Consider the following 917,625-nt stretch of genomic DNA (forward strand, 5'->3'; position numbering starts at 1 on the left):
CACCCAGATGATCATTGCGCTGTTCTCGGGCATCGCACTGATGTACCTGATCCTGGTGATGCAGTTCGGGTCGTTCACGGCGCCGATCGGCGTGATGCTGTCGTTGCCGCTGTCGCTGATCGGCGTCGTGCTGGCCCTGATCATGACCGGCAACACGCTCAACCTGATGAGCATGATCGGCATCCTGATGCTGATGGGGCTGGTGGCCAAGAACGCAATCCTGCTGCTCGACGCGGCCAGGGCGCTCGAGGACGAAGGCATGGACCGCGAAGAAGCGCTGATGGCGGCCGGGCGCAAGCGCCTGCGACCGATCCTGATGACCACCTTCGCGCTGATCGCCGGCATGCTGCCGGTGGCGCTGGCCCTGGGTGACTCGGGCGAGTTCTACCAGCCACTGGCGATTGCGATCATCGGCGGCACGATTACCTCGACCATCCTGACGCTGCTGGTGGTGCCAACCTTCTATGACAGCATCGAGATTGCCCGCGATCGCATGGTGGCCAAGTACGGTCGCCGCGCCGAACACCGCAACGCGCTGGTGGCGTTCCTGATGACGTTTGTCGAAGCCATTCTGGCACTGACGCTGGTGCGCCTCGTCTATCGGGTGGTCATGCGCCTCGTGCAGATGGTGACGGGTCGCGGCCGTGCCAAGGTGGCGCCGCTCTGATCTGAGAGGGCAGGGCGCCGCACGCGCCTTGCCGGATTTTCCGGACACGGCCAGTGATTACTGGTCGTGTTTTTTTATGCGTGACTAATGGTTGCTTTATCGGGGTTGTAAAATAGCAGCCCGGCAACCAACGGACGGCGGCTTATGGTCTAATAGCGGCTGTTTTGCCATGCACTTTGCAATTGAGCAGCATGTGCAGCGGTGGTGTGCCTTCGCACGACGCCACACCGCACCTCTTTTTTCCTCCGTAAGGTTCAGCCCCATGCCCGCAGCCCAGCCCATCGCCATGTTCGTTAACGACGACCTGAACTGGCTCGCGGGTGGCGGCGAGATGGGTGAACTGATCCGCAGCATGGACTGGTCGGCCACGCCGCTCGGACCGCTGTCCGGCTGGCCGCAAAGCCTGCGCACATCGGTCAGCCTGTGCCTGTCCTCGACGTTCCCGATCCTGGTCTGCTGGGGCCCGGACGACATCCAGATCTACAACGACGCCTACCGCCCGATCTGTGGCGACCTGCATCCGGCGGCCATGGGCGCGCCATTCAAGGTGGTCTGGGCCTCGGCCCTGCCGGTCGTGGGCGACGCCTTCGAACTGGCGCACCAGGGCTCCGGTGCGTACATCCGCGACCAGCAGATGTTCCTCGACCGCAGCGGCTACCTCGAAGAAGCCAATATGACGTTCTCGTTCTCGCCGATCCGCGACGAGTCCGGCGCGATCGGCGGGATCTTCCACCCGATTACTGAAACCACGGCCCAGGTGCTCAGCGCGCGCCGCAGCAAGGGCTTGCGCGACCTGACCGCCAGCCTGGCGGGCGTGCGCGCGATCGGTGACATCGGCACGCAGCTGGCCAGCCACTGCGCGCAGATGACGGCGGACGTGCCGTTCGTGCTGTTCTACCAGATCGATGCCGAGACCGGCATGCTGGTGCTGCGCGGCAGCGCCGGCCTGGCGCCGGGCAGTGCGCTGGCGCCCGAGTCGAGCGCCGTCGATGACAGCATCTGGCCGTTTGCCCGCAGCAGCGCGTCGCACGGCGTCCATCAGGTCGATGACGTCGCGGCGCGCCTCGGGGGGATTGCCTGTGGACCGTACGACGACGCGCCGCGCTCGGCGCTGGTGCTGCCACTGACCTTGCCCGGCCAGCAGGCGTTGTTCGGCTTTGTCGTGGCCGGCGTCAGCGTGCGCCGCGCGCTCGACGCCGACTACCGCAACTTCTACGCCTTGCTTGGCGCGGCCGTCAATACCGCGGTGGGCAACGTCGTCGCCTACGAGCAGGAACAGCGCCGCGCCGAAGAACTGGCCCAGATCGACCGCGCCAAGACGGCGTTCTTCTCGAACGTCTCGCACGAATTTCGCACGCCGCTGACGCTGATCCTGGGCCCGCTCGACGATGCGCTGGCCGATGCGCCTGAGTCGATGAATGCGATCCAGCGCCAGCGCATCGAACTCACGCACCGCAATTCGCTGCGCCTGCTCAAGCTGGTCAATTCGCTGCTCGACTTTTCGCGGATCGAAGCGGGCCGCGTGCAGGCCAGCTACATGCCGGTCGACCTCGCGCGCCTGACGGTCGACCTGGCCGGCGTGTTCGAGTCGGCCATGGCCAAGGGTGGCCTGGATTACACCGTCGATCTGCAGCCACTGACCCAGCCGGTCTTCGTCGACCGTGACATGTGGGAAAAGATCGTCTTCAACCTGCTGTCGAACGCCTTCAAGTTCACGCTGCACGGCGGCGTGACGGTGCGCCTGCGCGAACATGCCGGCATGGCGCGGCTGTCGGTGCAGGACACCGGCACCGGGATTCCTGAGCACGAACTGCCGCGCATGTTCGAGCGCTTCCACCGCATCGAGGGCGCGCCAGGCCGGACCTATGAAGGCACCGGCATTGGCCTGGCGCTGATCCAGGAACTGGTGCGCCTGCACGGCGGGACGATCGCGGTGTCGAGCACCTTCGGCGAAGGCACACGCTTCGATGTCGATCTGCCGTTTGGCGACGCCCATCTGCCGGCGGACCGCATCGTGCAGGCGCCGGAGGCGCTGGGCGACCGCCAGCGCATGGGCGCGGCGTTCGTCGAGGAAGCACTGCGCTGGCTGCCCGACACGCAGGAAGGCGCTGGGCTGGTGCCGGATTCGGATTCGAACACGAGCGCACCCGCGCAGTCTGGCGTGAAGTCTGAAGCACGACCACGCATTCTGGTCGCCGACGACAACAACGACATGCGCGCCTACCTCAAGTCGCTGCTCGAACCGCACGCCGACGTGCGCGCGGTGGCCGACGGCCAGGCAGCTTATGAGATGGCGTTGCTGGACCCGCCCGACCTGTTGCTGTCGGATGTGATGATGCCGCGCCTGGACGGCTTCGGCCTGATCGCCAAGGTGCGCGCCAGCGAGTCGCTGCGTCATCTGCCCGTGATGCTGCTGTCGGCGCGCGCCGGCGAAGAAGCCAAGGTCGAGGGCTTGCAGGCCGGCGCCGACGACTATCTGGTCAAGCCGTTTTCGGCCAACGAGCTGCTGGCGCGCATCGGCACCCAGGTGGCGCTGGGCCGCGAGCGGCGCCAGAACGCACGCGATGCACAGGCGCGCGAAGCGCATGTGCGGGCGCTGATCGATGCCTCGCCCGCGATGCTCTGGACCACCGACAATGACAGCCTGTGCACCTATCTGAGCCGGCGCTGGTATGACTACACCGGCCGCACTCCCGAGCAGGACCTGGGCATGGGCTGGCTCGAGAACGTGCACCCCGATGATGCCGTGCGTTCGGGCGAGATCTTCCTGGCCGCCAGTGCGGCGCGCCAGCCGTTTTCGCTCGACTACCGCCTGCGCGGCCACGACGGCACCTACCGCTGGTTCATCGATGCCGGCCTGCCGCGCGTGGACGCCGCCGGGGAGCCGGACGGCTATGTCGGCACCGTGATCGACGTGCATGCGCGCAAGCTGTTACAGGAGCGCTTCGAGCGTGTGTCCGAGGCGGGCGATATCGGCGTATGGTACGCCGACGTGCCGTTCACGCATTTCCAGATCAATGCCGAGATGGCCCTGCATTTCGGTGTCGACATCGGGCGCCCCGCCTCGGTGAACGAGTTGCTGGCGGCAGTCGATCCGGAAGACCGCGAACGCCTGGCCGAGAGCGTTGAGCACGCGGTGCGCGCCGGTACGCCGCTGGACCTTGAATTTCGCACGCGCGTTGCCGCTCCCGACGGTGGCGACGGCGCGCCGCGCTGGTTGCGCGCCATCGGCTGGTGTGGCCTGGACGCGAATGGCCAGCCGGAGCGCTTCGACGGCGTTACGCTCGACATCGACAGCCAGAAGCACGCCGAGCAGGAACTGCACCGGCTGGCGCGCGAACTGGGCGCGAAGAACCGGGCGCAGAGCGACTTCCTGTTTACGCTCGCGCATGAACTGCGCAATCCGCTGGCGCCGATCCGATCTAGCCTGGAGCTGATGCGCATCGGCGCGGCCAGCGGCGACGTGCAGGCGATCATGCGGCGCCAGGTCGATCACATGGTGCACCTGGTGGACGATCTGCTCGACATGGCGCGCCTGGCCGAAGGCAAGGTCACGCTGCGCTGCGAGCGTGTGCTGCTGGCCGACGCAGTGCGCGAAGCCGTCGACATGAGCATGCCGCTGGTCGAACGCGGCCACCACGCGCTGGCCGTGCATCTGCCGGACGGGCATGTCGGCCTGCACGCCGATCGCCATCGCGTGGCCCAGATCCTGAGCAACCTGCTCAACAACGCGGCCAAGTACACGCCACCGGGCGGCGCGCTGGAAATCCGGGCGCAGATCGAGGGCGATGAAGTCGCGATCTCGGTGCTGGACAATGGCATCGGCATTGCCGCCGATGCGCTTCAGGGCGTGTTCGACATGTACGCACAGGCCCATGCCGGCGCCGAGATGGCGCAGGGCGGCCTGGGTGTTGGGTTGAACCTGGTGCAGCGCCTGGTGAAGCTGCATGGCGGCCGGGTGGCCGCCAGCAGTGCCGGAGTCGGTCAGGGCAGCCAGTTCACGGTCTGGCTGCCATTGCCGGCCGACAGCGCCACGCCCCCCGCGGCGGCCGTGGCCGCGTTGCCGGTAACGCGCAACGAGCCGGGCGTGCTGCGGATTCTGGTGGTGGACGATAACGTCGATGCGGCCGAAACGCTGCAGGCGCTGCTCGAGATGAACGGGCACGCGGTAACGGCCGTGCACGATGGCGCGTCGGCCCTGCTGCAGGCAGCCGCGCTGCTGCCGCACATCGTGTTCCTCGATATCGGGCTGCCCGACATGACCGGGTATGACGCAGCCGAAGCGCTGCGCCGCATACCCGGCATGGAAGGCGCGACGCTGATCGCTCTCACGGGCTGGGGCGCGGAGCAGGACCGGCGGCGCTCAAGCCAGGCGGGGTTCGATCATCATCTGACCAAGCCGGCCGATTTTCTCGTTGTTGAACAATTGATCCGCGACGTGGCAGAGGGGATGCCGGCATTGCCGCCGGCGCCGTCCCAAAACAAACAGCCCGACTGAGAAGCCGGGCTGCCATGCTGCACTGACGCTGCCCCAGCCTGCGGGGCAATGTTCAGTCGTTTGACCGCAATTACTTGCCGGTCGTGCCAGTTGGCGGCGTGGTGGTGCTGGTTGGATCGGTGGTCTGTGGGCTGGTGGCGCCTTCTGCGGTGCCGGTCATGCCCGTGGTGCCGGTGGCGCCGGTTGTACCGGTGGTGCCAGCTGCGCCCGACGTATCGGTGGTGGTGCCGGTGGTGCCAGCAGCAGCGCCCGTGCCCATGTCGCCCGTACCCGTAGTGCCGGTGCCGGTTGCGCCGGTGCCGGTGTCACCCATGGTGCCGGTGGCGCCCGAGGTGCCGCTAGGCATGGTAGCCGAGGTGTCGGCTGGAACGGTCGTGGTGGTCGCTGCTTCGTCTTTCTTGCATGCGCCCAGCAGGGTTGCCAGCACGGCAGCGGTCAGCAGGATTTTTGGTGCCTTGGTCATTGCATTCATTTTTGACTCCTCGATTGACGTCTATTTGTGTGCCGCAGGGTCCGAATCGATCTCGGGACATTGCGGCGCCAGGTCAGTTCCACCGACACGCGATCGGCGCTGGTGAAACGGTGAGGGTACCGACGCAATACGCGGCCCCGGTGCGTACTTCAGTAAATCTTGTTCCACTTCAATGTGTTTCAATGCATCTGTGTCGATTAGACCGCAAGCCCGACAGCTGGTTCGTTAGATACCGCACACTTACGGAAATTGGTAACATTATTTACACACTTCCGGTGACTGCCAGTGAGCTACGTTCCCAGGTGCACGTCGCCCGACGCCGGCTTTGCCGCCTGTGCCACTGACCCGTCCTGCCGACCGATCTGTTCCAGCAATGCTGGCACCTCGGCGGCGATTTCCCGTGCCAGATAGCCGAGCGTGCCCAGTCGCTGCGCCAGCCGGTCACCGGCGCGCGCATGCAGTGCCACGCCCCAGCACGCGGCCTGCGTTTCGGTCGCCCCGCGCGCCAGCAGACCGCCGATGATGCCGGCCAGGACGTCCCCCGAGCCGGAACTGGCCAATCCGATATTGCCGGCGCCTTCGTGCTGCCACAGCGTGCCGTCCGGTGCGGCGATGACGGTGCGTGCACCCTTGAGCGCGATCACGGCGTTCCAGTCGCGCGCCGCGGCCAGGGCCGGTGCATCGGGCAGGCCGATGATGCAATCCTTGTCAATGCCGGTCAAATGGGCCATTTCACCGCAGTGCGGCGTCATGATCACGGGGCGCTCGAAGCGCATCGGCTTGCCTTCGGGCCAGTGCTCTGGCGGATACAGCAGGACGTCCATTGCACAGGCGTCGAGTACCAGGCCAACATCCGCTTCGACCAGGCGCGGCAGTAGTGCCTGCACCAGGCGCGCCGTGCTTGCTTCGTCGCGCATGCCGGGACCGACCAGTACCGCATTCACGCGATCGGCCAGCGGGTCGAGGCTGGCCACGGCATCGAGGCTGAAGCCATCGGTATCGTGCTCGGTGAGGCCAATCACGCGTGCCTCGGGCATGGCCAGCGCCACCAGCTGGGCCACGCTGGCGCCGGTCGCGATCGTGAGCTTGCCGGCCCCCGCGCGCAGCGCCGCCGTGGCCGCCAGGATGATGGCGCCCGGCATCTCGCGCGAGCCGCCGATGATCAGGATGTGGCCGCGCATTTCCTTGTCACCGCCGGTGCCCGGCTGCGGCAGCGGCCAGGCGGCCAGCATGGCGGCGTCGACATCGTGTACCTGGTTCTTGTCCATGGCTGGTGCCCTTACGCGTTGGGGGCCGATGCGACGTCCTTCGCCGCCGTGACCGGCGTGCCGGTCTCTTCCAGCGGCGCGACGAAATTGACCAGGCGCAGCGACAGGTCGCCACGCTTGCCGGCCTCGGGATCGAATTCGTAGGACGTGACGGAGCAGTTCGGGACATCGCCGTTGCGGTCGAATTCGAGGATCTGCGCTTCGGTGAGGTGCTCGAACAGGTAGCGGAAGCAATTGACCGTGACCTGGTGCGCGACGATCAGCACGCGCTCGCCGGCAAATTCCCGTTCGATCGTATCCATGACACTGCGCAGGCGCAGGATGACGTCGCACCAGCTTTCGCCGCCGGGAGGGCGGAAATAGAACTTGCCGACGTGGTGACGCTGCTCGTACAGGTCGGGGAAGTCGTGCGCGATGCCGTGCGTCGTCAGGCGGTCGAGCACGCCAAATTCCTTCTCGCGCAGGCGCTCGTCTTCGCGCACGCACAGGTCATCACGGTCGAGGTGGCGCATCACGAGGTTGGCCGTTTCGGCGGCGCGCACGTACGGGGAATGCAAGACGACGGTGGGGCGCTGCGCTGCGGGGAGCGACGCGAACCAGGCGCCGAGGGCGTCGGACTGGCGCTCGCCAAGGTCGGACAATGGCACGTCGACGTCGCGCTCGGCGATGTCGATGCGGTGTCCTGCTGCTGCTTCAGCCAGATCGCGGGCGACGTTGCCGGCGCTTTGTCCGTGCCGGACGACCCAAATTTGCTGTGGCCATTTTTGTTCCATGAAGTCCGCCAAAAAGTTATCTTGGCGTCATCATAGAAGGTTTCATGACGGCTTCAGCGCACGATTGTTCCGTGCACGGAAACCATCAGGCGGCGTCAGACGGCCCGCGCCTCGCTGTCCAGGTTGATGTCGGCGTCGTCGTCGAACACCCGCATGTCGGTCTGTCCCATGACCCGGCTGGTCACGGTGCCGGCAGCGATCGAGCCGCTGACGTTCAGGGCCGTGCGGCCCATGTCGATCAGCGGTTCGACCGAGATCAACAGGCCCGCAAGTGCCACCGGCAGGTCCATCGCCGACAGCACGATCAGCGCCGCGAACGTGGCGCCACCGCCCACGCCGGCCACGCCGATCGAGCCGAACGCGATGATCGCCAGCAGCGGCAGCAGGAACGCGGCGGTGAACGGGTCGACGCCCACCGTCGGCGCGATCATCACCGCCAGCATGGCCGGGTAGATACCGGCGCAGCCGTTCTGGCCGATGGTGGCGCCGAACGAGGCGGCGAAGTTGGCCGTGCCTTCCGGCGTGCCCAGGCGCGCGGTCTGCGTGGCCACGCTCATCGGGATCGAACCCGCGCTGGTGCGCGAGGTGAACGCGAAGACCAGCACCGGGAAGATCTTCTTGACGTAGCGCCATGGCTTCAGGCCACTGGCTGCGACCATCGCCAGGTGAACGCAGAACATCAGCGCCAGTGCGGCATACGAGGCGACCACGAAGTTGAGCAGGCCAAGAATGTCTTGCCAGCTCGAGCTCGAGACCACCTTGGCCATCAGCGCGAACACGCCGTACGGGGTCAGGCGCAGTACCAGCGTGACCATGCGCATCACGATCACGTGCGCCACATGCACGAAGCTGCTGAACGACGTGAAGACTTCCGGCTTCTTGCCGGCGATGCCGGTGGCCGAGACGCCGATGAAGATCGAGAACACCACCACCGCGATGGTCGAGGTCTTGCGCGCGCCCGTCATGTCGAGGAACGGGTTGGCCGGGATGAAGGACAGCAGCAGTGACGGCAGCGACAGTTCCTTGGCCGCGGCCAAGTTGCCCTGCATGTACTCACCGCGTGCGACTTCGGCGGCGGTGGAGGTCAGGCCGACCGCCGTCAGGCCGAACAGCTTGGCCATCAGGATGCCGATGGAGGCCGCGACGATGGTCGTGATGAGCAGGATGCCGATCGTGAGCGTGCTGATCTTGCCAAGCGAGGAGGCGTCGCGCAGCTTCAGGATCGCCTGGATGATCGAGACCATGATCAGTGGAATGATGATCATCTGCAGCAGCTGGACGTAGCCGCTACCGATCACGTTCAGCCATTCATTGGTGGCCTTGATCTCGGGTTCACCCACGCCGTACATCACCTGCAGCGCGGCGCCGAGCACGACGCCAAGGCCAAGGCCGGCGAACACGCGCTTGGTGAACGAAACATGGTTGGCCTGCAACCGGTACAGGAAGACGCAGACGGCCAGGGCAATGGCCAGATTGAGCAGGACGGGAAGTGTCATGGGGGCTTCGATGGGACGGCGTGGACAATCATGTCATTTTATCGACAAAGTTGCCGGTTCACAGTGCGCTTGTCATTTTTGCCAAGGCGCAGCCTGGACCGCTGGCCATCGGGTTGTTGCGGACCAGCGACGCCCAGCCCTGGTTGTATAGGGAACCCGTCAATCTCCCGTTCAATAGTTCCCACGGGCAAGGTAAAGTTTCTATAATCCAATAGAACATCCCTATCCCTTCACACGTCAGCCCAGCGAACATGTTTAAACATCTCAGCATCAAGTCGCGCCTCATTTTCGTCATCGCGTTCCTCGCGGTCGAACTTATTGCCGGCGCCGTCATCGGCATCTATAACCTCGGTACGGCCAACGCCGAGCTCAAGCAGATGTACGACCGCCGTCTGGTCGGCTTGAGCCAGGCCGGGGAGGTCACGCAGCTGATCACGGCAAACCAGCTGGCCGTGGCCAAGGCGGTCAACCTGGAAGATGCCGGTCAGCGCAGCGCCGCGATGGACTCGGTCGACGCGAATATTGCAACGATCAGCAAGCTCTGGGGCCAGTACACGCAGATCCCGATGAGCGAGAAGGAGCGCACGCTCGTCGCGCAGATCACGGCGTCGCGCAAGGTGTTCGTCGACGGCGGCCTGTTGCCGGCAGTGGCAGCAATCCGCGCCAATGACAATGCGCAGGCGATCCAGCTGCTGAACGGGCCGATGACGCAGTTGTATGCATCGCTCAATGCGCTGGGCATCCGGCTGATCAACGAGCAGCAGACCGCGGCACTGGCCGAATACCAGGCCTCGCAGGCTACTTTTGAGCTGGTGCGCGCGGTATGCCTGGCCGGCCTGGCCTTTGGCCTCATCATGGCCGCGCTGGTTGGCTACCTGCTGGTGCGCGCGATCGTGCGTCCGATCGAGCAGGCCGTGAAGATCGCCGGCGCCGTGGCCCAGGGCGACCTGACCCAGACCATCGAGGTCACGTCGACCGACGAAACCGGCCGCCTGCTGCAGGCGCTCAAGGACATGAACGATTCACTGGTGCGCATCGTCGGCCAGGTCCGCACCGGCACTGACAATATCGCCACCGCTTCCAGCGAAATTGCGGCCGGCAACCTGGATCTGTCGTCGCGCACCGAGCAGCAGGCCGGCTCGCTGGAAGAAACCGCTTCGTCGATGGAAGAACTGACGTCGACCGTCAAGCAGAACGCCGACAATGCGCGCCAGGCCAATGCGCTGGCCACGTCGGCGTCGGAAGTGGCGGGCAAGGGCGGCGCCGTGGTGGCGCAGGTGGTGCAGACGATGGGCGCGATCAATACATCGGCCACGCGTATCGTCGACATCATCGCCGTGATCGACGGCATTGCGTTCCAGACCAATATCCTGGCCCTGAACGCGGCCGTCGAGGCAGCGCGCGCCGGTGAGCAGGGGCGCGGCTTTGCCGTGGTGGCGGGCGAGGTGCGCAGCCTGGCGCAGCGCAGCGCGGCAGCGGCCAAGGAAATCAAGGTCCTGATCGACGATTCGGTCGAGAAAGTGCACCACGGCTCGGAACTGGTGGACCGCGCCGGTACGACGATGGCCGAAATCGTGCAGAGCGTGAACCGCGTGACCGACATCATGGCCGAGATCACTGCGGCCAGCCAGGAGCAGACAGCCGGCATCGAGCAGATCAACGGCGCGGTCGCACAGATGGATCAGGTGACGACGCAGAATGCGGCGCTGGTCGAACAGGCGTCAGCGGCAGCGACGTCGCTGCAGGAAGAAGCGGCCAAGCTGGCGCAGACCGTGGGGGCGTTCAAGCTCGCGACGTCGCCGGGTGTGCGCGCAGTCGCGGCCAAGCCGCGCGTGGTGACCAGTGCGCCGAAGCTGGTGGCCAACGAGGTTGCCGAAGCGACGCCGCCTGTGGTGGCCAAACCTGCGCTGAAGCCGGTAGCGAAAGCGCCTGTAAAACCGGTTGTGACAAAAGCCCGCACCGAGGCCGCACCAGCCGCGAAGCCAGTGAAGCCGCTGAAGCCGGCGAAGGCAGAAGCCGCCAACGCCAGCACCGGCGACGGTTGGGAAGAGTTCTAACGCAGTCCGGGATTGGCGGCGCCGTCGCCAGTCCTACCTCACTGTGCGCAAGGTCCGTAGCCCCGCCGCCAGCAGCAGCAGGGCCAGCACGGCCAGCGCCAATAGCTGCCCCAGCGCCAGCGTTCCCTTCATCGCACGGCCGTCGTACACGGGCAGCTTCGCCGCATCGCCTGGTGTGAACGGCCGCTCGTCGAACAGATACGGATAGAAGAACTGCCGCAGCCGCGTGTGATACGCCCCGATCCGGTCGTGGTACGCCAGTTGCGAGGCCAGGTCGGTATCGGCCAGCCGGTGCAGCAGCACCTGCACGTTCACCGACGCCAGCAGCAGCCCCGCGCGCGCCGTCCAGTCTTCGCGCGCCATCATGCTGGCGCGGTACTGCGCCACGCTGGGCGCTACCGCATCGTCGCCCGCCTGGTGCATCGCGTAATACCACTTCCAGTGGAAGCGCCCGGTGACCGGCGCCGTGTCCTTCCATTCGGGATGCGTACGGAAGAATTTCTCGAACGTCTCGGGCTTGGGTACGTCCCACGCCGAGTGCACGGCCTGGCGCTGCGCCAGCGCCAGCTCGACCCCCTTCGACACCGGCGACAGGCGCGCGATGCCCGCGTCGGCCAGCGTCGGCAGGATCATCGTCAGTCCCACCAGGCTCGCCAGCAGGATCGCGGCGCTGCCCGCCGACGTGCGCGCACGCGCCGCCACCCAGGCCGCGAGGCCGAACCAGAACGCCAGGTACAGCGTCGCCACCAGCGCAATCCGGGCGAAGCCGGTCACGCCAGCCCCGGCGACAAACGTGCCTACCGCCAGCGGCAGCAGCGCGGCCAGCCACAGCAAACCGTAGCGCAAGCCGACGCGGCGGCGCCAGGTGTTGGCTGCGCCTTTCGGCAGTGATGCCAGCAGGCGCAGGCGGCCGGCTTCGCGCTCGCTCGAGACCAGATCGTGCATCAGCGCAATGACGAACAGTGGCGTCAGGTACACCAGCACGAATGCGAAATCGAAGCGCCCCGGCATCGCCAGTTCGGGATTGATCGACTCGGATTCGTACAGTTGCGACTGCAGACCAAGGATGCGCACGCGCAGCGCCGCCGGCTGCAGGTCGCGCCCGCCGATGGCGGCGAATGCCAGCGGCGACGGCGGATTGACGGTCAGGTGGGGCAGGTAGTAGCCGACCGCGCCGGCTTCGGCGCTCCCGGTGTTACTGCCAACCTGCAGCTGCGTGGCCAGGATGGCTGCGCGGTCGTGAGCATGGCTTGCAGCGATGCGTTCGAGCGTGGCGCGCTGCTGGCTCACGGTATGCAGGCCGGTCCAGACGGACAGGGCAGACAGCAGCATCAGCAGCACGACGGCACCGACAGCCAGGCGCGAATGTGCGATCTGGCGCAGTTCCAATAACAGTGTTTTCATGCCGGATTCCTTTCCAGACGTTTGGCAACCCAGCCGCCGATGGCGCATAACGCCAGCAGCCAGCCACCCAGCAGGGCGAATGCGGGCCAGGCGTGGCGCGCGGCGACTTCGCCGAACGGCGCGGGAGCGTAGCCAAAGCGCGGCGTGTCTTCCCAATGGTGCTTGTCGATGCGCTCGTCGCCGGCGCCGGTGGGCGTGACGACGTTGACGTGCAGGCCATTGAGGCGCTGGACGAACGCATAGCGGTAGCGTTCACCTTCGAGCAGGAAGCGCGCATGGCTGTCGAGGTTGGTGCCGGACAGCGCCGTCGACATGCGGCGCAGCGCGATCAGCGGACTGGCCACGCTGGCCGAATGGACGATCGCGCTTTCTTCAGTCTGGCGCGCATGATCGGCGCGCATGAATTCATCGAACAGGGCGCTCGTCATGCGCTCCCCCTCGGCCATCAACAGGCCGCTGTAGTTGACCGGCAGGTCTTCCACGCGCGCCACGCCATAGTGCGCCAGTGTACGCGCCCGGAACGCCTTGAAGTACGGGTCGTCCGGATTGTGACTGTCGCCAATTGCGGCCAGCCGCTCGTGGATGGCGACCTCGGTTTCGATACGGCTCGGGCGGCCCACGTCACCGGCCGCCACATCGGGCATCACGCGCGGCAGCAGAATCGCCGTGACGATCCAGCCGGCCACCAGCGCCAGCAGCGCGTCGCGCGCACGGGGCAGCGATGCCGACACCAGCACGGCCGCCACGACCCACACCAAGAGGTACAGCGCATACCCGCCCAGCAATGCGATCGCCTCGGCGGCGACGGCCGGGTGCATGACGGCGATCGCCACCAGCGCGATGAAGGCGGGCGCCCCCAGCAGCAGCGCCACGCCCGCGTGGGCCGCGAGCTTGCCGAGCAACAGGGTCGCGCCCCGCACACCCTGCACGATCTGCAGCCGCAACTGGCCACGTTCACGCTCGCGCGCGACGCTGCCGAAGGCAAGGAACACGATCAGCAGCGGCGTGAGCACCTGCAGCACGAATGCCGGCGTCAGCTGGCCAAAGCGCAGCAGCACCGACGACTGGGCGGCGTCGCTGAAGTTGGCGCTGTTCTGGCGGTGACCTTCCAGGAACAGCGTGCTGCCGGTGAACGGATCGACGCCGAAATCGAAGAAGGCGAGGGGACTCAGCGGGCGGAACACATAGTGCCCGTAGTGGACGACGCGGTGCGGGTGGCGGTCCGGCTGGTTGGCCCATTGGGCGTCGACCGTGCTCTGGAAGCGCGCCCGTTCGGCATTGACAGCGGTGACGCGCTCATGGCTGACGACGATGGCCACGAGCGTAAGTGCCAGCATCAGGATGCCGGCAGCGACGGCCACCTGGTTGCGCAGCATGGCGCGCCACTCGCCCACGGCAACCGCAGGCAGGGCTCGGGAAACGCTCATGCGGCCTCCGGTCTGGCGGCAGCGTTGGTGGCACCGGCGTAACGCCGGTACAGGTCGCGCACGTCATAGTGTTCGGCGCCGCTGGCAGCGACTTCGTGGCTGATGTGGCCGCGCTCCAGAAAGCCGATGCGGTCGGCCACTTCGGCCGCGCCCAGCAGATCGTGCGTGACCATGAAGATGGCGCTGCCCCGCGCGCGCAGGTCCTGCAGCAGCGTGTTGAATTCGCTGGTGGCCTGGGGATCCAGGCCCGTGGTCGGCTCGTCAAGCAGCAGCAGCGGCACCTGGCGCGCCACGGCCAGCGCGATCGCGACCTTCTGGCGCATGCCTTTCGAGTAACCGCCCAGGCGACGCGTCCATGCGGCCGGATGGAGCCGCACCGCGCGCAAGGCATCGTCGATGGTCGCGGCGATGGGGTCACTCCCGGCCAGGCGCAGGAAGTAATCGATGTTCTCGCGGGCGCTGAGGTGTTCGTAGAGGGCGACGTTTTCCGGCACGTAGGCAAGCTGGCCGCGCGCGGCCAGCGGGTCGGCGGCGACGTCGATGCCGCACACGCGCACGCTGCCGGTCTGCGGTGCGAGAAAGCCGAGGAACGCATTGAGCGTCGTCGATTTGCCGGCGCCATTACCGCCCAGCAGGGCATAGATTTCGCCGCGCGCGACACGCAGGTTCAGGTCGCGCAGCACGGTCGTGGCGCCGTAGGCGACGGTCACGCCGGTCGCTTCCATGGCAGGAGTGGTCATGGTCATCATGTTCTTTCAAGTAGATAAGGTATGCCGGCGCACGCACGCACGCAGCGTGCATGCTCGATGCAGACGCACGCACAGAAGCGGCGCCGGCAAACGGGCTGGAGATGACTCGCGCCGCTACGCCGTCAGGTCACGTTGATGACCGCGTCGGCGCAAGGGCGAATCAGTGGACGGACTGGTGGCGTGGTGGCGCCTGGGGGGAAGGGATCAGGTACTGGCGCCGGTAGAACGGCGCGGGGCGCGGCAGGCGCGCGAGAAGATAGGCGACCGCCAGGAAAACGGCCAGCAGTTGTGGCGACACGGCCGGCAGATCCGCCGTGGCATGGGCGGCAATCTGGCAGCTGACACAATCGGACAGCTGCTCGGCCAGGTCATGTTCGTGGTACGAGCTGCCCATGAGTTGCAGTGCCAGGATCAGCGCGCACGCACACATGAGCAACCGGCGCAGCGCCGTGCTGGTGTGGGTGACGCGTAAGGTGTGCAACAGCGACATGCAATCCTGGTTGAACGGGTGACGGGGCAGTATAGCCCGGTCATCGCGGCGCGGGCAAGGCGGTGCGTAATGCGCCGGCTTACTCGAACGCCACCAGCAGCGTGGCCAGGCCGATGCAGACGACGGCAACCACGCCGATGCGCTGGCGCAGGCGGCGGCTGTTCGAGACGATGTCTTGCGCGATGTGACGGCGCGGCTTCTTCGGATTGCTGCGGTCAACGGCGGTCGCCGTATGGATCGGCGTGCGGTGACGCTGGACTTGTTCGGTGTGCATAGATGGCTCCAGTTGCAGGCCCCGGCGGTGCACGGTCAGTACTGTGCTTCTGCTTGTGTTTGAGGCAATAAACAATCCTAGCATGCACGCATTGGGTTGTGGAAGGCTGGCTTGGCAACCGTGCGCGCGTACCGACAGCCGGCCTGCGCGCCTTGCAACCCCGTCCAAAAAGAGGCGCTGCGCAATCGTAGTGCACTGCGCGCGCCATGCTGCGGTGCACCGCAGCGGTGGCCATTTCCAAGCTCGCTCTGAGGCGGCCACTGGCACGAAGCTTGCGTAATGGTTAATGCGCAACGGAGCGCACGAGGTGCATGCCAACGCTGGCCCGCCTCCCCGGACAACGACGTCTACCAACGCATGAACACGTTCATGTGCGGTAGCCGTTTTTTTTTGCCTGATCACTTTTTGGGATTTGCGATGGAAAATCAACAGCGTCAAGCGCAGGGCAATTCGTCTACCGGCACGAACGTCGATGGGACACGCCGGCACATCATTCATGGCGCATCGCTGGCCGCGGCCGGTGGCCTCCTGGGGCTGGCCGGGGGCGGGGCATGGGCAGCGGGATCGGACAAGCCCGAAAAGACCGAGATCAAGATCGGCTTCATCCCGCTGACCGATTGCGCATCGGTCGTGATGGCGTCGGTGCTGGGCTTTGACAAGAAATACGGCGTCAAGTTCGTGCTGAGCAAAGAGGCTTCATGGGCCGGCGTGCGCGACAAGCTTGCCAACGGCGACCTAGATGCCGCCCACGTGCTGTACGGCCTGCTGTACGGCGTGCAGATGGGCATTGGCGGCCAGAAGAAGGACATGGCCGTACTGATGGGCTTGAACAACAACGGCCAGGCCATCACGCTGTCGAAGCAACTGGCCACCAAGGGCGCGGTCGACGGCGCTTCGCTCGCCAAACTGATGCGCACCGAAAAGCGCGACTACACGTTCGCGCAAACCTTCCCGACCGGCACCCACGCGATGTGGCTGTATTACTGGCTGGCGGCCAACGGCATCAATCCGATGAAGGATGCCAAAGTCATCACGGTGCCGCCGCCGCAGATGGTGGCCAATATGCGCATCGGGAACATGGACGGCTTCTGCGTCGGTGAGCCGTGGGGCCACCGCGCCATCATGGACGGCATCGGCATCACGGCCACGACGACCCAGGACATCTGGCGCGACCACCCGGAGAAAGTGCTGGGCTCGACGCTGGCGTTTGCCAAAGCCAATCCGAACACGTGCCGCGCGATGATGGCCGCCATCCTCGAGGCGGGCAAGTGGATCGACGCGTCGCTGGCCAACAAGAACAAGATGGCCGAAGTGATCGCCGCCAAGTCGTATGTCAACACCAGCAAGGACGCGATCGACCAGCGCATCATGGGCCGGTACCAGAACGGCATGGGCAAGACCTGGGACGACGCGAACCACATGAAGTTCTACAACGATGGCCTGGTCAACTTCCCGTACCTGTCCGATGGCATGTGGTTCATGACGCAGCACCGCCGCTGGGGCTTGCTCAAGACCGATCCGGATTACCTGGCCGTGGCCACCGCCGTCAACCAGGTTCAGTTGTACAAGGACGCGGCGACGATGACGAAGACGCCGGTCCCGGCGGGCTTGCTGCGCACATCAAAGCTGATGGACGGCACCGTGTGGGATGGCAAGAACCCACAGGCATATGCCGCGTCGTTCAAGGTCAAGGCTTGATCATTCACCCGTACTGCGAGGAGCCGTCATGAATGCCCTGTTGAAATCCGTTCCCAACGAGCCGGCGCCAGCGCCGGTGGCCGTCAGCGGCCCGGCGCGCACCGCCACACCGCGCAAGCCGGCTGCCGCTGTCGCTGCGCGCCGCGCGCAGCCGTTTGCCGCGCTGGTGCGGCGCGTGGCGCCGCCGCTGACCGGCATCGCGCTGGTGCTGCTGGTCTGGCAAGTGATCGCCGCGCAGAACGAGGCGTTTCCGTCTCCCCTGGTCACGTGGCAGGCGGCGCTCGAACTGTTTGCCGATCCGTTTTACCGCAACAGCCCCAACGACCAGGGCATCGGCTGGAACGTGCTGGCGTCGCTGCAGCGCGTGGCGATCGGCTTCGGCCTGGCGGCGCTGATCGGGATTCCGCTGGGCTTCGTGATCGGGCGCGTGCAGTTCGTCAGCCGCATGTTCGGCCCGATCATCAGCCTGCTCAAGCCGGTCTCGCCGCTGGCCTGGCTGCCGATTGGCCTCCTGGTCTTCAAGTCGGCCGATCCGGCGGCGATCTGGTCGATCTTCATCTGCTCGATCTGGCCGATGATCATCAATACGGCCGTCGGTGTGCAGCGCGTGCCGCAGGACTACATGAACGTGGCGCGCGTGCTGAATTTGTCGGAGTGGAAGATCCTCACCAAGATCCTGCTGCCATCGGCGCTGCCGTACATCCTGACCGGCGTGCGCCTGGCGATCGGCACTGCCTGGCTCGTCATCGTCGCGGCCGAAATGCTGACCGGCGGCGTGGGCATCGGCTTCTGGGTATGGGACGAATGGAACAACCTGAACGTGGCGCACATCATCATCGCGATTGCCATCATCGGCGTGGTCGGCCTGCTGCTCGAACTGGCGCTGGTGTCGCTGGCGCGCGCACTGACCCACGAACAAGTGGCTAACTGAAAGGGTTTCGATCATGGACGAACTGCAAAAGAAATTCATCGACATCACCGGCGTGGAGATGGCGTTTCACACGAAGAAGGGCGTGTTCCCGGCGTTGCAGGGGATCGATCTGACGGTCAGCAAGGGCGAATTCATCACGCTGATCGGCCACTCGGGCTGCGGCAAGTCGACGCTGCTGAACCTGGTCGCCGGTTTGCTCAAGCCCACCGCTGGGTTGCTGATCTGCGCGGGCCGCGAAATCGGCGGCCCGTCACCGGAGCGTGCGGTCGTGTTCCAGAACCATTCGTTATTGCCATGGCTGACGTGCTACGAGAACATTCATCTGGGCGTCGAGCGCGTCTTTGGTTCAACCGAATCCCGCGCGCAGTTGCGCGAGCGGACGATGGATGCGCTTGCGCTGGTGGGTTTGACGAGTGCCGAAACGAAGCGCCCGCATGAAATCTCGGGCGGCATGAAGCAGCGCGTCGGCATCGCGCGGGCGCTGGCGATGCAGCCGAAGGTGCTGTTGATGGACGAACCGTTCGGCGCACTCGACGCGCTCACGCGCGCGCACTTGCAGGACGAACTGCTCAAGATCGTGGCGGCGACGAAATCCACGGTAGTGATGGTGACGCACGATGTGGACGAGGCAGTGTTGCTGTCGGACCGGATCGTCATGCTGACCAATGGACCGGCGGCCGCGATCGGCGAAATCGTCGCCGTGGAACTCGAGCGGCCGCGCGACCGGGTGGCGCTGGCGCAGGATGCGCGCTATACCGAGCATCGCCGGCAGGTGCTGGAGTTCTTGTACCGCAAGCAAGCGCATCCGGCCGTGGCGGCCTGATACGCGTTCGAACCAATTTCGCACCGCGGCATGTCACATTGGCTTGAACGCTGATGCGCCGTAGGGTGGACGGCATAGCCGTCCACCCTACGGTTATTCACTGAGCGGCAATGCCTGCTTAAACGGCTTTTTTCTTCTGCACCTGACGCTGCTGCTGCTTGCGCTGCGTCTGGTTGCGGTTCTGCTTGCCTTCGTGGAGCGCGGTGGCGTCCAGCTTGGCTTGCTCGGCGGTGCGCAGTTCTTCCTTGTCGTCGTGCGCGACGAAGTAATCGTTGGCTTGCGCATCGACCACCAGCTTGATCGCCGCTTCGTCGGTGAGGTCATACATCTCCGTGAGGAGCGTGGTCACCTCGTCGAGAAAATCTTCATAAGTCATGGTGCGATCATCCTAATGTGAGCGGAACACAAAAAAGCCAACCCGGAGGTTGGCTTTTTTGCTGAATCTTTGGTAGGCCGTGCGGGATTCGAACCTGCGACCAACGGATTAAAAGTCCGCTGCTCTACCAGCTGAGCTAACGACCCGAAGAAGCAAGATTATAGGGGGCGACACCGGCGCTGTCAAATGCCGCGCCCGGTGTTTGTCTCAAGCGTGTGACTTGCTGTTGTCGTTACTTCAGTGACGCCAGGCGATCGCGCGCGGTCTGCGCGGCGCTCGACTCCGGGTACTTCGCTACCAGTGTCTGCAGCGACTTCTTCGCGTTCTTGTTGTCCTTGAGCAGGGTGTAGCTGCTGGCGATATTGAGCATCGCGTCCGGCACCTTCTGGCTCGTGGCGTAGGTGGTGGTGACGACCTGCTGCGCCGCGATGGCCTTCTTGTAGTCGCCCAGTGCGTAGAACGTATTGCCGAGCCAGTACTGCGCATTCGATGCGTACGGCGACTGCGGATACTGCCGGACGAATTCCTGCAACGCGACCGAGGCGCCCTTGTAGTCGCCGGCCTGGAACTGGGCGGTGGCGGCTTCGTACGCGGTCTTTTCGGTCGGCAGTACTTCAGCCGTCTGCCCGTCGATGACTTCAGCGCGCGGCTCGACTTTTTTCAGACGGGCGTCGAGGTCGGCGTACAGCTGCTTCTGGCTGTTCTGGGCCTTGGCGACCTCGTTGGCCAGCACTTCGATCTGGCCGCGCAGGCGGGCGATTTCCTGCATCGTCTGCTCGTGCTGGTTGAGCATCTCGATCTGCACCGTCTTGTCCGATTTGCTGTCGATGCGTGTGGTCAGGTCGCGCGTGATGTTGTCCACCTTGGTGCGCAGGTCCAGGATGGCCTTGCGCGCTTCTTCGTCGTCGAACGGGCCGGCGGCGGCGTGCAGCGGCAGCGACAGGGCCAGCACGAGGCATGCGAGGCGGGACTTGGACAGTTTGAGCATAAGCGTTGTGTTCTTTCTACTAAGCCGGTGACGTCGGCGGTTGCTGAGATAAAACAAGGGGCGGGTAGCAGTCTGCACTGCGTCCCGCCCCCTGTCAATCGAACCTGTCCGGCTTGTTCAGCCGAATCGATTATTGATAGACGATGTCTGCGCGGCGGTTTTCAGCCCACGATTCTTCGTTGCTGCCGGTGGCTTTTGGCTTTTCTTCGCCCAGCGACACGGCTTCGATCTGGCTTTCCGACACGCCCAGCGACGCCATCGAACGACGGACGGCTTCAGCACGCTTCTGGCCCAGGGCCAGGTTGTACTCGGTGCCGCCGCGTTCATCGGTATTGCCCTGGATCAGGACTTTACGCGACGTGTTCTTGGTCAGGAAACCCGAGTGGTTCTGGACCACTGGCTGGCCATCAGCGCGCACGACGAAGCTGTCGTAGTCGAAGTAGACGCTGCGGTTGGCCAGAACGCCTTGCGGGTCGTTCAGCGGATCGACGCTGCCGGTCTGGACCGGGTTGATGTCACGTGGGTCGGCAGCAGCTGGCGCTGCCGGCGTTGGCGATTTCTCGACGACCGGGGTTTCGTTCAGCTTGGTTGGCGACGAGCAAGCGGCCAGCAGGGCTGCGGTGGAAACGATGAAAGCTACACTCTTGAAGTTGCGCATGGATTTTCTCCTGTTATGTTGAGGTTTTACTTCTTACTTCATGAAGGGACCCCAGCTGGGCTCCCGAATGTTTCCCGCTTTGGTCGTCAAGCGTTGCTTGACTCGTCCATCCACAGACACCACGGCCAGCGAGGTGCGACCGCCACCCTTGGTTGCATACATGATGTACTTGCCGTTAGGCGAAAAACTCGGTTCGGTGGCCCCATCGGCCAGGCGCAGTTCCTGGCCGCTGGCCAGGTCCATCGCATATAAGGAGTAAGCGCCGCCGCGCTGCGAAATCCAGGCCAGCGTCTTGCCGTCGGACGACACGCGTGGGCTGATGTTGTAGCTGCCATTGAACGTCACGCGGGTGGCGTTGCCGCCGGCTGCGCTCATCTTGTAGATTTGCGGGCCACCGCTGCGGTCGCTCGTGAAATAAATGGTCCGGCCGTCGGCCGAGAACTGCGGTTCGGTATCGATCGCCGGATTGTTGGTCAGGCGCTTGTGGCCCGTACCGCCCGAATTGACCGAATAGATCTCGGTATTGCCGTCCTTCGACAGGGCCACGGCCAGCGTCGAGCCGTCCGGCGACCACGATGGCGCCGAGTTGTTGCCCTTCTGGTTCGAGATCACGTTGCGGCGACCCGTCATCAGGTCTTGCAGATACACGACCGGCTTGCGGTCTTCCATCGAGACGTAGGCGACTTTGGAGCCATCCGGCGACCAGGATGGCGAAATGATCGGCTCCTTGCCCTGAGTGGCGATAACTTCGTTCTCGCCATCGGCATCCGACACGGCCAGGATATAGCGCTTGGCGCTGCTGTCGGCCTTCACGTAGGCGATGCGGGTCGAGAAGATGCCGCGCACGCCGGTCAGCTTTTCATAGACGTCGTCGGCGATGCGGTGCGCCTGCAGGCGCGTGTAGCGAGGCTGGACTTCGCCACCCATCTGCGAGATTTCGCCGCCCTTGACCGTGTCCATCAGCTTGTAGCGGATGGCAAAACGGCCGTCAGGTTGTTTCGATACGCTGCCGACCACGAGCGCGTCGGCGCCGCTGGCCTTGAAGGCGGCCAGGTTGATGCTGCCGGCGTCGCGGTCGCTGATGACCTGGCCGGCGTCGATGATTTTGAACACACCGCTGCGCTCGAGGTCGGCGCGGATGACGGCCGACACTTTATCGGGGGCGACGGATTCGTCGGCGAAGGCCGCAATCGCGACCGGAATCTGGTTGCTGCCGACACCGGCGATTTCGATTTGCAGCTGCGCATTGGCTGCTGATCCCATGGCAAGGGACGCGCTAAACAGCAGGAAATGGATTTTTTTCATAGTTTCTCTTGTAAAACTGGTTCGAACCGAATCAATCGTAATCGCGCATCGAGAAATTCACGTCAAGCGTACGCTCCACGGTCCCGTCCTTCTTTTTGGGCAGTGGCGATGCCTTCTTGATACCATTTTCCACTGCCCTGTCAAATTCCGGCACACCGCTGCTTTTCACCAACCGCACCGACATGATTTCACCGGTCGGCAACTGGTCGACGCGGAACGTGGCGCGTGGATTGCCCGACACATCGGTGTTACCCGGATAGGCCGTGCTGCTCTTGATGGCTGCCGTGATCGCGGCGATATAACCGCCGTCCGACTTCGGTCCTGTCGATTTCGCGGCGCTGCCGCCGCTGCCCATGGCACCGGCCATGCGCTTGAGTTCGTCGGCGCGCATTTTCGCCAGCTTGGCGTCTTCGGCAGCGGCTGCCTTGGCTTTCGCGGCATCCGCTTTCTTCTTGTCGGCAGCCGCCGCCAGTTGATCGGCTTTCTTTTTCTCGTCCGCTTCTTTTTTCTTTTCAGCCGCCGCCAGGGCTGCCGCTTTCTTGTCGGCTTCCTTTTCGGCTTCTTTCTTCTTCTGGTCCGCTTCCTTCTTGGCGAGCAGCTCTTTTTCTTTCTCTTTCTGCTTGCGCTCGGCCTCGTCCTTCTTCTTCTGCTCGGCGAGCTTTTCTTCACGCTCGCGTTTTTCCGCGTCACGTTTCTCGGCCAGCGCTTTTTTCTTCGCTTCTTCGGCCTTGCGTTCCTTTTCGCGCTGCAGGGCAATGTCCGGCGCCGGCTTCGGTGCCGGCTCTTCGACCACCGGTGGCGGCGGCGGTGGCGGGGTGCGCACCGGCTCCGGCGTCGGCTCGGGCGCGGGTTCCGGCTCAGGCGTTGGCTCCGGGGTTGGCTCGGGCTCCGGGGCAGGCTCTGGTGGCAGCTCGGGGGCGGCGGCGGTCTGCACCGACATGTCCCATACTTCGGCCTCGACGGTGATCGGCGTCTTGGCCGTCCAGCTCACGCCGATCCACAGAAACGCCAGCAACGCGGCGTGCACGGCCACTGCCAACAGGAACGATGGCAGGCGGCTCGGTTCAGGCGGCACGTGGTACGGCACGCCGGCGTTGTCTGGCTTTATTTCGGGCATATTCTAGGCATCAATGCATCGACATCACTGGGTGGCCAGGCCAACCCGGTTGATACCCATCTTCTTGGCTTCCGAGATCAGTTGGATGACGTCGTCGTACTTGCTCTCGCGGTCGCCCGCGATCAGCACCGGATAATCGGGGTGTTCTTCGTGCAGCGCGCGCAGGCGCTGCAGCAGGGCGGAGCGGTCGGCCACGTCTTCCTGGGCCACGCGCCCCTTGCCCTGTACGCCGATCGACAGGCGATTCTCGGGCTCGATCGAGACCTGGATATAGGTGTCCGGCGGCAGTGCCGATTTTTCAGCGCGCGGCAGGTTGACCACGCTCGGCGCCTGGTTGGCCGGCACTGCCATGAAGATAATGAGCAGCACCAGCATCACGTCGATGTAAGGCACGACGTTGATCTCGGATTTGAACTTGCGGCGACGTCCGCCGCGCATGCTGCTGGAAAAGGCCATGGTCAGGCTCCCTCGATCAGCGCGACTGGCGCTGGAGAATGTTCGAGAATTCTTCGACGAAGCTCTCGAAGCGGTTGGCCAGGCGGTCGATATCGTGCGTGAAGCGGTTGTACGCCACCACGGCCGGGATCGCAGCAAACAGGCCGATCGCGGTGGCGATCAGTGCTTCGGCAATGCCGGGCGCGACGATCGCCAGCGTGGCTTGCTCGACGCTGGCCAGGCCGCGGAACGCGTTCATGATGCCCCAGACGGTACCCAGGAGGCCAATGTACGGCGAGACCGAGCCAACCGACGCCAGAAAGTTCAGGTGCGATTCCAGTGCATCGAGTTCGCGCTGGAACGATGCGCGCATGGCGCGGCGGGCGCCGTCGAGCACCGAATTCATGTCGAGCGTTTCGCGCGACGCTTGTTTGCCCTTGATGAATTCGCCCATGCCGGACTCGAAGATGCGGGCCAGGGCGCCGCTCTGGTCGCGCTGGCTGCTGGCACTCTGGTGCAACGTGTGCAGGTTGCCGCCGGCCCAGAAGCTGCGTTCGAACTGCTCGGTCTGCGCACGGGCAGCGCGGATTGCGAATACCTTGCGGAAGATGTAAGTCCAGCTCACGATCGACAGCAATAACAGCAAGGCCATGATCAATTGCACCAGCACGTGGGCATTGCCGATCAGGGCGACGAATGAAAGGTCTGGGGTGACGGTCATGGGCTATGTATTTAGGTATGTATTCAGGCGGCACGCATTTTAGCAGCCACGTGGTCAGGCAAGGGGCGCGGGCGCATTGTGGCAATATCGACACAACACACGGTCACGCCCGCCGTGTTGAGCAGGGTTTCACCGCACCAGGCCTGCTGCAGGAACTGGACCGATGCGCGATCCAGCCTGGCAATACTGGTCTGGATCGTCAACTGATCGTCGAGGCGCGCCGCAGCGTGGTAATCGAGCGTCACGTTCTTGACGACGAAGGCGGTGTTGTCCGTATCCAGAAGGGCTTGCTGCTGCACACCGAGTGACCGAAGCCATTCGGTGCGGGCGCGTTCGAAAAATTTCAGGTAGTTGGCATAGAAGACAATGCCGCCAGCGTCGGTATCTTCGTAATACACCCTGACTGGCCAGTTAAATACTGAAGACATTGTTACTGCCGATACATGAACATGAGAAACATTCTACGCGAGTTTCCTTCTCGATATCACCGTTTCAGGCGATCGATCGTGGAAATTACTTACGTACCCCTCGCACAAAATTGTGCTTTTGCGCGGTAGTAGACTTGATACTTGGCAAAAAGACCAATCACTGTAACATTTTCTCACAAATGGCGGGCATGCTATCGGTGGCCATCCAGCCTGTCCGCGCAGGTGCCTGCGCGGACGCGCGCCTGGTCAGGCGCGCTTGATCGTGAATGGCGAGAAGCCCTGGCAGGTCGGCATCAGTTCGATGCTGTTGACGTTGACGTGCGGCGGCAGCGTCGCGATCCAGTACGCGGTGTCGGCAATATCTTTTGCGCTCAGTGGCGTGGTGCCTTCATACACTTTGGCTGCGGCCGAATCGTCGCCCTTGAAGCGCACATTGGAGAATTCCGTGCCGCCGGACAGGCCCGGGGCCAGATTGGTGGCGCGCACGCCGGTGCCGACGAGATCGGCGCGCAGATTGAGCGTGAACTGCTCCACGAAGGCCTTGGTGGCGCCGTACACATTGCCGCCTGGATAAGGGTAGTGGCCGGCAGTCGAGCCGATATTGATCACCAGCCCGCTGCCGCGCGCGACCATGTCGGGCAGCACGAGACGGGTCATCGTCACCAGGCCTTTGCAATTGGTGGCGATCATGGTGTCCCAGTCGTCCAGCGGCACTTCGTGCGCCGGCACCGTGTTGAGCGCCAGGCCGGCATTGTTGATCAGCACATCGATCTGTTTCCAGTCAGCCGGCAAACCGGCCAGTGCTGCCTCGATCGAGGTGCGGCTGATGACGTCCAGCGTTACCGGCAGGGCGGCGTCACCCAGCTCGGCGGCCAGATCGGCGATGCGATCGGTGCGGCGGGCTGCCAGGATCACGCGGTGGCCGTTCGAAACGAAGGTGCGCGCCATTTCGGCGCCGAAGCCGGCCGATGCGCCGGTAATGAGGACGATCATGATGAATCCTTGAAAAGGAAGGTGGGGAAGATAGAAGTAGGCAAATGCAGGCTGGCAAAATTGTAGCCGAAATGATCAGGCCGCCGTGGCGGGCAGGCGATTACGTCCCGGCTGGTCACCAGAACGGCGCTTTCCTTGCCCTTCAATGGGGAGTTCAGTACAATTTGCGGACTTTACGTCTCACGTAACTGGCGAAACACCGCACAAGCGCCACCGATTGGTGCGCAGCGCGGCAAAGGTGGGTACCCACCGGGGAACGTGAGACGCCATACGCCGTTCGCCTGGGCAGCCATCAACCGGTACGCGTTCGATCGCGGCTGCCCGCGCCCTTTGGCTCCCGCACCCGCACACAGCGCCGCTCGTTGCCTGGAATACTATCGATTGGAGTTTTACATGTTTGCTAAAGACCATACGCTGGCCAATGTCGATCCGGATCTGTGGAATGCCATTCAGAAAGAAAACGTCCGTCAGCAAGACCACATCGAGCTGATTGCGTCCGAAAACTACACCTCGCCGGCCGTGATGGAAGCGCAGGGCTCGCAACTGACCAACAAGTACGCCGAAGGCTATCCGGGCAAGCGCTACTACGGCGGCTGCGAATACGTCGACGTCGTCGAGCAGTTGGCGATCGACCGTCTGAAGCAATTGTTCGGCGCAGAAGCCGCCAACGTGCAGCCAAACTCGGGCTCGCAGGCGAATCAGGGCGTGTTCTTCGCCGTGCTGAAACCAGGCGACACGATCATGGGCATGTCGCTGGCAGAAGGCGGCCACCTGACCCACGGCATGCCGCTGAACATGTCGGGCAAGTGGTTCAACGTCGTCTCGTACGGCCTGACCGCTGACGAAGACATCGACTACGAAGCGCTCGAGCGCCAGGCGCACGAGCACAAACCGAAGATGATCATCGCCGGCGCGTCGGCGTTCTCGCTGAAGATCGACTTCGAGCGCATCGCCAAGGTCGCCAAGGCCGTCGGCGCCTACTTCATGGTCGATATGGCCCACTACGCCGGCCTGATCGCTGCAGGCGAGTACCCGAACCCGGTGCCGTTCGCCGACTTCGTCACCTCGACCACGCACAAGTCGCTGCGCGGCCCGCGCGGCGGCATCATCCTGATGAAGGCCGAGCACGAGAAGATCATCAACTCCGCGATCTTCCCGGGCATCCAGGGTGGTCCGCTGATGCACGTGATCGCCGGCAAGGCCGTCGCGTTCAAGGAAGCGCTGACGCCTGAGTTCAAGACTTACCAGCAGCAGGTCGTCAAGAACGCCAAGGCACTGGCCGACACGCTGACCGCGCGTGGCCTGCGCATCGTGTCGGGTCGCACCGAATCGCACGTGATGCTGGTCGACCTGCGCGCCAAGAACCTGACCGGCAAGGAAGCCGAAGCAATCCTGGGCCAGGCGCACATGACCTGCAACAAGAACGGCATCCCGAACGACCCGCAAAAGCCGTTCGTCACCTCGGGCATCCGCCTGGGCAGCCCGGCCTTCACGACGCGTGGCTTTGTCGAAGAAGACGCCGTCACCGTGGGCAACCTGATCGCCGACGTGCTGGACAACCCGCATGACGCCGCGACCATCGAGCGCGTCAAGGGCGAAGTCAAGAAACTGACCAGCAAGTATCCGGTTTACGCCGCCTGAGCTGGCTGACCCTGTCTATCCGGGCCGGTTCGCTGGCCCGGTAGTCTCCACGTAGTATTGCAGCCCCGGCGCCATGAAATGTCCCTTTTGCCAGCATGAAGATACACAAGTCCTCGATACCCGCGTATCGGAGGAGGGGGACGCCATCCGGCGCCGGCGCCGCTGCGGCAAGTGCGACAAGCGCTTTACCACCTATGAGCGCATCGAACTGTCGATGCCGATCATCGTCAAGAAGAACGGCAGCCGTACCGAGTTTGCTTCATCCAAGCTGCGCGGCAGCCTCATGCTGGCGCTGCGCAAGCGCCCGGTGGCCGCCCAAGCCATCGACAAGGCCGTTGCTTCCATCGAAGAAAAGCTCCTCACCAGCGGCCTGCGTGAAGTCGACACCGGCCATGTGGGCGAGCTCGTAATGCAAGAGCTCAAGGGCCTCGACAAGATCGCGTATATCCGCTTCGCATCGGTCTACAAGAATTTCGAAGACCTGGATTCGTTCCAGGCAGCGCTGGCCGAAGTCGGGCACCAGCGCAAGCTCGACAACTAATCCATCCCCGAGGTTCCCCGAACGGCGCGGCGTACGCTTGCGCCGCCGCACGGGCGTGTAAAACCGGCCTGATAACGTCGTAGCTCGTTATCGGGAGGCTTGCGTGCGTATCCATTCACACCGCGGTTTTACGCTGATCGAAGTGCTGGTGGCGCTGTTCGTGCTCGCCATCGGTGTCGTCGGTGCGGGCGCGGCGCAACTGGCGGCCGACCGTACGCGCCAGCAGGCGGCTTTGACGGCCGAAGCGGGGCAATTGGCGGGTTCGCTGGCGGCGCGTATTACAGCGAACGGGCCGGTGGCGCGCCTGCCCGATGCGGACAATCCCTATCTTTCACTCGACTACGACGCCGTCGCCGACGGCCCGCCTGCTGCCGCCCCCACATGCTTCGGCACCGCTGCATGCGATCCGCTGGCGCTGGCGGCGTTCGACCTCGATGAAACACGCCTGCTCGTGCACGGCCGCTTTCCCGGCGGGCGCATCGCCGTCTGCCGCGATGCGGCGCCATGGGATGCCGGCAGCCGCCGCTATCGGTGGGCGTGCAGCGGCGGTGCGCATGCGGCGGTGGCGATCAAGATCGGCTGGCACGGCAATGACGACGCGCCGGCGTTCGTGCTGATGGTGGCGCAATGAGGCATCCCCGTCGTGCGGGCGTGCGCCAGCCTGGTTTTACCATCGCCGAATTCATGGTGGCGATGGTGCTCGGCCTGGCCGTGCTGTTGGCAGCAGGTTCGCTGCTGATCGGCGCCACGCGGGCGCATGCAGCGCTGCTCGACGCGGCCGAGATGGACGACGCCGGACGCTACGCGCTGGACGCGCTGGCACGCGCCGTGCGCCTGGCCGGTCACGTCGATTGGGCGGCGCATCCGGCGCTTGACCCGGCAGCACCGGCTGCGGTTGCCGGACTGGATGCGGCCTCGCTGACCTACGCCGGCGCCGGCATCGATGCGCCGCTTCCGGCCACAGTCAACGGCAGCGACGTGCTGGCGCTGCGCTTTGCCGGCACCGGTGCACCACCGGATGGTGATGGCGGCACGCTCGATTGCGCCGGCTTTCCAGTCCATCGCGACCAGGAAGGCTGGAGCATCTTCTATGTCGCGCGCAATGCGCAGGGCGACGCCGAATTGCGCTGCAAATACCGGGGCGCCGGCAACTGGTCGTCCGATGCCGTGGCAGGGCGTGTCGACAGTTTCCAGGTGCTCTACGGGCTCGACACCGATGGCGATGGCGCGCCCAACCGGTACGTGAATGCCAGCGCAATCCGGGCGCTGGATGCGGCGCTGGTACTGGCCGGGTCGACGCCGGATGAGCGTGATGCCGATCTGCGTACCCGCAGCCACTGGAAGCGCGTGGCAAGCGTGCGTGTCGGCTTGCTGCTGCATGGGCCGCGTCAGGCTGCCGGCAGCGGGGCCAACCTCGTGCACTGGCTGTTCGGGCCAGGGTACGACGGTGCACTGGCCGCTGCCGATCCGGGTGTCCGGCTGGCGGCGGCCGATCTTGACGGTGACAGCGAGGCGCGCCTGCGCAAGGTATATGGCGCAGTGATTGCGTTGCCCGTCGCGCTGTCCGTTTTACCTTCGGCGGCGCCGCCCGCTGCGCCGCCCGCTGCGCCGCCTGCTGCACCGCCTGCTGCACCGCCCGCGTCACCGCCCGCGTCACCGCCCACTGGGCCGCGCGCTGCGCTACCCACCGCGCCGCCGTTGGCCGCGCCTTGAGCCGCGCATGCGCAATCGACACTCTCCCATGCCACGGCGCCAGGCTGGCATCGCGCTCATCACTGCGCTCGTACTGATGCTGGCGGTGCTGATGACGGGCATTGCTTCGGCGCGTGGTGCGCTGCAAAGCGCGCGCGGCGCAGCGTACGAACGCGATCGCGTGCTGGCCATGCAAATGGCAAAGGCCGCTTTAACCGATGCCGAGCACGATATCGACGGCGGCGCGGCGCCGGGCTCGGCGCGCGCCAATGCGATCCTGGGCGGCAGTGCGGATGCGTTCATCGGTGGCTGTCTCGGCGCCCGGCCGTACAGCGGCCTGTGCGCGCACGACGCCGACCCCAACCGGCAACTGGCCCGGCTCGCCGTCGATGCCGGGCCTGCCATCGCCTTCGGCACGTTCACCGGCGCCACGCTGCCGACGGGCGAGGGCGGCTTGCCGCTCGCGCTGCCGCGCTACCTGATCGAGCTGATGCCGGCCTCCGGCGAAGGGCAGCTGTACCGCATTGCTGCGCGCGGCGCTGGCAGCATGACCGGCGCCCGGGTCGCGCTGCAGGCCTATTTCCGCAAACCACCCGGTGGCGCGCGCGGGCAGCGCGTTGGCTGGCGCGAGATCGGCAACTGGTCCGCACTGGTTGCGGCCGCAGCCGAATGAGCCATTAGCGCAAAACAGACGCAAACAGACGCAAACAGACGCAAACAGGAGCAAAACGCATGACACGACATCGCAACGGTTTCACACTGATCGAACTGCTGGCCGTGCTGGCGATCGTCGGCATCCTGACATCGGTCGCGTATCCGTCGTATGCGCACCAGATCGTCAAGGCGCGCCGGGTCGAGGCCCAGCTGGCGCTGCTCGACGTGATGCAGCGGCAGGAACAATACCGCGCCCAGCATCACACCTATATCGCGTTCTCCATCGCCACCAGCACCCCGGACACGCGTCAGTTCCGCACCTGGCTCGGCAACAGCGCCGCTGCCAGCGCCTACGAGCTCGACGGCGACGCCTGTCCGGGCCAGCCCATTGCCGCATGCATCCTGCTGCGCGCACGGCCCGGCACCGCCAGCGTCAACGCTGCATTTTCCGATCGTGAATGCGGCACGCTGACGCTGGACAGTACCGGTGCGCAGGGCGCCAGCGGCGCATCCTCGCGCTGCTGGCCATGACAGCGTCGGCCGTGAACCCGCCGATGCCCCGGACTACCCGGCGCGCCCGCTGCCGCGGCGTGTCCCTGGCCGAACTGGCCGTGGTGCTGGGCATGGTGGCCATCACGGCGGCGCTGGCGGCGCCCGGCCTGCACCGGATCGTGCAGGGCCAGGAACTGCGCGTGGCCGCCAGCGACTTGTACAGTGCGATCCAGCTGGCGCGTTCGCAGGCGATCGCCCGCAACGAGCCGGTGATCGTCACGGCCAACGACGCGGCCGGCATCGACTGGTCGCGCGGCTGGACCGTCTACGTCGATCGTGACAACGATCGCCGGGCAGGCGCGGGCGACGACATCCTGGCCGTGCGCGCCACGCTGGCGCAAGGGGTGCAGGTGGGCTATTCCTTTGCCAGCGCTGCAGCCCCACAATACATCGCCTACAATGGCGCGGGGCGCAGTTGCAGCACGACCAGCAGCGCCGCCGCGCGGCCGGGCACGCTGTCGTTGTTCCACGGCGGTCAGGTGCGCCGTATTAAAATCAACATGCTTGGCCGCCCGCGCCTGTGCAACCCGGCCCGCGACGCCGGCTGCGACGGCGCCGCCGCACCGCCCTGAAGCAGGCCTAAAAAACGCGCATCGATGAAAGACCACGTGACCCACGACAGCCAACCCATTCTCAACGACACCGAAGGCATGGCCGCGGCGCTGGCCTGGGCGGCGCGCGGCATGTTCATCACGGCGCCCAATCCGCGCATCGGCTGCGTGATCGTCAAGGACGACGTCGTGATCGGCGCCGGCCACACGCAGCCGGCCGGCCAGGCGCACGCTGAAATCCAGGCACTGCGCGACGCCGCCGAGCGCGGCAACGACGTGCGCGGCGCCACTGCCTATGTCACGCTCGAACCGTGCAGCCACCACGGCCGCACGCCGCCGTGCTCGGAGGCGCTGATCGCTGCTGGCCTGGGCCGCGTGGTGGCGGCGATGGTCGACCCCAATCCGCTCGTCGCCGGGCGCGGGCTGGCGCAGCTGGAAGCGGCGGGCATCGCCGTGCGCTCCGGGATCATGGCGCGCGAGGCGCAGGAACTGAACATTGGCTTCTTCTCGCGCATGGTGCGCGGCCTGCCGTGGGTGCGCCTGAAAGTGGCGGCCAGCCTGGACGGCGCCACGGCGCTGGCCGGCGGTGAAAGCCAGTGGATCACCGGCCCCGATGCACGCGCCGACGGCCATGCGTGGCGCGCGCGCGCCAGCGCCATCGTCACCGGCATCGGCACCGTCAAGGCCGACAACCCGCAACTCACCGTGCGCGGGCTTGCCACGCCGATGCAGCCGCGCCGCGTGATCGTCGACAGCCGCCTCGAGATCGACCTGAATGCACACATCCTGCAGGGCGAGCCGTGCTGGCTCGTCGCGGCGGTCGAGCAGCCGGGCGACCACAAGGCTGCCGCCCTGCGCGCCGCCGGCCACGAGGTGCTGTACCTGCCGAACGCCCACGGCAAGGTCGACCTGCCGGCGCTGATGCGCGAACTGGGCCGGCGCGAAGTCAATGAAGTCCACGTCGAAGCGGGCAGCAAACTCAATGCATCGCTCGTGCGCGAAGGCTGCGTCGACGAACTGCTGGTCTACCTGGCCCCGAGCCTGATCGGCCCGGGGCAGGGCATGTTCGACCTGCCGCCGCTCACACAACTGACCGAGCGGCGCCAGTTGCGCTTCCACGACGTCACGCGCGTGGGCGACGACCTGCGCATCCTGGCCCGCTTCGCCGAAGCTGCTTCCCCATCCTCTGCTACCCCCAACAAGGAATAACGTCGTATGTTTACTGGAATCGTCGCCGCTGTCGGCACCATCACTTCCGTCGCGCCGCTGGCCGGCGGCCTGGACGCCGGCGTGCGTCTCGCCATCGATGCCGGCCCGTTGCCGCTGGCCGACGTGGGCCTGGGCGACTCGATCGCCATCAACGGCGCCTGCATGACCGTCACCGAAAAGAGCGCCACCGGGTTCACGGTAGACGTCTCGCGCGAAAGCCTGAACAAGACCGTGGGCCTGGACGCGCCCGGTGAAGTCAACCTCGAGAAAGCCTTGACGCTGGCCGAGCGTCTGGGTGGCCACCTGGTATCGGGCCACGTCGATGGCCTGGGTGTCGTGCACAGCTTCGAGCCGGTCGGCGAATCGCGCGAACTGATCATCGATGCGCCGCACGAGCTGGGCAAGTTCCTGGCCTATAAAGGGTCGATCGTCGTCAATGGCGTGTCGCTCACCGTCAACCGGGTACACGACCTGGAAGAGGGCGGCCAGAAAGTCTGCCGCTTCTCGATCAACCTGATTCCGCACACGATCGAGGTCACCACGCTGCGCCACCTGGCGGCCGGCTCGCGTGTCAATCTCGAGATCGACCTGATCGCGCGCTACGTCGAGCGCATGCTCGCAGCGACCACCGCCAGGTAATCGAGTACCCGACTCGAGTCCACCGGCTTGGTGAAGTGCGCATCAAAGCCGGCGGCGCGCGAGCGCGCCAGGTCGTCCTGCGCGCCCCAGCCCGATACCGCGACGATGGCGCAGCGCTCGAGCCCGGCGATCTGGCGCAGGCGGCGCGCCACCTCGTGGCCCGACATGTCGGGCAGACCGATATCCAGAAACACCACGTCAGGCAGGCATTGCGCCGCGACCTGCAACGCCTGCTGCCCGTCATGGGCCACCGTGACGTCGTGACCTTCCATCTCGAGCAGCATTGACAGCGTCACCGCCGCATCGACATTGTCGTCCGTGACGAGAATGCGCAATGCTGGCGCTGCCGGGGTGCCCTGTCCAGCTGGCTCGTCGGCCGCCGCCGGCGCCGCTGTCGCTCCATCCAGCGCGAGCCTGACCACGAAGGTGCTGCCCTTGCCGATGCCGTCGCTGTGCGCGCTGACCGCGCCGTCGTGCAGGCCAATCAGCTGGCGTACCAGCGACAGGCCGATGCCCAGGCCGCCTTGCGCGTGCTGGCGGTTGCTGCCCACCTGACTGAACATCTCGAACACCGATTCCAGCGACGCGGCCGGAATGCCGACGCCGTTGTCGGTCACGGTGATGACGGCGTCGGCGCCATCCTGCGTCACGCGCAGCGAAATCGCGCCGCCCGGGGGCGTGTACTTGGCCGCATTGGTCAACAGGTTGCCGACCACCTGCGCGATGCGGGTGGCGTCGGCCTGGACCGGCAGCGGTGCAGCGTGCAGTTGCAGGTCGAGTACGTGCTGCTTCTGGTCGATCAGCGGCAGGCTTGTCTCGACCGCGTCGGCCACGATCGCGTTGAGGTCGACGCGGGTTTTTCGAATCTCTACCTTGCCATTGGTGACACGCGCGATGTCGAGCAGGTCGTCGATCAGGTGCGCCAGTTGCCGCACCTGGCGCTCCATCATCCCCCGGACGTTGGCGGCGGCGGCATCACCGGCACCGCTGGCCCCGCTGGCCCCGCTGGCCCCAATACGCATCAGTTCCAGGCCCGTCAGCAGCGGTGCCAGCGGATTGCGCAATTCATGCGCCAGCACGGCCAAAAATTCGCTCAGGTTGCGGTTCGCCCTGGCCACTTCGTCGAACAGGTCGCGCTGTTTGGCCTCGGCCAGGCGCAGCGCTGCCTCGGTACGTTTGAAGGCATCGATGTCGGTGACGATCGCGACATGGCCGCGCATCACATCGTCGCGACCCTTGAGCGGCACGGCGGCTACCTGCGTCCAGATCTCGACGCCGTCGTCGCCCAGGTAGCGCGCTTCGATGCCCGGCACGACGCGCTCGCCGCGTGACGCGCGCGCACCGGCGAAATCACGCCGCTCGAGGGGCTTGCCGTCGGCATCGAACGCGGTCCAGCGCATATAGCGCTCTTCGTCCAGCGACGGCAGCACGCCGGTGGGCAGGTAGCGATGCATGGCCTGGTTCGACAGCAACAGCTTGCCGTCCTGACCAGCCACGGCCACGCCGACCGGCAGGGCGTCGAACATCGTCACGAGCGTGTCGCGCGTTTCGTGCAGCGCCTGTTCGGTTCGCTTGCGGTCGCTGATGTCGAGCACGTTGCCGACAAAACCCAGGAAGTCGCCGTTCGCCGCAAAGCGCGGCTGTCCGGTCGCGATCACCCAGCGGTACCCATCGACGACATGCCGCAGCCGATGCTCCATGCTGAATGGCACGCGGCGTGCATTGGCATCGACGACCGCGTGCAGCGCTGCGTCGCGCTCATCCGGATGCACCGCCGCCGTCCAGCCGAACGCCAGGCTCGTGCCCCTGTCCTGGGCCGTGAATTCGTGCCAGGCGCGTGACAGGAACGAGAGCTTGCCATCGGGCTCGGTGACCCACAGCATGGCCGGCGCGGCGTCGGCCAGGTCCAGGAAGCGCGACTCGCTGCGCGCCAGCGCGCGTTCGGCCAGGCGGCGCTGCAGGATGGCAGCGGCCTGATTCGCAGCCACGCCCAGCAGCAGGCGCTCGTGTTCGGACGGAAAGCCGGCGCGCCGCGCGCCGATGAGCACGACGCCAAGCTCGCTGCCGATGCCGAAGCGGGCGCTGCTGAACTGCAGCGGCGCGTCGTCGTGCAGCGTGACGGGACGCATGCCATGCAGATCGGCCGGCTGCATGGCGGCGTCGAGCGCCGCGCGTGCGGCGGGCAGCATGCTGCCCGTGTCGTCGCGCCGCAGGCGAATGATTTCGAGTGGCTCGATCTCGCCCTTGCCCGGGAGGTGGATAGCGACCAGGTCCAGGTCCAGGGTGCGAAGCAGCACGCCGGCCAGGCTGTCGATCACGCCTTCCGGCGGCAGGTCGCCCCAGACGGCTGGCAGGGTGGTCATGGCCACCAGGTCGCGCGTGGTCTTGCGCAGGCGGTCGATCTCGGCGCGGTACTCGTCGGGTGAATGCATGCCGGTGCGCCTGTCTACCGGGCAGCGCTGGCCGGCGTGGCGCCTGCCAGGCGACGCGCGTCGAGTTCTTTGATCATCTCCGCCGGCGGGACGAAGAACGGATTTTCTTGCAGGATGCCGCCGATGATCACCATCGGGTGGGTGCGCAGGATGTCGATCACCAGGTCGGCGCTGAAATGCGTCAGGTCATACGTGCACACGATCGGATGATGGTATTCGGGAAGTGCCTGGTTCAGGCGCGCCTCGTATTCGACAATCTCGTAGGCCTCGGAGCGGGCGCCGGGCGACCAGGCCATGTCGGCGATATTGCGCGAGATTGTTCCGGGTGGTGCATTGGCCGGCGCAATCAGCGCCAGCAGCGTGGCGATCATGCGCTGCTGGTCGAACTTGCCATCCTGCAGATAAGTTTCGTCCCAGGTGCGCACATCAAGCTGCCCTTGCGCCTGGGCGGCATCGATGTCCACGCCCGCTTGCGCCATCCGGGTCAGGTGCGCGGCGCGCTGCGCCGGGTTGACGATATGGGCAGCCAGATCGCCGCGTTCGACGCCTTCCAGGATGAACGGCAGCAGTACGCGGTATTTTTCTTCGTCGGTATGAAAGAAGGCGCAGGCATGGCACGCCTGGGTGAGGGGCTTGCCGGCCAGGTGAACCGGGTTATCGGAAATGCGCATGGTCTTTCACCAGTAGAGCGCCGATGCTGCCGGGCGCCGGCGTTGATCTGTACGTGGGCTGAGGTCCGCTGCAGCGCAGCGGGCAGGCACAGTATAGACGAAGCCCGCCACCAAGCGACCGGCGGGGCGGACTGGCATCAGGTGCCGGGCGTTGCCGGCACGTCCGGTTGGCCCGTGGCCGGCGCCTTGGCCACGTTCGCGGCCTTGGTTACCAGCTCCGGATTGAGCACCACCTGTACGTAATTCTTGGTGTCGAAGTAACGCCGCGCCGCGGCCTGCACGTCCTGCGCCGTCAGCGCGCCGACCTGCTGCTCGACCTTCAGGATCGAGGCCGGATCGGTGCCTTCGGTCAGGCTCGATTGCAGGTTCGCTACCCAGTAGCCATTTTCGCGCAGCGAGCGGCGGTGGTTCTGGATCCAGCCGGATTTCACTTTCTCCAGCTCGGCAGCATCCGGTCCGTTCTCCTGCAGGCGCTTGATCTCGGCAAACGTCGCGGCCACGACCTTGTCGACGTTTTCCGGCCCGGTTGGCAGGTTGATGCCGATCGAGTAGTTTCCGTACGGGATCTTGCTGAGCGCGCCGCTGGCGCCGCCGCCGTAGATCATCGCCATCTTTTCGCGCAGCACCTCGATGATGCGCAGATTGGTGACCTCGATCAGCGCCGACAGGCGCAGCTGCTCGGCTTCGGAAAACTCGGCCGGGCCCGTGAAGTTGATCGAGATCGTGCTCTTCGGTTCAGTACCGCTGCGCACCTCGCGCTTGACCACGCCAGTTACCGGACGCAGGCCCACGTCGCGAAACGCCACCGGCACCGCAGGCGTCGGCAGCGTGCCCAGATAGCTCGTCAACAGCGGGCGGATCGCCTTGTCGTCGAAGCTGCCGACCAGGATGAACGTCATGTCCTTTGCGCTCGAGAAGCGCTGGCGGAAGATGGCGATGCTGCGATCGAGGTCGATCTTGGCATATTCGTCGGCCTCGAGCGAGCGTGGTGCGCGCGGGTGATTGCCAAACAGTGCCGACACCACGGCGTCGCCGAAGCGCCGGCCCGGCTGGCCGCTGGCATTGCGCGCGATCTCGGCCTGCTTGTCGATATATGCGTGGAACAGGTCTTCGTCGCGGCGCACGCCGGCGAACTTCAGCCACAACAGTTGCAGCATCGTTTCGATGTCGGTCGCGCCCGAGGCGCCAGCGATGACGTCGGTGTAGCTGCCCAGGCCCACGGTCACGCCGGCCGCCTTGCCGGCCAAAATCTTGCGCATGTCGAGCGGCGTGAAATCCTTCACGCCCATGCTGGCCACGATCGCGTTGGAAAAGCGCGCGTTGAGGATGTCCTGGTCGGGGAACAGGCTTTGCCCGCCCGGGCGCGCTGCGCTCAGCACCACCTGGTCGTTCAGGAAATCGGTGGGTTTCAGAATCACCTTCACGCCGTTGGAGAGCGTGAGGCGCGTCAGGCCCAGCGCCTTGTCGTGCTCTTCATGCGTGATCGTGCCGGGTTGCGCCGGCCGCTCCATCAGGCGCGCCGCCAGCAATTTCTCGTCATACGGCGCGACCGGCTGGCGCGCGGCGTCGCTGACCGCGGCCAGCAATTGCGGGCCGGTGGGCGTATCGGATTTGGCCACGCCCGTGTACAGCACCAGCTTGCCCGAGTCTTGCGGGATCGTGCTGCGCGCGTACGCGTTCATCTCGGCCTGCGTGATGCCGGGTACCAGGTTCTGCACGTAGCGGTACTCGGTCTCGATGCCGGGGATGGCTTCGTCCTGCAGGAAGTTGCGGATGTATTCGGCGGCGTAGGTGCCCGAATCGCTCTTGGCGCGCTCGTTCCAGGCCTGTTCGTAGGTGCGCATCAGGTTTTTCTTGGCACGCTCGATTTCCTGCACGCCGAAGCCGTGCTGGCGCGCGCGTTCGTTTTCCTGGACCAGCGCCGCGATGGCAGGCTGCGCGCCGCGCGGGCCGATGGCGGCCGACGCATTGTAGGCGCGGTAGCGCGGGGTCAGCTTGCCCAGCGAGCTGCTGGCGCCCAGCCACGGCGCATCGGGCAATTGCGAGATTTCAGCCAGGCGCGCGCTGAGCATCGACGCGAACAGACCCTGCACCAGCTCTTCGCGGTAGGCGCGCACGGTGCCCAGGTCGCGCACCGGCTGCACCGGATAGCGGATCAGCACCGCATTACCGTCGGCTTCGGGGTCGGTCACGACCAGCGCCTCGGTGTCGGCGCGCGCGGGAATTGCGGCGTACTCGCGCGGGCGCGGTGCGGCTGGATTCTTCAGGCGCGTGAAGTGCTGCTTGACGAGCTTTTCGGCCTGCGCCGGATCGATGTCGCCGACGACGACAACCGCCATCAGGTCGGGCCGGTACCAATCCTTGTAGAAGCGCTTGAGCGTCTCGGGCTTGAAATTGCGCAGCACGTCTTCGCGGCCGATCGGCAGGCGCTCGGCGTAGCGCGAGCCGTTGAACAGGCGCGGATAGATCTGCTTGCCCATGCGGTCGGCCGCGCCTTTGCCCAGGCGCGCTTCTTCGAGGATGATGCCGCGCTCCTTGTCGATGGCGTCGCTATCGAAGCTCACGCCATGGGCCCAGTCTTCCAGCACCTGGAAGGCCTTGGTAACATTTTGTGGTTGGTCGGTCGGGATCGGGAGGATGTAGACGGTTTCGTCGAACGACGTATAGGCATTCAGGTCGGCGCCAAAGCCCACGCCGATCGATTGCAGGTACGACACCAGCTCGTGCTTGCGGAAATGGGTGGAGCCATTGAACGCCATGTGCTCGACGAAGTGTGCGAGGCCGCGCTGGTCGTCGTCTTCGAGGATCGAGCCGGCCTTGACGACCAGGCGCAGTTCGAGCTTGCGTTCGGGGCGCGCATTGCGCTGGATGTAGTAGGTCAGGCCATTGGCCAGCTTGCCGACCTTGACTTGCGGGCCGACCGGGATCGCGGCATCGAGCTGCAGCGCATCCATTTTCGAGACGGCTGCCGTTGGCGCACTGACCTGCGGCGCACTGTGCGCCAGCGAGGACACGCACACCGCCACGGCCAGCCATGCGCCGCGTACAAATTTGTTGCTCATTGGGTGTTCCCGGTGACTTGATCCGTGCATTTTACAGGGCGCCCATCCGTGCACGGCTGGGCTTAAGGCTGCGCTAACGAACGCCGCACCAGGGGATGCGGCGTTGCAGGAGCACTTACAGTTTCACGCCGCCCAGCGCCAGCAAGCCGGCCATCTCGGACGCCGGGATGGGCCGCCCGTACAGATATCCCTGCATCACGTCGCAACCGAGCGAACCGAGAAAATCGCTCTGGCCGATCGTCTCGACGCCTTCGGCCACCACCGCCAGGGACAGGCCCTTGGCCAGCGCGATGGTGGCCTGGGCGATCGCCGCGCTGCGCTGCTCGCTGGTGATGTTGCGCACGAACGTCTGGTCGATCTTGAGCTTGTCGAGCGGGAAGCGCGACAGGTAGCCCAGCGATGAGTAACCGGTGCCGAAGTCGTCGAGCGAGAGCGACACGCCCAGCTCGCGCAGTTCGGCCATCTGGGCCTCGGCCGCGCTGCTGTCGCCCAGCATCACGCTTTCGGTCAGTTCGACTTCGAGCCAGCGCGGCGCCAGACCGCTGTCATGCAGCGCGGCGCGCACCACCGAGACGACGGCGCCGGCCTTGAACTGGTGGGCCGATACATTGACCGCCACGCGCACCGGCGCCAGGCCCGCATCCTGCCAGGCCTTGTTCTGGAAGCACGCCTGGCGCACGACCCATTCGCCGATTGGATGGATCAGGCCCGTGTCTTCGGCCAGCGGGATGAAGTCGGCCGGCGAGACGTTGCCGATCTCGGTGCTGTGCCAGCGCAGCAGGGCTTCCATGCCGACCAGCGTGCCATCCAGGCGCGAAACCTGCGGCTGGTAGTGCAGTGCCAGCTCGTTGCGTTCGATTGCGCGCCGCAGGCGCGTCTCGAGCGCCAGCCAGCGCAGCGCCTCGGCGTTCATCTCGCCCTTGAAGAAGCGAAAGCCATTGCGTCCCGATTCCTTGACGTGCGTGAGCGCCGCATCGGCCGCCTTGAGCAGGTCGCCCGGCGCGTCGCCATCACGTGGGTAAATGCTGATGCCCACGCTGCCGGTGACCACCAGGTCGTGGCCGCCCACGCCATGCGGCTCGGCGACCGCGTCGATCAGTTTCTGCGCGCAGTAGATGACGTCGTCGGTGTCGTCGAAGTCGGTCATCAAGAGCACGAATTCATCGCCCGACAGGCGCGCCACCGTATCGGTCGGGCCGGCCAGCACACTGACGCGGCGCGCGACTTCGCGCAGCACGGTGTCGCCGGCGGCGTGCCCGAGGCTGTCGTTGATGCGCGAGAGCCGGTCGACGTTGAACAGCAGCACGGCGACCTGGCTGGCATCCTGGCGCGCCGCGGCCAGCGCCTGGCCGACGCGGTCGTTGAACAGCGAGCGGTTCGGCAGTTGCGTCAACACGTCGTGGTTCGACAGGAAATCGAGCTGGTGGTGGGCCGCCTTCAGCGCCGACAGGTCGGTCGAGACCGACACATACGCCGTCAGGTTGCCGGCATCGTCGCGCACCGCGCTGATGCTCATGCTGGCCGGGTAGATTTCGCCGTTCTTGCGGCGGTTCCAGATTTCGCCGCGCCACTGGCCGTCTTTTTCGAGGCAGTTCCACATGCTGGCGTAGAACGCGGCGTCGTGCCGGCCCGAGCGCATGAAGCGCGGGTTGGTGCCCATGACGTCGGCTTCGAGATAGCCGGTGATGGTTTCGAAAGCCGGATTGGCGGCGACGATATTGGCGTCGGCGTCGGTCATCAGGATGGCTTCCTGCGTGCTGTCGAACACCTGGCGCGCCAGTTCCAGCCGGTGTTCGCTGTCGCGCAGGGCGGCGTCGGCATCGGCGCGCGCGATGGCTTCGAGCTGCAGCTGCGCCGCGTGGTGCTGCACCACTTCATACAGGTTCAGGTTCTCGTACGCGACCGCCAGTTGCGCCGCCAGCGCCGTGGCCCAGCGCTCTTCTTCGTCCGAGAACGGCGCAGCGCCGTCGGCGCGCGTGCAATACAGCCAGCCGAGCGGATGCTGCAGGTCGTGCACCTGCAGCCCCAGCAGATGCACGACGCGCGGATGGCCGGCGGGCAGCGTGGCCAGCAGCGCATCGTCTGCGTCAAGCCGCAGCGGGGCGCGGGCGCGCAGCAGCACGCCGGGCAGGTCGTGTTCGTCCAGTGCCGATGGCAGCAGCAGTGCGGCGTCGACACCATAGGTGCCCAGGTGGCGCACAGTGCTTTCCGAGCTGCCCAGCAGGCACAGCGCGACGCAGTCGGCATCGAGCACGCGGCGCACGGCGTCGACGAATGCTGCGGCCAGCGCCTCGACCCGGCGTTCGCCGACGAGCATCATGCACATGCGTTCGAGTTCGCCCAGGCGCGCGCCCAGGTCGAACGGCAACGCGCGTTCGTGTTCTTGTGCGGTGGGGCCGGGCACCGGTGCGCCGCCGGCCACGCCCAGTTCGGCCTCGACGGCTTCGAGAATCCGGTGCGGGTCGGCCGGCTTGCCCAGTACCGTGGTCACGCCGCACCTGGCCGCCATTGCCAGCGTTTCGCGCTCGGAGTAGACGGCCGAGAAGAAGATGACGCGCGTGGTTTCCAGCGCCGGTTCGGCGCGCAGCTGCTGGACGAACTCGTAGCCGTCCATCGTCGGCATCAGGATGTCGGTGATGATCAGGTCAGGTCGTTCGGTGCGCGTGATGGCCAGCGCGCAGACGCCGTTTTCGGCTTCGAGGATGCGGTACCCGGACAGGCCAAGCAGGGCGCTCAGATAACTGCGGTTGCTAGGCCGGTCGTCGACGATCAGGATGGTCGCCATCAGTCGTGCCTGCGGTTGGCGTTCGCGCGCTGGGAGCGATCGGGATGGACAACCGGCATGGCAACTCCGTCAAAAAGACTGCCGCTGTGGATGGGTAAATACGGCAATAATGTGTTAATCATAATCCAGTTGGTTGCAGTCGTGCCACGGGCATGCTAAGCGAATGGACTAGCTTAACAATTAACCGACACGCGGTCACCTGTGGTTGTCTATTGGCAACGCATGGTTGACGACACGGGCGCGCCGTGCTGGCAATTTGGCCCTCCGGCCATCGGGAATGCAGTTGGGTGTCGGTAAATCCTTTAAAATAGCGGATTACGCAAAACCCCTGTTTCAAGGAATCTGTATGTCCATTTCCAGCACCGAGGAAATCGTCGCCGAACTGCGCGCTGGCCGCATGGTTATTCTGGTTGACGAAGAAGATCGCGAAAACGAAGGCGACCTCGTGCTTGCAGCCGATTTCGTCACCCCCGAGGCGATCAATTTCATGATCCGCCACGCCCGTGGTCTGGTCTGCCTGACCCTGACCGAAGAACGCTGCGACGAGTTGGCCCTGCCGATGATGACGTCGAAAAACGGCACCTCGTTCGGCACCAATTTCACCGTGTCGATCGAAGCGGCCGAGGGCGTGACCACGGGCATCTCGGCGGCCGACCGCGCGCGCACCATCCAGGTCGCCGTCAACAAGGGCACCGTGCCGGACGATCTGGTCCAGCCGGGCCACATCTTCCCGCTGCGTGCCCAGAAGGGCGGCGTCCTGATGCGTGCCGGTCATACCGAAGCAGGTTGCGACCTGACGCAGATGGCGGGCCTGTCGCCCGCCTCGGTGATCTGCGAGATCATCAAGGAAGACGGCACGATGGCGCGCCTGCCCGACCTGATCGAGTTCGCCAAAGAGCACGATCTCAAGATCGGCACCATCGCCGACCTGATCCATTACCGCAGCCAGAACGAATGCCTGGTCGAGCGCATTGCCGAACGCGCGCTGTCGACCGAGGCGGGCGAGTTCAAGCTGGTGGCGTTTCGCGACGCGCCGAGCGGCTCGGCCCACCTGGCGCTCGTGCATGGCGAGCTGTCGCCAGAAAAAGAAGCGCTCGTGCGCGTGCACCAGCCGGTGTCGATCCTCGACCTGCTGGAAAACCGCGCCACCACCCACTCGTGGGACATGGCTTCGGCGATGCGCACGATCAAGGCCAGCGACGCCGGCGTGATCGTGCTGCTCAATTGCGGCGAGACGGCCGAACAACTGTTCGCGCAACTGGCGCCCCAGGACGCCAAGGGCAGCCGCGCCGGCGCCCGCGCCGCGTCGATGGACCTGCGCACCTACGGCATCGGCGCCCAGATCCTGCGCGCGCTGGGCGTGGGCAAGATGCAGCTGCTGGCCAATCCGCGCAAGATGCCGTCGATGACCGGGTTCGACCTGGAAGTGACCGGCTACGTGCCGCGTCCCGACGCCTCAACCATCCAATCCAACTAATACAAGAGGTCAGTCATGACGGTAGGAACTTTTGAAAGCAATATGCAGGGCGAAGACCTGCGCATCGGTATCGTGCAGGCCCGTTTCAACGAGACCGTGGGCAACGGCCTGCTGTCGTCGTGCCTGGCTGAGCTCAAACGCCTGGGCGTGGCCGACGAAGACATCCTGCACGTGACCGTGCCGGGTGCGCTCGAAGTGCCACTGGCGCTGCAGCGCATGGCCGTGACCGAACAGTTCGACGCGCTGATCGCGCTGGGCGCGGTGATCCGTGGTGAAACCTATCACTTCGAGCTGGTGTCGAACGAATCGGGCGCGGGCATCACCCGCATCGGCCTTGATTACGGCATCCCGGTCGCCAATGCGATCCTGACCACCGAGAACGATGCACAGGCAGAAGCGCGCATGGCCGAAAAAGGCGCCGACGCCGCACGTGTCGCCGTCGAAATGGCCAACCTCCTGATGGCGCTGGACGAGCTGGTGCCAGAGGACGAATAACAATAAAGGCAAGAGAACAATGACTGACAAGAATATGCACGCCAACCCGAGCAAGAACCGCACGCCGCGCCACCGCGCGCGCGAGTTCGCGCTCCAGGGTCTGTACCAGTGGCTGCTGAACAATGAGCCGGCGCGCATCGTCGCGGCCAATATCCGCAGCGCCCACGGTTTCGACAAGGCCGACAGTGATTTCTTTTCGGCGCTGCTCAATGGCGCGATCAGTACGTCGGTCGAGCTGCGCGAGTCGATCGCCCCGCTGATCGACCGTTCGATCGCCGAGCTGTCGCCGATCGAGCACGCGGTGCTGCTGCTGGGCGCGTACGAGCTGAAGAACCATCCCGAAGTGCCGTACCGCGTCGTGATCAACGAAGCAGTCGAGCTGACCAAGTCGTTTGGCGGTATCGACGGCCACAAGTATGTCAATGGCGTGCTGGACAAGCTGGCCCAGCGCCTGCGTCCGGACGAAGCGGCAGGCGATCAGCGCCGCTGATCGTACAGGTTGCGCAATCGAAAAAGCCACCGTGCGCGAGCCGGTGGCTTTTTTTATGTCTCATTTCGTAGGGTCGGCGGCTATGCCGTCCACCCTACATAAAAAAACCACCGTCGCAGCGGTGGTTTTCAATTGCGCCGTTGAATTTACAGACCGGCCAACGCGTCCGAGGCAACCACCGGTGCGGTAGCAGCCGTGGCTGCTTCCGGCACTGGCTTGGCATCCGGCTTGGCGCTCTCGCCGTCGCGCTGCTTGCTGACGACAACCGGTGCCGGCGTCGGCGCTGGCGTATTACGCTTCATTGCCGGCACGTTCTGGCCTTTCGCGACCTGGTTCAGCAGGCGGTACTCGTTGATGACCTTCGCGCCGTATCCCTGGTCGCTGTCCATGTCGGCAGCGCCCACATAGGTCTTCAGGCCGCCTTCGACCGAGCCAGTACGCTTGACGTAGTCTTTCAGGATCAGGGCGCCGACACGGATGTTGGCCACAGGATTCAGGGCTGCCTGCTGGCCGCCGACTTTCTCGAACTTGTCGTGGTGCACCTTGGCCATCACTTGCATCAGGCCCTTGGCGCCCATCGCGCTTTCGGCAAACGGGTTCAGGCCCGATTCGATGGCCATCACCGCCAGGATCAGGAGCGGATCGAGTTTCAGATCATGCGCCGTCAGGTAGGCGGTCGAGACCAGCATATTGGCAGCGTCGCTGGCGACGCGGTAACGCTTCGACAGCCATTTGGTCACGTACTGCTGCTGCTTGCTATTGCCAAGCGTGGCGGGCGACGAACCCATGTGGGTCGTTTCCACGGCAACTGTCTGGGCCGTGGCCTGCATTGCAGGCACGACGGTGGCGACTGGTGCTGCCGGCAGCATGGTGGCAACGACCGGTTGCGGATGCAGCATCTCGGAGACGCGCTTGGCAACGCTGTCGTTGGAGTAGATCAGGGCCATCAGGGCCACAGCACTAAGACCGAATACGGTCAGGGTAGAACGCGCAGTTTGTACCACACTGCGTGCCGTTTTCGTCACGGATGACACCGTGATGGGCTGGCTGGCCCTGGAATGCATGAACTTTGCGCTCATGATTAAACGATGAAACATCGAATTTCCCCTTGTCGCGGCAAAAAGAAGCCCGTCGTCGCGCCAAAGGCGTTACGTGGGGGTGCTCTGGACCGTGCATCAGAAAATCGTTTGTCGCCGCGACGCGGCCGACTAACGCCGTCATTGCCTTGCTTCAGCTGGCTGCCGTCCAACATGGGGACTGGTGCCAGTGGCTCAACAACTGTCTCGGGGGAGTGGGCAGACGCCCGTTGAAAACACTCCTACAATGTCATGTGGGGCCCCGACCCCGTGAATGCATGAGAACAGCTAAAATTGTGTCAAAAAAGGTATCGCCGTCTCATCAAGTAGGACGGATTGTATGGGCGAGCTTATATCAAGTCAACCCTAGCACGACTGTTCTATATTACTTCCAGTTATTAAGGGTGTACTGATGAGCGTGAAACACTTGTCGAATCAATCACTTGGCGGCGTCGCTTCACTAATGTTCTGCAACCGAAGAAAAGCTTAAAAACTTGATGAAATATACAGATTTGCGTGATTTTATGGCCCAATTGGAGCGCATGGGTGAACTCAAACGTGTCGATTTTCCCGTCTCGACGCACCTTGAAATGACCGAAGTGTGCGACCGCACGTTGCGCGCCGAGGGGCCCGCGCTGCTGTTTTCCAAGCCGACCGGGCACACGATTCCGGTGCTGGCCAATCTGTTCGGCACGCCGAAGCGGGTGGCGCTGGGGATGGGCGCGAGCGATGTGAGCGAGCTGCGCCGCATCGGCCACGTGCTGGCGCGCCTGAAGGAACCCGAGCCGCCCAAGGGGTTTGCCGACATCATGGGCATGGGTTCGCTGGTAAAAGCGGTGTGGGACATGGCGCCCAAGGAAGTCAAGGGCGCGTCCTGCCAGGAGATCGTCTGGGAGGGGCAGGACGTCGACCTGGCCCGCCTGCCGATCCAGCATTGCTGGCCCGGTGACGTCGCACCGTTGATTACCTGGGGCCTGGTGATTACCAAGGGGCCGAACAAGAAGCGCCAGAACCTGGGCATCTACCGCCAGCAGGTGCTGGGCCGGAACAAGGTCATCATGCGCTGGCTGGCGCACCGCGGCGGCGCGCTCGACTTTCGCGAGCACGCGCTGTCCAACCCGGGCAAGCCGTACCCGATCGCCGTGGCGCTGGGCGCCGATCCGGCCACCATTCTTGGCGCGGTGACGCCGGTGCCCGATTCGCTGTCCGAATACCAGTTTGCCGGCTTGCTGCGCGGCAGCCGCACGACGCTGACCAAGGCGATCGGCAGCGAGCTGCGCGTGCCGGCCTCCGCCGAGATCGTGCTGGAAGGCCATATTTATCCGGACGCGAACCACCCGACCGGTTTCGAGCATGCACTCGAGGGGCCGTATGGCGACCACACTGGCTACTATAATGAGCAGGACAGTTTCCCGGTGTTTACGATTGACCGGATCACGATGCGGCGCGACCCGATCTACCATTCGACCTATACGGGCAAACCGCCGGATGAGCCGGCCGTGCTGGGCGTGGCGCTCAATGAAGTGTTCATCCCGTTGCTGCAGAAACAGTTCACCGAAATCACTGACTTCTATCTGCCGCCGGAAGGCTGCAGCTATCGGATGGCGGTCGTGCAGATGAAGAAGCAGTACGCGGGCCACGCCAAGCGCGTGATGTTCGGCGTCTGGAGCTTCCTGCGCCAGTTCATGTATACCAAGTTCATCGTGGTGGTCGACGAAGACGTCAATGTGCGTGACTGGAAAGAAGTGATCTGGGCGATCACGACGCGCGTCGATCCAACCCGCGACACGGTGCTGGTCGACAACACGCCCATCGATTACCTGGACTTTGCGTCGCCGATCAGTGGCCTGGGCAGCAAGATGGGCATCGACGCGACCAATAAATGGCCGGGCGAGACCAACCGCGAATGGGGCACGCCGATCGTGATGGCGCCGGACGTGAAGGCGCGCGTGGATGCAATCTGGCAAGAGCTGGGGATCTGATGGCAGTGGCCGGCAACCGATGTTGCCGGCCATTTCCCTAAACCGCGTGCGTGCGGTATAATTCGCGCTGGCGGGCCCCTGCGCATTGCGGCATGGTTTACCTGGTCAGGTCGGGAACGAAGCAGCCAAAGCCGTTCACCGCAAGTGCCGCAGATCAGGCTCGCCTCTTTCGTTGTTCTTCGCTGTAGTTCGCGTCTGTAGTTCGCGTCTGTAGTTCGCGTCTGTCGTTCATCTTCGGTTTTCTGTTTGCCCCCCCTTTTTGCACCACGTTCGCCAGCACGGCGCCGTCACGCCTGTCGCCAGCACTGCATGCCGTCTTGTATGCCAGCGCATCTGCCGAATGTCCGCGGCGGGCGTCATCTGCGGTAAAATCGTGGCATGTCCTATCAAGTCCTCGCCCGCAAATACCGTCCCAAGAATTTCGATACGCTGGTTGGCCAGGAGCACGTCGTTCGTGCACTGAGCCACGCCCTGCGCACCGGGCGGCTGCACCATGCCTATCTGTTCACGGGTACCCGCGGGGTCGGCAAGACCACGCTGTCGCGCATCCTGGCCAAGTCGCTCAATTGCATCGGCCCGGACGGGCAGGGCGGCATCACCGAGCAACCCTGCGGCGTCTGCGAAGCCTGTGTCGCCATCGATGCTGGCCGCTTCGTCGATTACATCGAGATGGATGCGGCGTCCAACCGCGGCGTCGACGAGATGGCGCAGCTGCTCGAACAGGCGGTCTACGCGCCAAGCAATGCGCGCTTCAAGGTCTATATGATCGATGAGGTGCACATGCTGACGAACCACGCGTTCAATTCGATGCTCAAGACGCTCGAAGAACCGCCGCCGCACGTCAAGTTCATCCTCGCCACCACCGACCCGCAAAAGATCCCGGTGACGGTGCTGTCGCGCTGCCTGCAGTTCAACCTCAAGCAGATGCCGCCGGGGCATATCGTTGGCCACCTCGAAGACATCCTGGGGCAAGAAGGCGTCACGTTCGAGCAACCGGCACTGCGCCTGCTGGCGCAAGGCGCGCACGGCTCGATGCGCGATGCGCTGTCGCTGACCGACCAGGCCATCGCGTATGCCGCCGGCCAGGTCACGCTGGAAGCGGTGCAGGGCATGCTCGGCGCGCTCGACCAGTCGTACCTGGTGCGCCTGCTCGATGCGCTCGCTGCGCAGGATGGCGCCGACCTGATGGCGGTGGCCGATGAAATGGCCAGCCGCAGCCTGTCGTACAACGGCGCGCTGCAAGACCTGGGCACGCTGCTGCACCGCGTCGCGCTGGCGCAATCGGTGCCGGGCGCGGTGCCGCAGGATTTGCCCGAGCTGGCTGACATCATGCGTCTGGCCGGCCTGTTCGAGCCGCAAGAAGTACAGCTGTATTACCAGATCGCCGTGCATGGCCGTAACGAGATCGGTCTTGCGCCGGACGAATACGCGGGCTTCACGATGACGCTCTTGCGCATGCTGGCATTTCGCCCCGGGCAGGGCGGCGCCGAGGTCCAGGCCCCGCCTGCCGCCGCACCGATCAATGTGCCCGGTGCCCGCGCGGCAGCCGCCGCTGCCGCCAGCCATGCAGCGGTGACGCCGCGCGCGGCTGCATCGGCTACCGCGTCGGCTACCGCGTCGGCGAGCGCGCCGACGAGTGCACCGGCGAGCGCACCATCTGCCGTGACGCCCCCGGCACCGGCACCACGTCCGGCGCCGCCGCCGCCGCCGATGCCGACCGCGCCCACGGGCGCCTCGGCACCTGGCGCGCCGCCAATGACGTCGGCGCGGGCCGCGATCAATGCAGCGCTGGAAGCAGCGCGCGCCGGTTCCGGCATGCGCTCGGGTGGCAACAAGCGTCCCGAGTCCGCTCCTGCTCCTGCTTCTGCTCCCGCTGCCGATGTTGCACCGCCGCCGCAGCCACCGCGGCCTGCGGCACCCGGCGCGGGCGCGGGCGTCACCATGCGTGCGGCGCCAGCGGCGCCAGCGGCGCCGCAAAGCCGGTCCGCGCCGCCATGGGATGGCGGTGGCCAGCAGGCCGTCGCCCAGTCCATCGCACCGGCGCAGGCGCAAGCGATCGCGCCGCCGCAGCCGGCGATGCGCGCCCAGCAGCCGCCCGATGACGATGTGCCGTCCTGGGTCACCGAGTTTTCGGACGATACGGCCGTCGCCACCGTCGCCACCGTCACCACCGAGGCCGCGCCGGCCGTCGCAGTAGCCCCGGCCCCGGCTGCAGCCGTGCGTGCGCCGCGCGTGGCGCCGCATGCTTACGTGGTCACGCCGGTGCCCGAGATCGGCTGGGACGGCAACTGGCCGGCGCTGGCCGGCAGCCTGCCGCTGCGCGGCGTGGCCCAGCAACTGGCGCTGCAGACCGAGCTGGTTGCCTGCGAAGCACGCGACAACGCGGTGACGTTCCGTCTGCGCGTGCCGGTCGACACGCTGCGCGCCAGCGGCAACAGCGAAAAGCTGGCGGCCGCGCTGCAAGAACATTTCCCGAACCTGCGCGTGAGCGTGGAATCCGACATCGGCCCGGTGTGGTACACCGCCGGCGCCGAACAGAAAGCGGCGCGCGAGGCGCGCCAGCGCGAGGCCGAGGCCCTGGTCGCGGCCGACCCGTTCGTGCAGGAACTCGAGCAACGCTTCGATGCGTTCGTCGTGCCCGGCTCGGTCAAGATCGCCTGATCCAATCACTACAGACAACCCCTATTTGGAGAACCACACCATGATGAAGAACCAGCTCGCAGGCTTGATGAAACAGGCGCAAGCCATGCAGGACAACATGAAGAAGGCGCAGGAAGCGCTGGCCCTGGTCGAAGTCGAAGGCCAGTCGGGCGCCGGCCTCGTCAAGGTTGTCATGACCTGCAAGAATGACGTCAAGCGCGTCACCATCGACCCGTCGCTGCTCGGCGACGACCGCGACATGCTGGAAGACCTGGTGGCCGCCGCGTTCAACGACGCGTCGCGCAAGGCAGAAGCCACCGCTGCCGAAAAAATGAGCGGCGTGACCGCCGGCATGCCGGGCCTGCCGCCTGGCTTCAAGATGCCTTTCTGATCCAGGAATGATGCGGTCCTGCCGGCGCCATGCCGGCGGGCCGTCCTGTTCATCCACCCATGTCGACATCCCTCGAATTTCTCATCGAATCGCTCCGGCGCCTGCCTGGCGTGGGCCCCAAGTCCGCGCAGCGCATGGCGTTTCATTTGCTCCAGCATGACCGCGAAGGTGCTGCGCAACTGTCACGCGCGCTGTACCAGGCGGTCGACACGGTGCACCACTGCATCAAGTGCAATACCTTCTCCGACATCGAGATCTGCGACCTGTGCGCTGATCCCGAGCGCGACCACACGCTGCTGTGCGTGGTCGAGACGCCGGCTGACCAGTTGATGGTCGAGCAGACGCTGACCTGGCGCGGCTTGTACTTCGTGCTGATGGGGCGCCTGTCGCCGCTGGACGGCATCGGGCCGCGCGACCTGCACCTGGAAAAGCTGGTGACGCGCGCCACCGATGAGGTAGTGGGCGAAGTGGTGCTGGCCACGAATTTCACCAACGAGGGCGAAGCCACCGCGCACTACATCAGCGAAATGCTCAAGGCGCGCGGACTCAAGGTCAGCCGCCTTGCGCGTGGCGTGCCGGTTGGTGGCGAACTCGAATATGTCGACGCGGGCACGATCGCGCGCGCGATGCTTGATCGGCGCAGCACGTAGGCGTCATTGCCGGCTTGCGCGCCGGTATGTCCGAGACGAGGCCCGTTGACGCGGGCCTCCTTTCTTTCTGGCACAGTTTTCTGGCAACATATGCAGCACGCGGGTCGCACTCAGGAGACACCATGCAGGGATGGAAAAAATGGACGTTGCGCGGTTTTGCCGCGCTGCTGGGCCTCGTGCTGCTGGTGCTGCTGGGCGCCTGGCTGTTCCTGCGCGCCAGCCTGCCGCAGCTCGACGGCGAGCGTCAGGGCGCGGGCCTGTCGGCCGAGGTCCGCATCGAGCGTGACGCCACCGGCGTGCCCCTGATTACCGGCGCCACACGGCTCGACGTCGCCTATGCGACCGGTTTCGTGCACGCCCAGGAACGCTTCTTCCAGATGGACCTGCTGCGCCGCACGGCAAGCGGCGAGCTGGCCGAGCTGTTCGGGCCACGCGCCGTGCCTCTCGACCGCGCTAACCGGCTGCACCGTTTCGCCGCCCGCGCCCGGACCACGTTCGCACGCCTGGCCCCGGCCGAGCGTGCGCTGCTCGAACGCTATGCGGCCGGTGTCAATGCCGGTCTGGGGGCGCTGGACGCGCGACCGTTCGAATACGCGCTGACCGGCGCGGCGCAGCGTCCGTGGCACGGCGCCGATTCGCTGCTCGTCGTCTGGGCCATGTACATCGACCTGCAAGGCATGCAGGCGTCGCGCGAACTGGCGCGCGGCTGGCTGCGCGAGCACAGCGACGCTGACCAACTGGCGTTCCTGTTGCCCGAGGCAACCGCGTTCGACACCACGCTCGATGGCGGCGCACCGCCAGCGCTCGCCCCGATGCCCGCACGTGCGCCAGCCTGGTGGGGTGGGGCGCCCGCTGCACCAGACGCCCCCATCAAGCTGGCTGGCCTGGACGTGACGGATTCGGTCGGCAGCAACAACTACGCGCTTGCCGGCAGCCGCAGCACGAATGGCGCGGCAATCGTCGCCGATGACATGCATCTTGGCCTGCAATTGCCCAACATCTGGTACCGGCTGGCGCTGCGCTTTCCCGACCAGGCGGCGCCCGGTGGCCAGCGCCGCCTGGTGGGTGTGAGCCTGCCCGGTGCGCCGCCTTCGGTCATTGTCGGCAGCAACGGCCAGGTGGCGTGGGCCTTCACCAACAGCTACGCCGATGCACTCGATCTGGTCGAACTGCGCGTCGATGCCGCCCGTCCGGGCCAGCTGCAAGTGGCGGGCAAATGGGAAACGCCGCAGGAGCACGTCGAGTCGATCCTGGTAAAAGGCGCACCGGCCGAACGGCTGGTCGTGCGCGAGACGTCGCTCGGCCCGGTGCGCGAGGTTGCCGGCCGCAGTTACGCCGTGCACTGGATCGCGCATGATCCGGCGGCGCTGAACATGCATCACATCCAGCTCGAGTCCAGCGCCACGCTCGCTGCGGCGCTGGCGACGGCGGCCACCGATGGCATCCCGGCGCAGAACTTCGTGGCTGGCGACACGCAGGGGAACATTGGCTGGACGATTGCCGGTCTGCTGCCGCAGCGTGCCACCGCCCCTGGCGATACCACGTTTCCGCTGACGCCGGATGGCGCAACGGCCACCTGGACGGGCGCGCTGCCCTACGCCGCGCATCCGCGCGTGATCAACCCCGCCAACGGCCAGCTCACTACCGCCAACAGCCGCCAGTTGATGGGCGCCGGTTACGCGCTGCTGGGCGACGGCGGCTACGATCTGGGCATGCGCAACCGCCAGTTGCACGATGGGTTGGCGGCGCTGGGGCCGCAGACCGACGTACGGCGCGCGTTCGATGCGGCGCTGGACGACCGGGCGATCCTGATCGGCGCCTGGCGCGACCGTGCGCTGGCGGCGCTCGACGCCGGGGCGCTGGCAGGGCATCCGGCGCGCGCCGAGTTCCGGCGCCTGCTCGAGACCAGCTGGGATGGCCGCGCCAGTGTGAATTCGGTCGGCTACCGGCTCGCACGCGATTTTCTGTGGGCGCTGCACGACTTGCTGTACAGTGGCGCCAATCTGGCGCTGAAGGACCTCGACCCGAAGGCCAGCGCCGCTGGCGCCAGTGCGCGCTGGCCGGCGGTGGTGGCGCGCCTGCTCGACGCACGACCGGCCGGCTGGCTGCCGCCCGGTCACGCCGATTGGCAGGCGCTCCAGGTGGCCGCGGTGGACCGCGCGATCGCCGCACTGCAGGACGCCGGCACGCCGCTGGCGCAAGCCACCTGGGGCCAGCGCAACACGGCAGGCGTCGCGCATCCGATCAGCATGGCGGTGCCGGCGTTGCGGCCCTGGCTGGCCGCACCGGCCGACCAGCTGGCAGGCGACGCGCACATGCCGCGCGTGGCGGGGCCGAAGTTCGGCCAGTCCGAACGCCTGGTCGTCTCGCCGGGGCGGGAAGAAGAAGGTTTGTACAATATGCCGGGCGGGCAGAGCGGGCATCCGTTGTCGCCGTTCTTCCTGACCGGCCACCAGGCCTGGGTGGATGGCAAGCCGACGCCATTGCTGCCGGGGGCGGCGCGCTACACGCTGCGCCTGCGTCCCTGATACCGCCGATGCTGCCGGCCTTACCTGGCCGGCAGCATCAGCTGCACGACCTGCAGCAGCTCGGTAATCGTCTCGGCAGTGGAAGGGTGGCCAAGGTAGTACCCCTGCACCATATCGCAGCCATACTCCTCCAGCAGCAACAGCTGTTCGCCCGTCTCGACCCCTTCGGCTACCACCACCATTTTCAGGCCATGCGCCATCGCGATGATCGCGCGCGTGATGGCGGCGTTTTCGGAATCCTGCGGCAGGCCCGAGATGAAGCTGCGGTCGATTTTAAGTGCGCGCACGTCGAAGCGTTTCAGGTAATTCATCGATGAATATCCGGTGCCGAAATCGTCGATCGACAGGTGCACGCCGATGTTGCGCAGGCGTTCGAGCGTGACCATCGTGGCGCGCGCATCGTCCATCAGCGTGCCTTCGGTCAGCTCCAGCTCCAGCAGGCGCGGTTCGAGCCCCGTGTCGAGCAGCGCCGAGAGCACGATCTGCGACAGGTTCTCGTCCTTGAACTGCTTGGCTGACAGATTCACCGCGATGCGCAGCGTGCGCTGCGTCAGGCGTTGCCACGTGCGCGCCTGGCGGCAGGCGGTGCGCAGCACCCATTCGCCGATCGGCACGATCAGGCCCGTCTCTTCGGCCAGCGGAATGAACTCGGTCGGCGCAATCAGGCCCCGCTCCGGATGGCGCCAGCGCACCAGCGCCTCGACGCCGACGATCTCCGCGCTGGCCACGTCGCGCTGCGGCTGGTAGACCAGATACAGCTCGTCGTTCTGCAGTGCGCGGCGCAGGCCCACTTCGAGCTTCACGTGGCTCATGATCTGCATCGTCAGCGATGAGCTGTACAGCTTGGCGTTGTTCTTGCCGCAGCTCTTGGCGTGGTACATCGCGGTGTCGGCAAACTTGAGGAGCGAGCCGGAATCGTCGCCGTCTTCCGGGAACAGCGAGATGCCGATGCTGGCCGTGACGAAGATCTCGTTGCCTTCGATGAGAAAGGAGCGCCGCATCGCTTCCTTGACCCGGTGCGCGACATTGAGCGCATGTTCGACCCGTTCGAGATCCGGGATCAGGATCGTGAATTCGTCGCCGCCCAGGCGCGCCAGGTTGCTCGCGCCTTCGCCGTCGCCGTTATCGTTTGCTGCGCCGCTGTCGCCGCGCGAGACCAGATCGCTCGGGCGCGTGGTGTCGCGCAGGCGTTCGGACACCATCTTGAGCAGCTGGTCGCCGGCGTTGTGGCCCAGCGTGTCGTTGATGCGCTTGAACGCGTCGAGATCCATGAACAGCACCGCGAACTTCTTGTTGCCGATCCGCGAGCGGTGCAGCTCGCGTTCGAGCGTTTCCAGAAACGCCTGGCGGTTCGGGATGCCTGTCAGGCCGTCGCAATACGCCAGGCGCCGGATCTGCTCTTCGGCGCGTTTGCGCTCGCTGATGTCGCGCACGAGGCCCAGCACTTCGGATGAACTGGTGGCCACCAGCCGCGCCTCGAAATGCTGGGCCACGCCCGAGTCGGTCAGTTCATATTCGACCGAGCGCACCTGGTGGGTGGCCAGCACGGTCTTCATCTGGTCCAGCATGCGCCCGGCGATTTCCGGTGGCAGCGTATCGGTCAGGTGCTTGCCGATGAAGTGGATGCCGGCGCCATCGGCCGTTACCGCACCGGTGGGGCTGCCCTGACGCGCATGTCCCGCCTCATAGTCGAGATAAAAGCCGTCGGCATTCAGGCGAAAGAAGGTATCGGGAATCGCCGCCAGCACGGCGCGGTTCTGGGCATCGGCAATGCGCAGGCGCGCGATGGCGTCGCTGGCGCGCAGCACGTACAGCACGCGGTGCCCGAGGATCGGCCAGTTGATCGGCTTGGACACGAAATCGGTCGCGCCCACTTCATAGGCATGGGTCACGGCATCGATGTCGTCGCTGCCGGTCACCATGATGACAGGCACGCAGACGCCGTCGCGTTCGGCCGCGCGCAGTGCGCTGCAGGCAGCGAAACCATCCATGTGTGGCATGTCCACGTCCATCAGGATCAAATCGGGCCGGCTGCTGCGCGCCCGGGCCAGAGCCTCGATGCCGTCGCCGGCCTCGATGCCCTCCAGGCCGACCTGCGCCAGCATCTCGAGCATCAACAGCCGCATGACGGGATCGTCGTCGGCGACCAGGACAGTCACGCGCCGGGTGGGGGCGGAGGGCATATCAGGACTCCTTTTCAAGCGATGCGTGAAGCGCCTGGCGCACCGAGCGGAACTCGCGTTCCAGGTCGGACAGCAGCGGGCCGCCGCTGTCCACGTTGCCGCTGCGTCCCAATTGTTCGAGGTCGCGGCACAGGCCGGACAGGTGCGCCGCGCCGATATTCGCGCTGGCCGATTTCAGGCCGTGCGCGACGCGCCGCACGCTCTCCGCATCGCCTTCACCCAGCGCCTGACGCAGCGTATGCAACTGGCGCGGCGTGTCGCCGACATAGGCGGCGATCACCTTGTTCACGAGCGCGTCGCCGTTGTCGCGACTCAGCGCGCGGATGTTCTCCAGGGCCGCGCGGTTGATGGCAGCAGTGCCCGGGGCGCTGTGCGTGGCGGCAGGCGCGGTCGCGGGCCTGGCTGGCAGCAGCGGCGTCGCCGGCGCAATCTCGACCACCGGCTCGTCGCCGTGCTCGCGCGCCGACAGCAGCGGCATCGCGATCCAGCGACCGATGACGGCCGCCAGTTGCTGCTGGGTGAAAGGCTTGGACAGGTAGTCGTCCATGCCCGCCGCCAGGCACGCTTCGCGGTCGCCCTGCAGCGCGTTGGCGGTAATGGCGATCACGGGCAACCCGCGCTGGCGGCCCATTTCGCGTTCGTGGCGCCGGATCTCGCCGGTGGCCACGAAGCCGTCCATCACCGGCATCTGACAATCCATCAGCACCGCGTCCCAGCGGCCTTCGTGCACGGCGCGCAGCGCTTCCTGGCCGTTTTTCGCGCAGCCCGTTTCCAGGCCCAGGCTTTCCAGCATCGCGCGCGCGACTTCGACGTTGACGGGATTGTCCTCGGCCAGCAGCACGCGCCGCGCACGCCTGGCCGGTGGCAGTGCGGGCGCCGCGTCGCTGGCCGCAGCAGGCGGCAACGCCCGCCGGGGCAGGCGCGCCGCCAGGCACGCGTACAGATCGGCCGCGCGCGCCGGTTTGACGAGCTGGTAGGCCACGCCTGCCTCGCGCCGCTGCACCGGATCGGCGGCCAGCCGTTCGGGGCTGAGCAGCACCAGATGCATGCCCTGCGCCAGTGGTTCGGCGCGCACCGCAGCGGCCAGTGCCAGGCCGCTGGTCTCGCGCAGTTCCATGTCCAGCACCGCTGCGTCGTAGGGTTGCCCGGCGCGGGCCGCGTTGACCAGCCATTCGAATGCGAGCGCGCCACCGACGTCGTCGCAGCGCGCTTGCCACGCGTTCAGCTGCTGCACCAGCGCCTTGCGGCTGGCGTCCTGATCGTCGACGACCAGGACGCGCAGGCCGTCCAGTGTGTTGTGCTGATGGCCCGGGGCCTCCGGGTCGACCCGGTGCTTGTCGAAGCTGACCGTGAACCAGAATATCGAGCCACGCTGCTGCGCATTCTCGACGCCGATGGCGCCGTTCATCAGCTCCACGAGCTGCTTCGAAATCGCCAGCCCCAGGCCGGTGCCGCCGTACTTGCGGGTGGTGGAATCGTCCGCCTGCGAAAAGGCGTTGAACAGGCGCGCCCGCGCCTCGCGCGAGATCCCGATGCCGGTGTCGTGCACCTCGAAGCGCAGCACGACCTGCTGCGCGTCTTCGCCGGCCACGCGCACGCGCGCCAGGATGTGGCCATCGTCGGTGAACTTGAGCGCATTGCCCAGCAGGTTGGCCAGGATCTGGCGCAGCCGGTTCGGGTCACCGCAGATCGCTACCGGGATGTCGTTGGCGATGTCGAACTCGCAGCCCAGGCCCTTGGCCGCAGCCTGTGGCGTGTAGACGTTGTGGATGTCGTCGAGCAGATCCCACAGGTTGAAGTTGATGTATTCGATCGTGAGCTTGCCGGCTTCGATCTTGGAAAAATCGAGGATGTCGTTGATGATCACCAGGAGGTGCTCGCCCGAGCGTTTCACCAGTTGCGTGTAGTTGCGCTGGGTCTCGGTCAGGGGGGTGGCCAGCAACATGTCGGTCATGCCCAGCACACCGTTCATCGGCGTGCGGATCTCGTGGCTCATCGTGGCCAGAAAGCCGCTCTTGGCGCGGCTGGCCGCTTCGGCCGCGTTCTTGGCTTTCTCGAGCTGCTCGGTGCGCACGCCGACCTGGCGTTCGAGTTCGTCGCGGTGGTGCAGCAGGGCGGCGCCGCGCTCCTCGATCTGCGCCAGCATGCTGTTGAAGCTGTCGATCAGCACACCCAGTTCGTCGCTGCGCTGATGCGGCACGCGCAGGCCGTAGTTCTGGCTGGCCGAGACCTTTTGCGCGGCCTGGATCAGTTTGGTGATCGGCTCGGCGATGCTGTGTTTGAGCCGTCCGGCCAGGCCGAGCGAAACCAGCATCGCCGCGCCCATCGCCACCCCGATCACGCCCAGGCTGGCGGCGATATCGAGCCACATCGGCAGCAGGTCGGCTTCGATCATCACTGCGCCCACCACCAGCTCGCCGTGCTGGACGGCCTGCACCACGCGCATGTGGCGCCCCAGCAGTGCGCGGCCAGCGTTACTGACCTGTTCCAGCGTGGCGGCGTCGACGCCCTCCAGGGCAGGCAGGTCGGCGTCCTGGCGCGCCGGCGCGCGGTAGGTGGCGATGGGCTGGCCGAAACGGTCGTACAGCGCGGCTGCCGAAATGCTGCGCTGGGCGTCGAGCGCCGACAGCGTGGCGCCGGCCTGCTTGCGGTCGACCAGCAGCAGGTCGCCGGCACTGGCCGCGCCGATGATGCGCGCGAACGCCGCCAGCTGCACGGCTTCGTCCTTGCGGTGGTTGTGGATGGACGTGACGGCGAATGCGCCGAACACGAACAGCAATGCCATCGCCGTCGAGAGCAGCGAGATGATGGTCAGCTTCCGGTTCAGGCTCGAGCGCTCGAAGTTCGGCATCGCAATTCCCGCGGTGGGCACAGCGGCATGGACCTGCACGACGCGGATCCTCCGCGCGGGCAAGAGCCCGCAGGAAAAAAATATACGGGGTAGGGGCGTGCGCGGCTTTGCGAGAGCGCAAACAGGGCAGGCGAAGCGGGATCATGTTGCAAACACGCCCAAATCGAAAGGAACGCGCCTACATTGATCCCTGAACCCTGGATGGGCTGGTCCGGATGACCACTTTGTTGGCATGTCGCTCGAAAAGTAACTAACCAACTATGATGCTGGCGACCAGAAAAGAGCGGCCATCACGATCGACGCCTGCGCGAGACGTCTACACGAGACGCCTCACGGGCAAACGCGGAGGGCGCAAAAGTGATCCGTAGGGCGATACGCCGATGGTGCGTCGTTCGCTTGATCATGGTGGGGAAGGGCGGCGCATCGACGCCGCCCAGCAGCTTGCGGAGAAACGTGGATCAGTTAACTTCGCTGACGAACTGTTCCAGAGGGCGGCGCACTTTCGCCAGGCCTGCGAGCCAATCATCTTCGGTCTTGCGATAGCCCAGCGGCAGAATGACCACGCTACGCAGGTGACGCTCGCCCAGATTCAGGATATCGTCCACAGCGGCCGGATCGAAGCCTTCCATCGGCGTGCAATCGACTTCCTCGAAGGCGGCAGCGATCATCGCCGCAGTGAAACCGATGTAGGCCTGGCGCGCCGCGTGCTCGAAGTTCACCTGCGCATCGCGGCCCGGGTAGGTCGACAGCAGTTGCTGACGGTACGCTTCCCAGCCTTCGTTGCGGAAACCCCGCACTTCGTTGGTCAGGTCGAACATGTGGTTGATCCGCTCGGGCGTGTAGTCGTCCCAGGCAGCGAAGACCAGCAGGTGCGAGGCATCGACTACCTGCGCCTGGTTCCAGGCGACGTCCTTGATCTTGGCGCGCAGCGCCTGATTCTTCACGATCAGGATTTCATAGGGCTGCAGGCCGGACGACGTCGGCGCCAGGCGCGCGGCTTCAATGATGCGCTCGATCTTATCCTGCGCCACCTTGCGGGTTGGGTCCATTGCCTTGGTAGCATAGCGCCAGTTCAGTTTGTCGAGCAATTCCATGTGAGTCCTTTCGAATGAGAGACTCACCATTGTATTGTTTCTCAGAAGATAGATAAACTACGATTTCGGCAAATGATTTGTTCTTGAGGAAGCAAGATGGCGAGAAAGTTTGATCACCTGGCCGATGTCGAAGTGTTTTTGAGCGTCGTCGAGCACGGTTCGTTCAGCGCAGCGGCAGTGGTGCTGTCGACCACACCGTCGGTGCTGAGCCGGGCCCTGTCGCGGCTCGAAGCACGGCTCGCCACGCAATTATTGCGCCGGACCACGCGTAGCCTCAGCCTCACCGACGCCGGCCAGCGCTACGCCAACGAGGCACGCGACGCCTTTGCCCGCCTTGGGCAGGCAGAGCAGGCGATGCGCAGCACGACGGCGCAACTGAGCGGTAAGGTCCGCATGAGCGTGTCCACCGGCTACGGGCAGCAACGTTTGCCGCCCATCCTGGCCGCCTACGCACGCGCCTATCCGCTGGTCGAACTGGACGTCGACATCACCAACCGCAACGTCGATCTGGTGGCCGAGGGATTCGACCTGGCGATCCGCTCCGGCCCACTGCCCAGCAGCACGATGGCGTCGCGCCAGCTGGAAGCATCGCCACTATGCCTGCTGGCATCCCCGGCCTACCTCGAAACAGCCGGATCGCTCGAGACGCTCGACGACCTGGCGCGCCAGCAGTGCATCGCCTTTGTCCGGCCCAACACCGGACGGGTGTTCCCCTGGCAGTTGCGCGATGGCGGGCGCGACATCGACTGGATCCCGCCGGCGTCGGTGATGGTATCGACCGACGCGATGGGCGTCATCTGGCTGGCCGAGCAGGGGATGGGGATCGCACTGTGTCCGCGCCTGTTTGCGGAAGCCAGTCTGGCGGCGGGACAACTGGTGGAGATATTGCCGCAGCTAAGTGGCCGCACGCGCGCATTCTCGGTCGTCTACCCGGCCCACCGCGGCCTCTCAGCCGCATCGCGCGCACTGATCGACATGCTCGTCGCAGCACGGGCAAGTTCAAAAAGCCGGGGTCAGGTCTGACATTTGGACACGGACTCATCCTTTGGCCGTCCACAAGGGGTTTCACGAATAGACTTTTGTTGAGTTCGTGTCCGAATGTCAGACCTGACCCCGCTTTGTTTCTTGAGTTCGTGTCCGAATGTCAGACCTGACCCCCGCTTTGCTATTTGTAAATTGAAAGGGGACGCCTCGGCGTCCCCTACGGTGCTACCCAATCACAGGCTCAACAGCACGAAGCCCGACTTCCCCCATACCGCGCCTCCTGGCGCTCACGGAAGAACTCCTCGTACGTCATTGCCGGCTCATCCGGATGCGTACGCTCCATGTGCGCCAGGTACGTGTCGTACTCGGGCAGGCCGACCATCAGGCGCAGCGACTGCCCGAGGTAACTGCCGGCCTGCTTGAGGGTGCCGAACATCAGGCGACCTGCGACGCGGGCATGGCGACGTACGGTGACTCTTTCGCGGTCGGGCTGTTTGCCTTGCGCGCATCCATCACCGTGCGCAGACCGTAGAACAGCACCGCCAGCACGACGAAGATGAAGAAGCCGGCCAGGCTGGCGTTCACGTAGTCGTTGAAGATGATCCGCTCCATGTCGAGGATCGACTTGGCCGGCGCCAGGATCGTGCCGGCGTCGTGCGCGGCCTGGTACTTGTTGGCGTGCGCCACGAAGCCGATGCGTGGGTCGACGTGGAAGATCTTCTGGTAGCCGGCGGTCAGCGTGCAAGCCAGCAGCCACACGGTCGGCAGCGCCGTGACCCATGCGTATTTGCCGCGCTTCATCTTGAACAGTACACAGGTGCCCAGCATCAGCGCAATACCGGCCAGCATCTGGTTGGCGATACCGAACAGTGGCCACAAGGTGTTGATGCCACCCAGCGGATCGACCACGCCCTGGTACAGGAAGTAACCCCAGGCTGCGACGCACAGGCCGGTGGCCAGCAGATTGGCCGGCAGCGAATCGGTGCGCTTGAGCGATGGCGCGAACGCGCCCAGCAGGTCCTGCAGCATGAAGCGGCCGGCGCGGGTGCCCGCATCCACCGCGGTCAGGATGAACAGCGCCTCGAACAGGATCGCGAAGTGGTACCAGAACGCCATCATGGTCTGGCCACCGACCACGTTCGACAGGATGTGGGCCATGCCCACCGCCAGCGTCGGCGCGCCACCGGCGCGGGAGATGATCGTGTGCTCGCCGACGTCGCGGGCCATCTGTTCCAGTGCTTCCGGTGTGATCACGAAGCCCATCTGCGAGACGGCAGCGGCGGCAGATTGCGCCGTGGTGCCCAGCAGGGCAGCCGGGCTGTTCATGGCGAAGTAGACGCCCGGGTCGATGGTCGATGCAGCGATCAGCGCCATGATGGCAACAAAGCTTTCCATCAGCATGCCGCCATAGCCGATGAAGCGCGCTTGCGTTTCATTTTCCAGCATTTTCGGTGTAGTGCCCGAGGCGATCAGCGCGTGGAAGCCCGACACGGCGCCGCATGCGATGGTGATGAACAGGAACGGGAAGATGCCGCCCGACCAGACCGGGCCCGAACCATCGACGAACTTCGTCACGGCCGGCATGCGCAGGTCCGGTGCAACGACCAGGATACCGATCGCCAGCGCCAGGATGGTGCCGATCTTGAGGAAGGTCGACAGGTAGTCGCGCGGCGCCAGCAGCAGCCACACGGGAATCACGGCGGCGACGAAGCCGTAGCCGATCAGCATCCAGGTCAGTTCGGTGCCGGTGAAGGTGAACATCGGGCCCCAGACTGGCGAATCGTGCACCCACTGGCCGCCGATGATGGCGAGCATCAGCAACACGAAGCCGATCATCGAAATCTCGCCGATGCGCCCGACCCGCACATAACGCGAGTAGACGCCCATGAACAGCGCGATCGGGATCGTGGCCATCACGGTGAAGGTGCCCCATGGCGAACCGGTGAGCGCTTTCACGACGATCAGCGCCAGCACGGCCAGGATGATCACCATGATCATGAAGGTGCCGAGCAGCGCGATCATGCCGGGGATCTCGCCCATTTCGGATTTGATCAGGTCACCGAGCGAGCGGCCGTCGCGGCGCGTGGACATGAACAGCACGATGAAATCCTGCACCGCGCCGGCAAACACGACGCCGGCCAGAATCCACATCATGCCGGGCAGGTAGCCCATCTGCGCGGCAAGCACGGGGCCCACCAGCGGGCCGGCGCCAGCAATCGCGGCGAAGTGGTGACCGAACAAAACGTTCTTGTTGGTCGGCACGTAATCAAGGCCATCGTTGAACTTGTGGGCCGGTGTCTGGCGGGTGGCGTCGAGCCCCAGCACCTTGTTGGCGATGAACTTCGAGTAGAAGCGGTAGGCGATGAGATAGACGCAGCCGGCGGCCGCGACGATCCAGATGGCATTGATGGTTTCACCGCGTTTGAGCGCGATGTAGCCGAGCGAGAACGCGCCCAGGATGGACAAGGCGATCCATCCGAGCATGCTCGTCATTTTCTTCATGGGTGACTCCTCCGATATGGATTGATGCTTCGTACGCCAGTACATGCCGGCGCGATTCTTTACAGCATGGCAATGAGTATCTTGCACAATTATCAGGACTGCAAGCGCAACTATTACGCAGAAGCTACGTACCACTACGTAGGACGCATGCCCGTAACGCACGTAAAATGCCTTGCTTTCCCCATCAGAAGGCAGTCGGCCCATGCGGCTCAAGCAAAAAGTCATCATGCTGGCAGTGGCGCCCCTGGTCGTGGCGCTGTGCGCAATCACGCTCTACGTACGCCAGCAGGCTGTCACTCTGGCGCAACAACAACGCGACACGATCGGCAGCGCCTACCTGGCCAGCAAGGAAGCCGAGCTGCGCCACTACGTCGAACTGGCTACGCGCTCGATCGCGCATCTGACGCAAAGTGGGCGCAGCGACCCGGCCACGCAGGCCGAAGCGATCCGCATCCTGTCGTCGCTGAGCTACGGCGGCGATGGTTACTTTTTCGTGTATGACACGCGCGGCAAGAACCTCGCGCATCCGCGCCAGCCCGAACTGGTCGGCACCGACATGTGGAACTGGCGCGACTCGACCGGCTCGCTGACCATCCAGCGCCTGATCGGGCTGGCCCAGGGCGGTGGCGGCTTCCTGCGCTATACCTGGGCCAAGCCGTCGAGCAAGACGGCCGCGCCCAAGCTGGGCTACGTGGTCCCGGTCGCACACTGGGGCTGGGTCATGGGCACCGGCATCTACCTCGACGATGTCGAGGCGGCGCTCGAACTGGTCGAGGCCCAGCAGTCGCGCAACAGCGACCAGACGCTGCTGTGGATGGCGGTCCTGGCCACGCTGGCGACAATCGGCGTGGCCGGTGGTGGGCTGGCGCTGAATATCAGTGAAGGGCGCCTGGCCGACGCCAAGCTGCGCGCGCTGGCCCAGCGCGTGGTGGAGTCGCAGGAAGAAGAACGGGCGCGCCTGTCGCGCGACCTGCACGACGGGATCAGCCAGGCGCTGGTCTCGGTCAAGCTGCAGCTCGAGGCAGGCATCATCCGCCTCGACGGCGACGCCAACAGGCGCGAGCAGGCGCGCGCCGGCCTGGAGCGCACCGTCGACCAGGTCAACACGGTGCTGGGCGAAGTGCGCCGCATCTCGCACGACCTGCGCCCGACGCTGCTCGACGACCTGGGTCTTGCGCCGGCGCTGGAATACCTGGCCCGCGAATTCGGCGAAGACGCCGGCACGCCGGTGCGCTTTCGCGCGACCGGCGCGCTCGATGCGCTGCCCGAGATGGTCGGCACGGTGCTGTTTCGCATTGCGCAAGAGGCGCTGACCAATGTCGAGCGCCATGCCCAGGCCAGTACCATCGAGCTCTCGCTCGAGCGCGTGGCCAACCGCGTCAGCCTGTCGATTGCCGACGATGGCGTGGGCTTCGACACCGATGACGTGGCCGTGCACCCGAAGCGGGGCATCGGCTTGAGGAATATGATGGAACGGATGGAAGCGATCGGCGGGAGACTGTCGGTCAACTCGTCGTCCAGCGGCACCAGCGTGGTGGCCAGCATCGACTTGAAGGAGTAGGGCAGTGAACGAAGAGATCAAAGAAGTAAAGATTTTGCTGGTGGACGACCACCCGCTGGTGCGCGACGGCCTACGCGCGCGGCTCGAATCGGCGCCGCACCTGCACGTGGTGGCTGAAGCCGGCTCGAGCGCCGAAGCGCTGGAGCGCGCCGGCGAATACCACCCCGACCTGGTGCTGATGGACGTGAACATGCGCGGCGGCAGCGGCATCGAAGCCACCTTCCAGCTGACCGCCCGTTTTCCCGGCATCGCGGTTCTGATGTTGTCAATGCACGACAAACCGGAATACGTGAGCCAGGCCATCGGCGCCGGTGCGCGCGGTTACGTGCTCAAGGATGCGCCGGGCAAGGACATCGTGCTGGCCATCGACACCGTCATGGGCGGCGGCATCTATTACAGCGCCGCGCTGGCGCGCCAGCTGGCCAATCCGGCTGCCACGAGCGACCAGCTCACTGCGCGCGAGCACGAAGTACTGGGGCATATCGCTGCCGGCCAGTCGAACAAGCAGATCGCGCGCGACCTCGACCTGTCGGTGCGCACGGTCGAAACGCACCGCCTGAACATCAAGCGCAAGCTGGGCATCGAAGGCCAGGCTGAGCTGATCCGGTTCGCCGTGCAGCGCGCCGGCGGTAACTGATGGTTAATACGGCCTGTCCGGTAGGAAACTTCGATTTGCTTTATGGCATTCGGTGCAATAAGATTGCCTGGATACTACTTTGAAACTTTCCATGGCAGAGCAGGAAACATGTCCGCTGGTCGCAATCGAGCCAGTCGCCAACGCACAGAATGAATGGGTCGCACTCAGCGTGCGCCTTGCGCCGGGCACCGACTTGCCCCAGCGCCTGCAGACCGTGTTCGGCACGCCCGACCTGCTGGCCGCTGCCGCGCCGCTCGACTGCCTGTTGAACCTGGACGACCCCACCACCTTGACCCCACCGGTGCTGGCGCTGTTGCCCGCTAACCGCGTTGGCCTGGTGATCGACGCGAACGCGCTGGCGCTCGATGGCGTGGCGCGCAAGCTCCTCGAGCTGCACGCCTGTGGTTACCGCATCTGGCTCGACGGCGACGTTCCCGATGGCGTCACGGCGCCATCCGCGCTGCGCTCGGTCGCGCGCAACTGCCGCGTCGCCCCGATGCCACCGGGCCGCCTGGTGGCGCTGTTTGCCCCACACATCGCGTATGGCGTCGACAACGCGCGCCGCTTCTTCGGCTGCGAGATCGCAGGCTTTGACTGGTTCATCGGCGACTACGCGTACGATCCGGACATCGCGCCATCGCCCGATGACGACGGCAGTTCGCGCCGCCGCATCCTCACGCTTCTGGGTTTGCTTGCGCGCGATGCCGACTCGTGTGAGCTCGAAGAGCAGGTCAAGCAGGATCCGGCGCTGGCCTACCACCTGCTTAAGCTGGTCAATTCGGCCGCCTTCACGATATCGACCCAAGTGACCAGCTTCGGCCAGGCGATCACGGTGCTGGGCCGGCGCCAGTTGCAGCGCTGGTTGCAACTGCTGCTGTACGCGCGCCAGCAACCGGACGGCTTGCCGAATCTGCTGCTGCCGCTGGCCGCGCGCCGCGGCGCCCAGCTCGAAGCGCTCGCGCGCCTGCAGGGCGATGACCGCGATGCGCAGGACCTGGCTTTCATGACCGGCGTGTTCTCGTTGCTCGACCGGCTGCTGCACATGCCGATGACCGAGATCGCGGCCGAGCTGTACCTGCCCGACGACGTGGCGGGCGCGCTGATCGACCGCAGCGGCCAGCTCGGCGTGTGGCTGGCGCTGGTCGACGCCAATCCGACCGGGGCGGCGCTGCACGAGGCCGGCGTGAGTCTCGACGACTGGTGGCACAGTCAGCTGCACGCATACCACTGGGCAATCGAGGTGGGCCGCAATGTCTGACGTGCGCGAACTGGCCCCGACCGCCTTCGTCCAGGGCACGAGCGCCGTCTGCGACGCCGTCCTGCGTCTGCGCGGCGACGCGCTGGTGCAGGAGCTGAGCCGCCTGGCGCGCACGCTCACAGGCAGCGCGCACGGGCGCTTCGTGCCCGGCCCGGGCCTCGTCGATCCCGGCCTGCCCGGCCAGCCCGGCGGGCGTGTGCTGCGCCACGCGGTGGCCGTCGGCCTTGAACAATTCGGCTGGTATGAAGTGAGCGGTTTTGCCGACCACGCCGAGGCCAGCGCACACACGCTGGCCGCGCTGACCGCACTGGCGCAACTGACCGCGAGCCTGATGCAGATGCATTCGCTGGCGCAGCGCTCGACCCATGCCTACGCGCAGATGGAAGCGCAGCTGGCGCACCAGTCGCAGATCCTCGACCAGATCCACGAGTCGGTGCTGACGATGGACCAGATGGGCTACATCACCAGCTGGAACCGTGGCGCCGAACGCCTGTTCGGCTACACGGCGCTCGAAGCGGTCGGCCGCAACATCCTGTTCCTGTACGCCGACGAAGACCTGGGCGACGAGGAGGGCGGCGCGCCGCCCGACCTGTTCGCCGAGCACGGCGGACGCATGATGGAGGTGAAACGCCGCAAGAAGTCGGGCGACATCTTCTGGGCCAGCCTGTCGCTCTCGCCCCTGCGCGACCTGGCCGGCCGCCCGAGTGGCCTGATCGCCTACCTGACCGACATCACCGAACGCAAACACGCCGAAGAGCAGCTGCACCATCTGGCCTACTACGACGAACTGACCGGCCTGCCGAACCGCACGCTGTTTGCGCGCCTGGTCGACCAGGCCCTGATGGTCGCGCAGCGCAACGAGACGGCCGGCTGCATCCTGTTCATCGACCTGAACCGCTTCAAGCGCATCAACGACACGCTGGGCCGGCGCATCGGCGACGAACTGCTCAAGCAGGTCGGCCAGCGCTTCAAGGCCACGCTGCGCGACGAAGACCTGGTGGCCCGCCTGTCGGGCGACGAATACGCAGTCGGCCTGGCCGACGTGCGCCAGCACTTCGAAGCCACCACGGTGGCGCAAAAGCTGCAGGCCGCGCTCGACGCACCGTTCCTGATCGGCGGCCACGACCTGCGCGTGGGCGCCAGTATCGGCATCAGCGTCTATCCGCAGGACGGCAACGACGCCGAAACGCTGCTGGCGCTGGCTGACATCGCGATGGAACGGGCCAAGGGCGACGATGCCAACCCGGACCGCAGCGTCGCGTTCTACAGCCAGGACATGAACAAGGGCATGCAGGAACGCATGCGCATCGAATCCGGCCTGCGCCATGCACTGGGCAATGGCGAACTGGTGCTGTACTACCAGCCGAAGTTCGAAATCGCGAGTGGCCGCCTGGTCGGCGCGGAAGCGCTGGTGCGCTGGATGCATCCCGAGCGCGGCATCGTGCCCCCGGGCGAATTCATCCCGCTGGCCGAAACCACCGGCCTGATTGTGCAGGTGGGCGAGTGGGTGCTGGAAGAAGCCTGTGCGCAGGCGTCGATCTGGCAACGCTCGGGCATCGCCCCGTTCCGCGTCGCGGTCAACGTGTCGGCGCGCGAATTTACGCCATCGCTGCCGGAGCGCGTGGCCACCACGCTGCGCCGCTACCAGCTCGATCCGTCGTGGCTGGAGCTGGAGATCACGGAGAGCACGCTGATGCACGATGTGGATCGCGTGACGGCCATCATGGACCAGATCACGGCACTGGGCGTGTCGCTGTCGCTCGACGATTTCGGCACCGGGTTCTCGAGCCTGTCGTATCTGAAGCGGTTCCCGATTCATACGCTCAAGATCGACCGCTCGTTCACGATGGGGATACCGGCAGATGGCAGCGACTGTGCAATTGCCGGGACCATCATCAGCATGGCGCGGCAGTTGTGCCTGCGCGTGATTGCCGAGGGTGTCGAGACGCTGGACCAGTTGGCGTTCTTGCGCGGCGCCGGGTGTGATGAGGTGCAGGGGTATTTGTATGCAGCGCCGTTGCCGGCGTATGCATTCGAGAAGGCATTGCGGGAGAACTGGGCGTTGGTGGGGTAGGTGAGGGGATCGCGTGCGAGCGCGGCCGTGTTGCCCCGGTCAGAACTCCCTCATCCGGCCAATGATTATGTATAATGCCGTGCAACAGGAAGCGTGGCCGAGTGGTTGAAGGCAGCAGTCTTGAAAACTGCCGACGGTGTGAGCCGTTCGTGAGTTCGAATCTCACCGCTTCCGCCAGAATCCAGAAACAAGCCGTTGATTTTTCGACGGCTTTTTCGTTTCTACAGTCCGCAAGAATCGGCCGCGGGCTTCATACCTTATCCCCCTCACTGACTAGGTTACGCAAGCCATTTCCGTAACTCTTGCCTGGTTGCGTCGGTTTGACGACTTCTTCGACCTTCGAAACACGTTCTCAGCCTTGATATCGGCATCTGCGCGATTCGACCTGGCGCCTTGACGTCGGGGTATGTCAGCGAGCTCTCCGCCGCGCTTGCCTTGACGCGTTGGTCAGCTTTTCTGTAATGAGATGTTTCAGGCCGACATGATATTACCGGTTCAATATTGGTTCAAAAAAATTGGCTGTTCATCGATCTTGATCTTTTCATGCAAAATGATTTTAAAGGTTAAATAATGATTATGTTGAAGCCGATTGTTGACGATTGCGTTTGGAAGCGACTTAAAATTGACCTACCGTGCATATTCAAAGCAAAGCATTGCGATGAATCGCGTGTTTGCTTGGCGATTGTAAATGCCAGCAATAGATAAAAAGATAAATTTTTCCGCTAATTAACCCGCAGCGCATTAATTTTTATAAAACTAGTTCTTATCGGAAATTCGCTCTGTAAAAGTTCGACAGGACCATGATCGAAACTGGGTTACCATTGTGTTCGTTAATAAAATGAACAGATAACCAATTTAGATCATGTCGCAGACGCTTCCCCGAGCGCTTCTGATGTCAACATGGTGCAAGTCGTGTCATTTTTAGCCACGCTCCGAAACCAGTAATATCGGCGAGATCTGAGCGCGACAGGGTTCTGCTTCAAAAACACGTTCTCGAACAGGCTTCAGGCGTCGCACTGGACTGAAGACACTCTATCGGGGTACTCAGTGCTTGAAATTGACGCTGGCACAAGTTCGCCCTTTGGCCGATATTGCAATGCTGCAGTAATTAAATGTATTCCTGCCACCGAATCTGAGGATATTACCCAAGACACCGAACGCTCGTTTGTGAAGAGAAGGAGGCAGAGGATCCGTGAAGGATTCATTTTGAGAAGTAACAACAATAATTACCTTGTGAACTCAAAAGGATAGGAGAATCTATGGACATCATTTCACTAAACCAGTACGAACTGGTTTTCAATGCGTTTTCATTCGCCATCGCCGTCATGGGCGCTGCTACCGTGTTCTTTTTTCTGGGTCGTTCCCAGGTGGCACCAGTCTACAAGACTGCTATTACCATTACCGGAATCGTCACGCTGATAGCGGCCTATCACTATGTGCGTATTTTCGCCTCCTGGGAGGCGTCGTATACGGTGATGGCAGGGCAGGTAACAGCGACGGGTATCAAATTCAACGATGCTTACCGTTATGTCGACTGGCTATTAACGGTACCGCTACTGTTGATCGAACTGATCCTGGTAATGCGTTTGTCACCGGCCGAAACAGTGGCGAAAGGGACCAAGCTCGGTATCTTGGCAGCACTGATGGTGGTTCTCGGGTATCCCGGTGAAATTTCCAGCGTTCCAGGCACGCGCTGGCTCTGGTGGGCGCTGGCAATGATCCCCTTCCTGATCATTGTGTACGACTTGTTCGTCGGCTTGAAACGATCCATCGACTCACAACCGGAATCAGCGCGCGGCTTGATCAGTACGGCACGCTGGCTGACCGTCGTGTCGTGGTGCTTCTACCCGGTGGTTTTCGTGTTCCCGATGATCGGCTTCACCGGCGGCGCTGCGACCACGGCGGTCCAGGTGGGCTACACGGTCGCTGACATCGTCGCAAAAGCGGTCTTCGGCGTACTTATCTACATGATTGCGGTACGCAAATCTGCCGCGGACGGGTATGTTTCCGGAACGCTTGCCGAGCGAAACATGGCTGTCTAGGCGAACGGCCGGGACATGAACACAATATCCACCGGGGCCACTGGTCCCAGTGGAACTTTTCTGATCCCTGGGGATAAACATGCACCTGCATGCTGTCTTACGCGACTTGCGTGGTCGGACGGGGCATCGCTGTCCGCAGCCGGCCGAGTCGTCATCCTCACCACTGCCAGGCTCGCGGCCGAACCTATCGCTGTCAGCCACAATATTGACGAATCATCGACGTGAAGCAATTTGATCCAATGCCGCTCGGAACGTCGCAGCGCAAGAGCGTGTTTAACCGGGCAGTTATCGCTCGCACGGGTGCGTGTGCGCCATGACGGCGCTGCGTGCGCAGGGACTGTTGTTTTGCGCCATTGGTGCCAGCGTTGCGGCCGTCGTCATCGCCGGCGTCGCGCTTTCACCTGACGACGCCGCCGTGCTGTTTGTGCTCGCTGCATTGATCTTGCTGCTCGGCGTACCGCATGGCGCGCTCGACCCGGTGTTCGCCGAGGAGCTGTATGGCGTGCACGGGATGCTTGGATGGTGCGCATTCGTGCTGGCCTACCTGGGAACGGCGCTGTTGGTGGTGCTGTTGTGGCATGTCGTTCCGCAATTTTTCCTGTCAAGCTTCCTGCTGCTGTCAGCGTTGCATTTTTCGGGTGACCCGGCACGCGGTACCTCTGTTACGGCTCGCCTGTTGTTTGGCGGCGCCGTGATCGTGTTGCCGGCGTTGCGCCATGAAGAGGAGATGGGGCGCCTGTTCGCCTTCCTGGTGATGCCGCAGGCGGGTGCCGCGCAGGCTTCTGTGTTGCACGATCTGAGCTGGCCGTGGCTGCTGGCAACGGCACTGATGGCCGCCTGGCAGGCGCGCAGCAACTGGCTCACCTGTCTCGAAATGGCGGTTGCGGCGGCACTGGCGTTGTTTGCGCCGCCTCTACTCGGCTTTGCCGTGTTTTTTTGCGCCATGCACAGTGCTCGCCACATCGTGCGCACTTGGCACTATGTCGGCGCCAGTATGGGCCAGGTAGCGCGGCTCGGTCGAGCTGCGCTGCTCCCCACCGTCGGTACGCTCGTGCTTGGCGCCGCAGTGGCGTATTGCTGGCGGGCGCAGCCGTTCGAAGCGGGCCTGATCCAATGGCTATTTGTGGGATTGGCCGCGCTGACGGTGCCACATATGGCGCTGGTGGAGCCGGTGCGCTGGCGTGGCTGGGTCAAACGGCACGCGCGGACGCCGCTCGAAGCCGGGTGATGTCAGACGCGGGCTGTGCAGCACGGTAACCGGACCTTTTTTGCAACGTGAGCTGGCGTGGCGCGATGTTGATGTGATCAGCTTCAGTATCGCCCGAGATCGCAAGGTGAGCGCCGCCTCCTGCCTGGAATTGGCTCCCGTGGCACCTGGGTCCGATCCTGTGCGTTCGCTAATCCAACAGCATGCAAATCGATCCTGACTGTCCGCAATGCCGGCCTTGATCGAACAACAACTGTAAATATTGTCAGACGGAAAGCCATGTTTCTTGTTCGAAATCTGGCTGAAGTGCGTGGATAATCGAACCCCTCAGCGACATCGATCGCGCCCCACTTCCCATCCATCATGAAAAACTTCAGCATCAAGCACCTGATCGCCGCCGTCATCGGCGTGCTCATTCTTGCCGTGATCACTGTCGGCGCCCTTGGTTACCACGCCACGCAGCGCTCCGTTGACCTCCTCGAAAACCTTGCGCTCACCACGGCCAACCAGCAGATCGGCATGTCCGACCTGAAAATGCGCATGGAAACCAACCGCAGTCACATCCTGCAGGCGCTGCAGCACAATCCTGAAAACAAGCATGCGTCGCTGCACAACCATCCGCTGACATTCCACAGCGATTTCATCGCCAAGAACAGCGAAGAAATGCGCAAGGAGCAGCAGGAGCTGCAGGCGAGCCTGCGCTTTGCCGAAACGCGCGAGCGTTTCAGCGCGTGGATGACGGCCAGCGACAACCTGGGCATCGACATGATCGGCAATGCCATGCGCGCGATTCAATCGGGTCAGTGGGATGACGCCAACCTGATGCTTGGCAAGCAGATCAACCCGACGTACAACAAGTCGACCGAGGCGTTCGCTGCACTGCAGAAGCTGATGAGCGATCGCAATATCCGTCAAGGCAAAGAGCTGCACCAGGAACTCGCCATGCTCAACGCGGTCGTGATCGGCGCCATCGTTGTCGCCATCCTGCTCAGCGTTGGTGCTGCGTTCTATCTGGTCGGTGCGATCAATACGCCACTGATGCAAGCCGTGGCGGTTGCACGCCGTGTCGCCGATGGCGACCTGAGTCTCCAGGCGCCGGTCCAGTCGACCAACGAATTCGGTCAGTTGCTGGCGGCCCTGCGTGACATGACCGCATCGCTGGCCGGTATCGTCAAGGATGTGCGCAGCGAAAGTGAAGTGATCGCCACGGCATCGACGCAGATCGCCGCTGGCAATATGGACCTGTCGTCGCGTACCGAACAGCAGGCCAGTGCGATCGAAGAGACCGCCGCGTCTGTCGAAGAGCTGACCAGCACCGTGCGCCAGAACGCGGAAAATGCGCGCCAGGCCAATGAGCTGGCGGCATCGGCCACGCAGATCGCCACCCGTGGTGGTACGGTCGTGACCGAAGTCGTGGGCACGATGGGCGAGATCAATGCGTCGGCCCGCAAGATCGTCGACATCATCGGCGTCATCGATGGCATCGCGTTCCAGACCAATATCCTGGCGCTCAATGCGGCAGTGGAAGCGGCGCGTGCCGGTGAGCAGGGCCGTGGCTTTGCCGTCGTCGCGAGCGAAGTGCGCAATCTGGCGCAGCGCTCGGCCAGTGCGGCCAAGGAAATCAAGGAACTGATCGGCGACTCGGTCAGCAAGGTGGATGCGGGCACGCGCCTGGTTGACCAGGCTGGTGCAACGATGGAAGAAATCCTGCAGAGCGTGCGCCGGGTGGCGGGCATCATGGGTGAAATCAGCGTGGCCAGTGCCGAGCAGAGCTCGGGCATCGAGCAGATCCACCAGGCGATCAGCCAGATGGACCAGGTCACGCAGCAGAACGCCGCCCTCGTCGAGGAAGCCGCCAGCGCTGCCACGTCGCTGCAGGAAAGCGCTGCCGGTCTGGCCGATCGCGTCAGCGTGTTCAAGATCGCGCCGGCCGTCGTGTCAGCGCCGGCCAAGCCGGTCACGGCGCGCCACGCCAGCGCCAGCGCCATTCCTTACCAGGCGCAACTGGCCTGATGTAACGCCCGCCGTTGAAGAAGCGGCGGTTCAGCGACGCTCGCCAGACTTGGCGGGCGTCATTTGCGCCTTGTCGATGTCGGCGCCCCAGGCATCCTTGCCCATCACCGGGGTGCCGTCTGCGGTGAAGTCCATGATTTCATCGGCCGCACGCGCGTACGGTTCCCACACCGGCAACCCGGTCCCGTTCGGATCCCCGCGCTTCGCAAAATTCACCATATACGTACTCATCGCCTTGCCCACGCCAAGATCGCGGGGCGTGGTTTGCGCGCCGTACTTGATTGCCACCGTGTCGAAGAAGAACGGGATATCCGTTGCATGCCCGGCCCCGGCGTCGGGCTTGTCGCTCGCCTGGTGCACATAGGAAAAGCGGTACGCATACACGGGCGTGCCATGCCCGGCCAGCGTTCCGGCCAGACTGCGCGCGCCGGCAACCATGTACCCGGTCTTGCCGCCGATGTCCGCGCTGGTGGCGCCGATCATCACCGGCACCTTGTGCATGCGGCCCTTGGCAAACGCAGCGCGTGAATCGATGGCCAGCTTGCCGTCGACATACGGCCCGTGGTACGTCGGCTTGTCACGCTGCATGAAGTTGGCCAGGTTCAAGCCGTCGGCGATTGCGTCTGCCGGCAGCGCCCGCAGTTTCTCGAGTGCTTTCGGATCGTTCGCCGCGATGCCCTTGCCAGTCGCGAAATTCACGCCGATCCGTTCGACGTCCGCCAGCGGTGTCGGCGCTGCTGCGCCATCGCCGCCCGACATCACGACTGCCTTGGCGAACAAGCCCTTGCTCATTGGCGACGTCAGCAGCGTATTGACCGACATGCCGCCCGCCGATTCACCGGCAATGGTGACGTTCGCCGGATCGCCGCCAAATGCCGCCACATTGCGCTTGACCCATTCGAGCGCTGCGATCTGGTCCATGAAACCGTAGTTACCGACGATGCCGCTGGCGCCTGTTTCACGTGTTAGCTGCGGGTGCGCGAAGAAGCCGAAGCGCCCGATACGGTAATTGAAGCTGACCACGAGCGCGCCCTGTTTCGCCAGTTCGGCGCCGGAATAGGTCGGGGGCGATGCGCCGCCGTTAACGAAGCCGCCGCCATAGATCCAAACGATCACGGGAAGTAGACCCTTGGCATCGGCCGGCTTCCAGACGTTCAGGTACAGACAGTCTTCGCCGGGCGTGGTTCCCAAAGGCGCGGCGTCGCTGGGGAAGGGTACTTGCATGCAATCTGCGGCGTAGGCGTTGGCTTGCCGCACGCCTGGCCACGGCTTGGCAGGTGCTGGCGGGCGCCAGCGCAGCTTGCCCACCGGCGGGGCGGCGAACGGGATGCCTTTCCAGCTGGTGACGCCTGCATCGGTCGATCCTGCCACGTTGCCGGTGTCGATGGCGATCACGGGTGCCGTTGGCGACGCGGTTGCGCCAGAAGCAGCCACGGCGAGCGACATGGCAAAGAGGGACGGAAGGGAACGATGCAACATGAATGGGCCTCTTGATCGGATGGTTGAACGGTTGTCGGGCCATAGTACGCGACCAGCCGGCGCAACGGCAGTACCCGAGCGCAGCCAGGAGCCGGGTGCAATGGCAGCGTAAAGATGGTCAGGCCTGCCAATCTCCGTTACAGTGTTGCAATTCATCCAAAATAGCATCCTGGAAATTCATTTCCATGGCGCATCTACGGTAATCCGAATTCACTCCCGGTTTCGGCGCTATCATGATGAGCTATTACACGTTTGCCACGACCGCACATGCAAGGTTTGCTCTGTAGATTCCGACTGTCCACCCTGATGACCCTGGCCGTGTGTGCCACGGTGACACTGACGGTCGCTCTGCTGCTGGCGGTGGTCAACCATTTTGCGGTGCGTCAGGCCAATGCTGAAGCGCAGTTGCGGCTGCAACAGTTGTCATGGCAAATGCGCGATTCGCTGAACCGTGTGGTCGAGCAGGCCACGGGTGACGCGCGTCTCCTTGCCGCCTTGCCGCAAGTGCGCAATGCGCGCAGTCCGGCATCGGCGCGCGTCGCGCTGGAAAGCCTGCAGCAAACCTTCCCCGATTACGCCTGGATCGGCCTGGCCGATATCAACGGCAAAGTGACGTCCTCGACCAAGGGCCTGCTCGAAGGCGCGGACGTCAGCGCCCGGCCGTGGTTCAAGTCCGGCCAGTTGGGCGTGCGCGCCACCGATTACCATCCTGCGGTGATGCTCGAGAAGCTCATGCCGCACGGTACCGATCCGTGGCGCTTTGTCGATGTCTCCACCCCCGTGTTCAGTCAGGATGGTGAGATGTTCGCCGTGCTCGGCCTGCACCTGAGCTGGGACTGGGCACGCCGCCAGGCGCGCAAGCTCCTGACCCCGGCGCTGCGCGAATACGGCGCCGAAATCCTGGTCGTGCGCAACGATGGGACGGTGATGCTTGGGCCGGAAGAACTGATCGAGAAAAAGATTTCAACGGAAAGCCTGCGCCGCGCCAGGTTGGGCGACACGGGTGCGCTGCGCGAAGCGTGGCCGGATGGGCGAACCTATCTCACCGGCTATAGCCAGACCGGGCAGATCGGCAACGCGGCATCGCTGAACTGGGCAGTGCTGGTGCGCCAGGACGAAGACAAGGCCTTGCAGAGCGCCAAGCTGCTGCAGCACCGGATGCTGATGTGGAGCGGCTTGCTGGGTGTGGTGCTGGCCGTGGTCGCCGCGTTGCTGGCGCAGCGCCTGGCGCGGCCGATGACGCGGCTGGGCGAAGCGATCGAGCGGGTGACGGAGGCCACTGCGGGTGGCCATGAGTTGCCGGCGATCCCGCATATCCAGGGATTCTACGAAGCCAATATGCTGTCGCGCACGATGCGCAACCTGGTCGAGAGCGAAGCGGACTACCGGCGCGCGCTGCAGCAGATGAACGAGCACCTGGAGTCGAAGGTGGCGCAGCGCACGGCCGAACTGCAGGCGCTGCTGTTGCGCGACGTGCTCACGGGCTTGCCGAACCGGCGCGCGCTGCTCGAGACCTTGCCCGAGGCGATGGGCCGCGCCAGCCGGGGCGGGCGCCCGGCGGCGCTGCTGTTCATCGACATGGACGGCTTCAAGGCGGTCAATGACAACCATGGCCACGAAGAAGGTGACGAGCTGCTGCGCCAGTTCGGCGCGCGCCTGGCCGGCGCGATCCGCAAGACCGATATGGTGGCCCGCCTGGCCGGTGACGAATTCGTCGTCGTGCTTGAAATGCTGACGTCGCGCACCGATGCCGAGGAAACCGCCTGGAAACTCCTCGACCGGCTGCGCGAGCCGTATCTGCTCAGCACCACCGAAGTCACCGTGGGCGCCAGCATTGGCGTAGCGGTCTTCGCGCCGGGCGACAAGCCCGACCTCGATGCGTGGCTGGCACGCGCCGACCATGCGATGTATGCCGCCAAGCGCGGCGGCAAGAATGCGGTGGCTCTGGCTGCCGTACCCGTGTGAGGCACATACTGGCCCTCACGCCCCAAGTATTTCTTTGCGATTGCCAGTATTCCTCATGACCCAAATCAGCCAGATCATCGCCACCATCAAGCGTCAGTTGAAGCTGCAGGGGCTGACTTACCGTGACGTTGCTGTCGCACTCGGATTGTCCGAGCCGAGCGTCAAGCGCCTGTTCGCCAGCGAGCAATTTACTCTCGACCGGGTCGTTGAAATCTGCAGCCTGCTCGGCTTCACCCTGGCCGAGATCACGCAGGAAGCGCAGAACGGCCAACGCCGCCTGCGCACGCTCTGCGCCGCGCAGGAAGCTGAGCTGGTGTCGGACCCGAAACTGTTGCTGGTCGCCGTCTGCGCGCTGAATCACTGGCGCATGCTCGATATCCTCGGCGCCTATGCGTTGAGCGAAGCGCAATGCATCCAGCACTTGCTTCATCTCGACCGTCTGCAGTTGATCTCGCTGTTGCCGGGCAACCGTATCCGCGTGAACGTGGCGCGCGACTTCGACTGGTTGCCCGATGGGCCGATCCGGGCATATTTCCGCGAGCAGGGCTTGCCGGAATTCGTGGTCGGCGGCTTCGGCGGGGTGGGCGAGTCGCTCGATTTTGCCCATGGCATGCTGACTGAAAGCGCGCGCGCCAGGCTGCAGCAGGAACTGCGCCAGTTACGCAGCCGCTTTGCGCAATTGCACGAGGAAAGCCTGGCAGCGCCGCTCGCGCAGCGGCGTGGCACAGGTTTGTTGATCGCCCTGCGCGAGTGGGAACCGGCGGCCTTTGCGCGCCTGCGCCGGTAGCGTATGATGGATTGCATATACTGAGCCATGACGAGCGTAAGCGGTCAGTTATGTGAAGTAATAGACAGATAAGATTGCCGCATTTGTCGGATAGTAGGTGTCAGGGAGAGTGTGACGCCATGAAAATGTCTTTCATCGCTATGGCCGTGCTGGGATCAAGTGCGGTATGTGCTTCGGCGCAGGATTCGGCGGTCGCTGCAAGCGGCGCCGGCAGCGCCGCGATCCCGGAATCCGTGTGCGCACACGATTGCCTGGCCCAGCTCGCGCTGGGCGCGCGCGCCGATGGCGTGAATGCGCCAGCCGGCAACGTGGTCTTCACCCGCGAAACAGTGCTCCAATCCGACCAGCCCACCGAGCGCACTGGCGCCGGTGCAATCACTGTCGGCCGGCAATTCAACATCGACTACACGACGCTCAATGACGTCGGCGACCCGTTCCATGGTGGTCTGTCCGCCCAGGCGGCGCCGCGTGGTGCGCGCGCCGACGACAGCGTCGCTTACGAAGGCAGGTTTGCCGGGCTATCGACCGGCGCCAAGTGGGGCAAGGGCGACGTCGACGGCTCGCCTTCCGGCCGCGCCTGGGGCATGTCGGTCGGTGTCAATCTCGGGCCGCTGAACATCCGCGCGGCCCACCAGAATCGCAATGTGGCCAAGGTCACGCGCTACGACCAGATCGACATCACCATGGCCGCCAAGAATTCCATCGTCGCGGCCAATATGCGCTTCGACTGGGGCACCGCGTACGCCGCCTACAGTGCCAGCCGCGGCTGGGGCAACTCGCCGCTGTTCAATCCCGATAATCCCTACAGCGCCGGTGTGGCCGCCACCCGCTCCACCAACAGCCGCGACGTGCTGGCCGGCGTGGCCGTGCCGATGTCCCGCTCGACCACGCTGCTGGCCTCGTACATCCGCCGCAACGACCGCGATCTGGCCAATCGCGACGCGCGCCAGATCGCGGTTGGCGCCAGCTATGCGGTCTCGCGCCGCATGGATTTCTACGCAGCCTATTCACGCATTCAGCACCTGGCCGGCGTCCAGCTCGGCGTCAAGCCGGGCAATGGCTCGTCGCTCAATGTCGGGATGCGGCGCGCCTTCTGATGCCTGGCTGCTCGCAGGCGCGTCGTCCGTGCGTTGCGACAGGAATCGGCAAAATTCAGTAATGTGTCTCCATGGTTCATTAACTATTGAGGAGACCTTATGACTGGTACCAGCACACTTGATCCGGATAACTTCCCGGAAGCCCCAGACCGCAGCCTGGGCAAGGGCCATGGCGTTGACGCGCTCGGTCCGAGCGACTTGTCGGACACCGGCAGCGACGTCGTCGGTGGCCCGGGCTTTGCCACCAATATCGATCCCGAACAGACGCTCGACTTCGACGGCGGCACCACGTCCGACCTGGAAGCCGGTCACGCGGGCGAGACAGCCGGACCGGATGTCGGCGACGCTGATTTTTCGGGCGACAGCGATCGCAGCGGCACCGGTGAACGCGCCGCTGCCGGGCGTGATGCCGTCGTCAGGGATGGCGCCGACATCGATACCGACCATATCGAGTCGATCCCCGATCTGCCACTGACCGAGGATGACACCGACTTTTTAGCGAGTCCTCCGCCGGGTCAGGGCGAACGCCGTTAACAGGGCGCCGCCGCCCAGCAGGGCGGTGGTGATGTACTTCGAGCGCAGCGCTGCCGCCGTGTATTCGCTGTGCTCGATGACATCGTGCGGTGAGCCCTGGCGCTCGCGCAATTCACGCGTGTAATCGGGTTTGTGCAGGGCGTCGCGCCGGCTCGGATCGGTATCGATGTCGAGCTTTTGATTCTTGAACATTGTCGCTTGCAGGTATTTGTCGAACACGCGTGGCAACAGGCGCGCACCGGTGGCATTGAACTTCGATGCGCCGCCGACAAACACGTCGCGCTTCGGATGCTGGGCCGCGTACAGGATCGCATCCGCAACAATCTCCGGCGCATACACGGGCGCTGGCAGCTTCGGTTCCTTGTCCATATAGTTCTTCGCATGCACGGCAAACATCGTGTCGATCCCGGTTGGCTTGATCAGCGTGACCGACATCGGTGCGCCTTCTTTCTCCAGCTCCATGCGCAGCGAATCCGTGAAGCCCTTGACGGCGTGCTTGGACGCGGCGTACATGCCTTGCAGCGGGATCGCGTGGTCCGACAGTTCACTGCCCAGGTTGATCAGCGCGCCGCCACCGCGCAGCTTCATGCGCTTGACCGCTTCCAGTGAGCCATTGACCACACCCCAGAAATTGGTCTGGAACAAGCGGTGGTGGTCTTCCGGCGAGACATCTTCCAGGCGACCGAAGATCGAGATGCCAGCATTGTTGATCCAGGTGTCGATGCGGCCGAAACGCTCGATGGCGGCGTCGCCAATATGCGCCACGTCGTCGGCATTGCCGACGTCTGCCGTGACGGTGACCACCTCGGCGCCCAGTGTCCCGAGTTCTTCGGCCAGATGGGCGAGCGCGTCGTCGGCGCGTGCCGCCAGTACCAGCTTCGCGCCTTGCCCGGCCGCCATGCGCGCCGTGGACAGGCCGATGCCGCTGGTTGCGCCCGTAATGACGATGACTTGTTCCTTGATGTGTTTCAGCTTGACTGACATGGGTGATCCTTTTGCTCTGATGTTGGCGGGAAGGGCGTCCCCCGGGGCACGTCGTACCCCGGAGGCAAGCCATAAGTTAGTGAAATGATCACTTCGTATCCGATAGTGATATTTCAAGCGAAATCGTGGCGCGCGGGTGACGCGATCGTTCCGGCCTGTGCGCACAGGACAAAAAAACGCCGTGCCCACAGGATGCGGGAACGGCGTTGCATGCACACTGCGCGGGGGCAGGTGCGGTGTATCTGCAAATTACTTCGTCGCGTAGATCTGGTCGAACACGCCGCCATCGGCAAAGTGGGTTTTCTGCGCCGCGGTCCAGCCGCCAAACTCGCTGATCTGGAACAGCTTGATCTGCGGGAACTGCGACGCGTATTTTTTGGCGAACTTGTCGACCGCAGGACGGTAGTAGTTCTTGGCGATGATCTCCTGGCCCTGGTCGCCGTACAGGAATTCGAGATATGCCTGCGCCACCTTGCGGGTACCACGCTTGTCGACGTTCTTGTCGACCACGGCCACGGGCGGCTCGGCCAGGATGCTGACCGACGGGGCGACGATCTCGAACTTGTCCGGGCCCAGTTCGCGCAGCGCCAGCAGCGCTTCGTTTTCCCACGCCAGCAGCACGTCGCCGATGCCACGCTCGACGAACGTGGTGGTGGCGCCGCGGGCACCCGAGTCGAGCACCGGCACGTTCTTGTACAGGCGCGCCAGGTAGTCGCGTGCCTTGGCATCGGTGCCGCCCGGCTGGCGCAGTGCATAGCCGTAGGCCGCCAGGTGGTTCCAGCGGGCGCCACCCGAGGTCTTCGGATTCGGGGTGATCACCGCCACGCCCGGTTTGACGAGGTCGCCCCAGTCGCGGATCTGTTTCGGATTGCCTTTGCGCACCAGGAACACGATGGTCGACGTGTACGGCGCGCTGCGGTAGTTGAGTTTTTGTTCCCAGCCCGGATTGATCAGGCCCTTGTCGCGGATGGCGTCGATGTCATACGCCAGTGCGAGGGTGACGACGTCGGCCTGCAGGCCGTCGATCACCGAGCGCGCCTGCTTGCCCGAGCCGCCGTGCGACTGCTTGATCGTGACGTTGTCGCCGGTTTTTGCTTTCCAGTGCTTGGCAAATGCCGCGTCGAACTCGTGGTACAGCTCGCGCGTCGGATCATAAGATACGTTGAGCAGGCTGATGTCGGCAGCAAATGCAGGCGCGTGCGCCAGAAGGGTCAGGGCTGCCAGCGAGCTGATGAAGGTTTTGCGAAGCATTGTTATCTTTCTCTAGGTTGGAGATGGTAGCGTACGGTCTCTGCCTGTAGAAACAAAACGAATAAATTCAAGCAACCTTATGCGGTTTCTGCGCTGGCGCTGACGAAGCTCAGTGCGCCTTCGACAGGATGACCAGCCAGCGGCGGAAAAGCAGGATCTCGACATGGCCAGCTTCGACGCCGGTATCGCACTCCATGACCGGATTGACGGCATAGAAACGCTTGCGGAAGTCGCGGGTTACCAGGATTTCACGACGGCCAATGCGGACCATGAAAGGGGTCGGGGCGTGTTCCATACCAAAAGAGCTGTTGAGCGTGGTCATGTTCGTTTCCTCGTATTGAGTGGTTATGCAGTGAAGTAAGAATACCACAACCACTGTATGAATCAACAGTTACTGTTCGGGCATACAGTACTTTTTGCCGTGTGTGGTATTTTCGCCAAGTCAGTCATAATCGCGTCATCATGACCAAAACACTGCCCCGACTCCAGCGCTTTGCCGCCAACCGCTTCTCGCCCGAGGGTGAGTACGGGCTGCACCTGACCATCGGCGTGGCGCTGCTGCTCTCTGCCATGGCGGTATTCGCCCAGCTGGCCGGCGCCGTCGTGGCCGGTGCGCCGATCACGCAGCTCGACGCCGAAATCGCCAACTGGCTGCACCTGCATGCGCGTCAGGGCGGCCTGCTGCGCGATGCGCTGCTGCTTCTCACCAACCTGCACAGTACGCCCGGCATCCTCGTCATGGCCTTCTGCGCGGCGCTGTGGGTGTATCGCAGCGGCCATCGTTACTGGACGATGGCGGTGATCGCCAGCGTGCCGGGCGGCATGCTGCTCAATGTCGCGCTCAAGCACACGTTCGAGCGCGCGCGGCCCCATTTCGACGAGCCGATCGTCACCTTGACCACCTACAGCTTCCCCAGCGGGCATACGATGGCCGCCACCGTGCTGTACGGCGTGCTGGCCTGCTACTTCGCGCGCCACGCCCGCACCTGGCCGTGCAGGGTGCTGCCGTTCGTACTTGCGGCACTGATGATCGGCGCCGTCGCGTTCTCGCGCATGTATCTCGGCGCGCACTACCTCACCGATATCCTCGCCGCGCTGGTGGAAGGCTGCGGCTGGCTTGCGATCTGCATCAGCGGCACCGCCACCCTCAATCGTCGCCGCCGGGCCCGTGAGCGGCGTCAGTCCGGCGTGGCCTCACCCCAAGACATGTAAGGAGTTTTTCGATGCGCACTCTCATTCACCTGTCCGACCTGCACTTCGGCCGCGTCGACCAGGCCCTGCTGGGCCCGTTGCGCGAGCTCGTGCACGCGATCGCGGCCGACGTCGTCGTCATTTCGGGCGATCTGACCCAGCGTGCCAAGGTGGAAGAATTCGAAGAAGCGCGCGCGTTTCTCGATTCGCTGCCGGGGCCGCAGATCGTCGTGCCGGGAAACCACGATATCTCGCTGTACAACGTGCTGCGCCGTTTCGCCCGGCCGCTGTCGCGTTACCGCCGCTACATCACGGACGATCTCGAGCCGGTCTTCATCGACGACGAGATTGCTGTCGTGGGCGTCAACACGGCCCGGTCACTGACGATCAAGGACGGGCGCGTCAGCCATGAGCAGATCGCCGCGCTGCGCGAGCGTCTCAGTGGCCTCGCCCCGGACATCACGCGCATCGTCGTCACGCACCACCCGTTCGATTTGCCCGACCATTTCGAGAAACGCGACTTGGTCGTGCGCGCGCCGCTGGCGATGGAAGTGTTTGCCGAGACCGGCGTGGATATCCTGATGGCAGGGCACATGCACGCCAGCCACGCCGGCAGCACGGCGGCGCGCTACCAGATCGATGCGTATGCGGCCCTGGTGATCCAGGCCGGCACGGCCACGTCGACGCGCGGGCGCGGCGAAGTGAACTCGTTCAACGTGGTAAGAGTAGAGGCACACCGGGTCGAGATCGACCGCTATGGCTGGGATGCCGTCGGCGGCAAGTTTGAAGTGATCACGACCGAAAAGTTCATGCAGGCAGGCAGCGTCTGGTCCCCGCACACCGACGGCATGCTGGCAGCGGGGATCTGACGCGCCGCCCGGCGTTCAGATCCAGTATTCGGTCATGCGCGCCATCGCCTCGCGCAGGCGGTCCGACCATGGCCGCCGCTTCCACGCGTCGAGCTTGATTTCCTTCGAATGGACCACATCGTCCCGGAATGCGGCCTCCATGTCGCGCCCGAAGGCGGGGTCCAGCACGACCACATTGACTTCATAGTTGTGGATGAAGCTGCGGCGGTCGATATTGGCCGAACCGATCGACGACCACATGCCATCGATCACCGTGGTCTTGGCGTGCAACACGGCCACCTGCAACTGGTGGATGCGCACGCCGCCCTCGAGCAGCTCTTCGTAGAACGACTCGCCCGCATGCCGGATAAAGCCGTGATCCGACACGCCCGGCAGCACCAGCTGCACGTCCACGCCCCGTTTGGCTGCGGCGATCAGGCTGTCGACGATCTGGCGGTCCGGCACGAAATAGGCGGCCGTCAGATGGATCGATTTCTTCGATTCGCCAATGGCGATGACCAGCGATTTGTAGATCGTCGAATCATGGTCCGGCGACGTGGCCAGCACGCGCACGACCTTGTCGCCTGCCGGCGCCAGTTTCGGGAAGTAATCAATTTCCGGCAACTCACCCGCGTCCTGATGCACCCAGTTGTCAATGAACGCCCATTGCAGCGCGCCGACCGCCGGCCCTTCGACCTTGATGTGGGTATCGCGCCAGCCGACTTCGTCCTTGCTCACGTCGTCCGGCCGTTTCTTCGAGCGGAACAGCGAGCTGTTGGCATACGTGCTGCTGATGTTGATGCCGCCGGTGAAGGCCACAAGGCCATCGACAATCATGATCTTGCGGTGATCGCGGTTGTTCAGCGCCCATTTGCCGGGTCGCTTGGTCGGGTCCACCGGATTGAAGACCAGCACGTTCACGCCGCCCTGGCGCAGCCGGTCGAAGAATTCCTTCGGCGTGGACAGCGTCCCGACCCCATCGACCATGACATTGACGACCACGCCCTGGCGCCGTTTTTCCATCAGGATCTCGGCAAACTGGCCGCCGATCTCGTCGTGGTCGAAGATATAGGTTTCCAGGTTGATCGATGTGGTTGCGGCGCGCGCCGCTGCCATCATCGCGCGCATCGTCGCCGGGCCATCAAATAGCAGCGTGACGGCATTGCCGGCGATCATGGGCACCCCCGTGGCCTGTTCCTCCAGCACCGCCAGCCCCTTGAGGTCCGCCGACGCGCGTGCCCAGCGCCGCTTGAGCAGCGCCGCCGCCTGTTTCTGCTTGAGTTCGCCGTGCTGGTTCGTGACCGTCGGCGTGGATTGCGAAGGCGTGCCGGTCATGGTGCTCGCATCGGGCAATGTCTTGCATGCGCTCACCGCGCAGGCGAGAGCGGCGATGGCACACCAGGTGGCGAAGCGCTTCTTGATCATTTTGGTCCTCTTGCGGGGTCGGAGTCGGGGGGCGCCAGTTGGCGGTGCTTGGGGCCGAGGAAGAACTCGACCGGTGAATACGCGAAGCGGCGGCCCAGTGCCTGCACCAGCAGGATGCCGCGCTTGAAACGGATCTTGCGTGCGCGCAGGGCAACCCAGAGCGCCAGGCCGAAGCTGACCAAGAGGTTGATCGTGCCGATCAGCAGCACGCCAGCCGTCGCGTTGAGAATCTGCGGCAACGTCATCTGGTAGTCGAGCGCCACCAGCGCGGTCGCGAAGTTGGCGGCCGAGAACGTGATGTGACGGATATCGATCGGCAGGCCCAGCAGGAAGCCGACCGTGCCGGTGGTGCCAAGCAGGATACCGAAGAAGAAGTTACCCATCAGGCCACCGAGGTTGTTTTCGACATACGCGCCCAGGCGCGCCAGCCGCGCCGGACCCAGCAGCGTGCGCAAGCCGCGCAACTGCTGCACGCGCTGGCCCATGCGGGTGTACAGCGCCTTGTTGTCGTAGTAGCCCGAGACCAGACCGGCCACGAACAGCCAGACACCGGCCACTGCCGCATAGAACAGGGCAGGGCTGTTGACAGGGTCGATCTCGTTGAGCAGGTGCAGCGCCTTGATCGGGTCGACCAGATGCTCGCCCCGGTACCAGCGCACGCTTTCGGCAATGGCCCAGGCCACCGGGAACGCGACCAGCACGTTGCCGAGCACCGCCACCATCTGGGTGCGGAACACTTTATTGACGAGTTCTGCGAGCCGGTCGACGTCCAGGCCACGGCCTGTTGCCGAGCGGTGCAGCGAAGCAGCAATACGCTGGGCCGTCATGGCCGGCTGCTTGGTGGCGACGGTGAAGTGCAGCATGTGGATCAGCACGAAGCCGAACGAGTAATTCATGCTGAACAAGAATGCCTGGACCAGCGGCGGCGAATGCAGATAGCCCAGCAGGATCTTGAGCAGCGCCATGAAGCCGACGATGAAGCCGGCGCCGGACGACGACCACAGCATCTTGCGCAGGCCCTTGCGATCTTCGGCGATGTAGTGCTCGCCGGTGCGGCTGGCGTTTTCAGTGACATTGCGCGCCAGCAGGTCGACGTTGTCGCGCACCAGGTTCGTTACCTGGTACTTGGTGTTGTGCGCTTCGATCAGTTCCTCGGCCAGCTCGATCACGGCGCGCTCGCGCGGCCCCAGCTCAGGCGCCGGCTGGTCGGTGATGATGGCGACGCTGCCTTGCGCCGTGGGCGTTGTGGCTGTCGTCGCAGGCACCGTCGCAGCCTGTGGTGGCGTTGCCGTCGCGCTCATGGCGCTCAGCACTCCCTGGGTTGCGGCGGCCGGGTCGATCTGCGTGTCATCGGTCTCGGCGGTTTCTGGCACATCCACCAGGAACAGCAGTTTCTGCAGGCGGTCGATACTTTGCTGGAGCGCGACCAGCAGATAGGTCAGGGCGATGCTGGTACCGCTGCTCAGCGCCAGGCGCCGGATCTTGAGCACGACGTCTTCGCACTGGTCGAGCATCACGAGCAGGTGGCGCGCATCGTCCGGGCGCGCGATATCGCCGTTCAGGTAGCGTGCGTATTCATCGAGGTAACGGTTGACCTCGATATTCTGCATCAGGAACGGCGAATCGAAGTTCTCGATCTGGCTGTAGCTGTGCACGAGGCGCGGTTCCAGGCCCAGCGCGCAGACGCGGCACGACAGCGTGCGGATCGCATCGAGCAAGCCCTTGAGCGTGACCACGCGCGCGCGGCCGGGATTCCCGTCCGCCGGCACCGGCGCGCTTTCGATCACGTGGAACAGGGTCATCCAGTCGGTGTCGGGTACCGCGCGGATCCAGGCGTAATCGTCCTGGCGGTACAGCACCTGGTCGAGCGCATCGGACAGGTACAGGTCTTCCAGCGCAGGCGGCAGGAAGCGGTAGGTGATGCGGCTTTTCAGTTCAGTGACGAAACCGTCGTTCGACAGGATGCCGATGTCGCTGTACAGGCTGGTATGCCGGCGCTTTTCGAGCAGCGTGGTGATGTAGCGGCGCAGCGCCCATGCCTGGTCGGGATTTCCCTTGAGGAGCTGGGTCAGCGTACGCACTGCCTGCGCCGGGTCATCGGCCGTTTGCCATACCCAACGCTGGCGCGGGCGCAGATGGCAGACGAGCTCGACCAGCAGGTCGATCTTGTCGCTGTGGGGATCAATCCGTTCAAGTGTTGCGAGCATGAAAAAAAATCTGTACAGAAAAACGTCAGTGTACGCGAGGACCCGCGCCCATATGGTGTGGCAACGAACAGTAACCTCGTGGAAGTATCCCGCGGCAAGGTTCAGTGCCCCCATCCCGGCGCTGGCGACTGGACGCGGGCCGGACAGTCCCGCTACACTGGCCCCGATCTGCAATGTCCCAGTCATCAAGGAAACCATGTACCTCACCTATTTCAATGGCCAATGGGCCGAAGGCAATGTGCCGCTGTACGGCGCGATGGACCACAGCCTGTGGCTCGGCTCGTCCGTGTTCGATGGCGCGCGCTCGCTGGCCGGCAAGCTGCCTGACCTGCGACCGCACCTCGAGCGCGTCATCAGCTCGGCCGAGAAGCTGGGCCTGGCGTGTCCGTTGAGCGTGGACGAGATGGAAGCGCTGGTGCGCGAAGGCGTGGCGAAATTTGCGCCGGATGCCGAACTGTACGTGCGCCCGCTCGTGTTCGGCACGGAAGGCTTTCTGATTCCGGTGGCCGAAAAGAGCCAGTTCGCACTGACGCTGTTCGATGCACCGCTGCCGCCATTCGCCGGCTTTTCGGCTGGCCTGTCGACGATGCGTCGTCCGCAGCCGAGCATGGCGCCGACCGACGCCAAGGCATCGGCACTGTATGCCAATTCGACGCGCGCCATGCGCGAAGTGAAGGCGCGCGGTTTCGAGCAGGCGATCATGCTCGATGGCGAAGGCCACGTCGCCGAGTTTGCAGCCTCGAATTTGTTTTTGGTTACTGCGGACGGCAAGGTGGTCACGCCAAAGTTGAACGGCACCTTCCTGGCCGGGATCACCCGGGCGCGCGTGATGGCGCTGCTGGCTGGCGTGGGTATTGATGTCGAAGAACGCACGGTCGATGAGGCCGAACTGCGCACGGCGCGCGAGATCTTCAGCACCGGTAACTATGGCAAGGTCACGCCATGCACGCGCTATGAAGACCATGTGCTGGAAGCCGGGCCGGTGGCGCAGCAGGCACGTGAGCTGTACCTGGCGTTCACCCAGGCCGCGTAAGCGGATCTGACGTCCCAATACAAAAGGCCGGCAAATGCCGGCCTTTTGTATTACTGGCGAACGTGGCGATTAGCCGCGTGCTGGTTCTGCGACATAGATCTCGACGCGGCGGTTGCGCGCCTTGCCGGCGTTGTCGTTGTTCGATGCGATTGGCTCGCGCGAACCACGGCCTTCGATGGTGATGCGGTTCGGGTTCACACCGCGGCCGGCCAGGTAGTCGCGGGTGCGCGATGCGCGGTCGACCGACAGTGGCTGGTTGATGCTGTCGCTGCCGGTGCTGTCGGTGTGGCCGATGATCACGACATTGGTGTTCGGGTTTTCTTGCAGGGTCGAAGCGAAGCGCTGCAGCACTGGCTGGAAGTTGCCCTTGATGTCCGAGCGGCCCGTGTCGAACGAGATGTCACTTGGGATTTCCAGCTTCAGACGGTTGTCCGAGGTCTGGGTCACTTGCACGCCGGTGCCCTGGGTCGCTTGCTCCATGGCTTGTTTTTGCTGTTCCATGCGCTTGGACCAGATATTGCCGATCACGGCGCCGGCTGCTGCGCCAATGGCTGCGCCGCCTGCCACACGACCGCCGCCACCACCGCTGGTCGTGCCGCCGATCAGGCCGCCCAGGCCCGCGCCAATGCCGGCGCCGGTTGCGGTACCGCGCTGGGTGCCGGTCATGTCTGCGCAACCGGTTGCCGTCATGACGACGAGGGCAACTGCTGCGGTGGTTTTGATGAAGTTTTTGTTCATGGTGGAACTCCTTAAAAGTAAGAAATCCGTTTCGCTGTCACGCCAGAAATGGGCGCGACAGCGAAACGGATTGGATTTTACGACAAGCAGAGACTTGTCATAAAGATTCTATATACCGCGACCGCTGATCAGGCGAACCAGGATCATGATGACGGCGACGACGAGCAGAATGTGGATGAAGCCGCCGATGGTGTACGACGTGACCAAGCCAAGCAGCCAGAGGATAACGAGGACAACAGCAATTGTGTACAGCATGATGAATCTCCTAGAAGGGGTGCGCCCGTTGCGCTGTGAGACCAGTATGTTGTTTCCTGAGAGCGACTACCGTACGATGGCGTACATTAAACGCAACTTTTTTGTTTTTGCAGGCCGGGAATCCAGCCCATCATCCCGATCAGCCCGGTAAAGCCGATCAAGCAGCTCAGCAGGCCACCAGCAATCAGGAACACCACGTCATGGGCCTGTACCAGGCCCTGCGCGACAGGCGCCGGCCCGGCCGAGAGCAGGCCGAACAGAGTCAGTACGATTCCCCAAATGATGATACCGATCCAGGTCAAGGTATTCATGCGTGTCTCCCTGATTGATGCTGTATCGCCAATCGATTCAGCATGGGAACAATTGTCGCCTTAGCTCATCAATAATTCCGTGCGATGGCACACATTGCAATTAGGAAAAAATTTGACCGGGACGCTTGCGCGCTCCCGGTCATCTGTGTCGTTACAAAAAAGCTGATTTCTGGTTATGCCACCGAGCGCAGACGGCCCTTGACGATGCGCACGCGGTCGCCGTTGCCCCATTGCGGCTGGCTGGTCTGGCGGAAGGTGCGCAGCGTGCCGTCATCGAGGCGAACCCGGATCTCGTAGCTGGTCGTGGCCTTCACATTGCCCTCGACCTGGTTGCCGACGACGGCGCCACCGATGGCGCCGGCCGCAGTGGCCAGTGTCTTGCCATTGCCGCCACCGATCTGGTTGCCCAGCAGACCGCCCAGGACGGCGCCGCCTGCTGCGCCCAGACCGCTGCCTTCGGCGCGCTGCTTGATCGCCCGGACCGATTCGACGTTGCCGCAGTTTTCACACCAGTTGCTCTTCGCGGCCAACTGCGTTGGCTGGGTTTCCTTGATTTGCGTCACAGGTGCTGCTTGTTGCACTGGCGCTGGCGCAGGGGCTGGCGCGTACGCTTGTGCAGGGGCCTGTGCCGGCGCCGGTGCAGGATAAGCGCCTTGCGGTGCAGCCGCGTAATTCTGTGACGGCGCCCCTTGCGGCAACGTCGATGCCAGTGCCAGGCGATCCGCTTCGGTCAGCTGACGGTTGGCAGTGCCGCCCACCGATGAAGGCAGCCAGCCCATGATGGCGGCAGTACCGACCAGCGAGAACAGCACAACAGCGGCCGCTGCCAGCAGCAGCAGCGGGTGAGTGCGATTCCTCACAGGCATGTTTAGAGGGGTTGTCATCTTTTGTTCCTTTCGTATAGGCATTAAGCCGGATGTTCAATGATTGTCCTCAGGAACAACTAAAGCTTCCGTGCGTCACCGTACATACCTGCACACCTTGTACCGTTAGTCTCCATCACATTGCTTGTAAATGTAACTGGTCGTGGCGGTCCCGGCTGGCGCCACGCACCGATCTGTGAGGAAATAATGAATTCTGCCGTCCACCCGCCTGTCTGCGAGCCCAACAGTAACTTGTTGCTCGCAGCACTTCCCCCGCAAGACCTTGCTCAGATGCTGCCGCAGCTCGACGAGGTCAGGGTGGAAGCTGGCCAGGTCCTGTGCGAAGCGGGTGATCCCATTCTTCACATCTATTTTCCGCACGATTGTCTGGTGTCGCTGCTGGGTGTGGCCGAAGGGCGCATGACGCTCGAGGTTGGTCAGGTCGGGCGTGAAGGCATGCTTGGCGCCACCACGGCCCTGGGTCACGACACAACGCAAGTGCGCGCCGTCGTGCAGCGGGCGGGAAGCGCCAGCCGGATGGACGGCGGGCGTTTTCGCCTCGAAGTCTCGCGCAATCCGGCCCTGCAGCGTGTGCTGTACCGTTACACCGACTCGCTGCTGGCGCAGGCGATCCAGATTGCCGTCTGCAGTCGCTTCCACGTGCTCGAGGCACGTCTGGCACGTTCGCTGCTCATCACGCGTGACCGCCTGCAATCGGACAAATTTCATCTGACCCACGAATTCCTGGCGCACGCGCTGGGAGTGCGCCGGGTCGGGGTGACCAAGGCGGCCAGCGCGCTGCAGCAGCAGGGCTTGATCAACTACAGCCGGGGCAATATCGAGATCCTCGATCCTGAGCGCCTGGCGGCAGCCGCCTGCACCTGCTACCAGATCGTCCGCGAAGCCGGGGCTGCGCCAGCCACCGATACCGTCTGAGCCAGCGGCGCTGGAGCGCATCGCCCAATACAAAACGCCCGGCAAGCCGGGCGTTTTGTATTGGCTGTCATGTCACTGGCAAGTGTGCCAGTGAACAGTGATCAGTTGGTGGTCTTGACTTGATTGCCGACCACGCCGCCGACAGCTGCGCCGCCAACGGTGCCGACTGCGCTGCCGCCGGTCAGGACGCCACCGATCACTGCACCGGCGCCAGCGCCGACTGCCGTGTTACGGTCTTGCTTCGACATGTTCGAGCAGCCGACCATACCGAATGCGGCGGTCGCCAGGGTTGCCGTCACTACCAGGTTTTTGATGAGTTTCATGATGTTTTCCTTTGATGGGGTTATTTCAGGCGCAGGTCATTTCTGACCGATTTCACGCCGTTGACGGTTCGCGCGACCGAGGCCGCTGCGGCGACGCTGTCGGCAGAGGATACAAATCCACGCAGCCGGACAATGCCTTGATACGTATTGACATCCAGATCGGACACCTTCAGGTCCGGATCACGCCGGAGGGCGCTGTGCACTTCGGCCGTGATGACATCGTCCTGGACAGCTTCGATCTTGCCGAAGCCGGGTAATCCGGACGTACATCCCATCAGTGTCCCACCAGCCAGTGCGACCAGTAAAACCGGGATGCTGCCAAAACGTCTGATGCTCGATCCGTTCATGCGGGTGCGTCTTTTCTCGATGACTTGGACCGATCATAGTGAGGATTGCCAAATTGATCTGTTCGGCAACACACAAAGCCCGTGCCAGGTTGTTACAGGTTGTATCCACGAGGCTATTTCAACGGCTCTGGCGCCGGCCCGGTGGCGGCGCACTGGGTGCTTGCCGTGCCTGGGCCAGCAGGCGCGCGCAATCGCTGTCTTCACCCGGGCCTGTATTGATCAGCGGAAGAAGGGCAGCCAACGGGGCAGCCACGACGGCCAGTGCGGCTGCGCCACCTGCCTTCATTGCCAGCACGCCCTTGTCGATCGCCACGTCCGGCTTGCTGAACGAGCCACGCACATACAGTGGCGCGCGCAGCGAGAAGATGCGCAGCGCCTTCGTTTCGGGCCGGATGCGCAGTTCCATCTGCTCGCCCGCCAGGTTGATGGCGCCATCGACGGTGATGATGGCTTCTTCGGTGTCGACGATGAAGCTGCGCGTGCGCGCAACCCCGTCATTGACGGCAAAGTCGGCGGCCACGCAATTGAGGTCGACCTGCTTGTCGCCAAACAGCTTGGTCACGACGATGTTGGCCACGTTCAAGCCCGCCATTTCGAGCAGCATCTTGCTGACCGTGCCTTCGCTGACGAGCGCCTTGAGTTCGCCATTCGATTTGGCGAGCAGCGACGCAACCGAATTGCCGGTGGCCGACAGCTTCGCGTCGGCGTTGATCTGGCCAGCGGTCGCCTGCATCTGCTCGATTTTCGGGAACAGTTGCTTGATGCCGATCTTGCGCGCCCGCACGTCGGCGACCGCCTGGATGGCATTCTTGCCGCTGCGCCCGCTGCCATCGAGGCGGATGGTCGAGCGCACGGTGCCACCGGCCATGCCGAATTCAAGCGGGTCGAGCCTCAGCACGCCATTGTCCATCTTGACGTGGCTGCTGAGCTTACTGATGGGCAGAGCCTTGTCGCGCACAATATTGTCGGCGGCAAAGCGTACGTCGGCATCGAGCGCTGTCCAGCGTTCGGTGTGGAATTCTTCCACCGGCAACACCTTGCCGCCTGGCTGCTTGACCTCGACGCCGCGCGCCGCCTTGCTGGCATTCGAATCGGCGCCGACCAGGGGCGCCAGATCGGCGAACACGAGCTGGCGTGAACGCACATTGCCCGACAGGACAGGGCGTGCGCCACCGGTGGCATACGCAAGGCGCCCGCCGATATCGCTGGCGCCGACCTTGCCGGCAAAACCGTCGTATACCCAGCGGCTGGCGCCGTTGCCAAGCTGGCCGGTCAGGCGGCCAGCCGTGGAAAACGCCGGTGTTTCCGGCAGCAGAATGCCGGTGAAATTGTACAAACGGGCCATGCTGGCGCCCGCCAGTTCGAGTTGTACGTCCAGCGCGGCAAGCTGCGCCGGATTGGTGACGGTGCCTTCGATGGCGATCCGGGTCTTGCCCGACCTGAACTCACCCTGGATCGGGTAGGGCGTGGTCTCGTTCTTCAGCGAAAACACCGAGCCGAGTTTGCCACCGCCGCCAACCCTGGCGCCGTTGTAGCTGCCATCGAGCGTGAAGGCCACGCCATACACCGGGTCGCGCTCCAGCGTGCGCACCCGGGCCGTGACGTCGGCCTTCGTGACCGCATCCTTGAGGTGGAGCACGCCGTCAGTCAGCACGACGCGTTCGAGGTCGAGATTCCAGCGCGATGGCTGCTCGTTGCGCTTGAACGTCCAGTTATTGGTCGTTGCATTGGTACGCAGCAGCTCGACCCGCGGCGCGTCGAAGCGCAGCAGCGGAATGCCGATCCGCTGGTCCAGCAGTGCCAGCGGGTCGAGCGAGAACGAGAACTGGCCCACGCTGACCATGTCGCCGGCCGCCATGCCGGCCGGGTTGCCGATGGTGGTATTGCGTGCGACCAGATACGGCCACGGAATGTGATCGCGCCACGTGCGCTCGGCGGGTGCCATCCGCGCGGCGGGACGCTCCCATGAGACAGTCAGGTCGCCACCGATGGCGAACGGGCGGTCGATGGCGTCGCTGACCTTGTCGTTGATCCACGGCCGTGCGCGGTTCCAGTCGAAGGTGAGGATCACGATGACGGCAATGACGGGCAGCGCGATCATGACGGCGAGGACCCACAGGGCAATCCGTTTCTTCTTGTTGCGGCGTGGTCCCTGCGGGCGCTGCGCCGCCGGTGGTATTGGCATTGGCTCGGCCATGATCATCCTTTGTCGGTAGTCGGTAGTCGGTGCGGCGAGGGTACCCTATGAGGAACCGTGACAGCGTGCGATGCTGCACCCAGTGTCGGCAATGAGCCGCGTATGTGCTGCGGGTACGCGGCGCTGCAGGCAATGTGCGTCACCGAACTGAGCGCATCCGATAACAGGTTTATAACGTTATCTACACCACTTCCCAGGAGAAAATGTGATGAATAAACATCAATCGATGACCGGGTTTGCCCGCCTTGGCTGCGTTGCCGCTCTGCTGGCATTGACGGCCTGCGCAAGTCCTGACAAGGCGCCTGCAACGGCGGACGTGGCAGTCTCGCGCAACGCCATCGAGAACGCAGTGTCGGCAGGTGCAGCTGACCTGGCCCCAGCTGAAATTACAGCGGCACGCGAAAAAATGGGCCGTGCCAACCAGGCACTGGCCGCGCGTGACTACAAGATGGCACGCGAACTGGCGGTGCAGGCCCAGGCCGACGCCAAGCTGGCCCAGAGCAAGGCTGTGTCGAGCAAGGCAACGGCGGCTTCAACCCAGCTGAATGACGATCTGCGCGTGCTGCGTGAAGAAGTCGATCGCGCCAACACCAAGTAAGGCAACTGAGCTAACTGAGTCATTTGAGTCATTGCACTGTTTCCTGTCCCCGGACAGGAGTTCGCGCCGACGATCCGGCGCTTGGAAAATAAAAGGAATAACAACATGAAAAACCGCAAATCCGCCGTATCGATCCTGGCCGCCGCCGTGCTGGCGGCAGCCTGCGCCAGCGCGCCGATGACCACGCCAACGCTCGACCAGGCGCGTGCCGACTTCGTCAGCGCGAACAATAATTCGCAAATCTCCACCTACGCACCACTCGAATTCAAGCAGGCCAGCGAGGCACTCGACCAGGCCAACCAGGCTGCGGCCCGCCGCGAAAGCCTGAGCGACATCGACCGCCTGGCCTACGTGGCCAAGCAGCGCATCGCCACGGCGCAGGAAGTCGCCAAGGGCAAGGCTGCCGAAGCGAATATCGCCGATGCAACGCGTCAGCGCGACATGGTGCGCCTCGATGCGCGCACCGCCGAAGCCGATCGCGCCAAGCGCGACGCTGAAGCGGCGCAGGCTGCTGCTCAGCAGGCACAAGGCCAGGCACAGCAAGCCCAGATGCAGGCACAGGCAGCACAGGCTGAAACCGCCGCCATGGCCGAACGCACCGCCAAGCTCGAAGCACTGCTGGTCGATCTGCAAGCGGTGAAAACCGAGCGTGGTTTCGTGGTCACGATCGGCGATGTCCTGTTTGCTACCGATCAAGCCGTATTGAACCCGAATGGCATGTCGACCTTGCGCAAGCTGGCCGATGTGATGGCCCAGAACCCGAATCGCACCGTGCTGATCGAAGGCTTTACCGACAGCACCGGCAGCGAGAGCCACAACCAGCAACTGTCCGAACGCCGCGCCGCCGCTGTCGCGACCGCGCTGGCCGGCCAGGGCGTGCCGCGTGAACGTATCGCCATGCGCGCATACGGCGAAGCATTCCCTGTTGCATCGAACGACAGCGCAGCAAGCCGTCAGCAGAATCGTCGCGTCGAAATCGTTCTGTCGAACGAAGGCGCAGCCATTCCGCCACGCGCAGCAGCGCGTTGAACATATTTTTGAATTGACTCTGAATTAAGGAACGACAATGGAACAAACCAACAACCTCGGCCACGGCTTTGATGTCTCCGCAATCCGCAAGGCAGCCGCCAACCTCGATGACGGCGCCGTCACCGAGGGCTACCAGGCCGACCGTGAAGCGGTCATCGCCATGCTGAACGATGCACTGGCCACCGAACTGCTGTGCGTGATGCGCTACAAGCGTCATTACTACACGGTCAGCGGCCCGGGCACCGGCCAGATCAAGGCCGAGTTCCTCGAGCACGCGCAGCAGGAGCAGGAACACGCTGACCGCATCGCGGAACGCATTGTGCAACTGAACGGTTCGCCGGACTTCAACCCGGCCACGTTCGCTGCGCGCAGCCACGCCGAATACGATGCGTCGGAGAACGCGCAGGACATGGTCCGCGCCGATCTGATCGCCGAACGTGTGGCGATCGAATCGTATCGCCAGATGATCGTGGCGATCGGCGACAAGGATCCGACCACCCGCAACATGCTGGTGGAAATCATGGCTGTTGAAGAAGAGCACGCCGACGACATGCGCGACCTGATGGCCTGAGCTTGACCGTGACCCGCCTCGTGCGGGTCAGTTTCATTGATTGATTAGTGACAGGAGTAGAACATGCTAGACACTTCCCGCAACAGCCACGGCAGCATGCACCCGATCAGCGGCAGCACCTATGCCACCCAGTCCGACATGAAAGCACTGGTGCGCGATGCGCAATCCATGCTCACCGCTGCGGCGTCGCTCACCGGTGAAAAAGCCGAAGAGCTGCGCGAGCGCGGCATGGCAATGCTTGATAGCGTGCTGGGCGGTGCCAGCCTGATGCCCACGCAGGCCGTGGTCAAGGGCAAGGAGCTGGTGCATACCGCTGATGATTATGTGAAACATAATCCATGGCGTATCGTGGCAGCAGCGGCAGGTGTCGGTGTGCTCATCGGCCTGCTGATCAGCCGCAAACAATAAGGCTGGAGGCTACGTGGATAAACAAGAAGCAAACGTGCAGAACCCCGGGGTGTTTGCCGGCATTTCCAGTCTCTTCAAGAGTCTGTTCGGCCTGGCGGTCTCGCGCGTGGAACTCGCTGCGCTTGAGCTGGCCGAGATCCGCAACCATGTCATCGAGCTGGTGGCGATTTTTGCCGTCGCCGTGCTGGCAGTCTGGTTTGCCATTGCTTTCGGTGCCATGACAATCGTGGCGCTGGCATGGGAATCGATGGGCTGGACCATCCTGTTGATCATGTTCGCGGTGTTCACGCTGATCACGGCCATCCTGGTGGCCAAGGGCATGGCGCTGATCAAGCAGAACAAGCTGGGATTCCCGGCCACGATGAAAGAACTGAAAAACGACCGCGAGATGTTGCTGTGAGCGGCGTATCCAAGGAAGCCAACATGCACAAACACGACGAGACGACCGGGTTGGCCGGTCATCAACACAGCCTGGACCCGGCGGTGCGCAAGAAGGAACTCCTGCGTGAAGGCGAGTTCTTCCGCGCCGGCGTGGCCCATGCCAAGGCCAGTATCCAGCACGGCATCAAGCCGGAAGTGATGATGCGTACGGCCTTCGATCACACCACGGTAGCTCTGCGCACCAAGGCCGATGCGCTGCTCAAGCCGACCGGCGCGAATGTGGCGATGCTGATGCCGTATGCGATGAATGCGCTGAACTTCGTGCGCGAGCGTCGTCTTGGCAAGCCGGTCGCCGGCGCTGCAGTGGCGGCGGGTGTTCTGGGCTGGTACTTCAATCGCAAGCGTGCGCGCAAGGCAGCAAAAGAAGCCTGAGCGGCCTGGCTGGTGGTGAACCTTGGCCAGGCGTAACAAATGACGCCACAGTGCAGTGCGCTGTAGCGGCTATGGTGGGGCTTGAACGGCGTCCAATCGCAAATTGGACGCCGTCTTTTTTTGTCCTGTATTGGCGGCGTCACCGATCGGGTAGGCGCAGTCAACGTTAAATAGAGACTAGTTTTGAACTGACGAGCACTCCGATGGTCCAACCCCTGTCCCCAGCGTCAGGAGTCGATCATGAAAGCGCCACGTTTCAAGGACTGGTTCGCAAAACTGCCTTCGCTGAACGGGCCGCAGCGCTGGCAAGTACGCGACGCCCTGCATCCGGCAGCCGGGCTCGATCAGGTGGTTTCTCTCATCAGTGAGGTCAGAGCGCCAGGCCGCTGCTGCCCCAGATGCGGCAACGAGCAATGCTACCGGCACGGGTTCGCCAATGACTTGCAGCGCTTCCGCTGCTGTGCCTGCGGTCGCACCTTCAATGACCTGACCGGCACGCCACTGGCGCGGCTCAGGCTCAAGGCCAAATGGCTCGCGTATTCGCAGGTGCTGCTCGATTCACTTCCCGTACGCAAGGCAGCAAATCGAGTGGGGGTCCATCGCAACACGGCCTTTCGCTGGCGCCACCGCTTCCTGCATTGGGTCAAGCTCGACCGACCTGCAGCGCTCAACGGCATCGTCGAGGCTGACGAAACATTTCTGCTCGAGTCACAAAAAGGTTCGCGCAGGCTCGATCGGCCACCGCGCCGCCGTGGCGGGCGCGATGCCAAACGGGGCATTTCCAGCGAACTGGACTGTATCCTGGTCGCGCGTGACCGCGAGGGACGCACCATTGATGCCGTGACCGGCCGCGGGGCGCTCAGGGTTGCGCAACTCGAGCGTGACTTGCTGCCCAGGCTGAATCGGCAGGCGCTGCTGGTCAGCGACAGCCATGCCGCCTACCGCGCCTTTGCACGCAAGCACAGGATCGCGCATGAGACGGTCAATTTGCGTGCCCGAGTGCGTGTGAGACGACTGGGCAATCTTGCCATCCACGTCCAGAACGTGAACGCCTACCACCAGCGTTTCAAGAGCTGGCTACAGCGCTTTCGTGGTGTAGCGTCGCGCTACCTGCCCAATTATCTGGGCTGGCGCTGGGCGCTGGATGGCGAGCGGATTATTTTTCCAAAACAATTGCTTAGTATTGCTATCAGCGTCATCAACAGATAACGCTGACTGCGCCATCGGGTATGCTGGATGTACATCATTTACCACGAGATACACATGCATCCCTCGAATATCGTTCTGCTCGAATTCCATCCGGAACGCGATGACCTGAGTCCCGACAAGGAGCTGCGCAACGGCCTGTCCGTGGCGCTGCGCATGGGCAAAACGCTATGGCTCGCGAACGATGAGTCGGTCAGCATCGAGCGTCTGACACTGGTAGAGGAAGACAGCCGCGGCCAAAGCAGCTTTGCGCGCGAGCATCGCCAGTTCGCGCTACACGATTTCTTCGATTTGCCGCTGCCGGCGTTTGACGTCGAGAAGGAACGTATTAACGAAGCCGATGTCGAAGGCCTGGCCTGCGATGGCAAATACATGTGGGTGACCGGTTCGCACAGCCTGCGCCGCAAGAAACCCGACCCGGATGACGGCAACAAGCGCACGCACAAGCGCCTGGCCACGGTCAGCGCCGATGGTAACCGTTACCTGCTGGGTCGCATCCCGATGGGCGAGCAGGATGGGATGCCCACGCTGGTCAAGGAGATCGAACACAAGGGCAAGCGCCGCACCGCCGCCATGCTGCGTGGCGACGCGCATGGCAACGAACTCACGGCGCAGCTCAGGCTCGATGAACACATCGGCCCGTTCCTGGCCATTCCCGGCAAGGACAACGGTTTTGATATCGAGGGCATCGCGCTGGCGGGCAAGCGTGTCCTGCTTGGCCTGCGCGGGCCGGTGCTGCGGGGCTGGGCCACCATCATCGAAATGGCCCCGGTCGATGACGAGAATCCCGGTTCCCTGCGTCTGGCACCACTCGATGCCGATGGCAACCTGTACCGCAAGCACTTTCTTGATTTGGGCGGGCTGGGCATTCGCGACCTGTGCAAGCAGGGCCGGGACTTATTGATCCTGGCCGGACCGACGATGGATCTCGATGGACCCGTGACGTTGTTCAGGTGGGCTGGCGGTGCCGAACCGGACGGCGAAACGGTCGTGTCTGGCACGGTGCTGGAGCACGTGATGAATCTGCCGTTCGGGCAGGGCGTCGATCATCCGGAAGGCATTGCGCTGTTTGCCAGCCGCGACGGGACTGACGAAGGTTTGCTGGTGGTACACGACTCGGCATCGCCGAGCCGGCAAATTGGCGAGAGCACGCTGGTCGCGGATGTGTATCCGCTACCGTCACGCAAGAAAAAGCGCTGAACCGGCAGCGTGCGCCAAGCCGCTACGCGGATGGTGTTTTGGCCGGCGATGCCGAATCGCGCTGGAACGTTGCGCGTGCTTCAGCCACGCAGGCCTTCCGTTCGGCGACGGGCCGCTGGCGGCAGGCGTTCTGCGCTTCCTGCAGTGCCGCGCGCAGTTCCTTGCGCAGCGTCTGTTGCTCTGGGTCGTCACGGTACCAGCGTCCCGGATCGCCCTTGGCGATTTCCTGGGCTTGCTGGCGGGCAGCAGCCTGACTGACATTGGCGTCACCGCCGGTGGGCTGGATGGGTTGCGCGATAGCGCTCAGGCAGGCAAGCGAAGTTGCCAGAGCCAGCAGGGTAGTGCTGGCGGTGCGGATGACATGTCCCATGGGGTTCTCCGGAGGCGGTGCAGCAGACAGGAACAAGCTGGTCGAGGAGACGGGGCGCTACCCCATCAGGTCAACCGGCCGGGCGATGCGGCCGGGTAGCCGGATCAGTAGCGGTAGACGCGGCCGTCGACGATGCGCACGCGGTTGCCCACGCGCAGATCGTAGACGCTGTCCTGCATGACGGCGCGGTATTCGCCGTTGTCCATGCGCACATTGATCTGGTATTGCTCAGGACCCGGCGCGTTGCGGTTCTTTTCAACGCTGTTACCCAGTGCGGCACCTGCAACGCCGGCGGCCACGGTGGCTGCCGTGCGACCGCCGCCGCTACCAATCTGGTTGCCGGCCAATGCACCGACCACACCGCCAAGGATCGCGCCGGCGCCGCTGGTACGGTTTTCAGCCTGCGCCACCTGGATCGAATCGATCACGCCATAGCCGGCCGATGCACTGTTGCTGGCATTGTTGTAGCCCCCGCCGAACGGCTGGGAGCTGTTGGTGGCGCAGCCTGTGAGCAGGGCGCCAGTGGCCAGTACGATGGCGATAAGTTTACGGTTTGCATTCATGTTGTTCTCCTGACAAATGGTATGGTTCAGAATAATCATGCTGTCGCCAGAGGTCTGTGCGTTGCCACACTTACTCTGTTTTACAGCAAGAGGCCGCCGCTCGGCCAGTTGCCGATGAATAAGGCAGGCAATCTGGATGGTTTGTGTGAGAAGCACCAGCACTCTGCGTATTATGTTCGCCAGCGAACAGAGCGAGCGTGCTGCGCATGTAAAGATAGCGCCAGTGTTGACAAATGGTGAACAAAAATAATGAAAATTTCGCACGTGACGTTCCTGATTGCTGTTGCCATGGCCTGGACCCTTCCAGCCCTGGCGCAACAAGCAGGACAGGATGCGAAGGCCAGTTATCAATACGCAATGGACACTGCTGAAGCTGCCTATGATGCTGCCAAGAGCCAGTGTGATGCCATGGCGGGTGTGCCGCACGATATCTGCGTGGCCATTGCCCGCGCCGCGCGCATCCGGATCGAAGAAGAGGCGACGGCGGCCCACAAGAACACGCTGGCGGCTTATACCCAGGCGCGCATCGCGACCGCGTTCCACGAGCGCGACAAGACGCGCTGCGAAACGCTGGTGGGTAACGAGCGCGACGTGTGCCTGGCCCAGGCCAAGGCAACACTGGTCACGCTCCAGGCTGATGCCCGGGCCGATCGCAAGGCGATCGAGGCCCGGCTGGACGCCAATGATGCCAAGATCGAAGCTGAATACCGCGTCGCACTGCAGAAGTGCGATGCCTTCGCCGGCGCTGTCAAGGATGGATGCGTGAGCACCGCCCGGACGGCGTACGGCAAATAAACCTGCGGGCCGGCTTGCCGGCGCCGCGCAATCCGCCCGCAAGGGTAAGTTTTAACATGATCATTATTAGGAGCCATCATGAAAATCGCTAAAAGCATCATTTCCGCTGCCATCTTCGCTACCGTCGCCATCACCGCTGTCGGTTGCTCGTCGACCAACAAGCAAGCCAGCACCGGCGAATACGTCGACGACGCAGTGATCACCACCAAGGTCAAGGCTGCCCTGATCAACGACCCTAACGTGAAAGCACGTGAAGTCAACGTCGAAACCTTCAAGGGCGACGTTCAGCTGTCGGGCTTTGTTGCTGATGCACGCGATGCACAGCGCGCTGTCGAGATCGCACGTGGCGTCAAAGGCGTGACCGCTGTTAAGAACGACATCCGCGTGAAATAATAGTCGGATCGCCGGGGCGGCCCGGTCACTTGTTCAGGCACACATATGCAGCTAGCTCAATCTGATCCGGCCATGCCGGCAACCCCGCCTGATACTGCCGCCCCGGGGGCTTTGCCCCCCAGCAGCAACGGTGACGCCCTCCATCCCGAGGTGCGTTCCACCGGCGACGAGCTCGCGCTCCACATCGGTGGTCTGCGCGTTCCATTGCATGTCAACGCCCGCGGTCTCTCGCTTGGCGTCCTGGCTACCATCGCATTCGTCTTCGCGCTCCAATGGGCGCAAAAATTCTTCGTGCCGCTCCTGCTCGGCATTCTGATCGCTTACACCCTCAATCCTGTCGTACGCTGGCTCGAGCGCTGGCATATCCGCCGCATCGTCGGCGCCACACTGGTCACGGTCGTGATCGTGGGCGCGATGGCTGGCACCGTGTACCGGCTGCAGGGCGAATTCTTCAACATCATCGATGATCTCCCGACGCTGACGTCGAAGGTCACGCGCATCCTGTCCAATACGACCGGGCAGCGCTCGACACTGCAGCAGATGCAGGCAGCGGCCGCTGAAATCGAACGCGCCGCCAGCAATGTCGGCTCGGATGCGCGCCGCGTCACCCAGCAAAAGCGTCAGAACGCAGGTTATGCGTCGGGCAGCTCGCCGATTCGCGTGATGGACTGGGTACTGGCCGGCTCGATGAGCCTGGCCGCGTTCATGTCGCAGGCCACGATGGTGATCTTTCTCGTGTTCTTCCTGCTCCTGGCAGGGGACACCTTCAAGCGCAAGCTGGTCAAACTGACAGGCCCTTCGCTCTCGCGCAAGAAGGTCACGGTCCATATTCTGGACGACATCAATACCTCGATCCAGAGCTACATGTTCATGCTGCTGGTGACCAATGTCCTCTTGGCACTGCTGATGTGGGGCACATTGCGCGCGATTGGCCTGGAAAACGCTGGCGCCTGGGCGGCATTTGCCGGCGTCGCGCACCTGATGCCGTATTTCGGGCCGCTCGTGATCACCGTTGCGACCGGCATGGCGGCGTTCCTGCAATTTGAAACGGTGGGCATGGTGACGCTCGTTGCCGGCGCTTCGCTCGGCATCGCCACGCTGGTCGGCATGGTCGTCGCAACCTGGATGACTGGCAAGATCGCGCGCATGAATCCGGCCGCAGTGTTCGTCAGTCTGCTGTTCTGGGGCTGGCTGTGGGGCGTCTGGGGCTTGTTGCTGGGCGTGCCGCTCGTGATGGTGCTCAAGGTCGTGGCCGAGCGCGTCGAGGGGATGGAAGTGGTGTCGGAATTGCTGGGAGAGTAATCAGCGGTCAAGGTCGGCAGCCAGGCTGCCGACCGGTTGATACGGCTTATTCCTCTGCAGGTTTCGGGTCTACGCCCGTCACCGACTTCGGCTTGTTGCGCAAACTACCCATCTGCAACGCATACTGGCGCGCAAACTCTGCGCCCAGGAAAAAGATCTGCGCCGAGTAATACACCCACAGCAGCAAGGCGATCAGCGAGCCGGCGGCGCCGAAGCTGTCGGTGGTGCCGCTGTTGCCGATGTACAGGCCAATGCCGAACTTACCCAGCGTGAACATCGCCGCCGTGCCAAGCGCACCGATGGCCACGTCTTTCCACGACAGTTTCACGCGCGGCAGCAGCTTGTAGATCACGCCGAACAGCGTGGCGATGACGAGAAAACCAAGTCCCGACGCGATCCAGCCCATGACGATCGCGGCTTCCTGCCACATACCGCTGATAAATTTCTCAGCCACCGTGGTAGCGGCGCTGATTACCAGCGACACCATCAGCAGAAAACCCAGCACCAGGATCACACCAAACGACAGGAGGCGGGTGCGGATCAGGTTCCATATGCCGCCATTCGGTGGCGCCGGCAGGTTCCAGATTTCGTCCAGGCTGTCCTTGAGTTCTGAAAACACCGTCGTCGCGCCGACGATCAGCAGCAATGTGGCCACGATTGTGGCAAACATGCCTGTTTCCTTGTTTTGCGCACCGGCCAGGATGGCCTGGATGGTGTCAGCGCCCTGGGCACCGACGAGGCCGCGCAACTCATTAAGCAACTGCCCTTGAGCTGCTTCTGCACCGTAGAAAAAGCCCGCGACGGCAATCACGAGCACCAGGATCGGCGCCAGCGAAAACAGCGTATAGAACGCCAGGGCTGCGCCTTTGCTGGATGCCCGGTGATCGATCCAGTCCATGACTGCAGCGCGCAGCACCTTGTAAATCTGGTGCGTGTACGGGAACCATTTATTCACTGCCATAACCGCTTCTCCAAAAGAAAAGGGGGCCGAAGCCCCCTCGATCTCGCATTGTCACCGCCGGGATGCGGCAGTGACAGCTTCAGGTATTAACGCTGGACTGGGACTTCAACCGTGATCTGGTCGACTTCGACGCGACGGTTAGGTTCCAGGCAAGCGATCAGCTGAGCGCGGCCTTTCTGGTTGCACTCAACGACTGGGTTGGCTTCACCCTTGCCGACAGCGCGCAGACGGCTACCATCGATGCCCTTGCCGATCAGGTATTCACGCACGGCCATGGCTCGACGCTCCGACAGCTTCTGGTTGTACGTTTCCGAACCCAGACGGTCGGTGTAACCGGTGATTTCGACGTTGGTGACGCTGGTGTCAGCTTGCAGGGCAGCAGCGATTTCGTCCAGCTTAGGTGCTGGGGTGATCACGACAGCCTTGTCGAAAGCGAACATCTTGGTCGCTTCGAGGGTGACTTTCTGGAAGCGTGGTGCTGGTGGTGGTGGCGGTGCGACTGGCTCAGGTGCTGGAGCTGGTGCTTCGACCACTGGTGCCGGTGCTGGCATTGGTGCTGCTGGTGGCGGGTTGAACGCGTAGTTCACGCCGACGGTCAGCATTTTGTTGTTGCTGCGCTTGAAGCCGAACAGTTCGTCATCACGCAGGAAGCCACGCACGGTGCGCAGGTCAGCTTGCAGCGACCATTGCGGGGTCAGGCTTGCCTGGAAACCGATACCAACGGTAGCGTACGGCGAGTTTTTCTCGACGTTGCGCAGTGGGTTGTTGACCTTGTCGCGCTCAACGCCCAGACCGAACAGGACGAATGGACGGAAACGCTCACGGCTCAGCATCAGCAGAGCGTCCGCGCCCAGCAGGGTCTGGCGGTATTCGCTACGACCCTGTTCGAAACGGGTCTGGCTGGCGCCGACCTGGATGTCCCAGTTCTGATGGACCGCCTTACCGAACTTCAGGCCGCCACCCGTGTCGCGGTCGTCAACGCCGAAGTCTGCATCTGGCTTAACGTGGTTCACGCTAGGCTGGATGTACCACGATGGGTTGATCTCTTGAGCGAGGGTGGCGCCGGATGCGCACAGCAGTGCTGCAGCCAGGGCGATTTTCTTGGTGTTGTTCACAGGTAACTCCCGTTGGTTAAAATTGATGACAAAGCATGCGTCAGCAGCTAAGTTGGATAAAGCTTAACAGTGCTGGTTCAGAATCCTCGGTGCGCTACCGCACCTAATGGAAAAACGCTGTGCGATTTTACAACAGTGGTCAATTTCGCACATTTCTAAGGTGAAACGAAGTGTAACGACGCTGTCATGTAATGCATGAGAGGGGGCCGCACCGGAGAATGTCACATCGTCGTCATGCAGGTATAGTGCTGTTTGTGCAGATGACATGATGTCATATCGTCGTCATGTCGTAGAGAGTTTACAAGATTACAAAAAGTTCCACTAGTGGCGCAAAACCACGGTTTTGGTGCTTCGCACCATAGTGCTTTCAGGAATCTTGTCGAATGTTGGATGGCGCACAGACCATGGTGTCTGATGCAGGCAATCTTGAGGCTAGTTAAGCGGAACCGAGATGTTGTCAGGGTGTCACACGACACACAGCGACCCGGACCACACAGTCTCACTCTCTATTGGAGCTAATCAATATGCATGCAACGACACAGCACAACGCGGCTCACAGCGAAACCGGCGCAGTGCACACTTCCGGCAATTCGGCGCTGATCGAACGCGTCCCACCACAGCCAACTGAACGTGCACCGATTTCCCTGGCACCGATCGAACGCGTGCGTTCGACGTCCGCCACCCAGCGCCGCATTGAAAACATGCAAAAGCTGATCAATGAACTGTCGAGCCACGAGATGCTCGCCGATGAAATTGCCTGGTTCCTCAAGTTTTCGCCGTCCGGCGCGCGCAAGTATATCCGCGACCTGCGTGAAGCCGGCGTGATCGAACTGGCCCGCTATATCGAAGGCACCGCTACTTATCTGGGCAAGGCCGTGTACCAGATTTCGCCGGATCCGGACCGCGTCAAGGCGTTCCTGGCAGCGATCTGCCAGCCAAAGCGCGAAGGCGTCGCCCCACGCAAGGAGCGTCCGGGTCTGCGTGAGCAGAACATGGCTGGCAGCGGTCGTCACTTCCATATCCTGGCCGATGACACCCACTACGCTATTCGCGTCAATCGCAGCCCTGTGGCACGTGATCCACTCGTTGCGGCACTGTTCGGCCCACCACCAGGCCAACCTGCAGTCAAGTAAGGCGCTCCACATGCGCCCCCGTGGCTGATGCGGTCGAGACCCGCAATGGCCACGGTCTGACGAACGCTGTCGTCCTTTGCCGCGCATCTTGCGCGGTTTTGTTTTTTGCGCGCCATCTTTTGCACACCATGTGTTGAAAACAAGTCAATAGTCCTCATCTGCCTGCCATCTCGCCGTGCTTGCGCGGTGCACAATCAACCAGACAGGAGTATCGATGTTACCGAGTGCCGAATCGCTGGAAGGCAAACCCGTACCGAAGGTGACGTTCAAGGCGCGCCCCGATGATCAGTGGCGCGACGTGACGTCCGACGAATTGTTCAAGGGCCGCACGGTGGTGGTGTTCTCGCTGCCCGGTGCCTTCACCCCGACCTGTTCCTCGACCCATCTGCCGCGGTATAACGAGCTTGCACCAGTGCTGCGTTCGCACGGCGTCGATGAGGTGCTGTGTATTTCGGTCAATGACGCCTTCGTCATGAACCAGTGGAAAGCAGGGCAGGACGCCGGCAATATCACCGTCATTCCGGATGGTAATGGCGACTTCACCACTGGTATGGGCATGCTGGTCGACAAGCGCGACCTCGGCTTCGGCGCCCGTTCGTGGCGCTATTCCATGCTGGTGCGCGACGGTGTGATCGACAAGATTTTCATCGAGGCAGACAAGGAAGGTGATCCATTCGAGGTGTCCGACGCCGACACCATGCTCGGCTACGTGGCCCCGAAGGCCCAGGTGCCCGAGCCGGTGGTGATGTTTTCGCGGCCGGGCTGTCCGCACTGCGCGCGCGCCCGGGAGGCGTTGCGTGAGCACGACATCCAGTTCACCGACATTTCCGAAGACCAGACCATCAATTCGATTGTGCTGCGTGGCATCACGGGCAGCATGACCTGGCCGCAAGTCTTTGTGGGCGGCAAATTGATCGGCGGCGCCGACGACGTACAAGCCTGGCTCGCCAACCGGACTTGATGATGGAAGCGCTTGTTGTCGGGTTGCTGGGCGTCGCCATCCTGGCCGCCTGGCTGCTGCCCAAGTGGCGCTTGCACCGTGCGGTAGCGCGCCCGCTGCCGCCCGAACACGTCGCCATCCTGGCACGCAATGTCATGCAATACAACGGAATGGACGATCTGCAACGGCAACGGCTGGCGCGTATGGTTCAGCATTTCCTGCATCACAAGAAATTTGTCGGTTGTGCTGGGCTGGAAATAACCGACACGATGCGCGTGACGATTGCCGGGCAAGCGTGTTTGCTGCTGCTGGGGCGTATCGGCGACAGCGCGAAGCCGGTCAGCTATCCCACACTCGAGATGGTGTTAGTGTATCCGGGTGCCTTCCTGGCGCCACGCAAGCAGGTCGACGCGTCCGGCGTGGTGACCGAAGAGCGGCAGGATCTGCTGGGAGAATCGTGGGGCGATGGACGCGTGATCCTGTCATGGGACCATGTGCGGCGCGATGATACCGTCGACGTGCCTGGACACAATGTCGTCCTGCACGAGTTTGCACATCAGCTCGATAGCGAGTCGGGGACCACGAACGGTGCCCCTTACCTGGGCAGCAGCGAGCGTTACCGCCGTTGGTCCGAGGTGCTGTCACGCGATTATGCAAATTTGCGACATGAGGCCATGTGGGGCACGCAGGGTGTGCTTGACCATTACGGCGCTACCAATCCAGCCGAATTCTTTGCGGTTGCCACTGAAAGCTTCTTCGAGCAACCGCATCAGCTTGCCGCGCGCCATCCAGCCCTGTACGACGAATTCCTCAAGTATTACAAGATCGATCCGCGTCAATGGCAGGCAAGTACGCCCGTACCGGTCGAGGAACCACCGCAGTATGGCGTGGTCTATGGACAGTGGCGCTGACGGGTATGGAGTGCTGCTTGCCATCTTCCGGCTGCGACAGGGTGCGTGCGGCGCCGTACAGATGGGCAACTGCAGCGGGCGCATGCTGCTAGCTCTATCCAGGAGAACTTGCCCATGTCTATGATCATCGCAGGACGTTTCGAGCTTCAGGACGATGTCGACCGTGCGCGCAGCGCTCTGGTCGAGGCCGGCTTTGACGCCGATCGCATCAGTGGCTTTTATCTGAGCCAGCCAGGCCAGCACGACATCACCCCCATCGGTGGCGATCATCTGCAATCGCCGGGTGCGAAAGATACACCCGAGGGCGTTGTCCAGGGCGTTGCGACTGGCGGCGCGGTGGGCGTGGCCATCGGTGCGGCAACCTCACCCGTCACCGGGCCGATCGGCCCGATCGTCGGCGGGCTGGTAGGCGGCCATATCGGTTCGCTCTTCAGCTTTTCAAAGATGAAAGACCGGGGTGAGGCCGAAGAGGGCGGGGAGAATTCGGTGCCACCGCGCACAGCCGGCATGCTGGTTGCCGTCGCTTTCACTGATCCCGCGCAGGAAGTCCGGGCCGTCGAACTGCTGCGCCAGCTCGGGGCGCATCATCTTGAGCGCGCGCAAGGCAATATCGTCGCGGGCGACTGGGCTGATTTTGATCCGTCGAGCCGGCCGGACGTCATTGTCTGAGTGACTGCGGGCAGGGTCGGCGTCTTTTCGGCGCGTCGTGTTCGTCTGCGATCGATTGCCCACGGTTGAGTTCCTCGCTTCTGGTTCTGCTGCTGTGCTGACCTGCCATGCGACAGGTGCTGCTACGCGGACGTGTGGCGTGTCCAGGCCAGTCGGCAGAAGTTGCCGGCATCGCGGCGGATCAATTGTTCTTTGACATCGCATGTGTCATGCGTACGGCGATCGCGCTCATCGGCCGGCAAGCTATCTGTTCATTCAATTGCGCAGTATTCAGGTCTTGGCCTGGGGCGCCGGCTTGAGCGCCTTCATTGCGGTGTGATGAAGCTTGATGCTCTCCAGTGCTGCTTCCACCTGCGATAGCCGGCCGGTGACAATGCCGCCGACGAGTGACAGAATCTCGCCAACGAGTCCGGTGGTTTCAGCGATGACGCCGATGTGCCGGATTTGTTCTGCAGCCGCCGCTGTCAACGCCATCAAGTGTCGTTGTGGTTGATCGAGACCATGAATGACGTAGGTAGTTGCCTCGGCGTACAGTGCTTGCGCACGCTGACGCAGCAAAAGTTCATCGTCCATCAATGTATGCATGACGGCCTTCTGGCTATCCGGCATGATTCGATCCTGGTAGCAGGCAATCTCTTCCAAGATACGCTCGTGCAATTGATCCGCGATATGGACCACGCTGTCAGCCAGCTCGACCACATGCTCCATGGTCGACAGCGCATTGATGCGCGCTGCATTGGCGACATCAGGCGCGGGCATGGCAGGTGAATGTGAGGCGCCATGTGTCCCGGCCGTGGTTGCCGTCGCAGCCCGCTCCGCATCGGCTGCTTGCGTTGGCGCCGTAGCCCCCGCTCGCAGACGCGGTGTCATCAACGGTAGCGTCGGGCTTGGCTCGCTGTTTGCTTGCCTGGGCTTGCTATCGGAAGGTGTGGACATGATGTTTCCCTTTAATCGTCGCTGAGAGCATTGCGGATCAAATGCAAGTCGCGAACATAGCCCGCCAGCATGCTCCGCGTTTCCGCGCTGCCGAGATGGTCCATGTTCTCGCGCATTTTCTGGTGGCCAAGCGCCACCTTGGTCAAGCCCTGCTGAGCCAGCTTGTAGCGGCGGTCGATCAGCTTGTATTCAGCCGTCTTGTTCTGCAGATGCACCTTGGCCAGCATCACCAGCATGCGATCGGCATTACGGTTGGCCATCGGAATTTCTGCATTGAAGCTGCCCAGCACGGTTTTCTGTTCGTTCTCGTTGGCTTTTTCATAAATGCGGGTGAGAACAATCATGGCCTCAATCAGCGCTTGTACGTCAGCATCTCCATCACGCACCATCGTGTCGACGTGCTGATTCTGGTAATGGGACGTAATCACCCGCGTCAGCAGGCGCGTCATCCCGGCATAGGCAGCCACATGGCGCTGCGTCAGCCCGGAATCGGTCATGGCGCCGATCCCATGGCCCAACTCGTCGACGCGCCCGGATAAATCGTATCTCGCATCTCCTGCGAGCAAACCCAGCGTCTGCATATACAGGACAAGCGTCTTCTGGATCGCCACAAAATCATCGAACACCGCCTGTCGCCTGGCATCGGTATCGCGTGCGACGCGTTCGGCCTGTGGCGACAAATACGGCAGTTCCCGCTGATAGGTATCCCGATACCGCCGCGACAACTCCGCATAACCGCCCAGCTTGGCCGACGTATCCGCAAATTCCCGGACTTCCACCAGGCTGACCGTGCCTGGCGAAGCACATCCTGCCAATACCAACCCAAGCACGACCCCAACCCGCAACATCACCCTGTGCTCCATACCACCTCCTCACCACGCCCCTGGAAGTCCCATTCTTCCCACCCCGTGCTGATCCCCATTTGTTATTCATCAACACCAAGTCATTCCCCCATCCCAATAAACAATGAGGGTCAGAGTCGAATTGTTTGATAACTTTTTAAGTTGTCATTCAATTCGACTCTGACCCTATTTAATGCGTAATTGACTTTCAGGAACCCTGCGAGAGCAAAAGCTTCTGTTCAATTCTTCTGGGGATCATGCTCGATAATTCGACTCTGACCCTAATTAAATCAGGCGCGCAAATGAGCTTTGGAGAAACAAAAAGCGGCTGACCATGCCAGATCTTTCAGAGACGCAATGGCGATGCTGCGTATTCACGATGTCGGGTGCCGATTGGAGAAAAAAACAATGAGGGTCAGAGTCGAATTAAATGACAACTTTTAAAGTTGTCAAACAATTCGACTCTGACCCTCATTATTGGGTAAGAGCTTTTGCGACATTGACCTTTGGGTGAAGTCGAATTGGCGGGCGTTGTGACAATCTTTCCCGATAATTCGACTCTGACCCTAATTAAGCCCTAATCGGGTTAGCGGTCGCGGCGGACTGCTGAGGCGGGGCGGGGACCGCTGCGTTTTGCGGCTGCGGGGGCGCCGCCGGGCGCGCGGGGCTTGTTGCCGCCACCGCCACCGCCGCCGCCGCCGCCGCCGTTGCCACGGCCACCACCATTGCCACCGCCCGGACGGCCGCCGCGGCCGGTGTGGCCTGGGGCGCCGCTGCGCAGCTGGATCGGTTGTGGCTTGGCGTTCATGTCGGGCTCAAAGCCTTCGATGACTTCGCGCGGCAGCGTTTGCTTGATGAGCTTTTCGATGTCTTTCAACATCTGGTGTTCGTCCACGCACACCAGCGACACCGCTTCACCCGTTGCGCCGGCACGGCCCGTGCGGCCAATGCGGTGGACGTAGTCTTCCGGGATGTTCGGCAGGTCGTAGTTCACCACGTGTGGCAACTGGTCGATGTCAATCCCGCGCGCGGCGATGTCGGTAGCGACCAGCACCTGCAGGCTGCCGTCCTTGAACTCGGCCAGCGCCTTGGTACGTGCCGACTGGCTCTTGTTGCCGTGGATCGCCATCGCGCCGATGCTGTCCTTGCCCAGCTGCTCGACCAGCTTGTTGGCGCCGTGCTTGGTGCGCGTGAAGACCAGCACCTGCGTCCAGTTGTTCGCCTTGATCAGGTGCGACAGCAGCGGGTGCTTCTTGTCGCGGTCGACCGGGTGGATCTTTTGTGCGATGACTTCGACGGTCGAGTTGCGGCGCGCCACTTCGATCATCTGCGGGTTGTTCAGCAGGCGATCGGCCAGCGTCTTGATCTCTTCCGAGAACGTGGCCGAGAACAGCAGGTTCTGGCGCTTGGCCGGCAGCAGCGCCAGCACTTTGCGGATGTCGTGGATGAAGCCCATGTCCAGCATGCGGTCGGCTTCGTCCAGGATCAGGATTTCGACTTTCGACAGGTCAACGGTGCCCTGGCCAGCGTGGTCCAGCAGACGGCCCGGCGTGGCGACGAGGATGTCGACGCCATGCTTGAGCAGCTTGATCTGTGGATTGATGCCGACGCCGCCAAAGATGACGGCCGAGTTCAGGTTCGTGTACGTGCCATACAGGCGCACGCTTTCCTCGACCTGAGCCGCGAGTTCGCGGGTCGGGGTCAGGACCAGTGCGCGGATCACGCGTGGCGAAGTCTTGTTTTTCTGCGCTGCGCCGATCGTGTCGTTCGACAGGCGATGCAGGATCGGCAGCGTGAAGCCGGCGGTCTTGCCGGTACCGGTCTGGGCGCCGGCGAGCAGGTCGCCGCCGTTCAGCACGGTTGGAATGGCCTGGCTCTGGATCGGGGTCGGGGCGGTGTAGCCTTGTTCGGTTACCGCGCGCACGATCGCGTCAGAAAGACCAAGTGAAGAAAATGACATAGATTTTTTCAGTAAAAAAGCGGCCCGTCGCCATGCTTGGCGGCAGTCCTGGAATCGGATTGATCGATGCAGGCGCGCAAGCTAGCGGGCGCCCGGACGCTGCCGCAAAGGCGGCTGGCAGGGATTATAGTGAAGTGTATTTCACTGTAGAAAGTATTTGATGCAGAACTCTGTAACGTATTGTACAAAAACACAGGCCACTGGCAAGCACCGCCTGCGAGTGGCCTGATTGTTACAACGTGTATTTTACGCGAAAGGCGACAACAGCGGGACAAGCGCGCCGAAAACCTTCGGACCGGCGGCGATCACGTCGCCCTTGTTCAGGTAATCGGATTCGCCGCTGAACTCACCGACGATGCCGCCTGCTTCGGTGACCAGGAGGGCGCCGGCGGCGATGTCCCAGATCTTCAGGTTCTTTTCAAAGAAGCCGTCGATGCGGCCGGCGGCCACGTTGGCCAGTTCCAGTGCAGCCGAACCGCCGCTGCGCACGCCGTGGCTGCGCGAGGCAACGACTTCGTACATGCGCAGGTATTCGGCCAGTGCGCGTGGATCCGGACCGTGGCCCGACGACAGCAGGGCGCGGCCGATGCGCTCGGTGCTGCGCACGCGGATACGCTTGTCGTTCAGGTAGGCGCCGCCGCCCTTGGTGGCGGTGAACAGGTCGTTGCGGACCGGGTCGTAGACCAGGCCGTTCGTGATCACGCCGCGCTGCTTGAGCGCGATCGAGATGCAGTAGTTGGGGTAGCCGTGCAGGAAGTTGGTGGTGCCATCGATCGGGTCGATGATCCACACGTTTTCACTCTCGTCGTTCAGATTGGCTGATGCACCGCTTTCTTCGGCCAGAATGGCATGGCCCGGATACGCCTTGAGCAGCGTTTCGACGATTTCATGCTCCGCCGCCTGGTCGACGTCGGTAACGAAATCGTTATGTTGCTTTTCTGAAACGACGATGCGGTCGATGTCGAAGGACGCACGGTTGATGACGGTGGCGGCGCGGCGGGCGGCCTTGATGGCCGTGTTGAGCATTGGGTGCATGGAGGCTTTTCCGTAAGAACGCGAACGCCCACTCACGCACCGATGGGGCGCCGTGAACGATCAGCTATTGAAGAGTGATTAAAGAGCAGGGTGGTACTGGAACCCGTTACAATCCGGGGCTTGCCCCCGCTACCGTAAAACCGTCCGCACCACGCGATGGTCGCTATTGTAAATGAACCCGACCCAAACCGACACTTCTTCTTTGCCCTCGCCGCCGCTGTTCGGCCGTTTGCGTTTCGTCCTCGTCGAAACAAGCCGCGCCGGCAACATCGGCTCGGTCGCGCGTGCGATGAAAACAATGGGCTTTACCGATCTGGTGCTGGTCACGCCGAAATGCGCCGACTTCGTCAATGACCCGGAAGCCGTCGCCTTTGCCAGCGGCGCGGGCGACGTCCTGAACAACGCACGGGTCGTGCCCGATATCGGAGCTGCGCTCGACGGCTGCAACTTCGCCGCCGCCGTCTCGGCCAGATTGCGCGAATTCTCGCCCCCGGTGTGGACCCCGCGCGCGTTCGCCGAGCACGCCGGCGCCAGCCCCGAGCTGCGCGCGGCCATCGTGTTCGGCAACGAGCGCGTCGGGCTGCCGAACGATATCGTCGAGCGCTGTAATGTCTTGATCAACATCCCGGCCAATCCCGACTATTCGTCGCTGAACCTGTCGCAGGCGGCCCAGGTGCTGGCCTACGAGGCGCGCATGACTTGCGTCAGCGGCGCGCCCGATACGCGTGGCGTCGGCTTCCAGGGCGATGCCGCCACCGTGACCCAGATCGACGGCATGTACGCGCACCTCGAACAGGCCCTGATCGCGATCGGTTTTTTGAATGCCGACAACCCGAAAAAGCTGATGCCGCGCATCAAACGCATGTTTGCGCGCGGTGGCCTGGAGCTTGAAGAAGTCAACATCCTGCGCGGCATCGCCCGCGCGATCCTGAAGGACGTGCCACCCCGTTGATGTGCTTGGCACGCCAGGCCTATACTCGCATCATGGACACCGCCCGTACCGATCCGGCCCCACGCCGCGCCAGCGCCCCGAACAGGCGGCCGGCATGAGTTCGCGCCAGTTGCTGCGCCTGGTCCTGCTCGTGCAGGTGCTGGTCGCCTGCGCCATCGGCGCGGCTGTCGCCCGGGCCGGCGCCGCGCCGTGGCAAGCCGCCGCCATCGGTCTGGCGAGCGTGGTGCTGGTGCGCCTGGCGATCAACGCAAACAATTTCGTGATGAGCTGGCGCGTTGCCAGTCCCACGCCGCCGCAATATCGGATCGGCGTGGTGGCCGCGGTGCGGATGTTCGGCGAAGAGTTCGGCGCCAGCATGCTGACCAGTTCCTGGCACATGCCGCGCGCGCGAGCGCGTATATGCATCCATCCTGATGGCAGCACGCTCCCGGTCCTGCTGCTGCACGGCTACGGTTGCAACAGCGGCTACTGGGCGCACCTGACGCCGCGGCTCGATGCGGCCGGGATCAGCCACGCCGCGCTCGATCTGGAACCGCTGACGGGCGACATCGACGGCTTTGCCGATGCGATCGAAGAGGGCGCAACACGGTTGCGGCGCGAGGCCGGCGCGCAGCAGGTCATCGTCGTCGGCCACAGCATGGGCGGCCTGGCCGCGCGCGCCTGGCTGCGCCGCCATGGCAGCGCGCATGCGGCGCGCGTCATCACGCTCGGTACACCGCACCACGGCACCTGCATGGCGGCGTTCGGGATCGGCACCAACGCTTTGCAGATGCGGCGCGCGGGTGTCGACGGGCCCGCCTGCACATGGTTGGACGAGCTCGCCGCGCACGAAGATGCCGCCACGCGCGCGCGCATCACGTCGATCTACACGCACCACGACAATATCGTGGCGCCCCAGACGTCATCGCATCTGGCGGGCGCGCGCAACATCGAACTGGGCGGCGTCGGCCACGTTGCGCTGGGGCGTAACCGGCGCGTGCTGGCGGTCGTCATGGACGAGATCGGTCGCCTGCAAACGGCCTGTCCGGCACCGCCTGTTTTGCACGGCGCTGCGTGAATCCACCCCGCGCCCGAGCGTGGTACAGTGATGTCAATAACGCATCCTTCGGAGTATCCAGTGGCGCGCATCCTGATCATCGAAGACAACCCGGCCAACATCGAACTGATGTCGTTCCTGCTCAGCGCCTATGGTCACGCGCCACTGAGTGCGGCCGACGGCCCCCGCGGCGTGGCCGCTGCGCGCAGCGAGCGCCCCGACCTGATTGCCTGTGACGTGAACCTGCCTGGCATGGACGGGTTTGCCGTCCTGGCCGAACTGAAGGGTGACCCGGCGCTGGCTGGTGTGCCGATCCTGGCCGTAACCGCGCTGGCGATGACGGGGGATCGCGAAAAAGTCCTGGCCGCCGGCTTCGATGGCTATATCAGCAAGCCGATCGAACCCGAAAGTTTCGTGGCCGAGCTCGAGGCCTTCCTGACCACCGCACCAGCGGCTGCGCCCGCAGCGGCTGCAGCGCCGCCCCCAGTCACGACGATGGCGGCCAATGACACCATGGCCGCCGCTGCCACGCCCGACGCCGGCGGTCGCACGCTGCTGCTGGTCGACGACGACCGTTTCATGCTCGGCGTGCTCAACGACATGCTGATCGGCCAGCCGTACCGCGTCCTCAGCGCCTGCTCGGGCGAAGAGGCGCTCCAGGTGCTGTCGCACGAACCGGTCGAAGTCATCCTGTGCGACCAGGCCATGCCCGGCATGCGCGGTACCGAGGTGCTGGCCGAGGCGGCGGCGCGGTACCCGAACACGGTGCGCCTGATGCTGTCGGGCCAGCCAGACCTGACCGACATCGAAGCAGCCATCAAAAGTGGCGTGGCCGATGGCCATTACATCAAGCCACTCGGCGCGCGGGCGCTGCGCGAGCAGCTCGACGAAGCGTTTCGTCTGCAGAGCGCGCGCGGCATGGGGGTCAGTCAGGTCAGCCGGTAGATTGCTCGTTAGAACGACCGTTCGATGATATCCTTGCGGGAACAAACACGAACAGCGGCCTACATGCAACAAAAAGCACCGCGCCGGACCCGTGAACGCATCCTCGAGCTCTCGCTCAGGCTGTTCAACGAGTTTGGCGAGCCCAATATCACGACCACCGTCATTGCCGAGGAGATGAACATCTCGCCCGGCAATCTGTACTACCATTTCCGCAACAAGGATGATATCGTCAACTCGATTTTCGTCCAGTTCGAGGCGGAGATCGAGCGCATCCTGACGGTGCCGGCCGGGCGCCGCTCGAACATGGAAGACGTGTGGCTGTACCTGCACCATATGTTCAAGCTGATCTGGCGCTACCGTTTCTTCTACCGCGACCTGAACGATCTGCTGTCGCGCAACCGCAAGCTCGAACTGCACTTCAAGGCCATCCACGCGCACAAGATCAAGGTCGCGCGCCAGCTGTGCGAAGACTTGCGCAGCGAAGGTTCGCTCGACGCGTCCGACCAGCAGATCGGCGCGATGGCCACCAATATGGTGGTGGTGGCAACTTACTGGCTCTCGTTCGAATACGTGCGCAATCCCCGCAAATACAGCGAGCAGCAGGCGATTGCCGACGCGCTTGCGCGCGGCTGCTACCAGGTGCTGTCGATGATCGGCCCCTACCTGAATGGCGAGACGCGCGTGCTGTTCGAGAAGCTCTCTGACGATTACCTGAAAAAACTGTCGGCCGATGCCCGGCCCGGCGCTGATTTCCTCTGAAAATGTCTACGATGAAAACCCTTGCTGTCTACTGCGGCGCCGCGCATGGCGTCAACCCTGTCTACGCCGACGCCGCGCGCCTGCTGGCCCGCGCGATGGTCGACCACAACATCAGCCTCGTGTATGGCGGCGGCAAGGTCGGCTTGATGGGCGTGATCGCCGATGAAGTGCTGCGTTTGGGCGGGGAAGCCACCGGCGTCATCCCGCGCGCGCTGGTCGAACGCGAAGTCGGCCACGCGGGCCTGACGCGCCTGTTTGTCGTCAAGGACATGCACGAGCGCAAGGCGATGATGGCCGACCTGTCCGAAGGTTTTATTGCGATGCCCGGCGGGATGGGCACGCTGGAAGAATTGTTTGAAATGGTGACCTGGGCCCAGTTGGGTATTCACGCCAAGCCGATTGGCCTGTTGAACGTGAACGGCTTTTATGACGGCCTGCGCGCCTTCGTGGGCCACCAGGTGGCCGAAGGGTTCGTGCGGCCCGAGCACGAAAACCTGATGATCGCCGACAGCGATCCCGACCTGCTGATCCAGCGCCTGCGCGCGGCGGCGCCGCTGGCGTTGGCGTCCAGCCTGCCGGCGGCCGCCGCCGACGAATTGAAAGGCTAGTCGGCTTCGATCCGGTCGCGTCCCGCCGCCTTGGCCCGGTACAGAGCCTTGTCCGCGCGGCTGATCGCTTCCATGAACGGTTCGCCATTGCGGCGTTCGGCCAGGCCGGCCGAAAAGCTGATCCTGCGCGCCGGATCGAGGCCGTCGACCTGCAGCGCGTGCACGCGCGTGACGATGCGCTCGAGCACCTGGCGCGCCGCCTGCGCCGTGGCGTCGGGCAGCAGCAATAAAAATTCCTCTCCACCCCAGCGTGCCAGCGTGTCGTGTTCGCGCAGCGCGCCGTGGGCCGCGCCGGCAAACCCGCGCAGCACCGCGTCACCCACCGCGTGGCCATACTGGTCGTTGACCTGCTTGAAGAGGTCGAGGTCGAGCAGTGCCACGCAGCTGGCCGTCGGCGCCGAACGCCGTTCTTCTGCGCCCAGCAATTCGTTCATGTGGCGACGGTTCGCCAGCGACGTCAATTCGTCGACCGTGGCCAGCAGGCGGATGGTCTCGAGCGCCGCCAGCAGTTCCTGCCGGCTGGCCTTCATGCGCCGGCGCAGCTTGGTCATTTCGCTGGCGAGCAGCGTGGTTGCCAGCAAGGCGGCAGCCAGGTAGCCGAAGCTCATCGCTTCGACCGCGGGCGGGTGGCCCCGCGGATCGACTGCCTGCAGATACCACATGATGCAGGCCATGCCTGCCAGTGCGGCGCCGGCCAGCAGCAGTGCGCGGCGCGGGTGCATGGCAAAGGTGCAGAACGCGATCGCCACCACCAGCATGCTCAGCAGCGAGGCGCGCAGCGGGCCGGCAATCGCATAGCCGGCGATGGTGCAGCCGATGGCAAACAGCGACTGCAGCGCGGCGAGCATGTCGGGTGCGATCTTCAGCCGCGTGCTGAAGCGGATCAGCGCATAGAACGCAAGCGTGCCGCACGCGGCGATGATGCTGAGCACCAGTGCGGGGCCGCGCGGCGTGTAGCCGGCCCCGACCTGCGCCGCCAGCAGGCCCATGGTGGCCACGTACAGCATGGCGGTGGCGAACCAGTAGTTGCGCATGCGGCGCAGCATCAGCGCGTCCTGGGACGGCGCTGCATCCGTGCTGGTATTACTCGGGGCAGGGGGCATGCGCGTCTCCTGCGCCGTCTGCGAGCAGGCGGGCAATCTCGCCGGCCGGGAGCGGACGGCTGAACAGGTAACCCTGCATTTCGTCGCAGTCGTTGGCGCGCAGGAAGTCACGCTGCTGCTCGGTCTCGACGCCTTCGGCGATCACGCGCAGGTCGAGCTTGTGGCCCAGCGAGATCACGGCCATCGCAATCGCCTGGTCGTCCGGCGAATCGGCAAGATCGGCGACGAACGATTTGTCGATCTTGAGGCGGCTGATCGGGAATGACTTGAGCGCCGACAGGCTCGAGTAGCCGGTGCCGAAGTCGTCGATCGACAGCGCCACGCCCATCGCCTCGAGCTCGCGCATCTTGTCGACCGAGCGGCCCAGGTCGCGCATGATCAGGCTTTCGGTCACCTCGACTTCGAGGCCGTCGGCCGGCAGGCCGCTGGCGCGCAGGGCGTCAGCGACGCGTTCGACCAGACGCTTGTCTTCGAACTGGCGCGCCGAGACATTGACCGACACGCTCACTGGCGGCAGACCCTCCATGCGCCAGGCCTGGGCCTGGGCGCAGGCGGTGCGCAGCACCCAGTCGCCGATCGGCACGATCAGGCCACTCTCTTCGGCCAGACCGATGAAGCGCAGCGGCGAGACCAGGCCCTGCTCCGGATGGTGCCAGCGAATCAGCGCCTCGACGCCGAACAGGCAATTCGTGCGCAGGTCGATTTTCGGCTGGTACAGCAGCTGGAACTGGCACGGGCCCGGATAGTCTTCGGCGCAGGTGTCGATCGCCGCGCGCAGGCCTTCGAGCAGCACGAGTTTCTCGTCGACGCTCTCGTTCATTTCGCTGACGTAGTACTGCACGTTGTTGCTGCCCAATTCCTTGGCGCGGTACATGGCCACGTCGGCGTGCATCATCAGCGCATTGGCGCTGGCGCCGTCGCGCGGGTAGAACGTCACGCCAATGCTGCAGCTGACCTGGACTTCCTGGCCCTCGACCAGCACCGGCTCGGTGACCGCTTCGCGCACCCGTTCGAGCAATGGCGCGATCGCCATCGGGTCGCCCGCCAGTTCCGGCAGCAGGATCACGAATTCGTCGCCGCCGAAGCGCGCCAGCGTGTCGTCGCGGCGCAGGCAGCGGTGCATGCGCGCGCCGACCACCTTGAGCAGTTCGTCGCCGGCATTGTGGCCCAGCGTGTCGTTGACCAGCTTGAAGCCATCGAGGTCGATGAACGCCAGGCCAACCGCTTGTCCCGCCCCGGCGGCGGTAACGATCGCCTGGCCCAGGCGTTCGCGCAGCAGGCTGCGGTTGGGCAGGCCGGTCAGGTCATCGTGGTGGGCCAGGTGACGGATGCGCTGTTCGCCCATCTTGCGCTCGGTGATGTCGCGCACGATCACCACCACGCCGCCTTCGACGGCCACGGCCTGGCGGTGCAGCCAGACACCGGGCTGGGGCAGGGTCTGCGCCTGCCATTCCGTTTCGCGCGCAATGCCGTCGCGCGCCACCGCCGACAGATCGTCAAAGACGGATTGACTGATCGATGGCGGCAGCAGGCCCGAGATCGGCTTGGCGGCCATCTGGTGCTTGGTAAGGCTGGTGAAACGCTCGGCCCGGCTGTTGGTGGTAGCAACGACGAAATCGCGTACCTCGCCGCGTGGACCGAACACGGTGCGCAGCACGAAGAAGGCGTCAGGGCTGGCTTCGGATGCGGCGGCGTAGGTTTCCTGCGCCAGCCGTTCGCGCCGGCGCGCCTTGGCGAGCTGCCATGACCAGGCGCTGACCAGGATCACGACGGCGATCAAGAGCGCGCTGGCCGCACCCGCACCGAGCAACCAGGCGCGTCGTCCCTGGTAGAACCCGGCCATCTGTTCGGCTTCGGACAAACCGGCCACCGCGACCAGCGGGAAACTGTTCATCGAGCGGCTGGCGACGGTGCGGGCTTCGTCCCCGAGCACGGGGGCGCCGCGCGCGCGCGTGCCGGCTGCCACGCCGCCGTTCACGCCCAGTGCAAAGCGCTGGCCCCACGAGACGGTTTCGCCGATGCGCAGTGCGCGCAGCACGCCGTCCGTGCCCGCCATGCCGAGCAGGCCGCGATCGCCCTGGCGCGAGCGTTCGTAGCCGCTGGTGAAATAGGCCGGGTCGAGCGCCACGACGGCCACGCCGGCAAAGTGGCCGCTGGCATCGTTGATACGGCGCGAAAAATGGACGATCGGTTCGTGCGACGACTCGCTCAGGTTCGTCAGGCTGACGAATGGCACGTCGTCGCGCGTCTGGCGATGGAATTCGAACCACGCGCTACCGGCCAGGTTGCGGCCCTTCGATGCCGGATTGCTGGCGACGATGCGCCCGCTGGCATCGCTGATCTCCACCCGGAACACGAGGCCGGGCGGCAGCAGACCCTTGGCTTCGAGTGCGGGCAAGGCGCCGGTCGGGCCGTTCTGCTCGACGGCGTACTTCAGCACGCGCAGGGTCTGGTCGATTGCGCTCAGGCTGCGCGCCAGTTGCGCTTCATAGGTGTCGAGCAGTTCCTGGGTGGCGTCGCGGGTGGCCGCGATGGCGGTACGGCGCTCGGCGTCGATCACGTGCAGGGTGCCGAACCACATCGCGCCCAGCAGCGCCAGCGCAAACAGCGGCAACGAGATGTGCGTCTCGAGCGCCAGCGCAAGCCAGCGCGCCAGCCGGCCGCGCGCGCGCGGCGCGGCGGCCGACGGTTCGTCGCCGGCGGCCAGCGCCGGCCCGCTAGGACGCGCGAGCATGTTCACGGCGTGCTCACTGCAGCACCAGCACGGGGCGCACCGACGGGTCGAGCGCGGCGCGCTCGATGTAGCCGATCATCGACGGATTGTCGGCCACCATGCGGCGCACGGCGGCGTCGCTGGCGGCTTCGCGTGGCGGCTGGCCGCGGCCGGTGAACACCATCTTGGACCAGTGGGCCTTGAGCAGCGCCGGGCTCTTGCCGGTGAGCTGGCGATAGAACAGGTCGCGCTGCGCTGCGCCCAGCCCCTGGTCGATGGCGACAGCGGCCGCGCCATCCGGGAAGCTGCCGGTCTGGCCGAGGAAGATGGCGCTGACCTGCTCGGCGTTGAGCACCGGGTTCGGGTTGCGGCTGGAGACGATGACGACCAGTTCGGCCGACGCGCTCGTGGCGACGAAGCACAGCGTGCACAGGACCAGCATCTGGCGGGAGTAAGTACCGAGGCGTGTTTTCATCGGCGTCAAAAGACAAAGTCCAGCGCAATGCTGGTCACGTTGACCGTGCGATCCGAACGAAACGCAGGCGTGGAATTGATCAGGGTGCCGCGCGAGCCGCCGCGCGGGCGCACTTGCTCGAACTGCAGCTTGAGGGCGACGTCAGCGGCGACGTCCCAGCGCACGCCGGTGCTCCAGGTGGTCTGGATCGGAATCGTCGCCAGCAGCATGTTCAGCGCGCCGTTGATCTGGGCGGCGCCGGCGGCGACCGGCGGGGGCAGGCCTGCGAGTGACAGGCCGGGGTCGGACGTCGCCACGTCGGCGCGGATCTGCGCATAACCGACGTAGGGCGTAAATGCGCCCTGGCGCCAGCCGGCGCCGACATACACCGAGGTGCCGCCACCGAGCAGCGAGTCGGTGCGGGTGCGTCCCGTTTCAGCGGTCACGAACCAGGCGCCGGGGTCGTAGCTGGCGCCGGCGCTGATCATCGAGACGCGCTTATCGACGATGGCGTAACGCTCGGCCAGCATCTGGCCCTGCGGGCCGAACATGCGCAGGCCTGCGAACAGGTCCGCGGCGATGTCGGTGTTCAGGCGCGCGCGTGCTGCCGACAGGCGCACGGTCAGCGGGCCATAGTCGATGCTGTGCGACAGGCCCAGGATGTTCTTGGCGTCGATTTGCAGGCCGTAACCCAGATCCTGGTCGGTACTGCCCGAAAACACCTGGGTTGCATGGCGCACCGCGCCCGCATTCCAGCGCCAGGTCGCGTCGACCCCGTCGCTGCTTGAAATCGGCAGTGCGCCGTAGACTTCGACCGGCGTGCGCACCCAGGGAATGGTGTAGCCGACCTTGCGCGATTCGGCGCCGAGAAAGACCGGCAGTGCAATGCGGCCAACGCGCACGGCGAGATCGGGCGTCATCTGGTACTTGATATTGGCCCATTCGATCCGCGGATGGTAGCTGTGGTCGAGGCGCTGCTCGCTGATCACCTGCAGCACGCCCGACCAGGCGCCCTGGCTGACGTCGAGCTGGGCGCCGAGACGGCTGTCGACGTTCGGGCTCCACGAACCGGACAAGCCGGCGCCACTGGCACGCAGGATGGACGAGCTGAAATCGGCCTCACGGCTGTTCGAATGGACCACGCCGAGCGTGCCGAAGCCAGACAGCTTCCACGTGGGAGCTGCGGCCATGTCAGGCGCCGGGTTGGCGGCCTGTGCCTGTTCTGGTGTCTGCGCCTGTGCATATAGCGGCGTGCAGGCGAGCACACAAGTGGCAAATGCGGCAGGCAATAGCGTGCCGGGAAAATAGTGCGAAAGCATGTGATGAGATGTTGGCGCCAAGGGCCTGTATGGTGTCGGGTGACGCCGGGCCAGAACCTGACGACTCTAGCGAAGCACACGTTCAAAGTCGAGCGGAGCACGACAAGACAGACAATTGGCGAGGATTTTTGTTGCGCATGTGCAACGTTAGTTGCGCATGGTAGCATCAACGCGAAAGCACTGCTGGTTCGACTTCCCACAAGCGTGCGCCGGCCAGATCGAGCCAGGTCAGGTACAGCCGTACGTCGAACTCCAGCTGGTGATAGGCCGGTTCCATCCAGCTGCACAGCTTGTAGAACGCCTTGTCGTGTTCTTTTTCTTTCAGGTGCGCCAGTTCGTGCACGGCGATCATGCGCAAAAACGGCAGCGGCGCATCGCGAAACAGGCTGGCGATACGGATCTCGTGCTTGGCCTTGAGGCGCGCGCCCTGAACCCGCGAGATGGCCGTGTGCAAGCCGAGCGCATGCTGGACCACCTGGATCTTGCTGTCGAAGGCCACTTTTGACACTGGCGCGGCCTGGCGCAGGTACTCGTCTTTCAGGTCTTGTACATAGTCGTACAGCGCGCGGTCGGTGCGAATGCCGTGCGGCGCCGGATAGCGCTGGCGCAGCGTGTCGCCAAGGCGGTTCTGTGCGATCAGGTCGCTGACCTGCGTGCGCAGTTGCTCGGGGTAGGCGGTCAGGTATTTCAGCGTTTGCATAAGCCGGGCAATGTACCACAGGGGGTGGTGCCGTGCCCGAATGGTTGGCCAGGACGTGGGGTGACGGCCGTTGTCGGGAGCCGGCCGGCGCCGGGAGCGGGCCTGCGCAGGGAGCGGACCGGCGCAGGGAGCGGGCTGGCGCAGACATATTGCGCAAACGCGTCGCTCCCGCGCTGGCAGGAAACGACGCGGACAAGATCAGCTGTCCTTGCCCTGGCGATTGCCTTTGTCGGCCAGCGCCGCTGCCGCCGCGCGTTGGGCTGACTGCCGGCTCTCGCCACCCTTGCGGCCGATGTCGGCCATGTGCGCGCGGTTGCGGCTGACGGCTTCACCGCCTTTCTGGCCGGCGCGGCGCGCTTCTTCGGAATCGAATTCGTGCGCCGTGCCTTTCTGGTGCGCTGCCTGGCCGCCCTTGCTGGCGATTTCGCGCTGCTGGTTCTGGTCCATCGCTGCAAAACCCCGCTTTGCCGGTTGCCCGCTTTTCTGGGCAGTGCCGGTAGTCGTGCCCTTGCTGTTCTCTTTGCTGGTCGCCATGTCGATCTCCTTCTGCCCTTGGGCTGTCAGTGATAGAGGTCGTGCCCGAATGCCACGAGCGCGCACAGAGGATGCGCGCTCGTGTTTAGAGAGACGTGGTGAGCGTTAGTTCCACCGTTTTCGTGCAAGGGCAGGCCAGCGGCAACTGCGGTGTGCCTAGGCGTCGGCCACCTTCAACACCAGCTTGCCCAGGTTGCGGCCCTCGAACAGCATCAGGAGCGCCTGCGGGAATTGTTCGAAGCCGTCGACCACGTGCTCGTGGCTGGTGATTTCGCCCGCCGCCAGCCATGTGCCCAGTTCGGCCACAGCCTCGTGGTAGCGCGGGGCGTAGTCGAACACCACCATGCCTTCCATCCGCGCGCGGTTCACCAGCAGCGCCAGGTAGTTCGCCGGCCCCTTGACGGGCGCCGTGGCGTTGTATTGCGAGATCGCGCCGCAGATCACGATCCGCGCCTTCAGGTTGATGCGCGTGAGGACGGCGTCGAGGATGTCGCCGCCGACATTGTCGAAATAGACGTCCACACCTTGCGGGCAATGCTGCTTGAGCGCCGCGTGCAGGCCGCCCGCCTTGTAATCGATGCAGGCATCAAAACCCAAATGCTCGACGACGAAGCGGCACTTCTCGGCGCCGCCCGCAATGCCGACCACGCGGCACCCCATGCGTTTGGCGACCTGGCCCACGGTCATGCCGACGGCGCCGGCCGCGCCCGAAACAACGACCGTGTCGCCGGCCTTGGCCTGGCCGACCTCACGCAGGCCGAAGTACGCCGTCATGCCAGGCATGCCGAGCAGGTTCAGCCACGCAGTAAGGTTGCCAATGCGTGGATCAATTTTGACGAAACTGGCGTTCTTGTCATCGGCGGGGCCGGACCAGTAGCGCTGTACGCCAGTGCCGCCGGCCACATGGTCGCCCACCGCAAAGCGGGGCGAGCGCGACGCCACCACGACGCCCAGCCCGCCGGCGCGCATGACTTCGCCGATGGCAACCGGGCGGATATACGATTTGCCTTCGTTCATCCAGCCACGCATGGCCGGGTCGAGCGACAAATAAAGTACCTTGACCACGATCTCGCCCTCAGCGGGCGCCGGCACCGCCTGTTCGTGCAGTTGCCAGTCGTGGGCCTGCGGCAGCCCGACCGGGCGGGCAGCGAGCAGGAATTGCTGATTGGGTGGAAAGGTGTCGGTCATGCGGGTCTCCCTGGCTGGTTGGATGATCTGTGCCAGGAAGTCTATACCGCGCCGTCGCCCGGCGCGCGCTGCGCATGCGACAATAGCGGGTTCCTCTACCGATCAATCCGTTCAAAGCACCGCACCAATGGCTATCAAAGCGACCATCTACAAGGCTGACCTGTCGATTGCCGACATGGACCGCAACTATTACCAGGAACACAGCCTGACGATCGCCCGGCATCCGTCCGAGACCGAAGAGCGCGTGATGATCCGCGTGCTGGCCTACGCGCTGCACGCCGACCCGGCGCTGGCGTTCACGAAAGACCTGTTCGACGTCGATGAGCCGGCACTGTGGCTCAAGGACCTCACCGGCGCCATCGACCTGTGGATCGAAGTGGGCCAGCCCGATGAAAAGCGCCTGCTGAAGGCGGCCGGCCGCGCCGAGAAAGTGATCGTCTACAGCTACAGCGCGACGAGCAGTATCTGGTTCAAGGGCATCGCCAACAAGATCGAGCGCGCGAAAAACGTCAGCGTGATCAACATCCCGGCCGACATCAGCGCCCAGCTCGAGAAGATGGCGTCACGCTCGATGGCGCTGCAATGCACGATCCAGGATGGCCAGGTGTGGCTGACCGATGGTACCGACACCGTGCTGGTCGAGCGTGAAGCCTTGCGCGGCGCCGTGTAAGATTGTATTTTTCACTGACCTCAACTAGCCAAGGATTGCCATGACCCGTCACCTGATCGCCGCGCTTGCCGCGGGCCTGTTTTCCGTCTCCGCGCTGGCCCAGGTCACCGTGACCGAACCGTGGGTGCGCGCCACCGTGCCGGCCCAGAAAAGCACGGGCGCCTTCATGCAGCTGCAATCGGCCACGCCGGCGCGCCTGCTCGAGGTGCGCACGCCGGTCGCCGGCCGCGCCGAAATCCACGAGATGGCGATGGAAGGCCAGGTGATGCGCATGCGTCAGGTGAAAAGCATCGATCTGCCGGCCGGCAAGCCGGTCGTGCTGGCGTCGGGTGGCTACCACGTGATGCTGCTGGACCTGAAGCGCCAGCTGAAAGAAGGCGAGAACGTCGAGCTGACCCTGGTAGTACAGGACGCCGCCGCCAAGCGCCAGGAAGTCAAAGTGACGCTGCCGGTCATGCCGCTGACGCACAGCGGCAAGCCGGCAGCGCAGGATGCGCACGGTGCGCACGCGGGTCATTGAGCCACTGAGCCACTAAGTCGCTAAGCCGCTGAGTGCAGCGGCGCCTGCACCATCAGCGCGGCGCGTTGCCGATGCGCCGCACTTCTCCCGAACCCGCCACACTGCGGCTCACTTTCGGATCGCCGTAATAGCCGACATCGCCCGACCCGGCGATGCTCGCGCGCAGGTCATTCTTTGCCCACACCGTCGCGTCGCCCGATCCGGCGATGCTCACGCGCGCCGAATCGGCGGCGATCTTGCCCATGTCGACATCGCCTGAACCACCGATCGACACCGACAGTTCGCGTACCGCGCCGCCATCGGCGCGCAGGTCGCCGCTGCCGGCCACGCTGGCGGAGACCGTCTCGGCTTCCAGCCGCGCGATCTGGATCTTGCCCGAGCCGCCGACGTCCAGGTCCAGGCGCTTGCCGCGCAGGACATCCGCATCGATGGTGCCCGAGCCGCCCAGCGACAGGCGTTCGATCTGGCGCGCCGTCACGACGATCTTGAGGTTGCGGGTACGCAGATTCAGGTTGCGTTTGGCAGGACGGATGCGCAGCATGCCGTCTTCGACGCGTGTCTCGACCAGCGCCTGCAGATTGTCATCGGTCTCGACCGTGACGCTGTCGACGTTGCCACTACATAGTTCCAGCCGGCCCGGCAAACCCAGCGCGATACCATTGAACGACTCGACCTTGCGCGCCTGGCGCGTGACAGTGCCACTGCCCTCGACTTGTTCGCCGCCGAATGGCCAGGCCATGGCCGTCGGGGGCGCCAGGGTGCAGGCAAGGACGGCGGCCAGCATCAGGGCGCGCAGGGCAGGGGTGGAACAGACATGACGCGACATGGTGGGGCTCCTTGAAAGTCGGTGGGTATGCTGCACATCCTGGCAGGATGGCCCCGTTCCGCCGAGCCGTTTGCGACAGACTGCGCGCGGCGTGGTGTGAAATGCAACTGTGCGGATTAAGCCGCGTGCTCCGACGATCCAACACGCCCGCGCAAGATGCACTAAGATAGTGCGCTTTTTGCTACGGAGTAGTGCGATGAACGTGATTTTATTGGCGATGGCCTTCTGTGTGGGCATGGCCATGTCGGTGCAGGCGGCGATCAACAGCCAGCTGGCCCATTCGATCGGGGCCAATTCGGTGATGGCGGCGCTGGTGTCGTTCAGCTGCGGCACGGCGGTGTTGCTGGCGGTGGCGCTGGCCAAGAGCGGCGTCGGTGGCCTGGGCGCGACGCTGGCAGCCTTGCCATCGCAGCCGGCCTGGAAATTCCTGGGCGGCTTTCTCGGTGCGGCGTTCGTGTTCGGGACTGTGTTCCTGGCGCCTCGCATCGGGCTCCTCAGCCTGATCGTGCTGGTGATCGCCGGTCAGCTGCTCAGCTCGATGGCGATCGACCATTTTGGCCTGATCAATATGGCAACGCGCAAGGTGTCCGGCGTGCGCGTAATTGGTGCGCTGGTTGTGGTGGTCGGGGTGACGATCACGGTGTTCGGCGAGCGCATTGTTGCTAGTATGTCACGCTGAAGATTTTTTTCTTTTCTGCAATATTTGGGTTCTATAATGGTCGACACTTGATCTTTTACCAGCATCGGCCAGATGGAACATCACCAGTCCTCGCAGATTCCCACCCTGTCGTATATCGAGAACGAAGACCATCCGGTATTCGAAACGCTGGTCCAGCAGATCCTGCATCTGCTGAACTCGAAGCTGGTGTTTTCGGACATCATCATCCACCAGAACAGCCCCTTGATGCTGCGCCAGCCGAAGGGCCTGGTGGCGGTGACCGATTCGCCGATCACGAAGGAAGAGCTGGAAGAATTTTTTGATGTGATCGAGCCGAACTGGACGCAGCGCATCGCCTCGCGCGCGTTCGACCGCTCGATTGACCTGCACACGGCGCGCATCCGCGCCAACTGCTTCCGCTTCCAGGGCGGCAAGCGGATTGGCTGCGTGATCCGCCGCTTTCCAAAAGAGCCGATCCCGCTTGCCGACCTGGGCCTGTGGGACGACGAGCGCGAATTTGCCAGCCTGACCAGCGGCCTGGTCCTGATCATCGGCGACACCTGCCAGGGCAAGTCGACGACGATTGCGTCGATCCTCGACGAGATCAACCGCCACCGCTCGGGCCACATCATCACCATCGAAGACCCGGTCGAAACGCTGATCCCGCAGCGCAGGTGCATCATCACGCAGCGCGAAGTGGGCGAGGACGGCGACGTCGACAGTTATTACCTGGGCGCCTTGGATGCACTGCGCGAGCGGCCTGACGTGATCGTCATCGGCGAGATCCGCGATGCCGAGACGGCGCAGGAAGCGCTGGCGCTGGCCGAATCCGGCCCGCTGGTGCTGGCGTCGCTGCATGCGCGCTCGACCGAGCTGGGCCTGCAAAAAATGCTGCGCCTGCTGGGCAACACGGACGCCCAGGCACAAGCGCTGGCGCACGCGCTGCGCGGCGTGCTGTGCCAGGCGCTGCTGCCATCGGTGGAGGGCAACCGCTATCACCTGGCCACCGAATGCCTGACCCCGAGCCCGGCCGTCGTGCGCATGCTCGAAGCAGGGGACCTGGGCAGCATCCGCGCGCACATGAATCGCGGTATCGATGCCGGTTGCCACACGATGAATGCGTCGCTCGAAGGCTTGCTGGCGTCGCACAAGGTACGTCTGGAAGATGCACGCAACGCCACCACCGATCGGGTGGCGTTTGCCGATATGGTGTGAGTCCCTGGCGGCTCAGTCGAGCGACACCGCCCGATAGCGATTGACCTCGGTCGCCGTCACCGGCGCGCCGGCATTGCCCCAGCTGGCACGGATCCAGGTCAGCACGGCGGCCACCTGCGCATCATCGAGTTCATGCCCGAACGGCGGCATCCCGTACGGCCGTGGGTTGCCGCGCGTGCCGGGCGGGAAGCCGCCGTTGACCGTCATCCGGATCGCGTTCACGGCCGGCGTCATGGTCACCGCGCGGTTGCCGGCCAGCGGCGGGTAGGCCGGCATGCGTCCCTTGCCATCGTCGCCATGACATGCCGCGCACTGCGCCGCGTAGAGCCGGCCACCTTCGGCCAGTACCTGTTCCTCCGCTGGCGCCGCCGCCGATGCATGCTGCGCAGCCTCGGACGTGGCCGCGAGCGATTTCAGGTAACCCGCCATCGTGCCCAGATCGTCCGGCGTCAGGTACTGCAGGCTGCGCGCCACCACTTCGGCCATCGGCCCGGTCGCCGCGCCGCGCGGCGAGATGCCGGTGCCCAGCAGCGCCACGATATCCGCGTCGCTCCAGTCACCCAGGCCGGCCTCATGGTTGGCCGTCAGTGATGGCGCATACCAGCCGAGGGTCGGGATCATGCCGCCAGCCAGCGCGCCATCCGCCGCGCCCAGGCTGTTGCGGGTGCTGTGGCAGGCGCTGCAATGGCCCAATCCCTCGACCAGGTACGCGCCCCGGTTCCAGCTGGCGCTGCGCGCCGGTTGCGCGGCATATTCGGCGGGCCGGAAATACAGCAGGCGCCAGCCGGCCAGCAATGCCTGCTGGTCGTACGGGAAGCGGATGTCGTGCGGCCGGTTTGCCTGGCGCTGCGGCGGCAGGCTGCGAAAGTAGGCAAACAGCGCATCGGCATCGGCGCGCGTGACCTTCGTGTAGTTCGTGTAGGGGAAGGCCGGATACAGCAGGCGGCCGTTTGGTGCGATGCCATTGTGCAGCGCGTTCCAGAAGTCGTCGGCGCTCCAGGCGCCGATGCCGGTGTCGCGGTCGGGCGTGAGGTTCGGGCCGTAAAAGCGCCCGAACGGCGTATCGAGCGCGCGCCCGCCGGCAAATGCCACGCCGCCACGCGCCGTATGGCAGGCGATGCAGTCGCCTGCCCGCGCTAGATACGCGCCGCGCGCGACGTTGGCGGGCGTGGACGCCCAGGCGGCGGGCGAACTGGCCGGGACGAATTCGGCGCGCGGCCACGCCATTGCGATCGCGACGCCGACGGCGGCCACCACAGCCAGCAGAACAAGGCGGACGGTCTTCATCATGGCGCACTACCGCAGAGTATGGGCAGCGGCCGGGCGACCGCATCGGCCGGCCGCGGGTCGGGCGGCATGGGCTGCGCCGCCAGCCAGCCCGAGACGGCGGCGACATCGTCGGGCGACAGGCGCGCCGCCACCTGGCCCATGCAATCGGGCGCATGGGCGCGCCGCACGCCGTTCCGCCAGGCGCCGAACTGCGCGTTGATGTAATCGCGCGGCAGGCCAAAGAGGCCCGGGATGGCGGGCTGCACGCCGGTCAGGCGCGCGCCGTGGCAGGCGATGCAGGCGGGGACCCCGCGCCCCCGGTCGCCCTCGTGCACGAGCTGGCGCCCCCGGTCACGCTGCGCGGGCGACAGGTTCATGGGCATGGGCGGCAGCACGGTCGGCGCCTGCGCGGCAAAGTGCGCGGCGATTTCGCGCAGGTAGGCGTCTGGCAGGTGCCCGGTGAGGTACGTCATCACGGGATAGTGGCGCCGGCCATCCTGGAAATTGCGCAGCTGGTGATACAGGTAGCCGGCCGGCTTGCCGCCGATACGCGGATAGAAGCTGTCGTTGACGGGATTGCCGCGCGTATCGACGCGTGCGTGGCAGGTGGCGCAGGCGAGCAGGCGCTGGGTGAGGGTGTCGGGAACGGGCTGTGGCGCGGCGTTGGCCACGGACGTTGCAGCGCAAAGGAGTGCAGCAGCGGACCAACGGAAGCAGCGAGACATCATGGATTCACCGGCAGCATGGACGCTGACGATGATAGCGCGAATCTTGAACGCCGCGCGGGATTCAGACTGCCGGCGTTTCCGCTTTCCAGCGCCGGTAGATCCGCAGCGCCGCATGCGCGTCGTCTGCCGCATATTGCAACTGCTTGTCCGACAGGTGCGGCAGCGACCAGTTGGTGGTCGTGATGCGCTTGGATTTTTGCAGCCGCTGACCGAAGAAGCGCTCCACGGCGCTCTTGGCGCCCAGCGGATTCTTTTCGCCGCGCCGGCGCAGCGCCGTCGACAGATCGAGCACGTTGCGCAGTTCGATGCCGAACTTGGACTTCAGCCGCTTGACGTCGTCACCCAGGCCAAAACCCACCTTGAGGATGCTGCCGGAGGCTAGCACGGGTTCCAGCACGGTGAAGGCGAGCGCGTTGCCGGCCGGCGTGGCGGTCTGGAACAGGAAGGCGAACTCGTCGGTGGCAAGTTGCACCAGGTGCGGCCCGGTCGAGACTTCGCCCTTGGCGAACGTGGGCTTGGATTCGGTGTCGAAGCCGATGACGTCGGCCGCGAGCAGCGTTGCGAGCGCCTGCTGCGCGTCGGCGTCGGAGCGCACCAGCCGCACATGGGCAGGGTCGATGCCGATGTAGGCGGGCAGCTCGGGTTGCAGGTCGGTTTGCATGCCTTCTGCTGCCGCGTCCTTCAAGGCGTCGCCCGAATTCAAGTCTTCGAGAACTTGGACGCCAGCGCCTGCAGCTTTTCCTGGCGCTTGCGGTTGTTTTCTTCTTCGAGGGCGGCGTCGCGCTCGGCCTTCTTGCGGTCGGCTTCTTTCTTGAAGCGCTGCTGCAGCTGCTCTTTCGCGTGCAGGCGGTGCGCCTCAGGCACTTCGGCGCCAGCGGTGCCGTCGAGGTCGTAGCGGACCTTGGCTTTTTCCATCGCGCGCAGATAGCGCATCGAACCGGTGTGGATGCCGAGGGCGGCGCGCATCGTTTTCTTGTCCAGGCCCGGCATGCGTGCCTGCAGCTGCTTGTCGATACCGATCGACAGCGGCAGGCAATCACGGAAGGCGGGATACTCCTGCTGGAGTTGCTTGAGCAGCGAGCGCGCCGACTGGCCTGATGCCGGAGCCGCAGCAGGTGCGGCAGCCTGGGCTACTGGCGCTGTCGGCTCGACTGACTCAACTGACTCGGCTGGCGACTGCGTTGGCTGCTGTGCATCCGGGATGGCCGGCGCGGCGGTGGTGTCGACGGACTCTGCAGGGGTATTGGTATTCATTGACTTCATGGTAAGAACAGGATTGCGAAGGATAGCACGGCGCTAAAAGCCGCATTGTACTAGTTCCACTAATAAATGTTGAGAAAGACGCACTGCAATGAAGCATCGAAACGCGAAATCGTGTATGATCCGCCTCTTGCCTTGAGTCCGGCTTGCGCCGGCGCAGACCAGCAAGAAGGTCGTGATGCCGGGGCAATGCACTATGTGACTCGTGGAAATCCTTCGCCGGATCGAGCGACGATCATCAAAACTTGCATTGGGGCGTAATGGCCCCATCTCCTATTCTTCTAGAAAAATAGATGCAAGCCCGTGTTAGCGGGCTTTTTTTCGTTCCGACATGCACAGCACGATTTTGAACAGCGACCAACGCCACCTGCCCGCAGCCCCGATATTACGCCGGCGCGCGCACCGAAGGGCAGGTCGAGCTTGAAGTCTGGCATGTCCGCCCTAAGGTAGGGCCACTTCCGTTCCCCATTCCCAGGTCCCGTACGCGGGGCCCGCTGGATTATTGACTTCGCAGGCGCGCTACTCGCCTCGACTGGAGAGTTTTAAGCTATGAAAAACACCGCCAAGACATTGACACTGACAGCGAAAAAAGCCCCGGCCAAAGCATCGGCCCCGCTGGCAGTGCCTAAAACCGCCACTTCCTACTTCCTCGAAACGGAAGCGGCGGCCAAGGTCACGGTGGTCAAGACCCGTTCGCGCCTGGCGACGCTCAAAGCCCAGGCCGACGCGATCCTGGCCGCCGGTGGCCCCGCAGCCGAGCCGGTTGCCGCCCCGGCCGTCGCTGAAGCCGCCCCCGCAGCAGTGGAACCAGTGGCCGCCGCGCCAGTGGAAGCTGCCGCGCCGGTCGAGGTGAGCACGCCTGAACCTGTCACTGCTGCAGCAGACACCGCCGCCGACACCGCGCTTGACGCCCACGATCCCGCCGACGACTACATGCCAACGCAGGCCAAGCCGGCCGCGCCACCGGTCATCGTGCGCAAGCGCGGCCGTCTGGCGGCACTGAAAAACGCCGAGCCGGAAGCCGACGTCGCTGCCGAAGCTGCACCGGCCGAAGCCGTGGCCCCCGCCGTTGCCGAGCCTGCCCCAGTGGCCGAGGAAGCGCCGAAAGTCGTGCGCACCCGCACCGCGCGCCGCGTCGACGCCAGCCCGGCGTCAGTGCCAGTTGCCCAGACCAATGCCGTCGGCACCGTGAGCAAGACCACCGACGCTGCTGCGCTGGCGGCGATCGATACGTCGGGCTACCTGCTGCCGCAGGTGAAGGTGCCTGGCCGCCGCGGCCGCAAGCCAAGCGAATTCGTGCCTGAGAACGACGAAGTCGCGGCACTGAATGCTGTCGAGCGCGCCGAAATGAAGGCCGCGTCGAAAGTGCGTGAGCGCAAGGCCAAGGGCATTGCGCTGCTGAAGGAAGAAGGCTTCTCGGAGACCGAACTCGAGCGCCGTCGCCAGCAGCTGAAGAACCTGATCAATATGGGCAAGGAGCGTGGCTTCCTGACCCACGCCGAGATCAACGATCACCTGCCGGAAAACATCATCGATCCGGAAGCGATCGAAGGCATCATCGCGACCTTCAACGACATGGGCATCGCTGTCTACGAGCGCGCACCGGAAGCCGAAATGATGCTGTTGTCCGACCAGGCCGTGACGCCGACGAGCGAAGACGAAGTGGAAGCGGCCGCCGCGACCGCGCTGTCGACCGCCGACTCCGACTTTGGCCGCACGACCGACCCGGTGCGCATGTACATGCGTGAAATGGGCGCCGTGTCGCTGCTGACGCGCGAAGGCGAAATCGAAATCGCCAAGCGCATCGAGCAGGGCCTGAAGGACATGGTTCAGGCGATCTCGGCCTGCCCGACGACGATTTCGGAAATCATTGCGCTGTCGCACAAGATCGCCAATGATGAACTGAAGATCGACGATGTGGTCGATGGCTTCGTCGACATGAACGACACGCCGGCGCCTGCTGCCTCGGTCGCCCACGCCGCTGCGATCAACGAAGAGGACGACGACGAAGAAGAGGAAGAAGTCGAAGAAGAAGAGGGCGACGTGAACAGCGGCGCCGCTGCCGGCTACTCGCCCGAGCAGCTCGCGCAACTGAAGAAGAGCGCGCTCGAGAAATTCGCACTGATCGAGCAGCAGTTCGACCTGATGGGCCACGCGTTCAAGAACAAGGGCTATGGCTCGCCGGCGTACGAAGATGCACAAGCCGTCATCTCGTACGAGCTGCTGGGCATCCGCTTTACCGCCAAGGTCGTCGAGAAGCTGTGCGACACGCTGCGTGGCCAGATGGACGAAGTGCGTTCGATCGAGCGCGCCGTGCTGGACATCTGCGTGAACCGCTGCGGCATGCCGCGCGCCCACTTCATCAAGGTCTTCCCGGGCAATGAAACCGATCTGCAATGGGGCGACCGCGAAGTCGACTGCGCGTATCCGTACAGCGCGGTGCTGAGCCGCAACCTGCCTGCGATCAAGGAACTGCAACAGCGCATGATCGACCTGCAGGCGCGCGTAGCGCTGCCGCTGGCCGATCTGCGCAAGATCAACAAGCAGATGGCAGCGGGCGAGAAGCGTGCACGCCAGGCCAAGCGCGAAATGACCGTGGCCAACCTGCGCCTGGTGATTTCGATCGCCAAGAAATACATCAACCGCGGCCTGCAGTTCCTGGACCTGATCCAGGAAGGCAATATCGGCCTGCTGAAAGCGGTCGACAAGTTCGAATACCGTCGCGGCTACAAGTTCTCGACGTATGCGACGTGGTGGATCCGCCAGGCGATCACGCGTTCGATCGCCGACATGGCCCGCACGATCCGCGTGCCGGTGCACATGATCGAGACGATCAACAAGATGAACCGCATCTCGCGCCAGATCATGCAGGAAACGGGCAGCGAGCCGGATCTGCCGACGCTGGCCCTGAAGATGGAAATGCCAGAGAACAAGGTTCGCGAGATCATGAAGATCGCGAAAGAGCCGATTTCCATGGAAACGCCGATGGGCGAGGACGGCGATTCGCAGCTGGGCGATTTCATCGAAGACAACGCGACGCTGGCCCCGCTGGACGCCGCGCTGCACGCGTCGATGCGCAACGTGATCAAGGAAGTGCTGGATTCGCTGACGCCGCGCGAAGCAAAGGTGCTGCGCATGCGTTACGGCGTCGAGATGTCGAACGACCACACGCTGGAAGAAGTGGGCAAGCAGTTCGACGTGACCCGCGAGCGCATTCGCCAGATCGAAGCCAAGGCGATGAGCAAGCTGCGCCAGCCATCGCGCTCGGACAAGCTCAAGACGTTCTTGCACAATCAGTAATTTGCTCTAGAGCGTCGGTGGTCTCGACGTGACAAAGCCGCCCGGTTCGCACCGGGCGGCTTTTTTTGTGCTGCCCCGTCAGCGGCAGTCGACGCCGTGTGTGCGCCACCTTCCAGAATAAATCATCGACATGCCCCGAACACGATTCTTTGTCACTCTCCCAAGTAAACCGTGGTTGTCAACACACACGTTTTATTGAACACCAGAAATAAATTCGGACAGATGTTCTATGTTCCCCGATTTTTGCAATACTTGACCTGCACTCCAGGCCTTGATTTTTTTCCTTGAAAGACTGCAGCATGCCTACCATCACACTCCCGCGCCTTGCCCATACCTGTCTCGCCAGCCTCGCGCTGCTGGCCCCGCTGTCAGCCATTGCTGGCGATGACGGGATCGTCACCGACCGTCCCGATTTCGTCGAGTCCAGCAATGTGGTCGGCCGTGGCCGGTTCCAGATCGAGACCAGCGTGCTGGCCGAGCGGGACAAGACCGATGGCGTTCGCGCGCGGACCTACAGCATGCCGACGCTGCTGCGTTACGGCGTGGGCGACGTGCTCGAACTGCGGCTTGAAACCGACGGTCGTACGGTCCAGCATGCAGGCGGCGAGGGCACATCAGCCGGCTACGCCGACACGGCGCTCGGCGTGAAGTGGCACGTGCAGGACGAGGCGCCAGGGAGCCCGTCGGTGGGTGTGCTGCTGCATGCCGACCTGGACAGCGGGTCGCGCACCTGGCGCGGTCAGGGCGTGCGCCCGTCGCTGCGTGTGGCGGCCGAATGGGAATTGCCGGGCGACCTGTCGCTGGGCGTGATGCCCGGCATCGGCCGTGAGCGCAACGAGGACGGCAAGGGCTACGGCTACGGTATCTTCGGCGTGGTGCTTGGCAAGGAATTGACGCCGACCTGGCGCGCATTCGTCGAAGTGGCGGCGCCGCAGATCGCCCGCAGCGCTAACGGCGGCACCGTGGCCACCTTCGACACGGGCATGGCATGGCTGCTGTCGGACCGCTGCCAGCTCGACACCATGCTGTCGCTGGGCCTGAACCGGCGCACGCCCGATGCCGCGCTCACGGTCGGGGTATCGTTCAAACTGTAGGGAGAATTCACCATGAATCTGACCATCCGGCACCGGCTGTTTCTATCGAATCTGGCAGCAGTGTTTCTGGCCGCCGTGGTGGCCAGCATCGGCTACGGCGCGATGTTGTCGCTGGAGACGGCGATGAACGCGATCACCGACAATGGCAGCGCGCTGAAGCACCAGTTGCAGGCCGACATGGCGCACGACGCCTTGCGCGCCGACGTGCTGGCCGCGTTGATCGCCGGGCCGGATGACGCAGGCAAGCAGGCCGAGGTCCGGCGCGATCATGCGCAGCACGCCGCGACACTGGCCGGGTTGATCGATACGCTGGCCAGGGAAGATTCGGATGCGGCCCTGCAGAACGCCATTCCCGCCGTGCGCGCCGACGTCGATGCGTACCTCAAGAGCGTGGCGCGGATGATCGACCTGGCGTTCACGGATCCCGTTGCGGCGCGCCAGGCACAGGCAGACTTCATGGGGCATTTTCGCAAGCTGGAAACCAGCATGGGTGAACTGAGCGATACCATCGGGGCCAGCGCGGAGGCCACGCGCGTTGGTGGCCACGCACTCGTCGAGCGCTCGGAAACCATGCTGCTGCTCGCTGCCCTGATTGCCGTGATGCTGATGGTGGTGGTGGGCCAGCTGTCCGCACGCGCCATCCGGCGCCCGCTGGAGGAAGCGGTGGCGTTTGCAGGCCGCATCGCCGACGGCGACCTGGGCGTGACACTGGAATGCAACGCCGCCGACCAGACGGAAACCGGACGCCTGAAGGTGGCGCTGCAGCGGATGCGCGCCAACCTGCACGGGGTGGTGAGCCAGGTGCGCGGCAGCGCCGACGCGATCGAGACGGCGTCCGGTGAAATCGCCAGCGGCAACCTGGACCTGTCGCGCCGCACCGAGCAGCAGGCCGGCGCGCTGGAAGAAACGGCGGCATCGATCGAAGAACTGGCGGCGACGGTCAAGCAGAATGCCGACAGCGCCTTGCAGGCCAACACGCTGTCGGCATCGGCCTCCGAAGTGGCGGTCAAGGGCGGCGAGGCGGTGGCGCGCGTGGTCGACACGATGGGCGCGATCCACACGTCGTCGCGCCGCATCGTCGACATCACCGGCACGATCGAATCGATCGCGTTTCAAACCAACATCCTGGCGCTCAATGCGGCGGTGGAAGCGGCGCGCGCCGGCGAGCAGGGCCGCGGCTTTGCGGTCGTGGCATCCGAGGTGCGCAATCTGGCCCAGCGCGCCAATGCGGCAGCCGGTGAAATCAAGGTGCTGATCGACGAGTCGGTGCGCCACGCCGACAACGGGATTTCGCTCGTTGCGGCGGCCGGCGGCACGATGGACGAGATCGTGGCGAGCGTGCGGCGCGTCACCGATATCGTGGCCGAGATCGCCACTGCCAGTCATCGGCAGGGGCTGGGGATTGCACAGGTCAATAGTGCGATCGGGGACATCGACGCCGTCACGCAGCAGAACGCTGCGCTGGTGGAGCAGGCCGCAGCGGCAGCGGCGTCGATGCAGGAGCAAACGGCCAACCTCAGTGTGCTGGTCGGGAATTTCAAGCTGGGTCAGGCGGCACCAGCCCAGCCGGCGGCCGTGGACCGGCGCCGGCAGCCTGCCGCGCTGCAGTTGGCCTGAGCGGCTGCGCAGCGCGATTACCCGGGCCGCTGGCCCGGGTACGACGAACGGTCAGCCGGTATTGCGCAGACCGGCCGCCACGCCGTTGATCGACAGGTGGATGCCCCGGTGCACGCGCGCGTCGACCTGGCTTGCCGGATCGAGCGCCAGCGCCCGGTGCCGGCCGATCAACTCGACCTGCAAGTGGTTCAGCGGGTCCAGGTAGGCGAAGCGGTTCTGGATCGAACGGGCCAGCAGCGGATTGCCCTGCAGACGCTCGCCCGTGCCGGTGATCTCTTCCAGGATGGTCAGCGTGAGCGCGTGTTCGGCCGTGATGCGCTTGAAGATCCGCTCGCGCAGCTCCACGTCGGCCACCAGTTCGGCGTAGCGCCGGGCGATTGGCAGATCGGTCTTGGCCAGCACCATGTCCATGTTCGACAGCAGCGTGGCAAAGAACGGCCATTCCCGGAACATCGTGCGCAGCTCGGCCAGTCTGTCTTCACGCTCGCCCTCGACCTCCCCCAGCCAACCGTTGACGGCCGAGGCAAAGCCGAACCAGCCTGGCAGCAACAGGCGGCACTGGCCCCACGAGAAGCCCCACGGGATCGCGCGCAGGTCTTCGATGCGACGGGTCGACTTGCGCGAAGCAGGGCGCGAACCGAGGTTCAGCTCCGCGATCTCGGCGATCGGCGTGGCGGCAAAGAAGTAATCGGTAAAGCCGGGCGTGTCGTAGACCAGGTCGCGGTAGGCCTTGTAGGCGCGGTTGGACAACCCGGCCATCACGGATTCGAAGCGGTGCAGGCGGCCCGTCTGCGCTTCGCTCGCGGTGTTGGGCGTCAGGCTCGCTTCCAGCGTGGCCGAGACCAGCAGCTCCAGGTTGCGCCGGCCGATTTCGGCATTCGAGAACTTGGACGCGATGATCTCGCCCTGTTCGGTCAGGCGGATCTGGCCATTGACGGTGCCCGGCGGCTGGGCGCGGATCGCGTCGTAGCTCGGACCGCCGCCACGACCGACCGTGCCGCCCCGGCCGTGGAACAGGCGCAGCTTGACCTTCTGCTGCGCGAACACCTCGACCAGTTTCAGTTCGGCCTGGTACAGCTCCCAGTTGGATGTGAGGAAGCCTCCGTCCTTGTTCGAGTCGGAGTAGCCCAGCATGACTTCCTGCAGGTGGCCCTGTTTTGCGATCACGCTGGCGACGAACGGCAGCGCCATCCACGCATCCATGATCCCGGCCGCGCGCTGCAGGTCGGGGATGGTTTCGAACAGCGGGATCACCATCACTTCGCCCGTTGCGCTGCCGGCGCGCAGCAACCCGGTTTCCTTTTGCAGCAGCAGCACTTCGAGCAGGTCGGACACCGTCTCGGTGTGCGAGATGATGTAGTTGCGGATCGCGCGCGGGCCGTAGCGCAGACGGATCTCGCGCGCGCAGCGCAGGATTGCCAGCTCGGAGGTCGTCTCTTCGCCGTAGGTATCCCATGGCGAGATCAGGGGCCGGGCGCTGTCGAGTTCGCGCAGCAGCAGCGCGACCTTGGCGTCTTCGTCGAGTGCGGCGTAGTCAGCCTCGACCCCGGCGCGGGCCAGCAGTTCGGCCAGCACGCGCTCGTGGATGTCCGAGCTCTGGCGCATGTCGAGCGAGGCCAGATGGAAGCCGAAGATGCGCGCCGCGCGCAGCAGGCCGGCCAGGCGCGGCATGGTCAGCATGGCGCCGTGATTCCGGCGCAGCGAGTCGGCCAGCGTTTCGAGGTCGGCTGCAAACAGTTCGGGGTCGAGGTAGGGCGCGGCGTGGCCGACTTCCTTGCGCAGGATGTGGCCCACGCCCAGTTCGCGCGCAGTGGCGGCCAGGCGCGCGTAGATGCCGATCAGCGCGCGCCGGTAAGGCTCGTCGCTGCGGTGCGGCGACGCGTCGGGCGAGTTCTGGGCCAGCAGCTCCAGCGCCGGCGTGACGTCCACCAGCAGCGTGGAGGCCGACAGTTCGGCGCCGAGCGCATGGACTTCGTCGAGATAGAAGTCGAGGATCGTCGTCGACTGGCGCGTCAGCGCATGGCGCATCGTGTCGGCGTTGACGTTCGGGTTGCCGTCACGGTCGCCGCCGATCCAGCTGCCCATCTGCAGGTACGATGCGTGCGGTTTGGGGACATCATCCTGTGCACCGTCGTCAGGGCCATATTGTTCTTCGATCTCGAACTCGATATCGTCGTACAGCGCCGGCAGCTCGCGCAGGAACGTGATGCGGTAGTAGGACAGCGCGTTGTCGATTTCGTCGGCCACCGTCAGCTTCGAGTAGCGCAGCATGCGCGTCTGCCACAGCGTGGCGATGCGTGCATGCAGCATCTGCTCGTTGCGCTGGCGCTCGCGCGGCGTGAGCGGCGTGTCGCGTTCGGCCAGCAGGCGGGCGATATCGTGTTCGGCGTCCAGGATGCTCTTGCGCTGCACCTCGGTCGGGTGGGCCGTGAGCACGGGCGAGATCAGCGCATCGTTGAAGAATGCCCGGACTTCGTCGCGCCCGATGCCGGCGCCGGCCAGCTTGTCCAGCGCGTAACCGATGCTGCCCGCACGGGGCGTGGAGCCACCCAGCAGGTGCGCGCGGCGGCGGCGGTTGTGGTGCTGGTCCTCGGCGATATTGGCCAGGTGCGAAAAGTACGAAAACGCGCGCACGACCGAAATGGTCTGGTCGCGCGTGAGCCCGTGCAGCATCGTAGTGAGTTCTTTGCTGGCGTCGGGATCGTCGTCGCGCCGGAAGCGCACGGCGGTCTGGCGGATGGTTTCGACCAGGTCGAAGACCTTGGCGCCTTCCTGGTCGCGCAGCACGTCGCCGAGCAGGCGCCCGAGCAGGCGGATGTCTTCTTTGAGCGGCGCGTCCTTGTCGGCGCCGATGGATACGTCAGGGAGAGCAGGGTTGTTCATATCGACCACAAGTAAGCGTTGTGCGAGGGCGGTTGGCCACGGTCTGCAAGAGGCCCCCATGATAAAATTTGTGATCTTATGCAGGGAGCGGTTACCGGCACCGGCCGGATCGGCCCAATGACAGTGAAAGAATTCGTGTGTTAGCAGCTATAAATCAGGGAACTTCGCAAGGTACTTCGCAGGGTACTTCGGCGTCAGCGCCGTCAAAACTCATTATCGCATCCCGCGAGAGCCGCCTGGCCATGTGGCAGGCGGAGCACGTACGCGACCGGCTCGTCGCATTATATCCACAGTGCCGCGTCGAGATTCTCGGGATGACGACACGGGGCGACCAGATTCTCGACCGCACGCTGTCGGCCGTCGGCGGCAAGGGCCTGTTCGTCAAGGAACTCGAAGTCGCGATGGCCGAAGGCCGCGCCGACCTGGCCGTGCACTCGCTCAAGGACGTGCCGATGGAGCTGCCCGAAGGCTTCGAGCTGACCGCCGTGCTCGAACGCGAGGATCCGCGCGACGCGTTTGTCTCGAACGATTACGACAGCCTGGCCGCGCTGCCCCCCGGCGCGATCGTTGGCACCAGCAGCCTGCGTCGCCAGTCGCTGATCGCGGCGCGCTATCCGCACCTGGTCATCCTGCCGCTGCGCGGTAACCTGGATACGCGGCTGGGCAAGCTCGATCGCGGCGAATATGCCGCCATCATCCTAGCCGCGGCGGGCCTCAAGCGCCTCGGCCTGCCGCAGCGCATCCGCGCACTGCTCGAACCCGAAATGAGTTTGCCGGCGGCCGGGCAGGGCGCGATGGCGATCGAAATCCTGAGCAGCGCACGCAGCGACGGCGTCGACCTGCGCGCCGTGCTCGCCCCGCTGAACCACGACGACACGGCCAGCGCCGTGCTGGCCGAGCGCAAGGTGTCGCGCATCTTTGGCGGCAGCTGCCAGATCCCGCTGGCAGCGTTCGCCACCGTGCAGGACGGCCAGCTGCGCCTGCGCGCGATGGTTGCCACGCCCGACGGCAAGCGCAGCGCGCACGCCGAAGTGAGCGGCCCGGTCGAGCAGCCCGAGTACCTGGGCGAGCAGGTGTCCGAGTTGCTGGCCCAGCAGGATGCGAATGCGATCCTGGCGGCGTGCCGTCTCGATGCCGCGGCAAACCAGGATGCCTGACATGCCTGAGACGGCGCGCGTCGTCGTCGTCACGCGCCCGCGCGCGCAGGCCGATGCGCTGGCGCAGGCGGTGTCCGCCAGCGGCCGCACGGCCGTGCTGCTGCCGCTGCTCGAGATCAGCCCGGTCGAGGATGCCGCGCCGCTGCGCGCAGCGCTGGCTGAACTTGACCGCTTTGCGCTGGTGGCGTTCGTTTCGCCCAATGCCATTGACGCCGCGTTTGCGCACATCGACGCCTGGCCCGTGGCCGTGCCGGTGGCGATCGTCGGCGATGGCAGCCGCGCTGCGCTGGCGCGCCGCGGCGTCACCGGTGACGCGTATACGATCTTCAGTCCGGCCGACAGCGCGCACAGCGATTCCGAGCACCTGCTGCAGCGCCTCGACCTGGCAGCGTACGCCGGCAAGCGCGTGCTGATCGTGCGCGGCGACGGTGGCCGCGAGCTGCTGGCCGACGCCTTGCGCGCAGCCGGCGCCCGGGTTGAGCCGGTGGCCGCCTACCGCCGCGCGACGCCGGTATTGACGGCGGAACTGGCCACACGATTGCGCGCCTTGCTGGCGCAGCCAAACGACTGGATAATCACGAGCTCGGAAGCCCTGCGCGGACTAGCCGGGCTGGTGCAAGCCATCGACGACGATGGTAACGAAGCGTTGCTGCTCTGTCTGAGGCAGCAGCGCCTGATCGTGCCCCATGCGCGGATTGCACAGACGGCCCGCGATCTGGGCCTGGAACACGTGCTTCTCACCGGTTCCGGCGATGCACGCCTATTAGCAGCGTTACAATCACAAGAATGAACGAATTGCCGAACAACCCAGACCAGCCCCAGGCCAGTGTGCCCGCTCCCAGCCTTGCCAAGCCGGAGGAGGCGCAGGTGCCGCCTGCTGCGCCGCCGCGCATGAACGGTCCTGCCACGCGCGGCCTGTTTGAGCGCGTGGCGCGGCCCTTGCCGCTGGCCGTCATCGCGCTGGCCGTGCTGCTGGTGGTGCAGACGGTTTCGTCGCACAGCCGCATCAATTCGCTGCGCCAGGACATGGCGCGCAGCCTGCAGAAGGGCAATGCCGTCAATGCCGAAACGGCGGCGCTCGCGCGCGACGTGGCGGATCAGTCGAAAGAGCTGCAGATCAAGGTCGGCGTGCTGGAGAGCCGCCAGAGCGAAGCGCAGAGCCAGCAGGTCGCGCTCGAGCAGCTCTACAAGGATCTGTCGCAAAACCGCGACGAGTGGGCGTTGTCCGAAATCGAGCAGGTGCTCGCCACTGCAAGCCAGCAACTGCAACTGGCCGGCAATGTGCAGGGCGCCCTGATCGCGCTGCAGAACGCCGACCGCGCAGTCTCGAGCTCGAATGCACCGCAGTTTTTGACCATCCGCCGCGCGATCGCGGCCGACATCGACAAGCTCAAGGCCTTGCCGGCCGTCGACCTGGCCGGCGTCGCGCTGCGCCTGGATAATGTGATCGTTCAGGTCGAGACGCTGCCGATGCTGGCCGACGAAAAGCCGCTGCTGCCGGTGGCCCCGGTGCGCACGACGCGCCGGCTCGAGGCCGCCGCCGCGCCTGTCAAAACTGCCGCGCCGGCCGTCCCGCCCGAGTCGCTCGGCGTGGGCCAGCGCCTGCTGCAAACCTGGAGCATGTGGAGCCAGGAGATGTGGGACGACGTGCGCCAGCTGATCCGCGTGCGCAGCGTCGACGACCCCGAGGCGCTGATGCTCTCGCCAAGCGAATCGTTCTTTGTGCGCGAAAACCTCAAGCTGCGCCTGCTCAATGCACGGCTGGCGCTGTTGTCGCGTAACGAAGCCACGTTCCGCGACGACCTGGCCACCGCCCAGACCATGCTGGCCAAGTACTTCGACACGCGCGCCCGCACGACGCAATCAGCCCAGGCGGCACTGCGCCAGGTGCAGGCCAACGACCTGACGATCGAATTGCCGACGCTGGCCGAGAGCCTTGGCGCGGTGCGCAACTACAAAGCGAAGCAATAACCATGCGCTTACTCATCTGGCTGGTTACGCTGATGGCTGCGGCCATCGGCATCGCGGTGACGGCACGTTTCAATCCGGGCAATGTGGTGCTGTTCTATCCGCCGCACCGGATCGACATGTCGCTCAATCTGTTTGTCGTGGTGCTGATGCTGCTGTTTGCCACGCTGTACGTGCTGGTGCGCACCTTCTATGCAACGGCGCGCATGCCGCAGCGGGTGGCGGCGTACCGCCAGCGCCGCCGCGAGCGCGATGGCAACAAGGGCTTGCGCGACGCGCTCAAGGCACTGTTCGAAGGTCGCTTCGGCCACGCCGAAAAAGCCGCGATGCGCGCTGCCGACCTGCCCGAGAACACGGGCCTGGCAGCGCTGATCGGCGCGCGCGCCGCGCACCGCATGCGCGAACCGGCGCGCCGCGACGCCTGGCTGGCCGGCATCTCGCATGACACGACGCTCAAGACGGCGCGCCTGATGACGCTGACCGAACTGCTGGTGGACGACCACCGGCCCGAGGCAGCGCTCGAAGCGGTGGCCGAACTCAATGCCAGCGGTCAGCGCCACATCCACGCGCTGCAGTGGGCGATGAAGGCCAACCAGCAGGCGCGCAACTGGCCCGAGGTGCTGCGCCTGGTGCGCATCCTCGACAAGCGCAATGCGCTGCATCCGGCTCTGGCACGGCGCCTGCGCGAAATGGCCTACGAAGCGCTGCTGGGCGAAGAAGACCACGACGCCGAATCGATCCGCTGGACCTGGGCCACGGTGCCCCCGCAAGATCGCACGGTGCCTTACGTGGCGGCGCGCGCCGCCGGCGCCTTCAATGCGCGCGGCCTGCACGACGAAGCGCGCGCGATTGCCGAAGAGTCGCTCAGGGCCAACTGGGACGAGCGCGTCGTGCGCGCCTATCGCGACGCGGCCAGCCCGGCCGGCTCGCCATCGCTGCTGGCCCAGATCGAAGCCTGCGAAACCTGGCGCCGCGAACGGCCGCAGGATGCCGAACTGGCGCTCACCCTCGGCACGCTGTGCCTGAAACAGAAGCTGTGGGGCAAGGCCCAGCGCTATCTGGAGCAAGCCTTGTCGGACGCGACCGAAGCGGCGATGGTGCGCGAGGCGCATCTGAAACTGGCCCAGATGCATGAAGCGCTGGGGCAGGACGAGCTGGCGGCAAAGCATTACCGGCAGTGTGCACTCGCGACGGTGTTGTAACGCGTGCCTTTCGCTATAATGGCGGACTAATTTTGACTCTTTAGCAACCAAGGATCCCATCATGAGCCTGAACAACGTCCCAGCCGGCAAAGACGTGCCGAACGACTTCAACGTCATCATTGAAATCCCGATGAACTCCGATCCGGTCAAGTATGAAGTCGACAAGGACACCGGCGCGATCTTCGTCGACCGTTTCATGGGTACGGCCATGCACTACCCGTGCAACTACGGCTACGTGCCGCAGACCATCGCCGACGACGGCGATCCATGCGACGTGCTGGTCATCACCCCGTTCCCGCTGCCACCAGGCGTCGTGGTCCGTTGCCGCGCGCTGGGCGTGCTGAAGATGACCGATGACGGCGGCGGCGATGCCAAAGTCATTGCAGTGCCGATCGAAAAAGTGCTGCCGATGTACAAGAAAATCCAGTCGCTGGACGACGTGGAAGAGCTGCGCCTGAAGCAGATCCAGCACTTCTTCGAGCACTACAAGGATCTCGAAGCGGGCAAATGGGTCAAGATCGAAGGCTGGGCTGGTATCGACGAAGCCAAGGCCGAGATCGTTGCCGGCGTGGCAGCGTTCAACAAGGGCGCCCAGGCATAAGCCAGCGCGCATGCAGTATCCGAAAGCCGGCGGTCCGTGAGGACCGCCGGCTTTTTTACCTCAGCGGCGCTCGTGGCGCTCGTGGCGGCGCAGCAGGCCAAGCACGCCCAGGCCGTCGGCCAGCAGCAGCCGGCTGGTCGGTTCCGGCAGGCGCGTGACCACGCGCACCGTGTCGAGTCCGACATGGCTCAGTCTTGCGGCGTCGCCCAGGTAGCGAAACGCGAAGCGGCCTGCGCCGTCCACCGTCAGGTCGACGTGCGATGGCTGCCATTGTGCGGGGAAATCGTCGCCGCCGCCGATGCGGGCCAGCAGCGTGTCGAAGGACGCCGCAGTGGTCCCGCTGCCACTGCTGAAGCGGATTTCGAGCAGGTCGTCGAAGCCGTCGACCCGTTCGCGGCTGGTGAAGAACGACAATGTCGTCAAGCCGCTGAGCGTCAGCGTAGGCGTGATCAGCCAGTTGTCGACGAGGCCAATGCCGTCGGCGGCGCTGAGGCGGCTCGCGGCGGCATACGTGCCGGGTTGGCCAGCCTGGGCCGGGAAGACGTCGGGATTGCCCTGGTGCCACGAGACTCCAGGCGGATCGCTGCGGTTGATGCGGACCCAGTCGCTGGCATCGGCCAGGTTGCTGAAATCTTCGCTGAGCGCCTCGATCCCGGCTGCCTGAGTGGTGTGTGGCGTGCAGGCGGCCGGAGCCGCTGCTGCGGCGAGCATGTAGTTGAGTCGTTGCATGGTAAGCCGTCGCATCGTGGGTCGAGGCTTCATCATAGAAACGGCGGGCGCCGCGGTATTGCGGTGCGTTGGGGCTGTCGGGTCACGTGTCCGGCGTGACGCAAAGGGCGAGGGGGAACCAAAAAACGTCGCCAAGGTCGTAGGGTGGTCGGGTTTCCCGTCCACGCTACGTGATTGCGAATTGAATGTTCTTAGCGCAGAGAGCGCGCCGCCAGCCACGCGCGCAGCCGCAGCTTGCCAACGATCCCCACCGGGAACCAGTAAATCGACAGGATAAACAGCAGCCCCAGCCACAGCATCCAGCGATCCGGGTGCAGGGCGGCGGCCAGCACCGGCACGCCGTCCAGCGCGGCAGCGCCGTGCGCCATCCAGTCCTTCAGGTAGTTCTGGGCCAGGATGAACAGCGTCGCGCCCACCACCGCGCCATACATCGTGCCCATGCCGCCGATCACGACGATCAGCAGGATGTCGGTCATGACCTCGAAGCCGAGCGACGTCTTTGGGCCGACGTAGCGCAGCCACAGCGCCATCAGGGCGCCGGCCAGGCTTGCCGTCAGCGCCGCCAGGACATTGGCCCAGATCCGGTACACCATCGTGCGGTAGCCAAGCGCTTCGGCGCGAAACGCGTTTTCGCGGATCGCCTGCAGTACCCGCCCGAACGGCGAATTGACCAGCCGCAGCAGGAACAGAAACAGCAGCAGGCAGCCGAAGAACACGACGTAATAGGTCAGCACCCGGCCATCGAGATGACGGCCGAACACCTCGTGCTCGACCAGCCGATAGGCAGGAGAAAGCGCGTGCGGCACGCTGAACGTGACGCCATCCTCACCACCGGTGAAGTCGGACAGTTGCGAGGCCAGCACGGCAAACGACGAGGCCACGGCCAGCGTGATCATCGCGTAGAAGATCGCTTGCACGCGCAGCGCGAACAGGCCCACCACCAGCGCCAGCACGAACGAGAGCAGCAGCGCCAGGCCGAGTCCGGTCATGGCGACGCCCCAGGTCGGCTCGTCGACGCGCGCCAGCGCCAGCCCGATGCCATACGCCCCGATCCCGTAGAACATCGTGTGGGCGAATGAGACGATGCCGGTATAACCGAGCAGCAGGTCATAGGACGCCACCAGCACGATGTAGACGCAGATCGTGGCGGCCGTGTTGAGCGGCCGCGCACCGGAGGTCAGAAACGGCGCCAGCGCGAGCCCGAGCAGGATCACGACCAGCAGCGCCGTCAGGATGCGGCTGCGCGGCAGGTCGCCCGATAACAGTTGGCGCAGCATGGTCAGCCCCGTCCCGTCGCGTACAGCCCGGCGGGCCGCCACAGCAGCACCGAGATCATCAGAACGATGCTCGAGACCAGTGCGACACCGGGTGCCAGGAAGCCCGCGTAATTGGCTACCAGCGCGGTGAGCAGCGCGCCGATGAAGCAGCCGCCGACCGAGCCCAGGCCGCCGATGATGATGACGATGAACAGCATTACCATGATCTCACCGCCCATCGCGGCCGTCAGCGTTTCCTTGTACAGGCCCCACATCACGCCACCCAGGCCGGCCAGGCCCGCACCGGCCGCAAAGACCATCACGAACAGGCGCCGGATGCGGTAGCCGAGGGCTTCGACCATCTCGCCATGTTCGACGCCGGCGCGCACCAGCAGGCCGACCTTTGTACGGTTCAGGATCAGGGACATCGCGACAAACACCACCAGTCCGACCGCCACCGCCACCAGGCGGTACTTGTCGATGGCCGCGTCGCCCAGCAGGAACGCGCCGCGCAGTGCCGTGGGCAGCGGCACGGCGATCGTTTCGGCGCCCCAGACAACGTGGATCAGCTGTTCGGCCACGATCATGCCGCCCATCGTGACCAGGATCTGCTTGAGGTGCTGGCCGTACACGGGCTGGATGAGTAGCCGCTCGAAGGCCCAGCCGAGCAGTGTCGTAACGAGCATCGCCACCACGACGGCCAGCGCCAGCACGGCCAGATTGACGGGCAGGGAATCCATCTCGAGCCAGGCGCGCAGCGGCAGCAGCACGAGTGTGGCCGAAAACGCGCCCACCGCGATGAACGCGCCGTGGCCGAAATTGATCACGTTCATCAGCCCGAACACGAGTGTCAGGCCGCTGGCCATGATGAAGATCATCATGCCCATCGCGAGGCCCGCGATGGTGAGGGTGAGCCAGGTGGCGAGGTTGCCCACCAGCGGCAGCATGGCCAGCATCAGCGCCGGTATCAGCAGCAGCGGCGCGATGTCGCGGCGGGCGGACGGTAGCTGGATCTCGGCCGGCGGTGCGGTGGGAGCGAGAGACATGGGCATTCCTAGGGGTGGGTGTCGAGGGACAGGCCGAGCAGCCGTTGTTGCAGCGCGGCGTCGCCTGCCAGCACGGCCATCGGGCCGGCATGCACCACGCGGCCGTCGTCCATCACGCTGGCCGTGTCGCCCAGCGCGCGCACGACCTGCACGTTCTGCTCGACCAGCAGGATGGTCGCGCCTTGCGCTTTCAGTTCGCGAAACGCCGCCATCAGGCTGTGCACGATGGCGGGCGCCAGGCCCTTGGTCGGCTCATCGACCAGCAGCAGTGTGCGCGGTTCGACGATGGCGCGCGCAATGGCCACCATCTGCTTCTGGCCACCGGACAGGTTCCCTGCCGGGCGGTGCCAGAACGTGCGCAGCGCCGGGAAGAAACCGCAGATCCAGTCTACGCGCGCGGCGTCGGGCGGACCGTCGCGCGCGGCCAGCACCAGGTTTTCGCGTACCGTCAGGTCGGAAAAGACCGCCATGTTCTCGGGCACGTAGGCGATGCCGGCGCGCGCGATGGCGGGCGTGGCCAGGCGCGTGATGTCGTGGCCATCGAAGTGGATGCTGCCGCTGCTGGCGCGCCACAGGCCCATGATCGTGCGTAATGTCGTCGTCTTGCCGGCGCCGTTGCGGCCCAGCAGGACGGCCAGTTCGCCGCGCGCCACCTGCAGGTCGACGCCCTGCAGGATGTGGTACTGGCCAATATGCGTGTGCACGCCGGTCAGGCGCAGCAGCGGCTTGGCCGGCGCCGGATCAGGCGCGAGCATGTTCGGTGTCGGACGTTCCAAGATAAGCCTCTTGTACGATGGTGGATGCCATGACCTCGCCCGGCTTGCCATCGGCCACCAGCGCGCCGTTGTGCAGCACGACGATGCGGTCAGCAAGCTGGCGCACGACGTCCATCTTGTGCTCGACCAGCAGCACGGTGCGGGCGGCGTCGCCGTTCACGTCGCGGATCAGGTCGAGCACGACCGGCACGTCGTCCACACTCATGCCGGCGGTGGGCTCGTCGAACATCATCACGGACGGCTGCAGCGCGAGCAGGATCGCCACCTCCAGCTTGCGCTGGTCGCCATGCGACAGCGCGCCGACCAGCATGTCGCGCCGCGCGGCCAGCGCCACGCGATCGAGGTAATAATCAGCGCGTTCGATGAGTCCCTTGTGGTCGGCGCAGACCGAGAAGAAATCCAGGCCGATGCCGGCGCGGCTCTGCACCGCCAGCCGCACGTTCTCGATCACGGACAGCAGCGGGAACAGGTTGGTGAGCTGGAAGGCGCGCCCGATGCCAAGGCGCGTGCGGCGCGCCGCGCCCAGACGCGTGATGTCGTGGCCATGCAGATGCACGCTGCCGGCGCTCGCGCGCAACTGGCCCGAGATCAGGTTGAACCACGTGGTCTTGCCGGCGCCATTGGGCCCGACGATCACGGTTAGCGTGCCGGGATAAAAGTCGGCCGTGACGGCGTTGACCGCAACGTGGCCGCCAAAGCGGATCGTCAGGCCGCGCGTGGACAGGGATGGCGCAGTCCGATCAAGGTCGCGTTCGTCGGCCATGTCAGCGCTTGTTGCGCACCGGCAGCGGCATCGCGCCGGCTGGAATCTCGCGCACCAGTTCCAGCAGGTCCCATTCGTTCTGCTGGTGCTTCTTTATGCGGAAGTGGTACATCGGCTGGAGCGCCTGATGGTCCTGGTTGCGAAACACCATGGCACCCTTCGGTGTCTCGAAGCGCATGCCTTCCATCGCGGCGGCCATGCGGTCGCCATCGCCATCCGGCGCCTTGCCCAGCGCCGCGACAACCGCGCCGGCGGCGGCCATGCCCCCGGCGGTGAACATGTCGGGCGGGGTCTTGTAGCGCTTCGTGTGCTCTGCCACCAGCCAGTCGTTCATCGGATTTTTCGGAAAATCGTAGTAGTAATAGATGGTGCCTTCGGTGCCGGCATGGGCCTTCCACGTCTGCATCACGGGCAGGATATTGCCGCCCGGGGCCAGCGCGATGCCGTAGCGCTCCGGTTTCATGGCGGCGATCTTGTTCATCGGACTAGGGCCGGCCCACACGATTGCCAGCACGCGCGGCGGCGGCTTGTCTTTCAGGGCATCGAACAGGCGCTGCGCCGATGCGGTGAAGTCAGTCGTCGCCAGCGGCGCGTATTCTTCGTGGACGACGCTGGCCTTGCTGCCGGTGGCGATCAAGGCTTCCTTGCCGGCCTTGATCGCATCGCGCCCGAACGCGTAATCCTGGGTCAGGAAGCCCACGCTGCCGCTTTTCAGCGTGCTGGCGGCGGCCAGCGCATCCTGCATCGAACTGCGCGCCGTGCGAAAAATGTACTTGTTCCACTTGTCGCCCGTGATCGCATCGGCCACGGCCGGCTCGATGATCAGGATTTTTTTATACTCTTTTGCCACCGGCAGCATGGCCAGCGCCGACGCGGACGACGTGGTGCCGACCGCGATGTCGACGCGGTCGTCGCCATACGCCTCGGCCAGCAGCGTGCGGCCCAGATCGGGCTTGCCCTGGTCGTCCTTCACAAACACCTTGATGGCGCGGCCGTTGATGGCCATCGTACTCCTGGTCAGATACTCGAGGCCGAGCATGAAGCCGTTCTCGGTCTCGCGCGCATACGTCTCGAGCGCGCCCGTCTTGCCGGTAACGAGGGCGACCTTGAACTCCTTGCCCTGTGCGCCCGCGTGCGGCGCGGCGCACAGGGTGAACGCAGCCAGCAGGAGAAGGGAGATGGTGCGAATCGATTGGTGCATGCGGTCTCCTCGTGATGTCTTGTCAGGCGTGGCTGCTGCGTTCAGAAGCGCAGTTCGAGCGTCGCCGACACCGTGCGCGGGTTCCCGTAGAAGGCTGTCAAGGTGCCTTCGTTGCCCAGGGTCGGGAACAGGTAGCCGGCCGTTTTATAGTGTTCGTCGCCCAGGTTCTTGCCGTGCAGGCCGGCGCGTACCTTGCCGTCGGCGCGGGTCCAGACGATGCTGGCGTCCCAGATCCTGTAGGAGTCCTGGTCGAGGATCGATGCGGTCTCGAACTGGCTCGTGGCGCCCTTGAACGCATAGCTGCCGATCAGCGATACGCGCCCGTTGTGGCCCATGACCGGGAGCGGGATATCGTAGCTGGCGCGCAGATTGGACGAATTCTTCGGCGTGTTCTGGAACGTGCGCTGGCCGGCCACGTTGACGTTGGCCACGATGTACTCCTTGTACTTCGCGTCGATGTAGCTGTACATCCCGGCCACCATGAAGTTGGGCGTGAGGTTGGCGACGGCTTCGAGTTCAACGCCCTTGATCCGGGCCTTGCCGGCGTTGGTCGTCACGCCGGCAAAGCTGTCGTCGCGCCCGTCGCCATTGGTGTCGATGGCCACTGAACCCGGGATCTGCACGTCCTGGTAGTCGCTGTGGAACACGGCGAGGTTGGTGGTGATGCGTCCACCGTTGAAGGCGGACTTGAGCCCCAGCTCGGTCGTCTCGATCGTTTCCGGCGCATAGCCGGCGCGCGCGGTGGCGATCGGCAGCCGCGTGCCCACCACGTTCAGGCGCGGATCGAACCCGCCGCCCTTGAAGCCTTCGGCATACGACGCGTACAGGTTGTGGGCATCGTTCATCTTCCAGCTCAGTGCCACCCGCGGCGTGAATTTCTTGTCTTTGCGCTCGAGCAGGCCGCCGCGCAAGTCGGTGTCGGTGCGAAACAGGATGGCGTTCGGGTTGCCCATGGCGGGCGAGCCGGCCAGGCCAAAGTAAATCTGGCGCAGCACGTCGCCTTCGCGTTTGTCGACCGTGTAGCGCCCGCCCAGCGACAGGTTCACGCCATCGGCGATCGTGTAGCTGCCGTCGACGTAGGCGGCCCAGGCTTTCGTGTCGATGTCGCCCAGCGTGAAGGTCGACGTGGGCACGGCGCCGGCCAGCAGCGTGTCGAACTTGTTGTAGGCGTTGGCGTCCATGTAGTACACGCCCGCCACGCCCTGCAGGCGCGCGCCGGTATAAGTTACCTGCAGCTCCTGGCTGAACTGGCGGTTGGTGTACAGCGCCGGCACTTCCATGTCGACGACGGGCAGGGCATCGAAGTCGATCGGCGCCCACGATTTGTCGCGGCGCGCGGCAGTGATCGATTTCAGGCGCCACGCGCTGTCGACGGTGTAGTCGATCATCACCGAGCCGCCGTACGAGCGCACTTCCTGGTCGCGGCCCAGCACTTTGGTGAGGTTGCCGCGCGTGTCGAACACGTCGTCCAGGATGGGCGCGCGACTCGTGCGCCCGACGATCAGACGATGGCCATTCTTGGGGTTGGAATCGTCCTGCGTGACGTCGCCGGCAAGGCGGACGAACAGGTCCTGGTTCGGCACGAGTTCAATTGAGACCCTGCCGGCGGTGACGTCCTTGTCGTAGTTGCCCTTGCGGGTGGTCAGGTTGTCGCCAAAGCCGTCGCGCGTGAAGCGCGCGAACGTGCCGCCAATGCGCGCGGTGTCGGTCAGCGGCGTGCTGGCCGTGAGCACGCCGTCCCGCTGGCCGTAGTCGCCGAGCGTGGCGCGCACGCGCACGTCGCGCTGGGGGCCAAGCTTGCGGGTGACATACTTGAGCGCGCCGCCGATCGTGTTGCGGCCGTACAGCGTGCCCTGCGGCCCGCGCATCACCTCGATGCGCTCGACGTCGTAGATATCGGCCACGGCGGCCTGCGGCCGCGCCAGGTAGATGTCGTCGATGTAGATACCCACGCCCGACTCGAAGCCGGCCAGCGGGTCGGCCTGGCCGACGCCGCGGATGAACGCCGTGAGCGTGCTGTTGGTGGCGCGCGACGCCTTGAGCGTCGTGTTGGGCAGCGACAGCGCCAGGGCAGTCACATCGGGCAGCGCCTGCTTGGAGAGCTGGTCGGCCGAGAACGCGGTGACCGACACCGGCACGTCCTGCAGCGATTCTTCGCGCCGGCGCGCGGTGACGACCACCCGGGACATGTTCTCGTCGGCGTTGGCCGCTGCCGGAACGCCCGTCGCTTCCTGAGCCTGGACGGCGCCGATGGCGCCACTGCACGCGGCCAGCAAAGCGCACGTGGACGGATGCAGCAGCTTCATCGTTCTGATCGGACGCATGGATGTCTCCTTATTGTTCGTCGCCACGGTGGATGTGTCGCTCAAAGGGGGAATGTGCCCGAGCGCACCTTGCGTCACCTTGCGCATCAACAAGCGCTCCCATGAATACGCAGTTCGAATGGCGGCGTTGCAACAGATGGTCGAACTCATGCGCGTTGCATCACCAAGCGTGCCGGTGCCTGGCGATTGAGGCCTCGTATGGGCGGTTGATGTATCCTCGTCATGTATCCATTTCACGAGGGCCCCCATGCGCAGCCAGATCAGCGACGACATCACTTTCCGCAAACTCGAGATCCTGCTTGCATACATGGAAGGGGGCAACCTGAACGCCGCCGCCCGCATGCTCGACATCAGCGCCGTCAGCGTGCACCGCGCGCTGCACTCGCTGGAGGACGGGATGAGTTGTCAGCTGTTCAGCCTGCAGGGCCGCAACCTGATTCCCAACGACGCCGCGCAGGTGCTGGCGGACGTGAGCCGCGACGTGGTGCGGCTGATGGCGGACGGGATTGCGGCGACGCGCTCGGCGGCCGGTTATTCAGCCGATCACTTGAAGATCGGCTCGCTGTATTCGCTGACGACCGGCACGATCCCCGACGTCATCATAGGCATCAAGCTGCGCAAGCAGGAACTGGAAACCGAACTGGTGCTGGGTTCGAACGCGGACCTGCTGCACAAGCTCAAGCAGAACGCGATCGATGCGGCGCTGATGGCGGTGCCCGAACCCGATCCGGACATCGAATCGATCGCGCTGTTCGAGGACGAGATATTCTTTGCGGCGCCGGCCGGCTCGCCGTATGCAGGGATGGCCGAAGTCGATCTGCGCGCCTGTGCAGACGAGAAATTCGTCTGTCTGAAGGACGGTTTCGTGACCTTCAACGGGTTCCAGGAAGCGTTTCGCATCGCCGGGTATGCGCCGACCATCGTCACGCGCGTGGGCGATATCTTCTCGCTGATGAATCTGGTGGGGGCGGGGATTGGCTACACGCTGCTGCCGGGCCGCGTGCGCCATGCATTTGGCGACAAGGTTCAGCTGATCCCGTTGAAGGACGACTATCTGATGCGCCAGACGATAGGCCTGAGTTTTCTGCGGGTGCGTGAGCGGGATCCGAACCTGCTGGCGCTGGCGGCGGTGTGCCGGATGCTGAAACACCGCACGCCAGCGAATTAACTACGTTGACGCTGGTGCCGGTATGGATCAGCGCCCAGTCATTTTTACGAGCGCTTGAGCTGGTTGATCACGCTGGCGACCTTGGTGGTGATCATGTCCACCGCCGGATTGTTCGCCCCGTGCGGGATGATGACATCGGCATTGCGCTTGGTCGGCTCGATGAACTGCTTGTGCATCGGGCGCACGGTGTCGAGGTACTGGCTGATGACGCTTTCCACCGAGCGGCCCCGTTCCGTGATATCGCGCTGCATGCGGCGGATGAAGCGGATGTCGGACGCTGTATCGACGAAGATCTTCAGCGACATCATGTCGCACAAGGCCGGGTCATACAGGGCAAACAGGCCTTCGATGACGATGACTGGCGCGGGCTTGACCCGGATGGTGCGGTCGGAGCGGTTGTGCAGCGTAAAGTCGTACTCGGGCATGTCGATCGACTCGCCCCGGCGCAGCGCCTGGACGTGCTGCACCAGCAGCGACCACTCGAACGCCTGCGGATGGTCGTAATTCTGCTGGATGCGCACTTCGGGGCTGAGGTGCGTCTGGTCGCAGTAATAATCGTCCTGCATCACGACCGAGACCATCTCGGTACCGAATGTGGACAGCACTTGCCTGGACACCGTGGACTTGCCACTGCCGCTACCGCCCGCGACGCCAATAATAAACGGTTGAAAAGGAAAACTGAGCATGCCGAATGATACCGGAATCCGGACCTGACCGACAGGTCCGGGGCCCCTGGCGCCGCCGTTACCTCAGGCTGCGCAGCGCCGCTTCCAGCGCCGGATAGGTGAACTCGAACCCTTCGCGGGCGAACCGCAGCGGCACCACGCGCTGGCCTTCGAGCAGCAGATCGGCCTGCTCGCCCAGCGCCAGGCGCATCGGCCAACCGGGTGTCGGGATCACGCATGGTCGTCCCCAAACGCGCGCGGCCGCCTGGCTGAATTCCAGTTGCGACACCGCGATCGGCGCGGTGAAGTTGGTCGCGCCAAACGTCGGCGCAGAAGGATCGCTCAGCGCCTGCTTCCAGCGATGGGCGATGCCCGCGACCAGATCGTCGATGTGAATCCACGACAGCCACTGCCGGCCAGTGCCCAGCCGGCCGCCGATGCCCAGCCGGATCGGCAGCAGCATCATCGGCAGCGCGCCTTGCTCGCCCAGCACCAGGCCGAAGCGCATGCACTCGACCGGCACGCCGTGGCGCACGGCGCCGGCGGCAGCGGCTTCCCACTCGCGGCACAGGTCCGACATGAACATCGGCTGGGGGGGCGCTGCTTCGTCGAGTTTTGCGTCATCGCCAATGCGCTGGATGCCGTAGTAGCCGATCGCCGACGCCGACAGCAACAGCCGCGGCTTGTGGCTGGCGCGGCCGATCCAGTCGACCACTTTTTCCGTCAGTGCGACGCGGCTTTGGCGCAGCGTGGCCTTGCGTGCGTCGGTCCAGCGCTGGCCGAGGATCCGGGCGCCTGCCAGGTTGACAACGATGTCGACCTGGTGGTCGAGCGGCAGATCATCCATCGCGGCGATGGCGCGTACCCGGCCACCGAACAGCGTGGCAGCGCGCCCTACGTCGCGGGTCAGCGCGATTACCTGGTGGCCGTCCTGCAGCAGCGCGCGCACCAGGTGCTGGCCCACGAAGCCCGTGGCGCCGGTGACCAGCACGCAGCGGGCGACCGTGTCGAACACGCTCAGGGCTTTCTTGGATGTGGGTGTCGCACTCGTTGTCAACTTGTTCTCCGGTTCTTTGTTCTCAATTCTGCCAAGACAGGAATGTAACACTTCCGCTGACAGTAAACGTCGCCAACCGGGCGTAATTGATCTTGGCGGCAATCGGGTTTACCTTGGCCGCACAACCTGCATAACAAAAGAGCATGGCCGGCCCCGCAAAGCTCCCGAGACCACGGTCCGAGGAGGCGATGGCGACAGGCCATGCATTGGAGACGTATCACCAGCGACGCGCCGGGTGGAACCGGCCGCCGCACCACGTAGGAGCCACCCTGTGTCCTCTCATGTCATTGCAATCTGCGTTCTGGCGCTCATGTTCATCGTCGCCACCGCCATGCCCATCAATATGGGCGTCATCGCGTTTGTCGGCGCCTTCCTGGTCGGCACCATCGTCTTCAGCATGGAGACCAAGGCCATCATGTCCGGCTACCCGGCCGAGCTGTTTCTGACCCTGGTCGGCATCACGTTCCTGTTTGCCCAGGCCCAGAACAACGGCACCATCGACTGGCTCGTCAGACTGGCCGTGCGCGCCGTCGGCGGGCGCATCGCCGCCATCCCGTGGGTCATGTTCGCAGTCACCGCGCTCCTGACCTCCGTCGGCGCTGTCAGCCCGGCCGCGGTGGCGATCATCGCCCCGATCGCGCTGGGCTTTGCCGCCAAGTACAAGATCAATCCCCTGATGATGGGCCTCTTGGTCATCCACGGCGCGCAGGGCGGCGGCTTCTCGCCGATCAGCATCTATGGCGGCATCACCAACAAGGTCGTCATGGAAGCGGGCCTGCCGATTTCGCCGCTCACTACCGCGTTCACCAGCCTGGGCGTGAACCTGGCCGTGTCGATCATCCTGTTCTTCGTGTTCGGCGGCGCCAAACTGATGCGCCAGGAAATGCCGAAGGCCGGCGCCGGCATCCGTCCGATGACGCCGTTCACGCCACCCGTGGCGGTCGCAGCGCAAGGCCCGCAGATCTACGGCGACGCTGAAAATGAAACCGGCAGCGAAGAGCGCCTCACCGCGCAGCGTTCGACTGCTGCCGTCGGCGCAGTCGGCAACGGTGGCCCTGGTTCGGGCCTGGGCACCGGCGACATCGACCTGCATGCCGGTCCGACCTTCCACCAGATGTTCACGGTCGTCGGCCTGGTCGCGCTGGCCGTGCTCACGCTGCTGTACAAACTCGATATCGGCTTCGTTGCCCTCACCATCGGTTTGTTGATTTCGATCCTGTCGCCGCAGGTGCAAAAGCGCGCCATCGGCCAGGTGTCGTGGCCCGAGATCATGCTGATCGTCGGCGTGAGCACGTATGTCGGTGTGATGCAGAAGATGGGCACCATCACCTGGGTTGGCGAAAGCGTCGCCAGCCTGACCTCGCCGCTGACGGTGGCCTTGCTGCTGCTGTTCGTCGGCGCCATCGTTTCGGCCTTTGCCTCGTCGACTGCCGTACTGGGTTCGCTGATTCCGCTGGCCGTGCCATTCCTGGCGTCCGGCACCGGTGTCGACGCCATCGGCTTCATCGCCGCCATGGCTGTCGCCTCGACGATCGTCGACGTCAGCCCGTTCTCGACCAACGGCGCACTCGTGCTGGCCAGTGCCCAGGGCATCGACCGCGACGTGTTCCTGCGCCAGCTGATGATCTATGGCGGTATCGTGACGCTGGTGGCACCGATCGTCGTGTGGCTGCTGTTCGTGGTGTTGTAAGGCCACGCAAATTTTAGGAACTATCATGAATCATGCTGAAGGCCGCTGGACCGGCCAGCAACGTAACCGCAGCGAGCGCCTGGCCCGCGCCGGCGCCGCCCTTGGCGGGGCGCTCGACGGCAAGGTCGTCCAGGCCTCGCACATCGTCGAGCTGCTGCACGCGGTGCTCGAACCGGGCGACCGCGTCTGCCTCGAAGGCAACAACCAGAAGCAGGCCGACTTTCTCGGTAAAGCCCTGACGCGCGTCGATACGGCGCGCGTGCATGACCTGCACATGCTGCTGTCGGTACTCTCGCTGCCCGAACACCTGGATGTGTTCGAAAAAGGGATCGCGTCGAAACTCGACTTTTCGTTTTCGGGTCCGCAGGCCGGGCGCCTGGCCAAGCTGGCGCAGTCGGGCAAGCTCAATATCGGGGCAATTCATACTTACCTCGAGCTGTTCGCGCGCTACTTCATCGACCTGACGCCGCGCGTCGCGCTGGTGGCCGCCGAGATGGCTGACCGCGAAGGCAATCTGTACACCGGCCCGAACACCGAAGACACGCCGGCCATTGCCGAAGCGACGGCCTTCAAGAGCGGGATCGTGATCGCGCAGGTGAACCAGATCGTCGACAAGCTGCCCCGCATCGACATTCCCGGCGACTGGGTCGGCTATGTCGTGCAGTCGCCCACGCCGTACTACATCGAGCCGTTGTTCACGCGTGACCCGGCCCTGATTTCCGAGATCCAGGTGTTGATGGCGATGATGGCCATCAAGGGCATCTATGCCGAGTACGAGATCGAGCGCCTGAACCATGGCATCGGTTTCGACACGGCCGCCATTGAACTGCTGCTGCCAACCTACGCCGCGAGCCTGGGCTTGAAAGGCAAGATCGCCCGTCACTGGGCGCTGAACCCGCATCCGGCCCTGATCCCGGCCATCGAAGCGGGCTTCGTCGAGTCCGTGCACTCGTTCGGCTCCGAGCTGGGGATGGAAAACTATATCCGCGCGCGGCCCGACGTATTCTTCGTGGGGCCGGACGGTTCGATGCGCAGCAACCGCGCCTTTTCGCAGGCGGCCGGGCATTACGCGTGCGATCTGTTCATCGGCTCGACGCTGCAGATCGACTTGCAGGGCAATTCGTCGACCGCCACGCTGGGGCGCATCGCGGGCTTTGGCGGCGCGCCGAACATGGGCGCCGATGCGCGTGGCCGGCGCCATCCGAGCAAGGCATGGCTGAAAGCCGGCGAAGAGGCGCGCGCTGGCCGCAACGTGATCCCGCGCGGGCAGAAGCTGGTGGTGCAGATGGTCGAGACCTTCCGCGAACACATGGCGCCGGCCTTCGTCGACAAACTCGACGCGTGGCAACTGGCCGAGCAGGCCGGGATGGCGATTCCGCCGGTGATGATCTATGGTGACGACGTCAGCCACATCCTGACCGAGGAAGGCATCGCCAACCTGCTGCTGTGCCGCACGGACGAAGAGCGCGAACAGGCGATCCGCGGCGTGGCCGGCTACACGCCGGTGGGCATGGCGCGCGACAAGCGCATGGTCGAGAACCTGCGCGACCGGGGCATCATCCGCCGCCCGGAAGATCTCGGCATCGACAAACGCATGGCGACCCGCGACCTGCTGGCCGCCAAGAACATGAAGGGCCTGGTGCGCGCATCCGGCGGGCTGTACGACCCGCCGAAGCGCTTCAGGAACTGGTAAGGAACACATATCATGGAAACGCTGAACTATCGTTTCGAAGGCGGCCAGCGCCCGTTGAGCGGCATGCCGCAACTGGTGGGCGTGGTTGGCTCGGGCAACCTCGAAATCCTGATCGAACCGGCGCACCTGAAGGGCGCGTGCGAGATCGAAGTGCGCACTGCGGCCGTCGGTTTCGGCGCCACCTGGCAGGCCGTCATGGCCGATTTTCACGCGCGCTGGAGCCTGGCCGATGCACGCGTGAGCGTCAACGACATGGGCGCCACGCCGGCCGTCGTGAGCCTGCGCCTGGACCAGGCGGTCGAGTCGATCGCCGCTCTGCCTGGAGGCGCGCCATGAGCAGCTACCAGGAACTCACGGCGCGCCAGCGCATCCCGGCCATGTTCGACGCCGGCAGTTTCGAAGAATTCTTGCCGCCGTCCATGCGCATCGTCAGTCCGCACCTGGCGCAGCTCGATGCGGCGGTGTCGTTCGATGATGGCGTCGTCGTCGGGCGCGGCAAGGTCGGTGGCCAGGTCGTGTTCGGCGCGGCGCAGGAGGGCGGCTTCATGGGCGGCGCGGTGGGCGAAGTCCACGGCGCCAAGCTGGTGGGCATGCTGCAGCGCGCGATCGACGAGCGGGCGCACGCCGTCGTGCTGTTGCTCGAATCGGGCGGCGTGCGGCTGCATGAAGCCAATGCAGGCCTGATCGCCGTGTCGGAAGTCATGCGCGCGATGCTCGACGTGCGCGCCGCAGGCATCCCCGTGATCGCCATCGTCGGTGGCGCCAACGGGTGCTTTGGCGGCATGGGCATCGCGGCGCGCTGCGCCAATACCGTCATCATGTCCGAAGAAGGGCGCCTGGCGATGTCGGGCCCCGAAGTCATCGAGACCGCCAACGGCGTCGAAGAATTCGATTCACGCGACCGCGCGCTGGTGTGGCGCACGACGGGCGGCAAGCACCGCTATCTGCTGGGCGACTGCCAGGTGCTGGTGGAGGACGACACCGAGGCGCTGCGCGCTGCGGCGCTGGAGGCCATTGCCGCGATCCCGCCGGGGGAGGTGGAACTGACGCTCGATGGCCTGTTGGCCGAGCAGGCGATGCTCGAACGGCGCCTGCGTGACACGCAGGGCCTCACCGAACCGATGGATATCTGGAAGAGCCTGGGCATTGCTGACCCGGCGCGGGTGCCGATGCTGGAACCCGATGCCTTCCTCGAACTGGCTGCGCAGTACCGCGCCACGCCGACACTGGGAGAACGATGATGGATTGGCAGACGGTAGCAGCACAACTTTTCCCCGGTGGGCATACCATCACCGAAGCCGACAACTTTTTAAGCGGCAGCGCGCAGGTCGACGGCAAGCCGGTGGCCGTCATCGGTACCACCGACCACACGCCGATCGGCATCGAGATCGCGCTGGCCCAGGCGCAGGCGATCCTGCGGACGGTGCGCGAGCATCCGGGCCGGCCGATCCTGATCCTGGTCGACACGCAAGGGCAGCGCCTGCGCCACCGCGACGAGATGTTGGGCATCAACAGCTATATGGCCCATCTGGGCAAGTGCGTCGACCTGGCGCGGCGCGAAGGCCACACGGTGATTGGCCTCGTATACGACCAGGCGCTGTCGGGTGGCTTCATCACCAGTGGCCTGATTGCCAGCGCCTGTTACGCGCTGCCCGAGGCGACCATCCGCGTGATGGGCTTGCCGGCGATGGCGCGCATCACGAAGGTGCCCGAGGAACGCCTGACCGAACTGGCCAAGGACAATCCCGTGTTCGCGCCGGGCCCGGAAAACTACCTGCGCATGGGCGGCCTGCACGGCATCTGGAATGGCGATCTGGCGGGCGAATTGATCCGCGCGCTGGCCGATGCCAAGGCCGGGGATGGGCGCATGGCGCTGGGCCTGGCGCGCGGCGGCCGCCTCATGGCGCACCCGGTGGCGCAGGCGGTCAGGGTGGGCAGCGATGTTCGCCCGGCATGACTTGGTCTGGCTGACGAGCCGCGGCTGGCAGCGCGTGCGCGACGGCGCGCCGCAGGCCGCCCTGTCTGCGCTGGATCGCTGGCGTGACGGCGGCTGGCCGGCGGTCGTGCGGCGCACCGAAGCCGGCATGCTGCCGGGCGAGGTGGCGATCGGGTTCCCGTTGCCGCCGCGCCCTGAAGACGGCGGCAAACTCAAATTCGGCTGCGCCGTCGAGATGTCCGATATCGGCCGGCGCACGCGGGCCTTGCCGCTGGTCGGCGCACTCGACGCCGTGCCGGCGCAGTGGCGCGAAGGCCTGGAAGCGCTCGAGCGCCAGGCGGCCGATGCCGGCGTGAGCCTCTCCGTGTATGGTTCGGTGGCGCTGGCCGCGCTGACGGGCCAGTATTATCTGACACCGCTGTCCGATATCGACGTGCTGCTGCAACCGCAGACGCGGCGCCAGCTGATGATCGGCCTCGATCTGCTGTCGTGGCATGCGGGGATCCTGCCGCTCGATGGCGAAGTGGTGTTCCCCGATGGCCGCGCGGTCGCGTGGAAAGAATTGCGCGCGGCGTTTGCCGGTGCGCCGGGCACGCGCGTATTGACGAAAGGGCTGGACCGCATCGCGCTGGTCCTGCCCGAAGCCTTGATGGCCACGCTGGAGGAAGAACATGGATGACCTGAACAGCGTGCAGACAGTGCGCGCGTCTGGCCGCACTAAGCGCGGCGACGCCGGCGAGCGCGCCTTTTGCCAGCGTATCGCGCGCGTGGCCGTGCGCAGTCTGTATGCAGAACTGGTGCTGTACCCGAAGCCGGGCCTCGTATCAAAAGTCGACAACGGCAGCCATACCGACATGACGGCCGCCACTTTCGTACGCAGCCTGTTTGCGCTGCGCCGTTATTTTGGCGACATCACCCACGCCGGCATGCTGGATGCGCCGTTCCACGTTTTGAAGCAGCTGGGAATCGACGCCGAAGCACGGATGCTGCGCGCCACCGGCGGCATCAACACGCACCGCGGCGCGATCTTTTGCCTGGGCATGCTGTGCGCCGCCATCGGCCGCTGCCGGGCGCGTGGTGAAACCTTGACCCCGGCGCGCATCGGCGAACTGCTGCGCGCATGCTGGGGCCAGGCGCTGGGCGCGCACAGCGTTGTCAATGGCGAGCCTGTTTCGCACGGCGCCCGCGCGGTGCTGCGCTACGCAGCGAGCGGTGCACGCGAAGAAGGCGCGCTTGGCTTCCCATCGGTGTTCGACGTCGGCCTGCCGGCGCTACGCCGGGCATTGGCAGCGGGGCGCGGCATGCGCGAAGCCCGCATCGACGGGTTGTTCGCGCTGATGGCCCATATCAGCGACACCAATGTCTACCACCGTGGCGGTGTCGAAGGCGCGTTGACCGTGCGCCGCCAGGCACGCGCGTTTGTTGCGCGCGGTGCTACGGCGGCGCCGGGCTGGGAAGAACGGGCGCTGGCCAGCCACCGCAGCTTCGTCGCGGCGCGCCTGTCGCCGGGCGGCGCGGCCGATCTGCTGGGCGCCGTGTGCCTCGTGCACGCGGTGACGACGCGCTGATGGCGGGGCGCCTGGCCATCCTGTGCCCGGGGCAGGGCGCGCAGCATCCGGCGATGTTCGACATGGCGCGCGGCGATCTTGCCGCGAGCCGGCTGCTTGAGGAATGGAGCGCCGATCCGGCGCTGGGCGCGACGCTGCACGCCAGCCTTGGCGAAGAAAGCTTCACGAACCGGATCGCGCAACCGGCCATCGTCGCTGCCACGCTGGCGATGTGGCGCGCGTTGCAAGCCACGATCGCGACGCCGGCGCTGGTGGCCGGTTACAGCATCGGCGAGTTGTCGGCCTATGGCGTCGCCGGAGCGCTGGCACCGGAGGACGTGATCAAGCTGGCCATCGAGCGGGCGCGCCTGATGGATGCCTGCCTGGTCGATGGCGCGGCGCAGGGCATGGTCGCGCTGTCCGGCATGCCGGCCGGGACGGTTGATGCGTTGCTGGAAGACGCTGGCTTTTATCCTGCCATCGTGACCGGTGACGATGCGCTGGTGGCAGGCGGCCCGGCCGCGCAGCGTGACGCATTGGCCAGCGCCGCGATCGCTGCCGGTGGCCACGCCACGGTGCTGCCGGTCGCGGTCGCATCGCATACGCCGCTGCTGGCGGGCGCGGTCGCACCGTTCGCGGCTGTGCTGGCTGCCGCACACTGGTGCGCACCCGCATTCCCGGTGCTGTCCGGCATCTCGGCCGAACCGGTGTCCGACGCAGCCAAGGCGTTGGCGGAGCTGCCGCGCCAGATCGCCGAGCCGATCCGATGGCGCGATTGCATGGATGCAATGAGCGAAGCCGGCGTCACCGTGGCGCTCGAGCTGGGGCCGGGCGCTGCGCTGTCCCGTATGTTGCAGTCGCGCAACCCAAACATCGCCTGCCGCTCGGTCACGGAATTTCGCTCGCTCGACGGGATACGCGCCTGGATAGACAGGCAGCTCGACTGACATTCACGAAGCTGATGTCTGATATTGCAACTCAGAATTGGAAAACACGCTGAGTCGCCTATATAACAGTGATACACCAACTGAAACTATAGGCGTTGCCCATCTGGGCAATGCAATTGAAGGAGCTCCACGTGAAAAAGATTGTCCACGCACTGGTCGCCGCTGCTGGCAGCCGCGCCAAATATGCCCTGCGCAAGCGCGCTGAAGCCATCAAGCCATCGAAGGTCGATTATCGTCTGAACGCCGGCGGCTGGAACTAAGCAGTACTTACCGCCACCCCTGGCGGACTGATGAAAAGGCTGGGCCCGTACTGCGGGCCGGCCTTTTTTTACGTCTGGCAGTGGTGTTTTATGGCTGATTGCGGAATGGACTACGCTCGTTCAATTCGTCGAGATAGTCGTCGATCCCGCCAGCCTCGCGCTGCAGGAAATTTTCCACCGCATTGGCAAACGACGGATGCGCCAGCCAGTGCGCTGACCAGGTCTTGGTCGGCAGGAAGCCGCGCGCCATCTTGTGCTCGCCCTGCGCGCCGCCTTCGAACGTGGCGATGCCCTGTTCGATACAGAACTCCAGCGGCTGGTAATACGCGGCCTCGAAGTGCAGGCACGGCACGTGTTCCAGCGCGCCCCAGTAGCGCCCGTACAGCGTGTCGGCGTCGTGGATGACGAGCGACGCGGCAACCGCGCGGCCATCCAGTTCGGCGATCACGAGCAGGATATTGTCCGGCATCGTCGCACCGATGCGCAGGAAAAAGTCCAGGTTCAGGTACGGCGTGGAGTGGTGGTCTTTATAGGTGTTGCGGTAGCAGCGGTTGAACAGCACCCAGTCTTCGCGCGTGGCGTCCGCACCGCGTACGCGCCGCATCGTCACCCCAGCCTCGACCACCTTGCGCCGCTCGGCGCGGATGTTCTTGCGCTTTTTTGGTTCGAGCGTGGCCAGAAAGTCATCGAAACTTGCATAACCCCGGTTCAGCCAGTGAAACTGCACGCCGCTGCGCAGCAGGAAGCCGGCATCCTTGAGAGCCTGTGCTTCGTCTTCGGGCGGGAACAGGATGTGGGTGGACGAGACTTCGGTGGCCGACTGCGTGGCCGTCAGCACGTCGATCAGCGCAGCGCGCGCAGCGGCGTCGACCGCCAGCAGGCGTGAGCCGGCCACGGGCGTGAACGGAATCGCCGACAGCAGCTTCGGGTAATAGTCGAGGCCATTGCGCGCGTAGGCATCGGCCCAGGCCCAGTCGAACACGTACTCGCCATACGAGTGACCCTTGACGTACAGGGGCAGGGCGGCCGCCAGCACGTCGGCCGCGTCGTATAGCAGCAAAAACTGCGGCTGCCAGCCGCTTTCGGGCGCCGCGCTGCCCGACGCGTGCAGCGCGTGCAGGAACGCATACGAGAGAAACGGCGTTGGCGCCGCCTGGGCCTGGACCAGCGCGTCCCATGGCGCCTGCCCGACTTCGGACAGGCTCGAGACGATATGCGTGCGATAATCTGTCATTGCTTTCAACATTGCTTCCAATCCTACGAAGTAAGTGGCGACGGGCAGCGATTCGCCGCGTCGGCACTGCGAGAGACCCATTCATGAACAGCCGATTCTTCAATCTCTATTCGCACCATTTTGCACGCGTTGCCGTCGCGATCCCGCGTATCCGCGTGGCCGACCCGGCCTACAACGTCGAACAGACGATCAAACTGGCGCAGCAGGCAGCAAGCGAAGGCGCGGCACTGGTCGCGTTTCCCGAACTGGGTCTGTCCGCCTACACCTGCGACGACCTGTTCCACCAGAGTACGCTCCTTGACGCTTGCCTCGACGGCTTGCAGACCATCCTGGATGCCTCGCGCAGCCTGCCGCTGGCCATCGTCATCGGCATGCCGCTGCGTGTCAACCACATGCTGTTCAACTGCGCCGTCGCCATCGCGGGCGGACGCGTGCTGGGCGTGGTGCCGAAAAGTTATTTGCCTAATTATGGCGAGTTTTACGAATCCCGGCAGTTCACGCCCGCCGATTGCGCGCCGGTCGATCAGATCGACCTGTTTGGCGCGACCGTGCCGTTCGGCGTAAACCTGCTGTTCGAGGTCGCCAACCTGCCGCTGCTGCGCTTTCACCTCGAGATCTGCGAAGACGTCTGGGTGCCGGTACCGCCGTCATCGTTCGCGGCGCTGGCCGGGGCCACGGTGCTGGTCAACCTGTCGGCATCGAATGTCGTCGTCGGCAAGAGCGGCTACCGCCATCAGCTGGTCGCCCAGCAATCGGCGCGTTGCATGGCGGCCTATCTGTACACGTCGGCCGGGCGGGGCGAATCGACCACCGACATGGCGTGGGATGGCCAGTCGCTGATCTACGAAAAGGGCGAGCTGCTGGCCGAATCCGAACGCTTTTCCGACGAATCGCACATCATCTTCGCCGACGTCGACCTCGAGCGCCTGTCGCATGACCGCATGAAAGCGACCACGTTCGCGCAATCGGCGCGGCGCCATGCGACTGAAGTCGCGGCGTTTCGCGTGGTGCGCTTCGACCTCGCGCTGCCCGTGGAGCACACCTTGCCGCTGGCGCGCGGCATCGAGCGCTTCCCGTACGTGCCGGCCGACCGCGCCCGGCGCGACGAGCGTTGCACCGAGGTCTACAACATCCAGGTCCAGGCCCTGATCCAGCGCCTGGCCTCGAGCGGCATCCAGAAGGTGGTCATCGGCGTGTCCGGCGGCCTCGATTCCACCCACGCGCTGCTGGTGTGCGCGAAGGTGATGGACCGCCTGAAGCTGCCGCGCACGAACATCCTGGCCTACACGATGCCGGGCTTTGCCACCAGCGAGCGCACGCTCAAACAGGCGCGCGACCTGATGGCGGCCGTGGGCTGCAGCGCGCAAGAGATCGACATCCGCCCGAGCTGCATCCAGATGCTCAAGGATCTGGGGCACCCGTACAGCGAGGGCACGCCGGATTACGACATCACGTTTGAAAACGTGCAGGCCGGCGAGCGCACCAACCACCTGTTCCGGCTGGCGAACTTCCATAACGGGATCGTGATCGGCACGGGCGATCTGTCCGAGCTGGCGCTGGGCTGGTGCACCTATGGCGTGGGCGACCATATGTCGCACTACAACGTCAACGCCAGCGTGCCCAAGACGCTGATTTCGTACCTGGTGCGCTGGGTGGCCGAGACGGGCGCCGTGATTGCCGAAGGCCAGTCGCAAGTGCTGATCGATATTCTCGATACCGAGATCAGCCCCGAGCTTGTTCCAGGCGGTGCTGCAGATACCAAGCCCGCACAAAGCACGCAGGAGCGCATCGGCCCCTACGAACTACAGGATTTCAATCTGTTCTATACACTGCGCTACGGCTTCAAGCCCAGCAAGGTCGCGTTCATGGCGTACTCCGCGTGGCACGACAATGCGGCAGGCCGCTGGCCGGACGAGTCCGGCACGCGCAACCAATACGACCTGGACGCCATCAAGCGCAACCTGTCGATCTTTTTGTTCCGCTTCTTCAAGACCAGCCAGTTCAAGCGCTCGTGCGTACCGAACGGGCCGAAGGTCGGCAATGGCGGCTCGCTCTCGCCACGCGGCGACTGGCGCGCACCATCCGACTCCGAAGCCACCGTCTGGCTCGACGACCTGGCAAATATCCCCGACTCATCGAAAGGACTACCACCATGAAACAGATTACCTGTGTGATCAAACCGTTCAAGCTCGACGAAGTGCGTGAAGCGCTGGCTGAAGTGAACGTCACCGGCCTGACCGTCACTGAAGTGAAGGGTTTCGGCCGTCAGAAGGGGCATACCGAGCTGTACCGCGGCGCCGAGTACGTCGTGGACTTCCTGCCGAAAGTCAAAATCGAAGTGGTGGTCGACGATCCGATGGCCGACAGCGTCGTCGACGCCATCATCAAGGCGGCGCGCACTGGCAAGATCGGCGACGGCAAGATTTTTGTACAGAACATCGAGCAGGTCATCCGGATCCGTACCGGCGAGACCGGCCCGGACGCCGTCTAAGCAAGCCTGCCTGACCCCACCGGGGCGGTGCGTCGTTACCGCCCCATCCGCATATCGAACTTCCACGTCAGCAGCCGCAGGCCGCTGATGAACAGGCAGCTCGACCACAGCGCGAAATCGTCCGGCACGCCGTACTTGCCCATGAGCAGGAACAGCCAGTTGCCGATGAACGCGCAGATCGCATACGGTTTGCCGTCCCGGAACACCATCGGCACTTCGTTACAGACGATATCGCGCAGCACCCCCCCGAAAATCCCGGTAATCACGCCCATCATCGAGGCAATGAAGATCGGCATGTCCGCCGCCAGTGCAGCGGACACGCCCGCGATCGAGAACAGGCCCAGGCCGACCGCATCGGCAATCACGATCAGGCGTTCCGAGACGATCTGGCGCAGCGTGCGGATGAGGGGAGAAGCAACCAGTGCCAGCACAAAGATCGCGATCGCGTATTCCTGGTGGGTCACCCAGAACAGCGGACGCTTGTCGAGCAGGATGTCGCGCAGCGTGCCGCCGCCAAATGCCGTGATGAACGCCACGGTGAATACCCCGACCAGGTCCATGCGCTTGCGCCGCGCTTCGATGAAGCCGGAGAATGCGCCGACCAGGATCGCCATGATTTCGATGAACTTGATGAGCGTCATGCAACAGGGGGCTGGGAATGGTGTTGTGAGATTACCACGTGCTCGGCGCTTGCATAAGAGAATTATGCGTGGGTGGCACGGATCATGCGATGCCGCTTGCGCGTCGGAAGGAAACCGGAAGGTGAGCACGTCCGGATGTGCTTACAGTGGCCATGCCCCGAGCGGCGCGAACGCCGGGCAATCCCCGCAGGCCAACCAGATCAAGGAGCACACGATCGCGAATACGTTTGAATCCGTAAAGGTGGTCACGCTGACCGCCGGCAATCAGGGCATGCCGGGCGCCCCGATCCTGACGATGGCGCTGATGATCGACGGGGCCGATGGCACCGTGCAGGGCAAGGGAGAAATTACCCAGGCGCTGGCGCCACCGTACGGTGAGCTGCCGGTGTCCAATATCACGGGCCAGATCCGCGCGATGGGGTTCGGCCCGGCGACGCGCTCGCTGGCGCTCAAGGGCACCATCTTCACAACGCTCAAACCGCCCGCGATCGGTACCCTGGAAATTCCGTTCAGCGCGTTCTTCGTGACTGACAATGACTGGGTGGGCCGCGGCTACTTCAACTATCCGCCGAACGACGTGACCGATGTGCCGATCACGCCGGGACTCACCCTGCGAGCAGGGGCAACCGCAACGTAAAGATCACCCGCCCATCCGCATACCGGTAGGCCAGCTCGCCCTGGTGCTCGCGCACGATCTGCTGCGCGATGTACAGGCCAAGGCCCATGCCGGTGCGGTTGCGCGGATTGTTCATCGACGCGCGCTTGAACGGATTGAACAACGTGGCCACCGTCTCGGGCGCGATTGCCTGACCGGCATTGGCGACTTCGACCGATGCGTCGCGCTCGTTGGCGCGCAGGCACACGGTCACCGGCGTGCCCGGCTCACCATGGTGACGTGCATTGCTCATCAGGTTCGACAACACCTGGCCCAGCCGGCCACTGTCGGCCTTGACGGTGGCCTCGTCGTCGCAGATCAGGTCGAGCGGGATCGACGGGTACGCCATGCGCGCCTCGTCCATCAGGTCGATCAGCAATTCCTTCAGGTCGACCGGCACGAGCGAGACGCCCAGACCCATGCCGCTGTCGATGCGGCTCATGTCCAGCACCTGGCTGATCATGCGCTGCATGCGGTTGGTCGACGACTGGATGCGCTTGCCCAGCGTCGGCTGGCCGTTGCCGCCGCCGTTGCCGGTGCGTTCCAGCACCATGCCGGCCATATTGATCGAGTGCAGCGGATCGCGCAGGTCATGCCCGAGCATGGCCAGCAATTGCGCGCGGGTGGCCTCGGTTTGCGAGCGGTGCGAGTTCATCGCGCGCACCAGTTCGGCCAGCGTCAGGCGGGCATTGCCCAGCACGGTTGGTTCCCACGGGTGCGCGCAGCCGCGCACCGTTTCGTGCCAGGCGTCGAACGAGCCGCGTGGTGTCAGGCGTTCGCCCAGCGGACCGAAGATGGCGATTTTTTCGGGGCGACCGCCCCAGGCCACGGTTTCGATCTGCTCGACGCGCAGCAGCACGCACCAGCCCTGGCCCATCGGATCGAAGGGCAGGGCCAGCATGCCGACCCACTTTCCCAGTTGTTCCTGCAGCGACTCGGGCCATTCCTGTTTGCCTTCGCGCACCAGCAAATCGTGCTGGTTGTCGGGCAGCGACGCAATGATGGCCTTGGCCAGTTCCGGCGCCAGTTCGCCATGCACAGCCACCTTGCCGTGCTGCGCGACGATCATTGCCTGGGCGCCGGCGGCAGCCATCAGCGACTTGCTGTGCTCGCCCAGCGCATCGAGCGGATCGTCGTCCAGCAACAGCGATTCGACGATGCCCGTGCGCACGCGCGCCGACTGCTCGGCGAGCGTGGCGTCGGCGCGCGCTTCGATGCTGAGGATGGTCGAGGCCATCACCTGCGCCAGCACGTCGGCCGCCAGGCGCACCGCGTACGGCACCAGCTTCTTCGACATGTGATGGCAGGCGATCAGGCCCCACAGGCGCCCGTTGATGACGATCGACACGCTCATCGATGCCATCACGTGCATGTTCTTGAGGTATTCGATGTGCACCGGCGAGACGCTGCGCAGCACGGCAAAGCTCATGTCCAGCGGCAGCGCGCCCGGTGCGCCGCACAGCGGCACGGCGGTGTAATCCATGTCGCCGATCATGCGCAGCGTGTTGAGCGTGTACAGACGGCGCGCCTGGGCCGGGATGTCGCCGGCCGGATAGCGCTGGCCGATGTACGGGACCAGGTCGTCGCGCCGGCTTTCAGCCACCACGTCGCCGCTGTCATCGGCGCGGAAGCGGTACGCCATCACGCGGTCGAAGCCGGTGAAATCGCGCACCTGGGTCACGGCGACGCTGAGCAGTCCTTCGATGGTTTTCTGGCGGCGCAGCCGGTCGATCGAGCTGTGCGCCTTGACGGCGAACTGCGACACTTCTTCGGTCGACGCCTCGCGCAATTCGAATTCGGCGGTAACGCGCCCGTGGGCGGTGTGCACGACACAATCGTATTCGGCAGCGCCAATGGATACGCCGGCCACGATCGGCCCAGCATCGTCGTCATGCAGTGCGGCGATGCAGTCGGTGATGGCGTCGAAGGCGGCCACCGGCAGGGCCAGCGCATCCAGCGACAGGCCTAGTTGTGGGGTGACACCCAGCATGCCGGGTGCGTTTTCGCTCCAGCCGGCCAGACGTGCGTCTTCAGTGAAGAACAGGATTGCGCCATGGGGCTGGATCGAGCCCGGGATATGAATCGGCTCGGCGGCACAGGACGACAAATCGACCCGTTGCCCATGCTCCATGATGACCGCTTGCATTGCCTTCAAATCACACCACCCCTAGTCGAATAACCGGGAAAAGACCGGCCGAGAAGAATTCTACAATCAACCTGCAAAAGGCGTCGGCACTGCAAACACGAACATTGCAATTGTTACACAGCCATGTTGCATTACCCATACAGACGGGCATTATTCCAGCAGCGCAGCGCGCAATAGCGCGATTAGCGCGCCATGGCCGCCATCGGAACGGCCGGCCGCGCAAAAGGCAATCACTTCGTTCTTTTGCACCAGCCAGCTGTGCACGATCCCGCGCAGCACCGGGGCGCCGCCCGGGGAGCCGTAGCCGATCCCGTGGATGATGCGTACGCAGCGGACGCCGCGCCGGTTCGCGCGGTGCAAAAAGTCGGTGAGGGCGTCGCGCGCGGCGTCGCGGTTCAGGCCATGCAGGTCGAGTTCGTCCTGGATCGGCCAGTGGCGCTTGCGCAACTTGCGCACGACATCCGGGCCGACGCCATCGCGCGAATAACTGAGAGCCGGATCTTCGTCGAGCATGCCTTCGACGTCGAATTCATCCGACAGCGATTCACGCAGAACGGCCTCGGTTTCCTCGGCGGCAGACAGGACCGGTCCCTTGCGCAGGTCGCGGTTCGGGGCGACGTACACCGGGCGGTGCACGTAGCGGTCGGACTCAGGCAGCTTGCGCACGCCCTGCATCGAGCTGCGAAATTCAACGGCGCGCTCGCGTGCCAGGCGTTCGCGCTGTTCACGCTCGGCCTGTTCGATGGCGCGCACGCGCTCGGTTTCCTTGAGCTGGTCGCGCAAGCCCTTGAGCTCGGCGAAGTCTTTCATGAGCGCCATCGAATGCGGTTCCTGGTGAGGATTTACTGTGGATCGTCTTCCAGCGCTTCGAGGTAGCGCTGTGCGTCGAGCGCGGCCATGCAGCCGGTGCCCGAGCTGGTGATCGCCTGGCGATAGATGTGATCCTGAACGTCGCCGGCAGCGAACACGCCCGGCACGCTGGTGGCGGTCGCCATGCCTTCGAGGCCCGACTTGGTCACCAGGTAGCCGCCGCTGTGCATCTCGAGCTGGCCTTCGAAGATGCCCGTGTTTGGCTTGTGGCCGATGGCCACGAACAGGCCGTGCACGGTCAGGTCCTTCGATTCGCCCGTCTGGGTCGACTTCAGGCGCAGGCCGGTCACGCCGCTGTTGTCACCCAGGACTTCGTCGAGCGTCTGGTTGTATTCCAGCACGATCTTGCCTTCAGAGACCTTGTGCATCAGGCGGTCGACCAGGATCGGCTCGGCGCGGAACTTGTCGCGGCGGTGGATCAGCGTGACCTTCGACGCGATGCCGGCCAGGTACAGCGCTTCTTCGACGGCCGTATTGCCGCCGCCGATGACCGCGACTTCCTGGTTGCGGTAGAAGAAGCCGTCGCAGGTGGCGCAGGCCGACACGCCCTTGCCCATGAACGCCTGCTCGGATGGCAGGCCCAGGTACTGGGCCGATGCGCCGGTGGCGATGATCAGGGCGTCGCAGGTGAACGTGAAGCTGTCGCCCACCAGGCGGATCGGCTTTTCGTTCAGGTACGTGGTGTGGATCTGGTCGAACACGATCTCGGTATTGAAGCGCTCGGCGTGCTGCAGCAGGCGCTGCATCAGCTCCGGGCCCTGTACGCCCATCGGGTCGCCTGGCCAGTTCTCGACATCGGTGGTGGTCATCAGCTGGCCGCCTTGCTCGACACCGGTCACCAGCATCGGCTTGAGGTTGGCGCGCGCGGCGTACACGGCAGCGCTGTAGCCGGCAGGACCGGAACCGAGGATGAGGACTTTGGCGTGTTTAGTTGTAGTCATGGCGGCGCTTCAATGATTGTTAATAGACACACGGCAATTGGGGGCGGCTTGAGAAGAATCAAGGCCCACGCGGGCGCCGGTTGGGGTGTGCGAAAGAGGGCAGATTATAGACGATGCAGCGCGCGGACATGAATCGTGGGGCCGGCGCGAGCGTATATCGCTTAGAATGTCCGGATAGCCGATTCGTACTTACCACGTAGTTACCTAGTAGTGCCTGCAATGAGCAAGAATAGTCCAGCCGCCACCTCCGGATATACCCGCACCAAGCAAACGGCCCGCGCGCCGCTGCCAGGCCGTCTGTCGCGCCTGCTGTCCGAAGCGCGCTGGATCGCCGGCGCCGTTGCGTTCCTTTATTTCGTCCTGATCCTTCTCAGCTACAGCAAGGGCGATCCCGGCTGGTCGCACGCCAATTCGGTGCCCCGCATCGATAACCTGGGCGGACGCGCCGGTGCCTGGCTGTCCGACCTGCTGCTGTTCATTTTCGGCTTTTCCGCCTGGTGGTGGAGTGTCATCTTCCTGCGCCAGGTCTGGCGCGGCTGGCGCCGCCTGACCGACAAGCTCGGCACCGCCGCGGCGGCCGAACCCGTGCACCATGGTGAAATCTATGTCCGCTGGATCGGCTTTGCGCTGATGTTCGCCGGCAGCGTTGGCCTGGAATACCTGCGCATGTGGTCGTGGGACGTCGAACTTCCGCGCGCGCCGGGCGGCGTGCTGGGGCAACTGCTCGGGCACGCCAGCCAGGTCACGTTCGGCGCCACCGGCGCCACCTTGCTGCTGTTGCTGTTGTTCGGGCTGGGCTTCTCGCTGTTCTTCCAGGTGTCGTGGCTGGCCGTGGCCGAGCGCATCGGCGGCGTGTTCGACGACGCCTTCGACTGGTTCCGCCTGCGCATGGAAGACATCGAAGACCGCAAGCAGGGCGAAGTGGCGGCCGTCAAGCGCGACGAGGTTGTCGATCATGGTCGCGCCAAGTTCACCGAAAAGCATTCGAACGAGCCGATTCCCGTCGTCAAGGCCGAGCCGTCGCTCGACATGCCGTCGGCGCCGGCGCCGGTTTCCATGGCCAAGTCGACCGCGTCGACCGCGTCGTCGGCGCCAAGTGTTGCGCCGGGCGTCATGCCAAGTGTCGCACCAAGCACCCAACCTACGCTCCAGCCGATCAAGATCGAGCCGCAGATGGTCAGCGTGCCCAAGTCCGAGCGCGCCGAAAAAGAACGCCAGACGCCGTTGTTCTCCGATCACCGGGGCGATACCGACCTGCCGCCGCTGTCGCTGCTCGATGAAGCGCCGCCCGTCACGGAGACGGTCAGCGTCGAGACGCTGGAGTTCACCAGCCGCCTCATTGAAAAGAAACTGTCCGACTTCGGCGTCGATGCCAAGGTCGTCGCCGCCTATCCGGGCCCGGTCGTCACGCGCTACGAGATCGAACCGGCTACCGGTGTGAAGGGCAGCCAGATCGTCAACCTGGCGCGCGACCTGGCGCGTTCGCTGTCGCTGACCTCGATCCGCGTCGTGGAAACCATCCCCGGCAAGAACTACATGGCGCTCGAGTTGCCGAATCCGAAGCGCCAGATCGTGCGCCTGTCCGAGATCGTCGGCTCCAAAGTGTATGGCGACAGTGCGTCGAGCCTGACCGTGGCACTGGGCAAGGACATCGCCGGCAAGCCGGTGGTGGCCGACCTGGCCAAGATGCCGCACCTGCTGGTGGCGGGTACGACCGGCTCCGGTAAATCGGTTGGCATCAACGCGACCATCCTGTCGCTGCTGTACAAGTCCGACCCGGCCGATGTGCGCCTGATCCTGATCGACCCGAAGATGCTGGAAATGTCGGTGTACGAAGGCATTCCGCACCTGCTCGCGCCGGTCGTGACCGACATGCGTCAGGCGGGCCACGCACTGAACTGGGCCGTCAACGAGATGGAGCGCCGCTACAAGCTCATGAGCAAGCTCGGCGTGCGTAATCTGGCGGGCTACAACAACAAGATCCTCGAGGCGACCAAGCGCGAAGAACACATCCCGAATCCGTTCTCGATCATGCCCGACAACCCGGAGCCGCTCGAAAAGCTGCCGACCATCGTCATCATCATCGACGAATTGGCCGACCTGATGATGGTCGTGGGTAAAAAGGTCGAAGAGCTGATTGCCCGTATCGCGCAGAAGGCGCGTGCGGCAGGTATTCACCTGATCCTGGCGACGCAGCGCCCGTCGGTCGATGTCATCACGGGCCTGATCAAGGCGAACATCCCGACCCGGATTGCGTTCCAGGTGTCGTCGAAAATCGACTCGCGCACCATTCTTGACCAGATGGGCGCCGAAGCGCTGCTGGGCATGGGCGACATGCTGTACATGCCGCCGGGTACTGGCCTGCCGGTGCGCGTGCACGGCGCGTTCGTGTCCGACGAAGAAGTGCATCGAGTTGTAAAACATCTGCAATCGCTGGGCGAGCCGAACTATATTGAGGGCATCCTCGAAGGGGGCACGCTGGAAGAAGGCGGCGCCGCCGACGGGGCCGCACCGGGCGAGGGCGGCGGCGAGGCCGACGCACTGTACGACCAGGCGGTGCAGGTGGTGCTCAAGAACCGCCGCGCATCGATCTCGCTGGTCCAGCGTCACCTGCGCATCGGCTACAACCGCGCCGCACGCCTGCTGGAACAGATGGAAAACAGCGGCGTCGTCTCGCCGATGCAGTCGAACGGCAACCGCGACATCCTGGTGCCGGCAGCCAGCGCGGAATAACCTTCCTCGCGCACTTTACCCTTTCAGCGCTGTAGGGTGGACGCGGCCGGCGAGGCGGCTGTGCCGTCCACGCGTTCAACCTGCCAACGCAGGCCCAAAAACAAGAACAGGACCTCCGCATGCAAGCAACCAAATTCACCATCGCCGCATTCTTGGCCACGAGCGCCTTCGCGTTCTCGAGCATCGCCAGCGCCGCCGCTCTGGACCAGTTCAAATCCTTCGTCGCCAGCACCAAGTCGGCCAAGGGCGAATTCACCCAGCAACAGCTGGGCAAGTCCAAAAGCGGCAAGGCCAGCCCTGCATCGAGCGGCAGCTTCGTGTTCGCCCGTCCCGGCAAATTCATCTGGACCTACCAGAAGCCGTACGAACAAGTCCTGCAAGCCGATGGCGACCAGCTGTATATCTACGACAAGGACCTGAACCAGGTCACCGTGCGCAAACTCGGTAACGCGCTGGGTTCATCCCCGGCCGCGATCCTGTTCGGCAGCAACAAGCTCGAAGAAAACTTCACGCTCAGCGAAGCTGGCGAGCGCGACGGCATGGAATGGCTCAACGCCGTCCCGAAAGCCAAGGACACGTCGTTCGAGCAGATCAGCATCGGCCTGAAGGGCGGGGTGCCGCTGGCGATGGAACTGAAGGACACGTTTGGCCAGACCTCGCGCCTGACCTTCACCAACTTCCAGCGCAACCCGGCCCTGGGCGCGCAGCAATTCAAGTTCGAGACGCCCAAGGGCGCCGACGTCGTCAACCAGTAAGCCGTACGGAGAGCGCCGTGGATGACCTGTTCAAGACCGAACCGGCGGCGCCGCTGGCCGAAGCCCTGCGCCCGCGCACCATCGACGAGGTCGTGGGGCAGAGCCACCTGCTGGGCCCCGGCAAGCCGCTGAACCTGGTTTTCAAGTCGGGCAAGCCCCATTCGATGATCCTGTGGGGCCCGCCGGGCGTGGGCAAGACCACGCTGGCGCGCCTGACCGCATATGCGTTCGATTGCGAACTCATCGCGTTGTCGGCGGTGCTGTCGGGCGTGAAGGATATTCGCGCGTCGATCGACCAGGCCGAGCAGTATCTGGCGCGCGGCAAGCACACGATCCTGTTCATCGACGAAATCCACCGCTTCAACAAATCGCAGCAGGACGCGTTGCTGCCGTTCGTCGAAAGCGGGCTGGTCACGCTGATCGGCGCGACCACCGAGAACCCGTCGTTCGAAGTCAACTCGGCGCTGCTGTCGCGCTCGCAGGTGTACACGCTCAAGGCGCTCACCGATGACGAGCTGCGCCAGTTGCTCGCACGCGCCAAAGAATCGGTGCTGCAGCACCTCGAATTCGACGAGGTCGCCATCGATACGCTGATCGGCTACGCCGACGGCGACGCGCGCCGCTTCCTCAACCTGCTCGAGCAAACGAAGACGTCCAGCGACACGGCCGGCATCACGCACATCACCGCCGACTTCGTCGAGAATGCGCTGACGCTGAACGTGCGCCGCTTCGACAAGGGGGGCGACAATTTCTATGACCAGATCTCGGCGCTGCATAAATCGGTGCGCGGTTCGCACCCGGATGCTGCGCTGTACTGGCTGTGCCGGATGCTCGATGGCGGGGCGGACGCCAAATACCTGTCGCGCCGCATCGTGCGCATGGCCTGGGAAGACATCGGCATTGCCGATCCGCGTGCGATCCAGCTGGCCAACGACGCGGCCGCCACCTACGAGCGGCTGGGCTCGCCGGAGGGGGAGCTGGCCCTGGGCCAGGCAGTGATTTATCTGGCGATTGCCGCCAAGAGCAATGCCGGCTACAACGCGTTCAATGCGGCGATGGCATTCGTACGCAAGGACAAGTCGCGCGAAGTGCCGGTCCACTTGCGCAATGCGCCGACCAAGCTCATGAAAGAACTGGGCTACGGTCACGATTACCGGTATGCGCACGATGAGCCGAACGCGTATGCGGCAGGCGAGACCTATCTGCCGTACGACATGCCCGAGCCGGGCTGGTACCAGCCGGTGCCGCGCGGGATCGAAACCAAGATCGCCGAAAAGATGGCGTGGCTGCGCGGGCTGGACGACGAGGCGCGTCGCTAGCGACCCTCTGCCGCCTTCACCAGCAGGCCGGACAGTTCATCGAAATACGCCAGCGCCGCCGGCGTGAGATCGACCTGCTTGCGCCGGGTGTCTTCGGTGTCGGCAAGCGTGAGCCAGCCTTTCTTGCGCATTGCCGTGACCCGCGCATGGATGGTGGCGGGCGCCCCCAGATGTTCCTGCGCCATCAGGTCGCGTACGGAGAGGCGCTGATGCGCCTGCGCTGCGCGGGCGACAACGGTCAGCACGCGCTCTTCGCGCGCGTCCAGCGGACCCAGGGTGGGCAACGTGCGCAAGGCATCGACCAGATGCAGGAAGCGCAGGTAGATATCAGCCGGTCGCGTCAGTGGTTTTTCGTGACTCATCGAGTGTCCGTGCCCCAGTCGGGGATGTTTGTTGCATTGATGCTACGCCCGGTAAATTGTTGCACCTCAGATAACATCCGCGTGTTTATAATCCCGCGTCTGTCCGGTGTATGGACATTGTAACCAAAGCCTCCCGGTCATGCGTCACCTGCAGCTTGAATTCACGATGGTCGCGGGTACCGCGATCCTGTTCCTGGCCACGATCCTGCTGAACGAAGTCTTGTTTACGCACCTCGAGTTTGCGCCTGGCATCAACATGATCTATCTGCCTGCCGGAGTGCGCCTGCTGAGTGTACTGCTGTTTGCGGAGGCCGGCGCCATCGGCCTGCTGCTGGCGTCATGGGGCATCTGCTTCTTCTACATGTTTCCGGATGATCCGCTGCGCTCGTTCATCGGCGGCATCCTGTCGGCGCTGGCCCCATACCTTGCCTACCGCGCATTGCTTGCGTCAGGCATCGGCGCCTCGCTGCGCGGCATGAGCGGCCAGCGGTTGTTCTGCTTCGCGCTGCTGTTTTCCGTCATGAGTCCGGCCATGCACCATATCTGGTTCGCGCTGACGGGCGGGCAGGATCTGTGGCATGGCTTCGTGGTCATGTTCATCGGTGACCTGGCCGGCACGCTCATCGTGCTGTATGGCGCCAGGCTCGCGCTGCGGGTGTTCTGGCCAAAGCCTTCCTTTCGGTAAAAACAATTTCTTTACAGAAAATAAATACAGGTGTACCATATGTTCGCATAATTATAACGTTCTATTTTCTATAGCGATTGGGCCGGGGATGCCAACAAGATCAAGCTTGCTTTACGCTGGGGTGCTGGGGCTGTTGATCGCGACAACACTGATGGCTGGCTGCGATCGTGCACGTTACAGTGTGGCCGAAGCGATTCGTCCGGCCAGTCCGGCCGAGGTTGCAGGCGCGCTGCGTGAGCAGATTGCCAAGGGCGAATTCAGCCGGGCCAGTGCCGATGGCAGCGCCTGGCTGGCCAACCAGCGCGACCCGAGCGGCGGCGTGGCCTGGGAAACGGCAAAAGCGAGTGCGCAGGCAGGCCATGCCGATGCAGCGATCCGCTTCGCCGGAATGGCGGTGCAGGGCGGCGCGGTGGACGGGGTGCGGCTGATGACCGAGCCGATGCTCGAACCCGTGCGTCTCGACGAGCGCCTCGTCGCCCTGGCTGCCGGCGTCGCCGCAGGCCCGGTTGGTCAGACCAACACCCTGGCGCCTGGCGCCACGCCGGCCTTTGCGCCGGCGTCATCCAATACTGCAGCGGCGTCCATTGGCGCCGATGGCATCACGGCCAGCGCCGGCGATGTTTCGGTCCGGCTTCCCGACTAATCTTTTCTCCCCCCCACTTTTCCATGATGAAGAAACATTTGCTGCCAGCGCTGCTGGCACTGAGCATCGCTGCGCCGGTGACGGCCGAAACTTTCCAGGCCAACGGTACCAAGGAACTGAGTATCAAGGCCAATGGCGACTTGATCAACGCTCGTCGTATCGCGCGCGAACAGGCTGAGAAGGACGCCGTGGCCAGCGTACTCAAGATCAAGCTCAGCGCCGACCTGAACGACCCGAAAGTGCGCAATGCGTTACCCGATCTGCACAAGCAGCTGGCCGACAAGCTGCGCACATCGTTCAGCGCTGAAGGCGACGTGCTCAGTGCGCGCAGCGTGCTGCAGGTCGAATCGAGCGAGTTCCTGGACCTCGCACGTTCGCTGGGCATTGGTTCTGGCGTGGCGGTCGCGAATGCAAGGGTGCTATTTTTGATCGACGAGTACTTCGGTGTCGGCACCCGGCTTGATCCGTCGCTGCCGCTGGTCACTGAAATCGATTATTCGCACGACAAGAGCGCAATGTCGGACCAGAGTACGTCGGTGGCCTCGTCGCGCAGCGCCTCGAGTTCGTCCGCCAGCGCTGTCAAGGGCAGCTTCGCAGCGGCCTCGTCGGACAAGGCCGCGTTCGCCGCCAGCTCGGCGTCGTCCGTTGCTGCGCGTGACCGCCAGGCCCACAGCGGCTCTGCCAGCGGCGCGATGGCGCTGCGCGACGGTTACGGCAATGCCGGCGCCGCTTCGGGCAGCGCCTCGTCGTCCGGGGCGCGTGACACGCAGTTTGCCGGCGCCCAGAAATCGTCCGCCGCCGGCAGTGCATCGTCGCAGGCGGCCATGAGCGCCACGTACGCGAACGCCAGCGCCAGCAAGTCGGCCAGTGCGGTGGGCTACTCGGCGCAGAATAATGATGTCCGTCGCCAGAATGACGTGGTCAACCTCAAGGTGCGCCAGGTCTTTGCCGGCCTCGACAATGGCAGGCCGGTCGAGGCCAGCAGCGCTCTGATCACCCAGAAGTTGCAGCAGGTCGCGGGCGATTTTGGCCTGGCCTTTACCGACGAGCGCGATTTCCGCGTCGAAGGTGGGCAGCGCCTGACCGTCAGCGATATCGAGCGCCTGCAGAAGTTCGATGCCTATCTGGCGAAGGCAGCGACAGGCAGCTACCGCGCCAAGTACGTTGTCTACGGACGTGCCCGCATGCAGACCGAAGGAACGAGTCCGAGCGGCCAGACCGAATGTTCCGGACAACTGCAGCTGACGTCGTCGAACGTCGACACCGGCGCCGGTTTCGTGGCCGGCACGATCGTCAAGCGCGCTACCGGCAGCAGCGACCAGAACTGCCGTGGCAACCTCTCCGAATCGATGGCGCGTGCGCTTGCCGACACGATCGGCACCAAGGCCCAGCGCACCCTGCAGCAGGGCGCCGTCCAGGGCACGCCGTACTTTGTATCGATCTACAGCGCACTGCGCGTACCGGGCAAAGTGCGGCGCGACTTTTCCAGCCGCCTGAAGGCAATCGAAGGCGTGGTCGAAGTCGGCGACAGCGACAACGCGACCGACGAGCTGCGAACCTGGAACGTCATGGCCAAGGGTAACTTCAGCGAGCGGATCGAAGACATGGTCGATGCCTTCAAGGAATCGGGTGACGCAGCCTACAAGGACGCCCGCTTCGAACGGCGGGGCGACCGCCTCGTCATGTGTATCGAAGGCAAGTGCCCGGAGCGAATCTGATGGGGCGTTGCATGCGCATGACCGGCAAGGTTGCCCGTCTGGCGATCGGTCTGGCGATCGGTGTTGCCACCGTATTGCCGGCCGCGGCGGCCTCGTTCTATTTGTTTCCCGTGCAAGAAATTGAAGGCATGTCGCTGGAGGGCCAGAAAGCACGCCGCATGCTCGATCCCGGTGTGATGGCGCGCTTGTTCGGCGACAAGGCCGGACAGCAAGCGCAGGCTGCGCTGGTGACGCAGTTCGTCAATCAGTTGCACGGGGCCTATCCGGACTCACTCATCCATGCGCGCCAGGTTGCCGACAACAACATCGGTCAAGGCCACCGCTTCGTCAATGACGGCAGCCTGCAGTGCCGCGCGGCGCCGTCGTTCAAGGTAGCCGATACCTACGCCGTGGTGCTCGGCATCACGCGGGCATCGCTGTACAAGGTCGAGCGCGGCGACAACGTCGAGGTGCTGGTGCCGGTGACGCTCAGCCTGCAGTTCGTCCGGCCGAGTCTGGCCAAAGTTGTCTACACGATGAGCGAGACGGTCTATACGCCGTTTCGCTTCAGCCGAAGCGAGTATGCATCGGGCGCGATGGATGCGACGATCCGCGCCGAAGTTCTCAAGAGCATCAGCGAGCAGATCGGTACGCTGGTTACCGGTGCCCGCGCCGCCTTCGACCCCAGGTCGACGACGGTCAAGCTGGTGGACCGCGACGGCAAGTTCCTGGTCGCCGATCGTGGTGTCGAGGCCGGCTTCGTCAAGGGCGAGCAGGTCGAGGCGCGCTCTGCTGGCGGCGAGGCCAGTATCTTCGACGTGCTCTATGCTGACAGCGGCTACGCTGTACTGCGCAGTGCCATGGGTTCGGCAAGCGTGGGCGACAGCCTGCAGTTCACGTTCGACAGCACGGGCGACGACAGCCGCAAGCCGCGCCTGATGCCTGTGGTTGCCAGCAACGATGCTGAAGGCACGGCGGTCGCCGACATGTTCGGACGCGCGATCGGCTTCAAGGCAACCTTCCAGCTCAGCCCGGTCGACGTGCATTTCGACCAGACCAGGCAGCGCATCACCCGCGCTGCCAATTGCGTCGACTGGGCCAAATTGCCGAGCATGGCGCAGGCATCCGGCGAGCGTACCGATCCGCCCGACTTCTTCCTGCGCTTCACGCCGGTGACGACGCCGTCGGTTGTGCTGAGCGGCGTGCGCGGCGCCGTGACCGAGGAACGCTTTCATACCCTCGTGACCGCACAAGTCGTCGACCAATTCGGCAAGGTGGTGTTTTCGGAACTGGGCGACGATGACCACCGGATCGAACGCGTCGGCGGGAACGGCCTGGGCCTGCCCCAGGCGCGTGAAGTCGCCCTCAAGAATGCAACTGGCAAGCTGGCGGACAACTTCCTCGCCAATGTGCGCTTTGCCGCACGCGAACTGCGCGTGGCAAAGGTCGATGCAGAACGGCTCTGGGTCGAAGGCATGGATGGCGTACCGACCGAACTGCCGAGCTTTGGCGTGCTGCACCCGCTCTCGGCGAAAGCAGCGGGCAAGACAGCGCTGCTGGATCTGGATGTCAATCCCGGCAGCGTCGGTGCCATCGCCGATGGCGCTCTCGTTGGCCTGTCCTACTCGGCCGTCAACCCGGCACTGCCCCGTCCACAGCGTGGCGACATCGTGCGTCTGTATGGGCAGCAACTGGCGGGCGTGACGCGTGTGACGGATTGCGTGGAGCCGCTGTATGTCGGCCAGAACAATGTGGCCGAGGCGGCGTTTGCGGGGCCGCTGGTGCGCCACGCGGTCTACCGTTCGCGCAAATATGCCGGTCATGTGGGCGACCCCGCGTTCTACGACGCCGCCAACGCGCTGCTGCGCACCGGCCTGTTCGATCTGCGGCTGCAGGCGCCGACGATCGGCCTGTGCATCCAGCCCGGGTATGTCATGCGCGAAGAAACGGCCCAGTGCGCCGGCGCGGCATGCAGCGCTACGCTGATGCTGGGCCTGCAAGCACGCTTCAAGGCAGGGGGCGAGCTGAAGCATACGGCGGCCTCGGGTCTGCGTACCGAATTCAGTGGCGTGCCGCCGCAAAGCAGGGAGGCATTCTACGGATACAAAGGACTGGGCAACGGGCTGTCGATGCAGCCTGACCTGCTCAAGAAAATCGAGAACTGATCAACGTTACAACACAGGGATACAAAAAAAATGAACAAGATTGCACAAGCCGTCGTCGTTGCCGCATGCCTGATGGGCGCGGGCACAGCCCAGGCTCAGCTGGGTGGCCTTGGTGGCCTGCTGGGCGGCGCGAAGAGCAGCGGCGGTGATATCGGCGCAAGTGTCGGCACCTTCGTCAGCCAGAGCGCAGTACTGAGCGCGCTCACCAGCCAGTCGCTGGTGGCCATCAATTCGGCCTTCATGAGCAAGGAAGACAGCGCCGTCATCAAGGCCGAACTGAATGCCATCAACAAGCTGACCGATGCCGGCGAAAAAAACGTGCGCACGAAACAGCTGTATGAGTCGCAATCGGCCGAAACCAAGCGCCTGCTCGACTCGGGCGACATGAAGGGTCGCATGGCCACGCTCGACGCCGAAGGCCGCAAACAAATCGGTAGCGCATTGCTCAACTTCGGTATCGGCGGCCTGCAAGCGGTCGAGCTGAGCAAGACTGGCCAGGCGCTGGTAGGCCAGGCCGGCGCCAATCCGATGAACCTGACGAAGATCATGCCGGTCAAGGACACCTTGCCACTGCTGGGTAAAGTCGTCAGCGATTCGGGCGGCATCATCGCTGGCGTGGCGAAACTGGCGCAAGGCGCCAAAATCGACGTACCGAAGGTGACGGCCAGTTCCAAGCCGGTCGATCTGGCCTTCTGATCCGGCTTGATCAGCACTTCCCTGACTGACTTATCCAGCTGGTCAGGGTGGCGTTGCGGTCGGTCGCACGTCGGCGCATTCTGCGCCGCAGATCGTGCATTTGGTCGCATGTCGATGGCAGTTCAGGGAAGTGGTGGCTACAGTACCACCATACCGCATCACTTCTGCGGACCCTGAAATCACCACCGAGGAGCCATCATGAACATCCGTAAAAACTTCGAAGCCCTGTTCCTGGCCGTTGTTGCACTGGGCCTGGTCGGCAGCTACGTCACCGCCAGCGAACGGCCGATCATGATCGCTGCATCGGCCGCATCGACCGCGCCAGCGCTCGACATGGCCAGCATCCAGACCGTCGTCGTGAGCGCGCCGCGCCTGGCCGCCACGCTGTAACTCGCCGCTTGCCGGTGGGCAGGCGAGGGCCCGGCAGCATCACTGCCAAATCTCGCAAGGAATGCCAGTCGGCTTGGTACAATTGTGGTTTCGATACACACAGCCTGGTCCAACCCGACATGATTGACATCCAACTTCTCCGCAAAGACATCGACACCGCTGCCGCCCGCCTGGCGACCCGCAAGTACCAGCTCGATGTGTCCGCCTTCAGTGCGCTGGAGGCCGAACGCAAGGCCATCCAGACGCGCACCGAAGAACTGCAGGGCAAGCGCAATGCGCTGTCCAAGCAGATCGGCATGCTCAAGGGCAAAGGCGAAGACACGACGGCCGTGATGGCAGAAGTGGCGGGCCTGGCCGACGAGCTCAAGGCCAATGAAGCGGCGCTGGCGAAGGTGCAGGAGAGCATGGCACAGTTCATGGCGGCCGTGCCGAACCTGCCGCACGAGAGCGCCCCGCAGGGCCTGGATGAAAGCGGCAACGTCGAAGTGCGCAAGGTCGGCGATGTGCCGGCATTCGACTTCGCCGTGCGCGACCACGTCGACATCGGCGAGCGCCTGGGCATGGACTTCGAAACCGCCACCAAGATCACAGGCTCGCGCTTTTCGATGATGAAGGGCGGCATGGCGCGCCTGCACCGCGCGCTGGCGCAATTCATGCTCGACACGCACACCGAACGCCATGGCTACACCGAGTGCTACACGCCGTACATGGTCAACGCCGATTCGCTGCGCGGCACTGGCCAGCTGCCGAAATTCGAAGCCGACCTGTTCTCGGTGAAAAAGGGCGGCGTCGAAGGCGAGGGCGAAACCTTTTACCTGATCCCGACGTCCGAAGTGTCGCTGACGAATGTCGTGCGCGACGAGATCCTGGCGCTGGACACGCTGCCGCTGAAGATGACGGCGCACACGCCATGCTTCCGCTCCGAAGCCGGCAGCTACGGCCGCGACACGCGCGGCATGATCCGCCAGCACCAGTTCGACAAGGTCGAACTGGTCCAGGTGGTGCATCCCGAACAGTCGTACGTGGTGCTCGACGAGATGGTCGGCCATGCCGAATTCATCCTGACTTCGCTTGGCCTGCCATACCGCGTCATGCTGCTGTGCACGGGCGACATGGGCTTCTCGGCTGCCAAGACCTTCGATATCGAAGTCTGGCTGCCGGCGCAGAATACCTACCGCGAGATTTCGTCGCTGTCGAACTGCGAAGCGTTCCAGGCGCGTCGCATGCAGGCCCGCTTCCGCAATGCGCAGGGCAAGCCTGAGCTGGTGCATACGCTCAATGGCTCGGGTCTGGCCGTGGGCCGCACGCTGGTGGCCGTGCTCGAGAACTACCAGCAGGCCGACGGCAGCGTGATCGTGCCCGAGGTGCTGCGCCCGTACATGGGTGGCCTGGAGCGCTTGAGCCCGGCGGCTTGAAACGGGTGAGGGAAGGGGAAATGAGCCAGCGCGCATTTTCTCCCTTCCATTTTCCGGTCAATCCGCTATAATGGCGGTCTCTTGCAGCTCACAGCAAGAATCGACCGAATCAGGAGAGGTGGCAGAGTGGTCGAATGTACCTGACTCGAAATCAGGCGTACGCGCGAGCGTACCGTGGGTTCGAATCCCACCCTCTCCGCCAAGTAGCATGGAACAAGCCACCGCAAGGTGGCTTTTTTCATTCCCGAACGCTGCCAGGACCTCTGCATGCCATTTCGAATCCCATCCCGATTTCTGCCGGACCGAATGACCCTGATGCTGCTGGCCGTCGTGGCCGCCGCCAGCATCTTCCCGGCGCAGGGCGACGTCGCTGCCGTGCTGAAGATTGTCACGATGGTGATGATCGGCGTGCTGTTCTTTTTGCACGGCGCCAAGCTCTCGCGTGCTGCAATCATTGCCGGCGCGACCCACTGGCGGTTACACCTGCTGGTACTGCTGTGCACCTTCGCGTTGTTCCCCGTGCTGGCGCTGCTGTTCAAGCCCGGCATCCTGCTGCTGCTCACGCCCGAGCTGTATCTGGGCATCCTGTTCCTGTGTTTGCTGCCGTCGACGGTGCAGTCGTCGATTGCATTCACGGCCGCGGCGCGCGGCAATGTGCCGGCCGCGGTCTGCAGCGCCTCGGTATCGAGCCTGCTGGGTATTGTCCTCACGCCGTTGCTGGTCAATGTGGCGATGCCGGCCTCGTCCGGTGCGGGCGCGTCGCTCGATTCGGTCCTGATGATCGTCTATCAGCTGTTGCTGCCGTTCATTGCGGGCCAGATAGCGCGGCGCTGGATCGGTGGCTGGGTCGATCGCCACAAGAGCCTGGTCAGGGGCGTCGACCAGGGCTCGATTCTGCTGGTGGTGTTTTCCGCGTTCAGCGCAGCGGTGGTGGAAGGGTTGTGGTCACGGGTGCCGCCCGCCATGCTGGGCAACCTGATCCTGGTCTGCATCCTCCTGCTGGCGGTCGTCATGCTGGTGGTGACGTGGCTGGCGCGGCGCTTCGGGTTTTCGAAAGCCGATGAAATCACGATCGTGTTTTGCGGCTCCAAGAAAAGCCTGGCCACCGGCATCCCGCTGGCCCATGTGCTGATCCCTGCCGCCAGCATCAGCATGGTGGTGCTGCCGCTGATGCTGTTCCACCAGATCCAGCTGATCGTCTGCGCGGTGATCGCGGGCCGCTACGCACGGCGGCCGGTAGGGCCTGCGGAGCCCGTCTAGCCTGGCGCCAGACGCATCTGCCAGTACCCGACATCGAGCCACATCCCCAGCTTGAAGCCCACTTCTGAAAAGTGCGCGACCTTGGCAAAGCCCAGGCGTTCGTGCAGGCGAACACTGCGCTCGTTCGGCTGCGCGATGCCCGCAATGACCGTGTGCAGGCCGCGCGTGCGTAACGCGTCCAGCAAGCTGGCATACAGGCGCATGCCATGGCCCTGGCCGGCGAGAGCAGAGTCGAGATAGATGGTGCTCTCGACCGCGTGGCGGTAGGCAGGCCGGGCGCGCCACCTGGTGGCGTAGGCATAGCCAATGATGGCGTCGTTGTCTTCTGTCAGCACCAGCCAGGGCAGGCCGCCGTCGATGACGTCGGCGATGCGCGCAGCCATGTCGTCGGCACTCACCGGCGTTTCCTCGAACGAAATCGTCGTGCCGTCGACATAGGGGTTGTAGATCGCGCAGATGCGGGCGGCGTCAAGTCGGGTTGCGGGGCGGATCGTGGTCATCGTCGGGGCGACTCGGTGTAAAGACCCATCATAAGACAAGCCGGGCCATAACCACGACCTGCATGAATACCCGACCAAACCGCTCGATGATTGATGCGGTGCAATATATTCCTGTTACTATCAGACCAGTAGTCAATATTTTCGTTGGCTGGTCGGTTACGTAGAAGGAAGTTCATGTTGTTGCGCTTGCAGGCTGCGTTTCGTTATTTCAATCAGGCCGTGCCGTTTCGCCTGATCCCTGCACTGATCACCACCGCCGTACTGCTCACGCTGCTGGTTATTCCGCACCCTGCAGGCTTGACCTCTGGCGCCTGGACGCTGGTAGCGATTTTTCTCACCACCATCGTTGCCATCATCCTGAAAGTCATGCCGATTGGCGTCATGGCGCTCATGGCGATCGTGATCGTGGCGCTGTCGCAAGTGACGTCCGGGTCATCGAAGGGCGCGATGGCCGATGCACTGGGCAGCTTTTCCAGCCCGCTGATCTGGCTGATCGTCGTTGCCGTGCTGATTTCGCGCGGCCTGAAAAAGACGGGCCTGGGCAACCGCATCGGGCTCAATTTCATCGCGCTGCTGGGCAAGCGCACGATCGGCATCGGCTACGGGCTGGCCGTGTGCGAGCTGGTGCTGGCGCCGTTCACGCCCAGTAATACCGCGCGCGGCGGCGGGATCGTCCACCCGATCATGAAGTCGATCGCCGCGTCGTTCGATTCCGACCCGGCCAAGGGTACTGAGGGCAAGGTGGGCACGTACCTGGCACTGGTCAACTACCACGCCAATCCGATCACCTCGACGATGTTCGTCACCGCCACCGCGCCCAATCCGCTGGTGGTCGACTTCGTCGCGCGCGCCAGCGGCCAGACATTTCAGCTGAGCTGGACCACGTGGGCGCTGTGCATGGTGCTGCCGGGCCTCGTGTGCCTGTTCCTGATGCCCCTGATTATCTATCTGCTGGCGCCGCCAGAGCTCAAGCAGACACCGGATGCGATCGGTTTCGCGCGGGGCGAGCTCGCGCGCATGGGGCCGTTGTCGGCCAGCGAACGCGTGATGCTCGGCACCTTTGGCCTGCTGCTCGTGCTGTGGGCGAACGTGCCGGCCATGCTCTTTGGCAGCGCGTTCACGCTTGACCCGACCGTGGTCGCCTTTGTCGGCCTGTTCATCCTGATCATCACGGGCACGCTCGACTGGGACGATATCCTGTCCGAGAAAAGCGCGTGGGATACGCTAATCTGGTTCGGCGCGCTCGTCATGCTGGCCGAGCAGCTCAACAAGATGGGCGTGATCGCCTGGGCCTCGAACGGCATGCGCGACGCCATCGTCGCCAGCGGCATGGGCTGGGGCGCGGCAGCGAGCGTGCTGGTGCTGGCCTTCGTGTTCTCGCACTACCTGTTTGCCAGCACCACGGCCCACATCAGCGCGATGATGTTCGCGTTTCTGTCGGTCGGCGCCGCGCTGGTGCCAGGCCAGTACCTGGTGCTGTTCCTGCTGATGATGACGGCGGCGTCGGGCATCATGATGACGCTGACCCACTACGCCACCGGCACCTCGCCGATCATCTTCGGCAGCGGGTATGTCACCATGGGCCTGTGGTGGAAGGTCGGGTTCATCATGTGTCTGTTCGAGCTGGCGGTGTTTGCCGTCGTCGGCGGCCTGTGGTGGAAGTTGCTCGGGTACTGGTGATGTACCCACGTTCAAGGAGAGATTGATGACCGCAGTAACATCCGCACATCCATACTATGACCGCCTGATCGAGGCCGGCCGCGCCAACGGCCCGGTGACGGTGGCGGTGGCGCACCCGTGCGACCGCTACGCACTCGAAGCAGCGCTCGACGCGGCCCGCATCGGCCTGATCACGCCGATTTTGGTGGGGCCGGCCGCGCGCATTCACGCCGCGGCCGATGCGGCTGGCCTGGACATCGGCGCGCTGCGCCTCGTCGACACGGCGCACAGCCACGCCTCGGCCGCGCGCGCCGTCGAACTGGTGCGCGAAGGGCAGGCCGCCGCGCTGATGAAAGGCAGCCTGCACACCGATGAACTGATGGGGGCCGTGGTCGCCGCCACGACCGGCCTGCGCACGGCGCGGCGCCTCAGCCACTGCTTCGTGATGGACGTGCCGGGGCGCAGCGAACCGCTCATCATCACCGATGCCGCCATCAACATCATCCCGACGCTGGCCGAAAAGCGCGACATCGTGCAGAACGCGATCGACCTGGCGCATGTGCTGCGCTTCGAGGGCGTGCGCGTGGCGATCCTGGCCGCGGTGGAAACCGTCAGCGACAAGATGCCATCGACGATCGACGCCGCGGCGCTGTGCAAGATGGCCGATCGCGGCCAGATCACCGGTGCGATCCTCGATGGGCCGCTGGCGATGGACAATGCGATCGATCCGCAGGCCGCCGCCGTCAAGGGGCTCGATTCGCCCGTGGCCGGGCGCGCCAACGTGCTCGTCGCGCCCGATCTGGAAGCGGGCAATATGCTGGCCAAGAGCCTGACCTTCATGGCCGGGGCGGCGGCGGCCGGCATTGTCCTTGGCGCGCGCGTGCCGTTGATCCTGACCAGCCGCGCCGATTCGGTGGCCGCGCGCCTGGCGTCGTGCGCCGTGGCCGTGCTGCTGGCGCGGCATCAGCTGGCCAGCGCCAGCGCCGCCGCCAACGCCAGCGTGGCGGGGCGCTGATGGCGACGCAAGACTGTATCGCGGTCATCAATGCCGGCTCGTCGAGTATCAAGTTTTCGCTGCATGCGCTGCCTGATCTGGCGCCGCTCTTCACGGGCAAGATCGACGGGCTGTATCGGGGCGCCGCGCGCTTCATCGCCCGCGACGCCGCCGGCCACACAGTCGGCGAACATACCTGGACGACGCCGCTCGACCATCAGGCCGGGATGGTGTACCTGATCGATTTCGCCGAGGGCCATCTGGATGGCTACCGCGTGTGCGCGGTCGGTCACCGCATCGTGCATGGCGGCGTCGACTTCAGCGGACCGGTGCAGCTGGATGATGCCGTACTCGACCGGCTGGCCGGCCTGATTCCGCTGGCGCCGCTGCACCTGCCGCACAATCTGGCGCCGGTGCGCGCCTTGATGGCGCTGCGGCCCGGGCTGCTGCAGGTTGGCTGCTTCGACACGGCGTTCCATACGGCGCAGCCGGCGCTGGCGCAGGCGTTCGCGCTGCCAGAGGCGATTACCAGCCTGGGCATCCGCCGTTATGGCTTTCACGGGCTGTCTTACGAATACATCGCGGCCACGCTGCCGCTGTGCGATCCGGCGCTGGCCGGCGCGCGCGTGGTCGCTGCGCACCTGGGCAACGGCGCCAGCATGTGCGCGATGCAGGGCGGGCGCAGCATGGCCAGCACGATGGGCTTCACGGCCGTCGATGGCCTGCCGATGGGCACGCGCTGCGGCGCGCTCGACCCGGGCGTGGTCATCTACCTGATCGAAGAACTGGGCATGACGGTAGAGGGCGTGCAGCGCATGATGTACAACGAATCGGGCTTGCTGGGCGTGTCGGGCGTGTCGTCCGACATGCGCGTGCTGGAAGCGAGCAGCGACCCGCGCGCGCAACTGGCGATCGACCTGATGGTGTACCGGATCGGCCGCGAACTGGGTTCGCTGGCCGCCAGCCTGGGCGGACTCGATGCGCTGGTGTTCTCGGGCGGGATCGGCGAGAACAGCGCGCGGCTGCGCGCCGCCGTGTGTCGTGATGCGGCCTGGCTCGGGGTCGAACTCGACCCGGCCGCCAACGCGGCGCCGGCGGCCGGGCCTGCCCGCATCAGCCTCGCATCGAGCCGGATCGCGGTCTGGCTGGTGCCCGCCAATGAAGAACTGATGATCGCGCGCCATACGTGTGACCTGCGCGACCTGCTCGATCCACCACTGCCTGAATCTGGAGAACACCCATGAAAGTCATCCTGTCCGGCCTGCACGCCGATGCCAGCGAAAGCGCCATCATCGAGAGCTTCACCCCGTATTTTCACATCACGCAGGTGGACATGATCCGCGAAGGCTCGCCCGACAGCCCCTGGGCCGTGCTGCACATCGCCGACTCGTACGAGCACGCGTGGGCGGCCTGCAACAGCCTGCGCGGCGTCTTCCATCGCGGCAAGCGCCTGAGCGTCTACATCCCGACACACCAGCCCGACATCTATCACGAGTTCGCGCCGCACGAGCGCCTCGATATCGCCTAAGCCTGGCGGCGCGGCGCCGCATGCCACTGGCAGCCGGGCAGGCGCTGCAACAGCTGCGCCTGCAGTGCCGGGGCGGCGTCGCGCTCGACGCACAACAACGCGCGCACATTGCACCCGCTCGGGCAGGCGTCGATGCGCAGAAAACGCACCGCATCCAGGCCCGCGCGGATCACTGCCTGGCGCAGGCTCGTTGCTGATGCGGTGTCGACCTGCAGCCAGACGAGCATCGTGTGATCGGCGGGCGGCAGGCGTCGCAGGGCGGGGCTGTGAATAGTAAAGTGTTTCATCGTGATTTCTCCTAGGGTTGCAATGACATCCGGGGTGTCAAACAGTCCTGGCGACCCATCTGCGCCTGCACGGCGAATACCATCGGCGCCGCGGCCGGATACACCTCGTCGTACAGCGCGCGCAGTTCTGCGGCGGAATCGGGATCGCAGGTAGCGGCGTCCGACACGCAGCGGCCAGGCCCGTACTCGCGCGCGGCCATGGTATGCAGGACCGTCTCGGCCAGCGTGGCATCGTCGACCCGCGCCACGTGCGCGAGCACGGCGGCGCGCTCGCTGACGCCCGGACCGGCGGCCCCACTGACCGCGACGAACAGCACCCGCATGGCGGGATTGAACGTGCGCGCGCCATGCAGGCGCGCCAGCAGCCGGTATTGCAGGTCAAGCTCGAGCGCGCCGCTGCGCACCGGCACCACCACCAGCCGGCTCTCGGCCAGCACGCAGCGGCAGCCGTCGGTGTCACGCGTACCGGCGTCGATCAGGATGTCGTCGAACAGCGGTCGCAGCGCGGCCAGGCGCGTCTTGACCGCGCGGCTGCCCACCTGATGCGTTTCGATCCACGGCTGCACGCCGGCATGGCTACGTTCCTCGGACCAGTCGCTGTTGCCATTCCCGGCGGTAGTCATCAGGCACACCCGCCGACCGCTTTGCGCGCGCAGCACCGCCAGATTGCGCGCCACGACCGTGCGCTCCGGGCTGCTGTGTTGATTGACGATGGCAATGATCATGGCTGGCTTCCTGAACAGATTCGATTGGCCCAGCGTAGCGACCCGGCTGTAAAAACAGGGCAAAAGAGCAGGGCGCACCTGTCAATGGCGTGTAAACGTCGGCGTCGGCAAGACGTCGTGCTCTGGTGAATGGCAGGCCGTTGATGCTGCTTTTAAAAAGTTGCGACCCATTACTTGCAAGGTTCGCCAGGGTGCCGGTATAATGCGGCCTCTCGCAGCGATGCGAGACGACCGAATCTGGAGAGGTGGCAGAGTGGTCGAATGTACCTGACTCGAAATCAGGCGTACGCGCGAGCGTACCGTGGGTTCGAATCCCACCCTCTCCGCCAAGTAGCAAAAAAAAGCCACCGCAAGGTGGCTTTTTTCATTCCGCACTTGCAACGGCACAGCCGGGGTCAGGTCTGACATTCGGACACGACCTCAGCCTTACCCACCTTCAATCGAAGCCTGACCAGTATTAGCATGGCCCGGTGCCAGCTGGTTCCGACTGCCCGACTGCCGAGATCGTGTCCGAATGTCAGACCTGACCCCCGCTTTGCTCGGATAATTCCTGCCGGCTACACAACGGGCGTGTACAGACATTGTCCGTACAATCGCCCGAAACTGCTGGCTATCTCATGTCGACAACTCACTGGTTTTTCCTGGTCGGCATGCTGATGCTGGCGCGCGGCCTTGCGGCGTCCACTCTCGCGCGCTTGCCTGTCACGTCCGCGATCATCTATCTGGGCGTCGAGCTCGTCCTTGGGCCGGCGGGCTTTCATGTGTTTTCGTTCGATCCCATCGGCCAATCGCATCTGCTGGAAACGCTTACCTGATGTATGCGATCAACCACGACTTGCCGTCCGGCCTGGCAAGCCAGTTCAGCCAGATCACGATTGCCGTGATCATGCTGTCGATCCTGGCCCACGGCCTGAGCGTCAAACCGATCATGGACCGCTTCTGGCGCCGGCGCAGGAACAATCCCGGCTGACGGCACTGGCTTAGCGTTTGCGCGCCTGCAGCCACACTGCGGCAATCCGCTCGACCTCTTCGTAGCCTGCTTCGCCGAGCTGCCCGCCGAAGATGTCGGGGTCGAGTTCCTCATACGACCACGAGGCGCATTCTGCATCGAGCCGAGCACGGATGCTGTCCAGGAAGTGGTCATCGATTCCCGACAGCGCAACGCCGGTGTACAGCAGCAGCCGTCCGCCGGGGCGCAGGCGCACCAGGCCTTCCTCGACGATGCGCCGCGACAGCTCGGCGCCACGGTCGCCACCGCCGTGGCGGTAGCGGCGTTCATCCGGATCGACGACGAACGGTGGATTCGAGACGATCAGGTCGACCTCGCCCTCGACACCGGCAAACAGATCGCTTTCGCAGGCCGTGAACGTGGCCACATCGTTCAACCGGGCATTCACCCGCGACAGCGCCAGCGCAGCCGTGTTGACATCGGCGCCGATCACGTCCGCAGCCGGGAAAGCACGCGCGACCGTCAGCGCACCGGCGCCACTGCCGCAGCCGACATCGACCGCGCGCATGGGCGCGGGGTCGGCTGACGCGAATGCCCGCCGCATGGCCCCGACGAACCGGTAAGTGTCCGGCCCGAAGAACACGGCATCGTCGGCCTGCGTGGGGAAGGCCGAATGAAACAGCAGCAGGTCGTCCAGCGTCGAGGCGCGCACGGTCGAGCGCAGCGCGTTGCCTTCGCCAGCCAGCACCCCGGCTGCGGCCATCAATTCGAGCATGCCGGGCGGCAGTATCGCGGCGGCGAACGGCCGGCTCCAGCCGAACACGTCGCGCAGGTCGCGTGCCTGTTCGTTGCCGGGCCGGCCGTTGATGCGCCGGTGTGTCGATGGGGTAACGGTCATGAAGCGGTAACCGGCCTGGCGCAGGGTCGTGCCAAGGGTGAGCAGGGCGTTGGCTTGGAATGGTGTCATGGCGCAAGCATCGCACGAATAAGGCAGGATTGGCGCGCTTCAACCGCGCCGTATGCCGATGGAATTTGATGCAATATGTGATCATTCGAACATACCGGATGATGGCGACCGACCATACTCACCGACATAGTCGCGCATCGACCACGACACGAGAGAGAACAGACAACATGAAAACCTTTGACATGGATGACGTCCCGCGCGGACGCATGGACCGCGAAATCGCCCGCGAACGCCGCGAGCGCGCGTTGAACGACGAGCAGCGTGCAGGCCTCGCGCCCGCCGATGACCTGCGCGGCAAGGATGCGCGCGAGCGCGCCGATACTTCCAACCTCAAGCGCAACAGCCGCTGAATCAACAACTGAACGACCAGGAGAACGTATGCGTTGGGATGGTGACCGTGAAAGCAGCAATGTCGAAGACCGTCGGGGCGACAGTGGCGGGGGAGGTGGTGGTGGCTTCGGCATTGGCGGGCGCTCGATCGGCATCGGCACCATCGTCATCGCACTGGTGGGTTCCTACTTTTTGGGCGTCTCGCCGGCCACGATCCTGAGCCTGCTGTCAGGTGGCGGCGCGCCGCAGGTGCAGCAATCGTCGCAGCCACGCGCGGCGCCGGCCGACGACCGCGAGAGCAAGTTCGTGCGCACCACGCTGGCCTACACCGAAGACGCATGGACCCAGATCTTCACCGAACAGAATACGCAATACCAGCCGGCCAAGCTCGTGCTGTTCGACGGCCGCACGAACACCTCGTGCGGCGTCGGCCAGAGCGCGACCGGGCCGTTCTACTGCCCGGCCGACGCATCGGTGTACATCGACCTCGATTTCTTCCGCACGATGCAGCAGCGCTTCAACGCCGGCGGTGAATTTGCCCAGGCGTACGTGATCGCGCACGAAGTCGGTCACCACGTCCAGAACCTGCTCGGGATTTCCGACAAGGTGCATGCGGCCCAGCAGAACGCGTCGGAAAAGCAGGGCAATGTCCTGTCGGTCAAACTCGAACTGCAAGCCGACTGCTTTGCCGGTGTCTGGGCCAAGCGTACTGATCAGCGTGCCAAGATCCTGGAGCAGGGCGATGTCGAAGCCGCCCTGAACGCCGCCAGCGCGATCGGCGACGATGCGCTGCAAAAGCAGTCGCGCGGCGTGGTCGTGCCGGACTCGTTCACGCACGGGACATCGGCGCAGCGCGTGCGCTGGTTCGAGCGTGGCCTGGAAAGTGGCGAAGTAGCCTCGTGCAATACTTTTGATGCCAAAAATCTATAAAAGGCGTGAGAAAGTTTCCTGTTGGGTATAAAGGCGGACATTAATTCCGGGTAAGTGCATAAAAATGCGTGTTCGTTACCGTGCGCGTATGGCAATTCTTGGTAACTTGACATAAGTTGGTGCTAGATCAGCACGCTATTCAACGCGCGCCGACATCACCTTACAGAACTTGCCAAGGAGTGCTTATGCTTGCCATGAACTACCGCGGGCCATACCGTGTCCGCGCCGACCAGAAGCCCGAGCCCGTCATTGAACACCCCGGTGACGCCATTGTGCGCGTCACCCGCGCCTGCATCTGCGGTTCCGACCTGCACCTGTACCACGGCCTCGTGCCCGATACCCGCGTGGGCCATACCTTTGGCCATGAATTCATCGGCATCGTCGAAGAAATCGGGTCGGATGTCCACAAGCTCAAGGTGGGCGACAAGGTGCTGGTGCCGTTCAACGTCTTTTGCGGCTCCTGCTTCTTTTGCCAGCACGAGCTGTACGGCAATTGCCACAACACGAATGCGCAATCGACCGCCGTGGGCGCGATCTACGGTTACTCGCACACGGCCGGCGGCTACGACGGCGGCCAGGCCGAGTACGTGCGCGTGCCGATGGCCGACGTCGGCCCGATGATCATCCCGGAAGACATCCACGACGATGACGCCGTGCTGCTCACCGACGCGCTGCCCACCGGTTACCAGGCTGCCGAAATGGGTGACATCAAGGAAGGCGACACGGTCGTCGTGTTCGGCGCGGGCCCGGTTGGCATCTTTGCCGCCAAGTCGGCCTGGCTGATGGGCGCGGGCCGCGTGATCGTCGTCGACGAGATCGAATACCGCCTCGAATTCGTCAAGAACTACGCGCAGTGCGAAGTGGTCAACTTCAAGGAAGTGCGCGACATGGCACTGCACATCAAGAAGATGACCGACTGGATGGGCGCTGACGTCTGCATCGACGCGGTCGGCTGCGAAGCAGCGGGCAACACGATGCAGACCATCACGGGCGTCTATACGATGATGCAGGCTGGTGCCGCGACTGTGCTGCACTGGTGCATCAACTCGGTGCGCAAGGGCGGCAACGTGTCGATCGTCGGCGTGTACGGGCCGACCTTCAACGCGGTCCCGATCGGCAATGCGCTGAACAAGGGTTTGACGCTGCGCATGAACCAGGCCAGCGTGCGCCGCCATCTGCCGCGCTTGATCGAACACATCCGTGCCGGCCGCATCGATCCGAAAGCCATCATCACGCACCGCGTGCCGCTGGAAGAAGTGTCGGATGCGTATCACATCTTCTCGAGCAAGCTCGATAACTGCATCAAGACGATCCTGATTCCGCCGCGCGCGAACGAAGTACGCGCCGTCAAGGCCAGCATCGCAGCGTAACCGACATGCAGATCACCACGAGGACATATTATGCAGACACGTAACGACATCGTGAGCGCCAACGACCAGCACGACGGTGACCACGCACCGGGCGAACACGACAACGATGGCCACGTCGGCCACGTCCACGGCGCGATTGCGCCACGCCGGCCCACCCGCGCGCAACTGGCGCACATCCAGGGCTGGGGCGCCGACCTCGACCGCAAGGACCGGCCCGGCGTGCCGATGGAACGCACGCCGCCACGTTTCATCAACGTGCCGGACGGCGATCCTGCAGCGCAGAAAGAACAGGTCGAGGTGCTTGTCTCCACCGAGCGCCCGGGCCGCACGCCGCTGTTCGGCACGGTGCAGCCGCCGTCCGGGCTGTCCGGCATGATCCGGCGCCAGGCCTTCAAGCTGACCGAGAACGATGTGCGTCACTGGCTGCTGCTGCTGGTGGCCGACCGCGTCAACATGGTCGAGGGCATCGGCGAGGATCTGGCCAGTGGCAAGATTCCGAACGTGCTGGCCGAGATGGGCATCAAGGCCGAGTTCCAGCACAATAAGGCGGGCCTGGCGAAGAAGGTTGCGCTGGGCGTGGCCGTCGTTGGCACTGCGGTGTATCTGATGAAGCGCCGTAGGTAGGGGACATTGTTCTCAAGCAAATACTCGTTTATTTGCACGTCCATCATGGTCGATGACCGGCGCCACCTGGCCCGGCTTACCGGATGGAGCCGAGATGATTCCTCAACCGTTTTTCAGGGCAGTCGTGCTGGCTGCCGCGATCGTGCTGGCGCCTGGCGTGTCAGCTGCGCCGATGATGGGCGCTGCAGGCAAGCTTGACAGCAAAGCGCAGGCGCTGGTGCTGGATCAGCTCGATGCACGCCGGCCGGCGATTGGCCTTGATGCCGATCACAGCTACCGGGTCGTCTCGCAGCATCCTGGCGTGCAGGGCACGCACGTGATGCGCGTGGCGCACCTGTACAAGGGGCTGCGCATCTTTGGCGCCGAATCGGTGGTCGTGCTCGATGCACGTCAGCAGATCGTGTCCGAAAGCGCCTCGCCCCGGCGCCTGGCGCTGGGACGAGGCGCGACCAGTGGGATGACGTCGACCGCCACCGGTTTCGACACCATGCCCGTCATCAGGCGCAAGGCAGCCGTCAGCGCCGCGCTCAAGAACAGTCCGCCCCGCGCCGTCAACGTCAAGCTCCCCACTGCCGAACTGGTGATCTATCCGGTGATGCGCGACGAGCGTGCCCCGAGCGCCGTTGCCAAGCCCGATAGCGAACTGAACGCGGTCGACGTGGTCGAGACGGTCGACCACTACATGCTGGCCTGGCATGTGTGCGTGCGGCTGCGCAGCGGCGAGCAACCGATTTACTACGATGCCATTGTCGATGCGCGCACAGGTGCCATCATCGAGCGTTGGAACATGCTGCAAACCGTGGAAGGCATCGGCCTGAGTCAGTACAACGGCAATGTTCCGCTCAGCACGACTTTTGCCGGCAATATGTACCAGCTGCTCGACCCGCAGCGCGGCAAGGGTGGTTCGTTCGGCGCGATGGCCATCACCAACGCCAACCACGCCACCTCGAGCGGACGCGTGTATACCAACGGCAGCAACACCTGGGGCGACGGCAAGCAGTTCGTCGAAGGCGCCAGCACGACGGGCGCCAACGGCCAGACTGCAGCCGTGAACGCCATGTGGGGGCTGATGAATACTTACGACCTGCACCAGAACGTGCTGGGCTGGCGCGCGCTCGACGGCCACGACACCGCCACCCACATCGCCGTGCACGTCAACCGTGGCTACGACAATGCGTATTACAGCGATACCTGCCGTTGCATGTTCATCGGCGACGGCACGTTCTTCACCAACCTGGGGGCAATCGACGTGGTCGGCCACGAGATGGGCCACGGCGTCACGGCTGCCACGTCGAACCTGCTCTACAGGGGCGAATCGGGCGGGCTGAACGAGTCGAGTTCGGACATCACCGGCGAAGTGGTCGAGGCGTATGCCCGCGCTGGCGGCACCGGAAACATCGTGCCCGAGCTGGGTAACGACTGGATGCTGGGCAGCGAGATCGCCCGCGACGGCAAGCCGTTGCGCTGGATGATCAAGCCGAGCAAGGACGGGAGCAGCCGCGATGCCTGGAGCACGACTCTCAAGAACCTGGACGTGCATTACAGCAGTGGCCCCAACAACCGGATGTTTTATTTCCTGGCGCGGGGATCGGATGCCGACAAGACCGGCGATGGGTGGAGCAGCTACCTGACGCGGCAGCCAGCCGCGATGACGGGTATCGGCATCGACAAGGCGTTTCGCATCTGGTTCCGCGCGAACACGACCAAGTTCACGGCCAGCACCAACTACGCTGATGCGCGCACCAAGATGATTGAAGCGGCGGGGGAATTGTATGGGGTAGGAAGCCGCGAAGCGGTGGCGGTCACGCGCGCCTATGCTGCCATCAACGTCGGCGCCGACATCGACGAAACGACTGCGGACCCGGGGCCTGGGTCCGCATCGGCAGTAGTTACTAATCGCTCATCAGTGGAAACGGATTGATGGGCGTGCCTTTCCACCACTGCTTCTCGGCCGTCAGGGAGACGAGGGCGAAGTGCAGGTGCGGCGCATTGGGGTCGGAATTGCCGGTCACACCGACATACCCGATCACCGTGCCGCGCTTGACGTCCATGCCTTCGGCGAGGCCGTCGGCGTAGCGGTCCAGGTGGGCGTAATAATACGCAAACTGTTCGGTCGGATCGAACTGGTACACGGTCAGGCCGCCCGGTTTGCTCTGGAACAGTTTAACCACCTTGCCGTCGGCGACCGCGATCACCGGCGTGCCGGTCGGGGCCATGATGTCAAGCGCCTCGTGCTGGCGCTGCTCGCCGCGCGGCTGGTAGAAGGTATCGGTCAGTTGGGCCGACTTGATGCCCTGCACCGGCACCAGCAGCTTGCCCGGCATTGTTGTTGGCGCTGCTGCGCCGGCAGCCGCAGTGCCTTCAGGCGTCGGACGCAGCGGCAGGTCGGCATCTTCCAGGTTCGGCATCACCACCGGCGCCGGTGGCAACTGGCCGTCAATCTGCGATGCCGGGATGCCGGCTGCTGCGGGGGCAGCAGCCGTGACCGCCGGTGCCGGAGTCTCCGGCACGTCCTGCAGCGCGACGAACAGTATCGCGGCGCCGACCAGGGCGCCGATGATAAACGTGATCAACCATTTCATCGTGTTCTCCGTGCGGCGCCATCGGCGCCGCATATGTGCCTGTGGCGACCGTTATTTTTGCAGGATCACTTCGACCCCGGCCGAGACGGCCGCGCCCACTTCGGCCGCGCTCCAGTTCGTCAAGCGGATGCAGCCATGCGATTCGGTCTTGCCCACATGGCCCGGCACCGGCGTACCGTGGATGCCGTAGTGCGGCTTGGACAGGTCGATCCACATCACGCCGACCGGGTTGTTCGGACCTGGCTTGACCGGCGTTGCCTTGTCGCCGGGCTTGGCATCCCAGAACAGTTTCGGGTTGTAGTTGTAGACCGGATTGGCGTGCACGCCCTCGATCTTCCAGGTACCAATTGGCAACGGATCGCGACTGCTGCCGGTCGAGGCCGGATACTGCGCCAGCAGGCGACCCGATGCGTCAAACAGTTGCAGCGTCTTGGCACCATCGCGCACGACAACCTTGGTCGCCTGCGCCAGCGGTTCCTTGCCGCTCACGTTCGGCACCATGATGCGTTCGCCGGCGCGGGCAAAGGTCTTGCCTGGGTTCAGGCGTTGCAGCAGGGCCGGGCTGGCATGGAATTTTTCGCCCAGGCCTTCGAGCACGTTGGCATAGCCCAGCTTGTCGAGCTTGGCTTTTTCCATCATCGTGTCGGGGATTGGCTGGAACGGGCCTTCGACGTCTTCGGCGATCAGCGCGTACTCGGCCAGGGTCGGGGTGGTGTCGACAGCCAGGGCATTCCAGGTTGCGTCGTCGAGCTTGCCGGTGACCGGCAGCTTGCGCAAGGTCTGGAACGTGGTCAAGGCCTGGCGCAGGTTCGAGCCATAGGCGCCGTCCAGTTCGCCCGGCGACAGATAGATGCGCTCCAGCAGCACCTGGGCGCGCAGCAGCTTTTCGAATTCGGCCTGCTCGGCAAGCGCGGGATCCTGCACGGCGCCGGGCGCAGCGGCGACCGCCGTCGACATCGTCGTGTTCTGGGCTGTCGTTGCCGGTTGGGCGGCGGGTGGCAGCGGGGCAGGCTGTTGCGCGATGGCGTGGGTCAGCGTGCCTCCAAGGGCGGCGATCAGGGTCAGGGCGGTCATCTTGTTCATGCGGTCTCCGGGTTTGCTTCTGGAAAACTATAGACTAGTGCTCTGCAGGGTGCGGGTCTGTGCGTCAGCGTACTCACAGTCGGTCAACTGTTTCATTGAGGCTACAATTGCGCCATGGATAACCCTGTTTACACCATCACCGTTCTGCCGCTGGGCGCCAGCGTCACGGTTGACGGCGCCACGACGCTGCTGGCCGCGATCGAGGCAGCGGGCATCGACATCCCCAGTTCGTGCCGCAACGGCACGTGCCGCACCTGTCTGTGCCGTCTGCGCGCCGGCGCAGTGGCGTACACGATCGACTGGCCGGGATTGTCGTTGGAGGAACGGCGTGATGGCGACATCCTGCCCTGCGTGGCGCTGGCGCGCGATGACCTGGTGCTGGACGTCCCGCTGGCACGGCGAGCCGCTACCGGGCGGCGATAGCATGGTGGTACTATCCGCATGATGCCCGACGCGCTGTCCGGCACGTTCTCATGACATCCGCAGCAATCACCATGAATGGAGCACCACCATGAGCAAGAGTCAGGATGCAAAAAAGACGACCAAGAAGGAACCGGCCAAGACCATGAAGGAAAAGAAGGAAGCCAAGAAGGTCAAGAAAGAAGAAAAGTCGCGCCAGCAGTAATGCTGTAATCGCCGTTTTACCCTGCATGACCGCGTCGCCTCCCGGCGACGCGCGCCGTTTTCGTCTATGGCTTGCTCGGCGGCAGACCCAGCGCACCCTCGATCACCCTCAGCACGGTCGGCCACGCCGGCGAACTCGTTGCCACCTCATCGTAATGGCTTGCCTGCGGCAAGATCACGACCTCAGCCATATCCCCGGATTGTTTCGCCCGCGCCGCATAGTCATGCGCCACGCGCGGTGGCGAAATCGTGTCGAGCGCCCCGGTCACCAGCCACGTGCGGCTGCCATTGGGCATCAGGTCGGCAGCATTGGTGTCAAGCAGCACGTCCGGCCGCGTCGCGCTGGGCTCGCCTGCGAGCTGGGCGAGATCGCGGTCGCAGCTCGACTTGATCAGTGCCGCCTCATGGCGCAGGTCGGCCAGCCCGCCCAGGCTCACGATACGGTCGATCGGAAGCGGGTTGGCCTGGTGCAGCGGGCTGCTGGCAGGAATGCGCGCGCGGCCCGCGATCCATTGCACCAGCTGGCCACCGGCCGAATGGCCGACCGCCACGATGCGTTCGAGGTCGAGCTTGTGCGCGGGCGCATGCTGCCTCAGCAGGTCGAGCGCGGCGTGCATGTCGAGGTACATGCCAGGATAGCCGCCGCCCGGTTCGTCGATGCGCCGGTATTCGACGTTCCAGACGGCGATGCCGCGCGCGGCCAGCGCGCCAGCCATATTGCGAAACTGCGTGATGCCGCCGAATTTGCTGTTCCAGCATCCGCCGTGCACCAGCACCGCGACAGGAAACGGGCCGGCGCCCGCCGGCACGAACAGTTCCGCGTATTGGGACGGGGCGGGGCCGTAGGCCAGCGTGGTGGTCGGAGCAGGGCCGCGCAGGGCCAGGTAGTCGTCGAGTCTCATCGGGGCGGCGTGGACGCTGGTGGCAGCGCCAAGCACGAGGGCAAGCAGCAGGCTGGATAGGCGCATGGGGGCGGTGAGGGTGGTGAAAACATCACTATAGCCGAGTCGCTTGAGGGTGGCACCTGCGGGTGGCACCTGCCGCAGCGATGGCGGCACATTGCGGGGCAATCGTACGGCCCCGGCAAGGCTGGCATGCTAGTCTGCCATGACCCAATCACCCACCGAAAGGCGACCATGAATCAATTCCATGCCAACGACGCCTCGCGCGAACCGATCATCCAGCGCGCGCACACGACGCCCGATCCGGATGCACCGAACGATCCGCTGGTGCCGCCTGCGCAGCCGCCGGTGCCGGACGATGTCCCCGATCCGGTCAATGCACCGGTCGAAGAGCCAAGCATGCCCGAACCGCCGATCCGGGCACACTGATTACTGCATCTCCTTGAATCAGGCGCCGGGTTCCTGGCGCTTTTCTTCCTTGTCTTCTTTGTCTTCCTGCTTGTCGTCGGCGCCCGCTGGCGGCAGTGCCGGGATCTCGCGAATCATCTGTTCAGTGTCGTGCTGGCCGGGCGAGCGTTCGCCGCTGCCGATGTCGGCTTCATCGAAGATCGCGCGGCCCTTGTTTTCAGGATCCACCTGGGGTGTCGTGTCGGTCATGCTGTGCTCCAATAGCGTTGTCAATGTTGTACGATCCTAACAGCCCTCGTCAGCCCATGTCGCGCGCCAGACTATGGCGAAAAGTGTTGCTTTTTCGTCCCCGTAGAGTGGGCGTGTGCTGTCTGTCACTGAACCGCAACAAAGCGGTTTCTATAATGTGGGTGACATGTAAAACAGGAGACGATCATGGGTTCGACGTTGTACAACAAGATTTATCTGGGCCGCAGCCCGTTGCTGGCCTCGCGCAGCGTGCAGCTTGCGCTGGTGCTTGGCGTGCTGGCCAGTGTCGGCCTGGGCTGGGTGCTGCTGCGTTCGCTGCGCTGAAGGTTGCCCCGGCGCGCTGCGACGCGTACCATGCGCCCTTTGGTCAACGAAACGCGGTAATGAAAAACGAAAAGCTCACGACGGACGAATACGACGCACTCGAGATGGTGCGGCGCGGCGGTAAACAAGAGATGGCCAGTGCCTGTGTCGGGCGCAATTCGAAGCGCCTGTGTGGCATCAAGCTGATGTCCTACGGTCGTGACAAGCGGCTGACGCTGACCGACAAGGGTGAAGAGGTGCTGTTTCTGCGACGCTGCGTGACGGGCTTGCGCGCGCTGGCGGCCGATCCGCAAGTGGCGCTCGACGACGACGTGCTGCGTTTCCTGAACCGCAAATCGCACATCGTGCCGCTCGACGGTGGCGGCCATGGCCTGAGCGACAAGGGCCGCGAGTCGCTGGCCGACATCGCCCTGAACGAAGAGCGCCGCTGATCCGGCCGGCGGTCCGTCGCCGACGGCCGCCTTCGAACTTTTCTTCTATATCAGCTGCCTGAGGCAGCTGCCCGCCCGTTCAGTGTGCGCGGCGGCGGGCCGGGTACACGAGCACCCGCACCGCGACTTCGGCCGGCACGTTCATCGTCGCCAGGAACTCTGCCGCGCGCTGCAGGCCCAGCGTCGGAATTGACGCGATCGCCTGGTTGACCAGATCGGACGTGCGGCCGTCGACGCGCTGGTGGCGGGTCGTGGTCGTGTTGGCTTTGACGGCCATATCAGGCATGTCATTCATGTTCATTATCGTGTCCAGGTCTTGGGATTGCCATCGGCCCGCTGATTGTACGACCAATAATGTTTATTTAGCTATACAAATGTTTTTCCCGCCATGTAATGACATGGCTTTCTGCCAATCGCCGTGGTGTGACTGCAACTGGCAGTGCGTCAGGCCGGCTGCGTGTCGGGCGCAGGGGCGGGCATCGGCAGGCAGCGCCCCTCGATCAGCAATGCTTCGAAATCGGCAGCGGGCAGGGGTTTGCTGAAGTAGTAGCCCTGCATTTCATCGCAACCGTGGCTGCGCAGGTAGTCGAGCTGTGCGAGCGTTTCGACGCCTTCGGCGATTACGGCCAGCTTCAGGTTGTGGGCCAGTGCGATGATCGACGACACGATGGCTGCGTCGTTGGCGTCATGCGTGATGTCGGCCACGAACGAGCGGTCGATCTTGAGCACGTCGATCGGGAAGCGCGACAGGTACGAGAAACTCGAATACCCGGTGCCGAAGTCGTCGATGGACAGATTGACCCCCAGCGCCTTCATCCGGTGCAGCAACTCCACTGCCGGCGTGACGTCGCTCATGAACAGGCTCTCGGTCAGCTCGATCTCGAGGCAGGCGGCGTCGAGCCCGGTTTCTGCCAGCGTCGCCTCCAGGCTGGCCATCAGGTCGGCCGCACCGAACTGGCGCGCCGACAGGTTCACCGCCACCCGCAGGCGCTGGTAGCCGGCGAGCTGCCACGCCTTGTTCTGGGCGCAGGCGGTGCGCATGACCCAGGCGCCGATCGGCACGATCAGGCCGGTTTCTTCGGCGACGCCCACAAACCGCCCCGGGGGCACCATGCCCAGTTCGGGATGGTTCCAGCGGATCAGCGCTTCCATGCCCACGATCTGGCCGGTTTTCATGTCGACCTGCGGCTGGTAGTGCAGCACGAATTCATTGCGCTCGAGCGCATTGCGCAGCGCGCCTTCGATGCGCACGCGTTCCATCGCCTCGTCGTTCATGCTCGGCGTGAAGAACTGGAAGTTGTTGCGTCCCAGCTTCTTGGCGCGGTACATGGCGATGTCGGCGTGCTCGATCAGGTTCTCGCTCAGCGTGCCTTCGGTCGGGAACACGGCCACGCCCACCGAGCAGGTGACGAAGAACTCCTTGTTGCCCAGCATGACCGGCTGCGCTACCGCATCCATGATCCGCTGCACGACGGCCGGGCACAGGGGTTCGTCGGCATGCTCGTTGAGGATCACGACGAATTCGTCGCCCGACAGGCGCGCCACGGTGTCGGCATCGCGCAGCGCCGCACGCAGGCGCGCCGCGACGGTGACCAGCAACACGTCGCCGGCCTTGTGGCCCATGCTGTCGTTGACGAACTTGAAGCGGTCCAGGTCGATCAGCATGACCCATACCGGCCGGTCGCTGCGGCTGGCAAACGCAATCGACTGGCTCAGGCGGTCCTGCAGCAGCGAGCGGTTCGGCAGCCCGGTGAGCACGTCGTGCTGGGCCACGTGGTGCACGCGCTGCTCGGTCAGCTTGCGCTCGGTGATGTCGCTGCCGGTACCGCGGTAGCCGGTGAGGGCACCCGCCTCGTCGAACACGGGCTCGCCATTGACGCAGAACCAGCGCGCATTACCGTCGTCATCGAGGACCTGGTACTCAAGGTTATTGAACGCTTCGCGTGCCTGCATCTTGGCCAGGTGCGTGCGGCCGCTGTCGCTGTCGAGCAGGCCCGGCACGTATTCCCAGCGCGTCTTGCCGATCAGCCCTTCGACGGCGACACCCGACTTTTCGGTGAAGCCGCCGGTGATCATCGTGAAGCGCAGTTCGGCATCCTGTTCCCAGTACCAGTCGGACGACATCGAGACCAGCTGGCGGAAACGCTGTTCGCTGTGCAGCAGCGCTTTTTCGGCACGCTCGCGCGCGATCATGTCGTCGATCAGCTGGCGATTGCTGCGACGCAGCTCCGACGTGCGCTGGCGCACCAGTTGCTGCACCTTGCGCGCCCGCTCGCCAGCCGACTGCACAAAGGCAGCGCCCATCAGCGTGACGAGAATGCCGCCACACAGCAGCGACAGCGAGGCGAGATGGTCGGCCAGGAACGGGCGCTCAGCCGCGGCGATCTCCACGCGCCAGGGCCGCCCGCCCGCGTTCAGCACGGTGCTGTGCATGCCATGGTCGGGGCGCAGCCAGCCGGCAAATGCGCGGCGCGATGCGCCCGACGTCGGGCCGTTCGAAAACAGCAAGGTGGCCGGGTCGGCAAGCTCGCTCGCATACACCGACACGAAGATGTCGCCGCCACCGAGCAGGCCGCTAGCCGCAAGCGACTCGCGCACCAGTTCCTTGCCCCGCAGGACGACGGCGGTGTTACCGCGCAGGACACCATTCTTGTCGAACACCGGTTGCACCAGATCGAAGCTGGTCTGGCTCGCGGGCGCCTGGGCCAGTGCGAACAGGCCGCTGGCTGCCGGCTGACCGGTGCTGCGCGCCAGCTCGAGCGCGCCCATGACGGCGCCATTGTGGGACAGGTTCAGGCCGAAGGCCACCTCGTTGCCGGCCATCGGCTCGACATATTCGATCACGTGGTAGCGCGTGCGCAGCGGCGCCGGCATCAGGCCGGCGGGCGTCATTTCGGTGAGGATGGTGCCGGGCCGCACGCGCTGCAGTTCGGCCTCAATGGCGGCGCGTTCATGGCCCGGTACCACCCGATGGAAATTGAACGCCTGCACAAAGCGGTGGCGCTCCAGCAGGGCCGACGTGAAGTCGGCAAAGCGTTCGCGGCTGACCGGCTCGCCTTTGGAAAACAGCTGGTTGGTCACGGCCAGGACTTCGAATGCCTGGCCCATGCCCTGGCGCACTGCCGCCACGCGCTCATCGGCGCGCTGGCCGAACGACAGCGCCATATTGTCGTATTCGAGGTGGCTGACACCGATGAACAGGCCGAAGGAGGCAGCCAGGCCGCCCCCCAGCGTGAGGGCCGCCGCGAGGGTCAGCGAACGGGGCAGGCGGCGCGGCATGATGTCGGAAGGTCCAGGCAAATTCGTGCAAATCAGTCAGGGGCGCGCGCGCGGCAATCGGTGATTTCCGGCGGGCATTAATGCGCGCCAGTGTGTCATACAAGGGCCCGGCGCCGCAAACTTATCGTATTGTGAATGACAAGCTGCCCGCCGTGGGTAAAAGCATGTCAGCTACGCCGCCATGCCAGCCAGGCAACCACACCGCGTGCAAGCAGCCGGTTGCTCCAGCCAAAACCGATGCCGCCGTGGTCCCGGTCGGTCCGTGCGAGGCTTGCCAGCAGGCGTTGTCCGCGCGAGGGCGCTGTGGCGGGGTGGACGGCGAACAGGATCCGGTTGTTGCCGGCAATGCGCTGGAACCACAGAATGCGGCCGTCGAAAGCATCCCTCAACCGTTGTAAGAAAGACACATAACCGGGATCGTAGGTAAAAATATTGGTCACCAGTACGCCACCTGGTCGCAGCGCGCGCCGACAGGCCGTGTAGAACGCTGTGCTGGCCAGTGCCGGTGGCAGGCCGCGCCCGTCGAACCCATCCACCAGCAGCACATCGGCATCGCCCGGCATGCGCGCCAGGCAGTCGGCGGCGTCGCAATGGAGCACCCGCAGGCGCGCATCGTCCGGCGGCACGCAGAACAGGTCGCGCAGCGCGATCACATCGGCGCGGATCTCGAGCACCGTGATGCGGGCAGCGGGAAAGTGGCGGTAGCAGAATTTGGCGAGCGAGCCGCCACCGAGGCCCACCATCACGATATGGCGCGGGCGTGGCGCGAACAGCGCAAAGCACATCATGGCGCGGGTGTAATCGAGGACGAGGGCGTCGGGCCGCGCCAGCAGCATCTCGCTTTGCACGTCGTCGGGTGTGAATGCGAGGGTGCGGCGCTTTCCGTCGCTCACGACCAGGGGCGCGGCGACGGCGGGTGGTTCAGGAAGATCGTGGGGCGCGGGCATCCGGCAAGTATATGTCGCCGCGCCCGCCGCCCCGCCTTACTACGCGGCGCTGCCCATCAGCGGGACCACGCCGAACACCAGCGCCGCCACCAGCATGACCAGTGCAGCCGAGATCGACCAGATCAGCGTGAAGCGCTGGTGGTCGCCGAACTCCACCTTGCACATGCCGACCAGCAGATAGGTCGAGGCGACCAGTGGGCTGAGCAGGTGGACCGGCTGGCCGATCACCGAGGCGCGGCCGATTTCTGCCGCCGTGATGCCATACACCTCGGCCGCCTTGGCCAGCACCGGCACGATGCCGAAGTAGAACGCGTCGTTCGAGATGAAGAACGTGAACGGGATGCTGAGCAGACCCGTGACGACCGCCAAGTACGGACCCATCCAGTCGGGCACACCGGCGATGACGGACAGCGCAATCGCATCGACCATCTTGGTGCCTTGCAGGATGCCGACGAAGATGCCGGCGGCGAAGATCAGCGACACCACCGGCAGCACGTTCGCTGCATGGTGCGCAATGCGCTCCTTCTGCTCTTCGAGGCCCGGGTAGTTGATCATGATCGCAACGGCGAAGAAGATCATGAACAAGACGGGCAGTGGCAGCACGCCCTTGATCAGGAATACCATCAGCAGGGTTGTCATCGCGAAGTTGATCCAGATCAGCCGTGGGCGCTTGATCGCGGCGTTCGAGACGTCGTCGTCATCGCCACCGCCGTTACCACCACCAGCGACCAGCGCCGGTTCGCCCGGCGATGTTACGGTCGATTCGACCCGGCCGCCCGCCAGCTGGTGCACATTGCCATCGCGCGCTGCGGCAGCGGCGCTCGGACTCCAGTGGCCGGTGGTGCCGTTCATTTCGGCGGCCACCGCCGGCTGCAGCACGGCGACATTCTGCGCCGCCTGGGCAGCTTTTGCTGCTTTTTCAGCCTGTGTCGGCAGCGTCATGATGCCCAGGCGCTTGCGCTCCTTCATGCCCAGCACGCAGGCCACGAACACGACCCAGAGGGAGGTGACGGCCATCGGCAGGATCATCGGCACGAAGATGTCGCTGACGTCCACGCCCAGGGCGGTGGCGGCGCGCGCCGTCGGGCCACCCCACGGCAGGATGTTGAAGACGCCGCCCGCCAGCATGATCACGCAGGCGAGCACCAGGCGGCTCATGCCTAGGCGCACGTACAGCGGCAGCATGGCGGCCACGGTGATCATGTAGGTCGTGGCGCCGTCGCCGTCGAGCGAGATGAACATCGCCAGCACGGCAGTGCCGACGACGATCTTGAACGGGTCACCGCCGACGATCTTCAGGATCAGGCGCACGACCGGATCGAACAGGCCCGAATCGATCATGATGCCGAAGTACAGGATCGCGAACATCAGCATGACGCCGGTCGGGGCCAGGTTGCGGATCCCGTCGAGCATCATCGGGCCGAGCTGCGGGCCGAAGCCGCCGATCACGCCGAACCCGATGGGCACCACGATCAGGGCCACGAGCGCGGGCAGGCGCTTGGTCATGATCAGGTACATGAACACGACGACCATGGAATACGCCAGGATGGTCAACATCATCATCATTCTCCTTGCCGGTGCGCTTGCCGCACGCGGTGTGTGGGCCGCTGGGGCCCGTGGTGTTGGTGCAGGTGGCGCGTGGCGTTGTGGTGCACGGCTGCTTCATGCAGGCCGATGCACGCTTGATCGCGCGCCGTGTTTGTCAGGCGCGGTTCAAGGGCGGGAAAGCGCGGCCAGGGCGGCGTGCGCGTGGGCAGGGAAGTGCATGGTGTCTCCGATCGTTGTCGTTGGTGTGCTGCTGTTTGCACCAACTATAGGCGTGCGTGCCTTTCAATTGGCTTTCAGTGCACTTGACGCTTCAACGATTGCCGGCGCGGGAAATATCACGCGCACGCTCAAGCCATGACCATCGCCGGATTGGCCCAGCGTGATGTCGGCGCCGTGCAGGTTAGCGATATCGCGCACGATGGCCAGTCCCAGTCCGGTGCCGCCCGGATTGGCTTCGAGCGTCGCCTGGGCGCGGTAGAACGGCATGAACACCTTGTCCATGTCAGCTGCTGCGATGCCCGGCCCGCTGTCGCTGACGGCGAGCGTGACACCGTCGCCAGCGCGCCTGACCTGCAGCAGCACGCTGCCGCCGACGGGCGTATAGCGGATCGCATTGTCGACCAGGTTCGACACCATTTCGTGCAGCAGCAACCCCTGGCCGGGGACCGTGGTGAGGTCGTCAGCATCGGCTTCCAGCGCCAGGTCGATTCCTTTCTGTACTGCCGGCAGCGCCAGTTCGAGTCCGACCTGGCGCGCCACCTCTGCCAGCGCCACCGGCGCAGTAGCCGCAATGCCGCCGCCATGCTCGATGCGCGCGAGCGTCAGCAGGCGGTTGGCCAGGTGGATCGCCCCGTCGGTGGTGCCGGCAATCGAGCTGACAATCGACCGCATCGCGGCCGGATCGTTTTCACGCAGGGCCAGTTCCGCCTGCGTCTTGAGCACCGCCAGCGGGGTCCGCAACTGGTGCGAGGCGTCGGCGATGAAGCGGCGCTGGCTGGCGATCAGGTCCTGCGTGCGCGCCATCGCGCCGTTCATGGCCGCTACCAGCGGCCGCACTTCCTTGTGCACGAGCGCCGGGTCGATGTTCGACAGGTCGGACAGCGCGCGCGTTTCCACCTCGTTCTTCAGCAGCATCAGGGGCCGCAACACCAGGCGCACGGCAAACCACACCATCGCCGCCACCGCGAGCACGAGCAGGGCCTGGCGCAGCAGGGTACTGAATAGAATGTCGCGCGACAGGGCCTGGCGCGCGTCGAGCGTTTCGCCGACCTGGATCAGCGCGATGCCGCGCATCGAATCGTCGTAGACCGGTTGCAGCAGCGCGGCGATGCGTACGCGCTCGCCGTTGTAGGTGGCGTGATAGAACCGCACCAGCGCCGGATACAGGTCGGTGCGCGGCACGTTCTTCGGCACCGGCGGCAGGTCGTCGTAGCCCGACACGGTCTCGCCCTGCAGGCCCGTGACCTTGTAATAGATGCGGCCCAGCGTGTCGGTCTCAAAGCTGTCAAGCGCCACATACGGCACGTTGGCGACCACCTTGCCATCCTGGACCGAGACCCGCTCGGCCAGCGCGCGTGTGGATGACAGCAGCGAGCGGTCATAGGCCACATCGGCCGCCTCCAGAGCGTCGCGGTACAGCGAGACCGCATTGAGCGCGACGAGCAGCACCAGCGGCAGGATCAGCCAGCGCAGCAGCTGCCCGCGCAGGCTGCCCAGTGGCCGGCCGGCGGTGATCTGAAGCAGGGATGCGCGCAGGGTCATCGCGGGCGGCGTCTCACGCGGGCCGCTCCTGCATCAGGTAGCCGATGCCCCGCAGCGTGACGATCATCGCGCGGGCATCCGGGAACTTTTCGAGCTTCTTGCGGATGCGGTGGATATACAGCTCGATGGCGTCGAGGTTGACGTCGTCGGCCAGCGCGAATACTTCGTCGAACAGCTTTTCTTTCGACAGCGCGCGGCCGGGGCGCGCAATGAGCGCTTCGAGCACCGCGTGTTCGCGCGGCGTCAGTGCGAGCGCTTCCCCGCAGATGGTGAACATGCGCGACACGGTGTCGAACCGGAGGCCCCCGCATTCGTGCACCAGCGCTTCGTTGCCACTGCGGCGGCGCAGCAGCGCTTTGACGCGCGCTTCGAGTTCGGCCAGTTCGAATGGCTTTGGCAGGTAGTCGTCGGCGCCCAGGTTCAGGCCCTGCACGCGGTCTTCGAGGCCACCGCGCGCGGTCAGGATCAGCACCGGCGTGCCGCCACGCGTGCCCCCGCGCGCGCGCAGCCGGCGCAGCACGTCCAGGCCGTCCATCTTGGGCAGCGTCAGGTCCAGGATCACCAGGGCGTAGTCCTGGGTGTGGAGCAGCGCGTCGGCATCGGCGCCGGTGGCGGCGCATTCGACGGTCAGCTTGGCGTCGCGCAGGGCCTTGGACACCCAGTGCGACAGTTCGACGTGGTCTTCAACGAGCAGGATTCTCATCGCGCCAGTGTAAACGCAAAGCGGCTTTTCGGAAAAGCGCCACTGAAAGCGAACTGAAAGGCGCGCGCCCCTATAGTCGGCCCACAAGCAGCGACCCAGCTGCAGCAGATCACCATAACAACGTTCGGAGACACATGAAACAATCGGCCCTCGCGCTTGCCGTCCTGGCAGCGCTGTCCCTTTCCGCACCCGTCCTCGCCCAGAGCAACGTCCAGGTCTATGGCCTGATCGACGCCGGCGCGGAATTCGTCAACCATGCCGGCGAAGATGGCGGCAACGCAGTGCGCGTCATCTCGGGCGGCAAGAACACGTCGCGCTGGGGCTTTCGCGGCAGCGAAGATCTGGGCGGCGGCCTGAAAGCCGTCTTCAATCTCGAAGGCGGCATCCTGCTCGACACCGGCGCCAGCGACGGCGCAATCTTCAAGCGCCAGGCCTACGTGGGACTGGAGAACGATCTGGGCCGGATCGTCATCGGCCGCTCGTTTACCACCGTGTATGAACTGGTGATCAAGTTCGATCCACTGGGCTTTGCCCCCAACTATTCATGGGCGACGGGCGGCAGTGCCACCCAGCCATCGCGCTATGGCATGACGACCCAGTTCGATAACCTGATCAAGTACACGGGACGCACGGGCGGCTTCACCTACGGCGCGACGGTCGGCCTGGGCGAACGGTCGGGCAGCTCGCGAGAAGGCCGCAAGCTGGCGCTGGGCGGCTCGTGGTTCGGCGATGGATTGGGCGTGATGGCATCGTGGGAGCGGATCGACGGCACGCCGATCGAGGGCGTGGCCACGAATGCGCTCGACAAGACGACGGCGTACCACGTGGCGCTCGACTACCGCAGCGGCCCGTGGCGCTACACGGCCGGCAAGCGCGGCTACAAGCTGGCGCAGGGCCGTACCAACCTGGCCGACCTGCGCGGCGACACCTACTGGGGCGGCATCACGCGCACGATCGACGCGGTCACGCTGACGGGCGCCGTCTATCACATCAACACGAAGAACCTGCCTGCCAATCTGGACGCCGACCCGACGATGTTTGTCGCGCGCGCCATGCTGGCGCTGTCCAAGCGCACGGACCTGTACCTGTCGCTGGCGCACGCGAAGGCGGACAATGGCCAGTTGATTGGCCTCTCGCGCGACGATCCGGGCTTTGGCTCGACCCAGAGCGGCATCACGGCGGGCATGCAGCACCGCTTCTGATTCCACGCCTTACCGTGCGGCGGTATCATGGGCACCATGAAACCTTCGCACGTCCTCCTGTTGACCGTCCTGGCATTCGGCGGCCTGCCGCACGCCAGCGCTGCCGAATGCCTGATTCCGTCCAAACCCGGCGGCGGCATGGACCTCACCTGCAAGCTGGCGCAAAAAGCGCTGCACGATCAGCCGGGCGCGCCTGAACTCACGCTCAGCTACCTGCCGGGCGGTGTCGGCGCCGTGGCCTGGCACTCGGTCGTCTCGCAGCGCCGCAGCGAAGCCAATACGCTCGTCACGTTTTCGGGCGGCTCGGTCCTGAATCTCGCACTGGGCAAATTCGGCAAGGCCGACGTCGACGACGTGCGCTGGGTCGCAGCCTTCGGCGCCGACTACGGCATGGTCGCAGTGCGCGCCGATTCCCCCTACAAGACATTGTCGGATTTACTGGGTGCGATCAGGCGCAATCCGAAGCAGGTCCTGATCGGCATGTCCGGCACGGTCGGCAGCCAGGACTGGATCAAGATGGCGCTGCTCGCGCGCATGGCCGGCGTGGACCCGCGCAAGCTGCGCTTTGTCGCGCTTGAAGGCGGCGGCGAGCAATTCATCGCGATGGGGGCAGGACATGTGCAGGCGGTGTCGGGCGACACGTCCGAAGCGCTGCTGGCGGCGAGAGCCGGCAATGTGCGTGTGCTGGCGGTGCTGTCCGAACGGCGCCTGCCGGGCGCGCTGGCCGGTGTGCGCACGGCGCGCGAGCAGGGGTATGACGTGGTCTGGCCGGTGATCCGTGGCGTCTGGATGGGGCCGGACGTGCGCGAGGCGGATTACCGGCGCTGGGTCAAGGCATTCGATGGGGTCGAAAGTTCACCTGCGTTTGCGGAGATGCGCACGCAGGCCGGGTTGTATCCATTTGCGCTGACGGGCGATGCGCTCACGCGGTATGTCAAGCAGTCGGTGGATACGTATCACCGGCAGGCGAGGCAGTTCAAGTTGTTGCGGGAGCCGTAGGTCTGGCCGTCGCGCTTTCTTGCAGCGGGGCCCCTGACAATTCGTGACTTTTTCGCGGAAGCAACTTATCATATTGGCATGATCGACCAGTTGCCGCCACTTGCTGCCAGAAAAAGACAGAATGCGCAACACACAGCACAAGCCCTTCGAGCCAGCTGATTCATGATTTCTTCACCTGCACACCCTCCAGAGGTTGCCTGCGATGACCCGGGCGTGTACCGGACCCTGTTGGAGTCCACCAAGGCAATCCCGTGGCGCATCGACTGGGCTACGATGCAATTTACCTATATTGGTCCGCAGATCGAAGAGCTCCTTGGATGGAGCCCGGCAAGCTGGCTGACCGTCAACGACTGGGCCGACCGGATCCATGAGGAAGATCGCCAGAGCACGGTGGATTTCTGCGTGGCGCAATCGCAGCAAGGCATTGACCATGAGGCCGACTACCGGGCCATTACGCGTCAGGGCGACTATGTCTGGATCCGGGACGTGGTGCACGTCGTGCGCCGTCCGGACGGCGCTGTGGAGTCGCTGGTCGGCTTCATGTTTGACATCTCGGCGCGCAAAAAGGCGGAAGACAAGATCGTGCAGTTGCAGCGCGAACTCGAGCTTCTGTCGTACCGCGACAGCCTCACGGGTGTCGCCAACAGGCGGATGTTCGACACGGCTTACCCCGTGGAATGGGTAAAAGCACGCGAAAGCGGTCACCCGTTGTCTCTCGTGATCATCGATATCGATTACTTCAAGCAATACAACGATCACTACGGTCACGTGCAGGGTGACGAGTGCCTGCGACGCGTGGCCCGGGCGATCGACGCCGCGGCGTCCCATCCTGGCCAACTGTGCGCCCGTTTCGGTGGCGAGGAATTCGTCGTGCTGTTGCCTGGCACTGACCGAGAGGCGGCGCGGAGCGCGGCTGAGCGTTGCCGCAAGCTGCTCATGGCGGAAGAGATTCCGCACGCGCGGTCCGGCGTCGGCCGGCTCGTTACCGTGAGCATGGGCATCGGCACCATTATTCCAGATGCCCAGGATGATCCCAAGGTGTTCCTCGACCGGATCGATCGCCGTCTTTATCAGGCGAAGTCAGCAGGACGTGACCGGCTCTGCGACACCGAGGCATAGCGTCGATGCGATAACGCGCATGCTTCACCAACCGCAACTGAAAATCACACACAGACGGGGTAAAAGCCAATTTCCTTCAGTTGGCAGCATCAATTTCGGGTAACCAGGTCTCCATGCCGTAGACTGCATCACACACATGCAACCAGGCAATGCCCCATGACCGCCATCACCACGTTCTTCAGCCACCAGCCGATGTTTGCGCTGTTCTTCACCATCGCTGCCGGTTACCTGCTGGGGGCGGTCAGCGTGAAGGGCTTGTCGCTCGGCTCCGGTGCGGTATTGTTCGTCGGCCTGGCCGTCGGCGCGGCCGTACCTGACCTCGTCTTGCCGGGCATGCTTGGCAATCTCGGCCTGCTGCTGTTCCTGTACGGCGTCGGCATCGCCTATGGCGCCCAGTTCTTCCGCGGCTTGACGACGCCTGAGGGCATCAAGGCCAATCTGGCCGCGTTGCTGGCCGTCCTCACCGCGTTGGCGCTGGCGGTCGGCGCGGCCTTGCTGTTCCCCGTTTTTGCCTTGCCCGAAGCGCTGGGCGCTTTTGCCGGGGCGGGCACCAGCACGGCTGCGCTGCAAGCGGCGCTGGCCGTGTTTGGCACGTCCGCCGCAACCGGGTATTCGGTCGCTTACCCGATGGGCGTGGCCGTGCCGATTTTGCTGCTCGGGCTGTACAACGCCGTGTTCAAGCCGGCCAGCGCGGCGCCGGCATCGTCCGCGCTGCATCTGGAAGAGATCGATGTGGCTGAATTTTCCGTGCTGGGCATGACCCTGGCTGAAGCTGCAGCGCGCTTGCCCGACGGCGTTGCCATCGTGGCACTGCGCCGTGGCGAGCACAATCTGGTCGCTGACAACGCAATGCGCATCGAACCGGGCGATCGCTTGCTCGTCGCAGGCAATGACCAGACTGTGCTGCACGAGGTCGCCACGCGCTTCGGCCCGGCGCATCCGGGCGGCATGTTGCACGACCGGAGCGACCTGGACTACGACCGCTTCTTCATTTCCAGCGCCAGCATGGCCGGCCTGCAACTGAGCGCGCTGGCGCTGCCGGCCGCGCTCAATGCCCGCATCCTGCACCTGCGGCGTGGGGATGCCGATCTGGTCCTGACCCCGACGCGCCTGCTCGAACTGGGCGACCGCATCGGCGTGCTCGCGCCGCGCAGCAGCTTTCCAGCGCTGCGCAAGCTGTTCGGCGACTCGGTGCGCAGCACGGGGGAGGTGAGCTATATCGGGATCGGCGTCGGAGTGACGCTGGGGCTGGCGTTCGGCGCGATCGTCTGGCCGTTGCCGCTGATCGGGCAGTTTTCGTTCGGGTTCGCGGGGCTGCTGCTGGTCGCGCTGGTGCTTGGCTGGCGGCGCCGCAGCGGGATGTTCCAGTGGGCGATGCCGATTCCGGCCAACCTGGTCTTGCGCAATTTTGGCCTGACGCTGTTCCTGGCGGTCGTGGGCATCTCGTCGGGCGCGACGTTTGCCGCCGCGATCGCCAACGATGGCTTGCTGTACCTGCTGCTGGGCAGTGCGATTGCAGCCACGCTCGTCATCGTCACGATGGTCATTGCCCTGTTCGTGTTTCGCCTGCCGTTCGACAGCGTGGTCGGCATCGTGGCCGGCACCACGGGCAATCCCGCCATCCTTGCGTTCGCCAACCGGATCGCGCCGACGGACCGCCCCGACATCGGTTACGCGATGATTTTTCCGTCGATGACCGTGCTCAAGATCGTGCTGGTCCAGGTGATCGGTGTCGTGGGGCGGTGAAGTTTTCACGTGTGCCCAATGCGGGCACCGTAAAATAGCGGTTTGATCGATCAGGCACGGACTATTTTATGGAACCAGCAGAGCAGCGTTATCTCGTCCGCCAGGACAAACGGTCGGACGACGGCAAGAAACCCCCCGTCTTCGCCAAGGTCATGCGCAGCAAGGAAGGCAAGTTCGAAGGCGTCTCCTTCATCAAGAACAAGGAGAAAGCGACGATCATGACGATCGCGCAAGCGGACGAGGTCATTGCCTGGGCCACCACCAAGAAAGACAAGGCGGCCGAATACGAGACCCGGATCATTTGCGTTGGCCAGTAGCCACCCTGTTCGGGCATCCGGACGCACCACAAGAAAACACCATGCACAGTGAACCACCCGTTTCCCAGCGCCTGCGCGCGCTGGTCCGCTCGATGCCGCGCACCGGCATCACTCTCAGTGAACTGATCCGCAGCGTCGGCAACGACGGCCTGCTGATCCTGGTGGCGCTGCTCACGCTGGTGTTCCTGATCCCGATTTCGATTCCGGGCGTGAGCACCGTGTTCGGCGCCGCGATCCTGCTCATCAGCATCAGCCGTCTGTCCGGGCGCGAGCTGTGGATTCCATCGAAGCTCGCGCACCGTGTCATCGGTACGCGCAAGCTGCGTCCGCTGCTGCGCAAGGCGCTGTCGTGGCTCAAGAAGCTCGAGCGCGTCAGCAAGCCCAACCGCATCCAGTGGCTGGTCGCTGCCGGACCGGTCGCGTTCTTCAACAACGCGGCCCTGATCCTGGGCGCGGTGCTGCTCATGATGCCATTCGGCCTGATCCCGTTCAGCAATACGTTCCCGGCCGTGGCGATCCTGTTCCTGGCCATCGGCCTGCTGCAGCGCGACGGCGTCTGTATCCTGCTGGGCCACATCAGCAATGTCGTGACCATCGTCTATTTCAGCGTCCTGATTGGTGGCGGCGGCCTGGCCGTGCGCGAGGTCTTCAACCGCTTCGCCGGCTGACGGCTGCGTTGGCTTGTTGCAAGGCATCTCTTTCTGATAAGCTGGCCGCCAGCAGCCCGTGCGCCGTCTGCCGGCCCCGTGGCGCGAATCATTCACCCCGCATCCTGGCCAGCCAGCCTGGTGCCGGCACCCCGGAACGCCGAACATGAGTAATGACATGCCTATGCTGGACGCGTCGACGATGGTGCTGGTGCTCGCCCTGGGGAACCTGACCCTGTGTGCATTACTGACGTTTTTCAATCACGGCCCCGTGCGCGCGCCTGCGATGACGTTCTGGAGTCTGTCGAAACAGATCCAGGGCGGCGCCTGGCTGCTGCTGGCGCTGGGCGACTCGGGTGTGGTACCGGCCCCCATCGCGATCCCTGGTGGCTATGCGCTGCTGTTTGCCGGTGTGGCGGTCGAGGCGGGCGCCTCGTGGGAAGCGGCGCGCCGGCCGGCCTGGCGCACACCGACCCTGATCCTGGGCGGCGTGGCAGTCCTCGTGTTTTTCCTGTGCTATCTGATCGACGAAGAGGGTTTGCGCAGTGTGGCCGCATCCCTCCTGCTTGGGGCGTTCTATCTGTCAGGCGCAGTGGCGCTCGGCTGGCGCTGGCGTGATGCCAGCCTGCTGCAGCGTTTCCTGTCGCTGGCCACAGCGGCGCTGGCGCTGGTGGTCGCGGCGCGCGGCTTGTCGGTACTGCTGCTGCCACGTGGCTGGGGCTGGCTCTCGAACGACCTGCTGAGCCAATTTTCCAGCGGCGCCCTGTATCTGCTTCTGCTCGGCAATGCCTTCGGCGTGCTGTTGCTGAGCCGCGAACGCCTGCAAGATACGCTGGAGCGGCTCGAGACCATCGACCCGCTGACCGACGCCCCGAACCGGCGTGGTTTCTTCCAGCTGCTGGCGCCATGGCTGGCGCTGGCGCGCCGGCCCGGCCTGCCGACCGCGCTGATCGTGTTCGACCTGGATGGCTTCAAGCGCGTCAATGACAGCTATGGCCATCCGGCTGGCGACGTGGTGCTGCACCAGATGGTCGCGCTGTGCCGGCGCCAGTTGCGTGACAGCGACCAGCTGGGGCGCGTGGTGGGTGTGGAATTTGCCGTCCTGCTGCCCCGCACCAGTCTCGATGAAGCCGTGATGGTGGCCGAGCGCATCCGTGCGGCCATCGACACCACGCCGGTCAAGAGCGAGCGGGCGATGATCAAGCTCACGGCCAGCTTCGGCGTGACGACGATCCGGCCCGAGGACAGCACGACGTCGCTGTTCCAGCGCGCCGACGAGGCCATGCAGCAGGCCAAGCGAGCGGGCCGCAACCGCGTAGCGCCGGCCAGCGAAGCGGTCGCCGATATCTAGCCGCGGGTGCGCCTCGCAGCGTCCATGTAACGCGCCCGTCACGGTGGCCGCTTATGCTCATGCGCCATGCCGCCCATCGATCACGAATCCCCCATCTACGCCGCTGTCGAGCTTGGCTCGGACAGTTTTCGCCTGCACATCGGCCGTTTCAATGACGGCGTGCTCGAGCTCGTCGCGACCATGTGCGAGAAGGTCGAGCTGTCGGCGTCGCTCGACGAAGACGGCATGCTCGGCAGCGCCGCGCTGCGGGGTGCGCTGGCCTGCCTGGCGCAATTCCGGGGTGCACTCGACGCCTGGCGGCCGCACGCGGTGCGCGTCGTGGCCACGGCCGCGCTGCGCATGGCGCGCAATGCCTCCCTGTTCCTGTCGGCAGCCGGGCGCGCGCTCGGCCATCCGGTCGACATCATTGCGGGCGACGAAGCCGGGCGCCTGGTCTACCTGGGCGTCGTCAATACGCTGGGCGCAGCTGACTGTGCGCCACGGCTCGTGCTCGATATCGGCGGCGTGTCGACGGAACTGGTGATCGGGGAGGGCGCGGCGATCCGCCGCATCGAATCGTTCGCGCTCGGTGCGGTGCGCCAGAGCCTGACGTTTTTCGCAAGCGGCCGGATTGACGGGGCCGGCTTTGATGCCGCGGTGCGCTCGAGCCGTAGCCGTTTCGCCGAAGCAGGGTTGGGCGCGCGCGGCTGGGACATGGCTTACGGTGCGTGCGGCACGGTGCGCGCGCTGGCCGGTCACGCGCACCGGGGCCAGAACACGGGCACGCCGCTGACGCAGGGCGATCTCGCGGTCCTGCGTGACGTTTTCATCGCCACCCGCGAGGGGGCGCATCTGGCTGGCGGGCTGGCGCTGTTGTGGGGATTGATGGAAGAACTCGAGATCGCGGCAGTCACGCCGGTCACTGCCGGCCTGCGCGTCGGCGCGCTGTGGGACATGCACCAGCGCGCCGGGGCCGTCGGCGCGACGCTAGCGCATCCCGTGGGCGTCGTCTGATGTGTCGGGTGTCACCGGGGCAAGCACCAGCGGTGCGGCCGGCGTGCTGTCGCGCAGCCAGCCGAACAGGATCGCCATCATCAGCGGGCCGACGAACAGGCCGATGACGCCCAGCGTCGACACGCCGCCCAGCAGACCGAACAGCACCGCCAGGAACGGCAGGTTCACGCGCTTGCCGATCAGTTTCGGGCGGATGAATTTATCGACCAGGAACAGCTCGACCGCGCCCCACGTGAACAGGCCCAGTGCCTCGGCCGAATTGCCCTGACCAAACAGCAGCAGCGAGACCATCGTGAACGACAGCGGCGCGCCGCCCGGGATCAGGGCCAGGTAGCCAGTGATCACGCCCAGCAGCACCGGCGCCGGCGCGCCGGCGATCCAGTAGGCCACACCCAGCACGATGCCTTCCAGGATCGCGATCGAGCCCAGGCCCAGCGCCGTGCCACGCACCGACAGCGGCAGCACGCGACGCAATTTGGCGTACTGGACGGGCGCCAGGCGCTGGCCGGCGCCGTCGATGTAATGCATGACGGCCGTGCCGTGCAGGTACAGCACGAACAGCGTCAACAGCGTCAGGAACAGGTACAGGGCGTTGGCCAGGATGGTCGAGCCCCAGACGCGCGCCGTGTCGGTCAGGTGCGGCATGAAGTCGCCCAGCGTCGTGCGCACGAGGGCATTCAGCCCGCCCGGGACGGCCAGATGTTCGAGCCACCAGGTAACGGCCGGTTCGGCCACCAGCGGCAGATTGGTCAGCCAGGCCGGTACCGGCACGCCGGTCTGGTTGAAGCTGATGAGCAGGCGCTGCAGGCTGGCCAGTTCGCTGCTGAGCGTGTGGAACAGCAGGACGGACGGGCCGACGAAACTCACGATCAGCAGCACGAGCATGAAGGTGGCGCTGGCCAGCGGCGGCCAGCCGCGGCGCAGCATGCGCTGGTGCAGCGGCCATGTGATCACGGCCAGCAGGCCGGCCCACGCGATCGAGCCGAGGAAATGCTGGAGCAGCAGGGCCAGCGCGGCGGCAAACAGCACCGGCAGGATCCATTGAGTCTTGGTGCGCATACTGGCCTGGGTCGGGTTCATAAATTACTGGGGTGCGCAGGGGCCCGCGAGACGCAGCCCGCGGCGCCAACAAGTTTACAGCAGAGTCGTCGCCTTGGCAGGATAATTCAGGTTCATTTCCTGCAAAAGAGGAGTTTGTCGAAGCTTTACTTCGAAAAAACAGAAACTCCGCTCTATGACGCCTGTATTGTCGCGCGAATTGGCGTCGGCCGCTGGCATTTGGCTGCTACCCACCGTGCATTCCCGTCCGACAGCATACTGGCAAATCGTTTATATTGTTTGCCTTCTCAATGACGGAGCGGCTCATGCCCCGCACACCTGCCGCCAAATCAGCCTCCCGCGCCGCATCTGCGGCCGCAAACACTGCCCGACCCGCCAAGTCGGTAAAGGCCGTTACCAAACCCGCCAAGCCCGTCGCGCCGCCAGCGACGCCGACCCGGCCCGCCGCAAAGACCAGTGTCAAGGCGGTAGTCAAGTCGGCAGCGAAGGCGCTGGCCAGCAGTCCGGCAAGAAAGCCGGCCGCGCCGCGCGCCACTGCCAAGCCGCCGGTCGTCCCGATCGTGGAACGCACGCCTGCCCGCGAAGCACGCCCGGCGCTCGTGCGCGACAGCTTCACGATGCCGGAAGGGGAGTATGCGGTACTGCTGGAAGTAAAGCAGGCCTGCCTGCGCGCGGGCATCGACGTCAAGAAGAGCGAATTGCTGCGCATTGGCGTGGCCCTGCTGGGCCAGCTAGATGTGGCGACCTTGCAAGGTGTGCTGGCGGCGTTGCCGCAGCTCAGGACCGGGCGGCCACCAGCGCAGGCGTGACTTTGATGCCCTCGCGCGCCGTCAGTGCAGCGCCGAGTCGTTGGTCAGTTCCTTGAGCTCGCGGATCGGGATGTTCGATTTTTCGTGCATGCGCAGCAGGATCGTGGCACCGACATTGAGCTTGCGGTGACGGATCTTGCTGATGATCGGGGGCTGCACTTCGAGCACGCGGCACAGCTCGGCGTCATTTTTCAGTTGCATGCGCTCGATCAGCGTGTCGAGCAGCTTGTTGGGCACGAAGCTCGACGGCTCCAGTGCGCGCGCTCGTTGCATCGCATCGAGCAATTCCTGTTTTTTCTGCCGTACGGTCATGTCGGTTCTCCCTGATGTAAACATGATTCAAGACAGACCGCTGGTTCTGGATATTCCCTGCTTGTTCTGATGGCTATCTACGGCAGGTCGTTGCGATATTACTACGATTGCATCGCGCACGCGTTTGCACATTTAACTAATTTCGCGGTAAGCGAGCGTTTCCTCTGGGAATTTACGCTAATTTCAGGCCGGAATGGGTCAGTAGCAGGACCTTGTCGGCCATGGCGGCCGCGGCGTGGGAGTGGGTGACCATGATGGCGCCGGCGCCATGCGCGCGCGTTTCGTCACGCAGCAGTTGCAGGATGCTGCCGGCAGTTTCGGGGTCGAGGTTGCCGGTCGGTTCATCGGCCAGCAGCAGGGCCGGGCGGTGCACCAGCGCGCGGGCGATCGCGACGCGCTGCATTTCGCCGCCCGAGAGCTGGCGCGGAAAGTCGCCGCCGCGCCCGTGCAGCCCGACCGCATCGAGCATCGCATCGGCGCGCTCGAGCGGCGCCTTGTTCAGCAGCAGCGGCAGCGCGACGTTCTGGCGCAGCGTCAGGTGCGGCAGCACGTGAAAGGCCTGGAAGATGAAGCCCATGCGGGTACGGCGCAGGCGCGTGGCGGCGTCGTCGTCCAGGTTCGAGATCGGCGTGCCGTCGATGATCACGCGCCCGCCGTCGGGCGTATCGAGGCCCGCGATCAGGTTCAGCAGCGTCGACTTGCCGACGCCCGATTCGCCCATGATGGCGACGAATTCGCCCGCCTTGAACACGTGCGAGAGTTCGGCCAGCACGGTGCGGCCGCCATACGATTTGGTGAGCTGGTCGAGTTCGAGCATCGGGTGAGGTGTCCGCAAATAAAGTTAGGGCATCAGTTTTAGCGCATCAGCGCGCGGCGCAGCGCATAACTGGCGGCATCGACCAGCGCCACCAGCACCAGCATCGCAATCACGACCGTGGCGGCGCTGGGCATCTGGAACAGCGACAGGTGGTACTTGAGCATCTGGCCCAGGCCGCCGGCCCCGACCACACCGAGCACGGCTGCCGCGCGGATATTGTTTTCCCAGCGGTACAGTGTATATGACAGCATCTGCGGCAGCGCCTGGGGCAGCGTCGCGTACAGGAATGCTGCCAGCGGCCGCGCGCCGTTCGTGCGCAGGCTCTGCTCGGCGTGCGGCTCGATGTTTTCCAGCGCATCGGCAAACAGGCGTCCCAGCACGCCGGCCGTGTGCGCGGCCAGCGCCAGCGTGCCGGCCAGTGGCCCCAGGCCTGCCAGCACCAGCAGCACCGCCGCCCACACCAGCTCGGGGATCGAGCGCAGCACATTGAGCACCAGGCGCGTCACGGCGCGCGGCGCGCGGCCCATGCGTCCGGCGCCGGCCAGCGCCAGCGGCATGGCAACCAGCGCTGCCAGGATGGTGCCGATGGCCGACATGGCCAGCGTTTCCCAGAACGCGACGAGCGTCTTGGCCAGGAAGGCCGGCGCGGTATCGGGCGGCGCGAAGCCCGCCAGGAATTCGGATGCCGAATCGATCGCTTCCCGCGTGAAGAACGCACGCCATTGCAGCGGCAGCGAGGCAAAGCTGGCGACGATCAGCGCCAGCAGGCCGCCGAGAATGAGCCAGGTACCGATCTGGCGTGGTGGCGGGGCGGGGATCGCGGCGCGCTGAGTCATGTCTGCCTTCATCCGATCCTCCGGCGCAGCAGTTTCGAGACCAGGTCAGCGCCGGCCACCAGCAGCACGAACATGATGAGCATGGTGGCCACTTCACCGCCGGCCATCATCTTGGTCGATTCATCGAGCCGCTGGCCCAGGCCACCGGCGCCGACAAAGCCCATCACGGCCGAGCCGCGAATCGCGCATTCCCACCGATACACGGTGTATGACACGAGTTCGGCGCTGGCATCGGGCAGGGCGCCGTACAACAGCGCCGGCAACCGCCCGCTGCCATTGGCCAGCAGGACATCGGTGGCATGCGCGTCGGATGACTCGAGGATTTCGGCATACACCTTGGCCAGCATGCCCGAATAGGACAGCGCGATCGCCAGCACCCCGGCGGTCGGGCCCAGGCCGACGATGCGCACGAACAGCAGCGCCCACACCAGCTCGGGCACGGAGCGCAGCACCATCAGGATCCAGCGCAGCACCTGGCGCACGACGCCGGCGAGCGGGCGGATGCGGCCCGTGCCCAGGCGCGAGATCGACAGGCGCTCGCTGATGACGAAGGTGGCGGGAATGGCGACGATCAGCGCCAGCGTCAGGCCCGCGGTGGCAATCGCCACCGTCTGCCAGGTTTCGCGCAGCACCATCGCCAGGAATGCAGGATCGGTTTCGGGTGTGAGGAAATCGCGCAGGAAGCCACCGGCCGCGCGCAGGCTTTGCGCGTCGAACAGCAGCCACGGTTTGAATTCGGCCGCGACCAGCAGCGGGTACAGCAGCAATATGAAGACGATGGCCGCCATCAGGCGCGCGCGCCAGGCCGGATCGGGATGCAGCACGGTCTTGCTCGTCATGCCTAGAAACAGGCGCCGACGGCGATTTGGGCGGGCGTGTCGTGTGGCGGTGCCACGTGCGGCTCGACGTTTTCGTTGGCGTACAGGTCGGCGATCATGCTGTCGGTGACCTGCTCGCGCGGCGCGTCGAACACGATGCGTCCGTCGCGCAGACCCACCAGGCGGGCAAACTGCTCACGCGCCAGATCCACCTGGTGCAGGCTGCACACCAGTGTCGCGTTGCGCTGCGCGGCTTCCTGGCGCAGCGTGGCCAGTGTATGGCGGGCCAGGGCCGGGTCGAGCGCCGAGATCGGCTCATCGACCAGCAGGGCTTCGGCATCGGACAGCAGCAGACGCGCCAGGCCGCAGCGCTGGCGTTCGCCGCCGGAGAGGCGGTCGACGCGCGCATAGAGCTTGTCGCCCAGCGAAAAGCGGGACAGCGCAGCGTGGGCCGCGTCGGGATCGTCCGGCCGCACGAGCGAGGTCAAGGCTTGCCACAGCGTCCAGTGCGGCAAGCGCGCCGCCAGCACGGCCGTGACGACGCGCTGGCGCGCCGGCAGCGGGGGCGTCTGCGGCGCCAGAAACAGGCGCGCGCGCAGCCGGTGGCGCGCGGCGTGTGGCAGGTTCCACGGTTCCTGGCCCAGGATTTCCAGCGTACCTTCGCCCGGTTGGTGGGCGCAGGCGAGCGTCGCGAGCAACGTGGTCTTGCCGGCCCCGGACGGGCCGATCAGGGCAACCTGTTCGCCGGCGCCGATCGTGAGATCGAGCGCATGCAGGGCAGGCGCGCGGCTGCCTGCCAGGTGGCGCACGGTCACGCCGCGCAGGCGAAAGCTTGCCATGACCGTCTTACTTCAGCAGGCCGGCGTTTTTCGCCGCGGCTTCGATCGCACCGTAGTTGGCGGTCTTGGTCGTCACGAACTTGGTGGCGCGCTGCAGTTCGAGGATTTCCTTGCCCTGCGGGGTCGAATCGTCCAGTGCCAGGAAGGCATCGGTGATTTTCTTCTTCAGGGCCGGGTCCATGTCAGTGAGCACGGTCCAGTTGTAATCGAAGTAGCCCGGGGTCGTGTAGAACACGCGCACTTGCTTCGGATCGACTTTTTTCGCCTCGACCAGTTTTTCCCAGACCGAGATATTCAGCGCGCCAGCATCGACCTTGCCGCCTGCAACTGCGGCGACGGTGGCGTCATGCGCGCCCGAGAACGCGATGCGCTTCAGGTCGGTGTCCGGGTTGATCTTGGCTTGCAGCAGGAACGAGCGCGGCATCAGGTGACCCGAGGTCGACGATTCCGAACCGAAGGCCAGCGTCTTGCCCTTCAGGTCTTCCAGCTTGGTGATGGTCGGCATGGTGGTGATGAAGACCGAGCGGAATTTTTCGTCTTCCACGCGCTGCACCAGCGGGGTGACCTGGCCCTTGCTGCGCACGTTCGCCTGCACAAAGGTAAAGCCGCCAAACCAGACCATGTCGATCTTGCGGTTGACCAGGCCTTCCACCGACGCGGCGTAGTCGGTCACCGGGGTGAATTCCACCTTCAGACCCGTGGCCTTGGCCAGGTAATCGCCCAGCGGCTTGAACTTGCGCTGCAGTTCGGTCGGCGATTCGTCGGGAATGGCCGAAACACGCAGCACGCCGTTGCTCTGCGCGTGGGCAGCGCCCGCGATCAGCAGCGTGCCGGCAGCGGCGGCGCACAGGGTTTTGAGAACATTGCGGCGGAAGGACAGGGTCATGGTGGCTCTTGTCTGAAAAGTAATGAAACGGGGCTGACCCGAGGGGCAGCACGCTTGGCGTGAGGCAGACTAGGCGAATCCGGGGAATCCGCTATGATAGCTAAAACAGCAATACACTTAGAAATCAACAAAGAATTACCAGAACTACGCGAAGCAAAACTCACAGGCCATCTCGCATGGTGCGTCGTGGCGGCACGAATGATAAACCCTATGCTGACATCCTGTACACCTGAAGACGTCGCGGCGCCCCGTCACAGCGCGCACGAAGCCGACGAACTGCACACCGGTCTGCAGGCGCCAGCCGCCTGGATCTCCCCCAAATACCTGTATGACGCGCTTGGCTCGAAATTGTTCGAAGCGATCTGCGAACTGCCAGAGTATTACCCAACACGCACCGAAGCATCGATTTTCGAGCGCTACGGCGCCGAAATCGCCCGTTCCGCAGGCACCGGCGCCACCCTGATCGACCTGGGCGCCGGCAACTGCGCCAAGGCGGCGGCCCTGTTCCCGCTGCTGCAGCCGGCGCAGTACGTGGCGATCGATATTTCCACCGACTTCGTGCAAGACGCTCTGTCGCGCCTGCGCCAGCGCTTCCCGCAGATCGCGATGGAAGCGCTCGGCATGGATTTCTCATCGAGTTTCGAGTTGCCGCCGCAGGTCAATGCCGGCCGGCGCCTGTTCTTTTATCCGGGCTCGTCGATCGGCAACTTCACGCCGGACGAAGCGCAGGGCTTCCTCACGCGCCTGCGCGCACAGTGCGGCAACGATGGCGGCGTGCTGATCGGCATCGACCTGGCCAAGGATGCCGCCACGCTCGACGCTGCGTACGACGACGCGCTGGGCGTTACCTCGGCTTTTAACCTGAACCTGCTGCGCCACGTGAACCGCCTGATCGACGCCGACTTCGACATCAAGGGCTGGCAGCACCGGGGCGCCTACAACGCGGCCATGGGCCGCATCGAGATGCACCTGGAGGCGCGCAGCGCGCAGACCGTGCACTGGCGCGGGGGCGAACGCCGTTTCGAGGCGGGCGAACGCATCCACACCGAGAACAGCTACAAATACCAGCAGGCCGACGCGATCGGGCTGCTGGAACGCTCGGGTTTCGAGGCCACGCACGTCTGGACCGATCCCCAGAGCTGGTTTGCCGTGATTCACGCACAGGCGATCGCATCATGAACATGATGCGCGATGACAGCTTGCCACGCGCATTTGCGCAGGTACGTACCCGTTCGCTGGAACTGGCCGAGGGCTTGTCCGACGAAGACTGCGTCGCGCAGTCGATGCCGGATGCAAGCCCGATGAAATGGCATCTGGCGCACACGACATGGTTCTTTGAAACCTTTATCCTCGAGCCGCGCGAAGTCAACTTTGCGCCGTTTCATCCGGCGTTCCGGGTGTTCTTCAACTCGTACTACAACGGGGTGGGCAACAAGCATCCGCGCGCCCAGCGCGGGCTGTTGACGCGCCCTGGCATGCGTGTCGTCAGGGAATACCGCGCCGACGTCGACCGCCGCATCGCCGACCTGCTGGCCGGTGGCATCGACGAGACGCTGGCCACGTTGATCGAGCTGGGCCTGCAGCACGAACAGCAGCACCAGGAACTGATGCTCACCGACATCAAGCACCTGTTGGCGCAAAATCCGCTGTATCCGGCGTACGCGACCGATGCCATGACCCCGTCCGCACCGGCCGAGTCACTGGCCTGGCTCGATTTCGAAGGCGGTCTGGCCGAGGCAGGCTATGGTGGCAAGGGCTTTTGCTTCGATAACGAATTGCCGCGCCACAGCACCTACGTGGCGCCGTTCGCGCTGGCCTCGCGCCTGGTCACCAACGGCGAATACCGCGCGTTCATCGAGGCCGGTGGCTACCGCGATCCGGCGCTGTGGCTGGCCGAGGGCTGGGACCGCGTCAGCAGCGGCGAGATTACCCATCCGCTGTACTGGGTAGAAGAGGCCGATGGCTGGCATGAGTTCACGCTGCACGGCCTGCAGCCGCTCGACCCCGAGCGGCCTGTCACGCACGTCTCGATGTACGAGGCCGATGCGTTCGCGCGCTGGTCGGGCGCGCGGCTGCCGACCGAATTCGAATGGGAATTCGCGGCGCGTCAGGCCTGCCTGGGCAGCGGCCCGTCGCATCACCCGGACGCCGCCAGCGGCGCCGGCCTGCAACAGATGTTCGGCGCTTGCTGGCAGTGGACCAGCAGCAGCTACGCTCCGTATCCCGGCTTCGCACCGGCGCCGGGCGCCATCGGCGAATACAACGGCAAGTTCATGATCAACCAGTATGTGCTGCGCGGCTCGTCCTGCGCAACGCCGGGCGGTCACGCACGGCCCAGCTACCGCAACTTCTTTCCGACAGGCGCGCGCTGGCAGTTTTCCGGCATTCGCCTCGCCCGATGAGTCGTCGGCGTGACTGGACAGCGCGCCTGAAGGATCAGCGCGCCAATGTCTATATTCTGAATCATCCGCTCAGGTTCACGCTGCAGGTCCTGAAGGGGTTCCGCGCCAACCAGGGCTTGCTGCTGGCAGGGGCCGTGGCCTATTACGCGCTGCTGTCGATCGTGCCATTTCTGATGCTGGTGATGGTGGTGCTGTCGCATTTCATCGACCCGGCTGAATTGCTGGAAACGCTCAGCCGCTACCTGCAACTGCTGATGCCGGGACAGTCGGCGCCGATCGTGGCCGAGGTGGCGCATTTCCTGGACGACCGGCAACTCATCACCTGGGTGCTGGCGGTGACGATGCTGTTCTTCAGTTCGCTAGCCTTCACGGTGCTGGAAAACGCGATGAGCGTGATCTTCGTGCACCGTGTGGCCATCCGGCGCCGGCATTACCTGGTCTCGGCCGTGCTGCCGTACTGCTACATCCTGGCGCTGGGCGTGGGGATCATGGTGGTCACACTGGTGGCGGGCGCGCTGCAGGTCATGGGACGCGAAAGCGTGTGGCTGTTCAACTATCAGTGGTCGCTGAACGGCGTCTCGGGTGCGCTGCTGTATCTGCTCGGGCTGATCGGCGAGATTCTCGTGCTCACGTCGATCTACCTGGTCATGCCGGTGGGCCGGCTGTCGCTGTGGCATGCCGCCATCGGCGGCGTGACCGCGGCGTTGCTGTGGGAAGCGGCGCGCCATGTGCTGGTCTGGTATTTCTCGACGCTGTCGCAGGTGAACCTGGTGTACGGCTCGATGACGACGGCGATCGTCGTGATGTTTTCGCTCGAAATCGCCGCGACGCTGCTCCTGTTGGGCGCGCAGGTGATCGCCGAGTACGAGCGGGTGGGCAAGGAGCCGGACGACGAGGCGCCGGACGACAAGTCGCAAGACCCCATGACAACGGCGCCAGGCGCAGCCCGGTAATTTCCGGGTGCTCCTGGCGCCGCTCTGGGCGTTACCGGGAAGCGACGATCTTACTTGTCGTCCTTCTTGGTGATGAACACGCTGGCGATACAGCTACCGGCGATCAGCACAGCCACGACGGTCAGCGAAGCCTGCACTGGCACGTGGTACCACGGCATGATCAGCATCTTGACACCGATGAAGGTCAGGACCATCGCCAGGCCATACTTGAGCAGGTGGAAGCGGTCAGCCACGTCGACCAGCAGGAAGTACAGCGCACGCAGACCCAGGATCGCGAACATGTTCGACGTGAACACGATGAACGGATCGGTCGTGATCGCGAAAATCGCCGGGATCGAGTCGACCGCGAACACCAGATCGGTCACTTCGATCAGGATCAGCACCAGGAACAGCGGGGTGACAAAGCGCACACCGTTGATTCGCACGAAGAACTTCTCGCCATGGTCACCGTCGGACACTTTCAGGTGCTTGCGGGCGAACTTCAGGATCGGGTTGTTGACCACGTCCGGTTCTGCATCGACGGCCACCAGCATGCGGATACCCGTGAACAGCAGGAACGCACCGAACAGGTACAGCACCCAGCTGAATTCACTCACGACCCACGCACCGGCGCTGATCATGATGGCGCGCATGATGATCGCGCCGAGCACGCCGTAGATCAGGACGCGGCGCTGGTACTGCTGCGGCACCTGGAAGGCGGTAAAGATCAGCAGGAACACGAACACGTTATCGACCGACAGGGCTTTCTCGATCAGGTAGCCGGAGAAGAACTCGAGCGCTTTCTGGTCCGCGATTTCCGAACCGACGCTGCCTTTCAGATACCACCAGAGGCCGGCATTGAACAGCAGGGCCATGCTGACCCAGACCAGCGACCAGATACCCGCTTCCTTGACGCTGACCTTGTGCGCCTTGTTACCGCCGAAGACGAACAGGTCGAGCGCCAGCATCACCAGCACGAAGCCGACGAAGCCAGCCCACATCATGGGACTTGCAATTGTTTCCAGACCGTTCATGGCTTGCTCCCTTCATGGCGCATCGCATGCGGCCGGTTGCCCTGCGCCCGTGCGCAGGAATGGTGGACAGGATGTGTCATTGGTATGGCACCTATAGTTTGTGGTGAAGGCTCGACTATAGGGGACGGCGAAGCATCGTACAAATCGAATATAATTTCATATAACATCGAAATTAACGATGTATTGAACAGTCCGTCTGATTGGAGAGACCATGTCCGCGCTGAACTACAAGCACCTGCGTTACTTCTGGATGGTGGCCAAGACCGGCAGCATCGCCAAGGCGGCCTCGCAGCTGAACCTGACGCCCCATTCCATTTCGGGGCAATTGTCCGAATTCGCCGAGGCGCTCGGCGTGGCGCTGTTTCGCAAGTCCGGCCGCAGCCTCGAGCTGACCGACACGGGGCGCCGCATCGTCAGCTACGCCGAGACGATCTTCAGCACCGGCGACGAACTGCTCGAACTGGTGCGGGACAAAAGCTTCGCCACGATGTCGTTCAGGATTGGCTGCGCCGATTCAGTGTCGAAACTCATCGCCTGCCAGCTGGTGGAGCCGGCGCTGAAACTGAAAGAGCCGGTGCGGCTGATCTGCCGCGAAGGGCGGCTCGACAGCCTGATCGGCGACCTGGCCGTGCACCGGCTCGATCTGGTCATTGCCGACCGGCCGATTCCCGGGCATTTCAGCGTGCGCGCTTACAACCACCTGCTGGGCCAGAGTCCGATGACGGCGCTGTGCACGCAGGCGCTGGCGGCGACGTTCGAGCAGCCGTTTCCGGCCTGCCTGCACAATGCGCCGATGCTGTTGCCGGGAGAGGATTTTGCGATCCACCAGCGCCTGTTGCGCTGGCTGGAGCAGGCCGAGGTGCATCCGCACATCGTCGGCGAATTCGACGACAGCGCGATGATGAATGCGTTTGGCCAGTCAGGGGCAGGGGTGTTCTTCGTGCCGACGGTAATTGCGGCGCAGGTGAGCCAGCAATACCAGGTGGTGGCGCTGGGCCAGATCGATGGGGTGGTGGAGCAGGTGTATGCGATCACCACCGAGCGCCGGATGAGTCATCCGGCGACGGTGGCGATCAGTACGCTGGCGCGCGACAAGCTGTTCGTTTGATGCCTGCCATGCCTGCCGTTATGGCTTGACGCTGACGCCAGGCGTGCCGGCAGCCATGCGGCCAATGATGGCGGCGTCGGCAAAGCCTTCGCGTGCGAACAGCGCCAGCACCTCGTCGGCGGCCGCTGGGTCGCAGGCCACCAGCAGCCCGCCCGAAGTTTGCGGATCGGTCAGCAGCGCGCGCTGCTCGGGCAGGATCGCCGCGTCGAGCTGCACGTCCTTGCCATATGCTTCCCAGTTGCGCCCGGATGCACCGGTGAAGTAGCCATCCTGCGCCAGTTGCAGGACGCCCGGCAGCAGCGGGATGTTCGGCATGTCCAGCGTGGCATGCAGCTTCGCGCCACGCGACAGTTCCAGCAAGTGGCCCAGGAGGCCAAAGCCGGTGACGTCGGTCAGTGCGTGCACGCCCGGCATATCAGCCAGCAGGCGGCCGGGCTTGTTCAGTTTGGTCGTGTTGGCGATCATTGCCGCGTAGCCGTCGGCGCCCAGCTTGTCTTTCTTGAGCGCAGCCGACAGCACGCCCACGCCCAGCGGCTTGCCGAGGATGAGCACGTCGCCATCGCGGGCGTCGGCATTGCGTTTGACTTTCGATGGATGCACGAGGCCCAGCACGACCAGGCCATAGATCGGCTCGACCGAATCGATCGTGTGGCCGCCGGCAATCGGAATGCCCGCTTCGGCGCAGATCGATTCGCCACCGCGCAGGATCTGCCCGATCGTGTCGAGTGGCAGCTTGTTGATCGGCATGCCGACCAGCGCCAGCGCCATGATCGGCGTGCCGCCCATCGCATACACGTCCGAAATCGCATTGGTGGCGGCGATGCGGCCGAAGTCGAAAGGATCGTCGACAATCGGCATGAAGAAATCGGTGGTGGCGATCAGGGCCTGTTCATCGTTGAGCTTGTAGACCGCGGCATCATCGGCCGTCTCGATGCCAACCATCAGCTCCTTGGGCACGGGGAAGCCGTGCGACGACTTCAGGATCTCGGCCAGCACGCCAGGCGCGATCTTGCAGCCGCAGCCGCCGCCGTGCGAGAACGACGTGAGTTTGATGGGTTGGTCGCTGGTGCTCATGGGATGTCCGGTAATCGTTGATCGTCTTGGATTATCCACCATGTGGCGTGGACGTGCCAGGCGGGGTGCCAGTAATGAAAGTGGCGCCCATAAAAAAACGGCTGCCGAAGCAGCCGTTTCTTGATTCACGCAGGGTGATTACTCACCGAACGAACGACGCACGCCGTCCGCCGAACGTGGGTGGGCACCCTTGTAGCCGCCTTCGCGACGGGCCGGCTGGCCTTCACGCGGAGCGCTGAAGCGGTTGCCGTCACGTGGCGCGCTTGGTGCACGCGGTGCAGCGCCTGGTGCGCGGGCCGGGCCGGCTTCACGCGGACCGCGGTCAGCGTAACGGCTTTCCGACGGGGCGCCACGGGCGCCGCTCGGTGCGCGGTCGGCGTAGCCTTCACGCGCGCCGGATGGCTTCGAGAAACCGCGCGATGCCGGCTTGGCCGACGGGCTGCGGCCATCGCCTGGCTTCCAGCCGGCGCGCGCTGGTGCTGCGGCGCGCTTTGGCTCGAAACCTTCGACGACAGCGACCGGGATCGGCTGGCGCGTGAAGCGCTCGATGCGGCGCACGTTCATGCTTTCGGCGTGGTTCACCAGCGAGACGGCGACACCGTTACGGCCAGCGCGACCGGTACGGCCGATGCGGTGGACGTAGTCTTCCGGGAACTTCGGCAGGTCGTAGTTGACGACGTGCGTGATGCTCGGCACGTCAATGCCGCGGGCAGCGACGTCGGTCGCGACCAGCACCTTGATGCTGCCACGGCGCATGCTGTCCAGCGTGCGGTTACGGGCGCCCTGGTGCATGTCGCCATGCAGTGCGGCAGCAGCGAAACCGGCGATGTTCAGGCGGTCGGCGATCGTGTCGGCGTCACGCTTGGTGGCGGTGAAGACCACGGCCTGGTCCATCGATTCGTCGCGCAGCAGGTGGTCCAGCAGGCGATTCTTGTGCGACAGGTCGTCGACGAAGTGGACGCGCTGCGAGATGTTCTCGTGGCGGTTGGTCGCGCTGGCGATCTGGATCGTCATCGGATCGGTCGTGATGCGGCGCGCCATGTTGCCGACGACGCCATCCAGCGTAGCCGAGAACAGCATGGTTTGACGGGCCGACGGGGTCGCGGCAACGATTTTCTCGATGTCGTCGATGAAGCCCATGTCCAGCATGCGGTCGGCTTCGTCGAGCACGAGGATTTCGAGCTGCGAGAAATCGATCTTGCCCGATTCCATGTGGTCGATCAGGCGGCCTGGGGTAGCGACCAGGATTTCAGGATTCTTGGCCAGCAGTTGCATCTGTTTCGGGTACGGCATGCCGCCCAGGATCGAGACGCAGCGCAGACGACGCATGTGCGCCGTGTACTGTTCAGTGGCAGCCGAGACTTGCAGGGCCAGTTCGCGGGTTGGGGTCAGTACCAGCATTTTTGGCTGGGCAGCCTTGAAACGCACGCGCTCGCCTTTGGCGCGGGCAGCCTGCGCTTCTTGCGCAGCGGTCTTGCCGGCTGGCGTTTCTTCAGCGTTAGCCAGCTTGTTCAGTGCTGGCAGCATGAAGGCGGCAGTCTTGCCCGAACCGGTTTGCGACGAAACCAGCAGGTCGCGGCCGGCGATGGCGGCAGGAATGGCTTGCGCCTGGACTGGCGTAGGGGTGGTGTAACCGGTATCGGCAACAGCCTGGACGAGGGACGCGTGGAGGCCTAGGGCTTCAAAACTCATGTGATCTGTACTTTCGGAATAAATCAAATACGCTCGCACGGATGGCGCGAACGAAAAAATGCAACGCGAACCAACAAACGAAATGACTCAGAATGAAAGAAATTTCGGCACAAAAGCTTTGCGCCGGGACGGTGTCTGAAAGCGACACACAGGGCGGGAGGGCTTTAGAAAGGCGCTCTGACGAGCTGCCTGGGGTTTGCGGTGCTGCTTGGATGACTGCCTTGCTGCTGCCTGGCCTGGATGTTCTCAAGCAAGGGCGCGATGTCGCAGTGCACAAACCGAACTATACAGGTTTTTCGGCCTTCGTGCACGGACCCTTTGAAAATCGTATAACTGGAGCTGCCCTGCATCGCCGCCAGCACCCTCTGGCGAGGGCGCTGGTACGCGATCAGCGCTGCTTGCGCTTGGACGACGTGTTGCGTGCGATGCGCTTGGTGCTGGTGCTGGCACCAGCCTTGGTCTTGAAGCGCGCCGCAGTGCGCTTGACGATGCCGCGGTCCGCTTCGAACGCAACGACGGCGTTGTCGATGATGTTTTCGGCGATGTCGCTGTGGCTCGAGGTCGAGATTTTTGGTACCAGGATCGTCGAGCCCACTTTCAGCAGCGACTGCGCCGGAATATTGTTGGCCTGGCGGATGACTTCCGGTGTGGTGCCGAATTTCGACGCCAGCGAGGCAATGCTGACGCGCGCGCCGGTGATCTTGTGTGTGGTCCAAGTCGACAGGGCATGGCCCCATTGCGCCAGGTTCACATGGAACTTCTCGGCGTTTTCTTTCGGCAGCAGGATCTGGGTCTGGGCGCCGCCAATGATGACCGGCTTCTTGAACTGCGGATTGAGCGCCTTGAATTCTTCAAGCGACATTTCGGCCAGCTGGGCTGCAACTGCCAGATCAATGTCACTGGTCTTGTCGACCGTGGTGAAGTAGGGCTGGTTGTCGATGGCCGGCAGCACGACGCCATAATTGCCTGGATTGGCGATCACGTTCTTGACCGCCTGCAGCTTTGGCACGTAGTTGCGCGTTTCGGCCGGCATCAGATCGGCCAGACTCTCGAAATCGGTCGGCTTGCCTTCGGCCTGGTTTTTCTTGATGGCGCGCTGCACATTGCCTTCGCCCCAGTTATACGCAGCCAGGGCCAGCGGCCAGTCGCCGAACATGGTGTACAGGCGTTGCAGGTAATTCAGGGCAGCATCGGTGGATGCCACGACGCCGCGGCGCTCGTCCTTGAACATGTTCTGTTTGAGGTCGAAGTCCTTGCCCGTGCCCGGCACGAACTGCCACAGGCCGGCGGCGTTGGCGCTCGACATGGCTTGCGGATTGAACGCGGATTCGATCACTGGCAGCAACGCCAGCTCGGTCGGCATACCGCGCTTTTCGAGTTCGGACACCACGTGATACAGATACGGAGAAGCACGGCCGGAAATGCGGGACAGCGTGGCAGGATGATTGGCGTAGGCCTGGGTATGACGGGTGACGAGTGCGTTGCTCAGATCGGGAATCGCGTAGCCGCTGCGGATGCGGCCCCAGACATCGGTTTCGCGGTATTCATCGGGCTTGCTCTGGAGTTGCGATGGCGCTGGGACGGTGCGGCTGCCGACTGCGGCAGACTGGACGGTTGGCAGCGAGGCTGCGTCCATGGCAAAACTGAGGGGTGACGCGGCCAGGAAGGCCAATGCAGCCAGTGCGAAGGTAGGACGTTTCGTGTTGTGCATAGCTTTCCAGTGTTGCGTTCAGGAACGAACGGACCGAGGACAAGGAGGCAGTGTACGGAGGGATTGTTGAGCGAGTCAAGATGTATGACGCGTTCGTTACAATAAAAATGCCGCCTCGAATCGCGCACGTTAACATCATGAAAACAGAAGATGCCATCAGGATCATCGAAATTAATGAACTGGTGACGGGTTTGGTCAGCAGCAGGCGGGATTTTGTGCCGCTATCCAGAATGCATACCGACCGATTGGTCAACGTTACGCCCGGATCGGGGCCGATCTATGAGGGCACGCAAAGAGTGCGTACAATCCGGTGTTTGCTGTCTGCATTGCTATAGAAAGTCTTCCATGCGTACTCCCAACCTCAATGCCGACGACGACGCCATCGTCGCGGCAACCCGTCACTGGCTCGAGCAGGCCGTGATCGGCCTGAACCTGTGCCCGTTTGCCAAGGCCGTGTATGTGAAGGAGCAGGTCCGTTACGTCGTTGCGAACGCAACCACGCCCGAACAATTGCTTGAAACACTAATGGACGAGCTGCAGCACCTGTCCGATACCGCTGCCGAGAAGGTCGACACCACGCTGATCATTCACCCGTTTGTCTTGGGCGACTTCGAGGATTACAACGAGTTCCTGGATGTGGCCGACGCTGCGCTCGAGGACATGCAGCTCGACGGCGAGTTGCAGGTGGCCAGCTTCCATCCGCTGTATCAGTTCGCCGATACCGATATCAACGATATATCCAATTACACGAACCGCGCGCCGTATCCGATCCTGCACCTGCTGCGCGAGGACAGCATCGCGCGCGTCGTGGAAGCATTCCCGCAGGCGGAAGAGATTTTTGAAAAGAATATCGAGACGATGGAACAGCTCGGACACGACGGTTGGGACAAGCTCCATGTCGGACCGGCCTGAAGAAAACGGGGCGAGCCCCGCACCGGTAACCCCAGGCACCCCGGCCGGCCGGCCGGACACCCCTTGCGTGGCGGTATGCTCGACCACGTTCGACGAAGTCTGCCGCGGCTGCGGTCGCACGGTGGCCGAGGTTGCGCACTGGGTGTCAATGAGCGCTGACGCCAAGGAGCTGGTCTGGCAGCGCATCCTGGCGCAGGGTTACCCGCGCCGCAACAAATAATCGTTACTTATATTAATAGCTGCCGATAAAGTCGCGCTTGCCGATCGGCACCCCGTTGTGGCGCAGGATCGCGTAGGCGGTCGTCACGTGGAAGCAGAACTGCGGCATCGCGAAGTGGGTCAGATACACCGCGCCGTTGTCGAAGTGGCGTGCACGTTCGCCGCTGCCATGGGTGATCGGGCGGGTGGCGCCGGCGTCGATGTCGGCTTGCTCCAGCGTGTCGAGAAAGCCCACGGTGCGCGTGATGCGCTGCTGCAGTTCGGTAAAGGTGCGCTCGCCATCTTCATAGCGTGGCGATTCGATCCCGGCCAGGCGCGCGCCGGCGCCCTTGGCGAAGTCGGTGGCAAGCTGGATCTGGCGCGCCAGCGGGAACATGTCGGGGAACAGGCGGGCCTGGAGCAACGCGTCCGGTTCGATGCGGCGTTCGAGTGCATGGGCTTCGGCCTTTTCGAGCACGTCGGCCAGCGCGTCGAGCAGCTGGCGAAATACCGGCACCGAAGCGGCGTACAGGGAATGACTCATCAGATTCTCCTTGGTTAACAATGTGTTCATGACAACCCATCATAGCAAGTCCGCCCGCGTGCTGTCGGTATCAGCATCGTGCCGCGTCACGTTGTCGCGGTCACGGGCCGTTAGCTAGTGACGCTTAGCAACCGACGGCGCATAATCGCGACTTCCCTATTGTGTCAGTAAAGGCAGTGCCAGCGGCGAGCGCCGGCGGCGTCAACGTCATGTCCAAATCCGCATCCACCACCCCCACAATGTTGTCACGCCTGGGAAGCCTGTATGGCAGCTCGCTGTACCGCGCGCTGCTGCTGGTGGTATTCGTCGGGCTGGCAGGGCCGGCGGCGGTGGGCAGTTATCTTCTGATCGGTGTGCAGGAGCGCGCCGCGGTTGCCGCAGCGCTCGACGAATCCCTCAAGCGCAATGCCGAGATTCTCGCGCTGGGTGTGCAGGAGCCGCTCTGGAACCTCGATCCGGAAACGGCGCGGCCGCTGCTCGATGCGATGCTGCGCGACCCGGCCGTGGTGACGGTCGAGGTCCATGGTCCGGCAGGCGAAGTCGCGCTGCGGGTACGCTCGCCGGCGCGCCCGCTGGGGCGGGTGCTGGGTGCCGAACGGCCGGTCGTGGTGCGCGGCGAGACGATCGGCACCGTGCGCCTCGAGATGGACGACTACCGCAGCCAGCAGGAGCTGCGCCGCAAGCAGCGCAACTATGCGCTGGTGGTCGTGGGGCAGGTTGCCGTCTCGCTGCTGCTGATCGCGCTGCTGCTGCGCCGGCGCCTGCTCTCGCCGCTGCGCCGCCTGATGCGGTTTTCCGACCGGCTGGCGCGCGCCGACTTCGACACGCCGCTGGCACTGTCGGCATCCGACGAACTGGGGCGCCTGGGCCGGCAGATGGAGCGCATGCGCCTGGCCATTCGCGACCTGTTTGCCGACATCGCGCGGCGTGAAGAACAGTTTCGCAGCATCGTGCACCAGGTCCCCGGCGCGGTGTTTCGCGTGCGCGCCGGCGGGACCATCGAGTTTGTCAGCGATGCGATCGAAGACATCACCGGCCATACGGCAGAGCACCTGATGCGCGCCACGACCCATGACTGGACCGATATCGTGCATCCCGAGGACCGGCGCCGCTACAGCCACACGGTGCGCCACGCCGCGCGCGTCGGCGACGCGTATCAGCTGGAATACCGGATCATCGATGCCCACGGCATCGAGCGCTGGGTGCAGGAAAGCGGGCAGCCGCAGGGATTGTCGGGCGCGGCCGCGCTGGACGGCGCGGTGCGGATCGACGGCATCATCGCGGATATCAGCGAGCGCAAGCACAACGAGATGCGCATCGAAGCGCTGCTCACCGAGCAGGGGGCGATCCTCGACAACGTGATGTTCGGCGTGCTGTTCGTGCGCCAGCGCCGCATCGTCTCGAGCAACCGGCGCGGCGAAACGCTGTTCGGCTACGACGAGGGCCAGATGGTCGGCCAGTCGACCGAAATCCTGTACCCGACGCGCGAAGATTACGAGCAGACCGCCATGACGCAATACCCGCTGCTGGCACGGCGCATGGACCTGGGCGAAGAGCACCAGTTACGCCATCGTGACGGCAGCCTGTTCTGGTGTCTGGTGAGCGGCTCGGCGCTCGACCCGGCGCACCCGGACGAAGGCAGCATCTGGGTGTTCGCCGACATCACCGAGCGCAAGCTGGCCGAAGAAAGGCTGCGCCTGTCGGCGACGGTGCTCGAACACATTGCCGATGGCGTGATGGTGCTGGATGTGACGGGCCGGATCGTCGCCGTCAACCCGGCCTTTACCTGCATCACCGGTTACAGCGAAGAAGAAGCGGTGGGGCGCGAATCGAGCATGATGCGTGGCCGGCTCCAGGACGACGATTTTTATCACAAGCTGTGGCGCGAACTGGACGACACCGGCTTCTGGCGCGGCGAGATCTGGGACACGCGCCAGGACGGCGAGGCGTATCTGGAATCGCTGACCGTCACCGCAGTGCGGGGCGACGTTGGCGCGGTCACGCATTATGTGTCGGTCTTCAGCGACATCACCCGCGCGCGCGAATCGCAGAATCAGCTCGACCATCTGGCGCACCACGACCCCCTGACCGCGCTGCCCAACCGCCTGTTGTTCCACGACCGCCTGCGCCACGCGATGACGCGTGCGCAGCGCGACGGCCAGCAGCTGGCGGTGCTGTTCATCGACCTGGATCGCTTCAAGAACGTCAACGACACGCTGGGGCACCACGTCGGCGACGAACTGCTCAAGCAGGCTGCCTGCGCACTGGCCCGCTGCCTGCGCGAAGGCGACACGCTGGCGCGTCTGGGCGGCGACGAATTCATCGTGCTGCTCGAGGATATCGGCGGCATCGCCGGCGCGACCCGCGTGGCCGCCAAGCTGATCGCGATGTTCGAGCAGCCGTTCATGGTGTCCGGCTACGAGCTGTTCGTCACCGGTAGCGTCGGCATCAGCCTGTATCCGCAGGACGCGCAGGACATGCACATGCTGATCCGGAATGCCGACGTGGCGATGTACCAGGCCAAGGCCCGCGGGCGCAACGGCTACCAGTTCTATGCGGCGTCGATGAGCGGCGACGGCGTCGAGCGCCTGCGCATGGAAGGCCTGCTGCGACGCGCGATCGACAAGCGCGAAATCTACCTGGCGTATCAGCCGCAGGTTGAAATGGACAGCGGCCGCCTGACCGGCGTCGAAGCGCTGGTGCGCTGGAACAGCGCCGAGCTGGGTCAGATCGGCCCGGGGCAGTTCATCCCGCTGGCCGAAGACACCGGCTTCATCGGCCAGCTTGGTCAGTGGGTGCTGCAGGAAGCGTGCCGTCAGATGGTGGCGTGGGAAGCGCAGGGCTTGCGCATGCCGAAGATGGCGGTGAACCTGTCGGTGCGCCAGTTCGAGCGCGGCGGCATGGCGGCGATCGTGACCGAAGTGCTGGAATCGACCGGCCTCGCACCGCACCGCCTGCAGCTGGAAGTGACCGAGTCGATCATCATGAATACGGGCGACGCGCTGCAGTACGTGAAGGACCTGCACGCGATCGGCGTGGGGCTGGCGATCGACGATTTCGGCACCGGCTATTCATCGCTGGCGTATCTGAAGCAGTTGCCGGTGCAGACGCTCAAGATCGACCGCAGCTTCATCAAGGATATCTCGCAGGGGCCGGACGACGAGGCCATCGCGGTTGCCATCATCCAGCTTGGCAAGAGCATGAACCTGTCGGTGATTGCCGAAGGCGTCGAACGAGCGGATCAGGCAGCATTTTTGCTGCGCCACGGGTGCAATCTGGCGCAGGGGTATTTGTATGGCAAGCCCGTGGCCGGGGACGAAATCGTGGCGCGCTGGGGCGGGCAGGGTTAGTCCGCGCCGCCCAGCAGTTGCCGCAGATTGCAGTCGCGCTGCCATTCGCGGCGCTCTTCGCTCGACTGGGCCAGGCGCGCCAGTTCGGCCGGCGCGATGTCGGCCTGGGCCTGGATCAGGCGATCGGCCACGCCGCCATCGGGCACCATCGTGCCGAAGAACGCCACCGTATCGCCGCGCTGCAGCAGCAGCGTCGGGAAGTTGTCGACATCGAGGTCGCCGACCAGGGCGGCCTGGTCTTCGATGTCGATCCAGATGAAATGCTTGTCCGGGTGGCGCGCGGCCAGGTTCTCGAACGTCGCGCGGTAGGTCGCGCAGGTGCCGCACCAGGCGGCGCACAGGCAGGCGACCGTCCAGGCGTCGTCGTGGACGGCGGCGACAGCGGCGTCGAGGGTCGAAGAATCGAGGGTCAGGCTATGCATGGAGCGCATTTTACTCCGTGTTGCGCTGCAATGTGGCGGGGAAGGCCGGCCGGCATGGATCGCGCCCGGCCAAGCGGGTAAAATACGGGATGCCTACCATTCTTGCCATTGAAACCTCGGCCGAGCTGGCGTCTTGCGCGCTGCTGGTCAACGACGCCGTCATCGCCCGCGCCACCGCCGGCGTGCGTAGCCACTCGCAATCGATCCTGCCGATGGTGCAGGAACTGCTGCGCGAAGCCGGCATTGCGCTGGCGGACTGCGACGCGATTGCTTTCGGGGCCGGCCCCGGTTCGTTTACCGGCGTGCGCACGGCGTGCGGCGTGGCGCAGGGCCTGGCGTACGGCGCCAATCTTCCCGTGTTGCCGATGGTGACGCTGGCCGCGATGGCCGAGAGCTGCCGGGCGCGCTGCGGCGCGACCGAGGTGCTGGCGGTGCTCGACGCGCGCATGGGCGAAGTCTATTGGGCGCAGTACCGCTTCGATGGCGTCTGGCGTGAAGTCGTGGCGCCCACTCTGAGCGCGCCGCAAGCCGTGGCACCGCTGGCAGTGCCTGGTCTGCAGGCATGCGGCAACGGCTTCGAGGCGTATCCCGACGCCTTCGCCGACCAGGGATTTGCGGTCGGCGCCATGGCCGACATCGTGCCGCATGCGCGTGAGATGGCGCTCCTTGCCGTTGGCGCGCTGGCGGCCGGGGAGGGCGTACCGGCGGCGCAGGCGCAGCCGATTTACCTGCGCAACAAGATCGCGTTCACCACGGCCGAGCGCCTGGTGATCAATGCGGCCAAGGCCGGCGCATGAGCGACCTGCAAGATCTTGGCCTGCAACTGGCGCCGATGACGGCGGCCGACGTGGGCGAAGTGTGCGCGCTGGAGACGAGCGTGTTTCCGTTTCCCTGGAGTCGCGGGAACTTCCTCGACTCGCTCAACAGCGGCTACGATTGCTGGACCGTGCGCGATGCTGCCGGAGAGCTGGCCGGCTACTACCTGTTGATGTATGCGCTCGACGAAGCGCACCTGCTTGACGTTGCCGTGGCGGCGGATCGCCAGCGCCAAGGGCTGGGTCGGCGTCTGCTGGCCGTGCTCGCGGCGCGCGCGCGCAGCCAGGGCATGACGTCGATCCTGCTCGAGGTGCGGCCGTCGAACGAGCGCGCGCTGGATGTGTACCGGCGCCATGGCTATGTCCATATCGGGCGCCGCAAGGGCTATTATCCGGCCGGCGCTGCGGGCCGCGAGGATGCCATCGTGATGAGGCTGGATTTATGAAGACCGTGAGCGGGCGCGATGCGCTGTTTCTGAACGAGATGGGGATCGGGCCGTTGTGGCAGTTGCGTACTGCGCCCGGGCCGGTGGCGGATGCTGTTGGTGATGACGTTGTTGACAGCGATGCTGGTGGCGCGGTCGATGCTGCGCCGACGGTTGTGCCGGCTTCTGCGCCTGTTGCTGCTCCTGTTGCTGCACCTGCTCCTGCTCCTGCTTCTGCACCCGTGCCGGTGCCCGATCCTGCACCGGTGGCGCGCGGGATGACGCCGCTGTCGGCGCCGCCGTATCGCAATCCGCCGCCCGTCGCCACCGACGCTGCGTGGGACGACAGCAGTCATGCCGCGCCGGCCGCACCCGACGTGTCGACGCTCGACTGGGCGGGCTTGCGCCAGGCGATTGCCGGCTGCAAGGACTGCGCGTGCGGGGAAGGCCGCAAGCCCGTGTATGGCAACGGACCGCGCCAGGCGCGCTGGCTGATCGCCGCCGGTACGCCCAGCGCACTTGATGAGCAAGCGGGCCAGCCGCTGACAGGCGATCCGGGCAAGCTGCTGGACAATATGCTGCACGCGGTCGGCCTGTCGCGCGAGCGCGATGCGTATGTCACGCCGCTGGTGAAGTGTCGCCCGGTGAACGCCAGGGGCGGCGAGCGCGCGCCGACGCCTGAGGAAATCACGGCATGCCGGCCGTTCCTGGAGCGCGAACTGGGGTTGACGGGCGCAACGACCGTGCTGACGATGGGACAGGTGGCCGCGAACGGCCTGCTGGGCCGCGCGCTGAACGAGCCGCTCGCCGGTTTGCGCGGTCAGGTGCACGCGCTCGGCGAAGTGCCGCTGGTCGCCACGCTGCATCCGGGCGAATTACTGCTGCGCGGCGCCGACAAGGCGCTCGCCTGGGCGGACCTGTGCCGGGCACGTTCGCTTGCACCCCGCACCTGATTATCAGGCCGCGTTCCATGCGCGCTGGCGGCACCTGACGCAGCCGCATGCGCGCGCGCTGGCCTGGCTGCTCGATTCGCCCGACCTGCTCGATGGCGCCGCACTGGCATGGGCCGGCCGCGTGGCCACGCTGGGCCCGGTCACGGACGAGGTCGCCACTTGGCTGGCGCAGCTCGATGCCGACCCATCGACGCTGAACGCCGCGCTTGGCGAGAAACCGTACACCCGACTGGGCCTGTACGCCGAAAAGCTGATGGCGTTCTACTTCGCGCAGCAGGGGCGGCTGGTCGCGCACGGCCTGCAAATCCGCGCCAACCGCAACGACACGGTGGGCGAATTCGACTTCCTGCTCGACAATGGTCCAGACGCGCTGGAACACATCGAGTTCGCGACCAAGTTCTATCTGCAAGGCGAGAGCGGCGAGGGAGGCCTCGACACACTGGTCGGCCCCAACCTGGCCGATACGCTGGGCCTGAAGATGCGCAAGATCTTCGAACGTCAGCTCGCGCTGGGCCAGCACCCGGCCGCGCAAGCGCAACTGCCACGCCCCGTCAACAAAGCCGGCGCCCTGGTCAAAGGCTGGCTGTTCTACCCCGCCGGCAACTGGCCGGCAATGCAAGGCATCACCCAAGGCCATTGCCGCGGCTTCTGGTGCGCACTAAGCGAGCTGGACAATCTGCCCGACGACACCTACGTCATCCTGCCAAAACTCGAATGGCTGGCGCCACTGCGCACCGCTTCACCGACTTGGACAATGACGCGAGCACAACTGGCAGCCGAACTGACCGACCGCTTCGCAATATCGAACACCCCAGCGCTGATCGCGCGCGTCCGCCCACAAGACAACGCACTGGAAGAAGCCGACCGCGGCTTCATCGTCCCCAACGACTGGCGCACCCGCGCCCAAACCACCCACCCCTCACCACAATGAGGGTCAGAGTCGATTTATTGAGCAATTTCCCGAATTGCCCAATAAATAGCCCCCGACCCTGCCTCGAACCCCGCCGACGAGCCCGTCAAATAAAGTAGGGTCAGAGTAGATTTAATGGGCAATTCCTCAAAGTTGTCAAACAATTCGACTCTGACCCTAATTGTTTTTTTGCTTGCTGGACTCATTTTGCATGACCGCCAGCATCAAATTCAGCCGATGACTGAATCGGTTCGGAATGCGCTGACAAAGGCGTATTGCCCTCCAAGTTCAGGCCCGCCAAACAATGAGGGTCAGAGTCGAATTATTGAGCAATTTCTCGCGAATGCGGAGAAAGTGGGGACAGAGTGACTGTCGTGAGCTATTGCCTGCTGGGCATGCCGAGCAGGGGAAGCTTCAGAGAAAGAGGTCAGGCGAAACGTTGTCAAACAATTCGACACTGACCCTAGTTTTAGTGTTTGCCTTCGCCGATCAGGCCGAGGGAGTCGTGTTCGCGCTGGTTCAGCAGGTGGCGGCGTTGGATCAGCAGCATGATGCCGGCGACGGACAGGCCGAAGATGACGATGATGATGTTCAGATCGAGGTTCAGCGTGATCATCACGGCGTAGGCGGCGAGCATCGTCAGGATCGACAGGTTCTCGTTGAAGTTCTGTACGGCGATCGAGTGGCCGGCGCTCATCAGGACGTGGCCGCGGTGCTGCAGCAGCGCGTTCATCGGGACCACGAAGAAGCCCGACAGGAAGCCGATGAAGGCCAGCAGCGGGTAGGCCAGCGTGACTGATTTCACGAACACCATGCTCGTCACCACCAGGCCCATGATGATGCCCATCGGGATCACGGTGAGCGACTTGCGCAGCGGGATCATGCGGGCGGCCATCGCGGCGCCCAGTGCGACGCCGATCGCGACCACGCCGATCAGGTTCGTCGCCTGGTCCAGCGGCAAGCCAAGCGATGCTTCGGCCCACTTGAGCACGATGAATTGCAGCGTGGCGCCAGCGCCCCAGAACAAGGTTGTTACTGCCAGCGAAATCTGGCCCAGCTTGTCACGCCACAGCGTGGCCGAGCAATTGGCGAAGTCGGTGATGAGCTTGATCGGATTGCGTTCCTGGTGCTCGTAGCGCGCGCCGGTGTCCGGAATGCGCAGGTTGAAGATGGCGGCCAGGATATAGATTGCGACAACGACGGCCATCGCCGCCTCGGCCGGTGTGTCGATGCCGATGCGCGGCAGCAGGTCGAACGAGAGCAGGAAGCCCGAGCCTCGCGGGCTCACCAGCGTGCCGCCCAGCACCGTGCCGAGGATGATCGACATCACCGTCAAGCCCTCGATCCAGCCATTGGCCGGCACCAGTTTTTCCGGCGGCAGCAGTTCGGTCAGGATGCCGTACTTGGCGGGCGAATACACGGCCGCGCCGAAGCCGACAACGGCGTACGAAATCAATGGGTGCACCGTGAAGAACATCAGCGCGCAGCCGAACACCTTGATGATGTTCGCGATGAACATCACGCGGCCTTTGTTGAGCGCATCGGCGAAGGCGCCGACGAAGGCGGCCAGCAACACATAGAACAGGACGAACGACAGCTTCAGCAGCGGAGTGAGCGATGCCGGGGCGTCCATTGCGACGAGCAGGCTGATCGCGACAAACAGGAGCGCGTTATCTGCCAGCGACGAGAAGAACTGCGCCGCCATGATGGTATAAAAACCACGGTTCATTCTAAAATTCTAAAGTTCGGTCCGGGTTGCTTTATACCATGAATGGCTGGCGTGGCGAAGCCCGTACGATGCACCGTGACTGCACCGGCAACGCCTCGTGGCCTGCTCCGGTAGAATAGCCACTCCCACTTTTCGTACCGGTTTCATCCCGATCGCCGACCATGCCGCGCCCACTCTTTGCCACCATCCACCCGGACTCGATGCAGCACAATCTGTCGCAGGCCCGCACCTGCGCGCCTATGGCGAAGATCTGGGCGGTCGTCAAAGCCGACGCCTACGGCCACGGCCTGGAACGCGCGATGCACGGCTTCGCCACGGCCGATGGCCTGGCCCTGATCGAGCTCGAAAACGCCATCCGCCTGCGCGAACTTGGCTGGATCAAGCCGATCCTGTTATTAGAGGGATTCTTCGAAGCAGCCGACGTGCCCCTGCTGGCCGAACACAATATCGTCACGGCCGTGCACTCGGTCGAACAGATCAAGTTGCTCGAATATACCCAGCTCTACCGCCCGATCGATGTCTACCTGAAAATGAACACGGGCATGAACCGCCTGGGCCTGCGCCCGGACGAGTACGCGGCCGCCTACAAGCGGCTGCGCGGGATCCCCGACGTGCGCAACATCACGCACATGACGCACTTCGCCAACGCCGACGAACTCGAACATCCGCTCTTGACCATCGCCGAGCAGGTGCGCCGCTTCCAGATCGGCGCCGGCGATCTGCCCGGCGAGCGCAGCCTGTCCAATTCGGGCGGCGTGCTGCATCAGGCGATGATCAGCGAACACCTGCAGAACGACTGGGTCCGTCCCGGCATCATGCTGTACGGCGGCACGCCGGGTAGCCGCAGCGCGGGCGATTTCGGCCTGCGCCCGACCATGACGCTGCGCTCGGAAATCATCGGCATCCAGCACATCGAGCGCGGCGACACCGTCGGCTACGGCAGCCGCTTCGTCGCCGACGGCCCGATGACGATCGGCGTCGTCGCCTGCGGTTATGCGGACGGCTACCCGCGCAGCGCGCCGCACGGTACGCCGGTGATCGTCGACGGCGTGCGCACCGGGCTGATCGGCCGCGTCTCGATGGACATGATGACAGTCGACCTCTCACCCGTACCCAATGCGCGCATCGGCAGCAAGGTCACGCTGTGGGGCGATGGCCTGCCGATCGACGACGTGGCGCACGCCGCCGGCACGATCGGCTACGAGTTGATGTGCGCCGTCGCGCCGCGCGTGCGCATCGCCGAAGGCCGCCTTGGCACCGATGGATAACCGATAGAGAACATGGCAAAAGCAAAAACCAATTACACCTGCTCCGAATGCGGCGCGATCGCCACCCGCTGGATGGGTCAGTGCGCCGACTGCAAGGCCTGGAACACGATGGTCGAAACCGTCGTCGAAGCGCCTGGCGTAAACCGCATGTCGCAGACCCCGCACCGCGCGCTGGCGCAGACTGCACCGGTGCTGTCGCTGGCCGATATCGAGGCGATCGACGTGCCGCGCTTTGGCACCGGCATCGAGGAATTCGACCGCGTGCTGGGCGGCGGCCTGGTGGCCGGGGGCGTCGTGCTGATTGGCGGCGACCCTGGCATCGGCAAGTCCACGCTGCTGCTGCAGGCGCTGGCCAGCCTGTCGAAAACGCGCTCCACGTTATATGTCAGCGGTGAGGAATCCGGCGCCCAGATCGCGCTGCGTGCGCGCCGCCTCGCGGTCGACGCGCAAGACCTCAAATTACAGGCCGAAATCCAGCTCGAGAAAATCCTCGGCACGATCGCTGACCTGAAACCCGAAGTCGCAGTGATCGACTCGATCCAGACCGTGTATTCCGATGCGCTGACGTCGGCCCCCGGTTCGGTGGCCCAGGTGCGCGAATGCGCGGCGCAGCTGACGCGCGTGGCCAAGCAGACCGGCGTGACGATCATCCTGGTCGGCCACGTGACGAAAGAGGGCGCGCTGGCCGGTCCGCGCGTGCTCGAACACATCGTCGATACGGTCCTGTATTTCGAGGGTGATACGCAGTCGAGTTTCCGTTTGGTCCGGGCGATCAAGAACCGTTTTGGCGCCGTCAACGAGCTGGGCGTGTTCGCGATGACCGAGAAGGGTCTGAAAGGCGTGTCGAATCCGTCCGCGCTGTTCCTGTCGCAGCACGACACGCCCGTGCCGGGTTCATGCGTCATGGTCACGCAGGAGGGCACGCGTCCGCTGCTGGTCGAGATCCAGGCACTGGTCGACACGAGCCACCTGCCCAATGCGCGCCGCCTGTCGGTCGGCCTCGAGCAGAACCGCCTGGCGATGCTGCTGGCGGTGCTGCACCGCCATGCCGGTATTGCCGCGTTCGACCAGGACGTGTTCATCAACGCGGTCGGCGGCGTGAAGATCACCGAACCGGCGGCCGACCTGGCCGTGCTGCTGGCGATCAATTCATCGATGCGCAGCAAACCGTTGCCGCGCGGGCTCGTGGTGTTTGGTGAAGTGGGTCTGGCCGGCGAGATCCGCCCCGCGCCGCGCGGCCAGGAACGCCTGCGCGAAGCGGCCAAGCTGGGCTTCTCGATTGCCGTGATTCCGAAGGCGAATGCGCCGAAGCAGAAAATCGAGGGCATGACGATCATCGCCGTCGAACGCATCGAGGAAGCGTTCAACAAACTGCGCGAACTCGACTAGGCGCGCCGCTCACCGGCAATCCGGCTCAGCTCAACAATGGCGTGCCGGATGGCCGGGTTGTTCCTATAATAGTGCCTCTTTCAGGCATCATGGGAAACACGTGTTACAAGAGCAGAGGCAATCCCCGCGCAAAGTACTGCGCACCAAAGTCTTGCTGGCCATCGACGGCCGGACGCCGTTCAGCGGCAAAAGCGTCGATATCAGCGCCAACGGCATCAGTGTCAATATCCCCGACCCGGTCCCGGTCGGGTTGTCCAGTCAACTGCGCTTCGACCTGATGATCGACGGTCGCTTCACGACCATCGACACGCACGCAAAAGCGCTGCACTGCATTTTCAGCGGTGGCGAATACAAAGTGGGGTTCAAGTTCCAGAGCCTCGACCTGGCAGGCGTAACCGCGCTGGCGCGCTTCCTGCGCTGAGCCCGACCCTGTATATGACAAGCGGCGAGCGCCCTGGGGCCTCGCCGCTCGCTGCTGACCCGCTGAGCGGGTTTGTCGCTATTCGTGATAGCGGTCTTCAAGGTGCCTGGAACTGCCACGTACTTCCTGGTAGATCTCGAACGCGACCAGCGCTGCCAGCCCCCCAAGAATCCCCATGACCATCATGTCCAACATACATTGTTCAACGCCTTCGGGCATCCCCTCCATGTAGTGATGACACCATCAGGTTAGCAGCTGGCGCCGTATTTACAAGGCTGGCGCGAGCGGAACATTCTTTCGAAAGCCCAGCCGCGCGCCACGCCGGCCCCTGCAATGCCATGCTTGCGGCCGTGTCATGTTCGTGTCACATTTCAGAATATGTCATGAACTTGTCATATTCGCCCGCTAGACTGCGCTTCATCGTCAGCGGGATCGTCCCGTCGTTCTATTTTCAGAGGATCAGATATGCGCATGAAGCATCTCTTCGTTTCGATCGCCGTTGCCGCTTCGGCATTCACTGCAACCGCCCAGGCCGCCAACATCACCGGCGCAGGCGCGACGTTCCCTTATCCGATCTACGCCAAATGGGCCGAGCTGTACAAGGCAGCATCGGGCAATGGCCTGAATTACCAGTCGGTCGGTTCCGGCGCCGGCATCAAGCAGATCAAGGCCAAGACCGTCGACTTCGGCGCGTCCGACATGCCGCTGGCAGCTGCTGAACTCAACGCTGCCGGCCTGTTCCAGTTCCCGGCCGTGATGGGCGGCGTCGTGCCGATCGTCAACCTGGCGGGCATCGCCCCGGGTCAGATGAAACTGAGTGGCGCCGTCATCGCCGACATCTACATGGGCAAGATCGTCAAGTGGAACGCGCCGCAGATCGCCGCGCTGAACCCGGGCATCAAACTGCCGGACGCCGACATCACCGTCGTGCGCCGCGCCGACAGCTCGGGCACCTCGTTCCTGTGGACCGACTTCCTGTCGAAGTCGAGCCCGGAATGGAAGACGAAAGTCGGCGCCGGCACCACCGTCAAGTGGGCAGTGGGCGTGGGCGGCAAGGGCAACGAAGGCGTGGCCGCCAATGTGCAGCGCATCAAGGGCGGCATCGGCTACGTCGAGTGGGCCTACGCCAAGAAGAACAAGATGTCGCACACCCAGCTCCAGAACAAGGATGGCGTGTTCCTGCAGCCAAGCGACGACGCCTTCAAGGCCGCCGCTGCTGGCGCCAACTGGTCGGGCACCCCGGGCTTCGCCGTCATCCTGACCGACCAGCCAGGCAAGGACAGCTGGCCAGTCACGGGCGCGTCGTACATTCTCGTGCACAAGGCGCAAGACGCAGCCAAGGGCAAGGAAGTGCTGAAGTTCTTCGACTGGTCGTACAAGAACGGCGCCGCCTCGGCTGCTGAACTCGACTACGTGCCGATGCCTGCACCGGTCATCAAGCTCGTGCAGGATGCCTGGCGTACCAATCTGAAAGACACCACCGGCAAGGCGCTCTGGTAATCCACTAGTTTTCATCATCGAAGGACCGGCCCGACCGGTCCTTCTGCATGCCAGCAATATTGACAAAACGATATTGATTACGAGTCTTATAGCGAGTCTTCCACACATATGAGCGCCCACCCATCCTTGTCCGCGCAGGACCTGCCTGAACAGGCAGCAGCCGAAGACGCCCGTCGTTACGCCGCCTTGCGCACGACGATGCGCAACCAGCGCATCCAGGACTTCTTCTTCCACAAAATCACGCTGCTGTTTGCTGCCACAGTCCTGGCGGTGCTGATCGGGATCATCATCTCGCTGGCTATCGGCGCGGCGCCGGCGTTCTCGCAGTTTGGCCCGGGCTTCATCACCCGCGTCGAGTGGGATCCGGTGAACGACGAGTTCGGCGCCATGATCGCCATCTGGGGCACGCTGGCTACCTCGATCATCGCGCTGGCCGTAGCCTTTCCGATCAGCTTCGGCATCGCGCTGTTCCTGACCGAGATCTGCCCGGCCTGGCTGCGCCGCCCGCTGGGCACCGCTGTCGAGCTGCTCGCCGGCGTGCCGTCGATCATCTACGGCATGTGGGGCCTGTTCGTGTTCGCGCCGATGTTTGCTGACCACGTGCAGCCGCTGCTGAAGGAAACCATCGGTCAGTTGCCGGTGATCGGTGTCATCTTCCAGGGCCCGACGATGGGTATCGGCATCATGACCGCCGGCCTGATCCTGGCGATCATGATCATCCCTTTCATCGCTTCGGTGATGCGCGACGTGTTCGAGATCGTGCCGACCGTGCTGAAGGAATCGGCGTACGGCCTGGGTTGCACCCGCTGGGAAGTGGTGCGCAAGGTCGTGCTGCCATATACCCGCAACGGTGTGGTGGGCGGCGTCATGCTGGGCCTGGGCCGCGCGCTCGGCGAGACGATGGCCGTGACGTTCGTGATCGGTAACGCGCACTCGCTGTCGGCGTCGCTGTTCTCGCCGGGTAATTCGATTTCGTCGACACTGGCCAATGAATTTGCCGAAGCGGCCAGCACGCTGCACTCGTCGTCGCTGTTTGCGCTGGCACTGATCCTGTTTGGCATCACGTTCATCGTGCTGTCGGCGGCCAAGATCATGCTGCTCGGTATGTCCCGTAACGAAGGCACGAAATAAGATGGCAACTGAGATGAATACCCCTTCCAAGAACCCGGTGTACCGCCGGCGCCTGCTGGCGCACCGCATCGGCATCACGCTGTCGGTGTGCGCGATGGGCATCGGCCTGGCCTTCCTGGCCTGGATTCTGTTCACGCTGCTGTACAACGGCCTGGGCGGCTTGTCGGCCACGCTGTTCACGGCCGACACCCCAGCTCCGGGTACGCCAGGCGGTGGCTTGCGCAATGCCATCCTGGGCAGCGTGATGATGGTCGGTCTGTCGACGCTGATCAGCACGCCGGTCGGCATCCTGGCCGGTATCTATCTGGCCGAGTACGGCGAGAACAACAAGTTCGCGCAAGTCACGCGCTTCGTGACCGACATCATGCTGTCGGCCCCGTCGATCGTGATCGGCCTGTTCGTGTATGCCATCTACGTTGCCAAGGTCCAGCACTTTTCGGGCTACGCCGGCACGATCGCGCTGTCGCTGATCGCGATCCCGGTCGTTGTGCGCACCACCGACAACATGCTGCGCCTGGTACCGCCCAGCCTGCTCGAAGCGGCCTATGCGCTGGGCGCGCCGCACTGGAAAGTGGCCCTGACGGTGCGCCTGCGCGCCGTGAAGGCCGGCGTCGTCACCGGCGTGCTGCTGGCCGTGGCCCGCGTCACCGGTGAAACCGCGCCGCTGCTGTTCACCGCGCTGAACAACCAGTTCTACAGCCATGACATGAATGCGCCGCTGGCCAACCTGCCGGTGGTGATCTACACCTACGCCATGAGCCCGTATGACGACTGGCGCTCGCTGGCCTGGGCCGGTGCATTGCTGGTAACCACGACCGTGTTGTTGCTGAACATCCTGTCGCGTACGCTGTTCAGCCAAAAAACCCCGAATTAATTCACTCTGATAAACGATAAAGTGATGAACCAAGCCATGCTCAATACGACTCCGACCCCGGCTGCGGCCAAAGCCAAGACGATCGAAATCGAAGGCCTGAACTTCTTTTACGGTAAAACGCAGAGTCTGAAGAATGTCAGCCTCGACATCCACGCCAAGCAGGTGACGGCTTTCATCGGCCCGTCGGGCTGCGGCAAGTCGACGCTGCTGCGCACCCTGAACCGGATGTACGACCTGTACCCGGGCCAGCGCGCCGAAGGCAAGATCATGTACCGCGGCGGCAATATTCTCGACGCAGGCGTCGACGTGAACATGTTGCGCGCCAAGGTCGGCATGGTGTTCCAGAAGCCGACCCCGTTCCCGATGTCGATCTACGACAACATCGCGTTCGGCGTGCGCCTGTACGAAAACCTGTCGAAAGGCGAGATGGACGAGCGCGTCGAGTGGGCCTTGAAAAAGGCAGCGCTGTGGGAAGAAGCCAAGGACAAGCTGTCCAAGAGCGGCCTGTCGTTGTCGGGCGGCCAGCAGCAGCGCCTGTGCATCGCGCGCGGCGTGGCAGTCAAGCCCGACGTGCTGCTGCTCGATGAGCCGACCTCGGCGCTGGACCCGATTTCGACCGCCAAGATCGAAGAACTGATCAGCGAACTGAAGCAGGATTACACGATCACGATCGTGACCCACAATATGCAGCAGGCCGCGCGCTGCTCCGACTACACCGCCTATATGTACCTGGGCGAGCTGGTCGAATTCGGCGAGACGGACCAGATCTTCATGAAGCCGGCGCGCAAGGAAACACAGGACTACATTACGGGCCGCTTCGGCTGATCGAGCTGGCTGACCTTTTTCGGCCGTCCTTGCGGACGGCTTCACAAGAATATTAACGGAGAGTTTGTATGACAGGCGAGCATTCATCCAAGCAGTACGACCAGGAACTCGAAGGGATCCGTTCCCAGGTCTTGCTGATGGGCGGCATGGTGGAAACCCAGTTCGAAGAAGCGCTGGAATGCTTCCGCATCGGCGACATCGCGCGCGCCGAGCGCGTGATGGCCGAAGACCAGGCCGTCAACCAGCTTGAAGTCGCGCTGGACGACGCCTGCAGCCACCTGATCGTGAAACGTCAGCCGACCGCGAACGACCTGCGCACCGTGATGGCCACCATCAAGGTGATCACCGACCTCGAGCGCATCGGTGACGAAGCGACCAAGGTCGCCCGCACGGCGAAAAGCCTGCACGAGCGGGGCGCGACGGGCTTTGCCCATTTCGACATGATCCGCACGATCGCCAAGGCGACGTCCGAACTGCTGCATGATTCGCTCGACGCGTTCGCGCGCCTGGACGGCAAGCAGGCCTTGCAGATCATCGCGGGCGACGAAGTGGTCGACCATGAGTTCCGCGTGATCCTGCGCACGATGGTCACGTTCATGATGGAAGATCCGCGCACGATTTCGTCGGCGCTCGACACGCTGTGGGTGGCCAAGGCCATCGAGCGCATCGGCGACCATGCCAAGAACATCGCCGAATACGTGATCTACGTGGTCGAAGGCCGCGACATCCGCCACAGCAAGCCGACGCTCGGTGAGCCGCCGGTACTGTGAGCATGGCTGACACCACCTCCGTCCTCGTGGTCGAGGACGAGCCGGCGATCGTCGAACTGGTGACCTATTCGCTGCGCGAAGCGGGCTGGGAAATCCGCACGGCCGATACGGCGGCCGGCGCCTGGGACAGCATCAGCCGGGGCAAGCCCGACCTGCTGCTGCTGGACTGGATGCTGCCCGACCAGAGTGGCCTGCGTCTGTTGTCGCGTATTCGCGCCGACCGCGACTTCCAGGAGCTGCCGGTGATCATGCTGACCGCCAAGAGCATGGAAGAAGACAAGCTGGCAGGCCTGAACAGCGGCGCCGACGACTACATCACCAAGCCGTTCTCGCCGCGCGAACTGCTGGCCCGTTCGCGCGCGCTGCTGCGCCGCAAGAGCCCGCACCTGGCCGAAGCGCCACTGCGCGCGGGCAGCGTCACGCTCGATCCGAACAGCTGCACCGTGACGGTCGAGAACCAGCAGATCGATATCGGCAACGCCGAGTACAAGCTGCTCAAGTACCTGCTGGCGCACCGCGAGCGCGTGTTTTCGCGCGCCCAGTTGCTCGACAAGGTGTGGGGCGACCATGCGGTGATCGAAGAGCGCACGGTCGACGTGCACGTGCTGCGGCTGCGCAAGGCGCTGAAATCGGCCGATGGCCTGATCCGCACGGTGCGCAGCGTCGGCTACATGCTGTCCGAAAAATAGTCTGTGTCGAAGGACGCGATGAATCCCAAGTTGCTGTTCTGGGTCCCGGCGCTGTTGCGCCTGGGGCTGTTGTTTGCCTTTGCCGGCCTCGTCTGGTGGTGGATGGGGCTGGTGGCCGGGCTGTCGCTGGCGCTGGCCGCCACTGTCACGGCCATCATCGTGCAGCTGTCGTATCTGCAGAAGCTGGGCGAATGGCTCGAGCATCCACAAGAGACGCGCCTGCCTGACGGCTGGGGCGCCTGGACGGAAGCATTCGCGCGCCTGTACCACCTGCGGCGCGACGACAAGAAGCATCAGGCCGAGCTGACCGAGTGGCTGGCCCGTTTCCGCCAGGCGATGCACCTGCTGCCGGAAGGCGTCGCGATCATGGACGACGTGCTGTTCCTTGAATGGTGCAACCCGGCGCTCGAGCGCCATCTGGGCCTGACGATGGAGCGCGACAAGGGCCTGCGCGTGACCAATCTGGTGCGCCATCCCGACTTCATCGACTACATCATCCTGGGCCGCTACGAGCAGCCGCTCACGCTGGCGTTCAGGGGCCGCAAGATCGAATGCCGCATCATCCCGTTCGAGAACCGGCGCCAGATCCTGGTCACGCACGACGCGACCGACACCGAGCGGATCGAAGCGATGCGGCGCGACTTCATCGCCAACGCCTCGCACGAGCTGAGAACGCCGCTGACGGTGATCGTGGGCTTCCTCGAGATCGCGATGGGCGATCCGGGCCTGGACGTGACCACGCGCACGGCGCACCTGACCTTGATGACCGAGCAGGCGCAGCGCATGCAGCGGCTGATCCAGGACATGCTGACGCTGTCGCGGCTGGAATCGGACGAATTCCCGCTCAAGCGCGAGCGGGTGGATATCAAGCTTCTGGTCGAATCGATTGCGGCCGAAGCGCGTGCGCTGTCGGGTGGCCGGCACACGATCGAGGTGGCGGTGGATGGCCCGGACGTGATGGGCAGCATGGAAGAACTGCGCAGCGCCTTCGCCAACCTGGCATCGAACGCCGTGCGCTACTCGCCCAACGGCGGCACGATCCGCCTGGCCTGGTCACGCGGCCCGGATGCGCTGGCATTTGCCGTCACCGACTGCGGCATCGGCATCGACCCGGAGCACATCCCGCGCCTGACCGAGCGTTTCTACCGCGTGGACAAGAGCCGCTCACGCGAAACGCAGGGCACGGGCCTGGGCCTGGCCATCGTCAAGCACGTGCTGCTGCGCCACGGCGGCAAGTTGACGATCACCTCCCAACCCGGCAAAGGCAGCACCTTCGCCGCCACGCTCCCGAACACCTCCCTGCCGGCGTAACCTCCGACCCCAAAAGCAATTGCCCTACAATTGGGGTCAGAGTCGAATTGTTTGACAACTTTGTGACATGCCGGGGAGATCTTCCGGTTGATCACGAATTGTACGGAAACGTTTGTTTGGCACAATGAGGGTCAGAGTCGAATTAATGAGCAACTTCGAAAGTTGTCAAACAATTCGACTCTGACCCTCATTGTTTTTTTGGCGTTTTAGTTAGAAAAACAATTGATTTCGACTAGGACGATGGGCACGAGCAAGCAAAGCCATCGCTCAATATATTGAGGTACTTTTTTCGGCTTTTTTGACCCGAAAAACATGAGGGTCAGAGTCGAATTAATGAGCAACTTCGAAAGTTGTCAAACAATTCGACTCTGACCCTAATTGTCTTTTGGGCAAGCTGGGGCGAGGAAATTGAGGGTCGGTAAAACGTCGTGGTGCAAGTGGGAAATTGGCCAATAATTCGACTCTGACCCTAATTGTTCCGGATGTTAGGGTAGCAGGAGGAGGGCGGCAGTCAGGGCGGCGGCCGGGATGCCGATCCAGGCGCCTTGGGCGACTTTGCGGGGGGCGTATTGGAGCATGGCGGCGACGGTCCAGGCGGCGACCGACAGGACGCCGCACCACAGCACCGGGCCGACGTGCCAGCCGCGGGCAGCGATGCAGGCGGCGAAGGAGAGTGCCAGGCCCAGCCAGGCCAGTGTGCGCATGCGCATTCTCAGCGCAGGCGCTGGCTCTTTTCCGCGGCCGTGCAGGTCGGCGTAGTGGCGGTCCATCACGATGCCTTTGGCGGCGAATGCGCTGAAGGCGAGGGAAACGCTGCTGAGAAATAGCATGCTCATACGGGCTCCATGGTCGAGGTCGATCCGGCGTCAGCCGCCGTCTGCTTTTTCGCTGCTTTCTGTTTGGCCTTGTGACCCAGCCACCATGCGGCCCAGCCCAGCAATGCGCCCAGTATCAGGACGACGATGTCGAACGCCGCCACCGGTCGCAGGCCTGGGCCGCCGAACAGCGACACGCCCAGGTGCGAATTGGTCGTGAACACGTTCAGTACAGGGATGCCCGCCAGCAGCACCGCGCCCACCGTTAGCTGGAAGCGCCACATTGCCCGCGTCGGCCGGATCTGCGCGAGGAGGGCCGCGGCGCCCCAGGCAATGAAGAACCAGTTGGCTTCGGCGCTGGCGCGCTGCGCCATGTCCACCGGCAGCAGGCGGTTGGCCCAGAAGAACGCGGCAAATGCGATCGGCAGACCGGCAATGGCGCCGATGTTCAGTGCGTCGACGAGGCGCACGCCGAACCCGACGCGTCCGCCTTTGGCGACGATCTTGGCGTACGACTGGCGTTCGCGCACGCCCCATAACAGCGCGCCGGTGGCGACCATCGCGCTGCCGGCCAGGCCGCACACGAAGAACAGTGCGCGCAGCAGCGGATCGGCAAAGTGCGCCAGGTGCATGCCGTAGATCGCGGCGCGCGTGGCGAGCGCCGTGCTCACCGGCGGCGTTTCCGACAGCAGGGCGCCACTGACACCATCGAACGTCATCGCCGGCTCGAGGTTCGACAACTGCTGGCCCGACGGCCGGTACAGTTCCACGCGCGCCGCTGCATCGTTCGGATGGCTGATCGCCACACGCGACGGCGTCACGCCCCACGCCCGCCCGGCCTGTTGGAGCATCGGCCCGATGTCGGCCAGCGGCGCGGCAATGTCCGCCGGCTTGCCGCGCTCGAAGTTGCCGAATACGTCGCTGAACATCGTGTTCTGCTCGTCGCCGTACAGCGCCTTGGTGGGCGCGGGCATGTAGATGAACATCAGCGTCACGATGCCCGTGTACGTGATCATCAGGTGGAACGGCAGTGCCAGCACGGCGGTCGCGTTGTGCGCGTCCAGCCACGAACGCTGGCCTTTCTTCGGCCGGAACGTGAAGAAGTCCTTGAAGATGCGCTTGTGCGTGATCACGCCGCTGATGATCGCCACCAGCATGAACATCGCGCCAATGCCGACAATCCAGCGGCCCCAGATCGCCGGCATGTAGTGCAGGTCGAAGTGCAGGCGGTACAGGAAATCCCCGCCCCGGGTGTCGCGCGGTTTGGCCGTCTGCAGGGCACTTGACGGATCGAGCGTGACATTCTGGTCGCGCAGCGCATTGCGGCGTTCCGCGCGCGTCATGTCTTTTTTCGGCGGATTCTGCCAGGCGGCCTGGATTACCGGATTGCGCTCGTCGGGCAGGTCGATCGTCCAGCGCGTCGCGTTCGGCGCGCGCTCCTGCAGCACGCGCACGGCCAGTTGCGCCGACTGCGCCGGAGAGAGCGTGGCCGGCGCAGCAGCCGCCGCGTGCAGCTCGGGCTTCATCCAGAACGTGATCTCGTGCCGGTAATACGCGGCCGTGCCGCCCATGAACACCAAGAGCAGCAGCCAGCACACGAGCAGGCCAGCCCACGTATGCACCCACGCCATCGATTGCCGCAAGCCGTCCTTCATGCCGTTCCTCCGACCAGCCACAACACCATCCCCAGCACCGCGCACGTTGCAGCCACGCCGACGCAGGCGCGCCGCGCGCTGCTTGTGGCAAAGACCCACAGGATCACGCAGGGATAGATGACGAACGCCAGCAGCGTGGCGATGGTGACGGCGTCGGCGCGTGGCAGCGGCAGCGCCAGCGCAATCAGTGCGCCCCCAAGCGCGGCGAGCATGTAGCCGCCGCCGATCGCGGCCACCGCGCGGGCGGTGACGCCGCCACGGTAGCGCCAGGTGAGCGTGGTCATGAAGCGGGGCCTCTCGTCAGACGAATGATGGCGTCACTGGATACACGGTCAGCCGGATCAGTGTTCGGCGCTTGGCGCCATGGCCGGGCCAGCCGCGACGGCTGCGATGCCCTTTGGCTGTACGACGCTCAGCGACGTGGTGTAGCTGGACGTTGCGTATTGCAGGCCGGCGCGCTCGCCCGCCGTCTTGTCGGTGTGCTCGGTCTCGAGCACATACAGGCCTTTCCATGGCATGTCGAACTTGACGACGCCGCTGTCATCCGACTCCGCTTCTTTCGCCCAGCCACTCTGGACGATGGCATTGACCTTTGCTTTCGGCAGCGGCTGGCCCTTGTAGAACACCTTGAATTCGCCGGCCTTGCCGGTCGGGACGAGGTCGAGCGTCAGCTTCGGCTGCTGCGCAGCGAAGCTGGTGGCCATGCGCGCGGCCGGCACCCAGATGTGGTTGAGCTTCTTGCCGTTCTCATCTGTTTCCCAGCTCGGATAGGCGTTGTCTTCGGCGACGATCGCGTCACCCGCCGCCGGCGTGGCGCCGCTGACGAGGTAACCCTTGGCCGTCTTGTCCAGCTTGAGCGTGCGTTCGCCCTTGGCGCCCAGCAGCGTCGCACTTGGAGCGCCGAACTTGTCGAGCAGGCCCGGCGTGGTTTCACGCTGGTTCAGGGCAAACTCGCCGAACTGCAGCTTGACCACCTTGCCGTCCTGCTCGAACCAGATTTGGTGGGCCTGCGCGGCAGGCGCTGCGACCAGCATGGCGACGAGGGAGGAGAGCAGAATCTTGTTCATGGTGAGCGCTTTGTGGTTATTGATCGGATCAGACGGGCAGTAATGCGACAGGAATTATAATGCGAATCATTCTCATTTCAAAACATTTTTACGACCGTTTCCAGCGGGGCGATGAAGCGGCTTGCCGTCGTGCCCGCCAAGGCATGTCATCAAGAACGCGCCGATGTACAATCGTGCCTCGTTCTTAACGGCCCCCTCTATGCTCTCTCGACGTACTTCCCTCGTGGCCTGCGCCGCGCTGTTGCTGGCCGCCTGCGGCAGCACCCCGACCCCGGCTCCCGTCACTCCCGTTGCCGCTCCCAAGGCGGCGCCATTGCCTCCCAAGAAAATCCGTATCGGCCTGGCCCTCGGTGGTGGCGCCGCGCGTGGCTTCGCCCATATCGGCGTCATCAAGGCGCTCGAAGCCCAGGGCATCTACCCCGAAATCGTCGTTGGCACCAGTGCCGGCTCGGTCGTCGGCGCACTGTATGCGTCGGGCGTAAACGGCTTTGCGCTGCAAAAGACGGCAATGACCATGGACGAGGCCACCATCTCGGACTGGGCGCTGCCGCTGTTCAGCAAATCGACGGGCCTGCTGAAGGGCGAAGCGCTGCAGAGCTATGTGAACAAGGCCGTCAACAACGTACCGATCGAGAAGTTGAAACTGCGCTTCGGCGCCGTGGCCACCGACCTGAAAACGGGCCAGCCGATCCTGTTCAGTCGCGGTAACACGGGCATGGCGGTGCGTGCGTCGTCGTCAGTGCCGAGCGTGTTCCAGCCGGTCGTCATCGGCAACAAGAGCTATGTCGATGGCGGCCTGGTCGCGCCGGTGCCGGTGCGCTACGTGCGCGACATGGGCGCCGATTTCATTATCGCGGTCAATATCTCGAGCGCAACCGAAGGCGCGGCCACGGCCAGCTCGCTCGACGTACTGATGCAGACCTTCTCGATCATGGGCCAGCGCCTGAATCACTTCGAGCTCAAGGATGCCGACGTCGTCATTACGCCGGCACTGGGCAATATGGGCTCGAGCGATTTCGGTGGCCGCAACCTGGCCATCCTGGCGGGCGAGCAGGCCGCCGCCGCGGTCATGCCGCAAATCAAGGCCAAACTGAAACTCAAACAGCAAGTTCCCTGAGAAAGCCCACGATGAACACCAAACCTTACCTGACCCTGGCGGACGCGAAACAGATCGGCGCTGCCGCCGAAGCCGAAGCCCTCGCCAATGGCTGGGCCGTGTCGATCGCCATCGTCGACGATGGCGGCCACTTGCTGTGGCAGCAGCGCCTGGACGGCGCGCCGCCGATCTCGTCGCACATCGCACCCAGCAAGGCCAACACGGCCGCGCTCGGCCGCCGCGAGTCCAAGGTGTATGAAGACGTGATCAATGGCGGGCGCATGTCGTTCCTCAGTGCGCCGAAGCTCGAAGGCATGCTCGAGGGTGGCGTGCCCGTCATCGTCGATGGCCACGTGATCGGCGCGGTCGGCGTCTCGGGCGTGAAATCGAACGAGGATGTGCAGATCGCCAGGGCCGGTATCGCCGCCCTGGGCACGCCGTAAATCAAGGGTACGGGCACATGATTTGTGCCCGTATTTGCTGCAACGCCGCATTGCCGAATGCCGTTGTACGCGCTATAATTCGGAAGTTTATCTAATTCAAACTTCGCCGTAGCGCATACCCACCAACCCTCATTCAACATGACCTCCAACACCCGGCGCAAGCAGTGCAGCGGGGTTAGCTGGATGTCGGTCTGACGTGGCGCAGCTACGGCAACTTTTACGGGAGTTGCCCTTGCCGCCATTCTTTTCCGGCCCCTCAGTCCCGGCCATCCTGGCCCTTGCTGACGGGACCATCTTCAAAGGTTATTCCATCGGCGCCGTCGGTCACACGACCGGCGAAGTGGTGTTCAACACCGCCATGACCGGCTACCAGGAAATCCTTACCGACCCGAGCTATTCGCGTCAGATCGTCACGCTGACCTACCCGCACATCGGTAACTATGGCGTCAACACGAGCGACGTGGAAGCATCGAAAGTACACGCCGCAGGCCTGATCATTCGCGACCTGCCGCTGCTGGCCTCCAACTTCCGCTCGACGCAGTCGCTTGGCGACTACCTGAAGGCCGAGAACGTCGTGGCGATTGCCGGCATCGATACCCGCAAGCTCACCCGCATCCTGCGCGAGAAGGGCGCCCAGGCCGGCGCGATCCTCACGTCGTCGCAGGGCGCCGAGCCATCGGCAGCGCAGGCACTCGAACTGGCGCGCTCGTTCCCTGGCCTGGCCGGCATGGACCTGGCCAAGGTCGTCTCGGTCAAGGCACCGTACGAGTTCACCGAAACCGAATGGAAGCTGGGCGAAGGCTTCGGCAAGCAGACCAATCCCCAGTACCACGTGGTCGCTTTCGACTACGGCGTCAAGCGCAACATCCTGCGCATGCTGGCAGAGCGCGGTTGCAAGGTCACCGTGCTGCCGGCGCAGTCCACCGCCGCCGACGCGCTGGCGCTGAACCCGGACGGTATCTTCCTGGCCAACGGCCCGGGCGACCCGGAACCATGCGACTACGCCATCGCCGCCTCGCGCGAGCTGATCGAAAAAGGCGTCCCGACCTTCGGCATCTGCCTCGGTCACCAGATCATGGCGCTGGCCTCCGGCGCCAAGACCATGAAAATGAAGTTCGGCCACCACGGCGCGAATCACCCGGTGCAGGACCTCGATTCCAGAAAGGTGTTGATCACCTCGCAGAACCACGGCTTTGCGGTCGATCCGACCACCTTGCCCGCCAACTGCCGCGTCACGCACGTGTCGCTGTTCGACGGCTCGCTGCAGGGTTTCGAGCGTACCGACAAACCGGCGTTCTGCTTCCAGGGTCACCCGGAAGCCTCGCCTGGGCCGACCGACGTCGCCTACCTGTTTGACCGCTTCATCGGCCTGATGCAAGCAGCGGAGAAAAAATAATATGCCAAAACGTAGTGACATTAAAAGCATCCTGATCATCGGCGCTGGCCCGATCGTCATCGGCCAGGCCGTCGAATTCGACTACTCCGGCGCGCAAGCCTGCAAGGCCCTGCGCGAAGAGGGTTACAAGGTCATCCTGGTGAACTCGAACCCGGCCACGATCATGACCGACCCGGAAACGGCGGACGTGACCTACATCGAGCCGATTACCTGGAAGGTCGTCGAGCGCATCATCGAGAAAGAGCGTCCGGACGCAATCCTGCCGACGATGGGCGGCCAGACTGCGCTGAACTGCGCGCTCGACCTGCACCGTCATGGCGTGCTCGAAAAATACAATGTCGAGCTGATCGGCGCGACGCCGGAAGCGATCGACAAGGCCGAAGACCGCCTGAAGTTCAAGAACGCGATGACCAAGATCGGCCTGGGTTCGGCGCGTTCGGGCGTGGCGCACACGATGGAAGAATCGTGGGTCGTGCAGCGCGAGATGGGCTTCCCGACCATCATCCGTCCATCGTTCACGATGGGCGGCAGTGGCGGCGGCATCGCCTACAACGAAGAAGAATTCGAAGCGATCTGCAAGCGCGGCCTGGAAGCCTCGCCAACCTCGGAGCTGCTCATCGAAGAGTCGCTGCTCGGTTGGAAAGAGTACGAGATGGAAGTCGTGCGCGACAAGAACGACAATTGCATCATCATCTGCTCGATCGAGAACCTCGATCCGATGGGCGTGCACACGGGCGACTCGATCACCGTCGCACCGGCGCAGACCCTGACCGACAAGGAATACCAGATCCTGCGCAACGCGTCGATCGACGTGCTGCGTGAAATCGGCGTCGACACGGGCGGCTCCAACGTGCAGTTCGCGATCAACCCGAAAGACGGCCGCATGATCGTCATCGAGATGAACCCGCGCGTCTCGCGTTCGTCGGCGCTGGCCTCGAAAGCCACCGGCTTCCCGATCGCCAAGGTCGCGGCCAAGCTGGCCGTGGGCTACACGCTCGACGAGCTGCGCAACGACATCACGGGCGGCGCCACGCCGGCCTCGTTCGAACCGTCGATCGACTACGTCGTCGTCAAGATCCCGCGCTTCACGTTCGAAAAATTCCCGACCGCCGACAAGCACCTGACCACGCAGATGAAATCGGTGGGTGAAGTGATGGCCATGGGCCGCACCTTCCAGGAAGCGTTCCAGAAAGCCCTGCGCGGCCTCGAAGTGGGCGTCGATGGTCTGAACGAAAAAACACGCGACCGCGAAAAAATCGAAGAAGAGCTGGGCGAGCCTGGTCCGGACCGCATCTGGTACGTGGGCGATGCATTTGCCCAGGGCTTCACGCTCGAAGAAGTGCACGGCCTGACCAAGATCGATCCGTGGTTCCTCGTGCAGATCAAGGAAATCGTCGACATCGAACTGTGGCTCGAGACGCAGACGCTCGAAGGCCTCGACAAGCCTGTGCTGTACAAGCTTAAGCAAAAAGGTTTTGCTGACCGTCGCCTCGCGTTCCTGCTGAAGGTCAAGCCCGAAGAAGTGCGCGCGCGCCGTCATGCACTGAACATCCGTCCCGTCTACAAGCGCGTCGATACCTGCGCGGCCGAGTTCTCGACCGACACCGCGTACATGTACTCGACGTACGACGAAGAGTGCGAGTCGAACCCCACCGACAAGAAAAAGATCATGGTGCTGGGCGGCGGTCCGAACCGCATCGGGCAGGGCATCGAGTTCGACTACTGCTGCGTCCACGCCGCCCTCGCAATGCGCGAAGATGGCTACGAGACCATCATGGTCAACTGCAACCCAGAGACGGTTTCGACCGACTATGACACGTCCGACCGCCTGTACTTCGAATCGCTGACGCTGGAAGACGTGCTGGAAATCGTCGAGCTGGAAAAGCCGGTCGGCGTGATCGTCCAGTACGGCGGCCAGACGCCACTGAAACTGGCGCTGGACCTCGAAGCCAACGGCGTGCCGATCATCGGCACCTCGCCGGACATGATCGACGCCGCCGAAGACCGCGAGCGTTTCCAGCAACTGCTGCAAGAGCTGGGCCTGCGCCAGCCGCCGAACCGCACCGCCCGCACCGAAGCCGACGCACTGACGCTGGCCGAAGAAATCGGGTATCCGCTGGTCGTGCGTCCATCGTACGTGCTGGGTGGCCGCGCAATGGAAATCGTCCACGAGCAGCGTGACCTCGAGCGCTACATGCGCGAAGCGGTCAAGGTCTCGCACGATTCGCCGGTGCTGCTCGACCGCTTCCTGAACGACGCCATCGAAGTCGACGTCGACTGCATCTCGGATGGCGAAGCCACCTTCATCGGCGGCGTGATGGAACACATCGAACAGGCTGGCGTGCACTCGGGCGACTCGGCCTGCTCGCTGCCACCGTACTCGCTGACGCAGGCGACGATCGATGAGCTCAAGCGCCAGACCTCGCTGATGGCCAAGGCCCTGAACGTGGTCGGCCTGATGAACGTGCAGTTCGCGATTCAGCAGAAAGAAGAAAACGGTCAGACGGTTGATACTGTTTTTGTGCTGGAAGTGAACCCACGCGCTTCGCGTACCGTGCCGTTCGTGTCGAAAGCCACCGGCCTGCAGCTGGCGAAGATCGCCGCGCGCTGCATGGTTGGCCAGACGCTGGCGCAGCAGGGCATCACGAAGGAAGTGATCCCGCCATTCTTCAGCGTGAAAGAAGTCGTGTTCCCGTTCGTGAAATTCCCGGGTGTCGACACCATCCTGGGCCCCGAGATGAAATCGACCGGCGAAGTGATGGGCGTTGGCATGACCTTTGGCGAAGCCTTCGTCAAGTCGCAACTGGCTGCCGGCATCAAGCTGCCGCGTTCGGGCACCGTGTTCCTGTCGGTGAAGTCGTCCGACAAGCCGCGCGCAACGAGCGTGGCGCGTGACCTGGTGGCGATGGGCTTCGACCTGGTCGCGACCAAGGGCACGGCCGCCGTGATCGCCGCCGCCGGGATTCCGGTGCGCGCCGTGAACAAGGTGCTCGAAGGCCGTCCGCACGTCGTCGACATGATCAAGAACCGCGAAATCGTGATGGTCGTGAACACTGTTGAAGAAAAGCGCAGCGCCATCGTCGACTCGCGTGCAATCCGTACGTCGGCGCTCGCCGCCCACGTGGTGACCTACACGACGATCGCCGGCGCCGAAGCGGCCATCGAAGGCATGCCGCATATCGACGAACTGCGTGTGTATGATTTACAAGGTCTGCATAAAACCTTAAACTAAGCAGACGCAGTACCCGTCACACTGGAAGTCCAGTCAACCACAGAGCTCGCGCGGCCTTGGCGCCGCGTGCCTCTGTGGTTTTCGCTTTCTTGTCGCGTCGGTACGATCCGCCTCGGCGGGCCCGTCAACAAACCAAGCAGAGAACCATGACCACACCACTGACCAAATTCGGCGCAGAACTCCTGAAAGAAGAGCTGCACCAGCTCAAGACGAAGGAACGCCGCAGCGTGATCGACGCGATCGCCGAAGCGCGTTCGCATGGCGACCTGTCCGAGAACGCCGAATACGACGCCGCCAAGGAACGCCAGGCGTTCGTCGAAGGCCGCATCGCCGAGCTGGAAAGCAAGCTGAGCACCTCGCAGGTGATCGACCCGACCACGCTCGACGCCGAAGGCCGCGTGGTGTTTGCCGCCACCGTCGACCTGGAAGACCTCGACTCGAGCCAGAAGGTCACGTACCAGATCGTCGGCATGGATGAAGCCGACCTCAAGATGAACAAGGTCTCGATCACCTCGCCCATCGCGCGCGCGCTGATCGGCAAATACGCCGGCGACGTCGTTGAAGTGCAGGCGCCGTCCGGCCCGCGCGAATACGAAATCCTGGAAGTGCGCTACATCTGATGGACAGCGGCGCGCAGGGGCTCGCAGCAGGTCAGGCGCCGGGCCGGGCAGGGCGCTTGCCGGCGGCGCGCCTGCTGGTCGCGGCGCTGTGGACCGGCAGCCTGTGGGCGCTGGGCTATATCGCCGCGCCAGCAGCCTTCAAGGTGCTTGGCAGCGGGCAGGCCGGCGATCTGGTTGCCGTGCTGCTCACGCGCCAGGCGTGGCTGTCGATCGGCTGTGCGATCGTGCTGGCGCTGTTGCTGTGGCGCTCGGCCGATCTTGCCGCGCCGCGCCGGCGTTTTCTCGGCTGGCTCGTGATCGCGATGCTGGCGTGCGCGCTGGTGATTTTCGTGGGCTTGCAGCCAGGGATGGCGCATTTGCGCGTGCTGGCGGGTGAGGCGGGTGTGCGGGCGTCGCCGTACTGGACGCAGTTTGCCGTCATGCATGGCGTGTCGCAGGTGTTTCACATGATTCAGAGCGTGCTGGGCGCGTGGTTGCTCGTCAAGCTGCGGTAATTTAACCCTGGCTTCTGTTTGGGTGCAGCGCAGCGCCGTTACCGGTTGAACGCGTGGACGGCGCAGCCGTCCACCCTACGCTCATAAAAAAACCGGGTTGCCCCGGTCTTTTTTTTACTTGTTCAGCGAATTCTTCTTGGAGCTGGTCTGACGCGGTTTGGCGCGCTTGATATTGCCGCCTGCCGTGACACGCTCGTTACCCTTGAGCATGACCTTGGTGACGCTTGGCTTCTTGGTGCCACTGGCGCTGGCCTTGACGATCGTGACTTCGCGCATGCCCGGGCCGGCCTTGCTGCTGCGTTCCTTGGCCGTCTCGACCTTCGGACGGTACAGCACCAGCAGCTTGCCGATGTGCTGGACCTGGGCCGCTTCGAGGTCGGCGCTGATCTTGTCGTACATGGCAACGCGCGCTTCGCGGTCGTCACCGAATACGCGCACCTTGATCAAGCCGTGCGAGTCGAGGCTGTTGGCGACTTCCTTCATCACGGATTCGGTCAGGCCGTCGGCGCCGATCATGACAACAGGATTGAGCCCGTGGGCTTCTGCGCGCAGAGCACTGCGCTCGGCCGGAGTGAGTTTAAGCATAATAAATTTTTTTTGATGGACCTATAAAAGCAGTATTCTACGCGAATGGCCAAGAACAAATTAAACAAAAACTGGTTACACGACCATATTAACGATCCCTACGTCAAACTCGCGCAAAAAGAGGGCTACCGCGCCCGCGCCGCTTACAAGCTGAAAGAAATCGACGAAGCCGAAAAACTCATCAAGTCAGGCAATGTCGTGGTCGACCTTGGCTGCACCCCTGGCAGCTGGGCCCAGTACACGCGGCGCAAGCTGGCCGGCAAGGACGGCGGCGGTATCCACGGTACCATTATTGGCCTGGATATTTTACCAATGGAGCCAGTCGCTGATGTTCAATATATTCAGGGCGACTTCCGCGAAGAAGAGGTGCTGACGCAGCTCGACGCTGTACTGGCCGACCGCAAGGTCGACGTGGTGCTGTCCGATATGGCGCCGAATCTGTCGGGTATCGGCCATGCCGACGCCGCCCGCATGGAACATCTGATCGATCTGGCAATTGAATTCTCGCAGGCGCATCTGAAGCCGGGCGGCGCGCTGCTGGTGAAGTGTTTCAAGGACATGGGTTTTACCCAGATCCTGGAGAAATTCCGCCTTGAGTTTACGACCGTGAAGCAAATCAAACCCAAGGCCAGCCGCGATAAATCGTCCGAGATTTTCCTGCTGGGCCGGGGTCTGAAAAATCCGAGTGCGTAATTGGCAGGTGATCACAGATCGCCTCTTGAAATTTGGCTGCGCGGCCACCACATCTGCCGCGTGAACCCGCGTGTTGCGACTGCGTTTCAGGCAGTCGGCAACGACGGGAATGAATAAGACAGTCATTCGATGGTATTTCGACACTATGGCCGGAGTTGCGTGGCAGCGTTGGCTTATTGCGGGTAAAATCAGAATACTGAAATCGGTAGAGATGCGTACGCATCGGAGGAGTGCTCGTGAATAATATGTTTTCCAAATCCGCCATCTGGGTGGTCGTCGCGCTGCTGTTGTTCATGCTGTTCAAGCAGTTTGACACCCACAGCGTCGCTGGCGGCAGCAAGACCATCGCTTATTCCGAGTTGCTCGATGAGGTGAAGTCCCGCCGCATCAAGGAAGTCCTGATCGAGGGCACCAACATCACTGCCACGCGCGCTGATGACACCAAGGTGCGCGCCACCGCCACTGGTCTCGACCGTGGCCTGATCGGTGATCTGCGTGAGTATGGCGTGCGCTTCGACGTCAAGCCGCCTGAAGAGCCTTCGTTCCTGCAGCAGATTTTCATCTCGTGGTTCCCGATGCTGCTCCTGATCGGCGTGTGGGTGTTCTTCATGCGCCAGATGCAGGGCGGCGGCAAGGGCGGGGCGTTCTCCTTCGGCAAGTCGAAGGCCCGCATGCTCGACGAAACCAACAACACCGTGACGTTCACGGACGTCGCAGGTTGCGATGAAGCCAAAGAAGAAGTCTCCGAGATCGTCGACTTCCTGCGCGATCCAACCAAGTTCCAGAAGCTGGGCGGCCGTATCCCGCGCGGCGTGCTGATGGTCGGTCCTCCAGGTACCGGTAAGACGCTGCTGGCTCGCGCCATCGCCGGCGAAGCCAAAGTGCCGTTCTTCTCGATCTCGGGCTCGGACTTCGTCGAGATGTTTGTCGGTGTCGGCGCCAGCCGCGTCCGTGACATGTTCGAGAACGCCAAGAAGCACTCGCCGTGCATCATCTTCATCGACGAGATCGACGCTGTCGGTCGTCATCGCGGCGCCGGCATGGGCGGTGGTAACGACGAACGCGAACAGACGCTGAATCAGCTGCTGGTCGAGATGGATGGTTTTGAAGCGCAATCGGGCGTGATCGTCATTGCCGCCACCAACCGCGCCGATGTGCTGGACAAAGCACTGCTGCGTCCAGGCCGTTTCGACCGCCAGGTGATGGTGGGCCTGCCGGATATCCGCGGCCGCGAACAGATCCTGAACGTGCACATGCGCAAAGTGCCGATCGGCACCGACGTGAAAGCCGACATCCTGGCGCGCGGTACCCCTGGTTTCTCGGGCGCCGATCTGGCCAATCTGGTCAATGAAGCGGCACTGTTCGCCGCCCGCCGCAGCAAGCGTCTGGTCGAGATGATCGACTTCGAAGATGCGAAGGACAAGATCTTCATGGGTCCGGAGCGCAAGTCGATGGTCATCCGCGAAGAAGAACGTCGCAACACCGCGTATCACGAGTCGGGCCACGCGGTCATTGCCAAGCTGTTGCCAAAGGCTGATCCGGTGCACAAGGTCACGATCATGCCGCGTGGTTACGCGCTGGGCCTGACCTGGCAACTGCCTGAGCACGATGCGCTGTCTGGCTACAAGGACAAGATGCTTGAAGAAATCTCGATCCTGTTCGGTGGCCGTATCGCCGAAGAGATTTTTGTCGGCCAGATGTCCACCGGCGCGTCGAATGACTTCTCGCGTGCCACCAAGCTGGCCCGTTCGATGGTGACCCGCTTCGGTATGTCCGACAGCATGGGCGTGATGGTCTACGAAGACAGCGAGAACGAAGGCTTCTTCGGCGGCGCCACCAAAACGATCTCGGAAGCGACCCAGCAAAAGGTCGATGCCGAAATCCGCGCGATCCTCGACACGCAGTACGCCCTGGCGCGTCGCCTGCTGGAAGAGAACCGCGACAAGGTCGAGATGATGACCAAGGCGCTGCTCGACTGGGAAACCATCGATGCCGACCAGATCAACGACATCATGGCCGGCCAGGAGCCACGCAAGCCAACGACGGTGCTGACCAAGCGCACGCCGCCAGGCGATAGCGGCCCTGGTGGTGTGGCGCCAAACGCCACCGCACCAGCCTGACGCTCGCGCTACCCCACGAAGGCACCCGCAAGGGTGCCTTTTTTCATGATGGCGTCCGCTCGCTGCTTTGACTTGCTGAACAGCCCGCAACGCCCGTACGACTGACACCATGAACAACACACTGCAATGCGGCCAGTTCCGCTTCGCGCTCGATGGCGCCGCCTCGCTCGAACCCGTCGTGATGGGCATCCTGAACATCACGCCGGATTCGTTTTCGGATGGCGGCCGCTATCAGGGCCTGGAATTCGCGCTGACCCATGCCGAAGCCATGATTCGCGATGGCGCCACGATGATCGATATCGGTGGCGAGTCGACCCGCCCCGGTTCCCCTGGCGTACCCCTCGATGAAGAACTGCGCCGCGTGATGCCGACGCTGTACGCGCTGCGTACGCTGGACGTTGCGCTGTCGGTCGACACCATCAAACCAGAGGTCATGCGCGAGGCGCTGATTGCCGGCGCCGACATGATCAACGACGTCAACGGCTTTCGCGCACCAGGGGCGCTGGAGGCGGTGCAGGACAGCGACTGCGGCCTGTGCGTGATGCACATGCAAGCGACACCGGCCACCATGCAGCAGGCGCCCCGGTATGATGACGTGGTGGGGGAGGTGATTGCATTCCTGGCCGCGCGCATCGATGCGATGACAGCGGCTGGCATCGATCGCAGCCGCATCTGCGTCGACCCGGGCTTCGGCTTCGGCAAGACCTTCGAGCACAACTACGCGTTGCTACGCGGCCTGGGCCGCATCCGCGATGAACTTGGCTTGCCGGTGCTGGCCGGCATGTCGCGCAAGTCGATGATCGGGGCCGTCACCGGGCGTCCGGTCGAGCAGCGCACTGCAGGTAGTGTCGGCGCGGCATTGGCTGCGGTAGCACAGGGCGCTAGAATCGTGCGTGTGCATGATGTTGCGGAGACGGTCGATGCGCTGAAGGTGTGGCATGCGGCCATGCATCCATAAAAATTCGTTTCAATAAGAGAAAAGAGAACTAGATGGCACGGAAATATTTCGGCACCGATGGCATTCGCGGCCTCGTGGGCGCAGCACCAATCACCCCTGATTTCGTCATGCGCCTCGGCTACGCCGCCGGCACCGTGCTGGCAAAGGGCAAAAAATCGAGCAGCGGCCGGCCCGTCGTGTTGATCGGGAAGGACACGCGCATTTCGGGCTATATGCTCGAAGCAGCGCTGGAGTCGGGTTTCTCGGCGGCCGGCGTGGATGTGATGCTGGCCGGCCCGATGCCAACCCCGGCCATCGCCTACCTGACGCGCGCGCTGCGCCTGCAGGCGGGCGTCGTGATCTCGGCGTCGCACAACCCGTTCCAGGATAACGGCATCAAGTTCTTCTCCGGCCATGGCACCAAGCTGCCGGACTCGGTGGAGCTGGAAATTGAAGACGCGATCGACCAGCCGATGGGCTGCGTGTCATCCGACAAGCTGGGCCGTGTTTCGCGTCTGCGCGATGCCCAGGGCCGCTACATCGAATTCTGCAAGAGCACGTTCCCGAACGAGCTCGACCTGCGCGGCTTGAAAATCGTCGTCGACAGTGCCCATGGCGCTGCCTACAACATCGCTCCGCACGTGTTCCATGAACTGGGCGCCGAAGTCATTTCCATTGGCGCCCAGCCGGACGGCTTCAACATCAACGCCGGCTTTGGTGCCACCGCGCCGCAGGCGCTGTCCGAAGCCGTCGTGGCCAACAAGGCCGACCTGGGCATCGCGCTGGACGGCGATGCCGACCGCCTGATCATGGTCGACGCCACCGGCCGCGTCTACAACGGCGACGAGCTGCTGTACGTGATGGTGCGCGACCGCATGAGCACCGGCCCCGTGGCCGGCGCCGTGGGCACCCTGATGACGAATATGGCGCTCGAAGTGGCGTTCAAGGAAATGGGCATCGGCTTCGCGCGCGCCAAGGTGGGCGATCGCTACGTGCTCGAAGTCATGAGGGAGCGTGGCTGGCTGTTCGGTGGCGAAGGTTCGGGCCATCTGCTGGCACTGGACAAGCACACCACCGGCGACGGCATCGTCTCGGCCCTGCAAGTGCTGTCGGCGCTGGTGCGCGGCAACAAGTCGCTGGCCGAATGCTGTAATGAGCTCACACTGTTCCCGCAAACGCTGATCAACAAGAAAGTCGCGCCGGGCTTCGACTGGACCGCCGATGCGGCAATGGTCGCCGAGAAAGAAGCCGTCGAGCGCGAGCTGGGCGACAACGGCCGCGTGCTGATCCGCGCATCGGGCACTGAGCCGTTGATCCGGGTGATGGTCGAGGCGAAAGAGGCGGAACTTGCGGACAGCCTGGCACGTCGTATCGCGGCCAAATTGTCGGCATAAATGCGCTGAGCGAAGCGCGGGCGTTGGCATCGCATCAAGCGGCTGTCAGACACTGGTGTTTCGCGAACGATTGGCATATAATGTTGCCCACGGCGGAGTGTAGCGCAGCCCGGTAGCGCACCTGGTTTGGGACCAGGGGGTCCAAGGTTCGAATCCTTGTACTCCGACCAGCAAGATTCATCAGAACAGGCCGTCATCGACGGCCTGTTTTGTTTTCCGGTCTCATCGTTTTGCACCGCCCTTAGCTCAGTCGGATAGAGCAACAGCCTTCTAAGCTGTGGGTCGGGGGTTCGATTCCCTCAGGGCGGGCCAGATTTCCCAAACCAGACAAGTGCTTATCCGCATCGTGCGGCTACCTTTCCGTAGGCATTGCGTTATTTAAGTTTCCTTGCGCTATTGAATGCCATTTTCCCCGGCTTTCACACGCTCTGGCTGTCGGCAATATACGCGCTGCGTGAGCTGACATGTCCGCATGCGCGAGCAGCCGCGTTCCGGCGCCGGCGACTCTGGATCATTATGCAATTTGCGCGCAGATTGTGCTCGCTGATTCTTTCCTTGAAGTTAACTAGGTGCCCAGGACCTCGAGCGAAGACGATTCAGGCTAGCCGAAACAGCAACTCCATACGATAAACCTGTGGCTCATGGCTAGCAGATGGCTTGCACCGTGGTAATGAAATTATGTTTTTGTCCAACTTAGGGTGGGTTAGAAAGATGTCGTTCAACAAATTAGGGGAGATTTCAGTACGCATGTGTCCATCGGCGAAACAAACGCGCGACACGAAATGTGGTTTCTTTCGGGAAAATGCTGATTTAGTTATGCGTCCGCAACTTTGCAGTAGTCCCGCGATCATCCGATCGAAAACTGAATTTACCAATTTATCTGAATGAAATGAATAATAAATATGCACTCGAGTTGAAGAAGTTGTCGCACGCGGAGGAGCAAATTCACGTAAAGCATTCTGAGGCTTTACCGACCAAAGTCCGATCGTCGACGATCGACATTGCCAAGGGCATCGGCATCCTTTTGATCGTGTTAGGTCATGATGCGGGGTTCAGTGGATATTTCCCCCAGTTTGCGGATTTCTTGGGTGGAATACGAATGCCGTTCTTTTTCTTTATTTCAGGTGTTACTTTCTCACTAGGTCGGCGCGGGCTGACCGATATTGCAATCGCTAGGGCAGATGCATGGTTAAAGCCATTTGTCGTGGTGGTTACAATTTTTGGATGTCTGAATATTTTGCGTGGAACGGGAACGCTTGAAGGTTTGGTACTGGCGCTGACGTATGGTACAGGGTATACACTTTCACCACGCGCAGTATGGTTTTTGCCACATTTGTGGTTGTTGTATGTGTCATGCAGTGCGTTGTTGATGCATTGCAAGTATCTGTTTTCTACGAGTATCCGCCGCACTGCGTCGCTGACCATTTTGCTTGGGGTCGGATACGCGGTTCTCGATATGTTCAATAATCCCTATGAAAATAATGACTGCTTTAAAATTACGGAGTTCAGTACTGCGCTTTTCAGCTGCGGTTTGCCGATGAGCGCAGATTTTTTGCTGATTACGGCAGTCTTTTTTATCTTCGGTGTTTTCATGTCGGCAGCGGTTAAGAATTTCAAGTTTAGCTTATTGCATTTGGGTGTAGCTCTATCCATCGTCACGGTGGTCTGGTTTTCTTTCAATGATTCGATGAATTTAAATTATCGCCAATATGACCATCTATTTGGCACCACCGCTTTAGCATTTTCTGGAATATATTTGATGTTGGGCTTGAGCAGCCTGCTAGGGAAAATAGCATGGGTCGAGAAAGGTTTGATCTTTATCGGTCGCGGTTCGCTCTTTATCCTGTTGTTTCACATGCCAATTTTATATAATTTCCCAGCGATTCTGGACCGAATTCTGCCTTATAAGTTCGCTGTCGAAGCGACTGTCTTGCTATGTGCGATGTTTATTCCACTTGTAATTTGGCAGACTTGCAAGCGGTTTAAGATCACCAGAACATTGTTTTTTCCTATTTATAAAAGAGGTGATCCGACGATGCGATCAAGTTAAACACGATGGTGAGATCGCGGAACTGCGGCGCATGCCAGTCCGTGCAGTAATTGCTCACTAGAAGTATTTAATCATTGGTGCATCTGCAGGCGAAAATGACCTCGCCGGCGCTTTTATTACAGGCGTTGCATTCGCGGCTGGGTGTATATTCTATGTCACCGTCGAGAATCAGCTCAGTTGCATTTTTCATGAACGCGGGCGCGCGTTACCTGAAGCAATTCCTGTCCCGGAAGTCTGACCTACTGCAGAATCTACAGTCTTGCGCCACATAAGGCGGCGACACCAGGCCGCCCGATTATCGCTGCCAATCATTGGGGAGGCGGGCTAGGCGCGACTACGGGATCGCTATACACGCTAGTTACGCGAAGACAGTATTGGCTAGCCGGAAATGGCACTTCGCCTTGTTCTGCCTTCGATCAGCAAGCACCGTATAGACGTAGCTGTGTCATTTGCTCGTGAGTGCGTATGCCGGCATCTGGTCCAAAAGACGTCGTGACATTAAGGCGGCAATCACATGGCCGGTGTGGTCGTAGATGCGCAGCAGGAACGGGCCGTAATAGCTGCCGCTCTGGACCGTATAGCCTATGCCGGCCGTGGCGTGAAGATGAAGATATCGTCCTCGCTTGCGTATGGATCGACGGTGCTCTAGCGGGCAGTATGACCGTAGAACTGGCCGAGTTCCGGATGCCGGACCGGGTCGAGGTCACGGCGTTAGTCCCGGTTCATGGCCGACCACGTCAAGTCATCCACGTAGTCGAGCGTGGAATAGGCGGACATGGCAGGCCTCGGGCGGTGGGATGCCCTGGCGACAGGCCTGGCAATGTCGTCCGATGTGCCGACATGGTCACGCTTTGCAAGTGCAGCGTCTAGTCATCATGCGAGCGCGGGAAACGCCTCGTCCCCATCACCCCATGCCGCCAGTGCGCGGCGCAGCAGGCGACGTTCGCGGTGATCGATCTGCTGGTCGGCCCGCACAATCTCGAGCATGCCTTTGAGTACCAGTGCGCGCAGCGCCGGATCCTGTACTTCGTCCAGCAGCGCGTCGATCGTGGCCGGTTCGATTTCGACCATGCCGGCCGCGTGGTTGGTGCTGTGGGCCAGCAGATCCTGGGTGAGCTCGCCGGCGGCATCGTCGAACGTGTCTTCGCTCACGCCCAGTACCTCGAGCACACCGCTGTGGTGCAGCGTCTTGAGTTCCTGTGGCGCCAGGCGACCGTCGGCGATCATGGCCAGGGCCAGCAACCGGCTCATGGCCTTGGGACTGTCGGTCGGGTAATTTCTCATTGCTTCCTCGCTTCGTGTGAACTGAGTCACCAATATACGGCTGCGAAATCCTAAAGTAAAATCGAATTATCTTTAGCAATTCTCAATATTTCTGGTGGTGAGAGCGCATGAATTACAAGCATCTTCAGTACTTCCATACGGTTGCCACGGTCGGCAGCGTCGTTCGCGCGGCCGAGCAGTTGCACGTGTCGGCACAGGCGATCAGTACGCAGTTGCAGTTGTTGGAGGACCAGTTTGGCGAGGAACTGCTGCGCAAGAAGGGGCGCGGGCTGGTGCTGACTGAGGCTGGCAAGACCGTCCTGCGCTATACGGACCAGATCTTCAGTCTTGGTAATGAACTGGAGCAGGCGGTGCGACGCGGCTTGTTCACCGAGACGGAAACATTGCGGGTTGGCCTGTGCGACGCGATCGCCAAGACAATGGCGTTTCAGCTGTTGCAACCTGCGCGCGATGCGGGGCTGGCCATGCACCTGGTTTGTCGGGAAGGGCGCTTTGGCGACCTGATGGAGGATCTGAGCGCACACCGGCTCGATCTGCTGATCTCGGACCAGGGCTTGCCACCTGGCGGCGCGGTGCGTGGCCATAGTCACCTGCTGGGATCGAGCACCGTCACGGTTGTGGGGCATCCTGACGTCTGCCAGCACTGGGGCGGTGATTTTCCGCAGCGCCTGAAGGGGGCGCCGTTCCTGATGCCTGGTCAGGGTGCGGCGCTGCACAGCCAGTTGATGGCCTGGCTTGAAGCGCAGGGACTGCGCCCGATCGTGGTCGGCGAGTTCGACGATGGTGCACTGCTGGGCGCATTCGCCGGCGCCGGTGCGGGCTTCATGGCGGCGCCGACCGTGCTTGCGGCGTCATTGTGCGCGCAGTATGGACTCGAGCCGGTAGGGGTGATCGACGCCATTGTCGAGCAGGTCTATGCCGTGACCGTCGAGCGGCGGGTACACCATCCGGCGCTGCGGCGCATCCTGGAACGGGCGCCGCAGGTATTTGGCTGAGAAGCGGGGGCGTACGTCAGATGCGATCGCTTTCCTTGCGCACGACGCGCCCGATCACGATGCAATCGTCGCCCTGGCATCGTTTGCGGTGGTAGGTGCGCTGGTCGGGGTTGTCGGACGTGAGCCACCACTGGGCCGCATCGCGCGCCAGGCGCTTGACGACGGCTTCGCCCTCGACATTGAACGCGTACACGGCGCCGGCGACCGGCTTGGTGTCGAGCGTGTTGATGACGACGATGTCTCCAGCGTAGAGCGACGGCTCCATGCTTTCGCCCTTGACGTAGATCGCAATCAGATGCGACGGACTGTACTGGTTGCGTTCGAGCCAGGTGCGGCGCATGCCAAGCGTGCCGCCATCTCGGGCTTCGGGTTCGGTCTGGTATCCGGTAATGCCCGCCGACAAGCGCAACTTGACCATTGGAATCGGCACGAAGGCATCATCATCGCCTTCGGCCACCACCCGCAGCGCATTGGGTAACCCGATTGGCCCAGCCAGGCCGGACAGGGTGGCGCTGTCACCGGACGGGCTACCGGCAAGCGGCGCCAGGATATCCGGTGGCAGCCGGCAGCCGGTGACCCGGGAAATCGCCAGCAACTGCTTCAGGTTGGGGCTGTGCTTTTCATTTTCCCAGTGCGAGATATTGGCCTTGGTATGGCCACGGTCTGTACCGAGCTCGAGGGCGAGACGGGCGCCCAGTGCCGTGCCCGACAGGCCGGCCGAGGTCCGCGCTTCTTTCACCCAGTTAGCAATCATTGTTTGAAGGTCCATATGCGTATGGTAAAGGAAATCTATACATCAAAGTATAGCTTTTCTTTACTGCTGTGGTATAGTTTTCCTATACTTTCATCCATCGCATTGATGTGGCACAAGGTAAGCGTGGGCTTGCCGGAGCAGGTTCCGCCGCAAGCACAGGGGAGACACGATGATCATCGAAACATTGCAGCGTTTGATGGACGCCAACCTGGCCGGACTGGCCAGCGAGCTGACACTGGCCGATATCGGCGCACTGATCGGCATGTTCAGCGCCTTGCTGAGCACCGTCGGCAATCTGTTATATACATGGCGCAAGGATCGTCGTGAGCAGCGCGACAGCGATGCCGCCTGGGCCAGGCGCCAGAAGGAACCCTGAGGTTTGAGCTCGTCTGGCGCGGTAGAATAGCAAACCGCACGCACATCAATCCCGGAGCAGTTCGCACATGGTTTTTCTCACCGTCCCCTACGCCGAAAAAGACGCCGCCAAGGCGCTTGGCGCCCGCTGGAATCCGACCCGCCGCCGCTGGTACGTGGCCGATGGCGTCGCGACTGAACCCTTTGCCAAGTGGATCGATGCGGCATCCGCTTCTGCGTCGGCTTCAACCCCGGCTTCCGGTGGCGGCGCAGCCAAGCCTGGCGCCAGGGCGGGTTCGGGTCGCGTGGACAGCTATCAGGGCAAGACGGTGGTCGGCGTGAATTACGTGGCGCTCGAACACGATTGCAACCCGTTCGAAGAATGCCCGAGCTGCCGGCAGACACTGGAAGGCACCCCATGGTGGCAGGCACGCACCAGCCTGGCGGCGCTGGTCGGCGGCATGCCGGGCATGTCGAGCATTCGGACGCCCGGCAAGGCGTCGTGATCGCCATACGGTCGCGTTAACGCTAAGATGCAAGCCTGACAATAGATCCGAACCAACGCCATGCATCCTGCGACCGCCAGCACGCGACACGCCGGCCACGCCCGCAGCAACCGGCGCCTGGTCGGCGGCATCGCCATCTCGGTGCTGCTGCATGCGTTGCTGCTGTCACTGCAGTTTGGGGTGCCGGGCAGTAATGGCGGCGGTAGCGGACCGTTGAGCGTTGTGCTTGCGCCTGTGACCGCGCCGGTTCGCTCACTGGCTCCGGTACCCCCACCGTCACCCACGACCGCTGCGCTGCCGACGCCGGAGGTCCCGTTACCGGTTCTGCCGCCGCCCCCTTTACCACCATCGTCCGCTGCGCCTGCCCCTTCAGCACCCGAGCCTGCGCGAGGCTTGCGTCTGGTCGATCTGGCGCCGCCAACGCCGCCGGAAGCGAAGGTTGCGCCGGCGCCGAAGGCAAGCCGGCGTCGACCGACGCCAGTCGTGCCAGTGCGTCGTCTGCGTGACGTGGCAACGCCCGTGATTGCGATGGACGCCAACCCGGCGTCCGAATTTTCTGTTGCGGTGCCTCTACCCGAGGTCGATGCTGGTCCATCGACAGCAGTTGCCGATGTGCCCGTCGTTCCCGAGGCGGTTGTGGCGAGGGAGGTGCCTGCCGATCCTGAGCCCGTCGTGGATGTCGAAGCGGAACAAATCGCGCAAGAGGCGCTGGCCCGGCGCGTGGCCGATGCGGCGCAGGAAGCGGCGTTGCAGCAGGAGCTCGCTCTGCAGCAGGAGCAGGCGCAGGAGCAGGAGCAACGCGACGCTGCCGACGCACGCAGGCGCGCCGAGCTGCAGCAAGCCCAGGACGAGCAGGCGCAGCAACGAGCGCAACAGCAGGCCGTGCGCGATCAGGAAGCGCTTCAGCGGCAGCTTGAACAACAGGCGGAAGCGGCGCGTGAACTGGCTGCGCAGCGCGCGGTGCAGGATGCGCTGGTCCAGACGCAGTTGCAAGCACGCCAGCGTGCGGAGGAGGCTGCCAGGCGCCTGGCGCAGCAAGCAGTCGAACTCCAGCGGGTCGAGGAACTGGCGCAGCGTAGCCAGGCCGAGGAGCGCGCACGCCAGCAAGCCGCCGAGCGGCAACGTATCGACGAACAGGCGCAGCGCAGCTTGGCGGAAGAGCGGGCACGCGAGCAAGCGGCCGGGCAGGCGCGCCTGGACGCAGAGCGGCTGGCGCGGGGCGCTGCAGAAGAAGCGGCGCGTCAGGCGGCGCAGCGTTTGCAGGCGCAGGCATCCGGGCCAGTTGCAGGACGCGCTGCAGGGCCAGCCACTGGCAGCGGTCCAGCGGCCGCACGCGCGAACGGCGCCGGGGTTGGTGTCGGACTGGGCAGCGGTCCGGGTGCGCAGTCGGGCCCGGGCGCCATGGCTGGCCTGCCCGGCAACCGCGCCCGTGAATTGCTGCGCGGGGTGACCATCCCGAATGTGGACGCCGCCGGCTTGCCGCGCGAGCACTCGGCTGGCAACCGTCGCGTGCTGGCCGATGGCGGCGAGCGTGATGCGCCGCTGCGCTTGTACGTCGACAGCGTGCGCCAGAAACTCGAGCGCAACGCCGTGCTTGGTGGTGCGCGTCTGTCGCTGCGCGACGTCCGCATCGATCCCTTGGTGAGCGTGTCGCTGCGCAGCGATGGCAGTATCGACGAGATCACCATCGTGCGATCGAGCGGTCGCGCCGACGTGGATGACGCGGTGCGCCGCTTCGTACGCCTGAACGCCCGCTACGCCGCGTTCCCGCCGAATGTCGCCGCGAACTTCGATGTCATCGAGATCCGCCGTATCTGGCGCTTTGTCGATGGGCTCAAGCTTGTCGAAGAAATGCGCTGACGCCATCCGGCGCCCACGCACCGCCATTGGTGGCGACATCGGTGGCAGATGCTGTCACCCGTCCATCGGACCGCGTTCGGCCGTGCTTGCCAACGTTTTACCCCGGGAGTTCAACCGGCTCCACGCCTTGCAGCTGAAGCGGTCTGGTGGCATCGAGCAAGCGCTGTGCGACGTGACGGACCGCCGTCGCCGCCATATAGGATCCAATCGGCAAGCTCAGCACGGACGCAGCCATCGCGTCGGTGACGGGGCAAGACGCGCCGCCTGTCAGATGGATGTAGGCTGACTGGCGGTGCAACGGCACCGGGTAATGCACGACCGTCGGGATACCGGCTTGCTCCAGGATTGCGCGCACGCGCTCGCGGTCCTCGACCAGCACGGTGTACTGGGCATGGACGCTGGTCCGGTCGGGCCGGCCGCCAATGAGCGGCACATGCGGCTTGAGCATGTCGTCGTACGCGGCCGCGACCAGGCGGCGCTGCCTGATCTCCCAGTCGAAGCGTTCCAGCCTGGCCAGCACGATGGCGCATTGCAGTGTGTCCATGCGGGCGCCGGGGCCAAGGCGGACATGGACACCCGCGTGGCGACGCGCCCGGCCGTGCATGCGGATGTCGCGCATCGTCATCGCGAGCGCATGGTCGTTCGCCAACAGGGCGCCGCCATCGCCATAACAACCCAGCGGATGGCTCGGGAAAAAGCTGATGCAGCCGATCAGCGCCAGATTGCCGCTCTGGCGGCCGCGGTAGGTCGCGCCAAAACTCTGCGCACCGTTTTCGATCACGGCAAGGCCGTGGCGGGCGGCGACGCCGTTGATGGCGTCCATGTCGGACGGCTGGCCGTACAGAGAGACCGGGATGATGGCGCGCGTTGCCGGCGTGATCGCTGGTTCGATCAGGCCGGGATCGAGCGTGCAGGTGGCGCGCTCGATGTCGATGAACACCGGCCTGGCGCCGGTCAGCAGGATCGCCTCGGTCGTGGCGATGCCAGCGAACGGGGAGGTGATGACGTCGTCGCCGGGCCCGATGCCGACTGCCATCAGGGCGATTGCCAAAGCCGTGGTGCCGGACGATACAGTGATGCAATGGCGCGCGCCCGTGTAGCTGGCCAGGCGGTGCTCGAGCTCGGCCACTTCCGGGCCCATGACATAGTGGCCGTGATCGAGAACGGTCTGGATACGGCTGTTGATCAGCCTGCGCGACGCGTCGTATGACGATTGCAGGTCAGTAAATGTCATTCGATGTCCTCGTTCACCGATGTTGGGGTAGGCGGCCCTTGCGCAGCGGGTAGGCCACCAGCGCTGTGGTTGTCTCGCGGTTCAGGCCTGCACCACGTTGGGCGAGCGGTGCGGGAATACGCCGCGCGTGTCCACGATGAGGCTGGCGTTCTGATGCACGAGTTCGTAGTCGAACGCACTGTGGCCGGTCGCCAGCAACACCACGTCATAGGAGGCGAGCGACGATGGTGTGAGCTCGACACTGGCGAGGTCGAAATGGTGTTCGCGCATGCGCGGGAACACCGGCACATGGGGATCGGAATACGCAACCGTGGCGCCACGCGCGCGCAGCAGTTCCATCAGCGCCACCGACGGTGACTCGCGCATGTCGTCGACGTCCTTCTTGTAGGCGATCCCCAGCACAAGGATGCGGCTGCCCTTGACAGCGCGGCTGCGGCTGTTGAGCGCATCGACGACCTTGGCAATCACCCAGGCCGGCATGTCACTGTTGATTTCGCCAGCCAGCTCGATGAAGCGGGTGTGCAGGCCGAACTGCCGTGCTTTCCAGGTGAGATAGAACGGGTCGATCGGGATGCAGTGCCCGCCCAGGCCCGGGCCGGGATAATACGCCGTGAAGCCGAACGGCTTGGTGGCGGCGGCGCGGATGACTTCGTGGATATCGATGCCCATGCGGTCGGCGATGATCTTCATTTCGTTGACCAGCCCGATATTGACGGCGCGGTGAATGTTCTCGAGCAGCTTGGTCAGTTCGGCCGCGCGGGTCGAGCTGACCGGGACCACGGTATCGATCGCCTGCCGGTAAAGGGCCAGGCCTGCTTCGAGGCAGGCGTCGGTCGAGCCGCCGCAGATCTTGGGGATGGTGCGGGTGTGAAAGTCGGGGTTGCCGGGGTCTTCGCGTTCGGGCGAGAACACGAGAAAGACGTCGTGACCGACGCGCAGGCCGCGCGCTTCCAGACGGGGCCGCAATTCTTCTTCGGTGGTGCCGGGATACGTGGTGCTCTCGAGTGACAGCAATTGACCGGGCCGCATGTGGGGCAGCAGCGATTCGACGGTGCCGATCACGTACGACAGGTCGGGCTCGCGGTAGGCGGTGAGGGGCGTGGGGACACAGATGATCAACGCATCGGCTTCGACCACGCGTGAAAAATCGCTGGTGGCAGCCAGACCCGCCGCACGGGCCGCCGCGATCGTCGCCCCCTTGATATGCGCGATATAGCTCTCGCCGCGGTTGAGCTGGTCGACCTTGGCGGCGTCGATGTCGATTCCGAGGACATGGAAGCCTTCGGCCGCATAGCGCAGCGCGAGCGGCAGCCCGACGTAGCCAAGGCCGACGATGCCGATCACGGCGTGGCGCTCGCGCAGCCGGGTCAGCAGCTGTTCCAGGTGCACTGATTGGTTCTCGTCTCGCATGGTGTCCTCGACAGTGGTAGTGATCGTTACGGATGAGAGTGATGACAGCGACGCGTCAGGCCCGCGATCGTGCGGCGGCGCGCCGCTGCCGCTTTACTGACCGGATCATTGTGGGCAGGGCTGCGTCCACACAGGCACCACATCGCGGCCCTGGCCCGCCCGCGCGCGACACGACATGACACGAATGGGCGGCGAACGTGTCAATCGCCAGCGTGCGGCGCGCAAATACCTTGTTTCGGGAATGGCCGGGGTGGAACAAGCAAATAACAAATCGGAAGCGCATGGTAGGCCAATGGTTATCGGAGAATAGCGCTGGATGAATTGCAAGACGGCTTGGCGGTCAATGGCTTGCGGGAATGCAGCCAATTCCGCGGCGGTAGGCAGCAATTGATGTTTCGCGAGAATCAAGGAACTGCCGATACCAAATCGATGTGCTTGAAATAAATAGCTGCCGCAAAATATCGCGGCAAGTAACAACAACAGCACCAATGCAGCCGGGCCCATCACCATCATGAGGGCGGCGCTGGCCCTGCACGGTGCCGACTCGCTGTCCACAGAGGGCCGGCTTGCAGTGAGAACGCATTGGGTGGGCATGGCGACCGTTACCTGGTTAAACAAACGGGCTATTAGATTCGAAGAAATTTATTTGCAACATACCCGAATCACAGCAGGTTCAGCCTGTCGATTCGTGGATCGAATCACGCCAACATTGATTCCCGGTGATTCGCGAGTTGATTATCCGATCCTGCCTGCATGGCGGGATTGAGATCACTCAACCGCGCTCGGGGATATCGGCGACGATGGCGTCATTCAAACGGCTTGGCCAACCTGGAAATGAAAATGGAAATAGAATCAGGGAATTAAATTTCTAATTCCCTATTTCTTTATTGAAGATTCAAGCGGAGGCGGGTAACGTTCCCGGCCCGGCAAGCCGGGAACGCACTGCGGCGTACTACGCGCCCGGCCGGCCGGGGCGCGGCTGCGGCGCCATCGGCGGCACCGTGATCGTCTCGTTCAGGCGCAGGAACTTGAAGCCGGCCAGCATCTGGCCCGGCTTGCCGGCGCGTGCATTGTCCGCTTCGCGGCCGGCCACGCGGGCCATGTACGAAGCGAACGTTTCTTCGCGCACCTTGGGTGCCGACGAATGCAGGAAATGCCGCTCGCCATTCGGCCCCAGCACCACCAGGCCCACGTGCGACGCCCAGTATTCACCGTCGCGGGTCGAGATCACGTTGACGAAGTCGCCCTCTTGCAACTGATCGAGGATGGCCGCCACGCCGTCTTTCGGCACGTAGGTCTGGCGGCTTGTTTCGACGGGGATGTCGCGCACCGTGTTGTGGCGCGTGCGCAGGAAGCGGGCGCGGTCGACGCGCATGTCGTAGCCGGGGCCGTTCGGGCCGGCCAGGCTGGCGCTGATATCGGTGACCAGCCAGCGGTTGGCCACGTTCCAGTCGAGCTCGGTGTAATGGTTACGCGTGGCCACGCCGATCACGCCATCGCGGTAGCGGATCCGCTGCAGCATCCAGAAGAATTCTTCCCACGATTGCGACAGTGCCATCGCATAGGTGTGTTCCACAAAAACCACACAATCGCTTTGTTCGATGCTGTACATCGGCAGGCTGTCATGGATCTCGAACGGAAACTCGCCCAGCAGGTTCAGCGAATACGGCTGGCCGATGTTCTGGCGGCCGATCGCGGCGATGCGCTTGCGCAGGTCGGGCTGCGCGCCCTGCATGTGCGGGATGTACTGGCCGGCTTCGAACGGCGTCATCTTGTAGATCGGTTTGTCCAGCAGGGCGGCCATTGGCGTGGGTGGCGGTGGCGCACCCGGGATCGGCGGCGTGGCGGCGGGGGGACTGGCGCAGCCGGTCAGGACGGCGCTGGCAAGAAGCAGGCAGGCAAGGCGCATGGCGGTCATTTCGGGAGAAGGGAAAGTGTCACGCTAATCCGGTAAGCGCAATGGAGATAATGAATTCTGCGTAGTTGCCCATAACCAGAACGAGCCGTCGAAAACATGCATTCCTCCCAGTTATACGAAAGCAAACACAAGTGATTATTCATGATGGCAATCCATCATCAATACTCGCCACAAGCATTTAAAAATTTGCCTTACTTTACCAAGAATCGCACCCTTCCCAGGAGAGAGATGATGTTCAAGCAGAAGCCGCTTGCCGCGGCCGTATCGATGGCCGTCTGGAGCCTTGCCACGTTGCCGGTGCTGGCGCACGCGCAAGCGCAGGACCAGGAGGCCGCAGCCGCCGTGCCGATACAGACCGTGGAAGTGACGGGCATCCGCGCGTCGCTTGCCCGGTCGCTGGCGGTCAAGCGCGATGCGTCGGCCAACGTCGAGGTGATCACGGCCGAAGACGTCGGCAAGATGCCGGACAAGAACCTGGCCGATTCGCTGCAGCGCCTGGCCGGCGTGGCCGTGCGTACCGACTACGACGAGGCCGAGAAGGTCTCGATGCGCGGCACCAACCCGGACATGTCGCTGATCATCTTCAATGGCCACGCCGTCAGCAGCGCCGACTGGTACGTGGCCGACCAGGGCTCGAGCTCGCGCTCGACCAGCCTGTCCCTGATGCCATCGCACGTGCTGCAGCAGGCGGTCGTCTACAAGACGTCCCAGGCCAATATCGTCGATGGCGGCCTGGCCGGCACCATCAATGTCTCCACGCGTAAACCCTTGTCGGCCAAGGAGAACCTGTCGGGCGTGATCAGCGTCGGCGCCAGTTACGCCGACCTGCCGGGCCGCTACGCCCCGGACATGAACGGCTCGGTCAACTGGAAGAACGAGGCCGGCACCTTCGGCGTGCTGGCCGCGCTGTTTGCCGAAAAGCGCTACGTGCGGCGCGATTCGGTGTCGCGCTTCGCGTATGGCACCAACAGCGGCTGGGACGTGATCAACACCAGCACGATGAAAGGCATCACCGATGCATCGCTCGCCGGCACCGGCTACACGGCGGCAGACCTGAACGGCGTGCGCCTGCCGGGTTCGATGAGCTCGGAGTTCGTCGAATCGGTACGTGACCGCAAGGGCGGCATGCTGTCGCTGCAGTTCAAGCCGAACCGCGACCTTGACGTGACGCTCACGGGCTTTCATTCGTCGATGGATGCCGACAACCACGGCCGCCTGACATCGAGCGCCATCTACTCCATGCTGCTCGGGAAGAACGCGCCACTGGGCAGCACCGTCGCCAGCGCCGCCAACACCAGTTCGAACGGCCAGCAGGTATTTGCGCAGATCCGCAATCCGGTCATCGTCAACGAAACCACCGTCTACGGCAACCAGCTCAAGGTACTGAAGGCCGCCGACATCGTGTTCCCGAACGGGACCACGCCGCAGTACGTCGGCAACTCGGAAGGCTTCTACCGTGACGGCGCCAAGGCCGAGAGCTCGTTCCTCGACCTGGATGCCAAGTACCGCGTCAACGACGACCTGACGATCAAGACGCTGCTCTCGAGTACGCGCGGCGTGGGCACGACCGAACTCGATCAGGGCCTGACGCTGGCCCGCTACGGCACCGGTATCTCTTACGCGCTCGGCAGCCTGCATGACGCGCCGTTCGTGCAGTACCAGAACGCGGGCGGTAACCAGCCCGGCCTGAACGCCGATGGCAGCGGCTACACCATCGTCGACCGCGCCGCCTCGGGCGTACGCACCGTGGACAAGGAATGGAGCGCACAACTCGACGCCGAATACCGCGTCGACCGCGGCATCTTCCAGTCGCTGGAAAGCGGCGTGCGCTTCTCGGACCACAAGCGCACCAGTGCGCGCCGCGGCCCGGCCTTCCGCAACGGCATCACGCTCGATCCGGTCACGGGCCGCGTCACGTCCAATACGCCCACGCCAACCACTGGCTGGCAAGCGTTCCCGGGCGACTTCGGCAATGGCCTGGACGGTCCGGCCGGCTGGGACAACACCGGCTTCACGTACACGCCGGAAGCGATCAAGGACTACATCGCGGGCAATACCAAGGTCACGAGCGACGCGTTCGAGCGCCGCGTGAGTTCCGAGATCGACATGCAGGAACGCCAGAGCGCCGCCTACCTGATGGCCAACCTGGAACGCGATCGCTGGTCGGGTAACGTCGGCGTGCGTTTTTCGCGCACCGAAGTGAAAGCCAATATCGCCACGCCGATTCCCGCTGGCGCCTGCCAGCGCGTCGCGCCGGGCCAGGCGCCCGTGACCTGCGCCGCCTATCCGGGCGCGATCACCGATGCCGGCGACGCCACCGCTTTCTTCGATGGCACGCCGTTCAATCCACTGGCCGGTATCCTGTACTACAAGACGCCGACCAAGCGCACCTTCGACAACTGGCTGCCAAGCCTGAACGTGCGCTATGACATGGGCAACGACATGCTGGCGCGTTTTGGCGCGAGCCGCACGATCGGGCGTCAGAACTACAACCTGCTGGGCAGTGGTTTCGGCACGCCGGGTTGCGACGCCAACGGCTGCCGCGTGACGGGCCCGAATCCGGATCTCGAACCGCAGACGGCCGACAACGTCGACCTGTCGTGGTCGTGGTACTTCGCACCGCGCTCGATCATTGCGCTGAGCGTGTTCCATTCGTCGATCGACGGCTATCCGAGGACGGGCGCCGTGGGCAGCACCACGATCGATCTGCAGGATCCGCGCGACCAGACCGTCAAATCCTTCTTCATCAACACGGCCTCGCAGCAGGGCGCGAAGATCAACGGCATCGAGTTGCAGTACGAGCAGCCGTTCGGGCAGACCAACTTCGGCTTCACATCGAACGTCAGCCGCGCCAAGACGAAGGTCGATGATGGCCGGCCGATGGTGGGCGCATCCGAATGGACCGGCAACCTGGGCCTGTACTATGAAGACCGCAAGCTGTCGGCACGCCTGGTCGCAAACTACCGCGGCGAGTACGTCAACAGCACGACGGCGCCCGCGCCAACCGCCAACAGCCAGGGCCTGACCGTGATCAACGGCGTGGCGATGCCAACCGCGCCGACCTACGCCGATGCGGTGACGACGCTGGCGCTGTCGGCCAATTACTACTTCACCGACAACCTGGAGCTCGCATTCAGCGCGACCAACCTGACCAACGCCAAACGCGCGCAATATCGCTACAGCGAAGAAGAGCAGCAAAAGCTCGACGTCAGTGGTCGCCAGTATTATCTGAACCTGCGCTACAAGTTCTGATCTCGGCATACTGCAAAAGAGGAGGGGGCTGCGGCCCCCTTTTTACGGTGGTATATCTAGCTCAGCCGTATTGACGCCCAAAGTGTGCGGCATCTAACGGTGAATCTTGGATGCAGCCATTAAGATGCTCCTGTCTGAGTGAGGAACGCGCGAAGTAATTCGCAGCCATCCGACACCTCAACAGGTTAGCCGGTCGCCTCGAGGATCGGCACCAATTTCTACACCGGTGTTGGCCATGTGTCAGCCCCGGAGAGCAGGTAAGAGCAGGTAAGCGCAGGGTGCCGTGTACGATGTCAAAACTCGGCCCGCAGACGTCACTGGCGCCTGACCCGCGCCTGGCCTTTGCGTATGTTTTCGCGTCGACGTCCTGACAAGGACGCGGCGCATAGTTCAACCAAGGAGACCACATGACCAAAAGAATCGGAAGCAAGCATATCGCTCAACATCGCGGCAAGGCAGAACGCCTCGACATCAAGCGCACCAACATCGCACGCGAAGCCGTGCGCCAGGCAGAAGCCCGCGCCAAGTACCGCAACGTGCCAAAAGGCCTGGTCAAGCGCCAGGAAGCCGCCAGCGCAGCCTGATCGCGCGTTGGCTGCATAAAGAACCCGCCCTCACGGCGGGTTTTTTTTCGCCTGTACCTTTGGCGCGGACGTCGATTCGCCGTTCGCCGGTAAGGATTCGTCATTCGCCGAAAACCACTTCCGCCAACGTGCCCACCCTTGTTATCGTGATCCCTATTCGATCACAGGGAGGTCCGCATCATGCAATCCGAAGAATCCTATCGCTGGCGCAAGCAAATCGTCTGGGGCTTGCTGCTCATCGTCGTCGGCGCCGTCGTGCTGCTCGATCGCCTGTACTACATCAACGCCGAAGATTACTGGCACTACGCGCCGCTGCTGCTGGTCGCCGTCGGTATCAGCCAGACCATCGGCTACCCGAGTCCCAAGGAATTCGGCAACGGCCTGTGGACGGTGTTTACCGGCCTGTGGCTGTTTGCGGTGCTCGAGAATGCGTTCGGCCTGACGTTCCGTAACAGCTGGCCGCTGTTCATCCTGATGTGGGGGATCAAGCTGGTGCTCGATCCGTTCATTGCCCGCCGTTTCCTGAATAACCAAAAGGTGAGCCGCCATGAAAAATGATCGCCTGCCCAGGGGCGTGACGGGCCAGGTCGTGCTTGGCGTGCTGGTCATCGGCATGGGCTTCTTGTTCCTGCTCGATAACCTCGGCCTGATCGACATGCACCGCGTGGTCTCGTTCTGGCCGCTGCTGTTCGTGTTCGTCGGTACGGTCAAGCTGTGCGACACGCGCAGCCAGGGTGGCACGCTGCTCGGCGCGGCGCTGGTCGGGGTGGGCATCCTGATGATGCTCGACCGGCTCGACATCATTGACTTCAGTGTGCGCACCTTGTGGCCACTGATCCTGATTGGCCTGGGCGGTTTTCTCGTTGCCAAGGCGTTGCGCAGCCGCGGCATGCCGGGCAGCGTTGCCACCAGCCAGGGCGCCGGCATGCTCGACGACACGGGTAGCGGCGACGTGGTCGACATCACGGCGATCCTTGGCGGCTACGAGCGCCGCGTGACCACGCAGGATTTTCGCGGCGGTGAAATCACGGCGGTCATGGGCGGGTGCGAGCTCGATATGCGCGGCGCCTCGATCCGTGGCGAAGCGGTGATCAACGTGTTCGCGTTCTGGGGCGGCGTGACCATCAAGTGTCCGCCCGACTGGACCGTGATCCTGCTTGGCACGCCGATCCTGGGCGGCTTTGAAGAAAAGACCGTCGTACCACCGGATGGCAGCAAGCGCCTGGTCATTCGCGGCTACGCCATCATGGGCGGTGTGGAAATCCGCAACTGATGGGCCGGATGTTCTGGGCCGGGCGCAGCGCCGCACTGTACCTGGCGGCCTGGCTGATGCTGGGACTGATGCTCGCGGGTTTGCTGAACGCGGCCACCGGCGCCCGGATGCCGGCCAGCCTGCTGTTCGCGCTGCCGCTGATGCTGGTGTATGCAAGCGTGTGCGGCTTTTCAAGTTACTACCTGTGCCGCGCCTATCCGCTGGCCACCAAATCGCTGCGCTCGGTGCTGGTCGTGTTCTTTGTCACGGCCGCCAGCGCGGCCTTGCTGTGGTGCGCGGCGGCGCTGGCGTGGGCGGCACTGTGGCGCTGGCTGGCGCCGTCGATGGGCGGCGTGCTGCTCTCGCCACCCGTCGCCGCCGTGATGTTCGGTGTCGGCGTGCTGCTGTACGGGATGACGGCATGCGCGCATTATCTGGCGCTGGAGTTCGAACGCGCGCGCCGGCTGGAAACGCGTGAGCTCGAACTGAAGCTGCTGGCGCAGGACGCCGAACTGCGCATGCTGCGCACGCAGATCGACCCGCACTTTTTATTCAACAGCCTCAATTCGATCAGCGCGCTCACCAGCATCGATGCCGAGGCCGCGCGTGACATGACCTTGCAGCTGGCCGGCTTCTTTCGCCACACGCTGGGACTCGAGGCGCACCGCAAGGTCCTGCTGTCCGACGAAGTCGACCTGACGCGGCGCTTCCTGGCGATCGAGCAGGTGCGCTTCGGGCCGCGCCTGGTGTTTGCGTGCGAGATGGCGGATGACGCGGCGCGCTGCCTGCTGCCGCCGATGATCCTGCAGCCGCTGGTGGAGAACGCGGTCAAGCACGGCATTGGCCAGCTGCCGCAGGGCGGCGTGGTGCGCGTGCAGGCGGTGCGCGCCGGCTCGCAGCTGAAGCTGCGGGTCGAGAACGATGTCGATCCGGACGGCGGGCCGGCAAGCAAGGGTAGTGGCGTCGGCCTGGCGAACGTGCGCCAGCGCCTGAACACCGCGTATGGCATCGACGCGAGCGTGCACGCAACACGCGCCGGCGCGATTTTTCGGGTGGACCTGATCCTGCCCGCAGACATGGGAGAGTGAACGCATGCGGGTTCTGATCGTGGACGATGAACACCTGGCGCGCGCGGTGCTGCGCGAATACCTGACGACGCACGCCGACGTCGAGATCGTCGGCGAATGCGCCAACGGTTTCGAGGCGGTCAAGGCGATTGCGGAGCTGGATCCCGAGCTGGTCTTTCTGGATATCCAGATGCCGAAACTCGACGGCTTCGAGGTGGTCGAACTGGCCGGGAGCAAGCCGCACTACATCTTCGCCACCGCCTACGATCAGTTCGCGCTGCGCGCGTTCGAGGTGCATGCGATCGACTATCTGCTCAAGCCGTTTTCACGCGCGCGCCTTGGCGAAGCGCTGGCGCAGGCGCGCCTGCGAAACGCCCGGCCGGCGCAGATCGAGGCCGTGGTCAAGGAAGCAGCGGCGCGCCACACGCCCATCGAGCGCATCCTGATCCGCGACGGCGCGCGCGTGCACGTGGTGCCAACAGCGAGCGTGGATTACATCGAGGCGCAGGACGATTATGTGGCCGTCTGCGCGGACGGCAGGCAGTACCTCAAGCTTGGCAGCCTGGCCGAACTCGAGGCGCAGCTCGACCCCGCCATCTTCGTGCGCATCCACCGCTCGCACATCGTCAACCTTGGCGCGATCGCGCGCATCGAACCGGTCAGCAAGGACAATCACTGCGCCGTGCTGAAAAGCGGGGTGAAGCTGCCCATCAGCCGCAGCGGCTACCAGCGCATCCGCGGGCTGCTGGCGTAATCGCTCAGCGCGAATTGTGCGCGCCGAGTTCCCACCAGGCCGGCATCAGCGCGCGGATGCCCGGCTGGGCGAAGCGGTCGTCGATCAGCCACACCACGCCGCGATCCTGCTCGGTGCGGATTACGCGGCCGGCCGCCTGCACCACTTTCTGGATGCCCGGGTACAGATACGTGTAGTCATAGCCGGCGCCAAACAACGTCTGCATCCGCTCGCGCAGTTGTTCGTTGACGGGATTGACCTGTGGAAGGCCGAGCGTGGCGACAAACGCGCCGATCAGGCGCTCGCCCGGCAGGTCGACGCCTTCGCCGAATGCACCGCCCAGCACCGCAAAGCCGACGCCCGCGCCGCCGATGGCGAAGCGGTCGATGAAGCCCTGGCGGGCGGTCTCGCTCATGCGGCGTTCCTGGCGCCAGGCCGTCACGCCCGGATCCAGCTTCGCCAGCGCGCCCGCCACCTGGTCCATGTAGTCGAAGCTGCTGAAAAACGCCAGGTAGTTGCCGGGCCGTTCGTGGAACTGGCGGGCGATCAGTTCGGCGATCGGCTGGACCGACGCGGCGCGCGCCTGGTAGCGGGTCGAAATGCCTTTGGCCACATGCACGTCGAGCTGGCTGGCCGTGAACGGCGAATCGACCTCGACCCAGGCCGTGTCGGCCGGCAGGCCAAGCGTATCGGTGCAGTACTGCCAGGTGCCGAGCGTGCCGGAGAACAGCGTGCTTGAATGCGACGCGGCAAAACGCGGGCCGAGGAATGGCGCCGGCACCACGTTGCGGATGCAGATGGTCGAATCGCGCAAGGTCGGGCGGTCGGCGTCGCGCGACAGGTCCACCAGCGAGTGCGGGCCGAACGACTCGGCCAGGCGCGCAAACTGCAGCGCGTCGAAGTGGAAGCGCTGCAGGTCAGGGTCGAGCGGACCGGGGAAGGCGGCCAGGTGTTCGTTGATGGTGCTGGACGCGTCCTGCAGTGCATCGACCAGTTTTGCCGGCATCGACTCGAGCAACTGGTACGGCGCGGGCGCGCCCTTGTCGACATTGGTCCAGGCGCGCCCGACGCGCTCGAGCGCTTTCTTGACCGCCGGTGGCGCGACGGCGCGCGCGGCGCGCAGCAGCTCGCGGTCGATCTCGGCGCTGTACATCGAGCGCGCGCGGTTGACAAGGTTGTGGGCTTCGTCGACCAGGACGCTGGCCTTCCAGCCATTGGCCTGCGCCAGCGCGTACAGCATCGCGCCGCCGTCAAAGTAATAGTTGTAGTCGCCAACGATCATGTCGACCCAGCGCGTCATCTCGCTGCCCAGGTAGTACGGGCACACGTCGTGTTCGAGGGCGACCGTGCGCAGCGCCTCGCGGTCCAGCACCAGCACCTCGGCCGCAGCGGCGCGCGCGGCCGGCAGGCGGTCGTAGAAGCCGCGCGCCAGCGGGCACGCCTCGCCATGGCACGCTTTATCGGGATGCTCGCAGGCCTTGTCGCGCGCGGTCAGTTCCAGCACACGCAGTGGTGTAGCCGTGGCGCTGCATAGTTTGGCCGCGCCATCGAGCGCCAGGCGCCGGCCCGGCGTCTTCGCGGCCAGGAAGAACACCTTGTCGATGCCTTGCTGCGGCATGGCTTTGAGCGTCGGGAACAGGCTGCCGACCGTCTTGCCGATGCCGGTTGGCGCTTGCGCGAGCAGGCAGCGCCCGCTGGTGTTGGCGCGGTAGATGCTCTCGGCCAGGTGGCGCTGGCCCGGACGGAAGTCGGCATGCGGAAAGCGCAGGTGCGTCAGCGCGTCATTGCGCGCGGCGCGGTGTGCGCTTTCCTGCGCGGCCCAGCTGGAGAAGCGTTCGCACAGGCCCGCAAAATGGGTCTGCAGCCACGCGCGGTCACGCTGCTCGCGCAGCACGGTTTCGACGCCGCTGCCGATGTCGTAATAGACGAGGGCCAGGTTGACCGCGTCCAGGCCGCGCTCCTGGCACAGCAAATGGCCATACACGCGCACCTGCGCCCAGTGCAGGTGGCGGTGGTTGTCGGGGATGGACTCGGGGCGACCGCGGTGCGTCTTGATCTCTTCGATCAGGTTTTCGTTTTCGTCGTAGCCGTCCGCGCGGCCGCGTACGCGCAAGCCGTTCCATTCGCCGGACAGCGGCAGCTCGGCGCGGTAGCCATCGCCCCGGCGCGCGGCGACGACGGCGTGGCCGGCGATGCCTTCCTGCGCGCTGGGCGAGGGCGTGAAGCGCAGGTCAAGGTCACCCGCCTTGGCGGTGAACTCGCACAGTGCGCGCACGGCGATCGTGTAGACGGGTTGCGTGGCGCCGGTCAAATCAGGCCGCCATCCCGGGCGCCATCCCGGGCGCCAGATCCCAGACCAGGTAGCACACCGCCACCGGCATCGCGTGCGCGGCGCAGTACTCGATCCAGCGCTGCTGGTTGTCCTGCAGGCGGTCGCCCGGGCCCTTCACTTCGATCATCGTGTAGCGGTTTTCGAGGGGGAAGAACTGGATCAGGTCGGGAAAGCCCGTGCGGTTTTCGCGCACGTCGGCCAGGATCCGCTCGCACCACTTGCGCAGGTGCGCGGCCGGGATGCAGTCCAGCGCCAGTTCGACCAGCTCGAGGCTGATGCCGTCCCAGTGCACGAACGGGGACTGCAGGCCGGCCTTGTCGCGGTAGGTCGCGCGGATGGTGTCGCGGTAGGCGCCGGACTCGAGTTCGTCGAAGCACGCGGAAAATTCGGCCAGGCGGCGCGCGTAGAAGTCGGCGCTGTACAGATCGGCCGGCCCGCGGTGGAACGGGTGGAAGAAGGCGCCGGGGATGGCGGCAAAAATGGCGCGCCAGCACAGCAGGCCAAACAGCGTATTGGCCAGTGCGTTTTCGACGTAGAACACGGGCGCCTGTTCTTGTGCAAGATGGTCGCGCACCGCGCCCTCGACCCAGCGCTCGCCGTTCGGCGGCGCCAGGCACAGGTCGATGCGCTGCACCTCGGTCTTCGGTGGTCGCCCAAGGCGCGCGTGGCCCAGGCGGCGCGCCAGGCGCGGCGCGATGCGGGCCAGGTGCTGGCGCTCGGCGTCGTTCTCGGGGGTAGTCTGGGCTTCGGTCAGCAGGGCCCAGGCGTCGTCGAAGCGCTCGTGTTTTTCAAGGACGCGGATGGCGCGGCCCCGCGCGCCGGGGTAGCGGCACCGTGCGTAGGCGGCAAAAGCGCCATCCCAGTCCTTCTGCTTTTCGTAGTGCTGGCCGATCTGGAACACGAGCTTTTCGCGCCGGCTGGCCAGCCAGTCGTTGTCGAATGCATGTTCGGGCAGGTCGCGCACGACATCTTCAACCGCCTCACCGGCGGCGAAGCGCTCGCGGCATGCGTGCAGCAGGATGTAATGGTCGATGTCGGCGCGCTGGCGAAACCCGCGCGAGGCCGGCGAGATGTCGACCTGCTCGTAGCGGAACAGGCCCAGGTCGGACAGCACGAAGTCGGTCCAGCCCTGGCGCAGGTTGCCAAAGAAAACCAGGCGCAGGCGGTCGCACAGGGGCTTGACGTGGATGCGCCAGGCCACGTCGGCGCAGTCGCCGTACCAGCCGGAAAAACGGCGGGGATCGGCGCAGTCGGCCCGCAAGGCCTCGAGCAGGTCGCCCTTGCGCGCGCTTTTCTGGCGCAGGTGCGGGAAGGCCTCGGCAACTTCGGGCTTGGACAGCAGGTCGAACAGTTCGTCGAGCGAGAGTTCGGGATCGGCTTCGATCCAGCCGGTGCCCAGCAGGTGGCCAGCCGCCTCGACGGGGCAGCCGATCTCGGCGTAACGGAGTTTACTGGCGCGAAACAGCGTGCCTTTTCGCATGACCATGCGCACGAACAGCGCGCGCGCCGCATGTGGCAGCGCAGGGAAGGCGGCCAGGAACGCGTGCTCCTGCGCGTCGAGCAGGTCGGCATAGCGTTCGCCGATCCAGTCGAGAACGCGCTGAAAGTTGTCCAGATAATAAAACTCGTTTTCCAACAACCTGATCATGACCACCCGCGTTACTGTTCTTATGTACAGTATAAGCCCGGGTGGACAGGGAATCCAGCAGTTTCGGCGCGATCGTCTGGCGCGGTGTTAGCGCGTTGGCCGTGGACGACAGGCGTCGCCGGCGCAGCGATCCGGGTTCATCTCCGGGTCGGGCAGGGCGTGGCCATTGGCGTGATAGATGACGGCCGAGATCAGCGCGACATCGCTGTCGGGCGTCTCGGGGATGCGCGCCGGCGCGGCATATTTTGCTGACCGGGCTGCCTGGCGCGGCACGGGAACGCGCGTGCGCGCCGGAACCGGGACGGGCGCCGCGACCCGCGCCGTGGCCGTGCTGCGCTCCGCTGCAGCAAGCATGCGCGTTGGCTTGACTGGCGCCCGCGTCACGGCCGCCGGTTTCAACAGGCGCAGCGGTGGCACCGGATCGGGCGTCAGGTCCGCCGTGGCGAGCACGGTCGGAACGGGGACGGGCGGCGCCGCATCGACGATCTTGGCCGATGCTGCCAGCGCAACGGGTTCTTCGGTCGCCGCCATGCTGCGCGCAAGGTGACCCGCGTGGGCGACCTCGACCCTGGGCAATCCCTCCTGGCCCGCCGCCAGCCAGGCCAGCGTGCAGGTCAATGCCAGCGCGACGACGACGGCGCCGCCATACCAGGCCAGCCGGATGCCGCTGCCGCCCGCTGCAGCGCGGCGCGCCGGCTCACGTTCGAGCTTGGCGAGGATGCTGTCTTCGTTGCCGCCATGCCGCGTCGACGACATCAGATCGGGCCGCAGGTGCGGGTGCGTGGGGTTCGCTTGATTTTCGTCGGGTGGACGCACGGCAGCACTCCTAAGATGGGATTTTTCTTGTTCCGATTAGAAACAATCCCGGAGGTACCGATGCTGATTTTTATCGCGCTTCTGTACGTTTGTGGCGCATCCGGCCTGATCTGGCTCGCTGTGTTCCCGGCCGGTCGCGCGCTGGCAACGCGCAGCATCGGCAGCCTGCGCGCGCTGGCGCGGCGTGCCGGCGCCTGGCGTCACGCGGGCGGGCTGGCCCTGGATGCCGTGCGCAACAACGCCGCGCTCAGCGTCCGCGCGCGCATCGTGCGCACTGTGCTCCAGCATCGGGTGCTGCTGGCCATTGGCGCGCCGGTGATCCTGATTCCGTCGCTGCTTGCGCTGGCACTGAGCAACCCCGCCATGCTGCCCGTGTACGAAGGCAGCGCCGCCATGCCGGACGAGCAGGTGGCAGCGCTCTTGGCCGGTGAACAACTGGCGCCCCCCGTGGCGCTGCCACCCGACGTGTTTACCACCGCCGAAGTCGAACTGGTGCGGCCGATGCTGGTGGGCGCCAGCCGCAACTGGGGCCTGCTGCATCCCGATTTCAGTGCGCGGCTGCTGTTGGCATTCAAGATCATGAAAGAGCAGCACGGTTACGAGATGGCGCTGCTCGAAGGCTACCGCAGCCCGGCGCGCCAGGATGCACTGGCCGCCAGTGGCAGCAACGTCACCAATGCGCGCGCATTCCAGAGCTGGCACCAGTACGGCCTGGCCGGCGACTGCGCGTTCCTGCGCGACGGCAAGCTGGTGATTTCTGAAAAAGACCCGTGGGCGATGCGCGGCTACCAGGTCTACGGGCAGGTGGCCGAGTCGCTGGGGCTGACCTGGGGCGGGCGCTGGAAAATGATGGATTTTGGCCACACCGAGCTGCGCCTGCGCGGGGTGATGCGGCGGTGATGCAGCGGCGATGCAGTGATGACTGAGCGTTCCCCCAAGTCCGCCGTGTTGCGCCCGCTCAAGCGACGCCTTCGATGCGCATGCGAGCATTTCCTGTGAGACTCTTTTTTCAACGGACCTGGGCCCCGCCATGGCACGATTCTGGAAGTTCCTGTCCGACAGCCGCCTGCCGATCCTGATCGTGATCGGCTTGGCAGCCGTCGCGGCGCTCCTGGTGCTCGGCGCCGTGGCGCTGGACATCGGCCTCGTGTGGTCTGCCATCGTGGGCCTGGCCTTGCTGGGCATCTGGGGCGCGGGCTGGATGATCCGGCGCGCCTGGCGTGCGCGCGAAGGGCGCAGGCTGGCGTCGGCCATCGCCACGGAGGATGCCGGGGACGACGTCGCGAACGACGGCGCGGACGACGGCGGCAAGGGCGATGTTGCCGTGCTGCGCAAGAACCTGCTCGATGCGGTCAGCACCATCAAGACATCCAAACTGGGCCTGACGCGCGGGGCGGCCGCGCTGTACGAGCTGCCGTGGTATATGGTCATCGGCAACCCGGCGGCGGGCAAGAGCAGCGCCATCGTCCGCTCCGGGTTGACGTTTCCGATCCCCGGCAACAAGGCCCTGCAGGGCGTGGGCGGCACCCGCCATTGCGACTGGTTCTTCACCACCGACGGCATCCTGCTCGACACGGCCGGCCGCTATTCGGTGCAGGAAGACGATCGCGACGAATGGTTCGGCTTTCTCGACCTGCTGCGCCGCCATCGCCAGCGCGCACCGGTCAACGGCATCCTGATTGCCGTCAGCGTTGCCGAACTGATGGCCGGCCCGGCCACGGCATCGCATGAACTGGCCAAGAACCTGCGCACCCGGATGCAGGAGCTGACCGAGCGCCTGGGCGTGCATCCGCCCGTGTATGTCGTGTTCACCAAAGTCGACCTGGTGGCGGGGTTCCTGGATTTTTTCAGTGACAGCGAACAGGCCGAGCGCGAGCGCATCTGGGGCGCCACGCTGCGCTATAACCGCCGCAGCGCGCCGCAGGACGTGCTGGCGTTTTTTGACGCCCAGTTCGAAGAACTCGTCGATGGCCTGAAAGCGATGAGCCTGGCCGGGATGGGGGCCAACCGCAGCACGCTGATGCGCCCGGGCGTGTTTACCTTCCCGCTCGAATTCGCGGCAATCCGCACGCCGCTGCGCGCGTTTCTGGCCACGCTGTTCGACGAAAACACGTACCAGTTCAAGCCGGTGTTTCGCGGCTTTTACTTTACCAGCGCGCTGCAGGAAGGCAGCGTGCAAGACCTGTCGAGCCTGCGCGTGGCCAGCCGTTTCGACCTGGCGCTCGGCGCGCGCGAGGACGCCGTGGCCGCGCCGACGGGCGAGCAGTCGGGCTACTTTTTGCGCGACCTGTTTCGCAAGGTGATCTTCGCCGACCGCGACCTGGTCAAGCGCTACACGAAACCGGCGGCGGCGCGCTGGAAGCTGGGCCTGTTTTTCGGTGCCACGATCCTGCTCGGCTGCGCGATGGGTGGCTGGTCGTGGTCGTATCTGGGCAACCGCCAGCTGGTGGCCAATGTGCAGGCCGACCTCGATAAAGTCACCAGGCTGCAGGCCGGGCGCATCGACCTGCAGTCGCGGCTGGAGGCGCTCGACATCCTGCAGGACCGCATCGATCTGCTCGACGGCTACCACCAGGACAAGCCGTGGGCGCTGGGTTTTGGCCTGTACCAGGGCGGGCAGCTATCGCGCAAGCTGCGCGACGAATACTTCGCCGGCGTGCGCGCGGTGTTGGTCGAACCGGTGACGGCGGCGCTTGAAACCATGCTTGCCGACGTCAATACCAATGCCGCCAACCTCGATCCGACGCGCCAGGCCGCTACGCCGGCGCCCCGGCCCGGCCAGCCCTACCAGGATGCGTCACCCACCAGCGTTGGCGACGCCTATAACGCGCTCAAAACTTACCTGATGCTCGGCGATAAAAGTCATGCCGAGCCGGGACACCTGAACGACCAGCTGACGCGTTACTGGCGCGGCTGGCTGGAAGCGAACCGCGGCGCGATGCCACGCGAGCAGATGATCCGCAGCGCCGAGCGGTTGTTGAGCTTCCACCTGGCTAATATCGACGACCCCGCCTGGCCGCAGATGACGCTCAAGCTGGGTCTGCTCGACACCACCCGCGAGCATCTGCGCCGCGTGGTGCGCGGCACGCCGGCGCGCGAGCGCGTGTACGCCGACATCCGCACGCGCGCCGCCACGCGCTTCCCGGCGGTGACGGTGGCGCGCATCGCCGGCGAACAGGATGGCGCCCTGGTGGCCGGCAGCCACGCGGTCAGCGGCGCGTTCACCCGCGCGGCGTGGGACAAGTTCGTGCTGGGCGCGATCCGCGACGCCTCGAGCCGCGAACTCAATACGGTCGACTGGGTACTCAAGACCACGGCGCGCGACGACCTGACATTGGAGGGCAGCCCGGAGCAGATCCAGAAGGCGCTGGTCGACCTGTACAAGGCCGATTACGCACGCGAGTGGGTCAAGTTTTTGCAGGGCGTGACGATCACCGACCTGCGCGGCTTCGACGCCAGTGTGCAAGCGATGAACCGGCTGGGCGACCCGCAATCATCGCCCATCGCCCGGCTGCTGCGCACGATCCATGAAGAGACCGCGTGGGACAATCCGGGCGGGTTGCGCCTGCCGGCAAGCAAGACCGAACGCGGTGTCGCCGAGTGGATCAAGCAGAAAATCCTGCGCCGGGCGCCGTCTGATGCGCGCACGCTGGCCGACGCCATCGATCCCGTCGAATTGACGGGCGGGCCGCAAGGTGCGGGCCCGATTGGCCGCGAATTTGCCGGCGTGGCGCGCCTGGTCGGCGCCAGGGAAAAAGAAGCGTCCCTGATGACGGGCTACCTCGACGCGCTGTCGCGCCTGCGCACGCGCCTGAACACGCTGAAGAACCAGGGCGACCCGGGGCCGGGCGCCAAGCAGTTCATGCAGCAGACGCTCGAGGGCAGCGGCTCGGAACTGGCCGAGGCGCTGCGCTACGTCGACGAGCAGATGCTGACCGGGATGAGCGAGAGCCAGAAAAGCGCGCTGCGGCCACTGCTCGTACGCCCGCTGACGCAGACCTTCGCGATGATCGTGCTGCCATCCGAGGCCGAGATCAACAAGACCTGGCAGGCGCAGGTCGTCGAACCGTTTACGCGCACGCTGGCGACCAAGTACCCGTTCGCGCAGGGTTCCAGCGTCGAGGCCACACCGGGCGAGATCAGCCAGGTGTTCGGCCCCGACGGCGCCGTGGCCAAATTCGTGGGCACGGCCATGGGCCCGCTCGTCGTGCGGCGCGGCGACGTGCTGGCCGCGCGCACCTGGGCCGACATCGGCATCTCGCTCGCACCGCAGGCGGTGGCGGCGTTCCCGGCCTGGATCGCGCCGCTGTCGAACAACGGCGTGGCGGCCGGCACGGCGGCGCAGACCGTGTTCCAGATCCTGCCGCTGACGGCGCCCGGCACGCTCGAATACACGGTCGAAATCGACGGCCAGCAGCTCCGGTACCGCAACACCCCGCCCAGCTGGAGCAATATGGTGCATCCGGGGCCGCAGGGCGTGTCGGGCGCACGCGTGTCGGCCCTCACGTTCGATGGGCGCACCGTGGAACTGTTCAACCAGCCCGGCCAGTTTGGCCTGCAGCGCCTGTTCGAGTCGGCGCAGCGCACGAAGAAGGACGGCGGCGTGTTCGAGCTGCGCTGGAGCGCCAACAATGTGACGGTGGCAGTCGACCTGAAAATCGTCAGCAGTGCGCAGGCGGGCGGCGGCGGGCAGACGCAGGGCCAGGGTTTTCGCGGCATGCGGCTGCCGCCGGCGATCGTCGGCCACTTCGATGCGCCGCCGCTGGCGGCGCCGGCCCCGGCTCTGGCCAGCACGGGAGGCCAGTGATGCGCGCCGACCGGATCGGTTATTTTGGCAAGCTGCCGGCACGCGCCGACTTCGTCAAGCTGGCGCACGACCCTGCCGCGATCGGCATGCTCGATGCCTGGCTGGCGCAGGTGATGACGCTGCTGCCGTCCGACGCGCGCTGGCGTTTTCATTACGACGCCATGGCGCCGGTCAGTTTTGCCCTCGTCGGCCCGGCGCGCCACCACGCGGTGGCCGGGCATCTGCGGGCCAGCCATGACCAGTCGGGCCGTCGCTTTCCGTTCCTGGCAACGCGCACGCTGACGGTCGCCGACCCGGCCGCTTTCGTGGCGAGCTGTCCGGTCGCGTTCGCGCCGCTGTGGGAGTTTCTGCAAGCGATCTGCCCGAAGGTGCTGGCCGACGCCGATCCCACGGCATCGCTGCAGGCAATCGCCGACAGCGCAATCGGCCTGGGTGACGCGGATGCCTACCTGCGCTGGATCGACGCCGGCACGGTCGGCTCGCTCGACGCGCTGCTGGGCGGTTGCGGCGTCGAACGGCTGGTGCTGGCGCTTGGCCTGCTGCTGCAGCCGGTGATGCACAGCCAGCCCAGGGCCCTCGACAAGAGTCTCGTGCTGCCGCTGCCCCTTGATGCTGCGGCGCGCTATCCGGTGGCTGCGTTCTGGCTCGGGCTGATCGCGCCGTTCCTGCGGCGCGCCGGGTTCGACCTGGCGCTGTTCATCACGCACCAGGACGAGCGGCCGGTGCTGGTGGTGGGCTTTTGCGACGCGCTGGCCGACACGCTGCGCGCCATGATCGATCCACTGGTAGGCGCCGAGCTGCAAGTGCGCTTGCGTCACACCGGCTGGATCGACGCGCAGCTGCAGCTTGACCCCGACGTGCGCGCGCTGGCCAGCCAGCTGGCCCAGCCCGACCTGCCGCTGGCGCTGGCGCGCGAGCTGTTCATGACCACCTTCATCGGAGCCTGACATGACACTTCGCACACTGATCGTCATGCTGGGCGTCGCGGGCCTGGCAAGCCTGCCGCACGGCGCAGCCCAGGCCCAGGCCCAGGCCCAGGCCGAAGCACCGGTCCTGATCACCGGCACCGTGGCCGACGAAGCCACCCGGGCGGCGCTGCTCGAGCGCCTGCGCAGCGTGTACGGTCCGGCGCGCGTGGTCGACCAGCTGTCGGTCGGCACGGTATCGACGCCCGCCAACTGGAGCGCGTATGTCGGCCGCCTGATCGGGCCGAACCTGCGCCTGGTGAAAGGCGGTCAGCTGAAAGTCGACGGCAACAGCGTCAGCCTGCGCGGCGATGTGCTCAACGAGGGGCAGCGCCAGCAGATCGCGGGCGACATCGCGGCGAACCTGAATCCGACCTACACGGTCAACAATGGCCTGCGGGTGCAGGCGTCGCAGCAGAACGTTCTGGACGCGGCGCTGGCCGACCGCATCATCGAATTCGAGTCGGGCAAGGCGACCCTCACGCCGGCCGGCACCGCGGTGCTGGACGGGATGACGGCCGCGCTGCAAAAGATCAAGGGCGTGAAGGTGGAAGTGATCGGGCACACGGACAATGCCGGTTCGCGCGCGGGCAACCTGTCGCTGAGCCAGGCGCGCGCCGAAGCGGTCAAGGCCTACGTGGTGGCGCAGGGCATTGCGGCCGAGTCGATTGCAGTGTCGGGTGAGGGACCCGACCGGCCGGTGGCCGACAACCGCACGCCGGAGGGCAAGGCGCGCAACCGGCGCATCGAGTTCAAGGTGATCCAGTAAGGCATCCAGTAAGCCATCCAGTGAGCCACCCCGGCCCGCGATTTGCAGGCCGGGCGTGTCGACGCATCATGGCAGCGTGATCGTCACGTTCGCCGCTTTCGGCGGCAGTTTCACCAGATCGTTGTACTGCGCCAGCGCATGACGCGTGTCATTGCCCAGCACTGTCCGGAAGCCGACGTACGCGCCCAGGCCGGCCACCATGAACACCGCGCCCAGCACCCACAGCGACAGATCGCTGCGCACGCGGTTGATCACCTGGTCGGGGCGCTCGGCCTGCGGCGCGAAGCCGCGCGTGCGGCCGCGCATGCGGGCGATCTCGTCGCCCAGGCGCGCCACCAGGTAATCGAGCTTGTCCTTGCCGTCGAGCGCATAACGCCCCTGGAAACCCAGCAGCAGGCACATATGGAAGACCTCGAGCGCCTCGACGTGCTGCGCTCCGCGCGCGCGCAGGTCTTCGAGCCGGTTGAAGAAGTGTTCGCCCGCCAGCTGGTCGCCGAAGACCCGCAGTTGCAGCGGTCGTGTTTCCCACGCCTCGCGCACGTCGAAGGTCGAGCGCAGAATGATTTCATCGACCGCCGAGCAGAACGCGTACTTGGCAGCCTGAATATCGTCGGCGCTGATGCCGAGCGCCTTGGCGCTGCGGTCGACGTCGCCGAGAAAGCTCGTCATGTTGTCGGCGAACGCGCCCTTGTCCTGCGGCCCGCACCCGGTCTTGAGCAGGAACAGCGCATAGAACCCCTCGTACATGATGTCGCTGAGGCGTTGCGTGCGGATGGCGCGCTCGCCGGCATCGGCCTTGGGCGCGGCGCGGCGCTCGATGAACGCGCTCATGCCGATACCGCGATCAGTTCGAGCCGCAATTCGCGCAGCCCGTTGGGAACGTACACCGAGATCGTCTGCGCCTTGAGCATGGCGTCATACAGCAGCGCGCGCGCCTCGAGCACGAAGTACACCAGGTCGGGCCGTACGGGGATCGCGCTGGGCACCTGCGGCGCGTGCAGCAGCTTCACGCCCGGCAGCGCCGAGAGCACGCAGCGGTCGACGTCTTCGGGCGCGCCAACCTTGAACTGCAGCGGCACCGTCTCGACCAGGCGCAGCGCCGGCATGTCGGCGGCCACCGCCAGGTACAGCGTGGTCTGGGGCGTGATGCGGCCCGAATCGAGTGCGCCGTGGTAGTACGACGGCCGGTCGCGCTGCAGGGCGATGGTGAAATAGCGCGACGAAATCACGGTATCGAGAAGGTCGCGGATGATGCTGTCAAGGCGCGCAAACTGCGGCGCCGGATCGGCATGAACGTACGCCGGCAGGTCGCCCAGCCGGTAGCTGCGCGAATAGGTCATCAGGCCGCCGGCCAGGTGCAGCAGCGCGCCGTACAGGCGCTCGGGATGCAGTTCGCGGTGGTGCAGGTAATGGGCCAGCGCCGCATAGCCGGCGCTGGCCGTGTGCAGGAGCCAGAACGACGACACGTCGCCGCCGCGGATCTCGACCACGTTGCGGCTCGGTTCGCGCAGGTCGCCATACAGCGCGGCCACCTTGGCCTGCAGCTTTTCCATCAGCCGCACCAGGGCGCCGTACAGGCCCATCCCCGGGCCGGACACCGCATCGATCGACAGGCTGGGCGGGATGAAGCCGGGATCGGGCTCGAAGCCGCCGGTGGCCACGCGGCGCAGACGCAGCAGCGGAAAGCTGTCGTACGCATCGAGCGAATCGCCATCGGCCACCAGCCGCAGCGCCTTGCGCAGATAGGTGACCGGGGCTTCGGTAGCGCTGCTGTACAGGTCGTGCGTCTCGTGCGTGTCGCGCTGGTAGCGGGCAAAGCGCAGATCGCCTTCTGCACCATCCGATGCGCCATTGACATCGCCAGCCTCGCTGGCGCAGTTGTCGCCATGGGTGCGCAGCGCCGGCAGGGCGGCGTGGTAGGTCACGCTCTGCAGATCCGGCGGCAGGTCGGCCAGACGCACCTGGGGCGGCAGCAGGTCGCCGTCGGGCGCCCGGTACACCTCGCCCTCGGGAAACAGCAGCGAGAGTGCTTCGAGGCGCAGCACGTCGTTCCTGAGTGCGTCGAGATCGACCGTCAGCTTGCGTACGCCCCAGCAATACGGATGCAGCGCGCAGGCGGTCTGGTTCAGGCGCGCCTCGTGGTAGCGTTCCTGCTGCTGGAAATGCTGGGGCCGCAGGAACAATCCCTCGTCCCACAAGACCCTGGATGGCATGCTCACGTCGGCCTCGCTCGGTATCCAAAACGGTTTAGCTTGCAGGAAAGATTCTGACATTCATTGACAGGGCACAGATGCCAGCGTCGGCGCCGCACTGATCGGTCCACTCGCCAGGTTCAGCGCACACGCGTGCAGGCCAATGCTCACACCGTCGCGTTCGGCGTCCGCGCTGCTGAGCGTCGTGCGCCAGTGGCCGGCGGCGGGATGGTGGAACAGCGCCACGATGCCGATGTGGCGGGCTTCGCGCGCCACGGTTTCGGTCACCTCGTAACGCTGTCCTGGCACCAGCATGATCTCGCGCACATCGACCAGGTCGGCGCCGAAGCGGTCGCGCTCCTGCTGCGGGTCGAGAAAGGCGGCATAGGGCGCGCTTTCGAAAGCATCTTTCTGGCGCAGTTTGTACAGGCGCACGGCAAGTGCCAGCGGCTGGCCGCGCTGGTTGACATTCAGGCGCGTGGCCGCGTGCATGCGCAGCAGCACATTGCGCGGGGGTTTCTGCGATTCGGCCAGCGCAGTTGGCTTGCGCAGGCTCGCCAGCGGGCCGAGCGCGGTGCCGCCGCAGCCGGATAGCGCCGTAACGAAGGCAAGGGCCAGCAGCGCACAGCGGTAAGTTGCCGTCATTCCGTTCTCCTTGGAATTTTCCTGAGCACCAACGTTGGATTGAATCCGTTTCTCGCCGCGATACGCTGCGCCAGCGCAAGTCCAGGCAGGTTCGTACCGCGATCCCACACGCGTTTGCTGAATTCGCTTGCCGTTGACAGGGCACAACTTCGCATGGGTCTCGATGCGAATAATGGTGGCTTGTTTATTCACCGGAGCCGAACATGATTCGCCAACGACTGTTACCCATGCTGCTCGGCGTCGCCATCCTGGCAGGGTGCGCCACGGAAGGGACGGGCGGGAGCGCACCGCGCGCCGCCGTATCCGGCAACCTTTACGTGCAGGCCGATGCGGCACTGGCAGCGCGCCAGCCCGAACAGGCGATCCTGCTGCTTCAATCGGCCAGCGTGGCCCATCCCGTCGACAAGAAACCGTGGGTGCGCATGGCCCAGATCCGGTTCGACGCCAGCCAGTATGGCGAGGCGATCAGCAATGCGCAGCAAGCGCTGGCGCGCGATCCCAATGACACGCTGGCCTACAGCATCCTTGCCGTCAGCGGGCTGCGTGTGGCCAGCAAGGCGCTGGCTGACCTCACCCGCAAGAACAATCTGCAGGGTTCGGTGCGCAGCGAGGCACAGGATCTGGCCAGACTGCTGCGCACCAGCCTGGGCGAGGAAGTACTGGTCAACCCGCGCCCGGTGACGCGCGCACCGGTGCGCAAGCCCCCGACCCAGCCGGCGGTGGCGGCGCCATCGCGACCGGCGCCTGCTACTGCGGGCGGCAGTCCGTTCGATGTCCTCAAATAACGCCGCTGCCCTTACCAGGGGCCGGTTACGCCGGCCATCCCATCCCCCACTGGAGTCGATATGGCCAAGAACGAGAGCGTACAAAAACGGTTGCAGAAGGTGCGCGCGCCGCGCGTGCAGATGACGTATGACGTCGAGATTGGCGACGCGACGGAGAACAAGGAACTGCCGTTCGTGGTCGGCGTGGTCGGCGATTTCGGGACCGATCCGCAGCTTGAAAAAAAGCGTCTGAAGGACCGCAAGTTCGTCAACGTCGATGCCGCCACTTTCGACGAAGTACTGGGCGGCGTCGCGCCGGTGGCGAGCTTCCAGGTCGAGAACCACCTGTCACCGGACGGCGGCACGTTCGGCGTGCAGCTGCAGTTTCGCGAAATGGCCGACTTCCGGCCCGAATCGGTCGTACGCCAGGTGGCGCCGCTGGCCGGGCTGCTCGAGGCGCGTACCAAGCTGGCCGACCTGCGCAACAAGCTGGCCGGGAACGACAAGCTCGAAGACATCCTGACCGACGTGCTGGGCAATACCGAAAAGCTGGGCAGCCTGCGCAAGCAGCATGGCGACGTGGGCAGCGCGGGCGAGGAGGGTTGAGATGGCCGCGGTTCTCGACGCAATCAATGCACAGCCGGGCGCGCCCGAACTGAATGCGACGCTGCTCGACGAGATCGTCGAACAAAGCCGCGTGGCCACGTCCAGCAGCGAGCATGCACGGGCGCGCGACCTGATCTCGGAGCTGGTCAGCCAGGTCATGCAGGGCACGATGGTGATGTCATCGAACCTGTCGGCCACGATCGATGTCCGGCTGGCGGAGCTCGACCGGATGATCTCCGAGCAGCTCTCCGCCGTCATGCACGCGCCCGAATTCCAGAAGCTCGAGCGCAGCTGGACCGGGCTGCAATACCTGGTCAGGAACAGCACGACCGGCGCCAACCTGCAGATCCGCATGCTCAACGCGTCCAAGCGCGAGCTGGTGAAAGACTTCCAGTCGGCGATGGAATTCGACCAGAGCACGATGTTCAAGAAAATCTACGAAGAAGAATTCGGCACCTTCGGCGGCGCGCCGTATGGCACGCTGATCGGCGACTTCGAGATCTCGCGCCAGCCCGAAGACATGTACTTTCTGGAACAGATGTCGCACGTGGCCGCCGCCAGCCACGCGCCGTTCATCACGTCCTCCAGCCCCGAACTGTTCGGCGTCGAGAGCTTCGGTGACCTGGGCAAGCCGCGCGACCTGTCCAAGGTGTTTGACACTGCCGAATACGCGAAGTGGAAGGGGTTCAGGGAATCCGAGGACGCGCGCTACGTCGGTCTGACGCTGCCGCGCTTTCTGGGCCGGTTGCCGTATCACCCGGCCGACGGCGTGACCACCGAAGGCTTCAATTACGTCGAGGATGTCGACGGCAGCGACCATTCCCGCTACTTGTGGTGCAACGCCGCGTATGCGTTCGGCGCGCGCCTGACGCGCGCGTTCGAGGATTACGGCTGGTGCGCGGCGATCCGCGGTGTCGAGGGCGGCGGCCTGGTCGAGAATCTGCCGACCCACACGTTCAAGACCGACGAGGGCGAGGTGGCGCTGAAGTGCCCGACCGAAGTGGCGATCACGGACCGGCGCGAGAAAGAGCTGTCGGACCTGGGCTTCATCTCGCTCGTGCACTGCAAGAACACCTCGTACGCGGCGTTCTTGGGCGCGCAGTCGGCGCAGAAGGCGCGCAAGTACAACAATGAAGCGGCCAATGCGAATGCGGTGCTGTCGTCGCAACTTCAATACATCTTTGCCGTGTCGCGGATCGCGCACTACATGAAATCCATGATGCGCGACAAGATCGGCAGCTTCGCGGCAGCGTCCAATGTCGAGGATTACCTGAACCGCTGGCTCACGCAATACGTCCTGCTCGACGATAACGCGAGCCAGGACCAGAAAGCGCAGTTCCCGCTGCGCGAAGCGAGCGTGCAGGTCTCCGAGGTGCCGGGCCGGCCCGGCGTCTACCGCGCCGTGTCGTTCCTGCGACCGCATTTCCAGCTCGACGAGCTGTCCGTTTCGCTCCGTTTGGTCGCGGAGTTGCCGCAATCGACCAAGAACTGACTGCTGTAACCATCTTGTTATTCAACCGACGTTTCAATCACACTTGGAGTAGAACATGGCAATTGACGTGTACCTGCAGATCGACGGGATCAAAGGCGAGTCGCAGGATGACCGGCACAAGGACTGGATCGAGTGCACCTCGGTGAACTGGGGCGTGAGCCAGCCCCGTTCGGCCACGGCATCCACCGGCGGCGGCCACACCGCCGAGCGCTGCGAGCACCAGGAAATCGCGCTGACCAAGCTCGCCGACCTGGCCTCGCCCATCCTGTTGCAGACCTGCTCGGCAGGCAAGACCATCCCCAAGGCCAAGCTGGAATTCATGCGCGCCGATGGCCAGGGCGAGCGCATCAAGTACTTCGAGATCGAGCTTGAAAACGTGCTGATCGGCGGCGTCCAGCCGAGCGTCGCCGAAGGCAGCATCATCCATGAAGCAGTGGGCCTGAAGTTCTCGAAGATCAAGTGGAAATACACCCAGCAGAAGGTGACCGGCGGCGCCGGCGGCAACACCTCGGGCGGCTGGGACCTGGCGGCCAACAAGATCGTCTGAGCGGCGCCCGCCGCTTTCCACGCGGCGGCCGTGCGCCGCCGCGTATTCATCGTACCAACTCCCTGGGAGACACCATGCATGGCTGCACGCCCGGCCTGCTCGACCGGCTGATGGACGAACGTCGCGATGCTGTCCCTGACACCCCCGGCACCCGGATTGGCATCGAGGGTTTCAAGGACAGCGTCGCGCGCGACCTTGAAGCGCTGCTCAATACCCGCATCGCGCTCGATGCCGGCGATCTGGCCGGCTACCCGCATGCGCGCGCGTCGCTGCTGCAGTATGGCCTGGTCGATTTCGCTGGCTATTGCCTGACCAGCAGCATCGACCGCGCCGCCATCTGCGCCAGCATCGAAGCGGCGATCGCGGCGCACGAGCCGCGCTTGTCCGACGTACGGGCCGTGTTCGAGCCGGATGCGGGCGCCGTCAATCGGCTGCAGTTCGCCATCCAAGCCCGTCTGGCGCTGGGCGGCCAGCACGAGGCGATCAACTTCAACGCGGTGCTGCAACCGTCGTCGCTGCACTACGACATCCACCGCACCGTCCGGCCCGGCAAAGGCCGCGACGGCACCTGACCAGGAGGCACGATGGACATCAATCTCAAGACACTGATCTCGAAGCTCAACGACACCACCCGCGCGGCGGCCACGCGCGCTGCCGGCATCTGCGTCGGACTGGGCCAGTACGAAGTCGATGTCGAGCACCTGTTCCTTGGCCTGATTGAGCAGCCGGGCAGCGACCTGGCCGCGATCGCGCGCCACTGCGACATCAGTTTGACCGGGCTTGACGCCGACTTGCGACGCGAAGTGGCGCGCTTTGCCACCGGCAGCGCGCGCACGCCCGTGTTTTCACGCCATCTGCCGCTGCTGTTCGAGCATGCGTGGCTGATCGCCTCGCTCGGGGTCGGCGGGCCACCGCAGATTCGCAGCAGCCATCTGCTGCTGGCCCTGTTGACCGAGCCGTCGCTGGCGCAACTGGCACAGCGCGCGTCGCCGCTGTTCGCGCGCTTTCCGCTCGACCGCCTCAAGCACGACGTCGAACGCCTGACGCGCGGCTCGGTCGAGCAGCCGGGCATCGCGCCCGAGGTCGGCGAGCCCGGGCCGGACGCGGCGTCGGCGCTTGCGCAGTCCGCGAACCGCGCCACGCCGGCCCTCGATCAGTACACGACGTGCCTGACCGCGCGTGCGCGCGACGGCAAGCTCGATCCGGTCATTGGCCGCGACATGGAAATCCGCCAGGCAATCGACATCCTGATGCGCCGGCGCCAGAACAACCCGATCCTGACCGGCGAAGCGGGCGTCGGCAAAACCGCCGTCGTCGAAGGCCTGGCGCTGCGCATCGCGCATGGTGACGTGCCGGATGTGCTCAAGGGCGCCGAGATCCACACGCTCGACATGGGCCTGCTGCAGGCCGGCGCCAGCGTGAAGGGCGAATTCGAAAACCGTCTCAAGAACGTCATCCAGGAAATCAAGCAGAGCCCCCACGCGATCATCCTCTTCATCGACGAAGCGCACACGATGATCGGCGCCGGCGGCGCGGCCGGCCAGAACGATGCGGCCAACCTGCTCAAGCCTGCGCTCGCGCGGGGCGAGCTGCGCACGATCGCCGCGACCACCTGGGGCGAATACAAGAAATACTTCGAAAAGGATGCGGCGCTCGCACGGCGCTTCCAGGTGATCAAGGTCGAAGAGCCCGACGAAGACACGGCGGCTGCGATGCTGCGCGCGATGGCGCCGCTGATGGAGCAGCACTTCGGCGTGCGCATCTACGACGAGGCGGTCACCGAGGCAGTGCGCCTGTCGCACCGCTACATCAGCGGGCGCCAGTTGCCGGACAAGGCCATCAGCGTGCTGGACACGGCGTGCGCCAGGGTGGCGCTGGGCCAGAGCGCAACGCCGGCGTTGCTGGAAGATTGCGGGCGCCGCATCGAGCGCCTGGACGCCAGCGTCATAGCCCTGCGCCGCGACGCCAGCGCCGGCGAGGATCACGCGTCCGCGCTGGCGTCACTGGGCGAAGAGCGCGCCAGTGCGGCTGCCGAGCAGGTCGCGTTGCACAGTCGCTGGGCTGAGGAGCAGGTCCTGGCGGGCCAGATTGCCACGCTGCGCGCCGAACTCGAAGCGGCCGGATCGAATGCAGCAGGGTGTGGCAGCGCGCATCTGCGCGCGCTCGGCGAGCGCCTGCGCAGCCTGCAGGGCGACGCGCCACTGGTGCCGGTGCAGGTCGACGGGCACACGGTCGCCGCCATCGTCGCGGCCTGGACCGGCATCCCGCTCGGGCGCATGGTCAAGGATGAAATCCGCACCGTCGTCAATCTGCAGGCGATGCTCGACGAGCGCATCCTGGGCCAGCGCCACGCCAGCAGCGTCGTGGCCCAGCGTGTGCGCACGGCGCGCGCCAATCTGGACGAGCCGAACAAGCCGAAGGGCGTGTTCCTGTTTGTCGGCACCTCGGGCGTGGGCAAGACCGAAACGGCGCTGGCGCTGGCCGACATCCTGTACGGCGGCGAGCGCAAACTCATCACGATCAATATGAGCGAGTACCAGGAAGCGCACAGCGTCTCCGGCCTGAAAGGCTCGCCGCCGGGCTATGTCGGCTATGGCGAGGGCGGCGTGCTGACCGAAGCGGTGCGGCGCAATCCATACAGCGTCGTGCTGCTCGACGAAGCCGAGAAAGCGCACCCGGACGTGCTTGAACTGTTCTACCAGGTCTTCGACAAGGGGGTAATGGACGACGCCGAAGGGCGCGAAATCGACTTTCGCAACACCGTCATCATCCTGACGTCGAACGTCGGGGCCAGCCAGGTGATGGCCGCGTGTCTGAAGAAGCCGGCCGCCGACATGCCCACGCCCGATGGGCTGGCCGATCTGCTGCGTCCCAGCCTGATGAAGCATTTCAAGCCGGCGTTCCTGGGCCGCCTGACCGTAGTGCCGTTTTATCCGATCGGCGACGACGTGCTGGCCAATATCATCCGCCTGAAGCTCGCACGCATCGGCGCGCGCGTGCTGGACAACCACAAGGCCCTGTTCGAGTACGACGACGCGCTGGTGGCGGCGGTGCTCAGCCGCTGCACGGAAGTCGATTCCGGTGCGCGCAATGTCGACAACATCCTGGGCGGCACGCTGCTGCCCGAAATCGCCGACAGCGTGCTGGCGCGGATGATGGAAGGCGGCACGATCACGCGTGTGAAAGTCGGCGCGACCCGCGCCGGCAAGTTCAAATACTTGATCGAACCGGTGCAGGCTTGATCTCAAGGAGACATCATGCTCGATATCGCCGCTCTTCTCAAACCGATCACGCCGGACAATCCGTGCGGCGCCGACCTGGCGTTCGCGCCCGAAGTCGATGCCATCGCCCGCGCGCGCCTGGCCGACGATCCGTCGCTGGAGCAGGGCGCCTGGGTCACGACGCTCAAGGAGGCCGACTGGAAATTCGTCGGCAAACACTGCACCATCCTGCTCGAAACGCGCAGCAAGGATCTGCAACTGGCCGTCTGGCTGGCCGAGGCAAGCACAAAAACCGGCGGCATACGCGGTCTGGCCGATGGCCTGGGTCTGGTGGCGGCATTGTGCGAGCGTTACTGGGACGGCGTGCATCCACAGTCTGACGAAGATGGCGTCGAGCGACGCATCGGCATCCTGGCCTGGCTGGCCAGCCACGTGGCGCCACTGGCCAAGGGGGTGGCGCTGGACGAGAGCGGCGCGCTGACAATGCAGGCATGGGAAGTGGCGCGCACACGCGGGCCGGAAGCGGTGGCCGAACTGGATGCGCTGCGTGCACGCGCCAAGCCGGCGTTCGTGCAGATGGTGCTGACCGACTGCGAAGCGTGCGTTGTGGCGCTGGATGAACTGGAACGGGTCGTTGACGCGCGACTGGGCAACGACGGCCCCAGCTATCGCGTGGCCCGCACGGCGCTGCGCGACGTCATCGACCTGATGTCAGCGGGCTTGCCGGCAGCTGTGGCGGACAATGCGGCAACGAGCGCAGGCGAGGGCGGCCCCATCGCTGTGGCGCAACCTGTGCTTCGGGGCGCGCCGGTCCTGCAGCGCGATCAGGCGCTGGCGCAGCTGCGCCAGGTCGCCGCGTTTTTCCGGCGCACGGAGCCGCACAGTCCTGTTGCGTATCTGGCAGAGAAAGCGGCGCGTTGGGGCGAGCAGCCACTGCATGCCTGGCTGCGTTCGGTGATCAAGGACGAAGCGTCGCTGTCGCGACTCGAAGACTTGCTGGGAATTGACGGCCAGGTGGACCAGCCGGCGAAGCTCCCGGCGCCCTGAGGGGCCGGGTTGCTGAAGAACGGGCTTACCCGGGCTTACTCGGGTTTGTCCTGCTTGCCGCCACCGGGGGTGACGATGGTGCTGGCGCGTTCGAACTGCGCTTCGACCGTCTGCACGGCCTGGCGCGTGGCGGCCGTCACCTGTTCGTAGCCCTTGAAGGCATTGTCGATCGCCGCCTTCATGATCTGGACCGCATTCTCCGACCCAGGCTTGACGTTCTGGGTGACGTCATAGATCAGCGCCGACAGCGTGTTCTTCGCTTCGACCGCGTGCGCATCGGCCGCGCCGCGGAACTCGTTGTGCATGTCGTCGATGATGGCCTTCAACTGCGTCGTGTACTCGGCTGCGTTGGTCACGCCGGCGGCTGGCTGCATGCGCGCCGCGAGCGATTCGTACGCGGCCTTCGGATTACCGGCCTGGGCGACATCACGGCTCGCTTGCATCGTGCTGTCCATCGTGCTCTTGATGGCGTTCATGTTCAGGGCGACGACCTGCTCGACGCCCTTGACGGTCTTGCCGGCCAGCGCATTGAAGGTCTGCATCTGCAGGTCGAACAGGGTTTTCGTGGCGTTGGCAAACTGTTCCGGGCTGGTAAACATGGGGTGTCTCCTCAGTGGGTAAGCTATTTTTGAAAACTGAACAATGACAGACAAACGGCGTCTGCCGGGTTCATTATTTAGCAACGATGGGTTTTTCGCAACGCGCGTCACGATACGGGCCGTTCGCCTTGACCCAGCCTTCACCCAGCGGCGTCGGCGAACAGGCCAGCTCGCCCGTGAGCTTGCTGCGCCATTGGTAATAGGGCGCCGGCGCAGCCAGGCTGGAAGCGACGCCGACCATGAGCGCCGCCCCCAGGGCGGCAGAGCGAAGAATCTGCATGACGTCCATGCTCGACCGTTACGGCGTCCAAGTCAAGCGCGCACTTGTCCTTCCCATCGTGGCAAGGTGTAAGCTGGTGCCTGACCCACGACAGGAGCGTACCGTGCAAGCGAGCCCACCCAGCATGAACATCGGCGACGCCGCCCGCGCGTCGGGCATTACGGCCAAGATGATTCGCCACTACGAATCCATTGGCCTGGTGCCGGCGCCACGTCGCACGGATGCCGGTTATCGCCTCTACAGCGAGCGCGAGGTGCGCGTACTGCAATTCATTCACCGTGGCCGCGCACTGGGCTTTTCGCTGGACCAGATCAGGAATCTGCTGGCGCTGTGGGAAGACAAGGGCCGGGCCAGTGCCGACGTGCGCGCACTGGCGCAGACACATATCGAAGAACTGGACCGCAAGATCGCCGAGATGGCAGCGATGCGGCGCACGCTGGTGAGTTTGGCGGCGTCGTGCCACGGTGACGCGCGCTCGGCCTGCCCGATTCTGGACGATCTGGCGGCGCAGTGAGTCTGCGCCAAAAACGGGAGGCACAACGCAAAACGCCGTAACCCTGTTTGGAAGGCTACGGCGTTTTGCGGGACACGGGGTCCACAAACTCACTACATTTTTTGGTGCCCACGGAGGGACTCGAACCCCCACACCTTGCGGCACATGGACCTGAACCATGCGCGTCTACCAATTCCGCCACGTGGGCACTGCAACTGCTGACAACGATACTGCTGACTACTTATTACTTACTACTTACTGCGAGATAGACTTTTGGTGCCCACGGAGGGACTCGAACCCCCACACCTTGCGGCACATGGACCTGAACCATGCGCGTCTACCAATTCCGCCACGTGGGCACTGGGACTAGTTACAACGATACTGCGTGCTACCTGATACCCTGCTTGAAACCTTTGGTGCCCACGGAGGGACTCGAACCCCCACACCTTGCGGCACATGGACCTGAACCATGCGCGTCTACCAATTCCGCCACGTGGGCACTGCAACTACGGTAAAACAATACAACCGATGAACTTTTTGGTGCCCACGGAGGGACTCGAACCCCCACACCTTGCGGCACATGGACCTGAACCATGCGCGTCTACCAATTCCGCCACGTGGGCACTGCAAGAACATCTCTGCTACAATAGCAGGGTTTGTCATTTTCCGCCAGATCAACTATTCCTGAAAATAGCTGACTTCGCATCAAACATACTCTGTTACGCCTGCTTTTCATCGCCCCGGCGTTGTCGCCGTTGCTGAAGAGAGCGAGATTATAGCGGATCATTTTCAATAGTCAAAGACCCAAGGTGAAGTTCTCGACAAGGACTCACGTGCAAGTACCCCGCGCAAGCATTCCGCGCATGCATCCCGTGACGGGCGCAGGTCGTTGGCGCACATCATGTTAGGCGAATCGGATAGACCTCCGTTACACTACGCCTGTCATGGTGTCAATTAACCACGCTGCCGCCCTTATGTGATGTGCGGCGCTCTACTGGCCAAAAGAAAAAAGAATCGATTTGAAGCAACCTACTCATACCATTCCAAGCCGCGAGGAAATCCTCGCTGTCTTCCGCGACGCCGCTGAATCGCTCGATGCAGCCGCCCTGGCACATGCCCTTGATGTTCAGCCCGCAGCGCAGGAAGTCCTCGGCCGCCGCCTGAACGCCATGGAGCGTGACGGCCAGATCCGTTCCGACCGTAGCGGCAACTATATGCTGGCTGATCACTCCGCCTTCGTGGCCGGCAAAGTCAGCGCGCATCGCGACGGTTTTGGCTTCGTGATTCCCGACGAACCGGGTCCCGACCTGTTCCTGTCGGACCGTGAAATGCAGAAAGTGCTGCACGGCGACCGCGTCATGGCGCGCGTGACCGGCATGGACCGCCGCGGCCGTCCGGAAGGCTCGATCGTCGAAGTCGTCCAGCGTGCCAACACGCACATCATCGGTCGCCTGCTCAATGAAGAAGGCGCGTGGATCGTCTCGCCCGAAGACCAGCGTATCGCCCAGGACGTGATTGTTACCGGTCCGACCGGCAACGCGCGTGCAGGGCAGGTCGTCAGTGTCGAACTGCTCGAGCAGCCAGGCCGCTTCCAGAAGCCGACCGGCCGCATCGTCGAAGTGCTGGGCGAGCTCGATGACCCGGGCATGGAAATCGAAATCGCCGTGCGCAAGTTCGGCGTGCCGCACATCTTCTCGCCGGCCGCGCTCAAGCAGGCCGGGCGCCTGCCGAACGAAGTCATCGATGCCGATCTGGCCAACCGCGTGGACCTGCGCGACGTGCCGCTGGTGACGATCGACGGCGAAGACGCACGCGACTTCGACGATGCCGTGTACTGCGAACCGGTGACGATCAAGGGCGTGAACAGTTTCCGCCTGCTGGTCGCGATTGCCGACGTCAGCCATTACGTCAAGCCGAACGAGGCGCTCGACGCCGACGCGATCGAACGCTCGACGTCGGTCTACTTCCCGCGCCGCGTGATCCCGATGCTGCCCGAGAAGCTGTCGAACGGCCTGTGCTCGCTGAACCCGGCAGTGGACCGTTGCACGCTGGTGTGCGACATGGTGGTCTCGCAGGATGGCGAAGTCACTGCATACCAGTTCTACCCGGCCGTGATGCACTCGGCTGCGCGCATGACCTACAACGAAGTGGCCGATATCCTGGCTGACACCAATGGCGAACAGGCCCAGAAGCGTCCGGGCATCGTCCCGCATCTGCAACACCTGAACCAGGTGTTCCGCGCGCTGCTCAAGGCGCGCCAGGAGCGCGGTGCGATCGACTTCGAAACCACCGAAACCTATATCGTGTGCAATGCGCTGGGCAAGATCGAAAAGATCATCCCGCGCACCCGCAATGACGCACACCGCCTGATCGAAGAGTGCATGCTGTCGGCCAACGTCTGCGCTGCCGACTTCTTGTTGCGCCACAAGCACCCGGGCACGTTCCGCATCCACGCGACGCCGACCGAAGAAAAGCTGAACCAGCTGCGCACCTTCCTCAAGCAGGTGGGCCTGAACCTGGCCGGTGGCAACAAGCCGAGCGCGCGCGACTACGCCGCCGTGATGCAGCAGATCAAGGAGCGGCCGGATGCGCAACTGCTGCAGACGATGATGCTGCGTTCGATGCAGCAAGCCGTCTACAGCCCGGACAACGTCGGCCACTTCGGCCTGGCGTTCGAAGCGTACGCGCACTTCACCAGCCCGATTCGCCGCTATCCCGATCTGCTGACGCACCGTGCGATCAAGGCGATCCTGCTTGGCAAGAAGTACGAGCCGAAAGGCATCGACCTGGCCAAGCTGAACACGACGCAGTCGAATTCGGCCCGCAAGCAGGCCGCGAAAGACAAGGCCGACGGCAAGGCGCCGAAGAACGAAAAAGACCTGACCATCTGGGACGCCCTGGGTGTGCACTGCTCGGCCAACGAACGCCGCGCCGACGAAGCGTCGCGCGACGTCGAAAACTGGCTCAAGTGCTTCTTCATGCAGGACAAGATCGGCGAAGAGTACACCGGCACCATCGCTGGCGTGACCACCTTCGGCATCTTCGTCCAGTTGGACGAGCTGTTCGTCGAAGGCCTGGTGCACGTCACCGAGCTGGGCGCCGATTACTTCCAGTACGACGAAGCGCGCCACGTGCTGCGCGGCGAGCGTACCGGCCAGAGCTATGGCCTGACCGACAAGGTGACCGTCAAGGTCGCACGCGTCGATCTGGAATCGCGCAAGATCGACCTGACGCTGGCGTCCGCGCCGGGCGCCGAGTCGTCGGGCGACGACGCCGGGCGCGAGCGGAATCAGGGCGGCCGCAACAAGGAACAGCGCAGCAACGAGCCACGCACGAATGACGGTCGTCAGAACAACGGCGGCAATGGTGGTGGCGGCAACAACGGCAATCACAACGGTGGCAACGGTAACAATAACGGCGGTAACGGTAACAACAACGGCGGTAACGGCAAGCGTTCGCGCGGTGGTCGTTCGCGTGGTCCGAAGCCAGGTAATAACGGCGGCAACAACGGCGGTAACAACGATCAAGCTCGTCCACAGCAGTCGCCACTCGAGATTGCACGTCCGCTTGGTCAGGATGGCATCGAGCCGCAACAGGCGAAGCCGAAATCGCGCAAAGCCCGTCAGAAGGCCAAGGCGGCTGAGCGCGCTGCGGCAGCAGCAGCAGCGCCAATGACGACAGCGACGCCGCAGGCACCAGTGCAGGCAGCGAAGCCGGCACCAGCGCCAGTGCAGGCGCAGAAACCAGCACCAGCGCAGGCGCAGAAGCCAGCGCCAGCGCCGGCACCGGTTGCAGCACCAGCACCAGCACCAGCACCGGTTGCAGCAGCACCAGCACCGGTGGCGCAGCCAAAGCCTGCCGAAGCAGTCGCGGCCCCAGCGCCAGCGCGCAAGCCACGTGCAACCAAGGCCGTCGTCAACGACGTGGTCGCGGCTGCACCAGCCCCTGCGCCAGCGCCGGTTGCCGACGCCAAGCCAATGAAAGCCGCAGCAAAGAAAGCGGTCGCGAAAGCGCCAGCAGTTGCGGCGCCAGTTGCAGCTGCACCAGTCGTGGCAGCACCCGTCGCGGCAGCGCCAGCGGTCAATGCGCCAGCCAAAAAGGCTGCTGCCAAGACGGCTGCCGTGAAAGCGCCGGTCGCCGCAGCCCCAGTTGATGCACCGGCCAAAGCAGCAACGGTCAAGGCGCCAGCGAAGAAGGCAGCAGTCAAGGCGCCAGCCAAGTCAGTCGCAGTCAAGGCTTCGGCCGAGACCGTTGCTGCCAAAGCACCGGCCGAGGCAGCGGCAGTCAAAGCACCGGCCAAGGCAGCGGCAGTCAAGGCTCCGGCCAAGACAGCAGCGGTCAAAACGCCAGCCAAGGCAGCAGTCACCAAGGCGCCGGCCGAGCCAGTCGCGGCCAAAGCGCCAGCCAAAAAGGCGGCAGCTGCACCACGCAAAGCCGCAGCCAAGGCTGTCGCTGAGCCGGCCGCGCCGAAGGCTGTCAAGGCCCCGGCCAAGACCGCAGTGAAGACCGCGTCGAAGACTGCAGCAAAGACCGCAGCCAAAACCAGCAAGAAGTAAGTCCCTGAAAGTATTAGAAAAGTAGCAAATGAAAAATAAAATGATGTTCGGCTTCCACGCCGTGACCTCGCGACTGCGTCACGAGGCCCAGTCGGTGGAAGAAATTTTCGTCGATGCCGAGCGCAACGACGGCCGCATGAAGGACCTGATCGCCCACGCCAAGGCAGCCGGCGTGCGCGTGATGCCGGTCGAAGCCGCGCGTCTCGACAAGATCACTGGCACCCGCCGTCACCAGGGCGTGATCGCGTTTGCCAGCCAGCTCGCGCTGGCGCGCAATCTCGATGAGCTGCTCGACGCCATCGAAGGTCCGCCGCTGCTGCTGATCCTGGACGGCATCACCGATCCGCACAATCTGGGCGCCTGCTTGCGCGTGGCCGACGGTGTCGGCGCGCACGCGGTCATCGTGCCGAAGGACCGCGCGGTCGGCTTGAACGCCACCGCCGCCAAGGTCGCTAGCGGCGCCGCCGAGACGGTCCCGTACATCACGGTGACCAATCTGGCGCGCACGATGCGCGAGCTGAAGGAACGCGACATTCTCCTGATCGGCACCACGGACGACGCCGACAAGGGCCTGTACGAAGCCGACTTCTCGGGCCCTGCCGCACTTGTCATGGGTTCGGAAGGCGAGGGCATGCGCCGCCTGACGCGCGAGACCTGCGATGTGCTGGTCAGTATCCCGATGTTCGGTTCGGTCGAAAGCCTGAACGTGTCGGTGGCTTCGGGCGTCTGCCTGTACGAAGCACGCCGCCAGCGCATCGGTCGCGACAGCTGATTGTGCTTCATGCCCGGATTGCTGCGCTCGCGGCAATCCGGGCAGTTTCATCCCTCCGCAGTACCAAATCTCCCCCCAGCAAGGCTCTTCCCGAATCGGCGACAAAACACGCCAGGCCATCCCGCGCCAACGACGGTGGTAAACTCGCTTCGAACAACTGAACTGTTTGGCATAACAAGGAATCGCATGACGAATGAAATGGTGGCGGTACTCGATCCGGTCGAGCTGCGCGTGCTGGCCGTGCTGGCCGAAAAAGAAGGCCTGACGCCCGATAATTATCCGATGTCGCTCAACGCGATCGTCAATGGCTGCAACCAGTTGTCGAGCCGCGATCCGGTCATGCAGATCAGCGAAGCGGTCGTGCTCGATACGCTGCAGCGCCTGGCCGAGCGCAAGCTCGTGAACGCCATCTCGCAGGCCGGTGCGCGCGTCGTCAAGTACGAGCACCGCATGCGCATCAAGTGGACGCTGGAGCAGGACAAGCTGGCCGTGCTCACGATCCTGATGCTGCGTGGCCTGCAGACCGCCGGCGAAATCCGCACCCGCAGCGGGCGCCTGCACGAATTCAAGACCGTGGCCGATGTCGAAACGGCGCTGCAGTTTTTGATCGACAAATACCCGCCGCTGGTCGTGAAACTCGAGCGCGCGCCGGGCACGAAGGAATCGCGTTACGGCCAGTTGCTGGGCGGCGAGATTACCATCGTCGCCGGCAGCGAGCAGACGTCCAGCAGCGCGAGCAACCTGACGCAGGGCGGTCGCATCGCGCAGCTCGAAGAAGAAGTCGCCACGCTGCGCGGGGAGATGGAAGACCTCAAGGGCCAGTTCGAGGCGTTTCGCCAGCAGTTCCAGTAACCGGCTCGAACGCCAGTTCGATCAGCGCGTCGTCGCTCCAAGCCGGATCGTTCATGGCGGTGCGAAAGCTCTTCCCGTCGACCGGCAGGTCTTTCGTGCGATCCGCTTCACGCAAGGTGGCGCGCGAAAGGGTCGCTGGCGTGTCGAACTGAAAGCCATCGCGCTCGGCATTGAAGAAGTTGCACCAGTTGGGCGTCAGCAGCACGCTGTTGACGAACAGTGTACGCATCAGGCCAATCTCATCCTTGCCGATTGCGACCATCACGTGGCATTCAAGCCGCAGGTCGCCGAGGCGCCGCACGTTCTCTGGCAGGCCGGGCGAGCGCACCAGTGGCGTCACACGATACATGCGTCGCTTGCGATTGAGCACCAGTTCGCTGTTCGCCGCCAGCGCGGCGCTGCTGCGCGGCACGATGGTCTCGAACGCATCGTTGAGGGCCAGCGGCAGCACGAAGTCGTCCTTGCCTTCCAGACGCAGCGCCAGTGGCGCCTCGTCCAGCCTGGGCGTGTTGTCGGTCCAGGCGCGGCGCTCGACGCGGAAGCGTAAAGCCTCGGCTTTTGGTGCCATGCTGTGATGGCGCTCAAAGGCGTCCAGGCCCGCGACGATTGCCGTGTACTTGCGCACTTCCGGCTTGCGGATTGCGTTGATGTGGATGGATTCGGGGCTGTCCGGCGGCGTGTCGGCAGCGCTGGCGCTGACGTTGACACCGAACAGCATGGCGAGCATCAGGATGGAGAAAGCTCGCATCGCGCTCACCCCTCGTCACGCCAGCGGCGCAGGCGAATCGCGCCGTAGATCATCGCACAGCCAGCAGCGGCCGCGATCCAGACACCCGGCGTGAGCAGCGTGGCATACGACGTACCCAACAGCAGCGGCCCATCCAGACCGGCCTGTTGCTGCTGCGCCAGCGCCGCGCCATTGACTTCGCCGAACCAGATCCCGGGGAACACGCCCAGGAGAACCCGCGCCACGATCTCTTCACCGAACCACTTGACGTTCATCGACACGCCGGCAAAACGCCCGGCCAGGAAATCGAACCAGGCCAGGATGGCGAGTGCCACCAATGGCGCGCCGACGGCCCACAGGAACACGCGCGACTTCGCCCAGCTCGACACCAGCAGCAGCCAGCCGACCGTCGGCAGCGCCCACAGGATGTACAGCGGCAGGAAGCTGATCAGATACACGGGCGCCAGATAGAAGTCGACATTGGCCAGCACCGGCGCGATCAGGTTAATGCCCTTGATGGCGCCGCCCAGCAGGCCGATCACCAGCAGGATCAGCGAGGCCGCAATCCCGATCGCGATGGTCGCCAGTGGCGCGACCAGCAGCGCGGTTACTGCCTTCGACAGCACGGTCTGCGCATCGGACAATGGCAGCGATTTCCAGAACAGGATGCTGCGGTCGCGCCGGTCGTCGTACAGCGCCGCCATGCAGTAGAAGAACACGACCACTGGCAGCACGAAAAACAGCGGGGCCGTGATCACCAGGTAGCTCGACGCGGCGGCAGCGGCCAGCTTGGCCAGCATCGCGGGCGGCAAGCCATTGACCGTCATCACTTGTTCGCCGCTGACCTGCACGTGGAACGACGGGTTGGCGATGATGGCGTACAGGAAGCCGCCACCGAACAGCAGCACGAGCACGGCGGCCACTGCCAGCGGCGCCCAGAAGAAGGCGCCTTTGTGTTCCCACAGTTCGCGCCGGATCAGCCATTTCATGGTGCTCATTGGCGTAGTCATGCGTAGGTTCCTTTCATGGTGGCGACGAACAGGTCGGCCACGCTCGGGTTGCGTACCTCGCCGAGTGCAGCCAGCTGGGTGCGGGACAGGCCGCCGGCGCGCAGCGCGTCGAACAGCATCACGGATTTGCCGAACACGGTGCGCTCGTCGATCGGTTGCAGCGCTCTGGCCGCCGCCACCTTGTCGCTGCCCACCATGACTTCGACGTAGCGCTCGCCGATCTCTTCCATCGAGGCAGCCAGCGCAATCTTGCCGTCGCGGATGAACAGCAGGTCGGTCAGGATGTGCTCGACTTCCTCGACCTGGTGCGTGGTGATGACGATCGTCTTGTGTTCGTCAAAATAGTCTTCGAGCAGGTTCTGGTAGAACGTCTTGCGGTAGATGATGTCCAGGCCGAGCGTCGGCTCGTCCAGCACCAGCAGCTTCGCGTCGATTGCCATCACGAGCGCCAGGTGCAGTTGCACGATCATGCCCTTGGACATTTCCTTGACCTTCATGGTCGGCGTCAGCTTGGTGTTGGCGAGATAGCGCTCGGCCTTGCTGCGGTCGAAGCGCGGATGCACGCCGGCCACGAAGTCGACCGCATCCTTCACGCGCAGCCAGCGCGGCAGGATGGCGACGTCGGCGATGAAGCAGACGTCCTTCATCAGTTCATCGCGCTGGGTGCGCGGATCCAGGCCCAGCACCGACAGCTCGCCTTCGCAAGGGATCAGGCCCAGGGCCGCCTTGAGCGTCGTCGTCTTGCCCGAGCCGTTGGGGCCGATCAGGCCGACGATGCGGCCGGCGGCGATCTCGATGTCGATGCTGTCGACGGCGACCCGCTTGCCGTAGTGTTTGCTCAAACCCCTGGCTGAAATAACGGCGGTCATGCGGCACCGCCGTTGTCCACATTGCTCAGCAATTGTTTGATGTCCAGGCCCAGGCGACGGATGCGCTCGAGCATCGCCGGCCACTCTTCATTGATGAAACGTTCGCGCTCGCTGGCCAGCAGTTTCTCGCTGGCGCCTTCGGTGACATACATGCCAATTCCCCTTCGTTTTTCCACCAGTTGTTCGTCGACCAGTTCCTGATAGGCCTTCGACACGGTGATTGGGTTGAGTTGATAGTCGGCGGCGATCTGGCGCACCGAGGGCAGGGCGTCGCCAGCCTTGAGATCGCCGTCGAGCATCATGCCGACGACGCGCTCCTTGAGCTGGCGGTAAATCGGAGTTTTATCGTTCCAGCCGACGGTCATCGGGGGCCTCCGTGGTGGTTCGGTACGGCGTCAGGGTGATGCGCATGCCTGCCTCCTCATGGTGGTGTGTTGAAGTGGTGTTGTAGTTGAGTATAACAGTGGTCGCGCAAACGTCAACATGCAGACGCGAGATCATGCGGGGCGGATAGAACGCGGGAGGATGTTAGAGAATGGCGCCGTCGACGTCGTGACGCACGAGACTGCCGTCTGCGTGCAGCGCGATCCAGCCGCCACGGTGTGGCGCTTCGTCGAGTTCCCAGTCGGGCAGCACGTAGCGCAGCTTGTCGCCATGCGCATGTACGGCAGGCCGGTGCGTGTGTCCGTGGATGATGACGTCGGCATCGAGCGCCGCAAACACAGCGGTCACCGCTTCAGGCGTGACATCCATCGTCTCGTACGATTTGCCCGTGTGGGCTTCGCGCGAACCTTCACGCAGGCCGGCGATGATGCCCTTGCGCTGCGCCAGCGGCATGCCAAGGAATTGTGCCTGCCAGTCAGGCGCGCGTACCTGGGCGCGAAACGCCATGTACTTTGTGTCGAGCGTGCACTGCGCGTCGCCATGCACGAGCGCGATGCGGCGCGTGCTGGCTTCGATGACATGGGGTTCCTGCAACAGGGTCAGATGGGCGGCGTGCGCGAAGCCTTCCCCAACCAGGAAGTCGCGGTTGCCCGCGATCCAGAAGACCGCCACGCCGGCATCGGCGACGGCGCGGATCGCCGTGATGATGGTCTGGTGGAACGGATCGGCGACGTCATCGTCACCGGCCCAGTATTCGAAGATATCGCCGAGCAGATACAATTGCTCGGCATGCACCGCGCGCTCGGCCAGGAAGCGTAAAAACGCGTCCAGCGTGCGAGGGTGCGAGACCTGCAGGTGCAGGTCGGAAATGAACAGCGCGAACGGGCGCGCAGGCAGCGTCATAGCAGCGCTCAAGAGAGCGCTCATGCGACCCACTGATGCTGGTGCGCGCCGAACATTACAGGACTTCGATTTTCTCGATGATGACTGGGTCGACCGGCACGTCGGAGTGCATCCCGCCGCGGCTGGTCTTGACGTTGTTCAGCGTGTCGACGATGTCCTGGCCTTCGGTGACTTTACCGAACACGGCGTAACCCCAGCCGTCCTGGCCCGGGTAGTCGAGGAAGGCATTGTTCTTGGTGTTGATGAAGAACTGGGCCGATGCCGAATGCGGGTCCGACGTGCGGGCCATGGCCAGCGTGTACTTGTCGTTCTTCAGGCCGTTCTTGGCTTCGTTCTCGACGGTAGCCGGGGTTGGCTTTTGCTTCATGCCTGGCTCGAAACCGCCGCCCTGGATCATGAAGTCCTTGATCACGCGGTGGAAGATCGTGTTGCTGAAGTGACCCTTGTTGACGTAGTCGATGAAGTTGGCAACGGTCTTCGGTGCTTTTTCAGCGTCCAGTTCAGCGGTGATGTTGCCTTGATTGGTGGTGATGAGAATCGTCGTCATGTGGTGTCCTTGTTGTTGGTTGATGAGCGTGCGCGCCGGATGCAGGCGCGGCTGAGCCGTTATTTTACTAGCTTGTCGCCCTTGAGCAGCGTCACGGACGTAATCTTGATCGGCACGACCGGCACGTTCTGCATGCCGCGCACGTCGTCGACCACCACCGCCTTGATCTTGTCGACCGTTTCCTGGCCCTTGACCACCTTGCCGAACACGGTGTAACCGGAGCCGCCGACGAACGGAAAGTCGATGCCCGAATTGTCGGCCACGTTGATGAACCATTGCGACGTGGCGCTGTCAGGATTGTCTTCGCGCGCCATCGAAATTGTGTACGGCTGGTTGGACAGGCCGTTGTTCGATTCGTTCTTGATGGGCTTGACCGTCTTGCGGCCCTCGAACTTTTCGTTCATGCCGCCGCCCTGGATCATGAAGCCGTCGATCACGCGATGGAAGATCGTGCCGTTGTAGGCGCCCGACTTGGCATAGGCCGCAAAGTTGGCCACGGTCTTGGGGGCTTTCTCCTGGTCGAGCTCGACGACGATCTCGCCCATGCTGGTCTTGATTGCATATTGCGGCATGTCGGCCGCCAGCGCGCTGCCCGAGAACAGCACGCCGCAGGCGAGGGCGGCGGTGGCGCCGGCCATGCGCACGAGTGCGAGGCGGCGGGTGAATGACGATGACATCTGGCTTCCTCTGATGGACTGCGCACGTGGCGCTGTCAAGGGTTGTCCCGAAAATAAAGCTGGTCCGTATGGGGCCAGCCGGGTTTTTATCAATGCTATACTTTCCCGGAAGCGTTCAAGAGAAGCGTTTGCATCCGAACGTCCCATTCTATCAAATAAGAATAACACCGAGGACCCAGGCGAACCCCACGCTGCACCCGTCCGGCTGGCGCGCATGCAATGCTGCGCCGGGATGGTCGTTGCGGCGCCGGCGATCGTTTGCCAGCCTCGTGCGAACCGAAAATTCAATGAGCCAACTCAAGATTTACAACACGCTGGCGCGTGACAAGCAGGTCTTCGTCCCGAAGGTCGCCGGCAAGGTGGGCATGTATGTCTGCGGCATGACTGTCTACGATTACTGCCACGTTGGCCACGCACGCATGATGATGGCGTTCGATGTCGTTTACCGCTGGCTGCTCGCGTCCGGCTACGAGGTCGAGTACGTGCGCAACATCACCGACATCGACGACAAGATCATCAGGCGCGCCGTCGAGAACGGCGAGACCATCGGTGCACTGACGAGCCGCTTCGTCGGGTACATGGACGAAGACACGGCTGCGCTCGGCATCCTGCCGCCGACCGTCGTGCCACGCGCCACCGAGTACGTGCCGCAGATGCTGTCGATCATCGGCAAGCTCGAACAAAAAGGCCTGGCCTATCAAACCGCGGACGGCGACGTCAACTACGCCGTGCGCGGCTTCGACGGCTACGGCAAGCTGTCGGGCAAATCGCTCGACGACCTGCGCGCCGGCGAGCGCGTCGACGTCAACACCGGCAAGCGCGATCCGCTCGACTTCGTGCTGTGGAAAGCCGCGAAAGAATCCGAACCCGCCGAGGCCAAATGGGATTCGCAATGGGGCCAGGGCCGGCCGGGCTGGCACATCGAATGCTCGGCCATGTCGTGCGCGACGCTTGGCGAACACTTCGACATCCATGGCGGCGGCGCCGACCTGCAGTTTCCGCACCACGAAAACGAGATCGCCCAGTCCGAAGGCGCGTTCGGCGCGCCGATGGTCAATTACTGGATCCATAACGGGTTCGTACGCGTGGACAACGAAAAGATGTCCAAGTCGCTGGGCAACTTCTTCACGATCCGCGACGTGCTCAAGAAGTACGACGCCGAAGTCGTGCGCTTCTTCATCCTGCGCGCCCATTACCGCAGCCCGCTCAATTATTCCGACGTCCATATCGACGACGCGAAGGCAGCGCTGACCCGCCTGTACACGGCGCTGAACGGCATCGAGTTGGGTAACGAGCCGGTCGCGGTCGACTGGGACGAAGCCCACGCCCGGCGCGTGCGCGAGGCGATGGACGACGACTTCAACACGCCGCTGGCAGTGGCTGCACTGTTCGATCTGGCCGGTGAAGTCAACCGCACCCGGTCTGTCGATGCGGCGCGTCAGCTCAAGGCGCTTGCCGCCGTGCTGGGTCTGCTCGAACGGTCACCGCAGGCGTTCCTGCAGGCGGGTAGCCCCGATGCGGGCGAGGGTGGGCTGGACGAAGCGGCGATCGGGGATGCGATCGCACGCCGCGCAGCCGCCAAGGCCGCGCGCGACTTCGCTGGTGCTGACGCCATCCGCAAACAATTGACGGAGGCGGGCATCGTCCTGGAAGACAAGGCCGACGGAACGACCTGGCGCCGTACATAATGCCAGCGAACAAGGACAAGTCGGGCAGCGTGGCTGCATTGGCAGGCACGTCGCCGACGCACGATGCGCTCGCCGTGCCCATCTACTGGGCCGAGGCCAAGCGCGAACTGATGCAGCGCGACCGCATCATGAACAAGCTGATCCCGCAGTTCGGCGACCTGCACCTGCGCGGCCAGCCCGACCCGTTCACGACGCTCGCGCGCTCGATCGTCGGCCAGCAAGTCACGCCGAAAGCGGCCGACCTGGCCTGGGGCAAGCTGCTGGCCGTCTGCCCGACCCTGGGCCCGAGCCAGATTATCAAGCTGGGCGCAGTCCAGTTGTCCGGCTGCGGCCTGTCCAAGCGCAAGACCGAATACATCCTCGACCTGGCCGACCATTTCAAGGCCAAGCGTGTCCACGCCGACCTGTGGTCCGAAATGGATGATGAGGCGGTGATTGCCGAGCTGATCCGGATTCGCGGCATCAGCCGCTGGACAGCCGAGATGTTTTTGATATTTAATCTGTTGCGGCCGAACGTCCTGCCACTGGACGATCCCGGCCTGATCCAGGGCATCAGCCAAAACTATTTCTCGGGCGAACCTGTTTCGCGCAGCGATGCGCGCGAGGTGTCGGCCAACTGGGAACCCTGGCGCACGGTGGCAACATGGTATTTGTGGCGCAGCCTGGACCCGGTCGCCCCTGCGGCCTGAGCCCCGATCCGCCCGACACGCCACCGGCTTACGGTAGAATAGCGCCCTGATCCGCCGCGCAGCCTCAGAGCACGGCCAAGACATTACCCCGGAGTGACAATGACTAAATTAACTTTCCTCGATTTCGAGCAGCCGATCGCCGAGCTCGATTCCAAGATTGAAGAGCTGCGGTTCGTACAAGATGATTCCGCCGTCGATATCTCCGAGGAGATCGATCGCCTGGACAAGAAAAGCCAGCAGCTCACCAAAGACATCTACGCCAAGCTGACTCCGTGGCAAGTGTCGAAGATTTCGCGTCACCCGCAGCGTCCGTACACGATGGACTATGTGAATTCGATCTTCACCGATTTCCATGAACTGCACGGCGACCGCACGTTTGCCGACGACCAGTCGATCATTGGCGGCCTGGCCCGCTTCAATGGCCAGCCCTGCATGGTCATCGGCCACCAGAAGGGCCGCGATACCAAAGAGCGCGCGATGCGCAACTTCGGCATGCCGAAACCCGAAGGCTACCGCAAGGCCATGCGCCTGATGAAGCTGGCTGAAAAATTCGGTCTGCCGATCTTCACGTTCGTCGACACGCCGGGCGCATTCCCCGGCATCGAAGCGGAAGAGCGCGGCCAGTCCGAAGCCATCGGTCACAACCTGTACGTGATGGCCGAACTGAAGGTGCCGCTGATCGCCACCATCATCGGTGAAGGCGGTTCCGGCGGCGCGCTGGCCATCGCTGTTGGCGACGCCGTGCTGATCCTGCAATACGCGACCTACTCGGTGATTTCGCCGGAAGGCTGCGCGTCGATCCTGTGGAAGACGTCCGAACGCGCCGCCGATGCTGCCGATGCGCTGGGCCTGACCGCGCACCGCCTGAAGGCCATGGGCCTCGTCGACAAGATCGTCAATGAGCCACTGGGCGGCGCCCACCGCGACCCGAAACAGATGGCGCAATTGCTCAAGCGCGCACTGGCCGACACGCTGCGCCAGTTCCAGGGCATGAAGACCAAGGACCTGCTTGAAGCCCGTCATGCCAAGCTGATGGCGTATGGCAAGTTCAAGGAAACGCTGCCGCGTGAAGAGTAAGCAACAAAAGTAAGCGAGTCTCAACAGTGAGCAGAACCAATCGCGGGACCGATCCAGCCGGATCGGTCCCGTCAGCATGTAATGAGGCGCTCGCGCGCCTGTCCACCACCTACACGCCCACCTCGATCGCGATCGCCTGCAGTGGCGGCCTCGATTCGATGGTCTTGCTGCACCTGGCCCACCCCTGGTGCGCGCAGCAGGGGATCCCCTTATTTGCCTTCCACGTCCATCACGGCCTGAGCCCGAACGCCGATGCCTGGCTCGCGCATTGCGAACGCAGCTGCGCAGCGCTGGGTGTGCCGTTCGACCACCGTCGCGTGACGATCCCGGTCGACGGCTCCGGCGTGGAAGCAGCTGCACGCCGCCCAAGATATGCGGCGCTGGGCGCCATGTGCCGTGAGCATGGCGCGACGCTGCTGCTGACCGCCCATCACCTCGACGACCAGGCCGAAACCGTGCTGCTGCAATTGCTGCGCGGCTCGGGCCCAGCCGGCTTGTCCGGCATGGAAGCGGCCAACCGTTCGCCGAACCTGCTGGGCGACGACGTCACCGTGATGGCGCGCCCGCTGCTGACGCAAGCGCGCGCGGCGCTCGAGGCCTACGCCGCGACGCATGCTTTGCGCTGGGTCGAGGATGAATCCAACCAGGATGCGCGCTATGCACGCAACGCGCTACGCCATCAGGTGATGCCGGCGCTGGCCGCGAACTTTCCCGGCTTCCAGGCGCGCCTGGCGCGCGGCGCCGCGCACGTGGCGTCGGCCCAGCGCATGCTCGAAGAACTGGCGGCGCAGGACCTGGCCGCCTGCCTGGACGGCGATGCGGTTGATCTCGCGGTGCTCGGCGCGCTCAGCGCCGACCGCATCGACAATTGCCTGCGCCATCTGTTCGCCGTACGCGGGCTGGCGATGCCGTCGACGGCGTGGCTCGCCGAGATGGTCTGGCAATTGTTCTCGGCGCGCGACGATGCGCAGCTGAAGGTCACGCATCCTGACTGCCACATCCGCCGCCACCGCGGCAAGCTGTACCTGACGCCGCACTTGCCGGAACTGGAAGGCATGCGTGACCCGGACGACCTTGGCATCTTCGTCAAGGAAGGGCAGCGCTTCCGCTGGCAGGGCGAAGCGTCGATGGCATTTCCGGCCTACGGCGGCGTGCTGCACTTCGTGCCGGCCGCAAGGGGCTTCGACGCCGCGTGGTTGCGCGCGCTGCCGTTGATGATCGATTTCCGCAAGGGCGGCGAGCGCCTCAAGACGGCTTCCAACCGGCCCACGCGCGGCCTCAAGGCGCACTTCCAGGCGCTGGGCGTGCCGGCCTGGGAGCGCGAGCGCCTGCCCACCGTCAGCCGTGGCCGCGAGCTGTTGTTCGCCGCCGGCATCGGGATGGATTGCGCGCATGTGCTGGAAGACGGCGAGGAGAGGATCGAATTGCGCTGGGAAGCGAAGACGGCCTGAGGCAGAGAGGCAGGCGCGGCCAGTGGCGTTGCGAAAAGCATTAGGTTATGTTCTTTTCGTATAGCTTTTCCGCCAACGAGCCTTGTGATGCCGCGCTGCACCATGCTAGAGTAAGGGTCCCTTTTTGATCCTTACCCTAGCTGGAACCCTTCCTGATATGGCTTTAATTGTCCACAAATATGGCGGGACGTCGATGGGATCGACGGACCGTATCAAGAATGTCGCGGCCCGTGTGGCCAAGTGGCACGACGCAGGTCACCAGATCGTCGTCGTACCGTCCGCCATGTCGGGCGAAACCAATCGCCTGATCGGTCTGGCCAAGCAGATCATGGACCAGCCCGATCCACGCGAACTGGACATGATCGCCTCGACGGGCGAGCAGGTGTCCGTGGGCCTGTTGGCCATGGCGCTGCTGGCCATCGGGAAGGACGCGGTGTCGTACACCGGCTGGCAGGCGGGCATCCGCACCGATTCGTCGTTCACGAAAGCGCGCATCCAGTCGATCGACGACACGCGTGTCATGCGCGACCTGGCCAACGGCAAGATCGTCATCATCACGGGTTTCCAGGGCATGGACGAGGACGGCAATATCTCGACCCTTGGCCGCGGCGGTTCGGACACGTCGGCGGTGGCCATTGCGGCCGCGCTGAAGGCCGACGAATGCCTGATCTACACCGACGTCGACGGCGTCTACACGACCGACCCGCGCGTGGTCGACGAGGCGCGCCGCCTGTCGAAGATCACCTTCGAAGAAATGCTCGAGCTGGCGTCACTGGGCTCGAAAGTGCTGCAAACCCGCTCGGTCGAGTTCGCAGGCAACTACCAGATGCCGACGCGCGTGCTGTCGTCGCTGACCGATCCCCTGATGCCCCTGGCCGAAGAAGCCAGCTCCGGCACCCTGATTTCGTTTGAGGAAGAAAGCAATATGGAACAAGCCGTCATCTCCGGCATCGCCTTCAATCGCGATGAAGCAAAGATCACCGTCCTGGGCGTGCCGGACAAGCCGGGCGTCGCCTTCCACATCCTGGGCCCGATCGCCGAAGCCAATATCGAAGTCGACATGATCATCCAGAACCAGTCGGTGGAGGGCAAGACCGACTTCACCTTCACGGTCTCGCGCAATGACTATGTGCAGGCGATGAAGGTGCTGGAAGATCAGAAGGACATCCTGGGCGCGGCGAAGATCGTCGGCGACGCCAAGGTGTCGAAGGTCTCGGCAGTTGGCGTGGGCATGCGCAGCCACGTCGGCGTGGCCTCGGACATGTTCCGCACGCTGTCGGAGGAGGGCATCAACATCCAGATGATCTCGACGTCGGAGATCAAGATCTCGGTGCTGATCGACGAAAAATACATGGAACTGGCCGTGCGCGCCCTGCACAAGTCGTTTAATCTCGAACAAAGTTAAGCCAGTTTGCAATTTTTTGGGTGTGTTTTCTTGACCAAATGAGCACCAACCCTTAAGATGCTTGCACTCAGCGCTGACGGAAACGGTGGCACTGATTGGAGACGTGGCCGAGTGGCCGAAGGCACATCCCTGCTAAGGATGCATACGGCTTATACCTGTATCGTGGGTTCGAATCCCACCGTCTCCGCCAAGAACGATGAAAAAAGCCACCGCGAGGTGGCTTTTTTCTTTGGTGGCCCGTCTGCTTGCCACTTGGCACAGCCGGGGTCAGGTCTGACATTCGGACACGGCCTCAGCGTTAGCCCCTTCTAATGGTAGCTGGACAGCTGGACAGCTGGGGTCAGGTCTGACATTCAGACACGGCCTCAGCCTGAACGGCTTTCAATGGTGTCTTGCCCAGTGTATGGGTAGTCCGGCGCTTGCCATTCCCGATTAGCCGACGGTCGCGTTCGTGTCCGAATGTCAGACCTGACCCCCGCTTTTGACCCCCGCTTTCTGAACGTACGAGACATTCCCGACTACCCGACGGTCGCGCTCGTGTCCGAATGTCAGACCTGACCCCAGCTTTTCACTTTAGCCTGCTCCGCAGCAGGATCGGTGCACCCCCGTTAAAATGCTGGATGCCGCATTTGCTGGTCCAACAGTTTCAAGGGAGTCTCTCGCATGACCATTTCATCCACTCCCGCAGTGTCTGTGAAAAAAATCCGCGTCGGCATCGTCGGCGCCGGTACCTGGGCCGAGTATGGCCATATCCCGTCGCTGGCCTTGTTGCCCGAGTTCGAACTGACGGCCGTGTACAGCCGCAGCTTTGATAAGGCCCAGGCACTGGCCGCGCGCCATGGCATTGCGTATCCCGTCACGTCGCTGCAGGCGCTCGTCGAGCATCCTGAGGTCGATCTGGTGCTGGTGCTGAACCAGGCGCCGCAGCATGAGGCAGCCATCCGCGCCGCCATTGCCGCTGGCAAGGACGTGTATTCGGAATGGCCGCTGACTACCAGCACCGCCGTGTCGGCCGAGCTGGCAGCGCTGGCCGAGCAAGCCGGTGTGCGCCACGTTGTGGGCCTGCAGCGCCGCCTGTCGCCGAGCTACCGCTACATGTCGGATCTGCTGGCCGAGGGCTACATCGGCGCGTTGCGTTCGGTGCGCATGCATGTCAGCGTCGACGCGTTCGGCGCGCGCCGCATGGGCTATCTGGCCTATACGGTGCCGACCGAGAATTTCTCGGATCTGCTGCCGATCTTCGGCGGGCACTTTCTCGACATCCTGTTCAGGCACTTCGGTTTTCCGCGCACGCTGAGTGCGCTGACGGCCAACCAGATCAAGCAAGTGACGATCGTCGACACCGGCGCGACGCTGCCGCGCACCAATCCCGATCAGGTGCTGGTCACCGGTACTTTCGCCAACGGCGCCGTGCTGTCGGTGCAGCTCGAGGCGGGCAAGCGCAATAACGCCGGCGTGCAGATCGACCTGACGGGGACCGAAGGCGACCTGCGCATCATCAATGCGACCAGCTTCGGTCCATCGGTCAATCTGATCGAAGGCGCGCGCGGCGATGCCCAGCCGTTGCATGCGCTGCCTGTGCCGGCGCAGTACGACTGGCTGCCCGAACACGACCTGGGCGGCAGCGTGGCCGAGCTGGCCCATCTGTATGCGGCGTATGTGCGCGACGTGCGCGATGGCACGCAGTTGGCGCCAACCTTCGCCGACGCGGTCAGGATGCATGCGGTGATCGACGCGATCATCGCGTCCGACCGCAGCGGCAGCCGGGTCGATCTGGCCGTCTGATTCGCCAGGCCGCACTTTTTTCTTTCCTCAGCGTTCGCAGCGGCGGTGCATGGGTCAACCATGCGCCGCCGCTGCGGCGTTCGCCATGGCATTTCACATGACACCAGATACCTTGCAGCACCCCGACGAACTTCGTGATCAACCCGCCGTGCCGAAGCTGCCGCTGACATCACTGCTGGCGCTGACGATGGTCAGCTTCGTTGTTATCCTCACCGAAGTCTTGCCCGCCGGGCTGCTGCCGCAGCTTGCCGCCAGCCTGAACAGTTCGCAATCCGTGATGGGGCAGCTGATCAGCATTTACGCACTGGGCTCGGTGCTGGCCGCGATCCCATTAGCGGCCGCTACGCAAGGCGTCGGTCGCCGCACCTTGCTGCTCACCGCCATGGCGGGCTTCGTGATTGCCAACACGATCACCGCGCTGTCCACGAGCCTGACGCTGATCTTCGTCGCCCGTTTCCTGGGTGGCGTGGCGGCGGGGCTGGCCTGGGCCATGCTGGTCGGCTACGCTGCGCGCATGGTCGCGCCGCAGCACAAGGGCAGGGCGATTGCCATCGCGATGGCGGGCACGCCGCTGGCGCTGACGGTCGGCATTCCGCTCGGCACCTATGTCGGTAATCTGGTCGGCTGGCGCATCGCGTTCGGCGCGCTCAGTGCGCTGGCCGCGCTGCTGATGCTGTGGATCGTGCTGCGGCTGCCGGCGCTGCGCGCGATCCCCGGCCAGCAACGCCAGCGCGTGGCGCAGGTGTTTGCGCTCCCCGGCGTGCGGACCGTGCTGGCGGTGCTGCTGCTGTACGTCGTCACCCACAACCTGTTGTACACCTATATCGCGCCGCTCGTGACGCTGGCCGGACTGGCGCCGCGCGTGGACTTTTTGCTCGCGCTGTTCGGCGGTGCTGCGTTGCTGAGCCTGCTGCTGGTGGGTGCGCTGGTCGACCGCTGGCTGCGGCAGCTGGTCATGATGAGCACCGGCTTGTTCCTGCTGGCGAGCGTGACGCTGGCGCTGTGGCCAGGCGCGCCGGCCGCAGTGTATCTGGCGGTGGCCATCTGGGGACTGGCGTTCGGCGGCGCTGCAACCTTGTTCGTGACGTCGCTGTCCAATGCGTCGGGGCCGGCCCAGGACGTGGCGCAGTCGATGATGACGACCGTGTGGAATCTGGCAATCTTTGCCGGCAGCGTGGTCGGTGGCATGTTGCTGGGCCAGTTCGGTGCAGGGTCGTTTGCCTGGGTCGCCACGGCGACACTTTGCGTGACCCTGCTGATCATCTGGCGCAGTCGTGCGCAGTTCTATTGGCGCGGCGCCGCGTCGAACCTGGCCAGATGATCGCTGGCGGCTTTATTTGCCCACGCCGTTCTTGATTTCAGGATCCGTCGTGGCGATCAGCTCGACGACAGGTGCTGACGATTTGCCGGCAGCGCGCTTGCTGAACACGAGGATCACACACGCGTCGTGTGGGGTGCGACCGGCACGAGCATGAACCGGTTGCCGTCGAACTGGCAGGCGCTCGGAAGGATATCGTCGCTGACCGACAGGGTGCGCGCCACCCCCGCGTACAGGGTGACACTCCGGTCGAGGCGATCCACCGTCAGATGGGTGTGCTGCAGGATGGTGTCGACGTCCGGCTGGTACAGCATCACGCTATCGGCGTCGCTTCCGCCGTGTTTGGTGTTGAGCTCTTTCGGGGAGATCTTTTCCCACTCCTGCGCACCGTCCGCCTGGGCGTAATACAAAACACGTTCCACGCTGCCGTCGTCGGGGATGACGGGCACGACGAAAAAGACAGGGGCACTACCTGGCACGGATGTGATAGCGTTCGGGGCTGCTGTTGTCATGGTGCGTTCCTGATTGGTACTGCGTTGAGAAAGGCTGACGACTGCGGCCGGTAGCCGCCCATCGTCAGCGTTTGCACATCGGCGCCGGTGACGGCGCCTTCCCCTGCACATGCGCGTGCCACGAGCCACGCTTCACGTACGAAGCCTGCCTGGCCGGTGTCGATTGCCGGTTGCAATGCATTGCGCGTTGCCCGGCACAGGACGGTCGGGTACGACCCGTCGGCAGCACTGGCATCGGCCTGCAGCAGCAGCAGGCCGGCCCGTGCCTGCAGTTCGCGGCCCTGCCACAGAAACGGGTACTGCGCCATCAAGCTGCGCACGTCCTGCGCCACGCTGCTGGCCGCGGCGCGCGCAGCAGCCCGGTCGCGTGTCCGCATGGCCTGCGCGGCGACAGCAAGGCGCGTCTGCATCAAGCTCTGGCGCCACTCGCGGATGTCCTCGTTGCCCTTGCCAGCGCTTGCCAGGCGGCGCTGCAGCGCAGCGAGCTGCGCGTCGATGGGCCGGCCGGCGTCCGCCTGCGCCAGCAGCAGGGCGCTGTCGGCCAGCAGGCTTTCCGCCTGCCAGAAGGCGTTGCTGGCGCCATCGACCAGCGCCTGGTGCATCCAGGTCACGGCCGCCTGCCTGGCAGCGATCGCCTCGTCGCGCCGGCCCAGTGCCTGCAAGGCTTCGGCGCGCCGGCTTTCGATGACGGCCAGGTCGCGCAGTCGTACCGATTCGCCCGGGCGCGCCTGTTGCAGCTGTTGTTGCACCGCGCGCGCGGTGTCGTACAGCGCCAGCGCGTGCGCGCTGTTGCCTGTCAGGTGCGCCACCTGGCCCAGCCAGGCACGCGCGCTGGCCACCGCATCCTGGGCATCGACGTCGCCCGGATGGTCGGCCAGCACGGCCAGCTTGAGCGCCAGCGATGCGTCGAAGCCGCGCTGCGCGTCAACCCAGCGGCCCCTGCGCATCGCAATCGAACTCAGGCTCCCAAGCGCAAACCCGAGCTCGGCCCTGGCCTGGGGATGCGCCGGTGCGGCGGCCAGCCAGGCCTGGCTGGCGGCGCGATAGCGGGTCATCTGCGCGGTGGCCTCATCCAGGTGGCCGGCGTCGTAGGCCATCTGGCCGAGCCAGAATGCGCTGGCGCCCAGCGTCTTGTAGTACTCGCCAAGATCGATGCCTGGTGCCGGCCCCATCGCCGAGAGCAGGTTGTAGGCACGCGCCAGCGCCGTGCCGGCCATCGCGAGCTGGTGCGTTCCGCGACTGCTGTTGACTTCGCCGATCACGACCAGCGCCTTGGCACGCTGCAAGGTGTCAGCCGGCAGTTCGTCGCGGATGTCGTGAGGATTGAGCACCTGCAAACCATGTTCACCGATGCTGGCGAGCAGATCGAGCTTGCCGATCGGGCGCAGCTGGTCGGCAAGCTCGCCCAGCATGAAGGTGGCCAGGCGCCGGCTCTGCAGCTCGCGCGCCGTCACAGTCTCGGCCAGCTGCGCATTGCGCACGGCGGCCAGGCCGGCAGTTGCCGCCAGCGCCAGGGCGCCAGCCAGGGCGGCCACGCGCCAGCGCGTGTGCGCCTTGAGGCGTGCCAGGGAGCGCGCCACGAAGTCGTGTTCGTCGCGCCCGAACAGTTGCGGTGCGGCGCGCACCGCGCTGCTCGATTGCCACAACAGCGGCACCCGTGGCAGCAGACAGGCCTTGGCCCGTCCGCTGTCCAGCCAGCGCCGGACCCAGGGCGCCAGTTCGGCGCGTGCGGTCAGTGCGACGCGGTGCTGCGCGACCCACGCCGTCACGCGTGGCCAGCGGCGCAGCAAGGCTTCGTGCGCGACACGAAAACCGATCTCGCCACCGCCCAGGCGGTCGGCCACCAGCAGGCGCGCGTCGATCAGCGCCTCGGTCAGTGCGCGCTCGTGCAGGTCGGTGAGGCTGGCGCCGATCACAGAGCGGCTGGTGGGCGATGCATCCTCGGCCGACAGGGTTACCAGGCGCGGCAGCAGTCGCGCCAGCGCTGCCTGTTGCGGGTCCGGCAAGACTGCCAGGACCGCTTCGGCCCGGCTGCTGATCGCACCTTCCAGGCCACCCAGCGCATCGTACGCAGCCCAGGTCAGTTCGTCGCCGGGCGCGCGCGCCAGATACAGCGTCTGCAACGTGGTTTGCAGCAGCGGCAAGGCATCGCCGGCCTGCATCGCATCGGCGCACAAGCGGTCGTCCAGCCGGTTCAGGCTGCTCGCGTCGCTGCCATAGGTCAGGTTGGCCGCGCGTGCCGGCAGGCGGATCATCTGCATGATGGCTTGGGCGTCGGGTGGCGCCAGGTCCATGTGCGCCCCGTGCTCCTTGCCGTGCATCAGCAGACGGTGGCACGCCAGGCGGGGATAAAAGTCGTTGCGGCAGACGGCCAGCACCAGCACCATGCTGCTGCGGACCAGCCGTTCGATACAGTCGAGAAACGCCTGGCGGTCCGCGTCCCTGGCTGGCTCGAACAGGCCCTCCAGGCGATCCAGCACCAGCAGCGGCAAGCCTGCGTTATCAGTGCGCTGTGCCTGCAAACCGATCCGCAGCAAGCGCAGCATGTCATCTGGCTCGCCATGCAGCAACTCCGCCAGCGAGGCGATGCTGTGGCCCGACAACAGCGCGACATTGGCAAACTCCCAGTCGAGCAGCGCCCCGGCCAGCGCCTGCCATGGGCCGCTCGCGTCGAGCGCGCCCAGGTCGAGCACGGTCGCGGTGCAGGCCCGCAGGCGTTCATCGCCCGGCACCGGCGCGGCCAGCATGGCGGGGATGAGGCCGGCACGCACCAGCGATGTCTTGCCGGAACCGCTGGGCCCCAGCAGCACGACCAGCGCGTGGCCCCGCGCCTGCTGCTCGCCGAGGCGGCGGTGCAACTGCCGGATGGCGTCGTCGCGGCCGAAATAGACGGCGGCATGTTCCGTCCCGAACGGTTCCAGACCACGGAAGGGCGAGGTACCGCGCCATGCGCCGCTCAGGCTGCGCGGCCCGTTGTCGGACAGCACGCGGATCGGGGCGATCAGCCGGTAGCCCTGCTTGCGGATCGTTTCGATATAGCGTGGACTGGTGGCGGCGTCCTGCAGCGCCCGGCGCAGGCCGGCGATGACTTTGTGCACCTGGTTGTCGCCCTGGACCTGGCCCGGCCAGCAGGCATCAAGCAGGGCGTCGGCCGTGACCACCTCGCCGCAGCGCCGGCACAGTTCCGCCAGCACGGCCATCGGCCGCGGCTCCAGCGCCACCACGTTGTCACCACGCGCGATCCGGTGCGCCGCCAGGTCGACTGTCCAGTCGCCCAACAGAAAGCGACCGCCCGCGAGCAACGGATCGCCTTCTTGCAGTGCGCGTAATTCGGGTTGCGATGCGTGTGTCAAGATCACTCCCTGAGCATGGGCGAGGCGCATCCTCGTGTGCCGTGGCAAGCAAAAAACGCTTGCGATGATGGCAGGCTTTCAATATGGCACGTAAAAGATGGTTTTGTAAACCTGTCAATGTTTCAGTTGCTTTTGGCGGCTGGTTGGTCCGGCAACGCCCCCACTCGCGTTCGCGCCGGGGATTTGACAAATGAATCAATGACTTGACGTGCAGGGCAATGCGGGAAGGTATCCGGAAGGTGTCAATACAGTGTTCATCGTAGAGTGTTCGCGCAGGGATCGAGCAGCACGACTTACCGGAGAGCATGATGAACCAGCCTGCATTGTCACTGATCACCAGCGCATTGGCCGTGGGCAACGAACCGCGTCCCTGTTCGGACGACGCCATCCGCGAGGCATTACGACGTGTCCTGACCAGCAAGCAATTTGCCAAGGCACGCCGCTGCACGGCGTTGCTGGTTTATCTGGTCGAGCGCGTGCTGGTGTGCGACGACGCAGATGCGTCGCCACCGGAACACGAGATCGGCGTGGCCGTGTTCGGCCGCGATCCGGCAGCGTATTCCCCGGCAGACGATCCCATCGTCCGGGTCCAGGCAGGGCGTCTGCGTCTGCGCCTGACCGCGTATTACGCCGATGAAGGCGTCCTTGATGCCTTGCGCATCAGTGTGCCGCCAGGGCGTTATCACGCCCGCATCCTGCCCGCTGACGACCAGGGAGCAGGCGGGCCGGTGCCTGCCGGTGCGCCGCTATTGCTGTTCAGCCCGCTCATCTGCCTGTGCGCCGGTGCAGCGGCCAGTCACTTCACGGCAGGCCTGAATGACGAGTTGGGCTTCCGGCTGTACCGGGAACTGCGCTCGCTCAGCCTGCCCGGCGGAGACAGCCCGGCCCCGGCCGACAGCCAGTCGCGCGCGCGCTACCTGCTCGAGGGCACGGTGCGCCAGGACGCCGCGCTGCTGCGCGTGTCCTTGATCCTGCGGCACGGTGCCGGCGGCGCGGTGCTGTGGTACGCGCAGTTCGACCGCGCCAGCGGGATCGATGGCGCAATCGATGCCGCTATCGGCGATCAGGAACAGATGGCCGCGCGCTGCGTGGCCGCGCTGCAGCAGCATCTGCCGCGCGGTACGGCCCTGCGAGGCCGGTAAGGCAATGGCCCCGTATCGGCCTCTGGTGGCTATCGTGGTCAGCCACGAACATCCGGTGGGCATGGCCATGCACCTGCGTTTCATCCCCAGCCTCGACACGGCAGCGCTGATGCTGCGCGAAGGATTGCTGCTGCGTCATACGCCCGATGGCGCCGAACTGTGGCGCGGGGCGGCGTATCGGCACGCGGTCATGCTGCCACTGGTCTTCCAGGTCGTCACGCGCAACGCTCAGTTGCAGTCGTGCACGCAGTGGCCGGTCGAGCGGCCCCTTCGATACGTCAGCGTGACAGGCCAGGAGCAACTGCGGGCCGAGACCCTGGCCGGCTCGGGCGCCTCGCGCCGGCCCTTGCTGTCGGTCGGGATCGACCATCGTCCGGCGCCCGATGGCGCCTGCGCCACGTACCGCATCGCGCTGGCGTCCAACCGGCGCGACTGATCTCTGTACGCCCCGGCGTTGCCGGCAGCGTCACGCACATCGACCACCTTTGGCATGAGAGCGACGCGGGAGTCGCGCCGGATTCGCGCCGGATTCGTACCAGATTCGTGCCGGACTCAACGAGGCGACAGTCTCGCTGCATAGCCGCTATGATCTGCGTTATCAAAATTACCAATAAGGTCAACCCCATGTCTACTGTCACCACGGCCAGCGCAACGTACGTCCGCCCGCCAGGCGTACTCCATACGATCCTGCTCGCAGGCAGCGTGTCGCTGTTCCTCGGCGCATTGCTCAGCGATTACACCTACTACACCACCTACCAGATCCAGTGGAGCAATTTTGCTTCGTGGCTCAACGCCGGCGCCTTGCTGTTCGCCGGGCTGGCGCTCGTGTTCGCGCTGGTCAATCTGCTGCGCGCCAGGCCAATGGCCGGTCGGCCGTTGAACTACTTCGTGCTGCTGCTGCTGACCTTCGTGATCGGCCTGGTCAATGCTTTTCAGCATGCCAAGGATGCCTGGGCGCTCATGCCGACCGGCCTGTTGCTGTCGGCCATCGTCTTTATCCTGATTTGCATTACCGCTGTCATAGGCCTTAACCCACGTTCGGGAGGACTGAAATGAATCGCTCGAGCGCACTTGCCCTGTTCAGCATGACCCTGCTGGCCAGCGCCTGCAGCAACGAAGCCAATACCAACCTGGCCAGCGGCCCGGATCCGAAACTGCCGGCGCCCGAGCGCGGCCTGTTTCCAAGCATGAAAATTGCCGAGCCGACTGCATGGGGCGATCAGAAGCCGACCGTGCCGGAGGGTTACAGCATCACGGCCATCGCGACCGACCTGAAGATCCCGCGCCAGATGCTGGTGCTGCCGAACGGCGATATCCTGGTAGCGGAAGGGCGTGGCGGCAGCGCGGCCAAGCTCAAGCCGAAAGACGTCATTGCCGGCTACATCAAGGCGCAGGGCAATACCAAGGTGAAGGGCGGCAATCGCCTGACGCTGCTGCGCGATGCGGACGGTGATGGCCAGTACGAGCTCAAGACCGTGTTCGCCGAAAACCTGAACGCCCCATACGGCCTGGCGTTTGCCAACAACAAGCTGTACGTGGCGAACCAGGATGCGGTCGTCACCTTTGATTACCAGCCGGGTCAGACCAAGGCTGCCGCAGCGCCGGTCACGCTCACCCAACTGCCCGCCGAGATCAACCACCACTGGACGAAAGCGATGACCATCAGCCCCGATGGCCGCTATGTCTACGTCGGTATCGGTTCGAACAGCAACATCACCGAGCGCGGTATGGAAGCCGAAGTCGACCGCGCGATGGTCTGGCAGATCGATGTGACGACGGGCGCCCACAAGCCGTACGCCACGGGCCTGCGCAACCCGACGGCGCTGGCGATGAACCCGGAAACGGGCCAGCTGTGGTCGGTCGTGAACGAGCGCGACGAGCTGGGCCCGGACCTGGTGCCGGATTATCTGACGTCGGTGAAAGAGGGCGGTTTCTACGGCTGGCCGTACAGCTACTGGGGCCAGAACGTGGACCCGCGCGTGATGCCGCCGAACCCGAAAAAAGTGGCGGCAGCGATCAAGCCGGACTATGGCCTGGGCTCGCACGTCGCGGCGCTGGGTCTGCACTTCTCGCTGCCGACCATGGGCGCAAAATTCGCCAATGGCGCATTTGTCGGCGAACACGGCAGCTGGAACCGCGACAATCCGGTGGGCTACAAGGTGATCTTCGTGCCGTTCGCGAACGGTCGCCCAGCTGGCGCGGCAATCGACTTCGCCACCGGGTTCCGGGATGCCAACGGCAAGACGCGCGGTCGTCCGGTCGGCGTCACGGTCGATCCGCGCGGCGCGCTGATCATCGCTGACGATTTGGCGAACACCGTCTGGCGCGTGGTGCCGAACCGCTGATCAGCGTCTGGAGTAACCGCCGCAGCGGGGATGATGCCAAGCCTGGCGTCATCCCCGCTGCGGCTTTTTTTCGCCCGTTACTTTTTCCACTTGCAGCGTGATGTTTCCATTGCGCCGACGTCTTCCTCGAAGGTGAATGTCTTCTTGTCCCGGGCACGCTGATACGCAAATTGGTTAATGAGCGCACCCTGGGTCGCAACGGTGTACGTGCCGCCGTTCTTGCCCGGTTCCTGCCAGATTGTGGTGAACTCGAACGGTCTGCCCGGTGTCATCTCCACTGAACTCGTCTTGAGCGCCCGCAGCAGGATGGGCATGCTGCCGCGCTGATAGCGCACGGCGGCGTGTGCGTGTTCGGATTGTGGGAAGTCGAACTGAAGCCGGATGGGCGTCGCGGCGTCGACCGAGACCAGGCAGCGAAACTCGTTGGCTTGGGCCATCGCAGGGTTGGCCAGCAGAGCGGCGAACAGGAGGGTGGTGAGATGCTTCATATACAGAATTTTCATGGCAAGTTGGTTTGCCTTAATGGGGCGATGATTCAGCATACCGGATGCCCGGCAACATCTTGCATGTTGCCATCTCTACTGAGAATGGTTTATCATTATCGACTCAGCGCGCATCGCCGCGTGCGCCGTTCATGACAAGGTTTTTCTGATGACATTCAAGCTCCTTCCAATTGCCCATGCACTTACCCTGGCAACCCTCGGGTCCACGTTCGCCCACGCTGCCGAACCGGCGATCGTCATGGGCGAGGTGCGCGTGAGCGCCCAGCGCGACGCCGGCGCCTTGCGCTCGAGCCGCGTCCTGACATCGGTCGATGTGCTGGGTGCGGACAAGATCGAAGACAAGAACGTGACCAACAGCTGGGAACTGGTTGGCCAGTTGCCGGGCGTGCAACTGACCGAAACGCGGATGGGCGCCGAATCGGGCAAAGCGAGCTTTCGCGCGTTCAACGGCGAAGGCTATATCAACGGCATCAAGGTGCTGATCGACGGCATCCCGAGCAATGTCAACAGCGGCAACCAACGCTTTATCGACATGATCTTCCCGCTCGAGGTCGACTATATCGAAGTGGTACGCGGCACGAATGACCCACGCTATGGGCTGCACAATATCGGTGGCAACCTGAACATCGGCACGCGCCAGGGCGGCAATTACTTTGACAGCCGGTTCACCTACGGCAGCTTCAACACGCGCGAAGTGCAGGCGGCGTATGGCCGCGAAGCCGATGGCTTTGCACAAAATTATTTCGTGGCGAAACAACTGACCGACAGCTACCGCGCGAACGGCGACTCCAACAAATACTCGATCGGTGGCAAGTGGTTCGTTACGTCCAACGACAAGACGGTCACGGCCGGCCTGGTCGTGCGTACCTACGAGCACACGTCGGGCGAGCCGGGTTTTCTGACTGCCGCCGAACTCGCTGCCGACCGCCGCCAGTCGCCGCGCAAGAACGCCAACGACAAGACCGACCGCGACATGCACCACGCCAGCGCGCACCTTGACTGGCACATCACGCCGAACGCGTTCCTCAGCAACAAGCTGTACTACAACGAATACAAGGACGACCGCCGCGTCACCTTCACCAGCAATCCTGAAGGCAATGCGCCGCGTCAGCGCCGGCTGTGGGACGAAGAACAGCTTGGTTTCATGAGCACGCTGACATGGCGCGCGAACGAGCGCGTCACGGTTGACGGCGGTGTGAACACCGAGCGTCAGGACAATGGCTACCGCCGCCTGCGCTACAACTTTGCGATCCCGACGGACTTTTCGACGCCGGCCCGCACCCAGAACGACGACCGCTACAAGTTCAACAATGTCGGCGCCTATATGCAGGCGGTGATCAAGGCGACCGACACGATCCAGCTCGTGCCGGGCTACCGGGTCGACCGCTTCACCGGCAACCAGCCGCTGGCGGGTGGCACGAGCGTGGGGCTGCAGGAGTACGGCTGGATCAAGCAACCCAAGTTCAGCATGGTCTGGAGTCCGGCGACCGATATCAGCGTCTACGGCAACTGGGGCCGCACGTTCCAGATCCTGACGGGCTCCGTGGGGCCGGCCTATCTGGTGCCGGGCCAGGCGCCGTTCGACGCGTCGGTGAACACTGGCAAGGAAGTGGGCGTCAAGCTCAAGCCCACCACGCGCAGCGATTTGCGCCTGGCGCTCTGGCGTCAGGATGCCACGGGCGAAGTGGCGAATATGCCGGCCACCGGCACCACGGTGGGGCTGGGCGAGACGCGCCGTGAAGGCCTGGACTTCCAGCTCTCGGGCAAGGTCACTGACAAGCTGGAACTGTCGCTGTCGCACTCGCTGCAAATGGCCGAAGTGCGCAAGGCCACGGGCACGAATGGTGTTTCGCTGGCCGGCAAGGAGGTGTTCTCGACGCCGCGCCACATCACCAATGTGAGCCTGGATTACAGGCACTCGGACACCTGGCGCTTCGGTTTGCAGGGCCGCTCGCAGGGCAACTACTACATCGATACGCCCAACGAGCTGGGCAAGTTTGGCGGCTTCGTGCTGTTCGATGCGAACGTGCGCTATGCGATCTCGGCGCGCACCAGCATCGATGTGCAGGTCAAGAATATTGCGGACCGCAATTATGAGTACGCGTGGTACGACAACTTCTTCTGGCCGGCAAGCCAGGCGCAGCCGATGTACTCATCGGGCAATGGCCGGGCTGCCTATATCTCACTGAACGTGAAGCTGTAGTCCGCTTACACCAGTTGATCGGAGCTGACGATGTGCAGGCCAGGGCGCGCCTGCAGCGCAGCCTCGATCAAGGCGTGCGCGATGCGCGGGGCAGGGTTGATGCGCCAGCGGCGTGGCAGCACGGGCCCGAGCAGTTCCAGCACGATGCCGGACACGCGTTCGCCCAGGCGTCGCTCCTGGCGCTGTCCGCCGATCAGGCCGGGGCGCACATGGGTCAGCGACGCGAATCCCAGCGCCGCCAGGTCGCGTTCGAGCTCGCCCTTGACGCGGTTGTAGAAAAAGCGCGCGCGGGCATCGGCGCCGAGCGCAGAGTTCAGCACGTGACACGGTGTGCCATGCTGGCGCGCCAGCGTGGCCACGGCCAGCGGGTAATCATGGTCTACACGCCGGAACGCATCCTGCGAGCCAGCGCTGCGCATCGTGGTGCCAAGCGTACAGATGACGGCGTCGGCCTGCCACCAGGCGGCATCCTGCGGCAAGGCATCGAAATCGACGACGGGCGCTTGCAGCTTGGGGTGCGCCGGCAGCGCTCGCCGCGTGGGCGCTACCACCGACGTGACCTTCGGATCGGCCAGTGCCATCTCCAGCACGTGGCTTCCGACCAGTCCGCTTGATCCAACCAGCAGCAGTTTCATGGATGTCCTTCATTGCACGTGTATACGGCGCGAGGCCGGCATCATGGCCGGCCTCGCACTTGCAGACAGGCCTGCATGGCAGGCCCGAACACCGGCTTACTTGGCCAGCGCTTCTTCGTAGCGGCGTTCGACTTCCGCCCAGTTGATGATGTTGAAGAAGGCCGCGATGTAGTCAGGGCGCTTGTTCTGGTATTGCAGGTAGTACGCGTGTTCCCACACGTCCAGGCCCAGGATCGGCGTGCCGCCCGACATGCCGGCGAACTCGCCCATCAGCGGGCTGTCCTGGTTGGCGCTGCTTTCGACCAGCAGCTTGCCGTCCTTGCCGACGGTCAGCCAGGCCCAGCCGCTACCGAAGCGGGTTTGCGCGGCTTTGGTGAACGCATCCTTGAACTTCTCGTAGCCGCCGAGGTCGTTTTCGATTGCCTGGGCAACTTTGCCGCTTGGCTTGCCGCCTTCCGGGGTCAGCACGGTCCAGAACAGCGAGTGGTTGGCGTGACCACCGCCATTGTTGCGCACGGCACCTTGGACGGCTTGCGGCAGGCTGCCAATGTCGGCGATCAGCTGCTCGACCGGCATCTCGGCGACGCCAGCGTCGCCCAGCGCGTTGTTGACGTTGGTGATGTAAGCCTGGTGATGCTTCGTGTGGTGGATTTCCATCGTGCGCGAATCGAAATGCGGCTCGAGGGCATCGTAGGCGTAAGGCAGTGGTGGCAATGCGTATGGCATGATCATTCTCCGTTCAGATGGTTGGGAACGCTGTTCCGGTATGAAGCGAGGCACCAGGGCCGTGTTCGTCACGGCCCGGCGTCGTGCATGTGCTGGTCAATCCGGGATGGGCAACGCGCACCCCGGGGCATCCGCCGAAATGGTTTCCGCGTGCGCCCTGACTTGTCCAGAATACCAGCATCTGCAATAGGCTGGCGCGCCGGGTGAGCAAAGGCGATTCCCGGCCGCTGCCATGCACCCGATCGGGCGCTCAGCGCCCGGGCCGGATTTCGGTACTCTGCATCATCGTGTTGCGCCAGCCTTCTGCCTGCAGTTGCCAGACGCGGACATAGCGGCCGCGAAATTCGCGTGCCCGGCCCGATGCTGCCACATCCGCCTGAAAGTGACCCCGTACGATCGCCGTGCGGCCACTGTCGAGCAATTGAATTTCCATGCTGACGTTGGTGTACGAGCGAAACTCGTAGTCGTCGCGCGCCAGCAGTTGCAGAAATTCGCTGCGCGTACGCACGCGGCCATTGGTCTCGACGTGATAGTAATCGGTGGCAATGATGTCGCGCAACGTATCGACATCGCGCTCGGCGACGGCCTCGGCGCGCCGGCGTTCGGCATCGCGCAGGGCCGTCAGCGTTGCCGATTGCGTTGTCGTGACGGCCGTGCCGGGCAGGGCGCCGCGCAGCGGCACCTGCGCCGTCGCGGCAGTCGTGGCAAGCGTGATCGGGAACAGCAGAATAGGCAACAAGGATCGCATGATGCGTGCTCTAGGGAAACTGGGTGGGCATGGTCGACTTCCGGCGTGTCGCTTGTAACCGCTGGTTTCTGCATTGTGGCACGCGGCGCGGCATTTGCCGCTTTTGTCGGGATGACAATAGGACTACACTGGCGGTTCCGGCACCAGCGGTCGGCCACGCACCAGGAAAAACAGCATGAATACGGCAGGCAGCAGGGACCTTCGCGCGAACGACGAGATGGTGCGCGCGTCGATGGGCATCGATGCAGTGCGCGTCGCGCTGGCGACGGCAATGATCCTGCTCGGCCCTCTGGTAGCAATGCAGTTCACGCACGGCGTGCAATGGACCGGCCTGGATTTCGGCGTGGCCGCCGTGCTGCTGGCCAGCGCCGGCTGGACGTGTCTGCGCACGGGCCGCCGCGTGGCACGCCTGGCCGTCTGGCAGCGCATCGCCATCGTGGGCGCCCTGGCACTGGTGTTCGGCGTGCTGTGGGTCGAACTCGCGGTCGGCGTACTGTTCAACTTCGGCAGTTGAATCCGTGATCGCCAGATTGTCTTGACCTTGCCACGGTGGGAAGGTTTATCCTTGACGCATGGTTCATGACAAACTCTCTCCGGCAACACCACCCGTCACCCTCCTGATCGACGGCATGACCTGCGCGTCCTGCGTGGCACGTGTCGAAAAAGCCCTGGTCAATGTGGCCGGCGTCACCGGCGCCAGTGTCAATCTGGCCACCGAAAAGGCCCGCATCGACGGCGCTGCGCCGACGGCAGCGCTGGTGGCAGCGGTGCAGGCGGCCGGTTACACAGCCCGCCTCGAGACACCGGATGCTCCCGTCCCTGCTGCCAGAGCCGGTGCCGCCCCGTGGTGGCCCGTCGCCAGTGCCGCATTGCTGAGCGCGCCGCTGGTGATGCCGATGTTGCTGGCGCCGTTCGGCATCGATGCGATGTTGCCGGGCTGGCTGCAGTGGCTGCTTGCCACGCCGGTGCAGTTCTGGCTCGGCGCGCGTTTCTACCGCGCCGGCTGGGGCGCGCTGCGCGCCGGAGCGGGTAATATGGATTTGCTGGTTGCCATCGGCACGAGCGCCGCTTACGGCCTGTCGCTGTACCTGCTGCTGACGCCGGGCGGGCACGCAGTATCCCACCTGTATTTCGAATCGTCGGCCGTCGTCATCACGCTGGTGCTGCTCGGCAAATGGCTGGAAGGCCGCGCCCGGCGCCAGACGATCGAGGCGCTGGGCGCACTGGAGCGCCTGCAGCCGGCCGACGCTCTTGTGCGTCGCGACGGGCTTGACGTCCGCGTGCCGCTGGCGGCCTTGCGGGTGGGCGACGTGATCGTGGTCAAGCCTGGCGAACGGGTGCCGGCCGATGGCGTGGTGCTCGAGGGCCTGAGCCACGTCGACGAGTCGCTGCTGACCGGCGAGAGCCTGCCGCTGACCAAGGGGCCGTTTGATGCCGTGGCCGGCGGCGCCGTCAATGCCGACGGCTTGCTGCTGGTGCGGGCAACCGCCGTTGGCAGCGCGACGATGCTCGCGCAGATCATCCGCATGGTCGAAGACGCGCAGGCCGCGAAGGCGCCGATCCAGCGCCTGGTCGATCGGGTCAGCGCCGTGTTCGTGCCGGTGGTGCTGGCCATTTCCCTCGTCACGCTGCTGGCCTGGGGCGTGAGTACGGGCGACTGGCAGGGCGCGCTGCTCAATGCGGTGGCCGTGATGGTGATTGCCTGTCCGTGTGCGCTGGGCCTGGCCACGCCGACGGCGATCATGGTCGGCACCGGCGTGGCCGCGCGCCACGGGATCCTGATCAAGGACGCCGAGGCGCTGGAAACGGCGCATGCCGTCGACGTCGTCGTGTTCGACAAGACCGGCACCCTGACCGAAGGCCGCCCGCAGTTGCTGGCGCTCGACGGTCCGGATACGACGCGCCTGCTCACGCTGGCCGCTGCGGTCCAGCAAACCAGTGCGCATCCGCTGGCGCGCGCCGTGCTGGACGATGCGGCGCGACGCACGCTGACGGTGCCGCGCGCAAGCGATGCCAAAGCGCTGCCGGGGCGCGGTGTGCAGGCCGACGTCGATGGCGCAACGATCCTGCTTGGCAACCGGCGTCTGATGAACGACCTCGGTGTGCTGGCGGCCGGGGCCGAGGCGCACGAGGCAGCAGGGCGTACCGTGTCCTGGCTGGCCGAGCGGCGTGGCGACACCGTCACCGTGCTTGGCTTGCTCGCGTTCGGTGACGGGCTCAAGCCAGGTGCGAAGGACGCCGTCGCGCGCCTGGTCGCGTGCGGCATCACGCCGGTACTGCTGACCGGCGACAGCGCCGGCGCCGCGCAAGTCGTGGCAGATGCGCTCGGCATCACGCGCTTGCATGCCGAGGTGCTCCCGGCGGACAAGGCCGACGTCATCACGGCGCTGCGCCAGGCTGGCCACACGGTCGCCATGATTGGCGACGGCATCAACGACGCGCCGGCGCTGGCCGCGGCCGACGTCGGCATGGCAATGGCCACCGGGACCGACGTGGCGATGCACAGCGCCGGCATCACGCTGATGCGGGGCGATCCAATGCTGGTGGCCGACGCGCTCGACGTCTCGCAGCGTACCTGGCGCAAGATTCGCCAGAACCTGGGCTGGGCCTTCGTGTATAACCTGATCGGCGTGCCGCTGGCCGCTTTCGGGCTGCTCAATCCGGTGCTGGCCGGCGCCGCGATGGCGCTCAGTTCGGTCAGCGTCGTGGCCAACGCATTGCTGCTGCGCCGCTGGCGCGCGGCGTCCCGTTCCATTTCCACCACCACCGGGGCGCTCGCACCCGTGCCTGCGCCCCCAATCAAAGGAGAATCTCACATGATTGAACTGACTGTTGCCGACATGACCTGCAAACATTGCGTTGGCCGCGTGACCGCCGCTGTTCACGCCGTCGATCCGGCCGCCACGGTGAACATCGATCTGGCGAGCGGCAAGGTCCGCATCGACAGCACGGCCGCCGTGGCGCCGCTGGTGGCGGCCATCGACGACGCCGGCTATCCCGTGACGGCCGGCGCCTGAGGCCGCCTGGTGCCGCGGCCCAGTGTGTTTCCTGGACGATAAGCGGATAAATACACCCCCGAACAATATTCATATGAGCTATATTTTGTAGAAAGATCAATACCGAACCCTGTGCATCTCCGACCGACCCTGTCAGCGGAATCCTCATGAGAGATGGTGTGCTCGCAGAACCGATCGACCTGGTCAGGCATCCGCCCGGCAGTGCGCAGCTGCGCAGCGCCGTGCTGGTGCTGGCGGGGCTGGCGCTGGGGTTCGCCGTCCTGGTGCCAGCGGCCGGCGTGCCCTTGCCGCACGCGCCGGAATTCCTGCCGATCTATCTGTCGACACTGATCGCCAGCAACTTCGTCACCGGCATCCTGCTACTCGGTCATGTCCACACACGGCGTTCGCTGGCCCTGGGCATCCTTGCCCTGGGCTACCTGTTCACCGCGCTGATTGCCGGCGCCCACATGCTCACGTTCCACGGCCTGCTTGGCAACCAGGGCGTGCTCGGCGGTAATCCGCAGACTGCGGCCTGGCTGCACGCCACCTGGCATGCGCTGTATCCGCTGTTCGTGCTCGGCTACTCGCGCAGCGCGCGCGGGCGTCTGGCGGGCGCGCCGCTGCCGCCGCACTTCATGCGCATCGGCGCGCTGCTGACCGTGCTGTTCGTCTCGCTGCTGGTGCTGGTGGGCACGACCGGCGCGCCGTATCTGCCCAGGCTGATCGACGGCACGCGCACGCTGCCGCTCTACCATGGCATCTCGGCCGGCATACTGGTCCTGTCGATCTACGTGCTGTATGCCACGGTGCAAAAGCGCCCGCGCACCGTGCTCGATGTCTGGCTGACCGTGGCGATGGCGGCCTGGGTGTTCGAAGTGGGCCTGTCGTGTGTGTTCAATACCGGTTTGTTCGACCTGGGGTTCTACGCCGGGCGCCTGTACGGCCTGTCCACGTCGCTGTTCGTGCTGGGCGCCCTGGCGATCGACAATATCGCACTGCACGCGCGCCTGCATGCGACGTTCCAGGAAATGATCGAAACGCGCGCCCACGCCCAGTGGCAAAGCCTGCTTGGCACCGTTCTGCGCCAGTTGCCCGACGGCGTGCTGATCGTCGACGCCCAGGGTCGTTGCGTGATGGCCAACGACCAGGCCACGCAGATGGCGCGCCATTTTGCGGCCGATGGCGTCGGGGGCATGCTCGACCTGATCCGCGAACCGGTAGCGCGCGCGATCGGCGGCCGGGCCTTTCATGACGCGATGATCGAGAGCGTGCAGGGCGGCGCACGCCGCGTGTATGCGGTCAGCGGCGCGCCGCTGCGCGAGAGCGCTGCCGAACTGGCCTCCGCCGTGATCGTCATCGACGATATCTCCGAGCGCACCGAAGCCAGTGCGGCGCTGGCCCGGGCGCTGGACCAGACCCGCTACCTGATCGAGAACACGCCGCTGGCCGTGATCGAATGGAACCGCGACCTGGTCATCACGCTGTGGAACCGCCGCGCCGAAGAACTGTTTGGCTGGCCTGCGGCCGATGCGATCGGCCGGCGGATCGACCGCATCGGCATGATTCACGAGGGTGATGCCGGCCAGGTCGATGCAATGATCGCGCGCCTGGTCGATTCCGGCACGCGCTACGCCAAATCGGCCAACCGCAACCGCACCCGCGACGGGCGCGCGCTGTGCTGCGAATGGTACAACTCGGTGCTGGTCGACGAGGCCGGCGACATCCAGACCGTGTTTTCGCTGGTGCTGGACGTCTCCGAACGCGAGGCGGCAATGCAAAGCCTGCGCGAAGCCGACGGCCGCAAGGACGTCTACATCGCCACGCTCGCGCACGAATTGCGCAACCCGCTGGCGCCGATCGCCAACGCGGCCTCGCTCCTGCGCAGCAAGTCGCTGGCGCCGGAACGCATCGCATGGATTGCGGCCATGGTGGCGCGCCAGACCGACCAGATGGCGCGCCTGCTCGACGACCTGCTGGACGTCTCGCGCATCAGCCGCGGCAAGATCGAACTGCGCCGCGTGCGCGTGGACCTGGGCCGCCTGTTGCGCGAGACGCTGCAAACGAGCATGCCGCTGATCGAGGCCGGCCGCCACCAGGTGGCGCTGCGCGTGGCCGATGAACCGCTGTGGGTCGACGCCGATCCGCTGCGCCTGACGCAGGTCTTCGCCAACCTGATTACGAATGCGGCGAAATACACGCCGCCGGGCGGCGGCCTTGAGTTGGGCTTGCGGCGCGAAGATGATCAGGCCATTGCCTGGGTGGCCGACAGCGGCGTGGGGCTGGCGCCCGACATGCTCGAACGCGTGTTCGATCCGTTTGTCCAGGCCGGCAGCGCCAGTCACCTGGCGCAGGGCGGGCTGGGGATCGGGCTGTCGCTGGCCAAGGGCTTTGTCGAGCTGCATGGCGGCCGTATCTGGGCCGACAGCGACGGGCCGGGCCGCGGCGCGACCTTCCTCGTGCGCCTGCGCCTGTGCGAGGAGCCGGTCATGGCGCCGGGCGACGTGCTCCCCGTGCCTGACGGTGCTGCGCTGGGCAAGCATATCCTGGTCGCCGACGACAATGTGGATGCGGCGGAATCGCTGGCCTGGCTGCTCCGCTCGGAGGGCGCCACCGTGATGGTGGCGCACGATGGCGCCGAGGCGCTGCGCCTGCACCGCGAACGGCCGGCCCGGATCGCGGTGCTCGACCTGGGCATGCCGCACCTGGATGGGCTGGAGCTGGCGGGTATGCTGGCCCAGGACGCGCCGCGCCCCTACCTGGTGGCGGTGACGGGGCGCGGCCGCAAGGAAGACCGCGCCGCGTCGCTGGCGGCCGGCTTCGACGAGCACTTCACGAAACCGGTCGCGCCGCCGCAGCTCATTGCGCTGCTGCGCAAGGTACCCGAAGTGCCCGAGGCGCCCGAGACTCCTGCAGCGGGCTAGTGGTGCTCGTGCCCCGTCATGTCGTTCGCGCCGGGTTTGCGCGCATCCATCGCCTGGCCGGCCGGCGCCGGTGCCGGGCGCGCATCCGGCGCACGCGGCGCTGGCGGCAGCGCCCCGGCGCCGTCGCCCGTCCATTCGCGCGCGACCGTGCCGGCCGGATGCCGGTACCAGCCAGGGTCGCTGTAGTCGCCGCGCCTCAATCCTTCGCGCACTTTCAGCACCGTGAACATGCCGCCCATCTCCAGGTTGCCGAACGGGCCGTCGCCGCTCATCATCGGCAGCGTGTTGGCCGGCAGTGGCATCTTCATGTCGCCCATCGAGCCACCCTTGTCGCCCATGACCATATAGCCCGGCACCAGCTTGTTGATTTTTTCGGCCACGCCCCGATGGTCGACGCCGATCAGCGTCGGCACGTCGTGGCCCATTGCATTCATCGTGTGGTGCGATTTGTGGCAGTGGAAGGCCCAGTCGCCCGGCGCATCGGCCACGAACTCGATCGCGCGCATCTGGCCGACGGCGACGTCGGTCGTCACCTCGGGCCAGCGCGCCGACTTCGGCACCCAGCCGCCATCGGTGCCAGCGACTTCGAAGCGGTGTCCGTGCAGGTGGATCGGATGGTTCGTCATCGTCAGGTTGCCGACGCGGATGCGCACCTTGTCGCCCAGGCGCGCGACCATCGGATCCAGGCCCGGGAACACGCGGCTGTTGATGGTCCACAGGTTGAAGTCGAGCATCGTGTTGGTGCGCGGCGTATAGCTGCCCGGTTCGATGTCATACGACGACAGCAGCATCACGTAGTCGCGATCGACGGCGTGCTGGCGCGGATTCTTCGGGTGCGTGACCCAGAAGCCCATCATCCCCATCGCCATCTGCTGCATCTCGTCGGCGTGCGGGTGGTACATGAAAGTGCCCGCGTGGCGCGCGACGAATTCATAGACGAACGTCTTGCCGGGCTGGATGCCGGGCTGCGTCAGCCCCGTCACGCCATCCATCCCGCACGGCAGCAACTGGCCGTGCCAGTGCACGCTGGTGTGTTCGGGCAGCTTGTTGGTGACGAAGATACGCACGCGGTCACCCTCGACCACTTCGATGGTCGGGCCCGGGCTCTGGCCGTTGTAGCCCCATAAATTGACCTGCATGCCGGGCGCGAATTCGCGCACGACCGGTTCGGCCACCAGGTGGAATTCCTTGACGCCGTCCTTCATGCGCCATGGCAGCGTCCAGCCATTAAGCGTGACGACGGGGTTGTACGGGCGCCCGCCTGTCGGGGCCAGTGGCGCGGCGGTAGCGCTCGAGGTGTGGGTCGGGGCTTCCGGCAGCGACGCCGCGCCGGCACGGCTCACGAGCGAGGCGCCCAGTGCCGTGATACCGGCGCCGGCGCCGGTCAGGAACGTTCTGCGGTTGGTCATTGTGATACGTCCTTCTTGTCAGTGGTCGGTCGCGCCGGCAGGCGCGTGCCGATGGCGGTTTCCAGGTCGACCTGGGCCAGCCAGAAATCCTTCAGCGCTTCGATGGTGGCGTGGACCGCTGCGGCCTGTTCGCGCGCGTCGGCCAGCAGTTCGAACGGGCTGGCAAGCATGCCGTTGTAGCGCAGCAGCGTCTCGTCGGCGATCTGCTTGCGCAGCGGGATGACCTGGTCGCGGTAGTGGCGCGCCACGTCATAGCTCGCGCGGTAGCCGAGGTAGCCAGCGCGCGCTTCGCTGCGTGCGTTGACCGCGACCGCCGCGACCTGGCCGAGCGACTGCATGTACATCGCTTCGGCGCGCGCCACGCGGGCGCCGCCCCAGTCGAATAGCGGCAGTTCCAGGCCGATCTCGTAGCCGTCGCTTTTGGACTCACCCGTTTCATGCTTGCTCGCATAGCCCAGGTCGAGCACATTGACGAAGCGCGTGGTGCGCGTGAGACCCAGGTCGGCGGCGGTGCCGCTGGCGGCGGCGCGCGCGGCCTGCACGTCCAGGCGCTGGCGCAGCGCCGTGCGCTCGATGCCGGCCAGTTCGGCCGGCGCCGCAGGCAGATCGGGCAAGCGCTCGGGCAGCGTGTAGAGCGTCTGCGTCCCCCACAGACCGAGCTGGCGCGTCAGATGTTCGCGCGCGGCGCTCGCCAGGCGGTCGGCGCGCAACACACCGGCGCCGGCTTCGGCGTGGAAGGCCGACTCGCGCGCCAGGTCGAGTGCGCTGGCATTGCCGGCCTGGGTCATGCGCGCCATCAGGGAGCTCGATGCGTCGGTGGCGTCCGCCACCTGACGCGCATAGGCCACGGCCTGGCGCGCGGCCACGGCCTCGACCCACGCGCGCCGGGTGGCGTTGACGTGGCGCTCGATGGCAGCGGCCACGCGCAGCGTCGTTTCATCAAAGCGCCTCGCGGCCATGCGCTGGCGCAGCGGCATCGTGAGCAGGCCCGCCAGGTCGATCGAGACCGAGCGTTCGGTTTCCCGGTTGCCGCCACCGTCCATGCGCGAGAAGCCGAAACCGGGATTGCGCAGGCGCGCAGCCTGGGCCACGTCGGCCTGGGCAATGCCTGCCTCCCAGTAGGTGGCTTGCAGGCCAGGATGGTTCAGCACAGCGATGCGCACGGCGGCGTCCTGTGTCAGCGGCGCCTGCAGCAGTGCGTCGATGTCGGCCTGCAAAGCCTGGCGGTCGGCATCGCTGCGCAGCAGGCGGGCTTCCACGCCCGTGCGCGTCTGCGCCGCAGCGGCGCTGGCTTCGAAGGCGCGCTCGGGCGCGACGCTGACGCAGCCCGCCAGCAGCAGGCCGCATGCGAGGGATGATGTGGCGCGCCATGAGATCGGGTGGGCCATCAATGGTGCTCCTCGTGATTTGGCTGTGCAGGGGCAGGGGAATCGTTGTGGTGATGCGCGTGCTGATCCGGCGCCGGCTTGCCGTGGCCGGCATGGCCGGGCTGGCCTGCCACGATGCGGTTGTGTTCGTGCCACAGGCGATCGGGCGTGGCCGTCGTCGCGCGTTCTGCCGCGGGTGCGCGCAGGACGTGCGCCGGCTGGTAGCGGGTTTCCGGGACGGCGGCGTCCGGATCGGTGGCGCGGCTGGTCTGCGCTGCGGCAGGCGTCAAGGCGCTGCTGGCCAGCACACAGGCCAGCAGCAGCGACTGTCGTCGGGATAGAAGCGACATGATTCCTCGTTCGGTGAAATGCAGTGATGCCGCGCAGCGTGGCGCGGCGGCTTGCTGATTCAGGCGAGCGGGAAGCGGGGAGGTCGTTCGGGCAAGGCCAGGTCCACCGCTTCCAGTCGGCCGGTGGCGGTATCCATCAGCCGGGTCGACAGAGTCTGCGGTGCGGCGGGAATCGTCGGCGTGCCAGCCATGGCAGCGCCGAGACAGCAGGCGGCGCACGCGCTGCAGCGCTCCTGGTCGTGACTCGCGGACGCATGGTCGGTGGCCGCGGCAACCTGCGGCCCGGCCTCGTGACAGTGACCTGTCCCCCCGGCCATGTCGTGCATGGCGGCAGGAGGTGCAGCGACGCCATGCTGCATGGGCGCATGCGTGCACGTCAGCATGCCTGCCGACGCAATGCCCTGGAAGGGTATTGCCAGCAACAGCAGCCAGACGAATACGCGGCGCAGGCAGACAGGGACGGGATGGTTCACGGCCCGATTCTAGCATGGCGTCGGCGCAACACTGTCGTCACAATGGCGGTCGCAAGGCTTGCAGGGCCGGAGAGCGGCTGATAGCATGCCGGGTTGATTCAATGACAATTCAATGACAAGGGCAGGCATGGTGTTGATCGAGCGGCTGCTCGCTCTGCGGCGCAGGAAGAACCAGGAAGAAGTTGCGGGCAGGGTGGCCGAAGTCATTGCGCAGGTGCTGTTCGACGTCGGTGCCGACCGTTTCCTGAATGGCAGCATGCTGCTCGATCGCCAGTTTCGCGTGCGTTTCTACGCCGTGCTGCCGCCGGTGTCCGACGAGATGCTGGCCGCCATCGCGCTGTGCGACCTGCCGGAAGCGCAGCGCATGCGCAGCTGCATGGCCGAGGTTGCGTTCGATGCCGACGTCGTGTCGTACCATACACCGGGTCTGGCCGATGGCCTGATGCGCGAACTGCTGGCCCGCTCGGCCGAACTGCGCGCACTGCCCCAGCGGCGCATTGGCGCCGTATTCGCCTTTCGCTGACTGCTGCGCGGGATTTTGTGCGCGCTGCAGTGCGCGGTGGCGTTATGCTGGCGTTACTTGACGCCACTGACGCAAAGGTCCCATCCATGTCGCATGCCGCCCGTCTTCTTAACCGCCCGGCCATGCCGCGCACCGCCCCGGTGCTGTCATGAGCGTCCGTAACCTGCAGCACCTGTTTGCGCCCAAGTCAGTGGCACTGATCGGCGCCTCGGCGCGGCCCGGCAGCATGGGCGCCACGCTGCTGGCCAATCTGCAGGGCGGCGGCTTCAAGGGCAAGCTGTTTGCCGTCAATCCCAAATACACGCAGCTGGGCGACGTGCCGTGTTATGCCACCGTGGCCGACCTGCCCGAGGCGCCCGACCTGGCCGTCATCTGCACGCCAGCCGCCACCGTGCCGCAACTGGTGCGCCAGTTGGGCGAGCGCGGCACGCGCGCGGCCGTGGTGCTCACCAGCGGCCTGGCGCGCGGGCGCGATGCCCGCGGGCGCAGCCTGCGCCAGGCCACGCTCGACGCGGCGCACCCCTATCTGCTGCGTCTTCTTGGCGCCAACAGCGCGGGCCTGCTGGTACCTGGCCTGGGCCTGAACGCCAGCGTGGCCCACAGTGGCGCCTTGCCGGGGCGGATCGCCTTTGTCTCGCAGTCAGGCTCTTTGATGACGGGCGTGCTCGATTGGGCGCGCACGCGCGGCATCGGCTTTTCGCACTTCATCTCGCTGGGCGACTCGGCCGACGTCGACCTGGGCGACGTGCTCGATCACCTGGCCAGCGACGGCAACGCCGGCGCGATCCTGCTGTATGTCGACCAGCTGCGTTACGCGCGCAAGTTCATGTCGGCGGCGCGCGCCGCCGCGCGCAGCAAGCCGGTGATCGTGCTCAAGTCGCGCAGCGATACCGACGGCGCGCGGCCGGCCGCCAGCGAAAGCGGGGCGCTGGCCACCGAAGACGACGTGTTCGACGCCGCGATCCGGCGCGCCGGCATGCTGCGCGTGCACACCACCGAGCAGCTGTTCGCGGCGGTCGAGACGCTGGCCTATGCGCGCGTGCTGCATGGCGAGCGCCTGGCCATTGTCAGCAATGGCCTGGGGCCGGGCGTGCTGGCGCGCGACGCGCTGCGCTACGGCGGCGGCGTGGCGGCGACGCTGTCGCCCGAATCGATCGCGCGGCTCGATGCCGTGCTGCCGGCCGGCTGGAACGGCGCGCAGCCGGGCAATCCGGTGCGTGCCAGCCCCGTGAACCTGCTGGGCGGCGCGCCGCCCGAGCGCTACGCGGCGGCGCTCGACGTGCTGCTGGCCGACCCGCAGGTCGACGCCGTGCTGATCGTACATTCACCGACTGCGACCGTCGACAGCCGCGACGTGGCCAATGCGATTGCGCCGCTGGCGCGCGCCGCATCGCGTCCGATCCTGTCGTGCTGGCTGGGCGGCGCCTCGGTCGTGGCTGCGCGCGCGATCGCGGCCGAGGCGCGCATGCCCACGTACCGCACGCCCGAAGACGGTGTCAACGGCTTTCTGCAACTGGTGAACTACCGGCGCAACCAGAATCTGCTGATGGAAGTGCCACCGTCGATGGCGGGCCATATGGCGCCCGATCGCAGCGCCGCGCGCGCGCTGGTGCGCGAAGCGATCGCCGCCAAGCGCCTCTTGCTGTCCGATCCCGAGACCAAGGCGATCCTGCGCGCGTATGGCCTGGCGCTGGTCGAGACGCGCGCCGCCCTTGACGTCGACGCGGCCGTGGCGGCGGCGCGCGCGATCGGGTTCCCGGTGGCCGTCAAGATCCTCACGCCCGACGTGATGCACAAGTCCGATGTCGGCGGCGTGACGCTCGACCTCGATTCGGAAGACGCCGTGCGCGCCGCCGCGCTGCGCATGCGCGCCCGGCTGATTGAACTGTTCCCGCAGGCGCGCTTCGACGGCTTTTCGGTGCAGGCCATGTGCCGCCGCACGCATGGCCACGAACTGATCGTGGGCGCCGCGCTCGACCCGGTGTTCGGGCCGGTGCTGGTGTTCGGCCAGGGCGGCGTGGCGGTCGAGGTGCTCGATGATTACTCGGTCGGCCTGCCGCCGCTGAATCTGGTGCTGGCGCGCGACCTGGTCGACCGCACGCGCGTGGCGCGTTTGCTGGCCGGCTACCGCAACCGGCCTGCCGCCAATATCGACGCCGTGCTGGCGGTGCTGATCCAGGTCTCGCGCCTGATTTCCGATATTCCCGAAATCGTCGAGCTGGACATCAACCCGCTCGTGGTCGACAGCCGCGGCGCCATCGTGCTCGACGCGCGCATGCGGTTGGCGCTGGCCGACCGTTCGGGCAGCACGCTCGACCGGCTCGCGATCCGGCCCTATCCGCGCGAACTGGAAGAGACCATCGAGTGGCAGGGCGCACCGCTGCTGCTGCGCCCGATCCGGCCCGAAGACGGGCCGGCGCACCTGGCGTTCTTCGATGCGCTCACGCCCGACGACGTGCGCTACCGGATGTTCGTACGCATCCGCGAGCTGCAGCCGTCGCAGCTGGCGCGCTTCACGCAGATCGACTACGACCGCGAGATGGCCTTCATCGCCACCCGCAAGAACGCCGCCGGGGTATTCGAGACACTGGCGGTGGCCCGTGTCGTGGCCGATCCCGACAACACGAGCGCCGAATTTGCCGTCACCGTGCGCTCGGACCTGAAAGGGGTGGGGCTGGGACGCATCATGATGGAAAAGCTGATCCGGTATTGCCGCGCGCGCGGTACCGGCGAGATCGTGGGCGAAGCGCTGCCACAGAATTCGCGCATCGTCGCGATGGTGAAAAAGCTGGGCTTCGAGGTGACGATCGACCGCGAAGACGGCACCCGCAACATGCGCCTTGCATTACGTTAGCGTTTGCGGGCGCCCCGTGACATTCGGAGGATTTTGGGCTGTTTTGCGGTGATAAGGTGGCGGTGTCTGTCGCCCTGTCACGTCGTGACGATTCGTACCGCCTCTTGCCAACAGGGCCCGACCCTGGTTTCCCGATGTCCCGACTCGGTTTGTTGTTGTGCGCCCCGTATGCGATCTTCCTTCTCGTCTGCGTCGGCATCGTGTCGCTTGCCGGCGGCGACGGTGCGTCGCAGCTCGCCTTCCTGCAGTTGCCGATTGCCGGCCAACTGGGGCTGGCCCAGGCGTTCGGGCTTGGCCGCGTCATTCAATTTTTGTCGTGGCCCGAAGCGTACGGCCTGTTCGTGATGCCGGTGTTCCTGCTGCTGTATGCCGTTGGCGCGCTGTGCGAGCGCGGCCTGGCGCGCCGGCGCGGGCTGGCGCCTGCGCACAGCGGCGCTTGATCCGGGCGCGGCGCAACGCCGGCTTGGAACGTCTGACAAAACCTGTTGTTTGGTCTTGCGGCAACATTCTCGTGCCGTGAGCTGTACCGACCGTCCGCTTTCGGCCAGAAGCGGACCTTTGTAGTAAATAAACTCAGGTTGAACAATGAAAGAATCGAGTCAGCATGCGATGGTCACAGCTTAAAAAGCAGCTACAGGATCGTTTTGCTGGGAGCGTGGCGGCAAGCATTGATCTCAACCAGACACGATATCGTCATGCTCACGACCAAGAAGGGGAATTCTGGATCAGTTTGCGCGGTAGTCGAATCTTCAGCGCCGGGTCGCTAAGTTATTTGTCTTCGCTTGTAGCCTTGACCGCGAAGAACCGTGCCGCTGGGTCTACGCCTGCACAGGCATACGAACTAGCGTGGCCTGTCATGGATTCCAGCGGCCTGTTTCTACTTGAACAGATGAACAAGGATCTGTTCTGCAGTCTCAGCCTGACAGTCGAGGATATGTCGGAACACAACAATCCAGTTATTCGAGCGTTAGCGATCATCGATGCTCGATACGGCAAGCGTCGGCTAGCTGCCTTCGACCCGACTACCGAACATCCTCTTGTTCAGAAACTACACAACACGCGGTGTGAGGCAGAAGGAATTACGGCGCATATCTCATCGCAAACCTGTCTAAAGTGGGTGGCGAGGCAAACACAGGTGCGAACGCGCGCAGGTCTGCTTTGGGTCGACAGTTGCCTGTCGAGACAATCGGTGAATTTTCCAGTCGGGCAACCTGCTAAGCTGACGCGAACGGCAGAGTTCGGCCAGATGCGGACGGTCGCAGACACACCAAAGGTCACATCAACTATGTTATGAACGTCCCGATTTTGCGCACTTCCTGGACTGCCTTAAGCCAACGAACAAGCGGCCACTACGACGAGCATGCGACCGAATATGAGTCGATACGCTGTCGATGTCGGGGATGCGGTACTTCTTCTGTTTTTACAGCGGAAGCACAGCAGATGGCATACGAGGTAGACAGGAAGTACGTATGGTGGCTGCCTGCATATTGCGAGGTGTGTGTCGTTCTGCTTGAGGGCCTACAGGCTCGTAACCGAAGCTTCGAAGATCAGTGGGACGTAGCCCGACAGGCATTGAAGGAAGATACGAGACTTATGACTGAGTGGCTAAGCGTCTTACGAGAAATGTCCGCTTTAGGTAAGGGAAATCCGTCTATGGAAACCCATCTAGCAAAGCTCCTGTCGCCATGAGCACTCGGCAAGCAGTACGAGCAGTTTGAACGTCCACAATGGGTCGGTTCCGGCCTGTCGCGGCCACCGCTGGATTTCCGACCTGGCAACCTGCTGTGCTGCCATGAACGGCCGGGTTCGGCCAAGAGCGGTCCTTCGCAATCGCCGCAGATCGGCCAGTAGTCGACGGTCGGACCGGAATCGGGAATCGTCATGGCAGAGAAAATATGAGATATGACCTTGGATACGGCCTCGACACCGAAGACAGTAAACTACATCCCGCAATCAGTGAAGTTCTCCATTACATTTGGGACCCCATCGGGGTGGCAGGTGTTCCGGAAGCCAGGGATGAGTACGACGGATACGTGAACGGAGTTCTGTCGCTGCTCAGATCAGACGCCACTGAATCTGAGATCGTCGACCATCTCGTCGACATCGAGACTAACGGCATGGGTATTGAAAGACCTCGGGAAAATTCTGCCGAGACGGTTGAACTCTTACTGCGCTGGCGTGTACTCGTTTCGCGCTGACCCGTCAACAGGTTGAACCATATTTCCCAGCGCCAGTTTTTGGCCCCGCCAAGCCTTGAACGTCGCCTTTGGGTCGGGAGCAGCCTGTCGTGACACTTCGCGAGTTTTTCGCATTGGCAACCTGCTATGCTGGTTCGACCGGCCGCAGTCGGCCAAGAGCGGTCATTAGCACCCGTCAATGTCGACACAATCTGGTTGTCCAAAACTATACTGTGTAGTCAGCCATAACGAATACTGGGGATAAAATGTTGTCAAAATTGATGATGGTGGCAGGAGCTTTTTTGATGGGCCTTGGAGGTATTTACATTGGACAGCGAATTGAGGGTGCAATGTCTATGAGCGCGATTGTTGCATTCGCTATCGGCATTATTTGGTTGTCGCAGGCGCCTGTAGTTGCATTGCGCGAACGCGTACAGGAATTAGAGTCAAAATTGGGCGGCAGCTCGTCAGTTGACAATGCATAACGGTCCGCTTTGGGTCGGTTCCGGCCTGCCGCGGCCACCGCTGGATTTCCGGCCTGGCGACCTGCTATGCTGCCCTGAGCGGCCGGGTTCGGCCAAAAGCAGCCATACAGGCATAGTGAAAAACAGCATGAAAAAGGTTGCCAAGCCAAACTTTCATCAAAAATCCTACGTATGCATTCACGTCTTCGATCAGTCACGACCGGTGCTCTTGGTGAGCAGAGATGGTGGCAGTTGGTGCTTCCTCTGCGGTGATCTGCACCCCGACAGCGCCGACCACTATCGAGTCGTAGGGCTTGGACATGTGATTGAACGAGACGCATCACTTGGCTCGATTCTGGACCTATTACCCAATGAAGAAGCAGAACGAGCTGCAAGTGGAGAGCGATGGATAAGAACAAATATACAACCTGAGTGACCATCGAGCCATTGCCACATCAGCTGGTTGGAAGACCGCTTTGGGTCGATAGCAGACCGACGCAGTGTCAGTCCGGCACTAACATAGCGGCCGCGTTGGTAGACGAGCTAATGCCACAGCCCGAGTACTACTTCCTGAAGACCCGTGGTCGCTTATGGCAGATCATCTTCTGACCCATCACCGATTGCCGGAAGTCGGACGCTTATATATCAATGATCGCGGGGCCCTAGCGGGGATTCTGTTTAGTGCTCAAGACTGGAATGCCGTAGGGGTACCTGCTGCGCGAATTCGGCTGCGGCCTCGCCGCTCGCGTCAAACGCAGAAGCAAACACCATCTGCTGGTGGATGAGCGTGGGCTTGCGCCAGTCGCTCAGATCTCAGGCGGGCAAATACACGACGCGCGTTTCCTCATCCCGCTGGTAGGGTGCGTCCCTGCAGTGAAAGGATGAGCAAGCCGTGCCCAAAACGCCCAGGCAAGCTGCATGCCGATCGAGCGTATGCTTCGAGAGCCCATCCGTCCTGATTGCGCGATCGGGGCACTACAGCGCGAATTGCGCGCCATAGCGCAGAGTCGCGCGAACCGCTCGGCCGATGGTGATGGGGCATCGAGCGCGCCCTGGTTTGGCTACACCGCTTTCGCAGACTGTGCACACGACATCAGCGATGAGCAGACATCCACCAGGCATTTCTCTCACGTGCCTGCTCGCTCATCTGTTGGCAGTATGTCGAACGGTGTTTTCAGGCACTCTTAACGCCGGAAGCGCACGTCCTCGCTGACCACGGGTGCATTGCCCTTGGGCTTCTTGGGTTTTTTCGGCTTCTTGACGATCTGGCCCTTCGCATCGGTTACTGGTACCCGGTGCTCCGGTGCATACCCAGGCTCTTCCACGCGTTCGAGCGTCTGGCGCGTGAGCACCTCGATCGCTGCCAGTTGCTCGACTTCGTCGGCGCACACCAGCGACACCGCTTCGCCGCTCGCGCCCTTGCGGCCCGTGCGGCCGGTGCGGTGCACGTAATCCTCGGCCACGATCGGCAAATCCACATTGATCACGGCGGGCAGGTCATCGATGTCGATGCCGCGCGCGGCCACGTCGGTGGCGATCAGCACGCGCACCTCGCCGGCCTTGAACCGGTCCAGCGCGCGCAGCCGCGCCGGCTGTGGCTTGTCGCCGTGGATCGAGTCCACTGCGATGCCCTTGGATTCGAGCAGACCGACCAGTTCATCGACCCCTTTGCGGGTACGGGCGAACGCCAGTACCTGCGTCCAGTCGCGCCGTTCGAGCAGGTGCACGAACAGTGCGGCCTTGCGCTTCTTGTCGACCGGGATGATCCATTGGCGGATCGCGGCGACCGTCGTGTTGCGCGGCGACGCCTCGATGCGCACCGGTTCGCGCAGCATCTGGTTCGACAGCGCGCGGATCGGGTCCGAGAATGTCGCCGAGAACAGCAGCGTCTGACGTTTCTTTGGCAGCAATTTCAGGATGCTGTCGAGTTCGCGTGCAAAGCCCAGGTCGAGCATGCGGTCGGCTTCGTCCAGCACCAGCGTTTTCACTTCGTTGAAGTGCACCGCGTTCTGCCGGTGCAGGTCGAGCAGGCGGCCCGGCGTGGCGACGAGCACATCCACGCCCTTGCGCAGCGTCATCATCTGCGGATTGATGCTGACGCCGCCATAAGCGACCATCGAGCGTAGTGGCAAGCCTTCGCCATACGTGCGTACGCTCTCGTGCACCTGCTCGGCCAGTTCGCGGGTGGGCACCAGGATCAGTGCACGCGCCGCGTTGTTGCCGACCTTGCCGCCCATGACGAGCCGCTGCAGGATCGGCAGCGTGAAGCCGGCGGTCTTGCCGGTACCGGTCTGGGCTGCGGCCATCACGTCGTTGCCAGCCAGGATGGCGGGAATGGCCTGTTCCTGGACGGCGGTGGGCGTGTGGTAGGCGAGGGCGTCCAGGGTGCGGACGATCGGCTCGATCAGGCCGAGGGAGGCAAACGACATGGGCAGGAAACCTTGCAACAAAAATGGACAGGCCGCAGTTTAACCTGCCGGGGCCGGCATGGCGATCATCGTGATGCGGACCGGGCAGGGTGGAACGCCCGGCGCTGCGGGGTCAGGACGATGTTGCTGTGGTTGCTGTGGTTGCTGTGGTTGGAGATGGATGCGCGATCGGCTGGGCCGGCCCATTGTGTTCGCGGCAACCGCCGAGCAACAGGCAGGCCAGTGTCAGCACAGTGGCGGAAATGGTGCGTGGTTGCATGATAGACCTCCGGATGGCGAACAACCATCATACGCCGGCCGATGGCGCGCGGGCGCGCGCCATCACTTCAGGATATCCAGTTTCAAAGGGGCGTAGCGATAGGTTATGGCGTCGACAGACCCATCGCAGCGCGCACGCGTCGCCGAGGCATCGAGCAGGATCCAGTCGCGCCGGTGGGCCTCGCCAAGGACGCGTTGCTGCGACAGGTCGAAACACTGCAGCGCAAGGTGATCGGGAAGCAGCAGCACGCGCGTCGGGTCTGCGCGCATCCAGCGCCAGGCGCGCCGTTCCTGTACGGCCAGTGGCGCCAGGTAGCTGAAGTGGACCAGCGGCCGCGCGGCGAACAACAGGAACTGTTCCTTGAATTCGAGCAGGCCGACCTGCGTGTCGGGTCCGATGCGGTGTTCGAGTTGCTGCATGATGGCGCGGGGCGTGCGATGCGGGTTGAGCGCCGGCCACAGCCAGAAGCCGATGAACAGCCAGGCCAGCACGCTGGCCAGGGCAAGCTGTTCGAACAACGCGCGCCGGCGCAGCAGCACGACGATGCCGGCCAGCGCCAGTCCCAGAATCAGCAAGCCCGGCGCCAGTGCCACCACGGCATCCGTGTAATCATCCGCGCGCGATGGCAGCCGGTCCGGCGCAACGAGTGCCAACGCCGCCAGCAGCATCAACAGCAAGCCGATCAGTCCGAGCGCTGCGCGCAACACACGCGCCGTGGTGTGGCGGCCCGCGGCCGGCACCTGTTCCCAGACGCAGGCCAGTGCCAGCGCGAACATCGGCAGCGCCGGCAGAATGTAGACTTCGCGCTTGCCGGGACTGGCGGAAAAGAACAGCACCACGAGCCCGACCCAGCTCAACAAGATGCGCAGCGCCACGTTTGATCGCCACAGTTGCCTGATGGTGCGCAGTTGCAGCAGGAACAGCACGATCAGCGGAAACCACATGCTCGGCAGCGCGGTCGACAAGTAGTAGTGCCATGGCTTGATGTGATGCCATGCATTGGCATAGCGCTGGACGGTTTGCCGGAGCAGGATGTTGTCGCGGTATGCCAGCAAGTCGGGACTGTGGACGCGTTCAACCACGAGCCACATCGGTACCAGCCAGAGCGCAAGCGTGCCCAGCAGCAGGGCGGGGGCCCACCACGCACGCCGGCCCCAGACCGGTTGCCCGGATTCGTCGTCGCGGCGGCGCCAGAGCGCCAGCGGTAGCAGCATCAGCGCCGGCAGAAAGCCGACTCCCTTGGTCATGATGCCCAGCGCCATCGCCACCCAACTGACGGCGTACCAGCCCCAGGCGGGGCCGAGCAGGAAGTGGCGCACCAGTCCATAGCAGCCGAACGTGATCCAGAAACACACCACGGCATCGATTTGCGCGCCCTTGGCCTGCAACAGGAATTGCGGCGTGAACGCGAGGGCAAGCACGGCAGAACGTCCGACCTGCTCGCCCCACACGCGGCGACCCAGGTCCCAGACGAGCCACAGCGTGCCGAGGCCGGCCAGCGCACTGGGCAGCAGGAACGCGATCTTCAGTTGTCCGGTCAGCTGGTAGAAGAGGGCAATCAGCCACATGAACATGGGTGGCTTGTCGGGATAGAACTCGCCGCCGCGCGTGGGAAACAGCCACTGGCCCGATTCCACCATCTCGCGGGCCACCTGGGCGAAGCGCGGTTCGTCGGCCGGCCACGGGTCGCGCAGCCCGATGCCGGCGAACAGGGCCAGCATCGTCAGCGCAACGATCCACGGCCACCAGCCCGAGTGCTGCCTAAGAGTAGGGGCGTGCGGGTGTTGCATGCGGTTGTCCCCGGACTTCCTGCAAGCGCTGCTTGAAGCCATGGTGGTAGAGATAGAGCACCAGCACCGTGGACAGCGCCAGCATCAGCAGGCTGATCCAGAGTTGCTGCTTGTCGTGCAGGGCCAGGCCGGCGCCGGCAAAGCTGAACAGCAGCATTTGCGGCAGGTAGCCCAGCAGGCTGCCCCAGAACACTGCTGGCGTGCTCAGCCGCGCCAGGCCAACGGCAATATTGGTGGCCAGGTTGCTACCGACCGGCATCAGACGCACCGTGCAGATCCACAGCCACGTGTCCTCGGCCAATAGTTGACGGATGAAAGCGACCCGGTCGCCGTAACGCTTGTGCATCCATGCCATCCCGATGTGGCGCACGCAAAAGATCGCCAGCAGGGCGCCAAAACCGGTCAGGATGGTGCTCAGCAACGCACCCGGCAAACCACCCATCAGCAAGCCGCAGGAAAAAGCGAGCACCTGGCGCGGCCCACCAAGCGCGGTGTAGACGATGCTGATCAACGCGAACACGGGCCAGGCAATCGTCGGTTGCTGTTGAAACAGGCGGTTCAGCAGATCCAGTTCGGTGAACGCGCCCCACCACTGGAAATGCAGCGACACGAAGCCCAGCGTCAGCACCCCGGTCAGCAGCAGCGGCTTGAACAGCAATCGCAATGTGGATTTCACTGCAGAATTTCCATGCGTTCGATCAGCGGCACCTTGGTGCGGCGGATGAGCCAATTGACCCCCCACATGTCGACGATGCCGACCCACAGCCGGTTCCAGGCCGTGTATTTCGAGATGCCGGCGATACGATGGCGATGGTGCACCGGCACGATGGCAATCGCTCCGCCCAGACGCTTGACCAGCGCAGGCACGAAGCGGTGCATGTGGTCGAAATAGGGCAGGCACAGCCAGGTAGCGCGCGGCACCAGCTTGAGGCCGCAGCCGGTATCGGGCACGCCGTCGTCGAGGATGCGACGGCGCACCGCATTGGCAATGCGCGACTGGAATTTCTTCCAGCGCGTGTCGCGCCGGTCCTTGCGAAAGCCGGCAATGCAGAAATGCCGGTGCGTCTCGTTCAAGGTCAGCCCCTGTGCCACCAGCGCCGGGATGTCGGCCGGGTCGTTCTGGCGATCGCCATCGATCGTGACGATGAAACGCCCGGTGGCATGCCGCGCTGCGGTCCAGAGTGCGGTACTTTGCCCGGCACTGTGTGCGTGGCGGATCAGCCGCGCCGGCGTACCCGACCGCTGGCAATGCTGCAGGAACACAGCGCCGGTCGCGTCGCTGCTGCCGTCGTCCACCAGCACGACTTCGTACGTCAGATGGCCGGCGAGGGCGTGATGGAGTTCGTCCACCAGATGCCCGATGTTGCCGGCTTCGTCCTTTGCCGGAATCAGTACCGATACCAGGTACGCGTGCGTGTCGTTGGTCTGGTCAGCCATGTCACCCAATCTTGAAAGCGATCGAAGAAAACATCGTGTGAGTCAGTCGTGTCAGACAGCAGGATGCGTCTGCGCACGAGGAAATAGCCATTTGCTCTGCAGTGTAAGTACAGGCAAGTATAAGTGCGCGAGAACGCGATGAACAGTGAAACCTGCTGTCAGGCGCGCAGGCCGTGGTTCGTCACCCGGCGCAGGTAACAACGCTGTGCGATACCTGGACAATGCCGCCAGGGCCGGTTTCGTCGGCCCAGCCTCGGCTTCGTCGCATAATGCTGTTTTGCGACCCCTGGCTTGCCTAAGCTGGCGACATTCTTCAACGCTTGAAAGCCCCATCATGATGTCGAGTTTCTTCCACCACGGTCGCCTGGTCCTTGTCTGGAGCGCGGTGTACCTAGCGCTGAGTATTTTTGTCAGCGAAACCGTGCTGCACGAGATCGATCTGAACATCGAGGGGTATGTCGCGCTGTTCGGTTTTGCGCTGGCCGGCTGGGTACTCCTGATCGCGTTCTCGCACACCCGCCGCGTGCGGCTGGTGGCCGGCACGGTGAACGCGGCCACGCTGGCAAACCGCCAGCGGCGCCAGATCGAGATTCCGTTCGAGGCCGGCGAAGCCTTTGACATGATCGACGCCGCGATTCGCGAACTGCCTGGCGTCAACGCTGTCGACAGTGCCCGCGACAGCCTGCAGGTGCGCGCCAAGGTCGAGCGCACCGACCTGTATGGCGGCAATGCGTCGGCCGGCGCGGCGCTGGCCCGCCTGTCGACCTGGCGCAACCAGATCCGCGCCACGATCACGCCCAATGGCGACGCGGCCGGCAGCGTGACCTTGATCTGCGAACCGGAAGACCCGGCCTGGATCGACTGGTTCCTGGTCGACCAGGGCAGCAACCTGGAAAACGCCGACGCCATCGTGCGCGCCATCACGCGCCGCATCGCCGAACGGCGCCGCCTCGAAACGCAGGCCGTGCGCGAGAGCGCGACCGAGAAGGAGCTGACGGTGGCGCGCCTGAACCTGCTGCACGCGCAGGTCGAACCGCACTTTTTGTACAACACGCTGGCCAGCGCGCAGGTGCTCACGCGCACCGATCCGGCGCGCGCCGACGCCATGCTGGGCAACCTGATCCAGTACCTGCGCCATTCGCTGCCGCGCACCGAGGATGCGCCCTCGACGCTGGGCGAAGAACTGGAGCGGGCGCGCGCCTACCTCGACATCCTGGCCATCCGCATGGGGCCGCGCCTGGCCCTGCAGGTCGACGTGCCGGACGAACTGCGCCGGCTCGTGTTTCCGCCGATGATGCTGCAGACGCTGGTTGAGAATGCGATCAAGCACGGACTGGAACCCAAGCCGGGCGGGGGCACTGTCTGGATCCTGGCGCGCGCGATCGACAATGCGGCGGCCGTCACGGTGGCTGACGACGGCCGCGGTTTCTCGCTCGAGACCGCCGGCACCGGCATCGGGCTGCGCAATGTGCGCGAGCGCCTGCGCCTGGGCTACGGCAGCCTGGCGAGCTTTGCCATCGTCGCCAATTTCCCCAGTGGCGTGGCCGCCACGATCACGGTGCCGTTGGCGCTGCAGGGGGCGGGCGTGCGGCCCGGGGTACAGCCATGATCCGCTGCGTGATTGCCGAAGACGAACTCCTGCTGCAGGAAGAGTTGGTCAAGCTGCTGGGCGAGGTGTGGCCGGACCTCGAGATCGTGGCCGCCTGCGACGACGGCGGCAGCGCGCTCGACGCCATTGCCACCCACCAGCCGGAGGTCGCGTTCCTCGACATCCGCATGCCGGGGCTGTCGGGCCTGGAGGTCGCCTCGAGCGTGCTGGCGGCTGGGCTGCGCACCGAGATCGTGTTCGTGACCGCGTATGACCAGTACGCGCTCGACGCGTTCGACCGCGGCGCCGTCGACTACCTGCTCAAGCCGGTCGGGCGCGAGCGCCTGGCCGCGACCGTGGGCCGGTTGCGCGAGCGGCTGGCGCGCGGTGTGGCGGATACGACACAGCTGGCGGCGCTGCTGGCGCGCTTGCAGAGCGTCGCGCCGCCGGCCCCACGCGCCCAGCCGCTGGTCTGGCTGACGGTCAGCCGCGGCGTTGAGACGCGCCTGATCCTGGTCGACGACGTCGCCTATTTCCAGTCCGATTCGAAGTACACGGTGGTCATGACGGCCGAGGGAGAATCGCTGCTGCGCAAGCCCATCCGCGACCTGCTCGAGGTGCTCGATCCGGCCATGTTCCGGCAGGTGCACCGCTCGACGATCGTCAATCTGCGCGCCGTCGCGGGCGTCACGCGCGACGACAGCGGCAAGGGCATCATCCGGCTGCGCAACCGGCCCGAGACGCTGACAGTCAGTCAGCCGTTCATGGCGCTCTTTCGTCACATGTAGGGACAGGCCAGCGTGCGCGACGTTGCCGTAGTAAAATCTCAGATGGCCATCAGCCCGGCGTTGTTGCCGGACTTGGCATCAAGAAGGAGGCAAGCTTGCGTAGCGATATCGTGATCGTGGGTGGCGGCGCTGGCGGTCTGGAGCTGGCATGCAAACTGGGCCGTAAACTCGGCCCGACAAAGGTGACGCTGGTCGACAGCCGCCTGTACCATATCTGGAAACCGTCGCTGCATGAAGTTGCGGCGGGTACCCTGGACATCCACCAGGAAGGTCTGTCGTACGCGATGCTCGCGCACGACAATGGATTCAATTTCGTGCTCGGTCCGATGACCGGGCTGGACGAGGCCGGCCAGGCGATCGAGATCGGGGCCGTGTATTCGGCCACCGAACACGACGAAGTGCTGCCGGTGCGTCGCCTGGCCTACACGTCGCTGGTGATCGCGGTCGGCAGCACCTCGAACTATTTCGGTGTGCCGGGCGCGCAGGAACATTCGATTTCTCTGAATGCGACCGAGGACGCCGAACGCTTCCGCCTGCGCATGCTGCGCCTGATGCTGGCGGTCGAACAGCAGCGCGAAGAAGGGCGTGAAACGGGCCTGGACGTGGTCATCATCGGTGGCGGCGCGACCGGTGTCGAGCTGGCCGCCGAACTGCGCGAAGCGTCGGGCGCGTATGCCCGCTACGGTTTTGCGCGCATGGACGTCAAGCGCGACGTGCGCATCACGATCCTTGAAGGCGCGCCGCGCATCCTGGCGCCGCTTCCCGAGCGCGTGTCGAATGCGGCGCTGGGCCTGCTGAACAAGCGCGGCATTCGCGTCGTCAGCGATTGCCGCGTTACGGGCATCGAGAACGACAAGGTGCTCGATGCCAATGGCAACGTGTATCCGGCCGATCTGTGCGTGTGGGCGGCAGGCATCCGCGCGCCCGAGATGCTCGGCAAGCTCGGTCTGCAGACCGCGCGTGGCGGTGGACTGGACGTGGATTCCCATCTGCGCGTCAAGGGCGCCAAAGCGATCTGGTCGCTGGGCGACTGCGCGGTCTGCATCGACGGCAACGGCTTGCCGGTGCCACCACGTGCGCAGGCAGCGCACCAGCAGGCCGATTACCTGGTGACGACGTTCCTGCGCATGGACAAGGGCCAGCCAGCGTTGACTGCGCCGTACGAATACCGCGACTACGGCTCGCTGGTGTCGGTCGGCCAGAACACCAGTGTCGGCAGCCTGATGGGCTCGCTGCGTGGCGCGAGCTGGTTCGTGCAGGGCGGCATCGCGCGCCTGATGTATGCCAGCCTGCACCTGATGCACCACCGGGCCGTGATGGGCATCACCCGCACTGGACTGCTGGCGGTGGCGCGGTTCCTGATCCGGCGCAGCACGCCGCTGGTCAAGCTGCACTGACCGGGTAATTGTCAGAACGGAAATAGCAACGGCGGCCATTGGCCGCCGTTGTCATATTGTCCGACCCGGTTAGTGCCTAGGCCGGCAATTCACGCGGCAATGTCATCTGCAACATGGCGCCGCCGTTCTCGGCGCGCGCCAGGATCAGGTTACCGCCCAGCGTGCGGGCGCGTTCGCGCAGCAGGCGCAGGCCATGGCGGTCGCTGGCACCCATTGCATCGTCGCCCGGGCCGACGCCATCGTCGCGCACCGTCAGCATGGCCATCTCGCCATCGTCGTCCAGGATCACGTCCACGCGCGTGGCCTGCGCATGGGCGACCGCATTGCGCAAGCCTTCTTCGGCGCAGCGCAGCAGCAGCACGGCATGCTCGCGCGACCAGGCGCCGTCTTCCTCGGGCAGGCTGGCGTGCGCCTTGATGCCGTGCTCGGCCCCGAATTCCGGCACCAGCTCGGCCAAGGCCGTGCGCAAGCCCAAAAATTCGAGCTTGTCGTTCCACAGCGCGAGTTGCATCTGGCGGTTGGTTTCGATGACGCCGCCAAGAAGGGTTTTCATTTGCGCAGCGCGGTCCCGCAGCGCCTTGTCCTCGGCTGGCAGGCGCTGGGTAAGCAGGGCAAGGTGCATCGTCAGGGCCGTCATCGACGAACCCAGGCTGTCGTGCAGCTGGCGCGCAAGCTGGCGACGCTCCTGGTCCCAGCTGTTGGCCAGCCAGGACACCATGTCGGAGAGTTCAGCAGTGCGCGCCGCGACCAGGCGTTCGAGCTCCGGGTCGGGATGCGGTGGGACCGGTTCAGTCATCAGGGTCTCGATTAAATGTTTCCCAAATCATACAACAATTGTCATTTATCCGTCGCGCATTGGGTGCAGCAAGAGCGGTTCGTTCTGTTCTCGCCGAGTGTGAGGTTGCGAACAGTGTAGATCGAGCGTCAGGCGCAATCTGACAATGTGGCCAACGAGTCATCATTCAACCAACAATACGGGGGTAATACCATGACCAAAGCAACGACCAAAAAGAGCGGCCCGCAGGATGCGCTGGAACTTCTCAAGAGCCAGCACGACGAAGTGAAAGACATGTTCGACAAGTACGAAGAACTGGGCGATCGTGCCAATGTCAGCAAGAAAAAGCTGGCAACCGAGATCTGCGAAGCGCTGATCATGCACACGTCGATCGAGGAAGAAATTTTCTATCCGGCGCTGCGTGAAACGTCCAAGGAAATGGAAGACATGCTCGACGAAGCCTTTGTCGAGCACGCATCGGCCAAGGACCTGATCGCCCAGGTGCAAGAGGGCGAGCCGGACGACGACTACTACGACGCCAAAGTGAAGGTATTGGGCGAATACGTGTCGCACCACGTCGAAGAGGAAGAAGAAGAAATGTTCCCGAAAGTGCGCAAGCTCAAGCTCGACCTGGAGTCCATGGGCGCTGAGATGGCGGCCCGTCGCGATGAAATTCTCGCTGCCGTTTAACGTGTAGTTGCGGTGCTGGCCGGCCTTCCCGGGGCCGGCTTTTTTACGTCCGTACGCGAGCAGTGCCGTGCGGCGCTTCGTCGGTCAGGCGCATCGTTCATGTGACAAAAGTGCAATCTGGCAAAGAAATCAATCGTGTGGTTGCCAAGACGTTCGCTGCCGCACATACGTGCCGTTGCCACCATGCGATATTGAAAACAAGCCGGTTCCATCGAGGACGGGGGCGTTACATAAGAGAGGACACACCATGAATATTGATACCATCGTAAATGAGCAGTTCCGCGGCAAGTCGTTCCGTGAGCTGGCCGACGCACCATTGTCAGCATTGCGCGGCATCGGCGAGCAGCAGGCCAGTGCACTGGCCGATGCGCTGGGCGTCAAAACCATCGGCGACCTGGCAAGTCTGCAGGCAGTCACGTTCGCCGTCGCCATCAAGGCGCTTGCGGGCAGCGAGACATCGTCGAGCAAAGAAAATGCCGAGCAGACGCTGCTCGATGACGCGGTCGAAATGACGTTCCCGGCAAGCGATCCGATTTCGGTCGACGCCGGCATCACCCGCATCGAAGTGCCGCCCGAGATGGTTGACGCAGGGCGTGATCACCAGCACGCACGCTCGATCGAAGAGACCAGCACGATTCGGGACTGCCCGCCCGGCGAAAAGCGCTAAGCGGGCTTTGTTGAACAGTTGAGCAGGTCACGGAGCGCAGGTTCCGTGATCTGTTTTTGTTTGGGCCGTCAATATTTATTGAGCCGCAAAAGCACACCGGGGCGCTCGCTTGCACGAGCGCCCCGGTCGGTAGCCAGGTAACGAAACGGGTGGTTTCAGCGATGCGGCGTTGCCAGTTCTGGCACGGGCGCGACCACGGGCGCACCACTGGTCTTGGCCGCCGCCTGCCGGTTGGCCGCTGGCGAGCAGAAACGGTTCTTGCCAGCGCGCTTGGCTTCGTACAGCGCGTAGTCGGCAATATTGATCAGGGCATCGACCGATTCGGCATCGTCCGGGTAGATGCTGATGCCAATCGAGGTCGACAGGCGCAGCGTCAGGTCGTTGATGAAGAAGGGTTCGGACAGCGATTCGACCAGCTTGGCGGCCGGACCCTGTGCGTCGACCAGGCCGTGAATATCGCCCAGCACGACCATGAATTCGTCACCGCCCAGGCGGGCAACCGTATCTTCCTTGCGCGAACTGGCCAGCAGGCGCTGCGAGACGGCCTTGAGGATCTCGTCACCATAGGCATGGCCGTAGGTGTCGTTGATCGCCTTGAAACCATCCAGATCGAGATACATGATCGCGGCCTTGGCATGCGTGCGGTTGGCATGTTGCAGCGCTGTCTCGATACGGTCTTCCAGCAGGCGGCGGTTTGGCAGGCCGGTGAGCGCGTCGTGCAATGCGAGTTCCTGCTGGGCCTTCGAGTACTGGGCCAGCTCCTTGTAGAGCAGGCGCACTTCCAGCATATTGTGAATACGCTTGTGCACCTCAAGCAGGTCGAACGGCTTGCTGATGAAATCGCGTGCACCGGCTTCGAGTGCGGCAATCTTGAAGCTTGGCTGGGCCGTCAGGGCCAGGACCGGCAGATAGCCGCCCTGTTCGATTTCCTTGAGACCCTTCATGACCTGGAAACCATTCAGGCCCGGCATTTGCAGGTCGAGCAGGATCAGGTCGTAATTGTGTTCACGATGGAGCGGGCACACCTGCTCCGGCAGCATGGTCGAGCTGACGCAGGTGTAGCCTTCTTCGCGCAATATCTCTTCCATCAGCTCGATATTGTCGGGCGAATCGTCTACCACCAGAATTTTGGCGTTCAAAATGTCTTGTCTGCTCGGCATGCTTATCTCTTTATCGAAACTGGGCGGCGCCCCATTTCGGGGTGGAATCTAACGATACCTTACCTCTAATTAGTGTAGCAAGGACCATAAAATTTCTTGTAGGACAGCGCCGCGTCCGTAGGTAGGAACATCATCGACTATGGCCGCGTCCGTTTTCGGCCAGTAACGGTACGGCTGGCGGCATGCTGACCATGCCGATTGCCGTCATGAGTTCGCTTTGTTCGACCGGCTTCGATACATGGGCCGAAAAGCCGGCCTCCAGCGCGCGCAAGCGGTCTTCCGAACGCGCGAACGCGGTCAGGGCGATGGCCGGGACCAGGCCGCCGGCGTCGCGCGGCAGGGCGCGCACCCAGGCGAGAAACTCCAGGCCGTTCACATCGGGCATGCCCAGATCGCTGATCAGGAGGTCCGGCGGACTGGCGCGCAGCTGCGCCATGGCGTCCTGCGCGCTGCCGGCCAGGCGCACGTCGGCGTGGCAGTCGGACAGGATGCGGGCGATCAGCTCGCGCGCATCACGATCGTCATCCACGACCAGTACCGACATGCCGCGCATGTCGCGCACAACCGGTTCAGGCGCTGGCTGCGGACCGGCGGATGGTATGCCGATGTCGGCGCCGGTGTCGGCGCCGCGGGCAGGCCGCGGCATGCTCGACAGCGCCGCCGGCAGTTCGAGCGTGAAGCTGGCACCGTGGCCGGGCCCGGCGCTGTCGGCGCGCACCGTGCCGCCATGCTGTTCGATCAGGTGTTTCACGATCGACAAGCCCAGGCCCAGGCCACCATGGCTGCGCGTCATCGAGGCATCTCCCTGGCGGAAGCGCTCGAATACGTGGGTGATGAATTCAGGCGCGATGCCCGAGCCCGTGTCGCGGATCGTGATGGTCACTTGCCCGTCGAGGTAACCGAGTTCGATCGTGACCAGCCCGTCACGGGGCGTGAACTTGATGGCGTTCGACAGCAGGTTCCAGACCACTTGCTGGAGCCGCCCCGGGTCGCCGGCGACGGACGGGATGGCGACGCCTTCAGGGTAGCGCCGCTCGATGCGGATTCCCTTGGCGTCGGCTGCCGGGCGTACCGTTTCGATGGCCGCATCGATGAAGCTGCCCGGCGCCAGCGTCTGCATGTCGAGCAGCACCTTGCCCGACGTGATGCGGCTCATGTCGAGCAGGTCTTCGATCAGTTGCGCCTGGGCGCGCGCATTGCGCTCGATCGTCGACAGGCCGCGCTGCAGATCGGCGCCATCACGGCTGCCGCGGCGCAGCACCTGCGACCAGCCGAGAATGGCCGACAGCGGCGTGCGCAGTTCGTGCGACAGCGTGGCCAGGAACTCATCCTTCATCTGGCTGGTGCGCTCGGCTTCGGCGCGCGCTTCACGTTCGTTTTCGAGCAGCACCTTGCGCTCTTCGGCGGCGCGGCTGGCCACCTCATACAGGCGGATATTGTCGACCGCGATCGCGGCCTGGGCCGCGATGCCACTGACGATGCGTTCACTGCGCTCGGTGAAGACGTTCGGCTCCGGGTGCCCAAAGAACATCGTACCAAGCAACTCGCCGGAGCGCGCCATCACCGGCACGGTCAGGTAGCTGCGCACCGCCGGATGCGCGTCGCCCAGGCCGAATTGCAAGGCGCCTTCGGCCCTGACCGGATCGGCCGCCAGATCGGCCACGCGCTGCAGGCCTTTGGAGCGCAGGCCCGGGCCGAACAGTGCGCTGGCGCCCGGTTCGGCAAAATCCTGGAACTGGGCCGAGGAGGCGCCCGACAGCGTGTGGAGCGAATACAGCGTGCCGTCCCCATCCTGGCCGTAATGGACAAAAGCGGCATGGCGCGCGCCGCAGACGCCGCCGGCAACATCGGTGGCCGCCTGCATCACCGAGCGCAGATCGCGCGTCGAGGCCAGCATGCTGCCAGTGCTGTTGAGCAGTTCGAGGACGTGCGACTCGTCGCGCAGCGCCTGCTCGGCGCGCTTGACCTGGTCGACGTCGGTGTTCGTGCCAAACCAGCGCACTACGTTGCCGTCGCGGTCATGCACCGCCTCGACCCGGGTCAGGAACCAGCGGAAATTGCCGTCGACGCCACGAATTGGAAATTCCATCTCGAATGCGGTGCCGGTGCGTACCGATTCATCCCAATGTTCGAGCACAGCCGGCAGCACCGCCGGGTCGTACACCTTTTGCCAGCCCCAGCCGGTCGATTCTTCCGGCGTGATGCCCGTGTATTCGTACCAGCGCTCGTTGAACCAGACAATCGAGCCGTCGGGATCGGCCATCCACGCCAGCTGGGGGATGGTATTGGCCAGTGCGCGCAATTCTTCTTCGCTCTGACGCAGATGGTCGTCCGCCGCGCGCCGCGCGCTGATGTCCTGCGCCATGCCGGTCATGCCCAGCACGCCGCCGCCGTCGACGGCGCTGGCGTAATCGGGCCGGCCGACCAGCGCCACGCAGTGCGCCGTCCCGCCGGCCGGAGTGCCGCGCGCGAGCAGCCGACATTCGATGTCGAGGTCGGTGCCTTGCGAGAATGCGGTGAGCACGGCGCGCCGCACCACCTTGCGGTCTTCGGGTTGCAGCCGCCCGCGCAGGCTTGGCCAGGCCAGCGCGACGTCCGCCGGCAGGCCGAGGATCTGGGCGGCGCGCGCGCCGAACGTGACGCGATCGGTGGCCGCATCCCAGCGCCAGTCGCCCAGGCGCCCGGCGGCGATCGCCAGTTGCAGGCGGTTGTTGTTGTCGATGAGTGCCTGCTGGTCGAGCTTGCGCGCCGTGATGTCCTGGAAATACAGGGTCAGGCCTTCGGGGGACGGGTAGACCCGCATGTCGAGCCAGGCATTCAGGCGGCGGTAATAGAATTCGCGATTGACGGTAACGCGCTGCTCCATCGCGCGCACGCAGTCGAGGGCGACCGTCGTGCCGTGCAGGTCTTCGAACTCGTCCCACAGCCTGGCCCCGACCAGGTCGCCACGCCGCTTGTTGAGCGGCTCGACCATCTGCAGGGCGCGGCCGTTGATGTAGGTGATGTTCCAGTCGCGATCCACCGCGCAAAAGCCGTCGGTGAGGCTTTCGAGCATGTTTTCCATGCGCTCGGTGGCGCGCTGGAGCGCCTGTTGCGCGGCAACCAGGTCCTGGCCGGACACGTCGCGGGCAATGCTCATGCCTGCCTCCGGAGGTGGCGCGCGATGCGGCGGACGTGTTGTGATGAAGGGTTCATGCCGGGGTGCCATTCGCCCGAAGCCGGGCAGGATGCGTTTCATTGTAGACCAGCCGGGCGCGTTCGACCCACACTTTGTGAGTGCGGACCGTTGCGCCTTCGGGTCAGCGTCGGCCCGGCTGACGCACTACCTTGGCCAGCGCATCCTGCAACTGGTCGATTTCGTAGGGTTTTTGCAGTGACTGATACGGAAACTCGAGGTGACGCAGCAGTGTGTCGCCGTAGCCGGATGCAAAGATGATCGACAGTGCCGGATCGTCGTTGATGGCGCGCTGCACCAGCTCGACACCGGACATGCCTGGCAGGCTGACGTCGGAAAACAGCACGTCATAGCGTTGTTGCGAGAGAAGCGTCAGTGCATCGTCCGGATGCGCCACGCCATCGGCTTCGTGGCCGAAGGCCTTGAGCATTTCGCACACCAGGTACTGCGAGTCGACGTTGTCTTCGACGACGAGGATGCGCAGGCCAGCGTCGTCCACCACGTCCGGGACCGGCTGCGCGGTGGCCGGGGCCAGCACGATCTGCACGCCGCGCACGGCGCCGGTCTCGTCGCGTACCGGCGACAGGCGCAGGTCGAACCGGTTGTCCGCGCTGCCATCGAGGCGGCGGAAGGTCAGGGCGGTGTCGGCCAGCACGCCGGCTTCACCGCGCCAGGCCGCAGCCAGCGCCGGACCGGCCGCAGCCAGCGGTGGCGGCATCACCGGCGGTACCGAGCCACCCGGCACGCGGCCATAGGCAGGACCGGCCAGCGCGGCGTACGCCTCGTTGAACACCAGGACCGTTTCCGGTCCCCACACCAGCAGGGTGGGCAGCGGCGAATTGAGCAACAGATCGCTGCACAGCCGCAGTGGCAGAGGCCAGCGGGCGGCGTCGCCCAGAGCGGTCGCGCTCCAGTCGTAGGAGGCGGTGCTCCGGGCGGAAAGGTCGAAGTCTGGCATGGATTGTTGTAAAAACGAAAATATGGGCGGCATCCTACACCAAACGGCCTGCGCCTGCTCGGGCAAACGTGCGCCCATGCCCACTCAGGGTTGCCGTCAACAGGCCCTGCGGATTCATGGGGGGAAGGCACAAGACGACGCGCATCGCGCATCCGGCGCGGGCAAAAAAAAAGCCCACTTCGTGGGAAGTGGGCTAAATCTATTTCCGGGAAGGAGAATAGAGGAGACAGTGCAATCATGCTGCATTGCGTCAAATCAGTCCAATTTATATTACCAATAACTGTCATTGCTTTAATCAATATCCCCAGGTGTTGTCAAGCGCAGCGTTGTGGTGTGTGCGCACTTGGTGCGAGCGAGAAAATGTTCTACGATGGCAACTATGCCTTTTTCTCCGTTGTACGCCTGCGTCGTAGCTGCCCTGTTGTCGACCGCTTATTCCCCTGATGCGCGCGCGCATGACGAGCCGGGTGCATCCCCCTCGGCGCCGCTGTCCTGGGCTGACTACTCGCTCGAACAACTGTCCGATATCGCCGTGACATCCGTATCGCGCCAGAGCGAGCCGTTGGCGCGCGCAGCAGCATCGGTGTTCGTGATCAGCGCAGCGGATATTGCCCGCTCGGGGGCCACCACGTTGCCGGAGGTTCTGCGCCTGGCGCCGAATCTCCAGGTCGCCCGCATCAATACCCATGAGTACGCGATCAGCGCGCGCGGGTTCCTCTCGCCCCAAGCCAACAAGCTGCTCGTCATGATCGATGGCCGCAGCGTCTATTCGCCGTTGTTTTCCGGTGTCGTCTGGGAAATGCAGGATGTGGCACTGGAAGACGTCGCACGCATCGAGGTGGTCAGCGGGCCGGGTGGCACCGTGTGGGGAACGAATGCCGTCAATGGCGTGATCAATATCATCACACGCAGCGCGGCCGAGACCCATGGCGGGGTAGTCACCGCCCACGCCGGGCCGGATGAATACGGCGCCGGCGTGCGTTATGGCGGCCAGTTCGAGAACGGGCCGCACTGGCGCGTGTATGCCAGGCAGGCGCGGATCGAGGCCGACCGCAGCGCGCCGGGCTCGAGCGCCGACAACCGCATGGCGCGCGAACAGGCGGGCTTTCGTCTCGACTGGGAGGGCAGCCAGAACGATGTCACGCTCAGTGGCGACGTGTATGACGGGCGCCTGCGCAACACGTCCTTATTGTCGAGCGGAACGATGTCCGGCGCCAATCTGCGGGCTGAACTCCAGCGCGACCTCGCCGCTGCCGGCCAAGTCCGCCTGCATGCATGGCTTGACCACACGCGTCGCAACAAGCCGGGTGTGGGCATGCAGCAGATCGATACCGTCGACATCGAGGCCCAGCATCTGGTGCGCTTCGGTGCGCACGGCGTCACCTGGGGCGGCGGATATCGCAATAGCCGCGACCAGATCGACGGCGGTCCTGTCCTGCGTTTCACGCCGGCACACCGTGACCTGCGCTGGTCGCACCTGTTCGCGCAGGATGAGCTGACCCTGACCCCGAACCTGCGCGCCGTGGCCGGGATGCGTGTCGAGCACAATGTGTATACCGGCAGCGAGTTGCTGCCGAATCTGCGCCTGGCATGGGACGCCACTGACCGTGCGACGCTGTGGGCAGCGCTGTCGCGCACGGTGCGCGCGCCGTCGCGCATTGACCGCGACCTGTTTGTCATCAATCCGGCGTCGCCGCGCCAGTTCCTGATCGCCGGCGGCGCCGATACGGTGGCGGAAACCGCGCGCGTGGCCGAAGTGGGATTCCGTGCCCAGCCCATGCCGACGTTGTCGTATTCGGCCACACTGTTTTATACCGACTTCGAGCGGCTGCGCTCCCTTGAGCCGGCAACGCCCGGCATACGGTTGCCCTACGTCATCGAGAGCCTGGGCAAGGGCAATCTGCGCGGCTTCGAATTCTGGGCCAGCTGGCAAGCCGCCCGTGGCTGGCGCCTGCACGCCGGCGGCGTGCTGCAAGACGTGGACATGGGGCGCGAGCCGGCCAGTCGCGACACCACGGGGTTGTCCGGCCTGGGTGGCAATGACCCCAACCTGACCTGGACCCTGCGCAGCGCGCACGATCTGAGCGAGCGTGTATGGGCGGATTTTTCACTTCGTTACGTCGCGCGACTGCCGCAGCTGGCCGTGCCAAGTTATCATGAGCTCGACGCGCGTCTCGCGTGGCAAGTGCGTCCCGAGCTCGAGCTCGCCCTTGTCGGGCGCAACCTGTTGCACGCCCGCCACGCCGAATTCGTCGCGGCAGGCAGTCGCCAGTTGCTCGAGCGCACCGTGTTTGCCAGCGCCACGCTGCGATTTTGACGTGCGAATGGATTTCATGACTAACAACCAGCCAGATTGTCCGCAGCGCCGCAAGGTGTGCCGGGTCTTGATGCTGCCGCTGCTGGCAGGTCTCGGCATGCCTGTGCATGCCGTCGGCGTCGACACTGCGCCGGCGCTCGAACGACGCGTCAAGGCAGCGTTCCTGTACAAATTTCTCGGCTATGCCGATTTTCCGGCCGGCTCGTTCGCCGATGCGTCCACGCCCGTGAGCATTGGCGTGGTTGGCGCCGACGACATGGCCGCCGAACTGACGCGGATTGCCGCGGGTCGCCTGGTGACCGGCCGCATGATCACGGTGCGCGCGCTGCGCGAGCAGGATCTGGCGCAGCCGCTGCATGTATTGTTCGTCGCCGGCCAGGATGATGCGCGCGCCGCGCGCCTGCTGCGCGCAGCCAATGCGCAGCTGACCGTGACCGAATGCGACGGTGGGCTGCGCAGCGGCAGCGTCATCAATTTTACGATCATCGACGATCGGGTCCGTTTTGACGTGTCACTTGATGCGGCGGAGAAAAAGAATGTGAAGCTCAGTTCGCGCCTGTTGACGGTGGCGAACCGCGTGCAAAAAGGAGCCTCATGATGTCAATGCACGATACCGGCTCCGTGCGCAGCAAATTGATCCTCATGGCGGTGTCCACCACCGCAGTGGCGTTGCTGTGCGCGGGAATCGCCATGCTGTTGCTCGACCTGCGTACCTTCCAGCGCTACTGGATCGATGACCTGACTACCCAGGCCGATATCGTCGCCAGTGTCACCGCGCCTGCGGTCTCGTTCAACGATCCGGCCGACGTGGCACAAAGCCTGACCCTGCTGCGGGTGCGCCCGCAGATCGTGGCCGCCGCCGTCTTCACGGCCAACGGCACGCGCTTTGCCACGTATGTGCGCACCGGCGTCAAGGCCAACCTGCCCGAGCGGCCCGAGCCGGCCGGCTACCGCATCGAGCGCGGTGAAGTCGTCCTGTACCACGACATCGTCGAAAACGGCGAGCGGGTCGGCACCGTCTACCTGCGCTCGCGCTATGGCGTGCTGGACCGGGCTCTGAGCTATGGCGCCATTCTTGGCGGCGTGCTGCTGGGCGCGCTGGTGATTGCCGCCGTCGTGGCGTCACGCCTGCAGGCATCGATCACGCACCCGCTCGAAGCGGTGACCGACATCGCGCGCCAGGTCATGCTGCGCCGCGACTTCAGCCTGCGCGTGCCCGGCCACGAAAAAGGCGAGATCGGCGTGCTGGTCGAAGCCTTCAATGACATGCTGGCCGAGATCGGCCGGCGATCGGACGCGCTGCAGACGGCCAACCGCACGCTCGAGCACGAGATGGACGTGCGCCAGAAAGCCGAAGGCGCGCTGCTCCTGGCCGATCGTCGCAAGGACGAGTTCCTCGCGACGCTGGCGCACGAACTGCGCAATCCGCTGGCCCCGATCCGCACGGGTCTGGATATCCTGCGCATCCGCAGCGGCGACGCTCAGGCCACACAGCGCGCGACCGACATCATGGAACGCCAGCTGCGCCAGATGGTGCGTCTGGTGGACGACCTGCTGGACGTCTCGCGCATCAATACCGGCAAGTTTACGATCAAGATGGGCCGCGTGGAACTCAAGGCCGTCGTCAACGATGCCCTGGAAGTGGTGCGCTCGTACATCGAGCTGCACGGCCATGAGCTGGTGCTTGAATTGCCCGACCGCCCCGTGTTCCTGCACGGCGATGCGACGCGTCTGGCCCAGGTGCTGTCGAACCTGCTCAACAATGCGGCCAAGTACACCAACCGCGGCGGACGGGTCGTGCTCAAGGGCGAGGTGGACGAGAACACGCTGATCCTCGAAGTGGCCGATACCGGCATCGGGCTGGCGCCGGAGATGCTCGACTCGGTGTTCGACATGTTCGTGCAGGTCGACTCGACGCTCGAGCGCAGCAATGCCGGCCTGGGCGTGGGCCTGTCGCTGGCGCGCAAGCTCGTCGAACTGCATGGCGGCACGATCACCGCGCACAGCGAAGGCCTCGGCCACGGCAGCCGCTTCGTGGTGCGCCTGCCGATCGTGGTCGAGCCGGAGCCGCCCACCAAGCCAACGCCGGCGGCCTTCATCAGCGCCGAAAGCTACCGTATCCTGCTGGCCGACGACAACGTGGATTTCGTCAACAGCATCGGCGCGCTGCTCACGGCCATGGGCCACAGCGTGGTCATCACGCACAACGGGCCCGACGCGCTGGCAGCGGCTGCGCGCTTCTGTCCGGACTACGCGTTCCTGGATATCGGCCTGCCGCACATGTCGGGTTACGACCTGGCGCGCGGCATCCGCAAGCTGCCGACCGGTGCGCTGACCGTGCTGATTGCGGTCACAGGCTGGGGCCAGGAGAAAGACCGCCAACTGGCGTTCGAGTCCGGGTTCGACCATCACATGGTCAAGCCGGTGCGCTTCGAGCAGATCGAGGAAATCCTGGGTAGCCGCAGCATCATCAAAAAGCTGCGTACCTGAGCGCGCCGCATCGTCTGGAGGGCAGGGCAAGCCTGTCTTCCGGATGGCGTGGTGATGGCGGCGGCAGCGTGAAAAACCAGGGCGCAAAGAAAAATGGCTCAGAATTTCTTCTGAGCCATTCTCTTGAAACTTTGGTGCGGCTGGCAGGAATCGAACCCACGACCCCTTGGTTCGTAGCCAAGTACTCTATCCAGCTGAGCTACAGCCGCCCGAAGCACGCATTATAGCAGCATGTGCCGAATTGGCAAAGTCTGCCGTGTTTCAGTGTGGTCGCGTGCGTATAGTTGTGGCAACGGCTTCAAACACGCGATCAAACTCGTGCGCAAAAGAAAAATGGCTCAGAATTTCTTCTGAGCCATTCTCTTTGAAACTTTGGTGCGGCTGGCAGGAATCGAACCCACGACCCCTTGGTTCGTAGCCAAGTACTCTATCCAGCTGAGCTACAGCCGCCCGAGGCACGCATTATAGCGGGGTGAGGTGATCTTGGCAAACACCTGTGGGGAGATTATTTTGCCGACGCCGTCGTAGCCCCGGTTTCGCTGCCAGGCAAGCGGCGCAGAGCATCGATGATCACCCCATCGTTCGGGTGGTTCAGGACTGTCTCGAGCAGCGCCAGCGGCACCAGGTGCACGGCCTGGCTTTCCCAGCCCATCAGCGCCGGATTGCCGCCCAGGCGCCGCGCCAGGTAGTAGCGCGTCATCGTCTGCGTGCGCCGGCAGTCGACCAGGTGCCGGACGATCTGCACGCGCAGGCCGGATTCCTCGAACGCCTCGCGGATGGCCGTCGCCTGCAGGCTGATGTCGGGGTCGACACGACCTTTGGGAAAGGTTGCGTCATATCCGCCAAAACGGTTTGACGGCGCCACGGCCCACACGCGGCCATCGTCTTCCACGATCACCACGCCCGCAGCAGGCGCGAACGCCGCCGGCACGGCGAAGGGCGGCTCGTCGATGGCAGCCTGGCCGGCAACCGTCTGCCAGTCAGCGGTGCTGAGCGGGATATCGAGCCACGGCGCAAACGGCGTGTCATTCAAGGACGGCGGCAGGGCGCCGAGCGGGGTCACGGTGGCGATGCTGGAATGGTCATGCCAGGTGACGATCGCCGTTGGCGTCGATGGGTGCGCGAGACGCACCGGCGCACCGTGCTCATCAGGTTGGGGATGAAACGTGATCATCGTCGGGGAGCCTGTTGGGAATAGCGTGTGACACGAGCCCAAATGCAATAAGGGCACTTCTTGCGAAGTGCCCTTATCTTGAAAAGGTTTGGTGCGGCTGGCAGGAATCGAACCCACGACCCCTTGGTTCGTAGCCAAGTACTCTATCCAGCTGAGCTACAGCCGCCCAATGCGAGCATTATAGCGGGCCGTGAGCATCTTGCAAAGACTGATTATTCACGCGTCATTGTCAGTACCAAACGGCGCCCCGGAAAAAGGCGCAGTCAACGTTAAATAGAGGAGCGCTTTGAACTGAAGAGCAGCCTCGTGGTCCAACCCTGTCCCCAGCGTCAGGAGTCGATCATGAAAGCGCCGCGTTTCAAGAACTGGTTCGCCAGGTTGCCCTCGCTGAACGGACTGCAGCGCCGGCAAGTGCTCGACGCCCTGTATCCTGCAGCCGGGCTCGATCAGGTAGTGGCATTGATTGCTGAGGCCAGAGGACCAGGTCGCCGCTGTCCCCGCTGTCATAACGAACGTTGCCACCGGCACGGATTTGCCAACGATCTGCAGCGTTTTCGCTGCTGCGCTTGCGGTCGCACGTTTAACGACCTGAGCGGTACGCCGCTGGCACGGCTCAGGCTCAAAGCCAAATGGCTCGCGTATTCTCAGGTGTTGCTCGATACACTGTCGGTGCGCAAGGGGGCGGATCGCATCGGCGTGCACCGCAATACTGCCTTCCGCTGGCGTCATCGCTTCCTCGACTGGGTCAAGTTTGACCGACCGGCATCCCTGAATGGCATTGTCGAGGCCGACGAGACGTTCCTGCTGGAATCGCAAAAAGGGTCCCGCACGCTCGACCGGCCGCCGCGCCGGCGAGGTGGGCGCACCGCCATGCGTGGCATTTCGCGGCATCTGGATTGCATACTGGTCGCGCGCGACCGCAACGGCAACACCATCGACGCGGTCACTGGACGAGGGGCACTGACGGCTGCGCAACTTGAACGCGACTTGCTGCCCCGGCTCGACCCGCAGGCGCTGCTGGTCACCGACAGCCATGCCGGCTATCGCGCCTTTTCACGCAAGCACCAAATTGCGCATGAAGTGGTCAATCTGCGTGCCGGGGTGCGCACCAGGCACCTGGGTAGCCGCGCCATCCACGTACAGAACGTGAACGCGTATCAGGGGCGTTTCAAGGCGTGGCTTCTGGATTTTCGCGGCGTGGCTTCACGCTATCTGCGCAATTATCTGGGCTGGCGCTGGGCCCTGGATGGTGGCAGGGTAAGTACCGCAGAACAATTGTTCCGCATCGCCGTCGGCGTCATCAACAGATAACGTTGACTGCGCCAAGAAAAAAGGCCAGATCTCGCGATCTGGCCCTTCATATTTTCTGGTGCGGCTGGCAGGAATCGAACCCACGACCCCTTGGTTCGTAGCCAAGTACTCTATCCAGCTGAGCTACAGCCGCCCGAGGCACGCATTATAGCAGCGACATTTTATTTCTGGAAGACTCAAATTATTTCACGGCAACAAAGTCATCTGGTAGATTGGCTACAGCGCACATTGATCGGATGACCATGCCAGGTTTCACCTGGGCCGCCTGCCGCGGCCTGTTTCGTTTCACGTTCTTCCTGCTGCTGGCACTGGCGTTGCCGGCCGACGCCAGCCAGCGCAATCTGCGCTTCGAGCGCCTGTCGGTCGAGGAAGGTTTGTCGCAGCATTCGGTGATGAGCATCCTGCAGGATCGCCAGGGCTTCATCTGGTTCGGGACTCAGGCCGGCCTGCACCGCTACGATGGCTACCGGATCGTCATCTACCGCAATGACGCCAACGATCCCGACAGCATTCCCGATAACTTCATTTCGGCTTCGTACGAAGACCAGGCCGGTCGCCTGTGGTTCGGCACGAAGGGCGGACTGGCCCGGCATGATCCGGCGACCGGCCGTTTCGAGCGGTTTGCACTGACCCAGCCGGGCCGCACCGTGAAACGGTCGGTGGGCGCCATCGTGCCGGGACCCGATGGCGCGCTGTGGCTGGCAACCAATGACGGCGTGGTGCGCTTCGACCCGCACACGGGCCAGCAGCGCAACCACGTGGCCGACCCGGACAACGCGGCAAGCCTGCGCGACAACCGCGTCAATGCGCTCGCGTTCGACGGGCGCGGGGCGTTGTGGGTTGGCACCGCAGCGGGCCTGGACCGGCTCGACCCGGCAACTGGCCAGGTCGTGCACTTCGCGATGGCGCCGACTGCTGACGCCGAGCGCAATGCCGTGCTGGCGCTGTCAATGGGGCCGCGCCAGATGCTCTGGATCGGTACTGCGGGCGGCCTCGAAGCCTGGCGCATCGACGGCGATGTGCCGCAGCGGCGCCAGATCGGCGCGGCGGACGGCGTGCGCGGCGCGCGTATCCGCACGCTGTATCACGACAGCGGCGAGCAGCTGTGGGTAGGCACCTCGGCCGATGGCCTGAAGTGGCTCGATCCGGCCAGCGGCCGCTTCACCGGTTACCGCCATTTGCCACAGGACCGGCACAGCCTGTCCGATAACCAGGTCTCGTCAGTGTTGGTCGATCGCACCGGCACGCTGTGGGTCGGTACGTATTTTGGCGGGATCAACCGCACCGACCTGGCCAGCGGTGGCTTCGCGCGCTTTGGCGAAACGGAAGGCATGGGCCGCGCCAGGGTGCGCGCCATCGTCGACGATCCGGCCGGGCGCCTGTGGCTGGGCACCAGCGGTGATGGCCTGATGCTGCTTGATCCGGTCTCGCGCACGACGCGGCGCTTTGGCACCGATGCCGTCACCGGCAAGGTTGTTACTGCACTGACGCTGGCCGGGGGGCGGCTATGGATCGGCACACCCACAGGCCTCGCGTGGCGCGATGCGCGCGGGCGCATGGGACGCGTGGCGCTGGGCGTGAGCCCGGGCGCCAGCCATGTGCAGGCGCTGCGCGAGGGCCGCGACGGCACGCTGTGGGTCATGACGCGTGACGGCCTGTCGGCCGTCGCACCCGGTGCCACGAGCGCACGCAACTGGCGCAACGTGCCGGGCGACGCCACAAGCCTGGGCGACAACTATGGCTTCGCCCTGGTCGAGGACCGGCGCGGCGTACTGTGGATCGGCACCGAATCGGGCCTGGAGCGCTTCGACCCCGCCACCGGCACCTTCAGCCGCTTTCGCCACGATCCGCATGACAGCACCAGCTTGCGCCACAGCCGCGTGTACCACCTGCTCGAGTCCAGAACCGGCGACCTGTGGGTCGGCACCGCTGGCGGTCTGCACCGGATGGTGCAGACCGGTGCACGCACGTCGTTTCGCTACTACCCGTTCAGCAGCCTGGATGCGCAGTCGATCGGCGCCATCCTCGAAGACAACGACGGCATCATCTGGGTCAGCACGACCGCCGGCATCACGCGCGTCGATCCGGTCACCGGCCAGACCAAGAGTTATAACGCCAAGGATGGCCTGATCGACGGCGCGTATTTCGTGGGCTCCGGGCAGCGCGGCGCCGACGGACAGCTGCACTTCGGCGGCGTGAGCGGCGTCACGTCGTTCAACCCGGTCGACGTGCACGACAATCCGTTCCCGCCGACAGTGGCCATCACCGACCTGCAGGTCCTGAACCGCTCGCGCGGCATTCACAACCTGGCGGCGCAACGCGAGATCACACTGTCGCACCGCGATACCGTGATCTCCCTGGAATTCGCGGCGCTGCACTATGCCGACCCGATGGGCAACCTGTACGCCTACCAGCTCGAGGGCTTCGACGCCAACTGGGTCAATACCGGCGCTGGCCGGCGCTTCGCCACCTATACCAATCTCGATCCCGGCCATTACGTGTTCCGGGTCCGGGCCAGCAACAAGGACGGTGTCTGGAGCAAGGACGCGGCCACGCTCGCACTCACCATCACGCCGCCGTACTGGAAGACATGGTGGTTCCGTACGCTGGCCGTGGCGCTGGTGGTGACGCTGTCGTATTTTGCCTATCGGCTGCGCATCGGCGCACTCGTGACGCGCCAGGGATTGCTCGCGCGCGAGGTCGACGCCCGCACCGGCGAACTGCTGCTGCAGAAAGAAGCGGCTGAGCGGGGCAAGCGCGAGGTCGAACGGCAAAAGGAATCGGTCGAGCGCGCGCACCGCAATATCGCGCTGCTGTCGGAGATGGGGCGCATGCTGACCACGAACCTCGATCACGAGGCGATCATGCTGACGCTTTACCAGCACGTCAAGGCGCTGATGGATGCACCGCTGTTTGCCGTTGCGCTGCGCCAGGGCGAGCGCGGCGTGCTCGAGCTGCCGTTTGCGATGGCGTTCGGCCGGCGCGAGACCCCGCGCGAGCTGGCCGTCGATCCGGCCGGTCTTCTGCTGGCGCGCTGCGTGAACGAAAACCGGGCATTCCTGTTGGCGGATGTCGATGCCGAACTGCGGGCCTGCCTGCCGGACGCCCCTGACCTGGCTGCGGCGGTGGCGCTGGCCGCGCCGGCGACTGCGCTACCGATGCCGCGCTCGCTGCTGTGCGTGCCCGTCACGGCGGGCGAGCGCGTGCTGGGCGCACTGACCGTGCAAAGCCTGGAGACAAGCGCCTACGGTCAGGTCCACCTCGACATGCTCAGCACGCTTGCTGCCTACGTCGGCGTGGCCATGGACAATGCCGAAGCCTACGCGCGCCTGAAGGAAACCCAGGTGCAGCTGGCGGCGCAGGAACGCCTGGCCTCACTCGGATCACTCGTGGCCGGCGTGGCGCACGAACTCAATACGCCGATCGGCAACAGCCTTCTGATGGCGAGCACGCTGCAGGAACGCACGCACGCGGTGGCGGCGCAGTTCGAGGCGACCACGCTCAAACGGTCCGACCTGGCCGACTACATGGGCGCGGCGCGCGACGCCTCGCAACTGATCGTGCGCAGCCTGCACAATGCGGCCGAGCTGGTGAGCAGCTTCCGCCAGGTGTCGGTCGACCAGGCCAGTGCCCAGCGGCGCCGATTCGACCTGGCCCGGGCCTGCCAGGAAATCGGCGCGACCCTGATGAATACCGTGCGCCTGAGCGGACACCGGTTTGACATCGACGTGCCGCCCGGGATTGCGATGGACGGCTTCCCTGGCCCGCTGGGCCAGGTGATCATCAACTTCGTCAACAACGCGATGCTGCATGCGTTCGACGGTCCGGGCGGCGTCATGACGCTGACGGCGCTGGAAACCGATGGCCGCGTCGCGCTCACGTTCCGCGACGACGGCCGCGGCATCGACCCGGCCCACCTGGGCCGCATCTTCGATCCGTTCTTCACGACGCGCATGGGCCAGGGCGGCACCGGCCTGGGACTGAACATCGTCTACAACATCGTCACCACGCTGATGGGCGGGACGATCCGCGTCGTGAGCCAGCCGGACGCCGGCACCGCCTTTTTGCTCGAACTGCCGCAGAAGGCGCCCGAGGCCCTGGCGCCCACGGTCGGCGCTGCACCCTAGACGACGTTGGTCGGCGTGCCGGCGTGCCACGCTTCGATGTTATCGACCAGCATGTCGGCCAGCGTTTGCATTGCACCGAAGCTGGCCCACGCGATGTGCGGCGTGAGCAGGAAGTGCGGCAGGCGCAGGCGCAGTAGCGGATTGTTCGAGCCGGGCGGCTCTTCGCTCAGGACATCGAAGCCGGCGGCGATCCGGCCTTCCATCAGCACATTGGCCAGCGCGGCCTCGTCGACCAGGCCACCGCGCGCCGTGTTGATCAACAGCGCGCCAGGCTGCATCAGACCGAGTTCGCGCGCGCCGATCATGTGGCGCGTGGCGTCAGAGAGCGGCAAGTGCAGGCTCACGACCTGCGACGTGGCCAGCAATTCGTCCAGCGGCAGTTCCGTGACGTTCGCATCCGTGATCGGCGAGCGCGAGGTGGCGACGACGTCCATGCCGAAGGCGCGTGCGATGCTGGCCACTTGCCGGCCCAGCGCGCCGTAGCCGACGATGCCCAGGCGCGTGCCGGCCAGATCGCCGATCGGGTGGTCGAGCAGGCAGAAACGGCTCGAAGTTTCCCACTTGCCTGCCTCGACGTCGGCGGCGTAGGCGCGCAGGTTGCGGCGCAGCGCCAGGATCAGCGTGAAGCAGTGCTCGGGCACCGACACCAGCGAATAATTGCGGATATTTGCCACCACGATGCCGGCTGCGTGGCAGGCTGCCAGGTCGACATTGTCGGTGCCGGTCGCGGCGACGGCGACCATCTTCAGGTCGGGCAGGCGGGCAATGGCGTCAGCCCGCAACGGCACCTTGTTGGTGATGGCGACGGTGGCGCCGGCCAGGCGCGCCACGACGTCCTCGACGGCGGTGGCGGCATGGTCGTGCCATGTGTGTTCGAAGGCGGGCACGCGGACATTCGCGCGCAGGCTGTCACGGTCGAGAAAAACGATTCGCTGCATGGGGTCCTTTCGCGGTTGGCGGCTTGCGGTGATCATAGCAGCCCCTGCCAGCGTGAGTTGCCGTACAGTCTGCAGCGCGTCACCGGGCTACGCTGGCACCATCGAATTTCCCCTGGGGTTGCCATGACGGACGCGCTCAAAGCCTACAAAGCCAAACGCAATTTCGATATCACGTCCGAGCCGGCCGAGGGCGGAGAGGCGGGGCAGGACGTGCTGACCTTCGTGATCCAGAAGCACTGGGCCAGCCGCCTGCACTACGATTTCCGGCTCGAGCTCGACGGCACGATGAAAAGCTGGGCCGTGCCGAAAGGCCCCAGCTACGACACGCACGACAAGCGCATGGCCGTGGAGGTCGAAGACCATCCGATCTCGTACTCGGATTTTGAAGGCACGATTCCGGCCAAGCAGTACGGCGCCGGCAAGGTGATCATCTGGGACAAGGGCACCTGGGAGCCGCTGGAAGACCCGCGCGCGGGCTTTGCCAAGGGCAGCATCAAGTTCGCGCTGCACGGTCACAAGATGCACGGCCGTTGGACCCTGGTACGGATGAAGGGCCGTGGCGAAAAACAGCCGCCATGGTTGCTGATCAAGGAGAAGGACGATTACGCACGCCCGGCCGCCGAATTCTCGCTGGTCGACGAACTGCCCGACAGCGTGAAGGCATTGCCGATGCCGAAGCGGGTCGCGCAAAAGGTCGAAGCGTTGCGCGAAGAAGCAAAGGCGGGGCCAGCGAAGAAAGCCACAGCCAAAAAAGCACCCGCCAAAAAAGCGGCAGCAAACAAGGCGCCGGCAAAACGCACCAAGGCCGATGACGCCAGGGCGCCACTGCCGGCGAAATTCGCCCCTGAGCTGGCCACGCTCGTCGACGCACCGCCCCCCGACCCTGAAAACTGGCTGTTCGAAGTCAAGTTCGACGGCTACCGGATGCTCGCACGCATCGAGGACGGTGCCGTGCGCCTCATCACGCGCAACGCGAATGACTGGACCGACAAACTGACGCCGTTGAAGGAAGAGCTGGAACGCATGGCGCTGCCCGACGGCTGGTACGACGGCGAAATCGTCGTGCACGACGATGATGGCAAACCCGATTTCGGCCTGCTGCAGGCGGCGTTCGACGGCAACGGCGCCGTTGACATCGATTACTTCCTGTTTGATATCCCGTACTTCGACGGCCACGACCTGCGCGAGATGCCGCTGGTCGACCGCCGCACGGTGCTCGAACAGGTGCTCGAGAACGCCGGATCCGACAAGGTGCGGTTTTCCGCCGAGTTCGGCGCCAAACCGGATGAACTGATCGTCGCGGCCTGCAAGATCGGCCTCGAAGGCGTGATCGGCAAACGGCGCGACGCCCGTTACGTCTCGCGCCGCTCGCCCGACTGGATCAAGCTCAAATGCGGCCGGCGCCAGGAATTCGTCATCGGCGGCTTCACCGACCCGAAAGGCGCGCGCACCGGCATCGGTGCGCTGCTGCTCGGGGTCCATGACGAAGACGGTGTGCTGCGCTACGCCGGCAACGTCGGCTCGGGCTTCAACCACGCCACCCTGACCAGCATCGCCGAACAACTCGAGGCGCTGCGCACCGACACGAGCCCGTTCCCGCCGCGCGCCGTGCCGGGGCGCGCGCATCACTGGGTCAAGCCGGTGCTGGTGGCCGAGGTGAGTTTTTCGGACTGGACCAGCGGCGGCGCCGTGCGCCATCCGGTGTTCCAGGGGCTGCGCAAGGACAAGCCGGCCAAAAACATCACCCGTGAGCAGGCGCTCCCGGTGGAAGACGTTGCCGTGGATGACGAGCCGGTGGCCGCGCAGGGCAAGCTGCCCGCGACGCTCAAGGTCACCAACGGCGAACGCGTGATCGACAAGGCATCGGGCGCCACCAAGCTGGCGCTGGTGCGCTATTACGCCCTGGTGGGCGACTTGATGATGGAACACCTGAAAGGCCGCCCGGTGTCGCTCGTGCGCGCGCCCGAGGGCGTCGGCGGCGAGCTGTTTTTCCAGAAGCACGTCGACGTGCGCAAGATGCCCGGCCTGCGCGACCTGGACCAGGCGCTCGACACGGAGCACCCGCCGATGCTCGAATTGGCCACGCCGCTGGGCATCCTGTCGTCGGCGCAGTGGAACGTGGTGGAGATCCATACCCAGAATGCGTTCAAGGGCAGTTACCAGAAGCCGAACCGGATGGTGTTCGACCTCGATCCGGGCGACGGCATCAAGTGGCCCGAGATGCAGGAAGCAGCGCAGCTGATGCACGCCTTCCTGGACGAACTGGGTTTGCCGGCGTTCCTGAAAACCAGCGGCGGCAAGGGCCTGCACGTGGTGGTGCCGATCAAGGGCAACCATGACTGGGACACGGTCAAGCGCTTCTCGCAGGCGATCGTGCACCACATGGCGCAAACGCTGCCGGAGCGCTTTGCCTTCAAGAGCGGGCCGAAAAACCGCGTCGGTAAAATCTTCATTGATTACCTGCGCAACGGGCAGGGGGCGACGACGGTGGCCGCATGGTCGGCGCGCTCGCGTCCGGGGCTGGGGATTTCGGTGCCGCTGGGCTGGGATGAGCTGGACACGCTGACGTCGAGCGACCAGTGGACGGTCGCCAATGTGCACGAGCGGCTGGATGTCGGCAATACGCCGTGGCAGGACTATGCCACGGCGGCCAGGACACTGACCAAAGCGATGAAGCAGCTCGGGTTCGTGCCCTGAGGGTGAGGGCGGGCGCGGTGCGCTAGGCTTCGTTCCGGAAGATACCGCGCACGTTCATGGCCAGCAGCGCGACCTGCAGCGCGATGAGCGCCCACGCTTCGTCGTGCAGGCCCCAGACGATCCACAGCACATTGCTGAAGATGAAGGTCCAGAAGCCCAGGATGCGGCGCTCGGCGCGCTTGGCGCCGACCAGGTAGGCGGCAATCAGGCTGACGGCCATCGCAGGCCATTGGAGAAAGTCGATGAATCCGTCCATCCTCACGCCGCCTTCTTGCGCGCAGGCGCCTTGGTAACTGACTTGGCCGCCGCTTTCTTCGCTGCTGGCTTGGCTGCCGGTTTGGCCACTTTCCTGGTAGCAGTGGCACGGGCCCCTGACGTCGCCGTCGCCTTGCGCGAACGTGGCGGCGGCTGGTCATCCTCGCTGTCCTCGTCGTCGGCGGGTTTGCGCGACTTGCGTGGCGGCGGATCGTCGTCATCGTCATCGTCGTCAAGGGCGGCCAACGCCGCCTTGGCCGGCTTCTTGCCAAGACTGGCCTGAAGCAACGCGACCAGGTCGATGACCTTGCCGGTGGCGCGCTTTTCTTTTTCCGGCTCGGGCTGCGTAATGGTCTTGGTCTGCTTTGCCTTGATCTTTTTCTTGACCAGGGCCAGCACGTCTTCGCGGTAGCTGTCGTGGTACTGCGCCGGTGCCCAGTCTTCGCTCATGCCCTCGACCAGCGCCATTGCCATCTTGAGTTCCTTGACGGTGACGGACGCCGTTTTTGAATTAGGCGACGGGATCTTGAGTTCGCCCGCGTCGCGCATCTCGTCCGGGTAGCGCAGCGTATTGAGCACGATCGTGTCGCCCACGCAGATCAGCGCTGCCAGATGCTGCTTGACGCGGATGACCACGTGCGCGATCCCGATCTTGCCCGCTTCGCGCAGCGTCTCGCGCAGCAGCGCATAGACTTTCGCGCCGCCCTTGCCGGGTGCCAGGTAATAGGGCTGGTCGTAGTAGATCAGCGGCACATCGCCGGCGTCGACGAAGGCCTGGATATCGATCGTCTGCGTCGCTTCCGGGTTGGCCCGGCGCAGGTCTTCGTCCGACAGTACGACGTATTCGCCGTCCTCGTACTCGTAGCCCTTGACGATGTCGTCCCACACGACTTCCTTGCCATTGCCCTTGTTGTAGCGTTTAAACCCGACCGGCGAAAAATCGCGCCGGTCGAGCATCGTCAGGTCGAGTCCCTTGGTCTCGACCGCGGGGTACATATCGACCGGAATGTGGACCAGTCCGAAACTGATCGCGCCCTTCCACATGCTGCGTGCCATTGCCTGCTCCTCGCTGTGGGTCTGTTATTCGCCGACGACGCCTGTCACCGGCAACACGATGCCCGTGATGTAGCCCGAGCACACGGGCGAGGCCAGGAACACGTAGGCGGGCGAGAGTTCTTCAGGCTGGGCCGGGCGCCGGTAGTCGGTGCTGGCGCCGAACTCGGTGATGTCGTCCGGGCCCTTGTCGGCCGGGTTGAGCGGCGTCCAGACAGGGCCTGGCGCGACCGCGTTCACGCGGATGCCCTGGTCGAGCAGGCTGCCGGCCAGCGACATCGTGAACGCGTGGATCGCGCCCTTGGTCGACGAATAGTCGATCAGCTTGGACGAGCCTTTCAGGCCGGTGACCGAGCCCGTATTGATGATCGACGCGCCGCGCTTGAGGTGCGGTACGACCGCCTTGGCCATGTGGAAGTAGCCGAAAATATTGGTGCGGAAGGTCTCCTCGAACCGCTCCTCGGTGATGTCGAGAATCGAATCGGCGTGTTCCTGGAATGCGGCGTTATTGACCAGAACATCCAGTCGGCCAAACTCTTTGACGACCTGCTGCACGGCGTCGTTGCAGAATGCCGGATCCTTGACGTCGCCCGCGATCGTGATGCAGCGACGGCCTTCGGCCTCGATGCAGCGCTTGGTTTCTGCCGCATCGACGTCTTCGTTCAGATACATGACGGCGACATCGGCGCCTTCGCGTGCGAACAGCACTGCGACTGCGCGGCCGATGCCCGAATCGGCACCGGTGACGATGGCGGCCATGCCGTCCAGCTTGCCGCTGCCCTTGTAGCCTTCGGCCATGAACTTCGGCTTGCTTTCCATATCGGCTTCCAGGCCCGGCTTGGCCAGGTGCTGCGCCGGCATCGGCGGCGCCGGCTGGTCGACCCCGGTCTGGACGGCTTCCTTGCTCTCGGAGTCGTTCTTTTTGGCGTCGCGCGCGTCCTGCTCTTGCTGGATAGCGCGCTGCTTTGCTGCCACGTCGTCTTGGTGTGCCATGGTGTTTCTCCCGTGAGTGTGCGTTCGTTCGCAAGAGTATTCGGCCCACACCGTGGCACGACGGTGCGCTCCCACACACAGGGGTGACAATTGCTATGCTTGACACGCCAGCTTATGGCAAACTTGCCATGCAGCCATACCGGAACGGTGCGGCTGGACTCAATCTGGAGAATGAACATGCATCAAGAAGACGGCGCGCGTGATGACTTTACCTGCGTCTTCGTCAATCCCGTCGGCCAGCGCCGCGCCGACTTCCAGCACTGCTGCGACGGCATGTTTGCCAACCTGCGCGTGGCCGCCGGCGCCGAGCAGGCGCGCGGCCTGCTGGCACGCGAACCTGCCGACCTGCTCGTGCTGGACCTGGAGCGCTGCGATCAGGGCGTCGACTTGCCGGCGCTGGGCGCCCTGATCGGCGCGCGCGCCGGTGCGCCGGTGCTGGTGCTGTGCCCGTTTACGAATGCGCGCTGGCTGCCGGCGCTGATGGCGTTTGGCCCGCTCGACTACGCGATCGGTCCGCTGCGCGCGCAGCAAACGCGCGCGCTGCTGGCTGCGCGCATGCGCACCGGCTTTCCCGTCGCAACGCCAGGCGCGCCCACACCGGCCGAAGCCGAACTGCGCACGCTGCTCGCGCTGCGTACCGCCTGCCAGCAGGCGTTGAGCGACGCCGACGACAGCGCGCGCTTTGCCACGCACCTGTGCGCCGCGCTGACGGGCTGGCCGGGCGTCGTGCATGCGGCGCTGTTCCAGCATCGCGATGGCGCTCTGCACCTCGAGGCCGAGCAGGGCGCCGATGGCCTGCGCCTGGCGGCGCTTCTCGGGGACGAGGGCAAGTTGCTGCACGCGCCGCTGCGCCATGCGTTCCCGGGGCTGCTGGCGGCGACGACAGGCGAGTTGACGCTGGTCGATGCGCTCGACACGCTTGGCGACCCGGCGCTCGCCGCGCGCCTGGAAGCGGTTGGCACGCGCATGGTGGTCGGTGTGCCGATCCCGGGGCAGGGGCCGGGTGGGCCAATGGGCTCCCTGTGCCTGCTGTTTGGCGATACGCGGCCGTTCTCGCTGGCGCAGTTGCAGGCGCTGGACGACCTGGCCGGCCTGGCCGCCCATGGCCTGCGCATGGCCGAGGTCACGCGCGAAAACGAGGCGCTGCTGGCACGCGTCACGCACCTGGCTTCGACCGATGCCCTGACCGATCTGGCCAACCGGCGCCATGGCGAAGCCTTGCTGGAGCAAGAGATCAAGCGCGCACGCCGCTACCGGCTGCCGCTCGCGCTGATCGCTTTCGATATCGACCGCTTCAGCCATGTCAACGATACCTTCGGCCACCCGGTGGGCGACCTGGTGCTGCGCACGGTGGCCGATACGGCGCGCGCGCTGCTGCGTGCGAGCGACGTGCTGGTGCGCTCGGGCGGCGAGGAATTCCAGGTGATCGCGTCGCACACGAGCGCGATTGACGCGCTGAAGATGGCCGAGAAGCTGCGCGCGGCCATCGAACAGGTGGAAATACCGGGATGCGACCACGTGACGATCAGCCTCGGGGTGGCCCAGCTGGGCGAGAGCGAGAGCGGCGACTCGATGGCGGTGCGTACCCATGCCGCATTGGCGCGCGCCAAGCGGGCCGGCCGCAACTGCATCGAGCTGGCGATGTCCTGATGCGTTCGGGTGCAGCGCGCACCTTCGCGGTGCGCGTCGCGTGCAAAGCAGACGTCCCACGCCACGTAAGGACGCTGGCACGCATCGTGCTGTTTCATCAAGCATGCGCGATTGCACCTCCACCGATGCACCCACCATCTTTCCCGCCTGGCAAGCCAGTCTGGCGCTGGGCTTCGTGCGCGATGGCGCCACGACGCGCCTCGTGCGCCGCACGCACCGCGGGCCGCTGCGGGTCCAGAAGGCGCTGTATCCCGAAGGCCCTGGCGCCTGCCACGTAATCGTCGTGCACCCGCCGGGTGGCGTGGTCGGGGGCGACCGGCTCGAGATCGACGTCGACGCCGGCCCTGCTTGCAGCGTGCTCGCTACCAGCCCCGGCGCGGCCAAGTGGTACCGCGCCAACGGCCGCGTGTCGCAGCAGGCGGTGCGCCTGCGCATTGCTGCGGGCGCCGCCATCGAATGGCTGCCGCAGGAAACCATCTTCTATGACGCGGCCAGCGTCGACCTTGACCACGACGTCGATCTCGCCGCCGGCAGCGTCTACATTGGCAGCGAAGTGCTGTGCTTTGGCCGCGTGGCCGCCGGCGAAGCGTTTACGCGCGGACGGATCCGCCAGCGCACGCGGATTCGCCAGGACGGCCGCCTGCTATGGTGGGAGCAGGGCATCCTGACCCCCGACGGCATCGCCAGCCCCCTCGGCATGCGCGGCCATGCGGTGTGCGCGACCTTGCTTGCCGTCGGCCGGCCCGTGCCCGCCGCGCTGCAGGCGCGCGTGCGCGCGCTCGACCCGCAACTGGCGTCGAGCCAGGTGAAGTCGGTGTTCGTCGCGCGTTATCTGGGCGACGACGGCGAAGCGGCGCGCGCCGTCATGGCGCAGGTGTGGGCGTTGCTGCGGCCCCATCTGCTTGACCGTCCGGCATGCGCGCCGCGCATCTGGCTAACTTAGAACGGAATCGCCATGGACCTGACGCCCCGCGAAAAAGACAAGCTGCTGATCTTTACTGCCGCGCTGCTGGCCGAACGCCGGCGTGCGCGGGGTCTCAAGCTGAATTATCCGGAAGCCGTGGCCCTGATCACGGCCGCCATCATGGAAGGGGCGCGCGACGGCCGCAGCGTGGCCGAGCTGATGAGCGAAGGCACGACGATCCTCGCGCGCGGCGACGTGATGGAGGGCGTGCCCGAGATGATCCCCGATATCCAGGTTGAGGCCACGTTCCCGGACGGGACCAAGCTCGTGACCGTCCACCATCCGATTCCCTAGCAGGAGCCCAGCGTGATCCCAGGCGAATACTTTCTCGACGACGGCGATATCGAACTCAACGTCGGTCGGCGCACGCTGACTGTGGTCGTGGCCAATGCGGGCGACCGGCCAGTGCAGGTCGGCTCGCACTACCACTTTTATGAAGTCAATCCGGCGCTGCAGTTCGAGCGGGACAGCACGCTCGGCATGCGGCTGAATATCGCTGCCGGCACCGCTGTGCGCTTTGAGCCGGGCCAGCGCCGCACGGTGGAACTGGTCGACCTGGCGGGCGAGCGCATCGTGCATGGTTTCCAGGGCCGTGTGTCGGGACCACTGCCCACGCCTGCGTCACCGGGAGATGCATGATGGTCACGCTCAGCCGCCAGGCCTATGCCGACATGTATGGTCCGACCACGGGCGACCGCATCCGCCTGGCCGACACCGAGCTCATAATCGAGATTGAGCGCGACTTCGCGACCTATGGCGAAGAGGTCAAGTTTGGCGGCGGTAAAGTGATCCGCGACGGCATGGGCCAGTCGCAGCGCCTGCGCGAGGGCGTGATGGACACCGTCATCACCAACGCCGTCATCATTGACCACTGGGGCATCGTCAAGGCCGACATCGGCATCAAGGACGGCCTGATTGCCGCCATCGGCAAGGCGGGCAACCCGGATATCCAGCCGAATGTCACGATGGCCATCGGCGGGGCGACCGAGATCATCGCCGGGGAAGGCATGATTGTCACGGCCGGCGGCGTCGACACGCACATCCATTTCATCTGCCCGCAGCAGATCGACGAAGCGCTGTACTCGGGCATCACGACGATGCTGGGCGGCGGCACCGGGCCGGCCGTCGGCACCGCGGCGACAACCTGCACGCCGGGCGCCTGGCACATTCATTCGATGCTGCAGGCGGCCGATGCCTTCCCGATGAACCTCGGCTTTTTCGGCAAGGGCAATGTCAGCCAGCCCGGCCCGCTCGAAGAGCAGGTCCATGCCGGCGCCGTGGGCCTGAAGCTGCACGAGGACTGGGGCAGCACGCCCGCGGCGATCGACAACTGCCTGTCGGTGGCCGAACGGCTGGACGTGCAGGTGGCGCTGCACTCCGACACGCTCAACGAGGCGGGCTTTCTGGAGTCGACCGTGGCGGCGTTCAAGGGCCGCACGATCCACACCTTCCATACCGAGGGCGCGGGCGGTGGCCACGCCCCGGACATCATCGCGGCCGTGGGCTACGACAATGTACTGCCGTCGTCGACCAATCCCACGCGCCCGTTCACGGTCAACACGCTCGACGAGCACCTGGACATGCTGATGGTCTGCCACCACCTCGACCCGGCGATTGCCGAAGACGTGGCGTTTGCCGAGTCGCGCATCCGGCGCGAGACCATTGCAGCCGAGGACATCCTGCACGACCTGGGCGCGATCTCGATGATGTCGTCGGACTCGCAGGCGATGGGCCGCGTGGGCGAGACGATCATGCGTACCTGGCAGACGGCGCACAAGATGAAGACCCAGCGCGGCGCGTTGGCAGGCGACTCGTCACGCAACGACAACGCCCGCGTCAAGCGCTACATCGCCAAGTACACGATCAATCCCGCCATCACGCACGGCATCGCGCACGTCGTCGGCTCGCTGGAACCAGGCAAGATCGCCGACATCGTGCTGTGGCGGCCGGCCTTCTTTGGCGTCAAGCCGTCGATGGTGGTCAAGGGCGGCATGATCGCGGCAAGCCTGATGGGCGACCCGAATGCATCGATCCCGATACCGCAGCCGGTGCATTACCGGCCGATGTTCGGCGCGTTTGGCGGCGGTCTGCGCAAGTCGTTCACGTTTGTGTCGCAAAGCGCGTTCGAGGCCGGCATCGCAGGCACGCTGGGCTTGAGCAAGACGACGATCGCCGTGCGCGGCACGCGCGGCCTGCGCAAGCGCGACATGATCCTCAACGGCGCCACGCCGCACATGGAAGTCGATCCCGAAACCTATGAAGTGCGCGCCGACGGGCGCCTGCTGGTGTGCGAAGCGGCCAGCGTGCTGCCGCTGGCGCAGCGTTACTTCCTGTTCTAGAGGCCATCCATGATTTCACTGCATACCCGCATCCTTGTTGCCGAAGTCGTGCACGACACGCTGGTGCTGCCGTTCGAACAACGGGAGCGCTGCCGCCAGCGCGCGCGCCTGGCCTCGGGCGAAGAGGTCGCGCTGTTCCTCGTGCGCGGCACCGTGCTGCGCGATGGCGACCTGCTGCTGGGCGAAGGCGGGCGCGTGGTGCGCGTCGAGGCCGCGCTGGAGCTGACGTATGTCGTGCGTTGCGGCGACGCGACGTTGCTGGCACGCTGCGCATTCCACCTGGGGAACCGCCACACGCAGACCGAGGTGGGGATCGGCTGGCTGCGCATCCGTGTCGATCCGGTGCTGCGCGAAATGGTCGAAGGACTGGGTGCGGACGTGGGTGAAGAACTGGCCAAATTCGAGCCGGAGGCGGGGGCGTATGGCGGCGGTCATGGCCATCATCACGAGCAGGGGCCGGGCAGCTTGCTGGCGCCGGTGCCGCTGCGCCAGAAAATTCACCGGCCGTCGGACGCTGCGCCGTTTGAACCGGTCGAGCCGGGGCCGGCATGAACGCCGCCAGCCTGCTGCACCTGCTGCAGTTTGCCAGTCCGGCCTTGCCGATTGGCGGCTACAGCTATTCGCAGGGTCTCGAAGCGGCGCTCGAAGAAGGCCTCGTCACGGACGCCGACAGCGCCCGCGCGTGGATCGTGCGCTATCTGGATGACGTCGTGGCGCGCTGGGATGCGCCCGTGTTGTGGCGTCTTTTGACAGCGTTCGCCGCGCGAGACGGCGAGACGATCGCGCACTGGGGCGGGTGCTTCCTTGCGTCGCGCGACACGGCCGAACTGCGCGCCGAATCGGTCCAGATGGGTTATTCGCTGGGGCGCCTGATCGCAGAGCTGGGCGTGGCCGATACACGCGCGCTGGGCGAGGATGTCACGCTGCCACTGGCATTTGCCTGCGCCGTCGACGGACTGGCTATCCCGCATGAAGCAGCGCTGCTGGCGATGGTGTTCGCGTGGGTCGAGAACCAGGTGCTGGTGTGCGTCAAGTCGGTGCCGCTGGGGCAGGTGGCCGGACAGCGCCTGCTGCTGTCGCTGCGGCCCGAGATCGAGCGCGCCGTTGAACTGGCGCAGCGTTTGCCGGACGACGAGTTGTCGAACTGGGCGCCCGGCTTGTCGATGCTGTCGATGCGCCACGAAGTGCAGCATGGCCGTTTGTACCGGTCGTGATCATCCATCAAGAAGGAGCAAGCATGACAACCTCCAATCCGCTGCGGGTCGGCATTGGCGGGCCGGTAGGCTCGGGCAAGACCGCGCTGTGCGAACTGCTGTGCCGCCACATGCGCGACGATTACGACATGGCGGTGATCACCAACGACATTTACACGCGCGAAGACATGGACATCCTGTTGCGCGCCGGCGCGCTCGCGCCCGAGCGGCTGATGGGTGTCGAGACGGGGGGCTGTCCGCACACGGCGATCCGCGAAGACGCGTCGATCAATCTGGAAGCCATCGCGCGTTTGCAGGCCGACTTTCCCGACCTGGAACTGGTGCTGGTCGAATCGGGCGGCGACAACCTGGCGGCGACCTTCAGCCCGGAGCTGTCCGACCTGACGCTGTACGTGATCGACGTTGCCGGCGGCGAGAAAATTCCGCGCAAGGGCGGGCCGGGCATCACGCGCTCGGACCTCCTGATCATCAACAAGACCGACCTGGCGCCTCATGTCGGCGCCGATCTGTCGGTGATGGCAAGCGATGCACGGCGCCAGCGTGGCGAGCGGCCCTTCGTGTTTACCAATCTGCGCACGGGCGAGGGCGTGCAGGACGTGGTCGCGTTCATCCGCGAGCAGGGCTTGCTCGACGCAGTCCACCAATAAGACAAGGAGACGATCATGACGACACAGTTCATTTCACTGCGCCACGCCACCAGCAACCACCTGGCCCGCGCGGGCGTGGCCGTCACCGCCCTGACACTGGCGCTGCCGGCGGCCGCGCATCCCGGGCACGCGCCCGACAGCGGCTTCATGGCCGGCCTGCTGCACCCGGTGACGGGCATCGACCATTTGCTGGCGCTGCTCGCGGTCGGCCTGTGGAGCCGCCAGCAGCATGGCTACCTGCTCGCACCGACGTTCCTCGTGATGATGGCGCTGGGCGCGGCCAGCAGCGGCGGTGTCGCGTTGCCGGCGCTTGAGCTGTCGATCGCGGCGACCGTGTTGCTGCTGGGTGGATTGGCAGCGTATGCGCCGCACCTGCAGAAGCCGCAGATGGCCGTCCTCACCGTCGGCGCCTGCGCTTTTGTGCACGGACTCGCGCACGGCAATGAGCTGACCGGCGTGGCCAGTGGCACCGGCTTCATCCTGGCCAGCGCCGGGCTGATGCTGCTGGGCGCGATCCCGGGCGAGCGCCTGCGCCGGCCGCTGGCTGCGGCCATCGGCGCGGCGGGCATCTGGCTCGTGGCGCTGGCCGGTTGATGCCCGGCCGGTACGGGTAATTATGCTACGCTAGCGCTCTTTTTACCGTCGGCCGTCCCGGCCAGGACTTTCCATGCTTGAGTGGTTGCGCCCGTACCGGCGCGCCGCGCTGCCGGGCGATATCAGCGCTGGCATCGTGGTGGCGATGATGATGATCCCGCAGGGCATGGCCTACGCACTGGTGGCGGGCCTGCCGCCGGCGGTCGGCATCTACGCCAGCATCGTCCCGCCCTTGCTGTACGCGCTGTTCGGCACCAGCAGCACGCAATCGGTCGGACCGATGGCGATCATTTCCCTGATGACGGCGTCTACGCTGGCGCCCCTGGCCACGCCCGGCACCGCGCTGTATGGCGTGCTCGCCGCGCAACTAGCGCTGCTATCCGGCCTGGTGCTGCTGCTGTGCGGCCTGCTGCGCATCGGCTTTCTCGCCAATTTCTTTTCGCGGCCCGTGATGAGCGGGTTCACCATCGGCTCGGCGCTCATGATCGCGTGGGGGCAGCTGCGCACGCTAGTGGGCGGTCCGATCGAGATCGGCATGCGGCCGCACTGGCCAAGCATCCTGCTGGGCGTGGGCTCGCTCGTGCTGCTGCTGGCCGCGCGCAGCCACCTGGCGCCGCTGCTGCGCCGGTTGCGCGTGCCGGCAGCGGCGGCCGACGTCGGGTCCAAGCTGGCGCCGATCGCCGTCGTGCTGGGCGCGATGGCGCTCGTGCAGCAGCTGGGTCTTGCGCAGATGGGCGTGGCCACCACCGGCGCCGTGCCGACCGGCTTGCCGGGCCTGAACCTGGCGACGTCATCGCAGCACTGGCAAGCCTTGCTGCAACCGGCGCTTCTGATCGGCTTCATGGTGTTCTTGATCAGCATGTCGGGCGCGCAGGCGCTGGCGCTCAAGCGCGGCGGCGAGAAACTCGTCAGCAACCGCGAACTGGTCGGCCTGGGCGCGGCGAATGTCGGCAGCGCGCTGACGGGCGGTTTTCCCGTCACCGGCAGCCTGTCGCGATCGGCCGTCAATTTCGCGGCCGGCGCCAACACGCAGCTGGCCAGCTTGATCACGGCCGGCCTGCTGGCGCTGGCGCTCGTGCTGCCCACGGGCTGGCTTGCGCTGCTGCCGCTGCCGACACTGGCCGCGACGATCATCGTGGCCGTGCTCGGAATGCTCGACCTGTCGACGCTGCGCACCGCCTGGCACTACGACCGCGCCGATGCGCTGGCGCTGCTGGCCACCGCCGGCGGGGTACTGGTCCTGGGTGTCGAAGCCGGGGTGCTGGTAGGCGTGGCGCTGTCGATGGTCGTGCTGATCTGGCGCGCCAGCCGGCCGCATATCGCGGTGCTGGGCCGCATCCATGGCACCGAACACTTCCGCAATGTCGATCGCTACTCGGCCGAAACGACGCCGGGGTTGCTGATGCTGCGCGTGGATGCCGGCCTGTTTTTCGGCAATGTCGATGCGGTCAATGAGCGCATCGACGAAGAACTCGTCGCGCATGGCGGCACGCGCCATCTGGTGCTGGTGCTGTCGGCCGTGAATGCGATCGACACGTCGGCGCTGTTCGGCCTCGAGGAGTTGAACAGCTCGCTGAACCGGCGCGGTGTGCTGATGCACCTGGCCGAAGTGAAGGGGCCGGTGATGGACCGGCTCAAGGAAAGCGATCTGCTGGCTAAACTCAACGGTCAGATATTCCTGAGCGCTGCCATTGCGTGGGACCAGCTGGCCGGATCGCGTGCCGCCGGCACGCCGGCCGCGGCCACGCGGCCCACGGGTAAGCCGTAGCAGTGCGCGTGCGCTGCTGCGTTGAACGCCAGCATTACTTACAAGGCGGCTGACTTCGCTGCAATGAACTCTCTGAACCATTGTTGCGCCGGATTGCTGTCGCTACGGCGGTGCCATATCAGGTGAAACGTGATGTCCGGCAGTGCCAGCGGTGGTGGGAACATGACAAGCCGGTGGCTGGCCTGCGCATGCATTGCCACGCGCTTGAGGATGGTGGCCGCCATATTGGTGCGCGCAATCACCGCGGGCACGGCAAACAGTTGTGGCAAGGTCAGGGCAAGCTTGCGTTGCTTGCCCTGTTGCGCGAGGGTTTGATCGACAAGGCCATGCAACTGCCCTTCGGGTGACACGAGCACGTGCTGCAGGTCGAGATAAGTGCGCATGTCCATCGGGCGACTGGCTGCCGGATGGTCGGTCGATACGATCGTGACAAAGGTATCGCGCATCAAAGGGCGCGTGAGGATGCGGGCATCCATGACGGTCGGTGCGACGCCAATGGCGACATCGATCGATCCGGCATCGAGCAGGTCGACGGCAGTATCCCTGTCGTTGTATGCAAGCACATTCAACGATACGCCGGGTGTGGCCTGTTCGAGCGCTTCCACGAGCGCCGGTAACAGGACCAGCGTGGGATAGTCCTGCAGACCCAGTTTGAACGTCACCGTCGCCGTCCCGGGTTCGAACGCGGGCTGCGTCAGCATCGCCAGCTCGATCTGACGCAGGGCTGCGGCCACGGGTGCAGCCAGATCGCGTGCGCGTGCGGTGGGGACCAATCCGGCACTGCTGCGTTGGAACAGGGGATCGCCCAGCAAGGTTCGCAGGCGCGACAACGCAGCGCTCATTGCCGGCTGGCTGACGCCTACCTGCGTTGCAGCACGTGTGACATTGCGTTCGTTCATCAACGCATTGAACGCGACCAGCAAATTCAAATCCAGGCCATGAAAATCCATGAGCTGAATAATACGGTATATCGGTTATTTGTTGGACTGATTGAACTGCGGGCAGCACACTGGCGCCTCATTCAACTTCGAGCAGATCATTCCGATGACGACGTCAACCACCGCTTTATCGCACCAGCTGCGCACCGAACTCACCGTCGTGGAAACGCTGTACCGCGCGTTCAGCGAGCAGAACCCGGATCTTGTCGATGCGGTGCTTGCCCCCGCCTGGGAAGATATTCCGCTGGCCCCGGGCCAGGGCCCGGGGCCAGCTGGCATCAAGCCGATCATCCGCATGCTGGCAGCGGCATTGCCGGACGTACGCATTATGATCCACGACACGATTCAGGCGCCCGGTAAGGTCGCCGTACGCGCGGAGATCAGCGGGACGCATCTGGGCGAGTTGTTCGGGATTGCGCCTACTGGCAAGCAAGTCAGCTTCCGGTTGCACGAGTTTCACACGCTCGAAGGCGGTCTGATCACCACGACCTGGCACATGGAGGACTGGTTTGGTCTCTTCCTGCAGCTTGGCCAGTTCCCGCCACAAGGCTGAACCGTCAGGCGCGCTTGCGCTGCGCCGGCTGTTCGTCGCGCGGTGGCGCCAGCACGATCGGCGCGGCATTCTCCGGGTACAGCGCCTGGCTGTTGACGTATACGGCGCGGATGGCGTCCATGTCGCGCTCGACGTCGCCGGTCGGCGTCATCGTGTCGACGAGGCTCAGTTCTTTCTTGCCATAGTCAAAACGTACCAGCACCATCGGCACATTGGCCGTGACGGCCAGGTGGTAGAAGCCGCTCTTCCAGTTGGGACGGTAGGCGCGCGTGCCTTCGGGCGTGATGCCGATCCAGAACGATGGCGCGGCGAGCATGGTGTCGGCCAGCTGGCGCGTCGCGCCCATCGGTGCGCGGCGATCGACCGGAACACCGCCCCAGTGGCGCATCAGGCGCCCAATCGGGCCCCGGAACAGCGTGTCCTTGGCCAGCCACTTGAACTGCGTGCCCATGGCCCACGTGGCCAGCAGGCCGATCGGGAAATCCCAGTTCGACGTGTGCGGATAGATGACGCAGACGCCGTGCGGCCCTGGCAGCGGTTTGAAGAACACCTTCCAGCCGAAACACTGCAGTACGCGCAGCGCCGCGCGCTGGCGCAGGGTGGGCAGGGCTGCAGGGCGCAGCAGGTAGTCGGTCATCTGGTCTCCAGGGTGGCGTCAACACATCGCAAGGGTTGCAATTGGCTACGCGCAAGAAAATCAAGCGTGCGATTCTAGCCCGTGCGGGGAGGGGGGACAAGCGAAATAGTGATGACGGGTATGCGCTGTGGTTATCATGTACGTATCCCATCCACCACAAACTGACAGGAACAACCCCTTCGCTATGACCATGGCCATCACGATTTACCACAATACCCGCTGCGGAACATCGCGCAACACGCTGGCCGCCATCCGCGATGCCGGTCACGAACCGCAGATCATCGACTACCTGGCCAACCCGCCAACACGAGACACGCTGACCCGCTTGATTGCCGATGCGGGCATCACGGTGCGGGAGGCCGTGCGCAGCAAGGAAGCGGTCTTCACCGAATTGCGGCTGGACCAGCCGGGCTCAGGTGACGCTGCGCTGCTGGACGCGATGCTCGCGCATCCGATCCTGATCGAACGGCCATTTGTCGTGACACCCAACGGCGTGCGGCTATGCCGGCCGTTTACGCGCGTGCACGAGATTCTTTAGGCGGCCCGCCCACGATCACGGGCATGTACGTGTTCAGGAATTCGGCGGGCATGCGGCGCGGCCGGCCGCTCGAGAGTTCGATGCAGACCAGGTCCCAGCGGCCGCGCAGCACGGTGGCGCCATCGCTGTCGCGCACGAGCTGGAAGCGCCGTTCCATCGACAGCTTCCCATCGCCGCCAACAAGCCAGGTGGCCAGGCGCAGCGCTTCGCCAACGAATGTGGGCAGCAGGTAATCGTATTCGCCGCGCCGGATTGCCATCGCCCGGTCCAGGCGCTGGTAGTCGTCGAGTGACAGGCCAAGGCTGTCGGAGTGCGCCCAGCCGGCCTGCTCGCACCAGCGCACATACACGGCATTGTTGGTGTGGTTCAGGCCATCGATGTCACCGGCCTGCGGCGTCACCGCCAGGATGAACGGTTGCGGATAATCCCAGTCCAATATGCTGTCTCCGTGAGCGGCAGGGGGCCGCAAGTTCGGCCATTTTACGGCAGGGCAGCGTAACGGTGGATGGCGACTGTGCGGCCCGTCAGTGGTCAGTCGGGTTTGAAGTCCACCCGGGTCGGGCATCGGACCGTGCCAGCAAAGCCGCCGCCACCAGCCTTGTCGAACAGCGCCGCGCCGCCAGCCTGGGCGCCGAACGGGCTTGGCCTGATGTCGCCACCGGTGCGGCACCAGATGCGCCCGCCCAGGCGGAAGCGGTACACGATGACACCGTCCGGCGCCGTATAACTTTCGGATACCAGCGTGCGCGATATGTCCACGCGGGCGTTGCCGACGGCCTGCGCGAAGCGCTCCCATTTGTTGTCGCCGGGTTCAAGTGGCGCCAGCTTCCCCTTGCGCAGCTCGTGATCGACCGCGCCTGCCGTGCGTTTGCCGCGGCTGGCCAGGCTGTCGTCGCCTGTGGCAATGCCTTCTTGTGCTGATGCTGAAGGGGTGGGGAACGGATCTGCAGCCGGTTCGCTCGTGGCTGCAGGCGGCGCAGTGTCAGCTGGCGCTGGCGTGATCGGTTGTGGCGCCACTGGCGGTGCGGCAGGGGCGGCGCGCGCAGTGGTTGCCTGCGCCGCGCGCGGTCGTGATGACGATGCGGCAGCCGGCGCAGCGGAAGAACGAGAAGGCGCAGGCGCCAGCACCGCCACCACGATGAATTCGCGGGGCGCCGACACAATCGCCGGCAGCACCCGCACACCCGTCGCCTGCAACCACCACCAGCCCAGCAGCAGGTGCAGGCCAAGGGTGAGCGCAAGCGGCCAGTTGGGCCTGCGGCGTGGCATCAGGACCCCGGCAGCCAGCATGCGGCGATCAGCCTTTTGGTGCGCTCAGCTTTGCCTTGATCGCCACGCAGCGCTGATCGTCCTGCAGCGTGTCCAGCAGCGTGCGGCGCGTGAACGCCGACAGATCCGTCATCGTGGTTGCTGCGCGGCTCAGGCGCTCCACGCTTTGCGGCGTGCAGGTTGCCGGGATCATCGTGCCCGCGTACGCGCGCATGAAGACCGGGCCGCCCGTCTTGTCCACCTGCGGCAGACGCGCCAGGCGCGCATCGGCATCGCGCTCATTGAGCGCGCCCTGTTCGGCCGGGAAGATGCTGCCCATCGCGGTGCGGATGCGCGAGAACGGCAACGTCGTCTTCTGGTCTTCGATCTGCTTGACCCAGTCCGCCTTGACGGCGGCGTCGGGGCGGATGACGGTCGCTGCCACGGCCGCGATCTGGCCGGCGTCCGACTTGTCGCGCGCGGACTCCTGCGCGATCAGGTCGAACGCGCCCGGGTAGTTGTAGCGGTTCAGGCGCGCGATGATCGACCAGCGCTGCGGCTGGCCCACCGGCACGCCGGCCGCATCGACCTGGCCGCCCAGGATGCCGGCCAGGCGCGTCAGCGCATCCGGGCTGCTGGCAACGCTCACGTACTGGTTGAACCAGCGGCGCTGGAAGTCGGCATTGCCCTTGTTGGCCTGCACGCCGTCCCATGCCATTTTTTCCAGTGCCAGCGTGGTCTGGCGCGTGTAGGCGTTGTCCAGGTTCATCGCGTCGAGGTAAGCCTTCGACTCGCTGACCTTGCCCAGCACATCGCCCAGCAGCGTGTAATCCTTCTCGAGCGGCGCATTGTTCAGCGCCACGGTGATGAAGTCATTCAGTGGCATCTCGGCGTCGCGCACGCCATCCCACAGGCTCTGCCACAACATCGCGCGCAGCAGCGGATCGTCGACCTTGGCCAGGCTGGTGCGCGCGGTGGCGAACGAGCGCTTGTCCAGCTTGACCTTGGCATAGCCCCAGTCCTGGTAGTTCGGGTACACGAGGTCCGGGCAGGCCGTGCCGTTCATGTCCGGCACCGCGGTCGTGGCGCCCGTGTAGGTGACGGGGACGTTCTTCACGAGCGTCAGCTTGCCGCCGTCGATCTTGAAGGCGCCGATCTGTACGCGCTGTTCGCGCAGCGTCGGCAGGTCCTTCGATGGCGCGGTTTGCGCCAGCGTGAAGTTGCGGATCTTGCCGCCGCTGCAGCTGTAGTTCGCGGCGACGGTGTTCACGCCGGCGTTGTACAGCCACTGCTTGGTCCAGCCGGACAGGTCGCGGCCTGCCGCTTCACCCAGGCTGCCGATGAAATCGTCGAGCGTCGCGTTCTTCCACGAGTACTTGACCAGGTAGTTGTGCACGCCCTTTCGGAACACGTCTTCGCCCAGCAGGTGGCGCAGCTGCTTGAGTGTCGAGCCGCCTTTTGAATAGGTGATCGCATCGATATTGTCGAAGGCATTGCTCGATGACGGCACCGGCACTTCGATCGGGTGCGTGCTCGCCGTCTGGTCCTGAATGTAGGCGTGCTGCTTGCCGCTCTGGTAGAACTTCTGCCACGAATCCTTGAACTCGGTCGATTCGACCGTCGCCAGCACGCCCATGAAGGACGCGAAGCTTTCGTTCAGCCACAGGCCATTCCACCACTTCATGGTCACCAGATTGCCGAACCACTGGTGCGCCATCTCGTGCATGATCACCTCGGTCAGCGACTGCTTCTGCTCGGCCGTCATATTGGCCACGCCATAGCGCGCTTCGGCGAACGTGATCGCGCCGGCGTTTTCCATCGCGCCATACAGGAAGTCCGGGACGATCAGCTGGTCGTACTTTTCGAATGGATACGGGACGCCGAAGTATTCTTCGAAGAAGCCGAGGCCGGCCTTGGTCTGGCGGAACCAGTCTGCCGGGACCACCAGCTTGGCCAGCGACTGGCGCGCGAACAGGCGCATCGGGTACTTGCCGCTGTTGTCTTCCCAGACCTGGTACGGGCCGGCGTGCAGCGAGAAGTTGTACGGGCTAAGGCGCTTGGTGGTCTTGAAGGTCCAGTGGCGGTTCGCGCCACGCTCGTCGATCTTCGTTTCGCGGGTGGTCGTGACCACGTGCCAGTCGCGCGGGGCGGTGACCGATACCGTGTAGCTGGCTTTCAGGTCGGGCTGGTCGAACACGGCAAACATCTGCTGGGCGGCGACGGGCTCGAAGTGCGAATACGTGTAGACGCGGCCATCGGCCGGATCGACCATGCGGTGCAGGCCTTCGCCATTGGTGCTGTGCAGGCGCTCGTAATCGATGACGACCGTGTTGCGGCCCTTGGCCAGGCTGGGCGCGTCGAGCGTGACGAACCATTTGTTGTAGCGCGTGGCGACCGGCTTGCCGTTGACACTGACCGATTTGACGGTGGCGTCCTTCAGGTCGAGCGTGACCGGCGCGTCGACGTCCTTGAGGTCGAACGTGACGGTCGTGGTGCCGGCAAAGGTTTCCTTGCCGGTCAGCGTGAAGTCCAGCACATAGTCCACGTTCGATACGCGCGCGGAGCGGGCAAAGGCGTCGACCTGCGACAGGAACGGCGTCTCGGCGCGCGCGCCCTGAGCCGCCGGCGCAGCATTGACGGCGCCGCTGAAGGCGATGGCGGAAGCGATGGCAAGCGCCATGGCGCGGTGTGCTGGAACGTTCACTGAAAATCCTCTCTCGGTAGGCGCATCGAGATGTGCGCGCAGTAACAATCTAACAATCTAACAATCGCGCAAGAATATCACTAACGTTCGTGGCTGGACACCCATCACGACGATCCTTTTTCACCCATGCATATGGCATACATATGCTTCAATCCAGCGTCAATACGAAAAGAAAGGCGCAGTCAACCTTATCTGTTGATGACGCCGACTGCGATGCAGAACAACTGTTCTGCGGAACTGACCCGCCCACCATCCAGGGCCCAGCGCCATCCCAGGTAATTGGTCAGGTAGCGCGATGCCACTCCGCGAAAGCCTCGTAGCCAGTCCTTGAACCGCCCGTGATACGCGTTCACATTCTGTACGTGGATGGCGCGGCTACCCGAATGCCTGACGCGCACGCCGGCGCGCAGATTGACGGTCTGGTGCGCAATACTGTGCTTGCGTGCGAAGGCCCGGTACGCGGCATGGCTGTCAGTGACCAGGAGCGCCTGCGGATCAAGCCTGGGCAGCAAATCGCGTTCGAGTTGGGTGGCCGTCAGTGCGCCACGCCCAGTAACCGCATCGATGGTGCGGCCATTCCGGTCACGCGCCACCAGGATGCAATCGAGATGGCGGGAAAGACCAGGCTTGGGCGCGCTGCCGCCCCGCCGGCGTGGCGAGCGGTCGAGCGTGCGTGATCCTTTTTGCGATTCGAGGAGGAATGTCTCATCGGCCTCCACGATGCCGTTGAGCGATGCAGGCCGGTCGAATTTGACCCATTCGAGAAAGCGGTGACGCCACCGGAATGCCGTGTTGCGGTGCACGCCGACCCGTTGTGCGCCCTTGCGTACGGACAGTGAATCGAGCAGTACCTGCGAATACGCAAGCCATTTGGCTTTGTGCCTGAGTCGCGCCAGCGGCGTGCCGCTCAGGTCGTTGAACGTGCGGCCACAGGCGCAGCAGCGAAAGCGCTGCAGGTCGTTGGCGAATCCGTGCCGATTGCAGCGTTCGTTGCCACAACTGGGGCAGCAGCGCGCCGGCGCTCTGGCTTGCGCGATCAGTGCGACTACCTGGTCGAGGCCAGCTGCGGGATGCAGGGCGTCGAGCACTTGCCGGCGTTGTGGCTGATTCAGCGCTGGCAAGCTGGCAAACCAGTTCTTGAAACGGGGCGCTTTCATGATCGACTCCTGACACTGGGGACAGGCGTTGGACCATGGGACCGCTGATCAGTTCATAGCTCGGCTCTATTTAACGTTGACTGCGCCAAAAAAAACAGGACCCGCAGGTCCTGTTCGAAGTAGCGCCGCCCCTCGCCGGCGATAGCGGGCGAGGGCGCGGAGAAAGGGGTGCTTACACCGTGGCTGGCAGCGCCGGATAATCGGTGTAGCCGGTCGCGCCCGGATGGTAGAACGTGTCCGGGTTCGGCTTGTTGAGCGGTGCGTTCAGCTGCAGGCGTTCGACCAGGTCCGGGTTGGCGATGTACAGCTGGCCCCACGAGACGGCATCGGCCGTGCCGCTGGCAATCAGTTCCTCGGCCTTTTCCTTGCTCAGCTGCTGGTTCGCGATCCAGACGCCGCCGAATTCCTTCTTGATCATCGGGCCCAGTTCATCCGGGCTTTGGCCTTCGCGGGTGAAGATGAACGCGATCTTGCGTCGGCCCAGTTCACGCGCGACGTAGCCGAAGGTCTCGGCCGGCGTCGAGTCGCCCATGTCGTGCGAGTCGCGTGCCGGCGCCAGGTGCATGCCGACACGGTCAGCGCCCCAGACGTCGATGCAGGCATCGGTCACTTCCAGCAGCAGGCGCGCGCGGTTCTCGATCGAGCCGCCGTAGGCGTCGGTGCGCTGGTTGGTCGAGTCTTGCAGGAACTGGTCGAGCAGGTAGCCATTGGCGCCATGGATTTCCACGCCGTCGAAGCCGGCCAGCTTGGCATTCTCGGCGCCCTTGCGGTAGGCCGACACGATGCCCGGGATTTCTTCCAGGTCCAGCGCGCGCGGGGTGACGTATTCACGCTTCGGGCGCAGCAAGCTCACGTGGCCGTCCGGCTTGATCGCCGATGGGGCCACCGGCAGCTGGCCGTCCAGGAACGAAGGGTCCGAGATGCGGCCGACGTGCCACAGCTGCAAAAAGATGCGGCCACCGGCGGCGTGCACGGCGTCGGTGACCAGCTTCCAGCCTTCGACCTGCTCGTCGGACCAGATGCCCGGCGTGTCGGCGTAGCCCACGCCCATCGGGGTGACCGAGGTGGCTTCGGACAGGATCAGGCCTGCCGAAGCGCGCTGCACGTAGTATTCGGCCATCAGGGCATTGGGGACACGGCCGCTATCGGCGCGCGAGCGGGTCAGCGGTGCCATGACAATGCGGTTTGGCCATTCGAGGGCGCCGACCTTGATCGGATCAAACATGGTAGTCATCTTGTTTTCCTAGATTGCGTCGTTCAATTGGGCGAGGAAGGCCGCAATGGCTTCCTCGTTACGATGATAAAAAACCCACTGGCCGACCCGGCGCGTGCCCACCAGCCCCGCGCGCTGCAGCGTGGCCAGGTGCGCCGACACAGTCGATTGCGACAGGCCGGTGCGCTGATCGATCAGCTTGCAGCACACGCCCATCTCGAGCGGGTGTTCCTGCTCGCTGAAGTGCTGCTGCGGATCCTTCAGCCAGTGCAGGATCTGGCGCCGCACCGGGTTGGCCAGGGCCTTGTGGATCGCGTCAATATCCATCGGGTGGTTCCTTTATATCGGGATCTTTCGATCCGAATATCGTCATCTTACGATATTCAAAAAAAGTCTGCTGGCGACGGGCCGATTTTGGTCCAGGGGGCCGGTGGTATACTCGCCGCCTTTTGACGCGACAACGTGCAAGGAACCCCATGAGCTGGATCTATCTTGTCATCGCCGGCCTGCTCGAAGTGGCCTGGGCCGTCGGCCTGAAATACACGGTGGGCTTCACCCGGCTGTGGCCATCGGTGTTTACGGTGACGACGATGGCGGCCAGCGTCGGCATGCTGGGCCTGGCGCTGCGCCAGCTCCCGCTGGGCACCGCCTATGCCATCTGGACCGGCATCGGCACCGTTGGCACGGCGATCTTCGGCATGCTGATGCTGGGTGAACCGACCGGCGCGCTGCGCCTCCTGGCGATTGCGCTGATCATCAGCGGTATCGTGATGCTCAAGCTGCTGTCGCCGGCGTGACGTCGTGAAGTGACGCTCAGTTCTGTTCGCGTCCGAACACCGGATTCGGGCGGGTGAGGTAATACCACTCGGTGTTGGCAGCGGCGCTGGCGGCCGGGAACAGGATGCGGCCGCCAAATTCGGCGGTCACCGGCGTGCCGTCGGCGCGGGTGCCGATCAGTTCGCCTTCTTCAACCGGATCGAAGCTTTTCCACGGACGCGTGAACGTGTCATCCGCGTGCAGCTTGTCGTGCACGACCACCATCGACAGCGCTTCCATGGCATCAAAATCAACGGGCACCGGGTCGGGCGCGGCGGTCAAGCCCAGGTGCGCCAGCGTATTCATGATCGCGCGGTACGCCACATCGGGCGCGGCCGGATCGTCGTGCTGGCCGGCTTCGAGCGTCAGCGCGTAGCCTCCCGTGCTGCGCATGTATTCGGTCGTGCCCACGCCATAGCGCAACACCGTTTCCAGTTCGTCGGCACTGCGGCTGCGGCGCTGCACGCCGTCGCCATAGGTCGCCAGCCAGCCGTCGACAAAGCGGCGCACGCCCAGGCGGCGCGCCCACGCGCGTTCTTTTTCGGCGTGGCGGAACGGCTGCAGCGTGCCGTCATTGTCGAGCGGACCAACCATCACGAACGGCTCGCCCGTGGCGGCAAACGAGTGGATATCGAGCAGCACATCGTGCTGGCCGAGCAGGGGGCACAGCCAGTTCGCGATCTGGTCTTCGAAATCCTGCGGGTTCGCCTTCGGGAACAGGTCACGGTTCAGGTTGCGGTCGCCATTGCGCGTGACTTGCTGGTATGCCAGCGGATTGACGATCGGCACGAACGTCACGCTGCCGGCGGCGATGTGCAGCGCGCCGCTGTCGATCTCGTCCATCACGCGCCGGATGGCTTTGGTACCGCACACCTCGTTACCGTGGGTCGCGCCCATGATGATGACGCGCGGGCCTGGCTGCAGGCCGGTGTAGTTGATGGATTTGAACTGGAACTGGCGGGCGGAGGTCATGAGGTCTGGGCGGGAAGGGAAATGTGGCGATATTCTAGCGGGAAACCCTGGCCTGACAACAGGTTTGTGCAAGCGCAAGCGACGGGTATGTTCGGGGCACGCTTGCGCTGCGCGCGAGTCTGACAGGCAGACTACCCGAGCGATGCCCGGGGTCGCACCAGGAGCTGCCATGTTCCGCGTCCTCCTCATGCTTGCCGTTTTTTCTGCGTTAGCGGGTTGCGCCGCGACGGCGGGCACGTTCTTCAATCGTCCCGTGGTCGAGGACGACATCGGTCAAGTCGTTCGAACGGTGTCGTTGTCGGCCGACCGGCGCACGGTGATCGTTGCCGCGCCAGAGCATCCGCAACCGCGTTTTTGCGCCGAGCCGCCGCCGGACACTGCAGCGAGCGTCAAGGCAAGCATCGATACCGCCCTCACGGTGCCTGGCAAAAGCGTGACCCTCAAAGACGACTTCAGCACCGCCGTTACGGTCCTGGCATCGCGCAATGCACCGCTCGATGCGTTTCGCACGGGCATGTTCGCGCTGTGCCAGTTCTACCTGAACGGGGCGATCAAGCCGGAGAACGTCGAGCCACTGTTCAGGGTATTGCTCAAGACGTTCGAGACGACGCAGAACTTCGTCAATGCTGCGGTGTCGCCCCCCAAACCGCAGACGGACAAGCCGGCCGATGCTGCAGGTGCAGGTGCAGGTGCAGGTACAGGTACAGGGGCCAGGGCAGCGTCAGGCACCGCTGCAGGTGTCAGTGCAGGTGCGGCGGCGCAGCCGGCAAAAGGCTAGCGCATTCCGTGGCGCATCCGGTGGCGCGTTATCCGTGTGCGTCGATCACGCCAAAGCCGGCCGGCGCATCGCCCAGATACGCCAGCACCGCATGCGCCTGGATATTCGCATCGAACTGCGCGTTGGCCGCGATCGTCGCGCGCAGGCCCGGCACGATGTCCGGCGTGTGCGGCTGACGGTACGCCTTGATCAGCAGCGCCACCAGATCGGCCGGCGCGTCAGCACGGCGCAGGCGCGCTTCGATGATGGCCAGGAGCGCGCGCTGCATGCGGGGCGTGGGATTGCGGATCTCGCCGAACACATAGGGCGTGTTGGTGATGGCCGCGCAGACGATGGTTTCCATCCGCTCGGCCTTCAGGTCGGACGGGATGTCGAAGTACGCCTTGTTCCAGCGGGTGTATGGGGAAGCGTGTCCGCGCGGGAAGCGGTCGGCGTTTTCCAGCCCCAGCGCGTAGCTGGCGCGGGCGAGCAGGTCGCCCAGGGTGTCTAGCAGTGCCATGGCAGGCTGTGTTGCGCTTGTGTCATCCCGGAAGTGTAGCGCATGCCTGCCAGGTGCGCAGGATGGCCGCTGACCAAGCGCTTACGCGAAACGCCCGGCGCGAAAATCCTCGACCGCCTGGTGCAGCTCGGCCTGGGTATTCATCACGAACGGTCCGTACTGCGCGATCGGCTCGCTCAAAGGGCGCCCGGCCAGTACCAGCAGGCGTGTGGGTGCGATCGCCTTGATCCGAACGCCGTCGGCGCCGGCGGCATTGTCGAGGATCGCCATGCGCGTTTGCGGCACGCCTTTGCCGTCGATGACCGCTTCCCCGCGAAACACATACACGAACGCATTGTGCCCCGCTGGAATCGGTTGTTCGAACGTCACGCCGGCCGGGATCTCGAGGTCGAGATACAGCGGCTCGGTATGCGCCCGCTGCACTGCGCCGTCGATGCCGTGCGTGTGGCCGGCGATTACCTGCACGGTCACGCCGTCAGGCGTTGTCAGGCGCGGCACTTCTTCAAGCGGGATGTCGCGGTACCACGGCGCCGTCATCTTCTCGCTCGCGGGCAGATTGAGCCACAGCTGGAAGCCTTCCATCAGACCGGCATTCTGCTCCGGCATTTCGGAGTGGATCACGCCGCGCCCGGCCGTCATCCACTGCACGCCGCCATCGGTGACCAGGCCTTCGTTGCCGGCGCTGTCACGATGGCGCATGCGCCCGGCCAGCATGTAGGTAATGGTTTCGAAACCCCGGTGCGGGTGCTCGGGAAAGCCGGCGATGTAGTCGCCAGGCTTGTCGCTGCCGAAAGCGTCGAGCATCAGGAACGGGTCCAGGCGGCGCTGCAGGGGACCCGTCAGGATGCGGTTGATGCGTACGCCCGCGCCGTCCATCACGAACTGCCCGTTGATGATGCGCTCGACGCCGCGGCTTTTGACGAGAGGCGCCGTGGTGACCGGATGGGTGACAGTGCTGGTCAATCTGTTCTCCTGGTGGTTGCGCCACCTGACGGTGGCTTGGGTGTTACCGGTATTACGCCAGTGCCGCTTCGATGGCGGCGTTGGCCGCGGCCTGGCCCGCAGCCACAGCATCAGGGCCCATCGCCATGCCCGACGAGTAGATATAGGTCTGGTCGACCAGGCCCAGGAAGCCCAGCAGCGCGCGCATTTGCGGCACTTGCGGATCCTGCGTTTCTTCGTACACACCACCACGCGCTGCGGCCACGTAGACCTTCTTGTTCTTGAGCAGGCCTTCCGGACCAGTCTCGGTATAGCGGAACGTCACACCAGCGCGGGCAATGGCGTCGAACCAGCTTTTCAGCTGCACCGGCATCGAGAAGTTGTACATCGGTGCGCCCAGCACGATCACGTCGGCCGCCTGCGCTTCCAGGATCAACACGTCGTCCTGCTCCACACGCGCCAGTTGCGCAGCGGTGCGCTGCTCGCCTGGCGTGAACAGCGCGCCCAGGGCCGCGCCGTCGAGCAGCGGCACCGGGGCAGCGCCCAGGTCGCGGCGCACGATAGTCGCGCCCGGGTTGGCGGCGACCAGCTTGTCGACGATCTGCTGCGTGACGCGGGTCGATTCGGAGGCGTCGCCGCGGATGCTCGAGGTGATGTGCAGGATGTTCATGGTGGTGGTCCCTTCGTGGTTGGAGTTGCGATGGGTCTACTTTAGTCTTTCCAAAAACAATGCGAAAGCCCTTAAAATGGATAACATTATTCTGCTGATGGGACAATCATGGATGTCGAACCGAATGACCTGCTGCTGTTCGCCCGCATCGTCGAGGCAGGCAGCTTCACGCGCGCGGCCGAGCGCGTCAATTTGCCGAAGTCGACGGTCTCGCGCCGTCTGGCGCTGCTCGAAACGACGCTCGGTGAGCGCCTGCTGCAGCGCACGACGCGCAAGTTGGTGGTGACGGAATTCGGCGCCAGCCTGTATGAGCACGCGCGGCGCCTGGCCGACGAAGTGGAGGCGGCCGGCGCACTGGCCCAGCACCGCCAGGGCGAGCCAAGCGGCAAGCTGCGCATCTCGGCGCCGGGCGACTTTGCCAACAGCAGCCTGAACCACGTGATCGCGCGCTTTCTCGAACGTTATCCTTCCGTGACGCTCGAGATGGACCTGACGCCGCGCCGCGTCGACCTGGTGGCAGAGAATTTCGACATCGCCATCCGCATGGGCGACTTGCCGGACGACGCCACGCTCAGCGCGCGCCCCTTTATCCTTGAGCAGCCGGGCCTGTTCGCATCACCGGCCTACCTGGCGCGCCACGGGATTCCCGAACATCCGGACGACCTGGCGACGCACGACGTGCTGTGCATCCTGAGCCGTACTGGCGGCGCGATGCCATGGACGCTGATTCGCGGTAAGGTGCGCTGGCAGCGCGCGCTGCAGAGTCGGCTGACGGCCAATTCACCGGACCTGCTGGCGCGCATTGCCGTGCGCGGCGCCGGGATCGCGCGCAGCTCCACGCTGTTTGCCGAACCGTATGTGCAGACGGGTGAACTGGTGCGGGTGCTGCCCGAATGGGAAATGCCGACCGCGAATGGCTGGGCCGTGTTCCCGAGCCGCAAGCTGATGCCGGCCAAGACGCGCGCATTTCTGGCAATGATGGAAGAAACCTGTACGGCCCATGGTCACGGGCCGGAACAGATCGCTGCGGCCTTCAGGGCGAAGGCTGCATTGGAAGAGGGTGCGTCGGACGTTGCCTGAGACCGGTCAGCGCAGCGGCCGGTTGCCCATCACGTCGCCCAGGCGTACCTTGCCCTCGGGCGCCCAGGCCGGATTGAAGCGGATCGCGCCTTTCTGGAACAGCATCACGACGGTCGAACCCAGCAGGAAGCGGCCCATCTCGTCGCCTTTTTTCAACGTCACCTGGCCCGGCTCGTATTGCCAGTCGCAGATGCGCGCCATGCGCGGCGGATTGACGACGCCATGCCAGACGGTGGCCATGCTGCCGACGATGGTTGCGCCCACGAGCGTCATCACGAATGGGCCGAATTCGTCGCTGTCGAACACGCACACGACGCGCTCGTTGCGCGCGAACAGCCCCGGCACGCCGCGCGCCGTCGTCGGATTCACCGAAAACAACTTGCCCGGCACATAGATCATGCGCGTCAGGCGGCCATCGCATGGCATGTGGATGCGGTGGTAATCCTTCGGGCTCAGGTAGACGTTGGCGAAGTGGCCGTGCTGGAAGTGCGCCGCCAGCGCCTGGTCGCCGCCGACCAGCTCGGCCGTCGTGAACTTGTGGCCCTTGGCCTGGAAGATCTGGTGGTCATCGATGTCGCCGAACTGGCTGATCGCGCCGTCGACCGGGCACACGTAATCGGCCTGCGCCAGCGGGCGCACGCCATCGCGTAGGGCGCGCGTGAAGAACTCGTTGAAGCTCGGGTAGCTGGCAATGTCCGGATTGGCCGCTTCGCTCATGTCGACGCCATATTTGCCCACGAACCAACGGATCAGGCCAGTCGTCATCGACCCACCACGGTGGCCGGCGACGCGGCCGGCGAGGTTGGTCATTGCCTGCTTCGGCATCACATATTGGGGCAGGACTTTGAGTCGGGACACGGTCGATCGCCTTTCGTGGAAAAGTGCGCATTATAGCTGGGCATGTCAGACGGAAATTCTGTTGCCGCTTTTAACACTGTTGAGGCGAGTGTACCGCAGGTAGCCGGGGGATGGCGGACAGTGCAAGCATGCGCTTCCGTATTACTCCCAATTTCCATAAGGTAGCAATTGAGAGTGCGACTCTAGCGAATTATAAATTTCTATATTTACGTTTACATTTTGCTACGAAGTGGCATATTCTGAACCGGCCTGTTCAATAGCCTGGAGAAGCCGCCGTGATGAAACTGCCAACGCCCCGCACCGTGTCTTTGTTGTTCGCTGCAAGCCTGCCGCTACCGGCGGCTGCTCAGACCGAGCCTGGCATCCCGCAGGTGGACATCCGGGGCAGCGCTGCCGGCTACGATGCGCGTCGCGACGATACCGCGACCCGCATCGTCATCAAGCGCGACGAACTCACGCGCTACGGCGACCGCTCGATCCTGGATGCGTTGCGACGTGTACCCGGGGTGACGGTCGATGGCAGCAGCGGCCAGGGCGGAACGATCCAGTTGCGTGGCCTGGGCGCCGGCTACACGCAGGTACTGATCAACGGCGAGCGGACACCTGGCAACTTCAGCTTCGACACGCTGTCGCCCGAGGTGGTCGAGCGCATCGAAGTACTGCGCGCCGCGACGGCAGACCTGTCGACGCAGGCGGTGGCCGGCACGGTCAACATCGTCCTTCGCCACGTGGCCAAGACCAGGGAGCGCGAGCTCAAGCTGGGCGTGCTCGGTTCGGATGTGTTCAGGGGGCCGAACGCGTCCCTGCAACTGAGCGACCGGCGCGAGGGCTTCGCGTGGTCGCTGGCCGGCGATGGCGTGAGCGAACGGTTCGATCGCGTCAATGGCATGGTCCTGGAAAACACGGGAACCGACCGCGCGGTCGACCTGCTGCGCACGACGGCGACCGATGAACGTGGCCGCATGCGACGCCTGAACCTGACGCCGCGCCTGGAATGGACACTGGCTGGCGGCGACAAGATCACGTCCGAGACGTTTGTGAACGTGACCCGGTTTCGCAACCGTGGCCATGCCCTTGTCACCACGCTGATCGGCGGCCCGCCACCCGCACCCGACCTGGTCACGCACTACCGCGCCGATGACGAAACGGCGCGCACGGATCTTCGCTGGAGCAGGGGCTTTCCGTCCGGCGCCAGCATCGAAGCCAAGCTTGGCCTGACGGGTGAGCGTAGCGAGAACGTGAGTCTGCGCGCTGGGCGCGACGCGGCCGGCAATCCCGAGACCGATGGCCGTATCGACGGTGCGCGGCGCGACCGGGGCGTCAATTCGACCGGCAAGGCCATGCGCAAACTCGGCAGCGGTCACGCGCTTGCCACTGGCTGGGACGGCAGCGTCACGTGGCGCGACGAGACGCGCATCGAGCAGGATCGTGTGCGCACGTTCCCGTCCGGGCTGGCGCTGGACGAAACGTTTGACGCGCGCGTGACCCGGCTGGCCATGTATGCGCAGGACGAGTGGGACATCACGTCGCACTGGTCGATGTACCTGGGGCTGCGCTGGGAGGGCATCCGCACGCGCGCTTCCGGCAATTCGTTTGCCTCGACCCGCTCCGGTTCCGGGGTCTGGAGTCCGGTTATGCAGACCTTGTGGAAGATCCCGGGCCGCAAGGGCGACCAGGTGCGCTTTGCACTCACGCGCACTTACAAGGAGCCGGACTTGTGGAACCTGCTGCCGCGGCGCCAGGCGTTCGAAAACAACAGCGCCACCGAGGCCGACTTCCAGGGCAATCCGAACCTCAAGCCCGAACTGGCGTGGGGCGTCGACGCCGGGTACGAGCATTACTGGGCCGAGAACGCGATGGTGTCGCTCGCCACCTCGCTGCGCCGGATCGACGACTACACGAGCAACCGCATCTACTTTGACGGTTACCGCTGGATCTTCACGCCGGTCAACGACGGCCGCGCCGAGACCCGCTCAGTGGAGCTGGAAACGAAGTTTCCGCTCAAGTCCCTGTTTGCAGGTGCGCCGGAGATTGACGTGCGGGCGGGCGTGGCGCGTCACTGGTCGCGCGTCGAAGCGGTACCCGGCCCCGATAACCGTCTCGAACGGCAAACGCCGCTATCGGCCAACCTGGGAATCGACTACCGCCGCGGCGCACTGACGCTGGGCAGCAGCGTAGCGCACAAACGCAATGGTCTGGTGCGCGTGACCGCCAATCGCGGTTATTACACCGCGCCCCGCACCGACCTGGATGCGTACGCCGCCTGGCGCATCGATACAAAGCGCTTGCTGCGGCTGTCGCTAACCAATCTGCTGCGCGAGAATGAAGGCTTCGAGCCGTCGTACGCCGACCCGGTGACAGGACTGGAAAGACGCCGCTTCTACTTCGCCGGCCCGCTGCGCGCCACGCTCACGTATCAGCTGGCATTTTGATGGCGCTAAACATCGGGGTCATAAACATCGGGGTCAGGTCTGACATCCAGACACGACCTCAGCACTAAACATCGGGGTCAAAACATCGGGGTCAGGTCTGACATTCGGACACGACCTCATCACTACGTTCTCAAACAAAGGCAATAACTTCCGGACTGGTAACATTGGGGTCAGGTCTGACATTCGGACACGACCTCAGCACTAAACATCGAAACATCGGGGTCAGGAACATCGGGGTCAGGTCTGACATTCAGACACGACCTCAGCACTAAACATCGGGGTCAGGTCTGACATTCGGACACGACCTCATCACTACGTTCTCAAACAAAGGCAATAACTTCCGGGCTCGTATCTAAACCCACGTTGGAATTGCGAAACATCGGGGTCAGGTCTGACATTCAGACACGACCTCAGCACTAAACATCGGGGTCAGGTCTGACATTCGCACACGACCTCATCACTACGTTCTCAAACAAAGGCAATAACTTCCGGACTGGTATCTAAACCCACGTTGGAATTGCGCAATCATTATCCAGGCAAGTGCCTAATGCTGAGGTCGTGTCCAAATGTCAGACCTGACCCCGGCTTTGGGCTGGGCGCTGGTTTTCGTTCATTCTGTGGCTGCGGAAGTAGCGCCAGGCGACGATCAGTGCCAGGAACATTGGGGTCAGGTCTGACATTCAGACACGACCTCATCACTACGTTCTCAAACAAAGGCAATAACTTCCGGACTGGTATCTAAACCCACGTTGGAATCGCGCGATCATCATCCAGGCAAGTGCCTAATGCTGAGGTCGTGTCCGAATGTCAGACCTGACCCCGGCTTTGGATCTGGTCCCGGCTTTCTTCTTTTTTGTGGCTCTTGAAGTATCGCCAGGCGACGATCAGTGCCAGCAGTTGCATGAATGCGCACAGGTAGAAGCTGCTGCCGACGCGCCAGTCCGATTGCGGCAAGTGGCTCACGGCGCTGAGGATGCCGGTGCCGAGCAGCGGGGTGATGATGACGGCGAGGCTGCCGATCGCCTGCAGGGAGCCCATCAGTTCGCCCTGTTGCTCGGGCGGCGAGGATTTCGAGACGAGGCCCTGCAGCGCCGGGCCGGCGGCGTAGGCGAGCACATTGCACATGATGAAGACGTACATCATCCAGCCTTCGGTCGCCAGGCCGTAAGCGGCATACGCCATGGCGCCCGAGCCCAGGCCCAGCAGGGCCAGGCGCGGTTCGCCAAAGCGCCGGATCAGGATGCCCAGCAGCCCGGCCTGCACGATGACCGACGTCAGGCCCACGCAGAAGAGGGCGATGCCGTTGTCGCGCGGCGTCCAGTCGAAACGGAAGGTGGTGTACAGCACCCAGGTCGATTGCAGCATCATCTGGGCGAAGGTGGCCAGGAACACGGCGACCACGAGGCCGCGGATGTCCTGGCGCCGCACGAGGCGCATCAGCGCCGTGAACGGGTTCAGGCGCGCCCATGCGAATGGCGGGCGTGCGCCGGGTGCCAGCGACTCGGGCACGAAGAAGTAGCCATATATCAGGTTCGCGCCAGAGAGCGCGGCGGCGACGTAGAACGGCAGGTGCAGGTTGCTCTCGCCAAGCACGCCGCCGAGCATCGGGCCGCAGATGAAGCCCAGGCCGAAGGCGGCGCCGATCTTGCCGAAGCTCTTGGCGCGGTTCTCGCGGGTCGAGATGTCGGACGCGTAGGCCGAGGCCACTGACATGCTGGCCGACGACATGCCGCCGATCACGCGGCCGAGGAACAGCCAGGCGAGGCTTGGTGCCCAGGCAGTGACGAGAAAATTCATGCACATGCCGCCCATCGAATACAGCAGCACGGGGCGCCGGCCGACGCGGTCGCTCAGCGCGCCCAGCGCCGGCATGAACAGGAACTGCAGCAGGCCGAACACGGTGGCCAGCACGCCGTACCAGAGCGCGCGCATGTCGGCGCCTTCGACGAACTGCCCGACCAGCAGCGGCAGCACGGGCACGATCAGGCCAATGCCCAGCATGTCGATGAACACGCAGACCAGCACGAAATTGAGGTTGCCGCTGGACGCTTGCGGCACGGTGGTCGTACTGGTCATGGACACCTCGGCGGTTGGCGGTCGCCTATCTTAGCATTGCGGCAACGCCTGCATGCCGATAACAATTGATAGCAACCGCTAGACACCGCTCCATTCGGCTGCGAACTGCGCGCGGAACGTCATCAGCTGCTCAAGGCGTTCGCGGCCCACGGCGCGTGCGGCCTCGGTCTGCATCATGTCCGGCAGCTTGTCGAGCTTGACGACGATGTGGTCGAGCGCGTAGCGGCGATCGTCGTGCGCGCGGTCGTCGCCCAGCGGATCGGTCGGATGTGCCAGGCCGCTTTCCATCCGTCCCGCGATGTAGAACATGCGCGCCAGTCCCACCAGGCCCAGGCCGTCGAGGCGGTCGGCGTCCTGCACGATCTTTGCCTCGATCGTGGTGGCGGGGATCGCCGCAGAAAAGCTGTGCGCTTCGATGGCATGGGCGACCGCGTCGAGCTTCTCGGGCGGGAAGCCCAGCGGCGCGAGCAAGTCGCGCGCCAGTTCGGCCGAGCGGCGCGACGCCTGGTTGCGCGCGGGGTCGTTCTTCGGCAGGTTCACCAGGTCGTGCAGATAGCTGGCCGCCAGCACCACCAGGCGGTCGGCTTCCGGATGGTGCGCAAGCAGCGCCTGGGCGTTGCGCCAGACGCGGTCGAGGTGGGCGCCATCATGGGCGCCGTCGGTGCCGGCATCCTGCGCTGCCAGCGCGACGAGCTGCGTGCGCCAGACGGCGAAATCGGTGGGGTTAGCTTCTAGCATTCGGTTGTTTCCGGTAAGGGTAGCGCCGTGGCGCGCTGTGACAGCGCATCGGCTTGTGCATTTTTGTGACGCGGGATCCAGCGCAGCTGCGCCTGCGGCAGGCGCGCGAGCAGGGCGCAGGCGCGGTCGCGGTACTCACGCAGGCTCGGCGCACTTGCGCTGGCGGGACCATTCACGTCGTCGATCACGACCTGGCTGTCTCCGACCACCAGCACATCGTGCGCGCCGTGCGCCACCGCGGCGTCCAGTACGGCGATCAGCGCCAGGTATTCCGCTTCGCTGCTGCTGCCGTAGCCGGCATCGTGCGAGATCGCGACGCGCACGCCGGCCGGGCCTTCGAGCACGGCGCCGATGCCGCAGCGCCCGGGATTCGGGCGTGCCGAGCCGTCGAACCAGGCCCGCCACGCCGTCTTGCCGGCCCCTGCGCCCCGCGTGCGCGCTGCGCTGGCCAGCGCCGCGCGCCTTGCCGACTGCTGCGCCGCATGCAGGCGCAGCGCTTCGCGGTCGGCCAGCAGGTGCGCGAGGCCAGCCAGGCCGGCGCTGTGCGTGAGCGTGCGCGTGAGGGCCTCAAGTTCGCTCAGCCCGGCACGCGCCATCAGGCGCTGGCTGGCCGCCAGTTCGGTCTTGAATGCGGCGGCGCGCAGAAGGCTCAGGTCGTTCATGGCGAGAGCATAACCGATCTTGATTCGTTGACAGAAGTTAAGACTTTTGAAACACTGGACCGATGCTGTCCAACCTGAGGAGAAGCGATGCGTCCGTCCCGTCATGCAGTCCGATTGTCCCTGTTCGCCGTGTTCGTCGGCGCCGCGTCGATGCCGTTGCAGGCCAGCGCGCAGGTTGGAAAACCCGGCGAGCAGCCGCTGGCGAAAGCACCGCTGAAACAGGGCAAGCACGTCAAGCGCTACACGATCGAGCAGTTCATGGCGACGACCTCCGTGACCGGCGCCTCGTTCAGCAAGGACGAGCGGCAGATCCTGTTCAGCAGTAACGCGTCCGGCATCTTCAATGCATACACGCTGCCCGTCGGCGGCGGCACGCCGCGCGCGCTGACCACGTCCACCGGCGATTCGACCTACGCGGTGGGCTACTTCTACAACGACGACCGCATCCTGTTCACGCGCGACACGGGCGGCGACGAACAGAATCACCTGTATGTGCTCGAACCGGGCGGCAAGGAGCGCGACCTGACACCCGGCAAACTGAAGGCATCCTTCGCCGGCTGGAAGCACGATGGCAGCGGCTTCTACGTCGCCACCAACGAGCGCGATCCGAAATTCTTCGACATCTACCTGTACGACGCGGGCAGCTACGACCGCACGATGGTGTACCAGAACGACAGCGGCATGAATGTCTCGGACATCAGCCGCGATGGCGACTGGCTTGCGTTCGACAAGTCCAGCACCACGTCCGACAGCGACGTCTACGTGTATCACCTGCCCACGCGCACGATGAAGCACATCACGCCGCACACCGCGCCGGCCAGCCATTCGGCGGCGACGTTCGATCCGCAATCGAAGCGCCTGCTGTTGACGACCAATGCCGGCGGCGAGTTCACGCGCATCGCCGCGTATGACCTGGCCAGCGGCGCGACGAGCGATGTCGAGAAAGCCGACTGGGACCTCCTCGACACCAGCTACTCGCGCAATGGCGCGAACCGGGTCAGCATCGTCAACCGCGACGGCAGCATCGACGTGCGCGTGTTCGACGCCGCCGGCAAGCCAGTCACGCTACCAAAACTGCCGGGCGGCGAGATGCGCCAGGTGACGTTTTCGGCCAGTGGCCGCCTGATGGCGTTCTATCTGAATGGCGACCGCTCGCCGAACAATCTGTACGTGCACGACTTTGTCAGCAAGAAGACCACCCAGCTCACGCGCAGCCTGAACCCGGCCATCGATCCGAATGACCTTGTGGAGGCGGAGGTCGTCCGCTTCAAGTCCTTCGACGGCACGGTGATCCCGTCGATTTACTACAAGCCGAAAGGCGCGGCGCAGAACGCCAAGGTGCCGGCGGTGGTGTACGTGCACGGCGGACCAGGGGGACAGACGATGCGCGGCTACAGCGCGCAGATCCAGTACCTGGTCAATCACGGGTATGCGGTCCTGGGCATCAACAACCGCGGCAGCTCGGGCTATGGCAAGACGTTCTTCCGCGCGGACGATCGCAAGCACGGCATGGAGCCGTTGTGGGATTGCATCGAAGCGAAGACGTGGCTGGCGAGCCAGTCGTACATCGATGCCGAGCGTATCGGCATCATGGGCGGCAGCTACGGCGGCTACATGACGCTGGCGGCGCTGGCGTTCCGGCCCGAGGCGTTCAAGGTCGGCATCGACATTTTTGGCGTGAGCAACTGGGTACGCACGCTCGAGAGCATTCCGCCGTATTGGGAAGCGCAGCGCAAGGCGTTGTATGACGAGATCGGCGACCCGGTCAAGGACAAGGAATTTCTGGTCGAGACGTCGCCGCTGTTCCACGCGCACCGCATCATCAAGCCGCTGATGGTGATCCAGGGCGCGAACGATCCGCGTGTGATCCGGCCCGAGAGCGACGAGATCGTGGAAGCGGTCCGCAAGAACAAGGTCGACGTCGAGTACGTCGTATTCGACGACGAAGGGCATGGTTTCTCGAAGAAGAAAAACCAGACCGAAGCGAGCGCGAAGATCCTGGCGTTTCTGGACAAGCACCTGAAACGCCAGGCCGTGAATTAACAGCGTGGATCAACGACGATAAGGGTTGTCCGGACGGCTGTCATGGCGGTTGCGCACGCCGTCGCCATCGCGGTCCCGATCGTGGCGGTTGCCGATACCGTCATTGTCGCGATCGCGGTCGCGGTAATTCGGGACGCCGTCGCGGTCGAAGTCCGGTCCGCGTCCGCGGCCGTTGCCGTGATGCCGATCCCGATCACGGTCGCGGTGGTGGTCCCGGTAGCCGCGGTCGCGATCATAGCCGTCAGGGCCGCGCACATACACCGGTTGCGGGCCGTAGTGGTGGCCCGGGCCACGGTTCCAGCGCGACGGTTCCATCACCCACCGATTGCCGCGATGGTGCCAGCTCGGCGGCGCGTAGACGTAACCGGGGCGCGCCACGACGTAGTGCCCGGGCACCCAGTCATGGCGATGGCCGCGCCATTCCCAGTAGCCGGGCGCCCAGACGTGGCCGTGACGCGGACCGGGAATGCGCTCGTAGATGGGGGCGGGCGGGGCGTTGCTGATCACGACCGAGACATGTGGCTGGGCCTGTGCAGACAGCGGGATGGTGGCAGCTGCGCCAATGGCGATCAGGGCTGCAAGAATAAGCGGGGATTTCATGGTCGTCTCCAGATCCGTAAGCGGATAAGCGGAATATAGCAATCCGGGATCGGTGACGCGAAGCCTGAAGCAAGTTATTACATCTGACACAGTTTGGTGGCGTGATTGGTGGCGTGATCGGTCCACCTGGCCGCCGCGCGCCGCCTGTTGGCGGCGCTGCGACGACAAACCGAGGTCACAGCCGGCTCGCTGCGGTGACGGTGTCCAGTGCCAGCAGTTGCGACTTCTCGGCATTGCTCAGGCGCTTGGCGGTGACGGTCACGGTGGCGACCTTGGCGCCGCTGGCGATGGCCGCGCTGCTTGCAGTGAAGGCGTTGGCATTCGCGTCCGATACCTTGGCCAGATAGCCGACAGGAACAGCGATCAGGGCGGCGGCGATGAAGACGGCTTCCATGTGTTTGAGGACGTTCATTTTGCTTCTCCTTGGTGGTTAAGTGGTGTGTCGATGTGTGTACTGTAGGCGTGTCCCCGCAGGGCTTCCAGCAGCGTGCGACGAGCCGCAGAAAACGGGGGGTGAGCTGCATCAGGGCGGCCCTGACCATGCGCTTGCAGCGTTACTGCGCTCAGCGATTTCACCAGCCCTCCGCTAGTCCTGCGCAAGGGCGCATGGGCGCCACGCCAACGACTGGACTCGTGCATGACCGGCCCCTTCGCCACCCTGACCCGCAACATCGCTGCATCACGCACGGCGCGGCGGCGCGCCCGCAATCTGCGCCGGGGCTGGACCATCTCGCTTGGTCCCGCCTGGGCCTGGGCCGCGCTGGCGCTGGTAATGGGCGGCGCGGTCGCGCTGGCGCTGCACGCGCGCGCGTTGCCGAACGATGTGCAGGACGTCCCCGGCGCGCAGGCGCTGGCGGCGCTGCAGCCGCTGGCGCCGGGCCTGGAACTCATCGTGCCGACCGACAGCGGCGTGTCGCTGACGCAGCGCGGCGCACTGGCGCTCGTCATTGCCAGCGGCATGCAGGCCGGGCCGGCGGTCCGGGTCGACCTGTGCACACAGATGCTCGATCCGGCGAATGGACGGCTGCTGCCGCTGCGCGTTGGTTATCCATTCAGCGAAGCGGCCGCGCTCGCGCGCAGCATCAATGGACCAGCACGCAGCGTGCTGCTGGCACGCGACGGCTCCAGCATGCCGCGCATCGACATCACGGGCAATGCGGGCGCAGGTCTGGCCATCGCCTGGAATGCAGGGTTTGAAACCGCCAGCTGGATCAGCGATGCGACCGGCGGGGTGGCCACGCATGCGCGCCAGGGCCAGGCCGCGCTGGGCGGTACCGGTTGGCTGCTGTGGCGCGGCGAAGCGCTGCGGTTCACGCGCCAGCCAAGCGGCGCCTGCCCGCAGGCCGGTGAGCTGGTGCTGCAGCATTTTCAGCCAGGTCAACAGGCCGCAACGGCAGCGCTGGTGCAGGCCTTCCCGGCATCCGGCGCGCCGGTCTCGCTGCGCTTGCGTCCCGGTGTCTGGACCGTGCCGCTGGTCGCGGGCGCCGGCCTGGAAGACCAGGCGCTGTTCGAGGCGCTGCGGGCGCGCGGTCTGCTGCGCCTTGGCCGCGACGGCTTGATCGAACTGGCGCCGCGCGATTTGCTGGCCTGGCTCCAGGCCGACGAATCCGGACGAGCGCCGCTGCCCGGCTGGCAGCATTTTCAACTCGACGCCGGCGACCGGCGCCTGCTCGAACGCCTGCATCACCGGGCCGACGGCGCGTTCGTGCGCGAACAGGTGCGCGTGTTTAATAGCGAACGGCGGCTGGTGGCGTGGCGCGTGCGGCCCGGCGCAACGGCGATCTGGCAAGCAGCAGTGGCAGGCAGTCCGGCCGTGCGCGAGGCGGGCTTGCCACTGGCGGCGATGCGCCTGTTCGCGCAGTTGCCGCAAGACTGGGCGCCGTGGAATCGTGTCGGCGGCTGGGAGGGAGGGCGGCGTGACAGCCTCGTGATCCTCAATACAAGAGCCGAAGGCAAGCCGCTGGAGCTTCTGGTCGCCGGCCGCGTGCGCAGTGTGCTGGGCGCCACGGTGGCGGCCCGCGGCGTCTGCGACGGGCGCGCCTGTCCGGATGCGGGCGCCGTGGCGCACCTGCTGCTGTCGCCGCTGCCGGGCGCTACGTCGGTCAAGGTCGAGATCGAGCCGCTCGACCTGGCGAGATTGTCCGGCGGCGCCGACGCCGCCTACCGCCATCTGAAGGTCGAACGGGGCGCGCTCGCATGGCAGGCGCTGCCTGCTGGCCGCCGCAGCGTGAGACCCGCCGGCGCCGCGGTACGCCTGGTCGACCGTAACGGCGACCTCCTGTGGCAGGATGGCGTGCCGTCGGTCCAGGCCACACTGGCCGGCCTGGCGCCGCTGCTGGGCGTGCACCGCCAGCAAGACGGCAGCGTGGCCGGCATGCTGGCGCGCCTGGGCGGGAGCGACCATGCGGCGCGCCTGACGCTCGATCTGACGCTGCAAGCGCGCGCCCAGGTGCTGCTCGACTGCATCGGCCAGCAGGGCGGCCAGTGGGACGGGCGCGTTTGCCGTGGCGCCCAGCCCGCGCCCGCCGAGCGGCGCGCCGGCCTGGTGCTGCTCGACGCCGGCACCGGCGACATCCTGGCCGCTGCATCGAGTGGTGGAAATACTGCTGCGCCAGGCAACTGGCCTGAGGTGCGCGACTTCGACCGCGCCGACCCGGCGCGCAGCCCGTTGCGGATTGCCGCCTTCCAGCACGACGGCGGCGCTCACCGCGCGCCCGGCTCGACCTTCAAGGTCATCACCGCGCTCGGACTCGAGCAGGCCGCGCGCGGCGACAAGCAGCTCGACGCGCTGCTGGGCGGCTTGCCGTTGCCGCAGGTCGACCGTATCGCGGGCGATGGCGGTTATGACTTTCGCACCGATGCGCCCAGCTACCCGGCGGGTGGCACGCGCGCCCGCATCACCAATTTCCGCGACCAGATCACCGGCGCGCGCGCTGCGGACGGGCGCCTGGGTCTGGCCGGCGCGATGGCGCACAGCGTCAATACGTGGTTCGCCTGGACGAGTGAGCTGAGCGACCGCACGCTGCTCGGCCAGCCCGACGGCGGCATGCCTGGCGTTACCGCGCTGGAGCCGGGCGCGCTCGATGCAGTGCGGCCAGTGGCCGCGATGGCGGCGCGCCTGGGCTTTGGCCAGCCGATGCGGCTGGACGGCGGCTTGCTGCCGCCGGACTATCGGTGGAATGACTGGGATGCGCTGTCGGCGTCCGCGTCACAGCTCGATCCGGTCCACAGCCGCCATGAACTGCGCCAGATGGCGATTGGCCTGCGGATGCAGACGACGCCCCTGCAAATGGCACTGGTGGCGGCAAGCGTCGGCGAAGGGCGCAGCGTGACGCCGCGCCTGCTGCTCGCGCTCGACGGCCGCGATGCTGCGTCGAGCCAGGGCGCGCCCCTTGGTGTGCGGCTGGACCGCGTACGCGCCGGCATGAAGGGCGTGATCGACTACGGTACGGCAGCCGGTGCATTCCGCAGCCCGGCATTCGCTGCGCTGCGCCCCGGCCTGTATGGCAAGACAGGCACCGCGCCGGTCGGCAATGACGATCTGGCCACGGTCTGGTTCATCGGTTATCTGGAGCCGGGCAGCTTGCCGGGCCAGACCCGTCGGCTGGCATTTGCCGCCTTTGTCAGCCATTCGGCGTTGACGGGTGGCGGCCATGCGGCGCCGGTCGTGGCGGCCCTGCTGCAATCCATGGCTGGGCAGTCGTTGGAAAAGAGGCACAAATAGGGGTCTCCATCGCGCCTGAATGCTGTAGTTGTATGGCATGATCTATTTCACTGTGCAACACGTGCGCAGCGAAATCGAGGACGAGGAAGGTATGCGTTTACCGGGGACCCGGTATCAGGAGCACGGCTGGGAGCAGGTCCGCAAGTTGCTGGGTCAGTGTTCCCTGCAGGCGCTCGCCCGCATCGACCCCGCCAGTCTGCAGGGCGCCGATACGGACGCGTCGCTGGCCGCGTATGTCGAGGCGGTCGCGCCGATCCTGCATGCAGGCGGCACCCGCGCGCATGCCCCTGGCAACAGCTACGGCGAGACCACCGCCGAGCTGGCCCTGAGCCTCGTCTACGAATTGCAGGCGCGGCCCGCCGACTGGGCCGCACTGTGCACGGCCGTGGCCACCGAAGCTGCGCGCATCGGCCCGTTCTGGACGCAACCGGGCGGCGACGCGCTGCTGCGCAAGAAATTCAATGACCTGTATGCGGTGTTGCGCGACAAGGTCGACAGCGATCACTACCAGGTGGCATGCGGCCGGCCCTGCAGCCCGAACCGCATGTACGCCTACCGCATGCTCGACACGGCCTACCACGACATCGCGCGCCTGTTCGAGAACTGGCGCGAACATGCGCCGCAGGTCGGCGCGATCCTGGGCCGCAGTGTCGGGGCGATGCCAATCGAAGTGCGCCAGCTGCGCTCGATCGGCGACTGCAAGCCCGAATGGATCCTGCGCTGGAGCGAGAGCCTGGAAGCCCACACGGGCGCACCGGGGCCGTTGCACACGCGCTCGAAACGCTTCGCCAGCCTCAAATCGAATCCCGACAAGATCGGCGCAATGCTGCGCGAAATCGGTGAGTACGACGCGCTGTCGGCCAACCGCGACAGCGACTGGTTGCAGGACGCCGGCGCGGCCGATGCCTGGCTCGACGATTACTGGCGCGTGCTGAACGAGTCCGAGCAGGGCAGCACGCCGGGACCGGACCAGATCCTTGAAGCGCGCCAGGAAGCGCTGGACATCGATCTGGATGCAGAGCCGGATATCGACGCGCCAATGACTGCACCACTGACCTCCATTGCACCCTGCGTTTCACTTCCCCCCAACTACCTGGTAGTGGCAGCGACGGTCGAGGACCGCGCCAGCTGGGCGGCGCGCCGGATGGCGCAGGACAGCCTGCCGGTACGCCTGGCGGTGTACCTCAAGCTGCTCGGACCATTCGACGACTGTTACCCTTCCGAATGGTGCAACCCCGCCACGGGCGAATTGCCGACGATGGGCCAGTTGGCCCAGCTCGACGGCGTCTCGCTGCCAACCCTGCGCAAGCGGCGCGACGCCGCGATACTGCGCCTGAACGAGGTGGCTGGACTACAGGAGGAACAACGATGGGCATGACGAACCTGGATCGCAAACTGCAGGCCGGCGCGCTGCTGGCGCGCCGCGTGGAAGGCGATGGCCTGATGCTGGCCGACGCCATCCTGCTGCAGGCGCTTAACGGTAGCCGGCCGCTGACGCACGGCGAACGCGCGGTGCTGCAGGCGTCGCCCCTGACGCTGCACCGCCTGCGCCATCTGGCCGATGTGCGCCGCACGCAGCACATGACCTGGACCGGCAGCGCGGGGCTCCTGCGCGCGGCCGACAGCGGTGCTCCGCTGGACGTGCTGCGCACGGATGACCGGATGTGGCGCCTGCACTTCGTCGACCAGGGCGGGGTAGCCGGCGTGGTCGTGCAGCTCGATCTGGACGCGCCGGGCGCCGCGCTACTGCTGGCAGCGCGCGCGGCAATCGCCGTGCGCGACGGCGCCGGCAGCGTGATCGTACAGGGGAGCCTGGACGCGGACGGCGAGTGCGAAGGCCCGTGGCCGTTTGCAGCCTCACCTTCCTCACACTTTCAACGGCACGGGGCACGCTTCGATGTGATGCCCGTTCCTCCATCCACATAGTGCAGTTCCCGAATTCGCTCAAGGATAACGATGCTAGGTTCACTGTTCAGGAATCCCCTGCGACGCCCGCCACGGCAGGACGCGTTTGACGCGACCCTGCTTGGCAGCGCGGCAATCGCGTTGCCGGCGCCAGCCGGGATCACCATTCCTGCGCCGTGCGCCGCCGTGCTGGTCGACCGCGGTGGCCGCAGCCGGCGTCTGGCATCGGGCAGCCGCATCGCCGTCCTCGAAGGGGAAACCGCCTGGTGTGTCCATCCGGGTCCGTACAACTGTGATCTCGTCCCGTTTGCCGGCGCGCCCGAGATCGGCCTGCGCGTGAGTTTTGCGGTGGATGCCAGCGATCCGCGCGCCACGCACCAGCGTTTCGATCTGTTCCTGGCCAGCGAAGCGGGTAGCGTGGTCGACCTCGCGGGCTTTGGCGCGCTGGCGCAAACGGCGCTGCAGCGCGAGCTGGCCCAGGGCAACCTTGAACTGCCACCCTGCACGACGCTCGAAGAGTGGAACACGTTCCGGTCGGGCTTCAACCAGTTGATGTACACGCGCTTTGGCGTGACGGTCGACGATTGCGTGCCGGTCGACCTGGGCGCGGCGCACGATTATCCGGCGTTGCTCGAAGCACGGCTGGCGGCGCAGGTCGTGCCAATGACTGCGGCAGCATCGGCCGAACCAGCGGCTGCGATGCCGGCTGAAGCATTCGTGCCGGCCTGCGAAGATGCCCGCGCCTTGCGGCGCCTGTTCCTGGAACTGCCGTGCCTGATGTGTGCGGTGCGCATGGCCGTGCTGCCGGCGGATCAGGTGCGCTTTCGCCAGCACCAGGAGTTGCTGCGCCGGCTCGACCTGGTCAGCCTGTCGGTCGGCACGATGCCGGCGCTCGAACTGGCCGCGCCCGGCCAGCCACTGGCACCCGAGGAGCAACTGCGCCGCGCGCGCCACAGCCGCCGCGCCGCCGCCGCGCTCGACGAAGCCTGGGCGCTGCTGGCGCGCATGAAGGTCGCCGGCGAAGGGCCGCTCGACGTGCTGTTCGACGAAGCCGACCGCATCGTGGCCAATCTCGAGGTTGAAACTGGTGCGCGCCGTCTCACGCAGGTGCAGGACGAGGTGACGGCATGACGGCGCCGGTGCTTGAAGCGAGGTGCCGCAGCATCCTGCCTGACGGCAGCACTGTCACGATTACGGCGACACGCCGCCCGCGTGCGGGCCGCGCCGACGTCAAGTGCAGCGTGCCCGGTGCACCGGCGCAGGGCGATCGTATGCAGCAGGTGGTGCGCCTGGCGCGCCATACCGAGCCACGTTACGACAGCCGTGATCAGGTGGTGCTCAGCGCCGACCGCGCGCTGGATGCGGCCACGCGCGACTGGGAACTGGCTGCCGTGCTGGCCGACCGCATCGTGCGTGGCGTGTTTCAAGCGGCGCGACCCGTGGTGGCCAATGGCTGGTCCGACGCCTGGCACCTGGGGCGAATCGACGGCCGCGCGCTCGTCAATGTGCCCGACGGCGTGCTGGCGGGCGGCCCGGACGCCTTGCCCCACCTGGGCGCGCTGACCGGTCAGCCCGATCCTGGCGCAGCGACAGCCAGCGCGCGCACCTGGTTCCCGCTGCACAGCGGCGGCGAGCACGATGATCTTGGGTGGGTCGAGGTGAGCGTGCGGCCGCTGGCCAATGCGCTTGAGTCCGACGACGATGCCATCAGCGTGCCCGACCTGGATGCGCTGCGCCAGGGCCAGGTCCGGACCGTCCTGGCCGGCGCCCGGCATTTTGACGGTCGCGGTCAGGGTCAGTGGAAGACGACGGTGCGCTTTGGCGAGGCGGGCTTTTCGGGCGACTCGTACAGCCTGGCGCTGGTGATGGCCGACCGTATCGCGCGCGGCCGTGAATTCATGGCGCGTGGCAGGGTGATCGCCACCGGTACGTCGAGCGCCTGGCATGCGGGCAAGGTCGAGACCGTGGACGCGCTGGCGCCGAAGTGCGCGCTGATCCTGCGCGAAGCGGGGCCGGGCGACCGCATTTTGCTGCCCAAGGCGTGGGAAAGCGCGCTGCCGCAGGGCATGCGCGAAGCGCTGCGCGCGCGCGGCGCGAGCCTCGCCTGTGTCGAGCGCATCGGCATCATTTGAGATCACGGGTTTGACATCGCGGGCGTGCGCGAGCGCACCGCGGCCGCAGACAGTGCGCTGCTAGAATTGGCAGGTTCGACAGCGGGTTGGCAAGCAGAAAGCAAGAGAGAAAACGGAGTCAGCTATGTTGCACATGTTCGGAGTAAACGGCGCCAGCTGCCCGCGGTGCGAGCGCAAGAATGGGGCCGATGCGCGCTACTGCGCGGGCTGCGGCGTGATCCTGGGGGCGCCGCGCAGCAAGCCGGTGCTGGTCGAGAACCGCTGGGTGCCCGCGCCCGATGAACTGGCAGTGTTCTTTGGCCTGCGCGAATTGTCCGGGCTGTTCGTCAAGACGCTGCGCGTGCCGGCCACAGCGCGCGGCTTCATCCTGCAGGGCGACAAGGCGACCGAAGTGCCGCAGGGCGAATACGAACTCGAAGGCTTCTTCACGCGCCTGAACCATCTGCTGCGCGACCAGCACGCCGAAATCCTCGTCACGCGCACGACGGCGCTGCCGGTGCCATTCGAGTTCGACGACATCCCGACCTGCGAGCAGCTTGCGATTTCGGTGCGCTTCACGGTCAGCATCAAAATTGAAAACGTCCCGGCCTTTGCGCGCCACTTCATGACTACGCCCGGCACCATCGGCACGCCCGAGTTGCGCGAACTGCTGGCGCATCCGGTGCGCCAGCTGGCGCTCGAATTCATCGGCGCGCGCTCGATCCGCGAGATGGCGGCCGGCGGCGCGCTGCGCGAAGAACTCGACGAACGCCTGCAGGGTGGCCTCAAGCTCCTGCTGGCCGACTACGGCCTGGCCGTGACGAGCGTGCAGACGGTGGAGCTGCGCCACGACAAATACGACGCCAACCGCGCGCGCGTGGGCAGCATGTGGCTTGCGGCCGACGAGCAGCACGTGCAGCTGGCGCACAAGCGCCATCTGGACGAGCTGTACACGGCCGAAGAATGGCAGCGCATCAAGCGCAGCGAAGAAGAAGCGCGCCTGCGCATCCGCCGCGCCGAGCTGCGCCAGGACGACGCGATCGCACGCGCCGAGATGTCGCTGCAGGGCGCCGACCGCGCGCACGGCGTGCGTGCACGCCAGATCGAACTGTATGGCCGCATCCTCGAAGCGAACTCGCGCGAGCAGGCAATGGCGCAAGGCGCCGGTGAAGTGCTGGCCGAACTGCAGCACGAGGCCGCGCAAAAAGGGGCGCAGCGCGCCGACGAAGCGGCGCAGTGGCAGCACCTGCGCGCGCTGGCCGGCGTGCACATGCGCGCCGAAGTCGCCAGCGCGCAGCAGGAAGCGCAGCATGCGCGCCAGTCGGCGCAGCAGCGTTTCTCGCAGCAGTTGCTGCAGCAGCAGATCCGCCACAAGATCGATCAGGCGCGCCTGATCGAGGACGCGACGCGCCAGCGTGACGAACTGATTCGCCTGCGCGAGAGCGAAGCCGAAGCGGCGCGCCGCATGCGCGACATCGACGAAGCCGAGTACCAGGCGCGCTATCAGGCCCTGAAGCTGGCCAACGACGCGCGCCTGCGCGAGGCGGGCCGCACGCAGGAATGGGAAGACGAACAGGCGCGCCAGCGCATCGAGGGCGCCCGGCGCGGCGCCGGCAAGCTCGATGCCGAGGCCCAGCAGGACAAACTGCAACGCACGATCGAACTCGAAGCACTGCAGGCGCGCTCGCTGCAGGACGTGACACTGCACGCCGACGAACGCCGCGCCGGTCTGGGCGAGGCGGCGCGCGCGGGCGAGCGGGAACACGAGATCGCGCTTGCACGCCTGGCGCTGGAACGCGCTGCGGCGCTTGGCGCGATGGACGACACGGCCAAGCTGGCCCTGGCCGACGCCGCCAATGCCGTCGTGCTGGCCGATTACCTCAAAACACGCGTGCATGCCGACATGGATGCCGACCAGTTGACGGCGCTGGCCGGCGTGGCTGGCGCCGGCAAGGTCGACCTGGACCAGGCAGCGCGCGCTGCGGCGCAGCTGTTGCGCGACGAACAGGCGCGGCGCGAGCACGAAGTCGACAAGGACCGGCGCCACCAGCTCGACCTGTTGACGCTCCAGAATGACGTGAACAAAGCCGCACTGCATGCGCAGGCCGGCGTGGCGGGTGCGCGCCAGTGCGTGCGCGGCCACACCCTGCAACGCGACGATCGCGTGTGCGCCGCCTGCGGCGGGGCGCCGTCTGCCTGATCGATCAATGCAAACAGCCATCGACAAGATCCGCGAACTGCGCGCACTGCACGACGACGGCCTGCTGAGCCGGCAAGAGTTCGAGCTGCGCAAGAACGCGATCCTCGACGCGGCCTACCAGCCGGGCGAGCGGCCTGCGGATCCGGATGCGCTGTACGACGCTTCTTCGTCGGCATCTGCGCCTGCAGCGCGCCCGGGCACCGAAATCGGCCTGATGACGGGCCAGGAAATCGGCCCGCAAAACCGGCGCTACCGGCTCGAACGCCTGATCGCGCATGGCGGCATGGGCCAGGTATGGCAGGCGACCGACCTGGCCACGCATGCCGAGCTGGGGCACAGCGCCCAGGTCGCGCTCAAGATTCTGCCGGCCCATGCGACATCCGCCGCCAGCCACGCCAAGCTCCTGATCCAGGAAGCCACGCGCGCACGCCGCCTGGCGCACGAACACATCGTCCGGGTCTACGAATGGGCACAGGACCCGGCCACGTCGAGCTTTTTCCTGATCATGGAATACCTCGAAGGCGAAGACCTGGACGCCGTGCTGGCGCGCGAAGGCCGCCTGCCATTGGCGCGCGTGCTGGCCTTGCTCGACCCGGTCGCCGCTGCGCTGGACTATGCGTGGGACCGGCATCACCTGGTCCACCGCGACATCAAGCCCGGCAATGTGTTTGTCACGACGAAAGGCGACGTCAAGCTGCTCGACTTTGGCATCGCGGCGCGCGCGCGCGCCAGCGGCCCTGCGTCGAAGCTCGATGCACCGGCCACGTCCGGCACGGCCGGCTACCGCGCGCCGGAAGCCGTGATCGAAGGCCGCACACCAGAGCCCACGCTGGACGTGTATGCGGTTTCCGTCATGATCCACCAGTTGCTCACCGGCGTGCTGCCTGGCGAACCGGGCGGCACGGTGCCCGAGACGCTGGGCGCGCGCCAGTGGGAGGTGCTGCGCGGCGGTTTCGGACGCGATCCGGCGGCGCGCCCGGCCAGCGTGCACGCGCTCCTGGCGGCGATTCGCGCGGCGGCCGGGCCGTCCGCCGTCGAACAGGCGGCGCAGGATGCCCGCGAGCGCATCGAGCAGGAACGCGTGGCGCGCGAACTGGCGGCGCGGCGTGCGATCGAGGCGGAGGCGGCTGCCGTCATCAAGGCGCAGCAGGACGAACAGCGCCGCGTCCAGCTGCGCGAACAGCAGCGGCGCGAACGGCTCGAGGCCGAACAGGCACGCCTGGCGCGCAAGGAATCGCTGCGCCAGCAACTGCTGGCACGGCGCGACGAAGAAGTCGCCAAGACCCAGGCGGCCAAGGAAGAAGCCGCGCGCAAGGCCGCGCAACTCAAAGCGGCGGCAGCGTATCTGGCGCAGCAGAAAAAGGCGCGTGAGGACGCCGCTGCGGGCGCTGTGAGCGAGCCCGTCAGCCAGGAACGGGCGCCCGACGCAGCGGCGGCCGTGGCGGTGGCAGATGCGCCAGCGGCGGCGGCATCGGTAGCGGTAGCAGCACCGGTCGCCGACACCGGCATCCTGCGCGATGCCTTCATCGACGGCAGCGGCAGCGGCCCGGCGATGGTGCTGATCCAGACGGGCCGGTTCCAGATGGGCTCGCCCGAGCACGAGCGCCGCATCGCGATGGCGGCCGGCTCGCAAAAGAACTGGATCGCGCGTGAGACGCCGCAGCACTGGGTGGGCATCGAGCGTCCGTTTGCGATGGGCCGCTATCCGGTAACGGTGGGAGAGTGGCGCGCCTTCGCACAGGCCAGCGCCTGGCAGCCGGCCGGCGAGGTCGACTGGGCCGCGCCGGGGTTCCCGCAGACCGATGACCATCCGGTGGTTGGCGTAACGTGGTTCGACGCGCTGCAATACGTGGCGTGGCTGAGCGCAGCGACGGGCAAGCGCTATCGCCTGCCAAGCGAAGCCGAATGGGAATATGCGTGCCGCGCCGGCACCAGGACCGCCTTTAATACGGGCGACACGATTGCCACGACGCAAGCCAATTTCGATGGCACGTTCACCTACAACGGCGGGCCGCGCGGCAAGTTCCGGCATGGGACCACGAAGGTCGATACCTTTGCTCCGAACGCCTGGGGCCTGCACGATATGCACGGCAATGTCTGGGAATGGGTGCAGGACGTCGTGCACGAGAATTACGACGGCGCACCGGGCGATGGCAGCGCCTGGGAAACGGGGGGCGACCAGGTGCGCCGCATCCTGCGCGGCGGCTCGTGGCTGTACAACCCGCGCTATCTGCGCTCGGCGCTGCGCAATGGTTTCTCGGCCGTGCTGTCGAACGATATCGTCGGCCTGCGCGTGGTACGCGAACTGATGTAGACAGGACTGGAAAGCGCCGGGCGATCCGGTGTACAGTCAGGCATTCCCTTTCTTTTTTACGACACCTGCCATGGCCATCGCGCACCTGTTTCGATCCCACGATAAAGACCTGGGCGGCGGTTTCACCGTGCGCCGCATGTTGCCCGCTGCGGCCCGCCAATCCATCGGGCCGTTCCTGTTTTTCGACCACATGGGGCCGGTGGAAGCGCCGGCCGGCGCCCGCCACGATGTGCGGCCCCATCCGCATATCGGTCTGGCCACGGTCACGTACCTGTTCGAGGGAGCGATCATGCACCGCGACAGCTTGGGCACCGAGCAGCGCATCGAGCCGGGGGCGGTCAACTGGATGACGGCCGGCAGCGGCATCGTGCATTCCGAGCGCACGCCCGAGGATCTGCTCGAGCGCACGCGCCGCACGCACGGCCTGCAACTGTGGGCAGCGCTGCCGCGCGAGCACGAAGAAACGCCCGCTGCGTTCAGCCACACACCGGCCGACCAGATTCCCGAAATTACATTGCCGGGCGCCACGGTGCGGCTGCTGGTAGGCAGCGCGTTCGGTCAGACGTCGCCCGTGCCGACCTTCAGCCAGACGCTGTACCTCGATGTGCAACTGGCGCCCGGGGCGGCCATCGAACTGGATGACCTGCCCGATGAAACCGCGCTGTACGCGCCGTTCGGCACGATCGAGATCGACGGCGAGCCCGTTGCCGCCAACACGATGGCCATGCTCGAACCGGGAGCGGCGGTGCGGGTGAGCGCCGCTGCCGGCGCGCGCTTTGTCGTGATCGGCGGGGCGCCGCTCGACGGCAAGCGCTTCATTTTCTGGAACTTCGTCTCGAGCAGCCGTGAGCGCATCGAACAAGCGGCGCGCGACTGGGAAAACGACCGCTTCGTGCCGCTGGCTGGCGACAACGAACGCATTCCGCTGCCGCAGTGGCCGCCAACCTGGCGCCGCGACTGACCTTGCCGCGCGGCTAACGTGCGCCCGTCCGGTGCGGGCGGGCGTAATCTGGCATAACCCTGTACGTGTCAATACGAATGAGGTGATGCCATGAAAATTCCTGACCACCTGCGTGCGCCGGCGATCGTGTTCGCCCTACAGGCAGTGTTGCTGGCCGGTGCGGCGCTGGTGTTTCTGGTGCTGGTGCCGTCGTACGGCTGATCAGGCGCTGAGGGCGGCAGCAAGCAGGCTGCGGCGGTCGACGCTGCGGCGGTCGGCGCGCGCCTCGGGATAGGCCGTGGGGACAAAGCGCGCCGCGATGCCCATGCCGGGTTGTTGCACCCGATCGAGCGTGCCGCTGATGGCCAGCGGCGCGTCGCGGCCGCTTGCCCGGTCGCGCTGCCAAAAGCCGCCGTCACGGTGGAACAGCAGCGGCAGGGCGACGGCGCGCGGCATTGTCACTGGCTGGGCGCCAGCGCTGGCACCGTTGAGCGCAGTCTGGCCAACCGGCGGCACGGTGTCCGGCGCCATTAGATAAAAACACTCGGCGCGGGCGCCGGCGTCGAGCCGGTGCAGCACGACCGCATGTGCCAGCAGCGCTGTCACCTCAAGCGTGACGATGCCCTTGATGCTGGCCGTCAGTTCGATGCGCATGCCAACGCGCAGTTGGACAGGCATATGCTTGCCAGGCCAGACGCCATCGAGCAGCATGCCATAGCGCGATACGTCTTCGATCTCGAACCCGGCGCGGCTGCGGCGGATGATCGCATGGCGGCCCGACAGCCGGCGCGTCAGGCCGCCGGCTTCCATGCCGGTGTCGCCATGGTAGGCCAGCAGTACATCCGCATCGGGTGCGTCGTATTCAAAGCGGCCGAGCATGAATTCGTCGAGCGCGAACAGGCGCACGTGGCGCTGTGTGGCCGAATCGGCTTCGGCGTGCACGAAGCACGCGCTGTCGGTCAGGCACGGGTGCGCGGCGGGCTGGGCCGGCAGATCGATCTCGATCAGGTCTTCGTCCCAGGCAATGGTGGTCATGCCCATGTCGATCTTGCCGGTGCCGTTGCCGCCGTCCAGGTTCAGGTGGGCGATCGACGCATTGCGGGCCACGACATCGATATCGATCCGGCCGCCGCCAGGCGCATTGACGCGGGCGATGCCGGCGTCGTCGGCCGTGACGCGCACGTTCTTGTGCGTGGCGAGGAAGGTCTGGTGGATTTCACCCAGACTCGCATCCTGACGCGGCACAAGGATCACGGGCGAGCAGGTCCAGGTGCGGCTGGCGTCGGGCGCATGGGCATGGCGGCTGTGCAGTTCGATCTCGATGCGGTATTGGCCGTGTTCGAGGCCGCGCGACGAAAATTCGAGAAACAGCGGGCGCCAATCGCCGCGCGAGGTGCGCTGGAAGCAATAGCTTTCGCCGCCGTGCAGGCGCAGTGCCGAGTGCACGAGCATGCGCACGTCGGGCGCGCAATCCATCGGCATGCCACGCAGCTCAAGACGCAGGGCCTGGCGGCCACCGGCCGCGCGCGGGTCGAACCCGCTGATGTGCAGTTGCGGGCGCTGCAGGCTGGTCGACTCAGGTGCCGGTGCCGGGACGACCGTGTCACGGCGCGTGCGCACGGCACTGATCGTGTCGAAACTGGTTGGCAAACCATCGACCACCGCGTTTGCCGACGGCGGCAACGGCGCAGCGTGCGCCTGATACGCACCGGCCGCCGCCTCGGGCTGGGCATGCCCGTGCGCGCACCGCACCTCGCCGGGGGCGACCCAGACGGTGCAGTGCGGATGCGCGGGATTGCGGCAGCGATTCATGTCAGATTGATCAGTTTAGAAAGTTCGAAAACGGTATTGCAAGCTTACGCTGTTTTCAGCAGGCACGGCGCGCCGAGCTCGTTGCTTATCAACATTATTTACCTATAGCATCAAATTAATTTGCCATCTTTCCAACGTTCAATATCTGGCGCCGTCATCATGGAGCGGCAAGGCGGTTTCGTCGGCGTGGCGAGGCAGGGGGCGCAGCACGAGCGCCGTCAGATTATCGGGTTGCAGACCAGCAGGCGGCTCATGTTCCATCAGCCCGAACAGGCGCTCGACAAGCGTTGCCGCCGCCGGTGCATCGGCGAGCAGCGCCGGCCAGCGAGCGACAAACGCATCCGGTTGCGCGCATGACCAGAACCCGTCGGTGGCCAGCAAATACGCGGCGTCGGCCCGTATTTGCAGCGCGCGGCGGTCGGGCAGGTGGGCCAGCCAGCATGGCAGGTTAGCGGGCGTGAGGGCAAACAGCCCGTCGGAAAGACGCGACGGATCGGCAAACGCATTGCCAAGAATGAACGCCTGGGCAATCTGCGGCGCGTGGCGGCCATGGACTTCGCGCCACCAGTCGGCTTCGCCAAGCCGGCCAGCGAGTGCGGCGCCGGTGGCCGGTACGTGGTCGACCGTCAGCACCGTGGCCTGCTGCGCATCGAGTTCATACAGCCGCGAGTCGCCCACGTGATACAGCAGCGGCGCGGCGCCGGGCGGCAGTTCGAGCAGCGTGAGCGTGGTGCCGGGCCGGCCCGTCGCGCCGGTACCATCGGCAAACTGCGCCTGCAACATGGCGTGCAGGACATCGAGGTGGGCGGTCAACGCATCGGGTGTCGTGCAGGGCGGCATGGCGAGAAGGCCGGCGGCAAGTGCTTCGGCCGCTTCGCGCCCGTGGCCATGGCCACCCATCCCGTCGAGGACTGCCAGACGGCCATGTCCGGCGGGCCAGGCGGCGATTGTCGAGATGACCGGCAACTGGTCGTGCAGATGACAGGCACGGCCGTCGAAATCGATGACGACCAGATTGTCCTGGTTTTCGCTGCGGGTGGCGGGCCCCACACCCACGCGGCTCGCGACGGCGACATCGAAGGAGGGTGCAAAGCGAAAGTCGGCAAGCGTCGAAGGCATGGGCTGGGGGTGTGGTGGGATGATGACACTGTACTACTGTTTGTTGGCAAGTCATGCGCTGAACAGATGCCATTCTTCGCGCCACCCGAGGGCAATGAACCTGCAACCTGGAACATCGGGCATGGTATGTTGACGTTTCCATCACACCTTTCTCGAAACGCGCCATGGTCATCCGTCCCCTCGAGTCTGCCGACGTGCCGGTCCTGGCACCGGCCATGGCCGCGCTGCTGCGCAGCCTGGCGCTGGAATTCATCGTGCACGAATCAACGCCGCTCGGCGCCGCGACCTTCCTGGCCGAGAATGACGAGCATGCCATCCGCAGCTATCTGGCGCGCGGGTATGCCTGTCATGTGGCGCTCGATGGCGAGCGGCTGGCCGGCTTCGTCGCCATCCGCGACAACAGCCATCTGTTTCACCTGTTCGTTGGTACGGCCTGGCAGCGGCAGGGACTGGCGCGGCGCCTGTGGCACGCTGCGCGCGCCGCCGCCATTGCGCGCGGGGGAGACGGCAATTTCACGGTCAATGCATCGAACTACGCCGTCTCGGCCTATGAACGGCTTGGCTTCGTGCGGGTGGCGCCGACCCAGTGCATGAAGGGACTGTCGTTCAATCCGATGCACCTTGCCTGGGCGGGGGATTGACCCAGTCGGACCCGACCTGTGTCGCTGGCCATGTAACGTACTGTGCACTTTCAGTATATATTGCCTTGCGACAAAAGTTTTCGTTTTGGCAGCAGGTTACAATGGTGGTCGTCCGTATCGGTCGGACGTGAGCGGCGCATTGGCGCGCCGTGCTCGACAAGTTTTGATGATGATGATTCTGCATAACCTGATCCGCACACTTCCTGTAACCGTGCTGCCCAAGGCAGCACGGGAGACATGGGCATGAGCGCGACAGCGCCGTCGATGCCTTCCATTTCGCGCGCGTTCGGCAAAACCCTGATGACCACCATGGGCATGACCGTGGTGGGATTCATCTCCTCCGTCATTACCGCGCGCATCCTGGGTCCGGAAGGGCGCGGCTTGCTGTCGGCGGCCATCCTGGTCTGCTCGCTGTCCGCCGGAATCGCGCAGTGCGGCATGGGCAGCAGCTATCTGTATCACTTCGGCGCGGCGCGGCAGTTTCCGTATCTGCGCTTCTTTCTGCTGTCGCTGCTGAGCATCAGCATCTTTGCCACCGCGCTGGCTGCGGCTGGGCTGCAACTGAGCGATGCGGTGCAGCTACACCGGTTCATGTGGCTGATTCTGGCGTTTGCCGCATTCATGGCGAGCCAGATCTATGTGTTCTCACTCACGCAGCTGCATTCGGATCTTCACTTCTTCAACATCTTGCGGTTTACCCAGGTGTTCGGGAACCTGGTCCTGATGCTGCCCCTGGTGCTGTGGTTCGACGTGGTGACCTTCGAACAGATCCTCGCCACGCAATTGCTGATGCTGATTGGCGTCACGGTCATGGGCCTGTGGTGGGCGCGCAAGCACCGGATCTGGCACTTGAAAGTGGAGGTCAAGGACCCGGTACGGCCGTGGGACGTCGTGCGTTATGGTTTTCACCAGCAGGGCATCGGCTTGCTCAGCATTTTCCTTGTCAATTTCGACAAGCTGTTCCTGCTCAATCGCGGCACCATCCGCGAATACGGTTTTTATGCGCTGGCATTCACGACGTCACGGCTGATCGGCGCGGTGCAGGAATCGGCATCGGTCGCGTTGTTCTCGCGCTTTGCAGGCCGGGACGAGCAAGCGTTGAGCCAGGCGGTGCGCACGACGTTCCGGGTGACCTTCATGCCGCTGATGGTACTGGCCGCAATTGGCGGCGCGTTGTCGCCATGGCTGCTCAACCTCATCTATGGCAAGTCCTTCGCAGCGATGACGATGCCGTTTGCCATCCTGCTGTTCGAATGCGTGATCGGCGGGGCCAGCTGGACGCTGGCGCAACGTTTCACCGCCGCCGGGCAACCCGGGCTGGTGCTGGCGCGCCAGATCATCGCCGTGGTTCCCGTGCTGATCGCAATTCCGTTCCTGCCGCAGGAAAATAGCTATGTCTGGCTGGCCGGGTTGATGCTGGCGGGGGCCTGCTTGCGCCTGATCACGACGATCATTCTCGGGGTGCGCCGGCTGAGGGAGCCGATGCCCGACTTCATTCCGACCCGCAGCGACCTTGCCATCCTGCGCCGGCTAGTGACGCGCGCCAAGTAACTTGATTTTTCGGGAGTAGACTTGAGTAACCATCGTTTGATGATGCAGGATCTGCAAAACAAGCATGACACCATTCATGATTTGCTGAAGGGCAGAGACTTTCATTACATCGATATTCCGATGCACGACAATATCGGCGATCTGCTCATCATGCAGGGCACGCTGGCGTTTTTCAGATGGAAGCGCCTGTCGCCGCGCACGATATCGACCTCGTGGGCATTCGATCCGTCATGGGTCAAGCCGGGCGATATCCTGGTGTTTCACGGGGGTGGCAATTTCGGCGACCTGTACGCGAACATCAACGAGATACGCGAAGAGATCATCGCGCGCTTTCCGGCTAACCGCATCGTGATATTGCCGCAAACCGTGTTCTTTGCGAGTGAAGCGGCGCGTGACCGCTCGGTCGCCGTATTCCGGCGGCATGCCGATGTCCACATTTTTGTGCGAGATAAAGCGTCGCAGCAGATTGCGAATCGGTTTTCCGAGAACGTGTATCTGGCGCCCGATATGGCGCATCACCTGTATCCGATTGCCAGCGCCGGCAAGGCCAGTGGCGTGCTGCGCATCGAGCGCGTGGATACGGAAAAGCCGGTCGTGCCGGATTCGCTCAAGGATGCGCGATTCGACACGCGTACCGACTGGATCGAAGTCGTGGGCAAGGAACAGCGGCTGATCGCCTTCGCCTGGCGCATTCAGGCCGCCCTCATCAAGCGCGGCTGGCAAACCTGCAAGAAGCTGATCGGACCATGGTACTGGATACCGCTTGCGCAGCATTTTTCGTCCAGAGCCGTGGCCCTGTTCGCGCGCCATGACCACATCGTCACCGACCGCCTGCACGGCCACATCCTGGCGTGCCTGATGGACAAGCACCATACCGTGATCGACAACAGTTACGGCAAAAATTCCACGTACATCGACCAATGGACGGCGCACAGCGATCTGGTGCGACTGGTGAAGGTTTGACCGCATGCCCGCTTTTTTCCAAGGATCGTAACCCATGAGCACCTCCGCCCCGACCGTCCTGATCGTCGACGATGAAGCCAGGAGCCGCGATCGGCTGGCCGACCTGCTGGCGCCCGGAGGCTATGAAACGACCAGTGCCGCCAGCGGCGAAGAAGCGCTGTCCTCGGTCGCCTGCGAGGCGCCCGACCTGATCCTGATTGCGCAGACCATGACGGGCATCGACGGCTGCCAGGTGGCCAGCATCCTCAAGGCCGATCCGGCAACCGAGAACATCCCGATCATCATGGTCACCGGAGACGAGGACATCGGCACGCGCCAGGCCGGACTGGCGGCAGGGGCCGAGGAATTCCTGAGCAAGCCAGTCGATCCCACGGAACTCGGGCTGCGCGTGCGCAATCTGCTGCGCCTGAAGGACATGGGCGACCTGGAAGACCAGGTTGTCGTGCTCGAGCAGAAAATCGCCGCCCGCACCGCCGACCTGCTGCGCTTTCGCACGGCGATGAATGCGACGCCGGACGCCCTGATGCTGGTCAGCCGCGACACGATGCGCTTCGTCGAGGTCAACGACACCACCTGCGCGATGCTGGGCTACACGCGCGCCGAGATGCTGAGCCTGGGCCCGGTGGCCCTGGGCGCGGCGACGCATGATGAACTCGAAGCCATGTTCGAGCCCGCGCCGGGCGGCCGGATCAAGCCAAGGCTGAGCGAGGTCACGCTCCACTGCAAGGATGGCGGGTCAGTGGACGTTGAAATCCACCGCCAGGCCCTGTTGTCCGGCAACGACTGGATCATCGTCAGCGTGGTGCGCGACATCACCGAGCGCCGGGTCGCGCAGCAAATCCTGCAATATCAGGCCAGCCATGACGTGCTCACCGGCCTGCCCAACCGCGCCTGGTTCTACGAGGCGCTTCACGGCACGGTCCGGGCGACCCACAGCGCCAGTCCCAGCGTGGCGGTGGTGTTTCTGGACCTGGATCGCTTCAAGAACGTCAACGACACGCTCGGTCACGCCATGGGCGACGAATTGCTGGTGCAGTTCAGCGCGCGCCTGGTCACGTGCGTGGGCGAACGCGACACTGTCGCGCGCCTGGGCGGCGACGAATTCGGCCTGATCCTGATGCTCGACCAGGACCCGGCGCACGCGGCCACCGTGGCCAGCCGCATCGCCGAGGTGCTGTATCCGCCGTTTAATCTGCGCGGCTTCGAGGTGATCGTCACGGCCAGCGTGGGCATCACGGTCCATCCGCAGGATGGCGCCGACCCCGAGGTGCTGATCCAGTACGCCGACACCGCCATGTACGAGGCCAAGCAGGCCGGGCGCGACACTTACCGCTTCTTCACGGCCCAGATGAATGCCGATGCGCTGCAGCGCCAGGATCTCGAGCACGCGCTGCGCAAGGCGGTCGAGAACGAGGAATTCGAGCTGTATTACCAGCCCAAGCTGCTGCTCGGCGCGGACACCATCGTCGGTGTCGAGGCGCTGCTGCGCTGGGACCGGCCTGGCCACGGGCTGGTGTCGCCCGGCCTGTTCGTGCCGGTGCTCGAAGAGACGGGGCTGATCGTGCGCGTAGGCCGCTGGGTGATCGACACGGCCTGCCGCCAGATCAAGGCCTGGACGCGCCATGCAACGGGGGCGGTGCAGGTGTCGGTCAATATCGCGGGGCGCCAGTTCGCCGAGGGCGACCTGGAAGGCGATGTCCTGCGCGCGCTGTCAGAGTATGATGTGCCGGCTGCGCTGCTGGAACTGGAGCTGACCGAGACGTCGCTGATGATCAACACCGAGCGCACGATGCAATGCCTGAGCAATCTGCGCGCACACGGCATCCAGGTCTCGGTCGACGATTTCGGCACCGGTTATTCGAGCCTGGCCTATCTGCGCCGTTTTCCGATCGACAAGCTCAAGATCGATATCGCCTTCATCCGCGACGTGACTACCAATGCCGACGATGCCGCCATCGTCAACGCGATCATCACGATGGCGCACAGCCTGAACGTGCAGGTCGTCGCCGAAGGCGTCGAGACGCCGGCGCAGAAGGCCTTCCTGCTGGCGCACGGGTGCGACCAGATCCAGGGCTACCTGGTCAGCCGTCCGCTGCCGGCGCACCTGGTGACGTCGCTGATGGCGCTGCACGCTGCCAAGGTGCCGGTGTCTGCTGCCGCGTGACGGCAGGCGGCTGGCGGCGGTGAGAATTGTTGAGTAAGTGACGCCATCGGGGTGGCTATACTGCGGAGATGAACCGGGCCACCTGGCGTTACCGTTTGAATGAACCCCGCAGCGCGGGCCTGGCAGCCACGCTGCTCGTGCATGCGTTGTTGATCCTGGCGTGGCAGATGGCACGCACGTTGCCGGCGCCGGTCGCGGGGGACGATGCGGCGATGCTGTGGCTGCGTGTGCCGGCGCCAGCGCCAGCGCCGCGCATTGTCGCTGTCCCGCCGGTTCAACCGGAGGCTGCGCCAACCCGGAAGCCCGGTACGCCGCTGCGGCCTGTGCCTGCGGCACAGGCAGAGACGCCCGTGCAAATTCCGGTACCGGCACCAGTGCCGGATGCGCCGCCAACGCCGCTTGAACCGGCGACCCCCAGCACGGCCGCTATCATGGACAGCGCACGCCGCAGCATCGGCGACATCGATCGGGCATTACGCAAGGAGCGCCAGCCGACGATCGTGCTGCCGCCGGACAGCCCGCAACTGCGCCTGCGCCGCGGCATCGAGCATGCGCGTGAGATGGCGCCCCCGCGCCTGTGGGAGGCGCCGCGGGTCGTCGAACTGGTCAACAACACGGGCGATGGCGCGCGGCGCACCCGCGTGATCACCGGAGATCGCACCTACTGCCTGACGGACCGCGCGCCGACGACCAATGTCGAGATGATCGAAATGCACGGCAAGCAGCGCTTCACGACCTGCCCAAAGGATGAAGAGCCGGCCCGACAGCAGGAATGGCGGACTGCGCGTGATTGAGCCGGTCAGCGACAACGCTGCTGCCCGGCTCGTTGGCGACTAGGCGTCTTCCAGTACCGGCATATCAACGTCAGCGACCATCACCTGGTTGCGTCCGCCTTTCTTTGCCGCGTAGAGAGCACGGTCAGCGGCAGACAGCAGAGCCTGTTCGCCATTGCCATGACCGGGCCACTGCGCCACACCGAACGATGCTGAAATACCCGAAATGGTCTGCCCCGCGTGCTCGATGACGATCCCGCCAATCGACGAACGGATGCCCTCGGCGCACTTCTGCGCCTCCTCGGCACTGCAGTCCGGCCGCATCAGCACCAGTTCTTCTCCACCGTAGCGGCACACGACGTCGCTTGCGCGCACCCGTTGCAGGATGGCGTGACTGGCGGCCTTCAGGACCAGATCGCCGCCTTCATGGCCGTAGGTGTCATTGACGCGCTTGAAATGGTCCAGGTCGATCATCACCACCGAACAGGCGCTCTGGCTGCGCTGGGCGCGTGCCAGCTCGCGCTTGAGCGATTCGTCGAAGAAGCGCCGGTTGTACAGGCCGGTGAGCGGATCGACCGTTGACTGGTGGCGCAGCGTGTCGCGCAGCGAGACGTTGCTGATCGCCAGGCTCAGCTGTTCAGCCAGCGCGATGATGTGCATGCTGTCGCTCTGGTTGTCTTCGTGCCGGTCGTCCAGGACCATCAGAACACCCACGACATCGCCTTGCGAGATCATCGGGACGCACGTCTGGGATGCATACTTGCCGATCCAGAGCGTACCGTGATCGCAGAACAGGTCGTGCTGCGCCGTCGCGACATGCATTTTGCCCAGCCGCAGGCACCAGCACTCATCGCGGGCGATGGTAGGAGGCGCCGTATCGGTCAGATTCCACGACGCATTGAGTTCGAGTGCATCGCGCGAATTGCGGTAGAGATATACCGCGCCAGCCGTGTCCGGTAATAGCTTGCGCAGGAATACCGGCAACATGCGGGCAAGTTCGGACGGCGCCTTGACGCTGTCCAGCGCGTGCAGCATCTCCGCTGCCACCGACAGGCGCTCTGCGCGCACGGCGGACTGCTTCGCCAATAGCGCGTTGTTCTCGGCCAATAACTGCGACTGGTTAGCCACTTCCGCCTGCTTGTTCAAGCTCCTGGTCACGATGAGCACCGTTGCCACGATCACGACCAGGCTGGCCAAGGCGGCGCCGATACCAAGCGCGGAATTGTATCCCAGCGTTGACGTCAGTTCGTCCCGCAGCACCTTGCGCTGCTCGGCCAGGACATGAATCTGACGGCCGAACTGGGTGCGCAGCTCGTCCATCAGGAGCTTGCCTTTCTGGCTCGCCACGGCGTCGATGGCCGCCTGCGTCTTGCCCGCTCTTTTCAGGCGGATGCTGCTATCCATCTCGAGAACTTTGGCCTGGCTGAGACTGGCAATGCGTGCCACCAGGGTTCGCTCCTGGTCGGAATTGGCGAGTCGATGCAAATCCTCGAGCGCCGCGGGAATGCCTGCAACGCCAACGTTGTAGGGGTCGAGGAAGCTTTCGTCGCTGCCGATCAGAAAGCCGCGTTGGCCGGTTTCGGCATCCTTCAGCAAGCTGAGCGCGAGGTTGTATGCGCGCTCCTTTTTCGCGCCGTCCTGAAGCGCGCGCAAAGTCGTGTTCGCCTGGTAGCTGCTGATACAGGGCAGTGTGGCGAGGCAGGCAACGATGATGATGATCAGGGCGCCGAATACCTTAAGGCTGGGGTCGAGTCTGGAAAACATGCCTTAGGGAAATAATTGATAATGTGCAATCATAACCCCGCTATGCGCTGGCAATAAGTGAAGGAGCTGCTTGTTTCCACGTCTGTTTGGACGATGGGGCTACATCCCTGGTCTTGGGCGACTAGCGTTCGTCCGCCCGGCGCAGCCACAGGCTGCTGGCCCAGCCTTCGACATCCTTGCCATCGAGCGTGGCGCGCACCTGCCACCAGTCGCCATCGCGCTGGCCCGTCGCAATCACGCGCGCACCGCCCGGTACCACCAGCAGGCGCTCGGCGCCGATGCCGCCTGCGACGCGCAGATTGAGCGCATCGCGCACGCGGTAGGGCGCGCCTGCCACGGGCACGTCGGTTGCCGGCAGCGGCGTCTCGGCCAGTTCGACCGGCGCCGGCAGTGTGCCCGGTCCGCCGAACAATGCCAGCAGCAGCACGCCGCCGGCCGCGGTACCGGCGGCCAGCACGCCCAGTGCGCGGGCGTTGGGCCGTCGCCACCAGGCACGGGGCGTGAGCCACGCGCAGGCGCACAGCGTGAGCACGAGGGCCGCGCCGAACGCACCGATGTACGTGGCGAAATACGCCGCAATGTGGGTCGACGATAGCATGCTGGCCTCAGGCGTCGAAGCGCAGCACGTAGTGGCCCGCCACCAGGTGGTGGCTAGGGGGGATCAGGTACGGCGCATCCTGGGTGGCCGCGTCGATCTGCGCCACCAGGGCCAGGTCGGCGTCAAGGTGGTACAGCGCCTGGCTTGGAGACAGGCGCACGACGCGAAGGCCATCGCTTGACGCTTCCCAGCTGAAGGCGCTGCGCGACAGGCCGAGGCGATCGGCGCTGGCGGCGGCGCCGTCGGCCTGGCGCACGAATTGCGGCGCATCGAGCACGCGCAGCGCGGCCAGTGACGGCATGCCACGCCCGAACGTCAGGCGCGAGCCGCCTGCCGCCGGTTGGGACGGCCCCTGCGGCAGCACCAGGAGGGCGCTGTAGCGCTCTGCCATCGACTGCGGCGCGGCGAGCAGGCCGATGCTGGCCCCGTCCATCGGCGAAAACTGCGATGGCACGGCGATGCGCTGGCGACCAGCCGGGGTGATCGCGTGCAGTTCGTCGGCATCGTCGATGGCGAAGCGGATCACGTTGTCCTTGCCTGGCGCGGCTGGTACGAGTTGCGCGTCCAGGCCCACCTCGAGCGCCTGCGCACCCGTGTCACGGTAGCGGCTCAGGCGCGGCAAGGCCAGCGCGGCCAGCGTGATGCGATGGCGCGCGACGGGCGCGTAGGTTGCGTCGGCTTCCGGGGCGGGTGCGGGCGTCGCCAACGATACCGGCGTCGGGGCGGCCAGGGGCATCGCGGTCAGGTCGGCCGGCGGCGTGCTGCTGCGCGATTTCCAGACGGCGGGGCTGCGCTGCGACGCAGCGGCGGGCGTGGTCGCTGCTGCAGGCACGGAAGCCGGCGGCTTCAGGGTCGCGCCAGCGTGGCTGATCCTGAGCAGCAGGCGCTGGGCGCTCGCGCCCTTGCCGCGCAGGACGTAATAGCCATTGGCACCGTCAAAGACGCAGTCGAAACTGTCTTTCGGGCGCACCTGCAGTTCAAGGGGCGCTTCCGGCCCGTCGTTCACGAGCAGCAGGCCACCGTCCGGACCGAACGGCCAGCCCGGCACGGCAAACGTGGCATTGGCCGGGTCCATGCCCACCAGGGTCAGGCGCTGGTTCGGGTAGATCGCGCACACGGGCTGCCAGATGGCGCTGTCGCGCGAAGCGGTTACCGTGTACTGCACCTGCTCGCCCGGCGCCGGCAGGTAGACCGCGTGGCCGAATTTGACCTGCACTTCGCCCGGCGCGATGCGCTCGTCGCCGGAAATGAAGTAGCGCACTTCATCGCCACCGAGCAGGTCGCCGAAATCCTTCTGGTGCAGCGCGGCCAGCGACTGCGCCAGGTCGCGTACGCGCGCGCCGCGGGTCAGGTGGCGGTCGTCGTCGACGTCGTCCTGTGGCAGCACCAGTGTCACGTGCGAGAAGCAGCGGGTCGCGGCGCGGCCGCGCAGTTCGCGCGGCGAGCGTTCGAGCAGGTCGCGCAGCAGCGCGCGGCGCGAGAACAGCGACAGACCGGGCGCCTGCCACAGCGCGTCGGCGTTGAACACGTCTTCTACCTTGCCCAGGACTTCGTGTTGGACATAGACCGGCATGATTGAATCTCCTCGTTGAATGGGGTGCTTGCCATGCCAAACGCTAGCAGGGGGCAGATGAAAAACAGCAGGTGCGAGCCGCCGGCAGACAGAAAACTCATCGGCTGACCCATGATCGGGAACATCGCTAGATTGGTGCCCCACGACAGCAGCAGGTGGCCGGCGACGAACGCCGCGCCGCCGCACAGCGCAAAGCACTGGAAGCGGCCCAGCCAGGCGCGCCGGAAATCGTTGGCTGCCAGCGCGCGGCCCCAGGCGCCGGCGGCCACCCGCACCAGCGCCACCAAAAACAGCGCCTGCAGCGTCCACAGCGCGAGGCCGGCCGCCAGGCCGTGACGCTGCAACAGGAAGGCGGGCGCAAAGTCATCCTGAATCGCGGGGATCGCCAGCGCGTCGCCGGCCGCGCCGCCCAACGCTGCGAGACCGAACGCGTCGTCGGCCCCCAGCCAACCGCCCTGGGCGATGGCGCGTGCGCCCAGCAGCATCTGCTGGCCCGTGTGCGGGTGGACGGTCGGCGCGCTCCAGACCTGGAACCGTTCAGGGTAAAAGCCCAGCGCGCCGATGAATGCCCCACCGCTACGCAGCGCTGCGCCCCCTGCCACCAGCAGGCAGATGGCGCAGGCGGCCGTGATGAGGGCGGCGCGGCGGCCACGGCTCGCGCACCAGACCAGCGCCATCACGCTGCTCCAGACCAGCAGCAGTACCAGCGGTGAGTAGTCGTCGACCCGCACCAGCGCAACGCCCAGCAGGAACACGAACAGCAGCACGGGCGCGGCCATGCGCAGCCAGAAGCGCCAGTTGCGCTGCTGGTGCGTTGCGCCACCGGCCACCAGCGCCAGGCAGTGGGCGCTGAGCGCGGCCAGCGCGAACTTGGCGAATTCGAACGGCTGAATGTCGAACACACCCGTCTCGCTGCCAAAGCAGACTTGCAGCAGCACGCCGACCAGCGCGATCCCGGCCAGGGCCAGGAGCACGCGCTCGGTGACGGGGCGCGACAGGTTGTTGCGGCCGACGGAGGACAACAGCAGCAGCGTGCCGGGTAAGCCCAGGCCCAGCAGCGCGGTGGAGTTCTGGAAGTGGCGCAGCCAGGCAGTATCGCTCGCGCCCAGGCCCATCTCGAGCTGTACCAGCAGACCGGCGCCCAGCAGCAGTATGGCGGCGGCGGGCAGCAAACGGACGCGCGCCTGAAAGCGCAGCGTCAGCCACAGCGTGGCCCAGGCCAGCAGCAGCGAGATGCCGACACCGGGCGCGCCACTGCTGCGCTGGGCGATCAGCAGCAGCGTAGCGGTGGCCGCGACCAGCGCCGCAATCAGCGGCAGGGCGAGGCGTGCGCCGGCGACGCGCTGACGCAGCAGCGGCACGACGCTGAACGCACCCATCAGCAGCACGCCCAGCGCGGCGGCCCATGCCAGCGGCGTGGGCGCTGGCAGCGCAAACAGCGTGCGTTCCTGCCACTGCCATTGCACGGCGTCTGGCAGCTGGACCTGCGGCGCGTTCGACAGCGCGACCTGGCCCGATGGCGTCAAGTGCAGCATGTCGCCATTCGGCGTCAGCGTGAAGACGGTGCGGCCGACAGCGAAGGCATCGGTGGCGGCCAGCGACTGGTCGCGCTGCGCGGCATCTTCCCAGCCGTTGGCGGTCGAGACGAGCACCGGCTGGTCACCCCGTACCGACAGCGCGATACGGCCATCGGGCAGGCGCGCCAGCGATGCCGTGCCTGCCTCGAGCGTGCTGCTGGCCAGTCGGTTGCCGCAATACAGCAGGCCGCCCAGACTGACTGGCCGCGCCAGGCCGAAGGGGTGCGGCGTGATGCGGTTCCATAGGGCGAGCGCGCGACTGGCGAGGGGCGCATCTGGGCAGGCCGGCTGCAGTGCGCCCTCCTGCAGCAGCGTGGCGCCGTCGTAGCGCCAGGTGCGCTCGCCGTTCGACAGCGTCACGCTGCCGGCATCCTGCGCCAGCACGTCAAAGAGCGCGGCGCCGGCCTGGATCTGCTGGCCGCGGACCAGCGGCACGTCGCTGCTGCGCACGCGCGCGTCGCCACGGCGCAGCACGATCGGCTGAACCGGCTCCAGATTGCGCAGCCACCAGGCACCGCTTGCATCGCGCCGCAGGGTCAGCTGGCGCGCGGCGGCGCGCGGCGCACCCAGTTCCGCGCGGCCCAGCACGATCGATGTGCCCGGCTGCAGGCGCACCGCGAGCTCGCGCGGCAGCCACGCGGCAGGCGCGCGCAGGACGGCCAGCAATTGCACGGCGCACAGCAGCGCGAGCAGGATCGTGGCCGTCGCGGCGCCAAAGGACATGCGCGGGCGGCTGGGCGTCATGCTGCGCTCCTGGCTGGCGGCGCGCCAAGCAGGCTGGTTGCTTGCCCAAGCAGGCGGCTGATGTCCAGCGCGTGCTGCGGCCGCTCGGCGGGGCTGTCGGCCAGCAGTCGGCGCAGCAGCGCCAGGCCCGGCACGGCAGCCTGGCCCAGGTGGCTGGCAAACAGCGTCGCCTCATCGAGCTGCAGCACGGGCGGGCGCGCCTGGTGCGTGGCCAGCAGCGTGGCTGCGCCATCGCGGCCATGCGCTTGCCAGGCCTGGCCGCAGGTGCTGCTGTAACGCAGCAGGCGGCCGCAGACGAGGTAATAGAGGAGGGCCCCCAGGGCGAAATAATCGGTGCGCGCTTCGGTGGCGTAGCCGTCGGCGTCGGGGAAAAACTGTTCCGGCGCCTGCCAGTTGGCGGTACCGGCATAGGTATGGGCGCGCAGGTCGTCAAGGCGGCGATTGGTGCCGAAGTCGGCCAGCTTGAGCGTGTCGGCTGCACGGTCGAGCAGCAGGTTGCCGGGTTTCAGGTCGAGGTAGCGCCAGCCGTTGGCGTGCACCTTGGCCAGCGCCTGGTTGACCTGGCCGATCCAGACGAGGGCGCGGGCCGGTGCGATCGTGCGACCGGCAGTGGCTTCCTCCGCCAGATAGGCGGCGAGGTCGCCATCGAGCAATTCCAGGGCCAGTGCCGGCAGACCAAGATGCTCGCCGCTGTCGAGCAGACGCACGATGTGGCGGCCGTCCCATGGCGCCAGGCTCTGCAGGAACGCAATTTCGGTGCGCGCGCTCTCCACCCAGCGGCTGCGCAATGCGTCGGGCGCGCGCGCCATCTGGTCGAGATTGACAAGCTTGAGAGCAACGGCGCCAGTCGCATGCAGGCTGTCAGCACGCCAGACGACGCCATAGGCCGCGCCGGCCAGCGGTTCGCGCAGGCGATACTGCCCGCCGGTGAGCGAAATGACGGTGCCTGCGTCGTACATGGTATCCCCCGAGCATGGCGCAAGGCGCCGATGGGGAAGCAAAGCGGAGGGAAAGAGAAAAGAGCTTAAAAAGCCGGGGTCAGGTCTGACATTTGGACACGACCTCGACAGTCGCGGGAAAGAAAGCCGGGGTCAGGTCTGACATTCGGACACGATCTCGACAGTCGCGTAGCCTGACCTCGCTGGCTAAGGACCACGCTGATACTGGGCAAGACACCATTGGATGTCGCTAAGGCTGAGGTCGTGTCCGAATGTCAGACCTGACCCCGCCTGTGGTTATGACCCCGGCTGTGGTTAAGGCTAAGGCTGAGGTCGTGTCCGAATGTCAGACCTGACCCCGGCTGTGCCGGCTGTGGGCAAAGAAAAAGCCGCGCGGTGCGCGGCTTTCGGGGTTAGCGGCCGTAGCCGCGGCGGTCGTCGCGGTCCCAGCGGTCATGGCGATCATAACGGTCGCGGCGGTCATGACGGTCCCAGCCACGGCCACCGTCACGGTATTCGACGTAGACGGGACGCGGTTGGACGTACACCGGACGCGATTCCACGTACACCGGGCGTGGCTGGACATACACAGGGCGCTGCTGGACATAGACCGGGCGCTGCTGGACGTATGCCGGTTGCGACTGGTAATACCCGCCGCGATTGTCGTAATAGTTACCGCGATCGCCGTAGTGACGACGGTCGTCGCGCGAGTGGACGGAGTTGCCCACCGCCGCGCCGATCACACCACCTGCCACGGCGCCGCCGGTGCCGCCGACCGTGTGGCCAACGACTGCACCGAGCACGGCGCCGATGGCCGTATTCGTACCACGATCGCCGGCCATTGCCGCCGGCGATACGGCGACGGCGGCCAGCAGCACAGCACCAAAGGTCTTCGATTTCAACATGGCTTTTCCTTTTTACCCCGGCGGAGATCGGAATGATGTTCTCGCTCACCGGGTAAGAATCACTATATTCTTGGTTCTGAATAGTTCCATCTGCTAATACAGATTTTTACAAGTCATGCCCGGTCTGTAACATCCTCGCTTGCATCTCGGCCCATCTGCCCCATGTAGCTTCTATTGCTTTTAATCTATTCCCCTCATGCGCCCAAGCCGAAGCTTTCTCGTTGTTCTGTTCCTGATGGTCGCACTGCTGGTGTATATCGGCATGCGCCTGCTGCCTGACCTGGCCTTTGGCATGGTGGGCAATCTGATTGCCGGATTGCTGCTGTGCGTGCTGGGCATCCTGGTACCGGTAGGCCTGATGTCGGCCTCGATGCGCCGGCGCCGCTGGTCCGATGCGGTCGCCTGGATCGGCTTGTTGTCGATGGGCCTGTTCTCGTCGCTGCTGGTCGCGACGGTGCTGCGCGACCTGGTACTGCTGTTTCTGACGGTCGTTGGCACGGTAACGGCGCCGGTGCTGTACATCAGCGCGCTGGCGGTGCCGCTGGCCGCGCTGGCGGTAACGCTGATCGGCTATGCCAACGCACGCCGGGTTGCACGCATCGTCAAGGTGGACGTGCCGATCCGCGATTTGCCAACAGCGCTGCACGGCTACACAATCGCGCAGATTTCGGACGTGCACGTGGGCCCGACCATCAAGCGTGCGTATCTGAATGCCATTGTCGACAAGGTCAATGCACTCGAAGCGGACGCGATTGCCGTCACGGGCGACCTGGTCGACGGCAGCGTGCAGCGCCTGGCGCCGCATACTGAACCGCTGGGCCGCCTGCGCGCGGGCGATGGCGTGTACTTTGTGACCGGCAACCACGAGTACTACTCGGGCGCACTCGAGTGGATTGCCGAAGTGCGGCGCCTCGGTCTGAACGTGCTGATGAACCAGCACGTGATCGTGCACAAGGGCGACGCGCGCCTGATGATCGCGGGCGTGGCCGACTATCACGCCCACCACTTCCACCCCGAGCACAAGAGCGATCCGCAACGCGCCGCGGCGGGCGCGCCGGCCGGCATCGGCGTGCGCGTCCTGCTCGCGCACCAGCCGCGCAGCGCGACGGCGGCCGCGGCGGCAGGGTTCGATCTGCAGCTGTCGGGCCACACGCACGGCGGCCAGTTCTTCCCGTGGAACCTGTTCGTGCCACTGCAGCAGCCTTTCGTGGCTGGCCTGCACCGGGTGCGCGAGATGTGGGTGTACACCAGCCGTGGCACCGGCTACTGGGGGCCGCCCAAGCGCTTCGGGGCACCGTCGGAAATCACGCTGGTGCGCCTGGTGGCCGCCTGACGGCTGGCCCTCGACCAGGAAAGTCGGGGCACAACCTCGCCGGATGCGCTATTGTTTGAATCCTTCCAATACAGCAAGGATTCCCGCATGAACTTCCCCGTTCGCCATCTTCGCCGCCTGCCCATCCTGTGCGCCATCGCCGGCGCGGTGATCGTCACACCCGTCCTGGCCGCCAGTCCCGGTAACGATCCTGCTGCGCTGGTCAAGATCCGCGACGCGGCAATGGCGAGTGACTACGCCTGGCAACGCACGGAAGACATGACCGACCTGATCGGCCCCCGCCTGTCGGGTTCGCCCGGTGAGGCGGCAGCAGTGACCCAGGTTGCCGAGGCCATGCGCAAGCTGGGCGCGAAGGTGACGCTGCAGCCGGTGAAGGTGCCGCACTGGGTACGCGGGATCGAGACGGGTGAACTGGTCGATTACACGGGCCGGCCAGCCGGCATCACCCAGCGCATCGTGCTGACCGCGCTGGGCGGCTCGGGCGCCACCCCGGTCGAAGGCCTGCTCGCGCCGGTGCTCGTGCTCAATAGTTTCGAGGAACTCAAGGCGCGCTCAGCCGAAGTGAAGGGGAAGATCGTGTTGTTCGATGTCCCCTTTGACCAGCACATGGCCGATCGTGGCCTGGCCGGCCCGGCCTACGGCGCGGGTTCGAACTACCGTCGCAACGGCCCGCGCCTGGCGGCCGAACTGGGCGCCGTCGGCGCACTGGTGCGCTCGGTCGGTGGCGCTGCCTACCGTTTGCCGCACACGGGCTCGTCCGGCCTGTCTGACGACGCGCGCATCCCGTCGGCAGCCGTGACGGCGGAAGACGCCATGCTGATGGCGCGCCTGGCCAAGCGCGGCCCGGTCAAGCTCAAACTCGTGCTGACGCCGAAAAACCTGCCCGACGCCGATAGTTTCAATGTGATCGCCGATCTGCCGGGCACGGACAAGCCCGAAGAAATCGTCATCGTCTCGGGCCACCTCGATTCGTGGGATTTGTCGCCCGGCGCGCACGATGATGCCGCCGCCGTGGCCAGCGCGATGGCCGTGTTCGATGTGCTGAAAAAACTCGATTACCGGCCGCGCCGCACGATCCGCTTCATCGCCTGGATGAACGAAGAGAACGGCATGCGCGGCGCCAGCACCTATCTTGCCGCCGAACAGGCAAACGCCGCGAGGCACTTCGGCGCGATCGAAAGCGACAACGGGGTGGGCCGCCCGTTCGGCCTGCGTGCCAGCGTCACGCCGCAGTCGGTCAAGCTGTTCGCGCCGTTGCAAGCGGCCCTGCAGCCGATCGGTGCCGGCGTGTTCCAGCGGCAGGACGTCCTGGCGACAGGCGACCTGGCCGGCCTGGAACGCGCAGGCGTGCCAAGCTTTGCGCCGATCGTCGACACGGCGAACTATTTCGACATCCACCATACGCCGGCCGATACGCTGGACAAGATCGACCCCGACAGCCTGCGCCGCAACGTCGCGCTGATGGCAGCGACGGCCTGGTACCTGGCCAATATGGAGCAGCCAATTGGCCGCTCCAGCGTGCCGGCGCCGTGACGCAAGGCAGATTGCGGGTCAGGCAGCCGTACTGATTCGTCGTACCGCGCGCGCATGCCCGCGGTACGGCCGGCCGTAGATGGTCTGGATGCCGCTGGCAAAATTCTGGCCCCAGACCAGCTGGGCGCGCGTGGCATGCGGCTCGCTGGACCAGTACCAGTCGCGCTGGAACGATTCGCGCAGGTTGGCGAACAGCAGCGCCAGTTCGGCCGCGTGGGCAGCGCGCCCCCCTGGCTGGAGGCCCAGTCGGCTGCGGTCGGCCAGCTGACGTCCGCGCTGTCGCCTGGCAGCAACACGAGGTGATAGTCGGGATCGTCTTTGCCCAGGATGAGACCAGCGTATTCTTCACCCTCTTGCAGCAGGCCCCGGATTTGCATGTATTCGCCCATGGATTCACCTCACGTGTGGTAGCAATCCGTTAAGACTGCCGAACCCGACGTTTGGTTGCATTCCCGGTTCGATCCAGATCAACCAAGTGCCCGGTTCCACGACAGTGGTACCGTTCGGCGTTGCGGGTGAGCGGCTCAGGCGTTGCTGTCGATGGGTTGCGCGAGCCCGGCGCCGCCGGCGCCGGCGCGATTGACCTGCGTGCTGACTTCGTGCCAGGCGAAGGCGTCCGGGGGCAGGGCAGCCGAGCGTGCCAGCGCCAATGCTTCTTCGCTCGACAGCGCCGGATCGAGCCAGCGCTCGGCATCCTGCGCATCCAGCACGACCGGCCGCCGGTCGTGGATATCCAGCATGCCGCCCGAGGCGTCGTCGGTCACGATGACAAAACCCGCCTCAGCGCGATTTTCAGTAAAGCTGCCGAAGTTGGCCAGTGCCAGCATGAACAGCGGCGCGCCGTCCTTGCGGTGGATATGCCACGGCTGCTTGCTGCCTTTCTCGCCCGTCCATTCATACCAGCCAGAGGCCGGCACCAGCGCGCGCCCGGACTTCAGCAGCCCGCGCCAGTATCGGTTGTCCAGCTTGTCCAGGCGCGCGTTGATGGTCACCGGCACCTTGCCCTTGGCCCAGCGCGCCTGATAACTCCAGTACACGTCGTCGATTCGCCGTTCGCCGTCCTGCAGATGCAGCACAGGGCGATACGTGCCGGGCGGCACGTTATACGCCGGTTCGGATTCGCTGTCATACACGGCGTCGAGCCAGCCGATGACGCTGGCGTAATAACGGGCCGTTTGGCTTTGGTCAAGTCGTCCACACATGCGGGTCATGGTAGCGCAACGCGGGCGGATGCGTCGCACCGCGTCCTGCGGGCGCGCGGCGCGTGTGGCATTTGGCCGCAGCACGCCGCAATGGTATGCTCAGGAATACAACGATTGATTAGGAGCAGGTATGGCAGCAGGTTGGTGGACAGTATTAAGAACCGTTCCCTGGAGCGACGTGATCAGTGCGGCGCCGCAGGTAGCGAATGGCGCGCGGCGCCTTTGGGACACGGTCAACCGCAACCGGCAGGGCATGCCCGATGAGCCGATGGGTGTGGCGCCCGGGATGGCGGGGCAAGAAGAAGACGTGTTCGATATCCTGATCCGCAGCGTCGAGCGCAATGATGCCGAGATCACCGACCTGCGCAACCAGATGCGCTCGGCGTCCGAGATCATCGCCAACCTGGCCGACCAGAATGCGCAGCTCATCGCCAAGATGGATGCCCAGCGCCAGAAGATGACCTGGATGGGCGTCACCGCAGCGCTGTCCGGCCTGCTATCGGTCGTGGCGCTCGTGCTCGTGGCCGTGCGCACCTGATCAACCAAGGGCCGTCATGAAACTCGTCCTGATTTGCGCGACGCTGTTCATCTTCTTTTCGATGCTGATGAACAGCGCGCGCAAGCGTGGCAAGCTCGGCGATAACGCCAACCGCGCCGTCACCGGCCTGGCCACGTCGATGCGTATCTTCGTCTACGGCCTGCTGTGCTGCGTCGTGATCCTCTGCTGCGCGATGGCCTGGCACATGCTCGGCCAGCAAGCTTGAGTCGGTAGTGACGCCAACGCCCGGTCTGGCGCCCGGACTCGTATCCCGTGCGCTCGATCTGCTCGATTGCGGCGTGATCGTGCTCGATGCGCAAGCGTGCATCGTGCACTGGAACGCCTGGCTGGTCCCGCGCTGCGGCCGCGGCGCGGCGCGCGTCATCGGCCATCCGTTGCTCGAGGTGTTTTCCGGCCTGCGCGGCTCGCGCGTCGAAGCCGCAGTGCAGGCGGCACTGAGCGATGCGACAGCGACCGCGCACGTGCCAGACGCCAGCGCCCGCAACCCTTTCCCGCTACGGCCCGCCGGCAGTTTCGACGGCGACCTGATCGACCAGGCCGTGGCAGTCACGCCGTTCGACGTTGGCGGGGAACGTTTTTGTCTCATTGAAATCCGCGATATCAGCGACACGTCGGAGCGTGAACGGCGCCTGCTGGAACACGTCGAAGCCATGCGGGCGCGCTCGTTCATCGACGGCCTGACCGGCATTGCCAACCGCCGCCAGTTCGACGTCACGCTCACGCGTGAACTGCGCCGCGCCCAGCGGGCCGATGCGCCGCTGGCGCTGCTGATGTTCGATATCGACACATTCAAGGCCTATAACGATCACTTTGGCCACCAGGAAGGTGACGCTTGCCTGATCCGGGTGGCGCAGGAGATTGCCGGCATCCTGAAGCGACCCGCCGACCTGGCCGCGCGCTACGGCGGCGAAGAATTCGCGGCCATCCTGCCCGATACGACATGCGAGCAGGCGCGTGAGATGGCCGAGCGCGTCCGCGCCCACATCGCCGCATTGCACCTGCAGCAGGCCCCTGATGCGTGCCATCTCCACGTCACCATCAGCGTGGGTGTGGCCGCCTTCGACCGCGCCCGCCTGAATGACGAAGCGGCACTGATCGCCGCCGCGGACCAGGCACTGTACGCCGCCAAGGATGGCGGGCGCAACTGCGTCGTCGTCGACGGCGACTAGACCGGCGGCGGCATCTTTTCCAGCAGCTTGTCGAGCGTGACCGGATACTCGCGCACCCGCACGCCAGTGGCGTTGTAGACCGCATTGGCAATTGCTGCCGCCACGCCGCACAGGCCCAGTTCACCGACCCCCTTGGCCTTCATCGGCGACGAATACGCGTCTTCTTCATCCAGGAAAATCACGTCCTGGTGCGGGATGTCGGCATGCACCGGCACTTCGTAGGTCGCCATATCGTGGTTGGCAAAAAAGCCCAGGCGTTTGTCGACCACCAGGTGCTCCATCAGTGCGCCGCCCACACCCATCGTCATCGAGCCGATCACCTGGCTGCGCGCCGACTTCGGGTTCAGGATGCGGCCCGCCGCGCAGACGGCCAGCATGCGCCGCACGCGCGTTTCGCCCGTGACTGAATCGACCGCGACTTCGACGAAATGCGCGCCGAAGGTGGATAACTGGTTCTTTTTCGCCAGATCGCCGAATTCGATGACGTCCTCGGCCACCAATTCGCCGCCCTCGGCGGCCTTGGCCAACGGCTGGCTGGCGCTGCCAGCGCGCACGACGCCATCGGCAAATACCGGGTCCGTCATGTTCAACCTGGCGGCGATCTGTTCGCGCAGCTTGACGCAGGCCGCGTACACGCCGGCCGTCGCGCTGTTGGCGCCGAACTGGCCACCCGAGCCGGCGGAGACGGGAAAGTCCGAGTCGCCCAGGATGACTTTTACGCGCTCGAGCGGCAGGCCGAGCATCTCGGCGGCCGTCTGCGCAATGATCGTGTAGCTGCCGGTGCCGATGTCGGTCATGTCCGTTTCCACGGTCAAGACGCCATCCGTACCCAGGCGCACGCGGGCGGCCGACTTGACGACGGGACTGTTGCGAAAGGCTGCCGCGACACCATGACCGATTAGCCACTGGCCTTCACGGACCTGGGCCGGTTTCGCGTTGCGCGCCTTCCAGCCGAAGCGTTCGGCCCCGGTGCGCAGGCATTCGACCAGGCGCCGTTCGGAGAACGGGCGGTTCGGCTTTTCCGGGTCGACCTTCGTGTCGTTCAGGATGCGTAGCTGCACCGGGTCCATCCCGAGCTTCTCGGCCAGTTCGTCCATCGCGATTTCCAGCGCCATCATGCCCGGCGCCTCGCCTGGTGCACGCATCGAATTGCCCTCCGGCAGATCGAGCACGGCCACGCGTGTCGTCGTCATCCGGTGCGCGCCCGCGTACAGCAGGCGCGTTTGCTGGGTGGCGACCTCGGGCCGGCCGGCCGGCAGGTTGCCGTTCCATGTTTCATGGCCGATGGCCTGAATGCGGCCATCGCGCCCCACGCCAATGCGCAGGCGCTGGATGGTCTTGGGACGGTGCGTCGTGTTGTTGAAGATCTGGTGGCGCTGCAGGGCCATCTTGACGGGGCGGCCGGCGGCGCGGGCGCCCAGCGCGGCTAGCACGGCGTCGGTGCGCAGGAACAGCTTGCCACCAAAGCCACCGCCGATGTAGGGCGCGACGACGCGCACCCTGTCCTTGCCGATGTTCAGCGTTTTGGCCAGATCGGTGCGGCACCAGTCGACCATCTGGGTCGAGGTCCAGACCGTGAGCTTGTCGCCGTCCCAGCGCGCGGTGGTCGCGTGCGGCTCCATCATCGCGTGCGCCTGGTCGGGTGTCGTGTAGGTGGCGTCGAGCTTGACCGGGGCGCTGTCGAATGTGCGTTCGAAGTCGCCGACGCGGGTGTCGGGCGGCGCGTTGCGTTCGCCCTTGGGCGGGGTAGCGCTGTCCTTCACGCTGGCCAGATCGAAGCTGCCTTTGGCCTCGTTGTAGCTGACCTTGACCAGATGGGCGGCGGCGCGCGCCTGCTCGAATGTCTCGGCCACCACGAGGGCAACGGCCTGGTGGTAGTGCATGACCTCGGGTCCGGCCAGGAGCCGGGCCGTATTCTTCTGGCCCTTGCCCAGTGTCCCGGCGTTGGCGGCGGTGACGACGGCCAGCACGCCAGGCGCGCGGCGGGCTGCCGCGTCGTCGATGGCCAGGATCGTGCCTTTGGCAATCGTCGCACCGACCATCACGCCGTGGGCGGCATCCGGGACGGTCGCGTGGTGTTCATAGGCATACGGTGCCTGGCCGGTGCACTTGAGCGGGCCATCGACGCGGTCGTACGGCTTGCCGACGTGGCGCAGCGTGTCGATGGGATTGGTGGTGGCGGGGGTAGTAAATTTCATGGGCTCGGCCTTTATTCGCCTCCGCATGGCGCGGGGGAGGGGTTCGGTGCACCGGAAACAACAGAGGAGCGCCTCATGTCTGCCAGGGACGGCGAACATGAGGGCAGGGGAACTTCATGGCAAGCGGCGTGTTGCCGCTGCCATTGGCACTTCAATCGGGCATCAAGCCGACAGCGGCATCTTTTCGATCAGCTTGTCGAGCGTGATCGGGTATTCACGTACACGCACGCCGGTTGCGTTGTAGATCGCGTTGGCGACTGCCGCAGCGACACCGCACAGACCCAGCTCACCGATACCCTTGGCTTTCATTGGCGACGAGATTTCGTCTTCTTCCTTGAGGAAGATGACTTCCTGGTGCGGCACGTCGGCGTGCACCGGCACCTCGTAGGTTGCCATGTCGTGGTTGGCGAAGAAGCCCAGGCGCTTGTCGACCACCAGGTGCTCCATCAGCGCGCCGCCGATACCCATCGTCATGCCACCGATGACCTGGCTGCGTGCCTGCATCGGGTTCAGGATACGGCCTGCTGCGCACACGGCCAGCATGCGGCGCACGCGCGTTTCGCCCGTGACCGAATCGACCGCGACTTCGACGAAGTGCGCACCGAACGTCGACAGCTGGTTTTTCTTGTCCAGGCCGCCGGTGAATTCGATCGTGTCCTCGCCAACCAGCTCACCACCTGCCGCTGCTTTGGCCAGCGGCTGGCTGTTGCTGCCCACGCGCACGGTGCCATCGACGAATTCGGCCTCGGCTTCGTTCACGCCCAGCTTGGCGGCAACCTGCTCGCGCAGCTTGACGCAGGCCGCGTACACGCCCGACGTGGCGCTGTTGGCGCCCCATTGGCCACCCGAACCCGCCGATGCCGGGAATTCGGAGTCACCCAGGCGCACATCGATACGGTCGAGCGGCACGCCCAGCATTTCGGCCGTGGTCTGCGCGATGATCGTATAGCTGCCGGTACCGATATCGGTCATGTCGGTTTCCACCGTCACGCGGCCATCCGTGCCCAGCTTGACGCGGGCGCCCGATTTCATCACCGGGCTGTTACGGAAGGCGGACGCCACGCCGTGGCCGATCAGCCAGCGGCCTTCGCGGACCTGGCCCGGCTTCGGATTGCGCTTGGCCCAGCCGAACTTGTCGGCGCCCATGCGCATGCACTCGATGAGGCGGCGCTCCGAGAACTTGCGGATCGGCTTTTCCGGATCGACCTTGGTGTCGTTCAGGATGCGGAACTGGACCGGGTCCATGTTCAGCTTTTCGGCCATCTCGTCCATCGCCACTTCGAGCGCCATCATGCCCGGCGCTTCGCCCGGTGCACGCATCGCGTTGCCTTCCGGCAGATTGAGCTCGGCCACGCGGGTGGTGGTCATGCGGTCCGGACCGGCATACAGCAGGCGCGTTTGCCCGGTTGCCGTTTCGGCGCTGCCTTTTGGCAGGTTGCCGTTCCAGGTTTCGTGGCCGATGGCCATGATGCGGCCGTCACGGCCGGCGCCGATGCGGATGCGCTGGATCGTCGCCGGACGGTGCGTCGTGTTGTTGAAGATGAGGTGACGGTGCAGGGAGACCTTGACCGCACGCTTGGCTGCACGCGCGCCCAGGGCTGCCAGCAGCGCATCGGCGCGCAGGAACAGCTTTGAGCCGAAGCCGCCGCCAACGTATGGCGAGACCACGCGCACTTTGTCTTTCGATACGCCCAGCGTCTTGGCCAGGTCGCTGCGGCACCACGCCACCATCTGGTTCGACGTGTAGACCGTGACCTTGTCGCCTTCCCAGAAGGCGGTCGACGCATGCGGCTCCATCATCGCGTGCGACTGGTCCGGCGTGTGGTAGGTGGCGTCGAGCTTGACGGGTGACGTTTCGAAACCACGCGCGAAGTTGCCTGCCTTGGTGTCTGGCGGATCCTGTTCGCCGGTTGGCTTGACGGCATTGCCTTTTTCGGCGGCCAGGTCGAAGCGACCCTTCTGGACCGTGTAGTTGACCTTGACCAGGTGCGCAGCGGCGCGCGCCTGCTCGAACGTTTCGGCCACCACCAGCGCGACGGCCTGGTGATAGTGCTCGATGTTCGGGCCAGCCAGCAGGTGGGCGGTGTTCATGTCGCCCTTGCCCAGCTTGCCGGCGTTCTCGGCCGTGACAACGGCCAGTACGCCCGGTGCGCGGCGCGCCGCCTCGATGTCGATCGACGCGATGCGGCCCTTGGCGATGCCTGAGCCGACGACGAAGCCCTGCGCCGCGTTCGGCACTTCCTTGTGGTGCTCGTACGCGTACGGCGCAGTGCCGGTCGTCTTGAGCTTGCCATCGATACGGTTGGTTGGCTGACCGACATAGCGCATGCGGTCAATCGGATTGGTGGTTGCTGGAGTAATGAATTTCATGGCTTAGGCTTTCTTTGCATCTTGCATTGCGGCGGCCAAAATACGGTGGACCATCGGCACCTTGAAGGCATTTTCTTCGGTGGTCTTCGCGCCAGCCATCAGGCGATCGGCCACGGCCTTGGCACCGGCGCCCATCTGCTGCTCGGCGGCTTCGACACGCCATGGCTTGTGGGCCACGCCGCCAACGGCCACGCGGCCGCTGCCGTCCGGCATGATCACGGTGGCGACCGACACCAGCGCGAACGCATACGACGCGCGGTCACGCACTTTCTTGTACGCGTGCACGCCGCCCAACGGCTTTGGCAGCGTGACGTAGGTGATCAGTTCACCTGGCTCGAGCACCGTTTCGATGTGCGGGGTGTTGCCCGGCAGGCGATGAAAATCGGCGATCGGAATCGTGCGCTTGCTGCCATCGGCGCGCACGGTCTCGACTTCGGCGTCCAGCAGGCGCATGGCCACCGCCATGTCGCTCGGGTGCGTGGCGATGCAGGCGTCGCTGGTACCGACGACTGCCAGGTTGCGGGTGAAGCCGCCGATGGCGGCGCAACCGCTGCCCGGCTGACGCTTGTTGCACTTTTGCGCGGTGTCGTAGAAGTACGAGCAGCGGGTGCGCTGCAGCAGGTTGCCCGACGTCGTTGCCTTGTTGCGCAACTGGGTCGAGGCGCCCGACAGCAGGGCGCGCGACAGCACGGCGTAATCCTTGCGCACGCGCGGGTCGGATGCCAGATCGGTATTGCGCACGAAGGCGCCAATGCGCAGGCCGCCGTTGGCGGTCGGCTCGATCTTGTCGAAGCCCAGTTTATTGACGTCGACCAGGGCGCCCGGGGTTTCGATCTCGAGCTTCATCAGGTCGAGCAGGTTGGTGCCGCCGGCGATGAAACGTGCGCCTGGCGTGCGGGCGACGGTTTGCGCGGCCTGGGCAGGCGTGGTGGCGCGTTGGTAAGTAAAGACCTTCATGCTTTGACCCCTCCGACTTCCTTGATGGCGTCGATGATGTTGGAGTAGGCGCCGCATCGGCAGATATTGCCGCTCATGCGCTCACGGATTTCTTCCACGGTCATTTGTGGCTTGGCGTTGAGGTCGGCCGTGACGTGGCTTGGCATGCCGGCGCGAATTTCTTCGATCACCGACACGCTGGCACAGATCTGGCCCGGGGTACAGTACCCGCACTGGTAGCCGTCGTGCTTGACGAAGGCTGCCTGCATCGGGTGCATTTTGTCCGGCGTGCCGAGGCCTTCGATCGTCGTGATCTTGGCGCCGTCGTGCATGATCGCCAGCGACAGGCACGAGTTGATGCGGCGGCCATCCATGATGATGGTGCAGGCGCCGCACTGGCCCTGGTCGCAGCCTTTTTTCGAGCCGGTCAGGTGCAGGTGCTCACGCAGCGCGTCGAGCAGCGTCGTGCGCGTGTCGAGTTCGAGCGTGACGTCCTTGCCGTTGACATTGAAGGAGACGCCGACCTTGACCGGCTCCGGGTTGGCGGCCGGGGCGTTGGCGGCCGTTTGCGCATTTGCGCCCGGCATTGCCACGGCCGAGGCCGATACCGCGCCGGCGATCAATACATCGCGCCGGGACAGCTTGATTTCCCTGAATTGTTCCATGTTTGGAAGTTCCTTCTATACAGTACGTTGTTCACCACAGCGTTGGCGTCGATACGATGGCGCCGCCCAGGCGAAAAGAAATGACAAGATAATGAATTGATTTTATGTCAGCTCGCGTTAAGGCCGCGCTCCCTTGAAACCTGAAGCACTTTGGTGTAATAGCCATGTTGAATGTGCGTGTTTAAATCGGGCGGCCCAGCTCAGCCACTAACACCCGGGTTGCTCCACGTAGTACAATCCGGGCGGCGCGGGCATGGCGAAATTGGTAGACGCATCAGACTTAAAATCTGCCGCCGTGAGGCGTGCCGGTTCGATTCCGGCTGCCCGCACCACGAATTATCCTGGCGCTCCACGCCGATCATCGCGCGACAGCGCCGATGCACTCACTCTGGTGCGCAGCTGTCCATACATTCCGTTAGGGCAAGCGCAGCTCAGCGGCCTCGACCGGATGGTGTAGCATGCCATTCGGCACCTCAGTGCCGCCGCCGCACCACGACACTCCCCAGCACGACATGCAAGGACCCGAATTGAATATCACGATCAACGACGAATTGCGCTCTTTCGTCGATCCACTCAGCCCGATCGAACAAGCCGCGCTCGAGCGCAGCCTGCTTGCCGAAGGTTGCCGCGATGCATTGGTACTCTGGCGCGATACGCTGATTGATGGGCATAACCGGTATGAACTGTGCCAGAAGCACGGCATCCCGTTCCGCACCGTCCACAACAACACCTTCGAGTCGATCGAGGACGTCATGCTGTGGATGATCGATAACCACCTGGCGCGCCGCAGCGTATCGGACTTTCAGCGCGGCGTACTGGCGCTGAAGAAAAAAGAAATTGTCTCGGCCCGCGTGGCCGAGCGTCCTGCCGATGAGGACAGCGATGCCGACGCGGCGCTGGACCCTGCCTCGCCGCCATGGAACACGCGCGAAGATGTCGCGCGTGCGGCGCGCGTGTCGAGCAATACGATCAGCCAGATCGAGCGCATCCAGAAAGCGGCCACGCCCGAGCTGCGCGAAGCGGTGCGTACGGGCACCATCTCGATCAATGCCGCCGCCAACGTGGCGCAGTTGCCCGAGTCGGCGCAGCTGGCCGCCGTGGCCGGCGGGCGCAAGGAATTGCAGCAGGCCGCGCGCCAGGTGCGCGAACAGAAAAGTGCGGCCCGCCCGCGCAAAGAGAAAGAAGTGGTCGATCCGGCCGACGAGCTGGCCACGCTGCGCAGCGAACGCGCAGCGATGAAAGACCGCCTGGCCACGCTACTGACCGAAAACGAACGCCTCAAGCAACGCCTCGTCAACGCCGGTCTCGGCGCCGACTGAACCTCCCACGTCCCCAAGGAGCCAGCCCCCATGCCCACGTCACGTTCGTTCACGCCGGCATTGCTCGGCTTGCTCCTGATCGGCGCCGCCGCACCATCGCTCGCTGTCGCGCCCAAGAAGACACCGATCGCGGCCACCAGCGCGCAAGCTGCGCCGAGCGCGGCCACGGTCGCGCGCTGGAAAGCGACAGCCGAGCGGGTGACGATCCTGCGTGACAAATGGGGCATTCCGCATGTGTTCGGTCGCACCGATGCCGACACCGTGTTCGGCACGCTGTACGCGCAGGCCGAGGACGACTTCAACCGCATTGAGCTCAATTACATCAACGCGATGGGGCGCCTGGCCGAGGTCGAGGGCGAGGCCGAGATCTGGCGCGACCTGCGCATGAAGCTGTATGTCCAGCCGGCCGCCATGCAGGCGCAATATGCGGCCAGTCCCGCGTGGCTGCAGAACCTGATGAAGGCGTTTGCCGATGGCCTGAACTATTATCTGTACACGCATCCGGAGGTCACGCCCAAGCTCCTGACCCACTTCGAACCGTGGATGGCGTTGGCCTTCAGCGAGGGCAGCATTGGCGGCGACATCGAGTCGATCGAGCTGGCCGACCTGGCCGCGTTCTATGGCAAGCGCCCGGCAGTGGCGCAACTGACTGCGAAACTGGATGCGCAGCGCGATGACCCGCGCGGCTTCGCGCCGGAACCGCGCGGCTCGAACGGCTTTGCCATCGCGCCGAAACTGAGCGCCAATGGCCGCGCGCTGTTGATGATCAACCCGCACACGTCGTTCTACTTCCGCCCCGAAGTGCACATGGTCAGCGAAGAAGGCCTGAATGCCTACGGCGCCGTGACCTGGGGCCAGTTCTTCATCTATCAGGGCTTCAACGACAAGCTGGGCTGGATGCACACGTCCGGTGGCGGTGACGTCATCGACGAATACCTGGAAACGGTCGTCGACCGCAACGGCGAGTACTTCTATAAATACGGCAAGTACGAGGCGCCGATGCGCAAGGTCGCGATCGCGCTGCCGTACAAGACGCCCGATGGGACGATGGCCAGCCGCAGCGTCACCGCCTACTTTACGCACCACGGCCCGGTCGTGCGCGCCGAGGGCGGCAAGTGGGTGTCGGTCAAGCTGATGGACGACCCGCTCAATGCGCTGACCCAGTCGTACACCCGCACCAAGGCGCGTGACTACAGCGCGTTCTACAAGGCCATGGAGCTGCGCACCAATGCGTCCAACAACACCGTGTATGCCGATGCGAAGGGCAATATCGCCTACTTCCACGGTAACTTCATCCCGAAACGCGACCCGCGCGTGGACTGGACGCGCCCGGTGGACGGCAGCAATCCCGCCAACGAATGGCAGCGTCTGCACGAGATCGACGAGACTATCACGCTGTTCAACCCGGCCAGCGGCTACATCTTCAACACCAACAACTGGCCCTGCACGGCGGCCGGCCCAAGCAGCCCCAAGTGCGCGAACTACCCGGCCTATATGTGGTCGCTGCCCGAGAATGCGCGGGGCCGCAATGCCGCGCGCGTGTTCAAGGATGCCAAGGGGCTCGACATTGACAGCCTGATCGCGGCCTCGTACGACACGCGCCTGCAGGCGTTCGAGCCGCTGGTGCCGGCCGTCATTGCCGATTACGAGGCCTTGCCACCGGAAGACCCGCGCAAGGCGGCGCTGGCCGGGCAGATCGATGCACTGCGCAGCTGGAATATGCGCTACGCCATCGATTCCGTGCCCACGTCGCTGGCCGTCTACTGGGGCCAGGACCTGGTGGCCCAGCATGGCGCGCGTGCAAAAAGCGAGACGATCCCGCCCGTCGACTACATCGCCCAGCGCTTGACGCCGGCAGAACGGCTCGACGGCTTGCTGCGCGCGTCGGACAAGCTGACCGCCGACTTCGGCGACTGGCGCACGCCGTGGGGCGAGATCAATCGCTTCCAGCGTCTGTCGGGCGCCGTCGACCAGCAATACGAGGACAGCAAGCCGAGCATCCCGGTGGCGTTCCCGTCGGCCAATTGGGGTTCGCTGGCCTCGTTCGGCATGTCGGCCAAACAAACCACGAAGCGCATCTATGGCGACCGCGGCAACAGTTTTGTTGCTGCCGTCGAGTTCGGCCCGAAGGTGCGCGCCAAGAGCATTCTGGCGGGTGGCCAGAGCAGCGATCCCCGTTCGCCGCACTTCAACGATCAGGCCGCCATGTATGCGCGCGGCGAGTTCAAGGACGTGCTGTTCTACAAGGAAGATATCGAGCGCAATCTCGAGCGGAAATACCATCCTGGCAAGTGAGAATCCGGTGGCGATGAAGCTGGCGATGCAGGTTGCCGGCACGCTATAATCGCAGCCTTCGTCGCATCGGATAGACAGGCAGGACAGGGCAGTGGCCAAACTTTATTTCAGGTACTCGGCGATGAACGCCGGCAAATCGACCGCCCTGTTGCAGGTCGCGCACAACTACGAAGAGCAGGGCCAGCAGGTCAAGCTCTACACGGCGGCGATCGACAACCGCTACGGCGTCGGCGTGATCACGTCGCGCCTTGGCGCGCAGCGTTCGGCCGAAGTCTTCCACGCGGACACCAATTTCCTCGACCAGGTCGAGAACGTCGCGTGCCTGCTGGTAGATGAGTCGCAATTTCTCACGGCGGCCCAGGTCAGCCAGCTGCACCAGCTGGCCCAGCTGCGCGGCGTGCCCGTGATCTGTTACGGCTTGCGCAGCGACTTTCGCGGCGAACCGTTTCCCGGCTCGGCTTATCTGCTGGCGCTGGCCGACGATATCGAGGAAATCAAGAACATCTGCACCTGCGGCAAGAAGGCGACGATGAATATCCGCGTCGATGAGCAGGGCCGCAGGATCCGTGAAGGCGAGCAGGTCAGTATCGGCGGCAACGAAAGCTACCGCCAGGCGTGCGGGCGCTGCTTCTACGCACGCTGACGTGATGCCCGCCGGCTGCAGCGTCTGGCTTCCCGCCGCCGCCTGCGCCGTGGCCGCGCCATCGCTCGACATCCTGATCTACCTGATTCCGTCGGCGGCGCTGGCCTTCCTGCTGTGGATCGCCTCGGCCGCGCACCCCGTCTTTTTCGTGTTCACCGCCGCTGGCACGCTGTGCCACGAGCTGGCGCACTTCTCGGTGGGGCTGCTCACCAATGCCGAACCGGTCGGGATGAGCGTGCTGCCGCGCCGCATCAAGCGGGCCAGGGGCAGCAAGGCGGGCGGACACAACTGGGAACTGGGCTCGGTCACGTTTGCCAACCTGCGCTGGTACAACGCAGCGCCGGCCGCACTGGCGCCGCTCTTGGTATTGTTCGTGCCGGTGGGTGTGGCATGGTGGCGTACACGCCACGGGCTGGCGTTCGAGCCGGTCGACCTGGCGTTGATGCTGTTTCTGGCGCCACAGTTCCTGTCGTTCTGGCCGTCGCCCGTCGACTGGAAGCTTGCCGCGCGGTCGTGGCCGTGGGCGCCGTTGCTGGGCGTGCTTGCGCTGCTCTGGTACTACGGCGGCGCGCTGATGGCGCTTGTCAAAGGGTAAATACAGGAGCGAAAGCAGGCTTACGGCAACCTTAATTGACCGTATTTGCGATGGCGCAAGCGGGTCAGGCTGCCTCTTGCACGCCGTTCTACCTGTAGAATGGATTGAAAAGCGCGGTATGGCAGGTTTGCCTTGCGCCATGCCGCAACCGCAACAGGAATCCCGTTCGGAGAATCGCAGAATGAAGAAGCACGTGCTCCTCGCCGCCATGGCGTTTGCCATGTCCGCCCATGTGGTGACCGCGCAGCCCGAGAAATCCGCTGCCGTCGCAACGCCACCGGCTCCGGCCAAGCCCGCCGATTCGGCGAAGTCTGCAGCCAAGCCGGCCGGCAAATCCGCCACCCCGGCCATCCCCGCCGACATGAAGCCCATCGCTGCCCAGACCCAGGCCGCGCTGTGGGCCTCGCGCGTGCTGGGCCGCTACCACTACAGCCCCGTCCCGCTCGACGACGCCATGTCGGCCAAGATCTTCGATAAATACTTCGAGGGCCTCGACAGCGAAAAACTGTACTTCGTGCAGGCTGACCTCGACAGCTTCGGCGCCCTGCGCACGAAGATGGACGACGCCATCAACAACGAAGACCTGAGCGCGCCGTTCTCGATCTACAACATGTACCAGAAGCGCTTCGGCGAACGCATGGCGTATGCGCGTAGTTTGCTCAAAGGCAACTTCGACTTTTCGACCGACGAGACGATGCAGCTCGACCGCGAAAAAGCATCATGGGCCAAGAGCGAAGACGAAATCCACGATCTGTGGCGCAAGCGCGTCAAGAATGACTGGCTGCGCCTGAAGCTCGCCGGCAAGGACGATAAATCGATCCGCGAAACGCTCGACAAGCGTTACGAGAACTACGTCAACCGTATCGGCAAGTTGAACAACGAAGACGTGTTCCAGATGTTCATGAACGCGTACGCTACCGCCATCGAGCCGCACACCAACTATCTGGGCCCGCGCTCGGCCGACAACTTCGATATCGCGATGCGTCTGTCGCTCGAAGGCATCGGCTGCGTGCTGCAGTCGCGCGACGACTACACGATCATCCGCGAAGTCGTCCCGGGCAGCCCGGCGGAAAAGTCCGGCAAACTCAAGGTGGGCGACCGTATCGTCGGCGTCGCACAGGGCAATGCGCCATTCACCGACGTGCTCGGCTGGCGCCTGGACGACGTCGTCGCGCTGGTGCGCGGCGAAAAAGGGACCACGGTGCGTCTGGACGTGATTCCGGGCGACGGCGGCGTCGACGCCAAGCACGTGAGCGTGTCGATGGTCCGCAACAAGATCAGCATGGAAGAGCAGGCTGCCAAGAAGTCGATCATCAAGGTCAAGGAAAACGGCGTCGAGCGCCGCATCGGCGTGATCGCGCTGCCGACCTTCTACCAGGACTTCGAAGGCCGCCGCAAGGGTGAGAAAGACTTCCGCAGCGCCACGCGTGACGTCGAGCGCATCCTGGTCGAGCTCAAGAAAGACAAGGTCGACAATGTCCTGATCGACTTGCGCAATAACGGCGGCGGCTCGCTGACCGAGGCCGTCGAACTGACGGGCCTGTTCATCGACAAGGGCCCGGTCGTCATGCAGCGCACGGCGGAAGGCCGCGTCGAAGTCGAAAGCGACGTCAAGGCCGGTCTGGCGTGGGATGGCCCGATGGGCGTGCTGATCAACCGTGGTTCGGCGTCGGCCTCCGAGATTTTTGCGGCGGCGATCCAGGATTACGGCCGCGGCCTCGTGATCGGCGAGCCGAGCTTCGGCAAGGGCACGGTCCAGACGCTGATCGACCTCGACCGCTTCGCACCGGGTGAAAAAGCCCGTTACGGCGAGCTGAAGATGACGATCGCCCAGTTCTTCCGCATCAATGGCGGTACCACGCAGCTGCGCGGCGTGACGCCGGACATCAAGCTGCCGGTCATGACCGATCTCGACAGCTTCGGCGAATCGTCCTACGACAATGCGTTGCCATGGGTGGCCATCAAACCGGCCACGTACATGCCGGCGGGTGACCTGAAAGAACTGGTGGCGCCGCTGCAGCAACGGCATGAAGCGCGCATCGCCAAGGACAAGGACTTCCAGTTCCTGCAGGAAGACATCGCCGAGGTGCTCAAGCTGCGCAAGGAAAACGTCATCTCGCTGAACGAGGCCGTGCGCCGCAAGGAGCGCGATACGCAGGATGCCCGCTCGAAGCTGCGTGAAGCCCGCCTGGGTGGCACGTCGGCGACGCCGGACGAGCCTGCCAGCGGTCCGGGCAGCAAGGAAAAGCGCGCCGAAGCGCCGGATCCGACCAAGGCCAAGAAATCGGTCGTCGCCGTGCGTGGTACCCCGCGTCAGGATGATGGTCTGCAGGCAGACGAGCGCAATCTGCAATCCGAGCTGGCGGCAGAAAAGGCGGCCAAGGACGCCAAGGATGTGATGCTGCAAGAGGCGGCAAATATCCTGGCCGATGAGGTCGGGATGCTCAAGACAGACGTGCGGATGGCGTCGCGTGTGATGCCCTACATGATGGTTGTCCCGACCACCGGCGGTACTGTCAGCGCCACCGCCAAGTAGGCACCATGTTCCGGGGCTGCGGTTTGCCCCTGATTGATCAGGGCTGCAGCCTTCGGGTTGCAGCCCTGTTGCGTTAACGTCGCCGGTGCCGGGGATCAACGACGCGCCATCATGTCGGTTCGGTGTTTGTCAGTCTGTAATCGTGCAAATGCGCCGGTTGGTGTCGTTTCGCTATCGTGTGAGCGTGACCCTGACGCCAAAAGCCGACACATTTTAATTCCTTGAGTCAATTTATATTCTTTCTGGCATAGAATCTACACTGCGAGAATTTGACCAAGGAACGGTATGGCAAGGCCAGAGAAAGTACGTCTCGGCGAAGTATTGATGCAACAAAAGCTGTTGAGTGAAGAACAACTCCAGCAAGCTCTTGCGGATCAGAAGCGCACCGGCCGCAAGCTCGGCCGCGTTTTTGTCGAGAGCGGCTTTGTCACCGAGGACCAGATTTCCGGCGCACTGGCGCGCCAGCTCGACATTCCGTACATCAACCTCAAGTTCTACAACATCAACGCTGACCTGGTGCGGCTGTTGCCAGAGACGGCCGCGCGCCGGTTTCGCGCACTCGTGCTGGAAGACCGTGGCGACGCCATGCTGGTGGGTGTGTCCGATCCAACCGACCTGTTTGCCTACGACGAAATCGCGCGCCTGATCAAGAAGGGCGTCGAGCTGGCCGTCGTCAACGAGACCGAGGTGCTGGGCGCGATCGACCGCATCTACCGCCGCACGGGTGAGATCACGGGTCTGGCGCGCGAGGTCGAGGCCGACCTGGGCGACGTGTCCATCGACTTCGGCGCGCTGGCGGCCAACCCGGGCCTCGAAGAAGCGCCGATCGTCAAGCTGCTGCAATCGGTGTTCGACGATGCCGCCCAGGTGCGCGCATCGGACATCCACATCGAGCCGCAGGACGGGCGCCTGCAGATCCGTTTTCGTATCGACGGCGTGCTGCACCTGCAGACTGAGGCCGACCTGAAAGTGGCCACGCCACTGGCGCTGCGTCTCAAGCTGATGGCCGACCTGGACATTTCCGAAAAACGCCTGCCGCAGGATGGCCGCTTTGCCGTGAAAGTGCGCAACCAGCGCATCGACGTGCGTATCTCGACGATGCCGACCCAGTACGGCGAATCGGTCGTCATGCGCCTCTTGAACCAGGGCGGCACCAATCTGCGCCTGGACGCGATCGGCATGCCGGCGCGCCTGGTCGAGCGCTTCCGCGCGATTGTCGCGCGCCCGAACGGCCTGGTGCTGGTGACCGGGCCGACCGGTAGCGGCAAGACGACGACGCTCTACAGCGCGCTGGCCGAACTCAATTCGGTCGAGAAAAAGCTGATCACGGTCGAAGACCCGGTCGAATACCGTCTCTCGGGCATCAACCAGGTGCAGGTCAACGACAAGATCGAACTGTCCTTTGCGCGCGTGCTGCGTTCGGCACTGCGGCAAGACCCGGACATCGTGCTGGTGGGCGAGATGCGCGACCAGGAAACGGCGCAGATCGGTTTGCGCGCCGCCATGACGGGTCACCTGGTGCTCTCGACACTGCACACGAACGATGCCGCCAGCACGCCGCTGCGCCTGATGGACATGGGCGTGCCGCGCTACATGGTCGGCGGCTCGCTGCAAGCCGTGCTGGCCCAGCGCCTGGTGCGTGTGATCTGCGAGAGCTGCACGGTCGACTACCAGCCGGTTGCGAACGAAGTCGAATGGCTGCGCTCGGAGCTGAAGGAGCTCGCCGCGACCACGCGCTTCTACCACGGCAAGGGCTGCTCGCATTGCAACGGCACTGGTTACCGGGGCCGCACCGGCGTCTACGAATTGCTGGAAATGACACGCGCCGTGACCGAGGCCGTTAACCATCCCGATCCGGGGCACTTCCTCAAAGTGGCCCAGGCCGAGATGCGCGGCGACACGCTGCGCCGCCATGCGGTCAGCCTGGCGGTGCAGGGACGCTCGACGATCTCCGAAGCGATGCGGGTCAGTAACCAGTTCGACGACTGAGCCAGGGACCAATAAACGATGCCATTTTTCGCCTACAAAGGCCGCGACGGGCGCGGCGAGCTGCTGCAGGGCGTGCTCGAAGGCGCCGACAGCGGCGCCGTCGCCGATCAGCTCTTCGGCAGCGGCGTGACGCCGCTCGAGATCAACGTGACCAAGCGGCGCGCGACCAGCGGCGGCGCTGGCAGCAGCAGCGTGGGCTGGCGCGAGCGCCTGTTCGAGAAAAAGGTCACGTCGATGGACGTGCAACTGTTCAGCCGCCAGATCTACACGCTGCTGAAATCCGGCGTGCCGATCATGCGCGGGCTGGCCGGGCTGCAGGAATCGGCCATCAGCACGTCGTTCGCACGCATCATCAAGGACCTGCGCGAGTCGCTCGACGCCGGTCGTGAGCTGTCCATCGCGATGGGCCGCCACCCGGCCGTGTTCACGCCGTTCTACCTGTCGATGGTGAAGGTCGGTGAAATGACGGGACGCCTGGAAGAAGTATTCCTGCGCTTGTTCGACCACCTCGAATTTGACCGCGACATGCGCGAGCGCGTCAAGACGGCGCTGCGCTATCCGACCTTTGTTGTCATCGCCATGGTGCTGGCGATGGTCGTCGTGAATATTTTCGTGATCCCCAAGTTTGCCTCGGTGTTCCAGTCGTTTGGCGCCGAATTGCCCCTGATGACGCGCGTGCTGCTGGCGACGTCGCAATTCACGATCGCCTGGTGGCCAGCACTCGCTGGCGTGACGGTTGCGTCCATCGTCGGCTTCAAGGCCTGGACCCGCACGGTGAATGGCCGGTTGATCTGGGACCGCGTCAAGCTGCGCCTGCCAGTAGCCGGCAAAATCATCCATAAAGGGACGATGGCGCGCTTTGCACGGAGCTTTGCGCTGTCGCTGCGCAGTGGCGTGCCGATCGTGCAAGCACTGACAGTCGTGTCGCAGACGGCGGACAACGCCTATCTCAGTTCGCGCATCGACCAGATGCGCGATGGCGTCGAGCGCGGGGAGAGCATCCTGCGCACGTCGACCGCTGCGAACGTGTTCACGCCGATCGTCCTGCAGATGATCGCTGTGGGCGAGGAAACCGGTTCGATCGATGACCTGATGGATGAGATCGCCCTGATGTACGAGCGCGAAGTCGATTACGAGCTCAAAACGCTCTCCAGCCAGATCGAACCGATTCTGATCACCTTCCTGGGCATCATGGTGCTGATACTGGCGCTGGGTATTTTCCTGCCGATCTGGGATCTGGGACAGGCGGCATTGCATCCGAAATAACATGGGGTCACTGCCGAGTGTTGTGTAATGGCACCAAAATAAGGCTTGCCGGGCGGAAAAGTCGCACTAGCTCAAAATACTTTGTGGAAAGTTCTTCCTGGATATAGAAATTTCCTAAGGCCAATGTAGAATTCTTTATGCGCTCTCTGCCGTCAGGCCTGGATGAGGGCGAAGATATCAGGAGGATCGGTCCACGGCGTGCCTTGGTGCACCGGTCCTCGATCAAACAGTCGGAAGGAATTTCATCCTTTCAATCATACGGAGAGTAGCGATGAACAAAGGTTTCAACAAAGGCGCGCAAGGCGGTTTCACCCTGATCGAATTGATCGTCGTGATCGTCATCCTGGGCATTCTGGCAGCAACGGCGCTGCCGAAATTCGCCAGCCTGAGCGGCGATGCCCGCGCCGCATCGCTGCAGGGCGCTCGTGGCGCCATCAGCGCCGCGTCGTCGATGTTGCGTGGCAAGTTCCTGATTACCAATACTACCGATATTCTTGTCGAAGGCGAGACCATCAAGATGGTCAATGGCTATCCTAGCGTTGCCACCATTGGCGTGGCAGCGGGCCTGAGCGACAAGGACTACAAGTCGGCAATCAATGGTCAAACCGTGACGTTCACGCCGTTGAACATGCCGGCAGCTCTGGATACGACTTGCAACGTGCGCTACACCGAGGCAACCGCCGCTGTGCCGGCACCGGTCATCCAGGTTGTCAGCACGAAGTGCGAATAATCCTCGTGATCTGATCAAAAAAGCGCTGCTGAGGCAGCGCTTTTTTTATGGTGGTGTACTCGTTAGCTTGGAATGACACCAAGCGAGGAACGCCGGGGGGCGAAATCGGTGGCTGGGTAGCCACACGCCGACGATTACTTTACGTGTCCTACGTCTTTTTGTAATTGCCCCCAATCACTCTTGTCTATAATCAAGACTTCTGTCGGTATCGACTTACTCTGCGATCAACACTGGCTGCTTGCATGCGTCTGTTTAAAAGAGCGAAGAAAAAAGATGGCTGGCTTGCTGTTGCCATCGGGCGCGACGGTGTGGCTATTACGAGCGTCAAGCGTGCGCCCGAGGCCAAGCCACTCGTGCATTTCGCGCAATTTTTTCCCGGTAATTCTGGTGTCGACACCATCGAAAAAGCAGGCCGTGAAGGTCAGGCTGGTGTGCGTCACTGCACCACGCTGCTCACTGGCGGCGACTACCAGATCCTCAACGTCGAAGCCCCGAACGTCCCGCGCGACGAAGTGAAAACGGCCGTGCGCTGGCGCCTGAAGGACATTCTCGATTTCCCGGCTGCCGAAGCGACCATCGACGTGCTCGACATTGCGCTGGACGCCAATTCGCGTGCCCAGCAATCGGTGTTCGTCGTGGCGGCAAAAAACAGCATCATCGCCCCGCGCCAGAAGCTGTTCCTGGACGCCAAGGTCGAACTGACCGCGATCGATATTCCTGAAATGGCCCAGCGCAACGTGTCAGCCATGCTCGAACCGGAAGGCCGCGGCATCGCCATGCTGTCGTTTGGTGACGATGGCGGCCTGCTGACGGTGTCCTACCGCGGCGAGCTGTACCTGTCGCGCCGCTTCGATGTCACGCTGGCGCAATTGCTCGAACCCGACCACGACCGCAAGCATGCGAGCTTCGACAAGATCACGCTCGAACTGCAACGCTCGCTCGACCATTTCGAGCGCCAGTATTCGTTCATCAGTATCGCCAAGCTCATCCTCGGCCCATCGGCGGTGACGGGGCTCGACGAATACCTGTCCAGTAATCTGTACACGCCGGTCGAAACGCTGAACCTGGCCACCCTGTTCGACCTGTCGCGCACGCCTGAGCTGGCCGACCTGGCGCAGCAGCAGCGCTTTTTCCTGGCCATCGGCGCCGCGCTGCGGGACGGGGAGGGCGCATGAGCCAGCAAATCAATCTGTTCAACCCGGCGTTCCAGCCGCAAAAGCACGTGCTGTCGGCGGCGCAACTGGCGCTGGCTGCCGGCGTGCTGATCGTCGGCATCGCCGGGCTGGCGATGTGGGGCAGCCTGCAGACGGCCGAACTGCAGCAGCAGGCCAATGCCGGCGCAGTGCAGCTTGACGGCCGGCAGGCGCGCCTGGCGGCGGTCAACACCGAATTTGCACCGCGCAGGAAGGACGTCACGATGGACGGGCAACTGGTCGACGCCGACCGCAAGCTGGCCGCGATGCGCCACATGTCGGGCGCGCTCGCACGGGGCGAGCTGGGTGACACGAGCGGCTTTGCCGGCTACTTCAAGGCGCTGGCGCGCCAGAGCATGCAGGGCTTGTGGCTGACCGGCGTGACGGTCGATGCCGGCGGCGCGCAGATCGGCATTCGCGGCCGCGCGCTCGACCCGGCGATGGTGCCGGGCTACCTCAATCGCCTGACGAACGAGCCGCTAATGCAGGGCAAGTCGTTTGCCAGCCTGCAGATCGGCGAAGCGGCGCCGCTGCCGGTGCCGACAGCCGTGCCCGGGGCGGACAACCAGCCTGCTACCCGCACCGCGCCGTATGTTGAATTCAGCCTGCAGTCGGTCGCCACGGAGCCGCAGCCATGAGCGCATCGATCAAGCAGCGCGTGCTGCAACTGGCGGCGCGCATGGACGCGCTGTCGCTGCGCGAACGCGGCATGGTGTTCGGCGCCACTGTCGGCGTGCTGGCGTTTGCCGGGCACACGTTCGTGCTGGCGCCGCAGGACGCGAAGCAGGCGGCGCTGCGCACGCAGATCGACCAGCAGCACGCGGCGATTGCCGCGATCGATGGCGAGATCACGGCGCGCGTGGAGGGCTCCCGGATCGACCCGGACGCCCAGTCACGCGCGCGCCTGAACACGATGCAGCAAGAGATGGGGCAGCTGGGCAGCCAGTTGCTGGCGCTCGAACATGGCCTGGTGGCGCCCGAGCGCATGGGGCCACTGGTCGAGGGCATCCTGCGCGCCAATGGCCGTCTCAAGCTGGTCTCGATGCGCACGCTGCCGGCCGAGCCGCTGGCGGCGCCGGGCGCCACGCCTGCCGCCACGCCCGCCGCCGCGCCTCCCGCTCCTTCTGCTGTCCCGGCAGGCGCAGCGCCGCAAGCCGGGGGCGACGTGCCGTTGCTGTACCGCCACGGCGTCGAAGTCACGGTGCGCGGCAACTACCTCGACATGGTCGACTACATGAGCACACTCGACGCGATGCCGACGCGGATGTTCTGGGGCCGCGCCCGGCTCGACGTCGAAAACTATCCGACCGCGCGCCTGACGCTCACGCTGCATACCCTCAGCCTGGACCGACAATGGATGAAGCTGTGAAGAACCTGACCAAGACCGTGCTGGCCTGCCTCGCGCTGTGCGCGTTGCCTGCCGCCGCGCAGCCGTTGCAGGACCCGACCCGCCCACCTGCCGGCATGGACCGGATCGCGCTCGATCCGGCCGTGCAGGCCAACGTCCCGCGCCTGCAATCGGTACTGATTGCACCGCATGCGGGCGGGCGCCACGTGGCCGTCATCGACGGCGAGACGCTGCGCCTGGGCGAGAGCTACAAGGGCGCACGGATCACGAGTATCAAGCCTGGCGAGGTGATCCTCGTGCGCGGCAACGCGCGCCAGGTGCTGCGCATGGATGCACCGCTGTCCGGCATGACGCCGGTTGCCCGCTAACCGATGAAGTACGTACCCACCATGACACCCAAGTTTGTAATGGCGCCGCGCGCGCTGGCCGTGGCGCTTGCCGTCACCGTGCTCCTTGGCGGCTGCCAGAGCGCGCCGCAGAATGCCACCTATGACGCGATCACGAAAGAGCTGACGAAAGCCAGCACCCAGCAGGGCGCCCGCCCCGCGGTGGATGATGCGGTGGCCAATGCGCTGCTGCCGCCGGCGGCAACGCTGGCCAGCCAGTTGCCCAAGGCGCGCCCGGCGCTGGAAGAGCGCTTCAACGTCGCCTTCAACAACGTCCCGGCGCAGCAGTTCTTCCGCTCGATCGTGGCCGGCACCCGCTACAACATGCTGGTGCACCCGGACGTGACGGGCAATATCAGCGCCAATCTGAAGGACGTGACGCTGGTCGAAACGCTGGAAGCCGTGCGCGACATGTATGGCTACGACTACAAGATCGACGGCGCCCGGATTGCGATCCGCCCGCTGACGATGCAGACCCGCATGTTCCATGTGAATTACCTGACGGCGCAGCGCAGCGGCAGTTCCAATCTGCGCGTGTCGTCGACGTCGGTGGCCGACGCCGGCAACGGCAACAACAATAACAGCGGCGGCGGTGGTGGCAACAACAACCGCAACCAGAACAACAACAACCAGAACGGCAATAACAACAATAACAATAACAACAGCAGCAACGGCCAGACCCAGACCAACAGCACCGACGTGCGCACGCACTCGGACAACGACTTCTGGGGCGATTTGAAACTGTCGATTGCCGCCATCGTCGGCTCGACCGAAGGCGGTCGCAGCGTCGTCGTCAGCCCGCAATCGGGCGTGCTCGTGATCCGCGCGATGCCGGACGAGTTGCGCAATGTCGACGCCTACCTGAAGGCTACCCAGCTGTCGGTCGACCGCCAGGTGATCCTGGAAGCGAAGATCCTCGAAGTGGAACTGAACGACAGCTTCCAGAGCGGCATCAACTGGGCCTCGTTCGCCTCGTTCCGCGGCTCGCATCCCAACCGCGTCTCGGGTGGCCTGATTTCGCCCGGCGCCAACCTGGCGCCACTGCCGTACACGGGCGGCCAGCCAGCCGTCATCAACAGTGGCCAGGGCCTCGCGGCCAGCACCGGCTTCTCGCTGTCGAATGCTGCCACGGCGGCCGGTTCGCTGTTCGGCTTCGCGTTTCAGACGAATAACTTCGCGGCGCTGATCACGTTCCTGGAGTCGCAGGGCAGTGTGCACGTGCTGTCGAGCCCCCGCATCGCGGCGGTGAACAACCAGAAAGCCGTGCTCAAGATCGGCACCGATGAATTCTTTGTCACCGGCGTGACCAACAACATCACGACCGGCGACAACGGCAGCATCGTCAGCCCGAGCGTGACGGTGCAGCCGTTCTTCTCCGGCGTCGTGCTCGACGTGACGCCGCAGATCGACGCCAGCGGCAACATCCTGCTGCACGTGCACCCGTCGGTCAGCCAGGTCACGACCGTCAACAAGGATGTCGACCTGGGGTCGGGCGGCACGCTGCGCCTGCCGCTGGCGGCATCGAGCACGTCGGAACTCGACAGCATCGTGCGCGGCCGCAACGGGCAGGTCGTCGCTATCGGCGGCTTGATGCGCCAAGCGTCCACCGGCGACACCGACCAGCTGCCGGGCGCGGACAAGATTCCACTGCTCGGTAACCTGTTCCGCAACAAGAACCGGACCAACCAGAAGCGCGAGCTGGTCGTGCTGATCAAGCCGACCATCGTCGAAGGCGCCAGCGACTGGAGCGAAGACATGATGGACGCGAGCCGCCGCATCGAGCAGCTCGATCCGCGCCGCCGTGCGCCTGGCTTGGGCGTCGACTGATGTACGCGGCGCATTTTGGCCTGCGCGAGCTGCCGTTCGGGATCACGCCGGACACCAGCTTCTTCTTCGGCAGCCCGCGCTCGCAGGAAGCGCTCAACACGCTGCTGGTCGCGGCGCGCAGCGGCGAAGGCTTCATCAAGATCACGGGCGAAGTCGGTACCGGCAAGACGCTCCTGTGCCGCAAATTCATGGCGACGCTCGGTGAAGGGTTCGTCACGGCCTACATTCCGAACCCGTATCTCGAACCGCGCACCTTGATGCTGGCGCTGGCCGACGAACTGGAGATCGTCCTTGAACGCGACGTCGATCAGCACCAGCTGCTCAAGGCGATCAACCTGCGCCTGCTGCAACTGGCCGCGCAGGACCTGCGCGTCGTGCTGTGCCTGGACGAAGCACAGGCGATTCCCGTCGACAGCCTGGAAGCCCTGCGGCTGCTAACGAACCTGGAAACGGAAAAGCGCAAGCTGCTGCAGATTGTCCTGTTTGGCCAGCCTGAACTGAATCGCAAGCTGCAACTGGACTCGATCCGCCAGCTGGCCCAGCGCATCACGTTCCACTACCACCTGGGGCCGTTGAATCGCGACGACATCGATTTTTATGTGGCGCACCGGCTGCGCGTGGCCGGCTTCACCGGCGCGCGGCTGTTTTCCAGCGCCGCGATCCGCAGCCTGTACAAAGCCAGCGGTGGCGTGCCGCGCCTGGTCAACATCATGGCGCACAAGGCGATGATGCTCAGTTATGGCCAGGGCAAGCAGCAGGTCGCAGGTGGCCATGTCGCCATCGCTGCGCGTGACACGGTCGGCGTGGGGCGCGCGATCCGCCAGTGGCTGACGGGCGGCGCGATCGTCATGGGCGCCCTTGGCGTGTTTGCCTGGGTGGTGGCGCCATGAGCCCCATTAACAAGATGCTCAAGGATCTCGATGCGCGCGCCGGCCAGCCTGGTGCAGCGCCGCTGCCGGCCGACGTACGACCGGTGACGACGCCCGAGCGCCGTGGCCCGGTGCTGCGCGCGGCACTGGTCGGTGGCGCGCTGCTGGCGGTCGGCGCCGGTGTGGTTGGCTGGAAGACGATGCAGACGGCGCCAACGCCAGCGTCAACGCCGGCCGTGCTGGTGGCTGCGCCCGTCGCGGCACGCACGGCGGTGGTGGTCGACATGCCGGCGGCAGCGCCGGTGCAGGTGGTCGATGTGGCGCCAGCTGCACCGGTGCCGGAGCCAAAGCCGGAACCTGAACCGGCACCGGAGCCAGCACCGGCACCAGCACCAGCACCAGCAGCCAAGCCTGTCGCGCCGGTCAGCAAGCCGCCGGGCACCAAGCCCGCGCCACGCACGGTGTCGGTGGCGAAGACGCTGCCGGTTGCATCGGCTGCGCCGGTAGCCGGCCGCACCGCCACGCCATCGCAACGGGCCGAAAACGCCTACCGGCGCGCGCTCGGCGTGCTCGAAGACGGGCGCGTGACCGAAGCCATCGCCACGCTGCAGGCGGGCCTGCAGATCGATCCGCGCCACGAAGCGGCGCGCCAGACGCTGGTCGGCCTGCTGATCGAAGCGGGGCGTCCGGACGATGCGATGCGCCAGTTGCAGGCCGCGCTCGCGATCGATGCGCGCCAGCCGGCGCTGGCGATGCTGCTGGCACGCCTGCAGCTCGAACGGGGCGGGCCGGCCATCGACACGTTGATGCGCACGCTGCCCTATGCGGCTGGCAATGGCGAGTACCACGCCTTCCTGGCCGGCGTGCTGCAGCGCGATGGCCGCGCGCATGAAGCGGCCGAGCATTACCAGGCCGCGCTCAAGCGTTCGCCCGGCAATGGCGTCTGGTGGATGGGCCTGGGCATCGCGCTGCAGGCCGACAAGCGCGATGCAGAAGCGGTTGCCGCGTTCGCGCGGGCGCAGGCCAGCGAGACGCTGTCGCCCGAACTGCAGGGCTTCGTCGAGCGCCGGCTGGGTCAACTCGGTCGTTGAGGCCGCCGCCGGGGAGGGCGGGCATGGTAAAGTGTCATGCCTGCGCAGGTACCCCTGCGCAGCTCCCCGGTCAACGAGCGTGACCCAATAACAGTACCCCGGGTGTCCCATGAACTTGTTCGAACATTTGGCCTTGCTGGCCGTGCTGGTGCTTGCGGCGGGCTTCCTGTCCCTCACCGAAATCTCGCTGGCTGGCGCCCGCAAAATCAAACTCAAATTGCTGGCCGAAGCGGGCGACGACCGTGCCCGCAAGGTCATGGCGCTGCAGGCGCATTCGGCCGACTTCTTCGCGGCCTCACAGCTTGGCCTGAACGCCATTGCGATCCTGGGCGGTATTCTGGGCGAGGGGGCGCTGCGCCCGTTCTTCCTCGAGTGGCTCTCCGTGTTCTACGCAGGCCCGGGCCGCGAAAACATCGCCTTCACGCTGTCGTTCGTGTTCGTCACCACGCTGTTCGTGCTGTTCTCGGACCTGATGCCCAAGCGTCTGGCGTTGATTTCGCCCGAAACGACGGCGATGGCGGTGATCCGGCCGGTGCTGTTCGTCATCCGCCTGTTCAAGCCGTTTTCGTGGACGCTGAACGTGATCGCCAACGGCCTGTTCAAGCTGTTTGGCATCAACATGACGCGCGAAGACCGCATCACGTTCGATGAAATCTCGGCCGTGGTCGAAGCAGGCGCGCAGGCCGGCGTGCTGCAAAAGCAGGAGCAGCACTTCATCGAGAACGTGTTCGAACTCGAGTCGCGCGCCGTGACGTCGACAATGACGACGCGCGAGAACATCGTGTTCTTCGACCTGACCGAACCTGAAGAGAGCGTGCGCCAGAAGATCGCTGCGCACTCGCTGTCGAAATTCCCCGTCTGCGACGGCGTGATCGACCGCGTGGTCGGCTATGTCGACACGCGCGACATCCTGGTGCGCCTGCTGAACAACCAGTCGCACTTCCACCTGAGCGAATCGACGATCCGCACGGTCCTGATCATCCCCGACAGCCTGACGCTGTCCGAGCTGCTCGACCGCTTCCGCTCCAGCAAGGAGACCTTCGCGGTCGTGATCAACGAGTACGCGTTCGTCGTCGGCGTGATCACACTGTCGGACATCATGGTGACCGTGATGGGGCGCTGGGGCAGTCCGCTGGAAGCCGACCAGCAAACGATGCAGCGCGAAGACGGTTCGTGGCTGATCGACGGCAGCACGCCGGTGGCGGAGATGAAGCGCGTGATCGACCTGCAGTCGCTGCCGGAAGAAGAGCGCTACGAGACGGCGGCCGGCTTCATGATGTTCATGCTGCGCAAGGTACCCAAGCAGACTGACAGCGTCGAGTACGAAGGCATGCGCTTCGAGGTGCTCGACGTCGACCATCACCGCATCGACCAGATACTGGTCAAGCGCCTCGACCCGGGGCAGAAGGCGCTCGGGGCGGCGACGCCTGCCGCCCACTAGGTTTGTTTTATAACCGTGCGAGACGCTCCAGCGCAAGCTGCAGCGTCTCGTCTTTTTTCGCGAAGCAGAAACGCACCACGCGCGACTCTTTTGGCTGACTATAGAACGCCGAGACGGGAATGGCGGCGACCTTGATCTCGCGGGTCAGCCATTCGGCAAACTCCGCTTCGCTCACATCCGAGATCGCGTCATAGCGCACGCACTGGAAGTACGTGCCGTCCGATGGCAGCAGCGTGAAGCGCGACGCCGCCAACCCGGCGCGGAACAGGTCGCGCTTGGCCTGGTAGAACGCCGGCAGGTCGCGCCACGGCGCCGGGTCCTGCAGGTAGGCGGCAATCGCGTGCTGCATCGGTGCGTTGACGCAAAAGACATTGTATTGATGGACCTTGCGAAACTCCGCCATCAAGGCCGCCGGCGCGGCCACATAGCCGATCTTCCAGCCGGTCACGTGGAACGTTTTGCCGAAGCTCGAGACGACGAATGCGCGTTCGGCCAGCGCCGGATGGCGCGCCACCGACGCATGCGGCTCGCCGTCGAACACCATGTGTTCATACACTTCGTCCGACAGGACAAGGATCTGCGTGTCCTGCACGATCGCGACCAGGGCCTCGAGATCGGCCTGGCGCAGGATCGTGCCGGTCGGGTTGTGCGGCGTGTTGATGACGACCATGCGCGTGCGCGGCGTGACCGCGGCCCGCACGTCGTTCCACTCAACGCGGTAGCCATCGGCGTCCAGCCGCATCGTCACCGGCACCACGACGCCGCCTGCCAGCGTAATGGCCGGCGCATAGCAATCGTAAGCCGGCTCGATGACGATCACCTCGTCGCTCGGGTGCACGACGGCCAGGATCGCCGACTGGATGGCCTGGCTGGCGCCGGCAGTGACGGTGATGTCGGTATTCGCATCGTAGCGATGGCCGTAGGTGGCCTCGATCTTGGCCGCAATCGCCGCGCGCAGCGCCGGCAGCCCGGTCATCGGCGGATACTGGTTATGCCCGGCGCGCATCGCGTCGGTCACCAGGTCGACCAGCGCCGGATCGCAGGCGAAATCGGGAAAACCCTGGCCCAGGTTGACGGCGCCATGGTCGATGGCCAGTTGCGACATGCGGGTGAACACGGTGGTGCCGATGTGCGGCAGGCGGGAAACCAGCGGTGGAAGGCTCATGAATGCATCCTGATCGAAAGCAAATGGGGGGAAGCCTTATTCTAGCGTGCCTTCGGCCCTGGCCTGGCGCCACGAGGCGATCCACACCTCGGGCAGCACGATGCGAAACAGCCCCGCCTGCGCCGTCTTGCGTCCCAGCTTGAGCAGCGCCTTGTCCTTGCTGATCAGGATCGACGCGCCAGCGTCGCGCGCGAGCTCCATGAATTTCTGGTCGTCGCGGTCGGTGCACACGGGCAGGCGGATCGCTTTCGAATCGACGTCAACGAGGCGCAGCAGGGCGTCGAAGCGGGCGGCGGCGGCCAGGCGGCTGTCATCGTCCAGCGGCAGGTGCTGGTAGTGCAGCACGGCCAGGTATTCGGCGCGGCAGTCGGCGCGCGTGATGGCATCGATCTCGCGCGCCTCGATGGCGGCGAGCAGGTCGGCCCAGCGCGGATCGTGGAACACGAACAGGTCGAGCAGCACATTGGTGTCGATGACGATGGTTGGGGCTGGAGCGGTTATCATGTCGGTTGTTTATTTATGGAAAAGTTTCGTACGGCCATGCTGATTGTCCTGTCTCCCGCCAAGTCCCTCGATCTCGAATCGCCCCTGACCACGCCGCACCAGTCCACACCCGACTTCATTGCCCATGCGGGCGAACTGATCGAGGTCCTGCGCGGCCATTCACCCGCCTCGATCAGCGAACTGATGGACCTGTCCGACGCGCTGTCGATGCTCAACGTGGGGCGCTACGCCCACTGGGAACCCGATCATGGACAAGCGCGACCGGCGATCATGTCGTTCAATGGCGACGTGTACACGGGGTTCGATGCGCGCACGCTGAACACGGAGGCGCTGACGTTTGCCCAGCGCCACGTGCGCATCCTGTCGGGCCTGTACGGCGTGCTGCGGCCGCTGGATCAGATGCATCCGTATCGCCTTGAAATGGGTACCCGGTTGGCTACGTCGCGCGGCAAGGACCTGTATGCGTTCTGGGGCGAGACGATCACCGCCGCCCTGAACCGGCAACTGGCCGAGAACGGCTCAACGGCGCTGGTAAACCTGGCCTCGACCGAGTACTTCAAGTCGGTCAAGCCCAGGCTGCTGGCCGCGCCCGTCATCGAGCCCGTGTTCCAGGACTGGAAGAACGGCCAGTACAAGATCATCTCGTTCTATGCCAAGCGGGCGCGGGGGATGATGGCGCGCTATGCGACCGAGAACGGCATCACGGATCCCGAGGAGCTCAAGGACTTCGATGTCGACGGCTATGCCTTCGAGCCAGCGGCGTCAAGTGAGCGCGCGTGGGTGTTCCGGCGCCGCATTGCAGTGTAGGGCAGACACGACAAAGGCGCCGCGTGGCGCCTTTGTTCTTTGCCGGCCCCGGCGCTTACTGCACCGCATCCTTCGGCGCTGCCTTGGCGCCACCCTTGGACCAGAACTTCCACCACGGCGCATCGCCGCGTGCGTTCGGATTCAGGAAGTAGCTGTCCGGATAGTTCAGCGCGAACACACGCTGCGTATCGTCGCGCAGCAGCGGCATGCCGAGCTTGTCGTACGAGCGGATCATGATGAACAGCGCTTCTTCGCGTGCCGGGGCGTCGGTGTAGTTGGTCACCGCATCCTGGGCACGATTGAGCGCCGCCAGGTACGAGCCGCGGCGGTAGTAGTAATTCGCCACGTGCACTTCGTACTGGGCCATCGCATTGATCAAGTAGCTCATGCGCTCGGTCGCGTCGGCCGCGTACTTGCTGTTCGGGTACTTGTCGACCAGCGCCTTGAACGCCGCGAACGCTTCACGCGTTGCACGCGGATCGCGCTCGGTCGGGTCCTGCGAGTACACGAAGCTGAAGAACCCGAGCTGATCGTTGAAATTGATCAGGCCACGCAGGTAGTACATGTAGTCGACCTGGGGGTGGTTCGGGTGCAGCTTGATGAAGCGCTCGACCGCCGCCAGCGCTTGCGCCTGGTCAGCCGACTTGTAGTGGGCGTACGCCACTTCCATCTGCGCTTGTGTTGCATACACGCCGAATGGGAAGTTGGTTTCGAGCCGGTTGAACAACGGGATTGCGGCTTCGTAGTGCCCACCTGCCATCTCTTCGCGCGCCTCAGCGTATAATTTCTCCGCCGACCAGTTTTTGGACTCGTCCTTGGCCTTTGGCAGCATACTGCATGCCGACAGACCGACGAGGGCGCAAGTAGCGACCAACACAGACAATTTTTTTTGCATAGCTTTTTGCAAGAAATGTTTTACCTAGATTCAACGAACGGCTGATTATAGCCGATGGGACTCACGTGATATTAACTCCTGCGCCGAATCCGGCGGATTTACCGATTGACCCTGATTTTGACGATGAACTGGAGATCGGGTTCGTCCCGTTGCCAGGCACCGATCTGTCGCCCATTACCTTGGCGCTGCAAGAAGAACATTGCGGCCAGCGCCTCGACAAGGTAGTGGCTGGCCTGGTGCCCCAGTTCTCGCGCAGCCGCCTGCAGCAATGGTTTGAAAGCGGCCACATCACGGTTGACGGTAAACCGGCCCGGGGCAAGGACACGGCCTATGGCGACGAAGCCATTGTCGTCGTGCCACAAGCTGCGCCTGAAGACACGGCGTTCGCGCCGGAAGCGATGGATCTGACCATCGTGTACGAAGACGACGACATCATGGTCGTCAATAAGCCGGCGGGCCTCGTCGTGCACCCGGGTTCGGGCAACTGGACCGGCACGCTGCTCAACGGCCTGCTGCATCACTGCCCGCAACTGGTCGGCGTGCCGCGCGCCGGCATCGTTCACCGTCTCGACAAGGATACCAGTGGCCTGATGGTCGTCGGCAAAACGCTCGCTGCGCAGACCGACCTCGTGCGCCAGCTGCAGGCGCGTACCGTCAAGCGCGAGTACTTCGCGCTGGTGTGGGGCACGCCGCGCCTGTCGGGCACGATCGACAGCCCGATGGGGCGCGATGCCAAGGACCGCGTCAAAATGGCCGTCTCGAGCAGCCCGTTCGCCAAGCCGGCGATCACCCATTACGAGCGCGTTATTTCGGGCGAGCTGGATCGGCGTCCCGTCACGCTGGTGCGCTGCCGCCTCGAAACGGGCCGCACCCACCAGATCCGCGTGCACATGCAGTCGCTGGGCTTTTCGCTCGTCGGCGATGCGGTGTATGGCAAGCGTCACCTGACGCCGGTGTTCCCGCGCCAGGCGCTGCAGGCGCGTCGCCTGGGCCTCGTGCATCCGGCCACCGGTGAGCAATGCGAATGGACCGTGCCGCTGGCCGACGATTTCGCCGAGCTGATCGCGCGTGCCGGCATCGAAGAGCCGGAGCTGGGCGAATTCGGCACGGCGATCGAGGATGCGGCGGACGACGACAACGGCGTCGTCACCTACCGCGCGTGAGCACGCTGGCCCCGTTGTCCCATTCAGCGCTGGTCTGGCCAGATTGGCCTGACTTGCCGGCATCCGTCGGCGCGCTGGCCACCAGCCGCGATGGCGGCGTCTCCGTCGGTCCGTACGACGACGGCAAGGGTGGCGGTGGCCTGAATCTTGGCCTGCATGTGAACGACGCGCCCGACGCCGTCGCCGCCAACCGCGCCTTGCTGCAAGCCTGGTTGCCGGGCCGTCCAGCCTGGATCGCCCAGGTGCATGGCGCCGACGTCGTTGACGCCGGCACCGTGGGCCCGAGCCAGCCGGTGCGCACGGGCGACGCCAGCATAGCCACGACACCCGGCGTCGTCTGCGCCATCCTGACTGCCGATTGTCTGCCGGTGCTGTTTGCCGATCTGGATGGCAAGGTGGTCGGCGCGGCGCACGCCGGCTGGCGCGGACTGGCTGGCGGCGTGCTGGGCGCGACCGTGCGCGCCATGCGTGCGGCCGGCGCGGGCGAGATCACGGCGTGGATGGGGCCGGCAATCGGTCCGGATGCGTTCGAGGTTGGCGACGACGTGGTGGCGGCATTTGCCGCGGCGCTGCCGGGCGACGCGACGCGCGCCTGCTTCACGGCCTATCCGGGTCGCCCCGGTAAGCACCTCGCCGACATGTTCACGCTGGCCCGCTTGACGCTGGCGCATGATGGCGTCGAACGCGTGCATGGTGGCGGGCTGTGTACGGCCAGTGCGCCTGAGCGCTTTTATTCCTATCGCCGCGATGGCGTCACCGGCCGCCAGGCCAGCGTCATCTGGCGTAAATAACGCCTGCGCGCGATGCGGTACGGCTCAGTCACCGTCACCGCCGCCGTCATCCATGTCGTCTGCCGGCGACTCCCGCCGTGGTCTGACCTGATGCCGGGACTGCTGTGTTCGCCCGCGCTGCCGGCGCCGTTTCGCGCCAGTGATATAAAAAAGTATGGATAATGGCAGTGCGCAATAAAACGCGAACGTCATGATGCCGGCCACGACGGTCGGCTCGGTCGCCGCCATGAGCACCACAACGTATATCCAGGCAATGGCAACGATCCACATGCAGTAGTTCCTTGTTGTAGTTCCTGGTTGAAGAGACGCGATTCTAACAACGGATGCCCACATGAACATGCCTGATCCACAAGCGCTTGCCGCTGCCTGGTTGTCCCAATGGTCCGACCCTGCCGCTTGGCAACCCTGGATGACGATGATGTCCGCCATGCCTGCCATGCCAGCGATGCCGGGCATGCCCGCCCCGGGTGGCGCGAGCCCGCTGGCCGGCTTCCTGAAAGATGCCGGCGCCGGCATCGACACGGCCCGCATGGAAGCGATCCGCGACGATTATCTCAAGAAAGCAACGCAGCTGTGGCAAGACGTCATGCTGGGCAAGACGCCGGAGCTCAGCGACCGGCGCTTCGCGGCAGCCGAATGGCGCGGCAATCCATTGTCGGCGTTCTCGGCCGCTTCCTACCTGCTCAACGCCGAATGCATGATGGCGATGGCCGATGCGGTCGAGGTTGGTCCGCGCGAGCGCCAGAAGCTGCGCTTCTCGGTGCAGCAGATGATCGACGCGATGTCGCCCGCCAACTTCCTGGCCACCAACCCGGAAGCGCAGCAGCACATGATCGAGACCCAGGGCGAAAGCCTGACCAAGGGCTTGAGCAATATGCTGACCGACCTGCAGAAGGGCCGCATTTCGCAATCGGACGAAACGGCCTTCGAAGTGGGCCGCAATGTCGGCAACACGGCCGGCCAGGTCGTGTTCGAAAACGATTTGTTCCAGCTGATCCAGTACACGCCGACTACGGCGAACGTGCACAGCGTGCCGCTGGTCATGATCCCGCCGTGCATCAACAAGTTCTACATCCTCGACCTGCAGCCGGAGAATTCACTGGTGCGCTACGTGGTGGAGCAGGGCCACACCGTGTTCATGGTCTCCTGGCGTAACCCGGACCGCAGCCAGTCGCACCTGCGCTGGGACGATTACGTCGAAGACGGTGCGATCCGCGCGCTTGACGTCGTGGCCCAGATCACGGGGCAAGAGAAAGCGCACGTGTTCGGCTTCTGCGTCGGCGGCACCATTGCCGCCACGGCGCTGGCCGTGCTGGCGGCGCGCGGGCGCCAGCCGGCCGCGAGCCTGTCGCTCCTGACCACGCTGCTGGACTTTTCGGACGCCGGCGTGCTCGAGGTGTTCATCGACGAAACCCAGGTGGCGCTGCGCGAGCAGAAGCTCGCTGCTGGCGGCCTGATGCCGGGGCGCGACCTGGCCACGACGTTTTCGTCGCTGCGCCCGAACGACCTGGTCTGGAACTATGTCCAGCAAAACTACCTGAAGGGCAAGGAACCACCGGCGTTCGATCTGCTGTACTGGAACGCCGACAGCACCAATCTGCCAGGGCCGATGTTCTGCTGGTACTTGCGCAATATGTATCTGGAAAACAAGCTGAAGCAACCGGGCGCGCTGATGGTGTGCGGCGTACCGGTCGACCTGGGCGCCATCGATGCGCCTGTGTTCGTGTACGGCTCGAAGGAAGACCATATCGTGCCTTGGACAGCGGCATTTGCGTCGATGCAGCTGCTCAATCCGCGCAACCCGAAAGCGAACCGCTTTGTGCTGGGCGCGTCGGGCCATATCGCTGGCGTCATCAACCCGGTTTCGAAAAACAAGCGCAGTCACTGGATCAACGACAAGGGCGGCAAGTTGCGGCCCAAGACGGATGCCGCCTGGTTCGAGAGTGCTGCAGAGCACAAAGGCAGTTGGTGGCCGGCGTGGGCCAACTTCCTGGCCGAGCACGGCGGCGCGCAAGTGCCGGCCCCTGGCGTCGCGGGCAGCAGCGACTATCCGCCGTCCGAGCCAGCGCCAGGACGCTATGTACAGGTCAGGGGTGACTAGCTGTCCACCGCATGTATTGACAGAAAAGCCATGCTTGTGGTGCATCTGGTAATTGCTGCAACTGCCACAATTGCGTGGTAAGGTGTCTGTTATCCCCCACGGTCGAACCGGTCGTGGGTCGGGTGGAGACGAGCCGGCCACGCCGGCCAGAATAATCATAAGTGCGCGGCTCACGAAGCGGCGCCGCAAACCATGGAAACAGAGATGAGCAGTGTGAAGAAGAGTGCAGAACGCCTGATCAAGAAATACCCGAACCGTCGCCTGTACGACACGCAGACCAGTTCCTACATCACGCTGTCAGACGTCAAGCAGCTGGTGCTGGACGCCGACGACTTCACCGTGGTCGATGCCAAGAGCAGCGAAGACCTGACCCGCGCGATCCTGCTCCAGATCATCCTCGAAGAAGAAGCGAATGGCGTGCCGATGTTTTCGAGTTCGGTGCTCTCGCAAATTATCCGCTACTACGGCCACGCGATGCAGGGCATGATGGGCTCGTACCTGGAAAAGAACGTCCAGGCCTTCACCGACATCCAGCACAAATTCACGAGCAACGCCGCCGGCGCCATCGAGGGCAAGCCATTCAGCCCCGAGATGTGGACCCAGTTCATGAACGTCCAGGGTCCGATGATGCAGGGCATGATGAACAACTACATCGACCAGAGCAAGAACCTGTTCATCCAGATGCAGGAACAGATGCAGAGCCAGAGCAAGGCGATGTTCGGTGTGTTTCCATTCCCGGGCATGACGCCCCCGCCCACCGACAAGAAATAAACCACCCGGTATTCGGGCGGCAGGGCATCACCCTCGGGGCCGGGTTCAGGTACAATCGCGGATTGCCCAAACACTTTTCCGCTGCCCATGACTGAACTTCGTCGTAGTCCTTCCGCCAACTCTAGCAGCCTGGCTGCCACAGCCAAGGCACCTGGCGTCATCATTCCGGCGCCCATGCCCGGTGTGATCGCGCCGAAGGTCGGCTTTGTCTCGCTTGGCTGCCCGAAAGCGCTGGTCGATTCCGAGCAGATCCTGACCCAGCTGCGCGCCGAAGGCTACCAGACCGCCAACTCGTACGACGGGGCGGACCTCGTGATCGTCAATACCTGTGGCTTCATCGACGCCGCCGTGCAGGAGTCGCTCGACGCCATCGGCGAAGCGCTGGCCGAAAACGGCAAGGTGATCGTCACCGGCTGCCTGGGCGCCAAGAAGGATGCGGCAGGCGACGACATCATCACCAAGGTGCACCCGAAGGTGCTGGCTGTGACCGGCCCGCATGCGCTGGCCGAGGTGATGGACTCGGTCCACCTGCACCTGCCGAAGCCGCACGATCCGTTCATCGATCTGGTGCCGGACCACGGCGTGAAACTCACGCCAAAGCACTACGCCTACCTGAAGATTTCCGAAGGCTGCAACCACCGCTGCAGCTTCTGCATCATCCCGTCGATGCGCGGCGATCTGGTCTCGCGCCGCATCGACGAAGTGCTGGTCGAAGCCGAGAACCTGTTCAAGTCCGGCGTCAAGGAACTGCTCGTGATTTCGCAGGACACCAGTGCCTATGGCGTGGACGTCAAGTTCCGCACCGGCTTCTGGAATGGCCGCCCGATCAAGACGCACATGACGCAGCTGGTCGAAGCACTGGGCCAGCTCGCGCGCCAGTACGACGCCTGGGTGCGCCTGCACTATGTCTATCCGTACCCGCACGTCGATCACGCGATCCCGTTCATGGGCGATGGCCACGTGCTGCCGTACCTCGACATCCCGATGCAGCACGCGCACCCGGATGTCCTGAAACGCATGAAGCGCCCGGCCAGCGGCGAGCGCAACCTCGAGCGCATCCTGAAATGGCGTTCGATGAATCCGGACCTGACGATCCGTTCGACCTTCATCGCCGGCTTCCCGGGCGAGACCGAGGCCGAGTTCGAGTATCTGCTCGACTTCCTGAAAGAAGCGCAGATCGACCGCCTGGGCTGCTTCGCCTATTCGCCGGTCGAAGGCGCGACCGCGAACCTGCTCGAGAATCCGGTGCCGGAAGAAGTGCGTGAAGAGCGCCGCGCGCGCGTCATGCTGCTGCAAGAAGAAATTTCGGCCAAGCGCCTGCAGGCCAAGGTCGGCAAGACGCTGCGCGTGCTGATCGACGAAGTGGGCGCCCGCGAAGCGATCGGCCGTTCGAGCGCCGATGCGCCCGAGATCGACGGCGTCGTGCACATCAAGCGGCCACTCGTGCCGGGCAAGAGCAAACTGGTCGTCGGCCAGTTCGCCGATGTCGTCATCACGAAGGCCGATGCGCACGACCTGTGGGCCAATCCCGTCTAAGCGGCTGAGCCCATGAGCGCCAAGTCGATCCAGACCACGCTGGTGCATAGCGACTATGTCGCACCGGCGGGGTTCGACGCCTTCCCGCCGGCGACGCACCGCGCGTCGACCGTGCTGTTTGCGAACACGGCGGCGATGCGCGCGAGCCAGTGGACAGACAAGACCGCCTATACCTACGGCTTGCACGGCACGCCGACTACGTTCACGCTGGAAGGCAAGCTGGCTGAGATCGAGGGCGGCAATCATTGCCTGCTCACGCCGTCGGGCCTGGCGGCGATCGCGATGGTCGACTTTGCGCTGCTCAAAAGCGGCGACGATGTGCTGTTGCCCGAGAACGTCTACAACCCGAACCGCGAACTGGGCCGCTGGCTCAGCGCCGATTTTGGCGTCACCGCGCGCTACTACGATCCGATGATCGGCGCCGCCATCGCTGCGCTGATCCAGCCGAACACCAAGCTGCTGTGGGCCGAAGCGCCCGGCTCGGTGTCGATGGAAGTGCCGGATCTGCCGGCGCTGTGCCATGCGGCACACCAGCGGGGCGTGCTGGTGGCGCTCGATAACACATGGTCGGCCGGTCTGGCGCTGCGCGGGTTCGATCTTGGCGCGGACATCGTCATGCACGCGCTGACCAAGTACCAGTCGGGCGGCGCCGACCTGTTGATGGGCGCCGTGATCACGCGTGACCGCGCGCTGAACGACCGGCTGGCGCTGGCGCACATGCGCTTGGGCCTGGGCGTGAGCCCGGACGATGCGTATCTGGTGCAGCGCGGCTTGCCGACGATGAAGATGCGCTTCGACCGGCACGACGCCAGCGCGCGCGAGCTGGCCGCCTGGTTCAAGGCGCGGCCCGAGATCGCAAAGGTGCTGCATCCGGCATGTGAGGATTGCCCGGGCCATGCGTTCTGGCAGCGCGATTTCACGGGCGCGGGCGGCTTGTTCTCGGTGGTGTTCGACGCACGCTTGGACGAGGCGCAGGTCGATCGCATGGTCGATGCGCTGACGCTGTTTGGCATCGGCTACAGCTGGGGTGGGCCCAACAGTCTCGTGATGCCATATCGGATAAACAGCTTGCGGGATCAGTGGGAGGGCGGGGTACTGGTGCGCTTCAATGTGGGCCTGGAAGACCCGGCCGACCTGATCGCCGATCTGGCCCAGGCCTTTGACGTGTTGTGACATAAAAATGGGGCCATTGGCCCCATCTTTTTACACCGGCATCGCGCGGTTGTTGTTCAAATCAATGAAGCCGCGGATCAGCCGATACGCTTTCCAGATCCACGCGACGGGCCACACCACCCACGCCGCGGGAATACCGATGATGGTGGCGAACAGCACCGCGCCAACCGCCATCCACACCACGTACCACCAGAACGAGCGGATCATCCACGTGTGGTGCGTGTAGACCATCGTACCGGCCGTGTCCGGGCGCTTCACGTAGTTGACGATCACTGGCACGATCGACAGCATGCCGAGCGAAAAGAAGAACGTCAGCGCGTGGATCACGTACAGGATGCGCGCCCAGTGCTTGTTGTCTTCGACGCCTCGTTCCAGAATCAGTTCTTGCGACATACCGTCTCCTCGTGCGGGGCCAACCCCCTTTGTTGCCATTGTAGCAGCACGATTCGCGACAATGACCCTGCCGCTTTACCCGATGTGCTGGCGCACCCAAGCGGAGAGGCGCACCGCATCCATCGCGCCGGACTGGCGCGCGATTTCGCGGCCGCCCTTGAACAGTGCCAGCGTCGGGATGCTGCGGATCGCAAAGCGCGCCGACAGATCCTGCGCGCGCTCGGTGTCCACTTTCAGCAGGCGCACTGATGGCTCGAGTTGCCCGGCGGCTTGCGCATACGCCGGCGCCATCATCTTGCAAGGGCCGCACCATTCAGCCCAGAAGTCCACCAGCACGGGAATATCGTTGCGCCCGATGTGGCGCTCGAAGCGCGCGCTGTCGACGTCCAGTGGACGCCCTGTGAACAGTGGCTGCGTACATTTGCCGCAGGTTGGCGCGTCCTGCAGGCGCGACTGCGGCATGCGGTTGACGGCGTCGCAGTGCGGGCAAACGATGTGGGTTGGTTCGGTCATGCTGAATTCCTTCGGTCGATATGATGCCGTTATTGTAAGCGGGGCCCGGTCTGCACGTCGCCGGCCCTGCCATGCGCCGCGCCGCGCCCCGGATCGCTAGAATGATTGCAATAATACAAATGAGACGATCGTATGCCTGAGCAGAATACGCCCGGCAGCCTGCTGGTCGGCTGCGCTGGCTGGAGCCTTGGGAGCAAGGACTTCGCCGCATTTCCGGCAGAGGGAAGCCACCTCGAACGCTATGCCGCCGTGTTCCCGGCGGTGGAAATCAACTCGTCGTTCTACCGACCGCACAAACCCGAGACCTATGCGCGCTGGGCCGCCAGCGTGCCCGAACACTTCCGCTTCGCGGTCAAGGTGCCGCGCGCGATCACGCATGACGCCAGGCTTCACGATGTCGATGCGCTGCTTGACCGGTTCCAGGGCGAAGCCGGCATGTTGGGCGACAAGCTGGGCTGCCTGCTGGTCCAGCTGCCGCCGCGCTTCGGTTTCGATGACGTGCTGGCGCATGCATTCTTCGGGCAGGTGCATGAGCGTTTCGGCTGCAGCATTGCGTTCGAAGCGCGTCACGCCAGCTGGTTCTCGGAATCTGCCACGGCGACGCTGCGCGAGTGCGGCATTGTGCGCGTCATTGCGGATCCTGCCGCCGGCCAGCCCGGGGAGCACGAACCGACCAGCGATACCCACGTCTACGTGCGCCTGCACGGCGCGCCGCGCATCTATTATTCGGCGTATCCGGGCGACGAGATCGCCCGCTGGCGCAGCCGCATTGAGCGCGATATCGCGGCGGGGCGCACGGTGTGGTGCATCTTCGACAATACAGCGGAGGGCGCAGCCGTGCCCAATGCGCTCGAACTGATGGGGCATGAAGTGGGGCCATCGGGCGACCGGGGCGCGGTAGAATCAGCGGGTCCAACCATCACCGCGCGATCCGAGTGAACTCCTCCACCGCCGTCCAGTCAGAGCCGGGCCCGACTGCAGGCCCGCAGCCTGCCGCCATGCCCCTACGGGTCGAGTGCCCGCCAGGCGCCTGCGTCTGCGACCGGGCAGGCGTGCTGGCCGACCCGCATCTGGATCAGCGCCCGTTGATGATCACGCGCCAGCAGGAACTCAAGCTGATCGAGCGGATCGAGCGCGTCGAGAGTTACGCCGATCTGCAATATGTGCAGGGCCTGATCCACAGGAACATCGGCGCGACGCTGCACATCGCGCCGGGCCCGAACGAGGTACGCAGCGTACGCGGCATCGTGATCGTGCTCGAAGACCGGCCTGGGTTGTGCAAGAAGGTGCGGCAATCCGTGCCGGCAGCGGTGCGGAGGTGCTTGACCATGCGGCCCGAGATCGCCTGGGCGATTCTCGATTCGCACGATCTGTTTGGACGTTAAGAGGCAGGCGACGTTCGCCATGAACGTTCAAATTTTCTGGTGAATGGTCTACACTAACGCCCTCAAGGTACCGCTCCACGATGTTGCTCACGCCACTCGGTACAAGTGGTTGATGAGCAAATGGAGGGGAATCCATGAGTGCGATTTTCATGGCCTGGATCGTTCTGGGCATCAGCGTTATGTCAGAAGTTGCTGGCACGATTGCGCTCAGGCAATCGGCTGGCTTCACCAGGATCGGTCCAGCGCTTCTGGCAGGCTTGTTCTATATCGCAGCGGTCTGGCTCATGGCAATTGCCTTGCGCCAGTTGGAAATGGGTGTCACGTATGCGGTGTGGGCTGCCAGTGGCACGGCCATCACCGCGCTCGTTGGCATCGCGTTCTTTCAAGAGCAGGTTTCGCTCCAGAAGCTGACTGGCATCGCCATCATTCTTGTGGGTGTTCTTGTTCTCAGTATTGAAAGAACTGGCGAGGCCTGATCCTTTGGCGAAGGCCGTACGCAGCTTCCGGATCCAGCGCTGCAAAGCGAAGTCGCGGCACAGTAAGAAAGAGAGATTACATGTTCAACGAATGTACATGGCTTCACACGCCACCTGAACGCCAGATCGACCAGGACGCGTTAAAGGTCGTCACCAGCGAGAACACGGACTTCTGGCGCATCACCCAATACGATTTCATCCATGATAACGGCCACTTCTTCGGCAGGCCCGTTGATCATGCATTTACCGCCCAACTGCATGTACGCGCAAACTTTCAGGCGTTGTATGACCAGGCGGGGTTGATGGTGAGGATCGACGAGGCCCACTGGATCAAGATCGGTGTGGAGTTTTCGGACGATCAACTGATGCTCAGCACCGTGTTGACGGCCGAAAAGTCGGACTGGGCCGTGATGCCTGCGCCGTCCATCAGTGACGGCTTCTGGATCCGCGTGACCGTCGGGTCTGGCACCGTCAGGGCGCAGTATTCAGTCGATGGCATCGTGTGGCCCTTGCTTCGCCTGGCACCGTTTCCCGTTGCGGATCGTTACCTCGTCGGCCCCATGTGCTGCACGCCTCAACGTGGCGGTTTGGAGGTAGTGTTCAGCAAGTTCTCGGTACAACCGGCACTGCAGAAAGATTTGCACGATTTGTCGTGAGCGCGAGACCGCATTGCGTCACCAGGAGTTAGCGCATGAAAAAGCCGGCATCAGCCGGCTTTCGTTGCGTGTTACCTGCGGTACGGGAAATGCGACCCGATACGCCCACCCCAACCACAACCGCGATGGCCGCGCCAGCTGCTGCGGTGTGTAGTGTGACACAGCCGGGGTCACAGCCGGGGTCACACAGCGGGGGTCAGGTCTGACATTCGGACACGACCTCAGCCTTAGGCGCGTTCAATAGCGTCTTGTTCAGTATTAGCATGGCCAGATGCCAGCTGGTTCCGGCTACTGCATTGTCGAGATCGTGTCCGAATGTCAGACCTGACCCCGGCTTTTCTGCATGAAAAAAGCCGGCGTCGGCCGGCTTTTGTTGCGTATTACCTGCGGTACGGGAAGTGTGTTCCGATACCTCCGCCCCAGCCCCGGCCACGATGACCGTGCCAGCTGCTACGGCCGAAGTCGAAACCCAGTCCGATCGAGATCGGTGGATACCAGTAGTTCGGCTGTTCGACATACACCGGTTGCGGTACGTACACCGGCTGCTGCTGGATGTACACGGGTTGCTGCTGGACATACACCGGCTGCTGTGGCGTGTAGTACGGCGTCGAATAGGTCGTTGCAGGCACGGGCGTCGAGGTGACGGTGCTGCCGCCCGATGATGCCACGCGCGCACCGGTACCCACTGGCACGGGCGTCACGGACACAACGCGCCATTGACTGGGATCTGCCGGTTGGGCGTAGCCTTGATTGCTGTAATAGGGGCCTGGCGCGGCGCAGCCCGCCAGCATGCCCAGTGACACAATAACGATCGCAAGATTTTTCATGGCGCTCCTCCTGATCAAGTCATCATACGAGCTTGCGTACAAGACGGCGCACGGTTTTACACGCTGTTACAGCGCGCAAACAACCGGTACATAGGTGTGGCCGCTCATCAGCCCAGAATCGTCAACAACCCATCTAGCCCCGAGAAATTGAGCGCCACATTGGCCTGGGCCCGCACAACCGGCTTGGCGCGAAACGCCACCGACAGCCCGGCAATACTCATCATGCGCAGGTCGTTGGCGCCGTCGCCCATCACGACCGCCTGCGATGGCGAGATGCCCAGTTCAGCACACACGCGCTCGACAGTGCGCTTCTTTTCCTCCGCATCGACAATCCCGCCGACGACGCGGCCGGTCAGCTTGCCATCCGCGATCTCGAGCACATTCGCATGCGTGTAATCCAGGCCCAGGCGCTCGCCCAGGCGCTCGGTAAAGAATGTGAACCCACCCGACACCAGCAGCGTCCTGATGCCGGCCGCCTGCACGGCCTCGAGCATCGCCTCGCCGCCCGGCGAGATGCGCAGCCGCTCGTCGTAGACGCGCTGCAGCGCACCGGCATCCAATCCTGCCAGCAGCGCCACGCGGCGCCTGAGGCTTTCCGAGAAATCGAGCTCGCCGCGCATTGCCGCCTCGGTGATCTCGGACACTTGCGGCTTGAGGCCTTGCATGTCGGCGATTTCGTCGATGCACTCGATCGTGATCAGCGTCGAATCCATGTCCATCGCCACCAGGCGCACATCGGCCAGTGAACGGCCGGCCGCGATAAAGGTCGCGTCGACGCCAGCCTCGAACGCCGCGGCGTCGAGACGCTCTTTCAGGTCGGCGGAAAACGCCACGCCTTCGCAGCGCAGCGCATGTTCGCCCACGGCGCTGGTGCGCTGCGGATTGGCCAGTTGCGCCAGGCGTGCCAGCGTGGCTTGGTCGGCCTGCGGGCCCTGCAGCACCAGATTCATCGTCGTGTTCATGCGAGTAGTTGTTTGATGGTCTGTTTGATCTGGTTCACGCGCGCCGACAGGTCCGGCATGCTGGCCGTGATGCGCAGCTTGTCCTGGCCGGCCAGCTTGACGTGGCGGTTCTTCTGGATCAGCGTGATGATCCTGATCGGATCGATCGGCGGCTTTTCCATGAACTGCAGGCTGGCCGCTTCGCCGTGGGCGTCGATCTTGACGATGCCCACGGCCTTGGCCGCAATGCGCAACCGGTGCGTCTCGACCAGCGCCTTCACTGGCTCGGGCAGCTTGCCGAAGCGGTCGATCAGCTCCTCCTGCATGCTGTCGATACGGTCCGCGCTTTCGCAGTTGGCCAGGCGCTTGTAGATCGACAGGCGCTCGTGCACGTCGCCGCAGTAGTCGGCCGGCAGCAGGGCGGGCACGTGCAGATTGATCTCGGTGGTCGATGACAGCGGCGCGGCCAGGTCGGGTTCCTTGCCGGCCTTGAGCGAGCGCACCGCCTCGTTGAGCATGTCCGAATACAGCTGGAAGCCGATCTCCAGCATCTCGCCGGACTGGTTTTCGCCGAGCACCTCGCCGGCGCCCCGGATTTCCAGGTCATGCATGGCCAGGTAGAAACCGCTGCCCAGTTCTTCCATCTGCTGGATGGCGTCCAGGCGGCGCTGCGATTGCTTGGTCAGATTCTGCACGTCGCTCACCAGCAGGTAGGCATACGCCTGGTGGTGCGAGCGGCCTACGCGCCCGCGCAACTGGTGCAGCTGCGCCAGGCCGAACTTGTCGGCGCGGTGCATGATGATCGTGTTCGCGGTCGGCACGTCGATACCGGTCTCGATGATGGTCGTGCACAGCAGGATATTGAAGCGCTGCGCCACGAAGTCGCGCATGACTTTTTCCAGGTCGCGCTCGTGCATCTGGCCGTGCGCCACGCCGATGCGGGCCTCGGGCAGCAGCTCCTGCAGCATCGCACGGCGGTTTTCGATGGTGTCGACTTCGTTGTGCAGGAAGTAGATCTGGCCACCGCGCTTGAGTTCACGCAGGCACGCCTCGCGGATGATCGAGCCGTCTTCGCTCCGTACGAACGTCTTGATCGCCAGGCGCTTTTGCGGCGCGGTGGCGATGATCGAAAAGTCGCGCAGGCCTTCCAGCGCCATGCCCAGCGTGCGCGGGATCGGCGTCGCGGTGAGCGTGAGCACATCGACTTCGGCGCGCAGCGATTTCAGCGCTTCCTTCTGACGCACGCCGAAGCGGTGTTCTTCGTCGATGATCACCAGGCCCAGACGCGTAAACTTCACGTCGGGCGAGAGCAGCTTGTGGGTGCCGATCACGATGTCGAGCGTGCCGTCGGCCATGCCCTTGATCGCGTTGTTGATTTCCTTGCCGGTCCGGAAGCGCGACAGCTCGGCGATCTTCACGGGCCAGTCGGCGAAGCGGTCGGCGAAGGTCTGGGCATGCTGCTCGGCCAGCAGCGTCGTCGGCGCCAGGATCGCGACCTGCTTGCCACCCATGACGGCGATGAACGCTGCGCGCAGCGCGACCTCGGTCTTGCCGAAGCCGACGTCGCCGCACACCAGGCGGTCCATCGGGCGGCCCGACGTCATATCCTTGATGACGTTGTGGATCGCCTCGGCCTGGTCGGGCGTCTCTTCAAAGCCGAAGCTCTGCGAGAAATTTTCGTAGTCGACGTTCGAATACTCGAACGCATGGCCCTGGCGCAGTGCGCGCCGCGCGTACAGGTTCAGGAGTTCGGCAGCCGTATCGCGCACCTGCTCGGCGGCCTTGCGCTTGGCCTTTTCCCACTGGCCCGAGCCAAGCGAGTGCAGAGGCGCGTCTTCGGCCGCCGTGCCCGAGTAGCGTGCGATCACGTGCAGCTGCGACACCGGCACGTACAGCTTCGTGTCTTTCGCGTATTCCAGGTGCAGGAATTCGGTCTCGCCTTCGCCCAGGTCCATGCTGGTCAGGCCCATGTAGCGCCCGATGCCGTGGTTGATGTGCACGACCGGGTCGCCGATCTTGAGTTCGGACAAGTCGCGCACCATCGACTCGACCTGGCTCGTCGCTTCCTGCTTCTTCTTCCCGGCGCGCCGGCCCGAACCGGCATACAGCTCCGTCTCGGTGATGAAGACCAGGTGGCCGGCGCCCGCATCGAGCAGCTCGAAGCCGGCCTGCAGTGGCGCCACGCCCAGGGCCAGGCGGGCGTCGCTCGCGCGGAAACCCTCGAAACCTTCGACTGGGGTCAGATCAAGCCGGTATTCGCTGAAGTACTGCTGCAGCGTTTCGCGCCGGCCGGCCGAATCGGCGCAGATCATCACGCGCGTGTCGCTGCGCTCGAGGTAGGTGCGCAGGCTGGCGAGCGGATCGTCCAGGCGGCGGTTGACGGCGACGTCGGGAATCGGCGCCGACAGTTCGGACGCCGGCGCGAGCGGGTCGCGCGCGATATTCCAGCGGCCGTGCGGCTTGATGCAGGTGAAGAACTGCTCCGCGCTCAGGAACAGTTCGGTCGGCTCGAGGATCGGGCGCTCACGGTCGCTTTTCAAAAAACGGTAGCGCGACTCGGTGTCCATCCAGAAGCGCCCGATGGCGCCATCGATATCGCCGACCAGCGCCAGTGGCGTGCCGTCCGGCAGGTAATCCAGCAGCGTCGAGGTCGAATCGAAGAACAGTGGCAGGTAGTACTCGATACCGGCGGCGGCGATGCCGTTGCCGATGTCGCGGTAAATCGGCGAGCGGGACGGATCGCCCTCGAAACGTTCGCGCCAGCGGCCGCGAAAGCCGGTTCTCGCCGCTTCGTCCATGGGGAATTCGCGGCCTGGCAGCAGGCGCACTTCGCGCACCGGATACAGCGAGCGCTGGGTGTCGGCGTCGAACGTGCGGATCGATTCGATCTCGTCGCCAAACAGGTCAAGTCGGTAGGGCAGGGCAGAGCCCATCGGGAACAGGTCGATCAGGCCGCCGCGCACCGAGTACTCGCCCGGCGACATCACCTGCGACACGTGCGTATAGCCGGCCAGCGTCAGCTGTGCCTTCAGGCGCGCTTCGTCGAGGCGTTCGCCCTGGCGGAAGAAGAAGGTGTAGGCCGCCAGGAACGACGGCGGCGCCAGGCGCACCAGCGCCGTGGTCGCCGGCACCATCAGCACGTCGCACTGGCCGTTGCGGATCTCGTGCAGCGTGGCCAGGCGTTCGGACACCAGGTCCTGGTGCGGCGAAAACGCATCGTACGGCAGCGTTTCCCAATCCGGCAGCAGGTGGCAGGCCAGCTTGCCATCGGCGAACCACGGGATTTCATCGAGCAGCCGCTGGCCGTCGCTGGCATTGGCCACGACGACGGTGAGCATCTGGCCCTGAGCCTTGAGCGCAAGGGCGGCAACCGCCAGCGCGTAGGCGTCGGACGAACCATGAAGGAGCGGCAGGACGAAACGATGGCCTGCTTTGGGAAGGTGTTTCTCGAGGTCGAAAGGCATGCCGCGTGCTTGAAAGATCCGTGAAAAATGCGCTGGAAAGTGGTGGCCAATTATAGTCGAACGCGTGCCTGCTCGCCGCGCAGCGTGGAGAGCGGCGGCTTGTCTGGAAGCCGAATCACGGGCATGATTGCGCTAACATAAAAATCACGGAGATACGATGCGCCCAGCCTTTGCTGCCTTGCCCCTGATTGTTTCATGCCTGCTGAGTGCAGCGGCCAGCGCGGCGCCGGCAGCACCGCTGGTCCTGCTGGGCGATGCGCCGCGAACCGGTGTCGAGATCCTGGCGCTGGCGCCCGATAGCTCGCACCGGCTGGATGGCGAAAAGGTCACCGCTGACGCCGCGCTGCGCACGACCTTCCCGGAGAGCGCCATCGAGCTCACGCGCAGCAAGTATGCCGACGGTGGCGCCGCCCTCACGCTGCAATGGCGCCAGATCTGGAAAAGCGGCGTGGCGCTGCAAACGGCGCCGCAGGATTTGCGGCCACTCCTTGCGCAAGGCACGCTGGGATTCGACCTGAAGGTCGATGCGCTCGACGCCGGTGGCCTCGTGGTCAAGGTCGGTTGCGGTCCGTCCTGCGAACGCCAGGTGCCGTATGTGCTTCCCGGACGCGCCGCGCAGGGCAAGGGCTGGCAGCGCGTCGTGCTGGCGCTGTCGTGCTTCGCGCGCGACGGCGACGATTTCTCGCAGGTGGCCAGGCCGTTTGCGCTGGAAGGCACGGGCAGCGGCCAGGTCAGCATCGCCAACGTGGCCATTGCAGCGGGCGGCACGCCCAACACGGCGTGCCCGGACTGGCGCACGGTGGCGGTCACGCCGGCCAGGCTTGATGAAGCGTGGTCGATCGACTGGTGGCTGCCCCGTCATCGCCAGAAACTCGACGACGCACAGCAGATGGTGCGCGACGGTCGCAGCCCGCAACTGGTGTTCATCGGCGACTCGATCACGCAGGGCTGGGAAAAGGAGGGCGCGCCCGTCTGGCAAACGCACTATGCGAAGTTCGATGCGTTGGACCTCGGGTTCGGCGGCGATCGCACCGAAAACGTGCTGTGGCGGTTGCAGAATGGCGCCGTCGACGGTCTCGATCCGAAGGTGGCGGTGCTGATGATCGGCACCAACAACACCGGCTTGCGCGGCGATTTCCCCGCCAGTACCGTGGCGGGCATCCGTCGTAACCTCGACGAGCTTCGGCAGCGCCTGCCGCGCACGCGCATCCTGCTGATGGCGATCTTCCCGCGCGACGCAATGCCCGACAGCACGCTCAGGCGCACCAACGAGGCCATCAACGCGCAATTGCCGGCACTGGCCGATGGCAACCGGATCGTGTTCCTGGACGTGAACCGCGCGTTCCTGACGCCGGATGGCCTACTCGCGAAAACCATCATGCCCGATCTGCTGCATCCGAACGCAGCCGGCTACGCGATCTGGGCGACGGCAATGCAGCCCGAACTCGACCGGCTGATGGCGCTGCCGCGTCTTTAAGCGCCCTCGACGATGCGCCGGTTGGCAACGCCGAACGGCACGTGCACCATCGGCACCGTGCCGCCGGGGGCAGACTTGAGGTGGGTGAGCTGGTCATCGAAGAAAATGTGCGGCTTGAACACCGACAGCACGCGCGCCTTGTCCATCCCGCCCAGAAAGAATGTCTCGTCGGCCGACACGCCCCAGCTGCCCAGCGTGGTCACGACGCGCTCGTGCGCCGGCGCGCTGCGCGCCGTGATGATGGCGATTCGCACGATGCGGCGGTAATCCGGGTCAGCGCGCTCGGCCTCGTGTTCCAGCTGCTGCAGCATGGCCAGCTTGCGAAACATCCCCGCCAGCGGACCTGGCTGGTGCGGGCGCGCCATGTGCAGGGTTTCGTGGGCGTGGAATTCGCGCAGGTCGTTGTTGCGCTTGTAGACCGTTTCGGACTCATCGTCGGCGATGACGCCGTCGAAGTCGAAGGCGACGCGCAGCTCGATGTCGGTGTCTTCATCGGCGATTCCCGACGGCAGCACGAGGCCGGCCGGATAATCGACCGCGATCGCGCTCTTGACGTCATCTTCGTTTGCCGACAGGAATAGCGCGGTGTTGAAGGCCGGCAGATACGGATAGGGCGACTTGCCGCTCATGAACACGGCGCGCGAGATGTCCAGGCCATAGTGCGCGATCGAGCGCATCACGCGCAGGCCCGTCTCGGGTGAATTGCGCGAAAACAGCACCACCTCAACGGGCGCCTGCTGCGGAAAGCACCGGTTCAGGCTCAGGAAGCGCCGGATGAACGGGAACGCGACGCCGCGCGCCAGGATCACGTCACGCTGGCGCTCCTGGTGGCTGCGGTAGGCTTCCGGCCCGCCGTCCAGATAGACCTGATGCGAATCGGACAGATCGAACAGCGCGCTGGAAGCGACACCGATCACGAGTTTTTCTTCGATGGGAAAGGGCATTCAGGCGTCCTGATCAGCGTGGTCGGTGTCGTTGAAGGTAGCGTAAATCCGGTGCAGGTCCGCGGACAGGCTCGCCGCGGCACTGACAAATGCCGGTTGGCCACCCCGCGCCAGCATGTGCAGTTTGGCCAGGCGGTCAGCCTCGCACAGTACTGCGGGCAGACTGGCAGACGGCGTTACGGCGTCGCCGAGATGGGCAATCGCGTGGCCGATGGCCGGGGGCAGTTCCCATTGCGCGGCGATACCGGCCGAGATCAGGCGCGCCGCGCGCACGAGGCGCAGTCCGAAGGCGTCACTGTCAGGCAAGCCGCCGCTGGGCACCAGGCCATCGATCACCCGCAGCGCCACGATCAGGCCGACATTGTGCATCAGGCCGGCCAGATAGGCTTCGAACGGATCGGCGCCCTGACCGTGCGCCAGTAGGCTGGCGGCCTGCGCACATTTCTCGGACTGGCTCCAGAGTTGCGGCGCGACCAGGCGCGCAAGGCGGCTGGTCTGCAGACTGATGATCCGGCGAAACGCCACGCGCGCCAGCAGCATGCGCAGGCCGTTCTGGCCAAGCAGCAGCAGCGCGCCTTCCAGATTGCGCACGGGTGTGCCGGGTTGATAGTACGGGCTGTTTACTTCGCGAATTACCTCGGCGACCAGGACGGCATCCTGTGCCACCAGGCGCGCCAGATCGGCCGATGAGCCGGCCTCGTCGCGCAGACTGCGCAGCACTTGCGGAATCACGGCCGGCACGCGCGGTACAAGGGCGCTTGCTGCCTGCGGATCGCGGGCGAGCCGCGTCAGCTCGTCGAGCACCAGGGCTTCGTCGCCCGCCGCACCGGCTATATGCGGCCCGGCCAGCCAGTGAAAGAACGCGAGATCCAGATCGGGGGCACCAGGCTGTTCAGCGCCGGGCGTGGGCAGCGCGTCTGCCACCGGCAAGCTGGACGGAAAGGGTGGGTGATCGACAGGCCCTGCGGGCATGGCGCCAAACAGGCGTGCAAGCCAGCGTTTCATGGGACGGGAATGACGAAAGATGGAGGCATGGCGCGATTCTACAGCGCCAATGCAACACACGACCGGGAACCCGGCCATGTGTGGTTGCAATTACTGCTTGGTATCCGAACTGGTGGTCGTGTGACCGGTGTTGGTTGGCGTGCTGGCGTTGCCGGTAGCGGATGCCGCACCGGTGGCCGTGCCATCAGCCGGGGTCATGCCCATTTGTGCATCGACGGTTGTATTGCCCGTCGAACCGGCTGACGTCGTTCCCATCGAGGACGAGCCGGTGCTGCTGGTGCCCATGGTGTCGGTGGTATTGCAACCGGCCAGAACAAAGGCGAACATGCCGCCAACAAGTGCAGTATGAAGCAGTTTCATCGCATTTCTCCTTGAGAGATCAACCACCCACGGGTGCGGTGTGCAGCAGTGGGATGGTTGCCTGACGATCGATCAGCGGCCGGTTGCCGAGTTGGTCACTGGCTCGTTGTTGCTGGTGGTGCCCGATGCGCTGTTGACGCCGGTAGCGCCGGTGGCGCCGGAATTCCAGCTGCCCTGGCCGCCGGTGGTGCTTGGGGTCTGCACCGAGCTGCCGGTCGTCGACATCGTGCTGCTCGAGCCTGTCATCGAATCGGTGGTCTTGCTTGGGGTATCACATGCGGCCAGGCCGAATGCCATCATGCCTGCGATCAGTGCGGTTCCGAGGGTGCGTGTCATGGTAGTCTCCGTGATGATTAAGTTGTCTTATCATCAAGCAACCGCGGGTTCGCACGAATAGGAACACAGAGTCCATTCTTGTAGGACGACACGCCCAGCGCACGTCAGCGCAGGCGTCAGTCGATCGCGTCAATGGATGGCAGCTTCGTGACTTGCCAGCCACACCAGTAGCTCGGGAGCAGGCAATGGCCGGCTGTAGAAATAGCCCTGCACCTTGTCGCACAGGTGGCTGCGCACCACATCCAGCTGCGATTGTGTCTCGATGCCTTCGGCCACCGTGGTCATGCCCAGGCTGCGTGCGACCTTGACGGTGGCTTCGATCAGTACCCGGTGGTGGGCGCTGGTGTCGGCCTGGCACACGAACGAGCGATCGATCTTGACCGTGTCCACCGGCAGCAGGTGCAGGCTCGACAGCGACGAATAGCCGGTGCCAAAATCGTCCAGCGCCAGTTTGATGCCCAGGGCTTTCAGGTCGTGCAAGCGCTGCTGAACGTCTTGGCCCTGTGCGGCCAGGCTCTCGGTGACTTCCAGCTGCAGGCAACCCGGCGGCATGCCGGTGTCGTGCAGGATCCGGCGCACGCTCTCGATCCATCCCGGTTGTGCCAACTGGGCGCGCGACAGGTTCACCGCCATCAGGCCAGGTGCGCGCTCGCCCAGGCAAGCGCGCCAGTCGAGAAAGTCGCGGCTGGCGCGTTCAAGAACGAAGTCGCCCAACAGGCCGATCAGCCCGCATTCTTCGGCCACTTCGATGAAGTCGATCGGCGGCACGATGCCGCGCACCGGATGGCGCCAGCGCACCAGCGCCTCGACCCCGGCCGCGTAATCGACGCCGCCGCAGGGCAGCAGGCGCACCACTGGCTGATAGACGACGAACAGCTGTTCCTCGACCAGCGCCTGGCGCAGTTCGGCTTCGATGCCGGCGCGCCGCGCTGCGCGTTCGCGCATGCTTGGCGCAAACACGACGTGGCGGTTGCCGCCGGCCCGCTTGGCCTCGACCATCGCGATGCCGGCGTCACGCAGCACGTCGTCCGGTTCGCGCAGGGCGATGTCCGGGTCATCCATGCTCCAGGCCAGGCCGACGCTGGCGCCGCACACGATGTCGTGGCCATCGACCACGTACGGATCGGCCAGCGCATCGAGCAGGCGCAGCGCGATGCGCTCGGCGTCGGCGCGTCCGCGCAGGCCATCGAGCAGGACGACGAATTCGTCGCCGCCGGTGCGGGCCGCCAGCTGCCCGCTCAGCGTGCCCGGTTCGATCCGGCCCAGTGCCGGGCGCAGCGCACCGCGCAGGCGGTCGGCCATGTGCATCAGCAGATGGTCGCCGACCGCCTGGCCCAGGCTGTCGTTGAGCTGGCGGAAGCGGTCGCAATTGAGGGTCAGCACCGCGAAGCCGAGATCGGAAACCGGCTGCGCCAGCAGGTGCTGCAACGCGTCGCGCACGGCTTCGCGGTTGGGCATGCGGGTCAGGGTGTCGGTGCGCGCGGCGTTGCGCAGGCGGCGCGACAGCACCTCCTGCTCGCGCTGCACTTCGAACGTGGCGTCGGCCACGGTCGCCATCAGGCGTTCGGGGTCGAGCTTCATCAGGTTCAGCGCCAGCACCTGCAGGCTGCCAGTGGCGGCGTGCGGAACGCCCACCGGCAGACGCAGGCCTTCGCAGATCATGCCGGACGGCTCGAGGAATGCCTCGACCATGGACGCCAGATGCGGCGCCACCGGCGCCAGCACATCGAACAGGTTGTCCAGGCCCTGCGCGGTGGCCAGTGGCATCAGCAGCCGCGACGCCATCGGGTTGAGCATGTCGACCGTGCCGTCGAGCGAGGTCTGCGCCAGGCCGATCGGCGCCCGGTACAGGAACTGCACCAGCGCTTCATAGGCGTCGACCGCGTCTTGTTGGACCTTAGGCTCCATCGAGCGCCTCCTGGGGCGTGGCGATAACGGGATCAGGCTGCCAGGCCAGGGCACGGTTGCGCCCCGCGCGCTTGGCCGCGTACAGAGCCTGGTCGGCTTGCTTGATGAGCAGGTCGACGCCGCCATGGCCATCGGCAGCGACTGCGACGCCGGCGCTGATCGTGCACACGATCGCCTGGCCATCGAAGCTCTTGGCATCCAGCGCGACGCGTGCGCACAGGCGTTCGGCCAGATCCAGCGCATGCGCCAGGTCGGTCGATGGCAGCAGCACGGCGAATTCTTCGCCGCCGATGCGCGCGACGACATCGACTTCGCGGAAGAAGTCGAGCAGGATCGCCGCCAGATGCTGCAGCACGGCGTCGCCGCCCGGGTGGCCATAGCGGTCGTTGATGGCCTTGAAGTGATCGGCGTCGAGGATGATCATTGCGGTCGGCCGCGGCGCGGCGCGGCTGCGTTCGAACTCCTGGCTGGCGGCGTCGAACAGCGCGCGGCGATTGGCCAGGCCGGTCAGGTGGTCGCTGAATGCTTCGCGCCGGCGGCGCTCGGCGATGTCGCGCTTGTCGCTCACGTCGCGCAGGATCAGGCAGTAGGCCGGGCCCTCTTCGCAGGGCAGGCTCTGGGCGCCATCGGCGGCTTCGCGGTCGGCTTCGGGCAGGGGCGCAATCATCACGCTGCCCCAGAATGCGCTGCCGTCGGCGCGCAGCAGGCGGCTCTCGTCCAGCGCCCAGCCGTCAGCGTCGGCTTCGCGCAGGCGGTCCAGCGCGCGCTCGGGCGTGATCGCATCGTTTGGATAAAACATCGTGTAGCTCTGGCCCTCGGAGTCGGGGCCGAAGCCGGTCACGCGGCCGATGCTCGGGTTCCATTCGCACAGACGGCCCTGGGAATCCAGGCTGGCCAGTGCATAATCGGTGATGCCGGTCAGGACCGCATTGAGCCAGGCGTCGTTCTGCCGCTGGCGGCATTCGCGCCGCACCTGCTCGGTGATGTCGTCGATGACCGCCATGATGCGGCTGGCATCGAGCCGGAGCAGCGTGATCGACAGGATCTGCGGCATGCGCTTGCTGCAGCCGCTGCCGGCATGCAGGTGCACGTGCATGCCGTCGCAGATCTTGCCGCTCTGGACTGTACTCTGCTGGCACAGGTTGCGCAGGTCGGGCGCGATGTCCTCGAGCGCGACAAACAGGTTGTCCAGCCCGCCATTGCGCGAATGCGGCATCAGAAGCTGGGCCGCGATCGGGTTGATCATGGCGATCTCGCCATCGGCGGCGAGCTGTACCAGCCCAACCGGGGCGAGATACAGGAACTGGATCAGCGCCTCGTATTCCGCGCTGAGCTGGGCGAGGTCGTCACTCACTTTGGTTGCCGCTTGACGAGGACGTAGCGCGTGGCGCTGCCGGGGTTGGACAGCAGGCGCAGGGCGACTTTCACCGGGCGCATGCGCAGCGTCAGGACGTAGTCGACGGTTTCGTCGAGGGCGATGTTCTGTTCCAGCGCATCGTCGAAACGCTGCGCGACCATGAAGTTGTTCATGCACGGTGCGACGTTGGTAAACAACGGCTGGCCCAGCACGCGCTGCGGCGACAGGCCGGCAGCCTGCGACTCGAACGCGTTGTACCGGCTGACCTCGGTATTCGGATTGAAACCGATCACACCGAAATCGAGCTGGTCGAGTTCTTCGGAAGAACACGCGTCAAGCCGGGCAGCCAGCTCGGGAAAATCAAAGGCAAGAGTCATGAATTGGGTGCCGACGCGCGGCCAGTAGATATTGGTCATCGATGTTGCCATGTGCAATAAACGCGTGTCAATTGCCGCTCTGCAACAAATCACGATTTTACAGTGAGAATCCACAATTTCGCACACTGTGTCGCAAATTGACAGCCCGCTGTTTCAACGTCACCATGCCCGTCTCTTCATGTGCTCCCATTTTATGACTTATCACCCGGACGATGCGGCCTGCTGGTGGCGCGATGCGGCAGGCTTGCGGCGCTTAGTTGTCGATCTGCTGGCCGCCGAACTGGCGGCGCTGCGGCCAGGCCGGCAACTGCAGGCGCCGCCCTGGCCCGCAGCACTCGATCTGCGCCACGATCTGGCTGCCGATTCGCTCGAGCTGATGGGGCTGGCGTCGGCACTGGAAACGCAATTGCATCTGCGCGGGACGGCTGATGCGCCGTTGCTCACGCGCACGCGTCTGGACGACTGGCTCGATGCGGCGCGCGCCGGTCTTGACGCTGACGGGAGCGCGCTGACGTTTCGCACGTCGGGCAGCAGTGGCGCGCCCAAGCCGTGCAGGCACCCGCTGGCGTTACTGTGGCAAGAGGTCGGGGCACTCGCCACGCTGCTGCCAGGCCGGCGGCGCATCGTCAGCCTGGTGCCGGCGCACCATATCTATGGCTTCCTGTTCACCGTCCTGCTGCCGCGCTGCCTGGGCATCGATGCCGTGTGCGACCTGCGCGGTCATGCACCGGCGGCGCTGGCGGCCCAGCTGATGCCCGGCGACCTGGTGATCGGGCATCCGGATCTCTGGCGCGCGTTCGGCCAGGCCGCCGGGCCGCTGGCGCCGGACGTCGTCGGCGTCACCTCGACAGCGCCGTGCCCGCCCGAGGTGGCGCGTGCTGCGCTCGGCACAGGATTGGCGCGGCTGGTGCAGGTGTATGGCAGCTCGGAGACCGCCGGCGTCGGCTGGCGTGACGAGCCAGAGGGCGGCTACACGCTGTTCCCGTACTGGTCGCGCACGGGTCAGGACAAGCGTCAGACCGATGGCCTGGTCCGCCAGTGTCCGGACGGGACGCGTCAGCCAGCCGTGTTGCAGGATCGGCTGGCATGGCGTGACGACGGGCGTTTCCAGCCGGACGGACGCATCGACCAGGCGGTGCAGGTCGGCGGCGTCAATGTGTTTCCGGGCTATGTGGCCGATGTGCTGCGCCTGCATCCGGCCGTGCTGGAGGCAAGCGTGCGCCGCATGCGGCCCGATGAAGGCGAACGCCTCAAGGCCTTCGTGGTGGTGCGTGACGGCGCGGTGGCCGATGCCGCGCTGCAGGCCGGCCTGCATGCCTGGCTCAGCGAGCGCCTGACAGCGCCCGAGTGCCCGGCGGCCTACTCGTTCGGACCGCGCCTGCCGCGTGGTGCGAGCGGCAAGCTGGCCGACTGGATCATCGACAGCGACGTCTAGGGAAGCACTGATTAATTCATGGAGGCGGACTTGGCGCGGAAAAAGCCACCCTGCGGCGTTGCAAATTCTCGCAATAGCCCACTATTGCTGCGATTTGCGCCTTGCATGGTGGCTTTTTCCGCAGCCAATTCCATCCCCCAGAATAAATCAGTACTTCCCTAGGGACGTGCGCGGCTACAGCACGACAAAAGTCTCGAAGCCGCCAAAGAACATGCGCTTGACGTCGAACGGCACGCCGCCCGGCTGCATCATGGCGGCCAGGCGCGGATCGTTCATGACTTTTTTATTGACTTCATCGCGATGGGCGCGCGATTCGTAGACAGCCCAGGCGAGGATCACCGTTTCGCCATCTTCCAGTTGTACGCTTTGCGGGAACGACGTGTGTTCGCCGGACGGGACATCGTCAGCGATCCATTCGCGGTATTCCAGTGCGCCATGCTCGCGCCAGACGGCGCCGGCCAGCTGCGCCTGGGCGCGGTATGCTTCGATGCTGGAGGTGGGAAGCGGAAGGACAAAACCATCGACATATGCCATGTGGATCTCCCTGGACGGTTGGATGCGCGGCGCGCGTCTGTGACCCACCAGTACACGGCCCACGAGGTTCCCGACGGTGGTGTCGGGAACCTCAGGCTACCACACGCTGTTGTCGGGTGCCGGTGCTTGCGGGGGCTGTTGCGGGGGCAGCGCTGGCGGCTGCGGTGCTTGCGGTGCCGGCTGCGGTGATTGCTGCGGCGGTTGCGCTGGCGGCGATGGGGGCGCGACATTGGGCAAGGCCTCGAGCGGCGACGGTCCTTCGGGCGGCGCGTTGTCGAGTGGCTGCTGGAATTCGTCGACGGGCGCTGCCGGCGGCGCGAGCGCGATGTCGATGGTGCGGGTCTCGGCTGCATCCGCGTATTCGGGATAGATCCAGTCGCGGCCATCGTTGACCAGATCGTCCGGTGGCGTGCGTTCCTGTGGCGCGACCTTGGCCAGCGCCACGCGCATATAGTCGATCCAGATCGGCATCGCCAGCGTCGAGCCGAATTCGCGGCCGCCCAGCGAGCGCGGTTCGTCGTAGCCCATCCACGATACAGCGACAACCTTGCCCGCGTAGCCGGCGAACCAGCCATCGATGGCATCGTTGGTGGTGCCGGTCTTGCCGGCCAGGTCGGTGCGGCCGAGCTGCTTGGCCGAGCCGGCGGCAGTGCCGAAACGGGCCACGTCGCGCAGCATGCTGTCGACGACGAAGGCATTTCTTGCCGTGATGACGCGGTTGTCTTCCTGCGGGCCCTGGAACGGCGCTACCTCGGCGATCACGGTGCCATTGCCGTCGACGATGCGCTGGATCAGGTAGGGCTTGACGCGATAGCCGCCGTTGGCGAACACCGAGTAGGCGCCAGCCAGTTGCAGCGGCGTGACGGCGCCCGTGCCCAGCGCCATCGTGTAGTTGCGCGGATGGCGCGCCAGGTCGAAGCCGAAGTGTTCGAGGTACTGGTGCGCGAAATCGACCGACACCGCGCGCAGCACGCGCACCGTCGGCACGTTCTTCGACTTGACGAGCGCCTGGCGCAGCGTGACTTCGCCGTCGAACACGCCGTCGTCGTTCTGCGGCCGCCACGGATTGTCCACGCTGGCGCCAGGCAGTTCGATCGGGGCATCGAGGATGCGGGTGGCGGGCGAATAGCCTTTTTCAAGGGCGGCCGAATACACAAACGGCTTGATGCTCGATCCCGGCTGGCGCCACGCCTGCGTGACGTGGTTGAACTTTTGCAGGTTGTAGTCGAAGCCGCCGACCAGCGCGTGGTAGGCGCCGGTATCGGCGTCGATCGCGACGAACGCTGCCTCGACCTGCGGCACCTGCACGATGGCCCAGTCGCCGCCCTTGTCCTTGCTGACGCGGATGACGGCGCCCGGCGTGATCCGCAGCGCCTCGCGCGCCGTTGGCTGCAGGCCCGGGCTGGCGAACTTCAGGCCCGCGCCCTTGATGACGATGTCCTCGCCCGACAGCAATGTCACCCGCACCTGGTTTGTGCTGGCCGCCAGTACGACGCCGGCCAGCAAGCCATCGCTGGAGCGGCGCGCCTGCAGCGCGTCGGCAATGGCTTCATCGCGTTGTTCGGGGTCGGATGGCAGCTCGACGCGCGCCTCGGGGCCACGGTAGCCATGGCGGCCATCGTAGGCCAGCACGTTGCGCCGCACCGATTCGTACGCGGCCTTTTGTTCGGCCGCGCGGATCGTCGTCGTGACCACGATGCCGCGCGTGTAGGCGTCTTCGCCGAACTGTTCGTAGACCGCCTGGCGCGCGAGCTCCGCGACATACTGGGCCGGCGTGTCGAACTTCTGGCCGGCGTCGCGCTTGACGCGCAGGGGCTCGGCCAGCGCCGTGGTGTACTGCGCCTCGGTGATCGTGCCCAGTTCGAGCAGGCGCTTGAGGATGGCGTGCTGGCGCGCCGCCGCGCGTTTGGGGTTCGACACGGGATTGGTGCGCGCCGGATTTTGCGGCAGGCCGGCCAGCATTGCTGTTTCGGCCAGCGACAGCTGATCGAGTGTCTTGCCGAAGTAGCTGCGCGCGGCGCTCGAAAAACCATACGAGCGCTGGCCCAGGTAGATCTGGTTCATGTACAGCTCGAGGATCTGGTCCTTGGACAGCGAGCGCTCGATCTTGTAGGCCAGCGCGACCTCGGTCAGCTTGCGCGAGAGCGTCTTCTCGTTGGTGAGGAAGAAGTTGCGCGCGACCTGCATCGTGATGGTCGATGCGCCCTGGCGAAAACCGCCGCGCAGATTGGCGCGGGCTGCACCCATCGCCCGGAGGAAGTCGATGCCGCCGTGTTCATAGAAGCGCGTGTCTTCGATTGCCAGCACAGCGCTTTTCATCATCGCAGGGATCTTCGTGATCGGCACGAAGTCGCGGTGCTCGACGCCGAACTGGCCGATCAGCACATTGTCCTGCGTGTAGATGCGCAGCGGGATCTTCGGGCGGTAATCGGTAACGGCGTCGATTGGCGGCACTTTGGCACTGATCGCGCTCCACACGCCGATGGCCAGGCCGACCGCAATCAGCAGCAGCGCGGCGACGAAGATCAGCACGTACGCGTACGCGCGCTTCATGCCCAGCAGGGTTTTTGCGGACTGTTGGTTGGTCGCTTTCAATGCCGAACTCTCACTCTAAAACTTGCTGCGGACCACGTCGTGGGCCAGGATCGGGCGATTATAGTCCGCTTTCAGCGCGCGCTTTCTTTCCGTACGTGCATGTGCGATATTCCTGCTTTCGGTTCGTCCGCGACTGGCGAACTGCGCCCGCAACCAAGGACACCATGCCGCCCGATTCAAGCTTCAAACCGTATATTCCCGCACATGCCCAACTGGCTGAAATGACGCCACGCGCCCTGATCATGGGCGTCATCCTCGGCATGATCTTCGGCGCGTCGTCGCTGTACCTGGTGCTCAAGGTCGGCCTGACCGTCAGCGCCTCGATCCCGGTGGCGGTCATCGCCATCACGCTGTTCGGCGTGGCGAGGCAACTGGGCGCGCGCGAATCGACGATCCTTGAAAACAGCATCGCGCAGACGGCCGGTTCCGCCGGCGAGTCGCTGGCCTTCGGCCTGGGCGTGACGATGCCGGCGATCCTGATCCTGGGCTTCGACCTGGAAATCTCGCGCGTGCTGCTGGTGGGTGTGCTCGGTGGCCTGCTGGGCATCCTGATGATGATCCCGCTGCGCCGCACGCTGATCGTCGACCAGCACCGCGAACTGAAATACCCGGAAGGCACGGCCTGCGCCGAAGTGCTCAAGGCTGCGGCCACCGATGTCTCGCGCGACGCCGCAGGCGAAGTGCGCATCGCCGGCAGCGACGCGGTCCGCATCGCAAAACGCCGCGCAATGCTGATCTTCGGTGGCTTTGGCATCGGCATCCTGTACAAGACGCTCAGCGTATCGCTCAAGGGCTGGCGCGATACGGTCAACTTCGAGTTCGGCGCGCCGCTCAAGACCGGCAGCATCGGCGCCGAGATCTCGCCCGAGCTGGTGGGTGTGGGCTACATCATCGGACCGCGCATCGCCTTCACGATGGCGGCCGGCGGCGTGCTGGCGTCGCTGATGCTGGTCCCGATGATCAAGTTCTTCGGCGAGCTGGCCAGCACGCCGCTCTCGCCCGGCACGATCCCGATCCGCGACATGACGGGCGACGACATCCGCAGCGCCTACATTCTCTACATCGGCGCCGGCGCCGTCGCCACGGGCGGCCTGATCTCGCTGGCGCGCTCGCTGCCGACGATCTGGAATGGCTTGCGCGGTGGCCTGGCGGGCATGAAGAACAGTCGCGACGCCGTAGTTGATACCTCCTTGCGCACTGACCGCGACATCCCGATGAAGTGGGTCGTGATCGGCTGCCTCGCGATCGTCGCCGTGATTTCGCTGGCCGCGCCGCTGCACATGAACGTGCTCGGTGCGGTGCTGATCCTGGTATTCGGCTTTCTGTTTGCGACCGTGTCGTCACGGCTCGTGGGCGAGATCGGGTCGTCGTCCAATCCGATCTCCGGGATGGCCGTGGCCACGCTGCTGTTTACCTGCCTGATCTTCTTGCTGATGGGCTGGACGGGCGGCCAGTATTACGTGACCGCGCTGTCGGTCGGCGCGATCGTCTGCATCGCCGCCAGCAATGCCGGCACCACGTCGCAGGATCTGAAGACCGGCTACCTGGTCGGCTCCACGCCGCGCATGCAGCAGTACGCGATCCTGTGCGGCGCGTTTGCATCGGCGCTGATCCTGGGGCCGGTGCTGCTCAAGCTGAACGAAGCGGGCACCGTGTACGTGCCGGCAGCGCAGGTGGCGCCAGGCCTGACGGTCGATGCATCCCGGTTGACTGACACCGGCACGCTGCAAGGTCCGCAGGCCGACACGGACAAGAACACCTATAAAGTCTGGCACAAGACCGACACGGTTGGCGGCCCCGCCGGCAAGTACTTCGTCGACAACGCAGGCAAGGCCGTGTACTTGGTCGACCCGGGCATCAACGGCCACCACAAGACGCGGCCCGACGGCACCGAGGTGAAGAAATACGATGCGCCGAAAGCGGTGCTGATGTCGTACATCATCAAGGGCATCCTGGACCGCGAGCTGCCGTGGACGCTGGTGCTGTTCGGCGTGATGATCGCGATCGTGCTGGAAATGGCGGGGATCGCATCGCTGGCGTTTTCAGTAGGCGTCTACCTGCCGCTGGTAGCGACGCTGCCGATCGCGATTGGCGGCACGGTACGCTGGCTGGCGGACCGCCGCAACAACAAGCTGCCGCAGAACGTGGGCCTGAACGAAGAAGAGCGCCAGGCCGCGAACGACCGCAGCTCGGGCGTGCTGCTGGCATCCGGCTACATCGCCGGCGGCGCGCTGGCAGGGATCATCATCGCGATCACGGCGGGCGTGCTGACGGACTTCGACGCCGCCGCAGCGCGCTGGGCCGAAGCATACAACCCGTTCTTCGCAGGCGACAGCGCGAACGTGCTGAGCATGCTGCCATACGCCGTGATCGTGGCGCTGCTGTTCTGGGTAGCGCGTGAAAAGCCCGTGAAGTAAGGCACACGGCCAAGGCAACAGCTGGGGTCAGGTCTGACATTCGGACACGACCTCAGCCTTGGTCACGTCCAATACAGCTAATAAAGCTAGGGTCAGGTCTGACATTTAGACACGACCTCAGCCTTCGCCACTTCCAACGCCGTGTTGCCAGCATTGGCATGGCTATGTGACTGCCAATTCCAACTCCTTGACTGTCGAGATCGTGTCCGAATGTCAGACCTGACCCCGGCTTTTGGTTGAGATCGTGTCCGAATGTCAGACCTGACCCCGGCTTTTGCTGAAACAAAAACGGCGACCCGCAGGCCGCCGTTCTTTATTGGTACGCAGCGCTCTTACTTCACGCCGTGCATCAGCTTCTGGATCACCGGTGCGAGCAGCACCAGCAGGATGCCGCCGCCCAGCAGCGACAGCAGGCCGAAGTTGTAGCCGTCGAGCGCCGACGCGACGGTCATGCCGGTTTCACCGGAGACGTGCGAGGCGAAGATGCCCGACAGGTTGTTGCCGATACCGGTCGACAGGAACCAGCCGCCCATGCCCAGGCCGACGAGGCGGGTAGGGGCCAGCTTGGTGACCATCGACAGGCCGATTGGCGACAGGCACAGCTCACCGACCGACTGGATCACGTAGACCGCGAACAGCGTCCAGAACGGGATCTTGCCGTTGCCGTCGATCAGCTGCGACAGCGCGTAGACCAGCAGGCCGAACGCGATGCCGTTGAAGATCAGGCCCAGGCCGAATTTACGCGGGATCGATGGGTTGGCGTTGCGCTTGCCCAGCCACACCCAGACGGCGGCGATGATCGGCGCGAAGACGATGATGGCCACCGAGTTCACCGACTGGAACCAGGCGACAGGGAAGGTCCAGCCGTTCAGGTCGCGGTCGACGATGTTATCGGCCAGGAAGGTGAACGAGCTGCCGGCCTGCTCGAAGAAGCACCAGAACAGGACGTTGAAGAAGAAGATGATCATCATCGCCCAGGTCTTGTCGCGGGCGACTTTGCCTTCGCGGACGCCTTCGATGATCAGCATCGCGGCCAGGCCGATGAACAGGACCGTCAGCAGGATCTGCAGGTTGGCGGCGCCCGCTTGCAGCAGCATGTAGACGATCGGGATCACGATCAGCGAACCGACGATGACGACGGCCAGGCGCTTTGGGCTGGCCAGTTCGCCGACCGGTGCGCCGATGCCCTGGAGCGTCTTGCGGCCGATGAAGAACCAGACCAGCGAGATCAGCATGCCGATGCCCGAGGCCAGGAACACGATCTTGTACGCTGGCATGGCGGCAGTACCGAACACTTTTTCAGCCAGCAGCTGGGTCAGGATCGGTGCAAAGAATGCGCCGACGTTGATGCCCATGTAGAAGATGGTGAAGCCGGAATCGCGACGGGTGTCGTTCAGCGCGTACAGCTGGCCGACCATGGCCGAGATGTTCGGCTTGAACATGCCGTTACCGACGATGATCGTGGCCAGGCCCAGCTTGAACACGTCCTGGTTCGGAATCGAAATCATGAACAGGCCGGCCGCCATGAAGATGGCACCGACCAGGATCGAGCGTTGATAACCGATGACGCGGTCGGCCACGTAGCCGCCGAAGACGGCGCCGGCATACACCAGCGCGAGGTAGGAACCGTAGGTGAGGTTGGCACTGGCCTGACCAGCCGCGTCGCCGGCATAGAACTGGCCGACGATGTAGAGGACGAGTGCCCAACGAATGCCATAGAAAGCGAAGCGCTCCCAGAATTCCGTCATGAACAGCATCCACAGCGGTGCTGGATGGCCCATGATCTGCTTGAACTCTGGAAGAGGTCCCCGAGCTGGGGTAGTAGCTGCACCGCTCATGCGGTTCCTCCCGAAAATGTAATGACAAGGTAATTGTTATATGGCGCTATTCGACGGGCGAACGTTCCAATAGGCACGCATTCTAGTGCATATCCTGCATCATACGAAGCTTTTTTGCCGGTGCGCCGACGGGTCCCGAACATGGTGCACTGCACCCTGTTTTGGGGCGCGCATGCGCCATCGGATTGGCGTATATTGCTGTACAGGACGGTCAGACGATTGGCAGTCCGCATCACAGAATCGAACGAGGACATCAGACCATGACGCAAGCAGCAAGTGAATTACCCGTAGTAGATACCGAGCTGTCCCCCGAAAGCCGGCAAGTCGTCGACACGCTGATTTCGCCCGAAGGCCAGCTCGAAGTGCTGTCCAAATCCGAAGTCAGTAAACTGCTGGATACCGGCCGCACCGGCCTGTACGACGTGTTTCGCAAATGTGCGCTTGCAGTACTCAATAGCGGCAGCGACATCGACGACGGCAAGGAACTGCTCGAGCGCTACGCCAGTTTCGATATCAGCATCCTGCAGCGCGAGCGCGGCATCAAGCTCGATATCCGCGGCGCGCCGGCCAGCGCGTTCGTCGATGGCAAGATGATCCGCGGGATTCACGAGCACCTGTTCGCCGTACTGCGCGATATCGTGTTCGTCAATTTCGACGTCACCGACAACCCGAAGTTCGACCTGACCCGCACTGACGGCATCACCGACGCCGTATTCCACATCCTGCGCAACGCCAACGTGCTGCAGGCGCAGCGCAATCCCAATCTGGTCGTGTGCTGGGGCGGCCACTCGATCTCGCGCATCGAGTACAACTACACGAAGAAGGTCGGCTACGCGCTGGGCCTGCGCGAACTCGATATCTGCACCGGCTGCGGTCCGGGCGCGATGAAGGGGCCAATGAAGGGCGCCACGATTGGCCACTCGAAGCAGCGCCTGGCGGGCGGTCGGTATCTGGGTATTTCGGAGCCGGGCATCATTGCGGCCGAGTCGCCGAACCCGATCGTCAATGATCTGGTGATCATGCCAGATATCGAAAAACGTCTCGAAGCCTTCGTGCGCACCGGCCACGGCATCGTCGTGTTCCCGGGCGGCGCAGGCACGGCCGAAGAAATCCTGTACATCCTCGGCATCCTGCTGCATCCCGATAACGCCGGGATCCCGTTCCCGCTGATCTTCACCGGCCCGGCATCGTCGCGCGATTACTTCACGCAGATCGACGCCTTCCTGGCGCTGACGCTGGGCGAGGCGGCGCAGAAGCGCTACCAGATCATCATCGACGATCCGGATGCGGTGGCGGTGGCGATGGTCAAGGGCATCAGCGAAGTGCGGGCGTTCCGCAAGGCGCACAGCGACGCCTACTATTACAACTGGCGCCTGAAGATCGACCACGAATTCCAGAAGCCGTTCCGTCCGACGCACGAGAACATGCGCAACCTCGACCTGCACCGGGGCATCCCGACGCACCTGCTGGCGGCCAATCTTCGTCGGGCGTTTTCGGGCGTCGTGGCCGGGAACGTGAAGGAAGAGGGCATTCGCGCGATCGAGCAATTCGGCAAGTACGAGATCCGTGGTGAAGCCGCGATCATGGGGCCGATGGATGCGCTGCTGGCGTCGTTTGTCGAACAAAGCCGCATGAAGTTGCCAGGCAAGGCGTACACACCTTGCTACACGATCGTGCAGTAAACATAAAAAAGGCCGCCCGAAGGCGGCCTTTTTCATTCAAGCATCAATCTTCGACACTCAGTCTTCCTTGCGCAAGTGCGGGAACAGCAGCACGTCGCGGATGTTTGGCGAATCGGTAATCAGCATCATCAGGCGGTCGATGCCGATGCCGCAACCACCTGCCGGCGGCATGCCGTATTCGAGCGCGCGGATGTAGTCGGCGTCGTAGAACATCGCCTCTTCATCACCTGCATCCTTGGCCTCGACCTGCGCCAGGAAGCGCGCTGCCTGGTCTTCAGGATCGTTCAGCTCCGAGAAGCCGTTGGCAATCTCGCGGCCCACCATGAACAGCTCGAAGCGTTCGGTCACGCCGGCGCGGGTGTCCGATGCGCGCGCCAGTGGCGAGACTTCGGCCGGGTAATCGACGATGAAGGTCGGCTCCCACAGCTGCGCTTCGGCGGTTTCTTCGAACAACGCCAGTTGCAGCGCGCCCAGGCCGGCGGTGGCGAATGGCTTCACGCCAAACTTCTTCAGTTCGGTCTTGATGAACTCGGCGTCGTTCAGTTGCTCGGGCGTGTAGCCCGGCGCGTACTTGTCGATCGCTTCGATGATGGTCAGGCGCTGGAACGGCTTGGACAGGTCCAGCTCACGGCCACCGTACGACAGCACGGCGCTGCCATGCGCATCGACGGCGGCCTGGCGGATCACCTGTTCGGTGAAGTTCATGATCCACTTGTAATCGGTATACGCCGCATAGAATTCCATCATCGTGAATTCAGGGTTGTGACGGACCGAGACGCCTTCGTTGCGGAAGTTGCGGTTCACTTCGAACACGCGGTCGAAGCCGCCGACCACCAGGCGCTTGAGGTACAGCTCCGGTGCGATGCGCAGGTACATTTCCATGTCCAGCGCATTGTGGTGCGTGACGAACGGCTTGGCCGCGGCGCCGCCCGGGATCGGGTGCAGCATCGGCGTTTCGACTTCCATGAAGCCGTTGTCTTCCATGAAGCGGCGCATCGACGACATCGCGGCGGTACGCGCCTTGAACGTGCGGCGCGTGTCCTCGTTCATGATCAGGTCGACGTAACGCTGGCGGTACTTGGTTTCCTGATCGGCCAGGCCGTGGAACTTGTCCGGCAGCGGGCGGATCGCCTTGGTGATCAGGCGCAGCTGGCTGACCTTGACGGTCAGTTCGTCGACCTTGGTCTTGAACAGCGTACCTTCGACACCAAGGATGTCGCCCAGGTCGTAGCTGCGCAATTCGTCCATCGCGGCCTCGCCGGCGCTGTCGAGCGTGATGTAGATCTGGATACGGCCGCTGGCCGACGGGCCCGAGCTATCCTGCAGCGTCGCGAATGCGGCCTTCTTGCCCGCCTCGCGGCGCAGCATCATGCGGCCGGCCAGTACCACCGGAACCGGCTCGGCTTCGAGTTCTTCGCGCGTTTTTTCGCCATACGCCTGGACCAGGTCGGCCGCCTTGTGCTGCGGGACGAAGTCGTTCGGGAACGCGACGCCTTTTTCGCGGATCGCCGCCAGCTTGACGCGGCGCTCGGCCATGATCTTGTTTTCGTCGGCGCCTTGCAACGGGGCCTGTTCTTGGTTCTCGGTGGTCATAGTGGTGGTGGTTGGTATTGGTTGAGCATGCCGCCGATACGGCGCGCAGTAATTAAGACAGCGAGAGCAGGGCTTCAACGTCCAGCTGCGTGAAGTCGTTGACGATCGCGATGACGTTGTCGAATTCGGCGAACGCCTCGGCGGGCAGCGTCGTGGTCAGCACCACGGCGCGCATGCCGGCGCGGCGCGCCGCTTCCACGCCCAGCGGCGCGTCTTCGAACACGATGCACTGTGCCGGCAATACGCTGCAGCGCTCGGCGGCCTTGAGGAACACGTCCGGATGCGGTTTGCCGCGCGGGACGTCCACGGTGCCCACGACGACGGCATCGAATTTGCGGTGCAGGTCCATCTCGTCGAGGATGAAACGGGCACTGCCCGGCGAGGCCGACGTGGCCACTGCCAGAGCCCAGCCCTGCTCGCGTGCGCGGTCGATGAAGGCATCGAAGCCGTCGATCGTGCGCCGGTGCGGGCCATACAGATCGCGGTACAGCACTTCTTTTTCGTGGTTCAGCGTGGCCAGCACATCGTCGTCCAGCTCTGCGCCCAGGTAGTGGCGCAGGATTTCCTTGCCCTGGCGGCCGGCCGTGTCGCGAAAGAACGCATCGGGCTCGATGGTTTGGCCCCGCCGAGCGAAGAACGTGATCCACGCACGGGTGTGGAAGTCCATATTGTCGACGATGGTGCCATCCATGTCGAAGATCAGTGCGCGGGCGGGTGTCGTCATGCGGGGTAAGCCTTTATACGTTTTGCTTCAGCGAGGCCGAGATGAAATCATCGAGGTCGCCGTCCAGGACGTTCTTCGTGTTGCCGGTTTCAAAACCGGTACGCAAATCCTTGATGCGGGATTGGTCCAGCACGTACGAGCGGATCTGGTGGCCCCAGCCGACGTCGGTCTTGGAGTCTTCGAGCTTCTGCTGCTCGCTCATGCGATTGCGCAGTTCGAGTTCGTACAGCTTGGCGCGCAGCATGTCCCAGGCTTCGGCCTTGTTGCGGTGCTGCGAGCGGTCGTTCTGGCACTGGACCACGATGCCCGACGGGCCGTGGGTCAGGCGCACTGCGGAGTCGGTCTTGTTGATGTGCTGACCACCGGCACCGGACGCGCGGTAGGTATCGATGCGCACGTCGGCCGGGTTGATTTCGATTTCGATCGAATCGTCGACTTCCGGGTACACGAACAGCGACGTGAACGACGTGTGGCGCCCGTTGGCCGAGTCGAACGGCGACTTGCGCACGAGGCGGTGCACGCCGGTTTCGGTGCGCAGGTGGCCATATGCGTATTCGCCGTCGACCTTGATCGTGGCGGTCTTGATGCCCGCGACTTCACCGTCGGACTGCTCGAGAATCTCGGCCTTGAAGCCCTTACGTTCGCAGTAGCGCAGGTATTGACGCAGCAGCATCGAGGCCCAGTCTTGCGCCTCGGTGCCGCCGGCGCCGGCCTGGATGTCGATGAAGCAGCTCGCGTGGTCCATCGGATTGGAGAACATCCGGCGGAACTCCATCGCTTCGATGATCTTCTGGATCGCCTCGACGTCGCCCGCGACGGCTTCCATCGTGTCTTCGTCGCCTTCTTCGCGCGCCATCTGGAACAGGTCCAGGGCGTCGGCGAGATCGGCCTTGGCTTTCTCGAGCGTCAGCACGACGCCCTCGAGCGCCTTCTTCTCTTTGCCCATTTCCTGGGCGCGCTTCTGGTCGTTCCAGATGGCCGGGTCTTCCAGCTCCTGGTTGACCTGTTCTAGTTTCTCTGACTTCTTATCGAAGTCAAAGATACCTCCGAAGTTCGGCCTCACGACCCGTCAGGTCGTTCAGCAGGGCGGAAATGGCGTTGATGCGTTCGGCTTCCATGATATCGGCAGTCTCAATGTGGGTTGAATCGAACCGGGGATTATACCCGACGCGTCGCCCCAATGTGGCGCTATGGCTTGCCCGGCGGCAGGGCAACGGGTACCATCGCGCGGTCTCGTTACCCGGATTACCCATGAACCGCTCCCTGCGTCATCAGATCAGCACCGCACGCGTGGCTGTACTCATCACCACCTTCGCCCCATTGCTGCTCGTTGTTCCCGCCCATGCTGCCAGCAAGGCACCGGCCGGCGCCACCGCCGTCCTGGCCGTGCTGGAGACATCCGACCTGCACGCCAACGTCGTCGGCTACGACTACTACAAACTGGCCGCCGAGCCGTCGATCGGCGTCGATCGCACCGCCACGCTGATCAAGGCCGCGCGCAAGGAATTCGCCAACACGCTCCTGCTCGACAATGGCGACACGATCCAGGGCACCGCGTTCGCCGACTACCAGGCGCTGGTCAAACCGCCTGCGTGCAACGAGGTGCTGGGCATCTACAAGATCATGAATGCGCTGGGCTACGAAGGCGGCACGGTTGGCAACCACGAATTCAACTACGGCCTGCCGTTCCTGAACCGGATCACGGGCAGCCAGTTCCAGGTCAAGGGCGTCGACAAGGGGCCGCGCTGCGCCGGTCCGGCGTTCCCGATCGTGCTGGCCAATCTGAACAGCCTGCAGACGAACGCGCCGTTGTTCGCACCGTACCGCATCATCGACAAGAAGATCACGGCGCGCGGGCCCGATGGCAAGCCGGTCGAGACGCTGGTGAAAGTCGGCATCATCGGTTTCACGCCGCCCGAGATCATGGCGTGGGACAAGCGCTGGCTGGAAGGCCGCGTGGCCCCGGCCGGCGTGCGCGAAACGGCCGAAAAATACATCCCGGAGATGCGCAAGAAAGGCGCGCAGCTGATCGTGGCGCTGTCGCACGGTGGCCTGGATGACGCGCCGTACTCGCCGGCCATGGAAAACGCCAACTGGCACCTGGCGAAGGTGCCGGGCATCGACGTCATGCTGATGGGGCACGCGCACCAGCTGTTCCCGAACGCCGACAGCACGGTCCCGCAATTCAACCTGCCGGGCGTGGACAAGGCGCGCGGGCTGGTGCACGGCGTGCCGACCGTGATGCCGAGCCAGTGGGGCAAGCACCTGGGCGTGGTCCAGCTGCACCTGGCCTACAACGGCAAGACCTGGACGGTACAGAAGGACAAGACCGTCGTGCAGGCACGCGCCACGCAGACGGGGCCCAAGACCTTCGTCGAACCGGACGCTGAGGTAGCCGCCCTGGTGCGCGCCGAACACGAAGCGACGATTGCCTACGTGAAGACGCCGGTGGGCCGCTCGGCGTTTCGCATGACGAGTTATTTCGCCGACGTGGGCGATCCGTCGGCGCTTGAAGTCGTCAACCGCGCGCAAGCCGAATACGTGAGCAACTACGTCAAGACCAATCTGCCGCAGTACGCCGGCCTGCCTGTGTTGTCGGTGTCGGCGCCGTTCAAGGCGGGTTTTCCGAGCGTGACGGATTACACCGATGTGCCGGCCGGCGATCTGGCGCTGAACAACGCGGCCGACCTGTATCTGTTCCCGAACTCGCTGTATGCGGTGAAGGTCGATGGCGCGGGCCTGAAGGCGTGGCTGGAGACGGCGGCGCAGCGCTTCAACACGATCGACCCGGCGGTGAGCGCACCGCAGGAACTGGTCAACACGCGCTTTCCGAGCTTTAACTTCGACACAATCACGTCGACCGATGTCAGCTACGAGATCGACGTGACCAAAAAGCCGGGCGAGCGCATCGTGAACCTGACGTATCTGGGCAAGCCGGTGGCGCCGGCGCAGGCGTTCCTGGTGGCGACCAACAACTACCGCGCCAGTGGCGGTGGCGGCTTCCCGGGGCTCGATGGCAGCAATGTTGTCATCGCGTCGCCGGACAACAACCGCGACATCCTGATCGCGCACATCCGCGCGGCGAAAGAACTGACGCGCGCGTCGCATGGCGCGGCGCGCAGCTGGCGCTTTGCGCGTACAGAAACCAAAGGGCAGGTGGTGTTTCATTCGGCGCCAGGCCTGGAGGGGCTGGCACGCGAGGCGGGGCTGGGCAATGTCAGCCAGGTGAAGGCCGACGATGGCAGCGGCAAAGGAACCGCGTTGTACGCGGTCGATCTGGCGAAGTAAGCTGTTCTGTCGCGATCGATGCCGGCCCGTGGGCCGGCATTTTTTTTGGTGGTCGTGCGCGGCGCTACTGGGTCAGCTTGCTCACCATGTCGGCCAGGTCGTGCAGCTTGAACGGCTTGGGCAGGATTTGCAGGTCGGGCGCTGAATCAGGTCGTTCCAGCGCATTTTCGGAGTAACCGGTCGCGGCCAGTGTGGCAACGCCGGGGTAGGTGCGCCGGACAATGTCGATCAGTTGCAGGCCGTTCATCCCGCCGGGCATGATGACGTCTGAAAATACCAGGTCGACTGTGGTCGATTCGAGTATGACCAGGGCCGCTTCGCCGCTTTCCGCCTCCACCGTCTCGTAGCCGAGCGAAGAGAGGAATGCCGCCGACATTTCGCGCACATCGGCATTGTCATCGACGACCAGTACGCGCTTGGGAGCGACATCGGTCGTCTGGCCACCGGACTCAGGGGCAGTGTCGTGGTCGTCTTGCTGTTCCGCTTGCACATGGCTGGCCACTGGAAAGATCATCCGTACCTGCGTGCCCTTGCCGACCTCGCTGTCGAGCTCCAGCCGTCCATGCGACTGCTCCGCGAAACCATGGACCATGGCAAGGCCCAGACCGGTGCCCGGTCCTTTGGTGGTAAAGAACGGCTCGGTGGCGCGGGCCATGACTTCCCGCGACATGCCTTCGCCCGTGTCCGAGACACAGATCACGACATATTCGTCACCCAGCAGGCGGTGCGCCTCGATTTTTTGCTTGTCACGCAGCACCGAGGTGCCGATGGTGATGGTGCCGCCCTCGGGCATGGCGTCGCGTGCGTTGATCAAGGTATTGAGCAGCGCCACTTCGAACTGGTGCGGGTCGATGCAGCACTCCGGCAGCGCGGGGCGCAGGTCGAGGCGCAGCTCGATACGGTCGCCCAGCGTGCCGACCAGAATTTCGCTGAACGCGATGACGTGGCTGTTCAGGTTGACCAGACGCGGCTCGAGGCGCTGTTTGCGCGCGAAGGCCAGCAATTGCTGCGTGAGCTTGGTGGCTTTCTGCAGCGCGGCCTGGCTCTTGGCCAGCATCTTGCCGGTCAGGTCGGGGTTGGACAGGCTCTTGAGGGCGATTTCCTGATTACCGATGGCCACTTGCAGCAGGTTGTTGAAATCGTGTGCCAGCCCGGCGGTCAGCTGGCCGATGGCTTCCATCTTCTGCGCCTGCGTGTACGACATCTCGGTGATGCGGCGCGAGGTAATGTCGAGCTGTGACGCGAAGAAGTAGAGCAGTTCGCCTTCCTTGTCGAACACCGGACCGATGAACAGGCCGTTCCAGAAAGGGGTGCCGTCTTTCTTGTAGTTCAGGATATCGACCGCCACGGCCTTGTGCTGTGCCAGCGCCGTGCGCAGTTCGTCGATCACTGCGCGGTCGGTATCGCGACCCTGCAGAAAGCGGCAATTGTTTCCCAGAATCTCGTCCGGCGTATAGCCAGTCAGGTCGAGAAATGCGCCGTTGACGAAGACGATCGGGTTGTCCTTCTGGCGCGGGTCGGTCACGACCATCGGCATGCGCGTCATTTCGACGGCCGCGAAGAAAATATTGTCCTGGTTGGCAAACCCCGACTGCGAGATCGAACTGGACTTCCAGTGTTCCATGCCCGGGTTGCCCATCGGATTGTAGGCACTGCCTTCGACCTCGCCACCAGCCTTGACACCCACGCTGCCGTTCGCTTTCACCAACTCGTCACCGTCGTCGCGAGAAAATGCGCTAACCATGCGAAACCCTATCAAAATTACAACTTAACATACACGCCGAATTATTGTAGCCATGCAGCCACCATGCGCGGCTGGCGCTTCAATGCACCGGCTTCTTCTCGTCCTGCACCAGTACGAACGGGCTCACCACGGACGCCCACAGCGTCGCATCCGTTGCCAGCCATGCTTGCGCCTGCTCATCGCTGACCTTGGCTACCTGCCCATCGTTCATCCAGCGCGTGATGCTGTCACGATCGTCGTGCGCGATGCGCAGCGCCACATCGATCAGGTCCAGCGTGGCCGACACCCACACCACGCTGCCGCTGGCGAAGTGGCGTTGCAGCTCGGTCCATGCGACGCGGCCGGTCTCGCGGTTGATCTTGTCGTGCAGTTCGGTGTCTTTCTCGGGGTAGGTCTTCATGTGCATGTCAATCTGGTCAAATAATCTCGACCGCAGGTTGCGGCGAACCCGTCCATGTTAACCGATAGGTGTGCGCCTTGCGCACGTTGCCCACCAACGCCGGGCGGAAGCACGCCAGGCACGTGCCGCCCGCATGGCGCACGCTGGGGAAGATCACGCCGAGCGAACCGGCGCCCAGCAGATCGTTGGCCAGCGCCTGCGAGGCGACATAACTGGCCGGGTCGAGGCAGTCTTCGTAGGCGGCGATGCCGCGCAGGTCGTGAAAGGTTGCGCTGAAGTCGGCCAGCAGACACTGGTAGCTGACGCTGTCATCGAAACGGTTGATCTCGGCGTATTCGACGGTCTTGTGGAAGATGACTTCGGCCAGTGACGTGGCGGCATCGAACCCGCAGTACCAGGCACCGCGCTCGCCGTCGTTGAAGCGGCTGCCTTCCGGGCGCGCATACGTGAAGGCGGCATTGATGATGCGAAAGTTCGGTACGCCGAACACAAGTTCGTCCATGCCGATGCCAGGGGCCTGGCCGGATTCGGCGCGCAGGCGCTCGTTCGTGGCGTTATCGAGATCGAACAAGTCGCGCAGCGCATCGTCGCTGTCGGCCAGAGGCGCGAGCACCGAGTCTTCGACATCGGCGAAGCGCGACGGGATCAGGCGACAGGTATCGAGCTGGCGCAGCAGCGTCAGCCGTGGCGTGACGTGCGAACTCACAGGCCGCCGCGCCTGGCGTCGAGCAGCTTGCGCACGGTTTGCATCGCCAGCAGGCCGCCGGCCTGCATGAACGCGAGCGGCGTGCGGCCAGCGAAGATGGGATTGGTGTTGGGCAGACGCACCCATTCGTCGGCGAGCTTGTCGCCATACAGGATGTGCAGGCTCTTGTAGATGCCCAGCAAGTACGAGATGCGCGTGATCCGGTCGACTTCAAGCACCCGGTCGGGGTGTTTCTTCCAGTCATAGAACGACGATGACGACAGGCCGCCAAGCAGTTCGCGTGCATCGTCGTCGCGCAGGCCCCAGGCTGCCGCAAGACGGAAAAAGCCGGTCAGTGCCGAGCGCGACAACCGCTCGCGCTCGACCCTGGACGTCAGGTCGACCAGCGTCGCTGGCTCGAAACGGCTTTTGGGATAGGCATAGGCCAGGCTCATGGTTCCTCCGGTTTTGGAGTATTTATACTCCAATTCGGGATTCATGGCAAGCGATGGCCGGCAGGCGCGCGACCGGTTGCCCGGCGCGCAGCGGCATCAGTCGGCGCCGACTGCGGTGACGATGGCGCCAGCGCCGGCGCTCAGCATCCAGCCGGTCATGAGCAGATAGAACATCAGCAGCGTGAACAGGACCGAGACGCGGCGGGCATCGAGGCCGGCGAACAGCGGCTTCTTGTCGTAAGCCACACCAACGAAATACGCGCCGAACACGGTCGCCAGGTAGTGCACGGCACCGAACGTTTCACCCAGCTCACCCTTGCGCGGGTGCTCGATCAGCAGGTGCGACAGGATCACCAGCACCAGGTACGGAATCGAGGCCACCAGCGGCGGCAGGTACAGGCCGAAGCGCTCGACGAAGGTGCGTACCTCGGGCCGCTTGCGCGCCAGCAGCGGCAGGAACAGGTTATGGATCAGGCCCGTGATCAGGATGATCTTTAGCAACACCGCCTTGTGCAGACTTTCTTTGCCGAAGCCCAGATTGTGCAGATTGGTCTCGGCCTGGCGATTATTCTGCACGAAGAAGTCGGGCGACTGGATGTGCAGGATGCGCTGGAACCAGCTGATTTCTTCCAGTGCGGCCAGCGCAACCAGGCCCGTCAGACCAAGCAGGACCAGGACTTCGAGCCGCATGCCGCCGTTCTTCCAGCGATCGGCTGCAACATAGCCGAGCAAGCCCGCCGTGAGCGAGAAGGCCAGGAACTGCATCCATTCGACGATGCCGTCCTCGACCAGCAGGCGTGAGAGTTCCTGGGGATTGCCCGACCAGGCCAGCGTCAGCAGCAGGATGAATGCATTGATGATGGTGGCCGAAATAATGACCGGGTGTTTGTACCACTGATGATTGACCACTGAGTTATTGACCACCAACTTGCTCCTTCAGAGACGAAAAATGTTCAGCCGCGAGCGGCTGCAGGGCGGCGCCCGGAACGGGCTCGCCATCGTTTGCCGCGACGCGTCCGGATGTCCGCCGGCCCACGCGGCGCCGCGCGCCGGCCAGGAGCGCGATGATGGCCCAGCCGAACAGCAGCGGGTCGAGCAATGCGTCCCACAGGTTTCCGGTCGGCAGGCGCAGCACGGAAAACAGCACGACAGCGCCAAGGAGCGCCGCGGCATGGCCACGCGAATGCTGCAAGATGATCGCCAGCGCGCACGCGACAGCGAGGACGATCGCCACGAGCGGTCCCACGGCGCCGCCAAAACCGGCGTAATAGTAGCCCCTCGTGAGCACGCCGAGCGCATCCAGATACAGCAGCAGGCCGGCGAGCGCGAGCAGGCCAGCCAGCATCTGTGGCATGGCCTGGTTACGGCGCGAGCCGTTCCAGCGCTGCGTCAGGCGCAGCAGGCAGCACCCCACCAGCAACCCGCTCGGGTACTGGAACGCCAGGCCCAGATACCAGGCTGGCGACAGGTTGCCCGGCAGCGCCATCACGGCCAGCGCGCCGGCCACGATGGCCGCCAGCGTGGCGCGCGACATGGGCGCAGCGCTGCGCCACAGGGTACAGACCACGGTGGCGGCGACGATCGCCCAGCCAACGCGGCCATACACGATCTGGCTTGCAAGAGCCGGCAGTATCATCAGGACGTGCCTTCCGGTTGGATGCGGTAGCGATGGTGGGCGATCGCCTGCCGTTGCCACGTATAGGTAATGTGCAGCTCGTCGCCGACCTGCTGCATCGACGGGTACGAGAATTCGTCGCCGGCCGGGCCTTTGGCGATATCGGCAACCGTGCGCCAGGTGCGCATGTCGTTCGAGATCGACAGGCGCAGGATGCTGCGCGCCGACGCGCCGCCTTCAACGTGATTATGCAGCATCAGGAACTGGCCACTGGTCAGGCGTATGGCAGCGACCGACGTGCTGTAGTTGGGCAGGTCGAGCGCCGGCAGGTCTTGCCAGGTGGCGCCGCCGTCCACGCTGGCTGCGTGCTGCACCAGTTGCTGCTCGCTGTCGTCGCGCATGACGGCGCGCACTTCGTGCTTTGATACAGCAACCAGGGCTGGCTGCAGGGTCGAGGTGCTGTTGCCGATGCGCGCCAGGCTGGTCGGGTTGCCGTCCGCATCGAACGCCATCAGCATCGGGTACTTGTTGCCGATCTCGAAGTAAACAGGAAGCCACCAGCCGCCGTCGCTCAGCGGCAGCGGCGCCGTGCGCACCAGCGCGCTGGTGTTGAACAGGGGCGAGGTGGGCAGGATGCGGCGTACGTGGAAGTGCTTGCCCTGATCCAGCGAGACCAGATGTGCGATGCGCGCCGCGGCCCAGCCGCCCAGGCCCGTGGCCACGACGTACAGGTGGATCCTGCCGGCGCGGTCGGTCCAGGCGACCGGGTTACCGATGCGGCGCACGCCGAAGCCCAGTTCGGCGCCGAGCGACTCGCGGCTGACGACCATCGATGGTGCAGACCAGCCGCCATTGGCCCAGGTCGAGGCGAAGACCTTGACGTCCGGACCGCTCTCGCGGCTGCCGGCCCACCAGAACGCGAGCATGCGGTTGCCCGGCAGGGCGGCGAGCGTGCTGGCGTGGGCCGACGGCATGCCGCGCGGCGCAGGGATGTGCGCGTTCGACAGTTCGGTGAGCGTCACGCGCCCGGGACTGGTCGTGGTCATGCTGGGCACGGCGGCTGCGCTTGCAGCGGTGCGATGCGCGGCGCGCCAGCGCAGCGCCTCCGCCGCGATCACGAGCACGGTGAGCAGCAGACAGCCGAACAGGATCGCATGATGCCTGGGCGGCCGGGTGATCGCGGGATTCTCCATTCGATTCCAGTAGAGGAACCCGGCAAGTGCATTGCGCACGGGGGTTCGGGCATTGAATTTCCCACCGATCAAGACCTGCCCATGTCGCGGGCGTCGGCCTGGCATCGGGATCGGGAAAGGCGCTATCGTACCGGAAAGCCGCGCAAAAGAACATTGGCTGCGTCCAAAAGACCTGTCAGTACGGGGCAGGGCGACGGTCAGGTCTAGCGTGCCAGCGCAGGCCGCAACCCGGCCTATACTGGCATTTTCGACCAACCGGGCCTTGCCGCATGCTTACTCCCGTCGCCACCTTGCTGTCTGTTGCCGTCGTTGCGTGCGCGCTCCTTGCAACTGGCTGCGCACACCGCAATCCCTATTACGATGCCGCCAAATCCCATCACCGGCTGGAAGGCTTTGCGAACAATTATCCGGCCAACCCGGCGTACCAGCGGCCCCAGCGCGGGTTCTTCGACGGCTGGGCGGCGCGGATCAGGAACTGGACCGAGGACGAGACGGTGCGCGCGCCGCTTGCGCCGATCACGCCCGTGGCGCCCGACCTGGCTTTCATGCATGCCAACCGCAGCGAGGTAGCGCTCACCTGGATCGGGCACGCGACGTTCCTGTTCCAGAGCGGGACCGGCGTGAATATCCTGACGGACCCGGTGTTCGACGACCGTGCGTCGCCGTTGCCGTTCGCGGGCCCCAGGCGCCATCAGGCGCCCGGCGTGGCGTTGGCCGACCTGCCGCGCATCGATGTCGTCCTGCTCAGTCACTCGCATTACGATCACTTGTCGAAAGCCTCGCTGCGCGCGCTGTACCGCCAGGCGGGCGGGCCGCCGCTGCTGGTGGCGCCGCTGGGCGTGGACGTCTGGCTCGCGGAAAACGTGACGGGCGGCGACCGCTCGCGCATCGTCAAGCTCGACTGGTGGGAGAAGACCGTCTATCGGGGACTCGAGCTCCACCTGCTGCCCGTGCATCACTGGTCGGCGCGCTCGCTGTGGGATCGTAACGCGACGCTGTGGGGCGGATTTGCCGTCACGCGCCCGGGCTTTGCGTTCTTCTTCTCGGGTGACCTGGGCTATTCGAAGGACATCGGCGACATCGCCGCGCGCTTTGGCGGTTTTGATCTGGCGGCCATCGGCATCGGCGCGTACCAGCCGCTGTGGTACCGCAATTCGCACGTCAGCCCCGATGAGGCAGTGCGCATCCATCGCGAGCTGCGTGTCAAGCGCAGCGTGGGCATGCATTGGGGGACCTACCCGATGGGTCAGGAACGCCTTGACCAGGCGCCGCGCGATCTGGCGCTGGCGCGCGCGGCGCAGGGCGTGGCCGACGATGCGTTCTTCGTGATACGGCACGGGCAGACGTACAAACCACCCACCGCGCCATGAGTGGCGGCGGGGTGGTCGTGCGCAAACGTCAGGGCTGGGCGCGCAGGGTCAGCTTGAGAATCTCGCCCGGCTCCCACAGTCGCATGCGCGGTCCCCAGCCGCCCGCACCGCGGCTGACCACCAGTTGCATGTCACCGATGCGGTGCCAGCCCACCAGGTACGGAAATTCGCGCTTGGCCAGATAAGCGAAAGGCCAGACCTGACCGCCGTGCGTGTGCCCGGAGAGCATCAGGTCGATGTCCTTGTGCGCGGCGCGCTCGATCAGTATCGGGTCAGGGATGTGCGCGAGCAGGATCGTCGCCCCGTCCAGCCGTTTGGGGAGCATGCGTTCGAGGCCGGTGGTGATGTCGCGCTTTCCGCGTCGCGCGCGCCCGATGTCGTCCAGGCCCGCCAGGTGCAGGCCCGGTGCGATTTCGACTTGCTGGTCGCGCAACCACCGGACGCCGCCGGCTGCGAACTCGTGGATCGTACCGCCGGCGTCGCCGTAGTATTCATGGTTGCCGGTGATGGCCCAGACGCCCATTGCCGGCCGCAGGCGTTGAAGGACCGGCGCGAGCAGGTCGTCGTTGATCGGCTCGTCTTCGACCTGGTCGCCCAGCATCACGACAACGTCTGGCGCTAGTGCATTGATCTGGTCGACCCGTTCGCCGAGCCACTTCGCGCGGCGCTGGGCCCCGAGGTGCGTATCGCTGATCGCCACCAGCACGGTCCCATCGAGCGCCTTTGGCAGGCCGGGCAGCGTGAGTTCCTGCTCGACGATCGCCGGGGCACGCATCGCCTGGAATATCGCAAAACCGCTGACCGAGACACCGGCAATCGCGCCAACTGCCAGAATCCGTGGCGCCCAGGTGCGCAGCCAGAAGCCGAAGCCGGTGATGATGTCAGCCAGCAGCAGGTACTGCGTCATGCAGAACAGCACGCCAAGCCAGGTCATCGAAAACTGCCCCGGCCACCAGCGCCAGTCCAGCGCCGCATCGCCGAGCTGCACGCCCCACAGATACACCGCCCACATTGCCACGGCGCCCACCCACCAGACCCGCGTCGGCACGCGCGCGCGAACCGGCCCCAGCGCATACAGGCGATGCGCCACGTAAAAATGCATCAGTGAGCCGAGAAAATTGATAATGATTGAAAACATGCATGCTCCCGCCAGCAGCCAGCCAGCGTGTAGGAAATGAGGGGGCAACGGACAAACCGGCCCATCATAGCGAACACGAAAAGATCATGTCGCCTGTAAGTATCCTGCCCACAAACAGTTATCAAACAATTCGACTCTGACCCTAATTGTTACGTTTGCTGCAGAGCCCGCCTGACAATGAGGGTCAGAGTCGAATTATTGGGCAATTGCCTCAATTCGAGTGACCTGCAATTGGGGTCAGAGTCGAATTGTTTTGCAATTGCTCAGGGGACTTGCCCGGAGCGGTCAGGCGGATTCGGCGTGCTCGACCAGGAGCTGGACTTTGGTGACGCCGTTGTACTCGTTGGCGTCGAGGCGGAAGGCGACGCGGGCGCGGTCGCTCAGGCTGTCGGTGTGGCCGAACCAGATGGCGTCGTAGCGGCGGCCGTTCTTTTCCAGCTGCAGTTTCAGGTGGCGTTCTTTGAGGATGCGCTGGCTGACGACGCGGAATTCGTCGCAGAAGACGGGCGGCGCGAAGCCCTGGCCCCAGACCTGGCCGTCCATCAGTTCGATGAACTGGGTCGAGTAGAACTCGTCCTCGAGCGGCCCGTCGGTTTCGATGATGCGTTCGAGCTGCGCTTCGGTCAGCCAGGCCTGGCCGACGGCTTCGAACGCCTGGCAGAAGGTGTCGAAATGGTCGTGGCGCAGCGACAGGCCGGCCGCCATGGCGTGGCCGCCGAACTTGTCGATCAGGCCCGGTACGCGCTTGGACACCAGGTCCAGCGCATCACGCAAGTGAAAGCCCGGGATCGAGCGGCCCGAGCCCTTGATCATGCCGTCGCCGGCTGGTGCGAAGGTGAAGGTCGGGCGGTAGAATTTCTCTTTCAGGCGCGAGGCGACGATGCCGATCACGCCCTGGTGCCAGCCTTCGTCGAACACGGTGATCGTGCTGGCGCCGGTTGGCTCGAACGTGTCCAGGTGCAGCAGCGCGGTGTCCTGCATCTCGGCTTCGATTTCGCGGCGCTTGAGGTTGATCTCGTTGAGTTGCTGGGCGATGGCCCAGGCGCGGCCCTCGTCGTCGGTGGTCAGGCATTCGATGCCGAGCGCCATGTCCTGCAGGCGGCCGGCCGCGTTCAGGCGCGGGCCGACGGCAAAGCCCAGGTCGAATGGCGTGGCGCAGCGCGCTTCCCGGCCGGCCACCCGGAACAGCGCCGCCACGCCGGCATGCATGCGGCCGGCGCGCATGCGCTTCAGGCCCTGCGCGACGAGGATGCGGTTGTTGGCGTCGAGCTTGACGACGTCGGCCACCGTGCCCAGCGCGACCAGGTCGAGCAGGCTGTCGAGCTTGGGCTGCGTCTGTGCGTCGAACACGCCGCGCCGGCGTAGCTCGGCGCGCAGGGCCAGCAGTACGTAGAACACGACGCCCACGCCGGCCAGGTTCTTGCTCGGGAAGCCGCACTCCGGCTGGTTCGGGTTGACGATCACGCGCGCCGCCGGCAGCACGTCACCCGGCAGGTGGTGGTCGGTGACGACGACGTCGATGCCCAGCCCATTCGCGGCGAGCACGCCGTCGACGCTGGCGATGCCGTTGTCGACCGTGACGATGATGTCGGGCGCCTTTTCGCGCGCGGTGAGCGCCACGATTTCAGGCGTGAGGCCATAGCCATATTCGAAGCGGTTCGGGACGATGTAGTCGACCTGCGCCCCCATCGCGCGCAAGCCGCGCAGGGCGACGGCGCAGGCGGTGGCGCCGTCGCAATCGTAGTCGGCGACGATCGTCATGCGCTTGCCGGCGCCGATGGCGTCGGCCAGGAACGCGGCGGCGGCGTCGATGTGCTTCAGGCCGGACGGCGGCGACAGGGCCGCCAGTTCGCTTGAGAGTTCACGCGCATCGAGCAGGCCGCGTGACGCATAGATGCGGGCCAGTACAGGGTGCACGCCATCCTGGCGCAGCAGTTCGGAGGTGCGGAACGGGCAGGGACGGGTGGAAAGTCGGGTCTTCAGGGTCAATGTCTGTCTCGGTCGGGTTATTTCAGTGCGCTCACCAGTGTTCTCACTTCAGTGCGTCGAGTGTCGGGCTGCGCCAGAATTTGCGCTGCGCGAGCGCGCTCGTCGTCGTCTCGAGCAGACCTTCGCGGCTGCTCAGCACCAGCGTCAGCTTGCCCACGCGGCCCGCCTTGACGGCAGCCAGCAGCGGCACGAACAGCGTTTGTTCCAGTTGCCCCATCACCTGCAGCCAGACGCCCCAGTCGGCCGCCTGCGCCGCTTCGGCGAGCGGCCCGACCACCAGCGTGCGGTCGGTCGACAGCAGATCGGGCAAGCGGTCGAGCGTGTCGAACCGTTGATCGCCGAGCGCACCCAGCCAGCCCGGCACCGCGATAGTGGCCAGCGGCTGTCGTGGCGTGGGCGCCGTCCGGCCCGCGCCCCACATCCAGAACGCGTTCACGATCGGCAGCCGCCGCGTTTCGCGCGCAGCGTTCACCGGATGCGCATGCCACGCCATCTGCACTTCGTTCTGCAGGCGGCGATACGCGAGCGCCGGCTGGCCCTTCGGCATGAAATCCGTCAGGTCCATGTTGACGACCGTGTCCGGGGTGGCGGTCTCGAAACCGGTCCATTCGTCAGCGCGCAAAAACCACGTCTGCGTATCGCCGTAGCGCAGCGCATGGCCAATGCTTTCGCAGAGTTCCGCCGCCGTGGCGAACAGTGCGCGGCTGTCGGCATCGTCCAGCGGTACCTGGCGCGTATCGGCCATCGTCAGGTGTGTGCGGGCGATCTGGATGTGACCGGGGGACACGATGTACCAATTGCCGCCATCCGGATCCAGCCCGAAGCCGCGCATGGCGGCAACGGCCACGGCGACCCCGCCCGCGGCGCCCAGACCGAGCGCGCGCGCCAGCCAGGTTTCGTGGGGCAGGGCGTGAGTATGCTCGGCCGTGCGCGTGCGCGTGGCGCTCGAGGTACGCGAGAGCAGCAGCGCCAGCGCCGGCGTGTTCATCGCGCGGATCAGGTCGGGAGCAAATTCGGGAAGCGGCAGAGCGAACGGCAGGACGAGCGAAATATGAGCCATCCCGCTATTCTAGGGCAAATCGCTGGCGCCAGCGGAGCACCACCCCGATTCTTCACCCGCATGCCCGCTGGAATGCCCTAGTGAGTTTTTGATAATTGCGCCACAATCCCGGTTTGTCTGGCAAACTGCCGGGCTGATGCAGCCCGGCGCTGCGCCATCAATACAAAAAAACAGCGAAACACAGCGGATCGGTCGACACGGACAGCATGAGCATCACCCACAAACTCCCCTACGAATGGCAGATCGGCCTGCGCTACACGCGCGCCGGCAAGCGCAGCGGCCGCAACAGCTTTATCTCCTTCATTTCGATGGCCTCGGTGGCCGGCATCGCCCTCGGCGTGGCCGCGCTGATCGTCGTGCTGTCCGTGATGAACGGATTCCAGAAGGAAGTCACCAACCGCATGCTGTCGATGCTGGCGCACGTCGAGATTTTCGACAGCCGCGGCGCGCTGCCCGACTGGCGCGCCACCAGCCTGCAGGCGCTGCGCAACCCGGAAGTCAAGGCCGCCGCGCCGTTCATCGATGCGCAATCGATGCTGCTGGTCGACGGCGTCATGAAGCCGGCGCTGCTGCGCGGCGTGGCGCCCGTCGAAGAAGCGCAGGTATCCGACATCACGCGCCAGATGAAGGCCGGCAGCTTCACGTCGCTGCGCGCCGGCTCGTTCAACGTCGTGCTGGGCCGCGCGCTGGCCAAGTCGCTGGGCGTCGATGTGGGCGACCGCGTCACGCTGCTCGTGGCCAGCAGCGGCATCCTGGGCGGCGCCAGCACGCCGGGCGAAAACCCGCTGCCGCGCACGCGCGCACTGACGGTGTCCGGCATTTTCGAGGCCGGCCATTTCGAGTTTGATTCCACGCTCGCCCTGATCAATATCGACGACGCCCGGGTGGCCACGGGCGCCACGGCGCCGGCCGGCATCCGCCTGCGGCTACAAGACCTGCACCAGGCCCCGCGCGTGGCCTACGAACTGCAGCGCTCGATGCCGGGCGAATTGATCATGCGCGACTGGACCAAGGTCAACACCGTCTGGTTCGCGGCCGTGCAATCGCAGAAGAACATGATGTTCATTATCCTGACGATGATCGTGGCGGTGGCCGCGTTCAACCTCGTCTCGACGCTCGTCATGACCGTCAAGGACAAGCAGTCCGACATCGCCATCCTGCGCACGCTGGGCGCCTCGCCGCGCGCGATCATGAAAATCTTCATGGTGCAGGGCACGCTGGTGGGCCTGCTTGGTGGCCTGCTCGGCGTGGGCCTGGGCGTGCTGGTGGCGCTCAATGTCGACGTCATCGTGCCCGCCATCGAGCGCATCTCGGGCGTGCATTTCCTGTCGCAAGAGGTGTATCTGATCAGCGAGATGCCGTCCGAGCTGCTGTGGGCCGACGTCGGCTGGATCGGCGGCGTGGCCGTGCTGCTGTCGTTCCTGGCCACGATCTACCCAAGCTGGGCCGCCTCGCGCGTGAAACCGGCAGAGGCACTGCGCTATGAGTAACCGCGCCGGTGTCGTCCGCCCCGATTCCAATCTGAAGCACGAAAATTCATGAGCATCATCCACAAACTGCCGTACGAGTGGCAGGTCGGCCTGCGCTACACGCGCGCCGGCAAGAGCAGCGGTCGCAGCAGCTTCATTTCGTTCATCTCGCTCATTTCCGTGGCCGGCATCGCGCTCGGCGTGGCGGCCCTGATCATCGTGCTGTCGGTGATGAACGGCTTTCAGAAGCAGGTCACCGACCGCATGCTGTCGGTGCTGGCCCACATCGAAGTCTTTGATGCATCCGGCAGCATGACGGACTGGCAGGCCAGGGCCAAGGAGGCGGCGCGCAATCCCGCCGTGCTGGGTTCGGCCCCATTCGTCGAAACCCAGGGCCTCCTGGTGCGCGACGGGATCATGCGCCCGTCGATCGTGCGCGGCGTGCTGCCGGGCGTTGAAGACAATGTGTCGACGGTGGCAAAGCAGATCCGCGCCGGCAGCTTCGATGCCTTGAAGCCCGGCAGCTTCAACATCGTGCTGGGTTATGCGCTGGCGCGCGCGCTGGGCGTGGGCATGGGCGACAAGGTCACCATGGTGCTGGCCCAGGGCCAGGTGACGCCGGCCGGCATGGTGCCGCGCACGCGCAGCTTCACGGTCGCCGGCATCTTCGAGGCCGGGCACTTCGACTTCGATGCGGCGCTGTCGTTCGTGCACATCGAAGATGCGCAGCGCCTCGAACGGCAGGGGGCGCCATCGGGCCTGCGCCTGCGCATCGCGAACATGCGCGAGGCGCCGCAGGTGGCGGCCGAATTGAAGGCCTCGATGAAGGGCGACCTGGTCATGCGCGACTGGCCCAAGCTCAATGCCAACTGGTACGCTGCGGTGCAGACCGAGAAAAAGATGATGTTCATCATTCTGACGCTGATCATCGCGGTGGCCGCCTTCAACCTGGTGTCGAGCCTGGTGATGACGGTGACCGAGAAGCAGGCCGACATCGCGATCCTGCGCACGCTGGGCGCCTCGCCCGGTTCGATCATGAAAATCTTCATGGTGCAGGGCGCCGTCGTCGGTGTGCTTGGCACGCTCGCGGGCGTGGCCATGGGCGTGGGCGTGAGCAAGAATATCGGTGTCATCGTCCCGTTCATCGAACGCTTGCTGGGCGTCGAGTTCTTGTCGAAGGATATCTATTTGATCAGTACCGTGCCGTCCGAGCTGTACACGCCGGACGTCGTCACCATCGGCATCGTGTCGGTGGTGCTGGCCTTTGCGGCCACGATCTACCCAAGCTGGGCCGCCTCGCGCGTGAAGCCGGCGGAGGCGCTGCGCTATGAATAATCTGAAGAGTAATGGAATAAACGCTGCGATGAACGACGTGAACAAAACGATCGATGTACCCGTGCTGGCCTGCCGTGGCCTGGGCAAGACCTTCAACCAGGGTGATGCCATCGTGCGTGTCATCGACGGCATCGACTTTGCCGTGTACCGCGGCGAGCGCGTGGCGATTGTCGGCGCGTCCGGCTCGGGCAAGTCGACATTGCTGCACCTGCTGGGCGGCCTGGATACGCCGAGCAGCGGCACGGTGAGCCTGCGCGGCGAGGATTTTGCGAGCCTGTCCGAATCCCGGCGCGGCGAACTGCGCAACACGGCGCTCGGCTTTGTCTACCAGTTCCACCACCTGCTGCCCGAATTCACGGCGCTCGACAACGTCATGATGCCGCTCCTGATTCGGCGCATGCCGCGCGCCGAGGCGTTGACGCTGGCGCAGGCAATCCTTGAACGCGTCGGCCTGGGCAAACGCGTGATGCACCGCCCGGGCGAACTGTCCGGCGGTGAACGCCAGCGTGTGGCGCTGGCGCGCGCGCTGGTCACGCAACCGGCCTGCGTGCTGGCCGATGAACCGACCGGCAACCTCGATCACACGACCGCGCAGATTATCTTCGACCTGATGCTCGAACTGTCGCGCACCCTGGGCACCGCCTTCGTGATCGTCACGCACGACATGGAGCTGGCGCGCCGCTGCGACCGCGTGCTGCGCATGACCGAACACGGCCTGCAGGCTGCAGAAGGCTGACGCCATGTGGATCGATACGCACGTTCACCTCGACGCCCGCGAATACGGCGGCGATGGCGCGGGCGTCGCGCGCAGGGCAGAAGCGGCCGGCGTCTCGATGATCGTCATCATGGCGGTGGAGCGGGGCAATTTCGACACCGTCGCGGCCCTGGCTGCAGGCAGCCCGAACGCTTGCTACGCGCTGGGCATCCACCCGATGTGCGTGCCGCAGGCAAGCGACGACGACCTGGCGTACCTGCGCACGCGTGTCGAAGCGGCGATGGGCGATCCGTGTTTTGTGGGCATCGGTGAAATCGGCCTGGATTTCTTCATCCCCGAACTCACCACGCCCGAGATGCGCGAGAAGCAGGCACGGTTCTTCCGTGAACAGCTGCGCATCGCGCGCGACTTCGGCTTGCCAGTGATGACGCATGTGCGCCGCTCGCAGGACCAGGTGCTCAAGCACCTGCGCCAGATTCGCCCGCCGAGCGGCATCGCACATGCGTTCAATGGCAGTTTCCAGCAGGCGCAGAATTTCATCGACCTCGGGCTGCACCTGGGCTTCGGTGGCAACCTGACTTTTACCCGCGCACTGCAGATCCGGCGCCTGGCCACCGAGTTGCCGCTCGAATGGATCGTGCTGGAAACTGACTCACCCGACATCGCGCCCAGCTGGATTCATCCGGGCCGCAACAGCCCCGAGAATTTGCCGGGCATTGGCGCGGCGCTGGCCGAATTGCGCGGCGTGGACACGGATGTCGTGCGCATTGCTGCCCATCGCGCTTCGCTGGCCGCGATCCCGCGCCTGGCCGGGCTGTGCGCCGCCGTCTAGCCAGGCGGTCCGGCGAAGTTCCCGAAACGGCGTCTGGCATTTGTGACACCTGACAAAACGCCATCAGTACGGCGTGCCAAGATGTGCTTCCCCCAGAAGCGCATTGGATGGACAGGAGATTCACGTGGACAACGCCAGCGAATTCCTGCGCAGGCTGCAGAACGACCGTTCGCTATCGGGGGCGCACCGGCCCATCCGGCTGCGTCTCGGCCATGCTGATCATCCACTTGCCACCATCCTGTTGCCGCAGCGTGTTACGGGCAGTGAAGCCATTTGCGGTGGCCTCGAGTACACCGTCACCTGCGTCGCGTTCACCCCGCGCCTGCCGCTCAAGGAACTGATCGCGTTGCCGGCCGAGATCGGGCTCGTCACCGATCGTGGCGGCTTGCGTAGCGCCTGCGGCATCGTGGCCGAAGCGCGTGCCGGGGATGTCGATGGCAGCCTGGGCGTGTATCAGCTGGTGATCCGCGACGCGCTGGCGATCATGGAAAAACGCGTCAACAGCCGCGTGTTTCGCGGCCAGAACGAACTCCAGATCGTGCAGGTATTGTTCGACGAATGGCGCCAGTCCAGCAGCGTCCTGGCCAGCGCGTTCGAGTACGAACTCGATCCTCTGTTCGACCCGCGCCAGTTTCCGCCGCGCGAGCAGACCATGCAATACAACGAGTCCGACGCCGCGTTCGTGCGCCGCCTGCTGCGCCGGCGCGGCGTAGCCTGGACTTTCCGGCCAGGCCATGCGCGCACCGGGGCGCCAGACAGTGAGCGCGCTGCGTCGCCGGCCCACACGCTGGTGCTGTTCAACGACCCCGATGCACTGCCACGCAACAGTGCCGGCATGGTGCGCTACCATCAGGGCGGCGCCACCGAAGAGCGCGACACGATTGTCTCGTGGTGCGCAGCGCGCCGCCTGCAGGCCGGCAGCACGACGCGGCATAGCTGGGATTATCGCAATCCGCTGGGCACCTCCTTCATGACGGCCACCGCGCACGGCATGGCCGACCAGGGCTGCCATGGCAACGCACTGGCCGCAAGCCTGGACGACTACCAGGTCGAGATGCCGCATGCCGGCAACGACGTCGAAGACCATTGGCGCCTGGGCCAGCTGCGCATGAACCGGCATGAACTCGACACCAAGTGCTTCCACGGCGTGGGCACGGTGCGCGACCTGCGCGCCGGCGAGTGGTTCACGCTCAGCGGCCATCCCGAGATCGACACGCACCCGGCGCCCGAACGCGACTTCGTCGTCACCGCCTTGCACGTGCAGGCTCAGAACAATCTGCCGCTTGACGTGGCGACACGCCTGCAGCGCCTGATGGGCGCATCGCTGCCGGGCAACGGCGGCGTATTCCCGGCGGCCGAGGCCACGGCCGCCGGCGCTCTGCTTCGCGTGCGGGTCAGCTTCGACGCCGTGCGGCGCGGTATCGTGCTGGCGCCCGGCTTCGATCCGCGCACCGACCTGCCGCATCCGCAGCTGCAAAGCGCCATCGTGACCGGCCCGCCCGGCGAAGAAGTGCATTGCGATGCGCTGGGCAGGGTCAAGATCCGCTTTCCCGGCATGCGCACGGACGACCACCAGCATGCAAATGGGGCAGGGGCATCGGATACCCCTGCCGACTCGGCCTGGGTGCGCGTCGCGTCCAACTGGGCCGGGGCCGGTCCCGGTAGCCAGCAGCAATCCGGGACGCTCTGCATGCCGCGTGTAGGAACGGAGGTGCTGGTGGCGTTCATGGGGGGCGACCCCGACCGGCCGGTGATCCTGTCGCAGCTGTACAACGAGCGCGCGCAGCCGCCGGCACTGAGCCGCGCGGGCGCGCTGCCGGGCAATCGCTTCCTGTCCGGCATGCGCAGCCGCGAAGTGGGCGGCGCGCGCGGTGGCCAGCTGCTGTTCGACGACACGCCGGGCGAGATCGGCGTGCAACTGGCCAGCGAACATGCTGAATCGGAACTCAATCTTGGTTGGCTGAACGAACCACGCGTGGCTGGCAAGGCCGGTGCGCGCGGTGAAGGCGCCGAGCTTCGCAGCAGCAAGGCGGTGAGCGTGCGTGGTGGCGAAGGGATCCTGCTCAGCGCGGGCAGCATGGCGTCCGACGCCGGCGCCCAGCTCGAACGGGGCGCGCTCGTCGGCATCGCCGACGTCATGCACGGTGTGCTCGACGAGCTGGCCCGGCTGGCGAGCGCGCACGGCGAAGATCACGAGGCCAGGCCGCGCATGGCCGAACTCACCGAGCGCCTGCGCCGCTGGCATGATGGTTCGAATGTGGCGCCGCATCCGGTGGGGACGGGGACGGCGGCGGCGCCAGCGGCGCAGGGCGGCGCGCCGATGGTGGCGGTCAGTGCACCGGCCGGCGTGGTGCTTGCCAGTGACGATGCCATTGCGCTCGGTGCGCGCACCAAGATCGACATCGTCTCGGCCGGTGATACCGAGGCAGCCGCCGGCGGCAGCCTGTTCCTGCGCGCGGCGCGTGCGCTGAGCCTGTTCGCGTACGACCTCGGCGTCAAGCTGATCGCGGCGCGCGGCGACATCATCGTCGAAACCCACAAGGGCGATATCGAGATCAAGTCGTCCAACCGGATCCGCCTGATCGCCGCTGCCGGCATCGAGCTCGAAGCGCCGTCGGTCAAGATCGTCTCGCAGGGCACGCAAACCGACTGGGCCGGCGGTACGATCACGCATCAGAGCAGCGGCAAGCACGTCGTCAAGGCCGCCAGCGTCGATTACCTCACGGGCGGCAATGGCGTACCGGCTGGCCTGCGACTACCGGCAACTGCGCTGGAAACCGACGAGCGTGTCGTGGTCATCGACCGCCAGACCAATCTGCCTGCCAGGGGCCAGCGCTATATCGCACGGCACGAAGACGGCACCAGCATCGAAGGCATCACCGACGACGAAGGCCGCACCAGCATCCTGCACAGCTACGCCATGGGGGACATCGAAATCCGCCTGCTGGCCGCTGACATGCCCGCCGATCCGGCCCCGATTGCCACGGACCGGGCATGAATGAGCCGACCCGCCCGATCCACCAGCCGAGCGTCGAGCGTGACGGTAGCCTGGTGGCACACACGGTCGCCACGCCGGTCGCATTCAAGGTGCGCGCGCGGGTCACGATCGGCTCGCGCAAGGTCATTCCCGTCATCTTCGTGCCGGGCACCATGGGCTCGAACCTGCGGGCGCGTGCCGACATGCAGCAGCATGACGACGCCGTGCTGCGGCCCGGCGAGCCCGCCTGGCGACCACCGAACGACTTCACCGGCAAGTACCGCGAGGCCGATCTGTGGGAAACGCGCGCGCCATCCATCCGGCAGCGCATCCTGGACCCTGCCATTCTCGAGGTGGATCCTGACGGCAAGCTCGACTTTCCGCCGTGCGCACTGGACGCCGCCGTCATGCGCGAGCGGGGCTGGGGCGAAATCCACGCCGACTCGTACGGCGCTGTCCTGGCTGACCTGCAACGCCACCTGGACAAGACGTTCCTACTATCGCCGCATGGCGCGCGCCTGGTACGCCAGCACTGGCAACGGGTCATGCACTGCGACCCCGAGCGTTGGGGCGTGCGGCAGATCGATCATGTCACCGAAGCCGAGCTCGAAAAATTCGCCGGCTACCAGTATCCGGTGTACGCATTCGGCTACAACTGGCTGGCCTCGTGCGACTTGGCGGCGCACGGCCTGCGCGCGCGCATCGACCGGATCCGCGCCTTCTGGACCGAGCGCAAGCACACGTGCCGCCATGTGATCCTGGTAACCCACTCGATGGGCGGGCTGGTTGCACGCGCCTGTGCGCGCCTGAGCGAGACGGCGGGCGCATCGGATATCGCCGGCATCGTGCATGCGGTGATGCCGGCGCTGGGCGCGCCGGTGGCGTACCGGCGTATCGCCTGCGGGACCGAGGCCGGCAACTTCACCAACGGGCCACTGGCCAATCTGGCCGCGTCCGGGTTCGCTGACGTGGCCGGCGACACGAGCGAACGGACGATGCCGGTCATGGCGGTGGCGCCCGGCTTGTTGCAATTGCTGCCGAATCACCTGTATCCGACACCCTGGCTGGTGATCCGGACGCTGCGGGGCGTGAGCGCGCACGAGGACAGTCGCGACATGGTGTCACTCCCGGACGGCAATCCCTACGACATGTACCGTGACATGACATCCTGGCACCGGATGATCGATCCGGGATTGGCCGATCCGGCCAAGCGTTATGCGCACGTGAGCGGTGGCGTGCGGCGCCGGATTCTCGATGCCATCCAGGAGGCCGAGCGTTTTCATACCCAGGTTTTGTCAACCGACGTGCAGGGAAGTCCGGCCCGGCCTTACTACCATCCGCATTCGTATGCGTTGTATGGTGCCGACAAAGCGCTCAAGGCCTACGGTCAGATCCGCTGGGTGGCGCGCATTCCGGCCCACACCCGCGCAGCGCTGACGCCGGCCAATCTTCGCGCCGCCAGGCTTGTTGCACCGGGCAGCGCAGGCATGCGCGAAGTCGAGATCGAGCCAGGGACGCGCCTGAATTTCATGCTCTGGCCGCAGGACGCCCCCGGCGACGAGACGGTGCCTGCGCAATCCGGTGCCGGGCCGGTGTCGCACGTGCGGCGCACCTTTGCTGCGGCAGGATTTCGCCATCAGGACAGCTTCCAGCATGACGACCTGTTGCTCCTGACGCGGCATCTCATCGTCAAGATCGTCCAGGAAGTCCGATGAGGCGGCTCAGGAGCCGCCAGGTGCGCTGGGTCGGGGCAGTGGTGGCATTGGTCTTGATGCTTGCGTCGTTTCTTGCCAATTCCGTGCAGGCCGACCAGGACAAGCTAAAGGTGGCAAAGATGACCGGCAAGATGCAGACCGTGTGTGTGGGCCGTTTTCTGATTGATCTTCCCGCCGAGGCAACCGTGCGTCTGCGACGCGGTTTCATCAGTGGCTATGACGTCGCCAGTACCGACCGCGAATCCGACGACGAGTTCGACGGGCGTCTGGCGCAGCTTGCTGCCAATTGGCATGACGCAAGCACTGGCGATGGTCGGGCTGCGCTGGAATCCACGAAGACGATCGCGTCCGAGGGGCGGCGCGGGAACGTGTTCGTGCACAACCGGCAGTGGGCCCGGGCCTTCGAAGGCGAGCGGATTATCGACATCGAAAGCGTCGATCTGGACGGCATGCTGCGCCTGGCGCACGCAAGTATTTCGGCGAGCGCAAAGGGGATGGCGCTGGACAGCGGCGATGCGCTGGTACGCCTGCTGGGCCGGTTTCGCGCTCTCGCGCACGATGAAGTTCCGACCGAGCCGGGCTTCTGCATCGGCCACGCGATCGTGCTCGACCCGTACGAGCACCCGGAGACCGAAAGCGTGGTGATGTTCGCCGGCCTGCCTGACCATCCCGACGTGCATATCGTCCTGTCCTCGATGGCAGGCGTGGACCCGGCCCCGCGACTGCTCGAGCGTCACGCGATCACGGTCGAGCGCCGCCCGGTGTTCATGCGGCTGGCCTTTTCGCACCTGCGCGAAGCGGCGCGCGCCATCAATGGCCTCGATGGCGACGAACTCGTGATGCGCGTCAGGGAGCCCAATTTCACGACGGGCTACGCATTCCAGTGGGAGATGACGGGCCGCCAGGCTGACGTGCATGCGCCACTGCTCATGCTGGAACTGAGCGCGGGCTCCAATCCGGACAGCGGTGGCAAACCGGTGCAGTCGACGCTGTCAGAGCCGGCGCTGCTCGATCTGTGGGACGGGATCGCAGGCAGTCTCCGGCTGCGGCCGATCGCGCCCCGCCAGCCGGCGCGGCCCGAACTGCCGATGGGTGTTCTCGGCGACATCGCGCTGGCCCGTGAACGCTGTCCGTACACGGGCTGGTGGCACTGCACCGAGGCCAATGCCCAGGTGGGTGTGCTCGGCGGGCGTCGGCAGTTCATCGAAGCGGGCACGCAGATGCCGCAAGCATTGCTGCTACCGCAGGCGACCGTGTGGCAGCGGATCAGGGGCTTGCAGCCAAGCTATGAGAGCAACACGCCCACCCGGTGGCGCCTGGCGGACAGGCGTCACGCGCCGCGCGCGCTGGCAGCGGGGGCGGGGGCGCCCGATGCCGCGCTGGCGCTGCTGCCCGTGGATCAACCGTGAGCGCCTTTCGCCGAACGCGCGACACGGTGCCCGGCAGGTTGACTGGCGGCTGACCGACGCCCGAACGCCGATCCCCAGCACATGCGCAGCGCCATCCTTGCCTTCACCGCCGGCGCAGCCTGGGTCCAGATGCAGCCCGCCCTGCCTGCCCCGGCCACGCTCGCAGCCTGCGCAGCGACGGCCGTCGTCGGCTGCCTGCTGCTGCGTCGGCGCGGGCGCGGGCGCGGGCGCAGGCGCAGGCTGGCCGCCGGCCTTCTGGCCGGCCTGCTGCTCGGCATCTGCTGGGCCGCGCTACTCGCCCATCTGGCCTTGCGCCACGCCTTGCCGCTTACCGATGAAGGCCGCGACATTGCCGTGACCGGCGTCGTCGCCAGCCTGCCGCACCGCTTCGACGGCGGCGTGCGTTTCCAGTTCGACGTGGCGCAGACTGACACGCCGGGTGCGACCGTGCCGCCGACCATCATCCTGTCCTGGTACGGCGCCATCGCCGCCGATCCGTCGCGCGTGCATCCCGGCGAGCGCTGGCGCCTCGTCGTGCGCCTGCAGCGCCCGCACGGTAACGCCAACCCGCACGGCTTCGACTACGAGGCGTGGCTGCTCGAGCAGGGCATCCGCGCTACCGGCTATGTGCGTCCGGCCGACCGGCACAACCAACGCCTGACCACGTGGACCCCGGACGCGCGCTACGCCGTGGAGCGGGCGCGGGGCTGGCTGCGCAGCCGCATCCTGGCGGTCCTGGATGGCAAGCCCTATGCCGGTGTGATCGTCGCGCTGGTGATCGGCGACCAGCGCGGCATCGACCAGGCATCCTGGGACGTGTTCAACCGGACCGGCATCAGCCATCTGGTCTCGATCTCCGGTCTGCACATCACGATGCTGGCAGGCCTGGCCGCCTGGGCGACGTCGTGGTTGTGGCGCCGCTCTTTCTTCACCGGTGCCGCGCTGCCGTTGCGCTTGCCGGCCCAGAAGGCGGCGGCGCTGGCGGGTGCGGTGGTGGCGCTGCTGTACGTGCTGCTGGCAGGGTTTGGCGTGCCGGCCCAGCGCACCTTCTACATGCTGGCGGTCGTCGCGGTGGCGCTGTGGTGCGGCCGGATCGCGTCGATGTCGCATGTGCTGTGCCTGGCGCTGGGCGTGGCCGTACTGCGCGATCCGTGGGCGATGCTGTGGCCGGGCTTCTGGCTGTCGTTCGGCGCTGTGGCGGCGATCCTGTACGCGTGCAGCCGCCAGCCGGGCGCACCCACGCGCGGCTGGCGCGCCGGCCTGATGGTGGCAGCCCGCACCCAATGGGCCGTGACGCTGGGCCTGGCGCCATTGACGCTGCTGCTGTTCGGGCAAGTCTCGCTCGTGAGCCCCCTTGCCAACGCCGTGGCTATTCCCGTCATCAGCCTGTTCGTCACGCCGCTGGCGCTGGCGGGCAGCGTGCTGCCATCACCGTTGGCCGATCTGGTGCTGGGCATCGCGCACCTGGCGATGGTATTGCTGGCGTGGCCACTGAGTTGGTTGTCCGCGCCGGCGCTGGCCGTGTGGACCGCGCCCGCGCCATCACCCTGGATTCTCGTGCTGGCCCTGGCCGGCACCGCGTGGATGCTGGCCCCGCGCGGCTGGCCGCAGCGCTGGGTGGGCCTGGCCGCGTGGACGCCGTTGCTGACCCAGCTGCCGGGCGCGCCGGTGGCGGGCCGGTTCGACGTCACGGCCTTCGACGTCGGGCAGGGCATGGCGCTGCTGGTCGAAACGCAGCATCATCGGCTGCTGTACGACACCGGCCCGCTGTACGCGCCGGGCGCGAACGGCGCCACGCGCGTGATCCTGCCGTATCTGCGCGGCCGCGGCATCGGCCGGCTCGATGCGCTGGTGATCTCGCACAGCGACCTCGATCACGTCGGCGGCGCCGAAGCGGTTCTCAAAACAATCCAGGTAGGGCAGCTGATCTCGTCACTGCCGCCACCACATCCGCTGCTGCAGAAGCCGCCGCAACCGGTCCGCTGCAGTGCGGGCCAGGGCTGGAACTGGGACGGAGTGCGCTTCGAGATGCTCGCGCCCGCCGTGGCAAGCTACGCCACCCCGGGTTTGCGGTCCAACGCGCGCAGCTGCGTACTGCGCATCAGTGCCGGCAGCAGGGCGATCCTGCTAGCCGGCGACATCGAAGCGCCGCAGGAGGCTGCGCTGCTGCGCCTTGACGCCGGCCGGCTGCGCGCCGACGTGCTGCTCGCGCCGCACCACGGCAGCGGTACCTCGTCCACTGCCGCATTCCTGCAGGCGGTCGCACCGACAGTCGGCATTTTCCAGGTGGGCTACCGCAATCGTTATCGTCACCCGCAGAAACTGGTGTATGCCCGCTATGGCGCCATGGGCATCGAGCGGTTGCGCACCGATGCACATGGCGCCGTCACGCTGTCGTTCGGGCCAGGTCTGGACGTGGCGACCTACCGCGAAACGCACGCCCGCTACTGGTATGGGCGCTGAGCTGCAGACCTCATCGTCTGGTCGATGGCAACGTGATCGTCACCTGCAATCCGCCGCCGTCGCGGTTGGCGGCCACGATCTCGCCGCCATGTGCCTGCACGACGCGCTGCGCGATGGCCAGGCCGAGGCCGTGTCCGTCGATGCCGGTGCGCGAGGCGCCGGCACGGAAGAACGGCTGGAAAATGGCCGGCAGATCGGCGGGCACGATGCCCGGTCCCCGGTCGCAGACATCGACCCGTGCGACGCCGTCGATGGCGCGGACGGACACGGTCACGATGCCACCCGGGGCGCCATGTTTGGCGGCATTGCGCACCACATTCTCGAGCGCGCTCCAGAGCAGATCCGGGTCGCCTTCGACGCCGACGCGCTCGTCGGCCTCAAACTCCACCCGCAGCGCCTCACCGCCGGCCGCCTGGTCTGCCTCGAAGCGCGCATCGGCAACCAGCCCGTCGACCAGTTCAACCAGATCCACCGGCTCGCGCCGCAGTACGTCGGGCGACGCTTCCAGACGCGACAGCGTCAGCAGTTCGCCGATCAGCTGGTCCATGCGATTGCTTTCGCGTTCGATGCGTTCGAGCGTGATGCCGATCTTGTCCGGCTGCTGGTGCGCCAGGCCAAGCGCTGCCTGCATCCGCGCCAGCGGGGAGCGCAATTCGTGCGAGACGTCGTGCAGCAGGCGGCGCTGACCATCCATGAGCGCGCGCAGACGGGCGCTCATGCGGTCGAAGTCGCGGCCCAGATCGACCAGTTCGTCGCCGCCCTTGGCGCCGGGGCCGAAGCGTGGCGCCAGGTCACCGGCGGCAGCGGCCTCGAAGGCGCTGCGCAGGGCGCGGATCGGGCGCGAGAAATACCAGGCCAGCAGCGCCGCGAACAGCAGGCTGGCGAGGATGGTGGCGCCGATCACCACGCTCTGGCCGATACGGCGCCGCGGGCCGGGGCCGGGCCCAAGGCCGGGCGTCAGCGTATCGGGGCCGGTACCGTCGCGCAGCCCGTCCTGGCGGCCGGTATCACCGCCGATCTGGCGCCCGAAATTGCGCGACACGAACGCGATATATTGCTCGCCGCCCGGTCCGACCAACTGCCGCGCACCGCGCCACACGGCGCTGTCGCCACCCTGGGCGCCATCGCGCAGTTCGCGTTCGACTTCGTGCATCAAGTCGGCGGGCACTGCACGGCCGAGCAGTTCGTGGCGCGACGCGTCGAGCACGAACAGTTGCGGACGCCGCATGTCGGGCAGCAGGCTGCGCAGGGCGGGCAAGCCGCCGTGGCGCAGTGTGGCGGCGGCGGCGTCCAGCGCGATGGCGGCGGGCGGGCCGCTATCGAGTACGGGCGTGGCGCGCTGGCGCGCCTGGTCGCGTAGCCAGAACACGCCGCCCACGCCGATGGTCGCTGCCACCTGCGCCAGCAGGATACACAGGAAGAACTTCCAGAACAGCCGGCCCACGCTAGTCCTTGATCAGCTGGTAGCCCTGACGGTAAATCGTCTGGAGGCACGAGCGGCCGTCGGACAACGGCCCCAGCTTGTGCCGCAGACTGCTCAGGTGGACGTCGATATTGCGATCGAACCGCGCCAGCGGCCGACCCAGGCCCTGTTCGGACAAATCGTTCTTGCTGACCGGACGGCCGGCATTGCGGGCCAGGACTTCGAGCAGGTTGAATTCGGTGCTGGTCAGGTCGAGAGGCTGGCCGTCCCAGGTGGCGCGGCGCTGCTCGGGCAGCATGGTCAGCTTGCCGACGCTGAGCACGACGCCGGGGCCGCTCTCGGGCACGGCCTGCGTGCGGCGCAGGATGGCGCGCACCCGCGCCGTCAGTTCGCGTGGCGTGCAAGGCTTGGCCACGTAATCGTCGGCGCCCAGTTCGAGGCCCAGGATGCGGTCGGCATCGTCGCCGCGCGCGGTGAGCATCAGCACCGGCATGCGGCTGCCGGCGCGGATCTGGCGCAGCGCCTCGATGCCGCCCGCGCCGGGCATCATCACATCGAGGATCGCGATGGCGTAGCCACCGGCCAGCGCCGCGCGCGCGCCGTCTTCGCCATTGTGCACGCAGGTGACGGGAAAGCCTTCCTGTTCCAGGTATTCGGCGAACATGCCGACCAGTTCGACGTCGTCGTCGATGAGTAAAACGTTGTTCATGGCGACAGGATAGCGCAGCAGGTCCGCCCCGTCTGCGCTGCTTTACCCGGATTTACCTGGCTTAGACGCGCTTTACACGCGGCCGCCACACAATCGCCGCTTCCATCACACGAGAGGTCCACGATGACACGACCAGCTTCCCCGCGTCCCACACTGAGCGGATTGCGCGCCGCGACCGCGTTCTCCGTCTGCCTGCTGGCCACGCCCGCCGTCCTGGCCCAGCCGATGCCGCCACCGGACGGCCCTGAATACGGCGGCCCGCCGTTCGGTCAACTGCACGAGCGCGACGGCGAACCGGGTCCGTTCGGCACGCCGCCATTCCTGCGCGGCCTGAATCTGAGCGATGCGCAGAACGAACGCATCTTCACGATCCTGCACGGCCAGGCGCCCCGGCACCGCGCACTGGACCTTGCCGAACGCAGGGCCGACGACGCGCTGCGCGCGGTGGCACGTGCGCCCGAATTTGACGGGACCGCCGCATCCGCCGCCGCGCAGGCGCTGGGCCAGGCGATCGCCGACCAGGAACTGCTGCGCCTGCAGACACGCGCGATGCTCAAGGCAGTGCTCACGCCGGAGCAGCGTGCGCAGCTCGACGCGCCGCGCGGCATGGGCCGCAAGGCCGATGCTGAACGACATAATAGCCATCGTGGAGACAGCCGGAAATGAAAGCAGCATGCCATCATCACGAGGCTGGCCAAGACGCCGGCCATGACGCCGGCCATGACCACGACGCCGACCACCACCTGGGCCTGGGCGCCGACCTTGCCCGCATGCTGACCCGCACCGCCACGCGGCGCCAGTCGCTGTGCTGGCTGCTTGCCGGCGCGGGCAGTGCCGTCTTGCCGCTGGCCGGCTGCGGCGGCAGTGGCAGCAGCGCCGACGATGGTTTCGGTTTCTCGAGCTCGACCACGACGCTGGGCGCCGCCAGCACGACCAGCGGCAGCGCCGTCTGCTCGGTGATTCCCGAAGAAACCGGCGGCCCCTACCCGGGCGACGGCACCAACCGCAATGCCAACGGGGTGGCCAACGCGTTGATCCTGTCCGGCATCGTGCGCAGCGATCTGCGGGCCAGTGTGGCCAGCGCCAGCGGCATCGCGGCCGGTGTGCCGCTGACGATCCGCCTGAAGATCGAGAACGTCGCGCAGGGTTGCGCGGCCGCCGCCGGCGCCGCGGTCTACCTGTGGCACTGCACGCGCGAAGGGGGCTACTCGATGTACACCAGTGGCATCGCGGGCGAGAACTACCTGCGCGGCGTACAGGAGGCCGACAGCGACGGCTATGTCACGTTCACCACCATCTTCCCCGGCTGCTACGACGGGCGCATGCCGCACGTGCACGTCGAGGTGTACCCGACGCTGGCCAAGGCGACCAATGCAGCCAACCGCATCAGGACGTCGCAGTTCACGTTCCCGCTAGCGATCGCCAATGAGGCCTACACCAGCAGCGGTTACGCGAGCAGCGTGAGCAACCTGGCGCGCATGAGCTTTGCGCTGGATAACGTCTTCAGCGACGGCACCGCGCTGCAGATGGCCAGCGTCACGGGCACGGCCAGCCAGGGCTACAGCGCGACGCTGACAGTAGGTGTAAACATCTAAACGCGCTCCAAAGACCGGCAGTGGACGGTCCACGCCATTACAATGGGCCGCTGAATCCGGCTACCGCTCCTGTCCATGTCCAAACCGCTGCTGCACTTCGCCCACGGGAACAGCTACCCGGCGGGCACCTACAACCGCCTGCTGACCGAGCTCGCCGGGCATTACGACGTGCGCACGCTCGACATGCACGGCCACGATCCGCGCTATCCGGTCGGCGACGGCTGGAACACGCTGGTGGACGAGCTGATCGCGCATCTCGACACCTATGGCCAGCCGGCGATCCTCGTTGGCCATTCGCTCGGTGGCGCGCTGTGCACGATGGCGGCGCGGCGCCGGCCCGATCTGGCGCGCTGCGTCGTGATGCTCGATTCGCCCGTGGTGGCCGGGTGGCGCGCACTGGCCTGGCGCCTGGTCAAGCTGGCGGGGTGGGGCGCTCGTCTGTCACCGGCGCGCTTTTCGTACAAACGGCGAGAGCACTGGCCGGACCGTGACGCCGCCTACCGCCATTTTCACGCCAAGTCGATCTTCCAGGCCTGGGCGCCGGGCGCGCTCGACGACTACATGGAGCATGGCTTGGCACCGCATCCCGACGGCGTCACGCTGCGTTTCCGGCGCGACGTCGAATCGGCCATTTACCAGACGCTGCCGCATCACATGGGCGCCGTGATCCGTGCACCGTTTCCGGTGCCGGTGGGTTTCATTGCCGGCACGGTGTCCGAAGAGATGCGGCGGGCAGGGCTCGGGCCCACGCGCAAGCTGGTGGGCGAGCACCTGGTCATGATCGAAGGCGGCCATCTGTATCCGCTTGAAAAACCGGCCGAGACGGCGGGCCTGGTCCACGCGATGATCACGCGCCTGCTCGGCGGCGCCAAGGCGAACGGGTAGCAAATCAATCATCATCAGGCCTCACGGCCAGCGCCTTTTCGCGTAAAATCGCGTGATTTTCTCCCTGCTGGAAACCCAAAAAATGACTATCAAGAGCGACAACTGGATCCGCCGCATGGCGCAAAGCACTGGCATGATCGAGCCATTCGAGCCGCAGCAGGTGCGCGAGCAGGATGGCCGCCGGATCATCTCGTTCGGCACCTCGTCCTACGGCTACGACATCCGCTGCGCCGATGAATTCAAGGTCTTCACCAACATCAACAGCACGATCGTCGACCCGAAGAATTTCGATTCGAACTCGTTCGTCGACATCAAGAGCGACGTCTGCATCATCCCGCCGAACTCGTTCGCGCTGGCGCGCACGATCGAATACTTCCGCATCCCGCGCAATGTGCTGACGATCTGCCTGGGCAAATCGACCTACGCGCGCTGCGGCATCATCGTCAATGTCACGCCGTTCGAGCCGGAATGGGAAGGCTACGTCACGCTCGAGTTCTCGAACACGACGCCGCTGCCAGCCAAGATCTACGCCGGCGAAGGCTGCGCGCAGGTACTGTTCTTCGAAAGCGATGAAGTCTGCGAAACGTCGTACAAGGACCGCGGTGGCAAATACCAGGGCCAGAGCGGCGTGACACTGCCAAAGACCTGAGTAACTGCAAGACCGTTCCGCATTCATTCGGGGCAGTGTGACCGCCGCAGGGCGGCCAGACTGGCCCAGACGACTACCGGCCTGACACCCTGTCAGGCCTGCACTGCCGCTCCAGCACCGCCAAGCTGCATCCCCCCATCTGCCTGACAACACCCCGCGCGACCCGGCACGCCTGCGCACACGGTTTCGATCTACAATAAATCACACAGTGATTTTTGGTTTCGCTGTGCAAAACTAAAATCATGGAGACCGTGTTGATGAAAACGCAGCTTGCACCCTGCACGTCCCGCCGCATCGCGGCGCGGGTAGTACCGTCACTGATCGCCGTCCTGGCGCTGTCTGCCTGTGGCGGTGACGATGACGGCCCGCCGCCGCCGGCAACCACGCCGCCGGTTGCCATTCAGCCCGAACCCCTGCGCCCGCAGGATGGGCGTACCTATGCCGTCATCGAAAGCAACTTGCCATTTGCCGCCATGGCCAATGCCCCGGCGACCGACCGCTGGTGGGGCGTGCTGAACAAGGCGGGTTACCAGATCGAAGTGCCGAAGAACTGGAACGGCATGCTGGTCATGTACGCCCACGGCTACGGCGGCACGGGCCCGGTGCTGGAAGTGGCGCCGCCGGCGATCCGTCGCCACCTGGTCAGCCAGGGCTATGCGTGGGCCGCATCGAGCTACAGCACCAACTACTATGACGTGCGCGCGGGCGTCGAAGACACCAACGCGCTAGCGCTGGCCTTCCGCGATATCGCCGGCAAGAACGGCCGCACGCTGGCAGCGCCAACCAAAACCTACATCATTGGCAATTCGATGGGCGGCCATGTCACGGCGGCCGCGGTGGACGAAGAAAACATCGAGACGGCCATCAACAAGATCCGCTACCACGGTGCGGTGCCGATGTGCGGCGTACTGGGTGACACGGAGCTGTACGATTACTTCGCGGCTTACCAGACCGCAGCCATGGTGGAAGCCGGCATGCCGGCCACGCGCTGGCCGCCGGCCGACTGGGCCACCGTCGGCCCGCAGGTGCGGGCGAAGATGTTCTCGAGCTTCCCGGGCGGCAGTACGCCCACAGCGCCGGCCGTGCCGACCGCGCAGGGCCTGCGGCTCAAGCAGATCGTTGCCAGCCTCAGCGGCGGTACCCGTCCACTGTTCGACTATGCGTATGCCAGCGCGTACCAGGCCACGGTCTGGGGCACGTTCGGCCGCGACGGCAAGATGCAGGGCGTCCTCCTTGATGACGTCGTGACCACGAGCGATATCTTTTTCCAGCTCGATGCCGACCCGGGCATCAGCGCCGACGAGGTCGCCTACAATGCGAGCATCTTCCGCGTGCCTGCCACGCCTGGCGCCAACCGGCTGCGCCGCGATGGTTTGCGCTGGGTGCCGAATACGAACGCGCGGATCACCGTGCCGGTGGTGACCATCCATACGCTGGGCGACCTGTACGTGCCGTTCAAGATGGAGCAGATCTACAAGCGCCGCGCCGATGCGCTCGGCACGTCGAACCTGCTGGTCCAGCGCGCCATCCGCGGGATCGCCCACTGCGACTTCACGATCGCCGAACAGGCGTCCGCCTTTGATGCGATGGTCAAATGGGAGCAGCAGGGCGTCAAGCCCGAGGGCGACGACGTGCTGACGCCGGCCATCGTCGCCGATCCGCAGTACGGCTGCAAATTCAGCGACAACACGCCGTCGGTGGACGACAGCCGTGCGTTGCTGGCCACGCGGGCAACGTTGCCGCAGTGCGCGCCGCGCTGAGCATATACGCTTGATGCAACAACGCCAGCCGGTTGGCTGGCGTTGTCAGTAATCTGCGCGCGGGAGGGCGCGCAGCCTGCTGGATCAGTCGTCCTGGCGCACGCAGTCGACGAAGTAGCCACGCTTGCCATCGACTTCACGCTTGACAAGGCCGTGCACGTCGGTCTCGAAGCCCGGGAAGCGCTCGTTGAAGTCACGTGCAAAGCGCAGGTAATCCACGATCGTGCGGTTGAAGCGCTCGCCCGGGATCAACAGCGGAATGCCCGGCGGGTAAGGCGTGAGCAGGATCGCGGTGATGCGGCCTTCGAGTTCGTCGATCGCCACGCGCTCGATCTTGCGGTGTGCCATGTGCGCGAATGCGTCCGATGGCTTCATCGCCGGGATCATGTCCGACAGGTACATTTCGGTCGTCAGGCGTGCCACGTCGTGCGACTTGTAGAACGTGTGGATCTCGGTGCACAGGTCGCGCAGGCCATGCATTTCGTAGCGCGGATTGGCCGCGGCGAACTGCGGCATCGCGCGCCACATCTGCGCGTTGCGGTCGTAATCGTCCTTGAACTGCTGCAGCGCCGTGACCAGCGTGTTCCAGCGGCCCTTGGTGATGCCGATCGTGAACATGATGAAGAACGAGTACAGGCCGCACTTCTCGATGATGACGCCGTGCTCGGCCAGGTACTTGGTGACGATCGAGGCCGGGATACCGGTCTCGCCGAACTGACCCGACAGGTTCAGACCCGGGGTGACGATGGTCGCCTTGATCGGGTCGAGCATATTGAAGCCCGGGGCCAGGTTGCCGAAACCGTGCCACGATTCTTCGGCGCGGATCATCCAGTCGTCCTGGGTGCCGATGCCTTCTTCCGAGAACTTGTCCGGACCCCAGACCTGGAACCACCAGTCGTCGCCGAAGTCTGCATCGACCTTCTTCATCGCGCGGCGGAAGTCCAGCGCTTCCAGGATCGATTCTTCGACCAGGGCGGTCCCGCCCGGCGCTTCCATCATGGCGGCAGCGACGTCGCACGACGCGATGATCGAATACTGCGGCGAAGTCGAGGTGTGCATCAGGTACGCTTCATTGAACGCATCCTGGTCGAGCTTGACCGACTGCGATTCGCGCACCAGCACCTGCGAGGCCTGCGACAGGCCGGCCAGCAGTTTGTGCGTGGACTGGGTCGAGAAGATCATCGACTCTTTCGCGCGCGGACGGTTCTGGCCGATCGCGTGCATATTCTTGTAGAAGTCGTGGAACGTCGCATGCGGCAGCCACGCTTCGTCGAAGTGCAGCGTGTCGATTTTACCGTCGAGCATTTCGCGCAGCGTCTCGACGTTGTAGACCACGCCATCGTAGGTCGACTGGGTGATGGTCAGGATGCGTGGCTTCTTGTTGACGGCTTCGCGCGCGAACGGATTGGCTTCGATCTTGCGGGCGATCGATTCGGGCGTAAACTCGGACAGCGGAATCGGGCCGATGATGCCCAGGTTGTTCCGGGTCGGCATCAGGAACACGGGAATCGCGCCGCACATGATGATCGAGTGCAGGATCGACTTGTGGCAGTTGCGGTCGACGACGACGATGTCGCCCGGTGCGACGGTCGAGTGCCACACCATCTTGTTCGAGGTCGAGGTGCCGTTGGTCACGAAGTAGCAATGGTCGGCGCCATAGATGCGCGCGGCATTGCGTTCGGACTTGGCGATCGGACCGGTGTGATCCAGCAGCTGGCCGAGTTCTTCGACCGCGTTGCAGACGTCGGCGCGCAGCATGTTTTCGCCGAAGAACTGGTGGAACATCTGGCCGATCGGCGACTTCAGGAAGGCGACGCCGCCCGAGTGGCCGGGGCAGTGCCACGAGTACGAACCGTCGTACGCGTAGTTGACCAGCGCGCGGAAGAATGGCGGCGCCAGGCTGTCCAGATACGCCTTGGCTTCGCGGATGATGTGACGCGCGACGAATTCGGGCGTGTCTTCGAACATGTGAATGAAGCCGTGCAGTTCTTTCAGCACATCGTTCGGGATGTGGCGGCTGGTGCGCGTTTCGCCGTAGATATAGATCGGGATGTCCGCGTTCTTGTGGCGGATTTCCTTGACGAAGGCGCGCAGGCCGACCAGTGCCGAATCGGTGTCTTCGAGCGAGCCGCTGCCGAATTCCTCGTCATCGATCGACAGCACGAATGCCGATGCGCGCGACTGCTGCTGGGCGAACTGGGACAGGTCGCCATAGCTGGTCACGCCAACGACCTCCATGCCTTCTTGTTCCATCGCCGCCGCGAGGGCGCGAATGCCAAGGCCGGAGGTGTTCTCCGAGCGGAAGTCCTCGTCGATGATGACGATGGGGAAACGAAATTTCATGGACAGCTCCAAAGCGAAGCGCCGTGGGCAGCAGCCGCGCCAGTCCGGATCATTCCGAAATGGGGCAGGGCCGCCGCGCACGGCACCGTAGAAAATGAGTAGCGGATTTTCGCAGAAATTGCGGGTTCCGGTGCAGGTTTTTTTGTCAACTTACGTGGCAACTTGTTTGCCAGCTGGCTTACCAGCGAGCTCACCGGCAAGACTACCCATTCGCGCCGATCAGTGTCGCACCTTAGCTATCGAGGCGGCGCCCGGCGCGCCGGCACCCTTCGGTCAGCAGCGCGGCGGCCAGCGCCGCGCCCAGCGGAACGGGCGACAACGCGGTGGTGCTGCCTTCCAAAAAGGCAAACAGGCCCAGCGTGATGCCAAACGTGGCGACAGCGCCGGTCAGCGTCAAGAGCCACGTGCGGCGCGCCAGCAGCGTGATCGCAGCCAGTGAAATTGCAATCTGCTGCGCCACCGATGCTGCGGCCCACTGGCGCTGACGGTGCAGCGCTTCTTCGGAGCGTTTGTTCCAGTCGCGCGATGAGGCTTCCCAGCGCTCTGCTTCCTTGCGGATGACCTCTTTTTCGACGCGATAGCGCTCGACGTCCATGGTATAGCGACCAGTGTCGACGCCGGGCAGGGTGGCCGCCAGTTCGGCCAGGTTCTGGCGGCTCGACTTGGCCTGGTAATGGGCCCAGGCGTTGGCCGCGCTGGTTTTTTCCATCGCAGCGGTGGTCTTGAACAGGCTGGCGTCGTTGTGGGACGACGTGCCCAGGAACGCAAACAGCGTGCCCACAGTGGCCAGCACCGCGATCAGGACCGCGATGCGCCCGGCAAAACCGTCGCCGCCGCGCGAACCCGTGGGGCGATGTGCGTTGCTCATGGTGTGTCCTTGCCGGCGCGGCGTTGGTACGTGACGTAGGCGTAGTCGAACCCCGGTTCCCCGGCAGCCTGCGGCCGGTGCTGCGGGTCGCGTGCAGTTTCCTGCCACAGCGCCGGGTCGATCGGCGGGAAGAAGGTGTCGCAGGTAAAGCGGTGATCGATGTGCGTGACGATCATGGCATCGGCCAGATCCATGGCCGCCTCGAAGATCTGCGCGCCGCCGATGATGCTGGCCGGCGCGCCGTCCAGCAGCGCGAGCGCCGCTGCCAGCGATCCGGCACGCTCGGCGCCTTCGTGCGACCAGTCGGCGTTGCGGGTAATGACGAGATTGCGCCGGCCGGGCAATGGACGGCCAATCGAGTCGAATGTCTTGCGACCCATGATCACCGGTTTGCCGAGCGTAACGCGCTTGAAGTGCGCCAGATCCTGCGGCAGGTGCCACGGCATGCGGTTGTCGATGCCGATCCCATTGTCACGGTCGACGGCTACCACCATGGTCAACTGCGCGGTCATGGCAGGGGGCGCGGCGGTCGCGGCGTTGGGAACTGACATCGGGAGGTCCTGTGTTGGCTGGGGAATCGAGACCTTGCATGATACCAATATTTATACGGTTTATCGACGCCCGGCGCACCAAATCACGCGGTATGCGCCGTACTGACAACAGATCAATGCGCGGTATGCGAGTGCAGCACTGTCGAGCTGTTTGTCATGTGCGTCAGACAATGGCGGTTCGCGGTACCGTTGAAAACAGTAATAAAAAGTAAGCAGTATGTACTGTCTCCATGTGGCCGGGGTAAGGTCGCAGCCAGTCTGATGCGGGTGACGAATGCTGCGAGACCCGTCCCGATCTGTGACGTAGCCGCGCCTGTCGATGACGCAAAGCGCGGGAATTGAAGTCCTTGCATTCGAAGAAGTTGCATTGCAAGTTGTTATTTAAATATTTTGCTGCGACGCGTCAAAAACTAATGACTTTGAAGCTCAATTAGCATATAGTCTAGTTATGTTATTGATGTGCATCAAATGATGCAAAGTTTTTTGCATAATTTCTTGATGTAGTCGGTTGCATTTTTCTCTTTTGAAGTGGTACGCGTTTCGCGGCGCTGCAGCAAACAATTGGATGAGGTAGGCAGATCCAGCGCCATGGCATGCATGGAGGCGGTATCCGGTAACGGCAGCACAGGCTGCGCGCTTGGCCGGGCACGCTTCGATCGTGGCTTCAAGCGTTCGCGATGATGCTCGCACGACGGCGCGCCTGCCGGAAGAATGTTGCGCACCTTATTCAATTCATGATGATTGGATCTGTCACGATGAATAACTTCGACCCTGCTGCCACTGTCGGCAAACGCGATAAACATCCGTCTCTGGACGCGGCTGAACTTGGTTCGCTGCTGAAAAAGGGCAGTGCGCAGTCGTCTGCCAGATACTGGCTGCCATTCTTCATCAACCTGCTCAAGATCTCCGATGTCGCTGTCCTGCTGCTGGCAGGTTTCGGCGGCTTCTATGTGCGCTTCGGCCTAGACGCCAGGCTGAGCACGGCCGGTCACCTTTTCATCTACCTGAGCACGCTCGTCATCATCGTGTCGCTGCACTGCGCGCAGGCGTATCGCGAGCGCGAAATCCTGTCGCTCAATTCGCTCCTGAGCAAGCTGGGTCTGGGCTTTTTTGGCGGTCTTTCCCTGATTACCATCGTTGGCTACCTGTCCGGCACGTTGTCGGAGTATTCGCGCGTCTGGGTCGCCACCAGTGCCTGCGCCTGGTTTGTCCTGCTGCTGGCGAATCGCCTCATCCTGACACGCCTGATCTACCGTGCGCGCATGGCGAACATGCTCGACGAGTCGATCATCATCGTCGGCGCCAATGAGCGCGCCGAGTTGATCGTCAATGCGATCAAGCGCAGCGGAAACGCAAACATCCGGGTGCTGGGTGTGTTCGACGACCGCGTCGAACGGGGCATTCCGGCCACGCTGCGCAAGCACATGCTTGGTTCTACCTGCACGATGCTCGATTACATTCGCGCCAACCCTGTTGACCGTGTCGTGGTAGCGCTACCCTGGCTGGCAACGGAACGGGTCGAAGCCTTGCTCACAAAACTGCGCACCGTGCCGGTCAGGATCGACCTGGTGCCGAACAACGTTGTCTGGCAATTCCCATCCATTAATATGGAGCGCCTGGCAGGCGTGCCAGTCCTGACCATCGCCAACAGCCGCGTCGGCGAGCAGATGGGGCGTCTCAAGCGGGCCGAAGATCTTGTCATCTCCAGTATCCTGCTCGCACTGGTCAGCCCGGTACTCGCCATCATTGCGCTTGCGATCAAGTTCGATAGCCCGGGTCCGGTGATCTTCAAGCAGCGGCGCCATGGCTTCAACAACCATGAATTCGAAGTCTGGAAGTTCCGCTCGATGAAGTTCGATGACTGCGCCAGCGCCGAAGTCAAGCAGGCAACGCGCTTTGACAGCCGGGTCACGCGTGTCGGCAGCTTCCTGCGCCGCAGCAGCCTGGACGAACTGCCGCAGCTGTTCAACGTGCTGTTCGGCCATATGTCGATCGTCGGTCCTCGGCCTCATGCGATCAAGCACAACCTGGAATTTGGCGCCATCATTTCGGAATATTACGCCCGCCACAACGTCAAGCCGGGTATCACCGGCTGGGCGCAGGTGAATGGTTTCCGGGGTGAGACCGATACGCTGGACAAAATGCAGCGCCGCGTCGAGCACGATCTGCACTATATCGAGCACTGGTCGCTGATGCTCGACATGAAGATTCTCATCATGACGGCATTTTCGGTCTGGTTCCACAAGACCGCGTATTGACACCCGGGCAGTGCGCTGCCCCGTCGCTGTCCGAGACGCTGTTGCCAGCGCACGTAACGAACGCGTGCTCATGGCGTGATGTAGTAGAATTGCAACTTATCCTGATAAAAAGACATGTTTGCCCGCTACGGCCACGCTGTCTTGATTACGCTGATTAAAAAGTGTACGGCGTGCATGTGTTGCAAGCGGGCGGGAAGAAGCGTGAATAAATATTATCTGGGATGGGATTCTTCTTGTACTTACTGCGAACCTGCGAACGTCATGTTGGCTCCAGCGCTGCGCGGTCGGCAAGCCGGCTGCCGGCCAGCCGTCTGTGCCTGAAGCTGACCGCAGCGGGGTGCGTGGCGCTCGTGTGTTCCTTGTCCAGCACGCCTGCGCTGTCCGGCACGCTGCAGCCATTTGTCAGTGCTGGCGTCGAACATGACGACAACCTGTTCCGTGCGTCGAGCGACGAAGCAACGCGCTCGGCGGCGCGCGGCGACACCTACCGGAGTGCCGGTGGTGGTGTGCGCTTCGAGCGCCCCGTCAGTCGTCAAGTGATCACGGCGTTTGCCGATTTTTCGTCGGTGAAATTTGACCGCAACAGCCAGCTGGACTATCTCCGCAAGGACCTGCGCGCTGACTGGCACTGGTTTGTCGCATCGCATTTCGACGGACACATTGGCGGTTATTACCGGCAAGAGCTGGCGTCATTTGCGGATTTCGACGTCGTCCAGCGCAACCTGCGGGTCAGCAAGAAGCAGTACGCAGACGGCCGGTGGCGATTTCACCCGAGCTGGCAGTTGCGTGGCGAGGTCTCGAAAGAAGAGTACGCCTACGAACTGGCGTCGCAACGCGCCAGCGACCGGACCGAGGATTCATGGGTAGCGGGGTTTGACTATCTGGCACGCAGCGGCAGCACGGCTGGTTTCCAACTGCGCCGGCTGGAAGGCAAGTATCCGAACTGGCTGACGGCAGGCAACACGGGCACGCTGATCAACGGCTATGACCAGGACGAAGCGAAACTCAACGTCCTGTGGCTGGCAACGGGGAGCACGCAACTGCTGTTTCTGGGCGGCTGGGTGCAGCGCAAGCAGATGGGCCAATCGACGCGCGATGACAGCGGGACCAATGCACGGCTGATCGTCAATTACACGCCGGCGGGACGCGTCAAGGTTACCGGCCAGGCCTGGCGCGAATTTGCGGCCATCGACGGCGCGCTGATCGGCAGTGCGCTGGCCAACGGCGCCAGTGCGCTCGTGACGTGGGAGTTCACGTCAAAGATCCAGGCCGAGGTGGACGTGCGGCGCGAAGAGCGCGAATTCAAGCCGTTCGGTGGCGCCGCCGTGCCGGTCGTCGCCGCCGATCTGGCCAGCGACAGCCGCGACACGAAGTCAGTCGCACTCGTCTACAAGCCGCTGCGTAATATCACCATCAAGGCGCGGGCATTCCAGGAGCAGCGCTCGGGCAGCCTCGCCGCAGGCACCAATAGCTACAAGGCAAATGGCGGCTCCATCAACGCCACGTTGCAATTTAATTGAGTCACTGTACCAACGAGTTTCACCGTCGTTTCCAGCTGTTGCAGACACCAACGAACGATCTGAATTGCACTATCGACACTTTGCGAATGGAATGAACTTAACATGAAACAAATCTTGCTTGGTATCTTCGCCGTCTTGCTGGCATGGAGCATGGGGAGCGCGCACGCCGAAGAGCTGGTGCTCGGCGGCGGAGACGTCGTCAAGATCTCGGTATTCGGTAATCCCGATCTGGCCGTGGAGACCCGCGTCAGCGAATCGGGCTTCATCACCATGCCGCTGGTCGGCCAGGTTGCTGTCGCCGGTCTGTCGAGCGCGGCGGCAGAAGCGAAAATCGCCAGCATGCTCGAGCGCGGCAACTTCGTGAAAAAACCGCAGGTCAATCTGTTGATCACAGCGCTGACGAGCCAGCAGGTATCCGTGCTGGGCCAGGTCAAAAAAGCAGGGCGCTATGCAATTGACGGTCGCCGCAGCGTGCTGGACATGCTGGCACTGGCCGGTGGCATCGACACCAACGGTGGCGACATTGTCACCGTGGTGCGCACGCGTAACGGCAAGGTCGTCAAGGACCAGTTGGATACGGCCGAGCTGATGCGCACTGCCGACATGGCGGGCAATTACGATCTGCAGGGTGGCGACGTCATCTTCGTCGAGCGCGCACCGCGCTTTTATATCTATGGCGAAGTGCAGCGCCCGGGCATGCTGCGCCTGGAGCGTCAGATGACGGTGTTGCAGGGCCTCTCGGCCGGCGGCGGTCTGACGGCGCGCGGTACCGAACGCGGCCTGCGCATCAAGCGCCGCGACGCGAGCGGCAAGCTGCAGGTCATCAATGTGAAGGGCGACGATCTGCTTCTGCCCGATGACGTCGTGTACGTCAAGGAAAGCCTGTTCTGACGGTGCGCCGTCGCCCTGTCCAGCGAGCGCCGCACGTGCGCACGCCATTGCACTTTATTGAAAGCCAACCATGAACCCAAGCCTGTTGTTGCTCGCCTTGCGCGCACGCTACAAGATCGTGCTGCTCGCGCTCGGCGTGACGGTGCTCGCCGCCGTCGTCTTCAGCATGATGCAGCCGAAAAAATACGTCGCCACCGTGTCGATGGTCGTCAATTACAAGGGCGTCGATCCGGTCACCGGCCTGAGCGCACCAGCGCAGCTGATGCCCGGCTATATTGCGACCCAGGTCGACATCATCAAGAGCAAGAGCGTGGCGCTGAAAGTCGTCGACGACCTGGGTCTGGCCAACGCGCCGGACGCGCAGGCGCGCTTCCAGAATGCTACCGGCGGCAATGGTGGCACGCTGCGCGAGTGGCTCGCCGATTCGCTGCGCGGCAATGTGGACGTGGTGCCGGCGCGCGAGAGCAGCGTGCTGACGATTAACTTCCGTGGCTCGGACCCGCAATTCGTGTCGAAGGCGGCCAATGCGTTCGCCAACGCCTACCTCGACGTCAGTGTCCAGCTCAAGACCGATCCGGTGCAGCGCGCCAGCAGCTATATCACGGCCCAGATCAAGACCCTGCGCAACCGTTATGAGCTGGCGCAGTCGCGCCTGTCCAAGTACCAGAAGGACAACAACATCTACAGTGCGGACAACCGCCTGGACGTCGAAACAGCGCGCCTGAACGAGCTGTCGAGCCAGCTGGTGGTCGTGCAGAGCCAGAGCATGGACGCTGCCTCGCGCCGCAGCCAGGCGCAGGGTAACTCCGGCAGCTCGCCCGACGTCATGAACAACCCGGTGGTGCAGACCCTGCAAACGAGCCTGTCGCTGGCCGAAGCCAAGTTTGCCGACATCTCGCAGCGCCTGGCGTCGAACCACCCGCAATACAAGGCGGCCGAGTCCGAAGTGGCCAAGCTGCGCTCGAATCTGGAACAGCAAAAGCGCACTTCGTCCAGCAGCGTGGTGGCCTCGGCCGACATCAGCGAGCGCCGCGAAGGCGAGCTGCGCGCCGCCCTGGCAGCGCAAAAAGACCGCGTGCAATCCCTGAACGGCGCCCGTGACGAATTCAACCTGCTCAGCAATGAGGCGGAAAACGCCCGTCGCGCCTACGAATCGGCCAGTCAGCGCCTGAACACGATCAGCCTGGAAGGCGAGTCCAAGCAGGCCGATATCGCCGTGCTGAGCGAGGCCACGCCACCGTTGCAGCCGGCCGGTCCGCGCGTGTCGCTGAACATCGTGCTGGCAATCATCGCGGGTACCATTCTGGGTCTGGGCGCCGTCCTGGTGCTGGAACTGCTGGACCAGCGCATCCGTTCGGCGTCGCATCTGACCGAAGCGTTCGGCCTGCCGATGCTGGGCGTGATCCAGAAGCCACGTGTGGCATCCAGAAAGAACCAGTCCTTTCCCAAGTCGCCTGGCGCCAAGCGCACCGGCAACCTGACGCGGCCGACCTAAATGGCGCATCAGCATATTGACCAGCATGGAGCGTCTACGATGAATTCCACTTCCCCGGCCGTCGCTTTGACGGACAACGCCGCCCGCACCGGGTCGGACGACTCGATCGGTGCCATCCTGATCCGTAACGGACGCCTGTCTGTGGCCGATGCCGACAAGGTGATGCGTTTCTCGATCGACCGCAAACTGCGCTTCGGCGACGCCGCTGTCGAGATGGGCATCCTGACCGCTGCCGACATCGAGCTGGCCCTGTCGCGCCAGTACGATTACCCGTACCTGCTGGCCGGCCAGAGCGCCATCAGCGACGAAGTCGTTGCCGCCTACGAGCCGTTCACCGCGCGCGTCGAATCGCTGCGCGCGCTGCGCAACCAGTTGCTGTGGCGCTGGTTCGAAACGGGCGACGAGCGCCGTGCCCTGGCCATCACCAGCGCCGAATCGGGCGACGGCCGCAGCTTCCTGGCAGCCAATCTGGCCGTCGTGTTTTCGCAGCAGCACCAGCGCACCTTGCTGATCGATGCCGACCTGCGCGCGCCGCGCCAGCACGCGCTGTTCGGCCTTGAAAACCGCGCCGGGCTGTCGGGCGTGCTGGCCGGGCGCAGCGGGCACGAGGCGATCCAGCGTGTACCGGCGCTGGTTGACCTGTCTGTCCTGACTGCCGGTGCACTGCCGCCGAATCCGTCCGAACTGCTGGGCTCGCCGGCGTTCGGCAAGCTGCTGCGCGAACTGGGCGCCGATTACGACGTGATCCTGATCGATACCCCGGCCGGCGCCGAGTATCCCGATGCCCAGGTGGTTGCAAGCCGCGCTGGCGCTGCCGTCATGGTGGCGCACAAGAACCATAGCCACTTCAAGAAAATGCGCGATCTGGTGGACCTGTTGACCGACGCGCGCGTGCATCTGGTGGGTACGGTGCTCAACGAGTACTGATCGATGATGATGACGACCAGCCGCCTGATGAACCGCCGCCTGCGCCCGCTGGCATTGATGCATCCCGTGTCGGGCTGCGCCGTGACGGGCATGGTGCAGGGTTGAGCGTGCGTATCGCGTACCTGATCCTCGCGCACGATCAGCCGGCGCATCTGCAGCGCCTGGTCGAGCGCCTGGCCGCGCCCGGCGTGGCATTCTTTGTCCACATCGACGCCAAGGCCGATCTGAACGCGTTTGCCGGACTCGCGCACAGCGTGACGTTCTGCAAGCGCCGTGTGAATGGCGCCTGGGGCGATATCTCGCTGGTGAAGGCGACGCTGGAACTGATGAAGATCGCGACGGCCGAACCGGGCCGCTTCGACCGTCACGTTTTGCTCAGCGGCGCCTGCTATCCGCTGCAGACGCCGGCGTATATCGCAGCGTTTCTCGAGGCCCATCGCGAGACCGAGTTCATCGAGACATTTGCACTGCCCGACACGACCTACGGCAAGACGCTCGAGCGCATCTCGCGCGTCTCGATCCGCAAAAGCAAACCACTGGGGCGCTATCGCTGGCCGCTGCAGCATTTCCTGAATCGGGTGTTGCCGCCACGCGACTACCGCAAGGTGTTGACGGGCGATTTGGTCACCGGTTCGCAGTGGTGGTGCCTGACGGACGCCGCCGTGCGGCATGTGCTGGACGTGACGGCGCGCGAGCCGCAGGTGTACCGCTACTGCAAGCTGGTCGATTGTCCGGATGAATTCTATTTCCAGTACATCCTGTGGAATTCGCGGTTCCAGTCGAACATCAGCCACAGCCTGACGTTCACCCGCTGGACGCCCGGCAAGACGGGTCCCGACATGCTCGACGCCAGTTATCTGCCGCAGTTCCAGGGACCTGGCGTGCGCGCATCGGCGTACAAGAACAGCCCCGGCGAGCGGCGCGAAGTGCTGTTTGCGCGCAAGTTTTCCGCCGCATCAACGCCCCTGCTCGATACGATCGACGCCATGGCGGCGCAGCGCCAGCCGTGCGCGTTTGGCGACGAAGAATCAGCTCTAACTAAGGTACAGAATGGCCCGAATTGATATTTTACTGCCTGTGAAAAACGGCAAGGACTACCTGGCGGAAGCCATCGACAGCGTCATTGCGCAGACCTACACCGACTGGCGCCTCCTGGTGCTCGATCACGGCTCGACCGATGGCAGCGTTGAAATGGCCCAGGCCTACCATGCGCGCGATCCGCGGATCGAGGTGCATTCGTTCCCGCAGGCCAAGGGCTTGTCCGGCCTCTTGAATTGCGGCATCGACATCGCCGACTGCGAGTTCATCATGCGCCACGATGCCGATGATATCTGCCTGCCGGACCGCATGGCGTTGACGCTGGCCGCCTTCGAAGCGCAGCCGGAATGCATCGTGGTCAGTGGTCAGGCGGACGTCATCGACGCCGCCGGTAACAAGCTCGACGATCTGCGCCTGCCCGTGGGCACGGCCCGCATCGGTGCAGCCAGCCTGTTTCGCAATCCGGTGTCGCATCCGGCGTCGACCTTGCGGTTCGACCCGGTCCAGAAAATGGGCGTGCGCTACGGAATCGACATCCTGAAAATCCTGCCCGAGAACGAGCGCATCGATGTGCCGTCGCTGGCGGAAGATTACTTCCTGTTCGGCCAGCTGGCGATCCTGGGCAAGGTGACGAATCTGCCGCAGAAACTGCTCAAGTACCGGTGGCACGGCAAGAACGTCAGCATCACCAGCTTCACCGAACAGATGGAAGTCTCGCTGGCGATTTCGCGTTCGCTGACGCGTTCGTTCTGCACGATGCACAACTTGCCGTGGTTCGATCCGGCGCCGTTCTGCAACCACGGCGGCATCCTGATGGACGTCGGTGGCAAGCGCAACTTCGATGCCGAATTCGAGAAAATGGCGCACAGCGTGCGCAAGGTGTTCGGGGCATCGCCCGAAATCGAACGGGAGCTGCGCTATCGCAAGGCGATTTCGACCCGTAACTGGGCCTCGCTGCTGTGGCGCTACAACCGCTTCCGTTCGGGCGATATCACCGAAACCGGCGAGTGGCACGCAGTACGTGGCTGGCTCGTGCGCCGTTATCCTGGCAAGCGCCGCATCCGCGTCGCGCCTCAACTGGTCTAGTGGTAGCAGGGAATGTTGAACCGATCAGTACGCATGCTTGACTGGCTGAGGCAGCCCTTCGGCGTCCCGACCTGGACCATTCTGGCCCTGGTCGTTATCAGCCTGGCGGTAGGCGCCGTGATTCCCATGTTCGGTGACAGCATGGGTTATCAGTTCGGCCGTCTTGCGGCCTTGCCCGCCTTGCTGCTGCTGGGCGTGCTGCTGATCTACGACTATAAGAAGCTCGTGATGCTGATCCTGCTGTTCCGGTCGGTCGGCGACATGGTGCTGGAATCGACCCAGTTCGGGATCGGCAGCGTTCGCATGGGTATCGGCGGCTTGATCAACCTGTTCGTGATCATCATCGCCTGCATGATGGTGATGGAAAAGCCGCGGGAATTTCCTGGCAAACTGGCGCGCTACTGGCTGCCGTTCCTCGTGATGATGAGCGTGGGCCTGGTGCTGTCGTATGAAAAGACTAATGCGCTGAAGATGTATCTGGGCATGTTGTCGAACTTCGCGATCTTCATCATCGCGATCTATATGGTGCGCTCGAACGACGACTTCAACAAGGCGATTCGCCTGGTGCTGTATTCGTCGCTGCTGCCCACGCTGTATGCGCTCGTCGATATCGCGCTGCACATGCGCGACGGCAGTTTTCGCCTGCAGTCGACGTTCTCCCATCCCAATGTGCTGGCGTTCTACCTGACACTGGTGCTGGTGCTGGGCCTGTACATGCTCAAGAGCCCGCTGTACAACATCACGCCCCGTGCGCGCGTGGCCGTGTGCCTCTACATGCCGGTACTGATGCTGCAGCTGTTGCTGACACAGACCCGCAGTGCCTGGCTGGCGTGCTTCCTGGTGTTCGTGCTGTATGCGCTGCTGTTCAAGCGCAGCTACCTGCTGTACTTGTTTCTGTTGCCGCTGCTGCTGTTCGTGCCGGCGGTGAACGAACGCCTGATGGATCTGGGGCAGGGCAATGAAGTCATGCGCAATGCGCAGCTCAATTCGTTTGCCTGGCGCGTGCTGCTGTGGGAATCGGCGATCGGCTGGATGGAAACGTCGCGCCTGCTCCTTGGCTATGGCCTCGACGGGTTCGGGTACCACGTTGCGACCTTCTTCCCGGCCGACCGCACGGTGCGGTGGGACGCCCACAACGTGTATGTGCAGTTCCTGTTCGAGATGGGCATCGTTGGTGTTCTGTGCTACCTGTGGCTGTACGCCCGCGTCCTGGGCACGCTGCGCACGCTGGCCCGTATCGATCCCGTCTCCGGGTTCCTGATGCTGGCCATCGTGATCCAGTACCTGATCGTGTCGTTTTCGGACAATATGTTCCGTTACCTGGTTTTCAACTGGTACCTGTGGTTCGCGGTCGGCGGTGCATGCGCGCTGGTGAATCTGCACGCAAGTAGCAAGGCAACCACGGCCAGGACCGGCGCTGCACGCCACCGCACCGGCAACGGCAGCGGCAAGTCCGGTCTGCCCGGTAATCATGAAGGAAAAGTATGAACATCGCGTACCTGGTGAACCAGTACCCCAAAATCAGTCACAGTTTCATCCGGCGCGAAATCCTGGCGCTCGAGCGCCAGGGCTACAAGGTGCAGCGCCTGGCCGTGCGCGGCTGGAAGGACGAGCTGCGCGACGAGGACGATGTGCGTGAGCGCGGCCTGACGCGCTACGTGCTGCAGGATGGCGCGCTCGCCATGGCGCTGGACGTGCTGCGCATGGCCATCAAGCGCCCGGTCCGGTTTGCCAGGGCCCTGGGCCTGGCCTGCAAGATCGGCCTGCGCGCCGATCGCCCGTTGCCGCTGCACCTGATCTATCTGGCCGAGGCTTGCAGGATCGTGCCGTGGATGGCGGCGCATGGCGCGCGCCATCTGCACGCGCACTTCGGGACCAATTCGACCGAAGTGGCGATGCTGGCGAACATGCTTGGCGGTCCGGCCTACAGCTTCACCGTGCACGGCCCGGAAGAATTCGACAAGCCCGAACTGTTGTGGCTGGGCGAGAAGATCCGCCGTTCGGCCTTCGTGGTCGCTGTCAGCTCGTTCGGCCGCAGCCAGTTGTTCCGCTGGGCCGCCTACGCGGACTGGGCCAAGGTGCAGGTGGTTCATTGCGGCATCGACCGAAGCTTTCACGCAGTAGCGCCGCGACCAAGTCCCGCCGCACCGCGCCTGGTGTGCGTGGGCCGCCTGTGTGAACAGAAGGGCCAGATGCTGCTGGTGCGCGCGGTGCAGGCCGTGGTCGCCAAAGGGATCCCGATCCATCTGGTGCTGGCCGGCGACGGTGAAATGCGTCCCGAGATCGAGGCGCTGATTGCCGCGAACAATCTGGGCAGCCACATCAGCATTACCGGTTGGATCAACGGCGACCAGGTGCGCGAAGAAATGCTGGCGGCGCGCGCCATGGTCTTGCCGAGCTTTGCCGAAGGTTTGCCGGTCGTGGTCATGGAAGCGATGGCATTGCGCCGTCCGGTACTGACCACCTATATCGCCGGCATTCCCGAACTGGTACGCCAGGGCGAGACGGGCTGGCTGTTCCCGGCGGGCGACGTGGACGCACTGGCTGCTGCGCTGGAGGCGTGCCTGGCGGCGTCGCCAGCCGAGCTCGAGGCGATGGGGGCGGCCGGCCACGGGCGCGTGCTGGCGCGCCACGCTGTCGACACCGAAGCGGCGAAACTGGCGCAACTGATACGCCAGTCCACGGCTTGACGCGCAGGCGCGCTGGCCAGATGGCCCGCCCGCTCACGACCGCACTTTTTGGCACTCCGAGAACACGATTCATGATTAGCTGGACAAGAGATATCTACCTCAAGCTGCGCTGGCGACTGAAGATGCTGGCGCTGCACACCGAACTCGAACTGCACTGGCTGAAGCACGGCCGGCGCTATGCGCGCGCCAGGCGATCCGGCAGTGGTGTCATCGTGTCGCTGACCTCCTATCCGCCACGCTTTGGCACCTTGCACCTGACACTGAAATCCTTGCTGTCACAGTCGCATGTGGCCGATCGCATCATTCTGTGGATCGCGCGTGCCGACATGGCAGCGCTGCCGCCGGCTGTCACCAGCCTGCGCGCGGCCGGGCTGGAAATCATCCCCTGCGACGACCTGAGGTCGTACAAGAAGATGATCCCGCTATTGCAGCAGGGCTGCAACGCGCCGATCGTGATTGCGGACGACGACGTCCATTACTGGCCTGACTGGCTGGAGCAGCTGGTGCAGGCGCGCGATCCGCACAAGCTCGAGGTGATCGCCCACCGCATGCACCGCGTGAAGCTCGACGGCACCGGGCTGCCCGTTCCTTACAACGAATGGGAGTTCGAGACCGACGATCGCACATCCAGCCGGTTGAATTTCCCGACCGGCATTGGCGGCGTGCTGTATCCGCCGAATGTCTTCGGGCCAGAGGTGCTGAATGTCGACGCCTTCACCACATATTGTCCCCGCGGTGACGATATCTGGTTCTGGTGGATGGCGCGGGCGCGTGGCGCGACCTTCAAGCGGGTGCCGCATCAACGAGAAATCCATTGCTGGGAAGGCACTCAGGAGGTCGCACTATGGAAAGACAACCTGGGCGCCATGATGAACGATAACCAGATCCGGGCCATGATCGGCGCCTACGGCTTTACTGCGGAAAGAACCACCACCTGATGTCTGCAATGTCCAACGCGCGATGGCTGACGCTGTCGCAGGCTTCAAGAATCATCTTGCAGCTCATTTCCCTGACCATCCTGTCCAGGCTGCTGCCGCCGTCCGAATACGGCTTGCTGGCGATGGCCACCGTCGCCACCAATTTCGCGTTCCTGCTGCGCGATATGGGCACCGGCGCCGCCGTGGTGCAGAAAGAGAACCTGACCGACCAGACCACGAGCACCGTGTTCTGGCTGAACATGGCGATGGGCCTGTTCCTGACGCTGGCGCTCGTGCTTGCGTCACCATTTCTGGCCGCTTACTTCCGTATCGACCGGCTGGCACCGGTGCTGTGCCTGCTGTCGATCGTGTTTCCGATCACCAGCGCGAGCGCCGTCCACCAGTCGCTGGTCGAACGCCGGTCCGGTTTCAAGACGCTGGCGCGCATCGAGATCGTGTCGTCGGTCATCGGACTGACGGTCGCGATCACGCTGGCCCTGCTTGGCTACGGCGTGTACAGCCTGGTGTGGAACTCCGTGATATCGGCGCTGTGCTCGTCCACGCAATTGTGGCTGGCAAGTCCGTGGCGCCCGAAGAAGGTCTGGAGCGCGTCCGAACTGCGATCGCTGTGGGGATTCAGTGGCAATCTGACCGGTTTTAACTTCATCAACTTTTTCGCGCGCAATGCCGACAGCATGGTGATCGGCCGTGTTTTGGGCTCGGTGCAGCTGGGTATCTACGGCCAGGCCTACAAAGTGATGATGTTCCCGCTGCAGAGCATGAGCTATGTCGCCGGCCGGGCCCTGTTCCCCGTCATGAGCCGGCAGCAGGCCGAGCGTGACAAGATGGCGCAGCTGTATTTCCGTGCTTTGGCGATGATCGCCACGCTGACCGCGCCCATGATGGCCGGTCTGTGGGTGTTGCGCGAGCCGTTCGTGGCGATCGCATTGGGCAAGCAGTGGGCGCAGGTGCCGATCGTGCTGGCCTGGCTGGCGCCGGTCGGCTTCCTGCAATCGCTGATTTCCACGACCGGGTCGGTGTTCATGTCGACCGGACGCACCGATCTGATGATGCGGCTGGGCTTGCTGGGCTCGGTCCTGCAGGTCGGCAGCTTCTTCATCGGTGTGAACTGGGGTATCCAGGGCGTGGCTGCCTGCTACCTGATTGCCAATATCCTCAACGGGCTTCCGCATTTCTATTACGCCACGCGGGAATTGCATACGAGCCTGGCCGCCTTGCTGCGCGTGATCTGGCAGCCCGTGATGTTCTCCGGGGTGATGGTCGCAGTCATTTATCCGTTGTTTAACGTGCTGTCGAACGGCGGCTACGCACCGCAGACGATCCTGATCACGGTCACCGTGACCGGCGCCGTGATCTACGGGGGGTTGATCATGATGTTTTCGAAAGCAGTGGTGCAGAGCTGCAAACAAATGATTGGCATGAAGACCGGGTGAGTATGCCCGGCATGCTGCCAGTCCCGCGCTGTTACACTTTATCGAGATCGACGACGTTCATATGGAAAACCTGATTACCGTTTATATCCCCACCAAGAACCGCCTTGATCTGTTGAAGCGCGCCGTCAATTCCGTCCTGTCGCAGACGCACCGGCCCATTGAACTCATTGTTGTCTCCGACGGTTCGGATGATGGCACGTGCGACTATGTGAACGGGCTGATTGAGAACATCTCGATCTCGCTGATTCACAATGACACGTCGGTCGGCGCCTGTGCGGCGCGCAATCAGGCGATCGACGTGGCGCAGGGCGAATTCATCACCGGTCTGGATGACGACGATATTTTTCTGCCGCACCGACTCGCCACCTTTCTGGCTGAATGGCGTCGCCAGCAGGAGAAGGGCGTGCGTTTCTCGTGCCTGTTCGACCGCCGCATCGTCAATGCCGGCGACAACGTCGCCCTGTGGGACACAGAAGCGTCGGTATCGGCCGAGCAGATCGTGCAATCGAACGCTGTCGGCAATCAGGTATTCACGACGCCGCAGCGCATGAAGGATGCGGGTCGTTTCGACCCCGCCATGCCGGCGTGGCAGGACTGGGATATGTGGGTGCGGCTGATCAAGACAGGTGGCCCGGCCTACAGCATTCAGGCCAACACCTACATCATGGATATTTCGCACGAGTTCGAGCGGATCACCAAGAAGTCGTCGGAAAAAATCATCCGCGCGGCCCACCTGTTTTATCAGAAGCATTGTCAGCGCGGCGATCTCGCCGGCATGCTCTATTCACTGGCGGGTTACGACCAGATCCGGCTGACGCTCCGGGATTTGGGCGTGATGCTGGGTTCAAAGCATGCCAAATTCGCGCTGCGCAAGATCAGGGCCGGCAAATTCAGGATGTCGCTGGACAGCTCGATCCGCTAGCGCGGGTCGATGCCGCGCGTCAGGTCGGGCGGCCGATCAGTTTTTTCACCTGGCGCTTGATCAGCGCTTTCGTTTGCTGCCTGAAATGCCGCAGCCGGCCGACGACGGTCCAGAATGTGTTCAGCGTGACGATCGATTCGGTCAGCCGGTAGTAATGCGATGTGAACAGCTTGGCGTGGCTGCGCTGGTTCAGGATCGAATACACGAGGCCACTGTCGCGGCTGTCGATGAGCCGGTAGGGCTGCGTCGCGGTCAACGGATGAATGGCCAGTGTGTACGCGACGGGCCCGGTCAGCCGGAAGGTGCCATGCGCGCCCGTGTCATTTTTCCATGGCAGATAGCGGTCGATATTGGCCAGCACGGACAGGATCACAGCGCGCAGGAATGGGTGGCCCGGCACGCAGATGATGTGCCATTGCTGATACTCGCCCTTGTCGATGTGCGCGATTTCTCTATGCATGCCCCAGCCAAGACGGTCCAGGTTATCCGGATCGTCCCATTGCCCCAATAAATACCGGTCCGACGGCGTGATGAAGTCATCGAACGGACGCGTCATCGTGCTCTTGATGTCGAGATAGGCGCCGCCGACTTTGTACAGCAGCAGGTAGCGGAACAGGTCAGCGCGCGCCGCGCCATAATTTGGATTGATCCGCTCGTAATAGCGCAGGATCGTGGCGCCATAATTTTCCAGAATAAACTGCTTCATCATGGGCTCGTCGTACCGGGTGTGTGTCCAGCCCGGATTGAGCGTCTTGATGAACGCCACATTGTTCGCCAGCTCGTCGGTAAATGTGCGCGCACCGAAAAAGCATTGATGGATCTGCTTTGGAATCGCGTTACCCATGGCGACGACGGGAAGCGCGTATTTTTCACCGCGGCCCGCTGGTGCCGAAGTCGTGTTCAACAAATCTTTTGCCATGCCGTTCGTCTGCCTTCAGTTGCCGTTGTCGTGTGCTTCAATGGTGGATCGGCCGTGCGCGCCGTGCGACAGCTGCGCATCCATGGCCTGCAACAGCGCAGCGTCGCTGTCAATGAATTTGCGCGCGAAGATCATCGGTCCGCTGCCGTAGACATCGCCGGCGCCAAATTGCGTGTTGGTGCGGAAGTAGTCGATGTGGCTGGCCGACATATTCGCCGGGCTGGCGCCACCTGCGCTCCAGTCGGTATAGGTCAGGTTGCGCCTGACGTTCGCCATGAACGGCGAGTTTCCCAGAATCGTGTGCAGGAACGTCTCGTCCGCGTATTGGGTGCCCTTGAAAAAGCGCACCAGCCGCGGATTGCGCGCCACATAATCGACGAGGTAGGTGCAGGCGCCACGCGTCAGCGCCCACCAGGTGGAGCCGCCGTACGGCTTCAATGCCCCCAGTGCAGGCTGGAGATCGCGCTGACGCGGGATGATGCGGGCTTTGAGCAGCACGCGCAGCAGCAAGCGGTGCAGAGGAGACAAGGTCGGGCGCAGCGTGTACGAGGTCAGGCGCGCCAGCGGTTTGCCGGCAGCGGCGCAGGGCATCGCGACGAGGTTGATGTATTCGGCGTCGGGCTGCGCGGCGAAGAAGGCGTTGATCGACGCTGTCGGCCACAGCGGATAATCGACGCCGCTGAGCAGGACGAAGCGGGTGAAACCGCCTGCCGCCAGCGCGGTTTTCATCAACAGCAGGATTGCTTCCACCTGGGAGAAGTCGCCCCAGTGCACGGCAACGGGCGCAGGCACCAGCGTCACATCGGCTGCGCCCAGATGGGCGAAGGCGCGCGCGTCGGCTTTCGCGTCAACGTGGATGAAGAATGTCGTCCCGTCCGAGCGCAGGCGCGCGATCAACCGTTGAAGGTGGGCGGGGTTGCCATGCGCCAGCAGTAAATATGCGATCAATTCGGTCTCCGGTGAAAGCGCGATCAAGTGTCAATGACAGCAGGGGATCAATCGGGGCGTGGCTGCCGATTGGCTAGCTGCGTCATCAGCTCCGTCAGGCGCGCCGCGGCCGCCGGGAAGGTGAATTTGTCGAGCGAGGCCTGGCGCGCGTTACGCGACAGGGCGCTGCGCAGTGCGGCATCTTCCCAGACCGTGCGCAGCGCGTTCACCATGGCCGCGACGTCGTTCGGCGCGACCAGGATGCCATCGACGCCGTCGACGACATAATCGCTGGTGCCGGCGCAGGCAGTGGCCACCATCGGCACGCCGCGCATCATCGATTCGATCACGGTCACCTGGCCGGACGGCGCCTTCACGTCCGCGATCGGGATCACGTTGACGCGCGAGTACAGTGCCAGCTGGTGGCACTCTGCCAGCGTCAGGTTGGAACGGAAGCTCACGCAGGGCGGCGCCTGGATGTGGGCGGTGGCGTGACTACCTGCCACGATGATCGTTTTGTAGCCCAACTGGCCGGCGGCTTCAGAGAGCAATGCGTAATCGCGGTTGGCCGTGCCGAGCGCAACGATGTACGGGTCGTCGCCCTGATCAAGCCAGGTGTCGGTATCCCGGATTTCAGCGCTGAGGGGCACGAACACGAAGCGTTCGCGCGGCAGCTGCAGCCAGGTGCTGTAAATCTCGATCTCGGCCCGTGAATGCACGACGAACACGTCAACTGCCGGCAGGCAGAAGCGCGCCAGCTTGCCCTTGATGCCGCCGTAGGGCTGGGCCAGGTTGAAGCACCATGCGATCAGCGGCACGTTCTTGCGGCCGCTGAGCGTCTTGAGCAGTGCCACGATCACCGCCAGCTGCGGGAACGCCGTGACGATGCCGACCGGCTGCCGGCTGAACGTTTGCCTGAAACCGCGCCAGCCATGGCGCAGGTAATCAAGCCACTGGCGTCCCGAGGACACCGCGCGCGAGCGGTCGTGATCGTAGTCGGCAGGTACCTGCCGGGTCCGGTGTTTGGCCGGATCGATGAAGGGCATCAACCAGCCGGGGTAGGTAGTCTTAACGAACGGCGACAATACGAGCCAATCCATGCTGCACGATCCAATCAGTGTGAAAAACAGGGGTTGCCGACGCCAGGCGCCGGCGTACTAGCGTTGCAGGGCGCGCTCAGCGGCAGTGGTCGCAGACACGGTCTTGCCAGGCAGTCCCTGCAGCAGGAATTCGACATTCTGCAGGCGCATGGTGCGGCGCAGGGCGGCGCTGCGTGCGTCCACGCTCAGCGCGGTACCCACTTTGCTCTGGTGGCCATACAGCAGCAGCAGCAGGCCGAGGGCGGCACTGTCCAGGCCACAGTCGTCCAGCAACGCCAGATGGATCGAACGCGGCCGTGTAGTGGCACGCGCCAGTGCGGCCCGCAGGTCGCCCAGGGCCGCATCACGCCAGACGCCGCCCAGCGTCAGCGTGTACAGCTGGCCATCGTCGCTTTCCTGCAGTACGGGCGCCGCATGGGCAGCGCGCAGACGTCGCGCGTCCAGTGCAGCAGGCAGCGCGCGTGTGGTAAGCAGACGCACGAGCGCCATGCCGTCGTTCCAGTAGCGCTTCCACAGCGCCGGTTCTTCCTTGATGCGCCACACCCATTCCAGGCCGAGCCGGCCCACCAGACCGGGCGCGCGGCTGACCGTGCCCGCCACGAAGTTGACCACGGCGCCCAGATGGCTGACCAGCGGCGTGTCCAGTGCGTCCAGATTGTGTTCGATCCACGCCTGGCCGCGCTTGGCGCCCAGCGACACCACGAGCAGGTCGGCATGACTTGCGTTGATGCGTTCGATCATGGCTGGCGTGCTCATCTCTGCCAGCGTTCCGAAGCCGGGCGAACAGGCGCCCACGCACCGCATGCGGCCTTCGCCGGCATTGAGCACGTCTGCCGCCTTCTGCGCCACGCCATCCGGGCCACCGAAGAAAAACACGCTGATCGGCATGCTGCGCTGGTCGCGCAGGCGTTCGAAGACGGTTGCTCCTGCAACGCGTTCGCTGAACGGCAAACCCAGCAACCTTGCCAGCCACACGACCGGCATGCCGTCGGCCAGTGACAGCGACGAGCGCAGTACCGAATCGCGAAACGCCGGATCCTGCTGGCTGGTGATCAGAAAGTTCAGATTGGGCGTCGAGAAAAAGCAGCGCTCGGCGGTACCCACGCGCGCCAACAGCAGATCCACGGTTTGCTGCATTCCCAGCGCGTCGAACGGCAGGCCCAGCACGCAATACACGGGGCGCGTGAAGTCGGTTACGACAGGCGCAGACACAGACGGAGGGGCCGGTGGCACCGGCACACTATTATTCACTGTCACGTTTTGACCTCACCCATGAAACTTGACGACGGAACAGGAAGCGGAAATACAGCGGTATTTTCGCCAGCACATACACGACAGCGAGCGCCAGTTCTTTGCCGCTCAGCACCGTCCGCCCAAAACGCCACCACGACAGCAGGATTGCCGTGCCAAGCGCCAGCCCTGCCAGCACGCCCAGGATCAGCGGCGCGACCGGGCCGCCGGCCAGGGTCAGCACCAGTGCCAGCCCGGTCAGTGCGCAGACCAGCAATACCAGCAGCGCCAGCGGCGGCACACACAGGTCCAGGCCAAACGCGAACAGGCTCGCACTGCGTTGGCGGATGGCGCCGCCAAGCGCGGCCGGCGCGGCACTGGCAATCACGCTCAGATGGCCATGCTCCCAGCGCGTGCGCTGGCTTTGCACGCCTTCGGCGCTGGACGGAAAATGGCTGTAGACGAGCGCCGAGGGGCAGAACATCGGCGCGCTGCCGGCCAGCGCCAGATCCAGTCCGAGCTTCATGTCTTCGACGATGTGGCCGGTCGCCAGGTGGGCAGAGCGGATTGTTTGCCATGGGAAAGCCATGCCGGTACCCATGAGCTGACACGGCCAGCCCATCCGGAACCAGCCCAGCGGCCGCACCTTGTTTTTCACCAGCCAGGCAAATTCGGCAATTTTTTTCAGCGGTCCGCTTCCGGCCGGCGTGTGCATCAGGTAAAGCGCCTGCACCGGGCGCTGATGGTGCGCTGCCAGCGCTGCCACGCGCGCAATCGCGCCTTCACCGACAATGCAATCGGCGTCAACGATGACCACCACGTCCGGCGGCGCCGTGGCCAGCGCCTGCACGCCAAAGTCCAGTGCGTACCCCTTGCCGCGCAGTTGCGCATGGCTGCGCTCGATCACGCCTGCCCCGGCCTGGCGGGCCACTTCGGCGGTTTGATCGGAACAATTGTCGGCAACGACCAGGATGCGGTCGTTGGCGCTCAGCTGGGGTTGCAGGCTCGCCAGGGTGGCAAGCAAGCCTGCTTCTTCATTGTGGGCAGGGATCAGCACTGCCACGCTCGGCCGCGGCCCGGCCACGGATGCTGCACCGCGCACAGTGCGCGACGCCAGCAGGGCCTGGGCAAGCAGGACCATCACCGGCACCAATATGATGCATAGCAACACGAGCAGGGCGATCGAAAACGCATGGATCAAAAGAATGGTTTCCTAAAAATGGATGGCAGGAGCAGGGCAGGCTGGACACGGCGGCGATGATATCGAACGCCACCGGGCGGCAACACTGGCAGCGATGACGCTGCATGGGCTGGATGCCGCTATTGTGATCAATAGCAATATAATAAGCGAAATTTCAGATGCATGAATTGTAACGGACAAAGATATCGTGCTTTGCTGGCATCGGAATTGTACGTGGGCAGCGGTGCGCTGGCGAGCCGCGTCGTGCGGTGACTCGGGGACCGAAAACGTTGACGGGCCTGCACCCGGCCTCTGGCCTGAGCGATGAGCGCTGCGACCTGGTCGATGCCAGCGGCAGGATGCAGGGCATCGAGCACTTGCCGGCGCTGCGGCACGTTCAGCAAGGCGCAGTCAGCGTTGTCTGTTGATGACGCCGATTGCGATGCAAAACAATTGTTCTGCGTAACTGACCCGTCCGCCATCCAGAGCCCAACGCCAACCGAGGTAATTGCGCAGGTAGCGCGATGCCACGCCGCGAAAGCCCAGTAGCCAGGCCTTGAAGCGCCCGTGGTACGCGTTCACACTCTGTACGTGGATGGCACGGCTTCCCGCATGCCTGACGCGTACCCCGGCGCGCAGATTAACCATCTCGTGCGCAATTTTGTGCTTGCGTGCAAATGCCCGATAAGCGGCATGGCTGTCGCTGACCAGCAGTGCCTGCGGATCAAGTCTGGGCAGCAAATCGCGCTCGAGTTGCGCGGCCGTCAGTGCGCCGCGGCCAGTGACGGCATCGATGGTGCCGCCATTCCGGTCGCGTGCCACCAAAATGCAATCGAATTGCCGGGAAATGCCAGGTTTGGTTGCGCGTCCCCCGCGGCGGCGTGGCGGGCGATCCAGCGAGCGCGAGCCTTTTTGCGATTCGAGCAGGAACGTTTCATCTGCTTCGACGATGCCGTTGAGCGATGCAGGCCGGTCGAGCTTGACCCAGGCGAGAAAGCGGTGACGCCACCGGAACGCCGTATTGCGGTGTACGCCGACCCGTTCTGCACCCTTGCGTACGGACAGTGAATGGAGCAGCACCTGTGAATACGCGAGCCATTTGGCCTTGTGCCTGAGCCGCGCCAGTGGCGTGCCGCTCAGGTCGTTGAACGTGCGACCACAGGCGCAGCAGCGAAAGCGCTGCAGGTCGTTGGCGAAGCCGTGCCGGTGACAGCGTTCGTTGCCACAGCCGGGGCAGCAGCGCGCTGGCGCTCTGGCCTGGGCGATCAGCGCCACCACCTGGTCGAGGCCGGCTGCGGGATGCAGGGCGTCGAGTACCTGCTGGCGCTGCGGCTGATTCAGCGCTGACAGCTTGGCAAACCAGTTCCTGAAACGGGGCGCTTTCATGAGCGACTCCTGACGCTGGGGACAGGCGTTGGACCATGGGATCGCTCATCAGTTCAAACCTTTGCTCTATTTAACGTTGACTGCGCCTTCAGCAATGGAAGCCTGGCACACCAGCTCTTGAAACGTGGCGCTCTGATGACGGGGCCCTGGCGTTGGCGACAGACCACGGAACCGTTCATCAGTTCAAAGCTCGCCTCTATTCAACGTTGACTGCGCCCCAAAAAAAAGCCGCGCATTCGGCGCGGCTTGCAAGGGGTGGGGTGACGATCAGTTTGACGGAACGAGTTCAGCCTTGACCGTCGACGCGCCGCTGGTACCGCTGGTTGCAATCAAGACGAGCGATGCATTTTCCGGCCACAGGATCCGCACCGATTTTCCATCGACCAGGTCCCAGGTGTCGTGCGTGAACGTGTCACCGGATTTGACTTGCAGGCGCAGCTTGGCGCCGCCGGTGGCGCTGACCGTCAAGTTCAGATAGGTGCCGGCCTGCGGCTTGGCCCATTTGACCGGTGTCAGACCAGTGTTATTGGCGTTCACGTAAACCGTCTTGGTCGTTGTTGCAGCGAACGAGAACTTCTGGGTGATCGGGTCGTAATCGCCCGTGCCAGTGCCGGACTGCCGGTACCAGCCCCCGCGCATTGACAGGATGTTCATGCTCTGAGGCACATTCCTTGCCGCAATCATGTCGCCGTTGCCGTCGATCCAGGACTGCGCCGAGGTCACCTGACGCAGGCCCGCACGGATCTTGTCGAGCTGGTCGGCAACATTGTTGTCCCAGCCTTTTGGCATCAGGTTGAAACCAGCATCGTTTTCGACATAAATCACGAATGGCGTACCCGTATTGCGGTCGACGACATAGGCACCGTACAACTTGAGTGTTTCAACGATCTTGCGCAGGTCAGGGTTGGCGATCGCACTGCTGTCGAAGCTTGGTGGCAGCATCATCAGCGAGCCTTGCGGGATGGCGCCGGTATTGGCCGCTGCCGAATTGTCCGCTGCCGTTGCCGGGAACACATAGGCAGGCGTGCCGTCACCGTTGGCCAGACCGTTGAAGGTCAATGACATGGCGAGCGCGTGAGGATAGGCGGCAAGGCCGTCCTTGATTTCATGCTTGCGGATCAGACCGGCAGAAGCGGGAATCCCGACCGCGCGTGCTCCCTGGTAATAGTGCGAAGGATCGCCCCAGCCAGTCCCGCCCAGCTTGCTCCACGAGTACATTGCGGCAGTCCAGCGGCCATTCTGCTGCTTGAGCTGCCAGAACGAATGGACGATGTTCGTGACCGGATCGACGATATCGGCGTGACCGTCCGTGCCAGAGGCCGGCAATACGGATGCCGGCCAGCGAGGCAGGGTGATGACGCGATTGCTGCCGCTGTCAGGATCAGCGACACCGACGGTGTTCGTGGCGGTCGATCCCGGGCCGACAACCGTCATCGGTGCGTCGGTCGCCGTGGCAAGGAAGACGCCGGTTGAATACGCGCCGGACGCGACGGTTGGAAAATAGCTGGACTTCGGAATCACGAAGGTGCCGAACACCGGGTTGAGCGGGCGCGAGTTCCACAGTGAGTTGGCTGCGTACGGGCGCAGATACGTGCCAAAGACGCCGTCGCCGGTGCTCGATGGCGTCGTCTGCCCCAGGGTCGGGTTCGACGAGGGCAACGCGGACGGGGTTGCCGAAGACGGTTCCGGCTGGCTCACCGAGCTTGCATCGGGCGACGTAAGACCGGGCACGACCGATTCGGTCGCTGGCAGATTGGCGCTGGCCGTTGGTGCGGTCGACACCGGCGACGGGTTGGAGGCGCCGCCGCTGCTGGCGGTGGGCACTGTCACTGCTGGCGTGGGGGCAACGACATTCGATACGCCCAGGGCAGCGTTTGCTGAATTGGTGTCGGCGCCACCGCCGCCGCCGCAAGCTGCCAGCGATGTGCAAAGCAGCGTGGAAACGACCTGCACGGTGACCGTGCGTGAAAAGAGTGTCATATCGGTATCTTCAATATCAGGGAGGATCGGATGCGTATCAGGCTCTTCTCTCTCAGCCTGTCAGATGCCATGAATATTACTGCAGGGAAAAGAATTCCACACGGCAAATAAAAGTTATATGCACTAATTTTGGGTATTTGCAACAGAAGATTGCCCTTCTTGCTATGGGCATTAAAAAAGTGATACCGCCTGACGTTGTCGAATTGAAATGCGAAACTTAAAGCAATTGTTTTTCTTTAAATGGAGAGTTGGCGATGTGTCTTTACTGCAAAGAAAAACTCGACGTGTATTTACCTGGAGAAAGGTATTAACAGTATTGACAGCGCTGCCGAATTAAATCGCTCGTGCCAATCAATTCAATCGGCAAGAATGACAATGGCTTGAAAGTATTTGGTGCGCGCGCCAGGCGCGCTGTCCGCTGGCACGGCGAGAAACGCGGTAAGATGTTGAAGTTACAACAAACATGAGGCGGTCGGGGCTGGCCCGGCCGTGAGGAAAATGATGTCTCACCCAAGAAAACCCAATGTGATCCTGATGTCGGCGACGATCACGCCATCGAAGGACATGCCCGGTTCAACACGCATGGACCCTGCGATCCGGATGAACGACTACATCGAAGCGCTGCGGTATTACGAGGCAGTCGCACCGGAAGTCGCTGATCGCATCGTGTTTCTCGAAAACTCGGACACCGATCTGACCCCATTGAAAAATGCGCTGCAGCGCAAGTCGTTCAAGAACGTGGAATTCATCAGCGTCAGTTCCGATTACCCGCCGTCACGCGGCAAGGGCTATGGCGAATTCAGGATGTTTGACGAAGGTCTGCTCGCCAGTCATGTCATCAAGCCGGATGATCACATCTGGAAGGTTACTGGCAGATTGAAGATTTTGAATATCGAGCAATTGATTTGCTCAGCGCCCGCCGATTACGAGGTGTATTGCGATCTGCGCGACGTGCCGCTCATCGGCGAGTCCCTGGGCGGTAATCTGTGGATGGAATTGCGGACATTTGCCTTCCGTCGCGACGCCTACGATCGCTATTTCCGGGGAGAGTTTTCCAAATCGTTCGTGCTCGAAAAGAAATTCTTTCAAACGATGAGTGAAGCGATGCAGACACCGGACGCGCAGATCATCCCGCGTTTCCGGGTGCAGCCCATCATCGATGGCTATTCAGGCTATTCGAATGCGAATTACCGCAGCACGGGTTACAGGGCAAAAGAAAAACTGCGGATGATCGCCCGCAAGATCGCGCCGGGACTCTGGTTGTAATCGAGCCTTTAATTACGTCACGGCAGTTTGACGAGCGCGGCCTTGACGGATGAGGGCCCACTGGCGCCGCTTGTCGCCGTGAGGGTGAATGTGGCGTCGGCAGGCCACACGAAGCGCCGTGATTGTCCGTTCGCGAGGTCCCGGGTGTCCTGCACCATCACGTTGTTGCTGCGCACCTGCAGCCGCAATGTGGCGCCGCCGCTTGCGCTGACCGAGAACTGGACGTGGGTGCCTGCTTGCGGCTTTGCCCATGTCACGGGCGTCATGCCGGCATTGCTTGCATTTATATACACGGTCTTGCCGGTCGCCGCCTCGAACGCCAGGTGCTGTTCGAGGGTGTCGTAGGCGGCGGAACCCGTACCCGATTGCCGTGACCATGGCCCCCGCATCGACAGCACGTTCATGTTCTGCTGCGCCTTGATTGCCGCAGTCGCCGTGTTCCCATTGCCGTCGAGCCAGCCCCGCACCGACGTCACCTGGCGCAAACCCGCACGGATCAGGTCGAGCTGGCTGGCGACCTCGTTGTCCCAGCCCCTGGGCATCAGGTTGAAGCCGGCGTCGTTCTCGGCGTAGATCACGAACGGCGTGCCGGTGTTGTAGTCGACGACATACGCGCCGTACACCTTGAGGGTCTCGACGATCTTCCTGAGGTCGGGACTGGTGATGGCGCTGCTGTCGAAGCCGGGCGGCAGCATCAGCAGCGCGCCTTGCGGGATGGCGCCGGTATTGGCGGCTGCCGTGTTATCGGCCGAGGTGGCGGGAAAGATATAGGCGGGACTCGTCACGCCGTTGGCCAGACCATTCTTGGTCAGCGACATGGCCAGCGCATGCCGATACGTGGCGCTTCCATCCTTGATCTCGTGCTTGCGGATCAGACCTGCCGACGCGGGAATGCCGACCGCGCGGGCGCCCTGATAATAGTGCGCGGGATCTCCCCAGCCATTGCCTGACAGCTTGCTCCACGAATAAAGGGCGGCGGTCCAGCGGCCATCTTTCTGTTTCAATTGCCAGAATGAGTGGATGATATTGGTCACCGGGTCGACGATGTCGGCATGTCCATCCGTGCCCGCAGCCGGCAACACACCCGCAGGCCAGCGCGGAATCGTGATGACCCGGCTGCCGTTGTTGTCGGGGTCGGCAACACCCACCGTGTTGCCGTCGGTGGAGCCCGGACCGACCACCGTCATCGGCTTGTCCGTTGCCGCTGCCAGGAAGACGCCGGTCGAATAGGCGCCCGATGCAACGGTCGGAAAGTAGCTCGACTTGGGAATGACGAAGTTGCCAAAGGTCGGGTTGAGCGGCCGCGCGTTCCACAAGGACGTGGCCGCGTAAGGGCGCAGATAATTGCCGAACGCGGCAGCGCGCGCACCCGCGTCCGGGGCCGTTCTTGCCGCGCTGGCCTGGACCACCGTGGCCGCGTGCACGGACGCCATGATGGCACTGCCCGCTTGCTGCACGGGCCGGTCGCCACCGGTGGCTGGCGCTGCGTGGGACAGGGTGGCCGACAGGTCAGCGGCGGAGCCAGCGCCGTCGCAGGCGGCGAGCGCCGTGCAGACCAGGGCCGGAAGCAGGCGCGGTATCAGCGCGTTGGGTAGGAATGTCATGATGCTCCAGTCAGAGTGCAGTCGTGCCCGGCGCAGTGCACACGCCGGGCAACGCCGGCCCGGTCAGACGGCAACGGGCGCCTTGATTCCCGGATGCGGGTCATAGCCGGTGATCTCGAAATCCTCGAAGCGGTAGTCGAACAGCGAGTCCGGCTTGCGCTTGATGACCAGTTGCGGCAGCGCGCGCATGTCGCGCGACAGTTGCAGGTCAACCTGGTCCATGTGGTTGGCGTACAGGTGGCAATCGCCGCCGGTCCAGATGAAGTCGCCGACTTCCAGGCCCGCCTGCTGGGCCATCATGTGGGTCAGGATCGCATACGAGGCGATATTGAATGGCACACCCAGGAAGATGTCGGCGCTGCGCTGGTACAGCTGGCACGACAGCTTGCCATCGGCCACGTAGAACTGGAACAACGCATGGCACGGCGGCAGCTTCATCGACGGCACGTCCGCCACGTTCCAGGCGGAGACGATCATGCGGCGCGAATCGGGCGTGGTGCGGATCTGCTCAAGCACCTGCGCGATCTGGTCGATGTGCTCGCCGGTGGGCGTCGGCCAGTTGCGCCACTGGTAACCGTACACCGGCCCCAGATTGCCATCGGCGTCGGCCCATTCGTCCCAGATCGACACGCCGTTTTCTTTCAGGTACGCGATATTGGTCGAACCCTGCAGGAACCAGATCAGTTCATGGATGATCGACTTCAGGTGTACTTTCTTGGTCGTCAGGAGCGGAAAGCCTTCCTGCAGATCAAAGCGCATCTGGTAGCCGAATACCGAGCGGGTGCCGGTGCCGGTGCGGTCGGTTTTGGTGGCACCATGCTGCTGGACATGGCGCATGAAGTCGAGATATTGGCGCATTGCGGATTGTGTGATGAAGTAACTAACAACCCGTCATTCTATCATCCGGTGCAAACGGGGTCGCTCGGGGCGCCGTGGCCGGTAGCCGGTAGCGCGGCCAAGCGGTCGGCAAAGCGCTGCAACGCCAGGCGCAGCGCGTCATCGGGCATCGCCAGCAGGTTGTCGCCCACGTAGATTTCGACGACGCTGGTGTCGGGCAGCGCGCCGTGCGCAGCGCGATTGTACATCCAGATACCATGCTCGGCCGCCAGCGCGTCGCGGATCGCCAGTGCATGATCGCGCGATACAGGCAGGTGCAGGTGCAGCATATTCGCCTGGGGCGCGGCCGGGTTCACGCGGATCGCCGGGTGCGCCCGCAGCGCGGCATACAAGTGCTGCGTGCGCCTGAAATAATCGGGCATGGCCGCCAGGCGCGCGTCGAAGTCCATTGCGGCGGCCACCACGTACGGTGAGCGGTGAATGACGTTGCCACCCTGGCGCCGGAACCATTCGGCGCAGCGTGCCACAAACTCGCTGCTGCCGGCCAGCATCGCGCCGCCCAGGCCACCGAGGCCCTTGTACAGCGAGACGTACACCGAATCGAAGCCGGCCGCGATTTGCGCCGCGCTGCGCCCGTAGCCGGCCGCCGCTTCCCACAGGCGTGCGCCGTCCATGTGCAGGTGGATGCCGCGCTCACGGCAGCCGCGCTTGATCGCCTCGAGTTCGTCCCATGACGAGAGCTGCCCGCCGATCTCGCGCATCGGGATCTCCAGGCCCACCGCGCCCAGGCGATCCGGCACGTCCAGAAGGTCGGCAGCCGTCCATGGCCGGTGCCGGTCGCCCACAGGCAGCGCCTGGAAGTGATCCAGTAACTGGTAGTTGGCACGCTCGTGCACGAAGATGTGCGAGGTCGGGTGCAGCGCCACCAGGCGGCTGGCGCGCTCAAGGCAGGCCAGGCGCAGCGCCGTCACCTGCGCCATCGTGCCGCTGACGCAAAACACGGCGGCCTCGAAGCCGAGCGTGGCCGCAACCTTGGCCTCAAACGATTGAATCAGGTCGCCATTGCCGTACACGTCGTGATCGATGTCGTGCTGTTCGCACCAGGCGGCCATCGCTGCAAAATGTTCGGCGGGACGGCGCTGGCGGTGGCCGGGGAAGATCGTGTGGCAGCGGCGCTGCAGGGCGGATTCTGACAAGAGGCACTCCGAAGGAACAGGAACGCTACTCTACACCGCGCCGGGCCGGCAAAGGAAGCACCCGGCCGGATGGCCGGGCGCAGAATGGTCAATCAGCTGTGGGCCAGCGCCGGGCGGCGTGGCGTCGCAGCAAGCGCATCGTGGCCGAGGCTCGGGCCGTCTTCGGCCAGGCGGAAGCTGCGCACCGACCGTGCCAGGGCATCGGCCTGCTCGTGCATCGCCTGCGCTGCGGCGCTGGCTTCTTCGACCAGCGCGGCGTTCTGCTGCGTGGTCGTGTCCATCTCGACAACGGCGCGGTTGATTTCCTCGATGCCCTGGGTCTGCTCCTGGCTGGCGTTGCTGATCTCGGCCATGATGGCGGTGACGCGCTGCACGCTCGTGAGCACTTCCTGCATCGTGGTGCCGGCTTGCGCGACCAGCGCGCTGCCGGCGCCGACTTCCTGGTTCGAGGCGTCGATCAGGCCCTTGATTTCCTTGGCCGCTGCCGCCGAGCGCTGTGCCAGATTGCGCACTTCGGACGCCACGACCGCGAAGCCGCGACCCTGTTCGCCGGCGCGCGCTGCTTCGACGGCCGCGTTCAGGGCCAGGATATTGGTCTGGAACGCGATGCCATCGATGACGCTCGTGATGTCCGAAATCTTGCGCGAGGCGACCGTGATCGAATCCATGCGGGCGACCACTTGCGAGACTGTGTCGCCGCCTTTTTGCGCGACGTTTGACGCGGTGCGGGCAAATTCATTCGCCTGGCGCGCATTGTCCGCGTTCTGGCGCACGGTCGTGGTCAGCTCGTCCATCGACGACGCCGTGGTCGCCAGGCTGGCAGCCTGTTCTTCAGTGCGGCTGCACAGGTCCAGGTTGCCGGTCGAGATCTGCTGCGAGGCAGCGGCAATGTGCTCGGCGCCGTCGCGCACCTTGCCGACCACGCCGGAGAGGCTCTCGCCGATGTCATTGATGGCAACGGTCAGACGGCCGATTTCGTCGTTGTTGCGGGTCGCGATCCGGGCGGTCAGGTCGCCGCCGGCGATGCGGCGGGCCACGTCTTCGACCGCTGCCAGCGGGCGCGTCACGGTCGAACGTACCAGCAGGTAGAGCAGCGTGGCCAGTACGGCCAGCGCGGCAATGCCGAACAGGATGAAGCGGTTGCGCAGTTGAGTAGCAGCGGCGGTGATCTCGTCGACATACGTGCCACCGGCGATAACCCAGTTCCAGTCCTTCATGTGCGTGTAGGCCGCGAATTTCTCGCGCGCGGCGGTATCGCCCGGGTTTTGCCAGTCGTAGCGGACCGTGCCTTCCTTTTTCTCGAGCATTTCCTTGACGAACTCGTGACCATTGGCCGATTTGCTGTCGAGGATATTCTTGCCTTCGCTCTTCGGGTGCACGATCAGGTCGCCGTAGGTCTTGCCTGGCGCTGCCGACAGCACGTAGAAGTAGCCGCTGTCGCCGACCTTGATCGCATTGATGCGTTCCTTGAGGAAGGCGATGTCCTTGCTGATGTTGACGCCCACGTAGAGCGCGCCGACGACCTTGCCGGCGGCGTCGCGCACCGGCTCGTACTGGGTGATGAACTGCTTGCCGAACAGCGTGGCCAGGCCGACGTAGGTGCGGCCTTCGCGCAGCGCGGCGTAGGCCGGCGTCGTCTTGTCCAGGGCCGTGCCGACAGCGCGCTCGCCATTTTCCTTCTTGACCGACGTGGTCACGCGCACGAAGTCGTCGCCGGCGACGGCGAACACGGTGGCGTTGGCGCCGGTACGCTCGGTAAAGCTGTCCGGTACGGCGAAGTCGAGGTTCAGTGGTTTGCCGTCCACGCTCAGTGTCGGCACCTGGCGACCGCCGATGTCCACGGTGGTGGCTTCGTCGAGCGTGTACGCGCCTGTCAGCCCGGAACTGAAGATGCGGCCGAAGCTGACGGCCTGGCTCGACACGGTTTTGTTGAACAGCTCGACGGTATTGGATACACCCTTGAGCTCACTCGCCACGCTTTGCATGGCGCGCTGTTCCAGCATGCTGGAGGTGGAGTGCGTGATCGTGGCGATCAGGACTGCGAGAATGACACCTGCCAGGGCGAATGTGACCACACTGATGCGGGTGCCGACATTCCAGCTGGCTAAACTATATTTTTGGTTGCTCATGATAGTTGAGTGATGATGGAAGGTATAACCCCGGATCATACTCGCCAATCTTTTCATGAGGCAACAATTAGTGACTTTTCGCAGTTTTCATTGTGCGTCAATGCAACGGAATGTGACATGAATTCACGGTTGGCTAACGCCCGGTCAGGCTGCCACGGGCGCGTGCGCCTGGAACTGCAGCGCAGCGAGGTTCGCATACACGCCGCGCAGCGCGACCAGTTCGTGGTGCGTGCCCGTCTCGACGATCCTGCCGCCATCGAGCACGACGATGCGGTCGGCGCGCTGCACGGTGGCCAGACGGTGGGCGATGATGATCGTGGTACGCCCGATCATGGCCGCTTCGAGTGCGCGCTGCACGAGGCGTTCGGATTCGGCGTCGAGCGCGCTGGTGGCTTCATCAAGCAGCAGCAGCGGTGGGTTCTTGAGCAATGCGCGCGCAATCGCGATGCGCTGGCGCTGGCCGCCCGACAGGCGCACGCCGCGCTCGCCCAGGAACGAGCGGTAGCCTTCCGGCAGGCGCTCGATGAATTCGTGGGCCGCCGCCATGCGCGCCGCCGCGATCACTTCGTCGTCGGTGGCGTCGGGGCGGCCGTAGCGGATGTTTTCCATCGCGTCGAGCGAGAACACGACCGTATCCTGCGGCACGATGCCGACCGCGCCCCGCAGCGTCTGCAGCGTCAGGTCGCGCACATCGACGCCGTCCAGGCGAATGCTGCCCGATTGCGGATCGTAAAAGCGCAGCAGCAGCTGGAACAGCGTGGTCTTGCCGGCGCCGGACGGGCCGACGACGGCCACCGTCTCGCCAGGCTGGATCTCGAGCGCCAGGTGCGACAGCGCCGCTTCCTGCAGGCGCGACGGATAGGCGAAGGTGACATTGTCGAGTGTGACGCGCGCGCCGTTGGCGGTGCGGGCAGGCAGGGCGGCCGGGTGGGGCGGGTCCTGAATGTCCGAGCGCGCGCCCAGCAGTTCGAGCAGGCGTTCGGTGGCGCCGGCGGCGCGCTGGGCGTCGCCCATCACTTCCGACAAGGCGCCGACCGAGCCGGCGACGATGCCGGCATACAGGATGAACTGCCCCAGCTCGCCCCCGGTCATGGTTCCGGCAATCACGGCGTGCGCGCCCAGCCACAGCACGAACACGATCGCGCCGAAGATCAGCACGATGGCCAGGAGCGTCAGCGTGGCCCGCGCGCGGATGCGGCGCATGGCGGTGGTGAACGCGCTTTCGACTTCGACGCCAAAGCGCCCGGCCTCGTAGCCTTCGCGCGTGAAGGCCTGCACGGTGGGCATGGCGTTGAGGATTTCACCGGCGACGGCCGAGGCATCGGCAATGCGGTCCTGCGAATCGCGCGACAGCTTGCGCACGCGGCGGCCGAACAGCACGATCGGCAGCACGACGAGCACCAGCAGGCCAAGAATGATCGACGTCAGGCGCGGGCTGGTGATGAACAGCATCACCAGGCCACCGATGAACAGCAGCGTATTGCGCAGGGCGAGCGAGATGCTGGTGCCGACGATCGCCTGGATCAGCGTCGTGTCGGTGGTCAGGCGCGACAGCACTTCGCCGGTGCGTGTGGTCTCGAAGAACTCGGGACTCTGGCGCACCACGTGGCCGTACACCGCGCTGCGGATGTCGGCCGTCACGCGCTCGCCGAGCCACGAGACCATGTAGAAGCGCGCAGCCGTGGCCACCGCCAGCACGGCGGCCACGCCGAACAGCGCCAGGAAGGTCGCGTTGACGTTCTCGATGCCGCGCGCGGTGGCCGACGCGCCGAAGCCCAGGTCGATCATCTGCTTGAACGCCGCCGGGATCGCCAGCGTGGCGCCGGCCGCGAACAGCAGCGCGATGCCGGCCAGGATGAACTGGCGCCGGTAGGGCGCCATGAACGGCGTCAAGCCCTTGAGGGTCGAGAGGCTGCTCTTGCGGGAACTGTCTGCGTCGGGGGAGGCGGTGGAGCTGGTGGTACGCGTCGTCATCGTGTCTTCGTGGGATTCTTATAATTTCATCGGCTGCACATAGCCGGTCATCTCGAGGTAGCCGCGGCCGACGCGGCGCCCGTTCTGCTGGATCGTGACCGCGCCTTCCCAGTACACGGCGCCCGTCGAGCGGCGCGAATCGAGTTCCTGGTCGTTCTGCAGCGGCGCGATCTGCCATACCTGGTCGCCGGTGGTGATCGTGGTGGCGATCGGGTAGGTCGCCTGCGTGCGCGGCGAGGTCCACAGCGTTTGCGGGGTAAACGTGATCTGCTCCGGCGCGTAGTGCGTGACCTTGCCCGCCTTGTCGCGCCGGGTGGCGTGCGCCCATAGTTTACCACCTTGCTTGTCGCGGATCTGGAAAGCCATCAGCGCGCCGCCGTCGTCAAGGTTGGCGCCGACCCAGTTCCAGCCCACGGCGTCGGGTTGCAGGGCTTCGCTCGACCATTCGTGATCGAGCCAGGCGCTGCCGGTGACCGCCGTGGCGGCCATGCCGGCGCGGCCCACGCTGCCCGTGACGGCCAGTTGCGGTTCGCTGTAATAGTAGCTGGCATGCTGCGCGCTGGGGCCCTTGCGCGAATAGCCGCCCTGGCCCTGCGCCAGCACCGGTTGCGTCGGGCGCAGGCGCAGTTCGAGCGTCAGCTGGTTCGAGCGGATGGTTACGCGGTAGGTGCCGTCCTGGTCGCGCACCATGCGCCAGTCGTCCAGTTTCAGGTCGGTGTTGCCGGGGCGGGCCCAGGCCAGACCAAAGCCTTCGCGCGCGCTGCGCTGGTCGTGCACGAGGCGCCCGACCGCCGGGTCGGACAGCGCCGCGTGGCCGATCACCAGCTGGCGCGGCGTGAAGTGGCTGGGATTGGCGCCGTCGGCACCCGTGCGGCTGCGAAAGAACGTGACCTGAAACCCCAGCGGGCGCTTGTCGGGCGTTTCGACCCAGCCGGTGACGTACCACCATTCGGTGCGAAACTCGGGATGGGCGCCATAGTCGCGCGGGAACGCCAGCGCCGCACCGGGCGTGACGGGGGCAAACACGGGCGCTTCGGCGCGCGCTGGCAGCGCCAGCAACGTCAACATCGACAGCAGTACACCCAGGATGAAACGCATTACCAATCCTCTCTGACAGCGCGCACCGGCCCGCCCGACAGGGCCTGACGGCCCGACACGAGCGCGGTGGCGACGGACGCGGCGACCAGTACCGCGGCCACGCTGCCCAGCAATGGCCAGGGCAGGTGCAGGCCCATGGTCCAGTGGAACGACTGCGGGTTGATCACGAAAACCAGGATCAGGCTGATGGTCAGCCCGAGCACGAAACCGGCGATGACGCCCAGGCCGGTGAGCAGGCCGCCTTCGAAGGCGAGCAGCTGCAGGACCTGGCGCCGCGTGACGCCGACGTGGCGCAGCATACCGAATTCTCGCGCCCGTGCCAAAGTCTGCGCCGAAAAACTGGCGGCGATGCCCGATAGTCCGATGGCGATCGCGATCGCCTCCAGCAAGTACGTGACTGCGAAACTGCGGTCGAAAATCTTCAGGCTCGCGGCGCGGATGTCGCCCGGGCGCATGAAGGTGAGCGCCGCGCCAAACGGCAGCGCGCGCAAACGGGTTTCCAGCGCGGCCGCGTCGACCCCGTCGCTGGTCCACAGCGCGGCGTCGGTGACATCGCCTTCGCCGGTCAGCTTGCGGTAGTCAGCCAGCTGGATGACGACCGAGCCGCTCTGGTTCGCGTAATCGCGCCAGGCGCCGGCCACAAAGAACGGCGTCTCTACGCCGCCCAGCGGCAGGCGCAGCGTCTGGCCGACGCGCGCGCCGTACAGGTCCAGCAGCGCCTCGGACACCCAGGCGGGCCGCGCGCCGGCAGGAATCGGCGCGCCGGCGCCCACCAGATACAACAGGCGTGCCGGATCGCGCACGTCGATGTCGCGCGCGATGACGACGACGGGCGGGCGCTCGGGCGCCAGCGACACGCGCCGCGTGCGCAGGAACTGGATCTGCTGCACGCCGGGCAGCGCCGTCAAGGCGGCCTGCTGCGCCGGGCTCAAATAACCGGTGCCGCCGGCATCCACCGTGCGCACATACAGGTCGGCCGGCAGGATGTGGCCCATCCAGTCGTCGACCGAGACCCGGAAGCTCGACACCATGATCCCCATTGCCACCATCAGGCTGAAACTGGCCAGGATCCCGCCCAGCGCGATCGAGGCCTGGCCCGGCGCATTGGCCAGGCGCCCCAGTGACAGCGCCAGCACGGGCAGCGGATGCCGTTTTTTCGCCAGCAAGCCTTCGAGCGCGCGGAACGTGACGGCGGCAAAGCGCGGCATCAGGCCGATGCCGCCGACAAGCAGCAGCGCGATCGCCAGGTAGCCGAACAGCGGCAGCTCGAACACGGGCGGCGCGAACGCGAACAGCGCGGCGATCGTCAGGCACGCGAGCGATGGCCAGACGCGCGCCAGGCGCGACAGCGGCGCTTCGTCGGCGCCGGACTTGATCGCCACCGCCGGCCGCGCGCGCGCCGCTTCCCACGCGGGCGCCAGACAACCGAGCAAGGCCACGCCCAGGCCCAGGCCGAAGAAGACGATGGCCGCACCGGGCGTGAACGCCACTTGCGGACGGATGCCCGGGAAGTAGCCGGCGCCCAGGTCGCCGCCAAAATAATGGAGGGCTGTCGCGGCCAGCGCATAGCCGGCGCCGATCCCCAGCAGGCTGCCGGCCACGCCCAGGCTCGCGCCTTCGAGCAACACCTGGCGCAGCAACTGGCCCCGTTCGAAGCCCAGCACGCGCAGCAGCGCAAACTGGCTGCGCCGGCGCATGACTGACAGCGCCTGGGTCGAGAACACGAGGAACGCGCCTGTGAACAGTGCGACCAGCGCCAGCACCGTCAGATTGACGCGGTAGGCGCGGCTCATGTTCTCGGTGCGGCTTTCCTGGTCGGCGTCGTTCGGCTGGCCGACCGTGAAGCGCCCCGGCCAGGTGCGTTCGAGATCGGCCGTCAATGCGCGCTGGAACGCCGCGCGGTCAACGCCGCTGCGCAGCTTGAGGTCCACGCGTGAAAGCTTGCCGACGCGTTCGAGGCGCCACTGCAGTGCACCGATGTCCATCACCGCCAGGCGCTGGCCGCTGCGGGCCCGCTGCACGGGGCCGGCCACGCGCAGCGTGATGACGCCGGTGCCCGCGCGCAGATTCAGTGTGTCGCCGCGCCGCTTGCCCAGCCACGCTTCGGCCGCCGGCGACAGGAACAGCGCATCGTCGGCCAGTACGTCCAGCATGCGGCCGTCGCCCGGCACGCCGGTCAGGTCGGGCGAGATGAAGCCGGCGCGAAAGGCATCAATGCCGATGATGCGCAGCGGCGTGTCCTGGCCCGGCACGCCGGCCTGCACTTCGAGAATGGGGGCGGCCACCGCAACGTCCGGGTGGCTGGCCAGCTGCGGGTACACTGCTTCATCGAACAGCAGCTCGCGCCCCTGAACCTGGATGTCGGCCTGGCCCGACAGGCTCTTGACGGCAGCCGAGAATTCATTGAAGGCAGCGGCGTTGATCAGATGGATGGCAAAGCCCATCGACACGCCGACGGCAATCGCCGCAATCGCCACCAGCGCGCGCACCGGGTGCGCGCGCCACTCGCCGAGCAGCAACCAGCGCGTGAGGCGGCTCAACCCGGGCATTCGACCGCCAGTGTTTCGGCCATGCGGCGCGCCTTGATGGGGGCGATGGTTTTTGCCGCATCGCTGCTCTTCGCCAGGTCTTCGTCAGCCCAGCGTGCCTGCAGACGCAGCTTGTCGCAGCGCTTGCGCAAGGCCAGCGCGGCGCGCGCGGTGCGCTCGAATTCATGCGCGTCACGCGCAGCCTGCGCGGTACGTGCCCCATCGATGGTCGCCAGTGCGGTGCGGGCGGCAGCGAGGCGCGCGGCCTGCACCGGATCGGGCATCGGGGCGGGAGGCAGCGCGAGCGGCGTGCCGGCGCCAGGGCAGGGGCGGTCGGCGTAGCTCACGTGCGCTCCGTCATGACATTTGTAGACCACGCCGGCCATGGCCAGCCGGCACATGGCGCAGCACGTCGCACACAATACAAAACACCACAGGCAACGCATGGCAGGCTCCCGGTCATAGTATTTTCCCGGGATTCATGATGCCCAGCGGGTCGAGCGCGGCTTTGATGGCACGCATCATGCCAAGTTCGACCGGCGACTTGGTGCGCGCCAGCTCGTCGCGTTTCAGCGCGCCAATCCCGTGCTCGGCCGAGATCGAGCCGGCAAACGCGACCACCGCGTCATGCACGATGCGGTTCACCGCATCCTGCTGCAGCAGGAAAGTGTCGTGCGCGACGCCCGGCGGCGGCGCGACGTTGTAATGCAGGTTGCCATCGCCCAGGTGGCCGAACGTGACCAGCACGCAGCCCGGGAACGCCCGGTCGAGCGCAGCGTCGGTGTGCGCGATGAAATCCGGGATGGTCGAGACCGGCAACGAGATATCGTGCTTGATGTTCTTGCCAGCCGCCGCCTGTGCCAATGGGATGTGTTCCCGCAGGCGCCACAGGCCAAGCGCTTGCTGGCTGGACGTGGCCACGACGGCGTCGCGTGCGATGCCGTCTTCCAGGGCGGCGCCGATGCTTGATTCGAGCAGCGCCAGCGCATGCGCTTCGGATTCATTGCTCGACAATTCCACGAGCGCATACTGCGGATGGCGCGTGGCGAACGGTTGTGGCACGGCAGGGAACTGTTGCGCGACCAGGTCCAGGCAGACGGCGGACATCAGCTCGAAACCCGTCAGCGCCGCACCGCAACGCGCCTGCAGCAGGTTCAGCAGCGCCAGCGCCTGGCGCGGCGAGTCCAGCGCGACGAGGGCCGTGAGCATGCCGCGCGGCGCCGGAAACAGTTTCAGGACTGCCGCTGTGATGATGCCCAGCGTGCCTTCGGCCCCGATGAACAGGTCGCGCAGCGCGTAGCCCGTGTTGTCCTTGCGCAGGCCGCGCAACCCATCCCACACAGTGCCCTGGGCATTGACGACTTCCAGACCCAGGCACAGGTCGCGCGTGTTCCCGTAACGCAGGACGGCGGTGCCGCCGGCATTGGTCGACAGGTTGCCGCCAATCGTGCACGACCCCTCGGCGGCCAGCGACAGCGGATACAGCATGCCAGCCGCGGCCGCCGCAGCCTGGATATCGGCCAGGATGCAGCCGGCCTCGACCGTCATGGTGCGGTTGGCCGGGTCGATCGCGCGGATGCGGTTCAGGCGGCGCAGCGACAGCACGATGGCGTCACCCGACCTGTCGGGCACGCTGCCCATGACCAAGCCCGTGCGGCCGCCTTGCGGGACGATGGGGACACCGGCAGTGGCGCACAGGCGCACGACGGCGGCCACCTGATCGGTGTCCAGCGGCAGCACGACGGCGCGTGCGCGGCCACTGTAGCGGCCGCGCCAGTCGGCCAGGTAGCTCGCCATGTCAACGCTGTCCGTGATGACGTGATCGACGCCCACGACGGAGCGCAGCCCTTGCAGAAAGGCGGCCGCTGACTGGTCAACCATGCGGTACTTTGACCTTGTCCAGCAATTCCTTGGCCATGCGCTGTGCTTCCTTCTTGAACGGACGCAGATACAGCAGGGCGCAGAGGTAGAACACGACCACCAGCACGACTTCACCGATGGCCATCTGGCGCGACAGCGGGTTCGTGTCGGCCCAGGCCCGCACGGCGCCTTCGGCAAAGTAAATCAGGATCAGCATCGACGACCATTGCAGCGTGTACAGGTCGCGCTTGATCACGCCGCGCAGCGGCAGCAGCAATGGCAGCGCTTTCAGTGCCAGCAGCCAGCTGCCCGGCTGGAGCGGTGCGACGAACGCTTCCCACGCCACCAGCCAGCCGATCAGCCAGACCAGGCTGAGTACCGCGCCGATATGAAAGACTCTGCCTTTGCCCATTATTGACCTTCGTGCAGTTTGAGCGCCGCGGTTGCCAGGCGGCGACCGAGCGCGATCGACAAGGCGCGCTCGTCCTCGGTGATGGCGCGCTTGCCATCGACGCCGGCCCAGTGGGTGGCGCCATACGGGCTGCCACCGCTGGCGGTGTTCATCAGTTCGGGGTGCGTGTACGGCAAGCCCATCACGAGCATGCCGTGGTGCAGCAGGGGAATCATCATCGACAGCAGTGTTGCTTCCTGCCCGCCGTGCAGGCTGCCGGTGGACGTGAACACGACAGCCGGCTTGCCCGACAGCGTGCCATTGACCCACTCGGCGGCGGTGCCGTCAAGGAAGTACTTCATGCTCGAGGCCATATTGCCAAAGCGCGTGGGCGAGCCCAGCGCGAGGCCCGCGCATTCGGCCAGATCGGCCGCCTCGACATACGGCGCGCCATCTTCGGGAATCGATGGGGCGGTCGCCTCGGCTACCGACGATACCGCCGGCACGGTGCGCAGGCGCGCCTCGGCGCCAGGGACGCTGTCGATGCCCTGGGCGATCAGTTCTGCCAGCTTGCGCGTGGCGCCGTGGCGGGAGTAGTACAAAACCAGGATGCTCAAAGGGTTCGTGTTCATCCTTGGTATTATAGTGCGCTTTGTTGAAGTGACATGCCCGGGTTGACGCCCAATTCGTGGCCTGAATCGGGTATTTCCATGGCCATGCCGAACCAACCGCCGCAGCATCCTTCCCACACCGTTACCGACAGCGCCGACGGCAGCCTCGAACGTAGCCTGACCCGGGCCGAAGCCAAGGATCTGGTGCGCTTTGCGCTGCGCCGGCTGCGCGAAGAGCGCCTGCCGCAGGTCGCCGGCAGCCTGACGTTTACGACCACGCTGGCGCTGGTGCCGCTGCTCACGATCGTGCTGGCTATTTTTACGATGTTCCCGGCATTCGGCCAGGTGCGCACGATGGTCGATGCCTGGTTCGTGCAGAACCTGATGCCGCCGGCCATTGCCAGCACGATCAGCGGCAACCTGACGCAGTTTGCCAGCAAGGCCAAGGGCCTGTCGGCGCTGGGCGCCGTGGCGCTGCTGTTTACGACGGCCGCGACGATGAGCCTGATCGAGCGGGTCTTCAACCAGATCTGGGGCGTGCGCCAGCCGCGGCCTTGGACCCAGCGCCTGCTGGTGTACTGGGCCCTGATCACGCTGGGGCCGATCCTGTTCGGCGCGTCGCTCAGTTTCACGTCGCAGCTGGTGGACGTCACGGGCGGGCTGGAGCGCGACGCCGGCGTGCTGGCCACGCTGGCCTTCACCCTCGCCTCGATTGCCGCGACGACAGGTGGCTACACGCTGCTGTACGTGGCGGTGCCGAATCGCCATGTCGCCTGGCGCGACGCCTTCTGGGGCGCGCTCGCCGCCGCGGTCGCGTTCGAAGTTGCCAAGCGCGTGTTTGGCCTGTTCATCCGTCAGTTTCCGACCTACGCGATCATCTATGGCGCGCTGGCCGCGCTGCCGTTGTTCCTGGTCTGGATCTATGTGACCTGGATGATCACGCTGGTCGGCGCCTTGCTGACGGCGGCGCTGCCGGTCGTCAAATACGAACGCTGGTGGTACCAGGCCGCGCCCGGCGGCGCCTTCGTCGACGCGATGTCGGTGCTGAAGGTCTTGCACGGCAGCGCCAAGCTCAGTGGCACGTCGCTCGTGTCCGGCAGCACCATCCGCCACCACACGCGCATCGGTTACAACGAACTGGCGCGCCTGCTGCACCGCATGGTGGCCGAAGGCTGGGTCGGGCGCGTGCACGACCAGGCGCCGGCGAAGATCAGCTGGCGCCACACCAAGCGCGCCAGCCAGGAACATTGGGTGCTGCTGGCCGACCCGGATACGCTGCGCCTGGCCGACGTGTACCGCTTGTTTGTGTTCGACTTCGCGGTGGAGGAGGCCGTGCAGCGCGAAGAAGAGGCCAGCCCCGATACCGCCCTGTCGCTCGACACCGGCGCGCTGGCGCGCCGGGTCGAAGAGGCGGTCGAGGCCGGGCTGGGCGAAACCCTGCGCGAGCATTTTGGCGACGCCGGGGACGCCAATGCCGACGCCGATGTGGTCGCCGCGCCGGTCAGCTGATCGGTCGTTCAGCCTGCGCCAGCAGCGCGTTCGATACCGCCTCGGGCGCTTCCTGCATCATCGCGTGGCCCGTATCGACTGTGACGATGGTTGCATGGGCAATCGCGTCAGTCAGTGCGCCAGCCTTGCGCGGCGGCGTCATCTTGTCCTGCGTGCCCTGCACGAACACGACCGGGCAGGTGATTGCCGCCGCGGCCGTCAGGCCGTTGCCGTACGCATTGCACGCGGCCAGATCGGTGTGCAGCAGCGGCTCACTGCTGCCGGCTGCCAGCCGCCGCATCATGTCACGCGCGGCGTCGGCAACCGACGGGGCGCTTGATGCCGCGTGCGACCAGGTCACGACCATGTCGATGGCGGCCTGCTGATCTTCCAGCGCCGTGGCAAGCAGGGCGTCGGCCACCTTCATCGGGAACGTGGCGCCCAGCAGGGCCAGGCCAGCGGCGCGCTGCGGCGCCCGGGACGCCGCTTCCAGCACGACCAGCGAACCCATGCTGTGACCGGCCAGCAGCGCACGTTTGATGCCCGCCGCATCGAGCAGGGCGATCAGCCAGTCGGCCAGCGCCTCCACCGAGCGCAGGGCCGGCCCGCTGCTATGCCCGTGGCCCGGCAGGTCGGGCGCCAGCACGGCAAACCCGCGCGCGCCCAGCGCCTGGATTTGCGGCGCCCACACCGCGTGGTCGTTCAGGGCGCCGTGTACCAGCACCACCGTTGGCAGCGCCGGGTCGAACGGGTTGTCGCCGGTATGGCAAAAGGCGCTGTACCCATCGATCGTGAGTTGCATGTCAGATAGCCTGTCTTGATGAAAGCCAGCCATCCTAGCAGTGTTGGCCGTTTGCGCAATCTGCACTGCACCATTCTGCGGCCGTCCCCGCACCATGAGGTGGCGCAATGCTGGATTTTTTGGCGGGCATAGGCTACAGTCGGCGTTATGCCTTATACAAATTTATCCAACAGCAGTATTGACCGCGCGGGGGTGGCCAGCATGAAAGTTTCGGAAATCCTGCAAGTGAAGGGCAATATCCTGTACACCGTGACGCCCGACCAGCCCCTGGTCGAGGCCGTGACCACGATGTCCGAGAATGACATCGGTTCGCTCGTCGTGATGGAATACGGCGACCTGGTGGGCATGCTGACGTTCCGCGAAGTGCTCAAGACGCTGCACGCCAATGGCGGCGCGGTGGGCGCCGGCACGGTGCGCCGTCACATGGACGACAGCCCGATCACCGTCACGCCGGAAACTGAAGTCAACGAGGTGCGCCGCATCATGCTCGAGAAGCATGCGCGTTACCTGCCGGTGATGGATGCACGCACGCTGCTGGGCGTGATCTCGTTCTACGACGTGGCGCGCGCCGTGCTGGAAGCGCAAAGCTTTGAGAACCGCATGCTCAAGGCCTATATCCGCGACTGGCCAGCCGAGCAGAACGCGCCGGACTGACCGTACCTGCGGTCACGCTGCCTGCGTGACCGCCTCTCCCGCCAGCCAGACCAGCAGCGCCTCCGGCGACAACGGCCGCGAATACAGGTAGCCCTGGGCCAGCGGACACCCTAGCTCGCGCAGGATCTGCGCCTGGCGCTCGTCTTCCACCCCTTCCGCGATCACCGACAGACCCAGGTTGCGGCCCAGCTGCACCACCATCTGCGCGATGCTGCTGCCGCGCGCCGAACCGGTAATCTCCGTCACGAACGTGCGGTCGATCTTGAGCCGGTCGACCTGCAGCCGCTGCAAGTGCGACAGCGACGAAAAACCGGTGCCGAAATCGTCGATTGCGATCGACACGCCGGTGCGCTTGACGTGCGCCAGCTTTTCGACGAGCGCGGCCGGCTCCTCCATCGCCATCGATTCCGTGATTTCCAGTTCGATGAATTCGGGCGGCGCACCCGTATCGTCGAGTGCGCGGCGCAGCATGTCCAGAAAGTGCGGATGGCGCAGCTGCACCTGCGAAACATTGACCGACATCGTGAACGCCGTGTAGCCGGCTGCCCGCAGGCGCAGCAGCTCCGTGCAGGCCTCGCGCAACAACCATTCGCCAATCTCGACGATCAGGCCCGAGTATTCGGCAATCGGGATGAAGCGGTCGGGCGGGACCAATTGGCCGTCCTGCTGGCGCCAGCGCAGCAGCGCCTCGGCGCCGAAGGCGCGGTTGGTGGCCAGGTCGATCTGCGGCTGATAATCCAGAAACAGTTCGCCGTGCCGGAAGCCGCTGCGCAGCGCATGCATCATGCGCACGCGTTCGCGGATCTCCACGCCCATGCCGCGCGAAAAATAGCAGTGACCGGCGCGCTGCTGCAACTTGGCGCGCTTGAGTGCGATGTCGCCGTCCTTAAGCGCATCGGCGCCGCTGCCGTCATGTTCAGCCAGGCGCACGAGGCCCAGCGTCGACGACACCTGCACGTCCTGGCCATCGATGTGGAAGGCATCGAGAAACAGCGTCTGCAGCGCGGCCGGCTGGACCAGCTCGGCATTGCCGAGCACGCAAAAAATGTCGCCGCCGATGCGCCCGATATGCAGGGACGGCGCCAGACCAGGCGCCAGGCCGGGCACCAGGCGCGTGCACAGGCGCCGGGCGACGGCGGCCAGCAGCAGGTCGCCGAAGCGGTGACCGAGCGCGTCGTTGGTTTCGGCAAAGTGATCGATGTCGACCAGTGCCAGCACCGCGTCCTGGTCGGGATTGTGGTCGGGGCCCGCGCCGGCGGCCAGTGCGGCGTCAATCAGTTCGACCATCCGCGTGCGGTTCGGCAGGCCCGTCAGCGGGTCGTGGAACGCCGACTGGTGCAGGTCGGTGACCAGTTCGCAGTTATCCAGGCTGACAGCAACCATGCCGCAAAAGACCTTCAGCAGGCGGGTCTCGACGTCGCTGATCGTGCGCTCGAGCGGCATGCAGGCAACGAAATCACGCCCGGCCTTGCCGGGAAAGAACAAGGTCAGTATGCCGTCGTCGGCCGTGCAGGCGCGCCGCGCCAGCGTGCGCTCGGCAGCCTGCGCAAGCCGGGTCACGTGCGGATCGTCGTACAGCGCGCCCAGCTCGCAGCCTTCGAGATCGCGGCTGGCGCCGCAGGCGGCCACCACGCCCAATGGGCCAAAGGCGCCGGTGCCATCGCCGAACTCCCGGGTGCACAGCACGCCGTCGGCCGGTTGGCCGATCAACTTGCCGGCCTGCGCCAGAATCCCGTACGCGACGTCGCGCACACCGTGCAGAGCCATCAGTTGCGCACAGGCGGCAACGATGCGTTCCATGCCGACCCGGTTGGCCTCGAGCGCGCACAGCTGCTCGTAGGAGCGGATCGCGGCGGCCACTGTCGTGTAGAGCTTGGTGCGGGTGAGTTCCGACTTGGTGCGGTAATCATTGATGTCGTAACCGCGGATCGCCTCCATCTCGGGGGCATAGCCGGGCTGGCCGGTACGCAGGATAATGCGCACGTCATGCAGGTCCAGTTCGTTGCGGATGCGGCGCACCAGCTGCAGACCGGCATCGGCGCGCTCCATCACGACGTCCAGCAAAATCACGGCAATATCGCGTTCCCGGCCCAGCATGGCGAAGGCCTCGGCGGCCGAGTAGGCATGCAGGAAGGCCAGCGGGCGGCCCTGCATGTCGACATCGGCAAGTGCGAAGAGTGTCGTCGAATGCACATCGGCATCGTCATCGACCACCAGGATCTGCCATGGCGGCCGTGTGGTGACGGGGGTAACGGCGACTTCGTCGGCAAAGACGAGATCATCCATCGTGTGATCATCCTGCGGTGGTCCGGACGGCGGCGTCAAAGCTGGCATGTGCTACGTCTCCAGGGATGCTTGGCATGTGTACGTCCAGTATATAGGCATTTGTAATTTGGAAAGGAAATGACCGGTTGCTCACGAAGGAATACAGACTTCAGGTAACCTGCTAAATATATCCTGTTGGCAACATTTTGGCGAGGCCCAAGTGCAGATTATGCGTTTCTGGTAGCCGGATCGCCTGTTAGAATGCCAGTTCGATCAAACTGCACCCCCTTCCTATCCATGTCCGGCAATACATTTGGCAAGCTGTTTTCCGTCACCACCTTCGGCGAGTCGCACGGCCCTGCGATCGGTTGCGTCATCGACGGCTGCCCGCCCGGCATGGCGCTGACCGAAGCCGATATCCAGTCCGACCTCGATCGCCGCAAGCCCGGCACGTCGCGCCATGTCACCCAGCGCCAGGAAGCCGACCGGGTCGAGATCCTGTCCGGCGTCTACCAGGGCGTCACGACCGGCACCCCGATCGCCCTGTTGATCCGCAACGAAGACCAGCGCAGCAAGGATTACGGCAATATCGCCGAGAGCTTCCGGCCCGGCCATGCCGACTACACCTACTGGCACAAGTACGGCGTGCGCGATCCACGCGGCGGCGGCCGTTCGTCGGCGCGCCTGACCGCGCCCGTGGTGGGCGCTGGCGCTGTCGCCAAGAAGTGGCTGCGCGAACAATACGGGACCGAGTTCCTGGGCTGCATGCGTGCACTGGGCGACATCGCCGTGCCGTTCGAAGGCTGGGAACACGTGCACGCCAATCCGTTCTTTGCCGCGACAGGCGATGCCGCGCTGCTGCAGCGCATGGAAGACGCGATGGACCAGCTGCGCCGCGACGGCGACTCGATCGGCGCACGCATCGACGTCATTGCGCGCGGCGTGCCGGTGGGCTGGGGCCAGCCGATCTACGACAAGCTCGACGCCGACATCGCTTACGCGATGATGGGCATCAATGCCGTGAAGGGTGTCGAAATCGGCGCCGGCTTCGCCTCGGTGGCGCAGCGCGGCTCGGTCCATGGCGACGAGTTGACGCAAGAAGGTTTCATCGGCAACCACTCAGGTGGCGTGCTGGGCGGGATCTCGACGGGGCAGGACATCACGGTCTCGCTGGCGATCAAGCCGACCTCGTCCATCCGCGTGCCGCGCCGCTCGATCGACAAGGAAGGCAATCCCGCGTTGGTGGAAACCTTCGGTCGCCACGATCCGTGCGTGGGCATTCGCGCGACGCCGATTGCCGAAGCGATGCTGGCGCTGGTGCTGATCGACCATGCACTGATGCACCGCGCACAGTGCGGCGACGTCCGGGTCGCCACGCCCAGGCTGACGTAAGCGTCAGCATCAGCGCCAGCACCAGCGGCGGCAGTAATCAGCGCGGCCAGGCCGGCCCGCTCAGGCGCGCGTTGCGATCACTTCCGTCTGATGGCGCTGCTCGACCGTGCGCACCACCAGCGCGCGCATGTCGTTGAGCAGGCCGAACTCGGTCTGGCTCAGGATCACCTGCGGGTAGGTATCGTCCCAGTCGCCATAGATGAAACCGGCTGGCTGGCCGCGCGCGCACAGCGGAATCACGATGAAGCAGCGCGCCTGCGACAGCGACGCTTTCCACCAGCCCGGCAGCTTGGCCGCGAACTTGGCGTCGTGCGCATTCTCGATAAAGATCACGCGGTCGCTCGCCAGCGCCGCGTGAAACACGTTCGGCTCAAAGATATCGTCGAAGGTCAGGTCCGGCTGCAGCGTCCTGGCGTTGGCGCCGAGCGCCAGGCGCGCTGCGTAGCGTCCGTCGCGCCGGTTGCGCACGAAGGCAAACGAGCGCCCGACCGACAGTCCCTCGTGCATGGTTTCCAGTGCCAGCGACATCATCTGGCCGGCAGTGGCGTTCGGGCCAGCTTCGCGCATGTCGGCCACGCCGCCCATCAGGATCTTGTTGCCGGCGATGCGGCTGCGCGTGGCGGCGGCCAGGCGCGCGCGTTTTTCGGCGGGTCTGGCCAGCGGCGCGATCGTCAGATCGGCCGCCGCCTCAAGCCTGGCCTGCTCGATCGATGCCAGGATGCCGTCTGGCGAGATGCCCAGCATCGGCGCGAACTGCTCTGCAAGTTCGGCGACTTTGGCGGCGCCGGCAGCATCGTCGGCCCACAGCGCATCGGCGGCGCGGGTGGACATCGTGCCCAGCGCTGCCAGCCAGTCATCGTGCTCGAAGCCTTCGCCCCGTTCGCCCGGTTCGACACGGCGCATCCCGGCCACCAGGTTGCCCGGCAGGCCCCAGTGCGCGGCGGTGGCGCGGCCAAGGTCTTCGAGATGCAGACCCAGCACGTCCTGCGCGGCAGCGGTGTCGTCGCCACCGGCCGCCGCTGCCTGGATCAGGGTCCAGCGTTCGGGCATGTAGAACGTGATCATCATCCGGCCCAGCGAATGCAGGATCGAGCACACCACGGCTTCTTCCGGATTGCGCGCCTGCGCGCCTGCGGCCAGTTGCTGCGCCACCATTCCGGCCAGCACGGCTTTTTCCATCTCGATGTGGGCAATCTCGGTGTCCGGCGTGCTGCGGCCGAGCTCCTCGATGAGCTTCAGGCCCAGCGCCAGGTGACCGATGCTGTCGGTGCCCAGCACCAGCACCGCCTTGGAGATCGTGTTGACGTGCTGGCCGAAGGCGGCGTACATGCTGCTGTTGGCAAGGCGCAGGACCTTCTGGGTCAGCACCGGGTCCGACAGGACCGTCTGCGTCATCGAGAAATCGCGCTCGTCCTCGCCACGCATCGACGCCAGGATGGCATTGATCGCCTTGGTAAAGCCGGGCATGTCGCCCTGGCGGCGGATGCGTTCCCACAGCAGGGCGAGGGTGGCTTGCGCTTTCGCCGAGCGCGCGGTGGTGATGGGTGGGGTCATGGTGTGCCTGTCCGGGTGTCGGCCGGCAGAAGAGCGGTGTAGAGGTTTTCATTGAGGGCCGTGACGGCCACATTGGCCGGCATTGGCTTACCCGTCAGGTAGCCCTGGATGTAGTGGCAGCCCTGACCGTCCAGCCAGATCAACTGGTCTTCGGTTTCGACACCTTCGGCCACGACCGCCAGGCTCAGGTGCCGGGCCAGGTCGAGCACGACCCGGCAGATCGCGGCTTCCTTCTGCGAGCCGGGCAGATCCTTGACGAACGCGCGGTCGATCTTGAGCACCGAGATCGGAAACCGCTTCAGATACGCGAGCGACGAGTAGCCGGTGCCGAAATCGTCGATCGCGATGCGCACATTGCGCTCGACCATTTTCGCCATCACCGCTTCGGCGTGGGCCGGATCGACCATCAGCGTGCCTTCGGTGATTTCCAGCACCAGCTGGTGGCCGTGCGCGCCCGACAGCGCGAGCGCCTCGTCGAGCACCGTCAGGAAGCGGTCGCTGCGGAACTGGCGCGGGCTGATGTTGACCGAGATGTACAATTCGCGCCCGGCCACTTCCTGGAACTGGCGGATCTGCATGCACGCCGCCTTCAGCGCCCAGGCGCCCAGCAGGTTGATCAGGCCGTTGTTTTCGGCAATCGGGATGAAGCGGACCGGCGGCACCATGCCGAGGGTCGGGTGTTTCCAGCGCATCAGCGTTTCGAAGCCCTCGATGACGCGCGTGCGGGCGTCGACGATCGGCTGGTAATAGAGCAGGAATTCGCCTTCGCGCACGGCCTTGAACATGGCCGCCTCGAGGGAAATGTCGTGTTCGGACGGGCCCTGGTCGGCCGGGCTGTAGACGACGGTGCGGCCCTTGCCGGTTTCCTTGGCGCGCGACAGCGCGGCGTCGGCCAGCGTGACCAGGCGCACCTCGTCTTCGGCGTGGTCCGGGTAGATCGTCACGCCGATCGACGCGCCCAGGTAGATCGTGTGGCCGCCCGTCTCGAATGGCGACTGCAGCGTGGCCATCAGGCGGCCGGTGACCAGCTTGATCTGGGCCTCGCTGAAGGTGCCGGGCAGCACGGCAACGAATTCGTCGCCGCCAACGCGCGCCAGTGTGTCACTGTCGCGCAAGACCCGGCGCAGGCGGGTGGCCGCCATCTGCAGCACGGCGTCGCCCAGCGGATGGCCCAGGCCGTCGTTGACTTTCTTGAACCCGTCCAGGCCGATCGCGACCACCGAAAACCCCTGGCCCGAGCGGCGCGCATTCGAGATCACCATGCGGATGCGGTCGGCCAGCAGCAGGCGGTTCGGCAATTCCGTCAGCGCGTCGTGGGTCGCCATGTGCCGCAGCCGCTCTTCGGTCGCATGCTGCGCCGACATGTCGCGCCCGATCACGAGGATCTGCGCATCGTCACCGGTGGTCAAGCGGGCAATGCGCAGTTCGAACCAGATGTCCTGCTCGCCAATGCGAAACCGGGCCTGGACCAGGGCTGCCTCGTGCGCGCTGGCGGCGCCATCGAGTGCATGGCGCAGGGCCGCCTGGTCGACCTCGTGCACGAGCGAGACCAGCGAACAGCCGGGCGCGAACCCGTGAAAACGCTGGGCGCGCGTGCCTGCAGCCCGTATCGTTCCGCTCGCGGCCACCCGGAACACGGCGTCGCCCGCGCTTTCCAGCAGACCGTCGAGCAGGCTCGCCTGCGGCAGGTGCGCTGGCGGCGAATGGGGTGCGTCGCAGGAAGGGAGGTGCATGGTCGGTCAGGGCTCTCGTTTCGCGGCATGTCGATGCATGCCGATGTCATCTCGTTATCCGTGCCGGGCGAACAAACCAGGGACGAGTCTATCACTGAAAAATTCCGTACTGCATCAGAATGAACAACCTGCGGCGTGTTCGCATCCTTGCATGACGGCAACACGTGCACACCGGCCATCCGCGTATTGTCGCCGATTATTGCTGAGTAGAAAATGTCTGTCCGTTAATTAAGTGCCTTAATGCAACGAGATTTGTGCAGTCATGACACATTCATGTGCTGCGCGTAAGCACGCAGTGGTTTCTGGATGCGGGATGGGTAACGAGGGAGAGATGGCTGGCGGACTGGCTGGGGCAGGGCGCCGGGGGCGGGCCGCGGGCTTGCCGGCACCATTGGCATACAATTTTTTCGGCCTGAGCCGGGACAAACGACGTTGTGCCTGTGATAATGCTCGCTCTCAAGCTTTATTGACTCTGTCGAGCCCGCCATGAACCAAGATCCGCGCTTCCCCAACCTCTTTATCCTGAATCACCCGCTGATCCTGCACAAGCTGTCGCACATGCGCGAGCACGATACGTCAACGCGCACGTTCCGCGAACTGCTGCGCGAGATCACGCTGCTGATGGGCTACGAAATCACCCGCGACCTGCCGCTGACAACGCGCCAGATCCGCACGCCGCTGGTGACGATCGACGCACCGGTGATCGCGGGCAAGAAACTGGCGGTGGTGCCGATCCTGCGCGCCGGCATCGGCATGAGCGACGGTTTGCTCGAACTGGTGCCGTCGGCGCGCGTCGGGCATATCGGTGTGTTCCGCGATCCCAAGACGCACGAGCCGGTCGAGTACATGGTCCGTTTGCCGGACACGACTGATCGCACGTTCATCCTGTGCGACCCGATGGTCGCCACGGGCAACTCGGCAGTGCACGCGATCGACGTGCTCAAGAAGCGCGGCGTGCAGGACGAGCAGATCCTGTTCCTGGCGCTGGTGGCGGCGCCGGAAGGCATCCAGGTGGTCCAGGATGCGCACCCGAACGTCAAGGTGTATGTCGCGTCGCTGGACTCGCACCTGGATGAGCACGCCTATATCATCCCGGGCCTGGGCGATGCGGGCGACCGTATCTTTGGCACCAAGTAAGGCCGGCATGACCATGACGCAGCCGGCTGATCAGCAATTCTTTGCCCGCCTGGCCGAACTGAACGACAAGTTCGCAGCGCGCCTGCCATCGACGTTCGGGCGCCTGGGGCAGTTGTCGCAGGAACTCGCGCCTGCAGGCACGCCCGGGTTCGACCCGGCGGGACCGGCAGGCGAGCTGCAGGCGATGCTCCACACGCTGGCCGGCTCGGCCGCGACCTTTGGCTTCCGCGGCCTGGGGCACCATGCGCGCCTGCTCGAGCAACGCCTGCGCGTGCTGCGGGCCTTCGAGACGGTCGGTGCCAGCGAGTGGCAGGCCTGGCGCGCCGAACTTGACGAGTACATCGCTGCGGCACTGAGCGATCCCAAGGCGCTGACCTGATACGGCCGCCGCGCAAGTCGTGCGCACAATTGTCGAGCACACCGGAATTTGATCAAGCGCAAACAAATCAACGGTCCTTGCCTCTATTCTTTGCTGCATACCGGATAAAAAAATCGCGCCAGCGCGTTTATTAACAGCAAGAATCGTGAGGCTACTTACGTATTTTGTTGAACGAATAGGGCATGCGCGAGAAATATTCGGTATAATGTGGGATCGTTGGGTTCGAGGTAGTAGTGCAGTCTGTCTGTCATTTCTTTCTTGCTTCTTCAAACGATCTAAAACGGGCGTAAGCCCAACTAACCGAAATAGGAAATTGTAATGGCAACTGGCATCGTTAAATGGTTCAATGACTCGAAGGGCTTCGGCTTCATCACCCCTGATGAAGGCGGCGAAGATCTGTTCGCGCACTTCTCGGCTATCCAGAGCAACGGCTTCAAGTCGCTGCAGGAAAACCAGCGCGTTTCGTTCGACGTGACCACCGGCCCTAAGGGCAAGCAAGCCTCGAACATCCAGCCTCTGTAATCGCCTAACAGGCGTTGCGAGACCAAAATCCCCGGAACTGCCGGGGATTTTTTTCGTCTGTACCTTTTGCGTTCTGGTCGTCCTGGGCCTGGCGCGTCAGCGTTGCCGCCAGTAATCCGGCGCCGCGTAACTGCGGCGCAGGAAGTCCACCAGGGCGCGGATGCGCAGGGGCAGGTGGCGGCGCTGCGCGAACACGGCGTGGATGTCGTTGCCGGGCGCGGCGAACTCGTCCAGCACCGTGCACAGTTCGCCACTAGCGATCTGCTCGCCCACTTCCCACATCGAGCGCCACGCCAGGCCCTTGCCGGCCAGCGCCCAGGCATGCAGCACGGCGCCGTCGTTGCACACCATATTCCCGCTGACCTTGTAGGTCACGGGCTTGCCGTTTTCGAGGAAGGTCCAGCCGCGCTGGCTGCCTTCGCTGCTGATGGCCAGGCAATTGTGGCGCGCCAGATCGGCCGGTACGCGCGGCGTGCCATGCCGCTTCAGGTAGGCGGGCGCAGCGACCAGCACCCGCCCGTTGTCGGCCAGTTTGACGCCCACGAGGTTCGAGTCCCCCAGGCGCGCGATCCGGATCGCCACGTCGACGCCATCGCCGACCAGGTCGATGACGCGGTCGTTCAGGTTCAGGTTGACCGTCACGTCGCGGTGCTCGGCCAGGAACGATGGCAGCAGCGGTGCCACGTGCTGGCGGCCGAAGCCGGCCGGCGCCGAGATCGTCAAGTGCCCCGATGCATGCCCGCTGCGTTCCGAGATTGCCGCTTCCGCCTCGCCCAGTTCGCCCAGGATGCGCTGGCAATCCTCGAGAAACGCTACGCCTTCGTCGGTCAGCACGAGCTTGCGCGTCGTCCGGCGCAGCAGCTTGACGCCCAGGCGCGCCTCCAGCGCGTCGAGCCGGCGCCCGATCATGGCCGGGGCGATGCCCTCGGCGCGCGCCGCGCCCGACAGGCTGCCACGCGCGACGACGTCGACAAAGGTGCTCATCTGGGTGAACTTGCTCATGCAAACGGTCCTGTTGCCTGCGTTGATTTAATACAAAAACACACAGATGAAGTGCGTTTTTGTCTCGTTTAGCGCTACCGGAGTGAATATACTGGAAGCCAACTTGAACGCCAAGCAAGGCAACCCCGGCCCGGCGTCGCACGCGATTTTCATTCATCTTCAGGAGTCGATATGTCCGTCAGCATCCCCCAAGGCATGGAAATTTCCGGCGCGGTCCCGCCGGCCTACGAACACATTCTGACGCCGGATGCGCTGGCGCTGGTGGCCAAGCTCACGCGTGCCTTCGAGCCGCGTCGCCAGAGCTTGCTGGCGGCGCGCGCTGCGCGGGCAGAGCGCCTGGACGCCGGCGAGCGCCCGGATTTCCTGCCCGAGACCGCCGCAATCCGCGACGGCGACTGGCGCATCGCGCCGCTTCCCGCCGCGCTGCACTGCCGCCGTGTCGAGATCACCGGGCCCGTCGAGCGCAAGATGATCATCAATGCGCTGAACTCGGGTGCCGACAGCTACATGACCGACTTCGAGGATTCGAACACGCCCAACTGGGATAACCAGATCAGCGGCCAGATCAATCTGTTCGATGCGATCCGCAAGACCATTTCGCTCGAGCAGAATGGCAAGTCGTACCGGCTCAATGACAAGGTGGCCACGCTGCTGGTGCGCCCGCGCGGCTGGCATCTCGATGAAAAACACGTGCTGGTCGACGGCAAGCGCGTCTCGGGCGGCATCTTCGATTTCGCGCTGTTCATGTTCCATAACGCGAAGGAATTGCTGGCACGGGGCGCCGGCCCGTATTTCTACCTGCCGAAACTCGAGTCGCACCTGGAAGCGCGGCTGTGGAACGACATTTTCGTGATGACGCAGGACCTGCTCGGCATCCCGCAGGGCACGATCAAGGCGACCGTGCTCATCGAAACCATCCTGGCCGCGTTCGAAATGGACGAAATCCTGTACGAGCTGCGCGAGCACAGCGCGGGCCTGAACGCAGGCCGTTGGGATTATATTTTCTCGTGCATCAAGAAGTTCAAGCGCGACAGCGATTTCTGCCTGGCCGACCGCGCCAAAGTGACGATGACGGCGCCGTTCATGCGCGCTTACGCGCTGCTGCTGCTCAAGACCTGCCATGCACGGGGCGCGCCGGCCATCGGCGGCATGGCTGCGCTGATTCCGATCAAGAACGATCCGGAGAAAAACGAAGTCGCGATGGGTGGCGTGCGCAACGACAAGGCGCGCGATGCGACCGATGGCTACGACGGCGGCTGGGTGGCGCATCCGGGGCTGGTGGGCCTGGCGATGGAAGAATTCACGAAAGTGCTGGGCGAGCGTCCGAACCAGTTCGACAAAGTGCGGCCCGACGTTGTCGTGACAGCCGCGCAATTGCTGGACTTTAAGCCGGAAGCGCCGATCACCGAAGCGGGCCTGCGCTACAACATCAATGTCGGCATCCACTATCTGGGCGCCTGGCTGGCCGGCAATGGCTGCGTGCCGATCCACAACCTGATGGAAGACGCCGCGACGGCCGAAATCAGCCGCTCGCAGGTGTGGCAATGGATCCGTTCAGCGAAAGGGGTCTTGGAAGATGGCCGCAAGGTGACGGCCGACATGGTGCGCGCGATGATTCCGGAGGAGCTGGACAAGGTCAAGCTGGTGGCGGCCGATGGCACGCACGCCAGTTACGAGCGCGCCGCCGTCATCTTCGAACAGATGTCGACGGCCGGGGAATTTGCCGAATTCTTGACCTTGCCGCTGTACGAGGAAATCTAACCCCCGTCAGAACGTGTTCTTCCACGCCCGCAGCGCCGTGAACACCTCGAGCGGCGCTGCCCCTTCCGCCACGCGCCCGGCAGCGACCAGGCTGCGCACGATCGGCGCGCTTGTCGTGCGCAGGAACGGGTTGGTGGCTTTCTCCAGTGCGATGGTCGACGGGATGGTCGGCTGACCGGCGGCGCGGCTGGCGCCATCGGCCTCCACGCGCGCGGCCAGCGCTGTATTGCCCCCGTCGACGGCCTGCGCGAACGCCAGGTTCGACAGCGTGTATTCGTGCGCGCAGTACACCAGTGTCTCGTCCGGCAGCTCTGCCAGTTGCGCCAGCGACGCGGCCATCTGCGCCGGCGTGCCTTCGAACAGGCGCCCGCAGCCGGCGCCGAACAGCGTGTCACCGCAGAACAGCCAATTGGCCTCGTCATCGCGCCGCACATAGGCGATATGCCCCAGCGTATGGCCCGGCACGTCCAGCACGTCGAGTGTCATATCGATGCCCGGCACGGTGATGCGATCGCCCTGCACCAATGGGGCGGTGACAAGATCGATGCCATCGTTCTTCGGGCCGAACACGGGCACATCCCATTCGCTGAGCAGGGCCGGTACGCCACCAATATGGTCAGCATGATGATGGGTGAGTAGAATGGCAGTCAGGCGCAGGTTGTGCGCGGCCAGCGCCGCGCGCACCGGTGCTGCGTCGCCCGGATCGACGACGGCCGCATGCGTGCCGTCGTGAACCAGCCAGAGGTAATTGTCTTTGAAGGCCGGCACTGTCAGTACCGACAGGGCCGGCTGCCGTGGAGGTGTCATGGTCATGTGTATGGTCAAGAGGTGGCATGGATAGCGCTGCCGAGAAATCCATTATAGCGCTCGACAACTGGCTCCAATCGCCAGCCGGCGCCTACGTGCGCGCGTTCGAGCAAGCCTGCCTGGAAGAGCTGACGGCAGATATTTTCGGCTACAACGCGCTGCAGATCGGCGTGCCGCAGCTCGATGCGCTGGCGGCCAGCCGCATGCCGAACCGGTGGCAGGTTGCCACGCGCACGTCGAATGCCGACGAACTGGCGTTCGCGTCCAGCGGCCGCCAGATCGCGGCCGCGGCCGATTTCACCGAGCTGCCGTTTGCGTCCAGCAGCGTCGATCTCGTGGTGCTGCCGCATGTGCTCGAGTTCACCGCAGAGCCGCACCAGGTCCTGCGCGAAGTCGAGCGCATCCTGATTCCCGAAGGGCAGGTCATCATCTGCGGCTTCAATCCTGCCAGCCTGTGGGGCATGCGCCAGGGGCTCGGGCGGGTCACGCGTAATGGCTACCTGCCGGACACGGGCGAATTCATTTCTATGCCGCGCCTGAAAGACTGGCTAAAATTGCTCAATCTGAGCGCGACACGCAGCCACTTCGGCTGTTACGCGCCCCCATGCCGCACTGCCCATTGGCTCAGCCGCTTTGCGATGATGGAGTCGGCTGGCGGTCGCTGGTGGCCCTATCTCGGTGCGGTCTACGTGGTGCATGCGATCAAGCGCGTCAAAGGCATGCACCTGATCGGTCCCGCATGGAACAAGAAAACGAGCAAGCGGCCGGCAGCAGTCCCGGCGGCGAACCGCATTGAACGAACAGAAAGTGATTAGCAGGGCATGAGCGAACCAACGAGTACAGCAACGAGTGAAGTCAAGAACGACGCCAACCCGACCAGGGTCGAGATTTTCAGCGACGGCGCGTGCAAGGGCAATCCGGGCACGGGCGGCTGGGGCGCGCTCCTGGTGTCGAACGGGCACGAAAAGGAAATCTTCGGCGGCGAACCGAACACCACCAACAACCGCATGGAACTGCGCGCCGTGATCGAGGCGCTGGGCGTGCTGAACCGGCCGTGCGAAGTCGTGCTGCATACCGACAGCCAGTACGTCCAGAAAGGCATTTCCGAGTGGATCCACGGCTGGAAGGCGCGCGGCTGGAAAACGGCGGCGAAAGAGCCTGTCAAAAACGAAGATTTGTGGAAGGCGCTCGACCTGGCACAGCAGCAGCACGCTGTCGAATGGCGCTGGGTGCGCGGGCACAATGGCCACCCCGGCAATGAGCGGGCCGACGTGCTGGCCAACAAGGGCGCTGCATCGGTACGGCGCTGATCCGTCACGCGCCGCACACCGGGCCATCGCAGTTGTTATACTGCGCCCGCACCCACTTTGAAGAATTGCACCATGCGTCAGATCGTTCTCGACACCGAAACCACAGGCCTGAACCCCCGCACCGGCGACCGCGTCATCGAGGTCGGCTGCGTTGAAATCTTCAATCGCAAGCTGACCGGCAATAACTACCACTGCTACATCAATCCCGAACGCGAGTCGGACGAGGGCGCGCTGGCCGTGCACGGCCTGACCACCGAGTTCCTCAGCGACAAACCGAAATTCCACGAGATCGCCCATGAATTGCGCGACTTCATCCAGGGTGCCCAGGTCATCATCCATAACGCGCCGTTCGACCTGGGCTTCCTGAACGCCGAGTTCACACGCATGGGCCTGCCGCCATTCGTCCAGTATTGCGACGGCGTCATCGATACGCTCGTGCAGGCGAAAGAGCTGCACCCCGGCAAGCGCAACTCGCTCGACGCACTGTGCGACCGCTACGATATCTCGAACGCGCACCGCAAGCTGCACGGCGCGCTGCTCGACTCGGAATTGCTGGCCGATGTGTATCTGGCGATGACGCGTGGCCAGAATTCGCTGACCATGGACGTGGAAGAAGAAACGAGCAGCGATGGCGAGGCGCTCGAGATCGTGCCGCTGGGCGAGATCATCGTCGTCGCGGCCAGCAGTGATGAACTGGCCGAGCACGATACGGTGCTGGCTGGCCTGGACAAAAGCGTCAAGGGTAATTGCGTCTGGCGGAATTACGCTGCACAGGGGTGACGCTGAGATAATTCTGTGCCATAATATGCCTCGCTTCGGGAGGTTAGCTCAGGGGTAGAGCACTGCATTCACACTGCAGGGGTCGCAAGTTCGAAACTTGCACTTCCCACCAAGAATTTTCAAGGCCAGCAGAGATGCTGGCCTTGTTCGTTTCCGCCTGCGGTTGATGTGATGGACGCAGCGCATCAGTGTTTTCAGGCAGCGATTGCCATTTGGCATAATTTATCGGCTGTGGCATAATACGGCCTCGCTGGGAGGTTAGCTCAGGGGTAGAGCACTGCATTCACACTGCAGGGGTCGCAAGTTCGAAACTTGCACTTCCCACCAACGAATATGGTTGTCCGATCAAGGCCTGCACGTCACCGTGCAGGCCTTTTTTGCGTTCCGGGCTCTGCCTCGCATTTGGCATGATCGATTGTCAAAGAAAACAATGTCCGATCAGGCGCCATGCGCCCGGAATTCAACCGCGTCACATGCCAGGCCCTGTACACTTGGCGGACATCCACCCGGGCATGGGCGAGATCACAGCGCGCGTGCCAGCACTCGATACTTACAGCCAGCGAACTCTTTATGGTGAATGGCCATTACCACCCCCTGCTGGTCATTGTTTCCATCCTGGTCGGCGTACTGGCGTCGTACACGGCCCTGAGCCTGGTCACGCGGGTCAAGCAGACGTGCGGGCGGGCGCGGTATGCCTGGGTTGCCGGCGGCGCTTTGGCCATGGGCAGTGGCATTTGGGCGATGCACTTCATCGGGATGCAGGCGTTTCGCCTGCCGCTGCCGATCGGCTACGACGCCACGACAACCTTCGTCTCGTGGCTGTTGCCCGTGGTGTCTTCCGGTCTGGCGCTCTGGCAAGTCCGTCACCGCACGGTCAAGCCGCGTCATCTTGCCGCCAGCGCGCTCCTGATGGGGCTTGCGATCAACGCCATGCACTACACCGGCATGGCCAGCATGCAGATGCATCCGGCGATCACGTATGTCCCCTGGCTGTTCGCGCTGTCGGTTGCCATCGCCATCAGCGTGTCGGCACTGGCGCTGCAGATTGGCATGCGCATGCACCAGTCAGGGCGCCCGCGCCCGGGCATGCAACTGGCCGCCAGCGTCGTCATGGGCAGCGCCATCGCCGGCATGCACTACACCGGCATGGCCGCCGCGCATTTCGCGCCAGGCAGCGTCTGCCGCGCGGTGCTGGTGGGCGTCGATCAGGATTACCTGGCGGCGCTCGTCACGCTCGCCACGGTCTCGCTACTGGGCATCACGTTGCTGGCCACGATTTTCGATGCGCGACTCGCGGCGCGCAACGAGACCATCGCGGCCTCGCTCGTGGCGGCGGCCGAGCGCCAGAAGCTGTTTTTGATCGAGCAGCAGGCGCGGCTCGACGCCGAAAATGTCAGCCAGATGAAGGATGACTTCCTGGCCACGCTGTCGCACGAACTGCGCACGCCGCTCAATGCCATGCTCGGGTGGTCACAATTGCTGCTGCAGGGCGGGCGCGACGAGGCCGCGCTCAGGCGCGGCCTGTGCACGATCGAACGCAATGCGCGCGCGCAGTCCGAACTGATCGAAGACATGCTCGACATGAGCCGCTTACTGGCCGGCAAGGTGCGGATCGACAGTGCGCCGCTGCAGCCCCGGGACTTCGTCGACGCGGCGCTGGACACGACGCGCCCGGCCGCCCTGGCACGCCAGGTGACACTGGTGAGCCAACTCGATCCGGCCGCCGGGAACATCCTCGGCGACAGCGGCCGCATGCAGCAGGTGCTGGTGAACCTGCTGTCCAATGCCATCAAGTTCAGCGAGCCGGGCGGCGTCGTGACGGTGACGCTGCGCACGGTGGCGGGCGCTAGTGAAATCACCGTGCAGGATACCGGCGCGGGCATTCCCGCCGCGTTCCTGCCGTTTGTATTCGACCGGTTCCGCCAGGCCGACGGGTCGTCGACGCGGCGCCACGGGGGGCTGGGCCTGGGACTGGCGATCGCGCGCCAGCTGATCGAGTTGCAGGGTGGCACTCTGAGCGTGGCCAGCGAAGGCGAAGGCAAGGGCGCCGCGTTCACGCTGCGTATGCCGCTGGCAAGCAGCAGCGCTGCAGCGTTCACCGACGCCCCCGCTGTGGCCGCGCCTGCTCAGGGATTGCCTTTGACAGCGCTCGCGCTGCAAGGCCTGACCGTGCTGGTGATCGACGACGCGCTCGATTCGCTCGAGCTCGTGCAGGCCGTGCTGGCGCCCAGCCAGGCCACGATCCTGACCGCCACCGGCGCCCAGGAAGCGCTGCGCCTGATCGGGCTGCACCGGCCCGACCTGATCATCAGCGATATCGGGATGCCGGTCATCGATGGCTTCGAGTTCATCCGCAAGGTGCGCGCGTTGCCTGACCGCCTGATCGCCAGCGTGCCCGTGATCGCGCTGACGGCGTTTTCGCGCAGGGAAGACGAGCAGAAGGTGCTGGCGGCGGGGTTCGATGAATTTTTGGCCAAGCCGCTGGTGCCGGCGGCGCTGCTGCAGACCGTGGCGGCAGTCAATGCGCGCCGTACACCGGCGCCGGCGCCGGCCGTGTAGGACTCAGGCCGCCACGCCCGGCAGCACCAGATCAAGTTGCAGGGCGCCTTCCGGACACCGCAGGCCAGCCACGATATATGCACGGTTGCGGCCCGCTTCCTTGCCCTTGTACATGGCGCGGTCGGCCAGCGCGATGGCTTGCTGCCAGTCCATCGCCGGCGTGGGCGGCTCGTCTTCACCCGGTGCAAACGGCAGCGCAACGGCGCCGGCTGTCGCGCTGATCGCCAGGCGGGTGCCGTCGGCCAGCACGATGGGCGCGCTGGCCAGCGCATCCAGGATCCGGCGCACCAGCAGGGGCCGCTGCGCACGCGTGATGCCCTGTGAATACACGAGAAATTCTTCACCACCCCAACGCAGTACCATGTCCGACTCGCGCAGCGTCGCGCGCAGGCGCTTGCCCACTTCGACCAGCACGGCGTCGCCGGCAGCGTGGCCGTAGTCATCGTTGATGCGCTTGAAGTGATCGATGTCGAGCAGCGTGAAGCAGTCGGCGGCGTCCGGCTGCGGGGCCGCCTCGCCGGTGCGGCTGCGCATGCGGTCCTGGAACGAGCGCCGGTTGTGCAGACCGGTGAGCGGGTCGTGCGCCGAGCGGTGGGCCAGCTCGGCGTTCAATTCCGTCAGGCGCTGGCCGGTGCGCTCGGACTTGCGGTACAGCCAGAGCACGCCGGAGCACAGCAGCAGGGCGAGCGCGGCGCCCAGCGAGGCGACCGTCTGGATCAGCGTGCGGTGCCGCAGTTCAGCGTCCTTGGCGGTGTTTTCCAGGCGCAGGCTGTCGATCTGGGCAGCGCGCTCGCGCGCCTTGAACTGTTCTTGCAGCGCAGAGACCGCCTTGTTGCGGTCATCCAGCGACAGTTGCTGCAGTACGGTTTCGCGTTCCCGCAGCGTGGCGAGCGCTTGCTTGAACCGCCCGGCGCGCTCGAGCGCATGGCTTTTTTCGCTCAGGATACGACCGAGTGTCGACAGCGCGCCGGCGCGGCGCATGGCCGCGCAAACCTCGTCGACCAGGCGCATGCCTTCCTGATGGCGGCCCTGGCCGAACAGCGCAAAGCCCAGGTTCGCCGTGGCCATGTGCAGGCTGATTTTGTCCTCGCTGCTGTGCGCGGGTATCAGCGCGGCGCGGGCGGCCGTTTCAGCCTCGGCGTAGCGGCCCAGCTTGAGGTAGGCATTGGCAATATTGCCCAGCGCGTTGGCCTGGACCGATAGCAATTGATGGTTGTGCGCCAGCGCCAGTGCCCGCTCGAAGGCCACCAGCGCCGCTTCCGGCTGATCCTGTGCGACCAGCGCGCGGCCTTCGAAGAACGACGCTGCCGCGTCCAGCCGCGGCGGCAGGCGTTTTGCGCCAGCCCGGACTTCGCGCAGCGTCTCCAGCGCACGCATGGGGTCGCGCGCATTGACGTACATGCGCGCCATTGCCAGCAGGATGTCGGCTTTGCGCGGACTCCACAGGTCGGGATGGTTCTGGACCAGCTCCAGTGCGCGCAGAAAGTGTTGCAACGCGCGGTCGTACTGGCCCACGGCGCTGAACGCGGCGCCCTGGAGCGCATCGAAGCCACCCTTGAATTCCAGGCTGTCGAGATCGCGGTAGCGACTGCCAAGCGTTTCGAGCAAGCCAAGCGCGGCGGCAGGATCGTTGTTTTCGATCAGGCGATAGACGCGGCCGAGGCTGGCCACGGCCAGATTGCGGGGATCGTGCGCGACCGTGGCCAGACGGATGATCTGTTCGTTGATGTTGTACGCTGCGCGGAAATTGCCGCCATCGACATACACCCGGCGCAGCAGGAACAGATAGCGAATCCGCACCGCGTAGGGCGCGCCGGCGATCAGCGTCGGGCCTTCCCGCACCAACGTGGTGCGCCCCAGCGCATGATCCTGTTCGGCCAGCGCAGCGATGTCGTCGAGGCGCGCTGCGGCATGCGGCGCGGCCGCCGCGTGTGACGCGACGCCGCCAAGCGCCAGCGTCAATGCCAGCGCACTGGCCACTGCCACGCGTCGCCAGCCGTCGCTGTGGGAGGCGGGCGCGGCAAGCAGGGCGGTCAGGTGGCCTGGGGTGACAATCATGGTGGGGAACAGCGGTGTGCGAACGGCGGAAGGCGGCCCATGCAATATGGGGAGGAAGCTGCCACCCATTATCGAATGTTGAATTTAGGAAATCAAGAAAGGTCGGGCCGGGCGCGCTGTTTACGCAACGCTTGCCAGATTTGCCAGTGGGCACGTAAATTGCAGCAGTTTCGCCAGATTGCTTTGATTCGAGACAACATTCTGGTTATATTGGCACACCTGTAAAAAAGCTGAAAGGCGACAGGTACGCAGCGGCGGTTTCCAGGTCAGGCAAGCCGGCCCACCAGGCAGGATCTCGGGAGTGCGCCCGCCCATCAGGCGAGCGCAGTAATGACAAGACGCGGGACCACACCATTATTTGATTGGAGAACACGTAGTGAGTATTTTTAGAACCAAGAATCTGGACGCGATGATCGCCGCGAGCGCCAAGCCCGGCGGCCTCAAGAAAGTGCTCGGCCCGACCGATCTGATCCTGCTCGGTATCGGCGCCATCGTCGGCACCGGTATTTTCGTGCTGACTGGCACCGGCGCCGTCACGGCCGGCCCCGGCCTGTCGCTGTCGTTCGTCATCGCGGCGATGGCATGCTGCTTTGCCGCGCTGTGCTACGCCGAATTCGCCTCGACCGTCCCGGTCGCCGGTTCCATCTATACCTACAGCTACGCCACGCTGGGCGAATTCGTCGCCTGGATGATCGGCTGGGACCTGCTGCTCGAATACGGCCTGGCAACGTCGACCGTCGCGGTCGGCTGGTCGGGGTATTTCCAGTCGCTGCTGTCGGGCTTTGGCCTCGTGCTGCCGGATGCGCTGACCGCCGCCCCCGGCGCGCGCCCTGGTGTCGAGACCCTGTTCAACCTGCCGGCCTTCCTGATCATGATGGCCATCACGTTCCTGCTGTCGCTCGGCATGCGTGAATCGGCGCGCCTGAACAACGTGATGGTGATCATCAAGATCAGCGTCGTGCTGCTGTTCATCGCCGTCGGCGTGGGCCACGTCAAGCCGGAAAACTGGCAGCCGTACATGCCATACGGCATGACGGGCGTCATGAGCGCCGCCGCGCTGGTGTTCTTTGCCTTCATCGGCTTCGACGCCGTCACGTCGGCCGCCGAGGAAGTCAAGAACCCGGCGCGCGACCTGCCGATCGGCATCATCGGTTCGCTGATCATCTGCACCATTCTGTATGTCGTGGTCGCTGCGATCATGACCGGCATCGTGCCGCACATGGACTTCAAGGGTGTCGACCATCCGGTGTCGCTGGCGCTGCAAGTGGCTGGTGAAGACTGGGTCGCCGGCTTCGTCGACCTGGCGGCGATCCTGGGCATGAGCACGGTGATGCTGGTGATGGCGTATGGCCAGACCCGTATCCTGTTTGCGATGTCGCGTGACGGCCTGATGCCGGCGCGCCTGTCGAAGGTGCACCCGAAATACGGCACGCCATTCTTCGCGACCTGGCTGGTGGGTATCATCTTCGGCCTGATCGCCGCCGTGGTACCACTGACGGTGCTGGCTGAGCTGGTCAATATCGGCACGCTGGCCGCGTTCACGCTGGTCTCGATCGCCGTGATCGTGCTGCGCAAGAAGCGCCCTGACCTGCCACGTGCGTTCCGCTGCCCGGCCGTGCCTTTGATCCCGATCCTGGCGATCATCTTCTGCCTGGTGCTGATGTCGTTCCTGAGCTGGCATACATGGGTCGCGTTTGCGATCTGGCTGAGCATCGGGGCGATCGTGTACTTCGGCTATGCACGCAAGCACTCGCTGCTGAACAACACGCCACAGTAAGACATCACAACAAGCTGCGTGATTTGCGCCCCTGCCGGCACGGGGGCTTCATGGTAGGCTCTTGCTGGCGACGCTGTCATGGCGTCTTGTGAATCAAGAGCAAAGGAAACAACCATGAGTGCCATCGTGCTGGGTGGGGGCGACGCCCTCCTGATCGTCGACCCGCAGGTCGACTTCCTCCCCGGCGGCAGCCTGGGCGTCCCGCAAGGCGACGCCGTGCTGGCCCCGATCAATCGCCTGATTGACCTGTACCGCACGCATGCGTTGCCGGTGTATGTGTCGCGCGACTGGCATCCTGCGCTGCACTGTTCGTTCGCTGGTCAAGGCGGTCCGTGGCCCGTGCACTGCGTGGCTGGAAGCGACGGCGCGCGTTTTGCGCCAGGCTTGCAACTGGCCGACGCCGTGGTCGTCTCCAAGGCAACCACGGTCGACGTCGACGCGTATTCGGCCTTCAATGGCACTGGCCTGGCCGACACGCTGCGTGAGCGTGGCATCCGACGCCTGGTCGTGTGCGGACTGGCAACCGACTACTGCGTGCTCAATACGGTGGTCGATGCGCTGGCGGCAGGATTCGAGGTGCTGCTTGCCACCGAGGCAATACGTGCCGTCAACGTCAACGCTGACGACGGCGACCGGGCGCTGCAGCAAATGCTCGAGCGTGGTGCAATGCCGGTGCAACTGACAGGTGCCGGGCTGGCGGCAGACCTGGCGCTGGGCGCGGCAGCGTGATCAACCGGGTCAACGACTGCGTGAACCGATAATATTTTTGTAATCCCTATCTTACAGGCTCACAGCGCGCCTACCGATTTCCTTGGCACCGTTCAGCACGGATAATGCGTCACCGTCCATAGAACGCATTTCAAGAATCGAGACATGAGCCCAATGCTGTTAGCCGACGCGCCAGGCGTCCAGAATGCCCCCCTGCCTACCGGGCAGGGTGCCAGGAATCTGTACTTCTCGCTGTATGCCGACCCGGCAGCGCAGCCTGATGTCGCCACATCGTTCATCGACGACCAGATCGCGCTCGCACGCGAGCTGCCGGTGGATCTGCCATCAAACATCAACGATCTGCAAGCGTGGATCGAGGAGCGCACCGAGATCGTGGGGCAGGAGTACCGCGATTATCTGGCCGCGCGCAAGAATGGCGCGCCGCGCCGTTACTTCAGCACCCGCGCCCATGCGCTGTACTTCATCAAGGGTGTGGCCCCCACCAAGCTGGTCGATGGCGCCTGGCTGTATGGCCTGGTGCGCCATTGGGACGACGTTGCATTCCATCCGCTGATCAAGACCTACCTCGAAGAGCTGGGCGATGGCCTGCCGGACAAGAACCACGTGACGCTGTATCGCAAGCTGCTGGCCACGCACGGCTGCGACAGCTGGGATGGTCTGAGCGACGGCCATTTCCTGCAAGGTGCACTGCAACTGGCGCTGGGTCACCATGCCGAGCATTACCTGCCGGAGATCATCGGCTACAACCTCGGTTACGAGCAACTGCCGCTGCACCTGTTGATCACGTCCTATGAGCTCAATGAACTGGGCATCGATCCGTACTACTTCACGCTGCACGTCACGGTCGACAATGCCGCCAGCGGCCATGCCCGCAAGGCGGTGCAGTCGGTCCACGACCTGATGCCACGCGTGGGCGACCGCGATGCCTTCTGGCAGCGTGTCGTGAATGGCTATCGCCTCAACGAGCTGGGCGCGAGCACCACGTCGGTGATCGGCGAATTCGATTTGCAGGACGAGCTGGTCGACATCATGGCGGCCAAGAGTGTCGTCGGCAAGAACATGCATTCCGATTACTGCCGCGTAGCAGGCCGTTCGGTCAACGACTGGCTGACCGAGCCAGCACAGATTCCCGCTTTCCTGGCAGCGCTGGAAGAAGCTGGCTGGATCAAGCGCGGTGAGCAGGTCGAGCACAGCCGCTTCTGGCGCCTGGTCGAAGGCGAGCGCGCCGAGATGTTCGGTGTGTTCAATGCCTACGAATTGCAGGTGCTGCGCGACTGGATCACGAGCCACCCTGACGGCGGGCAGGCTGCCGGCCCGCGCGTGCTGACCGCCCGCGCGCGCCAGCGCACGCTCGACCAGCACGGTCTGGGCACCGAGCGCGGAACCGCATTCCCGGTGCGTGGCCTGATCCGCCGCCACACGGGCGCGGACGCGCAAGATACAGGTAACGAACTGCGGGTGCTGGAGCAGCAGGTCGCGGCCAGCAGCGGCAAGCAGGAGGCAATGGCGCTGCTGGCGCGCCTGCTGTCGCCCGAAGTGCACCACACCACGGTAGGCCTGATGGCCACCCGGATGTATACGCAACTGTTCGACGCCTGAGGCGGACGAATCGTGCACAAAGCGGCCGGTACGCGTGGAGAGCGTGTGCCGGCCGTCGCTTCATCAACACCATAACAAGGGAACACCAACGTGCAAATCCTGGAACAACGCTTCCTGCGTGGACCGAACGTCCACGCCGACTCCCCCTGCCTGCTGTCCGTCATCGACCTGGAAGACCTGTACGGCATCTCGACCAGGGACATTCCCGGTTTCAACGAGGCGCTGCTCGCGCTGCTGCCGGCACTGGGTGGCGCACTGCTGGCCGACGGCGCGCCGGGTGGTTTCGCCCAACGTCTGGCGGCCGGTACCTACCTGGGCCGCGTGGTCGAGACCGTCGCGCTTGAGCTGCAGGCGCTGGTTGGCGCACCTGCCACCTTTGGCCGTACGCGGCCAGTGAACGGCCACCCGGGCCAGTTCCGCGTCGTCGTCGCCTACAGCAGTGAAAAGCTGGCCGAGCCGGCGTTTGATCTGGCGGTCGATCTGGTCACGGCGCTGGCGCGCGGTGAAGTGTTCGCGCTCGCGCCGCGTCTGGAAGAGCTGCGCGGCATCGCCGGGCGTTATGCGATCGGTACCAGCACGGCAGCCGTGCTGGCGGCCGCGCACGAGCGCGGCATCCCGACTCAGCGCATCACCGAAGAAGCGAACCTGTTCCTGCTTGGCTGGGGCGTGCGCCAAAAGCGCCTGCAAGCAACGACAACCGGCGAGACCAGCTTCATCGCGGTCAAGATTGCCAGCGACAAGCAGTTGACCAAGGCATTGCTGAAGGAAGCCGGCGTGCCGGTGCCCGAGGGCGACGTGGTCACGACCGTCGAAGCGGCGCTGCGCGTGGCGCGGCGCCTGGCGGTGCCGGTCACGCTCAAGCCGCTGGACGGTAACCAGGGTAAAGGTGTGACGGTGGCTTGCGCGACGCCCGAGGATGTGGCGCTGGCATTCGAATTTGCGCGGGGCTTCGGGCGGCGCGTGATCGTCGAGCGCCATGTCGAAGGGCGAGATTACCGCGTGCTTGTGGCCTGTGGCCGCGTGGCTGCCGCCTCGTGCCGCCGCCCGGCCCACGTCGTCGGCGACGGCAACCTGACGGTGCGCGAGCTGGTCGAGATTGAAAACGCCAATCCGGCGCGCGGCGCTGGTCACGCGACCATCCTGACGCGCATCACGCTCGACGAGCACGCGAACGACATGCTGGCGCGCCAGGGTTTCGACATCGACAGTGTGCTGCCGGTGGGCGTCACGGCCGAGTTGCGCGGCAACGCGAACCTGTCGACCGGCGGCACTGCCGAAGACGTGACCGATCAACTGCCGGAATCGACACGCCTGTTGTGCGTGCGGGCCGCTGCCAAGATCGGCCTGGACGTGGCCGGCATCGACATCGTCTGCCAGGACATCGCGCAGCCGCTGGCGGCGCAGCGTGGCGCGGTCATCGAAGTCAATGCCGCCCCCGGCATTCGCATGCACCAGTACCCGAGCGCCGGCGAACCGCGTGATGCGGGCGATGCCATCGTCGAAGGCTTGATGGGCAAGACCGACGGGCGCATCCCCGTCATCGCGCTGACCGGCACCAACGGCAAGACCACCACCACCTTGCTGGTCGCGCACGCGGCGCGCATGGCGGGCAAGGTGACGGGCGTGACGACAACCGAAGGTGTGTTCATCGACGGCAAGCAGGTCGTCAAGGGCGATTGCACCGGCTACTGGTCGGCGCGCACGGTATTGGGCGCGCCCGAAGTCGAGGTCGCGGTGCTGGAAACGGCGCGCGGCGGCATCCTCAAGCGCGGGCTGGCGTTCGATCGCTGCGACGTCGCGATCGTGCTGAACATCGCGGCCGACCACCTCGGCCTGGATGGCGTCGACACCGTCGAAGACCTGGCGCAAGTCAAGGCGGTGGTGGCACAGTCGGCCTCGAAGGCGGTGGTGCTCAATGCCGAAGACGCTCTGTGCGTGCAGATGGCGCGCCGCGTCAAGCCGGGCGCGGAAGTGCTGTTCTTCTCGATGGATCCGGAAAGCCCGGTAATGCTCAAGCACCTGGAAGACGGCGGGCGCGGGGCCTATCTGCAGGACGGCGCGGTGGTGCTGGCCGATGGCCACAGCCAGCAAGCGGTGCTGCGGGTGGAAAGCATGCCCGTCTCGTTCGGCGGCCTGGCACGCTTCAACATCGCCAATGCGCTGGCCGCGGCTGCCGGCCTGATGGCGGCCAACTTCAACCATCTGCAGATCGCCGCCGGTCTGTCGACCTTTGTCTCGAACGGCCGCACGAACCCGCTGCGCACGAATATGTTCGACGTGCGCGGCGTAACGGTGATCGTCGACTATGCGCATAACCCGGCTGCCTACGCCGCCATGGCCGACATGGCGCGCGGCATGCTGCCAGGGCAATTGATCGGCATCGTAACAGCACCCGGTGACCGCCGCGACACCGATCTCGAACAGGTGGGCCGCGTCTGCGGCGAGCGCTTTGATGAGCTGGTGGTCTACGAATCGCAAAGCCGCGGCCGCGTGCCCGGCGAAACGGTCGACCTGATCCTGGCCGGCGCGGAAGAAGTCGTCGGCATCAGCGACACGCTGCACCGCGAACTGGACGTGGGCAACGCCATCCGCCTGGGCCTGAGCCTGTGCAAGCCGGGCGACGTCCTGATCTTCGCCTGCGGCTCGTCCCTGCAAGTCTTCGTCGACGCCATCCGCGTCACCGACCCCGAAAGCGCCGACTTGATCGCCGCCCAAACGGCCTAACCCGAAGATCACGAACAATTAGGGTCAGAGTAGAATTATTGAGCAATTTCTCACGGTGTAAGCAGGCTCAGCTCATGCGGGCTTGCTCATTCGAAAAAGTTGTCAAAGAATTCGACACTGACCCTAATTGTTCAGTTTCTTCAGGGTGGGTGGTAAGGCAATCATTAATTGGGGTCAGTGTCGAATTATTTTGCAATTGATTCGGGGAAGCCCAATATTCATGAAAAACGGCCCGCGTGGGGCCGTTTTTTTTATGCCCTTAGATTGCGGCAGCTTCGATCTTGTTGGCCAAGTCGGGGCGGGTGGGGCGGAGGGCTTCCGTGAGCTCGGAGATGGATGAACCGCAGCCGAAGACGAGCACATCGCCCGGCACGCAGCGTGACAGGCCCAGGCGGATTGCGCGGTGGACGTCGAGCTCGATCTGCAAGTCGTCCGATGCGATCTTCGCCAGTTGTGCACCGTGCGCGATCAATCGCGCCGCGTCACCCGTTGCGCGCCCCCGCGCTTCGCTGTCGTAGACGACCAGCTCGTCGAAGCCGGCGGCGCAGGTGCGGCCAATGTCGATCAGGTCGGCGTCGCGTCGGTCGCCCGGTGCGGCGACCACGCCGACCAGACGTCCAGCGGTCATCGCGCGCGCCATCCTGGCCAGCGCGGCGTAGGCGGCGCAGTTGTGGGCATAGTCCACGACCACCGTCACGCCGTCGACATCGAACAGGTTCGAGCGCAGCGGATTGTGCTTGCTATCCGAGACGAACCCGCGCAAGCCTGCAGCGATGTCACGGTTACTGAAACCGCTTGCCATCAGCGCTGCTGCGGCTGCCATCGCGTTGGCGATGTTGTAGCGCGCATGCCCGCCCAGCGAGACCGGCATCGCCCGCACATCGAGCAAGGCCTCGTGCCGCACGCCGCCTGCCAGCACGATCGTCGAGTCCTGCAGGTACACCCCGCGGCCTCCTTGTTCGATGTGCGGCACCAGGACCGGATCTTCAGCGTCCAGCGCGAAATAGATGACCTCGACGCCCTCGGCCAGCGCATCCGCCATCGCCACGCAATGGGCATCCTCGGCATTGAGCACCACTGCGCGCATCGCCCTCGCTGCCACGACGGCCTTGACCCTGGCCAGATCGGCGATCGTGTCGATGCCATCCAGCCCCAGGTGATCGGCCGAGACATTCAGTACCACCGCCACGTCGCAGCGGTCGTATGCCAGGCCGCGCTTGAGGATGCCGCCGCGCGCCGTTTCCAGCACCGCGAAATCGACCTCGGGCGAACCCAGCACGCTGCGCGCCGAATGGTAGCCGGTGCAGTCGCCTTCATACGCCAGCTGCCCGTCCAGGTACACGCCGCTGGTTGTCGTCACACCGGTGCGCAGGCCGGCCAGGCGCACCGCGTGCTCGATCAAGAGGCTGGTGGTGGTCTTGCCGTTGGTGCCCGTCACCGCGACCACGGGAATGCGGCCGTCATCGTCGCCGAACAGGGCTTGGACAATGGCGTCACCCGCGTCGCGCGGCGCGCCGCGGCTCGGGTACTGGTGCATCCGGATTCCCGGCGCCGCATTGACTTCGATGACGCCGCCGCGCTGCGCGTGCAAGGGCAGGGCGATGTCGTCGCAGATGATGTCGATACCGGCGATGTCCAGGCCGATGGTGCGCGCGGCGCGCAGGCAGATGTCGCGCGTTTCTTCGGGCAGCAGATCGGTCACGTCTTCGGCGGTGCCGCCAGTGGACAGGTTGGCGTTGCCGCGCAAGTCGGCGCCGATGCCGGCCGTCAGCACTGTATCGGGCTCGTAGCCCTGGCGGGCCAGCGTCTCGATCGCCAAGGCGTCGAGCGGAATTTTCGTGAGGATATTCGTGTGCCCGTCGCCACGGGCCGGATTGCGGTTCTCAAGTTCGACCAGCTCGCGGATCGTCGAGTGGCCATCCCCCGTCACGCCCGGCGGGCGCCGCCACGATGCCGCCGCGATCCGGCCACCCGTGACCAGCACGCGGTAGTCGCGTCCCTGCAGGTACTGCTCGACGATCACGCGGCGACCGTGAAGCCGCGCGTGCTCGAACGCCCGTTCGACGCTGTCCGGTGTCGCGCAATCGACCGTCACACCCTTGCCCTGGTTCGCGTCCAGTGGCTTGACCACCACCGCACATCCCAGGCGCCGCGCGACGCGCTGGGCCGCCGCGCTCGTGGTCACGACCTCGCCACGCGGCACCGGTACACCAGCCTGGGCCAGCAGGGTCTTGGTCAGGTGCTTGTCGCTGGCGATGCTCACCGCGATCGAGTTGGTGGCGCCGGTGATGGTCGCCTGCAGGCGTTTTTGCCGGCTCCCCCAGCCCAGCTGGAACAGGTTGGCCCCTTCCGTCAGCCGCCGCGATGGAATGCCGCGCCGGTGCGCCGCATCGAGCACGGCGCCGGTGCTGGTGCCGATTGCGTGGTCCAGCGCGAGTTCGCGCAACGCCGCGACAGCGGCATCGAGATCGAACGGTTCGTCGCGCGTCAGCGCGGTCAGCAAATTGACGCCGGTGCGCAGCGCTTCACTCGCCACTTGCTCGACACCATAGCCGCACACGATGCGGCGGCGCTGCTCGTGGCCAAGCACTGCCAGCGTCGCACTATGTTCTCCAGGGATGCCCACCAGACGCTGCAGTTCCATGATCACGGGTTCGAGCGCGTCAACGGGCAGGACGTCGTCGGACAAGCGCACGGCCGCTGCAGCAGGCAGCCCTGGCATCAATGCCAGCAGGCGCGCACGGAATCCGCGTCCCTTCGTATTGGCATTGTCGACGACGGCCATCAGGCACGGCGTCTCGGCATACAGGTTCGGACCCCGCAGCAGGCGCTTTTCAATCACTTTCATGAGAGGGGCGTGCGCTTCGTGACGATCTGCAGGAAGTCCAGCAGCGAAGCAGGAATGCGCCGGCCGACCTGTTCGTCGCCAATCGGCAGCGAATACTTGGCGCCGGCGGGCAGCAGGTGCAGGCGCACGTCGATCAGTTCCGGGATCGCCCGGTCCTTGATCTCGGCGACGTTGCTGCTCATCGAGCGGCCGTCGACAACGGTCACTGCGCCTTCGCCCAGCACCTCGATGCCCACGCCGCGCTCGATCACGAGCGCCGTGTCTTCATCGATGCCGATGCCTTGCAGGTACGGGTTCTGCGCGACGATCGACAACAGGCGCGACAGACGCTGGCGCTCCGAGAAATGCTGATCGACGACCACGCGATGCAGAAAGCCGAGGCCCGCGCCCAGGCTGACGGAGCCTTTTTCGGGCAGCAGGTCGGTGCGGCCCTGTGCGAGCATGTGGCCGGACATCGCCGATGCGCCGGCGCTGGTGCCGCCGATGGTGGCGCCGCGCACCTTCAGCGCGGCGTGCATTTCGGCGTCCAGCGCCGTGCCACCGATCAGCGCGAGCAGGCGTTTCTGGTCGCCGCCCGTCATGAAGATGCCATCGGCTTCCGCGACCTGGCGCACGAAGTTCTCGTCGTTGGCGTCGTCACGGCTCGTGATTTCGAGGTGGCTGCGCTGGGTCACGCCCAGCGCGCCGAAGGCGTCATCGTAGATATGCCACATCTCGTCGGCGATCTGGCTGGCGGCCGTGATCACGACGATGCGGGCGTTCACGCCCCCGGCCAGTTCGACAAAGCGCGACAGGATCTGCATGTCGTGCTGGCGGTCTTCGTGGCCGCCGATGATGACGAGGTGGCCGTTGCGCGGTACGTTCAGTGTTGGGTTCATCGTTGTACCATTTTCGAAGTGGGCATATCACTGTTGCTGAAGGTGCCGGCATCCGTGCGGCTGACCGCAATCAGGCCGACCTTGATGTCCGGCGTGAACAAAGCCACGCCGCGCTGCAGCGCGTCCATCAGCGGGATGCCATCGGCAATCCAGCCGTACACGGTGCGCGCCAGCAGGTGGCGCACGATCTGCTCACCGATGCCGGTGGCGGCGACCGCGCCTTCCGGCCCGGCAAAGAAACCGCTGCCGATGATCGGGGCGTCGCCGACGCGGCCCAGCAGCGCCGGCGCCGTTCCGCCGCTCGAGCAGGCCACGGCAAAGTGGCCATCGGCGCCGCGCACGACCGCGCCAACCGTGTCGCAGGCCACGCCTTCGGGCAATCGCATGGGGATATTGTAATTCCAGTAGTGCTCGATCAGGCTGCGGTCCAGGCCCGGCATCACCGGCATCGAGCCGGCCAGTTGCGCGAGCAGCTTGCGGTGCGCCGTGCGCTGGCGGTCCGAGACGGGGGCGGCGTCCGGCATGCCGATCGTGCGCGCAAAGCGGCTGGCACCTTCGCCGACGAGCAGCCAGTGCGGCGTGTCGGCCACGGCGCGCGCCAGATGCACCGGATTCTGCACCGCCTGCACGCAGGCGACGGCGCCCAGGCGACCGCGCGTGTCCATGATCGCGGCGTCCATTTCGACGGTCGCACCATCCAGGCCCAGCACCGAGCCGCTGCCGGCGTTGAAGCGACCATCGTCTTCCATCATGGTCACCGCGCCGATGGCGGCGTCGAGCGCGTCGCCGTTGATTTCGAGTTGCGCCAAGGCGCGCCGCGCTGCGAGCACGCAACCATCTTCATGGTCGCGCGTCGTGCCAGCGCCGCCGTGAACAACGACGGCGCCAGCGTGGGGGGTATTGCTCATGCTGTCAATCTTTCGTCTTTATTGTTGTAATCGGCAGCTTGCAGCGCCGACAGCGCCAGCGGCGCATTGATGAGCAGATTATCCGGTGTTCGCGACAGGCGCCGTATCGGTACGCTCGCCGCCTCCCTGTAAGAGCTTGCTTACAGGACGCCGTCGCCTGTCTGCCACAGCCGGGATTGCGCAAGCGATACCACACGGAATCTGTTACCATACCGCCCCTTCAAGATAAAGGTTCCTATGGTGCACGCTTGCGGCGTTGACTTCGGCACGTCAAATTCCACGGTCGGCTGGTATCGGCCCGGCATGATGCAATCCGCCCCGACGGCGCTGTTGACCCTCGAGGACGGCAAGCCTACGCTGCCGTCGGTGGTGTTCTTCAATGCCGACGACGACCGGGTCAGCTATGGCCGCGCCGCGCTCGCCGAATATCTCGAAGGCTATGAAGGCCGCCTGATGCGCTCGCTGAAAAGCCTGCTCGGCACGAGCCTGATCGACGGCCAGACCGAGGTCGCGGGCCGTTCCGTGTCGTTCCGCTCGCTGCTGGCCCAGTTCATTGGCGAGGTCAAGCGCCGCGCCGAAACACAGGCCGGCCAGCCGTTCCAGAGCGCCGTGTTCGGGCGCCCCGTGTTCTTCATCGACGACGACGCCCAGGCCGACCAGCTGGCCGAGGATACACTGCTCGACGTGGCGCGTTCCGTCGGCTTTCGCGACATTGGCTTTCAGTATGAGCCGATCGCCGCCGCCTTCGATTACGAATCGCGCATCGACCGCGAAGAACTGGTCCTGATCGCCGACATCGGCGGCGGTACGTCCGACTTTTCACTGGTGCGCCTTGGTCCCGAGCGCGCCGGCCGGCCGGACCGCCGCGACGATATCCTGGCCAATGGCGGTGTGCACATCGGCGGTACCGATTTTGACAAATACCTGAGCCTGGCGAGCGTCATGCCGCTGCTCGGCTATGGCAGCAAGCTGCGCTCGGGCGCCGAGATCCCGTCGAGCTATTACTTCAATCTGGCCACCTGGCACACGATCAACCAGGCCTACACGCGCAAGAGCGTGACGCAACTGGCCGACCTGGCGCGCGACGCGGCCGAACCGGCCCGCATCGCGCGGCTGCAGAACCTGATCGAAGACCGCGCCGGCCACTGGCTGGCGATGCAGGTCGAGGGCGCCAAGATTGCGCTGTCCGACGCCGACATGGTCAATCTTCAGCTCGATCGGCTGTCGCCGCCCGAGTCGCTGGATATCGCGCGCGCCCAGTTTGAAGGGGCCATCGCGCAGCTGGTCGAGCAGGTCGCCACCACCGTCGGCAAGCTGTTCGCCGATGCGGGCGTGCGCCCTAGCGATGTCGACACGGTCTTTTTCACCGGCGGTTCGAGCGGTGTGGGCTTGCTGCGCGCGCGGATTGGTGCGATGGTGCCGGACGCGCGCCGCGTCGAAGGCGACCTGTTCGGCAGCATCGGCACCGGGCTGGCGCTCGACGCGCTGCGCAAGTTCGGCTGACGTTCAGCTGGAACGGCACACAAAGGAGCAAGGATGAGTATGTACGACCGACCGCTGGTGATGCTCGACTTCGAGACCACCGGCCTGTCGCCCGACATGGGCGACCGCATCACGGAAGTGGCGGCACTGCGCATCGTCGGCGGTGAAGTCACCGAGCGCTATGTTTCCCTCGTCAACTGCGGCGTGCGCGTGCCGTCGTTCATCACGGCCCTGACCGGCATCACCCAGCAGATGGTCGACAGCGCACCACCGGCGCACCAGGTCGTGCCCGAGCTGATCGACTTCATCGGCGGCGACGTGCTGTCGGCGCACAATGCGAGCTTCGACGAAAAGTTCCTGAAAGCCGAAGGTGCGCGCCTGGGCCGCACGACGCAGCACATGGGTCTCGTGTGTTCTTTGAAACTGTCGCGGCGCCTGTTCCCGGGCCTGGTCAGCTACAAGCTGGGCCAGCTGTCGAGTCAGCTCGGCATTCCGTTTGCCGGTACCGCCCACCGGGCCGAGGCCGACGCCCAGGTCGCGGCCGACGTGCTGCTGCATGCTGCGCGTCATCTGGGCCGTACCTGCGGCATCGAGCGCGTCGAGCCGAGCCTGCTGGTCTCGATCAATAAAGTCGCTGCCGCCAAGATTCCGGTATTTCTCGAAAAATATGCGGCCACCGTGCGCGAACGCCAGATGGCTGCTGTGCTCAATGGCAGCTGATGGCAGCTGATTGCACTTGACGCCCTGATTGTGCGCTCGCAAACCGCACATCCCCGATCTACTTAAACTTTTGGCAATGGAACCGGCTGCGCCTGCAGCCGTTCGCCCGACTTGCCGAAAGGATCTGGATGAGCTCCGACCATGCCGCCCGCGCCGGCGCCGCGACGTTCTCCTGGTACCACCGCGCTGCCTGGCGCGGCAACCCGTATGCCCAGTTCAACCTGGCCCAGCTCTACCTGCGCGGCCACGGCGTCGGACGCGACGACGCACAGGCCGCTGCCTGGCTGGCGCGGGCGGCGGCCAGCGGTCTGGCCTATGCCCAGAACCATCTCGGCGCGCTGTATTACAGCGGTCGCGGCGTCCATCCCGACCACGTTCTTGCAGCGCGCTGGTTTCTGCGGGCAGCGCAGCAAGGCGACCGCTCGGCGCAATACAATCTGGGGCTGCTGTACCGCAAGGGGCGCGGTGTGACCCTATCGCACACGGCCGCGCTGACCTGGTTCTACCGCGCGGCCGAGCAGGGCATGGCGCGTGCCCAGGCGCAGCTGGCGCACGGCTACCTGCACGGGCTGGGCGTCACGATCAGCCATCCGCTGGCGATGGCGTGGTACCGCAAGGCCGCGCTGCAGGGGCACGTGGCCGCGCAGGTCCAGCTGGCGCACATGTACGCGCGCGGCCTGGGCGTGGCGGTCAGCAGCGCGCAGGCGCTGTACTGGTTCCGTCATGCGGCGGGCGCCGGCAACCCCGTCGCACAGCGGGCGCTCGGTCTGCTGTAGGCCGGCGGCGGGCGGTTTGCACTGTTGTCGTTTCGCGCTATGATGCCCTGCGGCCACAAGCCGACCTCATCATTCACAGACCGAGAACAACATGCACATGAAACTTGCCACGCTTGCCGCCGTGTTGGCCACGACCTTCAGCGCCAACCCGGCGCTCGCACAGAGCTGTTCCACCAAAGGCACCGCGCCCACCTACCCGGTGACCAAGAAAGTCGACCAGACCGACAACTACCACGGCACCGTGGTCGCCGATCCGTACCGCTGGCTCGAAGACGCCAACAGCGCCGAAACGAAGGTGTGGGTCGATGCCCAGAACAAGGTGACCCAGGCGTACCTGGCCCAGATTCCGCAACGCGAAGCGATCCGCCAGCGCCTGACGCAGCTGTGGAACTACGAGCGCTACAGCGTGCCGGGCAAGGAAGGCGGCCGCTACTTCTACACGCGCAACGACGGGCTGCAGAACCAGTCGGTCCTGTACACGCTGAAAAACCTGAATGACGAGCCGCGCCTGCTGCTCGACCCGAACACGCTGGCCGCCGACGGTACGGTCGCCCTGGCCGGCACCGAAGTGAGCCCCGACGGCAAGCTGCTGGCCTACAGCATCGCGGCATCGGGCTCGGACTGGAACGAGATCAAGCTGCGCGACATCGAGACCGGCAAGGACCTGCCCGACCACATCAAATGGGTCAAGTTCTCAAGCACCGCGTGGACCAAAGACGGCAAGGGTTTCTTCTACAGCCGCTACGACGAGCCAAAAGAAGCGACCAAGCTGGCCGACGTGAACTACTTCCAGAAGCTGTACTACCACCGCATCGGCACCCCGCAAAGCGCCGATACGCTCGTGTACGACCGCGCCGACCAGAAGGAATGGGGCTTCGGCGGCCGCACCACGGACGACGGCCGTTACCTGATCATTACCACCACCAAGGGCACCGCGCCGAAGTACCGCGTGTCGTACAAGGATTTGTCGAAGCCTGACGCAAAAGTGGTCGACCTGATCGACAACTTCGACGCCGGCTACGACTTCATCGATAACGTCGGCAGCGTGTTTTACTTCAGTACCGACCGCAAGGCGCCCAAGAAGCGCGTCATCGCGATCGATGTGAGCAAACCTGCGGAATCGAACTGGAAAGAGATCGTCGCGGAAAGCGCCGACACGCTGACCGGCGCCGACATCGTCAACAACCAGCTGGTGCTCGAGTACCTGAAGGATGCCCGCAGTGTCGTGCGCGTGGTCTCGCTCGAGGGCAAGCCGGTGCGCGAGATCGCGCTGCCGGGGATTGGCACCGTCGCCGGCCTGTCGGGCAAGCGTGGCGACACCGAGACCTTCTATTCGTATACCAGCTTCACCAGCCCGACCACGATCTACCGCCTGAACATGACCACCGGCCAGAGCACCGTGTTTCGCCAGCCGAAGGTCGCGTTCAATCCGGCCGACTATGAAACACGCCAGCAGTTCTACACGAGCCGCGACGGTACCAAGGTCCCGATGTTCATCGTGTCGAAGAAGGGCCTGAAGATGAACGGCCAGAACCCGACCTACCTGTACGGCTATGGCGGCTTCAACATCTCGCTGACGCCGGGCTTCTCGCCGGCCAACCTGGCATGGATGGAAATGGGCGGCGTGTATGTCGTGGCCAATCTGCGCGGCGGCGGCGAATATGGCGAAGCCTGGCACCAGGCCGGCACCAAGCTGCAGAAGCAGAACGTGTTCGATGACTTCATCGGCGCGGCCGAATGGCTGGTGGAGAACAAGGTCACGTCGCCGCAGAAGCTGGCCATTGGCGGTGGCAGCAACGGCGGCCTGCTGGTCGGCGCGGCAACCACGCAGCGCCCGGACCTGTTCGCGGCGGCGATTCCGTCGGTGGGCGTGATGGACATGCTGCGCTTCCACAAGTTCACGATCGGCTGGGCCTGGACCTCGGACTACGGCTCGTCCGAGAACCCGGACGAATTCAAGGCGCTGGTCAAGTATTCGCCGCTGCACAACCTGAAAGCTGGCACCTGCTACCCGGCGACGATGGTGACGACGGCCGACCACGATGACCGCGTGGTCCCGGCGCACAGCTTCAAGTACGCCGCTGCAGCCCAGGCGGCGCAGGCCGGCAGCGCGCCGATCCTGATCCGCATCGATACCAAGGCGGGCCACGGTGCGGGCAAGCCGACGGGCAAGCAGATCGAGGAAGTCGCGGATCGCTGGGGTTTCCTGTCGCGCGAGCTGCACATGAATGACGCCGCCGTGACGGCCGGCGGCGCCAAGTAATACCGGGCGCATGCGAACATGGCCGCCGGAGCGATCCGGCGGCCATGTTGTTTTGTGTGTCTGTCGCGTGGTCTTTCTGCTAGCGATGCACGACCACCAGCACCGCCTTGGCTTCGGTCTTGCCCGTATTGCGGATCACATGATTCTGGTCGGCCGGGTAGCGCGCCGTCGCGCCGTGTCGCACCTTTTTCTTCTCCGGTCCCACTTCCAGCTCCACGGTCCCCGTGATCACCGTCAGGTGCTCGCCCGTGCCGGGATCATGCGCCTGCGACGCCAGTTCGCCACCGGGCGCCAGGGTCAGCTCATACCATTCATACTTGCCAGCCAGGTCCATCGGACCGAGGATGCGCAGCGAATAGCCGGCATGCGCGCCGGGCAGGGTGGGGATTTCGTGCGCATCCACCAGCCGGATAAGTTCCGTCGGACGAACCTCGGACGACAGCAGTTCGCTGATCTGCACGCCCAGTGCATTGGCCAGGCGCCAGGTGATGGCGATGGTGGGGTTGGCTTTTTCGCGTTCGATCTGCGACAGCATCGATTTCGAGACGCCGGCAATGCGCGACAGGTCTTCGAGCGTCAGGCCACGGGCCAGGCGCAGGCGTTGCAGTGTGGCGCCGACTTCGGGTGGCGCGTTGTTGGTTGAAATTGTATTCATTGCCGCATAAGGTTATAAGGACCGGCTTGCCAAGTCGATTGGGCGCGGGTAATATCCACTATATTGAATCTTTGTTCGATATACAGGATAAGTCTTCTACATCGAACAAACCCACGGTACAGCATCCGCCAACTGCCGGTCAAGCCGGACCATCCACGGAACAGGGAAAACACCATGAGCGACCAAACTTTCTACAGCGGCCTGCAGCAAAAACTCGACACCTTGCGCGGCGATGGCTTGTTCAAGCCAGAACGCGTGCTGGCATCGCGCCAGGGCGCCGAAGTGGTTGCGCAGGATGGCCGCACCTTGATCAATATGTGCGCGAACAACTACCTGGGCCTGGCGGGCGACCCCGAAACGCAGCAAGCCGCCGCCGCCGCGCTTGAAAAGTATGGCTACGGCCTGTCGTCGGTGCGCTTCATCTGCGGCACGCAGACCGTGCACAAGGAGCTGGAAGCGGCGCTGTCGAATTTCCTGGGCACCGAAGACACGATCCTGTACGCCGCCGCGTTCGACGCCAACGGTGGCGTGTTCGAGCCGCTGTTCGACGAGAACGACGCGATCATCTCGGACGCGCTGAACCACGCGTCGATCATCGACGGCGTGCGCCTGTGCAAGGCGGCGCGCTACCGCTACGCCAACAACGACATGGCGGACCTCGAAAAGCAGCTGATCGCGGCAACTGAAGCCGGCAAGCGCCACAAGATCATCGTCACCGACGGCGTGTTCTCGATGGACGGCACGATCGCCCAGCTGGACAAGATCGTCGCACTGGCCGAGCAGTACGGCGCGCTGACGATGATCGACGAGTGCCACGCATCGGGCTTCATGGGCGCGACCGGTCGCGGCACGCACGAACATTGCGGCGTGATCGGCAAGATCGACATCATCACCGGTACGCTGGGCAAGGCGCTGGGTGGCGCGATGGGCGGTTTCACGTCGGGCAAAAAGGAAGTGATCGAAACGCTGCGCCAGAAATCGCGCCCGTACCTGTTCTCGAACACGCTGGCACCGATGATTGCCGGCGCCTCGCTCGCGGTACTCGAGCGCATCTCCAAGTCGACCGAACTGCGCGACCGCCTGATGGACAACACCGCGTACTTCCGCGCCGAAATCGAGCGCATCGGCTTTACCATCAAGCCGGGCACGCATCCGGTGGTGCCGGTGATGCTGTTCGACGCACCGGTCGCGCAACAATTCGCGGCGCGCATGTTCGAACTGGGCGTGCTGCTGTCGGGCTTCTTCTATCCGGTGGTGCCGATGGGCCAGGCGCGCGTGCGCGTGCAACTCTCGGCGGCGCATACCCGCGAACAGCTGGACATCGTGCTCAAGGCATTCGAACAAGCCGGTCGCGAGCTGGGCATCATCAAGCAACAATAATAAATAATAAATAGTACATACACAGGCAAGGAATCACAGCATGGAACGCATTCTCATCATCGGCGCCAATGGCCAGATCGGCAGTGAACTGGTCAGCGCGCTGGCCGAGCGCCACGGCGCGCAGAACGTCATCGCGTCGGACATCGGCGACAACAACCTGTACGGCGCGGCGCGCTACACCCGCCTGAACGTGCTGGACAACGACGCTCTGGCAAGCCTGATCGCCGACGAAGACATCACCCAGGTCTACCAGCTGGCCGCGATGCTGTCGGCCACCGGCGAAAAAGCGCCACTGAAGGCCTGGAGCCTGAACATGGATGGCCTGCTCAACATCCTCGAGATCGCGCGTGAACGCGGCGAGGCCGGCAAGCCTTTGAAAGTCTTCTGGCCATCGTCGATCGCTGCCTTCGGTCCGAATACGCCGGGCGAACAGACGCCGCAGTTCACGATCATGGACCCGACCACGATCTATGGCATCAGCAAGCTGGCCGGCGAGCGCCTGTGCGAGTACTATCACAGCAAGTACGGCGTGGACGTGCGCAGCATCCGCTACCCCGGCATCATCAGCTACAAGTCGCCACCGGGCGGCGGCACCACCGATTACGCGATCGCGATCTTCCATGCGGCGCTGCGCGGCGAGACCTACGAATGCTTCCTCGGCCCCGAGACCACGCTGCCGATGATCTACATGCCTGATGCGATCCGCGCCACCATCGAGCTGATGGAAGCGCCGGCCGAACAAGTCGCGATCCGTTCGTCGTACAACGTGGCCGGCGTGTCGTTCAACCCGCGTGAACTGGCGGCAGCGATCCAGAAGGCGCGCCCCGGTTTCGGCATCGCCTATGCGCCGGACAGCCGCCAGCAAATCGCCGATTCGTGGCCGAAAAGCCTGGACGACAGCCGCGCGACGGCCGACTGGGGCTGGCAATCGCGCATCGGCATCGACGAAATGGTCGACTCGATGCTGGCCAATATCGATGTCGGCGTCAAGGTAGCAGCGTAGGACCGCGCCTCACAATAAAAAAGCAGGAGACACAAGATGGACATGAGCGTGTTTGATTTGTTCAAGATCGGCATCGGCCCGTCGAGTTCCCACACGGTGGGCCCGATGGTCGCAGCGCGCCGCTTTCTGCTGGAAAGCGGCATGCTGGACGAAGCGGTCGGCGTCGAGGCGCACCTGTATGGTTCGCTGGCGCTGACGGGCGTCGGCCACGCGACCGACAAGGCGGTGATCCTGGGCCTGATGGGCGAAACGCCGCAGGAACTCGATCCAGCGTCGGTCGACGACAAGCTCGACCTCGCCGCGCTCGATGGACAGATTGCACTCTTGGGCATCAAGACGGTGCCATTCGACGCCCGTGTCCACCTGGTCTGGCACAAAGCGTCGACGCTGCCCGAACACCCGAACGGCATGCGCTTCGTGCTGCAGCTGCGTGACGGCAGCATCATCGAACGCATTTATTATTCGGTCGGCGGCGGTTTCATCACGGCGGCCGGCGAAGCGCAGGCGCGCACTCTTGAGCCCGTCGGCACGCCGGTGCCGTACCCGTTCGACACGATGGTGCAATTGCTCGAGCATGGCCGCACGCACGGCCTGACGATCCCGCACATGCTGCGCGCGAACGAGCGCGTGCGCATGAGCGACGCCGATCTGGATGCTGGCCTGGATCGCCTGTGGCGCGTGATGCGCGACTGTATTTGCCAGGGCCTGAAAACGGAAGGGCGCCTGCCGGGCGGCCTGAACGTGCGCCGCCGCGCCGCAGCCCTGTGGAAGCAGGCGCAGCAAACGCAGCCGCAGAACGCGTTGCCGCACGACGCCGTGCAGCAGGTCAGCCTGTACGCGATGGCCGTGAACGAAGAAAACGCCGCCGGTGGTCGTGTCGTCACGGCGCCGACCAACGGCGCAGCCGGCATCATCCCGGCCGTGCTGCGCTACTACGCGGAAGACTGCCGCCCGATCGATCCGCAGCGCGGCGTGCGCGACTTTTTGCTCACGTCGGCCGCGATCGGCATGCTGTGCAAGAAGAACGCCTCGATCTCGGGCGCTGAAGTGGGCTGTCAGGGTGAAGTCGGCGTGGCCTGCGCGATGGCGGCCGCCGGGCTGGTCGCGGCGCTGGGCGGCACCAACGAGCAGATCGAGAACGCGGCTGAAATCGGCATCGAACACCATCTGGGCATGACCTGCGACCCCATCGGCGGCCTGGTGCAGATCCCGTGCATTGAGCGCAACGGCATGGGCGCGATCAAGGCGATCACGGCGGCGTCGCTGGCGCTCAAGGGCGATGGCGTGCACTTCGTCAGCCTGGACAGCGTGATCGAAACAATGCGCCAGACGGGCGCCGACATGCAGGTCAAGTACAAGGAAACGTCGCTGGGCGGCCTTGCCATCCACGTCGTGACGGTCAATCACGCCGCCTGTTGAGCTTATCGCTGATGTAGACAGTTTCGGCAATGGCGCAGTCAGCATTACGTATTGATGACTCTGATTGCGATGTGCAGCAATTGTTCTGGTGAACGTACTCTCCCGCCATCCAGAGCCCAGCGCCAACCCAGATAGTTGGCGAGATAGCGCGACGCCACACCGCGAAAGCCCCGCAGCCAATCCTTGAAGCGCTGATGATAGGCATTCACGTTTTGTACGTGAATGGCCAGGTTGCCCAGGCGCCTGGCCCGCTCACTCTTATGCAGATTGACAGTCTTGTGCGTGATCCCATGCTTGCGTGCAAAAGCCCTGTAGGCGACATGGCTGTCGCTGACCAGAAAGGACTGGGGATCGAGTCTGGGCAGCAAGTCGCGTTCGAGCTGTGCGGCCGTCAATGCGCCGCGGCCCGTGACGGCATCGACCGTGCGGCCGTTACGGTCACGCGCTACCAGAATACAGTCGAGTTCTCCGGAAATGCCGGGCCTGGCGGCGCGGCCACCTCGCCGCCGCGCGGGCCGGCCGAGCGCGCGCGAACCTTTCTGCGATTCGAGCAGAAAGGTTTCATCGGCTTCGACGATGCCATTCAGGGGCGTCGGCCGGTCGAGCTTGATCCAATGCAGGAAGCGGTGGCGCCCAGCGGAACGCCGTGTTGCGGTGCACGCCAACCCGGTCTGCCGCCTTGCGTACAGGCAGTGAATCGAGCAGAACTTGTGAATAGGCGAGCCACTTGGCCTTGTGCCTGAGCCTCGCCAGAGGCGTGCCGGTGAGGTCATTGAAGGTGCGTCCGCAATCGCAGCACCGGAAGCGTTGCAGGTCGTTGGCGAACCCGTGCCGGTTACAGCGCACGCTGCCACAGCGGGGGCAACAGCGGCCCGGCGACCTGGCGTGCGCGATGAGTGCGACGACCTGGTCGAGCCCGGCGGCAGGATGCAAGGCATCCAGCACCTGCCGGCGCTGCGGGACGTTCAGCAATGGCAAGTTGGCGAACCAACGCGTGAAACGGGGTGCTTTCATGCTTGACTCCTGGCGCTGACGACAGGGGTTGGACCATGAAAGTGCTCGTCAGTTCACAGCTCGGCACTATTTAACGTTGACTGCGCCTCGGCAATTGTTGGGCGGCCAGGGCATCGGCCGCCCAATTTTATTGGGTGACATGACTTTTTTGCAGCACAGCATACAATTTCTCTGGCTCCCACTATAATTGACGATCCACCCGAGCCAACTGGATCTACAACCGTATGCACTATGTGTCCACCCGCGCGACGAGCGCGTCCGCAGCACGCAATCCCGAGAACTTCTGTGACATCCTGCTCGGCGGCCTTGCCCCGGACGGCGGCCTGTACCTGCCGGCCGAGTACCCGCAGGTCACGAGCGCCGAGCTTGACGCGTGGCGCACGCTGTCGTACGCCGACCTGGCCTTCGAGATCCTGCGCAAGTTCGCCACCGACATCCCGGACGCCGACCTCAAGGCGATCACGACGCGCACCTACACGCCGGCCGTGTATTGCAATGCCCGCGCCGGCGAACCTGCCACCGAGATCACGCCGCTGCGCGTGCTGGAAGACGGCCGCAATGGCAAGCTGATCCTGCAGGCGCTGTCAAATGGCCCGACACTGGCGTTCAAGGACATGGCGATGCAGTTGCTCGGCAACCTGTTCGAGTATGCGCTGGCCAAACACAGCGATGAACTGAACATTTTCGGCGCGACCTCGGGCGACACCGGCAGCGCGGCCGAGTACGCGATGCGCGGCAAGAAGGGCGTGCGCGTGTTCATGCTCTCGCCGCACGGGCGCATGAGCGCGTTCCAGACCGCGCAGATGTTCAGCCTGCAAGACCCGAACATCTTCAATATCGCTGTCAAGGGCAACTTCGACGATTGCCAGGACCTGGTCAAGGCCGTCTCGAACGACCTGACGTTCAAGGCACGCCAGAAGATCGGCACCGTCAATTCGATCAACTGGGCGCGTGTCGTGGCCCAGGTCGTGTACTACTTCCGCGGTTACCTGGCCGCCACCACGAGCAATGACCAGAAGGTCTCGTTCACCGTCCCGTCGGGTAACTTCGGCAATATCTGCGCCGGCCACATCGCCCGCATGATGGGTCTGCCGATCGACAAGCTGGTGGCCGCCACGAACGAGAACGACGTGCTCGACGAATTCTTCCGCACCGGCGTGTACCGCGTGCGCAAGGCGGCCGAGACGTTCCACACCAGCAGCCCGTCGATGGATATCTCGAAGGCGTCGAATTTCGAGCGCTTCGTGTATGACCTGGTCGGGCGCGACGCCGAGCGTACGCACGCGTTGTTCCGCAAAATCGACACGCATGGCGGCTTCGACCTGTCCGGCAAGACGGGCAGCGATGGCGACGAATTCAAGCAGGTGGCGCGCTTCGGCTTCGCCTCGGGCCGCTCGACGCACAGCGACCGCCTCGACACGATCCGCGATGTGGCCGACGACTACGACATCACCATCGACACCCACACCGCCGACGGCATCAAGGTCGCGCGCGAGCACATGGCGCCGCGCGTGCCGATGATCGTGCTGGAAACCGCGCTGGCCGCCAAGTTCAACGAGACGATCCTCGAAGCGCTGGGCACCGATGCCGAGCGTCCGGCCGGTTTCGACGACATCGAGACGCTGCCGCAGCGCTACGTCGTGATGCCTGCGGACGTCGCGCAAATGAAGGCGTACATCGCCGACCACACGGGCCTGTAACATGAACGCACCAGGACAACGACCGCCCATGCTGACGGTGCGCGAGGCGCTGGACGTGCTGCTTGCCGCCGCGCGCCCCGCGACGGACATCGAAACAATCCCCACGCTGGACGCCAACGGCCGCGTGCTGGCAGGCGACCAGCTGGCCACCATCGACGTGCCATCGGCCGACAACACGCAGATGGATGGCTACGCCGTGCGCGCCGCCGACTGCGCGAGCGGCGAGGCGACGCTGCGCGTGGCCCAGCGCATCCCGGCCGGCCATGTCGGCCAGCCACTCGAACCTGGCACGGCAGCACGCATCTTCACCGGCGCGCTGATTCCGCCAGGCGCCGACGCCGTCGTCATGCAGGAGCAGTGCGAGGCCGCGGGCGACAATGTGACCGTGCGCCACGTGCCGGCTGACGGCGAGTGGATCCGCCGCAAAGGCGAAGACATCGGCAACGGCAGCGTAATCCTGACCGCCGGCACCCGACTGCGCAGCCAGGAGCTGGGCCTGGCGGCTTCGGTCGGCCTGGCGACGCTGCCCGTGCACCGGCGCCTGCGCGTGGCCGTGTTCTTCACGGGCGACGAACTGGCGATGCCGGGCGAGGTGGCGGCGCACGATCTGGCACCGGGCGCGATTTACAACTCGAACCGCTTCACGCTGCGCGCGCTGCTGGAAAACTTTGGCTGCGAGATCACCGATTTCGGCATCGTGCCCGATACGCTGGCCGCGACACGTGCCACGCTGCGCGACGCCGCCAAGGCGCATGACCTGATCATCACGTCAGGCGGGGTGTCGGTGGGCGAGGAAGACCATATCAAGCCGGCGGTCGAGGCAGAAGGGCGCCTGTCGATGTGGCAGATCGCCGTCAAGCCCGGCAAGCCGCTGGCGTTTGGCGAGGTCCATCGTGACGGTGATAATGCCTTCTTCATCGGTTTGCCGGGCAATCCGGTGTCGAGCTTCGTCACCTTCCTGCTGTTCGTGCGGCCTTTCCTGCTGCGCCTGCAGGGCGTGCGTGGTTCGGTCGAGCCACGCGGGTATCTGGTGCGCGCCGATTTCGACCTGCCCAAGGGCGATCGCCGCAACGAATTCCTGCGTGCACGCCTGAATACTGGCGGCGGTCTCGAATTGTTTGCGAACCAGGGTTCCGGCGTGCTGACGTCCACCGTGTGGGGCGATGGCCTGATCGATAACCCGCCGGGCAATGCAATTGCCGCGGGCGACCTGGTGCGCTTCATCCCGTTCGCCGAACTCCAGCATTAGGATCGTCATGAAGATCAACGTGAAATATTTTGCCGCGCTGCGTGAAGCGGTCGGTACGGGGCAGGAACAACTGGACTTGCCGGTAGAAGCAACGACCGTCGGCGCCGTGCGCGAACTGCTGCGCGCGCGCGGCGGCGTGTGGGCCGAGGCGCTGGCGCCTGAGCGTGCAGTACGGATGGCCCATCAGCAAGTGATGTGCGACGGCGCCACGCCCGTGGCGGCCGGCGCCGAAGTGGCGTTCTTCCCGCCCGTGACAGGCGGGTAAGCCCTCCCGCTCGACTAGATCGCGGCGATCGACTGCTCGGCCAGCGCCATCAGTTTGGCGCAGTTGCTGTTGCGGGCCGCGAAGTCCTTCCAGGCTGTATTGCGGGCGACTTCCTGCCAGCCGCGCAGCGCGTCGGGATTCAGGTCGACCACGCGCGCGCCAACGCCGCGGTACACGGTGGCGACTTCGGCATCGTCCATGCGCGCCGAATTCATCGCGAACTTTTCCAGATCGGCACCGACCGTCATCACTGCCTGCTGCTGCGCCTTGGTCAGGCGCTCGAACACGGTGCGCGACATCATTAGCGGCTCGAACATGAACCAGTACGAACCGGCGCGCGCCGTCGTCAGCGAACGGGCGGTTTCCTGCAGGCGGAACGAGATCAGCGATGTCGATGACGTGAGCGCTGCATCGAGGGCGCCGCTGCGCAGGGCGTTGTAGATTTCATTGGATGGCATGTTGACGACCGTGGCGCCGGCATTCTGCAGCAGCATGTCCATCTCGCGCGAGCCGCCGCGTACTTTCAGGCCACGCGCGTCTTCCGGTGCGATGATCGGGTCGCCGCGCGACGCAACGCCGCCGGCTTGCCAGATCCAGCTGACGATGACCAGGCCCTGTTCACCGAGGATGCGCGACAGTTCACGCCCGACCGGTGCGTTGCGCCAGCCATAGCCCTGTTCGTAGGATGTGACCAGCGCCGGCATCAGGCCGATATTGGCTTCCGGCGCCTCGGCGCCCGCGTACGACAGCGGCACCAGTGCCATGTCGAGCTTGCCGCTGCGCAGTGCGCCGAACTGTGCGCCCGGCTGCATCATGGTCGAGTCCGGATAGATGGAGAACTTCACGCCGCCACGCGTGCGCTTTTCAACCTCGGAAGCGAACATTCGGCACAGGCGGTCGCGGAAGTCGCCCCGCGCGATGCTGCCGCCGGGGAACTGGTGCGAGATCTTGAGATTGTTGGGCTGGGCCCACGCCGAGCTCATCCAGAGCGGGCTGGTGGCGAGCGCACCGAGTACTGTCCTGCGCGTAGCGAACGATTCGATTTCTACCGACATATACATCCTCCAAGATGTTGTAACGGACTGCCGGGCGAATCGTGGCGGGTTTCGTCAATGCGGGCGTCATCGTTCGCAGCTGGCCACGACAAGAATATGCCTGCTGCGCGGCATGTCAAGCAGAATATTGCAGATCTGACAAACCGAACATGCTGGAGGAATAGCGTGGCCGGTGGCGATCAGCGCGCCTGCTCATCCTTGCAGACGGCGCAGGCGATGCCGCGGCTGGCCTGGCGCCAGCGCGAGGCGACGAAGATTGCCGCCGCCGCTGCCGACCAGCCCAGTGTAGCGGGCCAGGTGGCGGCCAGGCTGTCGCCGCGCATCAGGTCGACGGCGGCAAGCAGCAGAAACATGGTGCCGGCGGCCAGCAGGAACTGGCCAATCCAATAGGTAACAGGGCGCATGGAAAACTCCTTTCAATGACGGTCGAAAAAGCGGCGCAGGATGCCGGCCAGAGCCAGCGGCTGGTCAATCATCAGGAAGTGCCGGGACGGCGCAATCGGCACCACCTCGACCGAGGGAATGCCCTCGACCAGGCTGCGGTAATGCGCGACCTTGTCGTCGGCGGTCATGGTGTCCTGCGCCCCATCGTATTGGTAAAACGGCGCGACCACCAGCACCGGCGCGGTGATCTTTTCCAGGCCCGGGCGCAGGTCGAGCGCCAGCGCGTCAGCCACATAGGCGCCGACGGCGGCGCGGTCGCTGCGCAGCAGCAGTGGCGCGATGTCGTCGGCCTTGCCGATGTCAAGCACGCCCTGGCCGCGCATGTACTGGCGCTGCTGGGCGGCCCAGGCGTTGGGGTCGGCGACCGCCATCGTGTCGCGCACGCGCTGCGCCGCTTGCGGACGTTGCTCGGGCGGCATGTTTTCGGTGCCGGGGAAGACCGGCAAGCCGTCGAGCGCCACGACGCCGCCGATGCGGTTGCCCAGGTCCTGCGCCACTGCGTAGCCCAGCGTGCCGCCCAGGCTGTGGCCAACGAGGATCGGTTTGGTCAGCTTGCGCTGCGCGATCAATCCTTCCAGCGCGGCGCGGGCGCCATCGAATGGTTCGCCGGCGGGCGCGGGGCGGTCGTCAAAGCCCGGCAACGTCACGACATACAGCGTGAACTCGTCCTTGAACTGGCGGATCACGTCCTGCCACACCCACGGGCCGCTGGCCAGGCCAGGAATCAGGATCACCGGCCGGCCCTTGCTGCCATGGCGTTCGACCAGCAGCGAACCGGATTCGAAGGTTTCCGCTGGCGTGATGCTGGCGGCAAAGCGGTTCGCGCTCTGGCTTGCCGGGGCCGCAGACTGTGCTTGGGCTGCGGCAAAGGGGGCGGCGCCAAGTGCGAGGGTCAACAACAGTGCAGCTTTCATGCGGTCTCCTGATCAGGTGTGAAGATGGCTTCGACCGGCAGGCCGAACAGCCGGGAAATGGCAAAGGCAAGTGGCAGGCTGGGATCGTAACGGCCCGTTTCGATCGCGTTGACGCTCTGGCGCGAGACGTCCAGGCGCTCGGCCAGGTCGGCCTGGCTCCAGCCCTGCGTGGCGCGTAGTTCGCGGATACTGTTTTTCATCGCGTCTGCAGCTTCGTGTACACCGAGCGTACCAGGCAGACCAGCATGGTCGCGCCGCACAGCACCACCCACACGGCGAACATCGACATGCGCGGATAGCCGGCCGTCTCGAGGAACCCGTAGCTGAAGGTGAGTCCGGCAGTGAGTCCGGCGGCCAGCGCGAACGACTCGAGCAAGAAGCTGCGCAGATATTCGTCGACCCGGCCCAGATGGCGCGCGATCGCCCACAGCGCCAGACAGAAGCCGATCATCGGCGAGAGCAGCACCAGGATGCGCAACGGGCCGTCGTCCATCGGCCTGCCGAAGCGGATGGAGGCCATCAGCAGTACCGCATAGACCAGGAACGCGCCGGCCATCTCGCGCAGGTACGCCGTGTGAACCCGCTTCTCGTGCTTGCTCGCAGCCATCTCGTGTCTCTTGTCGGTTAGTAAAGGATGCTTTACATCGTAGGCCCGTTATTTTGTGATGTCAAGCATCCTTTACAGCGTTTTTTTGGGCGAGAAACCGACTACAATGCTGGTCCTGCTTTTTCTCGTTCGTCACCATGACCCAGACCGCCAATCCCGCAATTTCGCCCCGCGTCGTCGTGATTGGCGGCGGTCCTGCGGGCCTGATGGCGGCCGAGACGCTGGCGGCAGCGGGCGTGCAGGTCGACGTCTACGACGCGATGGCCAGCGTCGGGCGCAAGTTCCTGCTGGCCGGGAAGGGCGGCATGAATATCACGCATTCGGAGCCGTATGCCGATTTCGTGCAGCGCTATCGCGACCGCCAGGTGCAGGTGAACGGCTGGCTTGAAGCGTTCGATGCCGATGCCGTGCGCGCCTGGATCCACGACCTCGGCATCGAGACCTTCGTCGGCACGTCGGGCCGCGTGTTCCCGCTCGAGATGAAGGCCGCGCCGTTGCTGCGTGCGTGGTTGCACCGCCTGAAGGAGGGCGGCGTGCGCTTTCACATGCGCCAGCGCTGGCTCGGCTGGCAGGACGGTCAGCTGCGCTTTGCCACGCCCGATGGCGAACGGCTGGTCGAGGCCAAAGCGACGATCCTGGCACTGGGCGGCGCGAGCTGGGCGCGCCTGGGCTCGGACGGTGCCTGGGTCCCGCTGCTGCGCGAGCGCGGTGTCGAGGTCGCGCCGCTGGTGCCGGCCAACTGCGGTTTCGATACCGGCTGGAGCGCGCATTTCAGCAGCCGCTTTGCCGGTGCGCCGTTATTGACGGTGGCGGCGGGCGTGCGCGGTGAAGATGGTGCCATCGCCTGGCGCAAGGGCCAGTTTGTCGTCACGGAAGGCGGCGTCGAAGGCAGTCTGGTGTACGCGTTATCAAAGCCCCTGCGCGACGCGATCGCACGTGATGGCTCGGCCACGCTGTGGCTCGACCTGGCGCCGGATCATCGTCCCGAGCGGGTGTTTGACGAGGTCACGCGCGGGCGGGGTTCGCGCTCGATGTCCAGTCACCTGCAAAGCCGGCTCGGGATCAAGGGCGTCAAGGCGGGGCTGCTGCACGAGTGCCTGGCGAAGGCCGATTACGCCGATCCGGCCCGGCTGGCCGCGGCGATCAAGGCGTTGCCGGTGACGCTACTGCGCCCGCGCCCGATCGACGAAGCGATCAGCAGTGCGGGGGGCGTGCGTTTCGACGCGATGGACGGCGCCAGCGCGATGCTGCGCGCGCTGCCCGGCGTGTTCGTCGCTGGCGAAATGGTGGACTGGGAAGCCCCAACCGGCGGCTACCTGCTGACTGCCTGCTTTGCCAGCGGACGTGCGGCCGGCCGCAGTGCGCTGGCCTGGCTGGGGGCTGCGCAGCAGTGACATTCCGTGAATTATCCCGGGGTGCGGGCTTGGTAAGATAAGCGTTTCGCGCCACCGCAACCTCATGACATTCCATCGCGTCCTGACGCTCGCAGTTCTTCTGGCCGTCGCGCACATCGCCGCCGCCCCGCGCGCCCATGCAGACATCGGCTGCGGCCAGCCATGCCGTGGCCTGGTGCTCGAAGCGAAAAGCCTGGAAGGGCAGGCGCGATACCAGGAAGCGCTGACCAAATACAAGAAGGCCGAGCAGGCCGATCCGACCGCCTCGATGCCCCTGTCGCTGGCGGCTGGCCTGGTGCTGAAACTGTCGACCGTGGCGCCGCAGGACAAGGCGCAGCAGCTGCGCGACATGTCACGCGCGCTGGCCGAGCGCGCGGCGCAGCTGGAAGCGGACGACCCGGTGGCGCAGGAAGTCTTGCGCATGCTCGACGATCCGGCGCCGCCGCCACTGCATCAGCCGAACGACAGGGCGGCGAAACTGATGGCCGAAGGCGAGGCGGCGTTTGCGCGTCAGGACCTCAGGCTGGCGCTGGCGAAGTACGAAGCGACGATGCTGGCCGATCCGCAGTATTCCAGCGCCTGGGTCGCCGCCGGAAACTGCCTTTACATGCAAAGCAGCTGGACGCGCGCCGAGACGCTGTTTCGCGCCGCGACCGTGATCGAGCCGCATAATTCGCAGGCCTGGCGCTACCTGTCCGACGTGCTGTTCTACCAGGACCAGCGAACAGCGGCCGAAGCGGCGCTGTACAAGGCCATCGAGGCCGATCCGTCGCAGCGGCTCACCTGGGGCAAGCTGGCCGGATACCGGGCCAGCGCCGGCATGCCGTTGGCCATCCTGGGCCTGCGCCGTGGTGTGCGCGTCATGGAAAACGCGCAGGGCGAGTACGTGATCAGCCTCGACCCGCAGACGGACGCGGAGAAGACGTCCGATCACGCAATCCGGCTGGTACTGGGCATGACGGAAGCCCGGCTGCGCACGGACGACAAGGACCGGCGCAAGTCGGCCTTCGAGATCGAGCTCGCAACGTGGCGCCAGGCGCTCAAGACCGCCGATGACGCCGAGGCCAGGGGCGACGCGGGCATGACCGATCCCGGCTTGCTGCAGGTGCGTGCGCTGGCGCGGCAAGGTCAGCTCGAACCTGCGATCCTGCTCCTGATGTTCCGCCAGGCCTACCGGCCGGCCCTGCAGGCGTGGATTGCCGCGAATCCGGGCGGGGTCAAGTACTTCATCGACCGCTATGGCGTGATGCCGTGAGGGCTGTGCGCTTGTGCCGGTAGCTGCTGGCGGGCGCTGGCTCCGGGCCGCGGCGCGTATAGTCGGGCGTATGCCATCTTCTTCCCGTTATCCGAACACGCCGGACGGCCGCTACTTCGTGGTCAAGGGCCGCCTCTGGCGCAGCAGCAATCCGCATCTGGCGCCGGACGAGCGGCAGCAATTGGTGAATCAGCTGATGGACGCACGGCGGCAGGTCGGGGCGGCGCTCAAGGCGAACGATGACGCGGCCGAGCGCGCGGCCCGCGCCGGTGTCGACGCGGCCAAGCGGGCATTGGGAGAGCGCGGACCGGTCTGGTGGACCGATGGGGCGCCGGATTACAACCGGTGCATGGCGGTCAATACGCCGTATGCGGCGTGGTTTGAAGCGCTTGACCAGGTGGAGTCCGAGTCCAAGCCTTAGCACGCTCGCGCGTGACGATCAGTCAGTGACCTTGCCCCGCAGCGCCTTGGTCTGGCTGCTGCGGGTCTTGCCGTCGAGCCGGCGCAGTTGCGAGCCGCGCGTCGGCCGGGTGGGGCGGCGGGTGACCGGCACGATTGCCGCCTTGTCGACCAGTTCCTGCACGCGCCGCAGGGCGTCTTCCTTGTTCTGTTCCAGGCTGCGCGACTGCTGCGCCTTGAGTACCAGCACGCCTTCCTGCGTGATGCGCGCGTCGCGCAGCGCCAGCAGCCGCTCCTTGACCGGTTGTGGCAGCGACGACGCCGCGATGTCGAAGCGCGCATGCACGGCGCACGAGACCTTGTTGACGTTCTGCCCGCCCGGGCCCTGGGCCCGGATCGCGCTGAATTCGACTTCGGCTGGATTGACATGTGGAGTGAGTGCGGCCATCTTGGTCCTGTGTGCATGATGCGCCGTGCAGGGTCGCAGGAGCAGGGGCATTGTAAGCGCTGACGTGTCGGCCTGCTTGCGTGTTGCTGCACTGGCGGCGCTGGCGGCGCTGGCGGCGGCGCGCGAAACTGGCGCGCCTCCAGCAACGATTGTCAAAAGCGACGACAATACCGGCCTACTTTCTTTCGCACGGTCCTGTCATGTCCAATTCTTCCACTCTGTCGATGGCGCCCCGCGTCGACCTCAATGTGCGCCCGCTTGGCGTGGCGTTGTTCCTGCTCGTGTTTGGCGCGTGGTATCTCGCGCAGGCGGTGAGCGGCCGCCAGTCGGCGCTGTACATCGTCGGTGCGCTGCTCGGTGTGGCGCTGTACCATGCGGCGTTCGGCTTCACGTCGGCCTGGCGCGTGTTCATTGCCGACGGGCGCGGCGCCGGCCTGCGCGCGCAGATGGTCATGCTGGCCGTCGGTGTGGCGCTGTTCTTCCCGGCGCTGGCCGCCGGCACGCTGTTCGGCACCCCGGTGACGGGCCTGGTGCAGCCGGCCGGCACGTCGGTGATCTTCGGCGCGTTCATTTTCGGCATCGGCATGCAGCTGGGCGGCGGTTGCGCGTCCGGCACGCTGTACACGGTGGGGGGCGGCAGCACGCGCATGATCGTCACGCTGATCTTCTTCATCATCGGCTCGCTGATCGGCACGGCGCACATGCCGTTCTGGACCTCGATGCCGCAACTGGCGCCGCTGTCGGCCGTCAAGGAACTGGGCCTGGCGCCGGCGCTGGCGCTGAACTGGGGCATCTTCGCGCTGATCGCGTTCATCACGATCGTCGTCGAAAAGCGCCGCCACGGCAAGCTGGTGCCGGCGCACGTGCAGCCGCCGCATCGCTCGCCATGGCTGCATGGCCCGTGGCCGCTGCTGGCTGGCGCGCTGGCGCTGGTGGTGCTCAACTTCGCGACGCTGGCGCTGTCCGGTCGTCCGTGGGGCGTGACGTCGGCCTTCGCACTGTGGGGCGCGAAAGCCGCCGCGGTGATGGGTATCGACACGGCCAGCTGGACCTACTGGTCGACGAAAGCCAACGCCGCCGCGCTGGCGTCGCCGATCTCGCAGGACGTGACGTCGGTGATGGACATCGGCATCGTGCTGGGCGCGATGCTGGCGGCAGCGCTGGCCGGCCGCTACGCGCCAGTCTGGCGTCTGCCGCTGCGCTCGCTGATGGCAGCCATCGTCGGTGGCTTGCTGCTGGGCTATGGCGCACGCCTGGCCTACGGCTGCAATATCGGCGCGTACTTCAGCGGCATCCTGTCGGGCAGCCTGCACGGCTGGCTGTGGCTGGTGGTCGCCTTCATCGGCAACATCGTCGGCACCCGCCTGCGCCCGTTCTTCGGCCTCGAAGTCGAGCGCCTGAAACCCACCGCTTGCTAAGCAAAAAGTAGGGTCAGTGTCGATTTATTGACCAATTGATTAACTGAAGTTGTCAAACAATTCGACTCTGACCCTAATTATCCCAAAGGCCATTGCCCAACAATTGGGGTCAGAGTCGAATTATTGAGCAACTGATTTACTGAAGTTGTCAAACAATTCGACACTGACCCTATTTGTTGGGGGGTTATTCTTGGTAGGTGACGCTGCCGCTGCCGGTGCGGCTGGTGCTGCGTTCGGCGGGGTTGCCGTAGACTTCGACGTCGCCGCTGCCGCTCAGGGTGATGCGGATGTTGTCGCGGGCCTGGACGGCGCTGTCGCCGGAGCCGGTCTGGCTCAGCGTGACCTCGCTGGCGCGCAGGTGTTCGGCGTCGAGGCGGCCGGAGCCTGTCGTGTCGGCTTCCAGCGCGCGGGTGGTGCCGGAGACCGTGATGCTGCCGGAGCCCATCAGGCGGGTTTCCATGCGGTCCATGGCGGCGCCGCCATTGACGTCCAGGTCGCCGCTGCCGGTCAGGCCGACTGTGACATCGCGGTAGCGGCCATTGAACCGCATGCTGCCCGCGCCGTTGAGCTGGACCGCGATGGCGTCGCCCGAGAAGCCGTTGATCGTGCTGTCGCCGCTGCCTTCGATCGTCACCGACGTCAGTACCGGCAGTACCAGGTCGACCACCAGCGGTTCGCGGTGGCGCAGCACCATGCCGCGGATGCCGATGCGCAGGACCTTGCCGTCACCCGTGACCTCGACATTGCCCAGCATGCGCTGCTCGCCGCTGACCCGCAGCAGCGGCGTGGCGCCGTAACGCAGGTTCAGGTTGATGGGGCCATCGACTTCGACGATCTCCACGCCGGCCGGTACCGGGCGCGTGTCCTGGGCGACGGCGCGGCCTTCGGCGGCGCTGACCGTGCCACTGGCCTTGAGCATGCTGTAGCTCAGCGCGACCAGCACGGCTGCCAGCAGCAGCAGGCTGAAGCCCACTTTCATCAATGAGCGCATGGCGGCTATCCCCTCAACAATGACATATTCATGTTCACGTAGCGGCGGATGCCGGCGATCGTGTACTTGCTGAATACCAGCGACAGCAGGAACAGCGCGATGCCGCCGAGGATCAGCCCGCACCCGAGCACCACCTGCGTCGTGCGCGAATCGGGATCGAGGTCGGTCGTGATCTGGATGCGGCGTTCGGCCACCGCTTCGGCGCCGCGCAGCACGCGCGAGCGCTTCCTGCTCTCGTCAACGACGCTGTCGGCGGCCGGTTCACCGCTGTCGGTATCTGGCCGCGGATCCGGTCGCAGCACCGGCTCTTCATAGACCTGGATGCCATGCTCCCCGATCGACACCCGGGTCTGGGTCTCGCTCGCGCCGTCGTCGTTCGTGATATCCATGCGGCTGAGCGGGGCGCTCAGAACCAGTTCATTCGAGCCGGCCAGCCCGCTCGCCGTGACGGCAATCCCCGAGACATACACGCCGAAGGCCGACATGTACAGCGCCATCAGCAGCGACGCAAACACCGCTGCCGGAATCAGCATGAACAGATTGAACACCAGCAGCCCGAAGCCCGACACCATGGTGCGCGCCACGCTGCCCGTTGGCGGCGGCTTGTGGTTCAGCTGCGCGAAATGCGCGTTGGTGCGCAGCGTCAGCGCGACCTCGCGCGGATCGCCCAGCTCGCGGGCGATATCCTGTTCGGGCGTTCCGAGCGCTGCACCATCGACGAAGCGCTGTTCGTACCAGGCGAGCGTCTTGGCCTGCACGTCGGGCGGGAGCCCCATCAACGCGCGCTTGAGCGCGTCGAGGTAGTCGAGCTTGGAGAAAAAGTACGCCATAGGCTGCGCGCCGGCCTAGTGATGGCCGAGGATGGGAAGCGCTCCGACCGCACCGATCGCACTGGCCGTGCCGTGCCCGGCGCCGCCGATCAGTTCCGGCATGACGAGTACGAGCGTGCTGGCCGCCACGAGAAGCAGCAGGGCGACCGTTCGCAGTCCGAGTCGGGGTGTCATGGTGATGTCCATCAGGCGTGATTTCGATGGTGCTACTGTACGGCGCCGGCCGCTGGTGCACCATCACCGTGCGACAGGCTGCGCTTTTCGCGGGGCAGGGCGCCGTAGGCCAGGATGGCCGTCGCTGCCGCCTGGCCGCTGCGCACCGCCGTCTCCAGCGTCGCCGGGTAGTCGCTGGCCGTGTAGTCGCCCGCCAGCACCACGCCCGGGAGTGGCGTCGCGTTGCCGGGCCGGACCAGGCCGGGCGCGCAGGTGAACGTCGCGCGCTTTTCCGTGATCAGCTGGGTCCAGACCGGCGCGGCCAGTTCGGGCCGGCCAAAGTCGTGCGCCAGTTGCGCCGCGATGGCGCCCGCAAGTGTCTCGCGCGGCAGCGCGGCAGCCTCGGCCGCGGCGCTGACGACCACGGCAAACACGCCATCCTGGCCCGGGTCGAGCTGGGCGCGGTCGAACACGAACTGGCCCCAGCGGCCCGCCTGCGGATCGTCCAGCAGCGCGCAGAACGGCAAGTCCAGGCGCGTGCCCGGTGCATATTGCAGGTAGCAGGTGGCGATTGGCTCGTACGTGAAAGCATCGAGTTGCGCGCTCAGCGCAGCGCAGTCGGCAAACGGCGCCAGCAGCGTGGCGCTGGTGCTGGCGGGCGTGGCCAGCACCACGGCATCGACCCGCTCCTCGCCCGCGCCCGTCGTCAGGCACCAGCCATCGCCATCCACGTTGCGCGCAATCGCCGCAACCTTGACGCCAGCGCGCACTGCGTGGCCTTCACGCGCCAGCCAGGCACCGGCAGGCTCCGGAAACAGCGCGCCCATCGCCACGCGCGGCAGCAGCATGTCGGATGCTGCACGCCGGCTGGCGCCCAGGCTGTCGCGCAGCACGGCCAGAAACACATTGGCCGACGCGCGCTCGGGCGGGGTATTGAGCGCCGCGATGCACAGCGGGCGCCACATCAGTGTCGTGAGTCGCTCGGTCTGGTCGAAGCGTTCGAGCAGTTCGGCCACCGTGCAATCGACGTCCAGCGCCCAGCCCATCCAGCGCCCGGCGCTGTTGAAGCGGGCCAGCGCCAGCTTGTCGGCGCGGGCCAGGCCCTTTGCGCGCAGCAGCGCGAACGCCAGGTGCAGCGGGGCGGGCAGGCGCGGCGCAACAAAATCCATGCCGGCGCCGCCGGGCGGATAGCGCATCTGCACCGGCAGACGCAGCAGCGCCGCATCGGGATCGACGCCCACCTGGCGCAGCATGCGCAGCGATTCGGCGTAAGCGCCCAGCAGGATGTGCTGGCCATTGTCCAGCGCCAGGCCGTGCACGTCGACGCCGCGGGCGCGCCCGCCAAGGGTGCGCGCCGCTTCGAACAGGATGACGTCCGCGCCCTTGCGCGCCAGCGTGACAGCCGCCGCGCAGCCGGCCCAGCCCGCGCCGACGACTGCAACGCGCAGCCTAGGTGCGGACATACGTCTTCCACGCCAGCCACAGCTTGCGCAGCGGCGTGAGCGAGATGCGCTGGTTCAGCACGTGGTAGCCGTCGCGCTGGATTTCATCGAGCAGCGTGCGGTAGATCGACGCCATCATCAGTCCCGGGCGCTGGGCGCGCCGGTCTTCTTTCGGCAGCAGGGCCAGTGCTTCGTCATAGATGGCTTGCGCGCGCTTGGCCTGGAATGCCATCAGCGCTTCGAATTTCTCGCTGTGCTGGAGCTTGAGCAGGTCGTTCGCCGTCACGCCGAACTGCTGGAGCTCGTTCACCGGCAGGTAGATGCGGCCCTTGCGCGCGTCGTCGCCCACGTCGCGGATGATGTTCGTCAGCTGGAACGCGAGGCCCAGTTTTTCGGCATACGCCAGCGTTTGTGGATTGGTGTAGCCGAAAATGCTGGCCGACAGGATGCCCACGACGCCCGCCACGTGCCAGCAATAGCGCTGCAGGCCCGGATAATCGAGGTAGCGGCTCTGGTCGAGGTCCATCTCCATGCCGTTGACGATTGCCTGCAGGTGTTGTTCTTCGAGCTTGTAGACGGCGATATGCGGCTGCAGCGCCAGCATCACCGGGTGCGTTGGCGTGCCCGCATACATCTTCGAGACCTCGGTGCGCCACCAGGCCAGCTTGATGCGCGCGACCGAACCGTCGGTGGCTTCGTCGACCGTGTCGTCCACCTCGCGGCAAAAGGCGTACAACGCCGTGATTGCGCGCCGGCGTTCGGGCGGCAAAAACAGGAAGCTGTAGTAGAAACTGGAGCCGCTTTGAACGGTCTTTTGCTGGCAGTATTCGTCTGGAGACATGAAAATCGTCGTGGAGTGCTGGTTGGGCGGCTGCGGCACGGCTGTGCCGTCAGGCGAGCATTCTAGCAGGGTAGACAGCGCAGCCGGCGATGTGCGCCGTGACTTTTACATGCGCAGTGCGCCCCAGCCCACGGCGACCCAATCGGCGGGGCCCAGGGTCGGACGGCGCCGGTACACATCGTAACCGGCGCGCTCGATCCGGTCGAGGATGCGCAAGCCGCCTTGCACGATCATGCGCAGCTCCCAGCCAATCCGTCCCGGCAGCCGCCCGGCCAGCGGCGCGCCGGACAGCATCAGCGCACGGGCACGCTCGACCTCGAAGCGCATCAGCGCCTGAAACGGCGCATCGACGATGCCCGCCTTCAGCGCCGTTTCGCTGACTTTGAAGCGTGCGAGGTCTTCCAGCGGCAGGTAGATCCGGCCCTTGGTCAGGTCGATCGCGACGTCCTGGATGAAATTAATCAGCTGCAGCGCGCTGCAGATCGCATCCGAGTCGCGCAGGTTGGTCGCGTCGTCCGCCTCATACAGGGCCAGCATCAGGCGTCCGACCGGGTTGGCCGAGCGGCGGCAATAATCGAGCAGGCTCGCGTATTCCTGGTAGCGGGGCGTGACGACATCCTGCCGGAAGGCCGACAGCAGGTCGCGCATCGGCGCGACCGACAGCCGGTACTGCGCCACGATGCCGGCCAGCCGCGCAAACATCGGCTCATCGGGAACGCTGCCGGCCTCGATGCGGTCCAATTGCTGGTCGTAGGCTTGCAGCGCCGCCAGCCGCTCACCGGGCGATGCGTCGCCTTCATCGGCCAAATCGTCGGCACTGCGCGCAAAGGCGTAGATCGCCTCGACCGCCGGCACCAGGCGGCGCGGCAGCAGGATCGACGCAACAGGAAAGTTCTCGTAGTGATCAACAGCCATGTTTAGAGGGAAGACGCTAAAGTCGTCACATTGTCTATTTGCATGATTATAATTGCTGAATTACAAACTGGCGCCAACGCAGCACGCGACGCGCCGCCAGCTTCGGCGCGAGACGCCGCATGTCACGTCAAAGGAACACCACCGTGTCTGTCCGATTTTCTTCCCCCATCTTGCGGGCGGCCGTGCTCGCCTTCTGCGCTGCCGGCGCTCTGGCCGCGTGTTCCAAGCCGGCGCCGCCGGTCGAAGATATCCGCCCGGTGCGGGTGATCCAGCTGGTGGCGGATGCGGGCGCCGAGCGGTCCCAGTTTGCGGGCGATGTGCGGCCGCGCTACGAGTCGCAACTGGGCTTTCGGGTCGGTGGCAAGATCATCGAGCGCAAGGTGGACGTGGGCGCGACCGTCAGGCGCGGCACGGTGCTGATGCGGCTCGACCCGCAAGACATCAAGTTGGCCGAAACCCAGGCGCGCTCCACGCTGCGCGCCGCAGAAACCGAGCGCGAACTGGCCGCTGCCGATTACAAACGGCACGTCAATCTGCGGACCCAGAATTTCGTCAGCCAGGCCGTGCTCGACGCCAAGCAAAGCGCGCTCAAGGCCGCGCAGGCCAATGTCGAAGCAGCGCGCGCCGGCTTGCGCGGCCAGTCGAACCAGGCCAATTACACGACGCTGGTTGCCGACGTCGATGGTGTCGTCACGGCGCTGGAGGCCGAGGTGGGGCAGGTCGTGCAGGCTGGCACACCCGTGGTGCGTGTCGCCCGCACCACCGAAAAGGAAGTCGTCATCGGCATCCCCGAGAACAAGGTGCAGCAACTGCGCCAGTCGGCCGACGTCGTCGTGCGCCTGTGGGCCAATGCCGACGGGACGATCCCGGGCAAGATCCGCGAAATCGCGCCGATGGCCGATCCCGCGACCCGTACCTACACCGTGAAAGTCGCGCTGCCCGAGCGCGCCGACGTGCGCCTGGGGATGAGTGCGACCGTGGAGCTAAGCACGGGTGCGGCGTCCACTGGCGGGTTGCGCGTGCCATTGACCGCACTGGTCAACCACCAGGGCGCGAGCAGCGTCTGGATCGTCGAGAACGGCGCCGTCAAGCGCGTGCCGGTGCAGGTCACCGGCCAGGTCGACAACGACGTGCTGGTGGCCGGCGCCGTGCGCGCCGGGCAGAGCGTGGTCACGGCCGGCGTGAACCTGCTCAAGCCTGGCCAGAAGGTGCGCATCCTGACCGCCGATGTCGCGCGGCGGGCGGACGCTGAAGCCGCCATGACGGCCAAGGGCGGGACCGCACAATGAAAGGCTTCAACCTGTCGCGCTGGGCGCTGGAACACATCCCGCTCACGCGCTTTCTGATCGCGGCCTGCCTGCTGTTCGGCATCCTGAGCTACTTCGAACTGGGCCAGGACGAAGATCCGCCATTTACCTTCCGCGCGATGGTCGTGCGCGCCGTGTGGCCGGGCGCCACCGCGCTGCAGATGGCCGAGCAGGTCACCGATCCGCTCGAGCGCAAGCTGCAGGAGACGCCGTACGTCAAGAGCATCCGCAGTTTTTCCAAGTCGGGCGAGACCACCATCCTGATCGAGCTGCGCGAATCGACGCCGCCCAAAGAAACCAGCGCCGCGTGGTACCAGGTGCGCAAGAAAATCGGCGACATCACCGCCACGCTGCCGCAGGGCGTCATCGGCCCGTTCTTCAACGACGAATTCGGCGACACCTACGGCTCGATCTTCGCGTTGTCGGGCGACGGCTTTACCTATGGCGAAATGCGCGACTACGCCGACTTCGTGCGCCAGCAACTGCTGCGCGTGCCGCTGGTGGCCAAGGTCGAGCAGTTCGGCGTGCAGAACGAAAAAGTGTATATCGAGTTCTCCAGCAAGAAATTTGCCCAGCTGGGCGTGCCGTTCGAGCAGATCGTGAACCAGATCGCCACGCAGAACGCGGTCGAGGCCAGCGGCGTGCTGGTCACGCCGACAGACAACCTGTCGGTGCGCGTGACGGGTGCACTCGGCACGCTCGACCAGATCGAGGCGCTGCAGCTGCGCGCCGGCGGCACCACGTTCCGCCTCGGCGACTTCGCCACCGTCAAGCGCGGCTACCAGGACCCGCCGGCCGACAAGATGCGCTTTAACGGCAAGGAAGTGATCGGCCTGGGCGTGTCGATGGAAAAGGGCGGCAACATCATCACGATGGGCAAAGGACTGGCCGACACGGTGGCCCGCATCCGCGCGCAGCTGCCGGTCGGGATCGAGCTTGAGCGCGTCGCCGACCAGCCGCAGGCCGTCAAGGAGTCGGTCGGCGAATTCGTCAAGGTGCTGATCGAGGCGGTCGTCATCGTGCTGGTCGTGTCGTTCCTGGCCCTGGGCCTGCACACGAAGCCCAAATGGCGCATCGATATCTACCCGGGCCTGGTGGTGGCGCTGTCGATTCCGCTGGTGCTGGCCATCACGTTCCTGGCCATGCGCATGCTCGACATCTCGCTGCACAAGATTTCACTGGGCGCGCTGATCATCGCGCTGGGCCTCTTGGTGGACGACGCCATCATTGCCGTCGAAATGATGGTGCGCAAAATGGAAGAGGGCCTGTCGCGCTTCGAGGCTGCGACCTTTGCCTACACGTCCACCGCGATGCCGATGCTGACCGGGACCCTGATCACGGCGGCGGGCTTTTTGCCGATTGGTCTTGCCGAATCGGCCGCCGGCGAGTACACGTTCTCGATGTTCTCGGTCAACGGGCTGGCGCTGCTGATCTCGTGGGTGGTGGCGGTGATGTTCACGCCGTACATCGGCTTCATGCTGCTCAAGGTCAAGCCGCACGCCCACGGTGACAGCGGCCACGACGTGTTCGATTCCCCGGCCTACCGGCGCTTCCGGCGCACCGTGACCTGGTGCGTCGAATGGCGCAAGACCACCATCGTGCTGACGCTTGCCGTGTTCGCGCTCGGTATCTTCGGCTTTAAATTCATCGAGAAGCAGTTCTTCCCGGATTCAAGCCGGCCCGAGTTGATGGTCGAACTCTGGTCGCCCGAGGGTACGAGCTTTGCCGCCAACGAAGCGACCGTCAAGCGCTTCGAGGCGTTTCTGGCGCAGCAGCAGGGCGTGCACAGCGTGACGAGCTATGTCGGCACCGGCAGCCCGCGCTTCTATCTGCCGCTGGACCAGATCTTCCCGCAGTCGAACGTCTCGCAAGTGGTCGTGCTGCCGGTCGATACCAGGGCGCGCGATGCGCTGCGCCTGAAGATCGTCGATATTTTCAAGCACGATTTCCCCGAAGTGCGCGGGCGCGTCAGGCTGCTGGCCAATGGCCCGCCGGTGCCGTACCCGGTGCAGTTCCAGATATTGGGGCCGGACATCGGCGTCGTGCGCGGGATCGCCGACCAGGTCAGGGCGACGCTGCAGGCCAATCCGAACACGCTGGGCGTGAACGACAACTGGAATGAATCGATCAAGGTGCTGCGCCTCGACCTCGACCAGGACAAGCTGCGCGCGCTGGGCGTGACGTCGCAGGCCGTGCGGCGCGCGGTCAACACGACGCTCACCGGCACCACGGTCGGCCAGTTGCGCGAATCGAACCGCCTGATCGACATGGTCGTGCGCCAGCCACTGGAAGAGCGCTCGACGATCACGCGCCTGTCGGAAACGCTGGTGCCCACTGCCAGCGGGCAGGCCGTGACGATTGGCCAGGTGGCGCGCGTGCGCTTCGTCTGGGAGCCGGGCGTCGTCTGGCGCGAGGGCCGCGAGTGGGCGATCATGGTCCAGGCTGACGTGGTCGATGGCATCCAGGGGCCGACCGTGACGGCGCAAGTCGATAAGGAGCTGGCCGCGCTGCGCGCGAAGCTGCCAGCCGGCTATCGCCTGACGATCGAAGGCGCCGCCGCCGACAGCTCGGACGCGGAAGCGTCCATCGCCGCCAATGTGCCGCTGGTACTGTTCATCGTATTTGCGCTCCTGATGCTGCAATTGCACAGCTTCTCGCGCTCGCTGCTGGTGTTCCTGACCGGCCCGCTTGGTGTGGCCGGCGCGGCGATGGCGCTGCTGATCCTCGACCGGCCGTTCGGCTTTGTCGCGAATCTTGGCGTGATTGCGCTGTTCGGCATGATCATCCGCAACTCGGTGATCCTGGTCGACCAGATCGAGCAGGACATTGCCACCGGCAGCCATCCGTGGGATGCGATCATCGAAGCGGCCGTGCGCCGCTGCCGGCCGATCCTGCTGACGGCCGCCGCGGCGGCGCTGGCGATGATCCCGTTGTCGCGCTCGACGTTCTGGGGCCCGATGGCGGTGGCCATCATGGGTGGCCTGATGGTGGCAACCGCATTGACGCTGTTATTCCTGCCGGCCTTGTATGCGGCGTGGTTCCGCGTGAAAAAGCCGGCAGGGGCGGGCGTCGAATGAATGCACTCACCCCCGCACTGGAAAAAATGATGCCCAATAGTGTCAGAAATTCCAGTAAAATAATCGATTGAAGTTGTAGCCCCTAAACAATGGAGTGCAGGGCGGCCGGGTTCTACTGTCGGGCGCCCTTTGTTTTTGAGGCGATATTGCAATCCTGAGCGAGGATGGCGAAATTGGTAGACGCACCAGGTTTAGGTCCTGACGCCAGCAATGGTGTGGGGGTTCGAGTCCCCCTCCTCGCACCACGAATAATTATTTTTTTGGACGATTTTTACAATGGCAACTGCAGTCGAAACCCTGGGTAAACTCGAACGTCGCCTGACGATCTCTTTTCCGGTCGCTGACGTCCGCACTGAAGTCGAGAAGCGCCTGAAACAGCAGGCCAAGACCGCTAAGGCGCCTGGCTTCCGTCCGGGCAAAGTACCGCTCAAGATGGTCGCTGCCCAGTACGGCTATCAGATCGAATCGGACGTGCTCAACGACAAAGTTGGCCGCGCATTCAACGAAGCCGCTGTCGCCAACGAACTGCGCGTTGCCGGTTTCCCGAAAATCGAGCCAAAAGACGACGCCCCTGAAGGCGTCCTCGAATTCAACGCCACCTTCGAAGTCTATCCAGAAGTCGTCATTGGCGACCTGGCAGCCGTTGAAGTCGAAACCGTCGTGACCGAAGTGTCCGACACCGAAATCGACAAGACCATCGACATCCTGCGCAAGCAGCGCGTGCACTACCACACCAAGGGTGAAGAAGGCGAACACGGCACCGGCGGTGAGCCAGTCGCAGCCAATGGCGACCGCGTTACCGTCGACTTCGTCGGCACGCTGGATGGCGTCGAATTCGACGGCGGCAAGGCCGAAGATTACGCGTTCGTGCTGGGCGAAGGCCGCATGCTGCCTGAGTTCGAAGCCGCAACGATCGGCCTGAAAGTCGGCGAAGCCAAGACCTTCCCGCTGGCATTCCCAGAGGACTACCACGGTAAGGACGTCGCCGGTAAAACCGCCGAGTTCACCATCACCCTGAAAGCACTCGAGTGGGCGCACATGCCTGCCGTCGACACCGAATTCGCCCAGTCGCTGGGAATCGAAGACGGCTCGATCGAGAAAATGCGCGAAGACATCAAGGTGAACCTGGAGCGCGAAGTGCGCGCCCGCGTCAAGGCCCGCAACAAGGAAGCCGTGATGGATGCGCTGGTCAAGGCCACCGAACTGGACGTGCCGACCGTGATGGTCGAGCAGGATTCGGAGCGTCTGGCTGAAATGACCCGCCAGGACATGGCACAGCGCGGCATGGACGTGGCCAAGCTGCCATTCCCGTCCGAGATGTTCAAGGACAAGGCCGAGCGCCGCGTGCGCCTGGGTCTGATCCTGTCGCAACTGGTTGCCGACAACGATCTGCAAGCCACGCAAGATCAGGTGAAAGCCCAGATCGAAGATTTCTCGCAGAGCTACGAAGACCCGAAAGAAGTCCTGAAGTACTACTTCAGCGATCGTCGTCGCCTCGGTGAAGTCGAAGCCCTTGTATTGGAAGAAAACGTCGTCAACTACGTACTTGGCAAGGCCAAGGTCTCGAACAAGACCGTCGCTTTCGATGAACTGATGGGCAGCGTCCCACAGGCTTAAGAAAAGCAGGCCGGCCCCTCGAGGCCGGCTTTTTTCAATGGCCCATTTGACCAACCCCTAACAAGGAACGAGACAGGTATGATGCACAATCCAGCACTGGATACACAGGCACTCGGCTTGGTGCCGATGGTCGTCGAGCAAAGTGGTCGCGGCGAACGCGCCTACGACATTTACTCGCGCCTATTGAAAGAACGCGTGATTTTCCTGGTCGGTCCGGTCAACGACCAGATGGCCAACCTGATCGTCGCCCAGATGCTGTTCCTGGAAAGCGAAAATCCTGACAAGGATATCTCGCTCTACATCAACTCGCCGGGTGGCTCGGTTTCGGCCGGTCTCGCGATCCTCGACACGATGAACTTCATCAAGCCTGACGTCTCGACGCTGTGCACGGGTCTGGCGGCCTCGATGGGCGCCTTCCTGCTGGCAGCCGGCGCCAAGGGCAAGCGTTTCTCGCTGCCGAACTCGCGCGTCATGATTCACCAGCCATCGGGCGGTTCACAGGGCATGGCCTCGGATATCGAAATCCAGGCCAAGGAAATCCTGTACCTGCGCGAACGTCTGGCCCGCATCATGTCGGATAACACCGGCCAGAGCATCGAGCAGATTCACCGTGACACCGACCGCGACCGCTTCATGTCGGCCGACGAGTCGGTGGAGTACGGGCTGATCGACAAGGTACTGATCCACCGCGCCTAAGAAATTGCCCGAGCATCCAGCGTGATGTTGGAAAAAACGCCCGGACGCGAACACGTTCGGGCGTTTGTTTTTTATTTCGGGTAGCATGTTCGCATGCGCGCCAGTTGCGCCCTTGGATTCGCTCTTGTTGCGTCTCCGGTTAAGCGTTATATTCATAGCAATTCAATAGAGTCCTGCCCCCATGTCAGAGAAAAAATCCTCCAGCGGCGAAAAACTGTTGTACTGCTCGTTCTGTGGAAAGAGCCAGCACGAAGTCAAAAAGCTGATCGCAGGACCGTCGGTCTTCATCTGCGATGAATGCATTGACCTGTGCAACGACATCATCCGCGATGAAACCTCGAACGTCGAAACAGTGACCGGCACCAAGTCCGACCTGCCGACGCCCCTTGAAATCACCGAACTGCTCGACCAGTACGTGATCGGTCAGCAAACGGCCAAGCGCATCCTGTCGGTGGCGGTGTACAACCACTACAAGCGCCTCAAGCATCTGGGCAAGAAAGACGAAGTCGAACTGGCCAAGAGCAATATCCTGCTGGTGGGTCCAACGGGCTCCGGCAAGACGCTGCTGGCCCAGACGCTCGCACGCATGCTGAATGTGCCGTTCGTGATCGCCGACGCCACCACGCTGACCGAAGCCGGTTATGTGGGCGAAGACGTCGAGAACATCATCCAGAAGCTGCTGCAAAGCTGCAACTACGAAGTCGAGAAAGCCCAGCGCGGCATCGTCTACATTGATGAGATCGACAAGATCTCGCGCAAGTCCGACAACCCGTCGATCACGCGCGACGTGTCGGGTGAGGGCGTGCAGCAGGCGCTGCTCAAGCTGATCGAAGGCACGATGGCATCCGTGCCGCCTCAGGGCGGGCGCAAGCATCCGAACCAGGATTTCGTGCAGATTGACACGACCAACATCATGTTCATCTGCGGCGGCGCGTTCGATGGCCTGGCCAAGGTCATCCAGAACCGTTCGGTCAAGAGCGGCATCGGCTTCGGCGCCACGGTCAAGAGTCTCGATTCCGGCTACAACGCCGAGATCCTGCTCGAAGCCGAACCCGAAGACTTGATCAAGTTCGGTCTGATTCCGGAACTGGTGGGTCGTCTGCCGGTGGTGGCTGCTCTGTCCGAGCTGACTGAAGAAGCGCTGATCCAGATTTTGATCGAGCCGAAGAATGCGTTGATCAAGCAATATTCGAAATTGCTGGAAATGGAAGGCGCCGAACTGGAGATCCGTCCTGCGGCGCTGCATGCCATTGCAAAGAAAGCACTGGCGCGTAAAACCGGTGCACGTGGCCTGCGTTCGATTCTCGAACATGCGCTGCTTGACGTGATGTATGAATTGCCAGGCCAGTCGAATGTGGTGAAAGTCGTGATCGATGAAAATACGATCACGAATGGCGCGAAACCTTTGCTGATTTACAGCGAAACGGCAAAAGCTTCGGGAGAAAACTGAAAAAAATCCGGGCGCAAGCGACAAATTGCTTGCCGCACGGATTCAACTCGGTACAATCAATCTCAATAAGAGATCCCGGCTTCATTCGAAAAGCCACTCGCGGTACGCCGTGTGGTGGCTTTTTCATTTCCCGAGAGTCTTTTATTGGAACGGCTATATGCTCTGACAAGTCGATTTTCTTTTACTTACAGAATATATTTTTGGCGGACGGTCTTGTGTTTTGGCTGTCCAGTGCCCAAGTTCAGAACACGCTTTTTATAAGGTATGCCATGACAACTTCGAAATTAACCGAGCAAACGACGCTGCCACTTCTGCCGTTGCGCGATGTGGTTGTGTTCCCGCATATGGTGATACCTCTGTTCGTTGGCCGCCCTAAATCGATCAAGGCTCTGGAAGCCGCGATGGAGCAGGGCAAGAGCATCATGCTGGCCGCCCAGAAGGCCGCCGCCAAGGACGAACCATCGGCTGCAGACATCTACGAGATCGGCTGCGTCGCCAATATTCTGCAGATGCTGAAACTGCCCGACGGCACCGTCAAGGTCTTGGTCGAGGGTTCGCAGCGCGCACGCATCGACACGATCAATGACGGCGCCACGCACTTCACGGCGCAACTGACGCCAGTCGAATCGGAAGTCGGCGACGACTCCGAAGTCGAGGCGATGCGCCGCGCGATCGTTCAGCAGTTCGACCAGTACGTCAAACTCAATAAAAAGATTCCGCCAGAAATCCTGGCGTCGCTCGCCGGCATCGATGATGCAGGCCGCCTAGCTGACACCGTCGCTGCGCACCTGCCGCTCAAGCTCGAGCAAAAGCAAGTGATCCTGGAAATCTTCAACGTCGCCAAGCGCCTCGAGCATCTGCTCGGTCAGCTGGAAGGCGAGCTGGATATCCTGCAAGTCGAAAAGCGCATCCGTGGCCGCGTGAAGCGCCAGATGGAAAAGTCGCAGCGCGAGTACTACCTGAACGAGCAGGTTAAGGCGATCCAGAAAGAGCTGGGCGAGGGCGAAGAAGGTGCCGACATCGAGGAACTCGAAAAGAAAGTCGTCGCCGCCAAGATGCCGAAAGAAGCCATGGAAAAAGCCCAGGCTGAAATTCGCAAGCTCAAGATGATGTCGCCGATGTCGGCCGAAGCCACCGTCGTGCGCAATTACATCGATACGCTGGTCTCGCTGCCATGGCGCAAGAAGTCGAAGGTCGCGATCGATCTGGCCAATGCCGAAGCCGTGCTCGAGCAGGACCACTACGGCCTGGATAAGATCAAGGAACGCATCCTGGAATACCTCGCAGTACAACAGCGCGTCGAGAAGCTCAAAGCGCCGATCCTGTGCTTCGTCGGTCCTCCGGGCGTCGGCAAGACGTCGCTCGGCCAGTCCATCGCCCGCGCGACGAACCGCAAGTTCGTGCGCATGGCCCTGGGCGGCGTGCGTGACGAAGCCGAGATCCGCGGTCACCGCCGCACGTACATCGGTTCGATGCCAGGCAAGGTGCTGCAATCGCTGGCGAAAGTCGGCGTGCGCAACCCGCTGTTCTTGCTGGACGAGATCGACAAGATGGGCGCCGATTTCCGTGGCGATCCGTCGTCGGCCCTGCTCGAGGTGCTGGACCCCGAACAGAACCACACGTTCTCGGACCACTATCTCGAAGTGGACTTCGACCTGTCGGATGTGATGTTCGTGGCGACCTCGAACTCGTACAACATTCCGCCGGCGCTACTGGACCGCATGGAAGTCATCCGTCTGTCGGGTTACACCGAAGACGAAAAGACCAGCATCGCGCTGCGCTACCTGTTGCCGAAGCAGCTGAAGAACAACGGCTTGAAGGAAGAGGAAATCAAGGTCGAAGAGACCGCGATCCGCGACATCATCCGTTACTACACCCGTGAGGCCGGCGTACGTTCGCTCGAGCGCGAAGTGTCGAAGATCTGCCGCAAGGTCGTCAAGATGCTGCTGCTGAAAAAGCCGGGTACGGGCGTCGACAAGCGCGTGATCGTCAACGGCAAAAACCTGGACAAGTTCCTGGGCGTGCGCCGCTATGACTTTGGCGTCGCCGAGAAAGACAACCAGGTCGGCCAGGTGGTCGGTCTGGCCTGGACCGAAGTCGGTGGCGATCTGCTGACGATCGAAGCCGTCAATGTGCCAGGTAAAGGCGCCATCATCCGCACCGGTACGCTGGGCGACGTGATGAAGGAATCGATCGAAGCTGCCCGCACCGTGGTGCGCAGCCGCGCCGCACGTCTCGGTATCAAGAACGAGGCGTTCGAGAAGGCCGACATCCACATCCACGTGCCGGAAGGCGCGACGCCGAAGGATGGTCCGTCGGCTGGTATCGGCATGACGACGGCGCTGGTCTCGGCCTTCACCGGCATCCCGGTGCGCGCCGATGTGGCGATGACGGGCGAGATCACGCTGCGCGGTGAAGTGCTGCCGATCGGCGGGTTGAAAGAGAAGCTGCTGGCAGCCCATCGCGGTGGCATCAAGACGGTGTTGATCCCCGAGCAGAACGTGAAGGACCTGGCCGAGATTCCGGACAACGTCAAGAACAAGCTCGAGATCGTGCCGGTGCGCTGGATCGAGAAGGTGCTGGAGATTGCACTGGAACGCCAGCCGCAGCCATTGGTCGAAGATCCTGCGGTGGCCGTCGCGCCAGCGCCGGTGGAAGCCAAGCCCGAAGTGGTCAAGCATTAAATAGTACCGAGCTGCTTGCAGCTTCATGAAACAGGCGCCCGTGTGGCGCCTGTTTTTTTTGCGGCGTCGTGTTGGCGCGCCATATACCATATGCCACAGATGAACCTGCGTTGACGCGCCCTCGCTTGACAGCGCCATGTTGCCCTTGTTTAATACGGCCTGCACTTTTGCAGCAGCGGCGCGCGTGCGTCACGAACGGGAAACGAGGGAACGAGTGAACAAGACAGAACTGATCGAAGAAATCGCGAAGTCCGCGGACATTACCAAGGCATCGGCAGCGCGTGCCCTCGACGCCGTGATCGACGCCGTGACCGAGACCCTGAAAAAGAACGACAGCGTGACGCTGGTCGGCTTTGGCACGTTCACGGTTGGCGAGCGCGCAGCGCGCACGGGCCGCGATCCGCGCACCAAGGAGCCCATCAAAATCAAGGCCGCACGCGTCCCGAAATTTAAGGCTGGTAAAGCGCTGAAAGATGCTGTAAACTAATGCCTTCTTCGCGGTGACAAGCGAAGGAAAGCAACAGGGGTTGTTGTTTAGTCCCTGATGTTTGTTGGTGTGTTTTTTGCTGGAGCGGTAGTTCAGTTGGTTAGAATACCGGCCTGTCACGCCGGGGGTCGCGGGTTCGAGTCCCGTCCGCTCCGCCACAAAAAACGCACAGACACCATGTCTGGAGCGGTAGTTCAGTTGGTTAGAATACCGGCCTGTCACGCCGGGGGTCGCGGGTTCGAGTCCCGTCCGCTCCGCCAGAATTGCGTAAAATAGGGGTGGCTCGCTGAGCCGCCTCATGATGAAAAGAGGCGAACGCGAGTTCGCCTTTTTTTTTAACTTGTGCTGTTATTGCATTCTCAACCTTGAATGGCTGACCATGTTTGAATTTATTCGGAACAACAAGCGTTGGATGTACGGGATCCTGCTTCTTTTGATCGTCCCATCGTTCGTGTTTGTCGGTTTGGAGAGTTACCAGAGTAACGATGCCGGCACCCACGTCGCCACCGTTGGCGGTGAAAAGATCTCGCGGCAGGAATGGGAGGATGCGCAGCGTCGCCAGATCGACCAGGCTCGCCAGATGATGGGCGCCCAGTTCGATCAGAAGATGTTCGAGACTGCTGAAGCGAAGAAAACGATTCTCAACAATCTGGTCGGCGAACGCGCCATCAGCACCGAGATCGCCCGCTCGCACATGAACGTCAGCGATGCAACGCTGCAAAAGACCATCATGGAGATCCAGCAGTTCCGCCAGCCGGACGGTGGTTTCGACATGGAAGGCTACAAGGCCGCTCTGGCAGCGCAAGGGATGACGCCGGCGATGTTCGACCAGCGTCTGCGCCGCGACCTCACCGTGCAGCAACTGACCGGTTCGATCCAGGCCACCGCATTTGCACCGCGCAGCGTCGCAACGCGCCTGTCGAACATCAACGATCAGGAACGTGAAGTGCAGGAGATCGTGTTCCCCATTGCGACCTACCTGCCGCAGGTCAAGGTTACCGACGCGATGGTCAAGGCCTACTACGACAAGAACGCGACGCTGTTCCAGATTCCCGAGCAGGTCAAGGCCGAATACGTTGTCTTCAACGCTGCCACCGTCGAAAACCAGGTGCAGGTGTCGGATGCCGAAATCAGCGACTTCTATAACAAGAACCTCAAGAACTACACGACGCCCGAGCAGCGTAGTGCCAGCCACATCCTGATCACGGTGGCAAAGGACGCCAAGCCAGCCGATCAGGCTGCGGCCAAGACGAAAGCGGAAGCCGTGCTGGCGCAAGTGCGCGCGGCCCCGGCCAATTTCGCCGCCATTGCCAAAGCCAATTCGCAAGACCCGGGCTCGGCCCAGGCTGGTGGTGATCTGGGCGTGGTCGAGAAGGGCCTGTTCGTGAAGTCGGTCGAAGATGCGATCTACGCGTTGAAAGAGGGCGAGACGAGCGGCCTGGTGCAGTCGGAATTCGGCTGGCACATCATCAAGCTCAATTCGGTCAAGCCGGCGACGCAAAAGTCGCTGGACACGGCGCGTGATCAGATTGCAGGCGACCTCAAGAAACAGAAGATGGCTGCCAAGTACACCGAACTCGCTGGCGTATTCACCGAGACCGCGTATGACCAGTCGGACAGCCTGAAGCCGGTAGCTGACAAGCTCAAGCTGCAGATCCAGACCGTCGACAACCTGACCCGTACGCCGAATCCGGCGCTGGGCGATGCACCGTTCAACAACGCCAAGTTCCTGACTGCGCTGTTCGGCAACGATGCGCTGAAAAACAAGCGCAACACGGAAGCGGTGGAAGTCGCGCCTAGCGTGCTGGTGGCAGGTCGCGTCGTTGAACTGCGTCCGGCGGCCAAGCGTCCGCTGGCCGAGGTCGAGGCGCAGATTCGTCAGCGCGTAACGATCGAAGAAGCTGTGCGCCTGGCACGCCAGGCCGGTGAAGCCAAGCTGGCTGCGGCCAAGGCGGCAGGCGATGCGACCGGTTTCGGCGCTCCTGTGACGGTCTCGCGCACCATGAAGCCGACGATCAACCAGCCCGGTGCCATTGCGGTGCTCAAGGCTGATGCGACCAAGCTGCCGGCGTATGTCGGTGTCGATGTGCCGGGCCAGGGTTACGCGGTCTACCGCATCGGCAAGGTCTCGCAGCCGGCGCAGCCTGATGCAGCGCGCCGCAAGCAGGAAGCCGACCAGATCGGCAGCCTGGTGGGCCAGCAGCAGATGGTCGACTATGTCGAAGCGTTGAAGGTGAAGGCCAAGGCCAAGGTAACGGCCACCCCGTCGCAACTGGGTACGAATACCGACGCGCAGTAAGCTGTCGCTTGTTCGCTCCTGATTGAAAAAAGCCCGGCCGCGCAAGCAGCCGGGCTTTTTTGCGATGTGCTTAACCGACCTGCGAGATGGCATCTGGAACACTGACCGTATCAGCTACTGCCAATCATGAAGGGACCGTTGCAATGACCACCATCACCACCAGCCGTCAGCGCGCCCGGGACCTGGTCGCGCGCATGACCGAGGACGAAAAGTTTGCCTGGCTGTCCGGCCCGATGGCCATTCCTCTGACGGACGAGCTTAAAGCGCAGGGCGCCATCGGCTCGGCCGCGTTCTATCCCGGCATCCCGCACCTGGGCATCCCCGCGATGCAGCAGGCCGATGCCAGTCTCGGGATCAGCAATATCGGCGGCGTGCGCCCGGGCGACCATGCAACTGGATTGCCCAGCTCGCTGCTGCTGGGCGCGACCTTCAACCGCCAGCTCGCACACGACAGCGGCGTGCTGGTCGGACGCGAAGCCCGGGCCAAGGGGTTCAATATACAGCTCGCAGGTGGCGCGAATCTGATCCGCGAACCGCGCGGCGGGCGCAATTTCGAATACATCAGCGAGGATCCGCTGCTCACCGGCGTGCTGGCCGGCCACTCGGTCGCCGGGATCCAGGCGCAGGGCGTGGTCTCGACCGTCAAGCATTTCGTCTCCAACGGCCAGGAAACGGGGCGCGTGATGGTCAGCGCGAACCTGGCCGAAGCCGCGCTGCGCGAATCCGACCTGCTGGCGTTCCAGATCGCGCTCGAGATCGGCAAGCCGGGCGCCGTCATGCCCGGCTATAACCTCGTCAATGGCCATTACGCGTCCGAAAACGCCTTCCTGCTGCAGCAGGTGCTCAAGGACGAATGGGGTTACCCCGGCTGGGTCATGTCCGACTGGGGCGCCACGCATTCGACCGTCAAGGCGGCACTCGCAGGGCTGGACGTGCAATCGGGCGCCAATCTCGACGACGCACATTATTTCGGTCAGGCGCTGCGCGATGCGGTGCGCGACGGTCAGGTGCCGCAGGCGCGCATCGACGATATGGTGGCGCGCATCCTGACAAGCCTGATCAGCGTTGGCTCGTTGGACGGGGCGCCGGCCAACGAGCGCACCCAGCCGATCGACTTCAGCGAACACAAGCTGATCGCGCAGCGCCAGGCCGAGGAAGGCATCGTGCTGCTCACGAACCGGAACGCCACGCTGCCACTGCCGCAACGACTCACCAAGTTGCTGATCGTCGGCGAGCATGCAGAGCACGGCGTGCTGTGTGGCGGCGGCTCATCGGCCGTGACGCCCATCGGCAGCCTGCAACTGCCTGGCACCAGCATCATGGGGATGGACGTGGCCAAGGTCGTCCAGCCGTCGTCGCTCGTTACCGCGATCAAAGAAGAAAGCGCCGCACGCGACGTCGTGTTCGTCGACGGCGCGGATCGCCAGCAGGTACTGGACGAAGCGCGCAAGGCCGATGCGGTGATCGTGTTCGCACAGGAGTGGCGCTCGGAAGGGCTCGACGCCGTGGGCCTCGCGCTGCCCGACGACCAGGATGCGCTGATCGAGGCCATCGCCGGTGTCAACCCGACGACGATCGTCGTCATCCAGTCGGGTGGCCCCGTCACGATGCCGTGGCGTGACAGCGTGGCCGCGATCCTGGCCGCCTGGTACCCGGGATCGGGCGGCGGGCCGGCCGTGGCGGGTGTGCTGTTCGGGCGCGTCAATCCTTCGGGCCGGTTGCCTGTGACGTTCCCGGCCAGCGAGGCGCAGTTGCCGCGCCCCGCGCAGATCGATCCGGAGACGACGACGTCAAACCCCGCCACGCCGCGCAAGGGTGGCATCATCCCGCTCGACTACGATATCGACGGGTCGGATGTTGGCTACCGCTGGTTTGCACGCGAAGGCCACGAGCCACTGTTCCCGTTCGGGTTCGGCTTGTCGTACACGACGTTTGCACTGAGCGGTCTACGCGTGGGCGTCGATGGGCGTTACACCGCGAGCGTTGAGGTGGCCAATACCGGCACGCGTACGGGTGCCTTCGTGGTGCAGATCTATGTTGCCAAACCCGTCGCTGACGGCTTCGTCAAGCGCCTGGCCGGGTTCACCAAGACGGTGCTGGCGGCCGGAGAACGCGCCAGCGTCGAGATCGACCTCGAGCCGCGCATCCTTGCACGCTACCGGGTGGGGGGTGACGCGCCGGGCTTCGTCATCGAGCCCGGCGACTACCGCGTGTGGGCGGCGCAGCACGCCGACGACGACGCGCTCTGGCAGGATGTCGCGATCGACGACGCCCGCCGCATCGCGTCGTAGCCTCAGGCTGGCGCGTCGTGCAGACGCCGCGCCGCTGCCAGAAAATCGCTGGTGCCGATATCGGCCAGTTCCACCACCTGCGCCTGCGGATACTGCACGAAGTTGCGGTCGATCGAGCGCATATAGGCCGGGTCGTAGTGCTGCACCAGCAGCTCGTCGACCAGCGCCGGCAGCGCGCCGCCTTGCGCCATCGCCTGCCAGTCAGCGATCTTGGCGCGGCCATGTACCAGCGTCAGGTGCGTCAGCTGATCGGCCAGCACCGACGGATCGGCGCAGAAGTGCCGGTAGTCTTCCATCAGCAGGCGCACGCGCGCAGGGCGCGCCAGTTGCAGGTCGATGCAGGGCGCGGCGCGCATGCGCGTCATCACCGCGTCGGGCACGCGCAGGTTGCCGACCTTCTTGCTTTCGGCCTCGACGAACACGGGGCGGGTCAGGTCGAAGCTGCGCAGCCTGGTCAGCACCAGCGTCTCGAACATCTTCTGGCTTGGCTGTGGTTCGTTCGGCAAGTGGCCCAGCACCGAGCCGCGGTGGGCGGCAAGCTGCTCCAGGTCGAGCACCTGCGCGCCGATGCCGTCGAGCGTTTCGAGCAGGCGGCTCTTGCCGCTGCCGGTGGGGCCGCAGACGACGCGGAAATCGACGGCAGGTGGCTCGGCCAGCGCAGCGCTGACCCAGGCGCGATAATTCTTGTAGCCGCCTTCGAGCTGCGCCACCGGCCAGCCGATACGCGCCATGATCAGCGCCATCGCGCCGCTGCGGTTGCCGCCGCGCCAGCAATACACGAGCGGGCGCCAGTCGCGCGGCTTGTCGTGAAACAGCGTGTCGATGTGGTGCGCGATATTGCGCGCGATGATCGGCGCGCCGGCCTTCTTGGCGTCGAATGCGCTGGTCTGCTTGTACAGCGTGCCGACCAGAATGCGTTCGTCGTTGTTCAGCACCGGGCAGTTGATCGCGCCGGGAATATGGTCGAGTGCGAATTCGGCTTCGCTGCGCACGTCGATGATCGCGTCGAATTCACCGAGGCGCGGGAGCAGGGCGTCGAACCCTGCGACTTCCGGGTACTTCATGGCTGCTTCACCATTTTCTCGAACGTCGGCCAGATATTGTTCAGGATGATCGGATGCGCCTGCGCGGTCGGATGCAGGCGGTCTTGCTGGAACAGGGCCGGCTTGTCGGCCACGCCCTCGAGCATGAACGGCACCAGCGGCGACTTCGTCGATGTCGCCACGGTCTTGAACATGCCGAAGAAGCGCTCGGTGTAGGCGCGCCCGTAATTCGGCGGCATGCGCATGCCCACCAGCAGCACGCGTGCTTTCTGCGCCTGCGCTGCGGCGATCATCGCGCGCAGGTTCGCTTCGGCCGACGGCACGGGCAGGCCGCGCAGGCCGTCGTTGGCGCCCAGTTCGATCACGACCAGGTCCGGCTTGTGCTGGCCCAGCAGCGCGGGCAGGCGCGCCTTGCCGCCGCTGGTAGTCTCGCCGCTGATGCTGGCGTTGACGACCTTCGCGTCGATTTTTTCGCTCTTCATTTTTTGTTCGAGCAGTGCCACCCAGCCGGCGCCACGGGCAATGCCGTATTCGGCCGACAGGCTGTCGCCCACCACGAGGACGGTTTTTGGTGCAGAATAAGCGTTCGCCGTCGCTGCCAGGGACAGACTCAACCCCAGTGCAGCGCCGACAATTAATTTACCGAGAACTGCGTTCTTAAGAAAAGCAAGCATGCGTGATCATCCCGAGGCATTCAAAAATGACGTCACTGACGTCGATGTAATGACAGGCCGGCCGCCCGCAATTGAAGTCAGCGGCTTGTCGAAGAAGGTCGCAGACGCCAGCGGCGAGCTGACCATCCTGCAAGAGATTGATTTTACCGTGCAACCGGCAGAGACGCTCGCGCTCGTCGGCGCTTCCGGCTCGGGCAAGTCGACGCTGCTTGGCCTGCTGGCAGGCCTGGACACGCCATCGTCCGGCACCGTGCGCCTGGATGGCACCGATATCTTTGCACTCGATGAAGACGGCCGCGCGGCGTTTCGCAAGGCCAAGCTGGGTTTCGTGTTCCAGTCGTTCCAGCTGCTCACGCACCTGAACGCGCTGGAAAACGTGATGCTGCCACTTGAATTGCGGGGCGAATCCGGTGCACGCGAGAAGGCGGCTGACATGCTGGGCCGCGTTGGCCTGGGCAGCCGCCTGAAGCACTATCCCAAGTTCCTGTCGGGCGGCGAGCAGCAGCGTGTTGCGCTGGCGCGTGCTTTTGTCACGCAGCCGCCGCTGCTGTTTGCCGACGAGCCCACCGGCAGCCTCGATGCTGCCACCGGCGAATCGATCATCGGGCTGATGTTCGAACTCAATCGCGAACGCGGCTCGACGCTGGTGCTGGTCACGCACGACCCGGGCATGGCGGCGCGTTGCGGCCGGACGATCACGATCGCCGCCGGCCGCCTCGTCGGCTGATTAATCAGCTGCCTGGGCTGCAGCGCGCACCTGCGCGTTCAGTACCTTGCGCACCGCCGCCGGCAGCTCGCCGGCGGTCATGCCGATCGGCCCCACGCCATCTTCGACCAGCGCGTCGGCCGCGGCGCCATGCAACCAGGCCGCCGCCGCTGCTGCTTCTTTACCCGGCCAGCCCTGCGCGAGCAGGGCGCCGCAGATCCCCGCCAGTACGTCGCCACTGCCCGCCGTGGCCAACCCTGCGTTGCCGGTAGGGTTGATCAGCGCCGCGCCATCCGGCGCGGCGATCACAGTGCCCGAGCCCTTGAGAATCACGACCGCATCCATGCGCTGCGCGAGTTCGCGCGCGCTGGCCAGGCGGTCAGCCTGCACCACCGACACTGTCATGCCGAGCATGCGCGCCGCTTCCAGCGGATGCGGCGTGAGCACGCTTGGGGCGCTCCGCTGCGCCAGGCGCGCCTGCAGGTCGGGACTGGCGCCGACCAGGTTCAGCGCATCGGCGTCGAGCACCAGCGGGCAGTCGCTGTCGAGCGCCTTGGCCACCAGCCGGATCGCGTCGACCGAGTCGCCCATGCCCGGCCCGAGCACCAGCGTACGGCCAAACAGATCCAGGTCGTCGGCCGCGCGGAACATGATTTCGGGCTGGCTGCTGTCGTAGCCGGGCGGCGTGTTCAGTGCCGCGACATACACGCGGCCCGCGCCCGCATACAGCGCGCCGCGCGCGGCCAGCACTGGTGCACCGGCCATGCCATGCGCGCCACCGATCACGGCGACGTCGCCAAAGCTGCCCTTGTGCGAGTTCTGGCGGCGCGCCGTGAAGCAGTGCGCGAAGGCCGGCAACCCGTTCATGGCTGCCGTCGTGGGCGTGGCTGCAGCATCCACGCCGAGCGTGTCCATGCGTACCGCACCTGCGTGATCGCGCCCGTCGGCCGTATGCAGGCCCGGCTTGTCGGCGATGAACGTGATCGTGTGGGTGGCGCGCACCGCGATACCGTCCGGGCCGATGACGGCGCCCGTGTCGGCATCCAGACCACTCGGCACGTCGAGTGCCAGGACCGGGCAGCGCAGGCTGTCGAGGCCCGCGACCACGTCGCGGTACTCGCCGCTGAGCGCGCGGGTCAGGCCGATCCCGAACAAGCCGTCGACGGCAAGCGCCCACTGGCCATCCGGCGGCAGCATGTCGAGCCAGCCCACGGTGCCGGAACGCGCGCGCTCGTAGGCCGCGGCGGTTTCGCTCGAGGCGTCGTCGTTGCCGTCGCCCGGCAAGTGCAGGACGGTCGCGTTGACGCCCGCTTCGGCCAGGTTGGCCGCTACCTCGAGTGCATCGCCGCCATTGTTGCCGGGGCCGGCCAGCACCAGCACTGCCGCGCCACGCAGGTCGCCGCCCGATTCGCCCAGCAGCTCGAGCGCATAGTCGGCGGCGGCCTTGCCGGCGCGGGTCATCAGGGTACCCGGCGCCAGCGTGCTGCTGGCCGCGTGTTCGATGGTGCGCAGCTGCGCGACGGTGTAGAGAGGGTTTGCCATGGTCGTTTGCGTGAATGAGAATGCCACCATTGTCGTGCATTCGCGCCAACGTTGGCGCGCTGTCCGCACTACAATGGCTGCCATCATCTGGTCAGCACAGGGAGTGAGTATGGATTGGCAGTTCTGGATCGACCGTGGCGGCACATTCACCGATATCGTGGGGCGCCGCCCGGATGGGCAACTCGTCACGCACAAGCTCCTGTCCGAGCACCCCGAGCAGTACCGCGATGCGGCGGTTGCGGGCATCCGTTACCTGCTGGGCGTCACCCCAAGCGCGCCGCTGCCGGCAGCCGGCATCGAGGCCGTCAAGATGGGCACGACCGTGGCCACCAATGCGCTGCTCGAGCGCAAGGGCGAGCCGACCGTGCTGGCCATCACGCGCGGCTACCGCGACGCGCTGCGCATCGCCTACCAGAACCGGCCACGCCTGTTCGACCGCCATATCGTGCTGCCCGAACTGCTGTATGCGCAGGTGATCGAGGTCGATGAACGCATCGGCGCGCATGGCGACATCGTGCAGGCGCTCGATGAAGCGGCCACCCAGGCCAGCCTGCAGGGAGCGTTCGACGCCGGCCTGCGCTCGCTGGCCATCGTCTTCATGCACGGTTACCGCTACACGGCGCACGAAGCGGCCGTGGCCCGCATCGCGCGTGCGATCGGCTTCACGCAGGTGTCGGTCTCGCATGAGGTGAGCCCGATGATGAAGCTCGTCGCGCGCGGCGACACGACGGTCGTCGACGCCTATCTGTCGCCGATCCTGCGCCGCTACGTCGACCAGGTGGCCGACGAACTGCCCGGCGTGAACCTGCAGTTCATGCAGTCCAACGGCGGCCTGACCGATGCACGCGCGTTTCAGGGCAAGGACAGCATCCTGTCCGGCCCTGCCGGCGGTATTGTCGGCATGGTGCGCGCGAGCCGGCAGGCCGGCTTCGAGCGCGTGATCGGCTTCGACATGGGCGGCACGTCCACCGACGTCTCGCACTTCGCGGGCGAGTTTGAACGCGTGTTCGAAACCCAGGTCGCCGGCGTGCGCATGCGCGCGCCGATGATGAGCATCCACACCGTGGCCGCTGGCGGCGGTTCGATCCTGCACTTCGATGGCAGCCGCTACCGCGTGGGGCCCGACAGCGCCGGCGCCAATCCCGGCCCGGCCAGCTACCGGCGCGGCGGCCCGCTCGCCGTCACTGACTGTAACGTCATGCTCGGCAAGGTGCAGGCCGATTATTTCCCGCGCCTGTTCGGCGCGCGTGGCGATGAAGCGCTGGACGTGGGCGCCGTGCGCCGCCGTTTCGATGCGCTGGCGGACGAGATCGGCGTGGCGACGGGTGAACGGCCTGCGCCGGAAGCCGTGGCCGAAGGCTTCATCGCGATCGCGGTGGGCAATATGGCCAATGCGATCAAGCAGATCTCGGTGCAGCGAGGCCACGACGTCACCGACTACGTGCTCACCAGTTTCGGTGGCGCCGGTGGCCAGCATGCATGCCTCGTGGCCGACGCCCTTGGCATGCAGACGGTGTTCATCCATTCGCTGGCCGGCGTGCTGTCGGCCTACGGCATGGGGCTGGCCGACCAGAGCGCGATGCGCGAGCAGGCCGTCGAAGAGCGGCTGGTCGATGCGGTACTGCCGGTGCTGGCCGAACGCCTCGGCGTGCTGGGCGAGGCGGCGCGCGCGCAGTTGCTGGCGCAAGGCGTGGCGCCCGAGCGCATCACGCTCGTCGAACGCGTGCACTTGCGCTACGAAGGCACCGACTCGGCGCTCGTCGTGCTCGCGGGCGACATGACGGCGATGACGGCGCAGTTCGAACAAGCCTACAAACGCCGCTACTCGTTCCTGATGCCGGCGCGCGCGCTGATCGTCGAAGCGGTGTCGGTCGAGGCCATCGGCCAGTCCGATGCGCCGCCGGAGCACGTGGTGGCAACGACCACGCCTGGCGCCGAAGCGGCCCCGCAGGACAGCGTGCGCATGTACAGCGCGGGCCGCTGGCATGATACCGGTGTCTACGCGCGCGGTGCGCTGCAGCCGGGGCACGCGGTGTGCGGCCCGGCGATCATCGCCGAAGAGAACGCGACCACGGTCGTCGAGCCGGGCTGGGAAGCGCGCGTGACGCCGTACGGCCACCTGGTGCTGCAGCGCGTTCAAGCGCTGCCCGAACGCCGCGCGATCGGCACCACGGCCGATCCGGTGATGCTCGAAATCTTCAACAACCTGTTCATGTCGATTGCCGAGCAGATGGGCCTGCGCCTGCAGAACACGGCCCACTCGGTCAACATCAAGGAACGGCTGGACTTCAGCTGCGCGATCTTCGACCAGGACGGCAATCTGGTGGCCAACGCGCCGCACATGCCGGTGCACCTGGGCTCGATGGGCGAGAGCATCAAGACCGTGATGCGCGAGAACGCAGGCCGCATGCACGCGGGCGACGTGTACATCCTGAACGACCCATACAACGGCGGCACGCACCTGCCCGACGTGACGGTGATCTCGCCCGTGTTCGACGAAGCCGGCGCCGAGATCCTGTTCTACGTCGGCTCGCGCGGCCACCACGCCGACATCGGCGGCACCACGCCCGGCTCGATGCCGCCCGACTCGAGCCACATCGAGCAGGAGGGCGTCCTGATCAACAACTTCAAGTTGATCGACGGGCAGGATGGCGTGCTGCGCGAAGAAGCACTGCGCTCCTTGCTGCTGGGCGCGCGCTACCCGGCGCGCAATCCCGACCAGAACCTGGCCGACCTGCGCGCGCAGGTGGCCGCGAACCAGAAAGGCGTCGAAGAGCTGCACAAGATGGTCGCGCACTTCGGTCTGGACGTGGTGCGCGCCTACATGGGCCATGTGCAGGACAACGCCGAAGAGGCGGTGCGACGCGTGATCTCGGCGCTCAAGGATGGCAGCTTCCACTACCAGCTCGATAACGGCGCGCACATCGACGTTGCGATCCGCGTGGACGCTGCGGCGCGCAGTGCCCAGATCGACTTCACCGGCACCTCGGGCCAGCTGCCAAACAACTTCAATGCGCCGTCGGCCGTGTGCATGGCGGCCGTGCTGTACGTGTTCCGCACGCTGGTCGACGATGAGATTCCGCTGAACGCCGGGTGTCTGAAACCACTGGAGGTGATCATTCCGCCCGGCTCGATGCTCAATCCGCATTATCCGGCGTCGGTCGTGTCGGGCAATGTCGAGACCTCGACCTGCATCACCAATGCGCTGTATGGCGCGCTGGGCGTGATGGCGGCGGCGCAGGGCACGATGAACAACTTCACGTTCGGCAATGACCGCTACCAGTATTACGAGACCATCTCGGGTGGCTCCGGCGCGGGCGAGGGCTTCGATGGCACCGACGTGGTCCAGACCAATATGACCAACTCGCGCCTGACCGATCCCGAGATCCTGGAGTTCCGCTTTCCCGTGCGGCTTGAGCGTTATGAAATTCGACCGAATTCGGGCGGGGCGGGGCGCTGGCATGGCGGCAACGGCGGCGTGCGCCGCGTGCGCTTTTTAGTGCCGATGACGGCGGCGATCCTGTCGAACAACCGGATTCACGCGCCGTTCGGCATGGCCGGTGGCGGAGAAGCCGGGCGTGGCCGTAACAGTGTCGAGCGCGCCGACGGACGTATCGAGCAGGTGGGGCATATCGGCAAGATCGACATGGCCGCGGGCGACGTGTTCGTCATCGAGACGCCGGGCGGCGGCGGTTACGGCAATCCATAGCACAGGGCAGCATATTGTGGCCCGCCCGCGCGCCCTGTATGCTGCACCAGCATCGATTTTTAACACTACTACGAGAGATACCATGAAACGCGTACTGACCTGCTCCGCCCTGGTGGCGGCAATGCTGCTGACGGTAACCGCCTGCAAGCGCGCCGAAGCCCCGGCCACGCCGGCTGCCGAAACCAGCAGCGCGACCACTACCGCCCCAGCCGTCGCTTCGCAACAGATCGACACCGTGGTCGGCACCGGCAAGGAAGCCACGTCCGGCGCGACCGCCGTCGTTAACTACACCGGCTGGCTGTACGAGCCGGCAGCGCCGCAGCAGCGTGGCAAGGAGTTCGATTCGTCGATCGGCCGTGAGCCGTTCAGCTTCCAGGTTGGCGCCGGCCAGGTCATCAAGGGTTGGGATGTCGGCGTGCAGGGCATGAAAGTGGGCGGCAAGCGCACGCTGATCGTGCCAGCCGACATGGGTTATGGCGCCGGCGGCGCAGGCCCGATTCCCCCGAACGCCACGCTGGTGTTCGAGGTCGAGCTGCTCGACGTGCGTTAATTCGCGACCGGCGCTGGCGCTGGCGCCGGCGCGGTTGCCGGGGCCTTTGCTGGCGCTGGTGCTGACGCTGGTGCTGGCGAAGGTGCCGCTGCCGGTGCCGGTTTCAAAGCAGGCGCCAATACCGGCGTCAATGCCGGGGGCAGCGCTGCGCGGCGAGGTGTTGTCGCCACCGGGTCCTGTTTCGCCCCCGGCGCTTCACGATCGCGGATCCGGTACCACGCAAGGCCCAGCAACTCATAGGTTGCATACCACGAGCGCCGCATGCCTTCTGCGCTTGGCAGCCAGGCATCGAAACCATAGTTGGGGTTGTAGACGAACATGGTCGGCGCCTCGACCACCTCCAGGCCTTCACGCTCGAACACATTGCGCGCGCGGTGCATGTGCATCGCATCGGTCACGAGCAGGATCCGTTTCACGCCGGCTTTACGCAGCAGCAGATTGCTGTAGATCGCATTCTCGCCCGTATCGCGCGAGCGCCGTTCGATCCATTTGACCGGCACACCGAAATCTTCGCGCAGCGCCCTGGCCATCGCGTCGGCCTTGGTGTACCCCATGTCGATGGTGGCCGGATCGACACCGCTGCCGCCATTGCCGCCGGTGACCAGAATCGGCAGGCCGGTGCGCCGCTGCAGGTGCGCCCCATAGCGTAGCCGCGCAAGGGCCGTGTGGTCGGGAATGTCGCGGTTGTCGTATTCACCGGCACTGCGTAACCGGCCTGCCGCCAGCACGACGATGGCCTCGGCGCCGGCGTTCTCGGGCCGCGCAAGCGGCTTGGTCAGCTCTTCCAGCGGCCGGACCAGAAAGCTCGATCCGGCATTGCTCGACATGAGTGTCAGCAAGGCCAGACCGGTACCGGCAACGATGCGCCCGGCCTTTGGACGGAAACGCCACAGCACCAGACCCAGCGCGATGATCAGGTACAGGCTGGTGGGAGGCAGGAAAAGATTACGGGGAAGGGCGTTGATTAGGTCGAGCAAAATGAAAGGCGATCGGGCCGCTGTAGTAAGAATGACAGCGACAGTAGACCGTAACTTGTGCAGTGCGTCAAGTTGACGGCCCTAGATGCGGTAGCCGGTATTGAGCACGTACAGCTCGAGAGGCAAGGCCACAATGGCCAGCAGCATGGGCAGCAGCCACGCGAATTTCTGCATGCGGCCCATGCGCGGATGCTGTAGCCGGCGCGTGCGGTAGGCCCGATAACCGGCATAGGCGGCCAGTGGCGGGAAGATGAAGATCGGGATGGCGAGCCAGAAGGTCAGCGCCGACAGCAGCGTCAGAACGGGGGAGAGCAGTGCCATGGCGATTGGTCGCGCTGTTGGTCGCTCTGTTGGTCGTGATTTGTTCAAGCGGCCGCAATCCCGTACTTGCGCCGCGCCGCCTGGTATTCCTCGGTGAGCGTGGCCAGCCGCGGATGCTGCGCGTCCTGCGCCCGGATGCCGTCCAGCAGACCGGCGGCGGTCTGGCCCAGCGGATGGTCCCACCCCAGTTCGTTGATCTGGCGAAGGATGCCCCCGGCGGTGGCCACCATTACCTGCAGGTTGCGCGGCGCCAGGTGCAGCGCTTCGCGCAGCGTCTGGACTGCGCCGCGCACGTCGCCCATATTGCGTTTTTCGTCGGCTACGCCCAGCAGGATCTGCGCCTGCGCCTTGAGCTGCTGGCCCATGTTCTCGAGCAGGTCGGCGCGCCCGGCGTCGACGAACACCGTCATCGCCTGCTCGGGCGAGACGCCGCTGTCTGCGTCGTTTACGACCGTCAGCATCACGCTGGCCGCCTGTTCGTCGAGCCGGTGCGCCAGGCATGCGCGCGCCAGTTCCAGTTTGAGGCTAGGGGACAGCGCGTCGTTGGCGCGCACCGCCGACACGGCAGTCTGCAGTCCGGCCACCGCCGCGCCGCCGTTGCCGGTCTTGTCGTACAGGAGCGCGTTGGCATAGGCGTGGCAGGCATCGTAGCCCGGCGTGGCGCGCAGCGAGCGTTCGAGATCGCGGATCACGCCCGTGGCCTGCAGCAGGTCGCCGCGCGCCACCAGCGTCTTGACCAGGCTGACGTGGTCTTCGGGATCGCGAAACGCCGAGTAGCGCGCTTTGCCCACGACTTGGCGGAACGACGTCTCGGCCACGGCCATGTCGCCCGTGGTCAGTGCGAGCTCGCCCAGTTTGCGCAGGCGCCCCACGACGTGCGGCGAGATGGCGACCGCATCGGCCAGCACGCGCTGGGCCAGCGCCGGCTCGCCGTCCGCCTCGAGGCAGCGCGCGAGCAGGTCGTAGCCGGCCATCAGGCGCGGGTTGGTTGCCAGCAGTTCTTCGAGGATCGCGCGCGCGTCGTCCGGTTGACCCAGCGCGAGCAGCGTGCGCGCCAGGCCCAGGGCCGCCCAGCCGACCGGGCGTTCGGCCAGCACGTCGCGGTAGACGGCGGCGGCCTCTGAATGTTCGCCCAGCGTCGTGTGCAACTCGGCGCGCACGCGTGCGAGGTCGGCCGCGAAGCGCGGCTGCGCCCGGGCGCCGTTGGCGCACGCAAGGATCGCCCCGCGCAGCCTGCCTTGCGCCGCCAGTTGCCAGGCCGGGAGCAGGGCGCTGCGCCGATCGAGCGCGCGCTTGATGCGCGTGCTGATCAACTCCACCGTGAACGGTTTCAGGAGGTAGTCGGTGGGCGCCAGTTCGGCGGCGCTGACGACCTTGTCGCGCTCGGCCTCGGACGTGAGCATGATGAAGATGGTCGACGGCGTAATCAGGCGATGCTGGCGCAGGTCTTCCAGCAGTTGCTGGCCGTCCTGGCCTTCGCCGGTGCCACTGGCCAGGTCGTACTCGCACAGGATGATGTCGAACGCACGCTGCTGCAGCTGGCGGATCGCCGTGCCGGCATTGACCGCGTGTTCGATCTTCGTGATGCCGGCCAGGCCCAGCATGTTTTGCAGGCTGGTGCGCATGCCCGGATTGGGATCGACCACCAGCACCGCCAGGTTCGCGTTTTCTTGCATCGTCGCTCTCGTCTGCTCTGGCCGCGTACGCCGGACGGCGCACATCGCAAGATTGTTCAACGTTAAGATACCGGCAAGTGCCGAAACGATCAAGGAAACCGGTACGCTGCGTGCGCGAGGTGCCAGCCGGTCGTCGATGGCGGCCCGGCCAGAGGGGTGAGGCTGTATAATACCGGCCTATCTTCCACCCTAGCAGCGACGCTGCATCAACCGACTGTCCAAGCCATGTTGATTCTGCCGGGTTCCAATGCCCTGTCCGCCTTCCGTAGCCAACGCCTCCTGAGCCAACTGCAAGCTGTCGCCCCGTCGATCGCCGCCGTCCAGGGCCGTTTCTACCATTTCATCGACACCAGCGCGCCACTGTCCATCGACGATACGTCGCGCCTGTCGGCCATGCTCACCTATGGCGAACCTGCGCCGGAGACCCTGTACGACGGCGTGACCGAAGCATTCTTCGTCATCCCGCGCCTTGGCACCATTTCACCGTGGGCCTCGAAAGCAACCGACATCGCGCGCAACTGCGGCATGGGCCATGTGCACCGCATCGAGCGCGGCATCGGCTACACCGTGGTGCTCAAGACTGGCATCCTTGGCAGCAGTTTCGGCGCGCCCAAAAAACTGGCGGCCGACGAGCTGCAGGCGGTCATCGGCCTGCTGCACGACCGCATGACCGATACCGTCCTGCGCAACGCCGACGACGCGCAGCACCTGTTCAATGAACTCGAGGGCAAGCAGCTCGAGAGCATCGATGTGCTGGGTCTTGGCCGCGCCGCACTGGTGCGCGCCAACACCGAACTCGGTCTGGCGATGTCGGACGACGAGGTGGACTACCTGAACGACGCCTTCACGAAGGCGCAGCGCAACCCGACCGACGTCGAGCTGATGATGTTCGCCCAGGCGAACTCGGAGCACTGCCGCCACAAGATCTTCAATGCCGACTGGGTCATCGACGGCGAGAAGCAGAGCATCTCGCTGTTCGGCATGATCAAGAACACGCACCAGCTGAACCCGCGCGGCACGGTCGTCGCCTACAGCGACAACTCCTCGATCATCGAAGGCGCCACCGTGACCCGGTTCTTCCCGCGCGACGGTGAAGAGTACGGCCCGTCGACGGAGCTCGTGCACACCCTGATGAAGGTCGAAACGCACAATCACCCGACCGCGATCTCGCCATTCCCGGGCGCCTCCACCGGCGCCGGCGGCGAAATCCGCGACGAAGGCGCAACGGGCCGCGGCGCGAAGCCGAAGGCGGGCCTGGCCGGCTTCACGGTGTCGAACCTGGTGATCCCGGATGCCGTGCGGCCGTGGGAAAACGCGTCGGACGTGACGAGCCAGATGCGCTCGGACGCGCTGTACGGCAAGCCGGAACGCATTGCCTCGCCACTGCAGATCATGATCGAAGGCCCGATCGGCGGCGCCGCATTCAGTAATGAATTCGGCCGGCCGGTCCTGGGCGGCTACTTCCGTACCTACGAACAGAACGTCGGCGCAGCCGGCGCGGTCTACGGCTACCATAAGCCGATCATGATCGCCGGGGGCATCGGCAGCATCTCGGACGCGCACACGCACAAGGACGAGATCCCGGTCGGCAGCCTGCTGATCCAGCTGGGCGGCCCTGGCATGCGCATCGGCATGGGCGGCAGCGCCGCGTCGTCGATGGCCACCGGCACCAATACGGCCGATCTGGACTTCGACTCGGTCCAGCGCGGCAATCCGGAGATGGAACGCCGCGCACAAGAAGTGATCAATGGCTGCTGGCAGCTGGGCGCGCACAATCCGATCATCTCGATCCATGACGTGGGCGCTGGCGGCTTGTCGAACGCCTTCCCGGAAATCGTCAATGATGCCAAGCGCGGCGCGATCTTCAATCTGCGCAAGGTGCCGCTCGAAGAAAGCGGCCTGGCGCCAAAAGAAATCTGGTCGAATGAATCGCAGGAGCGCTACGTGCTGGCGATCGCGCCCGAGAGCCTGGCGAAGTTCGCCGCGCTGTGCGAGCGCGAGCGCTGCCCGTTTGCCGTCGTCGGCACCGCGACCGAAGAGCGTCAGCTGCGCCTGCTCGACGAAGAACAAGCGGGCGGGCCGAATGCGTCGCCAGTCGACATGCCGATGGACGTCCTGCTCGGCAAGCCGCCGAAGATGACGCGCGACGTGCAGCACGTGCAGAACACGTTCCCGCCGGTGGACCTGACCGGAATCGAGCTAGTGGAAGCGGCGCGCCGCGTGCTGCAGAACCCCACCGTGGGCGACAAGTCTTTCCTGATCACGATCGGCGACCGCACGGTTGGCGGCATGACGGTGCGCGACCAGATGGTCGGCCCGTGGCAGGTGCCGGTGGCCGATTGCGCCGTCACGGCAATGGCCTACGACGGCTTCCTCGGCGAAGCGATGGCGATGGGCGAGCGTACGCCGCTGGCCGTCATCGACGCTGCCGCATCGGGCCGCATGGCCGTGGCCGAATCCATCATGAATATCGCGGCCGCCGCGATCGACGATATCTCGGATATCAAGCTGTCGGCCAACTGGATGGCGGCCTGTGGCCAGCCGGGCCAGGACGCCGCACTGTTCGACACCGTGAAAGCGGTCGGCATGGAACTGTGCCCGGCGCTGGGTGTGTCGATCCCGGTCGGCAAGGATTCGCTGTCGATGCGCACGACGTGGAGCGACGCTGGCGAATCGAAAGCCGTGATCTCGCCGGTGTCGCTGATCATCTCGGCGTTCGCACCGGTCGCCGATATCCGTCGCTCGCTCACGCCCCAGCTGCGTACGGACGCGGGCGAGACGGCGCTGATCCTGGTCGACCTGGGCCGCGGCAAGAACCGCCTGGGCGCGTCGATCCTGGCGCAAGTCACGCAGCAACTGGGTGACTCGGTGCCGGACGTCGATTCGCCGGACGACCTGAAAGCGCTGTTCGGCGCGATCCAGGCGCTGAACAAGGACGGCAAGCTGCTGGCCTACCACGACCGCTCGGACGGCGGCCTGTTCGCGACGCTGGCGGAGATGGCCTTTGCCGGGCGCACCGGCGTGTCGGTCAACCTCGACATCCTGACGATGGAGAGCGGGCACGGCGCCGACTGGGGCGATGCCAAGAACTGGACCGGCCAGGTGGCCGAGCGCCGCAACGAAATGACGCTGCGCGCGCTGTTCAGTGAAGAACTGGGCGCCGTATTCCAGGTGCGTGTGGACGACAAGACGGCCGTCATGAATGTGCTGCGCGAAGCGAATCTGGGCGCCTGCAGCCATATCATCGGCAAGCTCAATGACCGCGGTGCCATCGAATTCACGCGTGACGCGAAAGTCATTTACAACGAAAAGCGCAGCAGCCTGCACCGCCTGTGGAGCGAGACCAGCTGGCGCATCGCGCGCCTGCGCGACAATCCTGAGTGCGCGGACGCAGAATACGACCGCCTGCTGGACGAGCACGATATCGGCATGACGCCGAAGATCAGCTTCAACCTGGACGAGGATGTCGCTGCACCATTCATCGCGACCGGCAAGCGTCCGCGCGTGGCGATCCTGCGTGAGCAGGGCGTCAACTCGCACATCGAGACGGCCTGGGTCATGCACCAGGCGGGCTTCGCGGCCATCGACGTGCACATGAGCGACCTGATTGCCGGCCGCGCCAAGCTTGACGACTTCCATGGCGTGATCGCCGTGGGCGGCTTCTCGTACGGCGACGTGCTGGGCGCCGGCGAAGGCTGGGCCAAGACCATCCTGTTCAACCCGCAGCTGTCGGACCAGTTCGCCCGCTTCTTCGCGCGCCAGGATACCTTCGGCCTGGGCGTCTGCAACGGCTGCCAGATGATGAGCAACCTGAAGTCGATCATCCCGGGTGCGCAGGCATGGCCGAAGTTCACGCGCAACAAGTCGGAGCAGTTCGAAGCGCGCTTCGGCATGGTGGAAGTACTGGACTCGCCATCGATCTTCTTCCAGGGCATGGCCGGCACCCACGCGCCAATCGCCATCGCGCACGGCGAAGGCTTTGCCGACTTCTCGCTGACCGGCGACTACGACGCCTCGATCAAGGCGATGCGCTTTGTCGACAACCGTGGCCAGGCCACCGAAACGTACCCGTTCAACCCGAACGGCTCGCCGGGTGGTCTGACGTCGGTAACGACGGCCGATGGCCGCTTCACGGTCCTGATGCCGCACGCCGAGCGCGTCTTCCGCGCCTCGGTGCATTCGTGGGCGCCAGAATCCTGGGGCGACGAATCGCCATGGATGCGAATGTTCCGCAACGCGCGCAAGTGGGTTGGCTGATCGGCTGACGATGCAAAAAACGCCTCCTCGGAGGCGTTTTTTTCGTGCTGTAGTACAGCCGGGGTCACAGCCGGGGTCAGGTCTGACATTTGGACACGACCTCAGGCGTAGGGTGGACGGCTTCCCCGTCCACGTGTGCCTTACCACAACTGCATAGCTGGGGTCACATAGCTGGGGTCAGGTCTGACATTCGGACACGGTCTCAGCTTTAGTCGCTTCCAACGGTGTCTTGTCCAGCAGCGGCATGGTCCGGCGCCAGATTGCCTGCTGATCGATCGCCTAACTGTCGAGATCGTGTCCGAATGTCAGACCTGACCCCGGCTTTTGAAGTTTGGCGTGCCATGAATTCGGATCGATTTGAACGCGTGGGTGGCATAGCCGCCACCCTACGGGACGTCGAGGGCGAAGACGCTGTCGCTGGCGCTCGATGATGCAAGCCGCCATCCCAGGCGCGTATAGAATTGCGCGGCCCTGGTGTGCGTCCCTGTGCTGAGTGTTACCCTCGTGAACCCGAGCGAGAACAGCCAACCGGTCGCCCGTGCCAGTAACGCCTTGCCCAGCCCTTGACCCTCGAAACGCGGATCGACGAACAGCGCCCAGATTGACCCGTCGATCCGGTTGGCATAGCTGAACGCGACGATGTCGCCATCGACCAGCGCCACCCAGCCGCGTCCGTCTTTCTCCAGAAAATCGGCATACATCTGCGGCGTGATCCGTGTCGGGTCGCGCAGGACGTTTTCAGTTACCGCCAGGCGAATGCGGGTCATATGCGGAATATCGCCGCACGCCGCCTCGCGAAATACGGTACGCATAAGCACCAGCCTCCAAATGAAAAGAGCGCACCCTTGGATGCGCTCTTTGCGGTCAAGCCAGGCAGCGAATTACTGCACTTTGGCTTTCTTGACCAAGGTCTCGCGGTAGGCTGCCAGCTGACGCTGCTGCAGGCCTTCGGTGACTTGCTGCTTGACTTCTTCCAGCGCCGGCACCTTGGCTGCACGCACATCTTCCAGCTTGATGACGTGGTAACCGAACTGCGATTTCACAGGCGTTTCGGTGATGGCGCCTTTTTGCAGGGCGACCATGGCTTTCGAGAACTCAGGCACGTAGGTGGCCGCGCTGGCCCAGCCCAGGTCGCCGCCGTTCTGTGCGCTGCCGTCTTTCGACTGCTTGGCCAGTTCGTCGAACTTGCCGCCGGCTTTCAGCTTGGCGATGATGCCCTTGGCGTCGGCTTCGGAGTCGACCAGAATGTGACGCGCGTGGTATTCCTTGTCGCCGATCAGCGCTTTCTGCTTGTCGTACTCGGCTTTGACGTCGGCATCCTTGACCGGGTTCTTCTTGACGTAGTCCGCCAGCATCGCGTTGATGATGATGCTTTGACGGGCGTTGTCGATGGCCGACTTCACGTCGGCGCGGGCGCCGATGTTCTGCTTGTCGGCTTCCTGGATCAATACTTCACGGCTGATCAGGTCTTTCTTGATCGCTTCGCGCAGGTCAGGGGAGTCCGCAGCGCGGCCCTGGGCCACGACCTGCTTGACCAGCTGGTCGACCCGAGCTTGCGGGATTGCCTTGCCATTGACGGTAGCGGCGTTCTGCGCGAGGGCAGGCACGGCAACGACTGCAATCATGGCGAACAACAGGCTGGCTGGCTTCAAAATCATCGTTGAGATCCTATATAAACTCGAAAAGTATCGCCGCAGGCGACGAATGCCGGTGCGCTGTGTGCGCGCCGGCGACAATACATCTTACTGCACCTTTGCCTTCTTGACCATTTGCTCCTGGAAGTCGCGCAGCTTCTCTTGCGCGAGCGTCTCGGAGATCTGTGGCTTGACCTGGTCCATCGGTGGCAGCTTGGTGGCGCGGGTGTCGTCCAGCTTGATTACATGGTAACCGGCGTTGGTCTTGACCGGCACGTCGGTGATCGCACCCTTGGCGAGCTTGGTGAAGCCGGCCGAGAATTCTGGCGGCATCGTGTTCGGGGTGACCCAGTCCAGATCGCCGCCGGTGTTGGCAGTGCCGGTGTCCTTGGACGTCTTGGCGACGTCTTCGAACTTGGCGCCGCCCTTGATCTTGGCAATGGCAGCCTTGGCATCGGCTTCGGTGGTCATGAGGATGTGGCGGACGTGGTATTCCTTGTCGCCCGTTTCTGCCTTTACCTTGTCATAGGCGGCCTTGATCTCGGCATCGGTCACCGGGTTCTTGGCGATGTAGTCGCGCGCCAGTGCATTGACGACGATCGACTGACGGGCGCTGTCCATGGCTTCGCGCACTTCAGGCTTTTTGTCCCAGCCTTGCTTGACGGCTTCTTGCATCAGCACTTCGCGGGCGATCAGGTCGTTCTTGACGGCTTCGCGCAGCTGTGGCGTGTCCTGGCCCTGGTTCTGGGCAACGACCTGCTTGACGACGGCGTCGGCGCGTGCCGAAGGAATCGCCTTGCCGTTGACCACTGCGATGTTCTGGGCAAAGGCCGGGGCCGATGCGATGGCAACGAGGGCTAACAGCAGGCGAGCAGGCTTAAAGGTCATGTGTATTCCTGTGACGGGTTTTAACTGGACGAGAGAAGTTCAGGTGATGTACTTATCTGTTCGATTGTCGGGCAAATTTCTTAAAACTGCCTGAAAACCCGCTTTCAGGACAGCTCGGAAGGCGCGATGGCGTTGATAGCCAGTGCGTGGATTTCCGCCTTGTTGATCATATCGTGAACGGCATCATACACAAGACGATGACGCATGACCAGCTTGAGACCCTCGAAGCGCGAGGACACGATTTTCACCGAATAATGGCTGCCGCCGGACGCTGCGCCGGCATGGCCCGCGTGCAGGTGCGAGTCGTCGCTGATCTCGAGCAGCGTAGGGGTCAGCCCGGCTTCGAGCTGGGCGCGCATGCGTGGTTCGCGGTCGCTTTTATCAGCGCTTTGTTCGTTCAGGTTGGTCATGCGTCTTCTTCCTTGATGTATTTGTAGAGCATCATCGTCTGGATCATGATGAAGGCAAAGAATATGGCGGTAAAGCCGAACAGCTTGAAGCTGACCCAGGCGCCGGTATCGTTATGGAAGACCACGAACGCCATCAAGAGGTTCAGCAATCCCATCGCGACGAAGAACACCATCCAGATGTAGCCGATGCGGTTCCACAGTGGCTCGGGCAGCTTCATGTTCGGCTCCATCACCGAGCGGATCAGGTTCTTGCGATAAAACACCTGCGCGATGAACAGGCCCAGCGCGAACGCCCAGTACAGGATCGTTGGCTTCCACTTGATGAACAGGTCATCGTGGAAATAGATCGTGGCGCCGCCAGCGACCACGATCACGCCCAGGGTCAGCCACATCGCATTGTCGACCTTGCGCCCGCGCGCCAGCAGGTAACCGACCTGGCAGACGGTGGCGATGATGGCCACGGCCGTGGCCAGCAGAATCGCCGACTGTGACGGCGGCACGCCGCCGCCCGCAATCAAGGGGCCGAGGTACTCGACGGCCATGCGATGCGCCCAGGCCTGGTTGCTGTCGCCGTATTTATAGACGCCGAAGAACAGCAGGACCGGGAAAAAGTCGAACAGGAATTTCATCGTGCAATCACTCTCAGGCGGGGTCGAACCGCATCGAGGCGGAATTGATGCAATAGCGCAGGCCGGTTGGCGGCGGACCGTCGGGGAACACGTGGCCCAGGTGCGCGTCGCAGACGCCGCAAATGACTTCGGTGCGCACCATGCCGTGCGTGCGGTCGGTTTTCTCGATCACATTGGCCGGGTCGAGCGCGCGGAAGTAGCTGGGCCAGCCGCAGCCCGAGTCGAACTTGGTGTCCGATTCGAACAACGGCGTGTTGCAGCAGACGCAGCTGTAAATGCCGTGCTCGTGGTGGTCCCAGAACTTGCCGGTGAACGCGCGTTCGGTCGCCGCGTGCCGCGTGACTTCGTATTCCATCGGGTCGAGCTGGTTGCGCCACTCGGCGTCGGTCTTGGTGACTTTGTCGGTCATGATGTGGTTTCCTCGTGTCTCGTTGGTGAGTTTATGAAGAGCAGCTTACTTCGAGATGCGCAGCCCAATCGGGCGGCAGCTCGGCGTAGGCGGCGTGTTCTGGTTGTTCGTCGAACGGGCGCTCGAGTACGGCCAGCAGCTTGTGCACGCCAGAAAAGTCGCCGTTCTGGGCCTGTTCGATGGCGGTCTGGGCCAGGTAGTTGCGCAGGATGTACTTGGGGTTGACCAGGTTCATCGCGACGCGGCGCGTAGCATCCACGCTCTGTTCGCTGCGCAGGCGGGTGCGATAGATCGTGGCCCAGGCGTCGAACGAGGCGCGGTCGATGAACAGGTCGCGTAGCGGTTCGTCATGCCCGGGTGCGTCCACCTGCAGGTCACCCAGCAGGCGGAAGAACAGCGTGAAGTCAGCGTGATTCGCCTGCAGCAGTTCGATCGTGTCTTCGAAGAGCTTGGCGTCGCCGTCCTGGCTTTCTAGAAGGCCCAGTTTGCCGTGCATCAGGATGTCCATCTGGCGCCCGAATTCGGGCCGGTAGACGGCGAGCGCTTCTTCGGCTACCTCGGGTTCGCCGATCAGCGGCAGCAGGGCATTGCCCAGCGCGTAGCAGTTCCAGTGGCCGACCGGGACCTGGTTGGCGTACGAATAACGCCCGCCCTGGTCCGTGTGGTTGCAGATATGGCGGGCGTCGAACGCTTCCATGAAGCCGAACGGGCCATAGTCGAGCGTCAGGCCCAGGATCGACATATTGTCGGTGTTCATGACGCCGTGCATAAAGCCCACCGCCTGCCAGTGCGCGATCATGCGCGCGGTGCGGCGCGTGACTTCGGCCAGCAGCGCCGCGTACGGATTGGCCTCGCCGGCGAGTTCGGGGTAAAACTGCCCGATGACGTAGTCGGCAAGCAGGCGCAGCTCGTCCTGGCGGTCTTGCGAGGCCCAGTGCTCGAACGAGCCGAAGCGAACGAACGTCGGCGCCATGCGCGCCACGACGGCGGCCGTCTCGAGCGTTTCACGCGCGATACCCTGCGGCGAGCCGGTCAGGGACAGCGCGCGCGTCGTCGGGATGCCCAGCGCGGCCATCGCTTCGGAGCACAGGAATTCGCGGATCGACGAGCGCAGCACGGCGCGGCCGTCGCCCATGCGGGAATACGGCGTGCGCCCGGCGCCCTTGAGCTGGATTTCCATCGGGCCGGTCGGGGTGGCGATGTCGCCCAGCGTGATCGCGCGACCATCGCCCAACTGGCCGGCCCAGACACCGAACTGGTGGCCGGAATACACGGCGGCAAGCGGTTGCGAACGCGGCGCGACCTTGTTGCCGGTGAAGACGTCGACAAAATCAGGATGCGCGAGATCCTCGACGGTCAGCCCGATCAGGGCCGCCGCAGGTTCGCTGGCCGCAATGAAATGCGGCGCAGGCAGGGGTGTAGGCATCAGGCGCGTGTAAAACGCTGGCGGCAATTCGGCGAAGGAATTGTTCAGTGCGAGTTCGTCGGCAGTAATGGCAGTCCTCGGTAACGTAATCGGCATGGAACGATTTTACCCGACCGCGATGGTATGCGTGATCGGGCACGCCAGTGTGCGCGCGTTACATCCTGTAACGGCAGCGGGTCAGGGCGGGCAGGCGCGGAGTGGCAAGATGACGCACTGCATCATCGAATTGCGTTGACGCCGCGCGCCATCGCGCACGACACTTTCCCCGTTGCTGTTGAGCTTAATCCTCTTTACATCCCGGAGCCCACATGTCTGACTATCCCGTGAGTCCCCTGCAAGGCCAGATGATGGATACACCGTTGCTGGTCTCCGGCATCATCGAATTCGCCGCGCGCCACTATGGCGACCGCGAGATCGTCTCGCGCCGCGTCGAGGGCGACCTGCACCGCTACACGTGGCGCGATGCGGCCGCCCGCTCGCGCCAGCTGGCCAATGCGCTGGACAGCCTGGGCGTCGCCATGGGCGACCGGGTGGCCACGCTGGCCTGGAACGGCTACCGGCACCTGGAACTGTATTACGGCGTCTCGGGCTCCGGCGCCGTGCTGCACACGATCAATCCCCGCCTGCACGCGGACCAGATCGCCTACATCGTCAACCACGCCGACGACCAGGTGCTGTTCTTCGACCTGACCTTCCTGCCGATTGTCACCGCGCTGGCGCGCAGCTGCACGGGCGTCAAGGCCTGGGTGGCCTTGTGCGACAGCGCAGCGCTGCCACGTGACAGTGGCATCGACACATTGCTGTGCTACGAAGACCTGATCGGCGCGCAGAGCGATGACTATGCTTGGCCACAGTTCGACGAACGTTCGGCCGCCAGCCTGTGCTACACGTCCGGCACGACTGGCAACCCGAAAGGCGCGCTGTATTCGCACCGCTCCACGGTCCTGCATGCGTATGCGTCGGCCATGCCGAATGCGCTCAATGTATCGTCGCGCGACGTCGTGCTGCCGGTCGTGCCGATGTTCCATGTGAATGCGTGGGGTCTGCCGTATTCGGTGCCGCTGTCGGGTGCCAAGCTCGTGTTTCCGGGGCCGGCGCTCGACGGACGCTCGCTGTACGATTTGTTCGAAGGCGAGGGCGTGACGTTCTCGGCGGGCGTGCCCACGGTCTGGCTGGGCCTGGTCAACCACGTCATCGAGCATGCTCTGGCGTTCTCCACGTTCCGTCGCACCGTGATCGGTGGTTCGGCCTGCCCGCCAGCGCTGATGGACACGCTGATGGACCGCTTCGGCATTGAGGTCGTGCACGCATGGGGCATGACGGAGATGTCGCCGCTGGGCACGGCCTGCACGTTGAACAGCGCACACCTTGCGCTGCCGCCCGAGCAGCAGCGCGCGATTCTGCGCAAGCAGGGGCATGCCATCTATGGCGTCGACATGAAAATCGTCGACGACGCTGGCGCCGAACTGGCCTGGGATGGCGTGACCTTCGGCCACCTGCTGGTCAAGGGGCCTTGGGTGGTTTCCGGGTATTTCCGCGAGGAGGGCGGCAACGTGCTGGTTGATGGCTGGTTCCCGACGGGCGACGTCGCCACGATCGACGCCGACGGCTATCTGGCGATCACCGATCGCAGCAAGGACGTGATCAAGTCCGGTGGCGAATGGATTGGCACGATCGACCTGGAAAACGTGGCAATGGCGCATCCGGCCGTGCTGCAGGCGGCCTGCATTGGTGTAGCGCACCCGAAATGGGACGAGCGTCCGCTCCTGGTGGTTGTGCGCCGGCCCGGCATGGACGTCACGCGCGACGCGTTGATCAGCTGGTTTGACGGCAAGGTCGCGCGCTGGTGGACGCCGGACGACGTCGTGTTCGCCGACGCGTTGCCCGTCGGCGGCACCGGCAAGATCCAGAAGAACCGGCTACGCGAGACCTATGCTCAGCACCGTCTGCCATCAACGCAGGTTGCCGAAAAATAACTGTGCGACGCATTTCGCGGTGGACGGGTAAAGTTGTGTCACTTTTAACAATTTTCCACTCACAGGAATCCCCATGCGCCTGCTTATCGCCCTTATCTTTCCCTGGCTGACGTTCTTCACGATTGGCCGTCCGATTGCAGGCGTCATCTGCCTGATCCTGCAGATCACGCTGGTTGGCTGGTTGCCTGCCACGATCTGGGCGGTGTACGCGCTGAGCCAGTACAAGACCGACAAGAAGATCGCAGAAGCGAGCCAACGCGGCCAATTCTGATGGCGCAGTCAGCGTTGTCTGTTGATGACGCCGATTGCGATGCAAAACAATTGTTCTGAGTAACTGACCCGTCCGCCATCCAGAGCCCAACGCCAACCCAGGTAATTGGGCAGGTAGCGCGATGCCACGCCGCGAAAGCCCAATAGCCAGGCCTTGAAGCGTCCGTGATACGCGTTCACATTCTGTACGTGGATGGCACGGCTTCCCGCATGCCTGACGCGTACCCCGGCACGCAAATTAACCATCTCGTGCGCAACTTTGTGCTTGCGTGCAAATGCCCGATAAGCGGCATGGCTGTCGCTGACCAGCAGTGCCTGCGGATCAAGTCTGGGCAGCAAATCGCGTTCGAGTTGCGCGACTGTCAGTGCGCCACGGCCAGTGACGGCATTAATAGTTTGGCCATTCCGGTCGCGTGCCACCAAAATGCAGTCGAATTGCCGGGAAATGCCAGGTTTGGTTGCGCGTCCCCCGCGGCGGCGTGGCGGGCGGTCGAGGTTGCGCGAGCCTTTTTGCGATTCGAGCAGGAACGTTTCATCTGCCTCGACGATGCCGTTGAGCGATGCAGGCCGGTCGAGCTTGACCCAGGCAAGAAAGCGGTGACGCCACCGGAATGCCGTATTGCGGTGTACGCCGGCCCGTTCTGCGCCCTTGCGTACGGACAGTGAATGGAGCAGCACCTGCGAATACGCGAGCCATTTGGCCTTGTGCCTGAGCCGCGCCAGTGGCGTGCCGCTCAGGTCGTTGAACGTGCGACCGCAGGCGCAGCAGCGAAAGCGCTGCAGGTCGTTGGCGAAGCCGTGCCGATGACAGCGTTCGTTGCCACAGCTGGGGCAGCAGCGTGCTGGCGCTCTGGCCTGGGCGATCAGCGCCACCACCTGGTCGAGGCCGGCTGCGGGATGCAGGGCCTCAAGTACCTGCCGGCGCTGCGGCTGATTCAGCGCTGACAACTTGGCAAACCAGTTCTTGAAACGGGGCGCTTTCATAGCGACTCCTGACGCTGGGGACAGGCGTTGGACCATGGAATCGCTCATCAGTTCAAACCTTTGCTCTATTTAACGTTGACTGCGCCATTCGGATTGGGTAATCCCCCTCCTGGCTTGCCCGAATAACACGTTCGTTCGTTTATTTGCGGTATAGTTGGCAGCTCGGTCATTCCCACTTTCAGGAGACGAAATCGACATGAGCGCCGACTACCAGGTGCACGGCAGCGTTGCCGTCATCACGCTGAACAATCCCCCCGTCAATGGCCTTGGCCTGGCCACCCGCACCGCAGCCGTTGCCGGCATCCGGCAGGCCGAAGCCGACCCGGCCGTCACGGCCATCGTGATCACCGGCGCTAGCAAGGCGTTCTCGGGCGGCGCCGACATCCGTGAATTCACCTCCCCCAAAGCGCTGACCGAGCCGACGCTGCACACGCTGATCGCCACTGCCGAAAGCGCGGCCAAGCCAGTCGTTGCCGCGATCCACAGCGTGTGCATGGGTGGCGGCCTCGAGCTGGCGCTGGGTTGCCACTACCGCGTCGCCGCGCCGGGCGCACAGATCGCGCTGCCTGAAGTCAAGCTGGGCCTGCTGCCCGGCGCCGGCGGTACGCAGCGCCTGCCGCGCGTGCTGGGCCTGGAAAAAGCCCTCGACATGATCCTCACCGGTGCGCCGGTCGTGTCCGACAAGCTGGCCGGCACGGGGCTGTTCGACCGGGTATTTGATGCGGACGTCGACCTGTTGCCGGCCGCCGTCGCGTTTGCCGAATCGGTCGCCGCCGTCCGGCCGCTGCCAAAAGTGCGCGACCGCGCTGTTGACCACCCGGACGCCGCCGGCTTCCTGGCAGCGGTCCGTGAGCGCGTCGATGCGATGGCCGGCCCATTCCCGGCGCCTCGCGAGTGCGTTGAAACGGTGGCCGCGTCGGTCACGGCTGAAACCTTCGAAGCCGGCTCGCAGTTCGAGCGCGAACGCTTCATGTATCTGACCACGACGCCCGAATCGAAGGCGCTGCGTCATGCATTCTTTGCCGAGCGCGCTGCCGGCAAGGTACCCGGTGTGCCGCCCGACACCCGGCCACGCCCGATCGCCAGTGCGGCCGTGGTGGGCGCGGGCACGATGGGCGCCGGCATCGCGATGAACTTTGCCAACGCCGGCATCCCGGTGACGATTCTCGAAATGAAGCAGGAAGCGCTCGACAAGGGCCTGGCCGGTATCCGCGCCGTGTACGAACGCAGCGTCGCCAAGGGCAAGCTCACGGCCGACAAGCTGGCGCAGCGCATGGCCTCCATCACCGGCACGCTGTCGTACGACGCGCTGGCGCAGGCCGACATCGTCGTCGAAGCGGTGTTCGAGGACATGGCCGTCAAGGAGCTCGTGTTCCGCGAGCTCGGCAAGCTGATGAAGCCGGGCGCGATCCTGGCCACCAACACGTCGTCGCTCGACGTGAATCGCATCGCCGCGTTCACGGGCCGGCCGCAGGACGTGATCGGGCTGCATTTCTTCAGCCCCGCGCACGTGATGAAGCTGCTCGAGATCGTGCGCGGCGCGCAGACCGGTGCCGACGTGCTGGTCACGGCGCTGGCGCTGGCGAAAAAACTCAAAAAGACCGGCGTGGTCTCGGGCGTCTGCGATGGCTTCATCGGCAACCGCATGCTCGAACAGTATCTGCGCCAGGCGTACGACCTGCTGGAAGAAGGCGCGCTGCCGGAACAGGTCGATCGCGCGATCGAGACATTCGGTTTTGCGATGGGGCCGTTCCGGATGAGTGACCTGGCCGGCAACGACATCGGCTGGCATATCCGCAAGCGCCGTGCAATCGAGTCGCCCGATTTTGCCTATTCGAAGCTGCCGGACCTTTTGTGTGAACAGGGCCGTTTCGGGCAGAAGACGGGCGCCGGCTGGTACGACTACCAGGCGGGCGCGCGTGTGGCCACGCCCTCCAGTACCGTCGACGCGATGGTGACGCAGTACTCGGACGAGATCGGTGTGGAGCGCCGCGCCATCCCGGACGCTGAAATCGTCGAGCGCCTCGTGTACGCGCTGGTCAACGAGGGCGCCAAAATCCTCGAAGAAGGCATCGCGCTGCGGGCGTCGGACATCGACATGGTCTACCTGAGCGGCTACGGCTTCCCGCTGCATCGTGGCGGGCCGATGCTGTATGCCGACATGGTCGGGTTGCCTGCCGTGCTGAGGGCGATCGAAGGCTATGCCCACGGGCGCAATGGCGAGGCGTGGACGCCAGCCCCACTGCTGGTGCAGCTGGCTGCGGCGAATGGCGCGTTCAACACCTGAAGTTAAAGTGGCTCGATGCGTGGAGAGCGTCGCACTCCACGCATCGAGCACACAACAAAACGACTAGTCGTTCGCGTAGATATTGTTGTCTTTGGTCTCCCGCACGAACAGCGCACCGATCACGAATGTGGTCAATGCGATGATGATCGGGTACCACAGGCCGTAATAGATATCGCCCTTGAACGCCACCAGCGCAAACGCCGTCGTCGGCAGCAGCCCGCCGAACCAGCCATTCCCGATGTGATACGGCAGCGACATCGACGTGTAGCGGATACGGGTCGGGAACATCTCGACCAGCATCGCCGCGATCGGGCCATACACCATCGTCACATACAGCACGAGGATGAACAGCAGCACGACCAGCATTGGCTTGTTGATCGCGGCCGGATCGGCTTTCTCGGGATAACCCGCGCTGGCCAGCGCCCCGTTGACCTCCTTCTTGAGCGCCGCTTCGCTGGCCTTGGAGGCATCGTTGAAGTTCAGGTTATCCGGCGTCATGACGGCGTTGAACGACTTGAACTCGGTCGTGCCGATCTTGATCGTGGCGACGGTCCCGGCGGGCGCATCGATGCGGTTGTAGCTGACCGAGGCCGCCGTCAGCATGCGCGTGGCGATGTCGCACGATGACGGGAACTTGCGCGTGCCGGTCGCGTCGATCTGGAAGCTGCAGGTGGCCGGGTCGGCCACGACGACCACGGGCGCGGTGCGCAGCGCCGTTTCCAGGGCTGGATTGCCGTAGTGCGTGATGGCCTTGAAGATCGGAAAGTAGGTCGCCGCCGCAATCACGCAGCCGCCCAAGATGATCCACTTGCGGCCGATCTTGTCCGACAGCGCGCCAAAGATGATGAAGAATGGCGTGGCCAGCAGCAGGGCGATGGCGATCAGGATGTTGGCCGTCGGGTCGGCAATCTTGAGCGTCTTGGTCAGGAAGAACAGCGCGTAAAACTGGCCCGTGTACCAGACCACGGCCTGGCCCATCGTCAGGCCGAGCAGCGCCAGCAGGGCGATCTTGGCGTTCTTTGGTTTCAAGAACGCTTCCGACAGCGGCGCTTTCGACGTCTTGCCTTCGGCCTTCATCTTGGCAAACGCCGGCGACTCGTTCATCGACAGCCGGATCCAGACCGAAATCCCCAGCAGCACGACCGAGATCAGGAACGGAATGCGCCAGCCCCAGGCCTGGAATTCTTCTTCGCCGATCAGCGTGCGGGTGCCCAGAATGACGAGCAGCGACAGGAACAGGCCGATCGTTGCGGTGGTCTGGATGAACGCCGTAAACAGCCCGCGCTTGCCGTGCGGCGCATGCTCGGCCACGTAGGTCGCCGCGCCGCCGTACTCGCCGCCCAGCGCCAGACCCTGCAGGATGCGCAGCGTGACGAGAATGATTGGCGCGGCAATGCCGATCTGCGCGTAACTGGGCAGGATGCCGACCAGGAAGGTCGACGCACCCATCAGCAGGATCGTGATCAGGAAGGTGTACTTGCGGCCAATCATGTCGCCCAGGCGCCCGAACACGAGCGCGCCGAACGGGCGCACGATGAAGCCGGCGGCGAAGGCCAGCAGCGCAAAGATGAAGGTGGTATTGGGGTCGCCAATGAAGAACTGTTTGGCGATGATCGTGGCGAGCGAACCGTACAGGTAAAAATCGTACCATTCGAACACGGTGCCGAGCGAGGAAGCAGCAATGACCTTGCGCTCTTCCTTGGTCAGGCCGGCAGTGGTGGTGGGGGGTACGGCGCCGACAGTGTTGCCGGGTGTGATTGCCATGGCTTGTCTCCGTTCATTGTTTTGTGTTTAAGCGGAAAGGCTGATTGTTGGTCAGCCAACCCAATGTGCGCCTCGAACCTTACGCGAATCTTGCAAAATGGGTAGGCCGGAGCCCATGCTGTAAATATGTTTTTCGTACTGTTTTGGCGAACGATCGTGCGCTCGCTATACTGGTTGCGAAGAGCAGGTAACGCTGCCCACCACACCAAAAACAGGAGCACGAATGATCAAGCACATCGTCATGTGGAAACTGAAAGACGCGGCCGAAGGCGCGGACCGCGCAACCAATGCACGCGAGATGAAACGCCGGCTCGATGAATGCGCCGCGATCGTCCCCGGCATCATCACGTTCGAAGTCACGCTGGCCCAGCCTGACCTCGAAGCCACCTACGACATCGTGCTGTATTCCGAATTCGCCGACCGCGCGGCCCTGGCCGCGTATATCGCGCACCCGGTGCACCAGGCCGTGGTGCCGTTCATCGGCGCGATCCGCGAGGGCCGCCAGTGCATGGATTACGAAGTCTGACCACACCGTGTTGACCGGAGGCCGTATGCGCACCACGCAGGAACTGTTTTCACTGGAGGGCAAGACCGCCATTGTCACCGGCGGCTCGCGCGGGCTCGGGCTGCAGATGGCGCAGGCGCTGGGTGAGCAGGGCGCGCGCCTGATTCTCACCTCGCGCAAGCAGGAAGAACTCGACGCCGCCGTCGCCCGGCTGCACGACTTGGGCATCGAGGCGAGCTGCTTTGCGGGCGACCTGTCCGACCCGGCGCATGCAACAAGCCTGGTCGAGACGGCGCTGGCGCGCCTGGGGCACGTCGATATCCTGATCAACAATGCCGGCGCCACCTGGGGCGCACCCGCCGAGGACTATCCGATCGAGGCGTGGGACAAGGTGATGAACCTGAACGTGCGCTCGGTCTTCCTGGTCGCGCAGGCGGTCGGCAAGCTGTCGATGATCCCGCGCCGCTACGGGCGCATCGTCAATATCGCGTCGATTGCCGGCCTGTCGGGCAACCCGCCGGATGCGATGCAGACCATTGCGTACAACACGTCCAAGGGCGCGGTGATCAACTTCACGCGCACGCTGGCCGGCGAATGGGGCCGTCACGGCATCACGGTCAATGCCATCGCGCCCGGTTTTTTTCCATCGAAGATGACAAAAGGTGTGCTGGCCGCTTACGGCGCCGAGAGTCTGGCAGCCGCGGCGCCGCTGGGACGGTTGGGCGACGACGAAGACCTGAAAGGCGCGGTGGTGCTGTTTGCCTCCGACGCCGGCAAGCACATCACGGGACAAATACTGGCGGTCGATGGCGGCGTCACCGCTGTCTGACGCTGTCTGAACGTTTCGGTCAAAGGACAAGACGATGGATGATTTCAAGGGCAAGGTCGCAGTCATCACCGGCGCGGCCAGCGGCATGGGCCGCGAGTTCGCCACCATGGCCGCCAGCCTGGGCATGAAGCTGGTGCTGGGCGACGTGCAGCGCAAGCCACTCGAGAAAGCTGCCGAGGAACTGATGGACGGCGGCGCCGACGTGATTGCGATGGTGTGCGACGTGCGCAAGAGCGCGCACGTGCAGGAGCTGGCCGATTCGGCGATGGCGCGCTTTGGCGCAGTGCACCTGGTATTCAACAATGCGGGCGTTGGCGCCGGTGGCCTGATCTGGGAAAATTCGAAGGAAGACTGGGAGTGGGTGCTGGGCGTGAACCTGTACGGGGTCGTCAACGGCGTGCGTGCGTTCATTCCCGTGATGCTCGAATGCGCGGCCAAGGATCCCGCGTACCGGGGTTACGTCGTCAACACGGCGTCGATGGCGGGGCTGATCAATTCACCGGCGCTGGGCTTGTACAACGTGTCCAAGCATGCGGTGGTGGCGCTGACCGAAACGCTGTATCACGACCTCAAGCTGGTCGATGCGCCGATCGGCACGTCGGTGCTGTGCCCGTACTTCATCCCGACCCAGATCGCCCAGTCGCACCGGCACCGGCCGGACGAACTGCGCACTGACGAGATCATGACGGCCAGCCAGATGGCGGCGCAGGCGCTGACCGAAAAAGCGGTCGGCTCGGGCAAGGTGTCGGCGGCGCAGGTCGCGCAACTGACGTTCGATGCCATCCGCGCTGAGCGCTTTTATGTGTTCTCGCATCCGCAGGCGCTGGGCGCCGTGGCCGAGCACACCGGTGCGCTGGTGCACGGCCGGCAGCCGCCCGACCCGTATGCGGCCACGCCGCATCTGCGGGATATCCTGAAAGCGGGGCTCAAGGGACGGCGCTGAGCGGCCGACCCTTTATCAGGCCGCGGCCTGCTCGCCCGGGACCACGATGCGCTCGTGCAGGTCGGGCGCGCCGTTCAGGTACAGCTTGACCACCGTCGACGTGCGCGTGCCGTATTCCTCGGACTCGATGCAGACCGATGACAGCATCCGCTCCATTTCGAGTGGCACACCCGTTTCCGGCAGGCGCAAATCGGGTGCGCGCGTGGTGTCCGCCAACATTTCGAAGTACGCGTCTTCCGGTGCGCCCTGGCACAAGAGGCTCGCGAACTGCGCTTTCGTGCGCAGCACCTTCGGCCACGGCGCGTCGAGCAAACCGTTCGAGATGCCGTAGATCCGGCCGCGCTCGAGCGGCTGGCCGTTGCGCGGGTCGTGCTGGCCGCGGTTCGAGTACCAGTACAGCGTCTCGCCATCACCCAGCACCAGGTTGTAGCCGTTGTAGTGGTCCGGCTGCGCGGCCAGCTGGGCGACGTAGGCGCCCGCATCGAGCTCGCCAGCCAGGTAGTCGGCCACCAGCGCCCCGCGTGTCGGCGCATTGGGCTGACGCTCGCCTGGGCTGCGGATATTGGTCAACGCGGCAAAGCGCGGGCCATTCGGGCCCGTGAGTGACACGCCCATCCAGCTGCCGCCGCCCTGCAGATCGCGTCCGGCGATCACGTGCGGATGCTCGGGCCAGGGCGCCGCGGGCAGCGCCGGGCGGTCATAGAATTCATCGCGATTGGCGGCGGCAATCACGGGCACGCCAGGGACGACGTGCCATGCAAAGACGATCAGGCACATGGCGGCAACTCCGTAAAGACTTCGACACGACGCGGGCCGGCCAGCAGGGATTCGAATCCGGCCTCGTCGACAGCGCGCGCGAGCGCGGCGGCAAAGCCGGCGGGGACGGACGGGTAGACTTCCATCCAGGTTTGCAAGCCATCCTGGTTACCTGGCCGGCGCTTGAGCTGCACGCTCACGCCTTCGCTGGCGGCGAGGGCCGCCTGCATCGCGCGCACCAGCGGCGCCAGTTGCGCGGTATCGGCGTCGCGCACCTTGTAATACACATACAGGTCGGAGACGGACAGATCGGCCATCGTCAGTCGTCGATCGCGTCGAGGCTGTACGGCATCGGTAAAAAGCTCACACGTGCACCGGTGGCCGAGCCCAGGCGCACTTCTTCGGTCAGCTGCGCCAGCTTGATTTCGACCAGCGCATCGGCGCCACCCATGCCGTTGGGCGCGACGTTGACGACCATGCCGCATGGCTGGCTCGGGTCGAGGGGCGAAAAGACTTCGTCACCGGCGCGTGCATTTGCGTCGTCAATACGGGCCAGCGTCGCGCGGCGCTTGATCTTGCCGAGGTACTTGGTGCGTGCGACGATTTCCTGGCCGGGATAGCAGCCCTTCTTGAAATTGACGCCACCGAGCAGCTCGAGATTGATCATCTGCGGGACGAACTGTTCCTGCGTCGCGGGGCCGACCTGCGGCTCGGCCGCGTGGATCGTCGCCAGTTGCCAGGCCTGGTCGCCGCCAACGGTGAGCTGCGTGCCCAGTGCGGACAGCGCAGCGCTGGCCGTCTCGTCGGACGTGAGCCACAAGTAGCGTGGCGCGCCGAACGCGTCGTTCAGGCGCAGGACGGTGCCGAACGCACCATCGGTCTTGGTCATCGGCGTGGCCGGCAGCGTCGGCACGATCTGCCCGAGCGCTGCTTGTGCACGGGCGCCGCCCAGACCCAGAACCGTGGCGAACGGTGCTGCATCGGTCGCATCGACGAGTTTGGCCTTGGAGCGCATGACGAACATCGACAGCCGTTTCTGCAGCGGCGCCTGGATGGCGCGCGGCAGTTGCAGGTAGACGGCATCGACATCACGCCACATCAGGAAGCTTGCCTGCAGGCGGCCCTTCGGCGTGCAAAAGCCCGCGAAGCGCACGTCCGTCGCCGTCAGGTGCTCGACGTCGTTGGTCAGTTGCGTGTGCAGGAATTTGGCGGCATCGTCACCGCTCACAGCGATCAGGCCCTGCTCGCGTACCGTCGCGATGAAGCCGGCGGTCACATCGTCGAGCGTGAGCTGCGGGCCAATGTCAGCAACCTGCGCAGGTACCGTCAGGTCAGCATGAGCCGGCACCGGCGAAGGCGTGTTCTGGATGTCTGTCTGGGTCGTCATCAAAATCCGCTTATATTTAGGCAATTAGGCTTTATCATTACGGCCTCATTATAGAGTTGTGTGGAAAATCGCGCCGGGCGCGGTCCATTTCGCACGTTGACCGCGCAAACACATGGCACTGATAAAAAAATTACTCGTTACCGGCGTCATCGTTTCCGTCGCTGCCGCCAGCGGCTTCGCCTGGTGGACCAAGCAGGCCTTGCCGGTCCCCGGCTCACCGATTGAATTTTCGATCAACCCCGGCAGCGGCGTGGCCGCCAGCGCGCAGCAGATGGCCGCTGCCGGCGTGCCCGTCAACCCGACGCTGTTCGTGCTGCTGGCGCGCCTGACGGGCGATGCGGGCCGCATCAAGGCCGGCAGTTATGAACTCAAGCCGAACACGTCGCCGCGCGGCCTGCTGTCGCAACTGGTGCGCGGCGAGTTCGCGCAAGAAACGGTGACGATCATCGAAGGCTGGAGCTTCAAGCAGATGCGTCAGGCGATCAGCAGCCACACGCGCCTGAAGCACGATACCGTCAAGCTGACCGACGCTGAACTGATGGCGAAGATCTCGACCGAGTACAAGGATCCGGAAGGCCTGTTCTTCCCCGACACCTACCTGTTTGCGAAGGGCTCGTCCGAAATCGAGATCTACCGCCGCGCGCACCAGGCCATGCTTGCCCACCTGAACGAAGCCTGGGACAAGCGCAACAAGGAACTGCCGTACAAGACGCCGTACGAAGCGCTGATCATGGCCTCGATCGTCGAGAAGGAAACGGGGCAGAAGAGCGAGCGCACGATGATCGCCGGCGTGTTCGTCAACCGCCTGCGCACCGGCATGCTGCTGCAGACTGATCCGACCGTCATCTACGGCATGGGCGACGCGTTCGTCGGCAAGATCGCCAAGAAGGACCTGCTGACCGACACGCCGTACAATACCTATACGCGCAGCGGCTTGCCGCCCACGCCGATCTCGCTGCCCGGCCTGCAGTCGCTGCAGGCAGCGCTCGCGCCGGCCGAGACGCCTGCACTGTATTTCGTCTCGCGCGGCGACGGCACCAGCCAGTTCTCCAGCAATCTGCCGGACCACAACCGCGCCGTGAATCGCTACCAGCGCGGGATCACCACCCAATGACAGAAGGTTGTTCCATGCAGGGCAAGTTCATCACGTTCGAAGGCATCGACGGCGCCGGAAAATCGACCCATATCGGTTTCGTCACCGAATTTCTCGCAACGCACGGCAAGACCGTGGTCGCCTCGCGCGAGCCGGGCGGCACGCCGCTGGGCGAAAAGCTGCGCGACGTGCTGCTGCACGAAACGATGCATCTCGAGACCGAGGCGCTGCTGATGTTCGCCAGCCGCCGCGAGCATATCGCTCAGATGATTGCGCCGCAGCTGGCGATGGGCCACTGGGTGTTGTCGGACCGGTTTACCGATGCCAGCTTCGCGTACCAGAGCGGTGGCCGTGGCCTGTCGCGCGAAAAGATGGAAGCGCTCGAGGCGTGGGTGCATCCAGCGCTGCAGCCTGACCTGACGCTGCTGTTCGACGTGCCGCTCGAGGTGGCGCGCGAGCGGCTTGCGGCCTCGCGCACGCTCGACAAGTTCGAGCGCGAGCAGGCCGAGTTCTTTGGCCGGTGCCGCGCCGAGTACCTGCGCCGCGCAGCGCAGTTCCCGGGGCGCTTCGTGGTCGTCGATTCGACGCGCAGCATCGAGGCGATCCAGCGCGAACTCGCGACTGTCCTGGAGCGCCTGCTGTGACGATGTATCCGTGGCAGCGCGCGGCCTGGACGCAACTGCAGGCACTGCGCGCGCGCATGCCGCACGCGATCCTGTTCCACGGCCCGGCCGGCACCGGCAAGGCCGACTTCATCGAAGCGTTTGCACAGGCGCTGCTGTGCGAGAACGCCCGGCCTGACGGCCAGGCCTGCGGCGTCTGCGCATCGTGCGGCTGGTTCGCCCAGCACAACCATCCCGATTACCGCCGCGTGCGGCCCGAAGCGCTCGAAGACGAGCCAGGCGCGGGCGACGAGGAAGGTGATGGCGATCGTAAATCGAAGTCGACCAAGGCGCCGTCGAAAGAAATCAAGATCGAGCAGATCCGGGCGCTGGCCGATTTCATGAATATCTCGACCCACCGCCAGGGCTTGCGCGTCGTGGTCCTGTATCCGGCCGAGGCGCTGAATACGCCGGCGTCGAACGCGCTGCTCAAGACGCTGGAAGAGCCGCCGCCGGGCACCGTGTTCCTGTTGTCGAGCAATAGCCTGGACCGGCTGCTGCCGACGATCCTGTCGCGCTGCCGCAAGTTCGCGCTGCCGATGCCGTCGCACGACGATGCGCTGGCGTGGCTCAACGCGCAAAGCGTGCCGGATGCCGACAGCTGGCTGCGCGAGCAGGGCGGCGCGCCGCTGGCGGCGCTGGCCGCGTCGGCGCACGGCAGCCGCGAAGAACTCGACGTGCTGCTCGCGTTTCTGGCGCGGCCGGCGCCGGATGCGGCGCTGCGCGCGGCCGACAAGCTGGCCAAGGCCGAGCTGCCGGCATTGGTGGCGTGGACCCAGCGCTGGCTGTACGATGTATTCTCGTGCAAGTTGTCGGGCAAGATCCGCTACTATCCGCGCTACCAGAAAGAGCTGGCGGCGCTGGCCGGCCGGGCGCAGACGAATAATCTGCTGCGCGCGATCAAGGCCATGAACGAACGGCGCGCAGTGGCAGATCATCCGCTGTCGGCAAAATTATTTGTCGAGGACATGCTGCTTGAGTACACTGGCTGCTGTACATGAGAGGACCACGATGAGCGCCAATCCGCCCGATGCCACCGCAGCCCAGGCCCCGCGCCCGTCCGTGCTGTCGCTGGCGATCAAGGAAAAAGCGGCGCTCTATGCGGCCTACATGCCGTTTCTGCGCAATGGCGGCATGTTCGTCCCGACCAGTAAGCCGTACCAGATCGGCGACGAGATCTACCTGATCCTGGCGCTGATGGACGACCCGAACAAATACCCGATAGCCGGCACCGTCGCGTGGATCACGCCGGCGGGCGCCAACAACAACAAGGCGCAAGGCATCGGCGTGCATTTCCCGGCGGACGAATCGGGCCAGCGCGCCCGCCAGCGCATCGAAGAAATCCTCGGCGCCGCGCTGCGTTCTTCACGCGCCACCCATACTTTGTAACTAACCCATGGTTTGTAACTAACCCATCGTTTGTAATTAACCCATTTTTGTAACTAACCCAATTTAGCTGCATGCCTTCCTACGTCCATCGCCTGGCACGACGCGACGACCTGCCGGTCATCGTCGATATCTATAATTCCACCATTGCCTCGCGCGAGGTGACGGCCGATACCGAGCCGGTGTCGGTGCAGTCGCGCGAAGCCTGGTTCAACGAGCACACGCCCGACCGGCGCCCGCTGTGGGTAATCCACGATGCGCTCGATACGAGCGAAGAGCCGGCGGTGATTGGCTGGCTGTCGTACTCGAACTTCTACGGCCGGCCGGCGTATTCGGGTACGGCGGAAGTCTCGATCTATATCGCCGAAAGCGCCCGTGGCCAGGGCCTGGGACGCTACTGCCTGGAGCTGGCAATCGCGTTCGCGCCCGAGGTCAAGGTGCACACGCTGCTGGGCTTCATCTTCGGCCACAATGCGCCGAGCCTGGCGCTGTTTGGTAAATACGGCTTCGAGACCTGGGCCAACTTCCCGCGGGTGGCGAACCTCGATGGCATCGAGCGCGATCTGATCATTCTGGGCAAGCGCGTGGCTTGACCATGACGGTGGTGCCCGTGCTGCGGCAGGGCGCCTCGCGTACAATGGCGGGATGTTTATCGATTCCCACTGCCACATCAATTTTCCGGAACTGGCCGCCCGCATGCGCGAGGTGCTGGCCAAGATGGCCGAGAACCAGGTTACGCACGCCTTGTGCGTGTCGGTCGACCTGCCGGACTTTCCGCAAGTGCTCGCGCTGGCCGAGCAGTATCCGCATATCTTCGCCTCGGTCGGCGTGCATCCCGACTACGAGGACACCCCTGAACCGTCCGTGCAGCAGCTGGTCGACCTGGCGGACCACCCGAAGATCGTTGCCATCGGAGAGACGGGCCTGGATTACTACCGCCTCAAGGGTGACCTCGACTGGCAGCGCGAGCGCTTTCGCGTGCATATCCGCGCCTCGCGTGAGACCCGCAAGCCGCTGATCATCCATACGCGCGCAGCCAGTGAAGACACGATCCGCCTGATGAAGGAAGAGGGCGCCGGCACCGACGCCGGTGGCGTGGCGGGCGTGATGCATTGCTTTACCGAGTCGCTTGAGGTGGCGCAGGCGGCGATGGCGCAGGGCTTCTATATCTCGTTCTCGGGCATCGTGACGTTCAAGAGCGCGAAGGACTTGCAGGCCGTTGCGCTGGCGGTGCCGCTCGAGCGCATGCTGATCGAGACCGATTCCCCGTATCTGGCGCCGGTGCCCTTCCGTGGCCGCATGAATGAGCCGGGCTATGTGGCGCACGTGGCCGAGTACATCGCCACGCTCAAGGGCGTGTCGCTGCGCGATGTCGCGGCGCAGACGAGCGAGAACTTCTTCAACCTGTTCCAGACAGCCAGGAGCTGACGCATGCGGATTGTTCGTTCGATGGCGCGCGTGTGCGCAGTGAGTGTATTGGTTGCAGCGGCCGGCGGCGCTGTTGCAGCGGCGCCGCCGACTGACAAGCAGGTGTCGTCGTTCTTCCGCGCCGTGCAGATGGACGATGCGAGCACCGTGCGCAAGATGGTCGGGACGGTCGTCAACGCCAACGAACTCAATCCGCTGGGTGGCGAGCCGGCACTGGTGCTGGCGATCCGCGAAGGCTCGACGGCCGTCGTCCAGGATCTGCTGGCCCATCCGGGCACCGATCTGGAACGCAAGGCAGTCAACGGCAACACGGCACTGATGATGGCGGCGTTCAAGCGCGATGGCGACACCGTGCGGGCGTTGCTCGACAAGGGCGCCAAGGTCAACCAGCCCGGCTGGACGGCGCTGCACTACGCGGCCGCCAGTGGCGACGCCGCCATCGCGCAACTGCTGATCGAGCGCGGGGCGAAGCTCGATGCACTGTCGCCACGCCCGTCCGGCGCCGTGACGCCGTTGATGATGGCAGCGCGCGAGGGGCAGGACGGGATCGTGCGCCTGTTGGTGGCCAAGGGTGCGAATGCGGCACTGAAGAACACGGAAGGCTTCACCGCTGCACAACTGGCCAAGCAGGCTGGGCACGACAAACTGGCCGGATTATTGTCCGGCCGCTGATGGGTGGCGAATTGCGTCGGGATTGAATTGGACGTCATTTGCCCCTCACCTCGACAGATTGCGCGTAGGAAATAGTATCCATAATAGTCCCACGGTCCCACTACACAGGACGACGAGGATAATCATGCTGAACGAACGCGAAATCGAAAGCTGCTACCTGGGGCAGTTCATTCCAGTCCACTACCATCACAATATGCTGATGGACCAGAACCGGATGCACAGCTTCAAATCCGCCATCCACTACTCGGTCTTCCCCGGCGCCAAGGTGCTGGAACTGGGCGGCGGCACAGGCGTGCTGTCGTTCTTCGCGGCGCAGAAAGCGTCGAAAGTCTACTGCGTCGAGTACAACCCGGACATGGTGCGTGAAGCGCGCCGCTTCCTGGCCATGAACCCGAACGGCCACAAGGTCGAGGTCGTCCACGCCGACGCATTCGACTACCTGCCACCGGAGCCGGTCGATGTCGTCATCTGCGAAATGATCCACGTCGGCATGCTGCGTGAAAAACAGGTCGAAGTGATCGAGTCGTTCAAGCGCCGCTACCTGGCCAAGTTCGGCGGCCCGCTGCCGCTGTTCATGCCGGAAGCCGTGATCATGGCCGTCCAGCCGCTCCAGCAGGAATACGACTTCGACGGCTTCTACGCCCCGATCGTCCAGTTCCAGGAAACCGGCGTCGTCCAGCCAGGCACGATCGAGCTGTCGCAACCCGCCGTTTACAGCATCATCGACTTCGGCCAGCCGGTCGACAGCCCGATCGCCTGGGAAGGCTCGGTCCTGATCGAACAGTCCGGCACCCTGAACGCCATGCGCTTCGTGACAAAAAACGTCCTGGCCATCGTGCAGGAGCAAGCCACGACGATCGACTGGCTGAACCACTACATGACGCTGCCGCTGTACACGCCCATCACCGTCAAAGCCGGCGACCTGCTGCGCCTGTCCTTCGCCTACCGCGCCGGCGGCTCCATCCCGTCCCTGCAAGCCTCGATCCAGGCCGACGTCATCACCCAGACCGTCACCGAACAAATCCCCGAATACGCCTAACCCCCAACTAGGGTCAGTGTCGAATTGTTTGACAACTTCAGTAAATCAGTTGCTCAATAATTCGACTCTGACCCCAATTGATGGGTCATTGCACGCCGGATAATTAGGGTCAGTGTCGAATTGTTTGCCAACTGCAGTAAATCAGTTGCTCAATAATTCGACACTGACCCTAATTGTTTGGATTGAGCCATGCGGCTATTGCCTTGACCGCTTATCGGGGTAAGCGACTGTTCGTGCCGAGGAACCGACCGCGCGTCGGATGGGGATTGCCTCCGAATAACGGTGGCGGGTAGAGTGCTTCCATGTTCAATGTGGAGGCAATATGCTGAGTTTTCTGGTGTGGGTGCTGCTGTTGATGGTGTGCTGGCCGATCGCGTTGCTGGCGCTGCTCGTGTATCCCGTTGTGTGGCTGTTGCTTCTGCCGTTCAGGTTGCTGGGGATCGGCGTCGATGCCGTGTTCAATCTGCTCAAGGCCGTTGTCATGCTGCCGGCAAGGGTGTTGGGACAGCGGCCCGGCCACTGATAACATCGTGACATGACTGAGTGTTGGGCAATTAACAGACGCTTCATGCGCGATCTTCTACTGTGAAGATGCTCGCTTTCATTCGAAAGCAAACATTAAATAGAGGAAATAATATGCGCCTGGATATCTACCGCCGTGCTGAACATGATGGCAAGTTTTCTTACCTGGCCGTGCCGGAATCGAAAAGCATTCCTGAAGAAGCCACCAATACCGATTGGGAAATTGAAACCCAGGGCTACGAGGTGGAAGACAACGCCGACGGCATCAAGGATTTCGACATCGAACACCTGAGCGACCAGATCGCCGAAAAAGGGTATGCGATCACGTCGGTGACGCACTAAGATTTCCCCGGCGGGCCACCAGGTCCGCCAACTCTGCTTCATCGGCAAGCGCGGCATTCGCCCCTTGCCGATGCGCCGGCATCTCGTCCAGAGAACCTGGCCCGCCCGCAACGGCCCCATGGCCGTTGTGGTATTCTGCGTCCTCGATCAAGCAAGCCAGCCACGCAATGGGTTGGGACGGAGGATGGTATGAAGTGGGTTGTTGTCGGTTTTTACGTGTTATCGATCCTGCACATCCATTTCCGCGGCCGCGTCCGTTTACCGTTTCGTCGCCAGATTTTTGATCACTCGTCGTTCATGGCGCCGATCAATATCTTCATGCACAAGTTTTCGCGCGTACCCAATACCCCGTTCACGCCGCTGTCCGAATTCCCTGAACTGGCCCGCCTGCAAGAGAACTGGCCCATTATCCGCGCCGAAGCGGAGAGCATGCTCGCGCTGAAAAAAATCAAGGCTGCCGAGCAGAACGATGACGCCGGTTTCAATTCGTTCTTCAAGAATGGCTGGAAGCGTTTCTACCTGAAATGGTATGACGCCAGCCACCCGTCGGCCGAGCGCCTGTGTCCGCAGACCTACGCGCTGCTGCAGTCGATCCCGTCCGTCAAGGCCGCGATGTTCGCCGAGCTACCACCGGGCGGCAAGCTCAATCCGCACCGCGATCCGTTCGCCGGCTCGATGCGCTACCACCTGGGCCTGGCCACGCCGAACGATGACCGCTGCTTCATCGAAGTCGATGGCGAGCGCCATAGCTGGCGCGATGGCCAGGGCGTCGTGTTTGACGAAACCTATATTCACTGGGCGATCAATGGCAGCGAGAGCGATCGCATCATCCTGTTCTGCGACGTCGAGCGCCCGATGCGCTATCGCTGGATGCAGAGCGTGAACCGCTGGCTCGGCCGCAACCTGATGACCGCCGCCGCATCGCCTAACGAAACGGGCGACCAGGTCGGCCTGGTCAGCAAGCTGTTCCGCATTTCGTTCTACATGGGCCAGTACCGCCGCCGCTTCAAGGCGTGGAATAAGACCGCGTACAACATCACGCGCGTGGCGCTGGTCGTCGCACTGGCCGCATTCATCTACTGGATCTGACGTACGCCAACAGCGCTGATAATCAGACGACACGACGGAGACGACACGACAGGCCATTGTAGCGAAACCGGCATCTTTGCCGATCTCGCTACAATGGCTTTTCTGTTTTCAGCTATCGGAGAAGTCCATGGCAAAAGTACTGGTTTTGTATTACTCGACCTACGGTCACATTGAAACGATGGCCAATGCAATGGCTGAAGGCGCGCGCGGCGCCGGTGCAACGGTCGACGTGAAACGCGTCCCTGAAACCGTTCCAGAAGACATCGCCAAGAACGGCCACTTCAAGCTGGAGCAGTCTGCGCCCATTGCCAAAGTGGATGATCTGGAGCACTACGACGCCATCATCATCGGCGCACCGACGCGCTACGGCCGCATGCCGAGCCAGATGGCGGCCTTCCTCGACCAGACCGGCGGCTTGTGGGCACGCGGCGCCCTGAACGGTAAAGTCGGCGGCGCCTTCACGTCGACCGCCACCCAACACGGCGGCCAGGAAACCACGCTGTTTTCGATCATTACGAATCTGATGAACCTCGGCTTGACCATCGTTGGCCTGCCATACAGCTACCAGCAGCAGATGACGCTCGACGAAGTCGCCGGAGGCAGCCCGTACGGCGCGACGACGATTGCCGGCGGCAAGGGTGAACGTCAGCCGAGCGAGATCGACCTGGGCGGCGCGCGCCATCAGGGCAAGCTGATCGCCGAAACCGCCGCCAAGCTGTTCGGCTGATCGGGCGAGCGACAACGCCATGACCGATCTCTCCGCATTCCCCATCACGCAGCGATGGCCGGCACAACATCCGGACCGGCTGCAGTTGTATTCGATGCCGACGCCCAATGGCGTCAAGATTCCGATCATGCTGGAAGAGGTCGGTCTGCCGTACGAAGTGCACAAGGTCGACTTCGCCAAGGACGACCAGCATTCGCCGGCGTTCTTGTCGCTCAACCCGAATAACAAGATCCCGGCGATCATCGACCCGGACGGCCCAGGCGGCCAGCCGCTGCCGCTGTTCGAGTCGGGCGCCATCCTGATCTACCTGGCGGACAAGAGTGGCAAGCTCATGCCGCAGGACCCGGCCGCGCGCTATCAAGTCATGCAGTGGGTGATGTTCCAGATCGGCAGCGTAGGGCCGATGTTTGGCCAGCTCGGTTTCTTCCACAAGTTTGCTGGCAAGGACTATGAGGACAAGCGCCCCCGTGACCGCTATGTCGACGAGTCACGCCGCCTGCTGGGCGTGATTGAAGGTCAACTGGCGCAGCACGCCTGGATCGCGGGTGACGAATTCACCATTGCCGATATCGCGATCTTCCCGTGGATCAATGGCCTGCTGAATTTTTACGAAGCAGGGGATCTGGTCGGCATCAAGGACTTCCCGCACGTGTCGGCCGCGCTCACGAAATTCCTCGCGCGCCCGTCCGTGCAAAAAGGTCTGAAGATCCCGGCGTAGGCAAGACGCGGCAGGTGCCTCAGTACGTGCCTAAGTACGTGCCTCAGTACGTGCCTCAATACGCACCTCAGTAAGGACTGGCCGTCGGCCGCACGATCAGCTCGCTGACATCCACGTCGGCCGGCTGGTCGATCGCGAACCCGATCGCGCGTGCAATGGCCTCCGGCTTGATCGCCACCTTGCGAAAGTCGCGCATCGCGGCGCGCGCAGCAGGGTCTGAAATCGATTCCGCCAGGTCCGACTCCACGACGCCGGGCGACACCAGCGTCACGCGGATCGCGCCGCCGACCTCTTGCCGCAAACCCTCGGTGATCGCCGCCACCGCAAACTTGGTGGCGCAATACACCGCCGCTGTCGGGCTGACCGCATACGCGCCGATCGACGCGATATTGATGACCTGGCCGCTGCCACGGGCCTGCATCCCCGGCAATACGGCGGCAATCCCGTGCAGCACGCCGCGGATGTTCACGTCGATCATCTGGTTCCACTCATCGATCTTCAAGGCCTCGAGTTTCGACAGCGGCATGACGCCCGCGTTATTGACGAGCACGTCGATCCGGCCATGGCAGTCGAGCGCGAAGTCGGCGAATGCCGTCATGCTCTCCATGCTCGTGACGTCGAGGCGGGCGACGTCGGCAGTGCCGCCGGCAGCCCGGATGGCGCTTGCCAGTGCGACCAGCTGCTCGACGCGGCGCGCGCCGAGGATGACACGGTGGCCCTGCGCTGCAAGAAAACGGGCGGTGGCTTCACCGATGCCGCTGCTGGCGCCCGTGATCAGGATGACTTTCGATGCGTGTTCCATGTTGTGCTCCCTAATGTGTGATCAGTGGCATCAGTATGGATACGGCTCGCGGTGCTGCCCATGCCGAAACCTCGGCATCGATTGCACGATCCTCCGGAAATGAAAAACGGCGCCCGAGGGCGCCGTTTGGTCGACAACAACAAGCGCCAACAGCTAGTCAGGCCCGCGGCCGCTGGCGATGGAACGTCAACGGCGTGTACGACACGGCCGATGGTGGCGGCTGCTTCAGGATGTTCGAGCGCATCGCACCCACCACGTGCATTTCGCACGGCTTGCAATCAAAGCGCAGCGTGTAGCGGTCTTCGCCGCTCACCAGCGTCATCGGTTCGGCCTTCACCTGGCCCTGCACGCCTTGCACGCCCTTGGCCTGCTTCGGGCACAGGTTGAACGAGAAACGCAGGCAGTGCTTGGTGATCATCAGGGAGACTTCGCCGGCTTCCTCGTGCGATTCGTACGCAGCATCGATCAGCTGCACACCATGCTTCTGGTAAAACGCGCGTGCCTTGTCGTTGTAGACATTGGCCAGATAGCTCAGCTGCACGTCCGGATACACCGGCGGCGGCGTGGTTGCCGCCTTGCGCTCGGGCCGCTGCCAGGCCGCCAGCCGCGCCGTTTCGTGCGCCGCGATGGCGTCGCGGCGCAGTGCATTGATCGCCGCGCTCGGCACGAACCACGGCTGGCTCAGCTTGAGTTCGACGTGGCCCGCTTCGAACATGGTGTTGCCGAGTTTGGCAACGCTGGCGCGTAATCCCGCATCGGCCTGCGCGGCCTGCGTCGCCGGCTGCAGGGCTATTGCCGCCGCTGCATGCGACGCGATGCCGTCCTCGTCGATGATGTCCAGGCGCAGTCCATCCGGTTGTTCGCTGAGCACCAGTTCCAGCGCCACCTTGCGCTCGGATGATTTCTTGTTGAGCGTTGCTTCCCAACCGTGGTCGCGGTTGCGGTGGATGACGGTGCCGACCTTCAAGCCTGCCAGCGTCTGCATCGGCTCGTTCGGATACACGCGCCAGCGCTGGCCGTCAGCCTCGTCGCCCAGCTTGTCGGCCTTGTTGGCCTGGATGCCGACCGTGTCGCGCTTGTACATATAGTTCAAGCCGTCGCCGTTGGCCATCGGCGCGCTGGTGACGACATCGAAGCTGTCGCCGTTCAGGCGCGCCACGATGCCCAGTTCCACGCCCACGTACTTCGGCGAATCGAACGCGCCGATATCGGTCAGGCGACCCTGCGCAAAGTACTCGGTATGGCCGCGGTGGAAGTTCTTGTCGACATCCGGCGTGAACATGACGCGCGTGCGGCCGCTCGAGGCGCGCACGAATTCCGGCCGCTGGTCGAGCAGTTCGTCGAGCAGCAGGCGGTAGTGGGCCGTGATGTTTTTCACGTAACCCATGTCCTTGTAGCGGCCTTCGATCTTGAACGAGCGGATGCCGGCATCGACCAGTGCGCCCAGGTTGCGGCTCTGATCGTTGTCTTTCATCGACAACAGGTGCTTGTCGAACGCAACCACGCGGCCCTGGCCATCGCTCAGCGTGTAGGGCAGGCGGCAATTCTGCGAGCAGTCGCCCCGGTTGGCCGAGCGGCCATTGTCGGCGTGCGAGATATAGCACTGGCCCGAATACGCCACGCACAGCGCGCCGTGCACGAAGTATTCGAGCGGGGTGTCGGTGACCTGATGGATCTTGCGGATCTGCTCGACCGTCAGTTCGCGCGCCAGCACCAGTTGCGAAAACCCGACGTCGGCGAGGAATTTCGCTTTCTCTGGCCCACGAATGTCGCACTGGGTACTGGCATGCAGCTGGATCGGGGGCAGGTCGAGCTCGAGCAACCCCATGTCCTGGATGATCAGCGCATCGACGCCGGCCTCGTACAGCTGCCAGATCTGCTTGCGCGCCAGCTCGAGTTCGCTGTCGTGCATGATCGTGTTCATCGTCACGAAGATGCGCGCCCGGTAGGCGTGCGCAAACTGTACCAGCCCGGCGATGTCCTCGAGCGGGTTGCTGGCATTGTGCCGCGCCCCGAATGCCGGGCCGCCGATATAGACGGCATCGGCGCCGTGCAGGATCGCCTCGCGCCCGATCTCGGCGGTTTTGGCGGGCGAGAGCAGTTCAAGCTCGTGGGCTAGCAATGACATGGGGAATCCTTCGATGCGAAGACCGGGATTATAGCCAGTCAGCGCGCTGCCGTCATGTACCGCGACGTTGCAGCGCCGGCCGACGCCTGAGGATGTTAGCGCAATCCCAAGCGTTGCTGTGCTAACATCAAGTCCATTTCCCTGGCCTTGAAAACAATCCTGACATGAGTAAAGTGACGCTCGACAGCATCCGTGAAGCAATGGAACACGGCAAGCCAACCATGGTGGACGTCGCCAAGCTGGCCGGCGTGTCCGCCATGACGGTCTCGCGCGTCATGAACGGGAAAACCCTGGTGCGTGAAAGCACCCGGCGCAAGGTCGCCGATGCGGTCGCTGCACTGAACTATACGCCGAACCAGGAAGCGCGCAATCTGGCCGGCTCCAAGCCGATCCGCGTCGGCTTTTTGTACAGCAACCCGAGCGCCGCCTACCTGAGCGAATTTCTCGTCGGTCTGCTGAACCAGTCCGGCCTGAACAATGTCCAACTCTTCGTCGAGAAGTGCGAGGCGGGCAACCACGAAACCGAGCACACACAGCGCCTGATCGACAATGGCCTCGATGGCGTCATCCTGCCACCGCCGCTGTGCGACAGCGAAGCCGTGCTCGGGTGCGTGGAACGCGCCGGCATTCCGGCCGTGGTCGTCGCCTGCGGTTCACCGGCGCCGGGCCTGGGCGCCGTCAGCATCGACGACTACGACGCCGCCCACTTCATGACGCGCCACCTGATCGCCCTGGGCCACCAGCGCATCGGCTTCATCGTCGGTCACCCGAACCAGAGCGCCAGCGCGCGCCGTCTCGACGGCTACCGCGCAGCAATCGCGGAAATGAACGCCGATGCGGCCGACGAACTGGTGGTGCAGGGGATGTTCACCTACCGCTCGGGCCTGGACGCGGCCGAGCAGTTGCTGGCCCTTGCCGAGCGGCCGACGGCGATCTTCGCCAGCAACGATGACATGGCCGCCGCCACGGTCGCCGTCGCCCATCGCCTGGCGCTGGACGTGCCGGGCGACCTCACTGTGACTGGTTTCGACGATACCGCGCTGGCCACGACCATCTGGCCGGAGCTCACAACCGTGCGCCAGCCGATTGCCGAGATGGCGCGTGAAGCGGTGCAGGCCCTGGTGCGGCGCGTGCGCGCAATGCGCGAAGAAGAACCGGCCGAGCCGGAGCAGACGCGCATGGACTTCGTGCTCGTGCGACGCCAGTCCGACGCTGCGCCGCGTGTGCGCCCGCCGGCGCGTTTGCCTGCCGCAGCACGGACCATCTGACAGCGATTCGCTCCCGGACGCGTCCGGGGCAGGCACATCACCCGGGACGGCTTTCTGCACCCGTCCCGATGCCAATCCCGCCTGCCTGCGCGCATGCCAATAATTCGTTGACAACCGTCCGAGCTGAAGTTTAGACTGCAATGATTGCGCTAACAATTCTGTTAAAGGATTGTTGTGACGCACATTAAAATAATCAAAAAGCATCAGGAGACGACCATGCCAGACCCGCACACCCGGCTGCCCGCCGGCGTGGCTGCAGCCCTGCTCAGCCGCGCGCCTTCCCGTCACACCTCCTGAGTACCGGTTTGTCCCGGCTGCACAAGCCACGCTGCTTCGCACCCTTCAGCGTGCCCGCCAGGACCCGTCACCACGAACGAGAGAAAACATGACCGCATCTTCCGTCAATGCGCTACCTGACGCGCTTCCCGCCGCGCTCCCCGCTGACATCGCGTCGGCCCTGCTGGTTGGCCGCGTCTGGCGCCCGGCGCCGATCGACGGCCCAGCAGTCGTCGCCGTGCGCGCTGGCCGCATCATCGACATCACCCGCCACGCGGCCACCGTCGCCGACCTGTTCGAGCGCGACGCCGCCGACATGCTGGCGATCGTCAAGAGCGCCCCGGGCGACGACCTGGGCGATGCTGCCAGCCTGCTGCAAGCGGCGCTGGACGGCGGCCTGGGCGATGGCGGCGTCCAGCTGCTCGCGCCATGCGACCTGCAGGCCATCAAGGCCGCTGGCGTGACGTTCGCCGTCAGCCTGCTCGAGCGCGTCATCGAAGAACAGGCCAAGGGCGATCCTGCCCGCGCCTCTGCATTGCGCACGGAACTGCAGGCCACCATCGGCACCAACCTGGCCGAGATGGTGCCGGGTTCCAGCGCCGCGATGCGCCTGAAAACGGAGCTGAGCGCGCGCGGCCTGTGGTCGCAGTACATGGAAGTGGGCATTGGCCCCGACGCCGAAGTCTTCACCAAATCGCAGCCGATGTCGTCGCTGGGCCATGGCGCGATCGTGGGCCTGCACCCGTCGTCGCACTGGAACAATCCGGAACCCGAGATCGTGCTGGCCGTGAACAGCCGCGCCGAGATCGTCGGCGCTGCACTGGGCAACGACGTCAACCTGCGCGACATCGAGGGGCGCAGCGCGCTCCTGCTGGGCAAGGCCAAGGACAACAACGGCTCGTGCGCCATCGGCCCGTTCGTGCGCATCTTCGACGGCGACTTCACGCTCGACACGCTGCGCAGCTGCGAAGTGAGCATGCTGATCGAAGGCGCCGACGACGGCTTCACGCTGGCCGGATCGAGCCGCATGCGCGAGATCTCTCGCGACCCGCTCGACCTGGTGGCCCAGACCTGCGGCGCGCACCACCAGTATCCGGACGGCTTCATGCTGTTTCTGGGGACGATGTTCTCGCCGATCAAGGACCGCGGCGCGGCCGGTGGCGGCTTCACGCACCACCCGGGCGACAAGGTCACCATCTCGACCCCGGCGCTGGGCGCCCTGGTCAACACGGTCGGCCGCAGCGACACCATCGCACCATGGACCTTCGGCGTGCGCGCTCTGTACCAGAACCTGGCGCGGCGCGACCTGCTGGCAGGCCGTCCGGCATGACCCCTCCTGACGGCGCGCCCCACGTTTCGCGACACGATTCGCCCCTCGATCCGCTTCAAGATAACCACGAGTTCACGATGCACGATTCAACACCAGATTCCACCCCCGCCGCACTGGTCTACGCGACCTATCCCGACCTGCGCGACAAGCGCGTCGTCATCACCGGTGGCGGCACCGGCATCGGCAGCGAACTGGTGACGGCGTTTGCCGGCCAGGGCGCGCAGGTCTGGTTCCTCGACATCGCCAAGGAAGCATCGACCGCGCTGGCCGACGCGCTGGCCGGTTCCGCGCACAAGCCACGTTTTTTGTCGTGCGACCTGACCGACCTCGATGCGCTGGCCGCGACCTTTGCCGCCATCGAGGCGGAGGCCGGTGGCATCGACATCCTGCTCAATAACGCCGCCAACGACGACCGCCACGGCATCGACGACGTCACGCCGGACTATTGGGAAAGCCGGATGGCGGTCAATCTGCGCCACACGTATTTCTGCAGCCAGGCAGCGGTCGCGATGATGCGCCGCCAGGGCAGTGGCGTGATCCTGAATTTCGGCTCGATCTCGTGGTACCTTGCGTCGAACCAGCTGTCGCTGTACATGATGGCCAAGGCGGCGATCGAGGCGATGAGCCGCGGCCTGGCGCGCGACCTTGGCGCCGAGAACATCCGCGTCAATACGGTGATTCCCGGCGCCGTGCGCACGCCGCGCCAGCAGGCGCTGTGGCACACGCCGGAAGAAGAAGCGCGCATCCTGGCCGGCCAGTGTCTGCCGCAGCGCGTCGAGATGCAGGACGTGGCGGCGCTGTCGCTGTTCCTGGCCTCGAACAACGCGCGCCGCTGCAGCGGCCGCGAATACTTCGTCGACGCTGGCTGGTACGGCGCATGAGCGGCGCCGTGCACTGCCTGTGGGACGTCAAGGCCACGCTGGGCGAGGGCGCCTTGTGGGATGCGGTCCGGCGCAAGATCTGGTTTGTCGACATCAAGGGCCGCCGCATCCACTGCTGCGATGAAGACGGCGGCGCGCGTCAGACCTGGGATGCGCCATCGCAGATCGGCTTTCTCGCGCCGAGCGACGATGGCGGCATGGTGTGCGGGCTCGAAGATGGCCTGTACCGCTTTGTCGAGAACGACGGCGCGTTCATCGCGCTGGCCCGCGTCGAAGCCGACCTGCCGGGCAACCGCTTCAACGATGGACACGTCGATGCAGCGGGCCGCCTGTGGTTTGGCTCGATGGACAATGGCGAGAACGAAGCCACCGGCACGCTGTACCGCTTCGACGGCGCCGGCCAGCCGGCGCGCGCGATGGACGCCGGCTACATCATCACCAATGGCCCGGCCATCAGCCCGGACGCGACCACGCTGTACCACACCGACACGTTGGCCCGCACGATCTTCGCGTTCGACCTGGGCCCGGACGGCGCGATCAGTGGCAAGCGCCTGTTCGTCACGCACGAAGGCAGCGGGCACCCGGACGGCATGGCAGTCGACGCAGAAGGTCACCTGTGGGTCGCCGTCTTCGGCGGCTGGCGCATCGACCGCTACGATCCGCAAGGTCGCAAGGTCGATGAAGTGCGCTTCCCGTGCGCGAACATCACCAAGCCGGCCTTTGGCGGCGACGATCTGCGCACCGTGTATGCCACCACCGCGCGCAAGGGGTTGAGCGAGGCCGATCTGCTGGCGCAGCCGCTGGCCGGTGGCCTGTTCACGTTCCGCGCCGAGACGCCGGGCCTGCCGCAACATGCGTTGCACCTGTAACGCGCACTGGAGAATCACCGCATGACCAAGCAATCCACCTTCCGTTTCCGCTCGCAGGACTGGTTCGACAATCCGGAGCGGATCGACATGACGGCGCTGTATCTCGAGCGTTTCATGAACTACGGGATCACGCCCGACGAACTGCGCTCGGGCAAACCGATCATCGGCATTGCCCAGAGCGGCAGCGATATCACGCCGTGCAACCGCATCCACCTGGAACTCGTCAAGCGCGTGCGTGATGGCATCCGCGACGCCGGCGGCATCCCGATGGAATTCCCGCTGCACCCGATTTTCGAAAACTGCCGCCGCCCGACCGCGGCCTTGGACCGCAATCTGGCCTATCTGGGCCTGGTCGAGATCCTGCACGGTTATCCGATCGACGCGGTGGTGCTGACGACCGGCTGCGACAAGACGACGCCGGCCCAGCTGATGGCCGTGTCGACGGTCGACATGCCGGCCATCGTGCTGTCGGGCGGGCCGATGCTCGACGGCTGGTTCGACGGTGAACTGGTGGGTTCGGGTGCGGCGATCTGGAAGGCGCGCCGCCAGCTGGCAGCCGGCTCGATCGACGAACAGAAATTCATGAACATCGCCACCGCCTCGGCGCCGTCGGCCGGCCATTGCAACACGATGGGCACCGCCTCGACGATGAACGCCGTGGCCGAAGCGCTGGGTATGTCGCTGACCGGTTGCGCGGCGATTCCCGCACCATACCGCGAGCGCGGCCAGATGGCCTACGAGACGGGCCGGCGCATCGTCGGTCTGGCGATGGAAGACGTGCGCCCGTCGAACATCCTGACGCGCGACGCGTTCCTCGATGCGATCGTCGTCAACGCGGCCATCGGCGGCTCGAGCAATGCGCAGCCGCACATCATGGCCATGGCGCGCCATGCCGGTGTGGAGATCACCACCGAAGACTGGATGACCTACGGGTACGAAGTGCCGCTGCTGCTGAACATGCAGCCCGCCGGCAAATACCTGGGCGAGCGCTTCCACCGCGCCGGCGGCGTGCCGGCCGTGATGTGGGAACTCGATCAGGCGGGCCTGTTGCGTTCGGACCGTCTGACGGTGACCGGCAAGACGCTGGCGCAGAACATCGACATGCACCAGACAATGGACCGCGAGATGATCCGCCCGTTCGCCGATCCGCTCAAGGAAAACGCAGGCTTCCTGGTCCTGAAAGGCAACCTGTTCGATTTTGCGATCATGAAGACGAGCGTGATTTCGCCGAGCTTCCGTGAACGCTACCTGGCCACGCCGGGCGCCGAGAACTGCTTCGAGTGCAAGGTGGTGGTGTTCGACGGCTCGGACGATTATCATGCGCGCATCAATGACCCGGAACTGGGCATCGACGAGCACACGATGCTGGTCATCCGCGGCGCCGGTCCGATCGGCTGGCCCGGTTCGGCCGAAGTCGTCAACATGCAACCGCCCGATGCGCTGATCAAGCGCGGCATCAACAACCTGCCGACACTGGGCGATGGTCGCCAGTCGGGCACCTCGGACAGCCCGTCGATCCTGAATGCGTCACCTGAAAGCGCGGCCGGCGGCAACCTGGCGCTGCTGCACACGGGCGACATCGTGCGCGTGGACCTGGTGCATGGCCGCTGCGATGTGCTGCTGTCGGACGCTGAACTCGAAGCCCGCAAGCTCGATACGCCGCCAGCGATCCCGCCTAGCCAGACGCCGTGGCAAGAGATCTACCGCGCCACGGTGGGCCAGCTGCACACGGGGGCCTGCATGGAACTGGCCTTGCCATATCGGGCCGTGGCCGGCGCGATGCCGCGGCATAACCACTAAACTGCACTTTGTACGATGACTAAAAGTGGCATGAATAGCCATTCTTGAGCAGAATGTCGGAACTTCGCCTGGACGGTACTGTCCAGGCGTCGAAAATACACTGGAGACAAGCATGAAAAAACTCATCACGGCAGTCGGCATCGGTTGCGCAATGCTGTTCGCATCCGCCCCCGCCATGGCCGATGCCAAGAATCCGAAGATCGGCTTTTCGATCGACGACCTGCGCCTGGAGCGCTGGACCCGCGACCGCGACTACTTCATCGGTGCGGCCGAAAAGCTCGGCGCCAAGGTGTATGTGCAGTCGGCCGACGCCAGCGAGCAGCGCCAGATCGCCCAGATCGAGAACCTGATCTCGCGCGGCGTCGACGTGCTGGTCATCGTGCCGTACAACGCGACGGTGCTGAACAACGCGATCCGCGAAGCCAAGAAAGCCAAGATCAAGGTGCTGTCGTACGACCGCCTGATCCTTAATGCCGATGTCGACGCCTACATCTCGTTCGACAACAAGGCCGTTGGCGAACTGCAGGCGCAGTCGATCGTCGCGCTCAAGCCGAAGGGCAGCTACTACCTGCTGGGCGGCGCGCCGACCGACAACAATGCCAAGATTCTGCGCGAAGGCCAGATGAAGGTGCTGCAGCCGCTGATCGACAAGGGCGACATCAAGGTCGTCGGCCGCCAGTGGGTCAAGGACTGGAGCCCGTCCGAGGCGATGGCCATCATCGAAAACGCGCTGACCGCCAACGGCAACAAGATCGACGCCGTCGTGGCTTCGAACGACGCCACCGCCGGCGGCGCGATCCAGGCGCTGTCGTCGCAGAAGCTGGCCGGCAAGGTCCCGGTCTCGGGCCAGGACGCCGACCTGGCGGCCGTGCGCCGCGTGATCGCCGGCACGCAGTCGATGACGGTCTACAAACCGCTGCGCAATATCGCCACCAGCGCCGCGACGCTGGCCGTGCAACTGGTGAGGAACGAAAAGCCTGCCTACAACGCGCAATTGAATAACGGCTTCAAGCCTGTCAACACCATCCTGCTCAAGCCGATCCTGCTGAACAAGGCCAACGTCGACATGCTGGTCAAGGACGGCTTCTATACCCAGGGCCAGCTGGCCGGTAAGTAAGCCGGCGTCACTGTGCTACAGCGCCCGCGCCTGCGGGCGCACCGGCTGGCGAGCCTCGCCGGCCGGTGGTCCAACGTCTTGAAACGAGTCTTTCGATGGCCGGCTATCTGCTTGAAATGAAGGGAATCGCCAAGCGATTCAACGGGGTGCCCGCGCTGGATGGCATCGACCTGGCGATCCGCCCGGGCGAGTGCATCGGCCTGTGCGGCGAGAACGGCGCCGGCAAATCGACGCTGATGAAGGTGCTGTCGGCCGTCTATCCGCACGGGACCTGGGAGGGCGAGATCGTGCTGGACGGCCAGCCGCTGCGCGCTCGCTCGGTGCGCGAGACCGAGGACGCCGGCATCATCATCATCCACCAGGAACTGATGCTCGTGCCCGAACTGAGCGTGGCCGAGAATATCTTTTTGGGTAACGAGATCACGCTGCCCGGCGGGCGCATGGATTATCCCGCCATGAACCAGAAGGCCGCGGAGATCCTGCGCGGCCTGAAGCTGCCCGACGTGAACGTGGTGCTGCCGGTGAAGCATTACGGCGGCGGGCACCAGCAGCTGATCGAGATCGGCAAGGCCCTGAACAAGAACGCGCGCCTGTTGATCCTCGACGAGCCATCGGCATCGCTGACGGCGTCGGAAATCGCGGTCTTGCTCGACATCATCCGCGACCTGAAAAGCCGGGGCGTGGCCTGCGTCTACATCTCGCACAAGCTCGAAGAAGTCGCGGCCATCTGCGACACGGTCGTCGTCATCCGCGACGGCAAGCACATTGCCACCACGCCGATGGAAGCGATGAGCGTCGAGCGCATCATCAACCAGATGTGCGGCCGTGAGATGAGCCAGATGTATCCGTCGCTGCCGCATCCGGTGGGCGAGGTGGTCATGGAGGCGCGCCACATCACGTGCTACGACCCGGAGCAGCCGGGCCGCAAGAAGGTCGACGATGTGTCGTTCCAGGTGCGGCGCGGCGAAATCCTCGGCATCGCCGGGATCGTCGGAGCCGGGCGCACCGAACTCGTGACGGCCATCTTTGGCGCCTATCCGGGTAAGCACGAAGGTGAAGTCTGGCTCGAAGGCCGCAAGGTCGATACGTCCGAGCCCTTGAAGGCGATCCGCGCTGGCTTCGCGCTGGTGCCCGAAGACCGCAAGCACCACGGCATCGTGCGCGACCTGTCGGTGGGCGAGAACATCACGCTGTCGGTCCTGCCGCGCTTTTCGCACGTAAGCCGCATCGACGACCACGAAGAAGCGGGCGCCGTGAGCGAGCAGATCAGCCGGCTGGCGCTGAAGACCGCCACGCCGGCGCTGGCCATCACGTCGCTCTCGGGCGGCAACCAGCAAAAGGCCGTGCTGGCCAAGATGCTGCTGACCGGCCCGAAAGTGCTGATCCTGGACGAGCCGACGCGCGGCGTCGACGTCGGCGCCAAGTTCGAAATCTATAAACTGATGCTGGAACTGGCGGCGCAGGGGATCGCGATCATCATGGTCTCGTCCGAACTGGCTGAAGTCCTGGGCGTGTCCGACCGCGTGCTGGTGATGAAGGAAGGGCGTCTGAACGGCGACTTCGTCAACCAGAACCTGAACCAGGAAACGGTGCTGGCCGCCGCGCTGGGCCAGGCGGCCGCGGCGCCGTCGATTCCACACCACGCATGACAACCACAATCACACAATGACCACGATGACGTTTAAACGCATTTTCACGCAGTACAAGATTCTGGCGCTGCTGGTTGCAATCGCACTGATCTGGGCCTTCTTCAGCTGGAAGACGGACGGCGGCTTTACCTCGGCGCGTAACCTGTCGAACCTGATGCGCCAGATGTCGGTGACCGGCATCCTCGCCTGCGGCATGGTGTTCGTCATCATCGCCGGCGAAATCGACCTGTCCATCGGCTCGCTGCTCGGTCTTCTTGGTGGCATGGCCGCCGTGCTCGATGTCACGCATGGCTTGCCGCTGCCGCTGTCGGTCATCATCGTGCTCGGCGCGGGGCTGTTGTGCGGTTTCCTGAACGGGTACCTGACGGCGTATGCGGGCATCCCTTCCTTCATTGTCGGCCTGGGCGGCATGCTGGCGTACCGCGGCGTTGTGCTGGCACTGACCGGCGGTGCCACCGTGGCGCCCGTGTCGCCGGGCATGGAGCAGCTGGGCCAGGCCTATCTGCCGCCACTGTGGGGCAGTATTCTGGGCATCGGCCTGTTCGTGCTGACCTGTGTGCTGGTCTGGCGTCAGCGTGCAAGCCAGGCGCGCCACAAGCTGCCGGTGATCCCGGTGTGGCGCTCGGCGCTGCGCGTGGTGGTGGCCGGCGCGGTGCTGGCCGGGCTGATCACCACCTTCAACAGCTACGAAGGCATTCCGCTGCCGGTGCTGATCCTGCTGGTGCTGCTGGGCATGTTCAGCTACATCGCGCGCCAGACCGTGTTTGGCCGCCGCATTTACGCGGTGGGCAGCAATATGGAAGCGACGCGCCTGTCCGGCATCGACGTGCGCAAGGTGAAGCTGTGGATCTTCGGCCTGATGGGCCTGATGTGCGCGCTGGCTGGCCTGATCAACACGGCGCGCCTGGCGGCCGGGTCGCCGTCGGCTGGTGTGTCGGCCGAGCTCGACGTGATCGCGGCCTGCTTCATCGGCGGCACCTCGATGCGCGGCGGCGCGGGCACCGTACATGGTGCGCTGGTGGGCGCCCTCGTCATGGCGAGCCTGGACAATGGCATGTCGATGCTGGACGTGGATGCGTACTGGCAAATGATCGTCAAGGGCCTGATCCTGACACTGGCCGTGTGGCTGGATGTCGCGACGCGCGGCAACACGCGATAAGCGTCATCGGATTTATCGCTGCCAGCGCACCAATTGTCCGATGTGAGCCACGCGCTTTGGCGCACATTTGATCGCGCTTAATTTCGGTGAAGGTGTGCGCGGCTGGTCGCCGGATGTCTTTCTACACTCGACTGAACATGTACAGCATTTTGTTCAGTCGGGGGATGCGATGAAAGCCCACAGCGGCTCCAGGAGAATGTTTTTAAAAACAGGTGTCGGGGTCACTGTTGCACAGTGTCTCCCCGAGCTGGCGGCAGCGCAGGCCAGCAGTGGTCCGCGGCTCGAATGGAAGCAATTCAAGACCACCAACCAGTATCCTGCGTTCGTCAATGCCATCGCGACGATGCGCAGCAATACCAACCAGACCAACCGCGGATCGTTCGCGTACTGGGCCAATGTGCATGTCAACCGCTGTCCACACGGGGTGCCGTATTTCATCGCCTGGCACCGCGGGTATCTGTACCATTTCGAGCAGCAGCTGCGCACGGTGTCCGGCAACCCCTACCTGATGCTGCCGTATTGGGACTATTATTCCTACGCCACCTTGCCAGCGGAATTCACCGATCCGGCGCCCGGCAATCCCCTGTATGTACCCCGGCAGAGCGCGAACGTTCACAGCGCGCTGAGCCTGGCGCCATTCGCGTCGTCAGTGCGCAATTTTCAGCGCGGCAAAAACAATGCGTTCGAACCGATTATCGAAGACGTCCACAACCCGATTCATGATCTGATCGGTGGCGTCATGAGCACGATGCAGTCGCCGCTCGACCCCATCTTTTTCCTCCATCACGCCAGCATCGATCGCTTGACCCACGCATGGTCTCTGCTTGCGGGAAAAACCGTGCCGCCTTCGGCGAATCCGTATTCGTCGACCAACAGCGATGTGTACTGGGCGGGTAGCCATGACTATGCGACCGGTCTCAGCATCGAGCGCTACAAGACAAGGACGCCCAGCTGGCTGGGCACTTCGTATGCGTCGAACGCCGTGCCGACGGTTTTGCCGCCCGCGCCCGCGGCCCGTGCTGCGATCCTGCAGCGACCGCCATTCCGGTCGTTCCGGGCAATCGCCGGGCGGCGCTTGTCGAGCACGCGGCGGTCGGTGAGTAGTGTGGCGCAAGTGCCGTTCGACGAGCAGTCGGTATCGGTGCTGCTGCGCTTGGCGAAAAGCGATGCGGCCGAACTGGCACGGGTCGTTGCCCTGTGCCGTGACACGGGTGAGTCAGAAGCGCGGCCGATGCCGGCAATGATCAAGCTGGTGTTCGACAATCTGGTGATTGGCAAAGCCGCAGCAAAGGGCGGCTTCTTTTACGCGCTCTACCTCGACATGCCGGCCTTTGTCGAGTCGACGGCAGAGCGGGATGCAGCGCTGATCGGCACGCTGGGCGCGTTCCAGATTGCCGCCGCGGCGCACCATGGCATGCCCAGGCTCGAATTCGACGTGTCGCACCTGCTGGTGCGGCAACAGCGGCTGAATTTTTCCGAGCTCGTACTGTCGTGGGTGCGCGTCGATGGCGACCGCCCACCGGCAGGCAACGCCATTCAGGCCGACGAGATCCGGGTCGAACTGTCGCTCGTCCCGGATGATGTGCACTTGTCGATGGATGACGACGACGATCGCGACATTCAGTACCATTAGCTGGCGCTGCCGGCCTGGTTGCCGGGCCTGGCTGCCGGGCCTGGTTGCTGCGCCTGATTTCTGCGCCTGGCCACTGCGCCTGGTTGCTGAATCTGTCGCGGTCCTTGGCGCGAGCCTGCCCGTTACACAGGCAGCGTCAGTGCACCGTCCACCAGACGTGCAAGCCGCAGCGGGTTGCTGTCCTTGAGAGCATCGGGCAGCAGGTCGGCCGGTACATCCTGATAGCACACGGGCCGCAGGAAGCGCTCGATCGCTGTCGCGCCCACTGACGTGCTGCGTGGATCGGTGGTGGCCGGGAACGGGCCGCCGTGCACCATCGCATGCGACACCTCGACGCCAGTAGGGAAACCATTGAACAGGATGCGGCCGACCTTGCGTTCCAGCAGTGGCAACAGCGCGCCAGCCAGCGCATGGTCACTCGCAACCGCGTGCACGGTGGCGGTCAGCTGGCCTTCCAGATGGCGCGTGACGGCCAGCAACTCGTCTTCATCGCGGCAGGCGATCATGAGTGACACCGGCCCGAAGATTTCTTCTTCGAGCGCCGGATTGGCCAGGAACGTGGCGGCGTCGCACTCGTACAGCGCCGCCTTTGCTGCGCAGCCCGCGCCTTCGCTGCTGCCGTGCGCAATCAGCGTGACACCAGCGATGCCGGCGCGAATGCCGACCGCATCCGTATAGGCCGCATGGATGCCAGCGGTCAGCATGGTGCCGGCCGGTTTGAGCTGCAGCGCCGCGCTCGCTGCGGCGCGGAACGCATCGAGTTGTGGCCCGGCGATGCCGATCACCAGACCCGGGTTGGTGCAGAACTGACCCACGCCCATCGTCAGCGAGTCGACGAACGCGCTTGCCAGCGCAGCGCCGCCGCTGGCCAGGGCGCCCGGCAGCAGGTAGACCGGATTGATGCTGCTCATTTCGGCGTAGACGGGGATCGGTTCCTTGCGGCGGCTGGCGATTTGCGCCAGCGCCAGCCCACCGGCGCGCGAACCGGTAAAGCCCACGGCGCGGATCGCCGGATGGCTCACGAGGTCGCCGCCGATCATGTTGCCTTCGCCAATCAGCAGCGAAAACACGCCTTCGGGCATGCCGCAGTCGAGCGCTGCCTGCAACACGGCCTTGCCGACCAGCTCGGACGTGCCCAGGTGCGCATTGTGCGCCTTGACGACGACCGGGCAGCCGGCGGCAAGTGCCGAGGCGGTGTCGCCACCGGCGACGGAAAACGCGAGCGGGAAGTTGCTGGCCCCGAACACGGCGACGGCGCCCACGGGGATTTTGCGCATTCTCAGGTCGGCGCGTGGCGGCGTGCGCTCGGGCAGGGCCGAGTCGAGCGTCGCTTCGAGGAACAAGCCATCACGCACAACCTTGGCGAACAGGCGCAGCTGACCGACGGTGCGGCCACGCTCGCCTTCGAGGCGCGCCGTCGGCAAGCCACTTTCCTGGCTGGCGCGCTCGATCAGTGCCGGACCCAGATCCAGAATGCGCTGCGCGATCGTTTCGAGAAAGTTGGCGCGCTCTTCGAGGCTCAGGGCGCGGTACGGCTCGACGGCGTCATCGGCCAGCAGGCAGGCACGGGCGAGGTCGTCGGGCGTGGCAAGACCAAACGCAGGTTCGAGTTCCTGCTTCGTGCCCGGGTTGTAGGCACGCACGGTGCCGGCTGCACCGCGCACGATGCGTGCGCCAATGATCATTTCTCCGCTGATGTTCATGCAATCTCCTGTGTTGAATTCGTGTAGGTCGCCAATGTTATACGCAATCATGCTTGCGTGGAGAAGTTGGTCGATATGCCGGTTCGTATCCTGAAATTTATTTGTTAGCGCGAACATTCTGCTTGCCAGCATCGTTTGGATTGTTTAGCATGGTTTGCAGCAAGCTAATAGTCGCAACCCATACGCGGCACATAAGAACAATCAGGAGACACCATGCCTTCCACGTACGCGCGCCAGCTTGGCGTGTTCGTGGGCGCGGTCGCGGCCATCGTTGTCGGGGCCGCCGCCACGGCCACGGCCACAGCGACCAATGCCATGCCCGCGACGCCATCATCGAGCGCCGCAGTGACGGCGACCGCACCTGCCGCCTACGTGTGGGACAGCGTGGTGATTGGCGGCGGCGGTTTCGTGACGGCCGTCGTCCCAAGCCGCAGCGAGCCGGACGTCGCCTACGCCCGCACCGACGTTGGTGGCGCCTACCGCTGGAGCGCAAAAGAGGGCCGCTGGTATCCGCTGCTCGACTGGGTCGGCGAAGACCAGACGGGCTTCCTGGGCATCGATGCACTCGCCGTCGACCCGCACCATGCCGGCAACATCTGGCTGCTGGCCGGCATCGCCTACCTGAACGGCGGCCGCACCGCCATCCTGCGCTCGACCGATTACGGCAAGACCTTCGACGTCGTCGATGTCACTGCCCAGTTCAAAACCCATGGCAACGGCTTCGGCCGGCAAAACGGCGAGCGGCTCGCCGTCGATCCGGGATCAACGCATGGATCAAATCCAGCATCGAATCAGCCACCAGATACGCGCCTGTACCTCGGCTCGCGCCGCAACGGCCTGTTCACCAGCAACGACGCCGGCAAGACCTGGCAGCGAAACGACGCGCTGCCGGTCACGACGACGCCGAACGACGTCGGCCTGAACATCGTGCTGCCGGATCCTGCCAGCGTGCAGGACGGCCACGCGCGCCGGGTGTTCGTCGGCGTCTCGCGTTTTGGCAGCGTCGGCCCCAATCTGTACCGCAGCGACGATGCCGGCGCAAGCTTCCAGCCCGTGGCAGGCGGGCCGGCCGGTCTGATGCCGCAACGCGCAGCGCTCGATGGCGCGGGCAACCTGTATATCGCCTACGCCGACGGCGCCGGCCCGCATCCGGACAAAAGCGGTACCGAACCGATGCAACGGGGCCAGGTCTGGCGCTATGCGCTTGCCAGCGGCGCGTGGACCGACGTCACACCGGCCGGCTGGACGCGCCCCTTTGCCGGCATCAGCGTCGACCCGGCCAACCCGCGCCGGCTCGTCGTCTCGACCATCAACACGTTCATCCCCCAGGGCGACGCCAAGGGCGACCGCATCCTGGTGTCGAACGACGCCGGCGCCAGTTGGACCGACGTAATTGCGCGGGGCTTTCGGCGTGACGCCGCCGGTGTGCCATGGCTCGAGGGGCACGCGATCCACTGGGCCGGGTCGGTCGAATTCGATCCCCGCGATCCCCGCGCGGTCTGGGTCACATCCGGCAACGGCATCTTCCGCACCGCGAACATCGACGCTGTCCCTGCTACCTGGACGTTCACCGTCAAGGGCCTGGAAGAGACGGTGCCGCTTGGTCTGGTGAGCATGCCGGGCGCGCCGCTGGTGTCTGCGATCGGCGACTATGACGGTTTCGTGCACGACGACCCGGCGCGCCATGGCCGCATCCACAAGCCTGAAATCGGCACCACCACCGGCCTGGACGCGGCGGCGCGCCGGCCCGGCACCCTGGTGCGGGTTGGCGACGCGATGCTGGTCACGCGCGACGGCGGCGCCACTTGGCACAAGACGCCGACGATGCAGGGCAAGCGGGGCCAGATTGCCATCTCGGCCGACGGCGCGACGCTCGTGCACACACCGCAGGACTCGACCACCTCGTTCCGCTCCGGTGACACGGGCGCGACCTGGACCCCGGTCGCCGGCCTGACTGGCAACCGGATGCGCGCCGTGGCCGATCCGGTGCGTGCGAACGTGTTCTACGCGTATGATGACAACGCTCTGGTGGCCAGCAGCGACAGCGGCGCCACGTTCACGGCGCGCGCCAGTCTGCCTTCGGGCGGCTCGCGCCTGATCCGCGCGGCGCCCGAACGTGAAGGCGACTTGTGGGCCCCGCTCAAGCAGGGGGGCCTTGCGCGCTCGATCGATGGCGGCGTCAATTTCAAGCCGGTGTTCGACATCGACTATTGCGGCGCGGTCGGCTTCGGCAAGGCTGCACCGGGCAAAACGTATCCGACGGTGTTCATCTGGGGCAGCGTGAAGGGCGTGCGCGGCATCTACCGCTCGCTCGACACGGGCGCCACCTGGCAGCGCATCAACGATGACGCGCACCAGTACGGCGGCCCTGGCGACGGCCACTTCATCGTCGGTGACATGAACCGCTTCGGCGTTGTCTACATGAGCACTGCCGGACGCGGCATCGTGCACGGAAAGCCTGTTAACCAATGACTTTGCATCACACGCTGCGCCTGGCGCTTGCCGCCACCAGCCTTGGCTTCGGCCTGACCTTTGCCGGCGCCGCGCTGGCCGCTCCCGACCTCGTCTTGCGCTATAACGCGCCCGCGCAGGACAATGACACCGGCTGGGAGAAGGAAGCCCTCCCGATCGGCAATGGCCGCATCGGCGCCATGGTGTTCGGCCAGCCAGGCCGCGAACACCTGCAGTTCAACGACATCACGCTGTGGACCGGCGACGACAAGACGATGGGCGCTTTTCAACCGTTCGGCGACGTGCTGGTCGACCTGCCGGCCCATGCGACGGGCGTGACCAACTACCGCCGCACGCTCGACCTGGTGCGCGGCGTGCACACGGTCACCTACACGCACGATGGCGTGAACTACAAGCGCGAAGCCTGGGCCAGTTATCCGGCGCAGGTGATCGTGCTGCGCCTGTCCGCCGACAAGCCGGGCCGCTACACGGGCAGCGTCGCGTTGACCGACCGCCACGGCGCCAACCTGGCCGTCGCTGGCAACCGCTTGTATGCGGCGGGCACGCTGGCCGGCTTCGTGCTGCCCGACCAGGCGCCGAGCACCAATGTGATGTCGTATGCGAGCCAGGTGCAGGTGCAGAATGACGGCGGCAAGCTGGCCGTCGACGGCAAGCGGATCGGCTTTGCGAATGCGAATTCGGTCACGCTGGTGCTGGGCGCCGGCACCAGCTTCGTGATGGATCCGGCCCGCCGCTTCGAAGGCGGCCACCCGCTGGCGCGCGTGACGCAGCAGGTCAGTACGGCCGCCGCGCGTCCCGTCGACGAGCTGCGCGTCGAGCACGAGCGCGATCTGGGCGGCCTGCTCAAGCGGGTCGAGCTCGACCTGGGCCCGACGCTCGCCGAACGCCGCGCGCTGCCGACCGATGCGCGTCTGCTGGCCTATACGCGCGATGGCGGCGACCCGGAACTCGAAGCCCAGTATTTCCAGTATGGCCGCTACCTGCTCACCGCCAGTTCGCGCGGCTCGCTGCCGGCCAACTTGCAGGGCCTGTGGAACAACAGCTATGCGCCGCCATGGAATGCGGACTACCACACCAATATCAACGTCCAGATGAACTACTGGCCGGCCGAGGTGACCAATCTCTCCGAGCTGGCCGAACCGTTCTTCGGTTTCGTGAACGGCCTGGCGCCGGTCTGGCGTGCGCAGACGGCGCAGGAATTCAAGGGCAAGGACGGCGCCCCGATTCGCGGCTGGACGCTGCGCACCGAGTCGAACCCGTTCGGCGCGATGGGCTACCTGTGGAACAAGACGGGCAACGCCTGGTACGCCCAGCACTTCTGGGAACATTACGCGTTCACGCGCGACGAGCGCTTCCTGCGCGAGACTGCCTATCCGATGATGAAGGAAGCCGCTGCCTTCTGGCAGGACTACCTGAAGGTGCTGCCCGACGGACGCCTGGTGGCGCCGCAAGGCTGGTCGCCCGAACATGGCCCGGTGGAAGACGGCGTCGCCTACGATCAGCAGATCGTCTGGGACCTTTTCAATAACACGGTCGAAGCGGCCGGCATCCTGGACGTCGATCCCGAACTGCGCGCCGAACTGACCACTATGCGCGACCGCTTGGCCGGTCCGCGCATCGGCAGCTGGGGCCAGTTGCTCGAATGGCTCGACGAGAAACACGATCCGGTGCTCGATACGCCCCATGACACGCACCGCCACGTGTCGCACCTGTTCGCGCTGTTCCCGGGCCGCCAGATCGGGCCCGTGAAAACGCCGGAGCTGGCCGCTGCCGCCAAGCGCACGCTCGAAGCGCGCGGTGACGCCGGCACCGGCTGGTCGATGGCGTGGAAGATGGCGTTCTGGGCCCGCCTGCACGAGGGCGAGCGCGCCCACCGCATGCTGCGCGGCGTGCTGGCCGCGCCGGGCGCCCGTGCTGCCGAACAGGGCGGCATCTTCTCGGAACATAACAATGCGGGCGGCACCTACCCGAACCTGCTCGATGCGCACCCGCCATTCCAGATCGACGGCAATTTCGGCGCCACCGCCGCGATGGCCGAAATGCTCGTGCAATCGCACGCGGGCGAAATCCAGGTCTTGCCGGGGTTGCCGAAAGCGTGGGCCACCGGCTCGGTCAAGGGTTTGCGTGCGCGCGGCGGCTTTGAAGTCGACATCGTCTGGCGCAAGGGGCTGCTGAAGAACGTCACGGTACGCGCCCCGTCGAACGACGGCAAGGTCAAGCTGCGCTACGGCGCCTGGGTGACCGAAGTCGAGCTCAAACAAGGGCAGAGCCGCACCGTGTCTGCGTCGCTGTTCAAATAAAAAAACGACACCACGAAGGAGACAACCCGCATGAAGCTGAACCAGATCGCCCGCCGCCTGACGCATCTCGCGCCGCTGTGCCTGGCCTTGACGGCGCATGGCGCGAACGCCGCGCCCGCCGCGCCCGACCTGCCGCGCCTCGAGAGCAAGGACGGCCGCCACGCCCTGATCGTCGACGGCGCGCCGTTCACGATGCTGGCGGGCCAGGCGCACAACTCCAGCAACTACCCGGCGGCCTTGCCGAAGGTCTGGGCCGCGCTGAAGGATGCCGGTGCCAACACGCTCGAGATGCCCATTGCGTGGGAGCAGATCGAACCGAAGGAGGGCAGCTTCGACTTCAGCTTCCTCGACACGCTGGTCAAACAGGCGCGCGACAACAAGATCCGGCTCGTGATCGTCTGGTTCGGCACCTGGAAGAACACGGGGCCAGGCTACCTGCCCGAATGGGTCAAGTTCGACAACGCGCGCTTTCCGCGCATGAAGGACAAGGACGGCAAGACCGTCTACAGTCATTCGCCGTTCGGCGAAGAGACGCTGGCGCTGGACCGCCGCGCGTTCGTGCGCATGATGGAGCACATCAAGAAGATCGACAGCGCGCACCGCACCGTGATCATGGTGCAGGTCGAGAACGAGGTGGGTACTTACGGCTTCGAGCGCGACTTCGGCGCGCGCGCGCAGGCCGCGTTCGCGCAGCCGGTGCCGGCCGCCGTCGTGGCGCGCCAGACGCCGAAGGTCCAGGGTGTCACGAGCGGGACCTGGACCCAGGTTTATGGCGACTACGCCGCCCAGTACTTCCATTCCTGGGCGATTGCCAGCTACATCGAGTCGATTGCCAAGGCCGGGCGCGCCGTCTACGACTTGCCGATGTTCGTCAATAACGCACTGCGCGAACCGGCGCTGGACGGCAAGCCGGCAGCGCTGTGGAAGGACGGCGGCGGTTTCGCCAGCGGCGGGCCAACCTACGACGTGCTCGATATCTACAAGGTGGCCGCGCCCCACATCGACTTCGCTGCGCCTGACATCTACATGCCGGAATCGAAAAAAGTCACGGCGATCCTTAAGTCGTTCCAGCGGCCCGACAACGCGTTGATGATCCCGGAAATGGGCAATGCGCCCGGGTATGCGCGCTATGTGTATCAGGCGCTGGGCATGGGCGCCCTCGGCGTCGCGCCGTTCGGCCTGGATTATGCCGACTACAGCAACTACCCGCTGGGCGCCAAGCACACTGACAAGCGGATGGTCGAACCATTCGCCAAAGTGTATGGCGTATTCGCGCCGATGACGCGCCAGTGGGCGCGCTGGGCCTTCGAAGGCCGGACCTACGGCGTGGCCGAGGGCGACGACCGCGCCGCACAGACGGTGGCCATGAAGGGGTGGACGGCGAACGTGTCGTTCCGCGAGTTCCAGTTCGGCGAGCGCCAGTACCTGAAGGACAAGAACGAGTACCAGTCAGGCACCGAGCAGCCGGGCGGCGGCGTCGCGTTCGCGCAGATCGGCGAGAACGAGTTCGTCATCGTCGGCCAGCAGGCGCGCGTGAAGCTCTCCGGCAGCGGCGTCAACGACGGCAAGCCGTCGATGCTGGCGCGCGTGGAAGAAGGGCGCTTCGACGTGAATGGCAAATGGGTCATGGAGCGCAACTGGAATGGCGACCAGACCGATTACGGCCTGAACCTGCCGGCCACGCCGACCGTTCTCAAGGTCCGGCTGGGCACCTATACCGAGTAAGCATAACAAGTAATCAACATAAAAAGTACACAACAGGAGATCGACAAATGCGTATGACACAAGTGGCGGCCGCAGTACTGATGCTGGCGGCAACCGGGGCCGATGCAGGCACCTTCCAACAGACCGCGACCGGTATCGAAGTCAAGCCCGACAGCGGCGCCAAGGTGGTGCGGCTGAACCTGATGAGCGACAACATCGTCCAGGTGGTCAAGCTCGATCAGGCCGACAAGACGCTCACGCCATCCCTGATGACGGTCGCCAAACCGTGCGCCAGCAGCTGCGCCTTCACCGTCACGCCCGGCAAGGACTCGGTCCAGCTCAAGGCCGGCAAGATCGCCGCCACTGTGTCGCTCAAGGATGGCCAAGTCGCCTTTTTTGATGCCAACGGCAAGCGTTTCCTGGCGCAGGCATCCGAATCGATGCAGCCCGTGAACGTGGGCGGCAAGCCGTTCGTGGCGATCAAGCAGGGCTTCAACCACGGCACGAAGGATGCGTACTACGGCCTGGGCCAGCATCAGAACAACCAGATGAACTACAACGGCGAAGACGTGCTGCTTCAGCAGCACAATATGATCGCCGCGGTGCCGTTCGTCGTGTCCGACAAGGGATATGGCGTCCTTTGGGACAACAATTCGATTTCGCGTTTCGGTGACCAGACGCCGTACGATCTGATGTCGCGTGACCTGGTGCTGCGCGGCGCCGATGGCAAGAGCGAAGGCCTGACGGCCCGCTACTACATCGGCGGCAAGCTGGCGCTCACGCGCCAGGAGAAAGACATCGATTACCAGTACCTGAAGGACCTCGACGAGAACTGGCCAAAGGAGCTCGGCCCGCACAAGGACCTGAAGGACGTGCGCGTGGTCTGGGAAGGCACGATGAGCAGCGACAAGCCGGGCGTGCACAAGATGCAGCTGTACTCGTCGGACTACGCGACGCTGACCGTCGACGGCAAGCAGGTCATGGACGTCTGGCGCATGGGCTGGAACCCGTGGTACCACAACTTCGAAGTCAAGTTCGCCAAGAACAAGCCGGTCAAGCTGCACCTGGAATGGAAGCCATCGGGCGGCATGGTCGCGATCACCCACAACAATCCGTTGCCGGCGCCGGAGCGCCATTCGCTGACGCTGTCGTCCGAGATCGCCGAAGCGATCAACTACTACGTCATCAGTGGCGAGAACATGGACCGCGCGATCGCCGGCTACCGCCACCTGACTGGCCAGCAGCCGATGATGCCGAAGTGGTCGTACGGCTTCTGGCAATCGCGCCAGCGCTACGAGACGCAGCAGCAGCTGCTCGACACGGTAACCGAGTACCGCAAGCGCGGCTGGCCCCTCGATAACATCGTGCAGGACTGGTTCTACTGGCCCGAGGATGGCTGGGGTTCGCACGACTTCGACCAGAAGCGCTTCCCGGATCCGAAGGGCATGGTCGACGCGGTGCACAAGCAGAACGCGCGCATCATGCTGTCGGTGTGGGGCAAGTTCTACGCCAATACCGATAACTACAAGGAGCTCGAGTCCAAGGGCTATATGTGGACCAAGAACGTCGAGAATGGCTCGCGTGACTGGGTCGGCAAGGGTTACCTGAACAGCCACTACGATCCGTACACCAAGGAAGCGCGCGACATCTATTATCGCCAGCTCAAGACCAAGCTGGTCGACCTGGGCTTCGACGCCTGGTGGATGGACAATACCGAGCCTGACATTCTGTCGAACAGCCGTCTGGAAGACTTCAAGGCGCTGATCGGCCCGACCGTGTATGGCGCCGGCGAGATCACGTTCAACCCGTACAGCCTGGTGAGCACGGGCGCGATGGCCGATGGCCTGGCGCGCGACCAGCCGGACAAGCGCCAGTTCATCCTGTCGCGTTCGGGCTTTGCCGGCATCCAGCGTAATTCGGTGGCGGTGTGGAGCGGCGATACGGTCGGCCGCTGGAACAACCTGTTCGACCAGATCGCATCGGGCACGAACATGTCGATGTCGGGCATCCCGAACTGGACCCACGATATCGGCGGCTACGCGCAGGAAGTGCGCTACCAGACGGGCGACGTGGGCTCGGCCCAGGAAAACCGCGTGACGTCGCGCGCCGAAGCGAATCCGGAAGACATGAAGGAATGGCGTGAATTGAACCAGCGCTGGTTCCAGTTCGGCGCCTTCACGCCGCTGTTCCGCTCGCACGGCGAAGTGGTCAAGCGCGAGATCTACAATATCGCCAATGGCGACGACACCATGCGCGACAATATGGTGTGGTACCTGAAGCTGCGCTATCGGCTGATGCCTTACATTTACACGATGGCGGCCGACACGCATTACGGTTCGGGCACGATGATGCGTGGCCTGGTGATGGACTTCCCGCACGACGAGAAGGTCAAGAACATCAAGGACCAGTACATGTTCGGTCCATCGTTCCTGGTGGCGCCGGTGTACGCGTACAAGGCGACTTCGCGCCAGGTGTACCTGCCGGCGGGCGCGGACTGGTATGACTTCCATACGGGCGAGCGCTTCAAGGGCGGGGCCACGCGCACCGTGCAGGCACCGCGCGAGCGTATGCCGCTGTTCGTCAAGGCCGGCTCGGTCATCACAGCGGGCCCGGTGACGCAGTATGTCGACGAGAAGCCGGATGCGCCGGTCACGCTGTTCGTGTATGCGGGCGCCAATGGCGAAGCCACGCTGTATGAGGATGACGGCGTGACCAACGCCTACGAGCGTGGTGAAGCCAGCCGCATCCGCATCGCCTACGACGACAAGACGGGCGTCGTGCAGATCGGCGAACGCGCCGGCCAGTACAAGGGCATGCCGATGAGGCGCGAGTTCAAGGTGCGCGTCATCAAGCCGGGCGTGTCGACGGCAGAGAACCTGGATGCGGCCGACAAGACCGTGGTCTATGACGGCAAGCCGGTGACCATCAAGCTGTAATCGTTACGGCGCTTACCAACAGCCGGGTGCCAGCGCGCCCGGCTTTTTTCGTACTGACTTCCATGAAAAATCTCGCGTATTCACTCATCCTGGCCGCCTTGCTGCACCTGGCGCCGGCTGGCGCTGCCAATCAGATCGCGGCAGATCATCCGCATCTGGCCTATACGGGGCGTATCGACATGACCGATGCGAAGGCGCCGGTCCTGAGCTGGCCCGGCACGGCGATCGCCGGCAACTTCACCGGGACCTCGCTGGCGATTGTCCTCGACGACCAGAACGGCAAGAATTACTTCAATGTGTTCGTCGATGGCGACACCACGCGGCCGGTCATCCTGCAACTGGAGAAGGGCAGCAAGACCTATCTGGTCGCCAATGGCCTGGCGCCGGGCGCGCACCGTTTTCTGCTGACCAAACGCACCGAGGGCGAGGAGGGTGCCACCGTCTTCAAGGGCATCGAGCTCGATGACAAGGCGACGCTGGCGCCGCCGCCCCCACGGCCCAAGCGCAGGATCGAGTTCTTTGGCGATTCGATCACGAGCGGCATGGGCAATGAAGCGCCCGACGATGGGCGGGACGATCTGGGCAAGGACAAGAACAACTACCAATCGTACGCATCGATCGCGGCGCGCCAGCTCGGCGCCGAAGCGCACATCACGTCGCAAGGCGGCATCGGCGTGATGATCAGCTGGTTTCCGTTTACGATGCCGGATTTCTACGACCAGATGAGTGCCGTCGGCGACAACGACAGCCAGTGGGACTTCAAGCGCTGGACGCCTGACGTCGTCGTCATCAACCTGATGCAGAACGACAGCTGGCTGATTGGCCGCGATCACAAGCTGCAGCCGGAACCGACGGATGCGCAGCGGATCGCGGCCTACCAGGCGTTCGTCGCCCGCGTGCGCGCGCTCTATCCGAACGCCTACATCGTCTGCGCGCTGGGGAGCATGGACGCGACCCGCGCCGGTTCCGTGTGGCCGGGCTACGTCACGTCGGCGGTGGCAAACCTGCGCGCAGCAGGCGACGCGCGCATCGATACGCTGTTCTTTCCGTTCACCGGGTATGGCCAGCATCCGCGCGTCAAGCAGCATCAGGCCAATGCGGACTTGCTGACCGCATTCGTGCGAACCAAGCTGGGCTGGACGCGGGCCGAGTAACGTGCAGCCACTGGTGTGGTCGAAGTCTTCGGAGTGCTGTACAACCCCGCCCACGCCTGGACCGATCTCCAGCGGATGCTGCTTTTCACGCAATACGACCCGGTCATCGACATGCCATGCCATACGCCCCGCGCGTCATTTACCCATCCGGCCACGCCGACCGATACTCCTCCCCGTGAGAGTATCGAGATCCGTTGTCCCCTCATCTTCGACTGACAGGATCCACGCTAAATGAACATCATCGAATTCTGGTTCGATTTCGGTAGCAATTACAGTTACCTGAGCATGATGCGGATACGGCGCGCAGCGGCCGCTGCCAACCTGCGTGTCGAGCTGAAGCCGTTCATGCTCGGCCCGATCTTCAAGTCGTTCGGGTGGGAGACGTCGCCATTCGTGCTGCAGACGCTGAAAGGCGATTACGTATGGCGTGACATGCACCGCCAGTGCGTCAAATACGGCTTGCGTTGGCAACGCCCTTCCGTATTTCCCCGTAATGCGCTGCTGGCCGCGCGCATCGCACTACAGGGCGAAGGCACGTGCTGGTTTGAGGGTTTCTGTGAACAGGTCATGCTCGCCAATTTCGCGGACGACCGCGAAGTTGGCGACGAGGCGGTGCTGGCCGGAATTCTCGAAGGACTTGGCGCTGACAGTGCAGAGATCATCGCGGCAGCTAAAACGGATGCGTGCAAGGCCGCACTGCGTGCGCGCACAGCCGATGCCCAGGCCCGCGGCATCTTTGGCGCGCCCATGTTTTTCGTTGGCAACGAGATGTTCTGGGGGAATGACTGTCTCGAGGATGCAATCGCTTACGGCAAATAGCCGGGGTCAGGTCTGACATTTGGACACGGACTCTTCCCTAGTACGTTTGACAAGGCATCGTCAACAGACTTCTTGTTAAGCTCGTGTCCGAATGTCAGACCTGACCCCGCTGGTGTTTGACCCCGCTGGTGCTGTTCTTTCCACACAGACCTCGTCACGGCGTCATCGGCCACAGGGTGGGATGGAATAAGACTGCGCACAGCGGTGCAAGCGTACTGTAGCGGCCACTACAACATGCTAATATGACCACGTTTCATGGGATCTGGGTAGACATGTGCGTCCCATCCTGTATCTCTTAACATGGTCGTAGAATGGCAAACGTCAAGGTTCTCGAATCGCAGTATGCAGTGGCTCCAGGTGTGGCAGGGCAGCCCGAAGGGCGCGTCCGTTCGCCGGTCCGGTTGTAACCGGGTGGACGCCACCGTCACGCAAGGGCGCCTGCTCCAGGTTCTCGACGTCGTATCCGCCCTGACGGGCATCGACAATGTCGACGATCTGATGCAGCTGTCGCTGAGCCGCCTCCCCGGGATTCTGCCGCTCGACCCGTCCGCGCTGTCCTCCATCGTTCACAGGCTGGTCCAGCCTGACCAGGATGCGCCATCTGCGCAGCAGATCGAGCAAGCCCTGTGCACCGGCGCCAATTCGTACAAGCGCGCATTCACGTCGCACGAACGCGAACTGCTGCACCACGTTTGCGTCGCCATGGGCGCGGCCCTGGCACGCATTGGCCAGGCGCGCGCTGGCAACGCCTTGCGTGAACGAGTCGAAAGGCTTGATCAGCGCTGCGCCCCGCGCGCCCTGGCGCCGGACCGTGCATGGGCCGTGAGCCTGGAGCCGCTGTGCATCATCGATGCCAACGGCTATGTCGAGCTGGCCAATCCGGCGTGGCAGACGGTGCTTGGCTGGACCGAAGCCCAGGTGTGCAGCCAGCCATTCACGGCGTTCGTGCACCGCGATGACCTCGCGGCGACGCAGGCGGCCTGGATCAAGGCCAGTGAGCAGGGGCAGGCAGTCGTGCGTTTCGAGAACCGCTACCGCACGAGTGGCGGGGTCTGGCGCTGGCTGTCGTGGGTGGCCGTGCCGGAGGACGGCAAGGTGTACTGCGCCGCGCGCGACGTCACCGACGAAAAGCAGCAGCGCGAAGCGTTGATTCTCCGCACGCGCGAACGTGACGTGCTGGCCGCGGTGTTCCAGGCCACCGATCTGCTGTTGCAGGTGATCGATGCAGACTACCGCTTCCTGGCGATCAACCAGGCCAGCATTGATGACTACTGGCGCATGTTCAAGCGCCGTGTCGCGGTAGGCGATCGCCTGACCGACGTGCTGGCCGACCGGCCAGAGCAACTGCAGGCAGCGCTGGCGCTGTGGGACCGCGCGCTGGGTGGCGAGGCGTTCTCGCTGCAGCAGACGTTCGGCCAGGCTCCGCCCGAACAGCGCACCTGTGAAATGCGGTTCGAGATCTTGCGTGATCACGACGGCAAGCAGATCGGCGCCTTCATGACGGCACTGGACGTGACCGAGTGGCATATGCAGCAGCAAGCGCTGGTTGAAACCCAGGAGGCGCTGCGGCAGTCCCAGAAGCTCGAAGCGATCGGTCAGCTTACGGGCGGCGTGGCGCATGACTTCAACAACGTCCTGGCAGTGATCAAGTCGAGCATCGAGCTGCTGCGCCGGGTACAGCTTGGCGACGAGCGCCGCCAGCGCTTCATGGACTCGATTTCCAGCGCGGTCACGCGCGGTGCCCGCCTGACCGGTCAGCTGCTTGCCTTTGCACGTCGTCAGGCCCTGCAGCCGGCCGTGTTCGACGTCGGGAATAGCACGCGTGCAATCGGGGAAATGATCGGGAGCCTGACCGGCGTTGGGGTCGAGGTGGTGCTCGACTTGCCCGACGAGGCCTGTTTTGTCAATGCCGACCAGAGCCAGTTCGATACTGCGCTGGTCAATCTCGCCGTCAATGCGCGCGACGCGATGCAGTCGCGCGGAACGCTGTCGGTCAAGGTCGAATCGGTCGATGGCCTGCCGCAGCACGGCCTGCAGCCGGCGATCAGCGGCACGTTCGTGGCCGTGTCGTTGCACGACACCGGCGCTGGCATCGCGCCGGATAACCTGGACAAGATTTTCGAGCCGTTCTTCACGACCAAGGGCGTGGGCCACGGCACCGGCCTGGGGCTGTCACAAGTGTTCGGCTTTGCGCGCCAGTCGGGCGGCGATGTGCGGGTCGTGAGTACGCCAGGCGCAGGCACGACCTTCACGCTGTACCTGCCGTGTGCGGCGCAACCGGTTACTGGCGGCAGCACGCCGAGCGTCCAGCACACGCTGCCCGGCGGCGGGGGCCTGCGCATCCTGGCGGTCGAGGATAATCCCGAATTGCGCGCGATGGTCGAGAGCTCACTGCATGAACTTGGCTACGCAACGACCATCGTGACCAGTGCGGAGCAGGCGTTGGCATTGCTGCGCGATGATCCCGAACCTTACGCAGCAGTGTTTTCCGATGTTGTCCTGCCGGGCATGACCGGGATCGACCTGGGGCGCGCACTGGCGCGCCTGCAGATCGACATCCCCGTCGTGCTCACCAGTGGTTACAGCCACGTGCTGGCGCAGGAGTCGGACCACGGCTTCCTGCTGCTGCCCAAGCCCTATGCCCTGGACGATCTCGCGCGTCTTCTCCACGAGGCCCTGCTCCGGCGCGACCGCGCTGCAAGCGTTGCCAAGGTCAGTACGACGCATGCCATGACCCTCGTCGAGACCGCCTTTGGCCAGGCGGCGCGCGCGCCCGATGAAGGGGTCGAGCGCGTACGGCTGGCGGAGCTGACGGCCCTGCACATCATGGATACCGAAGAAGAAGCGGCATATGACGAGCTGACCCACCTGGCCAGCGCGTTCTGCCAGACGCCGATCGCGCTGGTTTCGCTGGTCGACGACGAGCGTCAGTGGTTCAAGGCGCGGGTGGGACTGCAGGCCCGTGAAACGCCGCGCGAACACGCGTTCTGCAGCTACGCGATCGAGCAACCCGAGCAGATCATGCAGGTGGTCGACGCGACGCTCGATGCACGCTTCGTCCGCAATCCCCTGGTGACGGGCGATCCCGGCATCCGTTTCTATGCCGGCGCGCCGCTGGTGACGTCAACCGGTCAGGCACTGGGCACGCTGTGCGTGATCGATACCGAACCGCGCAAGCTGACCGTCCATCAGCTTGACGCGCTGCGCCTGCTCGCGGCGCGCGTCATCGAGCGTCTCGAGGCCCGGCGCGTGGAGCTGAACCTTGGGGCGCCACGCGACAGCGAGCCCTAACGCGCCGCATCGAGTTGCAGCAGGTAGACATCGTTCTCGCGCAGCGGCAATGCAGTGGCAAACACGCCATCGCGTCCGACCGTCACCGCCTGCTGCTTCAACGGCTTCCCGGTTGCCGTCGCTTTCAGTGCAGCGACCTGCGGGCGCGTCAGCTGCTTGGGCGAGCCCATGCCGATATACGCCGTGAACGCATCGTTCTGCTTGTAGCCGACCTGCGAGACCGTCATCGTGTAGGCGCCTGGCTTCAGACCACGCATCGCGACCTTGACCTGGCCTTTCGACTTGGGCGGCAGGTCCTTGATGAAGTACTGCTGGTTGTTGATCCCTTCAGGCAGCGTGTGCGAGTAATCCCACAGCAGCACCTGCGCGTTGCCCTTGGCGTCGAGCGTCGCCGTCGAATCCTGGTCCGCGTTCTTCAGCTCACGATCGCCCAGCTGGTTGAGGAACTGATAGGCAAAATAGGCGGGCTTCTTGATCCCCTGCGTGTTCATCAAACCGAACCCGCCGTGGAAAGCTTCGAAGCGCGGCCCGGCTTCTTCGAAGATGTCGGTAAACACCCAGTACGACATCGACTGCACGGCGCCAGTGCTCTGCTTGAGCTTTCTCAGAATGTAGGCCGGCTGGTGGTAGCTGTCGTGGGTCGGGTCGGACGGCGTGTACGACGAGCTCCATTCGGTGTAGTGCAGCTCGAGCTTCGGCATGGCCGACGTGTCGATCTCCTTGCGGTTTTTAAGCACGTCGTGGGTCACCGCCATCGGGTCGGGGCTCAGGACCGTGCCAGTGGTGCCGAATTCGTCGAGGAAGCCCTGGTTCACGCCATACGAGTGGGTGGAGACGAAGTCAAGCGGCACGCCATTCTTGCTGGCGTATCCGATCATCTCGGGAATCCAGGCCGCACCGGCAGTGCCCGGACCGCCCACGCGGTACGATGGGTCGACACTCTTGACGGCGCGCGCGGCGTGCGCGTACAGCTTGAAGTACTCGTCCTGCGTGCCGGCCCAGAAGCCGTCCAGGTTCGGTTCATTCCAGACTTCGAAGTACCAGCTTGCCACTTCGGCCTTGCCATAGCGTTCGGTCCAGTGCGTGGTCAGTGCCTTGACCAGGCGTTCCCACTGCGCGTAGTCGCGCGGCGGCGTGACGTTGCCGCGCCACCAGAAGATGGTCTTGGTGCCGCTGGCCATCGCGGACGGCATGAAGCCCAGTTCCACGAACGGCTTGATGCCGACGCTCTGCAGGTAGTCGAACAGGGCGTCGACGTACTGGAAGTTGTACTGCTCCTTGCCTTGCGCATCGATGCGGAAGACGGCCATGTCGTCGCTCAGCAGACCGTGCATGCGGAGGTAGCGAAAGCCCGTGTCCTTGCGCAGTTCGGCCAGCTGCTGCTGCCAGTCGGCGCGCAAGCCCTCGTTGGCGCGGCCGGCGCCAACGGACAGATTGAACATGCGATCGAGCTGGCCCTTGACCTGGGTGACATCGACGTCGATGACACGTTGCTGCGCATGGGCCACGGCTGGCAGGGCAAGCAGCGTCGCCAGCGTCATGGTGGTAATTGTGTGCTTCATGGGGTCTTTTCTCCGGATGTGGGCGAGGGGCAGACGGGCGTGCGATGCGCTTGCGCCCGAAATGCCTTCGGTGTGCAGCCATAATCGAGTTTGAACAGCTTGTTAAAGTACGAGACGTGGTTGTAGCCGACCGTGTAGGCGATGTCCGTGATGCTGGCCGAATCGCGTTCGGCCAGCAGGCGCGCTGCTTCGGTCAGGCGCAACCGGTTCAGGTAACCGGTGAACGTACAACCCAGTTCGGCCTTCAGCACGTCGTTGACCTTGTTGCGGTTCACGCCAGCGCCATGCGCAACCGCGCCCAGTTCGAGCTCCGCATCGGCAAAACGGCTGGCGATCGCATGCAGGATCGCGGATTTTTCGCGGTCCCGATGCGGGTCAAGCGAGCGCTGTTGGCAAAGCACGGGCGGTCAGTCTTTCAGTCGCTGGTCGTGCAGGTCCGCAATCAGCGCGCGCCTGCGGCAAACTCGCGCGCCGGCAGGCGCACCGTCACCGTCGCTACCGGCGCGTCGGCTGCCGTCGACAGGATCACGCGGTAGTCGCCGGCGGCGATCTTCCAGCGGTTGCTGGCGCCATCGAACACCGCCAGCGTGCGCGGATCGATCGTCACCTCACTGGTGCGGTTTGCGCCGGCGTCCAAGGCCAGCTTGTCCCAGCCACCGAGGCGTTTCGGCGCTTCCCAGCCGGCGCCCACTTTCGACACGTACACCTGCGGCACTGCCTTGCCGGCGCGCGCGCCGCTGTTGGCGACATTGAAGCGCACGCGGATGCTGCCGTTCGTCGCGTCGGCCTTCAGGTTCGTGTAGGTGAAGCTCGTGTACGACAGGCCGTGACCAAACGCGAACAGCGGCTTGTGGCCTTTCAGGTCGAACCACTTGTAGCCGACGGCGGCGCCCTCGACGTCGTAGTCGACGTCAAAGCGCGTATCCTTCGGCAGGTCGATGCCATCGATCTTTGGTCGCGGCAGCTGGTTCTCGGCCAGCGGGAACGTTTGCGGCAGGCGGCCCGACGCATCGACTTCACCCGTCAGCACGCGCGCGATGGCTTCGGCGCCATTCGTGCCCGGATACCAGGCTTCGACAACGCCAGCCACGTCGTTCACCCACGGCATCGTGACGGGCGTGCCGGTTTGCAGCACGACGACGGTGCGGGCATTGGCCTTGGCCACGGCTGCGATCAGCGCGTCCTGATTGTTCGGCAGCGCCAGGGTCGGCACGTCGGCGGCTTCAGACGTCCATTGCGTCGCGAACACCAGCACCACGTCGGCGGCTGCTGCGACTTTCGCGGCTGCGGCGGCGTCCTTGCCATCGTGCCAGGTGATTTTGGCTTTCGTGCGCGCCGCCAGCGCCTTCATCGGCGAGCCTGGCAGGTAGACCATCGGGCCTGGCCAGGCGGCCGGGCCTTCGTTGGGTACGGCCATGCCGCCGCGCGGATAAACCTGCGCCGAGCCGCCGCCGGACAGCACGCCCTTGTTGGCGTGCCCTCCGATGATGGCGATGCGCTGCACGTCCTTCGCCAGCGGGAGCACGTTGTCCTTGTTCTTGAGCAGGACGATCGCTTCTTCGGCATCAAGCTGCGAAATCTTGCCGTGCGCCGTGTAGTCGATGTCCTTGGCCTGGACCTTGACCGGATGATCCAGCGCGCCGTGCGCGCCCAGCGCCCACAGGATGCGGGCCACCATGTCGTCCAGGCGCGCCTGCGGCACGTGGCCGTTTTCGACGGCTTCCTTCAGTGCGCCGTCAAAGTAGGGCGACTTGTCGAACGGGTAGCCCGACTGCTGGTCCAGGCCCGCCAGCGCAGCCGGAATCGTCGAGTGGGCCGCGCCCCAGTCGGACATCACGTAACCTTTGTAGCCCCAGTCGCCCTTGAGCACCTTGTTCAGCAGATGGTCGTTCTCGCAGCCATACGGCCCGTTGATGCGGTTGTACGAACACATGACCGAGCCCGGATCGCCCCGTTCGATCGCGATCTGGAACGCCAGCAGGTCGGACATGCGGCCCGCGGCATCGTTGATCTTGACATTGAGGTGGTTGCGGCCCGTCTCCTGGTCGTTGTACGCGTAGTGCTTGAGCGTCGAGACGACGTGGTTGGACTGCACGCCGCGAATCTGTTCGCCGGCCATGATTCCGGCCAGCAGCGGGTCTTCGCCCGTGTACTCGAAGTTGCGGCCGTTGCGCGGCTCACGCGCCAGGTTCACGCTCCCGCCCAGCATCACGTTGAAGCCCGACAGGCGCGCTTCCTTACCGATCATCGCCGCGCCTTCGAACGCCAGTTGCGGATTCCAGGTGGCAGCCGTCGCAATCCCCGCCGGCAGCGACGTGCGCTCGCGCGCGTCCTTGCCCGGCTGCGAGGCCACGCCGATGCCGGCGTCGGTCAGCCACTGCGGCGTGATGCCCAGGCGCTCGATGCCCTTGATGAAACCGGCCGATTGGGGCAGGGCGCCCTCGGGCGCTTTCTGGCCCTTGAATTCGGTGCCGAAGTAGCCAAAGACCATGCCGATCTTTTCATCAAGCGTCATCTGGCTCACCAGTTTGACGGCGCGCTGTTGGGCCGCATCCGGTGCAGCAGTCGGCGCAGCGGCTGGTGCTGCATGCGCGGCACCAAAGGCGAGGGCGGCGGCAAGGGCGATGGCCGAGCGGCCGAAGGGCAAAGCTGGGTGCATGTGTGTGTCTCCTAGTGTGTCTGTTTTTGTATTGGTACGTTGATACCGCGGCGTGAGCCTACCACCACGCGCTGTAGATCGCGATCAGTGCGATGCAGATAACGGTCGCACCGAACGCGAACCCCGGCTGCACCTTGAACATGGACGCTTCGACTTCGACGCCCTTGCTCTGCTCTAAGCCAGCCTTTGGCCACAGCTTGCTGATGATGAGCATGCCGATGATGACGACGACGAACACGATCGCCATCCGGTCCACGAATGGAATCTCGTAGACGCCAGCGCTGTTCGGCACGGCAAACCCGATCGGCGCCAGGAACGACAGGTCCATCAGGCCCGGCAAAAACTTGAGGATGATCGAGCCGAGGAAGCCGCCGACGGTGGCAAACATCGCCGCGCTGGCCGTGGCCGGCCGCCAGAAGAAGCCCATCAGGAACATGGCCAGGATGCCGGGCGAGACGAAGCCCGTGTATTCCTGGATGTACTGGAAGCCGCCTTTCTTGTCGATGCCCATGAATGGCGCGATCAACACCGCCAGCAGCATCGCCACGACCACGGTCACGCGGCCGATCCAGACCATGCGCTGCTCGGAGATGCCCTTGTTGAAGGCTTTCTTGTGGATGTCGAAGGTGTAGATGGTGGCGATGCTGTTGGCCTTGCCGGCCAGCGACGCGACCACGGCGGCCGTCAGCGCGGCAAACGCGATGCCTTTGAGGCCCGTCGGCAGCAGCGTGAGCAGCACCGGGTAGGCGCGGTCCGGGTTGACGTCCGCGCCCATGCCCATCGATGCGCCCAGCACGCCCTGCTGGTGCAGCACGAACGCCGCGATGCCCGGCAGGACGACGATCACCGGCATCAGGAGCTTGAGGCCGGCCGCGAACAGGATGCCCTTGCGCGCCGTGTGCAGGTCGGCGCCCAGCGCGCGCTGGATTATGTACTGGTTGCAGCCCCAGTAATTCAGGTTCACGATCAGCATGCCGCCGATCAGGATCGAGACGCCAGGCAGGTCGAGGTAATTCGGGTTGTCGCGCGTGAGCACCATGTCGAAGTGATCCGGCGCCACGCCCAGCAGGTGGTTGAAGCCGGCCATCACGCCGCCCCCGCCATTGTTCTGCGCGACCAGGTCGAGCGCGAGCCAGGTCGTCACCAGGCCGCCGAGCACCAGGCACAGTACCTGGATCACGTCGGTGTAGCCGATGACCTTCATGCCGCCCAGCGTGATGATGACGGCGAATACGGCCAGGAACACCATGCAGGTCCAGACGTCGATGCCGGCGATGGCGCCGATGGCCAGCGCGCCGAGGTACAGGATCGAGGTCAGGTTGACGATGACGTACAGCGACAGCCAGAACAGCGCCATCACGGTGGCAACGGTGCTGCCGTAACGCTGTTCGAGGAACTGGGGCATCGTGTAGATGCGGTTGCGGCGGTAGATCGGCATGAAGAACACCGCCACCAGGATCAGCGTGAACGCGCCCATCAGCTCATAGACGGCGATGGCCATGCCCATCTTGAAGCCCGAGCCGCTCATGCCGATGAACTGCTCGGCCGAGATGTTCGACGCGATCATCGAGGCGCCGATGGCCCACCAGGTCAGCGAGCCTTCGGCCAGAAAGTAATCGTGCGAGGCAGAGGCCGAGCGCTGCTTGCGCTTGTAGACCCAGAAGCCGTAGCCGGACACGATGATGAAGTAGACAAAAAAGACGAACGTGTCCAGCGACGAGAAAGTCGAGCTTTGCATGGATCGGTTTTCCTGGAAAAGCAAACAGCCCGCTGACCTGCAGCGCGGGGCGGCAGGTCAGCGGGCGTCGAGATTACATCGGCATCGACTTAGAACGTCACGCCCAGACGCACGCTGTAGCGGGGACCGCTGACGAACCACGCACGGCCCTTGTCGCCGATGTGTTGCGTCATGATCTGCTTGTACTTCGCGTCCGTCAGGTTGGTGCCCTGGAAGTCGAGGCGGAAGTTCTCGTTGAACTTGTAGCTGACGCCGCCATCCAACTGACCGTAGTCGTCAGCCCAGATTGGCAAGCCCCACGCAATCACGTTCTGGTTGAAGGTCGGGCTGGCCGGATTGGTGTCGACGCCATTCGTGCCGTTGGTGCCGTTGTTGTTGTTACCCAGCAGGCTCTTCGAGCGCCAGCTGTAGGCCAGACGCGCCGACCATGGGCCTTTGTCGTACAGCAGCGCCAGGTTGTACGAATTGCGCGACAGGTATTCCAGCGGCAGGTCGCCAAAGGTGCGGCCGTCGGTGTCGCAGCCGTTCAGGTTCAGGTTCAGGTTGGCCGCGCCGCTCACGTTCGAGCAATACTGCGAGAACACCGGGCTATACAGGTCGCGCTTGCTCTTGACGTGCGTGTAGTTGGCCTGCACGCCGAAGCCCGACAGCCAGCCTGGCAGCTTGTCGAAGTACTGCTGGTACGCCATCTCGATACCGCGTGCCGACCCACGTGCGCCGTTGACGGGCGTCGCCACATTGAAATCGATTACATTTCCGTTCACATCATTGAGCTGGTAGGACGAATTCTGCTTAACGATGATGTCTTTCAGACGTTTGTCGAACACGGCGAAGGTCAGCGAACCGGCCTGGGCGAAGTACCATTCTGCCGTCAGGTCCATATTGCGCGAGGTGACCGGACGCAGCAATGGATTACCGACGGCTTCACCGGTATGGCCAACCGACGTGACATTGGTGACCTGGGTCGGCCCATCGCCGGTGATTGAACTATTCACGTTCTGCCCCAGCGTGGTGTAGGCCTGAAGCTGGCCGAAGTCCGGCCGCGACATGCCTTTGCCCAGCGCAAAGCGGAACTGCAGCTGTTCGGTGGCCTTCATGCGCAGGTTCAGGCTCGGCAACCAGTTATGGTAGCTGTTCTCATAGTCCTGGCGCGCTGCAAACGGTGCGATGACCGGCACAGACACGCCGGTGGTGCCGCCCGGCGTCACCTTGAACGTCGAGTTGTACACGGTATAGCCGTACGATGTGTTGTCGGTCTTTACATAACGCACGCCGATGTTGCCGTCGATCGGCATGCGCAGGTCATCAAACGCGAAGCGCAACTGCGTGTACATCGCTTTGGTTTTTTCCGACTGCTCGTTGTCGCCCGATGGGTTGGCTTCGCCGAAGGCGGCGGCTTTCCATGGATCGCAGCTTTTGCCGGCCTCGGCGCACAAGGCTTGGCGGAAGCTGTGCAGTTGGGCGTAGGTGCCCGGGTAGCCCGCCACCAGGGATTGTGCCGGGAATACCACCGCCGGCACACTCGCGTCACCGTTGAAGAAGTTCTTGAACGTGTTGACGGTCGTCGGCGCGTTGAAGCGAGGGTCGCTCAGGTAAGCGAGTCGGTTGATCTGGTTAGGAATCATCCAGCGTTGGGATACGGCGGACCAGTTGTAGTTCGGATTCGAATTGATGGTCTTGGCATCGCGGTCGGTCAAGCGCACGCCGACGCGGATATCGCGCAGGACAGGATGGTCGAAGTCATACTTGACGTCGCCTTTCCATGCTGTCTGCTCAGTGACGCTGCGGTCGCGGTGTTCCTGGGTGAAGGCCCAGAAATAGTTGTTCGGGTCGCTCAGGGATGCCGCTTGCTGGGCGTCGAACATGAGCTTCGGGATGCTGCCGGTCAGGTCCAGGTTCTGCTGCTGCATGATCGTGCCCAGCGCCACGGTCGAATCGAAGCCTTCCGATTCGGCCTTGACGTGCTGGACGTCGGACGTCAGCGTCCAGTTGGTCGCCGGCTTCCACTCGACATTCCAGGCAACGTCGGTGGTCGACGAATCGCGGTTCGAGGTGCGGGTGTTGTTGCCGAACTCGATGCCGTTATTGGTTGGATTGGACAACGTGCCGCTCAAAAATGCATTGTTAGCATCGTAGACACCGTTGGTTACGCGCAGATTGGTCGGCGTACCCTCCGCCGAGAACAGCGCGTTCTCATCCCACTGCATCTTGTACTTCGACTTGAAGTAGGTCACGTGACTGCGCAGCGTGTTGTCAAGCTTCCACTGCAGCGCGGCGTAGGCGCCCTGGCGTTTGCGCTCGAAGTCCAGCGTGCGCCACTGCGCGCCTTTCGGAATCCAGACCGTGCGGCCTGGTTCGGCATTGGCCACCGGGTAGTACGGCTCGACCTGGAAGGCGTCGGTACGGGTATTGCTCTCGGAATTGGCGTAGTTGACCAGCACGCCGAATTCGCCCATGTCCGTTTTCCAGCGGTTCGAATACATGAACGAGCCGGCCGGATCCTTCTTTTTGTTCAGTTCGGTGTACGTGCCTTCGACGCTGGCCGAGACGCGTTGGCCCTTGATGTCGAACGGCAGTGCCGTGCGCAGGTTGACCAGGCCCGAAATGCCGCCTTCGATCTGTTCGGCGGACGGATTTTTGTAGACGTCGACGCCGGCCATCAGCTCTGGCGGGACATCCTCGAAGCTCAGTGCGCGGCCGCCATTGGACGAGAAGGAGTCGCGGCCATTGAGTTCCGAGCGTACCCAGGTCAGGCCGCGAATCGACACGCCGGAGCCTTCGACCGAGAAGTGTTCCGGGTCGGAGCGCGACATGGTGCGGTCGATGGTGACGCCAGGGACGCGTTGCAGGACCTCGGTGATCGATTTATCGGGCAGTTTGCCGATGTCGTCGGCGACGATCGAATCGACGACCTCGTCCGAATTCCGCTTGAGTTGCTGTGCGCTGTTGAGTGCGGCGCGCTGGCCGGTGATTTTAACGACCTGCGCTTCGGCAGGGGCCGGGGCGGCTTCCTGGGCAAACGCTGCGGACAACCAGCACAGGTGTGCCACGCCCACGGCGATCGCCGATCGATTCAGATGCTTCATTCTGTTGTCTCCGTCTTTGTTGTGAAGAGCCCATCTGCCGGGACTCTCTGCTGGAAATACCATGCTCGTCAGGGGCGTAGGGGCGGCGTCCGTGCAAGCTGTAAAATAATATAACACTAAATGTTAGGCGCAACCATTTTTTGTTAATGGCTGTTGGTAAATACTATTTTTGCTACATCCCACTTGACGCGCGCCGTTTCAATTGATGCAAATAGGGTAGGGCGCCTGGTGGAGCGTGGTCCGGAAGGACGCTGGTCGACGCACGCGGCGCGGCAGCGATTTGTACCGCAGGAATCAGAATTTGACGCGCCAGAGCAACGCGCGCGAAGGCAGGCTACACTAGCCCCGTCTTGAGCTTGCTGTCTGCCAGAATCGATGGATGTAACAGGAAAGATGTCGTTAAAACGGCCAAATCGGCGGTCAGGCAGTCTTTACATCCGCCTTTGACGAAAAAAATTGTCATATAAGCGGGTCAAAACTCACGGAAAATCACCCTTTGCGAACGGCTGTGCGTAAAATACTTATTCAAGGAATTCCGCATTTCCGCTATATTTTCAGTTGTATCTCTAAGTCAATGGATATTGCAATGATCTATATCAAACAAACAGCGCTTACTCTGCGCAACGCAGCCATCGTGGCGACCGCCGTCTTCGCTCTGGCCGCGTGCCAGAAGAAAGAAGCGACCGCACCGGTGCAGACGCCGGACGTTGCCGGTCCGAATGGCGCCGCCATTGATCCGCACGCAGGCCTGAAATCCGAATCGGCCACCGCCCCCGCGGCTGTGCCGGAAACCGGTCCTGCCGAAGGCGGTACCGCGATCGGCGGTATGGTTGCCGGCCAGGATGCAGACTCGAACAAACCCCGCGACAGCGGTGCTTCAGAACCAACGGGTGGCGATGGCGCCACCACGCAGGCAGCGACGCCGCCGGCAAAATAATTGCCGGCGGGTCCAACGGCGCGCACACCGGCGCATGGTGGCGCCGGTAACGGTCAGGATGGAAACAAAGCCAGGGCGACGACCCTGGCTGACCCCATTCTGATGTGCGCAATCCATTACTAGCAGGAGAATCTAGATGGGCATGAACAGAAGGCAGTTCCTCCGCGCAAGCGGTGCGGGACTCGCCGCCTCCACCATCGTCGCGCTCGGCTTCTCGCCGTTGCCGGCGATGGCAGAGACGCGGCACTATAAATTGGCGAAAGCCAAGGAGACGCGCAACACGTGTCCGTACTGCTCGGTGGGCTGCGGCCTGCTGATGTACAGTCTGGGCGACGGCGCAAAGAACGTTACCTCGGACATCATCCACATTGAAGGCGACCCGGATCACCCGGTCAATCGCGGTACGCTGTGCCCGAAAGGCGCCGGCTTGCTCGACTTCATCCATTCGCCGAACCGTCTCAAGTTCCCGGAAATCCGCGAACCTGGCACCAACGAATGGAAACGCGTTTCGTGGGATGAGGCAATGACGCGCCTGGCCGGCCTGATGAAGGCTGACCGCGATGCGAACTTCATTCCGACCAACGCCGAAGGCCAGCTGGTCAATCGCTGGACGAGCACGGGTATGCTGTGCGCGTCCGCGTCGAGCAACGAAACGGGCTACATCACGCACAAAGCGATGCGTTCGATGGGCATGCTCGTATTCGATAACCAGGCTCGCGTTTGACACGGACCTACGGTGGCCGGTCTGGCCCCGACGTTCGGACGAGGAGCGATGACCAACCATTGGGTTGACATCAAGAATGCCGATGTTGTACTGATCATGGGCGGCAATGCCGCCGAAGCACACCCATGCGGTTTTAAATGGGTTATTGAAGCAAAGCATCACAACAAAGCCAAGCTGGTCGTGGTCGACCCGCGCTTTACGCGTTCGGCCGCCATGAGCGACTATTACGCGCCGATCCGCGCTGGCTCGGACATCGCCTTCCTGGGCGGCGTCCTGAACTATCTGCTGACGAACAACAAGATCCAGACCGAATACGTCCGGAGCTACACCAACGCCCCGTTCATCGTGAACGAAGGCTTCGACTTCCAGGACGGTCTGTTCTCGGGTTACGACGAAGCCAAGCGCCGCTACAGCAATGAAAGCTGGGGCTACGAGATGGGTGACGACGGTTACGCCAAGGTCGATCCGACCATGGAACACCCGCGTTGCGTGCTGCAGGTGATGAAGCGCCACTACTCGCGCTACACGCCTGAGCAGGTCAGCAAGATCACCGGTACCCCGGTCAAGCAATTCCTGAAGGTCTGCGAATACATTGCGTCGACTGCCCAGCCGGGCCGTGCGATGACGATCCTGTACGCACTGGGCTGGACCCAGCACAGCCAAGGTAGCCAGATCATCCGTACCGGCGCGATCATGCAGCTGCTGTTGGGTAACGTCGGTATCGCCGGCGGTGGCCTGAACGCTCTGCGTGGTCACTCCAACATCCAGGGTCTGACCGACCTGGGTCTGCTGTCGAACTCGCTGCCAGGCTATCTGTCGCTGGCAACCGACAAAGAGCAGGACCTGGAAACGTACTACAAGCCGCGCGCACTGAAGCCTTTGCGTCCGAACCAGATGAGCTACTGGCAGAACTATCCCAAGTTCTTCGTCAGCCTGCAAAAAGCCTGGTGGGGCGATGCCGCGACCAAAGAGAACAACTGGGCCTTCGACTACTTGCCGAAAATCGACAAGCTGTACGACGTGCTGCAGGCGTTTGAATTGATGGGTCAAGGCAAATTGAACGGTTACATCTGCCAGGGTTTCAACCCGGTCGGATCGTTCCCGAACAAGAAGAAGATCATCGCCGGTCTGTCGAAGCTGAAATTCCTGGTGACGATGGATCCGCTCAACACCGAAACGTCCGAGTTCTGGAAGAACTTCGGCGAGTCGAACGATGTCGATCCAAGCAAGATCCAGACGACCGTGTTCCGCCTGCCGACCACGTGCTTCGCCGAAGAAGACGGTTCGCTGTCGAACTCGAGCCGCTGGCTGCAGTGGCACTGGAAGGGCGCCGAAGCGCCGTACGAGTGCAAGCCGGACATCGAGATCATTGCCGACCTGTTCTCGCGCATGAAGAACCTCTATCTGAAAGATGGCGGTGCATTCTCGGATCCGATCACCAAGCTGTCGTGGCCGTACAAGATTCCGCACAGCCCTTCTGCTGAAGAGCTGGCCAAGGAATTCAACGGCAAGGCGCTGGCCGATATCTATGACGCAAAAGATCCGACCAAGCTGATCCTGAAGGCAGGCGAGCAGGTGCCGGGCTTTGGCGTGCTGCGCGACGATGGCAGCACTGCCAGCGGTTGCTGGGTATATGCCGGCGCATGGACCCAGGCGGGCAACCAGATGGCGCGCCGCGACAACGCGGACCCGTACAACATCGGACAAACGCTGGGTTGGGCCTGGGCTTGGCCGGCGAACCGCCGCGTGCTGTACAACGCTGCGTCGACCGATCCAAAGACGGGCAAGCCGTGGAATCCTGCGCTGAACCTGATCTCGTGGAACGGTACGGCCTGGACTGGTTCGGATATTCCGGACATTCGTCCTGACGCCGATCCGGCCGAAGAGAACCGTACGCAGCCGTTCATCATGACGTCTGAAGGTGTGGCGCGCCTGTTCGCACCAACCGGCATGGCCGAAGGTCCGCTGCCGGAGCACTACGAGCCGTTCGAGTCGCCGTTCCCGGTCAATCCGATGCACCCGAAAAACCCGCTTGCCCGCGCCAATCCGGCGGCCCGCGTGTTCAAGGGCGACATGGAAGCGTTCGGTACGGCCAAGGACTTCCCGTACGTCGCAACCAGCTACCGCTTGACCGAGCACTTCCACTACTGGACCAAGAACGTTGTTTCCAACGCGATTATCCAGCCACAGCAGTTCGTGGAAATCGGTGAAGAGCTGGCCAAGGCCAAGGGCATCACGAATGGCGATATGGTCAAGGTGTCGTCGATGCGCGGCTTCATCAAGGCCAAGTGCCTGGTGACCAAGCGTATTCCGCAACTCGATTGCGATGGGATGAAGGTTGACACAGTGGGTCTGCCGAACCACTGGGGCTTTGTCGGTGTGGCCAAGCCGGGCTTCCTGGTCAATACGCTGACCCCGTTCGTGGGCGATGCCAATACCCAGACCCCGGAATTCAAGTCGTTCCTGGTCAATATCGAAAGGGTCTAAACAATGTCTTCATTACAATCTCTCGATATTGCGGCGCGTTCGGCAACCACCACGCAGTCGCCGGTGGCCCGTACGCACAAGCCGGAAGTTGCCAAGCTGATCGACGTGTCCAGCTGCATCGGCTGCAAGGCATGCCAGGTGGCGTGCATGCAGTGGAACGATCTGCGCGATGAAATCGGCGAAAACCACGGCACCTACGACAACCCGATCGACCTGACGCCACAGTCGTGGACCGTCATGAAGTTCTCGGAAGTCGTGACCAAGTCTGCGGACGAGGGCGATCGCTTGGAGTGGCTGATCCGCAAGGACGGCTGCATGCACTGCGACGAGCCAGGCTGCCTGAAGGCCTGCCCGGCGCCGGGCGCGATCGTCAAGTACACGAACGGTATCGTTGACTTCATCAGCGAGAACTGCATCGGTTGCGGCTATTGCGTCGCCGGTTGCCCGTTCGATGTGCCACGTATCAGCAAGGTGGACTCGAAGGCCTACAAGTGCTCACTGTGCGCCGACCGCGTTGCCGTGAACATGGAACCTGCCTGCGTGAAGATCTGTCCAACTGGCGCCATCCGTTTTGGCACCAAGGAAGACATGATCGAGTACGCAGGTGACCGCGTGGTCGACCTGAAGGAACGTGGTTACCAGAACGCTGGTTTGTACAACCCGGCCGGTGTGGGCGGCACGCACGTGATGTACGTGCTGCAGCACGCGGACAAGCCGAACTTGTATGCCGGCCTCCCCGAGAACCCGACCATCAGCCCGACCGTGGCGCTGTGGAAGGGTATCGCCAAGCCGCTGGGTGTGGCTGCAATGGTCGGCGCTGCTGTGGCCGGCTTCTTCCACTACATGAAGGTTGGCCCGATCGAGACGCACCACGACGAACCCGATGTTCAGCCGACGCCTGGTCCCGACCAGCGCGACGACGAACGGGTATAAGGAGAAGACCATGTTTATCACTCGCTATCGCGACATGACGCGCATGAACCACTGGGCCGTGGCTCTGTTGTTCATCTGCGCCGGATTGACTGGCCTGGCCTTGTTCCATCCGTCGATGTTCTTCTTCTCGATGTTCTTCGGCGGTGGACAGTGGACCCGCATCCTGCATCCGTTCTTCGGTTTGCTGATGGTGCTGGGTTTCGTGTTCCTGTTCTTCGCCGTGGTACGTGACAACTTCTGGACCAAGACCGATACGGCCTGGGTCAAAAAGGCGCCGGAACTCCTCAAGGGTAACGAGCACGCGATGCCGCCTGTACACAAGTACAATGCGGGCCAGAAAGCCGTGTTCTGGATCTTTGCCGTGAGCCTGGTGCTGCTGTTGATCACTGGCTTCATGTTCTGGCAACCATGGTTCGCGGACTTCTTCCCGATTCCGCTGCGTCGTTTCGCGATGCTGGTGCACGCGGCTTCGGCCCTGGCACTGGTGCTGAGCGTGATCATGCACGTGTACGCCGCCATCTGGGTCAAGGGCTCGTTCCGCGCCATGACCCGTGGCACGGTGCACGAGGACTGGGCGAAGTCGCACCACCCGCTGTGGTACAAGGAAGTGGCAGAGGACGCCAAGCGCAACAAGCGCTAACGTAGTATTGTTCGGCTAAGCTGGCTGTCGAGACCGTCGTTTCCGCCACCGCGGGAACGACGGTCTTTCCACTAACGGGGGCAGCAAATTGCCCCGGCCGATCGGATTGACCATCGCAAGAACCGAATAGGAAGCATCTTTCCATGAGCATTACCAAAGCCTCAAAGCTGCTCAGCCCCGAAGAAATCGCTGTCCGGGCTGGCGAGCAAATGCCGTATATCCAACTCCCGGTGCGCCGCGAGTTGTTCTCCGCCCGTGCCACCCGTCTGCGCCAGCTGGCGCCGGGGCACGCGATGCACGACTTTTTACTGTTTGCCGCCGAACTGGCCGCCGTCCAGCACGAAGTCCTGCAGGATTACCCGACCGTCACGCTGCCGACGCTGGACGACCTGGCCGCCGCCGCACGCGCTGCCCAGGCACCGGTCCCGGCGCCGCTGTGGCCGCGCGATCCGGTCTGGCGCAGCGCAATGCGCCGCATGCTGGAACTCCTGGTCCCGCGTCTGGCGGGCAGCCCCGCGCAAGCCGCCGTGCAGGCCCTGCTGGCCGCCGGTGACGACCATCTCGAAGGCCAGGCCGAACTGCTGCTGCAGGGCGCGGCAGGCCTGGACATGAGCGCCGCACCGCTGGTGGCGGCCGGTCTGCAGGTGTACTGGACGAATATGGTCCTGGCGATCCAGGAAGCGTATGGCGCCGCGCGCCAGCAGCCATACGGCCGCACGCTCGATATGACGACCTGCCCATGCTGCGGCAGTCTGCCGACGGCGTCGATCACGCGCGTTGACCAGACCGGCAGCAACTTCCGCTACCTGCACTGCTCGCTGTGCTCCGCGCAGTGGCACATGGTGCGGGTCAAGTGCAGCCACTGCGAAAGCACCAAGGGTATCCATTACCACTCACTCGAGGCGCTGGCCACCGATGGCGCGGTGCAGGATGCGTCGCAGGCGTCGGTGCAAGCCGAAACGTGCGACGAGTGCCATCACTACATCAAGATCGTGCGCATGGAGCGTGAGCTCAATGTCGACCCGGTGGCGGACGACCTGGCGTCGCTGACGCTGGACATCCTGGTGTCCGAAGCGGGCTACGAAGCGCATGGCGTGAACCTGCTGCTGCTGTCGGGCGGCGAGGAAGCACCGGGCGAACCGGCCATCGCACCACCATCGAACCGGAGTAATTGATCATGTCGCTCAGCGAGTCCGTGGTCCACGGCTCGAAGGCGACAGTCAAGGAACTGCCTTCGATCGATAAACTGCTGCGTCTGCCATCGGTGCAGGCGCAACTGTCTGCCCACGGCCACACGCTGGTCGCCGGGCAGGCGCGTGCGCTGGTTGACGACCTGCGCACGCAGGCGCTGGCCGGCGTGCTGGCGCAAAGCGCCGTGGCACCCGATGCATTGGCCAAGGCGCTGGCCGAACGCGTCGCCGCACGCATTGCGCCGCGCATGCGCCGCGTGATCAACCTGACCGGCACGGTCATCCATACCAATCTGGGCCGCTCGGTGCTGCCGGACGTGGCAATCCGCCACCTGACGGCCATGATGGCCGGCCCGAACAATCTCGAATACAACCTCGACAGCGGCTCACGGGGCGATCGCGACAGCATCGTCGAAGGCTTGCTGTGCGAAATCACCGGCGCCGAAGCGGCGACGGTCGTCAACAACAACGCTGCCGCAGTGCTGCTGTCGCTGGCCGCACTGAGCGGCGGGCGCGAAGCGATCATCTCGCGCGGCGAACTGGTGGAAATCGGCGGGGCCTTTCGCATGCCGGACGTGATGGACAGCGCAGGCGCGCGCATGGTCGAAGTGGGTACCACCAACCGCACGCACCTGGCGGACTACGAGCGCGCGATCACCGAGCGCACGGCGATGCTGATCAAGGTCCACACCAGCAACTACATGGTGCAGGGCTTTACCAGTGCGGTGAGCGAGGCCGAACTGGCGCCGCTGGCACGTAGCCGCGGCGTGGCGCTGGTGTCGGACCTGGGCAGCGGCTCGCTGATCGACATGGGCAAGTACGGCTTGCCGCAGGAACCGACGCCGCAGCAGATGCTGGCGGATGGCTGCGACGTGGTCATGTTCTCCGGCGACAAATTGCTGGGCGGGCCGCAGGCGGGCCTGATCGTCGGCACGCGCGAACACATCGGGCGCATCCGCAAGTTTCCGATGAAGCGCGCGCTGCGCCTGTCCAAGCTGCCGCTGGCGGCGCTGGAAGCGACCCTGCAGCTGTACCTGCAACCCGAACTGCTCGTGCATGAATTGCCGACGCTGCGCTGGCTGACCCGCACGCAGGAGCAGGTGGCCGTGGCCGCAAACGCGATCCTGGAGCCGCTGCGCGCTGCGCTGGCGCCGCGCTACACGGTCACACTCGAAACGATGCTCAGCCAGATCGGCTCGGGCTCGTTGCCGATCGACCGCCTGCCATCGTGCGGGCTGGCGATCGCGCCGGTCTTGTCCGGCAAGCGCGGCATGGGCACGGCGCTCGATGCGCTGTCGGACGCCATGCGCAGCCTGCCGGCGCCGATCATCGGCCGGATTGCCGACGACCGCGTGCTGCTCGATTGCCGCTGTGTCGACGATCCAAGCGAGGTCATCAACCAATTGGCCGGCCTGCGGCTGGCCATCATCGGAGATTCTGCATGATTGTCGGCACTGCAGGCCACATCGACCACGGCAAGACGGCGCTGGTACGCGCGCTGACAGGCATCGACGCCGACCGGCTGCCGGAAGAAAAACGGCGCGGCATCACCATCGAACTCGGCTACGCCTGGATGCCGCTGGAAGATGGCCGCCGCATCGGTTTCGTCGACGTGCCGGGCCACGAAAAACTGGTGCGCACGATGGTCGCCGGCGCCAGCGGCATCGACTTCGGCTTGCTGCTGATCGCGGCGGACGACGGCCCGATGCCGCAGACGATCGAGCATGCGACGATCCTGTCGCTGCTGGGCGTACGCCGTGGCGCAGCCGTGATCACCAAGATCGACCGCGTGGAGCCGGCGCGCGTCGCCGAGACCGAAGCACGGGTGCGCGCACTGCTGGCCAGCAGCGGGCTGGATGAGTATCCGGTGCTGCATGTCTCGAGCGTGCGCGGCGATGGCATCGACGCCTTGCGCGCCGATCTGGTCGACGCGCTGGCGGCTGCGCCGGGCGACGCTGTGGCAGGCGCGGGGTTCCGCATGGGCCTGGACCGTGCCTTCACGCTCGATGGCGTCGGCACCGTGGTGGCCGGCAGCGTTTCGGCGGGCGACGTGACGATCGGCGACGCGTTGTCGCTGGCGTCTACGCCGGACGATACCTACCGCGTGCGCAGCCTGCAGGTACACAGCCGCGCCGCCCAGGCTGCCGAAGCGGGCCAGCGCTGCGCCGTGGGCCTGGCGGGCCTGGAACGCACGGATGAATTGCGCGGCCAGGTGCTGTGCGATCCGGCCATTGCCTTGACCACGCAGCGGATCGACGTCTGGCTGCAGGTCGCCGCCACCGAAGACAAGGCGCTGCGCTCGGGCACGCTCGTGCATCTGCACGCAGCGACGCAGGATTGCCTGGCGACGGTGGCCGTGCTGGGCCAGCCATCGATTGCCCCGGGTACCGGCGCGCCGGCGCAGCTCGTGCTGCACAAGCCAGCCAATGTCTGGCATGGCGACCGTTTTATCTTGCGCGACGCGTCGGCGGTGCGCACGGTGGCCGGTGGCCAGGTGCTCGATCCGCTGGGGCCGATCCGTTATCGCCAGACGCCCGAGCGCCTGGCTTACCTGGACACGCAGCGCGCCATCGATCCGCTGACGCGCCTGCTGGGCGCGTTGGCGCAGGCGCAGTACGGCGTCAATGGCGCCACCTGGCTGCGCAGCAGCGGTTTGTCGCGCTGGCCGTTCGATCTCGCAAGCGTGCCTGACATCGTCGTCGGCGCCGGCGGCGAGTGGCTGATCGCCCGTGCCCGCCTGGACGAGGCCCAGGCTGGCCTGCTGGCGGCATTGCGCGACTTCCACGACAAGTACCCGGACGAGATCGGTCCGGACGTACAGCGCGCGCGCCGCCTGGCCGCGCCGCGCATGCCCGAGGCGCTGTGGCTGCAACTGACGGGTCACATGATCGAGGCCGGCGTGCTCGCGCGCAGAAATGGCTTCCTGCATTTGCCGGAGCACGGCGTGGCCTTGCGCGCGGCCGAGCAGATCGTGGCCGAGCACGCGTTGCCGATGCTGCGCGAAGGGCGCTTCGATCCGCCATGGGTGCGCGATATCGCGTTGCAGGCCCGGTTGCCCGAAGCGCAGGTGCGCCAGGTGCTCGGCCGCATGGCGCGCGGCGGCGACGTGTATCAGGTGGTCAAGGACCTGTTCTATCACCCGGCCGTGATGCACGAGCTGGCAGCGCTGGCGAGGAAGCTCGCCGCTGAAGAAGCCGGTGGCCAGGTCGCGGCCGCGCGTTTCCGCGACCTGACGGGCCTGGGACGCAAGCGCGCGATCCAGATCCTGGAGTTCTTTGACCGGATCGGGCTGCTGCGCCGCGTGGGTGACGTCCACCTGCTGCGGCCGGGAACGTTGCTGTTTTCCGAGAAATCACCGTGAGCCTGACGCAATTTTTCAGTACAAGGTAAAATCGCGGCTCAACGGAAGGAAATCGTCCCTGGTGGGGCGGCTGGGCTTCAAACCCAGTTGGTGGCGCCATGCGTCGCCGGGTGGGTTCGACTCCCGCATCCTTCCGCCATCCTTTCTGTTGCTGTTCCTGTTCTTCACATTCCTATGATCATCCTCGGCTTCGACTATCCGGACGACTGCTATTTCGACCTCGACAATGATATGTGGTGCCGCCCGCTGGATGACGGCCGCGTGCAGGTGGGCGTGAGTGCATTCGGTGTCCAGATCAGCGGCAACCATTTCTACATGTGCCGCCCAAAGCCGGTGGGGAACGAGGTCGAGCAGGGCAAGACGGTGGGTGTCGTGGAGCTGAGCAAGACGGTCGTGACGATCAAGACGCCGGTGTCCGGGACGATCGTCGAGATCAACACGGCGCTCGAAGAAACGCCCGAGCTGATCCATCAGGATCCGTATGGGGCCGGCTGGATTTCCGTGATCCAGGCCAGCGACTGGGAACGCGACCGCGCGCAATTGGCGCATGGCGCCGACCTCGTTGAACAGGCCGAGCGGCGCATGCGGCTCGAACCGGTCGATGACTGGATCAAGCCGTGAATTCGGCGCAGGCAGGTCTGGCGATCATGGTCTGGTCGTGCGACCTGACCCGGCCCGAGGCACTGACGACGCCGTTCATGACAGCGCAGGCCGCGGCGGCGCTCGACATGCCCGTCAAGATGTTGTTCACCAACCAGTCCGTCGCCTGGCTGCTGCGCGAACACAGCGCGCGCCTGACCGGCTTCGGCGCCGAGCGTTGGACGGTCGCCCGGCATCTGGATGCCACGGTTGACCTGGGGGTCGAGATCCGCGCCTGCAGCCAGGCGTTGAATGCACTTGGCGCGGACCTCACTGCGTTGGCGCCCCAGTGCATCGGCGTCGAAGGCATGGTGACATTCGTCGAGCAGGGCAGCGCGCCCGGCTGGCGCATGCTGGTGTTCTAAGCAGTCAGCATTCCGGTTTCTTCAGGCCGCAGGGTCAACACTGCCACGCCGGTTGCGGTCACCGCCACCGTGTGCTCGAACTGCGCCGACAGCGAGCCGTCGCGCGTCACCACGGTCCAGCCATCCTCTTCGGTGCGCACACTGCGCCCGCCGCGATTGAGCATCGGCTCAATCGTAAACACCATGCCTTCGACAAGCTTCAGTCCCGTACCCTTGGCGCCGAAGTGCAGTACCTGCGGTTCTTCGTGCATCTCACGCCCGATGCCATGGCCGCAATACTCTCGCACCACCGAACAGCCATTGCGCTTTGCATGGCGCTCGATCGCCGCGCCGATATCACCCAGGCGCGCGCCCGGCCGCACGGCGCGGATGCCTTTCCACAGCGCCTCGTACGTCGTCTGCACCAGGCGCTTGGCCTTCATGTCGACGTCGCCAACCAGGTACGTTTTGCTGGAGTCGGCGATAAAACCGTTCTTTTCCAGCGTGATGTCGAAGTTGACGATGTCGCCGCCCCTGAGCACATCGCACGTGTTCGGCACGCCGTGGCAGACCACGTGGTTGATCGAGGCATTGAGCACGAAGCCGTAGTCGTACTGGCCCTTGCTGGCCGGCCGCGCATGCAACTCGTCGACGATGAAGCGCTCGACCAGCGTATCGACCTCGAGCGTGGTCATGCCCGCCAGGGACAAGCCATCTAGCATGCCGAACACCGACGCCAGCAGGCGCCCCGACTCGGCCATCAGCGCCAGTTCATGCGGTTGCTTGGTCATGCGACGCGCAACCCGGTGACGAGCGGTGGCACCGCGACGCCGGCGGCGGCCAGTTCGCGCACCATGATCTCGTTGAAGCTGAGGGATGGGTTGGTTTCGGCCAGCATGCCGACCTTGAGCCAGAACGCTGCCTGCGCGTTGATGGAGCGGCACGACACCTTGGTGGCCAGCCGGACCTGATCGTGCAGGTCGCCGTCGATATTGACAATGCCCATGAAAATACTCCTGTATATGAAACGTATACGTAGTATATATTCGGACCGCAGAATATGCCAGCCAAAAAAAAGCGCCGGGCTGCGAAACCGGCGCCTTCGTTACATCAGAGCGAACATCACAGCGAGCGCAGGAACGCCAACAGCGCCTCGCGTTCCACCGTCGCCAGCTTCTCGAAGCGTTTGCGCGCGGCGGCGGCTTCGCCGTCGTGCCACAGGATCGCTTCGCTCAGTGTGCGTGCGCGGCCGTCGTGCAGGTAGCCGACCTTGCCATCCTTGCCCATCACCTTGTCGCTGTAGCCGATGCCCCACAGCGGCGCAGTGCGCCACATGCTGCCGGTAGCCTGGCCTTCGACGTAGTTGTCCGCCAGGCCCGGACCCATATCGTGCAGCAGCAGGTCGGTGTAGGGCCGGATGGTCTGGTCGCGCAGTTCGGCAAACTGGTGGTTCGAACCGGTCTTCATCGACGCCGTGTGGCAGGCCACGCAGCGCATCGCCTCGAACAGCTTCTGGCCCGAAGCAACCTGGCGCGTGTCGACCCGGTGCTCGTCAAGTGGCGCGACGCCTTTCGGGAAGCCACTGGCCAGGCTGCGCTGGGCTGGTACGGCCAGCAGCGCCAGGTAGTTCGAGATCGATTGCAGCTCCGCTTCCGAGATCCCGCGCTGGCGGGGCGCCGTGGCGCAGGCGGCCGGGTTGGCGTCGCAAGACAGGCTCGGGTAGACGGGCGAAGTTACCGCCATGTCGGCCAGCAGAGCCGATGCCGCCTGGTGGCGCAGTGTGGCCTTCGACGCTTTCCAGCCGAAGCGGCCCAGGCGCACGGCGCCGCTTTCGGGATCGAACACGAAATTGGCCGTGCCACGCACGCCGTCGCCGTCCGGATTCGAGCGCACGCGCGCCAGGATGTCGGCTTCAGGGATCGCTTCGAGCAGACCGGTGCCGATCATCGGCTGGGCCGCGCGCAGCGAGACGGTCTCCGGTACCGGACCGTCGAAGGCGATGGTCGGCTTGCGCAGTTCGACGTTCGTGCCATCGGCCAGCTGGACCATGCGGGTGTCGAAGCCCGTCACGCGCACGCCGGTGCCCCAGTTCTGCGGCGTGCCGTTGCTGGAGACCGCATTCATCTGCACCGTGGTGCCATACGTCGGGTGCGGCAGCTGCTGGCCTTGCGGACCGACGCGCGCCACACGTACTGCCATGCCATCGAGGCGCTGGTTGATGGCCGCCGGGGCCGGGCTGCGGCCATTGCCGACGTGGCAGGCAATACAGGCCGACTGGTTGAAGCGGCCGCCCTGCAGACCGACTGCCGCCGCATACCGGTCGTTGCCCGCTTCATTGTGTTCGCCGGTGGTGAAGTTGGTGTGCAGCAGGCGCCGGCCTTCGACGAAGCGCTGCATGTTCTGCATGCCGACGTTGTTGTGCGGCTGCTGGAACATGAACAGGCCATTGTCGCTGTAGTTGTACGACACCGAGCCGAGCCCGCCCGACAGCACCTCGTCCGGCAGCGGCACCGAGTTCAGGCGCGGCTGCACGCCATACCACGGACGCAGGCCCTGGCCGACGACGTAGCTCCATTCCTGCGAGTAGTAGCGGATGCCGCCGGTGTCCCCCAGCGCGCCCAGCGCCTCGCGCGTGGTGAAGTACGACGGCGAGACTTCGATGATGTCGCCCTTGACGAGCGGCCGGCCCGGCACGCTGCGGCCGGTCTTGAAGCCTTCGCTGTTGAGCTCGCTGTGACCCGGATAATCCTTGACCAGCAAGGTGCAGCCGCCATTGATGCCGTTGGCGCTGGCCAGCCGGTTATTCTGCGGATAGGGTGTGGGCTTGCAGATCGGGATGTCGTTGTCAACCAGTTCGCCTGGCCGCATCCAGCCGTAGCCGGTCGAGTATGGCTCGTCGAACTGGCGGAAGAACGCGACGCCGCCCTTGAGGAAGTCGACCGTCGTGTACTGGTTCACGACCAGCATCGGTTGCGTGACGCCCGCGACACGGCTGTTGTCGATGATCTCGACGCCCCAGGTGCGATTCTTGTGGTACTGCGGCACGAACGTCAGGTAGTTGCCCGGCCCCTTGTCGAGCGGCAGACCGGTGCCCGCGTCGATCGTGTCGTTCGGACCGTAACCGATCTCGTTCCAGTCTTCGCCGCGCTCGCGGCCATGGCGCGCCAGGCCACGGGCGCCGAAGCGGGTTACCAGCGTGCCGTCCGCCAGGGTAAATTGCAGCGATTCGATCGGCTCAGCCGTGCCCGGCAACGGGCTCAGCGCGGCGCCATTGGCCGGGAACGCCACGGCCGACGTCGGCGCATCGGGCAGCGTGTTGTCGCTGCCCGGCGACTTGAATTCGACGTCGAACAGCGAATAGCCGTACTGCGTTGCGCGTGCCACGCCCTGCAGGCGCAGGTAGCGCGCCTGAAAACCCAGATTGAAGAATTCCTCGATGCCGCCCTTGCCGGTGCCGACATGGCGCAGCTGCGTCCAGGTCACGCCGTCGTTCGACGTGAGTATCGTGTAGACCTTGCCGTACGATTGTTCCCAGCTCAGCTTCATGTAGCCGATTGCGGTAGGCGCGCCGAAATCGAAGTTGATCCACGCGCCGTCTTCCGGCCGGCTCGACCAGCGTGTGCCGGGCTTGCCGTCGATGGCCATGCCGGCCGCCATGCCGCCGTTCTCGGGTGTCGACGAGGTCGCAGCGACGGGCTTGACGGCCACGCCGGGGTAGGTCAGGTCGATCGGCAGCTGTGGCGCTGGCAGGTCCGGGTTGGGTGTTGGCGCAGCCGGGGTGCCGGTGAACGCCTGGATCTCGAGGATCGAATAGCCATACTGCCCGGCGCGCTTGACACCTTTCATGCGCAGGTAGCGGCCCTGGCCGTTCAGACCCGTGAAATCCTCAACGCCGCCGACGCTGTCGGTGACGGTCTTGATCGTGGTCCAGCTGCCGCCGTCCTCGGACACTTGCAGCAGGTAGGCGCTGGCATGGGCAGCTTCCCAGTCGATGCGCACGCGGGTGATGGTCTGCGTCGCACCGTAGTCCAGCGTCAGGGATTCATCGTCGGTGAAAAGGCTGCCCCAGCGCGTGCCGGCATCATGGTCGATTGCCGCCGGGCCATCGAGATCGGGCCGCTCAGCCGAGCTGGCCTGAGCCTTGACCGGGGTCAGCGCTGTCTCGGTGCTGGCGAAGACGCCAGCGACGGTCTTGAACAGGCTGGCGCTGGCGTTCTGCATGACGGCGACCGGCGACTCGCCGTTGCCACCGCCGCAACCGGTCAGCAGTACCGAAAGCAGCAGGGTTGGCGCGAGCGGCAGGCCGGGCATGCGGGTGCGGCGTGACGACTGCCCGCGAGGCAGTTGATCCATGGTGAAACTCCTTGGTGTGAACGTCAATGGGTGAATGACAAACGTGCTTTCCGCATGCCCTGGCCATGGTTGCCGACCGGGATCGTTATAATTGCTATATGGCAATTGTTAACCATAAGGTAACCGAGTGGTTGAAGACGTGTCAAGGAATCTGCACGGATGTGACACTCCCGATGCGTCCGGAAGCGATAAATACATCGGATGCCCAGGGGATTTCTCCAAAAACCAATCGTGCGCGACATGCCAATTCGTACAATTGCGAATTGGCCCGTTCAAACGGGCAACAATTTTGCGAACGGAGAAACGATGGGGCGGTTATTTTTGTGGGCGAAGATGCGCCCGGCGCAATGGGCGCTGCTGGCGGCACTCATGGCCTGTTACCCCGCAAGCCTGCTCTTGCCGCTGGCATGGGGCCGCGAGGCAGGCGTGCTGGAAAATGCGCAGGTGCTGGTGTTGCTGAGCGGCTTCGTGCTGGCGGTGGTGGTCTTTGTACGCCGGCGTCCGGAACGTACGGCGATGCTGGCGCTATGGGCTGCCCCCGTCTGGCTGCTGCTGGCGGGTCGTGAACTCAGCTGGGGCAGGGCCTGGCGCGCTGTGCCGGGGTTCGATGCGGCGGGCAGGGCGCTGCCACCCGAACCGCTATGGTTCCAGCCACTGGTCTGGCCCGCCGCCGTGCTGCTCATCGGCTGGCTCGTCTACAGCGCCTGGCATTATCGCATTGACGAAGTAGTGCGCCTGGCGTTCGTGCGCAGCGCACCCTGGCTGCTGCTGTTCGTGGCGCTCGGCGCAGCGGTCGGGTCGACCTGCGCCGAGGGGCATATGTCGTGCCACGTCGATCTGGTCGCGTCGCGCGCTCAGGTGTTCGAGGAGCTGGTCGAACTTGTTGCCTACGTAGCTCTGTTCAGTCTGCAAGCGGTTGTCCTGAGGCACCGGGTGCCAGCCTTGTCGCCAGGCCAGGAACATGCGGTCGGTGCCCGGGCGAAGGACGTACGCTGACGTCTTGCCCCTGGTGGCGCGCACGTGGCTTGCTTGGCAAGTAGGACAAATTGCCCGTTGGTCGCGCCGCTGTTTTCCACTAGCATGATGGGTTCTGTGAAATGACCGGCTGCGCGCAGCCGTCGCCCGATCATGTCGAATTCAAAAGTTGTTGAAATCCAGCCGGCCGCCCTGGCCATTCCCGAGGTCGTCGCCGGCGTGTCGCCTGCCACGGGCCTGGTGCAGCGCGCCGGCCAGTACTGGGCGCTGACCAAACCGCGCGTGACGCTGCTGACCGTGTTCTGCGCTGTGATCGGCAGCCTGCTGGCCACCGATGGCGCACCCGACTGGTCCGTGTTGCTGTACAGCGCTGTCGGTATCTGGCTGCTCGCCGGCGCCGCCTTTGCTGTCAACTGCTTGCTGGAAGCGCAGGTCGACGCGCGGATGACCCGTACGGCGCGCCGCGCCACGGCACGCGGTGACCTGGGGCCGGCCCAGACCGTCTTCTTTTCGCTGGCGCTGGGCGGCGCCGGTGCGGCCTTGCTGTACACGCAGGTCAATTCGCTGACGATGTGGCTGACGCTCGCCACGTTCGTCGGTTATGCCTTCATCTACACGCTGCTGCTGAAACCTGCCACGCCGCAGAATATCGTGATCGGTGGTTTTGCCGGCGCCATGCCGCCGGCACTGGGCTGGGCCGCGGTGGCCAATGGCGTGCCGCTCGAGGCCTGGCTGCTGGTGTTGATCATCTTTTTGTGGACGCCGCCGCATTTCTGGGCGTTGGCGATGGCGCGGCGCGACGACTACGCCCGCTCCGGCTTGCCGATGCTGCCCATCACCCACGGGATGGCCCACACGGGCCAGCAGGTATGGCGCTACAGCGTGGCGCTGGCAATCGGGACCGCGCTGCCGTGGGCGGTCGGCATGAGTGGGCTGTTCTACCTTGCCTGCGCGTGCGCGCTGAACGCGGTGTTTCTCCGCCATGGCTGGCTGGTGCACAAGCACTACAGCGACGCAATCGCACGCAGGGCGTTTGCCTGGTCGATCGTGTATCAGGCGCTGCTGTTCGGTGCGCTGCTGATGGACCATTACCTGAGCCTGCTGATGGCGGTTTGAGCCGCCTTGGCTATGCTGCCTCGACCGGCCAGATTCGGTCCTGGAGCGAACCGGTCCTTTGTGACAGTCCGTGAATTTCTCAGTCTGGCAAGCTGCTATGCTGAGCCCACAGGCCAGATTCGGCTAACAGCGAATTTTCACAAGTGTCCGGGGAATCAGCCATGCCCAAGCTCACGCACTGGATCATTCAGTACACCGTTGCGGTGTCCTCGATGTTTTTGCTCCTTCTTGTCATCGACCTCTTCATACGCAACGAGGTGTTTGCGCGCGCCTGGCCGTCGGCACTCGCCTGGGCCGTCGTGACTTCCGCCCTTTTCGTGGGGATTCGTTATCGCAATATGAAGCGTGGCATCGCTTGTGGCATTTGTGACCGGCTGGATCGGCGGTAACCCACCTACTGAAACATCGTGTTTGCGAGGGTTTACTCTACTCGCTGAAGCGCCCCACAAATTCGGCACTTGGTCCATTGATGACAGAACGATCCAGGACATTCCCGGCAGCTTACACAGCAGCGCTCACCGTATTTCTACTGGTAATCGTTGGCGGAGTCGCAGCCGTCTGGTCCAAATTGTCTGACGCATCGCGTCACCGCAGCATGACGCCGCCGTGTCTGGGCGTATTGAACGTCATCTATTCGAAAGAGGAAACATGGGGGACAGGCCCAGGCAGTAACCAAACAGGGATCGTGGTATTTGAACTGCCGGGTGATATCGCACACGACATCGACCGACGAGGACGCGGTTTTTTTGATCAGTGTGCGTCAGCCCGGACAGTCGCTGCATCCGGCAGGAAGACCCGGACGTCGTACACATGGCAAGCGACGCCAGTGCTCGTTGAAGCAACCGGCGCCGATATGAACAGGGTGTTAACTCACAATATTGGCGAATACCTGGATAAGTATGGATTCGGAATCGTGATCGACACGCAGGTCGAGCACGATATCGATAACGCACTGACCAGTCAAGACAACTGGGTCCAGGATGCTGGGAGTCGTCTGATTATCATCATGCCTAAGGCCTCGAAGCTCGTGTTTGCATACAGGGGATGAGCAGGCGCCTGATGCCAGCGGTACAGGAGCGGCAGTTTTGGGTCGCCGGCTGCCGCCCATCGGCGTTGACCGGTTGGCAGCGCGCCCCTGACGACACTCAGGTCGTCGGCAGAGATGCTTCCATCTCGCAGGTCACGGCCAGCAACGTGTCGCCAAAGCCGCCGCGTGCCCGTGCATCGAGCCTGGCGCTGGTGAACACGCGTGGCAGCGCGCTCCAGGCGAAGCGGGCGCCTGACAGTTCCAGTGCCCGTACCAGCAGCACGTCTTCGTGGCAAGCCACTGCGGCAAAGCCACCGGCCGCCTGGTAGGCCAGTGCGCACACGCCCAGGTTCGCTCCGTGAATATGGCGGTGATCTTCGCGGTCGTGATAGGTGCGCGCGAAATGCTCGCGCAGCAGCTGCGCCTTGTCGGCATGCGGCGACCAGTCGTCGACCGCCACTGAGCCGCACACGACGTCGGCGCCCAGCGCAACCTGCACGGCCAGCCATTGCGGTGACACGCGTGTATCGGCATCGGTGAACGCGAGCCAGCGCGCCTCGGCGGCGATCAGGTGCAGTGCGCCGGCCGCGCGCGCGCTGCCCACCTGGCGCGCCGAGATTTCCAGTGCATCGAGCCGGCAACCGGCCAGCGTGAACGCCGCCTGCCATCCGCGCACGACAGCGGCTGTGCCGTCGTCGCAGGCGTCGAGCACGACGCACACCATCACTGGCTCGCCAGCCAGCTGCGGATGCGTCGCCGCGTGCAGGACGGCCTGCAGGCAGGCGCCCAGGCACGCTTCTTCGTTGTGGGCGGGGATCGCGACGCCGATCATGCGCGTTCTCCCTGTGCCGACGCCACCGGGCGCCAGATGTCGAGCACGAACGCCTCGTCGCGGTGGTGCAGCGTGCGCCGCAAGCCGGGCTGCGCGTTGGCAATCCCGTGCACGGTCGCGGTGGGGGTAATGCGGTCGTCGAAGTCGTGCAGGTAGTGGCACAGCACCAGTTCGCCGTCCGGCGCCAGGTTCGCTGCGGCGCTCGCCAGCATCGAGGCGATCGCGTCTTCGTCGAAGTAATAGGCCAGTTCGCTGAGAACGATCAGGTCGAAGGTCTCATCGCGGGGCCAGTCGGCCGGCAGGCGGCGTTCTTCAAAACGGATGCCGCGCGTGGCAGCGTCGGGTGCGCGGCGCCGTGCGGCGGCCAGCGCGCTGGCGGCGCCGTCGCAGGCCAGCAGGCGTTCGCAGCGTCCGGCCAGCGCAATGCTCATTTCACCATTGCCGCAGCCAGGCTCGAACGCGCTGCGGTAGCGTGGCTTGCCCAGGCTGGCGAGCAGGATCGCGCGCTTGCGCTGTTCATACCAGGCGCCGCGCACGTCCCACGGGTCGTCCGATGCGGCGTACAGGGTTTCGAAATGGGCCAGGGGTCGGGCGTCACGCATGGTCGGGAAAGTAAAGCTCAAAGGGGTGCAGGAGGCGTTCCATTGCAAACGCGGGCAGGATGGGCGCCGCGCCGCTGCTGGCGTCGCCCTCGATCTGGCTGTGAAAACACCCGAGGGCGGCGCGCTTGCGCGCCAGCGCATCGGTCGGCACGGGCAATTTGCGCGCCTGGTGCAAGGGCATCGCCCCGTCACCTGGCGCACTCCAGTGCCACCCCCACACCGGCGCCTGCAGGACGCGGGCGCCGCGCTGGCGCGCGACCGTGCTGCAGGCCAGCGCTGTCGATTCGTGGTCGGGATGGCCATCGAAGCGCCAGGTCGTGACGACGATGTCGCCGGGCTCGATGATGGCGGCCAGCTGGCGCTCGAGTTCGGGCCCGGCCGCTGTCACGCCGCCATCGGGAATATGCAGGCGCCGCACGCGGCTGGCGTCAATGCCCAGCTGGGCCAGGGCGGCGTTGGTTTCGTCGGCGCGCGTCTGGCGAAGGCGCTCCGGCGGCCACGCCGGCGAACCGGGATGGCTGCCTTCGCCATCGGTGACGGCCACGATCAGCGGCGCGTCTCCCCGCGCAGCGACCATCTGCAGCAGCGCGCCGCAGGTCAGGATTTCATCATCGGGATGGGGCGCGACCACCACCACGCGCGTGCCGGGGGGAATCAGTTCGTCGAGCGTGATCGGCGCGACCGCGGCCAGCGCGGCGTCGCGCGCCCAGTCGCTCGCTGCCGGGCCGGTACCGCCGATATGCCGCGAGCGGTTTATAAGGTCCATGGCGCATCCTCCAGGGCGGCGACCAGCTTGCCGACAGCTTCCAGGTCGCGTTCGGCGTGACTCTGGCGCATGAAGACCGGCAGGTCCGCATACAGCTGCGCGAGCGCGGCGTCCTTGCACAGCGGGCCGGCGCCAAGTGCGCGCCCGACGGCGTGCAACACGATATTGGCCGCGGCTTCGACGCCCAGGCGTACCGTCATTGCGGTGCGCATGGCATTCGCACCAGGCGCATTGTCGATGGCAACCGCCGCTTCGCGGATCAGCGCCGCGCAACCTTGCAATGCTACCGTGACCTCGCCCAGTTGGGCGAGACGATGCGGGTCGCTGCGTTCGGCGAGCCGTTCGCGCAGCGCATCGGCCAGGCGCGTGGCGGCGCCGAACCAGCAGGCGGCCACGCCCGCGCCGCCTTGCCAGAAGCCGGCACGCTCGACATAAAAGCCCGGGCCAGCCAGCGGCGTGGCCACCACATCGTCGAACCAGACGTCGACACTGGCCGTGGCGCGCATGCCCACTGCGTTCCAGCCATCATCGGTGACGCGCACACCGCGCTGGCGCAGGCCGACCGCAGCCAGCATCGGCGCGCCATCCGGATCCCAGCAACTGACCACCGCGTGCGTGACGCCATGGGCGCCCGAGCACCACGCCTTGCGGCCGCGCAGAAGATGGCCGTCCTGCGTGGGCAGCAGGGCCAGGCGTGCATCCGGGGGCTCCGCGCACCAGGTCCCCCAGGTGGCTTGCGGCAAGTCCGCAAGCACATGTGCCGTCGCTTCATGCAAGATGGCCAGGGCATCTGTATGCCCTTCGAACATCTTGGCCAGAGGCAGGTCATGGGCACCGACGGCAGCCAGCGCCTGCCAGCGGGCGAGCGTCGCGCCATGACCGGGCAGGGGAAGGCGTGCGTGGCCGTCCCCGACAAGTCGGGTCAGCGCATCGAGCGGGGGTATGCCGGCGAGGCTGGCCAGACTGCTGCGCAGCGTGGTCAGTGCAGGAGGAGTTGGAGCGGAAAACTGCATGGCATTGACGTGTTTTTATGGCAACGCTCTGATGCTAGCAGGCGACAAGCCATTTTGCCTGTTCGCCATGTCACACAGTCTGGCACTATTTGGTCAGGGTGCTGCGTCGCTTATCTGTCACTCGTGCTTTGCATAGTGATACTGCTACACTGCCGCCATCTTCCCCTCCATGGACAGCGTTGCGATGAACATCCAGCTCGGCGATATCGGTCAGGTCATCCAGCTGGCGATCGCGCCGGTGTTCCTGCTTGCCGGTGTCAGTATCCTGCTGATCGTGCTGACCAACCGGCTCGGGCGCATCATTGACCAGATGCGCTTGCTCGAAGACCGCGCCATCAAGTGTGTCGACGCCGAGTGTATTGCGGCGCTGAGCAATCTGCACCGCCGCTCGAACCTGATCAATATCGCCATTGCCACCACCACCTTGTGTGGCCTGCTGGTCTGCCTGGTGATCGCGATGCTGTTTCTGGGCGACGCCACCGGCCTGCCGCTCGTCCATCTGATCGCTGCCAGCTTCATTGGCGCAATACTGGCGCTGACGACCAGCTTTATTTGCCTGATGCGCGAGATGTCGATTTCGTATCGCCTGATGCGAGAGCAGCAGCTGGTGGCGCTGGCCATGTGCGCAGGGCGCACTGTCTGACCGTTACGTCTGGACGTCGGGCTTGCCGCTGATATGCCGGTTGAGGAAACCGTGCATCGCACCGGCGATCTCCGTCCCGTGGGTTTCCAGCGCAAAGTGACCGGTATCGAGGAAGCGCACGTCGGCCTGCGGCAGGTCGCGCATGAACGCGTGTGCGCCCGCCGGCAAGAAGAACGGATCGTTCTTGCCCCAGATCGCCAGAAACGGTGGCTGGTGTTGACGGAAGTACGCGTGCAGCTGCGCGTATTGCGCGACGTTCTGTCCGTAGTCGACCAGCAGGTCCAGTTGTGCCTCGACACCGATGCGTTCGGTGGCAGCAAACGCCAGCGCGTAACCGTCGGGCGCAACGTGCGACACATCTCGAACGCCTTCTGTGTACTGCCACTTCGTCATCTCGAACGTATTGAATTGTCGAAGCGCTTCGCGGTTCGCGGCGCTCGGATCGGCCCATGCGGCGCGCATCGGCGCCCATCCGGGACTCAGGCCTTCTTCGTAGCCGTTGCCGTTCTGGCTCACGATGGCCGTGATGCGTTCCGGATGGCGCACTGCCAGACGCCAGCCGACCGGGGCGCCGTAGTCGAACACATACATCGCATAGTTATCGAGACCCACGGCAGCGGTGAAGGCATCAATGACGTCCGCAAGATGCGCGAACGTGAAGGTGAACGCCGGATCGGTGCGCGTCATGCCGAAGCCCGGCAGATCGGGTGCGACCACACGGTAGTTGCTGGCCAGTGTTGGGATCAGGTCGCGAAACATGTGCGACGATGCGCCGAAGCCGTGCAGCAGCAGGACGGGGGGGGCATGCGCCGGACCGGCTTCGCGGTAGAACACGTCGGTGCCGTCGATGTCGATCGTGTTGTAGCGCACGACTGGCGTTACAGCGGCTGGCAACATGGGATGTGAGTGAGGCATACAGTTTCTCCTTGTGGTGTCGGGATGAGTAACCCTGAAAAGTAATTTATACAGGTTATGAACTTATTCTTGCACGAATTTCGTAACCGTTCAAGTATAATATTGAGGGTTATCAAAAGGGAGGCATGATGGGACATGTATTGCAACCCGGGCTCGATGCCGCACCACTGATCGCCGATCATCTGGCACTCGACATGCTCAACACCGAAGCAGGCGTGGGCGACGCGCAGCAGGATTTCTGGCGCAGTGGGGATGCTGTGCTGGCGTGGCTGGAACGTTCCGGTATCGATCCGGGTGTGCATCCTGGACCCGTTACGGGCGACTTCCTGCGCGATGCGCGGGCATTGCGTGCTGCGGCGCGTGACCTGATCTCGCGCCGTACGCAGGGAGAGCGCGGTGATCCAGCGTTGCTCAACCGGTATCTGGCGGCGATGGTGTCGACGCCCGCACTGGTGTGGGACGAGGCGCAGCCGCAGCTAGTACGACAGGGCGCAGAGCCATCGCTGGCCAGAGCGCTGGGGACCCTGGCCGAGGCAGTGGCGGCATTGCTGGCCGATGGTGATTTCGCGCTGGTCAGGCAGTGCGAGCATCCTGAATGCGTGTTGTGGTTCTACGACCGCACCAAGTCGCACCGCAGGCGCTGGTGCAGCATGGCGCTGTGTGGCAATCGTCACAAGGCAGCGCAGTTCCGCGCGAGGAAACGGCCTGCGGCGTGATCTCTCCAATCGTTACTGCTGAAGTTGCGGTTTATGCGCAGACGTTAAAAAACCCGCTATGCCGTATTGGCAAGCGGGTTCATCGCGCGCTGGCGCTGAATGACTGTCAGCGATTTACTGCATGCCGCCGCTGCTGATGAAATGCTCGCGTGCGTAGGCCAGCAACTGGCCTTCCGACGGGTGATCCACGGTCTCGACCGCCTTGATCTTGTCGGCAATCGCCGGCATCTTGCTCGTCAGATAGGAGACGAACGCGGTCTTTTCTTCGGCCGGGCCGACCACCAGGATCTGCTCGCTGTCGGTCAGGGCAGCAGCGATGTCCTTGTAGAACAGCGTGTTGTCGTCTCCGTTGACATGGTTGTCACCATGCTTCTGGTGAGGATGCGGGTGGGTCGAGTGCGTTTTCATCGATTCCGATTCCGACGCGTTCTTGTCGAAGTGGATGACTTGGGCTTTAGTATGGTCGAGCCAGACGACAGCGTTATTCAGGGACATGGTTGCTTTCGTAATGTAATGTGGTTTGAGCATAGCGCATGTGCCGTAATAGCAGGGTGCGTTACCACACGCACGTCCAACCACGGCCTCCAAACTGAAACTCGACGAATTGCGGTCAAGTTGCGCCGATATCGATACTCCTGAAGTTTCGGTATCATGGCGCCAGGAGGATTTTAACAATGAGAGCAGATTTCAGACTGGCGCGCATGCTGCACGTCCTGAGCCATATTCACGGTCGCACGAACACCACGAGTTCCGAGGAACTTGCGGTCATGCTTAATACCAATCCCGTGCTTGTGCGCCGCATGATGGGCGGACTGCGCGCGGCCGGGTATGTGAATTCGACCTCCGGACGTAATGGCGGCTGGGTCCTGGCCGTCAATCCCGAAGACATCACGGTGCTCGATGTGTACCAGGCGCTGGAAGAACCCGTGATCTTCGCGATCGGCGCGAATGTCGATCATCCGGGTTGCCCGCAGGAGCAGGCGATCAACGGCGCGCTTGAAGTGGCCATGGCCCAGGCGGCCGGTACGCTGCTGCGTGAATTCGGGCAGGTGCGCCTGTCGGCGTTCATCACGCCTGCGGCAACCTGAGGAACGCAGATGTCATCGGAGATCGAGATTCATCCGGAAGCCGCAGTCGCGCCCGGCTATCTGGCCAATCACGCCGCGCGCGTGTTCAACCGTGCGGTGGACGATGGCCTGCGCCCCCATGGTCTGACACTGGCGCTGATCGGCCCGTTGCTCCTGCTGTCATGGAAAGGGCCAATGCTGCAGCGTGACATGGTCCGCGCATCGGCCATCAAGCAACCCGCGATGGTGGCGCTGCTCGACAAGCTTGAAGCGATGGGGATGATCAAACGGCAGGTCGTGGCAGCGGACAAGCGCGCGGCCGCCGTCAGCCTGACCGATGCAGGTCGTGCCGGCGCGACGATCGGCCGCACGGTGCTGCTCGATGTCAATGCCAGGGGCGTGGCCGGGTTCAGCGACGGCGAGGCGGCGCTGCTGGTGGGCCTGCTGGTCAAACTGATTGCAAATCTGGAAGACACCACGAAAAATTAATATCATCTATGATGTATTTTTTTCAGTGGGAGGTTCTGATGGTGCAACGCATCTTGATCACCGGCGCGAGCGTCGCCGGCAACACCGCCGCCTGGTGGCTAACGCAGTATGGCGTCGAGGTCGAACTGGTCGAACGCGCGCCCGCTTTCCGTGATGGTGGCCAGAACGTCGATGTACGTGGCAACGCGCGCGAGGTGCTGCGCAAGATGGGACTCGAAGCCGCCGCCTTCGAACGCAGCACGAAAGAGAAGGGCACGGACTGGGTGCGCGAAGACAATAGCGTGATCGCGCGCTTCGAGGCGGCCGACTCAACCACGGACAACGGCCCGACGGCCGAACTGGAAATCCGCCGCGGCGACCTGGCACGCATCATCCATGACGCCGTCCGTGAACGCGTCAACGTTCGCTTCGGGGATCATATTGCGCGTGTCGTGCAGGATGCGAACGGCGTCGACGTGACCTTCGATAGCGGCCGCACGGGGCGCTACGATGCCGTGGTCGTTGCCGAAGGCGTTGGTTCGAGTACGCGGGAACTCGTGTTCCCGGGCGAGAACAAGCCGCGCTGGATGCATTTGACGATCGCCTATTTCAGTATTCCGGCCACGCCGCAGGACGGGCCGTATGCCCGGCAATACAACACCGTCGGTGGCCGAGGGACAACGCTGAAACCCGCGCGTGACGGCAAGCTCGGCGCGTACGTCGGCGTGCACAAGAAGCCCGAGGACGAACACCATTGGGATGCCGCGCAGCAGCGCAAATTCATCGAGCAGCAATGTGCGCACGATGGCTGGGAGTTCCCTCGCATTCTCGAGGCCATGAAAACGGTCGACGACTTTTATTTCGACGTACTGCGGCAAGTTCGCATGCCGCGCTGGTGCGCCAGCCGCGTGGCGCTGGTGGGCGATGCGGCCTGGTGCCCGACGCCACTCACGGGTATCGGCACCTCGCTGGCCATGATCGGTGGTTACGTGATTGCTGGCGAACTGGCCAACGGTGCAAACCCCGCGGCAGCATTTGGCGCCTACGAGCGCATCATGCGACCCTATGTGAAGAAAGGCCAGTGCCTGCCAAGGGTCGTGCCCCGTATCCTGTGGCCGCATACGCGTTTCGGGCTGGCGTTCTTGCAGCGCACGATGCGCGTGGCCGGTTCGCCGCTGGTGAAAAAGCTGATCAACAACGGGTTCGCGCGTGCGTCAGACCAGATTGCGCTGCCGTCATACCGGCAATGACGGTGGGGTGTGCTTGCCGTTTGCCGGTATCGCGACATGAAACCCGCCGAGCTGCCTGCATTGTTCTACCGTGAAATCGATGAACGTCTTCACGCGCAGCGGCTGATAGCGGCGTGACGGCGTCAGCACGTACAAGTCCTGGTGGCGGGCGGCCCAGCCTGGCAACACCTGCACCAGTTCTGCACGCTTTAACAGATCGTGGATCAGCCAATCGGGACAGACGCCGATGCCGCTGCCAAGCACGAGCGCTTCCCGGATCGCCAGGGCGTTGTTGACGCGGTACCGGCTGCGTACCGGCACGCGAATTGTCTCGTTGCCACGGTGCAAATCGAGCGTCGTACCGGGCGTCCAGGCAAAGCGCACGACGTCATGGCTGGCCAGGTCGGCCGGCTGCTGCGGCACGCCGCGTTCCTGCAGATATGCGGGCGAGGCCGCCAGACAGCGCGGGATCGTGGCCAGGTGGCGCCCAGTGACATCCGGCGGCAGCGGTCCGCCAAGCCGGAAAGCGATATCCACGCCTTCCGCGACCATATCGATGTAGCGATCGTCCAGTACCAGTTCGACCTCCACGGCCGGATGCGCCGCCAGAAACCGCGCGACGATCGCGTTGATCCTGAATTGTCCCAGGCCCACCGGCGCATTGATGCGCAGCAGCCCCGACACCTGGCCGTCCATGCCCTGGACAGTGCCGACGGCGGCGTCGAACCCGTCGAGCACCAGTTTGGCATCGAGGTAGAACTGGCGCCCCTGTTCGGTTGGCGACAAGCCCTTGGTGCTGCGCTGGAACAGCCGCACGGCCAGATGCTGCTCGAGCTGGGCCAGCAGTTTGCTGACCGTCGGCTGCGTGGTGCCGAGTTCGCGCGCTGCCAGGGACAGGCTGCCCAGTTCCAGTGTTCGTACGAAAGTGCGCATGGCCCTGAGGGTGTCCATCGGGGTATTCTTGAATGGAATAAGTAATGTTCGACTTTACCATCTTCCAGCAGGTATTCGAATGACCTATCGTGGGCCTTCCATCAACGAGGATCGCCATGAACCACCACCGTCACGCCGCAGCACTCTGGATCGTAATGACCCTTGCAGGCAACACATTTGCAGCCGATACACGAACGCATTGGGTAACGTCGTGGTATGCCGCACCCCAACCGGGCTGGGACAGCAAGTTCGTCCTGCCGATGAACGTTCCCGCGTTCCTGGACGATCAGACCGTGCGCGAATCCGTTCGCATCAGTGCCGGCGGGGATCGCATCAAGCTGGTGTTCTCCAATCGCTATGGCAAAGTCCCGCTCGATATCGGTGCTGTCAGCGTGATGATGCACACCGTGACATTTGCAGGCGCGTTGCAGGTGGCGATTGCGCCAGGCGCGACGGTCACGAGTGATCCGATTGCGTTGCCGGTGGCGCCGCTGTCGCTGCTGCAGGTCACGACGTATCTGCCGACCAGGACCGCAGTGAGCGGGTTCCACTGGGGCGCGTCGCAGCATATCAGCGTCGTTGCCGGCAAAGCCGGGCAGGTGGCAGATTTTTCGGACGCGGCGCGGGTGGACGGGCGCTTGTTTCTTAGTGCCGTGCTGGTCGACGCATTACCGGATGCACGCACGGTGGTGGCGCTGGGCGACTCCATTACCGACGGCAATGGATCGACGCCCGATGCGAATCGGCGCTGGCCCGATTTCCTTGCGGGCCGGCTGGCGCCGCACGGCATCGCCGTGGCCAATGCAGGCATTTCGGGCGCGCGGCTTCTCAAAGATGGCATGGGCGAGAGCGCGCTGGCGCGATTCGATCAGGATGTGCTGGGTCAGCCCGGGGTGTCGGACGTGATCGCCCTGCTGGGTATCAATGATATCGGCTGGCCCGGCAGCCCGTTCGCGCCGGACGAAGTGATGGTGACGCTGGATGATTTGACGGCAGGCTTTCGCCAGCTTGCAGCCACCGCCCATGCGAGGCGAATCCGCATCACGGTGGGCACGCTGCCGCCATTCGAGGGCGCATTGGAGGGAACGCCGTCTGCCGGGCATTACAGCCCGCAGAAAGACGCGTTGCGCGAGCGCTTGAATGACTGGATCCGGCGCGCCGGCATCTTCGATGCGGTCGTCGATTTCGACGCAGTGCTGCGTGATCCGAAGCGACCGCAGCGCATGCAAGCCCGGTTTGATTCGGGCGACCACCTGCATCCGGGCGATGCCGGGTATCGAAGGATGGCCGATGCCATCGACATTGGCCGGATCGTTGCACGCGACCGTCACGCCACTGCTGGCGGCAGGGTGGCCGGGGAAAAACAGTGAGCCGGTTGCTCAGCCTTTGTCATCCTTGCTTTCGCCGGGATCCGGCTTGACCCGCGTGAGCTTGTAGTCCGCCGCAGAGCGCTCGAGCGCCAGACCCAGCACATCCTTGAGCTCGTCAGGACTCGCGCCGTTATCGAGTTGCTGCTTGGCGAACGTATTGCGCAGCGTGCGTCCGCCCGAGCGCGCCAGATCCATCCCGGCGCGCTCGAACGTCGCGCGCATCTGCACGTAGACCGTTTTTCTCGTCATCCTGGCGCCGGCTGCATTGGCCGGGAACACGAACTGGCCAGGGATGGCCAGCGTCTCGCGCTCGGCAAGCCACGGCAGCAGCTCATCGGCGCCGTCGCGGGGGAGGGTGATCGTGTGTTCGTGGCTCGTGTCGTGCTTTTCGTCCGGCGTGATCGTCAGCACGATCGAGCCGTCGAGCGCCTGCTGGCGGCCGATCTCTGACATCAGCAAGCCGATCGCTTCCGATACGCGCAACCCCGCCAGTGCGATGACGACCTGCATAGCGCGATCGCGCCGGCGTTTCCAGCCCTCGAACGGCGTACTGGTGCGGCGCATTGGCGCCTCGGCTGGCAGGGCTGCGAAGAATCGCACCAGCTGTTCGTCGGACAATGTGCGGCCGGCGTCATCCCGCGTCATGTGGGCGCGGTCGATGTGGAGAATCGCCAGCTGCGCCGGGTTGGGGTTGACGTCGAGGTACTCATAGCAGCGCTCCAGAAGACGCAGATAGCGGTAGGCGATCTTGCTGTTGAGGATGAGCTTTCCCTTAACCGTGCGGGCGATGAAACGGGCGAGGTCGGTGTGGGTGACTGTCGAGAAGGTGAGACCCTGTTCAAGCATCCAGCCAGCGACGTTGGCGAACATGAAGTTGTAGATCTTCGCCGATGCTGCTGACGGGATGCGCAGCGTGCCATCGGCGGGCAAGCGCCGGCCGGTTTCGGCGAAGGCCGTGGTAGCGACCAAGTCCCTGAATGCGCTGATTGGATCACGGTCCCATGAAGTTCGTGTAGGCATGGACGATCGGGTGAGGTGGAGATGGTTCACATTACCATAAAAGGTAACTAACCAACATATAAATTACAAGAACCCAAAAAATCAACATTTTCGACTACAGCAAAACCAATGGCTTAAAAACCCGCGACCAGGAAAGGGGGCGGCTGTCTCCTGACCATATGGCGCAAGCAGAAGGAGGGGACGTTCGTCGCGGCAAACAAGTTTCAATGGCACGCGTTCTATCTGCAAAGCTTGAGTGATATGACCGGGCAGAGAAAAAACGCCTAAACCGGAACTCCAGAAATTACGAAACCTGGTACTACTACCGGTGCGTACCTGGATCGACCGTGACCCGTCAAGCCGAATCGGCCTTGATCGGGAGGCGGGGAGCGGGAAGCGGGAAGCGGGAAGCGTTTATACGCCACGTACGCAATACCGCATTGGAAAACGACGCGATAGCCGGGATCACACTGATGTCACGAATCATTGGCCGCCTGAATGCCACCGACTGCCTGCAACTGAACAGGAGCCGGGGCAGTCATCTCCAGCACAAGGTACTCGAGCTCCGGTGTCAACTTCGAGACCAGCACCACCACGGAAGTCATGCTGTCCGTGACCCCAAGGCCGACACCCAACACGCCGGGTATCTGCAGCAACGCAGCCGTGTGTTGTTCAAGAACTGCTTCGATATCGGCCATGGCGGGTTCTGCCTGTCTCAGGAATACAAGATGGACACGGTGCTGCCCACGACTGTGCCGAGATGATCGAGCACGGCCTGGATGTCATTGGCAAAGGTCATCGGCGTACCGGCAGTGGTGGTCGCGAACAGCAGGCCGACCGGGCTGTTGGCGGCTTTGTCTGTCACTAACGAACCGCTGTCACCCAAGTCGGCAAACACTGCCTTCGTGCCGCTGCCGACGATCGCAAATGCGTTCTGGATCGTGACCTCGCCATAGCCAAGATACGTCACGCGTACTGTCAAGGCAAGCTGGGCGATGCTGCCCAGCGTGTGTCCGGTCGTACGTCCGCTCTTTTGCACCGGCAGGCTGATACTGACTGGCGTGATGCCGTCGCCCAGGGCCTGGGTGTCGTTGTCGCGCTGAATGCGCGGGGTATGATGGACGGTGTCACAGGCAGCGATCGCAGCATCGACGGGCGAAGTGCCGCCGGGTGCTGCCAGCTGTACAACATGGCTCAGGGTGGCTACGCGATCGGCATCAGTGCCACCGTCCTGTTTTGACGGCTGAGTGAAATGGGAGCCCGGTGGCAGCCTGTTGCAATCGGCCAGGACGTGGTTATTGCTCAGGATATATTTTTGGATGGCCTTGCCGTTGCTCGTAAAGACTTCGCAACCCAGGGTGCCCGAGTACACATGCTCGTCGCTGCTGGGGCCGATCGACACGCCACCCGGCACCGGCCGGTGGCTGCTGCGATAGGTTGCCGTGCCGGGCGGCGGGGGCGACGTGTCCTTCGCCGCCATGCTGGCTTGTGCCGGTGTCGGCGCGGCCAGGGGCGGCGAGCCGAGCGCGACGATGCTTCCCACTTCCTGGCGATGAATGCGCACCCCGATCGGCGTGAGGGTTGGCAGGCGCAGCCGGGCACGCGGGGTCAGGCTGTCGACCAGCATGACGAAGACCAAGCGGTCGTCACGCCCGGTGGCATAGGGATTCTCCGCCAGTCCGATGCCAAGGACACGGTGGTCGTGACCTGCGTGCTCATTGTCCATGAACAGTTCAACCAGACCTTTATGGGTGTCTGCCAGTTCGTCAAGGTGGGCATCGCTCAGGTCGAACTGCCGGAACTGCTTCTGCGAGAGGTTGGGTTTCATTGTGAACTCCTTAAGTTGGAATGTAGAACCAGACACGCTGTTGAGCGTTCATGCATCCTCGGCGCAGGTGCGTTCCCCGTCCATTACACGGCATTACACGCGCCGCCTGTGACGCGGCTACGGACGCCGTCCCCGGCGTCACGGCGTCTGTTTCCACCACACCGGCATGCCGCCCAGAGCGTCGGCGCCGGCCCAGTCAACGTCGACTTCTCCTGCCTGGCGCATCTGAACCATCTGATAGCCACGCGAGGGAATCTCGGGCACGTCGCTCATCGATTTCCAGTAATGCTCGAACGGCAGCGCTTCCAGCTGCTGCGCGTGCAGTCCGCAATTGGCGCCGACGTAGAGGCCGGGCGCGTAGCCTGCATGCGCGACGGCGTCGTACCAGCTTTGGCAATAAGCGACGATATCGGCACTGTGGGCTTGCCGATCGACGTCTTCCAGGTCGAGCCACACATTGATTCCGGGCGGCACGTGTGCGGCGTGTGCGTGGCGGCCCGCATTTTCGCCTTGCTCGCTGCCCAGCGCGGCCGTCGGCAGCCACTGCGCGGCAACATGCTGCACGGGCATCAGGCCCAGGCCGGCGGCGCCAATGAGCCGGGCTTCGGCAGCGTCGAGGTCGCCCCTGTGCGGCAGGGCCCCGCGTGCGATGTAGCGCAGGCAAAATACATAGCCTGCCGCCGCGTAGTGCGCGGCGCTGGCGGCGGTGAGCGGAGTGTCGGTGTCGAAGCCCAGCGCGAGGCGCGTATGGAGCTGAACGGGTTGGGACTCAGTCGATATAGGGATGCTGCTCACTGGCATCATGGGAGGCATGGCGGCCAGCGGTACTTGTGAAGCGTGACCGTTCACATGGATGCTGTGTCCGGCGTCAAGGGCCATACCCTGCACTGGTTGCCATTGATCCTGGTCGTTCAGCGTGAAACTGCAGGCATGCACATTGGCAGCAAATTGCAGCTGCATGCACGGTCCGGTCGTGGCAGGGGTCAGGATCTGCCCGGGCACGATGTCGTGGCCGGCGCCGATCCAGAAGCACGGTGCGAAGTCATAGCGCTGGGCCAGCAGCGCCATGGTCATCAAGGCTCTCGCACCATCCATTTTTATGCCAATTCCGTACACATTATTGGGGACGTTGGCGGCCACCGTGAGGCAGGTGGGGCCTGGCGCCAGGTCGGCCGCACAAGGTTCGAGATTCGGCGCATTGTCATCCAGGTTGAACAGCACCCCATGCTCGGCGTCGCGATCGACGGGGTACTGGCCGCCCGCCGTGAAGGGCATCGGCGCATCGTGTTCAGCATGGGTGCACCAGATGAGCGCCATATCGTCATCCCACATCAGGGTAGCGTGCTCACCGTCGGCGACCGTGCTCGGGCTGGCGATCCAGGCCAGCGAAGCGATGCGTCCGTCGTCGTGGAGCGGCCTTTGAAAGACGAAGAATGTCCACGGCCGGCCGGACGCGTTTTGCAGTCGCACGGACCAGGTATGATTCATGCGCCGTTGCTCTCGATCCAGCCGCCGCTCGCAGGTGGTCCGGGCAGCAAGGTCCAGACGTTCTGCGCATCGAGCAAGGCTGTCATGGTCGTCACGCGATCCGGAAAGCAAAAGCGCAGGGGCGCGTTCAGCAATTCCGTGTCCAGCGGGTCGCCAGCGCGCAGGCCATGGGCGCCGAAGCTGATCCAGTAGGTGAGCTCGCGCTCGGATACGGGCGTGAAGACGGTACTCAGGTTGGGACCGGCCGGCAAGGCCAGCGCGCCGCCGCCATTCATGCCAATTCCGACACGAACCGTGCCGACGGTGGGGATACTGGCGTCGCTTTGAACGGTCAGCCGGCCGCGCGTGGCCTGATCGGGCAGGGCCGTGAATGCGCATCCATAGGCATTGCGTGACAGTAGCAGTGCGCTGCCCTGTGACATCGACGCTTTGATGAACTGGCGTGCCTGGGCGTCGGTCGCGTCAGACCAGAGCAGTTCCCAGTCGGGTTCCCAATCGAACCCGACCTGAACCTGCGGATTGGCCGGCGCGACGCGCCAGGCCAGCTGGCGCAACCCACCCTGGTTGCAGGCAGCGTTGTCCAGGTCGTGATAAACACACACCTGGCCCGCGCGCAGCGAATGGTTGACGAACCACACCGTGTAGCGCGAAGTGCTGCGCATAGTCGTTTTCCTCCGGTGAGCAACAACATCATGGGGCGGCGCATTGCCGCCCCATACTCAGACCTGCACCCAGATGTTGTCCTGGCCCAGGCTGTACGTCACGTCGTAGGTGTTGACCGGGAACTCGATCATCTTGTTCTGATTGATCGTCGTGATGTCGAGGATGGTGCCGACCTGTACATCGGTGCCGGCGGCGATCCAGTAGGTCGGGGTCGGCGTGAAGGTGTGGATCAGGTTCGGGCCTGCCGGGGTGACGAAGGTGCCGGCGCCGCTCATGCTGATGCCGACCATGAACGTGCTGTTCGGCACATTCGAGGCGTCGGTGATCACCAGGGAACCCGACGGGTTGCCAGTCGCCGGATGGCTGAAGTCCGGCGTGTTGTTGATATTCGAAAATTTGATCGTGTTGTCGTCCGTGAGGCCAGCCGGCGCGCAATCAGAAGCCTTGAATGTGATGCCAGGACGCACCTCGCCGGTGGCGCCCCACACGAAGCCGTAATCGATATGCCAGTCGAAGGAAATCTGGGTGCCCGGTGCCATCGTGAACGGGCTGGCAAACCAGGCCAGCGAGAATACGTTGCTGCTTTGCTGGTTGGGGGCCTGCTGATACACATAGAAGGTCCATGGCATCGCCGATTGGTTTTTCAGGGTCAGGTTGTAGGGGGTCGACATGATAATCGTTCTCCGATCAGGGGGTGAGGTACGGCCGCAGCCGGGTTGGCATCCGTTTTCACTGGAAGCGTGCAGCCAGTATTGCGGCGGTGTGCGCAGCCGGCCATTACATGGCATTACACGGTATTACAGCGGACCTCGCCCAGTGCCCGGCGGCCGCTGACCGCTGGCCGCTGGTGTGCGTTGACATGTCAACAGCGCGCTGTTGACACATCGGGCGCACTGCTTTACACCGCGGGCCGGGGCGTTGCAGGGCTGCGCTGCCCATGCAGGGGGTGGCATGATTTCTGCTGATAGTTCTGCCGTCACAAGCACATACACAGGCAGACAACGATGGCACAGGCAGCAACACAGGAGTGGACAACGCCGGACGGCGCCCTTGGTTTCAGTGCCAATTGCGGGGACTTCAAGGCGGATGTGCGCGTCTTTTGCACGCGTGCGCCGGCACAGTACGATACGGTGAAGGTCGCGCGCGACAAGACGGCCGAATTCACCATTCGTTTCCCGGGGGGCTATTACGCATATGGCACACTGGTGCTGAAGCGGGACGGCGCCGGTGGTATAGTGCTGGTGGCCGCCGTCAGCTATGGGGCAGCCGGCGTTAGTCCCCCCCTGCACGCACAGGGCGTGGTGGCGTGTTTTCCCGATCCGTACGTCCCCCCGTGTCCGCCCCTGCCGATCAACCCTGTCGACCCGTTCGATCCTGTCGCCCCTGTCGCCCCTGTCGATCCTGTGGATCCGCCTGACCCTTGGCCGCAGCCGATGAACGACGGCGACGGCGTCTTGTTCCCCTATATGTACATTCGCACATGGCCACTGGCCAGTGCAACTGATGTGGCGCGGCGCTTCGTCAGCTATGTGCCGCTGCAGCCTGCTGCGCGACAGGACAGCCTGTTTGCCCAGCTTGCCAGCGCCACCAGCCGGCGTGCCAGAGAAGCGCTCGCGCTCGACTTCATCGAAGGATCGGCGCCGTTCCAGGGCCAGTTCGTGAGCGAGACGGATGTGCACGCCGGCACGTTTGCCTTGCTGATGCGGCTGTCGGACTGGTTGCGTCAGTACGACGGTGCGCCCGCTCAGGCGGCGGCAGCGCTGACCGCACAGACCGCGCCCGGCCTGGTTGGGAGCGACACTTACGCGGGCGACCTTGAACGCATCTGGGAAAGCTATGTTGCGCTGGTGATTGCGCCGTGGAGCGAACCGGCGTTGCTACCGCAGATGAGCATGCTGCTGGTGGCGGCGCATGCGTTGCGCTACGTGCTGACGCCGCCCACTGGCGCGCCACCCCTCGATGCGCGCGGCTTGCGCGAGCTCGCAGGGGCTTCGGTGATCTTGCCCGGCGCCGTGTTCCCGCTACCGCCGGCAGGCCTGCCCGCCACACCGACGCTGTCATCGTCATCGTCATCGTCATCATCACCGGCGCTGGCAGAGCAGGGCTGGATCGAACCGTATGCGATCGGCGACCTGCAACTGGTGCGCCAGCGTTTGCTGCGCCACGTCCCGGGCGATATTGCAGCGATCGATAACATTGCGCGCGGTGAGCGCAGGGAAGTGAGCCGGCGCCGCTCGCGCCGGCAGCACGAGATGGCTGCCAGCGCCACGGCCGACGCCGATGACCTCGCGACACGGGCGGGCGCCACCCGGGCCGATCTGCTGGCTGAAACGGTCAAGACCATCGCCACCAAAACGTCGACCAAGAACTATACCAACCTTGCCACCACCTACGGCCCGCCGACAGTGGCAACCATCAACGGCGGGCCGGTCACGACCACCGTCCAGCAGGGACCGAACGCGGACGACGTGACACGATTCGCCCGAGACGTGCTGAACCAGACTGTGCACCGGATCCGCCGCGGCATCGACAGCGTGCGCAGCAGCAGCCTGACGCAGGAGGCGAGCGAGACCAATAGCAGCACGCTCGACAACAGCCAGGGCATGGCCGATCGCACCATCATTTACCGCTGGGTCAACAAGGTATATGAGGCACGCGTCGTGAATTACGGCCAGCGTCTGATGCTCGAGTTCGTGCTGCCCGCGCCATCGTCCGCGTACCGGCGCGAGGTGGCCCTGGGCGAGCGCGCAGGGCCATGCGCGCCGCCGCCGGCGGCGGAGGGCATGGGCGATTTCGCCGATATCGCAACCGATAACTATGCGCGCCTTGCAGCCAGGTATGGAGCACGCGACATCGTTCCGCCACCAGTTGCAATGCGCTATGTGTCGGCAGTGCTGGCCATCGGCGAGTCGAGCCTGTTGGCGGTGCCGCCTGGCTACTACGCCGGCTTCGCCGTGGTCAATGCCATTTGCGGGGCTGGCACGACCGCGCCGTCCGTGCTGGTTGGCACCAAAACCTTCAGCCCGCCCTACGCTGCGCTGGCGATGGCGAGCGGCTGCGGCAACACCGTGCCGATCGCAGTCGGTGCGGACGTGGCCAATGCCTCGCCGCCTGATGCGACTGGCCAGGCCGGCCAATCGGCCATGGTGACCATCACGGTGACCTGCATGCCGACCGAAGCGACCATGGACGCGTGGCGCATCCAGACATACAACGCCGTCATGGCTGGCTATGACGCCCAGTGCGCCGCGCGCTCGGCGTCCGGTTTTCCCGAATACCGCGGGCAGGGCGGGCAGGCGCACCTTGACGTGCACCAGGTCGCTGCGCACGAACTGCGGCGCGGCTGCCTGAATCTGATCCAGCAATATTGCGCAACACTGACCGGCGCCCCTGATCCAGCGTGGCAACACGCAGGCGGGCAGCGTTCCGGTTCGCGCCGGCTGCTGCCGCTCGAAGAGATGTTCGAGTGGAGCGAGATGAGTTTTCGCTTCTATCGCAAGAACGGCGCCGATGCTCAGCCGGTAGCGATCGATGACGGGGGCGAGGGCGCCATGCCGCTTGCCGCCTTTCTCGACGCCAGCCTGGCGCGGGTACTGGTGCCGGCGCGCCCGGCATACGTGTACGGCGTGCTCTACATGTTGTCATCGGGCATGCTATGGGAGGCGGGTCAGGACACGACACCGGTCGCCAGCGCCGATGTCGCCATCGTCAATGAACTCAAGACGATGGCTTGTGCGAGGCAGCCCGGTTGCCAACCGGTCGGGCCAGCGTGGGAGGTGGTGGTGCCGACCGCCATGCAGGTCATCGATGGCGTCGCGCTGCCGTGAGGGCGCCAGCATCGTTCGGCCTCGCGCCCATGGCCATGATCCCGATGGGCGTGTTGCCGGTTGGCGCGGTAACGGCCTTCGCCGGCGCGCTGGGTGCGCCGGTCCCTGCCACCGCGCATCCGCCCGACAGCGCGCCGCCGTCCGGACCGCACGTGACTGCGCCGGTCGAGGCCTGGTGCTGGATGCTGTGCGACGGGCGCGCGTTGGATGTGGGCCAGTATCCGGAATTGTTCGCCGCGCTCGGTTATCTGTATGGCGGCGCGGTGGACACGTTCAACATCCCGGACTACCGCGGCGCTTTTCTGCGCGGCACCGACTACGGCGCCGGCCGGGATCCCGATGTCACGCAGCGCACGGCGGCAGCCGGGGGCGCCGCATACGACCAGGGCGTCGGTTCGCGCCAGCAATCGGCCTTGCTGACCCACGATCACAACTACCAGTCAGCGCCAGCCATGTCCGGACCGACGGGCGAGGGCGCGGCGGCCAGCAGTCCGGCCCAGCCCGCGCAAAGCTCGGCGCCGGCGGACAGCACCGGGACGCTGTTGACGCCAGCGACCGGCGTGAGCCCCTACGAGACGCGCCCCGCGAATATTGCCATCCATTACCTGATCAAATTCAGTTATGGTCCGTGGTGCGGCCCGGGTGCAGGTGTCTGGCCATGATGGCCCGGCACGACAGTGGGTGCTTGAACGACACTTTTCCCCGAATCGAGAGCACGCCATGATGGACTATGATCGTAACCCCACCAGCCAACTGGGTACCGCCGGTACGGTCGCAGCGGAGCGCGAACCATTGCTGCGGCTTGGTTTCACGGTCAGCCTGAACGAGGAGCACGTGTCCGTTCACGTGGCCTCGCGCCTGGCCGTCGTGACGTTGGGCGAGCGCGCGCATCACTACAGCCTGCTGGAACTGGCGCGGCTGCGCCTGCGCGATGCCGAGCGCGGCCTTGACCATTCCAGCCAGGGCTGGATCGAGACTGGCATGCTGGCGCACAGCCTGGGACTGGATGTCACGCATCTGAATATCCATATTTTCCGGATCCGCAGTCAATTGCGACAGGCGGCGGCGCGGTTGGGCATGACGGTGGAACTGGTCGAGCGACGGCGTTGCGAGTTGCGTTTTGGCGACTACAGCTTCACGATCCTGCGCGGTTCCCGGCTTGAAAGTACCTTCCCCGACAGCACGTGGGACCCGCACCGGATGGCGTCGCCGGGGATATCCAACCAGCCTGGATGGAGTGTGTAAAATGCGCGGCAATGGTCCATCACCACCATCCGGCCACCGCCATGCTCGACACCGACAACACGCTCAGTTCGCCGATCACGGCGGTTCGCAGGGAAGCACCGGCTTTGCTGTGCCTGAGCATCCTCAGTCACCCTGATCCGGCAATGATCGGCGCCCAGTTCCTGGCCGGGTCGGGTGCGGCGTCAATCGAGCTGGCCCGCTACCAACCGTTGTTTCGGCATCCGGGCAAGGATGGGCTGCCACTCGGCCATCGCGCCATCTCGCGCGCGCCGCTGCAATTGCACCCGACTGGCGCCGGCGGCTTTGCGATCGGGTTGCCCGACAGCCGCATGAAGGTCGAGCTCAATGGTGTCGCTGTACTCGACGGCGCCGAGCTTGGCCGCGATGAGATGGCAGCGGGCGCCATTCTCGGCCTGGGTGGCGTCGTGGTGCTGTGCCTGCACTGGATGCGCTGCCTGCCCAGGTCCAATCCGGTCGATGGTCTGATCGGGATCAGTGAAGCGGCAATCCGTACGCGCGACCAGATCCTGCAGGTGTCGCCCACCGGTTTGACCGTACTGCTGCTGGGCGAAACCGGTAGCGGCAAGGACGTGGCAGCGCGCGCAATTCACGCACGCAGCCCGCAGGCGGGCAAGCCCATGGTGACCGTCAACCTTGCAGCCTTGAGCGAGAGCCTGGCCACGGCCGAATTGTTCGGCGCGGCCAGGGGCGCCTATACCGGCGCGCACGCGGCGCGGCCGGGCCTGTTCGCGCAGGCGCAAAACTCGACCCTGTTTCTCGACGAGATCGGCAGCGCGCCGGCCAGTGTCCAGCCGATGCTGCTACGCGTGCTCGAGACCGGTGAGTACCGTCCCCTTGGCGCGAGCGTCGACCAGCATGCCAATGCACGCGTGATCGCCGCCACCGATCAGGATCTGTACGGCGGCGTCTTCAGCCAGGCGTTGTTGCGCCGGCTCGAGAGCCATGTCATTCATATTGCGCCGCTGCGCCAGCGGCGCGAGGACCTGGGCGTGCTGATACAGCATCTGCTGGCGTACCTTGGTGACCGGATCGCATTGCCCGCCGCGCTGATCGGCCAGCTCGCCTGCTATGACTGGCCGGGTAATGTACGGCAGCTCAAGCATCTGCTGACACGTTGTGTGCTGTCGCTCGAGGCGGGCGAGACGATCGACTTCGATGCACTGGTGGGGCGGCGCGATACGACCATGCCCACCGTGGCCGGGCCGGTGCGGGAACGGCGGGCGCGTCTCGGCGATCTCACTGACGCGACCGTTCAAGCTGCGCTGCAAGCCCACAAAGGAAATATTCAGGCCACCGCGCGTGCACTGGGGATCTCGCGACCCTCCATGTATAAGCTCATCAAGGCGCACGGTGCGGGCAGGCCGACAGACGACGACGCGCTGACGTAACGGCGTCCTTTAATTGCCGGAAAAGAATTAAATCTGGGTTACTATTGGTTTCGTTGATCGCAACCATTATTGAATATGCCCACACATGCCTATGCCTTGGGCAGTTACGTGTTCAAGCACTACCAGGTCAGGTCGCTCCTCGGCGAGGGCGGCTGCGGACAGGTATTCAAGGCATGGGATAGCAATCTGTGTCGTGAAGTGGCCCTCAAACGTCTGAACGATGAGGGCGGGGCGGCGGACCTGATCCGCGAAGCCCGCCTGGGCGCGTCGTTGCGCCACCCGGCTTTCGTCAAGGTGTTTGCGGTCGAGGACGATGGCGACAGCCAGTCGATCGTGATGGAACTGATACACGGCCGCACCCTTCGGCAGTTGCTGAGTGCCGGGCCGCTGGACGCCCCGCGTGCTCTGGCCATCGTGGCACAGATTGCCCACGCCATGGAAGAGGCACACGCCCAACACCTCGTGCATGGCGACCTGAAGCCGTCGAACGTCATGCTCGACAGCGCTGGACTCGTCCGTATTCTCGACTTCGGCCTGGCGATGCAGGTCGACAGCGAAGCCACCTGTACCAGTCCGACGGGGGAGCCTCAAGGCACGCTCGCGTACATGGCGCCGGAGCGCCTGTCCGGCGCGGCGCAGACGGCGAGCGCCGATATCTATGCGCTCGGCACACTGCTCTACGAACTGTTGACCGGGGTGCGGCCTTTTGCCGGTTTGCACGGCCTGGCATTGGCGGCGGCGCTCTGTCAGTCGTCCTCCGCCGACTGGGACTATCCACCCGCTCTGAGGCGCGAACACATCGTGCTGATCCGGGCCATGACGGCGCGTTGCCCCGAGCAGCGTCTCGCCAGTATGCGCATGCTGCAAGAGCGCGTTGGTCCGCAGACCGCCGACGCGTTTCGCCCGCGGGTGCTGCGGCGTCTGGGGGCATGGTGCCTGGCCGCATTGCTGACCACTGGCGCGACCGTCTCCTGGAATGACGCAGCGCCGTCGGCGCGTTCGGCGCCTCCGTATTCGGTGGCGGTGCACATGGCGGATGGCCTGGCCGCACTTGCCTTGCCCGACGTGCCAGGCAAGCTGGATGAGGCAAGCGCACAGTTTGCCGCAGTGCTCGACCGGGAACCGCGACATGCTGCGGCGGTCGCCGGGATGTCGATCGTGTACAGCCGCCGCCAACAGAGCGATGCCCAGGACGAAGTCTGGCTCATGAAGGCCAGTGCCGCCGCCCAGCAGGCAACGCGCCTGAATCCGCAGCTGGCATTGGCGCATGCGGCCGACGCGATCGCCCTGGAGCGCAGCGGCAAAAGCGTACTGGCACTGGCAGCGGCCAATCTTTCGCTGCGCCTCGAGCCGACCAATCTGTTCGCCATGTTGAGTAAAGCCGCGACGCTGGCGCGCCAGGGCCGGGTCGACGCCGCCTTGACCATGGCGCAGGCGGGCCTGCGGGCCCATCCCCGCGAGCGTTCTTTCGCCGACCTGATCGGCAAAATCCATTACGACCTGGGCGATTACGCGGCGGCCGAGCGGGCATTTCGGAACAGCATCCGGATCCAGCCCGACGTGGTCGATGCGTATGCCAACCTGAATGCGGTGTTGCAGCGCCAGGGACGGGGCGACGAGGCCCTCGCAGTGCTGCAGCAGGGCTTGCAAGTCCGGCCGAATGCCTGGTTGTACGGCAATCTCGGCAACGCGCTGTTTTCGCGTGGCGACTATATCGGCGCAGTCGCCGCGTTCGAAAACGCCGTTTGCCCCGTCAAGGGCAACCCGGGCGATTACCTGGGCTGGGCCAACCTGGCCGACACCCTGCTGTGGATTCCCGGCCGGCGGGAGGAGGCGGCCCAGGCCTACCGCAAAGCCATGGCCCTGCTGGCCGCCCCCTTGGCACGCGCGCCGGGCGATGTCACGCTGGTGTCGCGCATGGCCTTGTATCGAGCCCGCAGCGGCGACAGCGCGGGCGCGTTGCCCGCGATTGAACATGCGTTGCGGCTCGCTCCGGACAGTCTGGACGTGCAGTTCCGTGCCGGACTGGCCTACGAATTGATCGGCCAGCGCGACCGGGCCATCACGGCAATCCTGCGCGCGCTGGGCCTCGGCTATCCCCGCCACGCGATCGAGATCGAACCCGATTTGCTGGCACTGCGCCGCGATGCGCGCTTCCCACAACTTTCAGCCCGCCTGGCGGGCTCTTGATGCAGTACTCATGACGCACTACCACTATCACAGGAGCAACGATGACGACCTATACCTTTATCTTTCAATGCAACGATGACAAGAGCGCCACAGTCAGTTATCAACCCACGCCGCCGGCCGGACTCAATCCAGGTTCCGTGCAGTTCGCTGAAGCGGACACCGTGCTGCCGGTCCTGCTGGCGCCAAACGGTTCGCCGGACGCCATGACATCCGTTGACATGCGTTTCACGAACCAGGAGGGGCCGGTGTCGCCGTTCGGCGACGGTACCCAGCGTGATTTCACGTGGCGTCCGGGTGATCCGGTGACCGAGACCGTCGACGAACAAGGCGCATGGACCTGGACGGCGACCGTCACGGCCGCATCCGGCGCTACGTACTTTTTGCCCGATCCCGAGTTGCAGGTCGGTCTGCGTCCGCGTCCGAACGTGTAGGCGCTGGCAAATTCGCGCTAATTAGGTCGAGCAGATCAGGTCGAGCAGATCAGGTCGAGCGGGGCGGCGCGCATTGTTCCGTTCATCCTTGAATCCCGACGAGCGTGCGCGGGAGCGCCTCAGCCTGATGGTCAGGAAATTGGCCATACCCGTGCACGCTTCAATCATTCACATTGCATGGCAGACCGGGCAACGTTGGATTCATACAGAATCCGGGCGATGTTCGGATGTCATTCAAGTGGCTTCAAGCACGTGCCGACGTTTCGGCGCGTTACAAGGCACCATTGGCCCGACGCGCATCGGTTGTTGGAGATTAGCTGATCCATGTTGTTCAGCCAGCTACCGGCGTGGATTGCGGATCACGCCCAGGTTCGCAACAGATGCAGCGACTTCGTGGCGTATCTCAACGCACGGACCCGGCGTAGGTGGATCGACGACAACGACCAGTCGACATCATTGGGAACGCGCAGAAGACTTTTCCAATAGTCTGGTTGCCGAACAATGACCGTGTAAGAACTGATCAGTGTCTGATATTCCCGAATCTGACGCGCCAACCCGAACACCGCATAATCTATATTATGTTAAATACGGTATATGCATCAATTCGGCCTGATCGATGCAACCAAAGGAATGCCACCCTCTCGACGTCACCTACGTCGCACTCCAGAGCACCGCAGACGCATCGTCCGCTGACTTCACGGCGTGTGTCGCAGTACCTGTGCAATTCAACTCATGGTTCCGTAACTTGTCGAGTTGCGCCTCGAGGCCAAACTCGATGCATGCCTTCACCAGCCCCGGGTCGTTGTACAAGCCATAAAGATCGACCAGTCGATAGAAGCCATCCGTCATCACCAACACCCTGGCATCATTTGCGAGACTGATGCTGCGCAGCCGGGCCTGGAACGGTCCATTCGGTTCGAGACACAGCACACCAGGCGCGGGTGACGTGTTTTGCGATTCGCGGCGAGCGCGCAGCATTGGCAGCATGCGTTCGCGTCGACGTAGTGGATCATCGATACCTTCCGCCTTCAACGTGGCGATGCAATCCTGCAAAATGGCTTCCTGCGGGTTGACGAAAGGATCCGGATCGATACAGGTACCTGTGGCCGTGTACAGCAAAGTTTTGCAGTCACCGAGGCTGTACAGCGTCGCGTGCGCGGTGCCGTCCTGGTGTGACATCCTCAGCCAGGTCATGGCTGCAATCGGCCAGGCATGCAACGGTACGTCCTGACCGGCTGTCAGATGCTTGAACCGGGTTCTGACATCAGCGATCGCGATCCAGACGCATTCCTGCTGGTCGCGCCCTGGTTGCAGCGCTTTCTGCAATGCCGCAGCAAAAGCATGGACAAACCAGGCGACATCGCCCTGACGTTCATCGATGTAGTCGCGGTAGGCCACGGATGAGCCACCGTCGATGACGACAATGTCGGTCACGCCCGCAGAAGTGAACACCGCAACGTGGTCATCATTCCGCAGAGAATCCGGGCGGGCACCAGCGCATATATGCTCAATTCTCATCATGAAGTGTATATTTGATCATTGCCTGAACTCTACCCCTGCCGAATCCGGGGGACAAGCAGTTAAAGATCGCCAAATATCTCACTCGACAATATATTCCCTAATGTCGAGTTAAAGTGCAAAGTCGGCCTCGCAGCCATCAAGTCGCTGAACCAATCCGAATCCATGAACGTGCATGTATTTGCAGCAGCTGAGAATTGGGCATTGGTATTCCGGGACCGCGACATGTCCCTGCTCCAGCGATCAAGAATGCATGAAGCCCGATCGCTGGAGCGGCTGTTGTTTCAGCGTGTGCTCAGAAAGCGTAGCTCAAGCGCCCCGTCACCTGCCACGACGACTGGCCAGGCAGAATTTCCTTGAGCGCGCGCCCTGCCGTGATGTTGCCCTGCCAGGCCTGCTGCAGCTGGAAGTCGATGGCGGCGCCGACCGATGTGACCGACTGATGCACCAAGCCCATGGTGCGCACTTCGCCGTAGTCGGAGAATACCGAGGCATCGACGCTGTCGCTCAGCGCCCGGTGGAACTCGAGATTGACCAGGTAGCCGCGATCGCCCGACAGTGCCCCTACTTCGTAGCCACGAACCGAGCCGATGCCGCCAACCTGGAACAGCAGCGATGGCGCCAGAACGGCCACGTTCGTATCCTGGATCACGCCACGCAGCACGAGATAGTTGTTGCCGCCCATCGATTCGACCCAGCTGCCCCGGAACTGGCGCAGATTGAAGCTGCGTTCCGGCGTGGCCAGCGCCTGCTCGCGCGCATGGGTGGCGGTGACGGACAAGCTGACGTTGCGGCCATCCCAGGCGCCGGTCGCGGTGGCGCCCAGCGTCTGGTTGTCGATCTCCGTGTGACTGAGCGCGAGGTCGCCGATCTGGTTGTCACTGCGTGTTTTACCGAGCGTTCCGGCCAGGTCGATCCACCAGGCGCCGCTGCGCCACAGTGACTGGGCCATACCGAGCTGGAGCGACTTCGACTTGCCGTTGATGTCCAGTGCCCGGTACGGCCCCGCCACCACGTCGGTAATGCCCTGGCTGTACGAAGCGGTCAAGCGCCCACCCATGCGGTTGACCGGCACGGCGTACGACAACGCACCGGATGTCGCGCCGCGCGTGCGGGCCACGTACAGTGACAATTTGTCGCCGATGCCGAACGGGCCATTCAGCGCGGCGTCGATGCCGACCTGCGCTGTGCCGACGCTGCGTGGTCCCTCGTTGTTGACGAAGGCGCGCGCCTGATAGCGCGCCGGCTCTTTCAACTTGAGCAGCAGATCGGTCGCTCCCACGCTACTGCCGGGCCGCAGGCTGGCTTCGACCTGCAGCTCACCGCCGCGGTTAAAGCGCAGGATACGGTCTTCCAGCACGCGCGTATCAAGGGTGCGGCCCTGAAAGTCCTGGAACACGCCCGTGACGGCATCCTGGCGCGTGTACCCTGCTCCCTGCAGCGCAATCTGCTCGAGGCGTGCTTCCACCAGCCGGACGCGGACCACGCCATTCTCGATCTTCTGGGCGCCGATCACGGCGCGCGCGGTGACGATCCCCTGTTTGCGGTAGAGCGCGTTGACGTCCTCGACCATCCTGGCGAGCCCGGCGAAATCGACTTCGCGTCCGACATAGCTCGCCGCGATGCCCTGCAAATCTTGCTGCGTGAGGAACGTGCTCGGCTCGAACACGACCTCGTTCAGCACGAAGCGCACGCCACTTGAAGGCACGGGCGCCGCCGCTTGCGGGCCCGCCAGATCGATGTCAGCGGGACGCTCCGTGCGCAGTTTCTGTTCCTCGAGATAGCGGCGGCGCTCTTCTGCCTGCCGCTGCAGCGCGCCCGGGTCGACCTGGGCCGGCGCCAGCTGGGCAAAAGCCGGCGTCGCACTCCAGGTGAGCAGCGCCGCATACACTAACAGGCGCAGCGGCGATGGCAGTCGGGATGAGCGGGACAGCGGTGTGTTCATGTGTGGTGTCTGTTGCATCATGGTGGTGTTGCGCGGCTGGTCGCCGCAAGTTGGATGTCGCCGGTTTGCACGGCCGTCAGTTCGTCGCCCCAGTTGACGACCGGCGTGTCGGCATTCTCGCCGTCGAATTGCGGTCGCGCTTGTTCGTTGAAACGCTTGAAGGCGGACTGGGCGTCCTGTGCCGGCGCGTCGCGCAGGTGGGCCTGGCTGCCATCGATTCCCCGCACGGCGCTGGCGCCGTAGTACAGGATCGCGCTGGAGACACGGCTGTCCTGGTGGTTCGGCGCAATGAGGCGATATTGTGGCGCGTACTGCGTCGCATACGCATCGGTCGCGTAGTACACGCCGTTTTGCGCCAGCGTGAAACTGAACGAAGGCTGGACCAGCTGCAGCAGCGAGCCGGGCACGGTTGCCGGACTGGTGTTGTTCATGTACATCCGGCCCGACGGGTTGGTGAACCACATCGTCCCGACGATATAGGCACTGGCAAAGCTGTTCGCATCGGCCGTCGTGTTCAGGATGGCATTTTGCGCCATGAAGCGTGGGAAACGGGTGCCGTTGGGCGCGTCGATGTCCAGCGTGACGCGGTCGGCGACGCCGCCGCGGTAGCCGGTGAGGTCGAATTCAAGCGGCGAAGCGGCATTGCTCCTGACCTTCATCGCGACCGAGCCGGCGCCGATGGCAAGCTTGCCGTTGTCGACCACCAGGTCCATCGTCAGTGTCCCCGGTGTGCTCGCGCTGACCGATGCGGCATGCAGCGAACCGATGCGTATGCCCGTATCAGCTGTCAGATCGGCAGCACCCACTGCGCGCAGGTTGACGATGTCGATGTTGCCACTTGAACGAATCAGGGCGTCGCCGCCCGCCAGCAGCGTGTTCCCGCTGACGTTACCCACCGGATCGATGCTCACATTGCGGCCGGCGCTGGCCTGGTCGAAGACGACGCTGCCGGCCTTGACCTGCAGATTGCCTTTTGCCGCCAGCGTGCTGCCGCTGTGGCCCTGGAAGACACGCGCCACCGTCGCTGTCAGGTCGCCTCCGGCAGCCAGGCGGTTGTAGCGGATGTCGAGTGCATCGGCCTGCAGTTGCAGATCGGCTTGCGCCGCGACTTCGCCCAGGGCCATGGCCGCGCCCTGCAGACGCACGTCGCCGCTGCTGTCGATGGCCATGGCAGACAGCACGCCGCCCGCATGCACGGTCAGGTCGGCGCCATTGCCAGCGCCGTCGACCGTAACGGTGCCCAGCGTGGCGTTGCCGCCGGCATCGAGACCGGTGTCGCTGCCCGACACCAGCGTCGCAATGGCGAGTGTCCCACCCGTGCGCACACGCGTCGTACCGGCCGATGTCAGCTCGCCGATGCGGGCATCGCCCTGTACCGTGAGCGTCGCACCGGCGGCACGCAGGATGTCGCCATCCAGCATAGCGCCGTCGATGCCCAGCGTGGCGTCAGCGCCGGCCGCGATGGTGCCGAAGCGGGCACTATCGGCCCGCAGCGCAAACTGGCGCCCGGCCGTGGCTGTGCCCAACTTGCTCTGGCCACCCGTGACGACCAGCATGTCGCGACCGGCGTCGGCGCTGCCAAGCAGGAGCGTCGCCCCACGCAGCGCGATGTCGCCGCTGGCGGTGACCGTACCCAGCGTCTGCGCGCCACCGCTGGTCAGTGCCAGGTCGGCCGGCTGCGCAGAGCTGCCGGCATCGACTTGCTCTACGGTCGCCGTGGTGCCGGCGATCAGGTTGGCGCTGCCGCCGGACGTCAGCTGTCCGATGTCCAGTACGCCCCTGGCATTCACCGTCGTCGCCCCGCGCACGGTGGCCCGTGTCAGGACTGCGTCGCCCTGCACCGTCGCCGCCAGGGAGTTGGCATCGAGTGTCGCGATGGCCAGCTTGCCGGCTCCGATGGCAATTCCGGCATCGCCATTGACTGCCAGCGTGCCGATGTCGGCCGCGCCGGCGTCAAGGCTGAATTGTCCCAGCACACGCGCCGCCGTCATTCCCGCATGGCCGTCGACGACGACCTGCATATCGCGTCCCGCCTGCGCCGTGTTCAGCGTCAGCGCGGCGCCGCGCAGCGCGATATCGCCGCTGGCAGTGATGGCGCCCAGCGCTTGCGCGCCACTGCTGCGCACGGCCAGATCGGCCCGTTGCGTCTGCGTACCAACGGCGACTTGCTGCAACGTGGCGGTGGTGCCCGCGTCAAGTCCGGTATTGCCGCTGGAAGTGAACCGGTCCATGGCCAGCGCACCCTTGGTGGTGACCGCTGTCGTGCCACGCACCGTGGCCTGTGTAAAGGCCGCGTCGCCACCGACGCTGGCAACCAGCCTGCCGGCGTCGAGCGTGTCGACGGCCAGATCGCCGCCGCTGGCGAGACTGGCAGCCCCGCCCGCCGCCAGGGAGGCGACATTGGCCGTCCCGGTGTCGAGATCGAAGCGGCCCGGTGTACTTGCCGTCTGTATCTTCGCATAGCCATCGACGATGACTTGCATGTCGCGTCCTGCCTGCGCCGTGTCGAGCGTCAGCGCGGCGCCGCGCAGCGCGATGTCGCCGCTGGCGGTGATGGCGCCCAGTGCTTGCGCGCCGCGGCTGGTAATCGCCAGATCGGCCGGTTGCGCCTGCGCGCCGACATTGACCTGTTGCAGGGCGGCCGTGGTACCAGCGTTGAAACTGGTCGTGCCGCCGGAATTCCACTGTCCCACATCCAGCGCGCCGGCTGCGGCCATAGTGGCCATGCCACGCACGGTAGCGCGGGCCAGGCTGGCGTCGCCCATGACCGTTGCCGCGAGGGTGCCGGCATCGAGGCTCATTGAGTCCAGCTTGCCGCCGGTGGTTGCAAGGCGCATGTCGCGCCCGGCCTGGAGCGTGCCCAGTCGGGCGGACGCGGCGCGCGCGGCCAGGTCGCGGCTGGCGCTTGCATCGTCGAGCACCAGGGCGCCGCCGCTGCGAACATCCAGTGTCGACTGGCGCGTGACCGTGCCGACGCTGGCAGTACCGATCGTCGCGTCGCTGCCGGTGGTCACGGTCGCATCGCCGCCCGAGACCAGGGTGGCGATGCCGAGGGTCGTGCCGGCATGCAGGGTGCTGGCGCCGTCCACGTCGATGCGGCGCACGGTGAGCTGTCCCTGCGCATCTGCCGCCAGCGTGCCCGTTGCCAGGCTGTCGCCGCGCAATGCACCTGCCGTCGTGGCAAGGCTGGCGTCGCCGCCGGCCTTGATGCGTCCGAAAGCGATGTCGGCAGCGCGCAGACGGAGACCGGCGCCGGCTTGTGCGTTGTCCACCTGCGCCATGCCAGCAGCAGCGGCCCGCAGGTCGCCGCCTGCCTGCAAGGCAGTGGCACGCAAGCGTCCGCTGGCATCAATATCGAGGTCACCAGCTGCCGTGGCCGAGGCCAGAACAATATCGGTCCCGCGCACATCGGCGTCGTTTGTCGTCGACAGCGTCTCGATGTCGACGGCAGCGGCGCCGTGAATGCTGGCGTTGCCGGCCGCTGCCAGCGTACCGACGGCCAGGTCGCCGGCGGCTGTCAGCGCGACGGCGGCGCCGCTGATCTGCCGGGCGTCCAGCGCCGCACGGGCATTGATGTCCACCCTGCCCTGCACCGCCTCGACCAGCGAAGCGCGCGTATTGCCCCACAAATCCAGATGCAGGTCGCCGCTGGCAGTGCGTACGGCCAAGCCGGCAGCGCGGATGCCGAGCATGCCGCCAGCTTCACCGATGCCACCGGCAGCGCCAAGGCTGCGCAGCGTGAGCGCACCGCCCTGGCCGGGTATGCCAGTTGCCAGCACATTGATGCCGGCCTGCGCCGCCAGGATCCGGCCAACCGCCTTGATGTCGACCGTGGCGCCGCTGACGCGTGCCAGCACGGCGTTGCCCGCAGTCGTGCTGATGCCAAGCGTGGTGCCGGCGTTGATGCTGCTGCCAGCCGCCATGTCGAGTGCGGCCGCGCTGATCTCCACCCCGTTCCCGGCCTCGAGTTCGTCCTCGACGCGTGTGACGCCATCGGAACTGGTCCTGATGCCGTCGCGCGACACCACGTGACCCAGGGTCAGGTCGCCGCCGGCAGCAAACAGGATGTCGCTGCCGCTGGCGGCGCCCACCGTGGTGTCGCCGGCGCGGATGGCGATCGCGCCCCCGGCCGTCAAGCTGTTGGCAGTCAGTGCGCCGGCCGCGCCGAGTTCGATCTTGCCACCGGCAGAGAGCGCACCGATGGTCAGGCGGTCGGAGAAGTTCGGACCGTATACATGGATGTCGCCGCCGGCGCTGCCGCCGAACACGCCCGACGCCATCATGTCGCCGGTGCTGATGCGCAGCGGATTGGCCGCCATGCCCAGATCCCTGGCCGCATTCAGCACGATGTCATGGCCACGAATGGTCAGGCCCGCATTCTGGTTGGTGGCGAGGATGCTGCCCAGCGGCGCGTACAGCCGGACAAGGTTGCCAGCTGCGATGCTGCCCACAAGCATGTCATCGACCGGCGTCCTGAGGAAGATCGATTGACCGGCTGTTGCCAACTGCAGCATCCCGCCGGCCTGGTAATTCAGTGGATTGACGGCCGTGCCCAGATTGCCATTGCCGCCGGTCAGGCGCACGTCGCCGCCAGCGATGATCTGCACTGGCGACAGGGGACCGCCGCCGGCACCGGTGGCGGCCACGATGCTTTGCGGTGCAGTCAGGGCCACGTCCGTGGTCGCGCTCACCCGGTCGATCTGCAGGTCGCGGTTGACACCGCTGCCCTGGAGGTAGACAGCGCCGCCCTTGGCGTTGACCTTGATGGCGCCGGTGGCGTCGATGAACAATGGTGAGGTCTGCGCCAGCTGGAAACCGGTGAGCTTGATGCCGGCCGGTTCCTTGCCGAAGTCGTAGACCACGGTGCGGCCCTGGTCGTCGACACCGGTGACCTTGATGTCGCCGGGCGCCTTGGCCAGGCCGAGCGCCGCCTTCTGGGTGGTGCTCAGTGCACCGCTGGTCAGTTCTGCCAGCGAGATGTTGACCACTGGCGCCAGTTTGCCGATCGCGGCGCTGGTATCGATGCTGATGGCGTGCCCGATGATGTTCGGCGTGGCGCCGCCGACCTGCTGCGACGGCGTCGGTTCGAGCGCCGAGCGGCTGATCGAATACGAAAGCTGGGCTTCGTTCCAGACCGCGTTCTTGGTCAGCTGGGCGATCTGGCCGCTCGACGCGGCAAACGTGAATTGCCGGTTGTAGCGGGTGAAATCGGTCAGGCTTTCCCAGCCCGCGCCATAGCCCGGGTTGAGGGCCAGCGCGTTGCCCAGTGCCTGGCGCGCGCCCTGGTACTGAGCATTGGCATAGTCCACGACCTCGGCATTCGTAGCATCTTTTTTCAAAGCCGCCGTAGCCAACGTCCGCAACAGCTCGATATTGGCGGGGTCGAGCACCAGCGCGCCACCGGCGTCGAGGCTGCCGCGCTGGCGCAGGTCCCAGAATTTCTGGTAGTCGCGCGCTACCTGGGCTTCGAACGCCACCACCGAGGCATCAGCACGGGTGCCGGTCTCGGCGCCGCGGTCTGCGGTGAGCTTGAGCGCGTCCCACACCTGCTTGACCTGGGCATTGCTCAGGGTATTGGCCGCGGTCTGGCCGCGCGCATCGTAGATCGTGCCATTGGTAACGGCGATATCGACGTCGCCGTTGCCGGTCGAAGCGATCTGCGCCACCAGCAGGTCGCCGCCGACCTGACGCAGCTTGATGTCGCCGTGGGCCGCGATATTGACGACGCCACCGAGCGCGCCGTTGATGCCCGGGTTGCCGACCGCGCTGATGACCATCGGCGCGCTGTCGTTGCCGACCGAGCCGCGGCTGCTGGACAGGGTGATGTTGTTGCCGCTGACGTTGGCCGCGCCGGTGTTCCCGGCCAGCAGTGCATCGCCTGCGGTGATGCGCACGTCGCCGCGGTTGCCGGTCGCACCGGCCGTCACGGTGCCGATGGTCGCACCATTGGCAAGGTCGAGGTAGATGCCGGCAGCGCCGGCGCTGGCATTGAGCACCCCGTTGTCGGCCAGCGTGGCGCTGATGGCCTGCTGACTGGTGCCGATGCCCTGGCCGGCGTTCAGGGTCAGGTCTCTGGTTGCCAGGCTGCTCTTGGCCGACTGGGTGAGCGCCGTGCCGGCATCGATGGTGGTGGTGCCGGTCGGGTTGATGACCTGCCCTGCCAGCTGCACCGCCCCGTTCGACTTGATCGAGACGCTGCCGCTGGTATTGCCGGAGAAATCGATCTTGATCGGGTTGTCGGCCTTGACCGAGCTGGTCAAGGTCAGCTTGGCGCCGGTGACGTAACGGTATTCCCACCAGCCGCGGTAGGGGTTGGTCGAGGCATTGGTTTGCAGGAAGCCGTAGTTGCACTCGCCTTGGTAGTTGGCCGAGTCGCAGCCGCCGTAGCCGAACCAGTGCGAGGTGGTGCGCGTGTCGCTGCCGCTGATGGTTTCCTTGAACACCGGTGCACCCGCGCTGCCCATGACGACGCTGCCGCTCGAGTGGGTCCATGGCTCGTTGGGGTTACCATCGAATTTCCAGTTGCTGGCGATGACGGTCCACCCGCCGTTGGCGTAGGTGATGTCGCGGCTGAGTGTCGCGGTATTGGTCCACTCCCAGCGCGCGTTCTCGGTCGGCTGATAGTTCGCTGCGCTCTGGCCGCTGCTGCCGCCGACCGCAACCAGCTGGTCGGCGGTCTGGCTCACCGAACCCTGGTAGGTCTGGACGCCCGCGCCCGGGGTGTAGGTGTACAGCACATGCTTGGGCGCCGTTGGCGATTGGTCGATGATCTCGACCTTGCCGACCGTACCGGCCAGCAGCGCGCCGCTGCCCGCACCGACATCCTGCAGCTTCAGGGTGTAGCCCGTCTGGTTGTCGATATTGACCTTGCCGAAGCCGCCGTTGACATGGATGTTACCAAGCGGATTGGTGCTGAGGATCTGCCCATTGAGAAGCACCGAACCGCCACCCGACGAAGCGCTGACGTTGTCCAGAATGATCTGCTGGGTCACGACGTCGAAGGTGGCGCCGATCGGCGAATCGCCGATGGACACCAGGCCCAGCAACTTGGGATCGATCTTGTGGGTGGCTGCGCCCCTGCCGGCCCGGTAGGCGGCAGTGACATCGGCGAACATGCCCGCCAGCGATGCCGGCAGGCTCACCGACCAGTCGGTCGGCTGGCCAGCGGTGATCTTGCCATTGACGTCGATGTACTTCGCCACGATGGCGACCTTGCTCCCGAAGATAATCGAACTGGCCGCGCTGCCCGACAGGTCGGCGCCGCTGTAGCTGGCCACTTCCTTCGTCAGCGACTGCATGGGCACCATCGGAATATAGGAATCGCCCTGGTTCGAAATGGCGAGCGATTGTCCGATTGGACTGAGGCTGTTGGCAACCCCCTGGGTGTCCTGGTGACGGAAGCCGGAACCGTAGAAAATCAGGCTGTAGTTGCTGCCTGCGGCGTCGCCCGCACGGTGCACGAAGCTGCGGTTGAAGACTTCGGTATTGGTGCCGAACGCGGCTGCGTTCTGGATCGAGCTCGCAAAATACGAGATCGCCAGGTCGGCCGATGGCAGTGCCAGCGCCGGATTGTTGCCTGGCCAGATCATGGCCTTTTGCCATTCTGCGTAGGGATTGCTGCCCGCATAGTACGGACCGTGGCTGTCCGCGAACTGGGCAACGAAGACCGCGTTCGGGGCGTCGATGTTCACCTGCTGGCCCAGCACCTGGGCGTTCTGGCCGACCGAACCGGTCTTGTTGACCAGGTCGATCCTGCCGCCCAGGTTGGTGATGGCGCCACCCAGCATCATGGCCGGGCCGTAGCCGACGCCGCCGACGTGGCCGGTGTAGTTGTTCTGGACCGAGATCGTCGGCACCTGGCCGGCGCCGCTCTCGGTCAGGCGCATTTGGTTGGCGAGCGCGGTACTGCGGCCGGCGGTGCCGGAGAACAGGACTTCGCCGCCCGGGGTATTCGGAATCTGGACCGAATCGAGCACCAGGTAGTCGGGGCTGTTGTTGATGACCTGGATGGTGGGTGCGCCATATGACGACAGCGCACCCTTGCCCTGCAACGTAGCGGCATTCACGGTCACGGTGCCGCCGGCGGCGTAGAGCGCGCCGATGTTGATGGCGCCGACCGGCTGGGTGGCGACGCCCGTCAGCATCAGACCTTGCGTGGCCGGATCGGTGAAATGGGCCCGCACATAGGCTGCCGCGTCGAACTGCGGCACGAAGGCAACCGAGGTCGGCGCGCTGTTGGCCGATTGCGTATACCGGCTGCAGTAGATGCCGCTGTCCTGACAATTTTCGATGGTAATGCGCAGGTCGTGGAAGATGCCCGCGTTGACATCGCCGTTGATGGTGACGTTCGCACTGGACGGCGTGCTGCTCGAACTATTGCCTGTGGTGACGGGGATGAAACCAAGTTCGTAGCCGTGACCCGTGCCGTTGGCAAGCGCATTCGAAGCGCCCTGCCAGGCGCCCACGACGGCGTTCTGCGCACTCTCGACGGTGGCGCCGCTGGCGATGTCGAGGGTGGCGTTGCTGGTCAGCGTGGTCGCGGCATCGGCCAGCGGCACCGCCACCAGGCCCTGCACGTACCCCTGGGCATTGGCATTGCCTGTCAGGACGGTGTTGAAGTCGCCGCTCGGGTCCTTGCCTGCGGTGATGTCGAGGTTGCCAAAGGCACGGATGCGGGTGTTGCCGCCGCCGATGCGCACGTTCTGGTTGGCAGTGATGGCGGTGCCGGCATCGGCGCTGCCGACTGCGGCCAGGCCGTGGGTTTCGACATAGGCCGCGTTGCCCGCAGCCGCGTTGACGTAGGAACCGATGCCGATGCCTGCCAGACTGTTGAGCTGGTTGGCCAGGCCGGTAGCGACGTCGCTGTTCAGGTTGGCCGTGGTGTGGGATGCCACTGCGGCGCCGGCGATCGCGCCGCCGGTACCGAGCACAACCCGGTCCGACACGCTCATGTTGTTGGCCGCGCGCAGCAGCAGGCTGTAGTTCGATCCAGTGGCGCTCGGGCCGCTGTTGATAGCCACGCGGTCGCCCAGGCTGACATTGGTATGGGCAGTGATGACGGTGTTGCTGCTGGCCGCAGCCGCATTCAAAACGCCGCCGCCGGCGCCGCTGGCGCTGTCGCCGCGGCTGCCGGTGCCGTTGTCGAACAGGTTGTCGGCCAGGACCTGCACATTGCTCATGGCATCGAGCTTGCTGTCGTTGCCGACCGTCGCGCCCACGGTCACGTCGGCCATGTGGCTGGCACTGGCGCCACTGCCGCCGAGCAGTGAGGCATTGAGCGAATTGGCACGATCATAATGCGAGTCGATGTGGTCGGCGCTGACAGTAATCGCGCCGGCGTGCACACTGGCGCCGCTGCCGATGGCTGCGTTCACGTCGGCATAGCCGCCCGTGATGGCGACCGAGGCATTGCCCGCGATCACGCCACCAGCGGCAGCTACTGCCATTGCCGTGTTGGCATCGACACCCGAGGCGTTCACCTGCAGGTAGCCGGCGCGGGTGGCGCTGGTGACGGCATTCTCGCCAAGGGTGGCCGTGGTCGTCATGTGGTCGCCCTTGCTGCCCGAACTGGCGCGTGCGACAGCGCCGCTGGCAGCCACCAGACCGGCGCCGGCGACGCCGGTCGCGGCTGCCTCCTGGCGACTGTCGTTGGTGGCGACGATGCTGACATTGCCATCCGGCAGGCGCACGTTGTTGCCGATGGCGGCATTGACGCGGGTATGGTTGGTGGCCACCGATTCGGCCCCCGCACCCGCCGCCAGCAGGCCGCCGGCAGCGCCGGTGGACGTGGCCTCGACGGTGTTGCCGCTGGCCGGCGCGCTGGACGTGGCTTGCACGGCCAGCAGGTTGAAGCCGGCCACGCTGCTGCTGTTGCCGAGGGTGGCGTCGACGCTGCTGCGCTTGTCGGCGTGGCTGACCACGATGCCGACCGCAGCGGCGCCGAGCGCGGCGCCGACACCATCGGTCGCAACGGTAGAATTGTCGGCGGCCGCCACGCGCATGTCGCCGCTGGCGGTGCCCGTGAACACACCGTCGGCATGGGCCGTCACCGTGTTCTGGATTAACGCGTCCGACACTGCGGCGCCCAGGCCCACCAGGCCCAGGCCACCCGCGTAGGCGGTCACCGACGACGATTCGCCGCTGCTGCCGTCCAGTGCGAGCGCATGCACGTCGATGCTGCCAGAGCGCACGCTTGCCGCCTCGATCGACGCGGCGACGTTGCTATAAACGCGCGATACGCCGACCGCGCCGCCCGCGCCCAGCACGGCCGATGCACCGGCTGCGCCGGTCAGGTTGCCGGTCGAGGTACTGGCTTGCGCCGCCACCGTCACGGCCTTGCCGTTGACGCTGCCGCCAACGATGCGGGCTGTTACCGCATCCGGCGCGAGGCCGTTCACGGCCGCCTTGACGTCGAAGCCCGGCGCCGCGCGCTGGCCCGGCTGGGTATTGGCCGCCTGGCCGCCCGCTGGCGCCGTGCTCAGCGCATTCACCTGGCTCAGGGTGCCGCTGTTGTCCTTGTCGAGTTCGGCGCCTGCAGCGCCGGTGGCGCCGCTGCCGACCACCAGCACGCCGAGCGCGCCGCCGATGCCGAGGGTCTGGCCGGCGCCGCCGCTCAGGCCCGTCATGTCGATACGCTTGTCGCTGTTGGCCTTCACGCTGACGTTGGCGGCACTGTCGACGGCGCTGTTGAGAATTTCGCCGGTGACGCTGCTCTTGACCACCACTACGTTGGCGGCCGCGCCCACGCCGGCGCCGGCGGCCACGGCGACCGCGCCGGCGATGGGCTTGATGCGGATATTTTCGCGCGCATCGACCGTCACCGCACCGAGCGCGACTGGCAGCAGGCCGCTGCCGGTACGGTCGCTGGTCACGACCACGTTGCCGCTCGCATCGGTGACGCTGGTGGCGGCCGGCGCCGCCGGGGCCACGGCACTCGTGGCCACATTGTAGATGCCGGCGCTGGTGCTGTTCTGGACGACCGTGACGGCGGCGGTGCCGGCCACGCCGGCGGCGCCTGCCAGCGTACCGCTGGCCACGGTGGCATTGAAATCGTTGTCTGTCAGCGCCGTGACCGACAGTGCGCCGCCCAGTTGCAGCGTGGTGCTGCGCGTCGCCGCATTCTTGTTGCCGACGTGGGCATCGGTCGTGGCATCGGCCACGCCGACGCCGACCGCGCCGCCCATCCCGACCACGCCGGCTGCCGCTGAAATGGCCAGCATGTTGTAGGCGCTGCTGCTTCTGGCGTCGACCGCCAGGCTGTCCGCGGTGACCTTGCCACCTTCGAGATAGGCCGCGGTGGCGCCACCGAAAATGGTGACGGCGCCGGTGGCCGTACCGGCGACCAGGCCGCCGGCGAGGCCGGAGACGATGTCGGCAGTCGCCTGCGAGGCGCGCGCCTGCACCTTGACGGCGCCGACGCTTGGCGCCAGGGTCAGGGTGCGGCGCGTGATCGTGGTCGTGCTCACTTGTGGCGCCCCGCCTTCTTCGGGCCCCTGGCTGCCCACCGCGCCGCCCGTGACGGTCGTGACGGTTTCGATCGGCGCCGTCTCGGTGCGCGTGGCGGCAGTGCCGATCGTGGCGTCGGTAACATACGCGCTGGTGTTGCGGTCACTGCGGCTGCTCGAGGCCGCGCCGGTGGCGGCGCCCTTTCCGCCGGCCGCGCCCAGCGCGAAATTGCCGGCAAAGCCGTGGCTGGATGCCAGCACATTGACGTCGGCGCCAGCCGCAGGGCCTGTCAAGGTATTGACCCTGGCGCCGTGGATGAAGGCATGCGTCTCGCCGCCCAGCAGGTTGATCACCGGGACCACGGCCACGCCCACGGTGCCGACGCCCAGCGAGACCGCGTTGTTGTTGACGCTCTGGTGCGAGGACGCGCTGACGGCCAGGCCGCGCACGGCCAGTTGCGTTTCCGACAGATCGGCCGCGATGGCCGCCGGCGCCTGGATGCCGGAGACGTCGACCGGGTGCGCCAGCGTGCCGCTGTTGACGCTGATGGTATCGTTGGCGTCGCGGGCGCCCGCGTCCAGCATGGTGCTGGCGCCATCGACATAGGCACGCACGCTGCCGTCGATCTGGTTGAAGGCGCTGGAAGCGCCGATGCCGGCACTGCCGCCAATGCCCAGGGCGCCAGAGATCACCGACGCCTTGTCATCGGCGCCGGCCAGCACGCCGATATTGTTCGCCGCCTTGACCCTGGCGCCGGCATCGATGAAGGCGCTGACATCCTTGGCGACGATGTTGGTGACCACCGAACCGCCGACCCCGCCCGTCGCGCCGCCCGCGCCGGCCGCGGCGATGGTGCGGATGGTGCTGGCCGAATCGGCCTTGACCAGCAGATTGTTCACGTCCAGGCCCGCGCTGCCGGCTCTGGTCCCGGACACGCGCGCCTGCGCGGTCTGGGTATGGCCGGCGCCGCCAACCAGGTTGACCGCCAGTGACAGCCCGGCCGCGGCGGTGCCACCGACTGCGCCGGCGCCCGCCAGCGAATCGATGCTGGCCTTGTCTGCGGCCGTGACCCTGACATCGGCCCTACTGCCATCCACTTGCGCATCGAGCAGATCCGCATAGGCCTTGTTGGCGATGCGATTGGTCGAGCTGGAACCGGCGCCACCGACACTGCCGCCGGCGCCCGCCACGGCCACCGACTCGATCTGCGCCGTGCTGCTGCCTGCGATGTCGAGCCGGCGCGCAGCATGGATGCTGCTGTCGTCCACACGCGCGGTGACGGTGGTGGCGATGGCGTTGTCAGCCACGCCTGCGCCGAAGCCGGCATCCTTGCCAACCCCGACCGCACCGGCCAGCGATGCGATGGACGAACTGTCGGTCGCGCTCACGTCGATGCTGCCGTGGGCGGGGTCGGCGGCGGTCGTCACGCTCGCGTCCTGCAATTCGGCACTGGCGACGTTGTCCTTCATGCCGATCTCGTTGAGCGTGATCGAACCGGCCAGGCCGAACGCGCTCGTGCCAACACCCAGGGCGATGGCGGCGCTTTCGATGTCCGAGTCGAGACTGGCGTTCAGTGCGAGCGTGTCGACGCCGGTGAGCTGGCTGCCGTTGATGCGGGCCCGGCTGGCGTTGTCGATGCTGTTGTACGACAGGGCCACGCCGCCGGCCGCCTTGGAAGAGAACGCGGCGGCGCCGCTCAGCGAGCGAATCGCCGAGCTGTCAGCCGCAATGACGCTGACGGCATTGCCGCCGGTGGCGGTGCCGGCGCCGACGCTGCTGCCCCGCAGCGACGCATCGGTGCTGTTGTCGATGAAATTGAAGGCCAGCGAGCCGCCGGCGGCATTGCCGGAGGTGCCGACGGCGCCGGAGACGGCGATGGAATCGATGCGGGCAGTGTTGCCGGCCTCCACGCTGAGCCCGGAGGCGGCAGTCAGTCTGGCGTTGACGACATCGGCGGCGACCTTGCCATTGCTGTCATTGACAGTGAGTGCCAGGCCAACCGCATTGTCCTTGCCGACCGCGATCTGGCCGCCCAGGCTGCGCACGGCCGAGCTGTCGCTGGCCTTGACGCGGATGGTCGCGGCGTTCAGCACGGCGTTCTGGCTGGTGGCGTTCGCGTCGCCCACCGTGGCGCTGACGCTGTTGTTGATGAAGTTGAGCGAGGCCGACCCGGCGCCTGCGAACTTCTGGGACAGTGCGACACCGGCCGCCACCGACAGCACACTGGTGTCGGCGCTGGCCAGCACGTCGATCGTGCCGTTGGCGCCGGTGGCCTTGACATCGGCCTGGCCGATGCTGGCGCTGGTACGGTTGGAAATGGCGTTGTAGCCGAGCGAGAGCCCGTAATTGCTGCCGGCGCTGACCTGGATCGTGCCGGCCACCGAGGTAATGCAGCTGCCCGACGGCGTCAGGCCGGTGGCCACGCTGCCGCAGTAATCAAGGGCCGGGGCGGTGCTGTTGCGCTTGCCGTCGGGGTCGATCAGCGTTTCGAGCGCGGCGTTGGCGCCGCTGTCCGCTGCTTGCACCGAGACCTTGCCGACCGCTTCGACGGTGGCGTCGCCGCCAATGCTGGCGCTCGTGTTGTTACCGATGATCGATACCACCGTCGAACCGGCGAACGAATTTGCCTCTGGGGCTTGCGATGCGCCGACAAAGGCAGCGCCGGCTGCGATCTCGGTGGCGTTCCAGGCATGCACGTCGATGGTCTCGAAGGCCTTGACCTTCGCATGGTCGATGCCCGCAACCACGTCGGTGTTGATCTGGGCGAAGCTGAAGGCGACGCCGGCGGCCACGCCGGTTTCGCTCTTGTTGGGGCTGATCTTGAGCGCGAGCGATCCGCCGCCGGTGCCGATGAAGCTGCGGTTGTAGGCGGTGACGTCGAGCGCCGGCCTTGCGCCGCCGGCGCCGCTGGCGGCATCGGCGGTGATGCTGCTGTTCTTCACGTGGGCACGCGCGAAGTTCTCAGTGTCGCCATGGTCGTCGCTGATGGTCTGGGTCACCGAGATCGAGCCAACCAGCTGATTCGAGGTGTCGGTCTTCGGTCCGCTGACATTCACGGCTGCAGCAATGGCGACGGCCAGTTGCTCGCCACCGGTGAGCGCCTGCACCGTCACGTCGCCGGCATGGGTGACGGTGGTGTCGACGATGTCGGCCGAGGTGCCATTGCCGAGCTGGTTGACGGACACGCCGCCGGCGATGGCGGTGCTCGACTTGCTGCTGATCGACCTGCCGAGCGCCAGTGCGGCGCTGCCACTGGCGGCGGTGATGTCGGCGTCGCCCACGGCGCGTACCACCAGCGCATGGGCGCCGGTGGCGGCGCCCTGATCGATGACGGCCCCGTCGATCCGGGCCACGGTACGCATCTCTGTCTGGTTGGCCGACGCGCTGCCGGCTCCGGCAAAGGTAAAGGTCGGCTCCTTCTTGGCCGGCGCCGGCGCCGCCGACGCTGCCGGCGCGTCCGGCTTGCCCTTGAGCGTGACGGTATCGATGATGCCGCTCACACCCGTGATCGCATCGGCATACTTGGCCTTGAGCTTGTCCAGGACACCGGGGTCCTTGTTGTCGCTGTTCATGGCCAGGCTGCCGGCCACCGAGGCCGCGCCGACCGTGCCGCCGGAGCGGGCCTCGACCGCCAGGTCGCTCACCGTGAGGGTCGGGGTGGTTCCGCTACGCGTCAGCACGCTGGTGCGTGGCGCGCCGTCGGTCGACAGGGTATCGTTGTCGGCGATTTCGGCGCGCGCTGTGGTCGTTACCTTGTTGATGGCGATGCCCACGCCGACGCTGGCGCTGGACGCATGGTTCAGGCTGCCGGCGATCGACCACAGCACCGGGGTTTCGGTCGCGCTCAGGACCAGGCTGCGCGCACGCACGATCGCTTCGTCGTCGATCAGGGCGCGTACATCGCTGTTCAATTCGGTGTGCGTGAGGGTGCCGTTGATGCCGAAGGTAGCGCCGATGCCGCCGGCGGTGGCCAGCGAAATCACGCGCGGCGTGCTGGTGGCGCGCACGGCCACGGCATCGGCGGCGCGCACGGCGCCGATGGTCCAGGTGCGCTTGCCGGCGGCGGCGCTGTCGGCATGCTCGTCGACACCTTCGATGACGGCGCCTTCGCGCACGATCGCCTGCGTGACGTTGTTGATCGTTGACTGGCCGATCGACGCGCCCAGGCCGGTGGCGCTGCCCGAACCAGGCGCCTGCCCGGCCAGGAACAGGTAGGTCGCATCGTAGTTGGCGCTGACCGTGACCGGCGCGTCGTAGCTGAAGGTCTGGCTGACCGCCTCTGCGGCGCCAGTCAAGCCCAGCAGGCTGTCGTTCGGTGTGGCCGGCTTCAGGACCAGCGTGGTGTCCCACGGCGCCGCCGCGGTGACGCCGGCATGACCCGTTACGCGCAACCGCGCGCCGCTGCCGATTTCGGCGCGCGCGTGGTCGTTCATGGTCAGTACGCTGACCGAGCCGTAGATCCCCTTGGAATCGGCAGTGCCGTCGCCACCGGCCTTGGCCGACGAGGCGGCGTTGAACACGTCGCCGATATTGGTGATGCTGCCAAGCGCCGCAGTAATCGTGCCCAGCCCGTCCCAGCGCGTGAACGGATTGATGGCGTCGCTGCTGCCAAAGAGCAGGCTGTTGCGCACGGGGACGATGGTGTCGGCGCTGACCGCGATCCGCGGCGCCGTCACGACAGCGTCGGCGCCGACACTGGCCACGGCATCGTGGGTAATGTTGGCCACGGCCAGGCCGGCCGAGTAGGCATCGCGGGCGGTACCGACCTTGGCCTGGTTGGCTGCCTGCGACACCGCTGAAGACACGGCGCCGATCTGGATGTCGCTGGCCAGCACGCGCGCCGCCACCAGCGCCGATTCGCTCGCATGCACGTTGGCGCCGGCGCCGATCGTGGCCGTGGCGGTATGGCTGTTGTTGGCGATGGCGATCGCCCCACCGATGCGGAACGCATTCGCGCCGGGCGGCGCCAGGTCATCCTTGAGTTTCAGGCTGCCCAGGCCGAGGAACTCATAAACCGCCTGTTCGCCACGCCCCAGGGTCTGGGCGGCGGCCTGGTCGCCGAGGTCGCCGGCGGCGCTCGCGCCCACCGAGGCCGACGCCTTCACCACGTCCTGCTGCACCTCATTGACCGACAGGATCGCCACACTGGTGGCGTCACCCACATTGGCGTTCAGCGCGGCGTTGGTGGACGAACTGTGACTGGCATACGCCACCGAAGCCGCGCCCTTGCCTTCGGCCCCGGTTTCGGTTTCGGTCTCATTGACGAAGTTGCCGATGTTGGCCGCGGCCACCTGCACCGCGCCCGACACCTGGAGCGTCGCGCCCTTGTCGACGCGCGCGATGGCGTTCACGTCGGCATGGGTGGCATTGAGGGCGATCGCCACCGCATCCTGGCCGGCATCGTTGACTTCTGGCGCCTTGACCTGGGCGGTCAGGCTGGCATCGTTGTGGGCGCGGATGGTCAGGTCGGCAGCGGTGATGCGCGCGCCCGTCTCGACCACCACCGTCGCGACCGATTCGTTGCTGACCCAGGACGCGCCAATGCCGAACGGCGCCACGCCCGGCACGCCATCCGGATCATACTTGTGAGCAATACCGGCCTTGGTCTCGTTTTCAGCGGTCAGCGCAGCGGTGCGGCGCGCCTCGATGACGCTGCCCGTGCCCACGGTGACGGTCGCCTTAGCCACCACGTCCGAGAACACCAGGTTGGCCCCGAACAGCTCGGCGCCGATATGCAGCACGTTCTGGATGGCGGTCACCGCCAGGCCGGCGGCCTGGTCGACCGGCGCATCGCCATCCGTGATGAAGCGGCTGTCGACGGTGTTTTTGGCCACCAGCTGCACGTCGTTGCCCTTGATCGTCGCGTTTCGGAGCAGGATGCTGCTGGTCGCCGTGGCCGTACCGAGGGTCGGCTGGGTCTTGTTCGAGGTTGCTTCCAGGCGGACGATGCCGCCCGCGCCGGCGGTGGCGCTGTCGTCGAAAGCAAGTAGCCTGGTCCCGCCGGAGAGCGTGATCGACGGCGCACTCAGCGTGATGTTGCCGGAAGCGCCGGTGGAGGCCAGGGTCTCGATATTGGCGCGTGTGACCGGCGTTGCGGTGTCGACCTTGCGGCTGGAGAATACGACGTCGTCGAGGGTGATCGACTCGGTGGCGCTGAGCGCAATCGCGGTGCCGTCGGTGCCCAGTTGATCTTGCCCGCTGCCATACCAGGTGATCGTGGCCGGGTCGATCAGCACGGTGCCGGCCTGGCCGTTGGCCGCGCCGGCAGTCATCACGCCGCCATCGATGGTGACCTTGTTGGCGGCACTGAACTCGATGAAGCCGCCATCGCCGCTGCTGCCGGCACTGGCGTCGAGGCGGGCAGCCTTGCCCAGCAGCGCATCGTGTGCAGCCATCAGGTACACGGTGCCGCCATCGGACCGGGCGCCCTGCCCGCGTGCGCTGACGCTGGCGCCGGGGGCCACGGTCAGGTCGTGGCCGGCCCGCACGTCGATCGCACCAGCCGGCGAACCCGCCGCGCCGTCGACCGCCAGGCGCCCGCCGATCGCCACGTCGCCACTAGCGACGATTTCGATGGCGCCGTTGTTTTCCACCAGCGCGGCGCCACCAGCGACGCTGTCCGCATTGACGGCGCCAAGGAACGCCGCCTGGTGGGCGACATCGGCGCCGGCGCGCAGCGCGCCATTGACGCTGACGTCGCCGCCCTGCAGGCGAATGACGTCGCGCGCGTTGACCTGGCCGTCGATACGAATGGTGCCCAGGCCCGAATCCGGCGCCGTGCCGCCCAGCAGCGCGCTGACGGACAAGGCGTTGATGCTGCCATCGCTGCCGATGACGCCATCGATGAACGTGCGCGTTGGCGTCGTCACCAGCAGGCTGCCGACGTTGAGGACGCCGCTGGCGCCGACGATCATGCCAAAAGGATCGGCGAACACCACGTTGCCGCCGATCCGGCCATCCTTCAGGCTGTTGACCACGCCATTGATCGTTACCGGTGCATCAGTGACCATGTTCAGCAGGACCGATGCTTTGGATGGCACCACCAGGTTCACCGTGTTGTTGCGATCCACTTCGAAGCGGCTGAAGGCGTTGAGCGCCGTGCTGCCGTGCAGGGTGCCGGTGGTGATGCTGGTGACGTTGCCATTCACGATCAGCTGGGTCGCGGTGGTCCCTTTCGGCACGATGACGTTCTGGGCGAAGCTGATCCCGGCCGAGCCGCCGAACACTGCAAGCAACGCCATGAGCAATGCCGACGGGCGCGGACGCTTGAAACGCCATGGGCTTGCGGTCGTTGGGGAGCTTGGCTTTGGCGAGGTCGACATGGGTATCCTGGGAGTAGCGTCATCCGGGAGCGCACGGGTGGCGCTCCGGTCGTCGGGTGTTGGGTTGGGTGCACGCGCCGGATGGCGCGCGCGTTGTTGCAGAACCGTTCAGAGCGATGCGGGAATGGCAGGGGCGGCGCGGCGGTCCAGCCGTGCAGCCAGGCGGGCGACGTGCTTCAGCGACAGCAGGTGAGCGTCGATCAGGCCCATGTCGCCATTGCGCACCACGCCTGCCAGTGCGCCGTCGTCCAGCGCGTGCAGCCTGATTGCATCGACGACGTAGATGCCGTCGATAATCTGCTTTTTGCCATCGCGCGTGATCTCGACCGTTTTCGGCACCAAAAGGTCGTGCTGGGCCAGGCGCTGCGCGAACTGGTGGGTGCTCTGCATCTCGATGTGGAACTGGCGCAGGAACTCGACCGCGCCCTGCAGCATCGGGCTTTCCTTGCCGTCGGCATCGAACAATGCCTCGCCCTCGGTCTCGCTCCAGCCGGTGAAGGCTTCATCGACGCACACCGTCAGATCGTCTCCGTCCCCGGCTTCGGCCAGCACGAATGGGTAACGGCGGGCAAAGGCAGGAATATAGGCATCGGCTTCCCAGGCACCGTCGGCGTCCAGAAAGAGATTATTTTGATCGTTCAGACCGACCATCGCGGCCAGCGTATAGGGACCACCGGGCTTGCCGACGAAGACCACCGGATAGTGCAAGGCCGCGTCCAACAGTTCGGTGGCCGCGATCAGCAGAGAGTTGATGTTCCGGGCGAAGGAAAAATCACCAGTTGCCGGCATCAGCCTGAGATCGCGGTGCCGCGAGCGGTTCAGTGCGACAGGTGTTTCATAAAAGATCATCGACGTCATGGAAGGCCCTTTGCAATATGGCAATTATAAATGGTCAGTCAAGCTGTGAATACAGGACAGGCAACAGCGGTTAAAAAAATGCTGTTACTGAACAACATATGACGTTCGTTATGTGAAGAAGGCCGGCGCACGCTGTGCTGCGATGTCAACGACGGGCATCAAGGCGTCGGATTGCGCGTGTGCCTCAGTCAGATATCGCCGGTTTTTCAAACGGCGATACGAGGCTGCGCATGGGATGGTGTTGCTCTTTCAATAGGCCTTGCTGGCGACAAACCAGGTGCGCACCGAGGATTGCGGCGCGAGCAGCGGCGATGCGCCACCGATCGGTTTGGCAAGCGACAGACTGGCGCGCCACTGGTCTCGACCTTCCCAGGTCAGGCCGACGCCAAAGCCCGAGAGCGTGGCGCGGTTCTCGCTGCGGCTCCAGGGATCACGATTGATCCTGGCGCGGGTGCTTTCGATGAAAGCGCTTGCCTCCCAGCGACCGGCGCCGAACAGGCCAAGGTCGCGCCGTAGTTCGGCCGTGGCGAAGTACCCGGTATCGGCCGACAACGCGCCCACGTCATAGGCCCGCATCGTGTACGGACCACCGATGCTCAGCTTCTCGGCCGAGTCCAGGTTGGCGTCGCTCCACTGGCCGGCCAGATTAAGGTAGAGCATCGTGCGCGGCGTCAGGGCCTGGACCCGGGAGAAGTTGGCATTCCACTTTGCATAACCACCGTCGCTGCGGGCAGAACCTGCATCGGCCGCGCGCGCCGTGGCGTCCTGAAAGTTGACGTCACCGGCGGTCCACGACAGGCTCCATCGGTTTGCACCGCCGCCCAGGAGGTCGTCGCGCAGGTCGCCGTTCAGGCTCAGCACCCAGTTCGTCAGGTCGCGGTCGGTACGCGTGCCGGTCAGGTCCACCCGGTCGCGCAACTGCTTGCCGTCGTACTGCAGCTCGAGGTACAGGTTGGCCTGCCGCGCGCGGATCAGCGGATGCCTCACCCAGGCGCTGCCGACGTCCGCCGTGCCGTTGGCGTCCAGTGCACGCACCTGGTCGCCCAGCTTGTAACGCACGGCCGAATACGCCAGGCCGACGCGGGTGCCTGCGCCGTTGACCAGGGTGTCGTAGCTGATCCGTCCGTATTTCAGGCGCTCGCCCGTGCTGACCACCGTCGCATTCAGGATGTCGCCCCGATGCAGCGGATTGAACAGGTTAACCGAGCCACTCAGGCGCGCCCGGCCAATGTAGCGGTTGCCCGCGTTGTCGAGGGCCAGATTGGCCAATGCGGCGGGATTGTGGCTGGTGACGATCTCGAGGTCGGAGGTGCCGATCGCGGTCCCCGGCTTGAGGATCGCATTCACGCCCACGCCCGGGATGTCCGAGAGCAGCAGCAGGGTTCGGTCGAGACCCTGTCCGCCGATGTCCTGCCCGGCCTGTAATGCCGCCGTGGTCGCGTCCAGCAGTGGATTGGCTACCTTGCTGCTATTGTTCACGCTCACTGCACCATAGCGCGCTTCCAGGACCTGGATGGTCACGCTGGCGCCGGACATGGTCTGCGCCGGGATCGCCGCCCGGCTCAGCGGGAACCCGTTGCGCTGGTAATACGCAGTGATGCGCGCCGCCAGTGCTTCCAGCTGCGGCAAGGTCATGCTGGTGCCTTCAGCCGAAGACACCAGCGCATGCAGGGTTGCGGTAGGAAATGCGGTATTGCCGACAATACGGATGGCGTCGACCCGGAACGGCGCCGATGCCGGCAAGCCGCCCTGTACGACAGGTGTGACCTGCAGCGTCGGCGCTTTCGTGGACGCCGCTGGCGCCGGGGCCGGTTGTACCTGCTGCAGGATCGCGCCCGAATTGGGCACGCCCTGCTGCGTTTGTGCGTGGACCTGCAGCGACGCCATTGCGAGCGCAGCGACGAGGGGTTTCAACATCATGCGTCCCTTGGAAACGGATTTCATGCGTGTCTTCATTCAGTTGTGACAACCGCCAGGGGCGGCAGCAGCATGCCGCCATTCTGGATCTGGAGACGCGGCGCACCGGCCCCGGTCCCGACCATCGTGATGATCGACGGCGCTGGCGCGCTCCGGTCTGTCTGCGCCGAAGGCACTGTCTTGCTGTTATCCTTGCTGTCATTCGACGACACCTGCAGCGTGGACGACAGGCGCAGCGCGCCCGGACGCGCGCTTGCCTGCGGCGGCAAGACCAGCGACTGCACCTGCGCCAGAATCGTGCGCACCTGCTCTGGCGCCTGCGCTGGTGGCGTGACGGGCGTGACGGGCGTGACCGGCGGGCCGGGCTGTACCGGTGGCTGCGCCGGCGGCTCGGGCTGTACCGGTGGCTGCACCGGCGCTGCGGTGATGCTCGCCAGCGTTGTCGTCTGGTCAGTGACAATTGCGTAGTTGCCGATGTCGGCGCCGCCATAGGTATTGGTCAGCCTGACGATCTTGCCGGCGCCCACGCCGGCGTCGTTGAAGACGCCGAGGGACGCGAGGGTGAGCTGATCCGCGCCGAACAGGCCTTCGAACACCACATTTTTCGTATCGGCAGTGGCGCCCGTCGTGCCGTCAAATACCTTGTCGCGGGCAACGATACCCGACACATTGACACTGGCCCTGCTGATATCGGCGCTCAGGCTGTCGAGGCCGACAAGGTTGTAGTTGCCGGCGTCGGCGCCTGCCAGCGTGTAGCCGGACACCGTCACCCGCTTCGCACTGCCCACGTTCTTGTCGGCGAAGGCGCCAACGCCGACTCCACCGAGCGTCACGACGTCGGCGCCGATCGGATTGACGATGGCGGTGCCTGACAGCGTGGCCGTGGTGGTGCCGTCGTAGCTGCGGTTGCGCGCCGACACGCCGGATAGCGCAAGGTCGGCTTTGGCGATGCTGGCGCTCAGGCCGCCGAACGGCAGGATCGTGTAGTTGCCGGCATCGTCGCCCGCCAGGGTGAAGCCGCTGACCGAGACCGCCTTGCCGGTGCCGGCGTTCTTGTCGGCGAAGAGGGCCGCGCCGCTGCCACTCACGCCAACCTGGTCGCTGCCGATGCCGCGCACGCTGGCGCTACCGGCCAGCGTCGCGGCAGTCGTGCCGTCATATACCTTGTCGGCCACGCTCAGGCCTCCCAACGCCAGGCCGGCCTTGTCGATAGTGGCGGTCAAGCCAGCCGGCTGCACCAGCGTGTAGTTAGCGGCATCCGCGCCGGCGAGCGTGTACCCGCTGACGGCGACCGCCTTGCCGGTACCGGCGTTCTTTTCGGCGAAGCTGCCGCTGGCGCTCCCGTTCACGGCGACGACGTCGGCGCCGAATGCCGCCACAGTCGCAATGCCGGACAGGGTTGCGGCGGTGGTGCCGTCGTAGGTCTTGTTGCTGGCGGTGACGCCGGTCACAGCCAGACTGGCCTTGCCGATGGCGGCGCGCAGGCCGGCTGGCTGCACGATGCTGTAGTTGCCTGCATCCGCGCCGTCCAGGGCATAGCCGCTGACCGTGACCGCCCTGCCCAAGCCGGCATTCTTGTTCACGAAACCGGCCGTTGCCGTGCCCGACAGGGTCACCGCATCGCCTCCCAGTGGCGTCACGGTCGCGTTGCCGGACAACGTCGCCGCCGTGGTGCCATCATAGATCTTGTTGTTCGCGAAGATGCCGGCGACGGCGAGATCGGCCTTGCCGATCGTGGCACTCAAGCCACCCACCTGCAGCAGGTCGTAGTTGCCCGCGTCGGTGCCGGCAAGCTGGAACCCACTGACATTGACGGATTTGTTACTGCCTGCATTCTTGTCGGCGAAGACCGCACTGCCGCTGCCCGACAGCGACACGTCATCGGCGCCGAAAGGCGTGACGCTGGCACTGCCGGACAGGGTCGCGCTGGTGGTGCCGTCGTAGATTTTGTCGCTGGCCGACAGGCCCGTCAGTTGCAGGCCGGCCTTGGCGATGCTGGCGGTGAGGCCACCGGGCTGCACCACGTTGTAGTTGCCGGCGTCTGCCCCATGCAGGGTGTAGCCGACGACGTTCACCAGTTTGCTGTTGCCAACGTTCTTGTTTGCGAAGCTGGCGCTGCCGGTCCCGCTTACCGTCACGGCATCGGCGCCGAAGGCCGCCACGGTCGCAGTACCCGACAGGCTCGCGGCAGTGGTACCGTCGTAGGTCTTGTTGCTGGCGGCGACGCCGGTCACGACCAGGTTGGCCTGGCTGATACTGGCCACCAGACCGGTCGGCTGCTGCAGCGTGTAGTTGGCTGCGTCAACGCCGCTCAGGGCATAGCCGCTGACCGTGACGACTTTGGCGTTACCGGCGTTCTTGTCGCTGAAGGCCGCGCTGCCGCTGCCACTCACCGACACGACATCGCTGCCGAACGCATTAACGGCCGCAGTACCTGACAGCGTGCCGGCAATCGTGCCGTCGTACGTCTTGTTGTTGGCAGTCACACCGGACACGGTCATGTCGGCCTTGTCGATCGTCGCGGTTTTGTTGTCGAGGCCGTTGATGGCGTAGTCATTGGCATTGGCGCCGGCGAGGGCGACGCCGCTGATCGTCACCGCCTTGTTCGCTCCAGCGTTCTTGTTCAGGAAGCTGGCCGTGGCCTGGCTGGTGTCAATGGTGATGCCGCCGGGGGCGCCGCCAACGATCGACAGGCCGTTCAGGCTGGCCGTGGTGGTGCCGTCATAGGTCTTGCTGCCAACGTTCGCTGTGAAGTTGACGAGCATGAAGGCATTGACCTTGTCAGGGTCTCCCAGGTTGTATGCGTTGTAGTTGGTCGGCATCCAGACGCCGCTGCCGTCCCTCTCAGGGTTATAGAAGATGTCGATCGTGCTGACGTTGTCCGCATAGATATACGAGTAGGCCGGGTCGTCGAATCTGACGGTGCCCAGTCCCCTGCCGGCGTTGTCGGTACGCAGGATGGCTTTCCCGCCACCCTGCACCTCGATCACACCACCCACATCGCCAACGCCGCTTGCAGTCGTCGCGTTGCGCGTGGTCACGAAACGAATGTCGCGATAGGCGCTCAGCGTCAGGGTCTTCGTGCTGATCCAGTTATAAATGCGGCCGCCATCGTCGTAATCGGCAACGCCCCCGATCGCGTCGAGGATATTGATATCGCCCTGGCCGCCCGCGCCGCTCGTGCAAGCGACACCGGTGCAGGCGGGCAGCGAAGCGGTTGTCTTGATGGTGACATCGGTGGTGTTGAGCGCTCTCGTCAGTGCCACGGCGTCGACATCGATGTTGACCGACGAATCCCACAGACTCCGGTTGCCGATGGTGATGTCGGCCGGATCCAGCAGCCAGCTGCCTGTCGTTCCGCGTGGCGCCGAGGTATCCACTGCGGCAACCTTGCTGACCTTGAGCACATGGCCCGAGGTTTCCACCTGGCCGCCATTGCCTCCTTGTGCGCCGCCACGGGCGCTGATGCTGCCATCGAAGCGGGTCGTGTCATCCGACCAGACCGCGACTTGCCCGCCATTCCCGCGCGTGACCGCGTCCGCATGGATGGCGCTGCCAGTTGCCACATCCGTCGTCAGCGCATGTCGTTCGGCGCCGGCGCCGAGGAAATTGCCGCCCACCAGGGCCGTGCCACCGCCCGCATCTCCCGACACATCGATCTTGCTGCCGGCGGCGAGCGCGACGTGATCGCCCAGCACCTTCACAGTGCCGCCCTGCTGACCTGTTACCAGTCCCGAGGCGTCCAGCGTGCCGCTGTTGCTGACCGTGCTGCGCTGTCCACCGCCAAGCACGATCGTGCCGTTGACGTTTTCCACCGTCCGCGCCTGGATGATGCCTGAATTGTTGACCACGCTTGCCAGCACGGCGTTCTTTGCATCCGTGCTCAGGATCACGGCGCCGCCGTTGGCCTGGATCAGGCCGCCGTTTTCCACCAGGTTGTCGAGCGTGCTCCGGTTGACCTGCATGTTGACCAGGCTATTGCCGGCGAACGACAAAGTCACGTCGCTGCCTGCCCCCATCGCCACACTGCCCGTCGGCGCACCGATGCTGCCGTGGTTGCTAACACGGTTGCCGATGAACGCCACGTACCCGCCCTCGGGCACCGTAATGTTGCCGCGATTGACGATGCTGCCCGTGCCGGCGCCGCTGAACCGGCGCGCCGCGCCATCGGACGCAGCAGCGTCGATATCGAGCGTGGAGGCAACCAGGCCGCCGACGTTGACCTGCGAACCGGCGCCGAACAGCACGCCGTTCGGATTGATCACGTAGACCTGGCCGTTGGCATTGAGCCGGCCCATGAATCGGGTGCCATTGGTGTCGAAGATGCGATTGACCGCGATCGCGCTGCGCGAGGGCTGCACGACATTGACTGTCTCGCCGCCATTCGTATTGAAGCTTTGCCAAGAAAGCGAGAGATTCTGGCTGGACTGGTTGATCGTCGTGGTGCTGCCGGACTGCTGGATCGAGCCGCTGCCGACAGTGACCTGCCCTCCCGTGGGGCCCGCATGCGCCAACTGCGCTGCGGCTGCGAGGGCGCTCGCGGCCAGCAACTTGCGCCTGGTTTTCTTCCCACGGCCGCGCGCGGATTCGGCGACAACGACCCACGTTTTGTGCACGTGGCTCCAGACGAGCCGGTAAATTCGGTTGATTGAGGCGTGACGGTCCATTTGGTTCCCTGTAGAACGTGGTATGTGCCTAGCAAACGCGTTATTGCGGGTACTTCGCAAGATGCTCGGCGACGCGGCGGTCGAGATCGGGTTGCCATTGCGCCGGCATGACGGTCAACACCAGCCTCTCGATGCGGTCGATCTCCGCCAGTTGCACGCCATTCGGTCTGCTGGCCCTGGCGGCGCGGTTCCACATGTAGATCCGCGCCAGGTCATCCGGCGTCAGGGCGCCAGTACCGGGTTCGGGCGTGGCATTCGCATACAGGATCGCCGTCGGCAGGTAGGCAGGCGTGTGACCTTCCATAGCGGCATGCTCCAGCCAGAAGCGCGCCTGCATGACGTTCGCGTCGCCCCCCTCGCCCTCGCTGAGCATCAGCCCGAGGCGGAACTGCGCTTCGTGGTTGTGGCGTTGCGCGGCCTGCTCGTACCAGTAACGGGCAAGGCGCAAGTTCTGCGGCACGGCGGTGCCTGCGCGATAGTGATCAGCCAGCTTCAGCATGGCAGGCGGCGAATCCGCCTGGGCGGCGGCCGTGCACAACGCCAGTCCCTGTGCGACATCGCGGGCAACAATGGTCCCGGCGATATACAGGTCTGCGGCCTGGCATAACGCGTACGACATGCCCGATGCGCCGGCTTTCAGATACCACTGCACGGCGGCCTGCCCGTTGACGGCGCGGCCAATGCCTTGCGCCAGACAATCGCCAAATAACTGTTCAGCGGCCGGGATCTGCTTGTGCGCAGCTTTGTCGAACCATGCGCACGCGGCAACCGGATCGGCTTTGCGGCCCCAACCTTCGCGCTCGAATAAACCCAGGGTAAATTGGGCCAGAGGATTGGTGCCAGCATGCGCAGCATAGGCCCGATACGCGCTCGCAAAGTCACGCGCCGCCAACGCTTTCTGGGCCGGCTCCAGCTCTCTGGCCAAACCCTGAATCGACGACTGTGCCTGCACCTGCCCGGCCAGCAGCAGTGCAACAATCAATAGGGAGATACGCAACATGGTTTCCTGAATTGGATCGACGGTTGATCGTCACGCCGGTGATGCCATCGCGTCGCCGGCATCCGGCAACGCTTAGTCGTTCGAGGACGGGTAGATGCCGTTGACTGCAATGTAGTAAGGCATCACCAGATAGGGCGGCATGGTCGGAATATCTGCGTTGCCGCCTATCGGTGCGGTAGTGCCCGTCACGGTGGCGGCGCCGGTCAGCGCAGTCGACGCGTTGCCGCTGACGGCCACCGGGGCGGTGACGCCCTGACCAACCGTCAGCGACAGCGTACCGCTGATGGTGCCCGCATTCAGGCTCACGTCAGGTGCATTGGCGGTGTACGAACCTGCAGTAGCACTCGTGGGTTTGCCCAGATAGTTATTGGTCGGCGTGGTGACACCGCCGGAGCCCGACGACGCCCTCACGGTCAGACCGCTGGCCGAACCCGTAATCACCAGACCCGACAGGTTGGCGGTCGCACTCAGACCGGTCAACGTGGTCTGGGCGGTCAGACCACTCAGGTTGACGGGAGCATTGAACGACATGGAATGCACCGGCAACTGGGCAACGGTCAGCTTAATCGCCGTGCTGCCGCCATTCGCACCCACGGCGCCGCTTGCCGCATTGCGCGGGTCATAGCCAATGATGACCCTGCCGCGCAGGTCGGGCAGGTTGAAGTTGCTGCTGCCATTACCACCAAAAGTCGTGCCGACCAGGGAATATAGCGCAGTAGCCTGGTTGATCTGCATGGTTTGTCCCATGGCCAGCAGATAGCTCGATCCGATGCCCGGGAACCGGGTTGGTGACACTGCCATGACACAAACACTGCCGATATACGGCTCGACGGAACATGCATAACTTGTCGTGCTGAAGCCAGCCATTCCAATACCCGATATCAGTGCGATAACGGAGAAGCCCCTTCTGGATTTGAATGTCATTTTGTTTAACTTTCTGGCTAGGCGAAAGAATCATGGAATACGGCCAGGCTCGTGGCCGAAGCATATTCAACAAACTGATAAAACGGATTTCCAAAAGGTACGGCAACTGATCTCATGGTAAGCAGGAATCACGGCATTGGTCCATCGAAAACTTTAATTACCGAATCAGACTGTTGCTTTCAGCCCATTCCATGTCAAGGATATAAGCAGCGAGTCTGCAACCGCCATGCGCCGCTCCTGGCGCGCGTGTTTATTGACTGCCTGGTGACCTGCAGCCGATCCGGCGTGAAGGACCGCCGGTAGCCGTTCATCGAAAATTATTGACTGCCTGGTGACCTGCAGCCGATCCGGCGTGAAGGACCGCCGGTAGCCGTTCATCGAAAAAGCAGGTTTCGGGAAGCACTCGTCGGATACATACAGGCGTCGTGGATGCGGTGGGCTGCCAGGACGCTGCATCAGCGTGTCCATGAATCGTGGGAGAGGCAACCTGCCGTGTTTCACTCACGCCGGGTGGACCTGCGCCGGGAAAAATGGCAGCTGCACCGGCACCTCAGATATCCAGAAGAGCGGCACTGTCGGGAACGCTGCAGTGACGCTCTTCTGAACATCCACGATTTCGCAACTTGTCGAGTTGCACTGGTAATCATGTCAGGGTCGATGACGAAGATACCGGCCACATCAGCGTAAGTGCGTTCATCAATGTCGCCAATAGATGCTAGCACTGGCTCGCCGTCGATTCGATCAAATGCAATGCGGTTTGTTATCAGCCACCTCACCCGCTGAACTGGTTAATGAACAATTACGTTTTATCCGCTGTGCTTTGGCACGATAACTCTAAGGCATAATTCGCCCTCTTCTTGCAAGCTTGTTTGTATTGTGTTGTTGTTGCTTTAGCCCGAACGTTTGAATTCCTTTTTTAGTTTTTTACCTGTTGGTTAGTTACATTTTAGCCGATTCATACTTATTTCAATGCAAATCCAGATTCGATGCGATCCGATATTCAGATGAAAATCTTCTGTGGCAAGACAATGCTGCTTTAAGAATTCTGGGTTACTGCTCATAGCTTTCTCACACCTTCTTTTCAGAAAGCTCATCCCAAGCACATGCTATTCCTGGACGCAGGTCAGTTCGCAGGCGCCTGCCGTAGAACCATCAGTCTCATTTCGCCCATGGTTGCGGCAATGTCGGACAGCCGAAATTGCCAGCGCGGCGTTGCCTCCCAGCTTCGCCGATTCACTTGTTGCACTACGGCGACCAACAATCGCGACTTTCATCAACCCCGTCAGTCCACCCGGCAAGGCATTCCTCATCAATCTGGCCCCTGCTCCCCTCTTGCCATGTTGTTGGTCCAGGGTTCGATGTCACGTCGCTGCATATCTCCACCGTACAATTCCTGCTGCACACCCCGTCGTCAACCTGCCATCGCCCGTTCCCGGACCGTTGCATTCGAAGACCGCAGATCAAGGTGCGCACTACACGAATGTAGCGGTTTGCACACAATCGATGACTGCGTGACAATGGAATGATCCTCATCATCATTCAAAGGCACACCATGAACATCACCGTCCAGAATACTGTTCCAGCCACAACCCGTATCACGCTCGTCGGCGAAATGCACGACGGAAGCTTTGCAGCAGAAGTGATGACTGAAACCGCCGTTCCCTACACGCCATACTGGGATAACCTGCTTGAACAGCGGATTGTCTACATCCAGCCGGATGACGAGCAGCTCGGCGCAATCGTCACGGCACTGAACGAACGACGTCTGACACTCGACGAGTTACAGAATTACGGCAGCGCAGAAGGCGGTACGTCGTCGATTCCCGTCTGAGCAATCAGCCCATGCACAGTGACTGACCGGAGCGACTGCGTTTCCCTCGCTTGCTCGACTAACGACAGCCGTATCAGGCTCGCCCTCTTTTTGGTGGCTTGCCTGCTGATGGTTGTCGTCTTCAAAGTCGTTAGCTGTTGAATTATCCTAAGATTTTTTTCGACTTTGTTGGTTAGTTACGTTTTACCCTGTGAAGGCTCAGCCTTTCCCACGATTATTTGATGCCCCTGTCCCCGTCCGAGCGGAGAATTTCGTCGTGCCGCTCGTGGTCGGTCTTGTGAAGATAGGCCGCCGTCGTCGCAATATTCGCGTGCCCGGCCGTGTCCTGCAGCGTTTTGAGCTGCACACCGCTGTTGGCATGATTGGTCAGCATGCTGTGGCGCAGCCAGTGCGGCGACGCAAGGCGCAGTGTCGATGCGCTGTCACCATCCCCCGTTGTTGCTGCGTCGTCCGCAGCAAGCTGGAAGATCGCCTTGAGTGCTTCGGATGCAGCCTCGTCGGTGATCCCCACATACTCTTTCGTGCGGCTCGACAGCACCAGGGGCATACGATCTCCCCTGCTCGTCTGTTCCAGCAGACCGAACGCGCGCCGGTAGTCGCGGTAGGCGCCGATGGTGGCTGGAGGCACCGGCAACCGGCGCGGCTTGTTACCCTTGCCCAGCACGTCGAGCCACCAGCGGCCATCGCCCTCGCTGTAGACAGCGCCCATCGTCGCGCTGACGATTTCGTTCAGGCGTGCCCCTGTCTGGGCGAACGCGATCAGCAGAAAGCGGTCGCGCGCGCGCTGGCGCGCCGTGGCCTCGGTGTCGCCGGGCCGTGCTTCGGCCGCGGCCAGCGCATAGGCAATCGCGGCCGGGCTCAGATAACGGGTGATGCGGCTCGCGTGTGCAGCGCGGACATTGCGCACGAGCCGCGCCGGATTGCGGCGCAGATAACCGGTCTGCTCGGCAAACGTCAGCACGCCCTTGATCGCGATCATCGCCTGGCGGCGGCTGGTGTCGGACAGGGGCCCGGTGAACGGCCGATAACGCGGATCGTTGCGTGGCCATTTGGTGGTGCTGATCCACGCGGGCGGCGGCTGCCGGATGAATTCCTTGTAAAGATTGAGGTCGCCAACGTTCAACTGCTGGAATGTCTTGCCTGCTTCTTCACGGCACCAGGTCAGGAACCGATACAGCTCCTTCTGCAGATTGGCAATCGACTTGGGGCTGAGCTCGCCATGGGAGATATATTCGCGTGCCAGTTCGGCGTCGCTCGTGGCGGAGGTAACCGGCTCGTCATCCATGCTGGAGAAGCTGCCCGCACCGAGCCGGCTGGCGGCCGCCCGATCAGGGTCGGCTGGTGGCAGTGGGTCGAGATTGATCGGTACGAACACAGGCATGAGCGCTGAATAAGATAACTGTATGGATATACAGTATAGCACTGTGCTGCCGGGCTTCGTAAGGGCTGCTGCCGCAAATTTTCGCGCAATTAGCTACGAAGGGCGCTCTCGTCCTACAGCGCCATGCCCTGCGCGATACGTGTGCGCCCTGCCCTGCACGACAATGGTTCATCCATTTTACGAAGGGGACTACCATGAACAGCAACGCACCCGCATCGACGACTGCAACCCAGGACGGCACCACTGTCGGTATTGGCGGCCAGACCAGCGGCCAGCAAGGCGCGACGCCATCACATGAGTCGCAGACGGAAACCGGCGGCAATGGCGGCCCGGGACTGACCCGCAATCAATCGGGACCGTACGTGAACGCACCCGACGGTGCCGAAGGCAATGAGCCGCCAATTACTGACGGCAGCGCAGCGCCGCAGCCGGAAGCGCCGAGCACCGTACCGCTCGATACGGCAGCAACGCACACCAATCCAGGCGCGCAGGATACGCGGCCAGGCCAGGCCGGCCCGAAAGTGACCGGCATGGGCGCGCCGAAAACGGGTGGCAATCAAAACGCAGGTGATCTGCCGCCTTTCACGCGCTGATGTAATTTGTGCCCGCCGCTGACGTTTCGGTGTTCGCCTGCCAGCTATCCACGCAGGCCAGGCGAGCACAAAATAATTACGGCGGGCCGCCTGCAGCAGCATACGCACCAATTGGCGCCTGCGCCGCCACCTGCTCCTGCTTCGCCAATTTGCGCCACCAGATCCATGACACGATCGCATTCACCCAGAAGCACATGTACAGGAACGCCGTCAGGTACAAACCCCGGCTGAAATACAGCGGCACTGCAATGGTGTTCACCAACAGCCAGACCGGCCAGCTCTCGATGCGCCGCCCCATCATCAGTAATTGCGCGATGACGGAAAACACCAGCACCGCCGAATCGATGAACGGTGCGTAAGCATTGGTATAGAAGTGAAGTGCAGCGCCATACGCGCCAGTGGCAATGAATCCGATCGGCGCCATCCATGCCATCGTGCGCCAGCCCGCATGGGTAATCGGTAGCGGTGCGCCGCCCTTGCCATGCAACCAGCGCCACCACCCCAGCACACCCGTTACGACAAAGAAGGCTTGCAGCACGACGTCGGCATACAGGTGCGCCTCCATGAATAGCAGGCCAAACAGGGTGCAGCCAACAATCCCGGTCCACCACGTGTGGACGTTGTTGCGGCCAGCCAGGAGGATGGCGACAGCCGTGAAGATGTTCGCGGCCAGTTCGAGGGGGGATATCATCGGGTGCGGCGGGGCCAGGCTGGGAACATGGAGAGTGTCCTCTGAATGAGAGCGGCTACTCTACGCCACTCTCATGCCCCGCCGCAAGTTAGTGCAGAAGAATGCTTACAGCTTGATGGTGCCGTGCTCCGAATCCAGATCCGGCTGCTTGCCGGTCACCGCTGCCTTGGCAACGGCGAACAGGCGCACCATCTTGCTGTCATTCGAATCCCAGTACTCGGCTGCGTGCGGTACCACGCGCACGAGCACGGCGTGCTGGTCTTCCGGGCCGGCCGGGAACCAGGCCTGGACCATCGGGTTCCACATGCTGCGAATCTTTTCGCGGTCGACAATGCGCTCGGCGGTGCCGCTGACCGACACATAGGTGCTGTCATCGATATCCGAAAAACTGATGTTCACTTCCGGCTGATGCGCGATGCTGTCCCAGAGGGCGGTGGCCGAATGCACGAAGAACCAGATGCCGCCTTCGGCGTCGACGTCCTGCTTGGTCATCGGCTGGCTGGCCAGGTGGTCGTGCTCGTCACGGAACGTGAACATGGCAAAGCGCAGGGAACCGATACGGTCTTCGAGGGCTGCTACGTGGGTGCGGTCTGCGGTCATGGTAAATCCTTGATTGGGTGAGTAATACCTCATCCTAGCCTGCCCGACGCCGCCGTTCGGTGCGCAGGCGTACATTTGCGCCCCGCTGCAGATGAGTTTGGCCTGGTCAGGCTGTCCCGCAGCCGGTAACAAATGGCTTATAGTATTGCCTCTGTAAACATTTCAACAATCTTATGAAATTCGACGTCGCGATCGTCGGCAGCGGCCTGGCCGGCCTGTCGGTAGCCCTGCACCTGGCCCAGACCCGCAAGGTTGCCATCATCTCCAAGCGCACCCTGCTCGACGGCGCCAGCGCCTGGGCCCAGGGCGGTATCGCGGCCGTGCTCGATTCGGGGGACAGCCACGAGCAGCATGTGGCCGATACCCTGGTTGCCGGCGCCGGTCTGTGCGACGAAACCGCCACCCGTTACATCGTCGAACACGGGCGTGAAGCGATCGAGTGGCTGATCGATCAGGGGGTGCCCTTCACGCGTGACGCTACCGCCGAGATGGGCTTTCACCTGACGCGCGAAGGCGGCCACGGCCAGCGCCGGATCATCCATGCGGCCGACGCCACCGGCTACGCCGTGCAGGTCACGCTGGAACACAAGGTACGCGCCCATCCGAATATCTCGCTGTTCGAGCACCATGTCGCGATCGACGTCATCACGTCCGACAAGCTGCGGCCCAAGGTGGCGCATGGCAGCCAGCCGCGCTGCTATGGCCTGCACGTGCAGGATGTGAACAGTGGCGAGGTGCTCACCTTCGAAGCGGAGCACACGGTGCTGGCCACGGGCGGCGCCGGCAAGGTGTATCTGTACACGACCAACCCCGACACCGCCACCGGCGACGGCATCGCGATGGCCTGGCGCGCCGGCTGCCGGGTGTCGAACATGGAATTCATCCAGTTTCACCCCACCTGCCTGTACCACCCGTATGCGAAGTCGTTCCTGATCACCGAAGCGATCCGCGGCGAGGGCGGCCTGCTCAAGCTGCCGCCCGAAGCAGGTGCGCAGGCCGGCGAGCGCTTCATGCCGGCGCATGACGCGCGCGGCGAGCTGGCGCCGCGCGATGTGGTGGCACGCGCGATCGACTTCGAGATGAAGAAACGGGGCCTGGATTACGTCAACCTCGACATCAGCCACCAGCCCCCCGAATTTTTGATGGAGCACTTCCCGACCATCTATGCGCGCTGTCTTGAGCTGGGCATCGACATCACGCAGCAGCCCATCCCCGTCGTGCCGGCCGTACACTTTACCTGCGGTGGTGTCGTCACCGACCTGGCCGGGCGCACCGATATCCCCGGCCTGTATGCGGTGGGCGAAGTCGCCTGCACCGGCCTGCATGGCGCCAACCGGCTGGCCAGCAATTCGCTGCTCGAATGTGTTGTCGTCGGGCGCGCCTGCGCGCAGCAGATCGCGGCGAGTCCGGCGATTGCCAACCCTGCGCTGCCGGACTGGGATGCCAGCCGCGTGACCAACGCCGACGAAGAAGTGGTGATCGCCCACAACTGGGACGAGCTGCGCCGCTTCATGTGGAATTACGTCGGTATCGTGCGCACGACCAAGCGCCTCGAACGCGCGCTGCACCGGATCAAGCTGCTCAAGGAAGAGATCGACGAGTACTACCGCAACTTCCGCATCACGCCCGACCTGCTCGAGCTGCGCAACCTGGTTGAAGTCGCGCATCTGATCGTGAAAAGTGCCATGTCGCGCCATGAAAGCCGCGGCCTGCACTACTCGCGCGACTTCCCCGACACTTTGCCCAAGGCACTCCCGAGCGTGCTGACGCCGCGCCGGCGCTAGCATGGAGCGGCAGCGACTTTCGTTCACCACAGGCCTGCTGCTGAGCATCCCGCCCGTACTCTGGGCGGGCAATGCCATCATCGGCCGCCTCGTGCGCGACGCCATGCCGCCGATGACGCTCAACCTGCTGCGCTGGTCGATCGCCCTGCTCATCCTGCTGGTGCTGGGCCGCGCCGCACTGCGCCCGGGCAGCGGCGTGCTGCGCAACTGGCGCCGCTACGCCCTGCTTGGCCTCCTGGGCATCGGACTCTATAACTCCATGCAATACCTGGCGCTGACGACCTCGTCGCCGCTGAACGTGACGCTCGTCGCGTCCGGCGTGCCGGTCTGGATGCTGCTGGTCGGCCGGCTGTTCTACAACGTGCCGGTCAAGGGGCGCCAGATCGGCGGCGCCGTGCTGTCGATTGCCGGCGTGCTGGTCGTCATGTGCCGGGGCAGTCTGGCCGAGCTGGCCGCGCTGCGTCTGGTGGCGGGCGACCTGATCATGATCGTGGCGACGATTGTCTGGTCGTTCTATAGCTGGTCGCTGCTGCAGAAGAACGATGTGCCAGCCCTGCGTGCGAACTGGGCTGCGTTTTTGCTGGCCCAAGTGGCGTACGGCGTGCTGTGGTCGGCCGCGCTGGCCGGCGGCGAGTGGGCGCTGAGCACGCCCAAGATCGTCTGGAGCTGGCCCCTTGCCGCCGCCCTGCTGTACCTGGCGATCGGGCCGGCGATCATCGCCATGCGTTGCTGGGGCGCGGGCGTCCAGCGCGCCGGACCCGGGATCAGTGCCTTCTTCATCAATCTGACGCCGCTGTTCACCGCGCTGCTGTCGGCCGCCTTCCTGGGCGAACTGCCGCAGTTGTACCACGTGGCCGCGTTTGGCCTGATCGTCGGCGGGATCGTCGTGTCGGCGCGCTGATTGCAGAGCGGTGGTACGATTCCACCCATGAACGACGAACTCGGCAACCCACTTGGCGAACACCACGCGGCCACGCAGCTGGCCACGTTTCTCGAACAATATCCCCGTGCGCTGGTGCTCACCGGCGCCGGCCTGTCGACGGCATCCGGCATCCCCGATTATCGCGACCGCGATGGCGTGCGGCGCGGCCGGCTGCCGATCCAGGGCCCGGAATTCCGGCGCGACCCGGCGGTCCAGCGCCGCTACTGGGCGCGCAGCATGGTGGGCTGGCGGATGATGTCGGGCGCCGCGCCCAATGCTGGCCACCGCGTGCTGGCCGCGCTTGGCGCGGACAACCGCATCGGCTCGATTCTCACGCAGAACGTCGATGGCCTGCACACCCAGGCGGGCAGTCGCGATGTGCTGGAGTTGCATGGCAATATCCACCACGTGACGTGCCTCGGCTGCGGAGTAAACTTCACGCGCGCTGCGCTGCAGCTGCAGCTGGAAGCGGACAATCCCGGGCTGCGCCAGGTGCTCGCACAGCCGCTGCCCGATGGCGACGCCGAGATCGATCCGGATGCGGTGACGGGATTCACGGCGCCCGCGTGCGTGCACTGCGGCGGCATGCTGATGCCCGATGTCGTTTTCTTTGGCGACAATGTGCCGGCGGCGCGCACGGCAGCCGCGCTGGCGCGGATGGAAGCGGCCGACGCACTGCTCGTGGTCGGCTCATCGTTGATGGTGTATTCGGGGTTTCGCTTCTGCCGTCTGGCCGAAGCGGCCGGGAAACCGATTGCGGCGCTGAATCTGGGGCGTACGCGTGCCGATGACATGCTCACGCTGAAAATTGAAGCGTCCGCCGAGCGGGTCTTGCCGCTCGTGGCGGGGTTGCTCGGCGAGGCTTAATTACTGCTGAACTTGATCACCAAACCGGTGATCAACGCCGCGGCCATTGCGATCGACAACACGCCGTGCAACACGGGCGAACCAATCGACGCATCCGACGCCGCCGCATCCCGTTGCATCGCCATCGCCCGGCTCAGCACGACCGGGCGCAGGAAACCGCGAATACCGACCAGCAGCATGCCGATGCCGAAGAACAGCTCGCCCTTCATATTGTAGAGAATGCCGTCCATCAACTGGGGCACACCCAGCAGCAGGCCGAAGCCGAGCCAGAACAGGCGGAACACGAGCGAGCGTTTCAGTTTGGTGGTGATCGACATGGTGTGGTGTGAGAGTTGAGCGGTGCGATCAGACGATGCGCAGCGAGTAATCGGTGGCGTGCACGTCCTTGGTCAGACTGCCGATGGAAATGCGGTCCACGCCCGTTTCGGCAATCGCGCGCACGGTGTTGAAGTTGATGCCGCCCGACGCTTCGAGCAGCGCGCGGCCGGCATTGACCTGCACCGCCTCGCGCATCATGGCCAGGTCGAAGTTATCGAGCAATACCGACTTGACGCCGGCCGCCAGCGCTTCTTGGAGCTGGGCGATGGTTTCGACTTCGATCTGCACCGGCGCGCCGGCGTTCAGACTGGCCGCCGCCGTCAGCGCACGCGTGACACCGCCGGCCGCAGCAATGTGGTTTTCCTTGATCAGGATGCCGTCATACAGCGCCATGCGCTGGTTCTTGCCACCGCCAACCCGCACCGCGTATTTCTGCGCCTGACGCAGGCCCGGCAGCGTCTTGCGCGTATCGAGAATCGCCGCGTTCGTGCCCGCGATGACGTCGACGTAGCGTCGGGTGGCAGTGGCCACGCCAGACAGCAGCTGCAGGAAATTCAGCGCGGCGCGCTCGGCCGTGAGCAGCGCGCGCGGGTTCGCCGTGATGGTGCAGACGGTGCTGTTGGCCGGCATGAGGTCGCCTTCGGCAAACTGCCACGCAATGTCGGTGTCCTGGTCGACCGCGAGCATGACGCCCTCGAACCACGGCGCGCCGCACAGCATAGCCGCTTCGCGCACGATCACGCGCGCCGTAACGCGGGTGTCGTTGGGCACGAGTTTGCCGGTCAGGTCGCCGCTGCCGATGTCTTCCAGCAGTGCGGCAAGAATATTCTGTTCGAACGCCGCCTGCAGTTTGTCGTCAAACTGGGCGTGGGGATTGTGCAGACTGGTCATGCGGGGCCGACTCCGGAAAACATGGGGGCATTTTGTTCGAGCGCGCCGGTTGGCAGCGCCTTGGCGCGTTTGGCCGCAGCAAAATCGAGCATGCGGTCGATCGCACGTTTGGCTTGCAGGCCGACAGCGGGATCGACATGTACTTCGTTGCCGCCCGCTTCGAGCACCTCGGCCAGATTGCGCAGGCCATTCATCGCCATCCACGGGCAATGCGCACAGCTCTTGCAGGTTGCGCTGTTGCCGGCGGTCGGCGCTTCGATGAAGGTCTTGCCGGGGGCAGCCATCTTCATCTTGTGCAGGATGCCATTGTCAGTGGCGACGATGAAGTGGGTGGCGTCCAGCGTCTGCGCGGCATTGATCAGCTGCGTGGTCGAGCCGACCACGTCGGCCTGCGCCACGACGTTCGCCGGCGACTCCGGGTGCACCAGCACCTTGGCCAGCGGATACTCGGCCTTGAGCAGGTCGAGTTCGATGCCCTTGAACTCGTCGTGCACCAGGCACGAGCCCTGCCACAACAGCATGTCGGCGCCGGTCCTGGTCTGGATGTACGAGCCAAGGTGACGGTCGGGCGCCCACAGGATTTTCTTGCCCTGCGCGTGCAGCTCGGCCACGATATCCAGGCCGATGGACGACGTCACCATCCAGTCGGCGCGCGCTTTGACTGCGGCACTGGTGTTGGCGTAGACGACAACAGTGCGGTCGGGATGCTGGTCGCAGAACGCCGCGAACTCGTCGGCCGGGCAGCCGAGGTCGAGCGAACAGGTCGCATCCAGATCGGGCATCAGGATGGTTTTTTCGGGGCTGAGGATTTTGGCCGTCTCACCCATGAAGCGCACGCCGGCCACCACAAGGGTCTGCGCAGCGTGATCACGGCCAAAACGCGCCATCTCGAGCGAGTCAGATACGCAGCCGCCCGTTTCTTCGGCCAGATCCTGCAGGTCGGCGTCCACGTAATAGTGGGCGACGAGGACCGCGCCTTTTTCTTTCAGCAGGCGCCGGATCTTGTCCTTGAGCGCGTTGCGTTCGGCCAGTTCGGGCGCGCTGGGGATGCGTGCCCAGGCCTCGGCGGTGCAGGCCAGACCGGCCTGGGGCCGGTCGTATTCGTAGGTCTTGATCGGTACGGTGTCCATACTCTTCTCGGTCTCATTGACAGGAGCCGCGCCGGACGCGCGCCCCTGCCAGTTCCTGCATTACGCGTCGATGCCCTGGCTCGCCAGGTATTCCTCGTAGTTACCGCGGAAGTCGACGATCTCGTTTTCACGGATTTCCAGCACGCGCGTGGCCAGCGACGACACGAACTCGCGGTCGTGCGAGACGAAGATCAGGGTGCCGGCATATTTGTCCAGCGCGATGTTCAGCGACTCGATCGACTCCATGTCCATATGGTTGGTTGGCTCGTCGAGCAGCAGCACATTGTGACGGCCCAGCATCAGCTTGCCGTACATCATGCGGCCCTTCTCACCACCGGACAGCACATTGACCGACTTCTTGACTTCGTCGCCGCCAAACAGCAGGCGACCCAGGATCGAGCGCACGGCCTGATCGTCATCACCCTCTTGCGTCCACTGGCCCATCCAGTCGGTCAGGTTGTCGCCCACTGCGAACTCTTCGGTCGGATCCTGCGGCATGTAGCCGGGATTCGCGTTCTCGGCCCATTTGACGCGGCCGCCATCTGGTTGCAGTCCGCACAGCTCACCACCGATCGTGCGCAGCAGCGTGGTCTTGCCGGCGCCGTTGGCGCCGATGATCGCGATGCGCTCGCCGGCTTCGACCATGATCGAGAAATTCTTGAACAGTTGACGGTCGTAGGCTTTCGAGATGTTCTCGGCTTCCACCGCCAGGCGGTGCAGCTTCTTCTCGCCTTCGAAACGCACGAACGGATAAGCGCGCGACGATGGCTTGAACTCTTCGATCTTGATCTTGTCGATCTGCTTGGCGCGCGACGTGGCCTGGCGTGCCTTGGACTTGTTGGCAGAGAAGCGACGCACGAAATCCTGCAGTTCCGCGACTTTCTCTTTGGCCTTGGCATTGTTCGACAGTTGCTGGTTGCGTGCCTGCGTCGAGGCCAGCATGTATTCGTCGTAGTTACCCGGATACACCTTCAGCGTGCCGTAGTCCATGTCGGCCACGTGCGTGCAGACCTGGTTCAGGAAGTGGCGATCGTGGGAAATGATGATCATCGTGGAGTTACGCTCGTTGAGCATGTCTTCCAGCCAGCGGATCGTGTTGATGTCCAGGTTGTTGGTCGGTTCGTCGAGCAGCAGGATGTCCGGATTCGAGAACAGCGCCTGCGCCAGCAGCACGCGCAGCTTCCAGCCCGGCGCCACGGCGCTCATCGGGCCCTGGTGCAGCTCGGTGCCGATGCCCAGGCCCAGCAGCAGTTCGCCGGCGCGCGCTTCGGCCGAGTAACCATCGTATTCGGCGACCTTGCCTTCGAGCTCGGCGGCTTTCATGTAGTCGTCGTCGGTGGCTTCGAGGTTCGCGTAGATCGCATCGCGTTCGGCGATCGCGTTCCACAGCTCGGTGTGGCCCATCATGACGACGTCGAGCACGCGCGTGTCTTCGTAGGCGAACTGGTCCTGGCGCAGCTTGCCCAGGCGCTCGCCCGGATCGAGGCTGACGTTACCGGCGGACGGCTCGAGGTCGCCGCCCAGGATTTTCATGAACGTCGACTTGCCGCAGCCGTTGGCGCCGATCAGGCCGTAGCGGTTGCCGTCGCCGAAGCGCACGGAAATGTTCTCGAAGAGCGGCTTGGCGCCGAATTGCATCGTGATGTTGGCTGTGGATAGCACTGTATGACCCCAAAAAGCGTATTTGATTAACCGGCTATTTTACCATCGCATGCCCTGCAGGGCGAATGGGCTGGATTGGCGGGCGCCGTTGGCTGGCGCGCGTTCAGGCGCAACGCACGGTCGGGTAGTCCGACAGCACGAGACTGAAACCATCAGCGTCCGACTGCAGGTGACCCTGCGCGCCAAACGGGATCGTGACGCGCCGTGGAATGTGCCCGAAACTCAGCCCCGTCAGCACGGGTACCGGCAACGTGCGGCGCACATATGCCAGCATGGCATCGAAGTCGTAGCCATTGTCGAGCGGCCCCAGGCGGTAGCCTGAAAAATCGCCCAGCACCACCGCTTGCTGGCGATCGAGCACACCCGCCTGCATCAGTTGTAGCAGCAATCTCTCAACACGATACGGATGTTCGCTGATGTCTTCGAGCCACAGGATGCCGCCGTCGATCTGCGGAAAGTATGGCGTGCCGACGAGCGAGCCGATCATCGCGAGATTGCCGCCCCAGACCGTACCGCGCACGTTGAGCTGCGGGTTGCCGCTGACCGTCTCGCGGATCGTGTGCGTCGGACCGGCCAGGCAGGCCCAGAAATCGTCGAGCGTGAACGGCACCGGCGCTTCGGCGCCGAAGTCGCCGGCCACCATCGGGCCGGCGTAGCTGAGCGTGCCTGTTCGGGCCATCAGGCCCATGTGGAGCGCCGTGACATCGGAAAAGCCGACGACGATCTTGCCGCTGGCGGCAATCGCGTCGAAATCGAGGGCGGGCAACAGGCGGCTGATGCCGTAACCGCCGCGCAGCGCGATGATCAGGTGGATGTCGGGGTCCAACACCGCCGCGTGCAGTTGCGCGAGGCGCGCTTCGTCGGTGCCGCCGAAACGCTGGTGCAGACAGCTGTGATCGTAATAATTGCGGACCAGACAGCCCTGCGCTTCAAAGCGTGCGATGGCGCGCTCGACGGCGAGCGGATCGTTGGTGCAGCCGGCGGGCGCCACGATGGCGATGCCGAGACGGGATGTGATCACGGGTGGCGAGAAGACGGTGGGTGGAGTCTGGAAACATCTTACCGCGCTCACCAGTGCGGATCAAGGTCGGCCGGCAGCGCCAGCCACCTCGCCCACGTCAGACCGCGCTGGCCTTCTTCGCCAATGCGCGCCGCTCGGCGAAAAACGCGCGCAGCAGGCTGCTGGCCTGATCCGCCAGCACGCCGCCGACGACCCCGGTATGGTGATTCAGCGAAGGCTCGTCGAACAGGTTCACGACCGAGCCGCAGGCGCCGGTCTTCGGGTCGGTTGCTGCGTAAATCACACGCGCCAGACGTGCGTGCATCATCGCACCCGAACACATGATGCACGGTTCGAGGGTCACATACAGCTCGCAGCCAGGCAGCCGGTAGTTACCCAGCGTGGCGGCGGCGGCGCGCAGCGCCACGATTTCGGCATGCGCGGTCGGATCGTGCCCGCTGATCGGCTGGTTGAAACCGGTCGCAATGACTTCACCATCCTTGACCACGATGGCGCCGACCGGCACTTCGCCGCGGTCCCATGCCAGCTGCGCCTGGTACAGAGCGAGCGCCATGAAACGCTCGTGCGCCGCATCCGCAGCATGGTCATGCACGACTGCGGACGACACATCAGGCATCGGTAATCTCGGCCCAGCAGTTCGGGGTTTCATGCAGCACCAGCTTGTGCAGGCGCAGGCCGGTACCGAAGCGGTCGATGAACACGGTCTTGAGGATCGTGAACGCCACTTGCGCGAGGTTTTCCACGGTCGGGATGCGGTCGATGACCACGGTCTTGTGATCGGGGAGCGACGACAGGAAGTCCAGCACCTTGTCGTCCTTTTCGTACACGATGAACGCATGGTCCCACACGTCGACCAGGTGCTGCTTGGCCAGCGCCTTGACATCGGAGAAATCCATGATCATCCCGTTGTCGGAGTTGCCGTCAGCGTCGATGACGTCCCCGGTCAGCGTGATCTCGAGGGTGTAGCGGTGGCCGTGCAGGTTGCGGCACTGGCTCTTGTGGTCGGGAATCCGGTGTCCGGCATCGAATTCGAGCTTGCGGGTAATGGTCAACATTGCTGCTTTATCAGGTAATTGGGTAAGTAAATCAGGGAATCTGGAGCAGCTTGTGGGTCTGGAGGCTCAGCTTCCATTTCGGATTGGCGCGGCACGTCTCGATGGCCAGGCGGATATTTTGCGCCGCAAGCGGGCCATCCATCGCCTGCACGAAAAAGTGCTCGAAATCGAGGCGCTCGTACGCCGCCAGGTCTTGCCCGATCTGCGGGATGACCACCTTGATTTCGCTGCCTTTTTCCACCACCAGCGTCGAACCCATCTTGGGGCTGACGCAGATCCAGTCGACGCCATCGGGCACCGGCAGCGTGCCATTCGTTTCGATGGCAATGGTAAAGCCGCGTGCATGCATGGCGTCGATCAGTGCAGCGTCGAGTTGCAGCAGCGGTTCGCCGCCAGTAAACACGACGTATTTGCTGGCCGGATAGGTGGCAGGCCACAAGCCGTCGATCTCGGCAGCCAGCAGCGCAGCCTCCTTGAACTTGCCGCCGCGCTCGCCATCGGTGCCGACGAAGTCGGTGTCGCAGAACTGGCAGATCGAGGTCGCGCGATCCTGCTCGCGCCCGGTCCACAGATTGCAGCCGGAAAAACGGCAGAACACGGCTGGCCGGCCGGCATGGGCGCCCTCGCCCTGCAAGGTGTAGAAGATCTCTTTAATGCTGTAAGTCACGTTAGGCCTTTCGTCAACCTTCCATTATAACGCGGCGCATTCGCCGGCGCAGCGAATGTCATCGATCGCCGGGGTCGTGTCGGAAACGTCAGGTTTGAGACTGCACAATATTCCTACGGGAGTCGAGCGGTAAGTTCTTACGGAAACTTCCGAATCCTACCCGAGGGCAACCATGAACAAACACACGTTTTTGCTGGCGACCATGCCCTTCGTCGCCTGCGGCGCCAGCGCCAGCGAAGCCCATTTCATGGTACCTCTGCCCCTGCGCAGCGCGCCACCGGAGCTCCTGGCCTGCGTCATGGTGACCATGGCAGGTTTGCTGCTGGCATGCCTGAGCCTGCGGCGCAGCCTGGGTCTCGAAGAACGTGCCCGCACACTGCATGGCCAGTTGCTGGCCGAACGCGAAGCACGCGCGCAGTCCGAACAGGCATTGGCCGATAACCACGACGTCGTGTACCGCCTGGTACGCCAGAATGAAGACGTGCGCGACACCGAGCGCACCCGGATTGCACGCGATCTTCACAACGAGCTCGGGCGCCGCCTGCTGGTACTGCGCACCGAACTGGCCAGTCTGCACGACAGCGCTACCACTGCGCAGGCGCCGGCGCTGGCCAGTCGGCTGGAGCACGCGATCACGCACATCGACGGCGCGCTCGGCGCCGTGCGTGCGGTGACAAGTGGCCTGCGCGGTTTCGGTCCCGGGGACGGCCTGCGCCATGCGCTCGAACGGTGCCTGGCCGAACACGCGCACCTGTACGGCATGCGCTACCGCTTCGAAGCCGGCATCGATCCCAGCTCGCGCGCGGGCCAGGATCGCGGCGCGCGGCTGGCCGTGTTTCGCGTCCTGCAGGATGTGCTTGCCACTGCTGCACGGGTCCAGCACGGTGAACTGCACGTGCGGCTGCTGGAAAACGCCGGTTCGCTGGGACTGGAAATCGATGGTTGCGCGAGCGCTGCGGACGAGGTCGCCTCATTGTCGGCGGAGCTGATCGACCAGATCCGCGCCATGGGCGGCGTCCTGCGCGTGATCTGCACCGCCGGGCATGCCGGCCGCTGGTCATTGTCACTGCCAGTCCAGAATCGCGCCGCCGAACTGGTCCCGCTTGCCTGAGGCAATTTTCTGGCGCCAGTTACCTGGCGCAGCTAACTGGCGCAGTTACCTGATCCAGGTGCGACCGCACCACCGTGTACGTTAAACACAACGCTCGAACCTCCTTGCTAAAGATCAATAGCGTGTCTTGATGCAGGTAGCAGAATCGGTTCCTGACGGCAGCCACCCGGTTGCCGCAAACCGAAGCGCTACCAATCGCAGAGGACTGCTCATGATCAACACAAGCAGCAGCGCCGCCTATCCGACCGTCCTGCTCCAGGATGTCGCCTTCGTCGGTCAGTTGATGGAAAGCCTGTCGGTACCGGTCTTCGTGCTCGATACCCATGCGCGCGTGACGATCTGGAACCGTGCCTGCGAGCACCTGACGGGCGTGGCAGCGACCGAGGTACTTGGCACGACCGACCATTGGCGCAGCTTCTATGACGTGCAACGCCCCACCCTGGCCGATCTCGTCCTGCGCACCCGCGGCGAGCCGCCCCGTGCGGGCGACAGCAATGACATCACGACTGACGACGGACGCACCCAGCCGGGCTTGTCGATCGAGAGCTGGTGCGACATGCCCCGCGCCGGCCGGCGCCGTTACCTGGCGGCCGATGCCAGCCCGATCTTCGGCGCCAATGGCCAGCTGTCGGCGGTGGTCGAAACGCTGCGTGACCTCACCGATGAAAAGATCGCCCAGGCCGCGCTGGAACAACTGGCCACCCGCGACGGCCTGACCGGCCTGGCCAACCGGCGCTGCTTCGACGACACGCTGGAAGCGGAATGGGCGCGTGCACTGCGCCAGATGCAGCCACTGTCGTTGCTGATGGTCGACGTCGATAATTTCAAGGCCTATAACGATGCACACGGCCACCTGGGCGGCGACGAATGCCTGAAGCGCGTCGCGCGCGCGGTTGCCAGTGAGATGCGCGCCAACGACCTGGTGGCGCGCTACGGTGGTGAAGAGTTCGCCGTGGTGCTGCCGAACCAGTCGCTCAAGGGGGCAGCCATCGTCGCCGAGCGGATCCGCTCCCGGGTCGAGCAACTGCAGCTGCCGTGCTGCTTTGCCTCGGGCCACGTCACCGTATCGATCGGCGCAGCCACGGCCATCGCCGGCCCCGACAACCACGCGAACCAGCTCGTGGCCATCGCCGATGCCGCCCTGTACCGTGCCAAGCATCTGGGACGTAATCGCATCAGCCTGCCGATGACCGAAGCGGCCTAAACGAGGATTGTTGAACGCCTGGACGGGGGATCCGTCCACCCTACCGCGAGGCAACAGGCAAAAAAACGGCGCCAACTGGCGCCGTTTTCATCGGTACTTCCCTGCTGCCTGATGCGCTTAACGCATCATGCGTTCCCAGCCGTGACGAACTGCCGACTTCATCTTGTCCCAGGTCGACTGTTCACCCGGATAGCGGTTGTCCCAGTCGCTGCGCAGATCCGCTTCGACTTCGGTCCATGGACGGTTGCGGTACTTTTCTTCACGCGCCATCTCGGTGCCGTAGTTATAGGCTGGACGGAATTCGTCGTAGGCGCCACCGGTGCTGCCGTAGACCGAATTCCAGTGGTTGCGGTAGTAGACGTCGTCGTCATTGTCGTCGGTCATCTTGTCCCAACCATGACGTACGGCGTTCTTGACGCGATCCCAGGCCGACGGCTCGCTGCTGTCGCTGCCGGTGGTGGAAAATTCGCGCGTGCCGTCGATGCGGTTATCCCAGCCCGTGCGCAGGTCGGTCTCGACATCGTCCCATGGACGGTTACGGTACAACTCGTTACGGCGCATTTCGGTGCCGTACGAGTAGGCCGGCTTCAGGTCGTCGTACTTTTCGCCGGTCGACGCATAGGTGCTGTCGTAGTGGCTGCGGTATTGGTCGTCGTTGTCATCACCGGTCATGCGTTCCCAGCCGTGACGCACGGCGGCCTTCATCTTTTCCCAGGTCGATGGCTCGCCACCGGTGGCGTAACGGCTGTCCCAGTCGTTGCGCAGGTCGGCTTCGATATCGTCCCATGCCCCATTGGTGTAACGGCCGCTGCGCGCAGCTTCGCTACCGTAGCTATAGGCCGGTGCGTACTCGTCGTACGATGCGCCGGTGGTTGCGTAAGTGGTGTCGAAGTGATCGCGGTAATAGGTGTCGTCGCCGCTGTAACCACCCATAGCGCTGCTGCCCGAGCCCGATTCAAAACCCGTTGACGCGCTCATGGCCGCATCCGACTGACCGCGCGAGAAAATGCGCACGCCATTGCGCTGCTTGTCGGTGAAGTGCGTGCCTGTGTTGCCGGTGTTGCCGGTAGCGCCGGTGTTGCCGATGCTGGTGTCGCGCTGCAGCGAATCGCCGCGGTCTACTGTGGTCGAACCCTGGCGGATCGAGCCTTCCAGTGCCGAGCCCTGGATTGCCGTGTCACGCAGCGTCGAACCTTGCAGCGACGTGCCGCCGGTGGCGGTCAGGCCGCTCTGGCCCAACGGTTCCTGGTGGGTCGAGTTGGTCAGATCGGCCGTGCCGAGCGACTCCTGATGCTGGAACAGCTGACGGTCGCCTGGATTATCCAGCGACGGGATCGCGGCCGCTTGCACCGAGCCCGCGCCGGTTGGGGTCGACTGCGCCGACATCGACGATGCCTGCTGCATGCCGATCGTGCTGCCGGCGTGCATTGCGCCGCTGCTGAAGCCGGTCGAGGTCAGATCTGGCGTGCCGCTCGACGTTTCATCGATGTCGGTCGGGCCGTAGCGTTCGACGATGTCGGCGCCGCGTTCGACTTCGGGCAGCGAGTTTGCAACCAGCGTCAGCACATGGCGGCCGCTGTTGACAGCGCCTTCGTAGCGGTTGACGTGTTCGGCATTGTCGGAACCGAACAGGTCGCCGAAGAAATTCTTGATGCTGGCAGTGATGCCGGTGTCGCCATCGGCGCTACGGGCGGTATCGAGGTCCGACGAGGTGGTCAAGCTGTCGCTCTGGCCGATCGTGTCGGCGTCGGTCGATGACAACCGCACATCGGTGCGGGTAAAGCCCGACGACAGCAATTCGTTCAGTGCGTTCTGTGCATCAGTGCGGTTATCGAACACCGCGACGAGAGTATGTTGCATGGCCGTTCCTCCGAAAAATAGTGAATCTTGCGCGGGCGACGACGCCGCCGTTCCGTTCACGCTATGTTGTCAACATTACTCTATTCTCGTTGAAACTCGCGCACCATTGACGAGCGGAAACTAAGCAACGCGCAGCGCACGCATGGCGGATGACAAAGCGATGACAGCAGGGGAAATGGAAGAAGTAAACCGCCCGGGCAGCGTCAGGCGGTGTACACAAAGCGCGCGCCGGCAGCCCTGACAGCGCAGGGGCAATGCCAGGGGCGGCTCAGGGACAACTCAGGGGAAACCCAGGAAAAACTCAGGCGAAGGGATTGTCGATGGTCTTGACCTCGGGCGGCGGCAATTGCGCCGGCAACGCGCGCCCTTCCAGGGCGGCCACGATCTCGCCCAGCACCGCGTGCAGGCGCCGTGCATGCTCCAGGCCCGGCACGTCGGCAGTCAGATCGACGTCGCCCGAAATCGTGATGCGGTCGAGCCGGTTTTCCAGCGTCAGGTCGCCGATGCCGAGGACGTCGGCCTCATTGGCGAACGGGACAAAGCTGACCGGTTTTTTCTTGCTCATGGATCCTCCGTGTTATGAACGTTTCTTGGGTTGCTTGACCTTCGGCAAGCGCAGCATGCGCTCCTTTTGCTGCGTGCTGAGCGATGGCAGCAATTCAATGCCGACGATGCGCTCGAGTTCGGCGACCGGCACGACATTGATCGGCGCGTCGGCCCGGTTTTCGGTCAGCCATGCCGCCGCCAGACGCTGGCGCGGGCTGTAGACCACCTTGTACAAATGGGTCGGCACGATCACGTTGCCGACTTTTTTCAGGCTCGTGCCCAGAAATGCCGGGCCGGTAATCACGTACAGCTCGCCTTCGGTCTTTGCCATCGTACGCACGGCGCCTTCGATCGGCGCCCAGATCTTGCGGTTATGGTCGCGGTCTTGCGGAACCATGTTTGCCAGCGAAAAACTTTCACGCTGCGTGCGGCGATCGGGCATGTTCGCGTTCGGCGCCAGGTGGCCCCGATCAAAACCACTGCGGGCATAGTCGGACAGCTCGGCGCGCTGGCCACGCGGCAGGCGCGCCTCGGCGTGGAATTTATCGTCGCGGTCGAGCCCCTGGGCACGCTTGAGATTATCGGCGCGCACATACTCGGCCGACCACAACGGCGTGCGCGTCACGCCCGAGTGCATGACGCCAAACACGCCGTAGCACAGCTCGCGTGTGGACACCGCCAGCTTCTTGTTCTGGATTTCCGGCAGGCGGCCATCGAGGTAGTGTACGGGGCAACTGGCGGCCTGGACGGCAGCAGACGCGAGCAGCGCGCCAGCAAATGCGATCCGGGCAACGGTACTGGCAAAGGACAATCGGAACATGGTGACGACACAATAAAGGAAACAGCGGGCATTCTAGCCGAGCGACAATTACCTGAGCATAAATTCAGGCGCAGTCAACGTTAAATAGAGGCGAGCACGCCGGGATGTTGGCGTGCGCCCTGCCCGTATGCACTGCGCCATAATCGGCACACAGCAAACTTTCCATGGAGATCCGTATGACCAATCACGAACAACCAGACCACCAACCTGCAGGCGGCGAGCAGCAACGGCCCGACAACCTGCTTCCGGGTGAAGAAGGGTTTGAAGATGGCCGCTTCGATGTCGCCGAAGAAGTCAGTCTCGACCAGCATTCCGACGAGGCACGGCGTATCGGTCAGGCACCTGGCAACGGCATCGCCGATGCGCTTCCCGAGTCGCTGAAGACGCCGGTACCATCGCAGCCGGTCCCGGATAAACCCTGACAGGTGCGAGCCCCCGGTAGCATCCGGGGCCTTGTATCCGCCGAATTGAACGTTGACACATTTCTTGCGACACATTAGATTGTCAGAATAGACACACACCCAACACACGTAACACATACCTAAGCCAGACGCATGTTGACCGATTCGAACGACCGTCCCGACAGTCCTGATCGTCCTGAACGTCCCATCGTTAGCTGCATCCTGTTCATCTGCAAGAATGCCAATGTCGATCCTGTCGTGATGCAGGTTGCGCGCGATCTGGGCCGCACGGTCCTGCATGCCAGGTCCCTCGAACAAGGCCTGGAGTATGTGCTCCGCCAGGACTTTGCCCTGGTCCTGGTCGGCTACTCGGGCGATGCTGACGGCATGCTGGCCGTCATCTCCGCCGTCCGAACCAATGCGCGCTCGAGTCTGACGCCCATTGTTGCGATCGGCTTGCCGCTGCCAATGCCGATGCCGCACGAGGCGCTGTACGAGGCCGGCGTCATTGCCGTGCTGACCGAGCCCCTTTCTCCAACGATCCTGCGCGCCAAGGCGCGCTTCTACACGGCTGCCTTCGACACGCAGATCGAGCGGCGCCGCGCCGAAGCGGCGCTCGACGAGACCAGCCGGCGCCTGGCGCGCATCATCGAAGCCGCCGAGCTGGGCATCTGGTCGTGGGACATCGGCGCCGATCGCGTCCAAGCCGATGAACGGGTGGCCGATCTGTTCGGCGTGTCCTGGCAAGACCGCTCCAGTGCGCCGCTGGCGCGCTACCTCGCTGCAATTCACCCCGATGACGTGGAGTCAACCACAAACGACATCAGCGCCGCAATTGCCGCACGCAGCACCTACGGCGCGACCTATCGGCTCCGGCTGCCCGGTGGCGGCTGGCGCTGGGTCATGGCACGCGGGCATGTCGAGACCGATCTTCAGGGCAAGGCGAGCGTGGTGCGCGGCGTGATCATCGACACCACCCGCCAGCTCGAGGCCGAACAGCAACTGCGCGCCAGCGAAGAACGCTACCGCACCGTGTTCGACTCGATCGACGAAGGCCTGTGCGTGATCGACGTGCTGTTCGACGACGACGGCAAGCCCTGCGACTTCCGTTTCATTGAAACCAATCCCGCGTTCATCAAGCACACGGGCCTCGTGGACGCGGTCGGCAAGACGATGCGCGACTTCGTGCCGCGCCACGAACAGCACTGGTTCGATATCTACGGGAAGGTCGCCACCACGGGCGAACCGGTGCGCTTCGAGAATGAGGCCGAGGGCCTGGCGCGCTGGTATGACGTGTATGCCATACGACTGGGGGGCCCATACCCGCACCGTCTCGCGGTCCTGTTTACCGACGTGACCGAACGGCGCCGGTCAGACGCTGCATTGCGCCAGATGGCGAACGACCTGTCCGAGGCAAACCGGCTCAAGACCGAGTTTCTGGCCACGCTCGCCCACGAACTGCGCAACCCGCTGGCGCCGATCCGTAGCGGCCTGCAATTGATCCGGCGCGCACCGGGCGAGGCCGCGGCCGTCAGTCGCGTGCACGAGATCATGGGGCGCCAGCTCGATCACCTCGTGCTGCTGGTCGACGACCTGCTGGACGTTGCCCGCATCCAGCGTGGCCAGGTCGAGCTGCGCTGCGAGCCCGTCGATCTGGCCACGGTCATCGAGGCTGCGGTCGAAACGAGCACGCCGTTGATCCAGGCGGCGCGCCACGCCTTCGATTTGCAGCTGCCAGGCACGCCGCTGCCGCTGATGGCCGATCCCACGCGCCTTACCCAGGTGATCAGCAATTTGCTCAACAACGCTGCGCGCTACACACCCAGGGGCGGGCGCATCGGCCTGGCTGCCAGGGTTGAGGGCGACGAGGCGTTGATCACGGTGACCGATAACGGCATCGGCATCGCGCCCGATGCACTGGAAGCGGTATTCAAGATGTTCACGCAGGTTGGCCAGGCGCAGCAGCCAGGTTCGGGCGGACTGGGCATCGGCCTGTCGCTGGTGCGCAGCCTGGTGGAACTGCATGGCGGCAGCGTGCGTGCTGCCAGCGCCGGCACGAATGCCGGCAGCGTGTTCACGGTGCGCCTGCCGCTGGCCGGTGCGCCCGCCCATCCCGTGCCGCCCGTACTGACTGCAGCCCCAGCCGAGGGGCTGCCGGCGTCCAGCGTGCTGGTGGTCGACGACAACCGGGATGCGGCCGAGACCCTGGCCGCGCTGCTGTCCATGCTGGGCCACAGCGCACCGGTCGCGAACGATGGGCACCAGGCACTGCGCATGCTGCCAAGCCTGATGCCGGACGTCATCTTCCTCGATCTGGGTATGCCGGGCCTGTCCGGTTATGAGGTGGCCAGCGCCATCCGCGCCGATGCCCGTTACGCCGCCGTGCGCCTTGTGGCCTTGACCGGCTGGGGTGGCGAGAGCGACCGGGAACGCACCGCGCAGGCCGGCTTCGACGCGCACCTGACCAAGCCGACCACGGTAGAAGCGATCGAACACGTGCTCAGGCAGATCACGTGAAAGACCGGTCTGCCGGCTGGCAGGTCAGCGTGGAGAGCACGACGTAAAAAGGGCCGGTGTCCTGCGACACCAGCCCTTTCTTTTCGTACTTGCTGCCGCGTTTAGCCCGCGTTGGCCACCGCGACCAGGTCCGGCGTGCTTGGCACGGCTTCCTGATTGGCGGCGAAGAAGCGCTCGACCTTGTTGCTGCGCTCGGCGCTCTCGATCAGCGCGTGCATGCTGCTGGCAGTCAGATCCCACGACGTGCCGGCCACGACGTCGCGCATGCGCGCTGCCATGGTGGCACGGGCCTCGGGCGTCAGCGCCAGCTGGCGTTCGCAGGCCGCGATGAAGTCAGCGTGCGATTCGGCGATCTCGACCACGTCACCGTATGGCACCTTGACGTCGGTGATTGGCGTCGAGACCGACGGCAGTTCGGCTGCCATGTACTCCAGCACCTTGGTCGGGCTGATGAATTTGGTCGAGTCGTTGATCGCGAACGGCAACAGGCAAACGTCCCAGCCGGCCAGGAACTGTGGCAGCTCGTTGTAGGTGCGCTGACCCATGTAATGCACATTGGCCTGCTTTGGCAGCGTTGCCGGATCAATCTTGACGACCGGACCCACCAGAACGATCTGCCATTCGGGATGCGCATCGGCCATGCTGGAGACCAGATCGACATCGAAGCGCTCGTCGATCACACCGTAGAAGCCAAGGCGTGGGTGCGCGATATGGGCCTGGTCCGGATGCGAGATCGCGGTGTCCTGCGCCTGGCGGAAGTGGCCGGCATCGACGCTGCTCGAGAAGCAATGGGCGTTGGCGTGGCGATCGCGCTTGGACTGGTACAGGCTCGGGCCACCGGTGAACACGACGTCGGCGATATTGAGGAGCGCGCTTTCACGCTGCAGCAGCTGCTTCGGCGCATTCTTGAACATCGCCAGCTCGTCCATGCAGTCGTAGACCACCTTCGATGGCTTCAGACCCTGCAGCAGCGGGAGCGCCATTGGCGTGTAGAACCACACGACCGGCTCTTCTCCGGCAGGCACCAGGTCAGCCAGCAGGGTCTGCATGGTCGGCAACTGGTCATCGTGGAAACCCCACTGGTGAATCGGCGTATGCGGACGGCACACGGTGATGTTGTCAGCGACTTCCATCTTTTCCAGGCGCGCTTCGCCTTCGGTGTGCATCGGCTCTTCGACGAAGAGAATCTTGTAGTGTTGAGCCAGACGTGTCATCAGATGCTGAGGACGTTGAAACACGAAATCCCAGCGGAGATGGCAGAACACGATGAGGGTCGGCATGTGAGTTTTCCTTTTCGCCTTGGTGGCGCTATAGTTGTTGGTGATTGTGCAGCCGGACGGTTCTTCTCTCTGTACTGGGACCACCGCTGCCTGCGCGCGGGAACCTGGCCGGACGAGTGGATCGTAACATGCAATTTTCTTAATTTTTTGATTTGTGCAGAGCAATATTTCAATGAATGTAACGCGACCTCGCGCCGTTTCTGTCGAGCGTCATAGGAAAGCGCGTAGTATCACACCATATTCTGTCAGCGACGTCCTACAACGCGACAGGAAGTTACACTACGAAGAGAAGTGAATATCTTGACGTGGAACACTGAGAGTCACCTGCGAAAAGCGCCGTGCAACGTTGTTTGCAGCGCACCATGGGTCAGTAATTCCAGTACTGCGGGATACCCGGATGCACCGGCCGATGCACCCGCAGGGGCGTATATGGTTCAGCCCGGCTGGTAAGGTTCGGCGCCTTCCGCATGCCCGTCGTCGCTGAATCCGGTGGCAATCGACACGCCTTCCAGACCGAGCGAGAGCAGCGCGTCACACAGCTCGTCGACCTCGAGCACCAGATCGGCAGCCAGGTCAACCGGTTTCTCGACGCTGCCCCATGGCCGGCCGCCGTCGAGCGCGTACAGGTTCGCGCGCAGCAGGATGTGCTCGCCCATATCGATGGGTGCAACGGTCGCATGCACGGCATCCGGCGCCAGGTCCTTGGCCAGCAGCAGGCCCTTGATCTCGGCCAGTACGCCTAGCGTGGCCAGCTCGGCCACGCCCTGCTCCTTGGCGCCGTAGAACAGATCCTGGTACAAAAAATTGACTTCCAGCTGCGCCGGATCGGCCGCCAGGCAGCGCGCCACCAGCGGTGCGACGGCGACGGTCCAGTCACGGTAGCGGTCCATGCGCGCAGCGAAATACGCGTCGCTGCCTGCCTCGTCCTTCGGAATCCGGTAAAACGCATCGTCGCTGCGCTTGAACGAAAAGCCGAGCAGGAAACGCAGCTCGAGCGCAGTCTCGTCCGGTGCAACCGGCTCGCCGGTCCAGCCGCGCATGCTCGCTGCAATGGTCGGGGCGGGCTGCAGCTTCTTTTCCATCAGCGAGGCGGCGGCTTCGCGCAGCATCTCATGCAGTGTGCTGTAGGCAATGTGATCGATCTCGCCCAGATCGAACGCGTGCTGGAGCAGGATCACGCGCGCATCGGGGCTGTCCAGACCGCCGTCCTTGAAGCTGGCCACGAGCGCCTCGAAGGCGGCCTCGTCCTGGAACGTCTGCTGCGCCACCAACCCGCCCTGGCTGCGCACGAACAGCGGCACCATGAAGGCATCGATATCATGCTCCGGGCTGCCTTCGCGGCCCACGCGCAGTGTTGCCGCTTCTTCGTCGATGCACCCGCGCAGTACGCGGCAGGCCAGCGGATCGGTGTAGCGGGCCAGCTCGATCGCCTCGTACAGCACCTCGTCGCGCTTCTTGCGCACCGCCTTGCGCACGGCGATGGCCAGCTGTTCGCGCCGGGCGTCGTCGGGTTCGCCCGATGCCAGGTCTTCGCGCTCGGCAATTTCGAGCGCCAGGTCGGCCATTTCCTGGGCCTGGGCATTGGTGTCCGGTTCGCGTGTGTTGTTCGAGGTGCGGGGCACCGGACGCTTGTTTTTTGGCATGTCTGAATTGAAAGAATGAAGGTGAACGAAGAATCGAGCTGGCATGGTAACACTGCGGGTTGGCCCCTGACAGCTGCCTTTGGCCCGACACGCAGCGCCATCGGCAATGATATGCTTCGCCCTACCGAAATTTGCAGGATCACCATGCTCGACCGCTTCTTCCAACTCAGCGCCAACAAGACGACCATCCGTACCGAACTTACCGCGGGCCTCACCACGTTCCTGACGATGGTCTACATCATCTTTGTCAATCCATCGATCCTGGGTGACGCCGGCATGCCGAAAGAATCGGTATTCGTCGCCACCTGCCTCGTCGCCGCCGCCGGCACCGCCCTGATGGGCCTGTACGCCAACTACCCGATCGCGATGGCGCCTGGCATGGGCCTGAACGCCTACTTCGCTTACGCCGTCGTGCTTGGCATGGGCATCCCGTGGCAGGCGGCGCTGGGCGCCGTGTTCATTTCCGGGTGCCTGTTCATTCTCGTCACGATGGTCGGCCTGCGCGCGATCATCGTGGACGGCATTCCGCGTTCGATGCGGGTCGCGATCACGGTCGGTCTGGGCATGTTCCTGGCGCTCATCGCCCTCAAGAACGCCGGCATCGTCGTTGCCAGCGAGGCCACGCTGGTCAAGGCGGGCGATCTGCACCAGCCCGCCGCGCTGATGGCCGTGCTGGGCTTTTTCGTGATCGTCGCGCTGGACCGCCTGCGGGTGCGCGGCGCGATCCTGATCGGCATCGTGCTGGTGACCGTGCTCAGCTTTTTCTTCGGCGGCAATACCTACCAGGGCGTGTTCTCGCTGCCCCCGCCCATCTCGCCGACGCTGTTCGCGCTGGACATCCCGGGCGCGCTGGCGGCCGGCATCCTGAATGTGGTGCTGGTGTTCTTCCTGGTCGAATTGTTCGATGCGACCGGCACCCTGATGGGCGTGGCGCGTCGCGCGGGCCTCTTGGTCGAGGGCAAGATGGAACGCCTGAACAAGGCGCTGCTGGTCGACAGCGGCGCGATCGTCGCCGGCAGCATGCTGGGCACGTCGAGCACGACCGCCTACATCGAGAGCGCGGCCGGTGTGCAGGTGGGCGGCCGCACGGGCCTGACCGCGCTGACCGTTGCAGCGCTGTTTCTGGCCTGCCTGTTCATCGCGCCGCTGGCTGCGGTGGTGCCGGCCTACGCCACCGCGCCGGCGCTGCTGTTCGTTGCCTGCCTGATGCTGGCCGATCTGGGCGATGTCGACTGGAGCGACACCACCGAAAGCATCCCCGCGGCCGTCACCGCGCTGGGCATGCCGTTTACGTACTCGATCGCCGAGGGCATTGCCTTCGGTTTCATCAGCTACGCCGTGCTCAAGCTGCTTACCGGTCGCGCCCGTGACGTGAAGCCCGTGGTCTGGGTGATCGCCGGATTGTTTGCATTCAAGATCGCCTACGTCGGGGCGTGATTGTGAAGGCAATGCGTTAGGCGCAGTCAACGTTAGGTGTTGATGACGCCGATTACAATACAGAGCAATTGCTCTGCGGAACGGACCCGCCCGCCATCCAGGGCCCAGCGCCAGCCCAGGTAATTGGGCAGATAGCGCGATGCCACGCCGCGAAAGCCCCGTAGCCAATCCTTGAAGCGCCCGTGGTAGGCGTTCACGTTCTGCACATGGATGGCACGGCTACCCACCTGCCTGACGCGCACGCCGGCGCGCAGATTGACCGCCAAGTGCGCGATCCTGTGCTTGCGTGCAAATGCCCGGTACGCGCCGTGGCTGTCGCTGACCAGCAGCGCCTGCGGATCGAGCCTGGGCAGCAAATCGCGTTCGAGTTGGGCGGCCGTCAGTGCGCCACGACCAGTCACTGCATCAACGGTGCGGCCATCCCGGTCACGCGCCACCAGAATGCAATCCAGATGCCGGGAAATCCCACGCCTGGGCGCTTGCCCGCCCCGTCGGCGTGGCGGGCGATCCAGCGAGCGCGAGCCTTTTTGCGATTCGAGAAGGAACATCTCATCGGCCTCGACGATGCCGTTCAGCGCTGCAGGCCGGTCGAGCTTGGCCCAATCCAGAAAGCGGTGGCGCCACCGAAAGGCGGTATTGCGGTGCACGCCGACCCGGTCGGCACCCCTGCGCACGGACACCGAATCGAGCAGTACCTGCGAGTAGGCGAGCCATTTGGCCTTGAGCCTGAGTCGCGCCAGTGGCGTGCCAGTCAGATCGATGAACGTACGGCCGCAGGCACAGCAGCGAAAGCGTTGCAGGTCGTTGGCGAACCCGTGCCGGTGACAGCGCGCATCACCACAGCGGGGGCAGCAGCGCCCCGGGGCCCTGGCCTCTGCGATGAGTGCAACGACCTGGTCGAGGCCAGCTGCGGGATGCAGGGCATCGAGCACCTTCTGGCGCTGCGGCACGTTCAGCGACGGCAAGCCGGCGAACCAGCGCTTGAAACGCGGCGCTTTCATGATCGACTCCTGGCGGTGGGGACTGGGGTTGGACCACAGCCCCGCTCATCAGTTCAACGCTGTGCTCTATTTAACGTTGACTGCGCCATGCGTTACAATATCGGTCAATTCGCGGCAACGTAGCTGCCGCGCACGATTCACGAACGATGGGCCGGTTGCCCTGCACAAGTCCGGCGGTGCGGTGCGGCCCACGCTTCTCTACGGATGCTGATGAAACTATCCCCGATCCTGGCGCTGCTTCTTGTCAGCGTCCACGGCGCGGCCAACGCGGCCCCCGATCTGCCCCAGGTTGGCGACGTCCACGCGCCCTTGAAAGTCATGATGCCGGCGATTCCCGATGGTGGCTGGTTCACCTCGGCCGAACTCGGTGCGATCAATACCTCCGGCAATACCAGCGGCACGTCGGTGACGGGCAAGATCGACGCCCGCCACGAGACCTCGCAGTGGAGCCATGAATTCATTGCCAGTGGCTACTTCAAGGAAGACGAGTACGAGAACGAAGAAGGCGAGCTGCAGCGCACGCGCTCGGCCGAGCGCTGGGCCACGTCGGCCAAGGCCTCGTTCAAGCTGCTGGGCGACGGCCGCCGCGCCTTCATCCTTGGCTCGCACGTCAACGACAAGTTCGGCGCGTATGTACGCTACTCGTCGCTGTCGGTCGGTTACGGTTCGCGCTGGTACACGGCGCCGGACAAGACGCTCGATGTCGAGATCGGTCCGGGCTACTTCAACGGCAAGCGCGAAACGGATGAAGAAGAAGACGGCCTGACCGTGCGTGGCGCGGCGCAGTTCCGCTGGCAGGTGAGCCCGTCGGCATTCTTCGCGCAGACGCTCGCTGTCGAGAAAGGCACATCGAACACGCATTCGGTGGCCGAAACGTCGCTGTCGACCAAGATCAATGGCAGCATGCAGATGAAGGCAGGCTTCAGCGTGCGCAATGACAGCAGTGTGCCTGAAGACAAGAAGAACACGGACACCCAGACCTCGCTGACGATGGTCTATTCGTTCTGATCCTTCAGCGCCAACCCAGCTCGAGCGCAGCGCCGTCGTCCTGAACGACGGCAAAACCGCACGCCGCATACAGCGCGCGCGCGGCGCCATTCTCCGCGCGCACGCGCAGCGTCATCGCCCGCTGCCCCAGACACGCGGCCTGGAGCGCTACCAGCACCGTGCGCGCGACACCCCTGCGGCGCATCGGCTGCGCCACCGCCAGATCAACTACGCGCAGCGTATCGTCCGTCCAGTTCAACACCACCCGTCCCACCGCGTGCGCGCCATCGGCCAGCAGCCAGGTCTCGGCTGCGGGATAGCGCAGCGCGTAATCCTCCAGCTGAAGCTGCTGCTGGTGCCGCGCGATGCCCTCGATTACACTGCGCGGTACCGGCAACGCGCCCAGGTCGGGCCGCGTTGCCAGGTACAGCGCGGCCAGGAACGGCGCATCGGACGCGCCCGGCGCGCGTCCCGTCAGGGCGCCGAAACGGCGTTCGGTCAAGTCGTCCCGGTCCGCGGCATCAGGCTTTTGGCCATGATCAGCGCCGCCAGGCTGATGAGCGCCGCGCCGCTCAGGTAGTAGCCGACAAATTCCAGCCCATAGTTCGTGCCCAGCCACAGCGCGATGTACGGCGCGGCCGAAGCGCCCAGGATGCTGGCGAAGTTGAACGTCAGCGACGCGCCGGTATAGCGCACCTCGGGCGGGAACAACTCGGCCAGCAGCGTGCCCAGCGGCCCGTAGGTAAAGCCGACCAGGCACATGCCGAGCACCATGAAGGCGCCCACCGACCACGCGCCACCCGCGCCGAACAGCGGGCCGTACAGCAACCCGAAGACGGCAATGGCCCCGCTCACCAGCATCATCGCGGTACGCCGCCCGCGCCGGTCGGCCAGCAGCGCCGACAGCGGAATGGTCAACGCGAAGAACAACACCGAAAACAGTTGCAGCAGCAAAAATTGCTGGCGCGTGTAACCGAGTTTCGCCGTACCCCAGCTCAGCGCGAACACCGTCATCAGGTAGAAGATGACAAAGGTCGACAGCGCAATGAACGTGCCCAGCACCAGCGCGCGGCGATGGTCACGCATGACGGTCACGACCGGCACCTTGACCCGCGCCTTGCTGTCCAGGACCTTCTGGAAGTCGGGCGTCTCGGTGATCTTGAGGCGAATGTACAGACCCACGCCGACCAGCACCGCGCTGGCCAAGAACGGAATGCGCCAGCCCCAGGCAAAGAAGTCGGCATCGGTCATTACTTCGCCCAGCAGCAGGAACACGCCTCCGGACAGGAAGAAGCCGATCGGCGCGCCCAGTTGGGGAAACATGCCGTACCAGGCGCGCTTGCCGGGCGGCGCATTCTCGGTCGCGAGCAGCACCGCCCCGCCCCATTCGCCGCCCAGTCCCAGGCCCTGGCCGAAGCGACACAGCGCCAGCAGCAGCGGCGCGGCCACGCCGATCTGCGCGTAGGTCGGCAACAGGCCGATCAGGATCGTCGACAGGCCCATCGTGAGCAGCGCCGCAACCAGCGTCGCCTTGCGGCCGACACGGTCACCGAAGTGCCCGAACACGGCCGAACCCACCGGTCGGGCAAAGAAGGCGATCGCGAACGTGGCGAGGGACTGCAGCATCGCGGCGCCGGGATCGGCGGTCGGGAAGAACAGGCGCGGAAATACCAGCACCGCAGCAGTGGCGTAGATATAGAAATCGTAGAACTCGATCGTGGTGCCGATCAAGCTGGCGAACAGGACGGTACGGGGCTTGTTGGCGGTGACAACGCTCATGCGACCGCCATGGCCAGTGCTTCGCTCACGGCGCCGGCATCGGCCGGGCGCACCACGCGGGCGACCTCCTGGCCATCTTTGAGCACCACCACCGTGGGCCACAGCTTGACGCGGAACGAGCGTCCCAGTGGCCGGCCGGGACCGTCCTCGACCTTGACGTGGCGGGCGGCCGGATACGCAGCCACGGCCTGGGCAATGACGGGCGCCGCGGCGCGGCAATAGCCGCACCAGTCGGTGCCGAAGTCGAGGACGACGAGACCCGGCGCGCCATCGATCTCGGCGCGCTCGGGCTGGTGGGTAGCATAGGGTGCGGACATGCGGGTCTCCTGGTATCGGCCATGTGTCGGCCATGTAATTGGCATGCATTGGCCTTGTCAATAGCATAAGCCTACCCGAAAACGCGGCGCCAGCCTATCGGGGTTGCTACTGACGCAGGGCGGCCCTGGGTGTGTCACCGAACGGACCGTGCAGGCAAATGCCGTCAGGCTGGCTCTACATGCAGTCTGCTATCCAATTCGAAAGGCCATATCGATGAACATGCCATCACAACAGCAAACACCACCGGGCAGCGAAGCCGCCCTCAATCCAAAAGCCGATCACGGCGAAACCACTTACCGCGGCTCGGGCCGCCTGCAGGACAAGGCCACCGTGATCACGGGCGGCGACAGCGGCATCGGCCGCGCCGTGGCGCTGGCGTATGCGCGCGAAGGCGCCGACGTGCTGATCTCGTACCTGAACGAGCACGACGATGCCAGGGAAACGGCGCGCCTGGTCGAAGAAGCGGGCCGGCGTGCGATCCTGGTGCCGGGCGACCTGGCCGATCCAGCGCATTGCCGCGCGATCATCGAGAAGGCAGTGGCCGAATTCGGGCGCATCGACGTGCTGGTGAACAATGCCGCCTTCCAGATGAGCCACGAAGCCATCGAGGACATCCCGGATGCCGAATGGGACTACACGTTCCAGGTGAACATCACCGCCATGTTCCACCTGTGCAAAGCGGCCGTGAAGCACATGCCGCGCGGTGCGTCGATCATCAATACCACGTCGATCAACTCGGACAAGCCCAAGCCGACGCTGCTGGCCTACGCCACGACCAAGGGCGCGATCGCCAACTTCACGGGCGGCCTGTCGCAGCTCCTGGCCGACAAGGGAATCCGTGTCAACTCGGTCGCCCCGGGCCCGATCTGGACCCCTTTGATCCCGTCGACCATGCCGGCGGACGAAGTGGAGAGCTTCGGCGACGAAACGCCGATGAAGCGTCCGGGGCAGCCAAAGGAAGTGGCGCCCGTGTTCGTGATGCTGGCCTCGGATGAGGCGAGCTATATCTCCGGCGCGCGCATTGCCGTCACCGGCGGCACGCCCATTCTGTGATCGTCAGTACCGATCGCCGGCGCTGAGCGCCGGCGCTGATCCCCACCATGCATGTGCAGGCTGGTTTGCCCGGCTGTACGCGCACGTCAGTTTCACGCATCCGACTATTAACTTAAGTGCAATGCGCGCTCGCCCGGCGCGGCATCCGGCCTTCACCGGATGCTGTCTTTCCGCCGCGCCCGTTGCCGACCATCGATGAAAACCCGCACATACCTGTTCCTGATGGCAGGCGCGATCTTGCTTCCCGTAGCCATCGCCTCATGGATCGGCCTGTCCATGCTGCTCGACTGGGAGCGCGAATCGCGCCTGCGCAGCGTGCGCGAAATGGCCCGCGCCACGGCGTTCCAGATCGATCGCGAAATCGCCGCTGCCGAAGCGTCGCTGCGCAGCATCGCCTATTCGGAATGGATGCGTCAGCACGACTATGCACGCCTGCACAGCTGGACCTCGAGCACGAACGACGGCAGTGCGCAGTCATGGACCGTGCTGTACGACAGCAGCGGCCGTGAACTGTTCACCACACAGGCGCCGATGGGTACGAAGATGCTGTCGCAGACCCGCGACTGGGCCAATCAGGTGTCCCTGGCGCGCGGCACCCTCGTATCGGGCTATTTCATCGACGAATATTCGGGGCGCCCGGCGGTCGCGGTCAGCGTGCCGGCGCCGCTCGAGGACGGCCAGTACAACATCGTCAGCCAGATTTTCGACGTGCGCTTCTTCGAACGCATCCTGCGCCACGATGCCATCGGTGACGACTGGAAGGTCGGCATCTTCGACCGCAACGGGCTGGCCATCATGCGCAACCGCGGATCGGACACGCTGGGCCAGCCGATGGGCGCCGATTTTCTGGCCGCCACCCGCGCCGCCAACCACGGCGTGTTTCGCCATGTGACGCAGGACGGGCGCGATGTCTACGGCGTGTTCACCCGCTCCAAAAGCAGCGACTGGACCATCGTCATCGGCGTACCGGTGGCGCAGATCGAAGCGGCTGCGCGCACGGCAACCTGGTATGCCGCGCTGGTGCTGGTGCTGCTGCTCGGCCTGGCCGTGGTGGTTGCCCTGTACCTTGGCCGCACGCTCGAGCGCGCATTGAGTCAGGCCGCCGCGGCGGTCAACCTGCTGGCCACTGGCGCCATCGCCCTGCCCGCCCGCACCCGGGTCGACGAAGTCGATGCGCTGGTCGAAGGCCTGGCCACGACCAGCGAAGCGCTGGTGCGCGAAAGCCAGGTACGCAGGTCGCTGCAGGACGAACGCGAGCAGCTCCTGGTCAGCGAGCAGCACGCGCGCCGACTGGCGGAAGCCCAGAGTCGCGCCAAGGATGATTTCCTCGCGATGCTGGGCCATGAACTGCGCAATCCGCTGGCGGCGATCTCGGGCGCGATGTCCGTGCTGGACATGCCGAACCTCAAACCGCACATCGCGGCCAATGCACGCGCCATCAGCCGGCGCCAGATGCGCCACCTGACCTGCATCGTGGATGATCTGCTCGACGTGCAGCGTATCCTGTCGGGCAAGATCGTGCTGCACCGCGCCCGTATCGATCTGGCAGCGATCGTGCGCAGCAGCGCCGACGCCAAGGCGCTGGTCGACGCTGGCGACCACGCGTGGACCATCGAGGCGATCGCCGATGCCTGGGTGGATGGCGACCATACGCGCCTGGAACAGGTCGTCGACAACCTGCTGCACAATGCGGTCAAGTACACCCCGAAAGGCGGCCAGGTCGCCGTGCGCGTCTGGCGCGACGGCGACCATGTGGCGCTCAGCGTCAGCGACACCGGTGTGGGCATCGCCCCCGAATTGCACCCGGTGATCTTCGACGTGCTGGTGCAGGGGCCGACGAGCATCGACCGTGGCCAGGGCGGCCTCGGCCTGGGCCTGGCGCTGGTCAAGCAACTTACCGCGCTGCATGGCGGCACCGTGGCTGTGCACAGCGATGGCCCCGGCAAGGGCAGTTGCTTCGTCGTGCGCGTGCCGGCTACGGCGTGATGCGTTCCCACACATAAACGCCCGCATCGGCCGGCAGGCCGGTCTGCAGGCGATTATCCTGCAGGCGCCAGGTGCGCAGCGCGGGCAGGTCCTGCGCCAGGCGCGTGCCGATCGCATCCGGCGGACACATGGCACGGGTCGTCGCGACCGGTCCCAGGTTCAGCGTGCCGCCCGTCGCCTCGGTGGCCACCGCCTGCCACGGGCCGTTGCCGCGATTGCAGTCGAGCTTGACCACCAGTCGGCCGTCCTTGTAAAACGTCAGCGTGAAGCCGTCTGGCGTGCCGGGGCGCAAGGCCTGGCTGCCGTCGTCGTTCGACTGGAATGATGCAAGGCGCCAGCTCGTGCCTTCCAGCAATGGGGCTGCAGACGGGGTGGCAGACATCGCAGCAGTCGAGCTGGCGGGCGTGCTCGAGCAGGCACCCAGAGCGAGGCTGACGGACAGGATACAAAGCGTTGAACGCATGGTCGATTCTCTCCAGAAAATGTAGGCGCTCAGAATATCGCATCTGCGCCGGATGATCCGCCCTGCAGGCTGGGAATCGGGCAAAGCGTCCCCACCTGACTGATATCACCTTGTCAATACGAGACCATTATGCGAATCTTCCCGCGCGCCCTCGTGGTGGCCGTCATCCTGCTGCTGGGCTATAGCTTGCTGCAACCCACGATTGAACGGGCGCTCTACACGATGCGACTGGCCTCGATGCCCAAGCCCACGGCGCTGCCGGTACCGGTCGATGGCGTGCGCGTGCGGGCGCTGCGCGACACCTGGGGCGGCGCGCGCAGCGAAGGCCGCAAGCACGAGGGCATCGACATCTTCGCCAAGCGCGGCACGCCGGTCCTGTCGAGCACGGAAGGGATCGTGACGCAGGTCGGCACCAACCGTCTCGGCGGGCTGGTGGTCTGGGTCACGGGTCCGGGCGGCCAGCGCCATTATTATGCGCACCTGGACCGCTACGCCGATGTCGAGGCCGGCATGCGCATCGAGGCCGGCCGCGTGCTGGGCTATGTCGGCAACACGGGCAACGCGAAAGGCACGCCGCCGCACCTGCACTACGGCATCTACGAGACGGGCGGCGCGATCAACCCGTATCCGCTGCTGCGCGCCGAACCGGTGCCGGAGACGCCGCCTGCTACAGCGACGGAGACGAAGCAGGCACCAGGTCGCCCGGCGGAATCGGCGTCGGCGGCAACTGGCCGCTAGACGGCGGCGGGCCCTCGACCGGCGGCTCGGTCACCTCGACCGCCTCTTCCTGCTGGATCTGCACCGGCTGCTGCAGGGCGTCCAGCTGATCGGCGCGCGAGCCCGGCGCCAGTTCGATCGGGGCTTCCTCGAAGATCTCTTCCTCTGGCGCTTCTTCATAGCGACGCGGCTCCGGTCGCTTACCGCCCGGTAGCAGGGCCGCCGCATCCAGGCGTTTCGACTCCAGCGCACCACGGAAGAAGTCACCCACCAGCAGCGCCGCATTGTGGCCGCCCTGCCCCCAGTAGGTGCTGCGGATGGCCACGCGGTTGTCGTTGAAGCCCACCCAGGCGCCGGCCACCAGATTCGGATGCATCATGATGAACCAGCCGTCCGCATTATTTTGCGTGGTGCCGGTCTTGCCGGCGACGTCGCCGTAGATGCCGAAACGGCTGCGCACGCCGGCGCCGGTGCCGCGCGTGACGACGCCGCGCAGCATGTCGATCAGGGTCAGGGCCGATTGCTGCGACATGGCGCGCTCGGGCGCGCTGCCGCCGAAGTCGGCAATGACGTTGCCGTCGCGGTCTTCGATGCGGCGTACAAAGATCGGCTTGCGGTATTCGCCCTGCGCCGCAATGGTCGCGTAGCTGCTGACCATTTCCAGCAACGTCACCGGGCTGGTGCCCAGCGCCAGCGCCGGGACGGCCTCGAGCTTGCTCTGGCGGATTCCCAGCCGCTGCGCCAGGTCGATGATCGGCTGCAGGCCAACGTCCTGGCTCACCTGCGCGGTGATCGTGTTCTTGGAGTAGATCAGGCCATCGCGCATCGACATCGCCCGCCCCGTGTTGCCGCTCATGTCGGTCGGCTTCCAGACGCTGCCATTGGCGCCGCGGAATGACTGCACCACGTCGCGGTACATCTTGTCTTGCGGGATGCCCCGTTCGAGCGCGGCGCCGTACACGATCGGCTTGAACGTCGAGCCCGGCTGGCGCGCGGCCTGGGCCACGTGATCGAACTGGTCGCGCTCGAAATCGCGGCTGCCGACCCAGGCCCGGACTTCGCCGTTGGCCGGGTCGATCGCGACAAAGCCCGCTTCCAGGCGCGACTTGGCGCTTTTCAGGTCGGCCATGAAGCTGCGGTCGGCCTTGATGCGCTTGAGTGCATCCGCCGGCGCTTCGCCGCCCTCGACGGCGTTGCGGTACGCGCCGGTCTCGCGCACGAATGCGTCGAGCTCGCGCCCGTGCGTGATCCAGTAGTACGAGAACGGGTCGACATTGCGCCGCATCGACGTGTACATGCCACCCGACGTCGAGCGCGGCACATTGGGATTGGCCCATTCGACGTCGGCAATGGCCTGCAGCATGTCGGCCTGGCGCTTGACCGCGCGCTCGGCGTCCGCCTGCAAGGCAGAGTCGAGCGTCGTGCGCACCACGAGGCCATCGAGCTGCAGATTGACATCGTTCTCGTCGGCCCAGTCGAGCAGCCATTTGCGCACGTAGGCACTGAAGTGGTTGTCCTTGCCGCTGCGGTCCGGCAGGCGGGCAAAACGCAGGCGCAGCGGGCGTTTGATCAGCGCGGCGTAGCGCCGGTCGTCGAACGCGCCATGCTTGCGCATCTGGCCCAGCACGACATTGCGGCGCGCCAGCGAGCGCACCGGATTGGCCACCGGATTGTAGTAGTGGGTGCCCTTGAGCATGCCCACCAGCGTGGCCGACTCAAGCACATCAAGCTTGAGCGCAGGTTTGTTGAAATAGGTGCGCGAGGCCATCTCGATGCCGTAGGCGTTGTACAGGAACGGGACCGTGTTCAGGTAGGCCTCGAGAATCTGGGTCTTGCTGTAGGTGTTCTCGATCTTGATCGCCGTGATCAGCTCTTTCATCTTGCGGTTGATGCTGCGCGCCCGCCCGATCTCTTGCGGAAACATATTGCGCGCCAGTTGCTGCGTGATCGTCGAGCCGCCCTGCGGGGTGCCCTTGATGCTCGACCACAGGGCGCCGCCCACACGCCGGAAGTCGATGCCGTGGTGATCGTAGAAGCGATGGTCTTCGGTCGAGATCAGCGCCTTGACCACATGCGGCGAAATCTGCGACAGCTTGACGCGCTCCTGTAAGCCCTGCTCGAAGGTGCCGAGCGACTTGCCGCCGGCGTCCAGGATCACGGTCGGGCGCGACTGGCTGGCCTGTTCCAGGTCGTCGATGCCGGGCGTGAGCGGAATCAGGATCAACAGCCAGACCAGGATCGCCATCAGACCCGCTGCCATCGACCACAGGGCGATCAGCGCCAGCTTGACCGGCATTGGCCGCCCGTGCAGGCGCTGCTGCGCACCCGAGCGAAGCGCACCGGCCCCGGTGCGAGCCCCGGCAAAGAGCCCCCGGGCGAGGCGTTGCAGACGTTGCTGAAGGGTCGGCGCAGGCGTGCTGTCCGGGTTGTCATTGTTCTGGTGTTGGTCCACGCGCGGTTCCTGCCTGCTCAATCTGTCAATTCGGCAAGTATAGCCGACAGGTGGCCCGGGCCCGGCGCGCCATTGCCTCATGCGGCGCTGGCATTGGGCTCGATGTGGCCGGCGCGCAGCAGCGCCTCGATCCGCTCCACGGTCTGCGGGCGGCTGTAGACGTGGCCCTGCACCTGGTCGCAACCGGCACCGCGCAGAAAGTCGAGCTGGGCGATCGTCTCGACGCCCTCGGCAATGACGTGCATGCGCAGGCCATGGGCCAGCGAGATGATCGCGTCGACCAGCGCCGCGCCATCCGCGCTGGCCAGCATGTCCTGCACGAACGAGCGGTCGATCTTGAGCACGTCGACCGGCAGGCGCTTCAGGTACTGCAGGCTGGAGTAACCCGTGCCGAAGTCATCGATCGACAGCGTCACGCCCATGCGCTTGAAGCAGTGCATCGTGTGGATGGCCGACTCGATGTCGCCCATCATCATGCTTTCAGTCAGTTCGATCTCGAGCGAACCGGGCGGCAGGCCGGTCTCGCGCAGCACGCGCTCGACGCCCGCCACCAGGTCGGGCTCGGCAAACTGGCGCGCCGACAGGTTCACCGCAATCCGGAGCAGCCCCAGGCCCCCACGCTGCCAGTGCCGGTTCTGGCGGCACGCCGTCTGCAGCACCCAGGCGCCGATGGGCACGATCAGCCCGGTTTCTTCGGCCAGGCCGATGAAGCGCTCCGGCTCGATCGTGCCCAGTTGCGGGTGGCGCCAGCGGATCAGCGCCTCGGTGCCCACGACGCGACAGGTGGCCAGGTCGACCTGGGGCTGGAAATGCAGCGTGAATTGCTGCTCGCGCAGCGCGTGACGCAGCGCGCTTTCCAGCGCCAGCCGGTCGAATGCCTGCGCATTCATGTGCGGGGCATAGAACTGCACCGCATTCCTTCCGTCCGACTTGGCGCGGTACATCGCGATTTCGGCATGCTTGACCAGCGTATCGGCGTCGGCGCCGTCGGCTGGCCAGGCCGCCACGCCGGCGCTGCAGCCGAACACGACCTGCTGCTCGCCGAGCTGCAGCGGTTCGGCCACGACATCGCGCACCTGCCGGATGCGGGTCGCGACCTGGCGTTCGTCGGCGCAGTCGCACAGCACCAGCACGAAATCGTCGCCGCCGACACGCGCCGCCGTATCGAGCGGGCGCAGCGTGCGCCGGATGCGCGTGGCCAGCAGGCGCAGTGCATCGTCGCCGACACGCCGGCCCAGCGTATCGTTGATCAGCTTGAAGTGATCGACGTCCAGCAGCACGACCCACACCGGCACGCGGTCCGCAGCCGGGGTCGTAGTAGACATCGCAGCCGCAATCGCGCGCTCGATGCGATCGGTCAGCAGCGCGCGGTTGGCCAGGCCGGTGAGCGTGTCGTAGTGGGCATGGCGGGCGAGTTCGGCTTCATAACGCTTGGCGGTGGTGACATCGTAGACGGTCACGACAAAATGGCTGACCTTGCCATCGGCGCGGCGTACCGGCGCGATATACACGTCGGTGATCAACTCCGCGCCGTCGCGCGCGTGCATCGTCACCAGCGCGTGCTCCTCGCGCTGCTGGCGCAGCGACGCGCACAATGCATGCACCGCCGGCTGGTCGCAGTCCGCCCCGACGAGCAGTGCGAGCGGCTGGCCGCCCAGCTCGTGCGGCGGGTAGCCGAAGGTGCGCTCGCAAGCCGGATTGGCATAACCGATCGGGTAACCCGGTGCGCCTGCATCGACCAGAAGAACAGGATTGGCGCTGGACGCCATCGCCCGCTCATACACGCGCAGCGAACCCGTCGCCCGCTCGAGCGCGGCAGTGCGCTGCCTGACCAGGGCTTCGATGCGGCGCGTGCGCGCCACGCGCTGCTGGACCAGCGTAGCGGCGGTGACGCTCAGCACCAAGCCCAGCGCGAGCGCCAGCAGTTCGGCCGTGTGACGCCCGAAAGCGCGCGGCTGTTCGTCGATCACGACCTGCCAGTTGCTGCCGGCGATTTCGAAGGATTCGCTGTGCCGCAGCGGATTGTCGCCAAGCAGGCGAGATGCCCAGCCGCCAGGACCGGGAACGCTTCCATGCCGGTACGCCGTCACCATCTGCCCCGCCGTGTCCGGTCCATGCAGCGACAAGGCAACGGCGTCGTCGTCCAGCAGGCGTACCGCATGCAGAGTGCCGCCCACCAGCAACGCGACATCGATCACGACCTCGACGTGCCCGACCACCGCAGCACGGCGCGCCAGGACGTCCGCGGGGCGTTCACTGCCCCGGTAGACCGGCACGGTGATCAGGATGCCGCGGCGCCCGCCGCCGCCCTGCAGCAGCGTGACGAGCGGGCTGGCAACCGGCTCGCCGGCGTCGATCGCATTCTGGCTGACCCGTCGCAACGGCGGATAGGCCCATGCATCCGTGCCGAACACGATCGCGTTGCCGAGAATGGGCGCAACATAATCGTTGACCAGATACCGTGGACGCTCGCCTGCGCGCACCAGTGTGGCAGCACCGCCTGGGGCGCGTTCCCGGATCTGGAAGTCCGGCCAGAACGCCCGGCGTTCGGCCTCGAACGCCGGGCGCCCGGCGGCGCTGACGAAACGCTGGAACACGATCGCCTTCAGGTAACCGTGGTTCGCCACCAGTGGCAACGCGAAGGCATCGAATTCGTCGCGCGTGATCCGGTGTGACGCACGAAACAGCAGGCTGGCGGCGCGCGCTGCATCGACGGCCTCGGCAAACGCGCGTGTAACCGCCGCCACGCGCACGCCGGCGCGCTGCGCGAATTCGGCCTCGGCGCGCCGCGATTCCAACACCCGCACGCCACCGCACAGCGCCCCGGTGAGCGCCAACCCGAGCACGCAGGTAGCCGCCGCGGCCCTGGACAGGCTGCGTCCCGGCAAGGCCAAGCCTTTGTCGTATGCGCTGCGCATACACCAGATGCTAGCGCAGAACGGACGGCGCGGGCGCATCGCTCGCGCTGCACCGATGCAGAAGAATCTGCGGTGCGCTGATGCGTTTTGACAACGCTTGCTTTATCATCTCGCGCATGTCGCCCGAACCCCAAGCCACTTCCCCGCCCTTGCCAGCCGATGCCCCGCCCCAGCGCGTGCTGCGGCAGTTCCGTATCGTCTTCAATGCGGTCAAGACCCATTTTCGCCAGCTCGAACATGAATCCGGCCTGGGCGGCGCCCAGGTCTGGGCGCTGTCCGTAATCGATAGCCAGCCCGGGATCGGTGCAACGAGCCTGAGCCGCGCACTCGATATCCACCAGTCCACCGCCAGCAACCTGGTGCGCTCGCTGGTCGAGCGCGGTTATGTCAGCGCGGCGCGCGAAGGTGCCGACCGGCGCAGTGTGGCCCTGCGCGTGCTGCCGGCGGGTCAGGAAGTGCTGCGCCGCGCCCCGGCGCCCCTTGCCGGCGTACTGCCCAACGCGCTGGCCACGCTCGATGAATCGACGCTGCTGCGGCTCGAACAGGATCTGGGCAGATTGATTGCGCAGCTCGATGCCGATGAAGCGGCCGGCAAGATTCCGCTCGCCCAGCAGTAGCTGGAACCATCGGCAGAGGCTGGAAAAAAAAGCCCCCCGACGATGCGGGGGACGAAAAGAAGCGGCGCTGACCGCCTCTTTGCTGATCGGGGCAACCAGGTCGGGTGACCCGGTTACCACGTCCTCATCTTGCCTCAAAAGTATAATCAAGGCAACCTTATTTGTGCCAATGGACACACGGGGGCGCTGTAGCGAAACACACAGGATCAAGCATGGACATACCGGGTTGGTTGCAGGCAGGTGGTTGGGGATTGTTGGCCGGCGGCGCACTGCTGCTGGGCGCGGCGGCCGGCGTGCGCTATCAGGTGCCGCAGCGCCTCGTTGCCGCGATCATGGCGTTCGGCAGTGGCGTCCTGATTTCGGCGTTGTCGTTCGAATTGATGGACGAGGCGGTCGAGACCGGCGGGCTCGCATCGACGGCAGCCGGCTTCGTGATTGGCGCAGGCATCTATACGGGCGCCAACTGGCTGCTCGCGCGCAAGGGCGCCAAGCACCGCAAGCGGTCGATGCCACCAGAAGGCGCCGATCCGAAGGCCAAGGCCAGCGGCGCGGCCATCGCCATCGGCGCCCTCCTCGACGGGATTCCCGAGTCGATCGTCATCGGGCTGTCGCTGGTGGGCGGTGAAGGCGTGAGCATGGCGGTGGTCGCAGCGGTGTTCCTGTCGAACCTGCCAGAAGGATTGTCAAGCGCTGCGGGCATGAAGCGCGCCGGCCATTCGACCCGCTACATCATGGGCATCTGGGCAGCAATTGCCGTCGCCTCCGGCCTCGCGGCCACGGCGGGCTTTACACTGCTCCACGAATTTCCGCCCGAAATTCTGGCCGCCATCACGGCGGTGGCAGCGGGCGGCGTGCTGGCCATGGTGGTCGACACCATGATTCCCGAGGCATTCGAGGAAACCCACGATTTTGCCGGACTGATCGTCACGGCAGGGTTTCTTGCCGCATTTACGCTGAGCAAGCTTTCTACCTGAATCTGCCCGCCATTACTGTTTATAATCGGTGTTCCAGGCGACGTCACCTCCCCGGCGTCCCAACCCTCATCCCATGCTGATCATGCAAACCCAGTTTTCCGGCGGCACCTGGCGCGACGGCGCGGCGCCGCCCGTGCTGCGCTATCTGTTCGCACTGTTCCTGTTCCTCGTGGCGCTGGCCGCCCGCTTCATGCTGGTCGACCTGTTGCCGGCGCGCGGGTTCCCGTTCCTGTCGTTCTTCCCTGCCGTGCTGCTGGCCGCCTACCTGGCCGGTCTTGGGCCAGGCCTGATGACGGCATTCCTGAGTACCTGGGCCGCCTGGGCGTTCTTCATGGGTCCGCGTATGGCGCCAGCCGACATGGCGCACAGCGACCTGATCGCGCTGGTCTTCTTCGCGTCGATCCTGGTCGTCGACTGCCTGGTCATCGAACGCATGAACCTGGCCATGCGCAAGTTGCGCGCCACCGGTACCCGGCTGCGCGAAAGCGAAGACGCCCTGGTGGCGCGCCAGGCCGAACTGAGCGAAGCGAACCGGCAAAAAGACGTGTTCATCGCGATGCTGGCGCACGAGCTGCGCAATCCACTGGCGCCGATCCTGTCAGCAGCCCAGCTGATCGCGATGCGCGCGGGCGCCGACGAACCACTGGCCCGCGCCGCCGGCATCATCCTGCGCCAGGGCCTGCAACTGACGCGTCTGGTCGACGACCTGCTGGATGCGTCGCGCATCCACTCGGCCAAACTGACACTGCAGGTCGCGCCAGCCGACCTGCGCGACGTGATCGCCAGCGCGCTGGAAACCAGTGGGCCGATGATCGAACAATCAAGCGCGAATTTTCAGCTGACGCTGCCGCAGCCGCCGCAGCCGATTCCCGTACAGGTCGACAGTACGCGCATCGCCCAATGCGTGTCGAACCTGCTGCATAACGCTTTCAAGTTCACCGCCAGCCACGGCGACATCGGACTGGACGTCAGCACCGGGCTTGATGGCATGGCCCGCATCCGGGTCACCGACAACGGCCGCGGCATTTCGCCGGACATGCTGCCCCGCCTGTTCGACATGTTCACGCAGGAAGGCCGCAGCGGCAACGACGGCAATAGCGGCCTGGGCATCGGCCTGGCGCTCACGCGCGACCTGGTCGAACGCCACGGCGGCACGCTCAGCGCCCATAGCGACGGGCCTGGACGCGGCGCAGTCTTCGAGATCGCGCTGCCGCTGAACACCGAGGTCCAGGCGACAGCGGTCGCGGCGGTGGCACCGGCGGCGCCCGACGCGCCGCAGCAGGCACCATCGGTGCTGGTGGTCGATGACAATGTGGATGCGGCCGAACTGCTGCAGGCGCTGCTCGGATTGCATGGCTTCGCAGTGCAGATCGCCCATACCGGCGCCGCCGCACTGGCTGCGCTGGCGCAGCAGCGCTACCAGGTCCTGCTACTCGACATCGGCTTGCCCGACATGACCGGCTACGAGGTCGCCATCGCTGCGCGCACACAGGGTCTGCTGGACGACACGACCTTCATCGTCGCCCTGACCGGCTGGAGCGACGCCGAGTCACGCCAGCGCTCGGTCGATGCGCGCATCGACCATCACCTCAACAAGCCGGTGCAAATGGAAGCGTTGTTGAGCCTATTCGATACGCGAACCATGTCGACTAATCTTACAACTGTATGACACGAATCAAGGTCGATTGAATTAAGTACTTGTTGGTATTGAGGATTTTGAACAGGCACGGTCCGTGCTTAGTGGATATCGCAACAGCAATGTTCGCAATTCGATGTCACGTGAATGTTCATCCATCCTTGAATAGAACGGAGTGCTCTGTGAAACTGATCAAAAGCTTGAGGAATGTCGCCCTTGCCGCCATGCTGTTTTCCGCTGGCGTCGCCAATGCAGCGCTGTATCAGTTCCAGCTGACCGGGGATTACACGGCAAGCTGGCAAATGAACTCCACAGCCGACCCGGATTTTGCCTTCGATGGATTCCTGTTCTCGGTCTACGATGTCGAAGGCAACTTTCCCGGATCACTCGCTAACCTCGCAGACCTGACGTTCTATAACGCCGATGCAGGTGGTGGCTTTGAGATCATCGATTTCCTCGGCGATCAGGTACTGCTCGTGACTGACGGTCGCCAGTTGTATACCGGTCCCGAAAGAAGTCCGACTTTTCTCCTGGGCACGTTCGCGCTCAGCGAATTCGAGGGTTTCGGCAGCTACATGCTGACCGTGACCGACCTCGATGCCCTCCCCGGTCCAGGTGAAGTGCCGGAACCGGCAACGGCTGCGCTGCTGCTCGGCGGCCTGGGCGTCCTGCTCGCATCGCGCAAGCGGCGCCAGGCCAAATAATCTGCTTGCCGGCAAGGTCTGCCTGAGGCAGCCTTGCTATCGTTTCGGCGCTGGCGGCGTGGCCGCCACGCCCTGCGTGCGCAGGTAGGCCACGATCTCGCCGGCCTGCTTCTCGCTCATGAAGCTGAGAAAACGCATCTTGTTACCCGGCACGACCTTTTCGCTGTCGCGGATGAACGCACTTAGTTTCTGCTCGTCCCAGACAAATCCCGCGCTTCTGAGCGCCGGCGAGTACGCATACGCGGGCACGCTGCCCGCCTTGCGGCCGACGATCCCGTTCAACTGCGGGCCGAAGCCATTGCGCGCGCCCGCGCCAACCTCGTGACAATTGGTACAGCGCGCAAACAGCCGACGGCCGGCATCGACCTGAGCCTGGGTGGATGCGGCCAGCGCCTCAGCGCCCGGCCCCAGCAACAGCGTAAAACCGATGATGAGCGCGCGCATGTTCACTTGACCCGCTGTTTCTCAAGCTTGCGCGCGAGCGTGCGGCGATGCATGCCCAGCCGGCGCGCCGCTTCGGAAATATTGAAATCGGTCTCGGCCAGCACGGCATGGATGCGTTCCCACTCGAGTGTCTTGATCGACGTCGAGCGGTTGGTCACCTCGATCTCGGCGCTGCCGGCAATATGACCGAACGCTGCTTCGATATCGTCGGCATCCGACGGCTTGGCCAGGTACTGGACCGCGCCCAGCTTGATCGCTTCGACCGCAGTGGCAATGCTGGCAAAGCCCGTCAGCACCACGATGAGCATGTCGGGGTCATGCTCGTGCAGCAGTTGCACGCAGGCCAGGCCCGAGGTCTGGCCCTTGAGCTTCAGGTCGACCACGGCGTAGCCGGGATTGTGCTGCGCCAGAATGGCAGCGGCTTCATCGTGGCCGGTGGCGCCCAGCACGCGATAGCCGCGCCGCTCGAACGAACGGCTCAGCGTGCGGGCGAAGGCTTCATCGTCTTCGATGATGAGCAGCAGCGGCTCAGGGTTCGGCATCGTTCAGTTCCTCTTCCAGTTCAATGGCCGACATTGGCAGTCGCAGCATCACCACGGCGCCGCCTTCCGGCCGGTTGGTCGCCGTCACCGTGCCGCCGAGTTTGCGCACGACGTTCACGGCCAAAAACAGCCCCAGGCCACCACCGGGTTTGCCCTTGGTGGACTGGTAGGGTTTGCCGAATTGCGCCAGCATGCTGGGCGCAAAGCCGGGGCCACGATCGAGCACGGACAGCACCAGCGTGCGCTCGTCGATGTCCGCATCGAAGCAGACCCAGTCGGGCGAGGCTTCCAGCGCATTGTCGAGCAGGTTGTCGACCGTCTGGCGCAGCGCCGAGTCGCTCGCCACCGGCCAGTCGTCGGCGATGCGATTATTGTACGTGAAAGCGCGCACCGGGCGGCTGGCCTGCCAGCGTTCGACCAGACCATCGAGAAAGCCCCGCACCGTCGTGCGTTCGGCCGATTCGCCGCGCGCTTCGCCGGCCGACAGCAGGATGCCACTGACGATCGACTTGCAGCGCTTGAGCTGGGTCTGCATCTCGGTCAGTTCGCCCAGCAACTCGGGGTCGTCGCGAAACGCCGGCATGCGCTTCCAGTCACCCAGGATCACAGAGACGGTCGATAGCGGCGTGCCCAGTTCATGCGCAGCGCCGCTGGCAAGCAAGCCCATGCGCACGATGTGTTCTTCTTCGGTCGCGCTCTGACGCAGCGCCGCCAGTTGGGTCGCCTTGTCGCGCACATTGTTCGAGATGCGCGACACGAACAGCACCAGCAGCGCCGCATTGAGCGCAAAGCAGACCAGCAAACCCTGCACGTACAGGCTGCCAATGCCGCGCTCATGGTCGAACGGCAGCGCGAGCGGCTCGGCAAACGCGGCCAGGCCCGCCATGCACGTGATCGTGATGGCGACGATGCTCCAGGTCCACAGCACCTCGAGCAGCACGGCCGAGACGATCACCTGCAGAAGGTAAAGAAAGGCAAAGGGATTGGTGGTCCCGCCGGACAGATACAGCAGCACGGTCAGGCTCGAGACATCGACCAGAATGGCCAGGAACATCTCGCCGTTCGAGACCGGACGCCGTTCGTGCCAGCGCAGGTGACTGGCAATATTGAAGGCGATCAGGCAGGAGAGCACCTGCAGCATGTGCACCAGCGGCAGCGCGATCCCGAACAGCAGAATCGCGGCGGCGATGGTGGTCACCTGGCCGATGACGGCAATCCAGCGCAGCTCGATCAGCTGCAGCATGTTCTTGTGGCCGGCGGCGAATTCCACGTTTGCGGCTGCCGCCGATGGCGACGTGCGCGCCGCCCTGGCGAAGAAATCCAGCGGAGATTGCATCGAAATCCGTCCGTTCAATGCCCCGTGCGCGGCAATGCAGTCGGGGCGTGCTTAATCGTTGGCGGCGCGCGGGCGCTTCGCCTCGTAGCGGGCCACCCACCACCAGGCTGCGGCCACCATGAGGGCGAGAGCATACCAAGTCAGCGCGTACACGAGGTGATTATTTGGGAACGAGATGACGGTCAGGCCGCCGACGGCGCGCTGGGGGGCAGACGCCGGATCCTGATTCTTGCCGGCGTCGACGAAAAATGGCGCCGTGCGGGCCGGATCGAAGCCGCGCGCGGCGGTCAAGGCGATGACGTCGCGCGAGTACCAGCGGTTGCCGGCCGGGTCGTTGTCGCGCAGGAAGCCACCTTTCGGTTCGCTGATACGCAGCAGACCGGTCAGCTTCACCGGCTCGCCTGGGGCAGCGCAGGCATCAAGGCCGGCCGTGCGCGCCGGGAAGCGCGTGGCGATATCGCCCGACGACGGGATGAAGCCGCGGTTGACAAACACGATGTGGCCCTCGTCCGTGCAGAACGGCGTGAGCAGCCAGAAGCCCGCGCCCAGTTCGGACAGCGCCTGGACGGGTGCGGTGTATTGGTAGAGATAGTGACCCGACAGGGCAACGGCCCGGTATTCGTCGGATTCTTTGGAAATCTGCGGCCACTGTGCCACCGGAGGCAGCGCAGCAGGCGCCGCATGAACGCGTGCATCGACGCGTTCGATCAGGTCCAGTTTCCATTGCAGGCGAATCACCTGCCACGTCCCCAGAACTGCAAACAGCACGAGCAGCAGCAAGGCCAGCACCGCCACCAAACGTCGCACGAACGGCGAGCGCTGTGGCGGGGGCTGATCCTGCGCCGACAGGGTCGGCGGCTGCTGCGCGTGCATTACCACGGTCAGGTCATGTCGGAGGTGTTTTCAGCACCCATGCCCGGCATCATGTTGGTGTTCATGTGGTGCATGACCCAGATCGAGCCCGACATCACGATGACCAGCAGCACCAGCGTCAGCACCAGCGCCATCATGTTCCAGCCGCCTTCGGCCTTCGAATTCAAGTGAAGGAAGTAGACCATCTGGACCACCAGCTGGACCGCGGCAAAGCCGAGGATGACCCAACGGGTCGTTTCCGGGGCCAGCACATTGCCCATCACCAGCCAGAAAGGAATCGCGGTGAGGATCAGCGACAGCGCGAAGCCGATTGCATAATCCTTGCCACTGTAGTGGATCTGGTAGCTGTCATGACCATGATGACCATGGTCGTGCTCGTTATGATGATCGCTCATGGCAGCACTCCCATCAGGTAGACAAAGGTAAACACGAAGATCCAGACCAGATCCAGGAAGTGCCAGAACAGCGACAGGCAGGCCAGGCGACGGAAGTTTTCCGGCGTCATGCCGTGCTTGGACAGCTGCACGAACAGGGTCACCAGCCACACGATGCCGAACAGCACGTGCAGACCGTGGGTACCGACCAGCGAGAAGAACGCAGTCAGGAAGCCCGAACGCTGCGGACCGGCGCCAAGGTGGATCAGGTGCTGGAATTCATAGATTTCCAGCGACAGGAACGCCACGCCCAAGAGGCCCGTGACGACCAGCCACAGCTTGGTCTTGCCCACGTTCTTGGCTTGCGCCGAGATCATGGCCATGCCGAACGTGATCGACGACACCAGCAGGAAGCCGGTGTTGAGTGCGATCAGCGGCAGTTCGAACAGCTCGGCACCGGTCGGGCCGCCTGCATAGTTGCGGCCCAACACGGCGTAGGCAGCGAAGAGCGATGCGAACAGCAGGCAGTCGCTCATCAGGTAGAGCCAGAAGCCGAGCAACGTGCCCTGCTCCGGGTGGTGCTCCCGCGCCATGTAGCGCGCGGTCACTTCGGCGGGGGTCAACCCGCCTGTCATGGTTGCTTTAATGTCAGACATGGCTTTCCAGCATACGAGTACGTGCGGTTTCGGTCTTCAGGACTTCTTCGGCCGGAATGTAGAAATCGCGTTTGTAGTTGAAGGTATGGGCAATGATCGTACCGAGCAGGACGATGAAAGCACCGATGACCAGGGCCCACATATGCCAGATGATGGCAAAGCCGACCGCGCACGCCAGTGCCGAGATCACGAAACCGGCCCAGGTGTTCTTGGGCATGTGGATCGCGACGAAATCGGCGAGCGGACGCTGGTAACCGTTCTTCTTCATGTCGGCGAAGGTGTCGTTGTCGTGCACCACCGGCGTGAACGCGAAGTTGTAGTCCGGCGGTGGCGACGAGGTCGACCATTCCAGCGTACGGCCATCCCACGGATCGCCCGTGAAATCGCGCAGACGTGCGGTGTTGCGGTCACGGAAGCTGACATACAGTTGCATCAGCAGCGCGCCAATACCACCAGCGATCATCAGGGTGCCCAGGAACGAAATCTGGAACAGCCACTGGACCGACATGTCATCGAAGTGACTCACGCGGCGGGTGTAGCCCATGAAGCCCAGGATGTACGGCGGCGTGAACGCGACCCAGAAACCGATCGACCAGAGCCAGAACGACACGGTGCCCCAGAATTTGTCGAGCTTGTAGCCAAACGCTTTCGGGAACCAGTAGTTCAGACCCGCGAAGATACCGAACACCACGCCACCGATAATCACGTTGTGGAAGTGAGCGATCAGGAACAGCGAGTTGTGCAGCACGAAGTCGGCCGCAGGAATCGCCAGCATCACGCCGGTCATGCCGCCGATGGTGAAGGTCAGCATGAACGAGATCGTCCACATCATTGGCAGCTCGAAGCGGATCTGGCCGCGGTACATCGTAAACAGCCAGTTGAACAGCTTCGCGCCGGTCGGGATCGAGATGATCATCGTCGTGATGCCGAAGAACGCATTGACGCTGGCGCCCGAACCCATCGTGAAGAAGTGGTGCAACCAGACCAGGTACGACAGCACCATGATGACGCAGGTCGCGTAGACCATCGAGGTGTAGCCGAACAGGCGCTTGCCGCAGAAGGTCGAGACCACTTCGGAGAAGATACCGAAGGCTGGCAGGATCAGGATGTAGACCTCAGGGTGACCCCAGATCCAGATCAGGTTCACGTACATCATCGCGTTGCCGCCACGGTCGTTCGTGAAGAACGCGGTGTCGAACAGGCGGTCCATGCCCAGCATGGCCAGCACGGCGGTCAGGATCGGGAAGGTCACGACGATCAGGATGTTGGTGCACAGCGAGGTCCAGACGAAGACTGGCATCTTCATCAGGCCCATGCCCGGTGCACGCATCTTGATGATGGTGACGATCAGGTTCACGCCGGACAGCAAGGTACCCACACCCGCGATCTGCAATGACCAGATGTAGTAGTCGACGCCCACCCCCGGACTGGCCAGGATGCCCGACAGCGGCGGATACGCGAGCCAGCCGGTACGTGCGAATTCACCGACGAACAGGGATGCCATGATCAGCACGGCGCCCATCGTGGTCATCCAGAACGAGAAGTTGTTCAGGAACGGGAAGGCCACGTCGCGCGCACCGATCTGCAGTGGCACCACGTAGTTCATCAGGCCCGTCACGAACGGCATCGCCACGAAGAAGATCATGATCACGCCGTGGGCGGTGAAGACCTGGTCGTAGTGGTGCGGCGGCAGGAAGCCGGCGTTATCGCCAAAGGCGAGCGCCTGCTGGGTACGCATCATCAGGGCGTCGGCAAAGCCGCGCAGCAGCATGACCAGACCGAGGATCATGTACATGATGCCGATTTTCTTGTGGTCGATACTGGTGATCCAGTCTTTCCACAACGAGCCCCACAGGCGGAAGTAGGTCAGGATGCCCACGAGGGCAATACCGCCTACGATCACACCTGCGAAGGTAGCAAGCAGGATCGGCTCATGGAAGGGAATCGCGTCCCAGCCAAGCCGACCGAAGATAAACTTCGTCAAGTCGAAAGTGTCTTGCATGGTTACTTCTTCACAGTGTTAAAAGGGGCGACGCACATTTCCAGCGCCTCGGCCAGCATGGACTTGCCATCCTTCGGCAGCTGGCGGATGGCCGCGGCCATTTCGTTGCGCTTGTGATCCTCGTGCATTTGCTGATTCATGCACATGGTGCCTTCAGCAACGCAGCGGTTCAGGATGCGGTTGAACAGCGCGGGCTCGACCTGTGCGTAATGGCGCACCGGCTCCTTGGCGGTCGGTTTTTCGAGCACCATGTAGTCAGCGCGGTCGAGCACTTCGGTACCGGTCTTCATTTCCTTGACCCAGGTGTCGAAATCGGCCTGCGTCACGCCCTTGTAGGCAAACTTCATGTGCGAGAAACCATCGCCGCTGAAGTTGGCCGACAGGCCGCGATAATCGCCGGTCTTGTTCAGCACCGCGTTCAGTTCCGTCTCCATGCCCGGCATTGCGTAGATCATGCCAGCCAGGGTCGGGATGTAGAACGTGTTCATCACGGTCGACGACGTGATCTTAAAGCGCACCGGCACGTCGATCGGGGTCACCAGGTGATTGACCGACGCGATGCCCTGTTCCGGATAAATGAACAGCCATTTCCAGTCCAGCGCCACCACTTGCACTTCAAGTGGCTTGACCGACGCGGCGAGCGGCCGGTTGGCATCGATGCGGTCGAGCGGACGATACGGGTCGAGCTTGTGGGTACTGACCCAGGTAATCAGGCCCAGCACGATGATGATCAGGAGCGGTGCGCCCCAGATGATCAGTTCGAGCTTGGTCGAGTGGTCCCAGTCAGGTTCGTAGGCCGCGTTGGCGCCCTTGCGGTAGCGCCAGGCGAACCAGACGACCAGCAACATCACCGGAATGATGATGATCAACATTAATAGAACCGATATGACGATCAGATCGGCCTGCTGCTTTGCTATATCGCCGGTGGGATTCATTACGACGGTATTGCAGCCAGCAAGCGCTGCAAGAAGAAGTAATGGCAGTCCGCGGCGGACAATTTGTGGAATCATGCTAGGTATCTAACGTTACATGGAGGGAGAGCGTGCTACTGTACTGCCAACGGTCGTCAAAGAACATTGGACAGTTTGTCCCACCCTTTGCCATAATGCAATTTTAACAATAGTGTTACCCACAATAGTGGCGACCGCGACACGACTTTTGGAGAATTAACCATGCACAGCACTACCCACGGCAGCGACGACGCCGCTCCAATCACGAGCCCGAACAGCGGCGCACGCAATATCAACGCCCGCGACGAACACATCTCCCCTGGCGACATCGCCGTCGGCGTCATTGTCGGTCGTTCAGCGGAGTACTTCGAATTCTTCGTGTATGCCATCGCTTCGGTGCTGGTGTTCCCGTCGATCTTCTTCCCGTTTGCCGATCGCCTCGAAGGCACACTGTACGCCTTTGTCATTTTCGCGTTCGCGTTCATCGCGCGTCCGTTCGGCACGCTGCTCTTCATGTGGATCCAGAAACGCTGGAGCCTCGACATGAAACTGTTGATCGCCCTGTTCATGATGGGCACCTGCACCGTCGTCATCGCCCTGCTCCCGAGCTACAGCGAAATCGGCGGCGCCGCCATCGTGATGCTGGCACTGCTGCGCATCGGCCAGGGCCTGGCCCAGGGCGGTTCGTGGGACGGTCTGCCATCGCTGCTGGCCCTGTCGGCACCTGAAGGCAAACGCGGCTGGTACGCGATGCTGGGTCAGCTGAGCGCACCGCTTGGCTTCGTCATCGCCGCCGGCGTGTTCGCTTACCTGATCGGCAACCTGTCGCAGGAAGACTTCCTGACCTGGGGCTGGCGCTTCCCGTTCTTTGTCGCCTTCGCCATCAACGTCGTCGGCCTGTTCGCCCGCCTGCGCCTGGTCTCGACCACCGAATATGCACGCCTGCTGGACACCAACCACATGACGCCGGCCCCAGTTGGCGAACTGATGCGTAATCAGGGCACCAACATCGTCATCGGCGCCATGACCGCGCTGGCCAGCTACGCGCTGTTCCACCTGGTCACCGTGTTCCCGCTGTCGTGGATCCAGCTGTACGATACCCGTCCGGTCGAGTCGTTCCTGCTGGTCCAGATGGGCGGCGCCGTGCTGGCTGCGCTGGGCATCCTGGCATCGGGCTACATTGCCGACAAGGTCGGTCGCCGCACCACGCTGGGCACGCTGGCCGCCCTGATTGCGCTGTTCTCGATCTTCGTGCCATCGCTGATCGATGGCGGTACCGCTGGCCAGAACACCTTCATCCTGGTTGGCTTCACCCTGCTGGGTCTGTCGTATGGCCAGGCAGCCGGTGCCACGACCTCGAACTTCCAGAAGCACTTCCGCTACACCGGTGCGGCGCTGACGTCGGATCTGGCATGGCTGGTCGGTGCTGCGTTCGCACCGCTGGTCGCACTGGGCCTGTCGGCGAATTTCGGCCTGGGTTACGTCAGCCTGTACCTGCTGTCGGCCGCCGTGGCCACGCTCGCCGCGCTGAGCCTGAACCGCAAGCTGGAAATCCGCGACTGATCTGCATAGCGTGATTTGCCAGTACCAACAACGGCCCTTCGGGGCCGTTGTTGTTTTCGAATGCAGTGGGGTCGGAATGAACCGTTCTCGTTACTGATTACAACATTGCATTCCATCCAGCAATCTTTGCTGATGGTATGATCGTGACAAATGCCATGCGTGCGGCCTGCCGGCCCGCGCTACAGTGACTGTCCGCGCATCCAATGACGGATGGCGACGCCAGCACATTGGCCAGAACGACGATGCGCCGCACGGCGTGTCTGCCAACGGCGCAACATCAAACAGCCCAGCCCGGTAACCGGACGTGGCCGTAATTCTTATTGTCTTCACGATCGCACACCATGAAACTACCACTGTCGCTAGTGGCTGGCGCCCTTCTCGTCACGCAGTCGGCCTTCGCCGCGCCGCCGGCTTGCTACAACTTTTCACCGGTCAACCAGTTCAATGTCCAGGTCTCGGCCAGCTTCTGGAATCCGATCATCAGCTACGTCTCGGCCAAAAGCAAAGTCTGCATGAAGCTCAAGCTGGGCCGTACCTCGGCAGATACGACCAGCTTCGTGCTGGCCCGTGAAGTCGACTTTGCGTTCACCAATCACCTGTTCAGCCCCGACCGCGACAAGATGGGGTGGACCGTGTTCGGACGTCGCAACTCACCACCCGTCCACGCGCAGATCGTCGTGCCGGCCGACTCGCCCATCAGGGATATTCGTGAACTGGCCGGCACAGCCGTGAGTTTTCCCGGTCCGGAAGCACTGGTTGCCTACAAGGTCAACTATGCGCAACTGCTGCGCGCCGAGATCCCTGTGAACGTCGTGTTCGCCGGGAATCAGGACGCCGCGTTCACGCAACTGTCTGCCGGGATGGTCAAAGCGGTTGGCGCCAACTCCCAGCTGGTGGCCAACTGGAATGGCCGTGAAGGCACCGCGTTTCGTGTGCTGTGGAGCTCGGCGCCATTCAATGATCTTGCGCTGATGGCCTCGCCACGGGTGCCGGCGGACCAGGTGCGCGCCGTCGCCAATGCCTTTCTCACGATGCACAACGACCCGGAAGGCAAGCGCGTGCTGGCCGAATCAGGGGCGCTGATCCACGCCCCGGTGCCGCTGTCGTTCGTCCCAGCCAGCCAGGCCGATTACGCCAGCTACCGCGCGTTCTACGCCGACGCACCGGCCAGCCTGCGGTGACCCTCTCCGCCATGACATCTTCTTTGCTGCGCCTGCTCAAGCGTGTGTTCCTGCCACGCACCCTGATGGGGCGCGTGTTCAGCGTGTTCGCGGCCACGCTGCTGCTGATGATGGCGGCTGGCCTGGGCATGTTCTATCGCTACCAGTACCTGCAGCATATCGAAGAGACACAGGACAATGCGCTGATGCTGGTCGAAGCGGTGATCCAGCCGATCGAAGAGAGCGTGGTCATTGGCGATTACGACACGGTCAAGCGCACGCTGGGCAAGATGCTCGTCAAGTCGCCTTTCAAGCGCGCTCAGTTTCTCGAAGTGGGCGGCGGTGCAATCAGTCTGGAAGCCCAGGACAGCCAGCACGCAGCGCCGCCCGACTGGTTCACGGCGCTGATCGTCGAGCGGTTCTACGATGTCAATCGGATTATCACCGTCGGCGGCAAGGATTACGGCGTCATGCGCCTGTCGTTCGACGTGACCAAACTGGCGGCGCAGCTCTGGCAGCTCATCATCGAAACAGCGGCGGTCGCCCTGGTGCTCAGCTCGGCCAGCCTGCTGATGATGCGCGTACTGCTGCGCCGCTGGCTGGAACGGCTCGGTGGCCTGCGCGCATTCGAACATGACGTGGCGTCGGGCCTGGTCACGGCCGAGGCGCCGCTGCACGAGGATGCGCCGCTCGAGATCCAGGAAGCGATTCTGGCCGTCAACCGTGGCACCGCCAGCCTGCGCGTGCAGTACGGCGAGCGCATCGAGCTCCTGATGAATTCGCTCGTCCAGCACAAGAGCGCGATGGACCAGGCCGCAATCGTGTCCGAGATCGACGTCGACGGCCGCATCGCCGTGGTCAACGACCAGTTCATCGCCAACAGCGGATTGTCGCGTGACGAGGTCGTGGGCCAGCCGCTGGCGAACCTGACGATCCCGGGGCCGGTGCCGGCATGGGTGCCGGCCCCGGTGGTCTGGCAAGGCGACGTGACGATCGCCGGGCGCGACCGCACGCTGCAGTGGCACCGCACGATCGTGCCGATGTTCGATGCCGGCGGCGTCGAGCGCTACATCTGTATCGATATCGACATCACCGAGCGCAAGGCCTTCGAGCGCACGATCCTGGCCACGGCCCGGCGCGAGAACCTGATCGCGGAGCTGGGGCGCGTGGCCCTGACCGCCACCGACCTGCGCCACGTGTTCCAGGAAGCGGTGCAGGCCGCGGCGGCTGGGCTCGATGCACCGACCGCGGCGCTGTTCTCGCTGGAACCGGCGCCGATCGGGCGTTCACTGGTGATCCGCGCAGGCAGCGGCGTCCTGGCCTCGGCCACCGGTTTCGCGCTCGACTGCCCGCTGGGTCCGATGCCGCAGCAAGAGCCGGCCGATCTGCTGCGGCCGCTGTTCGCGACCGTTGGCGCCGCCTACCAGGTGCGCAGCAGCGTCGATGCCTGCGTGATTTGCACCGAGAGCCCGTTTGGTGTGCTGGGCGTGTTCAGCGATGACGCCATCCAGTTCGGCCCGGACGACCGCAACTTCCTGCGCAGCATTGCGCACATCCTGGCGACCACGATCGAGCGCCACACGGCGCAGCAGCGCCTGACCTATCTGGCGCAGTACGATGCGTTGACCGACCTGCCCAACCGGCGCTACCTGTCCGAGTCGCTCGACCTGGCCATTGGCGCGGCAGCGACCCAGGCACGCCGCGCCGGCGTCATGTTCATCGACCTCGACCATTTCAAGAAAGTCAACGACATGCTGGGACACGGTGTCGGCGACCAGCTGCTGGTGCTTGCCACCAAGCGCCTGCAGGCCTGTGCGCGCCCCGGCGACCTGGTCGCGCGGCTCGGTGGCGACGAATTCGCATTGATCCTGCCCGACGGCGTGGAAGATGACGACATCGGCACGCTGTGCACCACCATCATCGAGGCACTGGCGGCGCCCTTTTTGCTGCAAGGCCAGCAATTGTTCGTCTCGGCCAGCATCGGCGTTGCGCGCTATCCCGAAGACGGCGCCAATGCCGAAGCGCTGCTGAAAAGCGCCGACACGGCCATGTATGCGGCCAAGCACAATGGTCGCGGCAATTTCCAGTTCTTCAGCGCTGCCATGCACGACGCCACCACGCAGCGCATCAAGCTCGAAGCCGAGCTGCATCAGGCGCTGGAACGGCGCGAATTCCTGCTGCACTACCAGCCCAAGCTCGACCTTGCCACCGGCAGGGCCAGCGGCTTCGAAGCGCTGCTGCGCTGGAACCACCCGCAGCGCGGTCTCGTGCCGCCGCTCGAGTTCATCAGTATTCTCGAAGACACGGGCCTCATCATCGCAGTCGGCGAATGGGTGGTGGCGGAAGTCTGCCGCCAGCTTGGCGCCTGGCGCGCCGACGGCTTCCCCATCGTGCCGGTGGCGATCAACCTGTCCGCGCGCCAGCTCGAACAGGACGATCTGGCGGCAACGATCGAGCGCATCGTGACGGCTGCCGGCATTGCACCTGCGCTGCTCGAGTTCGAGCTGACCGAGTCGATGCTGATGGTGAACCCGGACGCTGCGGTCGCGATCCTGGGTCGCATCAAGGCATTGGGGATGCGCTTGTCGATCGATGATTTCGGTACCGGCTATTCGAGCCTGGCCTACCTGAAGCGTTTCCCGCTCGATGCGCTCAAGATCGACCGCACCTTCGTGCGCGACCTGCCCCACGACAGCGACGATGCGGCGATTACCCGCGCCGTGATCAACCTGGCGCACAGCCTGAACCTGAAAGTGGTGGCCGAAGGCGTGGAAAATCTCGAGCAGTTGTGCGAACTGAAGCGCTTCGGCTGCGACGAAATCCAGGGCTACTATGTGGACCGGCCGCTGGTGCCGGCCAGTTGCTTCACGCGTGCGCATGGCGAACAGCCGGCGGTTGGCCAGCCAAGCAATGCACTGTTGGTGTAATGCGGGGCGGCGCCGGCAGACCGCGATGCGGGTCGCGTTTTCGAGGTCTGCCTCGTACTTCGTCTGAAAGATCGATTGAACTTATCGCAAACTTTTCGACTCTGATGAGCATGAACATCCGACTTTCTCAAGCAGGAGGATCCCATGCCCATCGTCCAAGCGCCGCCGTCACACCAGCCACCGGCGTCGGCAGACCTACCCAGTCAAGCCAGATTCCGCAAGATACTCAAGTGGACCGTTCCATCGCTCTGCCTGCTGGCTTTATTCTCGTACATCTCGGCCGGGACCCTGGAAACGGCAACCGCGCCGTCATCGCTTAATTTCCCTTACCAGTTCCTGGCCATCTTCATCCCCACGCTGGCAGCTGCTTCGGCTGCCACCTGGTTTGCGTCTTCATTCACTGGCAGTTCGATCGGTTGCCGCAACGACCAGTTTCAATTTGCCTACTTCTTCGTCGTTGTTTCCTTCGCCGTGCTGACAGTCCCGCCGATCGTTGGCAACCTGGCATTCGGCGGTGAGCCTCTCGGCATCATCTCTGGCTGCGTGCAAGAGACGAAAGTCGCCGATTTGCGCTGCCTACTGCTTCCCGGGGCGACTGGCCAGAGCAGTAACGCTGACGCGGTGCCAGCGAACGCGCAAGCGCCAGCGGACCCCGGCCGGCTACGCAATCAGTGGCTCGTCAATATCGGCGGCACGCTGACACGTCAGCCCGATGGCTGTACCCGCACGACGCGCGATTGCGCGCTCGGCTCACCGAATAACCGCGCGTATGTCTCCGGTGGCGTCGTGGTGCCGCTGCCACTCGTGATCATCGCCATGTTCGGCGGTGCGATCAGCCTGTCGCGACGGGTGCCCGAGATCCAGAAACAATCCGAGGACGGCTACGTCGGCACCGCCGCCAAGCCTGCGATCGAAAAGCACGAGGCACGCGAGCAGCTCGTATTCCAGATCATGCAATTCGTGTCGGCGCCGCTGACCGCCATCGCCGCGCACCAGATCATCGAGCCGCAAACGCTGACCAGCGCCGTGGCACTGGCCTTTCTTGCCGGCTTCGGTTCGGAAACCATCCTGATGATGATTCGGGGTGTGACTGACGGCCTGGTTCCCAAGTCTCTTCGGGCGAAGAATGCCGCACCGGTGGAATCAGAACCTGCTGCCGGTTGGCCTGCCACGCCGGTCGCCGACACCGCCAGCGTGGCTGTACCCGCGCATGCCAGGCAACACATCAGCGCACCGCACCAGGTATGCATCCGACTCGCTGTCGAGAGCAAGGAACTCGACCCGCACACCTTGACGCTGACGGTCAATGCCCAAGTCGTCGACGTCTCCAACCAGGGCCTGGTCGATCTGCACGTTGAAACCGCGCGCAAGCACGTGATCGTCGCGAAGGCGTTACGGCACGGACAACCGGTGAGCGGCACCATCGAGCTGACACCGGACGTGGACGACGAAAACCGGTCGATCGAACTCCAACTGGCGTGAGGCAGACATGGCGATCCAGGCAGGCGAGGCAGCGCCACTGTCACAAACTGGTTTCGATGCCGTGCTCGATCGTCTTGGCGTCGATCAGGCCGCATTGTGGTCGCTACTGACCGTCGAGACGCGCGGGTTCGGTTTCCTTCCAGACCGGCGCCCAAAGATTCTGTTTGAGCGGCATATCTTTCACAAGCGCACCGGGGGGCGCTTCAGAACAGGGCACCCGAACATCCGCTCACCCGCCGGCAAGGGCTACCTGGGTGACGCCGCCGAATATGACCGGCTTGCACAAGCCATCGAACTCGATCGGGACGCCGCCGTGGAAAGTGCATCATGGGGCGTTCCAGGGGCGTTCATGGCGCGGTAGCGACGCGCTGGCGATACCGACAAGCGTGAACCGCCTGATGCCTTGCACCAGGCCTTCAAGATACCGCGAAGCTGCCGTCAGGCCAGGGCCGTATCGAGGACCGTCATCACGATGAACCCGATGACCAGCGCGATGCTGGCCTGGGTGCCGTTGCCGGACTGGCGCGATTCGGGAATCACATCGTTGACGATGACGAGCAGCATGGCACCGGCAGCAGCGGCCAGTGCATACGGCAGCAGGCCGGCTGCAATACCAATCAGCGCAACGCCAAACACGGCAGCGATCGGCTCGATCAGGCCCGATACAATCCCCATGCCCACCGCCGCCAGGCGGCTGTAACCGACGGAATGCAGGGCCAGCGCCACGACCAAGCCTTCCGGAACGTCCTGGATCGACACGCCCGTGGCCAGCGACGTGGCTTTTTCCAGGTCGATGCCAGCGAACGCAACGCCGATCGCGAGGCCTTCCGGCAGGTTGTGCAGCGCGACAGCCCATACGAACAGCCACGCACGGCGCAATGACACCTGGTCGGGATCGCTGGAGAGTATGCTATCGGTATGCACTGCGCGGCTCATCAGGAGGATTGCACCGGCGCCGGCCAGAATGCCCGCGCCGACCATCAGACTGGATTCCCAGCTGCCCGCACCGGCCGAGGACGCCGCGTTCAGCGCCGGAATGACAAGCGAAAACGCGGTGGCGCCCAGCATGACACCGGCGCCGAAACCGAGGAATGAGTCATAAGTACGACGCGAAAAATTCTGTGCAAACAAGACGGGCAACGTGCCAAGCGCGGTGGCTGCTGCCGCTGCACTGCCGCCCAGCAGGGCAGCGAGCATCTTCGGGTTGGCATTCATGATCTGCTCGATCATGCTGCCGATCAGGACAAACAGGACAGCGGTGCAGATACCAGCAATAATGACGCGACGTGGGGTGAGCCAGCTCGGCATGCCGCGGTGTGGTGGGGCTTTCTCGACTTGACTATCCATGCGGCTTCCTGATAACTGAATGCCGCCTGCCACAGATCATGTGGCAGGCGGCGTGGGCAGATGCAGTGCGTGTTGCTTACGACGTTTTGCTTATGGCGTTTTTTTGACGCTGGCCTTCTTTTTCTTGGCAATGCCGGTATCGTCGAGCGGACCGCCGCGCGAGGCCACCGTCGGCTCACCCATTGCATTTCCGCTACTGCCACCTATCGTACCACCGGATGCAGATTGCATCATGCCCAGTTCGGAACCGGTGCGGGGCATGGCCATCGGGTCCGACAGCGTGCGCGCCGCCATCATCTCGAGCACATCGATATCATCGGTCGGCAATGCAACTTCGGCATCGCCCGCACCGCCATCGACGGCCATCTGCTTGTCGCGGTCGCTGATGAAGTCCCAGTCGGCGCCCTGATTCCATGCGCCGCGCACCTCACCTTCGCCCTGCGACATATTGTAGTAGACGCTGGCGAACGCAGGCACCACCGGCATCTTGCCCGGCGGGAAGTTCGGCTCCATCGCGTACAGCGCTTTCTCGAACGACTTCATGTGCGCCACTTCGCGCGTCATCAAAAAGCCCAGAGCTTCTTTGACGCCCGGGTCATCGGTCAACGAAATCAGCCGTTCATAGACGATCTTGGCGCGCGCCTCGGCAGCGATGTTCGACCGCAGATCGGCGCTCGGCTCGGTGATCGAATCGATATACGCGGCTGTCCATGGCACGCCGGCCGAGTTCGTCAACGGTACACCGGCGCCATACAGTACCTGGGTGATGTGACTGTCGTTACCGGCGCCCGTGATGCTGCGATAGGTGTCGGCTTCCATGTCGACCCCTTCGGCCAGACGGCCTTTGGCACCCTTGTTGAGCATCGCAACGATGTTGCCGATGACTTCGAGGTGACTCAATTCCTCGGTGGCGATATCGAACAGCAGATCTTTACGGCCTGGATCGTCTTCGGCCACCGCCTGGGTGAAGTAGCGCATGGCAGCGGCAAGCTCGCCCTGCGGGCCGCCGAACTGTTCGAGCATCAGGTTCGCCAGCCCCGGGTTCGGGCCGCTGACGCGTACGGTGTACTGCAAACGCTTGTTGTGAGCAAACATGGAAGTATCCTCATATGGGTGTTCATCCTTGCGGCACGCGTCATGCGTGACCGTCCCGGACGGGCCGTCGTCGAGATCGGCAGCCCAGTGAACACATAATCGCATGACAACTATTGGTCATCCGTCAGGTGTAATCCCGAGTCCGTGTAGGACTAATTTGACACGATGTTATTTCAAATCAACATTGCTATTTTTTAACTGGACATCAATCTGGAACATGGCTGACACGGTACCGGCATGCGCGCCTACAGCCATGTCTACCGGCGTAGCCCACGATAGCGAACAAATAACCACATCGGGGGTACTACCATGTTCAATCTCAATCAACTCAGCCCAACCATCACTGACATGATCCGTTTCGATCATTCGCATGTCATGGTCACGTTTCACCAATATTCGAGCGACAAAAGCCCGACCGTCAAGAAGGCACTGGCCGATACGATTTGCGATGCGCTGGAAATCCATGCAACGCTGGAAGAAGAGATTTTCTATCCCGTGATGCGACGTGAAGATGCGAAACAGCCGTTCATCCACGAGGCCGAGCCGGAACATGACGAAATGCGCCGCCTGATCGCGCAACTGCGCCGCACCAGCGGCGCCGATCCGCGCCACGACGATCTGGTCATGGAATTGATGCGCGATGTGATCCATCATGTGGCCGATGAAGAAACGCGTCTGCTGCCAGATGCGGAGAAGATCCTGGGCAAGGCGCGCCTGTCGGAACTGGGCGCTGCAATGACGCGTCGCCGCCTTCAGCTCGTCGGGCCAAAGGCAGGCAAGCTGGCCAAGGAACATCTGGTTGGCTTCTCGGGCAGCAGCGCGGCGCTGGCCGTCGGTGTGGTTGGCGCCCTGCTTGCCGCCTTCGTTCTGACGCCGAAGAAGGCCTGAAAAGACAGTTCGGCAGACGCACAAGGTGCCGACATAACATAACGTCGCTCTCGAGCACCGTCCCCGGTAACGGCGACGGTGTTTTTTTTGGCCTACATATCGGGAAAGAAGACAGGCATCGGGTCAAGCGTCGACTTCACGCCGAGATGGACGCGATTCTCTTTCAACCAGGTGTCCGCCGAGGCCACGCCAAGGTCGTGCAAATGCTGAAGGAACGGCATCTCGGCACTGAATTTGGCGGATATGCCATGCGCCGCCAGATGCTCGTTACCGCTGATCAGGTGCAGGAACTTTGCGGCAGGCGTCGCGCCCGCACCGCGCATGTCATCCGTCGCGCTGCCGAGGAATTGCAGCGCACTGACTTCACGGACGAAACTGATGTTGAACGCGATCTCGTTGGCCCGGTTGGCGATGTCGGCCACCGTGCGTGGCATGTCGGGCCGGGCGATGGGATTGTTCTGGATGATCACGACGTCCGTCCCCTCGCCATGCGCCATCAGCGGCGCCAGCGGTGGATTGGCAACATAACTGCCATCCCAGTACATCTCGCCATCGACCTCGACGGCGGCGAATACGGTCGGCAGGCAGGCCGAGGCCAGCAGGCGCTGGACATCCATCTCGTCACGCCGGAACAGCTTGCCCGTGCCGGTGCGCACATTGGTCGCGGCAATGAACAGCTGCAACTCTTCACAGGCGCGTACCCGTTCAAAGTCGACGGTCGCAGCGAGAAAGTGGCGCAGCGGATTGAGCGTCAGCGGTCCTTCCAGCGTCGGACCGGCCATGGCGCCCGCCATTTCCAGCAAGTGGTAGACGGGGGAAAACGCCATCGTGAAATGCGGCGCCATGCGGTCGAGTGGCGTGCGCTGCAGTGGACTCATCGACGCGGCGGCCCCGATCGCGCGCCAAAATTTGTCTAGCGCCTTACGCGCACCTTCGCGGCCGCCGCCACGTGCATAACCATCTGCAACGACCACGGCATTGACCGCGCCGGCACTCGACCCGCTGAGCGCGTCGATCTGCAACCCCGGCTCCTGCAGCAGGCGATCAAGCACCCCCCACCCGTAGGCGCCGTAGCTGCCACCGCCCTGGATGGCAAGACTGATTGTTGTATGGTCGGTCACGATCGGCTCCGTGCGTTGGTCGAACCGTCAGCGTAATCCGAGACCCGATTGTGCGGCGCAGCGCAGGCCTTACCCCATCCACCGCGTCACAAGCGGCACCAGCCAGGGAGCAAGCAGCGCCGTCAATGCACCATTCAGCCCCATCGCCAGCCCGGCAAACGCACCCATTTCGGGGCTCAGCTGAAATGCACGCGCCGTGCCGATCCCGTGCGCGGCCAGGCCCATCGCGAACCCGCGCGCCGCATCCGACCGCACGCGCAGCAGATGAAACAGCCAGGTGGAGAATATCGCGCCAAAGATGCCCGTACCAATCACCAAGGCGGCGGTCAGCGAAGGCAGGCCGCCCAGCCGCTCGGCCACGGCCATCGCGATCGGCGACGTGACCGACTTGGGTGCGAGCGTCGCGATCAGCGCGGGCGTGGCGCCCAGCAGCTGCGCCACCACCACCACCGACACGATGGCTGTCACCGAGCCAGCGAGCAGCGCCGCCGTGAGCGGCAGCCAGTGCTGGCGCAGGCGCGGCAGCTGGCGCACCAGCGGCACGGCCAGCGCCACCGTCGCCGGACCGAGCAGGAAGTGGACGAACTGCGCGCCGGCAAAATACCGCTCGTACGACATGCCGGACAGGCTCAGGATACCCACCACGATGGCAATCGCGATCGCGACCGGATTGGCAATCGGCGCGCCCTTGCACCAGGCGCCGATGCGCTGCGCAGCCAGATAGGCGCACAGCGTCATGGTCAACCCCAGCAAGGGCGATGCGGCCAGGTAGACCCAGAACTGGTGCAAGCCGGCGAAATCAGGCATCGCGATCTTTCGTCGGCTCACCTTTCATGCCGCGCAGCAGCAGGCCCGTGACGGCCAGCGCCAGCAGCGTGCTGACAACAACCGACGCGACGATCGCCAGCCAGTGACCGCTGCCGCTGGCGGCTGCTACCACGATACCCACGCCGGCCGGCACGAATAGCAGCGACAGGTGTGCCAGCAGCGCGTTGGCCGCCTGCTCGACCAGCAACTGCAATTTGGGAAAGACGATCAGGGCAGCCACGAGCAGCAGCATGCCCGCCACGGGGCCGGGCAGCGGCAGGCGCAGCACGAACACGACGCCCTCCCCCAGGCATTGGAACAACAACAGCACCGCAAACGCCGCCAGCATGCTTTCTCCTTGACGCAAGACGGCGGCCAGAGGCCGCCGCAAACACGCAGGATAGCAAATTACGGGTCAGGCGGTGGTGGTTGCCTCGCTGGCGGCGCCCAGGGCGCCGCGCTTGACCTGGTCGCGCTCGATCGACTCGAACAGCGCCTTGAAGTTGCCTTCGCCGAAGCCGTCGTCACCCTTGCGCTGGATGAATTCGAAGAACACCGGGCCCAGCTGCGCCACGCCGAAGATCTGCACCAGCAGGCGCGCCTTGCCGTCCGTGACCGTGCCATCGAGCAGCAGGCCGCGCACCTTGAGCTGCTCGGCGTCTTCGCCATGGCCCGGAATGCGCTCGTCGAGCATCTCGTAATAGGTCTCGGGCGGCGCCGTCATCAACGGCACGCCGGCCGCGCGCAGGCTGTCGACCGTGGCAATCAGATCGTCGCTCAAAAGCGCGATGTGCTGGATGCCTTCGCCGTTGAACTGCATCAGGAATTCCTCGATCTGGCCACCGCCCGCCTTGCCTTCTTCGTTCAGCGGAATGCGGATCATGCCGTCCGGCGCCGTCATTGCCTTCGAGGTCAGACCCGTGTACTCGCCCTTGATGTCGAAGTAGCGGATCTCGCGGAAGTTGAACAGCTTCTCGTAGAAGCCGGCCCAGTACGACATGCGGCCGCGGTACACATTGTGCGTCAGGTGGTCGATGATCTTCAGGCCGTGGCCTTCGGGGTTGCGCGGTGCGCCGTCGATGAACTTGAAGTCGATGTCATAGATCGACTTGCCGATCGTCTCGCCTTCGTCGAAGCGGTCGATCAGGTACAGCGGCGCGCCACCAATGCCGCGGATCGCCGGCAGGCGCAGCTCCATCGGGCCGGTCGGAATCTCGACCGCCTGGGCACCCAGCTCCAGCGCCCTGGCATAGGCCTTGTGCGCATCGCGCACGCGAAACGCCATGCCGCACGCCGACGGGCCGTGCTCGGCCGCGAAGTAGGCGGCGTAGCTTTTCGGCTCGTTGTTGATGATGAAATTGATGCCGCCCTGGCGATACAGCGTGACGTCCTTCGAGCGGTGCACGGCCACCTTGGTAAAGCCCAGCGCCTCGAACACGGGTTCAA

Annotated in this window: 783 protein-coding genes, 22 tRNA genes, 1 other RNA gene, 3 pseudogenes and 1 riboswitch (2 of these 810 running past the window's edge); of the genes and pseudogenes, 446 read left to right on the forward strand and 363 right to left on the reverse strand. The window is 64.6% G+C overall.

Annotated features, from left to right (window positions below):
• Positions 1–667, forward strand: partial view of an efflux RND transporter permease subunit gene (locus AC56LH_RS04280; protein ID WP_499644321.1) — the 3' end only. The gene continues 2,540 nt to the left of window position 1, outside the view; only the last 667 of its 3,207 coding nucleotides appear in the window; its start codon lies off the left edge, out of view; it ends in the stop codon at positions 665–667.
• Positions 668–929: 262 nt separating this feature from the next.
• Complete coding sequence (locus AC56LH_RS04285; RefSeq protein ID WP_499644322.1) at positions 930–5,165, forward strand: ATP-binding protein; 4,236 nt, start codon at positions 930–932, stop codon at positions 5,163–5,165.
• A gap of 70 nt (positions 5,166–5,235) precedes the next feature.
• On the opposite strand, the gene AC56LH_RS04290 is transcribed toward AC56LH_RS04285, so the two are convergent.
• The 4 genes from AC56LH_RS04290 to AC56LH_RS04305 all read right to left on the reverse strand — a co-directional run bounded on the left by AC56LH_RS04290 (position 5,236) and on the right by AC56LH_RS04305 (position 9,174).
• Positions 5,236–5,637: a hypothetical protein gene (locus AC56LH_RS04290; protein WP_499644324.1), complete on the reverse strand. Its 402-nt coding sequence runs from the start codon at positions 5,635–5,637 to the stop codon at positions 5,236–5,238.
• A 290-nt stretch (positions 5,638–5,927) separates the two neighbouring features.
• Complete coding sequence (locus AC56LH_RS04295) at positions 5,928–6,905, reverse strand: NAD(P)H-hydrate dehydratase (RefSeq protein ID WP_499644325.1); 978 nt, start codon at positions 6,903–6,905, stop codon at positions 5,928–5,930.
• 11 nt (positions 6,906–6,916) lie between these two features.
• Positions 6,917–7,678: a histidine phosphatase family protein gene (locus AC56LH_RS04300; RefSeq protein WP_499644326.1), complete on the reverse strand. Its 762-nt coding sequence runs from the start codon at positions 7,676–7,678 to the stop codon at positions 6,917–6,919.
• 95 nt (positions 7,679–7,773) lie between these two features.
• Entirely contained in the window at positions 7,774–9,174 is a 1,401-nt protein-coding gene (locus AC56LH_RS04305; protein WP_183550473.1) for an L-cystine transporter, read from the reverse strand.
• A gap of 251 nt (positions 9,175–9,425) precedes the next feature.
• On the opposite strand from AC56LH_RS04305, the gene AC56LH_RS04310 reads away from it, so the two are divergent.
• A complete protein-coding gene (locus AC56LH_RS04310; protein WP_499644328.1) occupies positions 9,426–11,231 on the forward strand; it encodes a methyl-accepting chemotaxis protein in 1,806 nt (601 codons plus the stop codon).
• A 33-nt stretch (positions 11,232–11,264) separates the two neighbouring features.
• Here AC56LH_RS04310 and AC56LH_RS04315 read toward each other — a convergent pair whose 3' ends face one another.
• From AC56LH_RS04315 to AC56LH_RS04335, 5 genes are all read right to left on the reverse strand, one after another.
• Positions 11,265–12,635 carry a DUF3526 domain-containing protein gene (locus AC56LH_RS04315; RefSeq protein WP_499644330.1) on the reverse strand — a complete coding sequence of 457 codons (1,371 nt, stop codon included), beginning with the start codon at positions 12,633–12,635 and terminating at the stop codon, positions 11,265–11,267.
• Positions 12,632–14,062, reverse strand: coding sequence for a DUF3526 domain-containing protein (locus AC56LH_RS04320; RefSeq protein ID WP_499644332.1), 1,431 nt, complete (start codon positions 14,060–14,062; stop codon positions 12,632–12,634). Before AC56LH_RS04320 ends, AC56LH_RS04315 begins: the two co-directional genes overlap by 4 nt.
• Positions 14,059–14,802 (reverse strand): ABC transporter ATP-binding protein, encoded by a 744-nt coding sequence (locus AC56LH_RS04325; RefSeq protein WP_499644334.1) that lies wholly within the window; start codon positions 14,800–14,802, stop codon positions 14,059–14,061. The genes AC56LH_RS04320 and AC56LH_RS04325 overlap by 4 nt, the downstream gene beginning before the upstream one ends.
• 169 nt (positions 14,803–14,971) lie before the next feature.
• On the reverse strand, positions 14,972–15,301 hold the full coding sequence (locus AC56LH_RS04330; protein WP_499644337.1) for a hypothetical protein: 330 nt from the start codon (positions 15,299–15,301) through the stop codon (positions 14,972–14,974).
• 79 nt (positions 15,302–15,380) lie between these two features.
• Positions 15,381–15,575, reverse strand: a complete 195-nt coding sequence (locus AC56LH_RS04335; protein WP_499644339.1) for a hypothetical protein — start codon at positions 15,573–15,575, stop codon at positions 15,381–15,383.
• 417 nt (positions 15,576–15,992) lie between these two features.
• Between AC56LH_RS04335 and AC56LH_RS04340 the strand changes: the two genes are divergently transcribed.
• Genes AC56LH_RS04340 through AC56LH_RS04350 form a run of 3 tightly spaced genes read left to right on the forward strand, consistent with a single transcriptional unit; the run spans position 15,993 to position 19,027 of the window.
• Positions 15,993–17,273 (forward strand): CmpA/NrtA family ABC transporter substrate-binding protein, encoded by a 1,281-nt coding sequence (locus AC56LH_RS04340; protein WP_499644341.1) that lies wholly within the window; start codon positions 15,993–15,995, stop codon positions 17,271–17,273.
• 28 nt (positions 17,274–17,301) lie between these two features.
• Positions 17,302–18,204 (forward strand): nitrate ABC transporter permease, encoded by a 903-nt coding sequence (ntrB, locus tag AC56LH_RS04345; protein ID WP_499644343.1) that lies wholly within the window; start codon positions 17,302–17,304, stop codon positions 18,202–18,204.
• Between the two features lie 13 nt (positions 18,205–18,217).
• Complete coding sequence (locus AC56LH_RS04350) at positions 18,218–19,027, forward strand: ABC transporter ATP-binding protein (RefSeq protein WP_499644345.1); 810 nt, start codon at positions 18,218–18,220, stop codon at positions 19,025–19,027.
• 118 nt (positions 19,028–19,145) lie between these two features.
• Here AC56LH_RS04350 and AC56LH_RS04355 read toward each other — a convergent pair whose 3' ends face one another.
• From AC56LH_RS04355 to AC56LH_RS04400, 10 genes are all read right to left on the reverse strand, one after another.
• Positions 19,146–19,403 carry a hypothetical protein gene (locus AC56LH_RS04355; RefSeq protein ID WP_332529813.1) on the reverse strand — a complete coding sequence of 86 codons (258 nt, stop codon included), beginning with the start codon at positions 19,401–19,403 and terminating at the stop codon, positions 19,146–19,148.
• 70 nt (positions 19,404–19,473) lie between these two features.
• Positions 19,474–19,549: transfer RNA gene (locus AC56LH_RS04360), tRNA-Lys, on the reverse strand.
• Positions 19,550–19,635: 86 nt separating this feature from the next.
• Positions 19,636–20,391 (reverse strand): tol-pal system protein YbgF, encoded by a 756-nt coding sequence (gene ybgF, locus AC56LH_RS04365; RefSeq protein ID WP_499644347.1) that lies wholly within the window; start codon positions 20,389–20,391, stop codon positions 19,636–19,638.
• A 130-nt stretch (positions 20,392–20,521) separates the two neighbouring features.
• A complete protein-coding gene (gene pal, locus AC56LH_RS04370; protein ID WP_499644349.1) occupies positions 20,522–21,049 on the reverse strand; it encodes a peptidoglycan-associated lipoprotein Pal in 528 nt (175 codons plus the stop codon).
• Positions 21,050–21,082: 33 nt separating this feature from the next.
• Positions 21,083–22,354 (reverse strand): Tol-Pal system beta propeller repeat protein TolB, encoded by a 1,272-nt coding sequence (gene tolB, locus AC56LH_RS04375; RefSeq protein WP_499644351.1) that lies wholly within the window; start codon positions 22,352–22,354, stop codon positions 21,083–21,085.
• Positions 22,355–22,385: 31 nt separating this feature from the next.
• Positions 22,386–23,471 carry a cell envelope integrity protein TolA gene (gene tolA / locus AC56LH_RS04380; RefSeq protein WP_499644353.1) on the reverse strand — a complete coding sequence of 362 codons (1,086 nt, stop codon included), beginning with the start codon at positions 23,469–23,471 and terminating at the stop codon, positions 22,386–22,388.
• A gap of 24 nt (positions 23,472–23,495) precedes the next feature.
• The gene (locus AC56LH_RS04385) at positions 23,496–23,927 is read right to left on the reverse strand and encodes a biopolymer transporter ExbD (protein WP_183550513.1); all 432 of its coding nucleotides are present in this window, start codon (positions 23,925–23,927) and stop codon (positions 23,496–23,498) included.
• Positions 23,928–23,943: 16 nt separating this feature from the next.
• The gene (gene tolQ, locus AC56LH_RS04390; RefSeq protein WP_183550516.1) at positions 23,944–24,627 is read right to left on the reverse strand and encodes a protein TolQ; all 684 of its coding nucleotides are present in this window, start codon (positions 24,625–24,627) and stop codon (positions 23,944–23,946) included.
• 23 nt (positions 24,628–24,650) lie between these two features.
• Positions 24,651–25,055, reverse strand: a complete 405-nt coding sequence (gene ybgC / locus AC56LH_RS04395) for a tol-pal system-associated acyl-CoA thioesterase (RefSeq protein ID WP_499644355.1) — start codon at positions 25,053–25,055, stop codon at positions 24,651–24,653.
• Positions 25,056–25,301: 246 nt separating this feature from the next.
• The gene (locus AC56LH_RS04400) at positions 25,302–26,048 is read right to left on the reverse strand and encodes an SDR family NAD(P)-dependent oxidoreductase (RefSeq protein WP_499644357.1); all 747 of its coding nucleotides are present in this window, start codon (positions 26,046–26,048) and stop codon (positions 25,302–25,304) included.
• A gap of 174 nt (positions 26,049–26,222) precedes the next feature.
• Positions 26,223–26,342: riboswitch (ZMP/ZTP riboswitch) on the forward strand.
• Between the two features lie 99 nt (positions 26,343–26,441).
• Here AC56LH_RS04400 and glyA point away from each other — a divergent pair.
• From glyA to AC56LH_RS04445, 9 genes are all read left to right on the forward strand, one after another.
• Entirely contained in the window at positions 26,442–27,689 is a 1,248-nt protein-coding gene (glyA, locus tag AC56LH_RS04405; protein ID WP_183550524.1) for a serine hydroxymethyltransferase, read from the forward strand.
• A gap of 73 nt (positions 27,690–27,762) precedes the next feature.
• Positions 27,763–28,230 carry a transcriptional regulator NrdR gene (gene nrdR / locus AC56LH_RS04410; protein WP_499644359.1) on the forward strand — a complete coding sequence of 156 codons (468 nt, stop codon included), beginning with the start codon at positions 27,763–27,765 and terminating at the stop codon, positions 28,228–28,230.
• 103 nt (positions 28,231–28,333) lie between these two features.
• Positions 28,334–28,861: a type IV pilus modification protein PilV gene (gene pilV, locus AC56LH_RS04415; RefSeq protein WP_499644361.1), complete on the forward strand. Its 528-nt coding sequence runs from the start codon at positions 28,334–28,336 to the stop codon at positions 28,859–28,861.
• Positions 28,858–29,943 (forward strand): PilW family protein, encoded by a 1,086-nt coding sequence (locus tag AC56LH_RS04420; protein ID WP_499644363.1) that lies wholly within the window; start codon positions 28,858–28,860, stop codon positions 29,941–29,943. Before pilV ends, AC56LH_RS04420 begins: the two co-directional genes overlap by 4 nt.
• Before the next feature lie 7 nt (positions 29,944–29,950).
• Positions 29,951–30,595, forward strand: coding sequence for a pilus assembly PilX family protein (locus tag AC56LH_RS04425; RefSeq protein ID WP_499644365.1), 645 nt, complete (start codon positions 29,951–29,953; stop codon positions 30,593–30,595).
• 59 nt (positions 30,596–30,654) lie between these two features.
• Positions 30,655–31,107: a type IV pilin protein gene (locus AC56LH_RS04430; protein ID WP_499644367.1), complete on the forward strand. Its 453-nt coding sequence runs from the start codon at positions 30,655–30,657 to the stop codon at positions 31,105–31,107.
• Positions 31,108–31,130: 23 nt separating this feature from the next.
• Positions 31,131–31,700, forward strand: a complete 570-nt coding sequence (locus tag AC56LH_RS04435) for a GspH/FimT family pseudopilin (RefSeq protein WP_499644369.1) — start codon at positions 31,131–31,133, stop codon at positions 31,698–31,700.
• A gap of 24 nt (positions 31,701–31,724) precedes the next feature.
• Complete coding sequence (gene ribD / locus AC56LH_RS04440; protein WP_499644371.1) at positions 31,725–32,888, forward strand: bifunctional diaminohydroxyphosphoribosylaminopyrimidine deaminase/5-amino-6-(5-phosphoribosylamino)uracil reductase RibD; 1,164 nt, start codon at positions 31,725–31,727, stop codon at positions 32,886–32,888.
• Between the two features lie 6 nt (positions 32,889–32,894).
• Entirely contained in the window at positions 32,895–33,527 is a 633-nt protein-coding gene (locus AC56LH_RS04445) for a riboflavin synthase (RefSeq protein WP_183550533.1), read from the forward strand.
• Here AC56LH_RS04445 and AC56LH_RS04450 read toward each other — a convergent pair.
• The 4 genes from AC56LH_RS04450 to AC56LH_RS04465 form a co-directional block, all read right to left on the reverse strand.
• Positions 33,488–35,959 carry a hybrid sensor histidine kinase/response regulator gene (locus AC56LH_RS04450; protein ID WP_499644373.1) on the reverse strand — a complete coding sequence of 824 codons (2,472 nt, stop codon included), beginning with the start codon at positions 35,957–35,959 and terminating at the stop codon, positions 33,488–33,490. The two genes, AC56LH_RS04445 and AC56LH_RS04450, sit on opposite strands and share 40 nt — an antisense overlap.
• Before the next feature lie 14 nt (positions 35,960–35,973).
• Entirely contained in the window at positions 35,974–36,630 is a 657-nt protein-coding gene (locus tag AC56LH_RS04455; RefSeq protein WP_499644375.1) for an MEDS domain-containing protein, read from the reverse strand.
• 137 nt (positions 36,631–36,767) lie between these two features.
• The gene (locus AC56LH_RS04460; RefSeq protein ID WP_499644377.1) at positions 36,768–39,692 is read right to left on the reverse strand and encodes a M16 family metallopeptidase; all 2,925 of its coding nucleotides are present in this window, start codon (positions 39,690–39,692) and stop codon (positions 36,768–36,770) included.
• Between the two features lie 115 nt (positions 39,693–39,807).
• Positions 39,808–42,477, reverse strand: coding sequence for a two-component system response regulator (locus AC56LH_RS04465; RefSeq protein WP_499644379.1), 2,670 nt, complete (start codon positions 42,475–42,477; stop codon positions 39,808–39,810).
• A gap of 346 nt (positions 42,478–42,823) precedes the next feature.
• Here AC56LH_RS04465 and ribBA point away from each other — a divergent pair, with 346 nt between their 5' ends.
• Genes ribBA through nusB form a run of 3 tightly spaced genes read left to right on the forward strand, consistent with a single transcriptional unit; the run spans position 42,824 to position 44,939 of the window.
• Positions 42,824–43,954 (forward strand): bifunctional 3,4-dihydroxy-2-butanone-4-phosphate synthase/GTP cyclohydrolase II, encoded by a 1,131-nt coding sequence (gene ribBA / locus AC56LH_RS04470; protein WP_499644380.1) that lies wholly within the window; start codon positions 42,824–42,826, stop codon positions 43,952–43,954.
• A gap of 15 nt (positions 43,955–43,969) precedes the next feature.
• A complete protein-coding gene (gene ribH / locus AC56LH_RS04475; protein ID WP_499644382.1) occupies positions 43,970–44,449 on the forward strand; it encodes a 6,7-dimethyl-8-ribityllumazine synthase in 480 nt (159 codons plus the stop codon).
• Positions 44,450–44,468: 19 nt separating this feature from the next.
• The gene (gene nusB, locus AC56LH_RS04480; RefSeq protein ID WP_332529834.1) at positions 44,469–44,939 is read left to right on the forward strand and encodes a transcription antitermination factor NusB; all 471 of its coding nucleotides are present in this window, start codon (positions 44,469–44,471) and stop codon (positions 44,937–44,939) included.
• A 146-nt stretch (positions 44,940–45,085) separates the two neighbouring features.
• On the opposite strand, the gene AC56LH_RS04485 is transcribed toward nusB, so the two are convergent.
• Complete coding sequence (locus AC56LH_RS04485) at positions 45,086–45,889, reverse strand: transglycosylase SLT domain-containing protein (protein WP_499648391.1); 804 nt, start codon at positions 45,887–45,889, stop codon at positions 45,086–45,088.
• Positions 45,890–46,512: 623 nt separating this feature from the next.
• On the opposite strand from AC56LH_RS04485, the gene ubiD reads away from it, so the two are divergent.
• The 6 genes from ubiD (at position 46,513) to AC56LH_RS04515 (ending at position 54,206) form a co-directional block, all read left to right on the forward strand.
• Positions 46,513–47,997 carry a 4-hydroxy-3-polyprenylbenzoate decarboxylase gene (gene ubiD / locus AC56LH_RS04490; protein WP_258836015.1) on the forward strand — a complete coding sequence of 495 codons (1,485 nt, stop codon included), beginning with the start codon at positions 46,513–46,515 and terminating at the stop codon, positions 47,995–47,997.
• A 69-nt stretch (positions 47,998–48,066) separates the two neighbouring features.
• Positions 48,067–48,165: signal recognition particle sRNA small type (gene ffs, locus AC56LH_RS04495), an RNA gene on the forward strand.
• Positions 48,166–48,375: 210 nt separating this feature from the next.
• Entirely contained in the window at positions 48,376–50,658 is a 2,283-nt protein-coding gene (locus AC56LH_RS04500; protein WP_499644384.1) for a DNA polymerase III subunit gamma/tau, read from the forward strand.
• A gap of 40 nt (positions 50,659–50,698) precedes the next feature.
• Positions 50,699–51,028 (forward strand): YbaB/EbfC family nucleoid-associated protein, encoded by a 330-nt coding sequence (locus AC56LH_RS04505; RefSeq protein ID WP_183550557.1) that lies wholly within the window; start codon positions 50,699–50,701, stop codon positions 51,026–51,028.
• 59 nt (positions 51,029–51,087) lie between these two features.
• The gene (gene recR, locus AC56LH_RS04510; RefSeq protein ID WP_183550560.1) at positions 51,088–51,678 is read left to right on the forward strand and encodes a recombination mediator RecR; all 591 of its coding nucleotides are present in this window, start codon (positions 51,088–51,090) and stop codon (positions 51,676–51,678) included.
• A 122-nt stretch (positions 51,679–51,800) separates the two neighbouring features.
• Positions 51,801–54,206: a penicillin acylase family protein gene (locus AC56LH_RS04515; protein WP_499644386.1), complete on the forward strand. Its 2,406-nt coding sequence runs from the start codon at positions 51,801–51,803 to the stop codon at positions 54,204–54,206.
• A 20-nt stretch (positions 54,207–54,226) separates the two neighbouring features.
• Here AC56LH_RS04515 and AC56LH_RS04520 read toward each other — a convergent pair whose 3' ends face one another.
• The 3 genes from AC56LH_RS04520 to AC56LH_RS04530 form a co-directional block, all read right to left on the reverse strand.
• Positions 54,227–56,389, reverse strand: coding sequence for a putative bifunctional diguanylate cyclase/phosphodiesterase (locus AC56LH_RS04520; RefSeq protein WP_499644388.1), 2,163 nt, complete (start codon positions 56,387–56,389; stop codon positions 54,227–54,229).
• Between the two features lies 1 nt (position 56,390).
• On the reverse strand, positions 56,391–59,240 hold the full coding sequence (locus tag AC56LH_RS04525) for a response regulator (RefSeq protein WP_499644390.1): 2,850 nt from the start codon (positions 59,238–59,240) through the stop codon (positions 56,391–56,393).
• A gap of 458 nt (positions 59,241–59,698) precedes the next feature.
• The gene (locus tag AC56LH_RS04530; protein WP_499644392.1) at positions 59,699–60,334 is read right to left on the reverse strand and encodes an NAD(P)H-dependent oxidoreductase; all 636 of its coding nucleotides are present in this window, start codon (positions 60,332–60,334) and stop codon (positions 59,699–59,701) included.
• Between the two features lie 96 nt (positions 60,335–60,430).
• On the opposite strand from AC56LH_RS04530, the gene AC56LH_RS04535 reads away from it, so the two are divergent.
• A complete protein-coding gene (locus tag AC56LH_RS04535) occupies positions 60,431–61,357 on the forward strand; it encodes a LysR family transcriptional regulator (RefSeq protein ID WP_499644394.1) in 927 nt (308 codons plus the stop codon).
• A gap of 202 nt (positions 61,358–61,559) precedes the next feature.
• On the opposite strand, the gene AC56LH_RS04540 is transcribed toward AC56LH_RS04535, so the two are convergent.
• Together AC56LH_RS04540 and AC56LH_RS04545 are read right to left on the reverse strand one after the other, a co-directional pair.
• Positions 61,560–61,754 (reverse strand): YbdD/YjiX family protein, encoded by a 195-nt coding sequence (locus AC56LH_RS04540; RefSeq protein WP_183550582.1) that lies wholly within the window; start codon positions 61,752–61,754, stop codon positions 61,560–61,562.
• A complete protein-coding gene (locus tag AC56LH_RS04545; RefSeq protein ID WP_499644396.1) occupies positions 61,754–63,820 on the reverse strand; it encodes a carbon starvation CstA family protein in 2,067 nt (688 codons plus the stop codon). The genes AC56LH_RS04540 and AC56LH_RS04545 overlap by 1 nt, the downstream gene beginning before the upstream one ends.
• Before the next feature lie 202 nt (positions 63,821–64,022).
• Here AC56LH_RS04545 and AC56LH_RS04550 point away from each other — a divergent pair, with 202 nt between their 5' ends.
• The 8 genes from AC56LH_RS04550 to AC56LH_RS04585 all read left to right on the forward strand — a co-directional run bounded on the left by AC56LH_RS04550 (position 64,023) and on the right by AC56LH_RS04585 (position 74,612).
• A complete protein-coding gene (locus AC56LH_RS04550) occupies positions 64,023–65,381 on the forward strand; it encodes a cache domain-containing protein (RefSeq protein WP_499644398.1) in 1,359 nt (452 codons plus the stop codon).
• Between the two features lie 4 nt (positions 65,382–65,385).
• Positions 65,386–66,018: a response regulator gene (locus AC56LH_RS04555; RefSeq protein WP_499644400.1), complete on the forward strand. Its 633-nt coding sequence runs from the start codon at positions 65,386–65,388 to the stop codon at positions 66,016–66,018.
• A gap of 91 nt (positions 66,019–66,109) precedes the next feature.
• Positions 66,110–67,276: an HDOD domain-containing protein gene (locus AC56LH_RS04560; RefSeq protein WP_499644402.1), complete on the forward strand. Its 1,167-nt coding sequence runs from the start codon at positions 66,110–66,112 to the stop codon at positions 67,274–67,276.
• Entirely contained in the window at positions 67,269–69,350 is a 2,082-nt protein-coding gene (locus AC56LH_RS04565; protein WP_499644404.1) for a putative bifunctional diguanylate cyclase/phosphodiesterase, read from the forward strand. Before AC56LH_RS04560 ends, AC56LH_RS04565 begins: the two co-directional genes overlap by 8 nt.
• A gap of 87 nt (positions 69,351–69,437) precedes the next feature.
• A tRNA-Ser gene (locus AC56LH_RS04570) sits at positions 69,438–69,527 on the forward strand.
• 1,082 nt (positions 69,528–70,609) lie between these two features.
• Entirely contained in the window at positions 70,610–71,392 is a 783-nt protein-coding gene (locus tag AC56LH_RS04575; protein WP_499644406.1) for a bacteriorhodopsin-like, read from the forward strand.
• 313 nt (positions 71,393–71,705) lie between these two features.
• Positions 71,706–72,620 (forward strand): Brp/Blh family beta-carotene 15,15'-dioxygenase, encoded by a 915-nt coding sequence (locus AC56LH_RS04580; protein ID WP_499644408.1) that lies wholly within the window; start codon positions 71,706–71,708, stop codon positions 72,618–72,620.
• Positions 72,621–72,962: 342 nt separating this feature from the next.
• A complete protein-coding gene (locus AC56LH_RS04585; protein ID WP_499644410.1) occupies positions 72,963–74,612 on the forward strand; it encodes a methyl-accepting chemotaxis protein in 1,650 nt (549 codons plus the stop codon).
• Between the two features lie 30 nt (positions 74,613–74,642).
• On the opposite strand, the gene AC56LH_RS04590 is transcribed toward AC56LH_RS04585, so the two are convergent.
• Positions 74,643–76,091 (reverse strand): carboxylesterase/lipase family protein, encoded by a 1,449-nt coding sequence (locus AC56LH_RS04590; protein ID WP_499644412.1) that lies wholly within the window; start codon positions 76,089–76,091, stop codon positions 74,643–74,645.
• Positions 76,092–76,397: 306 nt separating this feature from the next.
• Between AC56LH_RS04590 and AC56LH_RS04595 the strand changes: the two genes are divergently transcribed.
• From AC56LH_RS04595 to AC56LH_RS04610, 4 genes are all read left to right on the forward strand, one after another.
• A complete protein-coding gene (locus AC56LH_RS04595; RefSeq protein ID WP_499644414.1) occupies positions 76,398–78,056 on the forward strand; it encodes a diguanylate cyclase domain-containing protein in 1,659 nt (552 codons plus the stop codon).
• 55 nt (positions 78,057–78,111) lie between these two features.
• On the forward strand, positions 78,112–78,843 hold the full coding sequence (locus tag AC56LH_RS04600; protein WP_499644416.1) for a helix-turn-helix domain-containing protein: 732 nt from the start codon (positions 78,112–78,114) through the stop codon (positions 78,841–78,843).
• Positions 78,844–78,968: 125 nt separating this feature from the next.
• The gene (locus tag AC56LH_RS04605) at positions 78,969–79,940 is read left to right on the forward strand and encodes a porin (protein WP_499644418.1); all 972 of its coding nucleotides are present in this window, start codon (positions 78,969–78,971) and stop codon (positions 79,938–79,940) included.
• A 99-nt stretch (positions 79,941–80,039) separates the two neighbouring features.
• Positions 80,040–80,474 carry a hypothetical protein gene (locus tag AC56LH_RS04610; RefSeq protein WP_499644420.1) on the forward strand — a complete coding sequence of 145 codons (435 nt, stop codon included), beginning with the start codon at positions 80,040–80,042 and terminating at the stop codon, positions 80,472–80,474.
• On the opposite strand, the gene AC56LH_RS04615 is transcribed toward AC56LH_RS04610, so the two are convergent.
• From AC56LH_RS04615 to AC56LH_RS04625, 3 genes are all read right to left on the reverse strand, one after another.
• Positions 80,436–81,458, reverse strand: a complete 1,023-nt coding sequence (locus AC56LH_RS04615) for an SDR family oxidoreductase (protein ID WP_499644422.1) — start codon at positions 81,456–81,458, stop codon at positions 80,436–80,438. The genes AC56LH_RS04610 and AC56LH_RS04615 overlap by 39 nt on opposite strands.
• 249 nt (positions 81,459–81,707) lie before the next feature.
• A complete protein-coding gene (locus AC56LH_RS04620) occupies positions 81,708–82,709 on the reverse strand; it encodes a sulfate ABC transporter substrate-binding protein (RefSeq protein ID WP_499644424.1) in 1,002 nt (333 codons plus the stop codon).
• 109 nt (positions 82,710–82,818) lie between these two features.
• Positions 82,819–83,031 carry a hypothetical protein gene (locus AC56LH_RS04625; protein ID WP_482898161.1) on the reverse strand — a complete coding sequence of 71 codons (213 nt, stop codon included), beginning with the start codon at positions 83,029–83,031 and terminating at the stop codon, positions 82,819–82,821.
• A 140-nt stretch (positions 83,032–83,171) separates the two neighbouring features.
• On the opposite strand from AC56LH_RS04625, the gene AC56LH_RS04630 reads away from it, so the two are divergent.
• Both AC56LH_RS04630 and AC56LH_RS04635 read left to right on the forward strand, forming a co-directional pair.
• Complete coding sequence (locus tag AC56LH_RS04630) at positions 83,172–83,921, forward strand: phosphatase PAP2 family protein (RefSeq protein ID WP_499644426.1); 750 nt, start codon at positions 83,172–83,174, stop codon at positions 83,919–83,921.
• An 11-nt stretch (positions 83,922–83,932) separates the two neighbouring features.
• Positions 83,933–84,769 carry a metallophosphoesterase family protein gene (locus tag AC56LH_RS04635; RefSeq protein WP_499644428.1) on the forward strand — a complete coding sequence of 279 codons (837 nt, stop codon included), beginning with the start codon at positions 83,933–83,935 and terminating at the stop codon, positions 84,767–84,769.
• A 15-nt stretch (positions 84,770–84,784) separates the two neighbouring features.
• Here the strand turns inward: AC56LH_RS04635 and cls are convergent, their stop codons facing one another.
• Positions 84,785–86,173, reverse strand: coding sequence for a cardiolipin synthase (cls, locus tag AC56LH_RS04640; RefSeq protein ID WP_499644430.1), 1,389 nt, complete (start codon positions 86,171–86,173; stop codon positions 84,785–84,787).
• Positions 86,170–88,380 (reverse strand): site-specific recombinase, encoded by a 2,211-nt coding sequence (locus AC56LH_RS04645; RefSeq protein ID WP_499644432.1) that lies wholly within the window; start codon positions 88,378–88,380, stop codon positions 86,170–86,172. The genes cls and AC56LH_RS04645 overlap by 4 nt, the downstream gene beginning before the upstream one ends.
• A gap of 196 nt (positions 88,381–88,576) precedes the next feature.
• On the opposite strand from AC56LH_RS04645, the gene AC56LH_RS04650 reads away from it, so the two are divergent.
• On the forward strand, positions 88,577–89,413 hold the full coding sequence (locus AC56LH_RS04650) for a branched-chain amino acid aminotransferase (protein ID WP_499644434.1): 837 nt from the start codon (positions 88,577–88,579) through the stop codon (positions 89,411–89,413).
• A 69-nt stretch (positions 89,414–89,482) separates the two neighbouring features.
• On the opposite strand, the gene AC56LH_RS04655 is transcribed toward AC56LH_RS04650, so the two are convergent.
• The 4 genes from AC56LH_RS04655 to AC56LH_RS04670 all read right to left on the reverse strand — a co-directional run bounded on the left by AC56LH_RS04655 (position 89,483) and on the right by AC56LH_RS04670 (position 91,601).
• The gene (locus AC56LH_RS04655; protein WP_482898175.1) at positions 89,483–90,151 is read right to left on the reverse strand and encodes a YiaD family glycine zipper/OmpA-like lipoprotein; all 669 of its coding nucleotides are present in this window, start codon (positions 90,149–90,151) and stop codon (positions 89,483–89,485) included.
• Between the two features lie 108 nt (positions 90,152–90,259).
• Positions 90,260–90,406, reverse strand: coding sequence for a lmo0937 family membrane protein (locus AC56LH_RS04660; protein WP_005671362.1), 147 nt, complete (start codon positions 90,404–90,406; stop codon positions 90,260–90,262).
• 86 nt (positions 90,407–90,492) lie between these two features.
• Positions 90,493–90,717: a hypothetical protein gene (locus tag AC56LH_RS04665; protein ID WP_499644436.1), complete on the reverse strand. Its 225-nt coding sequence runs from the start codon at positions 90,715–90,717 to the stop codon at positions 90,493–90,495.
• A gap of 173 nt (positions 90,718–90,890) precedes the next feature.
• Entirely contained in the window at positions 90,891–91,601 is a 711-nt protein-coding gene (locus AC56LH_RS04670; RefSeq protein ID WP_499644438.1) for a glycine zipper 2TM domain-containing protein, read from the reverse strand.
• Positions 91,602–91,787: 186 nt separating this feature from the next.
• On the opposite strand from AC56LH_RS04670, the gene AC56LH_RS04675 reads away from it, so the two are divergent.
• Complete coding sequence (locus AC56LH_RS04675; RefSeq protein WP_499644440.1) at positions 91,788–92,516, forward strand: Crp/Fnr family transcriptional regulator; 729 nt, start codon at positions 91,788–91,790, stop codon at positions 92,514–92,516.
• Positions 92,517–92,617: 101 nt separating this feature from the next.
• Here the strand turns inward: AC56LH_RS04675 and AC56LH_RS04680 are convergent, their stop codons facing one another.
• The 3 genes from AC56LH_RS04680 to AC56LH_RS04690 all read right to left on the reverse strand — a co-directional run bounded on the left by AC56LH_RS04680 (position 92,618) and on the right by AC56LH_RS04690 (position 95,383).
• Positions 92,618–92,839: a YMGG-like glycine zipper-containing protein gene (locus AC56LH_RS04680; protein WP_183550660.1), complete on the reverse strand. Its 222-nt coding sequence runs from the start codon at positions 92,837–92,839 to the stop codon at positions 92,618–92,620.
• Between the two features lie 20 nt (positions 92,840–92,859).
• Complete coding sequence (locus AC56LH_RS04685) at positions 92,860–93,186, reverse strand: BON domain-containing protein (RefSeq protein ID WP_499644442.1); 327 nt, start codon at positions 93,184–93,186, stop codon at positions 92,860–92,862.
• Between the two features lie 118 nt (positions 93,187–93,304).
• The gene (locus tag AC56LH_RS04690; RefSeq protein ID WP_499644444.1) at positions 93,305–95,383 is read right to left on the reverse strand and encodes an AsmA family protein; all 2,079 of its coding nucleotides are present in this window, start codon (positions 95,381–95,383) and stop codon (positions 93,305–93,307) included.
• Positions 95,384–95,591: 208 nt separating this feature from the next.
• On the opposite strand from AC56LH_RS04690, the gene AC56LH_RS04695 reads away from it, so the two are divergent.
• The 8 genes from AC56LH_RS04695 to AC56LH_RS04730 all read left to right on the forward strand — a co-directional run bounded on the left by AC56LH_RS04695 (position 95,592) and on the right by AC56LH_RS04730 (position 101,208).
• On the forward strand, positions 95,592–95,981 hold the full coding sequence (locus tag AC56LH_RS04695; RefSeq protein ID WP_499576950.1) for a DUF4398 domain-containing protein: 390 nt from the start codon (positions 95,592–95,594) through the stop codon (positions 95,979–95,981).
• A 105-nt stretch (positions 95,982–96,086) separates the two neighbouring features.
• Positions 96,087–97,010: an OmpA family protein gene (locus AC56LH_RS04700; protein WP_499644446.1), complete on the forward strand. Its 924-nt coding sequence runs from the start codon at positions 96,087–96,089 to the stop codon at positions 97,008–97,010.
• 37 nt (positions 97,011–97,047) lie between these two features.
• Positions 97,048–97,581 carry a ferritin-like domain-containing protein gene (locus tag AC56LH_RS04705; RefSeq protein ID WP_183550672.1) on the forward strand — a complete coding sequence of 178 codons (534 nt, stop codon included), beginning with the start codon at positions 97,048–97,050 and terminating at the stop codon, positions 97,579–97,581.
• A 63-nt stretch (positions 97,582–97,644) separates the two neighbouring features.
• Entirely contained in the window at positions 97,645–97,989 is a 345-nt protein-coding gene (locus tag AC56LH_RS04710; protein WP_499644448.1) for an ElaB/YgaM/YqjD family protein, read from the forward strand.
• Positions 97,990–98,002: 13 nt separating this feature from the next.
• Complete coding sequence (locus AC56LH_RS04715; RefSeq protein WP_482898184.1) at positions 98,003–98,389, forward strand: phage holin family protein; 387 nt, start codon at positions 98,003–98,005, stop codon at positions 98,387–98,389.
• A 23-nt stretch (positions 98,390–98,412) separates the two neighbouring features.
• A complete protein-coding gene (locus AC56LH_RS04720; RefSeq protein ID WP_499644450.1) occupies positions 98,413–98,802 on the forward strand; it encodes a hypothetical protein in 390 nt (129 codons plus the stop codon).
• A gap of 240 nt (positions 98,803–99,042) precedes the next feature.
• Complete coding sequence (locus AC56LH_RS04725) at positions 99,043–100,011, forward strand: IS1595 family transposase (protein WP_499644452.1); 969 nt, start codon at positions 99,043–99,045, stop codon at positions 100,009–100,011.
• A 54-nt stretch (positions 100,012–100,065) separates the two neighbouring features.
• On the forward strand, positions 100,066–101,208 hold the full coding sequence (locus tag AC56LH_RS04730; RefSeq protein ID WP_499644454.1) for a DUF3616 domain-containing protein: 1,143 nt from the start codon (positions 100,066–100,068) through the stop codon (positions 101,206–101,208).
• A 22-nt stretch (positions 101,209–101,230) separates the two neighbouring features.
• Here AC56LH_RS04730 and AC56LH_RS04735 read toward each other — a convergent pair whose 3' ends face one another.
• Both AC56LH_RS04735 and AC56LH_RS04740 read right to left on the reverse strand, forming a co-directional pair.
• On the reverse strand, positions 101,231–101,578 hold the full coding sequence (locus AC56LH_RS04735; protein ID WP_499644457.1) for a hypothetical protein: 348 nt from the start codon (positions 101,576–101,578) through the stop codon (positions 101,231–101,233).
• Positions 101,579–101,682: 104 nt separating this feature from the next.
• Entirely contained in the window at positions 101,683–102,141 is a 459-nt protein-coding gene (locus tag AC56LH_RS04740; RefSeq protein ID WP_499644459.1) for an outer membrane lipoprotein, read from the reverse strand.
• A gap of 249 nt (positions 102,142–102,390) precedes the next feature.
• Between AC56LH_RS04740 and AC56LH_RS04745 the strand changes: the two genes are divergently transcribed.
• From AC56LH_RS04745 to AC56LH_RS04755, 3 genes are all read left to right on the forward strand, one after another.
• Complete coding sequence (locus tag AC56LH_RS04745) at positions 102,391–102,936, forward strand: hypothetical protein (protein ID WP_499644461.1); 546 nt, start codon at positions 102,391–102,393, stop codon at positions 102,934–102,936.
• Positions 102,937–103,014: 78 nt separating this feature from the next.
• Positions 103,015–103,329 (forward strand): BON domain-containing protein, encoded by a 315-nt coding sequence (locus AC56LH_RS04750; protein WP_183550710.1) that lies wholly within the window; start codon positions 103,015–103,017, stop codon positions 103,327–103,329.
• A gap of 45 nt (positions 103,330–103,374) precedes the next feature.
• Complete coding sequence (locus AC56LH_RS04755; protein WP_499644463.1) at positions 103,375–104,631, forward strand: AI-2E family transporter; 1,257 nt, start codon at positions 103,375–103,377, stop codon at positions 104,629–104,631.
• Positions 104,632–104,677: 46 nt separating this feature from the next.
• Here the strand turns inward: AC56LH_RS04755 and AC56LH_RS04760 are convergent, their stop codons facing one another.
• Together AC56LH_RS04760 and AC56LH_RS04765 are read right to left on the reverse strand one after the other, a co-directional pair.
• Positions 104,678–105,592 (reverse strand): YihY/virulence factor BrkB family protein, encoded by a 915-nt coding sequence (locus tag AC56LH_RS04760; protein ID WP_499644465.1) that lies wholly within the window; start codon positions 105,590–105,592, stop codon positions 104,678–104,680.
• Positions 105,593–105,678: 86 nt separating this feature from the next.
• Positions 105,679–106,707, reverse strand: coding sequence for an OmpA family protein (locus AC56LH_RS04765; protein ID WP_499644467.1), 1,029 nt, complete (start codon positions 106,705–106,707; stop codon positions 105,679–105,681).
• Positions 106,708–107,231: 524 nt separating this feature from the next.
• Here AC56LH_RS04765 and AC56LH_RS04770 point away from each other — a divergent pair.
• From AC56LH_RS04770 to AC56LH_RS04785, 4 genes are all read left to right on the forward strand, one after another.
• The gene (locus tag AC56LH_RS04770; RefSeq protein WP_499644469.1) at positions 107,232–107,840 is read left to right on the forward strand and encodes a winged helix-turn-helix domain-containing protein; all 609 of its coding nucleotides are present in this window, start codon (positions 107,232–107,234) and stop codon (positions 107,838–107,840) included.
• 214 nt (positions 107,841–108,054) lie between these two features.
• Positions 108,055–108,801 carry a glutathione peroxidase gene (locus AC56LH_RS04775; protein ID WP_499644471.1) on the forward strand — a complete coding sequence of 249 codons (747 nt, stop codon included), beginning with the start codon at positions 108,055–108,057 and terminating at the stop codon, positions 108,799–108,801.
• Positions 108,802–108,803: 2 nt separating this feature from the next.
• Positions 108,804–109,691, forward strand: a complete 888-nt coding sequence (locus AC56LH_RS04780) for a M90 family metallopeptidase (protein ID WP_499648393.1) — start codon at positions 108,804–108,806, stop codon at positions 109,689–109,691.
• 114 nt (positions 109,692–109,805) lie between these two features.
• Positions 109,806–110,360 (forward strand): hypothetical protein, encoded by a 555-nt coding sequence (locus AC56LH_RS04785; protein WP_499644473.1) that lies wholly within the window; start codon positions 109,806–109,808, stop codon positions 110,358–110,360.
• A 270-nt stretch (positions 110,361–110,630) separates the two neighbouring features.
• On the opposite strand, the gene AC56LH_RS04790 is transcribed toward AC56LH_RS04785, so the two are convergent.
• The 4 genes from AC56LH_RS04790 to AC56LH_RS04805 all read right to left on the reverse strand — a co-directional run bounded on the left by AC56LH_RS04790 (position 110,631) and on the right by AC56LH_RS04805 (position 115,124).
• A complete protein-coding gene (locus AC56LH_RS04790) occupies positions 110,631–111,296 on the reverse strand; it encodes a hypothetical protein (RefSeq protein WP_499644475.1) in 666 nt (221 codons plus the stop codon).
• An 11-nt stretch (positions 111,297–111,307) separates the two neighbouring features.
• Positions 111,308–112,159 carry a hypothetical protein gene (locus AC56LH_RS04795; RefSeq protein ID WP_499644477.1) on the reverse strand — a complete coding sequence of 284 codons (852 nt, stop codon included), beginning with the start codon at positions 112,157–112,159 and terminating at the stop codon, positions 111,308–111,310.
• A 565-nt stretch (positions 112,160–112,724) separates the two neighbouring features.
• A complete protein-coding gene (locus AC56LH_RS04800) occupies positions 112,725–114,098 on the reverse strand; it encodes a DEAD/DEAH box helicase (protein ID WP_499644479.1) in 1,374 nt (457 codons plus the stop codon).
• 246 nt (positions 114,099–114,344) lie between these two features.
• Positions 114,345–115,124 (reverse strand): inositol monophosphatase family protein, encoded by a 780-nt coding sequence (locus AC56LH_RS04805; protein ID WP_183553544.1) that lies wholly within the window; start codon positions 115,122–115,124, stop codon positions 114,345–114,347.
• A gap of 181 nt (positions 115,125–115,305) precedes the next feature.
• Here AC56LH_RS04805 and AC56LH_RS04810 point away from each other — a divergent pair, with 181 nt between their 5' ends.
• The 5 genes from AC56LH_RS04810 (at position 115,306) to AC56LH_RS04830 (ending at position 119,433) form a co-directional block, all read left to right on the forward strand.
• Positions 115,306–116,085 carry an RNA methyltransferase gene (locus tag AC56LH_RS04810; protein WP_499644481.1) on the forward strand — a complete coding sequence of 260 codons (780 nt, stop codon included), beginning with the start codon at positions 115,306–115,308 and terminating at the stop codon, positions 116,083–116,085.
• A 94-nt stretch (positions 116,086–116,179) separates the two neighbouring features.
• A complete protein-coding gene (locus AC56LH_RS04815) occupies positions 116,180–117,142 on the forward strand; it encodes an esterase/lipase family protein (protein ID WP_499644483.1) in 963 nt (320 codons plus the stop codon).
• A 60-nt stretch (positions 117,143–117,202) separates the two neighbouring features.
• Entirely contained in the window at positions 117,203–118,066 is an 864-nt protein-coding gene (locus AC56LH_RS04820) for a response regulator (protein ID WP_499644485.1), read from the forward strand.
• A 63-nt stretch (positions 118,067–118,129) separates the two neighbouring features.
• Complete coding sequence (locus AC56LH_RS04825; protein WP_482898206.1) at positions 118,130–118,825, forward strand: TetR/AcrR family transcriptional regulator; 696 nt, start codon at positions 118,130–118,132, stop codon at positions 118,823–118,825.
• An 11-nt stretch (positions 118,826–118,836) separates the two neighbouring features.
• Positions 118,837–119,433 carry an LOG family protein gene (locus AC56LH_RS04830; protein WP_499644487.1) on the forward strand — a complete coding sequence of 199 codons (597 nt, stop codon included), beginning with the start codon at positions 118,837–118,839 and terminating at the stop codon, positions 119,431–119,433.
• Here AC56LH_RS04830 and AC56LH_RS04835 read toward each other — a convergent pair.
• From AC56LH_RS04835 to AC56LH_RS04865, 7 genes are all read right to left on the reverse strand, one after another.
• Positions 119,430–120,536: a diguanylate cyclase domain-containing protein gene (locus AC56LH_RS04835; protein ID WP_499644489.1), complete on the reverse strand. Its 1,107-nt coding sequence runs from the start codon at positions 120,534–120,536 to the stop codon at positions 119,430–119,432. The genes AC56LH_RS04830 and AC56LH_RS04835 overlap by 4 nt on opposite strands.
• Positions 120,517–123,270 carry a bifunctional diguanylate cyclase/phosphodiesterase gene (locus AC56LH_RS04840; RefSeq protein ID WP_499644491.1) on the reverse strand — a complete coding sequence of 918 codons (2,754 nt, stop codon included), beginning with the start codon at positions 123,268–123,270 and terminating at the stop codon, positions 120,517–120,519. Before AC56LH_RS04840 ends, AC56LH_RS04835 begins: the two co-directional genes overlap by 20 nt.
• Positions 123,271–123,283: 13 nt before the next feature.
• Positions 123,284–123,724 carry a phosphate ABC transporter substrate-binding protein gene (locus AC56LH_RS04845; RefSeq protein WP_499644493.1) on the reverse strand — a complete coding sequence of 147 codons (441 nt, stop codon included), beginning with the start codon at positions 123,722–123,724 and terminating at the stop codon, positions 123,284–123,286.
• 5 nt (positions 123,725–123,729) lie between these two features.
• Positions 123,730–124,893 carry a hypothetical protein gene (locus tag AC56LH_RS04850; protein WP_499644495.1) on the reverse strand — a complete coding sequence of 388 codons (1,164 nt, stop codon included), beginning with the start codon at positions 124,891–124,893 and terminating at the stop codon, positions 123,730–123,732.
• Between the two features lie 295 nt (positions 124,894–125,188).
• Complete coding sequence (locus tag AC56LH_RS04855) at positions 125,189–125,722, reverse strand: YgjP-like metallopeptidase domain-containing protein (protein WP_499644496.1); 534 nt, start codon at positions 125,720–125,722, stop codon at positions 125,189–125,191.
• Positions 125,723–125,920: 198 nt separating this feature from the next.
• Complete coding sequence (locus AC56LH_RS04860; RefSeq protein ID WP_499644498.1) at positions 125,921–126,256, reverse strand: KGG domain-containing protein; 336 nt, start codon at positions 126,254–126,256, stop codon at positions 125,921–125,923.
• A 156-nt stretch (positions 126,257–126,412) separates the two neighbouring features.
• The gene (locus AC56LH_RS04865) at positions 126,413–127,444 is read right to left on the reverse strand and encodes an NADP-dependent oxidoreductase (protein WP_499644500.1); all 1,032 of its coding nucleotides are present in this window, start codon (positions 127,442–127,444) and stop codon (positions 126,413–126,415) included.
• 127 nt (positions 127,445–127,571) lie between these two features.
• Between AC56LH_RS04865 and AC56LH_RS04870 the strand changes: the two genes are divergently transcribed.
• On the forward strand, positions 127,572–128,114 hold the full coding sequence (locus AC56LH_RS04870) for a YaeQ family protein (protein ID WP_499644501.1): 543 nt from the start codon (positions 127,572–127,574) through the stop codon (positions 128,112–128,114).
• A 40-nt stretch (positions 128,115–128,154) separates the two neighbouring features.
• Positions 128,155–128,634, forward strand: a complete 480-nt coding sequence (locus AC56LH_RS04875) for a copper chaperone PCu(A)C (protein ID WP_499644503.1) — start codon at positions 128,155–128,157, stop codon at positions 128,632–128,634.
• A 52-nt stretch (positions 128,635–128,686) separates the two neighbouring features.
• Here AC56LH_RS04875 and AC56LH_RS04880 read toward each other — a convergent pair whose 3' ends face one another.
• Positions 128,687–129,460 (reverse strand): head GIN domain-containing protein, encoded by a 774-nt coding sequence (locus tag AC56LH_RS04880; protein WP_499644505.1) that lies wholly within the window; start codon positions 129,458–129,460, stop codon positions 128,687–128,689.
• Positions 129,461–129,656: 196 nt separating this feature from the next.
• On the opposite strand from AC56LH_RS04880, the gene AC56LH_RS04885 reads away from it, so the two are divergent.
• Both AC56LH_RS04885 and AC56LH_RS04890 read left to right on the forward strand, forming a co-directional pair.
• Positions 129,657–130,139 carry a DMT family transporter gene (locus AC56LH_RS04885; RefSeq protein ID WP_499644507.1) on the forward strand — a complete coding sequence of 161 codons (483 nt, stop codon included), beginning with the start codon at positions 129,657–129,659 and terminating at the stop codon, positions 130,137–130,139.
• 72 nt (positions 130,140–130,211) lie between these two features.
• Entirely contained in the window at positions 130,212–131,333 is a 1,122-nt protein-coding gene (locus tag AC56LH_RS04890; RefSeq protein WP_499644509.1) for a type IV pilus twitching motility protein PilT, read from the forward strand.
• A 12-nt stretch (positions 131,334–131,345) separates the two neighbouring features.
• Here the strand turns inward: AC56LH_RS04890 and AC56LH_RS04895 are convergent, their stop codons facing one another.
• From AC56LH_RS04895 to AC56LH_RS04910, 4 genes are all read right to left on the reverse strand, one after another.
• Positions 131,346–132,620: a c-type cytochrome gene (locus AC56LH_RS04895; RefSeq protein WP_499648395.1), complete on the reverse strand. Its 1,275-nt coding sequence runs from the start codon at positions 132,618–132,620 to the stop codon at positions 131,346–131,348.
• Positions 132,620–133,330, reverse strand: coding sequence for a c-type cytochrome (locus tag AC56LH_RS04900; RefSeq protein WP_499644511.1), 711 nt, complete (start codon positions 133,328–133,330; stop codon positions 132,620–132,622). Before AC56LH_RS04900 ends, AC56LH_RS04895 begins: the two co-directional genes overlap by 1 nt.
• A gap of 61 nt (positions 133,331–133,391) precedes the next feature.
• The gene (locus tag AC56LH_RS04905) at positions 133,392–133,991 is read right to left on the reverse strand and encodes a 3'-5' exonuclease (RefSeq protein WP_499644513.1); all 600 of its coding nucleotides are present in this window, start codon (positions 133,989–133,991) and stop codon (positions 133,392–133,394) included.
• A 38-nt stretch (positions 133,992–134,029) separates the two neighbouring features.
• The gene (locus AC56LH_RS04910; RefSeq protein ID WP_499644515.1) at positions 134,030–134,584 is read right to left on the reverse strand and encodes a ProQ/FINO family protein; all 555 of its coding nucleotides are present in this window, start codon (positions 134,582–134,584) and stop codon (positions 134,030–134,032) included.
• A 555-nt stretch (positions 134,585–135,139) separates the two neighbouring features.
• Here AC56LH_RS04910 and rpoD point away from each other — a divergent pair.
• The 3 genes from rpoD to AC56LH_RS04925 all read left to right on the forward strand — a co-directional run bounded on the left by rpoD (position 135,140) and on the right by AC56LH_RS04925 (position 140,601).
• Positions 135,140–137,890, forward strand: a complete 2,751-nt coding sequence (gene rpoD, locus AC56LH_RS04915; protein ID WP_499644517.1) for an RNA polymerase sigma factor RpoD — start codon at positions 135,140–135,142, stop codon at positions 137,888–137,890.
• Between the two features lie 299 nt (positions 137,891–138,189).
• Positions 138,190–138,984 (forward strand): transporter, encoded by a 795-nt coding sequence (locus AC56LH_RS04920; RefSeq protein ID WP_499644519.1) that lies wholly within the window; start codon positions 138,190–138,192, stop codon positions 138,982–138,984.
• 12 nt (positions 138,985–138,996) lie between these two features.
• Complete coding sequence (locus AC56LH_RS04925) at positions 138,997–140,601, forward strand: methyl-accepting chemotaxis protein (protein ID WP_499644521.1); 1,605 nt, start codon at positions 138,997–138,999, stop codon at positions 140,599–140,601.
• A gap of 51 nt (positions 140,602–140,652) precedes the next feature.
• On the opposite strand, the gene ppc is transcribed toward AC56LH_RS04925, so the two are convergent.
• Positions 140,653–143,484 (reverse strand): phosphoenolpyruvate carboxylase, encoded by a 2,832-nt coding sequence (gene ppc / locus AC56LH_RS04930; protein WP_499644523.1) that lies wholly within the window; start codon positions 143,482–143,484, stop codon positions 140,653–140,655.
• 149 nt (positions 143,485–143,633) lie between these two features.
• Here ppc and hemC point away from each other — a divergent pair, with 149 nt between their 5' ends.
• The 5 genes from hemC to ppa all read left to right on the forward strand — a co-directional run bounded on the left by hemC (position 143,634) and on the right by ppa (position 148,412).
• Positions 143,634–144,641: a hydroxymethylbilane synthase gene (gene hemC, locus AC56LH_RS04935; protein ID WP_499648397.1), complete on the forward strand. Its 1,008-nt coding sequence runs from the start codon at positions 143,634–143,636 to the stop codon at positions 144,639–144,641.
• A gap of 1 nt (position 144,642) precedes the next feature.
• Entirely contained in the window at positions 144,643–145,431 is a 789-nt protein-coding gene (locus AC56LH_RS04940; protein ID WP_499644525.1) for a uroporphyrinogen-III synthase, read from the forward strand.
• Positions 145,428–146,612, forward strand: coding sequence for a uroporphyrinogen-III C-methyltransferase (locus AC56LH_RS04945; protein WP_499644527.1), 1,185 nt, complete (start codon positions 145,428–145,430; stop codon positions 146,610–146,612). The genes AC56LH_RS04940 and AC56LH_RS04945 overlap by 4 nt, the downstream gene beginning before the upstream one ends.
• A 2-nt stretch (positions 146,613–146,614) precedes the next feature.
• Positions 146,615–147,811 (forward strand): heme biosynthesis protein HemY, encoded by a 1,197-nt coding sequence (locus AC56LH_RS04950; protein ID WP_499644529.1) that lies wholly within the window; start codon positions 146,615–146,617, stop codon positions 147,809–147,811.
• A gap of 61 nt (positions 147,812–147,872) precedes the next feature.
• Positions 147,873–148,412 carry an inorganic diphosphatase gene (ppa, locus tag AC56LH_RS04955; RefSeq protein WP_258837489.1) on the forward strand — a complete coding sequence of 180 codons (540 nt, stop codon included), beginning with the start codon at positions 147,873–147,875 and terminating at the stop codon, positions 148,410–148,412.
• A 60-nt stretch (positions 148,413–148,472) separates the two neighbouring features.
• Here ppa and AC56LH_RS04960 read toward each other — a convergent pair whose 3' ends face one another.
• From AC56LH_RS04960 to AC56LH_RS04990, 7 genes are all read right to left on the reverse strand, one after another.
• The gene (locus AC56LH_RS04960; RefSeq protein ID WP_499644531.1) at positions 148,473–149,141 is read right to left on the reverse strand and encodes a choice-of-anchor J domain-containing protein; all 669 of its coding nucleotides are present in this window, start codon (positions 149,139–149,141) and stop codon (positions 148,473–148,475) included.
• A 191-nt stretch (positions 149,142–149,332) separates the two neighbouring features.
• The gene (locus tag AC56LH_RS04965) at positions 149,333–150,418 is read right to left on the reverse strand and encodes a branched-chain amino acid ABC transporter permease (protein WP_499644533.1); all 1,086 of its coding nucleotides are present in this window, start codon (positions 150,416–150,418) and stop codon (positions 149,333–149,335) included.
• A 2-nt stretch (positions 150,419–150,420) separates the two neighbouring features.
• Positions 150,421–151,443: a branched-chain amino acid ABC transporter permease gene (locus tag AC56LH_RS04970; RefSeq protein WP_499644535.1), complete on the reverse strand. Its 1,023-nt coding sequence runs from the start codon at positions 151,441–151,443 to the stop codon at positions 150,421–150,423.
• A gap of 8 nt (positions 151,444–151,451) precedes the next feature.
• Positions 151,452–152,198: an ABC transporter ATP-binding protein gene (locus AC56LH_RS04975; protein WP_499644538.1), complete on the reverse strand. Its 747-nt coding sequence runs from the start codon at positions 152,196–152,198 to the stop codon at positions 151,452–151,454.
• On the reverse strand, positions 152,185–152,982 hold the full coding sequence (locus AC56LH_RS04980) for an ABC transporter ATP-binding protein (RefSeq protein ID WP_499644539.1): 798 nt from the start codon (positions 152,980–152,982) through the stop codon (positions 152,185–152,187). Before AC56LH_RS04980 ends, AC56LH_RS04975 begins: the two co-directional genes overlap by 14 nt.
• A 1-nt stretch (position 152,983) precedes the next feature.
• Complete coding sequence (locus tag AC56LH_RS04985; protein ID WP_499644541.1) at positions 152,984–154,183, reverse strand: substrate-binding domain-containing protein; 1,200 nt, start codon at positions 154,181–154,183, stop codon at positions 152,984–152,986.
• Between the two features lie 41 nt (positions 154,184–154,224).
• Positions 154,225–156,507, reverse strand: coding sequence for a TonB-dependent receptor (locus AC56LH_RS04990; protein ID WP_499644543.1), 2,283 nt, complete (start codon positions 156,505–156,507; stop codon positions 154,225–154,227).
• Here AC56LH_RS04990 and AC56LH_RS04995 point away from each other — a divergent pair.
• Positions 156,506–156,697 (forward strand): hypothetical protein, encoded by a 192-nt coding sequence (locus tag AC56LH_RS04995; protein ID WP_499644545.1) that lies wholly within the window; start codon positions 156,506–156,508, stop codon positions 156,695–156,697. The two genes, AC56LH_RS04990 and AC56LH_RS04995, sit on opposite strands and share 2 nt — an antisense overlap.
• A gap of 57 nt (positions 156,698–156,754) precedes the next feature.
• Positions 156,755–157,675: a LysR family transcriptional regulator gene (locus tag AC56LH_RS05000; protein ID WP_499644547.1), complete on the forward strand. Its 921-nt coding sequence runs from the start codon at positions 156,755–156,757 to the stop codon at positions 157,673–157,675.
• A 44-nt stretch (positions 157,676–157,719) separates the two neighbouring features.
• Here AC56LH_RS05000 and udk read toward each other — a convergent pair whose 3' ends face one another.
• Both udk and AC56LH_RS05010 read right to left on the reverse strand, forming a co-directional pair.
• Positions 157,720–158,361 carry a uridine kinase gene (gene udk, locus AC56LH_RS05005; RefSeq protein ID WP_499644549.1) on the reverse strand — a complete coding sequence of 214 codons (642 nt, stop codon included), beginning with the start codon at positions 158,359–158,361 and terminating at the stop codon, positions 157,720–157,722.
• 58 nt (positions 158,362–158,419) lie between these two features.
• Entirely contained in the window at positions 158,420–159,397 is a 978-nt protein-coding gene (locus AC56LH_RS05010) for a TIGR01777 family oxidoreductase (RefSeq protein ID WP_499644551.1), read from the reverse strand.
• A gap of 271 nt (positions 159,398–159,668) precedes the next feature.
• Here AC56LH_RS05010 and AC56LH_RS05015 point away from each other — a divergent pair, with 271 nt between their 5' ends.
• The 9 genes from AC56LH_RS05015 (at position 159,669) to AC56LH_RS05055 (ending at position 167,470) form a co-directional block, all read left to right on the forward strand.
• Complete coding sequence (locus AC56LH_RS05015) at positions 159,669–161,087, forward strand: SLC13 family permease (RefSeq protein ID WP_499644553.1); 1,419 nt, start codon at positions 159,669–159,671, stop codon at positions 161,085–161,087.
• A 25-nt stretch (positions 161,088–161,112) separates the two neighbouring features.
• Positions 161,113–162,780 (forward strand): malonate decarboxylase subunit alpha, encoded by a 1,668-nt coding sequence (mdcA, locus tag AC56LH_RS05020; protein WP_258837502.1) that lies wholly within the window; start codon positions 161,113–161,115, stop codon positions 162,778–162,780.
• Positions 162,781–162,792: 12 nt separating this feature from the next.
• Positions 162,793–163,116, forward strand: a complete 324-nt coding sequence (mdcC, locus tag AC56LH_RS05025) for a malonate decarboxylase acyl carrier protein (RefSeq protein WP_258837503.1) — start codon at positions 162,793–162,795, stop codon at positions 163,114–163,116.
• Complete coding sequence (locus tag AC56LH_RS05030) at positions 163,113–164,021, forward strand: biotin-independent malonate decarboxylase subunit beta (RefSeq protein WP_499644555.1); 909 nt, start codon at positions 163,113–163,115, stop codon at positions 164,019–164,021. The genes mdcC and AC56LH_RS05030 overlap by 4 nt, the downstream gene beginning before the upstream one ends.
• Positions 164,021–164,737, forward strand: a complete 717-nt coding sequence (mdcE, locus tag AC56LH_RS05035; protein WP_499648399.1) for a biotin-independent malonate decarboxylase subunit gamma — start codon at positions 164,021–164,023, stop codon at positions 164,735–164,737. The genes AC56LH_RS05030 and mdcE overlap by 1 nt, the downstream gene beginning before the upstream one ends.
• Entirely contained in the window at positions 164,721–165,395 is a 675-nt protein-coding gene (gene mdcG / locus AC56LH_RS05040) for a malonate decarboxylase holo-[acyl-carrier-protein] synthase (RefSeq protein ID WP_258837505.1), read from the forward strand. Before mdcE ends, mdcG begins: the two co-directional genes overlap by 17 nt.
• Positions 165,388–166,284: a triphosphoribosyl-dephospho-CoA synthase MdcB gene (gene mdcB, locus AC56LH_RS05045; protein WP_499644557.1), complete on the forward strand. Its 897-nt coding sequence runs from the start codon at positions 165,388–165,390 to the stop codon at positions 166,282–166,284. The genes mdcG and mdcB overlap by 8 nt, the downstream gene beginning before the upstream one ends.
• Positions 166,254–167,210, forward strand: a complete 957-nt coding sequence (locus AC56LH_RS05050) for an ACP S-malonyltransferase (RefSeq protein ID WP_499644559.1) — start codon at positions 166,254–166,256, stop codon at positions 167,208–167,210. The genes mdcB and AC56LH_RS05050 overlap by 31 nt, the downstream gene beginning before the upstream one ends.
• Before the next feature lie 131 nt (positions 167,211–167,341).
• Positions 167,342–167,470, forward strand: a complete 129-nt coding sequence (locus tag AC56LH_RS05055; protein WP_258837507.1) for a hypothetical protein — start codon at positions 167,342–167,344, stop codon at positions 167,468–167,470.
• Between the two features lie 88 nt (positions 167,471–167,558).
• On the opposite strand, the gene AC56LH_RS05060 is transcribed toward AC56LH_RS05055, so the two are convergent.
• Positions 167,559–168,704 carry a GNAT family N-acetyltransferase gene (locus AC56LH_RS05060; protein ID WP_499644561.1) on the reverse strand — a complete coding sequence of 382 codons (1,146 nt, stop codon included), beginning with the start codon at positions 168,702–168,704 and terminating at the stop codon, positions 167,559–167,561.
• A gap of 83 nt (positions 168,705–168,787) precedes the next feature.
• On the opposite strand from AC56LH_RS05060, the gene AC56LH_RS05065 reads away from it, so the two are divergent.
• Positions 168,788–170,860, forward strand: coding sequence for an NAD(+) synthase (locus tag AC56LH_RS05065; protein ID WP_499644563.1), 2,073 nt, complete (start codon positions 168,788–168,790; stop codon positions 170,858–170,860).
• Positions 170,857–171,195: a P-II family nitrogen regulator gene (locus tag AC56LH_RS05070; RefSeq protein WP_183550870.1), complete on the forward strand. Its 339-nt coding sequence runs from the start codon at positions 170,857–170,859 to the stop codon at positions 171,193–171,195. The genes AC56LH_RS05065 and AC56LH_RS05070 overlap by 4 nt, the downstream gene beginning before the upstream one ends.
• A gap of 35 nt (positions 171,196–171,230) precedes the next feature.
• Here AC56LH_RS05070 and AC56LH_RS05075 read toward each other — a convergent pair whose 3' ends face one another.
• Positions 171,231–171,836, reverse strand: coding sequence for a trimeric intracellular cation channel family protein (locus tag AC56LH_RS05075; protein ID WP_183550873.1), 606 nt, complete (start codon positions 171,834–171,836; stop codon positions 171,231–171,233).
• Positions 171,837–171,957: 121 nt separating this feature from the next.
• Here AC56LH_RS05075 and AC56LH_RS05080 point away from each other — a divergent pair, with 121 nt between their 5' ends.
• Positions 171,958–172,473, forward strand: coding sequence for a DUF1842 domain-containing protein (locus AC56LH_RS05080; RefSeq protein ID WP_499644565.1), 516 nt, complete (start codon positions 171,958–171,960; stop codon positions 172,471–172,473).
• Here the strand turns inward: AC56LH_RS05080 and AC56LH_RS05085 are convergent.
• The 3 genes from AC56LH_RS05085 to trxB form a co-directional block, all read right to left on the reverse strand.
• Complete coding sequence (locus AC56LH_RS05085; protein WP_499644567.1) at positions 172,442–174,637, reverse strand: ATP-binding protein; 2,196 nt, start codon at positions 174,635–174,637, stop codon at positions 172,442–172,444. The two genes, AC56LH_RS05080 and AC56LH_RS05085, sit on opposite strands and share 32 nt — an antisense overlap.
• Before the next feature lie 150 nt (positions 174,638–174,787).
• The gene (locus AC56LH_RS05090; RefSeq protein ID WP_499644569.1) at positions 174,788–175,456 is read right to left on the reverse strand and encodes a Smr/MutS family protein; all 669 of its coding nucleotides are present in this window, start codon (positions 175,454–175,456) and stop codon (positions 174,788–174,790) included.
• Positions 175,457–175,479: 23 nt separating this feature from the next.
• Positions 175,480–176,448 (reverse strand): thioredoxin-disulfide reductase, encoded by a 969-nt coding sequence (gene trxB, locus AC56LH_RS05095; protein WP_482898254.1) that lies wholly within the window; start codon positions 176,446–176,448, stop codon positions 175,480–175,482.
• A gap of 219 nt (positions 176,449–176,667) precedes the next feature.
• Here trxB and AC56LH_RS05100 point away from each other — a divergent pair, with 219 nt between their 5' ends.
• From AC56LH_RS05100 to AC56LH_RS05110, 3 genes are all read left to right on the forward strand, one after another.
• A complete protein-coding gene (locus AC56LH_RS05100; protein WP_499644571.1) occupies positions 176,668–179,181 on the forward strand; it encodes a DNA translocase FtsK in 2,514 nt (837 codons plus the stop codon).
• 80 nt (positions 179,182–179,261) lie between these two features.
• Complete coding sequence (gene lolA, locus AC56LH_RS05105) at positions 179,262–179,936, forward strand: outer membrane lipoprotein chaperone LolA (protein WP_499648400.1); 675 nt, start codon at positions 179,262–179,264, stop codon at positions 179,934–179,936.
• A 17-nt stretch (positions 179,937–179,953) separates the two neighbouring features.
• Positions 179,954–181,255 carry a replication-associated recombination protein A gene (locus AC56LH_RS05110; protein WP_499644573.1) on the forward strand — a complete coding sequence of 434 codons (1,302 nt, stop codon included), beginning with the start codon at positions 179,954–179,956 and terminating at the stop codon, positions 181,253–181,255.
• Here the strand turns inward: AC56LH_RS05110 and AC56LH_RS05115 are convergent.
• Positions 181,252–181,599, reverse strand: coding sequence for a winged helix-turn-helix domain-containing protein (locus tag AC56LH_RS05115; RefSeq protein WP_499648402.1), 348 nt, complete (start codon positions 181,597–181,599; stop codon positions 181,252–181,254). The two genes, AC56LH_RS05110 and AC56LH_RS05115, sit on opposite strands and share 4 nt — an antisense overlap.
• A gap of 157 nt (positions 181,600–181,756) precedes the next feature.
• Between AC56LH_RS05115 and AC56LH_RS05120 the strand changes: the two genes are divergently transcribed.
• The 9 genes from AC56LH_RS05120 to AC56LH_RS05160 all read left to right on the forward strand — a co-directional run bounded on the left by AC56LH_RS05120 (position 181,757) and on the right by AC56LH_RS05160 (position 190,568).
• Positions 181,757–182,302, forward strand: coding sequence for a hypothetical protein (locus tag AC56LH_RS05120; RefSeq protein ID WP_499644575.1), 546 nt, complete (start codon positions 181,757–181,759; stop codon positions 182,300–182,302).
• A 106-nt stretch (positions 182,303–182,408) separates the two neighbouring features.
• Complete coding sequence (locus tag AC56LH_RS05125) at positions 182,409–182,945, forward strand: hypothetical protein (protein ID WP_499644577.1); 537 nt, start codon at positions 182,409–182,411, stop codon at positions 182,943–182,945.
• Between the two features lie 23 nt (positions 182,946–182,968).
• On the forward strand, positions 182,969–184,663 hold the full coding sequence (locus AC56LH_RS05130) for a hypothetical protein (protein ID WP_499644579.1): 1,695 nt from the start codon (positions 182,969–182,971) through the stop codon (positions 184,661–184,663).
• An 11-nt stretch (positions 184,664–184,674) separates the two neighbouring features.
• Complete coding sequence (locus AC56LH_RS05135; protein WP_499644581.1) at positions 184,675–186,807, forward strand: hypothetical protein; 2,133 nt, start codon at positions 184,675–184,677, stop codon at positions 186,805–186,807.
• 30 nt (positions 186,808–186,837) lie between these two features.
• Positions 186,838–187,503, forward strand: coding sequence for a hypothetical protein (locus tag AC56LH_RS05140; protein WP_499644583.1), 666 nt, complete (start codon positions 186,838–186,840; stop codon positions 187,501–187,503).
• Between the two features lie 198 nt (positions 187,504–187,701).
• A complete protein-coding gene (locus tag AC56LH_RS05145) occupies positions 187,702–187,893 on the forward strand; it encodes a hypothetical protein (protein ID WP_258837517.1) in 192 nt (63 codons plus the stop codon).
• Between the two features lie 119 nt (positions 187,894–188,012).
• On the forward strand, positions 188,013–189,308 hold the full coding sequence (gene serS / locus AC56LH_RS05150; RefSeq protein ID WP_499644585.1) for a serine--tRNA ligase: 1,296 nt from the start codon (positions 188,013–188,015) through the stop codon (positions 189,306–189,308).
• A gap of 112 nt (positions 189,309–189,420) precedes the next feature.
• Positions 189,421–189,510 (forward strand) — tRNA-Ser (locus tag AC56LH_RS05155).
• A gap of 65 nt (positions 189,511–189,575) precedes the next feature.
• Positions 189,576–190,568: a bile acid:sodium symporter family protein gene (locus AC56LH_RS05160; protein ID WP_499644587.1), complete on the forward strand. Its 993-nt coding sequence runs from the start codon at positions 189,576–189,578 to the stop codon at positions 190,566–190,568.
• On the opposite strand, the gene AC56LH_RS05165 is transcribed toward AC56LH_RS05160, so the two are convergent.
• A complete protein-coding gene (locus AC56LH_RS05165; protein WP_499644589.1) occupies positions 190,565–191,068 on the reverse strand; it encodes an arsinothricin resistance N-acetyltransferase ArsN1 family B in 504 nt (167 codons plus the stop codon). The genes AC56LH_RS05160 and AC56LH_RS05165 overlap by 4 nt on opposite strands.
• Before the next feature lie 174 nt (positions 191,069–191,242).
• Between AC56LH_RS05165 and AC56LH_RS05170 the strand changes: the two genes are divergently transcribed.
• The 4 genes from AC56LH_RS05170 to AC56LH_RS05185 are packed head-to-tail and all read left to right on the forward strand — an operon-like array spanning position 191,243 to position 195,249.
• On the forward strand, positions 191,243–192,748 hold the full coding sequence (locus tag AC56LH_RS05170) for a DASS family sodium-coupled anion symporter (protein ID WP_499644591.1): 1,506 nt from the start codon (positions 191,243–191,245) through the stop codon (positions 192,746–192,748).
• A 25-nt stretch (positions 192,749–192,773) separates the two neighbouring features.
• Positions 192,774–193,742 carry a phosphate acetyltransferase gene (locus tag AC56LH_RS05175; RefSeq protein WP_499644593.1) on the forward strand — a complete coding sequence of 323 codons (969 nt, stop codon included), beginning with the start codon at positions 192,774–192,776 and terminating at the stop codon, positions 193,740–193,742.
• On the forward strand, positions 193,742–194,965 hold the full coding sequence (locus AC56LH_RS05180) for an acetate/propionate family kinase (protein ID WP_499644595.1): 1,224 nt from the start codon (positions 193,742–193,744) through the stop codon (positions 194,963–194,965). Before AC56LH_RS05175 ends, AC56LH_RS05180 begins: the two co-directional genes overlap by 1 nt.
• Positions 194,962–195,249 (forward strand): RNA recognition motif domain-containing protein, encoded by a 288-nt coding sequence (locus AC56LH_RS05185; RefSeq protein ID WP_183550915.1) that lies wholly within the window; start codon positions 194,962–194,964, stop codon positions 195,247–195,249. The genes AC56LH_RS05180 and AC56LH_RS05185 overlap by 4 nt, the downstream gene beginning before the upstream one ends.
• Here AC56LH_RS05185 and AC56LH_RS05190 read toward each other — a convergent pair.
• Complete coding sequence (locus AC56LH_RS05190) at positions 195,246–195,536, reverse strand: hypothetical protein (protein WP_499644597.1); 291 nt, start codon at positions 195,534–195,536, stop codon at positions 195,246–195,248. The two genes, AC56LH_RS05185 and AC56LH_RS05190, sit on opposite strands and share 4 nt — an antisense overlap.
• Positions 195,537–195,547: 11 nt before the next feature.
• On the reverse strand, positions 195,548–196,261 hold the full coding sequence (locus tag AC56LH_RS05195) for a hypothetical protein (RefSeq protein WP_499644599.1): 714 nt from the start codon (positions 196,259–196,261) through the stop codon (positions 195,548–195,550).
• 239 nt (positions 196,262–196,500) lie between these two features.
• On the opposite strand from AC56LH_RS05195, the gene AC56LH_RS05200 reads away from it, so the two are divergent.
• From AC56LH_RS05200 to AC56LH_RS05210, 3 genes are all read left to right on the forward strand, one after another.
• Positions 196,501–196,590 (forward strand) — tRNA-Ser (locus tag AC56LH_RS05200).
• Positions 196,591–196,878: 288 nt separating this feature from the next.
• Complete coding sequence (locus AC56LH_RS05205) at positions 196,879–197,076, forward strand: hypothetical protein (RefSeq protein WP_499644601.1); 198 nt, start codon at positions 196,879–196,881, stop codon at positions 197,074–197,076.
• Positions 197,076–197,231, forward strand: a complete 156-nt coding sequence (locus tag AC56LH_RS05210; protein WP_499644603.1) for a hypothetical protein — start codon at positions 197,076–197,078, stop codon at positions 197,229–197,231. The genes AC56LH_RS05205 and AC56LH_RS05210 overlap by 1 nt, the downstream gene beginning before the upstream one ends.
• Positions 197,232–197,241: 10 nt before the next feature.
• Here AC56LH_RS05210 and AC56LH_RS05215 read toward each other — a convergent pair whose 3' ends face one another.
• Positions 197,242–198,177: a methyltransferase gene (locus AC56LH_RS05215; RefSeq protein WP_499644605.1), complete on the reverse strand. Its 936-nt coding sequence runs from the start codon at positions 198,175–198,177 to the stop codon at positions 197,242–197,244.
• 167 nt (positions 198,178–198,344) lie between these two features.
• Here AC56LH_RS05215 and AC56LH_RS05220 point away from each other — a divergent pair, with 167 nt between their 5' ends.
• The 5 genes from AC56LH_RS05220 to AC56LH_RS05240 all read left to right on the forward strand — a co-directional run bounded on the left by AC56LH_RS05220 (position 198,345) and on the right by AC56LH_RS05240 (position 203,352).
• A complete protein-coding gene (locus AC56LH_RS05220) occupies positions 198,345–198,527 on the forward strand; it encodes a hypothetical protein (protein WP_499644607.1) in 183 nt (60 codons plus the stop codon).
• Positions 198,528–198,555: 28 nt separating this feature from the next.
• Entirely contained in the window at positions 198,556–199,437 is an 882-nt protein-coding gene (gene ypfJ / locus AC56LH_RS05225; protein WP_499644609.1) for a KPN_02809 family neutral zinc metallopeptidase, read from the forward strand.
• Between the two features lie 185 nt (positions 199,438–199,622).
• Positions 199,623–200,807 (forward strand): zinc-dependent alcohol dehydrogenase, encoded by a 1,185-nt coding sequence (locus AC56LH_RS05230; protein WP_499644611.1) that lies wholly within the window; start codon positions 199,623–199,625, stop codon positions 200,805–200,807.
• 30 nt (positions 200,808–200,837) lie between these two features.
• Positions 200,838–201,431, forward strand: a complete 594-nt coding sequence (locus AC56LH_RS05235) for a hypothetical protein (RefSeq protein WP_499644613.1) — start codon at positions 200,838–200,840, stop codon at positions 201,429–201,431.
• 94 nt (positions 201,432–201,525) lie between these two features.
• Positions 201,526–203,352 carry a M4 family metallopeptidase gene (locus AC56LH_RS05240; protein WP_499644615.1) on the forward strand — a complete coding sequence of 609 codons (1,827 nt, stop codon included), beginning with the start codon at positions 201,526–201,528 and terminating at the stop codon, positions 203,350–203,352.
• Here the strand turns inward: AC56LH_RS05240 and AC56LH_RS05245 are convergent.
• Together AC56LH_RS05245 and AC56LH_RS05250 are read right to left on the reverse strand one after the other, a co-directional pair.
• Complete coding sequence (locus AC56LH_RS05245) at positions 203,324–204,013, reverse strand: M23 family metallopeptidase (RefSeq protein WP_499644617.1); 690 nt, start codon at positions 204,011–204,013, stop codon at positions 203,324–203,326. The two genes, AC56LH_RS05240 and AC56LH_RS05245, sit on opposite strands and share 29 nt — an antisense overlap.
• 51 nt (positions 204,014–204,064) lie before the next feature.
• Positions 204,065–205,096: a L,D-transpeptidase family protein gene (locus AC56LH_RS05250; protein ID WP_499644619.1), complete on the reverse strand. Its 1,032-nt coding sequence runs from the start codon at positions 205,094–205,096 to the stop codon at positions 204,065–204,067.
• 114 nt (positions 205,097–205,210) lie between these two features.
• Here AC56LH_RS05250 and AC56LH_RS05255 point away from each other — a divergent pair, with 114 nt between their 5' ends.
• Positions 205,211–205,519 carry a 2Fe-2S iron-sulfur cluster-binding protein gene (locus AC56LH_RS05255; protein ID WP_499644621.1) on the forward strand — a complete coding sequence of 103 codons (309 nt, stop codon included), beginning with the start codon at positions 205,211–205,213 and terminating at the stop codon, positions 205,517–205,519.
• A gap of 266 nt (positions 205,520–205,785) precedes the next feature.
• Here the strand turns inward: AC56LH_RS05255 and AC56LH_RS05260 are convergent, their stop codons facing one another.
• Positions 205,786–206,688 carry an alpha/beta hydrolase gene (locus tag AC56LH_RS05260; protein ID WP_499644623.1) on the reverse strand — a complete coding sequence of 301 codons (903 nt, stop codon included), beginning with the start codon at positions 206,686–206,688 and terminating at the stop codon, positions 205,786–205,788.
• A gap of 168 nt (positions 206,689–206,856) precedes the next feature.
• Between AC56LH_RS05260 and AC56LH_RS05265 the strand changes: the two genes are divergently transcribed.
• The gene (locus AC56LH_RS05265) at positions 206,857–207,051 is read left to right on the forward strand and encodes a hypothetical protein (protein ID WP_499644625.1); all 195 of its coding nucleotides are present in this window, start codon (positions 206,857–206,859) and stop codon (positions 207,049–207,051) included.
• Positions 207,052–207,069: 18 nt separating this feature from the next.
• Here the strand turns inward: AC56LH_RS05265 and AC56LH_RS05270 are convergent, their stop codons facing one another.
• On the reverse strand, positions 207,070–207,279 hold the full coding sequence (locus AC56LH_RS05270; protein ID WP_499644626.1) for a hypothetical protein: 210 nt from the start codon (positions 207,277–207,279) through the stop codon (positions 207,070–207,072).
• A gap of 186 nt (positions 207,280–207,465) precedes the next feature.
• Between AC56LH_RS05270 and AC56LH_RS05275 the strand changes: the two genes are divergently transcribed.
• Together AC56LH_RS05275 and AC56LH_RS05280 are read left to right on the forward strand one after the other, a co-directional pair.
• Complete coding sequence (locus AC56LH_RS05275) at positions 207,466–207,603, forward strand: hypothetical protein (protein ID WP_499644628.1); 138 nt, start codon at positions 207,466–207,468, stop codon at positions 207,601–207,603.
• Positions 207,604–207,662: 59 nt separating this feature from the next.
• On the forward strand, positions 207,663–208,034 hold the full coding sequence (locus AC56LH_RS05280) for a hypothetical protein (RefSeq protein WP_499577140.1): 372 nt from the start codon (positions 207,663–207,665) through the stop codon (positions 208,032–208,034).
• A 79-nt stretch (positions 208,035–208,113) separates the two neighbouring features.
• Here AC56LH_RS05280 and AC56LH_RS05285 read toward each other — a convergent pair whose 3' ends face one another.
• The 6 genes from AC56LH_RS05285 to AC56LH_RS05310 all read right to left on the reverse strand — a co-directional run bounded on the left by AC56LH_RS05285 (position 208,114) and on the right by AC56LH_RS05310 (position 216,272).
• Positions 208,114–208,329: a hypothetical protein gene (locus tag AC56LH_RS05285; RefSeq protein ID WP_482898287.1), complete on the reverse strand. Its 216-nt coding sequence runs from the start codon at positions 208,327–208,329 to the stop codon at positions 208,114–208,116.
• Between the two features lie 149 nt (positions 208,330–208,478).
• Positions 208,479–211,313 (reverse strand): bifunctional diguanylate cyclase/phosphodiesterase, encoded by a 2,835-nt coding sequence (locus tag AC56LH_RS05290; RefSeq protein WP_499644630.1) that lies wholly within the window; start codon positions 211,311–211,313, stop codon positions 208,479–208,481.
• Positions 211,314–211,480: 167 nt separating this feature from the next.
• Positions 211,481–212,260, reverse strand: coding sequence for a fused MFS/spermidine synthase (locus AC56LH_RS05295; protein WP_499644632.1), 780 nt, complete (start codon positions 212,258–212,260; stop codon positions 211,481–211,483).
• Positions 212,261–212,299: 39 nt separating this feature from the next.
• A complete protein-coding gene (locus tag AC56LH_RS05300; protein WP_499648404.1) occupies positions 212,300–213,817 on the reverse strand; it encodes a CitMHS family transporter in 1,518 nt (505 codons plus the stop codon).
• A 273-nt stretch (positions 213,818–214,090) separates the two neighbouring features.
• The gene (locus tag AC56LH_RS05305) at positions 214,091–215,569 is read right to left on the reverse strand and encodes a sensor histidine kinase (RefSeq protein WP_499644634.1); all 1,479 of its coding nucleotides are present in this window, start codon (positions 215,567–215,569) and stop codon (positions 214,091–214,093) included.
• Positions 215,570–215,582: 13 nt separating this feature from the next.
• Positions 215,583–216,272: a response regulator gene (locus AC56LH_RS05310; protein ID WP_499644636.1), complete on the reverse strand. Its 690-nt coding sequence runs from the start codon at positions 216,270–216,272 to the stop codon at positions 215,583–215,585.
• A 134-nt stretch (positions 216,273–216,406) separates the two neighbouring features.
• On the opposite strand from AC56LH_RS05310, the gene AC56LH_RS05315 reads away from it, so the two are divergent.
• The 8 genes from AC56LH_RS05315 (at position 216,407) to AC56LH_RS05350 (ending at position 224,646) form a co-directional block, all read left to right on the forward strand.
• Positions 216,407–217,474: a porin gene (locus tag AC56LH_RS05315; protein WP_499644638.1), complete on the forward strand. Its 1,068-nt coding sequence runs from the start codon at positions 216,407–216,409 to the stop codon at positions 217,472–217,474.
• Between the two features lie 36 nt (positions 217,475–217,510).
• Complete coding sequence (locus AC56LH_RS05320) at positions 217,511–218,473, forward strand: tripartite tricarboxylate transporter substrate binding protein (RefSeq protein ID WP_499644640.1); 963 nt, start codon at positions 217,511–217,513, stop codon at positions 218,471–218,473.
• A gap of 162 nt (positions 218,474–218,635) precedes the next feature.
• Positions 218,636–219,592, forward strand: coding sequence for a sensor domain-containing diguanylate cyclase (locus AC56LH_RS05325; RefSeq protein ID WP_499644642.1), 957 nt, complete (start codon positions 218,636–218,638; stop codon positions 219,590–219,592).
• Positions 219,593–219,748: 156 nt separating this feature from the next.
• A complete protein-coding gene (locus tag AC56LH_RS05330) occupies positions 219,749–221,338 on the forward strand; it encodes an aspartate-alanine antiporter-like transporter (protein ID WP_499644644.1) in 1,590 nt (529 codons plus the stop codon).
• 68 nt (positions 221,339–221,406) lie between these two features.
• Positions 221,407–221,655: a hypothetical protein gene (locus tag AC56LH_RS05335; protein ID WP_183551000.1), complete on the forward strand. Its 249-nt coding sequence runs from the start codon at positions 221,407–221,409 to the stop codon at positions 221,653–221,655.
• Positions 221,656–221,696: 41 nt separating this feature from the next.
• A complete protein-coding gene (locus AC56LH_RS05340) occupies positions 221,697–222,323 on the forward strand; it encodes an exopolysaccharide biosynthesis protein (RefSeq protein WP_499644646.1) in 627 nt (208 codons plus the stop codon).
• 157 nt (positions 222,324–222,480) lie between these two features.
• Positions 222,481–223,653, forward strand: a complete 1,173-nt coding sequence (locus tag AC56LH_RS05345) for a GGDEF domain-containing protein (protein ID WP_499644648.1) — start codon at positions 222,481–222,483, stop codon at positions 223,651–223,653.
• 66 nt (positions 223,654–223,719) lie between these two features.
• Positions 223,720–224,646: a Ppx/GppA phosphatase family protein gene (locus AC56LH_RS05350; RefSeq protein WP_499644650.1), complete on the forward strand. Its 927-nt coding sequence runs from the start codon at positions 223,720–223,722 to the stop codon at positions 224,644–224,646.
• On the opposite strand, the gene AC56LH_RS05355 is transcribed toward AC56LH_RS05350, so the two are convergent.
• Entirely contained in the window at positions 224,620–225,705 is a 1,086-nt protein-coding gene (locus tag AC56LH_RS05355) for an AI-2E family transporter (protein WP_499644652.1), read from the reverse strand. The genes AC56LH_RS05350 and AC56LH_RS05355 overlap by 27 nt on opposite strands.
• 305 nt (positions 225,706–226,010) lie before the next feature.
• On the opposite strand from AC56LH_RS05355, the gene AC56LH_RS05360 reads away from it, so the two are divergent.
• A complete protein-coding gene (locus AC56LH_RS05360) occupies positions 226,011–226,514 on the forward strand; it encodes a hypothetical protein (RefSeq protein WP_499644654.1) in 504 nt (167 codons plus the stop codon).
• A 21-nt stretch (positions 226,515–226,535) separates the two neighbouring features.
• Here the strand turns inward: AC56LH_RS05360 and AC56LH_RS05365 are convergent, their stop codons facing one another.
• The 6 genes from AC56LH_RS05365 to AC56LH_RS05390 all read right to left on the reverse strand — a co-directional run bounded on the left by AC56LH_RS05365 (position 226,536) and on the right by AC56LH_RS05390 (position 231,022).
• Positions 226,536–226,826: a hypothetical protein gene (locus tag AC56LH_RS05365; protein WP_482898303.1), complete on the reverse strand. Its 291-nt coding sequence runs from the start codon at positions 226,824–226,826 to the stop codon at positions 226,536–226,538.
• 172 nt (positions 226,827–226,998) lie between these two features.
• Complete coding sequence (locus tag AC56LH_RS05370) at positions 226,999–227,643, reverse strand: ABC transporter ATP-binding protein (protein WP_183551018.1); 645 nt, start codon at positions 227,641–227,643, stop codon at positions 226,999–227,001.
• A 38-nt stretch (positions 227,644–227,681) separates the two neighbouring features.
• Positions 227,682–228,479, reverse strand: coding sequence for a phosphonate ABC transporter, permease protein PhnE (phnE, locus tag AC56LH_RS05375; protein WP_499644656.1), 798 nt, complete (start codon positions 228,477–228,479; stop codon positions 227,682–227,684).
• An 8-nt stretch (positions 228,480–228,487) separates the two neighbouring features.
• Complete coding sequence (locus AC56LH_RS05380) at positions 228,488–229,318, reverse strand: PhnE/PtxC family ABC transporter permease (protein WP_499644658.1); 831 nt, start codon at positions 229,316–229,318, stop codon at positions 228,488–228,490.
• Between the two features lie 2 nt (positions 229,319–229,320).
• Complete coding sequence (locus AC56LH_RS05385) at positions 229,321–230,136, reverse strand: phosphonate ABC transporter ATP-binding protein (protein ID WP_499644660.1); 816 nt, start codon at positions 230,134–230,136, stop codon at positions 229,321–229,323.
• 7 nt (positions 230,137–230,143) lie between these two features.
• Complete coding sequence (locus tag AC56LH_RS05390) at positions 230,144–231,022, reverse strand: putative selenate ABC transporter substrate-binding protein (RefSeq protein WP_499644662.1); 879 nt, start codon at positions 231,020–231,022, stop codon at positions 230,144–230,146.
• A 210-nt stretch (positions 231,023–231,232) separates the two neighbouring features.
• Between AC56LH_RS05390 and egtD the strand changes: the two genes are divergently transcribed.
• Genes egtD through AC56LH_RS05405 form a run of 3 tightly spaced genes read left to right on the forward strand, consistent with a single transcriptional unit; the run spans position 231,233 to position 234,377 of the window.
• Positions 231,233–232,201, forward strand: a complete 969-nt coding sequence (gene egtD / locus AC56LH_RS05395; protein WP_499644664.1) for an L-histidine N(alpha)-methyltransferase — start codon at positions 231,233–231,235, stop codon at positions 232,199–232,201.
• Positions 232,198–233,424, forward strand: a complete 1,227-nt coding sequence (egtB, locus tag AC56LH_RS05400) for an ergothioneine biosynthesis protein EgtB (RefSeq protein ID WP_499644666.1) — start codon at positions 232,198–232,200, stop codon at positions 233,422–233,424. The genes egtD and egtB overlap by 4 nt, the downstream gene beginning before the upstream one ends.
• Entirely contained in the window at positions 233,421–234,377 is a 957-nt protein-coding gene (locus AC56LH_RS05405; protein WP_499644668.1) for a YihY/virulence factor BrkB family protein, read from the forward strand. The genes egtB and AC56LH_RS05405 overlap by 4 nt, the downstream gene beginning before the upstream one ends.
• Before the next feature lie 50 nt (positions 234,378–234,427).
• Here AC56LH_RS05405 and AC56LH_RS05410 read toward each other — a convergent pair whose 3' ends face one another.
• Positions 234,428–235,390, reverse strand: coding sequence for a TerC family protein (locus AC56LH_RS05410; protein WP_307732353.1), 963 nt, complete (start codon positions 235,388–235,390; stop codon positions 234,428–234,430).
• A 211-nt stretch (positions 235,391–235,601) separates the two neighbouring features.
• On the opposite strand from AC56LH_RS05410, the gene nhaR reads away from it, so the two are divergent.
• Positions 235,602–236,498, forward strand: a complete 897-nt coding sequence (gene nhaR, locus AC56LH_RS05415; protein ID WP_499644670.1) for a transcriptional activator NhaR — start codon at positions 235,602–235,604, stop codon at positions 236,496–236,498.
• 18 nt (positions 236,499–236,516) lie between these two features.
• Here the strand turns inward: nhaR and selD are convergent, their stop codons facing one another.
• The 3 genes from selD to AC56LH_RS05430 all read right to left on the reverse strand — a co-directional run bounded on the left by selD (position 236,517) and on the right by AC56LH_RS05430 (position 240,975).
• Positions 236,517–237,572, reverse strand: coding sequence for a selenide, water dikinase SelD (gene selD / locus AC56LH_RS05420; RefSeq protein WP_332530017.1), 1,056 nt, complete (start codon positions 237,570–237,572; stop codon positions 236,517–236,519).
• Positions 237,573–237,710: 138 nt separating this feature from the next.
• Positions 237,711–239,264 carry a DEAD/DEAH box helicase gene (locus AC56LH_RS05425; RefSeq protein WP_183551043.1) on the reverse strand — a complete coding sequence of 518 codons (1,554 nt, stop codon included), beginning with the start codon at positions 239,262–239,264 and terminating at the stop codon, positions 237,711–237,713.
• A 388-nt stretch (positions 239,265–239,652) separates the two neighbouring features.
• Positions 239,653–240,975, reverse strand: coding sequence for a transglycosylase SLT domain-containing protein (locus tag AC56LH_RS05430; RefSeq protein WP_499644672.1), 1,323 nt, complete (start codon positions 240,973–240,975; stop codon positions 239,653–239,655).
• 345 nt (positions 240,976–241,320) lie between these two features.
• Between AC56LH_RS05430 and AC56LH_RS05435 the strand changes: the two genes are divergently transcribed.
• A complete protein-coding gene (locus AC56LH_RS05435) occupies positions 241,321–241,887 on the forward strand; it encodes a DUF1415 domain-containing protein (RefSeq protein ID WP_499644674.1) in 567 nt (188 codons plus the stop codon).
• A complete protein-coding gene (locus tag AC56LH_RS05440; RefSeq protein WP_499644676.1) occupies positions 241,871–242,107 on the forward strand; it encodes a DUF1289 domain-containing protein in 237 nt (78 codons plus the stop codon). Before AC56LH_RS05435 ends, AC56LH_RS05440 begins: the two co-directional genes overlap by 17 nt.
• 12 nt (positions 242,108–242,119) lie before the next feature.
• Here AC56LH_RS05440 and AC56LH_RS05445 read toward each other — a convergent pair whose 3' ends face one another.
• Positions 242,120–242,629, reverse strand: a complete 510-nt coding sequence (locus tag AC56LH_RS05445) for a DUF1993 domain-containing protein (protein WP_499644678.1) — start codon at positions 242,627–242,629, stop codon at positions 242,120–242,122.
• Between the two features lie 209 nt (positions 242,630–242,838).
• Here AC56LH_RS05445 and AC56LH_RS05450 point away from each other — a divergent pair, with 209 nt between their 5' ends.
• On the forward strand, positions 242,839–245,979 hold the full coding sequence (locus tag AC56LH_RS05450) for a sensor domain-containing protein (RefSeq protein ID WP_499644680.1): 3,141 nt from the start codon (positions 242,839–242,841) through the stop codon (positions 245,977–245,979).
• Here the strand turns inward: AC56LH_RS05450 and AC56LH_RS05455 are convergent.
• Positions 245,976–246,401 (reverse strand): thioredoxin family protein, encoded by a 426-nt coding sequence (locus AC56LH_RS05455; RefSeq protein WP_499648406.1) that lies wholly within the window; start codon positions 246,399–246,401, stop codon positions 245,976–245,978. The genes AC56LH_RS05450 and AC56LH_RS05455 overlap by 4 nt on opposite strands.
• Before the next feature lie 89 nt (positions 246,402–246,490).
• On the opposite strand from AC56LH_RS05455, the gene tsaB reads away from it, so the two are divergent.
• From tsaB to AC56LH_RS05475, 4 genes are read left to right on the forward strand one after another with little or no spacing between them, the layout of a single operon-like run.
• Positions 246,491–247,198 carry a tRNA (adenosine(37)-N6)-threonylcarbamoyltransferase complex dimerization subunit type 1 TsaB gene (gene tsaB, locus AC56LH_RS05460; RefSeq protein ID WP_499644682.1) on the forward strand — a complete coding sequence of 236 codons (708 nt, stop codon included), beginning with the start codon at positions 246,491–246,493 and terminating at the stop codon, positions 247,196–247,198.
• Positions 247,195–247,662: a ribosomal protein S18-alanine N-acetyltransferase gene (rimI, locus tag AC56LH_RS05465; protein ID WP_499644684.1), complete on the forward strand. Its 468-nt coding sequence runs from the start codon at positions 247,195–247,197 to the stop codon at positions 247,660–247,662. Before tsaB ends, rimI begins: the two co-directional genes overlap by 4 nt.
• Entirely contained in the window at positions 247,659–248,594 is a 936-nt protein-coding gene (locus AC56LH_RS05470; RefSeq protein WP_499644686.1) for a uracil-DNA glycosylase, read from the forward strand. Before rimI ends, AC56LH_RS05470 begins: the two co-directional genes overlap by 4 nt.
• Positions 248,578–249,525 carry a DUF1853 family protein gene (locus tag AC56LH_RS05475; RefSeq protein WP_499644688.1) on the forward strand — a complete coding sequence of 316 codons (948 nt, stop codon included), beginning with the start codon at positions 248,578–248,580 and terminating at the stop codon, positions 249,523–249,525. The genes AC56LH_RS05470 and AC56LH_RS05475 overlap by 17 nt, the downstream gene beginning before the upstream one ends.
• 448 nt (positions 249,526–249,973) lie before the next feature.
• Here the strand turns inward: AC56LH_RS05475 and lplT are convergent, their stop codons facing one another.
• A complete protein-coding gene (gene lplT, locus AC56LH_RS05480; protein WP_499644690.1) occupies positions 249,974–251,233 on the reverse strand; it encodes a lysophospholipid transporter LplT in 1,260 nt (419 codons plus the stop codon).
• A gap of 161 nt (positions 251,234–251,394) precedes the next feature.
• Between lplT and alr the strand changes: the two genes are divergently transcribed.
• From alr to phoR, 10 genes are all read left to right on the forward strand, one after another.
• Positions 251,395–252,501: an alanine racemase gene (gene alr / locus AC56LH_RS05485; RefSeq protein ID WP_499644692.1), complete on the forward strand. Its 1,107-nt coding sequence runs from the start codon at positions 251,395–251,397 to the stop codon at positions 252,499–252,501.
• A gap of 12 nt (positions 252,502–252,513) precedes the next feature.
• The gene (gene radA, locus AC56LH_RS05490; RefSeq protein WP_183551078.1) at positions 252,514–253,890 is read left to right on the forward strand and encodes a DNA repair protein RadA; all 1,377 of its coding nucleotides are present in this window, start codon (positions 252,514–252,516) and stop codon (positions 253,888–253,890) included.
• A 100-nt stretch (positions 253,891–253,990) separates the two neighbouring features.
• A complete protein-coding gene (locus AC56LH_RS05495; RefSeq protein WP_499577213.1) occupies positions 253,991–254,311 on the forward strand; it encodes a PilZ domain-containing protein in 321 nt (106 codons plus the stop codon).
• 465 nt (positions 254,312–254,776) lie between these two features.
• Positions 254,777–255,811, forward strand: a complete 1,035-nt coding sequence (gene pstS / locus AC56LH_RS05500; RefSeq protein ID WP_499644693.1) for a phosphate ABC transporter substrate-binding protein PstS — start codon at positions 254,777–254,779, stop codon at positions 255,809–255,811.
• A 108-nt stretch (positions 255,812–255,919) separates the two neighbouring features.
• Entirely contained in the window at positions 255,920–256,942 is a 1,023-nt protein-coding gene (pstC, locus tag AC56LH_RS05505) for a phosphate ABC transporter permease subunit PstC (RefSeq protein ID WP_183551087.1), read from the forward strand.
• Between the two features lie 13 nt (positions 256,943–256,955).
• The gene (pstA, locus tag AC56LH_RS05510; protein ID WP_258837574.1) at positions 256,956–257,816 is read left to right on the forward strand and encodes a phosphate ABC transporter permease PstA; all 861 of its coding nucleotides are present in this window, start codon (positions 256,956–256,958) and stop codon (positions 257,814–257,816) included.
• A gap of 36 nt (positions 257,817–257,852) precedes the next feature.
• The gene (gene pstB, locus AC56LH_RS05515) at positions 257,853–258,641 is read left to right on the forward strand and encodes a phosphate ABC transporter ATP-binding protein PstB (protein WP_258837575.1); all 789 of its coding nucleotides are present in this window, start codon (positions 257,853–257,855) and stop codon (positions 258,639–258,641) included.
• Between the two features lie 68 nt (positions 258,642–258,709).
• Entirely contained in the window at positions 258,710–259,411 is a 702-nt protein-coding gene (gene phoU, locus AC56LH_RS05520; protein ID WP_183551093.1) for a phosphate signaling complex protein PhoU, read from the forward strand.
• Positions 259,412–259,413: 2 nt separating this feature from the next.
• Positions 259,414–260,100 (forward strand): response regulator, encoded by a 687-nt coding sequence (locus tag AC56LH_RS05525; RefSeq protein ID WP_258837576.1) that lies wholly within the window; start codon positions 259,414–259,416, stop codon positions 260,098–260,100.
• 18 nt (positions 260,101–260,118) lie between these two features.
• The gene (gene phoR, locus AC56LH_RS05530) at positions 260,119–261,411 is read left to right on the forward strand and encodes a phosphate regulon sensor histidine kinase PhoR (protein ID WP_499644696.1); all 1,293 of its coding nucleotides are present in this window, start codon (positions 260,119–260,121) and stop codon (positions 261,409–261,411) included.
• A gap of 485 nt (positions 261,412–261,896) precedes the next feature.
• On the opposite strand, the gene AC56LH_RS05535 is transcribed toward phoR, so the two are convergent.
• From AC56LH_RS05535 to AC56LH_RS05550, 4 genes are read right to left on the reverse strand one after another with little or no spacing between them, the layout of a single operon-like run.
• Complete coding sequence (locus AC56LH_RS05535) at positions 261,897–262,247, reverse strand: DUF3325 domain-containing protein (RefSeq protein WP_499644697.1); 351 nt, start codon at positions 262,245–262,247, stop codon at positions 261,897–261,899.
• Entirely contained in the window at positions 262,244–263,881 is a 1,638-nt protein-coding gene (locus AC56LH_RS05540) for a PepSY-associated TM helix domain-containing protein (RefSeq protein WP_499644699.1), read from the reverse strand. Before AC56LH_RS05540 ends, AC56LH_RS05535 begins: the two co-directional genes overlap by 4 nt.
• Positions 263,878–264,165 carry a DUF3649 domain-containing protein gene (locus AC56LH_RS05545; protein WP_499644701.1) on the reverse strand — a complete coding sequence of 96 codons (288 nt, stop codon included), beginning with the start codon at positions 264,163–264,165 and terminating at the stop codon, positions 263,878–263,880. The genes AC56LH_RS05540 and AC56LH_RS05545 overlap by 4 nt, the downstream gene beginning before the upstream one ends.
• A 57-nt stretch (positions 264,166–264,222) precedes the next feature.
• Complete coding sequence (locus AC56LH_RS05550) at positions 264,223–264,948, reverse strand: DUF4198 domain-containing protein (RefSeq protein WP_499644703.1); 726 nt, start codon at positions 264,946–264,948, stop codon at positions 264,223–264,225.
• A gap of 199 nt (positions 264,949–265,147) precedes the next feature.
• On the opposite strand from AC56LH_RS05550, the gene AC56LH_RS05555 reads away from it, so the two are divergent.
• The 6 genes from AC56LH_RS05555 to AC56LH_RS05580 all read left to right on the forward strand — a co-directional run bounded on the left by AC56LH_RS05555 (position 265,148) and on the right by AC56LH_RS05580 (position 272,229).
• Positions 265,148–266,065: a patatin-like phospholipase family protein gene (locus AC56LH_RS05555; protein WP_183551109.1), complete on the forward strand. Its 918-nt coding sequence runs from the start codon at positions 265,148–265,150 to the stop codon at positions 266,063–266,065.
• 11 nt (positions 266,066–266,076) lie between these two features.
• Positions 266,077–266,487 (forward strand): GlcG/HbpS family heme-binding protein, encoded by a 411-nt coding sequence (locus AC56LH_RS05560; RefSeq protein WP_499644705.1) that lies wholly within the window; start codon positions 266,077–266,079, stop codon positions 266,485–266,487.
• A 232-nt stretch (positions 266,488–266,719) separates the two neighbouring features.
• Positions 266,720–267,883, forward strand: a complete 1,164-nt coding sequence (gene carA, locus AC56LH_RS05565) for a glutamine-hydrolyzing carbamoyl-phosphate synthase small subunit (RefSeq protein WP_499644707.1) — start codon at positions 266,720–266,722, stop codon at positions 267,881–267,883.
• Between the two features lies 1 nt (position 267,884).
• On the forward strand, positions 267,885–271,115 hold the full coding sequence (gene carB / locus AC56LH_RS05570; RefSeq protein WP_499644709.1) for a carbamoyl-phosphate synthase large subunit: 3,231 nt from the start codon (positions 267,885–267,887) through the stop codon (positions 271,113–271,115).
• A gap of 146 nt (positions 271,116–271,261) precedes the next feature.
• Positions 271,262–271,735, forward strand: coding sequence for a transcription elongation factor GreA (gene greA / locus AC56LH_RS05575; protein ID WP_183551119.1), 474 nt, complete (start codon positions 271,262–271,264; stop codon positions 271,733–271,735).
• Positions 271,735–272,229 (forward strand): DUF4149 domain-containing protein, encoded by a 495-nt coding sequence (locus AC56LH_RS05580; RefSeq protein WP_499644711.1) that lies wholly within the window; start codon positions 271,735–271,737, stop codon positions 272,227–272,229. The genes greA and AC56LH_RS05580 overlap by 1 nt, the downstream gene beginning before the upstream one ends.
• A gap of 114 nt (positions 272,230–272,343) precedes the next feature.
• Here the strand turns inward: AC56LH_RS05580 and yhbY are convergent, their stop codons facing one another.
• Positions 272,344–272,814, reverse strand: coding sequence for a ribosome assembly RNA-binding protein YhbY (yhbY, locus tag AC56LH_RS05585; RefSeq protein WP_499574596.1), 471 nt, complete (start codon positions 272,812–272,814; stop codon positions 272,344–272,346).
• A 45-nt stretch (positions 272,815–272,859) separates the two neighbouring features.
• Here yhbY and AC56LH_RS05590 point away from each other — a divergent pair, with 45 nt between their 5' ends.
• The 7 genes from AC56LH_RS05590 to AC56LH_RS05620 all read left to right on the forward strand — a co-directional run bounded on the left by AC56LH_RS05590 (position 272,860) and on the right by AC56LH_RS05620 (position 280,008).
• Positions 272,860–273,507 (forward strand): RlmE family RNA methyltransferase, encoded by a 648-nt coding sequence (locus tag AC56LH_RS05590; protein ID WP_499644713.1) that lies wholly within the window; start codon positions 272,860–272,862, stop codon positions 273,505–273,507.
• A 236-nt stretch (positions 273,508–273,743) separates the two neighbouring features.
• Positions 273,744–275,627: an ATP-dependent zinc metalloprotease FtsH gene (ftsH, locus tag AC56LH_RS05595; protein ID WP_499644715.1), complete on the forward strand. Its 1,884-nt coding sequence runs from the start codon at positions 273,744–273,746 to the stop codon at positions 275,625–275,627.
• A gap of 109 nt (positions 275,628–275,736) precedes the next feature.
• Positions 275,737–276,585, forward strand: a complete 849-nt coding sequence (gene folP / locus AC56LH_RS05600; protein WP_499644717.1) for a dihydropteroate synthase — start codon at positions 275,737–275,739, stop codon at positions 276,583–276,585.
• A gap of 32 nt (positions 276,586–276,617) precedes the next feature.
• Positions 276,618–277,958, forward strand: a complete 1,341-nt coding sequence (glmM, locus tag AC56LH_RS05605; protein ID WP_499635685.1) for a phosphoglucosamine mutase — start codon at positions 276,618–276,620, stop codon at positions 277,956–277,958.
• Positions 277,959–278,051: 93 nt separating this feature from the next.
• Positions 278,052–278,128, forward strand: a tRNA-Pro gene (locus tag AC56LH_RS05610).
• A gap of 65 nt (positions 278,129–278,193) precedes the next feature.
• A tRNA-Arg gene (locus AC56LH_RS05615) sits at positions 278,194–278,270 on the forward strand.
• A 577-nt stretch (positions 278,271–278,847) separates the two neighbouring features.
• Entirely contained in the window at positions 278,848–280,008 is a 1,161-nt protein-coding gene (locus AC56LH_RS05620) for an acyltransferase family protein (RefSeq protein ID WP_499644719.1), read from the forward strand.
• An 873-nt stretch (positions 280,009–280,881) separates the two neighbouring features.
• Here the strand turns inward: AC56LH_RS05620 and AC56LH_RS05625 are convergent.
• The gene (locus AC56LH_RS05625; protein WP_499644720.1) at positions 280,882–281,292 is read right to left on the reverse strand and encodes a tellurite resistance TerB family protein; all 411 of its coding nucleotides are present in this window, start codon (positions 281,290–281,292) and stop codon (positions 280,882–280,884) included.
• Between the two features lie 107 nt (positions 281,293–281,399).
• On the opposite strand from AC56LH_RS05625, the gene AC56LH_RS05630 reads away from it, so the two are divergent.
• Positions 281,400–282,287, forward strand: coding sequence for a LysR family transcriptional regulator (locus AC56LH_RS05630; protein WP_499644721.1), 888 nt, complete (start codon positions 281,400–281,402; stop codon positions 282,285–282,287).
• Positions 282,288–282,303: 16 nt separating this feature from the next.
• On the opposite strand, the gene AC56LH_RS05635 is transcribed toward AC56LH_RS05630, so the two are convergent.
• Entirely contained in the window at positions 282,304–283,056 is a 753-nt protein-coding gene (locus AC56LH_RS05635) for a S24 family peptidase (protein WP_499644723.1), read from the reverse strand.
• A gap of 154 nt (positions 283,057–283,210) precedes the next feature.
• On the opposite strand from AC56LH_RS05635, the gene AC56LH_RS05640 reads away from it, so the two are divergent.
• From AC56LH_RS05640 to AC56LH_RS05650, 3 genes are all read left to right on the forward strand, one after another.
• Positions 283,211–283,417 (forward strand): hypothetical protein, encoded by a 207-nt coding sequence (locus AC56LH_RS05640; RefSeq protein WP_499644725.1) that lies wholly within the window; start codon positions 283,211–283,213, stop codon positions 283,415–283,417.
• Between the two features lie 67 nt (positions 283,418–283,484).
• Entirely contained in the window at positions 283,485–283,901 is a 417-nt protein-coding gene (locus AC56LH_RS05645; protein WP_499644727.1) for a DUF5710 domain-containing protein, read from the forward strand.
• A gap of 60 nt (positions 283,902–283,961) precedes the next feature.
• Positions 283,962–285,761 carry an energy transducer TonB gene (locus AC56LH_RS05650; RefSeq protein WP_499644728.1) on the forward strand — a complete coding sequence of 600 codons (1,800 nt, stop codon included), beginning with the start codon at positions 283,962–283,964 and terminating at the stop codon, positions 285,759–285,761.
• Positions 285,762–285,858: 97 nt separating this feature from the next.
• Here the strand turns inward: AC56LH_RS05650 and AC56LH_RS05655 are convergent, their stop codons facing one another.
• The 4 genes from AC56LH_RS05655 to AC56LH_RS05670 form a co-directional block, all read right to left on the reverse strand.
• Entirely contained in the window at positions 285,859–286,995 is a 1,137-nt protein-coding gene (locus AC56LH_RS05655) for a DegT/DnrJ/EryC1/StrS family aminotransferase (RefSeq protein ID WP_499644730.1), read from the reverse strand.
• 81 nt (positions 286,996–287,076) lie between these two features.
• Positions 287,077–288,405, reverse strand: coding sequence for a nucleotide sugar dehydrogenase (locus AC56LH_RS05660; RefSeq protein WP_499644732.1), 1,329 nt, complete (start codon positions 288,403–288,405; stop codon positions 287,077–287,079).
• A gap of 105 nt (positions 288,406–288,510) precedes the next feature.
• Positions 288,511–288,918, reverse strand: coding sequence for a hypothetical protein (locus AC56LH_RS05665; RefSeq protein ID WP_499644734.1), 408 nt, complete (start codon positions 288,916–288,918; stop codon positions 288,511–288,513).
• A gap of 439 nt (positions 288,919–289,357) precedes the next feature.
• Entirely contained in the window at positions 289,358–290,314 is a 957-nt protein-coding gene (locus AC56LH_RS05670) for an N-acetylmuramoyl-L-alanine amidase-like domain-containing protein (protein ID WP_499644736.1), read from the reverse strand.
• 237 nt (positions 290,315–290,551) lie between these two features.
• Here AC56LH_RS05670 and AC56LH_RS05675 point away from each other — a divergent pair, with 237 nt between their 5' ends.
• The 6 genes from AC56LH_RS05675 (at position 290,552) to AC56LH_RS05700 (ending at position 297,232) form a co-directional block, all read left to right on the forward strand.
• On the forward strand, positions 290,552–293,575 hold the full coding sequence (locus AC56LH_RS05675; protein WP_499644738.1) for a TonB-dependent receptor: 3,024 nt from the start codon (positions 290,552–290,554) through the stop codon (positions 293,573–293,575).
• Positions 293,576–293,982: 407 nt separating this feature from the next.
• Positions 293,983–294,159: a hypothetical protein gene (locus AC56LH_RS05680; RefSeq protein ID WP_499644740.1), complete on the forward strand. Its 177-nt coding sequence runs from the start codon at positions 293,983–293,985 to the stop codon at positions 294,157–294,159.
• A 180-nt stretch (positions 294,160–294,339) separates the two neighbouring features.
• Positions 294,340–294,717, forward strand: a complete 378-nt coding sequence (locus AC56LH_RS05685) for a LiaI-LiaF-like domain-containing protein (protein ID WP_343027230.1) — start codon at positions 294,340–294,342, stop codon at positions 294,715–294,717.
• Positions 294,707–295,432, forward strand: coding sequence for a LiaI-LiaF-like domain-containing protein (locus AC56LH_RS05690; RefSeq protein WP_499644742.1), 726 nt, complete (start codon positions 294,707–294,709; stop codon positions 295,430–295,432). The genes AC56LH_RS05685 and AC56LH_RS05690 overlap by 11 nt, the downstream gene beginning before the upstream one ends.
• On the forward strand, positions 295,432–296,499 hold the full coding sequence (locus tag AC56LH_RS05695; protein ID WP_499644744.1) for a sensor histidine kinase: 1,068 nt from the start codon (positions 295,432–295,434) through the stop codon (positions 296,497–296,499). The genes AC56LH_RS05690 and AC56LH_RS05695 overlap by 1 nt, the downstream gene beginning before the upstream one ends.
• Before the next feature lie 4 nt (positions 296,500–296,503).
• Entirely contained in the window at positions 296,504–297,232 is a 729-nt protein-coding gene (locus AC56LH_RS05700; RefSeq protein ID WP_499644746.1) for a LytR/AlgR family response regulator transcription factor, read from the forward strand.
• Between the two features lie 4 nt (positions 297,233–297,236).
• Here the strand turns inward: AC56LH_RS05700 and AC56LH_RS05705 are convergent, their stop codons facing one another.
• The 3 genes from AC56LH_RS05705 to AC56LH_RS05715 form a co-directional block, all read right to left on the reverse strand.
• Entirely contained in the window at positions 297,237–299,522 is a 2,286-nt protein-coding gene (locus AC56LH_RS05705; protein WP_499644748.1) for a helicase C-terminal domain-containing protein, read from the reverse strand.
• A gap of 1 nt (position 299,523) precedes the next feature.
• The gene (locus tag AC56LH_RS05710) at positions 299,524–301,191 is read right to left on the reverse strand and encodes a VRR-NUC domain-containing protein (protein WP_499644749.1); all 1,668 of its coding nucleotides are present in this window, start codon (positions 301,189–301,191) and stop codon (positions 299,524–299,526) included.
• 87 nt (positions 301,192–301,278) lie between these two features.
• A complete protein-coding gene (locus AC56LH_RS05715) occupies positions 301,279–302,007 on the reverse strand; it encodes a hypothetical protein (RefSeq protein WP_499644750.1) in 729 nt (242 codons plus the stop codon).
• Between the two features lie 60 nt (positions 302,008–302,067).
• Between AC56LH_RS05715 and AC56LH_RS05720 the strand changes: the two genes are divergently transcribed.
• The 4 genes from AC56LH_RS05720 to AC56LH_RS05735 all read left to right on the forward strand — a co-directional run bounded on the left by AC56LH_RS05720 (position 302,068) and on the right by AC56LH_RS05735 (position 308,548).
• Positions 302,068–302,907, forward strand: a complete 840-nt coding sequence (locus AC56LH_RS05720; RefSeq protein WP_499644752.1) for a M15 family metallopeptidase — start codon at positions 302,068–302,070, stop codon at positions 302,905–302,907.
• Positions 302,908–303,037: 130 nt separating this feature from the next.
• Positions 303,038–306,814, forward strand: coding sequence for a type VI secretion system membrane subunit TssM (tssM, locus tag AC56LH_RS05725; RefSeq protein ID WP_499644754.1), 3,777 nt, complete (start codon positions 303,038–303,040; stop codon positions 306,812–306,814).
• On the forward strand, positions 306,814–307,761 hold the full coding sequence (gene tagF, locus AC56LH_RS05730; protein WP_499644756.1) for a type VI secretion system-associated protein TagF: 948 nt from the start codon (positions 306,814–306,816) through the stop codon (positions 307,759–307,761). The genes tssM and tagF overlap by 1 nt, the downstream gene beginning before the upstream one ends.
• 1 nt (position 307,762) lies before the next feature.
• Positions 307,763–308,548, forward strand: coding sequence for an OmpA family protein (locus AC56LH_RS05735; protein WP_499644758.1), 786 nt, complete (start codon positions 307,763–307,765; stop codon positions 308,546–308,548).
• A gap of 66 nt (positions 308,549–308,614) precedes the next feature.
• Here AC56LH_RS05735 and icmH read toward each other — a convergent pair whose 3' ends face one another.
• From icmH to tssJ, 3 genes are read right to left on the reverse strand one after another with little or no spacing between them, the layout of a single operon-like run.
• Positions 308,615–309,379: a type IVB secretion system protein IcmH/DotU gene (icmH, locus tag AC56LH_RS05740; RefSeq protein ID WP_499644759.1), complete on the reverse strand. Its 765-nt coding sequence runs from the start codon at positions 309,377–309,379 to the stop codon at positions 308,615–308,617.
• Positions 309,376–310,767, reverse strand: coding sequence for a type VI secretion system baseplate subunit TssK (tssK, locus tag AC56LH_RS05745; protein WP_499644761.1), 1,392 nt, complete (start codon positions 310,765–310,767; stop codon positions 309,376–309,378). The genes icmH and tssK overlap by 4 nt, the downstream gene beginning before the upstream one ends.
• 54 nt (positions 310,768–310,821) lie before the next feature.
• Complete coding sequence (tssJ, locus tag AC56LH_RS05750; RefSeq protein WP_499644762.1) at positions 310,822–311,385, reverse strand: type VI secretion system lipoprotein TssJ; 564 nt, start codon at positions 311,383–311,385, stop codon at positions 310,822–310,824.
• A gap of 203 nt (positions 311,386–311,588) precedes the next feature.
• Between tssJ and AC56LH_RS05755 the strand changes: the two genes are divergently transcribed.
• From AC56LH_RS05755 to tssA, 7 genes are all read left to right on the forward strand, one after another.
• A complete protein-coding gene (locus tag AC56LH_RS05755; protein WP_499644763.1) occupies positions 311,589–312,170 on the forward strand; it encodes a tetratricopeptide repeat protein in 582 nt (193 codons plus the stop codon).
• A 60-nt stretch (positions 312,171–312,230) separates the two neighbouring features.
• Complete coding sequence (gene tssB / locus AC56LH_RS05760; protein WP_499644764.1) at positions 312,231–312,755, forward strand: type VI secretion system contractile sheath small subunit; 525 nt, start codon at positions 312,231–312,233, stop codon at positions 312,753–312,755.
• Between the two features lies 1 nt (position 312,756).
• Positions 312,757–314,247: a type VI secretion system contractile sheath large subunit gene (tssC, locus tag AC56LH_RS05765; RefSeq protein ID WP_499644766.1), complete on the forward strand. Its 1,491-nt coding sequence runs from the start codon at positions 312,757–312,759 to the stop codon at positions 314,245–314,247.
• A 55-nt stretch (positions 314,248–314,302) separates the two neighbouring features.
• Complete coding sequence (locus AC56LH_RS05770; RefSeq protein WP_183551309.1) at positions 314,303–314,794, forward strand: Hcp family type VI secretion system effector; 492 nt, start codon at positions 314,303–314,305, stop codon at positions 314,792–314,794.
• Positions 314,795–314,868: 74 nt separating this feature from the next.
• Positions 314,869–315,366, forward strand: coding sequence for a type VI secretion system baseplate subunit TssE (gene tssE / locus AC56LH_RS05775; protein WP_499644767.1), 498 nt, complete (start codon positions 314,869–314,871; stop codon positions 315,364–315,366).
• Positions 315,367–315,378: 12 nt separating this feature from the next.
• Complete coding sequence (tssH, locus tag AC56LH_RS05780) at positions 315,379–318,036, forward strand: type VI secretion system ATPase TssH (RefSeq protein ID WP_499644768.1); 2,658 nt, start codon at positions 315,379–315,381, stop codon at positions 318,034–318,036.
• 15 nt (positions 318,037–318,051) lie between these two features.
• On the forward strand, positions 318,052–319,062 hold the full coding sequence (gene tssA, locus AC56LH_RS05785; protein ID WP_499644769.1) for a type VI secretion system protein TssA: 1,011 nt from the start codon (positions 318,052–318,054) through the stop codon (positions 319,060–319,062).
• A 35-nt stretch (positions 319,063–319,097) separates the two neighbouring features.
• Here the strand turns inward: tssA and phaP are convergent, their stop codons facing one another.
• Both phaP and AC56LH_RS05795 read right to left on the reverse strand, forming a co-directional pair.
• Positions 319,098–319,661, reverse strand: a complete 564-nt coding sequence (phaP, locus tag AC56LH_RS05790; RefSeq protein ID WP_258837687.1) for a TIGR01841 family phasin — start codon at positions 319,659–319,661, stop codon at positions 319,098–319,100.
• Between the two features lie 73 nt (positions 319,662–319,734).
• Entirely contained in the window at positions 319,735–319,941 is a 207-nt protein-coding gene (locus tag AC56LH_RS05795; protein WP_499644770.1) for a hypothetical protein, read from the reverse strand.
• 124 nt (positions 319,942–320,065) lie between these two features.
• Between AC56LH_RS05795 and cueR the strand changes: the two genes are divergently transcribed.
• Positions 320,066–320,455 (forward strand): Cu(I)-responsive transcriptional regulator, encoded by a 390-nt coding sequence (gene cueR, locus AC56LH_RS05800; RefSeq protein WP_499648408.1) that lies wholly within the window; start codon positions 320,066–320,068, stop codon positions 320,453–320,455.
• A 102-nt stretch (positions 320,456–320,557) separates the two neighbouring features.
• On the opposite strand, the gene AC56LH_RS05805 is transcribed toward cueR, so the two are convergent.
• From AC56LH_RS05805 to AC56LH_RS05820, 4 genes are all read right to left on the reverse strand, one after another.
• Positions 320,558–320,642: transfer RNA gene (locus tag AC56LH_RS05805), tRNA-Leu, on the reverse strand.
• A 66-nt stretch (positions 320,643–320,708) separates the two neighbouring features.
• Positions 320,709–320,793: transfer RNA gene (locus tag AC56LH_RS05810), tRNA-Leu, on the reverse strand.
• Between the two features lie 55 nt (positions 320,794–320,848).
• Positions 320,849–320,933: transfer RNA gene (locus tag AC56LH_RS05815), tRNA-Leu, on the reverse strand.
• A 39-nt stretch (positions 320,934–320,972) separates the two neighbouring features.
• Positions 320,973–321,057, reverse strand: a tRNA-Leu gene (locus AC56LH_RS05820).
• 396 nt (positions 321,058–321,453) lie between these two features.
• Between AC56LH_RS05820 and rnr the strand changes: the two are divergent.
• The 3 genes and pseudogenes from rnr to AC56LH_RS05835 all read left to right on the forward strand — a co-directional run.
• Positions 321,454–323,743 (forward strand): annotated as a pseudogene (gene rnr, locus AC56LH_RS05825) (ribonuclease R); the annotation flags it as partial.
• 1,275 nt (positions 323,744–325,018) lie between these two features.
• On the forward strand, positions 325,019–325,762 hold the full coding sequence (gene rlmB / locus AC56LH_RS05830; protein WP_332530077.1) for a 23S rRNA (guanosine(2251)-2'-O)-methyltransferase RlmB: 744 nt from the start codon (positions 325,019–325,021) through the stop codon (positions 325,760–325,762).
• 186 nt (positions 325,763–325,948) lie between these two features.
• Positions 325,949–326,614 carry a YceH family protein gene (locus tag AC56LH_RS05835; protein ID WP_499644772.1) on the forward strand — a complete coding sequence of 222 codons (666 nt, stop codon included), beginning with the start codon at positions 325,949–325,951 and terminating at the stop codon, positions 326,612–326,614.
• Here the strand turns inward: AC56LH_RS05835 and AC56LH_RS05840 are convergent.
• From AC56LH_RS05840 to AC56LH_RS05870, 7 genes are all read right to left on the reverse strand, one after another.
• Positions 326,574–327,362 (reverse strand): hypothetical protein, encoded by a 789-nt coding sequence (locus tag AC56LH_RS05840; protein ID WP_499644773.1) that lies wholly within the window; start codon positions 327,360–327,362, stop codon positions 326,574–326,576. The genes AC56LH_RS05835 and AC56LH_RS05840 overlap by 41 nt on opposite strands.
• Before the next feature lie 5 nt (positions 327,363–327,367).
• The gene (locus AC56LH_RS05845) at positions 327,368–328,339 is read right to left on the reverse strand and encodes a hypothetical protein (RefSeq protein WP_499644774.1); all 972 of its coding nucleotides are present in this window, start codon (positions 328,337–328,339) and stop codon (positions 327,368–327,370) included.
• 8 nt (positions 328,340–328,347) lie between these two features.
• Complete coding sequence (locus AC56LH_RS05850) at positions 328,348–329,220, reverse strand: ABC transporter ATP-binding protein (protein WP_499644775.1); 873 nt, start codon at positions 329,218–329,220, stop codon at positions 328,348–328,350.
• Positions 329,217–329,585, reverse strand: a complete 369-nt coding sequence (locus AC56LH_RS05855; RefSeq protein WP_499644777.1) for a GntR family transcriptional regulator — start codon at positions 329,583–329,585, stop codon at positions 329,217–329,219. Before AC56LH_RS05855 ends, AC56LH_RS05850 begins: the two co-directional genes overlap by 4 nt.
• A gap of 163 nt (positions 329,586–329,748) precedes the next feature.
• Entirely contained in the window at positions 329,749–330,531 is a 783-nt protein-coding gene (locus AC56LH_RS05860) for a UDP-2,3-diacylglucosamine diphosphatase (protein ID WP_499644779.1), read from the reverse strand.
• Between the two features lie 31 nt (positions 330,532–330,562).
• Positions 330,563–331,054, reverse strand: a complete 492-nt coding sequence (locus AC56LH_RS05865; protein ID WP_499644781.1) for a peptidylprolyl isomerase — start codon at positions 331,052–331,054, stop codon at positions 330,563–330,565.
• A 59-nt stretch (positions 331,055–331,113) separates the two neighbouring features.
• Positions 331,114–331,731 carry a peptidylprolyl isomerase gene (locus tag AC56LH_RS05870; RefSeq protein ID WP_499644783.1) on the reverse strand — a complete coding sequence of 206 codons (618 nt, stop codon included), beginning with the start codon at positions 331,729–331,731 and terminating at the stop codon, positions 331,114–331,116.
• A 287-nt stretch (positions 331,732–332,018) separates the two neighbouring features.
• Between AC56LH_RS05870 and cysS the strand changes: the two genes are divergently transcribed.
• From cysS to AC56LH_RS05910, 8 genes are all read left to right on the forward strand, one after another.
• Entirely contained in the window at positions 332,019–333,419 is a 1,401-nt protein-coding gene (gene cysS / locus AC56LH_RS05875) for a cysteine--tRNA ligase (RefSeq protein ID WP_499644784.1), read from the forward strand.
• The gene (locus tag AC56LH_RS05880) at positions 333,419–334,108 is read left to right on the forward strand and encodes a DNA-3-methyladenine glycosylase family protein (protein WP_499644786.1); all 690 of its coding nucleotides are present in this window, start codon (positions 333,419–333,421) and stop codon (positions 334,106–334,108) included. Before cysS ends, AC56LH_RS05880 begins: the two co-directional genes overlap by 1 nt.
• Positions 334,109–334,207: 99 nt before the next feature.
• A complete protein-coding gene (locus AC56LH_RS05885; protein ID WP_482898391.1) occupies positions 334,208–335,185 on the forward strand; it encodes an acetyl-CoA carboxylase carboxyltransferase subunit alpha in 978 nt (325 codons plus the stop codon).
• 26 nt (positions 335,186–335,211) lie between these two features.
• Positions 335,212–336,636, forward strand: a complete 1,425-nt coding sequence (gene tilS / locus AC56LH_RS05890) for a tRNA lysidine(34) synthetase TilS (protein WP_499644788.1) — start codon at positions 335,212–335,214, stop codon at positions 336,634–336,636.
• 157 nt (positions 336,637–336,793) lie between these two features.
• A complete protein-coding gene (locus AC56LH_RS05895) occupies positions 336,794–338,041 on the forward strand; it encodes an aspartate kinase (RefSeq protein WP_499644790.1) in 1,248 nt (415 codons plus the stop codon).
• Positions 338,042–338,138: 97 nt separating this feature from the next.
• Positions 338,139–338,231 (forward strand) — tRNA-Ser (locus AC56LH_RS05900).
• Positions 338,232–338,704: 473 nt separating this feature from the next.
• Complete coding sequence (locus tag AC56LH_RS05905; RefSeq protein WP_499644792.1) at positions 338,705–339,826, forward strand: Gfo/Idh/MocA family protein; 1,122 nt, start codon at positions 338,705–338,707, stop codon at positions 339,824–339,826.
• A 97-nt stretch (positions 339,827–339,923) separates the two neighbouring features.
• The gene (locus AC56LH_RS05910; RefSeq protein ID WP_499644794.1) at positions 339,924–341,147 is read left to right on the forward strand and encodes an MFS transporter; all 1,224 of its coding nucleotides are present in this window, start codon (positions 339,924–339,926) and stop codon (positions 341,145–341,147) included.
• A gap of 113 nt (positions 341,148–341,260) precedes the next feature.
• Here the strand turns inward: AC56LH_RS05910 and AC56LH_RS05915 are convergent, their stop codons facing one another.
• Complete coding sequence (locus AC56LH_RS05915) at positions 341,261–341,656, reverse strand: hypothetical protein (RefSeq protein WP_499644796.1); 396 nt, start codon at positions 341,654–341,656, stop codon at positions 341,261–341,263.
• Positions 341,653–345,009, reverse strand: coding sequence for an nSTAND1 domain-containing NTPase (locus tag AC56LH_RS05920; protein ID WP_499644798.1), 3,357 nt, complete (start codon positions 345,007–345,009; stop codon positions 341,653–341,655). Before AC56LH_RS05920 ends, AC56LH_RS05915 begins: the two co-directional genes overlap by 4 nt.
• Before the next feature lie 305 nt (positions 345,010–345,314).
• Between AC56LH_RS05920 and AC56LH_RS05925 the strand changes: the two genes are divergently transcribed.
• From AC56LH_RS05925 to AC56LH_RS05940, 4 genes are all read left to right on the forward strand, one after another.
• Positions 345,315–346,151, forward strand: coding sequence for a hypothetical protein (locus tag AC56LH_RS05925; RefSeq protein ID WP_499644800.1), 837 nt, complete (start codon positions 345,315–345,317; stop codon positions 346,149–346,151).
• Between the two features lie 34 nt (positions 346,152–346,185).
• A complete protein-coding gene (locus AC56LH_RS05930) occupies positions 346,186–346,587 on the forward strand; it encodes a hypothetical protein (RefSeq protein WP_499644802.1) in 402 nt (133 codons plus the stop codon).
• A 149-nt stretch (positions 346,588–346,736) separates the two neighbouring features.
• Positions 346,737–347,207 (forward strand): DUF2231 domain-containing protein, encoded by a 471-nt coding sequence (locus tag AC56LH_RS05935; RefSeq protein WP_499644804.1) that lies wholly within the window; start codon positions 346,737–346,739, stop codon positions 347,205–347,207.
• A 29-nt stretch (positions 347,208–347,236) separates the two neighbouring features.
• Complete coding sequence (locus AC56LH_RS05940) at positions 347,237–348,496, forward strand: PQQ-dependent sugar dehydrogenase (protein ID WP_499556773.1); 1,260 nt, start codon at positions 347,237–347,239, stop codon at positions 348,494–348,496.
• 77 nt (positions 348,497–348,573) lie between these two features.
• Here the strand turns inward: AC56LH_RS05940 and AC56LH_RS05945 are convergent, their stop codons facing one another.
• On the reverse strand, positions 348,574–348,999 hold the full coding sequence (locus AC56LH_RS05945) for a hypothetical protein (RefSeq protein ID WP_499644806.1): 426 nt from the start codon (positions 348,997–348,999) through the stop codon (positions 348,574–348,576).
• Between the two features lie 148 nt (positions 349,000–349,147).
• Here AC56LH_RS05945 and AC56LH_RS05950 point away from each other — a divergent pair, with 148 nt between their 5' ends.
• Positions 349,148–351,202 carry a TonB-dependent receptor gene (locus AC56LH_RS05950; protein ID WP_499644807.1) on the forward strand — a complete coding sequence of 685 codons (2,055 nt, stop codon included), beginning with the start codon at positions 349,148–349,150 and terminating at the stop codon, positions 351,200–351,202.
• A 5-nt stretch (positions 351,203–351,207) separates the two neighbouring features.
• Here the strand turns inward: AC56LH_RS05950 and AC56LH_RS05955 are convergent, their stop codons facing one another.
• From AC56LH_RS05955 to AC56LH_RS05965, 3 genes are all read right to left on the reverse strand, one after another.
• Positions 351,208–351,837, reverse strand: coding sequence for a Rossmann-fold NAD(P)-binding domain-containing protein (locus AC56LH_RS05955; RefSeq protein WP_499644808.1), 630 nt, complete (start codon positions 351,835–351,837; stop codon positions 351,208–351,210).
• Positions 351,838–351,933: 96 nt separating this feature from the next.
• A complete protein-coding gene (locus AC56LH_RS05960) occupies positions 351,934–352,563 on the reverse strand; it encodes a superoxide dismutase (protein WP_499644809.1) in 630 nt (209 codons plus the stop codon).
• A gap of 250 nt (positions 352,564–352,813) precedes the next feature.
• The gene (locus tag AC56LH_RS05965; protein WP_499644811.1) at positions 352,814–353,302 is read right to left on the reverse strand and encodes a nuclear transport factor 2 family protein; all 489 of its coding nucleotides are present in this window, start codon (positions 353,300–353,302) and stop codon (positions 352,814–352,816) included.
• Between the two features lie 184 nt (positions 353,303–353,486).
• Here AC56LH_RS05965 and AC56LH_RS05970 point away from each other — a divergent pair, with 184 nt between their 5' ends.
• The 3 genes from AC56LH_RS05970 to AC56LH_RS05980 all read left to right on the forward strand — a co-directional run bounded on the left by AC56LH_RS05970 (position 353,487) and on the right by AC56LH_RS05980 (position 359,231).
• Positions 353,487–353,825 carry a hypothetical protein gene (locus tag AC56LH_RS05970; RefSeq protein ID WP_499644813.1) on the forward strand — a complete coding sequence of 113 codons (339 nt, stop codon included), beginning with the start codon at positions 353,487–353,489 and terminating at the stop codon, positions 353,823–353,825.
• Positions 353,826–353,883: 58 nt separating this feature from the next.
• Positions 353,884–356,328 carry a heavy metal translocating P-type ATPase gene (locus tag AC56LH_RS05975; protein WP_499644815.1) on the forward strand — a complete coding sequence of 815 codons (2,445 nt, stop codon included), beginning with the start codon at positions 353,884–353,886 and terminating at the stop codon, positions 356,326–356,328.
• Between the two features lie 146 nt (positions 356,329–356,474).
• A complete protein-coding gene (locus AC56LH_RS05980; protein WP_499644817.1) occupies positions 356,475–359,231 on the forward strand; it encodes an ATP-binding protein in 2,757 nt (918 codons plus the stop codon).
• On the opposite strand, the gene AC56LH_RS05985 is transcribed toward AC56LH_RS05980, so the two are convergent.
• The 4 genes from AC56LH_RS05985 to AC56LH_RS06000 are packed head-to-tail and all read right to left on the reverse strand — an operon-like array spanning position 359,228 to position 362,830.
• Positions 359,228–360,640: a multicopper oxidase family protein gene (locus tag AC56LH_RS05985; RefSeq protein ID WP_499644819.1), complete on the reverse strand. Its 1,413-nt coding sequence runs from the start codon at positions 360,638–360,640 to the stop codon at positions 359,228–359,230. The genes AC56LH_RS05980 and AC56LH_RS05985 overlap by 4 nt on opposite strands.
• A complete protein-coding gene (locus AC56LH_RS05990; RefSeq protein WP_499644821.1) occupies positions 360,637–362,028 on the reverse strand; it encodes a TolC family protein in 1,392 nt (463 codons plus the stop codon). Before AC56LH_RS05990 ends, AC56LH_RS05985 begins: the two co-directional genes overlap by 4 nt.
• Positions 362,028–362,357 carry a hypothetical protein gene (locus tag AC56LH_RS05995; RefSeq protein ID WP_499644823.1) on the reverse strand — a complete coding sequence of 110 codons (330 nt, stop codon included), beginning with the start codon at positions 362,355–362,357 and terminating at the stop codon, positions 362,028–362,030. The genes AC56LH_RS05990 and AC56LH_RS05995 overlap by 1 nt, the downstream gene beginning before the upstream one ends.
• Before the next feature lie 59 nt (positions 362,358–362,416).
• On the reverse strand, positions 362,417–362,830 hold the full coding sequence (locus tag AC56LH_RS06000) for a hypothetical protein (RefSeq protein ID WP_499644825.1): 414 nt from the start codon (positions 362,828–362,830) through the stop codon (positions 362,417–362,419).
• A 112-nt stretch (positions 362,831–362,942) separates the two neighbouring features.
• On the opposite strand from AC56LH_RS06000, the gene AC56LH_RS06005 reads away from it, so the two are divergent.
• The 7 genes from AC56LH_RS06005 to AC56LH_RS06035 all read left to right on the forward strand — a co-directional run bounded on the left by AC56LH_RS06005 (position 362,943) and on the right by AC56LH_RS06035 (position 369,284).
• On the forward strand, positions 362,943–363,353 hold the full coding sequence (locus tag AC56LH_RS06005) for a hypothetical protein (RefSeq protein ID WP_499644826.1): 411 nt from the start codon (positions 362,943–362,945) through the stop codon (positions 363,351–363,353).
• Between the two features lie 148 nt (positions 363,354–363,501).
• Entirely contained in the window at positions 363,502–366,207 is a 2,706-nt protein-coding gene (locus tag AC56LH_RS06010) for a bifunctional acetate--CoA ligase family protein/GNAT family N-acetyltransferase (RefSeq protein ID WP_499644828.1), read from the forward strand.
• 134 nt (positions 366,208–366,341) lie between these two features.
• Positions 366,342–366,647 (forward strand): hypothetical protein, encoded by a 306-nt coding sequence (locus AC56LH_RS06015; RefSeq protein WP_499644830.1) that lies wholly within the window; start codon positions 366,342–366,344, stop codon positions 366,645–366,647.
• Between the two features lie 164 nt (positions 366,648–366,811).
• On the forward strand, positions 366,812–367,501 hold the full coding sequence (locus AC56LH_RS06020; RefSeq protein WP_499644832.1) for an SF0329 family protein: 690 nt from the start codon (positions 366,812–366,814) through the stop codon (positions 367,499–367,501).
• Between the two features lie 601 nt (positions 367,502–368,102).
• Positions 368,103–368,405 (forward strand): hypothetical protein, encoded by a 303-nt coding sequence (locus tag AC56LH_RS06025; protein WP_499644834.1) that lies wholly within the window; start codon positions 368,103–368,105, stop codon positions 368,403–368,405.
• Positions 368,406–368,650: 245 nt separating this feature from the next.
• Positions 368,651–368,869 (forward strand): hypothetical protein, encoded by a 219-nt coding sequence (locus AC56LH_RS06030; RefSeq protein ID WP_499644837.1) that lies wholly within the window; start codon positions 368,651–368,653, stop codon positions 368,867–368,869.
• A gap of 127 nt (positions 368,870–368,996) precedes the next feature.
• Entirely contained in the window at positions 368,997–369,284 is a 288-nt protein-coding gene (locus AC56LH_RS06035; RefSeq protein WP_499644839.1) for a hypothetical protein, read from the forward strand.
• 748 nt (positions 369,285–370,032) lie between these two features.
• Here the strand turns inward: AC56LH_RS06035 and AC56LH_RS06040 are convergent.
• From AC56LH_RS06040 to AC56LH_RS06055, 4 genes are all read right to left on the reverse strand, one after another.
• Entirely contained in the window at positions 370,033–371,277 is a 1,245-nt protein-coding gene (locus AC56LH_RS06040; protein ID WP_499644840.1) for a DEAD/DEAH box helicase, read from the reverse strand.
• Between the two features lie 321 nt (positions 371,278–371,598).
• Positions 371,599–373,326, reverse strand: coding sequence for an ArnT family glycosyltransferase (locus tag AC56LH_RS06045; RefSeq protein ID WP_499644842.1), 1,728 nt, complete (start codon positions 373,324–373,326; stop codon positions 371,599–371,601).
• On the reverse strand, positions 373,298–374,002 hold the full coding sequence (locus AC56LH_RS06050) for a TVP38/TMEM64 family protein (protein WP_499644844.1): 705 nt from the start codon (positions 374,000–374,002) through the stop codon (positions 373,298–373,300). Before AC56LH_RS06050 ends, AC56LH_RS06045 begins: the two co-directional genes overlap by 29 nt.
• Positions 373,999–374,763, reverse strand: coding sequence for a glycosyltransferase family 2 protein (locus AC56LH_RS06055; protein ID WP_499644846.1), 765 nt, complete (start codon positions 374,761–374,763; stop codon positions 373,999–374,001). Before AC56LH_RS06055 ends, AC56LH_RS06050 begins: the two co-directional genes overlap by 4 nt.
• Positions 374,764–375,097: 334 nt before the next feature.
• Between AC56LH_RS06055 and AC56LH_RS06060 the strand changes: the two genes are divergently transcribed.
• The 3 genes from AC56LH_RS06060 (at position 375,098) to AC56LH_RS06070 (ending at position 378,536) form a co-directional block, all read left to right on the forward strand.
• A complete protein-coding gene (locus tag AC56LH_RS06060) occupies positions 375,098–376,372 on the forward strand; it encodes a sensor histidine kinase (protein WP_499644848.1) in 1,275 nt (424 codons plus the stop codon).
• Positions 376,369–377,139 (forward strand): LytR/AlgR family response regulator transcription factor, encoded by a 771-nt coding sequence (locus tag AC56LH_RS06065; protein WP_499644850.1) that lies wholly within the window; start codon positions 376,369–376,371, stop codon positions 377,137–377,139. Before AC56LH_RS06060 ends, AC56LH_RS06065 begins: the two co-directional genes overlap by 4 nt.
• Before the next feature lie 95 nt (positions 377,140–377,234).
• Positions 377,235–378,536 carry an NAD(P)/FAD-dependent oxidoreductase gene (locus AC56LH_RS06070; RefSeq protein WP_499644852.1) on the forward strand — a complete coding sequence of 434 codons (1,302 nt, stop codon included), beginning with the start codon at positions 377,235–377,237 and terminating at the stop codon, positions 378,534–378,536.
• Between the two features lie 76 nt (positions 378,537–378,612).
• On the opposite strand, the gene AC56LH_RS06075 is transcribed toward AC56LH_RS06070, so the two are convergent.
• Positions 378,613–379,332: a sensor histidine kinase gene (locus AC56LH_RS06075; RefSeq protein ID WP_499644853.1), complete on the reverse strand. Its 720-nt coding sequence runs from the start codon at positions 379,330–379,332 to the stop codon at positions 378,613–378,615.
• 192 nt (positions 379,333–379,524) lie between these two features.
• Here AC56LH_RS06075 and AC56LH_RS06080 point away from each other — a divergent pair, with 192 nt between their 5' ends.
• Positions 379,525–380,001: a hemerythrin domain-containing protein gene (locus tag AC56LH_RS06080; RefSeq protein WP_499644855.1), complete on the forward strand. Its 477-nt coding sequence runs from the start codon at positions 379,525–379,527 to the stop codon at positions 379,999–380,001.
• 247 nt (positions 380,002–380,248) lie between these two features.
• Positions 380,249–380,668, forward strand: coding sequence for a hypothetical protein (locus AC56LH_RS06085; protein WP_499644856.1), 420 nt, complete (start codon positions 380,249–380,251; stop codon positions 380,666–380,668).
• Between the two features lie 155 nt (positions 380,669–380,823).
• Here the strand turns inward: AC56LH_RS06085 and AC56LH_RS06090 are convergent, their stop codons facing one another.
• The 3 genes from AC56LH_RS06090 to AC56LH_RS06100 form a co-directional block, all read right to left on the reverse strand.
• A complete protein-coding gene (locus AC56LH_RS06090) occupies positions 380,824–381,828 on the reverse strand; it encodes a response regulator (RefSeq protein WP_499644858.1) in 1,005 nt (334 codons plus the stop codon).
• A gap of 130 nt (positions 381,829–381,958) precedes the next feature.
• A complete protein-coding gene (locus AC56LH_RS06095; protein ID WP_499644860.1) occupies positions 381,959–384,967 on the reverse strand; it encodes an ATP-binding protein in 3,009 nt (1,002 codons plus the stop codon).
• A 160-nt stretch (positions 384,968–385,127) separates the two neighbouring features.
• Complete coding sequence (locus tag AC56LH_RS06100; RefSeq protein ID WP_499644862.1) at positions 385,128–385,961, reverse strand: response regulator; 834 nt, start codon at positions 385,959–385,961, stop codon at positions 385,128–385,130.
• Positions 385,962–386,340: 379 nt separating this feature from the next.
• Here AC56LH_RS06100 and AC56LH_RS06105 point away from each other — a divergent pair, with 379 nt between their 5' ends.
• From AC56LH_RS06105 to AC56LH_RS06115, 3 genes are read left to right on the forward strand one after another with little or no spacing between them, the layout of a single operon-like run.
• Positions 386,341–388,278 (forward strand): TOL_0244 family TonB-dependent receptor, encoded by a 1,938-nt coding sequence (locus tag AC56LH_RS06105; protein WP_499644864.1) that lies wholly within the window; start codon positions 386,341–386,343, stop codon positions 388,276–388,278.
• Between the two features lie 16 nt (positions 388,279–388,294).
• Positions 388,295–388,876: a TOL_0243 family YfiR-like periplasmic protein gene (locus AC56LH_RS06110; RefSeq protein ID WP_499644866.1), complete on the forward strand. Its 582-nt coding sequence runs from the start codon at positions 388,295–388,297 to the stop codon at positions 388,874–388,876.
• Entirely contained in the window at positions 388,873–390,768 is a 1,896-nt protein-coding gene (locus AC56LH_RS06115; RefSeq protein WP_499644868.1) for a sensor histidine kinase, YfiR-like protein-associated, read from the forward strand. The genes AC56LH_RS06110 and AC56LH_RS06115 overlap by 4 nt, the downstream gene beginning before the upstream one ends.
• Before the next feature lie 132 nt (positions 390,769–390,900).
• Here the strand turns inward: AC56LH_RS06115 and AC56LH_RS06120 are convergent.
• The 4 genes from AC56LH_RS06120 to AC56LH_RS06135 form a co-directional block, all read right to left on the reverse strand.
• Positions 390,901–390,977, reverse strand: a tRNA-Arg gene (locus AC56LH_RS06120).
• A 164-nt stretch (positions 390,978–391,141) separates the two neighbouring features.
• Positions 391,142–391,218: transfer RNA gene (locus AC56LH_RS06125), tRNA-Arg, on the reverse strand.
• A 55-nt stretch (positions 391,219–391,273) separates the two neighbouring features.
• Positions 391,274–391,942 carry an NUDIX hydrolase gene (locus AC56LH_RS06130; RefSeq protein ID WP_499644870.1) on the reverse strand — a complete coding sequence of 223 codons (669 nt, stop codon included), beginning with the start codon at positions 391,940–391,942 and terminating at the stop codon, positions 391,274–391,276.
• Between the two features lie 89 nt (positions 391,943–392,031).
• A tRNA-Arg gene (locus AC56LH_RS06135) sits at positions 392,032–392,108 on the reverse strand.
• A 176-nt stretch (positions 392,109–392,284) separates the two neighbouring features.
• Here AC56LH_RS06135 and AC56LH_RS06140 point away from each other — a divergent pair.
• Positions 392,285–393,253: an IS1595 family transposase gene (locus AC56LH_RS06140; RefSeq protein WP_499644872.1), complete on the forward strand. Its 969-nt coding sequence runs from the start codon at positions 392,285–392,287 to the stop codon at positions 393,251–393,253.
• A 56-nt stretch (positions 393,254–393,309) separates the two neighbouring features.
• On the opposite strand, the gene AC56LH_RS06145 is transcribed toward AC56LH_RS06140, so the two are convergent.
• A tRNA-Arg gene (locus tag AC56LH_RS06145) sits at positions 393,310–393,386 on the reverse strand.
• A 109-nt stretch (positions 393,387–393,495) separates the two neighbouring features.
• Here AC56LH_RS06145 and AC56LH_RS06150 point away from each other — a divergent pair.
• Positions 393,496–397,380, forward strand: coding sequence for a sensor histidine kinase (locus tag AC56LH_RS06150; protein WP_499644874.1), 3,885 nt, complete (start codon positions 393,496–393,498; stop codon positions 397,378–397,380).
• Here AC56LH_RS06150 and AC56LH_RS06155 read toward each other — a convergent pair.
• On the reverse strand, positions 397,377–398,318 hold the full coding sequence (locus AC56LH_RS06155; RefSeq protein ID WP_499644876.1) for a D-2-hydroxyacid dehydrogenase: 942 nt from the start codon (positions 398,316–398,318) through the stop codon (positions 397,377–397,379). The genes AC56LH_RS06150 and AC56LH_RS06155 overlap by 4 nt on opposite strands.
• A 123-nt stretch (positions 398,319–398,441) precedes the next feature.
• On the opposite strand from AC56LH_RS06155, the gene ligD reads away from it, so the two are divergent.
• The gene (ligD, locus tag AC56LH_RS06160; protein ID WP_499644878.1) at positions 398,442–401,015 is read left to right on the forward strand and encodes a DNA ligase D; all 2,574 of its coding nucleotides are present in this window, start codon (positions 398,442–398,444) and stop codon (positions 401,013–401,015) included.
• A 22-nt stretch (positions 401,016–401,037) separates the two neighbouring features.
• Here the strand turns inward: ligD and AC56LH_RS06165 are convergent, their stop codons facing one another.
• The 3 genes from AC56LH_RS06165 to AC56LH_RS06175 are packed head-to-tail and all read right to left on the reverse strand — an operon-like array spanning position 401,038 to position 403,316.
• A complete protein-coding gene (locus tag AC56LH_RS06165) occupies positions 401,038–401,271 on the reverse strand; it encodes a hypothetical protein (RefSeq protein WP_183551521.1) in 234 nt (77 codons plus the stop codon).
• Positions 401,272–401,273: 2 nt separating this feature from the next.
• Positions 401,274–402,326 (reverse strand): non-homologous end joining protein Ku, encoded by a 1,053-nt coding sequence (gene ku / locus AC56LH_RS06170; RefSeq protein ID WP_499644880.1) that lies wholly within the window; start codon positions 402,324–402,326, stop codon positions 401,274–401,276.
• A gap of 24 nt (positions 402,327–402,350) precedes the next feature.
• Complete coding sequence (locus AC56LH_RS06175) at positions 402,351–403,316, reverse strand: SDR family oxidoreductase (RefSeq protein ID WP_499644882.1); 966 nt, start codon at positions 403,314–403,316, stop codon at positions 402,351–402,353.
• 177 nt (positions 403,317–403,493) lie between these two features.
• Here AC56LH_RS06175 and AC56LH_RS06180 point away from each other — a divergent pair, with 177 nt between their 5' ends.
• The 10 genes from AC56LH_RS06180 (at position 403,494) to AC56LH_RS06225 (ending at position 412,492) form a co-directional block, all read left to right on the forward strand.
• Positions 403,494–404,966, forward strand: coding sequence for a GGDEF domain-containing protein (locus tag AC56LH_RS06180; RefSeq protein ID WP_499644884.1), 1,473 nt, complete (start codon positions 403,494–403,496; stop codon positions 404,964–404,966).
• A 103-nt stretch (positions 404,967–405,069) separates the two neighbouring features.
• On the forward strand, positions 405,070–405,909 hold the full coding sequence (locus AC56LH_RS06185) for an urease accessory protein UreD (RefSeq protein ID WP_499644886.1): 840 nt from the start codon (positions 405,070–405,072) through the stop codon (positions 405,907–405,909).
• A 12-nt stretch (positions 405,910–405,921) separates the two neighbouring features.
• Positions 405,922–406,224 carry an urease subunit gamma gene (locus tag AC56LH_RS06190; RefSeq protein WP_183551533.1) on the forward strand — a complete coding sequence of 101 codons (303 nt, stop codon included), beginning with the start codon at positions 405,922–405,924 and terminating at the stop codon, positions 406,222–406,224.
• A 12-nt stretch (positions 406,225–406,236) separates the two neighbouring features.
• Entirely contained in the window at positions 406,237–406,569 is a 333-nt protein-coding gene (locus AC56LH_RS06195; RefSeq protein ID WP_499644888.1) for an urease subunit beta, read from the forward strand.
• Positions 406,569–408,269 carry an urease subunit alpha gene (ureC, locus tag AC56LH_RS06200; RefSeq protein ID WP_499648410.1) on the forward strand — a complete coding sequence of 567 codons (1,701 nt, stop codon included), beginning with the start codon at positions 406,569–406,571 and terminating at the stop codon, positions 408,267–408,269. The genes AC56LH_RS06195 and ureC overlap by 1 nt, the downstream gene beginning before the upstream one ends.
• A gap of 9 nt (positions 408,270–408,278) precedes the next feature.
• Positions 408,279–408,821, forward strand: coding sequence for an urease accessory protein UreE (gene ureE, locus AC56LH_RS06205; protein WP_499644890.1), 543 nt, complete (start codon positions 408,279–408,281; stop codon positions 408,819–408,821).
• Positions 408,818–409,483 (forward strand): urease accessory protein UreF, encoded by a 666-nt coding sequence (locus AC56LH_RS06210; RefSeq protein WP_499644892.1) that lies wholly within the window; start codon positions 408,818–408,820, stop codon positions 409,481–409,483. Before ureE ends, AC56LH_RS06210 begins: the two co-directional genes overlap by 4 nt.
• A gap of 23 nt (positions 409,484–409,506) precedes the next feature.
• Positions 409,507–410,130, forward strand: coding sequence for an urease accessory protein UreG (ureG, locus tag AC56LH_RS06215; RefSeq protein ID WP_499644893.1), 624 nt, complete (start codon positions 409,507–409,509; stop codon positions 410,128–410,130).
• Between the two features lie 15 nt (positions 410,131–410,145).
• Positions 410,146–410,724 carry a HupE/UreJ family protein gene (locus AC56LH_RS06220; RefSeq protein WP_499644895.1) on the forward strand — a complete coding sequence of 193 codons (579 nt, stop codon included), beginning with the start codon at positions 410,146–410,148 and terminating at the stop codon, positions 410,722–410,724.
• Positions 410,725–410,797: 73 nt separating this feature from the next.
• Complete coding sequence (locus AC56LH_RS06225; RefSeq protein WP_499644897.1) at positions 410,798–412,492, forward strand: SulP family inorganic anion transporter; 1,695 nt, start codon at positions 410,798–410,800, stop codon at positions 412,490–412,492.
• Between the two features lie 38 nt (positions 412,493–412,530).
• Here AC56LH_RS06225 and AC56LH_RS06230 read toward each other — a convergent pair whose 3' ends face one another.
• Positions 412,531–413,226, reverse strand: coding sequence for a LysR substrate-binding domain-containing protein (locus tag AC56LH_RS06230; protein WP_499648412.1), 696 nt, complete (start codon positions 413,224–413,226; stop codon positions 412,531–412,533).
• A gap of 75 nt (positions 413,227–413,301) precedes the next feature.
• A pseudogene (locus AC56LH_RS06235) lies at positions 413,302–413,442 on the reverse strand (LysR family transcriptional regulator); the annotation flags it as partial.
• Between the two features lie 94 nt (positions 413,443–413,536).
• Between AC56LH_RS06235 and AC56LH_RS06240 the strand changes: the two are divergent.
• On the forward strand, positions 413,537–413,983 hold the full coding sequence (locus tag AC56LH_RS06240) for an ester cyclase (RefSeq protein ID WP_499644899.1): 447 nt from the start codon (positions 413,537–413,539) through the stop codon (positions 413,981–413,983).
• A 4-nt stretch (positions 413,984–413,987) separates the two neighbouring features.
• Here the strand turns inward: AC56LH_RS06240 and AC56LH_RS06245 are convergent, their stop codons facing one another.
• Positions 413,988–414,620 carry a 1-acyl-sn-glycerol-3-phosphate acyltransferase gene (locus AC56LH_RS06245; protein ID WP_499644901.1) on the reverse strand — a complete coding sequence of 211 codons (633 nt, stop codon included), beginning with the start codon at positions 414,618–414,620 and terminating at the stop codon, positions 413,988–413,990.
• A 190-nt stretch (positions 414,621–414,810) separates the two neighbouring features.
• Between AC56LH_RS06245 and arsC the strand changes: the two genes are divergently transcribed.
• Entirely contained in the window at positions 414,811–415,158 is a 348-nt protein-coding gene (gene arsC, locus AC56LH_RS06250) for an arsenate reductase (glutaredoxin) (RefSeq protein WP_499644905.1), read from the forward strand.
• Here the strand turns inward: arsC and AC56LH_RS06255 are convergent.
• From AC56LH_RS06255 to AC56LH_RS06280, 6 genes are all read right to left on the reverse strand, one after another.
• The gene (locus AC56LH_RS06255) at positions 415,133–415,594 is read right to left on the reverse strand and encodes an acyl-CoA thioesterase (protein ID WP_499644908.1); all 462 of its coding nucleotides are present in this window, start codon (positions 415,592–415,594) and stop codon (positions 415,133–415,135) included. The two genes, arsC and AC56LH_RS06255, sit on opposite strands and share 26 nt — an antisense overlap.
• 95 nt (positions 415,595–415,689) lie before the next feature.
• A complete protein-coding gene (locus AC56LH_RS06260) occupies positions 415,690–416,427 on the reverse strand; it encodes a hypothetical protein (RefSeq protein ID WP_499644909.1) in 738 nt (245 codons plus the stop codon).
• 28 nt (positions 416,428–416,455) lie between these two features.
• The gene (pepN, locus tag AC56LH_RS06265; protein ID WP_499644910.1) at positions 416,456–419,110 is read right to left on the reverse strand and encodes an aminopeptidase N; all 2,655 of its coding nucleotides are present in this window, start codon (positions 419,108–419,110) and stop codon (positions 416,456–416,458) included.
• A gap of 188 nt (positions 419,111–419,298) precedes the next feature.
• On the reverse strand, positions 419,299–420,267 hold the full coding sequence (locus AC56LH_RS06270) for an IS1595 family transposase (RefSeq protein ID WP_499644911.1): 969 nt from the start codon (positions 420,265–420,267) through the stop codon (positions 419,299–419,301).
• A gap of 172 nt (positions 420,268–420,439) precedes the next feature.
• Positions 420,440–421,501 carry an alkene reductase gene (locus AC56LH_RS06275; protein WP_499644912.1) on the reverse strand — a complete coding sequence of 354 codons (1,062 nt, stop codon included), beginning with the start codon at positions 421,499–421,501 and terminating at the stop codon, positions 420,440–420,442.
• A 9-nt stretch (positions 421,502–421,510) separates the two neighbouring features.
• Positions 421,511–421,807 (reverse strand): ArsR/SmtB family transcription factor, encoded by a 297-nt coding sequence (locus tag AC56LH_RS06280; RefSeq protein WP_499644914.1) that lies wholly within the window; start codon positions 421,805–421,807, stop codon positions 421,511–421,513.
• A gap of 149 nt (positions 421,808–421,956) precedes the next feature.
• Between AC56LH_RS06280 and sugE the strand changes: the two genes are divergently transcribed.
• On the forward strand, positions 421,957–422,277 hold the full coding sequence (sugE, locus tag AC56LH_RS06285) for a quaternary ammonium compound efflux SMR transporter SugE (RefSeq protein WP_499574491.1): 321 nt from the start codon (positions 421,957–421,959) through the stop codon (positions 422,275–422,277).
• 16 nt (positions 422,278–422,293) lie between these two features.
• Here sugE and AC56LH_RS06290 read toward each other — a convergent pair whose 3' ends face one another.
• Positions 422,294–423,268, reverse strand: a complete 975-nt coding sequence (locus AC56LH_RS06290; RefSeq protein WP_499644916.1) for a succinylglutamate desuccinylase/aspartoacylase family protein — start codon at positions 423,266–423,268, stop codon at positions 422,294–422,296.
• Positions 423,269–423,437: 169 nt separating this feature from the next.
• Here AC56LH_RS06290 and AC56LH_RS06295 point away from each other — a divergent pair, with 169 nt between their 5' ends.
• Positions 423,438–424,046, forward strand: coding sequence for a hypothetical protein (locus AC56LH_RS06295; protein ID WP_499644917.1), 609 nt, complete (start codon positions 423,438–423,440; stop codon positions 424,044–424,046).
• Positions 424,047–424,074: 28 nt separating this feature from the next.
• Here the strand turns inward: AC56LH_RS06295 and AC56LH_RS06300 are convergent, their stop codons facing one another.
• The 3 genes from AC56LH_RS06300 to AC56LH_RS06310 form a co-directional block, all read right to left on the reverse strand.
• Positions 424,075–424,545 (reverse strand): hypothetical protein, encoded by a 471-nt coding sequence (locus AC56LH_RS06300; RefSeq protein ID WP_499644919.1) that lies wholly within the window; start codon positions 424,543–424,545, stop codon positions 424,075–424,077.
• A gap of 81 nt (positions 424,546–424,626) precedes the next feature.
• Positions 424,627–425,421, reverse strand: coding sequence for a pirin family protein (locus AC56LH_RS06305; protein ID WP_499648414.1), 795 nt, complete (start codon positions 425,419–425,421; stop codon positions 424,627–424,629).
• 139 nt (positions 425,422–425,560) lie between these two features.
• Entirely contained in the window at positions 425,561–426,157 is a 597-nt protein-coding gene (locus AC56LH_RS06310) for an FMN-dependent NADH-azoreductase (RefSeq protein WP_499644921.1), read from the reverse strand.
• 108 nt (positions 426,158–426,265) lie between these two features.
• Between AC56LH_RS06310 and AC56LH_RS06315 the strand changes: the two genes are divergently transcribed.
• On the forward strand, positions 426,266–427,237 hold the full coding sequence (locus AC56LH_RS06315; RefSeq protein WP_499644923.1) for a LysR family transcriptional regulator: 972 nt from the start codon (positions 426,266–426,268) through the stop codon (positions 427,235–427,237).
• Between the two features lie 6 nt (positions 427,238–427,243).
• Here the strand turns inward: AC56LH_RS06315 and asd are convergent, their stop codons facing one another.
• Entirely contained in the window at positions 427,244–428,077 is an 834-nt protein-coding gene (gene asd / locus AC56LH_RS06320) for an archaetidylserine decarboxylase (protein ID WP_499648416.1), read from the reverse strand.
• Positions 428,078–428,373: 296 nt separating this feature from the next.
• Between asd and AC56LH_RS06325 the strand changes: the two genes are divergently transcribed.
• Positions 428,374–430,527 carry a TonB-dependent receptor plug domain-containing protein gene (locus tag AC56LH_RS06325; protein WP_499648418.1) on the forward strand — a complete coding sequence of 718 codons (2,154 nt, stop codon included), beginning with the start codon at positions 428,374–428,376 and terminating at the stop codon, positions 430,525–430,527.
• A gap of 807 nt (positions 430,528–431,334) precedes the next feature.
• Here the strand turns inward: AC56LH_RS06325 and AC56LH_RS06330 are convergent.
• The 3 genes from AC56LH_RS06330 to AC56LH_RS06340 form a co-directional block, all read right to left on the reverse strand.
• Positions 431,335–432,603, reverse strand: coding sequence for a TCR/Tet family MFS transporter (locus tag AC56LH_RS06330; protein ID WP_499644925.1), 1,269 nt, complete (start codon positions 432,601–432,603; stop codon positions 431,335–431,337).
• 78 nt (positions 432,604–432,681) lie between these two features.
• The gene (locus AC56LH_RS06335) at positions 432,682–433,341 is read right to left on the reverse strand and encodes an HD domain-containing protein (RefSeq protein ID WP_499644927.1); all 660 of its coding nucleotides are present in this window, start codon (positions 433,339–433,341) and stop codon (positions 432,682–432,684) included.
• Positions 433,335–434,003 (reverse strand): ribonuclease HI family protein, encoded by a 669-nt coding sequence (locus AC56LH_RS06340; protein ID WP_499644929.1) that lies wholly within the window; start codon positions 434,001–434,003, stop codon positions 433,335–433,337. Before AC56LH_RS06340 ends, AC56LH_RS06335 begins: the two co-directional genes overlap by 7 nt.
• 87 nt (positions 434,004–434,090) lie before the next feature.
• Here AC56LH_RS06340 and AC56LH_RS06345 point away from each other — a divergent pair, with 87 nt between their 5' ends.
• The gene (locus AC56LH_RS06345; RefSeq protein ID WP_499644931.1) at positions 434,091–436,046 is read left to right on the forward strand and encodes a S9 family peptidase; all 1,956 of its coding nucleotides are present in this window, start codon (positions 434,091–434,093) and stop codon (positions 436,044–436,046) included.
• A 9-nt stretch (positions 436,047–436,055) separates the two neighbouring features.
• On the opposite strand, the gene AC56LH_RS06350 is transcribed toward AC56LH_RS06345, so the two are convergent.
• Positions 436,056–436,646, reverse strand: coding sequence for a YXWGXW repeat-containing protein (locus tag AC56LH_RS06350; protein WP_499644933.1), 591 nt, complete (start codon positions 436,644–436,646; stop codon positions 436,056–436,058).
• 175 nt (positions 436,647–436,821) lie between these two features.
• A complete protein-coding gene (locus tag AC56LH_RS06355) occupies positions 436,822–437,058 on the reverse strand; it encodes a hypothetical protein (protein ID WP_183551622.1) in 237 nt (78 codons plus the stop codon).
• A 225-nt stretch (positions 437,059–437,283) separates the two neighbouring features.
• Here AC56LH_RS06355 and AC56LH_RS06360 point away from each other — a divergent pair, with 225 nt between their 5' ends.
• The 8 genes from AC56LH_RS06360 to AC56LH_RS06395 all read left to right on the forward strand — a co-directional run bounded on the left by AC56LH_RS06360 (position 437,284) and on the right by AC56LH_RS06395 (position 449,861).
• Entirely contained in the window at positions 437,284–440,370 is a 3,087-nt protein-coding gene (locus AC56LH_RS06360) for a penicillin-binding transpeptidase domain-containing protein (RefSeq protein ID WP_499644935.1), read from the forward strand.
• A gap of 37 nt (positions 440,371–440,407) precedes the next feature.
• A complete protein-coding gene (locus AC56LH_RS06365) occupies positions 440,408–441,748 on the forward strand; it encodes a hypothetical protein (RefSeq protein WP_499644937.1) in 1,341 nt (446 codons plus the stop codon).
• Positions 441,745–442,296, forward strand: a complete 552-nt coding sequence (locus AC56LH_RS06370) for a hypothetical protein (RefSeq protein ID WP_499644939.1) — start codon at positions 441,745–441,747, stop codon at positions 442,294–442,296. Before AC56LH_RS06365 ends, AC56LH_RS06370 begins: the two co-directional genes overlap by 4 nt.
• A gap of 30 nt (positions 442,297–442,326) precedes the next feature.
• Positions 442,327–443,406 (forward strand): hypothetical protein, encoded by a 1,080-nt coding sequence (locus AC56LH_RS06375; protein WP_499644941.1) that lies wholly within the window; start codon positions 442,327–442,329, stop codon positions 443,404–443,406.
• On the forward strand, positions 443,403–444,407 hold the full coding sequence (locus AC56LH_RS06380) for a hypothetical protein (protein ID WP_499644943.1): 1,005 nt from the start codon (positions 443,403–443,405) through the stop codon (positions 444,405–444,407). Before AC56LH_RS06375 ends, AC56LH_RS06380 begins: the two co-directional genes overlap by 4 nt.
• A 124-nt stretch (positions 444,408–444,531) precedes the next feature.
• Positions 444,532–446,586: a coiled-coil domain-containing protein gene (locus AC56LH_RS06385; RefSeq protein ID WP_499644944.1), complete on the forward strand. Its 2,055-nt coding sequence runs from the start codon at positions 444,532–444,534 to the stop codon at positions 446,584–446,586.
• Positions 446,587–446,593: 7 nt separating this feature from the next.
• Positions 446,594–448,900: an SUMF1/EgtB/PvdO family nonheme iron enzyme gene (locus tag AC56LH_RS06390; RefSeq protein ID WP_499644946.1), complete on the forward strand. Its 2,307-nt coding sequence runs from the start codon at positions 446,594–446,596 to the stop codon at positions 448,898–448,900.
• Between the two features lie 70 nt (positions 448,901–448,970).
• Positions 448,971–449,861, forward strand: a complete 891-nt coding sequence (locus AC56LH_RS06395) for a pirin family protein (RefSeq protein WP_499644948.1) — start codon at positions 448,971–448,973, stop codon at positions 449,859–449,861.
• A 201-nt stretch (positions 449,862–450,062) separates the two neighbouring features.
• Here AC56LH_RS06395 and AC56LH_RS06400 read toward each other — a convergent pair whose 3' ends face one another.
• Entirely contained in the window at positions 450,063–451,652 is a 1,590-nt protein-coding gene (locus AC56LH_RS06400; RefSeq protein WP_499644950.1) for an FHA domain-containing protein, read from the reverse strand.
• A 138-nt stretch (positions 451,653–451,790) separates the two neighbouring features.
• On the reverse strand, positions 451,791–452,771 hold the full coding sequence (locus AC56LH_RS06405) for a PP2C family protein-serine/threonine phosphatase (protein WP_499644951.1): 981 nt from the start codon (positions 452,769–452,771) through the stop codon (positions 451,791–451,793).
• A 164-nt stretch (positions 452,772–452,935) separates the two neighbouring features.
• Here AC56LH_RS06405 and AC56LH_RS06410 point away from each other — a divergent pair, with 164 nt between their 5' ends.
• The 5 genes from AC56LH_RS06410 (at position 452,936) to AC56LH_RS06430 (ending at position 458,884) form a co-directional block, all read left to right on the forward strand.
• Positions 452,936–453,412: a GNAT family N-acetyltransferase gene (locus AC56LH_RS06410; RefSeq protein WP_499644953.1), complete on the forward strand. Its 477-nt coding sequence runs from the start codon at positions 452,936–452,938 to the stop codon at positions 453,410–453,412.
• Positions 453,413–453,655: 243 nt separating this feature from the next.
• Positions 453,656–454,963 (forward strand): lipopolysaccharide biosynthesis protein, encoded by a 1,308-nt coding sequence (locus AC56LH_RS06415; protein WP_499644955.1) that lies wholly within the window; start codon positions 453,656–453,658, stop codon positions 454,961–454,963.
• Positions 454,964–455,083: 120 nt separating this feature from the next.
• Positions 455,084–455,926: a polysaccharide pyruvyl transferase family protein gene (locus AC56LH_RS06420; protein WP_499644957.1), complete on the forward strand. Its 843-nt coding sequence runs from the start codon at positions 455,084–455,086 to the stop codon at positions 455,924–455,926.
• 34 nt (positions 455,927–455,960) lie between these two features.
• Positions 455,961–458,090 carry a two-component system response regulator gene (locus AC56LH_RS06425; protein ID WP_499644959.1) on the forward strand — a complete coding sequence of 710 codons (2,130 nt, stop codon included), beginning with the start codon at positions 455,961–455,963 and terminating at the stop codon, positions 458,088–458,090.
• 95 nt (positions 458,091–458,185) lie between these two features.
• Positions 458,186–458,884: a hypothetical protein gene (locus tag AC56LH_RS06430; RefSeq protein WP_499644961.1), complete on the forward strand. Its 699-nt coding sequence runs from the start codon at positions 458,186–458,188 to the stop codon at positions 458,882–458,884.
• A gap of 39 nt (positions 458,885–458,923) precedes the next feature.
• Here the strand turns inward: AC56LH_RS06430 and AC56LH_RS06435 are convergent, their stop codons facing one another.
• The 6 genes from AC56LH_RS06435 to AC56LH_RS06460 all read right to left on the reverse strand — a co-directional run bounded on the left by AC56LH_RS06435 (position 458,924) and on the right by AC56LH_RS06460 (position 466,962).
• Complete coding sequence (locus AC56LH_RS06435) at positions 458,924–460,627, reverse strand: diguanylate cyclase (RefSeq protein WP_499644963.1); 1,704 nt, start codon at positions 460,625–460,627, stop codon at positions 458,924–458,926.
• 121 nt (positions 460,628–460,748) lie between these two features.
• Positions 460,749–461,225 (reverse strand): SH3 domain-containing protein, encoded by a 477-nt coding sequence (locus AC56LH_RS06440; RefSeq protein WP_499644965.1) that lies wholly within the window; start codon positions 461,223–461,225, stop codon positions 460,749–460,751.
• Positions 461,226–461,232: 7 nt separating this feature from the next.
• Complete coding sequence (locus tag AC56LH_RS06445) at positions 461,233–462,798, reverse strand: RAD23 family protein (protein WP_499644966.1); 1,566 nt, start codon at positions 462,796–462,798, stop codon at positions 461,233–461,235.
• The gene (locus tag AC56LH_RS06450) at positions 462,759–465,119 is read right to left on the reverse strand and encodes an FtsW/RodA/SpoVE family cell cycle protein (RefSeq protein WP_499644968.1); all 2,361 of its coding nucleotides are present in this window, start codon (positions 465,117–465,119) and stop codon (positions 462,759–462,761) included. Before AC56LH_RS06450 ends, AC56LH_RS06445 begins: the two co-directional genes overlap by 40 nt.
• Positions 465,116–466,078 (reverse strand): protein kinase domain-containing protein, encoded by a 963-nt coding sequence (locus tag AC56LH_RS06455; protein ID WP_499644970.1) that lies wholly within the window; start codon positions 466,076–466,078, stop codon positions 465,116–465,118. The genes AC56LH_RS06450 and AC56LH_RS06455 overlap by 4 nt, the downstream gene beginning before the upstream one ends.
• Before the next feature lie 392 nt (positions 466,079–466,470).
• Positions 466,471–466,962: a glycine zipper 2TM domain-containing protein gene (locus AC56LH_RS06460; protein WP_183551681.1), complete on the reverse strand. Its 492-nt coding sequence runs from the start codon at positions 466,960–466,962 to the stop codon at positions 466,471–466,473.
• A 196-nt stretch (positions 466,963–467,158) separates the two neighbouring features.
• Between AC56LH_RS06460 and AC56LH_RS06465 the strand changes: the two genes are divergently transcribed.
• From AC56LH_RS06465 to AC56LH_RS06475, 3 genes are all read left to right on the forward strand, one after another.
• Positions 467,159–468,295, forward strand: coding sequence for a metallophosphoesterase (locus AC56LH_RS06465; protein ID WP_499644972.1), 1,137 nt, complete (start codon positions 467,159–467,161; stop codon positions 468,293–468,295).
• An 87-nt stretch (positions 468,296–468,382) separates the two neighbouring features.
• On the forward strand, positions 468,383–469,828 hold the full coding sequence (locus tag AC56LH_RS06470; RefSeq protein WP_499644973.1) for a M20/M25/M40 family metallo-hydrolase: 1,446 nt from the start codon (positions 468,383–468,385) through the stop codon (positions 469,826–469,828).
• Between the two features lie 54 nt (positions 469,829–469,882).
• A complete protein-coding gene (locus tag AC56LH_RS06475; RefSeq protein ID WP_499644975.1) occupies positions 469,883–470,131 on the forward strand; it encodes a hypothetical protein in 249 nt (82 codons plus the stop codon).
• A 221-nt stretch (positions 470,132–470,352) separates the two neighbouring features.
• Here the strand turns inward: AC56LH_RS06475 and AC56LH_RS06480 are convergent, their stop codons facing one another.
• Positions 470,353–471,039 (reverse strand): SOS response-associated peptidase, encoded by a 687-nt coding sequence (locus AC56LH_RS06480; RefSeq protein ID WP_499644977.1) that lies wholly within the window; start codon positions 471,037–471,039, stop codon positions 470,353–470,355.
• A gap of 121 nt (positions 471,040–471,160) precedes the next feature.
• On the opposite strand from AC56LH_RS06480, the gene AC56LH_RS06485 reads away from it, so the two are divergent.
• From AC56LH_RS06485 to AC56LH_RS06495, 3 genes are read left to right on the forward strand one after another with little or no spacing between them, the layout of a single operon-like run.
• Positions 471,161–471,568 (forward strand): hypothetical protein, encoded by a 408-nt coding sequence (locus AC56LH_RS06485; protein WP_499644979.1) that lies wholly within the window; start codon positions 471,161–471,163, stop codon positions 471,566–471,568.
• A gap of 16 nt (positions 471,569–471,584) precedes the next feature.
• A complete protein-coding gene (locus tag AC56LH_RS06490; RefSeq protein WP_499644980.1) occupies positions 471,585–471,794 on the forward strand; it encodes a hypothetical protein in 210 nt (69 codons plus the stop codon).
• Between the two features lie 7 nt (positions 471,795–471,801).
• Positions 471,802–472,758: a diguanylate cyclase gene (locus AC56LH_RS06495; RefSeq protein WP_499644982.1), complete on the forward strand. Its 957-nt coding sequence runs from the start codon at positions 471,802–471,804 to the stop codon at positions 472,756–472,758.
• Here the strand turns inward: AC56LH_RS06495 and paoC (AC56LH_RS06500) are convergent.
• From paoC (AC56LH_RS06500) to paoA, 4 genes are all read right to left on the reverse strand, one after another.
• On the reverse strand, positions 472,755–474,956 hold the full coding sequence (gene paoC / locus AC56LH_RS06500; protein WP_499644984.1) for an aldehyde oxidoreductase molybdenum-binding subunit PaoC: 2,202 nt from the start codon (positions 474,954–474,956) through the stop codon (positions 472,755–472,757). The genes AC56LH_RS06495 and paoC (AC56LH_RS06500) overlap by 4 nt on opposite strands.
• A gap of 162 nt (positions 474,957–475,118) precedes the next feature.
• Entirely contained in the window at positions 475,119–477,326 is a 2,208-nt protein-coding gene (paoC, locus tag AC56LH_RS06505; RefSeq protein ID WP_499644986.1) for an aldehyde oxidoreductase molybdenum-binding subunit PaoC, read from the reverse strand.
• A 3-nt stretch (positions 477,327–477,329) separates the two neighbouring features.
• On the reverse strand, positions 477,330–478,283 hold the full coding sequence (locus AC56LH_RS06510) for an FAD binding domain-containing protein (protein ID WP_499644988.1): 954 nt from the start codon (positions 478,281–478,283) through the stop codon (positions 477,330–477,332).
• Positions 478,280–478,927, reverse strand: a complete 648-nt coding sequence (paoA, locus tag AC56LH_RS06515) for an aldehyde dehydrogenase iron-sulfur subunit PaoA (protein ID WP_499644990.1) — start codon at positions 478,925–478,927, stop codon at positions 478,280–478,282. Before paoA ends, AC56LH_RS06510 begins: the two co-directional genes overlap by 4 nt.
• Positions 478,928–479,174: 247 nt before the next feature.
• Between paoA and AC56LH_RS06520 the strand changes: the two genes are divergently transcribed.
• From AC56LH_RS06520 to paeA, 17 genes are all read left to right on the forward strand, one after another.
• Positions 479,175–479,259 (forward strand) — tRNA-Leu (locus tag AC56LH_RS06520).
• Positions 479,260–479,454: 195 nt separating this feature from the next.
• Positions 479,455–480,246 carry a ParB N-terminal domain-containing protein gene (locus AC56LH_RS06525; RefSeq protein ID WP_499644992.1) on the forward strand — a complete coding sequence of 264 codons (792 nt, stop codon included), beginning with the start codon at positions 479,455–479,457 and terminating at the stop codon, positions 480,244–480,246.
• A 30-nt stretch (positions 480,247–480,276) separates the two neighbouring features.
• Positions 480,277–482,541: a penicillin acylase family protein gene (locus AC56LH_RS06530; RefSeq protein ID WP_499644993.1), complete on the forward strand. Its 2,265-nt coding sequence runs from the start codon at positions 480,277–480,279 to the stop codon at positions 482,539–482,541.
• 91 nt (positions 482,542–482,632) lie between these two features.
• A complete protein-coding gene (locus AC56LH_RS06535) occupies positions 482,633–483,184 on the forward strand; it encodes a thymidine kinase (RefSeq protein WP_343027377.1) in 552 nt (183 codons plus the stop codon).
• Positions 483,185–483,188: 4 nt separating this feature from the next.
• Entirely contained in the window at positions 483,189–483,779 is a 591-nt protein-coding gene (locus AC56LH_RS06540; RefSeq protein WP_499648420.1) for a hypothetical protein, read from the forward strand.
• Positions 483,780–483,960: 181 nt separating this feature from the next.
• The gene (locus AC56LH_RS06545) at positions 483,961–486,315 is read left to right on the forward strand and encodes a carboxy terminal-processing peptidase (protein WP_499644995.1); all 2,355 of its coding nucleotides are present in this window, start codon (positions 483,961–483,963) and stop codon (positions 486,313–486,315) included.
• A gap of 285 nt (positions 486,316–486,600) precedes the next feature.
• Complete coding sequence (locus tag AC56LH_RS06550; RefSeq protein WP_499644997.1) at positions 486,601–488,304, forward strand: GspE/PulE family protein; 1,704 nt, start codon at positions 486,601–486,603, stop codon at positions 488,302–488,304.
• Positions 488,305–488,322: 18 nt separating this feature from the next.
• Positions 488,323–489,570, forward strand: a complete 1,248-nt coding sequence (locus AC56LH_RS06555) for a type II secretion system F family protein (RefSeq protein WP_499644999.1) — start codon at positions 488,323–488,325, stop codon at positions 489,568–489,570.
• Between the two features lie 271 nt (positions 489,571–489,841).
• Entirely contained in the window at positions 489,842–490,300 is a 459-nt protein-coding gene (locus tag AC56LH_RS06560; RefSeq protein WP_499645001.1) for a prepilin-type N-terminal cleavage/methylation domain-containing protein, read from the forward strand.
• A 242-nt stretch (positions 490,301–490,542) separates the two neighbouring features.
• On the forward strand, positions 490,543–491,475 hold the full coding sequence (locus tag AC56LH_RS06565; protein ID WP_499645003.1) for an agglutinin biogenesis protein MshI: 933 nt from the start codon (positions 490,543–490,545) through the stop codon (positions 491,473–491,475).
• The gene (locus AC56LH_RS06570; RefSeq protein ID WP_499645005.1) at positions 491,472–492,131 is read left to right on the forward strand and encodes a PilN domain-containing protein; all 660 of its coding nucleotides are present in this window, start codon (positions 491,472–491,474) and stop codon (positions 492,129–492,131) included. The genes AC56LH_RS06565 and AC56LH_RS06570 overlap by 4 nt, the downstream gene beginning before the upstream one ends.
• A complete protein-coding gene (locus tag AC56LH_RS06575; RefSeq protein WP_499645007.1) occupies positions 492,128–492,862 on the forward strand; it encodes a hypothetical protein in 735 nt (244 codons plus the stop codon). Before AC56LH_RS06570 ends, AC56LH_RS06575 begins: the two co-directional genes overlap by 4 nt.
• Positions 492,847–493,209, forward strand: coding sequence for a hypothetical protein (locus AC56LH_RS06580; protein WP_499645009.1), 363 nt, complete (start codon positions 492,847–492,849; stop codon positions 493,207–493,209). Before AC56LH_RS06575 ends, AC56LH_RS06580 begins: the two co-directional genes overlap by 16 nt.
• A 21-nt stretch (positions 493,210–493,230) precedes the next feature.
• Positions 493,231–495,054 (forward strand): pilus (MSHA type) biogenesis protein MshL, encoded by a 1,824-nt coding sequence (gene mshL, locus AC56LH_RS06585; protein WP_499645011.1) that lies wholly within the window; start codon positions 493,231–493,233, stop codon positions 495,052–495,054.
• A complete protein-coding gene (locus tag AC56LH_RS06590) occupies positions 495,054–495,944 on the forward strand; it encodes an ExeA family protein (RefSeq protein WP_482898517.1) in 891 nt (296 codons plus the stop codon). The genes mshL and AC56LH_RS06590 overlap by 1 nt, the downstream gene beginning before the upstream one ends.
• Positions 495,941–497,014, forward strand: a complete 1,074-nt coding sequence (locus tag AC56LH_RS06595) for a tetratricopeptide repeat protein (protein WP_499645013.1) — start codon at positions 495,941–495,943, stop codon at positions 497,012–497,014. The genes AC56LH_RS06590 and AC56LH_RS06595 overlap by 4 nt, the downstream gene beginning before the upstream one ends.
• 109 nt (positions 497,015–497,123) lie before the next feature.
• Positions 497,124–498,455 (forward strand): polyamine export protein PaeA, encoded by a 1,332-nt coding sequence (gene paeA / locus AC56LH_RS06600; RefSeq protein WP_258837819.1) that lies wholly within the window; start codon positions 497,124–497,126, stop codon positions 498,453–498,455.
• Between the two features lie 7 nt (positions 498,456–498,462).
• Here the strand turns inward: paeA and AC56LH_RS06605 are convergent, their stop codons facing one another.
• Positions 498,463–499,620, reverse strand: coding sequence for a pyridoxal phosphate-dependent aminotransferase (locus AC56LH_RS06605; protein WP_499645015.1), 1,158 nt, complete (start codon positions 499,618–499,620; stop codon positions 498,463–498,465).
• A 36-nt stretch (positions 499,621–499,656) separates the two neighbouring features.
• Positions 499,657–500,124 (reverse strand): putative toxin-antitoxin system toxin component, PIN family, encoded by a 468-nt coding sequence (locus AC56LH_RS06610; RefSeq protein WP_499645016.1) that lies wholly within the window; start codon positions 500,122–500,124, stop codon positions 499,657–499,659.
• A 36-nt stretch (positions 500,125–500,160) separates the two neighbouring features.
• Here AC56LH_RS06610 and yaaA point away from each other — a divergent pair, with 36 nt between their 5' ends.
• A complete protein-coding gene (yaaA, locus tag AC56LH_RS06615) occupies positions 500,161–500,931 on the forward strand; it encodes a peroxide stress protein YaaA (RefSeq protein ID WP_499645018.1) in 771 nt (256 codons plus the stop codon).
• Positions 500,932–500,986: 55 nt separating this feature from the next.
• Here yaaA and AC56LH_RS06620 read toward each other — a convergent pair whose 3' ends face one another.
• A complete protein-coding gene (locus tag AC56LH_RS06620; protein ID WP_258837823.1) occupies positions 500,987–501,826 on the reverse strand; it encodes an outer membrane protein assembly factor BamD in 840 nt (279 codons plus the stop codon).
• A 65-nt stretch (positions 501,827–501,891) separates the two neighbouring features.
• On the opposite strand from AC56LH_RS06620, the gene AC56LH_RS06625 reads away from it, so the two are divergent.
• Complete coding sequence (locus AC56LH_RS06625; RefSeq protein WP_183551769.1) at positions 501,892–502,989, forward strand: RluA family pseudouridine synthase; 1,098 nt, start codon at positions 501,892–501,894, stop codon at positions 502,987–502,989.
• Between the two features lie 53 nt (positions 502,990–503,042).
• On the forward strand, positions 503,043–503,780 hold the full coding sequence (gene pgeF / locus AC56LH_RS06630) for a peptidoglycan editing factor PgeF (protein ID WP_499645020.1): 738 nt from the start codon (positions 503,043–503,045) through the stop codon (positions 503,778–503,780).
• 24 nt (positions 503,781–503,804) lie between these two features.
• Here pgeF and AC56LH_RS06635 read toward each other — a convergent pair whose 3' ends face one another.
• Positions 503,805–504,050, reverse strand: a complete 246-nt coding sequence (locus tag AC56LH_RS06635; RefSeq protein WP_183551775.1) for a hypothetical protein — start codon at positions 504,048–504,050, stop codon at positions 503,805–503,807.
• A gap of 61 nt (positions 504,051–504,111) precedes the next feature.
• Between AC56LH_RS06635 and AC56LH_RS06640 the strand changes: the two genes are divergently transcribed.
• From AC56LH_RS06640 to AC56LH_RS06655, 4 genes are all read left to right on the forward strand, one after another.
• Positions 504,112–505,881 (forward strand): PHA/PHB synthase family protein, encoded by a 1,770-nt coding sequence (locus AC56LH_RS06640; protein WP_499645022.1) that lies wholly within the window; start codon positions 504,112–504,114, stop codon positions 505,879–505,881.
• 204 nt (positions 505,882–506,085) lie between these two features.
• On the forward strand, positions 506,086–506,652 hold the full coding sequence (gene phaR, locus AC56LH_RS06645; RefSeq protein WP_183551781.1) for a polyhydroxyalkanoate synthesis repressor PhaR: 567 nt from the start codon (positions 506,086–506,088) through the stop codon (positions 506,650–506,652).
• A 174-nt stretch (positions 506,653–506,826) separates the two neighbouring features.
• Complete coding sequence (gene rimO / locus AC56LH_RS06650) at positions 506,827–508,188, forward strand: 30S ribosomal protein S12 methylthiotransferase RimO (RefSeq protein WP_499456746.1); 1,362 nt, start codon at positions 506,827–506,829, stop codon at positions 508,186–508,188.
• A gap of 12 nt (positions 508,189–508,200) precedes the next feature.
• A complete protein-coding gene (locus AC56LH_RS06655; RefSeq protein ID WP_499645024.1) occupies positions 508,201–509,361 on the forward strand; it encodes a cystathionine beta-lyase in 1,161 nt (386 codons plus the stop codon).
• A 30-nt stretch (positions 509,362–509,391) separates the two neighbouring features.
• On the opposite strand, the gene AC56LH_RS06660 is transcribed toward AC56LH_RS06655, so the two are convergent.
• Both AC56LH_RS06660 and trxC read right to left on the reverse strand, forming a co-directional pair.
• Complete coding sequence (locus tag AC56LH_RS06660) at positions 509,392–509,754, reverse strand: DUF4870 family protein (protein ID WP_183551787.1); 363 nt, start codon at positions 509,752–509,754, stop codon at positions 509,392–509,394.
• Positions 509,755–509,829: 75 nt separating this feature from the next.
• Positions 509,830–510,267, reverse strand: coding sequence for a thioredoxin TrxC (gene trxC / locus AC56LH_RS06665; protein WP_499645026.1), 438 nt, complete (start codon positions 510,265–510,267; stop codon positions 509,830–509,832).
• Between the two features lie 132 nt (positions 510,268–510,399).
• On the opposite strand from trxC, the gene AC56LH_RS06670 reads away from it, so the two are divergent.
• From AC56LH_RS06670 to AC56LH_RS06685, 4 genes are all read left to right on the forward strand, one after another.
• Complete coding sequence (locus tag AC56LH_RS06670) at positions 510,400–511,206, forward strand: DUF72 domain-containing protein (RefSeq protein WP_499645028.1); 807 nt, start codon at positions 510,400–510,402, stop codon at positions 511,204–511,206.
• A 59-nt stretch (positions 511,207–511,265) separates the two neighbouring features.
• The gene (locus tag AC56LH_RS06675; protein WP_499648421.1) at positions 511,266–511,652 is read left to right on the forward strand and encodes a hypothetical protein; all 387 of its coding nucleotides are present in this window, start codon (positions 511,266–511,268) and stop codon (positions 511,650–511,652) included.
• Between the two features lie 134 nt (positions 511,653–511,786).
• Entirely contained in the window at positions 511,787–512,128 is a 342-nt protein-coding gene (locus tag AC56LH_RS06680) for a DMT family transporter (protein ID WP_499645030.1), read from the forward strand.
• Between the two features lie 80 nt (positions 512,129–512,208).
• Positions 512,209–512,784 (forward strand): DUF1349 domain-containing protein, encoded by a 576-nt coding sequence (locus AC56LH_RS06685; RefSeq protein ID WP_499645032.1) that lies wholly within the window; start codon positions 512,209–512,211, stop codon positions 512,782–512,784.
• Positions 512,785–513,164: 380 nt separating this feature from the next.
• Here the strand turns inward: AC56LH_RS06685 and AC56LH_RS06690 are convergent, their stop codons facing one another.
• The 3 genes from AC56LH_RS06690 to mfd all read right to left on the reverse strand — a co-directional run bounded on the left by AC56LH_RS06690 (position 513,165) and on the right by mfd (position 518,016).
• Entirely contained in the window at positions 513,165–513,611 is a 447-nt protein-coding gene (locus AC56LH_RS06690; protein ID WP_499645034.1) for a hypothetical protein, read from the reverse strand.
• Positions 513,612–513,718: 107 nt separating this feature from the next.
• Positions 513,719–514,573 carry a phosphoserine phosphatase SerB gene (serB, locus tag AC56LH_RS06695; protein WP_499645036.1) on the reverse strand — a complete coding sequence of 285 codons (855 nt, stop codon included), beginning with the start codon at positions 514,571–514,573 and terminating at the stop codon, positions 513,719–513,721.
• Positions 514,570–518,016 carry a transcription-repair coupling factor gene (mfd, locus tag AC56LH_RS06700; RefSeq protein ID WP_499645038.1) on the reverse strand — a complete coding sequence of 1,149 codons (3,447 nt, stop codon included), beginning with the start codon at positions 518,014–518,016 and terminating at the stop codon, positions 514,570–514,572. Before mfd ends, serB begins: the two co-directional genes overlap by 4 nt.
• Positions 518,017–518,173: 157 nt before the next feature.
• Between mfd and AC56LH_RS06705 the strand changes: the two genes are divergently transcribed.
• Positions 518,174–519,493: a GDSL-type esterase/lipase family protein gene (locus AC56LH_RS06705; RefSeq protein ID WP_499645039.1), complete on the forward strand. Its 1,320-nt coding sequence runs from the start codon at positions 518,174–518,176 to the stop codon at positions 519,491–519,493.
• Here the strand turns inward: AC56LH_RS06705 and AC56LH_RS06710 are convergent.
• From AC56LH_RS06710 to AC56LH_RS06740, 7 genes are all read right to left on the reverse strand, one after another.
• Positions 519,490–520,437, reverse strand: a complete 948-nt coding sequence (locus tag AC56LH_RS06710) for a 5'-nucleotidase (RefSeq protein ID WP_499645041.1) — start codon at positions 520,435–520,437, stop codon at positions 519,490–519,492. The two genes, AC56LH_RS06705 and AC56LH_RS06710, sit on opposite strands and share 4 nt — an antisense overlap.
• A complete protein-coding gene (locus AC56LH_RS06715; RefSeq protein ID WP_499645043.1) occupies positions 520,438–521,442 on the reverse strand; it encodes an HDOD domain-containing protein in 1,005 nt (334 codons plus the stop codon).
• Positions 521,443–521,532: 90 nt separating this feature from the next.
• Complete coding sequence (locus AC56LH_RS06720) at positions 521,533–521,802, reverse strand: hypothetical protein (protein ID WP_499645045.1); 270 nt, start codon at positions 521,800–521,802, stop codon at positions 521,533–521,535.
• Positions 521,803–521,874: 72 nt separating this feature from the next.
• Positions 521,875–522,138 (reverse strand): hypothetical protein, encoded by a 264-nt coding sequence (locus AC56LH_RS06725; protein ID WP_499645047.1) that lies wholly within the window; start codon positions 522,136–522,138, stop codon positions 521,875–521,877.
• Positions 522,139–522,267: 129 nt separating this feature from the next.
• Positions 522,268–524,046 carry a putative bifunctional diguanylate cyclase/phosphodiesterase gene (locus AC56LH_RS06730; protein WP_499645049.1) on the reverse strand — a complete coding sequence of 593 codons (1,779 nt, stop codon included), beginning with the start codon at positions 524,044–524,046 and terminating at the stop codon, positions 522,268–522,270.
• Complete coding sequence (locus AC56LH_RS06735; protein ID WP_499645051.1) at positions 524,036–525,400, reverse strand: sensor domain-containing diguanylate cyclase; 1,365 nt, start codon at positions 525,398–525,400, stop codon at positions 524,036–524,038. The genes AC56LH_RS06730 and AC56LH_RS06735 overlap by 11 nt, the downstream gene beginning before the upstream one ends.
• A complete protein-coding gene (locus AC56LH_RS06740; RefSeq protein ID WP_499645053.1) occupies positions 525,397–525,819 on the reverse strand; it encodes a PAS domain-containing protein in 423 nt (140 codons plus the stop codon). The genes AC56LH_RS06735 and AC56LH_RS06740 overlap by 4 nt, the downstream gene beginning before the upstream one ends.
• A 154-nt stretch (positions 525,820–525,973) precedes the next feature.
• On the opposite strand from AC56LH_RS06740, the gene AC56LH_RS06745 reads away from it, so the two are divergent.
• On the forward strand, positions 525,974–527,215 hold the full coding sequence (locus AC56LH_RS06745) for an AMP-binding protein (RefSeq protein ID WP_499645055.1): 1,242 nt from the start codon (positions 525,974–525,976) through the stop codon (positions 527,213–527,215).
• Between the two features lie 174 nt (positions 527,216–527,389).
• Here the strand turns inward: AC56LH_RS06745 and AC56LH_RS06750 are convergent, their stop codons facing one another.
• Both AC56LH_RS06750 and AC56LH_RS06755 read right to left on the reverse strand, forming a co-directional pair.
• On the reverse strand, positions 527,390–527,749 hold the full coding sequence (locus AC56LH_RS06750) for a DUF1428 domain-containing protein (protein ID WP_499645057.1): 360 nt from the start codon (positions 527,747–527,749) through the stop codon (positions 527,390–527,392).
• Between the two features lie 96 nt (positions 527,750–527,845).
• Entirely contained in the window at positions 527,846–530,302 is a 2,457-nt protein-coding gene (locus AC56LH_RS06755) for a penicillin-binding protein 1A (RefSeq protein WP_499648423.1), read from the reverse strand.
• Between the two features lie 206 nt (positions 530,303–530,508).
• Here AC56LH_RS06755 and AC56LH_RS06760 point away from each other — a divergent pair, with 206 nt between their 5' ends.
• A complete protein-coding gene (locus AC56LH_RS06760; RefSeq protein WP_499645059.1) occupies positions 530,509–532,761 on the forward strand; it encodes an OPT family oligopeptide transporter in 2,253 nt (750 codons plus the stop codon).
• Between the two features lie 332 nt (positions 532,762–533,093).
• On the opposite strand, the gene AC56LH_RS06765 is transcribed toward AC56LH_RS06760, so the two are convergent.
• A complete protein-coding gene (locus AC56LH_RS06765; protein WP_499645061.1) occupies positions 533,094–534,542 on the reverse strand; it encodes a peptide MFS transporter in 1,449 nt (482 codons plus the stop codon).
• A gap of 317 nt (positions 534,543–534,859) precedes the next feature.
• Between AC56LH_RS06765 and ppnN the strand changes: the two genes are divergently transcribed.
• The gene (ppnN, locus tag AC56LH_RS06770) at positions 534,860–536,281 is read left to right on the forward strand and encodes a nucleotide 5'-monophosphate nucleosidase PpnN (RefSeq protein ID WP_499645063.1); all 1,422 of its coding nucleotides are present in this window, start codon (positions 534,860–534,862) and stop codon (positions 536,279–536,281) included.
• 57 nt (positions 536,282–536,338) lie between these two features.
• Here the strand turns inward: ppnN and lysS are convergent, their stop codons facing one another.
• From lysS to prfB, 3 genes are all read right to left on the reverse strand, one after another.
• On the reverse strand, positions 536,339–537,874 hold the full coding sequence (lysS, locus tag AC56LH_RS06775; protein WP_499645065.1) for a lysine--tRNA ligase: 1,536 nt from the start codon (positions 537,872–537,874) through the stop codon (positions 536,339–536,341).
• Between the two features lie 52 nt (positions 537,875–537,926).
• Positions 537,927–538,598 (reverse strand): HAD family hydrolase, encoded by a 672-nt coding sequence (locus AC56LH_RS06780; RefSeq protein ID WP_499645067.1) that lies wholly within the window; start codon positions 538,596–538,598, stop codon positions 537,927–537,929.
• Between the two features lie 13 nt (positions 538,599–538,611).
• Positions 538,612–539,716 (reverse strand): peptide chain release factor 2 gene (gene prfB, locus AC56LH_RS06785; RefSeq protein WP_258837984.1). Its coding sequence is split into 2 segments (ribosomal slippage): positions 538,612–539,634 and positions 539,636–539,716, totalling 1,104 coding nucleotides; the frame shifts between segments, so codons are not numbered across the junction.
• A gap of 133 nt (positions 539,717–539,849) precedes the next feature.
• Between prfB and AC56LH_RS06790 the strand changes: the two genes are divergently transcribed.
• Positions 539,850–541,886, forward strand: a complete 2,037-nt coding sequence (locus AC56LH_RS06790) for a bifunctional 2',3'-cyclic-nucleotide 2'-phosphodiesterase/3'-nucleotidase (RefSeq protein ID WP_499645069.1) — start codon at positions 539,850–539,852, stop codon at positions 541,884–541,886.
• 64 nt (positions 541,887–541,950) lie between these two features.
• Here AC56LH_RS06790 and AC56LH_RS06795 read toward each other — a convergent pair whose 3' ends face one another.
• From AC56LH_RS06795 to AC56LH_RS06825, 7 genes are all read right to left on the reverse strand, one after another.
• The gene (locus AC56LH_RS06795; RefSeq protein ID WP_499645071.1) at positions 541,951–543,591 is read right to left on the reverse strand and encodes a PAS domain-containing protein; all 1,641 of its coding nucleotides are present in this window, start codon (positions 543,589–543,591) and stop codon (positions 541,951–541,953) included.
• Positions 543,592–543,709: 118 nt separating this feature from the next.
• Positions 543,710–544,030 carry a DUF2288 domain-containing protein gene (locus AC56LH_RS06800; RefSeq protein ID WP_499645073.1) on the reverse strand — a complete coding sequence of 107 codons (321 nt, stop codon included), beginning with the start codon at positions 544,028–544,030 and terminating at the stop codon, positions 543,710–543,712.
• A 16-nt stretch (positions 544,031–544,046) separates the two neighbouring features.
• Positions 544,047–544,736, reverse strand: coding sequence for an RES family NAD+ phosphorylase (locus AC56LH_RS06805; protein WP_499645075.1), 690 nt, complete (start codon positions 544,734–544,736; stop codon positions 544,047–544,049).
• On the reverse strand, positions 544,733–545,170 hold the full coding sequence (locus tag AC56LH_RS06810; RefSeq protein WP_499645077.1) for an antitoxin Xre-like helix-turn-helix domain-containing protein: 438 nt from the start codon (positions 545,168–545,170) through the stop codon (positions 544,733–544,735). Before AC56LH_RS06810 ends, AC56LH_RS06805 begins: the two co-directional genes overlap by 4 nt.
• A gap of 96 nt (positions 545,171–545,266) precedes the next feature.
• Positions 545,267–546,094 carry a hypothetical protein gene (locus tag AC56LH_RS06815; protein WP_499645079.1) on the reverse strand — a complete coding sequence of 276 codons (828 nt, stop codon included), beginning with the start codon at positions 546,092–546,094 and terminating at the stop codon, positions 545,267–545,269.
• Positions 546,084–546,806, reverse strand: coding sequence for a hypothetical protein (locus tag AC56LH_RS06820; protein ID WP_499645081.1), 723 nt, complete (start codon positions 546,804–546,806; stop codon positions 546,084–546,086). Before AC56LH_RS06820 ends, AC56LH_RS06815 begins: the two co-directional genes overlap by 11 nt.
• On the reverse strand, positions 546,806–547,978 hold the full coding sequence (locus AC56LH_RS06825) for a sialidase family protein (RefSeq protein WP_499645083.1): 1,173 nt from the start codon (positions 547,976–547,978) through the stop codon (positions 546,806–546,808). Before AC56LH_RS06825 ends, AC56LH_RS06820 begins: the two co-directional genes overlap by 1 nt.
• A 269-nt stretch (positions 547,979–548,247) precedes the next feature.
• On the opposite strand from AC56LH_RS06825, the gene AC56LH_RS06830 reads away from it, so the two are divergent.
• Positions 548,248–549,348 carry an MBL fold metallo-hydrolase gene (locus AC56LH_RS06830; protein WP_499645085.1) on the forward strand — a complete coding sequence of 367 codons (1,101 nt, stop codon included), beginning with the start codon at positions 548,248–548,250 and terminating at the stop codon, positions 549,346–549,348.
• Positions 549,349–549,376: 28 nt separating this feature from the next.
• Here AC56LH_RS06830 and AC56LH_RS06835 read toward each other — a convergent pair whose 3' ends face one another.
• The 3 genes from AC56LH_RS06835 to AC56LH_RS06845 all read right to left on the reverse strand — a co-directional run bounded on the left by AC56LH_RS06835 (position 549,377) and on the right by AC56LH_RS06845 (position 553,535).
• A complete protein-coding gene (locus AC56LH_RS06835; protein WP_499645087.1) occupies positions 549,377–550,486 on the reverse strand; it encodes a metallophosphoesterase in 1,110 nt (369 codons plus the stop codon).
• 285 nt (positions 550,487–550,771) lie between these two features.
• Positions 550,772–552,475, reverse strand: coding sequence for a single-stranded-DNA-specific exonuclease RecJ (gene recJ, locus AC56LH_RS06840; protein WP_499645089.1), 1,704 nt, complete (start codon positions 552,473–552,475; stop codon positions 550,772–550,774).
• A gap of 43 nt (positions 552,476–552,518) precedes the next feature.
• Positions 552,519–553,535 carry a hypothetical protein gene (locus tag AC56LH_RS06845; RefSeq protein ID WP_499645091.1) on the reverse strand — a complete coding sequence of 339 codons (1,017 nt, stop codon included), beginning with the start codon at positions 553,533–553,535 and terminating at the stop codon, positions 552,519–552,521.
• A gap of 206 nt (positions 553,536–553,741) precedes the next feature.
• Between AC56LH_RS06845 and AC56LH_RS06850 the strand changes: the two genes are divergently transcribed.
• The 8 genes from AC56LH_RS06850 to AC56LH_RS06885 all read left to right on the forward strand — a co-directional run bounded on the left by AC56LH_RS06850 (position 553,742) and on the right by AC56LH_RS06885 (position 566,450).
• Positions 553,742–555,025 (forward strand): lipoprotein-releasing ABC transporter permease subunit, encoded by a 1,284-nt coding sequence (locus AC56LH_RS06850; protein ID WP_499645093.1) that lies wholly within the window; start codon positions 553,742–553,744, stop codon positions 555,023–555,025.
• Positions 555,026–555,073: 48 nt separating this feature from the next.
• Positions 555,074–556,339 carry a lipoprotein-releasing ABC transporter permease subunit gene (locus tag AC56LH_RS06855; protein WP_499645095.1) on the forward strand — a complete coding sequence of 422 codons (1,266 nt, stop codon included), beginning with the start codon at positions 555,074–555,076 and terminating at the stop codon, positions 556,337–556,339.
• A 28-nt stretch (positions 556,340–556,367) separates the two neighbouring features.
• Positions 556,368–557,075, forward strand: a complete 708-nt coding sequence (gene lolD, locus AC56LH_RS06860) for a lipoprotein-releasing ABC transporter ATP-binding protein LolD (RefSeq protein WP_499645097.1) — start codon at positions 556,368–556,370, stop codon at positions 557,073–557,075.
• A 4-nt stretch (positions 557,076–557,079) separates the two neighbouring features.
• Complete coding sequence (locus tag AC56LH_RS06865) at positions 557,080–557,886, forward strand: TatD family hydrolase (RefSeq protein ID WP_499645099.1); 807 nt, start codon at positions 557,080–557,082, stop codon at positions 557,884–557,886.
• Between the two features lie 124 nt (positions 557,887–558,010).
• The gene (locus AC56LH_RS06870) at positions 558,011–560,884 is read left to right on the forward strand and encodes a type VI secretion system Vgr family protein (protein WP_499645101.1); all 2,874 of its coding nucleotides are present in this window, start codon (positions 558,011–558,013) and stop codon (positions 560,882–560,884) included.
• Positions 560,881–562,578, forward strand: a complete 1,698-nt coding sequence (locus AC56LH_RS06875) for an esterase/lipase family protein (protein WP_499645103.1) — start codon at positions 560,881–560,883, stop codon at positions 562,576–562,578. Before AC56LH_RS06870 ends, AC56LH_RS06875 begins: the two co-directional genes overlap by 4 nt.
• Entirely contained in the window at positions 562,575–563,987 is a 1,413-nt protein-coding gene (locus AC56LH_RS06880; protein WP_499645105.1) for a T6SS immunity protein Tli4 family protein, read from the forward strand. The genes AC56LH_RS06875 and AC56LH_RS06880 overlap by 4 nt, the downstream gene beginning before the upstream one ends.
• 81 nt (positions 563,988–564,068) lie before the next feature.
• A complete protein-coding gene (locus tag AC56LH_RS06885; RefSeq protein WP_499645107.1) occupies positions 564,069–566,450 on the forward strand; it encodes a DNA internalization-related competence protein ComEC/Rec2 in 2,382 nt (793 codons plus the stop codon).
• A gap of 10 nt (positions 566,451–566,460) precedes the next feature.
• Here AC56LH_RS06885 and AC56LH_RS06890 read toward each other — a convergent pair whose 3' ends face one another.
• Both AC56LH_RS06890 and AC56LH_RS06895 read right to left on the reverse strand, forming a co-directional pair.
• The gene (locus tag AC56LH_RS06890; protein ID WP_499645109.1) at positions 566,461–567,894 is read right to left on the reverse strand and encodes a sensor histidine kinase; all 1,434 of its coding nucleotides are present in this window, start codon (positions 567,892–567,894) and stop codon (positions 566,461–566,463) included.
• 1 nt (position 567,895) lies between these two features.
• A complete protein-coding gene (locus AC56LH_RS06895; RefSeq protein ID WP_499577891.1) occupies positions 567,896–568,582 on the reverse strand; it encodes a response regulator transcription factor in 687 nt (228 codons plus the stop codon).
• Positions 568,583–568,705: 123 nt separating this feature from the next.
• On the opposite strand from AC56LH_RS06895, the gene AC56LH_RS06900 reads away from it, so the two are divergent.
• The 5 genes from AC56LH_RS06900 to AC56LH_RS06920 all read left to right on the forward strand — a co-directional run bounded on the left by AC56LH_RS06900 (position 568,706) and on the right by AC56LH_RS06920 (position 573,471).
• A complete protein-coding gene (locus AC56LH_RS06900) occupies positions 568,706–569,248 on the forward strand; it encodes a Spy/CpxP family protein refolding chaperone (RefSeq protein WP_499645111.1) in 543 nt (180 codons plus the stop codon).
• Positions 569,245–570,177, forward strand: a complete 933-nt coding sequence (locus AC56LH_RS06905; RefSeq protein WP_499645113.1) for a dioxygenase family protein — start codon at positions 569,245–569,247, stop codon at positions 570,175–570,177. Before AC56LH_RS06900 ends, AC56LH_RS06905 begins: the two co-directional genes overlap by 4 nt.
• 75 nt (positions 570,178–570,252) lie before the next feature.
• Positions 570,253–571,062, forward strand: coding sequence for an alpha/beta hydrolase (locus AC56LH_RS06910; protein ID WP_499645115.1), 810 nt, complete (start codon positions 570,253–570,255; stop codon positions 571,060–571,062).
• An 82-nt stretch (positions 571,063–571,144) separates the two neighbouring features.
• On the forward strand, positions 571,145–571,711 hold the full coding sequence (gene dcd / locus AC56LH_RS06915) for a dCTP deaminase (protein WP_367608655.1): 567 nt from the start codon (positions 571,145–571,147) through the stop codon (positions 571,709–571,711).
• Positions 571,712–571,968: 257 nt separating this feature from the next.
• Positions 571,969–573,471 carry an alpha/beta hydrolase family protein gene (locus tag AC56LH_RS06920; RefSeq protein WP_499645116.1) on the forward strand — a complete coding sequence of 501 codons (1,503 nt, stop codon included), beginning with the start codon at positions 571,969–571,971 and terminating at the stop codon, positions 573,469–573,471.
• Between the two features lie 84 nt (positions 573,472–573,555).
• On the opposite strand, the gene AC56LH_RS06925 is transcribed toward AC56LH_RS06920, so the two are convergent.
• The 4 genes from AC56LH_RS06925 to AC56LH_RS06940 all read right to left on the reverse strand — a co-directional run bounded on the left by AC56LH_RS06925 (position 573,556) and on the right by AC56LH_RS06940 (position 577,955).
• Positions 573,556–575,814: an Orn/Lys/Arg family decarboxylase gene (locus tag AC56LH_RS06925; protein WP_482898597.1), complete on the reverse strand. Its 2,259-nt coding sequence runs from the start codon at positions 575,812–575,814 to the stop codon at positions 573,556–573,558.
• Positions 575,815–576,046: 232 nt separating this feature from the next.
• Positions 576,047–576,682, reverse strand: coding sequence for a DUF4337 domain-containing protein (locus AC56LH_RS06930; RefSeq protein ID WP_499645118.1), 636 nt, complete (start codon positions 576,680–576,682; stop codon positions 576,047–576,049).
• Positions 576,679–577,233, reverse strand: coding sequence for a dihydrofolate reductase (locus AC56LH_RS06935; protein WP_499645120.1), 555 nt, complete (start codon positions 577,231–577,233; stop codon positions 576,679–576,681). The genes AC56LH_RS06930 and AC56LH_RS06935 overlap by 4 nt, the downstream gene beginning before the upstream one ends.
• 464 nt (positions 577,234–577,697) lie before the next feature.
• Positions 577,698–577,955: a hypothetical protein gene (locus AC56LH_RS06940; RefSeq protein WP_499645121.1), complete on the reverse strand. Its 258-nt coding sequence runs from the start codon at positions 577,953–577,955 to the stop codon at positions 577,698–577,700.
• A gap of 33 nt (positions 577,956–577,988) precedes the next feature.
• Here AC56LH_RS06940 and AC56LH_RS06945 point away from each other — a divergent pair, with 33 nt between their 5' ends.
• From AC56LH_RS06945 to AC56LH_RS07000, 12 genes are all read left to right on the forward strand, one after another.
• The gene (locus tag AC56LH_RS06945) at positions 577,989–579,491 is read left to right on the forward strand and encodes an undecaprenyl-phosphate glucose phosphotransferase (protein ID WP_499645123.1); all 1,503 of its coding nucleotides are present in this window, start codon (positions 577,989–577,991) and stop codon (positions 579,489–579,491) included.
• Positions 579,492–579,850: 359 nt separating this feature from the next.
• On the forward strand, positions 579,851–581,011 hold the full coding sequence (epsL, locus tag AC56LH_RS06950; protein ID WP_499645125.1) for an XrtB/PEP-CTERM-associated polysaccharide biosynthesis outer membrane protein EpsL: 1,161 nt from the start codon (positions 579,851–579,853) through the stop codon (positions 581,009–581,011).
• Between the two features lie 102 nt (positions 581,012–581,113).
• Positions 581,114–581,902: a polysaccharide export protein EpsE gene (epsE, locus tag AC56LH_RS06955; RefSeq protein WP_499645127.1), complete on the forward strand. Its 789-nt coding sequence runs from the start codon at positions 581,114–581,116 to the stop codon at positions 581,900–581,902.
• Positions 581,903–581,972: 70 nt separating this feature from the next.
• Complete coding sequence (gene epsF / locus AC56LH_RS06960; RefSeq protein WP_499645129.1) at positions 581,973–583,397, forward strand: chain length determinant protein EpsF; 1,425 nt, start codon at positions 581,973–581,975, stop codon at positions 583,395–583,397.
• A gap of 39 nt (positions 583,398–583,436) precedes the next feature.
• Positions 583,437–584,324: a chain length determinant protein tyrosine kinase EpsG gene (gene epsG, locus AC56LH_RS06965; protein WP_499645131.1), complete on the forward strand. Its 888-nt coding sequence runs from the start codon at positions 583,437–583,439 to the stop codon at positions 584,322–584,324.
• 107 nt (positions 584,325–584,431) lie between these two features.
• Positions 584,432–585,388: a beta-1,6-N-acetylglucosaminyltransferase gene (locus AC56LH_RS06970; RefSeq protein ID WP_499645133.1), complete on the forward strand. Its 957-nt coding sequence runs from the start codon at positions 584,432–584,434 to the stop codon at positions 585,386–585,388.
• Positions 585,375–586,448 carry a glycosyltransferase family 2 protein gene (locus AC56LH_RS06975; RefSeq protein ID WP_499645135.1) on the forward strand — a complete coding sequence of 358 codons (1,074 nt, stop codon included), beginning with the start codon at positions 585,375–585,377 and terminating at the stop codon, positions 586,446–586,448. The genes AC56LH_RS06970 and AC56LH_RS06975 overlap by 14 nt, the downstream gene beginning before the upstream one ends.
• Positions 586,449–586,481: 33 nt before the next feature.
• Positions 586,482–587,936 (forward strand): O-antigen ligase family protein, encoded by a 1,455-nt coding sequence (locus AC56LH_RS06980; RefSeq protein WP_499645137.1) that lies wholly within the window; start codon positions 586,482–586,484, stop codon positions 587,934–587,936.
• Complete coding sequence (locus AC56LH_RS06985; protein ID WP_499645139.1) at positions 587,933–589,138, forward strand: glycosyltransferase family 4 protein; 1,206 nt, start codon at positions 587,933–587,935, stop codon at positions 589,136–589,138. Before AC56LH_RS06980 ends, AC56LH_RS06985 begins: the two co-directional genes overlap by 4 nt.
• A 20-nt stretch (positions 589,139–589,158) precedes the next feature.
• Positions 589,159–590,076: a hypothetical protein gene (locus AC56LH_RS06990; RefSeq protein WP_499645141.1), complete on the forward strand. Its 918-nt coding sequence runs from the start codon at positions 589,159–589,161 to the stop codon at positions 590,074–590,076.
• Positions 590,077–590,084: 8 nt separating this feature from the next.
• A complete protein-coding gene (locus tag AC56LH_RS06995; RefSeq protein WP_499645143.1) occupies positions 590,085–591,509 on the forward strand; it encodes an MOP flippase family protein in 1,425 nt (474 codons plus the stop codon).
• A gap of 61 nt (positions 591,510–591,570) precedes the next feature.
• Positions 591,571–592,431: a glycosyltransferase gene (locus tag AC56LH_RS07000; protein ID WP_499645145.1), complete on the forward strand. Its 861-nt coding sequence runs from the start codon at positions 591,571–591,573 to the stop codon at positions 592,429–592,431.
• Between the two features lie 19 nt (positions 592,432–592,450).
• Here AC56LH_RS07000 and AC56LH_RS07005 read toward each other — a convergent pair whose 3' ends face one another.
• The 7 genes from AC56LH_RS07005 to AC56LH_RS07035 form a co-directional block, all read right to left on the reverse strand.
• Positions 592,451–593,350: a glycosyltransferase family 32 protein gene (locus tag AC56LH_RS07005; protein ID WP_499645147.1), complete on the reverse strand. Its 900-nt coding sequence runs from the start codon at positions 593,348–593,350 to the stop codon at positions 592,451–592,453.
• Positions 593,351–593,365: 15 nt separating this feature from the next.
• A complete protein-coding gene (locus AC56LH_RS07010) occupies positions 593,366–594,298 on the reverse strand; it encodes a beta-1,6-N-acetylglucosaminyltransferase (RefSeq protein WP_499645149.1) in 933 nt (310 codons plus the stop codon).
• Positions 594,299–594,345: 47 nt separating this feature from the next.
• Positions 594,346–595,377 carry a glycosyltransferase family 4 protein gene (locus AC56LH_RS07015; RefSeq protein ID WP_499645151.1) on the reverse strand — a complete coding sequence of 344 codons (1,032 nt, stop codon included), beginning with the start codon at positions 595,375–595,377 and terminating at the stop codon, positions 594,346–594,348.
• Positions 595,378–595,434: 57 nt separating this feature from the next.
• Positions 595,435–596,589, reverse strand: coding sequence for a WecB/TagA/CpsF family glycosyltransferase (locus tag AC56LH_RS07020; RefSeq protein WP_499645153.1), 1,155 nt, complete (start codon positions 596,587–596,589; stop codon positions 595,435–595,437).
• Between the two features lie 31 nt (positions 596,590–596,620).
• Positions 596,621–597,808: a glycosyltransferase family 2 protein gene (locus tag AC56LH_RS07025; protein ID WP_499645154.1), complete on the reverse strand. Its 1,188-nt coding sequence runs from the start codon at positions 597,806–597,808 to the stop codon at positions 596,621–596,623.
• Between the two features lie 390 nt (positions 597,809–598,198).
• On the reverse strand, positions 598,199–599,173 hold the full coding sequence (locus AC56LH_RS07030) for an IS1595 family transposase (protein WP_499645156.1): 975 nt from the start codon (positions 599,171–599,173) through the stop codon (positions 598,199–598,201).
• Positions 599,174–599,440: 267 nt separating this feature from the next.
• Positions 599,441–601,153, reverse strand: a complete 1,713-nt coding sequence (locus AC56LH_RS07035) for an Atrophin-1 multi-domain protein (protein WP_499645158.1) — start codon at positions 601,151–601,153, stop codon at positions 599,441–599,443.
• Positions 601,154–601,651: 498 nt separating this feature from the next.
• Between AC56LH_RS07035 and AC56LH_RS07040 the strand changes: the two genes are divergently transcribed.
• Positions 601,652–602,419 carry a hypothetical protein gene (locus AC56LH_RS07040; protein ID WP_499645160.1) on the forward strand — a complete coding sequence of 256 codons (768 nt, stop codon included), beginning with the start codon at positions 601,652–601,654 and terminating at the stop codon, positions 602,417–602,419.
• 17 nt (positions 602,420–602,436) lie between these two features.
• On the opposite strand, the gene AC56LH_RS07045 is transcribed toward AC56LH_RS07040, so the two are convergent.
• The 11 genes from AC56LH_RS07045 to wrbA (AC56LH_RS07095) all read right to left on the reverse strand — a co-directional run bounded on the left by AC56LH_RS07045 (position 602,437) and on the right by wrbA (AC56LH_RS07095) (position 616,668).
• Positions 602,437–604,023, reverse strand: a complete 1,587-nt coding sequence (locus AC56LH_RS07045) for a peptidase associated/transthyretin-like domain-containing protein (protein WP_499645162.1) — start codon at positions 604,021–604,023, stop codon at positions 602,437–602,439.
• A gap of 63 nt (positions 604,024–604,086) precedes the next feature.
• Positions 604,087–604,881 carry a thymidylate synthase gene (locus tag AC56LH_RS07050; protein ID WP_499645164.1) on the reverse strand — a complete coding sequence of 265 codons (795 nt, stop codon included), beginning with the start codon at positions 604,879–604,881 and terminating at the stop codon, positions 604,087–604,089.
• A 41-nt stretch (positions 604,882–604,922) separates the two neighbouring features.
• Positions 604,923–606,056, reverse strand: a complete 1,134-nt coding sequence (locus tag AC56LH_RS07055) for a threonine aldolase family protein (RefSeq protein ID WP_499645166.1) — start codon at positions 606,054–606,056, stop codon at positions 604,923–604,925.
• A gap of 92 nt (positions 606,057–606,148) precedes the next feature.
• Complete coding sequence (locus tag AC56LH_RS07060; RefSeq protein WP_499645168.1) at positions 606,149–608,185, reverse strand: methyl-accepting chemotaxis protein; 2,037 nt, start codon at positions 608,183–608,185, stop codon at positions 606,149–606,151.
• Between the two features lie 144 nt (positions 608,186–608,329).
• Positions 608,330–610,159 (reverse strand): ABC transporter transmembrane domain-containing protein, encoded by a 1,830-nt coding sequence (locus tag AC56LH_RS07065; protein WP_499645170.1) that lies wholly within the window; start codon positions 610,157–610,159, stop codon positions 608,330–608,332.
• An 18-nt stretch (positions 610,160–610,177) separates the two neighbouring features.
• Entirely contained in the window at positions 610,178–611,257 is a 1,080-nt protein-coding gene (locus AC56LH_RS07070) for a lipocalin-like domain-containing protein (protein WP_499645172.1), read from the reverse strand.
• The gene (locus AC56LH_RS07075) at positions 611,257–613,806 is read right to left on the reverse strand and encodes an FtsX-like permease family protein (protein ID WP_499645174.1); all 2,550 of its coding nucleotides are present in this window, start codon (positions 613,804–613,806) and stop codon (positions 611,257–611,259) included. Before AC56LH_RS07075 ends, AC56LH_RS07070 begins: the two co-directional genes overlap by 1 nt.
• The gene (locus AC56LH_RS07080; protein WP_499645176.1) at positions 613,794–614,132 is read right to left on the reverse strand and encodes a DUF4124 domain-containing protein; all 339 of its coding nucleotides are present in this window, start codon (positions 614,130–614,132) and stop codon (positions 613,794–613,796) included. The genes AC56LH_RS07075 and AC56LH_RS07080 overlap by 13 nt, the downstream gene beginning before the upstream one ends.
• Before the next feature lie 112 nt (positions 614,133–614,244).
• A complete protein-coding gene (locus AC56LH_RS07085; protein WP_499645178.1) occupies positions 614,245–615,666 on the reverse strand; it encodes an FAD-binding oxidoreductase in 1,422 nt (473 codons plus the stop codon).
• Entirely contained in the window at positions 615,659–616,057 is a 399-nt protein-coding gene (locus tag AC56LH_RS07090; protein ID WP_499645180.1) for a DUF2069 domain-containing protein, read from the reverse strand. Before AC56LH_RS07090 ends, AC56LH_RS07085 begins: the two co-directional genes overlap by 8 nt.
• Positions 616,057–616,668 carry an NAD(P)H:quinone oxidoreductase gene (gene wrbA, locus AC56LH_RS07095; RefSeq protein ID WP_499645182.1) on the reverse strand — a complete coding sequence of 204 codons (612 nt, stop codon included), beginning with the start codon at positions 616,666–616,668 and terminating at the stop codon, positions 616,057–616,059. Before wrbA (AC56LH_RS07095) ends, AC56LH_RS07090 begins: the two co-directional genes overlap by 1 nt.
• 78 nt (positions 616,669–616,746) lie before the next feature.
• Here wrbA (AC56LH_RS07095) and AC56LH_RS07100 point away from each other — a divergent pair, with 78 nt between their 5' ends.
• A complete protein-coding gene (locus AC56LH_RS07100) occupies positions 616,747–618,156 on the forward strand; it encodes a YihY family inner membrane protein (protein ID WP_499645183.1) in 1,410 nt (469 codons plus the stop codon).
• On the opposite strand, the gene AC56LH_RS07105 is transcribed toward AC56LH_RS07100, so the two are convergent.
• Positions 618,149–618,937, reverse strand: a complete 789-nt coding sequence (locus tag AC56LH_RS07105; protein WP_499645185.1) for an alpha/beta fold hydrolase — start codon at positions 618,935–618,937, stop codon at positions 618,149–618,151. The genes AC56LH_RS07100 and AC56LH_RS07105 overlap by 8 nt on opposite strands.
• A 201-nt stretch (positions 618,938–619,138) precedes the next feature.
• Between AC56LH_RS07105 and AC56LH_RS07110 the strand changes: the two genes are divergently transcribed.
• On the forward strand, positions 619,139–619,591 hold the full coding sequence (locus tag AC56LH_RS07110) for a CBS domain-containing protein (protein WP_183552023.1): 453 nt from the start codon (positions 619,139–619,141) through the stop codon (positions 619,589–619,591).
• Positions 619,592–619,603: 12 nt separating this feature from the next.
• On the opposite strand, the gene AC56LH_RS07115 is transcribed toward AC56LH_RS07110, so the two are convergent.
• The gene (locus AC56LH_RS07115; RefSeq protein ID WP_499645187.1) at positions 619,604–621,925 is read right to left on the reverse strand and encodes an EAL domain-containing response regulator; all 2,322 of its coding nucleotides are present in this window, start codon (positions 621,923–621,925) and stop codon (positions 619,604–619,606) included.
• Positions 621,926–622,153: 228 nt separating this feature from the next.
• On the opposite strand from AC56LH_RS07115, the gene aroC reads away from it, so the two are divergent.
• Positions 622,154–623,248 carry a chorismate synthase gene (gene aroC / locus AC56LH_RS07120; protein WP_499645189.1) on the forward strand — a complete coding sequence of 365 codons (1,095 nt, stop codon included), beginning with the start codon at positions 622,154–622,156 and terminating at the stop codon, positions 623,246–623,248.
• 60 nt (positions 623,249–623,308) lie between these two features.
• Here the strand turns inward: aroC and AC56LH_RS07125 are convergent, their stop codons facing one another.
• Positions 623,309–624,802: an HDOD domain-containing protein gene (locus AC56LH_RS07125; RefSeq protein ID WP_499645191.1), complete on the reverse strand. Its 1,494-nt coding sequence runs from the start codon at positions 624,800–624,802 to the stop codon at positions 623,309–623,311.
• The gene (locus tag AC56LH_RS07130) at positions 624,799–626,535 is read right to left on the reverse strand and encodes a putative bifunctional diguanylate cyclase/phosphodiesterase (protein ID WP_499645193.1); all 1,737 of its coding nucleotides are present in this window, start codon (positions 626,533–626,535) and stop codon (positions 624,799–624,801) included. The genes AC56LH_RS07125 and AC56LH_RS07130 overlap by 4 nt, the downstream gene beginning before the upstream one ends.
• Before the next feature lie 486 nt (positions 626,536–627,021).
• On the opposite strand from AC56LH_RS07130, the gene upp reads away from it, so the two are divergent.
• From upp to AC56LH_RS07145, 3 genes are all read left to right on the forward strand, one after another.
• Positions 627,022–627,672 (forward strand): uracil phosphoribosyltransferase, encoded by a 651-nt coding sequence (gene upp, locus AC56LH_RS07135; protein ID WP_482898636.1) that lies wholly within the window; start codon positions 627,022–627,024, stop codon positions 627,670–627,672.
• Positions 627,673–627,679: 7 nt separating this feature from the next.
• Positions 627,680–628,051: an Hpt domain-containing protein gene (locus tag AC56LH_RS07140; RefSeq protein ID WP_499645195.1), complete on the forward strand. Its 372-nt coding sequence runs from the start codon at positions 627,680–627,682 to the stop codon at positions 628,049–628,051.
• 318 nt (positions 628,052–628,369) lie between these two features.
• The gene (locus AC56LH_RS07145) at positions 628,370–628,573 is read left to right on the forward strand and encodes a cold-shock protein (protein ID WP_137176112.1); all 204 of its coding nucleotides are present in this window, start codon (positions 628,370–628,372) and stop codon (positions 628,571–628,573) included.
• Between the two features lie 96 nt (positions 628,574–628,669).
• Here AC56LH_RS07145 and AC56LH_RS07150 read toward each other — a convergent pair whose 3' ends face one another.
• The gene (locus AC56LH_RS07150; protein WP_499645197.1) at positions 628,670–629,575 is read right to left on the reverse strand and encodes a LysR family transcriptional regulator; all 906 of its coding nucleotides are present in this window, start codon (positions 629,573–629,575) and stop codon (positions 628,670–628,672) included.
• 171 nt (positions 629,576–629,746) lie between these two features.
• Here AC56LH_RS07150 and aceB point away from each other — a divergent pair, with 171 nt between their 5' ends.
• Positions 629,747–631,336: a malate synthase A gene (gene aceB, locus AC56LH_RS07155; RefSeq protein ID WP_499645199.1), complete on the forward strand. Its 1,590-nt coding sequence runs from the start codon at positions 629,747–629,749 to the stop codon at positions 631,334–631,336.
• Positions 631,337–631,342: 6 nt separating this feature from the next.
• Here the strand turns inward: aceB and gloB are convergent, their stop codons facing one another.
• A complete protein-coding gene (gene gloB, locus AC56LH_RS07160; protein WP_499648425.1) occupies positions 631,343–632,143 on the reverse strand; it encodes a hydroxyacylglutathione hydrolase in 801 nt (266 codons plus the stop codon).
• 26 nt (positions 632,144–632,169) lie between these two features.
• Between gloB and AC56LH_RS07165 the strand changes: the two genes are divergently transcribed.
• The 6 genes from AC56LH_RS07165 (at position 632,170) to AC56LH_RS07190 (ending at position 636,792) form a co-directional block, all read left to right on the forward strand.
• Positions 632,170–632,958, forward strand: a complete 789-nt coding sequence (locus AC56LH_RS07165; protein WP_499645201.1) for a class I SAM-dependent methyltransferase — start codon at positions 632,170–632,172, stop codon at positions 632,956–632,958.
• Positions 632,959–632,964: 6 nt separating this feature from the next.
• Complete coding sequence (gene rnhA, locus AC56LH_RS07170; RefSeq protein WP_499645203.1) at positions 632,965–633,453, forward strand: ribonuclease HI; 489 nt, start codon at positions 632,965–632,967, stop codon at positions 633,451–633,453.
• 72 nt (positions 633,454–633,525) lie between these two features.
• Positions 633,526–634,233, forward strand: a complete 708-nt coding sequence (gene dnaQ, locus AC56LH_RS07175) for a DNA polymerase III subunit epsilon (RefSeq protein ID WP_499645205.1) — start codon at positions 633,526–633,528, stop codon at positions 634,231–634,233.
• A gap of 37 nt (positions 634,234–634,270) precedes the next feature.
• Positions 634,271–634,345, forward strand: a tRNA-Val gene (locus AC56LH_RS07180).
• A 140-nt stretch (positions 634,346–634,485) separates the two neighbouring features.
• Positions 634,486–634,560, forward strand: a tRNA-Val gene (locus AC56LH_RS07185).
• A 243-nt stretch (positions 634,561–634,803) separates the two neighbouring features.
• Positions 634,804–636,792: an MHYT domain-containing protein gene (locus AC56LH_RS07190; RefSeq protein ID WP_499645207.1), complete on the forward strand. Its 1,989-nt coding sequence runs from the start codon at positions 634,804–634,806 to the stop codon at positions 636,790–636,792.
• Positions 636,793–636,795: 3 nt separating this feature from the next.
• On the opposite strand, the gene AC56LH_RS07195 is transcribed toward AC56LH_RS07190, so the two are convergent.
• The gene (locus AC56LH_RS07195; RefSeq protein WP_499645209.1) at positions 636,796–638,850 is read right to left on the reverse strand and encodes a GGDEF domain-containing protein; all 2,055 of its coding nucleotides are present in this window, start codon (positions 638,848–638,850) and stop codon (positions 636,796–636,798) included.
• Between the two features lie 376 nt (positions 638,851–639,226).
• On the opposite strand from AC56LH_RS07195, the gene bcaP reads away from it, so the two are divergent.
• The 4 genes from bcaP (at position 639,227) to cphA (AC56LH_RS07215) (ending at position 645,679) form a co-directional block, all read left to right on the forward strand.
• Positions 639,227–640,627 (forward strand): branched-chain amino acid transporter BcaP, encoded by a 1,401-nt coding sequence (bcaP, locus tag AC56LH_RS07200; RefSeq protein WP_499578000.1) that lies wholly within the window; start codon positions 639,227–639,229, stop codon positions 640,625–640,627.
• A gap of 114 nt (positions 640,628–640,741) precedes the next feature.
• Positions 640,742–641,356 carry a nicotinamidase gene (locus AC56LH_RS07205; protein ID WP_499645211.1) on the forward strand — a complete coding sequence of 205 codons (615 nt, stop codon included), beginning with the start codon at positions 640,742–640,744 and terminating at the stop codon, positions 641,354–641,356.
• Positions 641,357–641,500: 144 nt separating this feature from the next.
• Complete coding sequence (locus AC56LH_RS07210) at positions 641,501–642,955, forward strand: iron-containing redox enzyme family protein (RefSeq protein WP_499645213.1); 1,455 nt, start codon at positions 641,501–641,503, stop codon at positions 642,953–642,955.
• Positions 642,956–643,045: 90 nt separating this feature from the next.
• A complete protein-coding gene (gene cphA / locus AC56LH_RS07215) occupies positions 643,046–645,679 on the forward strand; it encodes a cyanophycin synthetase (protein WP_499645215.1) in 2,634 nt (877 codons plus the stop codon).
• Between the two features lie 259 nt (positions 645,680–645,938).
• On the opposite strand, the gene cphA (AC56LH_RS07220) is transcribed toward cphA (AC56LH_RS07215), so the two are convergent.
• Genes cphA (AC56LH_RS07220) through AC56LH_RS07230 form a run of 3 tightly spaced genes read right to left on the reverse strand, consistent with a single transcriptional unit; the run spans position 645,939 to position 650,313 of the window.
• Positions 645,939–648,527, reverse strand: coding sequence for a cyanophycin synthetase (gene cphA, locus AC56LH_RS07220; protein ID WP_499645217.1), 2,589 nt, complete (start codon positions 648,525–648,527; stop codon positions 645,939–645,941).
• Complete coding sequence (locus tag AC56LH_RS07225) at positions 648,524–649,405, reverse strand: cyanophycinase (protein WP_499645219.1); 882 nt, start codon at positions 649,403–649,405, stop codon at positions 648,524–648,526. Before AC56LH_RS07225 ends, cphA (AC56LH_RS07220) begins: the two co-directional genes overlap by 4 nt.
• Complete coding sequence (locus tag AC56LH_RS07230; protein WP_499645221.1) at positions 649,402–650,313, reverse strand: isoaspartyl peptidase/L-asparaginase; 912 nt, start codon at positions 650,311–650,313, stop codon at positions 649,402–649,404. Before AC56LH_RS07230 ends, AC56LH_RS07225 begins: the two co-directional genes overlap by 4 nt.
• A 237-nt stretch (positions 650,314–650,550) precedes the next feature.
• Between AC56LH_RS07230 and AC56LH_RS07235 the strand changes: the two genes are divergently transcribed.
• The 4 genes from AC56LH_RS07235 to AC56LH_RS07250 all read left to right on the forward strand — a co-directional run bounded on the left by AC56LH_RS07235 (position 650,551) and on the right by AC56LH_RS07250 (position 655,554).
• Entirely contained in the window at positions 650,551–651,816 is a 1,266-nt protein-coding gene (locus AC56LH_RS07235; RefSeq protein WP_499645223.1) for an Hsp70 family protein, read from the forward strand.
• 39 nt (positions 651,817–651,855) lie between these two features.
• A complete protein-coding gene (locus AC56LH_RS07240; protein WP_499648427.1) occupies positions 651,856–652,515 on the forward strand; it encodes a 3'-5' exonuclease in 660 nt (219 codons plus the stop codon).
• 128 nt (positions 652,516–652,643) lie between these two features.
• Positions 652,644–653,291 (forward strand): tetratricopeptide repeat protein, encoded by a 648-nt coding sequence (locus AC56LH_RS07245; RefSeq protein WP_499645225.1) that lies wholly within the window; start codon positions 652,644–652,646, stop codon positions 653,289–653,291.
• Between the two features lie 91 nt (positions 653,292–653,382).
• Positions 653,383–655,554: a prolyl oligopeptidase family serine peptidase gene (locus AC56LH_RS07250; protein ID WP_499645227.1), complete on the forward strand. Its 2,172-nt coding sequence runs from the start codon at positions 653,383–653,385 to the stop codon at positions 655,552–655,554.
• Between the two features lie 79 nt (positions 655,555–655,633).
• On the opposite strand, the gene AC56LH_RS07255 is transcribed toward AC56LH_RS07250, so the two are convergent.
• Positions 655,634–656,209 (reverse strand): helix-turn-helix domain-containing protein, encoded by a 576-nt coding sequence (locus tag AC56LH_RS07255; RefSeq protein WP_499578026.1) that lies wholly within the window; start codon positions 656,207–656,209, stop codon positions 655,634–655,636.
• A 174-nt stretch (positions 656,210–656,383) separates the two neighbouring features.
• On the opposite strand from AC56LH_RS07255, the gene kbl reads away from it, so the two are divergent.
• From kbl to AC56LH_RS07270, 3 genes are read left to right on the forward strand one after another with little or no spacing between them, the layout of a single operon-like run.
• The gene (kbl, locus tag AC56LH_RS07260) at positions 656,384–657,589 is read left to right on the forward strand and encodes a glycine C-acetyltransferase (protein WP_499645229.1); all 1,206 of its coding nucleotides are present in this window, start codon (positions 656,384–656,386) and stop codon (positions 657,587–657,589) included.
• Positions 657,590–657,629: 40 nt separating this feature from the next.
• Positions 657,630–658,592 carry an NAD-dependent epimerase/dehydratase family protein gene (locus tag AC56LH_RS07265; protein ID WP_499645231.1) on the forward strand — a complete coding sequence of 321 codons (963 nt, stop codon included), beginning with the start codon at positions 657,630–657,632 and terminating at the stop codon, positions 658,590–658,592.
• Between the two features lie 36 nt (positions 658,593–658,628).
• A complete protein-coding gene (locus AC56LH_RS07270; RefSeq protein WP_499645233.1) occupies positions 658,629–660,011 on the forward strand; it encodes an L-serine ammonia-lyase in 1,383 nt (460 codons plus the stop codon).
• A 44-nt stretch (positions 660,012–660,055) separates the two neighbouring features.
• On the opposite strand, the pseudogene AC56LH_RS07275 reads toward AC56LH_RS07270, so the two are convergent.
• A pseudogene (locus tag AC56LH_RS07275) lies at positions 660,056–661,025 on the reverse strand (IS1595 family transposase).
• A gap of 224 nt (positions 661,026–661,249) precedes the next feature.
• On the opposite strand from AC56LH_RS07275, the gene thrC reads away from it, so the two are divergent.
• The 3 genes from thrC to moaD are packed head-to-tail and all read left to right on the forward strand — an operon-like array spanning position 661,250 to position 664,239.
• Positions 661,250–662,725, forward strand: a complete 1,476-nt coding sequence (gene thrC / locus AC56LH_RS07280; protein ID WP_499645235.1) for a threonine synthase — start codon at positions 661,250–661,252, stop codon at positions 662,723–662,725.
• A 28-nt stretch (positions 662,726–662,753) separates the two neighbouring features.
• Positions 662,754–663,974: a molybdopterin molybdotransferase MoeA gene (locus AC56LH_RS07285; protein ID WP_499645237.1), complete on the forward strand. Its 1,221-nt coding sequence runs from the start codon at positions 662,754–662,756 to the stop codon at positions 663,972–663,974.
• A gap of 7 nt (positions 663,975–663,981) precedes the next feature.
• On the forward strand, positions 663,982–664,239 hold the full coding sequence (gene moaD / locus AC56LH_RS07290) for a molybdopterin converting factor subunit 1 (RefSeq protein WP_499645239.1): 258 nt from the start codon (positions 663,982–663,984) through the stop codon (positions 664,237–664,239).
• Positions 664,240–664,253: 14 nt separating this feature from the next.
• Here the strand turns inward: moaD and dctP are convergent, their stop codons facing one another.
• The 5 genes from dctP to AC56LH_RS07315 all read right to left on the reverse strand — a co-directional run bounded on the left by dctP (position 664,254) and on the right by AC56LH_RS07315 (position 667,259).
• Positions 664,254–665,294 carry a TRAP transporter substrate-binding protein DctP gene (gene dctP, locus AC56LH_RS07295; protein WP_499645242.1) on the reverse strand — a complete coding sequence of 347 codons (1,041 nt, stop codon included), beginning with the start codon at positions 665,292–665,294 and terminating at the stop codon, positions 664,254–664,256.
• A gap of 179 nt (positions 665,295–665,473) precedes the next feature.
• The gene (locus AC56LH_RS07300) at positions 665,474–665,698 is read right to left on the reverse strand and encodes a hypothetical protein (RefSeq protein ID WP_499645244.1); all 225 of its coding nucleotides are present in this window, start codon (positions 665,696–665,698) and stop codon (positions 665,474–665,476) included.
• A gap of 12 nt (positions 665,699–665,710) precedes the next feature.
• The gene (locus tag AC56LH_RS07305; protein WP_499645246.1) at positions 665,711–666,652 is read right to left on the reverse strand and encodes an alpha/beta fold hydrolase; all 942 of its coding nucleotides are present in this window, start codon (positions 666,650–666,652) and stop codon (positions 665,711–665,713) included.
• Complete coding sequence (locus tag AC56LH_RS07310) at positions 666,649–666,852, reverse strand: helix-turn-helix transcriptional regulator (protein ID WP_499645248.1); 204 nt, start codon at positions 666,850–666,852, stop codon at positions 666,649–666,651. The genes AC56LH_RS07305 and AC56LH_RS07310 overlap by 4 nt, the downstream gene beginning before the upstream one ends.
• Complete coding sequence (locus AC56LH_RS07315; protein WP_499645250.1) at positions 666,849–667,259, reverse strand: hypothetical protein; 411 nt, start codon at positions 667,257–667,259, stop codon at positions 666,849–666,851. The genes AC56LH_RS07310 and AC56LH_RS07315 overlap by 4 nt, the downstream gene beginning before the upstream one ends.
• Positions 667,260–667,396: 137 nt before the next feature.
• Between AC56LH_RS07315 and AC56LH_RS07320 the strand changes: the two genes are divergently transcribed.
• From AC56LH_RS07320 to AC56LH_RS07330, 3 genes are all read left to right on the forward strand, one after another.
• A complete protein-coding gene (locus AC56LH_RS07320; RefSeq protein WP_499645252.1) occupies positions 667,397–668,653 on the forward strand; it encodes a TIGR03862 family flavoprotein in 1,257 nt (418 codons plus the stop codon).
• 64 nt (positions 668,654–668,717) lie between these two features.
• Positions 668,718–669,908: a tetratricopeptide repeat protein gene (locus tag AC56LH_RS07325; RefSeq protein ID WP_499645254.1), complete on the forward strand. Its 1,191-nt coding sequence runs from the start codon at positions 668,718–668,720 to the stop codon at positions 669,906–669,908.
• Positions 669,909–669,978: 70 nt separating this feature from the next.
• Entirely contained in the window at positions 669,979–670,329 is a 351-nt protein-coding gene (locus AC56LH_RS07330; protein WP_499645256.1) for a hypothetical protein, read from the forward strand.
• An 18-nt stretch (positions 670,330–670,347) separates the two neighbouring features.
• Here AC56LH_RS07330 and arfB read toward each other — a convergent pair whose 3' ends face one another.
• Entirely contained in the window at positions 670,348–670,755 is a 408-nt protein-coding gene (gene arfB / locus AC56LH_RS07335) for an alternative ribosome rescue aminoacyl-tRNA hydrolase ArfB (RefSeq protein ID WP_499645258.1), read from the reverse strand.
• A 200-nt stretch (positions 670,756–670,955) separates the two neighbouring features.
• Here arfB and AC56LH_RS07340 point away from each other — a divergent pair, with 200 nt between their 5' ends.
• A complete protein-coding gene (locus tag AC56LH_RS07340) occupies positions 670,956–672,173 on the forward strand; it encodes a YeeE/YedE family protein (RefSeq protein WP_499645260.1) in 1,218 nt (405 codons plus the stop codon).
• Between the two features lie 184 nt (positions 672,174–672,357).
• On the opposite strand, the gene AC56LH_RS07345 is transcribed toward AC56LH_RS07340, so the two are convergent.
• From AC56LH_RS07345 to hpnC, 6 genes are all read right to left on the reverse strand, one after another.
• Complete coding sequence (locus tag AC56LH_RS07345) at positions 672,358–673,164, reverse strand: GIN domain-containing protein (protein ID WP_499645262.1); 807 nt, start codon at positions 673,162–673,164, stop codon at positions 672,358–672,360.
• Positions 673,165–673,169: 5 nt separating this feature from the next.
• Positions 673,170–673,994 (reverse strand): DUF1700 domain-containing protein, encoded by an 825-nt coding sequence (locus tag AC56LH_RS07350; protein ID WP_499645264.1) that lies wholly within the window; start codon positions 673,992–673,994, stop codon positions 673,170–673,172.
• 15 nt (positions 673,995–674,009) lie between these two features.
• Positions 674,010–674,180 carry a hypothetical protein gene (locus tag AC56LH_RS07355; RefSeq protein ID WP_499645266.1) on the reverse strand — a complete coding sequence of 57 codons (171 nt, stop codon included), beginning with the start codon at positions 674,178–674,180 and terminating at the stop codon, positions 674,010–674,012.
• A gap of 20 nt (positions 674,181–674,200) precedes the next feature.
• On the reverse strand, positions 674,201–675,610 hold the full coding sequence (hpnE, locus tag AC56LH_RS07360; protein WP_499645268.1) for a hydroxysqualene dehydroxylase HpnE: 1,410 nt from the start codon (positions 675,608–675,610) through the stop codon (positions 674,201–674,203).
• Positions 675,597–676,430: a presqualene diphosphate synthase HpnD gene (gene hpnD / locus AC56LH_RS07365; protein ID WP_258837886.1), complete on the reverse strand. Its 834-nt coding sequence runs from the start codon at positions 676,428–676,430 to the stop codon at positions 675,597–675,599. Before hpnD ends, hpnE begins: the two co-directional genes overlap by 14 nt.
• A 105-nt stretch (positions 676,431–676,535) precedes the next feature.
• Positions 676,536–677,345 carry a squalene synthase HpnC gene (gene hpnC, locus AC56LH_RS07370; RefSeq protein ID WP_499645270.1) on the reverse strand — a complete coding sequence of 270 codons (810 nt, stop codon included), beginning with the start codon at positions 677,343–677,345 and terminating at the stop codon, positions 676,536–676,538.
• A gap of 119 nt (positions 677,346–677,464) precedes the next feature.
• Here hpnC and AC56LH_RS07375 point away from each other — a divergent pair, with 119 nt between their 5' ends.
• The 12 genes from AC56LH_RS07375 to AC56LH_RS07430 all read left to right on the forward strand — a co-directional run bounded on the left by AC56LH_RS07375 (position 677,465) and on the right by AC56LH_RS07430 (position 693,253).
• The gene (locus AC56LH_RS07375; RefSeq protein WP_499645271.1) at positions 677,465–678,634 is read left to right on the forward strand and encodes an efflux RND transporter periplasmic adaptor subunit; all 1,170 of its coding nucleotides are present in this window, start codon (positions 677,465–677,467) and stop codon (positions 678,632–678,634) included.
• The gene (locus tag AC56LH_RS07380) at positions 678,631–681,729 is read left to right on the forward strand and encodes an efflux RND transporter permease subunit (protein ID WP_499645273.1); all 3,099 of its coding nucleotides are present in this window, start codon (positions 678,631–678,633) and stop codon (positions 681,727–681,729) included. The genes AC56LH_RS07375 and AC56LH_RS07380 overlap by 4 nt, the downstream gene beginning before the upstream one ends.
• A gap of 158 nt (positions 681,730–681,887) precedes the next feature.
• Positions 681,888–681,974, forward strand: a tRNA-Leu gene (locus AC56LH_RS07385).
• A gap of 31 nt (positions 681,975–682,005) precedes the next feature.
• On the forward strand, positions 682,006–683,346 hold the full coding sequence (tig, locus tag AC56LH_RS07390) for a trigger factor (RefSeq protein WP_499645275.1): 1,341 nt from the start codon (positions 682,006–682,008) through the stop codon (positions 683,344–683,346).
• A 78-nt stretch (positions 683,347–683,424) separates the two neighbouring features.
• A complete protein-coding gene (gene clpP / locus AC56LH_RS07395; protein ID WP_482898679.1) occupies positions 683,425–684,042 on the forward strand; it encodes an ATP-dependent Clp endopeptidase proteolytic subunit ClpP in 618 nt (205 codons plus the stop codon).
• A gap of 181 nt (positions 684,043–684,223) precedes the next feature.
• Positions 684,224–685,492 (forward strand): ATP-dependent Clp protease ATP-binding subunit ClpX, encoded by a 1,269-nt coding sequence (gene clpX, locus AC56LH_RS07400; RefSeq protein ID WP_499453701.1) that lies wholly within the window; start codon positions 684,224–684,226, stop codon positions 685,490–685,492.
• Positions 685,493–685,761: 269 nt separating this feature from the next.
• The gene (gene lon / locus AC56LH_RS07405) at positions 685,762–688,176 is read left to right on the forward strand and encodes an endopeptidase La (protein WP_499645281.1); all 2,415 of its coding nucleotides are present in this window, start codon (positions 685,762–685,764) and stop codon (positions 688,174–688,176) included.
• A 214-nt stretch (positions 688,177–688,390) separates the two neighbouring features.
• Positions 688,391–688,663: an HU family DNA-binding protein gene (locus tag AC56LH_RS07410; RefSeq protein ID WP_332532657.1), complete on the forward strand. Its 273-nt coding sequence runs from the start codon at positions 688,391–688,393 to the stop codon at positions 688,661–688,663.
• Between the two features lie 81 nt (positions 688,664–688,744).
• Positions 688,745–688,821, forward strand: a tRNA-Asp gene (locus tag AC56LH_RS07415).
• A 25-nt stretch (positions 688,822–688,846) separates the two neighbouring features.
• Positions 688,847–688,923 (forward strand) — tRNA-Asp (locus AC56LH_RS07420).
• A gap of 119 nt (positions 688,924–689,042) precedes the next feature.
• A complete protein-coding gene (locus AC56LH_RS07425) occupies positions 689,043–690,962 on the forward strand; it encodes a SurA N-terminal domain-containing protein (RefSeq protein ID WP_499645283.1) in 1,920 nt (639 codons plus the stop codon).
• Positions 690,963–691,105: 143 nt separating this feature from the next.
• Positions 691,106–693,253, forward strand: a complete 2,148-nt coding sequence (locus tag AC56LH_RS07430; RefSeq protein ID WP_499645285.1) for a beta-glucosidase — start codon at positions 691,106–691,108, stop codon at positions 693,251–693,253.
• A gap of 2 nt (positions 693,254–693,255) precedes the next feature.
• Here the strand turns inward: AC56LH_RS07430 and mnmH are convergent, their stop codons facing one another.
• Together mnmH and AC56LH_RS07440 are read right to left on the reverse strand one after the other, a co-directional pair.
• Positions 693,256–694,317, reverse strand: coding sequence for a tRNA 2-selenouridine(34) synthase MnmH (mnmH, locus tag AC56LH_RS07435; protein WP_499645287.1), 1,062 nt, complete (start codon positions 694,315–694,317; stop codon positions 693,256–693,258).
• Positions 694,314–694,970 carry an arylesterase gene (locus tag AC56LH_RS07440; RefSeq protein WP_499578082.1) on the reverse strand — a complete coding sequence of 219 codons (657 nt, stop codon included), beginning with the start codon at positions 694,968–694,970 and terminating at the stop codon, positions 694,314–694,316. Before AC56LH_RS07440 ends, mnmH begins: the two co-directional genes overlap by 4 nt.
• A gap of 49 nt (positions 694,971–695,019) precedes the next feature.
• On the opposite strand from AC56LH_RS07440, the gene AC56LH_RS07445 reads away from it, so the two are divergent.
• The gene (locus AC56LH_RS07445) at positions 695,020–695,697 is read left to right on the forward strand and encodes an ABC transporter ATP-binding protein (protein ID WP_499581990.1); all 678 of its coding nucleotides are present in this window, start codon (positions 695,020–695,022) and stop codon (positions 695,695–695,697) included.
• Here the strand turns inward: AC56LH_RS07445 and AC56LH_RS07450 are convergent, their stop codons facing one another.
• Complete coding sequence (locus AC56LH_RS07450) at positions 695,698–697,218, reverse strand: NAD(P)H-hydrate dehydratase (protein WP_499645289.1); 1,521 nt, start codon at positions 697,216–697,218, stop codon at positions 695,698–695,700.
• A gap of 109 nt (positions 697,219–697,327) precedes the next feature.
• Here AC56LH_RS07450 and AC56LH_RS07455 point away from each other — a divergent pair, with 109 nt between their 5' ends.
• Positions 697,328–700,927 (forward strand): hydantoinase B/oxoprolinase family protein, encoded by a 3,600-nt coding sequence (locus AC56LH_RS07455; protein WP_499645291.1) that lies wholly within the window; start codon positions 697,328–697,330, stop codon positions 700,925–700,927.
• 82 nt (positions 700,928–701,009) lie between these two features.
• Complete coding sequence (locus AC56LH_RS07460; RefSeq protein WP_499645293.1) at positions 701,010–701,477, forward strand: FKBP-type peptidyl-prolyl cis-trans isomerase; 468 nt, start codon at positions 701,010–701,012, stop codon at positions 701,475–701,477.
• Here the strand turns inward: AC56LH_RS07460 and AC56LH_RS07465 are convergent.
• From AC56LH_RS07465 to AC56LH_RS07475, 3 genes are all read right to left on the reverse strand, one after another.
• A complete protein-coding gene (locus tag AC56LH_RS07465) occupies positions 701,474–702,454 on the reverse strand; it encodes a YdcF family protein (RefSeq protein WP_499645295.1) in 981 nt (326 codons plus the stop codon). The genes AC56LH_RS07460 and AC56LH_RS07465 overlap by 4 nt on opposite strands.
• An 81-nt stretch (positions 702,455–702,535) precedes the next feature.
• Complete coding sequence (locus AC56LH_RS07470; RefSeq protein WP_499645297.1) at positions 702,536–702,775, reverse strand: hypothetical protein; 240 nt, start codon at positions 702,773–702,775, stop codon at positions 702,536–702,538.
• A 44-nt stretch (positions 702,776–702,819) separates the two neighbouring features.
• Positions 702,820–704,451 (reverse strand): response regulator, encoded by a 1,632-nt coding sequence (locus AC56LH_RS07475; RefSeq protein WP_499645298.1) that lies wholly within the window; start codon positions 704,449–704,451, stop codon positions 702,820–702,822.
• Between the two features lie 225 nt (positions 704,452–704,676).
• Here AC56LH_RS07475 and purL point away from each other — a divergent pair, with 225 nt between their 5' ends.
• Positions 704,677–708,708 carry a phosphoribosylformylglycinamidine synthase gene (gene purL, locus AC56LH_RS07480; protein WP_499645300.1) on the forward strand — a complete coding sequence of 1,344 codons (4,032 nt, stop codon included), beginning with the start codon at positions 704,677–704,679 and terminating at the stop codon, positions 708,706–708,708.
• Positions 708,709–709,094: 386 nt separating this feature from the next.
• On the opposite strand, the gene AC56LH_RS07485 is transcribed toward purL, so the two are convergent.
• The 7 genes from AC56LH_RS07485 to AC56LH_RS07515 form a co-directional block, all read right to left on the reverse strand.
• Positions 709,095–709,520, reverse strand: a complete 426-nt coding sequence (locus tag AC56LH_RS07485) for a GNAT family N-acetyltransferase (protein ID WP_499645302.1) — start codon at positions 709,518–709,520, stop codon at positions 709,095–709,097.
• Between the two features lie 69 nt (positions 709,521–709,589).
• Complete coding sequence (locus AC56LH_RS07490; RefSeq protein WP_183552185.1) at positions 709,590–710,366, reverse strand: peptidylprolyl isomerase; 777 nt, start codon at positions 710,364–710,366, stop codon at positions 709,590–709,592.
• 84 nt (positions 710,367–710,450) lie between these two features.
• Positions 710,451–711,230 (reverse strand): peptidylprolyl isomerase, encoded by a 780-nt coding sequence (locus AC56LH_RS07495; RefSeq protein WP_499645304.1) that lies wholly within the window; start codon positions 711,228–711,230, stop codon positions 710,451–710,453.
• Positions 711,231–711,334: 104 nt separating this feature from the next.
• The gene (locus AC56LH_RS07500) at positions 711,335–711,640 is read right to left on the reverse strand and encodes a BolA family protein (protein ID WP_499645306.1); all 306 of its coding nucleotides are present in this window, start codon (positions 711,638–711,640) and stop codon (positions 711,335–711,337) included.
• The gene (locus tag AC56LH_RS07505; RefSeq protein ID WP_499645308.1) at positions 711,637–712,269 is read right to left on the reverse strand and encodes a septation protein A; all 633 of its coding nucleotides are present in this window, start codon (positions 712,267–712,269) and stop codon (positions 711,637–711,639) included. The genes AC56LH_RS07500 and AC56LH_RS07505 overlap by 4 nt, the downstream gene beginning before the upstream one ends.
• Positions 712,270–712,282: 13 nt before the next feature.
• Positions 712,283–712,678, reverse strand: coding sequence for a peptide-methionine (R)-S-oxide reductase MsrB (gene msrB / locus AC56LH_RS07510; protein WP_183552199.1), 396 nt, complete (start codon positions 712,676–712,678; stop codon positions 712,283–712,285).
• A 31-nt stretch (positions 712,679–712,709) separates the two neighbouring features.
• Positions 712,710–714,200, reverse strand: a complete 1,491-nt coding sequence (locus tag AC56LH_RS07515; protein ID WP_499645310.1) for a protein adenylyltransferase SelO — start codon at positions 714,198–714,200, stop codon at positions 712,710–712,712.
• A 212-nt stretch (positions 714,201–714,412) separates the two neighbouring features.
• Here AC56LH_RS07515 and AC56LH_RS07520 point away from each other — a divergent pair, with 212 nt between their 5' ends.
• Together AC56LH_RS07520 and AC56LH_RS07525 are read left to right on the forward strand one after the other, a co-directional pair.
• Complete coding sequence (locus tag AC56LH_RS07520; RefSeq protein WP_499645312.1) at positions 714,413–716,080, forward strand: 3-(methylthio)propionyl-CoA ligase; 1,668 nt, start codon at positions 714,413–714,415, stop codon at positions 716,078–716,080.
• Positions 716,081–716,153: 73 nt separating this feature from the next.
• Positions 716,154–716,351, forward strand: coding sequence for a YqaE/Pmp3 family membrane protein (locus AC56LH_RS07525; protein WP_343028176.1), 198 nt, complete (start codon positions 716,154–716,156; stop codon positions 716,349–716,351).
• An 8-nt stretch (positions 716,352–716,359) separates the two neighbouring features.
• On the opposite strand, the gene AC56LH_RS07530 is transcribed toward AC56LH_RS07525, so the two are convergent.
• Complete coding sequence (locus AC56LH_RS07530) at positions 716,360–717,334, reverse strand: IS1595 family transposase (protein WP_499645314.1); 975 nt, start codon at positions 717,332–717,334, stop codon at positions 716,360–716,362.
• A gap of 196 nt (positions 717,335–717,530) precedes the next feature.
• On the opposite strand from AC56LH_RS07530, the gene AC56LH_RS07535 reads away from it, so the two are divergent.
• Positions 717,531–719,621, forward strand: coding sequence for a 3-hydroxyacyl-CoA dehydrogenase NAD-binding domain-containing protein (locus AC56LH_RS07535; protein ID WP_499645316.1), 2,091 nt, complete (start codon positions 717,531–717,533; stop codon positions 719,619–719,621).
• Between the two features lie 63 nt (positions 719,622–719,684).
• Here AC56LH_RS07535 and AC56LH_RS07540 read toward each other — a convergent pair whose 3' ends face one another.
• Positions 719,685–721,385 carry an MFS transporter gene (locus AC56LH_RS07540; RefSeq protein WP_499645318.1) on the reverse strand — a complete coding sequence of 567 codons (1,701 nt, stop codon included), beginning with the start codon at positions 721,383–721,385 and terminating at the stop codon, positions 719,685–719,687.
• 223 nt (positions 721,386–721,608) lie between these two features.
• On the opposite strand from AC56LH_RS07540, the gene AC56LH_RS07545 reads away from it, so the two are divergent.
• The 3 genes from AC56LH_RS07545 to AC56LH_RS07555 are packed head-to-tail and all read left to right on the forward strand — an operon-like array spanning position 721,609 to position 723,662.
• Positions 721,609–721,911 (forward strand): Dabb family protein, encoded by a 303-nt coding sequence (locus AC56LH_RS07545; RefSeq protein WP_499645320.1) that lies wholly within the window; start codon positions 721,609–721,611, stop codon positions 721,909–721,911.
• A gap of 25 nt (positions 721,912–721,936) precedes the next feature.
• Positions 721,937–722,719, forward strand: coding sequence for an SDR family oxidoreductase (locus AC56LH_RS07550; RefSeq protein ID WP_499645322.1), 783 nt, complete (start codon positions 721,937–721,939; stop codon positions 722,717–722,719).
• 34 nt (positions 722,720–722,753) lie between these two features.
• Positions 722,754–723,662, forward strand: coding sequence for an SDR family oxidoreductase (locus AC56LH_RS07555; protein ID WP_499645324.1), 909 nt, complete (start codon positions 722,754–722,756; stop codon positions 723,660–723,662).
• Between the two features lie 15 nt (positions 723,663–723,677).
• On the opposite strand, the gene AC56LH_RS07560 is transcribed toward AC56LH_RS07555, so the two are convergent.
• From AC56LH_RS07560 to ygfZ, 3 genes are read right to left on the reverse strand one after another with little or no spacing between them, the layout of a single operon-like run.
• A complete protein-coding gene (locus AC56LH_RS07560) occupies positions 723,678–724,439 on the reverse strand; it encodes an NRDE family protein (protein WP_499645326.1) in 762 nt (253 codons plus the stop codon).
• The gene (locus AC56LH_RS07565; RefSeq protein ID WP_499645328.1) at positions 724,430–724,735 is read right to left on the reverse strand and encodes a DUF4936 family protein; all 306 of its coding nucleotides are present in this window, start codon (positions 724,733–724,735) and stop codon (positions 724,430–724,432) included. Before AC56LH_RS07565 ends, AC56LH_RS07560 begins: the two co-directional genes overlap by 10 nt.
• A 2-nt stretch (positions 724,736–724,737) precedes the next feature.
• Positions 724,738–725,805 (reverse strand): CAF17-like 4Fe-4S cluster assembly/insertion protein YgfZ, encoded by a 1,068-nt coding sequence (gene ygfZ, locus AC56LH_RS07570; RefSeq protein ID WP_499645329.1) that lies wholly within the window; start codon positions 725,803–725,805, stop codon positions 724,738–724,740.
• A 112-nt stretch (positions 725,806–725,917) separates the two neighbouring features.
• On the opposite strand from ygfZ, the gene mltG reads away from it, so the two are divergent.
• From mltG to AC56LH_RS07635, 13 genes are all read left to right on the forward strand, one after another.
• Positions 725,918–726,919 carry an endolytic transglycosylase MltG gene (mltG, locus tag AC56LH_RS07575; RefSeq protein ID WP_499645331.1) on the forward strand — a complete coding sequence of 334 codons (1,002 nt, stop codon included), beginning with the start codon at positions 725,918–725,920 and terminating at the stop codon, positions 726,917–726,919.
• Between the two features lie 14 nt (positions 726,920–726,933).
• Entirely contained in the window at positions 726,934–727,542 is a 609-nt protein-coding gene (tmk, locus tag AC56LH_RS07580; RefSeq protein ID WP_499645333.1) for a dTMP kinase, read from the forward strand.
• 2 nt (positions 727,543–727,544) lie between these two features.
• The gene (locus AC56LH_RS07585) at positions 727,545–728,561 is read left to right on the forward strand and encodes a DNA polymerase III subunit delta' (protein ID WP_499648428.1); all 1,017 of its coding nucleotides are present in this window, start codon (positions 727,545–727,547) and stop codon (positions 728,559–728,561) included.
• Positions 728,562–728,571: 10 nt separating this feature from the next.
• The gene (locus AC56LH_RS07590) at positions 728,572–728,949 is read left to right on the forward strand and encodes a PilZ domain-containing protein (RefSeq protein WP_183552247.1); all 378 of its coding nucleotides are present in this window, start codon (positions 728,572–728,574) and stop codon (positions 728,947–728,949) included.
• 71 nt (positions 728,950–729,020) lie between these two features.
• Positions 729,021–729,539 (forward strand): GNAT family N-acetyltransferase, encoded by a 519-nt coding sequence (locus AC56LH_RS07595; RefSeq protein WP_499645336.1) that lies wholly within the window; start codon positions 729,021–729,023, stop codon positions 729,537–729,539.
• 52 nt (positions 729,540–729,591) lie between these two features.
• Positions 729,592–730,374: a TatD family hydrolase gene (locus AC56LH_RS07600; RefSeq protein ID WP_499645338.1), complete on the forward strand. Its 783-nt coding sequence runs from the start codon at positions 729,592–729,594 to the stop codon at positions 730,372–730,374.
• A 3-nt stretch (positions 730,375–730,377) separates the two neighbouring features.
• Positions 730,378–731,046, forward strand: coding sequence for an ankyrin repeat domain-containing protein (locus tag AC56LH_RS07605; RefSeq protein WP_499645340.1), 669 nt, complete (start codon positions 730,378–730,380; stop codon positions 731,044–731,046).
• 124 nt (positions 731,047–731,170) lie between these two features.
• Positions 731,171–732,085: a class I SAM-dependent methyltransferase gene (locus AC56LH_RS07610; protein WP_499645341.1), complete on the forward strand. Its 915-nt coding sequence runs from the start codon at positions 731,171–731,173 to the stop codon at positions 732,083–732,085.
• A gap of 322 nt (positions 732,086–732,407) precedes the next feature.
• Positions 732,408–732,608 carry a hypothetical protein gene (locus AC56LH_RS07615; RefSeq protein WP_499645343.1) on the forward strand — a complete coding sequence of 67 codons (201 nt, stop codon included), beginning with the start codon at positions 732,408–732,410 and terminating at the stop codon, positions 732,606–732,608.
• Positions 732,609–732,721: 113 nt separating this feature from the next.
• Positions 732,722–732,949, forward strand: a complete 228-nt coding sequence (locus AC56LH_RS07620; RefSeq protein WP_499645345.1) for a DUF6139 family protein — start codon at positions 732,722–732,724, stop codon at positions 732,947–732,949.
• A 189-nt stretch (positions 732,950–733,138) separates the two neighbouring features.
• Positions 733,139–734,038 carry a lipid A hydroxylase LpxO gene (gene lpxO / locus AC56LH_RS07625; protein ID WP_499645347.1) on the forward strand — a complete coding sequence of 300 codons (900 nt, stop codon included), beginning with the start codon at positions 733,139–733,141 and terminating at the stop codon, positions 734,036–734,038.
• A gap of 127 nt (positions 734,039–734,165) precedes the next feature.
• Positions 734,166–734,765: an NAD(P)H:quinone oxidoreductase gene (gene wrbA / locus AC56LH_RS07630; protein ID WP_499645349.1), complete on the forward strand. Its 600-nt coding sequence runs from the start codon at positions 734,166–734,168 to the stop codon at positions 734,763–734,765.
• Positions 734,766–734,784: 19 nt separating this feature from the next.
• Positions 734,785–735,483: a glutathione binding-like protein gene (locus AC56LH_RS07635; RefSeq protein WP_499645351.1), complete on the forward strand. Its 699-nt coding sequence runs from the start codon at positions 734,785–734,787 to the stop codon at positions 735,481–735,483.
• A 67-nt stretch (positions 735,484–735,550) separates the two neighbouring features.
• On the opposite strand, the gene AC56LH_RS07640 is transcribed toward AC56LH_RS07635, so the two are convergent.
• Both AC56LH_RS07640 and AC56LH_RS07645 read right to left on the reverse strand, forming a co-directional pair.
• The gene (locus AC56LH_RS07640) at positions 735,551–736,285 is read right to left on the reverse strand and encodes an SDR family oxidoreductase (protein WP_499645353.1); all 735 of its coding nucleotides are present in this window, start codon (positions 736,283–736,285) and stop codon (positions 735,551–735,553) included.
• Between the two features lie 157 nt (positions 736,286–736,442).
• Complete coding sequence (locus AC56LH_RS07645) at positions 736,443–738,413, reverse strand: peptidase U32 family protein (RefSeq protein WP_499645355.1); 1,971 nt, start codon at positions 738,411–738,413, stop codon at positions 736,443–736,445.
• A 164-nt stretch (positions 738,414–738,577) separates the two neighbouring features.
• On the opposite strand from AC56LH_RS07645, the gene AC56LH_RS07650 reads away from it, so the two are divergent.
• The 9 genes from AC56LH_RS07650 (at position 738,578) to AC56LH_RS07690 (ending at position 750,395) form a co-directional block, all read left to right on the forward strand.
• Entirely contained in the window at positions 738,578–739,681 is a 1,104-nt protein-coding gene (locus AC56LH_RS07650) for a LacI family DNA-binding transcriptional regulator (protein ID WP_499645357.1), read from the forward strand.
• A gap of 385 nt (positions 739,682–740,066) precedes the next feature.
• Entirely contained in the window at positions 740,067–741,287 is a 1,221-nt protein-coding gene (locus AC56LH_RS07655) for a fumarylacetoacetate hydrolase family protein (RefSeq protein ID WP_499645359.1), read from the forward strand.
• A 77-nt stretch (positions 741,288–741,364) separates the two neighbouring features.
• Positions 741,365–742,168, forward strand: a complete 804-nt coding sequence (gene xylB, locus AC56LH_RS07660) for a D-xylose 1-dehydrogenase (RefSeq protein WP_499645361.1) — start codon at positions 741,365–741,367, stop codon at positions 742,166–742,168.
• Positions 742,165–743,037 carry an SMP-30/gluconolactonase/LRE family protein gene (locus tag AC56LH_RS07665; protein WP_499645363.1) on the forward strand — a complete coding sequence of 291 codons (873 nt, stop codon included), beginning with the start codon at positions 742,165–742,167 and terminating at the stop codon, positions 743,035–743,037. The genes xylB and AC56LH_RS07665 overlap by 4 nt, the downstream gene beginning before the upstream one ends.
• A gap of 21 nt (positions 743,038–743,058) precedes the next feature.
• A complete protein-coding gene (locus AC56LH_RS07670; RefSeq protein WP_332532123.1) occupies positions 743,059–744,837 on the forward strand; it encodes an IlvD/Edd family dehydratase in 1,779 nt (592 codons plus the stop codon).
• A gap of 112 nt (positions 744,838–744,949) precedes the next feature.
• Complete coding sequence (gene xylF, locus AC56LH_RS07675; RefSeq protein WP_183552288.1) at positions 744,950–745,954, forward strand: D-xylose ABC transporter substrate-binding protein; 1,005 nt, start codon at positions 744,950–744,952, stop codon at positions 745,952–745,954.
• Positions 745,955–746,049: 95 nt separating this feature from the next.
• Positions 746,050–747,603 (forward strand): D-xylose ABC transporter ATP-binding protein, encoded by a 1,554-nt coding sequence (xylG, locus tag AC56LH_RS07680; RefSeq protein ID WP_499645365.1) that lies wholly within the window; start codon positions 746,050–746,052, stop codon positions 747,601–747,603.
• A 16-nt stretch (positions 747,604–747,619) separates the two neighbouring features.
• Positions 747,620–748,762 (forward strand): sugar ABC transporter permease, encoded by a 1,143-nt coding sequence (locus AC56LH_RS07685; protein WP_499645367.1) that lies wholly within the window; start codon positions 747,620–747,622, stop codon positions 748,760–748,762.
• Between the two features lie 67 nt (positions 748,763–748,829).
• A complete protein-coding gene (locus AC56LH_RS07690) occupies positions 748,830–750,395 on the forward strand; it encodes a tyrosinase family protein (protein ID WP_499645369.1) in 1,566 nt (521 codons plus the stop codon).
• Between the two features lie 122 nt (positions 750,396–750,517).
• On the opposite strand, the gene AC56LH_RS07695 is transcribed toward AC56LH_RS07690, so the two are convergent.
• The gene (locus tag AC56LH_RS07695) at positions 750,518–752,098 is read right to left on the reverse strand and encodes an aldehyde dehydrogenase (NADP(+)) (RefSeq protein ID WP_499645371.1); all 1,581 of its coding nucleotides are present in this window, start codon (positions 752,096–752,098) and stop codon (positions 750,518–750,520) included.
• A 213-nt stretch (positions 752,099–752,311) separates the two neighbouring features.
• On the opposite strand from AC56LH_RS07695, the gene AC56LH_RS07700 reads away from it, so the two are divergent.
• The 8 genes from AC56LH_RS07700 to AC56LH_RS07735 all read left to right on the forward strand — a co-directional run bounded on the left by AC56LH_RS07700 (position 752,312) and on the right by AC56LH_RS07735 (position 766,774).
• Positions 752,312–754,570 (forward strand): exo-alpha-sialidase, encoded by a 2,259-nt coding sequence (locus AC56LH_RS07700; protein WP_499645372.1) that lies wholly within the window; start codon positions 752,312–752,314, stop codon positions 754,568–754,570.
• On the forward strand, positions 754,567–756,870 hold the full coding sequence (locus AC56LH_RS07705; RefSeq protein WP_499645374.1) for a glycoside hydrolase family 95 protein: 2,304 nt from the start codon (positions 754,567–754,569) through the stop codon (positions 756,868–756,870). The genes AC56LH_RS07700 and AC56LH_RS07705 overlap by 4 nt, the downstream gene beginning before the upstream one ends.
• Positions 756,871–756,900: 30 nt before the next feature.
• The gene (locus AC56LH_RS07710; protein ID WP_499645376.1) at positions 756,901–758,595 is read left to right on the forward strand and encodes a DUF5597 domain-containing protein; all 1,695 of its coding nucleotides are present in this window, start codon (positions 756,901–756,903) and stop codon (positions 758,593–758,595) included.
• A 47-nt stretch (positions 758,596–758,642) separates the two neighbouring features.
• A complete protein-coding gene (locus AC56LH_RS07715; RefSeq protein WP_499645378.1) occupies positions 758,643–761,510 on the forward strand; it encodes a glycoside hydrolase family 31 protein in 2,868 nt (955 codons plus the stop codon).
• Between the two features lie 62 nt (positions 761,511–761,572).
• On the forward strand, positions 761,573–762,664 hold the full coding sequence (locus AC56LH_RS07720; RefSeq protein ID WP_499645380.1) for an SGNH/GDSL hydrolase family protein: 1,092 nt from the start codon (positions 761,573–761,575) through the stop codon (positions 762,662–762,664).
• 15 nt (positions 762,665–762,679) lie between these two features.
• Positions 762,680–762,880, forward strand: a complete 201-nt coding sequence (locus AC56LH_RS07725) for a hypothetical protein (protein ID WP_499645382.1) — start codon at positions 762,680–762,682, stop codon at positions 762,878–762,880.
• Between the two features lie 15 nt (positions 762,881–762,895).
• Complete coding sequence (locus AC56LH_RS07730; protein ID WP_499645383.1) at positions 762,896–763,483, forward strand: 2-hydroxychromene-2-carboxylate isomerase; 588 nt, start codon at positions 762,896–762,898, stop codon at positions 763,481–763,483.
• 342 nt (positions 763,484–763,825) lie between these two features.
• Positions 763,826–766,774: a PAS domain-containing protein gene (locus AC56LH_RS07735; RefSeq protein WP_499645385.1), complete on the forward strand. Its 2,949-nt coding sequence runs from the start codon at positions 763,826–763,828 to the stop codon at positions 766,772–766,774.
• On the opposite strand, the gene AC56LH_RS07740 is transcribed toward AC56LH_RS07735, so the two are convergent.
• From AC56LH_RS07740 to AC56LH_RS07760, 5 genes are all read right to left on the reverse strand, one after another.
• Positions 766,771–768,336 carry a GH39 family glycosyl hydrolase gene (locus AC56LH_RS07740; protein ID WP_499645387.1) on the reverse strand — a complete coding sequence of 522 codons (1,566 nt, stop codon included), beginning with the start codon at positions 768,334–768,336 and terminating at the stop codon, positions 766,771–766,773. The two genes, AC56LH_RS07735 and AC56LH_RS07740, sit on opposite strands and share 4 nt — an antisense overlap.
• Positions 768,333–768,737: a helix-turn-helix domain-containing protein gene (locus AC56LH_RS07745; protein ID WP_499645388.1), complete on the reverse strand. Its 405-nt coding sequence runs from the start codon at positions 768,735–768,737 to the stop codon at positions 768,333–768,335. Before AC56LH_RS07745 ends, AC56LH_RS07740 begins: the two co-directional genes overlap by 4 nt.
• Before the next feature lie 41 nt (positions 768,738–768,778).
• A complete protein-coding gene (locus tag AC56LH_RS07750) occupies positions 768,779–770,995 on the reverse strand; it encodes a beta-glucosidase family protein (RefSeq protein WP_499645390.1) in 2,217 nt (738 codons plus the stop codon).
• 58 nt (positions 770,996–771,053) lie between these two features.
• Positions 771,054–772,733 (reverse strand): sodium:solute symporter family transporter, encoded by a 1,680-nt coding sequence (locus AC56LH_RS07755; RefSeq protein WP_499645392.1) that lies wholly within the window; start codon positions 772,731–772,733, stop codon positions 771,054–771,056.
• 89 nt (positions 772,734–772,822) lie between these two features.
• Complete coding sequence (locus tag AC56LH_RS07760; protein WP_499645394.1) at positions 772,823–775,819, reverse strand: TonB-dependent receptor; 2,997 nt, start codon at positions 775,817–775,819, stop codon at positions 772,823–772,825.
• Positions 775,820–776,327: 508 nt separating this feature from the next.
• Here AC56LH_RS07760 and AC56LH_RS07765 point away from each other — a divergent pair.
• The 10 genes from AC56LH_RS07765 (at position 776,328) to AC56LH_RS07810 (ending at position 787,095) form a co-directional block, all read left to right on the forward strand.
• Positions 776,328–776,756: a hypothetical protein gene (locus tag AC56LH_RS07765; RefSeq protein ID WP_499645396.1), complete on the forward strand. Its 429-nt coding sequence runs from the start codon at positions 776,328–776,330 to the stop codon at positions 776,754–776,756.
• Positions 776,757–776,892: 136 nt separating this feature from the next.
• A complete protein-coding gene (fdnG, locus tag AC56LH_RS07770; protein ID WP_258834161.1) occupies positions 776,893–779,967 on the forward strand; it encodes a formate dehydrogenase-N subunit alpha in 3,075 nt (1,024 codons plus the stop codon).
• A gap of 3 nt (positions 779,968–779,970) precedes the next feature.
• Complete coding sequence (gene fdxH, locus AC56LH_RS07775) at positions 779,971–780,900, forward strand: formate dehydrogenase subunit beta (RefSeq protein ID WP_499645398.1); 930 nt, start codon at positions 779,971–779,973, stop codon at positions 780,898–780,900.
• A 10-nt stretch (positions 780,901–780,910) separates the two neighbouring features.
• Positions 780,911–781,540, forward strand: coding sequence for a formate dehydrogenase subunit gamma (locus tag AC56LH_RS07780; protein ID WP_499453806.1), 630 nt, complete (start codon positions 780,911–780,913; stop codon positions 781,538–781,540).
• A gap of 143 nt (positions 781,541–781,683) precedes the next feature.
• The gene (gene fdhE, locus AC56LH_RS07785) at positions 781,684–782,715 is read left to right on the forward strand and encodes a formate dehydrogenase accessory protein FdhE (protein ID WP_499645400.1); all 1,032 of its coding nucleotides are present in this window, start codon (positions 781,684–781,686) and stop codon (positions 782,713–782,715) included.
• A gap of 2 nt (positions 782,716–782,717) precedes the next feature.
• Positions 782,718–784,175, forward strand: coding sequence for an L-seryl-tRNA(Sec) selenium transferase (selA, locus tag AC56LH_RS07790; RefSeq protein ID WP_499645402.1), 1,458 nt, complete (start codon positions 782,718–782,720; stop codon positions 784,173–784,175).
• A complete protein-coding gene (gene selB / locus AC56LH_RS07795; protein WP_499645403.1) occupies positions 784,172–786,091 on the forward strand; it encodes a selenocysteine-specific translation elongation factor in 1,920 nt (639 codons plus the stop codon). Before selA ends, selB begins: the two co-directional genes overlap by 4 nt.
• A 43-nt stretch (positions 786,092–786,134) precedes the next feature.
• Positions 786,135–786,230: transfer RNA gene (locus AC56LH_RS07800), tRNA-Sec, on the forward strand.
• A gap of 35 nt (positions 786,231–786,265) precedes the next feature.
• The gene (locus tag AC56LH_RS07805) at positions 786,266–786,712 is read left to right on the forward strand and encodes a glycine cleavage system protein H (RefSeq protein ID WP_183552343.1); all 447 of its coding nucleotides are present in this window, start codon (positions 786,266–786,268) and stop codon (positions 786,710–786,712) included.
• Positions 786,709–787,095, forward strand: coding sequence for a DsrE family protein (locus AC56LH_RS07810; RefSeq protein ID WP_499645405.1), 387 nt, complete (start codon positions 786,709–786,711; stop codon positions 787,093–787,095). Before AC56LH_RS07805 ends, AC56LH_RS07810 begins: the two co-directional genes overlap by 4 nt.
• On the opposite strand, the gene map is transcribed toward AC56LH_RS07810, so the two are convergent.
• From map to AC56LH_RS07825, 3 genes are all read right to left on the reverse strand, one after another.
• Entirely contained in the window at positions 787,092–787,865 is a 774-nt protein-coding gene (gene map / locus AC56LH_RS07815; protein ID WP_499645407.1) for a type I methionyl aminopeptidase, read from the reverse strand. The two genes, AC56LH_RS07810 and map, sit on opposite strands and share 4 nt — an antisense overlap.
• Positions 787,862–788,080: a ParD-like family protein gene (locus AC56LH_RS07820; RefSeq protein WP_499645409.1), complete on the reverse strand. Its 219-nt coding sequence runs from the start codon at positions 788,078–788,080 to the stop codon at positions 787,862–787,864. The genes map and AC56LH_RS07820 overlap by 4 nt, the downstream gene beginning before the upstream one ends.
• Before the next feature lie 116 nt (positions 788,081–788,196).
• A complete protein-coding gene (locus AC56LH_RS07825) occupies positions 788,197–791,427 on the reverse strand; it encodes a di-heme oxidoredictase family protein (protein ID WP_499645411.1) in 3,231 nt (1,076 codons plus the stop codon).
• 306 nt (positions 791,428–791,733) lie between these two features.
• On the opposite strand from AC56LH_RS07825, the gene AC56LH_RS07830 reads away from it, so the two are divergent.
• From AC56LH_RS07830 to AC56LH_RS07845, 4 genes are all read left to right on the forward strand, one after another.
• Positions 791,734–792,423 carry a hypothetical protein gene (locus AC56LH_RS07830; RefSeq protein WP_499645413.1) on the forward strand — a complete coding sequence of 230 codons (690 nt, stop codon included), beginning with the start codon at positions 791,734–791,736 and terminating at the stop codon, positions 792,421–792,423.
• A gap of 132 nt (positions 792,424–792,555) precedes the next feature.
• Positions 792,556–793,518: a heme o synthase gene (cyoE, locus tag AC56LH_RS07835; RefSeq protein WP_499645415.1), complete on the forward strand. Its 963-nt coding sequence runs from the start codon at positions 792,556–792,558 to the stop codon at positions 793,516–793,518.
• A gap of 161 nt (positions 793,519–793,679) precedes the next feature.
• Positions 793,680–793,907: a hypothetical protein gene (locus AC56LH_RS07840; protein ID WP_499645417.1), complete on the forward strand. Its 228-nt coding sequence runs from the start codon at positions 793,680–793,682 to the stop codon at positions 793,905–793,907.
• A gap of 80 nt (positions 793,908–793,987) precedes the next feature.
• The gene (locus AC56LH_RS07845; RefSeq protein ID WP_499645419.1) at positions 793,988–794,566 is read left to right on the forward strand and encodes a hypothetical protein; all 579 of its coding nucleotides are present in this window, start codon (positions 793,988–793,990) and stop codon (positions 794,564–794,566) included.
• Positions 794,567–794,663: 97 nt separating this feature from the next.
• Here AC56LH_RS07845 and AC56LH_RS07850 read toward each other — a convergent pair whose 3' ends face one another.
• Genes AC56LH_RS07850 through AC56LH_RS07865 form a run of 4 tightly spaced genes read right to left on the reverse strand, consistent with a single transcriptional unit; the run spans position 794,664 to position 797,758 of the window.
• Positions 794,664–795,377, reverse strand: coding sequence for a glycosyltransferase family 2 protein (locus AC56LH_RS07850; protein ID WP_499645421.1), 714 nt, complete (start codon positions 795,375–795,377; stop codon positions 794,664–794,666).
• Positions 795,374–795,979 carry a class I SAM-dependent methyltransferase gene (locus tag AC56LH_RS07855; protein WP_499645422.1) on the reverse strand — a complete coding sequence of 202 codons (606 nt, stop codon included), beginning with the start codon at positions 795,977–795,979 and terminating at the stop codon, positions 795,374–795,376. The genes AC56LH_RS07850 and AC56LH_RS07855 overlap by 4 nt, the downstream gene beginning before the upstream one ends.
• Complete coding sequence (locus AC56LH_RS07860) at positions 795,972–796,745, reverse strand: PIG-L deacetylase family protein (RefSeq protein ID WP_499645423.1); 774 nt, start codon at positions 796,743–796,745, stop codon at positions 795,972–795,974. Before AC56LH_RS07860 ends, AC56LH_RS07855 begins: the two co-directional genes overlap by 8 nt.
• Positions 796,733–797,758, reverse strand: a complete 1,026-nt coding sequence (locus AC56LH_RS07865; RefSeq protein WP_499645424.1) for an acyl-CoA dehydrogenase family protein — start codon at positions 797,756–797,758, stop codon at positions 796,733–796,735. The genes AC56LH_RS07860 and AC56LH_RS07865 overlap by 13 nt, the downstream gene beginning before the upstream one ends.
• 184 nt (positions 797,759–797,942) lie before the next feature.
• Between AC56LH_RS07865 and AC56LH_RS07870 the strand changes: the two genes are divergently transcribed.
• Entirely contained in the window at positions 797,943–798,401 is a 459-nt protein-coding gene (locus AC56LH_RS07870) for a DUF2721 domain-containing protein (protein WP_499645425.1), read from the forward strand.
• Positions 798,402–798,404: 3 nt separating this feature from the next.
• Here the strand turns inward: AC56LH_RS07870 and AC56LH_RS07875 are convergent, their stop codons facing one another.
• Positions 798,405–799,316 carry an alpha/beta fold hydrolase gene (locus AC56LH_RS07875; protein ID WP_499645426.1) on the reverse strand — a complete coding sequence of 304 codons (912 nt, stop codon included), beginning with the start codon at positions 799,314–799,316 and terminating at the stop codon, positions 798,405–798,407.
• A gap of 125 nt (positions 799,317–799,441) precedes the next feature.
• Here AC56LH_RS07875 and AC56LH_RS07880 point away from each other — a divergent pair, with 125 nt between their 5' ends.
• A complete protein-coding gene (locus AC56LH_RS07880) occupies positions 799,442–800,032 on the forward strand; it encodes a CGNR zinc finger domain-containing protein (protein ID WP_499645427.1) in 591 nt (196 codons plus the stop codon).
• A gap of 114 nt (positions 800,033–800,146) precedes the next feature.
• On the opposite strand, the gene AC56LH_RS07885 is transcribed toward AC56LH_RS07880, so the two are convergent.
• Positions 800,147–800,527, reverse strand: a complete 381-nt coding sequence (locus tag AC56LH_RS07885; protein ID WP_499645428.1) for a translational machinery protein — start codon at positions 800,525–800,527, stop codon at positions 800,147–800,149.
• Positions 800,528–800,706: 179 nt separating this feature from the next.
• Here AC56LH_RS07885 and AC56LH_RS07890 point away from each other — a divergent pair, with 179 nt between their 5' ends.
• From AC56LH_RS07890 to AC56LH_RS07900, 3 genes are read left to right on the forward strand one after another with little or no spacing between them, the layout of a single operon-like run.
• Positions 800,707–801,120 (forward strand): Rrf2 family transcriptional regulator, encoded by a 414-nt coding sequence (locus AC56LH_RS07890; RefSeq protein WP_499645429.1) that lies wholly within the window; start codon positions 800,707–800,709, stop codon positions 801,118–801,120.
• A gap of 9 nt (positions 801,121–801,129) precedes the next feature.
• Positions 801,130–801,588 carry a MarR family winged helix-turn-helix transcriptional regulator gene (locus AC56LH_RS07895; protein WP_499645430.1) on the forward strand — a complete coding sequence of 153 codons (459 nt, stop codon included), beginning with the start codon at positions 801,130–801,132 and terminating at the stop codon, positions 801,586–801,588.
• A gap of 38 nt (positions 801,589–801,626) precedes the next feature.
• The gene (locus tag AC56LH_RS07900; RefSeq protein WP_499645431.1) at positions 801,627–802,817 is read left to right on the forward strand and encodes an FAD-dependent monooxygenase; all 1,191 of its coding nucleotides are present in this window, start codon (positions 801,627–801,629) and stop codon (positions 802,815–802,817) included.
• Here AC56LH_RS07900 and AC56LH_RS07905 read toward each other — a convergent pair.
• Positions 802,803–803,747, reverse strand: coding sequence for a LysR family transcriptional regulator (locus tag AC56LH_RS07905; protein ID WP_499645432.1), 945 nt, complete (start codon positions 803,745–803,747; stop codon positions 802,803–802,805). The genes AC56LH_RS07900 and AC56LH_RS07905 overlap by 15 nt on opposite strands.
• Before the next feature lie 98 nt (positions 803,748–803,845).
• On the opposite strand from AC56LH_RS07905, the gene AC56LH_RS07910 reads away from it, so the two are divergent.
• On the forward strand, positions 803,846–805,099 hold the full coding sequence (locus AC56LH_RS07910) for an SGNH/GDSL hydrolase family protein (protein ID WP_499645433.1): 1,254 nt from the start codon (positions 803,846–803,848) through the stop codon (positions 805,097–805,099).
• A gap of 9 nt (positions 805,100–805,108) precedes the next feature.
• Here AC56LH_RS07910 and AC56LH_RS07915 read toward each other — a convergent pair whose 3' ends face one another.
• The 6 genes from AC56LH_RS07915 to AC56LH_RS07940 all read right to left on the reverse strand — a co-directional run bounded on the left by AC56LH_RS07915 (position 805,109) and on the right by AC56LH_RS07940 (position 810,748).
• The gene (locus AC56LH_RS07915) at positions 805,109–806,068 is read right to left on the reverse strand and encodes a tyrosine-type recombinase/integrase (RefSeq protein ID WP_499645434.1); all 960 of its coding nucleotides are present in this window, start codon (positions 806,066–806,068) and stop codon (positions 805,109–805,111) included.
• 506 nt (positions 806,069–806,574) lie between these two features.
• Entirely contained in the window at positions 806,575–806,796 is a 222-nt protein-coding gene (locus AC56LH_RS07920) for a hypothetical protein (protein WP_499645435.1), read from the reverse strand.
• A 17-nt stretch (positions 806,797–806,813) separates the two neighbouring features.
• Positions 806,814–807,926 carry a chymotrypsin family serine protease gene (locus AC56LH_RS07925; RefSeq protein WP_499645436.1) on the reverse strand — a complete coding sequence of 371 codons (1,113 nt, stop codon included), beginning with the start codon at positions 807,924–807,926 and terminating at the stop codon, positions 806,814–806,816.
• Between the two features lie 138 nt (positions 807,927–808,064).
• Entirely contained in the window at positions 808,065–809,414 is a 1,350-nt protein-coding gene (locus AC56LH_RS07930) for a DUF1906 domain-containing protein (protein ID WP_499645437.1), read from the reverse strand.
• Positions 809,411–810,076, reverse strand: coding sequence for a RhiA family protein (locus tag AC56LH_RS07935; RefSeq protein ID WP_499645438.1), 666 nt, complete (start codon positions 810,074–810,076; stop codon positions 809,411–809,413). The genes AC56LH_RS07930 and AC56LH_RS07935 overlap by 4 nt, the downstream gene beginning before the upstream one ends.
• 57 nt (positions 810,077–810,133) lie before the next feature.
• Entirely contained in the window at positions 810,134–810,748 is a 615-nt protein-coding gene (locus AC56LH_RS07940) for a RhiA family protein (RefSeq protein WP_499645439.1), read from the reverse strand.
• 333 nt (positions 810,749–811,081) lie between these two features.
• Between AC56LH_RS07940 and AC56LH_RS07945 the strand changes: the two genes are divergently transcribed.
• The 6 genes from AC56LH_RS07945 to AC56LH_RS07970 all read left to right on the forward strand — a co-directional run bounded on the left by AC56LH_RS07945 (position 811,082) and on the right by AC56LH_RS07970 (position 819,179).
• Positions 811,082–813,904 carry a hypothetical protein gene (locus tag AC56LH_RS07945; protein ID WP_499645440.1) on the forward strand — a complete coding sequence of 941 codons (2,823 nt, stop codon included), beginning with the start codon at positions 811,082–811,084 and terminating at the stop codon, positions 813,902–813,904.
• 29 nt (positions 813,905–813,933) lie between these two features.
• Positions 813,934–814,566, forward strand: a complete 633-nt coding sequence (locus tag AC56LH_RS07950) for a tail fiber protein (protein WP_499645441.1) — start codon at positions 813,934–813,936, stop codon at positions 814,564–814,566.
• A gap of 58 nt (positions 814,567–814,624) precedes the next feature.
• Positions 814,625–815,149, forward strand: coding sequence for a hypothetical protein (locus AC56LH_RS07955; protein WP_499645442.1), 525 nt, complete (start codon positions 814,625–814,627; stop codon positions 815,147–815,149).
• Positions 815,150–815,160: 11 nt separating this feature from the next.
• On the forward strand, positions 815,161–816,558 hold the full coding sequence (locus AC56LH_RS07960; protein WP_499645443.1) for a sigma 54-interacting transcriptional regulator: 1,398 nt from the start codon (positions 815,161–815,163) through the stop codon (positions 816,556–816,558).
• A 75-nt stretch (positions 816,559–816,633) separates the two neighbouring features.
• A complete protein-coding gene (locus AC56LH_RS07965; RefSeq protein WP_499648430.1) occupies positions 816,634–818,748 on the forward strand; it encodes a protein kinase domain-containing protein in 2,115 nt (704 codons plus the stop codon).
• A 41-nt stretch (positions 818,749–818,789) separates the two neighbouring features.
• A complete protein-coding gene (locus tag AC56LH_RS07970) occupies positions 818,790–819,179 on the forward strand; it encodes a hypothetical protein (RefSeq protein WP_499645444.1) in 390 nt (129 codons plus the stop codon).
• Between the two features lie 651 nt (positions 819,180–819,830).
• Here AC56LH_RS07970 and AC56LH_RS07975 read toward each other — a convergent pair.
• The 8 genes from AC56LH_RS07975 to AC56LH_RS08010 form a co-directional block, all read right to left on the reverse strand.
• Positions 819,831–820,613 carry a hypothetical protein gene (locus AC56LH_RS07975; protein ID WP_499645445.1) on the reverse strand — a complete coding sequence of 261 codons (783 nt, stop codon included), beginning with the start codon at positions 820,611–820,613 and terminating at the stop codon, positions 819,831–819,833.
• A 379-nt stretch (positions 820,614–820,992) separates the two neighbouring features.
• A complete protein-coding gene (locus AC56LH_RS07980; protein WP_499645446.1) occupies positions 820,993–822,642 on the reverse strand; it encodes a ShlB/FhaC/HecB family hemolysin secretion/activation protein in 1,650 nt (549 codons plus the stop codon).
• Positions 822,643–822,659: 17 nt separating this feature from the next.
• Complete coding sequence (locus AC56LH_RS07985) at positions 822,660–841,409, reverse strand: leukotoxin LktA family filamentous adhesin (protein WP_499645448.1); 18,750 nt, start codon at positions 841,407–841,409, stop codon at positions 822,660–822,662.
• 108 nt (positions 841,410–841,517) lie between these two features.
• On the reverse strand, positions 841,518–842,267 hold the full coding sequence (locus tag AC56LH_RS07990; protein ID WP_499645449.1) for a SapC family protein: 750 nt from the start codon (positions 842,265–842,267) through the stop codon (positions 841,518–841,520).
• A 249-nt stretch (positions 842,268–842,516) separates the two neighbouring features.
• Positions 842,517–844,211 carry a ShlB/FhaC/HecB family hemolysin secretion/activation protein gene (locus AC56LH_RS07995; protein WP_499645450.1) on the reverse strand — a complete coding sequence of 565 codons (1,695 nt, stop codon included), beginning with the start codon at positions 844,209–844,211 and terminating at the stop codon, positions 842,517–842,519.
• Between the two features lie 8 nt (positions 844,212–844,219).
• The gene (locus AC56LH_RS08000) at positions 844,220–848,851 is read right to left on the reverse strand and encodes a YDG domain-containing protein (RefSeq protein ID WP_499645451.1); all 4,632 of its coding nucleotides are present in this window, start codon (positions 848,849–848,851) and stop codon (positions 844,220–844,222) included.
• Positions 848,852–848,891: 40 nt separating this feature from the next.
• The gene (locus tag AC56LH_RS08005) at positions 848,892–849,851 is read right to left on the reverse strand and encodes a tetratricopeptide repeat protein (protein WP_499645452.1); all 960 of its coding nucleotides are present in this window, start codon (positions 849,849–849,851) and stop codon (positions 848,892–848,894) included.
• 72 nt (positions 849,852–849,923) lie between these two features.
• Entirely contained in the window at positions 849,924–850,775 is an 852-nt protein-coding gene (locus AC56LH_RS08010) for a phage tail protein (RefSeq protein ID WP_499645453.1), read from the reverse strand.
• 1,522 nt (positions 850,776–852,297) lie between these two features.
• Here AC56LH_RS08010 and AC56LH_RS08015 point away from each other — a divergent pair.
• Entirely contained in the window at positions 852,298–852,606 is a 309-nt protein-coding gene (locus tag AC56LH_RS08015; protein ID WP_499645454.1) for a hypothetical protein, read from the forward strand.
• A gap of 214 nt (positions 852,607–852,820) precedes the next feature.
• On the opposite strand, the gene AC56LH_RS08020 is transcribed toward AC56LH_RS08015, so the two are convergent.
• Positions 852,821–853,987: a tyrosine-type recombinase/integrase gene (locus tag AC56LH_RS08020; protein ID WP_499645455.1), complete on the reverse strand. Its 1,167-nt coding sequence runs from the start codon at positions 853,985–853,987 to the stop codon at positions 852,821–852,823.
• Between the two features lie 194 nt (positions 853,988–854,181).
• On the opposite strand from AC56LH_RS08020, the gene AC56LH_RS08025 reads away from it, so the two are divergent.
• Positions 854,182–854,580 carry a hypothetical protein gene (locus AC56LH_RS08025; RefSeq protein ID WP_499645456.1) on the forward strand — a complete coding sequence of 133 codons (399 nt, stop codon included), beginning with the start codon at positions 854,182–854,184 and terminating at the stop codon, positions 854,578–854,580.
• Between the two features lie 76 nt (positions 854,581–854,656).
• On the opposite strand, the gene pnuC is transcribed toward AC56LH_RS08025, so the two are convergent.
• A complete protein-coding gene (pnuC, locus tag AC56LH_RS08030; protein ID WP_499645457.1) occupies positions 854,657–855,271 on the reverse strand; it encodes a nicotinamide riboside transporter PnuC in 615 nt (204 codons plus the stop codon).
• A 105-nt stretch (positions 855,272–855,376) separates the two neighbouring features.
• Positions 855,377–855,871 (reverse strand): pyridoxamine 5'-phosphate oxidase family protein, encoded by a 495-nt coding sequence (locus AC56LH_RS08035; protein WP_499645458.1) that lies wholly within the window; start codon positions 855,869–855,871, stop codon positions 855,377–855,379.
• Positions 855,872–856,044: 173 nt separating this feature from the next.
• On the opposite strand from AC56LH_RS08035, the gene nadB reads away from it, so the two are divergent.
• Genes nadB through AC56LH_RS08050 form a run of 3 tightly spaced genes read left to right on the forward strand, consistent with a single transcriptional unit; the run spans position 856,045 to position 859,444 of the window.
• Positions 856,045–857,655, forward strand: coding sequence for an L-aspartate oxidase (nadB, locus tag AC56LH_RS08040; RefSeq protein WP_499645459.1), 1,611 nt, complete (start codon positions 856,045–856,047; stop codon positions 857,653–857,655).
• A gap of 1 nt (position 857,656) precedes the next feature.
• Positions 857,657–858,556 carry a DMT family transporter gene (locus AC56LH_RS08045; protein WP_499645460.1) on the forward strand — a complete coding sequence of 300 codons (900 nt, stop codon included), beginning with the start codon at positions 857,657–857,659 and terminating at the stop codon, positions 858,554–858,556.
• A 27-nt stretch (positions 858,557–858,583) separates the two neighbouring features.
• Complete coding sequence (locus AC56LH_RS08050; protein ID WP_499645461.1) at positions 858,584–859,444, forward strand: NAD-dependent protein deacetylase; 861 nt, start codon at positions 858,584–858,586, stop codon at positions 859,442–859,444.
• Here the strand turns inward: AC56LH_RS08050 and AC56LH_RS08055 are convergent.
• From AC56LH_RS08055 to queE, 8 genes are all read right to left on the reverse strand, one after another.
• Positions 859,441–859,761, reverse strand: coding sequence for a hypothetical protein (locus tag AC56LH_RS08055; protein WP_499645462.1), 321 nt, complete (start codon positions 859,759–859,761; stop codon positions 859,441–859,443). The two genes, AC56LH_RS08050 and AC56LH_RS08055, sit on opposite strands and share 4 nt — an antisense overlap.
• 28 nt (positions 859,762–859,789) lie before the next feature.
• Positions 859,790–860,653: a carboxylating nicotinate-nucleotide diphosphorylase gene (gene nadC / locus AC56LH_RS08060; protein ID WP_499645463.1), complete on the reverse strand. Its 864-nt coding sequence runs from the start codon at positions 860,651–860,653 to the stop codon at positions 859,790–859,792.
• Complete coding sequence (gene nadA / locus AC56LH_RS08065; RefSeq protein WP_499645464.1) at positions 860,650–861,783, reverse strand: quinolinate synthase NadA; 1,134 nt, start codon at positions 861,781–861,783, stop codon at positions 860,650–860,652. Before nadA ends, nadC begins: the two co-directional genes overlap by 4 nt.
• A gap of 60 nt (positions 861,784–861,843) precedes the next feature.
• A complete protein-coding gene (locus AC56LH_RS08070; protein WP_183552413.1) occupies positions 861,844–863,445 on the reverse strand; it encodes an ABC-F family ATPase in 1,602 nt (533 codons plus the stop codon).
• Positions 863,446–863,548: 103 nt separating this feature from the next.
• Positions 863,549–864,466 carry a muramoyltetrapeptide carboxypeptidase gene (gene ldcA / locus AC56LH_RS08075; RefSeq protein ID WP_499645465.1) on the reverse strand — a complete coding sequence of 306 codons (918 nt, stop codon included), beginning with the start codon at positions 864,464–864,466 and terminating at the stop codon, positions 863,549–863,551.
• A gap of 97 nt (positions 864,467–864,563) precedes the next feature.
• Positions 864,564–865,082, reverse strand: coding sequence for a tRNA adenosine(34) deaminase TadA (gene tadA / locus AC56LH_RS08080; RefSeq protein ID WP_499645466.1), 519 nt, complete (start codon positions 865,080–865,082; stop codon positions 864,564–864,566).
• Positions 865,075–865,521: a 6-carboxytetrahydropterin synthase QueD gene (queD, locus tag AC56LH_RS08085; protein ID WP_499645467.1), complete on the reverse strand. Its 447-nt coding sequence runs from the start codon at positions 865,519–865,521 to the stop codon at positions 865,075–865,077. Before queD ends, tadA begins: the two co-directional genes overlap by 8 nt.
• A gap of 31 nt (positions 865,522–865,552) precedes the next feature.
• A complete protein-coding gene (gene queE / locus AC56LH_RS08090; protein WP_499645468.1) occupies positions 865,553–866,188 on the reverse strand; it encodes a 7-carboxy-7-deazaguanine synthase in 636 nt (211 codons plus the stop codon).
• 172 nt (positions 866,189–866,360) lie between these two features.
• Here queE and AC56LH_RS08095 point away from each other — a divergent pair, with 172 nt between their 5' ends.
• Positions 866,361–867,299, forward strand: coding sequence for a sensor histidine kinase (locus AC56LH_RS08095; protein WP_499645469.1), 939 nt, complete (start codon positions 866,361–866,363; stop codon positions 867,297–867,299).
• Between the two features lie 211 nt (positions 867,300–867,510).
• Entirely contained in the window at positions 867,511–868,503 is a 993-nt protein-coding gene (locus AC56LH_RS08100; RefSeq protein WP_499645470.1) for a GGDEF domain-containing protein, read from the forward strand.
• 117 nt (positions 868,504–868,620) lie between these two features.
• On the opposite strand, the gene AC56LH_RS08105 is transcribed toward AC56LH_RS08100, so the two are convergent.
• The 3 genes from AC56LH_RS08105 to AC56LH_RS08115 form a co-directional block, all read right to left on the reverse strand.
• A complete protein-coding gene (locus AC56LH_RS08105) occupies positions 868,621–870,363 on the reverse strand; it encodes a hypothetical protein (RefSeq protein WP_499645471.1) in 1,743 nt (580 codons plus the stop codon).
• A gap of 301 nt (positions 870,364–870,664) precedes the next feature.
• Positions 870,665–870,928: a hypothetical protein gene (locus AC56LH_RS08110; protein ID WP_499645472.1), complete on the reverse strand. Its 264-nt coding sequence runs from the start codon at positions 870,926–870,928 to the stop codon at positions 870,665–870,667.
• Between the two features lie 12 nt (positions 870,929–870,940).
• A complete protein-coding gene (locus AC56LH_RS08115; protein WP_499645473.1) occupies positions 870,941–871,729 on the reverse strand; it encodes a DNA/RNA non-specific endonuclease in 789 nt (262 codons plus the stop codon).
• A gap of 176 nt (positions 871,730–871,905) precedes the next feature.
• On the opposite strand from AC56LH_RS08115, the gene AC56LH_RS08120 reads away from it, so the two are divergent.
• Both AC56LH_RS08120 and AC56LH_RS08125 read left to right on the forward strand, forming a co-directional pair.
• Positions 871,906–872,151, forward strand: a complete 246-nt coding sequence (locus AC56LH_RS08120; protein ID WP_499645474.1) for a hypothetical protein — start codon at positions 871,906–871,908, stop codon at positions 872,149–872,151.
• A gap of 132 nt (positions 872,152–872,283) precedes the next feature.
• Positions 872,284–874,647 (forward strand): hybrid sensor histidine kinase/response regulator, encoded by a 2,364-nt coding sequence (locus tag AC56LH_RS08125; RefSeq protein WP_499645475.1) that lies wholly within the window; start codon positions 872,284–872,286, stop codon positions 874,645–874,647.
• A gap of 101 nt (positions 874,648–874,748) precedes the next feature.
• Here AC56LH_RS08125 and AC56LH_RS08130 read toward each other — a convergent pair whose 3' ends face one another.
• Both AC56LH_RS08130 and AC56LH_RS08135 read right to left on the reverse strand, forming a co-directional pair.
• A complete protein-coding gene (locus tag AC56LH_RS08130; RefSeq protein WP_499645476.1) occupies positions 874,749–875,927 on the reverse strand; it encodes a glycosyltransferase in 1,179 nt (392 codons plus the stop codon).
• A gap of 434 nt (positions 875,928–876,361) precedes the next feature.
• On the reverse strand, positions 876,362–877,570 hold the full coding sequence (locus tag AC56LH_RS08135; protein ID WP_499645477.1) for a hypothetical protein: 1,209 nt from the start codon (positions 877,568–877,570) through the stop codon (positions 876,362–876,364).
• A 144-nt stretch (positions 877,571–877,714) separates the two neighbouring features.
• Here AC56LH_RS08135 and AC56LH_RS08140 point away from each other — a divergent pair, with 144 nt between their 5' ends.
• Complete coding sequence (locus AC56LH_RS08140; RefSeq protein WP_499645478.1) at positions 877,715–879,007, forward strand: NCS2 family permease; 1,293 nt, start codon at positions 877,715–877,717, stop codon at positions 879,005–879,007.
• A gap of 32 nt (positions 879,008–879,039) precedes the next feature.
• Here AC56LH_RS08140 and AC56LH_RS08145 read toward each other — a convergent pair whose 3' ends face one another.
• A complete protein-coding gene (locus tag AC56LH_RS08145; RefSeq protein WP_499645479.1) occupies positions 879,040–880,008 on the reverse strand; it encodes an IS1595 family transposase in 969 nt (322 codons plus the stop codon).
• Between the two features lie 204 nt (positions 880,009–880,212).
• Between AC56LH_RS08145 and AC56LH_RS08150 the strand changes: the two genes are divergently transcribed.
• Positions 880,213–881,016 (forward strand): DUF481 domain-containing protein, encoded by an 804-nt coding sequence (locus tag AC56LH_RS08150; RefSeq protein WP_499645480.1) that lies wholly within the window; start codon positions 880,213–880,215, stop codon positions 881,014–881,016.
• A gap of 4 nt (positions 881,017–881,020) precedes the next feature.
• On the opposite strand, the gene AC56LH_RS08155 is transcribed toward AC56LH_RS08150, so the two are convergent.
• Genes AC56LH_RS08155 through AC56LH_RS08165 form a run of 3 tightly spaced genes read right to left on the reverse strand, consistent with a single transcriptional unit; the run spans position 881,021 to position 883,091 of the window.
• Entirely contained in the window at positions 881,021–881,497 is a 477-nt protein-coding gene (locus tag AC56LH_RS08155) for a GNAT family N-acetyltransferase (RefSeq protein ID WP_499645481.1), read from the reverse strand.
• The gene (locus AC56LH_RS08160) at positions 881,494–882,774 is read right to left on the reverse strand and encodes an MFS transporter (protein ID WP_499645482.1); all 1,281 of its coding nucleotides are present in this window, start codon (positions 882,772–882,774) and stop codon (positions 881,494–881,496) included. The genes AC56LH_RS08155 and AC56LH_RS08160 overlap by 4 nt, the downstream gene beginning before the upstream one ends.
• Entirely contained in the window at positions 882,771–883,091 is a 321-nt protein-coding gene (locus AC56LH_RS08165) for a thioredoxin family protein (protein ID WP_499645483.1), read from the reverse strand. The genes AC56LH_RS08160 and AC56LH_RS08165 overlap by 4 nt, the downstream gene beginning before the upstream one ends.
• Before the next feature lie 214 nt (positions 883,092–883,305).
• Between AC56LH_RS08165 and AC56LH_RS08170 the strand changes: the two genes are divergently transcribed.
• Both AC56LH_RS08170 and AC56LH_RS08175 read left to right on the forward strand, forming a co-directional pair.
• Complete coding sequence (locus AC56LH_RS08170; RefSeq protein ID WP_499645484.1) at positions 883,306–884,145, forward strand: glucose 1-dehydrogenase; 840 nt, start codon at positions 883,306–883,308, stop codon at positions 884,143–884,145.
• Positions 884,146–884,340: 195 nt separating this feature from the next.
• Positions 884,341–886,131 carry an ATP-binding protein gene (locus AC56LH_RS08175; RefSeq protein ID WP_499645485.1) on the forward strand — a complete coding sequence of 597 codons (1,791 nt, stop codon included), beginning with the start codon at positions 884,341–884,343 and terminating at the stop codon, positions 886,129–886,131.
• Here AC56LH_RS08175 and AC56LH_RS08180 read toward each other — a convergent pair.
• A complete protein-coding gene (locus AC56LH_RS08180) occupies positions 886,121–886,594 on the reverse strand; it encodes an META domain-containing protein (RefSeq protein ID WP_499645486.1) in 474 nt (157 codons plus the stop codon). The genes AC56LH_RS08175 and AC56LH_RS08180 overlap by 11 nt on opposite strands.
• Positions 886,595–886,723: 129 nt before the next feature.
• On the opposite strand from AC56LH_RS08180, the gene AC56LH_RS08185 reads away from it, so the two are divergent.
• On the forward strand, positions 886,724–887,332 hold the full coding sequence (locus tag AC56LH_RS08185) for a M23 family metallopeptidase (RefSeq protein ID WP_499645487.1): 609 nt from the start codon (positions 886,724–886,726) through the stop codon (positions 887,330–887,332).
• Here AC56LH_RS08185 and AC56LH_RS08190 read toward each other — a convergent pair.
• Together AC56LH_RS08190 and AC56LH_RS08195 are read right to left on the reverse strand one after the other, a co-directional pair.
• Positions 887,262–889,763, reverse strand: coding sequence for a penicillin-binding protein 1A (locus tag AC56LH_RS08190; protein WP_499645488.1), 2,502 nt, complete (start codon positions 889,761–889,763; stop codon positions 887,262–887,264). The genes AC56LH_RS08185 and AC56LH_RS08190 overlap by 71 nt on opposite strands.
• A gap of 77 nt (positions 889,764–889,840) precedes the next feature.
• A complete protein-coding gene (locus AC56LH_RS08195) occupies positions 889,841–892,681 on the reverse strand; it encodes a bifunctional diguanylate cyclase/phosphodiesterase (RefSeq protein WP_499645489.1) in 2,841 nt (946 codons plus the stop codon).
• A 116-nt stretch (positions 892,682–892,797) separates the two neighbouring features.
• Here AC56LH_RS08195 and AC56LH_RS08200 point away from each other — a divergent pair, with 116 nt between their 5' ends.
• The 4 genes from AC56LH_RS08200 (at position 892,798) to AC56LH_RS08215 (ending at position 896,612) form a co-directional block, all read left to right on the forward strand.
• Complete coding sequence (locus AC56LH_RS08200) at positions 892,798–893,298, forward strand: MarR family winged helix-turn-helix transcriptional regulator (RefSeq protein ID WP_499645490.1); 501 nt, start codon at positions 892,798–892,800, stop codon at positions 893,296–893,298.
• A gap of 212 nt (positions 893,299–893,510) precedes the next feature.
• Complete coding sequence (locus AC56LH_RS08205; protein ID WP_499645491.1) at positions 893,511–894,272, forward strand: ZIP family metal transporter; 762 nt, start codon at positions 893,511–893,513, stop codon at positions 894,270–894,272.
• A 73-nt stretch (positions 894,273–894,345) separates the two neighbouring features.
• Complete coding sequence (locus tag AC56LH_RS08210; protein ID WP_499645492.1) at positions 894,346–895,941, forward strand: ATP-binding response regulator; 1,596 nt, start codon at positions 894,346–894,348, stop codon at positions 895,939–895,941.
• A 149-nt stretch (positions 895,942–896,090) separates the two neighbouring features.
• Positions 896,091–896,612 carry a PEP-CTERM sorting domain-containing protein gene (locus AC56LH_RS08215; protein WP_499645493.1) on the forward strand — a complete coding sequence of 174 codons (522 nt, stop codon included), beginning with the start codon at positions 896,091–896,093 and terminating at the stop codon, positions 896,610–896,612.
• 36 nt (positions 896,613–896,648) lie between these two features.
• Here the strand turns inward: AC56LH_RS08215 and AC56LH_RS08220 are convergent, their stop codons facing one another.
• Genes AC56LH_RS08220 through cyoA form a run of 8 tightly spaced genes read right to left on the reverse strand, consistent with a single transcriptional unit; the run spans position 896,649 to position 903,849 of the window.
• The gene (locus AC56LH_RS08220; RefSeq protein ID WP_499645494.1) at positions 896,649–897,056 is read right to left on the reverse strand and encodes a c-type cytochrome; all 408 of its coding nucleotides are present in this window, start codon (positions 897,054–897,056) and stop codon (positions 896,649–896,651) included.
• Between the two features lie 2 nt (positions 897,057–897,058).
• On the reverse strand, positions 897,059–897,598 hold the full coding sequence (locus tag AC56LH_RS08225; RefSeq protein WP_343026973.1) for a response regulator transcription factor: 540 nt from the start codon (positions 897,596–897,598) through the stop codon (positions 897,059–897,061).
• Positions 897,585–898,934, reverse strand: a complete 1,350-nt coding sequence (locus AC56LH_RS08230; RefSeq protein ID WP_499645495.1) for an ATP-binding protein — start codon at positions 898,932–898,934, stop codon at positions 897,585–897,587. The genes AC56LH_RS08225 and AC56LH_RS08230 overlap by 14 nt, the downstream gene beginning before the upstream one ends.
• Positions 898,935–898,985: 51 nt before the next feature.
• Complete coding sequence (locus AC56LH_RS08235) at positions 898,986–899,807, reverse strand: SURF1 family protein (RefSeq protein WP_499645496.1); 822 nt, start codon at positions 899,805–899,807, stop codon at positions 898,986–898,988.
• A gap of 8 nt (positions 899,808–899,815) precedes the next feature.
• Complete coding sequence (gene cyoD, locus AC56LH_RS08240) at positions 899,816–900,202, reverse strand: cytochrome o ubiquinol oxidase subunit IV (protein WP_499645497.1); 387 nt, start codon at positions 900,200–900,202, stop codon at positions 899,816–899,818.
• Complete coding sequence (gene cyoC / locus AC56LH_RS08245; RefSeq protein WP_499556417.1) at positions 900,199–900,837, reverse strand: cytochrome o ubiquinol oxidase subunit III; 639 nt, start codon at positions 900,835–900,837, stop codon at positions 900,199–900,201. Before cyoC ends, cyoD begins: the two co-directional genes overlap by 4 nt.
• Positions 900,830–902,839, reverse strand: coding sequence for a cytochrome o ubiquinol oxidase subunit I (gene cyoB / locus AC56LH_RS08250; RefSeq protein ID WP_258834232.1), 2,010 nt, complete (start codon positions 902,837–902,839; stop codon positions 900,830–900,832). Before cyoB ends, cyoC begins: the two co-directional genes overlap by 8 nt.
• Positions 902,840–902,841: 2 nt before the next feature.
• Entirely contained in the window at positions 902,842–903,849 is a 1,008-nt protein-coding gene (gene cyoA / locus AC56LH_RS08255) for a ubiquinol oxidase subunit II (protein ID WP_183552478.1), read from the reverse strand.
• A gap of 162 nt (positions 903,850–904,011) precedes the next feature.
• On the opposite strand from cyoA, the gene AC56LH_RS08260 reads away from it, so the two are divergent.
• The 5 genes from AC56LH_RS08260 (at position 904,012) to AC56LH_RS08280 (ending at position 911,282) form a co-directional block, all read left to right on the forward strand.
• A complete protein-coding gene (locus tag AC56LH_RS08260) occupies positions 904,012–905,352 on the forward strand; it encodes an MFS transporter (protein WP_499578358.1) in 1,341 nt (446 codons plus the stop codon).
• A 341-nt stretch (positions 905,353–905,693) separates the two neighbouring features.
• Positions 905,694–906,533 (forward strand): phosphate/phosphite/phosphonate ABC transporter substrate-binding protein, encoded by an 840-nt coding sequence (locus AC56LH_RS08265; protein WP_499645498.1) that lies wholly within the window; start codon positions 905,694–905,696, stop codon positions 906,531–906,533.
• A gap of 11 nt (positions 906,534–906,544) precedes the next feature.
• Positions 906,545–909,439: an EAL domain-containing protein gene (locus AC56LH_RS08270; protein ID WP_499645499.1), complete on the forward strand. Its 2,895-nt coding sequence runs from the start codon at positions 906,545–906,547 to the stop codon at positions 909,437–909,439.
• Positions 909,440–909,583: 144 nt separating this feature from the next.
• A complete protein-coding gene (locus AC56LH_RS08275) occupies positions 909,584–910,921 on the forward strand; it encodes a hypothetical protein (RefSeq protein ID WP_499645500.1) in 1,338 nt (445 codons plus the stop codon).
• 7 nt (positions 910,922–910,928) lie between these two features.
• Positions 910,929–911,282 (forward strand): N-acetylmuramidase domain-containing protein, encoded by a 354-nt coding sequence (locus AC56LH_RS08280; RefSeq protein ID WP_499645501.1) that lies wholly within the window; start codon positions 910,929–910,931, stop codon positions 911,280–911,282.
• Between the two features lie 77 nt (positions 911,283–911,359).
• Here AC56LH_RS08280 and AC56LH_RS08285 read toward each other — a convergent pair whose 3' ends face one another.
• The 3 genes from AC56LH_RS08285 to AC56LH_RS08295 all read right to left on the reverse strand — a co-directional run bounded on the left by AC56LH_RS08285 (position 911,360) and on the right by AC56LH_RS08295 (position 913,729).
• The gene (locus tag AC56LH_RS08285) at positions 911,360–912,268 is read right to left on the reverse strand and encodes a ZIP family metal transporter (protein WP_499645502.1); all 909 of its coding nucleotides are present in this window, start codon (positions 912,266–912,268) and stop codon (positions 911,360–911,362) included.
• Positions 912,269–912,358: 90 nt separating this feature from the next.
• Entirely contained in the window at positions 912,359–913,363 is a 1,005-nt protein-coding gene (locus AC56LH_RS08290) for a manganese catalase family protein (protein WP_499645503.1), read from the reverse strand.
• A gap of 168 nt (positions 913,364–913,531) precedes the next feature.
• Positions 913,532–913,729 (reverse strand): hypothetical protein, encoded by a 198-nt coding sequence (locus tag AC56LH_RS08295; RefSeq protein WP_499648515.1) that lies wholly within the window; start codon positions 913,727–913,729, stop codon positions 913,532–913,534.
• Between AC56LH_RS08295 and AC56LH_RS08300 the strand changes: the two genes are divergently transcribed.
• Positions 913,673–914,251, forward strand: coding sequence for a hemerythrin domain-containing protein (locus AC56LH_RS08300; RefSeq protein ID WP_499645504.1), 579 nt, complete (start codon positions 913,673–913,675; stop codon positions 914,249–914,251). The genes AC56LH_RS08295 and AC56LH_RS08300 overlap by 57 nt on opposite strands.
• Positions 914,252–914,343: 92 nt before the next feature.
• Here the strand turns inward: AC56LH_RS08300 and AC56LH_RS08305 are convergent, their stop codons facing one another.
• From AC56LH_RS08305 to hppD, 4 genes are all read right to left on the reverse strand, one after another.
• Entirely contained in the window at positions 914,344–915,372 is a 1,029-nt protein-coding gene (locus AC56LH_RS08305) for a patatin-like phospholipase family protein (RefSeq protein WP_499645505.1), read from the reverse strand.
• Between the two features lie 69 nt (positions 915,373–915,441).
• The gene (locus tag AC56LH_RS08310; protein WP_499645506.1) at positions 915,442–916,179 is read right to left on the reverse strand and encodes an LrgB family protein; all 738 of its coding nucleotides are present in this window, start codon (positions 916,177–916,179) and stop codon (positions 915,442–915,444) included.
• On the reverse strand, positions 916,172–916,528 hold the full coding sequence (locus AC56LH_RS08315; RefSeq protein ID WP_499645507.1) for a CidA/LrgA family protein: 357 nt from the start codon (positions 916,526–916,528) through the stop codon (positions 916,172–916,174). The genes AC56LH_RS08310 and AC56LH_RS08315 overlap by 8 nt, the downstream gene beginning before the upstream one ends.
• A 66-nt stretch (positions 916,529–916,594) precedes the next feature.
• Positions 916,595–917,625 carry the 3' portion of a 4-hydroxyphenylpyruvate dioxygenase gene (gene hppD / locus AC56LH_RS08320; RefSeq protein WP_499645508.1) on the reverse strand. It continues 79 nt past the right edge of the window, so only the last 1,031 of its 1,110 coding nucleotides appear in the window; the start codon falls outside the window, past its right edge — the gene reads right to left on this strand; its stop codon occupies positions 916,595–916,597.

It is taken from the genome of Telluria sp. LT1R51-2 (assembly GCF_059685775.1).

Excerpts from the sequence above, each read along its gene's own strand:
- AC56LH_RS04285 (WP_499644322.1), top strand. The coding sequence starts at position 930 with ATGCCCGCAGCCCAGCCCATCGCCATGTTCGTTAACGACGACCTGAAC.
- AC56LH_RS04290 (WP_499644324.1), bottom strand. The coding sequence starts at position 5,637 with ATGAATGCAATGACCAAGGCACCAAAAATCCTGCTGACCGCTGCCGTG.
- AC56LH_RS04295 (WP_499644325.1), bottom strand. The coding sequence starts at position 6,905 with ATGGACAAGAACCAGGTACACGATGTCGACGCCGCCATGCTGGCCGCC.
- AC56LH_RS04300 (WP_499644326.1), bottom strand. The coding sequence starts at position 7,678 with ATGGAACAAAAATGGCCACAGCAAATTTGGGTCGTCCGGCACGGACAA.
- AC56LH_RS04305 (WP_183550473.1), bottom strand. The coding sequence starts at position 9,174 with ATGACACTTCCCGTCCTGCTCAATCTGGCCATTGCCCTGGCCGTCTGC.
- AC56LH_RS04310 (WP_499644328.1), top strand. The coding sequence starts at position 9,426 with ATGTTTAAACATCTCAGCATCAAGTCGCGCCTCATTTTCGTCATCGCG.
- AC56LH_RS04315 (WP_499644330.1), bottom strand. The coding sequence starts at position 12,635 with ATGAAAACACTGTTATTGGAACTGCGCCAGATCGCACATTCGCGCCTG.
- AC56LH_RS04320 (WP_499644332.1), bottom strand. The coding sequence starts at position 14,062 with ATGAGCGTTTCCCGAGCCCTGCCTGCGGTTGCCGTGGGCGAGTGGCGC.
- AC56LH_RS04325 (WP_499644334.1), bottom strand. The coding sequence starts at position 14,802 with ATGACCACTCCTGCCATGGAAGCGACCGGCGTGACCGTCGCCTACGGC.
- AC56LH_RS04330 (WP_499644337.1), bottom strand. The coding sequence starts at position 15,301 with ATGTCGCTGTTGCACACCTTACGCGTCACCCACACCAGCACGGCGCTG.
- AC56LH_RS04335 (WP_499644339.1), bottom strand. The coding sequence starts at position 15,575 with ATGCACACCGAACAAGTCCAGCGTCACCGCACGCCGATCCATACGGCG.
- AC56LH_RS04340 (WP_499644341.1), top strand. The coding sequence starts at position 15,993 with ATGGAAAATCAACAGCGTCAAGCGCAGGGCAATTCGTCTACCGGCACG.
- ntrB (WP_499644343.1), top strand. The coding sequence starts at position 17,302 with ATGAATGCCCTGTTGAAATCCGTTCCCAACGAGCCGGCGCCAGCGCCG.
- AC56LH_RS04350 (WP_499644345.1), top strand. The coding sequence starts at position 18,218 with ATGGACGAACTGCAAAAGAAATTCATCGACATCACCGGCGTGGAGATG.
- AC56LH_RS04355 (WP_332529813.1), bottom strand. The coding sequence starts at position 19,403 with ATGACTTATGAAGATTTTCTCGACGAGGTGACCACGCTCCTCACGGAG.
- ybgF (WP_499644347.1), bottom strand. The coding sequence starts at position 20,391 with ATGCTCAAACTGTCCAAGTCCCGCCTCGCATGCCTCGTGCTGGCCCTG.
- pal (WP_499644349.1), bottom strand. The coding sequence starts at position 21,049 with ATGCGCAACTTCAAGAGTGTAGCTTTCATCGTTTCCACCGCAGCCCTG.
- tolB (WP_499644351.1), bottom strand. The coding sequence starts at position 22,354 with ATGAAAAAAATCCATTTCCTGCTGTTTAGCGCGTCCCTTGCCATGGGA.
- tolA (WP_499644353.1), bottom strand. The coding sequence starts at position 23,471 with ATGCCCGAAATAAAGCCAGACAACGCCGGCGTGCCGTACCACGTGCCG.
- AC56LH_RS04385 (WP_183550513.1), bottom strand. The coding sequence starts at position 23,927 with ATGGCCTTTTCCAGCAGCATGCGCGGCGGACGTCGCCGCAAGTTCAAA.
- tolQ (WP_183550516.1), bottom strand. The coding sequence starts at position 24,627 with ATGACCGTCACCCCAGACCTTTCATTCGTCGCCCTGATCGGCAATGCC.
- ybgC (WP_499644355.1), bottom strand. The coding sequence starts at position 25,055 with ATGTCTTCAGTATTTAACTGGCCAGTCAGGGTGTATTACGAAGATACC.
- AC56LH_RS04400 (WP_499644357.1), bottom strand. The coding sequence starts at position 26,048 with ATGATCGTCCTCATTACCGGCGCATCGGCCGGCTTCGGCGCCGAAATG.
- glyA (WP_183550524.1), top strand. The coding sequence starts at position 26,442 with ATGTTTGCTAAAGACCATACGCTGGCCAATGTCGATCCGGATCTGTGG.
- nrdR (WP_499644359.1), top strand. The coding sequence starts at position 27,763 with ATGAAATGTCCCTTTTGCCAGCATGAAGATACACAAGTCCTCGATACC.
- AC56LH_RS04420 (WP_499644363.1), top strand. The coding sequence starts at position 28,858 with ATGAGGCATCCCCGTCGTGCGGGCGTGCGCCAGCCTGGTTTTACCATC.
- AC56LH_RS04425 (WP_499644365.1), top strand. The coding sequence starts at position 29,951 with ATGCGCAATCGACACTCTCCCATGCCACGGCGCCAGGCTGGCATCGCG.
- AC56LH_RS04430 (WP_499644367.1), top strand. The coding sequence starts at position 30,655 with ATGACACGACATCGCAACGGTTTCACACTGATCGAACTGCTGGCCGTG.
- AC56LH_RS04435 (WP_499644369.1), top strand. The coding sequence starts at position 31,131 with ATGCCCCGGACTACCCGGCGCGCCCGCTGCCGCGGCGTGTCCCTGGCC.
- ribD (WP_499644371.1), top strand. The coding sequence starts at position 31,725 with ATGAAAGACCACGTGACCCACGACAGCCAACCCATTCTCAACGACACC.
- AC56LH_RS04445 (WP_183550533.1), top strand. The coding sequence starts at position 32,895 with ATGTTTACTGGAATCGTCGCCGCTGTCGGCACCATCACTTCCGTCGCG.
- AC56LH_RS04450 (WP_499644373.1), bottom strand. The coding sequence starts at position 35,959 with ATGCATTCACCCGACGAGTACCGCGCCGAGATCGACCGCCTGCGCAAG.
- AC56LH_RS04455 (WP_499644375.1), bottom strand. The coding sequence starts at position 36,630 with ATGCGCATTTCCGATAACCCGGTTCACCTGGCCGGCAAGCCCCTCACC.
- AC56LH_RS04460 (WP_499644377.1), bottom strand. The coding sequence starts at position 39,692 with ATGAGCAACAAATTTGTACGCGGCGCATGGCTGGCCGTGGCGGTGTGC.
- AC56LH_RS04465 (WP_499644379.1), bottom strand. The coding sequence starts at position 42,477 with ATGGCGACCATCCTGATCGTCGACGACCGGCCTAGCAACCGCAGTTAT.
- ribBA (WP_499644380.1), top strand. The coding sequence starts at position 42,824 with ATGTCCATTTCCAGCACCGAGGAAATCGTCGCCGAACTGCGCGCTGGC.
- ribH (WP_499644382.1), top strand. The coding sequence starts at position 43,970 with ATGACGGTAGGAACTTTTGAAAGCAATATGCAGGGCGAAGACCTGCGC.
- nusB (WP_332529834.1), top strand. The coding sequence starts at position 44,469 with ATGACTGACAAGAATATGCACGCCAACCCGAGCAAGAACCGCACGCCG.
- ubiD (WP_258836015.1), top strand. The coding sequence starts at position 46,513 with ATGAAATATACAGATTTGCGTGATTTTATGGCCCAATTGGAGCGCATG.
- AC56LH_RS04500 (WP_499644384.1), top strand. The coding sequence starts at position 48,376 with ATGTCCTATCAAGTCCTCGCCCGCAAATACCGTCCCAAGAATTTCGAT.
- AC56LH_RS04505 (WP_183550557.1), top strand. The coding sequence starts at position 50,699 with ATGATGAAGAACCAGCTCGCAGGCTTGATGAAACAGGCGCAAGCCATG.
- recR (WP_183550560.1), top strand. The coding sequence starts at position 51,088 with ATGTCGACATCCCTCGAATTTCTCATCGAATCGCTCCGGCGCCTGCCT.
- AC56LH_RS04515 (WP_499644386.1), top strand. The coding sequence starts at position 51,801 with ATGCAGGGATGGAAAAAATGGACGTTGCGCGGTTTTGCCGCGCTGCTG.
- AC56LH_RS04520 (WP_499644388.1), bottom strand. The coding sequence starts at position 56,389 with ATGCCCTCCGCCCCCACCCGGCGCGTGACTGTCCTGGTCGCCGACGAC.
- AC56LH_RS04525 (WP_499644390.1), bottom strand. The coding sequence starts at position 59,240 with ATGCCGAACTTCGAGCGCTCGAGCCTGAACCGGAAGCTGACCATCATC.
- AC56LH_RS04530 (WP_499644392.1), bottom strand. The coding sequence starts at position 60,334 with ATGGAATTGCTCGACAAACTGAACTGGCGCTATGCTACCAAGGCAATG.
- AC56LH_RS04535 (WP_499644394.1), top strand. The coding sequence starts at position 60,431 with ATGGCGAGAAAGTTTGATCACCTGGCCGATGTCGAAGTGTTTTTGAGC.
- AC56LH_RS04540 (WP_183550582.1), bottom strand. The coding sequence starts at position 61,754 with ATGTTCGGCACCCTCAAGCAGGCCGGCAGTTACCTCGGGCAGTCGCTG.
- AC56LH_RS04545 (WP_499644396.1), bottom strand. The coding sequence starts at position 63,820 with ATGAAGAAAATGACGAGCATGCTCGGATGGATCGCCTTGTCCATCCTG.
- AC56LH_RS04550 (WP_499644398.1), top strand. The coding sequence starts at position 64,023 with ATGCGGCTCAAGCAAAAAGTCATCATGCTGGCAGTGGCGCCCCTGGTC.
- AC56LH_RS04560 (WP_499644402.1), top strand. The coding sequence starts at position 66,110 with ATGGCAGAGCAGGAAACATGTCCGCTGGTCGCAATCGAGCCAGTCGCC.
- AC56LH_RS04565 (WP_499644404.1), top strand. The coding sequence starts at position 67,269 with ATGTCTGACGTGCGCGAACTGGCCCCGACCGCCTTCGTCCAGGGCACG.
- AC56LH_RS04575 (WP_499644406.1), top strand. The coding sequence starts at position 70,610 with ATGGACATCATTTCACTAAACCAGTACGAACTGGTTTTCAATGCGTTT.
- AC56LH_RS04580 (WP_499644408.1), top strand. The coding sequence starts at position 71,706 with ATGACGGCGCTGCGTGCGCAGGGACTGTTGTTTTGCGCCATTGGTGCC.
- AC56LH_RS04585 (WP_499644410.1), top strand. The coding sequence starts at position 72,963 with ATGAAAAACTTCAGCATCAAGCACCTGATCGCCGCCGTCATCGGCGTG.
- AC56LH_RS04590 (WP_499644412.1), bottom strand. The coding sequence starts at position 76,091 with ATGTTGCATCGTTCCCTTCCGTCCCTCTTTGCCATGTCGCTCGCCGTG.
- AC56LH_RS04595 (WP_499644414.1), top strand. The coding sequence starts at position 76,398 with ATGACCCTGGCCGTGTGTGCCACGGTGACACTGACGGTCGCTCTGCTG.
- AC56LH_RS04600 (WP_499644416.1), top strand. The coding sequence starts at position 78,112 with ATGACCCAAATCAGCCAGATCATCGCCACCATCAAGCGTCAGTTGAAG.
- AC56LH_RS04605 (WP_499644418.1), top strand. The coding sequence starts at position 78,969 with ATGTCTTTCATCGCTATGGCCGTGCTGGGATCAAGTGCGGTATGTGCT.
- AC56LH_RS04610 (WP_499644420.1), top strand. The coding sequence starts at position 80,040 with ATGACTGGTACCAGCACACTTGATCCGGATAACTTCCCGGAAGCCCCA.
- AC56LH_RS04615 (WP_499644422.1), bottom strand. The coding sequence starts at position 81,458 with ATGTCAGTCAAGCTGAAACACATCAAGGAACAAGTCATCGTCATTACG.
- AC56LH_RS04620 (WP_499644424.1), bottom strand. The coding sequence starts at position 82,709 with ATGCTTCGCAAAACCTTCATCAGCTCGCTGGCAGCCCTGACCCTTCTG.
- AC56LH_RS04625 (WP_482898161.1), bottom strand. The coding sequence starts at position 83,031 with ATGACCACGCTCAACAGCTCTTTTGGTATGGAACACGCCCCGACCCCT.
- AC56LH_RS04630 (WP_499644426.1), top strand. The coding sequence starts at position 83,172 with ATGACCAAAACACTGCCCCGACTCCAGCGCTTTGCCGCCAACCGCTTC.
- AC56LH_RS04635 (WP_499644428.1), top strand. The coding sequence starts at position 83,933 with ATGCGCACTCTCATTCACCTGTCCGACCTGCACTTCGGCCGCGTCGAC.
- cls (WP_499644430.1), bottom strand. The coding sequence starts at position 86,173 with ATGATCAAGAAGCGCTTCGCCACCTGGTGTGCCATCGCCGCTCTCGCC.
- AC56LH_RS04645 (WP_499644432.1), bottom strand. The coding sequence starts at position 88,380 with ATGCTCGCAACACTTGAACGGATTGATCCCCACAGCGACAAGATCGAC.
- AC56LH_RS04650 (WP_499644434.1), top strand. The coding sequence starts at position 88,577 with ATGTACCTCACCTATTTCAATGGCCAATGGGCCGAAGGCAATGTGCCG.
- AC56LH_RS04655 (WP_482898175.1), bottom strand. The coding sequence starts at position 90,151 with ATGAACAAAAACTTCATCAAAACCACCGCAGCAGTTGCCCTCGTCGTC.
- AC56LH_RS04660 (WP_005671362.1), bottom strand. The coding sequence starts at position 90,406 with ATGCTGTACACAATTGCTGTTGTCCTCGTTATCCTCTGGCTGCTTGGC.
- AC56LH_RS04665 (WP_499644436.1), bottom strand. The coding sequence starts at position 90,717 with ATGAATACCTTGACCTGGATCGGTATCATCATTTGGGGAATCGTACTG.
- AC56LH_RS04670 (WP_499644438.1), bottom strand. The coding sequence starts at position 91,601 with ATGACAACCCCTCTAAACATGCCTGTGAGGAATCGCACTCACCCGCTG.
- AC56LH_RS04675 (WP_499644440.1), top strand. The coding sequence starts at position 91,788 with ATGAATTCTGCCGTCCACCCGCCTGTCTGCGAGCCCAACAGTAACTTG.
- AC56LH_RS04680 (WP_183550660.1), bottom strand. The coding sequence starts at position 92,839 with ATGAAACTCATCAAAAACCTGGTAGTGACGGCAACCCTGGCGACCGCC.
- AC56LH_RS04685 (WP_499644442.1), bottom strand. The coding sequence starts at position 93,186 with ATGAACGGATCGAGCATCAGACGTTTTGGCAGCATCCCGGTTTTACTG.
- AC56LH_RS04690 (WP_499644444.1), bottom strand. The coding sequence starts at position 95,383 with ATGGCCGAGCCAATGCCAATACCACCGGCGGCGCAGCGCCCGCAGGGA.
- AC56LH_RS04695 (WP_499576950.1), top strand. The coding sequence starts at position 95,592 with ATGAATAAACATCAATCGATGACCGGGTTTGCCCGCCTTGGCTGCGTT.
- AC56LH_RS04700 (WP_499644446.1), top strand. The coding sequence starts at position 96,087 with ATGAAAAACCGCAAATCCGCCGTATCGATCCTGGCCGCCGCCGTGCTG.
- AC56LH_RS04705 (WP_183550672.1), top strand. The coding sequence starts at position 97,048 with ATGGAACAAACCAACAACCTCGGCCACGGCTTTGATGTCTCCGCAATC.
- AC56LH_RS04710 (WP_499644448.1), top strand. The coding sequence starts at position 97,645 with ATGCTAGACACTTCCCGCAACAGCCACGGCAGCATGCACCCGATCAGC.
- AC56LH_RS04720 (WP_499644450.1), top strand. The coding sequence starts at position 98,413 with ATGCACAAACACGACGAGACGACCGGGTTGGCCGGTCATCAACACAGC.
- AC56LH_RS04725 (WP_499644452.1), top strand. The coding sequence starts at position 99,043 with ATGAAAGCGCCACGTTTCAAGGACTGGTTCGCAAAACTGCCTTCGCTG.
- AC56LH_RS04730 (WP_499644454.1), top strand. The coding sequence starts at position 100,066 with ATGCATCCCTCGAATATCGTTCTGCTCGAATTCCATCCGGAACGCGAT.
- AC56LH_RS04735 (WP_499644457.1), bottom strand. The coding sequence starts at position 101,578 with ATGGGACATGTCATCCGCACCGCCAGCACTACCCTGCTGGCTCTGGCA.
- AC56LH_RS04740 (WP_499644459.1), bottom strand. The coding sequence starts at position 102,141 with ATGAATGCAAACCGTAAACTTATCGCCATCGTACTGGCCACTGGCGCC.
- AC56LH_RS04745 (WP_499644461.1), top strand. The coding sequence starts at position 102,391 with ATGAAAATTTCGCACGTGACGTTCCTGATTGCTGTTGCCATGGCCTGG.
- AC56LH_RS04750 (WP_183550710.1), top strand. The coding sequence starts at position 103,015 with ATGAAAATCGCTAAAAGCATCATTTCCGCTGCCATCTTCGCTACCGTC.
- AC56LH_RS04755 (WP_499644463.1), top strand. The coding sequence starts at position 103,375 with ATGCAGCTAGCTCAATCTGATCCGGCCATGCCGGCAACCCCGCCTGAT.
- AC56LH_RS04760 (WP_499644465.1), bottom strand. The coding sequence starts at position 105,592 with ATGGCAGTGAATAAATGGTTCCCGTACACGCACCAGATTTACAAGGTG.
- AC56LH_RS04770 (WP_499644469.1), top strand. The coding sequence starts at position 107,232 with ATGCATGCAACGACACAGCACAACGCGGCTCACAGCGAAACCGGCGCA.
- AC56LH_RS04775 (WP_499644471.1), top strand. The coding sequence starts at position 108,055 with ATGTTACCGAGTGCCGAATCGCTGGAAGGCAAACCCGTACCGAAGGTG.
- AC56LH_RS04780 (WP_499648393.1), top strand. The coding sequence starts at position 108,804 with ATGGAAGCGCTTGTTGTCGGGTTGCTGGGCGTCGCCATCCTGGCCGCC.
- AC56LH_RS04785 (WP_499644473.1), top strand. The coding sequence starts at position 109,806 with ATGTCTATGATCATCGCAGGACGTTTCGAGCTTCAGGACGATGTCGAC.
- AC56LH_RS04790 (WP_499644475.1), bottom strand. The coding sequence starts at position 111,296 with ATGTCCACACCTTCCGATAGCAAGCCCAGGCAAGCAAACAGCGAGCCA.
- AC56LH_RS04795 (WP_499644477.1), bottom strand. The coding sequence starts at position 112,159 with ATGGAGCACAGGGTGATGTTGCGGGTTGGGGTCGTGCTTGGGTTGGTA.
- AC56LH_RS04800 (WP_499644479.1), bottom strand. The coding sequence starts at position 114,098 with ATGTCATTTTCTTCACTTGGTCTTTCTGACGCGATCGTGCGCGCGGTA.
- AC56LH_RS04805 (WP_183553544.1), bottom strand. The coding sequence starts at position 115,124 with ATGCTCAACACGGCCATCAAGGCCGCCCGCCGCGCCGCCACCGTCATC.
- AC56LH_RS04810 (WP_499644481.1), top strand. The coding sequence starts at position 115,306 with ATGAACCCGACCCAAACCGACACTTCTTCTTTGCCCTCGCCGCCGCTG.
- AC56LH_RS04815 (WP_499644483.1), top strand. The coding sequence starts at position 116,180 with ATGAGTTCGCGCCAGTTGCTGCGCCTGGTCCTGCTCGTGCAGGTGCTG.
- AC56LH_RS04825 (WP_482898206.1), top strand. The coding sequence starts at position 118,130 with ATGCAACAAAAAGCACCGCGCCGGACCCGTGAACGCATCCTCGAGCTC.
- AC56LH_RS04830 (WP_499644487.1), top strand. The coding sequence starts at position 118,837 with ATGAAAACCCTTGCTGTCTACTGCGGCGCCGCGCATGGCGTCAACCCT.
- AC56LH_RS04835 (WP_499644489.1), bottom strand. The coding sequence starts at position 120,536 with ATGCCCCCTGCCCCGAGTAATACCAGCACGGATGCAGCGCCGTCCCAG.
- AC56LH_RS04840 (WP_499644491.1), bottom strand. The coding sequence starts at position 123,270 with ATGCTCGCGCGTCCTAGCGGGCCGGCGCTGGCCGCCGGCGACGAACCG.
- AC56LH_RS04845 (WP_499644493.1), bottom strand. The coding sequence starts at position 123,724 with ATGAAAACACGCCTCGGTACTTACTCCCGCCAGATGCTGGTCCTGTGC.
- AC56LH_RS04850 (WP_499644495.1), bottom strand. The coding sequence starts at position 124,893 with ATGGCCGCAGCTCCCACGTGGAAGCTGTCTGGCTTCGGCACGCTCGGC.
- AC56LH_RS04855 (WP_499644496.1), bottom strand. The coding sequence starts at position 125,722 with ATGCAAACGCTGAAATACCTGACCGCCTACCCCGAGCAACTGCGCACG.
- AC56LH_RS04860 (WP_499644498.1), bottom strand. The coding sequence starts at position 126,256 with ATGGCGACCAGCAAAGAGAACAGCAAGGGCACGACTACCGGCACTGCC.
- AC56LH_RS04865 (WP_499644500.1), bottom strand. The coding sequence starts at position 127,444 with ATGACCGACACCTTTCCACCCAATCAGCAATTCCTGCTCGCTGCCCGC.
- AC56LH_RS04870 (WP_499644501.1), top strand. The coding sequence starts at position 127,572 with ATGGCTATCAAAGCGACCATCTACAAGGCTGACCTGTCGATTGCCGAC.
- AC56LH_RS04875 (WP_499644503.1), top strand. The coding sequence starts at position 128,155 with ATGACCCGTCACCTGATCGCCGCGCTTGCCGCGGGCCTGTTTTCCGTC.
- AC56LH_RS04880 (WP_499644505.1), bottom strand. The coding sequence starts at position 129,460 with ATGTCGCGTCATGTCTGTTCCACCCCTGCCCTGCGCGCCCTGATGCTG.
- AC56LH_RS04885 (WP_499644507.1), top strand. The coding sequence starts at position 129,657 with ATGAACGTGATTTTATTGGCGATGGCCTTCTGTGTGGGCATGGCCATG.
- AC56LH_RS04890 (WP_499644509.1), top strand. The coding sequence starts at position 130,212 with ATGGAACATCACCAGTCCTCGCAGATTCCCACCCTGTCGTATATCGAG.
- AC56LH_RS04895 (WP_499648395.1), bottom strand. The coding sequence starts at position 132,620 with ATGAAGACCGTCCGCCTTGTTCTGCTGGCTGTGGTGGCCGCCGTCGGC.
- AC56LH_RS04900 (WP_499644511.1), bottom strand. The coding sequence starts at position 133,330 with ATGATGTCTCGCTGCTTCCGTTGGTCCGCTGCTGCACTCCTTTGCGCT.
- AC56LH_RS04905 (WP_499644513.1), bottom strand. The coding sequence starts at position 133,991 with ATGCAAACCGACCTGCAACCCGAGCTGCCCGCCTACATCGGCATCGAC.
- AC56LH_RS04910 (WP_499644515.1), bottom strand. The coding sequence starts at position 134,584 with ATGAATACCAATACCCCTGCAGAGTCCGTCGACACCACCGCCGCGCCG.
- rpoD (WP_499644517.1), top strand. The coding sequence starts at position 135,140 with ATGAAAAACACCGCCAAGACATTGACACTGACAGCGAAAAAAGCCCCG.
- AC56LH_RS04920 (WP_499644519.1), top strand. The coding sequence starts at position 138,190 with ATGCCTACCATCACACTCCCGCGCCTTGCCCATACCTGTCTCGCCAGC.
- AC56LH_RS04925 (WP_499644521.1), top strand. The coding sequence starts at position 138,997 with ATGAATCTGACCATCCGGCACCGGCTGTTTCTATCGAATCTGGCAGCA.
- ppc (WP_499644523.1), bottom strand. The coding sequence starts at position 143,484 with ATGAACAACCCTGCTCTCCCTGACGTATCCATCGGCGCCGACAAGGAC.
- AC56LH_RS04940 (WP_499644525.1), top strand. The coding sequence starts at position 144,643 with ATGCCTGAGACGGCGCGCGTCGTCGTCGTCACGCGCCCGCGCGCGCAG.
- AC56LH_RS04945 (WP_499644527.1), top strand. The coding sequence starts at position 145,428 with ATGAACGAATTGCCGAACAACCCAGACCAGCCCCAGGCCAGTGTGCCC.
- AC56LH_RS04950 (WP_499644529.1), top strand. The coding sequence starts at position 146,615 with ATGCGCTTACTCATCTGGCTGGTTACGCTGATGGCTGCGGCCATCGGC.
- ppa (WP_258837489.1), top strand. The coding sequence starts at position 147,873 with ATGAGCCTGAACAACGTCCCAGCCGGCAAAGACGTGCCGAACGACTTC.
- AC56LH_RS04960 (WP_499644531.1), bottom strand. The coding sequence starts at position 149,141 with ATGCAACGACTCAACTACATGCTCGCCGCAGCAGCGGCTCCGGCCGCC.
- AC56LH_RS04965 (WP_499644533.1), bottom strand. The coding sequence starts at position 150,418 with ATGCTGCGCCAACTGTTATCGGGCGACCTGCCGCGCAGCCGCATCCTG.
- AC56LH_RS04970 (WP_499644535.1), bottom strand. The coding sequence starts at position 151,443 with ATGTCTCTCGCTCCCACCGCACCGCCGGCCGAGATCCAGCTACCGTCC.
- AC56LH_RS04975 (WP_499644538.1), bottom strand. The coding sequence starts at position 152,198 with ATGCTCGCGCCTGATCCGGCGCCGGCCAAGCCGCTGCTGCGCCTGACC.
- AC56LH_RS04980 (WP_499644539.1), bottom strand. The coding sequence starts at position 152,982 with ATGGCCGACGAACGCGACCTTGATCGGACTGCGCCATCCCTGTCCACG.
- AC56LH_RS04985 (WP_499644541.1), bottom strand. The coding sequence starts at position 154,183 with ATGCACCAATCGATTCGCACCATCTCCCTTCTCCTGCTGGCTGCGTTC.
- AC56LH_RS04995 (WP_499644545.1), top strand. The coding sequence starts at position 156,506 with ATGGATGTCTCCTTATTGTTCGTCGCCACGGTGGATGTGTCGCTCAAA.
- AC56LH_RS04990 (WP_499644543.1), bottom strand. The coding sequence starts at position 156,507 with ATGCGTCCGATCAGAACGATGAAGCTGCTGCATCCGTCCACGTGCGCT.
- AC56LH_RS05000 (WP_499644547.1), top strand. The coding sequence starts at position 156,755 with ATGCGCAGCCAGATCAGCGACGACATCACTTTCCGCAAACTCGAGATC.
- udk (WP_499644549.1), bottom strand. The coding sequence starts at position 158,361 with ATGCTCAGTTTTCCTTTTCAACCGTTTATTATTGGCGTCGCGGGCGGT.
- mdcA (WP_258837502.1), top strand. The coding sequence starts at position 161,113 with ATGAATCATGCTGAAGGCCGCTGGACCGGCCAGCAACGTAACCGCAGC.
- mdcC (WP_258837503.1), top strand. The coding sequence starts at position 162,793 with ATGGAAACGCTGAACTATCGTTTCGAAGGCGGCCAGCGCCCGTTGAGC.
- AC56LH_RS05030 (WP_499644555.1), top strand. The coding sequence starts at position 163,113 with ATGAGCAGCTACCAGGAACTCACGGCGCGCCAGCGCATCCCGGCCATG.
- mdcE (WP_499648399.1), top strand. The coding sequence starts at position 164,021 with ATGGATTGGCAGACGGTAGCAGCACAACTTTTCCCCGGTGGGCATACC.
- mdcG (WP_258837505.1), top strand. The coding sequence starts at position 164,721 with ATGTTCGCCCGGCATGACTTGGTCTGGCTGACGAGCCGCGGCTGGCAG.
- mdcB (WP_499644557.1), top strand. The coding sequence starts at position 165,388 with ATGGATGACCTGAACAGCGTGCAGACAGTGCGCGCGTCTGGCCGCACT.
- AC56LH_RS05060 (WP_499644561.1), bottom strand. The coding sequence starts at position 168,704 with ATGACAGATTATCGCACGCATATCGTCTCGAGCCTGTCCGAAGTCGGG.
- AC56LH_RS05065 (WP_499644563.1), top strand. The coding sequence starts at position 168,788 with ATGAACAGCCGATTCTTCAATCTCTATTCGCACCATTTTGCACGCGTT.
- AC56LH_RS05070 (WP_183550870.1), top strand. The coding sequence starts at position 170,857 with ATGAAACAGATTACCTGTGTGATCAAACCGTTCAAGCTCGACGAAGTG.
- AC56LH_RS05075 (WP_183550873.1), bottom strand. The coding sequence starts at position 171,836 with ATGACGCTCATCAAGTTCATCGAAATCATGGCGATCCTGGTCGGCGCA.
- AC56LH_RS05085 (WP_499644567.1), bottom strand. The coding sequence starts at position 174,637 with ATGCAAGCGGTCATCATGGAGCATGGGCAACGGGTCGATTTGTCGTCC.
- AC56LH_RS05090 (WP_499644569.1), bottom strand. The coding sequence starts at position 175,456 with ATGGCGCTCATGAAAGACTTCGCCGAGCTCAAGGGCTTGCGCGACCAG.
- trxB (WP_482898254.1), bottom strand. The coding sequence starts at position 176,448 with ATGACTACAACTAAACACGCCAAAGTCCTCATCCTCGGTTCCGGTCCT.
- AC56LH_RS05100 (WP_499644571.1), top strand. The coding sequence starts at position 176,668 with ATGAGCAAGAATAGTCCAGCCGCCACCTCCGGATATACCCGCACCAAG.
- AC56LH_RS05120 (WP_499644575.1), top strand. The coding sequence starts at position 181,757 with ATGCGTCACCTGCAGCTTGAATTCACGATGGTCGCGGGTACCGCGATC.
- AC56LH_RS05130 (WP_499644579.1), top strand. The coding sequence starts at position 182,969 with ATGATGAAGAAACATTTGCTGCCAGCGCTGCTGGCACTGAGCATCGCT.
- AC56LH_RS05135 (WP_499644581.1), top strand. The coding sequence starts at position 184,675 with ATGCGCATGACCGGCAAGGTTGCCCGTCTGGCGATCGGTCTGGCGATC.
- AC56LH_RS05140 (WP_499644583.1), top strand. The coding sequence starts at position 186,838 with ATGAACAAGATTGCACAAGCCGTCGTCGTTGCCGCATGCCTGATGGGC.
- AC56LH_RS05145 (WP_258837517.1), top strand. The coding sequence starts at position 187,702 with ATGAACATCCGTAAAAACTTCGAAGCCCTGTTCCTGGCCGTTGTTGCA.
- serS (WP_499644585.1), top strand. The coding sequence starts at position 188,013 with ATGATTGACATCCAACTTCTCCGCAAAGACATCGACACCGCTGCCGCC.
- AC56LH_RS05160 (WP_499644587.1), top strand. The coding sequence starts at position 189,576 with ATGCCATTTCGAATCCCATCCCGATTTCTGCCGGACCGAATGACCCTG.
- AC56LH_RS05165 (WP_499644589.1), bottom strand. The coding sequence starts at position 191,068 with ATGACCACGATCCGCCCCGCAACCCGACTTGACGCCGCCCGCATCTGC.
- AC56LH_RS05170 (WP_499644591.1), top strand. The coding sequence starts at position 191,243 with ATGTTGTTGCGCTTGCAGGCTGCGTTTCGTTATTTCAATCAGGCCGTG.
- AC56LH_RS05175 (WP_499644593.1), top strand. The coding sequence starts at position 192,774 with ATGACCGCAGTAACATCCGCACATCCATACTATGACCGCCTGATCGAG.
- AC56LH_RS05180 (WP_499644595.1), top strand. The coding sequence starts at position 193,742 with ATGGCGACGCAAGACTGTATCGCGGTCATCAATGCCGGCTCGTCGAGT.
- AC56LH_RS05185 (WP_183550915.1), top strand. The coding sequence starts at position 194,962 with ATGAAAGTCATCCTGTCCGGCCTGCACGCCGATGCCAGCGAAAGCGCC.
- AC56LH_RS05190 (WP_499644597.1), bottom strand. The coding sequence starts at position 195,536 with ATGAAACACTTTACTATTCACAGCCCCGCCCTGCGACGCCTGCCGCCC.
- AC56LH_RS05195 (WP_499644599.1), bottom strand. The coding sequence starts at position 196,261 with ATGATCATTGCCATCGTCAATCAACACAGCAGCCCGGAGCGCACGGTC.
- AC56LH_RS05205 (WP_499644601.1), top strand. The coding sequence starts at position 196,879 with ATGTCGACAACTCACTGGTTTTTCCTGGTCGGCATGCTGATGCTGGCG.
- AC56LH_RS05210 (WP_499644603.1), top strand. The coding sequence starts at position 197,076 with ATGTATGCGATCAACCACGACTTGCCGTCCGGCCTGGCAAGCCAGTTC.
- AC56LH_RS05215 (WP_499644605.1), bottom strand. The coding sequence starts at position 198,177 with ATGACACCATTCCAAGCCAACGCCCTGCTCACCCTTGGCACGACCCTG.
- AC56LH_RS05220 (WP_499644607.1), top strand. The coding sequence starts at position 198,345 with ATGAAAACCTTTGACATGGATGACGTCCCGCGCGGACGCATGGACCGC.
- ypfJ (WP_499644609.1), top strand. The coding sequence starts at position 198,556 with ATGCGTTGGGATGGTGACCGTGAAAGCAGCAATGTCGAAGACCGTCGG.
- AC56LH_RS05230 (WP_499644611.1), top strand. The coding sequence starts at position 199,623 with ATGCTTGCCATGAACTACCGCGGGCCATACCGTGTCCGCGCCGACCAG.
- AC56LH_RS05235 (WP_499644613.1), top strand. The coding sequence starts at position 200,838 with ATGCAGACACGTAACGACATCGTGAGCGCCAACGACCAGCACGACGGT.
- AC56LH_RS05240 (WP_499644615.1), top strand. The coding sequence starts at position 201,526 with ATGATTCCTCAACCGTTTTTCAGGGCAGTCGTGCTGGCTGCCGCGATC.
- AC56LH_RS05245 (WP_499644617.1), bottom strand. The coding sequence starts at position 204,013 with ATGAAATGGTTGATCACGTTTATCATCGGCGCCCTGGTCGGCGCCGCG.
- AC56LH_RS05250 (WP_499644619.1), bottom strand. The coding sequence starts at position 205,096 with ATGAACAAGATGACCGCCCTGACCCTGATCGCCGCCCTTGGAGGCACG.
- AC56LH_RS05255 (WP_499644621.1), top strand. The coding sequence starts at position 205,211 with ATGGATAACCCTGTTTACACCATCACCGTTCTGCCGCTGGGCGCCAGC.
- AC56LH_RS05260 (WP_499644623.1), bottom strand. The coding sequence starts at position 206,688 with ATGCGCCTATCCAGCCTGCTGCTTGCCCTCGTGCTTGGCGCTGCCACC.
- AC56LH_RS05265 (WP_499644625.1), top strand. The coding sequence starts at position 206,857 with ATGAATCAATTCCATGCCAACGACGCCTCGCGCGAACCGATCATCCAG.
- AC56LH_RS05270 (WP_499644626.1), bottom strand. The coding sequence starts at position 207,279 with ATGACCGACACGACACCCCAGGTGGATCCTGAAAACAAGGGCCGCGCG.
- AC56LH_RS05275 (WP_499644628.1), top strand. The coding sequence starts at position 207,466 with ATGGGTTCGACGTTGTACAACAAGATTTATCTGGGCCGCAGCCCGTTG.
- AC56LH_RS05280 (WP_499577140.1), top strand. The coding sequence starts at position 207,663 with ATGAAAAACGAAAAGCTCACGACGGACGAATACGACGCACTCGAGATG.
- AC56LH_RS05285 (WP_482898287.1), bottom strand. The coding sequence starts at position 208,329 with ATGAATGACATGCCTGATATGGCCGTCAAAGCCAACACGACCACGACC.
- AC56LH_RS05290 (WP_499644630.1), bottom strand. The coding sequence starts at position 211,313 with ATGCCGCGCCGCCTGCCCCGTTCGCTGACCCTCGCGGCGGCCCTCACG.
- AC56LH_RS05295 (WP_499644632.1), bottom strand. The coding sequence starts at position 212,260 with ATGCCCGCGCCCCACGATCTTCCTGAACCACCCGCCGTCGCCGCGCCC.
- AC56LH_RS05300 (WP_499648404.1), bottom strand. The coding sequence starts at position 213,817 with ATGTTGACCATCCTGGCGTATTCCATGGTCGTCGTGTTCATGTACCTG.
- AC56LH_RS05305 (WP_499644634.1), bottom strand. The coding sequence starts at position 215,569 with ATGACCCTGCGCGCATCCCTGCTTCAGATCACCGCCGGCCGGCCACTG.
- AC56LH_RS05310 (WP_499644636.1), bottom strand. The coding sequence starts at position 216,272 with ATGAGAATCCTGCTCGTTGAAGACCACGTCGAACTGTCGCACTGGGTG.
- AC56LH_RS05315 (WP_499644638.1), top strand. The coding sequence starts at position 216,407 with ATGAAACAATCGGCCCTCGCGCTTGCCGTCCTGGCAGCGCTGTCCCTT.
- AC56LH_RS05320 (WP_499644640.1), top strand. The coding sequence starts at position 217,511 with ATGAAACCTTCGCACGTCCTCCTGTTGACCGTCCTGGCATTCGGCGGC.
- AC56LH_RS05325 (WP_499644642.1), top strand. The coding sequence starts at position 218,636 with ATGATTTCTTCACCTGCACACCCTCCAGAGGTTGCCTGCGATGACCCG.
- AC56LH_RS05330 (WP_499644644.1), top strand. The coding sequence starts at position 219,749 with ATGACCGCCATCACCACGTTCTTCAGCCACCAGCCGATGTTTGCGCTG.
- AC56LH_RS05335 (WP_183551000.1), top strand. The coding sequence starts at position 221,407 with ATGGAACCAGCAGAGCAGCGTTATCTCGTCCGCCAGGACAAACGGTCG.
- AC56LH_RS05340 (WP_499644646.1), top strand. The coding sequence starts at position 221,697 with ATGCACAGTGAACCACCCGTTTCCCAGCGCCTGCGCGCGCTGGTCCGC.
- AC56LH_RS05345 (WP_499644648.1), top strand. The coding sequence starts at position 222,481 with ATGCCTATGCTGGACGCGTCGACGATGGTGCTGGTGCTCGCCCTGGGG.
- AC56LH_RS05350 (WP_499644650.1), top strand. The coding sequence starts at position 223,720 with ATGCCGCCCATCGATCACGAATCCCCCATCTACGCCGCTGTCGAGCTT.
- AC56LH_RS05355 (WP_499644652.1), bottom strand. The coding sequence starts at position 225,705 with ATGCGCACCAAGACTCAATGGATCCTGCCGGTGCTGTTTGCCGCCGCG.
- AC56LH_RS05360 (WP_499644654.1), top strand. The coding sequence starts at position 226,011 with ATGCCCCGCACACCTGCCGCCAAATCAGCCTCCCGCGCCGCATCTGCG.
- AC56LH_RS05365 (WP_482898303.1), bottom strand. The coding sequence starts at position 226,826 with ATGACCGTACGGCAGAAAAAACAGGAATTGCTCGATGCGATGCAACGA.
- AC56LH_RS05370 (WP_183551018.1), bottom strand. The coding sequence starts at position 227,643 with ATGCTCGAACTCGACCAGCTCACCAAATCGTATGGCGGCCGCACCGTG.
- phnE (WP_499644656.1), bottom strand. The coding sequence starts at position 228,479 with ATGACTCAGCGCGCCGCGATCCCCGCCCCGCCACCACGCCAGATCGGT.
- AC56LH_RS05380 (WP_499644658.1), bottom strand. The coding sequence starts at position 229,318 with ATGACGAGCAAGACCGTGCTGCATCCCGATCCGGCCTGGCGCGCGCGC.
- AC56LH_RS05385 (WP_499644660.1), bottom strand. The coding sequence starts at position 230,136 with ATGGCAAGCTTTCGCCTGCGCGGCGTGACCGTGCGCCACCTGGCAGGC.
- AC56LH_RS05390 (WP_499644662.1), bottom strand. The coding sequence starts at position 231,022 with ATGACCCTGTCCTTCCGCCGCAATGTTCTCAAAACCCTGTGCGCCGCC.
- egtD (WP_499644664.1), top strand. The coding sequence starts at position 231,233 with ATGCTGACATCCTGTACACCTGAAGACGTCGCGGCGCCCCGTCACAGC.
- egtB (WP_499644666.1), top strand. The coding sequence starts at position 232,198 with ATGAACATGATGCGCGATGACAGCTTGCCACGCGCATTTGCGCAGGTA.
- AC56LH_RS05405 (WP_499644668.1), top strand. The coding sequence starts at position 233,421 with ATGAGTCGTCGGCGTGACTGGACAGCGCGCCTGAAGGATCAGCGCGCC.
- AC56LH_RS05410 (WP_307732353.1), bottom strand. The coding sequence starts at position 235,390 with ATGAACGGTCTGGAAACAATTGCAAGTCCCATGATGTGGGCTGGCTTC.
- nhaR (WP_499644670.1), top strand. The coding sequence starts at position 235,602 with ATGTCCGCGCTGAACTACAAGCACCTGCGTTACTTCTGGATGGTGGCC.
- selD (WP_332530017.1), bottom strand. The coding sequence starts at position 237,572 with ATGAGCACCAGCGACCAACCCATCAAACTCACGTCGTTCTCGCACGGC.
- AC56LH_RS05425 (WP_183551043.1), bottom strand. The coding sequence starts at position 239,264 with ATGAGTTTTGAAGCCCTAGGCCTCCACGCGTCCCTCGTCCAGGCTGTT.
- AC56LH_RS05430 (WP_499644672.1), bottom strand. The coding sequence starts at position 240,975 with ATGCACAACACGAAACGTCCTACCTTCGCACTGGCTGCATTGGCCTTC.
- AC56LH_RS05435 (WP_499644674.1), top strand. The coding sequence starts at position 241,321 with ATGCGTACTCCCAACCTCAATGCCGACGACGACGCCATCGTCGCGGCA.
- AC56LH_RS05440 (WP_499644676.1), top strand. The coding sequence starts at position 241,871 with ATGTCGGACCGGCCTGAAGAAAACGGGGCGAGCCCCGCACCGGTAACC.
- AC56LH_RS05445 (WP_499644678.1), bottom strand. The coding sequence starts at position 242,629 with ATGAGTCATTCCCTGTACGCCGCTTCGGTGCCGGTATTTCGCCAGCTG.
- AC56LH_RS05450 (WP_499644680.1), top strand. The coding sequence starts at position 242,839 with ATGTCCAAATCCGCATCCACCACCCCCACAATGTTGTCACGCCTGGGA.
- AC56LH_RS05455 (WP_499648406.1), bottom strand. The coding sequence starts at position 246,401 with ATGCATAGCCTGACCCTCGATTCTTCGACCCTCGACGCCGCTGTCGCC.
- tsaB (WP_499644682.1), top strand. The coding sequence starts at position 246,491 with ATGCCTACCATTCTTGCCATTGAAACCTCGGCCGAGCTGGCGTCTTGC.
- rimI (WP_499644684.1), top strand. The coding sequence starts at position 247,195 with ATGAGCGACCTGCAAGATCTTGGCCTGCAACTGGCGCCGATGACGGCG.
- AC56LH_RS05470 (WP_499644686.1), top strand. The coding sequence starts at position 247,659 with ATGAAGACCGTGAGCGGGCGCGATGCGCTGTTTCTGAACGAGATGGGG.
- lplT (WP_499644690.1), bottom strand. The coding sequence starts at position 251,233 with ATGAACCGTGGTTTTTATACCATCATGGCGGCGCAGTTCTTCTCGTCG.
- alr (WP_499644692.1), top strand. The coding sequence starts at position 251,395 with ATGCCGCGCCCACTCTTTGCCACCATCCACCCGGACTCGATGCAGCAC.
- radA (WP_183551078.1), top strand. The coding sequence starts at position 252,514 with ATGGCAAAAGCAAAAACCAATTACACCTGCTCCGAATGCGGCGCGATC.
- pstS (WP_499644693.1), top strand. The coding sequence starts at position 254,777 with ATGCGCATGAAGCATCTCTTCGTTTCGATCGCCGTTGCCGCTTCGGCA.
- pstC (WP_183551087.1), top strand. The coding sequence starts at position 255,920 with ATGAGCGCCCACCCATCCTTGTCCGCGCAGGACCTGCCTGAACAGGCA.
- pstA (WP_258837574.1), top strand. The coding sequence starts at position 256,956 with ATGAATACCCCTTCCAAGAACCCGGTGTACCGCCGGCGCCTGCTGGCG.
- pstB (WP_258837575.1), top strand. The coding sequence starts at position 257,853 with ATGCTCAATACGACTCCGACCCCGGCTGCGGCCAAAGCCAAGACGATC.
- phoU (WP_183551093.1), top strand. The coding sequence starts at position 258,710 with ATGACAGGCGAGCATTCATCCAAGCAGTACGACCAGGAACTCGAAGGG.
- AC56LH_RS05525 (WP_258837576.1), top strand. The coding sequence starts at position 259,414 with ATGGCTGACACCACCTCCGTCCTCGTGGTCGAGGACGAGCCGGCGATC.
- phoR (WP_499644696.1), top strand. The coding sequence starts at position 260,119 with ATGAATCCCAAGTTGCTGTTCTGGGTCCCGGCGCTGTTGCGCCTGGGG.
- AC56LH_RS05535 (WP_499644697.1), bottom strand. The coding sequence starts at position 262,247 with ATGAGCATGCTATTTCTCAGCAGCGTTTCCCTCGCCTTCAGCGCATTC.
- AC56LH_RS05540 (WP_499644699.1), bottom strand. The coding sequence starts at position 263,881 with ATGAAGGACGGCTTGCGGCAATCGATGGCGTGGGTGCATACGTGGGCT.
- AC56LH_RS05545 (WP_499644701.1), bottom strand. The coding sequence starts at position 264,165 with ATGACCACGCTCACCTGGCGCTACCGTGGCGGCGTCACCGCCCGCGCG.
- AC56LH_RS05550 (WP_499644703.1), bottom strand. The coding sequence starts at position 264,948 with ATGAACAAGATTCTGCTCTCCTCCCTCGTCGCCATGCTGGTCGCAGCG.
- AC56LH_RS05555 (WP_183551109.1), top strand. The coding sequence starts at position 265,148 with ATGCTCTCTCGACGTACTTCCCTCGTGGCCTGCGCCGCGCTGTTGCTG.
- AC56LH_RS05560 (WP_499644705.1), top strand. The coding sequence starts at position 266,077 with ATGAACACCAAACCTTACCTGACCCTGGCGGACGCGAAACAGATCGGC.
- carB (WP_499644709.1), top strand. The coding sequence starts at position 267,885 with ATGCCAAAACGTAGTGACATTAAAAGCATCCTGATCATCGGCGCTGGC.
- greA (WP_183551119.1), top strand. The coding sequence starts at position 271,262 with ATGACCACACCACTGACCAAATTCGGCGCAGAACTCCTGAAAGAAGAG.
- AC56LH_RS05580 (WP_499644711.1), top strand. The coding sequence starts at position 271,735 with ATGGACAGCGGCGCGCAGGGGCTCGCAGCAGGTCAGGCGCCGGGCCGG.
- yhbY (WP_499574596.1), bottom strand. The coding sequence starts at position 272,814 with ATGCTTAAACTCACTCCGGCCGAGCGCAGTGCTCTGCGCGCAGAAGCC.
- AC56LH_RS05590 (WP_499644713.1), top strand. The coding sequence starts at position 272,860 with ATGGCCAAGAACAAATTAAACAAAAACTGGTTACACGACCATATTAAC.
- folP (WP_499644717.1), top strand. The coding sequence starts at position 275,737 with ATGAACAACACACTGCAATGCGGCCAGTTCCGCTTCGCGCTCGATGGC.
- glmM (WP_499635685.1), top strand. The coding sequence starts at position 276,618 with ATGGCACGGAAATATTTCGGCACCGATGGCATTCGCGGCCTCGTGGGC.
- AC56LH_RS05620 (WP_499644719.1), top strand. The coding sequence starts at position 278,848 with ATGAATAATAAATATGCACTCGAGTTGAAGAAGTTGTCGCACGCGGAG.
- AC56LH_RS05625 (WP_499644720.1), bottom strand. The coding sequence starts at position 281,292 with ATGAGAAATTACCCGACCGACAGTCCCAAGGCCATGAGCCGGTTGCTG.
- AC56LH_RS05630 (WP_499644721.1), top strand. The coding sequence starts at position 281,400 with ATGAATTACAAGCATCTTCAGTACTTCCATACGGTTGCCACGGTCGGC.
- AC56LH_RS05635 (WP_499644723.1), bottom strand. The coding sequence starts at position 283,056 with ATGGACCTTCAAACAATGATTGCTAACTGGGTGAAAGAAGCGCGGACC.
- AC56LH_RS05640 (WP_499644725.1), top strand. The coding sequence starts at position 283,211 with ATGATCATCGAAACATTGCAGCGTTTGATGGACGCCAACCTGGCCGGA.
- AC56LH_RS05645 (WP_499644727.1), top strand. The coding sequence starts at position 283,485 with ATGGTTTTTCTCACCGTCCCCTACGCCGAAAAAGACGCCGCCAAGGCG.
- AC56LH_RS05650 (WP_499644728.1), top strand. The coding sequence starts at position 283,962 with ATGCATCCTGCGACCGCCAGCACGCGACACGCCGGCCACGCCCGCAGC.
- AC56LH_RS05655 (WP_499644730.1), bottom strand. The coding sequence starts at position 286,995 with ATGACATTTACTGACCTGCAATCGTCATACGACGCGTCGCGCAGGCTG.
- AC56LH_RS05660 (WP_499644732.1), bottom strand. The coding sequence starts at position 288,405 with ATGCGAGACGAGAACCAATCAGTGCACCTGGAACAGCTGCTGACCCGG.
- AC56LH_RS05665 (WP_499644734.1), bottom strand. The coding sequence starts at position 288,918 with ATGATGGTGATGGGCCCGGCTGCATTGGTGCTGTTGTTGTTACTTGCC.
- AC56LH_RS05670 (WP_499644736.1), bottom strand. The coding sequence starts at position 290,314 with ATGCGCCTTGCCTGCCTGCTTCTTGCCAGCGCCGTCCTGACCGGCTGC.
- AC56LH_RS05675 (WP_499644738.1), top strand. The coding sequence starts at position 290,552 with ATGATGTTCAAGCAGAAGCCGCTTGCCGCGGCCGTATCGATGGCCGTC.
- AC56LH_RS05680 (WP_499644740.1), top strand. The coding sequence starts at position 293,983 with ATGACCAAAAGAATCGGAAGCAAGCATATCGCTCAACATCGCGGCAAG.
- AC56LH_RS05685 (WP_343027230.1), top strand. The coding sequence starts at position 294,340 with ATGCAATCCGAAGAATCCTATCGCTGGCGCAAGCAAATCGTCTGGGGC.
- AC56LH_RS05690 (WP_499644742.1), top strand. The coding sequence starts at position 294,707 with ATGAAAAATGATCGCCTGCCCAGGGGCGTGACGGGCCAGGTCGTGCTT.
- AC56LH_RS05695 (WP_499644744.1), top strand. The coding sequence starts at position 295,432 with ATGGGCCGGATGTTCTGGGCCGGGCGCAGCGCCGCACTGTACCTGGCG.
- AC56LH_RS05700 (WP_499644746.1), top strand. The coding sequence starts at position 296,504 with ATGCGGGTTCTGATCGTGGACGATGAACACCTGGCGCGCGCGGTGCTG.
- AC56LH_RS05710 (WP_499644749.1), bottom strand. The coding sequence starts at position 301,191 with ATGATCAGGTTGTTGGAAAACGAGTTTTATTATCTGGACAACTTTCAG.
- AC56LH_RS05720 (WP_499644752.1), top strand. The coding sequence starts at position 302,068 with ATGCTGATTTTTATCGCGCTTCTGTACGTTTGTGGCGCATCCGGCCTG.
- tssM (WP_499644754.1), top strand. The coding sequence starts at position 303,038 with ATGGCACGATTCTGGAAGTTCCTGTCCGACAGCCGCCTGCCGATCCTG.
- tagF (WP_499644756.1), top strand. The coding sequence starts at position 306,814 with ATGCGCGCCGACCGGATCGGTTATTTTGGCAAGCTGCCGGCACGCGCC.
- AC56LH_RS05735 (WP_499644758.1), top strand. The coding sequence starts at position 307,763 with ATGACACTTCGCACACTGATCGTCATGCTGGGCGTCGCGGGCCTGGCA.
- icmH (WP_499644759.1), bottom strand. The coding sequence starts at position 309,379 with ATGAGCGCGTTCATCGAGCGCCGCGCCGCGCCCAAGGCCGATGCCGGC.
- tssJ (WP_499644762.1), bottom strand. The coding sequence starts at position 311,385 with ATGACGGCAACTTACCGCTGTGCGCTGCTGGCCCTTGCCTTCGTTACG.
- AC56LH_RS05755 (WP_499644763.1), top strand. The coding sequence starts at position 311,589 with ATGATTCGCCAACGACTGTTACCCATGCTGCTCGGCGTCGCCATCCTG.
- tssB (WP_499644764.1), top strand. The coding sequence starts at position 312,231 with ATGGCCAAGAACGAGAGCGTACAAAAACGGTTGCAGAAGGTGCGCGCG.
- tssC (WP_499644766.1), top strand. The coding sequence starts at position 312,757 with ATGGCCGCGGTTCTCGACGCAATCAATGCACAGCCGGGCGCGCCCGAA.
- AC56LH_RS05770 (WP_183551309.1), top strand. The coding sequence starts at position 314,303 with ATGGCAATTGACGTGTACCTGCAGATCGACGGGATCAAAGGCGAGTCG.
- tssE (WP_499644767.1), top strand. The coding sequence starts at position 314,869 with ATGCATGGCTGCACGCCCGGCCTGCTCGACCGGCTGATGGACGAACGT.
- tssH (WP_499644768.1), top strand. The coding sequence starts at position 315,379 with ATGGACATCAATCTCAAGACACTGATCTCGAAGCTCAACGACACCACC.
- tssA (WP_499644769.1), top strand. The coding sequence starts at position 318,052 with ATGCTCGATATCGCCGCTCTTCTCAAACCGATCACGCCGGACAATCCG.
- phaP (WP_258837687.1), bottom strand. The coding sequence starts at position 319,661 with ATGTTTACCAGCCCGGAACAGTTTGCCAACGCCACGAAAACCCTGTTC.
- AC56LH_RS05795 (WP_499644770.1), bottom strand. The coding sequence starts at position 319,941 with ATGCAGATTCTTCGCTCTGCCGCCCTGGGGGCGGCGCTCATGGTCGGC.
- cueR (WP_499648408.1), top strand. The coding sequence starts at position 320,066 with ATGAACATCGGCGACGCCGCCCGCGCGTCGGGCATTACGGCCAAGATG.
- rlmB (WP_332530077.1), top strand. The coding sequence starts at position 325,019 with ATGAAAAATAAAATGATGTTCGGCTTCCACGCCGTGACCTCGCGACTG.
- AC56LH_RS05835 (WP_499644772.1), top strand. The coding sequence starts at position 325,949 with ATGACGAATGAAATGGTGGCGGTACTCGATCCGGTCGAGCTGCGCGTG.
- AC56LH_RS05840 (WP_499644773.1), bottom strand. The coding sequence starts at position 327,362 with ATGCGAGCTTTCTCCATCCTGATGCTCGCCATGCTGTTCGGTGTCAAC.
- AC56LH_RS05845 (WP_499644774.1), bottom strand. The coding sequence starts at position 328,339 with ATGAGCACCATGAAATGGCTGATCCGGCGCGAACTGTGGGAACACAAA.
- AC56LH_RS05850 (WP_499644775.1), bottom strand. The coding sequence starts at position 329,220 with ATGACCGCCGTTATTTCAGCCAGGGGTTTGAGCAAACACTACGGCAAG.
- AC56LH_RS05855 (WP_499644777.1), bottom strand. The coding sequence starts at position 329,585 with ATGACCGTCGGCTGGAACGATAAAACTCCGATTTACCGCCAGCTCAAG.
- AC56LH_RS05860 (WP_499644779.1), bottom strand. The coding sequence starts at position 330,531 with ATGAGCGCTCTCTTGAGCGCTGCTATGACGCTGCCTGCGCGCCCGTTC.
- AC56LH_RS05865 (WP_499644781.1), bottom strand. The coding sequence starts at position 331,054 with ATGACGACGATTCTCATCACCACCAATCAAGGCAACATCACCGCTGAA.
- AC56LH_RS05870 (WP_499644783.1), bottom strand. The coding sequence starts at position 331,731 with ATGTCATCGTCATTCACCCGCCGCCTCGCACTCGTGCGCATGGCCGGC.
- cysS (WP_499644784.1), top strand. The coding sequence starts at position 332,019 with ATGAGCCAACTCAAGATTTACAACACGCTGGCGCGTGACAAGCAGGTC.
- AC56LH_RS05880 (WP_499644786.1), top strand. The coding sequence starts at position 333,419 with ATGCCAGCGAACAAGGACAAGTCGGGCAGCGTGGCTGCATTGGCAGGC.
- AC56LH_RS05885 (WP_482898391.1), top strand. The coding sequence starts at position 334,208 with ATGACTAAATTAACTTTCCTCGATTTCGAGCAGCCGATCGCCGAGCTC.
- AC56LH_RS05895 (WP_499644790.1), top strand. The coding sequence starts at position 336,794 with ATGGCTTTAATTGTCCACAAATATGGCGGGACGTCGATGGGATCGACG.
- AC56LH_RS05905 (WP_499644792.1), top strand. The coding sequence starts at position 338,705 with ATGACCATTTCATCCACTCCCGCAGTGTCTGTGAAAAAAATCCGCGTC.
- AC56LH_RS05910 (WP_499644794.1), top strand. The coding sequence starts at position 339,924 with ATGACACCAGATACCTTGCAGCACCCCGACGAACTTCGTGATCAACCC.
- AC56LH_RS05915 (WP_499644796.1), bottom strand. The coding sequence starts at position 341,656 with ATGACAACAGCAGCCCCGAACGCTATCACATCCGTGCCAGGTAGTGCC.
- AC56LH_RS05925 (WP_499644800.1), top strand. The coding sequence starts at position 345,315 with ATGATGAACCAGCCTGCATTGTCACTGATCACCAGCGCATTGGCCGTG.
- AC56LH_RS05935 (WP_499644804.1), top strand. The coding sequence starts at position 346,737 with ATGATCTGCGTTATCAAAATTACCAATAAGGTCAACCCCATGTCTACT.
- AC56LH_RS05940 (WP_499556773.1), top strand. The coding sequence starts at position 347,237 with ATGACCCTGCTGGCCAGCGCCTGCAGCAACGAAGCCAATACCAACCTG.
- AC56LH_RS05945 (WP_499644806.1), bottom strand. The coding sequence starts at position 348,999 with ATGAAAATTCTGTATATGAAGCATCTCACCACCCTCCTGTTCGCCGCT.
- AC56LH_RS05950 (WP_499644807.1), top strand. The coding sequence starts at position 349,148 with ATGACATTCAAGCTCCTTCCAATTGCCCATGCACTTACCCTGGCAACC.
- AC56LH_RS05955 (WP_499644808.1), bottom strand. The coding sequence starts at position 351,837 with ATGAAACTGCTGCTGGTTGGATCAAGCGGACTGGTCGGAAGCCACGTG.
- AC56LH_RS05960 (WP_499644809.1), bottom strand. The coding sequence starts at position 352,563 with ATGCCATACGCATTGCCACCACTGCCTTACGCCTACGATGCCCTCGAG.
- AC56LH_RS05970 (WP_499644813.1), top strand. The coding sequence starts at position 353,487 with ATGAATACGGCAGGCAGCAGGGACCTTCGCGCGAACGACGAGATGGTG.
- AC56LH_RS05975 (WP_499644815.1), top strand. The coding sequence starts at position 353,884 with ATGGTTCATGACAAACTCTCTCCGGCAACACCACCCGTCACCCTCCTG.
- AC56LH_RS05980 (WP_499644817.1), top strand. The coding sequence starts at position 356,475 with ATGAGAGATGGTGTGCTCGCAGAACCGATCGACCTGGTCAGGCATCCG.
- AC56LH_RS05985 (WP_499644819.1), bottom strand. The coding sequence starts at position 360,640 with ATGACCAACCGCAGAACGTTCCTGACCGGCGCCGGCGCCGGTATCACG.
- AC56LH_RS05990 (WP_499644821.1), bottom strand. The coding sequence starts at position 362,028 with ATGGCCCACCCGATCTCATGGCGCGCCACATCATCCCTCGCATGCGGC.
- AC56LH_RS05995 (WP_499644823.1), bottom strand. The coding sequence starts at position 362,357 with ATGTCGCTTCTATCCCGACGACAGTCGCTGCTGCTGGCCTGTGTGCTG.
- AC56LH_RS06005 (WP_499644826.1), top strand. The coding sequence starts at position 362,943 with ATGACAAGGGCAGGCATGGTGTTGATCGAGCGGCTGCTCGCTCTGCGG.
- AC56LH_RS06010 (WP_499644828.1), top strand. The coding sequence starts at position 363,502 with ATGAGCGTCCGTAACCTGCAGCACCTGTTTGCGCCCAAGTCAGTGGCA.
- AC56LH_RS06015 (WP_499644830.1), top strand. The coding sequence starts at position 366,342 with ATGTCCCGACTCGGTTTGTTGTTGTGCGCCCCGTATGCGATCTTCCTT.
- AC56LH_RS06020 (WP_499644832.1), top strand. The coding sequence starts at position 366,812 with ATGCGATGGTCACAGCTTAAAAAGCAGCTACAGGATCGTTTTGCTGGG.
- AC56LH_RS06025 (WP_499644834.1), top strand. The coding sequence starts at position 368,103 with ATGAGATATGACCTTGGATACGGCCTCGACACCGAAGACAGTAAACTA.
- AC56LH_RS06030 (WP_499644837.1), top strand. The coding sequence starts at position 368,651 with ATGTTGTCAAAATTGATGATGGTGGCAGGAGCTTTTTTGATGGGCCTT.
- AC56LH_RS06035 (WP_499644839.1), top strand. The coding sequence starts at position 368,997 with ATGAAAAAGGTTGCCAAGCCAAACTTTCATCAAAAATCCTACGTATGC.
- AC56LH_RS06040 (WP_499644840.1), bottom strand. The coding sequence starts at position 371,277 with ATGTCGTTTGCCTCCCTCGGCCTGATCGAGCCGATCGTCCGCACCCTG.
- AC56LH_RS06045 (WP_499644842.1), bottom strand. The coding sequence starts at position 373,326 with ATGCAACACCCGCACGCCCCTACTCTTAGGCAGCACTCGGGCTGGTGG.
- AC56LH_RS06055 (WP_499644846.1), bottom strand. The coding sequence starts at position 374,763 with ATGGCTGACCAGACCAACGACACGCACGCGTACCTGGTATCGGTACTG.
- AC56LH_RS06060 (WP_499644848.1), top strand. The coding sequence starts at position 375,098 with ATGATGTCGAGTTTCTTCCACCACGGTCGCCTGGTCCTTGTCTGGAGC.
- AC56LH_RS06065 (WP_499644850.1), top strand. The coding sequence starts at position 376,369 with ATGATCCGCTGCGTGATTGCCGAAGACGAACTCCTGCTGCAGGAAGAG.
- AC56LH_RS06075 (WP_499644853.1), bottom strand. The coding sequence starts at position 379,332 with ATGACTGAACCGGTCCCACCGCATCCCGACCCGGAGCTCGAACGCCTG.
- AC56LH_RS06080 (WP_499644855.1), top strand. The coding sequence starts at position 379,525 with ATGACCAAAGCAACGACCAAAAAGAGCGGCCCGCAGGATGCGCTGGAA.
- AC56LH_RS06085 (WP_499644856.1), top strand. The coding sequence starts at position 380,249 with ATGAATATTGATACCATCGTAAATGAGCAGTTCCGCGGCAAGTCGTTC.
- AC56LH_RS06090 (WP_499644858.1), bottom strand. The coding sequence starts at position 381,828 with ATGCCGAGCAGACAAGACATTTTGAACGCCAAAATTCTGGTGGTAGAC.
- AC56LH_RS06095 (WP_499644860.1), bottom strand. The coding sequence starts at position 384,967 with ATGAGCATTGCCCGCGACGTGTCCGGCCAGGACCTGGTTGCCGCGCAA.
- AC56LH_RS06100 (WP_499644862.1), bottom strand. The coding sequence starts at position 385,961 with ATGCCAGACTTCGACCTTTCCGCCCGGAGCACCGCCTCCTACGACTGG.
- AC56LH_RS06105 (WP_499644864.1), top strand. The coding sequence starts at position 386,341 with ATGCCTTTTTCTCCGTTGTACGCCTGCGTCGTAGCTGCCCTGTTGTCG.
- AC56LH_RS06110 (WP_499644866.1), top strand. The coding sequence starts at position 388,295 with ATGACTAACAACCAGCCAGATTGTCCGCAGCGCCGCAAGGTGTGCCGG.
- AC56LH_RS06115 (WP_499644868.1), top strand. The coding sequence starts at position 388,873 with ATGATGTCAATGCACGATACCGGCTCCGTGCGCAGCAAATTGATCCTC.
- AC56LH_RS06130 (WP_499644870.1), bottom strand. The coding sequence starts at position 391,942 with ATGATCACGTTTCATCCCCAACCTGATGAGCACGGTGCGCCGGTGCGT.
- AC56LH_RS06140 (WP_499644872.1), top strand. The coding sequence starts at position 392,285 with ATGAAAGCGCCGCGTTTCAAGAACTGGTTCGCCAGGTTGCCCTCGCTG.
- AC56LH_RS06150 (WP_499644874.1), top strand. The coding sequence starts at position 393,496 with ATGCCAGGTTTCACCTGGGCCGCCTGCCGCGGCCTGTTTCGTTTCACG.
- AC56LH_RS06155 (WP_499644876.1), bottom strand. The coding sequence starts at position 398,318 with ATGCAGCGAATCGTTTTTCTCGACCGTGACAGCCTGCGCGCGAATGTC.
- ligD (WP_499644878.1), top strand. The coding sequence starts at position 398,442 with ATGACGGACGCGCTCAAAGCCTACAAAGCCAAACGCAATTTCGATATC.
- AC56LH_RS06165 (WP_183551521.1), bottom strand. The coding sequence starts at position 401,271 with ATGGACGGATTCATCGACTTTCTCCAATGGCCTGCGATGGCCGTCAGC.
- ku (WP_499644880.1), bottom strand. The coding sequence starts at position 402,326 with ATGGCACGCAGCATGTGGAAGGGCGCGATCAGTTTCGGACTGGTCCAC.
- AC56LH_RS06175 (WP_499644882.1), bottom strand. The coding sequence starts at position 403,316 with ATGGCACACCAAGACGACGTGGCAGCAAAGCAGCGCGCTATCCAGCAA.
- AC56LH_RS06180 (WP_499644884.1), top strand. The coding sequence starts at position 403,494 with ATGCATCAAGAAGACGGCGCGCGTGATGACTTTACCTGCGTCTTCGTC.
- AC56LH_RS06185 (WP_499644886.1), top strand. The coding sequence starts at position 405,070 with ATGCGCGATTGCACCTCCACCGATGCACCCACCATCTTTCCCGCCTGG.
- AC56LH_RS06190 (WP_183551533.1), top strand. The coding sequence starts at position 405,922 with ATGGACCTGACGCCCCGCGAAAAAGACAAGCTGCTGATCTTTACTGCC.
- ureC (WP_499648410.1), top strand. The coding sequence starts at position 406,569 with ATGGTCACGCTCAGCCGCCAGGCCTATGCCGACATGTATGGTCCGACC.
- ureE (WP_499644890.1), top strand. The coding sequence starts at position 408,279 with ATGATTTCACTGCATACCCGCATCCTTGTTGCCGAAGTCGTGCACGAC.
- AC56LH_RS06210 (WP_499644892.1), top strand. The coding sequence starts at position 408,818 with ATGAACGCCGCCAGCCTGCTGCACCTGCTGCAGTTTGCCAGTCCGGCC.
- ureG (WP_499644893.1), top strand. The coding sequence starts at position 409,507 with ATGACAACCTCCAATCCGCTGCGGGTCGGCATTGGCGGGCCGGTAGGC.
- AC56LH_RS06220 (WP_499644895.1), top strand. The coding sequence starts at position 410,146 with ATGACGACACAGTTCATTTCACTGCGCCACGCCACCAGCAACCACCTG.
- AC56LH_RS06225 (WP_499644897.1), top strand. The coding sequence starts at position 410,798 with ATGCTTGAGTGGTTGCGCCCGTACCGGCGCGCCGCGCTGCCGGGCGAT.
- AC56LH_RS06240 (WP_499644899.1), top strand. The coding sequence starts at position 413,537 with ATGACGACGTCAACCACCGCTTTATCGCACCAGCTGCGCACCGAACTC.
- AC56LH_RS06245 (WP_499644901.1), bottom strand. The coding sequence starts at position 414,620 with ATGACCGACTACCTGCTGCGCCCTGCAGCCCTGCCCACCCTGCGCCAG.
- arsC (WP_499644905.1), top strand. The coding sequence starts at position 414,811 with ATGGCCATCACGATTTACCACAATACCCGCTGCGGAACATCGCGCAAC.
- AC56LH_RS06260 (WP_499644909.1), bottom strand. The coding sequence starts at position 416,427 with ATGCCACGCCGCAGGCCCAACTGGCCGCTTGCGCTCACCCTTGGCCTG.
- AC56LH_RS06270 (WP_499644911.1), bottom strand. The coding sequence starts at position 420,267 with ATGAAAGCGCCCCGTTTCAAGAACTGGTTTGCCAGCTTGCCAGCGCTG.
- AC56LH_RS06275 (WP_499644912.1), bottom strand. The coding sequence starts at position 421,501 with ATGACTACCATGTTTGATCCGATCAAGGTCGGCGCCCTCGAATGGCCA.
- AC56LH_RS06280 (WP_499644914.1), bottom strand. The coding sequence starts at position 421,807 with ATGGATATTGACGCGATCCACAAGGCCCTGGCCAACCCGGTGCGGCGC.
- sugE (WP_499574491.1), top strand. The coding sequence starts at position 421,957 with ATGAGCTGGATCTATCTTGTCATCGCCGGCCTGCTCGAAGTGGCCTGG.
- AC56LH_RS06290 (WP_499644916.1), bottom strand. The coding sequence starts at position 423,268 with ATGACCTCCGCCCGCCAGTTCCAGTTCAAATCCATCAACTACACCGGC.
- AC56LH_RS06295 (WP_499644917.1), top strand. The coding sequence starts at position 423,438 with ATGTTCCGCGTCCTCCTCATGCTTGCCGTTTTTTCTGCGTTAGCGGGT.
- AC56LH_RS06300 (WP_499644919.1), bottom strand. The coding sequence starts at position 424,545 with ATGGCACTGCTAGACACCCTGGGCGACCTGCTCGCCCGCGCCAGCTAC.
- AC56LH_RS06305 (WP_499648414.1), bottom strand. The coding sequence starts at position 425,421 with ATGGACGGCGCGGGCGTACGCATCAACCGCATCCTGACGGGTCCCCTG.
- AC56LH_RS06310 (WP_499644921.1), bottom strand. The coding sequence starts at position 426,157 with ATGAACATCCTGCACATCACCTCGAGCATCCGCGGCGACGCCTCCGAA.
- AC56LH_RS06315 (WP_499644923.1), top strand. The coding sequence starts at position 426,266 with ATGGATGTCGAACCGAATGACCTGCTGCTGTTCGCCCGCATCGTCGAG.
- AC56LH_RS06325 (WP_499648418.1), top strand. The coding sequence starts at position 428,374 with ATGAAACTGCCAACGCCCCGCACCGTGTCTTTGTTGTTCGCTGCAAGC.
- AC56LH_RS06330 (WP_499644925.1), bottom strand. The coding sequence starts at position 432,603 with ATGACCAGTACGACCACCGTGCCGCAAGCGTCCAGCGGCAACCTCAAT.
- AC56LH_RS06335 (WP_499644927.1), bottom strand. The coding sequence starts at position 433,341 with ATGCTAGAAGCTAACCCCACCGATTTCGCCGTCTGGCGCACGCAGCTC.
- AC56LH_RS06340 (WP_499644929.1), bottom strand. The coding sequence starts at position 434,003 with ATGAACGACCTGAGCCTTCTGCGCGCCGCCGCATTCAAGACCGAACTG.
- AC56LH_RS06345 (WP_499644931.1), top strand. The coding sequence starts at position 434,091 with ATGCGTCCGTCCCGTCATGCAGTCCGATTGTCCCTGTTCGCCGTGTTC.
- AC56LH_RS06350 (WP_499644933.1), bottom strand. The coding sequence starts at position 436,646 with ATGAAATCCCCGCTTATTCTTGCAGCCCTGATCGCCATTGGCGCAGCT.
- AC56LH_RS06355 (WP_183551622.1), bottom strand. The coding sequence starts at position 437,058 with ATGAACGTCCTCAAACACATGGAAGCCGTCTTCATCGCCGCCGCCCTG.
- AC56LH_RS06360 (WP_499644935.1), top strand. The coding sequence starts at position 437,284 with ATGACCGGCCCCTTCGCCACCCTGACCCGCAACATCGCTGCATCACGC.
- AC56LH_RS06365 (WP_499644937.1), top strand. The coding sequence starts at position 440,408 with ATGATCTATTTCACTGTGCAACACGTGCGCAGCGAAATCGAGGACGAG.
- AC56LH_RS06370 (WP_499644939.1), top strand. The coding sequence starts at position 441,745 with ATGACGAACCTGGATCGCAAACTGCAGGCCGGCGCGCTGCTGGCGCGC.
- AC56LH_RS06375 (WP_499644941.1), top strand. The coding sequence starts at position 442,327 with ATGCTAGGTTCACTGTTCAGGAATCCCCTGCGACGCCCGCCACGGCAG.
- AC56LH_RS06380 (WP_499644943.1), top strand. The coding sequence starts at position 443,403 with ATGACGGCGCCGGTGCTTGAAGCGAGGTGCCGCAGCATCCTGCCTGAC.
- AC56LH_RS06385 (WP_499644944.1), top strand. The coding sequence starts at position 444,532 with ATGTTGCACATGTTCGGAGTAAACGGCGCCAGCTGCCCGCGGTGCGAG.
- AC56LH_RS06390 (WP_499644946.1), top strand. The coding sequence starts at position 446,594 with ATGCAAACAGCCATCGACAAGATCCGCGAACTGCGCGCACTGCACGAC.
- AC56LH_RS06395 (WP_499644948.1), top strand. The coding sequence starts at position 448,971 with ATGGCCATCGCGCACCTGTTTCGATCCCACGATAAAGACCTGGGCGGC.
- AC56LH_RS06400 (WP_499644950.1), bottom strand. The coding sequence starts at position 451,652 with ATGAATCGCTGCCGCAATCCCGCGCATCCGCACTGCACCGTCTGGGTC.
- AC56LH_RS06405 (WP_499644951.1), bottom strand. The coding sequence starts at position 452,771 with ATGCCTTCGACGCTTGCCGACTTTCGCTTTGCACCCTCCTTCGATGTC.
- AC56LH_RS06410 (WP_499644953.1), top strand. The coding sequence starts at position 452,936 with ATGGTCATCCGTCCCCTCGAGTCTGCCGACGTGCCGGTCCTGGCACCG.
- AC56LH_RS06415 (WP_499644955.1), top strand. The coding sequence starts at position 453,656 with ATGAGCGCGACAGCGCCGTCGATGCCTTCCATTTCGCGCGCGTTCGGC.
- AC56LH_RS06420 (WP_499644957.1), top strand. The coding sequence starts at position 455,084 with ATGCACGACAATATCGGCGATCTGCTCATCATGCAGGGCACGCTGGCG.
- AC56LH_RS06425 (WP_499644959.1), top strand. The coding sequence starts at position 455,961 with ATGAGCACCTCCGCCCCGACCGTCCTGATCGTCGACGATGAAGCCAGG.
- AC56LH_RS06435 (WP_499644963.1), bottom strand. The coding sequence starts at position 460,627 with ATGTTTTCCAGACTCGACCCCAGCCTTAAGGTATTCGGCGCCCTGATC.
- AC56LH_RS06440 (WP_499644965.1), bottom strand. The coding sequence starts at position 461,225 with ATGCTATCGTCGACCCACATTGCGGCGTATTTCGCCACGTACATCGGT.
- AC56LH_RS06445 (WP_499644966.1), bottom strand. The coding sequence starts at position 462,798 with ATGCCGGTCTATGTCCAACACGAAGTCCTGGGCAAGGTAGAAGACGTG.
- AC56LH_RS06450 (WP_499644968.1), bottom strand. The coding sequence starts at position 465,119 with ATGACGCCCAGCCGCCCGCGCATGTCCTTTGGCGCCGCGACGGCCACG.
- AC56LH_RS06455 (WP_499644970.1), bottom strand. The coding sequence starts at position 466,078 with ATGTACGACGCAGGCACCGTCATTTCGCTCACCGGCGGGCAGTATCGC.
- AC56LH_RS06460 (WP_183551681.1), bottom strand. The coding sequence starts at position 466,962 with ATGTTGAAATCGAAGACCTTTGGTGCTGTGCTGCTGGCCGCCGTCGCC.
- AC56LH_RS06465 (WP_499644972.1), top strand. The coding sequence starts at position 467,159 with ATGCGCCCAAGCCGAAGCTTTCTCGTTGTTCTGTTCCTGATGGTCGCA.
- AC56LH_RS06470 (WP_499644973.1), top strand. The coding sequence starts at position 468,383 with ATGAACTTCCCCGTTCGCCATCTTCGCCGCCTGCCCATCCTGTGCGCC.
- AC56LH_RS06475 (WP_499644975.1), top strand. The coding sequence starts at position 469,883 with ATGCCCGCGGTACGGCCGGCCGTAGATGGTCTGGATGCCGCTGGCAAA.
- AC56LH_RS06480 (WP_499644977.1), bottom strand. The coding sequence starts at position 471,039 with ATGACCCGCATGTGTGGACGACTTGACCAAAGCCAAACGGCCCGTTAT.
- AC56LH_RS06485 (WP_499644979.1), top strand. The coding sequence starts at position 471,161 with ATGGCAGCAGGTTGGTGGACAGTATTAAGAACCGTTCCCTGGAGCGAC.
- AC56LH_RS06490 (WP_499644980.1), top strand. The coding sequence starts at position 471,585 with ATGAAACTCGTCCTGATTTGCGCGACGCTGTTCATCTTCTTTTCGATG.
- paoC (WP_499644984.1), bottom strand. The coding sequence starts at position 474,956 with ATGAAATTTACTACCCCCGCCACCACCAATCCCATCGACACGCTGCGC.
- paoC (WP_499644986.1), bottom strand. The coding sequence starts at position 477,326 with ATGAAATTCATTACTCCAGCAACCACCAATCCGATTGACCGCATGCGC.
- AC56LH_RS06510 (WP_499644988.1), bottom strand. The coding sequence starts at position 478,283 with ATGAAGGTCTTTACTTACCAACGCGCCACCACGCCTGCCCAGGCCGCG.
- paoA (WP_499644990.1), bottom strand. The coding sequence starts at position 478,927 with ATGGAACAATTCAGGGAAATCAAGCTGTCCCGGCGCGATGTATTGATC.
- AC56LH_RS06530 (WP_499644993.1), top strand. The coding sequence starts at position 480,277 with ATGCCCACGTCACGTTCGTTCACGCCGGCATTGCTCGGCTTGCTCCTG.
- AC56LH_RS06540 (WP_499648420.1), top strand. The coding sequence starts at position 483,189 with ATGCCCGCCGGCTGCAGCGTCTGGCTTCCCGCCGCCGCCTGCGCCGTG.
- AC56LH_RS06545 (WP_499644995.1), top strand. The coding sequence starts at position 483,961 with ATGAAGAAGCACGTGCTCCTCGCCGCCATGGCGTTTGCCATGTCCGCC.
- AC56LH_RS06550 (WP_499644997.1), top strand. The coding sequence starts at position 486,601 with ATGGCAAGGCCAGAGAAAGTACGTCTCGGCGAAGTATTGATGCAACAA.
- AC56LH_RS06555 (WP_499644999.1), top strand. The coding sequence starts at position 488,323 with ATGCCATTTTTCGCCTACAAAGGCCGCGACGGGCGCGGCGAGCTGCTG.
- AC56LH_RS06560 (WP_499645001.1), top strand. The coding sequence starts at position 489,842 with ATGAACAAAGGTTTCAACAAAGGCGCGCAAGGCGGTTTCACCCTGATC.
- AC56LH_RS06565 (WP_499645003.1), top strand. The coding sequence starts at position 490,543 with ATGCGTCTGTTTAAAAGAGCGAAGAAAAAAGATGGCTGGCTTGCTGTT.
- AC56LH_RS06570 (WP_499645005.1), top strand. The coding sequence starts at position 491,472 with ATGAGCCAGCAAATCAATCTGTTCAACCCGGCGTTCCAGCCGCAAAAG.
- AC56LH_RS06575 (WP_499645007.1), top strand. The coding sequence starts at position 492,128 with ATGAGCGCATCGATCAAGCAGCGCGTGCTGCAACTGGCGGCGCGCATG.
- AC56LH_RS06580 (WP_499645009.1), top strand. The coding sequence starts at position 492,847 with ATGGATGAAGCTGTGAAGAACCTGACCAAGACCGTGCTGGCCTGCCTC.
- mshL (WP_499645011.1), top strand. The coding sequence starts at position 493,231 with ATGACACCCAAGTTTGTAATGGCGCCGCGCGCGCTGGCCGTGGCGCTT.
- AC56LH_RS06590 (WP_482898517.1), top strand. The coding sequence starts at position 495,054 with ATGTACGCGGCGCATTTTGGCCTGCGCGAGCTGCCGTTCGGGATCACG.
- AC56LH_RS06595 (WP_499645013.1), top strand. The coding sequence starts at position 495,941 with ATGAGCCCCATTAACAAGATGCTCAAGGATCTCGATGCGCGCGCCGGC.
- paeA (WP_258837819.1), top strand. The coding sequence starts at position 497,124 with ATGAACTTGTTCGAACATTTGGCCTTGCTGGCCGTGCTGGTGCTTGCG.
- AC56LH_RS06605 (WP_499645015.1), bottom strand. The coding sequence starts at position 499,620 with ATGAGCCTTCCACCGCTGGTTTCCCGCCTGCCGCACATCGGCACCACC.
- AC56LH_RS06610 (WP_499645016.1), bottom strand. The coding sequence starts at position 500,124 with ATGATAACCGCTCCAGCCCCAACCATCGTCATCGACACCAATGTGCTG.
- yaaA (WP_499645018.1), top strand. The coding sequence starts at position 500,161 with ATGCTGATTGTCCTGTCTCCCGCCAAGTCCCTCGATCTCGAATCGCCC.
- AC56LH_RS06620 (WP_258837823.1), bottom strand. The coding sequence starts at position 501,826 with ATGCAAAAAAAATTGTCTGTGTTGGTCGCTACTTGCGCCCTCGTCGGT.
- AC56LH_RS06635 (WP_183551775.1), bottom strand. The coding sequence starts at position 504,050 with ATGTGGATCGTTGCCATTGCCTGGATATACGTTGTGGTGCTCATGGCG.
- AC56LH_RS06640 (WP_499645022.1), top strand. The coding sequence starts at position 504,112 with ATGAACATGCCTGATCCACAAGCGCTTGCCGCTGCCTGGTTGTCCCAA.
- phaR (WP_183551781.1), top strand. The coding sequence starts at position 506,086 with ATGAGCAGTGTGAAGAAGAGTGCAGAACGCCTGATCAAGAAATACCCG.
- rimO (WP_499456746.1), top strand. The coding sequence starts at position 506,827 with ATGCCCGGTGTGATCGCGCCGAAGGTCGGCTTTGTCTCGCTTGGCTGC.
- AC56LH_RS06655 (WP_499645024.1), top strand. The coding sequence starts at position 508,201 with ATGAGCGCCAAGTCGATCCAGACCACGCTGGTGCATAGCGACTATGTC.
- AC56LH_RS06660 (WP_183551787.1), bottom strand. The coding sequence starts at position 509,754 with ATGTCGCAAGAACTGATTCTGGAACGAGGCGTCGAAGACAACAAGCAC.
- trxC (WP_499645026.1), bottom strand. The coding sequence starts at position 510,267 with ATGACCGAACCAACCCACATCGTTTGCCCGCACTGCGACGCCGTCAAC.
- AC56LH_RS06670 (WP_499645028.1), top strand. The coding sequence starts at position 510,400 with ATGCCTGAGCAGAATACGCCCGGCAGCCTGCTGGTCGGCTGCGCTGGC.
- AC56LH_RS06675 (WP_499648421.1), top strand. The coding sequence starts at position 511,266 with ATGCCCCTACGGGTCGAGTGCCCGCCAGGCGCCTGCGTCTGCGACCGG.
- AC56LH_RS06680 (WP_499645030.1), top strand. The coding sequence starts at position 511,787 with ATGAGTGCGATTTTCATGGCCTGGATCGTTCTGGGCATCAGCGTTATG.
- AC56LH_RS06685 (WP_499645032.1), top strand. The coding sequence starts at position 512,209 with ATGTTCAACGAATGTACATGGCTTCACACGCCACCTGAACGCCAGATC.
- AC56LH_RS06690 (WP_499645034.1), bottom strand. The coding sequence starts at position 513,611 with ATGAAAAATCTTGCGATCGTTATTGTGTCACTGGGCATGCTGGCGGGC.
- serB (WP_499645036.1), bottom strand. The coding sequence starts at position 514,573 with ATGAACACGACGATGAATCTGGTGCTGCAGGGCCCGCAGGCCGACCAA.
- mfd (WP_499645038.1), bottom strand. The coding sequence starts at position 518,016 with ATGCCTTTCGACCTCGAGAAACACCTTCCCAAAGCAGGCCATCGTTTC.
- AC56LH_RS06705 (WP_499645039.1), top strand. The coding sequence starts at position 518,174 with ATGCGCCCAGCCTTTGCTGCCTTGCCCCTGATTGTTTCATGCCTGCTG.
- AC56LH_RS06710 (WP_499645041.1), bottom strand. The coding sequence starts at position 520,437 with ATGCCCTTTCCCATCGAAGAAAAACTCGTGATCGGTGTCGCTTCCAGC.
- AC56LH_RS06715 (WP_499645043.1), bottom strand. The coding sequence starts at position 521,442 with ATGAAACGCTGGCTTGCACGCCTGTTTGGCGCCATGCCCGCAGGGCCT.
- AC56LH_RS06720 (WP_499645045.1), bottom strand. The coding sequence starts at position 521,802 with ATGAAACTGCTTCATACTGCACTTGTTGGCGGCATGTTCGCCTTTGTT.
- AC56LH_RS06725 (WP_499645047.1), bottom strand. The coding sequence starts at position 522,138 with ATGACACGCACCCTCGGAACCGCACTGATCGCAGGCATGATGGCATTC.
- AC56LH_RS06730 (WP_499645049.1), bottom strand. The coding sequence starts at position 524,046 with ATGGAGCCTAAGGTCCAACAAGACGCGGTCGACGCCTATGAAGCGCTG.
- AC56LH_RS06740 (WP_499645053.1), bottom strand. The coding sequence starts at position 525,819 with ATGACCAATATCTACTGGCCGCGCGTCGGCACCCAATTCATGACTCTT.
- AC56LH_RS06745 (WP_499645055.1), top strand. The coding sequence starts at position 525,974 with ATGACTTATCACCCGGACGATGCGGCCTGCTGGTGGCGCGATGCGGCA.
- AC56LH_RS06750 (WP_499645057.1), bottom strand. The coding sequence starts at position 527,749 with ATGGCATATGTCGATGGTTTTGTCCTTCCGCTTCCCACCTCCAGCATC.
- AC56LH_RS06755 (WP_499648423.1), bottom strand. The coding sequence starts at position 530,302 with ATGAAGCGCGCGTACGCGTACGTGCTGATCTTCGTCGCCGCGCTGCTG.
- AC56LH_RS06760 (WP_499645059.1), top strand. The coding sequence starts at position 530,509 with ATGCCGCCCGATTCAAGCTTCAAACCGTATATTCCCGCACATGCCCAA.
- AC56LH_RS06765 (WP_499645061.1), bottom strand. The coding sequence starts at position 534,542 with ATGGGCCATCCAGCACCGCTGTGGATGCTGTTCATGACGGAATTCTGG.
- ppnN (WP_499645063.1), top strand. The coding sequence starts at position 534,860 with ATGACGCAAGCAGCAAGTGAATTACCCGTAGTAGATACCGAGCTGTCC.
- lysS (WP_499645065.1), bottom strand. The coding sequence starts at position 537,874 with ATGACCACCGAGAACCAAGAACAGGCCCCGTTGCAAGGCGCCGACGAA.
- AC56LH_RS06780 (WP_499645067.1), bottom strand. The coding sequence starts at position 538,598 with ATGACGACACCCGCCCGCGCACTGATCTTCGACATGGATGGCACCATC.
- AC56LH_RS06790 (WP_499645069.1), top strand. The coding sequence starts at position 539,850 with ATGAACCGCTCCCTGCGTCATCAGATCAGCACCGCACGCGTGGCTGTA.
- AC56LH_RS06800 (WP_499645073.1), bottom strand. The coding sequence starts at position 544,030 with ATGAAGACCTACCCCGAGAAAGACACCGAACTGCACGACAAGATCAAC.
- AC56LH_RS06810 (WP_499645077.1), bottom strand. The coding sequence starts at position 545,170 with ATGAGCCTGGCCTATGCCTATCCCAAAAGCCGTTTCGAGCCAGCGACG.
- AC56LH_RS06820 (WP_499645081.1), bottom strand. The coding sequence starts at position 546,806 with ATGATACTGCCGGCTCTTGCAAGCCAGATCGTGTATGGCCGCGTTGGC.
- AC56LH_RS06825 (WP_499645083.1), bottom strand. The coding sequence starts at position 547,978 with ATGGAGAATCCCGCGATCACCCGGCCGCCCAGGCATCATGCGATCCTG.
- AC56LH_RS06830 (WP_499645085.1), top strand. The coding sequence starts at position 548,248 with ATGCTTACTCCCGTCGCCACCTTGCTGTCTGTTGCCGTCGTTGCGTGC.
- AC56LH_RS06835 (WP_499645087.1), bottom strand. The coding sequence starts at position 550,486 with ATGTTTTCAATCATTATCAATTTTCTCGGCTCACTGATGCATTTTTAC.
- AC56LH_RS06845 (WP_499645091.1), bottom strand. The coding sequence starts at position 553,535 with ATGGCTCATATTTCGCTCGTCCTGCCGTTCGCTCTGCCGCTTCCCGAA.
- AC56LH_RS06850 (WP_499645093.1), top strand. The coding sequence starts at position 553,742 with ATGAGCATCACCCACAAACTCCCCTACGAATGGCAGATCGGCCTGCGC.
- AC56LH_RS06855 (WP_499645095.1), top strand. The coding sequence starts at position 555,074 with ATGAGCATCATCCACAAACTGCCGTACGAGTGGCAGGTCGGCCTGCGC.
- lolD (WP_499645097.1), top strand. The coding sequence starts at position 556,368 with ATGAACGACGTGAACAAAACGATCGATGTACCCGTGCTGGCCTGCCGT.
- AC56LH_RS06865 (WP_499645099.1), top strand. The coding sequence starts at position 557,080 with ATGTGGATCGATACGCACGTTCACCTCGACGCCCGCGAATACGGCGGC.
- AC56LH_RS06875 (WP_499645103.1), top strand. The coding sequence starts at position 560,881 with ATGAATGAGCCGACCCGCCCGATCCACCAGCCGAGCGTCGAGCGTGAC.
- AC56LH_RS06880 (WP_499645105.1), top strand. The coding sequence starts at position 562,575 with ATGAGGCGGCTCAGGAGCCGCCAGGTGCGCTGGGTCGGGGCAGTGGTG.
- AC56LH_RS06885 (WP_499645107.1), top strand. The coding sequence starts at position 564,069 with ATGCGCAGCGCCATCCTTGCCTTCACCGCCGGCGCAGCCTGGGTCCAG.
- AC56LH_RS06895 (WP_499577891.1), bottom strand. The coding sequence starts at position 568,582 with ATGAACAACGTTTTACTCATCGACGACGACGTCGAACTGGTCGGCATG.
- AC56LH_RS06900 (WP_499645111.1), top strand. The coding sequence starts at position 568,706 with ATGACACGACCAGCTTCCCCGCGTCCCACACTGAGCGGATTGCGCGCC.
- AC56LH_RS06905 (WP_499645113.1), top strand. The coding sequence starts at position 569,245 with ATGAAAGCAGCATGCCATCATCACGAGGCTGGCCAAGACGCCGGCCAT.
- AC56LH_RS06910 (WP_499645115.1), top strand. The coding sequence starts at position 570,253 with ATGTCCAAACCGCTGCTGCACTTCGCCCACGGGAACAGCTACCCGGCG.
- dcd (WP_367608655.1), top strand. The coding sequence starts at position 571,145 with ATGACTATCAAGAGCGACAACTGGATCCGCCGCATGGCGCAAAGCACT.
- AC56LH_RS06920 (WP_499645116.1), top strand. The coding sequence starts at position 571,969 with ATGAAAACGCAGCTTGCACCCTGCACGTCCCGCCGCATCGCGGCGCGG.
- AC56LH_RS06925 (WP_482898597.1), bottom strand. The coding sequence starts at position 575,814 with ATGAAATTTCGTTTCCCCATCGTCATCATCGACGAGGACTTCCGCTCG.
- AC56LH_RS06930 (WP_499645118.1), bottom strand. The coding sequence starts at position 576,682 with ATGAGCAACGCACATCGCCCCACGGGTTCGCGCGGCGGCGACGGTTTT.
- AC56LH_RS06935 (WP_499645120.1), bottom strand. The coding sequence starts at position 577,233 with ATGTCAGTTCCCAACGCCGCGACCGCCGCGCCCCCTGCCATGACCGCG.
- AC56LH_RS06945 (WP_499645123.1), top strand. The coding sequence starts at position 577,989 with ATGAATAACTTCGACCCTGCTGCCACTGTCGGCAAACGCGATAAACAT.
- epsE (WP_499645127.1), top strand. The coding sequence starts at position 581,114 with ATGAAACAAATCTTGCTTGGTATCTTCGCCGTCTTGCTGGCATGGAGC.
- epsF (WP_499645129.1), top strand. The coding sequence starts at position 581,973 with ATGAACCCAAGCCTGTTGTTGCTCGCCTTGCGCGCACGCTACAAGATC.
- epsG (WP_499645131.1), top strand. The coding sequence starts at position 583,437 with ATGAATTCCACTTCCCCGGCCGTCGCTTTGACGGACAACGCCGCCCGC.
- AC56LH_RS06975 (WP_499645135.1), top strand. The coding sequence starts at position 585,375 with ATGGCCCGAATTGATATTTTACTGCCTGTGAAAAACGGCAAGGACTAC.
- AC56LH_RS06980 (WP_499645137.1), top strand. The coding sequence starts at position 586,482 with ATGCTTGACTGGCTGAGGCAGCCCTTCGGCGTCCCGACCTGGACCATT.
- AC56LH_RS06985 (WP_499645139.1), top strand. The coding sequence starts at position 587,933 with ATGAACATCGCGTACCTGGTGAACCAGTACCCCAAAATCAGTCACAGT.
- AC56LH_RS06990 (WP_499645141.1), top strand. The coding sequence starts at position 589,159 with ATGGCCCGCCCGCTCACGACCGCACTTTTTGGCACTCCGAGAACACGA.
- AC56LH_RS06995 (WP_499645143.1), top strand. The coding sequence starts at position 590,085 with ATGTCCAACGCGCGATGGCTGACGCTGTCGCAGGCTTCAAGAATCATC.
- AC56LH_RS07000 (WP_499645145.1), top strand. The coding sequence starts at position 591,571 with ATGGAAAACCTGATTACCGTTTATATCCCCACCAAGAACCGCCTTGAT.
- AC56LH_RS07005 (WP_499645147.1), bottom strand. The coding sequence starts at position 593,350 with ATGGCAAAAGATTTGTTGAACACGACTTCGGCACCAGCGGGCCGCGGT.
- AC56LH_RS07015 (WP_499645151.1), bottom strand. The coding sequence starts at position 595,377 with ATGGATTGGCTCGTATTGTCGCCGTTCGTTAAGACTACCTACCCCGGC.
- AC56LH_RS07030 (WP_499645156.1), bottom strand. The coding sequence starts at position 599,173 with ATGAAAGCGCCCCGTTTCAGGAACTGGTTTGCCAAGCTGTCAGCGCTG.
- AC56LH_RS07035 (WP_499645158.1), bottom strand. The coding sequence starts at position 601,153 with ATGACACTCTTTTCACGCACGGTCACCGTGCAGGTCGTTTCCACGCTG.
- AC56LH_RS07040 (WP_499645160.1), top strand. The coding sequence starts at position 601,652 with ATGATGTCTCACCCAAGAAAACCCAATGTGATCCTGATGTCGGCGACG.
- AC56LH_RS07045 (WP_499645162.1), bottom strand. The coding sequence starts at position 604,023 with ATGACATTCCTACCCAACGCGCTGATACCGCGCCTGCTTCCGGCCCTG.
- AC56LH_RS07050 (WP_499645164.1), bottom strand. The coding sequence starts at position 604,881 with ATGCGCCAATATCTCGACTTCATGCGCCATGTCCAGCAGCATGGTGCC.
- AC56LH_RS07060 (WP_499645168.1), bottom strand. The coding sequence starts at position 608,185 with ATGAGCAACCAAAAATATAGTTTAGCCAGCTGGAATGTCGGCACCCGC.
- AC56LH_RS07065 (WP_499645170.1), bottom strand. The coding sequence starts at position 610,159 with ATGACGACGCGTACCACCAGCTCCACCGCCTCCCCCGACGCAGACAGT.
- AC56LH_RS07070 (WP_499645172.1), bottom strand. The coding sequence starts at position 611,257 with ATGCGTTTCATCCTGGGTGTACTGCTGTCGATGTTGACGTTGCTGGCG.
- AC56LH_RS07075 (WP_499645174.1), bottom strand. The coding sequence starts at position 613,806 with ATGCCCGGGTTGAGCCGCCTCACGCGCTGGTTGCTGCTCGGCGAGTGG.
- AC56LH_RS07085 (WP_499645178.1), bottom strand. The coding sequence starts at position 615,666 with ATGGTTGACCAGTCAGCGGCCGCCTTTCTGCAAGGGCTGCGCTCCGTC.
- AC56LH_RS07090 (WP_499645180.1), bottom strand. The coding sequence starts at position 616,057 with ATGGGCAAAGGCAGAGTCTTTCATATCGGCGCGGTACTCAGCCTGGTC.
- wrbA (WP_499645182.1), bottom strand. The coding sequence starts at position 616,668 with ATGAACACGAACCCTTTGAGCATCCTGGTTTTGTACTACTCCCGCCAC.
- AC56LH_RS07100 (WP_499645183.1), top strand. The coding sequence starts at position 616,747 with ATGGCCATGCCGAACCAACCGCCGCAGCATCCTTCCCACACCGTTACC.
- AC56LH_RS07105 (WP_499645185.1), bottom strand. The coding sequence starts at position 618,937 with ATGCAACTCACGATCGATGGGTACAGCGCCTTTTGCCATACCGGCGAC.
- AC56LH_RS07110 (WP_183552023.1), top strand. The coding sequence starts at position 619,139 with ATGAAAGTTTCGGAAATCCTGCAAGTGAAGGGCAATATCCTGTACACC.
- AC56LH_RS07115 (WP_499645187.1), bottom strand. The coding sequence starts at position 621,925 with ATGCCAGCTTTGACGCCGCCGTCCGGACCACCGCAGGATGATCACACG.
- aroC (WP_499645189.1), top strand. The coding sequence starts at position 622,154 with ATGTCCGGCAATACATTTGGCAAGCTGTTTTCCGTCACCACCTTCGGC.
- AC56LH_RS07125 (WP_499645191.1), bottom strand. The coding sequence starts at position 624,802 with ATGACCCCACCCATCACCACCGCGCGCTCGGCGAAAGCGCAAGCCACC.
- AC56LH_RS07130 (WP_499645193.1), bottom strand. The coding sequence starts at position 626,535 with ATGCACCTCCCTTCCTGCGACGCACCCCATTCGCCGCCAGCGCACCTG.
- upp (WP_482898636.1), top strand. The coding sequence starts at position 627,022 with ATGAACCAAGATCCGCGCTTCCCCAACCTCTTTATCCTGAATCACCCG.
- AC56LH_RS07140 (WP_499645195.1), top strand. The coding sequence starts at position 627,680 with ATGACCATGACGCAGCCGGCTGATCAGCAATTCTTTGCCCGCCTGGCC.
- AC56LH_RS07145 (WP_137176112.1), top strand. The coding sequence starts at position 628,370 with ATGGCAACTGGCATCGTTAAATGGTTCAATGACTCGAAGGGCTTCGGC.
- AC56LH_RS07150 (WP_499645197.1), bottom strand. The coding sequence starts at position 629,575 with ATGAGCAAGTTCACCCAGATGAGCACCTTTGTCGACGTCGTCGCGCGT.
- aceB (WP_499645199.1), top strand. The coding sequence starts at position 629,747 with ATGTCCGTCAGCATCCCCCAAGGCATGGAAATTTCCGGCGCGGTCCCG.
- gloB (WP_499648425.1), bottom strand. The coding sequence starts at position 632,143 with ATGACACCTCCACGGCAGCCGGCCCTGTCGGTACTGACAGTGCCGGCC.
- AC56LH_RS07165 (WP_499645201.1), top strand. The coding sequence starts at position 632,170 with ATGGATAGCGCTGCCGAGAAATCCATTATAGCGCTCGACAACTGGCTC.
- rnhA (WP_499645203.1), top strand. The coding sequence starts at position 632,965 with ATGAGCGAACCAACGAGTACAGCAACGAGTGAAGTCAAGAACGACGCC.
- dnaQ (WP_499645205.1), top strand. The coding sequence starts at position 633,526 with ATGCGTCAGATCGTTCTCGACACCGAAACCACAGGCCTGAACCCCCGC.
- AC56LH_RS07190 (WP_499645207.1), top strand. The coding sequence starts at position 634,804 with ATGGTGAATGGCCATTACCACCCCCTGCTGGTCATTGTTTCCATCCTG.
- AC56LH_RS07195 (WP_499645209.1), bottom strand. The coding sequence starts at position 638,850 with ATGATTGTCACCCCAGGCCACCTGACCGCCCTGCTTGCCGCGCCCGCC.
- AC56LH_RS07205 (WP_499645211.1), top strand. The coding sequence starts at position 640,742 with ATGAGTGCCATCGTGCTGGGTGGGGGCGACGCCCTCCTGATCGTCGAC.
- AC56LH_RS07210 (WP_499645213.1), top strand. The coding sequence starts at position 641,501 with ATGAGCCCAATGCTGTTAGCCGACGCGCCAGGCGTCCAGAATGCCCCC.
- cphA (WP_499645217.1), bottom strand. The coding sequence starts at position 648,527 with ATGAAAGTGATTGAAAAGCGCCTGCTGCGGGGTCCGAACCTGTATGCC.
- AC56LH_RS07225 (WP_499645219.1), bottom strand. The coding sequence starts at position 649,405 with ATGAACCCAACACTGAACGTACCGCGCAACGGCCACCTCGTCATCATC.
- AC56LH_RS07230 (WP_499645221.1), bottom strand. The coding sequence starts at position 650,313 with ATGAGCAATACCCCCCACGCTGGCGCCGTCGTTGTTCACGGCGGCGCT.
- AC56LH_RS07235 (WP_499645223.1), top strand. The coding sequence starts at position 650,551 with ATGGTGCACGCTTGCGGCGTTGACTTCGGCACGTCAAATTCCACGGTC.
- AC56LH_RS07240 (WP_499648427.1), top strand. The coding sequence starts at position 651,856 with ATGTACGACCGACCGCTGGTGATGCTCGACTTCGAGACCACCGGCCTG.
- AC56LH_RS07245 (WP_499645225.1), top strand. The coding sequence starts at position 652,644 with ATGAGCTCCGACCATGCCGCCCGCGCCGGCGCCGCGACGTTCTCCTGG.
- AC56LH_RS07250 (WP_499645227.1), top strand. The coding sequence starts at position 653,383 with ATGCACATGAAACTTGCCACGCTTGCCGCCGTGTTGGCCACGACCTTC.
- AC56LH_RS07255 (WP_499578026.1), bottom strand. The coding sequence starts at position 656,209 with ATGAATACAATTTCAACCAACAACGCGCCACCCGAAGTCGGCGCCACA.
- kbl (WP_499645229.1), top strand. The coding sequence starts at position 656,384 with ATGAGCGACCAAACTTTCTACAGCGGCCTGCAGCAAAAACTCGACACC.
- AC56LH_RS07265 (WP_499645231.1), top strand. The coding sequence starts at position 657,630 with ATGGAACGCATTCTCATCATCGGCGCCAATGGCCAGATCGGCAGTGAA.
- AC56LH_RS07270 (WP_499645233.1), top strand. The coding sequence starts at position 658,629 with ATGGACATGAGCGTGTTTGATTTGTTCAAGATCGGCATCGGCCCGTCG.
- thrC (WP_499645235.1), top strand. The coding sequence starts at position 661,250 with ATGCACTATGTGTCCACCCGCGCGACGAGCGCGTCCGCAGCACGCAAT.
- AC56LH_RS07285 (WP_499645237.1), top strand. The coding sequence starts at position 662,754 with ATGCTGACGGTGCGCGAGGCGCTGGACGTGCTGCTTGCCGCCGCGCGC.
- moaD (WP_499645239.1), top strand. The coding sequence starts at position 663,982 with ATGAAGATCAACGTGAAATATTTTGCCGCGCTGCGTGAAGCGGTCGGT.
- dctP (WP_499645242.1), bottom strand. The coding sequence starts at position 665,294 with ATGTCGGTAGAAATCGAATCGTTCGCTACGCGCAGGACAGTACTCGGT.
- AC56LH_RS07300 (WP_499645244.1), bottom strand. The coding sequence starts at position 665,698 with ATGCGCCCTGTTACCTATTGGATTGGCCAGTTCCTGCTGGCCGCCGGC.
- AC56LH_RS07305 (WP_499645246.1), bottom strand. The coding sequence starts at position 666,652 with ATGAAAGCTGCACTGTTGTTGACCCTCGCACTTGGCGCCGCCCCCTTT.
- AC56LH_RS07310 (WP_499645248.1), bottom strand. The coding sequence starts at position 666,852 with ATGAAAAACAGTATCCGCGAACTACGCGCCACGCAGGGCTGGAGCCAG.
- AC56LH_RS07315 (WP_499645250.1), bottom strand. The coding sequence starts at position 667,259 with ATGGCTGCGAGCAAGCACGAGAAGCGGGTTCACACGGCGTACCTGCGC.
- AC56LH_RS07320 (WP_499645252.1), top strand. The coding sequence starts at position 667,397 with ATGACCCAGACCGCCAATCCCGCAATTTCGCCCCGCGTCGTCGTGATT.
- AC56LH_RS07325 (WP_499645254.1), top strand. The coding sequence starts at position 668,718 with ATGACATTCCATCGCGTCCTGACGCTCGCAGTTCTTCTGGCCGTCGCG.
- AC56LH_RS07330 (WP_499645256.1), top strand. The coding sequence starts at position 669,979 with ATGCCATCTTCTTCCCGTTATCCGAACACGCCGGACGGCCGCTACTTC.
- arfB (WP_499645258.1), bottom strand. The coding sequence starts at position 670,755 with ATGGCCGCACTCACTCCACATGTCAATCCAGCCGAAGTCGAATTCAGC.
- AC56LH_RS07340 (WP_499645260.1), top strand. The coding sequence starts at position 670,956 with ATGTCCAATTCTTCCACTCTGTCGATGGCGCCCCGCGTCGACCTCAAT.
- AC56LH_RS07345 (WP_499645262.1), bottom strand. The coding sequence starts at position 673,164 with ATGCGCTCATTGATGAAAGTGGGCTTCAGCCTGCTGCTGCTGGCAGCC.
- AC56LH_RS07350 (WP_499645264.1), bottom strand. The coding sequence starts at position 673,994 with ATGGCGTACTTTTTCTCCAAGCTCGACTACCTCGACGCGCTCAAGCGC.
- AC56LH_RS07355 (WP_499645266.1), bottom strand. The coding sequence starts at position 674,180 with ATGGACATCACCATGACACCCCGACTCGGACTGCGAACGGTCGCCCTG.
- hpnE (WP_499645268.1), bottom strand. The coding sequence starts at position 675,610 with ATGTCCGCACCTAGGCTGCGCGTTGCAGTCGTCGGCGCGGGCTGGGCC.
- hpnD (WP_258837886.1), bottom strand. The coding sequence starts at position 676,430 with ATGTCTCCAGACGAATACTGCCAGCAAAAGACCGTTCAAAGCGGCTCC.
- hpnC (WP_499645270.1), bottom strand. The coding sequence starts at position 677,345 with ATGGCTGTTGATCACTACGAGAACTTTCCTGTTGCGTCGATCCTGCTG.
- AC56LH_RS07375 (WP_499645271.1), top strand. The coding sequence starts at position 677,465 with ATGTCACGTCAAAGGAACACCACCGTGTCTGTCCGATTTTCTTCCCCC.
- AC56LH_RS07380 (WP_499645273.1), top strand. The coding sequence starts at position 678,631 with ATGAAAGGCTTCAACCTGTCGCGCTGGGCGCTGGAACACATCCCGCTC.
- tig (WP_499645275.1), top strand. The coding sequence starts at position 682,006 with ATGGCAACTGCAGTCGAAACCCTGGGTAAACTCGAACGTCGCCTGACG.
- clpP (WP_482898679.1), top strand. The coding sequence starts at position 683,425 with ATGATGCACAATCCAGCACTGGATACACAGGCACTCGGCTTGGTGCCG.
- clpX (WP_499453701.1), top strand. The coding sequence starts at position 684,224 with ATGTCAGAGAAAAAATCCTCCAGCGGCGAAAAACTGTTGTACTGCTCG.
- lon (WP_499645281.1), top strand. The coding sequence starts at position 685,762 with ATGACAACTTCGAAATTAACCGAGCAAACGACGCTGCCACTTCTGCCG.
- AC56LH_RS07425 (WP_499645283.1), top strand. The coding sequence starts at position 689,043 with ATGTTTGAATTTATTCGGAACAACAAGCGTTGGATGTACGGGATCCTG.
- AC56LH_RS07430 (WP_499645285.1), top strand. The coding sequence starts at position 691,106 with ATGACCACCATCACCACCAGCCGTCAGCGCGCCCGGGACCTGGTCGCG.
- mnmH (WP_499645287.1), bottom strand. The coding sequence starts at position 694,317 with ATGAAGTACCCGGAAGTCGCAGGGTTCGACGCCCTGCTCCCGCGCCTC.
- AC56LH_RS07440 (WP_499578082.1), bottom strand. The coding sequence starts at position 694,970 with ATGCTTGCTTTTCTTAAGAACGCAGTTCTCGGTAAATTAATTGTCGGC.
- AC56LH_RS07445 (WP_499581990.1), top strand. The coding sequence starts at position 695,020 with ATGACAGGCCGGCCGCCCGCAATTGAAGTCAGCGGCTTGTCGAAGAAG.
- AC56LH_RS07450 (WP_499645289.1), bottom strand. The coding sequence starts at position 697,218 with ATGGCAAACCCTCTCTACACCGTCGCGCAGCTGCGCACCATCGAACAC.
- AC56LH_RS07455 (WP_499645291.1), top strand. The coding sequence starts at position 697,328 with ATGGATTGGCAGTTCTGGATCGACCGTGGCGGCACATTCACCGATATC.
- AC56LH_RS07460 (WP_499645293.1), top strand. The coding sequence starts at position 701,010 with ATGAAACGCGTACTGACCTGCTCCGCCCTGGTGGCGGCAATGCTGCTG.
- AC56LH_RS07470 (WP_499645297.1), bottom strand. The coding sequence starts at position 702,775 with ATGGCACTGCTCTCCCCCGTTCTGACGCTGCTGTCGGCGCTGACCTTC.
- AC56LH_RS07475 (WP_499645298.1), bottom strand. The coding sequence starts at position 704,451 with ATGCAAGAAAACGCGAACCTGGCGGTGCTGGTGGTCGATCCCAATCCG.
- purL (WP_499645300.1), top strand. The coding sequence starts at position 704,677 with ATGTTGATTCTGCCGGGTTCCAATGCCCTGTCCGCCTTCCGTAGCCAA.
- AC56LH_RS07485 (WP_499645302.1), bottom strand. The coding sequence starts at position 709,520 with ATGCGTACCGTATTTCGCGAGGCGGCGTGCGGCGATATTCCGCATATG.
- AC56LH_RS07490 (WP_183552185.1), bottom strand. The coding sequence starts at position 710,366 with ATGATTTTGAAGCCAGCCAGCCTGTTGTTCGCCATGATTGCAGTCGTT.
- AC56LH_RS07495 (WP_499645304.1), bottom strand. The coding sequence starts at position 711,230 with ATGACCTTTAAGCCTGCTCGCCTGCTGTTAGCCCTCGTTGCCATCGCA.
- AC56LH_RS07500 (WP_499645306.1), bottom strand. The coding sequence starts at position 711,640 with ATGACCAACCTGAACGAACAAAGCGCTGATAAAAGCGACCGCGAACCA.
- AC56LH_RS07505 (WP_499645308.1), bottom strand. The coding sequence starts at position 712,269 with ATGAAATTCCTGTTCGACTTTTTCCCGGTCCTGCTGTTCTTCGGCGTC.
- msrB (WP_183552199.1), bottom strand. The coding sequence starts at position 712,678 with ATGACCGACAAAGTCACCAAGACCGACGCCGAGTGGCGCAACCAGCTC.
- AC56LH_RS07515 (WP_499645310.1), bottom strand. The coding sequence starts at position 714,200 with ATGCCGATTACGTTACCGAGGACTGCCATTACTGCCGACGAACTCGCA.
- AC56LH_RS07520 (WP_499645312.1), top strand. The coding sequence starts at position 714,413 with ATGTCTGACTATCCCGTGAGTCCCCTGCAAGGCCAGATGATGGATACA.
- AC56LH_RS07525 (WP_343028176.1), top strand. The coding sequence starts at position 716,154 with ATGCGCCTGCTTATCGCCCTTATCTTTCCCTGGCTGACGTTCTTCACG.
- AC56LH_RS07530 (WP_499645314.1), bottom strand. The coding sequence starts at position 717,334 with ATGAAAGCGCCCCGTTTCAAGAACTGGTTTGCCAAGTTGTCAGCGCTG.
- AC56LH_RS07535 (WP_499645316.1), top strand. The coding sequence starts at position 717,531 with ATGAGCGCCGACTACCAGGTGCACGGCAGCGTTGCCGTCATCACGCTG.
- AC56LH_RS07540 (WP_499645318.1), bottom strand. The coding sequence starts at position 721,385 with ATGGCAATCACACCCGGCAACACTGTCGGCGCCGTACCCCCCACCACC.
- AC56LH_RS07545 (WP_499645320.1), top strand. The coding sequence starts at position 721,609 with ATGATCAAGCACATCGTCATGTGGAAACTGAAAGACGCGGCCGAAGGC.
- AC56LH_RS07550 (WP_499645322.1), top strand. The coding sequence starts at position 721,937 with ATGCGCACCACGCAGGAACTGTTTTCACTGGAGGGCAAGACCGCCATT.
- AC56LH_RS07555 (WP_499645324.1), top strand. The coding sequence starts at position 722,754 with ATGGATGATTTCAAGGGCAAGGTCGCAGTCATCACCGGCGCGGCCAGC.
- AC56LH_RS07560 (WP_499645326.1), bottom strand. The coding sequence starts at position 724,439 with ATGTGCCTGATCGTCTTTGCATGGCACGTCGTCCCTGGCGTGCCCGTG.
- AC56LH_RS07565 (WP_499645328.1), bottom strand. The coding sequence starts at position 724,735 with ATGGCCGATCTGTCCGTCTCCGACCTGTATGTGTATTACAAGGTGCGC.
- ygfZ (WP_499645329.1), bottom strand. The coding sequence starts at position 725,805 with ATGACGACCCAGACAGACATCCAGAACACGCCTTCGCCGGTGCCGGCT.
- mltG (WP_499645331.1), top strand. The coding sequence starts at position 725,918 with ATGGCACTGATAAAAAAATTACTCGTTACCGGCGTCATCGTTTCCGTC.
- tmk (WP_499645333.1), top strand. The coding sequence starts at position 726,934 with ATGCAGGGCAAGTTCATCACGTTCGAAGGCATCGACGGCGCCGGAAAA.
- AC56LH_RS07585 (WP_499648428.1), top strand. The coding sequence starts at position 727,545 with ATGTATCCGTGGCAGCGCGCGGCCTGGACGCAACTGCAGGCACTGCGC.
- AC56LH_RS07590 (WP_183552247.1), top strand. The coding sequence starts at position 728,572 with ATGAGCGCCAATCCGCCCGATGCCACCGCAGCCCAGGCCCCGCGCCCG.
- AC56LH_RS07595 (WP_499645336.1), top strand. The coding sequence starts at position 729,021 with ATGCCTTCCTACGTCCATCGCCTGGCACGACGCGACGACCTGCCGGTC.
- AC56LH_RS07600 (WP_499645338.1), top strand. The coding sequence starts at position 729,592 with ATGTTTATCGATTCCCACTGCCACATCAATTTTCCGGAACTGGCCGCC.
- AC56LH_RS07605 (WP_499645340.1), top strand. The coding sequence starts at position 730,378 with ATGCGGATTGTTCGTTCGATGGCGCGCGTGTGCGCAGTGAGTGTATTG.
- AC56LH_RS07610 (WP_499645341.1), top strand. The coding sequence starts at position 731,171 with ATGCTGAACGAACGCGAAATCGAAAGCTGCTACCTGGGGCAGTTCATT.
- AC56LH_RS07615 (WP_499645343.1), top strand. The coding sequence starts at position 732,408 with ATGCTGAGTTTTCTGGTGTGGGTGCTGCTGTTGATGGTGTGCTGGCCG.
- AC56LH_RS07620 (WP_499645345.1), top strand. The coding sequence starts at position 732,722 with ATGCGCCTGGATATCTACCGCCGTGCTGAACATGATGGCAAGTTTTCT.
- lpxO (WP_499645347.1), top strand. The coding sequence starts at position 733,139 with ATGAAGTGGGTTGTTGTCGGTTTTTACGTGTTATCGATCCTGCACATC.
- wrbA (WP_499645349.1), top strand. The coding sequence starts at position 734,166 with ATGGCAAAAGTACTGGTTTTGTATTACTCGACCTACGGTCACATTGAA.
- AC56LH_RS07635 (WP_499645351.1), top strand. The coding sequence starts at position 734,785 with ATGACCGATCTCTCCGCATTCCCCATCACGCAGCGATGGCCGGCACAA.
- AC56LH_RS07640 (WP_499645353.1), bottom strand. The coding sequence starts at position 736,285 with ATGGAACACGCATCGAAAGTCATCCTGATCACGGGCGCCAGCAGCGGC.
- AC56LH_RS07645 (WP_499645355.1), bottom strand. The coding sequence starts at position 738,413 with ATGTCATTGCTAGCCCACGAGCTTGAACTGCTCTCGCCCGCCAAAACC.
- AC56LH_RS07650 (WP_499645357.1), top strand. The coding sequence starts at position 738,578 with ATGAGTAAAGTGACGCTCGACAGCATCCGTGAAGCAATGGAACACGGC.
- AC56LH_RS07655 (WP_499645359.1), top strand. The coding sequence starts at position 740,067 with ATGACCGCATCTTCCGTCAATGCGCTACCTGACGCGCTTCCCGCCGCG.
- xylB (WP_499645361.1), top strand. The coding sequence starts at position 741,365 with ATGCACGATTCAACACCAGATTCCACCCCCGCCGCACTGGTCTACGCG.
- AC56LH_RS07665 (WP_499645363.1), top strand. The coding sequence starts at position 742,165 with ATGAGCGGCGCCGTGCACTGCCTGTGGGACGTCAAGGCCACGCTGGGC.
- AC56LH_RS07670 (WP_332532123.1), top strand. The coding sequence starts at position 743,059 with ATGACCAAGCAATCCACCTTCCGTTTCCGCTCGCAGGACTGGTTCGAC.
- xylF (WP_183552288.1), top strand. The coding sequence starts at position 744,950 with ATGAAAAAACTCATCACGGCAGTCGGCATCGGTTGCGCAATGCTGTTC.
- xylG (WP_499645365.1), top strand. The coding sequence starts at position 746,050 with ATGGCCGGCTATCTGCTTGAAATGAAGGGAATCGCCAAGCGATTCAAC.
- AC56LH_RS07685 (WP_499645367.1), top strand. The coding sequence starts at position 747,620 with ATGACCACGATGACGTTTAAACGCATTTTCACGCAGTACAAGATTCTG.
- AC56LH_RS07695 (WP_499645371.1), bottom strand. The coding sequence starts at position 752,098 with ATGAACATCAGCGGAGAAATGATCATTGGCGCACGCATCGTGCGCGGT.
- AC56LH_RS07700 (WP_499645372.1), top strand. The coding sequence starts at position 752,312 with ATGCCTTCCACGTACGCGCGCCAGCTTGGCGTGTTCGTGGGCGCGGTC.
- AC56LH_RS07705 (WP_499645374.1), top strand. The coding sequence starts at position 754,567 with ATGACTTTGCATCACACGCTGCGCCTGGCGCTTGCCGCCACCAGCCTT.
- AC56LH_RS07710 (WP_499645376.1), top strand. The coding sequence starts at position 756,901 with ATGAAGCTGAACCAGATCGCCCGCCGCCTGACGCATCTCGCGCCGCTG.
- AC56LH_RS07715 (WP_499645378.1), top strand. The coding sequence starts at position 758,643 with ATGCGTATGACACAAGTGGCGGCCGCAGTACTGATGCTGGCGGCAACC.
- AC56LH_RS07720 (WP_499645380.1), top strand. The coding sequence starts at position 761,573 with ATGAAAAATCTCGCGTATTCACTCATCCTGGCCGCCTTGCTGCACCTG.
- AC56LH_RS07730 (WP_499645383.1), top strand. The coding sequence starts at position 762,896 with ATGAACATCATCGAATTCTGGTTCGATTTCGGTAGCAATTACAGTTAC.
- AC56LH_RS07735 (WP_499645385.1), top strand. The coding sequence starts at position 763,826 with ATGCAGTGGCTCCAGGTGTGGCAGGGCAGCCCGAAGGGCGCGTCCGTT.
- AC56LH_RS07740 (WP_499645387.1), bottom strand. The coding sequence starts at position 768,336 with ATGAAGCACACAATTACCACCATGACGCTGGCGACGCTGCTTGCCCTG.
- AC56LH_RS07750 (WP_499645390.1), bottom strand. The coding sequence starts at position 770,995 with ATGCACCCAGCTTTGCCCTTCGGCCGCTCGGCCATCGCCCTTGCCGCC.
- AC56LH_RS07755 (WP_499645392.1), bottom strand. The coding sequence starts at position 772,733 with ATGCAAAGCTCGACTTTCTCGTCGCTGGACACGTTCGTCTTTTTTGTC.
- AC56LH_RS07760 (WP_499645394.1), bottom strand. The coding sequence starts at position 775,819 with ATGAAGCATCTGAATCGATCGGCGATCGCCGTGGGCGTGGCACACCTG.
- fdxH (WP_499645398.1), top strand. The coding sequence starts at position 779,971 with ATGTCTTCATTACAATCTCTCGATATTGCGGCGCGTTCGGCAACCACC.
- AC56LH_RS07780 (WP_499453806.1), top strand. The coding sequence starts at position 780,911 with ATGTTTATCACTCGCTATCGCGACATGACGCGCATGAACCACTGGGCC.
- fdhE (WP_499645400.1), top strand. The coding sequence starts at position 781,684 with ATGAGCATTACCAAAGCCTCAAAGCTGCTCAGCCCCGAAGAAATCGCT.
- selA (WP_499645402.1), top strand. The coding sequence starts at position 782,718 with ATGTCGCTCAGCGAGTCCGTGGTCCACGGCTCGAAGGCGACAGTCAAG.
- selB (WP_499645403.1), top strand. The coding sequence starts at position 784,172 with ATGATTGTCGGCACTGCAGGCCACATCGACCACGGCAAGACGGCGCTG.
- AC56LH_RS07805 (WP_183552343.1), top strand. The coding sequence starts at position 786,266 with ATGATCATCCTCGGCTTCGACTATCCGGACGACTGCTATTTCGACCTC.
- map (WP_499645407.1), bottom strand. The coding sequence starts at position 787,865 with ATGACCAAGCAACCGCATGAACTGGCGCTGATGGCCGAGTCGGGGCGC.
- AC56LH_RS07820 (WP_499645409.1), bottom strand. The coding sequence starts at position 788,080 with ATGGGCATTGTCAATATCGACGGCGACCTGCACGATCAGGTCCGGCTG.
- AC56LH_RS07825 (WP_499645411.1), bottom strand. The coding sequence starts at position 791,427 with ATGGATCAACTGCCTCGCGGGCAGTCGTCACGCCGCACCCGCATGCCC.
- AC56LH_RS07830 (WP_499645413.1), top strand. The coding sequence starts at position 791,734 with ATGGGGCGGTTATTTTTGTGGGCGAAGATGCGCCCGGCGCAATGGGCG.
- cyoE (WP_499645415.1), top strand. The coding sequence starts at position 792,556 with ATGTCGAATTCAAAAGTTGTTGAAATCCAGCCGGCCGCCCTGGCCATT.
- AC56LH_RS07840 (WP_499645417.1), top strand. The coding sequence starts at position 793,680 with ATGCCCAAGCTCACGCACTGGATCATTCAGTACACCGTTGCGGTGTCC.
- AC56LH_RS07845 (WP_499645419.1), top strand. The coding sequence starts at position 793,988 with ATGACAGAACGATCCAGGACATTCCCGGCAGCTTACACAGCAGCGCTC.
- AC56LH_RS07850 (WP_499645421.1), bottom strand. The coding sequence starts at position 795,377 with ATGATCGGCGTCGCGATCCCCGCCCACAACGAAGAAGCGTGCCTGGGC.
- AC56LH_RS07855 (WP_499645422.1), bottom strand. The coding sequence starts at position 795,979 with ATGCGTGACGCCCGACCCCTGGCCCATTTCGAAACCCTGTACGCCGCA.
- AC56LH_RS07860 (WP_499645423.1), bottom strand. The coding sequence starts at position 796,745 with ATGGACCTTATAAACCGCTCGCGGCATATCGGCGGTACCGGCCCGGCA.
- AC56LH_RS07865 (WP_499645424.1), bottom strand. The coding sequence starts at position 797,758 with ATGCAGTTTTCCGCTCCAACTCCTCCTGCACTGACCACGCTGCGCAGC.
- AC56LH_RS07870 (WP_499645425.1), top strand. The coding sequence starts at position 797,943 with ATGAACATCCAGCTCGGCGATATCGGTCAGGTCATCCAGCTGGCGATC.
- AC56LH_RS07875 (WP_499645426.1), bottom strand. The coding sequence starts at position 799,316 with ATGCCTCACTCACATCCCATGTTGCCAGCCGCTGTAACGCCAGTCGTG.
- AC56LH_RS07880 (WP_499645427.1), top strand. The coding sequence starts at position 799,442 with ATGATGGGACATGTATTGCAACCCGGGCTCGATGCCGCACCACTGATC.
- AC56LH_RS07885 (WP_499645428.1), bottom strand. The coding sequence starts at position 800,527 with ATGTCCCTGAATAACGCTGTCGTCTGGCTCGACCATACTAAAGCCCAA.
- AC56LH_RS07890 (WP_499645429.1), top strand. The coding sequence starts at position 800,707 with ATGAGAGCAGATTTCAGACTGGCGCGCATGCTGCACGTCCTGAGCCAT.
- AC56LH_RS07895 (WP_499645430.1), top strand. The coding sequence starts at position 801,130 with ATGTCATCGGAGATCGAGATTCATCCGGAAGCCGCAGTCGCGCCCGGC.
- AC56LH_RS07900 (WP_499645431.1), top strand. The coding sequence starts at position 801,627 with ATGGTGCAACGCATCTTGATCACCGGCGCGAGCGTCGCCGGCAACACC.
- AC56LH_RS07905 (WP_499645432.1), bottom strand. The coding sequence starts at position 803,747 with ATGGACACCCTCAGGGCCATGCGCACTTTCGTACGAACACTGGAACTG.
- AC56LH_RS07910 (WP_499645433.1), top strand. The coding sequence starts at position 803,846 with ATGAACCACCACCGTCACGCCGCAGCACTCTGGATCGTAATGACCCTT.
- AC56LH_RS07920 (WP_499645435.1), bottom strand. The coding sequence starts at position 806,796 with ATGGCCGATATCGAAGCAGTTCTTGAACAACACACGGCTGCGTTGCTG.
- AC56LH_RS07925 (WP_499645436.1), bottom strand. The coding sequence starts at position 807,926 with ATGAAACCCAACCTCTCGCAGAAGCAGTTCCGGCAGTTCGACCTGAGC.
- AC56LH_RS07930 (WP_499645437.1), bottom strand. The coding sequence starts at position 809,414 with ATGAATCATACCTGGTCCGTGCGACTGCAAAACGCGTCCGGCCGGCCG.
- AC56LH_RS07935 (WP_499645438.1), bottom strand. The coding sequence starts at position 810,076 with ATGCGCAGCACTTCGCGCTACACGGTGTGGTTCGTCAACCATTCGCTG.
- AC56LH_RS07940 (WP_499645439.1), bottom strand. The coding sequence starts at position 810,748 with ATGTCGACCCCCTACAACCTGACCCTGAAAAACCAATCGGCGATGCCA.
- AC56LH_RS07945 (WP_499645440.1), top strand. The coding sequence starts at position 811,082 with ATGGCACAGGCAGCAACACAGGAGTGGACAACGCCGGACGGCGCCCTT.
- AC56LH_RS07950 (WP_499645441.1), top strand. The coding sequence starts at position 813,934 with ATGGCCATGATCCCGATGGGCGTGTTGCCGGTTGGCGCGGTAACGGCC.
- AC56LH_RS07955 (WP_499645442.1), top strand. The coding sequence starts at position 814,625 with ATGATGGACTATGATCGTAACCCCACCAGCCAACTGGGTACCGCCGGT.
- AC56LH_RS07960 (WP_499645443.1), top strand. The coding sequence starts at position 815,161 with ATGGTCCATCACCACCATCCGGCCACCGCCATGCTCGACACCGACAAC.
- AC56LH_RS07965 (WP_499648430.1), top strand. The coding sequence starts at position 816,634 with ATGCCCACACATGCCTATGCCTTGGGCAGTTACGTGTTCAAGCACTAC.
- AC56LH_RS07970 (WP_499645444.1), top strand. The coding sequence starts at position 818,790 with ATGACGACCTATACCTTTATCTTTCAATGCAACGATGACAAGAGCGCC.
- AC56LH_RS07980 (WP_499645446.1), bottom strand. The coding sequence starts at position 822,642 with ATGAACACACCGCTGTCCCGCTCATCCCGACTGCCATCGCCGCTGCGC.
- AC56LH_RS07985 (WP_499645448.1), bottom strand. The coding sequence starts at position 841,409 with ATGTCGACCTCGCCAAAGCCAAGCTCCCCAACGACCGCAAGCCCATGG.
- AC56LH_RS07990 (WP_499645449.1), bottom strand. The coding sequence starts at position 842,267 with ATGACGTCGATGATCTTTTATGAAACACCTGTCGCACTGAACCGCTCG.
- AC56LH_RS07995 (WP_499645450.1), bottom strand. The coding sequence starts at position 844,211 with ATGAAATCCGTTTCCAAGGGACGCATGATGTTGAAACCCCTCGTCGCT.
- AC56LH_RS08000 (WP_499645451.1), bottom strand. The coding sequence starts at position 848,851 with ATGGACCGTCACGCCTCAATCAACCGAATTTACCGGCTCGTCTGGAGC.
- AC56LH_RS08005 (WP_499645452.1), bottom strand. The coding sequence starts at position 849,851 with ATGTTGCGTATCTCCCTATTGATTGTTGCACTGCTGCTGGCCGGGCAG.
- AC56LH_RS08010 (WP_499645453.1), bottom strand. The coding sequence starts at position 850,775 with ATGACATTCAAATCCAGAAGGGGCTTCTCCGTTATCGCACTGATATCG.
- AC56LH_RS08015 (WP_499645454.1), top strand. The coding sequence starts at position 852,298 with ATGATCCTCATCATCATTCAAAGGCACACCATGAACATCACCGTCCAG.
- AC56LH_RS08020 (WP_499645455.1), bottom strand. The coding sequence starts at position 853,987 with ATGCCTGTGTTCGTACCGATCAATCTCGACCCACTGCCACCAGCCGAC.
- AC56LH_RS08025 (WP_499645456.1), top strand. The coding sequence starts at position 854,182 with ATGAACAGCAACGCACCCGCATCGACGACTGCAACCCAGGACGGCACC.
- pnuC (WP_499645457.1), bottom strand. The coding sequence starts at position 855,271 with ATGATATCCCCCCTCGAACTGGCCGCGAACATCTTCACGGCTGTCGCC.
- AC56LH_RS08035 (WP_499645458.1), bottom strand. The coding sequence starts at position 855,871 with ATGACCGCAGACCGCACCCACGTAGCAGCCCTCGAAGACCGTATCGGT.
- nadB (WP_499645459.1), top strand. The coding sequence starts at position 856,045 with ATGAAATTCGACGTCGCGATCGTCGGCAGCGGCCTGGCCGGCCTGTCG.
- AC56LH_RS08045 (WP_499645460.1), top strand. The coding sequence starts at position 857,657 with ATGGAGCGGCAGCGACTTTCGTTCACCACAGGCCTGCTGCTGAGCATC.
- AC56LH_RS08050 (WP_499645461.1), top strand. The coding sequence starts at position 858,584 with ATGAACGACGAACTCGGCAACCCACTTGGCGAACACCACGCGGCCACG.
- AC56LH_RS08055 (WP_499645462.1), bottom strand. The coding sequence starts at position 859,761 with ATGTCGATCACCACCAAACTGAAACGCTCGCTCGTGTTCCGCCTGTTC.
- nadC (WP_499645463.1), bottom strand. The coding sequence starts at position 860,653 with ATGACCAGTCTGCACAATCCCCACGCCCAGTTTGACGACAAACTGCAG.
- nadA (WP_499645464.1), bottom strand. The coding sequence starts at position 861,783 with ATGGACACCGTACCGATCAAGACCTACGAATACGACCGGCCCCAGGCC.
- tadA (WP_499645466.1), bottom strand. The coding sequence starts at position 865,082 with ATGCCTGATGTGTCGTCCGCAGTCGTGCATGACCATGCTGCGGATGCG.
- queD (WP_499645467.1), bottom strand. The coding sequence starts at position 865,521 with ATGTTGACCATTACCCGCAAGCTCGAATTCGATGCCGGACACCGGATT.
- AC56LH_RS08095 (WP_499645469.1), top strand. The coding sequence starts at position 866,361 with ATGAACAAACACACGTTTTTGCTGGCGACCATGCCCTTCGTCGCCTGC.
- AC56LH_RS08100 (WP_499645470.1), top strand. The coding sequence starts at position 867,511 with ATGATCAACACAAGCAGCAGCGCCGCCTATCCGACCGTCCTGCTCCAG.
- AC56LH_RS08105 (WP_499645471.1), bottom strand. The coding sequence starts at position 870,363 with ATGCAACATACTCTCGTCGCGGTGTTCGATAACCGCACTGATGCACAG.
- AC56LH_RS08110 (WP_499645472.1), bottom strand. The coding sequence starts at position 870,928 with ATGAGCAAGAAAAAACCGGTCAGCTTTGTCCCGTTCGCCAATGAGGCC.
- AC56LH_RS08115 (WP_499645473.1), bottom strand. The coding sequence starts at position 871,729 with ATGTTCCGATTGTCCTTTGCCAGTACCGTTGCCCGGATCGCATTTGCT.
- AC56LH_RS08120 (WP_499645474.1), top strand. The coding sequence starts at position 871,906 with ATGACCAATCACGAACAACCAGACCACCAACCTGCAGGCGGCGAGCAG.
- AC56LH_RS08125 (WP_499645475.1), top strand. The coding sequence starts at position 872,284 with ATGTTGACCGATTCGAACGACCGTCCCGACAGTCCTGATCGTCCTGAA.
- AC56LH_RS08130 (WP_499645476.1), bottom strand. The coding sequence starts at position 875,927 with ATGCCGACCCTCATCGTGTTCTGCCATCTCCGCTGGGATTTCGTGTTT.
- AC56LH_RS08135 (WP_499645477.1), bottom strand. The coding sequence starts at position 877,570 with ATGCCAAAAAACAAGCGTCCGGTGCCCCGCACCTCGAACAACACACGC.
- AC56LH_RS08140 (WP_499645478.1), top strand. The coding sequence starts at position 877,715 with ATGCTCGACCGCTTCTTCCAACTCAGCGCCAACAAGACGACCATCCGT.
- AC56LH_RS08145 (WP_499645479.1), bottom strand. The coding sequence starts at position 880,008 with ATGAAAGCGCCGCGTTTCAAGCGCTGGTTCGCCGGCTTGCCGTCGCTG.
- AC56LH_RS08150 (WP_499645480.1), top strand. The coding sequence starts at position 880,213 with ATGCTGATGAAACTATCCCCGATCCTGGCGCTGCTTCTTGTCAGCGTC.
- AC56LH_RS08160 (WP_499645482.1), bottom strand. The coding sequence starts at position 882,774 with ATGAGCGTTGTCACCGCCAACAAGCCCCGTACCGTCCTGTTCGCCAGC.
- AC56LH_RS08165 (WP_499645483.1), bottom strand. The coding sequence starts at position 883,091 with ATGTCCGCACCCTATGCTACCCACCAGCCCGAGCGCGCCGAGATCGAT.
- AC56LH_RS08170 (WP_499645484.1), top strand. The coding sequence starts at position 883,306 with ATGAACATGCCATCACAACAGCAAACACCACCGGGCAGCGAAGCCGCC.
- AC56LH_RS08175 (WP_499645485.1), top strand. The coding sequence starts at position 884,341 with ATGAAAACCCGCACATACCTGTTCCTGATGGCAGGCGCGATCTTGCTT.
- AC56LH_RS08180 (WP_499645486.1), bottom strand. The coding sequence starts at position 886,594 with ATGCGTTCAACGCTTTGTATCCTGTCCGTCAGCCTCGCTCTGGGTGCC.
- AC56LH_RS08185 (WP_499645487.1), top strand. The coding sequence starts at position 886,724 with ATGCGAATCTTCCCGCGCGCCCTCGTGGTGGCCGTCATCCTGCTGCTG.
- AC56LH_RS08195 (WP_499645489.1), bottom strand. The coding sequence starts at position 892,681 with ATGCGCAGCGCATACGACAAAGGCTTGGCCTTGCCGGGACGCAGCCTG.
- AC56LH_RS08200 (WP_499645490.1), top strand. The coding sequence starts at position 892,798 with ATGTCGCCCGAACCCCAAGCCACTTCCCCGCCCTTGCCAGCCGATGCC.
- AC56LH_RS08205 (WP_499645491.1), top strand. The coding sequence starts at position 893,511 with ATGGACATACCGGGTTGGTTGCAGGCAGGTGGTTGGGGATTGTTGGCC.
- AC56LH_RS08210 (WP_499645492.1), top strand. The coding sequence starts at position 894,346 with ATGCTGATCATGCAAACCCAGTTTTCCGGCGGCACCTGGCGCGACGGC.
- AC56LH_RS08220 (WP_499645494.1), bottom strand. The coding sequence starts at position 897,056 with ATGCGCGCGCTCATCATCGGTTTTACGCTGTTGCTGGGGCCGGGCGCT.
- AC56LH_RS08225 (WP_343026973.1), bottom strand. The coding sequence starts at position 897,598 with ATGCCGAACCCTGAGCCGCTGCTGCTCATCATCGAAGACGATGAAGCC.
- AC56LH_RS08230 (WP_499645495.1), bottom strand. The coding sequence starts at position 898,934 with ATGCAATCTCCGCTGGATTTCTTCGCCAGGGCGGCGCGCACGTCGCCA.
- AC56LH_RS08235 (WP_499645496.1), bottom strand. The coding sequence starts at position 899,807 with ATGCACGCGCAGCAGCCGCCGACCCTGTCGGCGCAGGATCAGCCCCCG.
- cyoD (WP_499645497.1), bottom strand. The coding sequence starts at position 900,202 with ATGAGCGATCATCATAACGAGCACGACCATGGTCATCATGGTCATGAC.
- cyoC (WP_499556417.1), bottom strand. The coding sequence starts at position 900,837 with ATGTCTGACATTAAAGCAACCATGACAGGCGGGTTGACCCCCGCCGAA.
- cyoB (WP_258834232.1), bottom strand. The coding sequence starts at position 902,839 with ATGCAAGACACTTTCGACTTGACGAAGTTTATCTTCGGTCGGCTTGGC.
- cyoA (WP_183552478.1), bottom strand. The coding sequence starts at position 903,849 with ATGATTCCACAAATTGTCCGCCGCGGACTGCCATTACTTCTTCTTGCA.
- AC56LH_RS08260 (WP_499578358.1), top strand. The coding sequence starts at position 904,012 with ATGCACAGCACTACCCACGGCAGCGACGACGCCGCTCCAATCACGAGC.
- AC56LH_RS08265 (WP_499645498.1), top strand. The coding sequence starts at position 905,694 with ATGAAACTACCACTGTCGCTAGTGGCTGGCGCCCTTCTCGTCACGCAG.
- AC56LH_RS08270 (WP_499645499.1), top strand. The coding sequence starts at position 906,545 with ATGACATCTTCTTTGCTGCGCCTGCTCAAGCGTGTGTTCCTGCCACGC.
- AC56LH_RS08275 (WP_499645500.1), top strand. The coding sequence starts at position 909,584 with ATGCCCATCGTCCAAGCGCCGCCGTCACACCAGCCACCGGCGTCGGCA.
- AC56LH_RS08280 (WP_499645501.1), top strand. The coding sequence starts at position 910,929 with ATGGCGATCCAGGCAGGCGAGGCAGCGCCACTGTCACAAACTGGTTTC.
- AC56LH_RS08285 (WP_499645502.1), bottom strand. The coding sequence starts at position 912,268 with ATGGATAGTCAAGTCGAGAAAGCCCCACCACACCGCGGCATGCCGAGC.
- AC56LH_RS08290 (WP_499645503.1), bottom strand. The coding sequence starts at position 913,363 with ATGTTTGCTCACAACAAGCGTTTGCAGTACACCGTACGCGTCAGCGGC.
- AC56LH_RS08300 (WP_499645504.1), top strand. The coding sequence starts at position 913,673 with ATGTTCAATCTCAATCAACTCAGCCCAACCATCACTGACATGATCCGT.
- AC56LH_RS08295 (WP_499648515.1), bottom strand. The coding sequence starts at position 913,729 with ATGATCGAAACGGATCATGTCAGTGATGGTTGGGCTGAGTTGATTGAG.
- AC56LH_RS08310 (WP_499645506.1), bottom strand. The coding sequence starts at position 916,179 with ATGCCTGATTTCGCCGGCTTGCACCAGTTCTGGGTCTACCTGGCCGCA.
- AC56LH_RS08315 (WP_499645507.1), bottom strand. The coding sequence starts at position 916,528 with ATGCTGGCGGCGTTTGCGGTGCTGTTGTTGTTCCAATGCCTGGGGGAG.